Below are 912,199 nucleotides of genomic sequence, written 5' to 3'. Positions count from 1 at the left end.
GTCTTCGACATCATCAGCGAGGTCAGCGTCGACGGCGAGGTGGTGTGGACCGACCTGACCACGCTGCTCAGCCGCTCCACCGGCAACGAGAACGCACACGTCGACCTGCTGCCGGACCCCGAGCTCGACCCGGCCGCATGGTGGGACCTGCGCGGGAACCTCGGCCGCCGGTACGCCTCCGCGTCCGGCGACCGGAACCCGATCCACCTGTTCAAACTCACCGCCCAGGCATTCGGGTTCCCCCGCCAGATCGCGCACGGGATGTGGGCCAAGGCCGCCTCGCTCGCCTCGATGCAGCGCATCGCGAAGCTCCCCGACGCCTTCACGGTCCGTGTCGACTTCCGCAAGCCGCTGCTGCTCCCGTCCCGGGTCCAGTTCGGCTACAAGACGTCCGGCAAGACCACCGACTTCGCCGTGTACGACGAGCGCCGCGAACTCACCCACCTGATCGGCCAGCTCCAGGCCCACTGAGGTCGGCAGAGTCGAGCCGCGCCGACTCGACTCCGCCGACGATGTGGAGGACACTCCGATCCAGGAGGGGTGGTCATGATTGGAGCACTTTTACTCGGTTTGGTGTGCGGAGTTCTGGCCCGGATGCTCGTCCCCGGTGATGCCTTCCGGAACATGAGCGGGCCGAAGTCCTGGCTTGTTTCTGTCGGACTCGGCTTGCTCGGCGCCCTGCTCGGCTACCTGATTTTCACGCTCGGCCTCGGCATCGGTGACACCGACATCTTCGACTGGGGCGGACTGCTGGGTGCCCTGATCGGGACGATCATCGTGGTGCCGATCGCGACCTGGATCCTGCGACGGCGCTCGCACAACCCGACCTGACGGATCACGCAAGGTCCCCCGCTCGTCGGAGTGACGGAGGCCGGCACTGTGCGCGGAGGTCGTCGAGGACCACGGCGATCGGAGCCGCGTCGACCCGTTGTCCATCCCGTCGACGCAGGGCGATGAGTCGGTCGGCGGCCTCGCGGGCACCGATGACGGCCTGGTACGGCGCCAGCCGGTTCTCGCGGATGCGAGCGCCGAGACTGCCCTCGTCGGCGTGCGCGATCTCGACCCGCAGGCCGCGGTCCGACGCCCGCCGGGCCACCTCGACGGCGAGCTTCTCCTCGTCATCGGAGATCGGCAGGACGACGAGTTGCACCGGCGCGAGCCAGGCCGGGAAGGCGCCGCCGTGGACCTCGATCAGCTGCGCCATGGCCCGTTCGATACTGCCCACGATTGCGCGGTGCACCATCACCGGACGGTGTTTGTTGCCATCGGCACCGACGTACTCGAGGCCGAACCGCTCAGGTTGGTGGAAGTCGATCTGGACGGTCGACAGGCTGAACTCGCGGCCGGCCGAGTCCGCCAGCTGGATGTCGATCTTGGGCCCGTAGAACGCCGCGTCGCCGGGCGACTCCTCGTAGTCCATGCCGGCGTTGTCGAGCACCTCGCGAAGCAGTCCGGCCGCCCGGTCCCAGCTCGCCGCGTCGCCGACGTACTTGCTGCTCGGACTGTCGAAGTCAGCGTCCTCGGACGGGAGTGCCAGGACGTAACGCGAGGCGCTGATGCCCAGGTCGTCGTACGCCCGATTGATCAGGTCGAGTGCGTTGCCGGCCTCCTCGGCGACCTGGTCGAGGCTGCAGAAGATGTGCGCGTCGTTGAGCTGCATCGCGCGGACCCGGCTCAGGCCGCCGATCGCACCGGACAGCTCGGCCCGGTACTGCCCGCCCAGCTCGGACATGCGCAGTGGGAGCTCCCGGTAGCTGTGTGAGCGGGACCGGTACATCAGCGCGTGGTGCGGGCAGATGCTTGGTCGCAGTACGAGCTGCTCGCCGCCCATGTCCATCGGCGGGTACATGTCGTCGCTGTACTTCGCCCAGTGGCCCGAGATCTCGTACAGCTCGCGCTTGGCGAGGACAGGTGAATAGACCTGCTGATAGCCGGCTCTTCGCTCCACCTCGGCGATGTAGCTCTCCAAGGCGTGGCGAACCGCGGCACCCGCGGGCAGCCAATAGGGCAGACCCGCCCCGATCAACGGGTCCGAGTCGAACAGGCCGAGCTCCCGGCCGATCTTGCGGTGGTCGTACATGGTGTGGCTCCTCGAATGGTGGGGGCGAGGTACCACAGAGCACGAAAAAGCCCCGGGGCACTCGCCCCGGGGCTTTTCGACAGTCAGGTGTCAGCGCGCCGGGACGTACTCCGGCGTCGTCGTCACTACTGCGCGCTGCAACATGTCTCCAACGGTATCAGAGGAATCGGGAAAGGAACGCCCGAGTTCTCTCGTGCTGTGGATTGTCGATCACCTGCTCCGGTGTCCCCTGCTCGACGACCTGTCCCTCGTCCATGAAGACCACCCGGTCCGCGGCCTCCCGCGCGAAGGTGATCTCGTGCGTGACCACGACCATCGTCAACCCGGCTGTCGCGAGCTTCTTCATCGTCACCAGCACCTCGCCGACCAGCTCCGGGTCGAGCGCCGACGTCGGCTCGTCGAACAGCATCAGCTTCGGCCGCATCGCCAGCGCGCGGGCGATCGCGACCCGCTGCTGCTGGCCACCGGACAGCTGCCGCGGGTAGGCCTTCTCCCGCCCGGCCAGTCCGACCTCGTCGAGCAGTTGGACGGCCCGAGCCGTCGCCTCCCGGCGGCCCTCACCCAGTACGGCGATCGGTGCCTCGATGATGTTCTCGAGCGCCGTCATGTGCGGGAACAGGTTGAACTGCTGGAAGACCATCCCGATGTCCCGGCGCCGGCGGGCGATCTCGTTCGGCGACAACTCGTGCAACCTGCCGTTGCGTACGTCGTACCCGACGTCCCGGCCGTCGACCGTGATCCGGCCCGCGTCCAGCGACTCGAGCAGGTTGACGCAGCGCAGGAAGGTCGACTTGCCCGAGCCCGACGGCCCGAGGACGACGACCGACTCGCCCGGCGCGACGTCGAGGTCGATGCCGGACAGTACTTCGGTGTGGCCGAAGCTCTTCCGGACACCGCGAGCCTGCAATACCGCCGTACTCATGCTGCACTCCCCTGCTGGGCCTTGGGCCGGATCCGGAGGAAGTCCCAGAAGCTGGGAGCCTGGTGCCGGGCGCCGCGGTTGTAGTGCCGTTCGATGAAGGACTGGACGACGTACAGCACCGAGGTGACCGCGAGGTACCACAGGCAGACCACGATCAGCATCGGGATCGTCTCGAACGTCCGGTTGTAGATCGACTGCGCGGTGTAGAGCAGATCGGACAGCGCGATCACGCTGACCAATGCGGTCGCCTTCACCATGCTGATCACCTGGTTGCCGGTCGGCGGCACGATGAACCGCATCGCCTGCGGCAGGATGATCCGCTTCATGATCCGTGTGTTCGTCATCCCGAGCGCCTGGCCGGCCTCCTTCTGGCCGGGGTCGACCGACAGCAGGCCGCCGCGGACGATCTCGGCCATGTACGCGCCCTCGTTCAGGCCGAGACCGAGGATCGCCGCCAGCAACGGCGTGATCAGGGTGTTCGTGTCGAAGCTGGCGAAGACCGGTCCGAACGGGATGCCGAGGTTCAGCTGCGGCAGCAGCGCGGACAGGTTGTAGAAGAAGATCAGCTGGACCAGCGTCGGCGTACCGCGGAAGAACCAGATGTAGACACCGGCCGCGCCGCGCAGCAGCGGGTTGGCCGAGATCCGGCAGACCGCGAGCAGTACGCCGAGGACTACGCCGATCACCATCGCGACCACGGTCAGCATCAGGGTGATGCCGAGGCCGCGGACGATCGACTCGGCCCGCAGCCAGCTCCAGACCACGTCCCAGCCGAAGTTCTCGTTGGTGATCAGCATCTTCACCAGTTGCGCGGCGAACACCAGCACGATGAACGCCGACAGCCAGCGCCAGGGATGTCTACGTCGTGTCGCGTCCCGGACGTCGAGGTCGACGCCGGCCGGTGGTGCGTCCTGCACGGTGGTAGCCATGATCAGCTCTTCCCGAGGTTGAGGCCTGGCTTGGCCAGCTTGTTCTGCTCCAGCCCCCACTTGGCCATGATCGCGTCATAGGTGCCGTTGGCATGCAGCTTTTCGAGCGCGGCCAGCAGTACGTCGGCCAGCGGTGAACCAAGCGGCACCAGCGCGCCCTGGAACAGGTCCTCGAAACCGTTGCCCTTGCCAACACCGGCCAGCTCCAGCTTGCCGCCGGACTGCGCGACGAAGTAGGTCAGCGGTGCCTGCGAGGAGAAGAACGCGTCGGCCCGGTCGGACTGGACCGCGAGGATCGACGACGGCTGGTCCTTGTACGACTGGACCTCGACGGCCGGCTTCCCGTCCGCGACACACTTCGCCGACTGGGCCTTGATCACCTTCTCCGCGGACCCGGCCGCCATCACTCCGACCCGCTTGCCGCAGGCGGTGTCGAGGCCGTCGATCCCCTTCGGATTCCCCTTGTGAACGGCGAAGACGACGTACTCCTGGACGTAGTCGATGAAGGTCGCCTGCTTCTGCCGCTCGACGAAGTCACCGGTCGGGCCCAGGTCCAGGTCGTACCGTTTCGCCTGCATCCCGGACAGGACACTGGCCAGGCCGTCCACCGTGGTGTGCTCGATCTGGACGCCGAGCAGTTGACTGATCGCCTGGGAGAGATCGGCGGTGGCACCTTCGATCGGCGCCTTCTCGTCGGTGCCGACGATCACGTAGGGCGGGAACGAGCCGTTGTTGACGGCAACGATCTTGCCGGCGGTCTTGATCTTGGCCGGCAGCTGGTCGTGGAGGGCCTTGTCGACCTGCTGCTGCGGGATCGCGGCGGCCGGCGCCTTCGCGTTGCCCTCGGCGCTGGTGTCGATCGGGTCGGCGGTGCAGGCTGAGACGCCGAGCAGGCTTGCAGCCAGTACGGCGACGGCGGTGGTGCGGGGGATGGACACGACTACTCCTACGGCTTCAGCTGGTGGGGACAGCTTCAACTGGTCGAGGGGTGGGGCTGACGGTGAAGCGCCGGTTGATCAGGACCGGCAGGCGGTGGCGGGCGTCGGTCAGACGCCGCGTGGAGACGACGGCCGAGATGGTGGCCGGTTCCTCTCCCGCCTGGGCGAGCGGGACACCGAGCGGGTCCACGATCAGACTCTGGCCGATGTTGCGTTGACCGCACTCGCCGCTGGCGACGACGTACACGGTGTTCTCCAGCGCGCGGGCGGTGACCAGGGTCTGCCAGTGGTGTTCCTTGAGTGGACCCTTCACCCACGCGGCCGGGAGGACGAGTACGTCGGCTCCCTGCAGCGTCAGCAGCCGGGCCAGTTCGGGGAAGCGGACGTCGTAGCAGGTCATCAGACCGACCTTGAAACCGTTGACGTCGATCAGCTCCGGTACGACGTCGGCCGGCGTCACGTTGTCGGACTCCAGCTGACTGAATGCGTCGTACAGGTGGAGCTTGCGGTAGAGACCGGTGATCTCGCCGTTCTTGAGGACGACCAGGGTGTTGTACGGCTTGTCGTTGCCGGACTTCTCGTGGATGCCGACGACGACGGTGACATCGAGACCCTCGGTCGCCTGCCGGAGTCCTTCGACGAACGGGCCGTCGAGGGGCTGGGCGTGTTCGCGAATGCGTTCGCGCTCCTCGATGAAGCGGGCGAGCACGCCTTCGGGGAGCACCAGGAGATCTGTGCCGTCGGCCTCGGCCTGCTTGATCAGGCCGGCGGCTGTCTCGAGGTTCTCCTGCCAGTCGATGCTCGCCACGAACTGCGCGGCCGCGACTCTCAGCGTGCTCATGCGGTCTTCTCCAAAGGGTCGATCTGGTACGGGAACAGGTCCTCTTCCGGGACGGGGCGCGCGAGCAGTTCCTGGGCGACGAGGTGGTCCTGGAAGGCGGCGACCATGCGACGGTCGGGTGATACGCCGTACGGCATCCAGTCGGATCCGAAGACCTTCGTCGTGATGCCGACCTCCTCGTTGTGCCAAGGGGTGACGTCCATCAGCTTGTTCCTTCGCTGGAAGGCGAGTTGCTTCGCCTGCTCGAACAAGTCGGTGAGTTGCTGGGCGATCTCCGGCCTGGCGTCGAGAACCTCCTTGCGCAGGGCAAGCAGATGGATGCCGGGGATGAAGCCGTGGCGGCCGTAGTACTCGCGCTCCACGGCGCGCGTGTCGCGGAAGAGGGTGCGGAACGGCGAGTCCTCGTCGTGGAAGCCGGGTGGCATGAAGGGCGTCATGACGGCATCGAGTTCACCCTTGTCCAGCAGCTCGATCAGCCGGGCGCCGTCCGTGGTGTGGCGGACGTTGTTGCCGACGGCAACGCCACCGATGCGGTCGACGACGGGATGCGCGCTGGTGAGCGGGCCGACCTGCCAGTCGGCGTCGTGGACGCCGACGCCTGCCTCGGCGAGGATCGCGCGGGTCCACGTGTTGCCGCTGTCCGGCCAGCCGGTCAGGCCGATCCGGGCGCCTTTGAGATCGGCCGCGGTCTCGGCGTTCGAGTCGCGCCGCACGATGATGCAGCGGTGCCGGAAACCCCGCATCAGGAAGACCGGCAGGGCGACCACGCGATCATCGCCGGCCGCGCGGGCCCGGACGTACCGGCTGAACGACGTTTCACCGCCGTCGTACTCCGGTGACGACCAAAGATCGGGCGTCGTCTCCAACCGCGTGACGGTCGGACCGGGTACGTCGCCGAGGGCCAGCGGGATCACGTGGTCCCAGTGGCGAACGCCGAGTTCAAGCTTCACGCGGTGGTACCTCCGGTGGCGATGATCGTTCGGTAGCTCTATACCCGGGACGCTCTCGTGGGGTCCGCGGTCGCGACGGCGGTGGCGCGAGTAGGAATGTTCGGTAGCCTATGTTCAGCACAAGAGCTCGAACAATGATCTGAAATGTTACTGATCAAAAACCGGGGAGGCCGGGTGGCTGAGGAGGTCCCACCGCAGGATGGGCCGGCGGTCTCGTCGGCGTGGCTGGCCGAGCAGATCACCGAGGCCAGCGCGGCCGGTATCGCGGCCGCGATCGCCCGCCTGGTTCGGCACGGTGAGCTCGCTCCCCAGACCAGGCTCCCGACCGTCCGGGCCCTCGCGCCACGACTGGACGTGAGCCCGGCGACCGTCTCCGCAGCCTGGGCGACCCTGCGCAAGCAGCGCGTGGTGGCCGGCGGAGGAAGGCAGGGCACGTGGGTTCTCGGCGGCCTCGCGGTCCCCCGGCCGGCGCGCTACGAGAACATCTCCCGCCTCTGGCCGAACCAGACCCTCAACCTCTCCCGCGCCGTCCCGGACCCGGCGCTGCTCCCGAGCATGTCCCCCGCCTTCATCCACGCCCTCCGCGACCCCGACGTGCACTCGTACGACGTCGTGTCGATCAGCGGACCACTCCGCGCCGCCGCCGAGCACACCTGGCCGTTCAAGACCGACAACTGGATGTGCGTGAACGGCGGCTACGAAGGCCTCCTCCTGCTCATGCGTACGACGGTCGTCCCCGGCGAACACGTGGCGATCGAGGACCCGGCCACCCCACGACTGCTCGACATCCTCGACAACGTCGGCGCTCGCGCCGTCCCCGTCGCGACCGATGCGGACGGCCCGATCCCGGCGTCCTTGCGGGACGCACTCCGGCTCGATCCGGTCGCGTTCATCTACGAGCCGCGGAGCAGTTCCTATTTCGGCGCCTCGGTGACACCTGGGCGGCGGGACGAGTTGGCGGCGTTGCTCGCCGGCACGGACACGTTGGTGGTCGAGGACGACGGGCTCGGTGAGCTGAGCGCCTTCGACTACCACGGCGTCGCGGAGTTGCTGCCCGATCAGAGCGTCCTCGTCCGCAGCTACTCCAAGTCCCACTCCCCCGACCTCCGCCTCGGCGTCATGGCCGGCGCGGCCGAGCCGATCGAGCGAGTGCGTGTCTATCGGCAGTTCGGTTCGGGCTGGACCAGTCGCCTCCTGCAGAACGCGCTGGCCTGGCTGCTTCAGGACGAGAAGTCGCAGGCCACGGTCGCCGCCGCGCGGACGACATACCAGAAGCGTCGCGAGCACCTCGCCGACCTCCTCGCCGGTCGAGGCGTGACGTCGACCAGCGTGGACGGTCTGGCGATCTGGGTGCCGGTCCGCAGTGAGCACGAGGCTCTTCTGGTGCTGGCCTCGCACGGAATCGCCGTGGCCGGTGCGAGCGCCAGCTGGACCAAGGCGGCCCCGCCCGCGATCCGCATCGCCACCGGGCTCCCGATCCCCGCAGCCGACCGAGTCGCCGACGCCATCGCCCTCGCGGTCCAGGCTCGCTAACGCGACACACCACCCCGGGCGGCGAGCTGGATAGGTCGACAGGCCCGCGTTCGCGAAGGTGTGCACCGACTCCTGGAACGAGCCGCCCGGGCGGCCCTGGTGGCCAGCTAGTCGAGGTCGAGGCCTACGGGGCGGATCAAGCCTTCTTGGGCTACGGAGGCGATGAGGTGGCCGTCCTCGGTGAAGAGGCGGCCGGTGGCGAAGCCGCGGGCGCCGGAGGCGGACGGGGACGCCTGGTCGTAGAGCAGCCACTCATCGGCACGGAACGGGCGGTGGAACCAGAGCGCGTGGTCGAGGGAGGCCGGCTGGATGCGGCGGTCGCCGATCACGATGCCGTGTGGGAGCAAGCTTGCCCCTAGCAACGTCAGGTCACTGGCGTAGGCCAGAACGCAGGCGTGCAAGGCGGGATCGTCGGGAAGCTTGCCCGCGGCCCTGATCCAGAACTGGCGGCCGGTGACGCCGGCGAGGCGTACGTCGAGCGCCGACCACTCCTTGTCCCAGTCGGCGGCCGCACGGCCCGAGCGCGCCTCGAGGACGGAGGCCAGCGTCGGCGCCTCGTCCGGGGAGACCAGGTCGTCCGGCATCGGATCCTGGTGGTCCAGCCCTTGCTCAGGGCGCTGGAAGGAGGCCGACATGTAGAAGATCGGCTTGCCGTTCTGCGACGCGACCACGCGGCGACTGCTGAACGAGCCGCCGTCGCGGGTCGGCTCCGGCCGGTAGATGATCGGCACGGACGTGTCCCCGCCACGCAGGAAGTACCCGTGCAGCGAGTGCACGGTCCGCTCCGGCTCGACGGTCCGGCTCGCCGCGGCCAGCGCCTGCCCGAGCACCTGACCACCGAACACACGTTGCATCGAAGTCTGCGGTTGCCGGCCGCGGAACAGGTCGACGTCGATCTTTTCGAGGTCGAGCAACTCGACCAGGTCCTCCAGCGACTCGGGCATGCCTCATCCTGACAGGTCCAGGAGGTACGACGACGTGCGATCCGTGCCCGCGGACGGCGTACCGGCTGTGGTTCCGGTCACGCGGACTCTTTCGGTGACCTTTCGGTGGCCGTCGGTAGGCTATGGTTGAACGCTCAATCACAAATCACCTGTTTGAGGAGCACTCTGTGAGCCTGACCCGCACCGCCGCCGCCCGCGACCTCGTCCTGCTGCTGTCGAGAATCGGGCTGGGCATCGTCTTCGTCGCGCACGGCTGGCAGAAGTTCCGCACGAACGGCCTGGACGGTACGGCCGCCATGTTCGACAAGATGGGCGTACCCGCGCCGACCCTGTCCGCGTACTACGCGACCGGTATCGAGCTGCTGGGTGGTATCGCGCTGATCCTCGGTCTGCTGACGCCGGCGGTCGGCGTCCTGCTGGCGCTGGACATGGTCGGTGCGCTTGCGTTCGTCCACCTGTCCAACGGCGTCTTCGTCGCGGACGGCGGTTGGGAGCTGGTCGCAGTACTCGGCCTGCTGTCGTTGACGCTGGCGGTTGTCGGCGCCGGTCGGGTCAGCCTCGACAGCATCTTCAACCGCTCCTCCGGCCGGGCCAAAGTCGCAGCCTGACACATCAGAACGGCCGGCGCGTTGCCCCGGCCGTTCTGTTGTCTGTGGCTACTTGTCGTCGTCGCGGTTGAGCTCGGCGAGGAACTGCTCGACCTCGGCGCCCAGCTCCTCCGCTGACGGAGTGGAGCCGGCCAGGAGGCTGCCGCGGCTGACCGATCCGGCGGCTGCGTCGTACTGCGTCTCGAGCGCGTTCACCACCGCGCTTGCGTCCTCCGAGGCCTCGACCTGCTCGTCGACAAGCCGGCCGGTGACGGCGGCCTCGTCGAGCAGCGCCTTGCTCGGGAGCAGCAGACCGGTCGCCGCCGAGATCGCGTGGACCAGCGCCAGCGCGGCGCCAGGGAAGCGGTTCTCGGCCAGGTAGTGCGGGACGTGGACCGCGAAGCCCATCGCGTCCTTTCCGGCCTCGCCCAGCCGCACCTGCAGCATCGTGCCGGCGCTCGCGGGGAGCCGCATCTCGCCGTCCCAGATGTTCGACCGGGTGACCAGCTCGGGCCGGGTCGCGTGTGCGGTCAGGCCGAGCGGACGGGTGTGCGGGACGCCCATCGGGATGCCGTGGACGCCGACCGTGAGCGTCACGTTGTACCGCTCGATCAGCTGCCGGACCGCACCGGCGAACCGGTCCCAGTGGTTGTCCGGCTCGACGCCTTCGAGCAGCAGGAACTCGACGCCCGCGTCGTCCGTCAGCAGGTGCAGATTCAGCCGCGGCGGCGTGTAGTCGATGAACCGGTCCTCGGCGAACGTCACCTCAGGCCGCCGGGCCCGGTAGTCGTGCAGGAGGTCGACGTCGAACCGCGCGAGCAGCCGGCTGTGCAGCACCTCGAGCAGGTGGTCGGCCGTCACCCGGCCCGCCTGACCCGCGTCCATGAATCCGTCCAGCGAATGCACCAGCACCTTCGGCGTCGCCGCCGGGCCGGTCGCCACCGACTCGTCGACGATCTCGTAGAGGTCGTCCGGTCGCAGCATCGTCGTCTCCTTCAGCAGTGGCCAACAGGGCGGGTAGGCCCCTCTATCCTGCCCTCTTGACGTGGACAACGCCGAACGTGCGTCCCCACATTCCAGGTCTGGGATCTTTAAGGTTCTTTTCAAAATTCGACACGGGGGAAGACAGCATTGGAAAGCGCTTGCTAAGTTGGCTGGTGTGAGCAGCGAACCAGATTCCGCCCTGACCGTCATGCTGGCCATGAACGACGCCAGCCGGGCTCGCGTCCTCGTCCCCCGGGTGATGGCCCGGCTGGAGGCGACCGCGACCGTGCTCCCGGTCGGTCCCGGTACGACGTTCCTCGACGACCCGGAGATCCTGGCCGCGCTGCCCGAGGTCGACGTACTGCTGACCGGGTGGGGTTGCCCGCGGATCAGCCCGGAGGTGCTGGAGGCGGCGCCGAAGCTGCAGGCGATCCTGCACGCGGCCGGTTCGGTGAAGGCGATCGTCGCTCCGGAGGCGTTCGACCGGGGGATCCAGGTGTCGTCGGCGGCGCACGCGAACGCGCTGCCGGTGGCCGAGTTCACCGTCGCGGCCGTCGTCCTGGCCGGCAAGCGGGCGTTCCGGCTCGCGGCGCAGTACCGGATCGACCGGACGAAGACGGATCCGCACGGGATGCCGGGCAGCTACGGTACGACGGTCGGCCTGCTGGGCGCGTCCCGGATCGGCCGGATGGTCGCCGAGCGGCTGCGGAGCTTCGACCTGCAGGTGCTGATCAGCGACCCCTACCTGAGCCAGGCCGAGGCGGCCGAACTCGGTGCCGAACTGGTCGACAACGACGAGCTCTTCAGCCGCAGCGACATCCTCAGCGTGCACGCGCCACTGCTTCCGGAGACCGTTGGTCTCGTGGACGCGCGCCTGCTGGGGCTGTTGCGGGACGGTTCGGTGCTGATCAACACCGCCCGCGGCAGGATCATCGACACAGCCGCGCTCGAGCGTGAGTGCATGTCCGGCCGGATCGACGCCGTCCTCGACGTGACCGATCCGGAACCGCTGCCGCCGGACTCACCACTGCTCGACCTGCCGAACGTCTTCGTCACCCCCCACGTCGCCGGTGCCGTCGGCAACGAAATCGCCCGCCTCGGCGAACTCGCCGTCAGCGAACTCGAACGCCTCACCACCGGCCGGCCCCTACTGCACTCCATCAACCCAACCGAACTCGGGAGACTCGCATGACTGTGCTCTCGGCCGGGCCGTCGGCGCCGGCGGGGTCATGGGGCCTTGGCTCCCGGTCTTCCCTCGTCGCTCCAGTCACTTCGTTCCCTTCACTCCTCAGTCCAGACCGGGAGGCCCCATGACCCGCCTCGTCCTGCCCGACACCGACCGTGTCCTGTCCCGTCAGACCGGGTGGAGCCGGGCGCATTGGGAGGCGCTGGCTGATCACCTGCTCGACTCGCTGGTGCCGTACTTCTCGCCTGGGGCGTCGTTGATCGCGTTGCCGGGGCGGCCGAGTCGGTCCGGTACGGCGTCTGATGCGCTCGAGGGGTTTGCGCGGTCGTTCATGCTGGCCGCGTTCCGGATTGCCGGGGTGCAGGGCAAGGGGTGTGAGCAGCTGATCGAGCGGTACGCGCGCGGGGTGGCGAACGGTGCGAACCCGGATCACCCGGAGGCGTGGCTGCGGCTCACCCCGCGGTCGCAGCAAATGGTCGAGGCCGCGGCGATCGCGGTCGCGCTGCACGAGACGCGCGAGTGGATCTGGGACCGGCTCGACACCCGGGCGCAGGAGCACGTGGCGGAATGGCTCGGCGGGTTCAACGGGTCGACGACGCACGACAACAACTGGCGGCTGTTCCAGGTCGTGAGTGAACAGTTCCTCGCGTCGGTCGGAGCGCCGTACTCGCAGGAGGACATCGACGGCGGGCTGGACCGGATCGAGGACTGGTACGTCGGCGACGGCTGGTACTCGGACGGCGACGGGCAGAACTTCGACAACTACATCGGCTGGGCCATGCACCTCTACCCGGGCCTGTGGACGCGGATGGCGGCCGCCACGCCCGGTGCGGCGTACGAGGATCGGCTGAAGCTGTACCGCGAGCGGCTCCAGCTGTTCCTGGAGGACGCGGTGCATCTGGTCGGCAACGACGGCGCACCGCTGTACCAGGGCCGCTCACTGACCTACCGCATGGCTGCGGCGACGCCGTACTGGATGGGTGCGTTGCTGGACGCCACTCCCCTGGCACCCGGGCAGACGCGGCGACTGTGCTCCGGGATCGCGCGGCACTTCGTGCAGCATGGTGTGCCGGATGAGCGTGGGCTGCTGACGCTGGGGTGGTACGACACGTTCCTGCCGACCACACAGCAGTACTCCGGGCCTGGCTCGCCGTACTGGGCATCCAAGGGTTTCATCGGGCTCGTGCTGCCGCCGGAGCACCCGGTGTGGACCGATCCGGAGGGCTCGGTGCCGCTGGACGACGCAGACCAGGTACGGGCGATGCCGGCGCCGGGGTGGATCGTGCACGCGAGCCGGCACGACCAGGTGGTGCAGTTGGTGAACCACGGTGCCGACCACGCGCCGGTGGCCGAGCCTGAGGGTGTGGAGCCGGAGGGCGATCCGCACTACAACCGACTGGCGTACGCGAACCACGCGGGTCCGGAGCTGTCCGACCACGCGCCGCGGATCGACAACCTCATCTCACTGGTCGACGCGGACGGGCAGTCGAGTTCGCGCGGGCGGATCCGGCGGATCTCGGTCAGCGGGCGGACGGCGTCGTCCTGGCACAAGGCGTGGCTGGGCTCGGACGGCCCGTGGCGGATCGACACGACCTCGGTCGTGCATGATGGCTGGGAGATCCGGTGTGCGCTGGTCGAGGGGCCGGCGGGTGCGATGGTGCGGAGCGGTGGATTCGCGGTCGCTGGAGAGTCTTTGCCGGAGGCAACCGCCGGGGATCGGTGGGCGTCCGCGCGGAACGACGACGGGCTGGTCTCGGCGGTCGTCGGTCTGCACGGGTACGACGAGGCCGGAGTGCACCGTGGACTGGGTGCGAATGCCTTCGGTGCGCACTCGGCGACGCCGTACCTGATGGCTCCGCATGACGGCGAACCGCTCGTGCTAGTGAGCGCCGTGCTGCTGACCCGGGACGCGCTCCGGCCCGAGGCGCTTGCCGAAGGCATCAACGTCGCGGTGGACGGGACGACGGTGCGGATCAGTCTGCCCGGCGGTGGTGACGAGGTGGTCGAACTGGGACCGAATCGCGTGGGTTAGGAGAGCCTCGCCAACGGTGAGAAATCTACCGGTGGCCACTAGATTGACGTCATGAGCACGTACGAGAAACTTCTGCAAGAACAGATCCGTAACGAATTCACCGCCGCCCAGCAGTATGTGGCAGTGGCTGTCTGGTATGACGACCAGGATCTTCCGCAGCTGGCCTCGCACTTCTACAAGCAGTCCCTGGAAGAGCGCAACCACGCGATGATGATGGTGCAGTACCTGCTGGACAAGGACGTGCGGCCGCAGATCCCGAGCGTCGGCGAGGTCGTGTCCGACTTCAAGTCCGCGCTGGAGCCGCTGGAGCTGGCGCTGCAGCAGGAGATCACCGTCACCAAGCAGATCGAGACGCTGGCCCGGACCGCGCGGGACGAGAGCGACTACATCGGCGAACAGTTCATGCAGTGGTTCCTCAAGGAGCAGGTCGAGGAGGTCGCGGCGATGAACACGCTCGTGAACGTCGCGAAGCGGGCCGGGGACAACTTGTTCCACCTCGAGGACTTCCTGGCGCGCGAGGGCGCCGGCGACGGCGGCGCCAACGACCCGACCGCTCCCCCCATCGCGGGTGGGAAGGTCTGAGGGTCCGCAATCTCAGGTGCAGGTGATAGTCGGCGCGGGTGGTTGGCGAGCGGGCTTGTTACCAGGAGCCGCCGCCTCCGCCGCCGCCTCCGCCGCCGGAGGAGCCGCCGCTGAAGCCTGAGGAGCTGCCGCCGCCGGAGCTGCTGGATGGGGTGGGTGGGGGGTCGAAGGTGCTGGCGACGGTGCTGCTGAGGGCTCCGGCGGTCCAGCCGGAGCTGTAGTAGGACGGGCCGACGTACCAGTACGGGTCCGGGGTGATCCGCCCAGCTGCGACCAGCTGGGCGCAGACGCGCTGCCACCGATCGGCCAGGCCGAACGCGATCGCCCAGGGCAGGTACTTGCTGAAGATGTCCTCGCCCTCCTCGAAGCGCAGCTGCTCGGCCTCCGCGGTGGCCAGGTACTTCCGGAACCCGATCAACTGGTCGGCCACCGCCCGGCCGGCCGGGTTCCGCTGCCCCCGCGCCCGCTTGGCGATCCAGATGCCGATGGCAACGATCACCGCGAGCACCGGCAGCCCGATCACCACTGCCCGGCCCAGTCCCCCGGTCGCCGCGCCGACGATGGTCCCCATCAGCCCGGCGCCGAACACCCAGATCCCGATCATCGCCATACAGGCACAGCCGAAGCCGTTCTTGAACACCGGGCCGCCACCCTGCCGCGGCATCCGCAGATACCACCCGCGCTGTTTCACCTGTTCCCGCAGCGCCGCGATCATCCCGTCGTGCGCCCGCCGCATGGTGTGATCACCGACCGCACCACGCCGCAGCGCGACCGACGACCCCGGCTGCAGCGACGGGAACAGCCCGGACAGCAACATCTGCTCGTGCGGCGCCGTCGCGGCCGCCGGATTCACCAGTACGGCGTTCTGCGAGTTGCCGGTGTTCTCGATCCGTACGCCGCCCCGCACCGCCAGCTCGATCAGCGTCGCGGCGGTCTCGGTGGTGTTCGCCTTGGCATCGATCAGCAGACCACCCTCGGCGACCGGTATGCGCGGCGGCGAGAACGCGACCGGGATCTGGTCCTCGGACAGCTCGTCCTTGACCGGCTGCGCGACCATCCCGTCCGGCGGGAACGTCCCCGGCGGCAGGCCGGCGAACCGCTGGTCCGGGCTGCCCTTCTTCGCGTAGAGCAGCGCGCCCGCGAGCGCGATCACCGTCGCCGCGATCGAGGTGATCAGCGTGGGCACGGTGATGCCCTCCCGCTCCATCCAGCTCGGCGGGTCGACCAGGATCGGGGTGTCGTTGCTGACCACGCCGGCCTTGATCCCGGCCACGATGGTCAGCTGTTCACCGCGGGGCAGGTCGCTCGCGCTGAAGACGCCCTTCCCACCGCTGACCGTCTTCTGCGGGCAGTCCTGCGTCGATCCCGCCGTACCGGTGAAGCACTCGACCTGCGTGACACCTTCGGGCACGGTGACGTTGACCGTGACCTGGTTGAGGACGGCCTCCCAGCTGGAGCCGGTCGCGTCCCAGTACAGCTCACTGTGGTCGTCGAAGTGCCGGAGCGCGCCGCGGACGTCGTACGTGATCACGTACGTCGCGTTGTACCCGGAGATCGTCTCGTCCTCGGAGCCGATCTTGATCCGCAGCGTCTGGTAGCGGTCGTGGTTCGACTTGGTCGTCTCGGTGCTGAAGTCGGCCCGCGCGTCAGGGCTCTCCACCTTGATGTTGGAGACCTGGTACTCCTGGTCCTTCGAATCGTCGTCCCGCCACGGTTCGCGGATGACCAGGTCGCGGTAGATGCCGTGCCGGCCGGTGCTGCCGAAGTTGTAGGCGATCGTCTCCTTCACCTGGAGAACGCCGTCCGGAGTCACCGTGTAGTCGATCTGGAAGCTCTTCACCTCGTCGCCGGGGGCGGCGGAGGCGGATGTGGCGAAACCGGCCAGCGCCAGTGCGGTGATGAGGATGGTGATCGCGGTGACGAGGGCCCTTCGCATGCGGTGACAGTACCGACAGCCAGGGTCGGTGGTGGGGACCACGCTGACATGTCAGGAGAAAACGCCACCGGATGGCTCTTGTGCTGAGTGGCCGTTGGGGGAATCGTGGGTGGACCAGGAGGAACGTCATGGCAGACAAGACGAACACTTCCCAGGGCACCGGAGCCGCCCCCGCTGTGGACAGCCCGGCCGCCATCCGCAACGTGGTGCTCGTCGGCCCGTCCGGAGCCGGCAAGACCACCCTCGTCGAGGCCCTGCTGGTGGCCTCCGGCGTCCTGAACAGACCCGGCACCGTCCTGGACGGCACCACGGTCTGCGACTTCGACGACGCCGAGATCCGCCAGCAGCGGTCGGTCGGGCTCTCACTGGCCTCACTGCCGCACGACGGAATCAAGGTCAACCTGATCGACACCCCCGGGTACGCGGATTTCGTCGGCGAACTCCGGGCCGGACTCCGGGCCGCCGACTGCGCCCTGTTCGTCATCTCGGCGAGCGAGGGCGTCGACGAGCCGACCAAGACGCTGTGGCACGAGTGCGACCAGGTCGGCATGCCGCGGGCCGTCGTGATCACCAAACTCGACCACGCCCGGGCGAACTACCAGAACGCACTCGCCGCCGCGCAGGCCGCGTTCGGTGACAAGGTGCTACCGCTCTACCTGCCCGCTGGTGACGGGCTGATCGGGCTGCTGTCCCAGACGTACTACGAGTACCGAGAAGGCAAACGGTCCACCTCGGCGCCGGACGCGTCGTACGAGGACCAGATCGAGGAGCTCCGCGGCACGCTGATCGAGGGCATCATCGAGGAGTCCGAGGACGAGTCGCTGATGGACCGTTACCTCGGCGGCGAGGAGATGGACCACAAGGTGCTGATCGAGGACCTCGAGCGCGCGGTCGCCCGGGGCTCGTTCTTCCCGGTCATCCCGGTCTGCAGCGGGACCGGCGTCGGCACCCAGGAACTGCTCGAGGTCGCGACCAGCGGCTTCCCGTCGCCACCCGAGCACACCCTGCCGGAGGTGTTCACGCCGCACGGCGTACCGCGCAAGGCGATGGCCTGCGACCCGAGCGGACCGCTGCTCGCCGAGGTGGTGAAGACGACGTCGGACCCGTACGTCGGCAGGGTGAGCCTGGTCCGGGTGTTCTCCGGCACCATCAGGCCCGACACGACGGTTCACGTGTCGGGCCATTTCACGTCGTTCTTCGGTGCGAGCTCGCATGCCGACCACGACGAGGACGAGCGGATCGGCACGCTGTCGTTCCCGCTCGGCAAGGTGCAGCGACCGGCGTCCGCGGTGGTCGCGGGCGACCTGTGCGCGATCGGGCGGCTGACCCGGGCGGAGACCGGTGACACGCTGTCCGACAAGGCGGACCCGCTGCTGCTGAGGCCGTGGACGATGCCCGAGCCGTTGCTGCCGATCGCCGTCCAGGCACATGCCAAGACGGACGAGGACAAGCTGAGTGTCGGGTTGCAGCGGCTGGCGGCCGAGGACCCGACCCTGCGGATCGAGCAGAACCCGGAGACGCACCAGATCGTGCTGTGGTGCATGGGTGAGGCGCACTCGGACGTCGTACTCGATGCCTTGGCGAACCGGTACGGCGTGACCGTCGACACCGTGGAGCTGCGGGTACCGCTGCGGGAGACGTTCGGCGGGAAGGCCAAGGGGCACGGGCGGCATGTGAAGCAGTCCGGCGGCCACGGTCAGTACGCCGTCTGCGACATCGAGGTGGAGCCGCTGCCGGAGGGGTCCGACTTCGAGTTCGTCGACAAGGTGGTCGGCGGGGCGGTGCCGCGGCAGTTCATCCCGAGCGTGGAGAAGGGTGTCCGGGCCCAGATGGAGAAGGGTGTCGCCGCCGGCTATCCGATGGTCAACATCCGGGTCACGCTGCTCGACGGGAAGGCGCACAGCGTCGACTCGTCGGACATGGCGTTCCAGATGGCCGGCGGGCTGGCGCTGCGCGAGGCAGCGTCCGCCACGAAGGTGAGCCTGCTGGAGCCGGTGGACCTGGTGTCGGTGCTGGTGCCGGACGAGTTGGTCGGTCCGGTGATGAGCGACCTGTCGGGCCGGCGCGGGCGACTGCTCGGTACGGACAAGGTCGGCGAGGACCGCACGCTGGTGAAGGCCGAGGTGCCGCAGGTGGAGATCACCCGCTACGCCATCGACCTGCGGTCTCTCTCCCACGGCGCCGCGTCGTTCACGCGGTCGTTCTCCCGCTACGACCCGATGCCCGAGTCGGCGGCGGCGAAGGTGAAGTCTGGTTAGTTAACTGAGGCGGCGACGGACGTCGCGGGTACGCAGGTACGCCGCGACGTCGTCGTACCGCTCGCTCTGGTTGGCGAACTCGATGTAGGACCGGACGCGGTGCAGCCAGTCGAGCGTCGACGGCTTCACCGTGGGCAGCACCTCGGTGAGGTGACGCATGGACAGCGGCGGCTCGCCACCGCTGCTCAGCGCCTCGTCGATCACCCGGTCGATACCGCGCTCGATCAGCGCGCGCAGGTCCGCGCCGCTGAACATCGGTGTCTGCCCGGCCAGCGCCTTCAGATCCAGCCCGTCCGCCGGGACGTCCTTGACCAGCACGCTCAGGATGTCGGACCGCGCGGGCTCGTCCGGCGGCGGTACGAAGACGACCCGGTCGAACCGGCCCGGCCGGAGCATCGCCTCGTCCACGTCCCAGGGCGCGTTGGTCGCCGCGAGGACGAGCAGGCCGTCGTTCTCGGAGCCGATCGCGTCCAGTTCCTGCAGCAGTACGTCGACCAGCCGGCGCGCCGAGGATCCGCCGTGCTTGTGCCGGGCGAAGGCCAGCGCGTCGAGCTCGTCCAGGAACAGCACGCACGGCGCGTTCGCCCGGGCGCGCTCGAAGGCGGCGTGCAGGTTGCGCTCGGAGACGCCCAGGTACGGGTCCATCACGTCCTCGATCCGGACGTTGACGAACGGCAGCCCGCACTCCCCCGCGGTCGCCCGGGCCAGCAGCGTCTTCCCACAGCCCGGCGGCCCGTAGAGCATCACGCCGCCGCCGGACTTCCGGCCGTACTTCTCGTACAGCTCGGGCCGGCTCAGCGGCAGGATCACCATCCGGTGGATGACCCGCTTGATGTCGTCCATCCCGCCGACCTGGTCGAAGGTGGTCGTCTCCTTCGGCGTGTCCACCTCGTACGGCGTCTCGGCCTCGGGACCGACCTTGATCTTGACCCCGCTCCGCTCGGCGATCATCTCGTCGACCAGCTGCTGCAGCCGCCCGGTCCCCTCGACCACACCCTGCTGGCGGGCCGCCTCGAGGAGGTTCCGCAGCAAGGCGAGCCGCCCGTTGGCAGCCGCCAGCTCACCGACCGGCACGAACTGGTCGTCGGGCAACCCCTGCTGATCGAGCAGTACGACGTACTGATCCAAAGCCGACTCGATGTCCTGAGCCGCCACCAGCGACTCGGCCAGAACGAGCCGGAGCAGTACGTCGTCCGGGTTCGCCTCGACCGCCTTCCGCAGTGCGGCGATGCGGTCATTCATGATCCCCACCTCCTGTTGATCCAGCGGCGGAGTAGGGGCGGGGCCACCCAGGAGTAGATGCAGAAGCCGAACCAGCCGATCGCTGCGACGAACGCGAGTGGTGCCAGGCCGGCCAGGCGGAGTCCGTAGATGACCGCGACCGCGCCGACCCAGACGACCAGCGGGTTGAACCGCTGGAACGGGCGGAGCGGGCGCATCAGCGGGTGGTTGATCAGCTTCGCTTCGCGGGCGGCCGCGCGCAGGTCCGGGTCGCCGGGTTGCGAGGCAGCCGCGGAGGCGAACGAGTTGTAGCCCGATCGCGAGTCGCCGGTGAGCATCGACGACGTACCGTGCAGGGCCCGCGCGCCCGGGTCCTCGGGGTCGTGTGAGAGAGCCTCGGTGCTGTGGCGGTGCATGTCGCGGTCCTTGCCGAGTGCGAACGCGACCTGGGCGCGGGCGGCCGAGACCGCGGCGCTCTCGGGTGCGTGCGAGGCGGCTCGCTCGACCAGGGCGCTCGCCTTCTCGGCCTGTCCGGCGGCGAGGCAGACGTGCGCGTAACCGATCAGGAGGTCCGGGTCGTTCGGGTCCAGGCTCAGACCTTGGAGGAATGCGCCCTCAGCCTCCGGCAGGCGACCCTCGGCGCGCAGTGAGGAGCCGAGGACGTGCAGCAGCGGGAGGAACGGCCCGTGCTGGGCCAGACCGGCCTTCAGTACGTCGACGGCCTCGGCGTTGCGGTCGAGCGCATGCAGGGCAGCGCCGCGGAACAGGAACGCGCGGTAGTCGACCGCGGCGTCACCCCAGAGGCCCTGGAGCTCGTCGAGGGTGCGTTCGGGGTGGCCGATCCGCAGCCAATGGCCGGCCATCTGGAGACGGGCCTCGGTTGGTTCGTTCACAGCACACCGTCCACGAGAGCCGCGATCAGAATCTGGACCGCGACGCCGCCGACGGTCGCAGCGATGCCGGGGCCCCAGAGCGGGCGGTAGTCCGTGCCACGGAGCTGGAACGCGCGGTCCATCGGCCGCTGGATCCGCTGCTGGACGTAACTGCACACCATGGCGATCGCCGTGACCACCACGCTCGGCACCGGCGTCTCGTCGTACTCGCCGAAGGGCAGGGCGAGCGCGATCGTCACCGCGACCAGGCCGGCCGCGCCGGTGAGCAGGATCAGGCGGCGCCCGGCCGCGTCCACGCCGAGCCGGCGGGCGTTGAGGAACGCGATTACCGTCGATGCGATCGCGCCGCCGAAGAAGGCGACGTACGTCTGCGACATCAGCCGCCACGGACGTACCTTCAGGTCCACGCCGGCGCCGATGGTCGGGCGCAGCAGTTCGTCCGGCATGGGGCTCCTCGGTGGGCCTCAGGGGTGGGCAGGATCCGGCCCGCGCAGTGTAACGCCAGCGTGGGCACTAGCCTGGGCCGATGACCGAGAACTGTCTTTTCTGCGGGATCGTGGCCGGGACCATTCCGTCGACGCAGGTCGCGTCGAACGACCGGGCGATCGCGTTCATGGACATCAACCCGGCGACGGCCGGCCACCTGCTCGTGGTGCCGCGCGCCCACTCGACCGACCTCCGCGAGGCCGACGCCGAGGACCTGATCGCAGCGACTCTGCTGGCCCAGTCGCTGGTGAGCCGGGTCATCGAGCGCCTCAACGCGGATGGCGCCAACCTGCTCAGCTGCATCGGCGCCACGGCGTGGCAGAGCGTGTTCCACACTCATCTACACGTGGTCCCGCGCTACGAGGACGACCCGCTGCGGCTCCCCTGGCACCCGACTCCCGGCGACATGGAGCAAATCCAGGCAACCGCCGCCAAGCTCGTGTAACACTTCCGCACCTCATGACACTGCAGAGCTGACCGGATAACCCCAGCCCTGCAGAGGTAGTCATGTCGAACGCAGTCACCACAGCACCTGTAGAGCAATGCGCCGTGCCCGCGAGCGGGCTGAGGCGGCGGCTGGGTCCGCTGTGGGTCGGCACCTTTCTGCAGGGGTTTGCTCTGTGGGTGCCGGTGGAGAAGTTGTTTATGAGCGAGATCGGGTTTGATGCGGCGACGATCGGGGTGATGGTTGCTGCGTATGCCGCGCTCATCCCGCTGGCGGAGGTCGCCTCGGGGATTCTCGCGGATCGGTGGTCGCGGCGCGGGGTGCTGATGCTGGCTGGTGTCGCGATGCTGGTGAGCGTGTCTGTCGGCGCGGTGAGTCAGAACGTCACGACCTACATCGTCGCCGCTCTGCTCTTCGGGCTGTACTTCGCGATGTGGTCCGGGACGATCGAGGCGGTCGTGTACGACGTGGTGCTCGAGGAGACCGGGAACGGCGACGGGTACGAGCGGCAGATCGGTCGGGTCCGGTTCGTCGAGAGCGTGGCGCTGGTGTTGAGTGCGCTGGCCGGCGGATGGCTCGCCTCGGTCCTCTCGACCCGGGCGACGTACTTCCTGACCGTGCCGTTCGTGGTGTTCTACCTGGTCGCGTTGAGCCGGTTCTGCGAGCCTCGGCTGCACCAAGCCAGTGAACGGACCTCGTTGCGGGAGCACCTCGCCGTCACCTACCGCGCGATCACGCACCGCGGGCGGCTCGTCCCGATCGCGGCGGCGTCGATCATGGCCGCGATGATCCTGCAGGCGATGTTCGAGTTCGGGCCGCTGTGGCTCCTCACGCTCAAGGCGTCCGCGGTGTTCTACGGACCGTTCTGGGCGCTGCTGGTCGCGACGCTCGGTGTCGGCGGCTTGCTGGCCGGCCGCCTTCGTCTCGATCGACCGATTCCGGTGGCGATCGTCGTACTGGTCATGCTCGCCTCCTGCCTGACACTGACGAGCAGCCGCGACCTCGCGGCGTTGACGGTCGCGATGGTCGCGCTCACCTTCCTGCTCGTGGTGATCGGGATCCACGTCAGCCGGTTGATGCACGACGCCGTACCGTCGACGATCCGCACCGGGGTGGCGTCCGGCATCGGTGCGGTGTCGTGGCTGGTGTTCACGCCGTTCGCGCTGCTGTTCGGTGCCGTGAGCAAACAGTTCGGCGTCTACGTGTCCGGGTGGATGCTGACCGGCGCGGTCGCGCTGGCCGGTGCGGCGCTCGTCTGGGTCCGGCACCGTGCTCCACTACGCTGAGTCGGTGGCTGGGTTGCCGGCGGACGACGTACTGGCCGAGCGGTTGCGAAGCGGGGACGAGGACGCGTTCGCGCTGCTGCTGGACGGGTGGTCGGGCGGGATGCTGCGGGTGGCGCGGTCGTTCGTTTCGACCGAGGAGTCGGCCGCGGAGGTCGTGCAGGAGACCTGGCTCGCGGTGGTCGAGGGCATCGAGGGGTTCGAGGGCCGGTCGTCGTTGAAGACCTGGGTCTACCGGATCCTCACCAACACGGCCAAGCGGCGCGGCACCCGAGAACACAAGGTCGTTCCGATGAGCAGCGTGGACGATTCGGGCCCGACCGTCGATCCGAGCCGCTTCCGCCCGGCCGGCGATCCGTTCCCCGGCCACTGGTGGGACTTCCCGCCGGCCTGGCCTGCGCCGGAGCAGGGACTCCTGAGCGGGGAGGTCCGGGAGCGCCTCAGCGAAGCACTCACCGAACTCCCCGAGCGCCAGCGGCTGGTCGTCGTACTGCGGGATGTCGAAGGACGCCCGTACGACGAAGTGTGCGAGCTGCTCGGGATCACCGCGGCGAACCAACGAGTGCTGCTGCATCGGGCACGGGCGTATTTACGCGGCAAACTGGAGGAGTACTACATGCAGGAAGGTGAAGCGTCATGAGCGACCTCGACTGCCGGGAGTTCGTCGAGTTGGTCACGTCCTACCTCGAGGGCGGGATGGACGCCCAGGCGGAGCAGGACTTCATCGACCATCTGGCGCTGTGCGACGGCTGCGAGCGCTATCTCGACCAGATGCGCCAGACGACACAGGTCCTGACCGACCTGCCCGCCGACACTCTCCCGGGTGACGCTCGCAGCGCGTTGCTCAACGCCTTCCGCTCCCGCCGCTGATCATTTGAGACCCGCGAAGAACTCGCGGAGGTCGCCCAGCAGCAGGTCGGGCGCGTCCTGGGTGGCCCAGTGGCTGCCGCGGTCGAACTCGTGCCACGACACGATGTTCGCGTGGTCCCGCTCGGCGAACCGCCGCAGCGGGCGGAAGTCGAACGCGAAGCTCGCCAGCCCGGTCGGCGCCGTGGTCGGCCCCGTCGGATGCTCGGCGTGCTTGTCCTCGTAGTAGAACCGCGCCGAGGACGCACCGGTGTTCGTCAGCCAGTAGATCGTCGCGTTGGTGAGCACATGCTCATCACTGCACCCGCTCAGCAGCTGCGCGATCCACGCGAGCTGACCGGTCGGTGAATCGGCCAGCGCATGGGCCACGTTCTGCGGCGCCTGCTCCTGCAGCTTCGCGTACGCACCCAGGTTCTCGTTGAAGAACTGGAGGAACTGCAGATACCCCTGTTCCTCCTCCGTCAGGTTCTCCAGCTCGGCCGGATCACCGCTCGGGAACGAGAACAGCTGCGTCACGTGTACGCCGATCACGTGCTCCGGATCGACCCTCCCGACCTCCGGCGACACGTACGAACCACCGTCGTTGCCGTGCGCGCCGTACCGCTCGTAGCCGAGCCGGCGCATCAGCTCGGCCCAGGCGGCCGCGACGCGATAGCGGTTCCACCCCTTCTCACGGGTCGGGCCGGAGAAGCCGAAGCCGGGGATGCTCGGGATGACCAGGTGGAAGGCCTGCTCGCCGTTCGACGGCGCGGTGAGCGGTTCGATCAGGTCGACGTACTCGAGGAACGTGTTCGGCCAGCCGTGGGTGAGGATCAGCGGGATCGCGTCCGGGTCGGCCGAGCGGACGTGCAGGAAGTGGACGTCCTGCCCGTCGATCTCGGTGACGAACTGCGGGTAGGAGTTCAGCCGCTCCTCCACCTTGCGCCAGTCGTACGACGTCAGCCACTGGTCAGTGAGGCGTCGCACGTAGGACAGCGGGACGCCGTACTCCCACTCGGGCGGCAGCGGTCCGGTCTGTACGGCGTTCGAGTAGTCGATCTCGAGTTCGTTGGCCCAGCGGGTCCGAGCCAGGCGGTCGCGCAGGTCGTCCAGGTCGGCCTGCGGAATGTCGATGCGGAACGGTCGGATCTCGGTGTTGTTCGTCATACTGCAACGCTAGGACTTCATTAGGCGGGTTAGCTTCCTAATGGTCTGGCAGAGTTGTGGGCATGATCGAGACCTCCGCTCGGCTGCTCAAGTTGCTGACTCTGCTGCAGTCTCCCCGCGACTGGACCGGCGCTGAGCTCGCCGAGAAGCTGCAGGTGAGCCCGCGGACTGTGCGGAGCGACATCGAGCGGCTGCGCGGGCTGGGCTATCCCGTGGACGCAACACGTGGCTCGGTGGGCGGCTACCGGTTGGGCGCGGGTGGGACGCTGCCGCCGCTGCTGCTGGACGACGACGAGGCTGTAGCGGTCGTTATCGGGCTGCGGAAGGCTGGGGGCGTTGCGGGTGTGGAGGAGATGTCGCTGCGGGCTCTGACCAAGCTGGAGCAGGTGCTGCCGTCCCGGCTGCGTCGTCGGGTGAACACGCTGGCCAGCTACACCGTGCAGGTGCCGCCGGATGGTGAGGGCCCACAGGTCGATCCGTCGCTGCTGACGCAGTTGGCCGGGTTGTGCCGGGATCGGGAGCAGTTGCGGTTCGACTACTCGTCTCACGGCGGAGACTGGACGCTGCGCCGGGTCGAGCCGCATCGGCTGGTCAACTGGGGTCGGCGGTGGTACTTGGTCGCCTTCGACCTGGAGAAGCAGGACTGGCGAACCTTTCGGGTCGACCGGGTGCAGCCACGGATCCCGACCGGGCCGCGCTTCAGTCCTCGCGAGTTGCCCGAGGGTGGCGACGTGGCGGCGTACGTGTCGCGGCGGGCGTCTGCTGCGGCTTGGCGGTACCGAGCGTCAGTCGTCGTACACCTCTCGGCCGGAGTGCTCGCGGATCGGCTCACTCCTGCCGCGGGGACAGTGGAGCCGCTAAGCGAGACGACCTGCCTGTTCGAGACCGGGGCTGACTCAGTGCAGAGCCTGGCAGTCCACCTCAGCCTGCTCGACGCGGACTTCGTCGTACGGGAAGGGCCTGCGGAGCTGACGGATTACCTGGACCGGCTTGCGGAGCGCTACCGCCGGGCGACGAGCTCGTAGACGGACAGCAGCTCCGGCAGCAGCACCGACCAGTTATACCGCTGTACGGCGCTCAGTCCGGCCAGACGAAGCTTGTGGCGTTCGTCAGGCGTACTCAGAAGGCGCAATGCGCGCGTGGTGAGCTCATCGGCGTCCCCTGGTTCGAACAACTCCCCCAGCCGGCCACCGTCCAGCACCTGCCGGAACGCGGCGAGGTCACTCGCGAGCACCGGCGCGCCGGCCGCCATCGCCTCGAGCAGAACGATGCCGAAGCTCTCACCGCCAAGATGCGGCGCGACGTACAGGTCCGACCCAGCGAGCATGTCGGCGCGGGCCTGGTCATCGACGGCGCCCAGGAAGAGCACGTTGCCGCGACAGCGCTCCGGCAGCGAGCGCCGGGCCTCGTCCGCCTGACCGGTGCCGGCCACGAGCACCCGGAGCTGAGGACGTTCGGCGACCAACGCGGGCACGGCCTTCAGCAGGACGCCGAGTCCCTTGCGGGGTTCGTCCATCCGGCCGAGGAAGCTGATCGTGCCGTCGTCACCCAGCCACTCCGGGCGCGGGGTGCCCTGGAATCGGTCGGTGTAGAGGCCGTTGGGGATGACGACCGCCTCGCCGCCGATGTGCTGGACCATCATCGAGCGCGCGTTCTCCGAGACGGCGATCCGGGCGTCGATCTTCTCCAGCGCCGGGCGGAGCAGCCCGGCCGCGGCACTCATCGCGCGGGACCGGACCTGCCAGGTGTGGAAGGTGGCCACGAACGGCCCGCCGGCCGACCACAGCGCGATGATCGACGCGCTCGGGGTGGTCGGCTCGTGCACGTGGATGACGTCGAAATGGCCCTCGGACAGCCAGCTCTTCACCCGGGCGGCGGTGCGCGGGCCGAACGTGACGCGGGCGACGGAGCCGTTGTACGGGACCCCGACAGCGCGGCCGGACGAGACGACGTACGGCGGGACCGCGTCGGAGTCGTCGACGGGTGCGAGGACAGAGACCTGGTGGCCGAGGGCCAGCAGGGCCTCGGCGAGGTCGCGGACGTGGTTCTGCACCCCGCCGGGCGTGCCCAGCGAGTACGGGCACACCACACCGATCCTCACGGAACGATTCTTACTCGTCCAGGAAAATCCTTTGCAGCATGTGCCAGTCCTCCGGGTGAGCGGCGATGCCCGTCGCGAACGCATCGGCGCAGCGCTGGGTCATCGCGGCGGCCCCCTCGTCCGGGTCGATCGCGTCGTGGAACGTGATCACCAGTTGCGGCCCGTCGTAGTGCAGGGTCGCCGGGATCAGCGGCGCACCGGTCCGCAGACTCAGCGCGGCCGGTCCGGCCGGCATCCGGGACGGCCGGCCGAAGAACGTGACCGGGACGCCACGCTCCGACAGATCCCGGTCGGCCACCAGACAGACGAATCCACCAGCACGCAGACGCTCCGCGAGGACGCCGAACGCATCGTCGCCTCCGGTGAGCGGCAAGACCTCCATGCCGAGCTTCATGCGGTAGGCGATGAAGCGGTCGAACAACGACTCCGGTCGCAGCCGCTCCGCCACGGTCGACACGGGCATCCCGGTCCGGCCGGCCCAAGCGCCCGCGTGGTCGTAGTTCGCGAGATGCGGAAGTGCGCAGATCACCCCGCGACCGGCGGCGTGCGCATCCCGCAGCAGCTTCTCGTTGACCGTGCGGACCCGGCCGACGATCTCCTCATCGGTCAACTCGGGCAGCCGGAACGCCTCCTGCCAGTAGCGCAGGTACGACCGCATCCCGGCCCGGGTCAGCGCGTCGAGGTCCGCGTCGGGACGGACCACGGCCAGGTTGCTGCGCAACCGCCGTACGCCCCGGCCGTTGCGTCGGACCACTTGATCCGCGGCGTGGCGGAACAGCCAGGTGACGGTCCGTTCCGGCAGGCGTCGTACCAGGGTCCAGGCCAGGGCGAACGCCAGATCGATCACCCGCTGGCGAAGGCCGTCCATCACTCAGTTGTTCTTCGTGTCCGGTTCGGCCGGAGGCTCGGGGGTCGGCTGCGCCGGGGGCGGGGTGTCCAGGCCGGCGTTCGCCGGATCGGCGAGAACCTGCTTGCGAACCGAGAGCGAGCGCTGGATCACAGTGATGGTGCTGGCGATCGCGAGCGCCCAGAGAACGATCTTGAGCAGGATCGGCAGGTTGAGCACGTCGGCGAAGAACGCGATCACCAGGACCGAGACCAGCCGGTCGGCACGCTCGGCCAGGCCGCCGCTCGCCTTCAGGCCGAGGCTCTCCGCCTTGGCCCGGGCGTACGACGTGGTCGCACCCATCACCAGCGCCCACAGCGTGACTGCGGCCATCAGGGTCGAGTCGCCGGCGTTCGCGTTGGCGTAGTACAGCACCAGGCCGCCGAACACCGCGCCGTCGCCGAGCCGGTCGAGGGTGGAGTCCAGGTACGAACCCCACTTCGACGACGTCCCCGACGTCCGCGCCATGTAGCCGTCGATCAGGTCGGAGAAGACGAAGCAGGTGATGACCACCACGCCCAGCCACAGCTGGCCACGGGGGAAGAAGATGAGCGCACCGGCGCACACGCCGACGGTGCCCACCAGCGTGACCACGTCGGCGCTCACGCCGAGCTTGAGCAGGAGGTTGGCGATCGGCGTGATCACCTTGGTCCAGAACTGCCGGAATCTGTTAAGCATGGCGACGCGATCGTAGTCGAGCCGGATCACCATCTGGTCACATACCACCCAACCTGGCGCCAATCGTGGGTGATCAACCTGCGCGAGAACCGGTTTCGCGGGATGCTGGAGACCTGCTGTGAGGCCAGGAGGTGCGGTCGATGCGACGGAGGACGGGCTGGTTCCGCGCCGTCGCCTGCGCACTTGCCCTCGGCCTGGTGGCCTCGAGCTGCTCGGTGGCCCGCCGCGCCGACGGCACCCGACCGGTCCCGAGCGCGTCCCCGGCGCCGGCCGTCGTACCGACCGTGGTCGCCCCACCCCAGGCCGAGGGACTGGACGGTACGGCGGGCGCCCCAGGGCCGCAGGTGTGTACGGCGATCACCGGCACGCTGACCGCGTCACTCCACGTCACCGTCACCGCGAAGCCGAGCGCCTGGAACGACGGCGGCCTGCCGGCGCTGGACCTCTGCACGCTCCTGGTCGAGGGCCGGCCGGTGACGATCGGGGTCAGCGCTCTCCCCAGCCAGGCCGACTCGCTCGACCGGCTGCTCTCCGGCGCCGGCTCCCCCGCGCCGCTGACCGAGCTCGGTCCGGACGCCCGGATCGCCGAATCCCGGATCGTCTTCCCGGTCGGCGACCGAGCGGTCCGGATCACTCCGGCCGGCGGGATCGACCGCAGTACGGCGGGCAGCATCGACCGCGCCAAGGCTGTCGCGCTCGCATTGGCCACGCGGGACGCCGTACCGAAGACGATTCGGAACGCGCGGCAGTCCGACTCCGCGTGCCAGGTGTCGAACTCGGCGGCGGAGCGGTTCGTCGGGGCTCATGTCCAGCTGCGGCGGGACTATCGGGTCAACGGTGCGCTGACCTGTATCTGGGGCACGTACGACGCCACGGTGTCGATCGTCGAGGCCTTCGACCAACCCACCATCCCGGAAGCCGATCGAGTGCCGCCGCCACGTCTCGCCCCGATCGGCCGGCCCGGTTACTACCTGCCCGACGAAGGTGAACTCGTCTTCCGGCAGGGCCGCCGCGTCGTCCGGGTCACCGGCCTGACCAACCCACCGCGTGAGGTCCCGCTCGACACCCTCCTCGGCATCGTCGACCCGTTGCTGCCGCTGTTCCTGCGCTGAAAACTTTCCGGTCCAGACCAGCGTCCAACCCAATCGACACACCGTCATTGGGGGTGGTGGTACATGAGCAGGATTTCCAGGTACGGCGGCTTGCTCGCCGCCGGAGTACTTGGCACCGGGCTGCTGACGACCGGCGGTGGCACCGTCTCCGGGAAGCAACTCACCCGGGTCGGGCCTGGCTGGCAGGACTACCGGACGCTCGACCAGTCGACGTACGGCGCCCGGACGACGGAGTGGTCGCTCGACCTCGAAGGCACGATGGAGCGCCGGACCGTCAAGTCCGACAACGGCCGCATCTACCGGCACTACGACGGCTGGCAGTCCAACTTCCGGGGTGTGAAGGGGGTGGCGCTGATCAGCCAGACGGCGACCTACGACACGTTCCTGATGACGCACACCACCGGCCGGCTCTACACCGCGCGGTTCCCGGTGGCCGGCGGCCACATCATGGCGTCGACGGTCAAGCCGATCCGGATGTCGACCTGGCAGGTGTTCGAGACCCTGGTCGCCGCTCCGTGCGGGAACGGAACCGTTGTCCTCGGCATCGATCGCAACACCGGGGCCGGTTCCCTGTACTCGATCGGCCACGCCAACGGCCTGGCCACGTCGATCAAGCGACTCGGCAAGGTCCCCGGCACGTTCAACGATCCCGTGTACTTCCGCTGGGCCAACTACAGCGATCCGCTGCTCTTCGGCGAATGACCGGCAACTTTCTGGTGTAGTCCGGCATCCAACGACCGACAACAGCAACCTGGGGGTGGATCGTATGACCAATTGGACCAAGTACGGCGGATTTCTGGCCGCCGGAGTACTCAGCGCGGGGATCCTGACGACCGGCCTGGCGTCAGCGCAACCGAGCAGCACGACCGGGGCGAGCAACTCCGCGGCCGCCTGCCGGATCAGCGTCGGCTCGGTGACCGCCGGCGGCGATCACCGGCTGCAGACCTTCACCGCGACCGGCGCCAAGGTCGCCGACAAGATTGTTGCCAAGGACATCTACCCGGACGGGCAGGTCCGGCTGAGCGCGACGATCCGCTACGGGGCCGCCGAGGTCGGCGGCGACGCGCATCAGGGCCCGGTCATCATGGGCTCGACGATGTACGACACGAGCTACCTGACGCCGGCCGGCGGCGGGACCGTGTCGCAGAAGCAGGTCACCCGGGTGGGACCGGGCTGGCAGGTCTACCGGACGCTCGACCGGTCGACCCACGTCACCGCCACCAAGCAGCGCGACACCGAGTACTCGCTGCACACCGACGGCACGATCTACCGCCGGAACGTCACCTACAAGAACGGCGTCCCGTCCCGGCAGGTCACCGGGTGGCAGTCCGGCTACAAGGGTGTGAAGGCGATGACGCTGATCAGCCAGACACCGACGTACGACACCTTCCTGATGACGCTCACCAGCGGAAAGCTCTACACCGCGCGGCTGCCGCTGGCCGGTGGGCACATCATCCCGGGTGTCGTGAAGCAGGTCCGCGGCTCGACCTGGCAGGGGTTCGAGTCGCTGGTGGCGGCGCCGTGCGGCACCGGCACGCTGCTGCTCGGCATCGACAAGGACACCGGCTCCGGCTACCTGTACTCGGTGGGCCACGCGAACGGCACGGCCACCGCGATCAAGGGACTCGGCAAGGCCGCCGGCTCATTCAACGACCCGGTGTACTTCCGCTGGGCCAACTTCGCCGACCCGCACCTGGCCGGCGAGTAGTCCTGCAGTAACCCAGATCGCCCCACCCGCTGCTACGGGCGGGGCGATCTGCGTTCTACGACGCACTCTGCGTTGACGCCCGCTCAGGCGTTTACGGCCCGCTCAGCTGTTTACGGCTCGCTCGGCCAGGACTTGGCCAGCAGGGCTCGGGTGTCCGGCAGCAGTTGCGGCAGCACCTTCGTATGGCCGATGGCCGGCATGAAGTTCGTGTCCCCCGACCACCTCGGGACGACGTGCTGGTGCAGATGGGCCGCGATCCCGGCCCCGGCGATCACGCCCTGGTTCATGCCGATGTTGAAGCCGTGCGCCCCCGACACCGTCCGGATCGCCTGCATCGCCTGCCGGGTGAGCGCCGCGACATCCGCGACCTCGTCTTCGGTCAGCTCGGTGTAGTCCGCGACGTGCCGGTACGGCACCACCATCAGATGACCGGGGTTGTACGGATACAGGTTCAGCACCGCGTACGCCGCCGCACCGCGGTGCACGATCAACGCGTCGGAGTCCGGCAGTCCCGGCAGCCGGCAGAACGGGCACCCCGAGCCGGCCTCGTCGCTGGTCGGCTTGTTCTCCCCCTCGATGTAGGCCATCCGATGCGGCGTCCACAACCGCATGAACGGATCCGGCACCCCGACGCCGTCCTGCGCCACCACCTCGTCCGGCAGGTACGGCGAATCCGGGACGCCGGCGCCGGACGGCTGGTCGGGGGAATCCGTCATACCTGGACGCGCTTCGCGACTGCCTCGACGATCTCGGTGATCGCGTCGGCGATCGGGACGCCGTTCTTCTGCGACCCGTCGCGGTACCGGAACGACACCGAGCCGGCCGCCATGTCCTCGTCACCGGCGATCAGCATGAACGGCACCTTGGACTTCTGCGCGTTGCGGATCTTCTTCTGCATCCGGTCGTCGGAGGAGTCCACCTCGATCCGAATCCCCTGCGCCTTCAGCTGCGCGGCGACGTCGTACAGGTAGTCGACATGCCCGTCGGTGATCGGGATGCCGGTCACCTGGACCGGGGCGAGCCAGGGCGGGAAGGCGCCGGCGTAGTGCTCGGTCAGGACGGCGACGAACCGCTCGATCGAGCCGAACAGCGCGCGGTGGATCATCACCGGCCGCTGCCGGGAGCCGTCCGGCGCGGTGTACTCCATCTCGAACCGCTCGGGCAGGTTGAAGTCCAGCTGGATCGTCGACATCTGCCAGGTCCGGCCGATCGCGTCCTTGGCCTGGACCGAGATCTTCGGGCCGTAGAACGCGGCGCCGCCCGGGTCCGGGACCAGCTCGAGACCGGAGCCCTCGGCAACTTCCCGGAGCGTCTCGGTGGCTTCCTCCCAGACCTCGTCGGAGCCGACGAACTTGTCCGGGTTCTTGGTGGACAGCTCGAGGTAGAAGTCGTCCAGGCCGTAGTCGGCCAGCAGGCCGAGCACGAAGGTGAGCAGCTTGCGCAGCTCGTCGCGCATCTGCTCGCGGGTGCAGTAGATGTGCGCGTCGTCCTGGGTGAACCCGCGGGCCCGGGTCATCCCGTGCACGACACCCGACTTCTCCAGCCGGTAGACGGTGCCGAACTCGAACAGCCGCATCGGCAGCTCGCGGTAGGACCGGCCGCGGGCGGAGAAGATCAGGTTGTGCATCGGGCAGTTCATCGGCTTCAGGTAGTAGTCCTGGCCCTGCTTGCGGATCTCACCGTCCGCGCCGCGCTCCTCGTCCAGGTGCATGGCCGGATACATGCCGTCGGCATACCAGTCCAGGTGGCCCGAGGTCTGGAACAACTGCGCCTTGGTGATGTGCGGTGAGTAGACGAACTCGTACCCGTCCTCGACATGCCGCTGGCGGGAGTAGTCCTCCATCACCTTGCGCAGCACGCCGCCCTTCGGGTGGAACACCGCGAGGCCGGAGCCGATCTCGTCGGGGAAGCTGAACAGGTCCAGCTCGGAGCCGAGCTTGCGGTGGTCGCGCTTGGCGGCCTCCTCCAGCCGGGTCAGGTAGGCCTTGAGCTCGTCGCGAGACTCCCAGGCCGTGCCGTAGATCCGCTGCAGCTGTGGGTTCTTCTCACTCCCCCGCCAGTACGCCGCGGCGGTCCGCATCAACTTGAAGTTGCCGAGATACCCGGTCGCCGGCACGTGCGGACCACGGCACAGGTCCTTCCAGGCCACCGAGTCGTCGCGCCGTACGTTGTCGTAGATGGTCAGCTCACCGCTGCCGACCTCGACTGAAGCGCCCTCGGCCGCGTCCGCCGCCGAGCCCTTGATGCCGATCAGCTCCAGCTTGTACGGCTCGGCGGCCAGCTCGGTGCGCGCGTCGTCGTCGGAGACCACCCGGCGGCTGAACCGCTGCCGCTCCTTGATGATCTGCTGCATCTTCTTCTCGAGCTTGCCCAGGTCGTCCGGCGTGAACGGCGTGGGGACGTCGAAGTCGTAGTAGAACCCGTTCTCGACCGGCGGGCCGATACCCAGCTTCGCCTCCGGGAACAGCTCCTGCACGGCCTGCGCGAGCACGTGCGCGGTCGAGTGCCGGATGATCGCCCGGCCGTCGTCCGACCCGGCCTTCACCGGCTCGATCTCGTCACCGTCCGCGACCGGGCGGGACAGGTCCCGCAGCTCACCGTTGACGCGGGCGGCGATGGCGGAGCGGTCCTGGCCGAAGATCCCGGCGAACAGCTCCCCGATCGTCGTCGTCTCGGTCACGCTCCGCTCAGCCTCGCCCTCGACGCCGATCAGATGGACCTTGACTTCCGACACGTTCACTCCTCAGGTACGACGGTCCGCGGAACTGCGGCCGCTCACGCACAGATGGTATCGACTCCGCCGCCCCGGCCGGACGCCGTATCCACAGGTCCGGGATACCTGACGAAAGTAGGGGGTCCGACCAGCCGTAGGCCCGATGTGGCTGGGGTCCCGAATTCCTAGGTTCGAGTCAACTACTCGAATCAGGAGGGGCCCGGCGTGATCACGCTCGAAGGACTCAGCAAGAGGTACGGCGACACCACCGCGGTGGACTCGCTCGACCTCACCGTCGCACCCGGCCGGGTGACCGGCTTCCTCGGACCGAACGGCGCCGGCAAGTCGACCACCATGCGGATGATCCTCGGCCTCGACACCCCGACCGGGGGCACCGCACTGATCGACGGCCGCCCGTACGCCGCCTGGCCAAAGCCGCTGACCAAGGTCGGCGCCCTGCTCGACGCCAAGGCCCTGCACCCGCGCCGCAGCGCCCGCAACCACCTGGTCGCGATGGCGCAGAGCAACGGCATCCCGGTCAGCCGGGTGGACGAGGTGCTGTCGATCGTCGGGCTCGACTCGGTCACCCGGAAGCGCGCCGGTGAGTTCTCGCTCGGTATGGGCCAGCGACTCGGTATCGCCAGCGCACTGCTCGGCGACCCCGAGGTGCTGATGTTCGACGAGCCGGTGAACGGCCTCGACCCGGACGGTGTCCGCTGGGTCCGCCGGCTGATGCGCTCACTCGCCACCGAGGGCCGGACCGTGTTCGTGTCCAGCCATCTCATGAGCGAGATGCAGCTGACCGCCGACCAGCTCGTGGTGATCGGCCGGGGTCGCCTGATCGCGGACGCGCCGGTGGCCGACGTGATCGCCGGGTCGTCCCGGACCACGGTCGTCGCACGGGTGCCGGATCACGCGCACCTCGTCGTACTGCGGGATCGGCTCACGGCCGAGGCGGAGCGGGTGGAGTCGGCGGACGACCGGGTGATCGTGACCGGCGTCCAGGTGGAGCGGGTGGGTGACCTGGCGCACGAGCTCGGTGTGCGGTTGCACGAGCTCCACACCGAGCATGCCTCGCTGGAAGAGGCGTACATGGAGCTCACGGCCGACAGCGTCCAGTACGGCGTTGCCTCATGAGTGACGCCATTCTGCACTTCACCGAGGAGCTGATGTCGTCGTGGTGGATCTATCTGGCGCTGTGGGCGTTTGCAGCGCTGGACGGGTTCTTCCCGGCGGTGCCGAGCGAGACGCTGGTCGTCACGGCCGGAGTCTTCGCGGCCACCGGTGAGCCCAACCTGTGGGGCGTCATCGTGGTCGCCGCGGCCGGTGCCTTCGTCGGCGACCACGTCTCCTACGCACTGGGCCGGGGCGCGGGTGGCCGACTCCTGGACCGGCTGCAACCAGGGACCAAGCGGTACGCGATGAGTCTGTGGGCACGGCGGGCACTGGCCGAGCGCGGCGGTCTGGTGCTGGTGGTCGCCCGCTACATCCCGGGCGGCCGGACCGCCGTCACGCTGACGATGGGCTCGGTTCGCTACCCACTGCGCAAGTTCTCGTTGTTCGCCGGGCTCGCCGCGGTCAGCTGGGGCGTGTACTGCGCTCTGGTCGGCTACATCGGCGGCAAGGCCTTCGAGGACAACCCCTTGAAGGGCGTCGTTCTCGGCATCGGCCTAGCCCTGATGGTCACGGTGATCGTCGAGGTCGTCCGGCACCAACTCCGCAAACGTCAGCCTCGAGCTGAGGTCGAGCCCGAACTCGTAGAAGCAGGTGAAAGATGACTACGGCAACTGTCACTGTCAGGTCGAGGTCTCGGCTGGGAGATGCGGTGCGCTCCGAGTGGACCAAGCTGTGGACCGTCCGGTCGAGTGGGCTGAACATCCTGTCCGCCTTGATCCTGACGGCCCTGCTGGGCCTCCAGTTCGGCCTTGGTACGGCGTACGACATGGACCATCCCGAGCCGGGGCAGGTGGTGGCGCCACAGCCTGTCGGTGGGTTCGGCATCTCGGCCGTCCTGATCCTGCAGGTGATCGTCGCCGCGTTTGCTCTGCTGACAGTCACCTCGGAGTACGCGACCGGCAGCATCCGCTCGACCCTCCAGTGGACCCCGGTACGGCGCAACGTCGTACAGGCCAAGGCGGTCGTGCTGACGCCCGTGCTGTTCGTCTACGGCCTGGTGATGGCGGCGGTTGCGGCTGTCGCCGGAGGCCTGATGGCGGGCTCGTGGGCTGACTGGGATGCGCGCTCGCTGGTGACGGACGTGCTGTCGGTCGCCTTTTACCTGACCGCGGCCGGTCTGTTCTCGCTGGGGATCGCGTGGATGATCCGCAGTACCGCCGGCACCTTGACCGCGGCGTTCCTGCTCCTGATGGTCCTGCCCCTGATGCTCGGCCAAAGCGGCTTGCGCGTCCTCGTCTGGGTGGCCGCTCTGCTCCCCGGAGGCGCCGGCCAGAACTTCCTGAGCGGCACCACCGACCCCATCTCCCCCACCCTGAGCGTCGTGGTCCTGCTGGCCTGGGTCGTGGCGGCCCTGGTCCTGGGCACCCGGGTCCTGACCCGCCGGGACGCCTGAAACACGAAGTCGCCCAGGCCGGGAGCGGCCTGGGCGACTTCACTGTGCTGTCAGCGTGGGACGTTGAGAGCGATCGTGATCTGCTCCGACACCTTGGCCGCGAGCTCGAGGGCGGCCCGACGGGTGGTCGGCTGCAGGGCCGAGTGGTCCAGCGGGCCCTCGGCGGCGATGTGCTGGTCGGTGGGGATGTCGACCACGGCAGCGGCGCGTGACTCGAAGTACGACCGGAGCTGCTTCTCGACCTCCTTGTTCACGTCGCCGGGACCGTTCGAGACCGCGATCACCGCGCGGCGGATCAGCCGCTGCGCCTCCGGGCCCTGGTTGTCCAGCTCCTCCAGCATCTGTACGGCGGCCGCACAGGACAGGCTCTTCCACTTGATCGGGATGACGAGAGCGTCGGCTGCCTTCATCGCCTCACGCCAGTTGCTGGAGCCCTCGTTGTTCCCGGTGTCGATCACCAGGACCTTGTAGAACCGGCTCAGCAACCGGTGGATCTGGTCGAAGTCCTTCGCCTCGATCTGCGCGTACGTCGTGGTCGCCGACGTCAGTACGTCGTACTGCCCGGCCACCTGGTGACGCAGGTACGCCGCGACGTCGCCGAGCCGGGCATCCGGCTGGGTCAGCATCGGCATCGCCTGCAGCATGTCCGTGACCGTGGACCGGCTGTTCGTGTCGTGCGTGCGCAGGTGCATGTTGCCGCGCAGCTCGTTGTTGTCCCACGCGACCACACCACCGCCGCGGGCCTGACCGAGCGCACCAGCCAGCAACAGCGTCGTCGGCGTCTTGCCCGAGCCGCCCTTGGGGTTGGCGACGACGATCGTCACCGGACGCCGGAAGGCAGTCGCCGCGGTCGCCCGTGCGATCCGCTCCATCCGCTCGGTGCTCCCGGGACGCAGCCGAAGCGCACTGCGGATGCCGCGCTCCGCCGGGGCCTCCCGGGGCAGCGGCAGCGCCTGGATCAGCTCGTCGGTCCGGTACGAGACCTCGCGCTGCTGCTGCGGCGCGTGCTGACCGGGAATGCCCTGCGGGAAGAAGTGCTGCGCAGCGGGAGACAACGGCTGGCCGCCCTGAGCCGGACCACCGGCCGCCGGCGGCGGGCCTGCCTGTCCACCCGCGGCCGGGCCTCCCGCGGCCTGACCACCAGCCGCATGGCCGCCGGCCGTAGGGCCACCGGCTGCCGGGCTTCCGCTGAGGCCCGAGCCGCTGAACGACGAACCGCCGAAGACCGGCGCGGCACCCGTCGTACCACCCTCGGCACTCGAGCCCTGCTGGTCGTCGCCGCCGTCGGTGTCAGCGCTCGCCTTGTCGGTCTCGTCGAACTCGTCCGGCTCGCTCGCGGGCTGCGTCCACGAGCCGGTCGACTCGGCCGCCGGCTGGGACCAGGACGGTGCAGGCGGGGCAGGCGGCGGGGTGGCCGGCTGGCTCCACGGCGCCGGTTGCTGGGTCGCGGGCTGGGACCACGTGTCGGCCGGGAACTCCTGGGACAGGGCGTCCGGCTTCTCGACGGGCTCGGCCGCGGGTTCGGGCTCGCGCTCGGGCACCTGGTTCGGGTCCGGCTGGGTCCAGGAGGGGGTCGGCTGCCACATTCTCCGGACCTCGGCCGCCGCCGCTTCCCGGTCTTTGTGCTGTCCGGAATTGTGCGAGTCGGTCACGACCTGGATCCCCGATTCTGTTCGAGGGGGCGCGGTGGCCCCAGAGGTTGCTGGATCATCCGGAGGGTGAGGTCCCCGGGAGACGTCCACTATCCCATGACCGGGTGTCCACAGGGCGTCACCACCCGGAGCGTCGCACGACCACCTCACGACCGTCGTCCGACCAGCCTGCGCGCCGGTCCCGACCGGTCAACCGGCGACCAGACCCGCTTCGTAGGCAACGATCGCGGCCTGGACCCGGTTCTTGACGCCGAGGCGGAGCAGAACGGCGCTGACGTAGGCCTTGACCGTGCCTTCGACCAGGAACAGACGCTGGGCGATCTCGGCGTTCGACAGGCCCGCGCCGACCAGTCCCAGCACCTCCAGCTCACGCGGGCTCAGCACGGCGACCTGCTCCTTCGCGGCCGCGGCCCGGGCCATCGCGCCGCCGCCCGCGCCGGCACTCAGCTCGGCGATCACCCGCTGCGCCACGCGCGGCGACAGGAAGGCGGCACCTTCCGCGACAGCTTTCAGGCCCGCGATCAGTTCGCGAGGGTCGCCGGACTTGAGCAGGAAACCGCTCGCCCCGTCGCCCAGGGCACGGGCGATGTAGGCGTCCTCGGAGAACGTCGTGAGGATCACCACGGCCGTCTCGGGCATGGTGCGGCGAATCTCCGCGCCGGCGGCCAGTCCGTCCATCCGTGGCATCCGGATGTCCAGCACGGCCACGTCCGGCCGGTGCCGCCGTACCGCCTCGACCGCTTCGATGCCGTCCGCTGCCTCGGCAACGACCTCGATCTCGTCGTCGGTGCCGAGGATCGCCTTGACCCCGGCGCGCACCATCGCCTCGTCATCGGCCAGCAGAACCCTGATCACGCAATCAACCTGTCTCGGTAGTCGGGGGGACAGAGCCGGTCTGGACGATGGCCTTCGCGACAAGGACACCGTCGTCGAAGCAGAGCCGGTAGGCGTAGTTGGCGGAGAACGGCGCGTCCGGGCGGTAGTAGCGACAGGTCCAGCCGGCCGGCGGCGTGTAGCCCTCGGCCGGCGGGTCGATCATCTGCATCGAGGGCAGCGCCTTCTCCACCTCGTGCTCGGGCTGCCCGATGGTCAGGCCGTCGTACTTGCTGGGCAGCAGGATCGAGCTGTAGCCGGCGACCAGGTAGTAGGCCAGCGCAACCACGCCGACCACCGCTCCGAGGATCAGCGGGGCCGCGACGGCCGTGATCAGTCCGCGCCGGACACTCCGCCGTACCGTGGCCCGTTCGGCCGCCGCGGCGGACACGGACGGTTCCGCCTCCGGCTCCGGCGGGCCGCCTGCCCGCGGCATCGTCGCGACGACCTCGAACCCGTCTCGCAACGGTCCAGCGGTCAGCGTCCCGCCCACGAGCCGCACCCGCTCACGCAACCCGTCCAGCCCGCGACCCGAGGATGGGACAGACGACGGCACCGGCCGCACAGCACCCGTGTCGACGATCCGCACCCGTACGTCGTCCTCGCCGGACGTCACGGTCACGGTCACCGCCGCGCCCGAGGCGTGCTTGCTCGCGTTCGTCAGTGACTCCTGGACGACGCGATGGACCGCGCGGTCCACCATCGGTGACAGCTCGGCATCACCCTCCTGGACCAGCCGCACCGCGAGCCCGGATGCGGCCGCGCGCTCGACCAGCGTCGGCACGTTCTCGTCGCGTGGGACCAGCGGAGCATCCGTGTCCCGCAGTACGCCGATGATGTCGCCGAGCCGGTCGGTCGCCGTACCCGCCATCTCGCGCAGCTCGGACGCGGCCCGGCGATGTTTGTCCGGCAGCGACGGATCGAGCTCCAGCGCCGCGGCCCGCAAGGCGATCAGACTCAGCTCGTGCCCGACCGAGTCGTGCATGTCCTGCGCGATCCGCGAACGCTCCCTGAGTCGCTCCTGGTCGATCGCCATCCGCTGCTCGCGCTCGATCCGCTCGGCTCGGTCCCACCCGGCCGTGGTGAGCAACGCCTGCTGGGCTCGGTACCGCCCGATCAGCCACGGCAGCACGACCAGCAGCAAGGCGAGCAGCAACATCACCAGCCAGGTGAGCACCGCTTCCGTCGCCTGCTCCTCGCGACGGACGACCAAGGTGAGCAGGAGCATCCCGAGCAGGGACCAACTGCACACCAGCACGAAGTGCTTGAGCTGTGTCTCCCGCCGCCCGGCCAGGTAACTCAGCAGGGTGATCGCCGGAACCAGCGCAATCTGCACGCCGTGCGACGTACCGAGGGCGAAGGCGAGGATGACGATCTGCGCCCAGGCCACCACGGTGAACGCCAGCAGCGGCCGGACCCGGCGGACGAAGACACCGACGAACAGGGCGGCGACACAGGCCGCCCGCACCCAGTACGAGTCGTTCCGGGCGCCGCTCTCCGCGAGCACGAGGAGGCTCAGACCGGCCCACAGGCCGACGTCTCCCACGCGTCGCCAGTTCATACGCAGACGCTACACAGTCCGGCCGACAGCGTCGTACTGCCGAAAGTCAGGTCTTCAGTTGCCTTCGGCATCGACGAGCTCGAACGGAACGATCGACAGGTTCGGCACCGACTCACCGCGCAACTGGGCCAGTAGCAGGTCGACCGCGCGCCGGCCCATCTCCCGCTGGTTCTGCCGGACATGCAGGTACGGCGGCCCGCCGATCGAGTCCCCTGGAGAGTCGAAACACGCGACCACCTGCTCGCCGTTCAGCGCCCGGTCGACCATCCGGGCCAGGTTGTATTCACACGCGACGTACGCCGTCACGTCCGGCACCCGCTCGCGGAACGCCCTGATGACGTCGACGTCGGCCCGGATGCTCTCGGTCGTCGTGGATCCGGGCAGCGTGCTGCGCAGCTCGGTCAGCTCGTAGGCCTGGCCGCGACCCGCGAAGGCGGTCCGGAACCCCTCCAGCCGGTCCTCGATCGACGACGTGTTGACCGGTGGCGGGGAGACGAAGGCGATGTGCCGATGCCCTCGATCGAGTAGCCGCGACGTCAACGCCCGCGAGGCCGCCACGTTGTCGGTGTGGACGGCGGCGACCGGGATGCCCGACAGGTGACGGTCGACCAGCACCACTGGGTAGCCGTCGAGCACCTGCCGCAACAGGCTCGCGTTGTAGAAGTCGCCATGCACCGGGAAGACGATTAGCCCGTCCACCTCACCGGTCGACACCAGCGAGTCGACGGCCTTCTCCTCGTCGGACTGCCGGCCGTGCGTCCGCCGTACGACGAGATGAGCGCCGTGCTCCGCACACCGCTCCTCGATCGCGTTGAGCAGATCCAAGCCATACGCCTCGGACATATCCGGTACGACGAACGCCACCGACCGGGCCTCGTGCTTCGGCCGCGGCACCCGGCCCTTGAGCGGCACGGTGACTCCGGTCAGGTCGGGCAGGTTCCGCACCACGAACGTGCCCCGGCCGCGGATCCGCTCGACCAGGCCGGCCTCCCGCAGTACCTCGAGCGCCCGCTTGGAGGTGATCCGGCTGACCTCGAACTGGGTCGCGAGCTCCATCTCCGAGGGCACCCGGTCGCCGGGCCGCAGCGCACCGCGGCGGATCTGCTCCAGCACATGCGTACTGAGCTGCTCGTAGAGCAGGGCCGCTCGTCGTCCGGTTGACATACCAACATCATCTCGCATGCCACGGCTTTGTCGGTGGACGGTGGCACGGTGGGTCCTGGAGGTGATCGGACATGCGGATCGACGGGAAACTCGCGGTCGTCACCGGAGCCGCGGTCGGGATCGGCCGGGCGATCGCGCAACGGCTGGCGGCCGAGGGCGCCGAGGTGGTCGTCGCCGATATCGACGCGTCCGGCGGGATGCAGACCTGCGACTCGATCGGGGCCAAGGCGCGGTTCGTCCGGGTCGACCTGCGCGACGACGACGCAGTGGCGGACCTGATGGCATGTCAACCACACATCCTGGTCAACAACGCCGGCGGTGGCCCTTCGTTGCGGCCGTGCTTTCCTGAGGCGTCCGTCGAGCGCTGGTCGGCGTCCCTCGACCTCAATCTGCGCGCGCCGATGCTGACCACGCAGCTCGCGCTGCCAGGCATGCGAGAGGCCGGCGGTGGGGCGATCGTGAACGTCGGATCGACCGCAGGGCTGGGGTTCGGGCCGCATGTGTCGCCGGAATACAGCGCTGCCAAGGCGGCCCTCGTCCGGCTCACCACGACGCTGGCGCCGCTCGCCGAGAGCCATGGGGTCCGGGTCAACTGTGTGGCTCCTGACTGGGTGGCGACCGAGCGCGGTGTCCGGGAGCGCGAGGAGCTTCCCGAGGCCGAGCGCGGGCCCGCGCTGGTCCCCCTCGAGGTTCTGACCGACGCCGTCGTTCGGTTCGTCGAGGACGACACTCTGGCCGGCCGGGTCCTGCTCCTGGACCGCGACGAACGGCCCTTCTTCCTCAACTGACGCGGGCGGCGGCCGGAGCTGACGCGGAGAACCGAACGGCGTCTGCGCCAGTACTCGGAAAAGTCCGCACCAGTTCCTGATCAATTCCTGGTCCGGGAGCCGACGGGCTGACAGCATTCCCGCATGACAGCCACTCGCCCGTCGGTGCCCGAGTTCGCAACCGTTCCGGTCGCGTCCGTCGCGGCCGTTGTCGCGATCGTGCTCACGGCACTGTCCGGGCGGTACGGATACCACCGGGACGAGCTCTACTTCATGGTCGCGGGTCAGAAGCTCGACTGGGGGTACGTCGACCAGCCGCCGCTCACGCCATTGCTGGCGCAGGTGTCGACGTTCATCTTTGGCAACACCCCGATGGGTCTGCGGGTGGTGTCGACACTGGCATCGGCGGTCACTGTTGTCGTGGTGGCGTTGATCGCGCGGGAGTTCGGCAGCTCGCGCCGCGGGCAACTGCTGGCCGCTGTGTGTGCTGCCGTGTCCGGGTTTCTGCTCGGTGTCGGGCATCTGGTGTCGACGGCGACGTACGACCTGCTGGCGTGGATGCTGATCTGTCTCTTCGCGGTGAAGCTGCTGCGGACGGGCGACGGGCGGTGGTGGCTCGCACTCGGCCTGACTGCGGGCATTGCGTTGGAGAACAAGTACCTGGTCGTCCTGCCGATCGGTGCGCTGTTGCTGGCGCTGCTGATCGTCGGACCGCGTGACGTACTGCGTTCCTGGTGGCTGCTGGCCGGTGTCGCAGTTGCTGGGGTGGTGGCATTGCCCAATGTGCTGTGGCAGTTCCAGCACGACTGGCCGCAGCTCACGGTGGCCGGCGGCATCAGCGAGGACGACGGGACCGAGAACCGGATCATGTTCATTCCGCTGCAGCTACTGCAGTTGTCGCCGTTCCTGATTCCTGTCTGGGTGGCCGGGTTTCGACGGTTGTGGCGGATGCCTTGGGCGCGGTCTGTCGCGTTGGCGTATCCGCTGCTGTGCGTCGCCGTACTGGCCGTTGGCGGGAAGTCGTACTACGCCCTGCCACTGCTGCTCGTCCTGGTCGCCGCCGGTGCCGAGCAGGTGCTGTCCTGGCCGCGTCGTGCGGTAGCCGTTGGCCTCGCGCTGGCGGCCGTGACGTCTGCTGTGTTCACGTTGCCGCTGCTGCCGGCTTCGGCGGTCGACTTCGTGATCCCGGTCAACAAGGAACAGGGCGAGCAGATCGGCTGGCCTCAATTGGCTGACACCGTCGCCGCGGAGTGGAACCGGATCCCCGCCGACCAACGATCGTCGGTCACGATCTTCACCGGCAACTACGGCGAGGCCGGCGCCCTTCGCCGCTACGGGCCGGCGCTCGGCCTTCCACCGGCGTACTCGGGACACATGAGCTTCGCCGACTGGGAACGCCCGGCCGACACGCAGACCGGCCCGGTCCTGCTCGTCGAGATCGAACGCAACCCGTCGTTCGAAGCGCACTTCCGCGGCTGCGAACAGGTCGCCACGATCGACAACATCGTCTCCAACGACGAGGACGGCGCGGCGCTGGTCCGGTGCGACTCCCCCGCCGAGCCGTGGTCCACTCTGTGGCCGAAACTCCGGCGCTACTACTGACGTTCCGTAGGGTTGCCGGATGCAATCGATGGTCGACATCCCGGCCGGCACCATCGCCCTCCGGGACGACCGCCTCGGCACCCGCTGGCAGGTCGACCTGTCCGCGTTCCGCCTCGCCCGTTACCCGCTCACCGGCGCGGACGACGTACCGCTGACCGGTGTCAGCTGGTACGACGCCATTGCCTTATGCAACCAGTTGTCGGACGACGCCGGCTTGCCTTCTGCGTATGTGATCGACGGCTCGGAGGTCAGCTGGGACGCGGGCTCTCCCGGGTACCGCCTGCCGACCGAGGCCGAGTGGCAGTACGCCTGCACCACCGGTACGCCGGCCTACCGCTACGGTCCGCTCGACGACATCGCCTGGTACGCCGACAACTCTTCTGGCCGGGTGCAGACCGCTGGGTTGAAGGCACCGAACGCGTGGGGTCTGCACGACATGCTCGGCAACGTCTGGGAGTGGTGCTGGGACCTCTACGACCCAGCGACGTACGGCTCATACCGCATCTTCCGCGGCGCCGGCTTCGCCGACCCGGAACGCTCGATCGGCTCGACCGTCCGCCGCCGCTCCCACCCCACCTTCGCGATCGAAGACCTGGGCCTCCGCCTCGCGCAGTCTGTTCAGTTCTAGGGTTTGAGGGCGATCTTGCCGACCGTGGCTCGCGCCTCCAGTTCGGCCAAGGCCTTCGGTCCGTCGGCCAGGTCGTACACGGTCGGCTCGCCAGGCGGGTACACCCCGATCGAGATCAGCCTGGACAGCTCAGCCATCAACTCGGCATACAGGTCCGGCGCCTGCTGACTCAGCACCCCGATATGCAGCCCGATCACATGCACCTGGTGCTTGAAGTTCAACTCCCAGTTGCTGACCGACGCCTCACCCCCCGCAACGCCGTACACAACAACCTTCCCCGTCACCCGCCTGGCCACCTCGAGTCTCTTCGCAAACGTCTCCCCACCCACCGACTCCAGTACGACGTCCACGCCCCTGCCGCCCGTCAGCCGCAGTACTTCTTTCGCGATGTCGGAGGTCCGGTAGTCGACCACCTGATCAGCGCCAAGCCCCCGCACCACCTCATGCTTCTCCCCCGACGCCGTACCGATCACGGTCGCCCCGTAATGCTTGGCCATCCGCACCGCAGCCTGCCCTACCGCCCCAGCCGCCGCATGAACCAACACCGTGTCCCCGGCTCTGACCTGACCCAGGGGTTTGAGCGCAGCCAACGCCGTCGCCCAATTGAGCACGAGCCCGAGCGCCTCCTCGTCCCGCCACCCCTCCGGCACCGGCGCCACCCCATCCGCCGCCATCACCACGTACTCCGCGAACGCCCCCGCCCCAGTCCCGATCACCCGAGCCCCAACCTCGACCCCACCCACGTCGGCGCCCAGCGCAACAACCTCCCCCGCCCCCTCAAACCCAGCCACATAAGGCACTGCAGGCCCACCGTCATACGTCCCCCGCGTCTGCATCACATCCGCGAAGTTCACCCCGGCAGCCCCCACCTTGACCAGCACCTCCCCAACCCCCGGCACCGGCACCGCCACGTCATCCACCACCCGCATCCCCCGCGGCCCCTCAAGACTCCCCTGCACCAACGCCCGCACGACCCACCCCTTATACGACACCCATCAAATTTCGACCGCCATCGTATAACACCTCCGCCTGCGCACACCCAGAAATATGCGGTGCCGCACAGGAGCCCAACCCCTAAGCTCGCCAACCTCCAGCAACTGACCGGCCCAGGCAGTCAAGCCGGCAACCGAACCACCCCAAGCCCGAGAGCGACCCCGGTGATCAGCCCACCGGAAGCAACCCCAGCCGAAAGCCAGCCGCGGCAATCAGCCCCGCCGGCCCGGACAGCAGACCGCGGCGATCAACCCACGCCGGACAGCAGACCGCGGCGATCAACCCACGCCGGAAAGCAATCCGCGGCGCCCAGCCCCAGCCGCCGAGCGAAGCGAAGGCGCCAGGGGTGCGGGTGGCGGAGCCCCCGCTCGCGGCGAGCGCAGCGACGCCGCACAAACGACGAAGGCGACCCGGCCTGCGCTCTCCGCAGGCACGAGTCGCCCATCGCCTTCGTGGACGATACTGGGATCGAACCAGTGACCTCTTCCGTGTCAGGGAAGCGCGCTACCGCTGCGCCAATCGTCCAAACGGTACAGAAACCTGTTGTGAGGGTTTCGAGGTGGAGACGGGATTCGAACCCGTGTACACGGCTTTGCAGGCCGTTGCCTCGCCTCTCGGCCACTCCACCAGTGAGAAGAAAGCTGGCCTGCCGAACCCTCTCCGAGCGGACGACCGGGTTCGAACCGGCGACCTCAACCTTGGCAAGGTTGCGCTCTACCAACTGAGCTACGTCCGCGTTGCGACCGGTTTTTCGTTCCCCCGGCGCGAGAAGAACATTAGCCCATCTCCCCCGGAGTTCAAAAACCGGGGTCCCTCCACAGGTCGACGTACGGTCATCAACCCGTCACCTACGGACGGGCCGATCGGCCCGGATCGCCTTAGCACTAAGGTGTTCTGCGGAAGGAGCACCAATGCGTATCTGGCTGAACGGCACCCTGCAGGACGACCTGGCGGTCGTCTCGCCACTCGATCACGGGCTGACGACGGGCGACGGGGTGTTCGAGACGATCAAGATCGTCGACGGGCGACCGTTCGCGGTCACCAAGCATCTGGAGCGGCTGGTCCGGTCCGCGGTCGGTCTCGGTCTGCCGGAGCCGGAGGTCGCGCGCGTCGAGGAAGGCATCGCGGCGGTGGTGAAGGCCGACCCGGACATCCGGTTCGGCCGGCTGCGAATCACGTACACGGGTGGTGTCTCACCGTTGTCGTCCGATCGCGGTACGTCCGGCCCGACGATCGTGGTCGCGTCCCAGGCGATCCAGCAGCCCGGACCGACGTCGGCGATCGTGACGGTCCCGTGGGTCCGCAACGAACGCAGCGCGGTCGCCGGTCTCAAGACGACGTCGTACGCCGAGAACGTCCGAGCGCTCGCCTATGCGAAGGAACGCGGCGGCAGCGAGGCGATCTTCGCCAACACGGTCGGCAATCTCTGTGAGGGCACCGGTTCGAACATCTTCTGCGTGTACGACGGCGAGCTCGTCACACCGACCCTCGAGTCGGGCGCTCTCGCCGGTGTCACCCGTGCCCTGGTCCTCGCCTGGTTCGGTGGCGTGGAGCGCGACGTACCGCTGGAACGCCTCTTCGAGGCTGACGAGGTCTTCCTCACGTCGACCACCCGCGACGTCCAAGCCATCCATCGCGTGGACGACCGAGACCTCCCCGCCCCCGGCCCGATCACCACCGAGGTCGCCCGCATCTTCGCGACCCGCTCCGCCGAAGACCTCGACCCGTAACCCGTTCGCACGCGGCCGAACAGCCCGCGGAACTGTTGTTCGCGGCATCAGTAGAACAGCTCTCCGCATCCTGCTGCGGAGAGCTGTCCGAGGCCGTTATTCGCCTGAGGCCTTGCGGCGTTCGCGGTAGGCGGCGACGTGCAAGCGGTTGCCGCAGGTACGGGCGTCGCAGTAGCGCTTCGAGCGGTTGCGGGACAGGTCGATCAGAGCGTCGTCACAGTCCGGGGCCTCACAGCGGCGGAGCCGTTCACGTTCGCCGGCCGAGATCACCTGGGCAAGCGCGATCCCGCACTCGACCGTGATCCGGCACGCCAGCGACGCGCCGTCACGCGAGTAGTGGATGTGCCACGGGTGCCCGTCGTGGTTCGTCAACCGCGGCGTCGTCGTACCGCGGGCGACGATCGCGTTGATCATCGCCGCCGCCGTGGCATCGGATTCCGTGGTGAACACCGGCGAGAACAACGGCCGCAACTCACGGACCTCGGACAGATCCTTCTCCGTCAGCGTGCCGACCGCACTGAACTCGCGCTCCTGGACGAACTTCTCCAGATCCTCGAGCGAATCCATCGTGTCGACCTGGCTGTTCGGCCCGGGCAGCGTGTTCACCAGCCGGACCAGCGTGCCGAGCGCCTGCTCGGTGTCGTGCGAGAAAGTCACAATCACGTCTCCAACGCGACGGGGTCTCCGTCTTGCAGCAAGAGTAGCCCGGCCGGATTAGATCGTCGCTGAATGATGCGCTATGGTTTCACCCGCAAGGCACCACAAAGCAACACCAGCACCACCAGAGCGGGCGATTGGCGCAGTGGTAGCGCGCTTCGTTCACACCGAAGAGGTCACTGGTTCGAACCCAGTATCGCCCACGCTCCCGAAGAGGCCGGTCCGCGGACCGGCCTTTCGCATGTGAAGACCAGCCCACGCGGACCCAACAGATCGCTTCGGTCAGCTGCCACTCGGCCACGGCAAACACTTGGCGCCCCGCGAACGAAAGTGTGTCAGTTCTGGTCACCACGACCGCGCGGGGCGACTGTGGCATCAAGTTCAGGCGGGAGAGGCCCGACGGGTGTGTTGCGCTGGTCCCTGTGTGTGGCGGCGTGGTTCGCGACGACCGCGGTGGCGGTGCCGGTGGCTGCGAAGAGTGTGCCGAGCGCGATCCAACCTGGCGTGCCGTGGTCGATCGCGGTTGTGGTGACGACGGCGGGGCCGAGCATCAGTGCGAGTGCGTTGCCGGTTTGGCTGAGGCCTTGGTAGGCGCCGGCGCGAGTGGGGTCGGCGAGTTCGAAGGCCATGCCCCAGCCTCCTGCTTCGCCCTGCGTCTCGGCTGCGGAGGAGGCGAGGGCGGCGAGGAACAGGACGGCGATTGCGGCCGCGGCGCCGAGATGGCCCGCCAAGGCGAAGAGCAGGCAGGCGGTGAGCAGAAGCAGGCCCGCTCGGCGTACTGACCGCCCAGCGGTGCGCAGGTTCTGGGTGCCGCGGGAGGCACGGACCTGGAAGAGCGCTACGTAGGCGGTGTTCACGAGCAGGAGCGCGGATACGACGATGGTCGGCGCGTCGGTGTGGTCTGCCACCCACAGCGGGACCCCGACCGTTGTCAGCCCGAAGTGGACCGCGAGTACGGCGTTGAGGACTGTCGAGGCGACGTACGTGCGATCCCGTAGGGGCGAGCGTCCGCGTGACGCCTCGGCGCTACCGGAGGCGTCCATCCGTGCAGCCAGCCCGGCGACCCTGCGGCGCAGGCCAATCAGTGGGACCGTGCCGAGGATCGTGATCGCGCCGACGAGTACCACCGTCAGGCGGTAGGCCATTGTGGTGTCGGCCATCAGCGCCAGTCCCGCGAGCAGGGTGCCGATGCCGATGAGGACATTCATCACCACCCGCAGCCGGGCGCGGACAGCGACCCGCTCCGGGCCGACGTACCAACGGGCGAGCATCGTCATCTGGGCGGTGCTCTGCAGGCCGCGGGTGGCGGAGACGCAGGCCGCGACCAGGACGAAACTGACGACGTCGCCGGCGAGGGAGTACGCCAGCAGCGAGGCTCCGTTCGCGGCCAGCGCCCACTGCTGGAGCCGATCGGCACCCCATCGGTCGCTCAGTCGCCCACCGACGTACGACGCCAGGACGCCGACCCCTCCGGCGAGGGTGAGACCGATCCCGACGACGGCGGGAGACAGGCCGACGCCGCGGGTGAAGTACAGGGCGCTGACGGCGAAGAACATTCCACGGGACAGCGACATCGCGGCCACGGCGGAGGCGAGTGCGCGCTCGAGGGGATCGCGGAGGAGTTCAGGCACCTGACAGTTGTGGCATCCGGAGGTCCGCCGATACCAGAGATGTAGGGTATTCCTTCATGATCGAGTACGAGCTCGCGGGCAACGACCTCGGCGAAGTTCGTTTCGCGATCTCGCCGCTGAACGAGTTGGTCCTCTCCCTGCGGACCCTGCGCGACCCCGGCCGATTCCCGCTTCAACTGCCCTGGCTGCGGGCCACCGGGCCGTCGCGTGCCGGCCTCGACCTGGAACTGCTCGGCGCGTTGACGAACGAGTCACTGTGGACGCCGGACTTCCTCACTCCGCGGCCTTACACACCGCTCGGCCGGATCGACGACGAGTTGGCGGCGCTCACGGGCACGCCGGCCGGCGTCGTACGCGCGGATCTGGCGGAGATCCATCCGGCCATGCTCCCGCCGGTACTTCGGGGTCGGCCGGACAAGGTGCTCGATCGTGTGCTGGCAGCGCTGCGGGACTACTGGGAGGCCTGTTTCGAGCCGTACTGGGCGCGGATGCGGACAGTGCTCGAGGCCGACGTCGTCTACCGCGGCCGGGTCACGGCGCAAGCCGGTCTCGCGGCGATGTTCGCAGGGATCGACCCACATGTACGCCTCGACGACACCGTCCTCCGGATTCGTCTGCGCAGCGACTACTCCTACCGCACCTCGACCGCCGGTCGCGGCCTGACGCTCACTCCCTCGCTCTTCAGCCGGCGCGGATCGGTGCCGATCTCTCCCGAGGAGCCGCCGCACATCATGTACCCGGCACGCGGTCTCGGAACGCTGTGGGAGACCGAGACGACTACGCCGCCGACCGCCCTGGTGGGCCTGATCGGCCGTGTCCGTGCCCAGCTGCTGAGGCTGCTCGAGACGCCGACGTCGTCGACCGAGCTCGCCGTGCGCCTCGACGTCACGCCGAGCGCCGTCAACCAGCACCTGCGCGCACTGCGCGCGGCCGGCCTGCTCATCTCGGCTCGGCACGGCCGCTCAATCCTCTACCGCCGCTCGGACCTCGGCGACCGGGTCCTCCGCGGGGCGTAGATCATGTTCTCGGCACGCCTGGGGTTCTCCGACGTCAACTCGAACGACCCAGATGCGCTGTGAGAGTGCCAGGTACCGCTCGCAGAGTCATTGACTCTCCTTCCCAAACTCAGCGGCCGACCTGCGCCAACAGCAATCACGCCTGACCGTGTCGCCAGGTCGGTCAGAGCAGGGTGGGGCGCTTCCAGGGCTGGTCGAGGACGTGGTGGTCGAGGAAGTTCAGGACCGTCTCGTACAGGAGCCGGAGATGGTTGGGCGCTCCGATGGCGTGGCGCTCGTCGGGGAAGTACAGGAACTTGACGGGTACGTCGAGGCGGTGGAGGTCGTTGTGTAGTTCGAGTGCCTGGCCTACCGGGGTTCGGTAGTCCTTGCCGCTGTGCACGATCAGCATTGGCGTCGTCACCTTCGCCGCGTCGAGGTGTGGTGAGTTGGCGTCGTAGCGTTCGCGCTGCGTCCGGGGGTCGCCGAGGATCTTCCGGAAGTACGCGTGCAGGTCCGTGTCGGTCTGGAACGCCTCCAGGTTCCACATGCCGGCGTGCGAGACGATCGCCTTGAAGCGGTCGGTGCGGGTCGCGGTCCGGTTGGCCAGATAGCCGCCGTACGACCAGCCGGCCAGCGCCGTCCGGGTCGGGTCGAGGTCGTCGCGTGCCAGCGCCGCGTCCGTCAGCGCGATGACGTCACGGTAGGGCTGGCCGCCGTACTGGCCGCGGCCGCGTTCTTGCATGCGTTGCCCGTAGCCGGTGGACAGCGCCGGGTCCGGTAGCAGCACCGCGTAGCCGCGAGCGGCGAACGGCCATGGGTTCCACGACCAGGTCCAGGCGCTCCAGGACCCCTGCGGTCCGCCGTGCGGGACGACGATCAGCGGTGCAGGGCGCTCGACCGAGACGTCCGCAGGAAGAGCGAGCCAGGCACGCAACGGGAAGCCGTCGTCCGCCTCGGCGTGCACCTCGGTCAGGGTGCCGTGAAGCGATCCGAGATCCCCGGGGGTCTTGAGGGCGGTGGGTTGTTGATCGGCCGTGGTGGCGTCCAGCCTGACCACTCGGGGCGGGCTGTCGATCGTGCTGCGCAGCGCGTAGAGGGCGAACCCATCGGGCGCCACGCACAGCGAGGCGTAGGCGCCGGAGGCGGTCAGGCGGGTGACCGTGCCGTCCGCGTCGCGGCGGAAGATCGGGCAGTGGCCTCGCTCGTCGCCGGTGAACCACAGTGTGTCGTCCCCGGGGATCGGTGAGAGGACGGCCCGCCCCGGCCATGGCCAGTTGTCGAACTCCGGCAGGAGATCGGTCTCTTCACCGGAGGCCAGGTCGAACGCGACCAGCGTGACCCTCCACTCGGTGTCATAGGTCTCCTCCCGCTGGCGCTGGCAGACCAACCTCGTGCCATCGGCGGTGAAGGCCAGGCGGTGGTACTGGTTGCCAGGCCGCGAGAGCGTACGGCGCTCTGCACCAGTGGCCGCGTCGGCGACCACCACGACATTCGTGTCCGGGGCGCGGCCGGTCGCGGCCCGCGTGTAGGCCACCAGCGATCCATCCGGCGACAGCGCCACGTCCCCGCCCGCGAGGCCCTGGCCGCCGGCGTTGACCGCACCACCGTCGGAGCGGAGGACGAAGGTGTGCGGTTCGTCAGGGCCGAGGTCGTTGCCCCAGGCACGGGTCGGGCTCGCCTCGTACAGGACCGCGTTGACCATGGCGTGCTGGCGGGCCTGGCGAAGTTCGGCGTGTGTCTCGGCATCCGCGGCGCCGGGCAGCAAGGCAGCGGTGTAGGCGACAGTGCTGGCGCCCTTGGCGACGGTGAAGGCGGATATGCCCCCAGGGTGGTGCGCGATCGGCTCGGCCTCGCCGCGCCCGGCCAGCGCCCACAGCGCCGTACCCAGGGTGTCACCACTTGTGCCAGTGGGGTCGGCCTTCTCGCGGCCGGAGAGGAACAGCAGCGTGCCGCTGGCGTCGAACGCCGGTGCGAAGTCACCCGGGACGGACCCGACCACGAAGCGGGTCTCGCGCTCGCCGGACGGATCCACCTCCCAGAGCCCCGAAACGTACCTGGTTCCCTCAGCGTTGATCGTCTGCACAGACGCGATCAAGCGCGTTCCGTCGGGCGCGAGGACCAAATCGGTCACGCGCGGTTGAGTGGCAAGCAGGTCCTGGAATGCGGGGACATCACTCGGGGCGTCGACCATGGCGATCATCCTGCCCACTGTCGAAACCCGATCCGCCAAACGGGCCCAACGAGCCGAGGCACAGGCGCGCCTCGTGCCGTGAAAGGCCTAGACCCGTGTGGCGGCAGAATGGGTGGATGGGTCTTTTGGGGCGGGGTGGTGGGCGGTCGGCTCGGGTTGTTTGGGGAGAGTGGGTCGAGGCTGACCGGGTTGGGGATGTCGAGGGGGCCGGGCGGTTGGCGCGGGAGATGGTGGAGGTTGCGCCCAAGTCGTTCAAGGCTTGGTTCGAGGCAGGGCTGTACTCGAAGGCTCGGGGTGAGTGGGCGGAGTCGGCGGCGCGGAATCGGCGGGCCGTCGAGCTGTTCACGTCGCGGGTTGCCGGCGAGTTCGACGGTGTGAATCCGGCCGCGTGGAACTTGGGGATCGCGGCGACGGCTCTCGGTGACTGGGCGACTGCTCGGCAGGCCTGGGCGGCGTACGGGATCGACGGTGTCGGGGCCGGGTCCGAGCCGATCGACGGTGACTTCGGTCTGACGCCCGTACGACTGAACCCGGATCGGCCGAGTCTGCCGCATCAGGTCTCACCGGAGTTCGGTGACGCCGAGGTGGTGTGGTGCTGGCGGCGGAGTCCGGCTCATGCGGTGATCTCGAGTGTTCCGCTACCGGAGTCCGGGCATCGCTTCCGGGATGTGGTGCTGCACGATGGCGAACCCAAAGGGCAGCGACGGCTCGACGACCAGGAGGTGTCGGTTTTCGACGAACTCGCCCGTCTCGACGAGTCCGGCCTGCCCACCTGGCAGGCGCAGCTGCTGGGCGCGGAGCCCGACGACCTGGCGGCTCTGGCCGACATCATCGGGCCCAGGGGGCTTGGGCTCGATGACTGGTCGGGGATTCGGTTGATGTGCTCGGAGTGCTCGCACGGTACGCCGGGTCCGGAACACGATCACGCGGCTGCGCCGACCGACACAACCGTGGTCGGACTCGCCGGCTCCGAGGCCGACTTGCGAGCCTGCTTCGACGAGTGGCTGGCCGACAGGCCGCACATCACTCTGGCGGAGCTCGCCTTCCTCTGGTGACAGCCCGAACGATCAGACGAGCCAGGCGCCGTCGCGCAGGAGAACGCGGTCCTTCAGCTCGTTGACCTCGCGCCAGGCCTGGATCTTCGTCGGCGTCACGCGGAAGAAGAGATAGCCGGGCAATGGGCGAGGGTCGAAGCCGGCCTTTTCGGCGAAGGCATCGCCTTCGGATTCGCTGATCTCGTCCGGTTGCAGGGTCTCGGCGGTGGCCTCGATGTGGACGACGTCTCGGGTGTGGCCGAGGGTCAGCTGGAGGGTGGGGTTCGCCCGCAGGTTCCGCGCGGTGGGGTTGCTGCCGGCCGTCGACAGGAGCAGGGTCTTGTCGTCCCAAAGGAAGGACAGAGGCATCAGATACGGCGTGCCGTCCGCCGACGCGGTCGCGACCCAGAGATCGACGTCGTCCCGGAGACGACGGAGCGTGTCCTGCTTGCGTACAGACAGCGGGCGGGCCGGCTCTGTCATGGTGAACTCCTCTGGGGGTACGGGGCAGCAGTGTCACATGTACGGCGGATTGTGCGTCACACCCATGACGGCGGCGGGCCGGAAACGTGACAGGTGGAGAGGGACGTGGTGGAGATGAGTGAGCACGACTGGCTGGCGGTCCGGTTCGAGGAGAACCGCGAGCACCTCCGCGCGGTCGCGTACCGGATCCTAGGCTCCGCGCCCGAAGCCGAGGACGCCGTCCAGGAGGCCTGGATCCGGCTGAGCCGCTCCGACACCGACACGATCGAGAACCTGGGCGGCTGGCTCACCACCGTGGTCGGGCGGATCTGCCTGGACATGCTGCGGTTGCGGCGCGGGCATCCCGAGCAGCCGGTCGGCGACCACTCCCCTGTGCTCGCCGATGTCGACATACCCGATCCTGAACTCGAAGCGGTGCAGGCGGATTCGGTCGGTCTCGCGCTGCTCGTCGTACTGGAGACGTTGACGCCGGCCGAGCGGTTGGCGTTCGTGCTGCACGACATGTTCGCCGTACCGTTCGAGGACATCGCGCCGATCGTGGGCAAGTCGCCCGCGGCCGCGCGGCAGCTGGCGAGCCGGGCCCGGCGGCGGGTGCAAGGTACGCCGGAACCGCCCGAGGTCGACTCGAGCCGGCAAAGGGAGATCGTCACCGCGTTCCTGGCCGCGTCGCGGGGCGGCGACTTCGAGGCGCTGCTGGAGATGCTCGATCCCGGCGTGGTGCTGCGCGCCGACGAGGCGGTCGTGGCGCGCGGCGCGACCGCATTGGTGCGCGGCGCGACGGCCGTCGCCGAGACGTTCTCCGGCCGGGCGCAGGCAGCGAGGCTCAGCCTGGTCGACGGCCTGGCCGGCGCGGTCTGGTCGCAGCGAGGCGAACCTCAGGTCGTCTTCAACTTCACCATCACCGACGGCCGCATCACGACCATCGAGCTCCTCGGCAACTCCGACTACCTGGAAGACGTCGACATCTCCCCTCTCGAGGCCTGACAAGTCGCGCGTACGGCGGCGGCGATCGCCTGCTCCGTCAGAGGTTGCCGCCGTACGACGACATGCCCGGTCGCGAGGTGATCGGGGTGGGACGACGCGTGGGACTGGTGTTGCGGGTGGGGTGAAAATCACGCTGGAGCGGTCCGGATCGCGACACCCCGGAATCTGGTTTTTGCAGACGCGAAAAGTGCGCTACTGTTCTGCTCTCGCACCGAGCGGAAACACCCCGCCGGAGCGATGCGGACGTAGCTCAGTTGGTAGAGCGCAACCTTGCCAAGGTTGAGGTCGCCGGTTCGAACCCGGTCGTCCGCTCGGAGAGGGTTCGGCAGGCCAGCTTTCTTCTCACTGGTGGAGTGGCCGAGAGGCGAGGCAACGGCCTGCAAAGCCGTGTACACGGGTTCGAATCCCGTCTCCACCTCGAAACCCTCACAACAGGTTTCTGTACCGTTTGGACGATTGGCGCAGCGGTAGCGCGCTTCCCTGACACGGAAGAGGTCACTGGTTCGATCCCAGTATCGTCCACGAAGGCGATGGGCGACTCGTGCCTGCGGAGAGCGCGGAGCGGGTCGCCTTCGTCGTTTGTGCGGCGTCGCTGCGCTCGCCGCGAGCGGGGGCTCCGCCACCCGCACCCCCTGGCGCCTTCGCTTCGCTCGGCGGCTGGGGTTGGGCGCCGCGGTTGGCTTTCCGGCGGGGGTTGATCGCCGCGGGTTTGGTTGCCGGCGTGGGCTGGCCGCCGCGGTCTGCTTCCGGTTCGGGTTGACCGCCGCGGTTCAGTTGCCGGCGTGGGCTGGCCGCCGCGGTTGGCTCGCCGGCTCGGGTTGTGCACCCCGGGTTTGGTTTCCGGCGTGGGTTGGCCGCCGCGGTTGGCTGTCCGGCGTTGGTTGATCGCCGAGGTTGGCTAGGCGGCTTGGGCTGTCGCCACGGTTCGGTGTTGGCCTACCTGCCTTCGCCGGCCGGTGCGGCGGAGCGGGTGCCGCGTGGTGATTGAGGGGGTGTGCTGTGGTTACGGGCTGACTGCGGGGGCTACCTGCGGGTAATGTCGGGGCATGGTGAGTGGGCGGCGGGGTGTTGGGTGGGGGTTGCTGGTTGCTGTTGTGCAGGGGCGGCGGCGGGTTGGGGATGAGCGGCTGGCGGCTGTTGTGGGTGGTCGGGTGGTGTTGGTGACGGGGGCGTCGTATGGGATTGGGGAGGCTACGGCGCGGCGGTTGGGTGGGGCTGGGGCGCGGGTGTTGTTGGTGGCTCGGACTGCGGAGCGGTTGGAGGAGGTGGCCGGGGAGATTCGGGCGGCGGGTGGGGAAGCAGATGTGTATGCCGTGAATCTGTCTGATCCGGTGGCGGTTGAGGGGCTCGTGCGGACTGTGTTGGAGGAGCACGGGCGAGTTGATGTGCTGGTGAGTAATGCGGGGCGGTCGATCCGGCGGTCGATCGCGGACTCGTATCAGCGGTTCCACGACATCGAGCGGACGAACGCGATCAACTATCTCGGGCCGGCGAAGCTGGTGCTCGAGTTGCTGCCGTCGATGCGGAAACGCGGCTCCGGCCACATCGTGAACGTGTCGACGGCCGGCGTACGAACTCCACCAATGGCGCGCTGGTCGGCGTACCTGGCTTCGAAGAGCGCGTTCGACGTCTGGCTGCGGTGTGTCGCGCAGGAGATTCGCGGGGACGGGGTGACCGTGTCGACGGTCTACATGGGGCTTGTGCACACGCGGATGAGCGAGCCGACGCCGCTGCTGAACAAGATGCCGGGGCTGACGCCGGAGCAGGCGGCAGATCAGGTGTGTACGGCGATCGCCGACAGGACCCACAACATCACGCCCCCGATGGTCCGGCCGGCCGAATTGCTCGGCAACCTGTTTCGGATCCCGACCGATCGGCTATTGGAGCAGTACTTCCGGATCAGCTCCAAGCGCAAACGGACCACAGGAGACGAAGACTCGTGAGAACCCCGCGACCGATCGGACCGATGCGACCGCCGGACTGGCTGGTGCAGGCAGCGGCCGAGGTCAGTGGTGTGTCGGTCGCGCTGATCAAGTCCGGCGTCTGGCGCCCGGCCCGGCCGTCGCACCTGGTCGGTATCGAGCGGGCGCTGCGCCACTGGGGTCAGTCGATGGCCGCGCTCGGTGCGGTCGCCGCGATCAGGTTCCCGGATCGTCCCGCGGTGATCGACGAGGACGGCAGTACGACGTACGCCGAACTCGACCGCCGCTGTGAACGGATCGCCGCCGCCCTGCATGCCGACCACGGGATCGTTGCCGGAAGCAAGGTCGCCGTGCTGTGCCGGAACCATCGCGGCTTCCTGGAGGCGACGCTGTCGGCCTCGCGGATCGGCGCGGACGTCCTGTTCGTGAACACCGAGTTCGCTCCCCCGCAACTGAAGGCGGTCCTGGAGCGGCACAAGCCGGACCTGCTCATCCACGACGCGGAGTTCAGCCCACAGGCGGACGTCCCGACCGTCATCGAGCTCGACGAGCTCGCGGATTCGAAGGCCGCTGAGGCGCCGAAGCCCGAGACGCCCGGACACATCACGATCCTCACCTCCGGTACGACGGGTACGCCGAAAGCCGCGCCGCGAGTGCCGACGGCGCTCGGCCTGGCCGGCCTGACGGCGAGTGCGCTCAACCGATTCGGGCTGCGGTCGGGTGAGCCGATGGTGATCTGCCCGCCGCTGTTCCACGGCCTCGGTCTCCTCACCTCGATGCTCGCGCTCTTCCTGGGATCGCCGCTCGTCCTCTCCCGCCGGTACGACGCCCGCGCCGTAATGACTCAGATCGAACAGACCCGCGCCGGCTCGATCGTCGCCGTACCGGTCATGCTGCGCCGCATGCTCGACCTGGGCCCGGCTGAGATCGCGCAACACGACCTCCGCTCGCTCCGCGCGGTGATCTCCGGCGCGTCGACCCTGGGCGCGCCGCTGGCCGAGCGGTTCATCGCGCAGTTCGGCCCGGTGCTGTGCGACGCGTACGGCTCCAGCGAGATCGGCATCGCCACGATCGCCACCTCCGCTGACCTGATCGCGGCGCCGGGGACCGTCGGCCGGCCGTGTCTCGGCAGCACGGTCCGGATCCTCGACGACCAGGATCGACCGCTGCCGGTCGGCCAGACCGGGCGGATCTTCGCCGGCGGCGGGCTGGTGTTCGGCGGGTACTCCGACGGTTCGTCCAAGACGGTCGTGGACGGGCGGATGAGCACCGGCGACCTCGGGCACCTGGACCGGGCCGGCCGGCTGTTCGTCGACGGACGCGAGGACGACATGATCGTCTCCGGCGGCGAGAACGTGTACCCGGTCGAGATCGAGACCTGCCTCGCGAGTCACCCCGCGGTCGCGGAGGCAGCGGTCGTCGGCGTACCGGACGAAGAATTCGGCCAGCGGCTGATCGCCTACGTCGTCCTACGCGAACCAGCCACCGAGGACGAACTACTCGACCACGTCAAGGCGAACCTCGCCCGCTACAAGACGCCCCGCCAGATCGTCGTCCTCGACGAGTTCCCCCGCAACGCAACCGGCAAGGTATTGCGCAGCAAACTCACTCCCCCGTGAGTCTCACTGGATCACCGGCCCGGCGACCGACATCACCACCGACGCCCAGAACGCGCAACCGTTGCCGTGGCCGGTGCCTGCCGCGGCCCACGGGTGGACGCCGTCCTGGAGGTAGTACGGGAGGCGGCCCGGATTCGAGGAGAACCACCACGACCACGGGATGATCTGGGACTTCGGGAGATTCTCCCGCACCTGGTTGTTCACCCACATCGAGTTCCGCTGGTCGGCCACCTGCACGGCCGCGGGATAGCGGGTACGGGAGACCTGAACATCGACCCAGAGCAGCGTCGTCCCCGCTGGGATGCGCGCCTTCAAACGGGCGATCTGGGCACTGACCGGGCGTGGATCGAAGATGTCGTTCGACCCTGATTGCACCACCAGCACCCTGGGCAGTGTCGGCCGGCTCAGCAGCCAGTCGACGGTCGGTGCCGTCGGCCGGCCGGACCAGTAGTTGACCGCGAGCGACTCGCCTTGCGCCGCCACCAGCGGCACAAGCGATCTGTAGCAGCGAGTGGTGATGGAGTCCCCGATGATGCCGACCTCGGCGGTGTTCCAGTTGCCCACGATCGCGTGTGACATGGCCGGCCAGTTTCCGAGGGTCCCGGAGCCGAAGTCGGCCTGTGCCGGGACGGAGGTGCCGACGAGCAGCGCCAACGTCGCTGCCGCCGTACCAAGGACGCGCGTGTGTTTCATGACTGTTCCCCCTGCCTGCTGACGCCCCCAGGCTCAAGACCATCGTGCGCAACCTGTCACGAGCGCGACAGGGCTCACCCTTACCTGATGAGCGCCTCGGCGAGGATTGTCATGCGGTTGAGACATCCTTCCTCGTCTCCGAAGGAGAAGGCGAGGGTTTCGGCGCCGGCATCGATCAGTTCGTTGGCTTGGGCAAGCGTTGGATTCAAGTCGCCGGCCGGCCAATGGAGGCGGGTGCCTACTTTGACGGGGCGGACGGCCTCTGCGCGGATTCTCGCGACTGCCGCGGCGAAGGCCGGGCCGTCCAGGTTCAGGCCCTGCCACTCGTCGCCGTAGCGGGCGACCCGGCGCAGCGCTGGACCCGTCGTGCCGCCGATCATGATCGGGAGCGGAGCACGCAGCTTCGGTTCGAAGACGCCGCCGCGGTCCTCGCCGGCGAACAGACCGCGGATGATCTCGAGGCTCTCGTCCGTCCGCCGGCCGCGATCGGAGTACGACGCACCGACCGCGGCGAACTCGGCTTCCGCCCACCCGGCGCCGATGCCGAGGAGGACCCGCTCGCCGGAGAGCCGGTGCAGGGTCGCGGCTTGTTTGGCGACGACGTACGGGCTGCGCATCGGCAGCACCAGCACCGACGTACCGAACCGGATCCGCCTCGTCCGTGCGGCCAGGAATCCGATCGTCACCAGCGGCTCGTACACCCCGCCGTAGGTCGGACCGAACTCCCCCGGTGGCAGCAGATGATCGGGTAACCACGCCGTGCCGAAGCCGAGCTCCTCCGCGGCAACCGCGAGCTCGGTCAAGCGCTCCGGCGGCATCGTCGCGGACTCGTCAGGCAGGACGACTTGCAGCTCAACCATGCACCCGACGCTAACCCCTCACACTGGTGTGAGAGTCAAGCGAGTGAACGCGGCGGGTGGCCGGTGTAGGTCGGGATGACGCCCTTCGGGATCGGACCCTTGATCCGGGTCCCCTCCTGTTGCTGTTCATGTGCGTGCGCGAGCAGACCAACCGAGCGGGACAGGACGAACAGGCCGCGGGCCAGTTCGGCCGGCAGTCCGAGCTCGGCGTAGATCGTTGCCGTCGCCGCGACCGCGGTCTCCAGCATCGACACGTCCAGATAGCTGCCGTCGCCGGTACGGGCGCGTTTGACCAACGCGGCCGAGATCGCGAACGCGGCGGCGTACCCGCCGAGGGTGTCGGCGATCGGGAAGCCGGTCCGGGTCGGCGCGCTGTCGGGCGCCCCGGTCACGCTCATGATCCCGGACAGCCCCTGGATGATCTGGTCGTACGCCGGCCGTCCCCGCATCGGTCCGGTCTGGCCGAACCCGGACACCGCGCAATACACGAGCCCCGGGTTCAGCGCGCGGAGCACCTCGACCGGGAAGCCGAGCCGCGCGAGCACGCCGGGACGGAAGTTCTCCAGCAGTAGGTCGGCCTCGCCGACCAGCCGCTCGAACACCTCGCGCCCGCGAGCGTGCTTCAGGTCGAGGGTGATGGACCGCTTGGCCGAGTTCTGGGCGAGGAAGGAGATGCCGAGACCGTCCGCGGACAGGGCCGGATCAGCGCCGAGGCTGCGGGCCAGATCGCCGGTCCCGGGCACCTCGACCTTGATCACGTCAGCGCCCATCAGCGCCAGTTGATAGCCGGCGAACGGTCCCGCCAGCAGGTTGGTCAGATCGAGCACCCGCACCCCGGCGAGGAGATCGGCATCAGGTTGCACTGAAGCCGCTCCACCCGGTCGCGGAGATGGTGTCGGCACACCGCCGTACGGCGTTCACGTACGCCGGCAGCCGGTCGTCGCTGAAGCGGGTGCTCGGACCACCGATCGCGATCGCGGCGACCACTCGGCCGTCGGACCGTCGCACCGGCGCCGCGACACCTGACGCACCCAACTCGCGCTCACCATGGCTGATGGCGAAACCACGGGCGGCCGCTTCGGTGACGGCGGCGCGGAGCTTCTTGGCGAAGCCGACCGGGCGCGGCGCCTCCAGCGCGAGCTCCTCGATGACCGACGGATCGGTCCCGAGCACCGGCGGATCGGTCAGCAGCACCTTCGCCGCGGCGCCACCCCACAGCGGCAGGGACGAGCCGACCGCGATCGTGTGCCGAACGCTGAGCGTGCCCTGCGCCTGGGCCAGGCAGACGCGCGCACGGCCGACGCGGATGTAGAGGTTCGCTGTCTCGCCGGTGTCGGCGGAGAGCTTCCCCATCGCGGCGCGGACGGCCGGCGGGATCTCCATACTCGAGCTGCTCAACCGCGACCAGCGCAGGAAGCCCGGACCGATCGCGTACTTTCCTGGCCCGATCGCCGCGACCAGGCCGCGCTGCTCGAGGGTGGTGACGAGGCGCAACACGGTCGTCTTCGGCAGGCCGCTCGCGTGCGTCAGCGCAGCCAGCGTCCAGGTCGGATGCTCGTCGTCGAACCGCTCGAGCAGATCCAGCGCCCGATGCACACTGCGGACCCCGTCGCCTTCAGTCATGCCTCCGACCCTAACCGCGGGTCGTTCGTGGCCGGGACGATCTCGACCGTGCTGCTGACCTTCGTCGCGAAGCCGATCGGCAGCCTGGCCAGTCACTTCCAGGCGACCGATTACTTCGCGATCACGCTGCTGGCGATGGTCGCGGTGACGGCGCTGGTCGGACACTCGCTGGTGCGCGGTCTGCTGTCGCTGACGGTCGGGTTGTTCATCGGGGTGATCGGGCTGGACAGTCTGTCCGGTGCGCCGCGGTACACGTTCGGCTCGTTGCGGTTGCTGGACGGTGTCGACGTGGTGATCGTGATCGTCGGTCTGTTCGCCATCGGTGAGACGTTGCATGTGGCATCGAAATTGCGGTCCACTCCCGAGCGTCCCGCCGTACTGGAGCGAGGGCGGCTGCGGACCGGGTACCTGAACAGGTCGGACTGGGGACGGTCGTGGGCGCCGTGGTTGCGGGGTACCGCGCTCGGGTTCCCGTTCGGCGCGATCCCGTCCGGCGGTGCCGAGGTGCCGACGTTCCTGTCGTACTCGATCGAGCGGCGGCGGGCGCGCAAGAAGGGCCGCGACGAGTTCGGGGACGGCGCCATCGAGGGGGTGGCCGGGCCGGAAGCGGCGAACAACGCGTCGTTCTCCGGGGTCCTGGTTCCGCTGCTGACCTGGCCGCGTTCCAGATCTTCAACGTGCAACCGGGGCCGCAGCTGTTCGAGGACCAGAGCACGCTGGTGTGGACGCTGATCGCGTCTCTCTACATCGGCAACCTGATCCTGCTGATCATGAACCTGCCGCTGATCCAGATCTGGGTCCAGGTGCTGAAGGTGCCGCGGCCGCTGCTGTACGCCGGGATCCTCGTGTTCGCGTGTCTCGGCGTGTACTCGCTGTCGGGGTCCGGCTACGAGGTGCTCATGGCGCTGGTGATCGGCGTGGTCGGGTTCTTCATGCGGAAGCTGGACTTCCCGATCGCGCCGGTGATCCTGGGGGTCATCCTCGGGCCGGCGATGGAGGAGCAGTTCCGCCGAGCGCTGGTCATCTCCAACGGTGACGTGAGCGTGTTCTTCACCCGCCCGCTCAGCCTGATCATCATCATCCTGACCGTGCTCGCCCTGTTCGTGCCGTACCTGCCCCGGATCATCGCCCGGATCCGCGGTACCCAGCCCACGCGCGACCGCCTGACCTTCGGCGAGGACGACTGATGGGAGAGTAGGGGGTGTGAAGATCCTGGTCGGCTATGTGCCAACTCCTGAGGGCGAGGCCGCACTGGCCGCCGCGGCCACCGAGGCGGAACTGCGTGGTGCGTCCGTGCTGCTGCTCAACACCAGCCGCGGCGACGCCTACATCGACGCCCGCTACGCCAACGCCGACGAGTTGGCCGCCGCCGAGGCCGGCCTGCGCGAACGCGGCGTCGAGGTGACGATCCAGCAGGCCGCCTCCAGCGGCGACGTCGCCGGCGAACTCCTCAAAGCAGCCGCCGCCGACGACGTCATCCTCATCGTCCTGGGCCTGCGCCGCCGCAGTCCCGTCGGCAAACTCATCCTCGGCAGCACCGCCCAACGAGTCCTCCTCGAATCCCCCGTCCCCGTCCTCGCCGTCAAGGCCCCGTCCACCCGGGACTAAACCCAGGTGAGCGACTAGGGCCGGGCGCCTAAACTGGTGTGGTTATGCCTGATGCCCGGACCGAGTCGTCGAGTCCCACCCCAGCCACCGGTCCCGTCCAGGACCCCGCGCGCCGTCGGCGGCCGCGGCGCCGTAAGCCTTCCTCCGGTACGCCGCGCGCCGCTCAAACCGACCCTGGTACGCCGGGCGCCGGGCAGGCCGAGCCTGGTACGCCGGGCGCCGGTCAGACCGACCCTGGTGCGCCGGGCGTCGCCAAGGCCGAGCCTGGTAGGTCGGACGTGGCGGCTGGGCCGACCCTCGCTGAGGTGTTGCCTCGGCTGGATGGGGTGATGGTTCAGGACCGGGAGCAGCTCGGGCGGCGGCTGGAGCGGGTTCGGGGGACGAAGGACGCCCGGAAGCGCGAGCAGGCGCTGCTCGGTGTGATCGGGGCGCTCGAGCAGGCTGAGCGGCGGGTGGAGTTGCGGCGGCTCGCCGTACCGGAGATCACGTATCCGGAAGAGCTGCCGGTCAGTCAGCTGAAGGACGACATCGCGGCCGCGATCCGAGAGCACCAGGTCGTGGTGATCGCGGGTGAGACGGGGTCCGGGAAGACGACGCAGATCCCGAAGATCTGTCTCGAGCTCGGGCGCGGTGTGCAGGGCATGATCGGGCACACGCAGCCGCGGCGGCTCGCGGCGCGGACGGTCGCCGAGCGGATCGCCGAGGAGCTCGGCACCGAGCTGGGCGAGACGATCGGCTTCGCGGTCCGGTTCACCGACAAGGTGAGCGACCGTTCGCTGGTGAAGCTGATGACGGACGGCATCCTGCTCAACGAGCTGCAGCGCGACCGCGATCTGACCCGCTACGACACCCTCATCATCGACGAGGCGCACGAGCGCAGCCTCAACATCGACTTCATCCTCGGCTACCTCAAGCAGCTGCTCCCCCGCCGTCCCGACCTCAAGGTGATCATCACCTCGGCGACGATCGACCCCGAGCGGTTCGCCGAGCACTTCAGCGACGGCACGGGCGAACCGGCGCCGATCGTCGAGGTGTCCGGCCGGACCTACCCGGTCGAGACCCGGTATCGCCCGATCAACGACCCGGACGACCCGAGCACGATCGATCGCGACCAGACCCAGGCGATCCTGGACGCCGTCGACGAGCTCGAGTACGAGGCGTCCGGCGACGTACTGGTGTTCCTGAGCGGCGAACGCGAGATCCGCGATACAGCGGACGCGCTGAACGACAAGTTCGCCCAGCAGCGCGGCCGGCCGGGTGGCGTCGAGGTGCTGCCGCTGTACGCGCGGCTCTCGAATGCGGAGCAGCACCGGGTCTTCCAGCCGCACAGCGGTCGCCGGATCGTGCTCGCGACCAACGTGGCCGAGACGTCGCTGACCGTTCCCGGGATCAAGTACGTGATCGACCCCGGTACGGCGCGCATCTCGCGGTACAGCCATCGCACCAAGGTCCAGCACCTGCCGATCGAGCCGGTCTCGCAGGCGAGCGCGAACCAGCGCAAGGGCCGCTGCGGCCGGACCAGCGACGGTATCTGCATCCGGCTGTACTCCGAGGAGCACTTCGAGAGCCGGCCCGAGTTCACCGACCCGGAGATCCTGCGGACGAACCTGGCGTCGGTCATCCTGCAGATGACGTCGATCGGACTCGGCGACATCGCCGCGTTCCCGTTCATCGACGAGCCGGACAAGCGCAGCATCACCGACGGCCTGCAGCTGCTCACCGAGCTCGGTGCGATCGAGGCCGCGAAGGCCGGCGAGCGGCATCGCCGACTCACGCCGGTGGGACGCCAGCTCGCCCAGATCCCGCTCGACCCGCGGCTCGCCCGGATGATCGTCGAGGCGGACAAACACGCCTGTGTCCGCGAGGTGATGGTGATCGCGGCCGCGCTGTCGATCCAGGACCCGCGCGAACGCCCGACCGAGGCCGAAGCTCAGGCGCAGCAGGCACACGCCCGGTTCCGCGACCCGAACAGCGACTTCCTCGGCTACCTGAACCTCTGGAACTACCTGAAGAAACAGCAGAAGGAGCTGTCCGGCAACCAGTTCCGCCGGATGTGCCGCAGCGAGTACCTGAACTATCTCCGGGTCCGCGAGTGGCAGGACATCTTCGCCCAGCTCCGCCAGGTCGCGTCGCAGATCGGCGTCACCCTCAACAGCGGCGAGGCGGCCGACCCGCAAAGCGTGCACGTCTCGCTGATGTCGGGTCTGCTCTCCCACCTCGGCATGAAGGACCCGGCGAACCAGCACCAGTATCTCGGTGCCCGTGGCACCAAGTTCGCGATCTTCCCCGGCTCCGGCCTGTTCAAGAAGCCACCGCAGTTCGTGATGGCCGCCGAGCTGGTCGAGACGTCCCGGCTGTGGGCCCGCGTCAACGCGAAGATCGAGCCGGAGTGGGCCGAGGACATCGCCCAGCACCTGATCAAACGCACGTACTCCGAACCACACTGGGAACGCAAAGCCGGTGCGGTGATGGCGTACGAGAAGGTCACCCTGTACGGCGTACCGATCGTCGCGCGGCGCAAGGTCAACTACGGCAAGGTCGACCCCGAAGTCTCGCGTGAGCTGTTCATCCGGCACGCGCTGGTCGAGGGCGACTGGGACACCCACCACAAGTTTTTCCACGAGAACCGCAAGCTGATCGAGGAAGTCGAGGAGCTGGAGGAACGCACCCGGCGACGCGACCTCCTGGTCGACGACGAGACCCTGTTCGCCTTCTACGACGAGCGGATCGGCAGCGAGGTCGTCACCGGTCGCCACTTCGACACCTGGTGGAAGAAGGCCCGGCAGCGCGACGCCGATCTGCTCGACTTCGAGCGGTCCCTGGTGGTCCGCGAAGGCGCTGAGGTCAAGGAAGAGGAGTTCCCGCTCACCTGGACGCAGAACGGGATGACCTTCGACCTCACCTACGCCTTCGAGCCCGGCACCGACGCGGACGGTGTGACCGTGCACCTCCCGCTGCTGGTGCTGAACCAGGTCTCCGCCGACGGGTTCGAGTGGAGTGTGCCCGGCTTCCGCGAGGAGCTGGTCACGACCCTGATCAAGTCGTTGCCGAAAGCAATCAGACGGAACATCGTGCCCGCCCCGGACCATGCCCGGCAGGTCCTCCCCCGGCTCGATCCGGCCTCGGGTCCGCTGACCGACGCCCTCGCCCGCGAGCTGCACAACCTCCGCGACGTGGTCATCGAGCCGTCCGACTGGGACTGGAGCCGGGTGCCCGAACACCTGCGGATGACGTTCCGGGTGGTCGACGACAAGGGCAAGACCGTGGCCGAGAGCAAGGATCTGGCCAGGCTCAAGGAACGGCTGAAACCGAAGACCACGGCCGCGATCTCGCAGGTCGCGTCGAAGGCGGTCAGCGGGCTGGAGCGGTCCGGTCTGACCGACTGGACCTTCGGCGACCTCCCGCGCAGCTTCTCCGAGCACCGCAACGGCCTGACGGTCGCCGGCTACCCGGCGCTCGTCGACGAGGGCAAGACCGTCGCGATCCGGCTGCAGGAGACCGAACGTGATCAGGCGGCCGCGATGTGGACGGGCACCCGCAAGCTCCTGTTGCTCACGATGCCGCCGGTGATCGACGTGGTCCAGCGGAATCTGACCAACCAGCAGAAGATGACGCTGATGGCAGGCCCGCACCGCAACGTCGGGGAGCTGCTCGACGACGCGATCGCCGCGGCCGTCGACCAGCTGATGGCCGCGGCGAACGGCCCGGCGTGGAACCTGACCGCCTTCTCTGTACTGCGCGACGCCGTACGGTCGGATCTCGCGGACACCGTGCTCACGATCCTGACGCAGGTCGAGCAGGTGCTGTCGCATGCGCGCACGGTGGACAAGCAGATCTCCCGGGCCTCGAGCCCGGCGCTGCTCGCGGCGTTGTCCGACGTCCGCGGTCAACTGGAAGGGCTGGTTCATCCCGGCTTCATCACCGAGACCGGCGCCCAGCGCTTGCCGGATCTCGTCCGCTATCTGCGCGGGATGGAGCAGCGGCTGGACAAGATCGGCGCGAACGCGATGCGGGACCGCTCGGGAATGGCGATCATCCAGATGCTCGGTGACGAGTACCGCGTCCGACTGAACGCAGTACCGACCGGAAAGTATCCGAGCCCGGAGCTGCTCGAGGTCCGTTGGATGCTCGAGGAGCTCCGGATCAGCCTCTTCGCCCAAACTCTCGGCACCCCGTACCCCGTCTCAGAAAAGCGCATCCGCAAGGCCCTCGCAACGGCGTGATCGCCTAGTACGACAGCCGTGGATCGTGATCGCGTCCCTGTCGAGGAGGTAGTCCTTCGCGAACGGGTGTAGGCCGCCTGCCTTACATCCGGGCGGCCCCGGACTAAGGCGTCGGCATGGAGAGCTGGTAGCGCTCGATGACGTCCGCGAACCATTCGGGTTCCGCGATTGGGACCTCGTAGCGGTTCGCGAGTTCGACGATCTTCGACATCTCGGCTTCGCCGCGCTCGGTCAGGTCGACGACCGTCCGGAAGAGCTCTTCGAGTCCGGCAGGCGAGATGATCTCGATCATGCGCGCCGGTGTCGGCCCGGCGTTCCACATCGCGTGGACCTCGCCGCGCGGCTTCACGATGTATCCGCCTGGACCGAGCACGATCTCCTTGTTCTCGGACCGGAAGCCGATCTCGCCCTCGAGCACGATGGAGATTTCATCCTCGCGGTGGTGGACGTGGGGCGGGACGAGTCCGCCGACCTCGAAGGGGTGTTCGACCACGGCGAGGGCCCCACCGGAGTCGGCACCGTCGATCTTGAAGATCACCCCGACGCCGGGCATCAATCCGCCGCGCCGACCTTCACCGGGCTGGACAACCTTGACGGTCGTGGCCGCTGCAGTCCGTGCACTCATGCCGCACCTCCATTTGGGTGACACCTCTGTATAATGAAGCAGCAGCACAGTGCCCTGTCAAGATTGGCTAACATATGTGTTCAGCGAACATCGCGTCGCCACGCCCATACCGGAAGACGAAGCGTGCGCTCACCGAAGCCGAGACCCGGCAACGAATCATTGAAGCGACGGTCGAGCTCCACGAAACGATCGGCCCCGCGAAGACGACCATCAAGGCCATCGCCGAGCGCGCGGGCGTGCAGCGTGCCACGGTGTACAACCATTTCCCCGAGCTCCAGGCGCTCTTCGAGGCGTGCAACGCCCACTACTACGAGCGGCATCCCATGCCCGACCCGACGTCGTGGGCCGGCATCGCCTCACCCAAGGAGCGCTTTCGCGTTGCGGTGCGCGAACTGTATCGGTGGTACGAGGAAACGGAGGCGATGCTCTCGGCAGGCATCCACGATATCGATGCTGTCCCGCCGGCGGCCCGCGAGGCGTTCTTCGGATACTTCCGCCGCGTCGCTCGTTCACTGATGACGGGACGCCGCGAGCGAGGTCGTGTGCGCGTGCGCACGGCGGCGGCCGTCGGCCACGCGATCTCGTTCGTGACATGGCACTCGCTCGTCCGGGAGGGATCGCTCACGAGCGAAGAGGCTGCCGATCTCATGGAGGCGATGGTCGGCGCGGCGGCGGGATGACGGCTTCGTGTGAGCGAGCGTCGTGACGATGGGCACAAACACGGCTTTGGGAATTGCCCTGGCCCATGCAATGCGCCTGGGCCGCCTAGTACTATAGCCCTGGATCGTTGCCTAGGCTGATTCGTTTTCCTGGTCTGGGATCTGGGATCGGCGTGGCCCACACGCCCGGCACCACACCCATTGACACCCAACACCAAACAGCGATGATTCCCCTTACATGCAACGAGATCCGGCACCTCCGCGCAGCACTCACCCGCACCATCCACGACCAGCTGCACATCGCCCGATGGAGCCGATCCCGCCGACGCCACCAACGCCGAGCCAGACGCTGCCACTACCACGCGCGACAGGAACGGGATCACGATCTACGGCTGTAGTACTAGGGCACAAATGCTCGTTGAGAGCGTCTGCGGAACTCTCTGGGTGAGAGATGGTGGGCGGCGGTGAAGCGGCGGGTGAAGTAGGACTGGCTGGTGAAGCCGCAGCGGGTGGCAATGGCGGCCACCGGGTCATTGGTTGCTGCTAGCAACGATGCGGCGTGTTCGAGGCGGACGTCGGTGACGAAGTCCGTGGGGGTTACGCCGTACGTCGCCCGCATCGACCGGGACAGGTGGGCCGGGCTGACGCCGGCGAGCTCCAGGAGTCGGGGCACACCGCCGTGGAGGTTCTCTTCGGCGCGCATCGCCGTACAGGCCTTCGCCAGCCAGCTTGGTGTGCCCGGTCCGGCGGTGTCGCCCGTCGGCGCGAGCAGCTCGAGGAGGTCGATCCAGAAACGGACCAGGTCGTAGGCACCGGGTTCGTCCTGGAAGCGTTTGAGCGCGTGTTCGAAGACCGTCATCGCCTCAGGCGCGTGGAAGGTGACGGGGCCTCGGGCGGACGCCCAGCTGGTGCTCGGGGTCCGGGTCAGGTCGAGGAAGCCTTGCCAGGCCGAGCTCGGGAAGGCCACGTTCACGAACTCCAGCCCGTCGGGTGCCGCGCCGCGGACCGCATGCCGGTCGCTCGGACGGACCAGGACGACGTCGCCGGCCTGTAGCTGCTGAGCACCGGTGGTCAGCAGGTGTTCGCCGCTGCCCGACACCACCCCCATGAACTCGTGGAAGTCCGCATGCGTGTGCAACTCGGTGTCGCGAGCACGGGCCGGGATGCGGACCCGAGCCGCGTGATACGGGCGGCCGAAGGCGTGCGACTCGAAGCGCAGCACCTGATCCACATCAACACGCTACAAGTTTCCGTCAGCTCGTTGCTAGTGCGCGGAGGCTTCCCACCTCAGCATGAAGACATGTATGAGACCGACGGCTACGTCATCTTCAGAGACGTCATCGACCAGGAACTGATCAAGGAAGTGAACGATCATGTCGAGTGGCTGCAGGCTCGGCATCCCGACGTACGGCCCGAACAGCTCGGGCATGTGTACCTGCGCGACGACCCGTTCTGGCTCCGCCTGGTGAGTGACCAGCGGCTGCTCGACATCGCCGAGCAGTTCGTCGGACCGGACCTCGCGCTGTTCGCGTCGCACTACATCTCCAAGCCGCCGTACTCCGGCCAACCCGTGCTGTGGCATCAGGACGCGGCGTTCTGGCCGCTCGAGCCGATGAAGGTGGTGACGCTGTGGCTGGCGGTCGACCACTCGACACCGGAGAACGGGTGCGTGCGGGTGATCCCCGGCAGCCATCGCTCGGGGGTGGCCGGGATGCGGGACAACACGGACGTGGAAAGCGTGCTGGGCAAGGAGATCGCGCTCGAGGTCGACGAGTCGGAAGCGGTCGACATGGTGCTGGCGCCCGGCGACGTCGAGGTGCACCACCCGAACATCGTGCACGGCAGCAACGCGAACACCTCACCCCATCGGCGCTGCGGCCTGACGATCCGCTACATCCCGACGTCGACCCGGATCACGGACCCGGAGACGCCGTATCCGAGTGCCTTCCATCTGCAGGGCGATCCGGGCGTGAACAGCTACCAGCCACGACCCCGGTACGACGAAAGCCGGCACTTCCCGTTCAGGGGAAGTGCCGACTGGGGCTGAGTATGCGGCCCGCCCCGACCGTAAAGGCCGGGGCGGGCACGGGGAGGCCTACTCGAGGCAGATACGGAACGGGTGACCCGCGGGGTCGGCGTAGATGCGCCAGCCACGGGCGTTGTCGGCGGGTGGTGGGTCCAGGGGGTCGAGCGGCTCGGCCCCGAGCGCGGTCACACTGGCGTGGCCGCTGGAAAGGTCGTCGACGATGAGGTCGAGATGGAGATCCTGCGCGTCGGTGCCGGGCCACGTGGCCGGCACGTACTGCTCCGAGCGCCGGAAGGCCAGCGTCGAGAACCCGAGCGACGAGCCGGGGCCGGTCAGGCTCCGCCAGTCGTCGTCACCGTTCTCGTCGATCTCCAGCCCCAGCAGCGCCGAGTAGAACTGGGCGAGCTCGAGTGGGTCCGGGCAGTCCAGCACCACCGAGCCGAGCCGCCCGGCAGTACTGCCCGGCTGCTCTGCCACCTGCGTCATCTGTCCTCCAGCTTCTGTTTCGACTGCCCGCCCCGGTGCGGGGCAGGACCGGCCAGGCCCGTCGTGGTCGGAAGGCCCGGCCGCCTACGATGACAGGTCGGACGGACACTTCGCATCTTTCGACACGCCTTGTTGACGTGTCATGCGAACGCGGACGGTGAGCAGGAGGTCGTCGTACCGGCTAACCGGTCAGACGGTGGAAGCGGATCGGCGGCGGGCGCTGAGTTTGCGGATCTTGGCACGGGTCCCGCAGTCGTCCATCGAGCACCACCGGCGCGACCCGTTCCGGCTGCGGTCGAGGAAGAGGAAACCACAGCCGCCGTCGTCTACCGGACAGGCGCGCAACTGCCGGAGCTCGACCGTCCGGAGCAGCTCGACCGCCGTGGCGACGAGGCGATCGGGGATCATCAGCGCCGGCGACGTACCGACCTGAAGGTCGGCCACACCCGGGCCACTGTCGGTCGACACCAGCATCGATCGGGCCGATGCCGCCGCCCACCGCAACATCAGCCGCTCGAACGCCGGGCCCTGTTGTTGTTCGAAGTCCGCGGGTTTCGGACCGACACCGGATGCCCGCTGGGCGAGCACCACGTAGGTCGCCTCGCGGATCTCGACGGTCGCGCGCAGGGCCTTCTCGGCCAGGTCGGGCGCACTCCCCCACACCGCGGCGACAGCCTCCGCGTCGGCCGGGTCGACGATCTCGATCCGGCGGCTCCAGGCCAGCAACTCGGCGGGGTCGGGCAGGTAGTCGCGCCCGCCGGTCTCACCGGGCAGGCGGGGAGCTACCGTGTTCACCAGGTCGAGGGCGGGGTGCCCACCGACAATCCGGAGTTCTTCCTTGCGGTCCTCTGCCATGGATGAGATGCTACCACCATACGGCTTAATACTGGAATCACAGGTGAAGTCATGCCCCTCACGTCCCGCCGAGCCAACGCCGCCCTCCTCATGCTCGCACTGAGCACTTTCTCGTACGTGACCATCGAAGTGCTGCCGATCGGCCTGCTGACCGTCATCGCCGCCGACCTCGACCGCTCCCGATCGGAGGTCGGACTGCTGGTCACCGGGTACGCCGCCGTCGTCGTCCTGGCCTCGATCCCGCTGGCGCGGCTCACTCAGCACCTCCCGCGCCGGCTCGTGCTCGGCAGCACGCTCGGGGTGCTCACTCTGTCGACCGCCGTCGCGACCGTCGCACCGACGTACGAGACGCTGTTCGCCGCACGGCTGATCACGGCACTGTCCCAAGCGCTCTTCTGGGCGATCGCACCGCCGATCGCGACCGGACTGTTCCCGCCGACCATGCGCGGCCGGGTGGTCGCACGCCTCGCGATCGGCACCGCCCTCGCGCCGGTGCTCGGCATTCCGTTTGGCACCTGGCTCGGCGAGCAGGCCGGATGGCGGGTGCCGCTCGGCGTGATGGCCGGACTCGGCGCGGTGGCCTGCATCGGGATCGCCTGCCTCCTGCCCGCCAGTGAGGTCCGGAACGCCGCGTCCGGCCGTGGCAGCGCTCCCGACATGCGTCGGTTCGTCGTACTCGTCGCCGCCTCGGCGGTCGGAGTGACGGGGTTCCTGACGTTCAACACCTACGTCACGCCCTTCCTGCTGGACATCACCGGGTTCTCCTCCGATGTGCTCGGCCCGATGCTGCTGGCCAGTGGGCTCGGCGGTCTGGTCGGGACCCTGATCGTCGGCCGCCTTCTTGACCGGTATCCCTGGGCAGCGGTGGTTGTGCCGTTCGCACTCCTCAGCTGCGCGTTGGTCGGGCTCTACGCGTTCGGACACCTCCAGGTGCCCACAGTCGCCCTGCTCGCCACCGTCGGCATGGCCTTCAGCGGTCTGGCCGTCGCAGTGCAGAGCAGGACACTGGAGGTCGCGCCAGGCAGCACGGACGTCGCGTCGGCGGGGATGAGCTCCGCCTTCAATGTCGGGATCGCCGCAGGTGCCTTTGTCGGCGGCACTCTGATCGACCACGTCGGCGTGCACAGTGTGGCCCTGATCGGCGGGCTTCTGAGCGCTGCCGCGGTTCTGGTGCTGTTGAGCGAGCCGGTGCTGGCTCGGCGTCGGGTGCGAGTGGCAGAGTGCGAGCATGACCGACCTGGGCGACAGGTTTGTGAAGAGGCGGCATGACGCGCCACCGGGGTTCTTCGAGGTCGAGGCCGCGGGGCTGCGGTGGCTCGCCGTACCGGGTGGAGTACCGCCTGCGGAGCCGGTCGACGTCTCACCGAGCCGGCTGAGCACAGTCAAGCTGGAACTCGCCCCACCGACCGGTGCTGCGGCTGACGAGTTCGGACGGCGGCTGGCCGTCACCCACGACGCCGGCGCGCGGCACTTCGGCGTACCGCCGGATGACTGGGACACGGACGGCTACATCGGCACGATCGGACTGCCACACGCGCTGGAGCCGGTGAAGTCGTGGGGCGAGTTCTACGCGAACCTGCGGATCCGGCCCTACCTGCGGTCGGCGTACAACCAGGGCACGATCGACGGTCACCAGCTGCACGTGTTCGAGCAGGTGTGCACTCGTCTGGAGGCAGGGGCGTACGACGACCCGACCGAGCAGCCGAGCCGGATCCACGGCGACCTGTGGTCCGGCAACGTCGTGTGGAGTGTCGACGGCGTACACCTGGTCGATCCGGCAGCGCACGGCGGACACCGGGAGACAGACCTCGCCATGCTCGGCCTCTTCGGACTGCCACAGCTCGAGCGAGTGCTCCGCGCGTACGACGAAGTCCACCCACTGACTGACGGCTGGCGCGACCGGGTCGGCCTCCACCGGCTACACCCGTTGCTGACCCACGTGGTGATGTTCGGCGGGAGCTACGTGCCGCAAGCGATCGCGATGGCCCACAAGTATGGCTGAGACCCTTGCAAGATCTTGACCCGGTGAGTGAGCAAGCGAACACTTCCGGTCATGAAGCGACTAGTCCGCTCCCGTCGTCCACTCAGAGGTCTCCTCACTGCCGCTCTGCTGGCCACGCCACTCGTCGTCGGTAGCTCCGTAGCCGCGGGAGCACCGCCTGCGCCTGCCCTGATCCCCAAGCCCGTGTCACAGACCGCTCTCCACGGTCAGACCTTCACGCTGCGGTCCTGGAGCACTGTCGGCGTGATCACGAACTCCAAGGAGCGCGTGGCCGCCCACCGGGTCGCCGATCAGCTCACTGCCCAGCTACGCCGCGCGACCGGCTACCCGCTCCCTGTGAAGCCCGGTGCGGGCACGATCACCCTCTCCACCAACGGCCCGAGCTCCCTTGGCGCGGAGGGCTACCAACTGCGCGCCGAGCGCTCCGGTGTCGACGTCACGGCCGCCACGCCAGAGGGCCTGTTCCGCGGCATCACGACCCTCCGCCAGCTACTGCCCGCCAAGGCCGACGCCGCCACCCGCCAGACCGGGCCGTGGCAGATCGCGGGTACGACGATCTCCGACTCACCGCGGTACGCGTACCGCGGCGCCATGCTGGACGTGTCCCGGCACTTCTTCTCGGTGGCCGAGGTCAAGCGCTACCTCGACCTCGCCTCGCTCTACAAGCTGAACAAGTTCCATCTGCACCTGTCCGACGACCAGGGCTGGCGGATCCAGGTCGACTCCTGGCCGCGGCTCACGACGTACGGCGGCAGCCTCGAGGTCGGCGGCACACCCGGCGGGTACTACACCAAGGCCGACTTCGCCGAGATCGTCCGGTACGCCGCCGAGCGGTACCTGACCGTGATCCCCGAGATCGACACCCCTGGCCACACCAACGCTGCCCTGGCGTCGTACGCCGAACTGAACTGCGACGGGGTGGCTCCGCCGCTCTACACCGGCACCAGCGTCGGGTTCAGCTCACTCTGTGTCGGCAAGGACATCACCTACAGCTTCCTGGACGACGTGTTCCGGGAGGTGTCCCAGCAGACGCCCGGTGACGTCGTACACCTCGGTGGGGACGAGGCGCACTCGACTCCGCACTCGGACTACCTCACTTTCGTGCCGAAGGCGGCCGGACTGGTCACCAAGCACGGCAAACGGGTGATGGGATGGCAGGAGATCGCCGAGACCCCACTGCCGGCCGGCAGCATCGCGCAGTACTGGGGTACCGACGACGCGCGGTCGCAGGAGCTCGCACGCAAGGCGGCGGCGCAGGGGACCAAGGTGGTGCTGTCACCGGCCAACCGGGCGTACCTGGACATGAAGTACCACAAGGACACCCCGTACGGGCTGTCCTGGGCCGGCCTGGTGAGCGTGGAGAAGTCCTACAGCTGGAACCCGTCCACCCTGATCCCGAACCTGCCGGAGACCGCCATTGCCGGTGTGGAGGCGCCGCTGTGGTCGGAGACGCTCGACGACACGGACAAGGTCGAGTTCATGGCCTTCCCGCGGCTGCCGGGCATCGCGGAGCTGGGGTGGTCACCGGCCTCCGCACTCGACTGGCCTACGTACAAGGACCGGCTGGCCGGGCAGGGGTCACGGTGGGACGCACTGAGCGTCAACTTCTACCGCGCGCCTGAGATCGCCTGGCGCTAGCCCTGGAGCACGCGGTCGAGCAACCAGGCGGTGGTCTCGTCCAGGTCCTGCTCGGCGACGGTGAGGTGGGTGGCGTCCCGGTCCGGGGCGTCACGCACCTCGACCCGGTACACGTACCGGTCGGGTTGTGGACGACCGGAACCGAGTCGCGCGGGGTCGAGAGCCCGCAGGGCCGCCTCGAGCCGGTCCGCGTCGGGTTGGCCGCTGGTGTCGAGCTCGCCGTGGGCCATCAGGCCGGCGAAACCTCCGCTGCGGGTGACTTTGACGATCAACCTTGCCTCCTCGGGGCCCACCATTGCGTGCCGTGCAACGAATGTCCAGAGTCGTGCGACACGCCGGAAAATTCGATCAGGTTCGCGCGTCCATCACCCGGCGTACCGGTGTCCAGTCCCACGTTGGAACGCCCCGGCACCGGGTCACGAGGACGAACCAGCAGGTCGGCGCAGGATTTCGTGGTCCCGGCGGGATCGTGCGAAGCCGCAGCGGCGTGTTCACAGAGCGTGGCAGGCGGCGACAATCAGCGACACGTGTTCGTGGTCACCCCTTCCACAAGGCCTCAGATCGGCTACAGTTATCGCGTTGCAGTTTTGGACTCCCACTGACTTTCGCTGTGCTGCATGGCCGGTTCTGTCGTCTGGGGCCTTTCGGCGACACGTGGCTCATGAGGTGTGGGTCGCGGTTTGTTACAAGCCATCAAGGAGATAGACACAAATGGCTGTCGGTACTGTCAAGTGGTTCAACGCTGACAAGGGCTTCGGCTTCATCACCCCGGATGACGGTGGCGCGGACGTGTTCGCGCACTACTCGGCCATCCAGACCTCGGGCTTCCGCTCGCTGGACGAGAACCAGCGCGTCGAGTTCGAGATCACCCAGGGCCAGAAGGGCCTGCAGGCGGAGAACATCCGTCCGATCTGATCTCACGATCAGCCCTTCTCGAAACTGAAGTGAAGGGGCCGCACACCGATCGGTGTGCGGCCTCTTCGCCGTTTCCGGACGGGTACCGTCAGGAACATGACCGAACCTGAGGCGGGGTACCACCGCGACGGTGAGAACGAGGCGAAGAAGCTCGACCGGCACTGGGCCGAACTGCTGCAGGAGCTGCGCCTGGCGCAGACCGGCACCCAGATCCTGTTCGCGTTCCTGCTCACGATCGCGTTCCAGGCCAAGTTCCAGGAGGCGGACGCGTTCACCCACGATGTGTACGCCGTCACCCTGATCGCCTCGGCCCTGGCCGTCGGCCTGTTCCTCGCGCCGGTGTCGTTCCACCGGCTGGTCTACCGCCAGAAACTGCGCGACCGGATGCTGCCGATCGCCGGTCACATGACGTCGGCCGGGCTCGTCTTCCTCATCGTCGCGATCGCCGGCGGTGTGCTGCTGGCGCTCGACGCCGTCCTGTCCCGGACCGTCGCGCTCGTCATCGTCGCGCTCGTCATCGTCTGGTTCGTCGTCTTCTGGTACGTCATCCCGGCCTGGGTCCGCGCTAACGCCAACGGGGAATGACCTCGGTCGCCACCTTCTCGAGCACGTCCACGGAGCCGGCGTACACGCCCTCGGCGCGGGGCCAGTGGGCGATCACGTCGGTGAAGCCGAGCTCGGCCGCGCGGCCGACCACGTCCTCGAAGGCGTCCACACTGCTCAGTGAGAAACGTGCGGAGTCCAGGGCGAGGTAGCGGTCGAACGGCCGGCCCTCGAGTACGTCGTCCATTCGGCGGCTCAGGTCGACCACCGTCGCGAACCAGGTGTCGAAGTCCGGCGACTTCACCCCGGTCGTGACCCAGCCGGCGCCGTACTGCGTCGCCAATCTGAGCGACCTCGGCCCGTTCGCGGCCATGATGAACGGCACCCGCGGCTGCTGCACACACCCCGGCAAGGTCCGCCCGTTGCGCGTCTCGAAGTACTCACCCTTGAAGTCGACCCGATCCGTCGTCAGCAGCTTGTCCAGCAGTACGACGAACTCGGCGAACCGGTCCACCTTCTGCCGCGGGGTCAGGTCGTCGCCGCCCTGGATCGTGGTGTCGATCCCGCCGCCCGACCCGAGCCCACAGAGGAACCGGCCGTTCGAGACGTCGTCCACCGCGAGGATGTCCCGGGTCAGCGCGAGCGGATGCCGGAAGTTCGGCGAGATGACGAAACTGCCCAGCTTGATCGTCGACGTCACCAGCGCGGCCGCGGTCAGCGTCGGCGTCGTCCCGTACCAGGGCGAGTCCTGCAGACCGCTCCAGGTCAGGTGGTCGTAGGTCCAGGCGTGGTCGAACCCGAGCTCCTCAGCCCGCCGCCACAACGGCGCTGCCTCGCTCCAGCGGTACTCCGGAAGGATCGTGATACCGAATCGCATGGCCGCACCCTAAACCTTGCCCCCTGGGTGCCGGCTCATCGAGTGTGGCCGAGACCACGATTGTTGCGTTTTGCCACGATCTTCGACACGGTCGTACGGCAGTACCCCCCGACCAAACGGAAACGGAGGCGCGCCGAAGCGAGGCGTGATTCACCTGTGGCGATCGATATCGACAGCCCGACAGAGAACACGAACCCCGACCATGCAGAGCATCCCGCAATCGCAGCACCCCCACCGCCCGGCAGCCGAAGTCGCGGCTCCGGCCTGGACCGCGTCGTCTTCGGCGTCACCGCGGTCATCGCCCTGGCCTTCGTCGCCTGGGGTTTCGCCGACGCCACCGGTCTCGGTACGGCGTCCACCTCGGCCCTGACCTGGGTCGAAACCAACACCGGCTGGCTGTTCGTCCTGCTGGCCTCGGCCTTCGTCGTCTACGTGCTCTGGCTGGCGGCCGGCAAGTACGGGCGGATCCCGCTCGGCGCCGACGACGAGCAGCCCGAGTTCAAGACCGTGTCCTGGGTGGCGATGATGTTCAGCGCCGGCATGGGTATCGGCCTGATGTTCTACGGCGTCAGCGAGCCGCTGACCCACTTCACCAGCCCGCCGCCCGGTACCGTCGAGGCCGGCTCATCGGCCGCCCTCGAGACCGCGATGGCGACGACGTTGTTCCACTGGACCCTGCACCCGTGGGCGATCTACGCCGTCGTCGGCATAGCCATTGCCTATGGCACCTTCCGGCGCGGCCGGTCGCAGCTGATCAGTTCCGCATTCGCGCCGCTGCTCGGCCGCCGTACCGAAGGACCGATCGGCAAGGTGATCGACAGCCTCGCGATCTTCGCGACGCTGTTCGGCTCGGCCGCGTCGCTCGGGCTGGGCGCACTCCAGATCGGCTCCGGCGTACAGATCCTGGGCTGGCTGGACAAGACCGGCAACGGCGTCCTGGTCGGCGTCATCGCCGTACTGACTGCCGCGTTCGTCGCTTCCGCGGTGTCCGGTGTGGCGAAGGGCATCCAGTGGCTGTCCAACATCAACATGGTGCTGGCCGTCGCACTGGCGCTGTTCGTCTTCGTCGCCGGGCCGACCGTGCTGATCCTCAACCTGGTCCCGACCGCGATCGGCGACTACTTCCGCGACCTGGCCGAGATGGCGGCGCGGACCGAGGCGAGCGGCGGCGACGCGATGGCCACCTGGCTGTCCGGCTGGACCGTCTTCTACTGGGCCTGGTGGATCTCCTGGACGCCGTTCGTCGGGATGTTCATCGCGCGGATCAGCCGCGGCCGGACCATCCGGCAGTTCGTCACCGGCGTGCTGCTGGTGCCGTCGCTGGTCAGCCTGGTCTGGTTCTGCGTGTTCGGCGGCGCGGCGATCAACCTGCAGCGTGACGGCGTCGATCTGGCCGGGCAGTCGACCACCGAGGGGCAACTGTTCGGGCTCCTCGACCACATCCCGCTCGCGTCGGTGACGACGATCCTGGTCGTCGTACTGGTCGCGATCTTCTTCGTGTCCGGCGCGGATGCCGCGTCGATCGTGATGGGCACGCTGTCGGAGAAGGGCGCGATCGAGCCCAAGAAGCCGCTGGTGGTCTTCTGGGGCGTGCTCACCGGAGCCGTGGCCGCGGTGATGCTGCTGGTCGGCGGTGGTGGCGAGCAAGCGCTGACAGGTCTGCGGAACCTGACGATCGTCGCCGCGCTTCCGTTCGCGGTGGTGATGGTCGGGCTGGCGGTCGCGCTGGCCAAGGATCTGCGGACGGATCCCCTGATGCTGCGGCACGCGATCGGCTCGGAGGCGGTCGAGGCTGCGGTGATCGAGGGGGTCAGCAACCACGGTGACGACTTCACGCTGGTTGTCGCCGGCAACGGGCACGACGATGCCGGGACCGACGTCCCCGCCTCGCCACAGCCCCGGGACGAGGTGCCGCCGCCGAAGCCCGGGTCGTAGGGGTCTAGGAATAAATTGAGGGTTCAACTACATTGGAAGCAGTATGACTTCCGAGAAGGTGGGATCCTCGATGACCTCCGTGACCTCGGCGCCTGAGCGACTGCCGGTGCTGTACCTCAGCCATGGCGCACCGCCGCTGGCCGACGACCGTCTGTGGACGGCCGAGCTGGCGGCGGTGTCCGCCGGAATCACGCGCCCGACCGCGATCCTGATCGTGTCGGCGCACTGGGAGGCCGCACCGCTCACCCTCGCCGCGACCGAGACCGTCCCGCTGCTCTACGACTTCTGGGGCTTCCCGGAGCGCTACTACCAGGTCCAGTACGCCGCTCCGGGTGCACCGCAACTCGCCGAGCAGGTGCGCAAGCTGCTGCACTCCCCCGCAACACCCGTGTACGACGACCCGCACCGAGGACTCGACCACGGCGCGTATGTGCCGCTGAAGGAGATGTACCCGGATGCGGACATCCCGGTGCTCCAGGTGTCGATGCCGACCCTGGACCCGGCCGAGCTGTTCCGGATCGGTCAGAAGCTGGCCCCGCTGCGGGACCAGGGCGTACTGATCGTCGGCAGTGGCTTCACCACCCACAACCTGCGCGAGATGAACCTCGGCGCACCGGCCGACGCACCGGCGCCGGCCTGGTCGATCGAGTTCGACGAGTGGACCAAGCGCATGCTCGAGGCCCAGGACGTCGACTCCCTCATCGACTTCCTGCACAAGGCCCCCGCCGCCACCATCGCCCACCCTCGCACCGAACACTTCGCCCCACTGTTCGTCACCCTCGGCGCCTCCGAAGACAACCTGAGGCAGGCCGACACGGTCGTCGACGGCTTCTGGTACGGCCTCTCCAAACGGTCCTGGAAGATCGGCTGACCCGAGCGTCCGCGGGCTCGTCAGCGGGTGGGCGTGGGGAAGGTGGCAAGGGTGCTGGTGCCGATGCTGCCCAGCCAGACCTTGCCGTCGCGTTCGCGGACGCCGGTGGGCATGTGGAACCGGGGGTGTTTGCCGCGGAGGTCGTGGACCAGCGTGCCGTTGTCGTCGTACGCCTGGATCTCGATGATGTCGGCGGCCTTCGGCTTGAGTGCGTCGGGCAGGTTCCACACCAGCGTCCGCAGGAACGGCTGCTTCGGCAGCAGGAAATCCAGCAACGCATTGCGCGGCGAGCCGAGCGTCACCCAGATGAGCCCGTCGGAGCCGCGCGCGATGTTGTCCGGCAGACCCGGGACCTGAGCCACCAACACGGGCTCGGCAGCCTCAGCGGTGAGGTCGAGCTTGTAGAGACTGTACGTCGCGGTCTCGGCCCAGAAGAGGGTACGACGGTCACTGCTGAGTGCGACGCCGTTGGGGAACCCCCGACCGGTGGCCAGCATGGTCAGTTGGCCGTCCGGGGTCAGGCGGTACACGCTGCCGGTCGTCGAGTGCTCGAGCAGATCCGCCATCCACTCGTCGATACCGAACCGCGTCGACGAGTCGGTGAAGTAGATCGTCCCGTCCGGCGTCACGTCCGCGTTGTTGCAGAACCGCATCGGCCGGCCGTCGACCTCGGACAGCAGCGTCGCGATCCGGCCGTCCTTGCCGAGGGTCAGCAGTCCGCGGTTGGCGTCACAGATCAGCACGTTCCCGTCCGGCAACCACTCCAGCCCGAGCGGCCGTCCACCGGTGTCGGCGAGTGTCGTGATCGTCTTCCCGTCCGCACTGACGCGCAGGATGCGTCCGTCGTACAGCCCGGTGAGCACACTGCCGTCATCGTCGATCAGCGTGTCCTCCGGCCCCTCCCCCGGCAACGCGACGGTCTCGACCTCGATGCTCGTGGGTTCCCGCTGCGGCGGCGCAGCCGGCGGCGTCCAGCGGACCGGCGCAATCCTCGACTTCATGCCGCCGACATTAGCGCTCCCGCTCCCGCTCCGTAACCACCCGACATGCCGAGCGGAGGTCGCGTGGGTGGTGATTACAGCTGTGCGCGAACAGCGTCTCGGAACGTCAGCAGGGCGTCGGTGTCCCAGTCGTGGCCGTCGGTGTCTCGGTCCTGCGGTGCCACCGGTCGAGCGCTGCGATAGCAACTGAGGGCCTGCTCGACGAGCGGCAAGTGGGCCGTCGGCAACGAATCACGCGCCCAGACGGCTCCCTCCTCCTTGCTGAGCACCGTGCCGGGACCCAGCTTCAGGGTCGCCAGGACCCTGCAGGCGTTCAGTACGCCGTAATAGGGCGCGGACAGCAGGCTGTCTCCGGAAAGCACTTCGTGAAGGTCGGAGGTGATCGCCGCGAGGTAGTCGTCATGAGGTACTTCGGCGAACAAGTCGGCCGGGGATGGTCCGCTCACGACAGCACCACGCTGGCGGACGACGGTGATGTGCGCCGCGAGATCCGGGTCGGAATGCTGAGTCCCGCAGTCGACGCGATCGGCGAGGATCTCGGCGGTCCAAGCCGCCGAGTAGTGCACCTCGAATGGCCGCGGGTGCTGATGGTTCGCCGCCTGCTCGACGGTGAGGACCGACAGCTCGAGATCGCCCAGCATCGGCCGATCGCCCGACCGCTGGGCAAGGGCGCGTGCAGCGTGCCCACGCTCAGCTTCGCTGAGCGTTTCCGGCACCACCACCAGCAGATCGACATCGCTCTTCGCCCGGTAGAAGCAGTTCATCGCCAGCGATCCATGCAGGTAGACGCCGACGGGATCGAGCCTCATCGCATCCACGGACTGAAAGATGTAAGTACGCAGATCCGGGTCACAGTCATTCCACGACTGTGGGCGGTCGGCTGGGTGCGCGACCTGGTGGACCGACCCCGATGCACTCATAAGGACGAGCCCGGGTAGATGCCGGGTACGGCGCCCGGGGGCGGTGTGTAGTCCGGGACCTCGCCGCTGGTCGCACCGAGGAGGCGACGAGTGAGGGCGTCGCGGGAGGACAGCAGCTCGGCTACGGCTGAACGCAGGTGGTCGGCATCAGGTTCGGCTCCCGACTCCGCGGCGAGCAGGACAGTTCGCCGTACCAGCTCCTTCATGAAGGAGGCCGTCGTACCTTCCGTTTGCGCGACGACCTCGTCGACGACAGCGGGCTGCAGATCCAGACCCGGGCCGTAGAGGTCCAGCAACCGAGCGCGGCCTACAGCGTCTGGCAGCGGCACCTCCACCGCCAGGTCGACGCGGCCGGGGCGCTGCATCAGCGCAGGCTCCAGGAGGTCGGCGCGGTTCGTGGTGAGCAGGAACGCCACGTCGGCGTCCTCTGCCAGGCCGTCCATCTCGTTGAGCACCTGGAACAGCAGCGGGTTCTCCATCCCGTGCGAGTAGTCGCGAGCCTCCGCCACCAGGTCGCAGTCCTCCAGCACCACCAGCGCCGGCTGCAGCATCCGCGCCAGCGCGCACGCCTGCGAGATGAACCCGATGCTCGTCCCCGCCAGCAGTACGACGGTGAACGACGGCAACCGCGACAGCAAGTACCTCACGGTGTGCGTCTTTCCCGTCCCAGGCGGGCCGTAGAGCAGCACACCTCGACGCAGGTGCTGACCGGCATCGAGCAGCGTCTGGCGGTGGTCCGCAATCCCGATCACCTCACGCTCGACCCGCTCCAGCACCCCATCCGGCAGTACGACGTCCGCACGCGCGATCCCGGGCCGCGGATGCAACCGGAACGGCCCCACGCCCTGCCCGAACTCATGCCCCTCGAACGACACCACCTTCCCGCGGAAGATGTTGTGTTCCCGGATCAACTCCGGCAGTGCACTCAAGAAGCTGTCGGCCTTGGTGGTCGCCAGCACCTCCAGATCGACCCGCATCCGGCCGTACTGCGGATTGGCCGCGCGCAACAGAGCGACGTACCGATCCTCACCCTGCACGCCGAGGTAGAACCCGAACGCGACGCAGTCCATCTCCTCGTCAACGTCGATCTGCAGCCGCTGGTAGTCGACCGCGCCGATACCGAACCGGTCGTACTGCGCGAGCTCGAGCAGCTCACCGAGAGAGTGGTGACCCCGGTTGGAACCGGCCAGCCCGACCACCTCGTACGAGTCGAACCACGCCTCGACGGCGAGCTGTACGTTCGGCAGGTCGTACGACGGGAAGTTCGACGCGACCACCGGCACCTGCTCGGGCTCGACGCCGAGATGGTCGCGCAACCGGTCCCGCAGGCTCTCCCGGTCGCCGCCCGCCCGGCGCGACTGCATCCGCTCCAGGAACCCGGTGAACAGTCGCGCGAACTCGTCGATCTCGGCCTCGTTCGGCATCCCGCCGTACCCCCTGGTTGTTCGGATACCGGCCTGATCCGGAGGGTCCTCCGAAACGCCGGATAGGATCACCACCATGACAGCTTCCGAGTCCACCGACCGTCCGTACGCCGCCTTCCCGGTCCGGATCGGCCTTCAGATTCAGCCCCAGCACGCCCAGTACGCCGACATCCGGCGGACTGTCGCCGCGGCCGAGGAGATCGGCGTCGACGTCGCCTTCAACTGGGATCATTTCTACCCGCTGAGCGGTGAGCCCGAGGGCCTGCACTACGAGTGCTGGACCATGCTGGCCGCCTGGGCCGAGGCGACCGAGCGGATCGAGTTCGGGGCCCTGGTCACCTGCAACTCCTACCGCAACCCCGACCTGCTCGCCGACATGGCCCGCACGGTCGACCACATCAGCGACGGGCGGCTGATCTTCGGCATCGGCTCCGGCTGGTTCGAGAAGGACTACGACGAGTACGGGTACGAGTTCGGTACGGCGGGCGGCCGGCTGGACGCGCTCGGCGAGGCCCTCCCGCGGATCGAGCGCCGGTGGGCCAAGCTCAACCCGAAGCCGACCCGGGACATCCCGGTGCTGATCGGCGGCGGCGGTGAGAAGAAGACGCTGAAGCTGGTCGCCCAGCACGCGAACATCTGGCACGGGTTCGGCGACGCGGAGACGATCGCGCACAAGCACGCCGTACTGGACGAGCACTGCAAGACGATCGGCCGCGACCCGGGCGAGATCGAGCGCTCGGCCGGCGTCGGCAACAAGTCGCCGGAGGACCTCGGCAAGTCGCTGCTCGACGTCGGCACCCGGCTGTTCACGGTCTCGTCGTCGGGCCCGGACTACGACCTGGGGCTGCTGCGGGAGTGGGTCGCCTGGCGCGACGAGGTCAACGCGAAGTAACCCAGGCTGCGTCCGGAGAACCGCACGGTTCTTCGGACGCAACCCGGTCTGGGTAGGATTTCCGCCATGTCTACGTTGCCTGCGAACGGTTCGGTGCTGCCCATCACCCGCTGGGGTGAGGACGTCATGCACCGGGTCAACAAGCCTGTGACCGAGTTCGGGGACGAGCTGCAGAAGCTGGTCGCGGACATGGTCGCGACGATGAACGCGGCCGAGGGTGTCGGCCTGGCCGCGAACCAGGTCGGCGTGGATCTGCAGCTGTTCGTGTTCGACTGCCCGGACAAGGACGGCAACCGGGTCCAGGGCGTCGTCTGCAACCCGGTGATCGATCTCCCGGAGGGCAAGGAGCGCCGTCTCGACGAGGGCGACGAGGGCTGCCTGTCGCTGCCCGGGGCGTTCACCAAGTGCGCTCGTCCGGACTTCGCCCGGGTCACCGGCGTCGACCAGCACGGCAAGCCGGTCACCTACGAGGGCGACGGCCTGCTGGCGCGCTGCCTGCAGCACGAGACCGACCACACCCAGGGCACGGTCTTCGGCGATCGGCTCTCCCGCAAGTACCGCAAGCGCCTCTTCGCCGAGGCCGAGGAGTTGGCCCCCGACTACCCGTCCGACTGGCCCGTCTCCCCGATGGTCGACCACGAGGACCACCACGAGGAGACTCCAGCCACCTGAGGGTGCTGTCCTACCAGCGGGCCTTCGGCAGGTCCGCGAGGATCGCCTCGACCGACTCCTCCGGGGTCTGATCGGTCGTGTCGAGCCAGAGGCCTCGGCGTGGCGTGTTGTCGACGTACGTCTGAAAGGCTCGAACGGCATCGGTCAGGCTGTCGGACGAGCCCTGCCAGTCGCGGTAGGCATTGTTGCCGCCGCGCGCCAGTTCACGTTGTACGACGACCTCGACAGACGGCGTCAGCATGACCAGGTAGGGGTCAACGCCGTGGAGCCTGCCGAACCAGCGCTCGACGTCGTGCTCGAAGATGTTGTCACTGCAGACGAAGTCGAACCCGGCATCGGCGTAGTGCTGGGCGATCAGAGCCGAGGCGTCGTACCTGAGCTGCAACTGACGCACGGCCTCCGGTGACGGGTCAGGCGTCATGATCTCGGCGCCGGCGACGACCCCGCGGTAGAACACATCACCGTCCAGAGTCGCCGCGGGCGGCCCCAACCGACTGGCCAGCAACGGCGCGACCGTCGACTTCCCCGCAGCCTGCATCCCGGTAACGAGCACTACCTTCGGCATGCCCCCATCACATCACCCACGTCCACCGGTTTTCGCGTTCCAGACGCTCGGCTTGTCAGCGGGTCGCGTAGAACGCGACTGCTGCCGAGGATGCCACGTTGAGGGAGTCGACGCCCCCTGCCATTGGGATGCGTACGGTCAGGTCCGCCTTTTCGAGCACGTGCGGCTTGAGGCCGTGCCCTTCCGTGCCGAAGATCAGCGCCAGCCGATCGTCTCGCCGCGCGGCCAGGTCGTCGAGCGTGATCGAGTCGTCGGTGAGCGCGAACGCCGCCGCGACGAAGCCCTGCTCCTGCAGGGTTTCGAGATCGCCCGGCCATGCCTTGAGGCGGGTCCACGGCACCTGGAACACGGTGCCCATCGACACCTTGATCGACCGCCGGTACAGCGGATCCGCGCAGGTCGGCGTCACCAGGACCAGCTCGACCCCCATCGCCGCGGCCGCCCGGAACCCGGCCCCGACATTGGTGTGATCCACGATGTCGTCGAAGATCGCGACCCGCCGGACATCGTGCTTGAGCAGCGTCGCCAGCGGGACCGCCGGTAGACGCTTGTACGACGCCAACGCGCCGCGGTGCACGTGGAAACCGGTGACCTGCTCGGCCAGTTCCTCCGACACGACGTACACGGGCGCGTCGGGCCACTTCTCAAGGACGTCAGCCAGCGAGTCCAGCCAGCGCGGCGCGAGCAGGAACGACCGTGGTTCGTAGCCGGCGTCCGCGGCCCGGCGGATCACTTTGTCGCCCTCGGCAATGAACAGCCCGTGCTCCTCCTCCAGGAGGCGGCGCAGGTTCACCTCCCGCAGCTGCACATAGTCCGCCAACCGCTGATCGGCCGGATCGTCCAGCGCGACGAGCGGGCTCACGTCGCCCCAGGCCGGGCGCCGCCGCCTTCCGCCGCAACGCCCGCCGCGCCCCGGACCTGTGCCGCGACCTCCACCACGTTGCCGATGACAACGATCGCGGGAGCGCCGACACCATCGTCCTTCATAGCTGCAGCGATTCCGGCCAGGTCGGAGCTCACCATCCGCTGGCCCGGAAGGGTGCCGTCGGCAATGGCCGCCGCCGGCGTGGTGGCGGGTCGCCCGGCGGCGATCAGTCGCTCGGTGATCGCGGGCAGGTTCTCGACCGCCATCAGCAGCACCAGCGTGCCGGACAGTTGCGCCAGCGCATCCCAGTTGATCAGCGAATCCGGATGCGACGGCGGGATGTGCCCGGACACGACGGTGAACTCGTGCGTCACGCCGCGATGCGTCACCGGGATCCCGGACACCGCCGGCACCGAGATCGAGCTGGTGATCCCCGGCACGACCGTCCACGGTACGCCGGCCTCCGCGCAGGCCAGCGCCTCCTCGAAGCCGCGGCCGAACACGTACGGGTCGCCGCCCTTCAGCCGGACCACGACCTTCCCCTGCCGACCGCGGTCGACCAGGATCCGGTTGATCTCCTCCTGCTGGGCCGCGCGACCCCTCGGCAGCTTGGCCGCGTCGAAGAGCTCCACGTCAGGGTGCAACTCGTCGAGCAACTGCTGCGGCGCGAGGCGGTCCGCCACGACCACGTCGGCCTCGGCGAGCAGCCGCCGACCGCGGACGGTGATCAGGTCCGGATCGCCCGGTCCCCCGCCGACGAGGTAGACGCCTGGGTGCTTGTCGACGTCGCGCGCGGCCAGTGCACCAGTGCGCAGCTCTTCCAGGATCGCGTCCCGAACCGCCGCTGAACGACGGTGGTCGCCGCCGCCGAGGACGCCGATCGTCACGTTGTCGTGCTGCCCCGACGCCGGCGTCCACGCCGTTGCGCGGGAGCGGTCGTCGGACCGGACGCAGAAGACGCGCTTCTCCTCGGCTTCCTGCGACACCTGGTCGTTGACTGCGGCGTCGTCGGTGGCCACGACGACGTACCAGGCGCCGTCCAGGTCGCCGTACTGATAGCCGCGTTCGATCCAGTTCAGCGACGGGTTGGAGAGGAGACCCTCGATGGTCGGGGTGATCGACGGCGAGATCAGGTCGATCCGCGCGCCGGACTCGAGGAGTCGCGGCAGCCGCCGCTGGGCGACTCCCCCGCCACCGACCACGACCACGCGGCGTCCCTCGAGCACCAGGCCGGACAGGTACTGACTCGTCACGAGCTGATCCCCGCGGACTCGAAGGTGGCCATCTCGCCGAGTGCCCGCACCGCGCAGGTGAGGATCGGATACGCCAGTACGGCGCCGGTCCCCTCGCCCAGCCGCAGGTCCAGATCGACCAGCGGCTGCAGGCCAAGTGTCTTCAGCGCGACCGCATGACCTGGCTCCGCCGATCGATGCCCGGCGACGCAGTAGTCGATCACCTTCGGGTGGAACGCCTGCGCGACGAGGGCCGCGGCGCCCGCGATCACCCCGTCCAGGACGACCGGCACCTTGTTGGCCGCGCCGCCGAGGATGTAGCCGGCCAGGGCCGCGTGTTCGAGGCCGCCGTACGCCTGGAGCGCTTTCAACGGATCCGTCGCCGGTACGTCGTGCAGCGCGAGGGCCGCCTTGATCACCTTCGTCTTGTGGGCGAGCGTGGCGTCGTCGATGCCGGTGCCGCGACCGGTGACCGCCTCCGCGGTCGAGCCGGTGAAGGTCGCGATGAGCGCGGCTGACGCGGTCGTGTTCGCGATGCCCATGTCGCCGGTGAGCAGGCAGCGGTAGCCGTCCTTGACCAGCGTGTCCGCGAGGTCGAAGCCGACCGCGATCGCTGCCCGTGCCTCGTCCTCGGTCAGAGCCGGCTCGGTGGACAGATCGCGCGTGCCGGCGCGGACCTTCGCGTGGACTATGTCCAGTTGATCGACATCGGTCGCCACGCCGACGTCTACCACGCGCACGTCGACCCGGTTGTTGGCCGCGAACGCGTTCACCGCGGCACCGCCGGCGGCGAAGTTCGCCAGCATCGCGGCGGTCACTTCCTGCGGCCAGGGCGACACACCCTGTGCGTGAACGCCATGATCGGCGGCGAAAACCGTCACCACTGCGGGCGCCGGGACTGCAGGCGGGCAGCTGCCGACCATCCCGGCGACGCGGACCGACAGGTCCTCCAGAACGCCGAGGGAACCGGCCGGTTTCGTCAACGCGAGCTGCCGCTCCGTGGCCGCCCGCATCGCCGCCTCGTCCGCCGGGCCGATCCGGGCCAGGTACTCCTCCACCGCACGTCCTCCACTCGTCGTGTGGTCCGATCTTCGCATCCCCGAGAGGGTGCCCCGAGACGTAACGGTGTGATGTGGACAGTAATGTCGGAATCACCACACGTCGCGAGATCCCGGAGGCTCACAGATGTCCCTCGATCGGCCCGTCACACCGGACCCGTACGAACTCCTCCCGAAGGCCGGTACCTTCACCGTCACCAGCACCGACGTGGCTGACGCCGAGCCCCTGCCGGACGACCACGCCTTCGCCGGCGGCAACACGTCGCCGCAGCTGAGCTGGTCCGGGTTCCCCGAGGAGACCAAGGCCTTCGTGGTCACCTGCTTCGACCCGGACGCCCCGATCGTGTCCGGCTTCTGGCACTGGGTCCTGGTCAACCTGCCCGCGACCGTCACGTCGCTGGAGACCGGCGCAGGCACCACCGAGCGCCTCGAGAACGGCGCATTCCACGTCCGCAACGACTTCGGCACCAAGAACTTCGGCGGCGCCGCCCCGCCCGCAGGCGACCAGGTCCACCGCTACTACTTCGTCGTACACGCCATCGACGTGGAAGCCCTGGACGTCGACGCGGACGCCACCCCGGCCGTCGTCAGCTTCAACCTCGCCTTCCACACCCTGGCCCGAGCCATCATCACCCCCACCTACCAAATAGCTGAGTAACCTGGTCGACCCACGCGCCGCTACGCGCGCTCCTTCGTCGCGTGCTCGCCAGTCGCTCCCACCCACCCGGGCGCGTGCTGTCGCCCGCTTGATCGACTACCGACCGCGGAGTCGCCTGACCGTGATCCTCCGAGGCGACTCCGCACGGCCTACCACGTCAGTAACCACAGGACATTGCGCGGCCAGGACACCGCCTCCCGACTGTTGGTCGCCGGACTACTCCCCTTCGTCCACCGCAGCCCGCAGCGGAAACGTCCTTGCGCTTTCCCACAAGGTTTCGAATTGCCCGGCAAACAACCCGAACCACCGACCATCACGATCTGCTCGCAGACTGAAGGACGGATTGGCTTCTATGGTTCTGTGCTGATACACCTCGACATGAATTCTTCCGTGTCGCTGCCTGGCGTCGAGCAAGCACATTCCAAACGTGGGGACGAACGGGAGAACACGGAGTTCGAGAGCACCTTCGTTTCTGGCGGACGATGCAAGGATCCGAAGTAGATCGATCGTCGACGACAGCCGATGACGATAGAAATCCGGGCTGCTCGCTTTCTTGCTTCGAGCAACAGCCTCGGTCTGAGCGTCGCTGTCGACATCGATGAGGATGACCCGGACAGTCGCGCCCTCCCGCAGACGTTGATCCAAGACCGGAAGCAGATCCCGAACGGTCCTGGTCAGCGTGATGCCAACCAATCCGATATCGACAGCTGTTGCGGCCTCGCTATCGAGCGCTGGAAGACGAGGTGAGAGAAAGCGCTCGGCGGGGACATTGCCCGTCTCGCCCGAGGCCAGCCGATCCAATGCTGCCTTGACCTCGTCGACCTGGTGGCGGCTCGTGAGCGCGGACGACGCCATCACGGCGAGCACCGCAAGTGTGGCGGCTCCGATCACTCCTGCATCAACGACATTGAAAACACCAAGGACGGCCATGGCGACAGCCACAATGAACACGACATACAGATCGAGGTTGCGTCCGCGCTGCAGGTCGGCTCCCGCGAGCCGCAGCGTTGTCGGAAGTCGATTCGAATCTGTGCGTTCTCTGTTACCCGAGTCGGAGCGCGAGTCTGGCGGCATGACGTGACTCTGCCACAGAGCGCACCGAAGTTCCCGATGCTGCGCGTACGAACGTCAACTCGGGGCTATGCGTACGGGTGGCACCCGTTGGAAGGCGAGGACCAATGAGGCGACTACGACCCAGATCCCGCCGGCCAGGCCAATTCCCCCGGCCGGTCCGATCGGTATGAGCGCGACGGCCAGAACGACCGTGAACGCGAGGCTGAACCAGCAGAACGCCGCCCCGAGGAGCGCGGCACCGGTCCGGGCGTCGTTCGCGTACTGAGCGAAGCCGGCCGCAAGCTCCTCATTGGTCTGGCCCGGATTGAGCCCATGACCGCCTTGTCGGCGAGCGTTGTTCCGGCCCCGGCGAGGATGATCGATGCCGCACCCGCACAGTGCCGCGAATCGCTCCATTGGTTCGACTCGCTCGGTGTTGATGCGCACGCGAGTCTCATCGGACATGTCGCACCTCCAATGCCCCACCACGCGGCGTGCGACCGCAATGGCCAGTTTCCGCTTCTCCTGTGCAATTTCGGATGCCAGGTCTGACCTCCTCCTGGGCCCATTGCGGTACTGGTGGGTTCTGTTGCCGGGCAGGGGTTCGGGCTAGCCTCGGATGATGGGGATCGGTGGGCCGGTGCTCGAGCTTCGTGGGCGGCGTGCGGAGTGTGCTCGGCTGGATCAGGTTGTGGGCGGCGTGCGCTCCGGTGAGGGGCAGGTGCTGATCGTCCGTGGTGAGGCGGGGATCGGGAAGTCCGCCTTGCTCGAGTATCTGGTTGGACAGGCCGAAGGGTGCCGGGTCGCGCGGGCGGCTGGGGTCGAGTCGGAGATGGAGCTCCCGTTTGCCGGTCTGCACCAGTTGTGCGCTCCGATGCTGTCCTTCACCGACAACCTGCCGCGTCCGCAGCGCGACGCGCTGGCGGTTGCGTTCGGCCTCGAGTTCGGTGGTCCGCCGGACCGGTTCCTGGTCGGGGCTGCCACGTTGACGCTGTTGTCGGCGGTGTCCGACAGCCGCCCGCTGCTGTGTGTGATCGACGACGCGCAGTGGCTGGATCAAGCGTCGGCTCAGACGCTGACCTTCGTCGGGCGGCGGCTGTTCGCCGACCGGATCGGCGTGGTGTTCGCTGTCCGGGAGCCGGTGACCGGGCCCGAGTGGCGAGGCTTCCCGGAGCTGGCTGTTGGCGGCTTGGCCAACCGTGACGCGGTGGCGCTGCTCGACGCCGTCGTACCTGGGCGGCTGGATGAGCATGTTCGGGATCGGATCGTGTCGGAGACCAGGGGCAATCCGCTGGCCCTGCTGGAGCTGCCGCGGGGACTCACCGCAGGCGAACTGGCGGGCGGGTTCGAGCGACCGGAATCCCGGCCGCTGACGAGCCAGATCGAGCAGAACTTCGCCCGACGGGTTCAGGCGCTTCCACCGGACACCCAGCGATTGCTGCTGACCGCGGCCGCCGAACCAGTCGGCGACGTACCGCTGCTGCTCCGTGCGCTGGCCGTCCTCGATATTCCGGTGAGCGCGGCCGCACCCGCCGAGGCGGCCGGCCTGATCGACATCGGCGCGCAGGTCCGGTTCCGGCATCCGCTGGTACGGTCGGCGGCGAATCGCGCGGCGGATCCCGCCGACCGCCGGCGAGTCCATCAGGCCCTTGCGGACGCGATCGACCCGGCCCGCGATCCGGACCGCCGCGCCTGGCACCGCGCGTACGGAGCGGCCGGCCCGGACGAAGGCGTCGCCGCCGAACTCGTCGGTTCCGCCGATCGGGCCCAGCGCCGGGGCGGAATCGCGGCGACGGCGGCGTTCCTGCAACGGGCGACCGAACTCACCCCGGATCCGGCCACCCGCGCGATCCGGGCCTTGACGGCTGCCCAGGCGACGCTGCAGGCCGGCGACTTCGAGACTGCGTTGCGGCTGCTCCTCATCGCCGACGAAGGACCGGTGGATGCCCTGCACCAGGCGCGCGTGGATCTCGTCCGGGCGCAGGTCGCGTTCCTGTCCGGTCACAGCGTGGCGGCTCCACCGCTGCTCCTCGAGGCCGCCCGCCGGCTCGAACCACTCGACCTCGACCTCGCCCGCGACACGTACCTCGACACGCTGTCGGCCGGCGTGTTCGCCGGGCGGCTGGCCGGAAGTACCGGGCTGGCCGAAGTGGCCCGGGCGGCCCAGACCCTGCCCAAGCCCGACCTGAGCCGCAAGCGTGACCTCGTGCTGGAAGGCCTCGTCGCGATGTTCACCGACGGGTACCCGGCAGCGGTCGCGCCGGCCAGAGAAGCGGTACGGGCGTTCGCCGCCGAGAAGGGACCGCCGGACGCGGACGACGTGCGGTGGCTCGGGCATGCGTCACTCCTGGCGATCGACCTCTGGGACGACGAGAACTGGGAGGTGGTCACCGCGCGGAACGTCCACAGCGCCCGCGAGCGAGGCGAGCTCACCGAACTTCCGCACGTACTGAACCACCGGGCCATGCTGAACCTGTTCGCCGGCGAGATCTCCGTCGCCGCGTCGCTGGTCGCCGAGATCAGGACGATCAACGAAACGACCGGGGTCGGCCTGTTTCCGTACGGCGAGGTCTGCCTGGCGGCCTGGCGCGGCCGGCCCGACGAGGCCGCAACGCTGATCACCGTGAGCGGGGAGGATGCCCAGACCCGAGGCGAAGGTTGCGGGGTGACCGGCGCTCACTTCGCGAACGCCCTTCTCCACAACGGCCTCGCGCAGTACCAAGAGGCACTTGAATCGGCGCGCGCCGCGATCTCGTATCCGGTCGAGCTCAGCATGGCGAACTGGGCGCTGCCCGAGCTGGTCGAATCCGCCGCGCGCAGCGGCCGCGAGGACCTGGCGGCCGACGCCCTCGACCGGCTGAGCGAGATGGCGCACGCGTGTGGCACGGACTGGGGGCTTGGCGTGCTCGCGCGATCCACGGCGCTGCTGACGACAGCCCCGTCGGCGGCCGAATCGGCGTACCAGGAAGCCATCGAGCGACTCGGCCGGACGCGGATGCGGATGGAGCTCGCGCGTGCTCATCTGGTGTACGGCGAGTGGCTGCGTCGGGAGGGCCGGCGTCAGGACGCCCGCGAACAACTGCGGACGGCGTACAAGACGTTCACCACGTCCGGCGCCGACGCGTTCGCCGACCGGGCGGGCCACGAACTGGTGGCGACTGGTGAAGCGGTCGGCCAGCGGACCGACCGCGCTCACGACACGTTGACCGCGCAGGAGGCGCACATCGCCGAACTCGCCGGCGCAGGCCTGACCAACGCCGAGATCGGCGCGCAGATGTTCCTCAGCCAGCACACCGTCGAATGGCACCTCCGCAAGGTCTTCACGAAGCTGGGAATCACCTCCCGCAAACAACTCCGGCCTTGAGGGACGGCGTCGCGGCCCTCACCGTCCGCTGCGGCGGACCAGCAGGTACGCCGCGGCGCTCAGCGCGGTGGCGACGCATGCCCAGGTGACGTTGTCGTGCAGCACTACGGCGAGGCTCGCTGTGACCCCGGCGATCGACTGCGCGAGGAATCCGCACAGGGCCACGGCGTACGCTCCGTTGCCCTTCACGCTGGTCACCGCGACAGCCATGCTGCTGGGGAACAACGCCGCCTGTCCGAAGGTCGTGACGCAGTACAGGACGATGAAGACCGCCAGCGCTGCGACGAGCGGGATGCCGGGCAGCAGCCACAAGGTGACCAGCAAGAGGCCCGATCCGGTCATGACGAGCGCACCGACTCGCATCAGCCTGGCTGATCCCGCTGAAGCCGCCAGCCGATTCACCGTTATCGCACCCGCGAAATAGGACAGTCCGATCAAGAGTCCGACGTTGCCGTACCCGTCGACGCTCATGCCGAAGTGCTGCTGGAACACGAACGGCGCCACTTCCTGCAGCAGGACGATCGTGGCGAATCCGAGCCCGGCGGCGACAGTAGGCAAGAAGAATGCGGGGGTGGTCAGGATGCAGAGGTAGATGCGGCTTGTGCCGGCCAGTCTGTTCCGTCCTTGCCCGGTTGCCAGGGGCAGAGTCAGCGTGCCGAGCGCGCCGGCCGTTCCCACCACCGCCAGTACGACGAAACCCATCTGCCAGTGGGAGTACTTGCCGATCAACCCACCAAGGAACTGGCCTCCGCCGAGTGCCGCCACGAACGCGATCGACAGGACCGACAGCCTGCGGGCGAGTACTTCACCGTCGCCGAGATCCCGGACGAAGATTCTTGCGAGGATCGCCGCGCCACCCGCGCCGATGCCCTGGAGCGAACGCAGGATCAACAATCCCGCGGCCGACGTGTTCAGCGCCAACAGCACACTGGCGACGATGAAAAGGGCCAACGACGCAAACACGGCCGCCCGGCGGCCGTACCGTTCCGCGGCACGTCCCCAGAGCAGTACAGGAGCAGCCGCGGCGATGACGAACAGAGAGACGGACAAGGCTGCGTAGCTGCGCGAGATCCCCAGTTCGCGCTCGACGGCCGGCAGCGACGGGAGGTAGATCGTCGTAGCCATCTGAGTCATGAACACCAGCAAGCAGGCAACCAACACGGTCCGCCGCTCCGGCCCCGAACCTGCTTCCGGCACAACCCACACGCTACCTCGTCACACCGGCCGACCTCCTAGCGGTCTCAGCCGGGTCCCTCACAGTCGGGGGGGCTGCGTCGTCGTAAGCGGTATGAGCAGAGAATCACGCGTACAGACGACGTCGCTCGAGATTGAGGTTGGTGAGGTGTTGGACCGGCGGGTCGAGGCCTGCCGCGCGAAGGACATTGATCAGCTGATGTCGGTCTATTCGGACGACATCGTCTACTTCGATGTTGTGCCACCGCTGCAGTTCATCGGGACGGACGCGGTACGGCGAAACTTCGTGCGGTGGTTCGACGAGTACGACGGCCCGATCGGCCTGGAGACCCAGGATCTGAGTGTCGCGGTGAACGGGGATGTGGCGTTCGCCCACATGCTCCACCTGGACAGCGGAACCCGAAGGAACGGCCTGGAGCTCGCCGTCTGGGTGCACTCGACCGTCTGCCTCCGCCGGCTCGACGACCAGTGGCTGATCACCCACGAACACATCTCCATCCCCCACGACCCCAACGACTGGAGCGCAGTAGTCGACGCCAAACCCTGACCACGCACCGAAGCCGAGCGGCCGTCCGTCAACGGGGACGGCCGCTCGGGCTGCTGTCATCCGCACGATCCGGTGGCAGGATCGGGTGCGGAAAGGGGCCAACGTGGCAGAGCGATCGGGAACCCCGGCCGGCGATCCGTTGGGAGGGCGGCTCCCTACTAGTCATGAGCGGATGGCGGGGCGGCCGTGGGATGCGTCGTATCGGGATGGGCCCGCGCCTTGGGACTTTGGTGGGCCGCAGCCGGCGGTTGTGCGGGTGGCGGCTGGTGGTGGGTTCAGCGGGACGGTGCTGGATGCGGGGTGTGGGAGTGGGGAGAACGCGCTTCACCTCGCCTCGCTGGGGTTGCCGGTGTTGGGGGTTGATGTCGCTGAGACCGCGCTGGCGATGGCGCGAGAGAAGGCTGTTGAGCGTGGGCTCGAGGTCGAGTTTGCGCTGGCTGATGCGTTGCAGCTGGAGCGGTTGGGGCGGACGTTCGAGACGGTGCTCGACTGCGCGCTGTTCCACACCTTCGACGATGAAGAACGAGCTGGGTACGTGGCGAGTCTGGCTTCGGTCACCGAGCCTGGCGCAACCCTGTACGTGCTCTGCTTCAGCGACGACGGGCCTGACACCGGCCCGCACCCTGTCAGCCAGGAAGATCTGAGGAGAGCCTTCACCTCGACCGCCGGCTGGAACATCGTCACCATCGCCGCGGAGCGAGTCCGCACCAGATTCCACGACGCCAACGGCGCCCCAGCCTGGCTCGCAACCATCAAACGGTCCTAGGGACGTTCCGCGCACTCGGTCAAGGCCGGGGTCCGCGTACGACGACGTACAGAAACAGGACTGCCATCACGGCAACCCCAGCCCACATGGCCTGTTGCCAGCCGTCGACGAAGGATTCCTGAGCGGCTCGGACAAGCGCTTCCGCGTGCGCCCCGGCCCCGGGTGCGACTGCGATCGCGTTGGCGATGCCTTCGCGGGCAGTGTCGGCGGCGTACTGCGGGATCCCGGCGAGCTCCTTGTCGATGGCGCCGCGGTAGCCGGCGGACAGTACTGCGCCGAGCAGCGCGACACCTAGTGCGGTGCCGAACTCTCGCGTGACGTCGTTGAGCGCGGATGCGACGCCTTGGCGCTCACGCGGCAGCGCGCCGGTGATGGCCTCGGTGGACGGAGTCATCGACAAGCCCATCCCGAGTCCCATCGCGAGCATGCCGGGCAGGACAGAGAAGTAGCCACCGTCAGCGGAGACCAGCGTCGCCATGAGCACCAGGCCGACCCCGCCGAGAAGAATCCCGGACGCCATCGTCGAGCGACCCCCGATCCGCGCGGCCACCCGTGGAGCGAGGCCCGACGCGAACATCATCAACAGGGCCATCGGCATGAGCGCGAGAGTGGAGCGCAATCCGGACCAGCCGAGGACGGCCTGGAAGTACGGGAAGAGTACGACGAAGATCCCGGCCTGCACACCGAACACCGTCAGGAGCGAAACGGACCCGCCGGCCAGACCGCGCTTGCGGAACAGGCGAACGTCGAGAAGCGGGGCCGGCTGTCGCAGCTCCCACGCCACGAAGCCGATCGCACCGATGACACCGACAACGAGGCCCAGCAGGGTCAGTGGCGCGGTCCAACCTCGGCCCGGCCCCTCGTGAAGCGCGAGGACGAGCCCGATCACGGCCACCATCGACGCCAGCGAACCGACGACGTCGAACCTGTGCTCCGACTCCTCGCGCGAGTTGGGGACGGATCGCAGCGCGATGACGATGGCCACGACGACAAGCGCGACGGGCAGTACGAAGAGCCACCTCCAGCTCGCCAGATCGACCAGTACGGCGGACAGGTACATGCCCAGGATGCCTCCACCACCAGCGACACCGGTCCACACGCCGATCGCCCGCGAACGATGCTCGTCCGGGAACGCCGAGGTGATGACGGCAAGGGTGACCGGCATGATCATCGCCGCGCCAACGCCGCTGAGAAGCCGGGCAGCAAGCATCATCTCGGACGACGTCGCCAGGCCGGCCGCCGCACTGGCGACTCCGAACAGGACCAGGCCGGCCAGCAGCACTGGCTTCCGGCCCCACCGATCACCTGTCGCGCCGAGCGGAAGGAGCAGCGCGGCCAGGCTGATCGTGTAGATGTTGATGAACCACAAGACCTCGATCTGCGAGGCGTCGAACGTGACAGCAAGCTCCGGCTGCGCGACGTTCAGGCCGGACACCGACGCGATGACTGCCATCAGGGCAACGCAGACCGCGATCAGAATCGCTCGGCGTTGGCGTGGGTCATCGATGATCGGCTCAAGGGCGGCCGGCTGTGGCGTCGGGTTCGTACTCAAGGTGTTCCTTTCAAGATGGCAACGCGAATGGACACCTGGCGCAGGCGCCCGGTGGGCTGTCGGGGGTCGGTCGATGCGACCGGCAGTGAAGGACTCGCGGGGTGACTACCGGCGCCGGGCGGCGCGTACGACGACGTCGTACAGGGTCCGCTGTCCGGCGACCGTGCGGCGGCACTCTTCGGCGGTGACGACCTCCCACTTCGTGTCGGCCAATCGCGCCGTGATGGTCGCGGCGGTGGCCGACGCCTCAGTCGGAGGTTGGTGCCCGTGGCCCGTAGATCCAGGAGTGTGCAGATGCCCGACGATCAACAGCGTGCCGCCGGGTGCCACCCACTCGGCGATGCGGTCATAGAACTCCAGCTGCGGCATCTGCGGGTGCGCGTAGTGAGTCATGACCAGGTCGAACTGTCTGTCTGGGCTCCAGACGCTCAGATCCGCCTCGGCCAACCGCACCCGCTCGGAGACCCCGGCCGCCGCCGCACGCTCGGCCGCGCGGGCGAGGGCGCTGGGCGCGATATCGGCAGCAGTGACCTGCCAGCCGGTCGATGCGAGCCAGACCGCCTCTGCTCCCTCGCCACAACCGGCGTCGAGCGCGGTCCCTGGCGTCAAATCGTTGGTCTCACGAGCAACGTACGGGTTCGGCGTCGGCTCGCTCAGCGATCTGCCCGGCGGCGTGCTTGGTGCGCAGCTTGTCCTCCTCACTGTGGAAGGCCTGCTCTGCGCCTCCTGCCAGTGCCGCTCCCAATAGTCCTTGTCGAAATCGTGTCTCATCGATCGTGCTCCCTGCCTGCTCAGATTCAGTACCGATGGTCACGTTGGATCGGGCAGATCAGCAAAGTTTGTTGCCGAATGGCAAAATGAGGACATGGACGATGGTGTGAACCGCACCCTCGACGCTGTCGGCCCCAGGCTGAAGCACCTTCGCCTGCGTCGCGAGGTCACGCTCGCCGACCTCGCCGACGAAACCGGCATCTCGATCAGCACGCTGTCCCGGCTCGAGTCCGGGCTGCGGCGTCCGACGCTGGAGCAGCTACTACCGCTCGCACGCGCCTACGGCGTCACGATCGACGAACTGGTCGACGCGCCGCCCACCGGCAACCCCCGCATCAACCTGCGCCCCATCTCCCTGAGCGACGGGTCGATCATCCTGCCCCTGACCCGCAGGCCCGGCGGCATCCAGGCGTACAAGTTCGTCCTCCCGCCCGGCCGCGACGACACCGAACCCGACCTTCGCACCCACGAGGGCTACGACTGGGCCTACGTCCTCAACGGCAAACTCCGACTCGTCCTCGGAGACAAAGACCTCATCCTCGAACCCGGCGAGGCCGCCGAGTTCGACACCCGGACCCCACACTGGTTCGGCGCCACCAGCGCCGGCCCGGTCGAGTTCCTCAGCCTCATCGGCAAACAAGGCGAACGCACCCACGTCCGAGCCGCCCCAAAACCCAAACCAAGAGCCGACTAGGCCGTGTTGCTCAAGGGAGTTGGTGAGCCGGGCGCACCCCAGATTTCCGGCGTCGAGCGCGGTCTCACAGCATGGACCACGCCTGCCGCCTGCGACAGTGCGGCCGTGTCCATCTTGCTGCGTAAACTGTTTGGCTCGTGTTCCTGTCCGTGACGTCAACGCGCGCACTGACGGTTACCCGTTCGATCCGAAGGACTGAGCTGTGCCTGACCGACCTGAGATTGTGTGCATCTGCGGCTCTACCCGGTTCGTGGACGAGATGCGCGCGGCGAACCGCGACTTGACCTCTGCAGGCGTCATCGTCGTCGGGCCAGGCGTCTTCCTGCGCGCCGAGGATCACGAAGCAAACGAGTTGATCACCAACGAGCAGAAGACCGCGTTGGGCGCCCTCCACCTGCGCAAGATCGACCTGGCTGACCGCGTTCTGGTCGTCAACCCCGGCGGCTATATCGGCGAGTCCACGAGCAGGGAGATCGCATACGCCCGCGCCACCGGCAAGCCGATCTCGTTCACCGATCCCGTCTGACCAGTCGACGCTTCGTGGTGCGCGCGGGCAACGAGTCTCGGTCAGTCACCTAGCGTGTTGCTAGAGGGTCCTTGATGTCGTCGGGCGCAGCCTTGTGCTCGTGTCGCGTGACGTGGTCTCGGATAAGGCGTGGGCGGTGATCGGGCCGCTGTTCCCGGCGCCGAAGGCAACAGGCCGCCCTCCTGTGGACCGGCGCACGGTTGTCGAGGCCACGGCGTGGCGGTTCCGGACCGGGGCGCCGTGGCGGGACCTGCCCGAGCGGTTCGGGAACTGGAACACGATCTACAAGAACTTCGACCGGTGGTCGAAGACAGGGGTGTGGGCGCGTGCTCGAGCAGGTCCAGGCGATGGCCCACCAGGGCGGCGACATCGGCTGGATCGCGTCGATCGACTCCACGATCGTGCGCGTCCACCAGCACGGTGCGCCCCGCCCAGCGACACAGGGGCAGGAGCGAACTACAAGAAGTTTGGCGATGAGCCCGCTGATCACGCGATCGGACGCTCCCGCGGCGGGCTGACCACCAAGACGCACCTGCTCGCGGACGGCAAGGGGCGGGCGCTGGCGTTCATCCTGACTGGCGGTCAGGTCGCCGACACGACCATGCTGCCCGCAACACTCGACGAGATCCGCGTGACCGGCGCGTCCGGGCGGCCACGCCAGCGCACAGACCGCCTGCTCGCGGACACCCAAGGGCTACCCCTCGAAGACGAACCAGGCATGGCTGCGCGAGCGCGGCGTCGCCGCGCCGATCCCGGAACGTGACGACCAGATCGCCCACCGCCGCAAGCGGCCCGGGAGGCCGATCGACTTCGGTGACGAGCAGCGTGAGCGCTACCGGGGCCGCAACGTCATAGAGCGGTGCTTCAACAGGCTGAAACAGTGGCGTGGGCTCGCAATGCGATCAGACAAGACTGCCCGAAACCACCACTCCGGTCAGTGCCTCGCAGCCACACTCCACTGGGTCCAGACCTTAGCAACACGGCCTAACCCCGGACAGCTCAGCAACAGCCGTCGGAAGCGCGCCTAGCTATTCTGCTGGCGTGAAGACGTGCGTTGGAGACTGAGTGAGTACGGCCGACTGGACCATGGGGTCGACGACCGCCCGACAGACGGCGGTCGAACCTGGCCGTACGTTGATCGGTGAGGTGGTCAGCAACGGTGCCCTGATGTACGCACCCCGCACGCTGCGTCTGCTGGTCGGGGCGGACGCCACCTGCGTCCGGAGCCCCGACGGCCGGCTGATCTGGCTGGAGACGACCGACTCGAGCGCCTTCACCGCGGCCGATGGTCAGGTCCACAAGTACACGCACACCGACGAGGCAACAGTCCTGGTGCCTCGCGATACAGCAGCTGAGGCAAGGGCGCTGGTCAACCTGCCCGCTGCCCTGGCATGGTCCACGGCCACACTCCAGCCCGGCAGTCAGCCAGCCGACCCCCAGCAGTTCGAGCACCGCCCCGCCGACATCCAGACGGCCGCCGCAGCTGACGGCCGCCAATTGCGCTTAGCCGTCGACCGCGAAACCGGCGTCATCCTCGCGATCACCGGCAAGTCACTGCGTGGCGACTTCGACCTGAAGCTGCGGTCGGTGCACATGGTGAACACCACTCCCGACCACTTCGCAGCTCGCCACCTCTGACGCCTCGCCAGCCCGGCACGCGGCACCCACGAACACCATCAGCACGAACCCGAGCTCTCAGAGCGTCTGCACAGCAGACGGGTCCGGACATATCCGTCGCCTTCGGGCTAGTGCCGCAGCGTTTGCCCTGTCCTTTAACGGCATTCAAGGGCGCGGGGCTGGGCTGATAGCGTCGTCGGTCGTGGGCAGCGCTGATGACTTACAACTCGCGTTCGAGACGTCGGATCGGGCGGCGGATCTCGCGCTCGCGTACTTCGAGTCCGGCGTTTCGGCGACGCTGAAGGCCGACGGCACACCAGTCACGGAAGCCGACCGCGCAGTCGAGCGGCTGTTTCGCGAGACGTTGTCTGCGGCGAGGCCAGAAGATGCGCTCCTCGGCGAGGAACTTGGTCGGCTCGGTGAGTCCGATCGGGTCTGGATCATCGACCCGGTCGACGGCACGTCGTTCTTCAGCCGGCGTGACCCGAACTGGCGAGTTCAGATTGCGCTGGAGGTTGCCGGACGCATCGAACTCGCGGTCGTCACCGCTCCTGCGCTGCGACGCTGCTGGTGGGCGACCCGAGGTGGCGGTTCATTCGAGTCGTCCTGGCCACGCGAGGAGGCCACAGCGCAGCGCCTCGAAGTCAGCACCACTTCGACGGTGGCTGATGCTCGCCTCACTGCTCTGGACGACGCGTCCAGAGCGCGTCTCCCACCGAGCGCGCCCCGCCCACCCGCAAGCCCCCTCCCGCTCGTCGAGCTGGTCCGCGGCGAAATCGACGCCTTCATGGTCGAGCGCTACCACATCTGGGACCACGCGCCATGGATCCTCCTCGTCGAGGAAGCAGGCGGCCGTTTCACCGACCGAACCGGAGGACACGCCGGCGATCAAGGCGGCGGCCTCTACTCCAACGCCACCCTGCACAATCAGTTGCTCACCGCCCTCAACTACCCGGCGCACCCCTGACCATCGGAACCAAACGACCTCCGACGAGGAGCCTGGTGGACTCCCCGCCGGGGGTTCTCTCAACTCCTTGATGGAGTTGGAGTCTCTTGCTTCAGCCGCTCACGCAGCTGGTACGCGCGGATCACATGAGTCCGTCGTCTGGTCGGCGGCGCGGCCGGAGGCCGCCGAGAGAACTGTCGCCGCCGAAGGCGGTGTCCACTCCGGAGGTGGTGTCCGCTCTGCTCGGATGCTGGCCGGCGGGGAGCCTGGTGGACTCCCCGCCGGGGCTTCTTCAACTCGGTGTGCGAGTTGGAGTCTTGTGGTTCTGCCGCTCATGCAGTTGGTTCGCGCCGATCACATCAGTCCGTGGTCGGGTGCCGGCGCGGCCGCAGGCCGCTGAATGGACAGTCGCCGCCGAAGGCGGTGTCCGTTGCCGGAGGCGGTGTCCTTTCGGGCGCTCGCCACCCGTCTAGTCCTTGATGCCGGACTGGGTTACTCCTTGGATCAGGTAGCGCTGGAGGAACAGGAAGATGAGGACCAGCGGCAGGATCGAGACCGCTGCGGCCATGAAGAGTTCGTGGATGTTGATGGTTTGGGCTGTGACGAACGTCGACATCGCGACCTGGACCGTCCACGAGTTCGAGTCCTGCCCGATCACCAGCGGCCAGAGGAAGGAGTTCCAGTTGCCGATGAAGGTGATGGCGGCCAGGGCGGCGAAGAACGGCAGGGAGTTCGGTACGACGATCCGCCAGAACACCCCGAAGTGCCCGGCACCGTCGACCCGGGCAGCCTCCTCCAACTCGCGCGGGAAGTTCAGGAAGTACTGCCGGAACAGGAACGCCGCGAACCCACTGAACAACGTCGGAATGATGAGACCCCGCAGCGAACTGACCCACCCCAGTGAGGACACCACGATGAAGCTCGGGATGAAGGTCACCGCACCCGGGATCATCAGCGTCGCGATGATCGCGTAGAACACCTTGTCCGCGTGCTTGTAAGGAATCCGGGCCAGCCCGTACCCCGCCATCGATGCCAGCAGCAACTGTCCCGCAGTACCGAGGATGCCGACCACCGCCGAGTTGTACAGCGATCGCGCCATCGGCACCTGGGTGTCCCTGAACAGTTCGCCGATGTTCCCCCACTGCAAGTCCTTGGGGAACAGCGTCCAGTCCGGTGCGGTGATGTCGGCCTCGGTCGACAACGCGTTGCGCAGGATCAGGTAGAACGGCAGCAGGAACAGCACCACCGCGATGAACAGCGCGATCCAGCGGAGCACGAGACCGATTCGTCCCGCGCCGCTGCGGCTGAAGCCGATCGGTTGTGGTGTTCCGGTCGTACGTTCGGAGACGGCCATCAGTCACCTGCCTTCCCGAATCCGAAGATTCTGTTCTGCAGCAGCGTGACGAGCATGATGATGACGGCCAGGATCAGTGCGCCGGCCGAGCCGTGGCCGAGGTCCTGGATCGATCCCAGCGAGATGCCGTACAGATACACCAGTGGCGGCCGGGCGAAGCTCGCGTTGCCGATCAGGTTGTAGAACTCGTCGAACGCCTGGTACGCCGCGATCAGGTTGAGGATCAGTACGGCGACCGACGTGGCACGCAACTGTGGCAGCGTGATGTAGCGGAACACCTGCCAGCCGGGTTTGGCACCATCGACGTACGCCGCTTCGTAGAGCGTCGGCGAGATCCGCTGGAGCCCGGCGATGAACAGGATCATGTAGAACCCGAGCTGCAGCCACAGCCGCACGGTGACGATCGGAATCCAGTAGTACGGCGGATCGATCGTGGACAGCCAGGCGACCCCGTCGATGCCGAACCAGCCGAGCACCGTGTTGGCCAGGCCGAACCGGACACCGTTGAAGATCGACAGCCGCCAGATCAGCGACGCGACCACGTAGGAGCAGGCGGTCGGCAGGAAGAACACCGACCGGAAGAACGCCCGCGCGATCTTCACCTGGTTGACCAGCAGCGCCAGCGCCAGCGACAACGCGAACGTCAGCGGCACGATGAACACCGCGAACAGCGTGAACGTGCCGAGGCTGGACAGGAACGCCTGGTCGGTCAGCATGTCGACGTAGTTCTGGAACCCGACGAACTTCGACGGTGTGACCGTGTTGTAGGCCTCGAAGAAGCTGAGGACCAGGCTCCAGATGATCGGCAGGTAGGAGAAGATCAGCAGACCGAGGACGAACGGCCCGACGAAGATCCAGAACCAGCGGGTGTTCCCCGCGATCCCCTTGTTGCGTCGGGTCCCCCGCCGCTCACCAGTGGCGGCGGGGTCAGCTGCCTTCGTAGGGGTGCTCGTGCTCATCCGAACAGCCGCGTCAGTTCAGTGTTGACGGTCTTCTCTGCTTTCGTGATCTCCGCGGCGGGGTCGGCCCCCTTCCGGATGATGTTGGTGAGCATATCGGCGAACGCCGTACCCATCTTCGGAGTCCACGCCGGGTTGTCGGTGTGGCCGTAGTCCTGGGTGAGCTTCACCGTCTCCGCGGCGACACCGCTCTGCAGTTTGGCCGCCTTGGCCGCGAGGCTCTTCCGCGGCGGGATGTGGAAGCCGTAGTTCAGCGACCAGTCCTCCTGGAAGTCCTCCTGGTCGATCCACAGCCACTTGACGAACTTCTTCGCCGCGTCGATGTTCGGGCTCTTCGCCGAGACGAACTGCGTCCAGCCGCCGGAGTACACGGCCGGCTGACCCTGGGCGTCCAGCTTCGGGAACGGGATCACGCCGATGTCGTCGCCGAGCACCTTCTGCATCCCCGGGACCGCCCACATGCCGATCCACTGCATCGCGACCAGGCCCTGGTTGATCGCGCCCGGGTCCCACCAGTCCGTCGGCGCACCGAGCAGCACGCTCTTGTCGGCGTACAGCTGGTGCAGCTTGGAGAACGCCTGGGCCGCGCGGTCGCCGGTGAAGCCCGGCTTGTTGTCCTCGGTCAGGTAGGAGCCGCCGGACGACCACAGTGACGGTCCGCCCATGGCGAGGCCGCCGTCGTTGCCGACGAAGATGCCCTTCGCCTTGTTCGTGGTGAGTTCCTTGGCCGCGGCGATCAGGTCGTCGATCGTCTCCGGCGGCTTGATGCCGGCCTTGTCCAGCAGGCTCTTCTTGTAGTAGATCACCTGCGGGTCGACGATCATCCGGATGCCGTAGATCTTGCCGTCGACGGTGTTGGTGGCCAGGTCACCCGGCTGGAAGTCGTCCTTCACGTCGGCGATGATGTCGTCGAGGGGCACCACCTGGTTGCCCTTGACCATGCCGATGTTCAGCTGGCTCTCGAAGACGTCCGGTCCCTTGTTGGACAGCAGACCGGCCGACAGTTTGCTGCCGTAGTCACCAGGGGTCCACTGCACGGCGACATTGGAGTCCGTGTACGCCTTGGCGTACTTCAGGGCGGCTTCCTTCGTGCCGGCCTCGCCGTACTGGTGGTACCACTGCGCGAGGTTGACCTTGGCTCCGCCGCCGTCTCCCCCGCCTCCGGACGGTCTGCCGGTATTGCCACCGCACGCGGCGGTGAACGCGGCCAGCGCGGCCAGGCCGCCGGTCCGCTTCAGCAGGTCCCGCCGGGACAAGCCGGCGTTCGGAACATGAGCAGGCATAACTTCCACCTTCCCGAGAGCAGCGCCGCAGGGGTACGACGCCGACGGTTCCGAGTTACTTAACAGCGTTAAGCATCTCCGATTTCGCACACGCTACAACTCGATCGAACATCGCAACAGCCTTCGGCACATGACGTTTCGGGCACGGAGTCGTTGCCCTCGACGATCCCAGTGCCGCGGGCGGTCAGGTGAATCGTTGGAGAAGTGGTAGCACGATCGCTCAAAAGCGCGCCCGGCGCAAGACCGGGCGCGCTGTTCTTTGTTCGAAAGTGTGGAGTGTTGCTCGGCCCGGTTTCGCTGCGTGGTCAGCCGAAGGTCTCGCCGGCCTCGGCCTTGCGGACCAGCAGCGCGGGCGGCTCGAAGCGGGGTCCGTACGACGCCGCCAGCTCGCGCGACCGGGTGACGAAGGCCGGCAGACCGAACGCGTTGATGTACTGCAGCGCGCCACCGTGCAGCGGCGGGAACCCGATGCCGAAGATCGATCCGATATTCGCGTCGGCGACGGAGCGTAGTACTCCCTCGTCCAGGCACTTGACCGTCTCCAGCGCCATCGCGAACGTCATCCGCTCCTGCACATCGAGCAGCGGTACGGCGCCCTGTCGCGGGAAGTGCTCCCACAAGCCGCGCCAAAGACGCTTCGGCCCATCCGCGGGGTAGTCGTAGAAGCCGGCACCGGCCGCCTTCCCCCGGCGGTCGAACTCGTTGACCAGCCGGTCGGTCACGGCCATCCCCGGGTGGTCGTCGAAGGCGCCCGCGTTGTCGCCGGCGGCGAGCGCCGCGTCGCGGATCTTCTGCGGCAGCGTCAGCGTGACCTCGTCGAGCATCGCCAATGGCGGTGCCGGGAAGCCCATCTGGGTCGCGGCCCGCTCGATCGTCACCGGGTCGACGCCCTCGGCAACCATCGCGGCTCCCTCCATCACCAGGGTGCCGAACACCCGGGAGGTGAAGAAGCCACGGCTGTCGTTGACCACGATCGGCGTCTTCTTGATCTGCCGGACCACGTCGTACGCCTGGGCGATGGCCCGGTCCGAGGTCTTCTCCCCCACGATCAGCTCGACCAGCGGCATCCGGTCGACCGGTGAGAAGAAGTGCATGCCGATGAAGTCGTCCGGCCGGTCGATACCGTCGGCGAGGCTGGTAATCGGCAGGGTCGAGGTGTTCGAGCAGAGCAGCGCGTCCGGCTCGACCACGCCGGCGATCTCGGCGAAGACCTTCTGCTTGAGCTCCTCGCTCTCGAACACCGCCTCGATCACCAGATCGCAGCCGGCCAGGTCGTTCGGGTCCGCGGTCGGCGTGATCCGGCTGAGGAACTCCTCCACCTGAGCAGCGGTCGTCCGGCCCTTCTGCACCTGCTTGGCCAGCAGCTTCTCGGAGTACGCCTTCCCGCGAGCGGCCGCCTCGAGCGAGACGTCCTTCAGCACGACCTCGATGCCCACCTTCGCGCACACGTAGGCGATCCCGGCGCCCATCATGCCCGCGCCGAGGACGCCGACCTTACGGGCGGAGTACTTCGGTACGCCGCTCGGCCGCGAAGCGCCGGCGTTGATCGCCTGCAGGTCGAAGAAGAACGCCTGGATCATGTTCTTGGCGATCTGCCCGGTCGCCAGTGACACGAAGTACCGCGACTCGATCCGCGATGCCGTGTCGAAGTCGACCTGACTGCCTTCGACCGCGGCACTCATGATCGCCCGCGGCGCGGGGTACGGCGCACCCTTCAACTGCTTGCGCAGGTTCGCCGGGAAGGCCGGCAGGAACGCGGCCAGCTTCGGGGACGACGGCGTACCGCCGGGGATCTTGTAACCGTCGCGGTCCCACGGCTGCTTGGCGTCACCGTCGTACGACGCGATCCACCGGTAGGCCGCATCGAGCAAGTCGTCAGCCGGGACCACCTCGTCGACGATGCCGACGGACTGGGCGTGCGCAGGCTTCATCCGCTGGCCCTGGAGGAGCACCTTCATCAGGGCGTCCTGCAGGCCGAGCATCCGGACCGTGCGGGTGACACCACCGCCGCCCGGAAGCAGGCCGAGAGTCACCTCGGGCACACCGATCTCGATCCGGTTGTCATCGGCAACGATGCGGTGGTGAGAGGCCAGCGCGATCTCGAGCCCACCACCGAGGGCGGCACCGTTGATCGCGGCAACGACCGGCACACCCAGCGTTTCCAGGGCGCGGAGCTGTCGCTTGACCTCTTCGATCGTCGCGAAGACCTCGCCGACCTGCGCGGGCTGGATCTGGGACAGCATCTGCAGGTTGCCGCCGGCGAAGAACGTCGACTTGGCGCTGGTGATGACGACGCCCTTGAGCTCGGATTTCTCCGCCTGCAAACGTTCGATGGTCTGCCCCATCGCGGCGACGTACGCCTCGTTCATGGTGTTGGCGGACGCAGACGGATCGTCCATCGTCAGCGTGACGACACCCTCGACGTTGTTCCAGGAGATCATGCCGCAAGCCTCTCGATGATCGTCGCGACGCCCATCCCGCCGCCGACGCACAGGGTGGCCAGTCCGTACCGGAGCTCACGCCGCTCCAGTTCGTCCAGCAGGGTTCCGATCAGCATCGCGCCGGTGGCGCCGAGGGGGTGGCCGAGCGCGATCGCGCCGCCGTTCACGTTGACCTTCTCGTGCGGTACGCCGAGATCGGACATGAAATGCAGGACCGCGGCGGCGAACGCCTCGTTCATCTCGAACAGATCGATGTCGCCGACCTCGAGACCGGCCTTGGCCAGCGCCTTGCGGGCGGCCGGCGCCGGACCGGTGAGCATGATGGTCGGTCGGCGCCGCTGACACCGGTCGCGACCACCCGGCCGCGGGGCGCCTGGCCGAGCGCCTCGCCGGCCTTCTCATTGCCGATGGCAACCAGGGCGGCGCCGTCGACGATGCCGGACGAGTTGCCGGCGTGGTGGACGTGCTCGATCCGCTCGACCGTCAAGTACTTCTCCAGCGCGACCGCGTCGAACCCGCCGTGCTCCCCGATCGCCGCGAACGACGGTGGCAGGCCGGCCAGCGTCTCGACCGTCGTACCGGGCCGGACCAACTGGTCGTGATCCAGGATCTGGAGGCCGTTGCGGTCGTTCACCGGGACCACCGAGCGGGCGAAGTAGCCGTTGGCCCAGGCCTTGGCGGCCCGCGCGTGCGACTCGGCGGCGTACGTGTCGACGTCGGTCCGGGAGAAGCCGTCGAGGGTCGCGATCAGGTCCGCGCTGATGCCCTGCGGGATGAAGTTCGTCTCGAGCGCCGTCTCGGGATCCATCGCCCAGGCGCCGCCGTCGGAGGCCATCGGCACCCGCGACATCGACTCGACACCACCGGCCAGGATGAAGTCCTCCCAGCCGGAGCGGACCCGCTGGGCGGCCTGGTTGACCGCTTCCAGACCGGACGCGCAGAAGCGGTTGAGCTGCACGCCGCCCGTCGTCTCCGGGTAGCCGGCCGCGAGGACCGCCGTACGGGCGATATCCATGCCCTGGTCGCCGATCGGCGTGACGACGCCCAGGACCACGTCGTCGATCGTCGCCGGATCGAGGTCGGGGTGCCGGTTGCGCAGCTCGTGCAGCAGGCCGGTGATCAGCTGGATCGGCTTGACCTCGTACAGCGCACCGGTCGGTTTGCCCTTACCGCGCGGGGTGCGGATCGCGTCGTACAGGAAGGCTTCACTGGTCACGGGGCCTCCCGGCCTGGACTGAGGAGTGGAGGGAGCGAAGCGACCGGAACGACGAGGGAAGGCCGGGAGCACAAGCCCCGTGGCCCGCCGCGCCGGAGGCGTGGCATCAATACAGTCATGATGATCCCGTCGGTCGAGTCGTCTCCCCGATTGTGACAGTTCTGGTGTCACGGTGGTCAAGTGGGGTCGTTATGATCTCCGCCATGTCTGAAGTCGCGGGGGATGAAGCGACCCTCACTGTCGACGAGTTGTCGACGAGGGTCGGGATGACGGTACGGACGTTGCGTTTCTACGCCGGGCGCGGGTTGATACCGCCGCCGATCCGGCGTGGGCGGGTCGGGTACTACGGGCCGGAGCACATCGCGCGGCTGGACCTGGTGCGGGAGTTGCAGGCGCACGGGTTCACGCTGTCGGCGATCGAGGGCTACCTGGACCGGATCCCGGCCGACGCGACACCGCAGGACATCGCGCTGCACCGGACGCTACTCACTCCCTGGATGCGGGACCTGCCGGAGACGCTGGATCGGTCGGCGCTGGTACGTCGTACCGCCCGCGAGCTGAGCGATGACGACATCGAGATGCTGGTCGCCCTCGGCGTGGTCGAGCCGACCCCGGACGAGGACGTCTTCCAGGTCGCGACCGCCCACCTGAGCCTCGGCGTCGAGCTCCTCGACCTGGACCTCCCGGTCGAGGCAGTGCAGGCCGCCGGCCGCATCTTCACCGAACACGGCCGCGCCATCGCCGAGGAACTCACCGAGGTCTTCCGCACCAAGGTCTGGCCGCACTACCGCGACTCGGGCGGGCCGCCGGAGCACATCCAGCACCTGGTCGAACGGTTCAAGCCCGTGACGATTCAGGGACTGGTGCTCGCCTACGAACGAGCCGTCGGCGAGACGCAACGCGACACCATCCGCCGTACCGGCACCAAACCGTCCCGCCGCTAGGCGCGACCATGCGATGTCCTGGCTAGAGGGTGATCACGAAGCCTGTGTGCCCGGTCGGCTGCTCCTCGATGACGTCGACCCGCTCGACCCGGGCGTACGCCGGTCCGCGCCGGACCCAGTCCAGCATGCGCTGGACATCGTCCTCAGACCCCTCGAAGAGCGCCTCCACGGTGCCGTCCGGCCGGTTCCGCACCCACCCGCGGACTCCGGCCTTCTGCGCCTCCCGGCGACAGCTGTCCCGGAAGAACACGCCCTGGACGAGTCCGTGCGCCACAACGCGACGGCAGATCACTTGCCGGCTACTCGTTCGGCACCTTGAGGTAGGTGAGGCCGCGGAGATCCACGTAGGTGTCCGTCGGGGTGGTCACGACGCGCAGCAGTACGCCGTCGCAGCCGGAACACCGGGCGACCAGGCCGGGTGCGTCGACGTACAGCCGGGTGTCGGCGAACACGCCGGTGTGGCCGCAGCCGGCGCAGCGAGCGATCGCAGCCGTGATGTCCACGGCGAACAGATTGCTCAGCGCACCTGCGGCCGCGTTGCCGTCGAGGTAACGGGTCTCGGTCATCGCGGGCCTCCTGTCTATCCGAAACGTTCAGTTCGCACGCGAGCCGGGTCGTGCCCGGCCGCGACCAGCAGGTCCGCCACCGTCTCCACGAACGGCGTCGGTCCGCACACGTACGTCGTCGGCGACTCGGCCGGCGTGAACGCGTACTGCTCGATGACGTCCGCGTCGATCCGCCCGACGCGAGGCTCCCCCGCCGGCGCCTCCCGCGTATACACGAGATGTACGTCGACGTGGTCCGCCGCGGCCAGCTCCTTCAGGTCGCCCACGTAGATCACCGAGGCAGGACGTCGTACCGAGTAGAGCAGCCGCACGGGCGCCGTACTGTCGGCCGCGGCGTGAGTGCGCAGCATCGACATCAGCGGGGCGATCCCGGATCCGCCGCCGATCAGCTGCACCGGCCCCTCCTGCTCGGGCTTCCACACGAACCAGCCGCCGACCGGCCCACGGACCTCGAACTGGTCGCCGACCTTCACCACATCGACCAGGTACGTCGAGACTTCGCCGTCCGGCACCTGTTCGACGGTGAGGTCGATGGTGTCACCGGCCCAGGCGGACGCGATCGAGTACGACCGGGAGGCCCGATAGCCGTCCGGTGCGGTCAGCCGTACGTCGAGGTGCTGACCGGCCTGGTGCCCAGGCCAGTCCGGTACGTCCAGAACCAGCGTCCTGGCGGTCGCCGTCTCCCGCCGTACGTCGGAAACCGTGGCAACCTGCCAGCTCAGTCGCCGGCGTATCGCTGTTCTTTCCATGGATCTCCGTACTCGTGGTAGCCGGCGGTCTCCCAGAACCCGAGGTCCTCGGTGTCGGACAGGACCAGCCCGCGGACCCACTTGGCGCTCTTCCAGAAGTACAGGTGCGGCACGAGCAGGCGGGCCGGGCCACCGTGTTCGGGGTCGAGCGGATCGTGGTCGTACTCGTAGGCGATCCAGGCCTGGCCGTCGAGCAGGTCGTCCATCGGCAGATTCGTCGTGTAGCCGCCGTAACTGTGTGCGAGCGCGAAGTCGGCCGCGGTCTCGACATCGGCAAGCAGGGTGTCGAGTGACACGCCCTTCCAGGCAGTCTCGAACTTCGACCATCTGGTCACGCAGTGGATGTCCTTGGTGATCTCCTCGGCCGGCATCGCGAGCAGACCGGCCCAGTCCCATCGGTAGGCCTCGCCCGTCTCCGTGGTGACGGTGAACTCCCAGTGCTCGGTCCGGATGTGCGGCGTCGGACCGGCGGACAGCACCGGGAAGTCCTGGGTGACGTACTGCCCCGGCGGAAGGTCCGCGCCACCACCCCGTCGACGACCGCTGAACCCCTCCGACACGATCCCCATGGCGACCTCCCTCTTCGCACCTGACAGAAGTCAACCACGGCATCGCCGGAAGTCCACCTCCCGCGGATCATTTCGTCGCGCCGGAGGCGCGCGATCGACGAGCGCCACGCGTGGCCGCGGTCTAGACTTCAAGCTTGTTGTGCTAGCCCAGACCTCGGCCGCCGCGCGTGACGCGACGTGTCCGGGAGAGAAGCACTGATGAGCGAATGGTTCGCCCTACGCCCTGCTGCCGGCACCGAGGCGCCGGTACGCAAGGAGGCCGACAAGCCACGGCCGCCGGTGGACTCCGACGCGGACGTACCGCCTCCCGAGGAAGCGCCGACGGACGAGTAACCGGTGAGTGCTACACCCCCATCGTCCGGCCGATGATTTCCTTCATGATCTCGGTGGTGCCGCCGTAGATGGTCTGGATCCGGGTGTCGAGGTAGGCCTTGGCGATCGGGTACTCGGTCATGAAGCCGTAGCCGCCGTACAGCTGTAGGCAGCGGTCCACGACCCTCTTCTGCAGTTCGGTGGTCCACCACTTCGCCATCGCCGCCTCGGCCACCGTCAGACTGCCGGCGTTCAGCTCCTGGATGCAGCGGTCGACGAAGACGCGGGCGATCTGGGTCTCGGTGGCGATCTCGGCCAGCACGAACCGGCTGTTCTGGAACGAGCCGATCGGGCGGCCGAACGCCTTGCGGTCCTTCACGTACTCCAGCGTCCGGGCCAGCAGGTTCTCACAGGCCGCGGCCGCGACGACCGCGATGGCGAGGCGCTCCTGGGGCAGCTTCTCCATCAGGTAGACGAAGCCCTTGCCCTCCTCGCCGAGCAGATTCCCGACCGGGACGGCCACGTTGTCGAAGAACAGTTCGGCGGTGTCCTGCGCCTTGAGGCCGATCTTGTCCAGGTTGCGGCCCCGCTCGAACCCCGGCATCCCGCGCTCGACCACCAGCAACGAGATGCCCTGCGCACCCGCCGCCGGGTCGGTCTTCGCGACGACGATGACAAGGTCGGCCAGGATGCCGTTCGAGATGAACGTCTTCTGGCCGTTCAGCACGTAGTGATCGCCCTCGCGGCGCGCCGTGGTCTGGATGCCCTGCAGGTCGCTGCCGGCACCGGGCTCGGTCATCGCGATCGCGGTGATGGTCTCACCGGAGCAGAACCCGGGCAGCCAGCGCGCCTTCTGCTCGTCGGTGGCGTAGTCCAGCAGGTACGCCGAGTTGATGTCGGTGTGGATCGCGAAGCCGACACCACTCGCGCGGGCCCGGGTCAGCTCCTCGATGACCACGGCGTTGAACCGGAAGTCACGGGCACCGCCACCGCCGTACTCGTCCGGAATCATGAAGCCGAGCAGCCCTGCTTGCCCGGCCGCGGTCCAGACCTCGCGCGGGACGATGCCGGCCTCCTCCCAGGCGTCGTGGTGCGGCACGATCTCCTTGTCGCAGAACGCTCGCGCGGTCTCCCGGAAGGCATCGTGATCGGCGTCGAAGAGCTGACGTTCCACGGGCGGTTTCCTCTCAGAGCTGGACGGCGGCGCCGGTCTCCAGCAGGTCGTCGATATCGGTGATACCCCACTCGGCGAGAGCCTCGCGGGTGTGCTGTCCGGCCCGTACGGGCGGTCGGTCGAGGCTGGTCGGCGTCCGCGAGAAGCGCGGTGCGGGGGCGGCCTGGCGGACCCCGTCCTTCTCCACAAAGGTGCCTCGGGCAACGAGGTGCGGGTGGTCGGCGGCGAGCGAGAGAACCGGCGCGACGCAGGCGTCCGAGCCGTCGAACTCTTCCGTCCACTCGGCCTGGGTGCGCTGCAGGAAGGTCTCGGTCAGCACCTTCCGCAGCTCGGGCCAGTTGGCCGGGTCGTTGCGGTCCGGGGCGTTGATACCGAGCTTGGTGATGAGCTCGTCGTAGAACGGCTGCTCCAGCGCTCCGACGGCGACGTGCTTGCCGTCCGACGTCTCGTACACGTCGTAGAACGGCGCACCGGTGTCGAGCAGATTCGTGCCACGCTCCTGCTTCCAACTGCCGGCGGCGAGGGCGCCGAGCATCATCGTGGTCAGGTGTGCGGAGCCGTCGACAATCGCCGCGTCGACAATCTGACCACGACCGCTCCGCTGTGCCTCGTGCAGCGCGGCCAGTACGCCGATGACGAGGTACAGCGAGCCGCCGGCGAAGTCCCCGAGCACGTTGGCCGGCACCTGCGGCGGGCCACCCGCGCGCCCGATCAGATGAAGGGCACCGGACAGTGCGATGTAGTCGATGTCGTGGCCTGCCGCCTGAGCCAGCGGTCCGTCCTGGCCCCACCCGGTCATGCGCCCGTAGACCAGCTTCGGATTGATCGCCTGGAGGTCGTCAGGCCCGAGCCCGAGCCGCTCGGCGACACCGGGCCGGAACCCTTCGACCAGTACGTCGGCCTGCGCGACCAAACGTCGTACGACGCCGGCCGCGGCCGGATTCTTCAGGTCCAGGGCCACGCTGCGGCGACCGCGGTTGACCAGATCCAGCTCGGGCGGACCGAAGGACAGGCCGCCGCCGGGCCGGTCGATCCGCAGGACCTCGGCGCCGAGCTCGGCCAGCATCATGCAGGCGAACGGCCCGGGACCGATGCCGGCCAGCTCGACGACCTTGACCCCCTGAAGTGGACCCATAGGCGCTATTGTGACAGTGCTACTGTCACAGTCGTCAAGTCACCTTGCGCGCCGCGACGATCGCAGAGGCGGGGACGAGCACACTCAGCGCGAGGATGACGGCCAGAGCGATCGACCAGCCGAGCGAGTCGCCCTCGAGATGCCCGAGATGGAAGACCAGGTGCGGGACGGCGAAGGCGAGGTACGCGAGCAGCGCCACCATGGTCAGCAACCGGTCGAACCGGATCGCCGCGGCGGTGAGCACGATGCCCAGCCCGAGGGTCGCACCGCCGAAGTCGCGGAACAGGTGCTCGCTGTACGGCGGCGTCCAGTCCACCGTCGGCACATTGTCGTAGAACGTCGACGGCAGGAGCGTCAACCACAACCCCAGGACCAGTTGGTACGCCGCGAACACCACCAGAACCGACCGCACATAGCCCCTCATGCGACATGCTCCTCAAACGTGATCCGCCCGTACGACGGCCGGTCGACGAGCGCCGCACCGGAGGCGTACGCACGGAAGGTCTTACCGGGGACCCGCAGCGGAACGACCGGACGCCGGGAGCCCCGGGCCGACGCCCACGCGCGGGCGAGATCCGGGACCCGCCGCTGCTCCGGACCACCGATGTCGGGCACGCGACCGTTGTGAGGCGGCTCAGCCGCCAGCTCGGTGAGGCGGACAGCGACATCCTCCACCGCGATCGGTTGCAGCGTGATCGAAGGAGCGAAGATGACGGGGAGCTTCAGGCAGAAGATCCGGTCGAGCAGGTCGTGGAACTGGGTCGCCCGCAAGATCGTGTACGGCGTCCCGGACTCTGCGACGAGCCGCTCGACCTCGAGCTTCGCGCGGTAGTACGGCAGCGGGATCCGGTCGATGCCCACGATCGACATGACCACCACAGGAGTGGTCGGCGGTGTGGCCTGGAGAAGGTTGCGCGCCTGCTGCACGTCCCGCCGTCCGAGTCCGGTCGCGAGGTGGACGATCGTGTCGACACCTTCGACGGCCGGGGCGATGCCGGTGCCGGTGTTCAGATCTCCTGTGATCAGCCCTGGTCCCGACCGGCGGCTGAGGACGCGGACCTCATGGCCGGCCGCGCGGAGATGTTCGACGGTGGGCCGGCCGAGGGTGCCGGTGCCGCCGGTGACGAGGATGCTGGTCATGGGGCCTCCCGGCCTGGAGTGAGGAGCGCAGGGAGCGAAGCGAGTGGAGCGACGAGGGAAGGCCGGGAGCAAAAGCCCCGTGACCCGCCGCGCCGGAGGCGTGGCATCAGTACTGCCATCTGGTGTCCTTTCGTTCACCAGCCCAGATCCGGTGGCCCTCCGATTCGTGACAGCTGGGCGACGGCGAAGGTGAGTTTGTCCGGGTTCATCACGAACCGCAGGTCGCTGATCCGGTCGCCGGTGAACTCGATGAAGCACACGGCCTCGACACCTTCGGGGCTGACGGCAACGAGTGCGGGCCGTCCGTTCGCCTCGCCGAAGCGGGGTTCGATCCCGGCGCCGAACCGCTCCAGGACGCCGACCAGGTACCGCGCGACGCGGTCGCGACCGGCGATCGCGTTCCGGGCCGCGAACGTCTTGCCACCGCCGTCGGCCCGCGACACGACGTCTTCGGCGAGCAACGCCTCCAGCTCACCGATCTCACCGAGCTGGGCGGCCGCGATGAACCGTTCGACCAGCTTCCGCCACTCCCCCGGATCCACCCGGCGCTCACGCCGCGGCCCGGCAGCGGCCCGCTCGGCGGCGACCCGCTTGGCCGCGCGGGACGCGAGTTGCCGCGCGTTGGCCTCGGAGGTGCCGATCAGTTCGGCAACCTCGCGATGGCTGTAGGCGAACGCCTCTCGCAGTACGTACGCCGCTCGCTCGGCCGGAGTCAGCCGTTCGAGCAGGAGCAGCAGGGCGAACGACACCGACTCGCGCTCGGCAACAACCGCCAGAGGCCCGAGCTCGTCGAACTCCGGCCGGCCGGTGAGCACCGGCTCCGGCAACCACTCCCCGACATACGTCTCCCGCCGTACGCGGGCCGAGGTGAGCTGCTTGATCGACAGGTTCGTGACCACCTTCGCCAGGAAGGCGCCGGGATCCTTCACCGCGGCTTGGTCGGCGCTCTGCCAGCGCAGCCACGCCTCCTGGACGATCTCCTCGGCATCCGTCGCCGTACCGAGCATCCGGTAGGCGATCCCGAACAACCGCCCCCGCACCCGCTGGAACGCGGTGAGTCCGTCCGTGGTCACGGGCTCAGTCTGTCAGGAAGGTTTCCGCGGCTTGCTGGATCTTGGTGTAGAAGTCGGTCCAGCCGGCTTCGTCGAGCATGCCGGCGTCGGCGCCACCCTGGCCGTCGATCAGTTCGCGGAGGATGTCGGCGTGGCCGGCGTGGTGGGCGGTCTCGTCGACGACACGGACCAGCAGGGCGCCGAACGTCGTACCGCGTTTGCCTTCGGCCCAGTGCGGGACCTCCGCCGGGGTGTCCAGCGGGAGCTCGGCGATACTGCGGTCGCCGTGCGCACAGGCCTGCTTGTAGAGGTCAGTGATGTACGCCGTGCTCTCGGACGGGAGGGCCCACATGTCGGCGCCTTCCCACACCGAGCCGTCCTCCTCCCACGGGAGCTGCTTCTCCGGCGGGCGGCCCACGCTCGTCCCGAGGTAGACGTACTCGATCCCGGTCAGGTGCTTGACCAGGCCGAGCAGGTTCGTCCCCGACGGCACCAGCGGGCGGCGTCTGTCGTACTCGGACAGGTCGTCCAGTTTCGCCAGCATCAGCGCACGCGTGGCCTGGAGGTACTTCTGCAGCTCAACCGCCAGTGGATCCGTCATGCCGAGGACAGTAGCCCGGCCTTCAGACAGTTTTCGGCGCACCCGGTGGAACGAACGGCGGCGAGGTCGGGCCGTGCTCGATCAGCTTCATCAGCGCCGCTGTGTCGACGTACGAGTCGATGGCGTCGGCGAGCCGATCGAGACGCGCCTCACGAAGAGCGGCGAACGAGACGGTGCCGTCCGGTGCCGGCTTGCCGGTCAACTCGGCGACCTCGGTCAGGAACGCATGCCGGGCCGCATCGTCATCGAGTAGCCCGTGCCAGATCGTCCCCCAGGTGTTCCCGACCCGGCACCCACCCGGGAAGCCGGCCGCGTCGCCGGTGACCGTCACGACACCGTGATGGATCTCGTACGCCGTCCGCGCCGGCCGGGCCAGCACCTTCTCCGCGGCAAACACGGTTGCTACCGGCAACACCCCGAGCCCGGTGTGTTCCCCGCCGCCTTCGACACCGTGAGGATCTGAGATCGCCGCACCGAGCAGCTGATACCCACCACAGATCCCCAGCACCGGCCGCCCGGCCGCGACCCGAGCAGCCACCGCATCGGCCAGCCCGTGCTCCCGCAACCACTGCAAGTCCGCCACGGTCGCCCGCGATCCCGGCAGTACGACGAGATCCGCGTCCCGCACCTCCGCCGGACTGGTCGTGAAGAACACACTGTTCGTCGGCTCGACCGCCAGCGCGTCCAGATCCGTGAAGTTGCTGATCCGCGGGAGCCGGACCACAGCAACAGTGAGCACGTCGGCCGACGAAGTCCGCCGTACCGGGATGTCGAGCGCGTCCTCGGAGTCCAGCCACAGCTCGGGCAGCCACGGGAGTACGCCGTACGTCGGCCGGCCGGTCGCGGTCGTCAGCATGTCGATCCCCGGCTGGAGCAGCGACACGTCACCGCGGAACTTGTTCACCAGGAACCCGCTGAGCAACGCCTGATCCGAGGCGTCCAGCAACGCGACCGTACCGAACATCGACGCGAACACTCCGCCGCGATCGATGTCACCGACCACGACCACCGGCGCCTGGGCGTGCTGCGCGAGCCCCATGTTCACGTAGTCCGACTGGCGCAGGTTGATCTCCGTCGGGCTGCCCGCGCCCTCGCTGATCACCACGTCGTATCTGGACGCGAGGTCGTCGTACGCCGCGAAGGCTGCCTTGGCCAACTCGACGCGCTCGGTCAGGAATCCGCGGGCGGTGAGTTCACCCCACGGCTCCCCCATCAGCACGACGTGGCTCCGGCGGTCGCTACCGGGTTTGAGCAGCACCGGGTTCATCGCGGCCTCCGGCTCGGCACCGGCGGCGACAGCCTGGATCCACTGGGCCCGGCCGATCTCGGCGCCGTCCGCACAGACCATCGAGTTGTTCGACATGTTCTGTGCCTTGTACGGCGCCACCCGCACACCCTGGCGGGCCAGCCACCGGCACAGCCCGGTCACCACGGTCGTCTTACCCGCGTCGGACGTCGTACCGGCGATCAGCAGTGAACCCACGCGGGCAACCTTAAGCCGTCCTACTCCGGCGGTTCGTCGGTCCGTCGTCTGGCGCCTTGTTCGTCCTCCGGTGGTCAGCCGACGGGAGAGGCGAGTTCCAGCACTTCGGCGGTCGGGAGCTTGGCGAGGTCGGCGCCGTCCACGAGCAGCTTGGATGCGCGGATACCGCCGCCGATCACGACCGGTCCGGCGTTCGCGACCGCCGCGTCGACCAGGACCGGCCAGTCCGCGGGCAGCCCGATCGGCGTGATGCCGCCGTACTCCATCCTGGTCGTGCTGACCGCGTCGTCCTGGGCGGCGAACGAGATCTTGCGGACCCCGAGATGCTTGCGGATCACGCCGTTCACATCCGCGCGGTGGGTGGCGAGCACCATCACCGCGGCGTACGTCGACTCACCCGCACGCTTGCCGTGGACAATCACGCAGTTCGCCGACGCGGCCATCGGTACGTCGTACTCCGCGCAGAACGCGGCCGTGTCCGCGAGGCCGGGATCGATCGCGGCCGCGTATCCCGGGATCGACCCGAGACCGTCGCGGACCGGCTCGGCCAGCAACTCCGGCACCTCGGCCGCCGGCCTCCAGTCGAGCTTGCCCAGCACCGGGCCGGTCATGGGGCCTCCCGGCCTGGACTGAGGAACGGAGGGAGCGAAGCGACTGGAGTGACGAGGGAAGGGCGGGAGTTACAGCCCCATGACCCGCCGCGCCGGAGGCGTGGCATCAGTACAGTCACTCGCCGGCCCGCTTCACGAGGTCGGCGTACTCGGTGTGCTCGGCGAGGTATTCCTGGTAGAACGGGCAGGCCGGCTTGACCCGCAGCCCGAGGGCCCGTGCGTCGTCGAGTGACTTGGTGGCGATCCGGCCGGCCACACCACGGCCGCGGAAGGTGGGCAGCGTCTCAGCATGCAAGAAGGTGATGACACCGGGGTGCAGCTTGTAGTCGACGAAGCCCATCAGGCTGCCGTCCGAGTCGACCGCTTCGTACCGGCTGCGCTCCTTGGCGTCCACCACGCTGATCTCGTTCTCCATGCCCGCCACTCTAACCAGACGGCCACGGCGGCGTACCGGGAGTAACTTAGTGGGCGGGATAGCGCCTGTTGCCGTGGACAGGCGGTAGCATCGCGGGCTGAAATGGGTGAGTGGACGGGGTGCGGGGTCTCCCCGCCAACCCCGAGCGAGGCGAGGGCGTGGGTGCGGAAGTGACGGTGGCTGGTGGAGACGGTGGACCGACCGCTCTCCGGATCATGCTCGGCGGACAGCTGCGGCGGATGCGGGAGCAGGCCGGGATCAGTCGTGCCGACGCCGGCTGGCAGATCCGCGCCTCCGAGTCCAAGGTCAGCCGGATGGAGCTCGGCCGGGTCGGGTTCAAGGAACGCGATGTCAGCGACCTGCTCGAGCTCTACGGCATGCAGGACGAGGACGAGCGCTTCCGGCTGATGGAGCTGGCCCGGGCGGCGAACAACCCGGGCTGGTGGTCGCGGTACGGCGACGTGATGCCGAGCTGGTTCACCAACTACGTCGGCCTGGAGGTCGCGGCGACGCTGATCCGGACCTACGAGGTGATGTTCGTCCCGGGGCTGATGCAGACCGAGGAGTACGCGCGCGCCGTCGTCCAGATGGGCAAGGCGTATCTGCCCGCCGAGGAGGTCGAGCAGCGGGTCGCGCTGCGGGTCACCCGGCAGCAGATCCTGGCCCGGTCGAATCCGGCCCGCCTCTGGGTGGTCATCGACGAGTCCGTCCTGCGTCGCCCGGTCGGCGGCGAAGACATCATGCGGGCGCAGATCGAGCACCTGATGAAGTGGGCACAGGAGCCGAACATCACCTTGCAGATCATGCCGTTCAGCAGCGTCGGGTACCCGGGCGCGGGTGGCGCGTTCAGCATCCTGCGGTTCCCCGAGGGCGACCTGCCGGACATCGTCTACATCGAGCACGCGGCCAGCGCGCTGTACCTCGACAAGCTCGAAGAGGTCGACGAGTACGTCGCGATCATGGAGGCCCTCACCATCGCGGCGGCACCGGTGTCGCAGACCGAGACCCTGCTGAAACAAGCCCTGGCCCGGATGGACTGAACCCCTGGGACCGTCAGGTTCCCAGGGGCTCTTTGCCGCTCTCGGTAGGACGCTCAGGCGACCTTGAGGTCGACCTTGATGTTGCCCCGGGTGGCGTTGGAGTACGGGCAGACCTCGTGCGCCTTGGCCACCAGCTCCTCGGCGACGGCGCGGTCGACGCCGGGCAGGCTCACCTCGAGCACGACCTCCAAGCCGAAGCCGGCGCCGCCGTTGATCGGGCCGATGCCGACCTCAGCGGTGACGGTCGAGCCGTCGGCGTCCTGGCGGGTCTTGCGCGCGACCAGCTTGAGCGCGCTGTGGAAGCAGGCGGCGTAGCCGGCCGCGAACAGCTGCTCGGGGTTCGTGCCCTTGCCGCTGCCGCCCATCTCGACGGGCGGCGCGACGACAACGTCGAGCTTGCCGTCGTTGGTCGCGACCTTGCCGTCGCGACCACCCTGGGCCGTCGCCGTGGCGGTGTACACAACCTTGTCTACTGCGATCGTCATATCAGCTTCTCCAGATTCAGCGGGTGGGGTCGAGGACGAGCTTGCCGACGGTCCGCCGGGCTCGTAGGTCTTCGTGGGCGGAGGCGACGTCGGACAACGGGTAGTCGCCACCGACGATCGGGGTGAGCTTGCCGCTCGCGGACAGGTCGAACAGTTCGGCCAGCGGGTCGCCCAGCAGTGCCGGGTCCCGGAAGCAGTCGGCCAGCCAGAAGCCGGCGATCGTCTTCGAGCCCTTCATCAGCCGGCTCGCGTCGATCGGCGCGGCGGCCTGGCGGGACGCGGCACCGAAGGTGACCAGGCGGCCGAAGCGACCGAGTGCCGCGAAGGACTCGTCGAACGTCGGTCCACCGACCATCTCCAGCACGATGTCGACCGGCTTGCCGCCGTTCGCCTCGAGGATGCGGTCCTTCAGACCTTCCGGCTCGCCGTCGATCGCCGCATCGGCACCGAGCTCGAGCACCTGCTTGCGCTTCTCCTCGGTGGACGCGGTCGCGATCACCCGGCCCGCACCCCACAGCTTCGCGAGCTGTACGGCGAGGGACCCGACACCACCGGCGCCGGCGTGCACCAGCACGGACTCACCAGGCTGCAGATGCGTCGACGTCTTCAGCAGGTGCCAGGCCGTCGTGCCCTGCAGTACCAGCGCGAGCGCCGCGCCGTCACTGACACCTTCCGGTACGTCGAAGGCGTACGGCGCGTGGGCCACCGCCTTCTCGGCGTACCCGCCGGACCCGACGAGCGCGACCACGCGACGGCCATCCGCCGTCCGGCCGACGACCTCACCGCCCGGGATCAGCGGCAGCTCGGTCTTGGACAGATAGCTGTTCTCGACCTGGTGGGTGTCCGCGTAGTTGATACCGGCCCGATCGACCGTGATCAGGACCTGCCCGGCACCGGCGACCGGCTCCGGTACGTCGCTGACCGTGAGGACCTCGGGCCCGCCGAACTCGGTGATCTGAATGGCTCGCATACACCGTACTATACACTGTACGTTATGAACGTCGAAGGGAGGTGCGTCACATGGCGCGGACGCCGCGCAACACGCTGAGCTCCGAGCTGATCGTGCGGACCGCTCTCGAGCTGATGGAGTCCAAGGGCACGGACGCGTTCAGCCTGCGCGGGGTGGCCGCGGAGCTGGGTGTCGGCCCGATGGCGCTCTACACCTACTTCCGCAACAAGGACGACCTGTACGACGCCGTCCGCGACCACCTGATGGGTCTGCTGCCCGCCGTACCGCAGGAGGTGGCGTGGCCCGACCAGGTGCGGGCGGTGTGCCGGAGCCTGCGCCTGCTGATGCTCCAGCATCCTTGCCTCGCGCAACTACTGGCCGGCCGGCCGTTGAGCGGGCACGAGACGGCGCGGGTCGCCGAGGGCCTGCTGGGCGTCCTGCGGTCGGCCGGGTTCGACCCGGAGACGGCGGCGCGGACCCACACCACCTTGTTCACCTACGTGCTCGGGGCAACGTCCTGGGAGATCCAGATGGCCGCCGAGCGCCGGGACCCGGACTCGTGGCGACGACTCCGGACGACGATGGAGTCGCTCTCGGGCCTGGACTTCCCGACCGTGGTCGACCTTGCGCCGGAGCTGGCCCGGACCACGGGCGGCGACGAACAGTTCGACTACGGCCTGGACCTGCTGCTGGCGGGCCTCGAGGTCAGAACACCATCGTGACGATGGCGACGATGCCGATGCAGACGATCAGGACGCGCAGCGCGACCGGCGGGAGCCTGCGGCCGTAGCGGGCGCCGAGGAACCCGCCGAAGGTGGAGCCGACCGCGATCAGGCCGGCGGCCAGCCAGTCGACATCGGCGACGATGATGAACAGCACCGCGGCGACCGAGTTCACGACGGTCGCGAGGACGTTCTTCAGACCGTTCATCCGCTGCAGGTCCGGATCCAGGCCGAGGCCGAGGATCGCCATCAGCAGCACCCCCTGGGCGGCACCGAAGTACCCGCCGTAGATGCCGGTGGCAAACACCGCGGGGATCACCCACCAGGCACCGCGATGGGCATGCGCGGGGACACTGATCCACTTCTTCAGCCACGGCTGCAGCGCGACCAGCACACACCCGAGCAGGATCAGCACCGGCACGACGGCATGGAACGCGGAGTCGGGCAGGGTCAGCAGCAGGACCGCCCCGACGATGCCGCCGATCAGCGAGGCCGGGATCAGCCGGATCATCCGGCCGCGCTGGCCCTCGAGCTCTCGCCGGTAGCCGATCGCGCCGGCCGCCGTACCGGGGGCCAGACCGACGCTGTTGCTGACGTTGGCCAGCACCGGTGGGATGCCGACGGCAAGGAGTGCGGGGAAGGTCAGCAGCGTGCCCGACCCCACCACGGCGTTGATCGTGCCCGCGCCTACCCCCGCCACCAGGACGAACAGCGCCTCGAACCATGTCATCGCTGCCAGACTTTACGCACCTGACCGGTCGCTCCGCTCAGCAGTCCGTCCGTTGAGCAGACAACCTTCGATCGTTACATCTCGGCACCGGCAGCACAAAGCCCTCCCAGGATGTCCTGGGAGGGCTTTGTTTTCAGCGTCTTCAGCGCTCCAGCGGCGGCTCGGGCGACGGCGGCACCGGCGGCTCCGGGCTCTGCCCGATGGGGTTCTGGCTGATCGGGCTCTGGCCGGCCGCGGGCGGCGGCTGCTGGCTGCGGGTGCTGACGGCCGCATTCTGCGCCGCGGCGATCGCTTCCGCGACCGCGTTGTCGGCCTCGACCACCGCGGCATCCGGCGCAGTCAGGTCGGCGCCGGCGTCGATCGCCGCGACCTCACCGTTGGCGAGCTCCGGCGCTTCCCACGAGCCCTCGGCCTTCTGCGGGATACCGGCCACCTGGCCGACCGCACTGCCCAGACCCTTGAGCGCGTCGCCGATCTCGCTCGGCACGATCCACAGCTTGTTCGCGTCGCCCTGAGCGATCGACGGGAGCATCTGCAGGTACTGGTAGGCGAGCAGGCCCTGGTCCGGCTTGCCGGCGTGGATCGCGTTGAAGACCGTGGTGATGGCCTGCGCCTCACCCTGGGCCTTCAGGATCCGGGCCTCCCGCTCGGCCTGGGCGCGCAGGATCCGGGACTCCTTGTCACCCTGGGCGGTGAGGATCGCGGACTGCTTCTGACCCTCGGCCGACAGAACGGCGGACTGCCGCATACCCTCGGCGGTCAGGATCGCGGCGCGCTTGTCGCGGTCGGCGCGCATCTGCTTCTCCATCGAGTCCTGGATCGACGGCGGCGGGTCGATCGAGCGCAGCTCGACCCGGTTGACCCGGATCCCCCACTTGCCGGTCGCCTCGTCCAGCACGTACCGGAGCTTCTCGTTGATCTCCTCACGAGACGTCAGCGTCTGCTCCAGGTCCATGCCACCGATGATGTTGCGCAGCGTCGTCATGGTCAGCTGCTCGATCGCCTGGATGTAGTTGGAGATCTCGTACGTGGCCCGGACCGGGTCGTTCACCTGGAAGTAGATGACGGAGTCGATCGACACCATCAGGTTGTCCTCGGTGATGACGCCCTGCGGCGGGAACGCGACGACCTGCTCGCGCATGTCGATGGTGTAGCGGACCTTGTCGACGAACGGCGTCAACAGGTTCAGGCCGGGTTGCAGACCCGTCTTGAACTTGCCGAACCGCTCGACGATCCCGACGGTCTGCTGCTGCACCACCCGGACGGACTTGATCAGTGTGACGATCACCAGCAAGGCGACCAAAGCCAACACTACGAGGAACGCGGTCACTAGACCCTCCACTCGACAGAACCCTCAGGACGGACAGTCTTTCCTATGGACGGTCCACTCGCCGTACCGGTTCCCCGGCGCGTCGGCTGCCTGATCACGCAGGTACTTCTGTCGTCCTCCGTAACCGACAGTACTGCGCCTTGGCCGGGCCTCCGGCGCCGGCGTGGTCATGGGGCCTTGGCTCCCGGCCTTCCCTCGTCACTCCAGTCGCTTCGCTCCCTGCGCTCCTCGGTCCAGGCCGGGAGGCCCCATGACCGGCGTCAGCTCTGCGGCGGGTCGGTGGGATTCGGGTCCTGGGTGGGCCGCGGGTCGCTGAGTTGATGGAGCGAGTCGCCGACCGGATAGACGACGGCGGTGGCGCCGTCGATCGACATGATCTCCACCCGCGTGCCCGGCGGGATCGTGGACACCTCGTCGAACGGGCGGGCCGTCCACAGGTCACCACCGAGCCGGATCGAACCGCCGCCGTCCGGATGGATCTCCTTGACCACGGTGCCGGTCCGGCCGATGACGTGCGCGGAGCCGGTCTTCAGCTCGGTGCCGTGATGGAACTTGCGGGCCAGCAACGGACGGATGGCCACCAGCATCGCGGCGGAGGTGATCAGACCGACGACGATCTGCAGCCAGAGCAGTCCTGGGAAGACGGCGCTCACCCCGGCAGCGGTCAGCGCACCGGCCGCCAGCATCAGCAGAGTGAAGTCGAGTGACGCCAGTTCGGCCAGACCGAGGACGGCGGCAACAGCCAGCCACGCCGCCCAGATGTTGTCCCGCAGCCAATCCATCATTTGCCAAGCCTATCCAGGTTCAGGGCCCTTGGTCGGTTCTTTGACGCGCCCTGGGTGCTGCGGGATCCCGCGTCAGAGGGCGCGGGCGGTGTAGCGGCCGTCTTCCTGCTTGAGGGAGAGGGCCAGATCGAAGGTGTCGCTGAGGGTTTCGGAGGTGAGGGCTTCGTCCATCGGACCGGCCGAGACGATCCGGCCCTGCTTCAGCAGCAGGGCGTGGGTGAAGCCGGGCGGGATCTCCTCGACGTGGTGGGTGACGAGCACCATCGCGGGGGCGCCGGCCGCGGTCGCGATCGAGCTGAGTGAGCGGACCAACTGCTCGCGACCGGTGAGGTCGAGACCGGCCGCGGGCTCGTCCATCAGCATCAGCTCGGGGTCGGTCATCAGCGCGCGGGCGATCTGGACCCGCTTGCGCTCCCCCTCGGACAGGGTGCCGAAGGTCCGGTCGCCGAGGTGGCCGATCCCGAGTTCGGTCAGCAGCTCCTTGGCCCGCTGGTGGTCCAACTCGTCGTACTCCTCGCGCCAGCGGCCGAGTACGGCGTACGACGCCGAGACCACGACATCCGACACACGTTCGCCGCGGGGAAGCCGGTCGGCGAGGGCGGCGCTGGTCAGTCCGATCCGCGGCCGCAGCTCGAACACGTCGACCGCACCCAGCACCTCACCGAGCAGCCCGGCGACACCGTAGGTCGGGTGGATCTGGGCTGCGAGGATCTGCAGCAGCGTCGTCTTGCCGGCGCCGTTCGGGCCGATCACCACCCACCGGTCGGCCTCGTCGACGGTCCAGTCGATCCCGTCGAGCAGCCGCGCCCCACCACGAACGATCGACACCTCGGCCAGCTCCACCACTGCAGTCATGCCCCAAAACCTACGGGGTCGCTCCCCCGCTCCCGCACACGGCCTGCTGATGTCGTACGGCGACCAGGGTGGTGGGAGACTGGCGGGCGTGTTGACGACCTCCGCCTCGGTTCGGTTCACCGTGTGGACCAACGCGATGCTGACCGGCGCCTGCGACCCGGACACCGCCGCCCTGAAGATTCTCGGCGACGATGTCGGCCACCACGTCGCCGGCCTGGCCGCGCATCCGGCACCGGCGACGCTGCCGGTCGCACTCAACCTGTTGCGCGCGGCGGGTGCCACGCAGGCACACCTCGCCCTGCCGGTCCCGGGCGATCCGATCGGGCTGGCCGGGCCGCCGGTGTTCAACGAGGCCGCGCTCGACACGGGTGAGGCCGTCGTCCTGACGGGCGCCGAGGTCGGGCTCGTTCCGGCGTACGTCGGTCCGGCCGTGCAGTGGACCGTGATGGCGGCGGCGAGTCCGCCGCCGGCCGACATCGGGGAGGCCGACCGTGGCCTGCGGATGGCGTTGATCGACGCGGCCGAGTCGCTCGCAGCCCTGGACGTCGCGCGGTGGAAGCCGGAGATCGCGGACGCGCTGATCGACATTCGCAAGATCGGCAGCGGACGGAACGACGACCTTGCTCCCGGCTACGAACCGCGCGCGGTGAAAGCCGCCGCCACCGCTCGCCGGTGTCTGGCCATCGCCGACGCGGCGCTCGAGGACGACGGTGCCGCGGTCACCGGTGCCGAGGCCGACGCCCGCCGCCGGACGCTGACGGAACTGGCTGCCGCCGCCCGCCGCGCCCTCGTCGCGGCATGTGGACCGCCGGTCCGCGGCTGACCTCGTTTGGGTACCGTTCGTCCTGCCATGACTGGACAGGCTGAGCTCGAGACGCCAACGCCCGATCGCCCGACGTTGCTGGTCACGTTGACCGGTACCGACCGCCCGGGCCTGACCTCCGCTGTGCTCTCGACGCTAGCCACCCGCGGGCTCGAGGTGATCGACGCCGAGCAGGTGGTCCTCCGGGGTCGCCTGGTGCTCGGTGTGCTGGTGTCCGCACCGCGCGATCACAAGACCCTCAAAGAGGAACTGAAGGCGCTCGAGACCGTTCTCGACGTCGACATCTCGGTGAAGAAGGGCATCGGCGACAACGAGCCCCGGCGCAAGGGCCGCAGCCAGGTGACGGTGATCGGGCACCCGCTGACCGCGGCCGGCCTGGCCGCGATCGCCGGCCGGATCGCCGACACCGGCGCGAACATCGACCGGATCAGCCGGATGGCGCGCTACCCGGTGACCGCGATGGAGATCGCCGTGTCGGGTGCCGATCCGGAAGCGCTCCGGACTGTGCTCGCGCTGGAAGGTGTCCGGCAGGAGCTGGACGTCGCCGTCCAGGCCGGTGGGTTGTACCGGCGGGCCAAGCGGCTGATCGTGATGGACGTCGACTCGACGCTGATCCAGGGCGAGGTCATCGAGATGCTCGCCGGGCACGCCGGCCGGCAGGCGGAAGTTGCCGCGGTCACCGACCGGGCGATGCGCGGCGAGCTCGAGTTCGCCGAGTCCCTGCATCACCGGGTCGCCCAGCTGGAGGGCCTGCCCGAGTCCGCGCTCGACGAGGTGTACCGCGCGATCCAGCTGGCGCCCGGAGCGCGCACCCTGGTGCGGACGCTGAAGCGGCTCGGGTACCAGTTCGCGATCGTCAGCGGCGGCTTCAGCCAGATCACCGACAAACTGGCCGCCGACCTCGGCATCGACTACGCCGCGGCGAACGAGCTGGAGATCGTCGACGGCAAGCTCACCGGCCGGGTGATCGGCGACGTCGTCGACCGGGCCGGCAAGGCCGTCGCATTGCGCCGGTTCGCGGCGAGGTCCGGTACGCCGCTGTCCCAGACGGTCGCGATCGGTGACGGCGCCAACGACCTCGACATGCTCGCGGCCGCCGGGCTCGGGGTCGCCTTCAACGCCAAGCCGGTCGTCCGGGCGGCGGCCGACACCCACCTGAGCCACCCGTACCTGGACACGATCCTGTACCTGCTGGGCATCAGCCGCGAGGAAGTGGAAGCCGCCGACGCGGACAACCCGGCCTGACCAATCGCCCGGATTCGCGCGCGGGTGCGCGATGATCGAGGCATGTTGCCGCAGGGGTTCGCGCGCCGCTCCGCGACGATGGATGACGCAGAAGCGATCTACCGGCTGATGGCCGCGGGCGAGGTCCGCTGGCACGGCCGGGCCGAGGTCGTACCGGACGCGGTCGCGGCGGATCTACGGCGACCCGAGCTGGACCGCGAGCGCGACACCCTCGTCGTCGAGGCCGGCGACGGCGAGCTGGCCGGGTGGGCGTGGCTGCACCTGGGGAAACGCGCCCAGATCGACGTGCATCCGTCGTACTGGGGGCTCGGGATCGGTACGGCGCTGCTCGACTGGGCGGAAGCACGGTCGCGGGAGGAGGGCAGCGAGTGGCTGGCCCAGGCCGTGGACGACGCGGACAAGCCCGGGACCGACCTGCTCCGCTCGCGCGGGTACGAGGTGCTCGCGACCAACTGGCTGCTGGAGCGCCCGATCACGGCACCTGGACCGCGGAACCTGCCGGCCGGCGTCACGCTCAGCCCGTACGACGAGGCGCGGGCGCACGATGTGTACGAGCTGATCGAGGGCGCCTTCGGCGAGTTCCAGCAGCGGCGGAAGTCGTACGCCGAATGGACCCGGCTGACCGTGGAGCGGTCCACCTTCCGCCCGAACGCCTCGGTCCTCGCGTACGCCGGTGACGAGCTCATCGGAGCCGTGATCGCACTCGACCTCCCGGAGACCGACGAGGGGTACGTCGAGCAACTCGCCGTCCGGTCGGATCAGCGGGGCAAGGGCGTGGCGCGGGCGATGCTCGACGACACCTGCGCCGAGTTCCACCGGCTCGGGCGGCGCGACTGCATCCTGTGGACACATTCCGGGACCGGCGCACTCGGCATGTACGAACGCCTCGGCATGCGGGTCCGGCGCAGTACGACGGTCTATCGTCGGACGCACTGAACTCCGACCGTGACGAGCTGTTGACACCGCGCCATGAGAGCGCTCACATAGACCTCACCAACCCTGGAGGTCGCTATGCGTTCCCGCCCCTTGCTCACCGCATTGCTCGCCCCACTTCTCGTCACCGGCGCCCTGGCTGTCGCGGCACAAGCCAGCGTGCCGCCGCCTCCGGCCGGCTGGACCACAGTCTGGAGTGACGACTTCGACGGGCCCGGCAACACGCTGCCGTCGAGTGCCAACTGGATCATCGACACCGGCCACGGCTATCCCGGCGGCCCCGGAAACTGGGGCACCGGCGAGATCCAGAACTACACGAACAGCACCAGCAACCTCGCTCTCGACGGCACCGGCAACCTGCGCATCACGCCCCGCCGCGATGCGGCCGGCAACTGGACGTCGGCCCGGATCGAGACTCACAAGAGCGACTTCAAACCGCCCGCCGGCGGTGTCCTCGCGATCGAGAGCCGGATCCAGATGCCGAATGTCACCGGCAACGCGGCCCTCGGCTACTGGCCGGCGTTCTGGGCGCTCGGAGCGCCGTACCGGGGGAACTACTGGAACTGGCCGGGGATCGGCGAGTTCGACATCATGGAGAACGTCAACGGGATCAATTCCGTCTGGGGTGTGCTGCACTGCGGCGTGAACCCCGGCGGCCCGTGCAACGAGACCAGCGGCCTCGGCGCCAGCCGTGCCTGCCCGGGCTCCAGCTGCCAGTCCGGCTTCCACACCTACCGCTTCGAGTGGGACACGAGCATCTCGCCGAACCAGTTGCGCTGGTACGTCGACGGCCAGCAGTACCACTCGGTCAGCCAAGGCCAACTGCCGGCCGACACGTGGACGAACATGACCTCGCACGCCGGCTACTTCATCCTCCTGAACGTCGCCATCGGCGGCGCCTTCCCGGACGCCCTCAACGGGCCGACCCCGCGGCCTGAGACCGTCCCAGGTCACCCGATGATCGTGGACTACGTGGCCGTGACGTCCCGCGGCGGCGGCACGACTCCCCCGCCCACCACGCCTCCGCCCGGCGGCACCAGCGCGTACAGCACCGTCCAGGCCGAGACCTCGACCCAACGGTCCAGCATCGGCGTTGAGACGACCACCGACACCGGCGGCGGCCAGAACCTCATGCAGATCGGCAACGGCGACTGGGCGCTCTACCGCGGGCTCGACTTCGGCAGCACGGCCGCGACACAATTCATCGCCCGGGTCGCGTCCGGTGCGGCCGGTGGGGTCAGCGGACTGGTCGAAGTACGCCTCGGCAGTCGCTCGAACGCCCCGATCGGCAGCTTCGCCATCGCCAACACCGGCGGCTGGCAGTCCTGGCGGACCGTCCCGGCCAACATCAGCGGCGTGACCGGCGTGCACGACGTCTACATCACCTTCACCAGCGGCCAGCCGTCCGACTTCGTCAACCTGAACTGGCTCACCTTCGCCCGCTGACCGGATTACGGCCGCACCGGGGGTGACCACCTATCCTTCGGCTATGTCTGAACAGCAGGGTGGGGTGAACAGTGGGCCGGGGGCCCTGTTCGCCATCGGCGGCGCCGAGGACAAGCTGAAGAAGCGGACGGTGCTGCAGGAGTTCGTCGAGGCGGCGGGCGGGCCGAAGGCCCGGATCGTGGTCGTGCCGACCGCGTCCGCGCTCGGTCCGGATGTCGTCGACGTCTACCACGCGCTGTTCGCCGCCCTCGGTGCCGAGAGTGTCGTCGGCGTCCGCCCGGAGAACCGGGAGGACGCCGACGACCCGGCCTTCATCGAGCCGCTGCACGACGCCACCGGTGTCTTCATGACCGGCGGCAACCAGCTGAAGCTGGCCGGTGTCGTCACCGGTACGGCGTTCGGCCGCGCTGTCACCGCCGCCCACGCCCGCGGTGCCGCGGTCGGAGGTACGTCGGCCGGCGCGAGCATCCTGGCCGAGCACATGATCGCCTTCGGCCGCTCCGGCGCGACCCCGCGACAGCGGATGAGTCAGCTGGCCGGGGGCCTCGGGCTGGTCCAGGGTGCGATCGTCGACCAGCACTTCGCCCAGCGGAACCGGTACGGACGGCTGCTGTCGCTCGTCGCCCAGTCCCCGGGTCTGCTCGGCATCGGCGTCGACGAGGACACCGCGGCCGTCGTCCGCGGTACTCATCTGGAGGTCGTCGGCCGCGGTGCGGTGACGATCTTCGACGGCAGCCGGATCACGTCGAACGCGCACTACGCCAAGCGGTCCGAGCCGATCCTGGCGTCGGGCGTCGTACTGCATGTGTTGCCCGCGACCGCGACGTTCGACCTGCAGGCGCGCGTGCTGCTGTCGTACGGGCCGCAGCCGCCGGCCGAGGAGATCGCCGAGATGCAGGCCGCGGAGGCGGATCTGCGCAAGCTGGCCAAGGAGATCGCCGCCGAGGGGGTGTCACCCAAGTACTACGAGGACCGCAAGCGGCGGGCGGGACGTCGGACGGCCAGCGCCTCGAAACGGGCCACCGCGGCCGGGGAGTCCAGACCGGAGGCGACCGAGCCGATCACGGCCGGCGCCGAACTCGACGACACCTCCGACCGCAAGCAACCAGACAGTGAGACCGAATGACTGTACTGAATTGCCGCGCCTCCGGCACGGCGCGGTCATGGGGCCTTGGCTCCCGGCCTTCCCTCGTCACTCCAGTCGCTTCGCTCCCTCCGCTCCTCAGTCCAGGCCGGGAGGCCCCATGACCGAAACGCACGGCACCCCCAGCCCGGACCTGAAGATCATCGAGACCCGTGTGTACCGCGGGCCGAACGTGTGGAGCTACGACCCGGCCATCCATCTCGTCGTCGATCTGGGCTCGCTGGAGAACTTCCCCTCGAACGCCATCCCCGGCTTCCCCGAGCGGCTGCTCGAGTACCTGCCCCGCCTCGACCAGCACCACTGCTCGCGCGGCCGCAAAGGCGGCTTCATCGAGCGGCTGCACGAGGGCACCTGGCTCGGCCACATCGCCGAACACGTCTCCCTGCAGCTTCAGCAGGAGGCCGGCCACGACATGCGCCGCGGCAAGACGCGCCAGGTCAAGGGCTTCCCGGGCCGCTACAACATCACCTACGCGTACGCCGACGAGTTCGTCGGACTGGCCGCGGGTGACCTCGCCGTCCGGTTCGTGAATCACCTGGTGCAGCCGGACCCGGCATTCGACTTCACCACCGAGCTGGAGAAGTTCATCAAGCAGGCCGAGCGGACCGCGTTCGGCCCGTCGACGCAGGCGATCGTGGACGAGGCGGTGTCCCGCGACATCCCGTGGATCCGGCTGAACAAGGCCAGCCTGGTCCAGCTCGGTCAGGGCGTGCACGCGAAGCGGGTCCGGGCCACGATGACGTCGGAGACCGGGTCGATCTCGGTCGACATCGCCAGTGACAAGGACCTGACCACGCGGCTGCTCGCGTCGGCCGGGCTGCCGGTGCCGCGGTCGGAGTCGATCCGCACGGTCGAGGAAGCGGTCGCGGTCGCGCAGAAGATCGGGTATCCGGTGGTGTGCAAGCCGCTCGACGGCAACCACGGCCGGGGCGTGTGCCTGAACCTGCAGGACGCGGACGCCGTCCGCGAGGCGTTCCCGATCGCGGCCGAGCAGTCCCGGCGCGGCTGGGTGATCGTGGAGAACTTCGTCACCGGCAAGGACTACCGGTGCCTGATCATCAACGGCCGGATGGAAGCGATCGCCGAACGCGTGCCCGCGCACGTGGTCGGTGACGGCATCCACACCGTGGCCGAGCTGGTCGACATCACCAACGCCGACCCGCGCCGCGGTGTCGGGCACGAGAAGATCCTGACCCGGATCACCATCAACAACGCCGCCCGGGAACTGGTCCGCGGCCAAGGGTTCGAGCTGGACGACGTACCGCCGGAAGACACCATGGTCAAGCTGACCCTGACCGGGAACATGTCCACCGGCGGCATCTCGATCGACCGGACCTTCGAGGCGCACCCGGAGAACGTCGAGATCGCCGAGGAGGCGGCCCGGATGATCGGGCTCGACATCGCCGGGATCGACTTCATCTGCCCCGACATCACCCAGCCGGTGCGCGAGACCGGCGGCGCGATCTGCGAGGTGAACGCGGCACCCGGCTTCCGGATGCACACCAACCCGACGATCGGCGAACCGCAGTACATCGCGAAGCCGGTGGTCGACATGCTGTTCCCGCCGGGGGCGACCAGCCGGATCCCGATCGTCGCGGTGACCGGGACGAACGGCAAGACCACCACCGCGCGGATGATCAGCCATGTCTTCAAGGGCATCGGCCGCAAGGTCGGGATGACCTCGACCGACGGCATCGTGATCGACGAGCGGCTGGTGATCCGCGCCGACGCGTCCGGGCCGAAGTCCGCCCGGATGGTGCTGCAGAACCCGCGGGTCGACTTCGCCGTCTTCGAGGTGGCCCGTGGCGGGATCCTGCGCGAGGGCCTCGGGTACGAGCGCAACGACGTGGCCGTCGTGCTGAACATCCAGCCCGACCACCTCGGTCTGCGGGGCGTGGACACGCTCGAGCAACTGGCCGACGTGAAGGCGGTGCTCGTCGAGGCGGTGCCGCGGACCGGGTACGCCGTACTGAACGCGGACGATCCGTTGGTGCGCAAGATGCGGCGGAAGTGCTCCGGCCAGGTGGTGTGGTTCAGCATGGCCGAGCCGGGCAGCGAGGTGCGCGACTACATCGAGGGCCATTGCCGGCGTGGTGGGCGGGCCGTCGTCCTGGAGCGGTCGGACCTCGGCGACATGATCGTGGTCAAGCACGGCCGCCGGTCGATGCAGCTGGCCTGGACACACTTGCTGCCGGCAACGTTCGGCGGGCGGGCGATGATGAACGTGCAGAACTCGATGGCCGCCGCGGCCGCCGCGTTCGCCGCCGGTGCGCCACTGCACGACATCCGGCAGGGCCTGCGGACGTTCAGTACGTCGTACTACCTCTCCCCCGGCCGGTTGAACGAGATCGACGTCGACGGCCGCACCGTGATCGTCGACTACTGCCACAACGCGCCGGCGATGCGGATGCTCGGTGACTTCGTCGACCGGCTCGGCGAAAGCCTCAACGCGTCGTCGGAGCTCGGCCGGCCGTCCCGGATCGGCGTGATCGCAACGGCCGGCGACCGGCGCGACGACGACATGCGGGAGCTCGGCGAGGTGGCGGCCCGGCACTTCGACGTGGTCGTCGTCCGCGAGGACGCCCGGCTGCGCGGCCGCAAGCGCGGTGAGTCGGCGGCGTTGGTCGTGGAGGGTGTCCGGGCCGCGATGGAGAACGGCGCGCGCTGCCGCCAGGTCGACGTCGAACTGGAGGAGCTGGAGGCGGTCCGGCATGCGCTGGCCCGCTCCAACCGGGGCGATCTCGTCGTCTTGTGTGTCGACCAGCATCAGACGGTCCTCACGGAGCTCGAGTCGGTGTCCCATCTCGCCCAAGCGGGTGCCCGCTCGGGCGACGAGGGCGGCGACCCGGACTTCGTCCAGCCCGACGACGAGACGGCAACCGCGCAGACTGACGACTGAGGTCGGGGTGATCCGGGACACGGCCGGGATCGCCTGACACCGGAACTCACCTGGGGTCATGGTCGTTGGCCTGTCCGTGAAGCTGAAGTTGCTGACGGCCGCGCTGGCCGTCGCCCTCCCGGTGTTGCTGTCCTCCTGTGGATCTTCTCCGGAGCCCGCGACCCAAGCCGCCGCGTCCACGCCCTCGGTGCTGGTCGAGGACGCGTGGGTGCGGGCGACGGTCGGCGCGAAGGACACCGGTATGACGGCCGCGTTCATGTCGCTGACCAACCCCGGGAACGCGGACATCCGGTTGACCTCGGCAACCTCTCCGGTGGCCGGAATGGTGCAGTTGCACGAGATGGCGGTGAAGGACGGCAAGATGGTGATGCAGGAGAAGGCGGGCGGCATCACTGTCCCGGCCACCTCCCACACGCACCTCTCCCCCGGCGGCGACCACGTCATGCTGATGGGCCTCAAACAGCCGTTGAAGCCGGGTGACGAGGTCCCGGTGACGCTCGAGTTCTCCGACGGGACCTCCCACGACCTGACTGTTCCGGTCAAGGCCTTCACCGAGGAGGAAGAGCACTACCACCCGACTCCGACGCCCAGCGCGAAGTGACCACCAGACGACAATTCTTCGGATACGCCGGAGCGGCCGCCGCGGGTGCGGCCGTCTCCGGCGGCGCTGTGATTGCCCTCGACAACGACAAGCCTCAGGAACAGGCCGCAGCGCGGCTGATCAGCCCGTACGGCGAGCACCAGCCCGGCATCACGGCTCCGTCGCCGAAACATGCGGAACTGGTGGGGTTGAAGCTGCTGCCGGGCACCGACCGGGCGGCGCTCGGGCGGCTGATGCGGTTGTGGAGCAACGACATTGTTGCCCTGGCCAACGGGCGGCCGGCGCCTGGCGACACGGCACCGGAGCTGGCGGTAGCCAACGTGGCGCTGACCACGACTGTCGGCTTCGGTCCGCGGATCTTCGAGCTGACCGGGCGCAAGCCGGCCGGGCTCGATGATCTGCCGGTGATGAAACACGATCGTCTCGATCCGGCCTGGTCCGGCGGGGATCTGCTGGTGATGGTCGGCGCGGATGACGCGGTGAGCGTCGTACACGCCGTACGGCGGCTTGTTGCCGACGCGAAGCCGTTCGCCACGCCGCTGTGGCGGCAGTCCGGGTTCTGGAACGGGACCGGCTCCGACGGTCAGCCCGTGACCGGCCGGAACCTGTTCGGCCAGGTCGACGGCACCGGCAACCCGGCCGTCGGTACGCCGGAGTTCGACACCACAGTGTGGTCGTCGGACGGCCCCGACTGGTTCCGCGGCGGTACGACGCTCGTCGTACGGCGGATCCGGATGAACCTGGACACCTGGGACGAGCTGACCCGATCGGAACAGGAGCGCGCAGTCGGCCGCAAACTGTCGACCGGTGCACCGCTCACCGGCACCGCCGAGCACGACGAACTGGACCTCGAGGCCCGGGACGCCGACGGCCGGCTCATGATTGCTGAGAACTCGCACGCCCGGCTCTCACATCACTCGGAGAACGACGACCGCCGGATCTTCCGGAAAGGCCTCAACTACGTCCAGGACAACGGCCCCGACCGCGAGTCGGGCCTGATCTTCCTCAGCCACCAGGCCGACGTCGCCGGCCAGTTCCTCCCCCTGCTGGCCCGCCTGGACGCGGCCGACGCCCTGAACGAGTGGACCACCACGATCGGCTCCGCCGTCTTCGCCCTCCCACCAGGCTTCCAGCCCGGCGGCTGGCTGGCCCAGAAACTTCTCGGCTGACCTGTCACCCTGCGACGCTGATGACGGCGTTCTTGGGGGTGACAGAAGGGATGCCGATGAGATCTGATCCGGGCAGCGAGGATTTCGATGCCTTCGTGCGGGCTCGCTGGACTGCGACCGCGCGGCTCGCGTACGCGCTCACGCTGGACCATCAGAAGGCGGAGGATCTCGCGCAGGAGGCGTTCACCAAGCTGTGGTTCCACTGGCGCAAGGTGCGCGGCGGGAATCCGGAGGGGTACCTGCGCAAGATCGTCACCACCATGTTCCTGTCCGCGCGCCGCCGCCGCTGGATCGGCGAGCGGCCGACGGAGACACCGCCCGACATCGCGGTCGGCGCGGCCACCGGACAGGTGGACGAGCGGCTCGCCCTCCGCGCGGCGATGGCGCGGCTGAGTCCACGGCAGCGCGCCGCTGTCTATCTGCGGTACGCCGAGGACCTGTCCGAACGATCCGTCGCCGAACTGCTCGGCTGCTCGGTCGGCGCCGTGAAGCAGCACACCCGGCGCGGCCTGGACGCGCTCCGCACCGACCAGCACTTCAGCACACCCGACGAACTGGCCGACCTGGCCGGGAGGGGTATCGCATGACCGACGACCTGAGCGCGAAGCTCGCCGTGCTGACCGAAGCCCGTCCCGAGCCGGCCGACCCGGCCGCGCCGATCCGCCTGCGCATCAGGCGCCGCCGGCGCCGCCGCCGCGGTACTGCGGTCGTCGTCGCGACCGCCGCCGCCACCGCGGCCGTCCTTGCCACCGGCCCGGTGCTCAACAACCTCCGATCGGCCGGCAACGAGCCCGGTGTCGCCGGCTTCGCGCCCTCGATCCCGGTGCAGACCCTCCAGACGATGCCGAAGCTGCCGAGCACCTCCACCACCGGCGATCACACGACCGTGATGCAACCGCCGTGGTCGGACGAGGTCTTCTCCAAGCTGCCGGACGCGAACGCCTACAAACCGAAGGCGTACTACGTCTCGAGGGGCACGATCCCGACCGAGACCTGGGCGATGCTCGCCTTCTCGCAGTACGGCTGCATGGTCAGCGACGAAGGCCCGGCGAACAGCTTCGGGCGGCCGTACGTGTGCTTCAACGAGTGGAAGCCCGGCCAGCGGGTCAGCTACCACCTGGTTCAGGGGCACCAGAAGGAGAAGGGCGCCGCGAAGATCGACCACACCCTCGTGTTCGGCGCCGTCTCCGCCGATGCCCGGAAGGTCGTGGTCAAGGCGGCCGGACAGACCTACATCGCCCACGCGGTCGGCACGCCCGCGACGGATCGGCTGCGCTTCTTCGCCCTCGTGCTCCCGCACAAGGACCTCAGACTGACCTCGGTCACTCCACTCGACGCGACCGACAAACTCACCAACACACCCACCGGCGTCCCCACCGGCCTGCCATGCGACAGCGACCCGGACTCCGAATGCGGTGCCGCGACGCCCGCCAAATGACACAGACCGTCCGGGGAGGAGTCATCCTCCCCGGACGCCTGGAGCCTTCGTCAGCGAAGTGTCAGGCTCGGCGGGTCAGGAGGCGTCGTTTGGGCTCTTGCTGGTCGATCCAGTCGAGGTCGTCGGACAGGACGGCGTCGTTGGGGCGGTCGGCGTAGGGGTCGGGCGGTGGCGGGGGTGGCGGCAGGGCGCGGAGCTTGAGCGCGACCATCGGGATCGCGAGCAGCACGGCCAGCACCAGCCAGGGCCAGTACTCGCGCAGCATCGGCTCGAACGACTCGAAGAACGCGTTCGTCGCCGCATCCGCGATCAGGTCGGTCGACTGACCCGCGGGCGCCCGGCTGACGGTCCGGATCGCCGCGACGATCCCGAACGCGGCGAGATAGAAGCCCGCCAACGGCAACCAGAAGTATGCCGATCTCCAGCCGCGCCGCCAGCAGGCGACGTACAGCAGGAGCGCCAAGCCGGCCGCGACCAGCAGACCGTTCAGCTGCCACAGCCAACGCCAGTCCTGCAGTTGATTCGCCGGGCGGAGTGCCAGCCAGGCGACCGGGATCGCGACGGCGAACGCGGCCATCACCGAACTTCTGGCGCCCAGGGCACCGAACAGGGCGCCGACAGCGCTTGCCACCAGCAACGTGATCAGGAACCCCTTGTCGGTGAAGGAGTTCCCGGTCAACCACCACATGCCGGTGGCGACAACCAGGACGAGCGGCAGGGTGAACCGGATCCGGCCGACGAACAGCCCGGCCGCCACCCCGCCGGCGAACCCGCCCAGCACGAGCAGGTCCAGCCGTGCCGGCACGAACGCCGTCGTACCGTCCGGGAGTCCCTTCAGATACGTGGCCGCGAAACCCGCCACGAACCAGGCGACAACCGCGGACGGGACCGTCCACAAGTAGCGCATCTCACCCCGTTCCCGCCCCGACCGCGGGCGGCGAGGCTAGTGCTGGGCTCTGTCGACCTTGTCCTTCAAGATCTCCGGTGTGTCGACGGTAGCTCCCTCGGCCCGCAACCAGGCGTCAAGACTCGCCCGATCCTGCAGAGACATCACCGCGACCACGTCCCCGGGCTTCGCCTCCGCGACCAGCGCCTGCGCCGCCTCCAGCTCGGTCGGGTACGCCGGTACGTCGTCCACGCCGACCGAGGAGGCGCCCTCGCGGAACACCGCCTCGAGCTCCGACGGCGGCCGGCCGCGCAGGTACTCGGTCTTGTGTCCGATCGCCACCCGGTCGGCGCCCCGGGCACCGATCGCCCCCAGCGCGGAGACCATGTCGTCGGCCCGGTCCCCCGGCGACCCGAGGGCCAGCAGCAACCGTCCGCCCGGCTCCCGGACACCGTTCATGATCTCGAGCAGCGCCTCCAGACCGGCCTCGTTGTGGGCGAGGTCGATCACCACGGTGAAGTCGCGCAACGAGTACATGTTCATCCGGCCGGGGTTGTTCTCGTTCGGCGCGAACGAGCTCAGCCCCTCGATCACCGCGGCCCGCGGCAGCCCGAGCCCGAGCGCTGCCGACGCCGCGGCCAGCGCGTTCTCCACGTTGTAGTGGGACAGCCCGGACAGCGTCATCGGTACGTCGACGACCTTCAGCAACGGCTCCGGGTCGCTGGCCTGGTCGAGGACCGTGATGAACCCGTCCAGCACGGTCGTCGCCCGGCCGCCCTCGTCCAGCACGGTCCGGATCGACGGCGAGTCGGCCTCGCGGGAGAACACCCAGCACTTGGCCGGCGAGCCGAGCCGCATCGCGAACGTCCGCGGGTCGTCGCCGTTCACCACGCACCAGCCGCGTGGCTTGGTGATCTGCGTGATCACCGCCTTCACCTCGGCCAACTGGTCGACGGTGTCGATACCGCCCAGGCCGAGGTGGTCGGCGGTGACGTTGGTGACCACCGAGACGTCGTTCGAGGCCACACCGACGCCGCGCCGGAGGATGCCGCCGCGGGCGGTCTCGGTCACCGCGAGCTGGATGCCTGGCTGGGACAGCACCTGACCGGCGCCGCTCGGGCCGGAGAAGTCGCCGTACTTGACCAGTTCGCCGTCGAAGTACACGCCGTCGGTGCTGGACCAGCCGACGTGCAGGCCGGCGGCCCGGCCGATGTGCGCGATCATCCGCGAGGTGGTGGTCTTGCCGTTCGTCCCGGTCACCGCGACCACCGGCACCTTCGGCCGCAGGGTCGGCGGCGGGTTGCCCGGCGGCTCGTTCCGGACCCGGTCCCCGACGGTCGCGATCAGCTCGGAGAGGTCGTCCTCGCCGAAGGCATCCAGGACCTCGACGATCGCGGCACCGAGCGCGCGGGCCCGGTCCTCATGGGCCCACGGGAAGGCCACGACAAGACGGCGTACGTCGGACTCGGGGCGGACCCGGACGCCGATCCGGCCGATCCCGGCCTCGCGCGCGATCCGCCGGACGACGTGACCCGTGACCCGGATCGCGAACCGCTGCCGGAACCCGGAGCCGATCCGGCCGGGCCGGGTGGTGCCGAGACCGATGGCCTGGCCGTACGCCTTCGCGGCGGGTGCCGGGGCGTCGACGAGTGCGGACACGTCGAGCGTGAGCTTGACGGCGGCACGACTGAAGTAGAGGTTGGCGCCGTCCAGGACCCGGAGCTCAACCAGCGATGTGGCCAACCCCTACGCTCCCATCGCGTGGTAGCCGCCGTCGACATGCACGATCTCGCCGGTGGTCGCGGGGAAGAAGTCACTCAGCAGGGCCACGATGGTCCGGCCGGTCGGCTCCAGATCGGACGGGTCCCAGCCCAGCGGGGCGCGGTCCAGCCACGGCTCCTCGAACTTCTCGAAGCCCGGGATCGCCTTGGCGGCCAGCGTCTTCAGCGGCCCGGCCGAGACCAGGTTGCAACGGATGCCCTGGGCGCCCAGGTCACGGGCCAGGTACCGGCTGGTCGACTCCAGGGCGGCCTTGGCCACCCCCATCCAGTCGTACCCCGGCCAGGCCACGGTGGCGTCGAAGGTCAGTCCGACCACGCTGCCGCCGCGGCTCATCAACGGCGCGCAGGTGACGGCGAGCGCCTTCAGCGAGTACGCCGAGACGTGCACCGCCTGCGACACGTCCTCCCACGGCCCGTCCAGGAACTTGCCGCCGAGGATCGTCTCCGGGTTGCCGTAGGCGATCGAGTGCACGACGCCGTCCAGGCCGTCGACATGCTCGCGGACGGCGTCCGGCAGCGCGGCGAGGTGGTCGGGATTCGTGACGTCCAACTCCAGGACGGGAGGCTCGACCGGCAGGCGTTTCGCGATCCGTTTGGTGATGCTCAGCGCGCGGCCGAAGTTCGAGATCAGCACGGTGGCGCCTTGTTCCTGCGCCACCTTGGCCGTGGCGAAGCCGATCGACGAGTCGAGCGTGACGCCCGCGACCAGGATGCGTTTGCCGTCGAGGATGCCCACCGGCATGCCCTTTCTAGATGATGAGAGTTAGTTGCCCATGCCGATACCGCCGTCGACCGGGATCACCGCACCGGTGATGTACCCGGCCTCGTCGGAGGCAAGCCAGCGGACCGCGTTGGCGATCTCCTCGGTCAGGCCGAACCGGCCGAGCGGGATCTGGCTCAGGTACTGCTTCTGGGTCTCTTCCGGCAGCACCGCGGTCATGTCGGTCTCGACGAAACCGGGGGCGACCACGTTCGCGGTGATGCCGCGGCTGCCGAGCTCGCGGGCGATCGAGCGGGACATGCCGATCAGGCCGGACTTGCTGGCCGCGTAGTTCACCTGGCCGGGCGAGCCGAGCATGCCGACGACCGAGGAGATGAAGACGATCCGGCCCCTGCGCAGCCGCAGCATCCCCTTCGCCGCCCGCCGCGCGACCCGGAACGAGCCGGTCAGGTTGGTCTCGAGGACGGCGTCCCAGTCGTCGTCGGACATCCGCAGCAGCAGGGTGTCGCGGGTGATGCCGGCGTTCGCCACCAGCACCTCGACCGGACCCTGGGCCTCCTGGATCGTGTCGAACGCCGCGTCGACCTGCTCCTGGTCGGTGATGTCGCACTTGACCCCGAGGAAACCCTCCGGCGGCGGGCTGGTGTTGTACGTGACGGCGACCTGGTCACCGGCCTCCCGGAACGCGGTCGCGATCGCCAGCCCGATGCCCCGGCTGCCACCAGTCACCAACACAGACCTGCTCACAAGTCCTCCTCACACGACGCCAGTCGGACGAACGCTATCGCCCGCCACCCGGATGCCCGGATGGCGGGTGGTACCGGCGGTTCGGATCAGGAGTCTTCGAGCCGGAAGCCGACCTTCATCCCCACCTGGTAGTGGTCGATCTGGTTGTCGACGATGTGACCGCGGATCTCGGTGACCTCGAACCAGTCGAGGTGCCGCAGCGTCTCGCCGGCCCGGGTGATGCCGTTGGTGATGGCCTCCTTCACGCCCTCCTTGGACGTGCCGACGATCTCGGTGACTCGGTAGGTGCGATCGGTCATGAGCCAGTCCTTCCAAAATTAGCGCAGCCCTCTCCATCCTGGCTGCGCCCGCGCCGCAGGCACGGCGTACCGTTGTTCTTGGTGAGGAGGATAGATGTCGAGACGCCGTGAGCGGTCCGATGAAACCGTCATTTCGGTGACGAGTGCGCAGCCGGGCCGGTCCGAGGATCTGGACAGCCGGATCGTCCGCTATGCGTGGATGATGTCGATCCGGATCGTCTGCTTCGTGCTCGCCGTCGTCACCCCGTCGCCGTGGCGGTGGATGTTCATCGTCGCGGCCGTGTTCCTGCCGTACATCGCGGTGGTGCTGGCGAACGCGCACCGGACGACACAACTGTCCAGTGCCGACCCGTTCATCGCGCCGGATCGCCCTGCGATCGGGTCGCATCCGACGGTCATCAGCGACCCCGAACCAGACGCCGATCCGGCCCACAAGATCGACACCGAAAAGTGATCTGTGCCGGGACTGGAAACTTCGGCGCCATCCGTGTCAGAATCTCCCGCGTGCTCTGAAGTTCATGGCTGAAATTCAGGGACTTGATGCGGCGTCGGACGGCTCCCCCCGTGGCTGTCCGACGTCGCTTCATTTTCCCCACCGTTTGATAATTGAGTGGTCAGGGACAATTCCCCTGCATCCTCAGGAATGGCTCTGATGACTGAAGAAGCCCTGCCGTCCGTCTGCTCTGCCAGGGGATGCGGCGCACCGGCGCAGTGGGCACTGCGGTGGAACAACCCGAAGATCCACACCCCGGACCGGCGCAAGACCTGGCTCGCGTGTGACGAGCACAAGGACAGCTTGTCCGACTTCCTCGCCGCCCGGTCATTCCTGCGCGAGGTCGAGCCTTTCTCCGGGTAAAGGCAGCGCACCGAAAAAGTACATTTCCGGTTTGGGCCGGTTTGGCGTTCAGCCGCCGATCGCGGACATCGGCCGGGTCGGCTGCAGGAAGCTCGGGTCGTTGATGCCGTGGCCGGGCAGTTTGTTCCGCATCGCCCGCCGCCACCGGTCGGCCAGTTCCTCGTCATCGGCGCCGGAACGCAACGCGGTGCGCAGATCCGATTCGGTCCGGGCGAAGAGACAGTCGCGGACCTGGCCGTCGGCGGTCAGCCGGACCCGGTCGCAGTCACCGCAGAACGGCCGGGTGACGGAGGCGATGATGCCGACGGTCTGCGGCCCGCCGCGAACCGTGAACGATTCGGCCGGCGCACTCCCCCGGGCCGCCGCGTCGGTCGGTTCGAGACCGAACGGCTCGGCGAGCTGCTCGAGGATCTCGTCCGCGGTGATCATGGTGGCGCGGTCCCAGCCGTGCTGGGCGTCCAGCGGCATCTGCTCGATGAACCGCAGCTCGTAACCGCGCTCCAGACAGAACTCGAGCAGCTCCGGCGCCTCCCGGTCGTTCAGGCCGCGCATCAGCACCGCGTTGACCTTCACCGGTGTCAGCCCGGCCTCCTGGGCCGCTTCGAGCCCGGCCAGGACATCCTTCATCCGGTCCCGCCGGGTGAGCTGCTGGAAGGTGTCCGACCGGACCGTGTCGAGGCTCACATTCACTCGGTCCAGCCCGGCGTCCTTGAGCGCCTGGGCCTGCCGGGCCAGGCCGATCCCGTTCGTCGTCAACGACACCTCGGGACGCGGCAGCAGTTCCGTCGTACGGGCGACGATGCCGACCAGGCCACGGCGCAGCAGGGGCTCGCCGCCGGTGAAGCGGATTTCGTGTACGCCGAGTAACCGGACGGCGACGGAGACGAGCCGGACCACCTCGTCGTCGGTGAGCAGCTCCGGCTTGGCCAGCCAGTCCAGGCCCTCCTCGGGCATGCAGTACGAGCAGCGCAGGTTGCAGCGGTCGGTCAGGGACACCCGCAGGTCCGTGGCGACGCGGCCGAACCGGTCCGCCAGGCCCAGCTGAGTCACCTCTTCAGTCGCTGTCACGGCTCCAGCCTACGTGCCGGGCATCAACCATTTCACGGGATGGCTTAAGTTCGAGATGTGCGTCGTCTGATGAATGTGCGCTGGATCGCCACCGCACTGGCGGTCCTGGTGCTCGCCGGAGTGTGCGTCCAGCTCGGTCGATGGCAGTTTCACCGCCTCGACGAGCGCAAGGCGCGCAACGACGTCACCCGCACCAATCTGGCCGCTCCGCCGGCGCCGATCGACCAGATCGTCGGCCCGGACGGGGTCGTCGGCGACCAGCACGCCTGGCGGACGGCGGTCGTCACCGGCCGGTACGACGCCTCGAAGCAGATCGTGCTGCGGTACCGGAACGTCAACGACCGCCCCGGGTTCGAGATCGTCACCCCGCTGACGCTGCCCGACGGCAAGGCCGTCCTGGTCGACCGCGGCTTTCTGGCCCGTCAGGGTGCCGAGCTCGCCCCCGGCAACGTCCCCGCCGTACCGACCGGCGAGGTGACCATCACCGGCCGCCTGCAGCGCAGCGAACGCGGCGGGCACACCAACGGCGGCACGCCGGACGACGGTACGGCGCGACTCATCAACGGACCGGACTTCGCCACCGCCCTCGGCCTGAACCTGTACGACGGCTACCTGACCATCGACAAGCAGGAGCCGGCCAACGACCCGGCGTTCGGCGGGTTCCCGGGTCCGGAGATCGACGACGGGCCACACTTCTTCTACGGGCTGCAATGGTTCTTCTTCGCCTTGCTCGCCCTCGGCGGGCTGGTCTATTTCTCCCGACAGGAAGTACGCGGTGGTGACTCCTCCTCCGAAGGCGATGCGTCCGACCCGGCCCGGCCCGAAGTCCGTGCCGGAGCGGCGGATTGAGGACTATGCGCTGATCGGCGACACCCAGACCGCGGCCCTGGTGTCGAAACAGGGCTCGATCGACTGGCTGTGCTTCCCGCGGTTCGACTCGCCGGCCTGTTTCGCCGCGCTGCTCGGCACCGACGACAACGGTCATTGGCGGCTCAGTCCCCGAAACGCCGACGCGCGGAGCAGTCGCCACTACCGCGGTGACACGCTGGTTCTGGAGACCGAGTGGTCCACCTCGACCGGCTCGGTGCGGGTGATCGACTTCATGCCACCCCGCGACAAGGCGCCAGACGTCGTACGCATCGTGGAAGGCATCAGCGGGCGGGTCGCGATGCGGTCCGAGCTGCGGCTGCGGTTCGACTACGGGCAGGTCGTCCCGTGGGTCCGCCGGGTCGACGGGCAGGTGGTCGCGATCGCCGGGCCGGACGCGGTGTCGTTGCGGTCCGACGTCCATCAGTACGGGCGGGACTTCGCGACGTACGCGGACTTCGAGATCTCGGCGGGTGAGCGGGCCTGGTTCGTCCTCACCTGGCATCCGTCGCACGAGCCGGTCCCGGAGCCGACCGACGCGCTCGCCGCGCTCGAGCCGACCGCGACGTACTGGACCGACTGGATCGCTCGCAGCACCGACGTGGATGGGTTCGAGGCGGAGGTCACCCGGTCGCTGCTCACGCTGAAGGCGCTCACCTACTCGCCGTCCGGCGGCCTGGTCGCGGCGCCGACCACCTCGCTGCCTGAGTCGCTCGGCGGCCCGCGCAATTGGGACTACCGGTTCTGCTGGCTGCGGGACGCGACGATGACGCTGACCGCGATGCTGCGGTCCGGGTTCACCGAGGAGGCGCACGCCTGGCGCGACTGGCTGCTCCGAGCCATCGCGGGCGCGCCGACCGATCTGCAGATCATGTACGGCGTCACCGGCGAGCGGCGGCTGACCGAGTTCGAGGCGGACTGGCTGCCCGGGTTCGGCGGATCCAAGCCGGTGCGGATCGGGAACGCGGCCGCCGAACAGTTGCAGATCGACGTGTTCGGCGAGGTCATGGACGTCCTCGCCCTCGCCCGGGAGACGCAGATCGGGCCGAGCGAGGACGCGTGGGCGATGCAGCGCGGCCTGATGCGGCATCTGACCGACGTCTGGGACGAGCCGGACGAGGGAATCTGGGAGGTCCGCGGCGGCCGGCAGCACTTCACCTACTCGAAGGTGATGGCGTGGGTCGCGTTCGACCGGGCCGCCCGGGCGGTCGAGCGGTTCGGTATGAGCGGTCCGGCCAGGCAGTGGTGGGCGACCGCGGACCAGATCCACCGGGAGGTCTGCGAGAAGGCGTTCGACACCGACCGCGGCACCTTCACCCAGTCCTACGGCAGCAAGGCGCTGGACGCGTCGGTGCTGCTCATCCCCCAGGTCGGGTTCCTGCCGCCGGACGATCCGCGCGTGATCGGCACCGTCGAGGCGGTCCAGAAGGAACTCGGGTACGACGGGTTCGTCCGCCGGTACATCACCGATCACGTCGACGACGGCCTGCCCGGCGACGAGGGCGCGTTCCTGATCTGCTCGTTCTGGCTGGCCGACTCGCTGGCGCTGATCGGCCGGGTCGGCGAGGCGCGCGCGATGTACGACCGACTTGTTGCCCTGCGCAACGATGTGGGCCTGCTCGCGGAGGAGTACGACCCGGTGAGCGGACGGATGCTGGGCAACTTCCCGCAGGCGTTCTCGCATCTGGGGTTGGTGAACACCGCGTGGCATCTCAACAGCACCGAGACCCCGCTGCGCCGGTCGGCGTACTAGTTCCGCTTCCTCGACGAGACACCAGAGAACTTGCCGTCGGCCACCAACTGGCCGTCGGCGTGCGAGATCCGGTGGGGTGAGGCAGGATGGTGGCCGTGGACCTCGGACTGCGCGATCGCACCTATATCGTCACCGGCGCCAGCGCCGGCCTCGGCTTCGCCACTGCGAAGGCCCTGGCCGCGGAAGGTGCCCGGCTCGTCATCTCCAGCCGGAACGAGGAGTCGATCACGCGGGCCGCGGCCGAGCTCGGCGAGAACGTGGTCGGCATCTCGGTCGACAACGCGGACCCGGAGAGTGCGGAGCGGCTGGCCGCGACCGCGATCGCGAAGTGGGGCGCGCTGCACGGTGCCCTGATCAGCGTCGGCGGCCCACGTCCCGGGACGGCGCTGGACACCGACGAGCAGGACTGGCGGAACGCCTTCGACAGCGTCTTCCTCGGCGGCCTGCGGATCGCCCGCGCGGTCGCCCGGGCGGGTTCGGACGGTACGTCGATCGCCTTCGTGCTGTCGTCGTCGGTGAAGTCCCCGATCCCCGGCCTGGCCATCTCGAACGGGCTGCGTCCGGGCCTGGCGATGGTCGCGAAGACACTGGCCGACGAGCTCGGCCCGAACGGCATCCGGGTCAACGGCCTGATGCCGGGCCGGATCGCCACCGACCGGCTGAAGGAGCTCGACGCCAAGGGCGGCGACCCGGAGGCGTCCCGCCGCGCGTCGGAGAAGACCATCCCGCTCCGCCGCTACGGCACCCCGGACGAGTTCGGCCGCGTCGCCGCCTTCGTCCTCTCCCCCGCCGCCTCCTACATCACCGGCGCCATCCTCCCCATCGACGGCGGCGCCCTCCGCAGCTTCTAGTCCTTGGGGCGGTCGCGGTCCTTCGGCGGCTGGACCCGTTTGGCGCAGCGGTCGAGGAGGAACGGCAAGGCGTAGGCGCCGACGGGACAGCACCAAGGGCTGTCGGCCCTACGGCGCGATCCGGTTGCCTTCGTCGTCCCAGTGATCGGCGACCTTCTTGCTCGGCTGGACACGCGGCGGCTCACCCGGCATCTTCGGGTAATCCGGCGGGAAGTTCAGCTCCCCGCCCGGCAGCTCCTCCCACAGCCGCAGCAGCGGGTCGAGCGAGTACGCCGCCTCGTCCATGTCCGCCCACGGGTCACCATCAGTGAGGTAATCCGGGACGGTGTGCAGGTTGAACGCGCGCGGATCGTCGACCTCGGCCAGCCGCTCCCACGTCATCGGCGTACTGACCGGCGCACCGGGCCGCGGCCGGAGCGACCACGCACCGGCGACCGTGCGGTCGCGCAGGTTCTGGTTGAAGTCGAGGAAGACGGCAGCGTCGCCGCGCTCCTCCTTCCACCAGGCGGTGGTGACGGCGTCGTCGCGGCGCTCCAGCTCCCGCCCGAGGCCGATCGCGGCGTGCCGGGTCTCGTCGAACGACCACTCCGGCCGGATCCGCACGTAGATGTGGATCCCCCGGTTGCCGCTGGTCTTCGGGTACCCGCGAAGACCCAGCTCCTCGAGCAACTCACGGGCGACGCCGGCTACCCGCCGGGCGTCGGCGAAGGTCGCCCCCGGCTGCGGGTCGAGGTCGATCCGCAGCTCGTCCGGATGGTCGAGATCGCTCTTGCGCACCGCCCACGGGTGGAAGGTCAGCGTGCCCATCTGGGCCGCCCACACCGCGGCCCCGATCTCAGTCAGGCACAGCTCGTCGATCGGGCGGTCATTCGGCGTCAGCACCCTGCAGGTCTCGAGCCAGTCCGGGGCGCCCTTCGGCAGGCGCTTCGAGTAGAAGCCGTCTCCGGTCTGCCGACCGGTCGCGTCGACGGACAGCGTCATCCCCTCGCGCCAGCCGCCGGGCCAGCGCTCCAGCGCGACCGGACGGTCGCCCGACGCGTGCATGAACGCGGCACCGACGCCGGCGAAGTACTCACAGACCTGGAGCTTGGTGACCTCGGGGGCCCACTCGGTCGCTTCGTAGACGACCCGCTCCGGGCTGGAGACGCGGACTTCCCGGTCCCCTGCGGGGAGCATCACCGCTGTGGTCTTCGCCATGGCGTGACGGTATCGCCCGGGACCGACCAAATCCGGTGGCAGCTCGGCGGAAAGGCAACTTTTCTCAACCTCTGGCCACGGTAGGTGACCGGGCGGTAACGTTCCAGCACCTCGTTCCTGGGGCGTGAGGCCCCCGGGACACCTCTGAAGGAGCGCGAGGATGAACAGATCCGCCCTGTTCGCCGCTGCCACCGCAGTGGCGACCACAACCGCCCTCGGTCTGACCAGCGCCACCACCGCCACCGGTGCGCCGACGGCAGACCCAGTTCCCACCCCGAGCGCGGCGGTAGCCCGCGCCAAGGCCGCCATCAGCGACAACCTCGCTGCGCTGCGGGCCACCGGCACCGACGCGTTCGTCGTCCGGGACGTCATCGTCGACGCCGACGGGAGCAGCCACGTCCGGATGGACCGGACCATCGGCGGGCTCAAGGTGCTCGGCGGCGATGTCGTCGTCCACCAGGCCAAGGACGGCAGCTGGAAGGGCGCCAGCCTCAGCCTGAGCCGCACCGCCGACGTCAGCCGGACACCGAAGGTCAGCGTCGCCACCGCCACCTCGAAGGCACTGGCCCGTGGTCAGAAGGCCGAGGGCAAACCGTCGCTGGTGATCGAGGCCCGTAAGGGCGCGCCGCGGCTGGCCTACCTGGTCACCACCGCCGGGACCCAGGCAGACGGTACGCCGAGCCACATCACCACCACGATCGACGCACTGACCGGGGCGAAGCTCGTCTCCGAGCAGCACGTCCAGACGGCGACCGGCGACGGCCAGAGCCTGTACAGCGGGACCGTCCCGATCGACAGCACGCCGGCCACCGGCGGGTTCACACTGACCGACCCGGCCCGCGGCAACGGCTACACGGCCGACGCGAACAACAAGACCGACTCCATCCTGTGCCAGCTCTTCGGCTTCGGCTGCCCGGTGCCGACCCGGTTCACCGACGCCGACAACCACTGGGGCACCGGGCTGAACACCAACCGGCAGACCGCCGCGGTCGACGCGCACTACGGCGCCGCGACGACGTGGGACTACTACAAGACCCAGCACGGCCGGAACGGCATCTTCAACAACGGCAAGGGCGTCCCGAGCCGGGTGCACTACGGCACGAACTACGTGAACGCGTTCTGGGACGGCAAGCAGATGACGTACGGCGACGGCGACGGCGTGGTGGCCGGTCCGCTGGTGTCGATCGACGTGGCCGGCCACGAGATGTCCCACGGCGTCACCACGGCGACCGCGAACCTCACCTACTCCGGTGAGTCCGGCGGCCTGAACGAGGCGACCAGCGACATCTTCGGCACCTTCGTCGAGTTCTACTCGAACAACGCCTCCGACCCCGGTGACTACTACATCGGCGAGGAGATCATGAAGGACCGGCCGGCGCTGCGGTACATGGACAAGCCGAGCAAGGACGGCAACTCGGTCGACTGCTACTACTCCGGCGTCGGCAACCTGGACGTGCACTACTCCTCCGGCGTGGCGAACCACTTCGCCTACCTCGCCTCCGAGGGCAGCGGCGCCAAGGTGATCGGCGGACTGCAGCACAACTCGCCGACGTGCAACGGCTCGACCATCACCGGGATCGGGAACGCCAAGGTCGGCAAGATCTGGTACCGGGCCCTGACCACCTACATGACCACCGGTACGACGTACGCGCAGGCCCGGACCGCGACGCTGAACGCGGCCACCGACCTGTACGGCGCGAGCAGCAACGAGCGCGCCGTCGTGGCCGCAGCCTGGTCTGCCGTAAGCGTGAATTGATCCTTTGAGGTCATGGGGCCTCCCGCCCTGGACTGAGGAGCGTAGGGAGCGAAGCGACCGAAGCGACGAGGGAAGGGCGGGAGACCAAGCCCCATGACCACGTCGGCGCCGAAGGCCCGGCCAAAAGTGCAGCCGGTCCTGTCCCACTGGGGCGGACAGGACCGGCGATCAAACGTTTTGACCATTGCCCATCGATGGAGGCGGACCTACCGTCACATGCATGGGAGGGGAACCCGGGGGAAGGTCCAATCTGCGTGAGGCGCGGCCGCTGCTGCTGGTCGTCGATGCCGATCCGGTTCAGCTGGAACGCAGTGAGACAGAGCTCGAGCGGGCGTTCGGAGTCGATTTCCGGGTCCGCGGCGAGCTGACCGCGGCCGCCGCGTCGGAATGTCTACAGCGCGCGCACGAGTTCGAGCAGCGGGTGGCCGTCGTCCTGGTCGACCACGCGCTCGACGACGCCGACCGGTCCGCGATTCTCGATCTGTCCCGGACGCTGCATCCCGATGCGCGCCGGGCGTTGCTGATCGAGTGGGGTTCGTGGGCGAAGCGCTCGACGGCGTCGGCGATCCTGTCCGCGATGGCGGTCGGCGACATCAACTACTACGTGCTGAAGCCGTGGATCGAGCGCGACGAGTTGTTCCACCGGACGGTCGCGGAGTTCATCCAGGAGTGGTCCCGGTACGAGGTCGCCAACCTGCGCGAGGTGGTGGTGATCGCCTCCGACCACTCGGTCCGCGGTCAGGCGATCCGCAGTCTGCTGGCGCGCAACGGGATCCCGAGCGCCTTCCGGGTCAGCGGTTCGCCGTTGGCGGACGCCGTACTGCGCTGGATCGACGAGCCGGACCCCGGTGCGGGCGTCCTGGTGTGGATGCCCGCGGTGGGCGGCCCCGTACTGCATGATCCGACCGATGCGGAGATCGCCGAGGCGTGGGGTGTGCCGACGACACTGGCCGACGGCGAGGACTCGTTCGACGTCCTGGTGATCGGGGCCGGACCGGGTGGTTTGGCCGCGGCCGTGTACGCGTCGTCCGAGGGTTTGCGGACGCTGGTGGTGGAGCGGGAGTCGATCGGCGGGCAGGCGGGGACGAGTTCGCTGATCCGGAACTATCTCGGGTTCTCGCGCGGGATCCGCGGCTCCGAGCTGGCGCAGCGCGGGTATCAGCAGGCGTGGGTCTTCGGTGCGCACTTCGTCCTGATGCGGTCGATCACTTCGCTGGAGAAGCAGGACGGCCACTTCCGCGCCGTGATCGGGGACGTGGGCGAGGTGACGGCCCGGGCGGTCGTGCTGGCGACCGGGGTGTCGTACCGGCGACTGGACGTCCCGACGCTGGAGCCGTTGATGGGGAACGGCGTGTACTACGGCGCGAGCGTGTCGGAAGCCCATGGTTTGCAGGGCCTTGACGCGTGCGTGGTCGGTGGCGGCAACTCGGCCGGACAGGCCGTGCTGCATCTGGCCCGCTACTGCCGGCAGGTGACGTTGGTGATCCGGGGCAACGATCTGACCGCGAGCATGTCGCAGTACCTGATCGACGAGATCGACGCCGCGCCCAACGTGACGGTACGGGCCAACAGCGAGGTCGTCGGCGGTGGCGGTGACGGGCGACTCGAGCACGTGACGTTGCGCGACCGGCTGACCGGGGCCGAGGAGTCGCTCCCGTCCAACGGGCTGTTCGTGATGATCGGCGCCGTACCCGGCACCGACTGGCTGCCGGACAAGGTCGGCCGGGACGGGCGCGGTTTCGTGCTGAGCGGTTCGGATGCCGCGGGCGACCCGCAGTGGAACGAGTCGCGGCCGCCGCAGCCCTACGAGACGACGCTGCCCGGTCTCTTCGCCATCGGCGATGTGCGCTGTGGATCGGTCAAGCGGGTCGCGTCGGCGGTCGGTGAAGGTTCTGTCGTGGTGTCCCAGATCCACACGCATCTCAAGGGTTCCGCAGATGCCTGAACGGCGATTCATCTACACGCCGGGCATGATCGTCCTGACCGCGCTGGCTCTCCTGGTACCGCTGGCGGGGTTGGTGTTGCTGCTGCAGAAACCGCAGTTGGACGTGCATTGGGAGCACCACCCGTCGCACTTCTGGCTGGTGCTGGTGACGGCTGTGCTGAGCGCCGTACTGGCCTACATGACAGGTGCGGCGGCGTTGCGGCGTGGGGATCCGCGGGTGCTGCTGGTGTCGCTGGCGTTCCTCTCGGCGGCCGGGTTCCTCGGGTTGCATGCGCTGGCGACGCCGAAGGTGCTGCTCGACACACCGAATGCGGGCTTCATCCTCGCGACGCCTGTCGGTGTAGCCCTGGGCTCTGTGTTCGCATTCCTGTCGAGCCTGAACCTGTCGGGCGAGCGGGCGGTCGCCGCCGTCCGGTGGGGGCGCTGGCTCCGGGCCGGCCTGCTGATGCTGATGGCGTTGTGGGCGGTGGCCTCGGTACTGCGGCTGCCTCCGCTGCACGACACCGCCGTACCGGAAGTTGCCGACGGGATCCTCAGTGCACTCGCCGTACCTGCTGTGTTGCTCTACGCGGTCGCAGCCGGGCGTTACCTGCGCACCTGGTGGGAACGTCCGTCGCTGATGCTGCTGTCGATGATCGCCGCGTTCGTGCTGCTCGCCGAGGCGATGGTGGCGCTGGTGTTCGCCCGGAACTGGGCGTTGTCGTGGTGGGAATGGCACGTGCTGATGCTCGCCGCCTTCGTCCTGGTCGTGGTCGGCGTACGAATCCAGTGGTACGAGGAGCGGTTCGCCGACCTCTACCTGGAGGACACGGTGTCCGGGCAGCGCGATCTGAGCGTGCTCTTCGCCGATCTGCAGGGGTTCACCACGTTCTCCGAGCGCCACGATCCGGCCGAGGTCACGGCGATGCTGAACACCTACTTCCAGGTCGTCGTCCCGCCGGTGGTACGTCGGCATGGCGGTAACGTCGACCGGATCATCGGCGACGCGCTGATGGTCACCTTCAACAAGCGTGGCAACCAGCCGGACCACGCGGCGCGGGCCGCCGCCGCGGGGCTCGCACTGCAGGAGGCGGCGACGGCCGTCCAGATGGCGCACCCGCAATGGCCGCGATTCCGGGTCGGCATCAACAGCGGCATTGCTTCGGTCAGCCTGCTCGGCACCGAGGGCGGCCGCACCCACACGGTCATCGGCGACACCGTCAACGTCGCCTCCCGGATCGAGGGCAAGGCGCCCGGTGGAGGGGTGGCCATCGGACCGGCTACCAAGGCACTTCTCCCCGACGCGGTCACCGAATCGCTCGGCCTGCTGGAGCTCAAGGGCAAGGCGGAACCGCTCGAGGTGTACCGCCTGGTCTCCTTGCCTCGCGAATGATCACCCGTGCCTTTCGGCGCCGTACCTGGTGTTCACGTGTTGGACCTTGGCCGGGACCAGTCCGGGTGTGAGAATCCGGCCATGTCTGCCCTGAACCGACCGCGGCACCGCCTGGGCGCCCTCGTGGTCACCTCGACTCTCGTCTTCTCCGGTGCGGCGGTCGCATTCGTCGCCGCACCGGCGGACGCCGCCTCGTCCACCGTGGTCATCACCGAGGTGTACGGCGGTGGCGGCAACACTGGTGCGCCGTACACGAATGACTTCATCGAGCTGACCAACAACAGCAGCTCGCCCGTCGACCTGAGCGGCTGGTCGGTCCAGTACGCGTCCGCGGCCGGCACCACCTGGGCAGTCACCCAACTCACCGGCAGCCTCGCTCCGGGCGCCGCGTACCTGGTCCAGGAGGGCGCGGGCGCCGGAAACGGTCAGCCGATGCCGACCCCCGATGCCACCGGCACCATCGCCATGTCCGCGGCGTCCGGCAAGGTGGCCCTGGTCAACGGCCAGACCGCGCTGACCTGTGGGGGCGCCTGCTCGACCGCGGCCGGTGTGGTCGACTTCGTCGGGTACGGGGCGGCCAACGACTTCGAGACCGCCGCGGCGCCGGGACTGTCCAACACCACCTCGGCCACCCGCAAGGTCCCGACGACGGACGCGGACAACAACAGCACCGAGTTCGCCGCGGTCAACCCGTCGCCGAAGACACTGACCTCCACGCCGCCGGACCCGGACCCGATCGACGCCAAGATCCACGACATCCAGGGCTCCGCGCACCTGTCCCCGCTGAACGGCAAGCTCGTCGCCAACGTCACCGGTGTCGTCACCGTGAAGGGCGCCAACGGCTTCTGGTTCCAGGACCCGCAGCCCGATGCGGACCCGGCCACCAGCGAAGGCCTGTTCGTCTTCACCAGCTCGGCGCCGACCGTGAACGTCGGTGACGCCGTGACGGTCAAGGGCACGATCGCCGAGTTCCGCCCCGGCGGCTCGGGCGGCACCGACAACCTGACCACCACCGAGCTCACCAACCCGACGATCACCGTGACCGGGACCGCATCTGTACCGGCTCCGACGATCGTCGGCCCGGGCGGCCGAGTGCCGCCGTCGACCGTGATCGACGACGACTCGAACGGTGACGTCGAGACGACCGGCACGTTCGAGCCGGCCACCGACGGGATCGACTTCTGGGAGTCGCTGGAAGGCATGTGGCTGGGTATCAACCAGCCGGAGGTGACCGGCCCGACCAGCTCGTTCCGTGAGCTGTCCGTCGTACCGGCGGGCTCGAGCGTGCGGACCGTCCGTGGCGGCATCGTGCTGCAGAAGGCCGACAGCAACCCGGAGCGGGTGTTGCTCGACGACGTCCTGGCGCCGATCCCGGACGCCAAGACCGGCGACAAGCTCGCCGGAGTCGTGGCGGGTGTCCTGGACTATTCCTTCGGCAACTTCAAGTTCCTGCCGACGCAGACCCCGACGGTCGTCGACGGTGGCGTGAAGCGCGAGACGACCAAGGCCTCCTCGCCGCTGCAGGTCTCGGTGGCGACGTTCAACGTGGAGAACCTGGACCCGTCCGACGGCGAAACGAAGTTCGACGGACTGGCCGAGGCGGTGGTGCGGAACCTCGCCGCGCCGGACATCCTCGGTCTCGAAGAGGTGCAGGACAACGACGGCGCGACGAACTCCGGCAACCCGCAGGCGGACGTCACACTGAACATGCTCGCGGCCGCGATCGTGAAGGCGGGCGGCCCGACGTACGCCTGGCGCCAGATCGACCCGGTCAACAACGCCGAGGGCGGCGAGCCGGGCGGCAACATCCGGGTCGCGTTCATGTACCGCACCGACAAGCCGGTCCAGTTCGTCGACCGTCCCGGCGGCGGCTCGACGGTCGCGACCACGATCGTCACCGACCGGTTCGGCCGGCCGCACCTGAGCTCCTCGCCCGGCCGGGTCGACCCGGCCAACCCGGCGTGGGCGGCCGCCCGGGTCCCGCTCGCCGGTGAGTTCAAGTGGCACGGCCAGAGCCTGTTCGTGGTGGTCAACCACTTCAGCTCCAAGGGCGGCGACGACCCGCTGTGGGGCCGGACCCAGCCGCCGGTGCAGGTGACCGCGGCCAAGCGGCACCAGCAGGCCGAGTCGGTGCGTGGGTTCGTCGACCAGATCCTGGCCAAGGACAAGGGCGCCAACGTCATCGTGCTGGGCGACATCAACGACTTCGACTTCTCCCAGACGACCGACATCCTGGTCGGCGCCGGGAAGACGGCGCTGATCGACATGCCGCGGACGCTGCCGGTGAAGGAGCGCTACAGCTACGTGTTCGAGGGCAACAGCCAGATCCTGGACCAGATCCTGATCTCGCAGAACCTGACGCCGGCCTCGACCTACGACATCGTCCACATGAACGCCGAGTTCCCCGACCAGATCAGCGACCACGACCCCCAGGTCGTACGGGTGACCCCACTGCCGTCCTGGTTCCGGTGATCACGGGAGTCTTACGTGCGGCCGCCCGGGCGGGGTTTTCCTTGCCCGGGCGCCGATACTGGAACCGTGACAGATGACATCAAGCAGTACGCCGTACAGAAGTCCGATGCGGAGTGGAAGGCGCAACTCTCCCCTGCCGAGTTCCAGGTACTGCGCAAGGCCGGCACCGAGCGGCCGTTCACCGGTGAGTACACCGACACCAAGACGGTCGGTGTGTACAAGTGCCGGGCCTGTGACGCGGAGTTGTTCCGCAGCGAGACCAAGTTCGACTCCCATTGCGGCTGGCCGTCGTTCTTCGCGCCGCTGGCCGAGGACCGGGTCCAGTACATCGAGGACACCGCTCTCGGCATGAAGCGTGTCGAGGTCCGCTGCGCCAACTGCGGCTCCCACCTCGGCCACGTCTTCGAAGGCGAGGGCTACGGCACCCCCACCGACCTCCGCTACTGCATCAACAGCATCAGCCTCACCCTCACCCCGGCCTGAGCCTGCGGGCGCGGGGCACCGAGGTCCGGCCGTCGGCCGCTGACGCACTAAAGTGAGCCAGCGCGATGCCCGACGGGCGGAAAGGATCCAGGTGGCTGACGACATCCGCAGACCGCGTGTTCTCGACGTTCTCGCTGCCGACCAGCCCTGGGAGGTGCCGGATGCGTGGATTGCCGGTGTCCGGGGCCGGTTGCGCACCTGGGCCGAGGATCCGAGCACGCTGCGGCCGCCGCCCGCGGCCGCCTTTCCGGACTTCGTCAAGGGGACGCCGGCCGCAGTGTGGTTCACCCATCAGGTCGCCCCGCTGCTGACCGGATGGATCCCGGTGCTGCACGGCGACTGCGCCGACATCGCCGCTGAGCTGACCCGGGACTTCTACCGCCCGTCGGTCCGGCTCGGCGGCGCCGGACACGTGATCCGGGTCGCGGCCGCCGACTGGCCGCTGCAGGTGGTGTCCGGCGCGCGGAGCTTCCGCGAACAGAGCCGCCGCCAGGCCTTGCAGCTGTCCCGGGACGTGGTGAGCCTGTTCGTCGACGCGCCGCCGATGGCGACCCGTGCCCGGGCCCTGACCGCCGCGTTCGACCGGGTGCTGGCCGACCGCGAGGCGACCCGCATGCACACCACCGCCGACTACGAGACGATCGCTCAGTTCTGGCGGACCGCCGTACTCAGCGACGATGAGCGCGCGGTGCTCCCGGAGCTGGCGGGCTCCGGGGCGGCCTTGCAGTACTCGCTCAACACGCTGCGGGACGTGCACGCCAAGTTGTTGATGGCGACTTCCGACGACGATGCCGACGACTTCGCGCAACTGCTGGCCGGGCTGATCCTGACCATCGGGCTCGGCGGCCTTCCGCCGGCCGTTGCGCAGAGCCTGGGGAGCGCCGGCTGGGATGTCGAGAATGCCCTCGCCGACCTCAGGGGCGGCTTCGATCCGCACGCCTGGCTGGCCGGCAACACTGGCTGGCTGGCCCGCGCGGTACGCCGGGACCAGGAGGTGCTCGCGCGGTCCTGGGCCGCTGCGGCCACCCGGGTCACGGTCCACCTGTCCGGCGTGCTCGCGGACGCGCCGTGGCCGGAGCCGCAGGTCCCGGACCTGGGTGCGTTCTTCCGGCTCCTCGACCGTGAGCGCCGGCTGGTGGCCGACGACAGTTCCAGGCCGGCCACCGCTCCGGCGCTGTCGCTTGCCTGGGACGCCGTACGCGATGATCCGGCCGGTCCGCAGGCCGAGGCCGAGCCGGTGATCCAGGCCGTCCCCGCACCTGTTGCCGAGGCCGGGCCGGAGCCCGACCAGCCGGCGGTTCCAGCGCCGGTTGACTTCGGCGACGACCCGCTCGCCGAGCTGGACGCGCTGATCGGGCTGGACTCGGTCAAGGAATCGGTGCGCCGGATGGTGGCCGAGATCAAGACCAACCTGCGTCGCCAGGAGCTCGGCCTGCCGAGTCACGACCGGGCCCGGCACATGGTGTTCGTCGGCAAGCCCGGTACCGCCAAGACCACGATCGCCCGATTGCTCGCCCGGATCTACAAACAGCTGGGCGTGCTCGAGAAGGGCCACGTGGTCGAGGTCGACCGGTCCGACCTGGTCGGTCCCAGTGTCGGCACCACCGCGCCGATGACCGCGGCCAGGTTCCGCGAGGCGCTCGGCGGGGTGCTGTTCGTCGACGAGGCGTACACCCTGGTGCCGGAGAGCACTCCTGGCGACTTCGGCCTCGAAGCCGTCGCCACCATCCTGAAGATGATGGAGGACCACCGCAACGACTGCATCGTGATCGTCGCCGGCTACCACCGCGAGATGCAGCGGTTCATGGAGTCCAACACCGGGCTGGCGTCGCGGTTCCCGAAGTTGCTGTCGTTCAGCGAGTACGACACCGACCAGCTCATCGCGATCTTCGAGCTCCAGGCCCGGCAGAAGGGCATGATCTACACCGACGACGTGCTGGACGTGGTCCGCCAGGTCATCCCGCCGGCGCCGCGTGGCCACAACTTCGGCAACGGCCGGTTCATCCGCAACGTGCTCGAGGAGGCCATCGCCAACCAGGCGACCCGCCTGTCCGACCACCACCCGGACCGCCTGACCGAGCGCACGCTGCGCGAACTCCTCCCCGAGGACGTCAAGCCGCCCACCTCGATGCGCGCCGAGGACTACCTCTTCCAGAAGCCAGGCACCTGACCCGGCTCAGACCGGGGTGGCGAGGGCGACCGGGTTCTGGTCGGGGTCGGAGATGTAGGCCTGGCGTTCGCCCCAGGGCATCGTGGCCGGCTCCTGCAGGATCCGGTGGCCGGCGGCCCGGAAGGTCTCGACCTGCGCTTCGACGTCGTCGACGTACACGAAAAGCTCGAAGCGCGGCGCGGTTCCCACGGTGATGCCGAGTTGGGCCTCGGGCCAGTTGGAGTCGGCGATGCCGAGGGAGGAATCGCCGCGCTCCAGGCCGACGTAGTGCGGGTCGCCTTCGAGCGGGAACTGGTACGTCTGTTGGTAGCCGAGCAGGGCGTAGAAGTCGACGGACCGGCGCACGTTGGTGACGTACAGCACCGGGAAGGCTTTGCGGTGCACGCGGCTAGGCCAGGTTGGCGACCAGCTCGCCGAGCTCGGTCCGCTTGCCGGTGTAGAAGGGCACTTCCTCACGCACGTGCCGCCTCGCCGTGGACGCCCGCAGGTCGCGCATCAGGTCGACCATCCGGTGCAGCTCGTCCGCCTCGAACGCCAGCATCCACTCGTAGTCGCCGAGCGCGAACGACGCCACCGTGTTCGCCCGGACGTCGGGGTACCCGCGGGCCATCTTCCCGTGCTCGGTCAGCATCGCCCGGCGCTCCTCGTCCGGCAGCAGGTACCACTCGTAGGACCGCACGAACGGGTACACGCACACGTACGCCCGTGGCTCCTCGTCGGCCAGGAACGCCGGGATGTGGCTCTTGTTGAACTCGGCCGGCCGGTGCAGCGCGAACTGCGACCAGATCGGCGCCAGGTGCCGCCCGAGCCGGGACCGGCGCAGCGCGTGGTACGCCTTCTGCAGCGCGTCCGACGTCGGTGCGTGCCACCAGATCATGAAGTCCGCGTCCGCCCGGAATCCTTCGACGTCGTAGATCCCGCGGATCACCACGTCGTCGGCCGCCAGTTTCGCCACCAGGTCGGACAGCTCGGCGGTCAGCTCGTCCCGGTCCGCGTCGCCCAGCGGCGTCTCCACCTTGAAGACCGACCACAGGGTGTAGCGGATCACATTGTTCAGCTCACGCGCCTTCGGCTTCTCTGTCACGGAACCATTGTCTCCAATGTGCCTAAGTACGCCTGCACCCGGGTGGCTGCCTTGCTGCCCGACGCGACGCACGCAGCGATCCCCACACCCCGGTACGCCGCTCCACACACCGCCAGACCAGGCTCGCCCGCCACAGCCGCTTCAACGCGGTCCACGCGGTCCAAATGCCCCACTGCGTACTGCGGCAGGCCACCACCCCATCTGGTCACCAGAGAGCCCACCACAGGCCCCTGCAACCCCACAGCACGCTGTAGATCCGCAGTAGCCAGTGCCACCAGCTCCTGATCGGACCGCTGCAGCACGTGCTCCTCGCCGAGCCGCCCCACCGAGGCTCGGAGCACAGCGAGCTCTCCCCCGGCGTCACTCGACCACTGCCACTTGGCGTGCGAGTACGTCGACGCCTTGATCGTCCGCCCCTCCACCGACGGCACCAGGAACCCAGACCCCGTCGCGCCCTCCGGCCAGTCCTGCTTACGCACAGCCAGTGTCACGATCGCCATGCTCGCGTACTCGATCGTCGCCAGCTCGGCAGACGCCGCGGGCACCAGCTGCGCCAGCATCCGGGCCGCAGGAGACGCCGGTACGGCGACGATCACCGCATCCGCAGTGAAGAACGTCGGAGCCGGCACCGGCCCGGCCTCCAGCTCATAGCCGTCAGCGGTCCGCGTGATCCGTCGTACGGCCAGTTGGCGCCTGATCTGGACGCCGCGACCCGTCAGGTCCTTCTCGAGTGCAGAGATCAGCCGGTTGACCCCGCCCACGATGCCCGCGAACACCGGCTGACCAGCACGCCGCTGGCCCGCCTCCCGCAGCTCAGCCGTCGCCGCGAGCAGGCTCGGCGCGGTACGCAGCTTGGCGTAGAGCTCGGGTACGGCGGCCGCCAGCGAGATCTCCTCGGCGCGCCCGGCGTACACCCCACCCAGCAGCGGGTCGATCAGCTTGTCCGTGACGGCCTTGCCCATCCGATCCGCGACGAACCGGCCGATCGCCACGTCCTCACTCAACGCCGGAGACGGCAACTCCGCCTCGTGCGCAACCTCCGCGGCGGCATCGGCTCCCAGGACGTCAGCGGTCGCGGCAGGGTCGACGGGAACGCCCATTACCGTCGCCGGGATCGCGCGGATCCGGTCACCGATCCACAATCCGGCCGAGGTCGTCGCCGGGTGCACCAGCTCGTCCCCGAGTCCGACCGCCTTGATCAGGTCGACCGCCTCCGGCCGCCGCGCGAGCACCGATTCCGCACCGAGGTCGACCGGAACACCTTCGAGCTCGTCGCCGGCCAGCTTGCCACCGAGTCGAGGCGACCCCTCCAGCACGCTGATCCGCGGCGGGTTCGGCCCGGTCGCCAGCGCGTACGCGGCCGCCAGCCCGCTGATGCCGCCACCGACCACGACCACCGAGCTCACGCGTTCTCCAGCTTCAACTCGTACTCCGGGTCCGCAGCTTCGTCGCTCACCCGCCGGAAACCGGCCCGCACCAGCACCGCCTGCGACGCCACGTTCTCGTGCGAAGTCCCCGCTCGCAGAGCCGTCAGCCCGTACTCCGCTGCGGCAACCCCCACGATTGCCCGTACCGCCGCCGAGGCGAGCCCTTTCCCGGCTGCCTTCTCCGCGATCCGGTAGCCGAGCTCCGCCGAGCCGTTCTCGAGGTCCATGAGGTTCACCCGCCCGACCACAGCACCCGCGTCGTCCACCAAGACATGGAACTGGCAGATTCCGGCCTCCTGCTCGGCCAGCAGCGCCGCAAGGCGCGCGTCGAACTCGGTGAAGAACGAGTCCCCGCGGTCATGCACCGAGGCCGCGAAGTACTCCCGGTTCTCCCGCTCGAAGGCCAGTACAGCGTCTGCGTGTGCGGTGGTGAGGCGCTCCAGGGTCACCTTGTGGTCAGGCAGCCGGATCATGAGGCCGACGTGGTCTGGACGTGCCGGACGATCCGGTGCAGCACCTCGGGGTCGGTGTCCGGTGGGACCCCGTGGCCGAGGTTGAAGATGTGGCCGGGAGCCGCCTTCCCCTCCGCGAGGATGCGGTCGATCTCCGGCTCCAACGCGTCCCAGCCGGCGAACAGCAGGGCCGGATCCAGGTTGCCCTGAACCGGCTTCGGACCCGATCCGGCCGCGGCGATCCGCCGTACCGCCTCGTCCAGCGGCACCCGCCAGTCGACCCCGACGACGTCCGCGCCGGCCTCGCTCATCAGCCCGAGCAACTCGCCCGTGTTCACGCCGAAGTGCAGCCTCGGTACGCCGTACGACGCCAGCGCGTCGAACACCTTGGCCGAGTGCGGCTGGACGAACTGCGCGTAGTCGCGCGCCGAGAGCCCGCCCGCCCACGAGTCGAACAGCTGGATAGCGGACGCGCCCGCCTCGATCTGCACCGACAGGTACGCGATCGCCACATCGGCCAGCCGGTCCGCCAGCGCGTGCCACAGCTTCGGGTTGCCGTGCATCAGCGCCTTGGTCTTCGCGTGGTCCTTGCTCGGCCCGCCCTCGACCAGGTACGACGCCACCGTGAAGGGCGCACCGGCGAAGCCGATCAGCGGGGTGCCGTCGAGCTCGGAGACCAGCTGCTTCACCGAGTCCGAGGTGTAGGGCACGTCCGCGGGAGTGACCGGGCGGACCGCGTCGAGGCCGGCGGCGTCGCGAACCGGTACGGCGACGACCGGACCGACACCCGGCTTGATCTCGATGTCGAAGCCGGTCGCCTTCAGCGGCAGCACGATGTCGGAGTAGAAGATGGCCGCGTCGACGCCGTAACGGCGTACCGGCTGCAGCGTTATCTCGACGACGAGGTCGGGGCGCATACAGGACTCGAGCATCGTGGTGCCCGCACGGATCGCCCGGTACTCGGGCAGCGAGCGCCCGGCCTGCCGCATGAACCACACCGGCGTGTGCGGCCCCGGCACACCCCGGGCCGCGAGCAGGAAAGGGGATCGGTCGGCAGAAGGCGGTGTCAAGGGCACACAGCGATGATGCCACGCCTCACCGACCCGTTCACATGCGGTCACGGGGCCTCCCGGCCTGGACTGAGGAGCGCAGGGAGCGAAGCGACTGGAGCGACGAGGGAAGGCCGGGAGCCAAGGCCCCGTGACCACGCCGTGCCGGAGGCGCGGCCATAGGCACCGCGCGTTACCGGCGCGTCGTCGTGGGCGTCGGTGAGTAATCAGTCGTAGGCTGCGAAGCATGGGTGCCCGCAAGCAGGTCGACGCGCCACCCGCGGAGTTCGCCGAGGCAGTGTCGCAATTGCGCAGTGCCCGGTTCCGGCCCGAGGTATTCGTCGAGGAGATGCCCGCGCCGCAGCGGATCGCACCGCATGCGGCGGCGGTCAGCGCTGACGTGACGGTCGACGGTGACGATGTCGCCACCGGCCGCCTGGTCATCCTCTACGACCCGGACGGGAACGACGCCTGGCAGTCGACCTTCCGCTGTGTCGCGTACGTGCGTGCGGCCGTCGAGCCGGAAATGGTGACCGACGCGCTGCTCGGCGGCGTGGGCTGGACCTGGCTGATGGAGGCCCTGACCGACCGGGGTGCCGACTTCCTGGCCCCGAGCGGTACCGTCACCAGGGTGGTATCCGAAAGCTTCGGCGGAATGGCCGACGACGACGCGACGGCGGAGATCGAGATCCGTGCGTCCTGGAGCCCGGTGCCCGGACCTGGTGACAGCGGTGGTGCCGTGGACGTGACCCGGCACGCCGAGGCGTGGGGCGAGGTGCTCTGCACGGCGGCCGGACTGCCGCCGGTGCCGCCGGGGGTGGTGGCGATGCCGACCCGGCGCGGACAGCGGGGCCGATGAGCCCGGCCGAGACCCAGCAGCCGCCAGTCCCGGACGACCCGACCGCGCACCAGCCACTGCTCGAACTCCGTGACGGCCTCTCTGAGGTCGTCGACACCAGCCCCGCGTTGACCGATGTGGTCGACGCGTTCCGCTCTGGCTCCGGGCCTGTCGCCGTCGACGCCGAACGTGCCTCCGGTTACCGCTACTCGCACCGCGCGTACCTCGTCCAGCTCCGCCGCGAGGGCGCCGGCTCGGCCTTGGTCGACCCGATCCCGTTCGGGGACCTGTCCGCCCTCGGGGACGCGATCGTCGACGCCGAGTGGATCATCCACGCCGCCAACCAGGACCTGGCCTGCCTGGCCGAGGTCGGGATGGTGCCACGGAAGGTGTTCGACACCGAGCTGGCCGGCCGTCTGCTCGGGTACCCGAAGGTCGGCCTCGCCTCGCTGGTCAGCGAAGTACTGGGCTACCGGATGCGCAAGGAGCACTCCGCGGCCGACTGGTCGACCCGCCCGTTGCCCGGGCCGTGGCTGATCTACGCCGCACTCGACGTCGAGATGCTGATCGAACTGCGCGACGCGATCGAGGCCGAGCTGCGTCGCGAGGGCAAGTGGGACTGGGCCGAGCAGGAGTTCGCCGCGATCCTGTCCGCTCCCCCGCGTGAACCGAAGCCCGACCCCTGGCGTCGTACGTCGGGGATGCATCGGGTCCGCAATCGTCGCAGCCTGGCCACCGTCCGGGCGTTGTGGGAGGCCCGCGATCAGATCGCGGAGGCCGCCGACATCTCCCCCGGCCGGATCCTGCCGGACGCCGCGATCGTGGAGGCCGCGTCGGCGATGCCGGCCGACCGGGACACGCTGCAGCGGTTGACCGCGTTCAAGGGCCGCGGAGCCCATCGGCACATGCGCACGTGGTGGGAGGCCATCGACCACGCGCGCCGGCTGCCGGAGTCCGAGCTACCGAAGCAGGGACCGCGGTACGACGGCCCACCGCCGGCCCGCGCCTGGGCCGACCGGGACCCCGATGCGGCCGCTCGCCTGTCGGCCGCCCGGTCCGCCGTCGGTGAGATCGCCGAAGCGCACCGCCTGCCGACCGAGAACCTGATGGCGCCGGACACGATCCGCCGGCTGGCCTGGTCGCCGCCGACCGATCCGAACCTCGAGGTGGTCAGCACGTTCCTGCGCGACCACGGCGCCCGCGAGTGGCAGATCGGCCTCACGGCCGAGGTCCTCACGGACGCCATGGCTGCGGAAGCCCCGGCGAAACCGCTGGACTAAGCGGGCAGCTGGGCCTCGATCGCCTCGACGACCTCGGGAGACTCCGGCTCGGTGCGGGGGCGGAAGCGCGCGGCGACCGTGCCCTCGGGGCTGATCAGGAACTTCTCGAAGTTCCACTGGATGTCGCCGGCCTCGCCCGCGGCGTCGGGGGTCGCGGTGAGCTCGGCGTACAGCGGGTGCCGCGCCTCACCGTTCACCTCGAGCTTGTCGAGCATCGGGAACGTCACGCCGTACGTCGTCGAGCAGAAGGTGGAGATCTCGTCCGACGTGCCCGGCTCCTGGCCGCCGAACTGGTTGCAGGGCGCGCCGAGGACGGTGAAGCCGCGGGAGGCGTACGTCTTCTGCAGGTTCTCCAGGCCCTCGTACTGCGGGGTGAGACCGCACTTCGAGGCGACGTTCACGATGAGAACGGCCTTGCCCTTGTACTCGCCGAGCGAGGTGGCAGCGCCGGAGAGGGTCGTCAGCGGAATGTCGTAGAGGCTCATGCGGATCCTTGGGAGGTAGGAAGTTGACGGGAGAGAAACGCGACAGTACGCCGCCACGCCAGCTCGGAGGCCTCGGCGTGGTGGAAGGCGGGCAACGGGTTGTCGAAGGCGTGACCGGCGCCGGGATAGCGATGGACCTCGGCATCGTCCAGGACGGCGACGATGTCGTCGACCGGCAGGTACGCGTCGGCGTCACCGAAGTGATGCAGACTCGTCGCGGTCACCTTCGGGGCGAGGTCCAGCAACCGCGGTAGGGCCGAGCCGTAGTAGCTCACCAGCACATCGGCCGGGGACACCGCGGTCACATTGAACCCGAGCCCGCCGCCGAAGCAGAACCCGACCACACCGGTGCCCGCGTCGCGACTGCGCAGGTACTCCAGCGCGGCAACCGAGTCCGAGACGGCCTGGTCCCAGTCGAGCCGGCCCATGATCGCCATCGCCTTCTCCAGCAGATCCGGCGCGGACTCGTCCAGCTCGGTGTCGTCCAGCCGCCAGTAGATCTCCGGCGCGATCACGTAGTACCCGAGGGCAGCAAGATCTGCCGCACGCTGCTTGATGTAATCGGAGACCCCGAAGATCTCCTGCAGGAGCAGCAGCCCAGGTCCGCTGTCGCCGTCGGGCTTCCACTCGTGGACTGGCATCAATCCTGAACCGGTATCGATCTCCAATGTCACACGGTGAAGCCTACTGGTCGCCTACCGAACTTCCACGGCCTCTTCACGGTGCGGCTGCGGCTGCGGCTGTACGACCGGTGCCGGCTTCGGCATCCAGGCCGTGCATTCGTCGATCGCCGCGGTCAGCAGGTTGAGGAGCCGGTCGTCCGGGTCCGGCACACAGGCCTGCGAGATGCCTTCCACCGCACAGGACACGGCCCGTGGTGCGGTCCGCTTCGCGAAGTCCGGCGTACCCCGGTGGGCCCGGGAGGTGAAGGACCGCGCCCACTTGGTCGCGGACGGGACCGACTCGAGGGCTTCCCGCGAGGCCGGCTCGAGGTCGTCCAGCGGACGCCCGTCCAGCGCCGCGAGGTGCCGCTCCCCCACCAGCAGCGCCACCGCGAGGATGTACTGCCGCTCCTGCGAGACGATCGGCAGCGCGTGCTGGATGCAGCGCGCCGTGACCCGCGGTACGACGTGTGGGTCGTCCGGCGTCAGCCCGATCACCGACGGGATCAGCGGAGCCAGCCGGGCGCGGCCGGCGTCCGTCGTACAGTCGTTGACGTCGCGCGCCACGCCCGCGAGCAGCGGGTGGGTGCAGGACGGATGGTCCGACCACGGCTCGCCGGCCAGGTAGGAGGCGAACTCCATGAAGCAGGCGCCTTTGCGCGGATTGCGGTGTTTGCCCCGGCTCAGGACCGGTACGGCGAGATCAAGGTTGTTCATAGAACGGCTCCCCTAAGCTACCTGCCACCAGCATGCGCCGAAACGCCGGTGTTCGCCACGGGTTAGGCCTGCGTGACCACACGGTTGTGGTTTGTGAGCAGCCGCACAGGCGTGGGTACTTTGGGAGTTCTGTTACCCACGGGTAGCATCGGGATAGCTTTCCCAACCCCAGAGGAGGGCCCTCGTGCCCCGTGAGATCCGCGATGTCGTGTTCGTCGACGGCGTTCGCACCCCGTTCGGCAAGGCCAAGGGCCAGTACGCCGAGACGCGCGCCGACGACCTGGTGATCAAGTGCATCCGGGAGCTGCTGCGGCGCAACCCGGAGCTCCCGCCCGAGCGGGTGGACGAGGTGGCGATCGCGGCCACCACCCAGATCGGCGACCAGGGCCTGACCATCGGCCGGACCGCGGCCCTGCTGGCCGGTCTGCCGAACACCACGCCCGGCTACGCCATCGACCGGATGTGCGCCGGCGCGATGACCGCCGTCACCACCACCGCCGCGGGGATCGCCTTCGGTGCGTACGACGTGGTCGTGGCCGGCGGGGTCGAGCACATGGGCCGCCACCCGATGGGCGAGGGTGTGGACCCGAACCCGCGGATCATCTCCGAGAAGCTGGTCGACACCTCTGCCCTGGTGATGGGGTCGACCGCGGAGAACCTGCACGACCGGTTCCCGACCATCACCAAGCAGCGCGCGGACGCGTTCGCCGCGGCGTCCCAGGAGCGCGCGGCCAAGGCCTACGCGAACGACCTGATCCAGCCCGACCTGGTCCCGATCGCGACCCGGTCGGCCGAGCAGGGCTGGGGCTACGCCGGCACCGACGAGCCGATGCGCCCGGGGACGACGGTCGAGGACCTGGCCGGCCTGAAGACGCCGTTCCGTCCGCACGGCCGGGTGACGGCCGGCAACTCGGCCGGCATCAACGACGGCGCGACCGCCTGCGTGCTCGCCTCCGCCGAGGCCGCCGCGGAGCTCGGCCTGACCCCGAAGATGAAGCTGGTCTCGTACGGCTTCGCCGGGGTCGAGCCCGAGGTGATGGGAGTCGGCCCGGTCCCGGCGACCGAGAAGGCGCTCAAGCTGGCCGGGCTGACGATCGAGGACATCGACGCGTTCGAGGTGAACGAGGCGTTCGCCGTCCAGGTGCTGGCGTTCCTGGAGCACTACGGCATCGCCGACGACGACCCGCGGGTCAACCCGTACGGCGGCGCGATCGCCTACGGCCACCCGCTGGCATCGTCCGGCGTCCGGCTGATGAACCAGCTGGCCAAGCAGTTCGAGCAGCGCCCGGAGGTCCGGTACGGCCTGACCACCATGTGCGTCGGCCTCGGCATGGGCGGCACTGTCATCTGGGAGAACCCGAACTGGGAAGGGGCGGCCGCGTGAGCCTCCAAGACTTGATTGACGCAGCGGTCGCGATCGAGACCGACGAGGTCGTCACGCTCGCGCACTCGCGGGACGTCGTGCTGCCGGGCAAGGCCGGCACGATGGCCCTCATCACGCTGGACAACGGGCACGACCACACGAAGCCGAACACGTTCGGCCCGAAGGGTCTGGCGTCGCTGAACACCGCGATCGACGCCGCCCTGGCCCGCGACGAGGTCGTGGCCATCGGTGTCACCGGTAAGCCGTTCATCCTGGCCGCCGGCGCCGACCTGACCGGCGTACCGAAGCTGATCGACCGCGAGCAGGCGCTCAACCTGGGCCGGATCGGGCACGGCGTGATGCGCAAACTGGTCGACGGTGGCAAGCCGTCGTTCGCGTTCGTGAACGGTGTCGCGCTCGGCGGCGGCCTCGAGGTCGCGCTGCACGCCACGTACCGCACGGTCTCGGTCGCGGCCGGCATGCTGTCGACCCCCGAAGTGTTCCTCGGCCTGATCCCGGGCTGGGGCGGCAACTTCCTGCTGCCGAACCTGATCGGCGCGGACAACGCGGTCAAGGTCGTCGTCGAGAACGCCCTGAACCAGAACAAGATGCTCAGCGGCCCGGAGGCGGTGAAACTCGGCATCGGCGACGTCCTGCTCGACTCGGCCGACTTCCTCGAGCAGTCGCTGCTGTGGGCGAGCAAGGTGCTCAAGGGCGAGATCACGGTCGAGCGGGCGGAGATCGCCCGTGGTGACGCCTGGGACGCAGCTGTTGCCCGCGGCAAGGGGTTTGCCGACGTCAAGGTGAGCGGGGCGGCCCCGGCGCCGTACCGGGCCCTCGAGCTGATCGCGGCGGCGAAGGACAACGATCGCGACCGCGGTTTCGCCGCCGAGGACGAGGCGCTCGCCGACCTGATCATGAGCGAGGAGCTGCGCAGCGGCCTCTACGCCTTCGACCTGGTGAACAAGCGGGCCAAGCGCCCGGCCGGCGCGCCGGACAAGTCGCTCGCCCGCCCGGTCACCAAGGTCGGCGTCGTCGGCGCCGGCCTGATGGCAGGACAGCTGGCGCTGCTGTTCGTACGGCGCCTCGAGGTGCCGGTCGTACTCACCGACCTGGACCAGGAGCGGGTGGACCGTGGGGTCGGGTACGTGCACGGCGAGATCGACAAGCTGCTCGGCAAGGGCCGGATCCGGCCGGACAAGGCGAACCAGCTGAAGGCGCTCGTCACCGGATCGGTCGACCGGGCCGTGTTCGCGGACGCGGACTTCGTGATCGAGGCCGTGTTCGAGGAACTGCAGCTGAAGAAGACGATCTTCGCCGACCTGGAGAAGATCATCCGGCCGGACGCGGTGCTGGCGACGAACACCTCGTCCCTGTCCGTCACCGAGATGGCCGCGGACCTGGAGCACCCGGAGCGGGTGGTCGGGTTCCACTTCTTCAACCCGGTCGCGGTGCTGCCGCTGCTGGAGATCATCCGCGCGGACCAGACCGACGACGCGACGCTGGCCACCGCGTTCGCGGTCGGCAAGACGCTGAAGAAGTCCTGCGTGCTGGTCAAGGACGCGCCGGCATTCGTGGTGAACCGGCTGCTGACCCGCTTCCTGGGTGAGGTCAGCGCGGCGGTCGACGAGGGCACCCCGATCCGCGAGGCGGACAAGGCGCTGACCGCGCTCGGCCTGCCGATGCCGCCGTTCGTGCTGCTGCAACTGGTCGGTCTGCCGGTCGCGCTGCACGTGGCGGAGACGATGAACCGGGCCTACCCGGACCGGTTCGCGGTGTCGGAGAACCTGGCCAAGGTGGTTGCTGCGGGCAAGAGTTCGTTCTACGTCTGGCCGGAGGGCAAGCCGGTGGTGGACCCGGAGGTCGAGGCACTGGTGACCGTCGGCGACAAGCCGTCGACGGCCGAGGAGCTGCGGACCCGGGTGCTGACCGCGCTGGCCGAGGAGATCCGGATCATGCTCGACGAGGGCGTGGTCGCGGAGGCGCAGGACATCGACCTGTGCCTGCTGCTCGGCGCCGGCTGGCCGTTCCACCTCGGCGGCATCACGCCATACCTGGACCGGACCGGAATCTCGGAGAAGACCAACGGCTCACGCTTCCTGCCGAAGGGCATCGCAAGCCTGAGCTGACCAAGACCGCTGGGGGTCGGTGCGGAGCCGGAAGCCCGCTCCGGCCCCCAGCAGCTTTTCCGGCGCTAGCTGACTCGCTCCCGGACAGCCGGAGCGAACGGGCTCCAGAGGAACCAGGTCGGCAGGGCTCGGATGAGCCGTGGTGGGCCGGCCAGGGCGACAGTCCCGTCCGCGGTGGCTTGCGTCAGGCTGATGATGCCGGAGAAGACGCGCATCAGGTCCACCGGCTCGGTGGTGAGGACGACATCGGAGTCGAAGCCAGGGTGATCGGTGCACACCGAGGCTTCCAGCCGGTCGAGGATCAGCCAGATGTGGGTCGGGTCGTCACCGCGGTACTCGAACTCGACGGTGACCCGCTGCCCGGGCAGCTTCTGGAAATCGACCCGCCGCGACATCCACCAGGTCAGCGTGACCGGATCGACCTCCCGGGGCTGCGGCTCGGAGAACATCCACCGCACCGCCCACTCCCCGATCGCCATGATGACGCCCTCGAGGTCTCGACCGGCCGGGGTGAGCTGGTACTCGTGGCCGCGGGCGACCGGGATCAGCTCCAGCACGCCCTTGCGTTCCAGGTGGTTCAGGCGTTGCTTGAGCAGCGTGCGGGAGATGCCGGGCAGACCGCGGTCGATGTCGTTGAACCGCCGGCTCCCGAGCACGAGCTCGCGCACGATCAAGGGCGTCCAGCGGTCGGCCAGCACCTCGCTGGCCAGGGCCACGGGACAGTACTGGCCGTAGTCTCGCATGGCTCATTGTGTGCCCAGGTCCAGGATGTGTACCAGGTAGGTCCAGAACCAGTACTAGAACCCGTACGGCCCGGCTGCTGGGCTGGAACCCTCACACAGGAGGGGAACCATGACCGTCACTTTCGACCCGAAGGTCTACAAGCAGACGACGCGCGCGCAATGGGAGGACGCCGCGGAGGCCTGGCACCGATGGGGTCCGACCATCGAGGACTGGCTCGGCGACGCCACCGCGTCCATGCTCAGCGCTGCCGGCATCGGCGCCGGTGATCGCGTGCTCGATGTCGCCGCCGGAGCGGGCGGCCAGACCATCGCCGCGGCCCGGCTGGCAGGCCCGAGCGGACACGTGCTCGCGACCGACATCTCGCCGGCCATCCTCGGGTACGCCGCTCGCGTGGCCGCCGAGTCCGGAGTGTCGACGGTGGAAACGCTGGAGGCCGACGGCGAGGACCTGTCCGCGCTCGACGAGGGCAGCTTCGACGCCGCCATCTCCCGCGTCGGCCTGATCTACTTCCCGGATCAGCAGGCCGCGCTGCGCGGCATTCACCGGGCGCTCCGACCGGGTGGGAAATTCTCCGCGGTCGTCTACTCGACACCGGACCGCAACGGCTTCTTCTCGATCCCGGTCGGCATCATCCGCCGTCGTGCCGAGCTCCCGCCGCCGGCACCCGGTCAGCCCGGTCCGTTCAGCCTGGGCGCTCCCGGCGTCGCCGAGCAGGCCTTCACCGCGGCCGGATTCCACGACATCACCGTGGACGTCGTACCGTCGCCGGTCCGGCTGCCCACCGCCGCCGACTGCGTCCGCTTCGAACGCGAGTCCTTCGGCGCCCTCCACCAGATGCTGTCCGGCCTCGACGAGCCCGGCCGAGCCGCCGCCTGGCAGGAGATCACCGACCAACTGACCCAGTTCCAAACCCCCACCGGCTTCGCCGGCCCCTGCGAAATGCTCACAGTAACCGGCACCCGCTAGCGTCCGAGGCCGTCGCGCGGAAGCTCCTAGCCTTTGAACTTCTTGACGGCTGTGACCAACTGCGCGGCGGTCTTCCCGGTGTGCTTCTTCAGGATCGCGGCGTACACCTTCTGACTGGTGTTGTGCTTGGCGAGGTCGGTGTAGAGATCGGCCACACCCTTCTCCCCCAGCTCATCGACCAGGTACACCGTGATCCACCAGCTCTGGCCGTACGACCGATCCCCCGCGACATTGAACTCCGCCTGCGTCGGCAGCACCTTCATCGACGGCAGGTACTTGCTCCGGACCGTCTTCCGGTAGGGATCGACAGTCCAGTGCGGATCGTCCTCAATGGACGCGCACCGCACGTACTCCGCGATCCCCTCGACCAGCCAGACCGGGGTCTTGATCCCCAGCTGCAGCGTCGCGACATGCGTCATCTCGTGCACCAGCAGATCCTGATCCAGCTTCGACCGCACGGCCGGGTTGACGACGATCCGGCTGCTCACCGGTGGTACCGACTTCTGCGCCCACGGATCGCCGTCGTACAGGGAGACCGCCTTGGCCGCGATGGTCCAGCCGGACCCGCTGCCCGCGGTCCAGACCGTCGCCATCACCCGCGGCTCGGACATCGCGACCACCATCACCTCGCCGTTCCACGGTCGCCGCCAGTGCCGCTGTACGCCGTCGACCGCGCCCTGGGACACCTTGGCGATCTTCTGGCCGAGGGCTTGTTCGCCCTTGTCGACCACGACGAGCACCCGGCCCTTCCGGATCACCGAGATCTCCTGGAAGTCCCACGGCTGCCGGTGCCCGTCCGGGCTCAGCGTCTCCTCGATGGCGCTGTCCTCGACCAGGACCCAGGCGCCGCCGCGCTGGACGAAGGCGTAGCCCACGTCGGTCTGCACCGGCTTCCGATCCAGGCCGGTGAGTTGGTAGCGCATCATCACCCGGGTCGAGAAGATGTCCGCGCCGTACTTGGCGGTCAGCTCCTTCGACGGTCGCTCGTCGGCGACGAAGTACTTCAGGGTGGTGAACCGGAACTTGCGGAGGTTCGTGAACAGCATCCGCTGCCGCGCGACCAACTGCGGCTGCTTCGGGTCGACGGCCGCGAGGAAGCCCTTCAGATCACCCTTGAGCACCGCGGTGGAGCGCTTCGCGAGCACGGCGTCGACCGCGGTCTTCCGGGCCGCGCTCTGCGCGTCGGTGAGCTGCCCCGGCGCCGCCGTGGCCTTGATCGCCGCCGCACTACTACCGACCGCGGAGCCACCCTGTTGCAACCGTACGGCGACCACTCCGGCAGTCCCCGCCAGCACCAGCGCGGCGACACCCGCGAAAAGCCGTCGCGGGTGCTTCATCAGATCCCCTCCAGTGGTCGGCTGACGGATACTATCGCCAGCCGACCCCAGAGTGGACTAGGGCGCCCTAGGCGCGGGTGCTTTCGCCGGTGCGTTCTTCCTCGCCGACGCGGCTCTTGCGGTAGCCGTAGAGGAAGTAGACGACGAAGCCGAGCGCCATCCAGATCGCGAACCGCAGCCAGGTCTCCAGCGACAGGTTCAGCATCAGGTAGATGCAGATCAGCGCGGCCAGGATCGGGATCACCGGGTTGCCCGGCACCCGGAAGGAACGCTTGATGTCCGGCCGGCTCCGGCGCAGCAGCGGTACGGCGATCGACACCAGGGTGAACGCGGCCAGCGTGCCGATGTTCACCATCTCCTCGAGTTTGCCGATCGGGGTGAGCCCGGCCACCAGCGCGACCAGGAGGCCGATCCCGATGGTGAGGCGGTACGGCGTACCCCACTTGCGATGTGTCTTTCCGAGCTCACGCGGCATCAGGTGGTCGCGGCTCATCGCGAACACCACCCGGGCGGCGCCGATCATCAGCGTCAGCACCACCGTGGTCAGACCGGCCACCGCACCGGCGGAGATCAGCGTCGCGAAGCCCGGCCGGCCGACCGACCGGAACGCCTCGGCCAACGCCGCCTCGCTGTTGATGTCGGAGTAGTGGACCATGCCGGTGATCACGATGCAGACCAGCACATACAGCACGGTGCAGATCGCCAGCGAGCCGATGATGCCGCGGGGCAGGTCGCGCTGCGGGTTCTTCGCTTCCTCGGCGGTGGTCGCGACCACGTCGAACCCGATGAACGCGAAGAACACCAGCGACGCACCGGAGATGACGCCCATCACGCCGAACGTCGACGGGGTGAACCCGAACAGCGCCTGGAACAGCGGGGTGGTGATGGTGACGTCACCGCTCTCAGTCGGCACGCTCGGCGGGATGAACGGCGTCAGGTTCGAGCCCTTGACGTAGAACAGGCCGGCGATGATCACGAACAGCACCACGAACAGCTTGACCGCTACCAGCACCAGGTTGACCCGCAGCGACTCCTTGATCCCGATCGTCGCCAGCGTCGCCAGAATGAGGACGAGCAGCATCGCCAGCACGTTCACACTGCTGTCCGGCCCGATCGACTCGGGCCAGCCCAGTCCGATCTGTTCGAGGAACAAGGCGGCGTACGTCGACCAGCCCTGCGCCACGACGCTTGCCCCGAGCATCAACTCGAGCAGCAGGTCCCAGCCGATGATCCAGGCGAAGATCTCACCGAGGGAGAAGTACGAGAACGTGTACGCCGACCCCGACACCGGCACTGTGGACGAGAACTCGGCGTAGCACAGCGCGGCCAGGGTGCAGCAGATCGCGGCGAGCACGAACGAGAGCGCGATCCCCGGCCCGGCGTACGTCTTCGCCGCCCGGCCGGTCAGGGTGAAGATGCCGGCACCGATGATGACGCCGATCCCGAAGACCGTCAGATCGACCGCGGTGAGGCGTTTCTTGAGCTGGTACTCCGGCTCGTCGGTGTCCGCGATCGACTGCTCGATCGTCTTCTTCCGCAACAGACTCATCAGCGCCTCCTCGCAATGGACGGACCCATTCGAGATTGCCCCTCTGACACCGCGAGGTCAAACCGCCACTCAGCGTTGCGGTTGGTAGGTCTTGAGTGACGTCCACAACGTCACTTCGTCGAGGCCGCTGCGGCTGAACAGGATCCGGTCCCGGGACGCCTGGTCGATGCCATGCATCGCCATGTCCTCGTACAGCTCCTCGACTTTCTCGAGTCCGAGCCGCTGGACCAGGAACCGGACGGCGAGCCAACTGACGCCGTACACGTCCGCGTTGTTCTGGTAGAAGCCGGCGTCACTCGGCAGCGCGGTCAGCGCCGGCAACGCATCGTCGATGACCTCTTGCTCCCACTTGCCGACCTCGCCCGGTCCGCTGATCGCCTCGATCCCCCGCCACGACACGTACTCCGCCGCGCCCTCGGCCAGCCACAGCGGTTCGTAGCCGCCGAGGTCCGCGGTGGCCACGTGGGTGATCTCGTGCGCCAGCAGGATCTCGTCGATCCGGTCGCGCTCGTTCGGATTGATCACTATGTAGGCGCCGGCCACAGTGCCGTCGGCGGTGTCCTGACCGGGCAGCGACGAGAACGTCGATCCCGCACTCGCGGCCGACTCGATGTCCTCGTCGGCGAACCGCGCGTCGCGCACGTCGGCCTCGTCCAGCGCGATCAGGAACACCGACCCGCGCCATGTCCGTGGCCAGTACGCCGTCACCTGCTCCAGTGCCTCGGTCGCCTCGGTGACCATCGCCCGGCCGCGCTTGGTGTCGCCCTTCTCCACCACGGCCAGCACCCGCGGAGCGCGGTGCACCTCGATCCGGCCCAGGTCCCACGCCTCCTGGTGCGCGCCCGGCCCGAGGTCCTTGTCGAGGTCGTCGTCGTCGGTGAGCACCCACCGGCCGCCGATGTTGATGAAGGTGTAGCCGAGCTCGGTGGTGACGGGCGTCAGGTCGACCTTGGGGATCTGGTAGCGCATCAGCACCCGCACCAGGTACGTCGTACGCCCGTGCGACTTCACCACGCCCGGGTTGAACCGCTCCTCGGCCTGGCTGTAGCCGAGCTCGGTGAAGCCGATCTCGACCAGGTTCGCGAACAGCACCTTCTGCTCGGCCCGGAGCGCCCGGTCGGCCGGGTCGACGTCCTGCAGGAACAGCGCCTCGTTGACGGTCTGCACGGCCTGGGCCCGGCGGAGCAGGATCGTGTCGATCGCGACCCGGCGGGCGGCGATCGCGGCGGCGGTCTTCGACGGTTTGGTGGGCTGGTTCGGGCTGGGCGCGGTCTGCGTCGTACTGGGCCTGGCCCGGGCATCCCGTTCCCGGTCTTCAACGGTGTAGACCACGCCACCGGACACGAGCGCGACCGCGGCCAGCAACCCCAGCCAGCGGCGAGGCCCATGGGGCGAATCCTGAGCGCCTGGCGGTTCGGCGCTAGAGGTGGTCACACTCACGTCGGGTCATTCCTCCGAGTACCCGTCTGTCACAGCCCGGCTACCCTACTCGGTTCCCCGGATTCCACCACCGACACGCCGTCAGACGGCAGCCGCCTTGAGTGCCTTGAAGAGATCGGCCTCCGTCATCCCGACATGCTCGAGCATGATCCGGTCCCGCTCGGGCTGGGTCGAGCCGAGGGCTGCCATCTCCTGGTACAGCGTGCCGACCTCGGTCCCGCCGAAGCGCTCGAAGAGGTAGTCGACCGCCAGCCAGGACAGCGGATACGAGCTGTCGGACTGCTGGAAGAACACCGCGTCGGCCGGCAGACTCTTCGCCTTGACCAGGTACTTCGTCCTGACCTCCTGCCGGTACTTGTCCAGGGCGAGGTTGTCCGCGCCGTCCATCGGCAGGAACTCGACGTACGTCGCCGCACCCTCGACCAGCCAGCGCGGCGCATAGGCGCCGTACGGCGCGGTCGCGACGTGGGTGAACTCGTGCGCCAGTGTCCGGGCGTCGACCTTCGCACGGTTGCGCGGGTTGATGACGACGTACGAGTCCGCTCGCTGCCCCTCACCGGTGACCTCACCGGGAAGCGTGCGGTACACCCAGGTCGCCATCGCGATCGCGTCCTCGGCGTTCTTCGGCGCGGTGTAGTCGGCGCCGCGGACGATCTTGTCGTCGAGTGCGATCACCACACCGGCGCCGTTCCAGCCGCCCGGCCAGCTCTTGGTCACCGCCTTCACCGCGCTGCTCGCCTTGCCGAGCAGGTTGTTCGCGAGCGCGTCCTGACCCTGCTCGACTACCACGAGGACCCGGGGCGCGCGTTTCACCAGCACCGCGCCGGTATCCCACGCCTCCTGATGCGATCCGCGTGGCAGCCGCTTGTCGAGGTCGGTGTCCGAGACCAGCATCCAGCGGCCATCCGGGCGCTCGGTGAACGTGTACCCGAGCATCGCCCGCACGGGTACAGCGTCGATGCCGCGGATCTGGTAGGTCATCGCGATCGCGACCAGGTACGTCGACGGGCCGTACTTCCGCGTCACGGCTTCGTCGTACTGCTGGCCCAGCTGCTGGTAGACGAGCCGGGCGAAACCGAACTGGCGCAGGTTCGCGAAGAGGGAGCGCTGCCGGGTGACGAGGCTCTTGTTCCCCGCATCGACGTCGGCGAGGAACGCGGCCTGATTGTCCTGGAGCACGGCCTGGGCGCGCTTACCGAGCAGCTGGTCCACGGCCGCGGCTCGAGCGGCCAGGTCGATGTCCGGCGTACTGCGCGCTGTCTTGTCGGAGCCGGCGGCGCGGTCGCTCGACTGGTGCAGAGCGAGACCGCCGGCCACCGCAACGACCACGAGAACCAGGGAGAGCAGCAGCGGCCAGATCCGTGGGCCCTTGGCCGCCGCGTGCTTTCGTCGCGGGGGCGACGAGTGCCGCCCCGACCCGGTCATGGGGCCTCCCGGCCTGGACTGAGGAGCGCAGGGAGCGAAGCGACTGGAGCGACGAGGGAAGGCCGGGAGTCAAAGCCCCATGACCCGCTGCGCCGGAGGCGCGGCATCAGCGCAGTCACGGGGGCCGGCTCAGGCGCCGCCCGGGCGGCCGCTTGCCGGGTCGGGCTCGTGCATCGCGTCAGCGGAGTGCTGAGCGATCAGCTCGGTGATGTCCCGGGCCAGCTCCTGGCCGGTCAACCCGATCTCCTGCAGTACGGCGGGACGCTTGGCGTGATCCAGGAACTGCTGCGGGATGCCGAAGTCCCGGACCGGAGTGGTCACCCCGGCGTCGCGGAGTGCCTGCGCGATCATCGACCCGCAGCCACCGGCCCGGCCGTTGTCCTCGATGGTGACGACGAACTTGAACCCTGCCGCCAGCTCGACCAGCTTCGGGTCGACCGGCTTGACCCAGCGCGGGTCGACCACGGTCACACCGAAGCCCTGCGCCTCCAGCCGGTTCGCCACGTCCATCGCCGTGGCCGCCATCGAGCCGATCCCGACCAGCAGTACGTCGGTGCCGGCGCGCTCGAGGACGTCGAGCTCGCCGATCCGCTCGATCGCGTCGATATCCGGGAACACCTCGCCCTTGGCATAGCGCAGTACGGTCGGGGCGTCGGACACGTCGACCGCCTCGTTGAGCAGCTCTTCCAGCCGCTTGCCGTCGCGCGGAGCGGCGAGCCGGAGGCCGGGGACGAGCTGCAGGATCGACATGTCCCACATGCCGTTGTGGCTCGCGCCGTCGTCACCGGTGACACCGGCGCGATCGAGCACGAAGGTGACGCCGCACTTGTGCAGCGCGACGTCGAGCAGCAGTTGGTCGAACGCTCGGTTGAGGAAGGTCGCGTAGAGGCCGACGACCGGGTGCAGACCGCCCATCGCCAGACCGGCCGCACTCGTCACCGCGTGCTGCTCGGCGATGCCGACGTCGAAGATCCGGTCCGGGAACTCCTGCGCGAACGCCGCCAGGCCGGTCGGGTGCAACATCGCCGCGGTGATCGCGACCACGTCCGGGCGGCGGTGGCCGATCCGGACCAGCTCGTCGGAGAACACGTCGGTCCAGCCGCGCGGCTTGTTCGCCGGCCGGACCTGGTGGAAGTTGTCCTCCTCGTCCTGCTCGGCGGCGGCGTACCCGAACCCCTTCTGGGTCACCGCGTGCACGATCACCGGTCCCCCGAACGCCTTCGCCTTGCGGAGTGCGTCCTCCATTGCCTGACGGTCGTGCCCGTCGACGGGACCGACGTACTTCAGGCCGAGGTCCTCGAACATGCCCTGCGGGGCGAGCACGTCCTTCAGGCCCTTCTTCACCCCGTGCAGCACCTCGTACATCGGCGCTCCGACGTACGGCGTCCGCCCGAGGTTCTTCTTGATCAGGTCGAGGATCTTCTCGTACCGCGGGTTGGTGCGCAGGCTGGTCAGGTGCGTGGCCAGGCCGCCGACGGTCGGGCTGTAGGAGCGGCCGTTGTCGTTGACGATGATGACGAGTTTGAGGTCCTTGGCGGCGGCGATGTTGTTCAGCGCCTCCCAGGCCATCCCGCCGGTCAGGCCGCCGTCGCCGATCAGCGCGACCACGTGCCGGTCCTCTTGGCGCAGCCGGTAGGCCTTGGCGAGGCCGTCGGCGTACGACAGCGCGGTCGAGGCGTGGCTGTTCTCGACGATGTCGTGCTCGGACTCGGCCTGGCACGGGTACCCACTCAGGCCGCCCTGCTGACGGAGCGTGTCGAACTCGGACGCCCGGCCGGTGAGCAGCTTGTGCACGTAGGTCTGGTGACCGGTGTCGTAGACGAGACGGTCCCGGGGCGAGTCGAACACCCGGTGCATCGCCATGGTGATCTCGACCATGCCCAGGTTGGGACCCAGGTGGCCGCCGGTCCGTGACACGGTCTCGACCAGCACATCCCGGATCTCCGCCGCGAGATCGGTGAGCTGCTGACCGGTCAGCTTCTTGAGGTCCGCCGGCCCTCCGACCGTCTCCAGCACGCGCATCGAGCTCCTCCCGCGGATCGTCCTCGAATGCTTGAGTCTATGCACCCCGCGCCCGGTTTCCGAACTCACCAGGGCACTCGGAGCAATCTCACACTCCAAGACGCCCACTCGGTCCGGTTAGTTCGGTCTTCACCTACAGTAATCGGCATGGAAATGGTGACCACGCTGTTCCGGAAGTACGACGGACAGCCACATCGCCTGGTGGAAGCGGTCCGGCTCGGCGAGGACGAGCACGGCCTGTGGGTCGGCTCGGTCCCCGGCACCCAGGGCCAGCGTGCCGACGGCGCCTGGGTCACCATCGACCACCACCGCGTCCGCCTCTTCCCGCACGGCCAATGGTGGAGCGCCCTCTTCAACGACGACCCCCACCAGACCCGCATCTACTGCGACGTCACCATGCCCGCCGAATTCGGCGTAGACACCGTCACCACGGTCGACCTGGACCTCGACATCCGCCTCATGCGCGACGGCTCGGTCCGCGTCATGGACGAAGACGAGTTCCACGCCCACCAGGTGAAGTACGACTACCCACCCCAGGTAGTAGCCACCGCCCAAGCCACCTGCACCTGGCTAGCCACCCACATAACCACCACAGAACCCTTCACCACCGCCTACAAGCCCTACCTGGAAATGACCCGCTCCCTGAGCACCGGCGTCTGACCCACGCGGACACGCGAACCCACCAAAGTGGCCAGCCGACCAGCCAAGATGCGTCTACGAACCACCGCGGCAGCATCCTGCAGGCAGACGCACCCCGCCCCACCGAAAGCCGCTGCTTTCACGGGGACCAACCCCGATCCCTGACCCTCGCCGGATAGGCCCCCCTACGTCGGCGAGGGTCGGGGACGACTAGGAGCCGCAGTTCGGGAGGCCGGGCCACTCGGTGCAGGCCTTGGTTTGGGAGAGGACGCCGGCGTAGATGCGGACGTCGTCGAGGCGGCCGATCAGTGGGGAGCCGGTCGAGCCGCCCAGGACGGTGCTGCCGGTGCGGGTGGGGGCGCTGTAGGTCTCCAGCCCGCGGGTCCTGAGGTCGACCGACACGGAGATCCTGCCGACCGGCTGACCGAGAGAGTCCTGTCCGGCCGTCTCGTAGGTGCCGATGAGCAGATGCCAGCCCTCCGGCGAGTCCCACTCACGGTCGACAGTCCCGGTGGCCACCGTCTCGGTGTCGGAATCGGCGTCGGCACGGGCGAACGACCACTCGCTGGTGTACTCGTCGATCGGCTTGTACTCGAGACGCCAGGTGTCCTTGGTTCCGGCGCCCTGGCGAGCGATGACCATCGGCTTCGAGATATCGCCGAGCTTGACCCATGCGGCCACCGAGAAGCTCGCGCTGCCGTCGATCACCGGCCGGCCGAGGCTGACGGACTCACGGGAGCCACCAGTCAACTCCAGCACCCGGCCACGTTCGGCATCGTCGACGAACGCCTTCGACTGGTCGGCGCCACCGAAGCCCGACACCGTCAGGTCCGCACCCCGCACCGTCTCCGCCGTCCGCCATACACGGTCGGTCCCACGTACGGCGGAGTCGAGCGGCCAGTGCGCCGCGATACCGGACTCGATCGGACCGCTGGGACTGCGCGGATCCAGCAGACCGGCGATCTCCTCGGTACGGAGTGCCCGCTGCCAGACCTGCACCTGATCCAGAGATCCGGCGAACCCTCCGATCGACGAACCCTGGAAGGTGCCCCGGCCCACAGTGAGCGTGCCGCCGGCCCTCCAGGCGTTGGCAGCCGGGAAGGCGGTGGTCTGCTGCAGGCGGCCGTTGACGAACAGGCGGAGTTCGTTCGCGGTGGCGTCGTACGACGCCAACAGGTGGGACCAGGCACCGTTGACCGGCGCGTCCTTCGACGAGGCGCGGTAGAGGGTCGGCGTCCGGACGTCAGCCGAGGTGCGGGCGAAGACCCAACGCTTGGTCGACGGGTCGTACCCAAGTCCCACCGAAGGACTGTTGATCCCGTTGACCGCGGCGACGATCCCGAGCTTGGTTGCACTCGTCGGCCGCACCCAGGCCGAGATGGTGAAGCTCTTCGAGGTGTCGACCACCGAGTCGGCGGCGGCTGCGTAGTCATCGGCACCGTCCAGGGCCACCGAACCCTGCAGGCGTCCCTTGCCGTCGAACGCGGCTCCGCCGTACAGGGTCAGCGGGTGCGTGAGACCGGGGCCGTCGGCTGCCGTCGTACCGCTGCCGTCGTCGAAGGCCCACGAACCGACCGGCCCCGGCGACGGTGCGACGTTGAACAGGAACGAGGTCACGTCGCTGAACTGCCCGAGCGAGTTGATGCTCTGCGCGTCCAGCCTGGTCAGGCCCCAGTCCGGCGGCCTGAGATCCAGCGTCGCGGTCGACCCGTCGACCGTGCCTTGGCTCCCGCCGACGAAGCGGTACTGGAAACGGACCACATCGGGCGACGTCGCGGTGAAGGTGAAGCTGACGGGGTCGTCGAAGACGACGGTCCTCGGACACACCGTCTGGTCGATGCAGTTGGTGAGCGGTGCGCCCTGGTACGTCGCGGTGACCGTGGGCGGCGTCGGCCGGTCGGCGGCGGTTGCCGTCAGCATCGACAGACCACTGACGAGTACGGCGACCAGCCCGGCCACCGCCAGTCTGACCCCGCGCCGACGATCCCACCCCACCATGAGCCCTCCCAGGCACCACTTCGTACGACGGACGAATCATCGTGGCCGGCCCTGGCCCGGGTCCACGAAACTGCAGCAACCTGCAATTTCTGTAACGCCGGGCCGGATGGTGCTGCGGGGGCAGGTTGCACCTGGGCGGGGATAGGTTGGGCGTTATGCGTGACGTCCGGGTCGTTTACCGCAAGTACGACGAGAAGCTGCATTGGCATCAGTGGATGCGGTGGTTGGGGGAGGATGAGTTCGGGGTTTGGCTGGGGGCGCCGGCGGACTCGGTGTCGCAGCGGGGGGCGGAGCCTGAGGTGAGGCACTCGCAGGCTCATGTGCAGTTGTTTCCGCGGGAGCGGTGGTTCACGGCGATCTTCAACGACGAGCCGCGGTCGACGGAGATCTACTGCGACATCACCACGCCGGTGGAGTTCGGTGAGGATGTGTTCACGATGGTGGATCTCGACCTGGACGTGATCAAGAAGCGCGACGGGACGATCATCATCGACGACGAGGACGAGTTCGCCGAGCACCAGGTGAAGTACGGCTATCCGGCCGACGTGATCGAGACGGCGCAGGCGACGTGCGACTGGCTCGCCACCCAGGTCGCGACCGAGGAACCCTTCCTGACCGTCTACAAGACCTATCTCGACCGGGTGCGGTGAACGCTCAGCGTCGAGTCCTTCAGTAGTAGCGCCCCGGGCAGTGGTCCGCGTTGGCCGGCGTACATGTCGGCGACCGGGGTGACGGTGAGGTAGAGGTTCTTGCCGGCCGGTACGTCGACCGCGATCGCCGGCAACTCGATCGACCGCCGCTCCCCCTTCACCACCCGCTTCTCCCGGAACGGCATCGTGTTGTTCTGCACGACCTTCGCGGTCAACGGATTCGTCCCGACGCTCAACGCGAAGAAGGCACCTGCGTCCGGCAGCAGGGTGTAGATGCGCGCGTCCAGCCGCGGTACGCCGGAGACCGTCAGCGGGCCGGCCGCGACCTTGACGCTGAGAGGGAGACCGGCACCGGTCGGGGTGAGGATCTTGCCGAGCTTGAAGCGTGCGTTCGCGACCAGGTTCTGTTGCGTCAGGCAACGACCATCCGCGGTCGACAAGTGATAGGCGCCGTACCCGGACAGGCCGGTTGCCTTGCCCAACAGCTTGGTGGACATGAAGCGCACCGCGAGCCCGGAGAAGTTGGACGATCCCAGCGCGACCGAACACGGCTCACCCGCAACAGCCCACCCCGGCGGCAGCACACTCGGCAGCGTGTGACCGCCGTTGTAACCGACGAAGATCGATCGCGCTCGGGCCCGCGGAGTCAGCGCCCGGTCGAAGTTCGACAAGCCCTGGTTCAGGTTGAACAGGTTGTCCGAGATCCCCTGACCGAACAGCACCGGGATGTCGAGCTTCCGCCCCTGCGCCACATGCCAAGCCGGACCGTTCTTGGCGAAGAACGCATCGAGATCGCGCCCCGCCTTCCCGGGCGGCCAAGCCCCGGTCGCGATCAGTACGACGAACGCCGCCGAGACCGCAGGTGGAAGGTGCGTCCCGCCGCCCGCGTACAGCAAGGACAGCCACATCGTCCGCGCCGCCTCGTCCGGAGCGAGGCTGCCCTTCAGATCCCACCAGGTCACCTCAGGCGCCAGCGCGTCGAACCTGGTCCGGCCGCTGTCCCGCAACTCCGTGAACGCACCGGCGAACTGGAATCCACCGCCGTACGATCCGCCGATCGCACCGATCAGCGGATCGCCGGGCCGTTGCTGCGTCACCCAATCGAGGCCGGCGACGAGGTCGACGAGCTTGATCACGTCGCGGCCCTCGAAGTCGGGGTTCATCACGTGTGCGACGCCGGTGCTCTCGCCGAAACTGCGCTGGTCGAAGCTCAGCACGCCGAAGCCCGCGTCGAGCCAGGACTTGAACGCGGCCGGGTCCTTGGTCCGGCTGCCGGCCCAGCCGTGACTGTGCAGGATCAGCGGGACGGTGTGCGATGCGGAGGCGCCCGCGGGTTTGAAGAGCGAGTAACAGATCCGCACCGGAGTGGTCGTCCCCGGCTCCGGCACCGAGGCCACGCAGCCGGCCGTGACCGCGGCGGCGGCAGGGAGCGCCACCAACGAGGAACCGAGCAAACCAAGGGCACCGGCCACTGCAGCCACACGACGATGCATCAGTCACTCCTCGTGATCGACGGATCCCGCTGCGCACACGCTAGACGACCGCGACCAGGCTGACCAGATCCCGGCTGCGGTCGAGCCGGCCAGCTCCCCGCTGCGCTCAGGGCGAACCGAGCCGCGCAAACCGGCTCGACGCTGCGAGACTGTGCTCCGTGCATATCGCGATCGAGGTCGTGGCCCTCGTCGCCGTGGTCGCGGCCGGGGCCGCACTGGCCCGGCGGCTCGGGACCTCGGCTCCCCTGCTCCTCGTCGTCATCGGGGTCGCCGCGTCGTACCTCCCCTTCGTCCCGCGAGTCGAACTCGAACCCGAGGTCGTCCTGGTCGGCTTCCTGCCGCCGCTGCTGTACGCCGCGGCGATCCGGACCAGCCTGGTCGACTTCACCAGACACCGGCGCTCGATCGGCCTCCTCTCGGTCGGCCTGGTCGCGTTCACGGCGCTCGGCGTCGGTCTGGTCGCCTGGTGGCTGCTCGGCGTGGTGGCCGAGGCGCAGGGCCAGGAGCCGCTGCCGCTCTGGGCCGCCTTCGCGATCGGCGCCGTGGTCGCACCACCGGACGCAGTCGCCGCGACCGCGATCGCCAAGCGGGTCGGTCTCCCCCGCCGCGTGGTCACGATCCTCGAGGGCGAGAGCCTCGTGAACGACGCGACCGCCCTGGTCTGTCTGCGGACCGCGATCGCCGCCGCGGCCGTCACCCCCACGGTCCTCGACGTCGGCCTCGACTTCCTCCGGGCGGCCGGCGGCGGAGTCCTGGTCGGCTTCATCGTCGCGATCGTCCTGGCCAAGATCCGCCGGCGCTTCACCGACCCGGTGCTCGACACCACCCTCAGCCTGACGGCGCCGTTCATCGCCTACATCGCGGCGGAGAACCGCTACGTGCACGCGTCCGGCGTCCTGGCCGTGGTCGTCACCGGTCTGATCCTCGGTCACAAGGCGCCGATCATCCAGTCGGCCAAGTCGCGGATGTCGGAGCGGACGAACTGGCGCACGTTCCAGTTCCTGCTGGAGAACACGGTCTTCCTGCTCATCGGCTTGCAGACCCGGTGGATCCTCGACGATCTCGCCGAGAGCCCGCTGCCGGGCTGGCTGATCGCGGCCGCCACGGTCGGGGTGTTCGCTGCCGTCGTCCTGCTCCGGCCGATCTGGATCATCCCGACCACGTTCCTGTCCCGGCGGATCCTCGGCCGGTCGCGGCCCGGGCCGATCTCGTGGCAGAGCCTGATCGTCGTCTCGTGGGCGGGGATGCGCGGTGTGGTCACGCTGGCGGCGGTGTTCACGCTGCCCGAGGACACACCGCATCGCGAGGTGCTGGTCTTCATCGCCCTGGCCGTCACCGCGGGCACGCTCCTGCTGCAGGGCTCCACCCTTCCCTGGCTGGTACGACGCCTGCGCCTGCCCGGCCCGGATCCGGCGGAGGACGCGCTGCAGGAGGCCGCCGTACTGCAAGGAGCTCATCGGGCGGCGATGGAGAAGCTGGAGGAGATCTCGTCTCCGGACGACCCGGCGGATGTGATCAGGGTGCTCCGTCAGCGCGGTGAGTCGCGGGCCGAGGCTGCCTGGGAGCGACTCGGCCGGCCCGAGAGCGAGTACGAGACTCCGAGCGAGGCGTACCGGCGGTTACGGATGGCCATGCTGGAGGCCGAGCGGGCGCACATCCTGAAGATCCGGGACGCGGGTCTGGTCGCCGACGAGGTGCTGCAGCGGGCGCAAATCGCGCTCGATGTCGAGGAGTCCATGCTGGACCGGGACGAGGACGACGACGTCGGTGGACAGTCCGAGGACCTGCGGCTGCCGCCGCCACCGGGCGGTGCCTGCGAGCACCTGGAGAGCGCACCGATGGTGCTGACGCCGAACACGCCCGACGGCTGCGAGGAGTGCCTCGCGGAAGGCGGGACCTGGGTGCACCTGCGGCTCTGCCTCGGTTGCGGGCACGTCGGCTGCTGCGACTCGTCGCAGGAGAAGCACGCCAGTAAGCACTTCAACACCACCAACCACCCGGTGATGCGAAGCTTCGAGCCGGGTGAGACGTGGCGCTGGTGCTTCGTGGACGAGAGGCTGGGCTGATGGCCGACTGTCTGTTCTGCTCCATCATCGCCGGGACGACGCCGGCTCAGATCGTCCTCGACACGCCTGACGTGGTCGGGTTTCTCGACGTACGGCCGGTGTTCAAAGGGCACACCCTGCTGGTGCCGCGCGACCACGTGCCGACGCTGGTGGAACTGCCGGACGAGTTGACCGTGCCGCTGTTCGGCGCGGCCCGGTCGCTCGCGGCGGCGGTGCGTACGGCGTTCGACGCGCAGGGATCGTTCGTTGCCGTCAACAACGTGGTGTCGCAGTCCGTCCCCCATCTCCACGTGCACGTGGTGCCACGGACGAAGGGGGACGGACTGCGCGGGTTCTTCTGGCCCCGGACCAAGTACGCCGACGATGCCGAAGCAGCGGAGTACGCCGGCAAACTGCGCGCGGCCCTGGCGGACTAGCCGACTGGCTGACTAGCTACGGCCGGGCGGTCTCCCACGCGACGGTGTCGTCCGCGGCGGCGGTGCCGTCCGCGGCGGCGAGGGTGCGCGCTGCGGCGGCGGCTGCGGCCGGCGGGTTGTCGGCGGTGAGGTTCAGACCCGGCTCGCGGTCCTCGATGGTGAACTGCGCCCGGGTGAAGACCTCGGCGTCCTTCGTCTGCACCTTGCGGACGGTGCGGAAGTCGGCGACCAGGGACTCGCGGGTGATCGTGGTGTTCACGTAGCCGCGGAGGTTGTTCTGGAACCGCAGGTGCGGGTTCCACTGGAACCACGGGTGCGAGCCGGTGGCCGAGTCCGCGCCGTCGCCGCCGCTGGTGATCGACGAGCAGACCAGCTCCGACCCCACCGTCCGCGACGTCGGGTCGTCGTAGTCCAGCTTCAGGTCCGAGGCCCAGTGCGCGTGCACGTCACCGGTGAGTACGACGGGATTGCGCACGCGCGCGTCGACCCAGCCACGGGTGATGCGGTCGCGAGAGGCGACGTACCCGTCCCACGAGTCCATCGAGGTCACCTTCAGCGGTCCCGAGTTGTTGTCGCGCTGGGCGAAGAACACCTGCTGACCAATGATGTCCCAGCGTGCCTCCGAACGGCGGAAGCCGTCGATCAGCCACTTCTCCTGCCGCTCGCCGGTGATCGAGCGCTTCGGGTCGACCGCGGCCGGGCAGTCCTTGTACCCGTCCCCGCAGCCCTGGTCGTCGCGGTACTGCCGGGTGTCGAGCATGTGGAACGTTGCCAGCTCACCCCACTTGACCCTCCGGAACAGCTGCAGGTCGATCCCCCTCGGCTTCGACGAGGCGCGCAGCGGCATGTTCTCGTAGTATGCCTGGAACGCGGCCGCGCGGCGGGCCAGGAAGCCGTCCTCGGGCTTCTCCGGCGTCTCGTTGGCCCAGTTGTTGTCGAGCTCGTGGTCGTCCCAGACCACCAGCCACGGCGCGACCGCATGGGCCGCCTGCAGGTCCAGGTCGGTCTTGTACTGCGCGTGCCGCTGCCGGTACGACGCCAGGTCGGTGGTCTCCGGTCCGGCGTGATCACGGATGTTCCCGCCCGGGGCGACGTACGCGCCCTTCGTGTACTCGTACTGGTAGTCGCCGAGGTGGAGCACCAGGTCCGGGTGGTCCTGGGCCAGCCGCCGGTACGCCGTGAACCAGCCGTGCTCGAACTGGGAGCACGACACGAACGACATCGACAGCTCGCGCGGCGTCGTACCGCGGGCGGGTGCGGTCAAGGTCCGGCCGGCGCGGGACACGTGGCCCTCGGCGCGGAAGCGGTAGTAGTACTCGCGGCCGGGCTGTAGCCCCTGCACGGTGACGTGGATCGCGTGCGCGTGCTCCGGCCGGGCGACGGCGACACCGGCCCGGACGACGTGGTGGAAGCGCGAGTCGGTGGCCACCTGCCACTGGACGGCGTACGCGCGACTCGGCATGCCGCCGAGGCCGTCCGGTGCGACCGGGTCGACGGCGAGGCGGGTCCAGAGCACGAAGCCGTCCGGCCACGGGTCGCCGCTGGCGATGCCGAGGGTGAACGGGTTCTGCCGGACCGGCGTCGCAGCGGCGGTGCTCGGGGTGGTCAGGGCAGTGGTCAGGCCGGCGACGGCCGCAGTGGAAGCCAGACCGGCTTTCAGGACGGATCTACGGGAGGTCTCCATGCGACCGACCGTTCCCGTTACTGATGTGCGGCGGCTGACATCCAGATGGCCAATGGGTGACACACCGCTTTCAGTGGCCGCCTCCCTCAGCGGAAGCTGCGGTCGAGCCGGGATTCCAAGCGGTCGAGGGCCTTCTCGGCGGCGGCGCGGACGGTGTGGTCGGGGTCGTCGAGGAGGTCCTGCAAGGCCTCGGCGTGCTCGGCCTCACCGGCTGCTCCGACGGCTCGGGCGGTGGTGGCACGGACTCGGGGCAGCTCGTAGGTCAGGCCTGGGAGCAATACGTCGACGAGTTGGCCGAGCTCGCGTTGAGCGGTGACGCGGGCGACATGCTCGCGAACGCGCCAAGCTTGGTCGTCAGCGGCTTGGCGGAGTGCGTCGACGGCATCCTCGCGCCAGATGTAGAGGAAGATCCGGGCCGCCCAGACGCGGGCCCAGTAGAAGTTGACCGGGTCGAGCTTGGCCCATCCCCCGACGGTCGGGCCGACCAGCCATTTCAGCTTGTCGACGTCGGTGGTGAATGCCTCGTCCGGGCTGACCTCGCCGGTCAGTACGGCGATCGCGAAATCGATCACCGCGTCCTCACCGTACTTCGCGCATGACTCGAGGACGATCTCGCGCGGTGGCTGCCGATCGGTCATGGACCCAGTAGACCCCAGCCCATCGACAATTCCGGCGTGCCGTCCGCACCAAGCGGAGAAGAAGCGAAGAGCCGGCCGACAGGTCGTCGGCCGGCTCCTCGGGTGGTTCGTCAGCTCGCGATCAGCGAGCGGAGGACGTACTGGAGGATGCCGCCGTTGCGGTAGTAGTCGGCCTCACCGGGGGTGTCGATCCGGACCACCGCGTCGAACTCCTTCTCCGACCCGTCGGGCGCGGTCACCTTGACGTGGACCGTGCGCGGGATGGTCCCGTTGTTCAACTCGGTGACGCCGGTGATGTCGAAGGTCTCCTCGCCGGTCAGACCGAGCGACTCCGCGTTCTCGCCCTCCGGGTACTGCAGCGGCAGCACGCCCATGCCGATCAGGTTCGACCGGTGGATGCGCTCGAAGGACTCGGTGATCACGGCCCGCGCACCGAGCAACGCCGTACCCTTGGCGGCCCAGTCACGCGACGAACCCGAGCCGTACTCCTTGCCGGCCAGGATCACCAGCGGCGTACCGGCCTCGGCGTACGCCTGGGCCGCGTCGTAGATCGTGGTGACCGGCGCGTCGGCCTGGGTGAAGTCGCGGGTGAACCCGCCCTCGGTGCCGGGCGCGATCTGGTTGCGCAGCCGGATGTTGGCGAACGTGCCCCGGATCATCACCTCGTGGTTGCCGCGGCGCGACCCGTACGAGTTGAAGTCCTTGCGGTCCACACCGTGCTCGGCCAGGTACTTGCCGGCCGGGCTGTCGGCCTTGATCGAACCGGCCGGGGAGATGTGGTCGGTGGTGACCGAGTCGCCCAGCTTGGCCAGCACCCGGGCACCGGCGATGTCTGTGACCGGCTCCGGGTCCTTCGCCATCCCATCGAAGTACGGAGGCTTGCGCACGTACGTCGACTCGGCGTCCCAGGCGAACGTCTTGCCTTCCGGCGTCGGCAGCGACTGCCAGCGCTCGTCACCGGCGAACACGTCGGCGTAGTCCTTGGTGAACATCTCCTTGTTGATCGAGGAGGCGATCACCTTCTCGACCTCGTCGGCGGCCGGCCAGATGTCCTTCAGGAACACGTCGTTGCCGTCGGTGTCCTTGCCCAGGGCATCGGTCTCGAAGTCGAAGTCCATCGTCCCGGCCAGCGCGTAGGCGATCACCAGCGGCGGCGAGGCGAGGTAGTTCATCTTCACGTCCGGGTTGATCCGGCCCTCGAAGTTCCGGTTGCCGGACAGCACCGACACGACCGCCAGGTCGGCCTCCTGCACGCCGGCCGAGACCTCCTCGGGCAGCGGGCCCGAGTTGCCGATGCAGGTGGTGCAGCCGTAGCCGACCAGATGGAAGCCGAGCTTCTCCAGGTACGGCGTGACGCCGGCCTTCTCGTAGTAGTCGGTGACGACCTTCGAGCCGGGCGCGAGCGACGTCTTCACCCAGGGCTTGCTCGACAGGCCCTTGTCGACGGCGTTCTTGGCCAGCAGCGCGGCTGCCAACATCACCGACGGGTTCGAGGTGTTGGTGCAGGAGGTGATGCTGGCGATCACGACGTGACCGTGGTCGAGCTCGACCTCCTGGCCGTTCAGGCTGATCTTCGTCTTCTTCGACGGGCGGCCGTTGCCACTGCCGTGCGGCACGTGCGGCTCGTCGTTCACGTTGCCGTGACCGTTCGGCGCGTCACTGGCCGGGAAGCTGCCGGTCTCTGACGGGTCGACGTCCAGCTCTTCGGTGGCGTAGTCGACGAGCGCGCCGCGGAAGCCTTCCTTGGCCTCGCTCAGCGCGACCCGGTCCTGCGGCCGCTTCGGGCCGGCGATCGAGGGGACCACCGTCGACAGGTCGAGCTCGAGGTACTCCGAGAACCGCGGCTCGACCGCCGGGTTGTGCCACAGGCCCTGCTCCTTGGCGTACGCCTCGACCAGCGCGACGTCGTTGTCGGAGCGGCCGGTCAGCCGCAAGTACTCCAGCGTCACGTCGTCGATCGGGAAGATCGCGCAGGTGGAGCCGAACTCGGGGCTCATGTTGCCGATCGTGGCCCGGTTCGCCAGCGGCACCGCGGCGACGCCGTCACCGTAGAACTCGACGAACTTCCCGACCACGCCGTGCTTGCGCAGCATCTGCGTGATGGTCAGCACCACGTCGGTCGCGGTCGCACCGGCCGGGACGGACCCGGTCAGCTTGAAGCCGACGACCTTCGGGATCAGCATCGAGACCGGCTGGCCGAGCATGGCCGCCTCGGCCTCGATACCGCCGACACCCCAGCCGAGCACGCCGAGGCCGTTGACCATCGTGGTGTGCGAGTCGGTGCCGACACAGGTGTCTGGGTACGCCTGGCCGTTGCGGACCATCACGGTCCGGGCGAGGTGCTCGATGTTCACCTGGTGCACGATGCCGGTGCCGGGCGGGACGACCTTGAACTCGTCGAACGCGGTCTGGCCCCAGCGGAGGAACTGGTAGCGCTCGCGGTTGCGCTGGTACTCCAGCTCGACGTTGCGCTCGAACGCGTCCTGCCGGCCGAAGACGTCGATGATGACCGAGTGGTCGATGACCAGCTCGGCCGGGGCCAGCGGGTTGATCTTGGTCGGGTCGCCACCCAGCTCGGCGACCGCCTCGCGCATGGTGGCCAGGTCGACGACACACGGCACACCGGTGAAGTCCTGCATGATCACCCGGGCCGGGGTGAACTGGATCTCGGTGTCGGGCGCCGCGTTCGCGTCCCAGTTGCCGAGCTTGGTGATGTGCTCGGCGGTGATGTTCGCACCGTCCTCGGTGCGCAGCAGGTTCTCCAGCAGCACCTTGAGCGAGTAGGGCAGCGTCTCCGCACCCTCGATACCCGCCAACCTGAAGATCTCGTACGACTGTCCGCTGACCTCGAGTGCCCCCTTGGCACCGAAGCTGTCGACGCTCGCCATCAACCTGCTCCTCTATCCGGTCCTGTTCCGCTGTGCTCATCCTGCCGAGCGCCCGGCCCGGCCGCGAGGTCAGGTTCCCCTAACCCGCACCCACAAACTCTCTCGACATCAAGATACACGACATCGAGCCACCCCAGCACCCCATTCCCCGACCTGTGGACAACCGCTGCGGCCGCCGTACCCGAGCCGCGGAATTGTTCCGACTTACGCGGTCCAAGTCGGAACAACTCCCTCGTCGTTCCGACTTCTGCCGGCTCGGGAGCGGCCTACAGCTCAGGACACCTGTGGGAGGACTTCGGCGGCGATGAGGTCGAGGTGGGCGAGGTCATGGAGATCCATGATCTGGACGTACTGGCGGGCGGAGCCGACGGCAGCGAATTGGCCGAGGCGGTCGACCACCTCGGCGGGGGTGCCGGCGATGGCGCCGGACTTGAGTTCCTCGACGTCGCGGCCGATGGCGGCGGCGCGTTGCTTGACCTGGGCGTCGTCCTTGCCGACCACGACGGTGTGGGCGGTGGACAGGGCCAGCGTGTCGGGGTCGCGGCCGATCGCCTCACAGGCGGCCCGGACGCGCTTGAACAGGGTCTCGGTCTCCTCGACCGAGCGGAAGCCGGCGTTGAACTCGGCCGCGTGCTGTGCGGCGAGGGACGGCGTACGCTTCTTGCCCGCTCCGCCGACGATGATCGGCGGGTGCGGCTGCTGGACCGGCTTCGGCAGCGCCGGGGAGTCGGTCAGCTGGTAGTGCTTGCCGTCGAAGTTGTACTTCTCCCCCACCGGCGTGTCCCACAGGCCGGTGATCAGCTCCAGTTGCTCGGTGAGCAGGTCGAACCGGCCGGGCGTGTCCGGAAAGTCCAGGCCGTACGCCTTGTGCTCGGCCTCGAACCAGCCGGCGCCGAGCCCGAGCTCCGCGCGACCGCCGCTCATCTGGTCGACCTGGGCGACGGTGATCGCCAGCACGCCCGGGTTGCGGAAGGTCGCGGAACTGACGAGTGTGCCGAGCTTGATCCGCTTGGTCTCGCGCGCCAGCCCGGCCAGGGTGACCCACGCGTCGGTGGGTCCGGGCAGCCCGTCGTTGTCGCCCATCACCAGGTAGTGGTCCGAACGGAAGAACGCGTCGAACCCGTTCTCTTCGGCTTTGCGTGCCACCGCGAGCTGGTCGTCGTACGAGGCACCTTGCTGGGGTTCGGTGAAGATCCTGAGAAGCATGCGGACAACGCTATCTCGCGGTGGTGTACAGCCTCTCCAGGTACGACGGCTGCCACTCGGGACCGCGGTCGTTCAGCCGCCGCACCAGACCGTGCACGTCGAGGCGCGGCTCGACCGGGTTGTCCCACCAGTCGGGCACCCGGTCGTACCACCGGTCGATCCGCAACGTCCGGCCGGCCGCGTCGATCCGGGCGAACAGCCAGCCGCCGAGTTCACCTGACGCCTCGGTGATCCAGAGGTCGCCGAGCAGACCGCTGAGCTTGTCGGCCGCGAATTCCGGGTCGTCCGCATCCGGCGGCTCCAGGTCGAACCGGTACGACGGAGCGGACGGATCGAGCACCTGGACCTGGATGGTGAACCCGGACGGCACCACTGCGGTCCGAGCCCGGCACCACGCGTGCAGAGCCTTGAAAGCCTCGGACTCCTGCGGCCGCGGCCGCGGCCGCTCGACCTCGGCCCGCATAGCCTCCTCGATCGACCCCGGCGGCGCCTCGATCCGCGGCCCGTCGGTCCCGACCAGCCCCAACCCAGGAATAGACATCCCCACCGCCGCCGCCACATCCACAGCCGCCGACCGATCCACATCCCCTGCGTGCTCCCCGTCCACCACAGGAATGAAACTGGTCGGCTCATCGTCATCATCCGCGAACCGCCCCGCACGCTCGTCGTAGAACCCCTGCCGACTCGGCTCATCGAGGTGCGCCGCGTGCTCGGTGGGGTGGCCTGGGGCGTCGTACCCGGCCTCGTCCTCCGCCTGTGCGCCTGGGTGTTCTGAACCGTTGTAGCCGGTCTCGTCGGACTGTGTGCCTGGGTGTGCCGGGGCGTCGTACCGGGCCGCGTGGGTGGTGGGCTCGGGGCGGGGCATGGGGTCTGGCTGTGGGGACGGCTCGGGCTCCGGCCAGGGGGATGGCTCGGGCTCGGGTTGGGGGGACGGCTCGGGCTCAGGTTCTGGCCAGGGCTCGGGCTCTGGCTCCGGAGTGGGTTGCGGGCTCGGCTCGGGTTCGGGCCAGGGCTCGGGGTCGGGGCCGGGCATCGGGCCTGGGGTGGGCTCCGGCTCCGGCCCGGGCTGTGGGTATGGGTCGGGCCCGGGCGTGGGCTCGGGGCCGGTCGGGTCGGGCTGTGGCCACGGGGCCGGGTGGGGCTCGGGCTGGGGCCAAGGCTCGGGGCGCGGTTGCGGCTGGGGCCAAGGCTGAGGTTGAGGATGAGGCTCAACCTGAGCCTTAGCCGCCGGAGCAGCCCCGAAGACCTCGTCCTCCTCAGCATCCGGATCCACCTGCACGCTAAACCGCAACGCCGGCGCCACGCCTCCCGGCACAGGCTGCTCATGCTCGGCCCCGGGCCGCTCTGCCCCAGGCAGCCCCGCCGAGCGCTGCTCCAGCACGGGCTGCTCCACCGTGCGCTGCTCCAGTGCGGCGTGCTCCGATGCAAACTGCTCCGCCGTGCGTTGCTCCAGTGCAGGCTGCCCCGGCGTGTGCTGCTCCAGCACAGGCTGCTCCACCGTGCGCTGCTCCGATGCGGCCTGCTCCGGTGCGAGCTGCTCAGCAGTTGCCGTCGGCAGCTCGTCTGGGACCACGGGGATTTCCGCGGTGAGGTCGTCCTCGGGGTCGTCGTACTGCGAGGCGGGCGCTGCGGACTCGGGCGCTGACGTGCCGTACTGCGCGTCTGCAGTGGTCGCTGGGGTGTCGTACTGCTCCGCAGGCGCGGAGGGCTCGGCCGTGGGGCTGTCTGCATGACCGGTCCGCGCGTCAGCGCGAGCAGCTGGCGCAGAGCCGTGCGCGGCGTCCTGGCCGGGGTGAGAGAAGGGCTGCTCGAGACGAGCCCCGGGCTCGTCGCCGCCTCGGTCGAGGCGGGCGGCGGGCTGGTCTCCGGACCGGTCGAAGCGCGCGGACGACTCCTCGACGCGAGCCCTGGGCTCCTGGAGGTGCGCTGGGTGCTGCTCGGTCCCCGCTCGGCTCTGGTCGAGGCGAGCGGCCGGCGAGTCCGCGGGGTGGTCGCGGCGGGCGGCGGACTCTTCGAGGTGTGCCAGGCGCTCCTCGACTCCGCCGTGGGACTGGTAGGGCCGAGCGGGCCGCTCGTCGAAGCGTGCGGCGGGCGGGTCGAACTGGGCGGCGGGTTCCTCGGCGCGGGGCTGGTTGAAGCGGGCTGCGGGGTCGTCGACCGGGTGGTGGGTTGCCGGGGTGGTGACGGGGGCGAAGGGGGACGGGCCGGTGAAGGAGGAGGGTTCGTCTTCTTCGTCGGGGGCGTCGGCAGGCTCGGGGTCGAGGATGGCGGCGATCTCGGCGGTTGGGGCGTCGTCGTCTTCGAAGGCTGTATCTGGAGCGGAGGGGATGGCGCCGGGTTGGTCGGCCGCCGGCTCGGCTGGGTACGGCCGGTGCTCTGCCGAGTACGACTCGGGCTCAGCTGGGAACGCCTGGGACTCAGCCTCGAGCGGCTGGTCGGCCGGGAACGAGTGGGGGTCGGCCGGCAGCGGCTGGCGCTCGGCCGGGAACGAATGGGCATCGGTCCGGAACGAGTGCGGCTCGGCCTGGGGCCTGTGGGGGTCGGCCTGGGGCGAGTGGGGGTCGGCCTGGGGCGCGTGGGGGTCGGCCGGGAACGGCCGGGTGGCTGGGTGGGGTTGTTGGGGGTCGGAGCGCGCCGTGTGGTGTTCCGGCTGGGCGGTTGGAGCCGGGTGGTGGGAGGCGGGGTCTTCTATCCATTCGCCGTTGATCCAGGCGCCGCCTATCCATTCGCGGTCCGGGGGCGCGGGTGGGTCGACGGGGGGTGCGGCGTCGGCGGGGTCGTCGGTGAAGGGGGTGTATTCGCTGGTGGCGTCCTGGTCGGACCAGGCCTGTTGTTCGGCGGTTTCCCAGTCCTGCTCGTCGGCGGGCGGGGTTTCCTGGTGGTACGCAGCGGCGGATGGGGCGTCGGCGAAGAGGCTGGCGTAGAAGTCTTCGCCCTCGTGGACGCCACCGCCGACACGTGGCGGCTCTGATGAAGGCAGCGCGCCGTAGGGCAGGCTGCCGCCCAGTTCGCCGTCGGGGAGGTAGGTGCCGGACGCGGGGCCGCCTGGGAAGGCATCGGCCGGTGGGTCGAGCTCCGGCTGGGGGGTGTCGTCGTGCTTCCGGCGGCGCAGCCATCCTTGTTTCTTCTCGACCACGCCGTAGTCGTCGGAACGAGCCGGAGGCTCCGCGCGGTACGGCGTCTGCACGTACGACGCCATGTGAGGCTCCCCAGCAGGCGGCGCGGCAGGCGAGCCAGCAGGCGGCGCTGCAGGCCCGACACCAGGCGCGACGCCACGCGCCGCAGCGGGCCCGACACCAGGCGCCGCACCGGCCCCGATACCAGGCGCTGCTCCGGGTGCGCCAGCAGGCGAAGCCGCAGAGGACGCAGCCGCCCGATAAGGCGCCGAGTCGTCGATCGGCTGGCCGGTGAACGGGCTGATACCGGGCGGGACGACGTACGACTCCTCGTCCTCCGGACCCTCGGATGCTCCTGTCACGACATCTTCAACGACCGAGACCTCGGCTGTGTCAGGTTCGTCGGCCAACCGTTCGGCGAATGCAAAGTTGAAGTCCTCGGCCGCGACGACGCCGGCGGGCAGATCCGGCTGCACCGGCGACCGCGGGTCGATGCCGAACCGGTCAAAGAACTCCCCCAGTACGTCGGCCGTGATGCAGCCCGCCCCGGCCGCCCGGATCAGCTGGACCCCGGACGGCAGCAGCTCGTCCAGCCCGCCGAGGTAGTCGGCCCACTCGGCGACCCACTCGATCATCTCGCCGGCGGCTTCCTCGTCCGACGTGATCCACTGCCCGATCGGCGCGAACCCGTCGTCGGCCGGCTGCCACGGATCCCCCGGGTACGACGCCCGCGCCCACGTCCCGTTGAACGCGCCGTACACGAAGCCCAGCTCGCCCCTGGCGATCAGGTGCCGCACCTCCGGCTGGCCGATCCAGTCCGGCGAGCCCGCGAGCAGGTCCGACCCGGTGGTCCGGCTGTGCTGGGTGTGGAACCCGAACAGCACCGACCGCCCGCCCTCGAGCCGCACCATCCGCAGGATGGATCCGGTCTCGTCCTGGTGGTGGTAGCCCGCCTCGTCGGCGTACCACCGCCGGTCGAACCCGGTGGCATGGGCGACCGCGGCGAGTGCGCTCCAGCGGGCGCGCAACTCCTCCGGGTCGTCCAGGTCAACGAGCGGCATCAGGTCTCCAGCGCATTGGAATCCAGGGCCAGAACGCTACCCGAGCCCCCGGCCACTCACCACTTCACTGTCCACAGGCTCCAGGATCGCGACGCACTCGATGTGGTGGGTCATCCCGAAGAGGTCGAAAGCCCGGAGCGACGCGATCCCGTAGCCGAGGCCGCCGAAGGTCTTCAGGTCCCGCGCGAGCGCTGCCGGGTCGCAGGCCACGTATGCCACCCGCCGAGGTGTCAGCGCCGCGATCCGCCGTACGACGTCCTTGCCGGCACCGGTCCGCGGCGGGTCCAGGACGACCAGGTCGACGTGTTCGAGCCCCTGCCCGACCGCTGTGTTAAGTACGCGGTCCACGTCGCCGGTCTCCAGCGTCACGTCCGGCAGGTCGTGCAGATTCCGCCGCGCATTGCGTACCGCGTCCTTGTCACCCTCGATGGCCAGCACCGCGCACCCAGCCTCAGCCAGGAAGGCAGCGAACAGCCCGACACCCGAATACAGGTCGAGCGCCGTCTCCCCCGCCGCGGGCTCAAGTCCACTCAGTACGGCGTCCACCAGCGTCTCCGGAGCGGCAGGATGCACCTGCCAGAACCCACCGGCCTCCACCCGGAACCGCCGATTGCGCACGACCTCCACGACGCGCCCGCTGGATTCCTCGTCGGTCAGTACGGCGGTCTTGCCCTCAGACGAGACGACAGTCTGCACCGATGCCGCGCCAGGCCACCGCTCCCCCAGCACGTCCGGACTGTCCGGGTGCGCGATCAGGCATTTGTCGATCTGGATCAGGTCGTGCGACCGGTGCGCGTACATCCCGGGTCGCCCGTCTACCACGGCGTACCTCATCCGGGTCCGCCAGCCGAGACCGTCGTCGCCTGGGGACTCCATCACCACCGTGCGCTCGATCCCGCCGATCCGCCGCAGCGTGTCCGACACCACGGTGGCCTTCAGCCGGCGCTGCTCCACGATGTTGGCGTGCTGGAAGTCGCAGCCTCCGCACAGCCCCGGCCCGGCGTACGGGCAGGGTGGCTCGATCCGCTGCGGAGACGGCGTGAGGACCTGGACGACGTCCGCCCGCAGGTACTTCGCGTTCTGTTCGGTGACGCGAGCGTGCACCAGTTCACCCGGCAACGCGTGCCGGACGAACACCACCTGTCCCTCGTGCCGGGCTACACAGTGTCCCCCGTGCGCTACTGGTCCTACTTCGAGCTCTACTACCGCCCCGACGATGTCCTCGCCTGTCACCGATCTCCTGACGCCTTGCGGGCTCCACGCCGTACCTGGCCTGCCACCCGCTCCTCCCGGTCCTGCCGTTCCTCTGCTGCCTGCGACGAGATCAGCTGGTAAGGAACCGACGTAACCATGACACCAGGTGTGAACAAGAGGCGCCCCTTGAGCCGCAGGGCACTCTGGTTGTGCAGGATGTGCTCCCACCAGTGGCCGACGACGTACTCGGGGATGTAGACCATCACCACGTCGCGCGGCGACTGCCGCCTGATGTCGCGGACGTACTGCAGGATCGGGCGGGTGATCTCCCGGTACGGCGAGGCCAGCCGCTTCAGCGGGACCGGGATGCCCCGGCGGTCCCACTCGGCCTGCAGCGTCTCCGACTCCTCCCGGTCGACGTCGACCGTGACCGCCTCCAGCGTGTACGGCCGGGCCGCCTTGGCGAAGGCCAGCGCCCGCAGGGTCGGCTTGTGCAGCTTGGAGACCAGCACGATCGAGTGCACCCGGGACGGCAGCATCAACTGCTCGTCGCCTTCGGCCGCCATCTGCTTGCTGAACGTGGTGTAGTGCCGGCGGATGCCCTTCATCAGCACGAACAGCACCGCCATCGCGATGATCGCGATGTAGGCGCCGTGGGTGAATTTGGTGAGCAGCACGATCACCAGCACCACGCCGGTCATGGTCAGGCCGATCGTGTTGATCGTCCGGGACCGGTGCATCTGCCGCCGCTTCGCCCCGTCGGTCTCGGTCTTCAGCAACCGGGTCCAGTGCCGGACCATGCCGGTCTGGCTGATCGTGAACGAGACGAACACGCCGACGATGTAGAGCTGGATCAGCCGGGTCACCTCAGCGTCGAAGGCGATGATCAGGAAGATCGCGAACGCGGCCAGGATGATGATTCCGTTGCTGAACGCGAGCCGGTCGCCGCGGGTGTGCAGCTGCCGCGGTAGGTAGCCGTCCCGTGCCAGGATCGAGCCGAGCACCGGGAAGCCGTTGAACGCGGTGTTGGCGGCGAGCACCAGGATCACGCCGGTGGCCGCGGCGACCAGGTAGAAGCCGGGCGAGAAGTGGTCGAAGATCCCCTGGGCCAGCTGCCCGATGACCGGGTCCTGGTGATAGCTGTCCCCGACCGGTACGCCGTCGCGGAGCAACTGGTGCGCAGGGTCCTCAGCGAAACGCACCTTCATCACGTTGGCCAGCGCCACCACACTGAGCATCATCGCGATCGAGATGCAGCCGAGCAGCAGCAGCGTGGTCGCCGCGTTCTTGCTCTTCGGCTTCCTGAACGCGGGCACACCGTTGCTGATCGCCTCGACTCCCGTCAGCGCGGCACAGCCGGACGAGAAGGCGCGCAGCACCAGGAAGCCCATCGCCAGGCCACCCGCCCCCTGCACGAACGGGTCTTCGGCGGCGACGTCGAAGACCGCAGTCTCGGCCTGCGGCAGCGTCCCGAACAGCAGCCGGCCGAACCCGAACGCGGCCATGCCGAGGATGGTGACCATGAAGATGTACGTCGGTATGGCGAACGCCGCCCCGGACTCACGGATACCGCGCAGGTTCATCGTGGTGAGGAACAGCACCGCGATCACCGCGGCGGTCGCCTGGTGACCCTCCAGCGACGGGATCGCCGAGGCCGCGTACTGCGCCGCCGACGAGATCGACACCGCCACGGTCAGTACGTAGTCGACCAGCAGCGCGCTGGCCACGGTCAGACCGGCGGTCGGCCCGAGGTTGACGTTGGCCACCTCGTAGTCGCCGCCACCGGACGGGTAGGCGTGAACGTTCTGCCGGTACGACGCCACCACTACGAGCATCACCAGCGCGACGACGATGGCGACCTTCCACGAGATCGTCAGCGCGGTCAGACCGGCCAGAGACAGGGTCAGGAAGATCTCGTCGGGCGCGTAGGCGACCGACGACAGTGCGTCGCTGGCGAAAACGGGCAGGGCGATGCGCTTGGGCAGCAACGTCTCACCGAGCTGCGTGCTGCGCAGTTTGCGGCCGAGCAGCAGCCTTTTGCCGATGTCGCCGAGAGCGGGGGTCACACCGGTGATGTTAGAGGGAACCCCGGTCCGGTGATGTTAGCGGGAGCCCTCTTCCGGTGTAGCGTCTATCCCTGCCGAACCGATGCCAGTGGCCCCAGCCGGGGCAAGGAGTGATCACCCAGTGCACGTCGTCATCATGGGCTGCGGCCGCGTCGGGTCGACGCTGGCGAGAACCCTGGAGAAGCGGGGCCACACGGTCGCGATCATCGACCAGGCGGGCGACTCGTTCCGCCGGCTGAGCCCGAACTTCACCGGCCGGACGATCACCGGGATGGGTTTCGACCGGGAGATCCTGACCGAGGCCGGGATCGAGCAGGCCGAGGCGTTCGCCGCGGTCTCGAACGGCGACAACTCCAACATCCTGGCCGCCCGGGTGGCCCGGGAGACCTTCGGTATCAACAACGTGGTGGCCCGCATCTACGACCCGGGCCGCGCCGAGGTGTACCAGCGGCTCGGCATCCCGACCGTCGGCACCGTGCGCTGGACCGTCGACCAGATGATGCGCCGGCTGCTGCCGGAGGGCTCCGAACCGGAGTGGCGCGACCCGTCCGCCACGGTCCGGCTGGCCGAGGTCCACGTGCACTCCGGCTGGGTCGGGCGGCCCGCGTTCGACATCGAGAAGGCCACCGGCGCCCGGGTCGCGTTCCTGACCCGGCTGGGCGAGGGCCTGCTGCCCAAGGCCGACACGGTCATCCAGGAGGGTGACCTGGTCCACGTGGTGATGCTGGAACGGGACGCCGCCGCGGTCGAGACCCAACTCGGCACCAAGCCTGAGGAGCTGTGATGCGGGTAGCCATCGCCGGCGCCGGCAACGTCGGCCGTTCGATCGCCGCCGAGCTGCTGGAGAACGGCCACGAGGTGCTGCTGATCGACAAGGACCCGCGGGCGATCAAGGCCGAGTCGGTGCCTCGGGCCGAGTGGCTGCTGGCCGACGCCTGCGAGCTGTCCTCGCTGGAGGAGGCCGCGCTGCAGCGCTGCCAGGTCGCGATCGCCAGTACCGGGGACGACAAGGTCAACCTGGTCGTCTCGCTGCTGGCCAAGACCGAGTTCGGCGTTCCCCGGACCGTTGCCCGGGTCAACCACCCGCGGAACGAATGGATGTTCAACGAGGCCTGGGGTGTGGACGTCTCGGTGTCCACCCCGCGGATCATGTCCGCACTGGTCGAGGAGGCCGTCTCGGTCGGCGATCTGGTCCGGCTGTTCACCTTCCGCCAGGGCGACGCGAACCTGGTCGAGCTGACCCTGCCCGAGGACTCCCCGATGATCGGCCTGCGGGTCGGCGACATCGACTGGCCGCTGGACACCGCGCTGGTCGTCATCCTGCGCGAGGGCCGCGTGCTGCGCCCGGACCCGGAAGGCACCCTGGAGCTGAACGACGAGCTCCTGTTCGTCGCCGCCGACGAGACCGAGGAACAGCTCGAGGACATGCTCTCGCCGCACCACCGCAAGTAGGAGCCAGACAAAGGGAAAGCCCGGGCCGTGTGGCCCGGGCTTTTCCTACTTCCTGTTCCCGCGGAGCAGATGGGTGACGTGGTCGCGGGCCTCGTCCCACTTGTCCGGCGGCAGCGATCCACGCAGTACGGCGTACGCGAGCCACAGCGCGAGCGCGTAGAGCGGAAGGCCCATGCCGACCTTCGCGATGCCGAGGGCGTTCAGGCTGTCGATGAGGTACAGCGGCACCTGAACGACAAGCCGGAGGGCGAACAGCGCCGCGAAGACCAGCGTTGCGCGGGTGAAACCTCTCAGCATCGCGGGGTCCCGGCGCCAGGCCGTGCCCGTCTGGGTGATCACGCCGTACAGGACGCCGAACAGTGGCCAGCGGATCAGCACGGTGAGCGAGTAGAGAGCGAAGTACGCGAGGTTCGTGAAGAACCCGGGCAGGTAGACATCCTTCGCATCGCCGGTGCGGTTCGCGACCCAGGCGGAGATGAGGACGCCGACGAAGCCGCCGGCCACGTTGCGCAGCGGTTGCTTGCGCAGCACCCGCAGTACGGCGACCGCCGCGCCGCACGCGACCGCGACGATCAGCGCGAGCGACAGATCGTGGTCACTGGCGGCGTAGACGATCAGGAACGCGATCCAGGGCAGGCCGATGTCGAGCAGCGCACCCCAGCCACCGAGGGCGTGGAAGAAGTCCTTGTCCGTGGTCTGCGGCTTGCCCGGCTCGGCCTTCGCGGCGCCGTCCTTGTCCTGCTCCTTGTCACGGTCCTTGTCACCGTCGCCGGTCAGGACGGACTCGGCGGCCTCGACCTCCGGACGCAGCATCTCGACGAGTTGCTCGTCGAGATGTTCGTCCAGTTGCCGGCGCAGGCCGTGCTCGGCCTGCTGGTCGCCCTCGACCTCGTCGCGGGGCGACGTCGGGTCAGCCATGCGCTGCCTGCGGACGGAGCTCGTAGCGCGGGTTGAACATCACCCGGTCGCCGTCGACCACACCGATGCGCCCCGACGCGATCAGCTCGGAGCCGGGGTGGATCCCGGCGATCTTGCGCCGGCCGAGCCAGATCAGCTTGACCGTGCCGGTGCCGTCGTACAACTCGCCCTCCAAGGCTGGTACGCCGCCGCGAGGGCTGAACGTAATGGTGCGCAGCGTGCCGAACAAGGTGACCATCTCGCGGTCGTGGCAGCCGGTGATGGACCGGGCACCGCAGTCCTGCGCGAAGTCCCGGAGAACTTCGGCGTCCTGCTGGTCCCGGTCACCGGCCAGCCCGCGGAAAGCACGCCGGAACAGCCCCGCGGGTTTGTCGCTACCCATGATTCGAGTGTAGTCCGTCACGCCTCGGCTTCGGCAGCCGGTTGAGCGCCCGGCGGCAGCTGCAACGGCAGCGATTCACGCACCGCCATCGGCTCGGTCCCACGGACCACGATGGTGTTGCGCAGCGTCTCCTCCATCGGCGGCGCCGCGTCCGGCTCGACGGCCGCCCGGCCGAGCACCGTGGCCCGGAGCAGCCAGCGCGGACCGTCCACACCGATCACCCGCGAGGTCTGGCTGAAGATCTGGCCGTCCGGGTCCTCGACCGGGACGACGAGCACCAGCTCCGTGCCGAACGGCCCCTCGGTCTCGGTCGCCGTGCCGCCCATCCGGCTCGCCTCGGCGGCGATCTCACGCCGGACCTCGGACCAGATACCGGTCTTCTTCGGGGCCGCGAACGCGCGCAGCTCGAGGGCGGAGTCCTCCAGCACCAGCAGGATCGCCTGCACCTGGCCGGACTGCTCGTCCACCTGCAGCCGCAGTTCCATCCCCGGCTGGCCGGTGATCACCAGGGCGCCCAGGTTGATCCGGTCCTCCGCCTCCAGGACGTCGGCGTCGACCTCGGTGGAGTCGAACGGGCCCTCGGCCCGCGGTTCCGGCGTACCGGCCTCCTCGTCGGCGAGCGCCTGCTCGTTCTCGAGGTCTTCGTTCTTGGCCTTGCGGCGGAAGATCACTGCTCTTGCCTCTGCTTCTCCATTGGTACTGCCTGATTCTTCTTGACGTACAGCCGCCGTAGTCTCGCGCATCCGTCAGGTCAACGGGCGCACCTTGTTCAGCGTGTCACATCACCGAAACCGCCGGTCGAGCCGTGCCCCCCGTCGCCGCGGGCCGACCCCGGCAACGTGGTCACCTCGACGAACCGGGCCCTCTCCACCTGCTGGATCACCAGCTGCGCGATCCGGTCACCGCGCCGCAACGTGATCTCGGCATCCGGGTCCAGATTGATCAGGCAGACCTTGATCTCGCCGCGGTAGCCCGCATCCACGGTGCCCGGTGCGTTGACCAGTGTCACCCCGTGTTTGGCGGCCAGTCCGGAGCGAGGGTGCACGAAGGCGGCGTACCCGTCCTGGAGCGCGATCGCGATCCCGGTGCCGACCAGGCCGCGTTCGCCGGGTTTGAGGGTGATGTCGCTCGCCGCCACCAGGTCCGCGCCGGCGTCGCCGGGATGCGCGTAGGACGGGAGGGGCAGGTCGGGGTCGAGTCGCTGGATCAGAACCTCGGTCACGGGAGGACCCTACCGATGGAGCCGGACCGGCCACGTGCCAGGCTGGTCCTGTGGGTGTCTATCGCGAGAACCTGAGGGTGCCGGTGTCGTGGTGGATCATCGCCGCCGCCGCGACCGTCACGCTGTTCGTCATCACCGCCGTACCGGTCGGCACGTTCGCCGGCGTCCTGGTCGGCGGCACCGCCCTGCTCCTGCTGGTCCTCTTCTTCCTCCAGTACGGCGGTGCGCGGGTCGAGGTGGACGGTGAGCGACTCCGGGCCGGGCGGGCCGTGATCGAACGGGCGCACCTGGGCACGGTCGAGGCACTGACCGGGGACGACGCGCGGCACGCGTTCGGGCGGGACTGCGACCCGAAGGCCTACCTGCTGCTGCGCAGCTACGTGCGGGGCGCGGTCCGGGTCGAGATCACCGACCCGCGTGACCCGGCGCCGTACTGGGTGATCGCCACGCGGCATCCGGACCGATTGGCGGCCGCCCTGACAGGGAACAGCGTGGCAAGATCCTGACTGTCGGGGACTGTGCGTTAGGAGGCTGTTGTGGTCGGAGCGAAGATCGGCTGGAAGCTGGTGCTGGCCGCGTTCACGCTGGTCGTGGGCCTGGTCGCGAACAAGGCGGTCAGCACGGCCTGGAAGGTCGGCTCGGGTGGTAAGCCGCCGAAGGCCGGCGAGGGTGGCTACGCCGAGGTGGTGACCTGGGCGGTCGCGAGCGGGGCCGCGGCGGCGGCCGCGAAGCTGTTCGCCGAGAAGCGCGCGGCGGCGTACTGGCTGAAGTCCACCGGGTACGCACCGCCCGGCTACGAGCAGGACGCCGTCAAGGGCGGCCTGGTCAAGAGCATTACGAAGGACGACGACTAAAGGCCCGGAGCACAACAGCGGGACCGTCCCCAGAGGTCTGGGGGCGGTCCCGCTGCGGTTGATGCCGAAGTAGGGCGCTGGTGTCAGGCTGCGCAATCGCGGCAGATCAGCTGCCCGTTCTTCGTCTCGGCGAGCTGACTGCGGTGGTGAACCAGGAAGCAGCTCGAACAGGTGAACTCGTCGGCCTGACGCGGGAGCACCCGCACCGCCAGCTCTTCGTGGCTCAGGTCGGCACCGGGCAGCTCGAAGCTCTCGGCGGCTTCGGCCTCGTCCTCGTCGACCTTGCCGGAGTTCTTGTCGTGACGGCGAGTCTTCAGTTCCTCGATCGACTCTTCGGAAGCATCTTCATCCGTCTTGCGCGGGGCGTCGTAATCAGTCGCCATGGTGTTTCCCTGCCCTCTTCGTACCCGTGGTGTTGCCTGCTGAGCCCTTGAACGGGTAGAGCGGCCGAGAAATTCCGCACTGGAATCTTTCGTCCCCCGAAACCCTTGACAGCCAGGCCGGGACCGGCAACAACCGTTCCCGAGGACGGGATTGTGCCCTATGAAGGGCCCTACCCGCGCGTCAGGGTCCACCTAGCGACCCGCGTGTCGCCACATTTGTCAGGACCGAACACCAGAATGCTCATGGATGCTCAATCCTGCGCACTAATGAGCACTCAGCGACACTTACGCGCGCAGTGGGTTTGCCGCGGCCAGCAGGTCGTGGAACGGCTCGAACAGGGCCGGACTGGCCGCGATCGACATTTCCGGCGACACTGCGGCCCCGTTCAGCCCGCCGACCGCCGCGCCGGCCTCGGCCGCGATCAGCGCACCCGCTCCGTAGTCCCACGGATTCAGTCCGCGTTCGTAGACCGCGTCGAGCCGGCCGCAGGCGACGTAGCAGAGGTCGATCGCTCCGACCCCGATCCGCCGGATGTCGCGGACCTCGGCGATCAACTGCTGGATCACCGCGGCCTGGACCTCCCGCCGGGCCGGGTCGTACCCGAACCCGGTCCCGACCAGGGCCTTGCTCAGCTCGGTGCACCCCGACACCCGGATCGGCTTGCCGTCCAGGAACGCGCCGCCGCCCTTGGTCGCGGTGAACACCTCGCCCCGCGGCGCGTCCACGACCACACCGGCCACGGTCTCCCCGTCGTACTCGACCGCGATCGAGACGGCGTACGTCGGGATGTCGTACAGGTAGTTCACCGTGCCGTCGATCGGGTCGACCACCCAGCGGACGCCACTGGTGCCGACCACGTCGTCACCTTCCTCGCCGAGGAACGAGTCGTCCGGGCGGGCCTGCAGGATCCGGGCCCGGATCAGCTCCTCGGACTCCCGGTCGACCGCGGTGACCACGTCGGTGACGGTGCTCTTGGTGTCGGCGACCGTGATCGTGCCGCGGCGGCGTTCGACGATCAGCCGCGCCGCCTCCTCCGCCACCTCCACGGCCAGCTTGAGCAGGTCCTGGGAGTCAACGGCGGTCATACAGCTTCCTTCACTGGTTGGGTGGGTCGACGCAGGGGTGGGCAGCAGTCGTGGCGGCAGTCGTCCCAGGCCGGGCCGAGCTTGCCGACGCAGGGCCGGACCGGCTCCTCGCCGCGCTCGGCCGCGGCCCGCTCGACGACCAGGTCGCGGAGCATCCTGACGAACAGCGCGTCGGTGCCGGGGGTTGCGGCCCGGACCATCGGCAGGTGCAGCTTCTCGGCCGTCTGGGCGGCCTCGGTGTCGAGGTCGTAGATGACCTCCATGTGGTCACTGACGAACCCGATGGGTACGACGGCCACCCCTGGTACGCCGGCCGCCACAAGGGCCTCCAGATGGTCGTTCACGTCCGGCTCCAGCCACGGCACCTGCGGCGGGCCGGAGCGCGAGCAGTAGACCAGGTCACTCCGGCGGGCCTGGCCGGTCCGGCGCTCGATCTCGGTGTCGATCTCCGCCGCCACATCCAGGTGCCAGTCGACGTACCCGTTGCCGTCAGGTCCGCTGGTCGCGTTCATCGCGGTCGGGATGGAGTGCGTCACGTACGCGATCGCCGAGCCCTCGGGCAGCTCGCTGAGCGCCTTCGCGGTCGCCTCGACGAACGAGCCGACGAAGCCGGGGTGGTTCGCGTAGTGCCGGAGCTTGTCGATCCGTGGGGCGTTCGGGACCAGCCGTGCGGCGTCCTCGAGGTTCTCGCGGTACTGCCGGCAGCCCGAGTACGACGGGTAGGCCGAGGTCACGATCACCACCGCCCGGCGGATGCCGTCGTCGGCCATCTGCCGCAGCGTGTCGGTCAGGTACGGTGCCCAGTTGCGGTTGCCCCAGTAGAGCGGCAGGTCCAGCCCGATCTCGTCGAACGACTCCCGCAGGGCCTCGAGCAGCGCGCGGTTCTGGTCGTTGATCGGGCTCTTTCCACCGAACGCGTAGTAGTGCTCCCCGACCTCCTTCAGCCGCTCGTCGGGGATCCCCCGGCCCCGCGTCACGTTCTGCAGGAACGGCAGCACGTCGTCCGGCTTCTCGGGCCCCCCGAAGGACAGCAACAGCACCGCGTCGTACGGCGAAGCATCCACTGGCATGCTCCAAGTTTCTCAGCCGGGTGGTGAGACCGGTCCGCCGGGCGGCGGTGAAATGGATACACGGGTCCGGGCCGGGCCCGGTTAGGGTGTTCCCGGTCCCTCATGCTCAAGCCCTATGTCCATCTCATGCGCCGTCCCGGTGCGAGTGCGTTCTTCACCGCCGGGATCCTCGGGCGTATGCCGATCTCGATGATCGGGCTCGGCATCGTCATCCTGATCGCGCAGGAGAGCGGCTCGTACGGCCTGGCCGGAGCGGTCTCCGGTGTCGCCGTGATCGCGGGCGCGCTGACCGGGCCGATCCAGGGGCGGTTGGTCGACCGGTTCGGGCAGCGCACGCTGCTGATCATCGGCTCCGTGGTCTGCACGATCGCGCTCGCGGCATTGCTGGTCGCCGTACGGGCCGACTACGCCACGTGGGTGCTCTACGTGTTGTCGTTCGTTGCCGGTGGCACCCGTCCGCAGGTGGGCTCGTTCGTCCGCGCCCGCTGGACGCACCTGCTCGGCCGGGGCCGGGCGTTGCAGACCGCGTTCGCCCTCGAGGCGGTCGGTGACGAGGTCGTCTTCATCGTCGGCCCGGTGCTGGTCACGGCGCTCGCCACCCAGGTCAGTCCGTACGCCGCTCTGGCCGCAGCCGGCGTACTGGGACTGGCCGGTGGCATCTGGCTCGCGCTGCTGCGTGCGTCCGACCCGCCTGGCCGCGGCAAGTCCGATGGAGCCGAGCAGGCGCCACTCCCCTGGGTCTCGATCCTGCTGCTCAGCCTGATCGGTCTCGGCCTCGGCGCGACTCTCGGCGGCGCAGAGGTCATCACGGTCGCGTTCACCACCGAGAAGGGCCAGGCCGGCATGTCCGGCGTCGTACTGGCCGTGTGGGCGTTCGGCAGCCTGCTGGCCGGCCTCTGGTACGGCTCGGTGCACTGGCGCGCACCGGTCGAGCGCCGCCTGCTGATCGGCACGATCCTGCTCGCGCTCACCCTTGCGCCGCTCCCCTTCGTCGACAGCGTGCTCATGCTGGGCGTCGTCCTGTTCTGCTGCGGGATGACCATCGCGCCGACCATGGTCGCGGTCACCGCCTGCGTCGAGGAGTGGGTGCCGCCGCAGCGGCTCACCGAGGCGATCACCTGGACCGTCACCGGCATCCTCCTCGGTGTGGCCCCCGGCAACGCCGCCTCGGGCCACGCCGTCGACCTGTGGGGCCCGTCCGACGCGTACTGGGTCCCGGTCGCCTTCGGCAGCGCCTGCGCCCTGATCGCCGCCGTCTCGATCACCTTCGCCCGCCCGAAGACGCGGTTCGCGCACAACTAGCCTTGTATCTCCTCCGAGGGGAGATGTGAGGGTGTGGGCATGGACCACTCGATCGGTGAGCTGGCACGACGGGCCGGGGTGACCGTCAAGACGGTGCGGTACTACTCCGACCTCGGGCTGCTCGAGTCACGTCGTACTGCTGCCGGTCACCGCCGGTACGACGCCGGCGCGGTGGCGCGGCTGGAGCTGATCCGGACGTTGCGGGGTCTCGGCATCGAGCTGGCTACGGTGCGGGCGGTGCTCGAACGGGAGCGGGCGCTCGCCGACGTACTCACTGCGCACGCCGAGGCCGTCGCCGTCCAGATCCGGACGCTGCAACTGCAGCACGCGGTGCTGTCGGTGGTCGCCCATCGTCACTCGACGCCAGAGGAGCTCGAACGCATGCATGAACTGACCGCCCGGTCCGCCCAGGAGCGCCAGGCCCTGATCACCGACTTCCTGACCTCGACCCTCGGCGACGACCCCGGCTTCGCCGCGATCCGGCAGAACCTCACGCCGGTGCTGCCCGACGACGCTGACCCCCGGCAGGTCGAAGCCTGGCTGGAGCTGGCGTCGCTGGTCCAGGACGACACCTTCCGGGCCGCGGTTCGGCGGATGGCTGCGGGGTACCGCACGATCGCGGCGGAGGCCGACGCGCCGCTCCGGCACGATCCGGGGCTGCGCGACCGGCTGATCGAGCTCCGCCGGACCGAGGCCGGCCCGCGCTGGCATCGCTATCTGGAGTTGGTTGCCGTCGTCAACGGCTGGGCCGCGCCGTCACGGATGGCGGGGTAGCGGCGCGTTCCAGCCGCGCCGGATGGCCAGCAGTCGGATGGTGAAGCAGGTGACCGCGCCGACGATCGGCACCCACACAGCGTCGTAGTCGAGGGCGGCCGCGACGACCACGATGCCGGCGCCGAGGAACGCCGGGGTGGCGTAGATCTCGGCGCGCAGGACGACCGGGACGCGGCCGCTGAGGATGTCGCGGATCACGCCGCCGCCGATTCCGGAGATGGTGCCGAGCAGAGCGGCCGAGAGCGGCGACAGGCCGAAATCGATCGCCTTCAGTGCGCCGGTCACGCAGAACAGCGCGAGCCCGGCCGCATCGAAGATGTTCATCAGCCGCTCGACCCGGCCGATCCTCGGATGCAGGAAGAACGTGATCAGCCCGGCCACGACCGGGACCACCAGATAGCGCCAGTCCTCCAGCGCGGCCGGCGGGATCGCGCCGATCAGCACGTCCCGGATGAAGCCGCCGCCGAGCCCGGTGACGAGCGCGAGCACCAGGATGCCGAACACGTCGAGCTTCTTGCGTACGCCGACCAGCGCGCCGGTGATCCCGAACACGAAGATCCCGACCAGGTCGAGCGCATGCAGTGCCTCCAGTCCAGTCACACCCGGCACGGTAAACCACAGGCGACCGGCCGCCGCGCACTCTAGGGTCTTGCGGTATGACCGGAGCGCCCGATGTCGACTACACCGCAACTTCGCTGCGACCGGATTGGGACACGCTCCCGGCGAGCTTGCGAGAGTCGCTGGCCGTTGCCCTGGGCAGCGAGGTCGTCGAGGCCGGACCGTCGGTCAGCTCAGGCTTCACCGGCGGGTTCGCCGCACCTGCCCGCTTGTCCGACGGCCGGCGCGTGTTCATCAAGGCCTCCGACGACACCCTCCACTCGTACCGCGCCTACCAACGCGAAGCCGGGGTGGTCCCCCGACTTCCGTCGGCCATCCGAGTTCCCGCCATCGTCGGTTCCGCACACGCCAGTGCCGGCGAGCGTCAGTGGTTCGCGGTGGTTTCCGAGTGGGTGCAGGGCCGGATGCCTGGTGCGCCGTGGACGGCCGAGGACTTCGCGCGAGTGACCGCGGCCTGCGAGCGGATGGCCGATGTGATGGACCCGAGTCCGTTCGACGGCTTACACAGCTTCCTGAGTGACCTCGACGAGAACGACTCGCCGCTGCAAACCCCCGCCCGGATCCTGGCTGGCGAGATGCCGCTGGCGACCGGCCTCCAACCGTGGGTGCCGAAGGTCTTGTCCGAGCTGGTCGACCTGATCGGACTGGCGCCGGAAGTGTTCGCCGGAGAGTCGGCGACACACAGCGATCTGCGGCCGGACAACATGCTGATCGACGCGGACGGCACCTGCTGGACCTTCGACTGGAACTGGCTCGCCCTCGGGCCGCGCTGGATGGACTGGGTCGGTCTGCTGCCAGTCGCCCAGCACCACGGCATCGACACGACCGCCGCGATCCACAGCAGTCCGCTGACGGTCGACGTACCGGCTGATCATCTCGACTGCTTCATCGCGGCCGTGGCGGCGTACATGATGACGCGGGCCGACGCTCCGCCGCCGGTCGGGTGTACGCCGGCGCTCCGGGAGCACCAGCGGTTCTACGCCTGGACCTTCCTCGAATGGCTCGCCTCGCGCCGCGGCTGGTGAGAGCGCCTACGGTGGAACTATGAACGAGCGGAGCGAGTTCATCATCAAACACAGCGACGCATGGTCATCGGCGCCCGGAGCGAAGCGAGGACGACGATGACCAAAGGTCCGACGACGAGGTTCAAGGTCGAGGTGCTGGACGGCGATCGGACGTCGCGGCGTGAAGACGTCGTCGTCACCGAGGAGCCGCTCGAGCTGCGGCTGGAGTGGCCCGGTCGCCCGCCCGAGCCGCTGGTAGTGACGATGCGGACGCCCGGCTCCGACTTCGAGCTGGCGGCCGGGTTCTGCCTCGGCGAAGGGTTCGCGGTGCGGCCGGACGCGATCAGGACCGTTGCCTACTGCACCGATGTGAAGCTGACCCGGGAGCAGCAGTTCAACACCGTCACCGTCACGTTCGACGGCCCGCCTGACCGGGAGCCGCCACAGCGGTACGGCGTGACGTCGGCAGCCTGCGGTGTCTGCGGTCAGCAGAGCCTCGACGAACTGGCCGAACGCGACTACGCCCCCGTCGACCCGGTCGAGACAAGCATCGACGTCGTACGACGCCTGCCCGACCTGCTCCGCGACGGTCAGCCGATGTTCAGCCGCACCGGTGGCCTGCACGCGGCCGGCCTGTTCACCGCCGACGGCCGGAAGGTCGTGGTGAAGGAGGACGTCGGCCGTCACAACGCCGTCGACAAGGTGGTCGGCTGGACCGTCCTCAACAACCACAGCCGCAAAGGCCTCGTCCTGGTGGTCAGCGGCCGCGCCGGGTACGAGATCATCCAGAAAGCAGTCGCCGCCGGGATCGGCATGATCGTGGCGGTAGGCGCACCGTCGAGTCTGGCGGTCGAGCTGGCCCGGCGGTTCAACGTCACCGTGGCAGGCTTCACCCGGGGCGACCGCTGCGTCGTCTACAGCGCGCCGGAGCGGATCACCCGTCCAGCTTGATGAAGGTGGCCTTCGGGACGTACTCGTAGCGGTCCGGCATGCAGGTCAGGATGATGACCTGGCCGTGGTCGCCGGCCCGGCCGAGGAGTGCGCCCATGTCGCGCAGGCGGGCCTTGTCGGACCAGCCGAGGGCGTCGTCGAAGATGACCGGCACACTGTGCTTACCGGTGCTGACCAGGTGGCTGATCGCCAGCCGGGTGATGATCGCCAACTGCTCCTGAGCACCCGTCGACAGCGCCTCGACCGGCAGCCGAGCGCCATCCAGCTCGCGCTCGGACACGGCGAGGTCGTCGTCCAGCCAGACCCGGAACGACGGTCCGTACACACTGCGCCCGAGCGACTCGATCCGGCTCTGCAGAGGCTCGGAGTACTTCGTCTGCGCCTCGGCCCGATGCCGGCTCAACGTCTCGAACACCCGCCGAGCCGCGTCGGCCCGGCGCCGCAAGCTGTCGTGCTCCGCCCGTACGGCGGCCAACTCCAGCTCGGCCACATCGCGCCGCGTCGCCAACCCGTCCCGGCTCGACTGCTCCAGGCGACCCTCGGTCGTCCGCAGCGCGTCACGCAAGGTGTCTCGCTCGCCCTGCAACCGCCCAGCCACAGCCAACGCGTCTGCCAACTCACCGGCGACCTGGTCAGCCCCAGCAGCATCCGCCTGATCTTGTACGGCGGTCAGCTCCTCGAGCACCGCCTCGACCTCACCGGTCGCTTCGGCCTCGGCGACGGCAACAGCCTCATCGTCGAGAACGCTCCGAGCCGCCTCCAACGCGTCGACCGCCGCAGCCAGCCGCTCCGCTGCAATCTCCGACCGCGCCCGCGCGTTCTGCGCCTCCGACCGATCCTCGTCCGCCGCCTTCCGGGCCTGCGCCGCCGCGAACTCCGCGTCGCCCAGCAATCGCTCGGCCTCGGCAAGAGCGTCACGCGCCTCCTCGAGCGTGCGCTGCGCGCCGGTCAGGTCGTCAGGCTCGCTGACCGGAGGCTCGAAGTCGTCGAAGAGCGTGTCATGCGGCGACGCGAACTCCTCGAACAACGACATCTGACCCGGCACACCTTCGACCGCGGCGTGCTGGTCCGCCGCGTCCTCAGGCTCGTCCGGCCCGAGCCGCGCGGTCAGCACCGCGATCCGCTCCCCCGGATCACCACCAGCCGTCAGCGACCGCTCGGTCCGCCGGGCCTCGTGCAACTCGGCAGATGCCGTGTCGGCCTTCCGCAGCAATTCCCGCGCGGCCGCGACATCCTTCACGCCGGCCTTCTTCAGCAGGTCCTTCTCGCGCCGAACCGCGTCGTCCACCCGCGACCGCAGCGTCGCGGCTTCCCCGCCGGCCCGGACCGTCACCTCGACCTGCCCCGGTACGCCGATCATCAGCTCACCGGAGACCAGCAGCTCGGTCGATTCGTCGAAGCCCAGTTCGGCCGGCACACCGCCCGAGCCCGCATCGAGCCCGGTCCCGGACAACTCGACCAGCTCCGCGCCAAGGCGTCGTACCGACACTTCCGGGACGCCGGCCGCCAGCGCGGCGCGGGCCTCGACGACCGCGGCGTGCGCTTCCTCCAGCGCCGCGACCAGCGCATCGTCGACCTTGATCCGGTCCAGGATCGTCCCGGCCGCCGCGATCCGGGCACGCACGTCGATCAGCTCGGTCTGCTGGCCGAGCAACCGGTCCAGCTCGGCGCGGTCCATCAACTCCGAGACCCGGCGTTCCGCTTCCTGGACGTCGGTACGGCGTGCGTCCTTGAGCTCGACCACCTCGGCCAGCGTCGCCTCGGCCGCGTGCACCATGTCGGCCGCGGTCTTGGCGACCGTCTCGGCATCGGTCCGGCGTTCGGTCAGCTCGGTGTCGGACTTGGTGAACCGCTCGACCTCGTCGAGCAGCCGCTCCCGCTCGACCCGAGTCCTGGTGTGGTTCTCCAACCGGGCGCGGGCGGTCTCGGCGCGGGACTTCACCGAGTCGCGGCGGAGCAGGATCTCGTCGGTCGCCTTCTTGCGTTCACGCAGTTCCTCGACCGAGGTGAGGTGATCGGTGCGCCGGCTCGTGACGTCCTCGAGGTCGAGCGCCAGCCGCTCCGCGCGGCGGATGTCCTGCTGGACCTCCTCCATCGCCTTCAGCGCCTGCGCCGCGGTGAGCTCTGCCGCGGAGACGGCCTTCTCGGACCTGGCGAAGTCACCGGTCGCTCGACCGCCGCGCGTCCAGTAGCGCAGGTACTCGTGCTCGACCGCTGTCACCAACGGCATCGACGCACCGTCGACCGGCGTCCCCGACTCCGCTGTCACCGCGGTGATCAGCGGTTCGGCATCGGCCGGTGTCGGCAGCACCAGCGACTGCCCCTGGCTGACCATCAGTGTCTGCCACAGGACCGGGTCGACGTGTTCGTGGAAGAGCCGCTCGGCCTCGTTGTGCGCCTCGCGGCCGGTCCACGACTTGCGCCGGCCATCGGAGTCGACGACGGTCAGCTCGGTCGAGCGGTTCTTCAGCCAGCGCTTGGTGTAGGTGAGCTCGCTGCCGCCGAGGGTGAGCTCGACCGTCACCTCCGGGGCGACATCCTGGCCGACCGGCTGGATGTCGCGGATCCGGGTCGACTTCGAGTCGTCCGGCAGGTCGAAGATCAGGCCGAACGCCTCGACCAGGCTGGACTTGCCGACCTCGTTGTCGCCGACGACCACAGTGGTGCCGAGCGCGGGCAGCCGGACGGTACGGTCCTTGACGCCGCGGAACTCCCGCAGCGTCAGACTGTGCAACCTCATCCCGCGTCCCGAGCCAGTCTGTGCATCAACGACAGCGCCACCCCGGCACCCTCGTCACCCGCGGCCAGCGCCTGCCGCAACTCCTCCATCGCCGCCCGCGCCGGGCCGCTCAACTGCAAGGCGTCCAGGTCGCCGGCGTCCGGCGCCGGCCGGACGGTCCAGAACTTCGCCCACCGCTCGACACTGGCGAACACCTCGCCCTGCGCGTCGATCATCGCGTCGAGCCGGCTCAGCAACGGGAGGGACAGCGAACCGTCGCCGGCCAGCCGGACATAGGTCCGCTCCTTCTCCGGCAACTCCGCGAACCAGTCCTCCAGCCCCCGCAGTGACTCCTCGTCGAACAGTTCGGCCCGATGGTCGACCATGTGCCAGGCGCCGACCCGCACCGGCTCGACGTCGATCTCATCGCCGCCAACGGTCACCTTGAGCACGTTGCCCGGATCGTCCTCCTCGGGCGACGTGACCTCCTGGGTCCCGGAGAACCAGATCCGATCGGTCACCCGCGTTGTCGAGTGCCGGTCGCCGAGACCGACGTACTGCAGCCGTCCGTCGGCGACCGCCGCTTCCAGAGCGGCCTGATCGATGGTCGGTACGTCGGACATGCCGCCGCTCAGGCTGGTCAGCTGACCGTGCGCGAGCAGGATCCGCGTCGTACCGGGCGCGGGCTTGAGGTCGGCGTACCCGGGTGCCGCCGGGTCCGACAGCGGGCGGCGCGACCGCCACGGCGCGCCGACGATCTCGACACCGGGCACGATCTCCAGCGGCTGGGTGTCGGTCAGGACGGTCACGTGCTCGGGCGCGTGCGCCTGCCACTGCGCCGACGTCCAGAGCGAACCGGGCTCGAGGGCGTCGTGGTTGCCGGGCAGCAGGACGACCGGGACCGGGATCCGCTTGAGTGCTTCACAAGCACGCAAGATGGTCTGCCGCTCGACCTGGTTGTGCTCGAACACGTCGCCGGTGACGACCACGAAGGCCGCACCGGTGCTGGTTGCGACGGCACCGATCCGCGCGACAGCATCCAGCCGGGCCTGACCCCACCGGGCCTGACCGTCCGGCCCCAGGAACCGGCGCATCATCCCCAGCTGCCAGTCCGAACTGTGCAGAAACGTGATCGACTCTTCCATCGCGGTGAGAACGCTAACCTGCACCACCGACAACCGCCCAACCCAACACACCCCAACCCCCACACCGCCCACACTCCGGACAGCCGGATGAGAGGGTCGGAGGGTGGAGACGGAGCGATTGCGGTTACGCCGGTTCACGGCAGCGGACGCCGGCCTGCTCACGGAGCTGGACTCGGATCCGGAAGTGATGCGGTTCCTGACCGGGCAGCCGACGGCACGGGACGAGGTCGAGAGCGTCGTACTGCCGGAGATCCTGCGGGTGTACGACGAGCATCCCGGCCTGGGCACGTTCGCCGCCGAGCAGAAGTCCGACGGGGTGTTCATCGGATGGTTCGGGTTGCAGCCGACCGGGGACCCCCAGACCGTGGACGTCGGGTACCGGCTGAATCGGACCGCCTGGGGCAAGGGGTATGCGACCGAGGGCACGAAGGCGCTGATCGACAAGGCGTTCGGGGAGCTCGGGATGGCCCGGGTGATCGCGGACACGATGGCGGTGAACCATCGGTCCCGGGCGGTGATGCGCCGGTCCGGGCTGCGGTTCGTCCGGATCGTCCACGAGCACTTCGAGGATCCGCTGCCGGGGACCGAGTTCGGCGAGGTCGAGTACGCCGTCGACCGCCGGACCTGGGAGGCTGGACGACGTGCCTGACACTCCACGCCCGTACGCCGTACTGGACATCGACGCGACACTGTCCGACACCAGTGAGCGGATCCACTTCCTGCAGACCCGGCCGAAGGACTGGGACTCGTTCTTCGCCCATGCCAAGGAGGACGCCGTCCTGGACGAGGGGCTCGCGGTCGCGACCACGCTGGCGGCCGACCACGAGATCGTCTACCTGACCGGCCGGCCCGAGCGGCTGCGGCGGGAGACGCTGAAGTGGCTGAAGGACAACGGCTTCCCGGACGGAAAGATGTACATGCGCGGGAACACCGACCGGCGCCCGTCGGTGACGATGAAACTCGGCCGGCTGAAGCGGCTGGCCGAGGACCGTCCGGTCGCCGTCCTGGTCGACGACGACGTCAAGGTGTGCGCGGCGGCCGAGAAGGCCGGATACACGGTGATGAGGGCCGACTGGGGACTCGATGCCGAGACCCAGCCGACCCTCTTCGAGGCCCAGGAGAAGGAGGGCCGGACGTAACTACTTGCTCAGGCCGACGATCAGCACGTTCGGGTACGGCGGGTAGGGCGGCAGGTAGAAGTTCTGCACCTTCGACCCGTGCAGGAACGCGTTACGGGCGTAGATCAGCGGTACGACCGGGGCGTCGGCCATGATCTGCTTGTCCACCGCACCCCACAGACCTGCTGCCTTGGCCGGGTCCGACTCCGCCGTGGCCGCGGCGATCGCGGTGTCCACCGCCGGGTTGGAGTAGCGCGAGATGTTGTAGCCACCGTTGCCGGCCTCCGAGGACGCGAACAACGGCTGGATGTTGCCGAGCGCGCTCGGGTAGTCGGGCAGCCAACTCGACACGGTCAGGTCGAAGTCAGGCTTGTTCCCGGTGATCAGATCGGTCAGCGGCTCGTACTCCAGCGGCCTGATGCTGACCGTGATACCGGCCCGCTTCAGGCCCTGCGCGACGGCTTGGGCCACCTGGAGACCGGACGTGCTGTCCGCGGCGAGGACGAGGTTGAGGTTGCTCACCCCGGCCGCCGCCAGCATCTGCTTGGCCTTGTCCGGGTCGCCTTGCGGCGGGGCCTGGTAGAGGTCGTACTTGGCGTAGCCCTCGATCCCCGGCGTGATCAGGGTCGTCGCGATCTCACCGCCGTACTCCGGTCCGCCGTCGGCGACCTGGACCGCCTGCTTGTCGACGGCGTACTCGATCGCCTTGCGGACCTCGGGATTGGCCAGTGCCGGGCGCTTGGTGTTCATCGCCAGGTACAGCAGCGCACCGGACGGCGACGTCGCCACCCGAGCCTTGACGGCCGGGTTGCCCGACACCGTCGGGATCAGCGCGGCCGGCACCGACACACCGGTGGACGCGGCGAACTTGTCGTCACCCGCGTCCGCGATCAGTCGCTGGTTGACCACGTCGGGCTGCAGGCCCATGTCGATCACGATCGAGTCGGGCAGGCCGGTCCGGGCCTCGTCGGTGGACTTGTCCCAGTTCGGGTTCCGCTCCAGCTCGAGCTTCGCCCCGGGCGCGTACGACTTCACCTGGTACGGACCGCTCGCGACCGGGTCCTCGCCGTAGTGCGCCGGGTCCTTGTCGGCCGCCTTCGGCACCGGCGAGAAGGCCGGCATGCTGACCACCCACGGCCAGTCGCCGAACGGCTTGTTCAGCTTGAAGACGATCGTGGTGTCGTCGGGCGTCTCGATCGACGCCAGCTGCGCACCCTTGTAGGGGCCGGTGTACTTGTCGCCGCCGACCAGCAGCGACTTGTGGTAGCCGAGACCGCCGGACAGTTCCGGCGCGAACGACCGCTCGATGCCGTACTTGATGTCGGCGGCAACGATCGGCGAGCCGTCGGCGTACTTGAGACCGGACTTCAGCTTGTACGTCCAGGTCTTGCCGCCGTCGCTGACCTGACCGGTGTCGGTGGCCAGGTCCGGGACCAGCTCGGCCGCCTTGTCCGGCGAGGTCTTCCACGAGGTCAGGCCGCGCAGCACCAGGTGGATCGTGCTCGTGCCCAGGTTCTGGCTCTTGGCCGGGTCGAGGCTGATCTCCTTGCTGGTGCTGAGGACGTGGAACGTGCCGCCTTGCTCCGCGGCCGCAGTACTGGCACCACTCGAGGTGGACTGGTTGTTGGCGTTGCAGGCGGCCGCCGCCAACGCCAACGCGGCCGCAACCGCGACCGCTCGGGTTATGCGCTTCATCATTTCCTCTCAGGAGGTGGGGGGCTCAGGGAAGTAGCAGGCGGCCCGGTGTTCGGTGCTGCCCTCGACGGGTTCGAGCACCGGCCGCGTCGTCGCGCAGACGTCTTCGGCCTTGTAACACCGGGTCCGGAACGGACACCCGGACGGCGGGTCGATCGGTGTCGGCACATCGCCGGACAGCACGATCCGGTCCCGGACGACGCCGGCCTCGGGCACCGGCACGGCGGACAACAAAGCCTTCGTGTACGGGTGAGCGGGCGCCGAGTACACGTCGGCCGCCGGCCCCTCCTCCACGATCGTGCCGAGGTACATGACGGCCACTCGGCTCGCCACCTGCCGTACGACGGCCAGGTCGTGAGCGACCAGCACATACGACAGGCCGAGCTCGTCGCGAAGGTCGGCGAGCAGGTTCAGCACCTGCGCCTGCACCGAGACGTCGAGAGCAGAGACTGGTTCGTCACAGACGAGCAGCTCGGGCTTCATCGACAGGGCGCGGGCGATACCGATGCGCTGGCGTTGACCGCCGGAGAACTCGTGCGGATAGCGGTCGAGGTGCTCCTCGGCCAGCCCGACCTGCTGCAACAGCTCGACGAGTTGTGTCCGAGTCGGACGGATGCCCTGCGCGCGGAACGGCGTAGTCAGGATCGTCCCGACGGATTGCCTCGGGTTCAACGACGCCTGCGGATCCTGGAACACCATCTGGATCTTGCGCCGGACCGGCCGCAGCCTGCGTCCGTGCACCTTCGTCACGTCCGACCCACCGATCGCGACCCGGCCGGCGGTCGGATCGAGCAGCCGCGTGGCGACCCGGGCCAGCGTGGACTTGCCGGAGCCGGACTCGCCGACCAGCCCGACCGTCTCGCCCTTGCGGACGACGAAGTCGACACCGTCGACGGCCTTGACCGCCTTGCTCTCGCGCCACGGTGCGCCGCGGACACCGAAGTACTTCCTGACTCCGTCGAGGCGGAGCAGCTCGTCAGACATCGGACGGCCTCCGACCCAAGTGGCAGGCGGCCTCGTGATCGCCTTCGCCCGGTCGCGGCGTCAGCTCTGGACGCTCGGTGACACAGCGCTCACCGACGCGTTCGGCGTACGCACACCGCGGCTGGAACGGGCAGCCGGTGGTGATCGACCCGGGCGACGGCGGACTGCCCGGGATCGTGGTCAGCCGCGGCTTCGGCGGTACGTCGACCCGCGGCATCGCACCGAGGAGGCCGAGGCTGTACGGATGCGCCGCGCGCTGGAACAGATCGCGGACCGTGCCTCGTTCGGCCGCGCGTCCGGCGTACATGACGAGGACGTCGTCGGCGGCCTCCGCGACCACCCCGAGATCGTGCGAGATGAGGACGAGCGCCGTACCGAACTCCGTCTGGACGTCCTCGAGCAGCCGCATGATCTGCGCCTGCACGGTGACGTCGAGCGCGGTGGTCGGCTCGTCCGCGATCAGCACCTTCGGGTCGTTCACCAGAGCCATAGCAATCACGACCCGCTGCCGCATTCCCCCGGAGAACTCGTGCGGGTAGCTGTTCGCCCGGCGGGCCGCGTCCGGGATGCCGACCAGGTCGAGCAGCTGGGCGGCTCGCTGCTGCGCTTCCTTCTTCGAGACGTCGTGGTGCAGGCGGTACGCCTCGGCGACCTGCCAGCCGACCGTGTAGTACGGGTTCAGGGCGGACAGCGCGTCCTGGAACACCAGTGCGATGTCGTTGCCGCGGATCGTGCGGAGCTCGTCGTTCGGCAGGCCGACGAGCTCGCGGCCGTCGAGCAGCACCTCGCCCCGCACGTCCGCGTTCGACGGCAGCAGACCCATCACCGCGGCCGAACTCACGCTCTTCCCGGACCCGGACTCGCCGACGATCGCGAGCGTCTTGCCGGGTGCGACCGCGAAGTCGATGCCGTCGACGGCCGGGACGAGGCCGTTCTCGGTCCGGAAGGTGACGTGCAGGTCGTGGACCTCGAGCACGGGCCGGTCAGCCATGGCTCACCCTCGGGTCGAGCATGCCGTGCACTATGTCCACCACCAGGTTCGCGAGGATGATCAGGAAGGCCGAGAACAGCGTCGTACCGACCACGACGGCGACGTCCAGCTGAGCGACCGCGCTGAGCAGCAGCTCGCCGAGGCCCTGCATGCTGAACACCTTCTCGGTCAGGATCGCGCCGCCGAGCAGAGCGCCCAGGTCGAGACCGAACAGCGTCACGATCGGCACCAGCGCGCCACGCAACCCATGCCTCAGCACCACTCGCGACTCACCGGCGCCCTTGGCCCGGGCGGTGGTGACGTGGTCGAGGCTCAGCTCCTCGAGCATCTGCGCGCGCGTGAGTCTGATGTACGCCGCGGCCTGGATCAGCGCCAGCACAAGCCACGGCGTGATCAGGTGCCAGGCCCAGTCGACCGGGCTCTCGGTGAAGGGCACGTACCCGTTGACCGGGACCATGTTGAGCCAGAACCCGAAGACCAGGATGGCCAGCAGACCGACCAGGAACGACGGCGACGCGACCCCGATCAACGCGAAACCGACGGCCAGCCGGTCGAGGAGCTTCCCACGATTCAACGCGGCGACGACACCGAGCGTCACCCCGACGAGCAGCCAGATCACCGCGGCACCGAGCGCGATCGACGCGGTGACCGGCAGCCGGTCGACGATCAGCGTGGTGACCGGCCGGGCCAGCGGGAACGAGTACCCGAAGCACGGTGCATTGCACTGCACGGCCGCCGCGCCCTCACCGAAGGTCCGGCCGGCGAAGATGCCCTTGAGGAAGTTCAGGTACTGCTGGAGGGTGCTCTGGTCCAGCTGCATGAAGTGCCGGGCCTGCTCGAGGCGGTCCGGCGTACAGGGCTTGCCGCAGGCCAGGTGGGCCGGGTCCGCGGGCAATGCGTAGAAGATCAGGTAGACGGCGAAGCTCAACGCGACCATCACCAGCAGGGCAGCGGCCAGGCGTCGCACGACGAACCAGGCGAGGTCGGGCATCAGCCGGCCCTCCGCATCCGTACGTCGAACGCGTCGCGGACCCCGTCGCCGAGCAGTGTGAACCCGAGTACGGCGAGGAACAGCGCGCCCCCCGGGAACACCAGGAACCACGGGTCGGCGCCGGTGTAGACCCAGGCGATCGAGTCGGAGATCGACCGGCCGAGACTCGGCGTCGGTGGTGGTACGCCGACGCCGAGGAACGAGAGTGCGGCCTCCGCGGTGATGTAACCGGGCACGGCCAGCGTCGCGACGACGAGCACCGGGCCGAGCAGGTTCGGCAGCATCTCGCGGGTGATGACATGCCAGCCGGACGAGCCGACGCTGCGCGCCGCCTCCACGAACTCACGGGCGACCAGGGACTTCGCCTGGTTGCGGATCAGCCGGGCGAGCGTCGCCCAGCCGAATGCGCTGAGCACCAGGATCAGCAGCAGCCAGCGCGGGAAGGCGGCCGGCACGATGATGCCCAGGGCAATCATGAAGACCAGTTGCGGGAACCCGAACAGGAAGTCGATCAGACGCGACACGACCGCGTCGTACCAGCCGCCGAAGTAGGCCGCGCTGATGCCGAGCAGAGTACCGACGACTGTGGTGACGACGGTGGCGACGACCGCGATGAACAGCGAGGTGCGCAGACCGAGGACCACGATCGAGAACAGATCGCGCCCGGTCAACGGCTCCACGCCGAACCAGTGATCGCTGCTCACGCCGCCCACTGCGCCTTGGGGGGCGTTGCCGCGGGCCGGATCGAGCAGATCGATGTGGTAGGTGTACGCGTCCTGCCCGGACAACTTCACCAGCAACGGTGCTGCCACCGCGACCAGGATGAGCAGGGCAACGATGACGAAACCGACGCGCGCACTCCGATCCCGCCGAACCCGGCGCAACGCCTGCCGGGTCGGTGAAACGGTCCCGGCGACCGACGAACTCACAAGCACTCCCGACAGATCGAAACCACAGCCAACAAAAACTAGGCGGCATCCTCCCACCGCCGGAGTCCCATCCCGGATCCTGAGAATCCCAACCCAGAAACTCCTGATTCAGGTAATGACTGAGCTCCGCCCGTGGACGACGCACTACGGAGCGGCGAGCTGCTTCGGTGGCTTGGTTGGCGGTAGCCGTCAGAGCGGTAGTTGGTAGCGGCTCACCCGGGTCGTGGGGCCGTCGGTGTCGCGTTGGCCGGGTAGGCCGCCGACCGGTACGTCGCCTTGGTGCTGGAAGCCGCGCGACTCGTAGGTAGGACCTGAGCCGGCTGTTCGAACTCACACAGTCCAGGCGGAGATACCCACAGCCGAGGGCGCGAGTGGTGGCGACGGCCCAGTCGAGCAGGGCCGCACCCAGCCCGGTCGCCGAGCGACGGATCGCCATCCGGTGCACGTAGCCCGCGGAGCCTTCGAGGCCGGACCAGAGCGGATCGTCCCAGTCGAGAGTGATCGTTCCGGCGGCGACACCGTCGAGGCGGGCCAGCCAGGTCTCGCCGCGTTCGATCGCGGGCTCGACCCACTCGGACTTGAAGCGATCCGGCCATTGGTCGACGCCGGAGGACCGGAGCCAGGCAGCCGCTTCGTCCAGCACGGCGAGAACGTCATCGAGGTCCGCCGGCGTCGCGCTCTCGAGCGTCAGTCGCTTCGCCTGCCAGTTCTTCCGCACGCATCGCAGCCTACGGCGACGTCAGGAGCGTGGGACGAGTCAGGCGGAGCTCGCGCGGCGGAGCGGGCTGAGCAAGCCAGAAACCCGGTGGCAGCCCAGCGGTCGGTGGCCGGACACTGGGGTGATGGTGAAGGACGCGGCAGAGGTTGCACGGCGGTTGGTGGCTGACGAGTACCCGGAGGCGCGGGCAGCGTGGCTGGGTGGGAGCGTCGTACGGGGTGACGCCGCCTCGACGTCCGATCTGGACATCACCGTTCTCCTCAGCGGTCCGCCGGCGCCGATGCGGCGGTCGCTCGAGTACGGCGGTTGGCCGGTCGAGCTGTTCGTGCACACCGAGGACTCGCTCGCACACTTCCGCGAGAAGGATCAGAAGCGGTGGCAGCCGTCGATGATGCGGCTGGTCGGCGAGACGGTCGTCCTCCTTGACACGGACGGGTCCGGGGTGCGGCTGCAGCAGGACTGCCTCGAGGAGATCGCCGCCGGTCCTAGGCCGTTGACGACCTCGGAGCTGGACCTACTGCGCTACGGGATCACGTGTCTGCTGGACGACCTGGCTGACGCTGCGACAGACGACGTACGCACGGCCATCGCGTCGATCCTGTGGCAGGACGCGGCGCGCCTCCTGCTCACCGGCTCGCGGCACTGGTCCGGAACCGGCAAGGGACTGTTGCGGGAGCTCAAGGCGTACGACGAGCAGCACGGGACCGACCACGCTCGGGCACTGGTGGCCGGCGTACGAGACACCGATGCACTGGTCGAGGAGGTGCACGGGATCCTCGACCAGTACGGCGGGCGACTGTTCGCCGGTTTCGAGCTGGCCGCTCAGCCGGTCTGACCCCTCACTCGGCGTCGACCAGTTGCCAGTCGCGGCGCTTGGGTAGGAAGCGGACGGCGATCACCGCGATCACCGCACCGAGCAGGAAGCCCGGGATCGTCCATCGCCACCCGGTGAACACGCTGGTCGAGGCAACCTGCGCCTGTGCCGGCGGCGCGGCCTCTTCCGCCGGAGCTTCGGAACTCGAACTGCCCTCGCTCCCGAGGAAGGTCGGACCGCCCCACGACGAGTCACCGTTGGTCTGGCCGGAGAGCAGGTTCATGGAGTGGAGGAGCTTCAACAGGCCCACGCGGTCGTTAGCGGTGTGCCAGGTGGGTTTCTCCGGCAGCGTGGAGCCGTCCATCGACGCCCTGGTGGCGATCCACGGACCGCCGGGTGCGTCGGGGTAGATGATGTCGATGCGCCACACCGACATGTCGTGGATCAACCAGGTGGCCCGGACGACCTGGCCGCTCTCGTGGTTCTCCTTGCCGACCGGGTCGCGTGCTCCGGACGCCTCCGTGAGCCGCTGGAGTTCGGCGTACTGCTTGTCGTCGTAGCCGACGGCAACCACGTTCGGTGGGCTGCTGAGCACCACGCTGGTAGGCCCGCCGGCGTGGGCGGGAGCTGCGCCGAGGGCGGCAACGGCGAGCAGGGCGACGAACAGAGCAAGAGTACGGCGGACCATGGCAGCTCTCCCTGATGACGAGGACTCACCCCTGGTACACCGCCGACGGCTACGAGGTTCCCCGCGCCAGCTGGACGGCACGGTCCTTGTCGGTGACCCCCTCCAGCCGGAAGGTGACACCGAACTGCACCCAGACCAGTGTCGGCCCCGCCACGCGTACGCGGCGCTCTAGTCCGGCAGGGTCCTCCAGCACGAGCTCATGCGGTGTGTCGAACCAGTAGCCGTTGACCTCCGGTACGCGCTGCAGGGTCTGGTAGTACTTCTTGACGTAGAGCGGCGACACGTCGGCCCGGAACTGCTCCAGCCGTACGCCGTCCCACCCGATCGCCACGAACCCCGGCGACGCCTCAACACCCTTGGGCGCACCGAGCTCACTAGGCAGAGCCGGCTTGAACCCAGCGACCCGCTCCGCCTCCTCCAACGACAGCTGACCGGTCACAGCAGGTGGTGCGGTCGGAGCACTGGTCGGCCCACTCCCGACAGGTTGGGCCCGCACTCCCCCGATGTTGAGCCACTCCGCCACCGTGGCACGGACCGGCGGTGTCGCCACCGCACCCGCGAGCAGCACCAGGAACAGTGCCAGGAAGGTCCGCCACCGGTCGCGTAGGGAGCGCCGTACAGGCAGGTCAGCGACCCGGGTCAGCACTGCAGCCGTCAGGCCCTCGTCGACAGGAGGTACGACGGCAGAACGCCCGAGAGCCCGTAGCTCGTCGTCCAAGCTCATCGCTGCACCTCCTTGTCAGGTAGCGAATCCCGTAGACGTCCCAGTGCACGGTGCAGGCGGGACTTGACCGTCCCGCGCGGCCAGCCGAGCACCACGGCTGTCTCCTGCTCGTCCAGGTCCAACAGGTAGCGGCAGGTCACCACGAGCCGGAAATTCTCCGGCAACGACCGCACAGCCACGAGCAGCTCCTGCCGCCGCTCCAGCGACACAGCGTGCTCGGCAGGATCCAGTACGACGTCAAGCGGCGCCGCCAGCTCCTCACGGTGGGAGCGGCGGCTGCGCGACCGCAGTACGTTCCGCGTCTCGTTGGCCACGATCCGCAGCAGCCAGGGCCGGAAGGCCGATCCGGTCCGGAAGCTCCCGAGCGCCCGGTACGCCTTCACGAACGACTCCTGCACCACGTCGTCCGCGTCCGCGCCGGCCCCGAGGAAGACCGCTGTACGCTTCGCCACCTGGGCGTGCAGCACCACCAGCTCGCCGTACGCGGCAGAATCCCCACCCCGCACCCGAGCCACAACCGCAGCCTCATCCGCCTGGCTGATCACGCCTCCATCCGCACCGCACGCAGCACCGCCGCCCTCGAGCCGCCCCACCCGCGAGGCGGCCCCCAAACCAGCCCGCCGAGTGAAGCGAGGCGGTTTCTTGTCATTGTCTCTACACCGCAGGTCGACTGACGGTTCCGTGACATAGGGTCGATTTCGTGCCACAAGTCGACGCGAGCTTCCTCGCCCTTCCCCGTCATGAGCTTGCCGAGGCCGCCCTGCAGCGGGCCAAGGACCTCGGCGCCACCTTCGCCGAGTTCCGGCTGGAGCGGATCCGGTCGGAGTCCATCGCGCTGCGCGACAGCCAGCTGGAGAGCGCCAAGGACGACGAGGACCTCGGCCTCGCGGTCCGGGTCATCCACGACGGCACCTGGGGTTTCGCCGCCGGCGTCGCGCTGACCAAGGACGAGGCCGTCCAGGTCGCCGAGCAGGCAGTGAACATGGCCCAGGTGTCGCGGCCGATCAACGCCGAGACGATCGAGCTCGCCGACGAGCCCGTCTACACCGACGTCAGCTGGGTCTCGTCGTACGAGATCGACCCGTTCACGCTGCCGCGGGCCGAGAAGGTCGCGCTGCTGACCGACTACAGCGACCGGCTGCTGCAGGCCGAGGGCGTCGCGCACGTGAGCGTCCACGTCGCCTCGGTCCACGAGTGCAAGTACTACGCGAACTCCGCGGGCACGTCGTACACCCAGCAGCGGGTCCGGATCGGGCCGCGGATCACCGCATTCGCGGTCGACGCCGAGACCGGTCGGTTCGACTCGATGAGCACCTGCGCACCGCCGGCCGGGCGCGGCTGGGAGTACCTGACCGGCACCGGCTGGAACTGGGACGAGGAACTGGCCCAGATCCCCGGCTGGCTGGCCGAGAAGATGGCTGCCCCGACCGTCGAGGCCGGCACGTACGACGTCGTGATCGACCCGACCAACCTCTGGCTGACCATCCACGAGTCGATCGGCCACGCCACCGAGCTCGACCGCGCACTCGGCTACGAGGCCAACTACGCCGGCACCAGCTTCGCCACCACCGACAAGCTCGGCACGCTGAAGTACGGCTCGCCGATCATGCACGTCACCGGCGACCGCACCGCCGAGCACGGCCTGTCCACCGTCGGGTACGACGACGAGGGTGTGGCCGGTCAGCAGTGGGACCTGGTCAAGGACGGCATCCTGGTCGGCTACCAGGTCGACCGCCGGATGGCCAAGGTCAACGAGGACCTCCTGGGTACGCCGCGCTCCAACGGCTGTGCGTACGCCGACTCGTCCGGTCACATCCCGATCCAGCGGATGGCGAACGTGTCGCTGCAGCCGGCCGCCGACGGTCCGTCCACCGACGAGCTGATCTCCAGGGTGAAGAACGGCATCTACATCGTCGGCGACAAGTCCTGGTCGATCGACATGCAGCGGTACAACTTCCAGTTCACCGGTCAGCGGTTCTACAAGATCACCGACGGCAAGCTGGATGGCCAGGTCCGCGACGTCGCCTATCAGGCGACCACCACCGACTTCTGGGGCTCGATGGAGGCCGTCGGCGGACCGCAGACGTATGTCCTTGGCGGCGCGCTCAACTGCGGCAAGGCGCAGCCCGGGCAGTCCGGTGCCGTCAGCCACGGCTGCCCGTCCGCCCTGTTCCGCCGCGTCCGCATTCTCAACACCACGCAGGAGGCCGGCCGGTGACGACCGCCATTCAGCTCACCCCGCAGGACACCATCGAGCGGGGTCTCACCCTGGCCGCGGCCGAGGGTGCCGACGGCTGTGTCGTCATCGTCGCCGAGACCTCCAGCACCAACCTGCGCTGGGCCAACAACACCCTGACCACCAACGGCGCGATGCGCGGCTCCAGCGTGACCGTGATCGCGACGGTCGGAGCCGGCGAGGGTACGGCGGCCGGGGTGGTCGGCCGCTCCTCGGTGACCGACACGTCGTTGCGCGAGATCGTGTCGGCCGCTGTGGCGACGGCACGAGCGTCGAGCCCGGCCGAGGACGCCCGCCCGCTGATCGACGGCGCGGCCGGCGCCGACTGGGACGCGGAACCCGAGGAGACCTCGGTCAGCGTCTACGAGAAGTTCGCGCCCGCACTCGGCGAGACGCTCAAGCGGGCCGGCCACGAGAAGCGCTGGCTCTACGGCTTCGCCGACCACCAGGTCATCACTCTGTACGTCGGTTCGTCCACCGGACTGCGGATGCGCCAGGCACTCCCCCGCGGGTTCGTCACCGCGACCGGCAAATCCGGTGATCTGAGCCAGTCCGCGTGGGTCGGCGCAGCCACCCGCGACTTCTCCGACATCGACGCACACGCGGTCGACGCCGAGCTGACCCGTCGGCTCGGCTGGGCGAGCCGGACCGTCTCTGTCGAAGCCGGCCGGCACGCCACCGTGTTGCCACCGGCTGCCGTTGCGGACCTCACGACGTACCTCTTCTGGTGCCTTGACGGGCGGGAGGCGTTCGAGGGGCGCAGCGTTTTCGCCAAACCGTCAGGTGGAACGCGCGTCGGCGACGAGCTGACGTCGCAGCCGGTCAACCTGCGCTCGGATCCGCAGCTGCCCGGGCTGGAGACGTTCCCGTTCGCGGTGGCGCGGTCGTCCGGCGGTTCGTCGAGCGTGTTCGACAACGGGCTCACGCTGACCGCGACGGACTGGATCCGTGGCGGCAGGCTCGAGGCGCTGATGACGAGCCGGCACACCGCCGACCTGATCGGCGCCTCGTCCGCCACGCCGGATATCGACAACTACGTCCTGTCGGTCGACGGCGCGACCGGGACGACCGACGACCTGGTCGCGGGGCTCGACAACGGGCTGCTGCTGACCTGCCTGTGGTACATCCGGATGGTCGACCCGCAGACGCTGCTGCTCACCGGGCTCACCCGGGACGGCGTGTACCTGGTCGAGAACGGCGAGGTGACCGGTGCCGTGAACAACTTCCGGTTCAACGAGAGCCCGGTCGACCTGCTGGCCCGCTTCACCGCGGCCGGCGCGACGGTGCCGTCGTTCTCGCGCGAGTGGGGTGACGACTTCTCCCGGACCGCGACGCCGCCGCTGCTCGTCCCGGACTTCAACATGTCGAGTGTCAGCCAGGCCAGCTGACCTTTATCCACAGGGCCACATCTTTATCCACAGGCCCACATTCCGCAGGATTTCCACCGGGCAGCGAAACGCCCCGCGAACCGGCGTTGTTCTCGCCAGGTTCGCGGGGCGTTGAGCTTCGGGCAGATCAGACCGTCGGGTAACCCGGCTCGGCAGGACCCGCACCCGGCTGGCCGAAGCGCTCGGCGGCCTTCGGGTCCGGACCGTACTGGTTGTCACCGGCCGTGCCCTCCTGGGCGGCCAGCACGATGAACCAGATGAAACCGACACACGGGATCAGGTTGATCAGGATCCACCAGCCGCTGCGGTTCGTGTCGTGCATGCGCCGGATGCCGACCGCGATCGACGGCACCAGTACAGCCAGGCTGTAGATGGTCGACAGCCAGCCGGACGAGCTGGCGCCCGAGCCGTAGTCCAGGCCGAGGATCCGGTCCAGGATGCTCAGGATGATCGAGATGATCACGTTGAAGAGTACGAACATCCAGTACTCTTTGCGCCGGGCCCGCCCACTGAACACGGCGTACTTCTTGAGGACGTCGATGTACCACTGCATTGCTGTTTCTCCGATGGTCGAAAGTGAGACGCGGACTGAGCCTGTCGGAACCGGTCGGGTTCGTCAATGCAACTATTCGCTTTGGTGACCACACCGCAATCTGCCGCGCCGCAGCTAGAGTGAACTTCACCTTTTCGGAATCGAGGCGGGCTAGAGCCGGCTTCAGCTTTCCGGCGGAATCAGCTTGCAGGGTTGGGTTTCGCGAGTGCGACCCGCCAGAGCCGGCGCGGACCTTCCTGGTACGGCGTCGTGTCGTCTACGCGCCAGCGGTCGGCCAGTTCGTGGACCAGCGCTTCGTCGAAGAACCGGCCGGCGAAACCGTCGTGTACCGACAGTCCGTCGTCCAGTTCCTGCCAGTGACCGGAACACGGATCGTCGGCCGACCACACGGCGTACACGAACAGACCGCCGGGCCGCAGGACGCGATGGATCTCACCGACCAGTGACCGCAGTTCGGCGCGGGAGAAGGCCATGTTGAGCAGGATGTTCGCGAACACCGCGTTGACGGTCGCGTCGGCCGGCGGCAGCGGATCACGGACGTCGTGCAGCGCCGCGGTGACGCGGTCGTCGAGTCCTTCGCGCTGCGCTTCCCGCCGCAACTGGTCGAGCGCGGACTCGCTGAAATCGGTGGCGTGCACGCTGAACCCCTGCTGTGCCAGGAAGAACGCGTCGCGACCCTGCCCGGCGCCGAGCTCGAGCACGTCATCGATGCCTGCGGCACCGAATGCCTCGGCCGCCCAGCGCGCCGCCGCGGACGGCTCCGTCCCGTGCAGGTGCGGCTGCTGCTGGTACGCGGTCTGCCAACGTTCCTGCTGAGCCCTCGCGAGCTCGACATGCCCAGTGTTCATGTTGCTCCCCGTGTTCGTCACGCCGGTCTGGACGACCGGCAGACCGCAGCAGCCTACGGCACGAATTGAGTAGACGTACTCACGCGGCTGCCCGTTCCGCGGCGAGAGAGTGAGGTGAGACTCAGGAGGAATGCCATGAACGCGCATGTCACTGCCCCCTTGCAGTGCCCGGTCTGTCACACCCTGCTACACCTCTCGGTGGAAGCCGCCCCGCAACCCGTGCAGCCGCCTCCGCTGCCGTTCCCACCGCCCGCGCCGGCCTATCCGCCTCCTCCTCCGCGCGGCATCCCTGCCTCCACGCCGCTCTATCCACCGGCTAGCGTCCCCGCGCCACCTAGCGTTCCCGCGGAACCGCGGCCTGTTCGCCGGCCCGCTGCGAGCTTCCAGCCCCTGCCGCCACCGCCTCAGCCGGTACGGCGTCCCGAACCGCCGCGCCGTCGCCTGAGTCCGCAGGCCACGCTGCTCAGCCTCGGCGTACTCCTCCTGCTCGCGGCCGGCGTCACCTTCCTCGCGGTCAACTGGGACAACCTCCCCGTCGCCGCACAGGCCGGCATCATCGGCCTGCTCGCTGCCCTGGCCTTCGCCGGTTCGATCCCCGCCAGCCGTAGCTCGCTGGCCGCATCGGCCGAAGCCCTCGCCATCCTCGGCTGCGGTCTGCTCACCGTCGACCTGTACGGCGCCCGCGCCCTGGGACTCATCTCGAAGGACGCTGTCGACGGCGTCACCTACAGCGCGATCGTCTTCGGGACCGTTGCCCTGATCAACCTCCTGATGACCCGGCTGGCGCCGACGGTGGTCACGTACGGCGTCACCACCGTCATCGCGGGCCAACTGCCGCTGCCGCTGGTCCTGGTCGACCGGGTCAGCCTGCCTTGGCTGCTCGCCGCGCTGCTCGTGCAGGTCGTCGTCACCCTCGTCCTGTCCGAGCTGGGTACGGCGATCGTCCGTCGTACCGGCGCCGTCACCTCGGCCGTCGTGTTCTGCGGCATCCTCGTCACCGGCATGCTGCGGACCTTCGAGGGTCTGCTGACCAAGTACTCCTTCGACTACCGCAACTTCACCCTGACGACGTTCACCGATGCCGACCTCAGGACAGTGATCGCCACCACCGCGGTCGTCTGCGTCGCCGCGGTTACCGGCATCCTGATCCTGCGGAAGCGTCCGCTCCCCGCCTCGATCACCCAGGGACTCGGCGAAGGCGTCTGCGCGGCGGCCGCCGGCTTCGTGGTCGCCACCTGCCTTCCGCAGCTCCCCGGTCCCGGCCGCTGGTTGACCACCGGCCTCGCCACGGTCCTCGCGATCGCGGTCATCCTGCGCGGCCGCCGTACCGGAATGGTTTCCGTGATCCTGCACACCGCCGTGATCACCGTTGCCTCGGTCAACCTTCTGTTCTGCCTGTGGACAGGGGACGTACGGCAACTCGGCTTCATCGCCGGGATCGTCGCCGTCCTCGCCGTCTTCGCCGCGCTGCGCAAGGTGGTCGACGCCGAGCCCGCCGCCGGACTCGCCAGCCTCAGCGCGCAGTTCGCCGTCGTGCTGTTCACCATGGACGACTTCATCGGCCTGTGGGCGGGCGCGGTCAGCCTCGCCGTGATCGGCGCCTGCGGGGTCGGCCTGGCCGGCCGGTACGTCGGCCGGCCGCTGGAGCGGGTGCTGATGTACTCCGCGGCGAGCGCCGTCGTTGTCGCCGAGATCGTCGCGTCGATGGTGTCCGCGGACGCCGGCACCGGTGTCGTCCTCACCATCGCCGCCGCACCGCTGATTGCCTACGGCATGAACCCGGCCCGCCGCTACGCATTGCTGGTCGCCGGGCTGCTGCTGATCATCGCGAACACCGCGTTCGTGCTGGCCGCGGGCGGTACGACGATCGAGTGGTTCACGGTGCCGCCGGCGATCGTGATGGTCGCGATCGGAATCCTGGCCTGGCGCGACCAGCCGAGCTGGGTCTACCTCGGCCCGGGCCTGCTGATCGGACTGGTGCCCTCGGCATTGATTGCTGATGGCAACGACAATTGGATCCGGGTGACGTGTGTGGTGGCCGCCGCGCTGGTGGTGATCGTGATCGGCGCCCAGCTCGGGCTCCAGGCACCCTTCGTGATCGGCGCCGCCGTACTGGCGAAGATCGGCATCTGGCAGTTCATCGAGGTCGCACCACTGATCCCGCGCTGGATCACCCTCGGTACCGCCGGCGCCGTTCTGCTCGCCGTCGGAGCGACGTACGAACGCCGCCTCTCCCAAGCCAAACAAGCCGCCCGCTGGCTGTCGGCGTTGCGGTGACGCGCGCGGCCGGTTTCCCCCGTGGCCCCGTCATCCGCATACTTGGTTCGAGGAGAATCGCGACCCGGGGGCCGGATGACGAACCGCAGCGACAAGCAGACGGCGGATGTGCTGCTGCTTGCCAGCGTGCTCGAGAAGCTGCGGACCCATGACGGCCTGACCATCGCCCGGCTGCACGCCAACCGGACCGGGATCGCGGCGCCGTTGATGGACCTGGCCGCGACCCGCCGGTTCGCCACCGTCCACGAGCTCGACCTCGCCTCGGCCGCCTTCGACCTGGTCGCCAACTGCGTTCGCGACGACCTGCACGGCACCCAGCAGATCGTCGCGGACGCGATCCTCGCGCTCGGCTTGCACACCGACACCCACGCCCACGCCGGCATCGACGTCCGCATCACGCGTTCGCTCTACAGCACTTCCCTCGGCCGTCGCCGGGAGACCCTGCTCAACCACTGGCACCGCCTGCACCAGGCAGTCGGCAATCAGCCGGCCGAGGCCCCCAGCGATCGAGCTCTCCGCGGCACAACCGAGCCTGCCGTACTCCGCGAGCTCGCCAACCAACTCATCCGCCGCGACATCTACTCGGTCGGCTCCAAGACCGTAACCATGATGGACGCAGCCCCGGCCGCTGACGCGATCCCGGCCGGGCGGGTGATCGTGGTCGGCGGTGCGGTGATGGACGCGACCTGGCGGATCAAGAACCTGCCGGCGCCCGAGACCTCGACCGAGGCCTACGGCTTCGACCTGTCCCCCGGCGGCAAGGCGGTGACCCAGGCGGTCGCGGCGGCCCGGCTCGGGCTGAAGACGTCGCTGATCGCCGCGGTCACCGACGACCGGTTCGGCGACGAGATCGTCCAGTATCTGCAGGACGAGGGCATCGACACGTCCCTGGTCAAGCGCTTGCATGGCCGCCGGACGCCCTTCACCGGGGTGTTCGAGAAGGAGCTCGGCGACAGCATCGCCGTCGTCTGGCGGAACCAGAACGACGTCTACCTGTCGCCGGAGGACATGGACGAGCGGCAGGAACAGCTGGCCGGGTGCGACGCGTTGCTGATGACGTTCGAGGTGCCCCGGGAGACGATGCAGCGGACCCTCGCGGTGGCACACCGGGACCCGGACAACCGCCCGCTGGTGATCGTCACTCCAGGTCAGCCCTACGTCGACGAACGCATCTCACCCGACACGTTCGGACGGATCGACTATCTCGTCGCGCACCCGTGGGAGCTGGGGAGCTTCGCCTCACAGGGCCACGGGCCGTTCGACCCGGACCCGGTCGCGCGGAATCTGCTCGCCTTCGGTGTCGAGACGCTGTGCATGCTGGTCAACGGCGGCTGCACGGTCTACTCCGGGCCGGCGCACGACGTCATCAGCGTGCCGACGATCCCCTCGATCTACAAGGAGTCGTCGGCGGCCCGGGACGCGTTCTGCGCGGCCCTCGCGGCCAAGCTCATCGAGAACGACCGCAAGTTCTCCGGCTCGGTCGCGCTCTGGGCCGCCGCGGCGATGTCTTGTGCCACCGCCGACTTCCCGCTGTCCAATTCGATGCCCGACCGCAAGCGCATCGACGCCCTCCTGGCCCGCTCCCCGTTCAGCGTGAACGGCGGCGGACTGGGCTGAGCAGCGGCTCAGCGGCGGAGGCGGCGCTGGTCGACCAGGGGGACAGCCTCGGTCTCGCCGCGGATCCGGCAACAGTAGATGACGGAGTCGAGCAGCTTGGCCCGGCTCTGCTCGAACCGGCCGTGCGGGTACGCCGCACGCAACTCGGTCAGGTTGGCGCCGCCGAAACGGGTCCGGAGCTGGCGCGGGCTGGCGTAGACGCCGTCGACGTACAGATACGGCCGCGGCTCGATCGACATCCATTGCTGCCAGTTGGCCGCCCGGTAGCTCGCGCCGACGAATCCCAGATTCGGGTCGACGGCGGTGGTGAGCACCTGAACCGAAGGAATCTCGCGCCGGATCACCTGCCGCACTTTCGCCAGCAGAAAGGAGATCGCATTCGGCGGGGCCACGTCGAACGAATACACCCGGGACACGTCCCAGGCCGCGCCGAGCGGCACCCCGAACTGGGCCTGCAATTGCCGGCCGACCTTCCGCCATTCCAGCGACGAAACGCTGCACAGCGTCACCGGGAGCTTGTTCACCGGGTCCACCAGGGCGAAGACCATCGACCCGGCGCGGGCGCTGCGCAGGTAATGCAGCCGGCTGAAGATCTGATCCGCATCGGCATTCCCGAGCCGCACGAAACGCAGGTCGGCCAAGTCGAACTTGTCCTGCGGAATGAGTTTCTCGATACTCCGCTGATCGTGTGCCAACCGGCCGCCGTTGCGATTCAGCTCGGCGATCACCTGATTCCGTCCGACGGTGCCGTTCGGGCGGGCCAGCCGGGGCAGATGCAGCAGCGTGCGGACACTCAGGGCACGGTGCGGGACACCGTGCCGGCGCACGGCATCGGCCAGCAGGCCGGCGAACTCCGGAGCGTGCCGTCGGCAATCATCGAGCGAGAACCGGGGTGCCGGGGAGGTTGCGGTTGCTGGAACGGGGGGCGGCGGGACGACCGCGGAAGCCGCCGGGCCGGCGGCGCTGATCACCACGCGAGCATGCTAACCGACCGTTGCCTCGTCATCGCAACTTCCCAACCCGACGAGTTTTGGCGGCGTGTTGCGGGTGGTGCTGCCATTTGGCAGCCCGGGATTGCCAACTGGCGCGGAATGATACGCCGAAAGGCCGCGGCGTACCGCCAGGCGCCGCCAAAGCTGCACCCACCACCCCGGACCCGACTGCCAAAATCATGTCCGGACATAGAAGTGGGTGCCAAATTATCTGGATTGACAACCGATTGTCGTGGCGTTCACTGAAAGCGTAACCAGTAACACCGGACCGCCGACTCACTCTAACCCAGGAGCGGCGAAAGACAAGCAACCAAGGGAAGTGAACCGAAGGAAAAGAGGAAACGCCATGCCTCCCAACGAATTCGTCGCGACCATCGTCGTGCTGGCCAGTGCGATACTCCTGATCTCCTTCTGGAAACAGATTCTGTTCATTCTGCTCTTCGGAGTGGTCATGGTCTTCTGCTTCGGCCTCTACAACGTTGCCACCGCGATGGGACGCTGATCACCGCCGCTTCCGCGGCACCGCTCGACACCCGCCCGGGACTCCCCGGGCGGGTATTTTTTCGTAGGCTCACAGTCGTGAGTGACTCCGCCGCGGATCTCAGCCTGACCGAGGTGCTCCAATTACTGGGGCAACGCAAACTCTCCGCGCGCGAACTCGTCGAGGACTGCCTGCGCCGGATCGACCTGGCCGAACCCGCGATCCGCGCCTTCGTCACCCGCACTCCTGATCTCGCCCTCGAGGCCGCGGACCGCGCCGACCAGGCCCGCGCCGGAGGTGAGCCGGTCGGCCCGCTGGCCGGCGTGCCGGTCGCGGTGAAGGACGTGTTCCTCACCAAGGGCGTGCTCACCACCGCGGGCAGCCAGGTCCTCGCCACCTACGTCCCGGCCGAGGACGCGGCCGTGTGGGAGCGGCTCGCGGCGGCCGGTGCGGGGATGCTCGGCAAGACCACCACCCACGAGTTCGCCTACGGTACGGCGTCCACTCCGACGGCCAACCCTTGGGACATCCGTCGTACCCCAGGAGGATCGTCCGGCGGATCGGCCGCCGCACTCGCGGGTCGGATGGTCCCGATCGCCACCGGGACCGACACCGGCGGCTCGCTCCGCATCCCGGCCGCCGCCTGCGGCGTCTCCACCCTGCGCAGCGCCCGCGGCCGCATCTCCCGGTACGGCGTCATCCCACTGAGCCCCTCGTTCGACGTCGCCGGACCGATGGCCCGCCGGATGCTCGACATCTCGATCCTGATGCGCGTCCTGGCCGGCCACGACCCCCGCGACCCGGCCACGCTGGACGAACCGTGCCCGGCGTACCCCCTCGAGCCGCCCCGCGACCTCACCGGGACCCGCATCGGCCTGCCGATCGCGATGTCCTGGGAACACGTCGACGAACGCATCGCGGTGGTCTGCCGCGAAGCGCTCGACCTTCTGGTCAGCCGCGGCGCCGAACTGGTCGAGATCGAGAACCCACCGAACGCCAAGGTCGTCCTGGAGAAGTCCACCGGCGTCTTCGACACGATCAACGAAAGCGAAGCCCACCAGATCCACGACGCCCTCGTCCTCCACAGCCACCTCTACACCCCGCAGGTCCGCGAACGCGTCCGCAAAGGCGAACGCATCAGCCGCCAGCGCTACGACGAGGCCCTCCGCCTCCGCGACCACTGGACCCGCGACTGGCGCCAACTCATGCTGTCGCACCAACTCGACGCGATAGCCCACCCCACCATCGACGCCGCTCCCCCGCTGATCGACCACTCCCGACCCCCCAAAGGCCCCCGCATCCGCTTGTCCGTCCCGTGGTCCATCGCCGACTTCCCCGCCCTGAGCGTCCCAGCCGGCGTCGACGACCGAGGCCTGCCCGTCGGCCTCTCCCTGGCCACCCTCCCCGAACGCGAAGCCGACCTAGTCGCTCTCGCCATCGTCATCGACGAGGACCTCCAACTCTGGCGCCACGGCCCCCCAACCTCTACTTCGGTGAGCTGAGCACGGCGCTGCTGAGTGCCAGCAGGCCGGCGCCGGCCAGGGCAGCCACTATTCGAAGGGCCAGCGGGGATGCCTCCCCGACCATCGCCGGCAACGCCACCAGGACCGCTCCCGCGCTTGCGGCGATCCACCGCCAGAACATCCTCGACCGCGATCGCTTCACGACCAGGGGCAGCTCGACATGAGCCGGCACTGTCTCCGCTGCCGCCTTCTCACTTGCCAAGCTGATTGTCACCTGTGCGAAGGTGTCGAAGTTCTGCGCCGCCAGAAACTGCCAGAACTCGACCGAGTCGTACTTGTGTCCGACGTGGTAGACCTCGCGCGACGCCGCCCGTAGGTTGGTGCCGTCAGGCGGACAGGTCAGCTTGAAATCCGCGTCAGGCGCGTACTGGCCGCCCCAGAAGTTCGTAACGATCCGCAGTGGCTGACCGTCGTCCACCTCGAGCCGACCGTCCTTGTCGAAGCGAAGTTTCTTGCCTTGCCGGGTCTCGACCGGGGCGACGCGCAGGAAGTACGACTTCTCGAACGTGGGATGGAGGGCCAGCCGCCGTGCCGCGGCGAGCCATCCCTCAGGAATGTGGTCGGTGACGCCCGCCGGAATCTGCGGGACGGTCGACGTGACGGGATAGAACCCGCCGTTCTTGTCCGCCGCCAACTGGTTGATCGTGTCCCGGCTCTTCGCGACGAGTCCGGGCAGCGACTCCGGGTACTCCGTCAGATCCGGGTATCCGCCGACCCGCAGCTTGAAGATGATCATGTCTGCGATGTGCTCGACCTTCGCGACGGTGGCACTGCGGATCGGCAACACGAACGGTCCGTCGGTACTGGCAAAGCCGACGACAACTGGCATGCCGTCGGCCTGCTGATTCGTCACCGTACCCCGCAAGGCCGGCATGACGAACTTCTCGAGATAGCGGAACTGGACGACCGCACCAACTGGCGCGGCCAGCGCGGTTTGGATGTCCTCGACATACTGCCTGCGCTGATTGGATGAGAGAAGCAACAGACTGGTCATCGATCCCCCTCCCGGCGAACTGGAGTTCTACCCAGGAATGACCGGACTCATACGCACAGCAGGCGGTCGAGGTCTACTTGGGGGTCTGCGGCGATGTCGATTTGGCGGTGTGCAGCGGGTTGGGGATGGTGCCGGTGGAAGGGATGGGTGGGCGGGTGTCCAGGTCGGTGTAGCCCAATGTCAGGCGGTAGGTGTTTAGGGGGTAGCGGGTGAAGGTTTTGGCTAGGAAGGCGGTGGATGCCAGGCGGTCGGCGTACTCCGGGTGTTGGTTGGCGTAGAGCTCGAACTCGCCTCGGGTTAGGCCCCAGAAGTCGTCGGGGGTGAGGAGGTCGGAGTCTTCCAGGAGGTTGGACAGTGGGTTCAGGACTCCTAGGAGGAGGGCGTCTACCAGGTACTGGCGGAGGATGGGCCAGGGTTTTCTGGGGAGGACTCGGGTGTGGGAGTCGGGTTCGGGGCCTCGGGCAAGGATGGGGTCGGTGGAGATGTTCATGTCGTCGACGAGGTCTTTGATGACTATGCGGGCGGGGAGGCCTTCGGGGCCGCAGATGACGGCTAGGTTCTCGCCGTGGGGGTTGACCGTGATGCCGTAGTGGTGCATCAGGTGCAGGAGCGGGCGGAGTAGAGCGGACAGCAGGTGTGAGACCCACTCGCGAGGTGTGGCGCCGGACTTCTCGATGAGGGTCTGGACGAGCGGGCCGTCGGGGGTGGTGTGCAGTACGGCGGCCAGAGCCCAAGCGGACTCGTTCGGGAGGAGGCGCGGGTCGAGCGGGTCGCGCCAGATGCAGCCGAGCGTTTCGGTCCACTGATACGGGACGCCGGGAGCGGTGGAGAGTTGCGGATGCCGAACCGTGACGGACGCGACTTCACCGAGCAGTTCGGTGCCGAGCCGGCTGAGCACCTCGTCGCGGTGCCAGAGTCCGCGCAGCCACTGGGTGATCATCGGCGCCGCCAGCGTGCAGTGCTCGGGGATGCCGCGATAGACCGAGGTGTTCAGGATCTTCAGGGGGAGTTTTGCTTGGTGGCGCGTGGGGTCGGAGATGTTGACCATGGTGCGGATGGACTGGGTGGGGAGGTAGTCATCGGGGCTCTCGCCCAGTACGACGATTTCGCCCGTGGCCAACTCTCGGGCCCAGTGGGTGCGGATGACGTGGTCGAGTTGCCAGGGGTGGCATGGGAGCCAGACGTAGGTGTCGGGATCGTCGAGCCGGGAGCGGAAGGCCTCGATGGTTGCGGGGGCGAGTTCGCGGGCGATGACCGCGTGTTCCGATAGGTCTGGGGTGCCGCGGAACTCTGCGAGCCCTCGTCGTACGGCGAGCCACACCAGACGCAGCGGGGTACGAGCCTCTGGCGCATAGCGCAAGCTGTCCTCGGCCGAGAACCCCAGCCGCCCTTTGTTGGCCACCAGCAACGGATGCCCGGTCAGATGCCCTTCCAGCCGACTGTGGTGCAGGTCCAGCAGCTCTGAAGCCGCCACTGCAGTTGAAGCCATCCGTACGTCGGCCGCCAGCGTGCTCGTCAGTTCGGCGACGTACCCGGCCACCGTCGACCCGTCCAGCCCTAGTACCTCGGCCGCCTCGACGAAGAACTGGATCGGGTCGGTCGCGACCTCGCTCTCGTCGTTGCCGAGGATCCCGGCAGTCGTACGGCGTACCGAGTCCGGAGCCACCCGCCAACTGCCAAAAGCACCACGGGTTGCTTCAAACGTGTAGGAGACGTCGCCGAGGTCGAGACGGTTGTCGACCGGCTGCAGGAGGTTCTCCGTGCAGAACTGGGAGATCAGCTTCGCCAGCAGCTCTGACGAGCAACGAGTCCAGTCACTCATCCGGGGATGGCGAAGCTCGTGAACGCGGTGGACTTGGGCAGGCGGAACACCTCGCGGCCGGCGACCGCGTTCAGGATCGTGGCGTTGCGGATGGCCCCGATCCCGAGGTCCGGTGCCGCGACACCATGACTATGCAGGTCTGCGTTCGAGACGAACAGCCTGCCGGTCAGGGTGTCGTCGGTCTCGACACTGTGGTCCCGGTTGATCACCCAGCGGCCGGCGGCGTCTCGTCGTACGCGATCCTCCAGCGCGGTCAGGAAGGGCAGTGGACGGTTGCGGTAGCCAGTGGCCGCTACCACCGCGTCGCAGAAGTGCTGGAAGTTCTTGCCGCTGTCCGCGTGGTGCAGCGTCAGCTCGATGCCGTCCGCACGAGCCACAGCAGACACCACGGCCACACCGCACTGCAGCTCCACCGGCGCGACTGAAGCGGCACCGAGGTCACGCTGGTAGAGCACGTCGTGGATGTCGTCCAACGTGTCCGACGAGATGCCCTTGTAATGCCGCCACTGCTCCTTGACCAGCTTATCCCGCGCCGACTCGTCCAGTGCGTGGAAGTAGTCGACGTACGACGGCGTCGTCATCTCCAGCACCAGCTTCGAGTAGTCCAGCGGCGCGAACGACGGCGTACGCGTCAGCCAGGACACAGCAGGTCCACCTTCGGCGTTGGCGCGCAGCAGGTCGAGTGCGCACTCCGCACCCGACTGACCCGAGCCGACGACAGTCACTCGTCCTGCGCGCAGGAGGTCGTCCCGCCGGAACAGGTAGTCGGCAGAGTGCAGGAAACGCTCCTCCGGCAGTCCGGCGAGTGCAGCCGGTACGGCGGGCTCGGTGCCGACGCCAACGACCAGATGGCGTGCTGCAAAGGTCTCAATGGCCTCACCCCGCTCCACGGTCAGCTCGAACACCGAGCCGTCCCAGGACACGTCCCTGACGTGGTGACCGAAGTGCAACGAGTCCAGCTGCGCCGCACACCAGCGCAAATAGGCCTCGTACTCACGCCGGGTCGGGTGGAACTTCTCCCGTACGTAGAACTGGTACAGCCGGTCGTTGTCACGCAGGTACGACAAGAACGACAGCTTGTGCGCCGGCTCGACCAGACTGACCAGGTCGGCCAGGAACGACACCTGCAGCATCGCGTCGTCGAACATCAGGCCGCGATGCCAGGTGAACTCCGGACGGCTGTCCAGCACCGCGATGCGTACGTCGTCCACGCCGTCGGCCAGCGCGGCCAGTCCGAGGTTGAACGGCCCGCAGCCGATCGCGATCACGTCATAAGGGGCGGTGCTCATGTCATGCCTCCACTGTCCGGGTGCGGACCATCAGTAGTGCGGTCTTGTCGGGGAGCTGTAGCTCTCCTTGCCTGACGAAGCCGGCCGCGGCGAACGCGCGGACGGACTGCGTGTTGTCGATGTCGGGCTCGGCCACGACCCGGCGGCAGTCCGGGTCGGCTCCCAGCAGGGCATCGCTGAGCGCCCGCAGCAGGCGGCGTCCGAGCCCTCGGCCGTCCCGGGTGACCTCGCCGATGGCGACGTGCACTCCCCAGTCGTGCTCGTCACTCGCGTAGTACTCGGCCAGCCGGTCGTGCCGCACCCGGTAGAGCTCGACGTACCCGAAGTCCTCCGAATCGACCGCGACCACGCACGGGATCGAGTGCTCCCCCGCCGACTGCGTGCTGAGCTCCTCCACCCACCGCTCGACCGACCAGTCCTGATGCCACCAGCGCTGGATGTGCGGCTGCGCCATCCACAACGCGATCGTCGCGGCGTCTTCAACGCGGGCAGGTCGCAGGTCGAAGCCGTTGTCCAGATGCAACATCGGCTCCACCTCACACTGCACGGTCACCGAGCCGGAGTGGGTTGGGGATGTCCAAGTAGACCGACTGCGCGTCCAGCGGCGCCACCACCTCGTCGATCCCGCGGAGCCGCGTCAGCATGTTCGCCTTGCACGGCAGGGTGTCCGCGTCCAGCCACCGCCGAGCCAGCCGGTCGCCGTCGGGCCCAGCAGACTTCAGCAACGGCAGCGCCAACGTCAGCCGGTCCCGCACCACACCCAGCAACGAGTCCTCGTCCGCAAGCCCGTCATAAGCCAGGCACCCCACAACGGCCAGAGCCTGGTTGTGCAGCAAGTAGTAGGTCAGTCGATCGTCGACAATCGCATCATCGACCACAGCCAGCGTCGAGTCCCGCAGACCCGTCACAGCCAGCAGCCCACGCAGGTACGACGACGCCAGGTAGTACCCCTGGTTGTCGCGGTAAGCCCCACCCTTGATCCGCCCAGCACCGTCCAGCCGCACCAGCGTGTTCTGCTGGTGTGCTTCCAGTCCGATGCCCGTCTCGGCGTACAGGTGAAGCATCGGCACCAACACGTTGTCGATGTACGTCGCCACCCACGCGGCCGGGTCCTCAGCGGCGTACTCACTCAACCGGCTGACCCCGCCAGGCCGTGGCGCGACCAGACCGGCCAGACACGCGTAGCTGTTGACGTCGGCCGGCACCTCTCGTACGGCGACGTCCAGGCCGGTCAGCGTCGGACCACCCTCGTCAAGGGCCACCCACGCCGGATCACGGACGATGGTGAACCGCGGGTGTGCGGTCGCCGTACCGGCGTTGTACGCAGCATCCAGCAGCCTGTTGATCTCCAGACCGCGGCGCAGCTCGGTCGGCGTCGACTCGCGGCGGGAGTTCGTGATGCGCAGGCCGAGCGACAGCTTGAGCATCACCGGCAGGTCCGGGTGGTACACGGTCCGGAGACTCGAGGTCGGGTACCACTGTGCTCCCTGCGGGCCGAGCGCCTTGACCCGACCAGCAGAGATCAGCTCGGCCACCCGCGGGCGCTGGGCCACCGCAGCGGCCTGCCACGGGTGTACCGGGATCAGCACTCGGCCGGCTGACGGAGTAATGCCGGCCAGCGCGCCCATCAGCTGCAGGGCGTCCAGTCCCTGCAGTGAGGGCGCGCCGGCCACCTGGTCCGACGACACCAGCTCCGCGTCGGCCTCGAACCAGTGCACCGCGAAGCGGCCACCGAGCTCCGGCGAGTACGCCGCCAGCTCGTCACCGCTCAGTCCGTCGCGACTCTTCGGCGCCGGATGGTTCAGATGACCGAACAGCAGTGCTTGCTCGACCTCCAGGAAGCGCCCCGGACCACGCCCGCCGTCCGCACCGGCAACGAACAGCTCGACGTTGCGCACCGACTCTGCCGTCCGGGCGGCAAGATCCTCAACCTCAGCGGGTTCCGCGTCGGTCGACAACAGCCTGACCAAGTCCTCCGGCGCCAGCGGCTCGCCGTCCACGAGTACGTCGGTGAACTGGTGCAAGCCGGTCCGGGACGCGTGCTCGACCCTGGCAGCCACCGTCGAGCCGCCGACCGGGAAGGTCAGAGGTCCGACCGAGACGGGGATCGACCTCTCCCGCGTGTAGCACCGCAGGATCGCGTTGAGGTGGGCAGCAACTGCTGTAGAGGTCATGGGGCCTCCCGGCCTGGACTGAGGAGCGCAGGGAGCGCAGCGACTGGAGCGACGAGGGAAGGCCGGGAGATCAAGCCCCATGACCACGCCGGCGCCGGAGGCCCGGCCGAAAGTACAGTCACGCCGCTCCTTCGCCGCTCTCTGCCTGGACGTCGAGGCCGGTGGCCACGACCTGGTCGAGCAGGTCCTCGATGTCCGATGCGGTGGCGTTCGGGTTCAGCAGCGTCAGCTTCAACGCGACCGCTGCCGGGCGGCCGCCGCGGGCCGGGAGCTTGGTCCGGCCGATCAGCACCCGTCCGGACGTCAGCAACCGGCGCCGGACCTCACCCTGGACGGCGTCCAACCAACCATCAGTGACGTCGGCCGGCTCCAGGCCCTGCCCGGCGACCCGGAACAACACCGTGGTCAGGGTCACCGGCGCCAGCAACTCGAGGTTGCTGTCGGCAACGACTCTGGCCGCGGCGGCGTGCGCGAGCTCGTGGCAGGTGTCGAGCATCTTGCCCAGTCCGGCCCGGCCGTATGCCGTCAAGGTGGTGGCGACTTTCACCGCGTCCGGGCGGCGGGTAGTCTGCAGGCTCCGGCCGAGCAGTCCATCCAGGCCGGAGTCGATGTCGTCGGCCGGGTTGAGGTAGTCGACCGAGCGGCCAAAGGAGGCGAAGCGGCGCTTGTCCGCCACCAGCAGCACGCTGGTCGCGGCCGGCTGCCAGCCGATCTTGTGCAGGTCCAGCGTGACCGAGTCGGCATGTGACAGGTCGGCCAGCAGCGGCGCGAGCTGGTCGGAGAACAGCGCACCGAACCCGTACGCCGCGTCCACGTGCACCCAGGCGCCGTACTGCCGGGCCAGCGCGGCGATCGGCGCGATCGGGTCGACCGATCCGTAGTCCGTCGTACCGGCCGTCGCGACCACCGCGACCGGGGTCCGGCCCGGCTTGGCGAGCTCGTCGGCCAGGACGTCGGTGCGCATCCGGAAGTTCTCGTCGGAGGCGATCGTGACCGCTGCCTCCTCCCCGAGCCCGAGGGCGGCACAGGCTCGCTGGACGGAGAAATGGGCCAGCTCGGAGCAGAACACGACCGGGTGATCGAGTCCCTGCAGGCCGTTGCGCCGGACGTCGACACCGATGGCGGCGGCCGCGCTGTCCCGGGCGATCAGGACGGCGAGCAGGTTCGAGATCGAACCGCCGGGTGTGAGTACGCCGTCCGCCTCGGGACCGAACCCGGCCAGCCCGGCCAGGGCCTTCACGACCCACTGCTCGATCGCCAGCGTCGCCGGGCCTGAGTCGTAGGTGTCCATCGACGCGTTGCTCGCCGACGCCAGCGCATCCGCGTCCACCGCCACCTGAAGGACCGGCGGTTGCAGATGCGCCGCCGCGTGCGGGTGGCTCAGATCGATCCCGTTCTCCCCCAGCAGCCCCGCTATCAGGTCCAGTGCGGCCGATTCGCCGACGCCGGTCGAGGGGATCCGCGGTTCCCCCAGCACGTCGGCGGTCCGCCGCAGTACCTCGGCGGGCGTCCCGGCCGGCAGCGGGCCGCGGCTGGGGTCGGATACGGTCGAGGCCATCGGCCACGAGGTGAACGGGCTGCGTGCCGGGGCGGGCAGCGCAGTCAGACGCGCGGGTTGCGACATCCAGATCTCCCGAAGAAGTTGTTAGGTAAACCTTAGTAAGGCACGCCTAACTTAGTCCGGGAGCGCAGTACCGTGTCAACTCCGGTGCGTGGCGGTCCAGCAACTGGAATTCCACCTCTGCCAGGGGAATCAAGGATCGGCGTCCTCCAGGGCAGCCCGAATGTGGTGAGGTTCACGTGGCCGATCTCCCGCCCCTCCCGAACCACCCGTAAGTTCCCACCCGCAAACTCAGTCGCGCTGGGCCCAATGCGGGCCGACTGACCAGCCGAGCAACCGTCGTCCGCCGGAAGATATCCGGCCGGAGCCGTCGAAGCGACTGCCGTCGATGACCGCCTCCAGACCGTCGACGGCTGGTGCGAAGCGCGGTCCGAGAACGGCCGCTCGATCGCGGAGCCGTGCCATCGACTCCCGCTGGGCGACCTGGTCGCAGAAGCTCAAGAAGAAGATCGCCTGCCGCCAGGCGTAGGCCGCGTTCTTGATCGTCTGCAAGCCGTTCACCCAGGTGGGCGCCGGCTGTGCCATCCGACGGACCAGCCAGGCAAAGGAACGGTCCGCGAGGTCGGCACCGACATCGCGAGCCCAGTCGGTCAGCTCCAGCGCCTCGACCAGGACCGCGAGATTCTGAGTGGTGAGGATCTGGCTCTGTTCCAGTACGACGCCATTGCTCGCGACGTAGCCCTTGGCGTCCCCGGTCCGGGCCTCCTGAGAACGGCGGACGCACAACTGGGCGAAGTCCTCGGCGGTGGACTTGCGCCAGCGCTTCCAGGTCACCTCGACCACCGGCCAGTCCTCGGGAAGGTCGTAATACCGGCCGTACAGGGTGCCGCTGAGGACCCGGCTGGCGACCGTCGCGGCGTCCCGCCACTTCGTCGTGAACGTCCCCATGAAGATGTCCGCCGCGACCTCCTCGACCAGCGGCAGCCGAAGGCCCGCCTGGTTCGTGAGGGCGCTCAGTTCCCGCAACAGCGGGTTCGGCAGGATCGTCTGGGGGAACGCACCGAGGGCGAGGACAGTCGTCTCCCGGAGCGACTGATCGGCGGCCCGAGCCGCCTGCTCACGTCGTGCGCGGAACGGCGCGACCGCGGCGATCCACGGCAACTCGTCGAACCGGACCTGGTGCTCCAGGTTGAGCAGCAAGAGGCTGCGGCGGCGCCGGAACGCGGCGTACGTCCGTGCGTACGCCGATGCCAGCGAGCTGTCATCGATGTTCGCGGCGGTCAACTGCGACGTGATCTGTGGCAGGACTCGCGCCAGCACCTCACCGGACGGGATCACACCGCGATCCACCAACTCACCGACCGGCGCCTCCAGAGCGCGCGCCGCTTTCGCCACCAGGTGAGGCGGAATCGGATGCCCCGGGGACGCGACCGATGCTTCCTCCTCGGTGACGTCGGCCGCGATCGGATCGAGCGACGGCAGCCCGCCGTCAGCGGGATAGCGGTCCATCCGGGCGCTCAGCACCCGGGCGAGCGCGGCGTACGTCGGACGGGCAGCGACGACTGCCTGAGTAGCGCGCAAGGCGGCGCGGGGTTCGGATCGCGGTGCACCGTGTGCGCTGATCGTGTTGGCCAGTGACCGGCGGATCCAACCGACGTCGCGACCAGTGAGCGCCGCGCTGTCCTCGGGGCAACGCTCGAGGGCCGACCGGAGCCGGGCGAAGTTGCTCTTCGAGTGCTGATGCGCATCCGAGTGGCGATGGCTCTCGACCGCCGCCCGATAGTCGTCGAGCCACTGCCGGCGTCGCTCCGACCAGTCCGCAGGCCACACCCGGCACGGCCATCCACCCACAACCTCAGCAGAGCCGGCCAACGAGGGCAGCTCACCCTCGACGGTCTCGCACCAAAGCTCCACAAGCCTGTCGTACAACGGGTTCCAGACCCGCAACGTCTCCAGCATCGCAGCGATCGTCGGCCTGACGGTTGCCTGTCGCAACGAGTCTCGGACCTCACCGACCGGCTGCAGCCGGACCACCGCACCGGACGGCACCTGCGTCGCCTCGAAGCGCGGCGTGAAGCGCAGCCGGTGCATCAGTGGACGCAGCTCGGCAACCAGGTCAAGAGCCGCCGCGTCACGTCCATGGTCGAGCAACCATGCGACCACCAGCAACGCCGCTTCCTCGGGCACGTCGATCCGGTACCGGCCAGTGCGCAAGGCGTCGAGCAGCTCGGCCAGCCCATCATCGCCGAGGTACCACAAGTTGAGGCGCTCACGATCCGAGGCACCCGGCGCATCGGCAGGAACCGACCGAAGCCGCTCAAGCTCGTCGTCACGCAGCGCTGACTCGGCCAGATACCGCCCAGTCGCGAACCCGCCGTGCGCGACCTCCAGGGTCACCCACGCCGGCGTGTCCGCCACCGGCGTACGCGAGCCGATCGCCAACCGTCCGGTCGCAACACCGTCGAGCACGGCACGCCACATCTCCACCCGGCCGGCAGCCCGTCGACGTACGCCGGCATCGTCAGCGGCGAGCGCTCGCTCGAGGGCGCGCCGCAACTGCCCCACCGCGTAGGCGGGAGACGCCGTCAGCTCTGTCTCGTCCGGCACAAGACACCCCGTTCACTCGACCAGACTTGGACATGGAGGCAGGACTCGAACCTGCGCCCTCCCGGTAAGCAGCCGGGTGATCTACCCCTGATCTACTCCATGTGATGCGCCACGTAATGCGCCCTGTAATACGCCACAGCCTAGCCAGGCTGCATCGCGCCACGCGACCCGTTTCCGGCCGCCTGTGGACAACCTCAGCGACCGTACGGCGTCCGGGTCAGCGTGAACGTCGCGAGGTTGAGCTCGCGAACGGCAGCCGTGTCGTCGCGGAGTACCTTCAGCTTCTCCCCCGCGAAGTACCCGTCACGACCCTGGTAGAGGTCCGGGCCGACCGGCCAGAACCGCGAGGTCAACGCGCCGGAAAGCTGCAGGATGCCACCTGAGACGCTCATCGTCACGGGCGAGTTTCCCCAGTACCAGTGGCCGAGTAGCTCGTCGCCCTGGTCCAGCACAGGCTCCGGGACCCATTCCTGGGCGAGGGGCGGCTCGTGCGTGACCAGGGTGCGGAGAAGGTCGGGCGGGAGTGATGCGACCTTGCCGTACGTCGCGTTGCCCAGGGTCACGCCGCCGATCCGGCGGACCCGGTCGACGAACAGGCCGGCCAGGAAGCCGGGCATCGAGCCGGTGTGGCCGATCAGGAGGTAGGGGTCGTCGGCGATCAGGCGGAGGCCGAGACCGTACGACGCGGCCAGGCCTTCCCGTGGATCGGCGGCCGACGGGGACGCCATCTCCTCGACCGTCTCCCGGCTGAGCACCTCGTAGACCGGGTCGATCCAGAACATCGCGTACTTCGCCAGGTCCTCGATCGTGCTCCACAGCTGCCCGGCCGGCGCCATCGCCCCGGCGTCGTACGCCGGCTCCTCCACCAGCTGACCGCTGAACGGATGCACCGAGAAGCCCTCTGCCGACGGCTCCGTCGGGAAGTACGACGTACGCCGCATCTCCAACGGGTCGAGGATCCGCTGCTGCACGAGTTCGAGCCAGGTCGCGCCGCGCAGCCGGGCGACGACCTCGCCGAGCAACGCGTAGCCGAGGTTCGAGTAGTGGTGCCGGCGATCGGCCGGACCGGCGGCCTGCGACTCGTCCATCGCCGCGGTCAGCTGGTCGAACGAGACCCCCGGATTGCGTTCCCACCACGGGCCTTCCGGCTCGGCGTTCATCCCGCCGGAGTGCGCGAGCAGATGCCGGATCGTCCTGTCCCCGAAGGCGATCCCGGGCAGATGTTTGCCCACGGCATCGTTCAGCCCGAGCAACCCGTCATCGCGGCACTGCATCACCAGAAGAGCGGTCAGCGTCTTGGTGATCGACCCGATCCGGTACTGCACGTCCGGACCGGGTGCACCGCCGTCCGCCGTGGCGAACTGCCCGCGCGACCCGGTCCACACCAGCGAACCGTCCCGGACCAGCCCGGCGTTGACCGACGGCAACTTCCATTCGCTCTGCGCCGCCGCGATCTCGGCGTACAGAGCGTCGGCGGTGTCAGGTCGAACTGAAGTCACTCAAAGGCCTCCGGGGCTGGGCAGGAGCAGATCAGGTTGCGGTCGCCGTACGCACCGTCGATCCGGCGGACCGGCGGCCAGTACTTCGACGCGCGGTCGACCGAACGCGGGAACGCGGCCTCCTCGCGAGTGTAGGCGTGCTCCCACTTGTCGTTGATCACCGACTCGGCGGTGTGCGGCGCGTTCACCAGCGGGTTGTCGGCGGCCGGCCACTCCCCTGCCGCGACCCGGTCGATCTCGTGCCGGATCGCGATCATCGCGTCGCAAAAACGATCCAGCTCCCCTAGATCTTCAGATTCCGTCGGCTCGACCATCAGCGTGCCGGCCACCGGGAACGACATCGTCGGCGCGTGGAAGCCGTAGTCGATCAGCCGCTTCGCGACGTCGTCGACGCTGATCCCGGTCTCCTTCGTCATCGGCCGCAGGTCGAGGATGCACTCGTGCGCGACCAGGCCGTTCTCGCCCTTGTACAGCACCGGGAAGACGCCCTCGAGCCGCTTCGCCACGTAGTTGGCCGTGAGTACGGCGGCCTTGGTGGCGGCGGTCAGGCCCTCCGCACCCATCATCCGGATGTAGGCCCACGAGATCGCCAGCACACCGGCGGACCCGAACGGCGCCGCGCTGATCGGGCCGACCCCGGACTCCGGACCGGCCTGGTCCAGCAGCGGGTGGTTCGGCAGGTACGGCGCCAGATGCGCGGCCACCGCCACCGGTCCGACACCCGGACCGCCACCACCGTGCGGGATGCAGAACGTCTTGTGCAGGTTCAGGTGGCTGACGTCGCCGCCGAACTCACCGGGCCTGGCCAGGCCGAGCAGGGCGTTCAGGTTCGCGCCGTCGACGTACACCTGGCCGCCGTGGTCGTGGACGATCCGGCAGACCTCGGTGACGCTCTCCTCGTACACCCCGTGGGTGGACGGGTAGGTGATCATGATCGCGGCCAGCTTCGTCGCGTGCTCGGACGCCTTCGCGCGCAGGTCGTCCAGGTCGATGGTGCCGTCGTCGTTGCCCTTGACAACGACCACCTTCATCCCGGCCATCACCGCGGAGGCGGCGTTGGTGCCGTGCGCGCTGGCCGGGATCAGGCAGACGTTGCGGTCCTCGTCGCCCTGGGCCCGGTGGTAGCCGCGGATCGCGAGCAGGCCGGCCAGCTCACCCTGGGAGCCCGCGTTCGGCTGGATCGACACCTTCGCGTACCCGGTCACCTCGGCCAGCCAGCGCTCCAGCTGACCGATCAGCTTCACGTAGCCGGCCGCGTCCTCGATCGGCGCGAACGGGTGCAGGTCGGCGAACTCCGGCCAGGTGACCGGCTCCATCTCGGTGGTCGCGTTCAGCTTCATCGTGCACGAGCCGAGCGGGATCATGCCGCGATCCAGCGCGTAGTCCTTGTCGGACAGCTTGCGCAGGTACCGCAGCATCGCCGTCTCGGACCGGTGCGTGTTGAACACCGGGTGGGTCAGGTAGTCCGTCGTACGGCGGACTGCCTCGGGCAAGGCCGTCGTACCGAGTGCAGCGTCGTACCGGAGGTCGAAGGCGTCGCAGACCGAGCGCAGAGCGTGGGCGTCGGTCTTCTCGTCGCAGGAGATGCCGACGTGGTCGGCGTCGACGAGCCGGAGCCAGATGCCGTTCTGCCGGGCGGCGTCGACCACATCCGCGGCGCGGCCCGGGACGCGGGCGAGCACGGTGTCGAAGAAGCTGTCGTGGACGACCTCGACACCGCCTTCACGCAGCGACGCGGCCAGCTTGGCGGCGTAGTCGTGGACGCGCTCGGCGATCGCCTTCAGCCCGTCCGGGCCGTGGTAGACGGCGTACATCGACGCGACCACGGCCAGCAGCACCTGCGCCGTACAGATGTTGGACGTCGCCTTCTCGCGCCGGATGTGCTGCTCGCGGGTCTGCAGGGCGAGCCGGTACGCCGGCGCGCCGTCGGAGTCGACCGAGACACCGACCAGGCGACCCGGCAACGACCGCTCGAGGCCGGTGCGCACGGACATGAAGCCCGCGTGCGGACCGCCGTAGAACAGCGGTACGCCGAAGCGCTGCGACGACCCGATCACGATGTCGGCGCCGGCCTCACCCGGTGCCTCGAGCAACGTGAGCGCGAGTAGGTCCGACGCGACCGCGACCAGGGTGTCGCGCTCGTGCGCGGCGGCGATCAGCGGCTTCAGGTCGCGGACCACGCCGCCGGAGCCCGGGTACTGCACCAGGAAGCCGAAGAAGTCGCCCTCGGGCAGACCGTCGGTGGTGTCGGCGACCACGACCTCGATGCCGAGCGCCTCGGCCCTGGTCTGGACCACCGCGATGGTCTGGGCGAAGCAGTCCGCGTCGACCAGGAACCGATCCGACTTGCTCTTCTTGTTCGACCGGTGTGCCAGGGTCATCGCCTCGGCGGCCGCGGTGCCCTCGTCGAGCAGCGACGCGTTGGCCGTCGGCAGTCCGGTCAGGTCGGAGACGACCGTCTGGAAGTTCAGCAGCGCCTCGAGCCGGCCCTGGGAGATCTCCGGCTGGTACGGCGTGTAGGCCGTGTACCAGGCCGGGTTCTCGACCAGGCGGCGGACGATGACGGACGGGGTGAAGGTGCCGTAGTACCCCTGGCCGATCATCGAGGTGGCGACGTTGTTCCGGGCGGCGAGCTGACGGAGCTCGTGCAGCGCGTCCACCTCGGAGGCCGGGTCGGGCAGCCGGAGCGCCTCGGCGGACCGGATCGACGCGGGGACGGCGGCATCCACCAGCGCGTCGACGTCGGCGTACCCGAGCAGCTGGACCATCCGCGCGACCTCGTCCGGGCGCGGCCCGATGTGTCGGTCGGCAAAGATTGCAGAGAATTCGGTCATCGAGAGGCTCCGTTGCTGACTGTGCTACCGGTCGCCTCCCCCTCTGTCACGCGGTGCGCGCTCCAGAGTCGCCTGTGGCACTCGGTCCATGGGCCTGAGAGGTTCCGGGGAGGAATTGCCCCTTCGGCGCCCGGTCAACGGGTCTCTCCCGAATGCTGTGTACGGCTGCCTCCGAGGCTATCAGGAATCCCCGAACAGTTCGGGCAGGAGGTTCAGCCGCAACACAAAGGCGCCCACGCACCGCATCCTGATCGGCGGTGAGTGGGCGCGCAGTGCGGAGAGTGAGATCAGCCGGTCATCCGGGCGCGGCGGCGGGCGGCGAGCTCGTCGTTGGCGTGCTGGTCGCCGTCGTCGTGACCGTCGGCACGCTCGGTGGGGAGCTCGGACAGGGAGCCCTCGACCTCGCGCCAGACACCGCCGAGGGCGATACCGAACACGCCCTGGCCGCCGGCCAGCAGGTCGATCACCTCGTCCGGCGAGGTGCACATGTAGACCGAGGCGCCGTCGCTCATCAGGGTGATCTGGGTCAGGTCGTCGATCCCGCGCTTGCTCAGGTGCGCGATCGCGGTCCGGATCTGCTGCAGCGAGATCCCGGCGTCGAGCAGCCGCTTGATCACTTTCAGCAACAGAACGTCGCGGAAACCGTACAACCGTTGCGTCCCCGAGCCGGTGGCCGGGCGGACGGACGGGGAGACCAGGCCGGTGCGGGCCCAGTAGTCGAGCTGACGGTAGGTGATCCCGGCCGCGGCGCACGCCGTCGGACCGCGGAACCCGACGTCCTCCGGCATCGGCCGCAGGTCGTCGTCGAAGAGCAGACCCTGGACGCCGGCGGTAGCGGCCGCCTCGGCGTGCGCTTCGGACGTCGACTGCGCCGTCAGATCCGTGTCGCCGGTGCGTGTCACGCCTGAGCCTCCCTGGGTACCGACTGGAACGGGTCACATCCGTGGAGTGACAACACCCCACAACTCCTTCAAGGTAAGCCGCCGATCAGGGAGGGTCAACGATCACAGCCCTCCCCCGAGAGCGTGTCGCAATCCCGACCTCAATCGTTACCTGCCGTGGCTTGTACCAGACCGTTCAAATCTGCCCGGCAAACTGTCAGCTCTTGTCGAAGTCTTCCGGGGTCACCTGGTCGAGGAATTCACGGAACCGCTCGACCTCTTCTTCCTCCTCCACCTCGTCGGTGCCGGTCGCCTCACTCTCCGGAACCGGGATGCCGGCCTCGGCCAGAATCTCCTCGGTGCAGAACACCGGTGTCCCGGTGCGCAGCGCCAGCGCGATCGAGTCCGACGGCCGCGCCGAGATCTCGGTCTTGTCGTCGAACACCAGGATCGCCTCGAACACCCCGTCGGTCAGGTTCACGATCCGGACCTGGCTGAGCGTGTGCCCGAGCACCCGGATGGTCTCGGCGAACAGATCGTGCGTCAGCGGCCGGGGCGGCTCCATGCCCTGCTGGGCGAAAGCGATCGCACTCGCCTCGGCCGCGCCGATCCAGATCGGCAGATACCGCTCGCCGCCGACCTCCCGGAGCAGCACGATCGGCTGACTCGAGGGCATCTCCACCCGGACTCCGACCACGTCGACTTCGCGCACGTCTTCAGCCTACTCCGCAGGGCAGCCCCGGGTAGGCCCGCGGGTGCGCCGGTGGACAACTCAGGCTCAGCGCGGCAGGCGGGACCGGACCAGGGCCGCGTGCAGGCGGACGGCCAGGGCGGCCAGCTCCTCGGTCTTCTCGGTACGGCGGGGGCCGGTGACCTGCTCGATCAGGCCGGCCTCGCGGTCGGCCGCCGTACGGAACGGGCGCAGGTGGCGCGGCTCGATCCCGTACCGGGCGAACTCGCCGGCCAGTGTGGCGACCAGCAGTGCGTCCCCGTCGTAGTGGTTGCCGCGGGCCACCACCAGGCCGTGGTTCTCCACCTGGTCGAGCAACTCGACCGGGATGTCGGCCGCGGCCCGTAGCTCCTCCCGGGTCAGCCTCAGCTCGGTGCCGTAGGCCCCGAAGTCCTCGGCGACCGGGAGACCGGGTGGCTCCGGCAACGAACTGGGTGCCACCGGCGGACCGCCCGCCGACGGGCGCAGGCCGCGATCCATCGCGGCGAGGTGTTCCTTGATGACCTTCAGTGGCAGGTACTGGTCGCGTTGCGCGGTCAGGACGTAACGCAGCCGCTCGATGTCGGCGGCACTGAACTTGCGGTAGCCCGACGCGGTCCGGGCCGGCGCCACCAGCCCCTCGGCCTCGAGGAAGCGGATCTTGGAGATGGTGACGTCGGCGAACTCGGCCTGCAGGAACTGCAGCACCTCACCGATGCCGCGGCCTTCGACCGACTGCTCAGGCTTGGCCACTGGCGTAGTACACCAGGCGGTACTTGCCGATCTGGACCTCGTCGCCGTTGTTCAGCTGGACCTCGTCGATCCGGTCGCGGTTCACGTAGGTGCCGTTCAGGCTGCCCACGTCGCGGACCTTCACGCCGTACGGGCCCCGGCGGAACTCCGCGTGCCGGCGGGACACGGTCACGTCGTCGAGGAAGATGTCGCTGTCCGGGTGCCGGCCGGCGGTGACCACGTCCACGTCGAGCAGGAACCGGCTGCCCGCGTTCGGCCCGCGCTGGACGATCAGCAGGGCGGACCCGGCCGGCAGGGCGCCGACCGCGGCCTCGTCGTCGGCCGACAGCGGCTCACCGGTGCGCTCCGGCTCCGGCTCGACACCGATCGGGGTGAGCATCGCGGTGTCGGTGACACCGGGTGTCGCCGGGGCTGCCGCCGGGCGGTCCGCGCCAGGGAGCATCGCTCCGCACTGCGAGCAGAACCGGCTGCCCTCGGAGTTCTCGTGCCCGCACTGGTTGCAGAACGGCATGCTGTGATCCTCCCGATCGCCGGCGGTCCGGCGACGTTTTTGATAGACCCCGTATGAACAAGTGTGGACTCAGAACCGCGGACCTCAACCCTCTACCAGCGGTTGAGGTCCGGCCAACCTATCAGTTCGTGCCAGGCCGGCTCCGAGCGGTTCTGCTCAGCTCTGGTCGAGCTGGCCCTGGTAGGTCTCGGCGTCCATCAGCGCCTCGACCTCCTCGGCGTCCTCGACCTCGATGTCGAGCAGCCAGCCCTCGCCGTACGGGTCGCTGTTGACCAGGTCCGGCTGGTCGGCGAGCGCCTCGTTCACCGCGGTCACGGTGCCGTTGACCGGCGCGAACAGGTCGCTCACGCTCTTGGTCGACTCCAGCTCACCACAGGCGTCACCGGCCCGTACCTTGCTGCCGACCTCGGGCAGCTGCACGTAGACGATGTCGCCGAGCGCGTCCTGCGCGAAGTCGGTGATGCCGACCCGCACCGGGGCGTCGCCGTCGGCCTTCAACCACTCGTGCTCGGCCGTGTACTTCAGGTCTTCGGGGTACACCTTCGTCCTCTTTCGCTCAAAGCACAGCTCGTTTGGTCAGGCGCTGGGCTACTTGGTCGGGCTGGGCGCCGGGCGAGCGTAACGATGCTCCTCGGGCGCGTGCAAGGCGGTGATCTGAACCAGCGGGAGCTCGGTCACCTCGGCCGTCCCGCCCACCTGCGGACCGGTCACCTCGCTGACCAGCCCGCCGGGGAAGTTGGCCGCCTCGGCCAGGTTGTGCGACTCACCGATCGCCTCGATCACGTACGGCGAGTTGACCTTCTGACCGTCGATCCGGATACCGGGTGCGTCGTCGACGAAATCGGTGCTGGCGACCACCCGGACCGAGCCGTTGATCTGGATCGCCTCGGCCCCGGCGTCGCGCAGTTCCTCGATCGCGTCCAGCAGGTTGCTCGAGGTCATCTTGCTGTCGGGGTCGTTCAGCGTGATCCGGACCCCCGGTCCCTGCGCGGGCAGAGTGCCGGCCAGGATGCCGAGCACCCGGACCTGCGCCTCGGCCTGCTCGCGGGCGGTCTGCGCCTTGTCGGCGCTCGACGACAGCGAATTCTTCCGCTCCTCCAACTCGGTGATCTCGCTCTCCAGCCGGCGGGTGTTCTGGCCCAGGCCGTCCAGGATCGCGATCAGGTCCTCGCGGCGGGCGTTCTGGTAGCCGTCGTCGGCCCGGTTCACCCGGACCTGGACGACCGCCATACACGCGACCAGCGCGAGGACGACGGCCACGATGGCCTGGCCGCGGGACGGTTTGAACCCGGCCTTGAGCCGGCGCAGCGCCAGGTTCGGCGTGCGCGGCTTCTTCGGCTGCGGCATCGGGGTCGGCTCGTCCGGGTGCGGCGGCTCGACCGAATCGGGAGCCGGGCCGGGCTTCGGCTCGGGAGCCGGGCCGGGCTTGGCGTCGGCAGCCGGGCCGGGCTTGGCGTCGGGAGCCGGGCCGGACTTCGGCCCGGGCTCCGGGTCAGGAGCCCGGCCGGGCTTCGGGTCGACCGGATCGGGTTTCGGGTCCGGCTTCGGGTCGGGTTTGTCGTCGCTCATGTCAGGCCCTGAAGACGTGCCGGCGGATCGCGGCCATGTTGGTGAAGATCCGGATGCCCAGGACGACGACCACGCCCGTGGACAGCTGGGAGCCGACCCCGAGCTGGTCGCCCAGGTAGACGATCAGCGCGGCGATCAGCACGTTGGAGATGAACGAGACGACGAAGACCTTGTCGTCGAAGATCCCGTCCAGGAACGCCCGGAGCGCCCCGAACACCGCGTCGAGCGCGGCGACGACGGCGATCGGCAGGTACGGCTGGGCCCATTCCGGGACGTCGGGCGCGACCAGCAGGCCGATCACGACACCGAGCACCAGTCCGAGTACGGCGATCATCTCGGTCCACTCACCTTCGCATAGCGCAACGCGATGGTCGCATCGGCGGGCACCAGCAAGGATTCCTCCGTCGTGATCGTCATCCGGACATCGAAGTTGCTGACCAGGTACTGCACCCACTGACCGCCCGAGCTCTGGGCGAACCGGGCCGGCAGGGTCCCCGTGTCCCCGATCGCGAGCACCGTGTACGGCGGGGTGAGCGAGCTGTAGTCGACCGTGATCGCACTGCCGGCGCCACGGATCGCGGTCATCGAGGTGAGCCGGTGACCGTTCACCGAGATCGCCTCCGCGCCGGCCGTCCACAGACCGTTGACCAACTGCTGCAGGTCGACGTCGAGCAGGCGCCCTTCCTTGTCGGCGTCCTTCGCGTCGTCGACCACGGCCTTGAGCCCGGGCCCGGTGACGGCGATCGCGCCGGTCTGCAGTTCCAGGGCGTCCAGCTGCTGCTGCAGGGCGGCACCCGAGCTGGTGTTGCTCAGTCCGCTGGCCTGCAACCGCCGTACCTCGTCCGCCAGCTGTGCCTGCTGGGTGCGCATCGTGCTCAGCCGGGTGTCGGCCTGGTTGATGCGGGTGATCAGCTCCCTGCGCTGCTTCTCGGCCTCGGGCGCGCTGCGGTAGTTCTGCGAGGCCGCGACGGCGAGCAGGAACCCGAGCACGAGGGTCGCCGCGATCAGCATCACCCGGTGCCGGGCCCGGGCCGGCCTGTCCTGCTTCGGGCGGGTGCGGGCGGCGACGGCGTACCCCTCGTCGAGCGGGTGGGCCATCAGGTTGTTCAGCAGCGACATGGACGCGTCGACACGCCGCGGCTTGGGTGGGCCGTCCTTCGGTGGGGCTTGCTGAGTCACGGGTCTACCCGGCCGGGTCGTTGATCGGTTTCACCGTTTGGACGAGGTGGCGCAGCTGGACGAAGTACAGGACGCCGGCCCAGTAGTACAGTCCGGTCCCCCAGATCGCGAACGCCCAGCCGAACACCCGCGCGAGCAGGTTGAGAGTGCTGTCGCCGTCACCGAGCAGGAGCAGCGGGAACGCGTACAGCAGGCAGAACGTGGCCGACTTGCCGAGGAAGTGCACCGGCAGCGCGTTGAAGCCGCGGCGGTGCAGGGCGGGCAGGGTGAAGATCAGCAGCAGGTCGCGCAACGGCAGCGCGATCGCCAGCCACCACGGGATGATGTCGCGCAGCGCCAGGCCGATCACGGTGGCGAAGATATAGAGCCGGTCCGCGACCGGGTCGAGCATCTGGCCGAGCCGGGTGGTCTGGTTCATCCGCCGGGCGATCTGGCCGTCGGCCCAGTCGGTGAACCCGGAGACGGCGAGCACCAGCAGCGCCCAGCCGTCCTCCTGCGGTCCGAGGATCAGCCACAGGAACAGCGGCACCCCCAGCAACCGGAGGAAGCTGAGCGCGTTCGGGATCGTCAGTACCCGGTCGGACACTTCCAATTCCGGCACGCGACCCCTCCCTCTCTCACCCTGAATACGGTCGTAACTGTACTTGGGCACGTCGACAGGTTTACGCCCGGCCACACCGGGGCATGCCCTGCCTTTCCCCTGATACCAGAACGCCCCTGCTCCGTTCCCGCTACGCCCGCGATGAACCGGTGACCCGATCGATATCCAAGGGTGATGCTTGCCCTGCGTCTACGCTGAACTGAACGGGAGGAGTGCTGGTGAAGTTCCTGGTGCTGATCTACGGCAACCCGGAGTCCCGCAAGGTCTGGGACTCGCTGAGCGACGAGCAGAAGCGGGAGGGGATGGCCGGCTACACCGCGTTGCACGAGGCACTCTCCGCGAGCGGCGAACTGCTGGCATCGGAGTCGCTCGACGACCCGGACGCCACCTTGCAGGTGCGGATCCGCGACGGCCGGGTGATGACCACCGACGGGCCGTTCGCGGAGGTGAAGGAGCAACTGGCCGGGTTCTACCTGCTCGACTGCGACAGCCTGGAGCGCGCGGTCGAGATCGTTCCGCAGATCCCGGAGGCGCCGTTCAGCATCGTCGAGATCCGTCCGGTCCGGGACCTCGGCGCCCTGATGTGATGGTCGAGGAGCTGCTGCGCGAGCTGGCTCCGCAGGTGCTCGGCCCGCTGGTCCGGCGGTACGGCGATTTCGACGCGTGCGAGGACGCCGTACAGGAGGCTCTGCTGGCCGCGTCGCAGCAGTGGCCGGCGGACGGCGTACCGGACAATCCGCGCAGCTGGCTGATCACGGTCGCGTCCCGGCGGCGGATCGAGGTCCTGCGGAGTGAGGCGGCGCGGGCGCGGCGGGAAGAGGCGCTCGCCGCGGAGCCGGCCCCGATGGTCGACGACTCGCTCACGTTGCTGATGCTGTGCTGTCACACGGCGCTGACCCCGCAGTCGCAGGTCGCGCTGACGCTGCGGGCGGTCGGCGGGCTGACCACCGGTGAGATCGCCCGGGCGTTTCTGGTGCCGGAGGCAACGATCGGGCAGCGGATCAGCCGGGCGAAGGCCAAGCTGCGCGACGCCCGGTTCGCGCTGCCGCCCGCCGCGGAGCTGCCGTCGCGGCTGGCCGCCGTACTGCATGTGCTGTATCTGATTTTCAACGAGGGGTACACCGCGTCGTCCGGTTCGTCGCTGCACCGGGTCGAGCTGAGCGCGGAGGCGATCCGGCTGACCCGGCAGTTGTGCTCGGAGTTGCCGGCCGAGGGCGAGGTCGCCGGGCTGCTGGCGCTGATGCTGCTGACGGACGCTCGACGACCGGCCCGTACGACGGCCGACGGCGCGCTGGTCCCGTTGCCGGAGCAAGACCGGTCGTTGTGGGACGCCGAGGCGATTGCCGAGGGCACCGAGCTGATCGCGTCGACGTTGCGGACGGCACCGGTCGGGCCGTATCAGTTGCAGGCCGCGATCGCCGCCGTCCATGACGAGGCCGAGCGGGCCGAGGACACCGACTGGCGGCAGATCCTGATGCTGTACGAACTGCTCGAGTCGACCGCGCCCGGCCCGATGGTCACCCTCAACCGCATCGTCGCGGTCGCGATGGTCCACGGCCCGGCCCGCGGTCTCGCCCTCCTCGACGACGTCGATCCGGCGTTGAAGGACCATCACCGGCTGGCCGCCGTACGCGCGCATCTGTTGGAGCTCTCCGGCGACCTCCCGGCCGCCCGCTCCGCCTACCAGCAGGCGGCCCGCCGGACCGACAGCATCCCCGAACAGCGCTACCTGCAGTCTCGCGCCGACGCTCTCTAGCTTTCCCAGGGTGCTGCACCCACCTGGCCACACAATCATGGGGTGCAGAATCCCGAGGCTGAATACGACGCCCTGATCGACCGCGCGGCGCTCTTGTACGAGCAAGGCCGCTACCAGGAGGCGCTCGCTGAAGCCGACCAGGCCGACGACTCCATCCTGCCGTGGCTGGCCGAGGTGACCCACCTGCGCGCTTGCCTGCTCGCCGTACTCGGTCACCCGGACCAGGCCTTGGCCGCCCTCCAGTCCGCCGCTACTGCCGGCGCCTGGTGGGATGACACTCTCCTCACCGAGGACGACGACCTAGCCACGCTCCAGAGTCTGCCGGGCTTCACCGACCTGCTGGAGTCCTCCCGCTCGCTGCGTGCGGCTGCGCGTCCAGAGAGGGTGGAGCCTGTACTTCGGCTGCCGACCGGTGACGTGCGGGGTGTGGTGGTCGCTCTGCATGGGGCCGGGCAGCGGGCTACGCATGCAGCCCGCGACTGGGCGAGTGTGACGACGCTCGGCTACGCACTGGTGTGTGTGGAGTCGTCGCAGCTCATGTCGCCCAGGTACCGCACCTGGCCCGACCCCGAGCGCTCCCGCGACGACGTTGCCCGGGCACTGACCCGCTTGCCAACAGAACTGCAGTCCGCGCCTCTCATCGCAGCAGGCTTCTCCGCAGGTGGCCGAGTAGCCCTCGACTGGGCACTCACCGCTCAACCACAGCCAGTGGCCGGCGTCGTCGTACTGGCTCCGGCACTCCGCCAACTGCCGACAGAGGCCCACCGTGCATTGGAGCCGGCGGTGGTGTTGATGGGGACGGACGACGATCTGCGAGAGGTCATAGAGGACGCTGGTGAGCAACTGCGTGGCTTCGGTGTCTCGGTGGAGTGGTTGCCGGGGGTGGCCCACGAGTTCCCGACGGACTTCGCTGATCGCCTCCAGGACATCCTCGTTCCGGAAGCAGAGCGTCCGGAATAGGACTTAGTCTGCCGATCATGAGCCGGCTGAGCGCGATGACGCCGATCGAGGCGGACCAGTTGACCGTCGTACCCGCGAACGAGGCATCGTGGGCGGACCTCCAGGCGATCTTCGGGACCGCCGACGCGGGGCACTGCCAATGCCAGCGGTTCAAGATCCGCGGCTGGATCTGGCGCGACTCCACCCAGGAGGAACGCACCGCGATGCTCCAGGACCAGACCGCCTGCGGCGACCCCGGCGCGACATCGACGAGCGGCTTGGTCGGGTACGTCGACGGCGAACCGGCCGGCTGGGTCGCGGTCGAGCCACGAACGGCGTACCCGAAACTCCGCACCTCCCGCGTCCCCTGGACCGACCGCTCCGAGGACAAGGACGACGACGGCGTCTGGGCGGTCACCTGCATGGTCGTCCGCAAGGGCTTCCGCGGCCGCGGCCTCACCTATCTCCTCGCCCGCGCGACCATCGACCACGCCCGCACCCGCGGGGCTCGCGCCCTCGAGGCCTACCCGATGGTCACCCAGCCGGGCAAACAGATCACCTGGGGCGAACTCCACGTCGGACCGCACCAGGCCTTCGAGGAAGCCGGCTTCAAGGAGGTCACCCGGCCCACCGTCCGCCGGACCGTCATGCGCATCGACTTCTAGCTCTCCGGCCCTCCTTGGAACCTCGGCCGGGTGCCAACGTGTCTATACGGGTGAGGGCAACGGGGAGAGCGGGTGAGCATGAGCACGGACGACTTCAGCGAGTACGTGGCGGCGCGCTGGCCCAGTCTGGTGCGATCCGCGGTGCTCTTGGGGTGCACACACCCCGAAGCTGAGGACCTCGTCCAGACCGCTCTCGAACGGTGCCTGCTGAAGTGGGGCAAGGTCCAAGCCGCCGATGACCGGGACGCCTACGTCCACCGGGTTCTGATCAACACCTTCCTCTCCGGACGACGCCGCCGCTGGATGGGTGAGAAGCCGACCGCAACCCTGCCCGAACCGGCCGGCATCGACCACACGACCAGCATCGACGACACCGACGCCGTCCTGCGTGCCCTCGACCGACTGCCCAGCGACCAACGCACTGCGGTGGTCCTGCGGTACTACACCCACCTGAGCGAACAGCAGATGGCCTCCGTGCTCGACGTCGCCGCCGGCACCGTGAAGAGCCGCCTGTCCAGAGCCGTGAAGGCCCTCGCCCAGGACCCAGACCTGGCAGAACTGCGAGGATCCCGATGATCGAATCCAAGCTGACCGAGCTTCTCGAACGCGCCGGGGATCGGACCAACGTCGGGCCACCCCCGATCGACGCGATGCACGCCCGCGTCACCCGGCTGCGTCGTCGTCGCACTGTGGCGGTGTCTGTTGCCGCCGCGGTTGCTGTGGTGACCGCGGTCGGCGGAACCGCGGTGCTTGTGCGGCCTGACGCGAGTCCCGAGATCTCTCCGCCGCCGGTCGCCTCCGCCAGCCCGGGCGTCGTACCCGCGGACATGCGTCTAGTGGGCCTTGGTCACGCTGCGATCGCCGTACCCAGCGCTTGGGGTACGAATCAGACGCACTGCTGGACACCGCAGCAGGACACGGCCATCCTGCGGCGGGACGGTCTCCTTTGTGCGATGCCCCGTCGCGTGGGGGTCGAGAGTGTGGATGTGGGGCGCGGCCGGCCGACGATCTTCGACCTCACCGCCGACGAAACCATCGAGATCGACGGAGTGCGCGCCGAACGCCGGCACACGACCTGCGTCGAGGGGAACGTCTATAAGGTCAGGACGTGCTCAGGTGGGGTCCGCATCCCGTCGCTGGACACCTGGTTCTGGGCGGAGTCGTCGACGAGCGCCGAGGAGGTCGATCGCATCCTCGAGCGGATCACGATCGTTCCGGACCAGGTCGGCGTACCGGATATCTACGCCATGGCAACGAACGGGCAGGGACCGACCGGAGCCACGTACGCCGCCGCACTCCGCAAGCTGGGCCTGAAGTCCACGATCCGAACCATCAAGTCCCCCAGCTATCCCCCCGGCCAGCTCATGGCCGTCTCGCCCGTCCCTGGCACGATGCTGCCCGTCGGAGCCACCGTCACCCTCACGGTCGTCGCGCGCTGACATCCCAGCTGGTGGGTCGTGCGCGGCGCCGGTGCAGCGCTCAGCGGGATTCGAGGATGGTCAGGTCGCGGGTGGCGAAGCGGTAGTGCTCGCATTCCTCCTCCATCAGGACGCCGAGGCATTCGCCGACCGGGCGTTCTTCTTCTGGATAGCCGGGCGCGGGCGATCGCAGACAGAGCCGGCCAAGCTCAGCATCGGTCAGACCGTCGAGGACACCGTGCACGACCGCCACCCGGTCCGCGCGCGCTTCGAGCACTTCGGCGTACGACGGCTTGGCGTCGAGCTCCATCCCCAGCGCCGCGGCATCCGCGGGCGCGTAGGCGGTCTGAGGCAGCGCGAGCGGATGGAACGGCCTCTCCTCATCGAGGATCGTTCGGCTCACCCAGGAGTCGGTGATGTAGACGAGGTGCCGCAACGTCTCGACCAACGACCACTCGTCGGCGACCCGCTCATGCCGGACGGCCTCGGGCAGCCGCTCGGCCCGCTCGATGAGCTCCGACCACAGCCGCTCGGTCGTGGCCCACATGGCGCGGAAGTCATCCGCGTTCTGCACGTTCCGCAGTTGCACCCGCTCGGGATGCCGCCGATCGAGCTCGGCCTCGACGTACTCAGTGACGTCGATCCCGTTGACGACCAGGTTGCTGACATACCCCGAGATGGCGACGTCGACCAGACACCCGTCGACGATCCTGGCCCCGGTCAGATCACAGTCGACGAACCGCGCGTCCCGCAGATCCCCCACCATGAACGTCGCCCCACGAAACCTCTCATCCGCACCGTGGTACCCCGCCGACCATCGGTGCGGCCCGAACTGCGCTGACTCGTCCACCGCGCCATTCTCACCCCCACCTCCGACAATTCTGTGCCGACACCGTAGATGGCTTCCGATCAGACAGAGTCAGTCGCCTCTCGGAGGGTTAGTCGTAGGTGGCTTCGGCTTGCCAGGTGGTTTGGTGGAGGGTGAAGAGCCAGGCTCGGGTGTCGGCGGTGGTGAATTGGAAGCGGGCTCGGCGGGATTCGGCGCGGGGGTCCCACCAGCGTTCGTCGACGAGCCAGGGGCCGGCCCAGGCGGTGATCGGGTGGAGTTTGTTGCTGTCGGCAACTCGGGGGTCGGGGTCGAGGCGGAAGGCGGTGGGGGTGCCGGAGAGGGCACCGCGGGCGCTGACGGAGACCTGGCTGCCGTCCTCGGCGAGGACCTGGGCGGGCAGCGGGGTGGGGAAGATGGTGGTGGGCGCGAGCGTGGGCCAGCGCGCCGGGTCGGCGGAACTGATCGCGCCCGGCCACGGCTGATCCGCCGGATGGGCCGGCACCGGACGATCGCCCCACGGAATCAAGGTCTGCCGCTCGGCGGACCCGCGACCGCCGCCGATCACGACCGATGCGACGGCACCATGACCGAGCATGCTCTGGACCCGCGACAGCGCCCGGTGGATCCGCTCGTCCGGCCCACCTCCCCACAGTCCGTCGACATGCGCACCGACCGGATCGACCTGTTCAGGAATGAGCCGGAGCCGTACGACGGGTGACGTCAGCTCGCTGGTCGCCGTACCACTCCCCTGTAACTGCCAGCGGACCCGATCCACCACGTCGGCAGCAGTGAACCAGCGTGGATGCAACCACTCCCGCTCGTGGATCCGGCCGGACTCCGTGCCGGCCTCGACCCGCAGCGTCGTACAGACCAGGCCGAGCTCGGTCAGCCGGGCGATCAGTTCGTCGGCGACCGACCGGACCGCGAAGGCGACCTGGTCGACCCGGTCCACCGCCGGCTCGAAGTCGAGGGTGCGGACGAGCTCCGGCGGCACCTCGCGGCCGACCACCGGACGTACGTCGTACCCGCAGGCGAGCCGGTGCGCGAACGCACCGTCGGGGCCGAACCGGGTCAGCACCTCGGTGGGTGACAACCGCGCGAACGCACCCAGCGACCGCAGCCCGAGCCGGCGGAGCAGGTCGGCGAGCGTCGGCTGCTCGAGCGTGTCGACACTGAACGGCGCCAGGAACTCCGCGGACTCCCCCGGCGGGACCACCAGGATCCGGGTCTGCGCCGGACTCGACCGGGCCGCCTGCTCGGCGGCGAACGGGCCGTCGGCGACCCCCACCCGGCCTCCGGGTACGTCGAACGTCTCGAGCCGGTCGAGTAGCTTCTCCGCCGCCGCGGACTCGCTGCCGTAGAACCGGGTCGGCCCGCGCGCCTTCAACGCGCACATGCCCGGGCGGATCACCTGGATGCCGGGGATGAGCGCCTCCAGGCAGCCGATCACCGGGTCGAACGCGCGCGCGTCGATCACCGGGTCGTACTTCAGTACGACGAGCTCCGGGCAGCGCGACTGTGCGTCGCGGGCGCGCAGACCGCGGCGCACCCCTCCGGCCCGGGCGGCGGCGGAGGTGGCGAGCACCTTGCCCTTCTCCAGGACGGCGATGGGCTCGTCGGGGGATCGTCCGGCCGCCACCGCGGCTGCCGTCACCGGCCAGTCGGGCACCCAGACCACCATCGTGCGAGTCAGTCCGCGACCACTCATCAGCCCACCGCCTCGTCCTGCCAGCGCAGAGCTTCCTCGCCGAGTGGATCAACCGAGTGGACCTGATCAACCGATTCGACCGAGCGGACGGTGCCGTCCGGTCCGGGGAGCCAGAGCTGATGCTTCCGTTGGCGTACGGCGGCGCGCCGACCTGTCACCACGACGGTCGCCTGTCTCGCGGCGAGCATGCCTTCGCCGGACCCCAAGCCGGTCCAGGTGTTGCTCTCCACCTCCAGGCGCGCCTCGCTTCCCGGCCAGGAGCCGACCGCGATCAGCACCGCACCCCTGGTCCGCAGACGCGCGGCGAGCCGGGATGCCTCCCCAGGTGTCACCTCACCCGGTGGACGGACGACCACCACGGTCAGAGCGTCGACCAGTGCGGCGACGACGTTGAGCCAGTCGTGCTCCGGGTCCGGCACCAGGACCAGGCGATCCAGGTCGACCCCGAGCCCTCGCGCCGCCTCCGCACCGAACGACGGCAGCCCGACCACCCCGCACCACGCACCCTCCGCGGACGGGCCGGCCATCATCGCCATCACCAACGCGGACGAACCGCGCACGGAGTACGCCGAACCGCCGCGCAGTCCGGGCCCGGCCAGCAACTCGGAGACCGCAGGCAGGGTGGGCAGCACCCGATCCACACTCGCGGTGTCCAACGCCTGCTGCACCCGCACCTCGGTGGTCCGTGGCGCCGGCACCAGTCGTCTCAGCCCCGCAGGCCCTGCTGTCACCACAGAGCCGAGCTCCCCCGAGTCTGCGGCGAGTCTCAGGCGGGTGGGGTCGGCGGCGCTCAGCCGACCCGCCGAGCCGAAGCCGCTGGAAGCGGCCGTGGGGTCGAGGTGGGTGGTGGAGTCGGAGGCAGGGGGGATGCGGGGAGTTGAGGCGCCGGGGTGGGCGGAGAGGGGGGCGCGGAGGTGGTCAGGGTCGGTGGGGTGGAGGTGGGCAGCAGAGCCGGAGAAAGCAGCCGTGGGGGTGGTGTGCGAGGGGGTGCTCGGGCGGGGTTTGGGGGGCTCGGGCGGGGTGATGGCTGCTTCTTCTTGTTCGCGGAGGCGGGCGGCTTTCTGGGCTTTGGCTCGGGCGAGGAGCATTCGCGCCTGGTCCAGCGCCGTGACTCCCGGTCGCGCTCGATCTGCTTCCGTCGTCCCCGTCATGAATCCATGTTCGAACACCTGTTCGAACATGTCAATGTGGTCGTCCCCAGCCCACCGGAAGACTAAAGTCACCGCATGCGACGGGTCGATCATCCGCGGCAGATCGCCGCGCTCCTGCAGGTCGAGGACAGTATCGACGAGGCCTGGCGCCGGTTCCGCGCCGAGTCCGGGATCACCGCCGGAACGGCGGATGAGCGCGAGCTGGCCGAGGTCGTCCTGCAGGACACCTCCGAGTTCGACTGGCGGATCGTGGACGGCGCGCTCAAGCAGCTGACCTGCCCCGACTGTGGCTCCGGCCTCGGCGCCGGACCGACCGGGTGTGCGAGCTGCGACCGGGCCAACGGCTTCCGGTTCGCCGCCCGCGAGATCGACCGCGAGGGAGTACCACCGGGCAACGAGCACGCCATCCGCGTCTCCTCCGCCGTGGCCCGGACCAGGCACAGGTACTCACCACGAGCCCGCGCCGGCTACGAGCTCTACCTCCCCGACCTGCTCGAAGGCGCGCTCCCGACGACCCCACAGGCCCAACGCCTGAAGGCCCTCGTCAACCAACTCACCGACGAGGAGCTCGAGCAGCTCCTCACCCCAGCCGATCTGCAACCGAACGACGCCTGACGACCTGCACCGGCAGGACACCTGTTGGACTGCATAGGGTGGAGTCATGCCGAGGACTATTGCCACCAACACCAAGGTCGGGGTCGACGAGCTGCTGGAGTTCGTGCGGCCGCGTCACCACATGCTGCTGATCACCACTCGCGCGGACGGTACGCCGCAGGCGTCGCCGGTGTCGGGTGGTGTCGACACCGAGGGCCGCATCGTCATCTCGTCGTACCCGGAGCGGGCCAAGAGCACCAACGTGGAGCGGGACCCGCGGACCAGTGTCGTAGTGCTGTCGGACGACTGGAACGGCCCGTGGGTGCAGGTGGACGGTACTGGTGAGGTGATCCAGCTGCCGGACGCAGTGGAGCCGCTGGTGGACTACTACCGCTCGATCTCCGGCGAGCACCCGGACTGGGACGAGTACCGCGAAGCCATGCGGACGCAGGGCAAGTGCCTGATCCGCATCACCCCGGAGCGCTGGGGCCCGGTGGCGACGGGTGGCTTCCCGGCCCGGCTGGCCGACTGAGTGCGCACAGCCCTTGTAGTACAGGCGCACCCGGACGACGAGGTGTTCGCCACGGGTGCCGCGACCGCAGTACTGAGTGAGGCGGGGTGGCACGTCGTACTGCGGGTTGCCATGCAAGGGATCGGCGATGCAGCGGACAAGCTGCAAGCCTCCTGCGACCTGCTGGGTATCGACGAGTGGGGCTGGCTGAGCACCAAGGATCGCTGGGTCGACGACGGCGGCTCAGCTGGTCCAAACACTCTGGCGAGTGCTGAGCTCGGTGACGTCGCACATGCGGTCGAGAGCACGATCAGCGAAGTCGAGCCGCAACTGCTGCTCACTGTCGGCAGAGACGGCCTTACCGGGCATCCGGACCACATCGCCATCTCACGAGCCGTACAGCGGGCTGTGCGACAGCAGCCGTGTCATGCGCTGGGAGCCCGGTTGCGGGCGCAGGACGTCCGCGCCGGTCAGGAACTGATGCAGCAACTCCTGCCGGGTGAGCAGGTGGGGTCCGGCCAAGTTGTCGGCTGCGACGAGAGCACAGTGCTTCAAGAGGTCAACGGTGGGCCGGAGCTGCGGCGTCGCAAGGCATTGGACCACTACTACGACGGACTGGGTACGACGGCCATCCCCGAGCTGGTCACGACGTACGGCCGACGAGGTGACTCCCTACTGCTACGGGCGATCTTCGACGCGAGTGGCTGGGACACCGATCGTTTCGAGGTGCTCAGCTCTTCTGGTAGCGACGCTCCATCGTTTCCGTGATGCGCTGCATCGCACCCTCGAGGTGTTCGCGCAGTGCGGCCTCGGCACCGGCTTCGTCGTGCGCGACACAGGCGTCGAGGATCGCCTGGTGCTCACGCCGCGTCTGCTCGATCCGCGCCTTGGTCTGACGGGAGCCGAAGCGGTAGCGCTCGCTGTTCTGCCACACGGGCTCGATCGCGCGCGGCAGCCAGCGAGACCCGCCGGACCGGTAGATCGCGAAGTGAAACTCGGTGTGCGCCTGCCGGGAGGCGATGTTGTCACCGGCCTTCGAGAGCCGGACGTGCTCGGCCAGCGCAGCTCTGGCCAGGGTGGCGTCCGATTCGGAGAAGCGCGTCGCGGCGGCCCGGACGGCGAGGGACTCCAGCGCCAGCCGGGTCTGGTGGGTGTCGCGCAGGTCCTCCATCGACAACTCGCGGACCCACGCACCCTTGTGCGGCACGATCTCGACCAGCCCGAGCGCCTGCATCCGCCGCAGTCCTTCGCGGATCGGCATCTGACTCATGTCCAGCCGCTTGGCCAACTCCTCCAGCCGGAGCGCCGTACCACTCGGAAGTTCACCGGACAGGATGAGTTCGTGCAGTTCGGCCGCAGCCTCCTCGGCGAGAGTACGACGGCCGGTCGGTCCCCCGGGCGTGAGCTCGAGTCGTCGGGTCATAGGGTGCGGGCTGCCTCTCTCCTCCACGGCACAACTCTGGGAGGTAACCGTAGCGGGCAGCAGGTGATCTGGGGCACTTCGACAACCGATTGCCCAGTGGAGACTTGCGCAACACCGATTGGTCTAGTCCAGCAGTCCAAACGGGCAGAGCGCTAGAACGTCGACAGATCAAGGAAAACCCGGCGATCGAGGGCGTTGCGATCAAGTGCGTCAGCAACTCGATCGGCAGGTAACACCTCGACGTCCGGGCGGAACTGCGCGGGCGCCACGTCAGCCAGCGCCTGGCTGACCGCACCAGGCTCGAGGACGGTTCGCTGCAGGTTCACCGGCAGCACTCGCAGATCCCGCCCGATCAACTGATGCAAGTCGATGGTGGTGAATTCACCAGCCTTGTACCCCAGTACGGCGACCCGCCCGCCCGGAGTGATGTGTCCGAGCACCCCACTGGTCACTGGACCGCCCACAGTGTCGATGGCCGCGTCACACCACGGCAGCTCGCGTCCGATCTGGCCCAACTCGTCCACTCGCACGATCTGGTCGACCAACGGGGCCGCCACGTCCACGGACTCACCGAGCCGCGCCAGCCCGATCACCTTCGTCGCACCGGCCGATCGAGCGACTGCAGCACACAGTCGACCGACCAGGCTGGTGATCCCGGTGATCACGACAGTCTCGCCCTCCAGTACGCCGGCAACCCGTCGTACCGCGGTGTGGGCCGTGAGAGCTGGTGTCAGCAGCACCAAAGCGGCAACAGGATCCAGTGTGGCCGGCAGACGATGTACGGCGGCGTCCGGCACGACGGCGTATCGACCCCAGAGGCCGGGCCTGGTCACACCGACTCCTTCGCCCCGGATCACCACCGGCGTCCCGGCTTCGAGGACCGACGAGGTGACCACGACGCCGGTGCCCTCGGATCCTGGAACGAAGGGTTGGGTTGGCTGTTTGCCGGCGACCACCGACCGGTCGGCCTGCGTCACCGCGGCCAGCCGCATCTCGACCAGCGTCTCCTCCGGTCCGGCAACCACCTCGAGCTCCTCGGCCTTCAACTGCTGCCCTGGCCCGTGACAGCGCAGCGTCGCCCCCGTGCGAGAACTCATCTGTCCACCCCGTTCATCCACATTTGATATCTGATCACATCTAGGTCCTGACAAAAACCGCGTCTCACGGCGCAACGACCCCCTTCGCCAGTGGCGCGGTCAGCGCACCGGCCGCCACCGCCCGCGCGGCGGCCACCGAATCGCTGCCCATCGGGAACGGCCAGTCGCTGCCGGCCAGCACCCGGTCACCCCCGAAGGTCGAGCCGAGCAACTCCAGTACGGCGTCGTCGTGCACCAGATCGTCGACGTAGAACCGGCGCAACGCGTCCGCCACCGGCAACGACGGCGGCTCGATCCCCGGCCGGGCCGTGTCGATCCCCCGCTGCCACCGGCCGGCCAACGCCGCCGTGACACCACCCCCATGGCACAGGCAGAACCGGATCCCCGGAAACCGCCCCGGCACATCCGCGAAGACCAGGCTGGCCGCGGCCAGCCCGGTCTCGTACGGATTCCCCAACAGATTCGTCAAGTAGAACGACTCAAGCCGCTTGTCGTCACTGTGACCCGGGTGGATCAGCGTGAAGGCCTCAACCGCGTGCAGCACTTGCCACACCGGATCCAGCCCTTCGTAGCTCGGCGTACCAAGAGCAAAGCCACTGAAGACGCCCTCACCAGCCAGAGACGCAGCAACCGCAGGTGCCTCCGGGTCGAGCAGTGGTAGCTGGCCCAGCACGCGTAGCTGAGGTGTCGCGAGTTCACGGAGCCCTTGGTTCACCAGCTCCGCCCACTCGACGCCGGCGTCGTACCGGAACAGTGCGGGCGGTACGGACACCACAGCACCGTCCAACTCCTGCTCCACAACCCACTGCAGCAGAGCTGCCGGGTCCGCCAGGCGCCGCAACGGCAGCCGCTGCCCGTCGACGACCAGCGAGCCGTTGTCGACGGACAGCCCGAACTCACCCTTGTGCGCCGCGGACAGCACAGTGGGCGGGATCAGGTGGGTGTGGACGTCCCAACCGGCCATGTCAGCGAGCGTCCTCGTCGTTGTCGTAGAACGACGGCCGCTCCGGATAGTGCGGTCCGTCGTACACCTCCAGCAGGACAGAGGTCTCCTCGGCGAGCGTCGGCCCGTGCACGGCTCCCTTGGGGTTCCAGTAGAAGCTGCCCTTGGTCAGCGTCGTCCCGGTCGGCAGGTACACGTACCGCCCGGACAGGCAGAACATGAACTGGTTCGACGCGTGCTTGTGCTCCGACGGGATCCCCGAGCCCTTCTCGAACCGCACCAACGCTATCGACGCCTCGGTCTCCGGATCACGCCACAGCATCTTGTGGGACAGCCCGGCCAGGGACTTGTCCACCCACTCCAGGTCGTCCGTCTGCAGCAGTAGTTCGCGCAGCGGCTCGTCGAACGAACTCATCAGCCCTCCCGCGGTACAGGCCGACCGGTGATCCCGGTGTACAGCTCCTCCGCCACGCCGGCCCGCAGCGGAGCCACCGCGGCGATGTGCCCGTCCGGCCGAACCAGTACGACGCTCTCCGGCGGTACGCCGTACCTGTTCGTGGCAACGCTTCCCGGGTCGAACAGGGCGCGGTCACGCAGGCCGGAGTCGTGCGGCGCGTCCCACCGGGAGACGGCGTAGTGCTTCAACGCAGGTGAGTCGTTGACCGGGATGTCCGGCCTCCGTCGTACGTCGGTGAAGTAGAGCGCGACGAACGACTGCCGGCACAGCTCGTGCACCGTCACCCGGCCGGAAGGTCCCTGCAGTTGAAGGTCCGGCGCCCGGTCACCAGCTCGTACGGTCGGTGGCTCGGCAGCAGTGGCCACCATGGACCAGTCTCCCTCACCGTCCACGTCCAGCCGCACCCCCAGCAGCGTCCGTGTGTACGCCGTCGCCCAGTCACTGCCCGATGCCGTCACCGCACCGCGCTGGTGGGACATGTACTTGCGAGCAGCCTCGGCCATCTCACCGGACCCGTTGACCGCCACCGGCCGCTGCTCCTGCTCGTAGCCGTCCAGCAGCGTCTCGTCCGCCCAGCCCCGCAGTACCCAGGCCAGCCGCCACGGCAGGTTGGACGCGTCCAGCGCACCCGTGTTCAGACCCAGTGCCCACATCGGTGTGATCAGGTGGGCCGCGTCGCCCATCAGGAACACCTTGCGGTCCACCGACCACTGGTCCGCGACCCGGTGGTGCACGTTGTAGACGACCGAGCCGAGCAGCTCGATCCGGTCCACCTCGCCGATGAACTGCTTCACCTTCACCAGCAGGTCCTCGTCCCCCGGCGGCTCGGCACCCGGACCGAGCGGGAACAGGAACCGCCAGTTGTCCGGCTGCCGGATCAGCACCATCCACTCGGACCGGTCCGAGAAGTACGCCAGGTACGGGTAGTCGCGCGCGTTGTCGACGTCCAGGTCGACCACGACGTCAATCAGCATGTACCGCTCCGGCAGAGTCTCCCCCACGACGGTCACGCCGAGCGCGTCGCGGATCTTGCTCCGGCCACCGTCGCACGCCAGCAAGTGCGAGGCCTCCAGGGAGCGCGGTCCCTCCGGCGTCTCCACCTGCAGGACGACTCGGTCGTCACGCACCTCGAACGACGTCAGCCGATGCCGCGTGCGGACGGGCTGCGACAGCGCGGCCGCGAGGATCGGCTCCATCTTCTGCTGCGGCAGGTTGATCACGAACGGGAACTGCGTGTCGTTGACCAGCTCGGCCAGTCGGACCGAGGCCCGAGGCGTGTTGGTGGCCCGGTCGATGTCACCGATCTCGTCGATCCGCAGTGCGGCCGCCAGGATCTCGTCCACCGCGCCATACCGGTTCCAGATCTCCAGTGTCCGGCTCAGCGTCGTACCGGCCTTGGTGTCCGAGGACAGGACGGCGTCCTCCTCGAGCAGCACGTACGGTACGCCGTAGTGCTCCAAGCCGAGTGCCGTCGTCAGGCCGATCGGCCCGGCACCCACTACGGCGACGGGCAGCTGGTCAGCAGTCACTCATCACTCCGCAAAGGTCGCTAGCTTGGCAAAGGCTCGCTCACGGGTCAGGACAGACCCGGTCATCGCGGCCGCATCGGACAGCAGGTACAGCAACGGACCGACCACGTCCTCGGGGTCTCCGATACCAATGGTGTCCTGCCAGTGCTCCCGGTCCGCACCGGCGTTCGCCCCTCGGAACTGCTCGGTGTCGATCACGCCCGGCGCGGCCACGTTCACCCGCACCCGGTGCTCGGCCACCTCAGCGGCGAGTGACTTGGCGAAGGCGATCAGAGCGGCCTTGCTGGACGCGTACGCCGCCGCACCGGCGTACCCGGTCACAGCCATACCCGACGTGAACACGATCACCGATCCGGACCGCCGCGACACCATGTGCGGCACGACGGCCTGGCAAGCCCACACCACGCCGTCGAGATTCACCCGCAGCGTCCTGGTCCAGTCGGCCGGCTCCAGCTCCAGCACCGACGACCGAGGCTGCACAGCAGCTCCCGCGACCAGTCCGTCGATCCGACGATGGCGCTCGACGACAGCCGAGACAGCCTCCTCGACAGCAAGCCGGTCCGCCACGTCCACCTCGACGAACTCGACAGCGTCGTCCAAAGGCTTCATCACATCGAAGACCACCGCAGTACCACCGCAGGCCGTCACAGCCCGCGCCAGCGCCGCTCCGATGCCCTGCGCGCCACCTGTGATCACCACGACCTCACCGGTGGCGTCGAAGCTCACCTTCATGACGTCTCCTTCTGCTTCGACGGGCTGTGCTGATCTCCCTCGGCCCGCCTCGTCATGGTCTCGGTGATCCGCTGGAACGCGCCGGCCAGGTGGTTACGCAGTGCCCGCTCAGCCGCATCTGGGTCGCGCGCGACACACGCGTCCAGGATCGCCTGGTGCTCCGCCCGGTTCCGCTCGATCAGGAACGCGGTGGGCCGGCTGCCGAAGCGATACCGCTCACTGTTCTGCCACACCGGCTCGATGGCCCGGGCGAGCCACTGCGACCCACCGGCCCGGTAGATGGTGAAGTGGAAGTCCGCGTGCGCCTGCCGAGCACCCACCGAGTCCTCGGCCCGGGACAGCCGAAGGTGCTCGGCCAGTGCGGCCGCTGCCTTCTGCAGGTCCTCGTCGTTGAAGTGCTCCGCGGCAGCCCGTACGGCGAGACTCTCCAGAGCCAGCCGGGTCTCGTGCGTGTCCCGCAAGTCGTCCAGCGACAGGTCCCGGACCCAGGCACCTCGGTGAGGGATGATCTCGACCAGTCCGAGTGCCTCCAGCCGCCGGAGCCCTTCCCGGACTGGCATCTGGCTCATCTCCAGCCGGCTCGCCAGCTCGACCAGCCGTAACGGCGTGCCGCTCGGAAGCTCTCCCGACAGGATGAGCTGGTGCAGCTCGGCGGCAGCATGCTCAGCGAGCGTACGACGCCCTCCGCGGCCACCGCCCGGCAACAACTCCAACGGACCGCTCATGCCCGAGCCACCCGGTTGCGAAGCTCACCGATCTTGTCAGCTCGGGTGATGACCACATCACCTTCCTGCAAGAACACCTGCGGCTCGCGGGCGTTGCCGATGCCTGCCGGCGTACCGGTGAGCAGCAGGTCGCCAGGGCGCAGGGTCATGCCGAAGGACAGCTCACTGATCAGCGTGGCGACGTCGTAGGCCATCTGCTTGGTGGAGGCGTCCTGCCGTACCTCACCGTTGACCAGGCACTGCAGTCGCACGTCCTGCGGATCACCGAGCTCGTCCGCGGTCACGATCCACGGACCGAGCGGCATGGTGTTGTCGATGCTCTTGCCCTTCAGCCACTGGCCGCCGTGCGCCCGCTGCAGGTCCCGCTGCGACACGTCGTTGGCCAGTGTGTAGCCCCAGACGTGGTCCAACGCCTCGGCGACGGGGATGTTCCGCCCGGTCTTGCCGATCACCAGCGCCAGCTCCGCCTCGTAGTCCCACTTGGCCGAGATCGCCGGGTCCCAGGCGATGTCGTCGTACGGGCCGATCACCACGTCCGGGCCCTTGGTGAAGAAGGTCGGATGCTCGGGCCGGTCGACGTCCTGGCCCTCGCGCTTACCGCGGCTCTCCTCGAAGTGGTCCCAGTAGTTCCACCCGGTGCACAGGATGTCCCGCCGGAACCGCCGCAGCGGCGGACGCAGGATCCCTTCGCTGTAAGGGATCCTCTCGTTGCCAACGGCAACCTCACCCGAGATGACCGCGGTCAGATCGGGTGCCGCGAGCATCAGCACGGAATCCCCGTCGAGCACGCCCGGCCGCTCCCGGCCGGCGTGCTCCACCATCACGTACCGCATCTCAGGTCCACTCGACGCCACGCATACGATCACCCCCGGTCAAGAGATCACCGCAATGGCGTTGATCTCGATCAGATAGTCAGGATGTGCGAGCTTGCTGACCTCGACCATGGTCGAGGCCGGCAGCGGTTCGGCGAAGTACTGCGCCCGGATCTCGTGGATCTTGGCGAAGTCCTCCATGTTGCGCACGTACACATCCACCCGGCAGACATCGGCGAGCGTGCCGCCGGCCGCGCGGACCGCGGCCTGCACGTTCTCGCACACCTGCCGGGTCTGCTCCCGGATGTCGCCGACGCCGGCGATGGTGCCGTCCGGACGGCGCGCGGTCATCCCGGAGACGAACACCAGCCGCCCGGTCGCCTCGATCACGGTGGCCTGTGAGAAGACCCCGTTCGGCGTGTGCAACTCGGTCGTCGAAACCTGTGTCTTCGGCATCAGTCGAGCACCCCTCCCGCCGGAACGACGGCACCGACCGCCCGTGCGGCTGCCAGCAGACCGTCCAGCCCCGACCTTTCGATCAGTACGCCGTGACGACGCTGGTGTGCGGCCCGTTCCGCCTCGATCTCACCCGGCAGGTACAGCCGGTTCACCCCGGGCGCCGTCGCGCTGCCGCGAACCCGCGCGGCCAGTCCGGACGAGCGGCGCCGGAAGCTCTCGACCCCGCCGAGCAGTTCCGGGTCGATCGCCAGGAACAGATGCGCGCAGTCGTTCGGCCGGTCCGGCTCCCGGTACAGCGGCCGCACCTGGTCGCCCCAGCCGCCGCCGCTCAGTACGCCGGTCAGGACGTCGATCATCAGCGCCAGCCCGAAGCCCTTGTGCCCGGCGGCCGGCAGCAGCATCCCGAGGACCGCTTCCTCGGCGTCGGTGGTCGGTGTCCCGGACGGGTCGGTCGCCCAGGTGTCCGGGATCGGCCGGCCGGCCGACGCCGCCAGCCGGATCTTGCCCAGAGCAACCGCCGACAGGGCCATGTCGAGCACGATCTCCACCCCGGCCGAGGTCGGCACCGCGATCGCCAGCGGGTTGTTGCCGACGATCCGCTCGGCGCCGCCGGGGGCCGGCATCAGCGGTGTGGTGTTGGACATCGCGACGCCGACACAGCCCGCCTCGGCGGCCTGCATGGCCCACCGGCTGGCCGCGCCGAAGTGGTGCGCGTTGCGGACCGACACGAGTCCGATCCCGAACCGGCCGGCCCGGTCGATCGCGTGTCCCATCGCCTGCGGACTGGACAGCTGGCCCATCCCGCCGCGGGCGTCCACGACCAGCGCGGCGCCGGCGTCGTACAGGATGTCGAGCTCGCGCTCCCGGGAGACACCGCCGGCGTTCAGGCGCTCGACGTACATCGGGACGAGCATGACGCCGTGCGAACTCACTCCGCGTAAGTCCGCCTCGACCAGGGCCGCGGCGATCTTGGCGGAGTCGGACGGATCGAAGCCGAGGGCGCTGAAGACGGCCGAGACAGTGGCCTCCAGCCAGGCAGGACGGACCAGCACCCGCCGGTCAGCGTCAGAAGCTTGGGCGGTCACCTGGACTCCTGTGCCCAGGGGAGGAACAGGTGCTCGAGCAGGACCAGTCCGTAGAACAAGATGATGCTCATGATGCTGAGGAGCGTGATCGCGGCGAACGCCAGCGCGGTGTCGGCACTCGCGCCGGACTGCTGGATCACGTACCCCAGGCCCTGGGTGGCGCCGACGAACTCGGCGATCACCGAACCGATCACGGCCAGCGAGATCGCCACCTTCAGCCCGGTGAAGATCTGCGGCATCGCGTAGCGCAGCCGCAGCTTGAAGAACTCCTGCGCCCGGCTCGCGTTCAGCGACCGCAGCAGCTCGACCAGCTCGACCGGCGTCGACTTCATCCCCTGCGCGGTCGAGATCACGATCGGGAAGAAGCAGACCAGCAGCACCATCACGACCTTCGGCAACTGCCCGAAGCCCATCCAGACCACCAGCAGCGGCGCGATCGCGATCTTCGGGATCGCGTTCACCATCAGCAGCAACGGGTAGACCAGCCGCTCCAGGATCACCGAGCGGACGATCAGCAGCGCGATCGGCACCCCGAGCAGGATCGCGAGCAGGAAGCCCTCGACCGTCTCCAGGAACGACACCCAGGTGTGCTCCAGCAGGTACGCCGGATCGTCGAGGAACTTCGCCATCACGTCGTACGGCGTCGGCAGCAGGTACGACTCGATCGAGAAGACGACCGTGGCCAGCCACCACAGCGCGATCGCACCGGCCAGGCCGAGGATCGGCAGCAGCACCGCCGCGGTCGGCGACGTCGTCAGCCAGGAGCGTTGCTTCACGGCCGCACCTCGTCGACCGGCCGGGATTCCTTCTCGGCCAGCAGGCCGTGCAGCAGGCCGCTGATCTGCGCGACCTCGGTCAGGTGCGCGTTCTGGCCGAGGCTGCGCGGCCGCGGGATGTCGATGTCGACGACCTCACGCACCCGGCCCGGCCGCGGCGTCAGCACGACGACCCGGTCGGCCAGTACGACGGCCTCCTCGATCGAGTGGGTGACGAACACGATCGTGGTGGACAACTCCATCTTGATCCGCTGCAGCTCCTCGGACAGCTCGGTCCGGGTGAGTGCGTCTAACGCGGAGAACGGCTCGTCCATCAGCATCACCTGCGGGTCGCGGATCAGCGAGCGGCACAACGACACCCGCTGCTGCATCCCGCCGGACAGCTCGTGCGGCAGCCGCCGCTCGAAACCGGTCAGCCCGACCAGCTCGAGCAGTGCGTGGGCCCGGTCCCGGTACGTCCGCCGGCCCCGGTCGCCCTCACCACCGTCGATCTCGATCGGCAGCATCACGTTCGACAGCACCGACCGCCACGGCAGCAGGGCCGGCCGCTGGAACATGAACGACACGTCCCGGCGCGGCCCGGTGACCGGTTCCCCGGCCACCGTGACCGTGCCGGACGTCGGCGACAGCAGTCCCGCGATCAGCCGGAGCAGGGTGGACTTGCCACACCCGGACCGGCCGATCAGCGTGACGAACTCGTTCGGCCGGACGTGCAGGTCGATCTCCGCGAGGGCAGTGACCCGGCCCTCGCGTCCGTCGAAGACCTGCCCCACACCGTCCAGCCGGATCATCTGAGCTGTCTCAGGTCGTGTCTGATGGTCCCGCGCCGTAGCGAGCAGGTGCTCGGTGCGGTAGCTCGGCGTGCTGGAGTGAAGGCCTCGATGTGGTTCCATCGTGGCCTTTGCTCCAGTGCGGCGAGCTGCCGTGCCGAGTGCAGCGCAGTAGGCGGGGGACCGTCAGACATGGCCTAGCCCTTCGGCGCGAGGTCGACCGTGACGACGTCGGCCGTCTTGACCGAACCGGCCGGCTGGATCGCCTTCGCGTCGTCCAGCAACTTGATGATCTTCTGCACGCGGTCCTGGTCGACCGCGCCCAGCTCGGCCTTGAACTGCGGCGGCTTGATGTACGGCTTCATCAGGTTCAGCTCCTCGGTGGCCACCGCGAGGTCGGTCTCCGGCACGTACTTCTTCAGGATCGCGGCCGCCGCGGCCGGGTCGTCGTACGTGTCCTGCAGGCCCTTGAGCAGCGCCGTGGTGAACTTCTTCACCTGGTCTGGATGGTCCTTGGCCAGGTCCGACCGGGTGATGATCGCGTTGCCGTAGAGGTCCTGCAGCTTGTCGCCGTACGGGAGGGTGAGCACCTTCTTCTTCGCCGCCTTCTCCACCAGCGGAACGCCGACCACGAACTGGCCGATGCCGTCCACCTTGTTGGAGGCGAGCAGCTGCGGCAGCGCCGGCGGCGGCGACGGTACGAACGTGACCGACTCGGGGTCGATGCCGATCGCCTTGGCGTAGACCGGGAACATCACCTGGTTGGTCGAGCCCGGCTGGTCGCCGATCCGCTTGCCGACCAGATCCTGCGGCTTGCTGATCTTGCCGCCCTCGAGCGAGACGATCGCGGCCATCGAGCGCTGGTGGATCATCCCGACCGTGGTGATCGGCAGCTTCTGCTTGCCCAGGGTGATCACCGTGCCGGTGAAGTCGCCGATGCCGTAGTCGGCCTGGCCGCCGGCGACCAGTTTCATCACGTCGACCGTGCCGGAGCCCTTGTTGATGGTGACGTCGAAACCGGCGTCCTTGAAGTAGCCCTTGTCCAGGGCGACGTACGCATAAGCCTCACGACCGAAGGCGTTGAACGAGGTCAGATAGCTGACCTTCTGAAGGCCCGAGTCCTGACCCTGGCCTTCGTTGCCGTCATTGCATGCACTGACCAGGGCGAGCCCCAGGACCGCTGTCAGAGCGACAACGGAACGCCTCAACCTCATATCGACCTCTCTCCTCCGATATTTGATCAAACATCAAATATGGAAAGGTGGTCAATCGGCCTCCGGGGACTTCACGGTGACTTTACGTCCACCGCACCGGTCCCCGCAGAGCCCGCTTGCCACCCGTCCTGGAGCCGTTCCCCAATACCTGTCCGCACCGGACGGGCATCCCGCCCCGACCACAGACCGTACCCGGCCGGACAGCAGATCGCGACGCCCATCGGCTCCGACCCGGTCCTTCCCACGTCAAATTTGTGTAAACCCAGCGTGGTGAGTGATCCACCCCACGTGTTGGCCGCACAGTCAAGGGTTAACCGTCGGAACGCACAACTCCCCCGGGCGACACGGCCGTTCCCTCCGCGGAGGGAGGTGGCGTGGACCGGGGTTTGGCACGATGTGGGGGTGATGGACGGGCTGGTGCGTGGGTCGGCGTCTTCCGGGCGCGGCACGACGCGCCCGGCGGGCCGGTTCGCGCGGACGGCGTCGTACCTGCTGCGCGGTGTCACCTGCCTGGGCCGGGCGTCGACGTACCTGCGCTGGGTCTACCTGCTGCTCGGCGCGGCGCTGGTGCTGGCGTTCATCCTGGTCGACAGCGCGCTCGGCGCCCTCGCGCAGGATCTCGACCTGCCGGCCGTCGCCAGCGGCATCCTGATCGCGATCCTGGTCGCCGGACCACCGATCGCACTCGGCACCCTGCCCGCGGTCCGCGAGGTCGAGGGCATCGCGGTCGAGTCGCTGCTCGGCGTCCGGTTCGAGGAACGACCGCTCGGCCCGGCCCGGACCTGGGCGCAGCGCCGGCGGACGGCGACCTGGTTCTGCCTGCACCTGATCACCGGCGGCATCGTCGGCACCCTCAGCACGATCGTGTTCGGCGTCGGCGCGGTGTTGCTCGCGGCACCTTTCCGCTCCCCCGGCCGGCACGAGCTGCTCCCGGACTACTCGTACCAGATCCGCGGCGGCTGGGCCGATCTGTGGATGCCCGCCGTCGCGCTGGCCGGGATCGTCTCGCTGTTCTTCCTGTCCGCCGCCGTCGGCGCGCTCCTCGCCTACCTCGCCCCGCGCGTGCTCGGTCCGACACCGGCGGAGCGCATCGAGCTGCTCGAGCGCCGTACCGCGATGCTTGCCGAGCGCAACCGTCTGGCCCGGGAGCTGCACGACAGCGTCGGGCACGCGCTGAGCCTGGTCACCATCCAGGCGGCCGCGGCGCGCCGGGTGCTGGCGACCGATCCGGAGTTCGCCGAGACCGCGCTGGCGGCGATGGAGACCTCGGCCCGCAACGCGCTGGCCGACCTCGACCACGTCCTCGGCCTGCTGCGGGACGACCGCCGGCCCGGTTCGCAGACCGCGCCGCAGGCGACCCTGGACGAGCTCACCCGGCTGGTCGATGCCACCAGAGCCGGTGGGATCACGGTCGAGGTCCGGCGCGACGGTGACCTGAGCCAGCTTCCGGCGGCGGTGTCGCGGGAGGCGTACCGGATCATCCAGGAGGGCCTGACCAACGCCATCCGGCACGCGGGTCGTTCGGCCGAGGAGCTCTCGGTCGACCTGTCGATCCGGCTGGATGCATCCGGGCTGCGGCTCGAGCTGACCAATCCGGTCAACGGCAGCTCCGACCATTCCGGTGGTGGGCGCGGCTTGGCCGGTATCCGTGAAAGAGTCGCCGTACTGCGTGGCACCGTGGACGCCGGCCTGGACGGGAACGTCTGGCGGCTCGCGGTGACACTGCCGGTCGCTGTGACGACGAAGGGATGAGATGAACCTGTCGGTGGTCGTGGTCGACGACGAGCCGCTGATCCGCAGCGGGCTGCGCGCCATCATCAACGCCGAGCCCGACCTCACGGTCGTCGGTGAGGCCGGTGACGGCGCGGAGGTGCTGCCGGTCGTCCGCCGTACCGGGGCCGACGTCGTCCTGATGGACGTCCGGATGCCCGCGGTCGACGGCATCCAGGCGACCCGGCTGCTGCTGGACAGCCTCGACCCGGCGCCGCGCGTGCTGGTGGTGACGACGTTCGAGAACGACGACTACGTGTACGACGCGCTGCGCGCGGGCGCGTCCGGGTTCCTGCTGAAGCGGACACCGCCGGACGACATCATCGCGGCGATCCGGACCGTCGCCAGCAGCGAGTCGCTGCTCTTCCCCGAGGCGATCCGGGCGCTGGCGCTAGCGCACGTGGGAGTGCAGCCGTCGCGTCCGGCCGGGCTCGACGAGTATCAGCTGACGGATCGGGAGCAAGAGGTACTGCGCCTGATGGCCAAGGGACTGTCGAACGCGGAGATCGCGGCGGAGCTGATCCTCGGCCTGCAGACGGTCAAGACCCACGTCGCGAACGTGCTCGCGAAGCTGAACGCCCGGGACCGCACCCAGGCCGTGATCCGCGCCTACGAGTCAGGCTTCGTGCCGCTGCACTAGGCGTGCGTCACTGGGCCCGGTCGACCGCGTCCTCGGCCAGGTCACAGGCGTTGTGGATCGGGTCGATCGCCTGGGCCTTCATCGCCACCCGCTGCAGGAGCAGGCGGAAGCTGGCGCGCTCGGCCTGGTCCAGGCTGCCGAGGATCTCGTCCTCGGCCGTGGACAGGCGTCGCTCCATCTCGCAGAGCACTTCCTTGCCCTGGTCCGTCGGCACGATCAACCGGGCCCGCCGGTCGGCCGGGTCCGCCTGGCGCTGCACGAGGTCGGCCTTCTCCAGGTCGTCCAGCAGGTACGTCATCACGGTCCGGTCCACCCCGAGCTGGGCGGCCAGGTCGAGCTGCCGCCGCGGTCCTTCGGCGACGGTCGTCGCCAGCACCTGATAACCCCGCGGGCCGCCTGGTACTTCGTCCAGCGCCGCGGCAGCCGCCTTCGCATACCGGCGGAACACGACACCCAGCGCCCAGCCCAGGTCGGACTCGACCGGGGCACCACTGGCAACCCGCGGTTCCGTCCCGCCGGCGCCGCGACGTGCCACCTCGCGGGCGATCCGGCCCTTGACGTCGGGCGAAGTACTGGTCATGTCCCCATCGTACGTGGTGTACGCCACCCGGAATACGATCTGACTTGAATATGTTCTGATCTACAGACTATCTTCAGAACAGCTCGTTTCGAGCGCCCCCTCATGATGATGGAGACAATTCAGATGACGACCCTGCTACGCGTCGACGCCAGCATCCGGCTGGACGGATCGGTCAGCCGCGCCCTGGCGGACAGTGCCGAGGCCGCCTGGAAGGCGGAACACCCGGACGGCGTCGTGGTCCGGCGTGACGTCGGTCTGCACCCGCTCCCGGCGACCGCCTGGCCGGCCCTGGTGGCCGCCAAGCTCGGCGCCGAGCCCGGTGCGGACCACGCCGAGGCCGCCGCACTGGCCCAGGAACTCGCCGCCGAGGTCAAGACCGCCGACGCGATCCTGCTCGCCGCACCGCTGTACAACTACGGCATCACCCAGCACGTGAAGGCCTGGATCGACCTGCTGATGATCGATCCCGAGCTGGTCTACGGGCCCAGCCCGGTCGCGGGCCGGCCGGCGATCTTCACCCTCGCCCGCGGCGGCGGCTACAGCCCCGGCACCCCGAAGCACGGCTGGGACCACGCCACGCCGTACCTGGAGCGCATTTTCGGTGACGTCTTCGGTATGAACATCCGCACCGCCGTCGCCGAGCTCACCCTCGCCCCGGTCACCCCCGGGATGGAGGAGCTCATCGACGCCTCCAAGGTCTCCGAGTCCGAGGCCCACGTCACCGCCGAGCAGCACGGCACCGTGGTGGCCCGCGAACTCACCGCCAACGCCGCCTGACCTCGACCGGGTGGTGGTGCCGAGCTCGAGCCGGCATCACTCAGCCGACCCGCCAGGTGGACAGCGTCACCGACAAGGTGACGATCGCAGGCTCCGGCAGTACGGCGATCTTCGCCGCGAGCTCGCGGTAGTTCAGATGCCGCGCACTCGGCGTCATCAGGACCAACTGCTCGACCGCGGTCCGGTCGAGCCGCATCGCCGATTCGACCACCTCGCTGCCGATCTGATCGAACTTCCCGGACAGCGACTCCTGCAGCCGTCGTTCCTTCTCTTTGTCGACCTTCACCAGCCCGAGTACGCCGATTAGCTCGGCCAAGTGATCCTGATTGGGCGTCACCACGAGCAGCGTGCCGCCGGGCACGAGTACGCGCGCCATCTCGGCCGCGTTGCGCGGGGCGAACACGTTCAGCATCAGCTGCGCCGAATCGTCGAGCAACGGCAGCTCCTGCCACGCGTCGCACACCACCGACCCGATCCGCGGGTCCACCTTGGCTGCCCGCCGGGCGGCGTACCGGGAGACGTCCAGTGCGATCCCCCGCCGGCCGGCCGTCGCGCCGACGAGTCCGGCCAGGTAGTACGCCGTACCCGCGCCGACCTCCACGACCAGCTCCTCGCCGTCGACCTGCAGGCCGTCGGACGCCGCGGTCAGGATCAGGGCGTCCCGGATCGGCGCGTAGTGGCGGCCGCCGAGGAAGACGGTGCGGGCACCGATCATCGCGGCCGAGTCGCCGTCGATCCCGGTCGATGCCGACGGCAACAGATTGAGGTAGCCCTGCTTGGCCAGGTCGTACGAGTGGCCGCGCGGACACCTCGCCGTACGGTCGTTCAGCGCGAGCGCGTCACCGCAGACGGGACAGCGCAGTACGGCGACCAGGTCGGCATCCACCGGCCCATTGTCTCAGCCGTTGATGTCCCGGCTGGTGATGCGGGCCCAGGCGGCGGCGTAGAAGACCGCGAGATAGGCCCCTTGGAGGAGCAGGTTGCGGCCGATCGCGTCCCAGTACGGCGGGTCGCGCAGCAGATCGGCGAACGACGGCCAGCCGTACATCAGCAGCCACGGGTGGATCACGTCGATCTGCGGGATCGCTCCGAGGATCCCGGACACGATGAACGCGCCGAACGTGGCCGCCATCGCCGCCAGCGGAGTCGAGGTGAACGACGACACGAACAACCCGATACCGGCCAGCCCGAGCATCGACAGCGAGATCAGTACGGCGATGCCGAGTGCGCGAACCAGGCCGTCGGCCAGCGAGACCGTCGTCCCGGAGAGCAGGAGGACGTCGCCGACCGGGAACAGCACCACGCCGGCGATCAGCCCGGACAGCCAGATGACCATCGTCGCGGCCAGACAGAACACCGCGAGCGAGACCATCTTCGCGGCAAGCAGCCGGGACCGGCCGGCCGGAGCGGTCAGCAGGTTGCGGAACGTGCCGAGGCTCGACTCACCGGCGAGCGACTCCCCCGACACCACCGTCACGGCGGTCGGCAGGAAGAACGGCAGCGAGATCGCGAGGCTCGCGACGATCAGGAACAGCCCGTTCCCGGCGATCTGGCCGAGGAACCCCTCGGCGTCCCCCTCGGACCCGGACAGCTTGATCGCGACACCGATCATCACCGGCACCGCGGCGAGGACGGCGAGCAGCACCCAGGTCCGGGCCCGGCCGAACACCAGGTGCAGCTCGGACATGAAGAGGGCCAGCGTGTGCCGCCCGGCACTCGGCCGGAGCTCCGTGGTCTCCGCCACTGTCACGTCACTCGGCGACATCGAAGCCTTCTCCGGTGAGGGCCACGAAGGCGTCTTCGAGGCTGGGGCGTTCCAGGCCGAAGCCGTGGATGCGGACGTCGGCGGCGACCAGGGCGGCGGCGAACTTGTCGATCGGGAGCTCGCCGGCGTCGCCTTCGACGGTCTCGGCCGTGGTCTTCAGGTCGGTCACGCCGAGGCTCTTCAGCGTCTCGGCGGCCTGCCCGACGTCCGGCGTACGGACGACCAACCGGGGACGGAGCTCGGAGCGCAGTTCGGCGACCGTGGACTGGCGGACCAGGCGGCCGCGGCTCATCACGGCGGCGTGGGTGCAGACCTGCTCGACCTCGGCCAGCAGGTGGGTCGAGGTGAAGATCGTGGTGCCGTCGCTCGCGAGCTCCTGGATCAGGTGCCGGACCTCGCGGGTGCCTTGCGGATCGAGGCCGTTGGTCGGCTCGTCCAGGACCAGCAGTTCACGACGCTGCATCAGGGCGACCGCGATCGCCAGCCGTTGCCGCATGCCGAGCGAGTAGGCGCGCACCTTCTTGTTCGCCGCGTTGGACAGCCCGACGCGCTCGAGCGCCTGCCCGGCCCGTGCCTTCCGCGTCCGGGGGTCGGCCGTCCGGTCCGCCGCGTCGAACCGGAGCAGATTCGCCTGCCCGGTCCAGAACGGGTAGAACGCCGGCCCTTCGACCAGCGCTCCGACCCGCGGCAACACCCGCAGCTGAGCCTTCGGCATCGACTCCCCGAGCAGCTCGACCGATCCCGCCGTCGGCGAGATCAGCCCGAGCATCATCCGGATCGTCGTCGTCTTCCCGGACCCGTTCGGCCCGAGGAAGCCGAACACGCTCCCGGCCGGCACCTCGAGGTCGACCGCGTCCACCGCGACCTGCCCGCCTCTGAACCGCTTGGTCAGCCCCCGTGTCACCACAGGCGGCGAGGTGGCATTTGCCACGGTTAGCGCGGCGCCTTCGGTGCGGCGGCGACCAGAGTGTCCGGGCTGACCATGCCGACCAGAACCCGGCCGTCATCGGTGATCAGGGCGTTGACCATCTTGCTGGTCAGGATCTTGCCCTTGCCCCAGGAACCCTCGACGGTCCGGGCGTTCGCGAGCAGCTGTCCGAGCGGACCGCTGCGGGTCTGCTCGACGTCGCGGAAGGCGACCACCGTCTCCCAGCCTTCACCGATCACCGTCGGCTTGTCGCCGGCCGGCTTGGTGGGCTTCTCGATGGCCTTCGGCGGCTTGACCGGGGTCGGGACCTGCCGGGTGGCGGGAACCTTCTCCTCCTTCACCTTCACACCCTTCGGCGGGGTGAAGGTGAACGTACTCGCCGCCGGTACGTCGAACGACACCGAGGAGAAGCCGAGTTGCACGGCCGGGTCCGACCCGGTCCGCGGCATCACCGTCACCTCGAGCGGCACCCAGTTCTTCGAGTCGATCGCCAGGGTGACTGAGCCGACCGTGGACTTGTCGGTCTTCGGCACCAAGCGCAGCTTGTAGGCGTCCCGGCCGGCGACCTTCTCGGTCCCACTCACCTCGACCTTGGTGGTCGGGTCGATCGCGTCCAGGAACTTCTTCGCCATCGCCTGCGGGTCGTAGGACTCCGGCTTGGCCTCGGGCTTGCTCGGCCGCTGGGTCCGGGCCGGCAGCGTCAGCTTGACGGCCTCGCGCTCGGAGGAGTCGTAGGCCCAGGCGGTCTTGCCGTCGGTCGTCCAGACCCGCTCGGCCATGTTGTCCAGGACCGAGACGCGGGCCTTGTTCGGGCTCGCGAAGGCGACCCGGGCGGTGTGCTCACCGGTCAGCAGGTCGGGGATCTGGCTACCGCCCTCGACTCCGGGCAGCGCGGGCAGACCGAGGTCCGCCGCGGAACGGACGGTGCCGCTGAGGCCGTCGACCTTCGCCGTCTGGACGTTGGTCAGCAGCTCCTGCGCGGTGATGTCGGGGAGATTGGGTGACGCGTCCGCAACTACCGGTCCGAGCGTGCCCACCCCCGCGACCACTGCGACTGCCGTGAGCGGTACCAACCACCGTCGACTGCGCTGCGCTGTCCCCATGGGTCAAGACTCGCACCGTGACCGGGCGGAACCAAGTGGTCTCAGGGTCACTTCACCCAAAAGAGTGAGGAGGGCATACGACGAGCGCAGTACGCCGGGCGTATGACGTACTGCGCTCGGTGGATGTCACCGGCTCTGGAGCGCGTCCAGAGCAACGGTCATGGCGGCGGCCACGCGGAAGTCCAGGCGGGTGTCCTGGACGGTGATCCGGTAGCGGTCGCGGACGGACATCTTGCGCTCGACCGACAGGACCGGCTGGGACGTCTCGTGGTCGGTGAAGTCGAAGTGGAAGATGAACGGCAGCGGGATCTCGCCGATGAACGGCACGAAGTCCCAGAGCCGGCGGACGATCGCGATCGTCGGGTTACGCTCCGTGCCGCTGGCGTGCAGGTGACCGCTGGACAGCAGCCAGCTGGACCGCAGCAGGCTCTTGCCGAACTCCTTCTTGAACCAGCCGATCGGCTGCCCGGTCGCGTCGAACACGTCGTACCCGGAGCCGAGGTCGAGCGTCTTGCGCGCCTTGAACGAGAACACCGCCTGTGACTTGGACGCGTCGCTGTAGAAGGTGACCTGTTCCTTGAAGGCCATCCGCTTCTGCTGCGCGAACGCCAGCAGCGCCCCGTCCGAGCCGTCGGGGTTGGTGGCGATCAGCTCGTACTTGTTCGCCATCATCGTGATCCGCTGCTTCATCGAGAACGCGGGCACGTACATGGCTGCTTGATCCTGGCTAGGGCCCTGTGGTGGAACGGTCATACGAAGGAGTGTGTCACCCCGACCAGGCCACTCCACAAGCACTTGCACCGGCCCGGAGTCCGCGTTCCAAACCGTCAGCGAGCTCTGACTGCTCTACGACCTCTACGACGAGCTGCCCTACCCCCTGCAGCGCCAGATCGCGTGCAACCTCGACACCTAGCTCTACCGCTTCGACCGGCGTACGCGCGGGCCGCCAGAGCACTCCGAAGTCAGCCACCGGCTTGTCAGGCCCCAGCTGTACGACGAGCGCGTCCGCCTGCCCCAGGTACTCCGCTGGAGCGCCACCCACGATCACTCGCACCCGCTGCCGGCCGACAGCCTGTACTGCGTTCTCACTGGCGTTTGCCGCGTCCTCCTCGATGGAGGTGGAGCCCCGCTGGCCCCACTGCTCGTGGTGGATGGCCCAGGCGAGTGGACGACGTGCAGCCCAGCCAGTGCGCACCAACTCGGGTGCAGCCGCGAACTCCTCCACATGCCCGACACAGAGGTAGCCGACCAGCTCCACGTGGGCTGGAAGGTCCAGCACGGCCGCAACCTCACCGGGCTCGAAGAAGGAGACCCAGCCGACGCCGATGCCTTCGGCGCGTGCCGCGAGCCAGAGGTTCTGGATCGCGATGGCTGCCGAGAACCAGGTCGTCCGCGGATCCGCATGCCTTCCCAGAACGTGCCGGCCGCCGCGGCCGGGGTCGCAGGTGACCGCGATGTTCAGTGGGGTGTCGAGGATGGCCTCGATCTTCAGCACGTCGAACGCCTGTCGCCGATCGGGCGGAAGCGACGCTGCGAAGGCATCACGCTGGGCGGTGGCGAGGTCGTGCACCTTCCGGCGCGTGGCGATGTCGCGGATCAGCAGGAAGTCCCACGGTTGGCTGAGACCCACACTCGGCGCCCGATGTGCGGACTCCAGCACCCGGGTGAGTACGTCGTCCGCGATCGGCTGGTTCACGAACCCCCGCCGTACGTCCCGGCGCTCGGCCAGCACCCGGTGCACCACGTCCCGCTCACTCGGTGGATAGCCAGGTGCGGCTGGGAGTCGTCCGACCGCTGTGGTCGCGTTGATCGAGCGGCGCTTGGTGACGACCAGTTCGGCGCCGGTCAGGAGTACGGCTGCCTCGGCAACGCTTGGCGTGCCCTTGAGGTGCTCGACGCGGTCACTCGGCGTCGGCACCGGCTGACGTGACAGGTGAGCAGTCGGCGCGGTGTGGAGGTCCGCGTTGAGGTAGGCCGCCAACCGCTGCAGCCCCGGCTCCCTCTCGCGGCCGTCGACGGTGACTACCGTGCGCACGACTCCCCCGCCCGCTGCAGCCAGTGCGGCGTCGACCAGGTCGCGGAGTTCGCGGTACGACGTACCGGACCGCAGGCCGACGCCGACGACCAGGCTCACTTCTCCAGCCCCGCGTGAACACGGGCAGCCGCTACCAGACGCGCTGGTACATCGGGGGTCGCCGTCCAATGCAGATGCAGGTACGACGCGTGCACCCGAGGCTGGGCGATTCCTTCGACGCCGCCCGGCAGGTACCAGGCCGGATCCACCTCGGTGTCGAGGTCGATCGCGGTCCGGTGGAACTCGTGGCCGCGGACGCGACGGCCTTCGTCGAAGAACGCGGTCGTGGTCGCGGCGATCGCCGCCCGGTAGCCGAGGGTCAGGCTGCCGGTCATCCGGCCGGTCGCGGGGAGGACGCCGGTCATCGGGTGGCCGTCGAGCTCGCGGCAGAGGTACAGCAGGCCGGCGCATTCCGCGATGACCGGGAGGCCGGCCGCGACCTCGGTCACCACCTGTCGGCGAAGCTCGACGTTGGCGGACAGAGCCTCGGCGTGCAGCTCGGGGAAGCCGCCGCCCAAGTACAGGGCTGCTGTTGCTTCAGGCAATGGATCGGACAGTGGGTCGAAGGTGACGACATCGGCGCCGGCAGCAACGAGGAGCTCGGTCGTCTCGGTGTAGCGGAACGAGAACACCGGGCCGCCGGCAACAGCCACGACCGGTCGCCCTTCCGCTGCAGGCTCTACTTCCGTCGCCGGATCCCACACCTCGGTGTGGAGCTCCACCGCGGCGCGGGCAGCCGCGACGAAGGCCTCGAGATCAACGCCCTTCCGGACCAGATCGGCCGCCGCCTCTACGGCCGCGACAGCCTGTTCACGCTGTTCGTCGGCGGGCACGAGACCGAGGTGACGGCTGGGCACGGTCAGACGGGTATCCCGCCGGAGTACGCCGAGAACCGGTACGCCGGTCGGCGCGACACCGGCCCGGACCTCGGCCTCGTGCCGGTCCGAACCGACCTTGTTCAGGATCACCCCGACGATCCGCACCTCGGTGTCGAAGGCAACGAAACCGTTGACGACCGCACCGACACTGCGACCGGCCGCGGAGGCGTCGACGACCAGAACGACGGGTGCCTTGAGCAACTTCGAGACGTGCGCCGTGGATGCGTACCCCTCGGTCCCGAGTGCACCGTCGTACAGACCCATCACACCTTCGACGACGGCCAGGTCCGCACCCTCGGCACCGTGCGCGAACAGTGGCGCGACCCGCTCCTCGCCTTGCAGCATGGGGTCGAGGTTTCGCCCCGGCCGCCCGGTCGCAACCGCGTGGAAGCCGGGATCGATGTAGTCGGGGCCTACCTTGAAGCCCGCGACCGTGTGCCCGGCCTGCCGGAGCGCCGCCATCAGGCCGACGGCGACCGTTGTCTTCCCGGCGCCCGAGGCGGGCGCTGCGACCACCAGCCGTGGGATCACCACTCGATGCCTCTCTGGCCCTTCTGGCCGGCGTCCATCGGGTGCTTGACCTTGGTCATCTCGGTGACCAGGTCGGCGGCGTCGATCAGCCGCTGATCGGCGTTGCGGCCGGTGATGACGACGTACTGATGCCCCGGCCGGTTGACCAGCGTGTCGACCACCTCGTCGACATCGACCCAGCCCCACTTCATCGGGTAGGTGAACTCGTCGAGCACGTAGAGATCGTGCGTCTCGGCCTTGATCCGGCGCTGGATCTCGCGCCAGCCCTCGAGCGCGTCGGCGGCGTGGTCCTCCTCGGTGCCGGCCTTCCGCGACCAGCTCCAACCCTCGCCCATCTTGTGCCACTCGACCGGGCCGCCCTGACCCGTTGCCTCATGCAACTGCCCCAGGGCCTTGAAGGCGCCCTCCTCGCCGACCTTCCACTTCGCACTCTTGACGAACTGGAACACGCCGATGTTCCAGCCCTGGTTCCAGCCGCGCAGCGCCATCCCGAAGGCGGCCGTCGACTTTCCCTTCATCTCGCCGGTGTGCACCATCAGCAACGGCCGGTTCCGCCGTTGCCGGGTGGTCAGGCCGTCCTGCGGCACCACGCTCGGCTGCCCCTTCGGCATCAGGCGACCCTCCGCTCGGTGACCGTGCGGACGAGATTGCCTGCGGCAACGTCGCCGAGATCGAGGTACTCGGCGCCCAGATCCGCGGCGAGCTCCGCCGCCAGTCCGAGCCGGACGCCCCGATGCGGTTCGCAGTCGACGACGACCGTGGCGATCCCTTGCTGGGCAAGCCATCCGGCTGCCTGGCGGGCGCGCGGGAAGGCCTTCTCGCCGTGCGTCGCGCGGCCGTCGGTGACGAGCACGAGCAGGGGTCGGCGACGCGGGTCCCGGATGGCGGCGATGCGTAGTACTTCGGCCGTTTGGAGCAGACCTTCGGCGAGTGGGGTGCGGCCGCCGGTGGGGAGCGACTCGAGACGTCGTACGGCGGTTTCGACGCTGCCGGTGGGCGGGAGTGCGACCGTTGCGGCGGCGCCGGCGAAGGTGACGAGGCCGACGGTGTCGCGGCGCTGGTACGCGTCGAGAAGGAGCGAGACGATCGCTGTCTTCACCTCACCCATGCGCTTCTTGGTGCCCATCGAGCCGGACGCGTCGACGCAGAAGAGAACGAGGTTGCCCTCGCGGCCTTCGCGTACGGCGAGTCTTACATCCGCTGGCCGAACCGCAAGACCCGGCCCAGTCCTCCCCCTCGCATGCTGATGAGGTGCAGCCGAGCGAATGGTTGCCAAAAGGTGCGGCCGACCAGACTCCCGGCCGATCCGCTGACGATCCCCGACCACGCGTCCTACGTCGGTGATCGCCCGAGACCGTCGCCCAGCAACTCCAGCGCCGGCGGACTGAACGCTCAACAGCCGAGCTTTGTAAGGCTCGGAGCTCCCGACGACCTCACCAGCCGGCGCAAGGCCTGGTCTGGGACCGTCGGCCTCGGCCTCGGCCTCGGCCTCGGTCGGGTCGGTGGCGTCGGGCTCAGCCGGGTCAGAGTCAGCCCGGTCTGCCGCGTCGGACGAGTTACCGCTGTCCGGATCGGACGGATCGGCGCCACCACCGCCCCCGGGACCGTCCGGGTCGTCGTCTGGGTCCGAGGGTGGGGTGCTGTTGTTGATCGCCTCTTCGAGTTGGTCGTCGTCCAAGCCCGGGGCATCGAAGGGGTTGCGGCGCTTGCGGTGCGGCAGTGCGAGTTTGGCGGCCGCGCGGACGTCGTCCACCTCGACGACCGTCCGGCCGGACCAGGCCGCGTGGGCGACCGCCGTACGTGCGGTGACGAGGTCGGCGCGCATCCCGTCGACGTCGAAGGACGCGCAGATCTCGGCGATCTGGCGCAGGGCGGAGTCGGTCAGGATCACCTCGGACAGCAGGTCTCGGGCCTTGACGATGCGCTCAGCGAGTTCGCGCTGCGCGCCGTCGTACTTCGCGGTGAACCCGGCCGGGTCGGCCTCGTAGGCGAGGCGGGCGCGCATGACCTCGACGCGGACGGCCGGGTCGCGGCTGGCGACGACATCGACGGTCAGACCGAAACGGTCGAGGAGCTGCGGGCGCAGCTCGCCCTCCTCCGGGTTCATCGTGCCGACCAGGACGAAGCGGGCCGGGTGGGTGACGGACACGCCGTCGCGCTCCACGGTCGCGCGGCCCATCGCGGCGGCGTCGAGCAGTACGTCGACCAGGTGGTCGTGCAGCAGGTTGACCTCATCGACGTAGAGGAGCCCGCGATGCGAGGCCGCGAGCAGACCGGGTTCGTACGCCGTGATGCCCTCGGCCAACGCGCGTTCGAGGTGGAGCGAGCCGAGTACGCGGTCCTCGGTGGCGCCGACGGGAAGCTCGACCAAGCGGGCCGGGCGGGTGAGCGCCTCGGCCGCGGTCTGATGCGGGCCGTCCGGGCATGTGGGGTCCGGGTGATCGGGGTCGCAGGAGAAGCGGCACCCCGGCACGACCTCCACCGGCGGGAGGATCTCGGTCAGCGCCCGGACGGCGGTGGACTTGGCGGTGCCCTTCTCGCCGCGGATCAGCACGCCGCCGATCGCGGGTGAGATGGCGGCCAGGATCAGTGCCAGCTGCAGATCCTGCATCCCGACAACCGCTGTGAACGGAAAGCCGGCGGCGGAACGCTCCCGCGGAGTGAGGTTGCCTGAGGTGGTCGGCGCAGGCCGCATCGCGGGTCCCTTCGTCGAGCGGGTGTCCGCGCCCGCTACGGCTGGTACGCCGTACCGCGGTGATCGCAGGCCGGCGGACGGACGCGGATGTCCTGGCTCCCGGGTCTCCCCGGTCACAGTGGCGGGACCGCCCCGGACTCCCGGCCGCAGCCGGTCACCGGTGTTCCTCCACAACCGTCCGCCCGATCATGGCACACCCCACCCACCCCTTCAGCGACGAGGTTCACACCACGGCGAGGCTGAGGTGAGCCGCAGCCGCTCAGGGTCGGCGGTGTGCGTGCCTAAGTTGTCGGTGCTGGAGTGGGGCGGCAGAGTCGGGATGTGCAGATCCTGTCGTTTCCCGAGGCAGCCACTCCGGGTGGGCTGCGTGTTCAGGTGTTGGAGTTGCAGCGGGAGGCGTGGCCGTCCGTCGGGGGTGTAGGGCTCACGCATGATCCGTTGCTGCGGCCACTGTCGGTGGTTGGGGTTGATGGTGGTGTTGTGGTGGCTGCGTTGGATGTGCTGTTCAAGGACATCGTTCATGGTGGCCGGCGGTTTGCCGCGGGTGGGTTGAGCACGGTGGTGACGCGCAGCGAGAGGCGGGGGCGGGGGTATGGACGGAGCCTGGTGCGGGCGGCCCGGGAGTTGATGATCGATCATCAGCTCGACTTCGGGCTGTTCACCTGTGACCGTCCGCTCCAAGGGTTCTATGAGAGTGCGGGCTGGCAGGTTCTGCCTGGGGCGGTGCTCGTCGGGGGAAGCCGGGATGATCCTTTCCCCAGCGATCAACCCGGCTTCGACAAGGTCACTATGGGGGACTTCTTCACCGAGGCGGGTCGGCAGGCGGAGGCGTCGTTCCAGCACGCTCGCATCGAGCTCTACCCGGGCGACGTCGACAAACTGTGGTGATCCGCCGTTAGCTTTGGAAGATGGCGCGGATGGTGAAGGTGTGTTTGAACGGGGATCGGGGGCGGGGTGATCATCCCGGGGTGCCGATTACGCCGGCGGAGTTGGCTCGGGAGGCGGAGGCGGCGGTTCAGGCGGGGGCCCAGGCGATTCATCTGCATCCGCGCGGAGCCGATGAGAAGGAGAGTTTGGGCTGGTCCGATGTCCGGGTCGCGGTCGAGGCTGTGCGGGCTCGGTGCCCCGGCGTACCGATCGGGGTGTCGACCCGGCAGGAGATCGTTCCGGACCTCTGGGAGCGCTTGGCGCTGCTGGCCGAGTGGGATCGTGGGCCCGACTTCGCGAGTGTGAACTTTCACGAGGTGGGCGCCGAGCAGATCGCCGACCTGCTGATCGAGCGAGGGATCGAGATCGAGGCCGGGTTGTTCACGCCGGCCGCGGCGGAGGACTACGTCGCCTGGGGCGGTCCGTTCACCCGGGTGCTGGTCGAGGCGATCCCCGGCATCTCACCAGGTCAGGACGGAGTCGAGGCGGCTCAGGCCACTCTCGCCGTACTCCCGACCACCGACGTACTCGTGCACGGCGAGAACGAGTGGGCCTGGCCGGTACTGCGTTGGGCGATGACCCAGGGGTACGACGTACGCGTCGGCCTCGAGGACATGCTCAGCGGCCCCGACGGCGAGCAGGTCCGTGGCAACGCGGACCTACTCGGCTACTTGTCAGACGAACAGCTTCACCGGTAGCTGGAGAGGCGTTTGGTGAGGGCGGTTGCGGCCGCGTCGTCCTTGACCTCGCGGATGCCGATGATCGGGGTGACGGTGACGAAACCGGCGGCCAGGAGGGCTTCGTCGGAGCCTGCGACCGGGTTGGCCGCGGGTGGCTCGAGCTCGATCATCGGCTCGCCGGTCGGGGCGGTCGCGCCGGTGATCCGGGACCGCTTGATCGGGGCCAGCGAGGCATGCCGTGCGCCGGCCAACTGGTCGAGCGGACGGTCCGGCACGTTGATGGTCAGCACAGTCCCGGCCGGCTCCGGCACGATCCAGGTCAGTGCTTCGGCGGCGACCGCACCCGCGGTCGCCCAGTGAGCGGGGTCCTCCGAGTCGATGCTGATGGCAACCGCCGACAGCCCCTGGCCGGCTGCGGTCAGGGCGGCGGCCACGGTGCCGGAGTGGAAGATCGGTACGCCGATGTTGTGGCCCCGGTTGATCCCGGACACGACCAGGTCCGGCGCCGCTCCGAACGCCCCGACAGACGCCAGGGTCACCGCGAGCGCCGGCGTACCGTCGATGCCGTGGTAGGTGATACCACCCTCGTCCTCCGACAGAGTCCGGATCGGCCGCCCGACCATCCCGGCCCGGGCCGAGCCGACGCCGCTCTGGTCGTCCAGCGGGGCCACCACCAGGACGTCGTACCCGAGCTCGACGATCGCGGGGGCGAGCGCCCGGATCCCCGGAGCCTGGTAACCGTCGTCGTTGGTGATCAGGACTCTCAGCTTCTCGGGCGCCATACCTCTACCCAATCAGCCGCGATCTTCGATGTCACCTTCCGTCTCAAGGACTGCGGTGCGGAGTGTCTCGAGTGCCTCGGCCGAAGGCTCCGCCCACAGACCGCGCTGGGCCGCCTCGAGCAGGCGTTCGGCGATCCCGTGCCGTGCCCACGGGTTGGACTTGCGGAAGAACTCGGCCATCTCCTCATCGGCGACGTACGACGTGGTCAGCGTCTCGTACATCCAGTCGTCGACCACGCCCGCGGTCGCGTCGTACCCGAAGAGATAGTCCACCGTCGCGGCCATCTCGAACGCGCCCTTGTACCCGTGCCGCCGCATCGCCGCCATCCACCGCGGGTTCACCACCCGGGCCCGGAAGACCCGCTTGGTCTCCTCCTCCAGCGTCCGCGTCCTGACCTGCGCGGGTACGGCGGAGTCCCCGACGTACGCCTTCGGGTTCGCACCGGTCAGGTGCCGGACCATCGCGATCATGCCGCCGTGGTACTGGAAGTAGTCGTCGGAGTCCATGATGTCGTGCTCACGGGTGTCCGCGTTCTTCGCCGCCACCTGGATCCGGGCGTACGCGCGCTCCATCGACCCGCGCGCCTCGGCACCGTCGAGACCCTTGCCGTACGCGTACCCGCCCCAGACGGCGTACACCTCGGCCAGCTCGGCGTCGGTCCGCCAGTTCCGCGCGTCCACCAGCGGCAGCAGGCCGGCGCCGTACGAGCCGGGCTTGGAGCCGAAGACACGCGCGGTGGACGCTCTCAGATCATTGCCCGCAGCAACGTCAGCGTCGACGTGTGCGCGCAGGTAGTTGTCCTCGGCGGACTCGTCCAGCGCGGCCACCGTGCGCACGGCCTCGTCCAGCAGGGCGACGACATGCGGGAAGGCGTCCCGGAAGAAGCCCGAGATCCGGATCGTCACGTCGACCCGCGGCCGGCCGAGCTCGTCGACCGGGACCACCTCGAACCCGGTGACCCGGCGTGACGCGTCGTCCCAGACCGGGCGGCAGCCGAGCAGCCACAGCACCTCGGCGAGGTCGTCGCCCTGGGTACGCATCGCCGACGTACCCCAGACCGTCAGGCCGACGGACCGCGGCCACTCCCCTGTCTCGGCCTTGTGCCGCGCCAGCAGCGAGTCGGCCAGCGCGACGCCGACGTCCCAGGCGTTGCGGCTCGGGATCGCCTTCGGGTCGACGGCGTAGAAGTTGCGGCCGGTCGGCAGCACGTTGACCAGGCCGCGGGTCGGCGACCCCGACGGACCGGCCTCGACGAAGCGGCCGTCCAAGGCCCGCAGTACGTTGGCCAGTTCGTCCCCGGTACGAGCCAGCCGCGGCACAACCTCGGTTGCGGCGAAGGTCAGCGAGGCCTCGACCCCGGCCGACGAGCGGCCGAGCACCTCGGCCAGGACCACCGGGACCTTCGCGGCGTCCCAGCTCAGCGTCTCCATCCCGACGACGAGCTTCCGCGCGACTGCCTCCAACAGGTCGACCCCGTCCGCGCCCGTCACCGCGGGGAGGTCGGCCAGCGTCGCCAGGTCGGCGAGCTCCGGAACAGCGCGGCCCGGCTCAGCGAGCAACGAAGATTCGTCCACGCCGAAGCTCTCGCCGAGCGCCGTACGCAGTCCGGGGATCGAGTAAGAGCCACCCCACAGCTGCCGGGCACGGAGGATGGCGAGTACCAGGTTGATCCGCGCCTCGCCGGCCGGCGCACCGCCGAGCACATGCAGGCCGTCGCGGATCTGCACGTCCTTGATCTCGCACAGGTACCCGTCGAGGTGCAGGACGAACTCGTCGAACTCCTCGTCGTCAGGCTTCTCCGAGGTGTGGAGATCGTGATGCAGCTGCGCCGCCTGGATCAGCGTCCAGATCTGGGCCCGCAGGGTCGGCACCTTGTCCGGGTCCAGCGCCTGCACGGTCGCGTACTCGTCGAGCAGATACTCCAGCTTCGCCATGTCGCCGTACGTCTCGGCCCGCGCCATCGGCGGCACCAGGTGGTCGACGACGGTCGCGTGTGCCCGCCGCTTCGCCTGCGTCCCCTCACCGGGGTCGTTGACGATGAACGGGTAGACCATCGGCAGGTTCCCGAGTACGGCGTCCGGCGCACAGTCGGCCGCCATCCCGATGCCCTTGCCCGGCAGCCATTCCAGCGTCCCGTGCTTGCCCAGATGGACGACGGCGTGCGCACCGAAGCCACCCTCGTCGGCCGATGCCTCGAGCCAGCGGTAGGCCGCCAGGTAGTGATGCGACGGCGCCATGTCCGGGTCGTGGTAGATCGCCACCGGGTTCTCGCCGAAACCACGCGGCGGCTGGATCATCAGGACGACGTTCCCGAACCGCAACGCCGCCAGCGCGATCGCGGGCTCGTCACCGGACGTGTCGACGTACAGCGAACCCGGCGCCGCACCCCACGCCCCGGTCATTGCCTCCCGCAACGATTCGGGGACCCCGCCGAACCACTGGGCATAAACAGACAGCGGGATCTTCGCGACCGCGGTGGCCAGCTGCTCGTCGGTCAGCCAGTCCACATCGTGACCACCGGCGGCGATCAGGCGGTGGATCAGCCCGTCCGCACCGTCGGGCCCCTGGAGCTCGTCCAGGTCGAGATCGCCGAGGTCGTAGCCGGCGTCCTGGAGCTGGCCGAGCAGGACGACGGCCGACGCCGGTGTGTCCAGACCGACCGCGTTCCCGATCCGCGCGTGCTTGGTCGGGTACGACGACAGCGCCAGGGCGAGCCGCTTCTCGGACGCGGGGACGTGCCGGAGCCGGGCGTGCGCGACCGCGATCCCGGCGAGCCGATCGCAGCGCTCCGGGTCCGGCGCATAGCGGGCCAGGCCGTCCTCGTCGTACGCCTTGAAGGAGAACGGGATCGTGATCAGTCGCCCGTCGAACTCGGGGATCGCGACCTGGGTCGCCGCGTCCAGCGGGCTGACCGCCGCGTCGCTGGCCAGCCACTGCTCGCGCGTCGAGGTCAGCGCGAGGCCCTGGATCAACGGAATGTCGAGTGAGGCGAGCGCACCCGCGTCCCATGCGTCGTCCGAACCACCCGCGCTCGCGTCGGCCGCGACGGAGCCGCCGGCGGCGAGCAAGGTGGTGACCAGTACGTCGCACTTCCGCAGCAACTCGAAGAGCCCGGCGTTCTCGGCCGACATCGGATCCAGCCCGCGCAGCGTCCCGCAGTACACAGCCAGCGGCTGCGCACCCGCGGCCTCCACGGCCGCCGCGAGCGTGTCGACGAAGGCGGTGTTCCCGGAGATCTCGTGCGCGCGGTAATAGACGATGCCGACCACCGGCCGCTCGTCCTCGACGAACGTCCCCCGCACCCCGTACGCCGGTAGCGCGCGAGGCGGATCGAATTCGTCACCGGTCAGCAGAAGTGTGTCGCGGAGAAAGCCGGCCAGGTTGCGCAGATTCTCCGAGCCACCCTCGCGGAGGTAGGCGAGAGCCTCGGTCACGGCGCCGGCGGGCACGGTCGAGAGCGACATGAGTTCGGCGTCGGGTGCGGCCTCGCCGCTGACCACCACGGCCGGCCTGCCGGATGCGATGACCGCGTCGAGCCCTTCCTCCCAGGCCCGGCGGCCGCCGAGCAGACGGACCACCACGATCTCGGCGGCCTCGAGCAGCGGAGTGAGCTCGTCGAGGGTGAGCCGGGCGGGGTTCGCGACCTTCCAGCCGGCCTCCGCCTCGGCGGCGGCGAGCAGGTCGGTGTCGGCAGTGGAGAGCAGCAGGAGGTTCGCAGGCATGCGAGACCGGTCCTTCCTCGGGGTGTCCACGCCCCGTCCGGAGGTCGACGGCGGCAGTTCCTGACTCCCACACGAGGTGGTCACAGTGGCGGGACCGTCCCGGACTCACACCGGGTTCCTGTTGATGCCGTCGGATGACGTGCTGACTCTAGCCGACCCGTCCGGGCGAGCCAGTTCTGACCAACGCTTGAATGCCGACCGAACCGGACGAGTCCTTGACCCGCTCACCCCACAGTGCTAGGCCGGAATGACAGGGCTTGTTCGGCTGACGCCCTCCGGCATCGCGCACAACGCTGCTTCAGCACAAGTCGTTCGACTTCCACTGAAGGAGATTCTCGTGCGCTTCCACTTCCCGGCACTCGCGACCGCGGTCGCCGTCGCCGGACTCGCCACGTCCGCCGTCGCCGTTCCGCCCAGTGTGGCGACCAGCGTCAGACACTCCGATCCCGCCGTGATCACCACCTGGAACTCGATCGCCGTGCGGACCATCTTCACCGAGAACGCCACGCCGATCCCATCCTCCGGCCTGTACTTCGGCTTCGTTTCCATCGCCGTGTACGACGCGGTGGTCGCGATCGAGGGCCGGTACCAGCCGTACCTCAAGCAACCGAAGGTCCGGTCGAAGGCGTCGACAGAGGCCGCTGCGGCCACCGCGGCGTACCGCGTGCTCAGGTACTACTTCCCTGCCTCGGCCCAGAACCTCGCGACTGACTACGCCGCATCGCTCGACGACATCCCCGACGGCAGGGCGAAGGCTCGTGGACAGCAGGTCGGCAACGCCGCCGCAGCGTCGCTGATCGCAGCGCGAGTCAATGACGGACGCAACGCGGCCATCACCCTCGATGTCACACCGGCACCTGGCGTGTGGCGTCCGACTCCGGAGGCGTTCGCGCCGATGGTCGTGCCTTGGCTGGGGTTCGTCCGCCCGCTCGCACTCAAGTCGCCCACACAGGTGCGGTTGCCCGGTCCTGACCCGATCACCTCGAAGGCGTACGCCCGCGACTTCGCCGAGGTGAAGGCGAATGGTGCGCTCGTCGGCTCGACCCGCACACCCGCGCAGACCGAGACCGCGTTGTTCTGGAACGCGAACGCGGTCACGCAGTACCAGACCGCGCTGCGCGACGAAGTCACCCAGCGCGGGTACGACATCGTGAAGAGTGCACGAGCCTTCGCGCTCCTCAGCACCAGCCTCGGCGATGCGCTGGTCGCGTGCTGGCGGTTCAAGTACGACGAAGCCTACTGGCGACCGATCACGGCGATCCGGCTGGCCGACACCGACGGCAACCGCGCGACCAAGCCCGATCCGACCTGGTCATCGCTCGTCCCGACACCGGCATACCCGGACTACGTCAGCGGACATGCCTGCGGCACCGGCGCCTCCGCTGAGATCTTCGGCCGCCTGTTCGGACCACGGTCGGTCAATCTCGACATCTCCTCGACAGTGACGGGTACGACGCGCCACTTCCGCACCACCGCCGCACTGGACACCGAGACCAAGAACGCCCGGATCTGGCTGGGTCTGCACTTCCGGCAGGCGATGGACGACGGGAACCGGCTCGGTCACCGGGTCGCCACCTGGACCGCGACCCACGAGTTCCTGCCGAAACGCTGACGTCAGCTGTGCATCGCGTAGTGCGCCGCCAGGAGGTCGGTGCCCCAGTCGTTGCGGAGGTCTCGCCAGACGGAGTGGATGTGGTTGGCGTTGTCCTGGGTGTTGTCGTACTCGGCCAGGAAGGTGGGGCCGGCGATCGAATAGTAATGACGGTGGCCGACGCCGGGTTCGGTGGCGCCGGCCCAGGCGAAGGTGAGCCGTTCGATGCCGTGATCGGTGATGTCCTGCCACGTCTGCAACCCGATCGGACCGGCGGCGCGTCCGACGTACTGGCCGATCAGGAGGCTCAGCAGCTGGCGTTGCTCCGCGTCCATGTCGCCGTACGCGAGGCCTTGGTGGAGTAGGGACGCGTCGGCGACCGGGTCGTGCCGGGTGAGGATGTCGTCGGGTGCCTCGTCGGAGACGACGGCGATCGCGCGCTGGCCGGGCTCGAGGGCGTGCAGGAGCCGGAAGCCGAGGTCCTGCTCGTCGGCGAGAAAGCGCCGGCCGGTCTGCGGTCCGGACCTCACCTCGGCCGGGTTCGCCCCGAGGAACTGCGGTGTGAACGCGATCGCGCCGTCGACCAGTGTCACGTGCAGCGCCAGGTGGTGCCCGTTCAGGCGCCAGGCCCACGGCTCCGTCCCGGCCGGATCACCGAGCACGCGGAGGAAGTACCGCCCGCCGAGCACGGACCCTTCCCACTCCCCCGTCGGCGGCAGCTCGGGGATTCCGCGCAGGATGACCTCCGACTCCAGCACGGCCTTCGAGTCGGCCGCGCCGCGTTCGCTGCAACCGATCTCGACCAGCCGCTCGGCGAGCTGCTGCTGGGCCGGCGTCAGCTCCGCCAGCGGCAACCCCGGCCGGTCCCCCGGCAGGTAGGTCCACTCCTGGTGATCGGGCGTGTCGAACGCCGCCTTGATCTTGTCCAGTTGGGCGGGCGTGAGACTCGCCAAGAGGTCGAGTACCGCGTCCCGGGTCTGCTCTACAACCATGCCGATCGCTCCCGTTCCGTCGGTTCGTAAGGTGTCCACTGCTCGAACGGCCGATCCAGCTTGTACCGGAAATCCGGCTGCCGCAGCAGGACGCGTGTTTCGGCGTTCTCCGGGTTCTGCAGCGACTCGAAGAACCGGACCGACCAGTGGAACCAGCGCATGCAGAACAGGCGCATGGTCAGCCCGTGCGACACCAGCAGCACGTTGCGCGGCGCGTCGGGTGTCTCGAAGTCGCGGTGCAGCGTCTCCAGGAACGTGGAGACCCGGTCGTACACATCGGAGCCGGACTCGCCGTGGGTGAACCGGTAGAAGAAGTGCCCGAACGAGTCACGCAGCTGCTGCTGCCGCTCGATGTCCGCGGTGTCCTGGAAGTTGGCCCAGTCCTGTTCCCGCAGCCGCGGCTCCTCGCGGGCGAGACCGATCAGGTCGTCCAGCCCGAGTGAGTCGAGGGTCTGACAGGCTCTGAGGTACGGCGAGACATAGACGCGGACCGGTTCGTTGTCGAACAGCTCCCGCAGCCGCTTACCCGCCTCGGCCGCCTGCTCGTGACCGTGCTGGGTGAGCGGGATGGCGTGGTCGGGGACGCGTTCGAAGATGGTCTTGTCCAGGTTCGCCTCGGACTCGGCGTGCCGGATCAGCGCGATCCGCAGCGGTCGCCCGCTCAGACCCATCGTCACCCCTTCCATCGCCCACCCGATCGCGCCGCCAGTGCCAGGATCGCCGCGACGCCGGCCGCGGCGACGCCGACGCGCCGCGCGAGCGCAGCGGTACGGCGGACGTCCGCGACCGTCGGCGTGGGTCCATCGCCCAGCGTGCCACGGTCCTCCTGATAGTCGCCGTAGCTGTTCCGCCCACCGAGCTGCAGGTCGAGCGCACCGGCGAACGCGGCCTCGACCGGACCGGCGTTAGGACTGGGGTGCTTGGACGCGTCCCGTCGCCACACCCTGACCGCCTGTTGTGGCCGCCCCGCCGAGAGTCCGGTCAGCAGCGCGCAGGCCCGAGCAGGCAGCAGATTGAGTACGTCGTCCAGCCGGGCAGCGGCCCATCCGAAGTTGAGGTACTTCGCCGACTTGTAGCCGACCATCGCGTCCAGAGTGTTGGCAGCGCGGTAGCCGAGCAGCCCGGGTACACCGAGCACGCCGCCCCAGAGCAGCGGCGCCACACAGGCATCCGAGGTGTTCTCGGCCAGCGACTCCACGGTCGCCCGGGCCAGTTCGTCAGCTTCGAGGTTGGTCGCGTCCCGCGCGCACAGGTGGCTGAGGCGATCGCGGGCCGCCGGGATGTCCTTCTCCTCGAGCAGGCCGGCCATCACCTCGGCCTCGCGGTCCAGGCTGCGGGCACCGAGCACGGTCCAGGTCGCGGCGGCGGTGACCAGGGTGTGCAGGATCGGGCGGTTCCTGGTCAGCCGTTCCGCGATGGCTCCGGCGGCGGTCGCCGTACCGACGAGGACGCCGGCGTACGCCGTACCGGCCACGCGCGAGTCGTCGTACCAGCGGGACTCCAGGCGGGACGCGACCTGGCCGAAGCCTGCCACCGGGTGGTACCGGCGCGGATCGCCGAGGACACGGTCGGCGGCGAACCCGAGGATCAGACCGAACGCTCTGGACACCCTCGGCAGTCTGCCAGGCGGCGATATGGAAGGGTGAGCGGCATGGGAATCGCGGGGTTGCTCCGGGAGGTCGACGGGAGCGGCGAGTTCGGGGTGTGGCTGGGCCGGCTGGACGGCGTACCGGTGTTCGAGCATCAGGCGGAGCGGACGCATTACTCCGCCAGCACGATGAAGCTGCCGGTGGCGATGGCGATGATGCGCAAGGTCGAGGCGGGTGAGCTGGTGCTCGACCAGCCGGTGACCGTGCACAACGACTTCGAGTCCGCGGCCGGTGGGCGGTTCGGCGTGAGTGCGGACCACGACGATTCACCGACGACCTGGACGAAGCTGGGCACGCAGGTACCGCTGGGCTGGCTGGCGACCGAGATGATCACCGTGTCCAGCAACCTGGCGACCAACCTGGTGCTGGAGCAGGTCGGTGTCGACGCGGCCCACGCCGAGCTCGGGCCCGGACCGAGCGCGGTCCGGCGCGGGATCGACGACGTCGGGGCGAAACGGGCCGGGATCAGCAACGAGATGAGCCCGGCCGGGCTGGCCGGCGTACTGGTTGCGGTGGGCAATCAGAACGGATCCTCGGGTGAGTATCTGCGCGACCTGCTGGCCGGCAACCAGTGGAACGGCGAGATCCCCGCGCTGCTGCCGGCCGGTACCCGGGTCGAGCACAAGAACGGCTGGGACACCCGGATCCGGCACGACGGCGGCATCGTCCGCCCGCCCGACGCGGACCCGTTCGTGCTGGTCGTGTGTACGACGTCCGACCTGGCCGACGCGGACGCGCAGAAGCTGATCGCTTCGATCGCCCTGGAAGCCTGGAACCACCGGCACGACCTGGGGGCGGTTCGATGAAGATCTCCACCCACTTGGTGTCGGCACCGCTGCACACGCCGTTCGTGACAGCCCTGCGGACGGCGACGCACGCCGATTCGCTGCTGGTCGAGATCAGCGACGACTCGGTCAGCGGGTGGGGCGAGGCACCACAGGTCTGGAAGGTCACCGGGGAATCGCTCGCGGGTGCACAGGCCTGTGTCGAAGGACCGATCGCGGCCGCGCTGGACGGACTCGGACCGGACGACCTGACCGAGGCGCTGCGCCGGGTGCAGAACGCTGCCGTCGGCAACTTCGGCGCGAAGGGCGCGGTCGACGTCGCGCTGCACGATCTCGCCGCCCGGCGACGCGGGCAGACGCTGCACGGATTCCTCGGCTCGACGGTCGACACCGTGGCGACCGACGTGACGCTGGCCGCCGGTGACGCGGACGCGTTGGCCGCCGCCGCGCGTGATCGGGTCGCGGACGGGTTCGACGTACTGAAGGTGAAGGTCGGCACCGGTGACGCGGCCGCCGATGTCGCGCGGGTCCGGCGGATCCGTTCAGAGATCGGGCCGGGACCTCGTCTGCGTCTCGACGCGAATCAGGGCTGGACGCGCCGCGGTGCCGTCACCGCGATCCGTGCGCTGGAGGACTGCGACCTCGAACTGGTCGAGCAGCCCGTCGCCGCGGCCGATCTCGAAGGGATGGCGTGGGTGACCGATCGGGTCAGTACGCCGATCCTCGCCGACGAGTCCGTGTACGGCGTACGGGACCTGGTGGCGGTGATCCGCCACGGTGCCGCGGACCTGGTGAACGTGAAGCTGGCCAAGTGCGGCGGGCTCGGACCGGCCCGGACGCTGCTGGAACTGGCCCGGGAGCACGGGATCGGGTCGATCGTCGGGTCGATGATGGAAGGCCCGATCGGCGTCGGAGCGGCCGCCGCACTGGTGTCGGCGTACCCGACCTCGGCGGTCAACGATCTGGACGCGGCCTGGTGGCTTCGCGAGTCGCCGGTGATCGGTGGGATCGCCTATGACGGCGCGCGGATCCACCTGCCTTCGACTCCTGACCTCGGCGTGACAGGCTTGACCGTATGAAATTAGTCGCCGCCAAAGTCCCGGTGAGCACGGTGTGGACCTCACCGGACGCACCCCGGGACATCGACGCTCCCGCGATCGCCGCCCAGCCTGACGTGGCCGCGTGGGCCAAGTCGATGGACACCGAGACGCGCCTCGGTCTGCACGACCGGACCCTGACCCAGCTGCTGTTCGCCGAGCCCGTGCTGGTGCGGTCGGAGCGGGACGGGTGGTCGGAGATCGTCGCGCCGTGGCAGCCGTCGTCGCAGGATGAGCTCGGGTACCCGGGCTGGGTGCCGTCGAGCCACCTGGGTGAGCTGCCCGGGGCCGCGTCCGATCCGGTCGCCGTCGCCGTACCGACTGCGCAGCTGTTCGCCGAGCCGGGCGCTGGCGCGTTCGCCGAGTTGTCGTTCGCCACGGTGCTGGCGTCGATCGAGCACGCGGACGGGTACACGCGGGTGGCCACGCCGGATGGTGGGTCGGGCTGGCTGGCGGACGACGTACTGCGGACCGGGCCGGGCACGGCGGAGGACCGGCTGCGGCTGGGAGCGCAGTTCCTCGGGCTCGAGTACCTGTGGGGTGGCACCGCGGCGTACGGCCTCGACTGCTCGGGTCTCGTGCACACCGTCAGCCGGGTGCTGGGTCTGCGTACGCCGCGCGACGCACACGATCAGGCGGACACGCTGGAGAACATCGCCATCGACGAAGCACAGCCTGGTGACTTGTACTTCTTCGCCCGGCCCGGCAAGACGGTCCATCACGTCGGCTTCGTCTCCCCCGAAGGCATGCTGCACGCCTCCGAAACCGGCAAACGCCTGGAGAACGAACCAGTCTCCGACGACCGCCGCGCCACCTTGGTCGCCGCCGCCCGACTCTGACCCGCGGCCATCACACGCAAGTCGCCCCGGACCTCGCGGTCCGGGGCGACTTGGTGTTCAGGGGTCCTCAGCTTTTCTTGGCGTCCGTCTCTTCCGGAGCGCGCAGCGCCTCGAGCTCGGCCTTGGTCTTGTCGTCGAGATCGGTGTCCGACTTGCCGTTCAGGCTGTCGGTCGGACGGCCCGGGCCGTCGGCGACCGGGGTCGCCTCGTCCAGCTCGCCGCCGCCGGCCGAGTGCTGCAGGTCCTCCGACCGGTGGCCGGACACGCGCAGGCTGGCGATGGTGGTGATGCCGAGCGTGACGATGATGAAGCCCAGCGAGAACCAGATCGGGATCTCCGGGGCCCACTCGATGTGGTGACCACCGTTGATGAACGGCAGTTCGTTCTCGTGCATCGCGTGCAGGACCAGCTTTACGCCGATGAAGGCGAGCACGACGGACAGGCCGATCGACAGGTACACCAGCCGCTTCAGCAGGTCACCGAGCAGGAAGTACAGCTGGCGCAGACCCATCAGGGCGAACACGTTCGCGGTGAAGACCAGGAACGGCTCCTGGGTCAGGCCGTAGATCGCCGGGATCGAGTCGAGCGCGAACAGCAGGTCGGTGGTGCCGAGGGCGACGATCACGATCGCCATCGGGGTGACGAGCCGCTTGCCGTTCTTGATGACGGTCAGCTTGACGCCGTTGTACTCGTCGGTCGCGTTCAGGCGCTTCTTGGCAAACCGGATGACCGCGTTCTCCTTGAAGTCCTCGTCGTCGTTCTCACCCTGCATGGCCAGGTGGACCGCGGTGTAGAGCAGGAACGCGCCGAACAGGTAGAAGATCCAGGAGAACTGGTTGATCGCGGCCGCGCCGACGGCGATGAAGACGCCGCGGAAGACCAGCGCCAGGATGATGCCGACCAGCAACGCGGTCTGCTGATACTTCCTGGGCACGCCGAACCTGGACATGATGATCAGGAAGATGAACAGGTTGTCGACGCTCAGGCTGTACTCGGTGAGCCAGCCGGCGAAGAACTCCCCCGCGTAGTTGCCGCCGGAGAACACCCACACCCCGAGGCCGAAGAGGACCGCCAGACCGACGTAGAACGCGATCGCGATCGCCGACTCCCGGGTCGTCGGTTCGTGCGGGCGCCGTCCGATGATGAAGACATCGAACGCGAGCAGCGCGAGCAGCACGCCGACAGTGATGTACCAGACGTAGTCAGCAACATGCACAGGAAACCTCCGGAGCGCAGACGGAACAGGACTCCGAAGGTCTCTTCCGCCTGACTCGTTGGTCGAGCCTGGCCGGCGGCACCGGGCGAGGAAAACGAACCCCTGACCGTGATGACGATACCGCCGCGAAAGGAATACTCCCCTTCTCCGCCCCTATTCTGACCGGTCGGTGTCCAAGTCTCCAAATCCGGAGCGCCGTATCCACTTGTCGGAATGATCACGGCACGCAACGGGAATATCCCCGTTCGGTGACCGGTTGTGCACGAACAGCGGCTCTGTCACACCCGGTCAGAATGTCTACGGCGTACTGTATACGCTGCGTTCGGAGCCACGTTCACGCACCGTAGTTGCTCACGGCCGCTTGGATTTCGGCAGTTTGGCGACGATCGTCTCGTAGGACGAGTCGATCAGTTCCAGGATCTCGTCGTCGGGGACCGCGCCGCCGAGGCGGACGGTGTTCCAGCCCGAGCGACCGATGTACGCCATCTTGCCGACGTCGTCCGGGTAGGTGTCGACCAGTTCGTCGGCCTCCTCGCGGTTGCCGCCGCACTTGAGCCCGACCCCGTCGCCGCCGAGGAACGCGAAGATCTTGTCCCCCACCTTCGCGACCACGTCCCCCTCCCACGGCTCGTCCTGCCACGCACCAGGCTTGGCCAGACAGTGCTCCAGTACGTCGGCGCCGCTCAGTCGCGCCATCTCACTCCCCTCTCCGCCCGGACAGTCCTCCCAGGTCAGGCGTGCGTGACTGCCTCGATGTTGTTGCCGTCCGGGTCGCGGACGAAGACGGCGTAGTAGCCGGGGTGGTACTCCGGCCATTCGCGCGGCTCGTGCAGGACCTCGGCCTCCAACTCTCGGGCAATGGCATGGATCGTGTCCACGGTCGCCCGATCCGGAGCACTGAAGGCGATATGAATCTCCCGCTGCGCTCCCCCGGTCGTGGTCTTCCCGAGCCAGAACTTCGGTAGACCGTCCGGCCCGGCCAGACCGAGTACGTCGCCGAAGTCGAGGCTGACCGTGATCCCCAGCGGCCCGAGCAGCCGCTCGTAGAACCGCCGGCTCGCGTCCAGGTCGTCACACTGCACGGACAGATGATCGAACATGCGCTTCCTCCCCCTGTGGGTTTGGGAGGCACAGTAGTTGTCGGCGCCGACAAAGACCGCCTGCCGGACCGGTTCTACGCTGCTGGGCATGACTTCCGTTGTTGTTGCTGCTGTGCAGGCCGGGTCCGCGTTGTTCGACACGCCCGCGACGCTGGTGAAGGCCGAGCGGTATGTGCGGGAGGCCGCGGGGGCCGGTGCGCGGCTGGTCGTCCTGCCCGAGGCGTTCCTGGGCGGCTATCCGAAGGGGCTCGACTTCGGGATCACCGTCGGCGCGCGGTCGGCGGAGGGGCGTGATGTGTTCCGCCGGTATCGCGAGGCCGCGGTCGAGCTGCCCGGGCCGGAGACCGCGCGGCTGGCGGAACTCGCGGCTGAGCTCGACGTCCATATTGTCGGCGGGGTGATCGAACGCGACGGCGGGACGCTCTATTGCACCGCGATCTTCGTCGATCCGCGGCGTGGGCTGGTGGCGACGCATCGGAAGCTGATGCCGACCGCGGCCGAGCGGTTCCTCTGGGGGCAGGGCGATGGGTCGACGATGCCGGCGGTGCGCACCGAGGTAGGCGTGCTCGGGGCGGCGATCTGCTGGGAGAACTACATGCCGCTGTTCCGGCAGTCGATGTATTCCAAGGGTGTGGAGATCTGGTGCGCGCCGACGGTGGACGACCGGGAGCAGTGGCAGGCGACCATGCGGCACGTCGCGCTCGAAGGCCGGTGCTTCGTCATCAGCGCGAACCAGTACCTCACCCGGGCAGATCTGCCAGACGACGTCCATCCGGTCCAGGGCGAGGCGCCGGAGACGGTCCTCATCGACGGCGGCAGCACGGTGATCTCCCCGCTCGGCGAGATCCTGGCCGGCCCGCTACGCGGTCGCGAGGGCGTCCTGGTCGCCGAACTCGACCTCGGCGACCTGGACCGCGCCAAGTTCGACTTCGACGCAACCGGCCACTACGCCCGACCGGACGTGTTCACCCTCACCGTCAACGAGTCCCCAAAGCCCACCGTCGTACGCCACCCCTAACCACCGGCCGCCGAGCGCGCGGCGTGGCGTCCGGCCAGAGCACGGGACGGCGTCCGGCCAGAGCACGGGACGGCGTCCGGCCGGAGCACGGGGCGGTCTGCGGCCGGAGCACGCGGCCGCGGCCGGAGCGCGAGGTGAGCTGCCGCCGGAGCACGGGGTGGCCTGCGGCCGGAGCGCGTCGGCCACCGCGTTCCGTTCCTCATCGCGCGCTCGCACCTGGTCCGGCACCAGGCAGCCAGCAGAGCCGAACAGGTCCGGCCGGACGTTTCCCCCTCACCGTCGACCAGACACCGAAGACCACCGTCGGAAGCCACCCCCTGACCAGCGGACGCCGGGCGCGAGGGGTGGCCTTCGACCGGAGCCGGCGCCGACGGGGCTGGCGCCTACTTGGCGCCGGCGGCGGTCATTTGGCGGAGTTCTTTCTTCAGTTCGGAGATTTCGTCGCGGTAGCGGGCGGCGATCTCGAACTGGAGCTCGGCCGCGGCGTTGTGCATCTGGTCGGTGAGCTGCTGGATCAGGTCGGCCAGGTCCGACGACGGCAGGCCGCCGGCCAGCTCCTTCGCCTTCTCGCCGGCCTTCGCCTTGCCGCCACCCGGCACCGGGGCCTTGCCGCGCGACTGGTTCCGGCCGGAGCCGAGCAGCTCGGCGGTGTCGGCGTCCTCGCGGGCCAGCATGTCGGTGATGTCGGCGATCCGCTTCCGCAGCGGCTGCGGGTCGATCCCGGCTTCCTTGTTGTACGCGTTCTGCTTGGCCCGGCGCCGGTTCGTCTCGTCGATCGCCTGTTCCATCGACGGGGTGATCTTGTCGGCGTACATGAACACCTGGCCGGACACGTTCCGGGCGGCGCGGCCGATGGTCTGGATCAGCGACCGGCCGGAGCGCAGGAAGCCCTCCTTGTCGGCGTCCAGGATCGCTACCAGCGACACCTCGGGCAGGTCGAGACCCTCACGCAGCAGGTTGATACCGACCAGCACGTCGTACTCGCCCATCCGGAGCTCGCGGAGCAGCTCGACCCGGCGGAGCGTGTCCACCTCGCTGTGCAGGTACCTGGTCCGGATGCCCATCTCGAGCAGGTAGTCGGTCAGGTCCTCGGACATCTTCTTGGTCAGCGTGGTGACCAGGACCCGCTCGTCCCGCTCGACCCGGAGCCGGATCTCGTGGATCAGGTCGTCGATCTGCCCCTTCGTCGGCTTCACGATCACCTCGGGGTCGACCAGACCGGTCGGCCGGATGATCTGTTCGACGAACCCGTCCGACTTGTCCTGCTCGTACTGCCCCGGCGTCGCGGACAGGTAGACGGTCTGACCGATCCGCTCCAGGAACTCCTCCCAGCGCAGCGGCCGGTTGTCCATCGCCGACGGCAGCCGGAACCCGTGCTCGACCAGCGTCCGCTTCCGGGACATGTCGCCCTCGTACATACCGCCGATCTGCGGCACGGTGACATGCGACTCGTCGATGACGAGCAGGAAGTCCTCGGGGAAGTAGTCCAGCAGGCAGTGCGGTGCCGTCCCCGGTTCGCGGCCGTCGGTGTGCCGGGAGTAGTTCTCGATCCCCGAGCAGGTGCCGATCTGGCGCATCATCTCGATGTCGTACGTCGTCCGCATCCGCAGCCGCTGGGCCTCCAGCAACTGACCGCCGCGCTCCAGCTCGGCCAACCGGTCGGCCAGCTCCGCCTCGATCGAGGTGATCGCGCGCTCCATCCGCTCCGGCGCGGTCACGTAGTGCGTGGCGGCGCCGATGTAGACCTCGTCCTCCTCGCTCAGCACCTCACCGGTCAGCGGATGCAGCGTCATCACCCGCTCGATCTCGTCGCCGAAGAACTCCACCCGGACGGCGAGCTCCTGGTAGACCGGGAAGACCTCGAGCGTGTCGCCGCGGACCCGGAACGTGCCGCGGGTGCCGGCCAGGTCGTTGCGCGCGTACTGCACCCCGACCAGCTTGCGGAGCAGGCCGTCGCGGTCCATCTCGGTGCCGACCTTCACGTGGATCATGCGGTTCAGGTACTCGTCCGCGGAACCCAGGCCGTAGATACAGGAGACGGTCGCGACCACGATCACGTCGCGGCGGGTCAGCAGCGACCAGGTCGCCGAGTGCCGCAGCCGCTCGACCTCCTCGTTGATCGAGGAGTCCTTCTCGATGTAGGTGTCCGTCTGCGGGACGTACGCCTCCGGCTGGTAGTAGTCGTAGTACGAGACGAAGTACTCGACGGCGTTGGCCGGGAAGAAGTGCCGCAGCTCGTTCGCGAACTGGGCGGCGAGGGTCTTGTTCGGCTGCAGGATCAGCATCGGGCGCTGGATCCGCTCGGCCAGCCAGGCGATGGTGGCCGTCTTGCCGGTACCGGTCGCGCCGAGCAGGACGACGTCCTGTTCGCCGGAGTTGATCCGGCGCTCGAGGTCCGCGATCGCGGTCGGCTGGTCGCCCGCCGGGTCGAAGTCGGACACGACCTTGAGCGGCGCGACCATACGCTGAAGATCCGAGACCTGTCTCATGCCCTCCACCGTACGGCCCGCCCCCGACAGTTTCTAAAAACCCCAGGTCAGAAGCCCAAAAGCACCGCCTCGCTCCGCTCGGCGGGCTGGGAGTGAGGCGCTCCGCCCCTCAGCTGGCGGCTGGGCTCACTCAGCCGGAGGCGGGGCTCAGAGCGCGGTTCAGAAGCTCTTGATCAGGGTGTTGTTCATGTAGATGAGCTCGTTCACGCGGCGCTTGTAGACGGTGGCTTCCAGGCCGGCGTCGGTGGCGGTGACCTTGTCGAACTGGTCCTGGTACGCCGTCACGAAGCCCTTGAACGGGATCAGCTTGCCGCTGCTGGTCTGCACGTAGGCGGAGTACGACAGCGCGTAGCAGGCCTTGATCGCCTCGTTGGCCGGCTTGCAGACCACACCCTTGCTGATCCGCACGTTCTTCATGTTGTTCGACTCGACGTCGACCAGGTGCTCGGCGAAGCCCTTGGCGTCGTACAACTCGGTCTGCCGGACCCAGTAGTACCCGTCGATCAGGCCGCGGCGGTTGAACTGCTGCAGGATGTAGTTCTTGCCGCCCTTGGACTTGTCCCAGTCCGGCAGCCAGCCCTTGGCCGGGGTGAACCAGATCCCGCCGCCCACCTCGACCCCGGTGTCGTTCGGGCCCTTGGTGATGACCGCCTTCGTCGGCGTCGGCGGCGTGTACAGGGTGCCGGTCGGGTCCGGGGTCTGGTTCGCGACCGGCTTCTCCTCCTCGCCGCCACCGGTGACCAGCAGGACCACGCCGACCGCGACCAGCGCGACGGCCAGGATCGCGCAGCCGATGATGATCAGCTGGCTCCGGTTCGACTTCCGCGACCGCTGCGGCTGCCGCGGCCCGGTGCCCCAGCCGCCGGGGCCAGGTCCACCCGGGCCAAGTCCACCCGGGCCGGATCCCCCGGGACCGGAGGCGCCCGGAGCCGGACCCCAGCCGGACGAGGGGGCGGGTGGCGGTCCCGGGGGCGGCCCGTACTGCTGACTCATAGCTGTTCCTCGTGGTGTGTCTGGGTTGTCGTCATCAGAGGCTGTCGAGTACCGACTTCTTCATCGTCTCGGCGTCCGCCTCGGCCTTCTGCGCGAAGTCGACCCGGGTCCGGAAGTCCAGGGCGGTGGCCACGTTGTCCTTGCGCCGATAGACCTCCACGTAGCCCTGCACCTTCACGTCCAGCCCGTTCTTGTCCTTCGCGGTGGAGGTGTAGCTGATCGCGACGCACTCCTCCAAGACGTCCTTCGGGCACGGCAGGTTCCGGGTGTTGCCGAGCTGGGCGATCTCGTTCTCGGTCTCGCCCTCGACGATCGCCAGCAGGTACGCCTGCGCGGTCACGTTCTGCTTCTGCCGGACCCAGAAGAACGCCCGCGGCTCACCGTTCGGCGCGTAGGTGACGAGCTCCTTGCCCTGCGTCTCCTTCTCCAGCAGGCTCCAGCCCTCCACCGGTACGACGGACACGCCGAAGCCGACCTGCATCGCGTTGGCCGGCGGCACGTACGACGTCACCGGCGTACTCGCGGTCGGCGCCGGTGACTGGGTCGGCGGCTGCTCGGCGGTGTCGTCGCCACCGGACAGCAGGACCAGCGCGACCGCGACCAGCACGACCACGATCAGCCCGGCGCCGATCGGGAGCAGCAGCGACGGGATCCGCGGACTCTTCTTCTCCGGCGGCGGCCGCCGCAACGACGGCGCCCCCACCTTCTCGCCCCACGCCGAACTCGTCTCCGTGGCCGGACCGGGACCGGGCCCGGGCGTGTCGGTCCACGGACTGGCTGGAGGGGCTACCTCCTGGTTCCACGGCGACGGCGGCAGCTCCGGTTCCGTCGGAGCCGCCGCGTCGTTGTCCGGTCCGGGCTCGTTGACCCAGGGGTTGCCTGCGCCGGCACCCTTGTCGCGCTTACCGGTCACTGGCTCCTGACCACCGACTTCAACATCGCCGTCGTGTCCGGCTCGACGGTGGCGATCTTGTCCTTGCGCCCGTACACCCGGATGATCGTGATCACGCCGTCGTTGCGCTCGATCACGCCGACGAACCCGACCACCGGCAGGCTGCCGTTCTGGGTGCTCGACACGGCCTGGAAGCTCTGGGTGGTGACGACCTTGACCTCGGTCTTGTCGTTCTCGCCCGGCTTGGTCTCCCGCGGCTGGCCCGTCTTGACCTGGGACAGACCCTTCGTCTCGATCTTCAGCAGCTCCGGCAGCACGGTCGAGGTGGTCTCGCCGTCCGCCTTGAACGCGTTCACCATGAAGTAGGCCTCGCCCTGCTTGAGCAGGTAGACGCCGGAGAAGTTGTCCAGGCTCTTGCGGACGTAGCCGGGCTGCGGCTTCACGTAGACGCCTTCGGCGACCTCGATGCCCTCGTCGACGTTGCCGGTCGGCTCCGGTGACGGGCTCTCGGTGCTGGTGGTGGTCGGCTCCGGGTTCGGGTTCGGGTTCGGGCCGGCCTCCTTGTCGTCACCGCCGCCGAAGATCAGGGCCAGGACGACACCGATCACGGCGACGACGGCGAGCCCACCACCGGCCAGGTACAGGATCTTGTTCCCGCCCTTGCCGCGCGGGGGCTGGCCGCCGTACTGACCCCACTGCTGCTGGCCACCGCCATACGGCTGCTGCTGTTGCTGCTGGCCCGGGTACCCCTGCTGCTGCGGGTAGCCCTGCTGCTGCGGGTAGCCCTGCTGGCCGCCCGGATACTGCTGACCCGGGTACTGCTGGCCGGGGGGCTGCTGGCCCGGGTAAGGCTGCTGCCCTGGTTGCTGGCCCGGCTGCTGACCCTGGTACGGCGGCTGGCCCGGCTGACCGTAGCCGGGCGGAGCCTGCTGCGGCCGCCCGTACCCGGGCTGCGCCTGTCCAGGCTGCTGACCGTACCCCGGCTGCCCCTGCGGCTGCCCGTAACCAGGCTGCCCAGGCTGTTGACCCGGCTGCTGCTGACCCGGCCGGCCCTGGTACGGCGGCTGACCCGGCTGGCCGCCGTACGGCTGCTGCCCCTGGCCGCCCTGTCCGTACGGCGGTTGCTGGTTGCTCATGCCTGCGCCTCCCCAGTCGTCGCCTCGTACCCACCTGCTGCCGCCGGCGCTGTCACACCCCGGGCGGATTTCGCCACGGACCGGACCGAGTTGCCGCACGCGGAGCAGAAGTCGGAGTGCGGAAGCAGCGGCATCTCACACCGCGAGCAGAAGGCCAGGTCACCCGACGCGTGGTTGGAACCACCCCGCGCGGCCGACTCCAGCGCCGCCTCGAGCAGACCCTTGTGCAGCACGGTGCGGACCCGGATGATCAGCGCGCCGAGCAGCAGCAGACCCCAGACGACGGCGAGGATCGCGCCGATCGTCGAGCCGTGTCCGCCGACGAAGCCGAGCAGGTAGACCCCGCCCTGGAACAGAACGTTGATCAGGATCGCCTGGATCACGCCGGCCACCCAGCGCGGCGTGAAGCCGTCGTACCCCTCGCCCAGGCCGGAGAACTCGGCGGCGGCGAGGCCGGTGGCCGATCCGTAGATGAGCGGCTTGATGAACCCGTGCAGGACCACGATCGAGATCCAGGTCCCGGTGCTGCTGCCCGGACCGGCGAAGCCGCCGCTGATCCAGCCCCAGTGCAGCACCAGCGTCTCGAAGCAGGCGAACCCGACACCGGCCACCACGCCGAACGTGAAGCCGTCCATCAGGTCGTCGTACCGCGGCCGGGAAGCCAGGTAGAGCGGGCCGATCTGACGGATCAGCTCGGACACGACCGGGACCAGCAGGAGCAGGATCAACAGGTCGCGTGCGGCCGGTCCGGCGTCGTTGCCGCCGATCGTGTCGATCGACAACACGACCTTGTCCGACCACAACCAGGTGAAGACCGCAGCCAGTACGCCGGTCAGCACGAACGCCGCGGCGACGACCGGGACCGGCTCGTCCTCCCACAAGTTCACGTCGTACAGATAGAGGATGTAGACGATCGGAATGGAGAAGGCGGCCACCATGATCGCCACCGGCAGGGCGCCGAGCGCGGCCGTCACGACCGTCAGCAGCAGCGCGATGCCCAGCGCGACCTTGTAGGTGTAGGGCTGCCGGCCGGCGCCCTGCGGCATGATCGTCGAGACCAGCCGGAACGACGCCACCGGCTCATCGGGCCTGGCGGCGTACGCCTTCTTCCGCTCGGCGTCCCCGGAGCGCACATCGTTGCCACAGTGGTGGCAGAAATGCGAGACCTCGGGGACGTCTGAGTTACAGCGCGGACAGACCACGCCATCCTCCCAACCTCGGACGTCCGGACCGGCGCGGGGCCGCGCCGACGGTGGTGCCGGCCGGAGTCACCCGGGCCGGACCGGGACAGATTCTTGTACAGGCCGCCCTGGATTCATCATTTACCGCGCAGGGGTCACGCTTTCGTGTCCGGACCGTGCCCTACCCGCTGCTGTAATCCGGCCCACACCTCGTCGATCCGCCGATCGAGGTCGTCGAGCGTGCCGGAGTTGTCCACGACGAGATCGGCCACCGCGAGCCGGTCCTCCCGCGACGCCTGACTGGCGATCCGCTGTTTCGCTTCCGCCTCAGTCATCCCGCGCTGCGTGGTCAGCCGCTCGACTTGTACATCGACCGGCGTATCGACGACCAGGGCGACGTCGAACTTGTCCGCCTGACCGGTCTCGACCAGCAGCGGGATGTCGTGCACCACGACCGCGTCGGCCGGTGCGGCCGCCTCGATCTCGGCCGCTCGGGCCCGGACCCGCGGGTGGATGATCGCCTCCAGCTTGCGCCGGGCGGTCTCGTCACCGAACACGATCCGCCCGACCGCCGGCCGATCCAGCTCACCGTCAGCGGTCAGTACGCCGTCGCCGAACGCGTCGACCACCTCGGCCAACCCATCGGTGCCCTTGGCGACCACCTCGCGCGCCAGTACATCGGAGTCGATCACCACCGCCCCGCGCTTCGCCAACCGCGACGACACCGCACTCTTCCCGGACCCGATCCCACCGGTCAGTCCCACTCTCAGCACACCAGCACCCTATCCGCGCCGCGACCCGCCACCTGTCGCGGCCCACAAACGTGCGAGACCCCCGCATCCAGTACGGGGATGCGGGGGCCTCGGGCCTTACGCGGTCAGAACCGCCGGGTCAGGGTCAGCCCTGGCCGGTCAGCTTCTCGCGGAGAGCCTGCAGCGCCTCGTCGGAAGCGAGCGCACCCTCGACGGGGGCGTCGTCCTTCGGAGCCGCGGCGGAGGAGTACGTCGACGCCTCGCCGGCCTCGACGTCCGCCGTCTTGGCGTCCTCGATCTGCTTCTTGTGGGCCTCCCAGCGCGCGTGGGCCTCGGCGTACTGCCGCTCCCACTCCTCGCGCTGCTTGTCGAAGCCCTCGAGCCACTCGCCGGTCTCCGGGTCGAAGCCCTCGGGGTAGACGTAGTTGCCCTGCTCGTCGTACGTCGCCGCCATCCCGTACAGCGTCGGGTCGAAGTCGTCCGAGACCGGGTCGACACCCTCGTTGGCCTGCTTCAGCGACAGCGAGATCCGGCGCCGCTCGAGGTCGATGTCGATGATCTTGACCATGACGTCGTCGTTGACCTGGACGACCTGCTCCGGGATCTCGACGTGCCGCTCGGCCAGCTCGGAGATGTGCACCAGACCCTCGATGCCCTCCTCCACGCGGACGAACGCACCGAACGGAACCAGCTTGGTGACCTTGCCGGGCACGATCTGGCCCATCTGGTGGGTCCGGGCGAACTGCTGCCACGGGTCTTCCTGGGTCGCCTTCAGCGACAGCGAGACGCGCTCGCGGTCCATGTCGACGTCCAGCACCTCGACGGTGACCTCCTGGCCGACCTCGACCACCTCGGTCGGGTGGTCGATGTGCTTCCAGGACAGCTCGGACACGTGCACCAGACCGTCGACGCCGCCGAGGTCCACGAACGCACCGAAGTTGACGATCGAGGAGACGACACCCTTGCGGATCTGGCCCTTCTGCAGCTGGGTGAGGAAGTTCATCCGCACCTCGGACTGCGTCTGCTCCAGCCACGCCCGGCGGGACAGGACCACGTTGTTGCGGTTCTTGTCCAGCTCGATGATCTTGGCCTCGATCTCCTGGCCGACGTACGGCTGGAGGTCGCGGACCCGGCGCATCTCGACGAGCGACGCCGGCAGGAAGCCACGCAGGCCGATGTCGAGGATGAGACCACCCTTGACGACCTCGATGACGGTACCGGTGACGACGCCGTCCTCTTCCTTGATCTTCTCGATGGTGCCCCAGGCCTTCTCGTACTGGGCGCGCTTCTTCGAGAGGATCAGACGGCCTTCCTTGTCCTCCTTCTGGAGAACCAGGGCCTCGACGTGATCGCCGACGTTGACGACCTCGTTCGGGTCGACGTCATGCTTGATCGACAGTTCCCGGGAGGGGATGACGCCTTCGGTCTTGTAACCGATGTCGAGCAGGACCTCGTCCCGGTCGACCTTGACGATGGTGCCCTCGACGATGTCGCCGTCGTTGAAGTACTTGATGGTCTGATCGATCGCCGCGAGGAAGTCTTCCTCCGACCCGATGTCATTGACCGCTACCTGCGGGGTGGTGCGTACTGCGGGGTCGAGAGGTGCCTCGATGCTGGCCGTCATGTGGTGGGTTGCTCCGTGGACTGGTGGTGTTGTGCGGTCGCGTCATGAACCGTTGGATCGCATCAAACCGCTGGATTGCCTGAAGAGCACAGATTCACCACCGAGCTGCTGCGAGCACGAGCCTGCTCCGTCCGAGGTCGCGCGGGCTCATAGCGCATCTGACAGAATACTTGTATCGACGAACGCACGGCAACCCGGGGCACCCGGCACCGCACCGGCTGCCCGCCGAGGTTTCCCGACGTGCCACTCATCTCAATGTACGACGTCCAGGGCCACTCGGCCTCCGGCAAGGGTGCCCGTGTCCGCCATTCGGGAGACCAGAGCGTGCGCCGCCGCGGCGATCTCGTGCTCGGCCGACCGGGAGGCCAGCTCCAGCAGCGCCCACAGATCCGCTGCCCGGCCGAGGTCCACCAGCGGCTCGCCCAGCTCCAGTCCACTCCCCCGGACCACGCTCAGCACGGCCCCGGCCAGAACCGGATCGTCACAGAACCGGAAAAGGTTTCCCAGATCCGTGTACGGCGACCCGGCGTGAGCGAACTCCCAGTCGATCAACCCGGTGATCCGCGCCGTGGCCGGGTCGACCAGCAGGTTCTTCGGGTTGAAGTCGCTGTGCACCAGGCAGACCCGGTCGACCCCCTCGGCCTGGACGTCCTCGGCGTACCGGATGACGTCCCGGAAGCCCTCCTGGTGCTTCTGGTCGAACCCGAGGTCGAGACCCTCGAAGAAGCCCTCCAGGTCACCGAACCCGAACGGCTCCACGGCGAGCTCGCCGTCGCGGAACATCCCGAAGGTAAGGAACGGCATCCCGCTCAACCGGACCAGTAACTCCCCCAACTGCTCGCCGACCCGCCGGCGGTCCTCGTCTCCCGCCGCGTCCAGGTAGACCTGCAGATTCACCCCCGGCAGCCGCTCGGTCAGCAGGTACGGCGGATCGTCCGGGGACCCTTCGCGCTTCGCGTCCAGGATCCGCGGCACCGGCAGCAGCCCGTGCACCAGTCGCAGCAGCGCCGCATCCACCGCCGCCCTCCCGGGATCCTTCACATACAGCTTCAGTACGGCGTCCTCACCGCCCGCGCTGACCGCATACGTCTGACCGCCGTACCCACCCGCCAAAGGCACCGCACTCGCCGCGAAGTCACTCATACCCGTGATCCTGCCAAATCGGCTGGGCGGATAGCGCTGGATAAGGTGAGCGGGTGGTCGAGCCGCGGAGGGTTGAGCTGACCGAGGCTCAGACGTCACGTGCCAGCCGGACGTACTGGGACTCGGCGGCCGAGGAGTATCTGTCCGAGCACGGCGAGTTCCTCGGCGACGACCGGTTCGTCTGGTGTCCCGAAGGAGTCGACGAGGAGACCGCTCAGCTGCTCGGGCCCGTCCGCGGCAAACGCATCCTCGAGGTCGGCTGCGGCGGCGCCCAGTGCTCGCGCTGGCTGGCGGGCCAGGGCGCCGACGTGGTCGCCTTCGACATCTCGGTCGAGCAGCTCCGGGTCGCCCGGCAACTCGACCAGCGCACCGGCACCGCCGTACGGACCGTCGCCGCCGACGTCACGGCCCTGCCGTATCGAGATGTCACGTTCGACATCGTCTGCTCGGCCTTCGGCGCGCTCCCGTTCGTGGCCGAGGCCGAGACCGCCCTGCGCGAGATCGCCCGGACCCTGAAGCCGGGCGGTCTGCTGGTGTTCTCCGTCACCCACCCGATCCGCTGGACGATGCCGGACGACCCGACACCGGCCGGTCTGCACATCACCCATTCGTACTTCGACCGGACGCCGTACGTGGAAGTCGACGGCGCCGGTACGCCGATCTACGCCGAGCACCACCGGACGACCGGCGACTGGATCCGCGCACTCACCGGTGCCGGGTTCGTCGTGGACGACCTGCTCGAACCCGAGTGGCCGGCTGGGCACGACCTGGTCTGGGGCGGGTGGGGACCGGATCGCGGCCGCCTGGTCCCAGGCACCGCGATCTGGTCCGCCCACAAGCGCTGATCAGGTCCGCGGACGCAACTGCCGGAAGCCGACGAAGCCGAACAGGAGCAGTCCGGCGACCAGGGCGCCGAGTGGCACCCAGAAGCCGATCAGGTTCAGCTGCGACGCCTTCGACTGGTAGCCGCCCTCGGCCACCCCGTTCTCGGTCGCACCCTTCACGTTCTTCGTCACGGTCGCGTCGTCGTACGCGATGGTGACCTGGGTCGCGACCAGTTTGTCCTCGCCGTTGTAGGCGATGGTGGCGTGCTGTTGCTCCTGGCCCTTGATGATCGCGCCGGTGATCGGCTCGACCCACAGGGTCCGGGTGTTCTTGTACGTGCGCTGCACCTCGACCGAGTCCCGGCCCGGCTCGTCGACCAGGTTGCCCGGCACCATCAGCGGCTTGGCCAGCGGAACGTCCTGCTTGGGCACTTCCTGCTCGAAGACGTACACCTTGAGACCCTGCAGCGTGGTCTCGTCCTTGAACTGGATCGGGAACGCCTTGCGCAGCGTGGAGTCCCAGAACTTGTACGTCTTCTTCTCGGTGCCGAACGGGAACTTCAGCACCAGGCCCTCGTGCCCCTTGAACAGCGGGCTGTTCTGATCCGGCTTGAGCCGGTCGGCCTTCTCCAGCGTGGTGGCGATGTACTCGCCGCTGTTGTCGTCACCCGACGGGTTCCAGCGCACCGCCTCACCGGTGTGAGCGTCCAGGACGACACGCTCCTGGACGAAGCTCAACGGCATCTCGTCGGTCTTCGACGCGTCGTCGGGGAACTGGTAGTTCTTCGAGTCGTCGGTGACCACGGCGGTGTCGAACACCACGACCTTGCGGTCCAGTGCCTTGCTGATCTTCTCGGCCGCGGCCACGTCACCGCGGACAGTACGACGCGCCTCCAGTTCGACGCCGCCCTTCTCCTTCAGCTCCGCGATGCTGAAGATGGTCGCGTCCGGCCCGGCCGACACCGTGTGTGCGATCTGGTCCGCCGGCGCCACCGCCAGCGTCGGATACGCGTAGAACCTGGCCAGCGCCGCAACGCCGACGAAGAACACCCCGAGCCCGATCATCAGTGCTCGACTGCGATTCCCCACAACATCCCCTCCCGGTCTGTCCGCGGGACGCTACCAGCGGGTAGCCACCTTGAACAGACGGCAGGGACAACAAAATTCGCCGGTGTCCGAACTGTCATATAGTCGCGCCGCATGAGGGGGATCTCCGGCGTGCCGACGGCACCTGATTCATCGGTGCTCCGCGGCGTCGTGGTGGCGATCGCGGTCGTGCAGGCCGCCGTCCTCGGGCTGCTCGCGCGCCGGGGTTCGTGGCTGACCGACGACCTCGCCTTCCTCGTCCAGGGCGACCGCGGGTTCGCGCCAGCCGAACTGCTCACCCCGGTGAACGACCACATCGCGCCCGGCTTGCGGTTCGTCTACGCGGTCTTCGCCGAGGTGGCACCGCTGAACCACGACTTCACCGTCGCCTGGCGGGTGGTGATGCAGGCCGTCGCGATCTACCTGATGGGCCACCTGCTGCTGCGCCTCCTCGGCCCGAGCTGGTGGGTCGTCGCCGGGACGTTGTTCTACGCGCTCACCCCGCTCAGCATGGTGTCGTTCATGTCGCTGTCGAGCGGCGTGAACAACCTGCCCGCGCACGTCTTCGGCCTGCTGTTGCTACACGCAACCATCGACTGGTACGCCGGCCATCGCCGCCGAGCCGTCGCCTATGGCCCGTTAGCACTGCTCATCTCCCTTGCGTGCTGGGAGAAGTCAGCCCTGATCCTGTGCACGGCCGTCGCTCTCGCTCTCTACCTGCGCGACGAGCCGATCCGGGCCTGGCTCCGCCGTACCTGGCCGTACGCCGCCGCCCTCGCCGTCGCCGTCGTGGCCTTCGGCACCCTCTACCTGACCAACGGCAACCCGTCGCAGGGCCGGCTCCCGACCGGGCAACTGGTGGAACTCACCCTGCGGGGCTTCCGGGTGCCGTTGTCCGCGCTGGCCGGCGGCCCCTGGACGTGGACCGACACCGGGCAGCCGCTGAGCTTCGCCGCCCCTGGCGTCGCTGAGCTCCTGGTCGGTGGACTGGTGACCGGCGTGCTGCTGGTGGCGGCCTGGCGCCGGGACCGGCGAGTGCTCCTGCTGTGGGCCGCAGTGGCGGCGTACGTCCTCGTCACCGTGTTGCTCGTGTCCTACGGACGCTTCGCGACGTTCGGGTCGGTCTTCACCATGCACTACCACTATTGGTCCGATCTCTCGATCCCGTTGACGTTGGCCGTGGTTCTGTCGGCCCGGACCCTGCGGATGCGGCTCGTTGTCCCCGTTGCCGCGGTGGGAGGTCTGGTCGCCGCAGTGGTCGTGTCGGACGCCGGGTTCGCCAGGGAGTGGGCGAACAATCCGGCGAAGGCCTACTTCGCGAACGTGACCGCGGAGCTGGAATGGGCCGGACCCAACGTGAACATCTGGGACACGGACATGCCGCAGCCGATCGCGACCGCTCTCATGACCGACACCCGGTTGTCGCCGGTGCTGCGGATGGCGGGGATTCCGTTCCGGTTGCAGGAACCGGGCACTGAGCCGCTCCTGGTCGACGAGACCGGGAAGCTCCGGCCCGCGCAGTTCGCGGTGTGGTCGCGTGGTGAGCCGACATCCAGGAGCAACTCCTTCTGCAACCTGCTGCTGCGCGGTACCGAGCCGTTGACCGTGCCACTGACGTCGACGCAGTCCGAGCTGGCAACCGCCAAGTGGTCCGTGAAGGCCGGGTACTTCTCCGACCGGGAGAACCAGGTGTCGGTCGAACTCGTCGACGCCGATGGCAACGTCGCGGCGTTGCCCGCCGCCAAGTGGCCCGCCGGAGTCGGCACCATGTACCTCGGCCCGTCGCGGCGCATCACCGCCACCGCGGTTCGGCTACGCTCCTCCGATCCCGCGACGAACCTGTGCGTGGAGAACCTCGAGATCGGATTGCCCAGATGACACGGACCAGATTCCCGGCGTTGGACGGGCTGCGGGCGATCGGGGCGCTCGCGGTGCTGACCACGCATGTCGGGTTTCACAGCGGCGAGTCGCTGAACGGCCCGTTCGCCGGCCTGCTCGCGCGGCTCGACGTCGGTGTCGCGATCTTCTTCGCGATCTCCGGGTTCCTGCTCTACCGGCCGCACGTGGTCGCGTGGTTCGAGGGCACCCTGCCCCCGTTGACGCTGCCGTACCTACGCAACCGCGCGCTGCGGATCCTCCCGGCGCTCTGGGTCGCCGTCGTGCTTGCCGCACTCCTGGTCCCACACAAGGACAGCATCACGTGGGCGACGTACCTGCAGCACGCCACACTCACCCAGATCTACTTCGACGGTCTGGCAGCGGACGGGCTCACGCAGCTGTGGAGTCTGGCGACCGAGGTCGCGTTCTACCTGCTGCTGCCGGTGCTGGCGAAGCTGCTGACCGGGTACGAGCGTCCGACCCGACGCAGTGTGCGCTGGCGGCTCGCCGTACTGGGTGCCTTCACTCTGCTCGGTCCGATGTGGATGGCCGGCGCGAACGCGACCGATCACGCCCGTGCCGGGCTCTGGCTTCCCGGGTACGTCGGTTGGTTTGCGGTCGGCATGGGGTTCGCTCTGTGGCAGGTGGCTCGTAGCAGCGGGAGGCTCGGGCCGTCCGCGCTGGACATGCTGACCAAGATCCCCGGAACGGTGTGGGGTATCGCTGTCGCGCTACTGGTCGTCGCCGCGAGTCCGGTGGCCGGTCCGTACAACCTGTCGGCCCCCACACCCGGCCAGGCGTTCGTGAAAAGCCTTCTGTACACAGCGATCGCGGCCTGCGTGCTGTTCCCGGCTCTGAACCCGACAGCACGTGCCGCCCGCGTCCTTGGCGGCAAGATGGGCCACATCGCCGGTGACATCTCGTACGGCGTCTTCGCGTACCACGTGATCGTGTTGGGCGTCGTCGAGCGGGTCACCGGGTACACGCTGTTCGGCGGCCGGTTCGCCCTGCTCTTCTTCCCGACGCTCGTGGTGTCGGCTGCTGTCGCGGCAGCCAGCTACTACGGGATGGAGCGGCCGATCATGCGGCTCGGCCGGCGCGACAAGAACTACGACGTCTCACCGGTCGGCCGGGACAACAGCACGAGTGCACAGCCGAACAAGATCGACGCCTGGACCACTCCGGAAGTCAGCCCCGCTCCCCCGTCCGGCCAGGGCTGAACCGCGGCGATCAGCGTTCCGACGGCCACCACACCGGCAGCCATCGCGATCACCAGGCGGCCGGACAAGAACCACGTACACGCCGCAGCGACCGCGACGGCCACCAAGCCGATCCAGCCGGACATGAACGCACCTGCCGCTAGGCCGAGGCCTACAGTCACCCACGGGCCGACATACCGACCTTCGCGCAGCCGGTGCCCCGAGTGCCTCGACCGGCGCCGGAAGAACACGGCCATCGCGGTCACGGCCAGCATCGCGAGCAGACCGACCAGCAACCCGGCCCGGTACGTGCGATCGGGCATGAACCGGGCCTTGACCACCTGCTCGGTTCCCTCCGGCAACACCCACCCCTGCTGCCAGCCACCGACCCGGATCGGGGTCAGCTTGCGCCCATTGCCGTCGTACGCGGCCCAGCCCTCGTTGTAGTTCTGCGCAATGGTCAGCACCGACTGCTCAGCCGCGGCCGGCACCTCCACGGTCAGCTCGGCAGGGTTGGGCCGCCACACCTCAACGGCCTGCACGGGGTTCTTCGACACATTGCCGAAGCCCGCCTTGGTCCACGTCGCCTCGATCGGCACGAACCCGCCACCGGCCAGTACGTCGAGGTTGTGCCGCCCGGCCTGCACGGCAACCGTGCTGTCCTTACCGCACGTCGTGAACGTCACCGGCCGCCGTTGCAGCAGGTCCCGCACCGTCGCCTTCACCTGAGTGTCCGCAGGTACGCCGTCCAGCCGCACGCCCGGGCCGTAGCCGCAGAACGAGCCAGTCTGGCCGTCCAGGTCGAGTGCCTTGCGCAAGTCGTCGGCCCCTAGCACCCGTACCTCTGCCACGCCGACCGGAGCGTTCCGGGCGAGGCCGGTCGCGGAGTCGAAGTCGACAAACGGTCTGGTGCTGGTGAAGTCCAATTCGATCGTGCGGAGCGTCCGTGCCGCGAATCGGACGTAGCCCTCTGGATCGACCGTGCTGGCGGCCGGTGGGCCGCCGTCGATCCGGAGCGTCACCTCGGTCGGCCGGGACGCGGTCAGGTATGGGTCGGTGAGGAACTGCAGCCCGCTGACCGTCCTTGCCCTCGGCAACCTCAGGATCAGGGTCGGACGGCCGTCGGAGGGATCGGCGACCCAGCCGGTGCCCAGATCGCGGTCCACCGCGGCACCCGGTCGACCCTCCGGAGCCGTGACGGCGCGCGACGAGGCAGCGGCCGTGATGGCACCTGGAACCCGCAGCAGGGCTTCCAGCGCGGCACCGTCCTTGGGCAGCGCGGTCCCGTGCAGCTGGTACGACGCAGACTTCGGCAACTCCACACTGCGCTGCAGCCCGGTGGGTTCCTCGGAGTCCTTGGCGACGCTCTGCCGGCACAGTGGCCGCGTGTCCACGTGCAGACAGGCGGAGCGGCCGATCTGCTGGTTCCTGAACACCAGTGCGCTCGGCTGACGATCCTCCGCCGGCACGGTCAGCCGACTGACCCCGAGCATCCCCGGCAGGCTCACCTCGGCGATGGACACACCGTTCGGGTTCTTGCCGTCGGTGATGCCGACGCTGAGCCGCAGTCGCTGCGTCGTTCCCGGTGGTACCGGGATGTTCTGCGGCTCGATCGACCCCCACACCACAGAGGTCAGCGAACCCGCGTCGGTCTCCACCTGCAGCGTCCGGACCGGTTCGGTGGTCGGAGGCGCCAGCGAGAACTGGACCTTCAGGCCGTCGACAGTCCGCGGCGAGGCGAAGCTCAGCTCCAGCCATTCACCACTGCTCCGGCCGAAGGTGCCGGAGATCCAGCGACTCGACGGATCGCCGTCGACTGCCGCGAAGGGCCCGTTGCCGGCCCCGGTCCGCAGGGTGGCGTCCGCATCGGCCGCCGACGACGATGCCCGTACGTCGACGATGCCGCCGCCCCACGTCCGCGTCGTACTCGGTGCTGCCGGGCTGACGTCGTACCCGAGGGCGCGGCGGCCTAGCCGGCTGGGCTCCGTTGCGGAGAGAACAGGTGAGTAGTTCTCGGCCGGGCGGCCGACGGACACCTCACGGCGTTGCTGGCCGTCGGTCTGGATCAGCGGCAGTCCGGTGAGCTTTCCGGCTGCGTCTGACGAGGTCACGGCGTCCCGCTCGCCACCCAGTGCGGTCAGAGCGGCCGGCACGTCTTCGGCGGCTCCACGGACCTCTACGAGCTGCGACTGCGGGATCAGTCGGGCCGGACTCGTGTCGCCGACGTCGTAGATCTCCACGCTCGGGTACGGCAGCCGGGTGCGTCCGTCGAGTGTCACCTCGGGCTGCTCGATGGTGCTGCCGGTGGCCGGTCCGAAGTTGGCCACGCGCTTGATTCCGGCCTCGGCCAGGCTTTCGTGGACTGCCAGCGTCGGCGTGACCTGTGCGTCGTACCGGAGGTCGTTGCGCACCACGACGTACCTGACTCCGGCACGGGCCAGTGCCTGCCGGAGTGTCTGGTCGCCGACACCTGTGCCGAGTCGGCGTTCCACCTCGTCCAGCCACCGCGTCGTACCAGCAGACCCCAGCGGTACGGCGTCTCGCACGGCCATGGGTCGTTTCAGCAACGCCTGGAACGGCTCGTCCTTGGTGGAGCCCCAGGTGAAGTCGGCGAACGATGCGGCCGGTACGACGAGGACTGTGCCGCTGTTCGTCTGGCTGTCGAGCCAGGTCGCAGCTTCACGCCAGTGCGCGGGGATGGCGTCGTACCCCTCCCGTCTGGGCAGCTGACCGAAGATGGCCGGTGTCGCGACGGAGACGATCAGACAGGCAATCAGCACGGGCACTACCCGACGGTGGAGCCCTCGAGCCGTTGCCCACACAGCGAGCCTGCTCATCGCGTGGGCCGCTGCGAGTGCGAGTGGCAGCCGGACGACGAGCTCGAACTTGTGGGTGTTCCGGAGTGCGGCGAGCGGTCCGTCGAGCAGGTCCTGCAGCTGCGACGCCAGCGGTGAGCCGGCCGCACCTGCATGGCCGAGTGTCACCAGCAGGAGTCCCACGACCAGCGAGAGCTGGAGGAACCCGCGGTGCTTGAGTGACCCCATCGCCAGGCCGACCAGGCCCAGCAACGCGATGACTCCGGTCGTCAGGATCAGCATCGGCTGAGTGACGTAGAGCCAGCCGGCCGGCCAGCTGGGTCCGTCGGCGCCGGACAGGAAGTTGAGCCACTGCGACGTACCGCGGAACGACTCGAACACGCTGGCCATGCCGGTCGTGATGGCAGCGTCCTCGATCCAGTCCAGGAACGGCGGGCTGTAGCGGCCGAGCAGCATCAGCGGGACGAGCCACCAGACCGACACGGCGACCACACAACCCAGCCAGCCGACCGCGACCTTCAGTGTCGACCGGTCCATCCGTCGGGTGATCAACCACAGCGCAGGGAGTACGAGCGTCGCACCTGTGGCGACTGCGTTGACTCCCCCGACCAGTGCGAACGCCACGGCCGACCAGCCGACCCGCCACCAGCCCGACCGCGCCCGCGGTGTCACCAGCGGCACGAGCACCCACGGCGCCATCGCCATCGGCCAGACCTCGATCGAGGTGATCGACACCTCGCCAAGGATGCGTGGGCTCAGCGCGTACAGCAGTGCCGCGGCAAAGCGAGTCCAGGGCACTCCGTAGTCGAAGGCGTTGCACAGCTTCCAGACACCGAGGAAAGCGACGCACAGCACCACCGACCACCACAGCCGTTGCGTCACCCAGTCAGGAACCGACAGCGCGTCCAGCAGCCAGTGGAACGGGCCCATCGGGAGCAGATAGCCGTACGCCTGGTTCTGCAGTTGCCCGAAGGCTCCCTGCGGATCCCACAGGTGCAGCGAGCGGGCGAGGAAGCCGCCCGGCCCCGCGGTGAGGTCGAGCTTGGTGTCCGGCACGATCTTGCCCGGTGCCTGGTGGAAGGACAGGGCGATCAGGACCAGGCAGCCCAGCACGAGCCTCGCCCGCCAGACCACCTGCTCCGTACTTCCTGCTTTCAGCCTCCTCATCGCCGCCGCAGCACCAGGACGAGGTTCCAGGTCACGACTTCACGCACCCCGGGCAACGCGAGTACGCCGTACGCCCAGCGCGGGTGATACCTCGGTACGGCGGCCACCAGATCCGCGTCCGGGCAGGATCGGGCCCAGCGCAGTCCGCCGGCGACAGTGATCGGGAAGAGCGACTCACCGAACCGATTCTTCGGCGGGTGGCCTTGCAGGCGCTCGTACCGACGCGCGGCCCGGTGTCCACCGAGGTAGTGCCACGGAGCTGTCTCGTGGCCGCCGTGTGGACCCCACCAGCCGGTGTACGAGAGGAAGACGGTTCCGCCCGGCTTGGTGACCCGGACCATCTCGTCGGCCATCAGCCACGGGTCGGGCACATGCTCCAGCACGTTGGACGAGAAGCAGATGTCGACGGAGGCGTCCGCCACGGGCAGTGCCATGCCACTGCCGAGCACTGTGCCCGGTGAGGGTTCACCACGGCCGCTGAGCTCGCCCAGGTCGGAGTCGATCGCGTAGTACATCGCTCCGGCCTGCCGGAACGCGTCCGCGAAGTACCCGGGGCCACCGCCGACGTCGAGCATCAGCGCACCCGACATGTCGGCGTACTGCTGGAGTTGACCGACCGAGTCCGCGGCCAGCGTTCCGTAGAAGTGATCCGGGTCCGACTGCTCGACCCCGAACGCCCGGAACAGCCGGACCGCACGACCGAGGTCGGCTGTCCACGCGCTGCTCGCTGTGGGGTTCGTCATCACTGGCACAGGCGGGACATTAACGGATCTTGCGAGGTCTGGCGGACATCGTTACTCCTTGGTAACGTCCCGCCCCATTACCTCGGGGGAGGTTACCGGAGGGTGGGGCTCACAAGGTGCGTGCGCAGAGCGTGCTGTTGCTGAACTGGCGGGACATGACGAACCCCGAGGGCGGAGGGTCGGAGCGGTATGTGGAGGAGGTGGCGAGAGGCCTTGCGGCGCTGGGCTGGCGAGTGACCGTGCTGTGCGCGGCCTACCCGGGCAGTCCGCGCGAAGCACGTCGCGACGACGTGAGGTACCTGTACCGCGGCACCAAGGTGACGGTGTACCTGCGTGGCCTGCTGCACACGTGGCTGCGCCGTCCCGACCACGTGATCGACGTGCAGAACGGTCTCCCATTCTTTACTCGCCTCGTACGTCGTACCGGCGTCGTCGTCCTCGTGCATCACGTCCACGAGGAGCAGTGGCAGGTGGTGTACCCGGGCTGGCGTGGCCGGCTCGGCTGGTGGCTCGAGTCGCGCGTCGCACCACGGCTGTACGACGACTGCCGCTACGTCACCGTGTCGTCGGCCTCACGCGATGAGCTGGTGAGTCTTGGCGTGAAGAGCATCGACGTGATCCACAACGGCACCGACCCGGCACCGCCGCGGCAACGACCTCAGTCGCCGGTGCCGACCGTGGTGTGCGTCGGCCGGATCGTGCCGCACAAGCAGGTCGAGCACGCCGTCGACGCGATCGCCGCGGCCCGCAAGGTGCTGCCCGACGCGCGACTGGTCGTGGTCGGCTCAGGCTGGTGGGAGGACTCGCTGCGGACGTACGTCGAGGAGCGCGGACTGCAGGACGCGGTGGAGTTCCGCGGCCACGTCAGTGAGGACGACAAGCACGCCGCGTACGACGAGGCGTGGGTGCTGGCGCTGCCGAGCCTCAAGGAGGGCTGGGGACTGGTCGTCGGTGAGGCTGCGGGTCACGGCGTACCGACTGTGGCCTACCGGAGTGCGGGTGGACCGACGGAGTCGGTGCACGACGGAGTGTCGGGTGTGCTGGTGGACAGCCCCAGTGAGTTCGCCACTGCGATCACCGAACTGCTGCAGGACGTCGAGCTTCGGCGGCGGCTGTCGGACGGGGCAGCGGCCAGTGCGGGCAACTTCACCTGGGGCGCGACCGCACTGGCCTTCGACAGGCTGCTTTCTACTTCGTTCCGTAGCCCACGATCGGAACGTCAGCCTGCCCCTGGGTCTGTCCCGGCGGCGGCGTCGGATCGTCCTTCACCGACTGCACGACTCCGACAACCGTGGTCGTAGCGACCGCCATCCCGGCGAAAATGGCGATGGCCGCACCGATCAGTGATCCCATGAAGCGTGTCCCCTCCTCGATAAGTGAACCGAAGAGTAACAACCGCTCAGCGACTCCGCCAGACCGTGGAGCGTCGTGTGACCAGACCGGCTCCCGCGGCCATCAGCGTGGCGCCGGCCAGCACCCACGCGGCCAGGACGACGGCCGTCCGCCAGGGCTGATTCCGTTGCGGTGCGGGCGTTCCGGGCAGCTGGTAAACGCTCACCGTCGAACCGGCGTACGCCTCGGTCAGCCCGGCGATCGACTCGCGCGGTGACGGCCCGCCCGCCTCGCGGTCGACGACCAGCCAGCCGACGCCCTGCTCCAGCAGCACCGGTGTCGGGTCGGTTCCACTGCGGACCGCCGTACGGAACGCCGTCGCCACTGTGGCAGCGCGTGGATCCTCACCGGCCAGGCGGTGGCCGCCGACGATGAGCTCGTCGGGGACGACGGCCGGCTGGTCGAAGTACCGCGGCATCGGATCCAGCACCGGACGGCGGCCGTTCCAGACCGGTGCCCGGTAGGACTCGAACGGCCACGGGATGAACGGCCCGGCCAGCACCTGCTGTGCCCGCGCCCAGTCAGCCGGATAGTGCGACACCTTGAGCCCGGCCCCACCGGCCAGCGCTGGCAGAGCTGCGATCGGCAGCAGTACGGCGGTCGCACCGACAACTCGATGCAGTGGGGCACGCTGCAGCACCGCATGGACCGCCACACCGAAGCCGACGGACTGGAGCAGCACCAGTGGAGCGAGGTAGCGCTGGCCGTCACGGAAGAGACCTGCACCCGGGACGTTGGCCACGACGTCCGCAACGGCTCCTGGTGCGACCACTCCGGCCATGCCCACCATGACGGCGATGCCGGCCGCCACGACCAGTGCGCCGGCAATGCGATCCTGCCGCCACCACAGCACTACACCGGCCACGGACATGAGCAGCATGAGGAACGCGAAGATCAGCGGCAGCAGGTCGCCACGGTTGCCGGGGACAACGTCTGCGTTCCAGACACCGCCGAGTGTGAGCAGAGTGGGTAGCGCTCCTCCATAGCCCTCGTTACGAGCGGCGAAGGCAGTCACCGACGCAGGGTCGACCGTGGCTTTGCCAGCGTGCACCAGGCCTGCCACCAGCCAAGGAGCGTTCAGCAACACCGCTGCGCCGAGCGGCCACACCCGGCCGCGTCCCGGCCACAGCAGGATGAGACCAGCGACGAGCAGTCCGGTGATGCCACCCGAGGCAGTCAGTGCGCAGCCGGCAGACGCGAGCAGGAACCCCGGCCATCCCGAGCCCTTCCGCAGTCGCAGTGCGGACCGCACCAACCACGGCAGAGCGGCGTAGCCGAGCAGCAGCGCCCACGCGCCCAGTCGGAGGCGTTCGGCGACGAAGGGGTTCCAGACAAAGAGAGTGACGGCCGCGGCACCCGGTAGCGCGGTGCCGAGTCGTAGCTCTCGCCACAGGGCGGTCATGCCGAGTCCGGACAGTAACGGGATGGCCACCAGGACGGCCTTGTTCAGGACCTGGCCGCCGACGACCTCGTCCAGTACGGCGACAATCACGTCCGACGGGACCGCTCTCGGCATGGCCGTTGTGACACCGAACAGGTCAAGCCGTACCGTGAGGTCCGGCACGAACACCATGTCGTAGCCGACCACATAGCCTGGAGCGAGCAGCGGAGCAGTGATCAACAAGGTGAGCAGGACAGGCCACAGCCAGGGCAGGACGCGCACGGCACGTTCTGACATGACCACCTCACCACCCCCTCACTGCAGCGCAACCTACCGGGTCACCAGACCGGACAGCAGAGCATGACATCAGAGACGACGCCAGAGCAGCAGCCGAGGCTGGCGTTCCTGCGCAGCGCGACCGTCGTTGCCGTCGGCATGGCCATCATGAACGTGGCCGCCTACGGCTTCACGCTCATCGGCGTGCACCGGCTCGTGCCGGAGCAATTCGGCGCGATGACCGCACTGCTCGGCCTGTTGCTGATCGGCAACGTCGCGTCACTCGGCCTGCAAGCGACCGGCGCCCGGCGACTCGCCACTCACACCGGAGAGGGCGCCGCGGCCCTGGCCGACGCGATGCTCAAGGCAGGACGCCGTGCCGCGCTCGGACTCACGGTTGTCTGCGTGCTGGCGACGCCGCTGTTCGTCTGGCTGCTACACATCGACTCGGTCGTCGCGATCCTGCTGCTTGCCCCCACACTCGGCTGCCTCACGCTGATGGGCTCCCAGCTCGGCGTCCTCCAAGGCAGTCAACGCTGGACCGAGCTGGCAGCCGTGTACACCGCGGTCGGCGTGGGACGTCTGGTGCTGGGTGGTGGAGCGCTGCTCATCCACCCGTCGCTCGACGCGGCGATGATCGGTCTGGCGCTAGGCGCCGCCGTACCGGCTCTGCTCGGCGGCTTCCTGCTGCGTGGATCCGCTGGAGGTACGGCGGCCCAGGTCAAGGAGGTACTGCGGGAGACGGTGCACGGGACGCACACGCTGCTCGCGTTCTTCGCGATCGCCAACGCGGACGTCCTGTTCGCCCGTGCTCTGCTCGACGGCCGGCACAGTGGGTACTACGCGGCCGGTGTCATCGTGGCGAAGGCTTGTCTGTTCCTGCCGCAGTTCGTGATCGTGATCGTGTTCCCATCCCTTGCCAGCTCCCCCGGCGACACGATCCGCCTGCGCCGGGCGATCCAGGCCGTCGCAGGGCTCGGCGTGTGCACGGTCCTCGGCGCGCTGGTCCTGCCCGACCTGGTCGTCGCCGTGATCGGTGGCCAGGAGGACTACGGGCCACTCGGTCCGTACACCTGGCTGTTCGCGATCTCCGGCTCGGCGTACGCCGTACTGCAACTCGTCGTCTATGCCGCGATCGCCCAGCAGGAGAAGCGGGCCGCCCTGCTGATCTGGATCGGGCTGATCGTGCTCGCGATCGGCGCCGGGATCGTCCTCGGCACCGGCATCGCCACCGGTATGGCCGGTGTGAAGGTCCTGGTCGCGATGACCAGCACCTGCGCCGTACTGCTGTCGGTCGGTCTGGCGGCAGGACTGCACCGCCAGACCACCGACGACAGGTGACTCACCAAAGACTGGCCACTCACCAAAGGCTGCTCCGCGCGAAGCGACGGGCGAACGTGTTCGCCAGCACCAGCAGCACCAACCCGATCACCGACCTGAACAAGCCGATCGCGGTCGCATAGCTGAACTGCGGCACCGCCGATGCCAGACCAATCTTGTACACGTAGGTGTCGATCACTTCCGCTGTGTCGAGGTTCAGGCTGTTCTGCATCAGCAGCACCTTCTCGAACCCGACCGACAGGATCGAGCCGATGTTCAGGATCAGCAGGATGACCGCCACCGGCACGATCGACGGCAGGTCGATGTGCCACATCCGCCGCAGCCGCGACGCACCGTCGACGATCGCCGCCTCGTGCAACTCCGGCGGAACGCTGGTCAGCGCGGCCAGGTAGATGATGGCCGAGAACCCCATCGTCTGCCAGGCGCCCGACCAGACGAACAGGTGCCGGAACAGCCCGGAATCACCCAGCATGTCGACCGGTCCGAGGCCGAACAGGCCGAGGATGTGGTTCGTCACCCCGGTGTTCGGGTTCGTCAGTACGACGATCAGGCCGACGACGACCACGGTCGAGATGAAGTGCGGCGCGTAGGTGATCAGCTGGGCCGACCGGCTGAACCACTTCCTCCGAACCGTATTCAGGCAGAGCGCGAGAATGATCGGCAACGGGAACGTCGCGACCAGCTCGTACACGTGCAGGTAGACCGTGTTCCGGATCAGCTTCCAGAACTGGTACGACTCGATGAACCGGTCGAAGTACTTGAACCCGGCCCACGGGCTGCCCCAGATCCCGGACACCACGTTGTAGTCCTTGAAGGCGATGATGACGCCGTACATCGGCCAGTAGGCGAAGATCGCCAGCCAGATCAGCGGCAGCGCCAGCATCGCGTACAGCTGCCAGTTCCGGCGCATCCGGATGCCGAGGCGGACCGAGGGTTTGGCCGGCTTGCCCCGGTCCTTCCGGCGGCGGTCCGGCGATCGATGCCCGGCCGGCGGTTTCGGCGCGGCCGGTACCCGGGTCTCCGTCGATGCAGTCATCTCGTCACCCCTTCAGCGAGCCGATCATGGCCCCCTTGACGAAGTGCTTCTGCACAAAGGGGTAGACCAGCAACGGCGGAATCATTCCGATCACGATCAGCGAGTACTTCAGCTGCTGCTGCAGCTCCTTCAGCTGTGCCAGCTTGCTCGTGTCGGGCATCTGGGACGGGTCGACCTTGGTCTGGATCAGGATCTGCCGCAGCACCACCTGCAACGGGAACAGATGCTCGTTGGTCAGGTAGATCAGTGCGTTGAAGAACGAGTTCCACTGCGCGACCGCGTAGAACAGCAGGTTCACCGCGATGATCGGTTTGCTCAGCGGCAGCACGATCCGCCAGAAGAACCCGAAGTCGCTGCAGCCGTCCACCTTGCCGGCCTCGACCAGCTCCTCCGGGATCGTCACCATGAAGTAGGTCCGGGTGATGATCACGTTCCAGACCGCCAGCGCGGTCGGCAGGATCATCGCCCACCGGGTGTTCAGCAGGCCCAGTTGATCCACCACCAGGTACGTCGGGATCATGCCGCCGCTGAACATCATCGTGAAGACGAACGCGGCCATGATGAAGCCCTTGCCCGGCAACCCCTTCCGGGACAAGGGGTACGCCGCCAGCAGGGTGAGGACCGTGGCCACGACCGCGCCGACCACCGCGTAGTACACGGAGTTGCCGAAGCTGCTGACGATCGCGTCGTAGTCGAAGATCGCCTTGTACGCGTCCAGGGTGAAGCCGACCGGCCACAACCAGACCTCACCTGCCGCCACCCTCTTGGTGTTGCTGACCGAGGCACTGAGGACGTAGATGATCGGATACAGCACCGCGAGGCAGAACAGTCCGAGCGCGGTGTAGATGCAGGCGAGCGCGATCTTGTCGCCGCGGGTGTCCTGGATCGGGGCCCCGACCGCCAGGCGTTTCTCGTCCGGCGGCAGGGTGCCGGTGGCGGTCATGAGTTGTACGTCTCGTAGGCAGCCTGCTGAAGCTCGAGATACGGCTTCACGCCGATCTTCTCGACCCGCTCCTTGTAGTCGTTCCACGCGGCGTCGTCGTTCGGGTCGAGCTGCCCGGTGAGGAACTTGGCGAACGACTGGCTCACCTCGTTCTTGAGGTTGGTCTTCAGCTCCGCCTCCTGCGCGGCCTGGTCCTGGTCCAGGGTGACCGGCGGGAACTGCATCTCCTGCGGCTGCTTGTAGGGGAAGTAGTTGTCCTTGGTCTGCTGGTAGAGCGGCTGCTCGAAGGTGAGGTCCTTCGGATTCACCCGCTCGCCGAGCCGGAAGTCCTGCGACCGGTACATCGGGTTGTCCTGGCTCCAGTTGATGTTCTTCTGCGAGTTCCAGGTCGCGTCGTAGCCGTAGATGGCCTGCTTGCCGTTGATCCCGAGCTCGCCCTTCTTCGCCCACGCGAACTGCGGACCGCCGTACCCGCGCAGGATCGCCTCCAGCTCCATCTGGGAGTCGGCCCACTGGACCAGCAGCTCCGGTTTGGCGCACTTCTTGGTGATCACCAGCTGGGACACCTCGACGCCGACCTCGAGGTAGTCCCAGGCGGCGTACTGGACGCCGTTCGGCCCCTTCAGCGGCGGACAGGCCTGGTACTTGCGCCAGCGGGCGTTCGGGTCCTTCTGGTCGATGTCGAGGAAGTTGCCCCAGTAGTTCACCCGGGCGCCCCCGATGAGCGGCTTGCCCGGCGCGTTGCCGTAGCGCTGCAACTGGTCCTCGTCGGCGGTGAACACGTCCCGGTTGATCAGGCCCTCGCCGTACAGGGTGTGCATGTACTTCAGGCCCTCGCGCCACTCGTCCTTGTCGAACGTGACATCGACCTTGCCGTCGTGGACGACCAGCCACGGGTCGCCCGGGTTGTAGAGGAACGCGTTCATGAAGAACGGATCGATGGGAGCGTCCTTGTAGCCGGCGAACGGGATGGTTCGGCCGCCGCCCGCCGGGTCCGCCTTCTTGATCGCGCGCATCACCTCGAGGAACTCGTCGGTGGTCTTCGGCATGGCCAGACCGACCTGCTCGATCCACTCGGTGTTCAGGAACGACCGGCCGGCACTGGCCCGGCAGTGGTAGCAGTCGTTGATGTTCGGGAACGAGTAGATCTTCTTGTCCGGCGCCTGCACCAGCTTGCGCGCGTCCGGGTAGTCCTTCATCGCCTGCTGCAGGTTCAGCGCGTAGCCGTCGATGTACTGGTTGACGTCGGCGAACAGGTCCTGCTGGCCGTACAGGAACAGCTGCGACCGGGAGAAGTCGATCCCCATGAAGGCGTCCGGGATGTCGCCGGCGGCGATCATCGCGTTCACCTTCGTCATCACGTCGTCGTCGGTGCCGCCGATCTGGTTCCACTCGATGTGGATGTTGGTCTTCTGCTCCAGCCACTTGGTGAACGCGTTCGTCTTCCAGTCGCCGATCGTCACGTCCTGCTTCACGACGATCTTGAAGGTGACCTTCTCGGTAGTGATCGGCTTCAGTTGCCGGGCCACCGGGCCGACGTACCCGTCCGGGTACAGCACCCCTTCCAGCTTCGGGCCGAGGGTGACGCTGGGCGGGGCCGGAGCCGCACCTCCACCGCCCGCGCCGCTCGCGTTGCTCGAGCCGCTGCAGCCACTGAGCAGACCTCCGCCGGCTGTTGCGGCGGTCAGTCCGAGCGCTCCCGCGATGAGTGATCGACGGCTGATTCCCGTCGACCGGGCGGCGTTGTTCGGCATGGGTCCCTCCAAGGCGGTATAGGACGGTACGAGACGAAATATCCGATAGGATCTCGGATCTTTGGCGGGAGAATGGCACAGATCCGATGTCTTCGGAAGGGTTCGGACGTAACTAGCCGAGGCCGGGCGCACACAGTCCGTGTCTTGCGCGGAAAACGCTTGCCGTTTGCAGCGCGCTGTCCAACTTTCTTGCGTAAACTAAAGGGAGACCCCTGCTTCTATAGGGTTCACACCATGGCGACCCCGAAGTTCATCCTCGACCTGCGCGCGAAGATCGGTCACGACCCGCTGTGGCTGACCGGCATCAGCGGCGTGGTCCTGAACGACGCCGAACAGGTGCTGCTGGTACGCCGCGCCGATGACGGGCGCTGGACTCTGGTCGCCGGTGTTCTCGAGCCCGGCGAGGAGCCGGCCGCCGCGCTGGTTCGCGAGATCCAGGAAGAGACCTCCGTGCAGGTCACCGTCGAACGCCTGGTCAGCGTGAAGACGCTGCGTCCGCACACCTACCCCAACGGCGACCAGGTCCAGTACCTCGACCTCTGCTTCCGCTGCCGCCCGCTGCACGGGGAACCGCGCGTCAACGACGACGAGTCCCTCGAAGTCTCCTGGTTCCCGCTGTCAGCACTCCCGGCCCTGTCGCCCCAGGAGCAGGAGTCGATCGCCAACGCCCTCTCCCCCGACCCGATGCCGGTCTTCGCCCGGACCTAGCGACGCAGCGCCGACTGCAGCTCGCGCAACCAGCGCTCAGCGGTCGCCGGTTCGCGCGTCAGCCCGTCGCCGCACTGCGCCAGCACGCCGGCGCGATCGATCAGGTCGTCGAGGAAGAAGAGGTCAGACTCCTCGACGCCGTCCAGGAGGGAGCCGAGTCGGTCCGGCCGGACCAGGTCCCAGCGGAACGGCCGGATCGGCTCCACCCACGTGCCCTAGTGGGCGGCCTCGTGCCAGGTGCGGCCGATGCCGACCGAGACGTCGAGCGGTACGGCCATGTCGACCGCGTGGCCCATGTCGCGGCGGACCAGCTCCTCGAGCGCCTCCCGCTCGCCCGGGGCGATCTCGAAGACGAGCTCGTCGTGCACCTGGAGCAGCATCCGCGACTTCAGGCCGGACGCGCGCAGCGACGCGTCGACCTTCAGCATCGCCATCTTGATCACGTCCGCGGCCGAGCCCTGGATCGGCGCGTTCAGCGCCATCCGCTCGGCCATCTCGCGGCGCTGCCGGTTGTCGCTGGTCAGGTCCGGCAGGTAGCGCCGGCGGCCCAGGATCGTCTCGGTGTAACCGCTCTTGCCGGCGTCGATGACGATACTGCGCAGGTAGTCGCGGACGCCGCCGAAGCGCTCGAAGTACTCGTCCATCAACCCCTTCGCCTCGTCCACGCCGATCTTCAGCTGCTGGCTCAACCCGTACGCCGACAGGCCGTAGGCGAGGCCGTAGTTCATCGCCTTGATCTTGGCCCGCATCTCCTGCGTGACGGCGGCCGGCTCGACCGAGAACACCCGGGCCGCGGTGACGGAGTGGAAGTCCTCCCCGGAGGTGAACGCGTCGATCAGCCCCTGGTCCTCCGACACGTGCGCCATGATCCGCATCTCGATCTGGCTGTAGTCGGCCGACATCAGCGACTCGTTGCCCTCGCCGACGATGAACGCCTGCCGGATCCGGCGGCCCTCCGCGGTCCGGATCGGGATGTTCTGCAGGTTCGGGTCGGTCGAGCTGAGCCGGCCGGTCGCCGCGATGGTCTGGTTGAACGTGGTGTGGATCCGGTCGTCCTTCGGGCTGATCGTCTTCAGCAGCCCCTCGACGGTCTGCCGCAGCCGGGTCGCGTCCCGGTGCGCCAGCAGGTTCGCCAGGAACGGGTGCTCGGTCTTCTCGAACAGCGCCTGCAGCGAGTCCGCGTCGGTCGTGTACCCGGTCTTGGTCCGCTTCGTCTTCGGCATCTGCAGCTCGTCGAACAGCACCACCTGCAGCTGCTTCGGCGACCCGAGGTTGATCTCCTTGCCGATCACCTCGTACGCCGCCGTGGCGGCTTCCCGCACCCCGGTGGCGAACCGCTCCTCCAGCTCCTCCAGGTACGGCCGGTCGACCGCGATACCGTCCCGCTCCATCGCGGCGATGACATCGATCAGCGGCAGCTCCACATCCGCGAGCAACGCCGTCCCGGCCTGCTTCTCCAGCTCGGCGTCCAGGGTGTCGGCGAGGTCCGCGATCGCGCGGGCGCGCAGCATGGTCGCGTCAGCGGCCGGACCGCCCTCGACGTCGTCGAAACTGAGCTGGCCGTTGTCGGCCTCCTCGTTGCGCAGCTCCCGCTTGAGGTAGCGCACGGTCAGGTCGGCCAGGTCGTACGACCGCTGGTCCGGCCGGGCCAGATACGCGCTCAGCTGGGTGTCCGAGCTCAGCCCGGCCAACGTCCAGCCGCGCTCCAGGAAGCCCAGCAGCGGCCCCTTCGCGTCGTGCAGCGCCTTGGGCTGCTTCGGGTCGGCGAGCCAGGCCTGCCAGGCCGCGTCGTCGTCCGCGGTCAACGTGGTCGGGTCGAACCAGGCCGCCGCACCGGAGGTGTTCGCCAGCGCCAGGCCGGTGATCTCGCCGGTCCCGCGACCCCAGCTGCCCTGGACCGCGACACCGATCCGCTCGCCGGTGCTGACATGCTCCTTGAGCCAGCCGGCCACCTCACCCGGCTTCAGCTGGACGCCGTCCAGCTCGAACCCGTGGTCGACGGTCGCGTCGACCTCCTCGTGCTCGGCGACCAGCCGCTCCCGCAGCACCCGGAACTCGAGGCTGTCGAACAGCGTGTGCACCTTGTCCCGGTCCCACGGCGTCCGGACCAGGTCGTCCACCGTGACGTCCAGGGTCAGGTCGCGGACCAGCTCGTTGATCTGCCGGTTCCGGATCACGTCGGCCAGGTGCTCGCGCAGCGACTCACCGGCCTTGCCCTTGATCTCGTTGACCCGGTCGACCACGTCGTTCAGCGAGCCGAACTGGTTCAGCCACTTGGCCGCCGTCTTCGGCCCGACGCCGGGCACACCCGGCAGGTTGTCGCTGGTCTCCCCCACCAGCGCGGCCAGGTCCGGGTAGAGCCGCGGCGTCACGCCGTACTTCTCCTCGACCGCGGCCGGGTCCATCCGGGCGATCTCGGACACGCCGCGCTTCGGGTACAGCACCGTGACGTCGTCACTGACCAGCTGGAACGCGTCCCGGTCACCACTGCTGATCAGCACCTCGAAGCCCTGCTCGGCCGCCTGGGTGGCGAGCGTGGCGATGATGTCGTCGGCCTCCCAGCCGTCGATCTCCGTGGTCGGGACCCGGAGCGCCTCCAGCACCTCCTTGACCAGCGAGACCTGCCCCTTGAACTCGTCCGGCGACTTCGACCGGCCCGCCTTGTACTCCGCGTACTGCTCGGAGCGGAAGGTCTTGCGGGACACGTCGAACGCGACGCAGATATGGGTCGGCTGCTCGTCACGGAGCATGTTGATCAGCATCGAGGTGAACCCGTACACCGCGTTGGTGTGCTGCCCGGTAGTGGTGGAGAAGTTCTCCACCGGCAGCGCGTAGAACGCCCGGTACGCCAGCGAGTGCCCGTCCAGCAGCAGGATCCGCGGCCGGCCGGTGCCAGGCTGCGCGGGGTCCTTGGTCATCGTCGAGGTGTTGGTTTCTGGAGCCACACACCGACTCTAGTGGTTCCCGCCGACACTTTCCCTTCACCGCCCCACCGGCCCGGACAGGCAGATCTGACACACCCGCGTAGTCTGCTTCCGTGACTGATCAGATGAACCTCGGACCGGGTATGGGCATGGAAGGCACTCTCCTCCAGCTCATGGGAATCGTTGTCACCGAGGCCGCGCCGGAGCGGATCGTCGCGACCATGCCGGTCAAGGGCAACACCCAGCCGTACGGGCTGCTGCACGGCGGCGCGTCCTGCGTCCTGGCCGAGAGCCTCGGCTCGATCGGCTCGGCCCTGCACGCGGCCGCCTACGGCAAGGTCGCGGTCGGCGTCGACATCAACGCCACCCACCACCGCGCGGTCCGCGACGGCGTCGTCACCGGTGTCGCCACGCCGATCTACCTCGGCCGTACGACGACGTCGTACGAGGTCGTCATCACCGATGAGCGGGACAAGCGGGTCTGCACCGCACGGATCACGTGCCAGCTGATTCAGGCGCCGCCGGGAAGCTGACGTCCGGGGCGACCGGCCCTGGGTCGAGCGTCAAGGGCGGCCGGCCGAGCTGGGCGCGGCGGGCGATCACCGATCGTCGCGACGAGAGCAGGGCCAGCAGGTTCGGCGCGTGCTCGGCGGCCAGCCGCCGACGCACGGTGTGCGTGGTGGCGAAACGCAGTACGCCGGCCTGTCCCAGACCCAACCGGGCCAGGAACCTGTTCGCCTCGCGGGCGATCGCGGGGGCGACCGCGGCCAGGTGTGCGCAGTTCTCGTGCTCGGCCCAGGCGGCCGCCTCCGCGATCAGTGCCTTGCCCAGACCGTGCCGCCGGGCGGCGTCACTGACGTGCAGGTACTCCACCGTGACGGTGTAATCGTCGTGCAGCGGGCTGATCGCCGTCCGGCGCAGGTAGGCCATCCCGTGCACGGCGCCGTCCAGCTCGCCGACCAGCAGCCGGCCGAACGGGTCGTCGTGATGTTTGCCGACAGCAACCTCGACGGCCGCGGCCGTCGGCGGCGTCGGCAGTCGCAACGGGTGACCGGCTCCGGTGGTCATCTCACGCCACAACGCAACCAAGGCGTCGGCATCACCGCGTTGGGCGTCCCTCACCTCGATGGCTGCTGCCACAGCGACCTCCTGGTCTGGTCCACCCCCGAGGTGAACGGGACGTGCGGATACGCTCGTCCTCGCGCAACAGTAGGCCCTCGGGGGTCACTTGCAAAGCTGCCCCCCGGGGCCGATCGGAGACCAGGTTTGTTCATCGGAATCGGTACTGTCGTGAATGTCGCGACGGTACTCGTCGGCTCGGTACTCGGCGTACTCATCGGCCATCGGCTCAGTCACCGAACCCGCGACCTCGTCACCGACGCACTCGGCCTGGTCACGCTGCTGATCGCGATCATGTCGGCACTCACCGTCGGCGATCAGGTGCTCAGCGACGCGGTCGGCGACAGCGCACCGGTCCTGATCGTGCTCGGCGCGATGCTGATCGGCGGGATCGCCGGATCGCTGCTGCGGATCGAGCAGCGGCTGGAGGATTTCGGCGCGTGGATGCAGCACCGGTTCAGCCGGGGCGACAGCGAGAGCACGTTCGTCGAGGGGTTCGTGACCTCGTCGATGGTGTTCTGCGTCGGGCCGCTGACCTTCCTCGGTGCGCTGTCCGACGGACTCGGTCGGGGTGCGGACCAACTGTTCCTCAAGGCGACGCTGGACGGGTTCGCCGCGATCGCCTTCGCCGCGTCCTTCGGCTGGGGCGTGACCGCCTCCGCGCTCGTCGTCCTCGTCGTCCAGGGCCTGGTGACCGCGGTCGGTGCGGTGCTCGGCGACGTACTCCCGGACGCGCATGTGACCGCACTGGGCGCGACCGGTGGGGTGATGCTGATCGGTGTCGCCCTGCGGCTGCTGAAGCTCAAGCAGATCGCCGTGGCGGATCTGTTGCCGGCGCTGATCGTCGCGCCGCTGCTGGTGCAGCTGCTGGTCGTCATCCGGAGCTGACAAGAGCCCCGGCCCGTACCCGGACCGGGGCTCTCGGCAACTACTGGTGCTAGTCCTCGCCGAGGTAGGCCTTGCGGACGTCCTCGTTGACCAGCAGGTCGCGGCCGGTGCCGGACAGCACGATCTTGCCGACCTCCAGCACGTACCCGTAGTCGGCCCGCTTCAGGGCGGCCTGTGCGTTCTGCTCCACCAGCAGGATCGTCGTACCCTGCCGCTGCAGCTCGGTCACCGTCGTCATGATCCGCTTCATCATGATCGGTGACAGACCCATCGACGGCTCGTCCAGCATCATCAGCTTCGGCCGGCTCATCATCGCCCGGCCCATCGCCAGCATCTGCTGCTCACCGCCGGAGAACGTCCCGGCCGGCTGCTTGCGCCGCTCCCCCAGGATCGGGAACAGGTCGTACGCCGCGTCCAGGTCGGTCCGGATACCACCCGGGTCCCGGCGGGCGAACGCGCCGAGCATCAGGTTCTCCTCGACCGACAGCCTCGGGAAGATCCGCCGGCCCTCCGGCGAGTGGGCCAGCCCGCGCGCGACGATGTCGTGCGCCGGCGTGGTGTCGATCCGCTCGCCCTGGAACAAGACCTCGCCCGACGTCGGCCGGAGCAGACCCGAGATCGTCCGCAGCGTGGTGGTCTTGCCGGCGCCGTTGGTGCCGATCAGCGACACCACCTGCCCCTGCTCCACGCTGAAGCTGATCTTCTTCACCGCGACGATCTTGCCGTAGGCAACTTCCAGGTCGCGGACCTCGAGCATCGCGGTCATGGGGCCTCCCGGTCTGGACTGAGGAGTGGAGGGAGCCCGGTTATGGGGCCTCCCGGCCTGGACTGAGGAGCGGAGGGAGCGTAGCGACTGGAGCGACGAGGGAAGGCCGGGAGTTCAAGCCCCATGACCCGCCGCGCCGGAGGCGTGGCATCCAACACAGCGACTGGAGCGACGAGGGAAGACCGGGAGCTAAAGCCCCATGACCCGCCGCGCCGGAGGCGTGGCATCAATACCGTCATGGCGTCTCCTCCCCATCGGCGACGTCCTGCGGACGCTCGTCCTCCTCGTCCTCCTCGCCGGTGCCGATGTAGGCCTCGATCACCCGCGGGTCGGACTGCACCTCGGCCGGTGTGCCCTCGATCAGGGCCTCACCGCGGACCAGGCACAGCACCCGGTCGCAGAGGTTGAAGATGAACCGCATGTCGTGCTCGATCACCACGACCGACAGCCCCGAGTCCCGGATCTTGAAGATCAGGTCACTGGCCTGCTTGGTCTCCAGCGGGTTCATACCGGCCGTCGGCTCGTCCAGCAGGATGAGCTTCGGGTCGGTGGCCAGCGCCCGCGCGATCTCGAGCCGGCGCTGGTCGCCGTACGGCATGTTCCGGGCCAGGTGCTCGGTGGACTTGCCCAGCCCGACGAAGTTCAGCAGCTCCTGGGCCCGTTCCCGGGTGGCCGCCTCCTCCCGGCGGAACTTCGGCCCGCGCAGGACCGAGGTGAGCGCGCCCGAACTGGTCCGGCAGTAGCGGCCGACCATCACGTTCTCGAGCGCGGTCATGTTGGCGAACAGCCGGATGTTCTGGAACGTCCGCGCCATCCCGGCCCGGACCACGGCCCGCGGCTTCGGCGGCAACGGCGTCAGCGCGGCCAGCGGCTGCACCGCCACCGCGTCGTCCGCCTCGCTCACCTGGCGCTTGGCCGGCTCCGGCTTGCGCGGCGTACCGGCGAACCGGACCGCCCCGGACGTCGGCTTGTAGAGGCCGGTGAGGCAGTTGAAGAACGTCGTCTTACCGGCTCCGTTCGGGCCGATCAGACCGACGATCTCACCTTCCCGCACGGTCAGGTTGACGTCGTTGACCGCCAGCAGACCACCGAACCGCATGGTCACCCCGGAGGCCTCCAGCACCGGCTGGCCGCTCGCCCGGGTCGATGTGGATGTCGTCTCGGTGACGGTCATTTCGCCTCCTCCGCGAGCTCTTCCTCGACCGCGACGGCCAACGCCTCGTCCTCCTCGTGGAACTCCAGCTGCCGGCGTCTGCTCGCCACCAGGCCCTCCGGCCGGAACCGCATCATCAGCACCAGCAGCAGGCCGAACAGCAGCAGCCGGTACTCCGAGAAGAACCGCAGCTTCTCCGGCAGCAGCTTCAGGATCGTTGCTCCCAGCAACACACCGGCGATGGTACCCATACCGCCCAGCACGACGGCCGCGAGCAGGAACGCCGACTCGAGGAAGATGTACTGGTCGGGGCTGACGGCGACGTCCTGGTGCGCCTTGATGGTTCCGGCCAGACCGGCCAGGAAGGCACCGATCGCGAACGCGAGCACCTTCAGGCCGAAGACGTTCACGCCCATCGCCTCGGCGGCCTTCTCATCCTCCCGGATCGCGACCCAGCCCCGGCCGATCCGGCTGTCGTTCAGCCGGGCGAAGACCAGGATGACGAACGCGATCAGGAGCAGCAGCAGGAAGTAGTAGTTCGAGAAGCGACCCAACTCCAGCCCGGCGACCGTGTGCTCGTCGCCGAAGTTGAAGCTGCCGATCTCCAGATCCGGGATGCCGGGGATACCGTTCGGGCCGTTGGTCAGCAGCGGACCGTTGATGCCGTCCAGGTTGAACATCGCCAGCCGGAAGATCTCACCGAAGCCCAAGGTCACGATGGCCAAATAGTCACCTGAGACACGGAGTGTCGGTGACCCGATGATGAGACCGAGGGTCGCCGCCACACCCGCGCCGATCAGCATCACGAGCAGGAACGGCGGGTGCCAGTCGATCGTCGAGAACGCCGACTCCGACAGCATCGCGGCCACATAGGCGCCGGAGCCGAGGAAGGCGATGTAGCCGAGGTCCAGCAGGCCGGCCAGACCGACCACGATGTTCAGGCCCATCGCGGTGGCCGCGAAGATCAGCACCTGGCACGCGATCGACATGTTCGCATCCGACCCCCGCTGGGTGAAGGGGAAGAAGAACGCGACCACGAAGGCCGCCAGCGTCAGCACCTTCTTGTGCCGCTGGGCGACATGGCCGAACCAGGTCATCATCCCGGTCCGGAACAGCGCCAGGATCACCGTGGCGATGAAGAGCAGACAGAGGATGAACGACCATGCGTCGGTGAGGCCCAGCGCGTACGCCGCACCGAACAGGATCACCGCCATCATCACGGAGATGGCGAGGATCTCCACCCAGCCCGGCAGCCTCGCCTCGCTCAGGTCGCGAAGCTGCCGCAACGGGAGCATCCGCGCGCTCACCAGGATCAGAACGGCACCGGCCAGGGAGACGTAGGCACCCGGGTTGACGTTGATCAGGCCGTCCGACTCCACCGTGATCGCCACGATGACCAGCACCATGTACACCGTCAGGCCGAGGCCCAGCGCCCGCAGGCCGAGGGTCGCGTCCAGCCATGACCCCAGCGTCGTCAGCGGCCCGCGCTCCGCGAGCAGCAGGACCAGCGCGAGCAGGGCCCCGATGATCGCGAGGATCTGCAGGCCGCCCGGGTAGAGGTTGATCGACAGATCGTTCAGGATCGAGGGGTCGTAGCTCCAGGACAGGAAGGAGCCCACGATCACCAGCACCACGCCGGCGATACCGGCCGGCCAGGCGATCGGCTTCATCGGCTGTTGAGCAGCCGCCTCCGGTTCCGCCGGAGTGCTTGTCTCTACCTCGCTCATGCCCGATCCACCACCCTCGCTCCGAGCAGGCCCTGCGGCCTGAACACCAGTACCAGGATCAGGATGACGAACGCCCAGACATCCTTCCAGGAACCGCCACCGAACTGACCTGGGATGTACTGGGTGGCCAACGCCTCGACGACGCCCAGCACCAGGCCGCCCACGACGGCGCCGTAGACGTTGCCGATACCACCGAGAACCGCGGCGGTGAACGCCTTCAGACCGGCCAGGAAGCCCATCCGGAAGTCGATGTTGTTGTTCTGGAAGCCCTGCGAGATCCCGGCGATCGCCGCCAGCACGGCACCGAGGGCGAAGGCCACCACGATGATCCGGTCGACGTTGATACCCATCAACCGGGCGGTGTCGGGATCCTGCGACACGGCCTGCATACCACGGCCCAGCCGGGTCCGATTGATGAAGACCCAGAGCAGCACCGCGCACACCACCAGCGCCGCGACGGTGAAGATCGCCGACCGCTGGATGGTCACCCCGCCGACGTCCAGCGCGGGGCCGGTGACCACATCGATCTGCGGGAACGGGATGCGCTGCTTGGCGCTCGGCCAGGTGATGCTGGTGATGACCTGCTTGTAGAACACCCAGAACAGCTCCGCGAACACGACCGCCGCGGCGGCCGCTTCCACGACTGTCAGCAGCTTGACCTCGATCTGTGCCCGCCCTCGCGCGGCGAGACCGGCCAGCCAGCCGACCGCCGTACCGACGACAGTGCCGAGGACGACGACACCGACGGCCACGAGCACACTCAGGTCCGGCTCGATCAGCCGGGCCACGACCCACAGCGCGACGGCGCCGAGCGCGGCGCCGATCAGCGGAGCACGGTCGTACCACTTGGTCGTCTGATGGTTCAGATCAGCCTTCGTCAGCACCGAGCCGACGTAGTACCCGACCCCGACCGCGATGACGGCGAACGCCACCACGGTCCAGCCCGGCCGCTCGTAGAAGAGCCGGACGAACTCCTGCAGGAAGACCGAGATCCCGATCGCGGTGATCAGCGGTGCGAGGCGTGGCGCGTTCCGCAGGGGACGGTACGCGACACGTTCCATCGCCACCGCGGTGCCGACCGATGCGATGATGGCGCCGACGATCATGACCGGCAGGATCCACACGCTGGTCTGACCATCGAAGAACAACAGGTAAGTGGTCAGTGCGCCGAACGCACCGATCATGAACACCTCGCCATGGGCGAAGTTGATGAGCTGCACGATGCCGTAGACGACGGTGTACCCGACCGCGATCAGGGCGTACAGCGATCCCAGGGTCAGCCCGTTCACGAGCTGCTGGAAGAACTGGTCCACGTCGACCTCCCAACTGCCTCAGTTCCGACATGCCACGGGGGTGGGAGGATCAGCTCCCACCCCCGAGACATGAGGTCGACTCGATTACTTGGTCTCGAAGTCCTTGGTCTCGACGGTGGTCCACTTGCCACCGGCAACCTTGTAGACGGTCAGAACCTTCGAGGTGGTGTCGCCGTACTGGTCGAACGCGACCTTACCGGTGACACCGTCGAACGAAACCTTGCTCATGGCATCGACCGTGGCCTGGCGCGCCGACTCGACGTCCTTGGCGTCCTTCAGCGACGTCTTCAGCGCGTTGATGATCGCGTTGGCAGCGTCGTAGGAGTAGCCGCCGTACGCCGCGTACGGGTCCTTGAAGCCGGCCGCGTTGTAGTCGGCGACGAACTTCTTCGCCGACTCGAGCGCGTCGACCGGGGCGCCGACCGAGGTGGCGAGGTCGTTGTCGGCGGTCTTACCGGCCAGGGTGATGAACTTCGGGTCGTAGATACCGTCGCCACCCATCAGCGGCACGTTCAGGCCGGCGGCCTTCATCTGCTGCGACAGCGGACCGGCCTGCGGGTACTCGCCGCCGTAGTAAACCGCCTGCGGGGCGGACGGCTTGACCGCCGAGATCACGGCCTGGTAGTTCGAGTCGTCCGGGTTGATGGTCTGGGCCGCGACGACCTGACCACCCAGCTTCTTGAACTCCTCGGTGAAGGTGCCGACCAGGCCCTGGCCGTACGCCTTCTTGTCGTGGATCGTGGCGACCTTGGTGATCTTCGCGGTCTCGTACAGGTAGCGAGCAGCGAAGGGACCCTGGACCGCGTCAGTGGTGCAGGTGCGGAAGTACGTCGCGTACGGCCGCTTCGGGTCGGTCTGCCAGTTGGCGCCCTGGGTCAGGCCCGGGCCGGTGTTGGCCGGCGAGACCTGGACGATGTTCTTCGGTGCGAGAACCGGCTGGACCTGCTGGCTGACGCTGGTGTTCAGCGTGCCGACGACGCCGATCACGTCGGCGTCACTGGCGAGCGCGGTGGCCGCGTTCTTCCCCGGCTCCGGCTTGGCCTCGTCGTCCTTGGCGTCGACCTCGAGCTTCCAGCCCGGGATCGCGTTGGAGTCGTTGGCCTGCTTCACGGCCAGCTCGACCGAGTGCTGGATACCCAGACCCAGCGCCGACAGGTCTCCTGACAGAGGCGCGATCACGCCGATCTTGGCGGTCTTGGTCGCATCTCCGGAGCCCCCGCCAGAGTCGTCGCCACTGCGCGAACCGCACGCAGTCAGGGCCAACGACGCAACGATCAGCGACGCGCCGACCCGTACTACGGAACGCTGGTGCACTGTTCCTCCCATGTCTGGATAGTCCGAGCAGATCCTCGGACTCCCGCGAATGCCGCGAGCACCCGCAGGTTAGACCTCTGGTGGCTCTTGAGGCGATGTCACAGAGCGTGTGTTGTGAGGTCGTTACAGCGGTAAGTAGCGTGGAAGGCAGTCAGTACTGTACGCCCGCTCAGCGCTGTACGCGGAGAGTGAGTCAGTCACTACCGCCAGCCTCGTCAACGACCAACTCCGCGACCTGACGCATGGAAACTCTTTTGTCCATGGCGGTTTTCTGGATCCACCGGAACGAGTCCGGCTCGGACAACCCGAACTTCGTCTGCAGGATCGACTTGGCCCGATCCACCAGCTTGCGCGTCTCCAGCCGATCGGCCAGGTCGGCCACCTCACGCTCCAGCTCGGCCAGCTCGACGTACCGGGACGCGGCGATCTCGATCGCGGGCAGCAGGTCGGCCTTGGAGAACGGTTTCACCAGGTACGCCATCGCGCCGGCGTCGCGGGCCCGCTCGACCAGCTCGCGCTGCGAGAACGCGGTCAGCATCAGCACCGGCGCGATCCGCTCACCGGCGATCTTCTCGGCCGCACTCAGCCCGTCCAGCTTCGGCATCTTGACGTCGAGAATGACCAGATCAGGCCGATGCTCCGTCGCCAGCCGGATGGCCTCTTCCCCATCCCCCGCCTGCCCGACGACGTCGTACCCCTCCTCGGCCAGCATCTCGGCCAGATCCATCCGGATCAACGCCTCATCCTCAGCAATCACCACACGCTTCGCAGTCACACCCGACACTGTATCGAGGCCGATCGTGCTGCGATCGAGCGCCGGACCGATCGAGGTCGGCGTTGCTACACGCGGGTGGGCGGTTCGCAGTTCCACCGGGGCCATGGGCTAGGATCTTGGTCCGCAAGCCCTGGTAATCCAATCGGCAGAGATGATGGTCTCAAACACCATACAGTGTGGGTTCGAGTCCCACCCAGGGCACAAATCGAGCGACCGAATCTGTCGGTCGTGGCTGGCAACCTCGGGTCATGTACGACGACGAGATGCGAGCCACCGCGCGCGCCGCGATGGCTGGCGGTGAGAGTCTCAACGCGATCAGCAAGCGGCTTGGGATCAGTCGCGCCACGCTCCGTGACTGGCGGGACCGAGAGGGTAGTAGGCCCTTCCCGAGCGACTGTCCGCGGTGCACGAACAGGCAGCCGCCGACGTCGTCGTACGCGCATCTACTAGGGCTCTACCTTGGCGACGGATGTCTTTCGAAGCACAGGAAAGATGTCTATGCCTTGCGGATCGCCTGCGACGACGCCTATCCGCGACTCATCGACGAGGCGGAAGCGGCGATCGTCGCCGTACACCCGAGTCGGCCGGTCCACCGCGTTCAGGCGGTCGGCCATACGTCCGTCGTCTCTTACTGGAAGCACTGGCCGTGCCTGTTCCCTCAGCACGGGCCTGGTCCGAAGCACCAACGCCGGATCGAACTCGCGGTTTGGCAGCGGCAGATTGTTGCCCAGCACCCCGGGCTCTTCCTCCGCGGACTGTTCAACTCCGACGGGTGCCGAGTCGCGAACTGGACCGTCCGGACGGTGGGCGGCGTACGGAAGAGATACGACTATCCGCGCTACATGTTCTCCAACGAGTCCGCGGACATCATGGCGCTGTGCCAATGGGCGCTCGATCTGTTGAAGATCCGCTGGCGGATGCCGCGCCGAAACGCATTGTCGGTCGCACGCCGAGAGGCAGTCACAACTCTCGACGAATTCATCGGGCCGAAGTCCTAGCGACTCTGCCGGTCGGCGGCCGGCCGGGGTCTACCGTGAGTTGCGGCGAGAGGAGTGGACTGTGTTTGTCGGGTCGCACGTGATCATTTACAGCGGGGATGCTGAGGCTGATCGGGAGTTCATCGGGGAGGTGCTGGGGTTTCCGCAGGTTGATGCGGGGGCGGGGTGGTTGATCTTTCGGTTGCCGCCGGCGGAGGTTGCGGTGCATCCCAGTGATGGGGCTGAGCGGCACGAGTTCTATCTGATGTGCGAGGACATCGAGGCGTTGCTGGACAAGCTGGCTGAGGCTGGGGTCGAGGTGTCGCGCGAGATCACCGAGGCGGGGTGGGGGCGGCTCGCGAGTATCCCGCTGCCCAGCGGTGCCAGCTTGCCGGTGTATCAGCCGCTCCACCCGGTTGCCTACGACCTGCCGGACTGAGCACCGCGGACCGGCCGGTCAGGATACCCGGCGGTCGAGGGCTCAGGTCCACCAGGAGTGGAGCCAGGTGGTTTGGGCCAGGGCGGCCTGGCCGGTGAGGCTGGGGTGGAAGTAGTCGAGTCGGCTGACGTGGCTGCGGCTGAACTGGAAGTTGAAGACGGCGTTGTCGTCGAATCGGCACCTCGCGAGGCTTGCGCACTCGTCCCGGAGTACGGCGTTGAAGGCGATCACGCGCGCACGTACCGCCTGCCGCTCGGCCTCGGTTCGCTCCGTCGCCAGCAGGGACTGGCAGATGCTGGCCGCCTCCCAGACCACCCTCGCCAAGAAGTCGGTGTGGTAGATCTGCCACAGCCGATACACATCCGGAACGCTGGCCACGAAGATGCGCGCCGAACCAGGCAGGCCGGCGTCGAACGTCTGCAGGGTCTGGCGGAACTGGCTGCGGAAGGTCTCCACCGGAGTCATCGAGGCGGGAGTCGACGTGCAGGCGTCGTTCGCACCCATCAGGATCGTCACGTAACCGACCTGCTGGGTGACTGCGAGCTGCGCTTGCGCCGGGGCGTCGGCCATCCGGGCGCCGGACCGGGCGTCGTTGTAGTTGCGACCGGAGATCGCCGGGTTGAGAGCACGCAGCCGCTCGTAGTTGCTGGTGATCCCGTCCCAACTTGCGCCGCCCGTGCTCCACGAGTTCGCCGGATGGTCGCCGTACCAGCAGCAGACGTCGGCCGCCCGCGTCATCGAGTCCCCGATCGAGGCCATGCTCGACGGCGCCGGGAGCGCCTGAGCAGGTGTGGTGCCGCCAAGGGCGAGCACCAAGGTCAACAGGACGGTGAACACTACTGATCGACGCATGGCCAACTCCTCGCAGAACTGCGAGCTTGGTACCCGGCCGGCATCATCCGAAACGCGAAAGAGCCACGACAGCGGTACGACGTGTTCGTCGGACGCAGGCGAGTGCCCGTGTACCCGCCCCGGCATCCGTCGCCGGCCGGACTGAAGACATGGCTGAGGCGGGCAGTCAGGTGACTGCCCGCCCCGAGACCAGGTGCTGTTACGGGTTGGGGGTTCGGTACGCCGGGGCGATGCCTTCGATGGCGTCGCCCATCCGGTGGACACGGAGGGCGTTGGTGGAGCCGGGGATGCTGGGGGGTGAGCCGGCCACGATGACGACCAGGTCGCCCTTCTTGAGCTTGCCGAGTTCGAGCAGGCGCTGGTCGACCTGACGGACCATCTCGTCGGTGTGGTCGACGGTGGGGACGATGTGCGTCTCGATCCCCCAGACGACACTCAGCCAGGAGCTGACCGACGGGACCGGTGTGAAGGCGAGGACCGGGATCTCGGTGCGGTAGCGGGCCAGCCGCAGGGCGGTGTCACCGCTCTGGGTGAACGCGACCAGGAACTTCGCGTCCAGCCGCTCGGCCACGTCCGCGGCGGCCCGGGCGATCACGCCGCCCTTGGTGCGCGGCTCCCACTCGATCTCCTTGACCCGGCTCAGCCCGTGCTGCTCGGTGGAGGCGACGATTCGCGCCATCGTCGTCACCGTCTCGATCGGGAACCGGCCGACGCTGGTCTCGCCGGACAGCATCACCGCGTCGGCACCGTCCAGGACGGCGTTCGCGACGTCGGAGGCCTCGGCCCGGGTCGGCCGCGGCGCGGAGATCATCGACTCGAGCATTTGGGTGGCGACGATGACCGGCTTCGCGTTCAGCCGGGCCTGGTCGATGATCAGCTTCTGGACCAGCGGGACCTCCTCCAGCGGGAGCTCCACGCCGAGGTCGCCGCGGGCCACCATGAACCCGTCGAAGGCCTCGATGATCTCGTCCAGGTTGGCCACCGCCTGCGGCTTCTCGATCTTGGCGATGACCGGGACCCGCAGCCCCTCCTCGTCCATGATCTTGTGCACCAGCTGGACGTCGGCGGCGTCCCGGACGAACGACAGCGCGATCATGTCGGCCGGCAGGTGCAGTGCCCAGCGCAGGTCCTCGGCGTCCTTCTCCGACAGCGCCGGCACGCTGACCGAGACACCCGGCAGGTTGATGCCCTTGTGGTTCGACACCGGCCCGCCGACGGTGACCCGGCAGACGACGTCGGTCTGGGTCACCTCCTCGGCGACCAGCGCGATCCGCCCGTCGTCGATGAGCAGCTGGTCGCCGGGCTTCACGTCACCGGGCAGACCGTCGTACGTCGTACCGCAGATGGTCGCGTCGCCGGGGACCTCCCGGGTGGTGATGGTGAAGCGTTCGCCGTAGGTCAGCGTGACCTTGCCCTCGGCGAACTCGGCCAGCCGGATCTTCGGGCCCTGCAGGTCGACCAGGATGCCGACGTTCTTGCCGGTCTCGGCCGCTGCGGTGCGGATCCGCTGATAGATGCGCTCATGCTCGGCATGGGCACCATGGCTCAGGTTGAGCCTTGCGACGTCCATACCTGCTTGGACGAGTTCCAGGATGCGCTCGGGGGCGGCCGTAGCCGGGCCAAGCGTACAAACGATCTTTGCGCGACGCACGTCACAAAACCCTACTCCTACAAGACCACTGGCCCGCTGGTCCGCCCCCCGTTACTGGACGGTCAACAGCTGACGTCGATCCGGTACAACCGCTGAATCGTCAAGAAGGCAAGGGGGTGTAGGCCCCGACGGTGACCTCGCCGCTGAGCTCGGCGGTCACGGTCTGCAGGCCGATCGGCTGGCCGTCGGAGTAGGTGATCAGGGTGACCTCACCCGGCCGGCGCAACGTGTAGCCGAGGGCGAAGGCGTACGCCGCTCCCCCGGTCGTGCCGTTCGTGTACGTCGTGACCGGACGACCGTTGACCACCTTGTGCTCCGGCCCGACCTGGCGATGCAGATGCCCGGACAGCAGCAGCGTCGCGCAACCCCGCGCCGCCGTGTCCGCGAACGACGAAGGGTCGTGCACCACGAACGTGGAGATCCGCTTGTCGTCGGGTTGCTCGCAGGCGATGTCGGCGAGCCGCTCGGACTGTTCGGCGATCGTCTCGTCACCTTGGGAGTCCGCACTGCCCAGCCCGGTCCGGGTCGGATCGCTGTCGCCGAGGAACCGGATCCCCTCCACCTCGACCGGTTTGCTGTCCAGCACGGTGAACCCGTTCTTGCGCATCGCGTCCTCGATGTGCCCGCCGGCGTCGTGGTTGCCGGCCACCGCGACCACCTTCAGGTCCTTGAAGTGCTGGCGCAGCGAGTTGATGCTGAACACCTCCCACGACTGTCCCGCCGAGGAGTCGTCACCGGCGTCGATGAGCACCTTCGCCCCGGCCACCTCGGCCACCTCGGAGGCGAACCGGTCGATACCGATGTTGTCGTGCCGGTCCGACACCAGCAGCGCGACGGTCTCGCCCTCGCTCGCCTGGTGGATCCGGCCGCCGACCCGAGTGACCCGCTCCTGCAGCCGGCCGTAGAACTCGGTGGATCGCTCGTACGTCTCGACCGCCGTACGGATGACGCCGACACCGCCGGTGGTGGAGAACCCGGACGCGACCTCGACCCCCTTGAGCCGTTCGTCGAAGGAGAGCTCGGGCAGCAACTCGTGGAGCGGGCGCCACGCGGTCGGCGGCATTTCGGCCGCTCGCATCTGGCCCGGGCCGAAGATCGACGCGATCGTGATCAGCATCGCGACCAGTACGACGATCGCCCGGTGCTCGACCCGGCGTTCGTGCTTGTGCACCAGGTCCCACAGTTCACGCCGGCGGCGCGGACCGAGAGCGGTCCAGACCGTTGCGACCGCGACCGCGACCAGCAGACCGGTACCGGCGCCGGCGACCGCGTTGTCGACGGCCATCTCCTCGATCACCTGCCGGATCCGCGCGATCTCACCGTCCGGCTGGGAGGCGATCAGGGCGTCGCGGTTGAGCAGCTCGGTGAGGTTGTCGGCGTCGGTCTCCTGGACGTCGATGTTGACGCCGATGCCGATCGCGGTGTGGGTGGGGAGGCGCAGCCGCGGCAGTACGGCGCCGAGATCGAGCGTGGCGTGGCCGTCGAAGGTCGGGGAGACGGTGGCGGCGTGGGCACCGATGGTGACCCGCTCGGAGTCGTTGGCGAATCCGAACATGCCGACCGCGACCGAGGTGACCAGCCAGAGCATGCTGAGCGCGGCCCACGGTGCGATCGCACGGAGCCGGGCTCTGGTCACGAGGCGGCTAGCCATGGGTCAACCGTATTGGTCCGGGCAAACCGATGCATCTCGAACCGCTGCGGGCCGCAGGCAACAGTTTGTTGCCTACGGCCCGGTTCATCGCGATCGGTTCAGACAGCCAGCGGGCGGGCTGTCGGCGGGATGGGGGTCGGCAGGGTGGACGATCCGGTCAGATGAGTGTCCACACCGTTGGCGCAGGAGCGGCCCTCGGCGATCGCCCAGACGATCAGGGACTGACCGCGGCCGGCGTCGCCGCAGGCGAAGACCCCCTCGACCGAGGTCTGGTAGTTCTTGTCCCGCTTGACGTTCCCGCGCTCGTCCAGCTCGACACCGAGCTGCTCGAGGAAGCCCTCGCGCTCCGGGCCGAGGAAGCCCATCGCGAGCAGCACGAGCTGGGCCGGGATGGTCCGCTCGGTGCCCTCGATCGGGCTGAACTTCCCGTCCTTGAACTCCACCTCGACCAGGTTCAGCCCGGCCACGTTGCCGTCGGCATCGGCTTCGAAGTTGACGGTCGAGACCGAGTAGACTCGCTCGCCGCCCTCCTCGTGCGCCGAGGCGACCCGGTAGATCATCGGGTACGTCGGCCACGGCTGCCCGGCCGGCCGGTCGTCGCCGGGCCGCGGCATGATCTCCAGCTGGGTGACGGAGCGAGCACCCTGCCGGTGCGCCGTACCGAGGCAGTCCGCACCGGTGTCACCGCCACCGATGATGACCACGTCCTTGCCAGTGGCAACGATTTGGTCGTGGACGGTCTCGCCGAGAGCGACCCGGTTGGACTGCGGCAGGTACTCCATCGCCTGGTGGATGCCGCCGTACTCGCGTCCCGGCACCGGCAGGTCCCGGGCCGCGGTCGCACCGGTGGCGATGACGACCGCGTCGTACCGCTGCTTGAGCTGGGTCCCGGTGACGTCCACGCCGACGTTGACGCCGGAGCGGAAGACCGTGCCCTCTTCCTTCATCTGCTGGATCCGGCGGTCGACCTGTTCCTTCTCCATCTTGAACTCAGGAATGCCGTAGCGCAGCAGACCGCCCGGGGCGTCGGCCCGCTCGTAGACCGCGACGGTGTGACCGGCGCGGGTCAACTGCTGCGCGGTGGCCAGGCCGGCCGGGCCGGAGCCGACGACGGCGATCGTCTTGCCGGTCAGCCACTCCGGTGGCTGCGGCTTGACGTCACCGGCCTCCCAGGCCTTGTCGATGATCGCGACCTCGACGTTCTTGATCGTCACCGGCTGCTGGTTGATGCCGAGCACGCAGGCCGGCTCACACGGCGCCGGGCAGAGCCGGCCGGTGAACTCCGGGAAGTTGTTGGTCGCGTGCAACCGCTCGATCGCACCCGACCAGTCGTCCCGCCAGACCAGGTCGTTCCACTCCGGGATCAGGTTGCCCAGCGGGCAGCCGCTGTGACAGAACGGGATCCCGCAGTCCATACAACGTCCGGCCTGCTTGGTGATGATCGGCAGCAGCGCCTTGCCGGGCCCACCGGGGTAGACCTCTTTCCAGTCCTTTACCCGCTCCTCGACCGGACGCCGCTCGGCGACCTCCCGCGGGGTGGTCAGGAATCCCTTCGGGTCAGCCATCAGATGGCCTCCATCATCGCTCGCGTGGTGGCGTCCTCGTCCAGCCCGTCCCGCTCGGCGGCCGCCTTGGCCGCCAGCACCCGGGCGTAGTCGCGGGGCATCACCGTGGTGAACCTGGCCGCCGCCGCGGGCCAGTCGGCGAGCAGCTTGGCCGCCCGTTCCGAACCGGTCTCCTCGTGGTGGGTGCGGACCAGGTCGTGCAGCAGTTCGGACTCGTCCTCGGTGACCGGGTGCAGATCCACCAGCTCCGGGTTCACCAAGGCGTGGTCCAGGTCGAGCACGTGGGCCACGCCGCCCGACATGCCCGCCGCGAAGTTCCGGCCGACGGCGCCGAGTACGACGACGCGCCCACCGGTCATGTACTCGCAGGCGTGGTCGCCGACCGACTCGACGACCGCGGTGGCCCCGGAGTTCCGGACACAGAACCGTTGCCCGGCCCCACCGCTGATGAACAGTTCGCCCGAGGTCGCGCCGTACGCGATGACGTTGCCGGCGATGATCTGGTCGGCCGCGTCGAACCGCGCGTGCCGATCGGGCCGGATCACCACGCGGCCACCGGACAGACCCTTGCCGACGTAGTCGTTGGCGTCACCCTCGAGGCGCAGCGTCACACCGCGCGGGACGAAGGCGGCGAACGAGTTGCCGGCCGACCCGGTGAAGGTCAGGTCGATGGTGCCGTCGGCCAGGCCGGCGGCCCGGTACCGCTTGGTGATCTCGTGACCGAGCATGGTGCCGACGGTCCGGTTGACATTCCGGATCGGCAGCTGCGCCCGGACCGGCTCACCGGTCTCCAGCGCCGGCCGGCAGATCCGGATCAGCTCGTTGTCGAGCGCCTTGTCCAGACCGTGGTCCTGCAGGACCGTCTGGTGCCGTGCCGCACCCTCGGGCAACGACGGCACGTGCAGGATCGGCGACAGGTCGAGCCCGTCGGCCTTCCAGTGATCGACCGCGCGCCGGATGTCCAGCACCTCGGCGTGCCCGATCGCCTCGTCCAGCGACCGGAAGCCGAGCTCGGCCAGGTACTCCCGGACCTCCTCGGCGATGAACTCGAAGAAGTTCACCACGAACTCGGGCTTGCCGGAGAACCGCTCGCGCAGCACCGGGTTCTGCGTGGCGACGCCGACCGGGCAGGTGTCCAGGTGGCAGACCCGCATCATGATGCAGCCCGACACCACCAGCGGCGCGGTGGCGAAGCCGTACTCCTCCGCACCGAGCAGTGCCGCGACGATGACGTCCCGGCCGGTCTTCAGCTGACCATCGGTCTGTACGACGATCCGGTCGCGCAACCCGTTGAGCAGCAGGGTCTGCTGGGTCTCGGCCAGACCGAGCTCCCACGGACCACCGGCGTGCTTCAGCGACGTCAGCGGAGCCGCACCGGTACCACCGTCGTGGCCGGAGATCAGTACGACGTCCGCGTGCGCCTTGCTGACCCCCGCGGCGATCGTGCCGACGCCGACCTCGGAGACGAGCTTCACGTGCACGCGCGCCTGCGGGTTGGCGTTCTTGAGGTCGTGGATCAGCTGAGCCAGGTCCTCGATCGAGTAGATGTCGTGGTGCGGAGGCGGCGAGATCAGGCCGACACCCGGGGTCGAGTGCCGGGTGCTGGCCACCCACGGGTAGACCTTGTTACCGGGCAGCTGACCGCCCTCGCCGGGCTTCGCGCCCTGCGCCATCTTGATCTGGATGTCGTCGGAGTTGGTCAGGTACTCCGCGGTGACGCCGAACCGGCCGGACGCGACCTGCTTGATCGAGCTCCGCCGTACCGCGTCGTGCAGGCGGTCGGAGTCCTCGCCGCCCTCACCGGTGTTCGACTTGCCGCCGAGACGGTTCATCGCGATCGCCAGTGTGGTGTGCGCCTCGGCGCTGATCGAGCCGTAGCTCATCGCACCGGTCGAGAACCGCTTGACGATCTCGCTGACCGGCTCGACCTCGTCGACCGGGATCGGCTCCCGGTCCGAGCTGAAGCCGAAGAGCCCGCGCAGCGTCATCAGCCGCTCGGACTGCTCGTCCACGCGGGAGGTGTACTGCTTGAAGATGTCGTAGCGCCCGGTCCGGGTGCTGTGCTGCAGCCGGAACACGGTGTCCGGGTCGAACAGGTGCGGCTCGCCCTCACGCCGCCACTGGTACTCGCCGCCGATCTCCAGCTTGCGGTGCGCGGCCAGGATGCCGTCGGCCGGGTACGCGCGCAGGTGCCGGCGGCGTACCTCCTCGGCGATCGTGTCGAGCCCGAGTCCGCCGAGCTTGGACGACGTACCGGTGAAGTAGGTGTCGACCAGCTCGGGCGACAGACCGGTCGCCTCGAAGATCTGGGCACCCGTGTACGACGCGACCGTCGAGACACCCATCTTCGACATGACCTTGAGCACGCCCTTGCCGAGCGACTTCACCACGTTGCGGACCGCCTGCTCGGGCTCGATCCCCGGCAGATAGGTGCCCTGGCGGCACAGGTCCTCGACCGACTCGAGCGCGAGGTACGGGTTGACCGCGGCCGCGCCGTATCCCATCAGCAGGGCGACGTGGTGGACCTCGCGGACGTCACCGGCCTCGACGACCAGACCGACCTGGGTGCGGGTCTTCTCCCTCACCAGATGGTGATGAACCGCGGCGGTCAGCAGCAGCGACGGGATCGGCGCGCTGTCGGCGTTCGAGTGCCTGTCGGACAGCACCAGGATGCGGGCGCCGTCCTTGATCGCCGCGTCGGCCTCGGCGCAGATCGCCGCGAGCCGCGCGGCCAGCGCCTCTCCCCCGCCCTCGACGTCGTACACACCGCGCAGCACCGTGGTCGCCAGGCCGGGCATGTCGCCGTCCAGGTTGATGTGGCGCAGCTTGGCGAGCTCGTCGTTGGTGATCACCGGGAACGGCAGCACCACCTGACGGCAGGACGCCGGGCTCGGGTTGAGCAGGTTCGCCTCCGGGCCCAGGGACGACGACAGCGAGGTGACGAGCTCCTCGCGGATCGCGTCCAGCGGCGGGTTGGTGACCTGGGCGAACAACTGGGCGAAGTAGTCGAACAGCAGTCGCGGCCGCTCACTCAGTACGGCGATCGGCGTGTCGGTGCCCATCGACCCGATCGGCTCGGCGCCGGACCGGCCCATCGGGGTGAGGAGGACCCGCAGCTCCTCCTCGGTGTACCCGAACACCTGCTGGCGCCGGGTGACCGAGGCGTGGCTGTGCACCACGTGCTCGCGCTCGTGCAGATCCTCGAACCGGATCAGGCCGGCGTGCAGCCACTCGTCGTACGGGTGCTCGGCGGCGAGCGCGTTCTTCACCTCGGAGTCGGTGATGATCCGGTGCGCCTCGACGTCGACCAGGAAGATCCGGCCCGGCTCGAGCCGGCCCTTCTCGGTGACGGTGGCCGGGTCGATGTCCAGGACCCCGGCCTCGGAGGCGAGGACGACGAGACCGTCCTCGGTGACCCAGTAGCGCGACGGGCGGAGACCGTTGCGGTCCAGCACCGCGCCGACCTTGGTGCCGTCGGAGAAGACCACCGACGCCGGGCCGTCCCACGGCTCCATCAGGGTCGAGTGGAACTCGTAGAAGGCACGCCGCTGCGGCTCCATCGTGGTGGCGTTCTCCCACGCCTCCGGGATCATCATCAGCATCGCGTGCGGCAGCGACCGGCCGCCGAGGTGGAGCAGTTCCAGCACCTCGTCGAACGAGGCCGAGTCCGACGCGCTCGGCGTACAGATCGGGTAGAGCTGCTCGAGGTCACCCGGGATCAGGTCGCTGGCCAGGAGCGCCTCGCGGGCGCGCATCCAGTTGCGGTTGCCCTGGACGGTGTTGATCTCACCGTTGTGGGCGATGTACCGGTACGGGTGGGCCAGCGGCCAGGACGGGAACGTGTTGGTGGAGAACCGCGAGTGCACGATACCGATCGCGGAGGCGAGGTCGGCGTCGGTCAGCTCGGGGAAGAACTTGTCCAGCTGGTCGGTGGTCAGCATCCCCTTGTAGGTGATGGTCCGGCCGGACAGCGACGGGAAGTAGGTCTCGGTCTCCTTCTCGGCCCGCTTCCGCAGCCGGAAGGCCATCCGCTCCAGCGCCAGGCCGAGCACGCGGCCGGCCTTGGCGGTGACGAACAGCTGCTTGAAGGTCGGCATCACCGAACGGGCGGTGGCGCCGAGCAGGTCCGGTGCCGTCGGTACGTCGCGCCAGCCCAGGACGGTCAGACTCTCCTCCGCGGCGAGCTCCTCGATCCGGGCGATCGCCTTGTCGGCGTCGTCCGGGTCGGCCGGGAGGAAGGCGATACCGGTGGCGTACGCACGCTGCACCGGCAGCTCGAAGTCGCACACCTTGCGGTAGTACGCGTCCGGGATCTGGATCAGGATGCCGGCGCCGTCGCCGGAGTCCGGTTCGGCGCCGGAGGCGCCGCGGTGCTCGAGGTTGCGCAGGGCGGTCAAAGCCTTCGCCACGATGTCGTGGCTGGGTTCACCGGTCAGGGTCGCGACGAAGGCGACACCACAAGCGTCATGCTCGTGCTGTCCGTCGTACAGACCCTCGCTCGGGAATGGGGGGCGACCAAACATTCAGGAGCTCCCGTCGTCCTACGGTCAACAACTGGCCGCGGGACAACATTGGCCCAAGCCGGGAGTCCCGAGACTACCTCATGACGCCCGACATCTGGACGCCCATTCCACCGTCACAACACCCTACTCACTCTTAGTAAGCAAGCGCTCACTACCTGCCCCTTCATCTTCCCAGCAACCCTCTTCCACAACCACCCACCTCACCTGAAATTCACCTGCTGAGACACCCGGCGGCCGGTAACCCATCACTATGACCTGGCAACCCTCCCGTCGTGGCGGGCCGGTGGCCGTGGCTGCCGCTCTAGGCCGGTTTGCGCGGCTTCCGCTGGACGAGCCTGCTTGGGGTACTCGCGGCTTACTGCGGGACCGTCTGGCGACCGTAGAGCGCCGGGGATCACGTGGAGCGGTTGATGGTCGTGGTGGAGGAGGCGGTCTGCCAGGCCTCGTGGAAGGCGGAGTAGGTGGGGTAGCGGGTGGTGGTGGCTTCCTGGAGTACGGCGTGCTGGGCTTCGGTCGGCTCAGTCAGGTAGATGAGGGCGGTTCGAGCCATTACGTAGGCGGTGGTGCGGGTGTCGATGGGGGCGCCCAGGGCGAACTCCTCGGGAGCCATGAAACGGGTGGAGCCGAACATGCGACCCATGTGGTTGCGGTAGGGGCCGTGGTGGTAGCTGTCGAGGTCCATGACGGTCAGCCGGTGGTTGGCGAAGTCGTAGAGCAGGCTGCCGTCGTAGAAGTCGCCGGCGACCCAGCCGGCCGCGTCGAGGCGGGCGTGCAGGTCGTAGAGCGCGTCGAAGGCGACGAGGATCTCGTCGGCGGGCAGGGCGCGGAAGCGTTGATGAGGGCTCGTGGGGTCGTCGCGGTTGGTGCCGAGGTGCTCGCCGTCGCGCCAGTCGTAGACGAGGAGTGGGCCGCCTGGTGACTCGATGACCGCGTGCAGGCTGGGCATGGTCGGGTGTACGACGTCCCGAGCGAGCAGCGCGGCGTTGCGCAGCAGGCCCACCCGGCCGGCGAAGTCGAGGTACGGCGCGGTGGCGGCGGGGTCGCCCGCAGTCTTGACGAAGTACCTGTGGCCGGCGGTCTGGACGCCGTACGAGATGTTGCCGGAGTCCTGGGTGGCGGCGCCGAAGCGGGCGAAGATGGTGCCGAGGTGGTCGAGGTAGGTGGACGGCTGGACATCGATCTCGCCGGGGAACATCTGGCCGACCCTAGTCACGGCGCCCGCCGGCGAGCGACCGAGTTTCGGAGGAACCATGGCACTGGCTGACTTCCCGCGTTACCCCCTGCTGTTCGGGCCGAGCCCGGTGCATCCGCTCGATCGGCTCACTGCGCACCTTGGCGGCGCGAGGATCTGGGCGAAGCGGGAGGACTGCAACTCGGGGCTCGCGTACGGCGGGAACAAGACGCGGAAGCTGGAGTATCTGATCCCGGACGCGCTGGCCCAGGGCGCGGACACGCTGGTGTCGATCGGCGGGTACCAGTCCAACCACACCCGGCAGGTCGCCGCGGTCGCCGCGAAGGTCGGGCTCAAGGCGGTCCTCGTGCAGGAGAACTGGGTCGACTGGCCCGATGCGCTGAACGACCGGGTCGGCAACATCCTGCTCAGCCGGATCATGGGTGCGGAGGTTCGGCTCGACCCGGCCGGTTTCGGCATCGGGTTCAAGGACAGCTGGAAGCAGGCGCTGGCGGACGTGGAGGCTCGCGGAGGTACGCCGTACGCGATCCCGGCCGGTGCGTCCGACCACCGGCTCGGCGGACTCGGGTTCGCTGAGTGGGCCTACGAGGTGGAACAGCAGGAGCGTGAGCTCGGCGTCTTCTTCGACACGATCATCGTGTGCGCGGTGACCGGGTCGACCCAGGCCGGCATGATCGCGGGCTTCGCCGGCCAGGACCGGCCCCGGCGCGTGCTCGGCATCGACGCGAGCGCCAAGCTGAAGGAGACCCACGATCAGGTCGAGCGGATCGCCCGCGCCACCGCGGAGCTGATCGGGCTTGACCGGGGCCTGCGCGAGGACGAGATCACCGTGCTCGAGGGCTGGGCCGGCGACCTGTACGGCGTACCCGTGCAGTCGACCCTCGACGCGATCCGCCTGACCGGTCAGCTCGAGGGGATGATCATCGACCCGGTCTACGAGGGGAAGTCGATGGCCGGCCTGATCGACCTGATCCGTAACGGCGAGATCCCGACCGACTCCAACGTCCTCTACGCCCACCTCGGCGGACAGCCCGCGCTGAACGCCTACAGCGGACTCTTCCGGGCCTAGATGCTCGGGCCGACCAGGGTTCCGACGAAGTAGGTGAGGGCTGCGGCCAGTCCGCCGAGGATCAGTTGGCGGAGGCCGGAGTACCACCAGGAACGCGTGGTGACGCGGGAGACGACGGCACCGCAGACGAAGAGGCCGGTCAGCGACAGGATCAGGGCCGGTACGACGTTGCCGGCGCCGAGCAGGTACGGCAGCAGCGGGATGGACGCGCCGACCGCGAAGCAGATGAAGGAGGACGCGGCCGCGAGCAACGGGTTCGGCAGGTCGTGGGGATCGATGCCGAGCTCCTCGCGGACGTGCTCCTCCAGCGCCTGTTCCGGGTCGGTGTGGAACTGCTTGGCGACCTTGCTGGCGAGGTCCGGGTCGAGGCCTTTGGCCCGGTAGGTCTCGGCGAGCTCGATCTCCTCGTCGATCGGGTGCCGCTGGATCTCCTTGCGTTCCACCTCGATCTCGGCCCGGGCCAGCTCGCGCTGCGAGGCGACGGAGGTGTACTCCCCTGCCGCCATCGAGAACGCACCCGCGGCCAGGCCGGCCAACCCGGCCAGCACGATGAACCCCGAACCGGACTCGGTGCCGCCGTCCATGCCGGCGATCAACGCGAAGTTCGACACCAGCCCGTCCATCGCGCCGAACACGGCCGGCCGCAGCCAGCCGCCGTTCACGTCCCGGTGGGTGTGGTCCCCGTGGTGTTCGGCGGAGACTTCCGGGGGCGATCCGCTCGGGTCGCCCTCGGAAGCTGAGATCCGATCGTCAGTCACGAGACCCGTCTGTCTCGGCCCCGTTCGTGCTGGTCGCTTGAACCTTTGTCTTGTCGGTCTGGTCCTTCACCTCAGGCGACGCCGAGTCCTCGGCTTCAGCCTGCTGGTCAGCATCTGTCTCGTCAGCCGGCCTGGTCTCGTCAGCTTCCGGCGTTGGCTCGTCGCCGGTGGGCTTGGTGGCTTCTGCCGGCGGCTGGCCGGCGGCGGGGCCCACAGAGATGTCTTCCATGCCGGGGCGGAGGCGGGCGCTGATGACGAACGCGACCACCGCGAGGACGAAGAGGACCATCGAGGTCCAGACGTTCAGGCGCAGGCCCAGGAAGTGGTTGACGGTGTCGATGCGCAGGTTCTCGATCCATGCGCGGCCGAGGGTGTAGCCGGCCACGTAGAGGAAGAACGCGCGGCCGTGCCCGAGCTGGAACCGGCGGCCGGCCAGGATCACCAGTGCGATCACGCCGAGGTTCCAGATCGCCTCGTACAGGAAGGTCGGGTGGAAGGTGGCGAAGTCCTTGAACCCGATGGGCCGGTTGTCGAAGGCGATCTCCAGGCCCCACGGCCGGTCGGTCGGCTTGCCGAACAGTTCCTGGTTGAAGTAGTTCCCGAACCGGCCGAGGATCTGGGCCAGCGCGATCCCGGGCGCCATCGCGTCCGCGACCGCCAGGAACGGCACCTTGGCCCGGCGGCAGGCGATCCAGGCACCGAGCGCGCCGAAGCCGACCGCGCCCCAGATACCGAGGCCGCCGTGCCAGATCTTCAGCGCGTCGATCGGGTTCTTGCCCTCGCCGAAGTACAGCTCGGCGTCGGTGATGACGTGGTAGATCCGGGCCCCGACCAGACCGAACGGGATGGCCCAGAACATGATGTCGGCCAGCACCGTCGGCGAACCGCCGCGGGCGACCCAGCGGTGCCGGCCGAGCCAGTAGCCGGCGAAGATACCCGCCAGGATGCACAGCGCGTACGCGCGGATGGGCAGCGGGCCGAGGTGCCAGACACCCTGGCTGGGGCTTGGGATGAACGCCGGAACGATCACGGCGGGGATCAGACTAGACATGGCAACCAGGAACGCTACTCGACCGGCCCCACCGCGACCAGAAACTCATGGTCACGATGGGGACTCAGTGCGTCAGCGTCCACGAGGCCTCAGCCGGCCGCGACCGCTTCGTCGACGGCCTTCTGCAGGCCCTCGCCGGTCAGGTTGTCGGCGTCCAGTTGCTTGTCGTTGACGTAGACCGTCGGCGTCCCGGTGACACCGCGGTCGTCAGCGGCCTTGGAGACCGTGTCGAGCCAGCCGAGGTAGGTGTTGTCACGCACCGCCTGCTCGAACTTCGGGTCGTCGATCCCCAGCTGCTTGCCCAGCTCGATCAGCTGGTCGGTGGTCCAGGACTTGGCGAAGTCGGCGTACATCTCGTCGGCGAAGCTGAGCGCCTTGCCGTTCGCGGCCGCGGCGGCGAACGCGTTCGCGAGCCGCGGCGAGGCGTCCGGGTTCACGAAGGTCAGCGGCCAGTAGGTCAGCGTGGCGGTGCCGTCCTGGACCAGCTTGTCGACGGTCGCGCCGGTCCGCTCCTCGAACTCCGCGCAGTGCGGGCAGCGGAAGTCCAGGTAGATGTCGATATGCGCCTTGGCGCCTTCCGTGCCGACGGTGACACCCTTGCCGCTCGTGCCCGGACCCTGGATCACGGTGGGCTCGGGGCGGCCGTTCGAACTCACCTCGACCTTGGAGTGGCTGCGCCAGTACTGCACGCCGACCCCGCCGGCCAGCGCCAGCACCAGCACGATCACCACGACGATCCCGGGTGTGATCCGCCGCTTCTTCTGCTGCAGCAGCGGGTTCACGGGGGTTTTGGTCTTGCTCACGACGCGGGGACTCCTGTCGGGGTGTGCGGATCGGACTCGAGGGCGAACTTACTCACCGGGCTCAACCAGAGCCAGACTGCCAGCAGCAGCAGGCCGACGTCCCGCAGGATCTCCTGCAGGTACTTCGTCTCACCCGGGGCGACCTGTCCACCGCCGCCGAAGCAGCCGCAGTCGATCGCCAGACCGCGCGCCCAGGCGGAGGCCACCGCGGCGATGAACACGACCATGAAAACACCCGCGGCCACGGCCGCGGCGCGGACACCGAAACCGACGATCAACAGCAATCCGATCGCGATCTCCAGGAACGGCAGTCCCCAGCCGACCGGGGCGACCAGCGCGGACGGCAGGAGGTCGTAGGCCCGGACCGCCTGGGACGCGGTCTCCGGATCGGTCACCTTCAGCGCACCGGCCACCAGCATCACACCGCCGAGCACGAGCCGGGCCGCCAGCGACACCCAGGGGGTCCAAAGCTGGTGCTTCACCTTCACTGGTTGTCCTCCACCAGCTTCCCGAAGTCGTGTGCGAGGTCGCCGATGGCGGCGTTCGACAACCACAGCACGTTCGCCTTGTCGTTCTTTCCGAAACCGAGCACCTGCGCGCCGTGGCCGACCTCGTACCCGCCGGACGGCAGCTTCTTCATGCCCTCCACCGGTACGCCGACCGCCTTGGCGATGTCCTTGATCTGGGTCAGCGACCCGGTCAGCCCCACGAACGACGGGTCGAACCGGTCCAGGTACTTGCGCATCACCGGCCCGGTGTCGCGGGACGGGTCGGTGGTGATGAACAGCAACTGCACCTGGTCACGCACCGGCGCGTCCAGCTTGGTCAGCGCGGACGCCACGTCGGCCATCACGGTCGGGCAGACGTCCGGGCAGTTGGTGTAGCCGAAGAACACCAGCGTGACCGGCTTCTTGGTCGACGTGACCAGGTTGAACTGGTTGCCGCCGGTGTCGGTCAAGGTCGCTGTGGGCAAGGAGTACGGCCGGTCCAGCGTCGCCCCGCGCAACCCGTTCGGGTACTGGGTGGTGCGGATGATCGCACCGCCGGGGTTGTCCGCCTGCTCCTTGTCCTTGCCGCCGCTGCAGCCCGCGAGGGCGAGCAGAGCCACCGCGGCAAGCAGAACGGCCGCGTTCCTGGTTCGACTCACGGCGTGTCTAACGACCGGCGGCCGTGCTGGGTTCCCGTCGGACACCTTCGGCCAGCTCCTCGGTGAGCGCACGGACGGCGGCCGGACCGTCGGCGGCGGCCTTGACCAGCGCCGAGCCGACGATCACCGCGTCCGCGTACGCCGCGATCCCGGCTGCCTGGTCGCCGTTCGACACTCCGAGGCCGACGCCGACCGGGAGTCCGGTGACCGCCTTGGTCCGCGCCACCAACGGCGGAGCGAGGTCCGACGGCTTCTCCCGCGCCCCGGTGACACCCATCACAGCGGTGGCGTAGACGAAGCCCCGGCACGACGACGTGGTCAGCCGGATCCGCTCGTCGGTGGACGACGGCGAGACCAGGAACACCTTGTCCAGGTCGTTCTTGTCCGCGGCCGCGATCCATTCCGCACCCTCGTCCGGGATCAGGTCGGGCGTGATCAGCCCCGCTCCCCCGATACCGGCGAAGTCCACGGCGAACCGATCCACGCCGTACCGCTCGATCGGGTTCCAGTACGTCATCACCAGTACGGGGACGTCGGAGTACGACGCGACCTTCTCGACCGTGCTCAGCACGTCGCGCGTCCGCAGACCGTGGGCCAGCGCGACCTCGCTCGCGCGCTGGATGGTGACACCGTCCATCACCGGGTCGCTGTACGGCAGGCCGATCTCGAGCACGTCGGCACCGCCGTCGATCATCGCCTTGATCGCGTCGATCCCACCGTCGTACGACGGGAAGCCGGCCGGCAGGTAGCCGATCAGGGCCGCCCGGCCCTCGCCGTTCGCCTTCCGGACCGCGGCCCCGGCCTTGCCCAGGGCAACGAGCTCACTCACGACCGGTCTCCTTGTCGGCCAGGCCGAACCAGGTGGCGGCCGTGTCCATGTCCTTGTCCCCGCGACCGGACAGGTTCACCAGAATGGTTGCCTCCGGCCCCAATTCCTTGGCGATGTCGAGCGCACCGGAGACCGCGTGCGCGGACTCGATCGCCGGGATGATGCCCTCGGTCTTGGACAGCAGCCTGAACGCCTCCATCGCCTGGGCGTCCGTGATCGGCCGGTACGACGCCCGCCCGGTCTCGGCCAGCCACGCGTGCTCCGGGCCGACACCCGGGTAGTCCAGCCCGGCCGAGATCGAGTGTGACTCCAGCGTCTGCCCGTCCTCGTCCTGCAGCAGGAACGACCGCGCTCCGTGCAGTACGCCGACCTGGCCCGCGCTGATCGTGGCCGCGTGCCGGCCGGTGTCGAACCCGTCACCGCCGGGCTCGATGCCGTACAGCTTCACGTCCGCGTCCGGGATGAACGCGGCGAACAGGCCGATCGCGTTCGACCCGCCGCCGACCGAGGCGACCGCGGCGTCGGGAAGCTTGCCGAGCAGTTCGAGCGACTGCTCCCGGGCCTCGTCGCCGATGCCGCGGACGAAGTCGCGCACCATCGCCGGGAACGGGTGCGAACCCGCCGCCGTGCCCAGGATGTAGTGCGTCTTGTCGACACTGGCGACCCAGTCGCGCAGCGCCTCGTTGATCGCGTCCTTCAGCGTCCGGCTGCCGGTCTTCACCGAGATCACCTCGGCGCCGAGCAGCTTCATCCGGGCCACGTTCAGCGCCTGCCGCTCGGTGTCGACCTCACCCATGTAGACCACGCACTCGAGGTCCAGGTAGGCGCAGGCGGTCGCGGTCGCTACGCCGTGCTGGCCGGCGCCGGTCTCCGCGATCACCCGGTGCTTGCCCATCCGCTTGGTCAGCAGGGCCTGACCGATGGCGTTGCGGATCTTGTGCGCGCCGGTGTGGTTCAGGTCCTCGCGCTTCAGCAGGATCCGGGCACCGGCCACGTCGGACAGCCGGGTCGCGTCGTACAGCAGGCTCGGCGCACCGACGTACTGGCGCAGCATCCGCTCGAACTCACCGGTGAACACCGGGTCGGCCATCGCCTCCCGCCACGCCGTGGTGAGCTCGTCGAGCGGCGCGATCAGCGCCTCCGGCATGAACCTGCCGCCGAAACGGCCGAAGTGCCCGAACTGGTCGGGCAGCACAGTTGTCATCCGTAAAAGCCTTCCAAGTACCCCGGGCCGGCCTTACGGCGCGGGGGTCTAGTGTCCTGGGAGCGGTGTAGCTCGGCGCTACCGGCGCCCAGGACACTCTAGTGCCGCTGCTGAATGGCGGGGTGCGATCCGGCAGCGACCAGGTCGGCGACCGAGGCGCGAGGATCGCGGCCGGTCACCAGGGTTTCACCGACGAGGACGACATCGGCCCCGGCGCGCGCGAACTCGATTACATCATGCGGGCCGCGAACCCCGGACTCCGCCACCCGGACCAGGTTGGTCGGGATCGTCGGCGCGACCCGGGCGAAGGTGTCCCGGTCGACCTCGAGGGTCTTCAGGTTCCGGTTGTTCACGCCGATCAGCTGAGCTCCGGCATCCACCGCACGCCGGGTCTCCTCCTCGTCGTGCACCTCGACCAGCGGGCAGAGCCCGATCGAATGGGCCCGCTCGATCAGCGAGACCAGCGCCTCCTGCTCCAGCGCCGCGACGATCAGCAGGGCCATGTCGGCACCGGCCGCCCGGGCCTCCCAGAGCTGGTACGAGGACACGATGAAGTCCTTGCGCAGCACCGGTACGTCGACCCGGCCGCGGACCGCGCGCAGGTCGTCCAGGCTGCCGTTGAACCGGCGCTGCTCGGTCAGCACCGAGATCGCGGCCGCACCGCCGCCCTCGTACTCCCCGGCCAGCGCTGCCGGGTCGGTGATCTCGGCCAGGTCGCCCTTGGACGGGCTGGACCGCTTCACCTCGGCGATGATCGCGATCCCGTCGCCGCGGAACACCGGCATCGGGTCCTTGGCGTCGGGCTTGCGTTGCGCCTCGAGCTTCAGGTCGTCCAGGCTGACCCGCGCCTGGCGCTCCGCGAGGTCCTCCCGGACCCCAGCGAGGATGTCGTCAAGCACAGTCATGTCGGTCCGCCCCTCAGTGCCGGTCGTCGGTCGGAACCCCGAAGCCCAGCAGCTGCAGCACCTTGCCGGCCAGTGCGCCGACCAGGGCGATCGCGACCGAGATCCAGAACAGCAGCCAGTTCGGCCCCAGCACCATCGCGATGGCGCCCACGGTGAAAGCGATCAGCACGATGGTCACGGCGGTCCAGGCCGCCGGGCTGTTGCCGTGCAGGTCATGAGCCTCCTCGCTCACCTGCGTCACCGGTTGATCCGCCGTCGTCTTGTCCATAGTGGCGCCACTCCTCGTTGTCGTCCCGTCCTATTGTGGCGGTAGCCCGCCGCGATCAGAGAGTCGGGTCCTCCCCGGCGTCGATCGCCTTCCATTGATCGGCCCCGTGATCGGACCCCGCGGCGGCCGGATCACGCTCGTAGCGCGCCGTCGCCCGCCGCCAGCGATGCGCTGTCAGTACGGCGAGCAGCCCGGCCGCGACCAGTGCCACTCCCCCGGCCAGCGCGAACCAGGGAGCCACTCCGGTGGTGATCTCGAACGAGTCGGTTCCGAGCGTGAGCGCCGGCCGCAGCCGGGTCAGTTCCTCGAGTCCTGGGCGGACCTGGAACGCGACCGCGACGGCCAGCACGCCCAGCAGCACGACCACGACGGCCAGCACGCGGCGCAGCGCAGTACCGGCCAGTTTGGTCACGATCACGGCCACCACTCCCGCCACAGCCAGGAAGACCGGTGCGCGGGTCAGGTCGTAGCCCTTGAAGGTTTCCGTGTCGTTGACCGTGGTCCAGGGCAGGTACGCCGACAGGCCGAGCAGGACCAGGGCTACTACCGCCAGCAGGTCAACGAGTCGCTGTGGCCTCATCACACGTCACTGAAGGTTCCCGCGACCGCGATCGCGTTGAGTACGGCGGCCGCCTTGGTCCGGCACTCCGCGTCCTCGGCGGCCGGGTCGGAGTCGGCGACGATGCCCGCACCCGCCTGCACGTACGCCGTCGTGCCGCGGAGCACCGCGGTCCGGATGGCGATCGCGGTGTCGGCGTCACCGGCGAAGTCGAGGTAGCCGACCACACCGCCGTACACGCCGCGCCGGGTCACCTCGAGCTTGTCGATGATCTCCATCGCCCGCGGCTTGGGTGCTCCGGACAACGTTCCGGCCGGGAACGCGGCGGTGAGCGCGTCGAAGGCGGTCTTACCGGCCGCCAGCTGCCCGGTGACCGTCGACTCCAGGTGCATCACGTGGCTGTAGCGCCGTACGTCCATGAAGTCGACGACCTCGACGGTCCCGGGCGCACAGACCCGGCCGACGTCGTTGCGGCCCAGGTCGACCAGCATCAGGTGCTCGGCCCGCTCCTTCGCGTCGGCCCGCAGCTCCACCTCCAGCGCGTGGTCCTCCTCCGGCGTCACGCCGCGGCGGCGGGTGCCGGCGATCGGGTGCAGGATCACCTTGTTGTCGGTGACCTTGACCAGCGCCTCGGGGCTGGAGCCGACGATGTCGAAACCGTCCAGGCGGACCAGGTACATGTACGGGCTCGGGTTCGACCGGCGGAGCACCCGGTAGATGTCCAGGGCGGTCGCGGTGGTCTGCAGCTCGAACCGCTGGGACACGACGATCTGGAACGCCTCGCCCGCGCGGATCTCCTCCTTGGCGTGCTCGACCGCCTCCCGGTACTCCGCGCTGGACCGCTGCCGGTGCGGATCCGGCTCCGCGAACCGATCGGCCCGGACGACGTACGACGGGGTGGGCTGCGCCAGGTCTGCCTCCATCGCGTCGAGGCGGCGGACCGCGTCCGCGTAGGCCTCGTCGACCCGCTCGTCGGAGTCGTCCCAGTTCACCGCGTTCGCGATCAGCCAGATCTCGCCGGTCTCGTGGTCGAGCGCGGCCAGGTCGGTGGCGAACAGGAAGGTCAGCTCGGGCAGGCCGAGGTCGTCGGTCGTTGTGTCGGGCAACCGCTCCAGCCGGCGGACCGCGTCGTACCCGAGGAAGCCGACCATGCCGCCGGTCAGCGGGGGCAGGTCCGGCAGCCGTGGGGTGTGCAGGATCTCCAGCGTCTCGCGGAGCGCCTTCAGCGGGTCACCGGTCTGCGGCAGGCCTACCGGTGGGTTGCCGGTCCAGACGGCCTCGCCGTCGCGCTCGGTCAGGGTCGCGGCCGAGCGGACACCGATGAACGAGTACCGCGACCAGACGCCGCCGTTCTCGGCCGACTCGAGCAGGAACGTGCCCTGACGCTCGGCGGCGAGCTTGCCGTAGACACCGATCGGCGTCTCGGCATCCGCGAGCAGCCGCCGCGTCACCGGAATGACACGGCGGTCCTTGGCGTACTCACGGAAGGTTTCGATAGCCGGGTTGGCGTCGGTCATGGGGCCTCCCGGCCTGGACTGAGGAGCGTAGGGAGCGCAGCGACTGGAGCGACGAGGGAAGACCGGGAGCCAAGGCCCCATGACCCTGCCGGCGCCGGAGGCCCGGCCAAAAGCACAGTCACAGCGCGACCTCGATCTCGCCGTGCTCGAAGCAGCTTCGGGTGCCGGTGTGGCAGGCCGGGCCTTCCTGGTCGACCAGGACGAGCAGGGTGTCGGCGTCGCAGTCGACCAGGATCTGCTTGACGTGCTGACGATGGCCGCTGGTCTCGCCCTTCACCCAATACTCCTGCCGGCTGCGGGACCAGAACGTGCTCCGCTTGGTCTCCGCGGTACGGCGTACCGCCTCGGCGTCCATCCAGCCCACCATCAGGACCTCACGCGTGTCGTACTGCTGTACCACTGCCGGGATCAGCCCGGCCGCGTCGAAGGTCAGCTCGTCGATACTCACCGGTCCATTGTCGCCGATCACAAGTCGTGCCCTGCACACGGTGCCCTTGCATGAACACCTACCGCTGCCCGGACTGAGAGGATGGCGCAATGACGACGAGTGAGGCACGGGTCCGGCAACTGTTGCAGGAGCACCCGGTGGTCGACGGGCACAACGATCTGCCGATCGCCTTCTACGAGCTGTGCGACTACGACCTGGACGCACACGATCTGAGCGGTCCGGTCCCCCAGGTGCACACCGATCTGCCCCGGCTGCGAGAGGGCCATGTGGGTGCCCAGTTCTGGTCGCTGTGGGTGCCGCAGGACGCTGACGCCGTACGGCGTACGTTCGAGCAGCTCGACTTCGTCCGGCGACTGGTCGAGCGGTTCCCGGCGGACCTGGAGCTGACGTCCTCGGCCGACGACGTGGAGGCGGCGATCAAGGCCGACCGGATCGCGTCGCTGATGGGGATGGAGGGCGGCCACTCGATCGGCGAGTCCCTCGGCGTCCTGCGTGTGATGCGTGCCCTCGGGGTGCGCTACATGACGCTGACGCACAACAACAACGTGTCCTGGGCGGACTCCGCAACGGACGAGCCGATGCTGGGCGGGCTGAACGACTTCGGCGAGGAGGTCGTCCGGGAGATGAACCGGATCGGCATGCTGGTCGACCTGTCCCACGTCTCCCCCGACACCATGCGGCACGCGCTCCGGGTGACGAGCGCGCCGGTGATCTTCAGCCACTCGTCGGCGCGGGCGGTGTGCGACGTACCGCGGAACGCTCCCGACGACGTCCTCGAGACGCTCGCGCGCAACGAGGGTGTCTGCATGGTGACGTTCGTGCCGGCGTTCGTGTCGCAGCGGTACGTCGACTGGATCGCGGGTGCGCGGGAGGCCGTGCCGGAGCTGAATCCGCTCAACCCGGCCGATCAGCTCAAGCTGGCCGACGCGTACGACGTACCGAAGCCCGAGGTCACCCTCGACGACGTGGTGGAGCACTTCGAGCACGTCCGCGGGATCGCCGGGGTGGACCACATCGGGATCGGCGGCGACTACGACGGGTGCCCGGAGTTCCCGACCGGGCTGGCCGACGTGGCGTCGTACCCCAGGCTCTTCGAGGCACTGGCCGACCGCGGCTGGAACGACGCCGAACTGGCAAAACTTGCCGGTGGCAACATTCTCCGCGTGCTCCGCGCGTCCGACGAGGCGGCCGGCTAGGCCGTCCGGTACACGTCCCGGGTCTCGGGCAACGGCTCGAACCCGGCCGACTTGTAGGTGGCGACCGCGCCGACGTTGAAGGCGGGCGTGCACACGACCGCGCTGGACGAACCCAGCTCGCGCAGGACGCGCGCCGCCGCGACCGTGATCGCCTGGCCGTAGCCATGACCGCGATGGGCCCGATGCACTCCCATCGGCTCGATCAGCCCCGGCTTGCCAGGGCCCGCGGACCAGACCGTCACGCCGGCGACCGCCTCGCCCTGCGCGTTGCGGCCGATCAGGCACCGCGCGTCGTCGTACGCCGCTCCGGCCGCCATGGCGTGCCAGCGCTCGTCGGTGAACGTAGACCCGTCGAACGACGCCCGCTGGATCGCGGTCCGCTCGGCTGCCTGCTCCGGCCCGACCACCTGGATCCGCAGACCCAGGTCCGGCACCGGCTCACTGAGGTCACGCCGCAGCGGAATCCACGGTTCGTCGAGCTCCCAGCCGTCCTTGATCAGCAGGTCCTGCACGAGCGATCCGAGCGGCGCCTCGACGTACACCTTGCCTTCGATCAGGACGCCGCGCTCCGGCTCCGACAGGTCCTCGACCAGCTGCCGCGCCAGCTCCTCGTCGTGCTGGACCTCCGGCGCGATCGCCAGTCGCAGCAGCTCAGGGTCGTCCAGCATCCCGACCGCCAGGGTCTCCCCGTCCCGGCTCCACGTCCTGGTCGCCGCCGCGGTCTGCTCCCCGCCGAAGCGCCAGTACCACCCCAGATCCCCCGGATGCAGTTGCACCACTGCTCCGTCGTACTGCCACTCCCGCAACACCCGCACCACGTCGCTGAGCCCGTCGACCCCCGGCACATCCATCCCAATCGCCATACCCCGATCACACACCACCCCACCGACAGTCGCACCCGACTTTCCGGCGAGCAGCCGGGTGACCTGGCCCACGCCCCGTTTGGGGTCGGGGGGATCGGGCACGGGGCGGGCTCAGTGATTCCTAGAGGTTGGAGTAGTTGTGCTGACGCTGACCGAGAACGCGACGCTGGTGATCAAGAGCATCACGGGCGTCGAGGGTGCGCCGGAGGGTGCAGGGGTACGGATCTCGCAGGAGGACCCGGCCAACCCCGCGCTCGCGGTGACGACCACGGAAGCGCCGCGCCCGGGTGACCAGGTGGTCGAGGAGAGTGGCGCGCGGGTCTTCCTCGAGGAGAACGCCGCGACGGCGCTCGACGACAAGATCCTGGACGCGGCGGTCGACGACAAGGGCGGCGTCGAGTTCCTGCTGGTGCCCCAGCCGGGCACGGGCCGGGAGAACGGTGCCGCCCCGACTCCCTGAGTCGACCTGATCGCACGCGCAACGGCCGGGACCGGCCCCTTTCCGCGGTCCCGGCCGTTGCGCGCGTTGACCCTGGTGCAGCGTGTTCTAGAGCGCGCTGCGCTGGGCGATCCAGCTGTCGTGCAGCCGGGTGTACACCCCGCCTGCCCGGACCAGCTCCGCGTGCGGACCGCGCTCGACGATCTCGCCGTTGTCGAAGACCAGCACCTCGTCGGCCGCCTCCGCCGTGGACAACCGGTGCGCGATCGTCACCGACGTCCGCCCCGCCATCAGCCGCTCGAGCGCCGCGTTGACCCGGACCTCGGTGCCCGGATCGACCGCCGACGTCGCCTCGTCGAGGACCAGCAGATCGGGGTCCGCGATATTCGCCCGGACCAGCGCGACCAACTGCCGCTCACCCGCCGACAACGACTCGCCGCGCTGACCCACCGGCGACTCCAGCCCGTCCGGCAGCGAATCCAGCCAGTCCGTCAGGCCGAGCGACTCGAACGCCTCCAGCAGCTGAGCGTCCGTTACCTCCGGCCGCCCGAAGCGCACGTTCTCCGCGAGTGACGCGTCGAAGAGGTACCCGTCCTGCGGCACCATCACCACCCGCTCCCGCAGCGACGCGAACGAGATCTCCCGCGCGTCCACCCCGTCCAGCAGGACGGCACCCGACGACGGATCCATCAGCCGGGTCAGCAGCTTCGCGAACGTCGTCTTCCCCGACCCGGTCTCCCCCACCACCGCGACCCGCCGATGCGGTTCCAGTCGTACGTCGACATCCCGCAGGACCAGCTCGCCTTCCGGATACGCGAAGTCCACGTCCGAGAACTGCACCGAGATCGGCCCGCGCGCCTGCACGACTCCCGACTCGCCCGGGTCGACCACGTCGGCCGGCGTCGCGATCACCCCGAGCACCCGCCGCCAGCCGGCGAAGGCGCTCTGCGCATCGGTCAGCACCTGGGTCGCGATCTGCACCGGGTCCGAGAACAGCGCCACCAGGAACATGAACGCGAGGATCTCCCCCAGCGTCGCGTCCCCGTCGACCCCGAGCAGTACGCCGGCCGTCAGCACCCCGGCGTTCGCCAGACCGGCCGCGAGACCACCGATCGAGAACGTCAGACCGGTGATCGCCTGGGCGCGGGTCGCCGTCCGCCGGTAGTCCTCGATCGAGGCGTCGATCCGGTCCTGGGTGCGCTTCTCGATCGAGTACGCCCGGACCACCTGCGCGCCGACCACCGGCTCGGCGATCGCGGACAGCATGTCGCCGACCTTCGCCCGGACCACGCCGTACGCCGCGGACATCAGCCGCTGCAGGTACTTGAGGCTGGCGAATAGCGGGATGAAGCAGATCAGCACGACCAGCGCGAGCTGCCACGAGTAGATGAACATGACCACGGTCGCGAGCAGCATCTGCCCGATGCTGACCAGGAAGATGAACCCGCCGAACTGCAGGAACTGCGACACCGTGTCCACGTCCGACGTGACCCGGCTGACCAGCGCGCCCCGCCGCTCGGTGCTCTGGGTCAGCACCGGCAGGTCGTGCACGTGCCGGAACGCCTTGATCCGCATCGTCGCCAGACCGCGTTCGGAGTTGATCGCGAGCCGCACGGTGGTCAGGTACGACGCGACGGCGGTGACCAGGATCGCGATCGCACAGACCACGCACATCCAGACGACGAAGGACATGTCCGGCCCGCCCGGCCCGGACAGCCCCTTGTCGATCGTCTGCTGAACAGCGATCGGTACTACGATCCGCCCGCCCGTCATGACCAGCGCGAGAAGCCCGGTGATCCACCAGCCCTGACCCAGCTCGGGCGACACTCGCACGCCCTGCCGCAGCGTCTCCATCCCGCCCGCGTCATCGCCGTGATCCAGCCGGCTCGTCTCTACCGTGCTCATGCGGAAGCTCCTTCCGCGTCCAAGTCGTCGATCTCGGCGGCCAGGTCCGCCTCTTCCTGTCGCCGGGCGGCATCCTTCTCGTACGCGTCGACCAGCTCGCGATAGGCGGCCGACCTCTGCTGCAGCTCGGTGTGCGTGCCCTGCGCTGCGATCCGGCCCTCGTCGAGGAACACCACCTCGTCGGCGAGCGAGATCGTCGCCTTGCGGTAGGCGATCACCAGCACGGTCGTCGCGGCCTCGGAGTCCTGGACGGAAGACCGCAGCCCGGCCAGGATCCGCGCCTCGACCTGCGGGTCGACCGCACTGGTCGCGTCGTCCAGGATCAGCAGCCGTGGTCGTCGTACCAGGGCCCGGGCCAGGGCGATGCGTTGCCGTTGGCCACCCGACAGCGTCGTACCGCGCTCGCCGACCTTGGTGTCCAGCCCGTCCGGCATCGACTTGACGAAGCCGTCGCCCTGGGCGATCCGGAGCGCGTCCCAGACGTCCTCGTCGCTGTAGTCGCCGCCGAGCGTGATGTTGCCGCGGATCGTGTCGTCGAACAGGAACGCGGTCTGCGCCACCAGCGCGACCGAACCGGACAGCTCGTCGCGGGCGAGGTCGCGCAGGTCGAGCCCGTCGAGCTTGATCGCACCCTCCTCCGGGTCGACCAGCCGGGTCAGCAGCGTGATCAGCGTCGACTTCCCCGCGCCGGTCGGACCGACCATCGCGACCGTCCGGCCGGGCTCGACGGTGAAGTCCACGCCGGTCAGCACGTCCCGCTCGGGCAGGTAGCCGAACCGTACGTCGGACACCTCGAGCCGGGCCGCCTTGGTCGACGTCAGCTTCGCGGCGCCGTACTCCATCCCGCCCTCGGCGGTCAGCACCCGCTGGACGCGGTCCCACCCGACGACGGATCGCGGCAACTCGCCGAGCACCCAGCCGAGCGCCCGGATCGGGAACCCGATCAGCGTGAACAGGAACGCCACCTGCACCACGTCACCGGGGTCGGCCGCGCCGGACTGCACCCGGCCGACACCGACCAGCAGCACCGCGAGCACGCCCAGCCGGGGCAGACCGTCGATCACCGGGTCGAACACGCCGCGGGCCTTGTTCACCGCGATGTTCGCATCCCGCAGCGCGTACGTCGGAGTCCGGAAGCGCTCGGTCTCGGCGGCCTCGCGGCCCAGCGTCTTCACCACCAGCGCGCCGTCGAACGACTCGTGCGCGACCTCGGAGACGTCGGCACGGAGCTGCTGCGCGCGGGTCGCGAGCGGCTGCAGGTAGCGCTGGAAGATCACGTTCGCCACGAACACCAGCGGGAACACCAGGCAGCCGACCAGCGCCAGCCAGACATCGGCCGCGAACATCGCGACGGTCGCGAAGGCCAGCATCGCGAGCACACCGATGGCCATCGGCAGCGGCGCGATCACGAACCAGATCGACTCCACGTCCGCATTGGCGTTCGAGAGCAACATGCCGGTCGAGTGCTGGTGGTGCCACTCGAGCGGAAGCTTCAGGTACTGCCGGGTGACGCGGCGCCGGTACGTCGCCTGCAGCCGGTACTGCATGATGCCGGCCCCGATCCGCCGGCCGACCACTCCGATGGCCCGCAGGATCGCGATCCCGAGGAAGAGCGCGATCAGCCCGGCGATCGCACCGAACGTGGTGTTACCACTCTCCAGCGCCGGCTGGACCACGTGATCGGTGGCCCACCCGAGCGCCCATCCGTCGGCCACGGTCATCGCGCCGTACAACATGCTCGCCAGCACGGACAGGGCGAAGATCCATGGCTCCTCCCAGATCGCGACCCTCAGGACCGCGAAGCCCCTCCGGGTCACGCTCCCCTTGTCTGGGACTTTCGGCGGCACGGGCAACACGCTCCAGGACAGTCAGGTGCATCAACCAGGCACAGGCATGACAACGATTGACATTCTGCCATTCCACACCGACAACTACGATCGAGATATGACGGACTACAGCCGGGTAGAACGACTTGCTCTGTGTGATCTCTTCGACCGGCTCGGCCCGGATCAGCCAACGTTGTGCGAGGGGTGGACCACGTACGATCTGGCTGTCCACCTGCACGTCCGCGAGGCCGATCCGATGGCCGGGCCGGGCATCATGATCCCGGCGCTGTCGGACACCACCGCGAAGCGGATGGCCCGGGTCAAGGCGCAGTACAGCTTCACCGAGGTCGTCGACAAGGTCCGCAACGGGCCGCCGACGTTCTCGATCTACTCGGTGCCGCGGTTCGGTCATCAGCTGAACACGACCGAGTACTTCGTTCACCACGAGGACGTCCGCCGCGCCCAGCCGTCGTACGACGTCCGCAGCCTCCCACCCGGGCAGCAGGCCGGGCTGTGGAAGGCGGTCCGGCTGGCCGCCAAGTCGATGACCCGGAAGGCGCCGAGCGGGCTGGTGCTGCGGTTGCCGGATGGTACGACGTCGGTCGCGAAGAAGCCGACCGAGCTGGGCTCGGTGACGGTGACAGGCAAGCCTTCGGAGCTGGTGCTGTTCTGCTTCGGCCGGCAGCAGGTGGCCGACGTACAGCTGGACGGTGAGGCGGAGACCGTCGAGCGGCTCCGCAGCGCGTCATTCGGGGTCTGAGGCGCGCCTCTTCCGCCGCCAGCGCTGGACCAGGCCACTCGCCACGGTCGTGAGGAACACGAGCACGATCGCCGCGGCCACGCCCTGCCAGGGCTCGTCGAACAGCGCGTACCCGAGCAGCCCGATCGCCATGTAGACCGCGGCCCACAGCGACGACGCGGTCAGATCGACCACGGCGAACCGCTCCCATTTGTACCCGGCGAGCCCGGCCGCGAGCAGCACCGGCACCCGCCCACCCGGAATCAGCCGGGATGTCAGCAGGACACCGATCTCGTGGTCGGCCAGCCGGTCCCGCAGCGCGTCCAATGACGCGTTGTCGCGCAGCCAACCGACCCGCTTCGCCAACCGCTCTCCGCCGAACCGGCACCCGGCGTACACGATCAGATCCCCGACATACGCCCCGAGCGCACCCGCGATCAGTACGCCGACCAGCCCGATCGGATTCCCGTGCGACGCGAGTACGGCGCCGGCCGACACCGCCGCACCGGTCGGCAGCACGGGCAGTACGGCGCCCAGCAGGACAGCACCGGCGAGCGCGAACAGGTACCAGAGATCGAAGTGGGTATTTCCGCTCATGGCGCGTCCACCTCGGTCGACTCGCCAGGCACCAACAGCTCCACCTTCACTGCCGGATCCAGCTCGGCCATCGCAGCCTTGAACCTGTCCCCCGGAGGCAGGAACAGCTCCGGCTTCAGCCAGTCGCACCCGATCGGCCAGAACGTCCCGAAATGCACCGGTATCGCCATCCGGGCCCCGACCAGCTGAACCGCTTCCGCCGCCCGGACCGGATCCAGGTGCCCGGGACCGAGGGACGGCCCCCAGCCGCCGACCGGCACCAGCGCCAGGTCGACCGGCCCGGCTTCCGCGGCCAGCTCGTCGAACAGGTCGGTGTCACCGGCGAACCACGCACTCGGCGAGCCCTCCACCCGGAACCCGAGCGCCGGTCCGCTGTACGACGACCACGGCAGCCGGCGGCCGTCGTGATGAGCCGTGGTCGCGGTGATGTCGAGTCCGCCGATCCGTACCTGGTTGCCCGGAGCAACCTCGATGCAGCGGTCCGCGATCTCGGGACCGCAGTCCTGCTGGATGAGCCGGGCCGCACCCCGCGGCACGACCAGCGCGGCGCCTGGCGCGACCATTGGGATCGACGTGAGGTGCAGGTGGTCGGCGTGCATGTGAGAGATCAGTACGGCGTCGCACTCGGCCGCGGCGGGCAGCGGCGCCGGTCCACGACGGCGGCGCAGATGCGCGATCCGTGAGGTGAGCACGGGATCGGTGAGCAACCGCGTGCCGTTCTCCTCGATGGTGGTGGTGGCGTGCCCCCACCAGGTGATCCGCACGCGTCAGGCCTCCACACTCGTCTCGACCGATTTCCGGAGGTCCTTGCGGTGGCCGAGGTGTTCGAGCCAGCTGATCAGCAGCGCGTGGACCGCGTCGGAGCCTACGGGAGCCTGGTCCACCACCCAACGACTCGGGTGCACCAGCACCGCCTCGGTCTGCCAGCCGCCGATCCCGCCGTGGCACCCGACCAGCTCCTCGAACGCCGCCACCTCGTGCGTGTAGTGGTCCAGCCGGCTGATCACCACGATGTCCCCGTTGTGCGGCATCTCCGCCTGCCGCAGCATCGACTCGGCCGCGAACGGCCCGTACGGCGTCAACGGGTCGTCGCCTTCGATCCGGCCGGACTTCAGGACGTGGACGCCGGCGCCGCCGATCGCGACCGGCCCCTCGGCCAGCGAGTCGACCACCACGAAGCCGACCCCAGGGTGGGTCGCCAGACCGGGGATCAGCTTCGGGTGCAGCAGCTCGATCTCCTCCAGCGGCACCCGGCCGGGCGTGGTCGCCAGGTAGATCAGCGCCAGGTTGCCCGACGACGTCACCACCATCTGCTCGTCGGCGGCCACCTCCGGCGGGCAGTCCTTCGGGCCGAGCTCCACCTCGCCGCTCCTGGCCTTGCCGTGCAGTGCCTTCCGGGTGACCGAGCCGGCCACACCGCGGCGCAGGCTCAGCTCGGTCAGGAACGCGTTCACCGGACCCCAGCCCTCGGTCTTGCCGACCGCCGCGACCGGCTCCTTGGTGGTGTCGACCAGGTCGTCGACGACCTGGGTCAGCGTCCGGCCGTACCGCTGCAGGAAGGTCGAGCCCTGGCTCTGGCCGTGGTCGGACAGCACGACGATCTCGTACGAGTGCGGCAGGATGTCGATGATCCGCTGCAGCGCGCCGAGGACGCGGTCCAGCCCTTCCAGGGTCTGCAGCGACTCCGCGCGGGTCGGGCCGGCGTGGTGCGCGACCTCGTCGTAGTCGACGAAGTCGCAGTAGATCACCGGAGTGCCCTTGACCAGCTCGTCGGTGATCAGCGAGACGTTCAGGTCGCGCAGCAGCACGTTGCTGATCGCGCGCAGGAAGATGTAGGCGCCACCGCGCTTGACCCGCGGGACCAGGTGCCGGACCCGTTGGCGCCGGGCCTGGTGCAGCTCCTTGACCATCTCGGCGACACACAGCACCAGCCCGCGGGCGGCGCCCTGCGGGCTGGAGAAGAACCGGACGTACCCACGGCTGCGGTTGCTCGGCAGCGAGGCCCGGCTGAAGACCAGCTCGCACCGGTGCGCGTCCCCGGACCAGTTGTTGCTGATGCTGACGCCGCCGTCGGCGAGCAGGCCGCGCCCGGTCGACATCCGGTCCTCGATCTCGGCGGCGTCCCGGCCCCGGTTGGTCACCATCACCCGGGCGGTCTCTTTCTCATACCACCGGAACGCCGGGATCTGCCGCGAGCCGCCGTGCAGGATGCCGGCCTGACTGGCCGGAGTCGTCGACGGTACGCCGGTGTGCCAGCCGACCATCGAGTGTTTGCCGTCCCGGATCCAGCCGCCCAGGTTCGGCAGGTTGCCGGCCAGCACCATCCAGTTCAGCAGCGGCTCGGACAGGCCGTCGATCTGGATGATCAGCATCCCGGTCTTCGGCGCCGGGGTGATCTTGCGGGCCCGGCGGTGCACGACCCGCATGACCTCGGCGACGTACGCGTCGTCACTGCCGGCGTACGCGACCCAGCCGACGAACGCGCTCACCGACGACATCACGATCGCCACCAGCAGCGCCGCCTCGACCCCGCCGTGCAGGTTGATCCCGGGGTCGACGGTGATCCCGAGGTAGACGACGCCGAACTGGGACAGCAAGCCGCCGACCAGGACGCCGATCGAGCCGATCAGGATCGCGATCCCGGCCAGCACCCAGCGCATCAGCATGCTGAACACGGCCAGCAGCACGACCAACCGCAGGATCGGCAGCCGCCCGTCACTGCTGATCTGCGGCAGCGTCCAGAACGTGATGATGAGGGAGATCAGCGAGGCCAGGCCGCCGAACAGCATCGCCTGCAGCCCACGCCCGGTACGGCGGCGCAGGTCCAGCCAGACCGGGCGTCGTCGCCGCCGGTCCCCGGACATCTGTTCAGGTGGTTTCGCCATCTCCCGCTTCGTGCTCCCCGTCGACGCAGTGGTGCTGTACCGAGCCTACGAGGCATCGTCCAGCACCAACGCATCGCGCCACGCACCGGGACGGGTGGATCCCGGGTTCACTCCGGGACCCACCGGGCCATTCCCTGACCCGTCACTGAACCTCGAGGTAGTCCACCTCCGCGTACAGCGTGCCCTTCGTCAGGCGGATGGTGTTCCAGCCGGCGTTCAGCGTGACCGACACCGAACTCTGCCGCCAGTTGTCCCAGCCGGTGACCGGGTAGCTGACCGCACCCTGGTTGTTGCCATTGACAACGACTCCGTGGCTGGCGGTGGCTCCCGAGCCGTTCGCGTACCCGACGTGCAGGGTGTAACCGCCCGCAACCGGCGCGTACACGGTGTTCTCCACCCAGGAGTCGGCGTAGTCGATGTAAGCGACGACCTTCCCGTCCGAGGCCCCGGCCGCGTTCGACCGGACCACGCAGTGGTTGAGGGTCCCCCGCTCGGCCTCGTACCGCACCCGGCTGCCACGGACGACCGGATAGTCGTTGGCCCAGCCGAGGTCGGCGACGTACAGGTGCCGCGCCCCGCCGACCCACCCATGGACGAACACCTTGTTGCCGACGAAGTCCGCGCCGCCCGGCCCGCAGATGTGGTTGTCGAGTGTCGCCGTCGTCATCAGTGGCCGGAAGGCGGTCGTCCACGGACCGCTCAGACTCGGCGCCGTCGCGTACGACGTCAGGTAGTTGCAGTCGGTGTAGCCGCCACCGGAGAAGAAGAGCACGTACTGGCTGCCACGCTGGACCAGATCGGGTGCCTCGATGATCCCGCTCGACGTGAGCAGGGCCGAGTTGCCGCCGACCAGGGTCGTGCCGTTGTTCGCCGTACGGGTGAGCCAGAGGGTCGACGGCTGACCGATCGCGTTGCCGTCGTTCTTCCAGACCAGATAGCGAGTGCCGTCGTTGGCGACGAAGGTGTTCGCGTCGATCGCGCCGCCGAGCTCGAGCGGGCAGATCAGCGGCTGGCTGCCGACCGGGCTGAACGGGCCGAGCGGATTGGTCGCGGTGGCGACGCCGATGCATTGTCGGCCGGACGCCTTGTGCCAGGCCGTATAGGTGAGGGTGTAGCTGCCGTCCGGGTTCGGGTAGACGTCCGGCGCCCAGGTGCGGCCCGACTGCGCCCAGCCCGGCGACGGTCCGCCGGGCATCGTGTCACCGCGGATCGTCCAGGGGCCGTTCGCGCTGGGTGCGGTCGCGGCCGGCACGTGGCCTCGACCGTTGTTGGTCGAGTACGCGTACCAGGTGCCGTTCTTCTCGAACACGTCCGGATCCGGGAAGTCCTCCCCGATGATCTGCGCGGGGAAGACGGCCGCGGTGGTGGCCGCGTGCGCCGGTGGTGACAGGGCCGGCGGTGACAGCAGAGCGGAGAGGCCGAGCACAACCAGCAGGGCCGTCAGAAGTCGTCGCATGGGGACTCCTCAGGTGGGGGCGGATACCTGTGGACCGAACTTTTCCATCGATTCACCTGGATGACCAGAGGTCGATTCGGCTGATGACTGGACCAGCGGCGCTCGGGGGTGTTGACTCCCGCTAGTTGGTTTCCGCCTGGGTTGAGGGGAGTTCTCGTGAGGTTTTTACCGAGAGTGTCGGGGCGTGGGGTGATCACCGCCGTCGCCGTGCTGGCGACGGCCGCCGGCGGCGTGGCGATTCAGTCGGGTACGGCGCCGACCGCCGTGCAGGCGACGCCGCTGCAGACACAGCTGGACACGCTCCTGAACGACAGCCGCTACAACGGCTCACAGGTCGCACTGGTGGTCCGGGACGCGACGACCGGCGAGACCTTGTACGACCGCAACGGCGGTCAGCGGATGCTGCCCGCGTCGAACACCAAGCTCTTCTCCTCGACGGCCGCGATGCACGTCCTCGGCCCGTCGTACCGCTTCCACACCGATGTCCTCGCGACCGGCCCGGTCCATCGCGGCACGCTGCTCGGCAGCCTCTACCTCAAGGGGTACGGCGACCCGACCGCCCTCGAGTCCGACTACGTCTCGTTGGCCAAGCAACTCGCGCAGTCCGGCGTGAAGCAGGTCGTCGGCGACCTGATCGCGGACGACACGTACTTCGACCACGTCCGCCTCGGTGACAGCTGGGCCTGGGACGACGAGCCGTTCTACTACTCCGCCCAGATCTCCGCCCTCACGCTCGCCCCGAACACCGACTACGACTCCGGTACGGCGATCGTCGAGAGCCGGCCCGGTGCGTCGGTCGGAGCACCCGTGCAGCTCGCACTGGTCCCGGCCAACGGCGTACTCAAACTGGTCAGCACCGCCAAGACCGGAGCGGCCGGATCGTCGAACACGCTGAACATCGAGCGCGAGCACGGCACCAACATCGTCCGGGTGACCGGCTCGGTGCCGCTCGGCGCGAGCGTCGGCCAGGAGTGGGTGACGGTGTGGGAGCCGGAGCTGTACGCGGCTGACGTGTTCCGGCGGGCCCTCGCCGCGCAGGGCATCAGCGTGATCGGCAACGTCAAGAACGCGGCCTCCCCCGTCGCCGCACGGGTCCTCGCCCGGGACGAGTCGATGACGGTCGGCGAGCTGATGAACCCGTTCCTCAAGCTGTCCAACAACATGCACGCCGAGACACTGGTCAAGGCGATGGGCGCGGTGGCGGAGGCCGAAGGCACGTGGCCGGCCGGCCTGGGTGTGGCCACCGAGTACGCCAAGAGTGTCGGCGTCGACACCAGCACGATCCGGTTGTCCGACGGCTCCGGCCTGTCCCGCAAGGTCAACGTCACCGCGGACAGCATCACCGACCTGCTGATCGGGGTGCAGAAGGAGCCGTGGTGGAAGCAGTGGTACGACGCGCTGCCGATCGCCGGCAACTCGCAACGCTTCGTCGGTGGCACCCTGCGCAGCCGGATGGCCAACACTCCGGCCGCGAACAACCTCCACGGCAAGACCGGCTCGCTCACCGGCGTCACGTCCCTGTCCGGCTACGTCACCAACGCGGACGGCCGCAAGCTCGTGTTTTCGATGATGAGCAACAACTACCTGGTCAGCCCACGCTCCATCGAGGACGCGGTCGGCGTCACCCTCGCCTCGTCGTCCGACCAGGCCCCGGTCGCCATCGCCCCCAACACCCTCAGAACCACCACCGAGCAGTGCGACCTCGAATGGGAGAAGGCCTGCTAATCGGTTCGACAGCACGGCGGTCGTTCACCACGATGTGTGAATGACCGCCGTACTGCCCGAAGGTTTCGAGGTCCGTCCGATGACGGTGGACGACGCTGCGCTGATCGCTGAGCGGAGTGCGACTTACACGAGCGCGCTGCTGGGGTTTGCGAAGCACAGTGCGGAGGACGTCGCCAACTATCTGCGCGATCCCGGGTTCGATCCGGGGACCGACGGGTGGGTTGTGCTGGATGCCGACGGGGAGTTTGCCGGGTCGGCGACGGCGGCGGCGAACAGTGACGGGTCGCGGGTGGAGCTCGAGTTGTTGAGTGAGATTCCGGCGGTGGCAGACTGGTTGCTCGATCGGGCGGTGGCGCGGGCCGAGGAGGCCGCCCGGGCGGCCGGGCCCGGCGAGGTTGTGCTGAGTGTCGGCGTGATCCGGCAGGACGAGTTCCTGCCGGAGATCGTGGCCGCGAAGGGCTTCGCCGTCGCCACGTCGATCCACCGGATGCGAATCACCTTCGACGGCCCGGTCGAACCACCGCCTGTTCCGGCCGGAGCAGTCGTACGACGTGGGGCCTTCGACGACCCGAGTCGCCGGGCGGCGCACGCCGTACTGCGGGAAGCGTTCAGCACGCAGCCCGGGGCGGATCCACGGCCGTACGAGGCGTGGGCCGCGTCCCGGGAGAGCCGGTCGACCTTCGACTGGTCGCAGCTCACCACGGTCGAGCTCGACGGCCGGGCCGTCGCGGTCACCGAGTGCAACGACAACTTCGTCAGCACCGACAACTGCGGCTACATCGGCCGCCTCGCCGTCGTACCCCAGGCCCGCGGCAAGGGTCTCGCGAAGTTCCTGCTGTACGACGCCTTCGCCGTCGACGCAGCCGCCGGCCGGGCCGGGACGATGCTGCACGTCGACAGCTCCAACCCGACTCCGGCCGTCAGCCTCTACACCTCCGTCGGGATGCGCCCCGACCTGATCAGCGACATCTGGCGCCAAACCCTCGACCGGTAACCACGCACACGTGTAAAGGACACCGCTACGCGGCGGCTGCTTATTGCGCCTTCGGCGAGCGCGGACCGGCGACACGGACTGATCTGACAGGCGGATGTGCTGTGACTACGGATGCCGGTCAACGTCATCGGCAGATATGTCGTGGAAACCGACGGGATCGACGGTGATGTGGCAGCAGACTGTTTCCCCGGGTGGCATCTCCGAACCGGTTATGGCATCGAGTCACGAGGTTGTCGCTGCGCTGTACCCGGACGATGCGGCCTATCGAGGCCACCCCAGCACCAATCGATCGAAAACCGGCGAGTCTGGGAACGGCTGCTTCTCCCCTAGCTGCACCCATCCCACCCCAGCACACCCGCCGATCACATCAGCCCGCGTTCCCGGTCCGCGCCCCGCCGAAGGCGCAAAGAACAGCCGCCGCACAGCGGTGTCCTTTAGACGTTTCCCCGCCGGTCGTCCGAGCGGTTAGGTGTTGCGGTCCGGAGATCTGAGAGATTACTCTCGAAACATGTCTCTCAGAAATCCGTACGGCGACTTCGAGATCACCGACCCGCAGGCGATGCGGGCGCTGGCCCATCCCGTCCGGCTGGCCGCGCTGAGCTGGTTGCAGAAGAACGGCCCGGCGACGGCGACCCAGCTGTCCGAGCACGTGGGCGCGTCGCCGTCGGTCACCAGCTGGCATCTGCGCCACCTGGCGAACTTCGGCCTGGTGGTCGACGAGCAGCCGCCGGACGCGGACAAGCGGCAGCGCTGGTGGCGGGCGGTGGCGCGCGGCTTCCGGTACGAGATGCCGGACACCCCGGAAGGCATCGAGGCAGGCCGGCTGCTCCGGGCCGAGATGATGAACCAAGCCTTGGAGTCCGCCCAGCAGTGGCTGGTCGAGACCGAACCCGAGCTCGACCCCGAGTGGGACCGGCTGGCCGGCTCGGCGAACACCCGGCTGGTCCTCACCTCCGCCGAGGCCGAGGCGATCGAGGACGCCATCGAGCAGGTGCTCGCCCCCTACGTCCAGCGCGGTGAGGAAGGCGCACCGGAGGGTGCCCGCGCGATCCGCTATCTCCGCATGTCTTTGCCCGAAGCAACAAACTGATCCTGGGGGAACCGACCGTGAAGACTCTTTCCGCCACGAGTCTCTGGCGTGACCGGCAGTTCCGGACCTTCTGGTCCGCGCAGACCGTCTCCGAGTTCGGCGACCGGGTCACCGAGTTGTCCCTGCCGTTGATCGCCGTACTGCTGCTCGACGCGTCACCCAGTCAGGTCGGTTTCCTCACCGCTGCGGTCTGGTTGCCGAACCTCGCCTCACTGTTCATCGGCACGTGGGTCGACCACCGGCCGGACAAACGCCCGCTGATGATCGCGGCCGACATCGCCCGGGCGATGCTGCTGCTCACCCTTCCGGTGGCGTACTGGCTGGACATGCTGACGCTCGGGCATCTCTACGTGATCGCGATCCTGGCCGGCATCGCGGACGTCGTGTTCGGTACGTCGTACGCGTCGTTCTTCGTCCGCCTGGTCTCCCGCGACCAGTTCCTGGAGGCGAACAGCAAGCTCTCCGCGACCCGGTCCATCTCGTTCATGGGCGGCCCGGCGATCGCCGGCGGGCTCGTGCAGTGGCTGACGGCGCCGATCGCGATCGTGGTGGACGCGCTGTCGTTCCTGGTGTCGGCGTTCCAGCTCGGCCGGCTCAAGACACCGCCAGGCGAGCCCGAGGAGTCGGCCGAGCCGCTGCTGAAGCGAGCCAGTGCCGGGATGCACTACCTGCTCCACCATCCGTATCTGCGCAGCAGTCTCGGTTGCGCGACAACGGTCAACTTCTTCAACCTGATCAGCCTGGCGCTGCTCGTGCTCTTCGCCAGCCGCAACCTCGAACTGTCCGCCGGGACCATCGGCCTGGCCTTCGGGATCGGTGCCTCCGGCGGCCTGCTCGGCGCGCTCGCCGCGTCGCCGCTGACCCGGATCTTCGGCGCCGGACGGGTGATCGCGGCCAGCTCGATCGTCTTCCCCGGGTCGATCGCGATCGCGGCGCTCGCGGACGGTCCGACCTTGGCCCGCGCCGCCGCGCTCGCCGCGGCCGAGTTCATCGGGGCGTTCGCGGTGATGTGCTTCGACGTACCGCTCAACTCACTGCAAGCCGCGGTCACCCATGACCACATGCGCAGCCGGGTCGCGGGCGCGTTCAGCAGCATCAACTACGGTGTCCGCCCGCTCGGTGCGGTGGTCGGCGGCCTTCTCGGCACCTGGATCGGCGTCCGCGAGACCTTGCTCGTCTCAGCTGCCGGCGGCTTCCTCGCCGTATTGTGGCTGATCCGCTCCCCCATCATCCGCACCCACAGCCTCGACGGCCTGCAGCCCCCGGAGCTCTAGTCGGCGTCGACCTCGATCTTGGCGACGGTCCGGCGGAGTGGGACCTCCTTGATGAAGAGGACCGCGATGAGGCTGACCACCGCACACGCTGCCGCGATCAGGAAGATCCGCCCGGTCGCGTCGCCGTACGACTGTCGCACCAGCTCCGCCAACTGCGGCGGCAGGTGATTGACATCGAGCAGACTCGTGCTGCCTGAGCCGCCTTCCTGCAACTTCCGCGCGGCCTCGGCACCACCCGGACCGGCGAGCAGGCCCTGGATGATCAGGTCCTTCACCCGGACCGCGAGCACGGCGCCCAGCGCCGAGACACCGACGGCACCGCCCAGACTGCGGAAGAACGAGACCGTCGCGCTGGACGCACCGATCTCACTGACGTCCACGGTGTTCTGTACGGCGAGCACCAGGTTCTGCATCGTCATACCCATGCCCAGACCCATCGCCAGCATGCCGAGACCGACGTACCAGTACGGCGTGGTGTGGTCGATCGTGCCGAGCACCGTCAGGCCGGCGACCAGAAGGATGCCACCGGCAACCAAGTAGCGCTTCCACTTGCCGAACCGGGTGATCATCTGACCGGAGCCGACCGAGCCCAGGAACGACCCGAGCATCATCGGGATGGTCAGCAGGCCGGCCTCGGTCGGGCTGTAGCCGCGGGCCACCTGGAAGTACTGACCGAGGAACAGCGCGCTGCCGAACATCGCGACGCCCACGGCGAGACTGGCCACGATCGCCAGCGCGGTGGTGCGCTGCCTGACCACCTTGAGCGGGACCAGCGGCTCGGCGACGCGGTTCTCGACCACGACGGCGAGGATGCCGAACACCAGGGTGCCGCCGACGAACAGCGCCGACTGCCAGGACATCCAGGCGAAGTCGTGACCGGCGAAGGTGACCCAGATCAGCGGCAGGCTGGCGGCGACGCTGATCAGTACGGCGCCCAGATAGTCGATCCGGACCCGGCGCTTGATCAACGGCAGGTGCAGGTACCTCTGCAGGATCACCAGGCTGATCACCGCCAGCGGGACGCACACGTAGAAGCACCAGCGCCAGCCGAGCCACGAGGTGTCGACGATGACGCCGCCGATGAGCGGACCGCTCACGGTCGCGACGGCGATCACAGCACCCATGTAGCCGGAGTACCGGCCGCGGTTGCGGGGTGGGATCGCGGCGCCGATGATCGCCTGCGCGAGCGCCATCAGGCCGCCCATCGCGAGGCCCTGCAGGACGCGGGCGCCGATCAGGAACGGCACGTTGTGGGACAGGCCGGCCAGCGCCGAACCGACCACGAACAGCGAGATCGCCAGCTGGACCAGGAGCTTCTTGCTCATCAGGTCGGCAAGCTTGCCCCAGATCGGGGTGGACACCGTGGTGGCCAGCAGGCTCGCGGTCAGCACCCAGGTGTACTGGGTCTGGGAGCCTTCGAGGTCGGCGATGATCGTCGGCAGGGCATTGCTGACGATCGTGGAGCTCAGCATCGCGGTGAAGAGCGCGGCGAGCAGGCCGATCAGGATCTCGAGGATCTCGCGGTGGGTGAGTTCCGGCGTGCTGGGCGCTACGTGCCGGGTCTCGGTGACGGTCATCAGTCTCCAGTCGAAGGTACGGGCGGTGTGCGCCGTGCGGACCTGGTGACCTCGGTGATGGCGTGCGCGATCCGCTGCATCGTGTCGGCAGCGGCCAGCAGCGCATCGTCGTCGAGGTCCGCCAGAGCGGCGCGAAGATGCCGGGTGTAGGACGAGTAGAGAGCCTCCAGCTGGGCCTGGCCGCGCGGCGCCAGGCTGACCAGCCCGACCCGCGCGTCGGCCGGATCCGGCCGACGGCTCACCAGTCCGTCGGCCTCCAGCGCGGTCAGCTGCCGGCTCACCACCGACGCGTCCACACCGAGCTTGGCGGCGAGCTCGCCGCCGCGTTGCTCGCCGTCCCTCAGCAGGACCTTGAGCACACTCGCATCGGCCCGCCGCAGGCCGCCGTCGAGCGCCAGATGCCGGTGCTCGACACACCGCACGGCGCGGATCAGCGAACTGACTCCTTCGAGCAGCTCCTGCGCCGGCGCGTCCCGCTCCACCCTCGGGACAAGGGGTTCCTGAGCTAGTTGCATAACCCAACTATATACGCAATTAGTTGGTTTCTGCAACCATGTTGGCAGACTGACCGGTTTCGAATACCGACTGTGAGTTTTCGGCTGAGCCCGTCCCTTTTCGGCAACTCTCCGTTATCCTCGCAGGAGGGGGGGCGCACTGTGCTGCCAGCGGTGCACCGAAGTCCAGGGGAGCGACTGAGGTGGGGGCCATGCAGGCCACAGGAATCGATCAAGGCCGGTTCGAGCCGACCGTCTTCGGCGCGGTCCGCCGGTACCGAATCATGGTCCTGGTCATCGCGGTGCTGATGGCCGGGGCCGCGGTCGGATACTCGCTGCTGCAAGCCGAGGTCTACCGCGCGTTCGCCACGGTCACCGTGCCACAGAGCGCGCTCGACCAGGGCGAGTCCGCCGACCAGTACTTCGACAGTCAGGTCCTGCTCCTGCAGTCCCAGGAGGTCGCCGACCGCGCCGCCCGCATCGCCAACGCGGCGCTGAACGGGAATGTGCTGTCCATGCGCGACTTCGCGGGCGAAACCAAGTCGCTGGAGATCACTCCGCCGGAGGGAACCACGCCCGGCGGCTTCGGCTCCAGCATCGTTGCCCTGACCTTCACCTGGCCGAACTCCACGGTGGCCCAGACAGGTGTCAACGCGGTGCTCCAGGCCTTCGACGACGTACGGGCCGCCTCGATCGCCGCTCAGGGCACCGCCGACGTGGCCGCTCTCGAGCGAACCATCCGGGACGCCCGGACCAAGGGCCAGCTGACCGACCTGCAGAACCAGCGGACGGAGACCCTGGCCAACCTGCAGTTGGCCCTGGCCAGCCACCCGACCGTTGCCTGGGCGCCGGAGCCGCAGGTGCCGATCAACGGCAACTCGAAGCGGTCCGGTGCCATCGGCCTGGTGGCCGGGCTCGTACTCGGTGCCGCGCTGGCCTACTGGCGGGCCGGTCGCCGCCGGACTCTCGACGACCGGCTCGACCCGCTCGCCATCTACGACGCACCGATCATCGGTGACATCCCACCGGGCGGGAACGGGCGGATCCGGTCACGGCTCTCGGCCGGCACCGATCCGCTGCCGATGGCCGCCGACCCGCAGTCCCCGGCCGCCGAGGCGTTCCGGTTCGCCGCGGGCTCGGTCGAGCGGATTCGCGCTGCCCGCGACGACCAACTGACCGTCGTGTTCGTCTCCGCGGACTCCGGTGCCGACCGGAGCAAGGTCGTGGCCAACGTCGCGCTCGCCGTCGCCGAGAGCGGTACGCCCGTGCTGGCGGTGGACGCCGATGCGACCAAGGGCGCCCTCACCGGTCTGCTGCTCCCCGGCAGCCCACCGGCAGACGGGTTCGAGCAGGTCGTGGCCGGCTGCCTCCCGGTGTCCGACTGCATCGAGCCCAGCCCGCTCAACGCGGACGTCACCGTGCTCAGGGCGGGTCCCGCCCGGGTGAACCGGACCACCGGCCAGGCGTACTCCGAGGCGGTGGAGAAGGTGATCGCCGAGGCCAAGGCGTCCTTCGGCCTCGTGCTGATCGACAGTCCCGCGCTGCTCCGAGTGGCGAATGCCATCGAGCTGGTGCAGGACGCGGATGCATCCGTCGTCGTCCTCGGCCCCGGCGAGCCGGTCCAGGACCACGTCACCATGGTCGAACGGCTCGACGAGGTCGACTCCGACCTTGTCGGCTACGTCTACCGGCAGCCGGACCGCGGGCCGAAACTCCTGCGCCGGCTTCGTGAGCGCTTCGCTACCCGGGCCGTTCGCCTGACCGACCCCGAGAGTGTGCCGTTGCCCCAGCAGTTCGCCTTCCGCCCGGCCAAGAACCGCCGATCGTCGGAACGCGTACCGCAGGGTTGATGTCCCGATGTCACCGCCCGCCGGTAGTCCACGCACGTACGGCGGCTTCGTGGGCGCTCCTTCGCCGCAGGCATCGGGACGTCTCTTCGTCCTCTACGGCCGCCTGCTCGGTCCCCTCCTGGCCGGATACCTGCTCTTCGACCGGGCCTTCGCCTACCTTCATCTGCCGGGCAGCCCGCTGTTCGTCGGCGAGATGGTGCTGGGAGTCGGCGCGGTGGCCACCCTCGTGGCCACCCGGTACCTTCAGGTGCCGATCAGGGACGAGCCGGTTCTCGCGCTGCTCGGGGCGTTCGCTGTCTGGGGATTCATCCGCATGGTGCCCGGCGTGGGCACCTACCAGCTGGACGCGCTGCGGGATGCCGCGCTGTGGTCGTACTGCCTGTTCGCGTTCTTCGTGACGGCCGCGCTGGCCACGTCACCGGAGCTTCTGGACCGGTTGATCACCCAGCTCGCCCGGCTGACTCCGTGGCTGTTGCTGTGGCTGCCGTTCGCTGTGGTGCTCTACCCGCTGGCCGACAGGGCTCCCACCGTGCCCTTCTCCACCGTGTCGGTGCTGTCGCACAAATCCGGGAGCGCAGCCATCGCGGCGCTGCTCGTGCTCGGCTGCATGTGGCTGCTGCCCGGCACTCGCAGCGCTCGCAGCCGCGCGGTCTGGAGCTTGATGGCGCTCCTGGTGATCGCCCTCGCCGCCACCCAGAACCGGGGCGGTCTGCTCGGCGTGATGGCCGGCCTGGCGGTCGGGTTGGCGTTCGTCCGCAACCGGGTGGGGCTCGCTGCCCGCGTCGTACTCGTGATGGTGGCCGGGTTGGGCCTGGCGTCGCTGCTGTCGCTGAACGTACCGCTCGGCGGACTGCAAGGCCGGGAGTTCTCGGCCTCGCAACTGGTCGACAACGTGGTGAGCCTCAGCGGGAAGGAAACGTCCGGAAACCTGGGCGGAACGGTTGAGGGACGTCAGCAACTGTGGACGCTGATCCTCGACAAGCAGGTGGCCGAAGGTCATCTCGTCGACGGGTCCGGGTTCGGTCAGAACCTGGCCACCGAGGTCGGCGTGTACGACGCCGGCAAGGACACACTGCGGAGCCCGCACAACTCGCACCTGCACATCGTGGCCAGGATGGGTCTGGTCGGCATCTCGTTGTGGATCGCCTTGTGGGTCGGCTGGTACTGGCGGATGGTCGCCGGTTGCCGGCGGCTGGCACGGGAGGGTTTGCACACCCGACGGCAGGTGGCTGTGCTCTCGCTGATGGTGACCACGGCCGTCCTGGTGTCCTGCTTCTTCGATCCCCAGTTGGAGGGACCGCAGGTGGCAGCCCTGCTGTGGACCACGTTCGGGATCGGGGTGGCCGTGACCACGGCCCGGCCCTGGTTCCGTGACGGGGCGGGGCCGTGAAACCTGGGTCGAGCCGGCGACGCTGGATCGCTGCCGCCTGCGTGCTGGTCGCGCTGCTGGCCCTGGCCTGGCCCTTGGACGGTACCGGCGAATCGACAGCGCCGGGTCGCGCGGGCCTCACGGGTCCGGTCGGTCCGATCCCCAGATCCTGCGACGGTGTCACGGTCGGCCCGTCCGACGACCTCCAATCGACGATCGACGCCCACGCGGCCGGTACGACGTACTGCCTCTCCCCCGGCACATACCGGGTGGAGAAACCCTTGCTTCCGAAGGACGGCGACGCGATCATCGGCCGGTTGGGGGCCGTTGTCAGTGGGTCGAAGGTGCTGACCGGCTGGCAACAGTTCGGCCATGCGTGGTCAACCAAGGGATTCTTGCCTGCTGATCCCGGCACCCACGGCGAGTGTCTGGAGTCCGTGCCGACCTGTGCGTACGCCGAAGACGTCTTCGTGGACAAGCAGCCGCTGACCCGGGTGGACTCGCCGTCCGCAGTCGTCGGCGGCACCTTCCATACCGACTACAGCACGAACACGATCACGATCGGCGACGACCCGGGAGGCCACCTGGTCGAGCAGGCGGTTGCGGAAAGCCTCATCAGCGCGACAGTCGACGATGTCACCGTCGCCAACCTGGTCCTCGAGCAGGCTGCCAACGAGGCCCAGGTCGCGGCCGTCGAGAGCCGTCAGGTCGGACCGGAGCGATCCGGGGCCGGCTGGCGCATCGTCAACAACGAGGTGCGCCTGAACCACGGCGTCGGCCTGGGATTTGCCGACGGAGCAGTCGTCACCGCCAACTTCGTGCACCACCAGGGTCAGCTCGGTTTCGGTGCCTGGGGCACCGGATCAGTGGTCAGCGACAACGAGATCGCGTTCAACGGTGTGGCCGGCTACTCGGCGGGTTGGGAGGCGGGCGGCAGCAAGAGCTGGCACACCGACCGGCACACGGTCACGCACAACTACGTCCACGACAACCTCGGTCCGGGGCTGTGGACCGACGGCGGCAACATCCACACCGAGTACACGGCCAACAAGATCACCGGCAACTGGGGAGCCGGCATCCAGCACGAGATCAGCTACGACGCCGTCATCCGGCACAACGAGATCTCCGGTAACGGCCAACGGCACATCGGCTGGGCCTGGGAGGCCGGGATCCAGATCCAGTCGTCGGGCGGCACCGGACTCATCGAGGTCGTCGGCAACACCGTCAGCGACAACGCCAACGGCATCGCCCTCATCGACAGCGGCAACCGCGCGGAGGAGATCCCCGCGCCGCACGGCCCGCACGTCGTCCGCAACGTCTGGGTGCATGACAACCGCATCACCATGTCCAGCGGCCAGAGCACCGGCGCCGTCCAGGACATCGGCGACACCGCCGTCTACACCGAGCGCAACAACCGGTTCGAGGCCAACACCTACTACCTGACGTCCCTCACCGAGGCGCACTTCTCCTGGAACGACACCGATCTGACCTGGGCCCAATGGCGTGAGCTGGGCAACGACGAGAAAGGCCGGGCCGAACGAGCCGGCCGCTGAACCCCAGGTGATCAGCTCAAGTCGGCGTTCAGCCGGGACAGGAGGCGGCCCAGGTCGCCGAGGTCGGTGGGGTTCCAGCGTTCGAGGATGGCGCGGAATTCGGTCTGGCGCTGGGTGCGCATCGCGCCGAAACGCTCGGCGCCGACGGCGGTGAGACGGAGCAGCCGGGCGCGGCCGTCGTCCGGGTCGCCGACGCGTTCGATCAGGCCGAGGTTCTGCAGTTGGGTGATGCCGCGACTCACGGTCGACTTGTCCAGGCCGAGCGCCTGGGCGACATCGGACGCTCGCACGCCCGGACCGCCGCTCGCCGTACCGAGCTCGATCTGGGAGATCAGCGCGTAGCCGGCCGCGTCCATCTCCGGGTGAACCCTGCGGGCAAGCCGCAGCGAGGCCGACCGCGACCGGCGGAACAGCGCGGACAGCTCCTGCTCGATGTCGGCGACCAGCCGCTCACTCTGCTCCGGCCTGTCGGTCTCTGAGGTGTGCACGGTCACCGGACCACGATCCCGGCGTCGCGGAGCGCCTTCTTCACATCGGCGATCCGGAAGTCGCCGAAGTGGAACACACTCGCGGCCAGTACGGCGTCCGCACCCGCCTCGACCGCGGGCGGGAAGTGCTCAGGCGCTCCCGCTCCCCCGCTCGCGATGAGCGGTACGTCGACCACCGCACGAACCGCCCGGATCAGCTCCAGGTCGAACCCCTGCTTGGTGCCGTCGGCGTCCATCGAGTTCAGCAGGATCTCCCCCGCACCCAGCTCACAGCCACGCTGGGCCCACTCGATCGCGTCCAGGCCGGCCGACTTGCGGCCACCGTGCGTGGTCACCTCGAACCCGCTCGGCTGGTCCGGCGCCCGGCGTACGTCGAGGGACAGCACCAGCACCTGGTTGCCGAACCGGTGAGCGATCTCGCGGATCACCTCCGGCCGGGCGATCGCACCGGTGTTGATACCGACCTTGTCCGCGCCGGCCCGCAGCAGCCGGTCCACGTCGGCCGCCTCGCGGACACCGCCGCCGACGGTGAGCGGGATGAACACCTGCTCAGCGGTCCGCCCGACCACGTCGTAGGTCGTCTCGCGCGACCCCGAGGAGGCGGTGATGTCGAGGAAGGTGAGCTCGTCGGCACCCTCCGCGTCGTACACCTTGGCCATCTCGACCGGGTCCCCGGCGTCGCGCAGGTCGGTGAAGTTGACCCCCTTGACCACCCGCCCGGCATCGACGTCCAGGCAGGGGATCACTCGCACGGCAAGACTCACGCGGTCAGCGTACCGAGTCGGCGCCGAGTAGCAGCGCAACCCGTCCACAGCAGGCCGTCAGAGGAGAAGCGCCCGGACGATCGGCCAGGCGATCAGGACGCCGGCGCCGGCTGCGGCCAGCAGCACGAGCACGTGCACGGGATTTCTCTTGAACTCCGGATCGACGCCGAGCTCACGCACCATCTCGATCTGCCCAACCACAGGCCGGCGCTCGATCGGCACCCGGCCGGCCGAGACCGCGGCCGCCACCCGTTCCAGCGTGTCCTGGTCCCACAGCCAGCGTGACGCACCGAGGCGTGCGCCGTTGGCCGAAAGGATGACCAGGACTCCGATCGGCAGCGAGTTCTTGATCCGGCCGATCGACATCACCCGCACGACTTGCGACAGGTAGAGCACTCTCGGCCGGCCCCACGGACTCGCCTTGCAGGTGACCGTCTCCGCGTCGATCGCGACCCAGGTGTGCCGGAAAGTGAGTACAAGCATGCTCGCGAGCACCAGCACGACACCGACGTAGAGAAAAACGGCGGCGATCAGGCTGATCGCCCAGGTTGCCAGCGACGCGCACAGGATCGCGCCGATCAGCAGGTACGCACCCGCGAGCACCCAGAACTGACCGCCGGCCGAGGCGAACCTCGGCCGGAACACCAACGGCGTCATTTCCAGGCGCGGCGCTTGGAGCCGGCCGGCTTGATCGGGGCGGTTGACTCCCAGACGCGGCGCCAGCGGGCGGCGTCGGGGCCGGACTGGGACGGCGAGGTGCCGGCAGCGACCCGGCGACGGGCCTCCCACCAGGTGGTCGACTCCTCGTCCAGCAGGGCCGAGACCGCGGCGGAGATCTTCGGCGCGAACACGCGGGCACTCTCGCCCTCGGCCGGCACCAGCGGGTCGCCGTACCGGACCGCGACCGTCGGGCGGCCGGGCACCGGCCAGCCACGACCGCGTGGCATCGCGGCGAACGAGCCCTTGATCCCGACCGGGATCACCGGGACGCCGTGCTCGACGGCCAGGTACGCCGCGCCCATCCGGAACCGCTCCATCCATCCATCAGGCGAACGCGTGCCCTCCGGGAAGACGACGACGTTCCAGCCGTCCGCGAGCAGATCGCCCGGGGTCGAGCTGAGCTTGCCGCCGCGGCGCTCGATCGGGAACGTGTTGAACACGATCGCCGACGCGGTCGCCCGCCACCAGGTGTCGAAGAAGTAGTCGGCGGCCGCGGCGACGGCGGTCTTGCGGCGCATCCCGTCCGGCAGCGTGCACAGCACCAGCGGGGTGTCCAGGTGCGACGAGTGGTTCGCCACGATCAGGGCGGGGCCGTTGAGCTTGAGCAGCGAGTCGAGCCCGCTCACCTGCGGGTTGACCTCCCACCGCAGCACCGAGTTGAGCGCGCCCTTCTGCAGCACCTCGCGTACCGCGATCGCGGCCGGAGTCCGGGCCCACTTCGTCGGGAAGACCGAGGTCTCCTTCGGGATCACGTACGGCTCGGCCGACCGCGGTACCTGCGGCCGCCGGCCCCACCGCCAGCCGCGCGCGACCTGCTTCACGTCCCGCGCGGTGTCGCGGCTGAACTTGACCAGGCTGGTACCCATCAGCGCACGTCCGCGAGCAGATGCGGCGGGTTGTGCAGGTAGGTGATCGACGGCGACCGGCCGACCGAGTGGCTGACCATCTCCAGCGCGTCCTGCAGCGTCGACGCCGACCGGAAGCCCATCCGCTCGACCGTCTTGCGGTTCGCGCCGACCCAGACGATGTCACCGCAGTGGTCCAGGGCGTGGGAGATCCAGTACCACATGTAGAACGGGTGCACGCCGTGGTACGCGTACGACGTCCGGTACAGGTGGATGTACCACGGGTCCTCGGCGTACTGCTTCTCGAACTTCGCCTCGATCGTGGCCGGGTCGGTCGACTCCGACAGCACCTCTTCGAAGAAGTCGACGTACGACGGGTGGTGCAGCTGGCTGAACTCGTACGGCACCGGGTGGTAGAGGATGACCGCGCCGTCCTTGCGGACCACGGGGTTGCCCCGGTACGAGTTGAAGTAGTACCCGAGACCCATACAGGCGGCCAGGATCGGGTTCATCACCGAGTTCACGTTGTACGGGCCGACGAACGGCACGCCCATGATCGCGACGTCGGACTGGCCCTGCACCTCGACCAGGTGCTGGCGGTGCACGGTCTCGATCGTCTTCTCGTGCACCGGCTCGATCTTGCCGGCGTTGATCCCGGTCAGCCCGTAGTTCGAGCGGACGTCGGTGAAGATCTTGTGCCGCAGCTTGGCCGGCGCGGCCGCGAGCGCCCGCTTGGTGCCGAGCATCGAGGCCTGGTCCTTGATCGACCACTCCCACTCGCGCTTCTGCAGGAACTCCAGCGGACCGCCGAAGATGTCGTTGTTGAGCGTGGTCTCGATCTGGAAGACCTTGACGTGCTCGGTCAGCACCGCGCCCATCCGCCAGGCCGAGTGGTGCATCTTCGAGGCCTTGTGGTCCATGAACGACCGCGAGTGGATCATCGTGTGGCTGTTGTGGTGGTGCTTCAGCGACTTGTACGACGCCAGTCCGATCGACGTCGACTTGTGGCCGCCGTCCATCGCCACCAGGTTCACGTTCACGTAGACCAGCAGGTCCGACTCGGCCGCCCGCTTGGAGATCTCGACGTCCTCGCCGTGCTTGGTCTGGCCCAGGTGGGTCAGGTTGGCGGTGTCCTCGGCGTCGAAGTTGTACAGCTTGCCGTCGGGGAAGAACGACCGGAACACCCGCTCGCCGACGATGTCGCGCAGCTCGTTCGGGGTCAGCCGGCGGTGCAGCGCGTTCGCCGAGATCAGCTCGACGTCGTCGACACCGGCGTCGGCCGCCATCGTCAGCACCGCCTCGATGATGCGCTGCCGGATGTCCGGCTTCTTCATCGGCGGCAGCGGCAGCGAGATGTCGTCGAACGCGATCGTCAGCCGCATCCCGGCGGTGAGCAGCTCCGGCAGCGGTTCGGAGTCGATCGGGTTCAGCAGCGCGTTCTGGATCGCCTCCTCGACGTCCCGGACCGGCGGCAGCGCCTCCGGCGGGTACACCACCCGGGTGCCGAGCGGGAAGCGCTCCAGCAGGAAGCCCTCACCGTTGTGCACGAGCAGCGGCGGCGTCCGGTCGTCCACCTCAAGCACGAAACCTGGCCGAGACATGTCACAAACCCTCTCGTCGTACGTTCAGCGCCCTCATGAGGCCCTCACATCGAAAGCAACCTTGACCGTGCCGAGACGGCCGGCCGAGTGCGCGTGGTCGATCGCCTCGCGCCAGCGGTACAGCGGGTAGCGTGCACCGACAATTCCATCCAGCGGAGCCTTCGCGGCCAGCTCCAGCGCGGTCTCGAAGGCCGGCTGGTCGTTCGGCTCCTCCCGCGCGGACGCGTAGGTCCCGGTCAGCTCCAGCTCCCGGAACCACACCGGCGACAGGTCGGCACCGCTGGCGGGCATCCCGGACAGCAGCACCCGGCCGCCGGCCTTGGTCACCCGCAGGACGGTGTCGATCGAGTCCTTGCTACCGACCGCGTCCACGGCGATGTCCACACCGCCGAGCAGGAACTCCTTGGCCATCTCCGGCTTCAGCCGGAACGCACCGGTCGAGCGTCGTACCCCGCGGAACACCTCGTCGGGGGCGACCACGTCGCTGGCACCGAAGGCACGAGCCAGTTCGCGCTGCTTGGCGTGCTTGGCGACGACCGTGATCCGGCCGGCCTGGGTCAGCTCGCGCAGCGCGAGGGTCGCGAACAGCCCGACCGCGCCGGCACCGCTCACCAGGATCGACTGACCCGGCTCCACCTTCGCGCGCAGGGCGGTGTGGACGGCGCAGGCCAACGGCTCGGCCAGTACGGCGCGCTCGTCGGACATCCCGTCCGGTACGGCGTACAACTGGCTGCGGTGCGCGACCATCACGTTGCCCCAGCCGCCACCGGTGTCCTGGCAGAACCCGGTCTGCAGCCCCGGCGCCACATGGCCGACCGTGATGCGGTCGCACCGGTTGGTGTTCCCGGACGTGCAGCCCTGACACGGCTCGACGCCGCGCGCGGCACAGGTGAGAACGGAGTCCATCACCACCCGGGTGCCCTTGGGCAGGTCCTCGCAGTCGTCGAGCAGCTCGCCGACGATCTCGTGACCGGGGACGAACGGCATCGACACCATCGCGGAGAAGTACAGCTTGGTCGAGCCGGTGACCATACCGAGGTCGGAACCGCAGATGCCGGACAGGATCGGGCGGATCCGCGCCCAGCCCGCCCGCTCGGCTTTCGGCTCGTTGATGGTGACGAGGCGCAGCGGCGCGGCCGGGCCGGTCAGGATGCCGGGAATCCGGCCGCCGACCGCCTTGGCCGCCAGGTACTTGGCCGGCGACCGGTACATCTCGAGAGCGAGCATCATCGGGCGTTCACCCCAGGCAGCTCCAGTCGGGACGAAGTGGACGGGGTCTTCCAGTCGACGATCTGCCAGCGCGCGGCCCGGGCGGCCCGGAACAGCGACACGTCCGGCGAGACCGCGACCGGATTGCCGACCGCCTGCAGCATCGGGAGATCCGAGTGGCTGTCGGCGTAGGCGTAGGACTTGGACAGGTCGATCGACGTACCGCGGGCGCGGTGCTTGATCCACGCGGCCCGGGACTCGCCGACCAGCGGCGGCCCGGACAGGAACCCGGTGCACCGGCCGCGGTCGTCCACGGCCAGCTCGGCGGCGACGATCTCGTCGAACAACGGCTCCAACGGCCGGGTCAGCGGCCGGACCGCACCGGTGATCAGGATCGTCTTGTGCCCGGCGGCGCGGTGCTCGCGGATCCGCCGGACGGCGGCACCACTCAGCCGCTCCAGGACGTGCTCGGCCAGGAGCTCGTCGACGATGCGGTTGAGCTCTTCGAGATCGGCGCCCTCGTACCGGCGGTAGATCGTGCGCAGGAACGTGCCGCGGTCCTTGCGCTCGGCCGAGATCAGCTTCGGCAGCTTGCGCAGCATCGCGCCGATCTCACCGACCCGCTGGTGGCTGTCCAGCTCGGGCAGCCGCATCCACAGGTAGGTCTCGATCACGTTCGAGGACAGCAGCGTGCCGTCCATGTCGAACGCCGCGATCACCTCGGCGTCTGTGTCGCTACCAGCAGGCTCGCCGATCTTCTTGAGCACACCGGCGGACTCGGCCAGCGCCTTGTTCCGCTTCTTGCGGACGACGTCCAGCCGGCGCAGCGAGTCGGTGACGCTCGGGCAGTGCACTTCCTGCAGGTAGTGCTGCCAGTCGACGATCGAGGTGTCGCACCAGAACTTCTCCCGGTCGTCGCCCTCGAGCGCGTTGTGCAGGGCCAGCACGTTGTCGTCGATGAACTGGAGCTCCGCCTGGGCGTACTCGGCGTACAGATCCATGTACCGGCGGAGGAAGTCGAGCCGGCGCTTCTGCACATCGAGCTCGCGCGCGTACTTCCGGGTCCGCTCGCCGCGCGGGACGTGGGTGACGATCTTGTCGGCGATCTTGTGCGCGCGTTCGCCGTACCGCAGCATGCTCTCCACCGAGTCGCCGCCGGGGAACTTCCAGACCGGCAGCCGGACGGCGCCGCGCTCGCCCAGGTCGAACGGGTGCTTGGAGAAGTACGCCCGGACACCGGCGTACAACTGCTCGAAGGTCAGCGGGTTCCGCGCGCCGGAACTGACGTGGTAGTACTCCGGCTTCGACAGCTCCGGCTCGATCGCCATCACCGCGCAGATCGCGCCGACGACGTGGTCGACCGGGATGATCTCGACCACCGAGTCCGGGCTGGCCGGGAACTCGGGCAGCTCGCCGCGGCCGTAGGCCAGGATCAGCGGCTCGGCCATCTTGAAGCCCTCGATCCAGCCCGGGTGCGGGCTCTGCACCGCGGACTCGATGATGGCGGGCCGGACGATCGAGGTCGGCAGCTTGGCCGAGAACTCCTCGACCACGCGCTCGCCGAGAGCCTTGGTGAAGGTGTAGCAGTCGGTCCAGCCGAGGCTGCGGGCGCGCTCGGTGCCGGTCTCGACCAGCTTCTTCGCGACCCACTCGATCCGGCGCCGCTCGGTGTCGGCCGCGGCGGTCAGGTGGCCGGCCCGGCGGTGCAGCTTCTCGGCGTCCTTGCGGAACTTCGCCAGCATCGGCGCCGACCGGGACTGCTCCTCGACCCGGGCCTTCATCGCCATCCCGGCCTCGGCCTCGGCCCGCCAGTCGACCGTGTGCTCGACCGGCGCCTCCGGGATCGCGCCCCGTCGGCGTCCAGCGGTGTATGCGGTGGAGATGTGGACGTAATGGATCCGGCGATCCGTCCCTGCGCGGCTTTCGTCGATCCGCTCGAGCAGGCTCTTGGTGCCCAGCACGTTGGTCGTGAACGCCTCGTGGATCGGCGGGTCGAAGCTGACGTCGCCGGCGCAGTGCACGACGATGTCGAGATCCTTCGGCAGCTCCGGTACGTCGGCCAGATCGCCCTCGACGACCTCGATCCGGGCCGCGGTCAGGGCCTCGGCGTCGGCATGCTCGGTGCCCTCGCCGTAGAACGGCTTGAAGATGTCCTTCTTCAGCAGCTGCGCCATCCGGTCGGTGCCCGTCAGCGAGCCCTTCGGCCGGATGATCGCGACCACCGTCGTACCGGGCAGGTCCCCGATGATCCGGTGCAGCAGGGCCTCACCGACGAACCCGGTGACGCCGGTGACCAGGACCTTCTTGTCCTTGAGCTTGTCGGCCAGACTCACTTGTCGCCTCCACGCGTGAGTTCGAGTGCCTCGGTGAGGGTGAACGCACCGGCGTACAGAGCCTTACCCACGATGACGCCCTCGACGCCGTCCTTGACGAGCGTGCTGAGTGCGGTCAGGTCGTCCAGGCTGGACACGCCGCCGGACGCGATGATCGGCTTGTCGGTGCGCGCGCACAGATCGCGGTACAGGTCCAGGTTGGGTCCCTGGAGCATGCCGTCCTTGGTCACATCGGTGACGACGTACCGCTCGCAGCCGGCCGCTTCCAGCCGCTCGAGCACCTCGTAGAGGTCGCCGCCTTCCTTGGTCCAGCCGCGGGCCGCCAAGGTCCGGCCGCGCACGTCCAGGCCGATCGCGATCCGGTCGCCGTACTGCCGGATGATCCGGTCGCACCACTGCGGGTCCTCGAGCGCGGCGGTGCCGATGTTGACCCGGCGCGCGCCGGTGGCGAGGGCCGCCTCGAGCGAGTCGTCGTCGCGGATCCCGCCGGACAGCTCGACCTGGACGTCCAGCTTGCCGGTCACGTCCGCGAGCAGCTCGCGGTTGCTGCCACGACCGAACGCGGCATCCAGATCGACCAGGTGGATCCACTCCGCGCCGGCGTCCTGCCAGGCCATCGCCGCGGCCAGCGGATCGCCGTACGACGTCTCGCTGCCGGCCTCCCCTTGCACCAGCCGGACCGCCTGACCGTCCGCCACATCGACGGCGGGCAGCAGCACCAGGTTCCCCGACCGGGGCGGTGGGGTGGGGAAAGAATCCGACACAGACATGGCCCACACCCTAGATGGCCTCAGTTCAGCTTTCGTAACCCGCTGCCCCGCTGAGTCGTTGACATCCAATCTGTCTCAGCAATACCAGTCTAGCCAGTGGTCTGCACGATCTAGGGTGGCTGGATGGTCACCCTGGAGGAGCTCGAGACGGACCCGCACCTGGCGCTCGCAGCCTTGCGGCCGGTGGGGTGGGTGGATGCGCTGGGCGGGTGGGTGGTGGCCGGCCGGGAGCATGCGTTGGCGGTGATGCGCGATCCGGTGACGTTCACGGTCGACGATCCGCGGTTCTCGACCGCGCAGGTGGTCGGGCCGTCGATGCTGTCGCTGGACGGCGCCGCGCACAAGGCGCACCGGGATCCGTTCGAGTCCCCGTTCGGACTCGCGGAGACCCGCCGCCGCTTCACCGCCGTCGTCCAACAGACCGTCGACGACCTGATCGCGGCGATCCAGCCCACAGACGCGCTCGACCGCGCCGAGCGGGGAGAAGCGGGCACACCGCGGCCCACCGTCGACCTGCGGCGGACCGTGGCCGGGCCGTTGTCCGTGGCGGTGGTGGCCTACTCGCTCGGGCTCCCGCCTGCCTCGGCCTCGACAGTGCTGGACTGGTACACCGCGATCTCCGACTCGGTGACGGGGGTCTCCGCCGGACGGCCGGTGACGCAGGAGGGCGCCGAGGCGTTCGCCCAGCTGCACGCACACGTTGCCGCAGGCATCGATTCGGCCGACTCCCTGATCGCCGCCGCGGCCCACGCCGGCCTCGGCGTCGACGAGGTGGTCGCGAATGCCGCAGTACTGATGTTCGGCGGGATCGAGACCACCGAGGGCATGATCACCAACGCCCTCTGGCATCTGCTCAACGCGCCGGACCAACTGGACCTCGTCCGTGCCGATCCCACCCTGCTACCGAACGCCCTGGAGGAGTCACTCCGCCTCGAGCCGGCTGCAGCCGTCGTCGATCGCTACGCAACCCGCGACGTCGAGTTGGCAGGCGCGTCGATCCGCCGCGGCGACCTGGTCACCGTCTCCCTGGCCGGCGCCGGCCGCGACCCGGCCGTCTTCTCCTCCCCCGACACCTTTGACGTCCGCCGTACCAACGCGCGCCGCCACCTGGCCTTCGCCAGTGGCCCGCACATCTGCCTGGGCATGCACCTGACCCGCCTCGAGACCCAGACCGCGGTCAGCGCCATCCTCGACCTGTCCGGCCTCCGACTCGATCCGGCCTCACCGCCCCCACACGGCCTCGTCTTCCGCAAACCGCCGGCACTCAACGTCAGCTGGGACGCCTGAGCACCAGGATCGCGGCGGGGTGCACCGGCATGACCTTGTCCGGCTCCTGCTCGACATCGACCGCCAGCCGGGCGAACCCCTGCTCGATCTCCGCTTCGGGCAGGTGCTCGAACGTCGACAGCGCCCTGAGCTCGAGCCGATCGTGGGCTTCGCGGAGCGTGCGCGGCTGCTCCGCACTCACCCAGACCGGACCTTCAGCCGGTCGCAGCCCGGCGGCCTCGGCGAGCGCCTTGCACTCGTCGAGCGTGCGATACATGGCCGCGTCGACCTCGCGGGCGGACGGAAAGTAGTCGTACCAGAACAGATCCGGCATCAGGTCGGCGAACTGGCTGCGCAAGAAGGCCGCGCCCTCCGGTTTCAGCACCCGGCGGACCTCCTGGAGTGCCTTCAACTGGTCCCGGAAGTGGTGGAACGACAGGAACATCAGCACCCCGTCTACCGATGCATCGGGCAACGGAATCTCCTCGGCGCTACCGGGTCGGTAGGTCACTCTCGGGTGTGCGGCGGCATCCTCAGCGATCTCGCGCATCCGGTCCGACGGCTCCACGCCGTACACGGGCCCGCCGAACTCCTCGGCCAGCCCCGGCGTGAGCCGGCCGGTCCCACTGCCCAGGTCGAGGAGCGTCAGCGGCCGCTCCTCCGGGAGGTACGCCTGGATGGCAGCGGTCCAGCGCTGGACCTCGTCCGCGGTCATGACACGTCCCGCGGCGTACACACTGCTTAACCGTCCGTTGTAATCGACCATGATCCGGACCCTAGTTGTCTCGCCGGGGCACTGACACTGGCGCTGCTTGCTCGGCGCCACGCACAATGACCGCATGACGAACCTGGCGGCCGCGCAGACCCTGGCCGAGGTCGGCGAGATCGTCCGGGTCGAGGCCCGGCGGCTCACCGGTGCGCAGGGCGCGACCTTCGTCCTCAGGGAGCAGGATCGCTGTTTCTACGCCGACGAGGACGCGATCGCGCCGCTGTGGAAGGGTCAGCGGTTCCCGATCTCCGCCTGTATCAGCGGCTGGGCGATGACGCACGACGAGACCGCCGTCGTCCCCGATATCGAGCTCGACGAACGCATCCCGCTCGAGGCGTACATGCCGACCTTCGTCCGCAGCCTGCTGATGGTCCCGGTCGGCTCCCCGGCCCCGACCGCCGCCATCGGCGCGTACTGGTCCCGCCACCACCGCGCCACCCCACGCCAGATCGCCGCCCTCCAAGGCTTGGCGGAACGCACGGCCGAAGCCATCCACCGCATCGGCCTCGGCGATGCCCCCTGGGCCCCGACGTTCAGCAACAGGTGATCCGCCGTCAGCCCCAAAAGACGTCGTAGGCGAGGCGGAGGATGAGGGCGGAGACGACGACCAGGAAGATGATCCGGACGAAGCGGCTGCCTCGTGCGACCGCGGTCCGCGCGCCGAGCAGGCCGCCGAGCATGTTGGCGGCGCCCATGATCAGGCCGAGGATCCACAGCGGGGCGCCGTTGACCGCGAAGATGATGATGGCGCCCAGGTTGGTGGCGACGTTGGCGATCTTCGCCTTGGCGCTGGCCTGCAGGAAGTTGTAGCCGAGGAACCCGACCAGAGCGAAGATCAGGAACGACCCGGTGCCCGGCCCGACCGCACCGTCGTAGAAGCCGATCAGTACGCCGACCACGCTGGCCGCGACGTAATGGTCGCGGCCGTCGAACCGCAACGCCGTCCGCGCCCCCAGCGACGGCTTCATCGCGGTGTAGATCGCGACCCCGATCAGCAGCACCAGCACGATCGGCTTGAACCACGACATCGGGATCTTCGTCGCCACCAGCGCACCTGCGGCCGACCCGAGTCCGGCCAGGATCGCCAGCGGGATGACGGTCCGGCGATCGGGGCGGACCTTCACGCCGAAGGTCACCGCGCTGGTCGCCGTACCGCACAAGGACGAGATCTTGTTCGTCGACAGGATCTGCGCCGGGGTCGCGCCCGGGAGACCCAGCAGCATCGCCGGCAGTTGGATCAGCCCGCCGCCCCCGACCACGGCGTCGATCCAGCCGGCCGAGAAGGCCGCGATCACCAGGAAAACCAGGGTCCACAGTGAAACGTCAGGCACGGCGGCACACCAGGCGGAAAGCACTCACCCGCCCATCATCAGGTAAGGACGTTGTTCCAAAAAACCCTTACACCGACGGACGTGATCCACCCCACTGATCAGGACTGTCGACCGCGCGTCGGCGACCACGGTCCCGGTGGCAGACAAAGCCGCACCGGCGGTGCGACAGTGGGCGGATGGCGTCCTCGATCCTGCCACCGGAAGGCGAATCGCTCGCCACCGGCTGGGAACCGGACCTCGCCCCGACGGACTCACTCGTCCGGCAGGCGGTCCTCGCGCACGCTTCCTGGGCCACCGACGCCGCCCGCCGGGCCGGCAAGCCCTGGTACGACGGTGATGCCTGGGCCGGCGGCTTCCTCGGTGACCGCGGACCGCTGACGAACTGGGTCGTGCAGAAACAACCGATCGACCCGGCCGAGGTGATCGCCGACGTCGCCCGGCGACTGCCGAACAACGTGCCGTACCTGTACCTCAGCCCCTGGCCGACCCGCGATCTGCGCGAACACGGCCTCGCCCTCGCCGGCCACCCCCCGCTCATGCTGCGCCTCCCCGACGCCGCGACCACCCCGCCGGTCACCGACCTCGAGATCCGCCAGGTCACCGACGAGACCGGCCTCGCCGACGCCGAACGCGTGCTGATCGAGGGCTACCCGCTCCCAGAACTCCAGCCCTTCCAGCCCGGCGCCCTCTACAACGCGACCTGCCTCGGCGGTCCGTCCACCGTCTGGGTCGGGTACGACGGCGACGTACCGCTCGCCACCGCGACCGCCCACGACGCCGCCGGCCTGACGGTCGTCGAGAACGTCGCCGTCATGCCTGCCGCCCGGGGCCGGTCCGCCGGCGCCGCCATCACCTGGTCCGCCACGAGCCACCACGCGGCCCAACCCGCAGCCCTGATCGCCTCCGACGCCGGCCAACCCGTCTACCAACGCCTCGGCTACCTCCGCCTCGAACGCTGGACCGTCTGGATCCGCCCCTGAACCGGCCGCAGGCCGTCCTCCCTCAGGAGGACAGCCTGCAGCTCAGGTGTTCCGTCAGCCGTGGACGACCGAGGCTGAGGTGTTCCGTCAGTCGTTGGACGACCGAGGGCTGAGGTGTTCTGTCGGCCACTGACGACCGACACCGGGGTCAGCCGCGGACGACCGACACCAGGTGGTCGACGACCTCGGCGACCGGGACGTCGGTCCGGTCGCCCGAACGGCGGTCCTTGACCTCGATGGTGCCGTCCACGAGGCCCTTGCCCACCACGGCGATGGTGGGGACGCCGATCAGTTCGGCGTCCTTGAACTTGACGCCCGGCGAGACCTTCTCGCGGTCGTCGTAGATCACCGTCAGGCCGCGGGACCCCAGCTCGGCGGCCAGCTCGGCGGCCTTCTCGAAGACCTCGGAGTCCTTGCCGGTGGCAACGAGGTGGACGTCGGCCGGGGCGATCTCGCGGGGCCAGACCAGGCCGAGCTCGTCGTGGTTGCCCTCGGCGATGGCGGCCACCGCGCGGGTGACGCCGACACCGTAGGAGCCCATGGTGACCGTGACGAGCTTGCCGTTCTGGTCCAGCACCTTCAGGTCCAGCGCGTCGGCGTACTTCCGGCCGAGCTGGAAGATGTGGCCCATCTCGATCCCGCGCGCCGACGACAGCGGACCCGAACCGTCGGGGGCCTCGTCACCGTCGCGCACCTCGGCGGCCTGGATCGTGCCGTCGGCGGTGAAGTCGCGGCCGTGCACCAGGTTCATCACGTGGAAGCCGGGCTTGTCCGCACCCGTCACCCACGCCGACCCCTCGGCGATCCGGGGGTCGAGCAGGTAGCGGATCCCGGAGGTGTTCTCCGAGCCGAGCACACCGGGACCGATGTAGCCCTTGGCCAGCGAGGGGAACTTCTCGAAGTCCGACTCCTCGAACGCGACCACCTCGGCGGGCTCCAGTTGCGCACCCAGCCGCTTCTCGTCGATCGCGCGGTCACCCGATACGCCGATCGCCAGCGGCTCGCGGGTGCCGTCGGGATGCACCAGCATGACGAGCACGTTCTTCAGCGTGTCCGCCGCGGTCCACTCGCGCCCGTCGGTCCGGGCGTGCTTCGCGTTCATCGCGTCCACGAGCGTGTCGATCGTGGGCGTGTCCGGCGTGTCGACGACCTCGGCCGCGGGCACACCGGAAGCGTCCACGGGCTCGGCCTGCGGAACCACGACCGCCTCGACGTTGGCGGCGTACCCGCCGGCCGAACGGACGAAGGTGTCCTCACCGTTCTCCGCGATGGCCAGGAACTCCTCCGACCGCGAACCGCCCATCGCACCGGACATCGCCTTGACGATCACGTAGTCGAAGCCGAGCCGGTCGAAGATGTTGATGTACGCCTGCCGGTGCAGCTCGTACGACGCCGCCAGCCCGTCGTCGTCGATGTCGAACGAGTACGAGTCCTTCATCACGAACTCGCGCCCGCGCAGCACGCCGGCCCGCGGCCGCGCCTCGTCGCGGTACTTGTTCTGGATCTGGTAGATCGACAGCGGCAGGTCCTTGTACGACGAGTAGAGCTCCTTCACGACGAGCGTGAACATCTCCTCGTGCGTCGGCCCGAGCAGCATGTCGGCGCCCTTGCGATCCTTCAGCCGGAAGATGTTCGGCCCGTACTCGGTCCAGCGGCCGGTCGCCTCGTAGGGCTCCCGGGGCAGCAGCGCGGGGAACACCAGCTCCTGCGCGCCGATCGCGTCCATCTCCTCGCGCACGATCCGCTCGACGTTGCGCAGCACCCGCAGACCCAGCGGCAGCCAGGTGTAGATCCCGGGCGCGGTCCGCCGGATGTAGCCGGCGCGGACGAGCAGCTTGTGGCTCGGGACCTCCGCGTCCGCCGGATCCTCGCGAAGGGTGCGGAGGAACATCGACGACATACGCAGAATCACGGGAGTCTCCAAAAAGCCTGAGAAAAGATGGATGAAACAACGGACGTCACAGAGGATATCCGCCCCGCGACCATGCTCTCACCACGTTATCCACAGGGCGCGGGTCAGCGACCCTCACGCGACGCGCGCAGCGCGGCCCGGATTTGCGGGAGTTGCAGCGGCAGCCGGGCCCACGCGACCGCCTGCGCGGGCCCCGTTCCCTTCCGCCGCAGGTCCATCGCCATCTGCACGTTGGCCGGGAAGATCGCCACCAGCAAGGCCGCGCTGACCAGTCCGGCCGCCCGCCGCGTCCGCGGATGCAGCAAGCCGGCCGCGCAGGCCAGCACGGCCAGACCGGTGGTGCTCCTGCTCCGCGAAGTCATCCACGGAGCATAGCCGAGTTGTTACCCAGAGGTAACAGGCAGCTTCCCATACGGCGCCGCCGCAGCCTTCGCCGCATAAACCAACGCTGGTTTCAGCGCCGGCCAGAACGTCGACGACACACATGAGTACGCCGGCAGGAAGCCCGCGCAGGCCCCGGACGCCGGCCCGATCTCGAATGTGTACGCCGGTACGCCGCGCGTCCCGTAGAGCCAGTCGTCGGTCGCCCCCGGCGCGAAGTACCCGACCCCGCCGTCCCCGGTCGACACCGGATATCCGGTGAACTCGCCCATCTTCTTGCCCAGAGCAACTAGCTTCGCCTTGTCCGGCGCGTCCGTGTTCGTGTAGCCGTACGGCGCCAGGATGTCGTTGCCGAAACTGTGCAGGCTCAGCATCACCCCGGTCGTGGTCGCGGCAGCCGGCTCGCCCACCTCCCCTTTGGTATCAGGGAAGATCGTGTCCAGCAGTCCTTGGATCGCGACCGTCTCCGGCTCGGACACCGCCTTCGCACCCGGATACGTTTCGTCACACGGTCCGCCCTGCTGCACGTCCCACTGGAACGACGAGTTCCGGTTCAGGTCGACACCGGCATCGGCCGCCGGGCAGCCGCCCGCGCTGTTGTCGACGTTCTTGCGCTGCAGCACCGGCCGGCTCGGGTTCGAGGCGACCACGTCCACGCCGTCCGGGTTCGCGATCGGCACCACCCACAGCTCCCGGGTGTCGAGCAACGCGGTGATCTCGGGGTCCACGCCGTACGACGTCACGAGCAGATCGATCCAGCGGTACGCGATCTCACCGGTCGCGATCTCCCGCGCGTGGATCTGCGTGTGCAGGACGAACTTCGGCTTCTTGCCCGTGCTGTTCAATGCGCAGTCGCCGGTCGCGAGCTTGGTGATGCACAGGGCCTGGATGTCGTGGCCGCCCTGGCCTCTCACCTTCTTCCACGAGTCGCCGATGTCATACAGCTTCACGAGATCCGGATGCTCCGACGCGACCGTCGCGTTGTGCTGCTCGTGTCCGGCGGTGGTGCGATACCCGCCGTAGTACGTCGTACCTCCTGGCTCCGAGCGCGGTACCGGCTGATAGACGTCGCCCGTCTTCCCCAGTACGACGCCACGCGCGCGCAACCGCTCCACCTCGGACGGCGTCGCGATCAAGGTCCCGTGGCCGACGTCGTACCCCTCCCGGATGAGATCTCCGATCGTCAGACCGGCCGGCAGCTTCATCGAGTAGTACGAGACATCCGGTGGGGCAGCCGACGACAGGCTGGTCAAGGACACCAGGATGAGGGCAAAGCTGCACAGAGAGACGACGAGTCGTCGCATTCGACAGATCCTTCCGCTGGGCGGGGCGGTTTCATACTTTCCCCACCCCACCGCCCCGGTCAGGGCAGAGATCAGCAAACCCCACCAGCCGTCACCGAGAGATCACGGTGAGCGCCCAGTATCAGAACAGGATCGTCGCGAACGTCTCGATGGTCCGGAAGCCGACCCGCTCGTACGCCGCCCGGGCCGGAATGTTGAAGGCGTTCACGTACAACGTCACCACCGGCGCGATCTGCCGGGCCAGCTCGACCACCGCCGCCATCCCCGGCGCGGCCAGCCCGCGGCCGCGGAACTCCGGATCCACCCAGACCCCCTGGATCTGGCAGACCCCGGTCCCGACCGACCCGACCTCGGCCTTGAACACCACCCGGCCGTCCTCGATCCGCGCGAACGCCCGCCCGGCCCGGATCAGCTCGGCCACCCGCGACCGGTAGAACGTCCCGTCCGGCCCGGTCTGCGGCGGTACGCCGACCTCCTCGGTGTACATCGCCACACAGGCCGGGTAGAGGACCGACAGCTCGACCGGTTCGACCGCCCGGACCAGCGGATCCGGTGCGATCGCCGGCCCGGTCTCGATCACCATGAACGGCTGGTCGTCGCGCACCTCACGGGCAGGACCCCAGTGCGGTTCGAGGGTGGACCACAACAGTTCGACAGCGCGGGCCGGGCCGAGGATCTGGAAACAGTTGCGGCCGCGGCGCAACGCGTACGCCGCGAACGCGCGCAGGGCCGCGTCGTCCGCGCCCACCGGGACCATGTTGCCGCCGGCATGACACAGTGCCTCGAGGACGCCCTTCTCGACGTACCCCCAGACCTCGGCACCGCGCCGTGGATCGAGTCCGGACGCCTGCACCAGGCTGTCGACGAACACGTTGACGACCGGGTCGCGGGCGATCACCGCGCGCGCCGCCGCGAGGTCACGAGGACCGAGAACCCGTACGCCCACGCGCAGAACCTAGCGGATGTTGGTCCCTCAGGCGTGCAACGGGTCGTGCTCCGGGTTGTGCGCGGCCGCGATGCGGCGCAACGGCGACGTCCACGCGACCGCCACCGCGACGAATCCGAACGCACCCATCACGACCATCGCGGTCCGGATGCCGTACTGATTTCCGAGCAATCCGCCGGTGATCGAGCCGAGTGTCCAGCCGACTCCCCACGACAGCATCCGGCCGGCCGTGTTGACCCGGCCGAGCAACTGCTCGGGTGTCACCTGCTGCCGGTACGAGATCGAGTTGACGATCACCAGCACGTACGCCGAACCCCACACGAGCAACGCGAGTGCGGCCAGCCACCAGCCCGGCATCAACGCCGTGACGATCCCCAGCACCGCCGACATCGGCAGCGCGTAGAGCGTGATCGCGGCCGGCGGCATCCGCTTCAGCAGCCGCGGCAGACCGACCGCGGCGATCAGCCCACCGATCCCCCACGCACCCCACACGAGTCCGAACCGCACACCCGACGTACCGACGTGCAGGATCCGGTCGCACCACACCACCATCAGCGCGACGAACCCACCGCCGGCGAACGACTGCAGACTGCCCACGATCGTCATCGTCCGCACCCCGGGATGCCGGACCAGGAACCGAACCCCTTCCGCGATGTCCGCGAAGATCACCCGCGGCCGCAGCGGCAACTGCCCCTCCCGCCGCTCCGACATCGCCCGCACGATCCCCCGTACGGCGATCGCGGACGCGACGAAACTCAACGCGTCGAGAGCGAGCAGACTGGCTGGATTCAGCACCGCCAGCGCCAGACCGGCGAGCGCAGGGACGAACAACTCGATCAGGCTCGACGCCGTCCAGACCACCGAGTTCGCCTGCGCCACCCGTGCCCGCCCGACCAGCACCGGCAGCGCACCGAAGTTCGCACCGTCGAAGAACGTGTACACCGACTGCACCGCGAACCCGACCACGAGCACCTGCGCGACGGTCAGCACGCCGAGTAGATGTGCGACCGGGATCGACCCGATCAGCACCGCGTTGACCAGGTCCGCCGACACCATCACGCGCCGGCGGTTCCACCGGTCCGACAAAGCGCCGGCGAACAGCCCGGTCAGCAGGTACGGCGCTGCCTCGAGCGCTGTCGTCAGGGCGGTCAGGAAGGTCGAGCCGCTCAGCCGATAGACGAGCACCGGCAGCGCGACCGCGGTGACCATCGACCCGGTGAACGACAGCACCCGCGCCAGCCAGTACCGCCGGAAGTCCGGATCGTCCCGCAGCCGCAACGGCGCCGTCTGAGTCGTCATGCGGGGCACTCTGCAACTTCAACTCGTCTGGAGGTCAAGTCTCATCCACATCAGTTCGACGCCGAGATCGCGGTCGGGTGTCCTGACAGCATCGCCGAATCCGTTGGCCCGATAGAAGCCGATGGCCTTCTCGTTCGTGACCAGGACGTCGAGCAGCAGTTCCGTCGTACCCTCCGGAAGCGCCTTGATCGCCGCGTCCAGGAGGGCCTTGCCGACGCCCTTGCCCTGATGGTCGGGCAGCACGTAGAGCTTCCACATCACCCAGAAGTCATCCTCCCGGCCGAGCCCGACCATCCCGACCAGGTCCTCTCCCTCGGCCGCGACCAGGGTGATCCCGTTCCGGATCACCCACTCGACCGCCTCCGGCGACCACCACTGCGCCAGCCCGTCGGCGATGAACTCCTCCGAGATCAACCCGCCGTACGCCACCGGCCAGGTCCGCACCCCGATCTCCCGCACCGCGTCGACGTCGCCGACCTCGGCCCTGCGTACTGCGATCATCCGTGCACCACCACGAGCTGCCCGTCCGGATCCACAACCTCGAGACCCTGGTCGGTCCGCGTCGACTCGTACCCCGCCTCGACGAGCCGCTGGTGTACGTCGTCCAGATCCTCGGTGGTGGTCAACTCCAGCCGCAGCGCATACTCCGAGCCAGGACCGAAGTGGACCCGCTGATCGGTGCCGAGCACGTCGAGGAGCCGCTCCCATGCGGCTTGATCAACGCCGAACAGGCCCGGCGTCACCGACCATCGCTCGTCCGGCCGCGTCTGATGGACCTTGTAGCCGTACAGGTCCTTGGTGCGTTCGTCGATCCACAGCTTGATCCCGTCCGGACTGGCGGCCGACAGAACGCGGCCGAACGCCTCGTCCCAGATGGTCGCATCGTCGTACCCGGCTGTTTCGAGCGTTTCCTTCAGCTCGTCGATGTCCTCCGCCTCGAAGGTCAGGCTGGTGTGCCCGGACGGGCTGCGGGTGTCACTGGTCGCGGCATCGTGCAGCGAGACCGCCCCGCGGCCGGCCAGCAGGACCGCCCAGCCACCGCGCTCGGACTCGATCCGCGCCTGCAGTCCCAGCGTCTCCAGGAACGCCCGCATCGCATCCACATCCGCTGAGAACCGCAGCGGCCGGATCACCACGTCGTTCATCCTCGGGCCTCCCCATGCTTGTCCAGGTACTCCGTCAACGCCTGCTCCACCAGCGCGGACAGACTCGCCGCCTCGTCGATCGCCTTGTGCTTCACCCGGCGAATCAACTCAGGCGGCAGATACACGTTGAACTGCGCCTTCTTACCGCCATCCTCGCTCATGTCTAGAATGCTAGCATCCTAGACAGCTACCAAACAAGAAACCCGGCCAACGGGTGCTGTCGACACCCGCCGGCCGGGCCTCGGGGTCAGACGGCGGCCAGGAGGGCGTCGTCGAGTTCCTTCACCAGCTTGTGTTTCGGCCGGGCTCCGACCACCGACCAGATCACCTCACCGCGGTGGAACAGCATCAGCGTCGGCAGCGCCATCACCCGGTAGCGGGCCGAGATCGCCGGGTTCTCGTCGGAGTTCAGCTTCACCACCGTCAGGTCGTTGCGATCGGCATCGATCTGCGCGAGCACCGGCGCGATCTGGTGGCACGGCGGGCACCACTGCGCCCAGAAGTCCACCAGCACCGGCTGATCCGCGCCCAGCACCAGGTCGTCGAAGGTCGCTTCGTCGACCGACTGCAAACCACTCATAGTTGTCTCGTCCTCCAGCTCTCGGCATCGGTCAGGAGGTCGGTCAGCCGGGCCCGCAGTTCGGTGAGTTCGGTGATCCGCCGGTCCACCTCGGCGATCCGGGTCCGGTACGCCGTCAGCGACGCCGGGCACACGTCGGCCCGTTCATTGCCGGCCCGCAGGCACTCGATGAACGGGTACGTCTGCTCCGCGGTCAACCCGAGGGACAGCAACGCCTTCACCTCGCGTACGACGACCACGTCCTCGGCGTCGTATGCCCGGTACCCGTTGGACTCCCGACGGGGCTTGAGCAGTCCCTGCGCCTCGTAGTACCGGACCGCCTTGACCGTCACTCCGGCCTCGGCCGCCAGATCGCTGATTCGCATTCCGCCTCCTTCACCCCGACGCTAAACCTTGCCCCCAGGGTCAAGGTCAAGCCAGCATAGTCCGCATGCTCCTCGGCCGGTTCAGCTCAGCGGATCTCGTCCCCGGCGGTCGCGTGATCGAGCGGACCGCGGTCCGCGGCGTGCTGTTCCGGGGCCGGGAGCTGCTACTGCTCGCGTCCCGGCACGGCGACTACAAGTTCCCCGGCGGCGGGGTCGAGCCGGGTGAATCGCATGCCGACGCGCTGCGCCGGGAGTTCCGCGAGGAGTGCGGGCTGGTCGATGTCACAGTAGGCCCTGGAGTGGGCTCGACGATCGAGGAGGTGCCGGCGGCCGAGTCGGCGTACGACGTGTTCCGGATGACGTCGCATTACTTCGAGTGCTCGGGTGGCGCGCTCGGCGCTGCGCGTGAGCTGGAAGGCTACGAGGCCGAGCTGGAACTGGTGCCGCGGTGGGTGTCAGTGGATGACGCGCTGGCCGCGAATCAGGCCGTGCAAGCCGGTGGTGTCGGGGTGATGCGGTGGCTGGTGCGTGAGATCGCCGTACTCGAATGGCTGGCATCTCAGGAGACGTAGTCGCTGACCCACTCCCCCAGCACCTTCGCGCTGGCGTCCACCAGAGCCGGCCAGTCGAGGGCGCTCTCGTCGGCCGAGTCCGACACGTGCTTCACGACACGCACCGGTACGCCGTACTCCCGGCACGCGTAGACGACGCCGTACGCCTCCATGTCCACCAACTGCGCCCGCTCCGCCAACCGCGCCCGCACAACCGGATCGGTGACAAACACATCCCCCGACGCCAACACCGTCCCGTCCCCACCCTCGACCTCCAGCACCTCCTGCGGGTCAACCCCCAACGCCCGCACCGCATCCGCGTTGATGTCGTGATTGATCACCCGCGACGGCAGATAAAGCCCCGCCATCCCATCCCGCAACGCCCCGGTAGTCCCCACATTCAGCACCACCAGGTCGCTGATGTCCCGCTCCCCCAAAGCCCGAGCAGTAGCCACCGCCGCCGCAGTCTTCCCAATCCCGCTCACCACCACCGGAATCCCTCGAGGGATGTACTTCGCCTCACCTGCGACCGCACTGACCACCAAGTACTTCGTCCCGCTCAAAGCGACCCCTTCGGTGCAACCCACTCCACCGGCTGCCCGGTGATCTTGGCAATCCGGTCGTAGTCCTCGTCGTAGTGCAGGACCGTGAGCCCAGCCAACTCTGCGGTCGCGGCGATGATCAAATCCGGCAGCTTGAAGCCCCGGTGCTGACTCTTGTTGGCAAGCGACCGGTGCACATCCAGTGCTCGATCCATCGCCGCAGCGGTGACGTCCACCCACCGCTGTCCGTGCAAGGTCGCCCACAGCCGCTCGTACGACTTGAGGTCGGGGGCGTTGTTGAGGCATTCGAGGAGCACCATCTGGCAGAACACCAGCCGTCCCTCGATCAGCAGGCTGTCGAACCGCTGCTTCACGTCGTCGTGTCGGCCACGGAGGACGAAGACCGTCGTGTCCGCCAGGTAGGCTGCGCCCGCCATCATGCGGAGCGCTCCTCCCGGGCATCCTTCTCCACCTGGCTCAGGTCACGCCCGCCACCGTACCGCCACGTATCCGCCGAGCGGCTGACATCCAACTCGATGTCATCGAGTGTCGCGATGAGATCTCGCGCCCGCTTGCGCGCGGCGAACTCGCGCAAAGCCGCGTTGATCGTCTCCACCTTGCTGTCAGTGCCGAGCTCAGCGCGAGCAGCGTCCAGCCACTCGTCGTTCACGTCCACGGAGATGCGCGTCATGGTAGCGATCATACACCAACTGGCCGCTGAGCCAGACACCATCATCTGCTGGATTCGCGCACCAATGATCGGTACCGACAGGCACCAGCGTACTCAAACAGAAGGTGCTTCCTCCCGGCGGGAGGAAGCACCTTCGAGTTTGATGTCTCAGCTGACGGTGACGGTGGGTTCGCCGGATTCGGTGGATTCGCCCATTTCTTCGGCGATGCGGAGGGCTTCTTCGATCAGGGTCTCGACGATGGCGGACTCCGGGACGGTCTTGATGACCTCGCCCTTGACGAAGATCTGGCCCTTGCCGTTGCCGGAGGCGACGCCGAGGTCGGCCTCGCGGGCCTCGCCCGGGCCGTTGACGACGCAGCCCATCACGGCGACGCGGAGCGGGACCTCCATCCCCTCCAGGCCGGCGGTGACCTGCTCGGCCAGGGTGTAGACGTCCACCTGGGCGCGGCCGCAGGACGGGCAGGAGACGATCTCGAGCTTGCGCTCGCGCAGGTTCAGCGACTGCAGGATCTGCAGGCCGACCTTGACCTCCTCGACCGGCGGCGCGGACAGCGACACCCGGATCGTGTCGCCGATGCCCTTGGACAGCAGCGCACCGAACGCGACCGACGACTTGATCGTGCCCTGGAACGCCGGCCCGGCCTCGGTCACGCCGAGGTGCAGCGGCCAGTCACCGGCCTCGGACAGCAGCTCGTAGGCACGCACCATCACGACCGGGTCGTTGTGCTTGACCGAGATCTTGAAGTCGTGGAAGTCGTGCTCCTCGAACAGCGAGGCCTCCCAGACGGCCGACTCGACCAGCGCCTCCGGCGTCGCCTTGCCGTACTTCTTCAGCAGCCGCGGATCCAGCGACCCCGCGTTGACGCCGATCCGGATCGACGTGCCGTGGTCCTTCGCCGCGGCCGCGATCTCCTTCACCTGGTCGTCGAACTTGCGGATGTTGCCCGGGTTCACCCGGACCGCCGCACAGCCCGCCTCGATCGCGGCGAACACGTACTTCGGCTGGAAGTGGATGTCCGCGATGACCGGGATCTGCGAGTGCTGCGCGATCTCCGGCAGCGCGTCCGCGTCGTCCTGGGACGGGCAGGCGACCCGGACGATGTCACACCCGGCAGCGGTCAGCTCCGCGATCTGCTGCAGCGTCGTGTTGACGTCCGAGGTCAGCGTCGTCGTCATCGACTGCACGGACACCGGTGCGTCACCGCCGACCAGCACCTTGCCCACCTTGATCTGGCGGGTCTTGCGGCGCGGGGCGAGGGTCGGTGGCGGCAGCGCGGGCATGCCCAGGTTGATGCTCATGGGTCCTTTATCCGTTGAGGGTGGTGCGTTATCCGTTGAAGAGCCTGATCGGGTTGACGATGTCGGCGATGACGAGCAGGACGCCCATCACGACGATGACACTGGCCGCGACGTACGCGACCGGGAGCAGCTTGGCCACGTCGACGTACCCGGGGTCGGGCCGGCCGAAGAGCTTGGCGAAGCCGCGCCGGATGCCCTCCCAGATCGCGCCGGCCATGTGCCCGCCGTCCAGCGGCAGCAGCGGGATGAAGTTGAACAGGGCAAGGAACAGGTTCAGCGAGGCGAGCAGCGAGATCCCCAGCACGATCCGCTCGCCGCCGGTCATCGACTGGTTGGCGGCGATCTCGCCGGCCACCCGGCTGGCGCCGACCACGCTCATCGGGCTGTCCTCGTCGCGGTCGCCGCCGACGATCGACTTGGCCACGCCGACCAGCTTCTCCGGGAAGTTGCCGATCGCCTTGACGGTGGCGACGGTCATCTCGCCCATCTTGTCCACCACGAAGCCGAAGTCCTGCCGCTCGACCTTCATCTCCGGCGAGACGCCGAGGAACCCGACCGAGACGATCTTGTCCGACCCGGCCTCGTCGCGGACCTGGTTGATGATCGTGTTCGTCTGCAGGGTCACCGGCTGGCCGTTGCGCTCGACAACGATCGTGGCGGCCTTGTCGGTGTTGGCCCGGATCAGCGGGGTGAGCTGGTCCCAGCTGGTGATCTGGGTGCCGTTGAAGGACTCGATCCGGTCGCCGACCTGGAACCCGGCGGTCTTGGCCGGCGACACCTGGTCAGCCGGCTCGCACTTGCGGTCGGCGGTCGCCTGGGAGGCCGGGATGACACAGTCGGTGACGGTGGCAACCGTCGTCTGCGCGACGCTGGCGCCGTACAGCATGAACAGGCCGCCGAACAGCACGAACGCGATCACCACGTTGACCAGCGGCCCGGACGCCATCACGATCAGCTTCTTCCACCACACCTTCTGGTAGAACAGCCGGCCGTCGTCCGCCGGGTCGATCGTCTCGTACTCCGCCGATCGCGCGTTCTCCACCATCGACTGGATCGGTCCGGTGTTGGCCTTGCGGACCTTGCTCGGGTCCGCACCCTTGGCCGGCGGCATCATGCCGATGATCCGGACGAACCCACCGGCCGGGATCGCCTTGATCCCGTACTCGGTCTCACCGCGCTTGGTGGACCAGACGGTCCGGCCGAAGCCGACGAAGAACTGGGTCACCTTCATCCCGAAGGCCTTCGCGGGCACCATGTGACCCAGCTCGTGCAGCCCGACCGAGATCAGGATGCCGGCCACGAACAGCACGATGCCGATAAAGGTGAGAAGCGCGGTCATGCCTTCGTGGTCTCCTGTACGCCTGTCAACTCCCGGGCCCGGGCGCGAGCCCAGGTGTCCGCGGCGAGCACGTCGTCGATGGACAGTTCCTCATATGAGGGTACGTCGTGTTCGGTCACCACCCGGGCCACGGTGTCGACGATCGCCAGGAACGGCAACCGCCCGTCCCGGAACGCCTGGACACAGACCTCGTTGGCGGCGTTGAGCACGGCCGGCGCGGTCCCGCCGCGGGCACCGGCCTCGCGGGCCAGCTGGACCGCCGGGAACGCCTCGTTGTCGAGTGGCTCGAACTCCCAGGTGCCCGCAGTGGTCCAGTCGCAGGGCGTCGCGACGTCCGGTATCCGGTCGGGCCAGCCGAGGGCGAGTGCGATCGGCAGCCGCATGTCCGGCGGCGAGGCCTGAGCCACGGTCGAGCCGTCCACGAACTCGACCATCGAGTGCACGATCGACTGCGGGTGCACGACCACCTCGATCCGATCCATCGGCAGCCCGTAGAGGAGGTGCGCCTCGATCACCTCGAGGCCCTTGTTCACCAGGTTGGCCGAGTTGATCGTGATCACCGGGCCCATGTCCCAGGTCGGGTGGTTCATCGCCTGTTCCGGGGTGACGTCGGCCATCTCGGCTCGTGACCGGCCGCGGAACGGCCCGCCACTCGCGGTCACCACCAGACGCCGTACCTCGTCGGCCGTGCCGCTGCGCAGGCACTGAGCGATGGCGCTGTGCTCGGAGTCGACCGGCACGATCTGGCCTGGCTTCACCCGCCGGGTCACGATCGGGCCGCCGATCACCAGCGACTCCTTGTTGGCGAGGGCGAGGGTCGTCCCCGCGTCGAGGGCCGCGAGTGTCGGCCGGAGTCCGACCGAGCCGGTGATGCCGTTGAGAACCACGTCACACGGCATCGCCGCGAGCTCGGTGGACGCGTCCGGGCCGGTGATGATCTTGGGGATCCGGAACTCGCCCTGCGCGTAGCCCTGGCGCTTCGCCTCGGCGTAGAAGGCGAGCTGCAGGTCCTGGGCGACCGTGGCCTTCGCCACACCGACCACCTCGACGCCGAACTCGAGCGCCTGCGCGGCGAGCAGACCGACGTTGTCGCCGCCGGCCGAGAGCGCCAGCACCCGGAACCGATCCCGGTTCCGGCCGATCAGCTCCAGCGCCTGGGTGCCGACCGAGCCGGTCGAGCCGAGGATGACGACGGTTCGCGGATTCACGCCAGCCATTGTCCCAGGTCAGGCCACCACGAAGCGATTCGGTGTGATCACTCCAGATAGAGGCTGAGGCGGAAGCTTCCGAGGCGGATCTCGTCGCCGTCGCCGACCAGCTGGCGACCGACCCGCACACCGTTGACGAAGGTGCCGTTGGTCGAGCCGAGGTCCCGCAACTCGAAGCTGACTCCGTCGATCCGGAGCAGCTCCGCGTGATGCCGGTCGACCTTCGGATGATCGAGGATCAGGTCGCAGTCAGAGGCTCGCCCGATCAGCACGAGGTCCAGGAGCGGTACGACGTCACCGTCAGGCCCCACCAGCACCGGCTGGGGCGCGGCCTCCGTGACCAAGGCCGACGCCACCTCTGCCACTCCCTCCGTGAAGATCGCCAGCGAGACGATGAGATCGTCTCCGCTGATCAGCCGGAGGTTGTTCTGAGCGCCGTACCCGAGCAGCACGTCCTCGTCGGCGTCGATCACGACTGCGGACACGTGATAGAACCCGGGCGGCAGTTGGGCCGACGCGGCACCGCCCAGCGTGGTGGTCAGCACCAGAGCGTCGAACTCGGGGTGACTGACATCGCTGATGGTGATGAGCACCGGATCGTTGGCCGTCAGGCGAGCCTCGGCACGGGTGTCGCCCGGCACGAACTCCACCGTCAGCAGCGGAGCCGGACTGGCCTGTTGGAGGCCGACCATCCTGTCGACCGCGGGCACGGTCCTGTTCAGGACGAAGAGCGGCTCGTACTGACCAGGTGTGTGCACGAGCATGTCCAGCTGCGGCTGCACCGACCTGTCGTGCCGGGACTTGCGCCGCGCCCCGAGGAACGCGCTCACGACGCCCTTGCCGAAGTTGAAGGCCACGTCCCCGACCGAGGCCGTCACGAACCCACTGATCGGCTCCATCAGCACACCCCCAGCCAACGCCTGCAGTTCAGTATCGCGGAACCGGCACCGCAGTACGGCGGCTCGCGGTGTGCCGTCGTGGTCTACGGTTGACGACTGTGTCTGCAGCTGTCAGCCGCCCGATGACGGTGTTGATCATCGAGAACGATCCCGGCAGTGGTCCGGGCCGCTTGCTCGGCTGGCTGGAGGAGCGGGACTTCACCCCGGTCGTCGTACGCGCCTGGGCCGGAGAGCCGATTCCTTCCGACGTCGACGGCCACTCTGCGCTCCTTCTGCTGGGCGGCGGGATGCTGCCGGACGCCGACGACGCCTCGCCGTGGCTGAAGGCCGAGCGAGAGCTGCTGCGGGCGACGACCGAGCAGGACCGCGTACCGGTGCTGGGAATCTGCCTGGGCGCGCAACTCCTGGCGCACACGTTCGGCGGTGAGGTGCGCGGCAAGTACGGGCTGCCCGAGAAGGGCGTGACCGAGCTTCGCCTGGTGCCCGGCGCCGAGGACGACCCGCTGCTCGCCGGTCTGCCGGCCGTCGTGCGAGCGGTCGAGAGCCATCAGGATCAGATCACCCGGCTGCCGGCCGGGGCGGTGCTGTTGATGTCGAGCGACCGCTGCGCGCACCAGATGCTGCGCATCGGCCGGAGCTGGGGTGTCCAGTTCCACCCCGAGGTCACTGTCGACCGGGTGCGGAGCTGGGATCCCGACCGGCTGCGGTCCTGGGGGTTCGATCCCGCGGAGGTCGTCGCGGCGGCCGAGCGGCATGCGGCCGAGCTGGAGCAGACCTGGTCCGTGGTGATCGGCAGGTTCCTGGACCTGGCCCGCCGCTCCGCGCGGACCCGGTACCCGTAGCGGCGCTACCTTTGGGGAATGAGTCTGGAGCAGCCGCCGCCCGGTCATCGGGCCTCTGACAACGACCGCGAGCGTGCCGCCGCCGTGGTCCAGGAAGCACACAGCGACGGGCGGCTGGATTTCCAGGAGCTGGACGAGCGGCTGACCCAGATCTACTCGGCCAAGACCCAGCTCGAGCTGCGGAACGCGACGGCCGACCTGGTGCCGGTTCGCTCCGGTAGCAACCGGGCCGAGATCGTGATCAAGGCCGCGCACAGTTCGCAGAAGCGCGAAGGGGCCTGGCAGGTGCCGGAGCGCGTGGTGACGCAGGTGAAGCACTCGTCGGTGCGGCTCGACTTCACCGACGCAGTGGTCCACTGGCCCGAGGTGAACGTGCAGGCCGACATCCAGCACAGCTCGATCGTGATGATCGTCCCGCCGGGCTGGTCGGTCACCATCGACGACGTGGACCTGCACGGCAGCTCCGCGAAGAACAAAGCCACGGCCGCCGCTCCGAACGGCGTCCACCTCTACGTCACCGGCCGCGCCCGGCACAGCTCGCTCACCATCCGCCACCCGCGCAAGCGGCACTGGTGGTGGCCCTGGTACCGGAAGTGAGCGAGCGAAGCGAGTGAACCAAACAACACAGCATCCCTCGGATCGCTTGGATGGCGAGCGAAGCGAGCAGTCCAAGTGATCTGTGCCGCTCCGGGATACCCGCCGTACCGGCTAGCGTGAGCCCTATGACCGCTTCGCTGGATCTTGTGGACGTGGACTCGCTGTTGACCGAGGAGGAGGTCGACGTACGGGCGACTGCCCGGCGGTTCGCGGATGAGCGGCTGCGGCCGTCGCTGCCCGAGTGGTTCGAGTCCGCGAGTATTCCGGCGCGGGAGCTGGCGAAGGAGCTGGGTGCGCTCGGCTTCCTCGGCATGCATCTGACCGGGTACGGCTGCGCCGGCCTCGGTCCGGTCGCGTACGGGCTGGCCTGTCTGGAGATCGAGGCGGCCGACTCCGGGATGCGTTCGCTGGTGTCGGTGCAGGGGTCGCTGGCCATGTACGCGATCTGGAAGTACGGCAGCGAGGAGCAGAAGACCGAGTGGCTGCCGCGGATGTCGGCCGGCGAGGCGATCGGCTGCTTCGGCCTGACCGAGCCGGACTTCGGCTCGAACCCCGCCGGGATGCGCACCAACGCCCGGCGCGACGGCGACGACTGGGTGCTGAACGGTTCGAAGATGTGGATCACCAACGGCTCGGTGGCCGACGTCGCGGTGGTCTGGGCCCGGACCGACGAGGGTGTGCGCGGCTTCGTCGTACCGACCTCGACGCCTGGTTTCACGGCACCGGAGATCACCGGGAAGCTGTCGTTGCGCGCGTCGGTCACGTCCGAGCTGGTGCTGGACGACGTACGGCTGCCGGCGTCGGCCCTGTTGCCCGAGGCCCGTGGTCTGTCCGGTCCGCTCGGCTGCCTGAACGAGGCCCGGTTCGGCATCATCTTCGGCGCGATGGGTGCGGCCCGCGACTGCCTGGAGACGGCGCTCACGTACGCCGGCGAGCGGACGGTCTTCGACAAGCCGCTGTCCGGCTACCAGCTGACCCAGGCCAAGATCGCCGACATGGCGGTCGAGCTGAACAAGGGCATCCTGCTCGCCGTCCACCTCGGCCGGCTGAAGGAGAAGGGGACGCTGCGTCCCGAGCAGGTCAGCGTCGGCAAGCTCAACAACGTCCGTGAGGCGATCGCCATCGCGCGCGAGTGCCGGACGATCCTGGCCGCGAACGGGATCAGCGGCGAGTACCCGATCATGCGGCACGCCAACAACCTCGAGTCCGTCCTCACCTACGAGGGCACCTCCGAGGTCCACCAGCTGGTCATCGGCCAGGCTCTCACCGGCCAGGCCGCCTTCCGCTGACCGGAGTGCATGGCGATTCGCGGTTTGGGTACCGTGAGTGAGCGGGGACTACACAATGTCATCCTGACACCCCGCAGTGTCGTCGCTGTGTCGTCTCCGCCCGCGGCGCTCGCACGCCAGGAAGGAGCAATCATGAGGATCGGTGCCGGGATCGCGCTGATCGCCATCGGTGCCATCATCGCTTTCGCCGTCCGGGACACGTCCGACTGGCTGAACCTGACCGCGCTGGGCATCATCATCATGCTCGCCGGCGTCGCCGGCATCTGGGTCTCCTACCGGCTCGCCAACCCGCACAAGCGGGACGATTTCACCGTCATCGACCCGGCGGTCGAGAAGCAGTACAACACCGACCCGCCGGAGCAGGTGGCCACCAAGCCGATCGACGTGACGCCGACGCACCTGCGCGAACGCAAGGACTAGCTCAACGGCTTGAGCAGGTAGTCGCAGCGGTCCTCGTGCGAGTGGACGATGTTGCCGTCGGCATCTTGTTCGGTCCAGGTGTCGATCACCTGGGCGCCGTCCCACGGCTGGTAGCCGAGACGCTCGTACAGCCTGCGGGCGACGTGGTTGTCGGGACCGACGGCCAGGCCGATCGCCGGCCGCGACCAGTCCGCCGCGATCGTTTCGGCTGCGTTGATGATCGCCGTACCGACGCCCTGCTTCGGAACGTAGGCGTGCAGTGCGTTGATCTCGGCGACCTCGTGCGCGGCGCGGACCTCGGCGTACTTCGAGTGCTTGAACAGCATCGTGTGGCCGACGATCTCGCCGTCGCGGTGAGCGAGCAGGAACAGGCCGTCACCTCGTTGCTGGGTCTCCCAGCGCTCGCGGAGGTGATGCCGGGCGGCGGGCTCGGCCAGGGCGATCAGCCTGTCGAGGTCGGCTTGGGTGGCTGGCCTGATGTCCATCGTCCGACCGTACGACGCTCGCGCGGTGACCGCACCGGCTTTAAGGCTGGCTGAAGAGTCCGGCGGACGGTGGCGTCATGGACCGGAATCGGGAGTTGCTGGAGCGGTTGTGGCCGATGGAGGGCCAGTTGGCGCTGTCGGCCGAGGCGGAACACGAAATGCGCGCGGAGGACTACGTCCTGGAGATGCCACAGTCCGGTGAGCGCCTCGTCGGGCGGGACCGGATGTGGGCGATGCAACAGGAGTACCCGAATCCGCCGTCGATCCAGATCCTGCGCATCACCGGCGCGGGCGACCACTTCGTCGTCCTGGGCCGCTCGGACTACAGCGGCGACATCTACTACGTCGCGAACATCGTGGAGTTCCGCGACGGGCGGATCGCGCGCGAGACCCGGATCTACGGCGCGCCGTTCGATCCGCCGGAGTGGCGGGCGAAGTACGCCGACTGAGCCAAGTGCCTGGTCCCGGCCGGCGTACCTCGGTCTACTTGGCTACCTCGGTGGCGCGGGACTCGCGGACGACGGTGACGCGGATCTGGCCGGGGTAGGTGAGCTCCTCCTCGACCTGCTTGGCGATATCGCGTGCCATCACTTGTGCGCCGATGTCGTCGACGGCGTCCGGCAGCACCATCACCCGGATCTCGCGCCCGGCCTGCATCGCGAACACCTTCTCCACCCCGTCGTGGTGCATCGCGATCTCCTCCAGGCGCTCGAGCCGCTGCACGTACGCCTCCAGCGACTCCCGCCGCGCACCCGGCCGGCCGCCGCTCACCGCGTCCGCCGCCTGGGTCAGCACCGCCTCGACCGTCCGCACCTCGACCTCGTTGTGGTGCGCCTCGATGCAGTGCACGACGTCGTCGTTCTCGCCCCACTTCCGGGCCAGCTCCGCGCCGACGATCGCGTGACTGCCCTCGGACTCGTGCGTCAGCGCCTTGCCGATGTCGTGCAGGAACGCACCGCGCTTGCACAGCTTCGGATCCAGCCCGAGCTCGGCCGCCATCATCCCCGCGATGTGCGCCGATTCGATCAGGTGCTTCAGCACGTTCTGCCCGTACGACGTCCGGTACCGCAGCAGCCCCATCGTCCGGGCCAACTCCGGGTGCAGGTCGGTGATCCCGACCTCGGCCATCGCGTCCTCGGCAGCGCGCTCACACAACTCGGCGACCTCACCCTTGCTGCGTTCGTAGATCTCCTCGATCCGGCTCGGGTGGATCCGGCCGTCGAGTACCAGCGAATCCAGGGTCAACCGCGCGGTTTCCCGCCGTACCGGATCGAAGCAGGACAGCAGCACCGCTTCCGGAGTGTCGTCGATGATCAGGTTGACCCCGGTGGTCTGCTCGAACGACCGGATGTTGCGGCCCTCGCGGCCGATGATCCGGCCCTTCATGTCGTCACTCGGCAGGTGCACCACCGACACGACGGACTCGCTGGTCTGCTCCGACGCCAGCCGCTGGACCGCACCGGTGATGATCTTGCGGGCCTTCGTCTCACCCTCGTCCAGCGCCTGCCGCTCGATGTCGCGGACGATCGTGTGCGCGTGCCGCTTCGCCTCCGTCTCGATCGCCGCGACCAGCTCGCTCCTGGCCTGCTCGGTGGTCAGGTTCGCGACGCCCTCCAGGATCCGGCGACGCTCGTCCTCGAGGTCGCGGATCTCGGCCTTGCGGCGGTCCAGCTCGGCCAGGTGCGCGGTCAGCTCGGTCTGGCGTTCCTCGATCGTGCGGTGCTGCTCGTCGAGCCGCTCCTCACGCTCGGTCAGGCGGTGCTCACGGCGTTCCATCTCCAGGCGCTGCTCGCGCAGATCGTCCCGGATCGACTGCGCCTCGGACTCCGCTTCCCGCCGTACGTCGGATGCCCGCTGCTCGGCCTCGCGCCGCACCTCGATGGCCCGGTCCTCCGCGGCGCGGCGGATCTCCTCGGCCCGCTGCTCGGCGGCCTCGGCCCGGACCCGCAGGACGGCGGCTTCCTCCTCGGCCTGGCGACGTACCGACTCCGCCGCCGACTTCGCGCCGGCGGTGATGGCGGCGGCCTCGAGCTCGGCGGCCGCCGAACCCTCGGCGGCTTTTCGGCGGGAGAGGGTGAACCCGATCCAGGCCAGCAACCCGGCGATCAGCAGTCCGATCAGAGACAGCCCGACTGACGTCGCAGTCATCGGCGTCTCCCCTCTTTCGAGTCACGCACCAGGCGGGACTTTGTGGTCGGTCGAAGGGATTCGCCACATGTACGGTCGACTGACGGTACGGCTGACCGCACCACCGGCGTACGGCGGTGCGCTTGTCCGTACCGTTGCGGTACCGCTTCGGCGACCGGGCGGCCCCTGGGTGCTCCTCACCCAGACACGGTGTTCATGGCCGCCACCGTCGAACCGCGGTGCCGTCTATTCGACGGCGCTGCGAGTCGCCGTCGTCAGTCCTTCAGCTCGGTCGAGCGTGGTGTCGTGTCTTCTCTCCGGCCGGTCGGCCGGTGATCAACCGACCTGCCGGTGCTATACCCGCCACCGTCAGGTGGAGTGATCCCTTACTGATTCCGAGGCTAGGCGTGCCCCACCACCCGGTCAAGACGGACACTCCCACCCCGCCCCACCATCACCGAAGGCACCGAAACCAACGACCTCCGTCATCCTGCGACCCCGTCGCACAACAAACCAGCACTCTCGCTGGTCTACTCCGGAACGCTGGCCCGCGCGTGTGCGGGGTACCTCGGTTGTGCTGCAGGTCTGGCTACCCGCGTGGGCCGGGGAGGCCTTCGTCGGACTCGGTGCTGTCGGTCTGGCCGCTGTCGGTGCCGTTGGTCTGGCCGGTGACGGTGCTGCCGGTCTGGGTGCCCTCGGGGCGTGAGCCGGCCGAGCTCGCCGGCTCGGTCGACGGGTCAGGCAGGTCTCCGCCCACGACTCCCCCGCCGCCAGCTTCAGGATCGCCGCCACCACCGGGCTCAGCGACACCGCCGGCTTCACTCCCGGTTTGTCCCTCAGCTCGATCGTCGGCGGCGCCGGGCTCACCCTCTGCGCTCGCGCTGCCGGCGTCAGCGCCGGACGCCTGTGGTTCCTCGGCCCGCGCCTCTCCGTCACCACCCTGCTGCTCCGCGGTCGCCTCTCCCCCGGCACTCGCCTCGGTGGTGGACTCGGTCGGAGGCTGGGCGGGCGAGGTCTCGGCGGACTGTGAATCGACGTACCCGCCGACCTTCTGCTGTACGGCGTCGACCTTCTCCGCGTACTTGCCACCCGTCTGCTTGTCGATCAGGTCGCCGGCTTTCTCCACGCCGGCCTTGATCTTGTCCGGGTTCTGCTTGACGACGTTCCGGAGCCAGTTCTTCGCCTGTTCCTGGAAATCGCTCATTGCACCCTCCGCGGTGTCAGGGGCGGATCGACCGAAAGTCCCAGCCTACGGACCAGTCCAAACACCGGCCCTCTTCGGATGACACACCGTCAACCCCCACCCGTCAACGCCCCTCGCCGCCCGCGCTCCCACCGATTCCCCCACCCCGCCCGATCCCACCCCTTCAACTGCGGCTCAGCGGGTGGCGGTCAGGGCTGTGTTGGTGGGGGTCGCTGGATGCGTGTAGTCGGCGGGGCGGCCCTCGTACAGGATGGTGCCGCCATGGCGGCCGGGGCCTGGGCCGAGGTCGATCAGCCAGTCGGCTTGGCGGATGACGTCGAGGTTGTGTTCGACCACGACGACGGTGTGGCCGTGGTCGACGAGGCGGTCGAGCACGTGCAGCAGCATGTCGATGTCACTCAGGTGCAATCCGGTCGTCGGCTCGTCCAGCACGTACGTGGTCGGCTCATCCATCGGCCGAAGCTCCTTGGCGATCTTCACCCGCTGGCACTCACCACCCGACAGCGTGTTCAGCGACTGCCCCAGCCGCAGATACCCCAGCCCAACCGCCGCCAACTGATGCAGAGCCCGCGAGATGCCCGCGTCGGGCAGTCGGTTGGTGGCTTCGTCGATGGTGAGTTCGTCGACGTCGGCAATGGAGAGGCCGTTCACCTTGTGCGCGAGGATCTCCGGGGTGAAGCGACGCCCGTGACACGTTTCGCAGACAACTTCCTGCCCGTCCATGAACGCGAGGTCGGTGTAGATGACTCCCAACCCCTTGCAGTCAGGGCAGGCCCCCGCCGAGTTGGCACTGAACAGAGCAGCGGGTACGTCGTTGTGCCGCGCAAACACCTTGCGAACCGCCGGAGCGATGCCGGTGTACGTGATCGGCGTCGACCGGCGGTTGGTACTCACCGGCTTCTGGTCGATCACCACCGCGGAGTGCTGCGCCACCAACTCCTCCGCCAGGCTGGACTTACCAGAACCGGCCACACCGGTCAGCACACTCATCACACCCGTCGGAAAGCTCACGGTGACGTTCTGCAGGTTGTTGCGGCTGGCATCCACCACAGTCAGCTTCCCGTTGCCACGACGTACCGAAGCCTTGAAGGGCCGCTGCCGAGCCAACGCCCGTCCGGTCGACGTACCGGCGTCGCGAAGCTCCGCGAACGTCCCTTGGAACACCAGCCGTCCACCGGCATTCCCCGCCTCAGGACCCACTTCGACGATCTGGTCCGCGTGGGCCATCACGGCAGGGTCATGCTCAACGACCAGCACGCTGTTGCCGCTGTCGCGAAGCCGTTCCAGCAGTTCGATCATCGACTCGACATCGGTCGGATGCAGCCCGACGGTCGGCTCGTCCACGACGTACGTCATCTCGGTGAGACTCGACCCGAGATGCTTCACCGTCTTGATCCGTTGCGACTCACCACCGGACAAGGTGGTCGTTGCCCGAGACAACGTCAGGTACCCGAGCCCGATCGTGACCATCGCCTCCAGCCGCGCGATCAACGCAGCCACCACCGGTACGACGCCCGCCGCGTCGACCGTGCGTACGACGTCGACTAGTTCGGTGATCTCGAGTCGCGACAGTTCACCGATCGTGTGACCGAGTACGGTCACCGTCCGCGCCGCCTGGTTGAGACGATCGCCGGCGCAGTCCGAACAGGTCTCGGAGCGGGTGAACTTGCGAATGGCCTCCTGCTTCCGTTCGGACAGGTTGTCCGAGGTGTGCAGGTAGATGCGCTCGAAGCGTTCGACGACCCCCTCGTACTCCTTCGGGAGCTTCCGGCCCAGGTCGGCTGCCGCTTGGCCGCCGTACAGCAAGGCCTGACGCTCAGGCTCGGTCCACTCCCGCAATGGGGTGTCGACGTCGAAGGTGCCGATATCGGCGTACTGGGCATGCCAATAGCCGCCGTTGCCGAATCCCGGCAGCAGGATCGCACCGTCGCCGAGCGATTTATCCAGGTCCAGGAACTGTTCGACCGCGCTCACGACCACCTCCCCAAGCCCGGAGCAGGTCGGGCACATGCCGACGGGATCGTTGAAGGAGAAGTGGTTCGCCTCCCCGACGTACGGCTCGCTGAGGCGGGAGAACAGCAACCGCAAGTAGGTCCAGGCGTCGGTGATCGTGCCGACGGTCGAGCGGGCGTTGCCGCCGATCCGGCGCTGGTCGATGACGATCACGGGCGTCAGGCCGCCGATGTGTTCGACCTCCGGGCGCGTCCACTTCGGCAGCCGGTTCCGGGCGAACGGCGGGAAGGTCTCGTTGAGTTGATAGCCCGCCTCCGCGGCGATCGTGTCGAACACCAGCGACGACTTGCCCGAACCGGATCTGCCGACGAACACGACCAGTTGGTTCCGCGGGATGTCGAGGTCCAGGTCGGCCAGGTTGTTCGTCCGGGCTCGGCGCAGGGTGATGGTTCGCTGTGTCAGTCGGTGGGTCATGCGTACGACGCTATGAGCAGATGTGGCCGGATTCTGGCCGGATTTACTGCGATGATCGGGTCATGGCCGATGTCACCGCACGCATGCTGGCGCTGCTGTCGACCTTGCAGTCAGGTCGGTCGTTCAGCGGCGACGAGTTGACCCGACGGCTCGGCGTCAGTCCACGGACCCTGCGCCGGGACGTCGACCGGCTGCGTGGTTACGGCTACCCGGTCGAGACGCAACCCGGCCCCGGCGGCTACTACCGCCTCGCCGCCGGCCGCACCATGCCGCCCCTAGTCCTGGACGACGACGAGGCCGTCGCAACCCTCCTAGCCCTGGCATCCCTCGCCGCAGTCGGACCAACTGCAGTCGAATCCGCCGCGGGCGGACCCGCCGAAGCCGGACCTGCCGCGGTCGGGGCGTCGGGCGAAGGCGGCATCGGCGACGCCGCGACGCGTGCCTACGGCAAGGTGGATCAGTTTCTGCCGGCTCGGCTTCGGGGGCGGGCGGTGTCGGTTCGCTCCAGCCTGGAGACCAGCCCTCAACCGGCCCCGAGCGTGACCGCCGAACAACTCGGTCTGATCGCCGAGGCAATCGCCGCCCAGGAAACGATCTCCTTCAGCTACCAGAACGCTCGCCGCGAACGAGCCCTCCGGCGGGTAGAGCCCTATCGGCAGGTCCACCACCTGCTCCGGTGGTACCTGCTCGCCTGGGACCTCGAGCGCGAGGACTGGCGCGTATTCCGCCTCGACCGCATGACCGACCTACTCCGCAGCGGCTCCCGCTACGAGCCACGTCCACTCCCCGCCGAGTCAGCCTCCGACTACCTGCGCCAAGGCCTCAACCGCCACAAGCAAACGGTCAGCCTCGTGGTCGACGCACCCGCGGCAGCCGTCATGGACGCACTCCGCTACCAGGACGCCGAGATCCAAGCCGTCGACGACCACCGAACCAACGTCACCCTCGCCCTCGACTCCTGGCAGTGGCTGATCCTCAACCTCGCGTTCCTGAAGGCAGATTTCCGCATCACCGAAGGCGAACCCTTCACCACCGACTGCCGAACCTTCGCCCACCGCCTCCTCAACGCCACCACCTGACGTCATCACGGCTGAACTCGGCGCCGACGTACGAGTCCCGCTCGATCGATCAGCCCGGACGCCCTGGCGCTTGCTCGCCGTCGAGATGCGCCTTCGCCAACTGTGGCGGCGCAAAGACGAGCCAGCCATCAACAAGCGCTTCCCTCAGCACAGGCTCCGAGACCTTGTCGAGCTCGATCAGTACGGCCGCATAGTTGTCGAAATGCGGGATCGTAAAGAACCCATCTCCCGCCCGTGCTGCCAGCACCGCTTCCTTCTCCGCGAGATCCTCCACCCGGATCGCCAGAATCGGACCCTCCGGCGGAGTTTCATCCCCGAATCGCCTCAAATCCGCCTTGCTGAACGGCCGTTCCCACGCGTACGCCTTACCCCCAACCGCCCAAGTCCGGTTCCCATGCCGCGCCGTCTCCACAGTCTCCGGCAACCCCCCAACCAGCCGCTCCACATCGTCGTACGTCGCCATGCCCGCCACGCTACTGCGCCCCCACAGCCCGGTCGAGCAAGAAGGCAGCCCCGCTGCGCACGCCGACGGTCTGCACCCCGAGCGAGACACCGACGCATGAGCGAGTCACCACGTCAACGCCGCATCGGAACTCCACCCGCACCCACGCGAGCCCACCACGCCAACCGCCACACCCGAACCCAGCCCAGCCACGCGAGCCCACAGCCGTACCGGAGCCTCAGCCCCAGCCGCGCGAGACCAGCGGTGTACCGCCGACCGCTGTCACGTGAGATCTGGCGGAGTTTGAGCAGGCATCCCGTAAGGAGTCCCGGTCGTAGCCCGCGCCGTACCTCCAGGAACCAAGCGCGACCCCACGAACCATCTGCCGTCGGCCAAGTCGATCGGCTCCGCCGGCTGCCTTCCCCGGGGTGTCAGGTCCGCACCGACTCATCCACCACGTCGTCCGGAGGTAGGAGTCGGACTCATCTGGCTGGGCATTGGTTGGGCAAGGCAACCACGTACCGAGGGGTCAGTCGGGTTCGAGGCCGGAGGGGTCGAGGAGGGGGAGTTCTTCGTGGCTGGCGGAGAGTTCTTGTTTGACGACGGTCATGGCGACTCCGCCGGGGTAACCCTTGCGGGCGAGCATGCCGAGGAGCCGGCGCATCGCCACCTCGCGATCCAGCGAGCGCATGGACCGAAGCTTGCGGCGTACCAGAGCGCGGGCCGTCTCCTCTTCCTGCTCCGGCTCCAGCTCATCCAGCGCGTCGCGGGCCAACTGATCGTCCACGCCTCGGCGCCGGAGTTCTTGGGCCAGCGCTCGCTTGCCGAGACCGCGCCCACGATGGCGAGACTCGACCCACGCGGTGGCGAACGCGGCATCATCGATCAAGCCGACCTCGGTGAACCGATCGAGCACCTCGTCAGCGACCTCATCCGGAATCTCCCGCTCAGCCAGCAGACCAGCCAACTCAGCACGCGTCCGGGGCTGCCCCGTCAACTTGTCCAGCAGGATCGTCCGAGCCACCGAATGCGGATCCGCCTCCCCATCCAACGCAGGATCCGCCGCCCCCTCCGGCCCGTCGCCCGAACGCTTCCTCCCCCGCCGAGACCCCCCACCGCCAAACTCCCGCCGCCGCACCACCGCACGCTGACTACGACCCCCGCCCCCACCACGACCCCCAGCTACAGCCCCACCACGAGCCCCGGCGTCAACCTCACCACGAGCGTCGGCTTCAACCCCACCAGAAGGCCCGGCCTCAGCCCCACCACGAGTCTCGGGCAGAGCCCCAGTCCCGCTCTCGGGCACACCCTCAGCCCGGGTCTCGGGCACAGCCGCAGCCGCACTCCAACCGGCAGATCCGCCATCCCTGGCGGAATCTGCACTGTCCTCGGCTCCAATGGCGGCATCTTCACCCGAAGCATCGTTGCGCGGGCGTCGCGCACCAGCGGCAGTGTCGGCGGGCGGACCAACTGCCTGGCTGGTCGTGTCCGCGCCACGGCGTCGCTCAGGTATAGCGGGAGCCTGCTGCTGGTGTTGTGAGCTGTCATTCAGCACGCCGTCGAGATCTGCCCGAGTGACGGGCTTACTGACCGAATGAGAACCCCGGGCCCGGCTCGGGGTCGGCGCGTCCTCGGCCGCGAAGGCTTTCGCAGCGGCCAACGCATCGTCGGACCCCGCAGTACGCCGGCTTCCACCGGCACCGCTCCCAGATTCCGACGGACCATCGGGCGCAACGTCTTCGGCTTCTCCCCAGGGATCCGCGGTCGCCGGCCGCTGCCTGCGTCCACCGGTACGGCGGCCCGCGCTGCCCGACTCCGACGAGTCGACGGACGCGGCATCGTCAGCGTCGCCCCACGGATCCCTGATCGCCGGCTTCTTCCGACCTGCACCAGTACGGCGGCGAGCCTGCCCCTGCTCGGGCGAGTCGTCCTCTGCCCATGGATCCGGAGTCCCTGGGGTCTGCCGAATCCTGCCGACGCGAACGCCCGCCGGGCTCGACTCCGAGGGCTCGTCGGCAGCGACGCCTTCTGCCCAGGGGTCGTCAATGCGGCCGGTCCTGCCGCCGGCACGGCGGGGTGGCCTGGAGCTCGACAGATCCTCGGGTACGGCGTCACCCGCGTCCGCCTGTGGATCGGCAGCGGCGCGTGTAGGCCGGGTGCTTGGTCGCCGACGCGAGTTGGCCCCAGACTCCGGAGAGCCGCGGGACCCCTCGGCTATGAGGGCTCGGGCCAGTGCCAGACGGTCGGCATGAGGTAGGGATAGAGCCTCGGGGGCAGCGTCCCCGGCAGATAAAGGCCGAGGAGCGCTGCCGTCCGAAGTGGGTCGATCAGAAGTCGACATCGACCTCGGCCGTGGCGGCCTCGTCGGCCGGCTGGTCCACCGCCGCTCCGATGCCCATCTTCTCCTTGATCTTCTTCTCCAGCTCGTTGGCCAGATCGGGGTTGTCGCGCAGGAAGTTCCGCGCGTTCTCCCGGCCCTGGCCGAGCTGGTCGCTCTCGTAGGTGAACCAGGCACCGGCCTTGCGGACGAAGCCCTGCTCCACACCGAGGTCCAGCAGGCTGCCCTCGCGGCTGATGCCCTGGCCGTAGATGATGTCGAACTCGGCCTGCTTGAACGGCGGGGCCACCTTGTTCTTCACGACCTTGACCCGGGTCCGGTTGCCGACGAAGTCGGTGCCGTCCTTGAGCGACTCGATCCGGCGCACGTCCAGCCGGACCGAGGCGTAGAACTTCAGCGCCCGGCCACCGGTCGTGGTCTCCGGCGAGCCGAACATGACGCCGATCTTCTCGCGCAGCTGGTTGATGAAGATCGCCGTCGTCCCGGTGCCGTTGACCGCACCGGTCATCTTCCGCAGCGCCTGGCTCATCAGCCGGGCCTGCAGACCGACGTGGCTGTCACCCATCTCGCCCTCGATCTCGGCCCGCGGCACCAGCGCGGCCACCGAGTCGATCACGACGATGTCGATCGCGCCGGAGCGGACCAGCATGTCGGCGATCTCCAGGGCCTGCTCACCGGAGTCCGGCTGCGAGACCAGCAGCGCGTCGGTGTCGACACCCAGCTTCCGCGCGTAGTCCGGGTCGAGCGCGTGCTCGGCGTCGATGAAGGCCGCGATCCCGCCGGCCCGCTGGGCGTTCGCCACCGCGTGCAGGGCGACCGTCGTCTTACCCGAGGACTCCGGTCCGTAGATCTCCACCACCCGGCCACGCGGCAGACCGCCGATCCCGAGCGCGACGTCGAGCGCGATCGACCCGGTCGGGATGACCTCGATCGGGGCCCTGCCCTGCTCGCCCAGCCGCATCACCGCACCCTTGCCACACTGCCGCTCGATCTGCGTCAGCGCGGTCGCCAGCGCCTTCTCCCGATCCGCCACCGCGCGTTCCGCACTCGCTGCACCAGCCATGTGACTGCCACCTGACCCATCTACGTATCGGGGCCGCTGTCACAGCCGCCCGAAGGATTTCCTTGTCGCCAGAGAAGGTACGGGTTAGGTCGGACAGTTTTCGTCGCCACTTCGAAGCTGTGGACAAACTCGGCCGTCCGGCGCACCTTCAGGAAACCAAACTATCCCGAACAGGTGTTCGAATCGCAACTGACACGCCGAAGTTGCCTCCGCAACGATCCTGAACCGCCGAGTCCCTACCCTGACGGCGTGACAGACCGTCCAGACATCCCCGACTCCGCCGTCATCCTCGCGCTCAGCCGGGTCGAGTTCGGCATCGACTCCGTGCTCGACGCGCTCCGCAGCCAGGACCCGTTCGGCATTCGCAGCATCCTCACCGACTACTCCGCCCAGGAGCAACCGAACCTGGCCGAGAAGGGTCTGATCCTGGCGATCGACCGGCTGCTGAAGATGAAGGTGCCGGGACACACCGAGTGGCCGGCGCTGCCACTGGCGAAGCGCTGCGACTGGTGGGTGGAGCGGCTCGGCGGGTTCGCCGCCGTGGTCGCGGGCCTCCCCCGCATCAGCGGCGCGGCCGCCGACTACCTGCCGCTCAAGGACACCCTCGGCGCCTCGGTGCAGGCCATGGTGATCGGTGCGGTCTGCCGCGAGTACGGCGTCGAGGCGCATGCCGACCGTACGGCGGTCATCGCACGCGTACTCACCGGCCGCCCGATCACACCGGACGAAGTACTCAAGTACGACGACCCGACCTCGGCCGGCGAGGACGTCGCCAAGCAACTAGGGCTCGGAGACGAGTCGAACGAGGCAGGACTGCGCAGGGGCATCCGGTTGGTCTGGCGGATCAGCAGGCTGCTCGGCGGACTCGGCGACGTGTTCGAGGATCGCCCGCGCGGCAGTATCGGCGCCAGGTTCATCGGCCGGCTCCCCGCCGTCGGAGTGGTCGGGGGCTACTTCGACGAACGTAAGGGCATTCGCAAAGCGGCGTACGCGGCCGCAGACCTCCTCGCGAGCAGCGCCTTCCGGGTGAAGCCCATCTAGAGGCTGCGGGCAGAGGCCCGGTGCTGGGATGATCTCGGCATGACTGGGATCGTCATCGTGAGGGCGGACGAGAGTTGGCCGGCGCAGTACGACAAGATCGCACACGCGGTGAGCAACCTGCTCGGAGAGGTGGCGCAGCGGATCGACCACATCGGGTCGACGTCCGTCCCGGGGCTGGCGGCCAAGGACGTCCTGGACATACAGGTGACGGTCGCGTCGGAGCCTGAGCTGGACGACGTGGTGGAGCGGATGGCCGCGGCGGACTGGGAGGTCCGGCCGCCCAGACGGGACCACCCGGTGCCCGGTCTGCCCACCGACGATGTGCAATGGGTCAAGCGCCTGCTCGTCGAGCCGATGTACAGGCGACGGGTGAACCTGCACGTCCGCGTCGCCGGACGGGCCAACCAGCGCTATGCCCTGCTGTTCCGGGACTACCTGCGCAGCCACCCGGAGACTGCGGCCGCGTACGGCGAGTTCAAGCGCCGGGCAGCAGCGCTGCCGATCGAGTCCGTCGGGGACTACGCCGACCTGAAAGACCCGGTCTGCGACCTCATCTACCTGCCCGCGGAAGAGTGGGCCGCTCGCACCGACTGGACTCCCTGACCAATCGGGCAAGGGGACGCAGGGTGAGTGCAGTACTACTGCGTGGTCGTTGACCCTGTCCGGGTTCAGCCCGCAGGCTGGATCGGGGGTGCGTCGTGAGCAGTCCGACGTACGGGCGGGCGACCCCTCAAGGGGGCGTGGTTCTGGTGGGCGGAGCAGGACGGCTGGCGGCATTGCCATGCGGCAAGGTGTCCAAGTGGATCGTGCTGGCACTGTGGATCGTCGCGGTGGCGGTGTCCTTCAGTCCGGCGGGGAAGCTGACCGGTGCTCAGGAGAACGATGCGGTGTCCTGGCTGCCCGGGAAGGCCGAGTCCACCGAGGTGCTGAAGGCGACCCAGCAGTTCTCGTCGCCGGACGAGATCCCGGCGGTCCTCGTCTACGAACGTCCGGCCGGCATCACCCCTGCTGACCAGCAAGCGGTCGCTCGCCACGTGGCGCAGTTCGCGCAACTGGAGGATGTCGACCGCGAGGTGATCGGGCCGATCCCGTCGGAGGACGGCAAGGCGCTGCAAGTACTCGTACCGATCAACGCCGGCTCCGGCGGCTGGGAGACGATCGGTGAGCGAGCAGAAGACATCAGGCGGGTGGCAGCCGACCGCCCGGACGGTATGTCGTTCCACGTGACCGGACCCGGTGGCTTCGCAGCTGACTCGCAGGAGGCCTTTGCCGGCATCGACGGCAAGCTGTTGTACTCCGCTGCAGCCGTGGTGATCGTCATCCTGTTGCTGACGTACCGCAGTCCCGTGCTCTGGTTGCTGCCACTGATGTCTGCCGGAGTGGCTCTGTTCGCCGCGCAAGCAGTCATCTACTACCTGGCAACCGAGGCGGACCTGACCGTCAATGCCCAGAGCGCAGGTATTCTCACAGTCCTTGTGTTCGGTGCTGGGACGGACTATGCCCTGCTCCTGGTGGCCCGCTATCGCGAAGAGCTGAGGAGACACGAGGACCGGCACGAGGCCATGGCGTTCGCGCTGCACCGCTCCGGCCCGGCCATCATCGCCTCCGGTTCGACTGTGGTGGCAGGCATGCTCTGCCTGCTGTTCGCCTCGATGAACTCGACCCGTGGCCTCGGTCCGGTCGCAGCGGTCGGCATCGTCGTCGCCCTGGCCGCCATGCTGACCTTGCTGCCTGCTCTGCTGGTCATCTTCGGACGCTGGGTGTTCTGGCCGCTGCGGCCGACGTACGGCTCCGAGGACCACACCGAGACGAGCGTGTGGGGTCGCATCGGCCGACGGATCGCCGTACGACCGCGCCTGACCTGGGTCACCACCACCGTGGTGCTGGCAATCGCTTCACTCGGCATCCTGCGGCTCGACCCGAACGGTCTCAGCAACGAGGAGTCCTTCGTCGGTACGCCGGACTCAGTGGTCGGTGAGAAGGTCCTGGCCGCCCACTTCCCCGCCGGCGCGGGCAACCCGCTGGTTGTGGTGAGCAACGCGGACAAGGCAGCAGAGGTGCGTACGGCGATGGCTTCGACGCAAGGTATCGCCTCCGTCGCCGAACCGCAGGTGGCCGGAGGACTCGCCTACCTCGAGGGGACGATGACGGACGCGGTGGACACCCAGGCCGCGAAGGACACCGTCGACCGGGTCCGGGCCGCGGTGCATGCGGTGCCGGATGCCGACGCGCTGGCCGGCGGCGGAGCCGCGATCCTGCTGGACACGCAGCGAGCCGCCGATCGGGACAACAAGATCATCATCCCCATCGTCCTGGCGGTGGTGTTCCTGATCCTCGCGCTGTTGCTCCGTGCGTTGCTCGCGCCGGTGCTGCTGGTGGCGACGGTCGTGCTGTCGTTCGGCGCCGCGCTGGGCATCAGCGCCTTGTTGTTCGACCAGGTGCTCGGGTTCGGCGGCACGGATGTGTCGCTGCCGCTGTTCGTCTTCGTCTTCTTGGTTGCCTTGGGCATCGACTACAACATCTTCCTGATGACCCGGGTGCACGAGGAAGCGAAGACCCACGGCACCCGGCGCGGCGCGTTGATCGGCGTCGCCGCGACCGGCGGCGTGATCACGTCGGCCGGGCTGGTGCTGGCCGGGACGTTCGCGGTGCTGGCGACGCTGCCGGTGGTCGCGTTCGCCGAGATCGGCATCGCGGTGGCACTCGGGGTCCTGCTCGACACCATCGTGGTCCGCTCGGTGCTGGTGACAGCGCTGAACCTCGACATCGGCCGGCACCTGTGGTGGCCGAGCAAGCTGGCCAAGAAGCGTGATCCGGAACCGATCGAGGAACTGCCGGAGCAGGAGCCGGAGCTGGCCAGGTAGGACGACACTCCCCTACCTGGCGAGGTCAGCGCTCGCTGGGTGGGAGTTGCAGGTGCGCCCAGACGGCGCGCCAGACGGTCTTGGCGTGCTCGCCGTCGGCCAGGGCCTCGACGACCGTGCGGCCGCCGAGCTCCCGGACGACCTGGGTCTCGGCCCAGGTCCGTGCGTAGGCGGGACCGAGATGTTCATCCATCCGCGCCCAGAACTCCGTCAGTCTCATGCCTGCCCGTCGTCATCCTTCGGTGGCTGTCCCCAACCGCCCTGCCCGCCGCCCTGTCCCGGCTGACCCTGCTCGGGCTGACCCTGCCCCGGCTGGCCTTGCTGAGGCGGTGCCGGCGGACGGCCTTGCTGCGGACCCCAACCGCCCTGCTGCTGTTGCCCTGGTTGACCGTAGCCCTCTTGCGGCTGGCCGGGCTGCTGTCCCCAGCCGCCCTGGCCCTGCCCCGGCTGACCCTGCCCTGGCTGGCCCTGCGGAGGCTGACCCTGCTGAGGCGGCTGGCCCGGCGGACCCCACTGGCCCGGCTGAGGCTGTCCAGGGTACTGCGGCTGGCCAGGCTGTCCCGGGTACGGCGCCTGCCCCGGCTGACCGCCCGGACCAGGCTGGCCCTGACCCGGCTGACCGCCGTACTGCCCGGGCTGGCCGCCGTACTGGCCGGGTTGTCCAGGTTGACCGCCGTACTGGCCAGGCTGACCGCCGTACTGACCCGGACCGGACTGCGCGTATCCCTGCTGCCCTGGGTACTGACCCTGCTGGCCGCCGTACTGCGGGCCCCACTGGCCCTGCTGGGGTTGACCCGGGTACTGACCGTATGGCCCGTAGCCCTGCTGGGCCTTGGCCTTGCGACTACGCAGTACGAAGAACACGGCCGCAGCAGCCACCAGCAACAGCAGCACGACGATGAGGATGATCGCCCACGACGGGAAGCTGCTGCCCGCCTCAGAGGTCAGCGACACGTTGCCGAGCTTGTCGAGGCTGTCGTACGTCGCCGTCCGCCCGTCGACCTTGGCACCGTCGTCGTGCTCGAGGATCTTGCCCGGCATGGTGATCTTGAAGTTCACCGTGGGCTGGCTGCCGGACGGCAGGTTGCCGCCGAGGTCCGGCACCTTCACTGTGACCTTGACCTTGTCGCCGTCCTTCTGGAAGCCGACGCCGTCGCCGCTCGAGCTGCCCATCTTGTCGAACGGCACGCTCTCGAACGTGCAGTTGGAACCGACGTACCGATCGTCCTCGAACGCCTTGCAGGTGACCCCGTCGGTGGTGGTCTCCTTGATCCCGTCCTCGATCCGCTCCCGGACCCTGTCGAGCGACTGGCCGCTGGACTCCAGCAGCTGCTTGTCGACCCCGATCTGCATGTTGCCTGAGACGGTCTCGTTCGAGTTGACCTTCAGGTCGGCATCGAGTTTCACGCACCCGGTCAGCGCGACCAGACACGCCCCGACGACGAGCGCAGCGCGTACGCGGTTCATCATGCGGCCGATCATTCCAGACGATGGGGACAACGCCGCCACCGGACGGAAAGCGCCTGGTCAGGAGGCGAAATCCGAAACTGTCGGAGCAACCGGGCAAGATGGGCGACGTGAAGAAGACCAGCGCGTTGAGCCGGTTCTCGCCCGCGACCCGGGCGTGGTTCGGCGACGTCTTCGAGGCGGCCACCCCGGCCCAGCTCGAGGCGTGGGACGCCATCACCGCGGGCCGGGATGCGCTGGTGGTCGCCCCGACCGGTTCGGGCAAGACGCTGGCGGCCTTCCTCTGGGCACTCGACCGGCTGGCCACGGTGCCACCGCCGGACGATCCGAAACTGCGCTGCCGGGTGCTGTACGTGTCACCGCTGAAGGCACTCGCGGTCGATGTCGAGCGCAACCTGCGCGCTCCGCTGATCGGGATCCGCGAGACCGCGCGACGGCTCGGCGAAGCGCCGGTCGACGTCGAGGTCGCGGTCAGGTCGGGTGACACGCCGGCCGGTGAGCGACGACGGTTCGCCACCCGGCCGTCCGACGTACTGATCACCACGCCCGAGTCGCTGTTCCTGTTGCTGACCTCGCAGGGACGCGAGTCGCTGCGAGGCGTGGAGACGGTGATCGTCGACGAGGTCCACGCCGTCGCCGGCACGAAGCGCGGTGCGCACCTGGCGCTGACGCTCGAGCGGCTGGACACCTTGTTGCCGAAGCCGGCGCAGCGGATCGGGCTGTCGGCGACGGTTCGGCCGGTCGAGGAGGTCGCACGCTTCCTCGGTGGCGAGCGGCCGGTGACAGTGGTGCAGCCGAAGTTCACCAAACAGTGGGATCTGAGCGTCGTCGTGCCGGTCGAGGACATGGCCGAGCTGGCAAGTACGGAGGTGGAAACGTCCGGATCGGCTGCCGGCCCACCGCAGCACGCGTCGATCTGGCCGCATGTCGAGGAGCACGTCTTCGACCTCATCGCGCAGCACAAGTCGACGATCGTCTTCGCCAACTCGCGGCGACTGGCCGAGCGGCTGACGGCCCGGCTGAACGAGATAGCCGCCGAGCGGGCCGAGCTGGAGCTGGCCGACGCGGGCTCGCCCGCTCAGGTGATGGCTCAATCCGGCGCATCGCTGGCTGCACCTCCGTTGATCGCGCGAGCGCACCACGGTTCGGTCAGCAAGGAGCAACGGCTACTGATCGAGGCGGATCTGAAGTCCGGCCGGCTGCCGTGCGTAGTGGCGACGAGCAGCCTCGAGCTCGGTATCGACATGGGTGCGGTCGACCTGGTCGTCCAGGTGGAAGCGCCGCCGTCGGTCGCGAGCGGTCTGCAGCGGGTCGGCCGCGCTGGTCACCAGGTCGGTGCGGTGTCGCGGGGTGTGTTGTTCCCGAAGTTCCGCGGCGATCTGATCGACACGGCGGTCGTTGTGCAGCGGATGCGCGACGGACTGATCGAGAGCCTCCACATCCCGGCCAACCCGCTCGACGTGCTGGCCCAGCAGATCGTGTCGATCGTCGCACTGGACACGGTCGATGTCGATGAACTCTTCACGCTGGTACGACGCTGTGCACCGTTCGCGACGTTGCCACGATCGGCGTACGACGGGGTCCTCGACATGCTGTCGGGTCGCTACCCGTCGGACGAGTTCGCCGAGCTGCGACCGCGGATCGTTTTCGACCGGGTGAGTGGGGAGATCTCCGGCCGGCCTGGTGCGCAGCGGCTGGCGGTGACGAGCGGCGGCACGATCCCCGATCGCGGGTTGTTCGGAGTCTTCCTGGTCGGCGAGTCGACGAACCATCGTGTCGGCGAGCTCGACGAGGAGATGGTGTACGAGTCGCGGGTGGGCGACGTGTTCACCCTCGGCGCTTCCAGCTGGCGGATCGAGGACATCACCCACGACCGTGTGCTGGTCTCCCCCGCGCCAGGTCAACCAGGTCGCTTGCCGTTCTGGAAGGGCGATGCGGTGGGCCGACCGGCTGAGCTGGGTGCGGCGACCGGCGCGTTCGTGCGGAAGATGGCGTCGCTACCGACGAGCAAAGCGGTTGAGCGAGCGCGTGCCGCGGGGCTGGACGAGTATGCGGCGAACAACCTGGTCTCATATCTGGCCGAGCAACGCGATGCGACGAGCCGGGTGCCGGATGACGTGACCGTTCTGGTCGAGCGGTTCCGCGACGAGCTCGGCGACTGGCGCGTCTGCGTGCATTCGCCGTACGGCGGCCAGGTGCACGGGCCGTGGGCACTGGCGATCGCGGCGCGGTTGCGCGAGCGGTACGGGATGGATGCGCAGTCTGTCTCGGGTGACGACGGGATCGTGCTGCGGTTGCCGGAGACGGACGAGCCGCCACCGGGTGCCGACCTGGTGCTGTTCGATCCGGCCGAGATCGAGGACCTGATCACCGCGGAGGTCGGTGGCTCGGCTCTGTTCGCCGCGCGGTTCCGCGAGTGCGCGGCGCGAGCGCTGCTGCTGCCGCGGCGGAATCCGGGTCGGCGCTCGCCTTTGTGGCAGCAGCGACAACGGTCGGCACAGCTGCTGAGTGTGGCGAGCAAGTACGGCTCGTTCCCGATCGTGCTCGAGACTTTGCGTGAGGTGCTGCAGGACGTCTATGACCTGCCCGCGCTGAAGGATCTGCTGACTGGGATCAGCGAGCGACGGATCTCGGTGGTCGAGGTCGAGACATCGGAGGCGTCGCCGTTCGCGAAGTCGCTGCTGTTCGGCTACGTGGGCGCGTTCATGTACGAGGGCGACACGCCACTCGCGGAGAAGCGCGCTGCTGCCCTCGCGCTGGACCAGAGCCTGCTCGCCGAGCTCCTCGGGCGGACGGAGTTGCGCGAGCTCCTCGACGCCGAGGTCGTCCTGCGGACCGAGGCGGAGCTGCAACGGCTCGCCGAGGATCGCCGCGCTCGCAATGCCGAAGGGCTGTTCGACGTACTGCGGATGGTCGGTCCGCTGTCCTTGTCCGAAGCATCACAGCGCTGTGTGGACGATGCCGATGCCGAGTCCTGGCTGACCGAGCTGGCGGCAGCGCGTCGGGTCGTGCGCGTGCGGATCGCCGGCGAACACCGGTGGGCCGTGGTCGAGGACGTGGCTCGGCTTCGCGACGCACTCGGCGTACCGCTTCCACCAGGGATCGCGGAGGCGCACGCGGAGCCGGTCGCGGATCCGCTTGGCGACTTGGTGTCCCGCTACGCGCGGACGCACGGGCCGTTCCGTGCGGTCGATCTCGCGACGCACCTTGGCACCGGTGTGGCGGTGGTCACTGATGCGCTGCGGCGGTTGAGTGCGGCGGGGCGGGTCGTCGAGGGCGAGTTCCTGCCCGGCGGTATCGCGATGGAGTGGTGCGACAGCGAGGTTCTCCGGTTGCTGCGGCGCAGGTCGCTGGCCGCGCTGCGCAAGGAGGTCGAGCCTGTCGACCCATCTGCGCTCGCGCGCTTCCTTCCTGCTTGGCAAGGCATCACGAGCAGCCGCGGGCGTGGGTACGACGTACTGCTCGGTGCTGTCGAGCAGTTGGCCGGATGTGCGGTGCCGGCGTCGGCGCTCGAGTCGATCGTGCTGCCGTCGCGGGTGCCCGGGTATCAGCCGTCGATGCTGGATGAGTTGACCTCCACCGGCGAGATCGTGTGGGCGGGTTCGGGCTCGTTGCCCGGGACGGACGGTTGGGTGTCGTTGCATCTCGCGGACAACTGCGATCTGACGTTGCCCGATCCGGATCCGGCGTTCGAGCTCGGCGAGACGCATCAGGCCGTGCTCGACGCATTGTCGGGTGGCGGTGCGTTCTTCTTCCGCCAACTCAGCGACGTCGTCGGAGCGGCCGCTGGTGTGGTGGACGACGAGACGCTTGTCAGTGTGCTGTGGGATCTCGTCTGGGCCGGTCATCTGACGAACGACACACTCGCGCCGGTCCGGTCGCTCGTCGGCGGTGGCCGCGGCAGTCATCGGACCCGCCGTACGACGCCACGCGCACGACCGGGTCGTTCGATGCGTCCGGGGCGGCCGGCGATGCCGGCTCGGAGCGGACCGCCGACGGCCGGTGGGCGATGGTCGTTGCTTCCAGCCCGTAATCCGGATGCGACTCGGCGGGCTCATGCGGCGGCGGAGACACTGCTTGATCGGTATGGGATCGTCACGCGAGGGTCGGTGATCACTGAGCGGACGCCGGGTGGGTTCGCGGCTGTGTACAAGGTGCTGAGCGCGTTCGAGGAGTCGGGACGGTGTCGGCGCGGGTACTTCGTGGCCGGGCTTGGGGCGGCGCAGTTCGCGTTGCCTGGAGCGGTTGATCGGTTGCGGGCGATGGCGGAGTTGCCTGGCTCGGTCGGTGGCTCCTCGACTGGTGCTGGGCCTGGGCCGGGCGGTGGGGCTGGATCTGGGCTGGGCAAAGGCGCTGGATCTGGGGCGGGTGGCGCTCGACCTGGTGCTGGGCCTGGTCGGATCGGTGGTGCGGGGCGCGGGCGGCGTGATGAGGAGCCGGCGGCGCGGGCCGTCGTACTCGCGGCTTCTGATCCGGCGAATCCGTACGGCGCTGCGCTGCCGTGGCCAGAGCGTGAGAGTGCGGGCGGGCATCGGCCCGGGCGGAAGGCTGGAGCGCTGGTGATGCTGGTGGACGGGCAGTTGATCGTGTACGTCGAGCGAGGTGGGCGGACCGTGCTCAGCTTCACCGAGGACCCCGACCTGCTGCAGCCGGCTGTCGATGCGCTCGCCCTCGCGATCAGGGACGGTCAGCTCGGCAAGCTGAGTGTCGAGACGGCCGACGGCGAGCAGGTCCGGCACACGGCGTTCGGCGATGCGCTGGCGAAGGCGGGGTTCCACGCGACGCCGCGGGGATTGCGATTGCGGGCCTGAGTCATGCCTGAAGGGGACACCGTTTGGCGGGCGTGCAAGCGGCTTGATCAGGCACTTGGCGGGCAAGAGCTGCTCCGGACCGACTTTCGCGTGCCCGCGTTGGCAACGACGGACCTCAGCGGCCGGACGGTCCTGGAGGTCATTGCGCGTGGCAAGCATCTGCTCATGCGGGTGTCCGGCGGACTGACCGTGCACAGTCATTTCCGGATGGACGGCAGTTGGCATCTGTACCGACCGGGTGAGCGTTGGCGAGGTGGACCAGACCACCAAGTCCGCGCGGTGCTGGAGACGGCGTCCTGGATAGCGGTTGGCTACCGGCTGCCGGTGCTCGAACTGGTCGCGACCGACGCCGAGGAGAGCGTCGTCGGGCATCTCGGGCCGGACCTGCTGTCGCCGTCGTTCGACCGTGAGCAGGCGATCGCCAACGTCGAGGCCGAGCCGGAGCGGACGATCAGTGAGGCGCTCCTGGACCAGCGGAACCTCGCCGGGATCGGGAACTTCTACCGCACCGAGATCTGTTTCCTGCTCGGTCTCCATCCGTGGCGAGCGGTCTCGTCAGTCGACGTGGCCGCGGCTGTCGATCTGAGCCGGCGGCTGATGAAAGCCAACCTACGGAACGGCACGCAAGTGAGCACCGGTGTCGACCGGCCGGGGCAGCGTTCGTGGGTGTTCGAACGGGGTGGCAAGGCGTGCCGTCGCTGCGGCACGACGATCCGCACCGCGACCATCGGCGAACCACCGCGGGACCGCGTCACGTACTGGTGCCCATCCTGCCAGCCCGAGAGCTGACCCGGAGACCCACAGCCTCGGAACTGGCCCGCCTTGACCTGAGCAGCCTGGGTTGGACCGACGGCGGGTGCGCCTGGAACTGGGCTGTGGACAAGCGCAGTGACGGGGTGGAACGCGGATATCTTCTCTGACGTATCGAACATCTGTTCGAGCGAGAGGAGAGGTTCATGTGTGACCTGTGCGGCGGGCTGACCGACGAGCAGTACTCGCAGCGCCTGGAGCGGAACATCCTGACCTACGGCTGGACCATGCAGTTCGTGGCGGGCGAAGGCGTACGCAATCCCGCCTTCGGGTACACGCTCGGCCTCAGCCTGTACGACCACCCGGAGATCATCGCCTTCGACCCCGACCCGGACTGGGTGTACCTCGGTGTCAAACCGCTGGCGTGGGCGGTGCAGAGCGGTGAGGTGTTCGACGAGGGCGACGACCTCACGGCGTACTTCCCGCCACCGGAACGGGCGGAGTTGCTCCGCTTCCCCGACTCGGCAACGCACCTGTTCACGGCGAACAGCATGTTCAGGCAGCCCGGGGAGCCTCCGATCCCGGCGTTGCAGCTGATCTGGCCGAGCCGGAACGGACTGATCCAGGCAGCCGTGGCAGCCACGTCACGCAAAGAGGATGACCGATGACGCGCCCGGCTGCGGCCCTACTGACCGATTCGGCCGACTTGTCCGCTCGCCTGGTTCTGGACGCCGGTCCTCATAACTCGGTTGGCCCGCTCAGCGACGACAGCCCGGCCGGTAGCTCAGCCTGCTCTCGCGTGGCTGACCGTCAGACGGCTCGATCAGGCGGCGGAGGCGACCTCAGGCTCGATGGTCGGGTGCGTCAGGACCAGCGCCTCTTCACGGGCCAGGTCCTCGCTGACCTCGGCGAAGATCGTCGACAACGGGACGTCCAGCGCCATGCAGATCGCCGCGAGCAGCTCGCTCGAGGCCTCCTTCTGGCCGCGCTCGACCTCGGACAGGTAGCCCAGACTCACTCGCGCATCAGCGGAGACCTCGCGGAGGGTGCGCCCCTGGCGCAGCCGCTTACGCCGCAGGACGTCGCCCAGCAGGCCACGAACCAGCACCATGAGGTTTCTCCCTTCCGCCTGTCCGGTCGTCTCTACTCGCACGGTAGCTCGACCGTAGGAACCAACGGTACCCGTTGCTGGGTCACTACTCCTCGCAATGTCCACCTTCGGTGCGCCGTGCCAGTCTGCCCTACCTGTCGCCATGCTGGTCTCAACACCCCGGTCAGTCGAGTTCTTCCGCCACCAGAGCCGTGGCAAGTTCCAGAACGGCTTGCACACTCCCCCTGCGGATGGCTGTCCGATCCCCGCTCAGTTCTAGCTTGCGCACTTCGACCCCGTCTGGTCCAGCGGCTGCGACGTACACAGTTCCGGCCGACACCCCAGCCTGCGGGTCCGGGCCGGCCACACCGGTCGTGGCGAGCCCGTAAGTGGCGTCCAGGCGCTCCCGTACGCCGGTGGCCAGTGCTGCAGCTGTGTCCGGGTGAACCGGCCCCACAGCGGCCAGGAGGTCGTCAGGCACGCCTGCAAGCTTTGCCTTCAGGTCAGTCGCGTACACGACCACACCACCGCGGTAGACGGCGGAGACCCCCGGTACGTCGGTCAACGCCGCGCCGACCATCCCACCGGTGAGCGACTCCGCCGTAGCGAGCGTCTCCCCCCGACGCTTGAGTAACCCAACCAACCGCTCCAGCACCACCTCAAGTTCACGCCCACCACCAACCAGCTCATCACTTTCGGCCGAGGACTTGGAGGCGGCCGCTGGGCCTGAAGTCATGGGAGGGGACGTTTGGCGGCGGCGCGGAGGCGGAGGGCTCGGCCGACGTAGTCGATACCGGTGACGATGGTCACGATCACGGCGGCGCCCATGAATGCGACGGCGGCCCAGTGGATGATCGCCACCGACTGCCACGGAAGGAGGTAGAGACCCAGTGCGATCGCCTGCAGGACGGTCTTCAGCTTGCCGCCGCGGCTGGCCGGCATCACGCCGTGGCGGATCACCCAGAACCGCAGCAGAGTCACGCCCCACTCACGGACCATCACCACCACGGTGACCCACCACGGCAGTTCGCCGAGGATGGACAAGCCGATGAACGCCGCTCCGGTGAGCGCCTTGTCTGCGATCGGGTCAGCGATCTTGCCGAAGTTCGTGACCATGTTCCAGCGGCGCGCGATGTCGCCGTCGAACCGGTCGGTGACGATCGCGACCACGAACGCGGCGGTGGCGAGCAGCCGGTTGCCGTCGTCGGTGCCACCGTCCCGCAGCAGCAGCCAGACGAACAGCGGGACCAGGATCAGCCGCAAGACCGTGAGCGCGTTGGCCACGTTCCACGCGCTGGGCGCGCTGAGCGGACCGGCTGCGTGCGGCACCGGGTTCGTCGGCGGGTTGGTCACGCGGTCAGGTTAGCTGCCGGACGGCCGTCCCGGGTGATCTCGAGTGCCGCGAACTCGGCGATCAGGTCCACTCCATCGCTCCCGACCACCTTCGCCGACACCAGATCACCCACTCGTACTCCGTCCGGAAGCCCAGTTACGGAGGTCGACCCATCCACCTCCGGCCCCTGATGGGCAGCCCGCCCCTCGGCGGTCGCACCCTCGACGCCATCGGCACCCGCAGCGTCGATGGACTCGACGAGGACCTCGAGGAGTTCGCCGATGCGGGATTCGGCACGGGCGGAGGTGAGGTCTTCGGCGAGGCGGGTGACCCGGTCCAGGCGGGCGGCGATGGTGTCCTCGTCGAGCTTGCCGTCGTACGTCTCGGCCTCGGTGCCGTCCTCGTCCGAGTAGCCGAACACACCGATCGCGTCGAGACCGGCGCGGGAAAGGAAGTCACACAGGATGTCGACGTCTTCCTCGGTCTCCCCCGGGAAGCCGACGATCACATTGCTGCGAATGCCCGCCGACGGTGCGGCCGCGCGGACCTGGGCGATGAGTTCCAGGAAGCGCTCGGCGTCGCCGAAGCGGCGCATGCGGCGGAGCAGCGGGCCGGAGGCGTGCTGGAACGAGAGGTCGAAGTACGGGACCACGCCAGGGGTCGACGCCATCGCGGTGATCAGGGTCGGGCGCATCTCCGCGGGCTGCAGGTACGAGACCCGGACCCGGGTGATGCCTGGCACCTCGGCGATCTCGCCGACGAGCGTTTCGAGCAGGCGCAGGTCGCCGAGGTCCTTGCCGTACGAGGTGGAGTTCTCGGAGACGAGGAAGAGTTCGCGTACGCCGTTCTCCGCGAGCCAGTGCGCCTCGCCCAGTACCTCGGTCGGGCGGCGCGAGACGAACGCACCACGGAACATCGGGATCGCGCAGAACGCACACCGCCGGTCGCACCCGGATGCCAGCTTCAACGGCGCCATCGGGCCGCCGTCCAGCCGACGCCGCATGACCCGCGGACCGCTCGCCGGGGCCGAGGTCAGGTCAGGCGCTTCGATCTTCAGCTCGAGGCCGCTCCCAGAGCCCGCGTCGGCCGATGCACCGTCACGCCTCGCCGCGGCCGACGGGCCGCTGAGCACACTCGCAGGGCCTGTCGCGAGGCCGCCAGCTGCCGGGGTCCCGACCGCTGCGCCGTTGGCGCCCCCTGCCGCGGTCCCGGTCGGTTGGGTGGCGGAAGCGCCGTTGGGTGGTGTGTCTGGGTGGCCGGGTGGGGTGGGTGCGCCTGGGGTCGTCCTGCCCTTGAGTTGCTGTGGGATGTGGTCGCCGTGGCCGGGGATGACTACGCCGGGGCTGTTGGCGCGGTCGGCGGGGGCCAGTGGGAGGAGCTTGCGGCGGTCGCGGGGGACGTGGGGCTGGTGCTTGGTGCCGGAGAGGATCGAGCGGAGGCGGTCCGAGATGTCCGCGTAGTCGTCGAAGCTGAGCACCGCGTCGGTTTCGGGGAGGGCTTCGGCGAGCTGTTCGCCGTACCGCTCGGCGAGGCAGCCGACTGCGACGACGGCCTGGGTGCGGCCGGCTTCCTTGTAGTCGGCGGCCGCGAGGAGCGTGTCGACGGAGTCCTTCTTGGCGGCTTCGACGAACCCACAGGTGTTCACCACCACGGTGTCTGCTTCGGCGGCGTCCTCGACCAACCGGAATCCACCGGCTTCGAGCCGGCCGGCCAGTTCCTCGGAGTCGACATCGTTGCGAGCACAGCCCAGCGTGACCAGGGCGACGGTGGTGGGTGTCGTAGTCATCACCCCGAGTATGACGCGCCGCCCACTTTCCCACCTAACTCACCGCCACATCTCACACGCCTCTACACGCGGTCCTGGCGGTACCGGCTGTGGGTGTTGGAGTACAAGCCAGCGGTCGGTCTCAACCGGGAGCCGTGATGGGTGGCAGGCCGACAAAACTGGCTGTTGGGCAGGTGGGTGGGGCTACTCGGGTTTGGTGAGGGTGCCGTTGGGGTGGGCGGTGAAGCGGTAGAGCTTGGTGGAGTGGGTGTGGCCGTTGACGGTGATGGAGAGGTTGGCGGGGACGCCTACGGAGACGCGGATGTCGCCGGTGGCGGTGATGGTTTGGGTGGTGCCGGTGCCGAGGAGGCCCTGGAAGAGGCGCTTGCCCTTCTTGTCCCGGACGGTGACGTAGGAGCCGTCGCCCTTGGCGTGCAGGGTGAGCTTGGTCTTGGTCGGGACCGGGGGTTTGGCAGGCTTGCTGGTGGTGGGTTTGGTGGTTGGCGTGGGGGTCGCCTTGGGGGTCACGGTGGTGACGACCGGCGTCGCGGCGGCGGTCTTGGAGGCGTTCGCCTCGACGTCGCTGGGCACGGTGAAGAGGCGGACCATGCCCCAGCCCATCAGGCCGACCAGGATCGCGCCGACCACGACGGCCCAGCGCGGGCGGGCCGGGTGGAGGGTCGGGCCCTTGATCGCGGCACGTTCCTCGCGGCGGGACTTGTCCTCCTCGACGGCGTGCTCGGCGTCGAAGGTGGCGAGTAGTGGCGCCGGGTCGGCCTTCACCACGCGAGCGATCGCGCGGATGTGACCGCGGGCGTAGAAGTTGCCACCGCAGCGGGAGAAGTCGTCGGCCTCCATGGCGACGAGCAGGCCGGTTCTGATCCGGGTTGCGGCGCTCAACTGCTCGATCGTCATGTCGGCCCGTTCGCGGGCCGCCGTGAGCTCGCTGCCGATGCTCACGTCCCCACCGTCCTCTCCATCGCCCGACTATTTGGCGGACCGTCGACATCGAATCGCCGGCGGCTGGACCGTCGACATCAACTCAACGGCCTTGGTGCGACGGGGTCACGGACGAGTCAGAGTTGTTCCCTGACCGGACACCTGGCATCCGCCAGCATATGCAGAGCCTGCACCACTTCCCCGTCCGACGGCCGGGCCGTCAACCCGAACGGTACCGCGAGCGACGAGCCGGTCAACCGACGGTTCGCATCAGTTGTCTTGCGAGTCGAACTCGGCATCGCGCCCAGGATCGGGCCCGGATCCTGCAGATGGACGGCGATCCTGCCGTCGTCCAGCAGGTGCCGGCGCTTCAGCACCGTCACCTGGTCGATGTCCTCCCAACGGGTTCCGATCCACTCGCTGCCGATCCGCAGCCGGATCCCGACGTCGTCGGCCACCAGCATGTCCCCGACCGTCAGTGCTCGCGCGCAGACCAGCGCCAGTACGGCGAACGCGGCTGCGGCGATCCAGCGCAGTACGCCGGTCGGACTGGTGGATGCGGACGCGGCGAAGCCGACGGCGACCAGCGCGGAGCCGAGGGCGAGCCCGCCGTGCACCTTCTGGGAGGCATGCACGGTGAACGGTACGGGCTCAGGTTCAAGCTCGAAGCGGTCTTCCCTGGGCTGAGCACTAGCAGCAGTCACAGTCATACTCCTTGCCCAATCAGCGGCCGCCCAATCAGGCGGGAGTCGGCGCCATCCGGCCGTTCCGCGGCTGAGCGGAGGACGGCGGCGCCGGAGTGCTGTGGGGCGGGACGGAACCGGTACGGGTGCTGTGGGGCGGGAAGGTGCTGGCGAGATGAGGCGGGGTTGATGGCGCTGCACGGCGACTCCGCGGCTGAGCCGAGGGCGGTGGCGCCGGAGTGCTGCGGGGCGGGAAGCATCCGATCCCGGTGCTGCGGGGCGGAAGGGAACCGGTGCTGACAGAGTGCGGCGGGAAGCAACCGGTCCTGGTGCTGTGAGGCGAGAAGGAGCCGGCGCTGAGGGCGTGGGGCGGGAAAGTACCGGTCCTGCTGGGGTGGAACTGGGAGGTCCTGGTGGGGTGCGGCGCGAAGGTGCCGGTGGGATGGGGCAGGGGTGACGGCACCTAGGGGCGGGACGGCGGGTGCGATGGGGGCCTCGGGGTTGCGGGGCTTCCAAGGGGTGGGCACGTCACTCTCCTCGCAGGGTGGCGATGAAGTCCTCTAGGTCGTCGGGTTTCACCAGTACGTCGCGGGCCTTGGAACCCTCGCTCGGTCCGACCACGCCCCGGCTCTCCAGGATGTCCATCAGCCGGCCCGCCTTGGCGAAACCGACCCGGAGCTTACGCTGCAGCATCGACGTGGAGCCGAACTGCGTGGAAACGATCAGTTCGGCCGCCTGCACGACCAGGTCGAGGTCGTCGCCGATCTCGTCGTCGAGGTCCTTGCTCGGCCCGGCCACGGCGGTGACGTCCTCGCGGTACGTCGGCTGCAGCTGCTCCTTGCAGTGTTCGACGATCGCGTGGATCTCGTTCTCGGTAACCCAGGCACCCTGGATACGCATCGGCTTGCTCGCGCCCATCGGCAGGAACAGGCCATCGCCCTGGCCGACCAGCTTCTCCGCACCCGGCTGATCCAGGATGACCCGGCTGTCGGCGAGCGACGAGGTGGCGAACGCCAGCCTCGACGGGACGTTCGCCTTGATCAGACCGGTGACGACGTCCACCGACGGTCGCTGGGTGGCCAGCACCAGGTGGATACCGGCCGCACGGGCGAGCTGGGTGATCCGGACGATCGAGTCCTCGACGTCGCGCGGGGCGACCATCATCAGGTCGGCGAGCTCGTCGACGATCACCAGCAGGTACGGGTACGGCGTCAGCACGCGCTCACTGCCCGGCGGTGGCTTCACCTTGCCGCCACGGACCGCCTTGTTGAAGTCGTCGACGTGCCGGAACCCGAACGCGGCCAGGTCGTCGTACCGCATGTCCATCTCGCGGACGACCCACTGCAGCGCCTCGGCCGCCTTCTTGGCGTTGGTGATGATCGGCGTGATCAGGTGCGGGATGCCCTCGTAGCTGTTCAGCTCGACCCGCTTGGGGTCGACCAGGATCATCCGCACCTCGTCCGGCGTGGCCCGCATCAGGATCGAGGTGATCAGCGAGTTGACGAACACCGACTTGCCCGAACCGGTCGCACCCGCGACCAGCAGGTGCGGCATCTTCGCCATGTTCGCGACCACGAAGCCGCCTTCGACGTCCTTGCCGAGGCCGGCCACCATCGGGTGATGGTCGTTGCGAGCCGTTGCGCTCCGAATGACGTCGCCGAGGCTGACGATCTCCTTGTCGGTGTTCGGGATCTCGATGCCGATCGCGGACTTGCCCGGGATCGGCGACAGGATCCGCACGTCGGCCGAGGCCACCGCGTACGCGATGTTCTTGCTCAGGGCGGTGACCTTCTCGACCTTCACCGCCGAGCCGAGCTCGACCTCGTATCGGGTGACCGTCGGTCCACGGGTGTAGCCGGTGATCTGTGCGTCGATGCCGAACTGCTCGAACACCTCGGTCAGCCGGTCGACCACCGCATCGGACGCCTTGGTCCGGGCCTTGTGGACCGAGCCCGGCTTGAGCATCTGCCCGTCGGGCAGCGTGTACGTGATGTCGCCGGACAGGCTGAGCTGCTCGACCCGCTGCGGGATCGGCGTGTGCGGAGGCGGCTCGGCCGCGGGCTCCGACTTGCTGGGACCGCCGCCGGCACCGGCGGCGATGCCGGGACCCGTAGCCCCGGCTCCAGCGGCCGCATCCGTGTCGACGTCGTACGCGTCCTCTTCGGGGACAGCGGCGGCCTTGGACTTGCGGCCACGCTTGGTGAGCTCACGCCCCTCGAGCACCGGCGAGTCGTACGGCTTGATGGTGGGCTCGCCGTCCTCATCCAGAGCGGCGGCTGCCTTGGCCCGACGCTCCTTGCGGGTCAGTCGCACGGTGTCGTCGGTCGGTGCGGCCACGACGGACGGTGCGTCCTCGGGCAGCGCCGTACGTCCCATCAGTACGTCGAACGCCGCGCGGACGCGGAGTGGGATCGCGTAGACCGGCGTACCGGTGATCACCAGAGCGCCGAAGATCGACAGCAGCACCAGCAGCGGTGCGGCCACGTACTGAGTCAGCAGGTCGGACAGGAGTGAGGAGACGACGTACCCGATGGCGCCACCGGCGTCCTGGAGCGGAGCGTCGGCCGGGTTGCCGGGACGCGGTAGGCCGTTGGCGATGTGGACCAGGCCGAGCACGCCGAGCGAGACGGCGGTCCAGCCGATCACCTGCCGGCCGGCCGGGCCGTTGCGGTCCGGGTGGCGCAGAGTGCGCAGCGCGATGAACAGGAGCATCAGCGGGACGGCCCAGCCGAGCATGCCGACGCTGCCGCCGACGACGGTCCGGATGCCCTTGCCGACAGCCCCCGGGAGGTCCCACCAGATGGCGGCGGCCACCACGACCGCCAGGCCGATCAGGAACAGGCCACCGCCGTCGCGGCGGTGCTCGGGGTCGAGGTCGCGGGCGCCGTTGCCGATCCCGCGGACCATGCTGCCGAGCAGGTGCGCGATCCCGATCCAGATCTTCACGATGCCGCGCCCGACGGCGATCATGGCGGCCGCGAACGGGCCCGGTCCGCTGTTTTTGGGCGTGCTGGTCCGCGCGGCGGTGGATCCACCGCGCTTCGCGCTCTGCCCACGCTTCTGGGCGCCTGACGGACGGGAGCGTCCACCAGCAGCCGACCGTGCCGTACTCGGCCGGTTGGCTGCCGACTTCTGCGCCCGCGCCGGGGAAGACGTGCGGGTCGCCATGCTTAGCAGGCTACCCCGATTACCTCTCGAGTCACACGTGTCACACGCCGATCACACTGCCCCATCCGTAGCGTCACGGCGCCGCCACCGGACTAAATGCCAAACCGCGACGTACCACCCGACGGCCGCCAGTCCGCCGAAGACGAGACCTGTCAGCACCAGTCGTACGGCGGTCTCGCCGGCCAGGTCGTCGGCCCCGCTCAACTGAACGGAGGCTCCGGCCACACCCAGGGCAAGCACTCCGGCGAGTACGACGTACCGCACCCAAGGCGGGACCTGGTTCGTCGGGTTCACCGGCGAGGTGCGCCGGTACCAGCGGCAGAGCCAGATGGCGAGGATCACACAGCCGACGACGGTGCTGACGTACTGGAGGATCCGGTTGACGTCCCAGGTCGCGGTCACCTCGGCGCGGAAGAAGTCGGGGAAACGCCGGACGAAGTAGCCGTCGCCGTGGGTGAACGAGTCCCAGAGCACGTGAGTGAAGGCGCCGAGGATGGCGGAGATCACGGTCCAGACGAGGACGGTGGGCGTTGGGCGTGGTGGTGCCGGGAAGCGGCTGGCAAGGCTTGGTGGTGCCAGGGCCGCGAGTGGCCGCCTGACGACCAGATGGAAGGCTGCCAGCAGGATCAGCGCGATCGCGGGGTCGAGCCAGAACGCCGACGAGAACTTGTGGGTGAGCGTCAGGGTCAGGTTGCCATGGATCTGCTGGGTGGCGAGGTGGTAGATCGGGTCCAGGTACAGCAGGTCGGGCGCCACAGCTCCTGCCACCAAGGCCGATGCGATCAGCGGGCGCCGGATGAGGGGCAGGACCGCGGCGGGGTGGGCGAGCGTGAACGGCATGGCCAGGGCCTAGGAGACCAGGAGGTCGTCGCCTTAGGCAACAATCCGGACGAGGCGCCGGCGGTCAGGCGCCGGTGGTCCCGTCCAGTTGTTCGCGGACGAGATCGGCGTGCCCGCAGTGCCGGGCGTACTCGCCGATCAGATGGATGTAGATCATCCGGAGCGTCGACTCCCTGCCCTTGAAGGTGAACCGGGCGTCCAGCGAGCGCCCGGCCGCGGCCTCGTCGGACAGCTTCCACTCCGTGATCAATCCCTCGTACGCCGCCTGCGCCTCGGCCGGATCGATCAGCTCGAAGTCCGCGTCCTTACCCAGTTCCAGCGGAAACACCGGGTCGGCGGGCTCGGTGGCGAAGTGGATCCGGAACCAGATCCGCTCGACCTTGGTCAGGTGCCGGATCAGCCCGAGCAGCGAGAGGTTCGACGGCGGGGACGGCCGCTCGGCCAACTCGGAAGCGGTCAGGCCGGCGCACTTGAACAGCAAAGTGGTGCGATAGAAGTCCAGATATCCCTGGAGAAGCTTGCGTTCAGGCGCGGTCAGCGAGCCGTCCGGTCGGTCGACGGCAGGTGCTCTCCAGGTCATGCGTTCCTCACTTGTCTCACGATGTGTTCGACTATCTCACCACATGAGATAGCCACTGGCGTTCTCCGTATCCCGTTCGTTACCGTCTTCGACAGGTCATGAGTGCCAGCGTCAAGCCCCGGCTCGCTGGCCGGCAACCCTCCTCCGCGGTGGGGTGCCCCGGGTGAAGACCAGGCCGTGCGGATACCCCGTTCGGCAAGCGCGGACTTCCTGGGAGCAGCACCATGTCGATTCTCTCCATCCTCGAGCCTGCCAGTACGACGACGCCGCGACCGACGGTCGCCCGGCTCGCCACCGGCACCATCCCCGCCACGGTCGGGTCGGACCTGCTGGTCCCACTGGCCGACGGCCGGGTCACCGACTACGCCAACTTCGACCACGGCGCCAGCGCGCCGTGTCTGGAGTCGGTCCGCGCCAGCGTCGAGGCGGCACTGCCGTCCTACGCGTCGGTGCACCGCGGCAACGGCTACGCGTCCCGCATCACCACCCAGTGGTACGAGCGGGCGCGCGCCGAGGTGCACGGCTTCGTCGGCGCCCGTCAGGACGACCAGGTGATCTTCACCCGGCAGACGACCGACGCGCTCAACCTGCTCTCCCACGCCGTACCCGCGGACGCGACCGTGATCGTGTTCGAGTCCGAGCACCACGCCGCGCTCCTCCCCTGGCCGGCCGAGCGGACCGTGCGTCTCAAAGCGCCGAGCTCCCCGAACGAGGCCGTGAGCAGCGTCGCCGATGCCCTGCGCGAAGCGCCCGAGGGTCCGCGGCTCGTCGTCGTCACCGGTGCGTCGAACGTCACCGGCGAGATCTTCCCGATCGCGGAGATCGCTGCCGTGGCCAAGGCCCACGGTGCCCGGGTCTGCCTCGATGCCGCGCAGCTCGCCCCGCACCGGCCGGTCGACATCGCCACGCTCGACGTCGACTGGGTCGCCCTGTCCGGCCACAAGCTCTACGCCCCGTACGGCGCCGGCGCCCTGATCGGCCGCGCGGACTGGCTGGACGCCGCTGAGCCCTACCTTTACGGCGGCGGCGCCACCACGGCGGTCACCGACGACCTGGTGGTCTGGGCGACCGGACCGGCCCGGCACGAGGGCGGATCCCCCAACGTCATCGGCGCCATCGCGCTGGCCTCGGCCTGTGCGGCGATCAGCAAGCACCGGGACGCGATCGAGCAACACGAGCGCAGCTTGCTCGCCCGGCTCCGTACCGGTCTCGCACAGATTCCCGGCGTCACGACGTACTCGATCTTCGGCCAGGAGGCGGACCGGGTCGGCACGGTGTGTTTCACCGTCGCCGGGCTGACCTCGACCCTGGTGTCCGCGGCGCTGAGCGCGGAGTACGGGATCGGTGTCCGCGACGGCAAGTTCTGTGCGCACCCGCTGGTCGGTCACCTGCTCGCCGACTCCCCCGAGCACGGCACGGCCGTCCGGGCGAGCCTCGGCCTCGGTACGACGCGTGAGCACGTCGACCGGCTCGTCAACGCCGTACGGACGCTGGCCACCAGCGGACCGCGGTCGGAGTACGAGGAGTCCGCGCACGGCTGTCAGCCGGCCGACGACCCGCGCGACCTCCAGGCCCCGCGGATCTGGTGACCCTCCCCTCCTACTGCTCAGGAGGAACAAGACCTACGTGGTGAGCAGCGAACGCCAGTAGGTCCGCCCATTCGGACGCGACCATCGCGGCAGGCTTTCCGAAGCCGTGGCCGGTGTTGACCTCGATGCGGGTCAAGACAGGTACGGAAGAGGACTGGGCATGCTGCAACGCGGCGATGAACTTGTGACTGTGCAGCGGCACCACCCGGTCGTCGTGGTCACCGGTGACCACGAGAGTGGCCGGGTACGCCGTACCATCGCGCAACCGGTGCAGCGGCGAGTAGGCCAGCAGATCCTCGAACTGCGCGGCGTCGTCCGGGTGCCCGAAGTCGGAGGCCCACGCGGCTCCCACTGTGAACAGGTGGAACCGCAACATGTCCATGACGCCGACGCCCGGCAGGGCGACCGCGAACAGGTCCGGGCGCTGCGTCATCGCCGCACCGACCAGCAGACCGCCGTTGCTGCGGCCGTGAATGGCCAGCTGCGACGGAGTGGTCACGCCGGTGTCCCGCAGGTGCTCTGCCACGGCGATGAAGTCGTCGAAGACGTTCTGCTTGTTCTTCAGCCGTCCGGCTTCGTGCCAGTCGCTGCCGTACTCGCCACCGCCGCGCAGGTTCGCGATCACCAGCACGCCACCTGCCGCCAGCCACGCCGGCCAGCCCGGCCGGTACTCGGCCAGGATCGGGATGCGGAAGCCGCCGTACCCGTAGAGCATGGTCGGACGTGGTGACGAGAAGTCCAGGTCGGAGCGGGTGATGACGAAGTACGGCACCTCGCGACCGGGCTCGAGCCGCCGCTCGACGGTGATCGCCGGCGACGTGAACCCGCCCGCCCCGCGGACGAGTTCGGGCAGCGCGCGGACGGCGCCGGACGAGGCCGAGACGACGTACGACAGCGTCGGGTCGGTGGCGGTCGACAGGCCGACGAAGAGCTCGTCGTGCTCCGGTGAGGCGTTGAGGCCAACCACTCCCCCGCCCGGTGCATCGACGACACGTGCATCGGAGCCGTCGAGCGCGTACAGCGTCAGCAGCGGCTGCGCATCCACGAGCGTCAACGTGGCCAGCCCGGCAGCCGTACCGCGGACCGCCTGCAAGGTGTCCGAACCCTCCGGGATGAGGTCAGTGAACTGCCCATCGAGCGAGGCGAGCACGACGCGACCACGCGGAGCGTCACGATCTGTCCGCAGTACCAGCTGATCCCCGGACATCCGCACGAACGCGATCTCGTCGGCGAACCAGTCCACCACCTTGACCGGCTCGCCGAGTCCGTCGGACGTGATCGGGAAGACCCACAGCCGGGTGGCCGGGTCGGTGCCTTCGGTGATGTGGACGACGAGATAGCGGTCGTCCTCGGACACCTCGGGCGTGATGAAGTAGCGGTCGTTGTCCGGGAAGCTCAGCACCAGCTCGTCCTCGGACTGCGGCGTACCGACCTTGTGCAGCATCAGCCGGCCGCCGGACAGCGTCTTCGTCTCGGTGCCCTCACTGCGACCACTCGCCGGGTAGTGCAGATAGAGGTACGCCGAACTGTCCGGCAACCAGGTGGCCTCGCAGAACTTGGCCTCCGTCACCGCGTCGTCCACCGGAGTGGCAGTGGCGATGTCGAGCAGCCGGAACGTCGTCCAGTCGCTGCCGCTCTCGTTGATGCCGTACGCGAAGTACTTGCCGTCAGGGCTGACCGTGAACGACCCCAGCGAGTCGGTGCCGTCGGCGGACAGCGTGTTCGGGTCGATCAGCACCCGGCCGGCGGAGAGCAGTTCGTCGAGGGACTCGGCGACGTACACGACGTCCTGCGCCTGCGTGCCGTCGTTCCGGCCGACGAAGTACCAGCCGGACTTCCGCGCCGGTACGCCGGCCCGCGGCCGGGCCAGGATCGCGGACATGGTGCGCTGGAACCACTCCCGCTCCGCGTACCCGGACAGCTCCGCCTCGGTGAACTCGTTCTGCCTGCGGACCCAGTCGACGGTATCGGGTGAGTCGGGGTCTTCCAGCCAGCGGTACGGATCGGCGATCTGGTGCCCGTGCAGCGTCTCGACCACATCGTCGCGGCGGCTCTCCGGATAGGTCATGCGGACAAACCTAACCAGCGAGTGCAACCTTGAGCAGCAGCTCATAGGTGGGTCTCGGATCGACGTCGTCGTGGCGGGCGATCCGGTGCAGGATCAGTCCCTCCGAGGCGGCCGCGATCGCCCGGGCGGCCTCGCGCGGGTTGGGCGCGCCGAGCTCGGCCAGCGCGGCGGTGGCAGTCGACTCCATCACCTCGCGGCCGCGGGACAACGCCTCGCGAATGACCGGATCGTGACTGCCCTCGAGGAACAGGATCAGCCGGGCGGTGGTCCGCACCCGGTTGATCCGGGTGATGTAGTCGAACAGCCCGCACATGGTGTCGACGAACTCGTCGGCCGTGGCCGGGCTGAACGCGGTGCCGAGCGCCTGGCTCTCGCTCTCGGTGATCCAGTCGACCACCCCGGTCAGCAGGGCCGCCCGGGTACGGAAGTAGTTCGAGGTCGAGCCCTTCGGGAGGCCGGCCTTGTCGTCGACGCGGGCATGGGTCAGGGCTCGCAATCCCTCGGTGCCGAGTAACTCGATGGCGGCGTCCAGGGCGCGAGCACGCGTTGGCGTCATGTCGTCACTATAGACATAGTGACATCGCACTATGTTCGTAGTACCGTCGAACCATGCTTCCAACACTCGATGGGGTGACCCACACCTTCGTCGATCTGCCTGGACTACGGATGCATGTGACCGAAGCCGGCAGCGGCGAGCCTGTCCTGATGCTCCACGGTTTTCCGCAGCACTGGTGGGAGTGGCGTGACGTCATTCCCACGGTCGCTCAGCACTACCGTGTGATCTGCCCCGACCTGCGTGGTGCCGGCTGGACCGACGCGCCGCGCGACGGCTACACCGGCGACCAGTTGCTCGCCGACCTGCTCGGGCTGCTCGATGCCCTGGAGCTAGACCGGGTCCATCTGCTGACGCACGACTGGTCCGGGATCGTCGCCTACCCGCTGTGTCTGAAACATCCGGACCGCGTCCGCGACCACGTGTCGATCGCGATCCCACCGCCGAACATCGACTTCGACGGAGCCATGGTGCGCAGCCTTCTTCGCCACGCCTGGTTCAACCTGGTGGTGCCCGTGCCGGGGATCGGTCCGAGGGCGCTGCGCGCCGGGCTGGCGCGCTATCTGTTGCGCGACGTCTCGACCGGCATGTCGGATGAGGACGTCGAGATCTTCGCCGAGCGGCTACGCGAGCCGGCCCGCGCTCGAGCGGGTTCCGCGTTGTACCGCCACTTCATACAGCCCGAGGGGATGAAGATGCTGCGCGGCAAGTACCGGGATCAGCGACTGACGACGCGGACCCTGGTTCTCGTCGGTTCGGACGACCCGAACGTGCGGGCCGAGTTCCTCCACGGCTACGAGCCGTACGTCGACGACCTGCGCATCGAGACGGTCGACGGGGCGTCTCACTTCGTCGTCGACGACCAGCCGGCGGCGGTCGCCCAGCACGCACTGGAGTTCTTCAAAGGTTGAGCGTCGTACCCACCCGGCCCCGGTGGGCGGCATCCCGCGCAGGCGCCGGGGCCGGGTGAGTACGACGGACCCTCAGTGGCGGGCCGGGTGGATGTCCTTGGTCCAGAGGACCGTGCCGTAGAGGTCGCGCAACGACGCGGTGAAGACGCCGGTCCGCGGGTCGATGTCGACATGGCCGAAGAACTGGTTGCCGCCGCTCGGCGGCTGGTTCGGGAAGTCGGCCGCCTTGACGAACTCGACCTTCGGCCCGAACGTCGAGTCCAGCGAGTTCGGCCCGAACGTGCCCGCGTTGATCGGCCCGGCGACGAGCTCCCAGAACGGGTCGAAGTCGGTGAAGGCCGCGCGCGACGGGTCGTAGTGGTGGGCGGCGCAGTAGTGCACGTCCGCGGTCAGCCAGATCGTGTTCCGGATCTTGCGCCGCTTGAACTGGCTCAGGACCCAGGCCAGCTCGTGCTCGCGACCGCCGGGCGCACCAGGCAGACCGTTGGCGACCGCCTCGATCTCGGTGCCGTCCGGGACCAGCAGGCCGATGGGCATGTCACTGGCGATCACCTTCCAGGTCGCCTTCGACCTGGCCACCTCGCGGACCAGCCACTCGGCCTGCTCCGCGCCGAGGATCGCGACCTCGCCGGCGACACCGGGCTTCGGGTTGGCGTCGCGGTAGGTCCGCATGTCCAGGCAGAAGATGTCGACCAGCGGGCCGTAGCTCACCTTGCGGTAGATCCGGCCGCGACCGGCCGTGTGCTCCATCGGCAGGTACTCCAGGAATGCCTTCCGCGCCCGGGCCGCGAGCACGTCGACCCGCTTCTCGGTGTAGCGGTCGTCGGCCAGGATCTCGCCCGGGTACCAGTTGTTGACCGTCTCGTGGTCGTCCCACTGGCTGATGATCGGTACGTCGGCGTACAGCGCCCGGACGTTGTCGTCGAGCAGGTTGTACTTGTACCGGCCGCGGTACTCGGCCAGCGTCTCGGCGACCTTCGAGACCTCCTCGGTCACCACGTTCTTCCACACGGTGCCGTCGGCAACCTTCACCTCGGCCGCGATCGGGCCGTCGGCGTAGATGTTGTCCCCGGAGTGCAGGAAGAAGTCCGGCCGGGTCTCATGCATCGCCTTGTACGCCGCCATGCCACCGAGCTCGGGGTTGATGCCGTACCCCTGCCCCGCGGTGTCGCCCGTCCACACGAACGACAGTCCGCGGTTGCGTCCCGGCGTACTGAACGAACCCTCGAGCGACTGGCCGCGGCGGCCGTCGGAGTCCTCGAACGAAATCCGGTAGTCGTAGCGCTGGCCCGGGCGCAGGCCCTTCAGCGGCAGTTGCGCGGTGAAGTCGTCGTCCGGGCCGGTGACCGGACCGCGCAGCCGGATCGCCCGGTCGAACCGGCCGTGGCTGGTCAGGTCGACCACCACGCGGGCGCGGCGATCGGTCCGGGACCAGACGACGGCCGAGTTCGCGGTAACGTCACCGGACATGATCCCGGACGGCAGCCCGGGCCGGTCCCGGCGGACAAGATTCGGTGTCGCGGCGGCTACCCCGGGTACTGCGAGGGATGCGCCGGCGACGGTGGATGCGGCCAGGAGCTGGCGGCGGCTCAGGTTCATGGTCCGAAGGTGCGCTGCCCCGATGACGGTCAGGTGACGACCGGGCGAACTGGGACCGAATCCGCCCGCGAGCGAGCACAATGGAACGACCGGAGGAACGGACGGAGATGAGTCGCGAACACCGGATCACGCAGGTCTTCATCGAGCTGGCCGACACGCTGGTCGACGAGTTCGACGTGGTCGACTTCCTCCGCACCCTGGCCGAGGTCAGTGTCGAGTTGCTGGACGTCGACGCCGCCGGGCTGATGCTGGCCGACGGGAACGGCGTCCTGCAGGTGATGGCGTCGTCGGACGACCAGGTCGAGTTGCTGGAACTGTTCGAACTCCAGCAGAACGAAGGCCCGTGCCCGGAGTGTTTCCGGATCGGTGCGCCGGTCGTCAACACCGACCTGCGACGGTGGCCCGAGTTCGCCGCGGCGGCAGCGGCCGGCGGATACGCCTCGGCCCATGCGGTGCCGTTGCGCCTTCGCGGGCAGGTGATCGGCGCGCTCAACCTCTTCCGGTCCAGTACGGAACCACTCACCGACGAGGACCTCGCCCTCGGCCAGGCGCTCTCCGACATCGCGACGATCGGCCTCCTCCACGAGCGGCGGCACCGCGGGCAGCAAGAGCTGGCCGAGCAGCTCCAGCACGCCCTCAACAGCAGGATCGTGATCGAGCAGGCGAAGGGCATGCTGGCCGAGCGAGCCGGACTGAGTACAGGTGACGCGTTCACCGCGATGCGCTCGTACGCACGAGGTTCAGGCCAGCGGTTGAGCGCGGTGGCGCACGGCGTACTCGACGGCAGTCTCGACACGTCCGAGCTGCTGACTCGCTAGCTGGACGACGGCTTGCGCGTACCAGTCGGCCGTGGTTCCGTTGACGGTAACAGCCACTTTCTCGTGGCGCTGCCCTGGACCCGGTGGCGCATCGACCGATGCACTCCGGAGCGGGGCGTTTTCATGTCACAGCTCGTCGCGGACGAAGATCATCCGCAGCGGCCGCAACAGCGGTACGCGAATCTCTACACCGACCTCTCGCGGACCGTCCGTGAGCTCGGACTGCTCCGCCGGCGCCACGGCTACTACTGGACCCGTATCGGCCTGGTGATCGCCGCCTTCGCGGGAGTCTGGGTCGGTTTCGGCCTGCTCGGCAACTCCTGGTTCCAGCTCCTGATGGCCGGCGCGCTGGCGCTGGTCCTCACACAGGTCGCGTTCCTCAGTCACGACAGCGCGCACCGGCAGATCTTCGACTCCGCGGCGTGGAACGACTGGACCGCACGACTGCTGGCCGGTGGGCTCGTCGGGATGAGCGCGAGCTGGTGGCGTTCCAAGCACAGCCGCCACCACCAGGCGCCGAACCAGCTGGATCGCGACCCCGACATCGGCGCCGGAGTCGTGGCGTTCACGCCTGCGGGCTTCACCGAACGCCAGGGTTTGGGCGGCTGGCTCACCCGCCGCCAGGGCTGGCTGTTCTTCCCGCTGCTCACCCTGGAGGGCCTGAACCTGTACGTCTCGAGCCTGCGCCATCTGCTCCGCCGGTCCGCGTCCACCGTGGAGCGGATCGAGGCCGCGATCATCCTGACCCGGCTCGGCGGCTATCTCGCGGTGCTGTTGCTCCTGTTGCCGATCGGCAAGGCCGGCGCCTTCCTCGGGCTCCAGCTGGCCGTGTTCGGGATCTGCCTCGGCGCGTCGTTCGCCCCGAACCACAAGGGCATGCCACTCGTGCCGGCCACGATGAAGCTCGACTTCCTGCGACGCCAGGTGCTGATGTCGCGCAACATCCGCGGCGGCGTGATGGTCGACTTCGCTCTCGGCGGCCTCAACTACCAGATCGAGCACCACCTGTTCCCGAGCATGCCCCGGCCGACCCTGAAGCAGGTCCAGCCGATCGTGCGCGAGTACTGCGAGCTGCACGACGTCAAGTACACCGAGGTCGGCCTGTTCTCGTCGTACCGGATCGTCATCGACTACCTGAACAACGTCGGCCTCCGCGCCCGCGACCCCTTCCAGTGCCCGCTCGTCGAGCTCTACCGGAAGTGAACGGCGCTTTGCCAAGCCGACCTCGCCGGGCCATCTGACCGCAGGCCCGGCTTCACGATCGCTTGGTCCTGATCCCCCATGATGAGGTGGCGGCTGCCTCGGTCCCGGTGGCGCATCTCGACCGGTGCACACTGGAGGACGAATGACACAGCACGCCCTGGGCACCCAGCAACGGTACGTCAGTCTCTACACCGACCTCCTTCAGACCGTGCGAGAACTCGGCCTGCTGCGACGCCGTCGGGCTTACTACTTCACCCGGCTCGGCCTGGTTCTCACGGCGCTCTTGGCCATCGCCGCGGGCATGGTCCTGGTCGGCGACTCCTGGTACCAGCTGTTGCTGGCCGGTGCGCTCGCGCTCGTTCTCGTCCAGGTCGCGTTCCTCAGCCACGACAGCGCGCATCGGCAGGTCTTCGACTCGGCGGCCCGCAACGACTGGCTGGCACGCATCCTGGCGGGCGCGATCGCCGGCATGAGCGTCACCTGGTGGCGGTCCAAGCATTCCCGGCACCACAGCGCACCGAACCAGATCGACAAGGATCCTGACGTCCAGCTCGACGCCATCGCCTTCCACCCGGATGCGGTCGCGAAGCGCGGGCGACTGGGCCAATGGATCGCCGCGCGCCAGGGCTGGCTCTTCTTCCCGCTCCTGACGCTGGAAGGGCTCGGCCTGCATGCGTCGAGCGTGCGGCACGTGCTCCGCCGCGACGCGAACCGGCTGGACCGCGTCGAGGCCGCGATCGTGGTGTCGCGGATCGTCGGCTATGTGGCTGCCCTGTATCTACTGCTGCCGGCCGGGAAGGCCAGTGCCTTCCTCGGGCTGCAGCTCGCGGTGTTCGGTCTCTGCCTTGGTGCCTCGTTCGCGCCGAACCACAAGGGCATGCCGCTCGTCCCGGCCGGTATGAAGCTCGACTTCCTCCGCCGCCAGGTGCTGACGTCACGCAACATCCGCGGCGGCGTCCTGGTCGACTTCGCGATGGGCGGGCTGAACTACCAGATCGAGCACCACCTGTTCCCGAGCATGCCCCGGCCCACCCTCAAGCGGGTCCGGCCGATCGTGCGCGAGTACTGCGAACTGCATGGCGTCGCCTACACCGAGGTCGGACTGTTCGCGTCGTACCGGATCGTCGTCGACTATCTGAACAACGTCGGGCTCAAGGCCCGGGATCCGTTCGACTGCCCACTGGCGACGCAACTGGGGCGTTAGCCGGGCGGAGGGATCTCGCCTGACCCGCGGATGGTGAGCTTCACCGGGACCCGGACGGTCCGGCCCGGGCGGTGCGGCTCCGGAAGGCGCTCGGTCATCAGCTGGATCGCCGTCCGGGCCATCACGTCGGCCGACTGCGCGACCGCGGTGAGCCCGGGGCTGAGCAGATCGCCGAGGGCGAGATCGTCGAACGAGACCAGCGCGACCTTGTCCCGCCGGCCGGCGAGACCGCGCAGCACCTCGGCCGTCGTCATGTTGTTTGCCGACAGCAACGCCGTGGCCGGCTCCGGACGATCCAGTACGGCGGACAGCGTGATGCCGATGCCCTCGGTCGTCGGCTCGGACAGGTGGACCAGGTCCTCGTCCACCTCGATCCGGTGCCGGGCCATCGCGGCCCGGTAGGCGACGACGCGTTCGCGGGCGGTGAAGATCCGCTCGTCGTCACCGAGGTACGCGATCCGCCGGTGACCCTGCCGGACCAGGTGGTCGATCGCCTGGTCGATCCCGCCGGCGTTGTCGGCCAGGACGGCGTCCGCCTCGATCCCGTGCGCCGGACGGTCGATCGTGACAACCGCCATACCGGCGTCGACATGTGGCGCGAGGTAGTCCTGGGTCTCCCCGATCGGCGCCATGATGAGCGCGTCCGGCCGGCGGGCGACGAACTCCAGGCAGACCTCGCGCTCCCGGTCCGGGTCCTCGTCGGTCAGACCGATCATCACCACCGAGCCGGACGACCGGGCCCACAGCTCGACCGCGCGGCCGAGTGAGGCGAAGAACGGGTCACCGATGTCGCGGATGACCACCGCGATCGTCCCGGTCTTGCCCCGGCGCAGCATCCGGGCGCTCTCGTTCGGGGTGTAGTTGAGCTCCTTGATCGCGGCCTGGACCTTGGCGGTCAGCTCCGGGCTGACGTTCGGCTCCTCGTTCACCACCCGGGAGACCGTCTTCAGCGCGACCCCGGCCCGGGCCGCGACCTCCTTCATCGTGGGCCGGCGCTGACCCGCACCGTTCACACCGCTGATCGTCATCGCCGGCCCCTCTCTCCCCTGTTGTTCCGTTCAGCTCTCGACGACGACCGGGATGATCATCGGACGGCGGCGGTGGGTGTCACTGACCCACTTGCCGACCACCCGGCGGATCACCTGCTGCAGCTGGTACATGTCGTCCACGCCGCCGCCGATCGCCTTCTCGATCTCTGCCTCGATCTTCGGCTTGAGGTCGTCGAAGACAGTGTCGTCCTCGGCGAACCCGCGCGCCTGGATCTCCGGCCCGGCTGTCAGTTTGCCGGTGACAGAGTCCATCACGGCGATGACCGAGATGAAACCCTCGTCGCCGAGAATCCGGCGGTCCTTCAGCGAGGTCTCGGTGATGTCGCCGACCGTGGACCCGTCCACGAACACGTAGCCGCAGTCCACCTTGCCGGCCACGACGGCCTTGCGATCGATCAGATCGACCACCACGCCGTCCTCCACGACGACCACGTTCTCCGCCGGGACGCCGGTCTGGATGGCCAGCTCCGCGTTCGCGTGCAGGTGCCGGATCTCGCCGTGCACCGGCATCACATTGCGCGGCTTGACGATGTTGTAGCAGTACAGCAACTCGCCCGCGCTGGCGTGACCGGAGACGTGCACCAGGGCGTTGCCCTTGTGGATCACGTTCGCGCCGTGCCGGGTCAGCCCGTTGATCACCCGGTAGACCGAGTTCTCGTTGCCCGGGATCAGGGACGACGCGAGTACGACGGTGTCACCCGACTGGATCTGGACGACGTGGTGGTCGTTCGCGGCGATCCGGGACAGCGCCGACATCGGCTCGCCCTGGGAACCGGTCGAGACCAGCACGACCTGCTCCGGCGGGTAGTTGTCCAGCTCGCGCATGTCGATCAGCGTGTCGCCGGGCACGTTCAGGAAGCCCAGATCACGGGCCACACCCATGTTGCGGACCATCGACCGGCCGACGTACGCGACCTTGCGACGGTGCTTCACGGCCGCGTCCATCACCTGCTGGACCCGGTGCACGTGCGAGGCGAAACAGGCGACGATGATGCGCTGGTTCTTCGCCTTGGTGAACACGCCGTCCAGCACCGGCGCGATGTCGCGCTCGTGCGTGGTGAAACCGGGCACCTCGGAGTTGGTCGAGTCGACGCAGAACAGGTCCACGCCCTCCTCGCCGAGCCGGGCGAACGCGCGCAGGTCGGTGATCCGGTTGTCCAGCGGCAACTGGTCCATCTTGAAGTCGCCGGTGTGCAGCACCAGGCCGGCCGGCGTCTTGATCGCCACCGCCAGCGCGTCCGGGATCGAGTGGTTGACGGCGATGAACTCGCAGACGAACGGGCCGATCTGGAGCGACTCGCCCTCGACCACGGTCTGCTGCGGCACGTTGCGGTGCCGGTGCTCCTTCAGCTTGCCCTCCAGCAGCGCGAGCGTGAGCTGCGAGCCGATGACCGGGATGTCACCCCGCTCGCGCAGCAGGTAGGGCAGGCCGCCGATGTGGTCCTCGTGGCCGTGGGTCAGAACGACGGCGACGATGTCGTCCAGCCGGTCCCGGATCGGCTGGAAGTCCGGCAGGATCAGGTCCACACCGGGCTGGTTCTCGTCCGGGAACAGTACGCCGCAGTCGACGACCAGCAGCTTCCCGTCGTACTCGAACACCGTCATATTGCGGCCGACCTCGCCGAGGCCGCCGAGCGGGATCACCCGCAAAGCGCCCGGTGCCAGTGGTCCGGGCGCGTCGAGATCTGGATGGGGATGGCTCATGCAATCAGTCCTGCCGTCTTGAGGTCGGTGGTGAGCCAGTCCACTTGCTCGGCGGTCGCCTCAACCAACGGCGACCTGAGTGTCGCGTGCTCGATGACGCCGGCCAGCTTGAGCGCGGCCTTCACCATGATGGCGCCCTGGGTCCTGGTCATGATCGCCTCGACGGCGGGCACCATCCGTCGATCGATCTTCTGTGCGGTGGCGAGGTCGCCGGCCACCACGGCGTCGATCAGCTGCCGGTACGGCTCACTCGCGACATGCGCGACGACGCTGGCGACGCCGACCGCACCGATCGCGAGCCAGGCGAGATTCAACTCGTCGGCACCGCAGTAGTAGAACAGATCGGTGTTCGCCAGCACCTTGGTGGCCCCGGCCACGTCGCCCTTGGCGTCCTTCACCGCGACGATCCGCGGGTGCTCGGCGAGCGCGATCAGGGTCTCGGTCTTGATCTCGACACCGGCCCGGCCGGGGATGTCGTAGACCAGGATCGGCAGGCCGGTGGCGTCGGCGACCGCGGTGAAGTGCGCGCGCAGCCCGTCCTGCGGAGGCTTGTTGTAGTACGGCGTCACGACCAGCAGACCGTCCGCACCGGCGGCCTCGGCCTGCTTCGCGCACTCGATCGTGTGCGCGGTGTCGTTGGTGCCGACCCCGGCGACCACCTTGGCCCGGTCACCGACCGCGTCGAGCACCGCCTTGACCAGCTGGACCTTCTCCTGGTCCGAGGTGGTCGGCGCCTCGCCGGTGGTCCCGTTGATGATGAGTGCGTCGTTGCCGCGGTCGACCAGGTAGGTGGCCACCTTCTGCGCAGCATCGAGATCGAGCGAGCCGTCGGGCCGGAACGGGGTGATCATCGCCGTCGTCAGGCGGCCGAACGGCAGCTTCGCTGCCGCGGCTGAAGATGCTGAGGCAGTGCTCGATCCGAAAGACATGGGGCTCAGATTACCGCTCCGCAGCCTCGGAGAAATGAGTAGGCCTGATGGCTGTCCGCTCGGGGGTCCGGGCAGCCACCAGGCTCACTCGTCCTATCGGGCCGGGCCAGGCAGTCGTTACAGCTTCCGGCAAAAAAGTCAGGAAAAAATTCTGTGAATACTCTCTGCTGTCCGAGCGTCGCTGATTGTCGATCATTCGATGACGCTCCGGGCCGCTAGTCTCTGCCGGTGCCCACTGTCTCTCCCGCGCAGCGATCGCTGACCATGACCGCGAGCGCCCTGCTCGGTGCGATCCCGCTCATCACGCTGACCCTGTGGTTCGTCCTGGCCGCCGATGGGATGGGGGACTTCCCGCCCACCTGGGCACCGTCGGTCGTGCTGCTCGCCGCCGCGCTGGCCTACGCGTTCTGTGAGCTGGCCGGATTCCGGACTCCCCCGCTCCAGCACAGCGGCCGGCCGGCGGCCGAGATCGAGGCGGAGTCGTGGCGGCGGTTCACCACGTCGACGTTCCTCCGGTTCGCGGTTTGCGAGGCCGTCTTCCTGATCTCGATACCGCTCGCGTTCGTGGTCGACAGCTTCTGGGTCGTGCTGATCGGGGCCGTGATCGCGGTGCCGCTGGTCTTCTGGGAGGTGTGGCCGGGGTCGCGGAACCAGCAGCGATTCGCGGCCTCCCTCGAGTCCGGCGGCGTCCCGTCGTACCTGACCGGTCGAGTCCAGGACTACTGACCCGCGATCCAGATCGACGTTGCGTCGAAGAGTTGCTCGACTGCTTGGAGAGCACCGGGCAGGAGGAGTACGGCGGCGCCGAGCAGGAGCGGGACGATGATCAGGCGCTCGAACCAGCCGTTGGTACGGAACCGGAGTGGGCGCGGGAGGCGGATCTCGTACCAGGTCTCGCCGCGGATCGGCAGCGGCCACAGCCACGGGCAGCCGGCGCGGGTCAGGCTGTCGCCGAGGCAGTGAACGAACATGCCGAGTCCGACAGCCACTCCGATCCAGCCGCCGATCCCGCTCAGACCGGCTTGTACGGCGTCCGCGGCCGTCGTACCGGGTAACGCCGTACCGGTGACTGACCAGGCGGTCGCGCCGAGGACGAGGGTGATCAGCCAGTCACCTAGTACGTCGGCTGCCAGCAGCAGACCGGTGACGGCTACGGCGAGGACTGCCCATTTGCCGCGGTCACCCGCGCTGGCCGCGAGCATGCCGAGCAGGATCGCGGCGACGAGGGTGTGGGTCGCGTGGCGGTGCTTACCAGTGCTGTCCTCGTCGCGCGGGCCCTTGGTGAGGTTGTAGAGGACGCTCGAGAAAGCGCGGACCGCTTCCGAGATGATGCGGGTCAGCGGGCCGACCAGGCGGGACGCACGAGCACCCGGGTGATCCAGGTCCGGCACCAAGGCGTACCCGGCGGTCGCCGCCGCGAACGGCACCACCTCGGCCACCGTGGTCAGCCCGATGAGCGGCGCCACCACCAGCCCGGCACACCACCCCGACAACGCATGCGACCGCCCCATCATGGCGTCCCACTCCCCTCACCTCACCGAACCCTCATCCTCCCAATTCCACCCCAACTTCCCCACCAGCCACGCTGACCACTCAGTCACAACCCACTCGCGGCGAGAGCAACCGGATCTGCGCCAACGCGAACTCCCCCTCGCATGCGGCCGGTTTGCATAATCATTCAGGGGAGTGCATACTTTTCCTGTGTCCAAGGTTCTTACTTCTCTGCCTGTTGGTGAGCGGGTCGGCATCGCCTTCTCCGGTGGTCTCGACACGTCGGTCGCGGTTGCGTGGATGCGGGACAAGGGCGCCGTCCCCTGCACCTACACCGCCGATCTCGGTCAGTACGACGAGCCCGACATCGCCTCCGTCCCGGGTCGCGCCACGGCGTACGGCGCCGAGATCACCCGCCTGGTCGACTGCCGGGCGGCACTGGTCGAGGAGGGCCTGGCCGCGCTGGCGTGCGGTGCGTTCCACATCCGGTCGGCCGGGCGGACGTACTTCAACACCACCCCGATCGGGCGGGCGGTGACCGGCACCCTGCTGGTCCGGGCGATGCTCGACGACGACGTCCAGATCTGGGGTGACGGGTCGACGTTCAAGGGCAACGACATCGAGCGGTTCTACCGGTACGGCCTGCTCGCGAACCCGTACCTGCGGATCTACAAGCCGTGGCTCGACGCTGACTTCGTCTCCGAGCTCGGCGGGCGGAAAGAGATGTCGGAGTGGCTGGTCGCACACGGCCTGCCGTACCGGGACAGCACCGAGAAGGCGTACTCCACCGACGCGAACATCTGGGGCGCCACCCACGAGGCGAAGACGCTGGAGCACCTCGACACCGGGATCGAGACCGTCGACCCGATCATGGGCGTGGCGCACTGGGACCCGTCGGTCGAGATCTCGCCGGAGGACGTCACCATCGGGTTCGAGCAGGGCCGGCCGGTGACCATCAACGGCAAGGAATTCGGCTCCGCGGTCGACCTGGTGCTGGAGGCCAACGCGATCGGCGGCCGGCACGGCCTGGGGATGTCGGACCAGATCGAGAACCGGGTGATCGAGGCCAAGAGCCGGGGGATCTACGAGGCTCCCGGGATGGCTTTGCTGCATGCGGCGTACGAGCGGCTGGTCAGCGCGATCCACAACGAGGACACGCTGGCGAACTACCACAACGAGGGCCGGCGGCTCGGGCGGCTGATGTACGAAGGCCGCTGGCTGGACCCGCAGTCGCTGATGCTGCGGGAGTCGCTGCAGCGGTGGGTCGGTACGGCGGTGACCGGTGACGTGACGTTGCGGCTGCGGCGGGGTGAGGACTACTCGATCCTCGACACCAGCGGCCCTGCGCTCAGCTACCACCCGGACAAGCTGTCGATGGAGCGGATCGAGGACTCCGCCTTCGGCCCGGTCGACCGGATCGGCCAGCTGACCATGCGGAACCTGGACATCGCCGACTCGCGGTCCAAGCTCGAGCAGTACGCCGGGCTGGGTATGTTCGGCAGCTCGAACCCCGCGCTCGCGTCCTCCACCGACCTGATCGGCCCGATGCCCACCGGCGGCGCCGAAGCCATCGCCTCCCGCGGCGAGGCAACCGAAGAAGACGAACTCCTCGACCGCGCCGCCATGGAGTCGGGCACCGACTAGCTTCTCGCCTGTCCACCCTGACCGGCTGCTTCCTCTGCGGCCGGTCAGGCCCGCTCCCCCACCCGCCGCTGCGGCCGAGTTGGAACGAGCGCAGAGCCTTTCCCCCAACCGGGGTGGGTGGCCGTGCGCTGCGTGCCGGGTCCTACGCGTCGAAGTCGAGGGTTACTTTAGGGGTGGTGGGGTGGGATTGGCAGGTTAGGACGTAGCCGGCTCGGAGCTCGTCGGGTTCTAGGGCCCAGTTGGTGTCCATGCGGACCGATCCTTCGAGGACTTTGGCGCGGCAGGTGCCGCAGACGCCGCCCTTGCAGGCGAAGGGGGCGTCGGAGCGGACCACGAGGGTTGCGTCCAGGACGGCCTTGGAGTGTTCGGCCAGGGGGAAGCTCGAGCGGCGACCGTCCAGGATCACAGTGACCTCGGCGGCGTTCTCGTCGACCGGGGCCTCCTCGACCGGAGCCGTCGGAGCCTCGTCGCCGACGTGGAAGAGCTCGGCATGCACGTGCTCACGCGGAACACCTTCACCGAGCAGCAACTCCTGCGCGCCGACGACCATCGCGTACGGCCCGCACAGGAACCACTCGTCGACACTCCCGATCGGCAGGATCGTGGTGAACATCCGGCCCAGCCGCTCGGCGTCGATCCGGCCGCTGAACAACTCCACCTCGGTCGACTCCCGCGACAACACGTGCACCAGGTGGAACCGTTCGGCGTACCGGTCCTTCAGATCGGCCAGTTCGTCGGCGAACATCACCGACCCGGCCGTCCGGTTGCCGTAGAGCAACGTCACCCGGCTCATCGGTTCGGTGGCGAAGATGGTTGCGATCAGCGAGAGCACCGGCGTGATCCCGCTGCCCGCGGCGACGAACGCGTAGTGCCTCGCATTCGCCGGATCGAGCGTCGTACCGAACCGGCCGAGCGGCGTCATCACCTCAAGCTCGTCGCCGACCTTCAACTCGTGCGCCGCGTACGCCGAGAACTCGCCGCCCGGGATCCGCTTCACGCCGATCCGCAGTACGCCGGACCCGGCCGGTGAGCAGATCGAGTAGCTGCGGCGGACGTCTTCACCGGTACGGCGGATGGTCAGATGCTGACCCGCGGTGAACTCGTACTCGTCCACCAGCTCCGGCGGCACGGAGAACGTGATCGCGACCGAGTCGTCGGTGATCGCCTCGATCGCGGCCACCTTCAGCGGATGGAAGACCGCCCTCCGCCGGGGCGCCACAGTCGTCGTCATCTAGATCGCCTTGAAGTGATCGAAGGGCTCCCGGCAGCTGTTGCACCGCCAGAGCGATTTGCAGGAGGTGGAGCCGAAGCGGCTGAGCTCTGTGGTGTCGGGCGAGCCGCACAACGGGCACCGGATCGTCAACGACAGAAGGACAGGCCCACCAACAGCGCGACGACCAGTTGGCGGGGCGATGCCGTACTCGGTCAGCTTGGCCTTACCGGCCTCACTCATCCAGTCTGTCGTCCAGGCCGGCGAGAGCACGGTCTCCACCCGCCCGTCCACGTGCAGGGCCTGAAGCGTCAGCTCGACCTCGTGCCGGATCAGGTCCATCGCCGGACAGCCCGAGTACGTCGGGGTGATCGTCACGACGACCTCATCGCCGTCATGACGCACGCCGCGCAGCACTCCGAGGTCCGCGATGGTCAGCACGGGGACCTCCGGGTCGGCGACCTCGCCCACCGCTTCGAGGATCGCCGTGTCGGTCACCATGTCGCCCCCGGATGCGAGCGAGCCACGTGCTGCAGCTCGGCGAGCAGAAACCCGAGGTGCTCGGTGTGACGACCAGTCCGACCACCTGTGTGCTGGTACGACGCCTCCGGCCGGCTGCACGTGGATTCGTCGATCACTGCCAGGACCCGACGCGTCCACTCGTCCTGCAACGTCGACGGGTCCACTGCGACGGCAAGACGGCGTACCACGTCGTCGGACTCGAACATCTCCGCGGTGTAAGGCCAGAACCCCTCCAGCCCGGCCTGCATCCGGCGGTGACTCTCCTCGGTCCCGTCCCCCAGTCGCAGCACCCACTGGGTCGCGTGGTCGACGTGGTATGCGACCTCCTTGACCGCCTTGCCCGCGACACCGGCCAGCATCTCGTCGGCACACCCGCGCAGCTCTTCGTACAGCAGGTGCTGGTACGTCGCGAAGTACAGCAACCGAGCCATCGCCGTCGCGAAGTCGCCGTTCGGGAGCTCGCACAGCTGCAGGTTGAGGAAGTCACGCTCGTCCCGGAAGTAGGCGAGGTCGTCCTCCGACCGCCCCTCCCCCTCGACCTGACCGGCGTACTGCAGCAGCGATCGGGCCTGGCCGAGCTGGTCGAGGCCGATGTTGCCTAGGGCAACGTCCTCCTCGAGCTGCGGGGCGGCCGCGATCCACTCGGCGGTGCGCTGTGCGGAGATCAGCGCGTCGTCGCCGAGGCGGAGGGTGTAGGTGAAGAGGTCGTTCACAGGTGCTCGACGCCTTCCGGGACCTGGTAGAAGGTCGGGTGCCGGTAGACCTTGTCACCGGCCGGGTCGAAGAACTCGTCCTTCTCGTCCGGGCTCGACGCGGTGATGTCGGCCGCGCGCACGACCCAGATCGACACACCCTCCTGCCGACGGGTGTACACGTCACGCGCGTTGCGGAGCGCCATCGTCGCGTCCGGCGCGTGCAGGCTCCCGACGTGCGTGTGCGACAGTCCACGACGCGACCGGACGAAGACCTCCCACAGCGGCTCGATCATGCCGCACTCCCCTGAGCCTGGTCAGCCTTCTTCGAGGCGTACGCCGCCGCGGCCTCACGGACCCAGGCACCGTCCTCATGCGCCTTCACCCGATGTGCGAGCCGCTCCTGGTTGCAGGGCCCGTTGCCCTTCACCACGTCGTACAGCTCGGTGTAGTCGGGCTCACTGAAGCGGTAGTGCCCGGTCTCCTCGTCGTACGACAGGCCGTCGTCGGGCACACGAAGACCGAGTACGTCGGCCTGCGGGACGGTCATGTCGACGAAGCGCTGGCGCAGTTCGTCGTTGCTGTGCCGCTTGATCCCCCACGCCATCGACTGCTCCGAGTGCGTCGACGCGGAGTCCGGGGGCCCGAACATCATCAGCGAAGGCCACCACCAGCGGTCCAGTGCGTCCTGAGCCATCGCCTTCTGCGCTGGAGTGCCGTTGCACAGCGTGTGCAGGATCTCGAACCCCTGTCGCTGGTGGAACGACTCCTCCTTGCAGACCCGGACCATCGCCCGCGCGTACGGCCCGTAGGAGCAGCGGCAGAGCGGGACCTGGTTCACGATCGCGGCACCGTCGACCAGCCAACCGATCGCGCCGATGTCGGCCCAGGTCAGGGTCGGGTAGTTGAAGATGCTGGAGTACTTCTGCCGGCCGCTGTGCAGCAGGTCGAGCAGCTCGGCCCGATCCACGCCGAGCGTCTCGGCGGCGGCGTACAGGTAGAGCCCGTGACCGGCCTCGTCCTGCACCTTGGCCATCAGGATCGCCTTGCGGCGCAGCGACGGGGCGCGACTGATCCAGTTGCCCTCCGGCTGCATGCCGATGATCTCCGAGTGCGCGTGCTGCGCGATCTGCCGGATCAGGGTCTTGCGGTACCCGTCCGGCATCGCGTCCCGCGGCTCGATCCGGCCGTCGGCGTCGATGGTCGCCTGGAAGCTGTCCATGCCGGTCAGCATAGCCGAGTTGTGACACTTTCTGTCCAGATCAACGCAGAAGTGTCACAAAGTCGGACGGAGGGTGGTGGTAGACCCACCCCCGGAAGTGGTGGCAGCGCGCTGGGTCCACACCGGGTCCGGCCGGGAGTATTTCAGTGCAAGGTTTACACAGTTTCTCTGAAGGGGTGGACCCCGTGACCACGTTGACTCTCCCGGCCGCCGATCACCGTGGGCCGGTCACCGGTAAGGAACGCGCCCTCGCACCCGACCTGATCCGGGGCGCGATGCTGCTGCTGATCGGGCTGGCCAACAGCGCCAACTTCGCCTTCGCCGGCCAGCCGGGCGTCGAAGGTACGCCGCACGGCCTCGAGCGCATCCTCAACTTCCTCAAGCTCACCCTCGTGGACGCCCGGGCCTACCCGGTGTTCGCGGTGATGTTCGGCTACGGCCTGGTCCAGCTGGCCCGGCGGCAGCGGTCGGCCGGCGCCACGACGAGCGCCGTACGGCGGATCCTGCTGAAGCGGAACGGCTGGCTGATCGCGTTCGGCGCCGTCCACGCGACGCTGCTGTACTTCGGTGACTTCCTCGGTGCCTACGGGATCGTCGGGATCATCTGCACGCTGTTGCTGCTCAACCGCGGCGGCAAGTTCCACCGGATCGTGGTCGGCATCTGGATCATCGAAGTCCTGTACGTCCTCTACGCCGGCGTCCAGGCGTGCGTCGCTGTGGCGAACAGCTCAGGTCCCGCGCATCCGCTCACCAACAGCCCGAACCCTTCGCTCGCGGCTTCGTCCTACGGCGCCAGCCTGGTCGACCGGTTGCACGAATACCCGATGCACACCGCCAGCGTGATCGGCTTCATCATGGTCGTCTGGCTCGGCATCTGGGCCGCGCGCAAGCAGATCCTGGAGAACCCGGCCGCACACCGCACGCTGCTGAAGGGTGTCGCCATCGTCGGCCTTGGCATCACGATCCTCGGCGGACTGCCGCTCGCGCTGGTCGGCGCCGGCTGGCTGCACGTCGACTCGGCTGCGGTCGATGCGTTGAGCTACCTGTCGCATGTGAGCGGCATGTTCGGCGGGCCTGGGTACGTCGCTCTGTTCGGTCTGCTGGTCGCGCGGCTGACCCAGCTGACGCTGCCGGTCCGGGCGATCGCCGCACTGGGTCAGCGGTCGATGTCGGGCTACCTGTTCCAGTCGGTCTGCTGGATGGTGCTGCTGGCGCCGTTCACCCTCGACCTGCAGTTCGGGAGTACGGCGTACACAGCGGCTCTGGTCGCGATCGGTGTGTGGATCACCTCGGTGATCGGCGCCTACGCGATGAGCCGGCGGGGGTACCGCGGCCCGGCCGAGACGCTGCTCCGGCGGCTTGTCTACTGACCGCCCAGTGCCTCAGCGGCAGGACCAAGTGTCCTGCAGCTGAGGCGCTTTGCGAGGATGGTGCCCGTGAGTGACGACTTCGGCGTACCGGAACCTGCCAGCCTCTCGGATCTGTCCGGCGCGAACGAGAGCCCGGTGGCGGAGACGAGTGTGCGCCTGGCTCTTCCGGCCGAGGCGAACGAGATCGGCGAGATCCAGGTCGCGTCCTGGCGGGCGTCGTACGCCGGGCTGCTGCCGGTGGATGTGCTGGCCGATCTGAACCCCGCGCAGTTCGCCGCCCAGTGGCGGGCCGCGCTGATCGCCCCCGGCGAGGCGCGGAACCGGGTCATGGTCGCGCTGGCCGGCCGGACCCTGGTGGGCTTTGCCGCGATCACGCCGTCGGACGACCCGGACGGCGATCCGCAGCGGGACGCGTTGATCGCCGAGCTCGCGGTCAAGCCCGAGGCGACCCGGGCCGGCCACGGCTCGCGGCTGCTCAACGCGGTCGTCGACACCGTCCGCGCCGACGGCTTCAGCCGGGTCACCGTCTGGGTCAACTCGACCGACGACGTCGTCCGCGCCTTCTACACCGATGCCGGCTGGGCCCCCGACGGCGCCCACCGCGAGCTCGACCTGTACGGCGACGAGTCCGTCCGGATCAAGCAGATCCGCCTTCACACCGACCCGGGTTCAGCCGACTGACCTCAGCGCGAACCGCCGGCGGTAATCGCTCGGTGTCAGGCCGGTGGTGCGTTTCAGCTGGATCCTGAGGTTGGCCGCCGTACCGAGGCCGCAGTCCCTCGCGATCGCCTCCAGCCTCACCTCGCCGCGTTCGAGCAGGCGGCAGGCGAGCGCCACCCGCTCGCCCGTCAGCCAGGCCAGCGGCGTAGTCCCCAACTCGGCCTGGAACCGCCGGTGCAGCGTCGCCTGACTCACCGCGGCGCCGGCGGCGATGCCGGCCACCGTCAGCGGACTCCCCAGTCGCTCCCGCGCCCACTCGAGCACCGGCGCCAGTGAGGTGTCCGCGACCGCCGGCACCGGCTGGTCGATGAACTGCCGCTGCCCGCCGTCCCGATGCGCGGTGAAGACCAGCCGCCGACTCACCGCGTTCGCGACCTCGGCGCCATGGTCGCGCCGGATCAGGTGCAGCCCGAGGTCGAGGGCCGCCGCGCTCCCGGCCGCGGTCAGTACGTTGCCGTCGTCAACGAACAGGACATCTGGCAGCAACTCGATCCGCGGATACAGCCGCCGGAAGGCCCCGGCCCAGCGCCAGTGGGTCGTCGCCCGCCGGCCGTCCAGCACCCCGGCCGCCGCCAGGGTGAACGAACCGGTGCAGAAGCTCACCAGCCGCGCTCCCCTCCGCTCGGCCCGCCGGACCACCTCCAGTACGGCGGCCGACGGCGGCACCTCGGGGTCGGGGCGATTGGGCACGATCACCGTGTCCGCGCGATCGGCCTGGTCCAGTCCGGCGACACCGGTCAGCGTGAAGAACCCCGAATGCATGCGGACCGACGGGTCCGGCGTACACAGGCTGAACTTGTACCACTCCCGGTCCAGCTCGGGCCGGCGCAGGCCGAACAGCTCGGTCGCGACGCCGAGCTCGAACGGGTTCGAGCCCTCGTCGACGATCATGGCGACATGATGCGAGGATCCTTTCGGCATCTGCCATTTCTAGCACTCACACCCGCTCCGCGCACCCAGGAAGACTTGGCGGCATGAGCAACGAACCGATCGATCTGCAGGCCGTGCTGAAGACCTTCGACGACCTCTGGAACCCGCGGATCGCCGCGCGGATCAACGACTACGACGTGCGCCTGACCAAGGTGGCAGGCTCGTACATCTGGCACGTGCACGAGACCACCGACGAGTTCTTCCTGGTCCTCGACGGTGACCTGGGCATCGCCGTCCGCGACCCGGACGAGCGGGTCGTCTCGCTCTCCCCCGGCCAGGTCTTCGTCGTACCGCGCGGCGTCTACCACCGCCCGTTCTCCGACGCCGGCGCCTCCATCGTCGTGATCGAACCCGCCGGCATCCCCACCACCGGCGACCACCACGACCCGCTCCCTGACCACATCTCCACCCACACCGGCCTCGAGATCTAGCCCAAGTGGTCCTGGCGGCCAACGGCGTACGCCTTGGTCAGCCAGACGACGACCTCGTCGTCGACCTCCGCGGCCCTCCGCAGCCGGAACGCGTGCAGGACGTTGCGCGCCGAGTACACCTCGACCTTCGTGAACCGAGCACTGTCAAGCCGCTCGGCCAGTACGACGTGACCGTCCAGCCAATGCACGCGCGGCACGAACGCGGCAAAGCTCATCCGGTTGTGCAGAGCGATCCGAGTCTTCTCCGGGAGCACCTCGACCGGGCCTAGGCCCTGGACGACCCGGACGATCCGCTCGAAGGTCTCACGCACAGCCGGATCCTTGCCCACGAAGTGCGCATCGACAGCCCCCAGCGGCCGGCACGTGTGGGTCTGGTTGCGGTTGGCGAACGTCCGCCCACACCGCTCACACCTCCACAGCTGCCGGCTCTCGTCCGTGACGCCTCCTCAGGCCAGGCAGAACTCATTCTGCTCGGGGTCGCGCATGATGATGTGGAAGCCGTCCGGGGCGTCCATCCGGGTGGCGACGGTGGCGCCGAGGGCGGTGAGGCGGGCGGCTTCGGACTCGATCGCCGTGCGGCGGTCGTCGCCGCCGAGGCCAGGGGCGACTTTGATGTCGAGGTGGACGCGGTTCTTCACCTGCTTCGACTCCGGGACCTGGAGGAAGAAGATGTCGGGGCGGGTGCCGCGGTCCTTGTCGACCAGCGTGCGGCCGGCGTTGCGCTGATCGACCGGGATGTTGTTGGCGTCGGCCCACTCGTCCCAGGTCGCGAAGCCTTCCGGGACGCCGACCGGGAAGTCGTACCCACCCAGCGCGGCCATCCAGAACCGGGCGACCCGGTCCGGATCCGCGCAGTCGAAGACGATGTGCAGGTCAAACGACGGCACGGTCATCACCCCGCTTCTCGGCCAGGCCGGCGCGGTAGAGGTCGCGGAGCAGGCAGATCTCGGCGCCGTGGTGGATGGCCTCACGGTTCACGTGGGTGATCAGGCCGAGCATGGTGTCGTCCGCGAAGTAGGCGCCCTTCGGCCCGAGCGGCTGGTGCAGCGCGTCCTCGTCGAGGCTCCGGATCGCCTCGTTCCACCGGCGGTACCAATGCTCGAGGAACTCCAGCGCGTCGGCCGCCGTACCGGGCAGGTCGGCCGGGAGGTGCCGCGGGTCGAACATGTCCGCGTCGTCCGGCACACTCCCGTCACCGAAGAACGAGCTCACCCGGGTCGCGAAACAACCGACCCCGACGTGCACCAATCGCCACGCGATCGTCGTCAGCGGCGGCGGATCCGGCACCGGATCCTCATGGTCGACCACGATCCGCCCGCTCGCATCGGGCCGAACCGACCACGCACCCGCAGCCGGCTCCCACAAGTACTCGTCATCCGTCAGTCCCTGGAGCCGAGGCCACAGATGGAAGTCCCAGTAGAACTCCAACTGCCCGATCACCAAGTCACCACAGCCGGCCATCAGCGATCCTCGCTTCCCCATCGAGCCTGTGCCGAAGACCCTAGAACCCGCCGCCGACAAAACCACAGCGCCCATAGCACGGGGCGGATCGGCGACGGGCCGGGGGTGGTGCTCGACCGATGGAGGCGAGCATGACAGATTGCGACGGTCCGATTACGCGTGGCCATCCGCTGGAGTCTGCATGAAGTACCTCACCCTGGCCGTCGGCCTGGGCGTATCCGCTGCCGCTGTTCTCGTCGTCCCGGGATCGGGTGCGACCGCCTCGATGGACCAGGCGACGAGGGTCGACCAGGCGCATCCGGTGGCCAATCGGTACCTGAAGCAGAGACCGGTGTGGCAACCGTGCGGCGAGACGGAGTACCGGACGTACTGCGCCAAGATCACCGCGCCCCGCGACTGGGCGAACCAGTACTCCGGTCACGACATCCAGATCGCGGTCAGCAAGGTCGCACCGGTGAAGGGCAAGCCGAGCCGGGTGGTCTTCGGCAACCCGGGCGGACCAGGTGGCGCCGGTCTCGGCATGGCGCCGTACCTGGCCAGTCAGGCACCGCTGGCCAAGGACCACCTCGCCGTCGGGTTCGACCCGCGCGGCACCGGTGACAGCACCAACGTCACCTGCCAGGGCGCGCCCGGGTACACGATGGACGCGCGGGACCGCGACCCGTGGAACCTCGACCTGATCGCGGAGGCGTCGAAGCTCAGCCAGCCGTACTGCGACCGCCAGTCCCGCGGCCTGCTCCCGTACGTCAACACCGCGCAGACCGTGCAGGACATGGACCTGATCCGCCAACTGCTCGGCTTCGACACGATCGACTTCGTCGGGTACTCCGGCGGCACCTGGATGGGGGCGTATTACCAGACGTACTTCCCGCAGCACGTCGGCCGCTTCGTGCTGGACTCCAACACCGATTTCACCCAGCCCTGGATCAACACGTTCCTCGGCCAGCCGGAGGGGTTCGAGCGCCGGTTCCGCGAGGACTTCGCGACCTGGGCGGCGAAGTACGACGGCCAGCTGAAACTCGGCTCGTCGCCACGCACAGTGATCCGGACCTACGAGCGGCTCCGGGCGGCGCTGAAAAAGCAGCCGGCGGTCGAGGAGTTCCTGGACGGTTCGATCAAGATCAGCTACGACCAGAACACCCTGGACGAGATCGTCTCCGGGGATATGTATACAAAGATTGACTTTCCGTCGCTCGCGATCGATTTGGCATTTCTGCGCGACCTTTCCGCCGCACAGACCAAAGGCGGTCCGCGCGCCGCGCAACGGAAAGTGGACGCGTTGTCACTGGCCCGGCAGCACCAGCTGGTACGACGGGCATCCCGCGACACCGTCGGCCTGCGTCCGCTCGGCCGGATCGTCGGTGACGACGCCGAAGGCGCGACCTTCACCGCGGTCACCTGCAACGACACCCCGTGGCCCCAGGGCCGCGAGTACGGCGACCAGATGGCCGGCCGGCTCGGGCCGAAGTACCCCTTGCTCGGCTGGGGCGTGAACGAGAACCCGTGCTTCTACTGGAACCGTCCGAACCTCACCATGCCCCAGCCCACCGGCAAAGGCTTGCCGACAACGCTGATGGTCCAGTCGGTGCACGACCCGGCGACCAACTACTCGCTCGCCGTCTCGGCCCACAACCGGTACGCCGGCTCCCGGCTCGTCACCGTCACCCGCGAGGGCGATCACGGCATCTACGGCGGGGTGAACAAGTGCGCCGACAAGATCGTCAACACGTTCCTCACCACCGGCACGGCACCGGCCAAAGACGTCACCTGTGTCGGCGAGGGCATCCCGGCCCCGTCGCCACCGCCGGGCGACGAGTACGGGGCCGGCGAGCACGGGTACGACGGGACCACGCCGCTGCGCCGGATCGCGGGATTCACCAAAGCGGTCTCGGGATATCTGCACTGAGGCTGCGTAATTCCGCAAAGGTTTCACCGGCGGACGTTTTACCGCAACCATCGACAGCGCTCCGAACGAACGCTTGACCGGTGTGCCCGATGGGGCAGGAAATCCGCACGAATTCGGCGGTTTTCGCCTACGCTCGGGAAGTCCGCGATCACCGTCGGCGAATGCCGCGCGCGGATTTCGTTGTCAGGACATATTTGTCAGGGCGATGTCAGGGTTCCGTCCCTGTGCGACAGAGCGTGATTTCGACAACCTTGTGTCAGCGCGGAGGAACCGGCCGTCGACTGGGAGGGCTCGACGAGAGGCGACTTCGCCGACGTGGCTTCGGCCGGCTGTGAGGTGGGGGGACTGCCTGGGGGGTCAGACAGGGACACAGCCGGCCGGGTCCGTCACGTGAAGCCCGCGCTCTCAGATCCCTCGCGGGGTACCGTCGATCCCCCAGGTCGTGGTGCCTCGCGAGGCAACCATCCGATCAGCAGTTCTGGTGGACTGCTGATCGGTTGTTCTGTGTCCCGGGTCAGAGCCGACCGGTGTGGTTGGGGTTGGAACTGCTCGGAGCGGGTGGGTATCCGTCGGCCACGGCGGCGAGCGGAGCGGCTCGGCCGGCCGACCAGGCTGTTCGGAACGCCCGGCGATCGAGGGACTGCTCGATCGCGGTCCGAGTGGCCAGATAGTCGGCCTTCTCGATCTCCGGCACCGGCGCACCGATGACCTCGCGCACCCCGTCCGCGGCCCCGATCAGGAAGGCGGCGTACTCGCTCCTCCCCCGCTGCTGAACGACTGTCGCCAGTTCCTCGAGGACACTCGCGGACCGCCACCGGTCGCCCAGGTCGCGGTGCTCGGCGAGGCTCTCGTCGAGCAGATGTACGGCGCGCTCGGTCAGCCCGCGACGTCGTTCGACGATGCCGAGCTGGTTCAGCGACCAGGCGACACCTTCGCGGTACCCGAGCCGCTGGGACAACGCCAGGCTCTCCTGCAGCAAGTCCTCGGCCTCGACCAGTTCACCGCCGTACTGCGCGATGGTGCCGAGGCTGATCAACGACCACGCGAGCCCTTCACCGTCACCCAGCAGCCGGAAGCTGTCCCGCGCCCGGCGACACCGCCGGGCACCGACCTCCAGATCACCGCGCAACCAGGCCACGAATCCGAGGTGGTTGTGAGCCCACGCCATCCCCGACCGGTCGCCAAGACTCTCGTACAGGTCGAAGCTCTCGCAGTGCAGGTCCTCCGCGGCCTCGTAGTCTCCACGCTCCCGTGCGACACCACCGAGCCGTTGCAGCACCAGCGCCGTACCGGCTGCGTCGTTCAAGTCCTTGTACTGCGTCAGGGCCGTTTGCAGCCGTGCGGTCGCGGCGTCGTACTCGCACTGGAGGAAAGCGAGCATCCCTGCGCCCAGGTTGGCCTTCGCACACGCAGGAGCGAGTCCCTCCATCTCCGCGGCTGGGACTGTGTCGCCCAGCGCCAGTGCGCGCTCCAGCCACTGACCGCCCTCGGCGTAGTGGCCGCGCAGGTAGCAGAAGAGCCAGAGCCCACCGGCCAGATGCAATGCCTCGCGCACCGACCTCGTCCGCAGTGACCACGCCATGGCGGACCGGAGGTTGTCCAACTCGCCGTCGAGCCGTTCGAGCCACTGTGCCTGGTTCACGCCGCGCAACTGGCCCTCGGCCTCCTCGGCGAGGGTGATGTAGAAGTGCGCGTGCCGACGCGCCGCCTCCTCCGCCATCCCAGCGGCCATCAGCCGGTCGGCGGCGAACTCACGGATCACCGCGAGCATGTAGTACCGCGCGACGCCGCTGCGCCGGGTGACCCGGATCAGCGACTTGTCCACCAGCCGTCCGGTCAGGTCGAGTGCCTCCGCACGCTCCAGCGGACCCGGTGCGGCTTGACCGGACATGACTGTGGCGGCAGCGCTCAACGTCCACCCGCCGACGAACACCGACAGCTGCGCGAACACCTCCCGCTCCGCCGGCGTGAGCAGGTCATGGCTCCACTCGATCGCGCCGTACATGGACTGCTGTCGCGGCGACGCCGTCCGCGATCCGCCGGCCAGGATGGTGAACGAGGTTTCCAGCTCGGACGCCAGCTCCTCGACGGTCATCACGTTCGTCCGGGCCGCGGCCAGCTCGATCGCGAGCGGCATTCCCTCCAGCCGCCGTACCACCCGGGCGACCTGGTCGACCTGCCCGTCCAGGTCATACCCGCGCGCGGTCGCCCGCTCGATGAAGAGCCGTACGGCGGCCGACGACTCGAGCTGGTCCTCGTCGTGCGGCAGCGCCAGCGCCGGTACGACGTACACGCTCTCGCCTGGCACGCGCAGAAGCTCGCGGCTGGACGCGAGGACCGACAGGTTCGGGCAGGACTCCAGCAGCGCGGCGCAGATCTGTCCGACCGTGGCAACGACGTGAGAGCAGTTGTCGAGCACCAGCAGCATGGTCCGGCGCCCGATCTGGTCGGCGATCGCCTCGATCAGCTTCGAGGTGTCCATCGGGTGCAGACCGGCGGCGGCCGCGACGGCCGGGACCACGCCGGCGGGATCGGTGAGAGAGGCGAGCGGAACCCAGCAGACGCCGTCGTGGAAGCTCTCCTCGAGCTCTCCCGCCAGCGCCAGGGTCAGCCGCGTCTTGCCGACGCCGCCCGGTCCGGTCAGGGTCAGCAACCGCGTCAGGCGTTGACCCAGCAAACGTTTGGTTGCGGTGAGTTCGGTAGTGCGACCGATCAGCTCGTTCGGCGGGGCAGGTGGCCGGCGCAGCTGTGGCTGCGGGGATTCGGTGTCGCGGCGGGCAGAGGTGGTGAGCTCGGCACGATCCGTTGCGCCGAGCCGCAGAGCGTCCGCGAGCAGGCGCAACGTGTGTGCTCGGGGCGCGCGACGGCGTCCCCGCTCCAGAGCCGCGATCGCGTCGACACTCAGACCGGCGAGCTCGGCCAGACCCTCCTGCGACAATCCGGCCTCACGCCGGTGTCGTCGCAACAGACCGCCGAAACCCGTCCCCTGCATGTCGTCCGAGCCGCGGCGAGACCCGTCTGATGGCACAGGACGGCTCCACCCAGTCTCCGACCTACACGTGGCGGTTGCCACGCGCCTTCCCCTGAAAGTATCCCGTTTCACACCGCGTTGTCAGTTACCTCGGTGTCCTTCACGGCCAACTCCCAGGTAACTCCCGGCTAGCTCCGGTCGTGATGGGCGATCGCGGTGCGCATGGTGGAGCGGGCTCGTTTCCGATCGCCGGCCGCGTCGTAGGCCGTGGACAACCGGAACCAGACCCGCCAATCGTCGGGCGCGGCCTCTGCCTCCGCCTTGTACTTCTCGAACGCCGCATCGGCAGCGGCGCGATCGATCCGGCCCGACGGCCGCCGCGGTAGATCGTCCACCGGCAGCCCGCCCGCCGCCTCCAGTTCGCGCGCCAAGGCCTCGGTACGACGACCGAACTGCAGCTCACGCCACACCAGGTACGCCCCGAGCACCGGGATCACCAGCACGGCGACGCCGAGGATGACCGCGACCGGATCGCCGGTGCCGATCAGCAGCACTCCCCGCCACCCGAGCAGTACGGCGTACGCGACGAAGACAACCGCGAGCCCGATCGCGACCCGCTTCGCGGTCACGAGCCAAGGCCCCGTGACCACGCCGGCGCCGAAGGCCCGGCCAAAAGCACAGTCATCTCAGTCCAGGTTCATGAAGTGCTCGAGACCGACGGTCAGTCCGGGCGTGTCGACGATCTTGCGGACGCCGAGCAGGACCCCGGCCATGAACGAGACGCGGGCCATCGAGTCGTGCCGGATCGTCAGCGTCTCGCCGGTGTCGCCGAACAGGACCTCCTGGTGCGCGATCAGCCCGCGGAGCCGGACGCCGTGCACCCGGATCCCGTCGACGTCCGCACCGCGCGCGCCGTCAAGCGACGTGGTGGTGGCGTCCGGGATCGGCCCGGCGTCGGCCTCCCGGCGAGCGGCCGCGATCAGTTCCGCGGTACGGCGCGCCGTACCCGACGGGGCGTCGACCTTGTCCGGGTGGTGCAACTCGATGATCTCGACCGACTCGTAGTACCGCGCGGCCTTGGCGGCGAACTGCATCATCAGGACGGCGCCGATGGAGAAGTTGGGCGCGATCAGGACACCGGAGCCGGGGTTGGCGGCCAGCCGCGCCCGCAGCGTCGCGAGCCGCTCGTCGTCGAACCCGGTGGTGCCGACGACCGCGTGGATGCCGTGGTCGATGCACCAGGCCAGGTTGTCCATCACCACCTCGGGACGGGTGAAGTCGACCACCACCTGGGCGCCAGCCTTGACCAGCTCTTCCAGTTCGTCGCCCTGGTCGAGCCGGGCGACCAGTTCGCAGTCGTCGGCTTCTTCCACCGCGAGGCACGTCTGAGCGCCCATCTTGCCCTTGGCCCCCAGCACACCGACCTTGATCATCCGCACCCTTTCACCGACGTTCGACCGCCCAAGGATCTCATCAGGCCTGCACAGCCCGAGTCAGGGTGTCTTGGTGGCCCGTTCGTTGCGCGGCACGTAGACCTGCAGGTCCATCGTCTGCTGCGGCGGGGCGAGCAGCGCGTAGTCGGCGGTGAAGTCCAGCGCACAGGCGCGCAGCGCGGTGATCTCGACCTCGGAGATGCGGCGGTTCAGCAGGATGATCGGCGGCCGGCCCGGGTTCCACGGCTGACCCTTCTGGCAGACCTCTTCGATTCCGGCGGCCGTCCGATTGCGCTCCTTCGGCGCGACCCAGGCCTCACCGACCGGCTTGCCCTGCAGCATCAGGACGAGCCCGGCCATCTTGTCGAAGGCGAGGATCGGCCGTCCGGCCGGCTGGAGATACGGCCGCAGCGCCGCCTCGAGCTCGGCGTAGTTCCGCGCCGCGGCGGGCTGGACGTAGACGCCCTTCAACGGCGCCGGCGTGGCCGGCTCGGTCAGTTCCGCATGTCCGACCGAGCGATACGGGTGCAGGAACATCCCGCTGTAGGAGATGGACGCCACCGCCACCAGCGAGGCCACCGTGACCAGACCGACCGTCACCCGCGCCACCACCGGAACGGCCCAGATCCCGGTCACCACCGCGATCATCACCGCGGCCCAGGCGGCGAACGCGTTGAAGCCGATCGTGTACAGCGGGTTGTTCGTGCCGAACGCCTGCACCAGCGGCAACACCACGAGCAGCCCGAGAACGACCCAGCCGCGCGCCGTCTCCCGGCTCAACGCCGACCGCCGTGTCAGCCCGTACCGCCCCGCGAGCACAGCGGTGACAGCAGTCACGAGGGCCACCAGTACGGCCGCCAACAACGTCACCGTGTAGTCCGAGGTGTGCGCCGATCCACCGACCGCGGCATCGTCGACGAGAACCCGCCGTACCGAAAGCACGAAACCCACGACCGCGATCACCGCGGCCGCGATCCGCAACCACGGCCAGCGGCCGATCACGGCGACCGCGGCCGCGATCAGCAGCAGCGCATGCTCGCGCAGGGTCTTGCCCAGCAGCTCCAGACCGGTCGACCAGTAGACATGCAGCAACGCGGTCGGCGAGTACGACGTCTCCGCGATGAACCTGTTCACGGCCATGATCCCGGGCACCGCGACGTTCAGCCGGACCACGAACAGCTGCACCACCAGAGCCGCCACTCCCAGCCCGGCCACGGCGAACCCGATACCCCGGGCAACAGCCTGCAGGCCTTGACCGGACAGCACGATCAGGGCCGCGATCACGATCAGCCCGATCACCACGACCGAGGTCCACTTCGCCAGCACCATCATGCCGATGACCACGCCGGCAACCATCAGCACCCAGAACGGCACCGGTGTCCCGCGATCCACCGCGGTCGCCATCCACAGCACGCAGGAGACCAGGGTCAGCGCCCCGAGCAGGATGACGTCGTTGTAGCCGGGCGACATCGGCAGCCAGCTGTAACACATCCCGCCGGCCGCCAGGATGGTCGCCATCCCGGCCAGCTCCCACAGCTTGGTCGGAGGTGCGCCCGGCCGCCGGCCCCGCAGCCAGCGCATGAAGCTGTACCCGAACAACAGGTGTACGACGACCACGGTCAGCAACCGGAAGAACCGCAGCCGGACGACGTCGTACCCGAGCCACTCGAAGACCGGCCCGTAGAGATACTGCACCCCAGTCAGCGCCAGCGGATTCTGGTCCCACCACCGGTAGGACAGCAGGTAGTAGCCCTCGTCGGTGATGTCGAAACCCTCGTTCGCGGCCCGGCCCGCGGTCAGCACCCACCACGCGGCGAGCCCACCCGCAACCACGATCACACCAAGAAGTAACACCGTCTGCCTACGCAGCGTGCTCCTCCCGGCGACCGACTCCACGGCGGCCACCTTAAGGCATCACTTCACAGCTACTTCCGGCGTGTAGGCGGTCTGGGCGTCTTCGGCGAAGTGACAGGACACGGTCTGGCCGGCCGGTATCAACCGAAGCTGTGGTTCCTCCGTGCTGCAGCGGGACTCCGCGCGCAGGCACCGGGTGTGGAACCGGCAACCGGACGGCGGCATCACCGGCGACGGCGGGTCGCCGGCCAGCACGATCCGCTTGCGACCCTGCCGGGCCAGACCGGGCTCCGCGGACAGCAGCGCCTGGGTGTAGGGATGCGCCGGTACGTCGTACACCTGCTGGTGCTCGCCCAACTCGGCGACCCGGCCGAGGTACATCACCGCGACCCGGTCCGAGACGTGGCGTACGACGGACAGGTCGTGGGCGACGAAGATGATGCTCAGGCCGAGGTCACGCTGCAGCCGCATCAACAGGTTCACCACCTGCGCCTGGACCGAGAGGTCAAGGGCGGACACGGGCTCGTCGCACAGCAGCACGTCCGGATTGAGCGCGATCGCCCGCGCGATCCCGATCCGCTGCCGCTGCCCGCCGGAGAACTGGTGCGGGAACTTCGTCTCGTCCTCGGCCCGCAACCCGACCAGCTCGAGCAACTCCCGGACGCGCTTCCTGACGTCCAGACCGCGCGAGACGTCCGGGTGGACCTCGAGCGGCTCGGCCACGATCTCGCCGACCCGCATCCGTGGATTCAGGCTCGAGTACGGGTCCTGGAACACCACCTGGACGTTCCGCCGCCACCGGCGCAGCTCGCGGCTCCCCAGCGTGCTCACGTCCACCCCGCCGTACGAGATCTCGCCGGCGGTCGGCTTCTCCAGGGCGGCGAGAAGCCGGACCAGTGTCGACTTCCCGCAGCCGGACTCGCCGACGATGCCGAGCGACTCACCCTTGCGCAGGGTCAGATCGACACCGTCGACGGCGCGGACAAGGGTCTTGGTCCCGAAGCTGAGCGCCGGGCTGATGTCGTAGTGCTTGACCAGCCCCGTGGCCACCAGCAACTCGTCGGCCATCACACTGCCTCCTTCGCGGCGATCCTCGTACGACGGATGCACGCGGCATCTCGATCCGGCCCGACGGTGAGCAGCGGCGGCACCTCCGACGCGCAGTCGTCGATCGCGATCGGGCACCGGGGCCGGAACGCGCAACCGGACGGGATCGCCCGCAACGACGGCGGCGTACCGGGGATCGTCGGCAACTCCTGCCCCTTCAGGTCCGCCGACGGCATCGAGCCGAGCAGGCCTTCGGTATAGGGATGCATCGGATACTCCAGCGCTTCGGCGGTCGAGGCCCGCTCGACGACGTGGCCGGCGTACATGACGACCACGTTGTCCGCGACGTCCGACACCACGCCGAGGTCGTGGGTGATCAGGACGACGCCCATGTCCCGCTCGGCCTGCAGCTCCGCGATCAGCTCGAGGATCTGCGCCTGCACGGTGACGTCGAGCGCCGTCGTCGGCTCGTCCGCGATCAGTACGTCGGGATCGAGCGCGAGTGCCATCGCCAGCATCACCCGCTGCCGCATACCGCCGGAGAACTCGTGCGGGTAGTCGCGCACCCGCTTCGCCGCGGCCGGGATCCGCACCTGGTCGAGCATCTCCGCGGCCCGCTTGAGCGCGTCCTTCTTCGACATTCCGCGGTGCACCCGGTAGCACTCGGCGATCTGGGTGCCGACCGACTGGACCGGGTTCAGTGCCGACAGCGAGTCCTGGAACACCATGGTGATCCGGTCGCCGACGATCCGGCGCCGTTCGTTCTCGGTCATCGCGATCAGGTCCGCGCCGCGGTACTCCGCCGTACCGGAGACGATCCGGCCCGGCGGCATCTCCAGGATCCCGGTCAGCGCCTGAGTCGACACACTCTTCCCCGACCCCGACTCCCCCAGGATCGCGAGGGTCTCGCCCGCCCGGACCTGCCAGGACACCCCGTCAACAGCCCGCACCGGCCCGCGCGGAGTGTCGAACTCGACGGTCAGATCGTCGACTTTCAGCAATACTTCGCCAAGCCTGGTCATCGGGCCTCCCGGTCTGGACTGAGGAGTGCAGGGAGCGAAGCGACCGGAGCGACGAGGGAAGACCGGGAGCCAAGGCCCGATGACCCACCGAGCCGGAGGCGAGGAATGTGCACAGTCATCGGATCAGCTTTGGGTCGAGGGCGTCGCGGATCGAGTCGCCGATGATCATGAACGAGATCGTCATCGTCGAGATGAACAGCGCCGGCCAGATGAACAGGTGTGGGGTGTCCCGGTACGACGCCGCGACGCCGAACTGTGAGCCCCAGGAGATCGACGGCGGTTGCAGGCCGACACCGAGGAAGGTCAGCGCCGCCTCCAGACCGACCATGCCGCCGATGCCGAGCGTAGTCATCGCCAGCAGCGGCGCCATCGCGTTCGGGAACACGTGTTTGCGCAGGATCCGCACCGGTGGCACCCCGATCGACCGGGCCGCCAGCACGTACTCGCGGTTGCGCACCGAGAACACCGTGGCCCGCATCAGCCTCATCCCGCCCGGCCAGCCGATCAGCAGGATGACACCGACGATGATCCAGATGCTGCGATTCGGGACCGAGTTCAGGATCACGATCAGGACGACGATGCCGGGCACGCTGAACAGGACGTCGGCGGTCCGTGAGATCAGACCGTCGACGAACCCTGGGAAGTAGCCCGCCAGCAGACCGAGTGATCCGGCCAGCACGAACACCCCGAAGCTGGCGCAGATACTGACCAGCACCGACGGGCGGGCGCCGTACACCACGTTGGCGAAGTAGTCGCAGCCCTGGATGTCGTAGCCGAACAGGTGCCCGGGACTGCGGCCCTGCCGGCTCTTGGTCAGCTCGCAGAACCGGGGATCGACGGACGTGAACAGCTTCGGCACCGCCGCCATGGTGAAGAACAGCAGCAGCAACAGGCTGCAGACGATGAACTGCGGTTTGCGGAGCAGCGCCCGCAGCAGCTCGCGGTTCGACAGCGTTCTGCCGTCGCCGAGCTCCTGCGCCTCCGCTCCGACCACCGCTTGGATCTCAGACATTGCGCACCCTCGGATCCAGGACGCCGTACAGGAGATCGACCAGCAGGTTGATCAGGATGAACGAGATGAAGGCCAAGGTCGACAGCAGCACCACCACACCGCCCTCCTTCAGCTTGATCGCCTGGAACATGAACTGACCCAGGCCGGGCAGGTTGAAGATGCTCTCGGTGATGATCGCCCCGCCGAACATGCCGGCAAGGTCGATCCCGATGAAGGTGACGATCGGGAGCAGCGCGTTCGGCAGGATGTGCCGCCACAGCACCCGCTGCTCCCCCAGTCCCTTCGCTCGCGCCGTCTTCACGAAGTCGGCGTTCACCGTCTCCACGATCGACGTCCGCATCAGCCGCGCCAGCCCGGCGAAACCGAGGACGCCGATGACGAGCGCGGGCAACAGGTAGGACCGCGGGAACCCCTCGAGCACCCCGGAGACCGGGAACCACTTCAGCTCGACGCCGAACAGGTACTGCGCGGCGAAGTACGCCACCAGCCCCGGCACCGCCAGCAGCACCAGCGTTGCCAGCAGCAACGACTTGTCGATCAGCCCGTTGCGCTTGAACCCGGCGTAGATCCCGAAGAACAGCCCGAGCGTCCACTGGAACGCGTTCGCCAGCAGGGTCAGCTTGAGCGTCACCGGAATCCGCAAGGCCAGCTGGTCGCGGATGTCGGCGCCGGCGAACGTGGTCCCGAAGTTGCCGGTCAGGATGTCCTTCATGCTCAGCAGGTACTGGACGATGAAGGGATCGTCGAGGTGGAACTGGGCCCGTTTGGCGGCCAGCACTGCGGCCGGGATGGGCTTGTCGCCGGCCAGCTCCCGCAGGGGGTCCCCGGGCATCGCGAAGACGAGCGCGAAGACCCCCAGCGTGACGACCAGACCGATCGGGATCGCCGTCAGCATCCGGCGGAGGAAGAACCGGATCACTTGAACGTCGCGTAGAGCGCCGACACCCCGGTGTACTTCGACACCCGCGGCTCGATCCTGGCCGAGTGCAGGTAGGCGTTCGACTTGGTGTACAGCGGGATCAGCGGCAGGTCCTCGAGCGCGATGTCCTCGGCCTGCTGGTAGATCGCGATCGCCTTGTCCGGGTCCGGCTCGGCGTCGCCCTTGGCCAGCACGGCGTCCAGCGCGGGGCTGTTGTAGCCGGCGAAGTTCGCGTCACCGGTGGACTTGAACATCGGGGTCAGGTAGTCCTCGATCGACGGGTAGTCGTGACCCCAGCCGCCGAAGCGCAGACCGTCCAGCTTGCGGGTGTCGGCCAGTTCGGTGATCTCCGAACCCTGCTTGCCGGTGTACTTCACCTCGAGGCCGAGGTTCTGCCGGATCATGTTGCCGATCGCCTCGGCGAAGATCTGACCGGTCGCCGACGTGGTGTTGTAGTTGATGTTCACCGGACCGGAGAAGCCGCCGGCCTCCTGCAGCAACTGCTTCGCCTTGGCCGCGTCGAAGGCGCAGTACTTGCAGGCGTTGTCGCGGTAGCCGGCCATGTCCGGCGCGACCAGGCCCTTGGCCGGCTCGGCGAGACCGACCAGGTCGGCGAACGCCTTCCGGTCGATCGCCATCGAGAACGCGTGCCGCAGCTTCGGGTTCTTGAACCTCGCGTCCCAGGCCGGGAAGACCAGGTAGTTCGCGCCCGAGCTCACGCTCTTCACCCACTGGTCGGGAGCGTCGGCCTCGAAGCTCTTCACCTTGGTGGACGGTACGTCGACGAAGTCCACGTTGCCGGCCAGGAACTCGTTGTACGCCGTGTCCGCGTTCGGGATGAACCGGTAGGTGATGGCATCGGCCTCGGGCACGTTCGGGCCCTTGTAGCCGTCCCACTTCACCAGCTTGATGTCGTCACCGGCGTTCCAGGTACCGTCCAGCTTGTACGCGCCGTTGCCGATCGGCTTGCGCTTGTAGGCGTCCGGGTCCTTGCGCACCTCCTCCGGCAGCGGGGCCAGGCCGAGGTACTGCAGGGTCAGGCCGAACTGGGAGAACGGCACCTTGAGCTTGACCGAGAAGGTCAGGTCGTCGATCTGCTTCAGGCCGCTCAGCGTCTTCACCGCGGTCGGCTTCGGGGTGGCACCGTCCGGGGTCGGCGGGTTCAGCGCGTCGTACCCCTCGACCTTGGAGAAGAAGCCGTTGTTCTTCCACGCGTTCGAGCCCTGCGCGGTCATGTTCCAGCTGTCCACGTAGTCCTTGGCGGTCAGCGGCTGGCCGTTCTGGAACGTGTTGCCGGCCTTGAGCTTGATCGTCCAGGTCTGGCTGGCCTGGTCCGGCGTGACCGAGTCGGCCAGCACGTTGACCGTCTTGCCGGTGTTCGGGTCCGTCGTCACCAACGGGGCGAACATCGCCATCGCGACCTGGATCCCCGGACTGCCGTTCTCGTTCAGCGGGTTGATGTACTCCAGCGGGTCGGCGGCGATCGCGATGGTCTCGCTCTTCGCGCCGTCACCGGAGCCACTGCCGCTGGACTTGCCGTCACCACAGGAGGCCAGCACCAGCGATAAGCCCAGTGCCACCCCCACAACCCCAGTCAGACGTCGCACGGTCGAACCAACTTCCTCGGCGGGAGGGCCGTTAGGCGGGCGGATCAAGGAGCATGTTCGCTGGTCGAAACTGCGCATGTCAACGTTGTCAGGCGCACAGCGGCGGCGCGTAACGTAGGCGTTACTTTCCCAAGACCTCAGACGATCTCCGGAAACCATGGCAAAACCGTGCGGCCTTAATCGATAACCTCAGCTAGTCATCAGATGTCAGCCGAAGTCCTGGTCCGATTCCGCTCGTGCGCACAAGTGCTCAATCGGTCATGACACTCAGTGTGGCGACGAGTGCGCTGGGTGTCCGATGCTCACTCTTGTCGAGTTGCGAACAATCGGGCGAACCGACCGTCCGGCTGGGACATCAGCTCCGGATACGTTCCCTGCTGGACCACCGAGCCGCCGTCGATGACGTAGATGCGGTCCATCTCGATCAAGGTCCACGCATGGTGGGAGACGACGATCGTGATCCGGCTGTACTTGGTCCGTCGCAGCTCGGCGAAGATCTCCCGCTCGGCCTCGGCGTCGATCGCCGACGTCGGCTCGTCCAGGATCCACACGCCGGCGTTCCGCAGGTGGGTCCGGGCCAAGGCGAGTCGTTGCCGTTGCCCACCGGAGATCCCGTTGCCTCCCCACTGCTGGGTGTCGAGTGGCAGGTCCTTGGCGAAGGCGGCTGCCAGCCCGGCCCGGATCCGCTCGTCGGATGCGGCCTGCGGCAAGCCGAGGGCCACTGCGTCGCGAAGGGTGAACTCGAACCGCCCGAACTCCTGCACCAGCAGGCCGAAGTGCCCGAGCCGTTCGGTCTCGGTCAGGTCCGCGGCCGAGCCGCAGCCGTAGCATCATCCGCTGGCCGGCGTCGCGAGCCACCGCGCCCAGCGGATACATCGAGCCGACCACCACGGTCAGCCAGAGCAGTGGACCCCAGGGCGATCCCCCGTCGATCAGGTTCTCCAGCAGGACGACCTGAGCTCCGGGCAGCACGGCCTGGATCAGGACCAGGGTGGAACAGAGCACGAGCCAGCCCGGGGTGATCCGGGCGGCGTCGGACAGGGCTTCGCGGGCAGTACGGAACGCATCACGGAGCGGAGCGAGCACGGTGATCCTCTTCTCAGCACGAACGGCGGACGCAGACGGCAGGCCGAACCGCGCTGGGTCGATCCAGCGCGGTGCGGCACGTCGGCCGTCAAATGCGTGCGATCCCGTTCAGAGAGGAATCCAGCGGCAGATCACGTGGTGACGCGACACAACTCCCAGAAGGTTACCGGCTCAGAGAGGCGGGATGTTCTGGTTCAGGTGGAACAGGTTGCCCGGGTCGTACTTCCGCTTCAGCTCCTGGAGCCGGTCGTACGTCGCGGCGCCGTACGCCGACCGGATCCGATCCGAGCCTTCGTCGCCGAGGAAGTTGACGTACGCGCCGCTCTGGTGCGGCTCGATCGCCCGCCACGACTCCCGGACCCACTCCCGCTGCTCCTCGAAGCCGTCCGGCCCCAGGGTCACGCCGACGAAGTTGAAGGTGTGCCCGCTCGATCGGTCCCCGAACGCCGTACTGTCCGCAGGCACCCGGGCGATCTCACCGCCGAGATGGAAGATCGGGTAGGCCGTGTACGGCGAGTCGATCGCCAGACCGCGCGCCGCGGCGATGTCGACCACGTCGTCGGTCAGCTCGGCGACGTCACAGGCCCGCATGTAGTACCAGCGGCCGTGCGGGAAGCTGGGATCGAACATCGCCTGGTGGTCCACGAACGGCTTCGCCGTACACAGGTCCAGCAGCGGCGGGGCGAAGGCCTTGAGCGGCGCGACCGCCCGCTCTCCCGCTTCGACCGAACCGGCGTAGCACGCTACCACCACGACCACCGGCCGGCCGTGCAGCTCGGCCGGGATCGTCGGCAGGTCCGGAATCCACCGGTGGATCACCGCGGTGGTCAGCTCGTCCGGAATGTCGGTGATCCAGTCCCGGTAGAAGCGCAGCAACTCCGGCGACTGCTCCATCGGCCACATCACCGGGCCGGCGTAGACGATCGGTCCGACCGGGTGCAGCTGGAACTCGAACTCGGTGACGATGCCGAAGTTCCCGCCACCGCCCCGGATCCCCCAGAACAGATCGGCGTTGGCCTCCGGACTCGCGGTCAGCAGCTCGCCCTCGGCGGTGACGAGATCGACCGAGAGCAGGTTGTCGATGCTCAGCCCGTACTTGCGCATCAGCCAGCCGATCCCGCCGCCCAGCGTGAGCCCGGCCACGCCGGTGTGGGTGACGATGCCGGACGGCACGGCGAGGCCGAAGGCCTGGGTCTCGCGGTCGAGTTCGCCGAGCAGCACTCCCGCCTGCGCCCGGGCAGTACGTCGTACCGGGTCGACCCGGATGCCCTTGAGCGGCGCCAGGTCCAGCAGGATACCGCCGTCACAGGTCGAGTGCCCGGGGAAACTGTGCCCGCCGCCGCGCACCGCGACCGGCCCACCGGTACGGCGGGCGTAGGCGAGCGCGGACCGGATATCGGCCACACCGGTGCAGCGGGCGATCAGTCCGGGCCGACGGTCGATCGACCCGTTCCAGACCGCACGGAGATCGTCGTACGACGACTCCCCCGGATGGATCAGCTCTCCGCGGAAGTCTTCCCCCAGTGCCTGCACGTCCGGCGTGATCGTGCTCATGACCAGCTCCCCGAGTCCCTCCCCCAGGCCCCCTGTCACCGGCCAGTCTGCTCCTGCGGGCGGAGGGCTGTCGAGGATGCTGAGAGCGCTCAGCGGGTGAAAGCGGTGCTGTCCTCGTCGAACGGGCCCATCACGGTCAGGGCCGGAGTACCGGCGTACAGGTCGGCGGCGAGGTGGATGACGTCGTCGAGGGTGACGGCGTCGATCCGGTGCAGGATCTCGTCGACGGTGGGCAGCTCGCCGTAGACGAGCTCGGCCTTGGCGATCCGGGTCATCTTGGCGCCGGTGTCCTCCAGGCCCATCACCACCGAGCCGCGCATCTGCCCCTTGCCGCGGAGCAGTTCGTCCGGCGTGATGTTGCCACTGGCAATCGACTCCAGCTCGGACCGGACCACGTCGAGGACCTCGCCGGCCTTCTTCGGCAGGCAGCCCGCGTACACACCGACCATGCCGGAGTCGGCGTACGCCGACCCGAAGCTGAACACCGAGTAGGCCAGACCGCGCTTCTCCCGGACCTCCTGGAACAACCGCGACGACATGCCGCCGCCGACGATCCCGTGCAGGACGCCGGCCACGTACCGCCGCTCGTCGTTCCGCACCAGCCCCGGCATCCCGAGCACCAGATGCGCCTGCTCGACGTCCCGGTGGTGCACCCGCACCCCGCCGTACGTCGGAATACGTCGAGCCGATCCGCGTCGTACCGCGGCGGGCTCGGCCTCGCCGGTCACCCAGTGGCGCTCGAACGCCTTGCGAACCAGGCGGACCACGTCGGTGTGGTCGACGTTGCCGGCGACCGAGACGACGATGTTGGCCGGCTTGTAGCGGCGGCGGTACCAGCCGGCCACCTGCTGCCGGGACAGTCCGGCCACGGATTCCGGCGTACCGGTGATGGAGCGGCCGAGCGGTGAGCTGCCCCAGAGCTGCTCGGCGAAGAGGTCGTGGATGTGGTCCGACGTCTCGTCGGCGTGCATCGCGATCTCCTCGTCGATGACGTCGCGCTCACTCTCCACGTCCGCCTCGGTCAGCGTGGCGGAGGTGATCATGTCGCAGATGACGTCGACCGCGAGCGGCAGGTCGGAGTCGAGCACCCGCGCGTAGTAGCAGGTGTACTCCTTGCCGGTGAACGCGTTCATCTCGCCGCCGACCGCGTCGATCGCGGCGGAGATCTCCAGTGCGTCACGGCGCTCGGTGCCCTTGAACAGCAGGTGCTCGAGGAAGTGCGTGGCGCCGGCCAGCTGCTCCGGCTCGTCCCGGGAGCCGACGCCGACCCAGAGACCGAAGGTGACCGAGCGGAAGCCCGGTACGGACTGGGACAGCACACGGAGCCCGGAGGGCAGGACGGTCCGTTTCACCGGACCGCCCGCCTCCGGGCTCAGCAGTGTGCTGGTGATCGCTCGGGTCACTCGGCGGTCTCGGCCTCAGCCTTCGGCTCGGCCTTCTTGTCGTCCTCCTCGACCACCGGGATCAGCGACAGCTTGCCCCGGTCGTCGATCTCGGCGATCTCGACCTGCAGCTTCTGGCCGACCGAGAGCACGTCCTCGACCGCCTCGACCCGCTTGCCACCGGCCAGGCCGCGCAGCTTGCTGATGTGCAGCAGGCCGTCCTTACCCGGCAGCAGGCTGATGAACGCACCGAAGTTGGTCGTCTTCACGACCGTGCCCAGGTAGCGCTCACCCTTCTCCGGCATGGTCGGGTTCGCGATCGCGTTGATCGCGGCCCGGGCCGCCTCGGCCGACGGACCGTCGGTCGCGCCGATGTAGACGGTGCCGTCGTCCTCGATCGAGATGTCGGCGCCGGTGTCCTCGGTGATCTGGTTGATCATCTTGCCCTTCGGGCCGATGACCTCGCCGATCTTGTCGACCGGGACCTTCACCGAGATGACCCGCGGCGCGAACTCGCTCATCTCACCCGGCGCGTCGATGGCCTTGGCCATCACGTCCAGGATGGTGAGCCGGGCGTCCTTCGCCTGGGTCAGGGCCGCGCCCAGGACGCTGGCCGGAATACCGTCCAGCTTGGTGTCCAGCTGCAGGGCGGTGACGAAGTCCTTCGTGCCGGCGACCTTAAAGTCCATGTCGCCGAACGCGTCCTCCGCGCCCAGGATGTCGGTCAGCGCGACATACCTTGTCTCTGTCTCGCCGGCCTCATTCTTGATTTCACCCGAGATCAGGCCCATCGCGATACCGGCGACCGGGGCCTTCAGCGGCACACCGGCGGACAGCAGCGACAGCGTCGAGGCGCAGACCGACCCCATCGAGGTGGAGCCGTTCGAACCGAGCGCCTCGGACACCTGACGCAGCGCGTAGGGGAAGTCCTCGCGCGACGGCAACACCGGCACCAGGGCCCGCTCGGCCAGCGCGCCGTGACCGATCTCGCGACGCTTCGGCGATCCCACCCGGCCGGTCTCACCGGTCGAGTACGGCGGGAAGTTGTAGTTGTGCATGTAGCGCTTGCGCGTCTCCGGGGAGAGCGTGTCGAGCTGCTGCTCCATCCGGAGCATGTTCAGCGTGGTGACACCCATGATCTGGGTCTCGCCGCGCTCGAACAGCGCCGAGCCGTGCACCCGCGGCAGCACCCGCACCTGGGCCTTGAGCGGCCGGATGTCGGCCAGCCCGCGGCCGTCGATGCGGACCTTGTCCTTGAGCACGCGCTGCCGGACCAGCTTCTTGGTCAGCGACCGGAACGCCGCGGACAGCTCCTTCTCGCGACCCTCGAAGTCGGCGGCCAGCTTGTCCACCACGGCGGCCTTGACGGCGTCGGTGGCGTCCTCACGCTCGTGCTTGCCGGCGATGGTCAGCGCCTGGCTGAGCTCCTCGGCGGCCGCGGCCTCGACGGCGGCGAACGCGTCGTCCTGGTAGTCCGGGAAGACCGGGAACTCACCGGTCGGCTTGGCCGCCCGCGCGGCCAGGTCGGCCTGCGCCTCGACCAGCGTCTTGATGAACGCCTTGGACGACTCCAGGCCCTGGGCGACGATCTCCTCGGTCGGCGCCTGGACACCGGCGGCGACCTTGTCGAAGGTGCTCGGGGTCGACTCGGCCTCGACCATCATGATCGCGACGTCACCGGTCTCGGTCACCCGGCCGGCCACCACCATGTCGAAGACCGCGTCCTCGAGCTCGGTGTGGGTCGGGAACGCCACCCACTGGTCCTCGATCAGGGCGACTCGGACGGCGCCGATCGGGCCGGAGAACGGCAGACCGGCGAGCTGGGTGGACATCGACGCCGCGTTGATGGCGAGGACGTCGTACAGCTTGTCCGGGTTCAGCGCCAGGACGGTGATGACGACCTGGATCTCGTTGCGCAGGCCGGAGACGAACGACGGCCGCAGCGGGCGGTCGATCAGCCGGCAGGTCAGGATGGCCTCCTCGGACGGGCGGCCCTCCCGGCGGAAGAACGAGCCCGGGATGCGGCCCGCGGCGTACATCCGCTCCTCGACGTCGACCGTCAACGGGAAGAAGTCGAACTGGTCCTTGGGCTTCTTGCTGGCCGTGGTGGCCGAGAGCACCATCGTGTCGCCGTCGAGGTACGCGGCGGCCGAACCGGCGGCCTGCTGGGCCAGACGGCCCGTCTCGAAGCGGATGGTGCGGGTGCCGAAGCTTCCGTTGTCGACAACGGCTTCAGCGAACTCTGCGCCCTCCATGGGCGCGCTTGTGGATCCCGACACGGGATACCCCTCTCTAGCAGTGTGACGACTGCGAGGCGCGAGCTTCCGGGGTGCCGGTCTTCGATCGAGGCCCGCGGCTGACTGTGGTGCGTCATCCGAAAGCCACTACCGAGGACCGGTCGTCCTCCCGCCACGCGCTTCGCGTCGCCTCGTACGTCTTGCGTGCTTGTATTCAGTTGTGACCCGCGCCCTGATTCAGCACTGGCGCGGATACGCCAGGAGCGGCCACCCGAGTCCGGGGGCCGCTCCTCGCGACGTCATCGGCGAAGGCCGAGCCGCTCGATCAGGGACCGGTAGCGGTTGATGTCCTTCTTCGCCAGGTAGTTCAGCAGCCGGCGGCGCTGACCGACGAGCAGCAACAGGCCACGACGGCTGTGGTGGTCGTGCTTGTGCTCTTTGAGGTGCTCGGTCAGATCGGCGATCCGGTGCGTCAGCAGCGCCACCTGAACCTCGGGGGACCCGGTGTCACCCTCGGTCAGGGCGTACTCACCGATGATCTTCTTCTTCGTTGCGGCATCAACAGATGACACGGAGTTCCTCTCGATTCGTTGCGCGGCGCACCGGGGCTTTCGTCACCCGAGCACTCTCGGTCCGCGGCCGTTCAGACGGCAGCAGTCAGCGTATCAGTCCGTGGACGCGTCACCCTAATTCCCCGTCAAGATCCGGCGGGCGCCGTCGACGTCGGCTTTCATCTGGACCAGCAGTTCGTCGATGCTGTCGAAGCGGATCTGGCTGCCGCGGAGCCGGGCGACGAAGTCCACCGCGATCCGGGCGCCGTACAGCTCCAGGTCGTCGCGGTCCAGCACGTAGCTCTCCACCCGGCGGTCCACGCCGTCGAAGGTGGGGTTGCTGCCGACGCTGATCGCCGCGGGCAGCGGATCCGGGTACGCCGGAGCGCCCTCGGCCGGGTCGAGTACGGTCAGCCAGCCCGCGTACACGCCGTCGAGCGGGATCGCGGCCTGCGGATCGGCGGGGATGTTCGCGGTCGGGAACCCGAGCTCGCGGCCCCGCTTGTCGCCTTCCACGACGACGCCGGTGACCCGCAGCGGCCGCCCGAGCGCCGCCGCGGCCGCCTCCACATCCCCCTCGGCGATCCGGCCCCGGATGTACGTCGACGACCAGGGCTGCGCGTCGCCGGCCAGGCTCAGGCCCTCGACCTGGAACCCGTGCGTCGCCCCGGCCGCGACCAGGGTGTCCACGTGCCCGGCCGCCTTGTGGCCGAACCGGAAGTTCTCGCCGACCACGACCGCCTTGGCGTGCAGCGTGCCGACCAGGACCCGCTCGATGAACTCCTCCGGCGACCAGCCCGCCACGTCCTTGTCGAACGGGAGGATCAGCACCGCGTCGGCGCCGTGGTTGCCGAGCAGTTCGGCCCGCTCCACGGGCTCGCTGAGCATCGCGGGCGCCCGATCGGGCCGCAGTACGACCATCGGGTGCGGATCGAAGGTGAGCGCGACCACCGGCAGGCCACCCAGCTCGGCCGCTCGCGCCTTGGCGTGCGCGAGCACCTCCTGGTGTCCCCGGTGCACGCCGTCGAAGTTGCCGATGGTGACGACCGACGGGCCGAATTCCGGCTCCACCTGGTCCAAACCGTGCCAGACACGCATGACAGCAGGATTCCATGTCGCACCCGAGTCCGGTGCGGCAGGTCGGCGATCACCCCTTGTAATCGGCGTGTCACTCAACTTAGGGTGTGGCGGCACGGACGTTCGCCGGCCTGGGGAGGTTGCACGTGAAGATCCGTCGGATCGCCGCGGCTGCGCTGGCTTTCCTGCTCTTCCCGGGTACGGCGCTCGCGGCCACGCCGGCCTCGGCGTCGTCCGAGGCGCCGCTGTTCAAGCACTACGTGGCGCTCGGGGACTCCTACTCGTCGGCGCCGCTCGTGCCGCTGCCGGACCTGCTGTCGCTCGGGTGTGTGCGGTCGACCAGCAACTACCCGAAGATGCTCGCCGTGATGCTGCGGACCTATCGGTTCACCGACGTGACCTGCGGCGGCGCGGACACCACGAACATGACCGAGCCGCAGAGCACGGCCCTCGGTACTGCCGCCCCGCAGTTCAACGCGCTGCGGCCGGACACCGACCTGGTCACCCTCGGGATCGGAGGCAACGACTTCGGCGTGTTCGGCGACATCATCGGCACCTGCCCGGGGCTGCGGGCCAGTGATCCGACCGGTGCGCCGTGCAAGGCGCACTTCACCGTCGACGGGGTGGACACGCTGAAGGCGCGGATCGTCCAGACCCAGGCCCGGATCACGACCGTTGTCCAGGGCATCAAAGTACGGTCGCCGCAGGCAACGATCGCGCTGATCGGCTATCCGAGGATCGCACCGGAACACGGCACCTGCCCGGCGATCCTGCCGTTCGCCGACGGCGACTACACCTACCTGTACTCGATCGAGCAGGCGCTCAACACCGCGATCGCCAACGCGGCGGCCGCGACCGGAGCGACATACGTGGACACGTTCGGGCCGTCGACCGGGCACGACGCCTGCGCACCGGACGGGCAGGCGTGGATCCAGGGCAAGGACATCAACCTGCTGCGAGCGCTGAACTACCACCCGCGCTACGAAGGACAGGCCGGCGTCGCGTCGCTGACCTACAAGACCTTGACCGGTGAGCCGGTCGTCGTCACCGCGGCCGAGCAGGCCGCCTGGGCTGCACGCGGCCGGGAGCTGTCCCGGCAGGCCGCTGCTTCCCCTCAGGCCTTACAGGCCTCCCTGAACCGCCTACGGACCAGCGCGCAACGCTGACCCTTTCCAAATCCGTAGAGCGGACCCCGGGTCGAGCCACCTCACGCGTGGCTCGGCCCGGCGGTGTTTTACAGCCGTTGGGTCAGCTCGGTGAGCGCCTGGCCCAACGGGAGGTTGACGCGGTGGGCGGCGTACGGGTCGCCGCGGGTGACGCCCTGATTGATGATCAGGACCTGTCGCCCGGCCTTGGCGGCATGGCGGACGAAGCGGAAGCCGGACATCACCGTCAGGGACGAGCCGAGGACGAGCATGGCGGCCGCGTCGTCGATCAGGCGGTAGCAGCGTTCGACCCGGGGCTTCGGCACGTTCTCCCCGAAGAACACCACGTCGGGTTTGAGTACGCCGGTCCCGCACGCCTCACACGGGACGACGTTGAAGGTGCGGACGATCGAATCGGGCAGCTCCACGTCGCCGTCGGGGTTGATCCGCGTGGCCTCGCCCTCGAAGTCCGGGTTGGCCGCACGGAGACGACGGTCGAGTGCTTCGCGGGCGGACGTCGTACCGCAGGTGAGGCAGATGACCCGATCCAGATTGCCGTGCAACTCGATCACGTCGCGGGCGCCGGCCGCGTGGTGGAGGCCGTCGACGTTCTGGGTGATGACGCCGTTGAGGTAGCCGCGCGCTTGCAGGGCCGCGACGGCCCGGTGGCCTTCGTTCGGGCGGGCCCGGGCGATCGTGCGCCAGCCGAGGTGGCTGCGGGCCCAGTACCGTTGCCGGCCGGACTCGCTCGCCACGAAGTCGCCGTACGTCATCGGGGTGTGGGTCCGGAGACTGCCGGTCTCGCCGCGATAGTCCGGGATGCCCGACTCGGTGGAGATCCCGGCGCCGGTGAGTACGACGACATCGCCGGCAGACATCACGTCCGCGATCGGGGCGAGGTCCGTCGTACCAGGCTCGAGCGCCAACACGTCGGGGCCGGGGACCCATTGCAATGTCGGACGCGAACGCACGGGTCCAGGGTAGCCAGTCAGTGGTCGCCGCGGTTCAGGTCGTGTCTGGTGGTCCCGCGCCGTAGCGAGCAGGTGCTCGGTGCGGTAGCTCGGCGTGCTGGAGTGAAGGCCTCGATGTGGTTTTCATCGTGGCCTTTGCTCCAGTGCGGCGAGATGCCGTGCCGAGTGCCGCGCAGTAGGCGCGGGACCATCAGACACGGCCTAGCCCGAGGGTCGCGATCAGGTCCTCGTGGAGCTCGAACCAGACCTTGTGGCAGGAGTCGACGTTGGTCCGGTCGACCCATCCGGTGTCGCCGGCCTGGACGCGCTCGAGCGCGGTGACGAATCGGGTTCGGTAGCCCTGGAAACGGTCGAGAAGTCCGGACAGCGTCTCTGCCAGTGGGCCCAGCTGTTCGGCGAGTGCTGTCAGTTCGGTGATGACGCGGCGGTCCCAGGCCGGGTCGTTGTGGTCGTTGAAGGCGTGCGGGTCGTCGTCCGTGGGCCTCAACTGCCATTGGGTGCAGGCGAGCTGCAGACGCTCGTTGAGTGGGAGGAAGGCTCGGAACGTGTCGCGGACGGTCTCGGTGCCGGCGACCAGTTCGAGCTCCGCGGCGAGGCGGCGTTCGTTCTCCGCCCGGCCCGTCGCCATCAGGGACCAGCCCCCGATGCCGGCGAACTCGCTCCAGGTGATCCACCCGAAGGCCTGATAGTCGAGCAGCAGCTCCTTGGTGACCGCCGGGTCGAGCCTGAACCGTCGCGCGACCTGCTGGTCGTCAGCGACGCCCTGCAGCCGTACGGCGTGCAGCACGAGGAGCTCTGGGGTGGAGACGTGGGTCATGGCGTCTGTCCGTCCGCTGGGCGGCTGCTGCGTGCGGTCAGCCGGTCGAGTCGTTGCTGGCAGGCCTGAGGTGAGTTGAGGCCGAGTGCTCGCGCCATCTCGGCCCAGGTGAGGCCGAGACCGCGCGCCGTGAACAGCAGGCCGGCCTCGAGCTGTTCGAGCTCGGCCCGAGCCGCCGGAAACAACTGCAACGCCGCCACCGCCGCCTCCTTTGACAAGTCGCCAGTGTCGCTTGATTGCCAGAGGAAGAACCGGATCAGGTCGACGGCCGACGGCGGCACCGGTCCCGGCTGCCAGGGACGACGGGCCAGCCGATCGGCTCCGTGGTCCAGGAGCAGCCGGCGCGCCTGGCGCTCCCGCCTGGCCTGGGCCTGGTCGTCGAGGTGGTCGTGGTTGCTTTGCACCTGAGAACCGTGGATCCTTCAACAGGATGTTGTCAATATTTTGTTGAAAGGATGGCTTCGTTGCTCGTCAGTCTCACCGAGGCCACCCAGCAACAGGCGGGCGGTAAGGCCGCCGTCCTCGGAGCGCTCGCACGGGCCGGCTTCCCGGTCCCGCCCGGCTTCGTCGTACCGATCGAGGTGTATCGAGCCGAGACGCGTGGGCTGGATCTTGCTGAGGTGCGCGGGCCTGACGAGGTGCGTCGGCTGATCGAGTCCCGGCCGTTGCCGTCTGAGCTTGTCCGTGAGGTCACCGAGGGGGTGACGCGGCTCGGTGGTGACGCGGTCGCCGTACGGTCGTCTGCGTCCACCGAGGACACGGTCGGCGCTTCGGCTGCCGGGCAGCACGACACATTCCTGGGCGTCAGCGGACCGGGGGCGGTGATCGAGCGGCTGCCGGCGATCTGGGCGTCGTTGTGGTCCATGCGCGCTGTCGCCTACCGGTCGGCTGGTGCTGTCGCGCCGGAGATGGCTGTGATCGTGCAGCGCCACATCGACGCCGACGTTGCCGGGGTTCTCTTCACGGACGCTCCTGGGGTCCTGATCGAGGCGTCCTGGGGCTTGGGTGAGAGCGTCGTCGGCGGGCTGGTGACGCCGGACTCGTTCTCGGTGTCTGCGGATGGCGTGGTCGGGCGCCGTACCGGTGACAAAGGCACACGAATCGACCGCCGTGGCAACGGGACCGTCACCACGGCTGTGCCACCCGAATCACGCCGTCGGCTGTGCCTCGACGATCGGCAGGTGATCCAACTGGCGCGGCTGGGGCAGGACGTCGCCGCGCATCTGGGTGGTCCGCAGGACATCGAGTTCGCCGTCGAGAAGGACCGGATCTGGCTCCTTCAGGCCCGGCCCGTCACCGCTCCCCTGCCACAGCCCGACCCCACCCCCGCCGATCCCCGCCCCGCCTCCGCCGCCGATCCACAAGCCGCCCACACCGCTGGTCCGGCGGCCGGCGTCGCCCACCTGCGCGGAATTGCTGGGAGTCCTGGGCAGGTCTCGGGCCCGGCGAGGGTCGTGCACGGGCCGGAGGACTTCAGCCGGGTGGGTCCCGGCGACATCCTGGTCTGCCGCTTCACCGACCCGGCCTGGACACCGCTGTTCAGCGTCGTTGCCGGAGTGGTGACGGAGACCGGCGGCCGCCTCTCCCACGCCGCGATCGTGGCCCGCGAACACCGCATCCCCGCCGTCCTCGGCGTCCCCACCGCCATGACCACCCTGTACGACGGCCAACCGCTGACCGTCGACGGCACCAACGGCACCGTCCACGGCTAACCGGGATGCGGTCGGGAGGCCGGACGGCTAGCGTTCCAGCCCGGGCTACCGGCAATCGGAGGGACCTGAGTGGACGCGGGTTGGCAGGGCATGACGCTTCGGTTGTTCCGCCGGGTGCGCGACGACGTACGCACGTTGGTCGACGGGGCCACCGCCGAGGAGTTGGACCGGCGACTCGGAAGCAACAGTGTCGGGTGGCTGGTCTGGCACATCTCGCGCGGGCAGGACCGGAATCTGTCCGAGCTCACCGGAAGCACCCAACTCTGGCTCGCGGACGACTGGGCGACCCGATTCGACCGGCCGGCCGACCCCAGTGACACCGGCTTCGGTCACTCGGCCGAGCAGGCCGCCGCGTTCCGCAGCCCCACTCTCGAGCTCCTGCTGGCCTACCACGACGCCACCCACGGACTCGCCGAGAAGTACCTGGCGTCCGCGGCTGATGACGACCTCGGCCGGCTCGTCGTGAGTCCCACCCTCGGCAACACCCGCTCCGTCGAGGAACGCCTGGCCGGGCAACTGCAGGACTCCTTCGCACACGCCGGCCAGATCGGCCTGTTGCGCGGGCTCTGACGTTGCCCGCTCACGCGATGCGGGGTGGGCCGGCCTTGAGGCGGCGTTCGGCGTTGGCGCGGACTTCGGTGGCGTCCATGGAGGACCAGTCGGCGTCGATCCACCAGGTGGCGCCGGCCTCGGCCCAGGGGCGTACGGTCTCGGCGGCCTTCGGGTCGTCGGCCGTGGTGGTGCCTTCGGCGACCACGTCGTACCCGTCCATGGTCAGGCCGTGGGCGGCGCGCTCCTCGCGGAGCCAGGCGACGCCTTCGGCGAGCAGCTCGGGTGACCACTCCCCTGGCTCCTCACCCGGCTGGACGATCGGCGCGTGGTGCGGCAGCCAGCCGTCCTGCAGCGCCACTCGCCGCATCGACTTCGGTCGCGGCCAGGCGCCCACCACCCAGGTCGGGATCCGCGGCTGCTGCACCGGTGGCGGCGGCGCGGGCGGCATCAGGTCGGCGACCTTCTTGGATCGGTAATGCTTCCCGGCGTACTCGAACGGCTGATCCCGCCACAGGTGCTGCAACATCGCGAGCGAGTCGTCCATCAATTCGGCGCGGACCTTGCGCCCCGGATCGTCCTCGAACAACCAGAACCGCTCCTCACCGGCGACGCCGAGCCCGACTGCCAGCGTCACCCGGCCGTTGCTCAGGTTGTCCACCGTCGAGGTCTGCCCGGCCACGTCCCACGGTTTCCGTCGCGGCAGCGGCGTCAGCATCGTCCCCAGCCGGATCCGCTCGGTCGTCATCGCGGCCGCGGCCAGCATCGCCCAGGCGTCGATCCCCCACACCGACTCCCAGACGAAGAAGCCGTCCCAGCCGTGCTCCTCGGCCATCGCCGCCAACTCGGCCGCCGCCCGAGCATCCCCATATGCCATCACGAAGCCGTATCTCATGCCCCAGACGCTAGAGGTCAGCACGGACAGTTCGCGTTCGTGCGCGCGGAGGTCGTTCAGGACTGGTCTGGAAATCAACCGATTGAAGGACCGGTTCTGCGACCGCATCGCAGTGGGGAGGTGTCCGCTCAGCGGTGCACTTCGCACAAATTCCGGTACGGCCCGGTCCGGATCGTCTTACTGTAATGATGTTCGCCTGGCGGCTATTACCCCACTACCCGGACGCCAGCCGAGTTGCGCTGGGCCGCGATTCTCCCCCACGAGCATCGCCGAATTTGCCCCCGATCGGCACAGCAGCTTCCGGGGCCGCCAGGCGGGCCCACTTCAGCTGACGAAGACGGCGGTGGGTTTGGCGACGGGTCCGTGCGGCTCGTACAGGGCCAGGAAGGTGCCGGTGGGGTCGAACATGGCGGTCTGCCCGGCGGCGAGTTTCAGGCCGGACAGCGGACGGCCGGTGCGGATGGCGGCGGCCTGCTCGGCGTCGGCGTCGTACCGCGGGAAGGTGCCGGCGGCGACCTCGGCGATGGGCAGCCACTCGAACGAATGCTCCAGCGACTCCAGCGTGTGGGCGGCCGAGAGGTCGAAGGCGCCGACTCGGGTACGCCGAAGTGCGGTGAGGTGACCGCCGACGCCGAGTTCGGCGCCGAGGTCGCGGGCCAGGGCACGGATGTAGGTGCCGCTGGAGCAGTCGACCGAGATGTCGACCTCCAGCCCCGACGGACCCGGGCGTACGTCGACCACGTCGTACCGGGAGACCGTCACGCTCCGGGCCTTGAGGGCGACCTCTTCACCGGCCCGCACACGTTCGTACGCGCGCCGCCCGTCGACCTTGATCGCCGAGACCTTGGACGGAACCTGCGAGATCTCCCCGCGGAACCCGGCCACCGCGCCCTCGATCGCCTCCGCCGTCACCCCGTCGACAGGCGCTGTCGAAACGACCTCGCCCTCGGCGTCGTCGGTGGTCGTGGCAGCGCCGAGCAGGATGGTGGCGTCGTACGACTTGTCGGCCAACTGGAGATGACCGAGCAGCCGGGTGGCGCGGTTGAGGCCGACGACCAGGACACCGGTGGCCATCGGGTCCAGCGTGCCGGCGTGGCCGACCTTGCGGGTACCGGCCAGCCGACGGATCCGCGCCACCACGGTGTGCGAGGTCAGACCCGCCGGCTTGTCGACGATGACGATGCCGTCGGCAACGGCCGGGGCACCGGGCTCATTCGTCGTCGCTGTCATCGTCCTCACGGTGCTTGTAGGGGTCGGCCTCGCCGGCCGGCTTGGCGCCCGCGGCGGCCTTGGCCACCTCGGCGTCGGCCTGCCGGGCCTGGGCCAGCAACTCCTCGATGTGCCCGGCGGTCTCCGGTACGGCGTCCAGGAAGAACGCGACGCTCGGGGTGTGCCGCAGGCCGAGGGCCTTGCCGACCTCGCTGCGGATCAGCCCGCGCGCCGACTCCAGCGCGGCCGCGGTCGAGGCGCGCGCCTGCTCGTCGCCGTACACGGTGTAGAAGACACTGGCCTCCCGCAGGTCGCCGGTCAGCCTGGCGTCGGTCACGGTGACGAAGCCCAGCCGTGGGTCCTTCACCCGGCGCTCGAGCAGCTCCGCGACGAGTACCTGGATCCGGTCGGCCAACTGCTTCGCCCTTGCTTCACCCATCAGGGCTCACTCCCTCATTCATGAACAACGTCCGGAGAGGCAGGCTCACCGCCTCTCCGGACGTTACTCCGGTGCCCAGAGGACCTGGGCACCGACTGCTGTCAGTTGCGCGGCTTCTCGCGCAGCTCGAACGACTCGACGATGTCACCGATCTTGATGTCGTTGTAGCCGTTCACGGTCAGACCACACTCGAAGCCCTCGCGGACCTCGGACGCGTCGTCCTTGAACCTCTTCAGCGACGACAGCTCGGTGTTGTCGACCACCACCGCGCCGTCCCGGATCAACCGGACCTTGGCGTTGCGCCGGATGACGCCGCTGGTCACCCAGCAACCGGCGATGTTGCCCACCTTCGAGGAGCGGAAGATCTCGCGGATCTCCGCCTGGCCCAGAGTGGCCTCCTCGTAGATCGGCTTGAGCATGCCCTTCAGGGCGGCCTCGATGTCGTCGATCGCCGAGTAGATGACCGAGTAGTACCGGACATCCACGCCCTCGCGCTCGGCCACGTCACCGGCCTTGCCGGCCGGCCGCACGTTGAAGCCGATGATGACGGCGTTCGACGCGATGGCCAGGTTGACGTCGTTCTCGTTGATCGCACCCACACCGCGGTCGATGACGCGGAGGTTGACCTCGTCGCCGACCTCGATCCGGACCAGCGCGTCTTCCAGCGCCTCGACCGAACCGGACACGTCGCCCTTGAGGATGAGCAGCAGCTCCTGCGTCTCGCCCTTCTCCATCGAGGCCATGAAGTCCTCGAGGGTCCGGCGCGCACGGCGCTTGGCGTTGGCGGCCGCCCGGGCGCGAGCTTCGCGCTTCTCGGCGATCTGCCGTGCCCGCCGGTCGTCGTCGACGACCAGGAACTTGTCACCCGCACCTGGTACGGCGGTCAGACCGAGCACCAGGACCGGACGCGACGGAGTCGCCTCCTCGACCGGGTCGCCGTGCTCGTCGAGCATGGCCCGGACCCGGCCGTACGCCGGACCGGCCACCATCGAGTCGCCGACCCGCAGCGTGCCGCGCTGGACCAGCACGGTCGCCACCGGACCACGACCCTTGTCGAGGTTGGCCTCGATCGCGATGCCCTCGGCGTGCATGTTCGGGTTGGCCCGCAGGTCCAGCGCCGCGTCCGCGGTCAGGACCACGGACTCGAGCAGCCCGTCGATGTTGATCCGGGACTTCGCCGAGACGTCGACGAACATGGTGTCGCCGCCGTACTCCTCGGGGACCAGGCCGTACTCGGTCAGCTGACCGCGCACCTTGGCCGGGTCCGCACTCGGGACGTCGATCTTGTTCACCGCGACCACGATCGGGACGTTCGCCGCCCGGGCGTGGTTCAGGGCCTCGATCGTCTGCGGCATCACGCCGTCGTCGGCCGCGACCACCAGGATGACGATGTCGGTGGCCTGCGCACCACGGGCACGCATGGCGGTGAACGCCTCGTGACCCGGGGTGTCGACGAAGGTGATGGCCCGCTGCTCGCCGTCCACCTCGGTGGTCACCTGGTACGCACCGATGTGCTGGGTGATGCCACCGGCCTCCTTGGCGACCACGTTCGCCTCGCGGACCGCGTCCAGCAGCTTCGTCTTACCGTGGTCGACGTGACCCATCACGGTCACCACCGGCGGCCGCTTGACCAGGTCGCTCTCGTCGCCCTCGTCGGTGCCGAAGTCGATGTCGAACGACTGCAGCAGCTCGCGGTCCTCGTCCTCCGGGGACACGATCTGGACGTCGTAGTTCAGCTCGGTGGCGAGCAGCTGCAGGGTCTCCTCGTTGACCGACTGGGTCGCGGTCACCATCTCACCGAGGTGGAACAGCACCTGCACCAGCGACGCCGGGTCGACGCCGACCTTCTCGGCGAAGTCCGTCAGCGACGCACCGCGGGCAAGGCGCACGACCTCGCCGTCACCGTGCTTGACCCGGACACCGCCGACTGCCGGCGCCTGCATGTTGTCGAATTCCTGGCGCTTCGCCCGCTTCGACTTCCGGCCACGACGGGCCGGACCACCCGGACGCCCGAAGGCACCCTGGGTGCCACCACGACCGCGGTTGCCCGGACCCGGACGGCCACCGCCGCCACCGGGCGGGCCGCTCGGGCCGCCACCGCCACCCGGACGGAAGCCGCCGCCACCGCCGCCGCCACCCGGACGGGCACCGGCACCAGGTCCACCCGAACCGCCGCCGGGACGGCCACGGCCACCGCCGCCACCACCCCCGCCACCGCCGGGACCGGACGGACGGCCGGTGAACGTACCGGCCGAGGACTTCGGCATCATCGCCGGGTTGGGCCGCGGCGCACCGGGCACACCCGACGGACGCGGACGGTCGCTACCGCCGCCGCCACTGCGGGCCTGCGGCGGACGCGGCGGCATACCGGCCGGGCTCGCACCCTGACCGGAGCCACCGCCCTGACCACCCTGACCCGGGCGAGCGCCACCGCGCTGCATTCCCTGGGTCGAGCTGAACGGGTTGTTCCCCGGACGCGGGGCACCCGGACGGGGGCCACCGCCCTGACCGCCTTGACCACCCGGACGCGGGGCACCACCCGGACGCGGAGCGCCGGGACGAGGTGCGCCGCCCGGACGCGGGGTCGCACCCGGACGCGGCGCGGCCGGGCGAGCCGACCCACCGTCGGCAGCCGGACGCTGCTGAGCCGGGCTGGGCGCCGGACGAGACGGCGCGGCCGGAGCCTTGCGCTCGGCCGGAGCCGCCGGAGCAGCTGCCTCCGGGGCAGCCTTGGCCGCCGGAGCCTCGAACGCCGGTGCCGGCGTGGCCGCGGGGGCCTCGGCCGGAGCCTGCGGTGCGGGCTCCTGCCGCGGACCCGGCTTCGGGCCAGGCCGCGGACCGGGCTTGACCGGGGACGGCGCGGCAGCAGCCGGCGCAGCCTTCTCGGTCACCGTCGGTTCGGCGGCCACCGGAGCCGGGGTCGCCTCGACGGCCGGCGCGGGACGCTCGGCCGGGGCCGGGGGTGCGGACTTCTTCGCCGGCTCGGCAGGCGCGACCGGTGCGGTCGCCTGCGGCGCGGCGGACGTGCTGGCGGCGGCCTTCTTGGCCGCGCGCTTCTTCGGCGGGTTCTTCTCGAACTCTTCCGCCAACCTACGGACTACTGGTGCCTCGATCGTCGAGGACGCCGATCGGACGAACTCGCCCATGTCGTTCAGTCTGGTCAGAACGACCTTGCTGGTAACTCCGAGCTCCTTCGCGAGCTCGTAGACCCGGACCTTTGCCACTACTCTCCCTCTGGTCCGAGCCTGGGCGCGGACCGTTAGTTGACGTACGTGCTCATCGCATTGCACTCATCGGTAGACACTCATCGAGTGGTCATGAGTCGATGACCCGCCTTCATGTCGTCGCGACGGTCCCGCTAGACCGCTGCGGGCGGCCGGGTGGCCGCCTTGGTTACTTCAACTGCGGTACTTCCTTCACTGCACTGCGCAACATGTTCCCGCACCAGCTTCAGCTCAAGCGGACCGGGGACCCGGAAGGCCCGCGGGAACGCCTTACGTCGCTCGGCGAGGTCGAGGCACTCGGCCACCGGGTGCAGATGCGCCCCGCGGCCAGGTGCCCGATGAGCGGGATCCGGGAGGACAAGTCCTCCGGAAACCGTCATCCGCAGCAGGTCAGCCGGACTGGACCGCTTCCGGCACCCGATGCAGGTGCGCTCCCTGGGCTTACCAGGGCGCCCCGGATCCATCACAGTCACCGTCACTGTCACGTGATCCTCAGGGTGTGGTTGCGACTCAGTCGACCGACCGAGAGATCAGTCTACCTTCTCGCCATCACGAGTCACATCGGTATCCGGCCGGATGTCGATCCGCCAGCCGGTGAGCCGGGCGGCCAGGCGGGCGTTCTGCCCCTCCTTGCCGATCGCGAGCGAGAGCTGGTAGTCGGGTACGACGACCCGCGCGGCGCGGGCCGCGGCGTCGACGACCTCGACAGACGTAACCTGCGCCGGGGACAGCGCATTCCCGACGAAGGTGGCCGGGTCGTCGCTGTGGTCGATGATGTCGATCTTCTCGCCGTGCAACTCGTGCATGATGTTGCGCACCCGCTGCCCCATCGGCCCGATGCACGCGCCCTTGCCGTTCACCGACGGATTCAGCGTCCGGACGGCGATCTTGGTGCGGTGACCGGCCTCACGCGCGATCGCGGTGATCTCGACCGTGCCGTCGGCGATCTCCGGCACCTCGAGCGCGAACAGCTTCTTGACCAGGTTCGGGTGGGTCCGGCTGACGGTGATCTGCGGGCCCTTGAAGCCCTTGCGGACACCGACCACGTAGACCCGCAGCCGGGAGCCGTGCTCGTACTTCTCCCCCGGCACCTGCTCCGGGGCCGGCAGCACCGCCTCGATCTTGCCGAGGTCGACCATCACCGAGCGCGGGTCGCGGCCCTGCTGGATGACCCCGGAGACGATGTCGCCCTCCTTGCCGGAGAACTCGCCGTACCGGACCTCGTCCTCGGCGTCGCGCAGCCGCTGCAGGATGATCTGCTTGGCCGTGGTGGCGGCGATCCGGCCGAAGTCGTGCGGCGTGTCGTCGTACTCGCGGGCCAGCGTGCCGTCCTCGGCGAACTCCCGCGCGAACACGGTGACGTGCCCGGTCTTGCGGTCCAGCTCGGCCCGGGCGTGCTGCTGGGCGCCCTCGGTGCGGTGGTACGCCACCAGCAGCGCCTGCTCGATCGCCTCGACGACCACGTCGAGGGAGATGTCCTTCTCCCGCTCCAGCGACCGCAGGACGGCCATGTCGATGTCCATGTCAGTTCTCCTCCACCGTGCCGCCAGCATCTGGGGCAGTTTCGTCGTTGCCGGCAGCCCGGTTGAACTCGATCTGGACCTTGGCCTTGGCCACGTCGGCGTACGCAACCGTCCGCAGCGTGCCGTCGACGTCCAGTTCGGCCGCCTCCTCGGAGGCGGACTTGATCCGGCCGGTCAGCTTCCCGCCGGCGGTCAACGTGACCACGACCAGCCGGCTGACGTTGCGGCGCCAGTGCCGGGGCAGGGTGAGCGGCCGGTCGACGCCCGGGCTGGAGACCTCCAGCGTGTAGGCGCCGTCGCCCATGATGTCGTCGGCATCGAGTGCCTTGGAGATGGCCCGGGTGACGTCGGCGACGTCGTCCAGGTTGATCCCGCCGTCGCGGTCGACGAGCACGCGCAGCAACCGTCGGCGGCCGGCCGGCGCGATGTCCGCGGCCTCCAGGTCGCAGCCGAACTGCTCGACGATCGGCCGCAGGAAGTTCTCGAGGCTCGAGGTGTCCGTGTGGTCAGTCCTTCGGCTCACAGGTAGACCTGCCTCTCTCTCCAGTTGTGCACCCGTTCCACCACCCGGCGATCCGACCGAGGGCAGTAGCCCACCATATCCGGCCCGCGACGGTGTTCACGTCACCGCCTCGTCCCAGGCCGGTCACCGGCTCGTCACCGGACCGGCCACCCGCTCGTCACCTCCCTCGCCGGGTATCGTTCCGCCGTGCCGAACGAAACCCTCCGCCTGTCGCGCCGCGCCGCGCTGACGACCGCCGCCCTCGCGTCGGGCGCCGTCGTGCTGATTGGCTGCGACGACGACCCGAGCGGTTCCGGTACGCCGGGCGCCGCGAAGAACCCCAAGCCGGGCCAGGCCGCCGAGGAGACGCCCAGCACCGACCCGGTGATCGTCGCGGCACTCAGTACGGCGGCCGCCCAGGTGACTCAATTGTCACTCCGGTACGCCGGAGTCAGTCAGAAGTTCCCCGCCCTGCGCAGCCAGCTCGCGGCCGGGGCGAAGTACCACGCCAGTCACCTGGCCCGGCTCAAGGAGACCGCCGGCGTCCAACCGGCCGCGGCCGGCAAGCTCCCAGCACTCCCGAGTACGTCGTCAGGCGCGCTGAGCGACCTGGCGAAGCGCGAGAAGGCCGCAGCCATCGCCCATGCCGCCGCGGCCGCCAAGGTCTCCGGGCCGGCCGCTCGCCTGCTCGCGATGATCGCCGCGGCCGAGACCCAGCTGGCCACCACGCTCACCCCGAAGAAGAAGGCGGAGTCCCAGTGACCGAGGTGGAGGCGCTCCAGGCGGCGCTCGCCGGTGAGCACGCGGCCCTGTACGGCGTGGGCGTTGCCGGCGGCAAGCTCACCGGCGCCCGCTTCCGCGCGGCGACGGACACTTACGAGCAGCACCGCGGCAACCGCGACCGGCTCACCCGGTTGGTGGTCGCGGCCGGCGAGACCCCGGTCGCCGCCGAAGCGGCGTACGACCTGCCTCAGGTGGTGACCAATGCGGCGACCGCCTCCGCGCTGGTCCTGCTGATCGAGCGGCGGCTGGCGGCCGTGTACGGCGATCTGGTCGAGGCGGCCGAGCAACCGGCGGTCCGCGCGTTCGCGATCCAGAGTCTGCTGGCGACTGCGAGCGCCCAGCTCGCGTGGGGTGGCGCCCCGGTCGCCTTCCCGGGTGACGCCTGAGCGTAACCGCTCGATCACAAATAGCTGCCGCAACGAATAGCTTCCGGCCCGGTTACGGATTGACCGGAAATTCGGCGCGCATTCCCCTTTACTCGCAGCGCGACCTTACCTATATTTTCGCCACGGAGACTGGGGGGTCGCCGAGTTTCACGACCGCGTTGGTGGCGTAGGTCGTTCCAGGCTGACTTAAGCGTCTGTTCCGTACCTTCATTCCGCTCTTATTCAACTTCTTGAGCCGCGCCTTGCGTCGGCTACGGAGGGTGGCGAAGCATGCGCACATTCGATCTGAGCACCGGCGACGACCAGTACGTGAAAGACATCCGAGTGGTCCGCTGGGAGCAGTACGCACTGGAGCGGGATCTGCCGTTCCAGGCGATGTGGTACAGCGTTCCGCCGGGTTCGGAGAGCCCGGTCGACCAGCACCCCGAGCTCGAGCTGTCGGTGGTCGTCGCGGGCACCGCGCACGTCGTTGTCGGCGGCAACGAGCACGTGGTCCCGCAGGGCGACGCGTTCCTGCTCGGCAGCACCGAGGCACACGTCGTACAGAACCGTTCGGCCGAGGTACCGCTGACCATCTTCAGCGCGTACTGGATGCCGCTGGCCGAAGGCGGCCGGCCATGACTGATCCGGTCACCGTCTTCACGTTCCCGCAACCGACGATCAACGGGCCGCTGCACGTCGGCCATCTCTCCGGTCCGTACCTGGCCGCCGACATCGCTGCCCGGGCCGCACGCGCCCGCGGGGAGCGCGTCGTGGTGACCACTGGACTCGACGTGCACCAGAACTACGTGCTGACCAGGGCCGAGCGCGAAGGTATCGAGGTCGAGATGATGACGGCCGACTTCCGCGACGACATCAAGGACACGTACCGCCTGGCCCGGATTGGGTTCGACTACTTCACCGACCCGCTCGGAGACGAGCACACGCCGATCATCCGGCACCTGATGAACCACCTCGTGGCCACTGGCGCCGCACCGCTGCGCGAGGTCACCTTGCATGCCTGCGCCGACTGCGGCCGAACCCTGCACGAGTCGTACCTCAGCGGGCTCTGCGGCGAGTGCAAGGCACCCGCGGCCGGCGGCGCCTGCGAGCAGTGCGGCACCTTCACCCAGGTCGACACCATGGTCGATCCGGTCTGCGGCCGCTGCGGCGGCGAACCCCGTCCGTTCACGGCGACAGTGCCGGTACTGCGGATGGAGGACCACCGCGAAGCCCTGATCGCGACGTGGTTGCGGGCCGACCTGCCCCCGACCGTCCGGGACCTGATCGACCGCACCCTGCGGTCCGGTCTGCCGGAGATCGCCCTCGCCTACCCGACCAACTGGGGTATCGAGGGCGACGGCCCACTGACCGGCCTGCGGATCGGCCCGTACACGGAGATCGCTCTCTCCGACCTGTACGGCGTCGCGCGTGCCGTCGACCCCGATGCCGACGACGTGACCGGGTACCTGGCCGCACTCGGCCGAGTAGACCACCTGTGGCATTTCCTCGGTCTCGACAACGCGTTCTGGTACGCGCTCTACTGGCCTGCCGTCTGGGCCGCGGCCGGGGTCTCCCGGCTCCCGTTGGCCGGTCTGGTGGTCAACGAGTTCTACACATTCGACGGCGAGAAATTCTCCACCAGCCGGAATCATGGAATCACCGCGACGGAATTGCTGCGTGCCGCGGATCCGTCAATCGTCCGTTTGTTTCTGGCCTGGGACCGGCCCGATCGTTATCGCAGTGATTTCACCTTCAATTCTTTCCGCGCGTTCGCGGACCGGGTCGAACCATTACTCGCCGGGGTGCACCGGGTTTCCGAACCACTCGACCCGGCGCTGGCCGCGATCGAGCGCGCCCGCGGCGAGAGCGCGCTCCGGCCGAGCGGGTTCGACCTGCCACTGGCGGTCCGGAGCCTGCTCACCCTGCTGGCCGGTGGTGTCCAGGACACCGGATCGCTTCGGGCCGCTCTGACCGGGCAGTGCTCTGACCGGGCAAGGGAGTAGTCCGATGCGAGTCTGCGTGATCGGGGCCGGTATCGCCGGCACGCTGCTTGCCTGGCGGCTGAGCGAGAGCGTCGAGGTCGATCTGGTGACCGGTCCGCCCGGGACGGACGCGACCGCGGCATCGGGTGGCGGCGTGCGCGGTTTCGAGACCCACCCGGTCCAGCGCCGCCTGGCGATCGAGAGTCTCAGTGAGCTGTTCCAGAGCCTCCAGGAGGAGGCCGGCTACACCGAAACCGGCTGCACGTACCTCTTGCCGTCGTACGCCGGACTCGAGAGAGCGGTCGGGGAGGTCGAGGACGCCCACCCGGGCTCGACCGAGATCCTCGATCGCGACGAGCTCCACCGCCGGGGCTGGCACGGACTGCCCGAGGGGACGGTCGGCATCTGCGAGAGGCGGGCCGGCTTCATCAACCCGGATCAGCTCCGTACGGCGGTGCTCCCGCAACTCGCCGCAGGCCCCAGGAGCCGGGTGCTCGACGGACCGGTCTTACGGCTGGTCCCGCACCCGGACGGCTCGGTCAGCTGTCGTCTCCCCGGCACGAGTCACCGGTACGTCGCCGTCGTGGTGGCCGCCGGCCCGTGGACACCGGGACTGCTGACCGGCAGTGCCCTACCGGCCGAGCCGTACCGGACCAAGGCGATCCAGGTCGCCATCTACAAGGTCGACGGGGCCCTGCCGACCATGTTCGTGGACGAGACCAGTGATCTGTTCGGGCGGCCAACAGCCGACGGCAGGTTGCTCCTCGGTGTGGACACGCACCGCTGGTCCGTCCCACCAGGCAGCAGCAGTCCGAGCCCGGACCTGGCCGCGCAGGCCGTCCGGATCGCCGGCGAGCGGCTGCCACACCTCAAGCTGTCGGCGCCCGACCACCTGGTCAGCAACGCCGACTGTTATGCCGATCCGCCGGTCCTGACCCTGTGGTCGGTTCTCGGCAGCACACATCGGCTCTTCACCTTCACCGGTGGGTCCGGCGGCAGCGTGAAAACCGCGCTGGCCGCTAGCCGGGCGGCTGCGAGCGACCTGCTCGTCACCGGTGATACGCGCACCACCACTTCGCGGACGGAGAAACAGCACATGACCATCACGGAACCAGGCAATCGCCGAAGTACGCCGAGGTACCACACCATCGGGATCGGAGCCGGGCCCTCCAACCTCTCGTTGGCGGCGCTCTACAAGAACGTCACCACCGAGAAGCTCGCCCTGTTCGACGCCCGTCCGGGCAGTGGCTGGCACACTCCCCTGCTCTACCCGGGCGTCCGGATGCAGACCGGCTGGATGAAGGACCTGGTCTCGCTGGTCGACCCACGGCACGAGCTGACGTTCCTGAACTACCTGGTCACCTCCGGGCGGCTCTATGCGCTGATCAACTCCCAGTTCGACTCGCTCCCCCGGATCGAGTACGAGCGCTACCTGGCCTGGGCCACCCAGCGGCTCGGCGTGGTCAACTTCAGTTCCCGGGTGGAGGCGATCTCGATCACCGACGAAGGCTTCGAGGTCACCGTCGACGGCGTACCGACGGCTGTCTCCGAGCACCTCGTGCTCGGGCTCGGCACCCGGCCGGTCCGGCCGGAGTACCTGCGCGGCCTGCCCGCCGAGCAGGCGTTCATCGCCGACGACCTCGCCGCCCGGTTGCCGGCGCTGGACAAGGCCGCGCCGACCGCTGTCATCGGCGGCGGTCAGACCGGTCTCGAGTGTGTCCTGCGGCTGCTCGGATCCGGCTTCACCGACATCCGCTGGCTGGGCCGCAACCAGTGGTTCCGCAGCATCGACGACTCGCCGATGGCCAACGAGCTCTACCGGCCGTCGCACATCGAGTACCTGCAAGGCCTGAACCGGGGCAAGCGCCGGGAGATGATCGACGACTCGCGCTACAGCGGTGACGCGATCACGCCGGGCGGACTGCGGGCGCTGTACCAGGCCAACTACGACGGCTTCCTGACGCTCGGCCGCTTCCCGGTCACGCTGCTGCCGGGCCGTGACGTACGGGCGTCCGCCCCGCTGCCCGACGGCGACATCCGGCTCTGCTGTACGACGTCCACCACGCCGGAAGAACACGACGTACGCCAGGTCGTGGTGGCCGGCGGGCGGGAGCACGTGGAGGCGCCGTTCGACGACGACCTGCGGGAACGGATCGAGTTCGACGACGACGGGCAGTTGCTGGTCGAGCCGGACTACTCGGTGCGCTGGAAGGGCATGAACGGGCACAAGATCTACACGTTCAACGCCAGCCGGTACAGCCACGGCCTGACCAACGCCGGGCTGACCCAGCTGCCGGTCCGGGCCGCGATCGTGCTGAATTCCATGTTCGACCGGGAGATCTACCCGATCACCGACGAGCTCTGCGCGGTGCAGTGGTGACCGCGGCCCAGGAGACGGCACTGCCGGAGCCGCTGGTTCCGGACGTCGACGGGGCCTGGTTCCGGCTCGAGGTCGAGGACCCGGCGGCCGGTGCGCCGTACGGGCAGTACCACCGCGCGGACGACCTGGTCTGGGCCGAGTTCTACGCCGGCGGCACCTTGCGCAGCGGCCGGCTGGTCGGGCACCTGCGGCCCGACGGATCGTTCGACGCGGCGTACTGCCTGCTCAGCGCGACCGGCGAGCTGGTCAGCGGCGAGTGCCTCAGCGTCCCGGAGTTCGATGCTCAGGGCAACATCCGGATCACCGACCACTTCCGTCGCAGCGACGGCACCACCGGGACCAGCCGCATCCGGCAGATCCCCGCACCGGTCAGGGAGGCATGAGATGACGGAGAGACCTCATCTGCTGGTGGTTGCCACCGGCATGCGGCTGTTCCGCGAGTACATCCTGCGGTCGATCGCACCGCAGTACCGGATCCACATGTTCCTGCACAGTGAACCGACCTGGGAGAAGGACTACCTCGAGGGCTGGACCGTGCTGGAGAGCACCCTCGACGCCGACGCCCTGGTCGCTGCCGCGAACGAACTGCACGACAAGGAGTCGATCGACGGGGTGTTGTGCTGGGACGAGGCACGGATCCTGCAGACCGCCCACGTCGCCGAAGCGCTGGGCCTGCCCGGCGGCGACGTCGCGATGGTGAACCGCTGCCGCGACAAGCACCTCACCCGTACGGCGCTCGCCGAGCACGGGGTCCCACAACCGAAGTCGGTCCTCGTGGACACCGTCGACGAAGCGCTCGCCGTGGACGTGGGCTACCCGCGCATCCTCAAACCACGCGCACTGGCCGCCAGCCTCGGCGTGGTGAAGGTGAACTCACCGGATGAGCTACGGGAGAACTGGGACTTCGCGCACGACACGACCGTGCCCGAAGCACCGCACTACGGCGTGAAGGTGCTGGTCGAGGAGTTCGCCGACGGCTACGAGATCAGCATCGACGCGGCCGTGTTCCAGGGCCAGGTGACGCCGTTCTGCCTGGCCCGCAAGGAGATCGGCTACCCGCCGTACGCCGAGGAGGTCGGCCACTTCGTCGACGCGGCCGACCCGTTGCTCGCCGACGACCAGCTGATGCAGGTCCTGGTCGACGCGCACAAGGCGATCGCGTTCACCGACGGCGTCACCCACACCGAGATCATGATGACGGCCGACGGCCCGAAGCTGATCGAGATCAACGCCCGGATCGGCGGCGACCTGATTCCGTACCTCGGCCTCAAGGCCACCGGCCTCGATCCGGGACTGGCCGCGGCCGCGGTCGCCTGTGGGCGTGCGCCGGAGCTGCTGCCGGACCGCACCCTGGTCGGCGGGGTCCGGTTCTTCTACGTGGACGAGAACGACACCGTGCTGGACTCGGTCGAGTTCGACCCGGACGGCCTGCCGGCGTCCATCGACCAACTGGTGCCGCTGATGGAGGCAGGGCAGACGACCAGCCCGCCGCCCGACGGGACGTTGTGGGGCCGGATCGCCTACGCGACCGCGGTCGCGGGATCGATCGAGGACTGCCGGGCCGGGCTCGACGCGGCGGAGAAGGCGCTGCGCTGGTCGGGCACGGTCAAGGCGAAGGAACCCGAGGAGGCGGCCGGATGACGCCCACCGCGGACGAGAGCACCGGTATCTGGGCGACCATCCGGGAGGCGCCGCTGCCGGTGAAGGCGCTGCTGGTCGGCGTCTTCGTGAACAAGCTCGGCTGGTTCCTGCAGGTTTTCCTGGTGCTGTTCCTGACCACCTCGAAGGGTTTCACCCCGGTGCAGGCCGGTACGGCGCTCGGCGTGTACGGCGGTGGTTCGGTGATCGGCCTGATCATCGGCGGATCGCTGTCGGACAAGGTCGGGCCGCGGGCCGCGGTGATGATCAGCATGTTCGGGATGGCCGGTTTCGTGCTGGCGATCGCCTACGTGCCGAACTACACGGCCGTGGTGCTGGTGGTCGCGCTGGCCGGTGCGGTCGGGCAGTTCTACCGCCCGGCCTCGGCCGCGCTGCTGACCGAGCTGACGCCGCAGAGCCGCCAGGTAATGATCTTCGCGGTCTACCGGCTGGCGATGAACCTCGGGACCACCGCGGCACCGCTGATCGGTGCCGCCCTGGTCGCGGTGTCGTGGAACCTGCTGTTCATCGGCGAGGCGTTCGCTGCCCTGGCGTATGCGGCGGTCGCGATAGTTGCCCTGCCCAAGCGATCCACCAAGGCGGTCGACGACAGCGTTGCGGATCAGGCGCCAGCAGGCGGTTACGTCGCCGTACTGCGGGACTACAAGTACGTGCTGTTCCTGCTGTGCATGTTCATCAACGCGGCGATCTACATGCAATACCTGGCCGTGCTGCCGTTGCACATGAAGGCCGACGGATTGTCGACCTGGTGGTTCAGCGCGGTCGTCGCGCTGAACGGCTTCATCGTCATCACCTGCGAGTTGCTGGTGACGAAGGTGGTGCAGAACTGGCCGGCCCGGATCGTCGCGATGACTGGCTTCGTCCTGCTCGGCGGCGGGCTCGCGTTCTATGCGCTGCCGGGGGGACTGGCGATCTTCGTGATCGGCACGCTGTTGTGGACCTTGGCCGAGATCGTCGGCGGACCGACCATGTTCGCCTACCCGGGGATGGCCGCGCCGAAGCCGTTGCTCGGCCGGTACGTCGGGTCCGCGCACGCGATGTTCGGACTCGGCTCCGCACTCGGCCCGTTCCTCGGGGTGTGGGTGTGGAACCGGTCCGGCAGCGAGGTGTGGGTGTGGTGCGGGCTGGCCGGCGCGATCGGCGTCGTCCTCGCGTACTTCGGCATGCGACCGGCCGAGGAACCCACCACTGAGATCACCACGGCCGCGGAACCGGCGCAGAGCGCCTAGGAGGATGCCATGAGCAACTACACGATCATCGTGGACCCACTGTCCACGGGACAGGAATATCCGGCTGCATTCCGCGAGGCCGGTCGGCTGCCGGTCGCCGTACTGAGCGGTGCCGAGCCGCCGCCGGCGTACACAGCCAGCTGGCATCCGGACGACTTCGAGCACGTGCACTACTTCACCGGCGACGTGCAAGCGCTGGCGAACGAGCTGAGGCAGTACGAGCCGGAGTACCTCATACCGGGAGCCGAGAGCGGGGTCGAGCTGTCTGACCAGCTGATCGAGATCCTGGTGCCCGGCACCGGGAACGTGCCGGAGCTCGCCTCGGCACGGCGGGACAAATGGGAGATGGCGCAGGCGCTCGCCGCGGCGGGGGTGCCGCGGTTGCGGCAGTTCCGGACCGCCGATCCGGCCGAGGCGGAGACATGGCTGAAGGAGAACGACCTGCTCGGGGAGCGGCTGGTGATCAAGCCGCCGAAGAGCGCCGCGGGTGACGAGGTGTACGTCGTCTTCGAGGACGGCGACTGGCGGGAGCGGTTCGACCGGGTACTCGGGCGGACCAACAAGATGGGGCTGACCAACGACGCGGTACTGATTCAGGAGTACGCCGAGGGCACCGAGTACCTGGTCGACACGTACAGCGTGGACGGCAAGCACGCGCTGGTCGACGTGTGCCGTTACACGAAGGTCGGCCGCGGAGACAAGATCGGCATCTACCGGCGGATCGACTTCCTGGCCGAGGACGACCCGGAGGTGCAGGCGCTGTGGCCGTACACCCAGCAGGTGCTCGACGCGGTCGGCATCCGGATCGGCTGCGGTCACGTCGAGGTGATGATGACGGCGGACGGCCCGCGGCTGATCGAGGTCGCGGCCCGGCCCGCCGGCGGTGGTCACCAGATGGTCAGCGAGCTGGCCACCGGCGACAACCACATCAAGCGGACCGTCGCCCATCGCGTCCGCGGTGAGGTCCGGGACGGGTTCGACCTGGTCCAGCACCTGCGCGGCATCTTCGTGATCGCACTGCGGGAGGGGTACTTCCGCAACCGTGAGGTGTTCGACGGGATCGACGCGCTGAAGTCGTTCCACTGGATGAAGATCCTGTACGACGAGGACGCCGTCGTACCGGAGACCGTCGACCTGTTCACCTGCCTGGCCTGGGTCATCCTGATCCACAGCGACCCGGCCACCCTCGACGCCGACTACCACCGCGTACTGGAGATGGAGGCCGGGATCGTCATCGAAACCCGCTGACGCACAGCCCACGAAGACCCCCTGACCGGGCCCGGGCGGACCACCACCGCCCGGGTCCGGTCACAATCTGTCCATGGCCAAACGCGCTCTCCCCTGCCCGTGCGGGCTCGGCATGTCCTACGCCGACTGCTGCGGCCGCCTCCACGACGGCCGCGCTTCGGCCGCCACCGCGGAACAACTCATGCGCTCGCGCTACTCGGCCTTCGTCGTCGGGGACGCGGCGTACCTCCTCCGCACCTGGTCGTCGGCCACCCGTCCGGCCGACCTGCACCTGGACGACCACATCCGCTGGACCGGACTCGAGATCCTGAACACCACGGACGGAAGTGCCTTCCACACCGAGGGCACGGTCGAGTTCCGGGCCGGCTATCAGCTCGACGGCCGGCCCGGCCACCAGCAGGAACTCAGCCGCTTCGTCCGCGAGAACGGTGCGTGGGTGTACGTCGCGGCGCTGTGACTCCTGGCGACTACCTCCTCCGGCGCCAGGGTCCGGTGATCGCGTAGGTGATCCCCGGCGTGTAGACGTTGAAGAACATCGTCCGGCCGTCGGCGGAGAAGCCGGCCCCGGCCAGCTCGCCGAACTCCGGGTCCTCCGGGGTGCCGTTGTTCACCCGGTTGCGGGCGAACTTGAAGACCTCGCCGTCCTCGGTGGTACCGAGGATGTGCTGCTCGCCGAGCCCGTCCTCACACATCATCAGCCCGCCGTACGGCGACATCGTGATGTTGTCCGGGGCGTCGAACTCCGGGTCGTCCGACCCGGGCGCCGGCCGGGTGAAGATGACCTCGAGGCGCAGCGTCGTCTTCCGCGGGTCGAACCGCCAGACCTGACCGTCGTGGTTGACCTTCGGGCCGAGCTCGGTCCGGGCGAACGACGAGACGAAGTACACGCAGCGGTCCCGCGTCCCCCACCAGCAGCCCTCGAGCTTGTAGCCGCCGGTGATCGGCTTGCCGTAGTCCTGCGCGCGGACCGACTCGGTCGTGGCCAGAGGGTCCGGCACCTTGATCCACTGCACCCCGCCGAACTCGGTGCCCGCCTCCTGGACGACGGACAGGTCAGGCAGCCCCGGGATGTACATCGCCTGCAGTTCCCCACCTGCCCGCAGCGATCCCCAGCCGCCGCGCGGACGGTTCGGGAGGAACCGGTAGAACCCGCCGAGCGGCGCGACGAACGCGTCCTCGGTCTCGTAGACGATCCCGGTGGCCGGATCGACCGCGACCGCCTCGTGCTGGAACCGGCCCATCGCGGTCAGCGGGGTCGGGTTGGTGTTGCGGCGGTCGTCGTACGGGTCGACCTCGAAGATGAAGCCGTGGTCCTTGGTGTATCCGGCCGGGTCGCCGGCCTTGGCCTCGGTCTCCTCGCAGGTCAGCCAGGTGCGCCAGGGGGTGATGCCGCCGGAGCAGTTGATCGCCGTACCACCCAGGCTGACGTACTCCTGGGTGGCGTGGTTGTGCCGGTCCACCACCAGCGTGCTGGTGCCGCCGGCGCCACCCGGGTCGTAGGTGCGCTCCGGTGGCGCGACCACCTTGATCGTGGCGGTCGGGCTGCACTCGTGGTTGCGGACCAGCCGCGAGCCGCCGTGCCGGTCCGAGAAGGCGCCCATACCGTCGAACCGGCTCGGCGTCTTCAGGCCGTCGGGACGGACGGTGCCCTCCCGGGACAGGATCTTGTAGCTGAACCCGCGCGGCAGGTCGAGCATGCCGTTCGGGTCCTCGATCAGCGGTCCGTACCCGATCTTCGGGCCGGAGGTGCCGAGCGCGGGCTGGGCGGTGTACAGCGCCTCGACCGAGCCCGCGACACTGACCGCGACACCGGCGGCGGCTGCTCGGGCGACGAACTGCCTTCGGGACAGGGGATTCTCAACGGACACGGTACGGCCTCCTCGTGGGCGGAAAAGATCTGCCGGTCACCGATGAACGTACGGTGAACAACAGACAACGACAAGGCGAACCGCGCGCCGTATTGCCTTCCCGTTGTGCCTAGGCGCCGAGGACGTGCTGAATGCCTGCCACCGCTCCACCACGGGCCCAGTCCGTGAAGGTCAGCGGGGTGGTGAGGAGGTCGAGCGTGCAGCGCTGGGTCTCCAACGGCCCCGGGCGGAGCCGGTCGTCGATCGCTTCCTGCAGCGCCGGTGAGTCGGTGAAGGCGGCGACGTCCTCGCCACCCAGCACGATGCAGGTCGTCTGGAGCGCGCCCGCGAACGAGGCCACCACGTGTCCGAGCGCCCGGGCGGCGCCGTCGAGCCGGCGGGTGGCGTCCTGATCGCCGGCGGCCCGGGCCCGGACGAGGTCGTCAAAGGTGACCGGGCAGTTGGCGGCCGCCGAGGCGTGACGCTCGAGATCCTCCCGGTTGAGATAGGCCGCCACGCACCCTTGGTGGCCGAGGCTGCACCGGGGGCCGCTGCTGTCGACGGGGGCGTGCGCCAGCAGATGACCGTTGTCGATCAGTTCCTCGAGCGCGATCCCCTCCCGGACGACACCCACGCCGAGACCAGCGCCGACGGTGATGATGCCGAAGGTCGAATGCGTCCGGCCGGCGCCGAACCAGAGTTGCTCACGAGCCAGCGCGGTGACGTCGTTCGTGACGATGACCGGCAGACCGGTCCGGTCCCGCAGTGGCCCGGCGAGATCGACGTCCCGCCAGCCGAGGAAGGTCCCTTCCCGCACGATCGAACGGTCCGCGACCACCCCACCGACGGCCACCCCGATGCCGTCCACGGACGGCACCTTCGGAGCGAGCCTGTTCGTCAGCTGGGCGATGACCTTCACCGTGGGCGCGACCGGGACAGCACCGCCCTCCCCGGGCCGGGGCAGGGCTGCCCGCGCGGTCGCCCTGACCTCGCCGAACATGTCGCAGACGACGCCGTAGGCGGTGTCGCCGGTGAGCTTGACGCCGACGACGTGCCGGGCGCTGGGCACAGCCGTCAGGATCTGGCGGGGCCGGCCGATCGCGGCCGCCGGCTCGAGGTCCTCGGAGGCCATGCCGCCGAGGATGAGGGCCCGGGCCAGCCGGGACATCGACGCGTAGGAAATGTTGAGCCGGTCACCGAGGTCACCGCGGGTCGCCGGCCCGTGGATCAGCAGCTGGCGGGTGACCGCGAGCTCCCCCGCGGTCAGCCCCCGCTCACCGGCCGGTCGTTCCGACGCGCCAGTCACCATCCGCCCAGCTTACAAACAGGGCCTGTGACCCTTGTCACATCGGCTCTCCGGGCTTATTTTCAATCTGACTGTAAATAGCCCCAGACCCCGGCTCTCGCAGTCCCCGGGCGAAGGAGAGCTATGGTCACCACACCCACGATTCGGCCGGTGCGGGCCGAACGCGCCAGGAGCGGTCCGCGCGACGACACCCGTCTGGCGCTGCTGTTCATCCTTCCCGCCCTGATCGGCTTTCTGGTCTTCCTGGTCTGGCCGACCCTGCGCGGGATCTATCTCAGCTTCACGAAGTTCAACCTGCTCACGCCGCCGGAGTTCAACGGCCTGGACAACTACATCCGGATGGTCCAGGACCCGGTGTTCTGGAACGCGCTGAAGGTGACGCTCTACTACGTCATCCTGAACATCGGCTTCCAGACGGTGCTCGCCCTGGTGATCGCGGTGATGATGCAGCGGCTGACGCAGCGGACCTGGTTGCGCGGCATCGTGCTCACCCCGTTCCTCGTCTCGAACGTGGTGGCCGCGATGGTCTTCCTCTGGATCCTCGACTACCAGCTCGGCATCGGGAACACCATCATCGCCTCGATCGGGCTCGACCGGATCCCGTTCCTGTCCGACAGCGCCTGGGTCATCCCGACGATCGCCTTCATCAATGTCTGGCGGCATGTCGGCTACACCGCGCTGCTGATCTTCGCCGGCCTGCAGATGATCCCCGAGACCGTCTACGAGGCGGGCCGCATCGACGGCGCGAGCGAGGTCCGGATGTTCCGCAGCATCACGGTGCCGCTGCTGCGCCCGATCCTCTCGCTGGTCCTGATCATCACCGTGGTCGGCTCGTTCCAGGTCTTCGACACCGTGGCGATCGCGACCCGCGGCGGACCGGTCGATTCCTCCCGGGTGCTGCAGTACTACATCTACGACGTGGCGTTCAGCCGGTTCCAGTTCGGCTACGCGTCGGCCATGTCGGTGGCGCTGCTCGTCGTCCTGGTGATCGTGACGTTCGTCCAGTACCGGCTCAGCCGCGCCGAGTCCTCCGACCTGGCCTGAGGAGGCGACCATGACCACCGAAACCACTCCGAAGGTCGCCACCGCGCCGCCCACAGTTGTCAGGGAACCCGCGGCCACCTCGAAGAAGCCGTACCAGTTCAGCGCCGGTCGTGCGCTCGCCTGGACCTTCATGATCCTGGTGATCCTCGTCAGCCTGTTCCCGTTCTACTGGATGCTGCGCACCGCGCTGTCCAGCAACAACGCCCTCTATGCGGGGTCCGACAGCCTGCTGCCGGTGCAGACCTCGGCCGGCGGCTTCGAGCGGGTCTTCGGCCTGCAGACCGGGCAGGAGGCCATCGATGCCGGTGGTGCCGGGCAGGCGATCAACTTCTGGCGTTACCTGTTCAACTCCGTCGTCGTCGCCACCCTCATCACCGTCGGGCAGGTGTTCTTCTCCGCGATGGCGGCGTACGCGTTCGCACGGCTGCAGTGGAAGCACCGGGAGAAGGTCTTCGCCTTCTTCCTGGCCGGCCTGATGATCCCGGCGATCTTCACGCTGCTGCCGAACTTCGTGCTGATCAAGCAACTCGGTCTGGTGGACACCCTGCTCGGGATCTCCCTGCCGACCATGTTCATGACGCCGTTCGCAGTGTTCTTCCTGCGCCAGTTCTTCCTCGGCATCTCCCGCGAGGTGGAGGAGGCCGCGCTGATGGACGGCGCCTCCAAGGTCAGGGTCTTCTTCCGGCTCATCCTGCCGATGTCGGTGGCCCCGATCACGACGCTGGCGATCCTCACCTACATCGCGGCGTGGAACGAGTACTTCTGGGCCCTGATGGTCAGCTACACCGACAAGTCCCGGGTGCTCACCGTCGCGCTCGGGGTGTTCAAGTCGCAGACCCCACAGACCGGGCCGGACTGGGCCGGCCTGATGGCGGCCACCCTCGTCGCCGCGCTTCCGATGCTGCTGCTGTTCATGCTGTTCGCGAAACGCATCGTCAACTCCATCGGCTTCAGCGGGATCAAGTGAGGGGCCCGGCATGATCACCTTCCGGCAACGGATCCGGACCGCCGCGGTCGCCGTACTCACCGTGAGCGCCTTGACCGCCTGCGGCGGTACCAGTGGCAGCAGCGCGGACGGCGCGATCGAGTACTGGCTGTGGGACTCTGCCCAGCAGCCGGGCTACCAGAAGTGCGCCGACGCGTTCGAGCAGGCCAACCCCGGCCTGAAGATCAACATCTCGCAGTACGGCTGGGACGCCTACTGGTCCAAGCTCACGGCCGGTTTCATCGCCGATACCGCACCTGATGTCTTCACCGACCACCTGTCGAAGTTCGCGCAGTACGTCGATCTGAAGGTCCTCCGCCCCCTCGACGACCTCGGCCCGACCAGCGACATCGAGGACGGCGACTACCAGGAGGGCCTGGCCGAGCTGTGGAAGGGCCAGGACGGCAAGCGGTACGGCGCCCCGAAGGACTGGGACACGATCGCCATGTTCTACGACAGCGCCGCGCTCAAGGCGGCCGGTGTGGATCCCGCCGAGCTGGAGACCCTCGACTGGAACCCCCAGGACGGCGGCTCCTTCGAGAAGCTCGTCGCACATCTCACCATCGACGCCAAGGGCGTCCGGGGCGACGAGCCGGGCTTCGACAAGTCCAACGTGAAGACGCACGGCCTCGCCTCGGAGGGCTCCGGCGGCGGTGGCTGGGGCCAGACGCAATGGTCGGCGTTCACCGGCAGCGCGGGCTGGCAGGCGACCGACAAGAACCCGTGGGGCACGAAGTTCAACCTGGACGACGCCGTGCTGCAGGACACGCTGAGCTGGTATTTCGGTCTCGTGCAGAAGGGCTACATGCCCAGCTACGAGCAGATCGGCGGCGCGAACGCGATCGGAACGGACAAGCAGATCCAGTCCGGTACGGCGGTCCTGGGCCTCAGCGGGTCGTGGATGATCTCCACCTTCACCAAGCTCACCGACTCGGCCGGCAAGAAGCTGGACATCGGGCTCGCACCGACCCCGATCGGGCCGAGCGGCAAACGGGCGTCGATGTTCAACGGCCTGGCCGACTCGGTCACGACGCTGTCGAAGCAGCCCGAGAACGCCGCGAAGTGGGTGAAGTTCCTGTCCGGCGCGGAGTGCCAGAACATCATCGGCGAGTCCGGCGTCGTCTTCCCGGCCAGGCCGGCCGGCACCGAACTGGCGATCGCCTACAACAAGTCCGAGCGTCAGCTCGACGTCACCCCGTTCACCCGGCAGGTCGGGGACAAGACGACGTTCCTGTTCCCGGTGACGACGAACGCGGCCGACATCGCGGCGCTGATGGCGCCACGCTTCGACGCCGTCTACATCGGCAGCTCGCCGGTCAGCTCGCTGACGAAGCTCAACACCCAGCTCAACGAGCTGTTCGAGGTCGCCCAATAGGTCGCCCACGAGAGCGCCCAAGAAAGCGCTCAGCAGGGCCCGGCCGGGTGGACCACGAGGGTCCACCCGGCCGGCAACCTCGACCTAGATCACTGGTAGCAGGGCTTGGTGAACTCGTGCGCCTGGGCCGTCTTGCCGGTGAAGAAGTCGCGCTCCACCTTCACGCCGGTCGGGGCCGTCGGGTCCACCTTGGAGATGATGCTGGCCCGGAAGACGCGCTCGTTCGGCTCACCGGTGAACCGGCCCGCCTCGGCCGGCAGCATCCCTTCGTAGTCCACGGTCTGCAGCGACTTCACCGCGGCCAGCAGCCCGGCCCGGGTGAGGTCCTTGGACTCGACCGCCTTCTGCAGCGCGGCCTTCAGCGGGTACGACCAGACCCAGCCGGCCGTGTATCCGTCGTTCGGCGCGGCCTTGAAGGTCGCCTGGTCGATCGACTCGGCCAGCGCCTTGTGGCCGGGTGTGTCGGTGCCGTACGGCGCCCAGGGCCCGGACTGACGGTAGAGCGCGGTCAGCGCGGGGGCGGCCGGGCTCTTCAGCAGGGCCGGGTTCCAGGTCGGGCTGGTGCCGATGAACTGTCCCTTGAAGCCGTTCTGCGCGGCGCCGCCGACGATCGTCGCCGCCTCGGTCGGGCCGGTGGTCAGGATGACCAGGTCCGGCTTGGCCGCGATCAGTTTCTGGATCGCCGCACCCTGGTTCTCCTGCCCCGGCGCGGTCGGGATGTCGGTGAACGTCAGCCCGTTGGCCTCGGCCGCGATCTTCGTCCCGGCCGCGGCGTCGTCACCGTAGTCACCGGGGAAGTGCACCGCGGCGACGGTCTTCGGCTGGAGCGTCTCGACCGCGAAGTCGACCGAGTTCATCGACTCGAAGCAGTAGTTCGTGCCCGACTCCAGGATCACGTCCTCGAACGCCCAGGCCGACGTCCAGGAGGCCGGTACGCCGATCATGCTGCTGGACTTGAGGTCGGCCAGGATCGCGGCGGTGGTCGGTGAACCGAGGGTCTGGGCCAGTCCGAGGACGTCGGGCTTGATCTCGGCGTACACCTCGTTGTGGATCTGCGGGTTGTACTTGTTGTCCTTGATGTACTTGGTCGCGTCGACCTCGAAGGCACCGATCCCGCCGGCCTTGTTGACCCGCTGCCAGAACGACTTCTGGCTCTCGGTGATCGGTACGCCGAGCGCCTTGAACGGACCCTCGGTCAGGTCCGAGATCGAGCCGAGGTAGATACAGCCCTTGGACTTGTCGACCGCGGCCGGACACGGTTCGGCCGTGACCCCGACGTCGAACTTGACCCCCGAGCCGGCCTCCTGCGTCTCCGGGGCGTCGTTCCGGCACCCCGCGACCAAGACCATCGCCGCCACCAGCGCGATGACGATTCCCCTGTGCACGCTCATCGATACTCCTTCTCCGGCCAGTCGGCGCGGGCCCTGGGGCGCAGGGTCAGTGCGAGAACGGCCACGACTTCCAATAGGTGCGGATCCGGATCCAGATCCCGAACAGCCCCCGCGGTTCGAAGATCAGGAAGCCGATGATCAACAGGCCGTAGAGGATCGTCTCGACCTGGAAGACCGTGATGCCCCCGGCCGCCGAACTGCTGCCGATGAACGGCAGCACGGCCGGAAGCTCGCGGGTGACCCTCGGCAACAGGGTGATGAACAGCGCGCCGAGCACCGATCCGGAGATGGTGGCGACACCGCCGATCAGCACCATCGCGATGTACTGCACCGACATCCCGAGGTTGAACGACCCCGGCTCGACGAAGCCGATCATCACGTACAGCAGCGCGCCCGCGACGCCGGCGTAGAACGACGACACCGCGAACGCGATCATCTTGTACCGGGTCACGTCGACCCCGATCACCTCGGCGGCCAGGTCCCGGTCCCGGACCGCGGCCAGGGCCCGGCCGGTCCTGGACCGGACCAGGTTCCGGGCCAGGACGCCGAAGATCACCAGCAGTATCAGCATCAGCAGGTAGAGCTTCTGCGCCTTGGTGAACATCGCCCCGTCGACCGCGAACTGGAACCCGAACAACTCCGGTACGGCGGCCGGCCGCCCGACCCCGACTCCCCCGGTGAGCTCACTCCAGTGCTTGAACACGTGCTCCCCGATGAACACCAGCCCGAGTGTCACCACGGCCAGGTACAACCCGCGCAGCCGGGCCGCCAGCGGCGCGACGATCAGCCCGGCCAGCCCAGCGACCAGTCCGGCCGCGAGCAACCAGACCGGCAGCGAGGTGATGCCGAACCCGATCAGCCGGGTGCTGTCCGGATCGCCCGACAGCGCCGCCGCGGTGTAGGCGCCGACGCCCAGGAAGAACGCATGACCGAGCGACACCTGACCGCCGTACCCGGTGACGATGTTCAGCCCGATCGCCCCGATCGACGCGGCGCACGCCGTGGCCAGGACGACGAGCAGGTCGTCGGTCAGCATGAACGGCAGCGACACCGCGAGAATCCCGAGGACGAGCGTCCACCCCCGTTTCGCCGGCGTGTTCAGCAACGCCATGTCCTGCTTGTACGACAGGTAGAGCAGTGGCCGACTCATATCCGCTCCACCTCTCTGGTGCCGAACAGGCCGTACGGTCTGATCAACAGGACGAGCAGCATCAGCAGGTACGGGACGACCAGGAAGAAGTCACCGCCGAGGAGGGGATGCAGGTCGCCGCCGTACCCACCGACCAGCGCCTCCACCACTCCGATCGTGAGGCCCGCGATCACCGCTCCACCGAGGGAATCGAGGCCGCCGAGGATGATCACCGGCAGCGCCTTGAGCGCGGTCAGCCACAGGTTCTGCTCGAGCCCGATGCCGGTCGACAGGAACACTCCGGCCAGCCCGGCGAGCGCGGCCGCGAGCGCCCACGACAGCGAGAACACGCGCCCGACCGAGACGCCCTGTGCGAGTGCGACCTCCTGGTCCGACGAGGCCGCCCGCATCGCCAGACCGGTCCGCGACCAGCGGTAGAACGCGAACAGCGCGGCCACCACGATCAGCGTCGTCACCAGCGTGGCCAGGTGCCGCTGATCGATCTTGGCACCCAGTACGTCGACCTGTTTGAGCCCCCACGGATCACCCATCTGCCGGATGTCCAGGCCGATGAACGAGTTGACCACCGTGCGGATCACGATGTCGACGCCGAGCGTGATGATCGCGATCACGAACACCGGCTTGCCGATCATCGGCCGCAATGCCAGCCGTTCCACTCCCATGCCGAGCAATGCGGTCAGCACCAGCGCGACCAGGACCGCGAGGAAGAAGTTCATCGACAGCACCAGGTAGCCGACCAGCAGCGCACCGGCCATCATGAACGCCGGCTGGGCGAAGCTGATCACCCGCATCGACTTGTAGACGATCACGAATCCCAGCGCCAGCAGGGCGTAGATCGACCCGTTGCCGAGACCGCGGACGACGGTGGCGACGAACTCGTTCACCGGACACCCCCGGCGTACATGGACTCGACCAGGCCGGCGAACGCGGTGGCGACGGCTGTCCGCTTCACCTTCTGGGTCGCGGTCAGTTCGCCGTCCTCGTGATCGAGCAGCTTCGGCAGCAGCCGGAACGACCGCACCTGCTCGACGGTGGCGAACCGTTGGTTGACGTCATCCACGACCCCTTGGACAAGCGCGATCACCTCGGGTTTCGCGGACAGGTCGCCGTACGTCGAGTAGGGCAGGCGATGGACCTGCGCCCAGTGGCCGACCGTGTCCGGCTCGATCCCGATCAGCGCGGTGAGGAACTTGCGCCGGTCGCCGATCACCACCGCCTCCTTGATGTACGGCGATGCCTTGAGCGCGTTCTCGAGTTCCGACGGGGCGACGTTCTTACCGCCCGCGGTGATGATGATGTCCTTCATCCGGTCGGTGATGCGCAGGTGCGTGCCGTCGACCCACTCCCCCACGTCGCCGGTGTGCAGCCAGCCGTCCGGGTCGATCACCTTGGCGGTCGCCTCCGGGTCCTGCCAGTAGCCGGCGAAGGTGCCGGGATGCCGGGTGAGGATCTCGCCGGTGCTCTCGTCGATCCGCACCTCGACACCCTTGTGCGCCTCGCCGACCGTGCCGACCTTGACCCGGCCCGGGCGGTTGGCGGTCGCCACGGCGGTGTTCTCGGTCATGCCGTACACCTCGTGCATCGGCAGACCGAGACCCATGAAGAAGCGCAGTACTTCGGGTGCGATCGGTGCGGCTCCGGAGGCGGCGTACCGGACCTTGCGCAGGCCGACGCGATCCTTCACCGCTCGGTAGCAGAACAGCCAGCCGATGGAGTAGACCGCTCTGGAGGCAGCGGTATGACGTCCGCCGTTCGCCGCGAGGACGGCGCCGATCCAGTCCGCCCGGCGCAACCAGTAGCCACCGATCCGGCGCTTGACCGGGTCCGCGGACGCGATCCGGATCTGCACGCCGGCCGCGATCTTCTCCCAGATCCGCGGCACCCCGAACAGGATGGTCGGCTGGACCTCGTGCAGGTTGGTCGCCACGGTCTCGATCGACTCGGCGAAGTGCACGCAGACGCCGGCCCCGGCGCCGAACCAGCCGCTGAAGATCCGCTCGGCCACGTGGCACAACGGCAGGTAGGACAGCACGCTGTCGCGCGGCGACGGCGGCGGTGAGGTGAAGCCGCCGCGCACGACCAACTCCTGGATGGCGAAGTCGACGTTCGCGGCCGTCAGCATCACACCCTTCGGCGGGCCGGTGGTGCCGGAGGTGTAGATCAGCGTCACCACGTCGTCCGGCCGGGACTCCTCCATCCGCTCGGTCACCGCGTGCGGATTCGCCTCACGATGCTCGTTGCCGATCGCAAGGAAATCGGGCCAGGCGATCAGCCTCGGGTCGTCGTACCGGAACCGGATGCCGCGTGGCTCGACGTACACGATGTGCTGGAGATCGGGCAGGTCGTCGATCGCCAGTGCCTTGTCGACCTGCTCCTGGTCCTCGGCGATCAGCACCTTCGCGCCGGAGTGGCGGAGCAGGTAGCCGACCTCGGCGACCGGGTTGGTCGGGTAGAGACCGACGGTGGCAGCCCGGACGGCGACCGTGCCGACGTCGGTGTAGAGCCATTCACGGCGGTTCTCGGAGTGGATCGCGACCCGGTCGTCCGGCTCGATGCCGAGGGCAATCAACGCGTGGCCGACGAGTTCGGCGGTGTCCCAGTACTGCTCCCAGCTGACCTGCTGCCAGATCCCCAGATCCTTCTCCCGCAAGGCGATCACGTGCGGTGTCGTCTTCGCCCGCTCCTGGACCCGGGTCGCGATGGTGGTCATGGGGCCTCCCGGCCTGGACTGAGGAGCGCAGGGAGCGCAGCGACCGGAGGGACGAGGGAAGGCCGGGAGTCATGGCCCCATGACCCCGCCGGCGCCGGAGGCCCGGCCAAAAGCCCAGTCATGGCTTGTCCACCACCTTGTGCTCCTCGCCCAGATAGGCGCGGACGACATCGGGGTCGGTCGCGACCTCCGTCGGCGTACCGGTGCGGATCGGTTTGCCGAAGTCGATCACCATGATCCGGTCGGCCAGATCCATCACCAGGCCCATGTCGTGCTCGACCATCACCATCGGCAGGCCGAGCTCGTCGCGGATGTCGAGGATGAACCGGGCCATGTCCTCGGTCTCCTCCAGGTTCATCCCGGCGACCGGCTCGTCCAGCAGCAACAGCTTCGGCTCGGAGGCGAGGGCGCGACCGAGCTCGACCCGCTTCTGGACGCCGTAGGGCAGCAGACCGACCGGGAGTCGCCGCCACTGGGCGAGCTCGAGGAAGTCGACGATCTCCTCGACGGCCCGGCGGTTGGCCCGTTCGTTGCGCTGGGCCTTGCCGAGCCACGCGAAGGCGGCGAGGACCCCGTACGGGTGATGGTGGTGCCGGCCGAGCATCAGGTTGTCCAGCACGGTCAGGTTGGAGAACAACTCGATGTTCTGGAAGGTCCGGGCGATGCCGAGGCGCGCGATCGCGTGCGGCCGGCGGCCGATCAGGTCCTCGTCGCCGAACCGGACGGTGCCGCGTTGCGGCCGGTAGACGCCGGAGAGCACGTTGAAGATCGAGGTCTTGCCGGCACCGTTCGGGCCGATCACGGCGAACAGTTCACTGGGGTTCACGGTGAAGCTCACGCCGTTGAGGGCGGTCACCCCCTCGAATCCGAGGACGACATCCTCGAACGTGAGCACCGGGTCGGCCGTTGTCGTGCTCTCGCTCTCCCTGGCCTGTGTCGCGGTCATGGGGCCTCCCGGTCTGGACTGAGGAGCGGAGGGAGCGCAGCGACTGGAGCGACGAGGGAAGACCGGGAGTCAAGGCCCCATGACCCCGCCGGCGCCGAAGGCCCCGCCAATAGCACCGTCACGAGAGCCACCGCTTCCGGCGGCGGTAGTGCTTGACGTCGCGGAACGACTTCGCCGAGCCTTCGGCGCCGAGGCCGAGGTAGAACTCGCGTACGTCGCCGTCCGCGAGCAGCTCGGCCGCGGGCTTGTCCATCACCATCGCGCCGTTCTCCAGCACGTACCCGTGCTCGGCGATCGACAGCGCCATCGCCGCGTTCTGCTCGACCAGCAGGACCGTCGTACCCTGCTGGTTGATCTGCACGATCACGTCCCGGATCTGCCGGACGATCATCGGGGCCAGGCCGAGACTCGGCTCGTCCAGCAGCAGGTACTTCGGATCGGACATCAGCGCCCGGCCGATGGCCAGCATCTGCTGCTCGCCGCCGGACAGATAGCCGGCCAGCTTGCGGCGGCGGTCGGCCAGCACCGGGAACAGCTCGTAGGTCCGGTCCAGGTTGGTCCGGATCGAGCGCGGACTGACGTGCCCGCCGATCCGGAGGTTCTCCTCGACGGTGAGGTCGGCCAGGATGCGCCGGCCCTCCATCACCTGTTTGATGCCCAGGGCGGCGACCCGGCTGGCGCCGTACGTGTGGATCGGCTCGCCATCGAGCGTGATCGACCCGCGCCGGACCTCGCCGTCGTGGACGTCGAGCAGGCCGGAGAAGGCGCGCAGCAAGGTGGACTTGCCGGCACCGTTCGCCCCGAGCAGGGCGACGATCCGTCCCTGCGGGACCTCGAGGCCGACGCCCCGCAGCACCAGCATCACGTCGTCATAGACGACCTCGAGGTTCTTCGCCGCCAGCACCCGGCCTCCCGGATCCCCGAAGGTTCCCAACCAACGTCTTGGCGAGTGAGTGTGACATCCCAACTGACGAGTAGGAAGTCCTCGCAGGCCGAAAATCGGACACCACACCCAACCGTGACGAATCGTCAGGTGTAAAACCAGCTATGCAACTGGTATTACAGCGAACGAACCCGGTTGGCAAGCAGGGCGGTGCCGGCGTCGCAGGTCGCGCCGCGGTGGGATCGTCCGGGCTGGGGGAGGTTTCCGGCCCGGACGGGCAGTCAGGCTGGTGGGATGAGCTCCGAACTCGGTCTGGGACTGACAAGCCTGTTCGTGGTCGTGCTGGTGGCGGCCCTGACACCTGTGCTCGTCGGGTTGTTCGGCCGCTTGCGGATTCCCCAGGTGGTGGTGCTCATTCTCGGCGGCGTGGTGATCGGGCCGGAGGTGCTCGATCTGGCCGATCCGGACAGCATCAGCTTGCTCGCGAACGTCGGTCTGGGGTTCCTGTTCCTGCTGGCGGGCTACGAGCTCGAACTGGCGGTCTTCCGGCACCGGGCCGGCCGGCTCGCCGTCGCCGGGTGGCTGGTCACCGTGGCGCTGGCCATTGCGGTCGTCGCGGCGCTCGCGGCACTGGGGGCAGTGAGGGCGTTCGTACCGGTCGCGCTCGGCCTGACGACGACGGCGCTCGGCACGCTGCTGCCGATCCTGCGGGACAACAACATGCTGGGCGGATCGTTCCGCCCGTACGTGCTCGCCGCGGGCGCCGTCGGCGAGTTCCTGCCGATCGTGGCGATCGCGATCTTCCTCGGGTCGAACGGCCGGTTCGTCGGTCTCGTCTCGCTCCTCGCGATGGGAGCCCTCGGGCTCGTGCTGAGCCTGGTGCCCCGGTTGAGTCGCGGCGGGCGGATCACCCGAATCCTGAAGGAGGGCGAGCACGCGACCTCGCAGACCACGCTGCGGTGGACGGTCGCGTTGCTGTTGCTGCTGCTCGTCGTCGCCAACGACTTCGGGCTCGACGTCGTCCTGGGCGCGTTCGTGGCCGGCGTCGTCCTGCGTCGATGGGCGCCCGGCAACGTCGAGACGCTGGAGCGCAAACTCGATGCGGTCGGCTACGGCTTCTTCATCCCGATCTTCTTCGTCTCGTCGGGGATGGGTCTCGACCTGCAGTCCATCCTCGACGCACCCGCGCGGCTGTTCCTGTTCTTCCTGCTGCTGCTCGTCGTGCGCGGCCTCCCGACGCTGCTGGTGTACCGAACGGCCCTGCCCCGGGGCCGGCGGTTCGAACTCGTCTTCATCGTGTCGACCGCGTTGCCGCTCCTCGTCGCGCTCAGCGAGATCGGGCTCGAGACCGGCCACATGCTCCCCGAGAACGCCGCCGCACTGGTCGGCGCGGGCGTCCTGTCGGTGCTTGTCTACCCCGCGATCGCAGTCGCCATCGACCGAAGGCTCGCCCGCACCCGCGACGAGGCGGGCGAGCCCCGGCCGTAGCCGTCCCTCCGGTCAGGTCGCCGCCGCATCCGCCGCCCGGCGCGCGGCCGGGATGCCCATCGCGGCGGACCGGCCGTTGGACTTCGCGTGATCCAGCGCGGCGTCGAGGGTGATGGCCGCGTCGATCAGCGCCAGGTGCGTGAAGGCCTGCGGGAAGTTGCCGAGCTGCTCACCGGTCAGGCCGATCTCCTCGGAGTACAGGCCCACGTGGTTGGCGTAGGTGAGCATCTTCTCGAAGATGAGCCGCGCTTCGTCGAGGCGGCCGGCCCGGGCCAGGGCGTCGACGTAGTTGAACGTGCAGAGCGAGAACGTGCCCTCATCACCGGCCAGCCCGTCCGGTGAGGCGGACGGGTCGTAGCGGTACACCAGGCTGTCGACCACCAGCTCGGCCTCCATCGCGTCCAGGGTCGACAACCACATCGGATCGGTGGGCGCGATGGCGCCGACCGTTGCCATGCGCAACAAGGACGAGTCGAGCACGGTGTCGCCGTAGTGCTGCACGAAGGCCCCGAGCTTCTCGTCCCAGCCGCGCTGCATGATCTGGTTGTAGATCGTGTCCCGGGTCGTCACCCACCGGCCGATGGTGCCCGGCAGACCGCGTTCGGCGGCCATCCGGATGGCCCGGTCGAAGGCGACCCAGCTCATCACCCGGCCGTAGGTGAAGTCCTTCTGACCGCCGCGCGTCTCCCAGATCCCCTCCCCCGGCAGGTCCCAGTTCTCGGTCAGCCAGTCGACCAGGCCCCGAAGCGCGACCCACGTCTGGTGGTCGACCTCGATTCCGTGCTGGTCGGCGAAGTAGATGCTGTCCAGCGCCTCGCCGAAGATGTCCATCTGCCGCTGGTCCGAGGCGCCGTTGCCGATCCGTACCGGCCGCGAGCCGCGGTAGCCCTCCAGGTGCTCGAGCGACTCCTCGGTCAGATCGGACGACCCGTCCACGCGGTACATGATGTTCAGCGGGCTACCTTTCCCGCCGGTCTTCTCCTGGACGCGGTCACGCAACCAGCCGCAGAAGTCCGCCGCCTCCTCGGTGAAGCCGAGGCCGAGCAGCGCGTAGACGGAGAACGACGCGTCCCGCACCCAGGTGTAGCGGTAGTCCCAGTTGCGCTCGCCGCCGACCTGCTCAGGCAACCCGGCCGTCGGAGCGGCCACCAGAGCGCCGGTCGGCGCGTACGTCATCAGCTTGAGCGTGATCGCCGAGCGCTGCAGCATCTCCCGCCACCGGCCCGTGTACGTCGACTGCGACAGCCAGTCGCGCCAGAAGGCTGCCGCGTCGTCGAACATCGCGGTGAACTCCGCGACCCCGATCTCCCGCGGTGGCCCGTCGGCCGCCGACTCCAGCACCAGCCCCCGGACCTGGCCCGCCGACATCTCGTAGTCGATGTGGATGTCGCCGCCGTCCAGCCGTACCTGCGCCAGCCGCTCGTCAGCCGGCTCCCGGACCGAGTGCAGCGTCAGGCTCAGGTCCTCGGTCACGAAGACGGCCCCTTGCTCGACCAGCTCCGTCTCGTGCTCCTGGCGGCCGTAGTCGAACCGGGGCGCGATGTCCACCTCGAAGGCGATCCGCCCCCGCACGCACCGCATCATCCGCAGGATCCGGTGGTTCGCGGTGGGCTGCTTGCCGGCCGGCGGCATGAAGTCGACGACCTCGCCGACGCCGTCCTCGGTCAGGAACCGGGTGATCAGGATCGCGGTGTCCGGGAAGTACAGCTGCCGGCTCGTGACGCCGGTGCCGGTTGCCCGGGCCCGGAAGTAGCCGCCACGCTCCTGGTCGAGCAAGGCGGCGAAGACGCTCGGCGAGTCGAACCGTGGACAGCAGTACCAGTCGATGGACCCGTCCGTCGTCACCAGCGCGGCGGTCTGCAGGTCGCCGATCAGCCCGTGTTCGGCGATGGGGGGGTAGTCGGCCATGATGGGTCGTCTCCTGTTCGGTCGTGGTAGAGATCGGCGCCGCCGGGCGCGACCTGCTGCATCGTGAAGGCTCGTTCGCGCCGCGTCTCCCGGCTGAAGGCGATCGCCCAGCTGAGCACCGCCCCGAACCGGTTGCGGAAACCGGTCAGGAAGGCGAGGTGGATGCCGAGCCAGGCCAGCCAGCCGACCCGGCCGCTCAGGTGCACCCGGCCGACCGACACGACCGCCTGACCGCGGGCGATGTAGGCCGCGGAGCCCAGATCGCGGTACCGGAACGGCTTCGGCGGACCGGTCTGCCCGTCCACCTCGTTCCTGATCCGCTTCGCCGCGTAGTACCCGGTCTGCATCGCCACCTCGCCGACGCCGGGAAGGTCGTCGAGGCTCATCACGTCACCGACCACCGAGATCTCCGGGTGGCCGGGCAGGGTGAGGTCAGGCTGGACCTTGATCCGCCCGGCCCGGTCCTGCTCTGCGCCCGTCGCCTTCGCGAGCAGGTCGGCGACCGGCTGCGCCGCCACCCCGGCGGCCCACAGCACGGTTCCCACCTCGTACGCCGTACTCGCGCCGTCGGGTCCGCGGACCACCAACCCGTTCTGGTCCACGTGGGTGACGATCGACTTCAGGTGGAGCTCGACGCCGAGGCCGGTCAGCGCGACGGCGGCCTTGGCGGACAGCTTCGGGCCGAACGGCGCGAGCGGCGCGTCACCGCCGTCGAAGAGCAGCACCTTGGCCTCGGTGGGATCGATGTCGTGGAACTGCTTGCTCAGCGTCGACGTGGCCAGCTCACGGATCTGCCCGGCCAGTTCGACACCCGTCGGGCCGGCGCCGACCAGGGCGAAGGTCAGCCACCGCCGGCGCTCCTCGGGAGCGGTGGCCGACTGGGCCATCTCGAACGCACCGAAGACCCGGCGCCGGATCAGCAGCGCGTCGGCCAGGGTCTTCATGCCGGGCGCGAACGCGGCGAACTCGTCGTGCCCGAAGTACGACTGCCGGACGCCGGCGGCCAGGATCAGGTCGTCGTACCGGAACTCGATCTCGCCGCCGGTCGGCCGGCGCGCGCTGACGATGCGGGCCTGGACGTCGAAGCCGGTCACCTCGGCGAGCACGCAGTCGACGTTGGCGTACCTGCGCAGGATCGCCCGCAGCGGCATCGCGACCTGGCCCTCGGACAGCATCCCGGTGGCGCACTGGTACAGCAGAGGCTGGAAGAGGTGGTGGGCAGCGCGGTCCACCAGGGTGACCTGCACCCGGCCGCGCCGGAACGCGCGCGCCGCGAACAGACCGGCGAAGCCCCCGCCCACGATCACCACCCGGCGAGGCTCCGATCGATCCGTCGCGCCGCTCCTGGTCCGCAGTCTCATCCGGCCGCCCTCCTGGATCATCCAGCCGGGTCGTGCCAGATCACGCCGTGCGGCAGCAGGGCGTCGGCCTCCTTCGGCCCCCAACTGCCCTTGGCGTACGGGACGACCGGGACGGCATCACCGAGCACCGGCTCGACCACTCGCCAGGCGGCCTCGACCGTGTCCTGCGCGGCGAACAGCGCCTGCCGGCCCAAGAGCGCCGCCCCGATCAGCCGGTCGTACGGTCGCTGGTCGGTTCCCGGCGCCTCGGCGAAGGTGAGGTCCTCGACCTGTGGGGTCCAGCCGGCGCCGGGCTTCTTCCCGGTCAGGGTGAACGCGACCTGACTCTCCGGCCAGATCCGGAACCGCAACTGGTTCGCGCCCGCGGTCGGCCCGAGCTCGAAGTAGTCCTGCGGTGGGCGGCGGAACCGGACCGCTACCTCGGTCGCGGTGACCGGCAGGCACTTCCCGGCCCGGATCGCGATCGGTACGCCGGCCCAGCGCCAGGTGTCGAGGGCGAGCCGGACCGCGACGTAGCTCTCGGTCCGCGACTGCGGATCGACGCCGGCAACGTCCAGGTAGCCGTCGTACTGCCCGAGCACCGTGTCTTCGGTGGTGAGCGGGCGCAGTGAGCTGATGATCGCGGTCTTCTGAGCCCGCCAGGCGGCCTCGCCAAGCCGACCCGGCGGATCGGCCACAACGCTCGCGAGCACCTGCAGCATGTGGTTCTGGAGGACGTCGCGGATCGCCCCGGTGCGGTCGTAGAAGCTGCCCCGGTCGGACACGTCGAAGCTCTCCGCCATGGTGATCTGGATGCTCTCCACGTGGTCGCGGTTGAGCAGCGGTTCGATCACCGAGTTGGCGAAGCGGGCGAACAGCACGTTCTCCAAGGGGTCCAGGCCGAGCCAGTGGTCCACCCGGTAGATGGCGTCCTCGGGGAAGACCTGGTTCATGGTCGCGTTGAGCTTCTGGGCGCTGGCCAGGTCGGTGCCGAACGGCTTCTCGACCATCACTCGCGCCCCCTCGGCCTTGCCCGCGGTCGCGATGCCCTGGGCGATCCGGCCGAACAGCGGCGGCGGCACCTCGAGGTAGAACAGCGCCCGTCCACCGGTGCCGACCTCGTCGGCCATCGCGGTGTACGTCGCGTCGTCACCGAGGTCGCCGTCGACGTAGCGCAACAGGCCGAGCATGGCGGCCGCCGAGCGGCTGTCCGGATCGATCCCGTTGGCCTGTAACGACGCCGCGGCGTACGCACGGAACTGGTCGAGTCCCCAGCCGCTCTTGGCCACCCCGACGATCGGTACGTCGAGCACGCCCCGGTCGACCAGCCCGACCAGGGCAGGGAAGGTCTCCAGCTTCGCGAGGTCACCGGTCGCACCGAAGATGACCAGCGCGTCCATGTCTGCGGTTGCCATAGTGGTTCTCCGAATCAGTCCGGGGCGCGGTGCTCAGCGCAGCCGGTCGAGGATGTGGTCGCCGACCCGGAGCGCGTTCGCGATCGCGGTCAGCGAGGGGTTCACGGCACCGATGCTCGGGAAGAAGCTGGTGTCGACGACGTACAGGTTGTCGAGGTCGTGGGCTTTGCAGTTCACGTCGAGCGCCGAGCTCGCCGGGTCGTCGCCGAACCGCACGGTGCCGGCTTGGTGAGCGGTGGCGCCGATGGGCATTCCCTTGTGCAGGTAGATGCTGTGGTCGAGCAGCCGGTGCTCGTGCATCCCGAGGTCGCCGAGCATGTCCTGCAACCTGTGCCTGAGCCGGTTGACGCCCTCGACGTTGTTCTTCTCGTCGAGGGCCAGCTGGATCGATCCGTCCGCGCGCACGGTGACCCGGTTGTCCGGCTGCGGCAGGTCCTCACCGCACAGCCAGAAGTCGACCGCGTGGTGGGCGATCATCTCGAACGGCATACCCGGTGAGACCTTGCCGGCCCAGCGTGGCGCGCCGCTGCGGACCTGTTCGGTGTCGGACTTGCCCAGCATCTGGATCCCGCCAAGCGGGTAGTCCCAGTCGTCGGCGCCGAAGTACCAGTCGTTCATCGCCAGGGTCTTCTGGAACAGGGTCGGGTTCGGCTCCTTCGAGACCGCCATCAGCGCGAGGTTGTTGTGCCGCAGGTAGTGGCGGCCGACGACGTCGGAGCTGTTCGCAAGACCCTGCGGATGGCGGTCGTTCGCCGACTTCAGCAGCAGTACGGCGGAGTTGACCGCGCCGCAGGCGACGACCACGAGGTCCGCGCTGAACTGAACGGTTGACCCATCGATCTCGGTCACGACCTGCGAGACGGTCCGTCCGGTCGGGTCGGTCTCCAGCCGCTGTACGTGCGCGTTCGTCAGCATCGAGACGTTCTCGTGCTGCAGCGCGGGGTCGACGCAGATCACCTGGGCGTCCGACTTCGCCTGCATCAGGCACGGGAACCCGTCCACCCGGTCGCATCGGATGCAGACGCTCTCCCTGGTCGCCCGGCCGTGCTCGTCCTGGACGAGGTCGACGCCGATCGGCAGGTGGAACGGATGCAGCCCCTGCTTCTCCAGGTCGTTGCTCAACTGCTGGATCCGGGGCTCGTGCTCGACCGGCGCGAAACGGTACTCCGCACTGGCCGGCCCCTCGGTGGGATCCTCACCGTGGCGGCCGTGAACCCGGTAGAGATGCTCGGCCTCGGTGTAGTACGGCTCGAAATCGCCGTACCCCAGCGGCCACGCGGGCGAGATGCCGTCATGGTGCCGGAGCTCGCCGAAATCCTGTGGCCGCAAGCGGAACAGCGCGGCGCCGTAGAACTTGGTGTTCCCACCGACGTAGTAGTTGGTCTCCGGCGGGAACTCGTGGCCGTGCTGGTCGTACCAGTACTCCGGTGCGCGGTACCGCCCCTCGACAAAGACCGACGAGGAGTCCCAGTTCTCCCGTTCGCGCGGCAGGTAGTCCCCCCGCTCCAGCAGGAGGACCCGTTTGCCGGACGGCGCCAGCCGATGGGCCAGCGTCCCGCCTCCCGCACCGGTACCGATGATGATCACGTCGTAGTGCTGTTCGCCCGCCATCCCTCTACCTTTCGGCGAGTGCGGTGCGGATAAATCATCCTCGCTGGATGACTGGCCTACGTACTCAGGCGATGACGGAAGACGAAGTACGACCAAGTCTGGTACGCAAGCACCAAGGGAAAGAACACCAGCGCGACCACACTCATCACCGTGAGCGCGTAGTCGGCCGACGCTGCGTTGGCCACGGTGAGACTGCTCGCGGGGTCTGTGCTGGACACCAGGACCTGGGGGTAGAGGGCGGCGAACAGTCCGGCCACCGCACACGCCATCGCGGTCGCCGACAGGACGAACGCCGTACCGTCGCGTGCCTGATGCACTGCCCAGATGGAGCCGACCAGCGCCGCCGGGCCGACGGCCAGCGGCAGGACCGGCGCCCAGCCGTGGTCGGAGATGACCAGGATCCAGACTGCGTAGACCGTCACCACCACAAACCCCACCCAGCCGAGCCGGCGAGCGGCGCGGTGGGCTCGCTCACGCAGCTCATCAGTCGTCCTGATGCCGAGGAACGTCGCCCCGTTCACGAGGCAGAGCACCACGAGCGTCAGGCCGGTCCACAGGCCGAACGGCGTGAAGAGATCCCAGAACGTGCCCGTGAACTCGCCGTCCGCGTCGATCGGCAGGCCCGCGACCAGGTCACCCAACGCGACCCCGAGGACGAGCGGCGCAACCAGGCTGCCGGTCAGCAGCGTGCCGCTCCACAGCTTGCGCCAGCCGCCCCGGTCGACCTTGCCGCGGAACTCGAACGACACGCCGCGGGCGATCAGCGCCACCAGCAGCAGCACGACCGCGAGGTAGCTCGCCGAGAACCAGGTGGCGTACCAGTCGGGGAAGGCGGCGAAGATCGCCGCTCCGCCGACCACCAGCCAGACCTCGTTGCCGTCCCAGAACGGGCCGATCGTGTTGATCGCCACCCGGCGCTCGCGCCCGGTCCGGCCGAGAACCCGGTGCAACATCCCGACACCGAAGTCGAAGCCCTCCAGGACGAAGAAGCCGGTCCACAGGATCGCGATGATCACGAACCACAGCTCGGGTAGTCCCACAGCCGCCTCCCGGAACGCTCGCTAGTAGGTGATCGCCGGAGTCCGGGGATCACGGCCGGGCTCTTCCTCGGTATGGTCGAGTTCGAGGCCACGCCGCGCGTAGCGCAGCATCAGGAACAGGTAGACGATCCCGAGCAGCACGTAGACGACGACCAGCGCCGCGATGCTGATCACCAGCTCGGTGGTGCCGACCGAGGTGGACAGACCGTCCGCGGTCTTCATCAGCCCCTGGACGATCCACGGCTGGCGCCCGTTCTCGGTCAGCATCCAGCCGGCCGTGTTCATCAGGAACGGCGCCACCACCGCCCAGGTCGCCACCGCGAGGAAGATCCGCGACGTCGTGAGTTTCTTGCGGTACAGCAGCCAGGCGCCCCAGACGGCCAGGAGCGCCATCAGGCTGCCGAGGTAGGCCATCACCCGCATCGACCAGTACTGCACGAACACGTTCGGTACGTAGTCGCCCTCGCCGTACTGCTGGACATCCGCCGCCTGGAGTTCGTTGAGCCCCTCCACCTCGCCGTTCCACGTGCCGGTGGCGAGCAAGGACAGCAGATGAGGTACTTCGATCAGCTGGGTCGGGGTCTCGTCGTTCTTGCCGCCGCCGATCTGGAACAGCGAGAACGAGCAGGGCTGACAGGTCTCCCACTGCGCCTCGGCGGCCGAGATCTTCATCGGCTGGTACTCCGCCTCGACCACGCCGAGGTGGCTGCCGACTCCCAGCGCCAGGACCGAGACCGGGAGCAGGACGATGATCGCGAGTTTGGCCGAGCCGCGGAAGAGTCCGCTGTGCTCGCGTCGCCTGAGCTGCCACGCGGACACGGCCAGCATCACCACGGCTCCGGTCAGCAGCGAAGCCAGGATCACGTGGATGTAGCCCCAGATGAACACCGGATTCGTGAACACGTCCCCGATCGAACTGAGCTGCGGCCGCCCCGTCTCGGCATCGGTGGTGTAGCCCACCGGGTGCTGCATCCACGAGTTCGCCGCCATGATGAACGCGGCCGAGAGCGAGGCCCCGACGGCGACCATCCAGATCGTGGCGAGGTGGACCCGCCGGGGCAGCACGTTCCAGCCGAAGACCCACAGCCCCAGGAACGTCGACTCCAGGAAGAACGCGGCCAGCCCTTCCATCGCCAGCGGTGCGCCGAAGACGTCGCCGACGAACCGCGAGTACGCCGACCAGTTCATGCCGAACTGGAACTCCTGCACCAGCCCGGTGACGACCCCGACCGCGATGTTGATCAGCAGCAGGTGGCCGAAGAACCGGGTCAAACGTTTGTGGTCCTCCTTGCCCGATCGGTACCACTTGGTGTGCAGGACGGCCACCAGGAACGCCAGCCCGATCGTCACCGGGACGAAGACGAAGTGGTAGATGCTGGTCGTGGCGAACTGGATACGCGCCAGATCGGTCGGGTCCATCGCAGACCTTCCTCGGGCTGATCACCCTCGTCGGAAGCGTTCGTCCTTCCCGGCAGGCTCACGCGAGCCCCGCCGTCAGCACATCACTCGGGCTGGATGAGATCTGCCTGTTCCCGGGCCCAGATCCGCGCGTACGCCCGGCCGGCCGCGACCAGCTCAGCGTGCGTGCCCGACTCCACCACCCGGCCTGCTTCCAGCAGAACGATCCGGTCGGCGGCCTGCAGGCCGCTCAGTCGGTGGGTGATGAGCAGCGTGGTGCGCCCGGACGTCGCAGCCAGCAGGTTCGCGGTCAGCGCGTCGGCCGCCCGGGGGTCGAGGTGCTCGGTCGGCTCGTCGAGGATGAGCACCGGAAAGTCCGCCAGCAGGGCGCGCGCGACGACGAGCCGCTGCCGCTGGCCGCCGGAGAGCCGGGCGCCGTGCTCGCCGACCTCGGTGGCCAGGCCCTTCGGCAGGCCGGCGACCCAGTCCAGCAGACCGGTCGCCGCGAGCGCGGCCCGGGCCTCGGCCTCGGTCGCGTCCGGCCGCCCCAGCCGGAGATTGTCGCCGATCGAGCGGTCGAAGACGTGTGCGTCCTGCCCGGCCAGGCCGATCACCCGGCGGACGGCATCGGATTCCAGGTCGCCGAGGCAGACCCCGTTCAGCGACGCCGCACCGGACTCGAGCTCGAGGAACCGCAGCAGCACGGCGGCCAGCGTGGACTTGCCGGCTCCACTGGGTCCGACCACCGCCACCCTGTCACCGGGAGCCAGATCCAGGTCGATCCCGTCGAGGGCGAGGTGTCCGGACGGGTAGCGGGCGCGCACGTCGCGGAGCCGAATCGAGTACGGCGCGGCCGGCAGCGGTATCGGCGCCGTGGGCTCGCGGACCGGGACATCGGCGGCCAGGACGGCATCCACCCGGTCCCGGCACCGTCGCACCCGCTCGAAGGTCGCGAAGGCCTGCGGGAGTCCGGTCACCAACTCGAAGGCGGCCAGGGAGACCAGGACGACGACGGTGAGCAGGACACCGGGGAGCTGGCCGTTGTTGACGGCAACGATTCCGGCCGCGAGTACAGCCCAGACACACAGGCCCGCGAGCAAGGTGGTCAGCCCCGAGCCGGTCCCGGCGGTACGAGCAGCCGCCCGGGCCACCCTGGTCAGCTCGGCATCGGCTCGACCGGCCCGTCGCAACTGCGCCTCCGCGGCACCGTAGGCGATCAGGTCAGGCGCACCCTGGACCAGGTCGACCACAGCGGTCGACAGTTCGCCTCGCGTCTCGGCCTGGCGCGCTTCGGACCGTCGCACCAGCCGCAGTGCGAGGACGGGAACGGCGGTCGCGCAGAGCAGTGCGGCGACCAGGACAACGAGGCCGGCGGCCGGTACCAGGGTCCCGACCAGGCCGACCGTCAACCCGATGGACGCGACGAAGACGACGTACGGCGCGACCACGCGCAGCAGCAGATCCTGCAGTGAGTCCACGTCGTCGACGAAACGGGCCAGCAGATCACCACTGCGGAAGGCCTGCAGGCCGGTCGGGGCGAGACGCTCGAGTCCAGCGTAGACCTTCATCCGTACGTCGGCCAGGACGCGGAACGCCGCATCATGGCCGACCAGACGCTCGGCGTACCGGAACAACCCGCGACTGATCCCGAAGAACCTCACCCCGACGACGGCGAGTCCGAGCGCCGCCATGTTCGGGTGTTCGGAGGCGCGGGCGATCAACCAGCCCGCGGTCGCCGCGAGACCGAGGCCGGCGGCGGCGCCACCCGCCCCGAGCAGGCTGGCCGCAGCCAGCCGGGCCGTCAGGCCGGACGTCATCGGTAGCTCACCGAGGTCGCGCGTTCCAGCCGGATCTCCGTGTCCGCCAGTGTGACCAGACCCGGTCGGTGCGCGGCGATCACGGCGGTCCGGCCGACAGTCAGGCGGGCGACCGCAGCGAGCACGGACGCCTCGGTCTCCCCGTCCAGGTTGGCCGTCGGCTCGTCCAGTAGGAGCAGCGGCGCATCCATCAGGAACGCCCGGGCCAGAGCGAGGCGCTGCCGCTCCCCCGCGGACAGCCCGGCGCCGCGCTCGCCCAGTGGCGTCGCGAGGCCGTGCGGCAGCCGGTCGGTCAACTGCGTCAGCCCGGCGTCGTCAACCGCTCGCAGTACGTCCTCGTCGGCAGCGTCCGGCCTGCCGAGCCTGACGTTGTCGGCCAGGCTCGCGGCCAGCAGGTAGGGCCGCTGCGGGACCCAGGCCACGGTCCGGCGCCAGCCGTCGAGATCGAGCTGGGCGAGGTCCACCCCGCAGACGGTCACCTGCCCGGAGTCCACGCCGACGAAGCCCAGCAGTACGGCGATCAGCGTCGACTTGCCGCAGCCGCTCGGACCGGTCAAGGCCACCACCTCTCCAGGCCGGACCGTCAGGCTGACCCGGTCGAGCGCGGGTTCGGCCCGGTCCGGGTAGCTCACGCACACCTGGTCCAGGCGCAGCTCTACGGCCGGGGAGCACGGGAGACGGGTGCCGGTCCGGGCGGCCGGAAGCGGGCTGTCCAGCACCGTGAACACGTGGTCCGCCGCGGCGGCACCATCCGAACTCGCGTGAAAGCTCGCGCCCAGGGTTCGCAGCGGGAGGTAGGCCTCCGGAGCCAGGATGAGCACGAACAGGCCGGTCGAGAGGTCGAGATCGCCGCTGACGAGCCTGATGCCGACCGCCACCGCGACCACCGCCACCGACAGCGACGCGAGCAGCTCCAGCACCAGGGCGGACAGGAAGGCCACCCGCAGTGTGCCCATCGTCTCCTGGCGGAAGCTGTCCGTCGTCCGTCGGACCCGGCCTGCCTGGGCACGCGCCTGTCCGAATACCTTGAGCGTCGTCAGTCCGGCGACGCTGTCGAGGAAGTGGCCACCCAGCCGCTGCAGGGCGACAAGACGCTTGGCCGCCTGGGCCTTGGCGCCGGCACCGACAACCGCCATCAGCAAAGGGATCAGGGGAACCGTGCCGGCGATGATCGCCGCGGCCACGATGTCCTGAGTCACGGCCGCGGTGATGACCGCGGTGGGAACGACGACCGCCAGCACCAGTTGCGGCAAGTAGCGGGTGAAGTAGCCGTCGAGTGCATCGAGGCCGCGGGTCCCTAGTGTCTCGAGCTCAGCGGTGCGGTGCCGGGAGAGCCAGGCCGGGCCGAGGGCGACAACCTGCCGCAGCAGGGCCATCCGCAGCTCCGCCTTGGCCTGGGTACCGGCCCGGTGCGCCATCAGCTCGGCCGACCAGGCGAGCACGGCACGGGCGATGATCACGCCGAGCAGGACCAGCAGCGGGCCGCGCAACTCGTCCAGGCCCGCGCCATCCTGGAACGACGCGGAGAGCAGCCCCGCCAGCAGCCAGGCTTGCGCGACGACCAGGGCCGCGGTCGCGACCCCGAGAGCGGCGGATCGCAGCAACAACGCCCGGACCGCCCGCGTCCGCGCGATCAGTCTCCGATCAACGGCGGGCATCGGAGGTCTCGCCCGGTCGGGTGGTGCCGAGGCCTTGCCGATCACTCATCCGCGCCAGCGCCCGCTCGAACGGGTCGGCGAACGCCGCGTCCGTCGCCCGATCCAGGGCGTCGAGCTGATGCTGCACGGCCGCCCGGCGGGCGGGCAGGACCCCGGCCCGCAGATCCTCGAGCATGGCGCGCAGGCGCCGGCAGATCTGCGGTGAGCCGGCGCCGTACAGACGGATCTCGGTCACCCCGATGTCGAGGTACTCCGCCCAGCCGCGGGTCCGGACGACCAGGCGGACCTGACCGCCGGCGTCGAGCGCGGCGCCACGGAAGGCGCGGTCCGAGGAGCCGATCCCGAGCAGCAGGGCGTCGATGTAGTTGAGCACCTGCGTTGCCGTGGTGGGGTCGTTGACGGCCGGAGACAGCGCCCGGATGGCGATGTCGACCAGAATGCGCAGCGCGAAGGCCGGGTCCTGGTCGATCGTGCGCTCGCGGCCCAGCGCGACCATCGCCCCCAGCCGCCGCAGGTCGTGCTCGTCGGCCGGCCCGTGGACCTCGATCAGCACGCTCCCCGCGGTGACGAAGTCACCGATCGTGTGCGGTACGACGCAGACCTGGCCGCGCGCCGCCGCGAACCGGACGAGGCCCGCGACGTCGATGTCCTGGATGGCACCCGACCGTCGGGCCGGCACGCGTGCGTCCGGCGGACCCCGGAGGTGCTCCTGGTCCTTCGCGCCGACCGAGACGAGGCCGTCCTCCTCGGCCTCGATCGCGAGACCGGCCGCCGCCATCGCCGCCGCGACGGCGACCGGTCGCAGGGCGTGGACGAAGCGGTCGAAGTACAGGAGCAGGAGGATCAGGTCGGACGCGACGGCGAGGCCGACCAGAGAGACGCCCAGATCGGGCACCGAGCCGGACTCCACATGGCGCAGCAGCGCGAACGAGAAGGTGAACGTCGCCGTGAACGCCGCGAGCACGAACTTCTGCAGCCGGTCCCGGTACCACAGCCGCATGAAGCGTGGCGACAACGTGCCGGTCGCCATCTGGACGACCAGCACGCCGATCGTGACCACGAAGCCGATCAGCCCGACCATCGCGGCCGCGGCGGCTGACAGCACGCTGTTCGCGGTGCCTTCGGAGTACGACCACTCCGGTGGCAAGGTGATCCGGCCTTCGAACCACTGGTCGATGTCGGCCAACAGCGCACCGATCACTCCACCGATCAGCGGTACCACCCACAGGCTTTGCCGGACGAACTGGCGGACCCGGAAGCCGGCGGCCCAGGACATCGGCGATCGCTGACCGGTCACGATGCCGCACCGGTCAGTGATGGAATCCAGCCGGCGCCTTCTCCGGTGGCATCGGAGCCACCAGCCCGTCGAGCCAGTCGACCGCGACCCGCACGTCCCGCAGGAACAACTCCGCCATGTCGTGACTGAACCCGTTGCGCACGACCACGCGCAGTACGACCAGATCCTCCCGGTTCGGGGGCATCGTGTACGCCGGCACCAGCCAGCCCCGCTCCCGCAGTTTCCGCGAGACGTCGTACGCGGTGTACTTCGTGACGCCGTCAGCGACGCGGAACGCGAACACCGGCAGGTCCCGCCCGTCCGAGACCAGCTCGAACTCGGGCATCTCCTTGATCGCGTCACTGAGGTGTACGGCGACGTCCTGGCAGGTCTGCTGGATCCGCCGGTAGCCGTCCCGTCCGAGCCGCAGGAACTGGAAGTACTGCAGCAGCACCTGCGCCCCGGGCCGGGAGAAGTTCAGCGCGAACGTCGGCATGTCCCCGCCGAGATAGTTCACCTTGAAGACGAGTTCCTCCGGCAGGTTCTCGCTGTGCCGCCACAGCACCCAGCCGACGCCCGGATAGACGAGCCCGTACTTGTGCCCGGAGGCCTGGATCGAGGCCACGCGCGGCAGCCGGAAGTCCCAGATCAGGTCGGGCTGCAGGAAGGGAGCGACGAAGCCGCCGGACGCCGCGTCGACGTGCACCGGCACGGACAGACCGGTCCGCTCCTCCAGTTCGTCCAGCGCGGCGCAGATCTCGGCGACCGGCTCATAACTGCCTTCCATCGTCGAACCGAGGATGGCGACCACTCCGATGGTGTTCTCGTCGACGTACCGCAGGACCCGGTCGGCGGTCAGGTAGAGGTTGTCGCCCTCGAGCGGCACGTACCGCGGCTCGACGTCCCAGTACTCCGCGAACTTCTCCCACACGACCTGCACGTTCTGGCCCATCACGAGGTTGGGCCGGTCGAACGGCTTGCCCGCGGCGCGACGGGCGTGCTGCCAGCGCCGTTTGAGCGCCAGACCGCCCAGCATGCACCCCTCGGAGCTACCCGTCGTCGACGTCCCGATCGCGTCGGCCGCGTCCGGGGCGTTCCACAGGTCCGCGAGCATCAGCACGCACCGTGCCTCGATCTCGGCCGTCTGCGGGTACTCGTCCTTGTCGACCATGTTCTTGTCGACCGTCTCGGCGTACAGCCGGTCCGCCTCGTCGTCCATCCACGTGGTCACGAACGTGGCCAGGTTGAACCGGGCGTTGCCGTCCAGCATCACCTCGTCCCGGACGATCTGGTACGCCGACTGCGGCAACATCTCGTGACCCGGCATTCGGTCCTTCGGCACCGCCAGCACGCTGTCCCTGGTGAACCGCGGCATCACCGCCATGTCGCCGGTCTCCCGCTTCGTGGTGCTGCTGATCCCGCCCATCGCCGACCCCCTAGATCACGACGGCCGTGTTGCCGCCGCAACCCATCCCACCTCCAGGCAGCCGGAATTGCCTCACCCGCTCCGCATGAGGCACACGCGGTACGGCGGGGGTGTGGTCAGAGTGAGCGGACCCAGTTGGCGAGCAGGGCGGCGCCGGCGTCGCCGGACTTCTCCGGGTGGAACTGGGTGGCCGAGAGCGGGCCGTTCTCGACAGCGGCGACGAACCGGTCGGCGCCGTACGTCGTCCAGGTCACCAGCGGGGCCACCGACTCGCGGGCGCCCTCGAGCTCCCACTCGCGGACGCCGTACGAGTGGACGAAGTAGAACCGCTCCTTCTCGATGCCGTCGAACAGCTTGGTGCCGGACGGGACGTCGATGGTGTTCCACCCCATGTGTGGAACCGGCTCGCCGTTGAGCGGCTGCAGGCGCTCGACCGTACCGGGCCACTGCTCGCAGCCCTCGGTCTCGACACCGTGCTCGATCCCGCGGGCGAACAGGATCTGCATACCGACACAGATGCCGAGTACTGGACGGCCGCCGGTCAGCCGACGATCGACGAGTACGTCGCCGCGCACCGCCTTCAGCCCGGTCATACAGGCCTCGAAGGCACCGACACCGGGGACGAGCAGGCCGTCGGCGTTCAGCGCCTGGTCGAAGTCCGAGGTGACCGTGACGTCCGCGCCGACCCGCTGCAGCGCCCGCTCCCCCGACCGGATGTTGCCGGAACCGTAGTCGAGCAGGACGACCTTCTTGCTCACAGGGCGCCCTTGGTGGACGGGATCCCGGGCTGCCGCGGGTCCAGCTCGGCGGCGGCCCGCAGCGCCCGGGCGAACGCCTTGAACTGCGCCTCGACGATGTGGTGCGGGTCGCGACCGGACAGCACCCGGATGTGGATGCAGATCGCGGCGTTGAACGCGAGCGTCTCGAACACGTGCTGGGTCAGTGAACCGGCGTAGTCGCCGCCGATGATCGCGTACACCTGACCGTCCGGCTCGCCGGTGTGGACGCAGTACGGCCGGCCGGACAGGTCGACCGTGCAGTGCACGAGCGCCTCGTCCAGCGGCACGGTCGCGTCGCCGAACCGGCGGATACCACGCTTGTCACCCAACGCCTCGCGCAGCGCCTGGCCGAGACCGATCGCGGTGTCCTCGACGGTGTGGTGGGCGTCGATCTCCAGGTCACCGACCGTGTTCACGTGCAGGTCGAGCAGCGCGTGCTTGGCCAGCGCGTTGAGCATGTGGTCGTAGAACCCGACCCCGGTGGAGATGTCGGCGCGGCCCTCACCGTCGATGTTCAGCTCGACCAGGACCTTCGACTCGCTGGTCTCCCGATCGATCCGTGCCGTGCGCGTCATGTCAGCCTTCCGATATCAGTCTTGAGGACGCGCTCCAGGGAAGCGCGGAATGCGGCCATCTCGGCGCCGGTGCCGATCGAGACCCGCAGCCAGCCGTCCGGGCCGGTCTCACGGATCAGTACGCCGTCGTCCAGCAGCGACTGCCAGACCGCGTGCCGGTCGGCGAACGTCCCGAACAGGACGAAGTTCGCGTCCGAGTCGACCGCCCGCAGGCCCAGCGACCGCAGCCAGTCGACCGTCTCGTCCCGCTCGACCCGCAACTGCTCGACCCGGCCGAGCAACTCGCCGGAGTGCCGCAACGCGGCCCGCGCGACCGCCTGGGTCACCGCGGACAGGTGGTACGGCAACCGCACGATCCGCAGCGCGTCCACCAACTGCTTGCTCGCGGCAAGGTATCCGACCCGGCCGCCGGCCAGCGCGAACGCCTTCGACATCGTCCGCGCGACCGCCAGGTTCGGGTACGACGGCAGCAGTGTGACGGCACTCGGGGTCCCGGTCCGGCGGAACTCGGCGTACGCCTCGTCCACCACCAGCACGGCACCGATCGCGGCGGTCCGGGCGGCGATCGCCTCGACCACCTGGATCGGCAGCGCCGTACCGGTCGGGTTGTTCGGTGAGGCGAGCAGGACGACGGACGGGCGGTGCCGGGAGATCGCAGCCAGCGCCTTGCTCTGGTCGAGAGTGAAGTCCTCGGCCCGGCGACCGGTGACCCAGGCTGTGTTCGTGTCGCGCGCGTACTCCGGGTACATCGAGTAGGTCGGGGCGAAGGACAGCGCCGTACGCCCCGGACCGCCGAAGGCCTGCAGGATGTGCAGCATGACCTCGTTGGACCCGTTGGCCGCCCACACCTGCTCGGCGGTCAACTGCGCACCGGACTCACGGCCCAGGTACGCCGCCAGGTCCGCGCGCAGGTCGAGGAACTCGCGATCCGGGTAGCGGTTCAACCCGCGGGCCGCCGCGGTGACCGACGCCGCGATGTCGGCGACGGTCTCCTCACTCGGCGGATACGGGTTCTCGTTGACGTTGAGCAGGATGGGTACGTCGAGTTGCGGGGCGCCGTACGGCTCGAAGCTCTTCAGCTCCTCGCGGATCGGCAGCCCGTCGAAGCGGCCCATCATTTCTCCTCAGGGAATCGGACACTCACCGCGGCGCCGTGGGCCGGCAGGTCCTCGGCGTGGGCCAGCGCGACCACGTGGCCGGCGACCTGCTGGAGGGCGTCGCGGGAGTAGTTCACGACGTGCATCGCCTTGAGGAAACTGCGCACGGACAGGCCGGACGAGTGGCAGGCGCAGCCGGCGGTCGGAAGGACGTGGTTCGAACCCGCGCAGTAGTCGCCCAGGGAGACCGGTGACCAGCCGCCGACGAAGATCGCGCCGGCGTTGTTGATCAGCGCGGCCCGCTCCTCGGCGTCGGCGGTCTGGATCTCCAGGTGCTCGGCGGCGTACGCGTCCACGACCGCGGTGCCCTGGTCCAGATCGTCCACGAGGACGACGGCCGACTGCTGACCGTTGAGGGCTTCGGTGACGCGGTCCTGGTGCTTGGTCCTGGCGACCTGGAGCGGAAGCTCGGCTTCCACCTTGGCTGCCAGGGTTTCGCTGGGCGTGACCAGCACGGCGGCGGCCATCGGGTCGTGCTCGGCCTGGCTGATCAGGTCAGCGGCGACGTGCGCCGGGTCGGCGGTGTCGTCGGCAAGGATCGCGATCTCGGTCGGGCCCGCCTCGGAGTCGATCCCGACCTCACCGAGCAGCAACCGCTTGGCCGCGACCACGTAGATGTTGCCGGGACCGGTGATCAGGTTGACTTTCCGGCAGCCCGTGACACCAGCACCGAAGCCGTATCCGAAGCCGGCGATCGCTTGGGCGCCGCCCATCGCGTAGACCTCGTCGATCCCGAGCAGCGCGCACACCGCGAGGATGGTCGGGTGCGGCAGGCCGCCGTACGCCTTCTGGGGCGGGGATGCGACGGCAAGGGACGGCACTCCGGCCACCTGCGCCGGGACGACGTTCATCACCACGCTGGACGCCAGCGGAGCGCGACCGCCCGGGACGTACAGACCGACGCGCTGGACCGGGACGAAGCGCTGCGTGACCCGGCCGCCGGGCGCGGGCTCGGAGGCGATGTCGGCGGTCAACTCGTCCTGGCTGACCTCGCGGACCCGGCGGATCGACTCCTCGACCGCGCTGCGGACCTCGGGGGCGAGTTCCTCGAGGGCGGTCTTCAAGGCGTCGGCCGGGACGCGGACGTCCTCGACCCGGACATGGTCGAACTTCTCGCCGTACTCCCTGATCGCCTCGAGTCCACGATGGCGGACGTCCAGGCAGATCGGTCGGACGACGTCGAGAGCCTTCTCGACGTCGAACAGGGCTCGGGGGACGAGGGCGTTCACTTCGGCTTGGAGGTCGGACACCTCTCCGGCCGCCACTCGGCCCCGCAGGTCGACGCGGCGAATCATGGCCTCAGTCTAGTGGTGACGACCCTGCGCCTTGCGCCCTATCCACAAGCTGGCAGTTACGAGGCGTGATCAGGGGTGGCGGGCACCAGGTCATGTCTGGCAGTCCCACGCCGTAGCGAGCAGGTGCTCGGTGCGGTAGCTCGGCGTGCTGGAGTGAAGGCCTCGATGTGGGGTTCATCGTGGCCTTTGCTCCAGTGCGGCGAGGTGCCGTGCCGAGTGCCGCGCAGTAGGCGGGGGACTGCCAGACATGGCCTAGGCTCACTGACATGGACTCCCGCCTGCCGCTGCTCACTGTCGACACGGTGATCTTCCCCGGGCTGGTGCTCCCCATTCCGGTCACCGATGTCCAGGGCCGGGCAGTGGTCCGCGACCTGGTCGAGAACGGCGGCGAGCTCGTCTGCGGCGCCCTCGCCGTCCGGGACGGGTACGAGCTGGGTGAGCGGGTGTTCCGGTCCCTCTACGGCACCGGCTGCGCGGCGACGATCTCCGAGATCACGCTGGACGCGGACGACGACGGGCCGGTCGAGATCACGCTGACGGGCAACCGGCGGTTCAAGGTGGCGGAGCTGGACGGCAGCGGCGACTACCTGGTCGCCGACGTCGAGTGGCTGGTCGAGAGTCTCGGCGACGATCCCCTGGGTACGGCGACGATCGCGATCGACCGCTTCCGCCGGTACGCCGCAGCGGTCAGCGAGATCAGCCGTCCGGGCCTGCACATCGCCGACCTCCCCGACGACCCGGGCACGCTGTCCTACCTGATGTCCGCCGCGATGACGCTGCTCACGCCCGACCGCCAGAAGCTCCTCGAGGCCGCCGACACCACGTCACGCCTCGTGCAACTGGTCGGTCTCCTCGACAGCGAGCTCGCCGCCATCTCCGCGCTGCCCTCCCTCCCGGCCACCGACATCAACTGGTCCACCATGTCGCCGAACTGAGCCCTACCGAAGTGAATCCCACAGCGGTATGCTTTTGGTATGAGTAAGCAGATCACTGTGCGGTTGCCGGATGAGTTGGTGGACTTCATGGACCAACTGGTGGCCGCCGACAAGGCGTCGAGCCGGGCCACCGTCGTTGCCCGGGCGATGGAGCGTGAGCGGCGCCGGGAGCTGGCCGCGCGTGATCTCGCCATCCTGACCGAGCACGGCGAGTACGACGACCTGGACGGCCTGTCCACCGCCGCGTCCGGCACCGTGCTCAGCGACCTCGACTGATGCGGCCGATCCACATCGCCCGGCTGGACAAGCCGCGGCCGGTGGTGGTCCTGACCCGCGAACTGATCCGCCCGCGCCTCACCAACGTGACGGTCGCGCCCATCACCAGCACCATCCGCGGCCTGTCCACCGAGGTCCCGGTCGGCCCGCGCAACGGCCTCGACCACGACAGCGCGATCAGCTGCGACAACATCCAGACGATCCCCAAACTCCAGCTGGGCCGCCTGATCGGCTACCTGCTCCCCGACCAGGAAGCCCAGCTGTTCGAGTCGATCGTCCTCGCCTTCGACCTCGAAGGCGCGCTCTAGCCGAGCTTCGTCACGTCCCGGACGGCGCCCTTGTCGGCGCTGGTAGCCATCGCGGCGTACGCACGCAGAGCCTGCGAGACCTTGCGGTCGCGGTTCTTCGGGGCGTAGACACCGCCGAGTGCTTCGCGACGTGCGGTGAGCTCGGAATCGTCGACCAGCAGCTCGATCGAGCGGTTGGGGATGTCGATGCGAATCTGGTCGCCGTCCTGGACCAGGGCGATGGTGCCGCCCGACGCAGCCTCCGGAGAGGCGTGGCCGATCGACAGACCGGAGGTGCCGCCGGAGAAGCGGCCGTCGGTGACCAGCGCGCAGACCTTGCCGAGGCCGCGGCCCTTCAGGAACGACGTCGGGTAGAGCATCTCCTGCATACCCGGGCCGCCCTTCGGGCCCTCGTAGCGGATCACCACGACGTCACCCGGCTGGACCTGCTTGGCGAGGATCTTCTCGACCGCCTCGTCCTGCGACTCGCACACCACCGCGGGCCCCTGGAATGTCCAGATCGACTCGTCCACACCGGCCGTCTTCACCACACAGCCGTCGACGGCCAGGTTGCCCTTCAGCACCGCGAGTCCGCCGTCGGCGGAGTACGCGTGCTCAAGATCCCGGATGCACCCGCCGGCCGCGTCCGTGTCGAGCGTGTCCCACCGCTCCGACTGCGAGAACGCCGTCGCCGACCGCTTGCACCCCGGCGCCGCGTGCCACAACTCGACCGCCTCCGGCGACGGCGAACCGCCGCGCAGATCCCATGTCTTCAGCCACTCGTCGATCGAGTCGCTGTGCACGGTATGCACGTTCTCGTTCAGCAGTCCGGCCCGGTGCAGCTCACCGAGGATCGCCGGGATGCCGCCGGCCCGGTGCACGTCCTCCATGTAGTACGTCCCGCCCGGCGCCACGTTCGGCGCGACCTTGGCCAGGCACGGCACCCGGCGCGAGACCGCGTTGATGTCGTCCAGGTCGAAGCCGACCTCCGCCTCCTGCGCGGCCGCGAGCAGGTGCAGGATCGTGTTCGTCGACCCGCCCATCGCGATGTCCAGCGCCATCGCGTTCCCGAACGCCTCCTCGGACGCGATCGACCGCGGCAACACGGTCGCGTCGTCGGTGTCGTAGTACCGCTTGGTGATCTGTACGACGGTCTCGCCGGCCTTCTCGTACAGCGCCCGCCGGGCGGTGTGGGTGGCGAGCACCGAACCGTTGCCGGGCAGTGACAGCCCGATCGCCTCGGTCAGGCAGTTCATCGAGTTCGCGGTGAACATGCCCGAACACGAACCGCAGGTCGGGCAGGCGTTCTCCTCGATCCGCAGGATGTCGGCGTCGGAGACGTTCTCGTTGACGGCCTCGGACATCGCGTCGATCAGGTCGAGTTTGCGCACCGTCCCGTCGACCAGCGTGGCCCGGCCGGCCTCCATCGGGCCGCCGGAGACGAACACGGTCGGGATGTTCAACCGGAGCGCGGCCATCAGCATGCCCGGGGTGATCTTGTCGCAGTTCGAGATGCACACCAGCGCGTCGGCGCAGTGCGCCTCGACCATGTACTCGACCGAGTCGGCGATCAGGTCCCGTGACGGCAGGCTGTAGAGCATCCCGCCGTGACCCATCGCGATCCCGTCGTCGACGGCGATGGTGTTGAACTCCCGGGCGATCCCGCCGGCCGCGTGGATCGCCTCGGACACGATCCGGCCGACCGGCGCGAGGTGGGTGTGGCCGGGGACGAACTCGGTGAAACTGTTCGCCACCGCGATGATCGGCTTGCCGAAGTCCTCCCTGGCTACCCCGGAGGCCTGCATGAGCGCGCGGGCGCCCGCCATGTTGCGGCCGTGGGTGACGGTACGGGACCTCAGTGCGGGCACGACGACATCTCCTTAGCGTTTTGCCGGACGACTATCTGATGGTGCCATGAGCGTCCAGATGGCGGTACGGCGGTCCCGCATTCCGGAGAACGTGAAAGTGTCCACGGCCGGATCTAGCCTGTGAACATGACGGGGTTCGAGTTCCACTCGCGGCGAGTCCACCCCGCCCTGCGCCCGTACGTCGCCGAGGTCACCGGCTACGCGTATCCCGGTGAGCCGCCCGCTCTGCACCGCGGCCTCCCCTCGCAGTACCTGACCCTCGTCATCACCCTCGACGAACCGCTCGGCCTCGCCTGGCCGGGCTCCCCCGTCGCCAAGTACGACACCGTCGTCGGCGGGCTGCACTCGACCGCGGTCCACATCGGTCAGTCGCCCAATCGGTCCGGGATCCAGCTCGCCCTCCGGCCCGCCGCCGCGCGGGCCCTCCTCGGCCTGCCACCCGGCGAACTCGCGTCGATGGTGGTCGAACTGGACGACATCCTCGGCAGCCCGGCGCGCGCCGTCAGCGAGCGACTTCGGGAGGCGAAGACCTGGGTCGAGCGTTTCGACCTGGTCGAAAGCCTGCTGCTCGAGCACTGGGCGGACGAGCCCGCGACGGAGACACGCCCCGAGCTCGGTTGGGCATGGCGGCGACTCCGCGAGACGGCCGGTGCGGTCGGCGTCGAGGACCTGGCCACAGAGGTCGGTTGGAGCCGACGGCATCTGACGGACCGGTTCACCATCGAGTACGGGTTGGGGCCGAAGGTGGCCGGCCGGGTGATGCGGTTCGAGCAGGCGGCCGGGCGACTGAGGCGCGATCCGAAGCTCCGGCTGGCGGACCTGTCGGCCGAGCTCGGGTACGCCGACCAGGCCCATCTGACCCGGGAGTGGAACGCGATCGCCGGGTGCTCGCCGCGGCAGTGGATGACCGAGGAGGTCCTCCCAAACGTTCAAGACGAGACCGTCGGTGCGGGCGCAGAGTCAGGGGTATGAACACGACAACCGAGAACAAGATCGTCGTCGGCGTCTGGCCGACGCTCGTGTACCACGATGGCCAAGCAGCTCTGAAGTTCCTCACCGAGGGACTCGGCTTCACCCAGGTCTGCCTGTACCCCGGTGAGGCCGAAGGATCGATCGCGCACTCCGAGCTGGCCTGGCCGGCCGGTGGCGGCGTGATGGTGAGTTCGGTCGGCCGCCAGCACGTGCCGGACGATTTCTCCTGGCTGGCCGACCATCCGCAGTCGGTCTACCTCGTCGTCGACGGCGATCCGGACGCATTGCTGGCCCGTGCGATCGCCGCCGGTGCTGTCGTCGTCCGCGGCCTGCGCGACGAGGACTACGGATCGCGTGGATTCACCGTGAAGGATCACGAGGGCAATCTGTGGAGCATCGGCACGTATCGCGGTGAGATCGTCGCGTAGTCGATGAGCGAGCGGTATCCACAGGTTCCCGCAAGGCACCCGGCGAAGCCGGATGGATCTCATTAGACTCGCGGGGTGACCGAGACAGCCACAGTCCTGGACGAATCCGCCGGCGAAGCACTGCAGGTGCTCCGCCGGGTGTTCGGGTACGACGCCTTCCGCGGTCAGCAGGCCGACATCATCGACACCGTCGTCGCCGGCCGCGACGCGTTGGTGCTGATGCCGACCGGCGGCGGGAAGTCGTTGTGCTACCAGATCCCCGCCCTGGTCAGATCCGGTGTGGGGGTGGTGATCTCGCCGCTGATCGCGCTGATGCAGGACCAGGTGGACGCCCTGACGGCACTCGGGGTGCGGGCCGGATTCCTCAACTCCACCCAGGATTTCGAGCAACGCCGCGAGGTCGAGCAGGCCTTCCTGTCCGGTGAGCTGGACCTGCTCTACCTCGCACCTGAGCGGCTCCGGGTCGAGGCGACCGTACGGTTGCTCGACCAGGGCAAGATCGCGCTGTTCGCGATCGACGAGGCGCACTGTGTGTCCCAGTGGGGCCACGACTTCCGGCCCGACTACCTGATGCTGTCGGAGTTGCACGAGCGCTGGCCCGACGTACCGCGGATCGCGCTCACCGCGACCGCGACCGAGGCGACGCACCAGGAGATCGCGACCCGGCTGAAGCTGACCGACGCGGACCATTTCGTGGCCAGCTTCGACCGGCCCAACATCCAGTACCGGATCGTCCCGAAGGACAACCCGCAGCGGCAGCTGCTCGACCTGCTCCGCACCGAGCACGCGGGCGACGCCGGCATCGTCTACTGCCTGTCCCGCAACAGTGTCGAGAAGACCGCCGAGTTCCTGACGAAGAACGGCATCGAGGCGTTGCCGTACCACGCGGGTCTGGACAGCCGGATGCGCGCGGCCAACCAGGCCAGGTTCCTGCGCGAGGACGGTCTGATCATGGTCGCGACGATCGCGTTCGGTATGGGCATCGACAAACCGGACGTGCGCTTCGTCGTACATCTGGATCTGCCGAAGTCGGTCGAGGGCTACTACCAGGAGACCGGCCGCGCCGGGCGGGACGGACTGCCGTCGACCGCGTGGCTTGCGTACGGGCTGCAGGACGTCGTGCAGCAGCGGAAGATGATCGACACGTCCGAGGGTGATCTCGCGCATCGCCGCCGGCTGAGCGCACATCTCGACGCGATGCTGGCCTTGTGCGAGACCGTGCAGTGCCGTCGCTCGCAGTTGCTCGCGTACTTCGGCCAGCACGGCGACCCGTGTGGGAACTGCGACACGTGTCTGACGCCGCCGGAGTCGTGGGACGGGACGATCCCGGCGCAGAAGCTGCTGTCGACGGTCTATCGGTTGCAGCACGAGCGCGGTCAGAAGTTCGGCGCCGGTCAGCTGATCGACATCCTGCTCGGCAAGGAGACGGAGAAGGTCAAGCAGTTCCGGCACGATCAGTTGACCGTGTTCGGGATCGGCACGGAGCTGAAGGATTCCGAGTGGCGCGGCGTGGTCCGGCAACTGCTGGCGCAGCGGCTGCTCACGGTCGAAGGCGACTACGGCACGCTCGTCCTCACCGAGGAGAGCGGCGAGGTGCTCAGCCGGCGGCGCGAGGTGATGATGCGCCGGGAGCCCGAGCGGGTCGCCCGTTCGTCGAGGTCGTCCGGCTCGAAGAAGAAGGCCGCCGCGGACCTCTCCCCCGAGGCCGCGCCGATCTTCGAACGGCTGCGGACCTGGCGCGCCGGCGTCGCCAAGGAGCAAGGCGTCCCGGCCTACGTCATCTTCCACGACGCAACGCTGCGGCAGATCGCCACCGACCTCCCCAGCACCCTCGCCGACCTCGGCACCATCAGCGGCGTCGGCGAAAACAAACTGGCCAAGTACGGCGAAGGCGTCCTGGAGGCGCTGGCCGCTGACGATTAGGTCGTGTCTGGTGGTCCCGCGCCGTAGCGAGCAGGTGCTCGGTGCGGTAGCTCGGCGTGCTGGAGTGAAGGCCTCGATGTGGTTTTCATCGTGGCCTTTGCTCCAGTGCGGCGAGATGCCGTGCCGAGTGCCGCGCAGTAGGCGGGGGACCATCAGACACGGCCTAGTCCGGTCAGCTGAGCAGAGGTTCGAGGGCCTTGGTCAGCTCGCCCATACCGGTCTCGATATGCCTGTCGCCGTCGGCAAGGAGAAGGGCGATCGAGAGTTTCTTCTCCGGGATGACGACCAGCAGGCTGGTGGAGTCGGGCATGTCGCCGCGGTGGCCGAACGCCGTACCGATGCCGAAGAGTCGGGTGAAGAGCATTGTGCCCAGGCCGTAGTCGCCGTCTCCTGTGGTCATCTCGCCGACCAGCTCCATCGGCAGCACGCGACCGCCGTACAACTGGTAGCCCCAGTGCGCGACCGTCGGCGCGTCGGCCGCCAGCGAACCGGTCGCTCCCACCGCGCTCGCGAACGCGCGGCACGGGAGGTAGCCGTCGGGCTGCCCGCCACAGGACTCGTTGTGGTCGATCGCGACCGGGGGCTGCGGTTTCTCCCCGTCCTGGAAGGCGGCATGCCGCAGCCCGGCCGGAGCGGCCAGATCACGCCGGAACGCGGCGGCGAACGGCTGTCCGGTCACGTTCTCGATCAGCTCGCCGAGCAGGAGATAGCTGGGATTGCTGTAGCTGAAGGTGCTGTTCGGCGCTTCGATCGGCGCGGTCAGGTACGACAGCGTCTGCACGGCCGTCCAATGTCTGCCCGGTGCCGCGGTGACTGCCCCGTCCAGACGGAAGTAGTCGTCCGGCAGGAAGTCCGGAACACCTGCGGTCATCGACAGATGCTGCCGGACGGTCGCGTTGTTGGTGGTCAGCTTGTGCTTCACGTACGTCGAGATCGGTGCATCGAGGTCCACCTTCTTCGCCTGCGCGAGCAGCATCACCTCTGCCGCCACGAACGTCTTCGTGATGCTGGCGACCGCGATGCTCGTCTCCGGCCGCAGCGCCGTACCGCTGATGTCCTTTCCGGCCGCTCCCGACCACGTCCAGCGATCGGTCACCACCGCCGCGGTGGCACCACGCGAGCCTGCCGGGCTGTCCGGAAACGCGACGATCTTTGCCAACGCGGCTTGCAGGGGCTGAGCCTTCGCCGCATCCAGCCGCGCCGTTCCCGGCGCAGGAAGACTCTGCGCCTGCGACGGCGTGACTGCGGTCTCCGGCTCCCCATCGCACCCCGCCAGCAGCAGGACCAGCGTCGTGGCGATCCCCCACCACCTCATCTCACGATGGTGCCACCGCTCACCGCATCCAGTCGATGTCTGCGGCGAGCTCCGCGAAGTCGTAGATGAGGGGGGATCGCCGGGAGGCCATCCAGGCCAGGCAGACCTTGTTGGCGGCGATGTCGGTCACCGGTACGGCGGCCACGTCGGGGCGCTGGTAGAAGGTCGCCACCGACAGCGGGATGATCGAGACGCCACTCCCGGCCGCGACGTGCTCCATCTTCTCCTCGACGCTGCGCATTTCCGGCACCGGCTTCGCCTTACCGGTGCGCAGTTCCAGCGCGATGTCCCGCCACTCCGGTACGGCGTCCGGCGGCTGCAGCAGGTGTTCGTCGGCGAGATCGGCGATGTCGATCTCCGGTTTGCCGGCCAGCCGGTGATCGGACCGGAGCATCGCGACCCGTGGTTCCTCGAACAGCGGGCGGATGCTCAGCCCTGCCTGGGCGATCGGCAGCCGGACGATGCTGACGTCGACCCGGCCGTCGTGCAACACGTCCACCTGATCGACCCACGTCGTCCGGATCACCTCGACCTCGACCTCGGGATGTACGGCGCTGAACGCCCGGACGGCCGGGGTCACGGTGATGCCGGGCATGAAGCCGATGGTGAACGTCTTCGGCCCACGGGCCGCCTGGACCACGCGTCTGCGCATCGCCTCGGCCGAGGCGAGCAGCGGCCGGGCGTCGTCGAGCAACTGTCGACCGGCCGCGGTCAGCTCGGTCGACCGCTTGGTCCGAGCGAACAACTGGACCTTGAGCTCGTCCTCCAGGGCGCGGATCTGCCGGGACAGCACGGGCTGCGCGATGTGCAGGCGATCGGCCGCCCGGCCGAAGTGCAGTTCCTCGGCGACCGCGACGAAGTACCGGAGCTTGCGGAGATCGACATCCATAATACCTTCAGGGTATTACAGACGCCCGAACAGGTCTTGGACCGCGGCGACCGTGCGCGCGCACTGTGGAGGAGAGATCCCAACCACGAAAGGCAGTTCCGCCATGACTCTGCAGGACCAGCGCGTCGTCGTTCTCGGCGGTACGTCCGGGATCGGACTGGCGACCGCACAGCTCGCCGCCGATCAGGGCGCCACCGTCATCGTTGCCTCCAGCAACCCCGAGTCCGTGAAGCGCGCACTCGCAACCCTGCCCTCGTCGGCGTCCGGCGAGGCACTCGACCTGACCGACGCCGAATCGGTCAAAGCCTTCTTCGACGGTCTCGATCCGTTCGACCACCTCGTCTTCACGGCCGGGGAGTCGCTGACCCTGCTCGAGGTCGCATCGATGGATCTGGCCGGTGCCCGGCAGGCCTTCGAGGTCAGGTACTTCGGCGTCCTCGGTGCGGTCAGCGCGGCGGCGTCCAAGATCCGCTCGGGTGGTTCCGTCGTACTGACGACCGGTGCGGCGGCCGACCGTCCCGGGCCGGGGTGGTCGGTCGCGGCCGGCATCTGCGGCGCGGTGGACTCACTCGTCCGAGCGCTAGCCGTCGAGCTCGCACCTCTCCGCGTCAACGCCGTGAAGCCCGGCATGGTTCGTACTCCGTTGTGGTCCGACTTCGCACCGGATGCGCTGTACGAGGAGGCGGCGAAGGCACTGCCCGTGGGCCGGGTGGGCGAGCCGTCCGACATCGCGGCCGCCTACGTCTATCTGATGAACCAGGGCTACGCGACCGGCACCATCGTCAGCGTCGACGGCGGCCACGTGCTGGTCTGAGCCTGGCAGAGTGGGGACCATGGCACGGATTCTGGTGACTGGGTCGGCGGATGGACTGGGTCAGCTGGTGGCGGGTGAGCTGATCAGCAAGGGGCACGAGGTCGTTCTGCACGCGCGGAACGCGAAGCGTGGTGACGACGCGATCGGTGCGTTGCCGAAGGCCGCCGGCGTGCTGATCGGCGACCTCGCCAGCATTGCGGAGACGCGTGACGTTGCCCGGCAGGCGAACGAGTCCGGGCGGTTCGACGTGGTGGTCCACAACGCCGCGGTCGGCTATCAGGAACCCCGGATCGAGACCGTCGACGGACTGGAGCACGTGTTCGCGATCAACGCGTTGGCGCCGTACCTGCTGACGGCGTTGATCGACCGGCCGGAGCGGTTGGTGTACCTGAGTTCCGGCATGCACGAGGGTGGCGACGTCGTACTGGACGATCTTCAGTGGGTACGGCGGCGGTGGAGCGGGTCGCGGGCGTACTCGGACTCGAAGCTGCACGACGTGATCCTCGCGTTCGCGGTCGCGCGACTCTGGCCCGGCGTACTGTCCAACGCCGTCGACCCGGGCTGGGTGGCGACGAAGATGGGCGGCCGAGGTGCGCCCGGCGATCTCGGTCAGGCGCACCTCACCCAGGTCTGGCTGGCCACGGCGCCGACCACGCCCAGCGGCGGGTACTACTACCACCTCCGCCCGCACGCAACCCACCCCGCGGCCTCGGACCCCGAGGTGCAGGATGCATTCCTCGCGGTGTGCGGCTCGCTTACCGGGGTGCCGTTCCCCGGTTGATCATTCCTGGACGACGTACAGGGTGTTGCCGTCCTGGTCGCGGAAGGTGAACATCGGCGGCACGCCCGGCCAGCTGATCAGCTCGTCGGTGTCGACGCCTTCGGTCTGAAGGTGCTTGTGCGCCGCGGCGGCGTCGGGCGTGACCAGGCGTACGCCGGTGTCGGCCGGGCTGTCGTTCGTCGCAGGCGTGAGGGCGAGGTTGGTCGGCGCGCCGGGTGGCGCGACGACGATCCAGCGGCCGCCGATCTCGGGCAGCGGTGCGTCCATCAGCACCTCGAACCCGAGCGTCCCGGTGTAGAACGCAACCGCGCGATCCTGGTCGCCCACCGGCACGCCGATGGTCCGGATGTCAGTGAAGTGGTTCATCTCTACCTCCAACAGTTGGGTGCTTTCACCAAGAGGTAGAGACCGCTCCCCCGATTTCGACATCACCCGCACACAAGAAGCCCCGGACACCGTCCGGGGCTTCTTCGGTGGAGCCACTACTTCGCGACGACCCGGAGGCTGAATTCGGCCTTGCCGTCGCCGGTGGAGCGGACGACGTAGCCGCCGGAGCGGAGGGCGGACAGGTCCTTGTCGGAGCTGAACCGCTTGCTCAGGGAGCCGGCTGCCTCGAAGTCGAGGTAGCCGATCGTCACCGCGCCCTTGGTGTCGGGCAGGGCCTGCTTGAAGTTCTCGGTCCCGCCGAGATTGCCGCCCTTGAGGACCTGCTCGGCGTACGACTGGTCGGTGGCGACCACCAGCGAGTCGTCGTCCTTGGCTGTCTCGATCGGGATGTTGGCAGACGCCTCGCGGCGCAGCAGTGTGGTCAGCTTCTCCACCACCGGCTCGGCCTTCGCCGGGTCGGTCTCCATCCGGGCCGCGATCTTCGGGCCGTTGCCGGCGTCCTTGTCGATGGCGACGGCCAGGTTCTTGCCGAGCAGACTCTTCAGGTCGTCGGGCAGCTTCAGCCCGGTCTCCTCAGTGATCTCCTCGGTCATCTCCTGGATGTTGCTGTTCGAGGCCTTCTCGAGCTGCTTCCACATCGTGTCGACCAGGTTCTCGCCGCCGGACACCGCGATCGCACCGGCCGTGGTGTCGGGCAGCTGCCCGATCAGGTCACCGGCGTCGGCCCCGTCGACCTTGATGCTCTGGTCACCGTGGGCGATGCCCTTCAGCTCGACGTACGACGCGTCGAACCGCAGCGCGGCCGCCATCGTCGCGTCCGAGATGCCGGCCAGCTCCTCCGACTGCACCTTGCCGGAGATGTCGGCGATGCCCTTCATGTCGGCCCAGACCGAGGCGAACCCCTGCTCGCCGAGAGCGTCCATGTCGGCGCTGAACTTGGCGTTCTTCTCCAGCGGGTTGTCCTTGCTGGTGGCAACGGCCTGGTCGACGATCGCCTGGTCGTCGGCGAGCAGCACGTAACCGTTGCTGAACGCGCGTCCGGGCTTCTTGTCTTCCTTGGCCATCAGCTTGTCGAGGCCCTTGGCGGCCTCGTCCTCGTTCTTGACCTCGATCGCGACGACCACGGTCGGCTCGTCCTTGCCGTCGGCGGCGGGCAGCGCGGCCAGGCCGGCGCGCTCGCCGAGCCACGGCTTGATGTCCTTCTCGTAGTCCACGTCGGCCAGGTCGTCACCGGCGTACTTCTTGACACTCTCGAACAGCTTCTGCCGCAGGTCGTCGTTCTCGCCGGTCAGGCCGAGGTTCTCCTTCACCGAGGGGAACTTCAGCATGAACCGGATCGCGGCGACCTTCTGGCCGGCTGACGGGTTCAGATCGACCCGGGCGTAGGCGACCGCGTTGCCTGGCAGCACCGCGGCCGGCTGCTTGCCGCCGTTGAGCTTGCCGTAGGCAAAGATGCCGCCGCCGGCGACGACCAGCACCATGGCCAGCGCCGCGATCATCGGGATCAGCTTGCCGCGCTTCTTCTTCGGCTCCGGCTGCCACTGCTGCTGCCCCGGACCGAACCCGGGACCCTGCGGCGGCTGCCCGCCGACATGCATCTGCTCGTACGACGCCTGCCCGCCGGGCTGGCCATACTGCTGCGGGCCGGGCTTGCCCTGCTGACCTGGCTGGCCGTACGAGGGCGCACCGGGCTGACCGTACTGCGGCCCACCCTGCTGGTACTGCGGCTGCTGCGGGCCAGGGCGACCGTACTGCCCGGGCTGCTGCTGTCCCGGCTGGCCGTACTGCTGCGGGCCAGGCTCACCGTACTGCGGCTGTCCCTGAGGCGCCGGACCAGGACCACCCTGCTGCGGTCCCCAGCCCTGCTGGTTGCCCTGGGCATTCATAGGCGGACGCTGCGTGCCGTACTGGTTGGGGTTCTGCGGACCGCCGGCACCCGGATACTGCGGGTTGGGCGGGGTGTTCTGGTCGGACATATGCTCCCTCACGTGGTCCAGTGGCCTCACCCACTGGCTGGGTCGTCTCCAGTGATCCCGACCCGACCAGACAGGCTAGTGCACCTGCGGCGAGGACTCGGACGCGCCAGGTTGCGATGTGGTTGCAACCGGTTCGGCCCGCCAGGTCGCGGCGGCGATGATCGCCGCCGCCAGTGCCGCACCGACCAACCATGCCGCAGCAGGGGTCCACGTGTGCAGTTCGAGCGGCGCCGGGACCAGATCACCCGGCTTGGCCGCCTCCAGCCGCGGCTGGATCGGCTCATGGCCGAGCAGCATGCCGACGCCCCAGGCGACTCCCGAGCCGAGCGCCGCACCGAGCGCCACGATCGCGACCGACCACGGACCGTAGTTCCGCAGCCACCAGAACAGTGCGCAGCCGAGCACGAGCGCGGTGAGGAACCCGATCGCGGTGAAGGTACCGTCCGGCCCGAAGATCCGGGTCATCTGCTCCTCCCCCAGCGCGCCGCCGTTCTCGTCCACGGTGTACAGCGCCAGCGGCGAGAACTGCTGCCACGCCCACCCGGCCACCACGCCGGCGACCAGGAAGACGACCGCGGTCACCGCGATCGCCTTCGCCCACGGCATCGCCGGCTCCGGCGGAGGCGGCGAACCGAACGGAACCCCCGACGGCGGGGGCAGGTACGGCGAAGGCTGACCAGGCTGAGGTTGCGTCACCTCGACAGTGTGGCTCATCAATTGCGGCCCCGCCCCACCACCCCGGTCAGGCAGATTCCACCAAGCCTCAACTGGCCAGGCAGGAAGGACCGAGGAGCGCCTTGAGGTCCGCCATCAGCGACGACGTCGGGGTGACCCGGAACCGGTCGCCGATCCGCATCACCGTCGTCTTCTGCCGGGCCTGCAACCGCAGCTGCACCTCGGTCATCCCCGGATGCGACTGCAGCACGTCCCGCAGCTGCTCGACCAGCGGCGGCGTACAGCGGTTCACCGGCATCGTGATGACCACCGGTCCGCTCGGGCCCTCGGTCAGGTCCGGCACGATCACCTCGGAGCCGCTCAGCTCGAGCCGGTCCTCGCGGCGGCGGACCCGCCCCTTCATCAGGATGATCGCGTCGTTGCTCAACAGGTGCGCGTGCAACTGGTACGCCGACGAGAACATCATCACCTCGATCGAACCTTCCAGGTCCTCGATGGTGACGATCGCGTAGATGTCGCCTCGCTTGTTCACCTTCCGCTGCACCGCGGTGACCAAGCCGCCGATGGTGACCTGCGAACCGTCCGGCCGGTCCTCGTCGGCGAGCAGCTGACCGATCGTGCAGTCACTGCCGTTGGTGAGCACGTGCTCGACCCCGAACAGCGGGTGGTCGGAGACGTAGAGCCCCAGCATGTCCCGCTCGTGGGCGAGCTTGGTCGCCTTGTCCCACTCCTCGATCTCCGGGACGGTGACGGTGAGCCGGCTGTTGCCCTCACCCTCGTCGGCGTCGTCGTCGCCCATCGAGAACAGGTCGAACTGGCCGTGCGCCTCGTTCCGCTTCAGGTCGATCGCCTCGTCGACGGCCTGCTCGTGCACCGCGACGACCGCGCGCCGGGCGTGGCTCATCGAGTCGAACGAACCGGCCTTGGCCAGCGACTCGATCACCCGCTTGTTGCAGACCGGCAGCGGCACCTTGTCGATGAAGTCGACGAAGTCGGTGAACCGGCCCTTCTCCTCCCGGGCCGCGACGATCTCGGCCACCACGTTGACACCGACGTTGCGGATCGCGGAGAGACCGAAACGGATGTCGGTGCCGACCGGGGTGAAGTTCGAGTCCGACTCGTTCACGTCCGGGGGCAGCACCTTGATGCCCATCCGGCGGCACTCGTTCAGGTAGATGGCCATCTTGTCCTTGTCGTCCTTCACGGACGTCAGGACGGCGGCCATGTACTCCGCCGGGTAGTTCGCCTTCAGGTACGCCGTCCAGTACGAGACCAGCCCGTACGCCGCCGAGTGGGCCTTGTTGAACGCGTAGTCGGAGAACGGGACCAGCACGTCCCACAGGGCCTTGATCGACCCCTCGGAGAAGCCGTTCGCCTTCATCCCCTCGGAGAAGCCGACGTACTCCGCGTCCAGCACCTCACGCTTCTTCTTACCCATCGCCCGGCGGAGCAGATCCGCTTTGCCGAGCGTGTAGCCGGCGAGCTGCTGGGCGATCGCCATCACCTGCTCCTGGTAGACGATCAGACCGTAGGTCGTCCCCAGGATCGGTTCGAGCGCGACCGCGAGCTCGTCGTGCGGGTAGCTGATCTCCTGCTGGTTGTTCTTGCGCAGGGCGTAGTTGGTGTGGCTGTTCGCACCCATCGGGCCGGGCCGGTAGAGCGCGCCGACGGCGGAGATGTCCTCGAAGTTGTCCGGCTTCATCAGCCGCAGCAGCGCCCGCATCGGGCCGCCGTCGAACTGGAACACGCCGAGGGTGTCACCGCGGCCGAGCAACTCGAAGGTCGGGCCGTCGTCCAGGGACTTGGCCAGCTCGTCCAGGTCCAGCGAGATGCCGCGGCTGGCCTCGACGTTCTTGACCGCGTCGTCCATGATCGTCAGGTTGCGCAGGCCCAGGAAGTCCATCTTGACCAGGCCGAGCGTCTCGCAGCTCGGGTAGTCGAACTGGGTGATGACCTGGCCGTCCTGCTCGCGGCGCATGATCGGGATCAGCTCGATCAGCGGCTCGCTGGACATGATCACGCCGGCCGCGTGCACACCCCACTGGCGCTTCAGGTTCTCCAGGCCGCGGGCGGTGTCGACGATCTTGCGGACGTCCTGGTCGGACTCGTACAACTGCCGGAACTCGCCGGCCTCGGAGTACCGCTTGTGGCCGGAGTCGAAGATCCCGGACAGCGGGATGTCCTTGCCCATCACCGACGGCGGCATCGCCTTGGTGATCCGGTCGCCCATCGCGAACGGGTAGTCCAGCACCCGGCCGGCGTCCTTGATCGCCTGCTTGGCCTTGATGGTGCCGTAGGTGACGATCATCGCGACCCGGTCGTCGCCGTACTTCTCGGTGACGTAGCGGATCACCTCGGGGCGGCGGCGGTCGTCGAAGTCGATGTCGAAGTCGGGCATCGACATACGTTCCGGGTTCAGGAACCGCTCGAAGATCAGACCGTGCTGGAGCGGGTCCAGGTCGGTGATCCGCATCGCGTACGCACACATCGACCCGGCACCGGAACCACGGCCCGGACCGACCCGGATGCCGTGCTCCTTGGCCCAGTTGATGAAGTCGGCGACGACGAGGAAGTAGCCGGCGTACCCCTTCGAGGTGATGACCTCGATCTCGTACTCGGCCTGCTTGCGGACCTGGTCCGGGACGCCCTCGGGGTACCGCTTGTGCAGGCCGGTCTCGACCTCGGCGACGAACCAGGACTCCTCGTTGTGACCGTCGGGGCAGGGGAACCGGGGCATGAACCGGCCCTCGCCCTCGGTGAAGCTGACATCGCACTGCTCGGCGATCAGCAGCGTGTTGTCACACGCCTCCGGCAGCTCCTTCCACACCTCCCGCATCTCGGCCGCGGTCTTGACGTAGAACTCGTTCGCGTCGAACTTGAACCGGTTCGGGTCGGACAGCGTCGAGCCGGACTGGACGCACAGCAGCGCGGCGTGCGCGGTGGCGTCCTCGGGCTTGGTGTAGTGCAGGTCGTTGGTGGCGACCAGCGGCAGGCCGAGCTCGCGGGCCAGCTTGAGCAGGTCCTTCTGGATGTCCCGCTCGATGCCGAGGCCGTGGTCCATCAGCTCGCAGTAGAAGTTCTCCTTGCCGAAGATGTCGCGGAACTCCGCGGCCGCCTCGACAGCCTCCTTGTACTGCCCGAGCCGGAGCCGGGTCTGCACCTCGCCGGACGGGCAGCCGGTGGTCGCGATCAGGCCCTGGCCGTAGGTGTTCAGCAGCTCGCGGTCCATCCGGGGCTTGAAGTAGTAGCCCTCGAGACTGGCCAGCGAGCTCATCTTGAACAGGTTGTGCATACCGGATGTGTTCTTGGCCAGCAGCGTCATGTGCGTGTAGGCACCGCTACCGGAGACGTCGTCGCGGCCCGAGTTCGCGTCGCCCCACTTGACCCGCTTCCGCTCGCTGCGGTGCGTGTGCGGGGTCAGGTACGCCTCGACGCCGATGATCGGCTTGACGTCGTACTTCTTCGCCGTCTTCCAGAACTCGTACGCCCCGAACACGTAGCCGTGGTCGGTGGTGGCGATGGCCGGCATGCCCATTTCCTGGGCGGTTTTGAACAACTCGTCGATCCGCGCGGCGCCGTCCAGCATGGAGTACTCGGTGTGCACGTGTAGATGCACGAAACTGTCGCTGGACGCCATGTCTGCGCAGACCTCCCAGGGCGTGAGTGAGGATTGACTGCAGCAGCCTAATCGGCCCCACCGACAACTTCTGCAGGGGCACTCAGGCCACGCCGAACCGGTCGCTATCCGGTCACCCCGTCACTCACTCCGGCGATTGGGGAGTCCTGCCTGTCAAATTGCGTGTGCAGCGCTCCCCAAATCCGCAAGGGTGGAAAGGACAGAGCAGGTGGGGGTGCAGGGGGTCGGCAGATCACGCCAGCCGAGCGCACGGAGGACCCGAGCCACCTGGGCCGCTGCCGCGCAAGGATCGCCCACCAGTTGGTACCCGAACCGGAGCGTCGGCTTCGCCGCCATCAGGGCGGCGTTATCGCGGCTCATGTCGCGCCAGCGGGAGCCGGTATCATCGTGTCCGGCGCGGCCGTCGAGCTCGACGATCAGGCCGTAGTCCTCGTACTCGAGGTCTCGGTACACGATTCCACGGCCGTTCGAGGCACGGACCTGCCTCACGGCGGCCGGGAGACCGTGCGCCCTTTCGACCTTGCGCAGGTAGCTCAGCTCCAGGAACGACTCGATCCCTTCGGCGGCGTCCTCGAGTACCTCTACGAGAAGTGCGCGGCGAGGAAGCCGCTGCAGTCGATCCAACTCGGCGAGAAGGCGTTGCGGCGTCGTACGACGCTGGCGACAGGTGTCAAGCACGAGCGCGATGGCGCCCTCCCGCCTGGGCAGTCGGCTTGCGACCGCCAGCACGGCGACCTCGAGCCGGACAATCGGCGGCTCGCGCGAGCCGGCCACCCGGCTGTCGAAGTCACGACACCGGGTGAGCACGACGCCGACCTGCCTGCGCACCCGGCGTTCGTGCGGAATCTCCAGCCGGATCACATCGTCGCCCCACTGCCCGACGAGTCCGTACCGGCGCAGCGCAGTCTCGCCACCCAATGCCGCCTCCGGTCCATAAGCCAACCACGCAGCCCACACCCGCGTCTCCCACGGCACGGGACCGCTGAAATCGACGTACACCCCGCGATACAGGCGCTGAATCAGCCCGCTCCGGCATCGCACCGCGAGCGTCCGGTCGGACACGCCGTACGCATTGGCCTGGCCGCGGCTGAACGCACCCAAGTGCAGGCGCCGCAACTCCTTGAACCCTGACCTCGCTCCGTTCCATCTCACACCCACAACATGCCCGCCCGCCGCCCCGTTCCCCGGCCAATCTCCCCCCTGTGAACAACTGCGCCGCGACGGTTGACGCGAATGGGGAGTCTGACTGGTCATCGCGGGTGTGCAACGCTCCCCAAACCGAGAAGACACCAGCGCGGGCGGCCCGCGACAGGCCTGGGGGTAACACTGTCGCGGGCCGGGGCTCCATCGCTCCGGTCGGAGGGGGGCGAAGAGATGGAGCGGCCGACCTGGCGTCGAGCAGGGGTCTCAAGGACGCCAGGTCAGCCGGTTCAAGGGGTCGCCGCAGCGACCATCAGGTGGACCGCGCCGTGGTGCTCCAGATCTCGCCTCATCATCCGGAGACCACCGTCGGTCAGGTGCTGCGCGGTCGGGACCACCACGGCCCAGACGTCGTTGTCGCCGCGGACCTCGTCCAGCAGCGCCTCGAACGCAGCCGGCGCGGTGCGCGGGTGCTCGAGGTAGACGGTTCCGAGGGCGAGACCTTCGGCCAGGGCGAAGGCGGCCAGGCTCACCTTCGCCGCAGCGATCTCGTCGGCCGTCATCACCACGCGGGCACGGATGTAGCCGAGGGCGAGCGGGCGCGTGCAGGTTTCCATCAGCGGTCGCTCAGGTCTTTGGCCACGTCGCGGACCATCAGGATCGCGAGGAGGCCGGTGACGATCATCAGAATCCACATGCTCGTGATCACGCCTCGGCCTCCAGGAGGGTCCAGACTGCACTGTTCGGGGGGAGCTTCTCGCCGGCCTCCGGGTCGCTGGCGAGGAGCAGGGTGCCCTCGACCGGGTTGCAGACCGGTCGGGGCGAGCAGTTCACGGCACAGGCGAAGCCGTCACCGCGGGTGAAGGCCAGTACGCCAGGCTCCGTCGGCAGCCACCGCAGGTCGCCGGAACCCAGTGCCGGGATCCGGTGCCGCAGCGATAGCGCCTCTCGGTAGAGGTGCAGCATCGAGTCGCCACTACCGAGCAGGAGGTCCGCGGCGTGGTCCGCGAACCAGTCAGGCTGCGGTAGCCACGTCGTACCCGAACCGCCGTCCGGTGAGAAGCCGAAGGAGTCGTGCTCTGCTCTCCAAGGTAGCGGTACCCGACAACCGTCCCGCCCGCGCCGGACGCCGCCGGTGCGGTGGAACATCGGATCGGTCAGCACCTGCTCCGGCAGATCGGTGACCTCGGGCAGCCCCAGCTCCTCGCCTTGATAGAGGTACGCCGACCCCGGCAACGCCAGCATCAGCAGCGCAGCGGCACGCGCCCGGGCCACGCCGAGCTCGAGATCGCCGGGTCCGGCGCCCGGTGCTCCGCCGGCATACCTGGTGACGGACCGAGGCATGTCGTGGTTGTTCAGCACCCAGGCGACGGAGGATCCGGACCCGGCGATCGTCTCGAGGCCCCGGTCGATCACGTCGTACAGCGACCGGTCGTCCCACTCGGCGCGGAGGAACTCGAAGAAGAAGGTCTGGTGCAGCTCGTCCGGGCGCTGGTACCGCGCGAGCTGCTCGGTGTCGAGCAGGCCGACCTCGCCGACCAGGACCCGCTCCCGCCCGGTCCGCTGCGTGTACTCCTCCGCGATCGCTCGCCAACTGCGCCACACGTCGTGCACCTCGGGTTGGTTCCAGGCGTGCGGGTTGATCGGGTCGCCGGTCAGCTCGTCGTGATCGGCGTGCTCGTGGTCCGGCAGCCCCTCGGCCTTGTGCAGCCCGTGCGCGACGTCGATCCTCAGCCCGTCCACGCCGCGGTCGAGCCAGAACCGCAGTACCTCCTCGAAGGCTGCCGACACGTCCGGGTGCCGCCAGTTGAAGTCAGGCTGCTCAGCCGCGAACGTGTGCAGATACCACTGGCCGTCATCGACCTGTTGCCAGGCGGAGCCGCCGAAAATCGATCGCCAATTGTTAGGAGGCTCGTCCCCCTGCCCGTCGGCGAAGTGAAACCGGTCACGCTCCGGACTGCCCGGTCCGGCCGCCAGGGCCTCGAGGAACCACGGGTGTTCGACGGAACAGTGGTTCGGCACCACGTCCACGATCACCTTGAGGTCCAGGCGGTGGGCGTCCCGGATCAGCCCGTCGAACGACTCGAGCGTCCCGTACTCCGGATGGACGCCGCGGTAGTCGGAGACGTCGTACCCGTGGTCGTGCTGGGGTGAGGGGTAGAACGGGTTGAGCCAGAGACCGTCGACGCCGAGGCTGCGCAGGTACGGGAGCCGCTCCCGGACGCCGTCGAGGTCGCCGACGCCGTCACCGTCGGAGTCGGCGAAGCTCCGCACGTAGACCTGGTAGACGACCGCACTCCGCCACCAGTCGCGCGACAGGTAACTCGCTTCGGACATCGGGACCTCGGCAACAGTGGAGGGACAACGTTGTCAGCAAGGATCCCCATGAGAGCGCGCCCACACATCGGTACACCTACGGATATGGCTACGGAGGTACGCCGTCGCGTCAAGGAACCTTTCGGCCTGATTCGGCCGGGTCCTACTTCCCGGGGTGCTCCGCGACCCAGCGGGCGACCTGGGTGCGGGAGGCGAATCCGAGCTTGCTGAGGATGTGTTCGACGTGGGTCTCGGCGGTGCGCTGAGAGATGACGAGCCGGGCGGCGATCTCCCGGTTGCTCAGGCCCTCGCCGATCAGGACGGCGATCTCGTGCTCGCGCCGGGTCAGCCGGCCGGCCATCCCCGGCTTCGCCGTCCGTTCCCGCCCGCTCTCCTGCCCCAACGCGAGCGAGACTGCTTGATCGAAGGAGTACGCCGCGCCGACCTGGAACGCAGCGTCGAACGCGGCGTCGCCGATCACGGCCCGGATCCGCGCCTCGGTCTGATCGTCGAACTGGCTGTACGGCGTCGTCTCGTCGACATGTGCTCCACTCGACCGCCAGACCGCCCGCGACGCACCCATCAATCGGGCCGCCTGCTCGGTCGGCGTGCCCGATCCGGCACACCAGGACAGCGCCTGGACGCAGAACCCGATCCCGGTCCGGTCGTTCAGCGGCTGCCACAACCGGATCGCCTCCCGCAACGACTGCATCGCCTCGTCGACCTGATCGTGGTCACGCCACTGGACGATGCCGACACTCCACAGCGCATACGCCTTCGACGAGACCGCACCCCGGGACTCGGCCAGCTCGTACGCCTGCCGACTGAACCCCTCCACCCGCGGATCGCCGATGAAGAACGTTGCCGCCGACAACAGAACGAGTACGTCGAACTCGCCGAGCTGATCGCCCACCGCGCGGAACCCGGCCAGCCCTTCCTCGAGCCGGCCGATCGCACCGGCCAGGTCGCCCTGATAGATGAGCGCATGCCCCGCGACCTCGGCGATCCGGGCTCGCAGCCGATCGTCGTCGTACCGCTCGGCGAGCTCTTCGCACTCGGCCAGCAGCCGGCCGAGTTGCTCGGTCTCCCCGAGGAACATCGCCAGGTAGCTGCCCGCCCAGAGCCCGAGTGCCCGCGCCGGCGTCTGCTCCGGCGCAGCGTCCAGCGCCCGGGTGAGATAGCGATGGCCCTCGCGCAGGAAGCCGGCGAACCAGAAGTTCCAGAGCGGTGCGGCGATCTCCACCGCGGCCGGCCCCTCATCGGGCTCGGACAGGCAGAAGTCCAGCGCGACCCTCAAATTGCCGTGCTCGCGCCGCATCCGGATGTACCAGTCGGCCTGGCGCGGACCGAAGCTGTCCTCCGCCCACCCGGCGGCCAGCGTCCGGCAGTAGTCCCGATGCCGGAGCCGAAGCTCGCGGGTCCGGCCGGCCTCGGCCAGCCGCATTCCGCCGTACTGACTGATCGTGGTGAGCATGTCGTACCAGGCGACCACGTGGTCGGTGGCGACCGTGCGGGTGATGATCGACTTGTTCACCAGGCCGGCGACGAGATCGAGAACCTCCTCGCGCGCGATGCCGTCGCCGGAGCAGACCTCCTCCGCGCCTTCGAGGTCGAAGCCGCCGGAGAACACCGACAGCCGTTCCCACAGCAGCTGCTCAGCAGGGGAGCACAGGTCATAGCTCCAGGTCACGGCGGCGTCGAGCGCCTGCTGACGAGCCGGCCCGGCCTGCCGCCCGGACGCCAGCAGCCGGAAGCGGTCCTCGAGCCGGTCGAGGATCTGGGTCAGCGTCAGCGTCCGCATCCAGACCGCCGCGAGCTCGAGCGCGAGCGGTACGCCGTCCAACTGCCGGCACACCTCGATCACCTGGGCCCGGTTTTTCTCGTCGACCTCGAACTCGGGCAGCACGGACCGGACCCGGTCGGCGAACAGCACCAGCGACTCGTACTGATCGGCGTCGGCGGCCAGGGCTTCAGCGGGCGGTGTCGACAGCGGAGGCACCGACAGAACCTGCTCACCTTCCACACCCAGCACGTGTCTGCTGGTCGCCAGGATCCGGAGCTGTGGCGCGGCGGCCAGCAGTTTGCTCGCCAGTACGGCGGATGCCTCGGCTACCTGTTCACAGTTGTCCAGCACCAGCAGCAGGTGCTTGTCCTCCAGGTACTCGGCCAGGTCAGCGGTCGGGTTGGCAGACACCTGGCTCAGCTCGAGTGCACCAGCCAGGGTGTGACCGAGTAGCGCCGGGTCGCGCAGTGCGGCCAGTTCCACGAACCACACCCCGTCGGCGAAGGTACGTCGTACCTCTCCGGCCATCCGCAACGCCAAACGGGTCTTGCCGACTCCCCCGGCACCGGTCAGCGTCAGCAGACGGCTGCTCGACAGCAACCGCCTGGTGTCCGCCAGCTCACGACGACGCCCCACGAAACTCGTCAGCTCGGCCGGCAGCCGGCCGCGAGCCGTCGCGACGGGCTTCGACTCCGCCATGCCTCAATGTAGGCCGGATCCGCTCAGTTGAGACCGGCTCGGCGCACACTGAGGGCATGGTGCGGATGGCGCTGATCGTGGGGTCGGTAGTCCTCCTGCTGCTGGCCGTGCTGTGGGGGTATCAGCGGCAGCTGATCTACTTGCCCGACACGACCGCGGTGAGTGGCAGTGCGGGTGTCCAGGACGTGGCGCTGGAGACGAGTGACGGCGTGAAGCTGGGTGCTTGGCTGCTGCGGCCTAGCGGGCCGGACCGCGGCGTCGCCGTACTGGTCGCCAATGGCAACGGTGGCAACCGGGCCGGACGGGCTCCACTCGCTCAGGCGCTGGCCGCTGAGGGGCTGACCGTGCTGCTGTTCGACTACCGCGGGTACGGCGGCAACGAAGGCAGTCCGAGTGAGCGAGGGCTGGCCCGGGACGTGCGTGCGGCACAGGGCTACCTGGTCGAGTCCGGCGTACCGGCGGAGCGGATCGTGTACTTCGGGGAGAGCCTCGGTGCTGCGGTCGTGACCGAGCTGGCGACCTCAGTGGCGCCTGGTGCATTGGTCCTGCGGTCGCCGTTCATCGACCTGGCGTCGGTCGGGCAGACCCACTACCCGTTCCTGCCGGTCGGGCTGCTGCTCCGCGACAAGTTCCCGCTGGCAGAGCAGTTGGCCGACGTGAAGGCGCCGGTTGCCGTGGTCTACGGCAGCGACGACTCCGTCGTACCGCCGGACCAGAGCCGTGAGGTGGCTGAGGCGGCGCCCACGGTGAAGGACCTGGTCGAGATCCCGGGAGCCGACCACAACGATGCAGCGCTGGTCCATGGGCCGGAGGTGGTCGCGGCCGTCGTCAGGCTCGCCGATCAGCTTTGACGAGCTCGCGGCGGTTTCCGTCGATCACAAGGGCTTCGCCGTCGCGCATGGGGAGGTAGGGGACGCCGGTGCGGACGTAGAGGCCGGCCACCTTCTCCAGCAGTTCCGTCTCGGGGTGACCAGGTGAGTCGAGGTGCGGGACGATCGCGTGGTCGAGGAGACCGAGGCCGTCCCAGATGATCTCGCCGTCGACCGCGTCGGCGTCGTCGCACAACTCCAGACCGCGCAGGCTCGGCGCGAGGACACACGGTCCGGCGCTGTAACCGGCGTACACGATCTGCTCGGAGCGGATCAGCTCCGGCAGGATCTGGTCTGCTCCGCTCTGTGCCATCACGGCACGCAGGACGAAGACGTTGCCGCCGCGCACCCACACACCGTCGTACGACCTCAGCGCTGCTTGTAGGGCGTCGCCGGTGCACGAGCGCAGGTCGAGCTCCTCCGGTTGGAGGCCCAGCTCGGTGAGCCAGGCGATCTCTTCGGCGACCTTCTCCCGGCGTACGGCGGGAGACTCGGCGTCGATCGAGTTGCAGATGACGGCCACCCGCGCGGCCGGCGGGAGGAGCGCGACCAGGCGCTCGGGATGGTCGCCGAGACGGAACGACGACAGATAGAGCTTCACTGACTGTCGACGAGCAGATCGAGCGCGTGGTCGAGGTCGGCCGGGTACTCCGAGGTGAACTCGACGTACTCGCCCGAACCCGGATGGTCGAAGCCGAGCCGCATCGCGTGCAGCCACTGCCGGTTGAGCTGGAGCCGGTCGGCGAGGACCGGGTCGGCGCCGTAGGTGAGGTCACCGCAGCACGGGTGGCCGATCGCGGCCATGTGGACGCGGATCTGGTGGGTGCGGCCGGTCTCGAGGGTGATCTCGAGCAGGGTCGCGTACCGGAACGCCTCGAGCGTCTCGTAGTGGGTCACGCTCGGCTTGCCGCCGGCGACGACGCCGAACTTGTAGTCGTGGTGCGGGTGCCGGTCGATCGGCGCGTCCACGGTCCCGGTGAACGGGTCGGGGTGGCCCTGGACCAGCGCGTGGTAGATCTTCTTGACCGTCCGCTCCTTGAAGGCGCGCTTCAGCACGGTGTACGCGTATTCCGTCTTGGCCACCACCATCAGCCCGGAGGTGCCTACGTCGAGCCGGTGGACGATGCCCTTGCGCTCGGCGGCACCACTGGTGGAGATGGTGAACCCGGCGCCGGCCAGGTGGCCGATCACGGTCGGGCCGGTCCACCCCGGCGACGGGTGCGCGGCCACACCGACCGGCTTGTCGACCACGATGATCTCGTCGTCGTCGTACACGATCCGGAGGTTCTCGACCTTCTCGGGGACGACGGTGACCTCGGCGGGCGGTGGTGGCAGTTCGACGTCGAGGATGACGCCGGCCGCGACCCGGGCAGACTTGGGCGCCGGGGCGCCGTCGACCTGGACCAGGCCGGACTCGATCATCTCGGCGGCCTTGGTCCTGGACACGCCGAACAGCCGGGACAGCGCCGCGTCCAGCCGCTCACCGGCCAGACCGTCCGGGACCATCACGGTCCTGGAGTCGCCGCTCACTTCTTGATTTCCTTGGTTCCGTCGAGCCTGATCCCGCGCAGGGTCTGGAGCACCAGCAGCACGGCGGCCGAGGTGACGGCCATGTCCGCGACGTTGAAGATCGCCCAGTGCGGCGTCTGCAGGAAGTCCACCACGTGCCCGTGGAACGGCGACGGCTCGCGGAAGATCCGGTCGAGGATGTTGCCGACCGCGCCGCCGAACAGCAGCCCGAACGCGACCGCCCAGCCGACCGACCCGAGCTTGCGGGACAGGTAGACCACGCCGAGCGCGACGATGATCTGGATCGCGCTGATGTACGGCGTATACCCCGCACCCAGACTGAACGCGGCCCCGGAGTTCCGGATCAGGTTGAACTTCAGGAAGCTCCCGATCACGTTCACCGGCTCCCCCGGCGTCAGATGCTCCAACGCCAGCGCCTTGGTCAGCTGATCCAAGAACAAAATCAGCAGCCCGACCGCCGCGAACAGCACCATCAACTTCCACGATGCACGCCGCGCAGGCGTGCTCTCACCCTCAGTGGGTACGGCGTCGCCCTCGGCAGGCTCCGGAGACGACGGAGAACCGGCCGACGGGGAGTCGGCCGGTTCCGTTGGCTCGGGGGGTGCGTCCCCTGCCTGGTGGGACGTGTCGGGGTCGCTCAGCGGCGTTCTTCGCGTTCTTTGCATGACACGCACAGTGTCGCACGCGGGAACGCCTGCAACCGACCCTTGCCGATCGCGTTGCCGCAGCTCTCACAGATGCCGTAGGTGCCGTTCTCGATCCGGGACAGCGCCCGCTCGATCTGGTCCAGCATGTCCCGGGCGTTGTTCGCCAGCGACATCTCGTGGTCGCGCTCCAGCGTGGTGGAGCCGACGTCGGCCTGGTCGTTGCCGGCGCCGTCACCGCCGTCCCGGAGCAGCCCGACGATCTCCTGCTCGGCGTCGCGGATCTCCTTGTTCAGGTGCACCACGTCGGCTTCCAGCTCACCGCGGAGCTCGGCCAGCTCGGCCGCCGTCCACGGGGTCTCGCCGGATTTCACCGTGAGGGTCTCTGCCTTGCCTGCTGCGGACTTCGCCGGCGCCGTCGCCGGTGTCCTGTTCTCGTTCGTCTTCATGGCCACCCTCTTCGTCGGAGCTTGCTTGGCAGGGGTCTTCTTGGCCGGAGCCTTCTTCGCCGCGGTCGAGGCGGTCGACTTCTTCGCCGCCGTCTTCTTCGCGGAAGTCTTCTTCGCCGGCGTGGTCTTCGCCGGTGCCTTCCGGGCCGTGGTCTTCGTGGCCGGTTCAGCTGATTTCGCGGCGCTCTTCTTGGCCGCGGCAGTGCGTTGGGGGGCGGTCTTCTTGGGAGCCGATGTAGCCATGGTCAGCTACCCCCTGCCTTCGTCGGAGACTGAAGCGGACTGGTCGCAAGACACTAGGCCACGTGCCCAGCACGTGCCAGTCCGACGCGCAGACCGTGGACATACGGTAGTCGAGTCTTCAAGCTCACTCGATGTTCCGCGCGTCACAGCAGCATTTCGGCGTCCCGCTGCATTTCAGCCGAGCAAATGTTCGAGCCTCGGCCTGAGTACGCTCTCCTCCCCCTCCACCGCGACCAGTTTGTCCCTGCTGGTCGCTCCCCGCACCAACGTCACCGCGGCGCGTCGTACGCCGAACGCCGTCGCCACCGCCTCGAGGACAGCCTTCGTCGCCTGCCCGTCGACCGCACGGGCCGTGACCGACACCACCAGCGCCGGGCCCCCAGCTCCATCGCCGGCACCGCCGTACCGGCCGCCGACCGTCGTCCGGGAGGCGCCCGGTTTGACCCGCAGCAGAATTCTCATGCCTGAATTCTCGCCTGACCACTGATTAACGATTCGTAGTTGCCTGGTACGAAGTCGTACACTGACAACCGCGATCCGCAAGGCAGTGATGGGGCCATCACCCCGGAGCCGCCGGAAGAACAGTCCGCAGGGACCTATTAGAACCGGCAGCGACGCGTTAAGGAAGTGGGTGGCTGGAACTCTCGGCCACCAAGGAGGGTGGTACCGCGCGGAGCCGGCAATCACGCCGGCGCTTCGTCCCTCGTCCAGCAGGCAGTACGGCTCGACGAAGGACGACGAAGAAATGGCAACAACTCCGTGGCGGCAGGTCCCGGCGCAGGTGGATTTCCCCGCGCTCGAGCGCGAGGTGCTCGTCCACTGGGACCAGCACGACACCTTCGCCAAAAGCCTCGAGGTATCGGCCGGCGGTGAGCCGTGGACCTTCTTCGAGGGCCCGCCGACCGCGAACGGGATGCCCGGCACCCACCACATCGAGGCGCGCGTCTTCAAGGACGTCTTCCCGCGCTACCGGACCATGAAGGGCTTCTGGGTCGAGCGCAAGGCCGGCTGGGACTGCCACGGCCTGCCGGTCGAGGTCGCGGTCGAGAAGGAACTCGGGTTCAACGGCAAGAACGACATCGAGGCGTACGGCATCGCCGAGTTCAACGCCAAGTGCCGCGAGTCGGTACTGCGGCACGTCGACGCGTTCAACGAGCTGACCGTCCGGATGGGCTACTGGGTCGACCTGGAGCAGCCCTACCGGACGATGGACCCCGAGTACGTGCAGTCCGTCTGGTGGTCGCTCAAGCAGATCCACGACAAGGGCCTCCTGGTCGAGGACTACCGCATCACGCCGTACTGCCCCCGCTGCGGCACCGGTCTGTCGGACCACGAACTCGCGCAGGGCTACGAGACCGTCATCGACCCGTCGGTGTACGTCCGCTTCCCGCTGACCTCCGGTCCGCTGGCGGGTCAGGCATCACTGCTGGTCTGGACGACGACCCCATGGACACTCGTTTCAAACACCGCAGTCGCAGTGCACCCAGACGTGCGGTACGTCGTCGCCACCGACGGCACCGAGTCGCTGGTGGTCGCTGAGCCGCTGCTGAGCACGCTGGGCGAGGGCTGGACGGTCACCGGTCGGTACGGCGGGCGCGAGATGGAGCGGTGGACGTACCAGCGGCCGTTCGAGCTGGTGGAGTTCCCCGAGCCGGCGCACTACGTCGTACTCGCTGAGTACGTCACCACCGAGGACGGCACCGGTCTGGTGCACCAGTCCCCCGCGTTCGGTGCCGACGACCTCGCGGTGTGTCGTGCGTACGGCCTGCCGGTGGTGAACCCGGTCGAGTCGGACGGTCACTTCGAGGCCGACGTACCGCTGGTGGGCGGGCAGTTCTTCAAGAAGGCCGACGAGGACCTGGTGAAGGACCTGCAGGAGCGCGGTGGGCTCTTCCGGCACGTCCCGTACGAGCACCCGTACCCGCACTGCTGGCGCTGCCACACCCCGGTCATGTACTACGCCCTCCCCTCCTGGTACATCCGCACCACGCAGGTGAAGGACGCCCTGCTCCGGGAGAACGAGAAGACCAACTGGTACCCGGACTCGGTCAAGTGGGGCCGGTACGGCGACTGGCTGCGGAACAACATCGACTGGGCCGTCTCCCGGTCCCGCTACTGGGGTACGCCGCTGCCGATCTGGCGGTGCGAGGACGACCACCAGGTGTGCGTCGGCTCGCTGGCCGAGCTCGGCGAGCTGGCCGGCCGGGACCTGAGCGCCACCGACCCGCACCGGCCGTACGTCGACGACATCACGTTCGACTGCCCGACCTGCGGTGCCGAGGCCCGGCGCGTGCCCGAGGTGATCGACGCCTGGTACGACTCGGGCGCGATGCCGTTCGCGCAGTGGGGCTACCCGTGGGCCGAAGGCTCGACGGAGAAGTTCCAGCAGGCGTACCCGGCCGACTTCATCTCCGAGGCGATCGACCAGACCCGTGGCTGGTTCTACACGCTGATGGCGATCGGCACGCTGGTCTTCGACGAGTCGTCGTACCGCAACGTCGTCTGCCTCGGGCACATCATGGCCGAGGACGGCCGGAAGATGTCCAAGCACCTGGGCAACATCCTGGAGCCGATCCCGCTGATGGACGACCACAGCGCGGACGCGGTGCGCTGGTTCATGGCCGCCTCCGGGTCGCCGTGGAAGGCGCGCGGTATCGGGCCGAACGTGCTGAACGAGATCGTCCGGAAGGTGCTGCTCACCTACTGGAACACGGTCGCGTTCCACGCCCTGTACGCGCGGCTGGCCGACTGGTCGCCGACCGCCGACGTACCGCCGGTGGCGGAGCGCTCGGTGCTGGACCGGTGGCTGGTCAGCGAGACGCACCGGCTGGTCCGGGACACCGACGAGGCCTACGCCGACTTCGACACCCAGCGGCTGGGTTCGCTGATCAACTCGTTCGTCGACGTGCTCTCCAACTGGTACGTACGGCGTTCGCGTCGCCGCTTCTGGGCCGGTGAGCCCGGGGCGCTGGCCACGCTGCACGAGACGCTCGACGTCCTCACCCGGGTGATGGCGCCGCTGACGCCGTTCGTGACCGAGCGGGTCTGGCAGGACGTGTTCCGCCCGGTCACGCCCGGTCTGCCGGAGTCGGTGCACCTGACGAGCTACCCGGCGTACGACGCGACACTCATCGACGACGGGCTCGCGCAGCACGTGTCGATGGCGCGGCGGGTCGTCGAGCTCGGCCGGTCCGCGCGGGCGGAGGCGAAGGTGCGGACGCGCCAGCCGCTGTCCCGCGCCCTGGTCGGGTCGGCCGCGATCGCGGACCTGTCCGCCGAGCTGCTGCGGGAGATCGCCGACGAGCTGAACGTGGGCTCGGTCGAGCCGCTCTCCTCGGCCGGCGCCGACCTGGTCGAGTTCTCTGCCAAGGGCAACTTCCGCGAGCTCGGCAAGCGGTTCGCCAAGCAGACCCCGGTGGTCGCCGCCGCGATCGCCGCCGCCGACGCCGCCGCCCTGGCCGCGGCCCTGAAGGAGTCCGGTACGGCGACGGTCGTGGTCGACGGTGAGAACGTCGAGGTCGGCGAGTCCGACGTACTGCTGTCGGAGCGGCCGCGCGAGGGCTGGTCGGTGGTGAACGAGCAGGGCGAGACCGTTGCCCTCGACCTCGAAGTCACCCCGGAGCTCAAGCAGGCCGGCCTGGCCCGCGAGGTGGTCCGGACGCTGCAGGAGGCCCGGAAGAACGCGGGTCTCGAGGTGTCGGACCGGATCAGGGTCTGGCTGACCTCCACCGACTCCGACCTGACCGATGCCCTCGGCAAGCACGCCGACGAGATCGCCCGCGAGGTCCTCGCCGTCGAGCTCAGCCAGTCGGCCCCGTCGGAGTCCGCGGACGTTGCCGCCGGCACTGAAGAGGATCTCCAACTCACCTACTGGCTCACCAAGGCCTGACGTCAGCGTGGTGGGCGTGCCGCCCTGGCCCGCAAGGCCGGGGCGGCGCCCAGCAGGCTGATCGCCTCGACGAGCAGCAATCGCGCCTGCTCGACCCGATCGTCACCCAGAGTCTGACGAAGTTCCGCATCCAATGCCGCCCGGTGCTGCCTGGCCGCCGCGATCACACCCTCACCCCTCGATGTCAGCACGATGCGTCGGGCTCGGGCATCGGCGGGATCCGCCTCGCGGCTGAGGTAGCCGCGCTTCTCGAGGTCGGCGACCGTCTTCGACGCGGCCTGTTGGGTGACACCGAGCCGCTCGGCCAGTGTGCTGATCGTCACCGGTCCGGTGACCAGATGCTGGAACACCACACCGTCGGCGAACCGCGTGTCGATGAATCCGTCGGCGACGAGCCGGCGCTGGAGCTTGTCCGCCAGCGCCCAGCCGGTGAACAGCGACGCCAGCGACAGGTCGGCTTCCGCCGGATCGAACTCCATACCGCCGAACTATACAACCACGGTTGTGCATCGGTTAATCTACAACCATGGTTGTGCAAAAGGAGTTCATCGAGAGAGCGCATCGGATCGTGTGGTGCACGGTGGCCACGGTCGGCCGGGACAACCGGCCGCGAACCCGGATCCTGCATCCGCTCTGGGAAACGACCGACGAGATCGGGAGTCCCGCGGCCGGGCCGGCGGAGACGGCCGGAGGCGGGCTGATCGGGTGGATTGTCACCCGGGCGACACCGGTGAAGGTGCGGCATCTTGCTTACAGCCCGTATTTGAGCTGTAGCTACTGGGAGCCCGGCCAGGAAGTGGCGGTGGCGGACTGCCGGGCGGAGTGGGTCGACGATACGGCGACCCGGCAACGAGTGTGGGAGTTGTACCGGGATGCCCCGGCCCCACTCGGCTATGACTTCTGGAGTGTGTTCCCCGATGGTCCGGCCCCGCCCCGTGACCCCCGCGCCGGAGGCGCGGCATCCAACAGGGAATCACCCTCGCTGCTGCGGCTCACGCCGTACCGGCTGCGACTCAGCGATGTGGAAACGCTGAGCGGCCGGAAGGAACCTCTGGCCTGGCCCTGATGGTGACGACACCGTGTTACCGCTACCGGACGGTGTGTCAAAAGGGCCCGGACATGACGAAGAGGCGGTGCCGCCGGAAAGCACCGCCCCTTCTCGGATGCAGCAGAGCCCGAGGTTTTTAGACGCCGTGACCGTGTGCCTGGGCGCGGGCCTCCGGGCGGAAGCCGTTGCGCGGGCTGAGCGTGTCGTCGCCGTTGCCCAGCGCCTTGAGCTGCTCGGTGAAGTACGTCTTCAGCCGGCTGCGGTACTCGCGCTCGTAGGCGTGCAGGTCGTCGATCGTGCGCTCCAGCTGGCCCTTCTGCTTCTCCAGCGTGCCGAGCATCTGAGCCCGGCGCTCGGCGATCTCGCCGTCCAGCTTCTCGGCGCGGGCGCGAGCCTCACCGGTCATCCGGTCGGCCTTGCCGCGAGCCTCGTTCTCCAGCCGCTCGGCCTTGGCGCGGGCCTCGCCGATGATCTTGTCGGCGGTGTCCTTCGCCTCCTGGACCAGGTCGTCGGAGTGCTTGGTCGCCATCTCCAGCAGCCGTACGGCGGAGCTGGAGGCGTCGCCGACGGTCCCTGCCGCGGCAGCAGCCCCCGCGGCCACTACAGGCGCGGTGACGACGGGCGGCTTCTCCTCCGGCTTCTCGACCACGACCGGCGGCTTGGGCTGCTGCACGACGGGCGGCAGCGCGGCGGTCTGGTCGACCGGCCGCTCCTGTCCAGCACCGGCGCGCTGAGCTGCCGCGAGCTTGGCCCGCAGCTCCTCGTTCTCGGCGAGAAGTCGCTCGAGCTCGGCTTCGACCTCGTCGAGGAAGGAGTCGACCTCAGTGACGTCGTAGCCCTCCCGTAGTCGGACGGGCGTGAATTGCTTCGAGCGGACGTCATCCGGCGTCAGCGGCATCTTTCACCTCGTTTGTCTGTGTCTTGGCGGAGTCCCCGTGGCCTTCACCTCGGCGACTCAGTAGATCACGTTATCGCTTCGTTGTGTTCTAACGGAATCCGGGCGGGCAATAACGGCCCACAACCGGCGGACGCCAGCAACGAAACGGCCCCGTTGTCGAGACTTTACCTACCCCGTCCCCGGCGTCCTCACCCTCCGACTCGGCGGGCGATTCACCGGTTCCGTACCACCTCCGGTGCCCTGGGTCACAGTGACCGGAGTGCGGTCGAGTTGATCGACATCGCCAGCGAGACGATGACGAACAGCATCAGCATGGACAGGTCGATCCGGATCCCGCCGGCCCCGATCGGGGGCAGGATCCGCCGCAGCGGCCGCAGGAACGGATCGGTGACCGAGTAGATCAACTCGAAGAAGAGCAGCAGCGGCCCCTTCGGGTGCCACTGCGGCGCGAACATGACGATCAGACTGAGGACGAACCGCGCCACCAACATCAGGAAGAAGGCGAGCAGTACCCAGCTGAGAACCGTGAGGACGAGCGCTAGAGCAACCATGTCGTCAATGAGTGTAGAAGACCGGCGGTAACCGTGGCAGACGCGCGTCGCGTCAGCTTTGGTTGTAGAACCCGTCCGCCGCGATCTTCTCCTTCTCCTCGGCGGCCACCGTCACGTTCGGTGGGCAGACCAGGAACACCTTGGTGGTGATCCGCTCGATGGAGCCACGGCAGCAGAAGATCAGCCCGGCGGCGAAGTCGACCAGCCGCTTGGCGTCGGAGTGGTCCATCTCGGTCAGGTTCATGATGACGGGCGTGCCGTCGCGGAAGTGCTCACCGATGACTCGCGCCTCGTTGTAGCTGCGCGGGTGCACGGTGGTGATGCGGGCCAACTCGGTTACCTCCGGGGACGGTGCGACACCACGTCGTTCTGGAAACTTGCTGACCGTCGCGCCCTGCTCCTCGCGCCCTGAGTGGACTTGGGACTCAGTACGCGGTTCACGGACGTCGCGGCCTTCCCGGCCGGCGGGCACCGGCTCGGGCTCGTGGGACTCCCCGTCGACGGCTTCGTCGTCGTACTCGTCGTAGTCGTCGTACTCGTCGTCGTACCGCGCGTTGTAGCGCTCCCCGTCCTCGACCAAGCCGAGGTACACACCCATCTTGCGCAGCGCGCCGCTCATGGCCCTCCAGCCTCTCGATCCCGGTTCGACGACAACGGTGAGCAGGAAGCAAAACCTGCTCGATGTCGACACTAACCGAGTGGAGGACGCGTACCGAGTAAGGCGCGCCCGAGCCGGACGTGTGTCGCACCCTGCCTGATCGCGGCGTCCAGATCGCCGGTCATCCCGGCCGAGATCCAGTCGGCACCGGGGTGTTCGGAGCGTAGCCGGGAGGCTACTTCCCGCAGCCCGGCGAACGATTCGTCGGCGTCCGATCCCAGCGGGGCGACCGCCATCACGCCACCCAGTTCCAGCCCGTCCGCCGCGGCCACCTCCCCGGCCAGGTCCAGTACGGCGGAAGGCTCGACACCACCGCGGCCGGCGCCGGTCGCGGCCTCCGCCGATCCGTACGACGCCAGGCTCACCTGCAGCAGGCAGCGCACGGTCCGTTCTTCGGCGACCGCGGCCCTGGACAGCGCGGTCACCAGCGACGAGCGGTCCACCGAGTGCACGACCGACGCGTACCGGACCACGGAGCGTGCCTTCTTCGACTGCAGTTGCCCGACGAAGTGCCAGGTGGCGTCCGGGCAGTCCGGTGCCTTCGCCTTGAGCTCCTGCTCGCGGTTCTCACCGACGTCACGAACCCCGAGGGCTGTCAGCGCCCGTACGTCGCTGACTGGGAAGGTTTTGGTGATCGCGACAAGGGTGACCTCGTCCGGCGCCCTCCCGGCCGCCTCACAGGCCTTCTCGATCCGCTCCCGCACCAGCCGCAGGTTGTCCCGCAAGTCGTCATCACGGGTCATGGGGCCTCCCGGCCTGGACTGAGGAGCGGAGGGAGCCCGGTCATGGGGCCTCCCGGCCTGGACTGAGGAGCGCAGGGAGCGAAGCGACTGGAGCGACGAGGGAAGGCTGGGAGGTGAAGCCCCATGACCCGCCGCGCCGGAGGCGTGGCATCCAACACAGCGACTGGAGCGACGAGGGAAGGCCGGGAGCCAAGGCCCCATGACCACGCCGGCGCCGGAGGCCCGGCCAAAGCACAGTCATCACGCTGCCGGCAGTTTGACTAGGCCGGCCATGCGTCCGCTGACCGGGCCTTCGCGGCGGTACGAGTACAGGTTCTCCGACTCGATCGTGCAGCTGGTCGCGTCGATCACCTCGACGTCGAGCTCGGCCAGTTGTGCCCTGACCCCGGCCGCCACGTCGATGGACGGCGTACCCCAGCTCGTTTCCGCGTACGACGCCGGCACCCGCTCGGCCACCTCGGCCCGCATCTCGGCCGGCACCTCGTAACAGTTGCCGCACGCATACGGCCCGAGGACGGCGGTGATCCGCGACGCACCGAGTTCACGCATCGCCTCGACGGTCGCCGGTACGACGCCGACGTACAGCCCCTTGCGTCCGGAATGGGCCGCACCGATGACGCCGTCACCGCTGAGCAGCACCGGCAGGCAATCGGCGGCGCGGACACACAGCACGACATCGTCCCGAGTGGTGACCAGGGCATCGGCCGTCGGCATCGGCCTGACCGGCAGCGCATCACCCGGCCGGACCACGTGGACGTCGCGGCCGTGCACCTGGCTGACCCGCACAATCGCCTCGGGCCGGACATCGAACTCGGCCGCCAGCCGGCGGTAGTTCTCCACCACCGCGTCGGCATCGTCGCCGACCGCGCTGCCGAGGTTCAGCTCGCCGTACGGCGCAGTGCTCGCACCGCCGAAGCGATCGGTGAAGGCGAAGCGGACATCGCGGAGAACCTCGTCATACCCGAACACGCCCAGAGCCTACCGGCCGGAACACTGCTTACCTGAGCGATCCCGGAATGTCTTACTTGAGGAAGTCCGGGATGTCGAGGTCCTCTTCCGGCTCCGGCTTGCGGGCCGGGCGCGGCGTGGTCGGCTGCGGAGTGCTGGACGGGGACGACGCACCGCTCGGGCCGTTCACCGGCCACGAGTGCCCGGAGGTCGGCGTGGCCGGAGTGTGCGGCGCGGGCTGCGGCGTCTGCGGGACGGTGCGCACCGGGTCGCCGGCCTGCGGGCGGGCCGAGTTCGTCGTCCCGGCACCCGGACGGCCTTCGGTCGGAGCCGGCACCGGGACCGTGTCATCGGCCGGAGTCGGCGGCACCGCGGGGGTCGCGAACTGCCCGTTCGACGACCCGCTCGACGGAGTCTGCCCGGTCGAACCCTGGCCTGCCCCTGCCTGCCCCGAAGAGCCCTGGCCGGCCGACGTCTGGCCGGTGGTCTGCCCAGCGGACTGAGCCGGCGCGGACTGACCGTTCGAGGTCGGCGCGGCCGGGGGCTGCCCCTGGGCCGGCTGACCACTCGGCGGCGTGGCCGGCGGAGTCTGCGGCATCGACGTCCCCGACTGCATCGGAGCGTTGTACGACGTCTCGGGCCGCGAGGTGGACTGCGGCCGGGCCGAGTTCATCGCCTGCTCGCGGCGCTTCGGCATCCCACCGTCGAAGCCGGCCGCGATCACGGTGACCCGCACCTCGTCGCCGAGGGCGTCGTCGATGACCGCACCGAAGATGATGTTCGCGTCCGAGTGCGCCGACTCCGACACCAGCTGGGCCGCCTCGTTGATCTCGAACAGCCCGAGGTCGGAACCACCCGCGATCGACAGCAGCACACCGTGCGCGCCCTCGATACTTGCCTCCAGCAATGGAGACGAGATGGCCGCCTCGGCCGCCGCGACAGCGCGGTCCTCACCGCGGGACGAGCCGATGCCCATCAGCGCAGAGCCCGCGTTCGACATGACCGCCTTGACGTCGGCGAAGTCCACGTTGATCAGGCCTGGGGTGGTGATCAGGTCGGTGATACCGGAGACACCCTGCAGCAGCACCTGGTCGGCCTGCTTGAAGGCGTCCAGCACGGACACGGCGCGGTCGGAGATGGTCAGCAGCCGGTCGTTCGGAATCACGATCAGCGTGTCCACCTCCTCGCGGAGGGTGGCGATGCCGTCTTCAGCCTGGGTCGCGCGCCGCTTTCCTTCGAAGGAGAACGGCCGCGTGACGACACCTATGGTCAGAGCGCCCAGCGATCGGGCGATCCGGGCCACCACCGGCGCGCCGCCGGTGCCGGTGCCGCCGCCCTCGCCGGCGGTGACGAAGACCATGTCGGCGCCCTTGAGCGCCTCCTCGATCTCCTCTGCGTGGTCCTCGGCGGCCTTCTGCCCGATCGCCGGGTTCGCCCCGGCGCCGAGGCCGCGGGTCTCTTCACGGCCGATGTCGAGCTTGACGTCCGCGTCGCTCATCAACAGCGCTTGCGCGTCGGTGTTGATGGCGATGAACTCAACGCCCTTCAGACCGTGCTCGATCATCCGGTTGACGGCGTTCACGCCGCCTCCGCCGATGCCGACGACCTTGATGAGTGCCAGGTAGTTCTGCGGTGCCGCCACGTCCGCGCCTCTCGCCTCGTTCTGTTCCCGTTGTGGCCGGTTGGCCCCTGTTCCAGCGAAAAGTTCCAGCGAAAAGACTGAACCTCAAGTGGATGCTTAGACTTATGTCAACTTTAGATTACGCCGCACGGTACGGGACCGATTCGGGCAATGTCCACGCGCCTCGCCGCGCACTGCCGTGATGTGATCCGTCACCGCTTTTCCCCTTTGGTGACAGGGAGATCGGGCGCCGACACGTCGTACACGGTCGCCTTGCGCTTCATCAGTACGCTGAGTACCTCGGCCTTGCGCTCGCTGTCATCGGAACTGCCCCAAACGACCTTCACCCCGGACCCGAGGTTGAGGGTGATCGAGTCCGGCGACGAGGCCGAGATCGACCCCACCTGTACCCGCAGTGTGGACGGCAATGCGGCCGAGACCGTCACGATCGAACGGACCGTCACGTCGCGGCGGGTCCCGGTCACCTTGGCCTCCGGAAGCCCGGCCGGCCGGTTCGGCACCGTCTTGAACGCCGTACCGGTCGCGTCCACCAGCTCGAACCGCGTCCCGTCGGTGACCACCACCACCGGAACCCGTTCGGTGACCACGATCACGACCTTGTTCGGCCAGGCCCGGGTCACCTGCGCGTCGGCCACCGCCGGGATGGTCCGGACCCGTTCGGCGATCGCCCCCAGATCGACCTTCGCCAAGGGTGTTCCCGTCGGGGCCTCGGCCACGTTCTCGATCGTTGCCACCGGCACCGTATCTGCCCCGCTCACCCGGACACCGTCGACCGCGAGGGCGGAGGAGAAGTAGAACAACCAGACGATCAGACCACCCAGCACCAGCAGGGCCCCACCGATCGCCCATGGCAACCAGCTTCGCCATCGCACCAGCCGTTGCCGGCGCGCGAACCGCTGTTGTGCCCGAGCCAGATCAGCGCTCTGGCTCATGCCAATGACCCCACCCTTTTACTCCACCACAGGAGCGAGGGCCTCAGCCGCAGACTCGCGGGCGGCGGCCCGTTCAGCCAGCAAACCGACCACTTCCGGGCCGATCAACGTCACGTCACCGGCGCCCAGCGTCACCACGAGGTCGCCGGACTCGGCCAGATCGGTGACCACCTGCGGTACGGCGGACCACGACGGCTCGAACCGGACCTGCTCCGGCTTCAACGGCACGTGGTTCGCGATCAGCGCACCGGTGACACCGGGCTCCGGGTCCTCGCGGGCCGCGAACACGTCCATCACGACGACCTCGTCGGCCAGCGCGAGCGCATCGGAGAACTGGGTGGCGAAGATCCTGGTCCGGCTGAACAGATGCGGCTGGAAGCACGCGATCACGCGCCCCTCCCCCGCCACCTGCCGGGCCGCGGTCAGGTCGACGGCCAGCTCGGTCGGGTGGTGGGCGTAGGAGTCGAACACGCGGACCCCGTCCTCGAGCCCCTTGAACTCGAACCGCCGGCCGGTCCCGGTGAACGACGCCAGCCCTTCGGCCAGGTCGGCCGCGGAGAACCCGAGCCCCAGCCCGACCGTCAGCGCGGCCGACGCGTTCAGCGCGTTGTGCTTACCCGCCTGCTGCAGCTGGACCATCGGAAGCTTGCGGCCGCGGTACACCGGCACGAACGACTGCGTCGCCCCGGTCGCGGTGATCTCGGTGACCCGCATGTCCGCGTCACCCGACTCGCCGTACGTGCGGACGTCGATACCGCGGGCGCGAGCGAACTCGGCCAGCTTCCGCGCCCCGGCGTCGTCGAAGCAGATCACCATGAAGCCGCCCGGGATCACCCGGTCGCAGAACTGCTCGAAGGCGAGCCGGTAGCTGGCCTCGTCGCCGTAGTTGTCCAGGTGGTCCGGCTCGACCGATGTGACGATCGACACCTCGGGGCGGTAGGTCAGGAACGACTTGTCCGACTCGTCCGCCTCGGCGACGAACAGGTCGCCGGTGCCGTCGTGGGCGTTCGACCCGGACTCGTTCAGGTTGCCGCCGATCGCGTACGACGGATCGGCCGCGCAGTGCTGCAACGCGACCGTGAGCATCGACGTGGTGGTCGTCTTGCCGTGCGTCCCGGCGACCGCCAGCGTCCGGCGGCCGACCATCACCGAGGCGAGCGCGGCGGCGCGCGGCAGGATCGTGATCCCGGCGGCCCGGGCGGCGACGACCTCGGGGTTGGTCTCGCGGATCGCGGTGGACACCACCACCGTGTCCGCGTCGGCGACGTGCTCGGCGGCGTGACCGACCCAGCAGGTGGCGCCGAGCGCGCGCAGCGCGGCCAGCACCCTGCCGTCCTTGGCGTCGGACCCGGACACCTCGATCCCGCGGGACGCCATGATCCGGGCGATCCCGGACATGCCGGCGCCGCCGATACCTACGAAGTGCACTCTGCCCAGCTTCTCCGCGGGCAGAATGACGGCGTCAGGACCTAGATTTGATACTTCGACGATCACGAAGCAGACCCCACCACATCCAGGATGATCCGCGCCAATCGCTCGTCGGCATCGGTACGGATGACACCCGTAGCTGCTGTGGACATGGCTGTCAGACGCGCGCGGTCGTGCAGAAGTTGCGGCACGTTCGCGCGCACCCAGTCCGTGGTCATCTCCGCGTTGTCGATCAGCACACCTCCACCCACGTCCACCACCGGCTTCGCGTTCAATCGCTGCTCGCCGTTACCGATCGGCAGCGGAACGTAGATCGCGGGCAGGCCGACCCCGGACACCTCGGTGACGGTGTTCGCACCCGAGCGGCAGACGACCAGGTCGGCCGCGGCGTAGGCGAGGTCCATCCGGTCGACATAGTTCAGCACGACGTACGGGTACCGGCCGGTCTGCGGGACCTCGAGGGAGTTCTTCGGGCCGATCGCGTGCAGGACCTGGATGCCGGCCGCCTGCAGGTCCGCGGCGGCACCGGAGACCGCCTGGTTGATCTGCCGCGCGCCCTGCGAACCACCGGTCACGAACAGGGTCGGCGCGTCCGGGTCGAGCCCGAAGAACTGCCGCGCCTCGGCCCGCAGCGCGGCCCGGTCCAGTTGGGAGATGGCCTGGCGGATCGGCAGGCCGACGTACTCCGCATGCGGCAGGTCGGTGCCGGGGAACGAGGTCTTGACGTGCTGGGTGCAATAGCGGGCGGCGAACTTGTTCGCGATCCCCGGGACCGCGTTCCCCTCGTGCACGACGATCGGGGTCTTCCGGCGCCAGGCGGCGACGTACGCAGGGGTGGAGACGTACCCACCGAACCCGACCAGGACGTCGGCCTTCGCCTCGTCCAGCACGCGCCGGGCCGCGCTCACCGCGGCGAGCATCTTGCCCGGTACGGCGAGCAGCGCCGGCGTCGGCTTCCGTGGCAGCGGCACCGGCGGGATCAGCTCGAGCCGGTAGCCGGCTTCCGGGACGACCCGGGTCTCCAGGCCGCGCTCGGTGCCGAGGGCCAAGATCTCGACGGTCGGATCGATCCGGCGCAGGGCGTCGGCGGTGGCGATCAGGGGTGAGGTGTGGCCGGCGGATCCTCCACCGGCCAGAACGATGCTGGGCACAGCTTTCAACGCTCCCGCGTGTTCTCGTTAGGGCGTACGCCGCGACGGCAGCCACCCGAAACGTGGCCGCCTGGTCTCCTTCAAAGCGGCCTGCGCGCCGGGCTCGGCCTTCGCGAAGGACAGCAGCATGCCGATCGCGATCAGCGTCGGCAGCAGTGCGGAACCACCGTACGACAAAAGCGGGAGCGGAATCCCCACGATGGGTAGCAGTCCGATGACGGCGCCCAGGTTGACCAGGGTCTGCGCCATGATCCAGATGGTGATCCCGGCCGCCGCGTAGCGGACGAACGGCTCGGTGTTCCGGGTCGCGATCCGCACCCCGGCGTAGGCCAGGGTGAGGAACAGGGCGAGAACGGTGAGTGACCCGACCAGGCCGAGCTCCTCACCGATCACGGAGAAGATGAAGTCGGTGTGCGCCTCCGGCAGGTTGCCCCACTTCTGCCGGCTGTTGCCGATCCCGACCCCCCACCAGCCGCCGGTCGACAGCGCGTAGAACGAGTGGTACGCCTGCCAGCCGATCCCGGACGGGTCGTTGAACGGGTCCCAGAACGACGAGATCCGGTCCATCCGGTGCTTCGCGGTGATGACGAAGTACGACGCGATCGTGCCGACCACCACGATGGTCGCGACGAACAGCCGGGTCGGCGCGCCGACGATCCAGATCAGCCCGATCATCACGGCCATCAGGACCAGCGCCGTCCCGAGGTCGCGCTGGCCGACGACCAGCGCGATGACCAGGCCGCAGACCGGCACCATCGGCACCAGCAGGTGCTTCCACTGGGTGAGCAACTTCTCCTTGCGCGCGTACAGATCCGCGCACCACATCACCAGCGCCAGTTTGGCGAACTCACTCGGCTGGATCTGGAGCGGACCGCCGAGGTTCAACCAGTTGGTGTTGCCGTTCACGCCGACACCCAGGCCGGGGATGTAGGTCAGCACGAGCAGGAAGACCGAGCCGAGCAGGGCGACGTACGCAAGCATCCGGAAGTGCCGCGGCGTCATCCGGGACGCGACGTACGCCATCGGCAGACCGACGCCGACCCAGATCAGCTGGCGGATGAAGATCGTGTAGCTGTTCCCGTTCGCGCGCAGGGACAGCACGCTCGACGCCGACAGCACCATCAGCAGCCCGAGCACCAGCAGCAGGCCGGTCGCCCCGAGCAGGATGTGGTACGACGTCAGCGGCCGGTCCAGCACCTCGCGAATAGCGGCCACCCACGGCCGCTCCGACGTGTTCCGGTCCTGCTTCTGATCCGGCTGATCAGCGATCGACGTCACGCGATCACCTCCGGATCAGCTGTCGCCCAGCCGACGCACGGCTTCGGCGAAGGCGTCCCCACGGGCTCCGTAGTTGGCGAACATGTCCCAGGAAGCGCAGCCGGGGGCGAGCAGCACGGTGTCTCCTGCGTGTGCAAGCTTCGCCGCCTCCCCCACCACGATCTCCATGGCTCCAGTGTCCGTTGCCTCGACAGTGATCGTCGGGACATCCGGTGCGTGTCGGGCAAGAGCTTCCGCGATCACCAGCTTGTCCTGGCCGAGCAGCACGACGGCCCGCAGCCGCTCGCGCGCGGCCACCACGAGTTCGTCGAACGTCGCACCCTTGGCCTGGCCGCCGGCGATCCACACCACGTGCTCGTAGGCCAGCAACGACGCCTGCGCCGCATGCGGGTTCGTTGCCTTCGAGTCATCGACATAGTTGACCCCGGCAACTTCCGCGACGTGCGCGATCCGGTGCTTGTCCGGCCGGAATCCGCGCAACCCGTCCCGCACCGCGGTCGGCGGTACGCCGAACGCCCGCGCCAGCGCGGCAGCCGCCAACGCGTTGGCCACGTTGTGCGGTGCGGCCGGCGTGATGTCGTCCAGGGTCGCCAGCTCGAGCGCCGACGACGCACGCTGCTCGACGAACGCGCGGTCGACCAGCAGTTCGTCGACCAGGCCGAGCATCGAGATGTCCGGCGTACCGAGGGTGAAGCCGATCGCCCGGCAGCCCTCGATCACGTCGGCGTCCACCACCAGCTGCTCGGTGGCCGGGTCGGCGACGTTGTAGACGCAGGCGACCTGGCAGTTCTCGTAGATCCGGCCCTTGGCCTTCGCGTACTCGTCCAGCGAGCCGTGCCAGTCGACGTGATCCGGCGCGATGTTCAGCACGGCGGCCGAGTGCGCGGACATCGACTGGGTGAAGTGCAGTTGGTAGCTGGACAGCTCGACCGCGATCACGTCGTACGGCTCGGGGTCCATCACGGCTTCGAGCAACGGCAGCCCCACGTTGCCGGCGGCAACGGCCCGGTGACCGGCGGCGGTGAGGATCGAGGTCAGCATCTGCACCGTCGTGGTCTTACCGTTGGTGCCGGTGATGCACAGCCACGGCGCCGCGGTGGCCGGGTCGCGCAGGCGCCAGGCCAGCTCGATCTCGCTCCAGATCGGTACCTCCCGCTCGGCCGCCTGGGCCAGGAACGGCGCGTGCGGCGGTACGCCGGGTGACGTCACGACGATGTCGATGTCCTTGGGGAGTTCCGCCGTACTGCCCGGACCGAGGGTGATCGCGGCGCCGAGGGTCTCGAGGATCTGCGCCTTCTCCCGCAGTACCTCGTTGTCCCGGTCGTCCAGTACGACGACATGCTCGGCGCCGGCCTGGAGCAACGAGTCCGCGCAGGCGTACCCGGCCGTACCGAAGCCCAGAACAACAAACCGGGTGGTCGCCCAGCCTTCGTCGATCCGGGTCTGCAGTGTCACGGGGCCTCCCGGCCTGGACTGAGGAGCGGAGGGAGCGAAGCGACTGGAGTGACGAGGGAAGGCCGGGAGCCAGGGCCCCGTGACCCGCCGTGCCGGAGGTGCGGCCATTCAACACTGCTCATCCGGCCACCCATTCCGCGTAGAAGATGCCGAGACCGATCACCACGCACAGGCCCTGGATGATCCAGAACCGGATCACCACGTTGACCTGCTCCCAGCCGAGCATCTCGAAGTGGTGCTGGAGCGGCGCCATCCGGAAGATCCGCTTGCCCACACCGGTCGTGCGCTTGGTGACCTTGAAGTAGCTGACCTGCAGGATCACCGAGGCGGTGATGATGACGAACAGGCCGCCGAGCAGCAGCACCAGTAACTCGGTCCGGGTCATCACCGCGAAGCCGGCCACCGCGCCGCCCAGCGACAGCGAGCCGGTGTCACCCATGAAGATCTTGGCCGGCGACGCGTTCCACCACAGGAAGCCGAACAGCGCGCCCGTCAATGCTGCCGCCACCACGGCGAGGTCGAGCGGATCACGCACCTCGTAGCACTTCGCGCCGACGCCCTGCGCGGTCGCGCAACTCTGGTTGAACTGCCAGATGCAGATCAGCGTGTACGCGCCGAACACCATCATCGACGCGCCGGTGGCCAGACCGTCCAGGCCGTCGGCCAGGTTCACGCCGTTCGACATGCCGGCGATCAGTAGCAGGATCCAGATCACCACGAGCACCGGCCACAGGTGCAGCCAGTTGATGTCGCGGATGAACGAGATGAACGGCGACGCCGGGCTCTGGCCGCGCTCGTCGGGGAACTGCAGCGCGAGCACCGCGAAGATCACCGCGATCATCGTCTGGCCGGCGAGTTTCGCCTTGCTCCGCAGGCCCAGACTGCGTTGCCGGAAGATCTTGATGAAGTCGTCCAGGAAGCCGACCGCACCCATCCCGGCGAACAGGAACAGCACCAGGAGCGCCGAGGCACTCGGTGGGGACATCGTGAGCAGCTTGGCCGCGAAGTACCCGATGATCGTGGCCATGATGAACACGGTGCCGCCCATCGTCGGCGTACCGCGCTTGGTGTGGTGCGAGGTCGGGCCGTCGTCGCGGATCTCCTGGCCGTAGCCGCGCCTGGCCAGCAGGGTGATCGCCCACCGGGTGCCGATCAGGGTCAGCACCATCGAGACGGCCCCGGCGAACAGGATCGAGATCACTGCACGTCCTCCAGCAGAGCGTCGGCGAGGCTGCGCAGTTTCGCCGCCTTCGAGGACTTCACCAGTACGACGTCGCCGGACCGCAACTCGGTTCGGAGCAGTTCGAGGGCTTCCGGAATCGTGTCGACGAAGGCCGACTCGTTCCCCCAGGAGCCTTCGAGCGACGCACCGAGGTGGATCGGTTTCGCGCCGGCGCCGACCACGACCAGCCGGTTGACGTCGAGGCGGACGACGAGCCGGCCGATCGCGTCGTGCTCGTCGGCGGAGGTGTCGCCGAGCTCGAGCATCTCGCCGAGCACCGCCCAGGTGCGTGCGCCACGAGCCCGGCCGATCGCGACCAGCGCCTTCAGCGCGGCGCGGACCGAGTCCGGGTTGGCGTTGAACGCGTCGTTGATCACCGTCACGCCGTCCGCGCGCTCGGTGACCTCCATCCGTGCCGCCGACACCGGGACGGCTGCGATCAGCCCTTCCGCAAGCTGTTCCGGCGTCAGCCCGACCGCGTACCCGACAGCTGCCGCGCCGAGCGCGTTGGAAACGTAGTGCTCGCCGATGTGCTGCAACTGCACAGTGCGGCTGAAGTCGTCGATCCGCAGGGTGAAGCTGGCCCGGCCCTCGGCGTCGAGCTTGACGTCGGTCGCCCGGACGTCGGCGCCGTCGGCCTCACCGAAGGTCAGTACCCGCTGCTCGGTGCGGCTCGCCATCGCGGCGACCCGGTGGTCGTCGGCGTTGAGTACGGCGGTGCCGCCCGGGACCAGGGCCTCGATCAGTTCGCCTTTGGCCAGTGCGATGTTGTCCTGGCTGCCGAACTCGCCGATGTGCGAGGTCCCGACGTTGAGCACCAGCCCGACCCGCGGCGGTGTGATCCCGCACAGGTAGGTCAGATCGCCGAGGTGGCGCGCGCCCATCTCGGCCACCAGGTACTTCGTGGTGTCTGTCGCCTGCAGGGCGGTGAGCGGGTGTCCGATCTCGTTGTTGAACGAACCCTCCGGCGACACGGTCTCGCCGTACGGCCTGATCAGCTGGGCGATCAGGTCCTTGGTGCTGGTCTTGCCCGACGATCCGGTCAGCCCGATCACGGCGAGGCCGGGCAGCCGGCCGATGACGAAGCGAGCCAGGTCGCCCAGCGCCTTCTGCGCGTCGCCGACGACGATGCAGGGGCTGCCCTCGATCGGCCTGGTGGTGAGCGAGGCTGTCACCCCCTGCCGGCTCGCGGCGCCGACGTAGTCGTGTCCGTCGACGCGCTCGCCGGGCAGGGCGACGAACAGCCCACCCGGTCCGGCGGCTCGCGAGTCGATCACCACCGCGCCGTCCACGACGGCCGACGGGTCGACGCCCACCAGTTCGCCCTCGACGGCGTCGGAGATCTCGCCGCAACTGACAGGGATCACCGCTCTGCCTCCAGCAACTCACGCACGGTTTCGCGATCGTCGAACGGGTGGATCACACCGCCGACGTCCTGGCCTGTCTCATGGCCCTTCCCGAGTACGACGACGGTGTCCCCGGGGCCGGCCAGCTCGATCGCACCGGCGATCGCCTGCCGGCGGTCACCGATCTCGTGCAGGTCGGCGCTCGGCACCGCGGCCCGGGCCCCCTCGAGCGCAGCGGCCCGGATCGCCGCCGGGTCCTCGCTGCGCGGGTTGTCGTCGGTGATGATCACCACGTCCGCCGTCCGCGCGGCAGCGGCCCCCATCGCCGGGCGCTTGCCCGCGTCACGGTCGCCACCGCAGCCCACAACGGCGTACAAACGGCCCTTCGTCGCACCGCGCGCGGCCTGCAGCGCGAGCTCGACGGCGTCCGGGGTGTGCGCGTAGTCGACGATCACCGCCAGGCCGTCCTCGCGTGTGAACGTCTCCATCCGGCCCGGTACGGCGGCGGTCCGCAGGCCGGCCGCGATCTCCTCGGCCGGTACGCCGACCTGCCGCAGCATCACGGTCGCGAGCAGCGCGTTGGCGACGTTGAAGTCACCGGGCAGCCCGATCTCGACAGTCACCGTCTCGCCCGGCCCCTCGACGTCGAACACCGTGGTCCCGTGCTCGGACTGGTGCGTGTTGGCCACAGTCCAGTCGGCTTCACCCGTGGTCGACACCGTCACCAGCGGTACGACGGTCTGCGCGGCCAGCCGGCGGCCGTACTCGTCGTCGATCATCACCACCGCCACATCACACCGCTCCGGAGTGAACAACGAGGCCTTCGCCGCGAAGTACTCCTCGAACGTGTTGTGGAAGTCCAGGTGGTCCTGGGTCAGGTTGGTGAACCCGGCGACCGCGAACCGGGCACCGTCCACCCGGCCCTGCGCGAGCGCATGGCTGGACACCTCCATCGAGCACCACGCGACCGCCTGCTCCCGCATCACCGCGAACAGCGCGTGCAGGTCGGTGGCCTCCGGAGTGGTCCGGACGCTCTTCACCACCTCGTCGCCGATCCGGGTCTGGATCGTCCCGATCAGAGCGGCCGGTCCGAGCCGGCGCAGTACGGAGTCCAGCAGGAAGCTGGTCGTGGTCTTGCCGTTGGTGCCGGTCACACCGAGCAGACGCAGGTCCTTGGTCGGCTCACCGTAGATCCGGGCCGCGACCGCGCCGAGCACGTCCCGCGGCCGGTCGACCACCAGCACCGGCAGACCGGTCTCCCGGGCCCGCTCCTCACCGGTGGGATCAGTCAGTACGGCGACAGCGCCAGCCTGCTCCGCCTTGGCGACGAACGCGGCGCCGTGCGTGACGGCACCAGGCAGAGCGGCGTACAGATCACCTGGAAGGACCGACCGCGAGTCGAGCGACACACCGGTCACCTCGACGCTGCTGCTGGTGGGGATCCGCGCATGAGCGGTCCTGGCGACCTCGACGAGGCTGACCGGCACGGTATGCCGCGGCCTGATCGCTGCGACGGCTCCGCCGGCGGCGGTAGGGGTGGACACGGGCCCTGAGGCTACCGCTCCGGGCACCGTGACTCCTACCTGACCCTGCGTCACCAGGTGGTCGGTACGTTGGGCTGCTTCGCCCCAGTCGGTGGGACAACGTACTTCTGCAGCGCGTAGCTCATCACGTCTCGGAACACCGGTCCTCCCTGGAAACCACCACCCCGAGCACCCGTCGGGTCGTGCAGTACGACGTACGTGACGAACCGTGGGTTGTCGGCCGGGGCGAATCCGGCAAAAGAAGTCGCCCACTTGCCGTAGCGGCCGGTCTTCGGGTCGACCTGCTGCGCCGTCCCGGTCTTGCCGGCCACCAGATAGCCGTCGATCGCCGCCTGCGGCGCGGTGCCGTTCTTCGCGGTCACCGCCTCCATCATCGTGGCGACCTCCTTGGCGGCCTTCTCGCTCACCACCCGGCGCGGGGCCGCGGTCTGGTTCGGGGTGACGGCGCCGTTCGCGTCGATGTAGTCGCGGACCAACTTCGGCGGCACGTAGACGCCGCCGTTCGCGACCGCGTTCACCGCCGCGGTCATCTGCACCGCGTTCACCGACAGGCCCTGACCGAACGCGACGTTCGACCGGGTCAGCTCCGGCCACTCGTCACCCGGCTGCATCAGGCCCTTGCTCTCGCCCGGGAAGTTCAGTCCGGTCGGCTCGCCGAAGCCGAAGTCGTGCAGGTACTTCACGAACTGCGGGATCCGCATCTGCTGCGCGGCCATGATGGTGCCGACGTTCGACGACTTCGCGATCACGCCGGCGATGGTCAGGTTCAGGGTGCCGTGGTCCCAGTGGTCCTTGATGGTCCGCCGCTGCACCTCGATGCTGCCGGGCACCCGCAGCTTGGTGTTCAGGTCGATCAGCCCGGCGTCGGCGAGCGCGGCCATCGTGACCACCTTCTGCACACTGCCCGGCTCGTAGGTGCGCTCCAGCGCGGGGTTGTTCAGGTCGCTGGACTTGAGCTTCTTGCTGTTCGGGTCGAAGGTCGGGTAGTTCGCCATCGCCAGGATCTCGCCGGACTTCACGTCCATCGTGATCACCGTGCCGGAGGTGGCCCTGTACTGCTTGACCGCCTGCTCGATCCGCTTCTCCGCGAACCACTGCAGGTCCGCGTCCAGGGTCAGCTGCGCGGTCAGGCCGGGTTTGGGCTCCTCGACCGTGTGGTTCGCGTTCGGGATCTTGTTGCCCTTGGTGTCGACCTCGTACATCGCCTTGCCGTCCTGGCCGGACAGCTTGTCGTTCATGCCGTACTCGAGCCCGGACAGGCCCTTGCCGTCGTCACCGACCACGCCGACCACGTTGGCTGCGATGGTGCCGTTCGGGTGGCTGCGGATCGGGTCTTCCTCGGTGTAGATCCCGGCCAGCAGCGGCGCCTGCTGGTCGTGCGGCCGGCCCTTGTTCTGCTGCGCGATCTGGGCGTTCTTCGCCTTCAGCTCGGCCTCGATGTCGTTCCAGGTCTGCGGGCTGACCTGGCGGGCCAGCCGCGCGTAGCGGCCTTTGCCAGTCATCGCGGCGAGCAGTTTCGCGGACGTCGTACTGGTCAGCTTCGGAGCCAGGATCGCCGCGAGCTGGTCGGCGACCGGCTTGGTCTGGGTCGGGTCTGCGGTGATCGCGACCGCGTCCTCGGACACGCTCAGCGGTACGCCGTTGCGGTCCAGGATTGCGCCGCGGGAGGCGTGCAGCACGAACGGCTTCGTGTTCTCCTTGCTGGCCGCCAGTGCGTAGCTGTCCGGGTCCACACCCTGCAGCAGCACCAGCCGCCCGGCGAACAGCGACAGCACGAACGCCATCACGCCGAACGTCACCCGGAGCCGCAGCGTCGGCCGGCCCAGCTTGAGCGTGCGCGGCGGCTTCCGCTTCTTAGGCCGAGGAGGCCGCCGGCTCTGCGGCGGCCTCCTGCGCGGCGGGCTCTTCTTGGCAGCCGCCTTCTTGACCGGAGCTCTCTTGGCCGGCGCCTTCTTGGCTGGAGCCTTCTTAGCTGGAGCTCTGCCGGCTGGAGCTCTCTTGGCCGGCACCTTCTTCGCTGGAGCCTTCTTCGCTGGAGCCTTCTGAGCTGGAGCCTTCTTGGCCGCCACCTTCTTCACCGGACGCCGCTCAGCACCCTGCTCGGCCGCACGCTGAAGCTGCTCCTCGCGGGCCAGCCGCAGAAGACGCTCGCGGGTGGACTCAGGACGCTGTGGGGTGGAGCGGGTGCTGTCTGTAGCGGACGAACGACGAGGCTGAGCCTTGCGGGGCGGATTGCTCCGGCCCGGTTCACCACGCTTGCGTGGCGGCTCGCTGCCCCGTCGGTCCGTCATCCGATCATCCCCCGGTGGTCGTGGTCGTGGTGGCGGGCGGCTTGTTCCCCGTCGCCGTACCAGTGCGTGCGGTTGTGCCGGTCGCCGGCCTGGTGCCGGTCGCGGGTGGCTTCACCGTGGCCGCGGGCGGCTTCACAGTGGTTGCGGGTGGCTTCGTCGTGGTCGCCGGCGGCTTCGGCTTGACCGGGACCACCGGCGGCTTGACCGTCACACCCGTGGGCGTGCCCGGGCCGAACATCGCCGTACCCGTGCCGGCCTTGCCCTCCTCCGGAACACCCAGCACCCGTCCGTCGGACAGCCGCAGGAAGACCGGGTTCGGGTTCGGCACCATGCCCATCCGCAGCGCCCGGTCGGCCAGGTTCTGCGGCGACTCGAGCGTGCGGACCTGCTTCTCCAGCTGCTCCTGCTGATCCCGCAGCTGATCGGCCTGCTTGTTCAGCGCGGTCACCTGGAACGTCCCGCTCTGCAGCTCCGTGTTGAGCAGTAGCAGACCGACCAGGCCGGCCGCCAGCAGCGACACCACGAAGATGACGAACGGCATCCGCGGCGGCCGGAACGGCGCGCCGTACACGACGCGGAGCTTCGGCTCCGACCGCTTCGCCGGCGCCGGTGTGACCCGGGCCTTGGACGGACTGAACACAGTGCTCATCAGGCCACCAATCCCTTCGTCCGGACCCGTTCGGCCGCCCGCACGCGAGCGGAGGCGGCACGCGGGTTCGCCGCGACCTCCTCCTCGGTCGGCCGCTCGGCACCCCGGGTCAGCAGCTTGAGGTACGGCTCGTGCCCGGCCGGAATCACCGGCAGGTCGTCCGGTACGTCGGACTTGGTGCCGGCCGCGAACGTCTGCTTGGTGATCCGGTCCTCCAGGGACTGGTAGCTCATCACCACGATCCGGCCGTGCAGCGCCAGCGCCTCGATCGCGGCCGGCAGGGCGCGGCGCAGTACCTCGAGCTCGCCGTTCACCTCGATCCGCAGCGCCTGGAACGTCCGCTTGGCCGGGTGTCCCCCGGTCCGGCGGGCCGCCTGTGGGATCGCGTTGCGGACCAGTTCGGACAGCCGCGCACTGGTGGTGAACGGCTCGGTCTCGCGCTCCCGCACGATCCGGTCCGCGATCCGCCGGGCGAACTTCTCCTCGCCGTACTGGAACAGGATCCGGGCCAGGTCGGCCGCGCTGTAGGTATTCACGATGTCCGCGGCCGTGGTCGGGCCGGTGCTGTCCATCCGCATGTCCAGCGGCGCGTCCTGCGCGTAGGCGAAACCGCGCTCGGTCTCGTCCAGCTGCATCGAGGAGACGCCCAGGTCGAACAGGATCCCGTCGATCGCGGGGACTTCGAGGTCCGCGAGCACCTGCGGCAGTTCGTCGTACACGGCGTGCACGAACGTCGTGCGCTCCTGGTACGGCGCCAGCCGGTCGCCGGCGAGTCGCAGCGCTTCGGGGTCGCGGTCGAGGCCGATCAGTCGGGCCTGCGGGAACTCACGCAGGAACGCCTCGGAATGACCACCGAGGCCGAGGGTCGCGTCGACGAGAACCGCGCCGGGGTGCGCGAGTGCGGGAGCCAGCAGCGCGACCACGCGCTCCAGCATCACCGGCACATGCCGCTCCGCAGCGTTCATCCTCGACCCTTCCAGTCGCCGCGGGAGCGACCCTGCCCCCGCAGGTTCTCTGTGTGGTGTTCGTCCTGCCTTTCCGCGCCGGAGTCGCGGACCCGGCGCCGACTTGCCTGTGCGCTGTTCTCCGGGGCGGTTCGGATGCGGCACCGTCCGGTCAGATCACGGGTACGCCTTCCGGGGAAGTACCTCTGGGGTCTTGGCGCCGGGGAAGTGACGCCAACACGTTGAGGTCGGAAGTCGGACCCGTGATCTCACCGGACGGTCGGTTCGGTTCTCGGTCCTGCTCGCCCACTCTTCAGCTAGAAGATCCCTGGCAGTACTTCCTCGGACAGGTCGGCGAATGCCTGCTCCTGCTCCGCGGAGTACCTGTTCCAGTTCTCCGTGTTCCAGATCTCCACCCTGTTCATCGCCCCGATGACGACGCAGTCGCGATCCAGTCCCGCGTAATCGCGCAGCATCGGCGGGATGGTGACCCGGCCCTGCTTGTCCGGCACCTCGTTCGAGGCTCCGGCGAACAACATCCGCAGGTAGTCCCGCGCACCCTTGTTGGTGATCGGCGCCTGCTTCAACTGCTCGGTCAACTGGACGAACTCGCGTTCGGGCCACACGGACAGCGACCGCTCCTGTCCACGCGTGATCACCAGACCCTCGGCCAGTTCGTCGCGGAACTTCGCCGGCAGGAACAGCCGTCCCTTGTCGTCGAGCTTGGGGAAGTGAGTTCCGAGGAACACGCTCCACCTCCCCGTTGCGGACTCTCCGTCTCAGGCGAGCTGTTTCCACCACTTCGGTTCCACTGCGCTCCACCTTACTCCACTTTCCACCACCGTCAACCAACTTCCGCCCCACTTCCCCCACGCGCCGCCCTATTCCCACCCGAGCTCACCGCGTGTCGCCGGCCGCTCGGCCTGCCTGAATCCCCGCTGAGCACCCGGCGTCCGCTCCACTCCCCTCCACCCGGCCGTCCTCCACTTCGCTCCACCGGGGTTACCTCCACTTCGCCCCACCGGGGTTACCTCCACTTCGCCCCACCGGGCTTCCTCCACTTCGCCCCACCGAGCCGTCCGCCGCTTCGCTCCACCCGAATTCCCCCAGGCCGGGGCCGAACCTTCTGGCCGTCCAGTCCGTCGTACGCCCGGCGCAATGTTTTTCACACCCGTACGCTTGGAGGGACGACTTTCCGACCGACGCCGGTGAGGGCCTGTGCCGATGAACACCGAAACGCCAGGTAACGAAACTTCCGCTGCTCTAGGCCGGACCCCTACAGCGGGTGAGAATGTGTCGGCCGTCAACGAATGGGGAGGACACAGGGTGAGCACCACCGCGACCAGCTCGGCGCTGGCAGGAGCCGGGGATTTCGACGAGCTGTCCGAGGTGGCGGGCCGGGTCCGCCGGGCGATGGAGCAGGTGATCGAGGGCAAACCCGACGTGGTCGAGGTCGCCATCACCGTTCTGCTGGCCGAGGGACACCTGCTGATCGAGGACGTGCCCGGCGTCGGTAAGACGATGCTGGCCAAGGCGCTGGCCAAGTCGATCGACTGCACCGTGCGCCGGATCCAGTTCACGCCGGACCTGCTGCCGTCGGACATCACCGGCGTCTCGGTCTTCAACCAGGAGATCCGCGACTTCGAGTTCAAGCCGGGTGCGGTGTTCGCGAACATCGTGGTCGGTGACGAGATCAACCGCGCCTCACCGAAGACCCAGGCCGCGCTGCTGGAATCGATGGAGGAACGCCAGGTCACCGTCGACACCACGACGTACCAGCTCGAGGCGCCGTTCATGGTCATCGCGACCCAGAACCCGATCGAGATGGAAGGTACGTATCCCCTTCCCGAGGCGCAGCGCGACCGCTTCATGGCCCGCGTCTCGATGGGCTACCCCGAGCCGGCCGCCGAGCTGCGGATGCTCGACGGGCACGCCGCCGACGATCCACTGGCCAACCTGCAGCCCGTCACCGACGGTCAGCAGATCCTCCGGCTGGTGAAGACCGTGCAGTCGGTGCACGTGTCGGAGTCGGTCAAGGAGTACGCCGTCGCACTCGTCGGGGCGACCCGCCGGGCGCAAGAGCTCCGGCTCGGCGCGAGCCCGCGGTCGACCCTGCATCTGATCCGCGCCGCCCGTGCGGCCGCGGCACTGGACTCCCGGGAGTTCGTCCTGCCGGACGACATCCAGGAACTCGCCGTACCGGTGCTGGCGCACCGCGTACTCCCTGCGGCTGAGGCGCACCTCGGTGGGCGCGGTGCAGCCGACATCATCTCCGGGCTGGTGGCCACCGTGCCGCTGCCCCGCACACGTCGGGACTGAGTCATGCGGCAGGCACTGCGCGGGTTGACCACCAGAGGGCGGGCCTTCGTCGCGGCAGGCATCACTGCTTCGCTGTGCGCACTCCTGCTCGGGCAGAAGGACCTGCTGCGCGTCGGCATCCTTCTGGTCGCCCTGCCGGTCGTGGCAGCACTCGTGGTCGGGCGGACCCGGCTGCGGCTCCAGGTGCGGCGCAGCCTGACACCGAACCAGGTGCCGGTCGGCTCGCAGGCGACGGTAGAGCTTGCCCTGAGCAACCAGGGCCGGATGCCCGCCGGTCTGCTGCTGCTCGAGGACCGTATTCCTTATGTACTGGGGCACCGGCCCCGGTTCGTGGTCGACCGGGTCAGCCCGAACTGGCGTCGTACCGTCAGCTATCCGGTCAAGAGCGACGTCCGCGGACTGTTCCAGGTCGGGCCGTTGATGCTGACCGTGGCCGACCCGTTCGGCCTGGTGGAGACCAGCCGGACGTTCACTCGCAGCCAGCACCTCCTGGTCACGCCGCGGGTCTACCGGCTGCCCGAGATCCGGCTGGGTGCGGACCGGGCCGGCTCGGGTGAGAACCGGCCGCGGGCGATCGCATCGGCCGGCGAAGAGGACGCGACCGTCCGCGAGTACCGCGACGGCGACGACCTGCGCCGGGTGCACTGGCGCTCGACCGCGCGACGCGGCGAGCTGATGGTGCGGCGCGAGGAGCAGCCCTGGCAGAGCCGGTGCGCGATGTTCCTGGACGCGCGGACCACCTCGCACCACGGCCACGGCCCTTCGTCCAGCCTCGAATGGGCTGTCAGTGCGGCTGCCTCGATCGGCACGGACCGGATCCGCCGCGGCTACGCGACCACCCTGCTGGGCGGGCCGACCACGCTGTCGGCGATCAGCCACCGGACGTCGGCCGCCGTGCATCAACCGCTCACCCCACAGCAGTTGCTGACCGAGTGCGCGACCGTCGAGGAGCACAAGTACGCCGAGATCAGCCCCCTGCTGACCGTCGACCGGCATGCGCAGGATCCGAGCCTGGTGATCGCAATCGTCGGCGCTCTGAGCTCGGACGACATCACGTCACTGAACCGCTGGCGGACCAGTCAGGCGATCGGTGTCGCGCTGGTGCTCGACGCGTCCAGCTGGGCGGTCGGCGCCGAGATGACCGAGAAGGCGGCCCGGCTGGCCTCAGCCGCGGACGCCACCGAGAACGAACTACGCCGGAACGGCTGGCGGGTCGCCAGGGTCCGGCGCGGTGACCACCTACCTACCGTGTGGTCCGGCCTCGGACTACGGAGCGGAAGGATCGCATGAGCAGCGCTATTGGCCGGACCTCCGGCGCCGGCAGGGCCGAGACGGCTCCGCGGCGGGTGGCGCCATGACCGGGCATGCCAGGATCTCGCTTGCTGCCTGGGGTGCGACCGTGCTGGGGGCGCTCGTGCTCACCCCGGTGTTCTCCGGGCCGTTCCTGTTCATCAGCGCGTTCCTGTGCGGTGCGATCACCGGGATCGGCATCCTGCTGCAGAACCTGCGCGCCCCGCGACTCGTCGTACCGTTCGTCCAGCTACTGGTGCTGGTGGAACTGATCTCGTTCTTCTTCCTGCGCGAGACGCTGAAGTTCGGGCTGATCCCGGTGAAAGCGACCGCGTTGGAGTTCAACCAGCAGATGGTCAACGCGATGGACTCGATCAACCGGTTCAGCGCGCCACTGCCCCCGGACTCGCACCTGACCCTGTTCGCCGCCTCGGTGATCGCCGCGACCGGGTTGCTGATCCACGTCATCGCCGTACAGCTTCGTCAGGCTGCGTGGGCCGGGTTGTTGCTGCTGATCATGTACACGGTGCCGGCCGCGACCGTGCACGGCGGACTGCCGGCGTTGCTGTTCATCCCGCCGGCGCTCGGGTACATCCTGCTGCTGTCGGCCGAGGGTCGCAGCCGGCTCAGTCGCTGGGGCCGTCGGATCTCGGGTGTGTCCCACCTCGATGCCGCCGAACCGGTCGAGGCGTCCGCGCTCGGCCAGGCCGGCCGCCGGATCGGTCTGACCGTCGTGGCGCTCGCCGCGCTGCTGCCGGCCCTGCTGCCGACGCTGCCGGAAGGTGTCATCGGCAACGGCCTGGCCGGCACCGGACCCGGCAGCGGGATCGGCGCGTCGATCTCGTCGACGGACCCGATGCTCGACATGGGCAAGAACCTGAAGCGCGGCGACAACGTGGTCGCGCTCACCTACAAGGGCGGCCCCTCGGGCGGCACCTACCTGCGCCTGACCGCGCTCGACTACTTCGACGGCGACACCTGGCGGATCGCGCCGCGTCAGGAGGGCCGCAAGATCAGCGGCGAACTGTCCCCGCCGCCCGGGTACAACGGCGACCTGAGCAAGGTCCCGCAGTCCAAGCTGGAGATCGACGTCAGCCGGAGCTTCCGCTCCCAGTTCGCCCCGGTCCCCTACCCGGTGCGGTCGATCTCGCTCAAGCGGGACTGGCGGTACGACGCCGGCGCGCTCGACGTGGTCTCGTCGAACGGGCAGGTGGTCGGCGGCAAGAACTACGACGTGACCTCGTACGACCTGCAGCCGACGCCGCAGCAACTGCACGACGCCACCGGCGCGGGTGAGCCGGACCGGTACACCAGCCGGGTCCCCCGGACCCCGCAGTCCATCAAGGAACTGACCCAGACCATCACGAAAGGTGCCAATGGCAACCAGTTCGACGCGGCCGTGCTGCTGCAGAACTGGTTCCGCAGCGGCGGCGGCTTCACCTACAGCACCGAGACCGAGCGCGGCAGCGGAATGCAGGCCCTGCGCGAGTTCCTGCTGGTGAACAAGACCGGCTACTGCGAGCAGTTCGCCTCCGGGATGGCGCTGATGGCCCGCATCATCGGCATCCCGTCCCGGGTCGGCATCGGGTTCCTGCCCGGCCAGTCCGGCAAGGACGGCGAGTACACCGTGCGGATGCACGACATGCACGCCTGGCCGGAGCTGTACTTCCAGGGCATCGGCTGGGTCCGGTTCGAGCCGACGCCGGCCGCGCGGGTCGCCAGCACGCCGAACTGGACCGTCGCCCCGACCCAGGAGACCGGCCCGACGACGGCGCCGAGCACCGCGCCGATCAGTCCGGGGGCCACCGAGGACCCGGGGATCGAGAGGCCGGAGGGCGACCGCAACCTGCCGGACGACAGCGGTGTAGCGGTCATTGACAGCGGCAACTGGTTCACCAACGGCGGCGGCCGGGCGATCGCCATCGCCGCCGGGGTGATCCTGCTGCTCAGCATCCCGTGGCTGATCCGCAGCCTGACCCGGCGCCGCCGGTTCGCCAAACCACCCGGCCGGCTCGGTGCCGAAGGCCTGTGGGCGGAGATCCGCGACACGTCCCGCGACCTGGGACTGGACTGGTCTGACATCGCCACGCCACGCCAGGCCGGCGACTGGCTCGTCACCAAACTGCCCGCCGACGCCCATCCACAGGCCCTGCGGCTGGCTCGCGGCATCGAGGCACTGCGGTATGCCGGTGACACCGATCTGGCCCTGGACCTGCGGGCCGAGGCGGCCGCCGTACGCCAGGCGCTGTGGTCGCAGGCACCCCGGCTCCGCCGCTGGCGGGCCCGGCTGCTGCCACCGTCGTGGCGCTGGTACCTCAACCGAGGCAGCACGGAAGCCTCCGACCTCCTGGACGAGTTCGACCTCCTCCTGGCCCGCCTCCGCTCCCTAGCCCTCCGCCGCCGCCACGCCAACTGACGGCCACTGGGGGCGCCACGCCAGCCGACGGCCCCGGGACCGACAACCGCTCACGTTCGGCGCTTTGCCTAGCCAGCAACGGCCAGCCGAAAGGCAACCTGCAAAGCGCCGAACGGGAGCTACCCGCACCCACCAACGACGACTGCGGCAGCGGCACCTGAACACCCCAGGAACAGAGCCCGAACAAAACCACACCCGTGCCTCAGGGGCACGGGTGTGGTTTGTCGGCCGGCTGCGCGCTCAGGCGCGGCGTCCTAGGTCAGAGATCTTCGTCGCGGCGTCGCCGCCAGCGATCCTCCATCCGCTCCATGAAGCTGCCGGACGAGTCGTGCTTGGTCCGGTGCCTCTTGGTCGGCGGCGGAGGTGGCGGCACGTCGTCGGCGTCCCCCGCGTTGCTGATCCGCTTCATGCTCAGCGCGGCGATGTAGAGACAGGCGACCATCATCACGAAGCCGATGACTCCGATGATGGTGTTGGGGATGATCGCGCCGGTCATCAGGACAACGATGCCCAGCACGAATCCAACGCCGGCAAGCACTGCCCGGCGCTTGTAATACAAGCGCACATTTGTCCCTCGCATGGCGGAGACGAACTTCGGGTCTTCCGCAGCAAGGGCGCGTTCGAGCTGCTCGAACTGGCGCTGCTCTTCTTCCGAGAGGGGCACCGTCGATCCCTCCATGGTGAGCGCGATCTCGATAGGCCGTCTTCAGTCTAGGCCGCGCTTGCCTCACACGAAACCCTGACCGCCTGTCCAGCGCGTCACGGTCCGGCAACTGCCCCCATCACACTCGCCTCAAACCCGCCAAAACCCGGCGTGTCGCGCCCCACTCCGACCGGGGAGAGCGTCGGTGCCGACGGCGATCCACTCTCTGACCCGTCTGAGCGGGCGTCGCCGACCCCATCCGCCAGATCCGCCGCGGTCACCACTCCATCACCCTCCGTCGCTCTCCGCCGCCTCCACGGCACCGTGTGACCCACAGCACAGCGCAAGGCGACCGGCTGAGCGCTCAGCGGGTGGCGAGGATGTGGAGCTGCGTGGCCACGGCCCGGAACGCCGGGTGCAGGCTGGCGGCGCGCTCCAGCTCGGCCAGGGCCTCGGCCGCGCCTGGTTCAGAGTCGACGAACGCGGACGGGACGAGGTCCGCGAACGTGCGTACGCCGTGCACGGTGTGCACCATGAAGCCGGCGTCGGCCAGCTGCGCGGTGATCCCCGCCTCGTCGAACCGCCGCGGCATCGGATCCGTCGGACCCCACCGCCCGTCCGGGTCCTGCAAGGCGACCCGCGCCTCGGAGAGGTGGCCCGCGAGCGCCCGCGCCAGGACCACAGCGTTGCGCTGGGCAACGAGAAGGCTGAGTACGCCGCCTTCCCGCAGTACCGACGCCATCGCCTGCAGCGCCTGCACCGGGTCGTCGACGACCTCGAGCACGCCATGGCACAGTACGGCGTCCGCACTCGACTCACCCGCGAGGCCGGGGAGCTCGGCCGCGTCACCCTGCACACCGCGGACCAGTTTGCTGACGCCTTCGTCACTGGCCCGGCGTTCGAGCGAGGCCAGGGCGTCGGGACTCGGGTCCACGACGGTCACCCGATGCCCCTCGACGGCCAGCGGTACCGCGAACCCACCGGTCCCACCGCCCAGGTCGACGATGTCCAACCCGGCCTCGGGATCGACCTGCGCCCGGCCCGCCAGCGCAACCCGCAGAGCCTCGGCCACCAGCGCCGTCCGCACAGACCGCCGCCGCCGATCGACCATCGTCATGACCCTCCTCGAACCATCAACCCCCACCCGCCACACCCTACTTCCCCACCACCCCACCCCACCGACACCGCCCCAGCCGCCTAATGGTCGCCCGGCCGAGGTAGCCGTAAGCGGTCGTTAATTCCCGGCCTCTGTCCTCGGACGGCGCGGATGCCCCAACGTGCGAAGTAAGGGGAGAACCGACGGATCCAGGAGGGGCATCATGGCTGTCTTCAGCAAGTCGTTCGACGAGCCGGACGAGCAACGGTCACCGGACAAGACCAGGGTCGATGTGGTCAAGCTGCCGGGTGCCAGCGTCGCCAGGCTCACCTTCCAGTCCGGCTGGCGCTGGTCGGAGTGCATCCGTCCCGTCGTCGGCGGCGAGTCCTGCCAGGTCCGGCACGTCGGAACCCTCGTCTCCGGCGAGATGGAGATCGTCCACGACGACGGCACCAAGGCGCGGATGGTCCCCGGCATCGCCTACGTCATCGAACCGGGCCACGACGCCTTGGTGGTCGGAGACGAGCCGGCGATCGGCCTGGAGTTCGAGTCGCTGGCCGCCGAGACGTACGCCAAGAGCTGACCCGCCTGCGCGATCCCGGCGCACTCGAGAGCACCGGACCTAGGAGCTCGCACTGGCGTACGAACGCACTCCGCGGCGCCACAGCATCCGGACGAGCGTCACCGCGACCGCCGACAGGGCGATCCCGCCGGCGACCCGAGTCCAGCCGCCGTCGCCCGCCAGCGCCTGGGCCGGGAACGTCGTCGCGAACGCCACCGGGAACGCGAACGTGAGGAACGCCCGCACCGCCACCGGGAAGAACACCAGCGGATACCGGCCTGCTTCCATCAGGTTGAGATAGATGAACGCGATCGGCCCCACCGACTGCAGCCAGAACGCGAGGAACGACAGCGCACTCCACACGGTCGCGAGCAGCACCAGCCCGCAGGCCGCGAGCACGAGCGCCTGCAGGATCTGCGGCACGTTCGGGGTGACCCCCGATTGCACGAGGCCGATCACCAGCACGACGATGCCGCTCGCGACGTTGCTGAGCTCCGCGACATTGATCCACCGAAACGTCAGGTAGAACTGGCCCGACACCGGCCGCAGCAGCACGCCGTCGAGCTCGCCCTCGGTGATGTAGCTCGTCATCCGCTGCAGGTTGGGCGCGATGAACACCGCCATCAGCCCGGTGATGATCTGGTACACCCCGACGAGCGTGATCACCTCGGGCCGGGACCAGCCGTGCACCTCCTGGGTGAAGCCGAACAGCAGCAGGATCGGCACGATGCCGAGCCCGAGCTGGACGAGGCCGACGAGCAACGTGGTGACGAAGTGCGCGCGGTAGTGCGTCTCGCGGACCAGCGCCTGCGTGAAGAACCGACGCCACAGCCGGAGGTGACGCACCTGCTTGTGCAGCCAGTTGCGGTCGAGCGGCTGCCGGTCGTCGGCGTACGTACGGGTCTCACTCATGCGCCCACCGCCGAGTACGCGCGGATCCCCGCAGCCCAGACGAGCCGCGCGAGCACTCCGAACACGAGCACATACCCCAACTGGAGCCCCAGGCCCACCAGGAGGTCCTGGCCGGACAGGTTGCCGGCGACGATCTCGACCGGGAACGACACCGTGAACCTGAACGGCTGGTTGTCGATGAACCCGCGCGACCAGTCCGGCATCAGCGCGAGCGGCACGACCGCACCGGACAGGACACTCGCGATGATCAGCCGGGCCTGCGCCAGCGCGGACACGTCGTCCATCCAGAACGCGAGCGACGCGATCAGGATGTCGATCGTGAACACCAGGATCGCCCCGAGCACGATGCTGACCGCGAACACCGCCCACCGGCCCGGGCCCGCCGGGATGTTCATCGAGTCGCGGAAGATCCACCACAGCACGCCGATCATCGGCACCAGCGCGAACAGCTTCAGGAACTTCTCCGACAGGTTGTTGGCGACGAAGCCCAGCAGCAACGAGGCCGGCCGCACCATCCAGCTGGAGAGTTTGCCGAGCCTGATGTCGTTCGCCAGGAAACCGGTCAACCACGACGACGTGACCATCGTGACGAAGCTGAGCAGCACGAAGTACGTCGTGACGTACTGCTCGTCGATCGGGAGCTGAGCCCCGTTCGCGATCGCGGTCCGCCAGATCAGCAGCGAGATGATCGGCACGCAGACGTTGGCCGCCATGAAGATGATCCACGCGCCGCGGTAGACGGACGCCTGGACGATCTGCGCCGCGGTCATCCGGCGCAGGACCCGCAGGTTGCGCACGAGGGTGTTCATGACGCGTCCCCGAGCGTGCCGCCGCGCAGGAAGAGGTCGCGCATGATCTCCTCGATATCGGCGTCCGCGACGTCGAGGTCGACCAGCGGACCGATCCGCGTCAGCTGCCCGAGTACGTCGCCGGCCCGCTCGCGGTCCACCTCGAGTTTGATCGTCAGGTCGGAGCTGTCGACCGCGGTCACGCCGTCGAGCGCCGCGAGTCGGCTGCCGTCGACGGCGGTCGCGTACGTCGCCCGCACGAGTTTGCGCGGCCGGGCCGCGTGTACGAGCTCGTCGAGGCCCCCGTCGTACTGCAGGCGCCCGTCGTCGATGATCATGACTCGGGAGCAGAGTGCCTCGATGTCGTCCATGTCGTGGCTGGTCACCAGGATCGTGGTGCCGCGGAGCTTGTTGACCTCGGCCAGGAACGTCCGCACCCGCGCCTTCGCGACCACGTCGAGGCCGATCGTCGGCTCGTCGAGGAACAGGATCTCCGGACCGTGCACGAGAGCCGCCATCAGCTCGAGCTTCATCCGCTCACCGAGGGAGACCTTGCGGACCTGGACGTTCAGCAGGTCCTGGACCTCGAGCAGCTCGGCGAGCTCGGCGACGTTGCGGTCGAACTCCTTCGTCGTGAGGCCGTACATGTCCTTGTGCAGCAGGAGACTCTCCATCGCGGGTACGTCCCACCAGAGCATGGTCTTCTGGCCCATGACGAGCGCGATCCGCCGCAGGTAGTCGTGCTTGCGGTCCGACGGGGTGAAGCCGAGGACCTCCAGCTCACCGGACGTGACGTACAGGAGGCCGGAGAGCATCTTCAGTGTGGTCGTCTTGCCGGCGCCGTTCGGGCCGAGCAACCCGACGACCTCACCGCGGTTGATGCTGAACGTGATCTCGTCGACGGCGAGCCTGGTCTCGTACTTCCGCCGGACCAGGCTCTTGATCGCGCCGCCGAGACCGGCCTGCTGTTTGTGGAACGTGTAGGTCTTCGTGAGATCGGTCGCCGCGATCACCGGCGGCCGATCCGGAGGGACATCAAAGGATGCGTGCGTCACGGTTGAGCACCGCTTTCGAGAGTCGGTTTCTGCCTCGGACCGGGCAACGTCAGCACAGAGCGTGCGAGCTTCCTGACACCGTCACGGTGCGGGAAACTCTCCTCTGGTCCTTCCGACATACGGCTGCCAGCGGAAACGCTAGGCCAGTCAGGAAAGCGATGTCCACCCGATTTCGCCGCGGCCCGACGAAGAGCCGCTGCGGTCAGGTGGTGGCGCGACGACCGACGACATACAGGCGCTGGGTTGTCTCCTGCCTGGCGGTGATGGGACCGCGGAGGTACCACTCGACGTCGACGAGGCCCGCGGCCTCGACCACCCCGACCACGTATGCAGGGTCGTGCAGCACGAAGTCGAGGTCGACCTCGTGGCCGAACAACTCGTCGACGTGGCGGACCTCGGCTCCGGCGTGCAGGCCGAGGACGAGCCAGCCGCCGGGATCGAGCGGACGCACCAGGGCCGCGACGGCGTCGGGAAGCTCGGAGGCCGCCAGGTGGATGAGCGAGTACCACGCCAGCACGGCCGCCCACCCGGAGCTTGTTGGCGGGCGGGCCAGTCGGCGCAGATCCCCGACCTGGAAGTTCCGGTCCGGGAAGCGCCGGCGGGCCTCGTCCACCATCGCGGGCGAGAAGTCGATCCCGGTGGCGTCGGCGCCATGATCGGCCAGGTACGCGGTGACGTGCCCCGGGCCCGAGCCGACCTCCACCACCGGGAGTCCGGCGGCCTGGGCGATGACCCGGTCCAGGAGCCAGGTCTCGAACGGCAGCTTGGTCAGCTCGTCCAGAAGCTCGTCGGCGTACGTGCCGGCGACAGCGTCGTACGACGACCGCACCCGAGCGTCACGCGCGTCCGCCCCGGCGGCGAGGACCGCGTCCCGATCGACCGCCTCGGTGGCGACCGGCGCGGCCTGCTCCGGCAGCGGCCCCAGGAGATGGATCCAGCGGTGGTCCTGCTGACCGGGGCGCCGTTCGAGCTCGCGAACCAGTGGCTCGGGACGCTCTGCCATCCGGCGCAGGCACTCCTCGACCGCGGTCCGATCGCCGAACGGGTGCAGACGATCGGTGCGAGTCCGCAGCTCACCGGGCGCCTGCGCACCCCGAAGGAGCAACACCGTGAGCAGCGCCCGCTCGTCGGCTTCGAGCCCGAGCCGCTCGTCGAGAGTCTGGTGGTACTTCAGCGTGCGCTGACCCGCGCCGGCCCACACGGTCCGCACCAGCTCCCGGTCCTTGAGCGATCGCGCGATCCGCTCCACCGTCCCCTGGTCGTAGTCGACGACGGGCTCGCGGTTGCTCGTCTGGTTGCAGGCCGTCCGCAGCGCGTTGGCGGTCAGCGGGTACGACGCCGGCACCGTCGTCTGCTTCTCCATCAGACTGCCGAGGACACGCTGATCCTCGGCGTCAAGAACAGGAAGTTCACTCACGCCCCCGACCCTAAAGCCCTCCCCACTCCCCCGCCCGCACCAACACCACAACCCGGTGGCAAGGCGGGAGTGGGCGGGCAGGTGTGGGCGGGGCAGGAGCGGGCGGGGCAGGAGCGGTCACGGCAGGAGCGGGCACGGCAGGAGCGGTCACGGCAGGAGCGGTCACGGCAGGAACGGTCACGGCAGGAGCGGTCACGGCAGGAGCGGGCACGGCAGCTGTGGGCGGGACAGCTGCGGGGCGGGACAGCTGCGGGCACGGCAGCTGTGGGCGGGACAGCTGCGGGCACGGCAGGTGGGGCGGGGCGGTGTGGCCGGATGGTGGTCAGCCGGGTTGGTACGTCTCGGGGTCGATCAGTTCGATGGGCTCGAAGCCGGCGCCGTTGCATCTGTCGCAAATGAAGTCCTGCCAACTGCCGGCGCCGGTGCACTTGCTGCACAAGCCGTCGTGCCAAGAGTCGCCGTCCATCGCCTGGTGCGGGCTTGGGTAGTGGGTGTCGGCGAGATAGCACTCCACGCCGGTGACAGCGTGGACGCGACCGCACAGGTCCTTTCCGACACCTCTGCGTAGCTGGCTCAAACGTCAGATCTCCCGAGTCGGCTGCCGTGGCCTACCTGCTGAAGGCACGCAGCCATCAGCTGGTAGGCGGTCAACTGGCTTGCATCCAGGGTTGGGTCAGGACGGATTGGGGGTCGGTGGTGGCGGTGAGGGCTGGCGTGCTGGAGAGGCGGAGGCTGGTCTCGACCAGGTCGTAGAAGGTCTCCACGGCACGGACGAGGTCGTCGGCCTCGCGGGTGGTGACGGCGCGTTCCAGGCCCGCTTCGGCGGCGGCGCGCTGGGCGGCGCCGGCGGCGAAGAAGGTGGCCCACTCGCCGAACTCGGGCGCCACCTCGGCCAGCAGGACCCAGGCGTTGCGCTGGACCCGGCGGCGAGTGCCGGAGCGGACCGGGCGGGCCCGGACGGCGAGGACCGCGGCCGCGACCCGGAGCGCCGCGACGTGGGCGCTCGAGTAGCGGATCAGGTGGTCGCTCGTCTCCACCGCTTCACCCAGTGCGGCGCGTGCGCGGGACAGTTCGCGGCTGGCCGCGCCGGCGGCTGCCGGAGATACCGGTGAAACAGTCATCGGTCCGTCACCCTTTCCAGTTGCCAGCGGCCGGAGTCCGGGTCGTGCGCGAGATCGAACAGCTCACGCCGACCGTGCCGGCCGCACCCCGCCTCTACTCGGTGGACCGCACGCCGCGGCCCCCAGTCTGCATCCAGTACGCCGACCGCCGCCGGACTCCCCGAGATCCCCGCGGTGTCGTCGGCGATGGCGCTCCCGGCGGGAGCGAGGGCGGTGGTGCTCCCGCCGGGAGCGGGCGCGGCAGCACAATCGGCGCGAGATCGGGGGCTCGCCGGCGCTGCCACGCCGTTCAGGTGGGCACCGGCGCGGGTCCGCGCCGGGCCGGGGCGGCCGTCGTAGGTGGCGCCGAGGCCGGCGCCGATGATGCCGCGCTCCCACCAGGCGGCGGTTTCGGTCCATCGGGCCTGGACGGAGCACACGCGCCAGAGCCGGCCGCGCCAGAGGAACTGCTCCGGGGTCTCGACGCCGTCCACGACATCCGAACGCACCTCGACGGCCTCGTCGAACTCCCACATGCTCCATCGCCTCCTGTGTACGAACGCCTTCCCAAGATCAAGAACTAGCCCTTGATCAAGGACTGGTCCCTGACCGACGGCTGGTGCCGGGGCCCGGCGGGCTGGCCCGAGGTGGGGGTCGAGGTCCACCCCGGTGCCCGGCCCGCCGGGACCACCGGTTTCCGATGCGGCCGCAACTCCGCACCGGAGCCGTCCAGTTGTCCGGATCACCCCTGGCCGGCCTCCCGACGAAGCCGGGCCGGATGTAATCGAACATCTGTTCGAACACGAACAGCGTATCGCCGCCCGCCGACAAACGTCAACGGGCCGTAAGCCCGGCGCGCCCCCACGCGCCCGATCCGCCGTCCAGACTGAGAAAGAGACCAGCGCCGTACGACGCGGGAGAACGGAGGGGACGACGATGCCGAGGCTTTCCACCCGGTGGCGGGCAGCACTGATCGCCGCGGCGGCGGTGGCCGTCGTGGTCACCGCGGTCGCGTTGCCGCTCTTCCAGCCGTGGCGGCTCTTCACCGACACGGTCGTCGACGAAGCGCTGCCCGGCGCCGTTCCGATCTCCACACAGTCATCGTCGACGACGCCACCGACAGTTTCCGGAAAACCTTCAACCGTCCCCGAGGTTCTGCTGACCGGGAAGCTGATCACGCACGAACACGAGACCGAAGGCACCGTCGCCGTGCTCAGACTCGCCGACGGCTCCCGCGTGCTCCGCCTGGAGAACCTCGACACCTCCGACGGCCCCGACCTCAAGGTCTGGCTCAGCGACGCCGCGGTCGTCGCCGGCCGCGACGGCTGGCATGTGTTCGACGACGGGAAGTACCGCAGTCTGGGCAGTCTGAAGGGCAATCACGGCAACCAGAACTACGCCATCCCAAGCACCGTGAAGCTCGACGACTTCCGCAGCGTCGCGATCTGGTGCGACCGCTTCAACGTGTCCTTCGGCGCGGCCGAACTCAGAGCCGCCTGAGAAGCCGCCTGAGAACCCGCGGGACCGGCCGCCTAAGCTGCCGAAGGTGAGCAATCATCCCAACGTGCAACGGGTGGCCGACGCGCTCCAGGCGGCCGGGGCCACCGGTGAGATCGTGATCCTGGACGAGGCGGTCCCGACCGCGGCGGCCGCGGCGGCGGAACTCGGCTGCGAGGTCGGCGCGATCGCGAACAGCCTGATCTTCGACGGCGACGGCGCCCCGGTGCTGATCCTGACGTCGGGCGCGCATCGGGTCGACACCGCCAAGGTCGCCGCCGAGCTTGGCATCACCAAGCTGCGTCGCGCCACCCCGGACTTCGTCAAGGAGCACACCGGCCAGTCGATCGGCGGCGTCGCGCCGGTGGGTCACCCGCACCAGGTGGCGACCTACGTCGACACCGCCCTCGGGCAGTACGACGTCATCTGGGCAGCCGCCGGCATCCCGCACTCGGTCTTCCCCACCACCTACGCCGAGCTCCTCGACCTGACCAACGGCACCCCGATCACCGTCAACTGAGTACGGCGGGAATCGCCGACTGCAGGAACTGCTGGGACAGCACCGCCCGGCGGTGACGCCAGAACGGGTTCGCCCGCTGCGCGGGACCGTACCGCCGACGGGCGATGTCCCGGACGACGGCCGCGGGCGCGCCGAGCGTGGGCAGGACGTCGAGGGCTGCCCGCTTGGTGATCAGCTCGCCGGTCGTCAACGTGACGTGGGCCCGGGCCAGCGTCAGCAGGCCGAGGTCGACCCAGACGTCCAGGTACCACGGTGGCCGTTTCGCCGTGACCGGGAACCAGAACTCGCGCAGATCGTGCCGGACGAAGTCCGCCAGTTCCGCGTCACTGATTGCTGGAAGCAACGACATCGGCGGCGGACCCAGCAGAGACGTGTTGCTCAGGGCGAGCTCCCGACGGGTTACCGCGGTCACCGGCCGGTCGAAGTACCGGCCCTGGGCGAAGGTCGCATGCCGGATCGACGGGTCCGCCAGTTGATCGGCCACCATGTAGGAGCAGTGCAGCTTCTCCGCCAGGGGCTCCGCCGCGATCAGCCGTTTGTGCAGGTCGGCCACCTCGGGCGGCGGTGGAGCTGTTACCACCGCCACCACGTCGAGGTCGCTGCGGCCGGCCTGGAAGTCACCCAGCGCCAGCGAACCGTGCAGCCACACCGCCTCGACGGGTGCGATGTCGCGGACAGACGCGACGAAGCCGTCCAGCATGGACTGGACGGCTTCGTCGATCACAGCGGTCAGCCTAGATCGCAGGCTTCAGATCCACATCGGCGGCGCGGACGTAGGCCATCCGGTGGCCGAACCAGATCTGGTAGTAGCGGTCCTTGCCGAGCACCTGGACCTTGTCGGTCGGCGGCTGCCCGGCGAACGTCACCGCGCGGTAGTAGTCGGTCTCGATGGACGGGTCGCCCACCGGGTAGGCCTGACCCGCGAGGATCGAGTACTGCAGTGGCGTGACGACCTGGTAGGGGATGCCCTCCGGGTACGCCGCCTGCTCCGGGTAAGCCCGGCCGTACACCGGCACCGACGCCTTACCCGCCTTCGGCTTCACCACAAGACCCGGTTTCGCGAACGCGTCCGGAGCCGACGCAGGGCTCTTGAACCAAGCCAGCGCACCCAGGTACCAGACTGCCACCCAGTCACCCTGCTGCTGCGCCACGACGTACTGCGAACCAGCGGCAGCGCGTGCACCGATGTCTGACACCACAGTCGTGCTGTCGGAACCGTCAGGGCGCAGTCCGAGGTCCTTGACCAGCGGAGCCGCGTCGTCCGGTGCCTGACGCAGGTAGACGAAGTTGGTGCCCTGCGGGGTGCACGTGGTGCCCGCACCGGTGCAGTTGGTCAGCACCTGCACGTTGTCGTCGAAACCGGGCTTGATCGTGACGATCGAGCCGGCCTTCACCGGGAACACCGACTTGCCCCAGATCGGCGCGTCGAGCAGGTCGAAGTAGTGCTCCCAGTCCCAGTACGGTCCCGGGTCCCAGTGCATGCCGCGGACCGTGCTCGGGATCGTCCCCGGGATCTGGTCGTGGCCGATGATGTGGGCCCGGTCGAGCGGGATGTTGTTCTTGGCGGCCAGGTAGCGGACCAGCTTGGCCGAGTTGCGGTAGAGCGACTCGGTGTACCAGGTCGCGCCCTGGGCCGCGAAGCCCTCGTGCTCGATGCCGATGCTGTGCATGTTCACGTACCAGTTGCCGGCGTGCCAGGCGACGTCGTTGGCCTTGACGTGCTGCCAGGTGTGACCGTCGGACGAGCGCATCGTGTACTGCCAACTCACGTACGTCGGGTCCTGCACCAGGTTGAGCGTGCCCTGCCAGCCGCCCTCGGTGTCGTGAATGATGATGTAGTCGATCTTGCCGGTGTTCGGCCGGTCCGCCAGGTCGTGGTTGCCGTAGTCGCCACCGCCCAGGTCCTGGTACGGCGCCGGCAGCCATTCACAGCCGAGAGACTTCGGGCACTCCACACCGGTGTTGTCGGCCGGAGCACCCGTCGGCAGCGACAGCTTGCTCACCTGGGACTTGTCCGGTGCGACCGCGACGGCCGGCATCACGACCTGCTGGCCGGTGTTCGTCGTACGGGCCGCACCGCGGGCCATGATCGAGTAGACGTCGTCAGCAAACACCGACGCGGCCACCCGGTCCGAAGCCTCCGCGTACGACGCCACTGCGCCGTACCACTGGGCTGCAGAGGTGTCAGCGCCGACCGGGAGCCCGAGAGCGCGCTGGTACGACGCCAGCAGCGCGGCACCACCCTCGATGTTCGCGGCGGTCTCATTGCGCAGGGCAACCGGGTCCAGCCCGGTCAGCTCGGAGGCCTTGTAGAGAGTCCGCAGTGAGCTGGCCTTGGCGATCTTGCGCTTGCCGGAGAGGTCGACGACCGCGGTGGGGTCGACAGCCGTGAGGTGCATCGGGCCGTAGCCACCGTCGGTGCTGGACGCACCCTGGTGGTCGTCCCAGCGGGTCTCGGCGTACGACACGGCCAGCAGCACGGACTCCGGTACGCCGTACTTCGCGGCCGCCGCGCTGAACGCGGAAGCGGCCATCGCGGTCGGCCCGGGGGTCGACGCAGCAGCAGGTGGACCGCCTGACGACGACACGCCGGTCACCGTGATGGCCAGCGCTACCGCAGTCAATGCGGCGAGAATCTTCGGACGACGACGCATGTTGTTCTCCTGAACCGACGGCGGGGATGCCGGTCACACAGACTGGCAGCCTGATCACTGTGAGTCGAGGCGACCCGGAAGTCAACGGTTAACCAAAACTCGCTGCGAGACGTTCGATAATGACAACACGGGTCGTCGCACGGGGTGGCGACTGAGGGTTACGGAGCAGGACACATGGAAGCGTTGCCGTTGGCGTTCACGTCAGGCTGGGCGAGCGGTATCAACGCCTACGCGTGCGTGCTGATTCTCGGTCTGCTCGGCCGGTTCGCCGGAGCCGACGACGTCCCGACCGCACTGACCAGCAACGCCGTTCTGATCGCAGCGGGTGTTCTGTTCGCCTTCGAGTTCGTCGCCGACAAGATCCCGTACATCGACTCGGCCTGGGACGCGATCTCCACGGTGATCCGGCCGACCGTCGGTGCGATCGTCGCCGCGCTGCTGTCCGGCGAGGCGAGCACGCTGGAGCAGGCCGTGATCGCCACCACCGGTGGCCTGGTCGCGCTGCTCTCGCACGCGGTGAAGTCGAGTCTGCGACTCGCGATCAACACCTCCCCCGAGCCGGTCACCAACATCGCCGCGTCGTCCGGTGAGGACATCGCCGTCGTCAGTGTGGTTGCACTGGCCGCGTTCCATCCCGAGGTCGCGCTCGTCATCGCCGGCATTCTGCTGCTGCTCGGCCTGATCGGCGTGTACGTCGCCTTCCGGTTCATCAAGCGTGGCTACTTCAGGTTCAAGGCCTGGCGGGAGAAACGCGGCGACCCGGCGACTGGGACCAGAGTCGTCTGATGGCCCGTGTGATCGTCATCGGGGCCGGTCTGGCCGGTCTCGCCAGTGCCGTCCGGCTGGCCAAGCTCGGCCATCAGGTCACCATCTGCGAGCGGGACGAACGCCTCGGCGGAGTCCTCGGCCGGATCGAGGCAGACGGGTTCAGTTGGGACGCGGGAGCGGCCAGTACGACGCTCCCGGCCGCACTGCGCGACCTGTTCCGCAAGAGTGGTCGCCCGATCGAGAGCCTGGTCCAACTGGAGCCGGTGACCGAGCCCCGGCGGCACATGTTCGCTGACGGCTCCGTACTCGACCTACCGATCACCGATCGGGGTGAGCAGGCGCAGGCGTGGTCAGCTCTGGCCGGCGACAAGGCGGCCCAACAGTGGACCTCATTGGTCGACGGGTACGGCGAGACCTGGCAGGTACTGCGTAAGACGTCACTGGAGCCGCCACTCAAGGACAGGCTTCCACTGGGTGCCATCAGGTCACTCAAGCCGTGGCAGTCGCTGGAGCGGGTCGCACAACGCCAACTGGATGACGACCGGGCTCGTGCGGTACTGCGGCACTACGCAGCCCAAGGTGGATCGGACGCGAAGCTCACCCCCGGGTACGTCGGCGTGTGGTCGTATCTGGAGCGCACCTTCGGCCGGTGGACGATCGACGGTGGTTTCGGCGCACTCGCGGATGCTCTCGCGCAACGGGCGAGCGAGCGGAAGATCGACGTACGGACTGGGGCCGAGGTGGTCGCCGTCACCACGTCTGACGGCAGTGTGACCGGAGTACGGCTGGCTGACGGGACCGTGCTGGCGGCGGACATCGTGGTGAGCGACATCGACCCGCGTGAGCTCTACGGGCAACTGGTGGACGACCGCGCGGCCAAGAAGGTGCGCAAGCAGGTGCAGGCGACACACCAGGCCCAGGCGGCGTACGTCGTACACCTGGGACTGCGGGAGCCGCTGCCGACCTTGCCGTTCGAGACTGTGCTGCACGGCACGCCGACTGTCGTCGTGCGAGCCGGTGGACAGGCACCGGCTGGGCATCAGGCGTGGTCGGTGCTGGTGCACGGCTATCCGACTGACGACGTACTGGACCTGCTGGTCGCGCGTGGCCTGCACATCCGGGACAAGGTGGTGTCGCGGCAGACGTCCCCGTCCTGGTGGGCCGGTGTGGCCTGGGAGGGCTACCGGACGGCCCGCCGGCGTGCTGCCAACGTCTCCCCGATCAAGGGCCTGTACTGCGTGGGTGCGGGTGCTCACCCGGGCTCCGGCGTACCGGCGACCACTCTGGGCGCGGCGATCGTGGCGGACGCGGTCGGGAAGGCCTGAGACCGGGTGGGGTTGCGCTACCCCGCCCACGTAGGATTGAGCGTTCATGTGTTGCGTGTCGGGCGAGCTGCCCGGCAGTAGAGAGGACCTCGGTGGATCAATCCCCCACGTCGGCCGATCACGAGAACGTCGAGCGCGCTGAACTGGCGGCAGAGCAGCAACACGTCGACCGGGTCTACGACCGGGTCGCCGAGGCCGCCCGGTCAGCGTCGCGGATCGCGGTCGAAGGGCACCAACGCGGACAGGCGCAGAACGTCGGCCGAGTCCGCGAGGAGGAGCAGACCGGTCTGTACGAGCGGGACGTGCTGGTGTTCGCGGCGGCCCGGCGGATCGCCGAGCTGGACGCCGAGCACGAGGGTCTCGTCTTCGGCCGGCTCGACGCCGACCAGGGCGACGACCAGCCGGCCGCCGAGACCGCTGCCGGTCTGGACAAGCTGTACGTCGGCCGGATCGGTGTCCGCGACGCGGAGTACGAACCGCTCGTGATCGACTGGCGCGCTCCGGCCGCCGAGCCGTTCTACCGCGCCACCGCGACCGACCGGCTGAAGGTCGTCCGGCGTCGCGTGCTGCGGAACAAGGGCCCGCGGATCGTCGGGCTCGAGGACGACCTGCTGGCGCCGGAACGCGCACCCGAGGACCTGCCGGTGATGGGTGAGGGCGCGCTGATGGCGTCCCTGTCCAGGGCCCGCGGTCACACGATGCGCGACATCGTCGCCACCATCCAGGCCGAGCAGGACAAGGCGATCCGGGCTCCTGCCCGTGGTGTCACCGTCATCGGCGGTGGCCCCGGCACCGGTAAGACGGTGGTCGCTCTGCACCGTGCGGCGTACCTGCTCTACAGCGACCGCAGGCGGTTCGAGCGTGGCGGCGTACTGGTCGTCGGGCCGTCCGCCGCGTTCATGGCCTACATCGAGCGAGTGCTGCCGAGCCTGGGCGAGAACACCGTGTCCCTGCGGGCCGTCGGCGAGCTGGTGGACGGCATCAAGGCCACTGCGGTCGACGAAGCCGATGTGGCCGCGATCAAGGGTTCACTACGGATGCGCGGCGTACTGTCGCGTGCTGCCCGCGACCGCGTGCCCAACGCACCCACCACGCTGCGAGTCTTCCTAGGTGGAGGCACGGTCGAGCTGGACGCGAACCAGCTGGACAACGTACGGCGGAACGCGCTGCGCCGGACGCCACGCAACAGAGCCGGAGCCGAGGCTCGCAAGGGTCTGGTGGCCGCGCTGTGGCAGCGGTTCCCCGATGACCTCCGTACTGGGGTGTACGGCGACCGCGAGGCCTTCGGCGACCAGGTGACCGACACACCGGCGTTCAGGACGTTCTTCAACCAGTGGTGGCCGGTGCTGACGCCAGAGGCGGTGCTGCGCTGGCTCGGCGACCCAAGGCGGTTGCAGAGGTGGGCCCGCAACGACCTGACCCCTGCAGAGGTCGACGCACTCGCTGCCGCCGTCCGCGGCACCGGTGAGTTCACCATCGCCGACGTAGCCCTGCTGGACGAGCTCAACACGTTGCTGGGTCGCGCACCCGTCTCGGAGGCCAAGGACGAGGAGTTCGACTGGCTGGAGGGTCTGTCGGACGGCGTCAACGAGGTGCTCACCACCTCGGAGCGGCGAGCCCGGGTCGCTGCCGCCAGAGAGGCCGAAGAGCCCGAGGAGTACGCGCACGTCCTGGTCGACGAGGCCCAGGACCTCTCCCCCATGCAGTGGCGGATGGTCACCCGGCGCGGGCCGCAAGCGAGCTGGACGATCGTCGGCGACCCGGCCCAGAGCTCGTGGCCGGACCCGGACGAGGCCCGCGCGGCGATGGACTCGATGCTGTCGCACCTGCAGCGGCACTCGTTCCGGCTGTCCACGAACTACCGGAACTCGGCCGAGATCTACGCCTTCGCGGGTGAGGTGATCCGGCGGACTCTGCCCGACGCGGATCTGCCTGACGCGGTACGGCGTACCGGCGTGGAACCCGAGCACCGGATCGTCGACGACGGCAAGATCGCCGAGGCCGCGGGTGACACCGCGGTCGAGCTGCTCCAGCTGGTCGAGGGCACGGTCGGTGTGATCGTGCCGCCGAAGCTGCGGCCGGCCGTCGACCCGGTGCTCGCCGAGCTCGGCGACCCACGTGTCGTCGCGGTCAGCCCACTGGAGTCGAAGGGCCTCGAGTACGACGCGGTCGTCGTCGTCGAGCCGGACCGGATCGTCAGCGACACCCTGGGCGGCGTCCGAGCCCTGTACGTCGTCCTGACCCGGGCGACTCAGCGCCTCGTCACCGTCAACAGCACCACGAACTGGCTACCCTAGCCGCGCGGTACGACGTACGAGACGAGGTCGGCGTCGTCGGCGGACAGGTCGGGCCACCGGCAGGTGAGGTGGAGGACGGCCAGGCCGGAGGTCGGATACTTCTGGGTGAGCTCGACGCGTTCGGGGCTGGTGCCGTCGAGGGCCAGCTCGTCGGCCAGCCACGGGATGCCGGGTGCGTGGCCGACGAGGACCACAGTGCGGGCCTCGGACGGCGCTTCCCGGATGACGTCGAGGAGCTCGACGGTGTCGGCGTTGTAGATGCGGCGGTCGTACCAGATGTCGTTCGTGCTCGCGCCGGCCTCGGCGGCGAACTCCCAGGTCTCGCGGGTGCGCTGCGACGGTGAGCACAGGACCAGGTCGGCTTCGATGCCCTGGGCAACGAGGTAGCGGCCGGCCGCGAGCGCGTCGGCGCGGCCGCGGTCGGACAGCGGGCGCTCCAGATCCGGCATCGACTCGTGCGGCACCGCCTTGGAGTGGCGGAGCAGGACGAGAGTACGGTCGATCAGCAGATCCGACGGGTCAGCCATCAGGTCAGGATACGACCGTGGACCTCAGGTTGAGGAACACCTGACGCGTCGCGGTGGACCTGTTCAGCGTGATGAAGTGGATACCGGGTGCTCCGCCGGCGAGCAGCTGCTCGCACAGCTCGGTGGCGATCGCGATGCCGACGGCCCGGACCGCGCCCGGGTCGTCCTCGACCGCGAGCAACCGGTCGGTGACCGCGGTCGGCAGCGCCATCCCGGTCAGCTCCGCCATCCGCTGGATCTGCTTGATGTTGGTGACCGGCATGATGCCCGGCAGCACCGGGATGTCGCAGCCCAGCTCGGCCGCGCGCTCGACCAGCCGGAAGTAGTCGTCGGCACCGAAGAACATCTGGGTGATCGCGTAGTCCGCACCAGCGGCAGCCTTCGCGGCGAGCACCTGCGCGTCGGCCTCCAGCGAGGTCGCCTCCGGATGCTTGTCGGGGAACGCCGCCACGCCGACACAGAAGTCGCCGAGCGAACGGATCAGCTCGACCAGCTCGATCGCGTGGTTCATGCCCTCCGGGTGCGCGACCCACGGCTGGTTCGGACCGCCCGGCGGGTCGCCGCGCAGCGCCAGCATGTTCCGGACGCCGGCTCCGGCGTACGCACCGATCACCGACCGCAACTCGTCACGCGAGTGAGCGACACAGGTGAGGTGACCGAGCGGAGTGAGCGAGGTGTCCTGCGCGACCCGCTCAGTGACCCGGATCGTGCCGTCCCGGGTGGTCCCGCCGGCGCCGTACGTGATCGACACGAAGGTCGGCCGCAGCTGCTCGATCTCGCGGATCGACCGCCACAGCACCTCCTCGGCCTCGGGCGTCTTCGGCGGGAAGAACTCGAACGAGAAGGAACGGGCGCCGGTCGCCAGCAACTCGCGGATCGTCGGCGTACCGCCGGGCAGCGTCGAGGGAAGACCGTTCGCCATGGCGACAGGTTACCCGCGGTGTCCACCGTCGCGCTCGCACCGACTACGCTCCGAGACGTGTATGGCGATGTGGACATCCCGGCCGAGGTACAACACGCTCTGACCGGTTTCCTCGACCTGCAGCAGCAGCGGCTGGAGGCGATCGGGCCGGAGCTGACCGAGCAGGTGCAGGCCGCCCGGGACGCGACCAGCGGCGGCAAGCGGCTGCGGCCGGCCTTCTGCTACTGGGGTTTCCGGGCCGCGGGCGGCCAGGTAACCCCAGGAGCACCGTCGGCGCAGCCGATCCTGACCGCCGCGGCCAGCCTGGAGATGCTGCACGTCAGTGCGCTGGTGCACGACGACGTGATGGACTCGTCCGACGTACGCCGGGGTGCACCGGCCGCGCATCGCCGCTTCGAGGCGTTGCAGCGGGCCCGCTCGGAGGCATCCGGGGTCGGCGGCGATCCGGTCGGGTTCGGCATCGGCGCGGCCATCCTGCTCGGCGACCTGTGCCTGATCTGGGCCGACGAGATGCTGCACACGTCCGGCTTCGACGCGGCCGCACTGGCCCGGGCCTCCCGGTTCTTCGACGCCGTCCGGGTCGAAGTGACGGCCGGGCAGTATCTCGACCTGGTCGCACAGGCCAGTGGGGTGTCCGACATGGACCAGGCATTGCGGGTACTGCGGTACAAGTCGGCGACGTACACGGTCGAGCGGCCGCTGCACATCGGCGCGGCGCTGGCCGGCGGTGATCGACGGTTGATCGAGGCCCTGTCGGCGTACGGGCTGCCCGTGGGTGAGGCGTTCCAGTTGCGCGACGATCTGCTCGGTGTGTTCGGCGATCCTGCGCTGACCGGGAAGCCGGCCGGTGACGACCTGCGCGAGGGCAAGCGGACGGTGCTGGTCGCCTACGCGGTCGACCACGCGTCGGAGGTGCAGCTGACCGAGTTCGACCGATTGTTCGGGCGGCCGGACCTGGATGACGACGAGATCCAGTTGCTGCGCGAGATCCTGCAGGACTCGCGTGCGGTGCAGGCCTGCGAGGACCTGATCACCGAGCGGACCGAGGATGCCCTCGATGCCCTCGACCGCGCTCCGCTGGCCGACGACACCGCCCGCAAAGCCCTGGCCGACCTGGCCATCGCCGCGACCTCCCGGCAGCTCTGACCGCACCCCTTCAGGGGGTGGCCATCATGTCGATCAGGCGGAGCAACTCCGCGGTGGGAGCCAGGTCGCCGAGGATGATGACCTTGAGTACGGCGCGGTCCTCGTCGTACACGGTCTCGACCCGGAGCCGGCCGATGCCGCTCTGATTGAGCGAGCCCATCACGTGCGTGCTGATCCGGTCCGCGCCGGCCCGGTCGATCGCGTCGATGTGCACGATGCTCGACGCCTCCACGTGCCGGGTCTGCTCATCCACCTCGAGTGCGGCGGCGCTGGTGCCGGTGAACGCCTCGAGGTCCTCGCGCGCGATCCGGTACTGCTTCCCGATCCGGACGGCCTTCAGCCGGCCGTCGCGCACATAGTTCCGGATCGTCCGGACATGCAGGCCGAGCCGGCTCGCCACCTGCTCGACCGAATACAGCTCCTGGGGCATCCGCATCCTTTGACGTCGTGGGTCTCTAGGCTACGGCAGGTTCCTTAGAGTTCCCTATAGTTAGCAAGATAGGGATGTTTGAGGTATTTTGAGCACATGATTTTCCGGTCCGACGCGAGCCGACGCGTCCTGCACGAGCGCTATCGCGAGCTGCTCGCAACCTGGCCGGTGCCGAGCGAGCAGCGTCTGGTGCCGACCCGCGAGGGCGACACGTTCGTGGTCAGCTGCGGTCCGGCCGGCGCGCCGCCGCTCGTCCTCCTGCACGGCTCGGCGAGTACGACGCTCGAGTGGATCGGCGATGTGGTCGCGTGGGCCGAGCACTTCCGCGTGCACGCCGTGGACCTGCTGGGTGAACCCGGTCTGAGCGCCGAGGTGCGACCCGCCCTGGACGCGCACGTCGACTGGCTGGACGACGTACTGGATGGTCTGTATGTCGGCGGGTCCGTGTCGATGGTGGCCTCGTCGCTCGGCGGGTGGTTAGCCCTCGACTACGCGATCCGGCGACCGGGACAGGTGCGGAAGCTGGCGTTGCTGACGCCGGGTGGGGTCGGGCGGCAGAAGTCGCTGATCTACCTGCCTGCGGTGTTCCTGCTGCCGTTCGGGCGGTGGGGAATCCTGCAGACGATGCGGCTGGTCGCGGGCCCGTTGCCGTCCGGGGACGCAACGGAGTACGGGCGATTCGCCCTGATGGTGCACGAACACTTCCGCCCGCGGCGGGTGTGGTTGCCGATCTTCACCGACGAGCAACTGGAGAAGCTCGAACTGCTCGTCATCGTCGGCGGGCGGGATCGGATGCTCGACTCACACGAGACGAAACGACGGTTGCCGGAGGCGACTGTCTTGCTACCGGACGCCGGGCACGTGTTGCCGGCCCAGACAGAGAAGGTGCTGACGTGGTTGAGGAACTAGGCGGGGTTCGGGTGTTCGTGAGTGACACCCGGGTGGCCGACGACAGCGACGCCGTCCAGCTCATCACGCAGGCGCACTACGAGCACGACGCCGCGTGGGTCGCCCTGGCGGCCGACAGCCTCGGTGACGAGTTCTTCGAGTTGCGGACGGGCTGGGCGGGGGCGATTGCGCAGAAGTTCGTGAACTACCGGATGGGGTTGGCCGTTGTCGGCGACATCTCGGACAAGCTGGCCGCCAGCAAGCCGCTGCGCGACTGGGTGCGGGAGAGCAACCTCGGGCGGTCGGTCTGGTTCGTGGACGAGTTGTCCGTGCTGGCCGAGCGGCTCCGGGGGTGACTCGGAAGCCTCACAGCTGAGGCAGCGACCTCAGCAAGTCCGGGGTCTGGGCTTGCTCGAGTTGAATCAGGACCCGGAGCTGGCCGGAGGCCGTGGCGTCCTCGGTCAGGATCTGCAGCGCGACGTCGACGGTGTCGTGGTCGTGCTCGAGCAGGTGATGGAGACCTGTCCAGAGCACGATCTCGGGCTCGCCGGTGGAGCGGTCGCTCAACGAGTCGGCGAGTGCGTCCCAGTTGCGCCCGAACCACCGCGGCAGGTCGAAGGCGGTCGCACACAGGTCCAGGAAGCCGGACTTGTCGTGGATCTGACTGGTGTCCAGCAGGACGAAGTCCCAGCCGGCTCCGGCGACGTCACGTCGTACCTGGTTCGCTGCTGCGTCGGAGTGCCACCGGTAGACGCCGGGGCGCAGGCCCTTGGTCAGCAGCGGGCGCAGGTCAGTCATCCGTCGGTCCCCCCGTCCGCCGCGATCCGGCGGAACGACTTGTAGTGATCGTCGGTGTAGTAACGCTCGCCGGCCTTCCCGGTCACGATCCGGCGCGCGCCGCGATCGCTCTCCCCCGGTGTCTTCACGGTGTACTCGCGGTAGTAGCCGCGGTGCTGCTTCGGCAGGATCTTCTCGAAGTTCCCGAACACCACGCCGTCCCGGCTGTACGGGAACGGTCCGCCCTGGTCGATCAGCTTCAACGTGTCCCGCGCCTCGCCCGGCAGGTCCGCCGCCGCGACGAAGGTCAGACCGCTGTCCGGGTCGGTGCTGCTGGTGGCGGCCGGCTTGGCGGCGGCGCACCCGAACAGCGAGGCCGCGAGCGTGATCACCAGCATGGCGATCACCACGATGGCGACGATTCGGGCGGCCTTCGGGTTGTTGATCACCCGGCACCCCGCAACCGCCGGCTGAACTCCGCAGCCGCGGCAGCCGGGTCGTCGGCCTCGGTGATCGCGCGTACGACGACAACGCGAGTGGCTCCGGCCTCGACGACCTGGTCGAGCCGGCCGAGATCGATACCGCCGATCGCGAACCACGGCTTCGATTGCGGACGGCTCGCGGCGTACGAGACCAGCTCCAGACCGGCGGCCTGGCGGCCCGGCTTGGTCGGGGTCTCCCAGGTCGGGCCGACGCAGAAGTAGTCGGAGCCCTGCTCGGTGACTGCCGCGTTCACCTGGCTGAACGTGTGCGTGGAGCGTCCGATGATCGGCTCCGGACCGATGACGGCCCGTGCAGCGTGCACAGGGAGGTCACGCTGGCCCAGGTGCAGTACCCGGGCTCCCGCGGCGAAGGCGATGTCCGCACGGTCGTTGACGGCCAGCAGCTTGCCGTGCCGCTTGCAGGCGTCCGCGAAGACCTCCAGCGCGGCCAGTTCGTCCGCTGCCTCCATCTCCTTCTGGCGCAGCTGCACGATGTCCACGCCACCGCCGAGTGCGGCATCCAGGAACTGTTCGAGGTCGCCCTGCTTCGCTCGTGCATCCGTGCAGAGGTAGAGCCGGGCATCGTCGAGTCGGTCGGTGTGGTCAGTCACACCGCACAGCCTGCCATGTTCGGCTGGACGTAGCCTTAGGGCATGCCTGTACTGATTGCCGCGCTGCCGCGCGGCGGGTCATGGGGCTGTGACTCCCGGTCTTCCCTCGTCGCTCCAGTCGCTGTGCACATCGCCACGCCTCCGGCGCGGCAGGTCATGGGGCTTCGACTCCCGCCCTTCCCTCGTCACTCCAGTCGCTTCGCTCCCTACGCTCCTCAGTCCAGGCCGGGAGCCCCATGACCGCACTCTCTCCGCTCCTCAGTCGAGACCGGGAGGCCCCATGACCGGGCTCACATCCGATGTGGTGGTGGTCGGGGCCGGGCTCATCGGTCTCGCCACCGCGTGGCGGCTGGCTGCAGACGGTATCCAGGTGACGGTATGTGACCCGACACCCGGCACCCAGACCTCCGCCGTCGCCGCCGGCATGCTGGCCCCGGTCACCGAGGTCGAGTACGGCGAGGACGACCTGCTCGCCCTCAACCTGGCCAGCGTGGCCGCTTGGCCTGCCTTTGCCGAGGAACTGCAAGCGGTCACAGGCCTTTCGGCCGGTCTGCACCAGACAGGGACGTTGTCGGTCGCGTACGACGTCGACGACGCGGCAGCACTCCGGCGACTCGCGGACTACCAGCGACGGCTCGGCCTCGAGGTCGAAGAGCTGTCCGGTCGCGACGCCCGCAAACGCGAGCCTCTCCTGGCCGCCGGCGTCTCCGGTGGGGTCTGGGTCCCTGGCGACCATTCAGTCGACAACCGGCAGGCAGTGACCGCACTCCTCCGCGCTATCGAGGTCTCTGGCGTCACTCTGCTCCGGCAGCGCGTGTCTCACGTCCTCACAGCTGGTACGACGGCTGTCGGCGTACAACTGGACAACGGGGACACCGTGCACGCTGGGCACGTGGTTGCGGCGGCAGGGCCGTGGTCTGGGCAGCTGGACGGCGTACCGCATGAGCTGCGGCCGCCTGTGCGTCCAGTGAAGGGCGAGGTACTGCGGCTGCGGGTGCCTGAGGCCTACCGGCCCGCGCTGAATCACACGGTACGAGCGACCGCACGAGGCTTCTCCGTCTACCTCGTGCCGCGGCCGGGTGGTGAGCTCGTGGTGGGTGCCACCAGCACCGAGCTGGGCTACGACACTCGGGTGCTCGCCGGTGGCGTGTTCTCGTTGCTGCGGGATGCGCGGACCGTCCTGCCGATCACGGACGAGCTGGAACTGGTGGAGGCGATCGCCGGGTTGCGGCCGGCCACCCCGGACAACGCACCGGTTCTGGGACCGTCTGGTCTCGACGGACTGCTGTGGGCGACCGGGCACTACCGCAACGGCGTACTGCTCACTCCGATCACCGCGCAGATCATCGCGGAGACCGTGCGCACCGGCGTCGTACCGGACCTCGGAAAGCCGTTCCTGGGCAGCAGGTTCCGCCACTGAGCAGTCGTTGCCGGATGCAACACAGCGCGCGGTGACCCTTCGGTTGCTGTGAGCAAGCAGCTTGTGAACTACACACATGTAGTTCAGCCTTGAATTGTCAACATTGGATTACAGCCGTAACAAACACCCCATTCGCCCCTGTTGTCACATCCGTATCAGCACTTACGGTCAAGTGACGTTCACACGGGGAGATGGACTATGCGTAACGTCGTACGTGTTCTGACCGGCATTGCCGTGCCGTTGCTGACCGCAGGAGTGATCACCGCCGGCTCACCGGGCTTCGGCTCGTACCAGGTGAAGGACGGCGACACGCTCAGCCACATCGCGAGCCGCTACGGCACCACGGTGAAGACCCTGGTCGCGCTGAACAGCCTGCCCGGCAACGGCAACGCGATCTACGCCGGCGAGGTGCTCAAGGTGCCCGGCAAAGGCGGCACCACCGTCCAGCAGACGACCAAGCGCTCACAGCTCGGCCGGGTGACGTATATCGTCAAACCAGGCGACACCGTGTCCAAGATCGCCAAGCGCTACAAGTGCTCCCAGGCGAATCTGCTGGCCGCCAACGGTCTGCGCAGCAGCGACCACATCTACGCCGGCAAACCGCTGCAGATCCCGGTCAAGATCCGCCCGAAGGCCGCACCGGCCAAGAAGAAGAACAACAGCTTCGCCGGCCGCACCTACCCCGACCACGTCGTCGCCAAGGCCGACCGGAATCGCGCGATCCTGAAGAACCGCAAGCTGCCGACCCGGGCCCAGATGCGCGCGCTCATCATCAGCACCTCCAAACGGTACGGCGTCGACCCGGAGCTGGCCCTGGCGATCAGCTGGCAGGAGTCGGGCTGGAAGCAGCGGGTGGTCTCCCCCGCCAACGCGGTCGGCGCGATGCAGGTGATCCCGTCGACCGGCAGGTTCGCCTCCTCCATCGTCGGGCGGGACCTGGACCTGCTCCGGCCGCAGGACAACGTCACCGCCGGAGTGGTGCTGCTGGACCGGCTCACCAGCGCCGCCCGGCTGGATATCGCCGTCGCCGGGTACTACCAGGGCCTCGGCGGGGTGAAGCGGAACGGGATGTACCCGGACACGAAGCTCTATGTGAAGAACGTGCTCCGGATCAAGGCGCAGCTGGAGCGGGGCTGGGACCCGCTGCGGTGAGCTGATATCACTGCGGTGAGCCTGGCACGGTCACGCTGAGCCCTTATCTACACTCTCAGAGCAGGACGGCTTCGAGAGGCGGCTCACCGCAAGTGACGGACGACGTGGACACGCAGGTCAGCGACCGCCTCGTCGGGCGAGTGCTCGACGGACGGTACCGCGTGGGCGCGCGCGTCGCCAAGGGTGGGATGGCGACGGTCTACAAGGCTCTCGACACGCGGCTGGACCGGGTGGTCGCGCTCAAGGTGATGCACGACGGGCTCGGTGACGACGCCCAGTTCGCCCGCCGGTTCGTGGCCGAGGCCCGGGCCGCCGCCCGGCTCTCCCATCCGAACGTGGTCGCCGTCTTCGACCAGGGCGACGACGACGGGACGCTGTTCCTGGCGATGGAGTACGTGCCCGGCCGGACCCTCCGGGACGTGATCCGGGAGCAGGCACCGCTCTCGCCCGCTCGAGCGCTTGATCTCCTCGCACCGATCCTGTCCGCGCTCTCCGCGGCACACGACGCGGGCATCGTCCACCGCGATATCAAGCCCGAGAACGTGCTGATCGCCGACAACGGTGTGGTGAAGGTCGCAGACTTCGGTCTGGCCCGTGCGGTCAGTGCCACCGGCAACACCGCGACCCAGGGCCTGCTGATGGGCACGGTGTCCTATCTGGCCCCGGAGCTCGTCACCGACGGCAGTGCGGACGCCCGGTCGGACGTGTACTCCTCGGGCATCCTGCTGTACGAGATGCTCACCGGCAACAAGCCCCACTCCGGTGACACCCCGATCCAGGTCGCCTACGCGCACGTGCATGCCGACGTACCGGCGCCGTCGCTGGAGGAGCCGAGCATCCCGCCGTACGTCGATGCGCTCGTGCAGCGCGCGACTGCGCGTGAGAGGGACCTGCGACCGGCTGACGCACGGGTGCTGAGCCGTCAGGTCCGGCGGGTGCGCAGTGCGCTCGAGGAGGGGCTGCCGGACGACCCGGAACTCACCGGCGACCTGACGATCCCGATCCAGCAGATCCGCCAGGACAGCGGGTACGACGACGGCTACACGCGTGGCGCTCCCGAGGACGACGGTCAGGTCCTGCGCCACGACACGATCGTCGTACCGGTGGAGCACGGACGTCCCACTGGTGCACCGAGGGTTCAAGCGCCTCAGCAGCGCAGGGGCCGCGGGCTGATCGCACTGATCGCGATCCTGGCGGCTGCGATCGGCATCGGTACGGCGGCCTGGTACTACGGCATCCACCGCTACACCACCACGCCGAGCCTGGTGAACATGCTTCCGGCGGCGGCAGCGACTGAGGCCGAGAAGCTCGGACTGCGGACGACGCTGGCGAACCAGGACTTCTCCGAGGACGTGCCGAACGGTTACGTGATGGCGACCGACCCTGCCGCCGGAGACCGGATCCGGAAGAACGGTGAGATCGGTCTCACCGTCTCCAAAGGCCCGGAGCGGTACCGGGTGCCGCAACTCGCCGGACTGGAGCTGGAGGAGGCGAAGCGGGCGCTGGACCCGATCAAGCTCATCACCGGCCAGATCAACGAGCAGTACAACGAGACCGTGCCGGCCGGGCGGGTGATCGCGTTCAGCCCGAAGTTCGACTCGGTCGTGAAGCCGGGCAGCGCGGTCAACTTCGCGGTCAGCAAGGGCAAGAAGCCGATCGCGGTCCCGGACCAGACCGGGAAGTCGTACCGGGACGCGAACAAGGCCCTGCGCAAACTCGGCTTCGTGACCGGACGCACCGACCAGTACGACGAGAAGGTCGCCGAAGGCGTGGTGATCAGCCAGACCCCCAACAGCGGCACGCTGTTCGCCAAGGACAAGGTCCAGCTGGTGGTGTCCAAGGGTCCGCCGCTGGTGGAGATCCCGAACGTCAAGCGCAAGAACCTCGCCGACGCGCAGCGGATCCTCACCGAGGCGGGTTTCACCGTGAAGGTGGAGAAGGCGCCGTTCAACCTCGGACTGAACATCGTCGCGGCGCAGAACCCGGGCGCCGGCAAGAAGGTCAAGCCCGGCAGCCAGGTCATCATCACCGTGCTCTGACACGTTTTGGCGGCTGCCGAAGCCGTCTGGTTAGCTGTGCCGCGTGAATCACCCGCGTCTCGCTGTGCTGGCCCTGCTCGCGGTCGCAGCAGCGTGGGGATCCACTTTCTTTTTGACCAAGGACCTCCTCACCAGGATGGATGTCGCCGACTACCTGGCGTTGCGGTTCCTGATCGCCTCGGTCGCGCTGATCGTGGTGCACCCGCCGGCGATCGGCCGGCTGAGCCGCCTCGACCGCGGCCGGGCCGTTGCCCTCGGCATCACCTACGGCATCGCCCAGCTGGTCCAGACCGAGGGCTTGCGTCATACCTCGGCGAGCGTGTCCGGTTTCGTCACCGGCATGTACGTCGTCTTCACCCCGCTGCTGGCCGCGGTCATCCTGCGGCACAAGATCGGCCGCTGGGCCTGGGTCGCCGTGATCCTCGCCACCGTCGGCCTCGGCGTCCTGTCGCTGCAAGGCCTGAGCCTGGGCACCGGCGAACTGCTCACGCTCGCCTCGGCCGGCCTGTACGCGTTGCACATCATCGGTCTCGGCGCCTGGTCCACCCCGCAGAACGCCTTCGGGCTGTCGGCGCTGCAGATGGTCGTGATCACCTGCGTCTGCGCGATCGGCGCGCTCCCCGGCGGCTTCGCCCTGCCGACCACCGGCGGCGACTGGGTCAGCGTCTTCTACATGGCGCTCGTCGCCGGTGCCATGGCGCTGATCGTCCAGACCTGGGCGCAGGCGCACCTCACCCCGACCCGCGCGGCGATCGCGATGACGATGGAGCCGGTGTTCGCGTCGTCGTTCGCGGTCCTGTTCGGGTCGGAGAGCGTGACGTGGCGGATGCTGGTGGGAGGAGCCTTGGTGCTGACCGCGATGTTCCTGGTGGAGCTGGCACCGCGGCGCAAGTTCGAGGCGGAAGTGCAGCATCTAGCCCAATAGGGGGAGCTATGCGGGACGACAGTGCACGGCGGGTCGGGTGGTTCCCGGCCGTCGTCATCGTCGTCCTGCTGGCGTTCCTGGCCGCCGGTACGGCGAACAATCTCGCTCGCAACCCGCAACCACAGCTGGTCGCCGAGGGCATCCCGGGCCGCAAGGTGCCGGCAGCAACCTTCGACGGCCCGTACGGCGGACTGGTCGGCGCCGCCGTGGCCGATCTCGACGCGCTGACACTGAGCAACGGCGCCACCTTGGCCGGCTGGGACGGCCCGTGGCGGTTCGTCTGGCCGCGAGACGCTTCGTTCGTCGCGGCGGCGTACTGCTCGATCGGCCAGGATGCGGCCGCCGGCCGGGTGCTGGACTTCCTCAACGGCATCAGGCCTTCGACCGGCCGCTGGGAGGCCCGGTACGCCGACAGCGGCGAGGCGATCCGGGACGGTCGCGAACCCCAGCTGGACGGATCCGGATGGGTGCTCTGGGCAACGTGGTTCTGCCGGACCGGCAGCAGGTACTGGGACCTGGTCCGCGAATCCGCCGACCAGATCGTGTCCGAGCTCGGACCGGACGGCCTCCCCGAACCGTCACCGGACTACTGGGAACGCCCGGAGTCGAAGCTGACTCTCGGCACCGTCGCTCCGCTGCTGACCGGCCTGCGCTCCGCGGTGGGCATCGCCACCGACCTGCGTCATGCTGACGAGGCCGCGCGCTGGAACGACGCCTTGGAAAAGTTGACCAAGGCAACGGACCGGCAGTTCGGGCCGGACTATCCACGGACCCCTGCGCGGGCCGTCAGCTTCCTGGAGCCAGGGCTCGAGCCGATCGGGCTGGGCGGCGGCGCCGATGCGATCGTCACCGTCCTCGGCCCACCCTTCGCGCCGGCCCGGGACATCGTCACCACGGCCATCGACCGCGCTCGCGCCGTACTCACCCAGCCGAACGGCGGTGTCACTCCAGGCGAGGAGTGGCGGACCGACGGCGTCTCGTGGACGCCGCAGACCGCGATGTTCGCGTTGAGCGCTGCCGCCCGCGGCGATCGAGCGACAGCCGGTGAACTGCTGACCTGGCTGGACCACTACCGCACCAGTAGCGGAGCCCTGCCGGAGAAGGTCAATCGCGATCTGCAGCCGGCCGGCGAGGCTCCCCTGGGCTGGACCTCGGCCCTGGTCGTCCTCGCCGTCGCTGCTCTCGAGAAGCCCCTGCCGATCCCCTAGCAGATCTCCATCGCGTCGTGGGTCGGCACGTGCGGCCGCGTCGTACTGGTCTTGACCGAGTAGAAGAACGCTGTCGACGCGATGTCGTCCTGTAGCGGCAGGTAGCGGCCGCCGGATCGCCAGCCGAGCGCCTGGACGTCGACGCGGAGCTTCTCCCGGAACCGGATCGGGTCGGGCAGGTGGAAGCGGTACATGCCGAACCGCTGCTGGCTCGCGTACTGCCCGTCCGGCCGGATCACCTGCGGCATCCCGAGGTACGGCGTACTGAACTCGGTGTAGCCGCCGAGGTGTGGCACGTCGAAGTTCCACGCACCCCCGAAGTAGTCCTCGGTCCCGGTGCCACAGATGGTCGGGAACTCCTCGTCGCCGTCGAGGTAGAACTTGACCTCGCCCTCACCCCACCAGCCGCTGCTGTTCACACCCCACGCGACGTACGTGCCGACGTAGTGGCCCGGCCCCTCGACGCCGTCCAGCAGCGTGTGCACGGTCTTGGACGGCAGCGGGTTGCTCCGCCGCCATTGCGCATGCAGATACGCCGTGTTGTCGGGTACGGCGCCCAGCCAGTAGTCGACCTGGAAGTACACCACCACCGACTCGTCGTGAGTGTTCTCCAGGGTCAGCGTGGCCTGCGACTGGAACGGCATCTCCCAATAGCTGTTGAAGCCGCCGTTCGGGTTCACCGCCACCGGCAGCGAGTTGACCTGGGCGAACTTGCCCCAGCCGGAGCAGAAGAAGTCGCCCACCGGCGTCTCGATCGCGGGCGCCTCGTCGCCGTCCCAGTGGCCGCGCAGGACCAGCCGTCGCCAGTTGTCGACGTGGGTGGTGAGCCAGATGTGCGTGATGCACCCCGGCCCGGCGATATCCGCCAAGGTCGCGGTCTCCCCGGGGCCGATCTCGATCGACGGCGACACCTTCCAGCCCTGGCCGAGATCCCGGGCCGCCTTGGCCCCGGTCCCCTCGGTCCGGCGCCCGCCCTGACCGGGCTCACCGGTGGGGTTCTCCGCACTGATGGAGCGCGTCTCGACATCGACGATCGCGCTGATTCCGGACAGCTTCCCAAGAGTCATACCCGGGACCTTAGGCCGCGAACGGGTCGATGAGAAATCGATTGCCCAGCAACTGGACTCAGCAGATCCGGGCTGATCGTCGTCTTTAGTGGTGTAGACCGTGTGACGAACCGGGAGGGGATGTGACCTTCGACGAGTGGACCCGATCGGGTCTGCCGCAGTTGCTCCGGTTCGCCACGGCGCTGTGCGGATCCGGGCACCTGGCCGAGGACATCGTTCAGGACATCGCGATCAAGGCGCACCGGAACTGGGCCCGGATCAGCGCGGCCGGCAGCCCGGACGCCTACCTGCGGCGGATGGCGGTGAACGAGTACCTCTCCTGGCGACGCAAATGGTCCCGCTACGTGCCGCGGGCCGAGATCATCGCGGCCGAGCACACCGCCGACCCCGCCGATCAGGCCGCCGACCGGGACCAACTGATCACCGAACTGGCCAAGCTCCCCCGGCGCCAGCGAGCTGTCCTGGTGCTGCGCTACTACGGCGGACAGACCGACAACGAGATCGCCGAGACCCTCGGCTGCTCACCCGGCACCGTCCGCGCCCACGCCTCTCGCGCGCTCGCCACCCTGCGGATCGAGCTCGACAACCCTTCGCTGACCACGGAAGTGAACCATGCGTACTGAGGAAGACCTCCGCGCCGCCTTCGACCACCTCGGCCGCACGGCACCGGCGCCCGACGACCTGCTCGCGAAACTCGACACCCTGCGGCCGGTACGACGCCGGCGCCGTACGCCGCTCGTGATCGCCACAGCGGTGGCCACCGCAACCGCCGCGATCGCCGGACCGCTCGTGCTGAACCACCTGAACGACCGGGCGAACACGACCGGTCAGGAGCGGCGGAACCTCGCCTGGACGCCGTGGATCGACCTGCCGGTGCCGAAGGGGATGAAGCTGAATCCGCGCGTGTACACGGCGAATCGCCAGGACTACGAGCTGATCGGGTTCACCGGCCGGCCCTGGATCACCGGATGCGTGCTCACTGTGCACCGCAACGGCGACTTCGACCCGGCAAAGGTCCCGGCCGGCAGTCCTCGCGTAGACCTCAACGGCCGGGCGGGCCGGGTCGTCCGCTGGACGCCGAACCGGCCGTTCATCCCGGCACCTCGCGGGTACCTCGGGGTCATCCAGGGCAACCCGCTGCAGACGGTTGTCTGGCAACCGGGCGACGGCCTGTGGGCGCTGCTGACCTGCAGCTCGCAGCAGGAACTCGGCACCCTCAAGGTGCCGCAGGTCGACGCTCCGTTCGAGGCGAACGTGCCGCTGGCGGTGACCATCGCGAAGTCGGTCTCACCGGGGACGCGGACCCTCGGATCGCCGGTCAAGATCGGCCATGTCCCCGAAGGTCTGCGATCCGATCGCGTCATCTACCGCAATCCGACGAGTGAGCCGGAAGGCTCCGGGCAGAGCTTCGTCATCGACCTCAGCGACGGGAACCCAGCCACCGGCTTCCGGCCACGCGAACTGAAAGGCTGGAGCGCCAAGCTCGACCGCCCGTACGAGCCCCGGCCCGGGGACGACGTGCGGATCAGGTTCACCACCGACAAGTTCTGGAACCAGATGTCGCGGCATCCCCAGCCTCCGCCCGACCTGACCATCAACGGCATGAAGGCCTGGTACGTCGCCGACCTGACCTTCGGGGAGCCGCTCGACCGGCCGAAACCGGCCAAGACCGCGATCAGGATGGAAGGCAACGGAGTCGCCGTCGTCATCCAGGGACTCACCACCAAGCCCGACCTCGACGAGCTTCGGAAGGTCGCCGAGACCCTGCGACTGGCCGGGAACCCCCACGACCCGGACACCTGGTTCGACGCCGCGGTCGCGATCCCCTAGACGGCGACCGGTTGTGGGTCCAGCAGGCGCCCGACGTGTGGCTTATATGCCGATTGGGTTATATTGCCGGTATGGACAGTCGGCGCGGGAGTGTGTTCGGGACCGAGGACGGGCGGGTGGCGATCCGGTTCGTGCGGCTGGTGCCGCATCCGCCCGAGAAGGTGTGGCGAGCGATCACGGATCCGGCCCAGCTGGCGGTGTGGTTCCCGGCGGTCGTCGAGCTCGACCGGCCGGCCGGAAGCGAGCTGTTCTTCGGGGTGACCGAGCAGCAGCGGCAGCGGTTCGGGATGACCGACGACCCGGCGGGCGCGCCGAACGGCCGGATGCTGCGGAACGAGCCGCCGTCGGTGCTCGAGTACGAGTGGGCCGGCGAGATTCTGACCTGGGAGATCACCGGTACGGCGGAGGGCAGCCGGCTGGTGTTCACGAACGTACTGACGGATCCGGACGCCGGTGTACCTGCGGCCGCGGGTTGGGAGGCCGGGCTCGAGGTCGTCGAGGCCCAACTCGACGGCAAGCCGATCACCTGGAACCCGCTCGACCGGGCCGAGGAGCTGGCCGCGTTGTACGCCGGTTGATCGCCGGCGGGCGTCGTACCAGGGTCAGCAGGCGCGGACCTTGGCTTCGAGGCCGTTGGTGAAGGAGACGCAGGCCCACGGGCGGCCCTGGTCGGCCTTGGCTCGGACGATCAATGGGAAGTCGTCGGCACCGCGGACCTGCGGGCTCCGCTCGGTCTTCAGCGAGCCGACCGCGCCGCCGCGTGCCGCGGCGGCCGCCGTCACGTCCTCAACGGTGACGACGCTGCGGGCGTCCTTGGTCGCGGCCTTCTCGGCGTCGGTCGCGACCGCCAGGGCGAAGTCGATCTCCGGCGGGGTGGACCAGGTGGTCGAGGTGACCGGGAAGACGACGCCGAACATGAGCAGGCCGATCCCGGTGATGATCTGACGGAGCCGACGGCTCTGGTCCGTCAGGAGCAGCGCGGTACAGCAGAGCGCGAGAAACAGGGTCAGGCCGCGCAGGATCCAGTGCCGGTCGAGCCGGCTGTCGACCGCCAGCGCCGCAGCGAGGGCAACGACGATGCAGGCGACGGCGACGGCGAGCGCCCGGATCCGGGGAGACACGGATGGCATGGCGCAGACGATAGACGTACGGCCGTTCGTCGCAGCGCACGGGCCGCTCGGCGCTCGACGCGCCGGTCAGGATCGTGCGGTGATGACGGTCCTGGCAGATTCGATCAGGTCGTGTCTGGTGATTCCGCGCCGTCGCGAGCAGGTGCTCGGTGCGGTCGCTCGGCACGACCTGAGTCCCACCGCCCCCGAGGGATTGGATCGACCGTGGACCACACCGACATCGAAGCGCCTGGTTCGTGGAGCATCTCGCGGCGTCGCGCTCTCCAGCTCAGCGGCGGTGTCGCCGCGGCCGGCGCGCTGCAGACCACCGCGACCGCCACCACAACGCAGGCAGCGACCACCACCACCTCCGATGCCCCGAACCAAGCCGTTCTGACCGAGGGCACCAACTTCATGGTCGCCGTCTCGCCGGACGGGAAGTGGCTCGCCTTCGACCTGGTCACCGCGATCTGGGTGACCCCCACCGCCGGCGGCATGTCCCGGCGGCTGACCGACGACCTGCAGGACGCGACCCGGCCACGCTGGTCGCCGGACGGCCGGCGCCTGGTGTTCCAGTCCTACCGTGACGGCAACTTCCACCTCTGGTCGATCGATGCCGACGGCACCGATCTCCGCCAGTTGACGACCGGCCGCTACGACCACCGCGAGCCACACTTCACCCCCGACGGTCGGTACGTCGTCTTCTCCTCGGACCGCGGCGGCACCGGCAGCTACGGCATCCACCGACTCGAGCTCAACACCGGCGAGATCGTCGCCCTCACCGATGACCCTGCCGAAGAAGCCGAGCCGACCGTCTCCGCTGACGGCACCAAGGTCGCCTTCACTGTCGACGCCGCGTCCATCGTCGAGGTCAACGTCACGACCGGCGAACGCACAACCCTCGTCCCCGCGCAGACCGGCAGCAGCGTCTACGGTCCGGCCTACTCCCCCACCGGTCAACTCGCCTACGTTCGGCTCGCCGGACCGGTCTGCGATCTGGTTGTCGACAATCAGCAAGTCACCAGTGGCAAGGACGTCTTCGCCGTCCCACCGTCCTGGGCGTCGGCGAACGAGCTCTACTACACCGCCGACGGGCACGTCGTCCGCCATCAGGTCGGCGGCGCGCACACCGTCGTACCGTTCGCCGCGACGGTGCCGGTGACGTCGAAGCGGCCGCGGCCGAAGGTGCCGGACCTCGAGTCGACGTCCCGGCGGCCGGTGCACGGGATCGCGAGCCCGACCGTGTCCCCGGACGGACGATGGGTCGCGTTCCGGGCGCTGAACGCCTTGTGGCTGGCAGCAACGAATGGCCGCGGGCAACCTCGGAAGCTGGTTGCCGACGGCTACTTCAACTCCGATCCGGACTTCTCGCCGGACGGGACGAAGTTGCTCTACGCAAGCGATCGGGACGGGACCGCGGATCTCTGGCTGCACGACCTGAAGACCGGCGCCGACAGCAAGCTCTCCTCGTTGCCCGGGGCACAGACCGCGCCGCGGTTCTCTCCCGACGGGAAGCAGGTCGCGTATCAGGACCAGGACGGGATCGCCTGGGTGCTCGACCTCGCCTCCGGCCAGGTCCGCCAACTGACACCGACCCTGTTCCAGCCCGGCCGGGTGAGCTGGTCGCCGGACGGGAAGTCGCTCGTACTCGCCGCGGTCAAGCCGTTCTCCAAGCGATTCCGCGAAGGCACCAGCCAGCTGCTGTATGTCGACGTCGCCACCGCGGCCCTGGAGTACGTCGAGCCGATGCCGTTCCGATCGCTCGCCACTCGAGGAGATGACGGGCCGGTCTTCTCCCCCGACGGCAAGTGGCTCGCGTTCATCGTCGAGAGTCTCCTGCACGTCGCCCCGGTCGACCAACGCGGCCGCTTCACCAGCGAGCCTCGGGCCGTGACGAACGAGGTGACCGACTCACCGGTCTGGCAGGACAACCAGACCCTGCTCTACCTGAACAACGGCCGGCTGCGTCGCACCGACCTGCGCGGCTCTCGTCCGCAGACGATCAAACTCGACCTGCACTGGCGCCGCGCGACCGTGAACCAGCACGTCACGATCCACGCCGGCGCGTTGTGGGACGGTCGCGCGACCACGCTGCGCCGTGACGTGGACGTCGTACTGGATGGAGCGCGGATCGCCGCCGTACGACCGCATCAGGGCCGGGCGGACATCGACGCGTCAGACCTGACCGTGATGCCCGGGTTGATCGATGCGCACAACCACTGGCATCTGCGCGGCCGGGCCTGGGGTGCGCGGCAGGGCAACCTGTGGCTGTCGTACGGGATCACCACCACGCGGTCGCCGGGCGATCCGGTCTACCAGATGCAGGAGACGCGGGAGGCACTCGCACACGGGTCGCTGCTCGGCCCGCGGTACTTCGCGACTGGTGAGGCGATCGACGGGTCCCGGGTCTACTACAACTTCATGCGGCCGACGCTCTCGCTGCGGCAACTGGGCCTGGAGATCGACCGGGTCGAAGGGCTGGCGTACGACCTCGTGAAGACGTACGTGCGGTTGCCGATCGAGTATCAGCGGCGCGCGATCGCCGCCGTCCATCGTCTTGGGCTGCAGTTGTCGTCGCACTACCTCTACCCGGCCGAGCACCTCGGCATGGACGGGATGGAGCACACCGGCGCAACGAACCGGCTCGGGTACTCGCACACGGTCAGCCGGCTCGGGCGCGCGTACGCCGATGTCGTCACGCTGTTCACCAAGGCCGGGCTGTCCGTCACGCCGACCTTGTTCAACTCGACGATGGCGCATGTCGACGATCCGTCGCTGCTCACCGACCGGCGGACGACCACGCTCTTCCCGTCCTGGGAGTACGCCGCCTTGCAGAGCGAGGTGAACACGGCGGCGGGACCGGCGGGCGTGACGACGCGGGAGTTGCTCCGCGGCAACGTCGACATGGTGCTGCGGATCCACCGCGGCGGCGGCTTCGTCATCTCCGGCACTGACACCCCACTGGACAACATCGCGATCTCGCTGCACGCCAATCTGCGGTCGATGGTGGCCGGTGGCTTCACGCCGTACGAGGCCCTCACGACGGCGACCCGGAACCCGGCGAGGTGGCTCAACCTCGAAGACAAGCTCGGCGTCATCAAACCCGGTGCTCAGGCTGACTTGTCCTTCGTCACGGGCGACCCGCTCTCGGATATTCGAGCAGCGGCCGCAGTCGAACAGGTGACGATTGCCGGCAAACTCCACACCGTCGACGACCTCCTCGCGCCGTACGCCACCGGCACCCGAGCCCAACCTGCAGTCCACACCGCCAACGCCCCGCAGCCACTGACCCGAGGACAAGCACACGCCCACGACGACAAGTTCTGGTGGCACGAGCCCGAGTGGCTCCACCGTGCCTGCTGCGAGGGCTGACTTTCGTCAGAAGGTGGTGGTGAGGTCCTGAGTCTGACCGGTCGCGGACGCGCGGTACGCGGACTCGATGATGTCGATCACGTGGCGCGCGTGTTCGGCGGTGACGATCGAGGGCTTGCCTTCGCGGACCCAGTCGACTAGCTGCATGACGTCCTCGTACACATGCTGCTCCTCGATCTCGCGGTGCACACCGGTCACGTGCGGAAGGAGCGCCTGGTTGCCCGGCCCGCGAGGCGAGAGTTCGGAGGGGTTACGGTCGGGGAAGTCGAACGGCTCGCCGTTGAGCAGCAGCCCGTCGATCGTCCCCGCCGTTCCGTAGTAGGCACCGCCGAAGCCGCCCCGCATCCCTCCTGCGGCGGTTCCGGTCGCGACGCAGAACAGGTTGTCGCCGAAGTCCATCAGCACGATGGTGTTGTCGTCGGCGTCCGTCCGGACCTCCACGCCTCCGCTGGTGCGCACGGGAACTCGTACGCCGGACATCGCCGTCACGCGCTTGGCCGGCCCGAGGATCCCGGTCACGGCGTGCAGCGCGTACACCGTCATGTCGTACATCGGTCCGCCCCCGGGCTTGCGGAAGTACCACGACGGATCGATGTTCGTCAGTACGTCGCTGCCGCCGCGCACGGACTCGTCCTCGTGATAGGTGCCGAACGCCGCACCACAGCTCACCCAGGACAGCGTGCCGATGGCGCCTTCGGCGATGAGCTCGCGAGTCCGGACGTGATGCGGGCGCAGCATCTCCCCCGGCGAGGCCACGATCCGCAGGTCGTTGGCGGCTGCGAGCTCGATGAGTTCCGTCGCCTCAGCGACCGTGATCGTCATGGTCTTGTTGAAGTGCACGTGCTTGCCCGCCTGCAAAGCAAGCTTGCCCTGCTCGTAGTGCAAACCGATCGGAGAAGCGATCGTGACGGCATCCACATCGCCACGTGCCAACAGGTCCTCGTACTCCGTGAAGCCCTGCTCCACCCCAAACTTCTCCGCCGCCGCGTCGGCCCGCCCCGGCACCGGGTCACACACCGCAGCAAGCTTCACCCGCCCCGCAAGATCCGCCTGCCCCAAATGCGGAAGCAGCCCCCGCACCGAGATGCTCCCCGCCCCGACAACACCCATCCGCACTGTGTCCGCCATGCGACTGATCCTCCCACGCGGTGCTACGCGCGGCGCCTTCGTCGCCGTGCTGCGCGCCGCTCCCACCCGCCCCCCGGCATGTCGCCGGTGCATCCTTGCCGGGTACCGCCGGCGTTTTGCGGGCTGCCGCCCGCGCGCTCGCCCGTGGCCGGCTTATCGCCGGTACTTCCCTTGCCGGCTACCGCCGGTGTGGAGCGACTTGGCAAATGCTCGATTGGAAAGGCGCTCTACCGCGCGTCGGCGAGGATGTTGCGAGCCATCATGAGTCGGTCCTCACGGCGGCCGGGCATGGTGTGCCAGTAGTAGGTGAAGGTGCCGAGCGCCAGGCCGAGCGCCCACGCCCGGCCGCGTAGCCACTCGGCATCTCCCGCACCGAGCCGCTCACGAAAGACCTCCCGCGCCGGCTGGTCGAACAGCTCCCAGGCGCCGTGCAGATCGATCGTCGGGTCCCCGATCCCGACTGCGAAGTCGATGACCGCCGAGAGCCGGCCGTCGGTGACCAGCAGATTCTCCGCGACCAGATCGCCGTGATACCAGCAATCCGGTCCCGCCTCGTACGCCCCCGGCAGCTCGAGTGCGTCCTCCCAGACTGCCAGCGCAAGATCAAGGTCGAGATCGAAGCCGGCGATCGACCGGCATCGCTCGATGCTGCTCCGGGTCCAGTCGTCGATCCCGGCCAGTGCGTCGCCGCGATATCCGCGCAAGGCCGGATCCTGTGCTGCCGCGTCCGGCATCGGCGCACTGCGGAGCGCGATGATCACCTCCGCAAGATCAACGGCGAGTTGTGCCCGTTGCAGGCTCGGGGACTCGGCCGGGCCGCACACCGTCGGATGCTCGCCGGGGAGCCACCCGACGATTGACCACCGTTCGCTGTAGCCGTGGCCCGGTCGGCCGATCGCGACGATCTGGGGCACCCTGACTGGCAACCGAGGGCCGAACTCGCCGGCCCAACGCTGCTCTTTCTCGATCACCGCGCCGTTCCCGGGCTGTCGCGGGACGCGGACCAGCAGGTGGTCGCCCAACCGGAACAGCGCATTGGTTGAGCCCGACGCACCGAGCCGGCGCAGCGGCAGCTCCGCGTACTGCGGGAACTCGGTATCGACGAGCTTGCGGACCAGACCGAGGTCGATCGGAATCTCGTCGTCGTGCAGAACCGTCACGTCCGTTCACACAACAGCAAGCCGGCCATTGAATCCATCCATTTCCAGCAGGATCGGGCTCAGGTGGGTGGAACCACGCAGTGTCACACCCGCTCAGTGCAGCTCCTCAGTCAGCAGGTCGCAACACCAAGGCGTTGGTCTGGACGGTGGTTGTCGACGTCGAGCGCTGGCCCGAGCGGATCGTCCGCAGCGCATCAATGCAGCTGGCGCGCTTGGCTTCGCGGATGGGATCGGGTCTGCCCGTTCACCCTGCCGATCATCACGGTCCGCTCGACCGCGGACGCTGGCCCGAGGTCGTCGACGCGCGATAAGCGCGCAACGTCGGCGGTAGCCGGCAAGGAAGTACCGGCGATGAGCCGAGGATGGGTGGGAGCGGGCGGAGCACACGCGCTGAGGACCGCAGCGACGAAGAAAGCGCCTGCGGAGCCCGCAGGGCCGATCACCCTTAGAACGGGAGTTTTGGTTGCGGTGGCGCATGAGTCGGGTCGACGCCGTCGAAGAGGCTGCTGACCGACTCGCCGCCGTGGATGCGCTTGATGGCCTCGGCGAACAGGCCGGCGACCGTGCTGACCTGGAGCTCGGGGAAGCCGGGCGGGCGCGGCACGGTGTCGGTGCTGATCACCTCGGTGATGGACGGGTGCGACCGCAGCCGCTCAACTGCCTTTCCGGCGAACAGGCCGTGCGTGCAGGCGACGGCGGCCTGGGTGCAGCCGAGGTCCTTGAGCCGGTCGAGCAACTCGATGATCGAGCCGCCGGTGGCGATCTCGTCGTCGAGGATGATGGCCCGCTTGCCGGCCACGTCGCCGACGATCGCGTCGATCACGACCCGGTCGTCGGCCAGCCGCTGCTTGCTGCCCGCGGCGACCGGCAGACCGAGCAGCCGGGCGAACTGGGTGGCCGTCTTCGCGTTGCCCAGGTCCGGGCTGACCACGACGGTGTCGCTGAGATCACGGCCGCGGAAGTGATCCGCGAGTACGCCGATCGCCGTCAGGTGGTCGACCGGGACCGAGAAGAAGCCGTGCACCTGGGGTGCGTGCAGGGCCATCGTGAGGACGCGGTCGACGCCGGCCGTGGCCAGGAGATCCGCGACCAGACGGCCGCCGATCGAGATCCGGGAGGCGTCCTTCTTGTCCGATCGCGCGTACGCGTAGTGCGGCATCACCGCGGTGATCTGCTGCGCGGATGCACCGCGCGCGGCGTCGATCATCAGCAGCAGCTCCATCAGGTGCTCCTGCGTCGGCGGCACCAGCGGTTGCACGATGTACACGTCGCGTTGCCGGCAGTTCTCCTGCAGTTGCACCTGCAGGCAGTCGTTGCTGAAACGATGGACTTCGACGGGCGAGAGCGGTACGCCGAGATCGGCGCAGATCCGGTTCGCCAAACCAGTGTGGGCACTTCCGCTGAACACGACGATCTCTCGCACGGCTCTCCCCGAAACGCTGCGACCCCGACACCCGAACCTTATCTCGCCGGACCACGAACACACGCCAGTGCCTGTGGACAGTCGGATGCTGAGCAGTCAGGCGGCCAGGAGGCGGGCCAGGGTTTGTGCGCCGGTTCGGCAGTCCTCCGTGGAGGCGTCCAGGTGGGTGACGACGCGCAGCTGGGTCGGGCCGACCCCTCCGACGAGCACGCCGGCGGCTCGCGCGGCCTCGACGACCTCGGGGACCGACAGGCCGGTCGCGGCCAGGTCGGCGACGACGATGTTGGTCTCGACCTGGTCGGGCTTCACCGAGCCGGGCGCGGCGTCGGCGAGTATCTCGGCGATCAACCGAGCGTTCGCGTGATCCTCGGCCAGCCGCTCGATGTTGTGCTCGAGCGCGTACAACCCGGCCGCGGCCAGTACGCCGGCCTGCCGCCAACCGGCACCGAGACGCTTCCGCCACACCCGGGCTTCCCGGATCAGCTCGGTCGATCCGACCAGCACCGACCCGACCGGCGCGCCCAGCCCCTTCGACAGACACACGCTGGCAGCAGCCGCACGGGACGCGTACGACGCCAGCGGCACGCCCGACGCCACGGACGCGTTCCACAACCGCGCGCCGTCGAGATGGAGCGGCAGGCCGCGGGCGTCGAGTTCGTCGGCCAGGGCGTCGTACGCGTGCTGGATCGTGCCGCCGCCGAAGTTGTGGGTGTTCTCGACCGAGACGGCCGCTGTACTGACGAAGTACCGGCCGAGGTTCGCGGAGATCAGGGCGCGGATCTGCTCCAGGTCGATCTGGCCGGCCGGGGCGGTCCAGGTGCGCGTGGTCACCCCGCTCACGGTCGCGTGCGCGCCGAGCTCGGCCCGGGCGATGTGGGCGCTTGCCTCGCAGAGCACCTCGGAGCCCGGCGGCACGAGGGCCCGGACGCCGAGGATGTTCGCGAGTGAGCCGCTGACCGTGAACAGGCCGGCCTCGTGACCGAGCAGGTCCGCCAAGGTCTCCTCGAGCCGGTTGATCGTCGGGTCCTCGCCGTACACGTCGTCGCCGACGGGTGCCGACGTCATCGCGGCCAGCATCCCGGCCGACGGCCGGGTCACCGTGTCGGACCGGAGATCGATCACGCCGCGCCCCGGATCACGCCAAGCACTCCGATCGCGCCGAGCCCTCCGGTCACGCCGAGCACTCTGGTCACGCCTGCGCGCCGCGGAGACGCTCGGCGACCAGGAAGGCGAGCTCGAGCGACTGGTGCCGGTTCAGCCGCGGGTCGCAGGCGGTCTCGTAGCGGTTGACCAGGTCCTCCGCGACCAGTTCCTCACCGCCGCCCAGGCACTCGGTCACGTCGTCGCCGGTCAGCTCGATGTGCATACCGCCCGGCCAGGTCCCGACCTGCTCGTGCGCGTCGAAGAAGCCCTGCACCTCGCGCATGACGTCCTCGAAGTTGCGGGTCTTGTACCCGTTCGGGGTCTCGAAGGTGTTGCCGTGCATCGGGTCGCACACCCAGGCGATCGGCGAACCGTGGTCGCGGACCGCCTCCAGCAGCGGCGGCAGTGCCTCGCGGATCTTGCCCGCGCCCATCCGGGTGATGAAGGTCAGCCGGCCCTCGATGCCCTTCGGGTTCAGCTTGTCGATCAGCGCCCGGATGTACTCCGGGGTCGTGGTCGGACCGATCTTCACGCCGAGCGGGTTGGTCAGCGAGGACAGGAACTCGACGTGCGCGCCGTCGAGCTGCCGGGTCCGCTCCCCCACCCAGAGCAGGTGGCCGGAGACGTCGTACGGCTGCTCGGTGCGGGAGTCGATCCGGGTCAGGGCGTGCTCGTACTCCAGGATCAGCGCCTCGTGCGACGCGTAGAAGTCGACCGTGTGGAACTCCTCCGAGTTCGCCCCGCAGGCCCGCATGAAGGCCAGCGCCCGCTCAATCTCACCCGCCAGCTGCTCGTACTTCTGCCCGACCGGGGAGGACTTCACGAAGTCGGTGTTCCAGGCGTGCACCTGGTGCAGGTCTGCGTACCCACCAGTGGTGAACGCGCGGGTCAGGTTGAGCGTCGCCGCGGCCGCGTTGTAGACGCCGCGCAGCCGCTGCGGGTCCGGGATCCGGGCTTCGGGGGTGAACTCCAGCCCGTTGACCGCGTCACCGCGGTACGACGGCAGCGTGACACCGTTGCGCGTCTCCTCACCGGAGCTGCGCGGCTTGGCGTACTGACCGGCGATCCGGCCCACCTTCACCACAGGCACACTCGCGGCGTACTGGAGCACGACGGCCATCTGCAGCAGCACCCGCAGCTTGGCCCGGATGTTCTCCGCGGTCACGCCCTCGAAGGTCTCCGCGCAGTCGCCGCCCTGGAGGATGAACGCCTCACCGCGGGCGACCGCACCGATCTTCGTGGTCAGGTCGTCGCACTCACCGGCGAACACCAGCGGCGGCAGCTTCCGCAGCTCGGCGATCACCTGGTCCAGCGGCGCGGACTCCGGCCACTCGGGCTGCTGCAGCGGCTTCAGCGCCTTCAGCTCGTCCAGGCTCGGAACTCCGGGTACTTCCCCCGCACTCAACGTCGCGAATTGCATGGCCCCAACTTTAGGGCAGGCGGGAGAACCGGTTGTGATCGTCTCAGGTCAGCGAGGCAAGATCCGGCGGTACGTCGACCGCGTGCTCGCGCAGGACCGCCAGCGGAATGGTGTCCAGCGACCGGACGTGCGTCGACGCCAGTACGACGGGAGCCGCCACGCCGTCGTGGTACGCCTGCAGCCAGCGGACCGCGACCACGCACCAGCGATCGCCCGGCTTCAGGCCGGCGAACTGCAGCTCCGGGCGGGGCGTGATCAGGTCGTTGCCGACCGAGGCCTGGTGGGCGAGGAACTCCGAGGTCATCACCGCGCAGACCGTGTGACTGCCGAGATCCTCCGGGCCGCTCGTGCAGCAGCCGTCGCGGTAGAAGCCGGTGACCGGATCGGTCCCGCACTCCTCCAGTGGTTCGCCCAGCACGTTCAGGTCGCTGTCCATGCGGACCATCCTCACCCGCTGTGAGGGCTTCGGGCGTCAGCTGGCCTTGGTGTCGCCGAGGCGGACGTGCTCATCGACCGACTCGCCGGCCTTGATCAGTTCCTTGGCCTTGTCGGCATAGATGTCGACGTACTCCTGGCCGGACAGCTCCATCAGCGCGTACATGATCTCGTCGGTGACCGAGCGGAGCACGAACCGGTCCCGCTCCATCCCCTCGTAGCGGGAGAAGTCCAGCGGCTTGCCGATCGCGACGCCGGGGCGGATCAGCCGCGGCAGCCGGCGGCCCTTCTCGCGGTAGAACCAGTTCGGCCAGAGCTGGCCGGGCGGCTGCAGCTTCTCGGTGTCGATCATCGCGACCGGGATCACCGGTACGCCGGCCACGATCGCCATCCGGGCCACACCGGTCTTGCCCTTGTAGAGCCGGCCGTCGGGCGAGCGGGTGCCCTCGGGGTAGATCCCGAACAGCTCACCCTTCTTCAGGATGTCCAGCCCGGTGTTCAGCGCGGCCAGCGAGGCACGCCCACCGGACCGGTCGATCGGGATCTGGCCGACGGACCGGAAGAAGGTCGCCACCAGCTTGCCCTTGAGCCCGGGCGCGGTGAAGTACTCCGATTTCGCCGGGAAGACGATCTGCCGCGGTACGGCGACCGGCAGGAAGATCGAGTCGCTGAAGGCGAGGTGGTTGCTGACCAGCAGCGCCGGGCCGGTGCTCGGGATGTGCTCCAGCCCGGTCACCTTCGGACGGAAGAGCAGCTTCACCAGGGGTGCGACGAGGAACCGTCTGAGGAACAGGTACAGCATCGCTTACCTCCGTCACTCGTCCACGTCACCCACCGGTTCCCCGGCACATACCTCACCAGGAACCAGTGTCCGCCGGAAGCGACGGTCGCGACAGCTCTGACGCCCACCGTCGGCAGGACCCTACGTTCCAGCTTCCTCCTCAGGCAATGTCACTTCCAGGAATCTAAGCGTTGCTCACCGTGTTGTCACCTGGATGCAGACTGGATGCAGCCCAGATGCGACCATTGGCCTGCGGTCAGGCCCTCGTGCGCCCGACCGCCTGTGAGGACCGTGACCGGCGAGGAGTGGACCGTGCCAGTGCAAGGCCATGCTGAGGAGTTCCGCAGCCCTGGATCCGGGCAGAACGCCGCCGTCGGAGTCCTGCTCAGCCACGGTTTCACCGGTTCACCGAAGGCGATGCGCCCGTTCGCGGAGCACCTGGCCGCCGAGGGGTACGGCGTCGCCGTACCGCGGCTGCCCGGGCACGGGACGTCCTGGCAGGAGATGAACAAGACCGGCTGGCCGGACTGGTACGCCGTCCTGGACAACGAGCTGGAGCGGTTGCGCAAGGAGCACGACCAGGTGTTCCTGGTCGGACTGTCGATGGGCGGCTGCCTGGTGCTGCGGCTGGCCGAGGAGCACGGCAGCGACGTTTCCGGTCTGGTCCTGATCAATCCGTCGGTGCGGACCGATGACAAGCGGCTGGTCGTGCTGCCGGTGCTGTCGCGGCTGGTTCCGTCGTTCCCGGGGATCTCGAACGACATCAAGAAACCGGATGTCGACGAGGGTGCGTACGACCGGATGCCGCTGCGGGCGCTGCACTCGCTGTCGCAGTTGTGGACCCTCACGCGAGCGGATCTGGCCAAAGTCACACAGCCGGTGCTGATGTTCCGCAGTACTGTCGATCACGTGGTGGAACCGAGCTCGGGGCGGACCGTACTGGCCTCGATCTCGTCCCGCGACGTGACCGAGACCCTGCTCGAGGACAGCTATCACGTGGCAACTCTGGACAACGACGCACCGCGCATCTTCGCGGACTCCGCAGCCTTCATCCGGCGCCTGAGCACGATCGGAGAGCAGGGCGCCGATGCGTGACAACGGCCTGACCGCCGCCGAGTACACCTCCGTGGGCGGTATCGACCCCCTGATCGCCGAATCCGTCCTCACCGCCCTCGCCGAAGCCGGCATCGCGGCGTACTGCGGCACGCCCGAGGAGTCGCGAACGCCGGAAGCCGCCGAAGCCGAGACCCGTCCGGCGGACCAGGTGGACAACGGCGTCGAGGCAGAGTCGGCCGAGAAGCCCGAAGCGCCGGCCAAGGCCGAGGAGCCGGCCCGGGTGCCGGCCGGATTCGAAGTGATCTTCGTCGACAGCGGGGCGGTGGATCGGGCTCGGCCGGTGATTGAGCGGAGTACTGAGGACGCGGAGTGGAAGTCGCTGGTCGAGCAGTTCAACGCGCCGTCCGCGCCCGGGCACGACGGCGGAGAGACGCCGGTGCCGCGGTGGCCGGCCAGTGAGGACGTCGACGAGAAGTACGAGCCGCTGATCGACGTACCGGCCGGGCTGATCGTCGGCGACGACGACGAGGACGACGACGAGAAGGAGACGCCGCCGGCGAAGCGCGCCGACGACCCGCACGACCACTTCGTCCCGCCGGAGCCGCCGCGCGGCCCCCGGCTGGACTGGATCAGCCGGATCGCCTGGCTCGGCCTGATCGGCGGCCCACTGCTGCTGATCCTCGCGGCTGTGCTCGACTTCGGCACCGGCCGGATCACCACGATCGCGGTGGTCGGCTTCATCGGTGGCTTCCTGACCCTGGTGATCCGGATGAAGGACCGGCTGCCGCAGGACGACACCCCGGACGACGGCGCGGTCGTTTAGCCCTGTACCGCACTGTGAGCCGGGTGAAGCATTAGTTACATCGGCACGCTACAGTGCGGATCGTCGGACAATCCGACGAATGCCGAGGGAGGTACACCCGTGCAGGTCACCGAGACCGTCGAGATCACCGGCCACCTGATGGATTCCGGGCTGCTGTCCCGGGTCCTGGACGACATCCGCGGGTACGGCGGCGAGTACACGCTGGACAGGTTCGACCTCGGCTACGACAAGGACGACCCGTCCACCGTCCGGATGACGGTCGGCGCGGAGGACGAGGAGTCCCTGCAGCGGCTGCTGATGCGGATCCAGACCAAGGGTGCGAACCTGGTCGACCCCGGTACGCCGGAGATCACCGAGGTGTCCATCGACGGAGTGTTCCCGGACGGGTTCTACTCGACCACGAACCTGCCGACCAGCGTCCGGCTCGGCGGCCACTGGGTCGTCGTCCAGAACCCGGAGATGGACTGCGGTCTGCTGGTCGAGGGTGAGAGCGTCCGGACCATCCCGATGTCCGAGGTGAAGGCCGGGATGCGGATCATCACCAGCGCGCAGGGCGTCAAGGTCATTCCCCCGATCGCGGTGAACACCGAGGAGGGGTTCGGCTTCATGGAGTCGGACGTCTCCAGCGAGAAGCCGCAGCGGGTGCTGGTCAAGCAGGTCGCCGACGGGATGCGCGAGGCGAAGGCGAACGGCCAGAAGGTGCTCTGGGTCGGCGGCCCGGGCATTGTCCACACCGGCGCCGCGCCGGCCATGGTGGCACTGGTCGAGGCCGGTTTCGTCGATGTCCTGTTCGCCGGGAACGCGCTGGCGACCCACGACATCGAGTCGTCCCTCTACGGTACGTCGCTCGGCGTCGACCTGGCCCGGGGTCGCGGGGTGGAACACGGCCACGAGCACCACATCCGGGCGATCAACACGATCCGCAAGGCGGGTTCGATCGCAGCCGCGGTGGAGCAGGGAGTGCTCACCTCCGGAGTGATGCACGCGCTGGTGAAGAAGGGCAACAAGTTCGTCCTGGTCGGGTCGGTGCGCGACGACGGACCGCTCCCGGACGTCTACACCGACGTTCTCGAAGGCCAGCGGGCGATGCGGGCCGAGCTACCCGGTGTCGGCTACTGCCTGATGGCCGCGACCATGCTGCACTCGGTTGCTACCGGCAACATCCTGCCGGCGTCCATCCCGCTCACCTGCGTGGACATCAACCCGGCCACGGTGACCAAGCTGGCCGACCGCGGCTCGTCCCAGGCCCGCGGCATCGTCACCGACGTCGGCCTGTTCATCGAGCACCTGGCCCGCGAGCTCTCCCCCGACTACGAGGGCAACAAGTAACCGTTTGCCGATGACCCCGGCCGCGGGTCAGGCTGGTCCCTGCGTGCGACCCGTGCGAGAGGACAGGAGACAGCCCTGATGACGCAGCCGTTCGAGTCGTTCCTGCGCCGGTTCGAGGAGGCCAACACCGCGTTCGTCAACGGCGACGCGTCACTGTGGCTCTCGCTGGTGTCGCGCAGCGAGCAGACCTCGATCTTCGGCGGCTTCGGTGGTCACGAGATCGGCTGGACGCAGATCGGGCCCCGGTACGAGTGGGCCGCCTCGCAGTTCAGCCCGAGCGGCGCGACGGTCGAGTTCGAGTACCTGGACAAGCACGCGGGCGCGGACACGGCGTACTCGGTGGCGATCGAGCGCTGCACGGTCAAGTACCTCGACCGGTCCGAGGCGGTCCCGCACCTGCTGCGGGCGACGATGGTCTTCCGCCGGGAGGACGGCGACTGGAAGATCGCGCACCGGCACGCGGACCATCTCGTGCCGACGACGCCGCCGCCCGCATCCTGACGCTGCGGCCTTGTGCGGCTGATTACAGCAGGCGAGGCCGAGTGGGTGTTGGATGAGCACATGACCGAACTGGTGCACCTCGAGGCTGCCGACGGCGTGGCGACGATCACGCTGGACTCGCCACACAACAAGAACGCGCTCTCGCAGCAGCTGACCGGGGAGCTGCTGGAGCAGCTGGAGGCGGCCGGCGCGGACGACGCCGTCCGGGTGATCGTGATCCGGTCGGCGCTGGAGGTGTTCTGCTCGGGTGCCGACCTGTCCGAGGCGACCACGATCGGGATGGGGGTCGGCGCGCAGCGGATGGTCGACGTCCAGCGGGCGATCGTCGCCAACCCGAAGCCGGTTCTCGCCCGCGTCGCCGGGCCGGTGCGGGCCGGCGGGATCGGGATCGTCGCGGCGGCCGACATCAGCGTCGCGGGGGCGGAGTCGACCTTCGCGCTCACCGAGGTGCGGCTGGGGCTCGCGGCGGCGACGATCTCGCTGACCGTGATGCCGCGGCTCCATGACCGGGCCGCGTCGTACACGTTCCTCACCGGCAACGGGTTCGACGGGTTGGAGGCGGCACGCCTCGGGCTGGTCACCCTGACGGTCCCCGACGCCGACCTGGACGACGCGGTCGAGAGCGTCCTGGAGTCGCTGCTGAAGGGCGTTCCCCAGGGTCTGCGGGAGACCAAGAAGCTGCTCAACCGCGAACTCCTCGCCGACATCGATGCCCGCGGCAAGGATCTCGCCGAGCTCTCGGCGAGCCTGTTCGGCTCCCCCGCCGCCCAGGAAGCCATGCTCGCCTTCCTCAACCGCCGCAAGAGCTAGTCCAGTTTGCCGGCGGTGGGAGACGGTTTACCACCGCCTGCACGCCAGCGGTCACAAGTGACCGTTGGCGTGAGGTGGTGAGTCGGGTTCAGGAGCTGAACGCCGGGCTTTGCTCGTCGACGATGAAGCCGTTCGACACCGTGGACGGGCGGCGTCGGCGGGGCCGGAGCACGCGGGGCATGAGCCGTGGCGAGAACAGGGCTTGTGGCTCGTCGATCATATTGAGGACTCGTAGGAAGGCGGCACTCACGGCCGCGTCGTCGGAAACGGCGGCCAGGACGCGGTCGAGGTACTTGTTGACGAGCTTGTCCATCCGGCTCTGACTCGCGCCGACTGTCGTCGGGTAGCGCAGGTCCGAACCGGTGGCCAGCATCCACGGCCCCTTGGCCCGCGCGGCGATCGCCCGCTGCGCTCCTCGAAGCGCCCGCGGCAGGTCGGCCTGGGAGCGGCAACCGGCGAGGATGCCCGCCAGAACCTCGACCTCCTTCGCCGCGACCGTCAGCCCTTGTCCGTACGCCGGGTTGAAGGCGCAGAGACTGTCTCCGACGGCGAGGAGCCGACCCGGCATGGTGAGCTTCTCGTAGTGACGCCAGCGGTTCGCAGTCCGGCGGTAGCCCCAGATCGGCGAGACCGGCTGGGCAACCCTGAGGATGTCGGCCAGCAACGGACTGCGCAGGCTGGCGGCGAAGTCACGGAACCCTTGCTCGTCGGTCGGCGGGTAGTCCCCACCGCCACCGATCAGCGTCAGCACCCAGCGGTTCCCCTCGATCGGGAACATGATGCCGCCGCGTGGCTCGACCGGCGGCGCGTTCTGGATGTAGACGGCCTTCCAGCGGGCGCTGAACCCGGCGGGAATCTCGAACAACCTCGTCGCGTAGCCGAGGAAGGAGTCGACGGTGCTCTCCTCGGGCGCCGCGAAGCCGAGTTCGCCGAGCCACTCCGGTAGTTTCGAGCCGCGTCCACTCGCGTCGACGACCAGATCGGCGGGCAGGTCGGCCGTCGTACCGCTGTGCCGGCCGCGCAGCGTCAACCCGGACACGTCGCCGGTTGGCCCGAGCCTCAGCGAGGTGACCTCGTGGTCGGTGTAGAAGCCGATGTTGGTGACCTTCTCGACGTGGCTCCGTACGGTCCATTCGAGCAGCGCCCGGGTGGCCGAGACGATGCGTTGCGTCGGCGGGAACGCTTGGGTCCAGCGGTTGGCGGGCGTCAGCCAGGCCATGTCCGTCGGCAAGCTCAGGTCCACCGCCCCCGCCGCCAGCAGATCGCTCCCGACGCCTGGCAGCAGACGTTCGACGACCTCCATCCCACCCGCCCAGAACGCGTGCAGGTGGCGCGCCTGCGGCACCCCCTTGCGGACGTCCGGGCCGTCGGGCAGTTGGTCCCGCTCGACGACGGTGACCTGCTCGAAGCGCTCGCTCAGCGCCCGTGCGGTCAGGATTCCGGCCATACTCCCGCCGATCACGACGGCATGACCCAGTCGGTCCACGTTCATTCTGATTTCCCCCTCGGAAATGATCCGGGCCGGCCACCCCCTGGCCGTGATCCCGCCGGATCACGGTGGCAGCCGGGGTGCCCGGGTGTCATGAAGAAGATCTGCAGACCGTCCCGAGAACAACTGGAGACCCGGCGGCTCGTTCGTGGCAAACTCGGTCAGAGGGGCCTGATGACGTATCGCTTCCACGACTGCGAAGTGGATCCCCGCGGTTTCGTGCTCCGGCGGGGTGGCGATCAGGTGCGCGTGGAGCGTCAGGTCTTCGGCGTGCTGGTCCATCTGATCGAGCACCGCGATCGCGTCGTACCGAAACGCGAACTCCTCGATGTGGTCTGGGGCAACCGCTTCATCAGCGACTCCGCGTTGACCAGCCGGCTCAAGGACGCTCGCCGGGCGGTCGGCGACGACGGGCATCGGCAAGAGGTGATCGCCACGGTGCACGGGGTCGGGTACCGCTTCGTCGCACCGGTCGAGGTGTTCTGGGAACCGAGCGCGCCGCCCGTCCCGGAAGCGCGCATGACGCAGGAGATCCACTACTGCGACACCCCCGACGGCGTCCGGCTCGCGTACGCGGTCTGCGGTGACGGGCCGCCCTTGGTCAAGGCAGCGAACTGGCTCACTCACCTCGATCACGAGTGGAGCAGCGTCATCTGGCGGCACTGGATCCAGTGGCTCGCCGGAGCCCACCGCCTGATCCGGTACGACGAACGCGGCTGCGGACTCTCGGACTGGGACGTGACCGAGTTCGGGCTCGACGCGTGGGTCGAGGATCTCGAGCTGGTGGTCGACTCCGCGGGGGTGGACCGGTTCCCGCTGCTCGGCGTCTCCCAGGGCGGTGCGGTGGCGATCTCCTACGCCGAACGGCACCCGGAGCGGGTCAGCGAGCTCGTCCTGATCGGCGCCTACAGCCGGGGCCGGCTCGCCCGCGCGACCTCCGAGGAGGAGCGCCAGGAGGCCGGCCTCGACCTCGCGCTGGGGCGCCTGAGCTGGCGCCGCGACGACGCCACCTTCCGGCAGGTGTTCGCCAGTCAGTTCCTGCCGGACGCACCGCGGGAGACGTGGGGCGCCTTCAACGAACTGCAGCGCGCGACCACCTCGGTGGAGAACGTCGTCCGGTTCCTCGACGCGTTCGCACACATCGACGTCTCGGCCGTCGCCCCGAGCATTCGCTGTCCCACGCTGATCGTGCATTCACGCGGCGACATCCGGGTCCCGGAGTCACAGGCCGTGGAGCTGGCCAAGCTCATCCCCGGCAGCCGGCTGGTCTACCTGGACAGCAGTAACCACATCATCACCGAGAACGAACCCGCCTGGCCGGTCCTGGTCAACGAGGTCAACCGGTTCCTCAGCGGTTCTCAGGCCTGATCCCGTTCAGGGTCACGACACCGACGGCGGCCAGGATGGCGAGGCCGACAAGGGCCAGCACGGACGTCAGCGGGCTGAGGTCGAGTGGGCCGCGGCCGTCGTACGTCTGGACGAGGGTCGACGCGATCAGTACGGCGTACCCGACCGCGCCGAGGGCGACGATCCTGACCCGGCGGCGCTCGGTGGACCTGGAGACCAGCAGCAGGATCGCCAACGCCGGCAGGACCTGGACGGCGTGCAGCGTGACGGCATGCGGCACCTTCAGGGCACCGGCCACGCCGTACGTGTTGCCGCCCTCGGCGATCATCTGCGCGCCGACCGCCTGGCTGACCAGCATCAGCACCAGCCCGAGGCGAAGCGCCCAGGCGAGCGACGGCGGCGCGTCCATCCGGACGAACGACCGAACGGTCACGTAGACCGTCAGGACCGCGATCAGCATCACCAGCATGCCCATGAACGAGAAGACCGACGAGTCGAACTGCGTCGTCTCGTTGAAGTGGGAGGCGACGCCGCGCCAGGTCTGCATCGAGATCAGGAACACCTCGGCCACCGACGCCACGGAGAACAGTCCCACCACGATCCAGCCGGTCACCCGGCCGGCCCGCAGGAAGGGCATCAGCCAGGCGATCGTCACCAGGGTGATGCCGAAGGACAGACCGAACACGATCGGCTTGCGCCACGACAGCGGCCCTCCCCACGGTCCGCCGTCGACCAGATAGACGACCAGGTGGAAGAGTCCGCTGAGCACCAGGAGCGCCCCGCAGGCGTACGCGAAGCGCTGGTACGACGCGGTCGGCCTAAACCTCGCCACCTCCGACACCGCGGCCACCAGGCCTTTGCCTGAATCGCGAATCGGCCGGACAGCCTCGTCGCCGGGCTCGTTCTGAATGATGCGTGTCTTCATCGCTGCCCCCTTGGACACCTTCAACGCTGGCAGCCGGGAAGGCGGACGGTAAGGCGGCTGACTGGTCGTTCAGGGGTTCGGTTTTCTGGTCGGCGCGCGTAGCTTGAGCAAGGGGCTCCGATGGCGACAAAACCCGCGCTGCTGCTGACGACCGCCGCTCTGCTGGTCGGAGCCGGTACGACGGTCGCCCTCGCCGCGGCCGGTGACGTCGATCCGGTCCATGCGCTCCTGATCCTGTGGATCGCGACGTCGTACTCCTGTGGCGGCTTGATCGCGTGGCACCACCGGCCGGCGAACCGGTTCGGGCCGCTGATGATCGTGACCGGCTTCGGCGTACTGGCGAGTGCACTGATCTGGGCGAACGCCGCGCTCCCCCACACCATCGGGCAGGCACTCGACCTGGTGCCGCTGGTCCTCGTCGTGCACGTCAGTCTGGCGTTTCCGGGCGGTCGTCTGCGGCACGGGTACGAGCGTTTGCTGGTCGGAACCGGGTACGCCGCGGCATTTGGCGTCCAACTGGTGGTGATGATGCTCGGCGGTCCCGGCGGCGGTCATTTGTTGACAATCGCCGACGTACCGGAGGTGGCCGGACCGTTGCACGCGATCGAGTTGCTCGTGATCAGCGGGGTCGCACTGACCGCCGTCGGGTTACTCATCTCCCGGCGACGAGCCGATGGCCGGCCGCTGCGTCGATCGCTGGCCCTGCTCATCGACGCTTTCATCCTCGGCCTGCTGATGATCGCCGTCCTGCTCATCGTCGGTGTCTTCGAGGGACTCGCGTTTCCGGTGATCCGCGACGTCAGCCTGGCGCTGATCGGTCTTGCCCCGATCGCGTATCTCGGCGGACTCCTGCAAGCTCGCCTCGCGCGTACGGCAGTCGCCGATCTGGTGCTCGCGTTGCGCGGTGATCCGAACGATCTGCGCGCTCTGCTGGCGCAAGCGTTGCGGGATCCGTCGGTGGACCTGGTGTATTGGCTGCCGCAGTTCGGTAGCTGGGCGGACCAAGACGGCCGGCCGGTGGAGCTGCCGGCGGATCCGGCCCGGGTGACGATGATCGATCGGGACGGGGCGCGGGTCGCGGCGCTGCTGCACGACCCGGCATTGACCGAGGAGCCTGACCTGCTCGACGCGGTCAGCGCGGCCGCGGCGATCGCGCTCGAGACCGGTCGGCTGCAGGCGGAGTTGCGGGCGAATGTCGCCGAACTGCGCGGATCCCGGGCCCGGGTGCTCGAGGTCGGCCGGCAGGAGCGCCGGCGGCTGGAGCGGGACCTGCACGACGGCGCCCAGCAGCGACTTGTCTCGCTCTCGCTCGATCTCGGCGTACTCGAGACCAGGCTGGGCTCGGACCCGGAGGCGAAGACGCTGCTGAGCAAGGCCCGCAAGGAGATTTCGGTGTCACTCGACGAACTCCGCGACATCGCCCACGGTCTCTATCCGGCTGTTCTCACCGCGCACGGTCTCGCGGTCGCCTTGGATTCCTTGGTGTCTCGGGCGCCGATGCCGGTCACCCTGACGGTCGCGCCGGACGAACGCCTGGCCGAAGCGGTCGAGGTCGCGGCGTACTACGTGGTGAGCGAGAGCCTGACCAACGTGGGCAAGCACGCCCACGCACAGTGCGCCGGCGTGGACGTGCGCCGGGTCGACGGCCTGCTCGTGGTCGAGGTCGTCGACGACGGCATCGGCGGCGCCGACACCGAGCAAGGCACCGGGCTGCGCGGCCTGGCGGACCGGGTCGAGTCGCTCGGCGGCCGGTTGCGGATCTGGAGCCCCCGCGGTGGCGGCACCCGACTGAGGGCGGAGTTGCCGTGCGGGTAGCCATCACCGAAGACAGCGTGCTGCTGCGCGAAGGTCTGGCCCGCTTGCTCAGCGAGGCCGGGTTCGACGTCGTGGCCAGCTGCGGCGACGCCGACGAACTCCGCGCGGTGCTCCGGGTTCAGCTGCCCGATGTTGTGATTGTCGACATTCGACTGCCGCCGACCCACACCGACGAAGGTCTCCGGGCAGCCGTCGAGATCCGCGCCGAGCATCCCGAGGTCGCAGTACTCGTGCTGTCGCAGTACGTCGAACCAGGCCTGGCGATGAAGCTCCTCGCCGACTCGGCCGATGGCGTGGGCTACCTGCTGAAGGACCGGATCAGCGACGTCCCCGACTTCCTGGCCTCGGTACGACGAGTGGCCGCGGGCGGATCGGCGATCGACCCGACCATCGTGTCCACGCTGCTGTCGCGGCGCCGTGCCGACGATCCGCTGGACCAGCTGACGCCGCGCGAACGCGAGGTCCTCCGGCTGATGGCGGCCGGCAACTCCAACCAGGGCATCGCCGATCAGCTGGTCATCACGGTGCGCGCGGTGGAGAAGTACGTCTCGAGCATCTTCGGCAAACTCGGCCTGCCGTCCACCGGCAGCGAATCCCGCCGCGTCCTGGCCGTCCTTCTCTTCCTCCGCCGCTAGCTCCGCTGGCCGAGCCACTGCTCGGCGTCCCAGGCCTGGAACCGCTCTACCTCAGTGAACCCCAGCTTTGCCGCGAGGCGCATCGAGCCGACGTTGGCGCTTTGGGTGGTGAGCACCACCGGCTCGCCGGGAAGAACGCCGTCGAACCAGTCGAGTGCCGCCGCGCACGCCTCGGCGGCGTACCCGAATCCCCACGCCCGCGGCAGGAACAGGTAGCCGAGATCGGCCTTCCCCGCGGCAGCCGGGCGACTGTGCCCCGTTGCTCTCCGGAGCAGGATCTGGCCGATCATCGCCCCGTCGAGATCGACGACGAAACTCCCGGGCCACCGCTCGGGCGCCTCGGGCAGCTCGCGCTCGAGCTCGTCACGCGCCCGCGGGCCGCCGAGGTAGGTGTGCACCTCTGGCGACGCCAGCAGCTCGATGAACGCCGAACGGTCCCGGGCCTCGGACCCACGGAGGACGAGTCTCTCGGTCTTGATCGGCTCAGGCGGCCAGGCGACGGGTCCGAGCTCAGTCATGCCGGCCAGCTAATCACAGGCTCGGTAGCGAGCAAGACTCGCGGACCGATCACCCCACCGTCCCGGGCCTACTCACCAACGGGCCGGGCCCTCAGGTCGAGGCGGTGCGCGGCCCTGGCGGTCAGGGTGACCGGGATGCGCTGGTCGCCGTACCGGATGATGCGTTGCTGGTCCCGGTTCGCCGTGAGCACGGCGTTGAGCCCGGACGGCGACCAGTCGAGGTCGACCGTGACGCCGCCGCGCGCCCGCAGTCCGGTCACCCGACCGGTCGCCCACTCCACCGGTACAGCAGGCAGCAGCTCGATCTCACCGGTGTGGCTCTGCAGCAGCATCTCTGCGATCCCCGCCGTCGCGCCGAAGTTGCCGTCGATCTGGAACGGCGGGTGCGCGCAGAACAGGTTCGGGTAGACACCCGCGCCACTGCCCACGTAGTCCGTCGAGGTGTCATCGGCCGGGCTCAGGAAGGCGCGCACCAGCCGGTGTGCCCCGGCGGCGTCGCGCAGCCGGGCCCGCAGATTGATCTTCCAGGCCAGCGACCAGCCGGTGGCCCGATCGCCGCGCAGGTCGAGCGTCCGCGCCGCCGCGGTCGCGAGGGCCGGCGTACCGTCCGGCGTGATCGCATCGCCGGGATGAAGACCGATCAGGTGCGACATGTGGCGATGGTGCGGGTCCTGCTCGGGCAGATCGGCCGCCCACTCCTGAAGTTGCCCTTGGCCACCAATCGGCGGGTCCGGGATGCGTTTGCGGGCCGCGGCGAACTGCTCGATCAGCGGATCGGACAGCCCGAGTGCCTCGGCCGTGAGTTCACAGCGATGGAACAGATCGGAGATCAGCGCGAGGTCCATCGTCGCCGACACCGTCACCGAGGCGGGCTTGCCGTCGGCCAGGTAGGTGTTCTCCGGTGACGTCGACGGCGACGTACCAAGAGCGCCGTCCGGCGACTCGACCAGCCAGTCGAGGCCGAATTCCGCCGCGCCGCGCAGGATCGGCCAGGCCCGCTCCAGGAACTCCGGATCGCCGCTGAACGCATAGTGGTCCCACAGGTGCCGGACCAGCCACGCACCGGACATCGGCCAGTTGGACCACCGCGGGTCACCCGCCACCGGGATCGTCCAGCACCACGCGTCGACGTTGTGATGCGCGGTCCAGCCACCGCAGCCGTAGCGCTCCTTCGCGGTACGGCGCCCTGCCTCGGCGAGGTGCTCGAGAAAATCGAGCAACGGTTCATGGCACTCGGGAAGGCTGGTCGTCTCGGCCGGCCAGTAGTTCATCTCGGTGTTGATGTTGACCGTGTAGTTCGAACTCCACGGCGGCTGCAGGATGTCGTTCCAGATCCCTTGCAGGTTCGTCGGCAGCCCACCCGGACGCGAGCCGGCGATCATCAGGTAGCGCCCGTAGTCGAACACCAGCGCGGCAAGGGATGGGTCGTCCGTTTCGACGGCTCGAGCCAGCCGCACGTCGGTCGGTACGTCGGCTTGGTCGCCAGGGTCATCCAGTTCGAGTGACGAGCGGCGGAACAGTTCCTGGTGGTCCGCGGTGTGCTCCTGGACGAGTTCGTCGTACGGGCGATCGATGGCCGCGGCAACCTTCTCGTCAGCCTGGGCGAAGCACTCCTCGGCTGTCCGGGTCGGCGGGGTCAACGGACCGTCGTACCCGGTCGCGGTGGAAAGGATCAGCGTGATGTCGGTGGCTCGGTTGATGGTGAGGCCGGTGTCTGTCGCGGTCAGTTCGCCATCGGTCTTGGTGCGGAGTGCGATGGCCGCCGCCATGCCGCGGTCCGGTCCCTCGGAGTACCGGACGGGTTCCGGTGCCTTGCGGTTCGGTGGCGCGACACTGGCCGGCGCCTGCAGGAGGAGCCCGAGACCGTTCGCGACCGCATGCGGCCGGGCCTGCAATTGTGAGGCGAGTCGCGCGGTGAGCGTGAGCGGTTGCGATGCCGTCAGTCGCAGTACCAGCACTCCGGCCGGAGCGCTCACGAACGCCTCCTGCCGGACCGCAACTCCATCGGTCTTGTACTGCGCCACAGCAGTCGCGGTGTCGAGGTCGAGAGTCCGCCGGTACTGCGTCACGTCGCCAGCCGTCGGTGTGGAGTCGCCGATCTGGACATCGAGCAGCAGATCACCGAGCGGCAGGTACGCCTGCGAGTGGGCGGCCTGGAATCCGCGCGCCAACTCGTGAGCGCGACCGATCTCGCCGGCCGCCAGCGCCGCTCGCACGTCCTCGACCGCCTCGGCACCGGTCGCACCGAGTGGCGCCGACAGCAGCCGCGCAGTCTCCGGACTCCCCGACCAACAGGTCTCGTCGTTCATGGCAATCCGGTCCGCGCCGACCCCACCGAAGCACATCGCCCCGATCCGCCCGTTCCCCAGCGGCAAAGCCTCCACCCATACCTCGGCCGGCCGGTCGTAATACAGCCGCTGCGAGCTCATACCAGCAGACCCTCCATCGCACGCCACCAGTAATTGATCCTATGAATCTCGGGGATCCTCACCGTGCTGGCCGCAGCGATCCAAGGTTGCCCCTGGAGACATCCGATCTATGAGGTCAGTTCGATGAGCATGGGGAGGTGGTCGGAGGCGGCGGCCAGGTCTTCGGGGGTGGCTGGGGTGGGCAGGACTCGGCCGGTGAGGGGCGGGGTGAGGTGGGCGCCGTCGATGCGTTTGTGGGGGTTGGAGGAGCTGAAGGTGTGGCCGGCGTCGGCGCCGAGGTCGGTGAGGCCTTCCTCGGCGAGGCGTTTCCAGACCGGGCCGTCGGGTTCTTCGTTCAGGTCTCCGACCAGGAGGTACGGCGTACCGAAGAAACTGCAGCCGCGGAGGACCTGTTCGAGCTCATGCTGTCGGCCGCGGATGTGCAGGCCGAGGTGACAGACGACCAAGGCCAGCGGCGTGGAGCCGAGGGTGATGCGGCCGCCGACCGCTCCGCCGGGGAGTTGGGTCGCGATCAGCCGGAGCCGGCGGCGGACGAACGGGCGCCAGATCCGCCAGTGCAGTGGCTCGGCCAGTTCGGTGCCGTCGGCAACCAGGATCGCGTTGCGGGCGGACCCGATGACGTACGTCATGCCGAAGCTGTCCGCCATCGCGCGACGCTTCCGCCGGGTGCCCCACCAAGTCGGCGCCTCCTGCACCAGCATCACGTCCGGCGCACACCCCTTCACCACCCGCGCCAACGCCGCCCGGTCGTCCCCCCACCGATGCACGTTGTACGACAGCACCCGCAACACCGCCGCGTCACCGGGCGGTCCGAGGTTGCCCGCCGTACCCGTGCCAGGTTCGCCCGTCGTCCCAGATCCCGGGTCGGGACCCAGCATCATGCGTCGGGGTCGCCCTTCACGTCGGCGTGGTGAAGGTTCTCGTCGGGGGCTGCCGCGCGCATGCCGGTGCGGCGGGCGGCCGACTTGCGAGCGGCTCGTTCGAGGCGGGTCGTCCGGTTGCGGGCGGCCGCGGTCTTCGCCGTGACGGCGGTCGTCTTGACCCGGACCCGACGCAGCCAGGTCGCTTCCTCGCGGGCCAGGTCGGCAGCACCGACCATGCCGGCCTCGGGACCGAGCACCGCGCGCACGATCCGCGCCTCCGGCCGGAACCCGCGCCCGGTCAGCGTCCGCTTGAACGCCTCCCGCGCCGGCGCCAGCAACAGTTCACCCGCATCCGACACACCGCCACCGATCACGAACGTGCCCGGATCCAGCGCCGCGGCGAGGTTGGCGAGACCGATCCCGAGCCAGCGCCCGACATCCTCCAGCAACTCGACCGCGACCGGATCGCCGTCCTTGGCCAGCTCGGTCACCATCGGCCCGTTGATCTTCCGCGGATCGCCGTCGGCCGCTCGCAAAAGGTTGTGCGCGACCGGCGAACCCGAAAGCGCCAACTCCCGCGCCTCCCGGGTCAGCGCATTACCCGAGGCGTACTGCTCCCAGCAGCCGCGGTTGCCGCACTCGCACCGATGCCCGCCCGGCACGACCTGCATATGTCCGAACTCGCCCGCGATGCCGAACTTCCCACGCTGCAGCGACCCGTCGTTCAGGATCGCGCCACCGATACCGGTGCCGAGTGTCACGCAGACCAGGTGGCTCTCGCCCTGACCGCCGCCGAACCGCCACTCGGACCAGGCGGCCGCGTTCGCGTCGTTCTCGACCACCACCGGCAGGCCGAGCCGCCGCTCGACCGCGTCCCGCAGCGGCTCGTGCCGCCAGGCGAGGTGCGGAGCGAACAGGACCGACGACCGAGTCCCGTCGACAAACCCGGCCGCGCCGATGCCGACCGCGATCACGTCGTGCCGGGACTCCAGGTCGCGGACGATCTCCGCGATCGCGTCCTCGGTCTCCCGCGGGTCCTTCGTCGGCGTGTCCCGGCGCAACCGGTCCAGGATGTTGCCCTCCGGGTCGACCACGCCCGCGGCCACCTTGGTGCCGCCGATGTCGATCCCGATCGTCAAAGCCTGCGTCAGAGCCACTGCACGAGCCTCCTCGCCGTACCCCCAGCCCCCGCCGGACTATGTCCAGTATCCCGCGTCCGTCGGTCCACCAGCCGGTACGCCGTCATGCGGAGACGGGCCGGCGGGCCAGGTCGGCGGCACCGATGAGGCCGGCGTCGTTGCCCAGCTCGGCCAGGCCGAAGGTCGGGTGCGGCCGGTTGGCCTTGGCCGGGAGGTTCTTCTCGAACGCGACCTGGGCCGACTTCAGCAGCAGATGCCTGGCCGCGCTCACCCCGCCGCCGATCACGACTACGCTCGGGTCGAACAGCGTCACGATGCTCGCCAGGCCCTCGCCCAGCCAGCGGCCGAGGTCGTCCAGCAGTTCGACCGCGCACGGGTCGCCCGCGGCGGCCGCCTCGGTGATCATCGGTCCGGTCAGCTCGGCCGGATCGGAGATCCCGCACACGCTCAGCATCTGCGCCGCCGCCAGTGAACCCGACTCGGCCTGCGCCCGCCCCTCCCGGACCAGCGCCCGGCCCGACGCGTACTGCTCCCAGCACCCGCGCGCACCGCAACCACACCGATGCCCGCCCGGTACGACGCGCATGTGCCCGAGCTCGGCCGCGACACCATGGGCCCCGCGCAACAGTTCGCCGTCGGTCACGACGGCGCCGCCGATCCCGGTGCCGACGGTGATGCAGACCATGTGATCGACGTCCTTGGCCGCACCGAAGGCGAACTCGCCCCACGCGGCGGCGTTCGCATCGTTCTCGACCACGACCGGGATCTTCAGCTTCTCCGCGACCCGGGCGCCGAGCGGCTCGTCCCGCCACGCGAGGTTCGGCGCGAACAGCACCGTCGACCGGTCCGACGAGACGAACCCGGCGGCGCCGATGCCGAGCGCCTCCACGTCGTTCCCGGCGATCAGTTCGGCCGCCGCGTCGCAGATCGCCGCGGCGGTCTCGTCGACCGACGTGGCTGGGGTGTCGCGCTGCGTCCGGGCGCCGATCGCGCCGTCCGGGCCGACCACACCGGCCGCGATCTTGGTCCCGCCGACATCGATGCCGATGGTCAGTCCCATGGTTCGGGGTCCTCACTCACGTCGATCCGGTCCACCCGGGACCGGCTCGGCTCCTCCTGCTGGGCTGGGCGTTCCGGGGTCCGCGACTCTGCGTCCTCCCGCGCCTGCCGGGCGGCCTCCGCCGCTGCCTCCAGCAACGATCGCACCGACCCGAGCACATGCGCCGCGGCCGTCGACAGTTGCTCGATCGTCTCCGGGCTGGTGCTGCGCACCTTGTTGATCAACTGGCACACCGGACACCACTGACACTCCGGCCCGCGCCCGATCCCGTGCTCGTGTCCGTCGTCCGCGGCAGCATCCCGACGTACGCCGGACGCGTCGTCCTCCCGCCGTACGCCGGAAGCATCGTCGTCCCGCACGTCGCCATCCCGGACGTCGCTATCTCGTGCGTCGCTATCTCGTGCGTCGCTATCTCGTGCGTCGTCCGGCGGCGCCGGACGCGTCGCGTCGGCAGCCGGCGGTTGCGTGTGCGCGGCCTGCTGGAGGACGGCGAACAGCTTGGCCGCCTCCTCGGCGACGGAACCGATCGGTTCCTTGCTCACCGGCCCTCCCCGATCGCAGCCTCGCGCTCGAGGCGCTGTGCGTGGTACTCGGCCGTCAGCCCCTGTGCCAGCTCCTGCGCCGACTCCAACGGCCCGGTCCCGCTCGGCAGGTCGGTCGTGACCGCGCGAGCCGACTCCCGCGGCGCGAACCGCACCTGCAGCCGACCGTCGTCCAGTCGCGCACCCGCGACGACTCCACGCGCCAGCGCGGCCGGCAACGGCAGCACGCGGCGGTAGGACCCGACCGTGATGATCAGCTCGTCCCCGTGCCGCGCCAGCTCCAGCTCACTCGCGGATGCCAACGGCAACGGCATGGTCAGCGTGTACGTGCGCCCATCGGTGTCGATGTGCCGATCCACCCACAGCGATGTCTCGTCCGTCGCCCTGGCGAACGGGTCGTCGCCGCCGTACATCTCCACGGCGAAAGCCGCCAACTCCTCGACACCCACCGGTTCACACACCCGGTACGGCGATTCCCAGATCGGCAGCGGCCGGAACGAGTCGGCGACCTCCTCGAGGATCCCGCGCTGCGCCGCGACCCACTGACGCCGCCAGGTATCCGCACCGGCGGCCGGGAACACCCGGTTCGCCACCACGCCGTCCACGCGGTAGCCGTACAGCGAGAGCCGGGTCAGCGACCGTCGCGCCTCGGCCACGACCACGGCCTCCGGCGTCAGCACCAGCCGCACGGATGCGTCCGGACCAGCCAGCAAGGTGCGGATGTCGGTCAGGTCGCTCTGCAGTCGGCGGAGCGCGTCGAAGACTGTGTCGTCCGGCATCGGGATGCCCGACGTACGACTGAGGAACGGCCGGAAGGTCCGCATCACCTTGCGCTCGGCGTTGAAGATGCGGTCCATGTACCAGTTCAGCGCCTCGGGCAACGCGAGCAGCCGCAGCGTCTCCGCGGTCGGTGCGCAGTCCACCACGATCACGTCCCAGCGGCCGGACCGGAAATGGTCGCGCACCTCGAGCAGCGCGAGCACCTCCTCGGCACCCGGCAGCACGGTCAGCTCCTCGGCCTCGATCGGGTCCACCCCGACCATGTTCAGCACGGACCGCAGGTACGCCTGGATGTCACCCCACGACCGCTCGAACCGGCGCTGCGCGTCGATCTGCTGGACGAACAGCAGGTCGTCGATCTCGGTCGGCTCACCGCCGACCTCGGAGTCGAACGCGTCCGAGAGCGAGTGCGCGGCATCGGTCGACAGCACCAGCGTGCGCAGCCCGCGCAACGCGGCGAGCGTGGCGGTGCCCGCGGCGGAGGTCGTCTTGCCTACGCCGCCCTTACCTGTGTAGAGCAGAACCCGAGTCACTGGATCAGGACTCGACGCGCTTCTTGAGCCCCTTCAGGGCCGTGTCGATGATGACCTTCTCCGCCTTGCGTTTGAGCATCCCGATCATCGGGATCGCCACGTCCACGGCCAGCCGGTACGTCACCTCGGTCCCCTCCGCGCCCAGGTCGCGCAACACATAGGCGCCGTCCATCCCCTTCACCATCTTGGCCCGCACCAGCGTCCAGGTCACCTCGTTGCGGGACCACGTGTAGTCCAGGGTGTACTCGTCCGAGATCGCCCCGGCATCGACCTTGAACCGGACCTGCTTCGGCCGGCCCGCCTCATCGGTGGACAGCACCTCGGTCTCCCGCATCGAGTCGGCCCATTCCGGGTACGCCGCGAAGTCCGCGATCACCGTCATGATCTCTTTCGGGGTCGCGTTCACCACGATGGTCGAGGTGGTCTGTTCCGCCATCGATTCACCTCTTTGCTGCCGGGACGGGACGTGCGTGGACTGCTGCGGGTCGGTTCCCTCCCCGGAGACTATCGCGGGTTCGGATCCGGTACGGCGCTCGCCCGCGGCGCGGCCCGCCTCGACCTCGTCCTTGAACCGCCACAGCCGCTCCCGGTACTGCGCGACGTACCTCTCCTGCAGTCTGGCCAGGGCCCGGCCGCGGACCGGGTGCGCCGGGTCGACCCGCAGATACCAGTGCACCAGCACCCCGTCGCGGACCGGTTCCAGCCACCATTCCGCCGTACCGATCGCCGCACCGGTGACAGCCCAGCGGACCCCCTCCAGCCCGCGCCGCTCGGACGGGGTCAGGGTCAGGTCCGGCCACCACTCGCGCCAGAGGGTGTCCGAACCGAACCGCTCGGCGACGTAGGCTGGATCAGCAACGACCAGGTCGTCGCAACTGATGTCGAGCGCGGGCATTGCTACTAGGCACCTGTTCCTTGGGTCACATGAACCTGGCTACTTATGGGTAGGTGACTGTAGCGTGCGCCGGAGTCGACAATTCGTGACCGACTGAGGAGACGACGCGGATGCGTGAGTACACCGTTCCTGCTGTGACCGAGCCACCCACCGGGAGTCTGAGCGACCCCGTCTGGGCGAACGCGTCCTCTCATCCTGACACTGCCGTGTTCAGCCGCAGAGCCGAGAGTGGCTGGCTCGACGTGACCGCGGCCGAGTTCGCCCGTCAGGTGACCGCGGTCGCGAAAGGCCTGATCGCGGCCGGCGTGAAGCACGGCGACCGGGTCGCCCTGCTCAGCCCGACCCGGTACGAGTGGACCCTGGTCGACTACGCGATCTGGAGCATCGGCGCCGTCACCGTGCCGATCTTCGAGACCTCGTCCGCGACCCAGATCCAGTGGATCCTCACCGACTCCGAGGCGGTCGCCGCCGTGGTCGAGAGCGCCGCGCACGGTGCTGTGGTGGAGTCCGCCCGGGCCGATGCGCCAGCGCTGCAGGAGGTCTGGCAGATCGAGGCAGGTGCGGTCGAGGAGCTGACCGTGCTCGGCCAGCAGATCAGCGATGCCGAGTTCGACAAGCGCCGTACGGCGGTCGAGTCCGAGGACCTGGCGACGCTGATCTACACCTCCGGTACGACGGGCCGGCCGAAGGGCTGCAAGATCAGCCACGCCAACTTCATCGCCGAGCTCGACCCGGCGGTGAAGGTGCTGGACGACCTGTTCGACGTCAACGGCGCCAGCACGCTGCTGTTCCTGCCGCTGGCGCACGTGTTCGCCCGGATCATCCAGGTCGGGTGCGTGATGATGCGGGTCAAGGTCGGCCACAGCGCCGACATGAAGAACCTGGTCGACGACCTGGGTTCGTTCAAGCCGACCTTCATCCTGAGCGTGCCGCGGGTGTTCGAGAAGGTGTTCAACTCGGCCAGCCAGAAGGCGCACGCGGACGGCAAGGGGAAGATCTTCGACGCCGCCGCGGAGACCGCGATCGCGTACTCGCAGGCGCAGGACAAGGGCGGCGCGTCGTTCGGGCTGAAGGCCAAGCACGCGCTGTTCGACCGGCTGGTGTACGGCAAGCTGCGCGCTGTTCTCGGCGGCCAGGTCCAGTACGCCGTGTCCGGCGGCGCACCACTCGGTGACCGGCTCGGCCACTTCTTCCGCGGCATCGGCGTACCGGTGCTGGAGGGCTACGGCCTGACCGAGACCACCGCCGCGGTGTCGGTGAACCTGCCCGACGACATCCGCATCGGCACCGTGGGCCGGCCGCTTCCTGGTGTGACGGTCGGTGTGGCGGACGACGGCGAGCTGCTGTTCAAGGGCGGCCAGGTGATGCAGGGCTACTGGAAGAACGACGACGCGACCGCGGCCGCGATCGATGCCGACGGCTGGTTCCACACCGGCGATCTGGGCGAGTTCGACGTCGACGGGTTCATCCGGATCACCGGGCGGAAGAAGGAGATCCTGGTCACCGCCGGCGGCAAGAACGTGGCGCCGGCCGTACTGGAGGACCGGATCCGCCTGCACCCGCTGGTCAGCCAGTGCATGGTCGTCGGCGACGGCAAGCCGTTCATCGCCGCCCTCGTCACCATCGACCCCGAGACGATCGTCCCCTGGGCCACCGAGCGCGGCAAGCCCACCGACGTACCGTCGCTGGTGAACGACGCCGACCTGATCGCCGAGGTCCAGAAGGCCGTCGACGAAGCCAACGGCACCGTCTCCAAGGCCGAGGCGATCAGAAAGTTCGTCATCCTCCCCAACGACTGGACCCAGGAGACCGACGAACTCTCCCTCAAACTCTCCCTCCGCCGCCACATCGTCACCCGCAACCACCAGCCCGACATCGACGCCCTCTACGCGAAGTAGCCCGCGCTTCTGGGACACCGGCTCAGATCCTTCCTTGCAGCATCGCCACGCTCAGTAGTCGGGGGTTAGCTGTGGGGTACCTAGCGGTTGAACGGGGATTGTTGAATGGGTTTGGTTGCTGGTGGATGTGAGGAGACGACAGTGGAGAGTCCTGTCCCGGAGCCGCGGGTGGTTGCGTCTGCTCGGCCGCCGTCGCAGGTGAGTGGGCCGTTTGTTTGTGGGTGGAGTGCTGTCGGGGAGTGTGCGGTGATTCGCGTGGCCGGTCAGGTTGATGACGTGACCGCGCCGGCGTTCGAGACCGAGCTCAGGCATGTGATCACGACCAAGTTGCCGAAGCTGGTGGTGGATCTGCGGCGCGTCACCGTGATGGAGTCGGCCGGCATCGACGTACTGGCCGGGGCCCACGACCTGGCCGTCGAGCACGGTGGCTGGGTGCGTACCTCCGGGGCGGCGAAGTGGCTCGCCGACCTGATCCGGAGCATCGGGCCGGACCACTACCCGTCCTTGGCGGAGGCTCTGCCCGCCTACCGCCGCGCTCTCTGACGGACTGAGGCATCATCCGATCGGTTGATACCGGGTCGATCTTGATGGGCGATGTGACCGAGGTGGGTCGTCCGCGAGGCTCGTTGTATGACCACAGCGAGTACGAGAACGGCGGCCCGCGGGGCTGTTGTCGAAGTCAACGATCTGCGGAAGTCGTACGGCGGCCGGACCGTCGTCGACGGTGTCTCGTTCACCGTCGAGGAAGGTGAGATCTTCGGGATCCTCGGCCCGAACGGCGCCGGCAAGACCACCACCGTCGAGTGTGTCGAGGGCCTGCGGGTCCCCGACGCGGGCCGGATCCGGGTCGCCGGGCTCGACCCGGTCGCCGATCACGCGGCCGTGACGCAGGTCCTCGGCGCCCAGCTCCAGGAGAGCGAGCTGCAGCCCAAGCTCACCGTCCGCGAAGCGCTCGAGCTGTACGCCGCCTTCTACCCGAACCCGGCCGACTGGCGCCCGCTCGCCGAACGCCTCGGCCTCACCGACCGGCTGAACACCCGGTTCGGGGTCCTGAGCGGCGGCCAGAAGCAGCGTCTGTTCATCGCGCTCGCGCTGATCGGGAACCCCAGGGTCGTCGTCCTCGACGAGTTGACCACCGGCCTCGACCCGCGGGCCCGCCGCGACACCTGGCAGGTCGTCGAGGACGTCCGCGCCCGCGGCGTCACCGTCCTCCTCGTCACGCACTTCATGGAGGAGGCGCAGCGGCTCTGCGACCGGATCGCCGTGATCGACAACGGGCAGATCACCGCACTCGACACACCCAGCGGACTCATCGGTCGTACGGCGGGATCCACCGTCATCTCGTTCACACCGTCGGCACCTCTCGACGACACCGAGCTGGCCTCGCTGCCCGCCCTCGCATCCGTCGAGTACAAGGACGACCGGATCACCCTCAGCGGCACCGACGAGACCGTCAACGCGGTGCTCTCGCTGCTCGCCCGGCACCACATCACCGCCCACCAACTCCGCGTCACCGACGCCACCTTGGACGACGCCTTCCTCGACCTGACTGGAGCCAAGTGATGACCACGACTGCACCCACACCCGGCGTCGCCGTCCTGCGGGCCGAGGCCCGGCTCTTCCGGCGCGAGCCCGGCAATCTCTTCTGGGTCATGGGGTTTCCACCCCTGCTGCTGGTGATCCTTGGGTCGATTCCGTCGTTCCGGAAGGTCGACGACGGCCTCGGCGGCCTCCGGCTCATCGACGTCTACGTGCCCGTCCTCGTCCTGGTCGCACTGATCATGACCGGTCTGCAGGCGATGCCGCCCATCATCACCGGCTATCGCGAGCGCGGCATCCTGCGCCGGATGTCGGCGACTCCGGTCCGCCCGTCCGCGCTGTTGACCGCGCAGGTGGGACTCAACGGCGCGGCCGGGGTGGTATCCGCCCTGGTCTGCATGGCGATCGGCCGGCTCGCATTCGACGTACGGTTGCCACACCAAGCCTTCGGCTACGCGCTGGCGCTGCTGCTCACGGCCGCTGCTGCACTCGCCCTGGGAGCCCTGGTGTCAGCCCTCGCCCGGACGGCGAGGATCGCGACCGCGATCGGCACCGCGGTGTTCTTCCCGAGCTTGTTCTCGGCAGGTCTGTGGCTGCCCGTGCAGGCCATGCCCAAGGTCCTTCACCACATCGTCATCCTCACGCCCTTCGGCGCCGCGGCCCGCGCCCTCGACCAGGCGTCAGCCGGCGACTGGCCCGCGTGGTCCCACCTCGGAGTGCTCGCCGCGTGGACGGTGGTCCTGTCGGCCGCGGCCACTCGCTGGTTCCGCTGGGAGTAGGAGATCGGTCGTGCAGACTGGGTTGGTGACAACGGCGGACGCGGAGATCGATCGGCGCCAGCGGGCCGCCCGCAGATGGGCGCCGTACGGACTGCTCGTCGTCGCCACGCTCCTGTCGGCCGCCACGGCCAACCTGATCATGCCGACCTCGGCCCAGCGGATCGCGGCCGCCGCGCTGGTCGCCGCAGCCTTCGTACTCCAGCTCTGGTGGAGCTGGATCGACCGCACCAGCCTGGGGCCGAGCCGCAGTTCGGTGGCGTACTACGTCGTGCGCTGGGCGATCGGCGTCGCGCTCACCGCACTCAACGGGTTCTTCGCGTTCTTCGCCGTCGCCGGGTACTTCGACGCCGACGAGTTGATCCCCGGACGGCGCTGGCGGCGGATCGCCCTGTTCGGCTGCTCCATCCCGGTGGCGGGCGCGCAGACCGGCGGGATACCGGTCGACGACTCGACGAAATGGATCGTGTTCGCAGGCCTCCTGGTGGCCAACAACGTGCTGCTGACCGGCGTCAGCCACTTCGCCCAGCAGGAGGAGGAGCGGTCCCGGGCCCGGGCGGCCACCATCGCCGAACTCCGCCAGGCCCGCGACGAGAACGCGGCCCTGCAGGCCCAACTCCTCGTCCAGGCACGGGAAGCGGGGATCGCCGACGAACGCCGCCGACTGGCCGCGGAGATCCACGACACCATCGCGCAGGGCCTGACCGGCATCATCGCCCAGCTCCAGGTCGTCGCGAACACCTCCGATCCGGCGGCCGTCCAGGAGCGCGTGGGCCGCGCTACCGACCTGGCCCGGCACAGCCTCGGCGAGGCCCGCCGCTCGGTGCAGAACCTCGCCCCGGCCGGCCTCTCGTACGACGGACTGCCTGAAGCGATGCGGAAGACGGTCGACCAGTGGGCCGAGCGGACCGGCGTACGTGCGGAGTTCACCCTCGTAGGCACGGCGCAGCACTTGCACGGAGAGGTCTCGGCGACTCTCCTGCGGATCACCCAGGAGGCCCTGTCGAACGTGGCGAAACACGCGTCCGCCGCCCGCGTCGGGGTCACGCTCAGCTTCATGGACGACGAGGTCACCTTGGACATTCGCGACGACGGGAAAGGCTTCGCCCCGTTGATACTCCCCACTCGTACCGGCACCGGCGGCTTCGGCCTGGACGGCATGCGAGCCCGCGCCGAACGCATCGCCGGCTCGCTCACGGTCGAGTCGGAACCAGGATCCGGTACGGCGCTGTCAGCTCGCGTACCGTTGGTGCTCCATGGCTGACATCTCACTCCTGCTCGTCGACGACCATCCGGTGGTCCGGAACGGGTTGCGCGGCATGTTCGAGTCCGTGCCCGGCTTCACGGTGCTCGCCGAGGCGTCCAACGGTGTGGAGGCGGTCGAGCTGGCCGTCGAACACGACCCCGACGTGATCCTGATGGACCTGCGCATGCCCGGGGGCGGCGGGCTCGACGCGATCACCGAACTGACGCGGCGCGGTGCCCGCGCGAAGATCCTGGTCCTCACCACCTGGGACACCGACATCGACACGGTGCCCGCGATCGAGGCAGGCGCGACGGGTTATCTGCTCAAGGACGCCCCGCAGGACGAGTTGTTCACCGGGGTCCGCGAAGCGGCGGAGGGTCGTACGGTCCTCTCCCCTGCTGTCGCCTCCCGCCTCGTCTCCGCCGTCCGTACGCCGGCCGCGAGTCCGCTGGCCGCGCGTGAACGCCAGGTGCTCGCGCTGGTTGCCAAGGGCACCTCCAACCGCGAGATCGCCAACGAGCTCTTCATCAGCGAGGCCACGGTGAAGACGCATCTGAGCCACGTGTTCACCAAGCTGGGCGTGAACGACCGCGCCGCCGCGGTGGCGAAGGGCTACGAACTGGGCATCCTGGGCCGGGACTGATCACTTGCCACCTGTGAAAGTGATGCCGTTCGTGATCTGCTTCTGAGCGACGAAGAACACCACCAAACAGGGCAGCGTGATCAACACGGAGGTTGCCATCAGCAACGGCGTGTCGGTGCCGTTGACCGACTGGAACCCGGCCAGCGCGAGCGGCAGCGTCTTCCACTCGTCGGAGTTGATGTAGATGGCCGGGCCGAGGAAGTTGTTCCAGTACCCCATGAACAGCAGGATCGACACCGCGACGACGGCCGGCCGGGCCAGCGGCAGGTAGACGAGCAGGAACATCCGGAACCAGCCGCACCCGTCGACGACCGCGGCGTCGGCCAGCTCGGCCGGCATCCGGGCGAAGAACTGCCGGAACAGGAAGATGAAGAACGGCGACCCGAAGAAGGCCGGCAGGATCAGCGGGTACAGCGTGTCGACCATGCCGAGGTTGTTGAACAGCATGAACTGCGGCACCATCGTCACCTCGCCGGGCAGCAGCATGGTCGCCAGGACGACGGCGAACACCACTCCGGAGAACCGCACCCGCAGCCGGGCGAACGCGAAGCCGGCCAGCGCACACGAGAACACCGTCCCGACGATCGGGATGAACGTCGTCAGCACCGAGTTCAGCGCATACCGCCAGAACGGGAACGACGTGACCGCCCGGGAGTAGTTGTCCCAGAGGAACTCCTGCGGCCACACGCTCGCACCCGAACTCCCCACCCCGGCCAGTGATCGCAGCGAGGTCGCGACCATCCACAGGAATGGATAGACGAATGCGATCGAGCCGAGGACCAGAACGACGTACAGGGCGATCGTGAGCGGTACGTTGCGCCGCCAGAACGGGCGGTCCGTGCGGACGGCGGTGACGACCGGACGGACTTCAGCCAAGACAGCCATTACTTCTTCCTTCTCGATCGACGGCGCCCGGACAGTTCGGTCTCGTAGTACACGGCGAAGGCACTCCCTCGCGCCGTCACGGCGGTCAGCGCGAGGATGACGACGAACAGGATCCAGGCCAGGGCCGACGCGTAACCCATCCGGAAGTTCTGGAACGCGTTGTCGTACAGGTAGTAGACGAAGAACAGCAGCGAGTCCTTCGGGCCGCCGTTCGCGATGAAGCCCTGGGTGAAGATCTGCAGCGCGCCGATGATCCCGGTGAGCGCGTTGAACAGGATGATCGGCGACAGCTGCGGCAGCGTCACGTGCCAGAAGATCCGGACCGCGCCGGCCCCGTCCAGCGCGGCGGCTTCCTGCAGGTTGACCGGTACGTCCTTCAGGCCGGCCAGGTAGATCACCATCGCCCCGCCGACCGTCCACAGGCTCATCAGGATCACCGTCGGCAACGCCCAGGACGCATCGTTGAACCACCCCGGACCTTCGATCCCGACTTTGCCGAGTACGTCGTTCGCCAGCCCGTACTGCGGGTTGAACACCCAGAGGAACAGCACCATCTGGGCCACGCCGGACACCAGGCTCGGCAGGTACCAGACGGTCCGGAAGAACCGCATCCCGGGCAGGTCCGCGTTCAGCAGCAGCGCCACCAGGAACGCCAGGGCGGTCTGCAACGGGACGCTGATCACCGCGTACAGCAACGTCACCTTCAGCGCCTGCGCGACCCGCGGGTCCTGGAACGCCTCGCTGTAGTTGGCGAGACCGACGAACTTCGGCGGTGTGATCAGGTCCCAGGAGGTCAGGCTGACGTAGATCGAGGACAGCATCGGGCCAACCGTGAACAGCCCGAACCCGATCAGCCAGGGTGAGATGAACAGCCAGAACGCGATCGTCTTGTCGGCCCGCGGCCACTTCCGCTTCGCCCCGTACGCCGCCACCGCGATGACGGCGTACAGGACGATCAGCAGGAGCAGGAACGGGACCAGCGGCACGAGTACGGCGGGGACGCCCCAGGACTCCGCGAGGCTCCGGATCCAGCCGATGGTCGGGTTCATCGCCTACCTCACTGCTTCAGCGCGGCGGTGCACTTGTCGTTGAGCCCGGGCAGGATCTTGGCCACGTCGTCCTTCCCGCTGCCGAGCGGGGTGTAGCTGGTGATGCCCTTGTCGGCGTCACCGGAGATCTGCGCCTCCCGCGGCACCGACGGGCTGACCAGGCCGGTCTTCATCGCGGTCGTGAACGCGGCCAGGTTCCGCTCGGCCGGGAGCACCTTCTCCAGCGTGCCGGTGGACTCGGCGATGATCGGTACGCCGAGCGCGGTGTTGCCCTGGATCAACTGGCTCTGCGCGTCGGGGTTCGCACTGGCGAACTCGACGAACTTCTTCGCGGTCTCGAGTTGCTTGCCGCTGGCCGTCTTCGAGATCGCCAGCCCGCCGACCTCCATCGGGAATCCCTTGCCCGGCACGGGGACGAGAGTCCAATCCGGTTTGCTGATCTTGGCGAAGTCGGCGATCGTCCACGGCCCGAAGTCGCTGAACGTGCCGAGCCGGCCGGCCGCGAACCACTGCGCCTGGTCCTGTCCCTGGACGTCGAGCGAGGTCGGTGCGGACCGGTTCTTCTGCATGTCCACCACGTACTGCGCGGTCTTCAGACCCTGCGCGTCGCCGAAGGTGCACGCGGTCGCGTCGGCGTTGTAGAACCCGCCGCCGGCCGCGGTCAGCCAGCCCTTGAACCACAGGTTGCTGGCGCCGTACACGCGGCTCTTGCCCTCACCGTGGGACAGCTTGGCGGCGATCTCCTGGTACTCGTCCAGCGTCAGCGGGGTGGTTGCGCTCGGCAACGGAAGACCCGCGGCCTTGAACGCGTCCACATTGATCGCCATCACCTTGGGCTTGGCGGTGAACGGCATCGCGTAGTACTTGCCGTCGTACTTGAGCGACTCGGAGATGTTCGGCTGGACGAACTTGCCCGGATCGACCTGCTGCTCGGCGAAGCTGGGCGCGAACCCGGCCAGGCTGGTGTTGCTGATCTCCATCACGGTGGACTGGGTCCCGGCCGCGATCGAGGTCTGCAGCTTCTGCTCGTAGTCGGACTGGATCCAGTTGGTGGTCACCTTCGTGCCGGGGTTCGCCTTCTCGAACGCGGCCGCGATCGCCTTCAGCGAGGCGGCCTCGGAGTTCGTGCCCCAGAACGAGAAGCTGATGTCGGCGGAGTCGCTCGAGCCACTGGATGCGGGTGGATTGGAGGTGGCGCAGCCCGCTGCCAGCAGTACGGCGGCCACCGCGGGGATCAGGCGGTTGGGAAGCTTCATGAAGGGTCCTTGGTCTGAGTGCTGACCCGGGCGGTCCGACCGGGTTCGAGGGTGTGGGGTCCGGCTGATGCGACCGTCACCGTCAGCGGCCCCGGTCCGCTGTGCACGGTGATCTCGGTCGTGTGCCGGGCTTCCTGGCTGATGCGTAGGTCCCACCCGCCGACCCGGACGTGGTCGGCGGTCAGCCGGCCGATCTCGGCGGGCAGATGGGACTCGATGGTCAGAGCTGCGTGTGGCGCGTCCGGCCGCAGCCCGAGCAGGCCGGCGACCAGGTGCTCGACGACGGTGAACGAGATCTCCGGGTAGTCGTCCCGGCTGTCGATCAGGTGCTTCGTCCAGCGCCAGGCGGTCTCGTCGCGACCATGCGTGAAGAACACGGCCGGCAGGTAGCTGAACGACTCGATGTTCAGCGGCGGGCGGGTTTCCAGCTGGGCTTCCAGATAGTCGAGGAGCCGCTCGTTGCGTTCGCCGGTCCCGCTGAGCCCGAACAGCGGGACCAGATCATGCGACTCCAGCCCCCAACCGAAGTCGAGTCCGTCTTTGGTCCGCCCGCGGGCGAACTGCTCCCCGTTCCACCAGTCGTTCAGGTACGTCGCCTGGATCCGCTCGGCCTCGGCGTGGTGGCCGAGTTTGCGGAGTACGGCGTACTGCAGTGCCATGCCGTCGCCCGCGACGATGAGCGGCGCCTCCCGCTCGTTGTAGGTGGCGGTGCCGAGGAAGATGTCGCCGGTCCCGCCCGCCTCAGGTACGCCGTCGCCGTCGGAGTCGTGTGCATCGACGAACTCACCGATGCTGTGGCGGTAGTACGCCGCGAGGTCGGGATCGTCGAGCCAGTCGCGGTCGCCGGTCCAGTCGTACTGTTCCAGCGCCCGGTAGGTCAGGTCGAACACCGCGGGGATCTCCCGGACGAAGTGCTCGTCGTGGTGGTAGTCGAGGGCAGCGATCCGCCCGTCGAAGTGGAACGCCCAGATCGGGAACCACTTGCGGGCCGGCGTCGCCGAGCGGGCGAAGTGCCGGAACATCGCGAAGTTCTCCGCGTCCAGGCCGAGCAGGTGCGCACCGATCGCCTGGTGGCAGACATCGCGCGAGTAGAACATCGGCCGGGACGGGTAGCCGGCCCAGTACGACGGCAGATTGCCCGCCGCGGCGTCGGTCTGGACCCAGTCGAGGGCCCGCTTCCGGGCCCAGCCGAAGGCGTCCTCGACGATCGGGTTGTCGGAGCTCAGTGCCAGCACGGCCACTCCTCGGAGAATCGGATATTAGCGCTAAAACTAGGAGTGCCCGGCAATTCCGTCAATACCTTCTGACCATCCGGTTTTACCGCTATAGTTCAGGACGTGAGGACTTTCGAGATCAGCTCCCCCGACAGCCGCACGCTCCGCACCGGCTCGGTCTCCGGCGCCCGTTCGATCACCGCACTGCCGGTCACCGAGCCCGGCGTGCTGCGGTACGACGTGGTGGCGGACGACGTCGTCCGGATGCGGTGGACCTGGCCGGCCGAGTCCGCGGTGACGCTGTGGCGGGCGACGCAGGGATCGCATCGCGAGCTGCCGACCGACTGGGGTTCGCACCGCGACATCCGGTCGGTCCGCTCGGCGCCGGTCGCGAGTCTCGTCGACGCCCAGGACCAAAGCCTGCTGACCGTCTCGCTCTCCGCGACGGTCCGCGGGTGCGACTTCGCGATCGGGGTGAACGAGGAAGGCGCCGAGCAGCTGATCCACCTCGCGATCGACGACATCGAGCCGACCGACGGCGTCCGCCGCTTCACCTTGCGGATCGACCTGCGCGGGCAGCACTTCGCCACCGCGCTCAAGGAGGTGACCGACGACTGGACGACCGAGTTGGGCGATCGGATCGCGCCGGTGCCCGAGCTCGCCCGGCAAGCGATGTACTCGACCTGGTACAGCGACCACCAGCACGTCTCGGCCGAGTCCGTCGAACGGCACGCTCGCGCGGGAGCGTCGTACGGCTGCCGGGCGGTGATTGTCGACGACGGCTGGCAGACCGACGACACAACGCGCGGGTACGCCCATTGCGGTGATTGGGAGCCGACCAGCCGGACGTTCCCCGACATGTCCGGGCACGTACGGCGGGTGCACGAGCTCGGACTGGACTACGTGCTCTGGCTCGCGCCGCCGTTGATCGGTGCGCACTCCAAGGCGTGGGACCGGTTGAAGGACCGGACCCTCGGCTACGTCGACGGACTCAGCGCCTCGGTGCTGGATCCGCGGTACCGCGAGGTGCGCGACCACATCGTCGAGAGCTGCGTCCGGCCGGTGCGCGACTGGGGTGCCGACGGGCTGAAGCTCGACTTCCTGGACACGTGGGCCTGGTCGTCTCCCCCGCCGGCACCCGATGGTGACTGCTCGTCGATCGACGAGGGTGTCGAGCTGATTTTGCAGGCGATCACGGCCGAGCTGCGCCGGTTGCGGCCGGAGCTGCTGATCGAGTTCCGCCAGGACTATGTGAACCCGCGACTGTGGCAGTTCGGCACGTTCCTGCGGGCCGGGGACTGTGCGATGGATCCGGTGGAGAACCGGGTCCGCACGATCGACAGTCGTTTGCTGGCCGGCGACCGCGCGGTCCATTCCGACATGCTGATGTGGCATCCGGCGGCGACCCCGGAGACGGTCGCTCAGCAGTTCATCGGCGCGATGTTCAGTACGCCGCAGGTGTCGGTGGAGCTCGATGCGCTGCCAGTGGAGCAGGAGCGCGTCGTGCGGTTCTGGCTCGGATTCCTGCGGGACCACGCTGACGTGCTGCTGCACGGCGTACTGACTCCATCGCGTCCGGACGCGCGGTACACGCAGGTGCGGGCCGTCGGTTCGGAGACCGTGGTTGCCGTTTTCGCCAACCCAGTCGTGCGTTTGAGTGATTCCGATCGGTCGGTCGTGCTGGTGAACGGTGGCAGCGAATCGCGCATCCTGGTCGAAGGAGCCGGGCCTGGACCGGTCGACCTCGTAGTGTCGGACTGCTCGGGCGTCGAGGTCCATCGGGGGACGACGAAGGCGCCGGAACTGTGGGTGATCGACGTACCCGTGGCCGGTGTGGCCCGGATCGAGCGGAACTGATGGAGGGGGCTGGATTGGCCGAGCAGCGGAAGCCACGGCGAACGACGGTCGCGGACGTGGCCCGGCTGGCCGGGGTGTCGGCGATGACGGTGTCGAATGTGCTGAACGCGCCGCACCGGGTGAGCGACCCGACGGTGCGGACCGTGCGCGCCGCGATCGAGGAGCTCGGCTACACCCCGAACCACGCCGCCCGGGCCTTGTCGTCGGGTCGCAGTCAGGTGATCGGGCTGCCGCTGTACCTCGAGGACGACGCGTTCAGCGAGCAGAACCCGGGGCTGGGCGGCTTCCTGCACGGTTTGCTCGGCGGTCTGGTGAAGTCGGCGGCGATCTCCGGGTACGGCGTTCACGTCACCACGCCGACCGAGGGTGCGACCGAGATCGCGCTGTACGAGAAGCTGATCGCGGCCCGGCAGGTCGACGCGATCGTCGTCCTGGAGACGATGCCGCAGGACGCGCGGATCGAGTTCCTCAGTCAGCGGCCGTTCCCGTTCGTCGCGTTCGGGCGGACCGGGCCGCAGCATCGCCAGTGCTGGGTCGACGTCGACAACGAGACCTCGATGGCCGGCATCGCGCGTCATCTGGATGCGACCGGCCGATCCAAGGCTGCCTACCTCGCGACGGACAGCGCGCTGCCGTGGGTGCATCAGCGACAGGAAGGGTTCTGCCGGGAGTTCGCGTCCCCGGTCGCAGTGGAGTCGTTCGGTTCGCTCGAGCAGGTATCGGCGTACGTCGAGGCAGCGCTCGATCGACGTGACCGGCCGGACGTGCTCGTGGCCGACAACGACGCCTATGCCGTGGTCGCGATGCGCGCGTTGCAGCGGCACGGGGTGAAGGTCGGACAGGACATCGCCGTCACCGGGTTCAACGACTTTCCCTTCGCCGGCATGCTCGACACACCCCTGACGACGGCCCGGATCCCGCTCCGCGACATCGCCTCCTGCCTGTTCGACCGGGCGCTGCTGGAAATCAACGGCGACGCGGATCAACCCGGCCGCCTGGTCACGGCTCCGCTGGTTGTTCGCTCGAGTGCCTGAGGGCGCACTCGAGGAAGCGCGCGATCCAGGGCGAACGACTGCCGGCCGGCCAGACGAGCATCATCTGGTACGGCGCGACATCCCGGACCGGGCGATAGACGACATCGGGCCGTTGGTTGCTTCGAGCAAGTGAAGTGGGGACCAGGGCGGCTGCCTGCCCGAACGCGACGACCTCCAGCAGTTGGGAAGCGTCCTGGATGATCGGGCCGTCCACCGGGCGGCCCGGATGGGCGGACCAGTAGTTCTGGTCGGCGTCGCCCGCACCGCTCCACCGGGGCGCGGGGATGCCGGCCAAGTCGTTGGGGCTGAGGACGTCACGGGCAGCCAACTCATGAGCGGCCGGAAGGGCCGCCACCCGCGGCTCGGTCCACAGCAGCTCGGACTCCAGGCCGTGATCGTCGAACGGCCGGCTGACCAGCGCCACATCGGCGCGGCCGTCGCGGACCATGTCTGCCTGCTCACCGAAGCCGCTGACGACGATCTCGATGGCCGGGAAGTCGGCGCTGCCCCGAAGTTGCTCGACGATCCGGTGCAGCAGCGCGGTCGCGACTCCAGGCTTGGCCGTGACCACCAGCGCCTTCGTCGGCAGGCCGGCGCGCTGCGTCCGTCGTACGGCGGAATCGAGGGCGTCGAAGACCGGGGCGGACTCCTTGAGCAGCGTCTCGCCGGCATCGGTCAGCGCGAGGCGTGGACCGGTTCGGTCGAAGAGCGTGACGCCGAGACGGTGCTCGAGTTGGCGCATCGCCCGGGACAGCGGCGGCTGGGCGATGCCGAGGCGCTCGGCGGCGCGGGTGACGTTCAGGTCCTCGGCGACCGCGCGGAAGTACCGCAGCTCACGGATCTCGGGTTCCGGCATACCTCCAGGGTATGGCGCACCACCCAACCGATCTTTGGGTACGGCGCCCGCAGCGGCTCGACTGGATGTCATGAACAGCAACGAAATCGCCCTGGTCACGGGCGCGAACAAAGGCATCGGCCGCGAGATCGTCCGGCGACTCGGGGCCCGCGGATTCACGGTCTATCTGGCCGCACGCAACCCCGGTCTCGGCGCGGCCGCGGCTGACGAACTGGCCGGCGAAGGGTTCGACGTACGGTTCGTGCAACTCGATGTGACGGACGTCGACTCGGTCGAGGCGGCCGCCAAGCAGGTCGAGGCGGATTCGGGCCGGCTCGACGTCCTGGTGAACAACGCGGGGATCGTGTCGGAGTGGGACGTGGCGGTCGCGGACATCACGGCGGCGCAGGTGCGCGAGGCCTACGAGGTGAACGTGTTCGGTGTGGTGACGGTGACGCAGTCTTTTGTGCCATTGTTGCGGCGGTCGCCGAACGGTCGGATCGTCAACATGTCGAGCGGGCTGGGGTCACTCGATCTGCTGTCGGATCCGGACGGCCGGCTGGCCACGCAGGGATTGCTCGCTTACAGCTCGTCCAAGGCTGCGCTCAACGCCTTGACCCTCGTCTACGCGAGCGCGTTGCGGCGGGACGGCATCAAGGTCAACGCCGCGAACCCGGGTCTGGTGCCGACGGATCTGAACTCACGGGCCTCGGTATCGCGCGGCGACCGGACGACCGCGGACGGCGCGTTGGTGCCGGTGCTCCTCGCCACGCTCCCTGAGGACGGCCCGAGTGGTCAGTTCAGGGGACCGGGGTCGCTGGACGAGGTGATTCCTTGGTGAGGGCCTGACGGGCGATCAGCAGCGTGATCGTCGTACCGAGGATGCCGGAGAAGGCGATGGTGAGGTTCGGTTTCACGAACGTGCCGATCAGGCCGGCCAGGGCGATGCTGAGGCCTTGGATGGCCATCAGACCGCTGGTCTGAACGGTGAACAGGCGGCCTCGGTACGACGGATCGACGGTGGCGAGGATCATCGGGTCGATGGCCTGGTTGAAGGCGTAGCCGGCGCCGGAGATCGCCAGCAGGACGGCCGCCACGGCGATGGAAGGCGTTGCCAGGAAGGCGATCGCGGGGATCTGGCTGGCGATCAGGAGTGGGACGACGAGCCGTCGCCGCGTGGAAGGGGGAAACCGCGCGACGACGAGCTCGCCGAGTACTGTGCCGGCCGCGTAGCCGGTGAAGAGAGCACCGGCGGTCGCTGCTGCTGTGCCGGCTTGGGCGGTGTAGGCGACGGCCAGGCCGTCGGGAACCGAGGAGAACGCGGGCGCTACCCAGGTCAGCAGGATCAGGGTGCGCAGCCGCTTGGTGGTGAACAGGTAGCGGAGACCGGTCAGCGAGTCGCTGATCGTGTTGCGCTGACGCTGACCGGGCGGGGTGTACGGCGTTCCGACGCCGATGAGGAGTGCGGACGCGGCGAAGGTGACGACGTCCAGCGCCAATAGCCAGGAGGGGCCGATCGCGGCTACGGCTATCGCGCCGAGGGCGAAGCCGGTGAGGACGGTCACCTGGCTGATTGCCCGGAGCAACGACCGGCCGACCGGGAAGAGGTCGGCCGGGAGCAGGTGGGCGAGGCTGGCGGCGCGGGCTCCGGCGAAGATCGGCGCGATGATGCCGGTCAGGAGCAGGAGGCCCAAGAGTGCGCCGACCGGGAGGTCTGGGATCAGCATGGCGCCGATGCAGAGGGCGCTGAGCAGGTCGCAGATCACCAGGACGCGGCGGGCGGGGAACCGGTCGGCGATCGAGGAGAGGACGATCCCGCCGAGTGCATAGGGCACGAACGAGCACACCAGCACGAGGGCGGAGAGGAGGGGTGAGCCGGTCCGCTCGAACACGAGGATGGAGAGGGCCACTTGGGCCGCGATCGTCCCGACCATGGAGACGGTGTGGGCGAAATAGATGGTGCGCATGCCCGGAATGGCCAGAACTGCTTGATAGGACCTCACGGGGTTGAGGGTGTCTGGTCGAGTGAGGTCGGAGTAGAGTTTTGGGTGTGGCCGAAAGTTCTGGGCGATGACGGTTCTGCGGTTTACGCAGGGGGACGCGTTGCGGTGCCGGTTCGGGGCTTCGCCGTTGTGGGAGACGATGTCGGCGGTGCGGGTTCTGCATGGGTCCAGGCACCGGCCGTTGTACTCGTCCTGGGTCGCGGCGAAGACTGAGCTGGCGGCCACGCTGGACCTGCGCGGACTGTACGCACTCCAGCCGCGCGTCGGCTTCACCCCCGACTTCCTCACCCCACCGCCCAAGGCATCGCGAGCCAAGTTCGCCACCGAGATCGCCCGCGTCCGCAGCACGCCGCTCGACCGGGTGCGGACCGAGCTGATCCGGTCCCGCGACGAGCTCAACAACCCCGGCGCACCCGAGATCAACCGGATGCTGAAAGACCTGTCCGGCACCCGGGAACGGCTCGCCGACGAGATCGAGAGCGCCTGGACCACCCTGATCCAGCCCGACTGGCCGCTCATCAGCCGCGTCCTCGAGGACGACATCGCCTACCGCGGCCAGCAACTCACCGACGGCGGGCTGGCGGCACTCTTCGACGACCTGCACCCGACGCTGACCTGGGAGGACGACCGCCTGATCGCCACCCGGTACCGCGAGCCGGGCCGCGAACTCACCGGACAAGGGCTCCTCCTCGTCCCCGGTGTCTTCGCCTGGCCGTACCTGGTGATGGTCGTCGACCCGACGTACCAACCCACAGTCGTCTATCCAGCACGCGGTGCGGCCCGACTGTGGTCCGATGCCCCGGCTCCCCCGGATCCACTGGCCCGTCTGCTCGGCCGCACGCGCGCAACCTTGCTGGTCGCACTGGACCCACCGGCAACGACCAGTGCGCTCGCAGCACAGTACGGACTGGCCCTGGCAACGGTTGCCGAGCACCTGTCCGCGCTTCACGGCGCCGGGTTGGCGACTCGGCGACGTACGGGTCATCAGGTGCACTACCGCCGTACCGAGGTGGGACAGGCGGTGGTCGACGCCTCCGTCGGTTGAGGGCTGCGCCGGGTCAGAATGCAGGAGTGAACAACGTGCGGCACATTCGGCGGTGGCCGGCTTCGCTGGCAGTGGTCGCGGTTCTGGTCCTGCAACTGGTCGTGCCGACGGAGATCATCGCGTTGCCGCGGTGGATCATGCCGGCACTCGGTGCGGCGCTGCTGCTGCCACTGGTGTGGGCCAACCCGTTCCACCTGCGCCGGGACGAGCCCTGGCTGCGATGGGTCGAGTTGGTGCTGCTCGCCGTACTCGTGCTCGTCAACGCGTTCTACCTGGCCGGGATGATCGTCTACCTCAACACCGGCGGTGCGACCGACGGCGTGGTGCTGGTGAAGGCCGCGTTGCTCATCTGGGTGACGAATGTGGTCGCGTTCGCGGTCTGGTACTGGGAGGTGGATCGAGGCGGGCCGTTCGCCCGGGCGCCTGAGCACGAGCGCGAGGCCGAGCGGGCCGATCTGCTCTTCCCGCAGATGACGGTCGACCTGCCGGGCTGGGAGCGCTGGCTGCCCGGTTTCACCGACTACCTGTTCGTCGCGTTCACCGCGGCGACCGCGTTCAGCCCGACCGACACGATGCCCCTGACCGCCCGGGTGAAGACGCTGATGGGGATCCAGGCGGCCGTCTCGCTGCTGACGATCGCGGTGATCGCGGCCCGCGCGGTGAACGTGCTCTGAGACGACGCTCGACAGAGATGTAATGGGCATGAGAGTGTTATGCCCATGTACAGCACGAAGTCGGTGGGGCTCGGTTTCGCCGTGTTCTCGGCGGTGACGTTCGGTGGTTCCGGACCGTTCGCGAAGGCGCTGATCGGGGCCGGTTTCACCCCTGAACAGGCCGCCTGGCTGCGGATCCTCGGCGCCGCGGCACTGCTCGTCCCGCTCGTGCTGATCTTTCGCGGCCTCAGCGGTCTGCGCGCCGCCCGGTCGTCGTGGCGATCGCTCGTCCTGTACGGGCTGACCGGGATCGCCGGCTGTCAGACGCTGTTCTTCATCGCGGCCAGCCGGCTGCCGGTCGGGGTCGCGCTGATGCTCGAGTTCACCGGGCCGGTGCTGGTGGTCGCGTGGCTCAAGTTCGGGCAGAAGATCGCCGTACCGCGGACCGCGGCGGTCGGGGTCGGGATCGCGCTGGTCGGCCTCGCGACGGTCGTGGAGATCTGGTCCGGGCTGAAGCTCGACCTGGTCGGCCTGATCGCCGGACTCGGTGCGGCCGCGTGCCAGGCGACGTACTTCATCCTGATCGACAAGCTGACCGGTGCCGCGGATCCTTTGGTGATGACGGCGGCCGGCAGCGTGGTCGGTGCGGTCGCGCTGACCGCGATCTCCGCGCCGTGGGGCATCCCGTGGCACGCGCTGGTCGACACGATCGCGATCGGCGACCGCTCCGCACCCGGCTGGGTGCTGGCCGGCTGGCTGATCGTCGTCAGCACGGTCGTCGCCTACCTCGCCGGCGCCGCCGCCGTACAGCGGCTGTCCGCCGCGATCGGCGGTGCGGTCGCGTACGTCGAGGTCGTTGCCGCGAGCATCTTCGCCTGGATCCTGCTGAACGAGACGCTGCGCACCAACCAGATCATCGGCGGCGTGATCGTCCTGGCCGGCGCCTTCGTCGCCCAGTTCTCGGTCGGCAAGGTCGCCCCACCCGAGATCCCCGACTCCGACACGCCCCGCACGCTGGACCCCGCCGGCGTCTGAGCCCGGTGCGTCTCACCTCGTGCCCGGTGAGACGCACCGGTTCTGATCACGGCCTTGGCTAAAGCGAGGGCTGCAGGAGGGAGTCGACCAACTCCCTCGGCAGCCCATGGGTCTCGTGCAGGTACTCGTAGTCGGTGTCCTCGAGGGACTTGTGGAAGCGCTCGTGGCTGAGGACCTTGCGGCCGCGGTCGAGCAGGTTGCTGAACCGGATCTCCTCGTCGATCAGGATCCGGCGGACCAGCGTGACCACCTCGCCCTGGTGGAAGTGGTTCAGCGTGTGCTCGAACAGTTCCATCGGCAGGTCGGACAGCGTGCGGGACTCGTCGTCGCGCCACAGGATGGTCAGCACCCGGCGGATCAGCCGGCGCAGCACGTAACCGCGCCCGGTGTTCGACGGGTGCACGCCGTCGCCGACGATCACGATGCTGGACCGCAGGTGGTCGATGACGATCCGCTGCGACTGCTCGTCCAGCCGCCACAGCTCCGGGATGATCCGCATCCACGGCTCGAACAACGAGGTCTCGTACACCGAGTCCTTGCCCTCCATCAGCATGGTCAGCCGCTCGAGGCCGAGGCCGGTGTCGATGTTCTGCTGCTGGAGCGGTTCGAGCGATCCGTCGTCGAGGCGGCGGTAGCGCATCATCACGTGGTTCCACACCTCGACCCAGCGCTTGTCCGTGCTCGGCGTACCCTCCGGATCGCCCTCGCCGGTCCAGACGAAGATCTCCGAGTCGGGTCCGCACGGACCGGTCGGGCCGTTCGACCACCAGTTGTCCTCGGTGGTCAGCTCGATCGGTAGCCCGAGCTCCTGCCAGGTCCGCAGCGACTCCTGGTCGATCGGGACCTGGTTGTCACCGCCGAACACCGTCACGGACAGGCGCCCAGGGTCGATTCCGAACCCCTGGGTGATCAGCTCGTAGCCCCAGCGCAGCGTCTGGCTGCTGCCGTAGTCGCCGAGCGACCACGAGCCGAGCATCTCGAACACGGTGAGGTGGGTCGGATCCCCCACCTCGTCGAGATCGGTAGTTCGCAGGCATCGCTGGATACCCACGAGTCTGCGCCCCAGCGGATGAGGCTCCCCTTCCAGGTACGGCGTCAGTGGATGCATGCCGGAGGTCGTGAAGAGCACCGGATCACCGAGCCGCGGAATGAGCGTGGACCCGGTGGTCGGAACGTGGCCGCGGTCGAGGAAGTAGTCGATGAAGGTCCTGCTGATGTTCATGGTTCTGGTCCTGTCTTTCACTGACCGGAACCAGACCACCGGGCCTCAGAAACGACGAAACCGGCGAACCGTTTCCGGTCGCCGGTGGGAGGTCGAGATGTCAGGCAGCGGCAGCCGGAGAGCAGTGAGCTCGTACGGCTGCGGTAAGTCGGGACATCTGATGCATGTCCGCCAGAGTACACGAACGGTCACACCGTCTGTCCAGCACGTTCCCGATCACACGTCGAGCAGTTCCCGCAGTACGGCACCGCTACCCGACCACGACCAGCTGTCCCGGACCCAGGCCCGCCCTGCGGCTCCCATCGCCTTCGCCTCGGGCGGCTGGGTGAGGAGAGCAATGAGCCGAGCCGCGACGGCGGGCGGGTTGTACGGGTCGACCAGGTAGCCGGTCTCGCCGTGCCTGACCGTGTCCGCTGCTCCGCCGGAGTCCCCGATCACGACCGGCTTCCCGGTGGCGGAGGCCTCGAGCGTGACGATGCCGAGGGCCTCCGGCTCGAGCCCGAACCGCCGGGTCCGGCACGGCATCGCGAACACGTCCGCGGCATCGACGTACGGCGGGATGTCGGCCCACGGGACCGGCCCGGTGAACACCACTGAGGAGGTGACGCCGAGGGATGCCGCGAGCCCTTCCAGCCGTTCGCGGTCCGGACCGCCGCCGACCAGCAGGAGCACGGCAGACGGTACGGCGGCGAGCACTCGCGGCCAAGCGCGGATCAGCGTGTCCTGCCCTTTTCGCGGGATCAGCCTCGACACGCACGCGACCACGGGCACACCTTCGAGCCCGAGCCCCTTACGCACCTGCTCTCCCCCGCACTCCGGGAAGAACCGGTCCGTGTCGACCCCAGGCGTCAGCCGCCGCATCCGTCGTACCGCGGCCGGTGACAGCGCCGACGCGATCTGATCCGCACACCACGACGACACCGTCGTCACCGTGTCGGCCGCGTCGCCGATCCGCCGCAGCGCCTGGCGAGTGCCCGGCACACCCGCCCACCACGTCTCGTGCCCGTGTGTCAACGCGACGATCCGCCGCGCCCCGGCCCGCCGCAGCGCCGGCCCCATCAGGCCGAGCGGCGCGGCCGCCCCGAACAGCACCCGGTCCGCGTTGTGCTCACGCATCAGCCGTACGGCGTACTTCGTGATCCGCGGCGTCGGCAGCAGCATCGTCGTACGGTCTCGCACCACCGGGAACGGCAGCTCCGAGTCGTACGACGTGTCGCCGGGCGAATGTGACGTGTAGACGACGACATCGGGCAGTTCGTCGCACAAGGATCGGACGAACGTCTCGATCCCGCCCTGACGTGGCGGGAAGTCGTTCGTGACGACGAGGACGGTCATGGCGCCTCCCGGCCTGGACTGAGGAGCGCAGGGAGCGTAGCGACTGGAGCGACGAGGGAAGGCCGGGAGTCAAAGCCCCATGACCCGCCGCGCCGGAGGCGTGGCATCAATACCGTCATGGCTGGACCAACGGCGGCACGGACGTGCCGTGCTCGGCTGCCCAGGCCCGGCCCATCGCGATCCGCTCGGGTGAGGTCGGGTGGCTGGCGAACATCCAGTACCGCCAGCGGGCCGGGTCCAGCCCGGAGATGTTCGTCACGGCCAGGTCGTGCTGCATCGCGACGAAGTTGCGCGGATCGTCCGTCAACTGCAGCGAGTGGTGGTCCGCCCGGGCCTCGATCCGCCGGCTGACCAGGTTCTGCACCGGGGCGGCCAGCGTCGTACCGGCGGCGATCAAGGCCAGCAGCAACGCGGTCCGGCGCGGATCGGACATCCGTGCCCCGAGCAACAACCTCAGCAGGACCACCGCAAACGCAGCGCCGAGCACGCCGATCAGAGTGCCGTGCAGTACGTCGTCCTCCGCGGCGTGACCGAGTTCGTGCGCGACCACCAGCCGCACTTGCGCGGGTGGCGCATCCTTCAGCAACGTGTCGTAGACGACCAGCCGCCGGGTCGACCCGAAGCCGGAAACGTAAGCATTCAAGGCGGTTGTGCGCTTGGACGCGTCCGCGACCAGCACATCCTTGACCGGCACGCCGTCGTCCGCGGCCAGCTTCATGAAGTCGTCGCGCTGCGCGCCGGCCGGCATCGAGGTGAACTCGTTGAACCGCGGTTCGACGAGCACCGGATAGGCGAACGACACCCCGAGCACGAGCACCGCACCGGCGATTGCCGCGGGCAACCACCACCAGGTGCGCCAGCGTTTCGCCAGCCCGATCAGGCCGACCGCGATCACCGCGAGCGCGAGTGACATCAGCAGCCAGTTGACCGCCCGGTCGCGGGTCCACAACCCCCAGTCCTGCACCGACAAGCCGTACTTCCGGGTGACCCGCTCGGCCATCACGTCGGTCGGCACGGTGATGAGGCTGGTGAGCAGGCCGAGACCGACCACGAGCAGCGGTACGGCGACGTACCAGCGGCGAATGCGGATCGCGTCGTACAGGCGGCGGCCGAGCGGGCTGAACCCGATCGCCAGCGGGACCAGCACGGACAACACCCACGAGGTGGTTGACCACGGCAACAACTCGTGCCGGAACGCGTTCTGGCGGGCGATCTCGGCCGCGGTGAAGTCCAGCGTCGCGTCAGGCGCGGGCAGGTCGATCAGGTGCCATGGTGTGGTGACGACGATGACGACGGTGAGTGCGGCAGCGAGGACGACGGCGACCGCAGGTGGCGTCCACCGTGCGGCCGCGTCAGACACCGGCGAGCCTCTTGAGGTACTGCTGCCACTCCGCGACGAACTCCTGCTCGGTCATGCCGAGCACGGACTTGAAGGCGTCGGCCAGACCGGTCGGGCTCTTCGACGCATGCACGGCCCGGTAGAACTTCACCAACTTGCTCGTCCCCTCCCGCTCGGCGATCAGCCGGCAGGCGAGCCAGGCCGACTCATAGGCCTGGGGCAACTCGGTGGACGACGCAGCGAACGCCTCCGGCGCCGGCAACGCGGTCGGCACCTTACCCGCCCGGATCGCCTTGAACAGCTCCTTCGCCGCCGACTCGTCCTGCACGGGTACGGCGGTGAACGCGACGTAGTCCGCGAACCCCTCGGCCAGCCACAACGGTACCGGTGAGGCGGTAGCGGTCGACGCGACATGAGTCGTCTCGTGCGTCAGCACGATCTTGCGACCCTGCTTACCGAGCTCGTCGAACAGCTTGGGATTCGCCACGATCCGCACCGGCGCCCCGACCTGTGGGGTGTCCAGCTCGGCCATCGTGACCGCGGCGATCTGGGTATAGGTGTTCGGCTGCGCGCCGAGCACGTACTCCATCTGGGCTTGTTTGGCGGGCAGATAGACGACCACCTTCTGGCGCCAGCTTCGGCCCCAGACCTTGCTGACCGACTCGACCGCGCGATCGGTAGCGGAGACATAGCTCTCCGCGTCCGCCTCCGAGTCAAGGCTGATCACCAGGCTGCGGTCGCCCTTGGCCACGTCGATCGGGCCGAGCGCCCACACCGGCCGCCGCTGACCGGCCACGAACCGCTCCGAGAAGGAGGCCGCGTACGTCGTCCCGTCGCGGGTGACGAAGGTGATCGGCAGGGTCTCGCGAGCCGGTTTGGCGTCGTACCCGCTGAGTTGCCAGGAGACCTCGACCTGGGCCAGCCAGGACTCGCTCCCGCCCAGCGCGGCCTGGCGCTCGGGTGTGAGCGCCCCGGTGTCGTCGCTGACGTAGCGGAGCTCGAAGCTGCCGATCGGGAGTTTGCCGAGGTTGGCGAAGATCGTCCGGGCGCTCTCGCGGAACTCGGTCGCCTTCGGGTCGATGGTGGCGAGGAACGCGGACCGGCTGCCGTCCTCGACCGCCGTGGACATCTCCTGCAACACCGCTCCGCCGACGCTGGCCCGCCGTACACCCTCCGCGGCCTCGTCCGGGGTCGTCGAGGTCTGCGGGGACTGCGCGGTGGTCGGAGCACCTGGATCCGCGGGCGCGTCGGCGATCTGGCGCAGACCGGCGTACCCGGCTCCGGCGACCAGGCAGACGGCCACGCCGAGCGCGACCTTCCGCACGATCGGACCGAACGTGGGCGGGATCCGGCGCCCGCCATCGACCCGCTGGGCGGTCTCCGGGTGCGGGGCGGGCGGCACCACAGGCAGGGGCACCGTGTCGCCCTGTTCGTCGATCACCTCGGCCTCTCGCTGCTCACCTGCCCCAGTCAGGCGGGACACTACGTGCCTCCTCTGACAGTAGAGCACTCGGACGGTGGTGAAACGACTCGGCTCCGGGGGTGAGACCCCGGAGCCGATGAGTATGACAAAGGTGCGGTTCAGCCCGGACGGACCGCGGTGTTGTACGGCATCAGGTCGATCGGGTCGGTCTTCACCGGCTTGCCCGGGCGGCTCGCGTGCACGATCCGGCCGTTGCCGATGTACATCCCGACGTGGCTGATCGGCGAGTAGTAGAAGACCAGGTCGCCCGGCATCAACTGGCTCTTGCTGACCCGGCGGCCCTCGCTGGCCTGCGCCTTCGACGAGTGCGACAGCGAGACGCCGGCCTTGCCCCAGGCGTACAGCATCAGGCCGGAGCAGTCGAACGAGCTCGGGCCTTCGGCACCCCAGACGTACGGGTCGCCGAGCTGCGCCATCGCGACCTGGACCGCAGTCCCGGCGCGGCCGTTGGCCGGCACCGGCAGGTCGTCCATCCGGTCGCCGTCGCGGCTCGGGCGCTCGTCCTTCGCCTCCTCGGCTTCCTTCTCGTTCTCCGCCTGGATCCGGGCCCGCTCCTCGTCACTGAGCTTGTCGAGCACCTTCTCAGCGGCGTCCAGGTTGGTCTGGATCTGCTTCTTCAGCGTGTCCTGCTGCGCCTGCACGGCCTGGAGTGCGGACAGCTCGGTCTGCTCGCTGGCCTGCAGATCGCCCAGCTTGCCCTGGGCCTGCTGGTACTTGCGGAGCGCCGAGTTCTGCTGGCCGGCGAAGGCCTGGGCGGTGGAGGCCTGGCTGAGGAACTGGTCGGGGTTCGTCGACAGCAGCAACTGCGCCGTCGTCGTCATCCCGGAGGTCTGGTACCCGGCGACCGCGAGGGAACCGATCTGCCGCTTCACCGCGTCCACCTGGGCCTGCTGCTTGGCGATGGCGGTCTGCAGGGCCTTCACCCGGGCACCGGAGGCGGTGATCTGCCCGCGCAGGTCGTTGGCCGACTCACCGGCCACCTCGGCCTTGTGCTGCAGCGCGGCGACCTGCTTCTTCGCCTGGTCCAGACTGGGCGCCGGATCAGCGTCCGCGCTCGTCTGGATGAAGATCACGCCCGCAACGACTGCGGTGCTGGTGATGGCGGCGAGGGCGATTCCCTTGGTGCGGTTGATGCGTCCGGTGGACACAGCCCGGTCGGTCCCTTCCTCTGCTCGCGCCGTCCCCATTGACCACACCGGCCGCAACGGTACTTACGCTGCGGAACCCGGCGGGTCACCCATCGGCTTCGTGCTGCCCGGTCGGTCTGATCGGCCGACACCCTGAGGCAACGAGAGGTAACAGTAGTGACCGTTTCGTGACCAGTGCAATTCGCCCCTCGGGTTTGATCCAAAATTAACGAAGGATCATCCCGACCCAACGGCCGTTTCGCCTTCCCCGTCAGGGGTTTCTGCAGCAGTGTCGGGGTGGACACTACTGACAGCGTGCACAAGGCGTAACGGTGGCACCAGACCGGACTCGGCCAGCGCGTCCAGCGCGGCCTTCTCGTCGTCGTCGATCCGCAGCGTGCCGGCCCGTTCGGCAGAGAAGCCCAATACCACCGTGACGACGCAGTCCTGGCAGCCCGGACCCCTCATCACACAAGCGTCGCAGTCGATCAGCACAACGTCCTCCAAAGTGGGGAAGCACCCGGACTTGCATCCGGCTGAGAAGGACGCTAGAGACCCCCGCCGACAATTTGTGCGGCTTACCCGCCTTCAGGCGCGGGCAATGCGGCTGATCAGAGTGGTTGCCGAGAGCGACCGGGCACCCATCGCGATGATGCTTTCGGCAACTTCGCGGTCGGTCGAGACGACCACGATCGGGCGGCCGGGCGGCTCGGCCCGGACCAGTTGCCGGATCACCTCATCGGCGATCACTCCGGCCGGACTGAACCGGACCCGCACCCCGCGCGGCGGATTCAGTTGCACCGGGCCCGAAAGTTCGGCGCCGTCGAAGACCACCGTAACCTCGATGCGACGCTGCGCGACGAGTGCCCCCAGCGCTGTCACCAACCGCTGACGCTGCGAATGCAGCGGCGAGTTCGGCCATGCGGTCTTCGTCACGTTGTAGCCGTCGATGATCAGATGCACCTGCGGCAACGCCAGCAACTCGTCGAACAACGCCGGGTCGTCGTCCGGCGCCGTACGCCCGATCGGTGCGGCCGAAGGCTCCATCCCGGCGACGGTGTCGGCCGGTCGCAGCTCTCCCCCGGGTGGCAGCGCCAACTCGCGGCGGAGACCGCTCGCTGCCTCGAGCAACGTGTCCAGCAGGAGGCGGGTCCGCGTCGACGCGAGCTCGCGTTCCTGTCCCGCCGTACGACGGGCTGCGTGTTCGACTGCTTCGAGTTCGGTGATGCGGGCCCGGAGTTTGCGTAGCTCGCGGTCCACTTCGGCGCGGGCGGCGTCGACCCGCTCGTCGGCCGTCTCGGCTTCGGTGGTGCGCAGTTCCAGCTCGGTCTGGAGACCGCCGATCCGCTGGCGCGCCTCGTTGAGCTTGCGTCGCAGCGTGACGTTCTCGGCCTTGAGTTCGTTGACCTGTTCGCGCAGCCGTTCGCGGACCTGCCGGGTCTCGGTCCGCGCCTGGTCGAGCTGGTCGGACAGCCTGCTGACCGCCTCCTCGGCGGCGCGCGGTGCCTCGGCCGGCACCTGCGCGGCGGCCGCGGCGAGGTGCTGTTCCCAGTCGTCCGGGCGGAGCAGGTAGGCCAGCGCCGCGACCTCGACCGGGTCCGCGGCCGGCACCGGTACGCCGTCGGCGACCGCATCGCCGAGCTCCGGGTGCTCGCGCCGTACCTGGAACGCCGCCAGCCGGCGGAAGTGCTCGTCGGTCTCCAGGATCGGACCGAGGACGGACGCCGAGAGCTTGGCCCGTTTGGCCGGCGCGAAACTCGCGAACCGGCGCAGCGGCGGCGGGATGTCGGACGCCGGCAACTGGCCGAGAGCCTGCGCGGCGAGGGCGAGAACCCGTTGCCGGACCGGTTCGGGCAAAGAGGTAGCGGCGGAGCTCGCGGCGGTGCCTGCCTCAGTCACCGGTCCGCAGTCCGGCCCGAACGACGGTCTGGCAGCACGAAGCGCTGGGCCAGTGATGCAGACCACAACGCCCCGGCCCGGGGGCCGGTTTCGCGGTAGTCGCCTGTGTACGCATACAGAGAGCCTAGTCGACTCTTACGCGTGTCACCTGCGGAATTGTCGGTGGCGGCTTTTAGCGTCATTGCCATGACCAGCCCGGCTCCGGACCAGTTGACGCCGATTCGTGGTGTGCAACCGAGTTTCGACGACCTCGGCACGCCGCTGCGCGACGTCACGTTCTGCGTCGTCGACCTGGAGACGACCGGCGGCGCGCCGGGTGAGTCCGGGATCACCGAGATCGGCGCGGTCAAGGTGCGCGCCGGTGAGGTGATCGGCGAGTTCCAGACCCTGGTCAACCCGTCCGATCCGATTCCGCCGTTCATCGCCGTACTGACCGGCATCACCAACGGGATGGTTGCCTCGTCACCCCGGATCGGGTCGGTGCTGCCCGCGTTCCTGGAGTTCGCGCAGGGCTGCGTGATGGTGGCGCACAACGCGCCGTTCGACATGGGTTTCCTCAAGCACGACAGCCTCGTGCACGGGTACGACTGGCCCGACTTCGCTGTCGTCGACACCGCGTTGCTGGCCCGCCGGGTGATCACGCCGGACGAGGCCCCGAACTGCAAACTCGGCACACTGGCCAAGCTGTTCCGGGCCACCACCACGCCGAACCACCGTGCCCTGTCGGATGCCCGTGCGACGGTCGACGTACTGCACGGACTGTTCGAGCGCGTCGGCTCGCTCGGCGTGCAGACGCTGGAGGACCTGCAGACGTTCTCGTCCCGGGTCGCGCCGGCCGTGCGAGCGAAGCGGCACCTGGCCGAAACGTTGCCGCACGCACCTGGTGTGTACCTGTTCACCGACGACCGCGGCGAGGTCCTGTACGTCGGCAAGTCGAAGGACCTGCGGAACCGGGTCAGGTCGTACTTCACCGCGTCCGAGACCCGGACCCGGATCGGCGAGATGATCGGCATCGCCACCGGGGTGCGCGGGATCGAGTGCGGTACGTCACTCGAGGCCGAGGTCCGCGAACTGCGGCTGATCGCCGAGCACAAGCCGCGGTACAACCGGAGGTCGAAGTTCCCGGAACGGCAACACTGGCTGAAGGTCACCGTCGAACCGTTTCCGCGACTGTCGCTGGTCAAACAGGTGCGCGACGACGACGCCGGCTATCTCGGCCCGTTCAGCTCGCGGAAGACGGCCGAGCGGGCGATGGCCGCGCTGCACGAGGCGTTCCCGATCCGGCAGTGCACCGCGCGGATGTCGCGGCATCCGCAGCTGTCGCCGTGCGTGCTGGCCGAGATGGGTCGCTGCGTGGCCCCCTGCGACGGACGGATCTCGATGGATTCGTACGGCGAGTTCGTGACGTCGCTGCGGACGGCGCTGACCGTGGATCCGACCCCGGTGGTCGAGGCGCTGGACCGGCGGATCGACGTGTTGTCGGCGGACGAGCGGTTCGAGGATGCCGCCGTACAGCGGGATCGGCTGAGTGCTTTCGTACGGAGTTCGGCGCGGATGCAGCGGATGGCGTCGGTGACGGGGTGCGCGGAGATCTGCGCGGCCCGGCGGACCGACGACGGCGGGTGGGAGTTGCACGTGATCCGGCGCGGACGGTTGGCGGCCGCGGGGTTCAGCCCGCGGGGGACGGATCCGCGCCGCTACCTGGACATGCTTCGCGCCTCCGCCGAAACCGTCCTGCCCGGCATCGGCCCGGTCGCGTCCGCCTCCCCCGAGGAGATCGAGCTGGTCCTCCGCTGGCTCGACCAACCCGGGATCCGCCTGGTCGAGATGGACGGCACCTGGACCTGCCCAGTTAGCGGTGCCGGCCGTCACCTGACCCGCCTCGACAACGCGCATTCCGAGGAGCACCACCACCCCACCGAGCGCCGCCGCCGGCTCCGCCCGCTGGGCCCCGTCCGAGCCGGCTGACGTGTCTTCGGGCTGAGCGGTGGAACGGCCGGCCGTGGTCGGTGCGTCGTACCGGCGTTCGTCGTACCGGTGGAGACCGGGTTTGGGGGTCGGCGGCACTATGCTTCAGCGGGTTGAGGTGTGATTCGAGGAGAGGACGGCATGGTCACCGCGATCGTGTTCATCAAGGCCGACGTCGCGCGGATTCCGGAGGTCGCCGAGCAGGTGGCGGCGATCGAGGGCGTCAGCGAGGTGTACTCCGTCACCGGTGGGCTCGACCTGATCGCGATGGTCCGGGTCCCCCATCACGACGATCTCGCCACCGTCATCCCCGAGAAGGTCAACCGGGTGCCCGGCGTGGTGAGCACCGAGACCCACATCGCGTTCCGCGCGTACTCGACACACGACCTGGAGGCGGCCTTCAGCCTGGGTCAGGAGGACGGTGTCTGAGGGCTGGAAAATCCCGGCCCTGCTGACACGACCCGAAGTTACGGTGAACGCATGAGCAACCCTCCCGCTGGCTGGTACCCGGATCCGACGGGCCAGCCGAACACCATCCGCTGGTGGAACGGGAAGCAGTGGACCAACCGCACCGAAAAGGAAGACCTCACCCAGCACGCCACCCCGGCCGCGGACGCGAGTGAGGCGAGCACCACACCAACTCCCACCGAAGCGGCCGACCCTGCGCCCACCCAGTCCGAATGGTCCCCCCAGTCAGGCTGGACAGCCGTCCCCCACCAGCCGACATCGAACGGTGGGGCACCCCAGGGTGCAGGCGCGGCTCAGGCTGCTGGCGCGGCTCAGGGTGCCGGCGCGGCTCAGGGTGCTGAGGATCCGCGCACCCCGTTCGAGCGGGCCCGGGCAACGTGGGACGCGCCGGTGATCGCACCGGCACCCCCGGAACACTGGACACAACAGCCGGTCCTGAACGAGCCGACCGACGAGCCCGCTGCCGCCACACCCCAGCAGCCCCAGCCAAACCAGCAACAAACCGGCTGGACCCTCAAACTCGCCCCAACTCCGGAGAAGGCCGCAGGAGGCACAACAGCCGCCGCAGCCACTCACGGCACGGCAGCCGGCGCCGCTGCCGGTGCTGCTGCAGGACCCGGCACGCAGGAGTCACAGAGTTGGTCGGACGTCAGCTGGACCCAACACCCGAACACCAGCAACCCCGACCCCGACACGCAACCACCCCAGGAGCACCCACAGCCCTGGGACGCGCAGCTCTCCGACGATCCCACGGCCATCCCGCAAGCCCAGTCCGCAGACCTCGACCAGCCAGACGGCTGGTCCCAGCAGCCACCAAGCCACCCAGCATGGGGCACCCAGCAGGACGACGAGCAGTCAACCCAGGTCCAACAGCACTGGGGCACACAGCCAGACGAGCAGATGCAAAGCCAACAACCGTGGGCACCTCAAACCACCGACCAGCAAGCCCAGGACCAACAACACTGGGCCTCGCAGGCTGGCGAGCAGCAGGCGCAGGTTAGCCAGCAGCCTTGGGGCGTTCAGCCCGGCGACGACCAGCAGGGCTGGGGCCAGCAGACTGAAGCTGACCAAGCACACACCCAGCAAGGCTGGGGCGTGGAGACCGGCCAGGCCCAGCAGCCGTGGGGTGTTCAGCCCGACGCCGAGCAGAACCGGCCCGAGCAGGGCTGGGGTACACAGGCAGCCGACGAGCCCACGCACGTACAGCAGGGCTGGGGCGCACAGCCGGATGACGTGCAGGCGCAGAGCCAGCAGGGCTGGGGCGCACAGCCGGATGACGTGCAGGCGCAGAGCCAGCAGGGCTGGGGCGTACAGGCTGGTCAGGAGCAGGCACAAGAACAGCAGCCTTGGGGTGCGCAGGCTGGCCCGGACCAGGCGTCTGGCTGGGGGCACGAGCAAACTGCCGCCAATCAGTCGCAGGCGGCTGGTGAGCAGGTCGGCACCGACAACGGTTGGGGCCAGGCATCTGCCGACGGCTGGGGTGCTGACCAACAGACGGCTGCCGACGCTGAGAAAGACGGCGGCCAGCAGGCGGCCGGCGACGCGTGGAGTGGCGGCACACAGCAGGCGGCGAGCCAGTCGTGGGGCGGCGACCAGCAGAACTCCGAGCAAGAGCACGCAACTGAGGCCTGGGGTGCGCAACAGAGCACCGAGCTGCAGACCGCAGGCGAGGCCTGGGGTGCGCAAGGCGCCGGGCAGCAGACCGCGACTGAAGGTTGGGGCGCTCAGCAAGGCTCGGGCCAGCAGGCGGGTGCCGACGCTTGGGGTACGCAAGGCGCCGGGCAGCAGGCGGCTGGCGACGCGTGGGGTGACGGCGCGCAGCAAGCGACCAGCCAGTCGTGGGGCGGCAACCAGCAGACCTCCGAGCCAGAAGCGGGAACCGAGGTCTGGGGCGCCCAACAAGGCAGCGAGCAACATTCCGCGGGCGAGGCCTGGGGTGCGCACGCTGGCCAGCAGGCGGGTGCCGAGGGCTGGGGTGCGCAGGGTGCCGGGCCGCAGGCAGGTTCCGAGGCCTGGGGTGCGCAAGGCGCTGGCCAGCAGAGCGCGGCCGATGGTTGGGGTGCACAGCAAAGCTCCGGACAGCAGGCGGGTGCCGACGGTTGGGGTGCGCAAGGGGCTGGGCAGAGCGCGACTGATGGTTGGGGTGCACAGCAAAGCTCGGGCCAGCAGGCGGGCGCCGAGGGCTGGGGTTCGCAGGGTGGCGCGCAGCAGGGCGCGGACGGGGCTTGGGGGGCGCAGGGGGCTGCGCAGCAGACGTCGGGTGAGGGCTGGGGTGGGCAGCAGGGGTGGCAGGTTCGGGAGGTTGAGGGGGGCGCCGGCGGGCGTGGGGGGAAAGGGAAGGGGAAGGCGAAGGGGTCGAATGGTGGGGGTGGAGGGTCTTCGGCGAAGTTGCCGTTGATGGTTGGTGGTGGGGTTGCGCTGGTGATGTTGGTGGTGGCGGCGGTCTTCATGATCACGTCCGGGGACGACAAGAAGGCGGGGCCGGACCCGACGCCGACGAACCAGCCGACCGGGAGCCAGCCGACGAACCAGCCGACGGGCGAGAGCACCACCAAGCCCGGGCAGTCGAAGAACCCGAAGCTGCACGAGGGCGGCCGGATCTCGTCGGACGCGATCTCGTTCCCGCGGCAGAACCCGCCGTGGTCGGACCGGAAGCGACTCGTGGCGCAGCTGCTCAACTCCAGCGGGCAGTACGTACTGCTGCAGGAGAACTTCGACGGCAAGAACGACTGGTACGCCGACATCTTCGTCGGAGCGCTCGGCACCGGGTCCGGCTTCAACGGTGACCCGAAGGCGACCGCGGCGGCGCTGTCGATCCAGTTGCGGAACTCGATGTACGGCGACATCCCGGTGACTTTCAAGACCGTGAGCAACGGTGCGGTGAAGCGCTCGGACAAGTCGGGCTGGTACTTCCAGCAGACGGTGACCGCGAAGTCGACGAAGTTGACCGCCCGGGTGCTTACCCTGACGGTGGCCGTTTTCGACCTCGGTGACGGCACTGCAGTCGCTTACATCAGCGACATCCCCACCAACCGGCCGGATCTGAGGGCGGCCGAGAGTCAGGCCTACAAGGGAATCAACGTTGGCTGAGAACGAAGACCAGACCCCGCAACCGCCCCAGCGGCCTCCGGCCCGGCACAGTGCGCCCCCGCACGCGCCGGCGGCCCAGGGCGGCCATCCACAGGCGTACCCGCCGGACCAGGCGCCGCCGTCCAACGATCCACTAGCAGGCACCCCCCAGGCCCCACCGGCCCCGGACGCCTGGCAAACCGCCGCACCTCCAGCAGGAGCCGACCGGCGCCCAACAGGCGCTGACCCGCGCTCGGCAGGAGCAGACCGGCGCCCAACAGGCGCTGACCCGCGCTCGGCAGGAGCAGACCGGCCTTCGGCGGGACAGGATGCGAGTGGCTCGGGTGACCCGTTGTTCGGGCAGTCGCCGGCGCCGGCGCCGCCGCCTCCTCCACCGCCGGCACACTCTGCCGGAGCTTCCGGTACGCCGCACTCCGGGCAGCCGAGTCAGGCCAATCCGTACGTACAGCAGCCCGGCCCGCAGCACTCGACACCGCAGAGCCCTCGGCAGTCCTGGGCCCAGCAGCAGCTAAGCCAGCAGCAGTCCGGCCAGCAGCACGCAGCTCAGCACCAGACCGGCGCACAGCAATCGGGTGCGCACCAGTCGGGTGCGCCGCAATCGCCGCAAGGGGCAGTGCCTCCGCAGCAGTCGTGGGCACAGCAGCAGCTGAGCCAGCAGCTGTCAGGACAGCAGCCGCCGCAGGGCACCGGTCAGCAGCCGGGGCAGCAGTTCCCCGGGCAGCAGCAACAGGTCGGCTATCAGCAGCAGCCTGGGGGCTCTCACCAGGTGCAGCAGCCGGGCAGGGCGCAGCATGCGGCTCAACCGCCCGGCTCACCACAGGCCGGACAGCAAGGTGGTAGCTACCAAGCCGGCCAGGGGCAGGCACCGTACGGCGGCCAGCCGCAGACGCCGGCCTACACCCAGCAGCCCGGGCAGCCGGGGTCCGGACAGCAAGCCGGACAGCCGTCGTCTGGGCAGAAACCCGGACAGTCAGCGCCTGGACAGCAACTCGGGCAGCCGGGGCCCGGACTGCAGCCCGGGCAGGCGTCGTGGGGACAGCGACCTGGGTCACCTGCTCACGGCCAGCACGCGGGCCAGCAGGCTCACGGCCAGCCGGCGGGTCAGTCGTCGTACGCTCAGCAGCCGGGCCAGCCGTCGCACGGGCAGCAGGCCGGGCAGCAGTCGTACCAGCAGCAGGCTGGGCAGGCGTCATACGGGCAGCAGACGGGGCAGGCGTCGTACGGGCAACACACCGGACAGCAGGCCGGGCAGCCGACGGGTCAGGCCTATAGGCAGACCGCCTCTGGGGTGGACGGGAACAAGAGCGGTGGTGGTGGGAAGTCCGCGTTCGACGGTGTGATGCGGGCGCGGTTGATTGGGGCGCTTGTGCTCGTCGTCGCCGCGCTTGCCGCCACCGGGGTCAGCGTTGGATGGATCTGGACGAAGGCGGACGCGGTGACTCCGGTCACGTTGCCGTCCGGTGGGCAGAAGCCGATGGAGACGGTTGACCCGTCGGTGAAGCCGTCCGAGACGCCGACTCCGACCGGCAAGGTCCTCGGCACCGAGATGGTGGCCGACAACAAGGACGTGATGCCGATCATGAGCTCGGCCTGGACCAGTCAGTACGAGCGGACCGGGCTGTGGGGCGGGAGCGCGATCTGGTTCACCGTGCACAAGAACTACGACGGCAAGAAGAACGACTGGGGCAACTATGTCGCCTTCGGCCAGTTGCCGCCGCAGATCAAGTACGTCAACACCGCGGCCGGCCGGCGGGAGGCCGCGAGCCAGGTGGGGTCCCGGGCGATCGTCGGCCTGTACACGAAGGACGCGAAGATCTCCGCGGTCACGCACAAAGCGATCACGGTCAGCGGGCACCCGGGCCACGAGATCACCGCGCGGGTCGCGATCAACCAGCCGCCGCTGAAGGAGACCTTCTCGACGATCATGATCGCGGTGATCGACCGCGGTGACGGTACGGCGGCGGTCTCGATCGGGGACATCGCCGGCTCCACGCCGGCCTGGCAGAACGTCTGGCGCTACAAGGTCAGCCAGATCAAGATCAACCAATAAGAGAAAGGGCCGGCGGCCAACCCCGTCGGCCCTTTCTGCACAGCAGCTACCGCACCGAGGCGCAGACACCGATCCAGCGGTCCAGCACGTCCTTGGCCGCGCCCGAGTCGATCGCCTCCGCGGCCCGGTCCATCCCGGCCCGGATCCGGGTGGTGATCGGCTCGTCGGTCGGCGCGTACGCCGCCAGCGCCGCACCCGCGTTCAGCAGTACGACGTCCCGCACCGCTCCCGGCTCACCGTCGAGCAACGACCGTACGACCTTGGCGTTGAAGACGGCATCCGCACCCTTCAACGCATCCGCCGTCACCGGCGCGATCCCGAGCTCCCGCGGATCGACCGTGAACGGACCTTCCACCGAACCCCCGCCGACCGTCCACACCTGTGACGTCGTCCGGGTCGTCAGCTCGTCCAGCCCGTCGTCACCGTGGAACACCAGCGCGTCGATCCCCCGCCGCGCCAGTACGCCGGCCATCAGTCCGGCGATCCGGCTGTCGCCGACCCCGACCGCCTGCGCGGACGGGTCACCCGGGTTCGCCAGTGGGCCAAGGAAGTTGAAGGTCGTCGGCACCCCGAGGTCACGCCGCGGTACGGCGGCATGCCGCAGCGCGGGGTGGAACGCCGGGGCGAAGCAGAAGGTGATCCCGGCCCGCTCCCCCACGTCGGCCACCTGAGCCGCGGTGAGGTCGAGCGGAATGCCGAGCTCCTCGAGGACGTCGGCCGCACCACACGCCGACGAGGCCGCGCGGTTGCCGTGCTTGAGCACCTTCGCTCCCGCGCCGGCCGCGACGATCGCGGACATCGTGCTGATGTTCACGGTGTGGGCTTGGTCACCGCCGGTACCGACGACGTCCAAGGTCCGGCCGGAGACGGAGATCCTGGTGGCGAAGTCACGCATGGTCGCGACCAGGCCCTCGACCTCGGTGACCGTCTCGCCCTTGGAACGCAGCGCGATCACGAACCCGGCGAGCTGGGCCGGCGTCGCCGCACCGGACAGGATCTGCTCCATCGCCCACGCGGTGGCGGACGCGTCCAGGTCCTCCCGCCGAAGCAGCGGATTGAGCACCTGCGGCCAACTGTAAGCGGCCATCGTGCGTCAGGCAGTCGTGGCAGGCAGTTTGGCCAGCCGCTGCCGGAGCAGGTCGGCGGTGACCTCGGCCATCCGGATCGGGTCGATCGGGTGCGAGACCGCGGCCTCGGCCCGCGACCAGGTGGCCAGCCAGGCGTCCTGCGGACGGCCGGTGATGACGAGCACCGGCGGGCACCGGAAGATCTCGTCCTTCAACTGCCGGGCGATCCCCATCCCGCCGGCCGGCACCGCCTCGCCGTCCAGGATGGCCAGGTCGATCCCGCCCTTGTCCATGGTCTTGATCACGGCCGGCTCGGTCGCGCACTCGACGTACTCGAGCACGGGCAGATCGGCCGCCGGCCGCTTGCCCAGCGCGAGCAGGACGGATTCCCGGGTCGTACGGTCGTCGCTGTAGACGAGCACCTTCAGCGGACGCTCTGAACTCATCGATCCATCCCAAGCTGTGTGTCTGTGACGAGTGGACATGCGAATGACACCGCGAATGCTACCGGGGCGCCTGTCCACTCCGGCGAGCCTGTTCCTCCAACCGGTCCAGCCGGCGGTCCTCCCGGCGGGCTTCGCGCTGCGAGTCCTTCACCCACTGGACGAAAAGGACGCCGAAGAAGATCAGCCCGACGATGTCGCCCGAGCCCCACAACAGACCGCCGGCGATGTACTGGTCGTGCAGCGGCGACGGCGGCCAGGACCGACCGAAGCTGGTGTACCAGTCCTCGGCGATCAGCGTGTTCGCGGACATGATCGTGATGCCGAGGAAGGCGTGGAACGGCAGCGTCAGGAACACCAGGATCAGTCGGAACGGGTAGATCACCCGGCCGGGCACCGGATCGAGGCCGAGCAGCGGCCAGAAGAACAACGCGCCGACCAGGATGAAGTGCAGATGGAGCAGGTCGTGCAACGCGGTCGACCGTAACGTGGCGTCGTACCAGCCGCTGAAGTAGAGCGCCCACGGGCTCAGCACGAACAGGGTGAAGCCGATCAGCGGGAAGCACATCACCTTCGCGAACCGCGAATGCAACACGGAGAGCAACCACTTTCGCGGCCTGGCCGGCAGGGTGCGCAGGGCCAGCGTCACCGGCGCGCCGAGCGCCATCATCAGCGGCGTGAGCATCGACAGGACCATGTGCTGGGCCATGTGCACGCTCAGCAGCACCGTGTCGTAGGTGCCGAGCGCCGACTGGGTGGCGATTACGGCACTTCCCAGCCCCAGTCCGACGAAGGAGAACGTCCGTCCGCGGGACCATTTGTCGCCCCGCGCGTGCAGCTTGTGGACGCCGTACAGATAGAGCGCGCCCATCGCGATGATCACGCCGAGTAACACCGGTTCGAAGGTCCAGGCAGTCAGCAACCGGAGCGGCGTGAACGGCTCGATCTGGTCGCCGGGCCCGGCGTGGAGGGGAAGCACGCTTCAACAGTAGAAAGGACTGGTCGGCGACATGCATGGGGGTGGTCGTGGCATGCGATCCCCCGACCGACATAATGACCGCGTGGCCACTGCAACCGCGCTCCCAGCGTCTCGTGAACACGGACACCACGACCGTCCCAGCATGGTCAGTGTCGGCACGATCGTCTGGCTCTCGAGCGAACTGATGTTCTTCGCCGCCCTGTTCGCGGCGTACTTCACGATCCGGTCGGTGACGACCGCCGCCGCGGCTCCGGGTACGGAGACCTTGTGGCAGGCGTCCACCGAGATGCTGAACGTCCCGTTCGCCTCGGTGAACACGTTCATCCTGGTCGCGTCGTCGTTCACCTGCCAGGCGGGTGTGTTCGCCGCCGAGCACGGCAAGGTGGGCCGGACCGGCTCGGTCGCGAACATTCGCTCCTGGGGTATGCGGGAGTGGTTCATCCTCACGTACCTGATGGGCGCGGTCTTCATCGCCGGCCAGGTGACCGAGTACGCCGCCCTGGTGCACGAGGGCCTGTCGATCTCGTCGTCGCCGTACGGATCGGTGTTCTACCTGACCACCGGATTCCACGGTCTGCACGTGACCGGCGGTCTCATCGCTTTCGTGTACGTCCTGGCCAGGACGTACATGGCTCGTAAGTTCACCCACGAACAGGCCGTCTCGGCGATCGTCGTGTCCTACTACTGGCACTTCGTCGACGTGGTCTGGATCGCCCTGTTCGCGACCATCTACCTGCTCAAATGAGTGAGAAGAGACTTTCCTTGTCACCGGCGCGCTTTCTCTCCGCGCGACGACGGCACCGGTCCGCCGGCCTCGTCGTGCTCCTGTTCGGCCTCCTGGCAGTGGGTTCGGCGTACGCCGCTTTCGCCCCTGACAACGCGGTCGCGGACAACTCGGCCCAGTCCCAGCAGATCGAGGAGGGCAAGAAGCTCTTCGCGGTCGGTTGTGCCAGCTGCCACGGCCTGAACGCCGAGGGCGGCGGCAACGGCGAGGGCGAGATGGCCGGCCCGTCGCTGATCGGCGTCGGCGCTGCCGCGGTCGACTTCCAGGTCGGCACCGGACGGATGCCCGCGATGCAGCCGGGTGCGCAGATCCCGCGCAAGACGCCGGCGTACACGCAGGAGGAGATCGAGGCCCTGGCCGCGTACGTCGCCTCGCTCGCCCCCGGCCCGGCCGTTCCGGCGCAGGAGTCGTACGACGTGAGCAAGGCCACCGACGAGCAGGTCACCCGCGGCGGCGAGCTGTTCCGCACCAACTGCACGGCGTGCCACAACTTCGCCGGCAAGGGCGGCGCCCTGCCGAACGGGCGGTACGCGCCGTCGCTGATGGGCGTCAGTGAGAAGCACATCTACGAGGCGATGCTGACCGGTCCGCAGCAGATGCCGGTCTTCTCCGACCAGGTACTGCAGCCGGAGGACAAGCGCGACATCATCGCCTATCTGAAGGCGCTGGAGACCCAGAAGGACCCGGGGGGCTTCGGTCTCGGCCGGCTCGGTCCGGTGTCCGAGGGTCTGTGGGGCTGGCTGGTCGGTATCGGCCTGCTGGTCGGCGTAGCGGTCTGGATCGGCGCCAAGGGCGTCAAGGCCAAGGGAGCGAAGGCCGAATGAGTGACGACAAGCTGCCGGTGAAGGCAGAAGAGGAACACGGCGCGGTCGAGGTGGCCGAGCCGATCGCGGACCCGGGCATCGAGCCGCACGAGTACCGGATCACCGACATCGACCCGAAAGCGGCCGACCGGGTCGAGCGCCAGGTGGCCACGATGTTCGGCCTGGCCGGCGTGTTCGCCCTCGGTTCCTGCGTGGCGTACTTCGCCATCCCGCGCGATGCCGAGCTGGTCTTCGGCCCGCTGTCCGGCAACGCGAACAACATGACGCTGGGCCTGTGCCTCGGCCTGGCGCTGTTCCTGATCGGTGCCGGTGCGATCCAGTGGGCCAAGAAGCTGATGGTCGACGAGGAGATCTCCGAGGAGCGGCACCCGGCGCACTCGACGATGGAGCAGAAGGCCGACATCACCGACGCCTTCAAGCAGGGTGTCGACGAGTCCGGCTTCACCCGGCGCAAGCTGATCCGCCGGTCGCTGCTCGGCGCGATGGCCTTGCTCGGCCTGCCGGCCATCGTGTTCCTGCGCGACCTCGGCCCGCTGCCGGGCCGGGCGCTCTTCAACACGATCTGGGCGAAGGGCATCCGCGTCGTCAACGACGTCACGCTGCGCCCGATCAAGCCGTCCGACCTGGTCATCGGCCAGTTGGTCAACGCCGCGCCCGCCAACCTGGCCCCGATCCAGGAGGAGAGCCCGGTCGAGTACCAGAACGCCAAGGCGAAGGCCGCGGTGATCGTGGTCCGGATCCGGCCGAGCGAGATCCAGACCCCGCCCGGCCGGGAGAACTGGGGTGTCGACGGCATCCTGTGCTACTCCAAGATCTGCACCCACGTCGGCTGCCCGATCTCGCTGTACGAGCAGACCACCCACCACGTGCTCTGCCCGTGCCACCAGTCGACGTTCGACCTCGCGGACGGTGCCAAGGTCATCTTCGGCCCTGCTGCCCGGCCGCTGCCTCAGCTACCGTTGGCAGTGGACTCGGAGGGCTACCTGGTCGCACAGAGCGATTTCACCGAGCCAGTCGGTCCGAGCTTCTTCGAACGAGGGTGACCGAAAGTGTCTGACAAGGATTTCCCGCCACCGGTCAAGTATCTCGATGACCGCCTGGGCATCGGCAAGATCGGCCGGAAGAACCTGCGCAAGGTCTTCCCGGACCACTGGTCCTTCATGCTCGGCGAGATCGCGCTGTACAGCTTCATCATCCTGATCCTCACCGGCATCTTCCTCACCTTCTGGTTCAAGCCGTCGATGGCCGAGATCGAGTACCAGGGCTCGTACAGCCTGCTCAAGGGCCTGCACATGTCCGAGGCCTACGCCTCGACGCTGGACATCTCGTTCGACGTCCGCGGCGGTCTGCTGATGCGGCAGATCCACCACTGGGCGGCGGTGCTGTTCATCGCCGCGATGATGGTGCACCTGCTCCGCATCTTCTTCACCGGCGCGTTCCGCAAGCCGCGTGAGCTGAACTGGGTGATCGGCTTCACGATGCTGTTCCTCGGCATCATCGAGGGCTTCATCGGCTACGGTCTGCCCGACGACCTGCTGTCCGGGACCGGTCTACGGATCACCCAGGGCATGATCGGTGCGTCACCGGTGATCGGCACGTACATGAACTTCTTCATCTTCGGCGGTGAGTTCCCCGGCGACGACATGGTGCCCCGGTTCTTCATCGTGCACGTGCTGCTCATCCCGGGGTTGATCCTGGCGTTGGTGACGGTCCACCTGTTCCTGGTCGTGTACCACAAGCACACGCAGTACGCGGGCCCCGGCCGGACGAACAACAACGTGGTCGGCTACCCGCTGATGCCGGTGTACATGGCCAAGGCCGGCGGCTTCTTCTTCGTCGTGTTCGGCATCACCGCCCTGATGGGGGCGCTGATGCAGATCAACCCGGTCTGGTTGTACGGGCCGTACAACCCGGCGGAGGTGACGGCGGGATCCCAGCCGGACTGGTACATGGGCTGGCTGGAAGGCTCGGTCCGCATCATGCCCGGATTCGAGTCGACCTTCTGGGGCATCACCCTCAGCTGGAACCTGATCATCCCGGCCCTGCTGATACCCCCTGCCTTCGTCACCCTGGTCGCGCTCTATCCGTTCATCGAGGCCTGGATCACCGGTGACAAGCGCGAGCACCACCTGCTGGACCGGCCGCGCAACATGCCGACCCGGACCGGTATCGGTGCCGCCTTCATCACCTTCTACGGGCTGCTGTGGGTCGGTGGTGGCAACGACCTGGTCGCCACCCACTTCGGGATCTCGCTGAACAGCGTGACCTGGTTCCTCCGGTTCGCGGTCATCCTCGGCCCGATCCTGGCGTTCTGGATCACTCGGCGGGTCGCGATCTCGCTCCAGCGGGCCGACAACGACCGGATCCTGCACGGCCTGGAGACCGGCATCATCGTCCGCTCCCCCGACGGTGCGTACTCCGAGAAGCACACGCCGATCTCGACGTACGAGGCCTACGAGCTCACCGCCCGGGACCGGAACCTGCCGCTGGACATCGGTCCGGAGACCGACGACAACGGCGTCCGCGCCCCGCGCCGGGCCCTGAACAAGCTCCGCGCCCGGCTGTCGCGCTTCTACTTCGCCGACGCGGTGCAGAAGCCGACCCGCGAGGAGGTCGAGGACGCTCACACCCACGGCCACGGACCGGGCGACGAGCACGAGGAGCTGTCCGACACGGAGACCTTCCGCGAGGTCACCAGCGACAGGTCCTGATCACGCAGCACACCAAGAAGCCCCGGCAACCTGCCGGGGCTTCTTGCTTTATCCGATGGCGTCCTCTATCCGATGGCGTCGGTGACCGCGTCCAGGTACTTGCCGACGACAACCCGTTCGGACGGCTGGAGTTCGACCGCGATCAGGCGCTCGAGCAGCGGCCCGAAGAACTGCCAGCCGAGGTCGACCGCGCTGTCGGACACCTGGAGGCGCGCACTGCGGCCGTCTGAGCGGCTTCTGAGGCGTTCGACGTGCCCGGCGGCCTCCAGCCGGTGAATGACCGCTGTCGTCGCCTGAGAGGTCATTCCGAGCTGTCCAGCGAGCCATCCCGGCGTTGCATCGACCCCGGCCCGCTCGGCGTCCAGCAGGCGGATCAGCGCCCGTACGTCGGTCCCGTGCAGCCCCGTCGTCCGCGCGAACTCCCCCATCGCCAGCTCCAGCCGCAGCGCGACCTCCCGCAACCTGTGCACCAGCTCCAACGCCGCCGCCCGCTCCGGGTCCGCCGGCATCACTCCCTCACGCATGCCGCCAATTTACCTCACTGAGTGAGCTATCCTCGCGTCATGACCTTCCAGGAGGCGTACGACGCCCTGCTCGAACGCTGGGATGTCCCAGTGGAGCAACTCACCATCGACGGCACCCACGTGAACGCCTGCGGACCGCTCGACGCTCCTCCCGTGATCCTGCTCGCCGGTCACGGCGCAACCTCTCCGGTGTGGTTCTCCGTCGCACCCCGGCTCGCCGAACAGCACCGCGTCTACGCGATCGACCTGCTCGGCGACGCCGGCCGCAGTACCGGCACCCCACCCCGCACGATCGACGACCTGATGACCTGGCTGACCGGCGTACTCGACGGCCTCCGCGTCGACCGACCACAACTGGTGGGCCATTCGTACGGCGCTTGGATCGCCCTCACGTACACGCTGCGAAACCCAGCCCGGGTCGGCCGGCTCGCCCTGATCGACCCGACAGACTGCTTCACCGGCCTCCGCCTCCCCTACATCGCCCGGGCGCTGCCAAGCCTCCTCCGCCCATCCCGGCAGCGCTCCCTGTCGTTCCTCCGCTGGGAGACCCAGGGGCTGCCGGTCGACGAGCAATGGCTCGAGTTAGCCGCCCTCGCCGCCGAGGAACCCACCGCCCCCGTCGTCCGCACCAAACGCCCCACCGACGACCAGCTCCGGTCCCTCCAACCGCCTCTCCTGGTCGTCGTCGCCGGCCGCACCAAGAGCCACGACCCCGACCACCTCACCCGACGCGTCACCGCACTCATCCCCACGGCAACCGTCGTACGCCTCGACACGGCGACCCACCACTCACTGCCCGCCCTGCACGCGGACGAGGTCGTAAAGGCCCTGTCCGCCTAGGTCTGGCGGCATGCAGCGCATCCGTGTCCCGCTGGGCTCAGGCGCGGCCGGCCTGATCACCTACGCACCGACGGCAGTCTGGGGCCCGCTCCTCGCTGCCCTCGCCTGGCAGTACTGGCGGCGCGGGTCAGGACAGGGCTGAGCCGGCCTTGTAGGCGGCCCAGGTGGTGTTCCAGTCGGTCCAGCCGTTGCCGGGCTCCATCTTGCGGGTGGTGCCGGTGACGATGACGGGGTCGCCGCGGAGGGTCTGCTGGAAGTACCACTGGCCGTTCGCGAGGCTCATGCCGACGCAGCCGTGGCTCACGTTCGCGCTGCCCTGGCTGCCGGACGACCACGGCGCGCCGTGCATGAACTCGCCGGAGCTGGTGACCCGCTGGGCCCACTTCACGTCGTGGATGTCGTAGTACTCCGGGTCGCCCGGCTTGATGCCGACGGTCCGCGCGTCCATCCGCTTGGTCGGGAACTTCTCCATGATCACCTTCACCCCGCTGCGGGTGGTGAAGCCGTCCTTGCCGGCGGTGATCGGGATGCTGCGGGCCAGCTTGCCGTTGATGGTGACGTACATCGTGTGCTTCTTGACGTCGACCTTGGTGACCACGGACTTGCCGATGGCGAAGGAGATCGTCCGGCTGGCCGAGCCCCAGGTGTTGCTCCCGGCGTTGACGCCCTGGGTGTCGATGTTGACCGTCACCTTGGTGCCGGCCGGCCAGTAGTTCTTCGGCCGGTAGTTGACCTGCTTGCTGTTCACCCAGTGCCAGGTGCCGTCGACCGGGACCGAGGTGGTCACCTTGAGCCGCTTCTCCACCGCCGCGCGGTCCTTGACCGGGTTGTTCCAGTAGATCTGGATCGGCAACGCGACGCCGACGGTCTCACCGTTCAGCGGGACGACCGAGGCCTTCAGGTTCCTGGCCGCCTTCAGGGTCTTGAAGGTCGAGCTGATCGGCACGGTGGCACCGTCGGTGCCCTCCGCGGAGCCGGTCAGCGTGTACGACGCGCCCGGCTCGAGCTGCGGCACGGACGTCCACTGGTTCTTCTCGGTGTTGAAGCTGCCGGCCACCTTGTCGCCGTCGTCGTCCTTGAGCGTGACGTCCTTCAGCGTGCCCACCGAGGTCTTCACGGTCACCGGGGTGTCCGGCTTGACCGCGGTGGCGCCCTTGGCCGGGACGACCGAGACGCTGGCCGCGCCCGGGTCCTGTGTCGGGGTGGTCGAGGCTCCAGGGGTGGTCGAGGCACCCGGCGTACCGCTGCTCTGCGTCGCACCCGGCGTCGACGGCGAGCCGCCCGCCTCGGTGTCGCTGCACGCGGTGCCGGCCAGCAGCATCACGCAGATCCCCGCCACGGCAAGGCCGTGTTTCCGCACCGAACCGCTCACCATTCCCCAGCTCTCCCCTGTTCAAACCAACCCGCCGCTCAGACTAACCCGCCGAACCGACAGATCCTGGCAGCACACCCGCCACCGGAGTGGTACGGACCACAACGGCCCATTCTCCGGTGGCACCCCATAAGACGCGCAAAGGCGCCATCCGGTTGGCTCCGGATGGCGCCCGTACGACGCGTCAGCTAGTGAGCGTGGTCACCCCGGTAGTACTCGAAGATGAACCCGGACAGCGTGATGATGCCGAGGGCGCAGCCGGCGATGAACAGCCACCAGCCGAAGACGATGCCCAGCACCACGACCGACAGGGTCAGCGCGCACCACAGCGGCCACCACGAGTACGGCGGGAAGAAGCCGAGCTCACCGGCTCCCTCGACGATCTCCGCTTCCTTGCGGTCCTCCGGCCGGGCGTCCATCCGGCGCGCGGTGATGCTCAGGTAGAACGCCACCAGCAGGGACAGGAAGAACGTCATCACCAGTGCGGTGGTACCGGTCGGGTCCTCCGACATCAGCCAGTAGATCGGCGTGACGACCAGCACGAACACGCTCAGGATCCCGAAGACCCAGGCTTCGACCTTCACGCCTTGTCCTTCCCCTCGGTGTCGATACCGGCGTTCTCCTCCAGCAGTTCGACCCGGCCCTGGTCCTCACCGGCGTCGAGCAGGTTGTCCTTCCCGGCCCGGTTGTCCGGGTACTCGGCCAGGGCGAGATCCGCGTGGTGCAGGTCGAAGGCCGGGCTTTCGGACCGGATCCGCGGCAGCCGATCGAAGTTGTGCCGCGGCGGCGGGGAACTGGTCGCCCACTCCAGCGAACGGCCCCAGCCCCACGGGTCGTCCACGCCCACCAGCGGGGCCTTGCGCGACTTGTAGACGTTGTAGAAGAACGGCAGCATCGACAGGCCGAGGACGAAGGCACCGACACTGGACACCTCGTTCAGCGTGGTGAAGCCCTCGTTCGCGCCGTACGACGCGTAGCGCCGTGGCATCCCCTCGACGCCCAGCCAGTGCTGCACCAGGAACGTGGTGTGGAAGCCGATGAACAGCAGCCAGAAGTGGATCTTGCCGAGCTTCTCGTCGAGCATCCGGCCGGTCATCTTCGGCCACCAGAAGTAGAACCCGGCGAACATCGCGAACACCACCGTGCCGAAGACGACGTAGTGGAAGTGCGCGACCACGAAGTACGAGTCGGACAGCTGGTAGTCCAGGGCCGGCGAGGCCAGGATGATGCCGGTCAGACCGCCGAAGAGGAAGGTGGTCAAGAAGCCCACCGACCACAGCATCGGGGTGTCGAACGACACCGATCCGCCCCACATGGTGCCGATCCAGTTGAAGAACTTCACCCCGGTCGGGACCGCGATCAGGAAGGTCATGAACGAGAAGAACGGCAGGTTCACCGCTCCGGTGACGAACATGTGGTGCGCCCACACCGCCACCGACAGGACGGCGATGCCGAGCGTCGCGCAGACCAGGCCGATGTAGCCGAAGACCGGCTTGCGGCTGAACACCGGCAGGATCTCGGTGATGATGCCGAAGAACGGCAACGCGATGATGTACACCTCGGGATGCCCGAAGAACCAGAACAGGTGCTGCCACAACAGTGGCCCGCCGTTCGCGGCGTCGAAGACGTGAGCCCCTAGGGCTCGATCCGCCTCCAGCATCAGCAGCGCGCCGGCCAGGATCGGGAACGCGATCAGCACCAGGATCGACGTGACCAGGATGTTCCAGGTGAAGATGGGCATCCGGAACATCGTCATCCCCGGTGCGCGCATGGTGATGATCGTGGTGACGAAGTTGACCGCACCGAGGATGGTGCCCAGACCGGCCATCCACAGACCCATGATCCACAGGTCGCCCCCGACACCCGGCGAGCGGACCGCGTTGGACAGCGGGGCGTAGGCGAACCAGCCGAAGTCGGCCGCGCCGCCCGGGGTGAAGAACCCGCTGATGGTGATCAGGCCGCCGAACAGGAACAGCCAGAAGCTGAACATGTTCAGCCGCGGGAACGCCACATCCGGGGCGCCGATCTGGACCGGCATGATCACGTTCGCGAAACCGACGAACAGCGGGGTCGCGAACAGCAGCAGCATGATCGTGCCGTGCATGGTGAAGAGCTGGTTGTAGACCTCTTCGTTCACGATCTGCAGACCCGGCTTGGCCAGCTCGGCCCGGATCAGCAGCGCCATCACGCCGCCGATCAGGAAGAACCCGAACGAGACGATCAGGTACAGGTGGCCGATCAGCTTGTGGTCGGTGGTGGTCAGCCACTTGACCGCGATCTGGCCCTTGCTGCGCCGCCGGGGCAGCGCGGTAGTAGCACCGATGACGCCGGTGCGCTCGGCGATGTCGGTCACTTCTCGCCCTCCTCTGGCCCATGACCAGGAATGGTGGTGGCGTCCTGGCCACCGGTGGCGGCGCCGGTCTGGCCCTTCGCGGCCAGTTCACGCAGGTGGGCGTCGTACTCGGCGCGGCTGACCACCTTGACGGAGAAGACCATCCGGCTGTGATAGAGCCCGCAGAGCTCGGCGCACTTGCCGGCGAAGGTCCCGGTCTTGGTCGGGGTCAGCTCGAACTTGTTGGTCCGGCCGGGGATGACGTCGAGCTTGAAGTAGAACGACGGCACCCAGAAGGAGTGGATGACGTCCGGCGAGGTCAGGTCGAACTGGACCGACTCGTTCACCGGCAGCCACAGCTCGGCGGGCTTCTCCAGCGTGCCGGTCTCCCAGACGCCTTCCTCCCCGTCGACGGTGTCCTTGTAGTTGAAGGTCCACTGCCACTGCTGGCCCACCACGTTGACGGTGTGCTGCGGCTGGTTCGACATCGCGGTGATCTGGTTGCCGTGCTCGACGGTGTAGTAGAAGAGCACGCCGATGATGGCGAACGGCGCGAGCGTGTAGAGCACCTCGAGCGGGAGGTTGTACCGGACCTGCCTGGGGGCGTCCTCGTCGCGCTTGCGGTACCGCACGACGACCCACAGGATCAGGGCCCAGACCAACACGCCGACGATCAGAGCGGCGATCCAGGCGCCGATCCAGAGGCTGAGGACGGCGTCGGTCCGGTCCGATGCGCCCACCGGGAGCCCGAGTCGTTTCCACTGCTCTTTGGTCGCCGACGAACAACCGGTCAGCAGCAGGGTGCCGAGCACCACTCCCGTACCGACCAGCAGGCGTCGCTTCCCCGGACGTGTGGCGCCGGCAGGACCTGCCGCTCGCTCGTCCACTCCGGGCGTGCCGTTCGAACCCACGGGGCGCCTTTCCCTTCCCAAGTGAGACTGACGACCAAACACTACTGGACACCTTCCGCGGTCCTGCGCATAGGTAGGGCTTAGCGTTTCCCCTGTGAGCGAGCGTGCGTATCTGGATGCGGCGTCGGCCGAGTCGTTGCATCCGGCAGCGCGGGAAATGTTGCTGTCGGCAGTCGATTCCGGCTGGGCGGATCCGGTCCGGCTGCACCACGAGGGACGGACCGCGCGGCTGCTCCTGGACAACGCCCGGGCGGTGCTCGCGGACGCGGTCGGAGTGCGCCCGGACGAGCTCTTCCTGACCACCTCCGGTACGGCGGCCATCCACGCCGGGCTGACCGCGATCACGGCAGCGCGGCGGCGGATCGGTACGGCGGTTGTCCACAGCGCGGTCGAGCATTCCGCCGTACTGCACACGGCGGGATCCGCGGGCCTGGAGGTCGGTGTGGACTCGAGCGGGCGGGTCGACCTGGCGGCGTTCACCGCGGCGGTTCGTGCACCAGGCGTCGCGGTGGCGGCATTGCAGTCCGCCAATCATGAGGTCGGGACCCGGCAGCCGATCGAGGCCGCGGCCGAAGCCTGTGGCGACGTACCTCTGTTCGTCGACGCGGCCGCGTCGATCGGGCACGACGTCGTACCGGCCGGATGGTCGGCGCTGGCCGCGAGTGCGCACAAGTGGGGCGGCCCGGCCGGCGTGGGGCTGCTCGCCGTACGCAAGGGAACGCGGCTGACGCCGGCCTGGCCGATGGACGAGCGGGAGGACGGCCTGTCCCCCGGGTTCCCGGACATCCCGAACGCGCTTGCCGCGGCGGCCGCCCTGCAGGCTCGCCAGGCCGAAGCCGCGGACTTGAACAAGCAGCACCGGGCCTGGATCGACGAACTCCGGCACCGCGTCGCCGCGGACCTCGCCGATGTCGAGGTGGTCGGCGACCCGGACGACCGGCTGCCGCACGTGCTCACCTTCTCCTGTCTGTACGTCGACGGCGAGGCCCTCGTCACCGCCCTGGACGCGGAGGGCTTCTCGGTCTCCAGCGGCTCGGCCTGTACGTCGAGCACCCTGCGACCGTCCCACGTGCTCGCGGCGATGGGCGTCCTCACCCACGGCAACGTCCGCGTCTCGCTCGGCCGGACCACGACGTACGACGACGTCGACCGCTTCGCGACGGTGTTGCCGGGGATCGTCCAGCGGATCCGCGCGGAGGTAGGCCTGTGAACACCGACCTCGACTGTCTCGGCGTGCTCTGCCCACTCCCGGTGATCAAACTGGCGAAACTCTTACCGTCCGTGGCCGTCGGCGACACGATCACGGTGCTCGCCGACGACCCGGCGGCCGCGACCGACATCCCGGCCTGGTGCCGCCTCCGCAACCAGGAACTCGTCTCCGCCGACGCTCCCCGCTTCGTCGTACGACGGTTGAGCTAAAACGTGTCGCCCTCGGGGCGAGACGGTTGGCACACTGCACGGCGTGACCGACTTCGCGTACAAGCCGACGTTGACCGGCGACCTCGTGATCCTGCGGCCTGTGGACGAGGGCGACTACGACGCGCTCGCCGCCGCGATGGCCGACCCGGACGTGACCCGGTTCACCGGGAGCCGTGGCGACATCGGCGAGGAGAAGGCCCGGGAGTGGTACCGGACCCGGAAGGACCAGACCGACCGGCTCGACCTGGCCATCGTGGACAAGGCGACCGGCGCGGTGGTCGGCGAGGCGGTGCTGAACGAGTGGGATCCGGACAACCAGTCCTGCAACTTCCGGATCCTGATCGGCCCGTCCGGCCAGGGCCGCGGACTCGGCACCGAGGCGACCAAGCTGATCGTCGGCTACGGCATCGAGGAGATCGGGTTGCACCGGATCAGCCTCGGTGTCTACGCGTTCAACCCGCGGGCGCAGCGCGCGTACGAGAAGGCCGGCTTCGTGGTCGAGGGCCGACTCCGCGACGAGCTGTTCTGGGACGGCGAGTGGGTCGACTCGATCGTGATGTCGGTGCTGTCGACCGAGTGGAAAGCAACTACCGTCTGACCCGTGATCGACGCTGAGCACATCGCCGTACTGACCGGGGCCGGGATCTCCACCGCGTCCGGGATCCCCGACTTCCGCGGGCCGCAAGGGCTGTGGACGAAGAACCCGGCCGCGCAGGCGATGTTCGACATCGACGAGTACGTCGCCTCCCGCGCGGTCCGGGTCGAGGCCTGGAAGTTCCGGCTCGCCGCGCCCGCGTGGACCGCCGAGCCGAACCCGGGCCACCTGGCCCTGGTCGACCTCGAACGCCAGGGCCGGTTGACCGGTCTGATCACCCAGAACGTCGACGGCCTGCACCAGAAGGCCGGCTCCTCCGCCGCGATCGTCCATGAACTGCACGGCACGGTCTGGTCCGTCGACTGCCTCGAATGCACCCGTCGCATCCCGATGGCCGACGTACTCCGCCGCCTCGAAGCCGGCGACGAGGATCCGGCCTGCGAGGTCTGCGGCGGCATCCTCAAGTCGGCCACCGTCTCCTTCGGCCAGTCGCTCGACCCGCGCGTCCTCGACGCCGCCGTCGCCGCGACCGAAGGCGCGGACGTGTTTCTCGCCGTCGGGACCTCGCTGCAGGTCTACCCCGCGGCCGGTCTGTGCGACATCGCACTGGCGGCCGGCAAACCCCTGATCATCCTCAACGCCGAGCCGACCCCGTACGACGAGCAGGCCACCACTGTCCTGCACACGCCGATCGAGACCACGCTCCCGGGCCTCGTGACCTGACCGTGACATTCGAGGCCTCCTCACGGTGAAGGTCGCGGGCTAGCGTCCCCGGCAGGGTTCAACGGCTGGGAGGGGACCGTGATGCGCGGGTTCAGGCGATGGACGGCGGGGTTCACCGCGGCGGCGGTGATCGTGCTGGGACTCGGTACGGCGGCACCGGCGCCCGCGCAGGTCGCAGCGGATCGGGTGATCACGCTGGCCGGGTCGCTGCAGAGCGAGCTGGGGTGTGCGGGCGACTGGGATCCCGGCTGTGCGGCGAGCAGTCTCGGGGCGGCGGCGCCGTACACAAAGGTCTTCGACGTTCCGGCCGGGTCGTACGAGTACAAGGTCACCGTCAACGGCAGCTGGGACGAGAACTACGGCGCCGGCGGCGTACTGAACGGCCCGAACATCCCGCTGCGGATCGAGGGACCGGCCCAGCTCTCCTTCAGCTACGACGACATCAGCCACCTGGTCACGGTGAAGCCGGTCGACCTGGCTGGTCCGACGGTGACCCCGGCGGACAAGGCGTTGTCGACGCCGAGCCTGCGGCAGGACCTGACCAAGGAGCGCTTCTACTTCGTGATGGCGGACCGGTTCGCCAACGGGGACACGTCCAACGACGCCGGCGGCCTGACCGGCGACCGCCTCGCCACCGGCCTCGACCCGACGGACAAGGGCTTCTACCACGGCGGCGACCTAGCCGGCGTGATCCAGAAGCTCGACTACATCAAGTCCCTCGGTACGACGTCCATCTGGCTCACGCCGTCGTTCAAGAACCGGCCCGTGCAGGGTGCCGGCGCCGACGTGAGCGCCGGGTACCACGGCTACTGGATCACCGACTTCACCCAGATCGACCCGCACCTTGGCACCAACGCGGACATGAAGCAGCTGATCAGCCTGGCCCACGGCAAGGGGATGAAGGTCTTCTTCGACATCATCACCAACCACACCGCGGACGTGATCGCGTACGAGTCCGGCCAGTACGGCTACATCCCGAAGTCCACCTCGCCGTACAAGGATGCCAACGGCAATGTCTTCGACGACAAGGTGTACGCCGCCGGCGACACCTTCCCGCCGCTGGACCCGAACACCTCGTTCCCGAACGTCCCCGTCTTCCGGACGCCGGCCGACGCGACCGTCAAGGTGCCGGCCTGGCTGAACGACCCGACGCTGTACCACAACCGCGGCGACTCCACCTTCGCCGGCGAATCGGCGGAGTACGGCGACTTCGTCGGCCTGGACGACCTGTTCACCGAGCAGCCGAAGGTCCGCGACGGGATGACCGACGTCTACAAGACCTGGGCCGAGTTCGGGATCGACGGGTTCCGGATCGACACGGTCAAGCACGTCAACATGGAGTTCTGGCAGAAGTTCTCCCCCGCGGTCCTGGCCGCGGCGCAGGGTGCGGGGTCGAAGGACTTCTTCATGTTCGGCGAGGTGTTCGACGCCGACCCGAAGTTCATGTCGACGTACACCACGCAGGGCGCGCTGCAGGCGACGCTCGACTTCGGCTTCCAGCAGAACGCGGTCGCGTTCGCCAAGGGCGACCCGAGCACGAAGCTGCGCGACCTCTACGCGAACGACGACTACTACACCGACGCCGACTCGAACGCGTACCAACTGCCGACCTTCCTCGGCAACCACGACATGGGCCGGGTCGGCACGTTCCTCAAGCAGGACGGCGCGGCCGGGCAGGAGCTGCTGGCACGTGACAAGCTGTCGCACTCGCTGATGTTCCTGACCCGCGGCCAGCCGGTCATCTACTACGGCGACGAGCAGGGCTTCACCGGCGCCGGTGGTGACAAGGACGCGCGGCAGGACATGTTCGCGACGCAGACCACGGACTACAAGGACGACGAGATCGTCGACGGCACCGGTACGACGACGATCGGCAGCCAGGACCGGTACGACGTCAACGCGCCGATGTACAAGCACATCGCGGCGCTGCAGAAGCTGCGGGCGAAGTACCCGGCGCTCGCCGACGGCCGTCAGGTCCACCGGTACTCGTCGAACGCCGGCGGGCTGTACGCGTTCAGCCGACTCGGTAACGACAACGTCGAGTACGTGGTGATTGCCAACAATGCGACAACCGCAAAGTCGGCGACGATCCCGACGTACGGACCCAACACCTGGCTCAAGCCGGTGTACGGCGGCTCGAAGGCGGTCAAGACCGACCGCGAAGGCAGAGTGGTGCTCACCCAGGCGCCGCTGTCCGTGACCGTGTATCAGGCCGCCAACAAGGTCCCCCACCGGACCAAGGCGCCTGCTGTCTACATGAGCTCGCCGGAACTGGGTGCGACGGTCGGTGGGCGCGCTGAGATCGCGGCAGCGGTGCCGGAGAACACTTCGGTGACCGTGACCTTCGGATACCGACCTGTCGGTACGACGGCGTGGCAGCGACTGGGCTCCGACGACAACGCGCCGTACCGCGTCTTCCAGGACGTGTCCGGCCTGCCGAAGGGGACACTGCTCGAGTACCGCGCCGTACTGAAGGATGCGTCCGGCAACTACTCGGTGTCGGGCTCGTACGGCGTGGTCGGCGATGCACCGGCGCCAGGTGGCGGTGGTGGCGGGACAGGGCCCGTCGTACAGCCTGCCAACGTCAGTGTGCCCGGCGACCACAACAGTGAGATGGGCTGCCCGGCAGACTGGTCGCCTGACTGCGACCAGGCGCAGTTGACGCTGGACCCGCAAGACAAGGTCTGGAAGGGCACGTATCCGATCCCGGCCGGCGAGCACGCCTACAAGGCCGCGATCAACAAGACGTGGGACGAGAACTACGGCGCCGGCGGTAACCAGAACGGCGCCAACATCTCCTACACCGCGACCAGTGCCCCGACCACCTTCTATTACGAACACGGCCGGCACTACGTCACGTCCAGTGCCGAGGGGCCGATCATCACCGTGCCGGGCAGCTTCCAGAAGGCGCTGGGCTGTACGAACGACTGGGACCCGGCCTGCATGCGACCCTGGCTGACGGACCAGGACGGCGACGGCACGTACACGTGGTCGACGAGCGAGATCGGAGCAGGCAGTTATGAGGCGAAGGTCGCGCACAACCTGTCCTGGGACGAGAGCTATCCGGCCAACAACATTCCGATCACCGTGCCGGCGGACGGGCTGGTCGTCACCTTCTCCTACGTCCTTGCGACCCACGTGCTGACGGTCACGACGTCCACACCGGGCGCCCAGCCTGACCTGAGCCAGGCCAAGGCCTACTGGCTCACCAAGGACCTCCTCGCCGTACCGGCGGTCGCACACCCGGAGCGGTCCCGCTGGCGGCTGCACTGGTCGTACGACGGCTCGCTCAAGGTCGACGCGGACGACATCGGCGGTATGTCGGCCGGACTCCGCTACGACTCGGCCGGGATACCAGCCTCCGTTCTGGCCAAGTTCCCGGCGCTGAAGGGCTACACGGCACTCAGACTCGGCAAGGCCGACGCCCGGAAGATCCTGACCGGACAACTCGGTCTGGCGCAGTACGACGACACGGGCCGGCTGCTCGACGCGACCGGCGTACAGATCCCCGGCGTCCTCGACGACCTGTACGGCGGCTCGGCGACGAACCGCTCGTACGGCGTGACGTGGCAGGGCGGGACACCTCGGTTCACGCTCTGGGCGCCCACCGCCCAAAAGGTCAGTCTGCTGGTCGGATCGCAGACAATCTCCATGCACCGCAACGACGACGGCTCGTGGGTCGCCAGTGGGCCGCGGTCGTGGAAGAACGCGGCGTACCGCTATCAGGTGACCGTGTTCGCACCGTCGACGGGCGAGGTGGAGACGAACGTCGTCACCGACCCGTACTCGCTCGCACTCACCACCGACTCGACGCACTCGGTCGCGGTCGACCTCAACGATCCGGCCGGGAAGCCGGCGCTGTGGTCGAAGACACCGGCACCGAATCTGCCCCGGGCGGTCGATTCGACGATCTACGAACTGCATGTCCGGGACTTCTCGATCAACGACACGACTGTGCCGGCCGCACACCGCGGCACGTATCTCGCCTTCGCCGACGAGGGCAACGGCACGAAGCACCTGCGGTCACTCGCGTCCGCCGGTCTGAACACGGTCCACCTGTTGCCGACCTTCGACATCGCGTCCATCCCGGAGACCGGCCAGCAGTCGCCGGCCTGTGACCTGAAGTCGTTCCCGCCCGACTCCGACCAGCAGCAGGCCTGCGTCACCGCGGTCGCGGCGAAGGACGGTTTCAACTGGGGTTACGACCCGTTCCACTGGCTCGCGCCGGAAGGCTCGTACGCGACCCAGCGCGACGGTCTGGCCCGGGTCGCCGAGTTCCGCACGATGGTCGGCGGACTGCACAAGTCCGGGCTGCGCGTCGTACTGGACCAGGTCTTCAACCACACGCCGGCCGCCGGTCAGGCGCCGACGTCGGTGCTGGACAAGGTCGTGCCGGGCTACTACCAGCGGCTGAACGCGACCGGCAAGGTGGAGACGTCGACCTGCTGCAGCAACATCGCCACCGAGCACTCGATGGCCGAGAAGATCATGGTCGACGGCACGGTCAGCTGGGCCCGCAACTACCGGGTCGACGGCTTCCGCTTCGACCTGATGGGCCACCACAGCAAGGCGAACATGCTCAAGGTCCGGGCCGCGCTGGACAAGCTGACCCTGGCCAAGGACGGCGTCGACGGCAAGAGCGTCTACGTGTACGGCGAGGGCTGGAACTTCGGCGAGGTCGCGAACGACGCGCTGTTCGTCCAGGCCCGGCAGGGCAACCTCGGCGGCACCGGCATCGGGACGTTCTCGGACCGGCTGCGTGACGGTGTCCGCGGCGGCGGCCCGTTCGACGAGAACCCGCGGATCCAGGGCTTCGGCTCCGGCGCCGCGAGCGATCCGAACGGAGACCCGGTCAACGGCTCCCCCGCGGATCGCGCGAAGCGCCTCGCCCACGACACCGATCTCGTCCAGCTCGGACTGGCCGCGAACCTGCGCGGGTTCACGTTCCGCTCCGCCGAGACCGGGGCCGTCGTCCGCGGTGACGCTGTCGACTACAACGGCAGTCCGGCCGGGTACGCCGACCAGCCGGACGAGGTGATCACGTACGTCGATGCCCACGACAACGAAACCTTGTGGGACGCGCTGACGTACAAGCTGCCGACGGCCTTGACCATGCCGGACCGGATCCGGATGAACACGGTGTCACTGGCAACGACCGCGCTGGCGCAGACCCCGTCGTTCTGGCACGCCGGCGCGGACATGCTGCGGAGCAAGTCGCTGGACCGGAACTCGTACGACTCCGGTGACTGGTTCAACACCCTCGACTGGACCGGCGCGGACAACGGCTTCGGCCACGGCCTGCCGCCCAAGCCGGACAACGAGGCCAAGTGGCCCTACATGAAACCGTTGCTGGCCGACCCGGCCCTCAAACCCACCGCAGCCCAGGTGGCGACGGCGAGCGCGGCGGCCCAGGACCTGCTGAAGCTCCGCTTCTCCACACCCCTGTTCCGCCTCGGATCGGCCGACCTGATCAACGCGAAACTCACCTTCCCGTTGAGCGGTACGACGCCCGGCGTGGTCACGATGCGCATCGATGACACTGTCGGCCCGGATGTCGACCCGGCCCTGAAGGGAGTCCTGGTCGTCTTCAACACCACCGGATCAGCCGTCACCCAGCAGGTCCCAGGCCTGGCCGGCGCCAACCTGGCTCTGTCTCCGGTCCAGGCTGCGGGCTCGGACCCGGTCGTGAAGCAGACGACCTGGACCGCCTCGTCCGGCAGTGTCACCGTCCCGGCACGCTCGGTCGCCGTACTGGTACAGACCTGACCTGCGCCGAACCCTTCCCTGGATGCGCTGTGCTTCCTAGTGTCGAAAGTTGACCAAATTGCACAGCGCATCCGAGGGGGAAAGATGTTCCGACGAGCGAATCTGCTGCTGTCCGGAGCGCTGGTCACGGCGCTGAGCCTCGGTCTGGGGACGGGGACGGCGCCGGCGACCAATCACGCGCCACGTTATTCGCCGGGGGCGGTGGGGGCTGGAGATCCGTACTTCAGCACCGACGGCAACGGCGGGTACGACGTCAAGCACTACCTGCTGGACGTGAAGTACGCACCGGCGACCGACCGGCTCACCGGCGTCGCCACCATCCACGCTCGCGCGACCCAGAACCTGTCCCGCTTCAACCTGGACCTGCAGGGCCTCACCGTTCGCTCGATCACGGTCAACGGCCGGTCGGCGAGTTGGTCCCGCGCGGCCGACGAGCTCACCGTGAAGCCACGCCACGGACTGCCCCGGTCGAAGGACTTCACCACGGTGATCCGGTACGACGGCATCCCGCAGACCCTGAGCGACGGTAGTGGGTTCGTCCACACCGACGACGGCACCGTGGTGATCGGCGAACCGCACGTGGCCGACACCTGGTACCCGGTGAACGACCACCCGATCGACAAGGCGGCGTACACCTTCCGGATCGCGGTTCCGGCCGGGCTCGAGGCGATCGCGAACGGCGTACTGAAGGACAAGCGCACCAAACACGGCTGGACCACCTGGATCTGGGACGCCAAGGAGCCGATGGCGTCGTACCTGACCACCGCGACGATCGGGCAGTTCGATGTGCGCGCCTATCAGCGGCAAGGCGTGCGCTATTGGGATGCCTTCGATCCCGACCTCTTCGACGAGGCCACACCGCGGACCGGGCAGCGGTACGCCCTGTCCCAGCGGGTCGACGCGAACGAGGCGTCGTACAAGCGGCTGGCGCGGACGATCAGTGTGCCGGCCGCAGGCGGGGACCTGTCGTTCTGGATCACTCGCGACACCGAGCCAGGCTGGGACTACGCGTTCGTCGAGGCGCACACGGTCGGCCAGGACAACTGGACCACACTGCGCGACCTCAACGGCCACACCAGCCAGGACACCGGCCTCGTCTGCCCGTTCTGGCTCGAGCTGCACCCATTCCTCACGCATTACCAGACAGCTCAGCCCGACGGCAGCTGCACCGCAACGGGGTCGAGCGGATCCTGGTGGGCGGCGAGCGGCCGCAGCGACGGGTACGAGCAGTGGAAGGTCGACCTGTCGGCGTACGCGGGCAAGAACGTCGAGGTGTCGATCACCTATGCCAGCGACGACGCGATCCAGCTTCCGGGCGTGTTCGTGGACGACGTCGTCGTCTCCACCGGCGCCGGTACGACGTCCTTCGAGGCCGACGCCGATCCGCTCGACGGCTGGACGGTGCCCGGTCCGCCGGCCGGCAGCATCCCCAACCCGAACGACTGGATCACCGGCACGGCAGCGGACGCGCCACCGACCACCGGTGAGGTCGTCGAGGCCTCGTTCGCCCGGCAGAGCGAGATTCTCGGGTTCCTCTCGGACACGTTCGGGCGCTATCCGTTCTCGGCGTCCGGCGGGATCGTCGACGATGTCGACGGCCTCGGGTTCGCACTGGAGAACCAGACCCGCCCGATCTATGCGCGGGACTTCTTCACCGACACGTTCTCCGGCCAGAGTGTGATCGTCCACGAGCTCGCCCACCAGTGGTACGGCGACAGCGTCGCGCTGGCCCGCTGGCAGCACATCTGGCTGAACGAAGGATTCGCCACGTATGCCGAATGGTTGTGGAGCGACCGCGAGGGACTCGGCACCGCGCAGGAGAACTTCGACTTCTTCTACAACCTGTTCCCGGCCGACCACCCGTTCTGGAACCTGACGATCGGCGACCCCGGGCCGGACAACCTGTTCGACTTCGCGGTCTACGCCCGCGGCGCGATGACGCTGCACCAGCTCCGGCTGGCCGTCGGCGACGACGACTTCTTCCAGATCCTGCGGACCTGGGCGAAGACCCAGCGCAACGGCAACGTCACCACCGACCAGTTCATCGCACTGGCCGAGAAGATCTCGGGACAGCAGCTGGACAGTCTGTTCCAGACCTGGCTTTTCACCACCACCAAACCGGTGCTCGACACTGCCGCGGCGACGCGGCTCGCGGCGACGACGCAACCGCCGGCGGCAGCGTTGAGCCTGCTCGAGAGGCACAAGGCCGGCCTGCAGCGTTAGCCCAGGGCGGGGCTTGCAGCGTCAGCCCAAAGCGGCGAAGCGACTGGCCGCTACGAAGGCGCACAGGACCAGAAATGTGACGGTTGCCGCCGTCGCCTTCGGCTCACGGAGGGAGGAGTGGGAGACGGCGGCACCAATCATCACGATGCCGAGGCCGACCGCGGCCAACGGTGTCAGGTAGCGCGCTGTGCCGGTCAGCCATGGTGCGAACAAGCCGACGACGGCGAGCAGTTCACACACCGCGACGACGCGGACGACCGGCATCGGGAACGGTGCGATGCCGGTCTGCCCGCTCGCGATCAGCCGGTCCCGCGACATCGTCGACTTCGCGATCCCGGAGAAGGTGAAGATCACCGCCAGGACGCCGGTCAGGATCCAGGTGATTGTGTTCATGTGGATTGCAGACGATCGACACCCCGATCCTGTGACACTGTCACTGGAAGAGGGCGTCGATCGTCTCAGAGGACGTGATGGAGGAGTTCAGGCCGCTGTTGTTGTCGATCGCGTACCGGATGCTGGGCAGCTTCGGTGACGCGGAGGACGTCGTACAAGAGGCCTACCTGCGTCTGCATCGGGAGGCGCAGGTCGATTCGCCGAAGGCGTTTCTCACCACCGTCACAACGCGGCTGGCGATCGATCAATTGCGGTCGGCCCGTCGGCAGCGGGAGACCTACATCGGTCCGTGGCTCCCCGAGCCGGCCGTCGACGAGTACGTCGACCTCGCCGAGCGGGCGGCATTGTCGGACTCACTCTCGACCGCGTTCCTCGTCGTACTCGAACGTCTGTCGCCGGACCAGCGGGCGGTGTTCCTGCTCTGCGACGTGTTCGGGTACTCGTACGACGAGGTCGCCGCGATCATCGGCAAGACCCCGGCCGCGTGCCGCCAACTCGCCGTACGGGCTCGCCGTCATCTCTCCGAGGACCGGCCACGCTTCGACCCGTCCCGGCAGGAACGGGACGAGCTGGTACGACGCTTTGTCGCGGCCGCCGAGGAGGGTGAGCTCGATGATCTGGTGGAGATGCTCGCGCCCGACGTCACGTTCACCGGCGACGGCGGGGGTAAGGCGCTGGCCTTCCCGCGGCCGATCCACGGCGCCGACAGCGTCAGCAAGCTGGTCCGCGTCGCCTTCGACCGGGTCGCCGACCTCGGCTTCACGATCTGCCGCGTGCACGTCGGCGGTCAGCCCGGGATGCGTGTCCACGATGCCGAAGACCGGACCCACGCGATCTGGTCGTTCGTGGTGACCGACGGCCTGATCACGTCGATCCACGGAGTCGTCAACCCGGACAAGCTGGGCCACCTGCAGCGGTCAGGGCACCCGGACGATCAGGGCTGACGGGTCGACCGACGCGCTGAGCGTGCGACCGTCCGCGATCGTGTCGCCGTCCAACTGCCGTTGGACCGTCTTCGCGGCCGTGACCTGGATCCGCTTGCCGGTGAACCGCTCGACGTGGCGTTCCCGCAACCGCTTCACCACCAGGCTCGCCGCGAGCCGGGGCCACTGGCTGATCCGTCGCGGCTCGAGGACGACGGCGTCGATCAGACCGTCGTCCGGTACGGCGTCCGGCAGCAGCGGGATGCTCGCCTGCAGCGTCCCGACGTTGCCGATCACAACGGTCCGGACCCGGCGCCGGATCGGCGGCTGGTCGTCGACGATGATCTCGACCCGGACGGACGGATGGTTGAGATTCCGTAGCGTGGACACGACGTACGCGGCCCAGCCGACCCGCTTCTTCAACTGGTCGGGCGCGTCCGCGATGATCGCGGCGTCGAGCCCGAGACCCGCCATCACCACGAACCGGTCGGTCGGCAGCTCGTCCCCCTCGACCTCGACGCTGTCGATCCGCCGCTCGTTGCCACCGAGCAGCTCGGTCAGGGCGATCTCCATGTCGAGCGAGATGCCGAGGTTGCGGGCCAGCAGGTTGCCTGTCCCGGCCGGCAGTACGGCGACCGGGATCCCGCTCCTGGCCAGCTCGGCGCAGACCACCCGCACGGTGCCGTCCCCGCCGGCCACCACGACCAGGTCGACCGTCTCCTCGATCGCCCGCTTGGCCATCGTCGATCCGGCATCGTCCTCGGTCGTCTCCAGCCAGACCGAGTCGTCGAACCCGCGCTCGGTCAGTGCGGCGTCGACAGTACGGCGGAACTCGTCGGCATCCGGCACCTTCACCGGATTGACGATGACCGCTGCTCGCCTGGTGGAACTCACCTGATTTTGTCCGTTCGTGGAGATAGCGTGCTCGGGGTGAGCAGCCTTCCACGGAGTACCCCAGAATCCCAGGGTCTATCCGGTGCCGCGCTCGACGTGTTCGTCGCCGCGCTGGATGGGTCCGACCCGGAGATCCAGACCGTGATGCTGTTGCGCCACGGTCACGTCGTCCTCGAGGAGGAATGGTCGCCGTACCGGCTGGCCGATCCACACCTGTTGTTCTCGGTGTCGAAGAGCTTCACCTCGACCGCCGTCGGGCTGGCGATCGACGCCGGGCTGCTGTCGCTCGACGACCCGGTGATCTCGTTCTTCGAGGCCGACGAGCTGCCGGAGACGATCAGCGACAACCTGGCCGCGATGACGATCCGGCATCTGCTCACGATGACAACCGGGCATGCCAAGGACACCGTCGACGCGCTCAGCCGGGATCGCCGGATGGTGAAGATCTTCCTCGGCCTCGACGTCGAGCACGCGCCTGGCACGGTGTTCGTCTACAACAGCGGCGCGACGTACATGCTGTCCGCGATCCTGCAGCGGCTGACCGGTGAGACGCTGCTCGACTACCTGCGGCCGCGGCTGTTCGAGCCGCTCGGCGCGGTGGAGGCGACCTGGCAGGTGTCGACGGAGGGCATCACCACCGGTGGCTGGGGCTTGAGCCTCAACACCGAGTCGCTGGCTCGCTTCGGGCAACTGTTGCTGCAGCGCGGTGTGTGGGAGGGCAAGCAACTCGTCCCCGCCGAGTGGTTCGAGGCGGCGACGTCGAGGCAGGTCCCCAACGACACCGAGGAGAACCCGGACTGGCACCAGGGGTACGGCTTCCAGTTCTGGCGCGGCCGGCACAACTCCTACCGCGGTGACGGCGCGTTCGGCCAGTTCTGCCTGATCTTCCCGGAGTATGACGCCGCGCTCATCATCACCAGCGCGACGTTCGACATGCAGGCCATCCTGAACACCGTCTGGGATCACCTGCTGCCAGTCCTCGAAGGCAAAGAGGTCGCGCCGGTCGCGAGGGCCGAGCGGTTGGAGCTGCTCCCGCCGTCGGGTCCCGCGCCGTCCAGTGGCAACGAGCGCACCTATCGCTTCGCGGAGAACGACGCCGGGTTGGAAGCGGTTCGGTTGGCTGCCGACGGCACCGGGACCTTCACGTTCGGCGGGCTCGAGCCCGGCGCCACCGGGTCGCTCGAGATCGTCTGCGGTCCTGGCGGCTGGCAGGAGCATCGCGCCGTCGGTGTGCTGAAGGAGGCCGATCCGACGACCGGGCAGCGCCTGGTGACGAGTGCGTACGCCGACGGGGACCGCTTCGTGGCAACGATCCGCTTCGTCGAAACCCCGTTCGTCCTCACCCTCGCCTGCCACCCGCCCGCGGACACCCTGACCATCGACGTCACCCAGAACGTCTCCTTCGGCCCAACCTCCTTCACACTTCAGTCGGTGTGACCGGCGTCACTGTCACGGCGCCGAGGTGGGGCGTGTCCTCCGGGTTGTAACAACAGACGACGGAGGAATCGCAATGAAGGTCTTGGTGGCAGGTGCGACCGGCGGACTGGGCCGGTCGCTGGTACCGAAGCTGGTCGCGGCCGGACACGAGGTGACCGGGATGATCCGGTCGGAGTCCGGCGCGGCCGGTCTGCGGGCCGTCGGCGCCGACGTGGTGCTGGCGGACGGTCTCGACGCCGCCGCGGTGAAGGCCGCGGTGCAGTCGGTTCGGCCGGAGGTCGTCGTGCATCAGATGACGGCCCTCAAGAGCGGTATCGACTTCAAGAAGTTCGACCAGAGCTTCGCGGTGACAAACCGGCTCCGCACCGAAGGCACCGACAACCTGCTCGCCGCTTCCCAAACTGCCGGCGTACGACGGTTCGTCGTCCAGTCGTACGCCGGCTGGAACTTGCAGCACGGTGGGTCCGCGACGAAGACCGAGGCGGACCCGCTCGACCCGGACCCGGTGCCGGCACAGCGGCAGACGATGGCCGGGATCAAGCACCTCGAGTCGGTCGTCACCAACGCCGACGGGATCGAGGGCATCGCGCTGCGGTACGCGAGCTTCTACGGCCCGACCGGCGACATCGGCAAGGGCGGCTCGCTCGTCGAGCTGATCCAGAAGCGCAAGTTCCCGTTGATCGGCGACGGCACCGGCGTGTGGTCGTTCATCCACTACGACGACGCGGCCGACGCGACGGTGAAGGCGGTCGAGAGCGATGCCACCGGCATCTATCAGATCGCCGACGACGATCCGGCGCAGGTGGCGGTCTGGCTTCCCGAGTTCGCGCGCATCCTCGGCGCGAAACCGCCGCGCCACATCCCGGCCTGGCTGGCTCGGCTGGCCGTCGGTGATGTCGGCGTTGCCGCCTTCACCGAGATCCGGGGCGTCGACAACTCGCTCGCCAAGGCGACCTTCGACTGGCAGCCCGGTTATGCGTCGTGGCGTGAGGGCTTCCGGAAGGGTCTGTGAGCTCCGGAGGCGCCTCGGCCCGGTGCTCAGCTGTTGCGGCCGACTCCCTCAGTCGCGGCGGCTGACTCCCTCAGCCGCTGCGGCTGACGCGCCTCAGTCGCGGCGGCTGAAGCTGAGGGTTTCGCCGCGGGCGCCGCCCATCCAGAGGTCCTGGCAGGCGGCCGCCATACCGTCCAGGTTCTCGACGATCGCGCCGAAGACGTTGCCTGGCACCCAGCCCTGATCCCCGTTGATCAACAGGTTGTTCCGCCCGTAGAACACGGCCAGATCGACAATCGCGCCGCCGGTCCCGGTGCCCGTGGTGTTCTCGTACCCGTACGCCGGATTGCCCAGATCATCGGAGTCGAACGAGAACCAGCACAGGTCGCCGGGGATCGGCGTCACCGTGGTGTTCTCCTTCCCCGGATCAGCCGGCGCGAAGGCGGGCAGCAGCGTGTAGATCTCGTTCCGCGCGTACTTCCCGTGGAACACCGGCGCAGACAACGGCAGCGCGTCCCACACCGCCGCACAGGTCCGCGGCGCGACATCGTCGAGCAACCTGGCGACACAGCTCACGCCGCGCTTGTCCAGGCTGACGGTGATGAACCTGCTCATCGTGCCTCCAGGGTCGGTGTCCGTGAATGCCAGTCCGTGGCCGCTTGGTAGGCCTGACCGACGCGCAGTGTGAGCGCGTCCTGGTGCCGCGGCGCGACTACCTGAAGGCCGACCGGCAAGCCGGCTTTGGTGAAACCGCACGGCACGCTCAACGCCGGCTGCTGGGTGAGATTGAAGGGATACGTGTACGGCGTCCAGCTGGTCCAATCCGGCGACGACCAACCATCCGGCACGTCCTGCCCGACCGGGAACGCCGTGATCGGCAGAGTCGGCGTGATCAGTACGTCGTACTGCTGATGGAAGCGTCCCATCAGCCGTCCGAGCTCCATCCGTTCGGCGGTGGCGTCGAGGAAGTCGGAGGCGGTGTACGACGATCCGAGCTCGGCGACCCGCCGCAGTCCGGGGTCCACGCGATCGTCGACCGTGTACGCCGACAGCACCTTCGCCGCACCCGACCACCACAGCACGTTGAACGCGTCGACCGGATCCGCGAACCCGGGATCGACCTCGGTCACCTCGGCCCCGGCGTCCGCGAGTACACCGACGGCCGCCCAGACCAGTTCCTCGATCTCCGGTTGATTGTCGACAAACCCAAGATCGGACGAGTAGGCAATCTTCAATCCGGCCACGCCATCGTCGATCCCGGCCAGGAACGACGTACCCGGCGTCGGCATCGCCGACCAGTCACGCGCGTCGAACCCGGTGACGACATCGAGCAGCGCGGCCGTGTCCCGGACCGTCCGAGTCATCGGCCCGGCATGTGACAACGTCCCGAACGCACTCGGCGGAAACAACGGGATCAACCCGTACGTCGGTTTGAGCGCAACCGTGCCCGTGAACGCGGCCGGGATCCGGACCGAACCGCCGCCGTCAGTGCCGAGGGACCAGACCCCCATGCCCAGCCCAACCGCGGTCGCCGAACCGCCGCTCGAACCGCCGGAGGTCTTCGACGGATCCCAGGGATTGCCCGTTGCGCCGTACTTGTAGGAGTCGGTGACGCCCTTCCACGAGTACTCAGGCGTCGTCGTCTTCCCCAGGATCACCGCGCCGGTCTCGCGTAGGCGTGCGACGGCCGGCGCGTCCTCGTCCCACGGTCCTGCCTCGTCGATCATCGTGCTGCCACGCAAGGTCGGCCACCCCTTGGTCCACAGCGCATCCTTGATCGACGTCGGCACCCCGTCGCCGGGGCCCAGTGGCTCCCCTCGTTGCCACCGGACCTCCGACTCCTTGGCCGCGGCGAGCGCTCCCTCGGCGTCCACCAACACGAAGGCGTTCACCAGGCCGTCGTACCGCTCGATAGCCTCCAGCGCCGCCTGCGTCGCCTCAACCGGCGAGACCGCGCCGCTCCGGAAACCCGCGACCAGCCCGGTGGCTGTGAGTTCTGCGGATCGAGCGAGTTCTGCGGGTGGGGTGAAGGAGGTCGCCTGGGGTGACGGATCTGACTGCGTCATCGGGCTCCTGAGGGGATGTAGCCGAGTTTCTTGTCGACCACGTTGAGGAGAGGTTCGCCGGCCTGCCAGCGCCGCAGATTGTCAACAAACTGCGCCGCGAGCGTGTCCCGCCAGCCGATCACGTCACCGGACATGTGCGCGGTGATCGTCGCGCCGGGCGCGTCCCACAGCGGATGGTCAGGTGGCAACGGTTCACGATCAAACACGTCGAGCGTCGCCGCGATCCGCCTGTCCTGCAAGGCGTTCAGCAGCGCCGCCTCGTCGACCATCGGACCACGCGCGACGTTGATCAGGTGCGCGCCCGGCTTCATCGCCGCCAGCACCTTCGCGTCGACCAACCCGCGCGTCGCGGCGGTCAACGGCGCCGCGAGGACCAGGTGATCGACCTCGCCGACCTCGTCCACAAGGTTGCCGCTGGCAATAACCTCACCGAAGTCAGGATCCCCGGACCGCGCCACCCGGCCGGCTCCTCGCACCTGCAGCCCCGCCGCACGCAGCAGCCGAGCAATCTCCCGCCCGATCGCCCCAGTCCCGACCACCAACGCTTTCGACCCGAGCACAGTGCGCGTCTCCCGATGCCGCCACTCCCGCCGCCGCTGCAGATCAACACTGTTCCGGCTGTCCTTCGCATGCGCGATCACCGCACCCAGCACATACTCCGCGATCGGCCGATCAAACACCCCATGCGCATTGGTCACAACAACATCAGAATCACGCAATTCATCAAACAGCAGCGTGTCCACCCCAGCCGCCGTCACATGAATCCACTCGAGCGCCTCCGCCTCAGCCCAAACATCCCTGACCGCCGTCGAAAAGAAGTCCCACAGCAACAACACCCGAGCCCCCCGAACAGCAGCCCGCAACCCCTCCCCATCACAAAACCGAAACTCAACCTCCCCCACCCCCACCAACCCCGGCGGCCGCAACAACCCATCCCCCGCACCCCCAACCACGTCACCAGCAACCCCAGCGCCACGACCCCCGGCACCGCCAGCACCGTCACCCCCGACTACCTGCGCCTCACCGGCACCACCCTCGGCGCGGTCAGCGGGTGAGCTCACGGCGTCATCTCCGCCTGAGTTGGAGCCAACGGGCGCTCGCTCACAGAGCACCGTGATGATGGGTCGCTCGGTGGTGGGAGGCACGCCTTGAGGCTAGGAACCGATCCGTAGGATTGTCAACAATCCCTTGTCGCCGCGACCGCCAGGACCGCACACTGAGTCGCATGACGGTCCGCCCACCCACTCACCCGCTGCCGGCGCCGACACCACCGCTCCTGCAGACGGGGATCGGCGTCGTCGCGCCGTACGACTTCGCCCTGGATCGCGAGCTGTGGCGCTGGGTCCCGGACGACATCACGCTGCACCTCACGCGTACGCCGTACGCACCGCTCGCCGCGACCCTCGCGATGGCGGTGCACATCTCCGACCCGGAGTTGATCGCCCGCGCGACGACCGACGTACTGCCGGTGGCGCCGCTCGCCGTCGCGTACGCCTGCACCTCGGGCAGCTTCGTCGGCGGCCTGACCGGTGAGGCCGCGCTCGTCGACGCGATGGTGGCCGCCGGCGCCCCGACCGCGGTGACGACGAGTGGCGCGCTCCTCCTGGCCCTGCGCCACCTCGGCATCAGCCGGGTCGCGACAGTCACCCCGTACACGGACGATCTCACCGCCGGCCTGACCACGTTCCTCGGCGAGGCCGGAGTCGAGGTGGTCGCGACCGCCGGGCTCGGCCTGATCGCCCAGATCTGGACCGTCCCCTACGAGGCCACCATCGAACTCGTCCGCAGCATCGACACCTCCGCCGCCGAAGCCGTCTTCATCAGCTGCACCAACCTCCCGACGTACGACGTCATCGCCGGCCTCGAAGCCATGATCGGCAAACCGGTCCTCACCGCCAACCAGGTCACCATGTGGTCAGCCCTATCCCTGGCCAACCACCCCGCCATAGGCCCAGGCCAACACCTCCTCACCTAACCACCGCCTACCTACCTCGCCACCGCCTCCTCCCACCCGACCACCGCCTCCCCACCTGACCCCACCGCGTCCCCACCTCCCCAGCCACCGCCTCCCCACCTGACGACCGCCTCCCCACCCGACCGCCGCCTCCTCAACTGACCACCGCCTCCTCACCCGACCCCACCGCGTCCCCACCGCACGCTCACCAGACCACTCACCCACCTAGCTACCGGGTCGTTGACAGCAGAGCCCGACCAGCTGGGGCTTCTTGTTGTTGGACTTCTGTGGTTAAGCTCCATCGTATTGTCGACAATCTGCAATCGACTGAGGTTGAGGTGAGTGTGTGCCGGACTTGCTGGAGCAGGCGGTCGAGTCGGGCGAGCACGCCGGTCGGCTGCAGCGGGTGCGGACCGCGATGGCCGGGCGCGGGCTCGGCGCGCTGGTTGTCAGCGATCCGGCGAACCTCTTCTACCTGACCGGGTACGACGCCTGGTCGTTCTACACACCGCAGTGCCTCCTGGTCCCCGCCGACGGCGAGCCACACCTGTTCGCACGCGCGATGGACGCGGCCGGTGCGCCGTACACCTGCAATCTGCGGGCCGACCAGATCCACGGCTACCCGGAGGAGTTGGTCCACCGCCCCGACGTCCACCCCTACGACTGGATCGCGGCCAGGGCACGCGAACTCATCCCACCCGGCGCCGACGTGGCCATCGAGGGCGACGCGCACTATTTCTCCGCCCGCGCGTACCTTGCCCTCGGCAACGGTCTCCCCGGGCACCGGCTGGTCGACTCGGCCGAGCTGGTCAACTGGATCCGACTGGTCAAGTCACCGCACGAGCTGCGTCAACTCCGGATTGCCGGCTCGATCGCCGCGCAGGCGATGCGGATCGCCCTCGACCAACTCCGCCCCGGCCGCCGGCAATGCGATCTGGTTGCCGAGATCATGGCCGCCCAAGCGATCGGTACGGCGGAACACGGCGGCGACTACCCCGCCATCGTCCCGATGCTCCCGACCGGTGAAGCCGCCGGTACGCCGCATCTCACCTGGACCGACCGCCCGTTCCGCTCCGGCGAGGCGACCACGATCGAACTGGCGGGCGTGTTCGGCCGCTACCACGCTCCGCTCGCCCGCACGGTGATGCTGGGCGATCCACCCCAGCGGCTTCGCGAGACAGCGAAGGTCGTGGCCGACGGCATGCGCGCGACGTTGTCGACAATCCGACCGGGTGTCACCGGCAGCGTCGTACACGCTGCCTTCAATGACGTGATCGCCGCGCACGGACTGGTGAAGGACTCACGGATCGGGTACTCGATCGGCATCGGATACCCGCCCGACTGGGGTGAGCGCACAGTCAGTCTGCGCCCCGGCGAGACCACCGTGCTGGCGGCCGGGATGGCGTTCCACGTGATCCTCGGGATGTGGATGGACGGATGGGGTTACGAACTGTCCGAACCGGTGGTGGTCACCGACGACGGCGTGGAGCGACTGACCGACCTGTCCTACGAACTGACGATCAGGAGATAGCCCAATGACGCAGGAAGCCCGTGGCAGAGCAGATCAGCCGAGCACCGGCGCCCAGCCGACCACCGGCGCCAAGTCGCGCACCGGCGCGAAATCGAGCACCGGCGCCGAGTCGCGTACCGGCGCGAAGTCGAGCATCGGCGCGAAGTCAACCACCGACGCCGAGTCGACCACCGGCGCCGTACTCGGAGTGAAGACTCTCCCGTACGCCGAACGCGTCACCGGGCTGGTCGGGTCGGTGATCGACTCGAGCACCTCGCTGCTGCACAAGCAGACCCATGACATCGTCCGGTTCGCGATGGGCTCACCGGCGGCCGAAGCAGTCCCGTCGACAATCCTCGCCGGTATCGCCGCCGACCAACTGAGTCGCCCCGACGCGTACGACTACGCGGCCACCGAGGGCGATCCGCCCCTGCACGAGGCACTGCTGGAGACACTGCGCGGGACGAGCGACGAGACCACCGCCGACCGGCTGACCATCACCGCGGGCGGGATGCAGGGGCTCGACCTGTTCTGCAAGCTGTTCGTCGACCCCGGCGACCTGGTCGTCGTCGAATCACCGACGTACACGAACGGCAGCGCGACCGCTCTCTCGTACGGCGCCCAACTGCTGGAGGTCCCGGTCGACGCCGACGGGATGATTGTCGACAATCTCGAGCAGCTCCTCGACGGGCGGCGGCCGAAGGCGATCTACACCATCCCGACCTTCCAGAACCCGTCCGGCGCGACCCTCTCGTTGGAGCGACGCCACCGACTGCTCGAGCTGGCCCGGTCCTGGGGATCGATGGTGATCGACGACGATCCGTACGGGCTCCTGCGGTTCGCCGGGGACCCATTGCCGACAATCCGCGAACTCGGCGCCGGTGATCCGCTGGTGTTCGCCGTCCGGACGTTCTCGAAGATCGTCGCGCCGGGGCTGCGGGTCGGCTGGGTGGATACGGACCCGGAGTTGCAGCCGTTGCTGATCAACGCGAAGCAGGCCATGGACACATGCACGAACCTGCCGGCCCAGCGGCTGCTCGCCGGGTTCCTGGAGGGCGGGCATCTCGAGGATCACCTGGTCACGCAGCGCGCGGAGTACAGGCGTCGCAAGGAAGCGATGCACGCGGCTTTGCAGGAGCACTTCGGCGACATCGCCCGCTGGACCGATCCCGAGGGCGGCTTCTTCCTCTGGGTGACGCTGGAGAACGGCGTCAACACCGCCGAGTTGTTCGAGGTCGCGTTGGCCGAGGGCGTGGCGTTCATCCCCGGTACGGCGTTCTCCCCCACCGGCCGATTCACCGACGCGCTGCGGCTGTGCTTCGCGTCGACCAAGCCGGACCGGATCCACGAAGGCGTCGCCAGACTGCGCCGAGCCGTCGACAAACTCACCTGACCGCACCGCGACGACAGGCTGACCGCCCCACGGCGACAGGTTGACCGCCCCACGGCGACGACAGCCTGACGGACCCGGTGACGAGAGCCTGACGGGATCCAGGCAGCACATTTTGTTGCTTTTGGCAACAGATCTCGCGAGCGCCGACCCAGTGAGAGGATTTGTTTACGTCCTTGTTACACAGGACGCGCGCCGCCGAAACCAACGCGCCCTGAACTGAAAGGGACCCGCCGAGACGGCGGGGCGCCCCTAGGGTTCCGCTGCCGGCGACGGCAGGCCTGGTCCGAGAGGGGAGGCGGCGCTGTCACGACGGCGCCGTTCCACGGCGGGACAAAAGCCCGGGAGGCCTTGAAGGCCCCGGGCTGCCGTGTGCATTCCGGGCCGATCCGACGGAGGCCGGAATGTCAGCCACCCCTGAAACACTGACCGCACCCAACGCCAAGGAACCAAGCGCCGAGGACCTGGGCCAGTTCGGTTATGCCCAGCAACTCTCGCGCCGGGTCGGCAGCTACGCGTCGTTCGCGGCCGGCTTCTCGTTCGTGTCCATCCTGACGACTGTCTTCCAGCTGTTCGGGCTCGGCTTCGGCTTCGGCGGCACGGCCTTCTTCTGGACCTGGCCAGCGGTGCTCGCCGGGCAGCTGATGGTCGCCCTCTGCTTCGCCGAACTGGCCGCGCGCTATCCCCTGTCCGGGGCGATCTACCAGTGGGCCCGGCGTCTCGGCGGCGCCGTTGTCGGGTGGTTCGCAGGCTGGACGATGGTGATCGCGCAGATCATCACACTGGCCACCGCCGCGATCGCCTTGCAGGTAATCCTCCCCGCGGTCTGGTCCGGCTTCCAGCTGATCGGCACCGACTCCACGCTGGCATCGAAGGACGGCGCCGCGAACGCCGTCGTACTGGGCTGTCTTTTGTTGACAGCAACCACGATTCTGAACGCGACGAGCGTGCGGATCACCGCGGTCGTCAACTCGGTCGGCGTCACGTGTGAACTGATCGGCGTCGTGCTGATCGTCGTATTGCTGACAAGTCGCGCCGAGCGCGGTCCGTCCGTCGTCCTGCACACGACCAACCTCGACAGCACGACCGGGTACGTCGTACCCCTGCTGATCTCGGCCTTGATGGCGGCGTACGTGCTGGTCGGCTTCGACAGTGCGGGCGAACTGTCCGAGGAGACGCACAAGCCGCGCGCGACGACGCCCCGGACGATCATCCGCGCGGTCGTCGCGTCCGGGATCGGTGGCGCCTTCCTGATCATCGCCGCGCTGATGGCGGCGCCGTCCCTGACCAACGGCGATCTCGCCACGCAGGGTCTCCCCTACGTCCTGACCAGCCAACTCGGTACGACCGCCGGCAAATTGCTGCTCCTCGATGTCGCTCTCGCGGTCTGTGTCTGCACGCTGGCGATCCAGACGGCGGCGGCCCGGATGATCTTCTCGATGGCACGCGACAACGTGCTGCCGGCGTCGGCCCAGTTGCGCCAGGTGTCCCGTCGTACCGGCACCCCGGTGGCGGCCACCATCGTGCCCGGCGTGCTCGCGGCCGTGTGCCTGGTGGTGAACTTCGGCAACGCGGGCCTGTTCCTCGGCCTGGCGAGTGTCTGCATCATGCTGCTCTACATCGCGTACCTGATGGTCACCGCACCTTTGCTGGTACGGCGGCTGACCGGCCACGGACCGGCCGCCGGGATCGACGAGAACGGCCGGCCGCTGTTCTCGCTCGGGCGATTCGGTCTGATTGTCAACATCATCGCGGTCGCCTACGGACTCGCGATGGCGATCAACCTGGGCTGGCCACGGGCCGACGTGTACGACCCGGCCGGCGATGGCTGGCACCTGCACTACCTCCCACAGATCACGCTCGCCATCGTGGCTGTCGGTGGGCTGATCGCCTATCGCGTTCAGCGCCGCGCCTACCACGCCTCCATCGGCCTGGTCGTTCCGGCTGCCGCCACTGCTGGGGTCGCCGAGGCAGAAGGAGCGAGCGCGTGAATCACGACATTCCTGGCGCCGCCGCCTGGTCCGCACCGGTCCGCGCGGGGCGCAGCATCACCCTGACCGCTCTGGCCGACGGCGCGAACGCGTCGGTGCTGATCATCGGCGCGGATCGGCTCGATCGGCTGAACGTGCCGGACACGCTGAAGGCGCAGATGTCGGCCCGGATCCGGGCCGGCCTGGTTCTGATGTCGGACCGCGGTCTGGCGCTGGCGACGGTGGTCGTGTCGAGCCTCGACTGGCATGACTGTCTGACCGGATTCGTCCCCGACCGATTGTTGACAATCGAACTCACCAAGCACGGTTTCGGGCCGGCGGATCTGCACGGCGGCATCAACTTCTTCTCGAAGGTCGCGATCGCCGACGACTCCCGCGCATCGCTGGCCTTCGAACCCGACCACGCGCGCGCCGGAGACACCGTCACCCTGCGAGCCGAACAGGATCTGCTGGTGTTCATCTCGACCGCACCCCATCCCCTCGCGGACAACACAGTCGCCGGCGGGGTCGCCGTACGGATCGAAACCTCAAGTCATAGCGACGATCCCGAACTGCGGGAGGAAGCTCTCCGCGCGCTCGAGCTGACTCGGGAGCTGATCGCATGACCGTCACCGAGACAACCGTCAGCCTCGACACCGTCGTGGACCCCGGCGACGGCGCCCTCATCACCGTGCCCGCAGGCGGTCGATTGCAGATTGTCGACCTGCACGGGAACCAGGCCGTCGACACCTTGTTCTACGACGCGCACGACGTCGACAACCGCTACTCCGCATTCGACACGATCCGCGAACAGTGTGCGGTCTTCCTCACCACTGGCTCGCGGCTGTTGTCGACAACCCTCGACGAACTCGCCGTCATCACCGACGACACCTGCGGCCGGCACGACACCGTCGGCGGCGCGTGCTCGCAGGAGAGCAACGTGATCCGGTACGGCGACTTCACCCGGCACCAGCACGCGTGCCGCCAGACCTTCCTGTACTACGGCGCGCAAGCCGGCATCGGCCAGCGCCAGCTCACGCACAACGTCAACTTCTTCATGAACGTCCCGGTCACCTCCGGCGGCGACCTGAAGTTCGACGACGGCCTGTCGGCCCCGGGCCGGTACGTCGAGATCACCGCGACCCGGGACATCCTGGTCCTGATCAGCAACTGTCCGCAGGTCAACAATCCTTGTAACGGCTGGAATCCGACGCCCGTCCAACTCCTGGGCCGGTGGTGACGTTGGCGGTCATCACTGTCATCACGCCAGGGACGCAGACGACGGTGCAGGACCTGACCGGCCGACCAGGGCTGTGGGACGTCGGCGTGCCGCCGTCAGGCGCGGCCGACGAACTCAGCTTCGCGCTGGTCAACACCGCGGTCGGCAATCCGGACAGCGCGGCGGGTTTGGAGTGCGTGCTCGCCGGACCGGTGCTGACGTGCGACGAGGACCGGCTGATCTGCGTCGGTGGCGCTGTCGACAATGCGACGATCGACGGATACCGGGTGCGACCCGGCATGGTCGTCCGCCTCCCCGCAGGAGCTGTTCTGGATGTCGGTCCACTCGAGGGACCCGGGATGCGGGGCTATCTCGCGATCGAAGGAGGGTTCGACGTCCCGCGCGTACTCGGCAGCCGATCCACCTTCATCCTGGGCGGTTTCGGCGGTCAGGACGGCAGACCGCTCGCGGCCGGTGACCAACTCCCGCTGGGCCGCCGGGAGAACCTGCTCAGCCCGCTGTCGGTCGAACTGCCGACCATCTCGGATTCCTGGAATCTGCGCGTGATCCCCGGGCCGCACGGCGCTCCGGATCACCTCACGGCCGAGGGTGTCGAGGCGTTCTTCGCGAACAGTTGGATTGTCGACCATCGGTCCGATCGCACCGGGACCCGGCTGATCGGACCGGTCCCGGACTGGGCCCGGACCGACGGTGGTGAGGCCGGACTGCATCCGTCCAACGTGCACGACTCGGCGTACCCGGTCGGCGGCATCATGCTGTCCGGCGACACCCCAGTCATCGTCGGCAAGGACGGGCCTTCGCTCGGTGGCTTCGTCGTACCGGCTGTCGTGATCGAGGCCGATCGCTGGATGCTCGGCCAGCTTCGCGCCGGCGACTCAGTCCAACTGGTGCCGGTGACGCTGGAAACCGCGACCGAGGCGATCTCGGTACGACGTCGTTGGCTCGCCGACCTCCGGCAGGAACCGGAGCCGGTCGCCGCCGCCGTCAGCAGTGCCGGGCGTCCTGACGTCCTGCATCAGTCCGACGGCGTACCGCCGTACACGATCAGGTGTGCGGGAGAACGCCATCTCCTGGTGGAGGCCGGACCGGCCGAGCTCGACCTGACCGTCCGCGTGTGGATTCACCTGTTGGCGCAGGCGTTGCGGGGCCACCGGCCGGACGGTGTCGTCGAGATCGTCGAGGGGGTGCGATCGCTCCTGATCGCGGTGGACTCCTCGCGGCTCAGGCTGCACGAACTGGCCGAGCAGCTCGCATTTCTGGCGGCGGGGCTGGCGGACCCGGCGACCGTGGTGCTGCCGGCGCGCGAGGTGACTCTCCCGATCGCGTTCGACCACCCGGAGGCGCACGAGGCGATGCGCCGGTACGCGACCTCGGTCCGGCCCGACGCGCCGTGGTGTCCGGACAACGTGGAGTTCATCCGGCGAGTCAACGATCTGCGCCGGCGGGACGAGGTCTTCGAGATCATGCAGGAGGCGACGTACCTGGTCGTCGGGCTGGGCGACGTCTACCTCGGCGCGCCGGTCGCCGTACCGGTCGATCCCCGGCACCGGCTGGTGACCACGAAGTACAACCCGGCCCGGACCTGGACCCCGCAGAACGCGGTCGGGATCGGCGGGATCTATCTGTGCGTGTACGGCATGGAAGGACCCGGCGGGTACCAGTTGGTCGGGCGCACCGTCCCGGTCTGGCGGCTGTCGCCCAACGACGAGCAACCCTGGCTGCTGAGGCAGTTCGACCTGATCAGATTCATCCCGGTGAGCGCCGAGCAACTCGCCCACGAGCGGGCCGAGATCAAGGCCGGGCGGGCCGACCTGCGGGTCAGCCCGGCGACCTTCTCGATCGCCGACGTACGCCGGATCGAACAGGAGGCACCTGTGGACATTGCGACGGTACGGGCGAAGCGGCGAGCCGCCTTCGACGCCGAGCGGGCCCGGTGGGGCGCGTGAACGTCTGGATCAGCCGGGTCGAGCCGGTCGAGGCCGCGCCGGGACCGTTGCACGGCCTCACCATGGCGCTCAAGGACAACATCGATCTCGCCGGGGTGCCGACGACGGCCGGCGATCCGCGGAACTCCAGCCCGGCGGCGCGGAACGCCTTCGTGGTCGATCGGTTGATCGCGGCCGGCGCCGTACCACTGGGGAAGACCAACCTGGATCAGTACGCGACCGGACTGGTCGGCACGCGTTCGCCGTACGGCGCTTGTCACTCGGTGTTCTCCGCGGACCACGTATCGGGCGGATCGAGTTCGGGTAGCGCCGTCGCGGTGGCGAGTGGGCAGGTCGACTTCGCGCTCGGGACGGACACCGCCGGGAGCGGCCGGGTGCCGGCTGCCTTCAATCGGATTGTCGGCATCAAACCGAGTCGTGGGCTCGTCTCCGCGCGTGGCGTCGTACCGGCCTGCCGATCGCTCGACTGCGTGACGGTGATGGCGCGGTCGGTCGGGACGGCGCGTGCGGTCTTCGACGCGATGGTCGCCTTCGATCCGGACGACGCCTGGTCGCGACGAGCTTCTGATCTGCCACGGAGCAGGGCTGGTCACACGCCGGGTGCCGCCGCGGTGATCGGCGTACCGGATCTGGACCTGGACCTCGATCCGCTGCACGAGCGGGCCTGGCAGCAGACGCTCGATCAGGCTGATCGGCTCGGCGACGTGGTGAAGGTGGACGTGCGGCCGCTGCTCGAAGCGGCGGAGTTGCTGTACTCCGGGCCGTGGCTCGCCGAGCGATGGCTGGCCTTCGGAGACAAGATGGACGACGACCCCGCAGTGGATCCGACCGTGCGGTCGATTGTCCACAATGGTGCGACGCTGACGGCGGCAGACGCCTTCGCGGGCTTCGATCGACTCGCGACACTCGCTCGTGCGAGCGAGCACCTGTGGACGGAGCTCGACGCCCTGCTGCTGCCGGTGACCTCGGGTCACCCGACCCTAGCCGAGGTGGCGGCGGATCCTGTCGGCGTGAACAGCCGGCTGGGACGCTTCACGAACATGGTCAATCTGCTCGACCTGTGCGCGGTCGCGTTCCCCGGTCCGGACCGTTCCGACGGCTTGCCGTTCGGTGTCCAACTGCTGGCGCCGGCCGGTCACGACCGGGTGCTGATCGACCTCGCCGCTCTGTGGTGCGGCGAGGCTACCGAGGACGAGGTCCTGCTCGCGGTCGCCGGGGCTCACCTGACCGGCCAGCCACTCAACGATGAGCTGGTACGACGTGGTGCCCGGCTCGCCTTCGATGCGCGGACTGCTTCGTCGTACCGGATGTATCTGGTCGACGGCCCCAGGCCGGGTCTGACTCGGACGTTGTCGGACGAAGCCGGGCCGGGGATCCAGGTCGAAGTGTGGAGTCTGCCCGCGGCCGAACTCGGTGGATTCGCGGCGACGGTCGAGCCACCGCTCGCGATCGGTCCGCTCGAACTGTCGGACGGACGGCGCATCCTCGGGTTCGTGTGTACGGCCGACGGCGCGGATCCGGCGCGTGACATCACGTCGTTCGGTGGCTGGCGCTCCTACCTGACCGGGAGGTCCGCCTAGGCTTCGTAGCCATGACCCCTGACGAACAGAGCGTCCTCGACCGGATCGACGAAGAGCTGCTGGTGCGGGTCACCTGCCAGTTGCTGCAGGCAACCGGGCAGAACCCGCCCGGCGAGGAGGCCGCGACTGTCGCGGTGCTCGCGGCGGCGGGGCGGGAGCTCGGGCTCGACGTGGTCACCTCACCCGTCGAGCCCGGGCGCGACAACGTCAGCATCACGCTTGCCGGGGGCAACGGTCCAGGCCTGTTGATCCTCGGGCACACGGACGTCGTGCCGGTCGGTGACGGCTGGACGACCGATCCGTACGGCGGGGTGGTGCAGGACGGGCGCATCTACGGGCGCGGCGCGTCGGACATGAAGGGCGGACTCGCCGCGGCACTGGTCGCGTTGGCCGCTTTGCGTGGCGCCGGACTGAGCGGACCGGTCGAGCTCGCCGCCGTGGTGGACGAGGAGGAGACAGGCAAAGGCATCCGGGCGTACGTCGACAAGGCCCGCGGCGTCGGCGGGTCTGGGTTTCTTGGGTGTGTTACGGCCGAGCCGACTGATCTGCAGACAATCATCGCGGCTCGGGGCGACTCGTATCTTCGGGTCGCGGTCCACGGGCGCGCGTGCCACGCGGGGAACCCGGACGACGGCGCGAACGCGATCTATGGTGCTGCCGCTGTCGTCGCCGAAATCGAGCGACTGCACACCGAGCTCGCCGCCGATCCGCACCCGCTGCTCGGGCCCGCGACCTGGAGCGTCGGTCAGATCAACGGTGGGACGGGCGGTTCGATCGTGCCGGCCGATTGTGTGATCGTCGCCGATCGGCGGCTCCTGCCCGGTGAGTCGCCGGCCGCCGCACTCGACGGTCTGCGGTCCCGCGTGGCGGCGCTGCGGCTCGAGGATCGCGGGTTGTCGGTCGAGCTCGAGATGCCGATGGAGATGCCTGCGTTCGAGACGGCTGCCGATGCGGAGCTCGTCCGCGTGATCGAGGCGGCCCGGGTCGAGGCCGGCGGCCCCGATCTGCCGCTCGCGGGATGGACGGCGGCTTGCGATGGCGGGTACGTCGCTCGCGACCTCGGCGTACCCGTGGTTGTGCTCGGTCCCGGCTCCGTCACCACCCAGGCCCATCGGGGGGACGAGTCCGTCCCGATCGCCGAACTCGTCACCGCGGCGCGTGCCTACACTCTTACCGCGCTGCGCCTCCTCGGCTAAGCCCGTCGCCGGCCAGCCGCGGCGGTCATTCGTGGTTGCGGTCAGTCGCGGCGGGGAAGAATTCGGCGCCCGTCACGTACTCCATCCGCCGGGTGAACTCGGGATCCGCCAGCCGCTCCATCATCTCCGCCTCGGTCAGTTCCTCGATCCGAGTCTGGATCCAGTAGAGGTTGCCGAACGGATCGCGCACCCGTCCCACCTTGTCGCCGAAGAACAGATGCGTCACCTCGGTCACCGACGTCCCGCCGGCCGCGACCGCCCGGGCGTGCGTGGCGTCCGCGTCATCGACGTACAGACGGAGAAAAGCAGGCGTCGCAGGCCACTCCGGCCGGGCGTCGAACATCATCACGATCGCGTTCCCGATCCGCATCTCCGCGTGCCCGATCCGGCCGTCCGGACCCACCATCCGGTCGATCTCCTCGGCCCCGAACGCCCGGGTCAGCCAGTCCATCAATCCGTCCGTGTCCTGACCGATGATCCACGGCGTCACGGTCGTATATCCCTCGGGAATCGGCATCTCGGCTCTCCTTCACTCGGTGTCGGACGAGACCAACGCTAGAAGGAGAACCGGACAAGTTCTGTCCGCTACTGAGAATCGGCCGGACTGACGTGGACGGTCGCGCTGTGCAGCCTGGGCAGCGAATGCGAGAGGCGGTGGTGGGCCTCATGCGCGATGGCGTGAGCGGCGGCCAGAGTGAGCGTCGGATCGACGACGACGCTGGTCTCGGCGCGGATGCGGTGACCGGTCCAGCGAAGCCGGAGGTCCTCGATCGCGGTAACGCCGGGCGTCCCGCGCAGGGTCGTCTCGGCGGTTGTCAGCAATTCGGGGTCGACCGCGTCCATCAGGCGGCGGTAGACGTCGGTCCACGCACTCTTCAGTACGACGAGGATCGCGAGGGTGATGGCGAGTCCGACGATCGGGTCGGCCAACGGGAAGCCGGCCAATACGCCGACAGCACCCAGTACGACGGCCAGCGACGTGAACCCATCGGTCCGGGCATGGAGTCCATCGGCCACCAGCGCTGCCGAGCCGATCCGGCGACCGACCCGGATCCGATACATGGCGACAATCTCATTGCCGACAAAACCGGCCAGGCCGGCCGCGATCAGCGCGCCGAGGTGGCCGAGCGGCTGCGGATCGATCAGCCGGCGGATCGACTCGTACCCGGCGATCACCGCGGACAACGCGATCATCCCGACGATGAAGATCCCGGCGAGATCCTCGGCCCGGCCGAACCCATACGTGTAGCGCCGGGTCGCCGGACGCCGCGCGAGCACGAACGCGACCCAGAGTGGCACGGCGGTCAACGCGTCGGAGAAGTTGTGGATCGTGTCCGCGAGCAGCGCGACCGATCCGGTCAGTACGACGAGGATGGCTTGGAGGACCGCGGTAGCACCGAGCCCGGCCAGGCTGAGCTTGACCGCGCGAATCCCCCCGGCGCTCGCCTCCAACGCCGCATCCACCGACTCCGCAGCATCATGCCGATGCGGTCGCACCACCCCAAGCGCCCAGCCCACTACCCCGCGCCGCTCTCCCGCGGCGTGGTCATGCCCGTGCCCGTGCCCGTGGTTCATGAAGACATGCTATCTGCGCAATCATGCATATACGCAAGTAGCTGCAACCTCCATGGGGTCTCAGGATCGGCGGGCAGGTGGTGGCGGGCGTTAGCTCTTGAGGGCCTGGGCGAGGATCTCGGCCAGGTGGTGGGCCTGGCGCGGGGTGCCTTGCGCGATCTGGGTGCGGCAACTGAAGCCGTCGGCCAGTACGGCGGTTGCTTCGGGCAACGAACGTACGGCGGGCAGCAGCACGCGCTCACCGATCGCCTTCGAGACGGCGTAGTGGTCGCGTTCGAAGCCGAAGTTGCCGGCCAGACCACAGCAGCCCGAATCGGGGATGGTCGCGTCGATGCCGGCCGCTGACATCAGTCGGCGGTCGGCATCGAAGCCGAGGACGGCGTGCTGGTGACAATGCGTCTGGACAAGAGCCTCTCCCCCGACCTGCGGTGGTTCCCAGCCGGAGTCGACCAGGAACTCGGCGAAAGTCCGGACCGACTTCGCGGCTTTGTCGGCGAGCGGATTGTCGGCAATCAGATCAGGTGCGTCGTGGCGGATGGCCGCCGTACAACTGGGTTCGACCCCGACGATCGGCGTACCGTCGGCCAGATACGGCGCAAGGACCTCGAGCGAACGATTGAGGACGCGCCGCGCATTCTTCAACTGCCCGGTGGAGATCCACGTCAGCCCGCAGCACACCCGCTTGTCCGGCACCACAACCTCAAAGCCAGCCGCCTCCAGCACCTCCACCGCCGCCCGCCCGATCTCCGGCGCCAGCCGATCCGTGAACGTATCCGACCACAACACGACCCTCCCCCGCCCCCGCTCCGCCGCGCCGCGAGCGGGTGCCGGGGTGTGAGACTCCGCAGCCGATGAGGGTTCACGCGGCGTCTGGGCGCGTTTCGCGAACCAGGTGGTGAAGGGCTGATCGGCGAAGGGTGGGATGTCGCGCTCGGGGGCGATGCCGCCGAGGCGTTTGGTCAAACGCAGCCGGGCGAAGCGGTTCGCGAGGCCGGGCATCGGTGCGGCTAGCCGGGCCCAGAGTGGAAGCCAGCCCATCGACCAGTGGGACAGCGGCCGGGCCCATGGACGACGTGCGTAGTGGTGCTGCGTGAACTCGGCCTTGTACGTCGCCATGTCCACGTTGACCGGACAATCGGACAGGCATCCCTTGCAGGACAGGCAGAGATCGAGGCCGTCGCGTACTTCGGTCGAGCGCCAGCCGTCCGTGATCAGGTCGCCCTGCAGCATCTCCCACAGCAGGTGCGCCCGGCCGCGGGTCGAATGCTTCTCCTCGCGGGTGACCTGATAGCTCGGGCACATCACCCCGCCCGAACTCTGCCGGCACTTGCCGATCCCGACACATCGGCGCTGCGCCTGCGCGAAATCGTGCTCGTCGTCCGGGTACGCGAAGATTGTCGGCAATCGACGATCCTTCGCCGGCCCATCGTGCCGGATCGCCAGATCCAGCGGCGGCGGTTCGACGATCATCCCGGGGTTCATCACCCCGGCCGGATCCCAGATCTCCTTCAGCTCAGGGAACAGTCGGACCCCGTCGGCGCCGTACATCCGGCTGAGCAACTCGCCGCGCGCCCGCCCGTCACCGTGCTCACCGGACACCGATCCCCCGAGCTCGACGACCAGGTCCGTCGACTGCTCGACGAAGTGCCGGTACGTCGCGATGCCGCCCCGACTGAGCAGGTCGAAGTCGATCCGCATGTGCATGCAGCCCTCGCCGAAATGCCCGTACGACGCCCCCGACAAACCGTGCCGACCCAGCAACTCGTCGAGGCCGCGAAGGTAGGCCCCGAGCCGCTCCGGAGGTACGGCGGCGTCCTCCCAGCCACCCCACGCCTCGGCACCGTCGGCCCGACGAGTCGCGAGACCGGCGGCGTCAGTACGGCAACGCCACAGGACCGCTTGCGCCCTCGGATCCGTCACCAGGCTTGCGGTCGCGGGTGAGCCGGAGTCGTGCAGTTCGTCGAGCATTGTCTGCGCGGCCCGGGCGGCCAGCACCTCGTCCTCGCCGCCCATCTCCACCAGCAGCCATGCTTTGCCGTCGGGAAGCCCGGCGCGTACGGCGGCATCCCGCACCTCGGCCGGGAGTCGCTCGACCAGGTCGATGTTGATGGACTCCATCGTCAGCGGACCATGCCGCAGCACGATCGGCACACAATCGGCCGACGTGATCGAGTCCCCGAACCCGAGCACACACAGAACCTTTGCCTTTGGCAACGGGGTGAGCGCGACGGTCGCCTGCACGGTGGCCGCCAGGCCGCCTTCGCTCCCGGACAACAACCCGGCGACGTTGTACCCGTACTCGGGCAAGAGCCGGTGCAGCGCATACCCGGAGATCTGCCGCGTGAACCGCCCGAACCGCCGCCGGACAAGCAACTCGTTGCGATCCACGAACGCTTGCATCGCCCGATGCAACTCCCCCTCCCGCCCAGGCCGCCCGGCATACGCCGCCCGCAAGCCGAGGACATCCCCACCCTGCATCCCAGCGCGAGCACCCGGTACTCCCGAGGCACCCACCAGCCCACCCGGCACGTCTGCCCACATCCCCGGGCTGCCTGTCTGCGCGCCGGCGTCGACCGTCAGTCGGGTGCCGTCGGCGAGGATCACGTCCAGGGAGCGGAGGTTGTCGGCGGTCGTGCCCCAAGCAACCGAATGGGCGCCACACGCATTGTTCGCAATCATCCCGCCGATCGTCGCCCGGCTGGCCGACGACGGATCGGCACCGAACGCCAGACCGGAAGACCTGGCCGCTGCCAGCAGATCCGTCAGCACAACCCCCGGCTCAACCACCGCGGTCCGCGACTCGGCATCGATGTCGAGGATCCGATTGAGATGCCGGGACACATCGACAACCACCCCACCGATCGCGTTCCCCGCCATCGAGGTCCCGCCACCCCGCATCACCACCGGCGCCCCGGCCGCGGCAATCACCGCAACCGCAGTTGCGAGATCGTCGACATCAGCCGGCACCACAACGACATCCGGCACGGCCCGATAGTTCGACCCGTCCGCCGCATACAGCGCCCGCATCCCCGGGTCGTCCCCGACCACCCCACGCACGCCCCGCCGCAACTCCGCGACCAACCGCACCACGTCGTAGCCAGGCCCGGATGTTCTGATCGTGGGGTTGTCTGGGGTTAACATTGTCGACAATCTACCCATTTCGGTGCGTGTCAGCCAGGAGGACGAATGGTCACGGTGGGGCTGCTCTATCCCGGTCACAGCGCGGAAGACGACTACCCGGCGCTCGAGGCGCGGCTGGACGGGGCGGTCAAGCTCCCGGTCGTGATCACCTCCGTCGGCGAGGACGCGCACCGGGTGGACGCACTCCTCGACCTGGGCCGCGCCGAACGGCTCGCCGAAGGCGCCTCCGCACTCGCCTCCGCCCAGCCGGACGCGGTGATGTGGGCCTGCACGTCGGGCAGTTTCGTCTTCGGACCCGAGGGGGCCCGCAACCAGGCCTCCGGGGTCGCTGAGGCGCTCGGCGTACCGGCGTCCTCGACATCTCTCGCATTCGTCGACGCGTGCAAGGCGCTCGACGTACGCCGGGTCGCGGTGGCCGCGTCGTACCCGGAGGATGTCGCGACGCACTTCGTCCGGTTCCTGACCGCGGGCGGGATCGAGGTGGTCTCGATGGGCAGCCACGGGATCATCACCGCGGCCGAGGTCGGCACGCTCGAGCCGGAGCAGGTGATCGCGATGGTGAAGGCCGCGGACCACCCGGACGCCGAGGCGATCCTCGTACCGGACACCGCGATGCACACCCTCGAGATCGTCGACGAACTGGAGGCGGCCGCCGGCAAGCCGGTGCTCACGGCCAACCAGGTGACGGTATGGAAAGGGCTGCAGTTGATCGGCCCGGTACCGTCACTGCCAGGCTTGGGTCGATTGTTTTCAGCAAGGGGGACACACGCGTGACCAGTTTCATCGAGCCGTTGGCGCAGGAGTCGACGCCGAGCATCATCGCCGACAAACTGCGCAAGGCCATCAGCCACGGCGAGCTCAAGCCGGGCGCTCAGCTCGGCGAGGCCGACCTGGCCCGCAAGCTCGGCGTCAGCCGTGGACCGCTCCGGGAGGGGATGCAGCGGCTGACCCAGGAGGGCCTGCTGGTCTCGATCCGCAACCGTGGGCTGTTCGTCAGAGACATGACCCCCGAAGACGTCCGGGACATGTACCTGGCGCGTGAGGCGATCGAGCGCGCCGCCGCGCGACGGGTCATCGCCGGCGACTACAAAGCCGCCGGCAAGGAACTGCTCGCCATCGTCGAAGAGATGGCGGCCGCCGAGGGCGACCCGGCCGCGGTCGGCGAACTCGACATCGCGTTCCACGAACGCCTGGTGACGCTCGCCGGCAGCCCACGCCTGTCCCGGATGCACCAGACCTACATCACCGAGACCCGGATGTGCATCCACGCCCTCGAGGAGACCTACACCGTCTCCGACGTCCGGGTCGGCGAACACAAGGCTCTAGCCGAGGCCATCCGCGCCGGCGACCACCTCCTCGCCGACGACCTCCTGATGGCCCACATGGACGACGCCATAACCCGCCTAACCACCCGCTGACGTCCCCGCCGCCCGACTCGGTCCCGTCCCCGGCCCGGTCCCGTCCCGTCCGGCTCGACCCGGCTCGGCCCGGTCCCGTCCCGGCTCAGCCCGGTGCCGTCACCGGCCCGTCCAGCTCAGCCCGGCCCGTCCAGCTCAGCCCGGCCCGTCCAGCTCTGCCCGGCTCGGCCCGGTCCCGTCCCGCCGGCTCGGGCCGGGGACGGTTCTACGGCAGGGCGATGCCGATGTACTTCGTTTCCAGGAACTCGTCGATGCCGACGCTGCCACCCTCGCGGCCGAGGCCGGACTGTTTGACGCCGCCGAAGGGTGCGGCGGGGTTGGAGACGATGCCCTGGTTGAGGCCGACCATGCCGGTTTCCAGGGATTCGGCGACGCGGAGAGCGCGGCGGAGGTCGTTGGTGAAGACGTACGCCACCAGGCCCCATTCCGTGTCGTTGGCCGCGGCGACCACCTCGTCCTCGGTGTCGAACGGCGTCAGCGGGGCGACCGGGCCGAAGATCTCCTGGTCGGCCATCGCAGCGTCCCGAGGCACACCTGTCAGCACCGTCGGCGGGTAGAAGTAGCCGTTGCCAGCGGCAACCTCCCCGCCGGTGAGCACGGTGGCGCCACGGCTCACCGCGTCGGCGACCAGGGACTGCACCTTCGCCAGCCCCGCCTCGTCGATCAACGGTCCGACCTTGACACCCGGCTCCGTACCCCGGCCGACAGTGAGTGCCGACATCTTCGCGGCCAGCCGGCGCCCGAACTCGTCGATTGTCGACGAATGGACGAAGACGCGATTGGCCGCCGTACAGGCCTCGCCCATGTTGCGCATCTTGGCCGCGATCGCCCCGTCCACCGCCTCGTCCAGGTCGGCGTCCTCGAACACGATGAACGGCGCGTTCCCGCCGAGCTCCAGCGACGTCCGCAGGACCTTCTCCGCGCTTTGCTCGAGCAGCATCCGGCCGACGCGGGTGGAACCGGTGAACGACAGCTTGCGGGCCAGACCGGAGCGGATCAGCGGCTCCATCACGCCGCCCGCGTCCATCGCGGTGACGCAGTTGACCGCCCCCACCGGTACGCCGGCCTCGGCCAGGATGCCCATCAACGCCAGCATCGACAGCGGCGTCTGGTGCGCGGGTTTGATCACGCTCGTACAGCCGGCCGCGATCGCCGGGCCGAGCTTGCGGGTGCCCATCGCCATCGGGAAGTTCCACGGCGTGATGAGCAGGCACGGGCCGACCGGTTGCTTGGCGATGAGGAAGCGCGCGTTCCCGGCCGGTGCGGTCTGGTAGCCGCCGTCGATCCGGACCGCCTCGCCCGCGAAGTGCCGGAAGAACTCGGCCGCGTACGCGATCTCGCCGCGCGCCTCGGCCAGCGGCTTGCCCATCTCCAGCGTCATCAACAGCGCGAGATCGTCGACGCGCTCGAGCAGTAGCTCGTACGCCGCGGTCAGCATGTCGGCCCGTTCACGCGGCGAAAGCTTCGCGAAGGAGGGTTGCACCGCGACCGCCGCGTCGAGCGCCGCGCGACCATCGGCCGGCGAGGCGTCCGCGACCGAGCAAAGCTTCTCGCCCGTAGACGGATCCAGTACGTCGAACGTCCGGCCGCCTGCCGCGTCGACCCACTGCCCACCGACGTACAACCGCTTCTCAACGGCATCAATCACCTTGGCCTCATCGGCACTGAGCCCTTGATGGCCGGCGTTGAGCCCTGGTTGGTCGGCGTTGAGCCCTGGATGTGCAGTCACGAGCGGCCTCCATTGACAGTCCAGATGCCTGAGATACGCTGATTGTCGACAATCTACCAGTTGACGAAGAAGTGTCGACCGGACGCGTGAAGGGGAGCCGCCGTGGCCGAGCTGTCGCAGGTGTTGAAACAGGCAACCGGAGTCGTGGCCGCCCGCGGTGAGGGCGTGTTGCTGTTCGACGAGGACGATCGGCGGTACCTCGACTTCACGGCGGGCATCGGGGTGACGTCGACCGGGCACTGCCATCCGCGCGTGGTCGCGGCGGCGCAGGAGCAGGTCGCCAAGATCATCCACGCCCAGTACACGACGGTGCTGCATCGGCCGCTGCTCAACCTGGTCGACCGGCTCGGCGAGGTCCTCCCCCAGCACCTCGACCGGATGTTCTTCGCGAACTCCGGCAGCGAGGCGATCGAGGCGGCGCTGCGGCTCAGCCGGCAGGCGACCGGTCGGCCGAACGTGATCGTGTTCCACGGCGGGTTCCACGGCCGGACGGTGGCGGCGGCGTCGATGACGACGTCGGGGACCAAGTTCCGGTCCGGGTTCAGCCCGTTGATGGCCGGCGTCCAGGTGTCGCCGTTCCCCGACCCCGGGCACTTCGGCTGGCCGGTGGAGCAGGCGACGGACTTCGCGCTGAGTCAGCTGGACTACATCTTGCAGACATTGAGTACGCCGGCCGACACCGCGGCGTTCTTCGTCGAGCCGGTGCTGGGCGAGGGCGGGTACGTCCCGGCAAACGAGCGGTTCTTCGCCGGACTCCGCGAACGCGCCGACCAGCACGGGATCCTGCTCGTCGTGGACGAGGTGCAGACCGGGTTCGGCCGGACCGGGAAGTTCTGGGGTGGCGACCACTTCGGTTCACATCCGGACATCCTGGTCACGGCCAAAGGGCTGGCGTCCGGGTTCCCGCTGTCCGGGATCGCGGCGTCGTCCGCGCTGATGGAGAAGGCGTGGCCCGGCTCGCAGGGCGGGACGTACGGCGCCAACGCGGTCGCGTGCGCGGCCGCATTGGCCACGCTGGACGTCATCCAGGACGAGGGCCTGGTGCAGAACTCGGCCGAGCGGGGTGCACAGCTGAAGCAGGCGCTGCAGTTGGTCGCGGACAAGCACGAGCAGATCACCGACGTGCGCGGACTCGGGTTGATGATCGGCAACGAGTTCCGCGACGCCGACGGCAAACCCGACCCGGTCACGGCGGCCGCCGTACAGCAGGAGGCGGCAAGGAGGGGTCTCCTGCTGTTGACGTGCGGCGCCTGGGGCCAGGTCGTCCGCTTCATCCCCGCCCTCGTCGTCAACCCAACAGAAATCGACGAGGCCGCTGGCATCTGGTCAGACGCCGTAACCGCCGTCATCTCCTGACCGCACCCGCGCCAGCCGCACCAGCCCCAGCCGCGTCCGGACAGCCAAGCGCGAACGGCTGTCCGGACGGGATGCGACAGTCTGGCAACCTTCGAGCGAAAGTGGTGGGGATTCGTGGCGGGCGTTGACTCTCACACTGCGTCAGGTCGTAGACCGGCGGCATGACTGCAACTGCAACGGAGATCGCCGCGCGGATCAGGGCCGGCGAGTTGACGTCTCGCGAGGTGACCGAGCGCATGCTCGCCTGGATCGCGGCCGACACCAAGGTGAACGCGGTGGTCGAGACCCGCCCGGAGTTCGCTCTGCAGGCAGCGGCCGAGGCGGACGCTGCGGTCGCGGCCGGACGCGAGCTCGGGCCGCTGCACGGCGTACCGATGACGATCAAGGAGTGCTTCAACGTCGCCGGCCTGCGGACGACCTGGGGCGATCCGAGGTTCAAGGAGTACGTCGCGGACTGGGACGCGACCGTGGTCGAACGCCTCAGCCGGGCCGGCGCGATCATTGTCGGGAAAAGCAATGTCCACACGATGCTCGGGGACTTCGGCCAGACCACGAACGAGATCTACGGCCGGACGAACAATCCCGCAGACCTCACCCGTACGCCGGGTGGCTCGAGCGGAGGTGGAGCGGCTGCGTTGGCGGCCGGACTCACCTACCTGGAGTACGGATCGGACCTGGTCGGGTCGATCAGGCTCCCGGCCGCGTACTGCGGTGTGTACGGACTGAAGCCCACGACCGGGCTCGTACCTCTGCACGGATTCCAGCTGCCGGGACCGCCCGAGCCGCAGACCGAGTTCCCGACGTTGTCGACAATCGGACCACTCGCGCGATCGGCTGCGGATCTGCGCACTGCGCTGACCGTCACCGGTGGTCCGGCGGCGCCGTACTCGTGGCAACTCCGGCCGCCGCGGCACGACCGGCTCGCGGACCTCCGGGTAGGCGTCGTCCTCGATCACGCGGATGCGCCGGTCTCGAGTGAGGTCGGGACTGCGCTGTCGGACACGGTCGATCGCCTTGCGCGGAACGGGGCGAAGATCATCGAAGGGTGGCCGGCCGGTGTCGATGCGTCGGAACAGGCCGAGGCGTTCGGGTTCCAGGTCGGATTGTTCTTCGCGCTGCAGGGCGAGGGTGCGGACTTCGCGAGTCTCGCGGAGGTGGTCGCGCAGGAGCGCAGGCGAATCGCTCGCCGGCTGACCTGGCAGCGGTACTTCGAAGACGTCGACGTCTTCGTTTGCCCGACGAGTTTCACGACCGCGTTCCCGCACGACGATCGGCCGTTCGAGGACCGGACGATCATGACGTCGTACGGCGAGCAGCGCTACGACGCGCAGGTGTTCTGGATCGCCCACGCGTCGCTCACCGGACTGCCCGCGCTGAGCATGCCGATCGGCGTGACGCCGACCGGTTTGCCCGTCGGCATGCAGGTGATCGGCCCCTGGCACGAGGACGACACCGCGATCAGGTTCGCCGAACTCCTCGCCGACCTGAGCTGATCGGGGTTCGACTCGTTCGCGACCAGAGAACGGGGTTCGACGGGACTCGTTCGCGACCAGGGATCGGGGTTCAACCGGACTCGTTCGCGACCAGGGATCGGGGTTGACGGAGTTGATCGCGGATTGCTGATTGACTCGGGGTGGATGGGAGGCCGGATTGTTTGCGATCGGGGACTTTGCCAGGCATGGGCGGGTGTCGGTGCGGATGTTGCGGCACTACGACGCGATCGGTCTGCTGCGGCCGGCGCACGTGGATCCGGCGACCGGCTACCGGAGCTACGACGCCGCTCAGTTCGCGGAGCTCAACCAGATCGTGGCGCTGAAGGACCTCGGGTTCTCACTCGAACAGGTGCGGACGATGATCGCGGACGAGATCAGCCCGGCGGAGCTGCGCGCATTGTTGACAATCCGCCGCGCGGAACTGGAGTCCACCGTCGCCGAGAGCGTCGCACGGCTCGCGCAGGTCGAGTCGCGTCTCCGCGGCCTCGAGGACCAACTGCCGACTGTCGACGTGGTGATCAAGGAGTTGCCTGCCATCCGGCTGGTGGGACTGACCACCACAGCCGCGAGCTTCACCCCCGAGGACATCGGCCCCGTCGTACGTCCGCTGTGTGCGGAGCTCGGCCACCGGCTGCCCGATGCCGCCGCGGTACATCCGGCCGGCCGCTTGACCTGCCTGTACGAGCGATCACCGCGATCCGAGGACGAGGCCGTCGTCCGCGCGACTGTTCCGGCGTCGGTCGATGCTGAGGGCAACCGCAACGGCCTCGAGGTCGTGGATCTGCCCGCCGTACGTGCCGCGACGGTGGTCCATCGCGGGCCGATCGACCAGGTGCTGCCCGCGTGGCAGGCGCTGGCTCGTTGGATGGACGACAACAACCATCGGTCCGGCGAGCCGGCACGCGAGCTCTACCTCGACTGCCCGGACGACCCGGCGCAGTGGGTCACCGAGCTGCAGGAGCCCATCGCGTGATCGTGATGGGCTCCTGCTCGGCTCAGGCCTTTGCGGGTTCCAAGGCGACTGGTGGCAGGGCTCCCTCGGTGCCTGGGGTCTCGGTGCCGTTGAGAGGGCAGCGGGTGGTTTCGGGGACCTTGACGAGGGCGATCGCGCCGATCACGCAGGCGGCCATCATGTAGTACGCCGGCATCAGCGCGTTCCCGGTTTCGGCAGTGAGCCAGTCGTTCACCGCGGGCGCCGTACCGCCGAACAGCGACGTCGACACGTTGTAGGCGATCGCGAAACCGGCGTACCGGACATGCGTCGGGAACATCGCCGGGAACGTGGCCGAGATCGTCGCCAGCTGCGGGACGTAGAGCAGTCCGAGTACGGCGAACCCGATGATCGCACCGAGGACGTTCGTACCCATCAGCAGGAACATCGGCGCACCGAACACGAACAGCCCGGCCAGCGAGAACCACCACAGCGGCTTGCGGCCGATGCGATCCGACATCCGGCCGGCGAACGGCAGGAACAGCATCATTGTCAACATTCCGATGATCGGCACGATCAGCGACTCGTCCGAGCTGAGGCCGATCTCGCTCTCCAGGTACGTCGGCATGTACGTGAGCAGGGTGTAGTTGACGACGTTCAGCGCGACGACCAGGCCGCCGAGCTGCAGGATCGGCCTCCAGTAGCCGGCCAGCAGATCCTTGAACTGCGTGGTCGTCTCCTCTTCCTTCTGGCCCTTCGCCTCCAACTCGCGGAACACCGGTGTGTCCTCGAGCCGCGAGCGCAGGTAGACGCCGACCAGGCCGAGCGGCGCGGCGACCAGGAACGGCAGCCGCCAGCCCCACGAGTGCATCGCGTCGTCGCCGAGCATCAGCGAGAAGCCGAGCATCAGCAGCGCACCGAGCGAGAAGCCGGCCAGCGTGCCGAACTCCAGGAAGCTGCCCAGGAATCCGCGCCGGCGGCTCGGGGCGTACTCCGCCATGAACGTCGCGGCGCCGCCGTACTCACCGCCGGTCGAGAAGCCCTGGATCATCCGGAGCAGGACCAGCAGGATCGGCGCCCACAGGCCGATCGCGTCGTAGGTCGGAACCAGGCCGACGCACAGGGTGGCGCCGGACATCAACAGGATCGTGATCGCCAGCACGTGCTTGCGACCGAGGCGGTCGCCGAGCGGACCCCAGATCAGGCCGCCGAGCGGCCGGACCAGGAACGAGACCGCGAACGTCATCAGCGCGAGCAGCGTCGCGCTCTCGGTGTCACCCGGGAAGATCGCCGCCGAGATGTAGGTCACGCCGTACGCGTAGATGCCGTAGTCGAACCATTCGGTCGCGTTGCCGATGGCCGATGCGGCGATCGCCTTCTTCAGTACTCCTGGGGGCGGTTCGGTCTCGACCGGCGGTTTCCTGCTGACCGGTGGCTGGCTCTCGGCGTCCACGGGATCCTCCTGTCGTCACTCGGCCTCACCCGTGCCCACCAGACGCCTTCGGCACACTCGCCTCCGCGTTCCGCGAACGTACCGCCTCACGCCTCTGGCGCACCCGGACGGCCAAGTCGTACTTTTGTTGACAATCCGAAGGTTAACCATGTGCATTCGTGAACAGCAAGGACCAACTCGGAGCAGGCTGCTCCTGGGCAGTTAGCTACGGTGGCTCGGGCAGTTGGTTACGCGCTGGGGGCAGTTGGTTACGCGGCTCGGGTAGTCAGTTACGGTCGGCCAGCGAGGCCAGACCCGCGGTGATCACGGTGATGCCGAACTCGAAGCGCTCGTCACTGCTCGAGCCCGCAGTGAGCGCACCGGCCAGCGCGACCGTGAGCGGGAACCGGTCGGCCGGCAGCGACTCGAAGAAGCCGCGGAGATACGCGACGAAGCCCTCGATGTCGTCCTTGGTCCACGTCGACGCACCACCCTTCACCGTCTCCTCGAACGCGGTCGCGGTGACGTAGAGCGGGATCAGGTCGACAGCCCAGGCCGCCGCCTGGTCCGGAAGGTTGCCGGCCTTCAGGATGCCGAGCATCCGCTCAGTGCTGAGTAGCGCCCGCTCCCCCAGCGGGACCTGACCCATCGCGGCGCGGGCGACCCCCGGATTCGCCCGCATCACCCGGAGCATCTCGCGCATCGCGTCCTTCAACTGCTCCTGCCAGCGGTCCGGATCAGGAGTCTCCGGAAGGTTCATGTCCTGCGCCGCGCGGTCGACCAGCAACTGGTCGAGCTCCCTCTTGTTCGCGACGTGCGCGTACAGCGAGGCGGGTCCGGTGTCGAGCACCTGGGCGACCTTGCGCATCGAGACCGCGTCGTACCCCTGCTCGATCAGCACGCGCATCGCTGCGTCGACGATCCGCTCGCGGGTCAGCGGCTCACGGATGGCGCGGACTGGCTTCTCGGGGCTGATCGGCTGCCACGGCGACTGACTCATACCGCCCACTCTAGCGAACACCGTACTTGACAGGAACAGTGTTCGCGCGTAGAACGGTGTTCGTTACCGAACACTGTTCGCCCGCATCCGACAGGAGCCGACGATGAGCACCTCAACCGACACCCCACCGGCCCCACCCGCCGGGCAACCACCAACCAACTCAGCCAGCGCAACAGTCACGCCGGACTCGACCGGCTCGATCGCCACGCGCGACTCGGCCGGCTCAACCGCCACGCCGGACCCGGCCGGCTCGGGCGGTACGCCGGACTCGGCCGGCGCTACTGGTACGCCGTACCGGTGGCGGTGGATTGTGCTGGCGACGGTGTTGATCGCCGAGATCATGGATCTTGTCGACGCGACGATTGTCAACATTGCGGCACCGTCGATCCGGGCCGAGCTCGGTGGGTCCGAGTCCGCGATGCAGTGGATGCTGGCCGGCTACACGCTCGCGTTCGCGATCGGGCTGATCAGCTTCGGCCGGCTCGGCGACCTGGTCGGGCGGCGACGGCTGTTCGTGATCGGCGCGGTCGGGTTCACCGTCGCCTCCGCGATCTGCGGACTGGCCACCTCACCGGAGCTGCTGATCGGCAGCCGGGTCGCGCAGGGTCTGCTCGGCGCGGTGATGATCCCGCAGGGGTTCGCGATCCTGAAGGCGGTCTTCCCGCCCGCGGAGATCGGCAAGGCGTTCGCGATGTTCGGCCCGGTGATGGGATTGTCGGCAGTCGCCGGACCGATCATCGCCGGCGTACTGATCGACGCCAACTGGTTCGACGCGGGCTGGCGGATGATCTTCTTCATCAACGTCCCGATCGGCATCCTCGCCCTGTACGGCGCGCTGCGCTTCATGCCCGAGGTGAAGACACCGGGCGCCTCCCGCCTCGACCTGGCCGGTGTGATCCTGGTCAGCCTCGCCTCCGGGTTGCTGATCTACCCGCTGGTCGAGGGCCGCGAACTCGGCTGGCCATTGTGGACAATCCTGATGTTGATCGCATCGGTGCCGGTGTTCGTGCTGTTCGCCTGGCGCGAGCGCCGGTCCGGAAACCCGGTCATCGACCCGTCGCTGTTCCGCAGTCGCGGGTACGTCGCCGGCCTCGGCGTGATCACCACGTTCTTCCTGGCGATGTCCGGCTTCATGCTGGTGTTCAACCTGTTCACCCAGCTCGGACTGCACTACAGCCCACTGAAGGCCGGCCTCGCGATGGTGCCGTTCTCGCTTGGGATCGCGATCGGCGCGCCGCTGTCCGGCGGACTGCTCGCGCCGAAGCTCGGCCGCAAGGCGCTGCAACTCGGCATCGCGGTGATGACGCTGGCGATGGGCGGCGTGTGGTTCACCCTGCACACGTACGGCGATGCGACGACGATCTGGAACCTCGTCCCGGCGACCCTCGTCGCCGGGATCGGCGCCGGGCTGGTGTTCGCGCCGCTGTTCGACATCATCCTGGCCTCGATCGACGACCAGGCCGCGGGCTCGGCGTCCGGCGTACTGACCGCGATGCAGCAGTTCGGCGGCGCGATCGGGGTCGCGGTGATCGGCACGATCTTCTTCCAGCTGCTGCCGGAGCACGCGTTCCTCGGCGCCACCAAGAACGCGGTGCTGGTCGCGATCGGACTGTTCGTGGTGAGCCTCGCGGTCAGCTGGCTGCTCCCGAAGCGCGCCCGCGAAGGCGTCTCCGCCCACTGACCAGGGGCGGAACTGACCAGGGGGCGCAACTGATCAGGGGCGCTGACCAGGGGGCGCAAATGATCAGGGGCGCAACCGATCAGGGCGGAAGCCAACCAGCTCTCTCCCGGCCCGGCCGACCGCGGGCATGCGAAAGCCCCGCTCCTCAACTGCTGAGGAGCGGGGCTCTCGGGCTACGTCAGTTGAACGAGTCGCCGCAGGCGCAAGAGCCGGTGGCGTTCGGGTTGTCGATCGTGAAGCCCTGCTTCTCGATGGTGTCGACGAAGTCGATCGAGGCGCCCTTCAGGTACGGCGCGCTCATCCGGTCGGTCACGACGTTCACGCCGTTGAAGTCGGCCACCACGTCGCCGTCGAGCTGACGCTCGTCGAAGAACAGCTGGTACCGCAGCCCGGAGCAACCGCCCGGCTGTACGGCGACCCGCAGCGCGAGGTCGTCGCGTCCTTCCTGCTCGAGCAGCGCCTTCACCTTGGCGGCGGCCCCGTCGGTGAGGAGCACACCTGTGGCTACGGCCTGCTCGGTCTGCGCTTCAGTCATTCCTGACTCCAGTCATCTCGTGAGCGCCCGGCTGCTGTGGGCAGGCAGCCGCGCGCGGAAAGTCCGCTGTCATTCCGAGCCAACAATCGCCGATCCGGAACCATTCCCATGGTCGCACACCAATTTCTGGGATCAACTACCTGCCTCGCTGGCCGGACGTCGATTCCGACACATGCCGGCTCGCCGTCGTTCCGCCGTACCAAGCAGAGCCGGTGCCCACGCGTTCCGGTGCAGCTGGCAGCGTTCCGCCGTACGGAACGGGGTCAACGCGCCCAGGTCTTGGCGACACGCTCCGCGACGGCGGCCAGCGAGCCGTGCGGGTCGGCGAACGCCTGCGCTTCCCCCACCGCGTCGACCAGCGAATACGCCGATTCGACGCCCATCGTGCGCATCTCGCGGGACCCGATCAGCACCTTTCCGGCCAGTACGACGCACGGCCGCATCGCGTCGTTCGCCACCTTCGCGACACCCGCGATCACCTTGCCGTCCCGCGACTGGAAGTCGAAGGCACCCTCACCGCTGAGCACCAGATCGACCCGCGACGCCTTCTCCTTCAGCCCAGTCAGCTCCGCGACCAGGTCGATCCCGGACACCCGTTCGGCGCCGAGCAGCAACAGTGCGTAACCGAGTCCACCGGCCGCGCCCGCACCCTTCTTGTCCGCGGTCTTGCGGTCCGCGAGCTCGGCGAAGTGCGTCAGCCAGCCGTCCACCTCGGGCTTGCGCTCGTCCGCGATCCCCTTCTGCTTGCCGAACACGCTGGTCGCGCCGCGCAGCCCGAGCATCGGGTTCTCCACGTCACTCGCGGCGACGAACTCGATCCCGGCCATCCGCGTCCGCGCCGGCTCCAGGTCGACCTCGGTCAGCTTTGCGAGACCTGCCGCGCCGGAATCCAGGCTGCCCCCGGCGGCGGTCGCGCCCAGCGCGGCGAGCAGTCCGGCGCCGGCGTCGTTCGTCCCGGATCCACCGAGGCCGAGAATGATCCGCTTCGCCCCGGCGTCGACCGCGGAAGCGATCAGCTGCCCGACGCCGTACGTGGTCGCGTCTTCCGGCCGGCGCTGCTCCGGCTCGACCAGGTGCAGACCGCAGGCCTGCGCGGTCTCGACGTACGCCGTCTCGCCCGCGAGCAACACCGTCGCCGGGGTGTCCTCGCCGAGCGGTCCGCGGACAGTCACCGACAGGAGGGTCCCGTCGACGACGGCCGACAGTACGTCGATGAAGCCAGGGCCGCCGTCCGCCATCGGCGCGACCAGCACCTCCGCGTCCGGGTCCCGCCGCCGCCAGCCTTCCTCGATGGCAGCCGCCGCCTCCACGGCGGTGAGGGTACCCGCGAACTTGTCCGGCGCAATCAGCACTCGCATGCCGACATCCTCTCCCACATCCACGCGCGCCCGCCGCCGGGGAACCACCTCGCGGACAGTCCGCGGTCACGTCCGGTGACTCGTGACGGTGGTTTGATCGGCAGGCATGAAGACAATCCTCTTCGCGTACCGGGTGAGCGACCTCGAGCGCTCGCTCGCCTTCTACCGGGCGGTGGGGTACGCCGAACTCGGCACGGTGCCGTTCGACGACGGATCCAGCCTGGTCTGGCTGAAGCTTCCCGACGAAACGGCGGTGTCGCTCGAGCTGGTGCACCGGCCGGCTGACGGACCAGTCGAGATCGGTGGCTTCGAGCACTACGCGATCGAGGTCGACTCACTGAGCGACACGATCGACCGTCTGACCAAGGCCGGCCTGGAGCCGGGACCGGTGGAACTCCCCGGGGGTCCCGAGGGCCCGAAGACATCCTGGCTCACCGACCCCGACGGCTACCGCATCGAACTGGTCGAGTGGCCCCCCGGCGGCCCACCCCAGCTCGACCAGCCGTAGCCACCTGTCGGCCGACCACCCGCACCCGAACAGATGCAACTTCCGCTACACCCAACTCCGGGTCCGGCCACCGCACAGACTCCGGCCGGCCACCTCATATGCCATGCGGAGGTTTCGGCTGGCTCCTGCTAGCAGGAGTGCAGCGCTTGCGCTGGGCGGGCCGATGGGATCACGACGTGGCGTCGTTCGGTTGGGCCGACGCCGGCTACGCGGTCGAGTAGGAGAGCGACTGCCTTGTTGGCGAACGCCTCGTGGTTGCTGGAGCCGGTGATGAGCGACGGCTCGTGCTCGAACGAGACCCTGTCGAACGGGAGGTCGGGACGTCCCTCGCCCAACAGCACCACCGGTCTGTTCGGGGCCGCCGCGGTGCCGGCGCAGGCCGACGGCCACAAGAGAATCCCGTCGACCAGTCGGTCACGCAGACCGTCGAGAGCGAGTTCTTCCGCAACCTCGTCGTCGTCCGTCTGCTCGATCAGAACGGCGACGCCACTCTTCTTCGCTGCCCGGCCGACGGCTCCGGCGAGCCCGGCGAAACAGACCAGGGCGAGATCGGGAATCGCCAGCGCGATTACGCCGCACTGCCCTTTGCGCAACGAACGGGCGCCGAGGTTGGGGCGATAGTCCAGCTCAGCGATCGCGGCTTCCACCTTCGCCCGGGTCGCGGGGGTGACATGCGGATAGTCGTTGATGACATTGGAGACGGTCTTCACCGAGACCCCGGCTCGCTGGGCGACGTCTCGCATCCGCGCCGTCATCGATCCTCCATCACGTGATCCTGGGGCTCATGACGTTACGGGGCCGATGTGAGATGCGCAACGCATTAACGTCGTTCAACGCGTTATGTTGGTGGGGTGCGAGTTCAGGTGGAGCCGATGCCGCTCGACTCTTTGGTCGAATTGGTGAACGGCTGGGGCGTCGAGCCTCGCCGCGCGGGCGCCAGGTCGGACGTGCCCCCGCTGGCCGACCACGTCGCCCGGGCCGGCGTCCCGACCTCGGTGGCAGATGCGCTGACGGATGACGAGCTGATCCGGTTCGCCGACACGATCTTCGGGATCTTCGCGTCGGCCGGTACGGCGGCTCGCGTCGCCGCGGTCTCCGAGTTGCTGACGACAATCGACGTACGGCCCGATCTCTTGCTGGACGGCGCGGGAGTTCGGCCGACGTGGTGGGCGGACGCTGACGACGCTCTGCTGGCTGCGGCCCTGCTGGCCCTGCGGGCGCAAATGTCCGAGGAGGGTCCCGGTCGCCTCGGGGTGTGCGTCGACGGAGGCTGCGCGGACATCTATGTCGACGGGTCACCCGCTGGACGACGGCGGTTCTGCTCGGTCACGTGCCAGAACCGCGCCCGCGCCGCGAAGTACCGGCAGAGTCAGCGAACCGGCTCGTGAGCCGTCCGGCCGGGTGCTCGGCCGCGACCAGCCGGGTGATCAGTCGCGATTGGGGTGGGTGATCGGCCGGGATCGGTCGGGTGATTGGCCGCGGGTACGGTGCCTGGATGCGATGGCCGAGTACGGCCGCTGAAGCGGTTGCCGTTCAGGAGGGACTGCGGGGGCTTGTCGACAATACGGATGTCGGCGATCGGCCGCGGTATGTCGCCGGGCTTGATGTTGCGTACGACGGGGATCGGTTGGCGGCCGCGGTCGTCGTGCTCGACTGGGAGACGTTGGCCGAGGTGGATCGAGCGGTGGTGCTCGGGGAGACGACGTTTCCTTATGTGCCTGGGTTGTTCGCGTTCCGGGAGGTTCCGGGGTTACTGGAGGCGTTGGGGACGTTGAGGACGACGCCGGATCTGCTGGTGTGCGATGGGCAGGGGTTGGCGCATCCGCGGCGGTTCGGGCTGGCGTGTCATCTCGGGGTGCTGACCGGGGTGCCGGCGATCGGGGCGGCGAAGACGGCGTTTGTTGGTACGCATGCCGAGCCTGGGTCGGCTCGGGGTGAGTCGGCCGATCTGATTGTCGACAATGAGGTTGTCGGCGCGGTGGTGCGTACACAGGACGGGGTGAAGCCGATGTATGTGTCCGTCGGGCATCGGGTCAGTCTCCCGACGGCTATGCGGCATGTGCTGCATCTGTCGCCGCGGTATCGCTTGCCGGAGACGACGCGGGCGGCTGATCACCTGTGCCGGCAGGCGTTGTCAGCGGCGGAGTAGGCGGCGGATGAGGAGTGCTAGTACGGCGCCGATGATGTACGGGCGGACGCGACGGGCTAGTGCCGGTATGAGTGCGGAGCCCAGATCCAGCGTAGACGCGCCGGGGGGTGGCTGAGCTGGTGGGGCCTGGCTTGTTGGCTCCTCGGGCGCGGTGGGACTTGAGGTGCCAGCAGCACCTGAGGCGGCAGATCCGGCGGCAGCGGATCCAGTAGTCGCGGTGGAACCACGAGCTCCCGCGACTCCACCGGGTCCGCCTGGTGAGGTGGGTCCAGCGGCTGAGGCAGGGCTGGCCGGTTTGGCAGGGCCGGCGGTGGTTGTGGGTCCAGCTGTGGCGGCGGGTGCGGCCGCGGAGACGTTGGGCTCGGCTGCGGAACCGCTGGACTCGGCTGCGGGGGCGGTGGAGTCGGGGGCGAGGGCCGTGGACCCGGCTGCCGAGGTGGTGGGTTCGGGTGGGGGTTGGGTGGTGAGGGTGGTGGTTAGGCAGGTGACGAATTGGGCCAGGAGGTGGTCGGAGACGTCTTGGATGAGGCCTCGGCCGAATTGGGCGGGGCGGCCGGTGACGGTTAGGTCGGTTTCGACGGTGACCGCGGTGGATGTGTCACCTGAGGCGTCCAGGCGGGCAGTGACCCGGACGGACGCCGTACTGTTGCCGCGCTTGTCCTTGCCCTTGGCCTCGACCACCGCGTGATGGTCTGCCGGGTCGCGTTCGACGAACGTCCCGGTGCCGGCGTACTGCAGCGACACCGGTCCCAGTTTGACCTTGCACGTCCCGGTGAACTGGTCGCCGTCGTACGACGTCAGGGTGGCGCCAGGGAAACAAGGCACCACCCGTTCGAGGTCGTTGAACGCGGCCCACGCCTGCTCGACCGGAGCCGGTACGACGAACTTGTGCTCGAGCTTCATCCAGTACCTTCCGCCGCCGTCATCCAGCACCGGCCGCGGCCAGCACCGCGCGCCGCGTCAGTACCGACGCCAGGTGCCGTCGGTACTCCGCATCACCGTTGAGGTCGGTCACCGGAGAAGTCCCGTCAGCGGCCCGGGCCGCTGCCTCACGGACGGCTTCGGCGGTCGCCGGCCGGCCGATCAGCGCGTCCTCGACCGCGATCGCCCGGATCGGCGTGGACCCCATGTTGGTGAGCCCGACCCGCGCCTCCGCGATCGAGTCCCCGTCCAGCCGGACCGCGGCCGCGACGGCCACGATCGACCACTGCTGCGCGACCCGGTTGAACTTCTCGTAGTGCGCACCCCAGCCGGTGTACTTCGGCACCCGTACCTCGACCAGCAGTTCGTCCTCGGCGAGCGCCGTACTGAACACGCCCTGGAAGAAGTCGCCGGCGGCAACGGTACGACGGCCGTTCGGCCCCGCGATCACGAACGACGCATCCAGAGCGAGCGCGACCGCCGGCAGATCGCCGGCCGGATCGGCGTGCGCCAGCGAACCGCCGAACGTCCCGCGGTGCCGCACCTGCGGATCCGCGATCGTTGCCGTGGCCAACGAAATCAGCTGGGTGTGCTCGCCGACCAGCGGATCGGCCTGGACCGTGCTGTGTGACGTCATCGCACCGATCACCAGCGCGTCCCCGTCGTCGCGGATGCCCCGCAACTCGTCGATCTTCCCAATGTCGACAATCGACTCCGGCGCTGCCAACCGCAGCCGCAGCACCGGCATCAGGCTCTGACCGCCGGCCAGCACCTTGGCGTCGGCGTGCTCGCGGAGCAATGCCACCGCCTCGTCCACCGACGTCGGCGTGAAGTATTCAAAGGCCGCGGGAATCATGACTTCGCCCCTTCCTGCAAGGCCTTCCACACCCGGTACGGCGTACACGGCATCGTCACGTCCGACACACCTAGATGACGAACCGCGTCGATCACCGCGTTCACCACGGCCGGAGTCGAGGCGATCGTGCCCGCCTCGCCGACACCCTTCACACCCAGCTGGTTCGTCGTCGCCGGAGTCTCGGTGCGTGCCGTCTCGATCGACGGCAGATCAGCCGACGACGGGACCAGATAGTCGACGAACGAACCTGTCACCAAGGTGCCGGTCTCGTCGTGCACCGCCTCCTCGAACAGCGCCTGCGCGATGCCCTGCGCGATACCGCCGTGCACCTGGCCCTCGACGATCATTGGATTGACGACAATCCCAACGTCGTCAACGCTGACGTACGACCGGATCTTCGCGGCACCGGTCTCCGTGTCGACCTCGACCGCGCACAGATGCGTACCGTGCGGGAACGAGAAGTCGTCCGGCTCCAACGTCGCGTCCGCGTCGAGCGACCGCTCCGCACCGCCGTCGAGCTTGTGCCCCTGGAACACCGCGAACGCCAACTCCCCCAGCGTCATCCCCGACTCAGTGCCACGCACTCCGAACCGGCCACCATCGAAGTCGAGGTCGTCCGCGTTCGCCTCGAGCAGCTGCGCCGCGATCGGCTTCGCCTTCTCGATCACCTTGTCGGCCGCGGCGAGGACCGCCATCCCGCCGACCGCCAGCGACCGTGAGCCGTACGTGTCCAGTCCGCGCCCCGCGACCTGCGTGTCGCCATGCAGCACTTCGACGTCCTCGAACGCGACACCCAACCGATCGGCGACCAGCTGACTCCACGCCGTCTCGTGCCCCTGGCCGTGCGGACTCGTCCCGGTGATGACCTCGACCTTGCCGGTCGGCAACATCCGGATCGACGCGTGCTCCCAGCCACCGCCGACGTACCCCATCGAGCCGAGCCAGCGCGACGGCGCCAGCCCGCACATCTCGGTGTACGTCGAGACGCCGATGCCGAGCTGGACCGGGTCGCCGGACTCGCGCCGCTTCAGTTGTTCGGCGCGCAGGTCGTCGTACCCGAAGAGCTCTTTGGCCTTGGCGGTCGCGGCCTCGTAGTTGCCGGAGTCGTACTGCAGTCCGGACACGGTCGGGAACGGGAACTCGTCGTGTTTGATCCAGTTCCGTTCGCGGATCTCCAGCGGGTCGACGCCGACCTGCACCGCGAGCTCGTCCATCATCCGCTCGATCGCGAACGTCGCCTCCGGCCGGCCGGCGCCGCGGTACGCGTCCGTCCAGGTCATGTTGGTGAAGACGTTGGTGCAGCTGAGCCGGTACGCCGGGAACTTGTAGATGCCGTTGTACATCAGGGCGCCGAGGATCGGGACGCCGGCAGAGACCAGGCCGAGGTACGCGCCCATGTTGGCGAGCAGGTCGACCTTGAGACCGGTGACGTTGCCGTCGCGGTCCGCGGCGAGAGTGACCTTCTGCCACTGGTCGCGGCCGTGGTGCGCCGCCATCAGCGACTCCGACCTGGTTTCGGTGTATTTACAGGGCTTTCCGGTACGACGTGCCGCGATCACCGTGAGCACTTCCTCCGGCGTGAACTGCAGCTTGCCGCCGAAGCCGCCGCCGACGTCCGGAGCGATCACGCGGATCTTGTGCTCCGGGATGCCGAGGACCAGCGAGATGAAGATCTTCACGAAGTGCGGTACCTGGGTCGAGTCCCACACCGTGAGCTGTTCGCTGGTGGGGTCGACCACGATCGACCGCGGCTCCATGAACGACGGGATCAGCCGCTGCTGGCGGAACTCGCGCTCGATCACGATGCCGCCGTCGCGCGCCGCCGCGATCGCGACCTCGACGTCGCCGCCGTGGCCGGCCTCGGCGGAGTCGTAGACGAACGTGGCCGACACGTTGGTGCCGAGATCGGGATGCGCGAGCACCTCGTCGGCGGCGGCCGCCTTCAGGTCGAGTGCGGCCGGCAGCTCCTCGTAGTCCACGTCGACCAGGTCGACCGCATCGCACGCCTCGGCCGCGGTCCGGGCCACCACGACGGCGACGATCTCGCCGGCGAAGTTCACCGTGTCGACCGCGACGGACGGGTGGTTCGGCTGCACCTGCTCAGGCGTGGCCGTCCAGGCGAACGGCAGGCCGCCCTGCTCGTCGGCGAGGTCGGCGCCCGTCAGTACGGTGACCACACCGCTGGCCGCTCGTGCGGACTCGGTGTCGACGCCGGTGATCCGTGCGTGCGCGAACGGGCTGCGGACCATCGCGAGGTGCAACATGCCGGGCAGTACGACGTTGTCGGTCCAGCGGGTCCGGCCGGTGATCAGCCGGGCGTCCTCCTTGCGCCGGCGCGGATTGCCGACCTCGGCGGTGCGGCGCTCCTCGGTGGCGGTCATTGCGCACCTCCGGCGGCCGCGGCCTGAACGGCACGGACGATGTTCTGATAGCCGGTGCAGCGGCAGAGGTTGCCCTCGAGCCCGAGCCGGATCTCGTCCTCGGTCGGATTCGGATTGTCGGCAATCAGATCGATTGATTGCATGATCATGCCGGGCGTGCAGTAACCGCACTGCAAGGCATGGTTCTCGTGGAACGCCTGCTGCATCGGGTGCAGCTGCCCGTTGGTCGCGAGACCCTCGATGGTCGTCACCTCGTGCCCGTCGGCCTGCACCGCGAACAACGAACACGACTTCACACTTCGCCCGTCGAGGTGGACCGTGCACACACCGCAGTTCCCGGTGTCGCATCCGACCACTGTCCCCGTCTTCCCCAGCTGCTCGCGCAGGTAATGCACGAGCAGCGTGCGCGGCTCCACGTCGTCCGTGTAGCTGCTTCCGTCGACTTGCACCGTGATCCGGGTCATCGCCCCGCCTCCAGAAGTAGGCACCCACCTGGAACCGATCCTGCTCTCGTGTGATCTTCCCCACAAGAGATCGGATCACTACCAACTCCAACCGGTGCCGGCCGGTGAGATCGCGAAGGGGTGGGGCGGCGGTGAGAGTGGGGTCGGGGTGGTGGTCGGGGATGCGTCGGCGGTCGGGGCGGCGCTCGGGAGGTCGAGGGGTCAGGTGGGGATGGCGTCGACGGGGACCGGGTGGCCGGTGGTGACGGGGACGGGTCGGGTGGCTGGTGGTGACGGGTAGGGCGTGGCGCGGGTGGTGACCGGTGGGGTGGGTCAGTGGTGGATGGGGCCCGGTTGGGTGGAGAGGCGGGTGCCGGCGCCGCCCCAGCGGAGGGCGATGATTTCGGCGGCGATGCTGACGGCGGTCTCCTCGGGGGTGCGGGCGCCGAGGTCGAGGCCGATCGGGCTGGCCAGGCGGGCGAGCTCGGGGTCGGTGAGGCCGGCCTCGCGGAGGCGTTTCAGGCGGTCGTCGTGGGTACGGCGGGAGCCCATCGCGCCGATGTAGGCGAGTTCCGGCAGGCGCAGTGCGACCTCGAGGAGGGGTACGTCGAACTTGGGGTCGTGGGTGAGCACGCAGATCACGGTCCGCCCGTCGATCCGCCCGGCGGCGGCCTCGGCCGTGAGGTACCGATGCGGCCAGTCGACAACCACCTCATCCGCCGACGGGAACCGCGAGGCGGTCGCGAACACCCCGCGCGCGTCGCACACCGTCACCCGATAACCGAGGAACGCACCGAGCTTCGCCACCGCCGCCGCGAAGTCGATCGCACCGAAGACCAGCAGCCGCGGCACCGGTGCGTACGACGACACGAACACCCGCATCCCCTCACCACGCCGCTGCCCGTCCGGGCCGTACTCCAACGTCTCCGTCCGCCCCGCCGCCAACAACCCCCGCGCGTCATCCGCCACCGCATCATCAGCCCGCTCCGACCCCAGACTCCCCACTGTCCCCCGCCCCGCAGCCACCCCACCACCCGCACCCGTCTCCGCCGGCGGTTCTGGGGTTGGGCGGATGATCAGGCGGCGGCCGACGCGGGTTGGGTCGGGGTGGGCGACAACCGTCGCGACCGCGACCGGGCGGCCGGCCTCGACGTCGGCGGCGACCTCGCCCAGCCAGGGGTACGACGTTCTGTCGACGCGCTCGACGAAGATGTCGATGATGCCGCCACACGTGAGGCCGACCGCGAAGGCCGACTCGTCGCTCACGCCGTACCGCTGCAGCACCGGCTCGCCGGACTCCAGGATCTCCTCACCGAGTTGGTAGACCGCGCCCTCGACGCAGCCACCCGAGACGCTGCCGACTGCCTCGCCCTCGGGTCCGACCAGCATCACCGCACCAGGCGGCCGCGGTGCTGACTCGAACGTCGCCACAACGGTGCCCACGGCAACCGACTCCCCCGCGCTCCACCATTCCACCAACCGCTCGAGCACGTCACGCATCGGCGACCACCTTCAGAAGATCCGCAAAGCTGGCCAGGCTGTGTCCCGCGACCAGGTCGTCCAGGTGCGGCAGTACGGCGACGATCCCGGCCTGCACCGGCATGTACCCGGGCTTGCCGCGATGCGGGTTCAGCCAGACCACCCGGTGAGCCAGACCGGCCAACCGCTCCAACTGCGCACCGAGCAGCGACGCGTCCCCACGCTCCCACCCGTCACTGCACACCACCACGACCGCCCGCCGCGCAGTACCGCGCTGACCCCACCGATCCAGGAACACCTTCAGCACCTCACCGAGTCGGGTGCCACCCGACCAGTCCGGTACGACGTCGCCCGCGAGCCGCAACGCGAACTCGGGGTCGCGGTGCCGCAGTGCCGGTGTGACCCGGGTCAACCGAGTGCCGATGGTGAAGACCTCGACAGACCGCGGTGCAGCCCGGACGAGCGTGTGAGCGAGTCGCAGCAGGCTGTCGGCGTACGGGCGCATCGAGCCGGACACATCGACGAGCAGTACGACGCGACGTGGTCTGGTGCCGCGTCGGCGGTAGAGGACTCGGGCCGGCTCGCCGACCTGGCGCAACTGGGCTCGCAACGTCCGCCGCGGATCGATGTCGCCTCGGTGCGACGGGCGGCGCCGGGCGGCGCGACGTACCGGGACCTGTGGGCGGAGTGTGCCGAACAGCCTGGCCAACTCGGCCCGGTCGCTTGCGGACAGTTCGGCGACGTCGCGGTGGCGCAGGACTTCCGTCGTACTCGCGGAGACGCTGAGCGAGCGGTCGTTGTCCTCACCGTCGCCAGCGTCGTCGACGTCGAGGGCGGCCTGCAGCGTCGTCGCACTCGGCGTACGGCGAACAGCCCGGCCCGACCGTTCACCGGCGAACCAGGCGGCGAACACCTCGTCGTACCGCGCAGTGTCGTCCGGACCACTGCACAGGGCAGCGCGGCCGGCCCAGTAGACCTCGGCGGTGGCAGCAGCGTCCAACTCGGCGACTGCTCGGAGGAACAAGTGGACGCGATCGGCGGTGACGGCCAGGCCCGCGTGCCGGAGTGCGGATGCGAAACCGGCCAAGGCGAGGTCTGGTGCGGTCATGGTCGCCTCAGCTCGCCAGCAACCGGTCCAGCGACTCACGCACCCGGTCTGTGTCTTCCCGGTACTTGAGCACCGCCCCCAGCGTCGCGGCCGCCGCCTCGACGTCAAGCGTGTCCGTGCCGAGTGCGTCGAGCGCACGCGCCCAGTCGAGCGTCTCCGCAACACCTGGCGGCTTGAGCAGGTCCAGGTCGCGCATCCGCTGCACCGAGCGCGCCACCTGTTCAGCGAGCCGCTGGGACACCTCTGGTAGCCGGGTGCGCACGATCTCGACCTCACGGGCCAGACCGGGGTGGTCGATCCAGTGGTAGAGGCAGCGACGCTTCAGCGCGTCGTGGACCTCGCGGGTCCGGTTGGAGGTGAGTACGACGATCGGCGGGACCTCGGCGGTGATCGTGCCGAGCTCCGGGATCGTCACCTCGTGCGTCGACAGCACCTCCAGCAGGAACGCCTCGAACTCGTCGTCGGCCCGGTCGATCTCGTCCACCAGCAGTACGGCGGGACTCTCTCGCAGCGCACGCAACACCGGACGGGCGAGCAGGAACCGCTCGTCGAACAAAGACTTCTCGACCTCTTCGAGGGCGGCGGTGGTTTCGACGTCCGGGTCGGCCCGGGTCGCCTCGACGGTGCGCAGGTGCAGGATCTGGCGCGGGAAGTCCCAGTCGTAGAGCGCTTGGGTCGCGTCGATGCCCTCGTAGCACTGCAGCCGGATCAGCTGGAGACCGAGCGCTTCGGCGATCGCGGCGGCGAGGGAGGTCTTGCCGGTGCCTGGTTCGCCCTCGAGCAGCAGCGGTCGGTGCAGGGCGAGCGCGAGGTAGCCGACCGTGGCCAGGCCGTCGTCGGCGAGATACCCGGTACCGCGCAGACGCTCGGCAAGCTCTGCCGCGGAGCCGACGGATTTCATCTGCTCAGCATTACCTGACCCGCCGACGTTGCCAAGGCTCAGCCGGGTCGATGCCCCTCCGGCAGGTCCTCCACCGTGTCCACATCCATCCCATCCGCGAGGTCCCCACACTCGACCTCCACCGGCGGATGCTGCTTGAGGTAGGCCCGGGCGCCCTGGTCTCCGACCGCGGTGGCAATCACCCCGTCCCAGTGGTCCCGCCCGATGAGGACGGGGTGCCCAGGAGACCCCTTGTAGACGGCACGGACCAGAGCCGACCGGCCGGCGTGAGCCGACACACGCTGCAGTACGTCGGCTGTGAGACCGGGAACATCAACAGGAACGATGAGCGCCGCGCTGGGGCCAGGCACGGACGGGGACAGGGAGAGGTGAGGGTGGTGAGTCCCGGCGGTGCCGGGCTGCGGATCAGGGTGGTGCTTGAGGGCAGCCAGGCCGGCTCGGAGGGAGGCGCCCATGCCCTCCTGCCAGTTGGTTGCCTCGATCACCTCGACCGAGGCGTCCAGTTCAGCCGCGACCTGCTCCGCGGAGGCGCCGACCACGACGACCACCGGAGAGCAACCGGCAGACGTCAGCAGGCGACTCGCACCCACCACCCAGGCCACGCCGGATGGGTCGCGGATGAGGGCTTTCGGCGTACCCATGCGGTGCCCGGCACCGGCGGCCAGCAGCAGTCCTGCGATCTTCACTCTCGGAGGGTAGCGATTTCACACTCTGGGCAGTGACGTGTACCACGCGGGGGTGGGGGTGGGACGTGGCACGATGTTTGACGTGACGACTACTGCGGATGGCCCGAAGGCGCTTCCTCTGTTGTTCCTGGGACAGAACACCGACCCTCACTCGGAGCGGGGTGTCGAGTGCCCGGGGGCGCTGCCGCCGGCCTCCGACCCGGATCTGGTCGAGCGGGCGCTGAAGGCGAAGGCGGCGCTCGGTGACCAGGTGTTCGTCCTCGGTCACCACTATCAGCGTGACGAGGTGATTCAGTTCGCCGATGTCACCGGTGACTCGTTCAAGCTGGCCCGGGACGCCGCGGCCCGGCCGGACGCGCCGTACATCGTGTTCTGCGGTGTGCACTTCATGGCCGAGTCGGCCGACATCCTCACCAATGACGCACAGACGGTGATCCTGCCCGACCTCGCGGCCGGGTGCTCGATGGCGGACATGGCCCGGATCCAGCAGGTCGAGGCGGCCTGGGACGCGCTCGCCGACGCGGGTGTCGCCGACGTGACCGTGCCGGTCACCTACATGAACTCCAGCGCCGATATCAAGGCGTTCTGCGGCCGCAACGGCGGCGCCGTCTGTACGTCGAGCAACGCGGACACCGCGCTCGAGTGGGCCTTCGAGCAGGGCGAGAAGGTGTTGTTCCTGCCCGACCAGCACCTGGGCCGCAACACCGCCGTACTGAAGATGGGCCTGAGCCTGGACGACTGCGTGGTGTACGACCCGCACAAGCCGGGCGGCGGCCTCACTCGCGAGCAGCTTGCGGCCGCGAAGATGATTCTGTGGCGCGGGCACTGCTCGGTGCACGGCCGCTTCACCGCCGCGTCGGTCGACGACGTACGGGCGCGGGTCCCCGGCGTCAACGTGATCGTCCACCCGGAGTGCCAGCACGAGGTCGTCACCAAGGCGGACCTGGTCGGCTCGACGGAGTACATCATCGACACCCTCGCGGAGGCCGAGCCCGGTACGTCGTGGGCCGTCGGCACCGAGCTCAACCTGGTCCAGCGGCTGGCCAAGCAGCACACCGACAAGAACATCGTCTTCCTCGACAAGACGGTCTGCTACTGCGCCACCATGAACCGGATCGACCTGCCGCACTTCGTCTGGGCCCTGGAGAACCTGGTCGCCGGCCACGTCGTCAACCCGATCAAGGTCGACGCCGACACCGAGAAGTACGCCAAGCTCGCCCTCGACCGCATGCTCGCCCTCCCGGGCAAGACCGCTCGGGACTAGACACGGCCTTAGTGCGAGACCCGCGCTGGGGCGTACCACGCGGCGAGGATGTCAGGTAGTCGATCGGGGCCCCAGCGGTCGACGGGGGTGATTCGACCCTGCAGGGAGGCCAGACCGCGAGCGAGTTCGCCGACCACGTCGCCTCGCCAGGACACCGCGACGCCCTCGCCGGGGCCGACGATGACCGACGGACCACCGCGGTCCAGGCACACGACCGGGCAGCCGGAGGCGAGGGCCTCGGTCACCGCCCAGCCCGCAGCCTCACGCAACGCCGGCGCGAGCAACGCGTCGGCGCGGAACATCGCGGCCAGGACGTCCTCGCGCGGCAACTGACCCATGAACTCGACCCGATCGCGGACACCCAGTTCCTCCGCGAGCCGCTCGGCACGTCCCCAATCCGGGCCGTCACCGATGATCCGCAGCTCCCAGTTCGCAGCCTCCGGACGCGCGAGCGCGCTGATCCCGAGCAGCACACCCTTCCACGGGATCAACCGCCCGACGAACAGCGCCGTCTTGATGCCCGGGGCACCAAACGGCTCATAGGGACCGGATGCGGTGAAGCGACGGATCGCGACGTTCGGCTGGACCGCGATCTCGCGCGCGTACTTGCGGAACACCTCGGCCACATCGTTGTTCTGGGCAACCATCAGGTCGGCGCGCTGGGCCAGCTTCCGCCCGGTCAGATGACGGCGGATCCCGGTGTACATACGCCGTACCAGCTCGGCCACCAGGCCGCGCGGCCCGAGCCAGTGCGCCATCGACAACGGCGCCGTGGTCGACCCGCCGACCGGACCCCAGATCACCTTGGCGGAGGACTCCTCCACCACACCCGCGGACATCCAGTCGACCGCGAAGGTCAGATGGTGGATCACGTCGAACGAATGCTCCGCATGCAGCTGTCGCGCCGTCCGCCGCGCCAATCCCTGCCACAGCGGGTAGTACCAGTACACGTCGGCCGGCCGGCGACGCAGCTTGAGCACCCACTTGGGCAGCTCCAGCGGTACGACGGTCAACGACGGAACCGGCCGGATCGCCAGTTCCTCCGCGATCTCGTGCGCGAACTTGCCGCGCGTCAGCAGCCACACGTCGTGGTCGCGTGCGGCAGCCTTCGCCCAGGCCCAGCCCGCACCCGGCTCCGACCCGCCCGTGGGCCGGCACGCGTACGCGCTGAGCAGGACCTTCGGCCGGGTCGACATCAGCCCATCCCCTCCAGCAACCTGCGCAGATCCGTGCTCGAGGTCGAGGCCGTGTACGGGAAGTAGTGCACGCTGGCACCGACCTCCCCCAACAGCCTCTCCAGTCTTGTCCCCTTCTCGGTGCCCTTCCAATCGTCACCCTTGAACAGGACGTCGTAGCGGAGCTGCTTCCACATCTCGAACTTGTCGCTGGACCAGTCGCTGACCACCTCGTCGACCAGGCCGAGGGCCCGGACGACCTCCATCCGCTCGTCGTGCGGGACCACCGGCGGCCGGCCCTTGATCCGGGCCACCACGTCGTCCTCGACCACGCCGGCGATCAGGTGGTCGCAGTGCTCCCGGGCCCGGCGCAGGATGTTCAGGTGACCGATGTGGAACATGTCGTACACACCGGGTGCGTACCCGACCACGCCCATCAGCCGCGCACCCCCGGCGCCAGCAGCGCCATCTCCCGGTACCACTTGGCGATCGCCGCGGCCAGGAACAGCAGGTTGGCCGCGAGCAGCGCGCCGTACAGGACGGCGAACAGCGACGGCCAGGCGAAGGTGAGGAAGACCAGGCACAGGACGCCGTAGTCGGTCGGTGCGATCAGCAACGACTTGAGCACGGAGTCGCCACGATCGTTGGGCTTCTGCCCACCCCCGTGCCGGCGGCGGAGCTGATCGATCAGGATCAGCCCGAAGAACAGCACCGACGACATGCAGACGTAGGCCAGCGGGATCAGCAGCACGAACTCGTTGCTGAAGGCGTCGAAGCGGTAGAACGAGATCAGTACGGCGCTGTGCAGCAGCACGATCTTGACCGAGTCGATCATGTGGTCGAGCCACTCACCCAACGGCGATCCGCCACCGCGCAGCCGGGCCAGCTGACCGTCCGCGGAGTCGAGCCCGTATCCGAGCACGAGCAGCGCGGTCACCACCAGCGCGAGCGGCACCGACGGCCGCACGGTCGCGACCAGCACGATGCCCACCAGCGAGCAGAACCCGGACGCGAGGCTCACCTGATTCGGCGTCCGCCGGCCCAGAAAGGCAGCGGCCGCGAACACCCGTCCGATCCGGCGGTTCACGAACCGCGAGTACGCCGGCGTCCCAGCCGACGGCTTCTGCGCACGGGACAGCTCGCCGACGACGTCCCGCAGCCCGGTCATGGGGCCTCCCGCCCTGGACTGAGGAGCGTAGGGAGCGAAGCGACTGGAGCGACGAGGGAAGGGCGGGAGTCAAGGCCCCATGACCGAGCCGGCGCCGGAGGCCCGGCCAAAAGCACGGTCGCGCTCATGCCACTGAGCTGCGCGACTGCCGCTGGTCGATCGCGGCGCGCAGGATCGGGCTGCGGGACACGCGGCCGGCCGGCAGGACGCTGACGAGGTCGGCCGGAATCCCGTCGAGCTCGTCGGCGCCGAGCACGCCGTCGGTGCCACTGGCAGCGAACACGGTCTGTACCCCCAGTACGCCGGTCAGCCAGTCGGGCCGCACGCCGTCCACCACGACCACCTTGTCGACACAGCGCAGGTGCTCGAGGATCTGGGTCCGCTCGACCAGCGGCACGAACGGCCGCGCACCCCAGGCGTCGAACGCCCAGTCGTCGGTCAGCACGCCCACCACCAGCCGGTCGCACGCCTGTCCGGCCCGTCCGAGCACGTCGAGATGCCCGACGTGGAACAGGTCGAAGACCCCGGCCAGAAATCCGACTCGCGACAAGCTGCCATCCCCCAGCACCTGAGCTGTCCCCAGCAAACGATCTTCCCCCACGTGACCCCGCACGTCCTCGCCGACCTTATACCTTGTGCTCACAGCCCACCCAGCGTCATGCGTCGTGCTCACGGCCCGCCCGGCGTCCCCGGCGGGACCGGCCGCCGTCCGCGTGCCGGGCGATCGCATCGGTATAGATCCTCTCCGTGGCCGCCAGGTCGCGCTCCGGGGTGAAGCGGTCGAGGTAGACCTGTCGGGCTCGTTCGCCGAAGGCTACCGAAGTGATGGGATCGCTCACCAACCCGAGGGCCTTCCGCAGTCCGTCGGGATCCCCGGGCTCGGTCAGGGCCCCGGTCTCACCGTCGTCGACCAGCTCCGCCAGCGCACCCAGCCGGGACGCGACCACGGGCACACCGTGCGCGAACGCCTCCACCACCACGAGTCCGAAGGTCTCATACGAACGCGCCGGTACGACGGCGACGCGCGCGGACCGCAGGACATCCATCCCTTCGGCCCACGGTAGTTGACCTTTCACCTGAATCGACGAGTCCCGCGCGGCCCGCGCCTCCGCCTCGGCACGCAGCGGGCCGTCACCGATCACGACCAGCGTGCCGAGGGACGAGTCCCAGGCCTGCAGCAGATCCGCGAACCCCTTGTCCTCCTCGAGCCGGCCGAGGAACACCACCGCATCGCCGGGGCCCTGACGGACGTCGCCCGAGTGGGGTACCGCGTGCGGCTTCACCACGATCTGGTCCGGATCGACGCCATGAGCGACGTACCGCCCGCGGACGAACTCCGAGGGCGCGACCAGCGTGGTGACGTACCGCTGCCAGGTGCGGAGCGTGTTGTGCACGCCGATGCTGGTCGCCAGCGGCAGCGTCTGCACCCGAGACTCCCGATAACAGCCGTGCCGGACGCCGGCCAGCGGAAGCCTGCCGACGCAGGATTCGCACGGCCGCCCGTCCCGCTGCAGCACCGCGTTGGCGCACATCAGCCGGAAGTTGTGCAGCGTCGCCACCACCGGCAGGTCCAGCCGGTACGCCGCGCGCAGCACGGACGCGCTGAACAGCGGGAAGGTGTTGTGGACGTGCACCACATCGGGCCGCTGCTCCTGCAATAGAAGTGTTAAATCGCGTTCCGCCGAAAATGACCAAACGGAGCGGAACGGTAACAGTGCGCGATCTTTCCGGCCCATCTCGGCGATATCGTCGCTGTTTCGCACGTACAGGTCGATGTCATGTCCTGAGTTACCCAGCAAATCAACCGTTTGCGCGACGACGGTGTTCTCGCCGCTGGGTTGACCCGTCCGGTAACGGTTGTGCAACATGGCGACCCGCATGGCACTACCTTAAGTCTCGCGGTGGCTACACCTGGTTCCGAGGACTTCCCGGGCGGGTGCACCGCACACCCCGGAGGGTGCATTGAGGAAGTTGTGGTTCGCAGCGCTTATCGCGGCTGCGCTCGCCGTTGTTACAGTCGCGCTTCCGGTCATCGCCAACCAGAAGAACGCCACAGACGTCGCGAAGTCACGCGACCTCAGCGACCCGACGGCCTCCGGCGTCCTTCCCTCGCACCGCACCTCCAAGACGCCCGCGGCCACCGTCCCGCCCAAGGCGCCGGCCTCCACCGTGCCCTCGAAGAAGCCGGCCTCCACCCCGCCGGCTTCCAGCACTCCCAAGCCGACCACCGCGCCGACCACGACCAAGGCCCCGACCGTCCCGAGCGCGGACGAAGGCGACGCCGGCCCGGCCTTCGCCGGCCCGTGCAGCGGCGTGGTGATCAAGCCCGGCCAGAACGCCCAGTCGATCGTGAACTCCAAGCCCGCCGGTACGACGTTCTGCTTCGCGGCCGGCCTTCATCGCATCACCGAGACGATCCGGCCGAAGGCGGACACCACGCTGGCCAGTGCCGACCGCGCCGTCCTGACCGGATCCGTACCGCTGACCGGCTGGGCCAGGTCCGGCGCCACCTGGGTGGTGCGCGGGGCACTTCCGGCGGCGTACGGGATGAGCGGGCAGTGTGAGGACAACAAGGCGAACATCTGCCACCTGCGCGAGCAGGTCTTCGTGGACGGCGAACACCTGACCCGGGTGGCGAGCGCGGCCGCGGTCAAGGCCGGCAGCTTCTACGCCGACTACGCCGCCAATGCGATCTACCTCGGCAGCAACCCGGCCGGACACGAAGTGGAGATGTCGAAGACGAAGACCGCGATCGAGTCCGGCTCGACCGGTGTGGTCGTCCGCGGCCTCACCATCGAGCACTTCGCCAGCGCACCGCAGGCGGGCGCGCTCGTCTCCGGACCGGGCTGGAAGGTGGCCGCGAACGACGTCCGCTGGAACCACGCCGTCGGCGTGATGCTGGTCAAGGCGAACAACACCCGGGTCGAGAAGAACCTGATCCGCAACAACGGCCAGCTCGGCCTGGGCCAGTACAGCTCGGCCGCGGCGACCGTGACCCGCAACGTGATCACCGGCAACAACACCGACGGGTTCTGGATCGCCGACTGGGAGTCCGGCGGGATCAAGTCGACCCGGTCGTCCGGCACCGTGAGCGGGAACCTGATCAAGGCCAACAAGGGCATCGGGATGTGGGCCGACGTCGCCGACGACGGCCGGGTGATCAGCGGGAACAAGATCATCGGCAACGCCGCCGACGGGATCCGCTACGAGATCAGCCGCAACGGCACCATCGAGAACAACACGATCAGCGGCAACGGCTTCGGCACCGGCCGCGGCTCGGGGACGTCGCTGTGGGACGGCGGCGGGGTCAACATCAACACCTCGTCCGGAGTCACCGTCCGGAACAACGTTGTCTCCGGCAACGTCAACGGGGTCACGATCCAGTCCCGGACCCGCGGCACCGGACCGTGGGGTACCTACCTGCTGCGCGAAATCCAGGTCACCGGGAACACCATCGAGATGACCGGCGGCAGCCAGAGCACCGGCATGGTGAAGAACTCCGGCGCCGAGGTGCCGGCCGGCGAGGTCGTTTTCAGCGGCAACAAGTACGTGCTGGACGCGCTCGGTGCGCAGCGGTTCGCGCGGTTCGGCACCAAGCTGACCGCGGACGGCTGGCGGCAGGCGGGCCTCGATGCGCTCGGCAAGTTCCTGCTGAACTGAGCAGAATCGATTGCCGGACGCAACAGAAAGTGCAGCCGAAAGTGTTGCAATAGCTACCCGACGTAGTAATCTGCTGTGCGAAGCCGCGCCATGGGGGGTGCGCTCAGGACCCACCTGTGCCCCCGGAGGCTCCGCAGATGAAGGCACCAACAGCCGTTGTCGCGATCGTTGCAGCAGGCACCATTGCCCTGGCCGGGGCGACACTGCCGGCCCAGGGTTCGCCTGTCCTGGACAGTGACCAGCCGGATCTGATCTCCGGCATCCTCCCGGACGACCGGCCGTCGACGCCCACCCCGCCCGCCGTCCCCTCGGGCGACCTCCAGGCCGGACCGTCCTACGCGCCCGCCTGCATGGGTGTCACGATCAAGCCCGGCCAGGACGCGACCCAGATCGTCGACGACGCGCCGAACGGTACGACGTTCTGCTTCGCGGCCGGTCTGCATCGCATCAGCCAGACCATCCGCCCGAAGCCCAACCAGGTGCTGGCCAGCGACCAGGGCGCCGTACTGACCGGATCGGTGAAGCTGACCAAGTGGACCGCGTCCAACGGTGACTGGGTCACCACTGGCGTGCTGCCGCCGGCGTACGGGCAGACCGGGCAGTGTGAGGACAACGTCGCGAATATCTGCTACCTGCGCGAGCAGGTCTTCCTGGACGGGAAGCACCTGACCCGGGTGGCCGTCCGCGACAAGGTTGTCCCCGGCACCTTCTACGCCGACTACGCGGCGAACGCCGTCTACGTGGGCGACGACCCGGCCGGGCGGGCGGTGGAGATGTCGAAGACCGGGACCGCGATCCAGTCCAGTGCGAACGGCGTCACCGTGCGCGGTCTGACGATCGAGCACTTCGCGACACCGCCGCAGGGTGGCGCGATCCAGCTCGGGCTGGGCTGGAAGGTGTACGCGAACGACATCCGCTGGAACCACGCGGTCGGAGCGATGCTGGTCAACGCCGACAGCGCGGTACTGGAGAAGAACCTGATCCACCACAACGGTCAGCTCGGCATCGGGCAGTACAGCACCCTGAACGGCACCATCTCCGCCAACGAGGTGAGCTACAACAACACCGACGGCTTCTGGATCGCCGACTGGGAGTCCGGCGGGATCAAGACGACCTGGTCCAACGGCGGCTGCGTCACCGGCAACCTGATCAAGGCCAACCGCGGTGTCGGGCTGTGGAGCGACGCGTACGACGACGGCCGCACCTTCAACGCCAACCAGATCGTCGACAACGCGGCCGACGGGATCCGCTACGAGATCGGCCGCAACGGCACCATCGCGGACAACACGATCACCGGCAACGGCCTCGGTACCGGGCGTGGCTCGGGGACGTCGCTGTGGGACGGCGGCGGGATCAACGTGAACACGTCGTCGAACGTGCAGGTCCGCGACAACGTGGTCGCGAACAACGTGAACGGCATCTCGATCCAGTCCCGGACCCGCGGGTCCGGTCCGTGGGGGCTGAACCTGCTCCGCGACATCGTTGTCTCCGGCAATCAGGTGACCATGAAGGGCGGGACCACCGCGACCGGGATGGTGCAGAACTCCGGGGCCGTCATCCCGGCCGGCGAGGTCACGCTGAAGGCGAACACCTACATCCTGGACAGCCTCACCGCCGACCGGTTCCAGAAGACCGGTCAGTGGTACAGCGCGACCGAATGGCGCCAGACCGGCCAGGACGCCGGCAGCACTTTCACGATCCGGAGCTTAGCTCGCTGACGTGCTCGACCAGCAGGTTGCGGAAGACCTGTGAGTCGCGCAGCTCCGGCGCGAAGACGGAGTCCACTCCGAGGAGTGCGTCGACCACGGCGGCCGGCTCGGAGGCGCCTGCGACGGCGGCCTTCAGCCGGTCGGCCTGCGGGTCGTCCAGGCTCGGAGTCTTCAGGACGTAGACCATCCAGGCTGCCACGGCCAGCGAGATCACCCGAGGCTCGGCACCGGCGGCCAGGCGGTCGCGGACGGTGCCGAGCATCCGGACCGGCAGCTTGACCGAGCCGTCCATGGCGACCTGCGTCGTACGGTGCTTCAACGCGGGATTAGCGAAGCGCTCCAGGACGGTGGCGCCGTACTCGGTCAGGTTCAACCCGTCGGGCGGTGACAGGGTGGGAACGACGTCCTCGGTCATCAACGCACGGGCGAATGCGGCGAGTTCGTCGTCGCGGACCGCCTCGGCGATCGTCTCGTAACCGCGGAGCGCACCGAGGTAGGCGAGCATCGAGTGGGTGGCGTTGAGCATCCGAAGCTTGGCCTGCTCCCACGGCGCGACGTCCTGGGTGAGGACGGCACCGCCCCGCTCCCAGGCCGGGCGGTCACCGGCGAAGTCGTCCTCGATCACCCACTGCAGGAACGGCTCCGCGACCACGACCGCTTCGTCTCGTACGCCGAGCAGTCGCGCGGCCTCGTCGCGGTCGGCGTCGGTCGTCGCCGGGACGATCCGGTCGACCATGCTGGCCGGGAACCGGGTCGCCTCGAACACCTCGGGCACCTTGCCGAGCGCCTCGAAGTACTCCCCCACCAGCTTGCGCAGGAAGGGGCCGTTGGCAACCAGGTTGTCACAGGACACGATCGTCAGCGGCTCGACCCGGCGGGCGAGGCCGGCGGCCAACTGCCCGACCACCGTCCGCGGCGGGCGACCGGTCAGGTCGGCCTGGATCTCCGGATCGTCGAGATCGAGCCCGTCTCCGGAGGCCCGGTAGCCCTTCTCCGTGACGGTGAGCGTCACCACGGACGCCGCCGGATCCGCGATCCGCGCGACCACGGCCTCCGGGTCCTCGGGGGCGGTCAGCACCTCGCGGATGCTCCCGATCACCTGCACCGACGGGTCGCCGAGTCCTCGCTCGAGGACGGAGTACAGACCGTCCTGGGGTGCGAGCTGGTCGCGGACCGTCGCCGAGCGCTGGCTCACCCCGGTGATCCCCCACCGGGTGTCCCCGCTGACCACGGCGGCCCGCTCGGTGACCACGGCCTGGTGCGCCCGGTGGAACGCACCCAGCCCGAGGTGGACGATCCCGACCGACAGCTGCCGCGGATCGACCGCGGGGGCGACGGGGAGGTTGGTGAGACTCAGCCTGCTCAAGCGACGACACCTTTCATTCGGATGGTTCCTCTTTGACCCGGGCGACCAGTTGGGTGGGGTTGACGAAGCGCAACGCCACCACCAGCAGTACCAGCATCATCGCTGTGTACATGACGGCCATCGCGTCGACCGACTGCTGGGCCCGGATACCGGCCGCGGACATCGAGTAGTAGAGCGCGACCACCAGCGTCTGCGAGTCCGGCCCGGCGGTGAGGAAGGTCAGCTCGAACATGCCGACCGTCCGGACCAGCACCAGGATCGCCGAGGCCAGCAAACCGGGCACCAGCAGCGGCGCGAGGATCTTCAGGAACACCGCGCGGGTGTTCGCACCGAGCATCCGGGCCGCGCTCTCGATCCGCGGGTCCACCTGCTCGATGAACGGTGTCATGGTCAGGATCACGAACGGCACCGACGGGACCAGGTTGGCCAGCACGACACCGGACAGGTGACCGGCGAAGCCGAACTTGTAGAGCACGGTCGCGAGCGGGATGCCGTACGTGATCGGCGGCATCAGGATCGGCAGCAGGAAGGTCAGATACACCAACCGCTTCCCCGGGAAGCTCTGCCGGGCCAGTACGTACGCCGCCGGCGCCCCGACCAGCACCGACAGTACGACGACCAGGCCTGACGCGAGCAGGGTCACCGAGATCACCTGGAGCAGACCGAACTCGCGCCACGCATCGCCGTACCACTGGGTCGTGAAACCGCTCGGCACCCAGGTGTCGAACCAGCGCTTCCCGAACGAGCTGACCAGCACCGCCCCGACCACGCCGGCCAGGTTGACGAAGAAGAAGATGACCGCGGCCCAGATGAACCACGCGGTCGGGGTCGCTCGGATCGCCCGGCTGCCGCTCATCCTTTGCCTCCCGTGGATCCGGTGTAGAGCCGCGCCCGCCAGAGCAGGACGATCACCACGACGACGAGCTCGACCGCGCCCATGATCATCGCGATCGCCGACGCGTAGGCGTAGTCGTACTGCTCGTACGCCGCCTGGTACGCGGCCAGTGAGATCACCCGGGTCGAGCCGGCCGGGTTGCCGACCAGCACGGCCGACGGGAAGACCGAGAACGCGAGCACGAAGGTCAGCAGGAACGTCGTGGCGAGACCGGGCGCCAGCAACGGCAGCGTGATCCGGCGGAACCGCTGCGACCGGGAGGCGCCGAGGGTGGCGGCCGCCCGCTCGAGAGTCGGGTCGATCCCGCTCAGATACGACAGCACCAGCAGGAACGCGAACGGGAACCCGGTGATGATGAGCGAGAAGAACACACCCCAGTAGTTGTTGGTCAACCGGACCGGGTCATCGATGAGGTGCAGCGACATCAGCAGCCGGTTGAACCACCCGGTCGGGCCGAGATAGTTCAGCAGCCCCTGCGCGGTGAGCACGGTCCCGAGGGAGATCGGTACGACGAGCAGCGTTGTGAGCAGCCGTTTGCCGCGGAAGCGCCCACGCATCCGGAACGCGATCGGCACGGCGGCCAGCACGTTCAGCAGGGCGGCGGGCAGGGCGATCTTCAGCGTGGTGAAGATGGTGTCGCGCTGATAGGCGTCGCCGAAGAACTTCTGGTAGTTGGCCAGCACGCCCCCGCCGTTCATCGGCTGGAACGACAGGCTCAGCCCGTAGAGGAACGGGTACACGAACAGCAGCAGCACGAAGATCGTGGCCGGCAGCAACAACCAGAGCTTCCGGTCGACGCCGCGTTCGGCCAGCCGGTGCTGCCAGCTGAGAGTGTCGCTCATACCGCGAGCCCCGCGGTGGCGAGCTCGGCGGCGGGACGATCGGCGGCGCCGTCGGACGGGTACACCAGGAGCCGTCCGGGGCTGATCGTGATCGACACTTGCTCGCCGGCCTCGGCCTTGCGCTCGGTGCGGGCGTGCAGCCGGGTGCCGTCGTCGAGGACGATCTCGACGGCGTGCTCACGGCCTTGGTACTCGACAACTTCGACCTTGCCCCTCAGCCCGGTGATGTCCTCGCTCCCCAGCTTCACGTCCTCAGGCCGTACCGCCGCGACCACCTCGTCGCCTGTCGTGACGTCACCTTGCGGCACACCATCGATCGTCGTACCACCGAGCGGTACGGCGACTGCGTTGTCGCCGACCCGGCCGGCGGTGAGCGGCAGCAGGTTGCGATAGCCCATGAAGTCGGCGACGTGCCAGCTGGACGGTTTCGTGTGGACCTCCTCGGGCGTGCCGATCTGCTGCACCCGGCCCTGCCGCATGACCACCAGGCGGTCCGCCATGCTGAGCGCCTCCTCCTGGTCGTGGGTGACGTACACCGTGGTCAGGCCGAGCGACTGGTGCAGACGGCGGATCTCGGTCCGCATCGCCAGCCGGAGCTTGGCGTCCAGGTTGCTGAGCGGTTCGTCCATCAGCACCAGCGACGGTTCGAGCACGGTCGCTCGCGCGATCGCGACCCGTTGCTGTTGACCACCGGACAACTGACCGGGCAGCTTCGAGGCATGGTCCTCGAGCCGGACCATCTCGATCGCGGCGGCCGTCCGTCGCCGTACCTCGTCCTTCGGCAGGCGCTGCATCCGCAGGCCGAAGGCGATGTTGTCGCGGACGGTCAGATGCGGGAAGAGCGCGTAGTTCTGGAAGACCATGCCGAAGCCGCGCTTCTCCGGCGGCAGCGTGTCGATCCGGCGGTCGTCCTGCCAGATGCTGCCGGCGGTCAACGGCAGCAGTCCGGCCAGGCAGTTCAGCGCGGTGGACTTGCCGCAGCCGGACGGGCCGAGCAGGGCGATGAACTCGCCCCGCTCGATGGTCAGCTCCAGTCCGGCCAGGGCGTCCGCCGTACCGAACCGGCGGCCGACGCCCTCTAGCCGCAGGCGGTTGAACCCGGTCATGGGGCCTCCCGGCCTGGACTGAGGAGCGCAGGGAGCGCAGCGACTGGAGTGACGAGGGAAGGCCGGGAGTCACAGCCCCATGACCCGCCGCGCCGGAGGCGTGGCATCAGTACCGTCACGATTTCTTGACCTTGCTGCCGCCGACCTCGCGGTCCCACTTGTCGAACGCGGCGACCAGGCTCTTCGCGTCCAGCGGCACCTCGGTCGGATTGTCGGCAATCAGCTTGTCGTACTCCGGCCGGCCGAACTCCGAGATCGCGTCCTGGCTCTCCTGCGGCGCCTGGGCCAGGTCGACATCCTTGATCGCCGGCCCCGGGTAGAAGTAGCCCTTGTCGTACGCCTTGGCCTGCTGCTCGGGTGTGAGCATGAAGTTCAGCAGCTGCAGGATCGCGGCCTGCTTGTCGGTCGAGACACCCTTCGGTACGACGGCGTAGTGCGCGTCGGTGACCCAGTGGAACCCCTTCAGCGGGGTGATCGCGGCTTCCTTCGGCACGGTCCCGAGCACTCGCGGGTTGATGTCCCAACCCGTCGTACTGGCGATGACGGTCGCGGAACCGTTGGCCAGCGCCTTCATCGTGTCCGCGGTGCCGGACGGGTAGAAGTCGACGTACTGGTTGAGCTCCTTGAGGTACGCCCAGGTCTTGTCCCAGCCGTTGATCGGGTCCTTCGGGTCCTTGTCGCCGAGGATGTACGGCAGACCCATCAGGAAGGTGCGGCCGGGGCCGGAGTTCGACGGGCGGGCGTACATGACCTTGCCCCTGTGGGCCTTCGCGTAGGCGAGCAGTTCCTCGGCCGTCTTGGGCGGCGTCGGCACCTTGGCCGGCAGATACTCGAGCAGTGGGCCGGACGGATAATAGGTGACGGTGATACCGCTGTTGCCGGCCAGCTCCTGCATCTTCTTCGCGGGCGGCAGGTAGTCCTTCATCCCCGCGACGCGATCGGCGTACTTCGGCAGCAGATCCATCCACAGACCCTGCTCGCGGCCGGCGGCCAGGCCGTCGGTGCCGGTCAGGACCAGGTCGAGGTCGACGCGGTTCGCGTTCTGCTGAGCCTTGATCTTGCCGGCCAGCTCGGGCGCGGGCGCCTTCGAGTAGGTCACCTTGGAGATGACGTCGGGATGCTGCTCGACGAACTCGTCGATCATCGGTTGGGTCAGCTGCAGGTTGCCGGCCACGTCGAGGATGTTCAACGTCACCGCCTTCGACGGCTTGTCCGGCACGTCGCCGGTGCTCTCGGCCGCCGGCTGGTTCGTCGTCGGTGCGCCACACGCGGCCAGTACGGCGACCAGGCCGACGGCGGCGATCAGGCGGTTCATGCGATGGCCGATTCTCCGCTGAATGGGCATCGGGGTGTGTCTCCTCTGGATCAAGGGCGGTCCCGGCCGGAGCCAGGGTTGATCACGCGAATCACTGTCGTGGTGCGGGCCCGGTGGACTCCCGGACGATGAGCTCGCCGTGCAAGGTGCCGCGGGTGCCGATGGCGGTGTCGGGATCCGGGTCGTCGAGGACGGCCAGCAACAGCTCCACCGCGATCCGGCCGGCCTCCTGTTTTGGCAGCCGGACCGTGGTCAAGGCGGGCCTGGCCATCCGGGACATGGCGATGTCGTCGATGCCGACTACGCTGAGGTCGCCGGGCACCGAGATCCCCCGGGCGTGCAACCGGGCCAGCAGCCCGATCGCGACCAGGTCGTTGTAGGCGACCACCGCGGTGGCACCGGTGGCGACGGCCTGGTCCGCCGCCGCGATCCCGCCCTCGTACGTCGGCGCGAAGCTGCCGACCCGGGCCAGCTCGGCACCCTGGTCGTAGAGGGCGTTGCTGAGGCCGATGCTGCGGTGCTGGGTCGACCACGAGGTGACCGGTCCACCGACCCAGGCGATCTTGCGATGGCCGAGCGCCACCAGGTGGGCGACCGCCTGCTGCATGCCCTCCTCGTTGTCGTAGATGATGCCGGGCACGCCCTCGGCGGTGCGGTTGACCAGTACGACGTTCGTCTCCTGGGCGATCGCGGCCAGGTCGGCGTCGCCCGCACGGGGTGAGCACAGGATCAGTCCGTCGACCTGTTTGGCCAGCGCACGCACCAGGCCGACCTCGGCCGCGGCGTCCTCGTCGGTGTCCGCGACGAAGACGGCCACGTCGTACCGCCGGGCGCGGGCCTGGACGCCCTTGGCGACACTGGCGAAGAACGGGTTGGCGAGGTCGGGCACGACCAGGCCGATGTTGCCGGTCCGGCCGGTGATCAGGCCGCGGGCGGCCCGGTTCGGCTGGTAGCCGAGCTGCTCGACCGCGGCGGCGACCCGGGCCCGGGTGGCCGCGTTGACCATCTCCGGCATCGAGAGCGCCCGGGACACGGTGGACGGCGACACACCCGCCAGCCGCGCCACGTCACGGATCGTTGCGGGCATGGTCACCTCCTCCCAGGTCAGGGTTGAGTCTGCAATCGGTTTCAGCAGTGTGTCAAGATCTCGGACCCGGGTCATAAGTGCGCGCGATAATCGCCTTGTGGACAAGGACTTGTGTCCCGCCGGACCGACTGCAATCCTTTGCAGCAATCGTTGCAGCCGACCCCTGACGGAGGACCCATGCCGAAGGCACTGCAGCCTCATCCCGACCGCGCTCTGCCCGCCGGCGAGGCCCGTGACCTCGCCCGGCGGATCCACGCGTCGACGAAGGACCTGCCGCTGCTCTGCCTGCACGGGCACGTCGACATCTCGCTATTCGCCACCGACGCCCCGTTCGGCGACCCGGCCGAACTCCTGGTCGTACCGGACCACTACGTCACCCGGATGCTGATCTCGCAGGGCATCTCCCCCGAGCGCCTCGGCCTGCCCCGCCGCGACGGCGCCCCGGCCGCCGACCCGCGGGAGATCTGGCGCGAGTTCTGTGGGAACTGGCACCTGTTCCGGGCCACCCCGAGCCGGTACTGGCTGGAGCACGAGTTCGCCGACGTGCTCGGCGTCACCACCCATCCGTCGGCGGAGACCGCAGACGAGCTGTACGACCAGATCTCCGCGCGCCTCGCCGAGCCCGACTTCCGGCCGCGGGCGCTGCTCGACCGGTTCGCGATCGAGCTGATCTCCACCACCGACGCCGCCACGGACGACCTGGCCCAGCACGCCAAGGTGGCCGCGGACCTGCCCGGCCGGGTGGTCCCGACGTTCCGCCCGGATGCCGTCGTCCACCTGGACCGGCCGGACTGGGCTGACCTGATCCAGCAGCTCGGGGCGTTGGCCGACGTCGACACCTCGACGTACGACGGGTATCTGCAGGCGATCCGGCAGCGGCGGCAGGCCTTTGTGGAGGCGGGTGCGCGGGCGACCGACCACGGACACCTCAGTGCGGCGGCGATTCCGTTGTCCGATGCGGAGGCGGCGCGGGTCTACGCGGGTGCGTTGAAGGGTGACGTGTCGGCGGAGGACGCGAGCGCGTTCGCCGGCCACATGCTGTACCAGTCGGCGGTGATGTCGGCCGAGGACGGCCTGGTGATGCAGTTGCACCCCGGCGTACTGCGGGATCACGATCCGGCGATCCACTCGACGTACGGGCCGGACAAGGGGCACGACATTCCGGTGGCGGCCGAGTTCACCCGGTCGCTGCAGCCGTTGCTCGAGCGGTTCGGGCACGCGGCGGGCTTCCGGATGGTGCTCTTCACCGTGGACGAGACGGTCTACTCGCGGGAGCTAGCACCGTTGGCCGGTGTGTACTCCGCGGTGCGGCTCGGGGCGCCGTGGTGGTTCCTCGACAGTCCGGACGGGATGCGCCGCTTCCGCGAGCTGGTCACCGAGACCGCCGGTTTCTACAACACCTCCGGTTTCGTCGACGACACCCGGGCGTTCCTGTCCATTCCGGCCCGCCATGACCTGGCCCGTCGTATCGACGCCGGCTATCTGGCCAACTTGGTCCTCCAGCACCGTCTGGACGAGGACGACGCCTTCCAGGTGGCCCAGGATCTCGCGTACAACCTCGCCCGAGACACCTACCTGTCATGAAGATTCAGCACGGCGGCGGTCAAAGACTCGAGGGCTGCCGTTCCTTCGGTGAGGTCTCGGCAGGCCCAGTAGGTGGCTTCGAGTCTTTGGATCTCGCGGTTCATGCCGAAGCGTTCGTACCACTGCGGGAGGTACTTCGGGAACGGCGGATAGTGGCCCTCGAAGAGGAACCATGCGGTGTAGACGAGCTTTTGGAGTTCAACCGAAAGGTGTGCGTGGAGCCATCGGTTCTCGCGCTCGGCCGATCGACGTAGCTCCTTGATGAAGCCGGGTGCCGCGGCCTCGAGTTGGCGTCGCACTTTCGCGACGACCGGGGCAGCGGGGGTCTGGACTCGCGTGCGGTACTCAGTTCCCAGGCCGGTCGGATCGAGCAACAGCTCAGATTCGGCCAGGCCTGAGGCGACATAGATCGGCAGCGGCCACGCCATACCCGACCAGCCGTCGCCTCCCTCGAGTTCGCTTATCCAGGTCACGAACATGCGGCGAGGTATGTGCATGAGATCCACGTCGTAGCCGTCGACGTACGACTGCTCCAACGCCAACTGTCCGTGCGCGGTGAGCTTCGACTGTCCGGGCATTGTGGGCGCGCCGGGAACGTCCTGGTCCCAGACGAGGATCAGGTCGAGGTCGGAATCCTCGGTCAGCCCCGTGATCACCGATCCCTGGCCGTACATCCAGCTAAGGCCGTCGGTACGGCGGTAGTGGCCGACGAGGCGCTCGACAACCAACGCGGCAGCAGGTCGGCGCATGGCCAGACAGTACGCGATGGCGGTCCCACGTCTGGGCGTACCGAAGAACGGGTAGTGGTTGGATGCGGCTCGTCTACGAGGTCCGCTTGACGCCCGGCTGGCCCGGCCAGGCCTCTGGGCGGCTGACCACTACCCGTTCTTCGGTACAGGATTGGCGGACCCGGGCGGGGGGCGGACCGTGGGGGCGGTAGTCTCCTGCGGATCTGTTCGCCGGGCGGGTGAAGGGTTGTGGATGAGGCGTCGTGTTGCGGTGGGCTGTGCCATGGTGGTGTTGTTGCTGGCTGGATGCTCCGGTGGTGGAGAGAACTCGGGGGCGCCGTCGCCGATGCGTTCGTCGGCGGCGCCTGCGGTGACGGTGCCTACTGCTCCCCCCGCTGCGGCCGCCGCGGTCTTGGGGCCCACCGGTCCGGGTACGGCGAAGGCGTGTCGAGGGACCGCGATCGCGGTGGGAGCCGATCCTCAGCAGGTCATCGATGCGGCACCGGCGGGGACGACGTTCTGTTTCGCCAAGGGGGTACATCGGATCAGCCGGGCGATCCGGCCGCGGGCTGGTGACACGCTGAGCGGCGGGCCGGGCGTCGTACTGACCGGGTCGGTGCGGCTGGACGGCTGGAAGCGGGACGGCGGTCGATGGGTGGTGCGTGCGGTGCTGCCGGCGCCGTACCAGCTCAAAGGGCAGTGTGAGGACAACAAGACCAAGCCGTGCCAGCGCGGCGAGCAGGTGTTTGTCGACGGCAAGCATCTGACCCGGGTGATGAGCCTCGAGCAGGTGAAGCCGGGGACGTTCTTCGGCGACGACCAGGCCAATGCCGTGTACGTCGCCGACGACCCGGACGGCCACGAGGTCGAGATGTCCCGGACGCCGACCGCGATCGAGAAGTCCGCCGACGACGTCACGGTCACCGGGCTGACCATCGAGCACTTCGCCAGCCGGCCGCAGGGCGGGGCGTTACAGGTCGGCCGGGGCTGGACGGTGACCGCGAACGAGGTCCGTTGGAACCACGCGGTCGGGATCATGGTGATCGAGGGCGACCGGGCCGAGCTGAGCCGGAACACGGTCGCCGACAACGGGCAGCTCGGGATCGGGCAGTACAAGTCGGCCGGCGTACGGATCACCGCGAACCTGGTCACCCGGAACAATACCGACGGGTTCTGGATCGCCGACTGGGAGTCCGGCGGGATCAAGTCGACCCGGTCGTCGGGTGAGGTGTCCGGGAACGACATCGTGGCCAACCGCGGCATCGGGATGTGGAGTGACATCGCCGAGTACGACCGGCGGATCACCGGCAACCGGATCCGGGACAACGCCGCGGACGGGATCCGGTACGAGATCAGCTACCAGGCGGTGATCGAGCAGAACGTTGTCGAGAGCAACGGATTCGGCACCGGCCGGGGCTCCGGCGGGAGTCTGTGGGACGGCGGCGGGATCAACGTGAACACCTCGTCCGGAGTGCAGGTCCGCGGCAACCTGGTCAAGGGCAACCGCAACGGCATCTCGATCCAGTCCCGCACCCGCGGCGACGGTCCGCGCGGCACCTACGTCCTGGCCGAGGTGGTGATCGAGGGCAACCTGGTCGTGATGGACGACGCGACCGCGAGCACCGGCGTGGTCGAGAACAAGGGCTCCCCCACCAAGGCCGGCGCCGTCACGTTCCGCCGCAACAGCTACCAGATCGACGGCAAGGCCGCCGACCGCTTCGCCTTCCGCGGCAAGACCATGACCTGGAACGAATGGCAGCAAGCCGGCTTCGACCAGGACTCCATCAGCAGTTAGCCGGACAGACTCTGGGCCTGCTGTCTGGCTCGATGGCGGATTCGGTCGGCGTCGCAGACGGCGGCGGCAACCAGCAGGTGCAGGGTCATCGAACTCAGGTCGGACAGGCCGCTCTCGTTGAGCGAGGCGACGCTGATGTAGCCGAGCAGCATCGCGCCGCAGGCCTTCACGTACGGCGTGGGGGCGCGCAGGACCGAGATCCAAGCGACGATCAGCGCGATCCCGACGATCGTGACGGCGAGCAGGCCGGTCTCCCAGTAGAGGCCGAGCCAGCTGTTGTCGATCGCCATCACGTCGATGTCGCCCTCGCCGCGGCGCAGCAGCACGCGTTTGTTGCCCAGGCCGTGGCCGATGATCGCCGTCTGCAGCGACACCTTCTCGTCCAGCACCGCCTGCCAACTGGTGGTCCGGCCGCTGAGTGAGCTGATCTGCCGGGTCCCCTGGCCGCGCAGCAACCAGGTGTGCAGCGATCCGATCGTCAGGAACGCGATCCCGATCAACGCCGGCACACCGAGACTCACGATCCGCCCGGCCCAGGTCTTCCGGGTCAGGATCAGCGCGAGCACCAGCCCGAACGCGATCGCCGCCGCCGAGGTCCGGGTCCGGCTCGCCGCGACCAGGACGACGCCCAGCCCGATCAGTCCCGCGGCCGGGATCGCGGACAACTTCTTGCAGACGAACCCGATCAGCGCCAGCCCGAGCAGGATCGCACCGACCTCGCCGACCCGGGGCGGCAGCATCGGGATGATGACACCTTGCAGCCGGTACCCCGCACCGAGCGAGCTGAGCGGGCGCCAGGCCTGGCTCGGCGCGTACGCCAGGCTCAGCACGACCGTGGCCGCGAGCAACAGATGGGCCCAGAGATGAGCCCGGATCAGCCGCTCCGGGACCCGCACCAGCGGCCGCCAGAGCAGGAAGATCAGCACCAGCCCGATCAGGAACCGCGCGAGCCTCAGCAGCGGCCCGGTCGGTTCGGCCAGCAGGAACGCGGTGGCGGTCGCGAACAGCACGTACAACACGTAGAGGCTGCTCGACGGGTTGACCCGGGTCTTGAAGCCGGGCTTGGTCGCCGCCAGCGCGATCAGGAAGATCGCGCCCAGCAGCAGGCCCTTCATCATGCTGTTCGTCGACCCGGTGGTCCCCTGCGGCGCGGCCACCCGGGACGACCACGGCTGGACGCCGAGCACGAACAGGCACCACAGCATCAGCCAGAACCAGGCCGGCTTCTGGACCTCCTCGACGGTCCCCGGCACCGGCCGCGCCAGCTGGTACGACGACACGGTCAGCGGATCGGTGGGGCGGCCGAGTCGGCCGACTTGAAGTTCAGCGGGATCCCCAGCGTCTCGTCGTGCGCCGAGGCACCGATCAGTACGACGCCCAGCACCGGCGCACCCGCGAAGTGGAGCGCTCCGGTCAGCCGGGCGACATCCATCTCCTTGTCATGACCGACCTGCACCACCAGGACCGATGCGTCCACCGCGGCGGCCAGCGGAGTGATCCCGTGCCGCCCGACCGCGGCCGGGCCGTGGATGACCACGGAGTAGCCGGGCGGAAGGTCCGCGACGATGCCCGGCACCAGCGAGGGACCGACGGCCTCGGCCGTCTCCTCGTGGTTCAGACCGGGCGGCAGGACGTAGAGGTCGGCGACCGTGCCGGGGCGGAACAGCTTGCGCGCCCGGATCGCCCGGGTCGCGGCGGGCTCGTGCACCAGGTCGGTCAGGCCCTCGTGCCCGGTGACGTGCTCCAGGACCGGCGTACCCTCCACGTCGGCCAGGACCAGCAGGGTCTCGCGGCCGTCGCGGGCGTTCGCCTCGGCCATCGCGAGGGCGATGCCGGCCGAGTTCGGCGTCGGTGAGGCCGAGACCACGAGCATGGCGCCCGGACCACCACCGGCGAAGGCGCGCGGGTTCAGCTCGCGCCGGGCGAGCGCACCGCTCGCCTCGGCTCCGAGCGCGGTGATCTCGTACTGCGGGAGCTCGGGCGCCGCACGGTGCCAGAGTCGGCGGCGGTTGCCCTCCGACGCGGCGATCACCGGCGAGCTCGCCGCCCGGGCCGCCTGGTCGCGGGTCAGGATGTACGGCGTCAGGTGGGACCTGAGCAGGGCCAGGCCGAAGCCGAGCACCAGGCCGAGGATGCCGCCGACCAGGATGTCGCGGGCAACCATCGGCGACGAGGTGGCGGTGTCCGTCGTGGCCGGGGTGACGAGCTCGCTGCCGGTGCCGACGGCGGTCAGTGCCTTGAGCATTGCGGAGGCGTCGTCGGCCGCCTGCCGGGCCTCGGTGGCCAGACCGACGCGCTGGTCGCGCAGCGCCGCGGCGGTCTGCGAGTCGCCGCGCTGGACCGCCTCGTCGATCTGGCTGACCAGGCTCTTGGACTGCTGGGTGGCCGTCTTCGACCGGTCCTGCGCCTGGCCGGCCAGAGTGGTCAGCAGCGACTTGGCCTCGTCGTTGCGCGTCTTGAGGTAGATGACCGCGATCGCGTTGGCCCGCCGTACCGCTTCCGAGGAGGTCGGGCCGTCGGTGGTGACCAGGTACGCGTTGTCGGTGACCGCCTTGACCCGGGTCACGGCGGCCAGGTCCTGGATCGTCTGGTCGGTGATCGGCAGCCCGAGCGACTTGGCCACGCTGCGCAGCAGTGTCGGGCTGGCCATCACCCGGGCCTGGGTCTCGGCCGGCAGGTCCATGCCGAGCGGGCCGGTTTTGTCCGCGCTGCTGGGCAGTTTCCCGACCAGGGCCGGCGGTACCGCGGGGCCGATCACCAGCTGGCTGGACGCTGTCCAGCGCTCGGTCTGGGAGAAGGCGAACACGGAGGCGCCGACAAGTCCGAGCATGATGCAGCCCAGAATCAGCCACTTCTGCCGCAGCAGTGACTGGGCGGTCTCCCGCCAGACCACGGTGCCCGGTTCCATCCGTACCTCACTCCCCTCGTGCCAGCGCCCCAGGATATAGGTAGGTCGTGTCTGCTGATCCCACGCCGTAGCGAGCAGGTGCTCGGTGCGGTAGCTCGGCGTGCTGGAGTGAAGGCCTCGATGTGGTTTTCATCGTGGCCTTTGCTCCAGTGCGGCGAGGTGCCGTGCCGAGTGCCGCGCAGTAGGCGTGGGATCAGCAGACACGGCCTCAGTCGTGTCGGGGTGGCCAAAGCATCTGTTTCTGTGGCCTACTCTCTTCTCGGGGGTTCTCGGGGGCATCTGGAGAACCATGTGAAGGCGCCGTGGGGGCGCCATTTGTCCGAGGGGGACACCGCAGGATGAAGAAGAGATGGCTGTTCGCGCGTCTGGGGGTCGTGGGCGCTCTCATCGCCGGCTCGCTGGTCGTCGTACTCGCGCCACCGGCGCAGAGCATCGAGGCCTCGCTGTCGGCGGCCAACAGTCCGACCTGGCAGACCAACGCCAGCGTGCAGGGAATCGCCGTCGCGGCCGGTAAGGCGTACGTCGGCGGCCGGTTCACCAGCGTCCGCCCGCCGGGCGCCGCGGCCGGCACCAACGAGGTCGCGCAGGCCTACCTGGCCGCCTTCGACGAGAACACCGGCAACCTGGTCACGTCGTTCACCCCGGTCCTCAACGGCCAGGTGTACGCGGTGGCCGCCTCGGCCGACGGCTCGCGGATCTACGTCGGCGGTGACTTCACCACCGTCAACGGCGTGACCCGGAACCGGATCGCCGCCTTCGACACCGCCACCGGCGCGCTGGTCACCAACTGGAAGCCCTCGGTCTCCTACCGGGTCAAGTCCATCTCGGTCTCCGGTGGCACGGTCTACTTCGGCGGCTCGTTCGGCCTGGTCAACAACATCGAGCGGCTCCGGCTGGCGGCAGTCACCGCCGACCTCGGCACCCTGTTGCCTTGGGCACCCGCAGTGAACGGCGACGTGTACGCCGTGGACGTCGCCGACGACGGTTCCAAGGTGTACGCCGGCGGACAGTTCAGCACCGTGAACGGCACGAACCAGAACACCGTGACCAGCCTCGACCCGGTCTCCGGCGGCGTGCTGCCGTTCCCCGGCGCATCCGCCGTACCGCCGCCGAACGGCTCCTGCACCACCCGGGTGAAGGCGATCGACGCCAGCGGCGACACCGTCTACTTCGGCAACGGCGGGGACGGCGGCGGCTGCTTCGACGGCACCTGGGCGGTCGACATCGCCACCAACATGCTCAAGTGGAAGAACCAGTGCCTGGGCGCCACCGAGACGGTCAAGGTCGTCAACGGCTGGCTGTACAAGGGCTCGCACGCACACGACTGCGTGAACCAGGGCGCCGGCGGCTTCCCGCAGGGCTTCGGCTACCGCTTCCTGCTGACCGAGAACCTGACCGACGGCTCGCTGGGCCCATGGTTCCCGAACACCAACGCCGGACCGCCCACCGAGGTCGGCCCGCTGGCCTTCGCGTCCGGCGGCGACGACCTCTGGGTCGGCGGCGACTTCACCACCACGAACGGCGTCGGCCAGCAGGGCCTGACCCGCTTCACCAACGCGACCCCGGGTGCCGCACCGGCCAAGCCGGCCAAGCTGCTCCCCTACAGCGTCGAGCCGGGCGTCGTCCAGATCCACTTCCCGACCCTGCTCGACAACGACGACAGCACGCTGACCTACCGGCTGCTGAAGGGGTTCAGCAACACCACGATCGCGACCTGGACGGCCAAGTCCTCGCCGTGGGACCGGCCCTGGCTGCACTTCACCGACACCTCCGGGGCGCCGGGCGAGGAGACCAACTACCGGGTCGAGGTGACGGACGGCAGTACGACGGTCCGTGGCAACTACTCGGATCCGATCACGGTCGCCAGTACGCCGTCCACGGCGTACGACCAGATCGTCAACGCCGACGGCCCGCAGGCCTACTGGCGGCTGGGTGAGGCGGTCGGTACGACGGCCTCGGTCGACTCGTCCGGGCAGAGCAACAACGGCACGTTCACCGGCGTGACGCTGGGCAGCGCCGGGGTGATCGCGGGCAATACGTCCATGACGATCAGCTCGAGCAGCGGCCGGATGGTCGGCGAGAAGGCGTACAGCATGCCGCAGCAGTTCACCGTCGAGGCGTGGGTCAAGCAGAGCGGTTCCAACCGCGGCGGCCGGATCATCGGGTTCGGCAACTCCAAGACCACCAACAGCGGTGGCGGCGGCGACCGGATGCTGTACATGCGCACCAACGGCTCGATCGTGTTCGGCGTGAACGACGGCGCCCAGCGCACGCTGACCAGCACGTCGGGCAAGAACGACGGGCAGTGGCACCACGTGGTCGGCAGCTACGACAACGGCTTCATGAAGCTGTACGTCGACGGTGCGCCGGCCGGCAGTGCGAACGTCGGATCGGCGTCGCTGTACTACGGCTGGTGGCGGGTCGGGTACGACAACACCAACAGCTGGCCGGGAGGCGGAGCGATCCAGACCGGAATGGGGATCGACGAGGCGGCGGTGTACCCGTATGCGCTCAGCCCGGTCCAGGTGCAGGCTCACTTCGCGGCGCGATGAAAGCGCAGAGCGCGGCCCGCTGAAAACGCAGAGTCTGGGAACTGCAGCACAAAGTCATAACGCGAGGGGGAGGTCGGCTTCCGGTCGACCTCCCACAGCGCTAATGTCCGCTGGGTGCGTGCGTGAGGCACGCACCCGCCCCAAGACTGAACCCCGCCCAGTCCAAAGGACATTGATGAAGAAGTATGTGCTGGCCGTTGTCACCGCTGCGGCCGTCATCGCCGCTGCGCTGATTCCCTCGGGACCGCCGGTGGAGGCGGCGACTCCGGGCTTCGCATCGGCCGTCTCGGCCATCAAGCAGACCTCGTGGCAGACCAACAACAGCGTGAACGCGCTCGCGATCAGCGGCAACACGGTGTTCGCCGGCGGTCTGTTCACCAAGATCCGGCAGCCGGGGAAGCCGGCCGGCCAGGGCGAGGCGGTCCGGACCTACATCGCCGCGTTCAACCGCACCACCGGCGCGCCGACGGCGTTCGCGCCGAAGCTGAACGGCCCGGTCTACAGCATCGCCACCAGCCCGGACGGCAACTGGGTCGTGATCGGCGGCGACTTCACCACCGTGAACGGCATCAAGCGCAGCAAGATCGCGATGTTCTCGGTCGTCACCGGCAAGATGGTCGCGGCCTGGGACCCGGTCGTCTCGGCCCGGGTCAAGGCGCTGGCCATCTTCGGCAACAGCGTGTTCATCGGCGGTTCGTTCGGCAGGATCGACGGCGCCGTCCGCAGCCGCCTCGGCGCGGTCCGGCTGATCCAGGGCGATCTGCTGCCGTGGAACCCGGTCGCGAACGGCGACGTGTACGCGATCGACCTGTCCGACAACGGCACCCGGGTCTTCGTCGGCGGTCCGTTCAGCACCATCAACGGCAAGGACCACTACTCGCTGGCGATGACGAACAACACCACCGGCGCGGCGTACTCGTTCCCGGCCGCGGCGGCGATTCCGAAGCCGACCGCGACCTGCACCACCCGGGTGAAGGACATCGACACCCTCGGCGACAACGTGTACGTCTCCAACGGTGGTGACGGCGGCGGCTGTTACGACGGCGTCCTGGCCGCTCAGGTCAGCACCGGCAAACTGCTCTGGAAGAACAACTGCCTGGGCGCGACCGAGGCGATCAAGGCGATCGGGAACTGGGTCTACAAGGGCTCGCACGCGCACAACTGCAGCGACAGCGGCGCCTTCCCCGACGGCACCGGCACGCACTACCTGCTGGTCGAGAGCGCCATCAACGGCAAGATCGGCCCGTGGTTCCCGAACACCGACGCCGATCAGAGCAGCACCACCCAGGTCGGCCCGCTGGCGATGGCCGGCACCAGCACCGACCTCTGGGTCGGCGGTGACTTCCTGAACGTCAACGGCAAGCCGCAGCGCGGTCTGACCCGGTTCACCAACACTCCGGGTGGCGCGGCTCCCGCCGTACCGAAGGCGCCGATGCTGATCCCGTCGTCGGACAAGGTGCAGGTCAAGTTCGCCGACGTGTACGACCTGGACAACATCTCGCTCACCTACAACGTGTTCCGGGGTACGACGAACATCGGCTCGTTCAAGTACATGTCGTACTACTGGGAGGCGCGCAAGTACTACACGGTGGCCGACACCGGTGTGAAGAGCGGGCAGACGTACAGCTACCACATCGAGGTGCACGACGGGCGCAACATCATGAAGGGCCCGTCGGTCAGCGTGAAGGTGCCGTAAGCAGCAGCAGTGGTACAGGGGGTCTGCCTTTTGAGGCAGACCCCCTTCGTCTATGGACCGGCGGGGGGCTGCCGGTCGTAGATTGGTTGTCAGGGGCAAGGGGGAATCATGGGGAGAGTTGTCGCTGTGGTGGGGGCGGCCGGTCTGGCGCTGAGCGTCGTCGGGCCGGCGCCGGCCGCGACCAGCACCGGCGCGTCGCTGACCGCGATCGCGAACTCGGCCTGGCAGACGGATGCCAGTGTGCTCGGCCTGGCCGTTGCCAAGGGCAAGGCGTACGTCGGCGGCCGGTTCACCAAGGTCCGTCCGCCGGGCGCGGCGGCCGGGACCAATCAGACCGGCCGGACCTATCTGGCCGCGTTCAACCAGAGCACCGGCGCGCTCGACACCACGTTCAACCACACGCTGAACGGCGTCGTCTGGTCGATCGTGGCGTCGCCGGACGGCTCCCGGGTGTACGTCGGCGGTGACTTCACCCGTGTCGACGGCCAGGTGCGGAACCGGATCGCGGCGTTCGACACCGCGACCGGCGCGCTGGTCGCGACCATCAAGCCGAGCGTGTCCTACCGGGTGAAGACGCTCGCGATCGGTGGGAGCAGCCTGTACTTCGGCGGGTCGTTCGGGCTCGTCAACGGGGTGGCCCGGAACCGCGCGGCCGCGATCAGCACGGTCAACGGCAGCCTGTTGCCGTGGAACCCGAACGCCGACGCGGACGTGTACGCGATCGACGCGGCCGACGACAACTCGAAGGTCTACCTCGGCGGGACCTTCGCGAAGATCGGCGGGGTCAGTCGCTGGGCGGTTGCCAGCGTCAACAACTCCACCGGTGCGTTGCTGCCGTTCGCCGCGGCGTCCGCCGTACCGCTGCCGAGCAGTGGATGTACGTCGCGGGTCAAGGACATCGAGACCGCGGGCAACCGGGTGTACTTCGCCAACGCCGGGGACGGCGGTGGATGCTTCGACGGGACGTGGGCCGCGGACGTTGCCACCGGCAATCTGCTGTGGAAGAACAACTGTCTCGGGGCGACCGAGGCGGTCACGTACGTGAACGGCTGGTTGTTCAAGGGGTCGCACGCACACAGCTGTCCGGGCGGGTTCCAGGACGGCACCGGTGCCCACTTCCTGCTGCTGCAGAACCCGGCGACCGGGTCGCTCGGGCCATGGTTCCCGAACACGAACGCGGGACCGCCGACCGTGGTCGGGCCGCTCGTGTCGGCCACCGGCGGAGCCGATCTGTGGGTCGGCGGTGACTTCACCAAGGTCAACGGTGTCGGTCAGCAGGGTCTGACCCGGTTCACCAATCTCGGCGCCGGGGCCAAGCCGCTCGGCCCGGTGCTGCCGACCTTGTCCAGTACGACGGCCGGCCAGGTGAAGGCGACCGTGCAGACGTCCCTGGACAACGACGACATCACGCTCACCTACCGCCTCCTGCGCGGGTCCACCAACACGGTCGTCGCCACCACCACCGCCGACTCCACGTTCTGGAGCCGCCCGAACATCACCCTGACCGACCCGAACGCTCCATCCGGCACCTCGCAGATGTACCGCATCGAAGTCACCGACGGCCAGAACCCCGTCCGAGGCGGCTACGCCACCATCACTGTTCGCTGACGGCTCGGCGGTGGGCGGTGATGGCTCGGTGGGCCTCGTTCCACCAGAGGAGGAGGGTGCAGAAGGAGGCGCCGGCCAGGCCCCAGGCCGCGCCTTTCGGGCCCCAGAGGAAGGCGCCGCCTACTCCGCAGACGATGAGGATGACGGATGAGATCAGGCGGACTCGGAGGCCCCGGGTGGCGGCTGCTAGGGCTCGCATGATGGCGAAGGCGCCGGCGTTGGAGGCGCCGAAAGCCTGCAGCAGGATCACCGGCACCATGACGGTGCTGGCCTGCGCCCAGACGCCAGGGCCGAGGAGTTGCTCTCCGACGACCTCAGGGAGTAGCAGGAAGACCGCTCCCCAGGCCAGCGCGCCCGCACCCACACCCAGCGAGATCGCCAGCCCGACGAGCCACAGACGTCGGTAGGAGTGCCGCAGCGCCCGGGCTGCCTCCGGTACCGAGATCATCCGGATGCCCTGGTTGAGCACGTTCACCGGGCCGAGCAGGACCTGCGCGCCCCGGATACCCGCGGTCGCCGCCAGACCGGCAGCGGCGGTGATGCCGAGCATGTACACCTGGATCGTGCCCGACACCGCGAGCATCTCCCCCATGTACTTCGGGGTGAGATCCCAATGCGTCCGCACCCACTCGCGGATCAGCTGCCGTCGCGGTGCCACGCCCGCCTGGAACCGCCCAGCCACGGCCGCGATCACCGCACCGAGTCCCCACCCCAGCGTCAGCGTGAACGCGGACGCCGTACCGGTGAGATAGAGCCCGCCGAAGATCGCGAGCATCGCCAGCAGCCAGATCAAGTCGTTGACGAACGCTCGATGCCCCTCCCCGACCACGAAGAAGGCCCACCGCCACGCATCCTGGAGGAGCAGCCCCGGCATCGTCACCGCGAACGCGATCAGCACACCCCTCGACGGCACGCCCGGGACGGCCGCGATCGCCAGGCCGACCAGCAGCCCGACAAACCCCATCAGCAGTGCGGTCGCCGTACTGGCGCGAACAGCTCGTTGCCAGGCCGAGTTGCGTTCACCAGAGGAATAGCGGACGGCCAACGGCTCGGTGGAGACGGCCCGGGAGAGGTTCAGAGCGATCGTGTAGCCGCCGAAGGCCAGCGCGTAGACACCGAAGTCCGCGACCGTGCTGGACCGCGCGACGACCACCCCGACGGCGAGGTTGCTCAGGCTGGACAGGGCCTGGTCGGCCAACCCCCAGCTCGCCCGGCCGGCCGGCCCGGCCAGTCGCCGGAGCTTCGGCCGCCGGGGGAACTTCACCGCAGCACTCTAGACGGGCCTCGGCGGATTGCGGAGGACGCCGAGCAGGAAGCGCGGGATGCCGAGCACATAGCGGCGCCAGAGCCGCTTGGGCTCCTTGTAGAGCCGGTAGCTCCACTCCAGCCCGGCCCGCTGCATCCACAGCGGTGCCCGGTCCAGCCGGCCGGTGTGGAAGTCGAACGCGGCGCCGACACCGATCAGGATCGCGGCGTCGAGCCGGTCCCGGTGCTCGGCCATCCAGCGCTCCTGCTTCGGGGCGCCGAGGCCGATCCAGATGATGTCCGCCTTGGAGGCGTTCATCTCGGCCACCACGGCGGCGTCCTCGGCCTCGGTCAGCGGCCGGTACGGCGGACAGTGCACGCCGACGACCTTCAACGCGGGGTGACGCTCCTCGAAGGTGTCGCGCAGTTCCTCGGCGACTCCCTCGGCACCACCGTAGAAGTACTGCGTCCAGCCACGCTCGGCCGCCTCGGCCATCACCCGCTCGAGCAGGTCCGGCCCCGCGACCCGCCCCATCCGGTCGAACCCGGCCCGCTTCCCCGCCCAGACCAGCGGCATGCCGTCCGGCACGGTCAGACCTGAGGTGTTGAAGACCCGGGTGAGGTGCTCGTCGGCCCGGGCGTGCAGCAGCGAGTTCATGTCGGAGACACAGACCAGGTGCCGCTCGCCGCGGTCGATCCAGCGCGCGAACGTCTCCACCGTGCCGTCCACATCGGTCACGCTGACATGGATGCCCAGCACGTCGACGCGGTCGGCCGTGCTGGTCTCCGGGGTCGTCTCCACCTGCATGTCGGTCATCGGTCAGTCCTCTTGGGTCAGCGTGGCCAGGTCCGCGTCGACCATGATCCGGACCAGCTCGGGCACATGGACCTGGGTCTTCCAGCCGAGCTCGGTGTTGGCTTTGGACGCGTCCCCGATCAGCGAGTCGACCTCGGTCGGACGCTCGTACCGCGCGTCGTAGTCGACGTACTGTTCCCAGTCCAGCCCGACGTGGTCGAAGGCCAGCGAGACGAAGTCCTTGACCGAGTACGACGTACCGGTCGCGATCACGTAGTCGGACGGGGTGTCGTGCTGCAGCATCCGCCACATCGCCTCGACGTACTCGGGTGCGTACCCCCAGTCCCGGCAGGCGTCCAGGTTGCCCAGGTACAGCCGCTGGTCCAGGCCGAGCTTGATCCGGGCGACCGCGCGGGTGATCTTGCGGGTCACGAAGGTCTCGCCGCGGCGCGGGCTCTCGTGGTTGAACAGGATCCCGTTCACCGCGAACATGTCGTACGCCTCGCGGTAGTTCCGGGTCATCCAGTAGCCGTACAGCTTCGCCGCGCCGTACGGCGACCGCGGGTAGAACGGGGTCTCCTCGTTCTGCGGCGGCGGCGTCGCACCGAACATCTCCGACGAGCTCGCCTGGTAGAACCGGCAGTCCAGCCCGATCATCCGGATCGCCTCGAGCAGCCGCGTCGTCCCCATGCCGGTGGTGTCACCGGTGTACTCCGGCTCGTCGAAGGACACGCGGACGTGGCTCTGCGCGGCCAGGTGGTACACCTCGGACGGCTGGATCGACGCCAGCAAGGTGACGAGGCGCGAGCCGTCGGTCAGGTCGCCGTAGTGCAGGAACAGCCGCTTGTCCTCGGCCTGTGGACCCTCGTACAGATGGTCGATCCGGCGCGTGTTGAACGTGCTCGCGCGGCGGATCAGACCGTGCACCTGGTAGCCCTTGGCCAGCAGCAACTCGGCCAGGTACGACCCGTCCTGGCCGGTGATACCGGTGACGAACGCCTTCTTCATGCCTGCTCCTGGGATAGGTACCAGGCGTAGGTGGCGGCCACACCGTCTTCGAGGTCGGTGGACGGCTTCCACCCCAGCGCGTTCAGCCGGCTCACGTCGAGCAGTTTGCGCGGCGTGCCGTCCGGCTTGGACAGATCGTTGCTGATGGCACCGGTGTAGCCGACCACGCGGGCGACCAGCTCGGCCAGCTCGCGAATCGTCGCGTCCTCGCCGACACCGACGTTGATCGGCTCCGGCTCGTCGTACTGCTCCAGCAGGTGCAGGCACGCGTCGGCCAGGTCGTCCACGTGCAGGAACTCGCGCCGCGGCGTACCGCTCCCCCACAGCACCACCTCGGGTGCACCGGACACCTTGGCGTCGTGGAAGCGCCGGATCAGCGCGGGCAGCACGTGCGAGCTGGTCAGGTCGAAGTTGTCGTTCGGCCCGTACAGGTTGGTCGGCATCGCCGAGATCCAGCGCAGCCCGTACTGCCGGCGGACCGCCTGGACCTGCATGATGCCGGCGATCTTGGCGATCGCGTACGCGTCGTTCGTCGGCTCCAGCTCACCGGTGAGCAGGCTAGACTCGCGGATCGGCTGCTCGGCGTACTTCGGGTAGATGCAGGACGAGCCCAGGAACAGCAGCCGCGGCGTGCGGACCTCGAGCGCGGCGTCCATCAGGTTCACCTGGATGCGCAGGTTGTCGCTGAGGAACTCGGTCGGGTGGTCCCGGTTCGCCAGGATGCCGCCGACCCGGGCGGCCGCGTCGATCACCACCGCCGGGCGGTGCTCGGTGAAGAACGCGAACGTCGCGGCCCGGTCCCGCAGGTCGAGCTCACTCGACGTCGCGCCGATCAACTGGGTGAAGCCGACCGCTTCCAGCCGCCGCCAGATGGCGGATCCGACCAGGCCGCGGTGGCCGGCGACGTATACCGGTGCTGCTTTGTCCATCAGTACGCTCCTGCGCCGTAGATCACCGCGCGCACGGTCTTCCAGAGGATCAGTAGGTCGAGCGTCATCGACCAGTTGTCGACGTACCGCAGGTCCAGCCGGACCGACTCGTCCCAGGACAGGTCGCTGCGGCCGCTCACCTGCCACAGTCCGGTGATGCCGGGCTTGACCAGCATCCGGCGGGAGTCGTCCGCGGCGTACAGGGCGACCTCTTCGGACAGCGGCGGACGCGGGCCGACCAGGGACATGTCGCCGCGCAGCACGTTGAACAGCTGCGGCAGCTCGTCGAGCGAGAAGCGGCGGATCCACCGGCCGAGCGGTGTCATCCGCGGGTCGTCGCGCATCTTGAAGATCACGCCGTTGCCGTCGCTCAGCGCGTACAGGTCACCGAGCCGCTGCTCGGCGTCGGAGTACATGCTCCGGAACTTCAGCATGGTGAACTCGACACCCGCGCGGCCGACCCGCTGCTGGCGGAAGAGCACCGGCCCCGGGCTGGACAGCCGGACGGCGATGGCCAGGCCGACGAGCAGCGGAAACAACAGGGTGATGAGACCGAGCGCCAGGACCCGGTCGAAGACGGCCTTCATCAGGTGCGGCCCGCCGCTGACCGACGGCCGCTCCAGGTGCAGCAGGGACAGGCCGGCGACCGGACGGACGGAGATCCGCGGGCCGGCCACCTCGATGATGCCGGGTGACACGATCAGCTCGATACCGCGCTGCTCCAGCGCCCAGGACAACCGGCGCAGCGACTGCCCGGCCAGCTCGGGATCGGTCGCGATGGCAACCACTTCCACCGCGTGCCGGTCGGCGGCGGCCAGGATGTCCGGCTCGTCCAGTTCTTCGGGCTGGATCGGCCCGGTGGAGTGACCGTCGCCGCGTGGCCGGCAGGTCGCCACCACCCGGAACCCGTCGGTCGGCCGGCTCTCGAGGTGCTCACACAAGGTTGCGGCCGGGCCATTGCGCCCGACCACGAGAACCCGATGCATACAGCGACCTCGGACCCGGTGCCGGTGCAGGTCCTTCCGCAGGGCGTACCGCAGGACCAGCGCCGATCCGACCATCACCGGGATCGCCAGGACGACGAAGCCGCGGGCGATCTCGGTCTTGGTCACGTACGACGCCATCGCGACAGCGGCCGTGAGACCGACACCGGAGCGCAGCAGCGACCGGAACTCGTCCGGGCCGGCGCCGAAGTAGCGGGGGTCGTAACCCTTCGACAGGGCGACCGCACCCACCCAGGCCAGCGGAAGCACACTGCTCACGAGCAGATAGCTGCTCCCGACGTGATAGCCGAACCGGGTCAGGAGAGCGACCGAGACACCGAGCATCGCGGCCAGCAGATCGCCGCCGACGGCAGCCCAGCGATAGACGCCGACCCAGTGCGGCTCGGTCGATCGCGACGGCAGCGGAACGATCGCGGGCACCTCGTGCGGCACCACCCAGAGCGGCCGGCGGCCGTCGACCGCGTCAGGCGCCTCTGCTCCGCTCACTCCGACCTCTCGTCTCGCGCTGCCAACACACGGTCACACTATGTGTCCGCCGAAGTCTGCAATCTGCCCCTTGAACTGTCAAACGGGAGATCGCCACCCAAGGTGACGGCGCACACTGCATTGCCTGAGAATCCCCAGAATTCACCCACCTGTCGGCGGTGCGACATCGCAGAGTACTACGGGCGAGGGCCGTCGGCGACGAAGACTCGGAAACCCTTGGCTAGAATTTGTCGCGGGGGTGGGGATCACGCACGACGACACCGAATGGCTGCGCGCGTCCACGCGACCGGCGCTGCCTCGAACGCTACGACGGCCGGCTGCGGGCCTGGCGCTGCTGGGACTACTCGCGCTCGCCGTACCGGCACTGCTCTACGGCGGGGACACCGGCCCGAGCCGCCTGGACACGCGCGTCCGGACAGCCGTCCTCGACGAGGCACCGGCCGGGAGCTGGGACATCATCCGTGGCATCGACTGGTTGGGCGAACCCGTCGGCCGGGCGCTTCTGCTGATCACCATCACGCTGACCTGTCTGGCCGCTGGTCGCCGTGCGCTGGCCGCCACGGCCGTGGTCGGCATGGTGACGGTCACCATCCTCGCGACCGCGCTGAAGCCGGTCGTGGGCCGGCGCATCCATGCCGGCTTCCTGTCCTACCCCAGCGGGCACACCGCCGCGCTCACCGCGGCCGCACTGATCGTCGGACTGCTCGTGGCCGACGTCCTGACCCTCGGCCCGATCACCGGCACGGCGGTTCTGCTCACAATCACCGTGGCCGCCGCCACCCTGACCTCGTGGGCGCAGATCATCCTCGACGCGCACTACCCCACCGACACGGTCGGCGGGTTCGGCGTCGCTCTCGTCGTGGTCCCGGCCACCGCGGCCCTGATCGACCTGACCGGACGACGGAAAGCGGTCCGGACGGCATCCTGACGCCGTCCGGACCGCTCTGCTGATCGGTCAGGCACTCTCGATCTTGGGCGTGTCGAACTTCGCCACGATGTCCGCCGGGACCTGCTCGAGATCACTGATCCGCAGATAGTCGCCCATCGTCGTACCGGTGCACTCCGAGTCGATGTTCAGCGCGGCCCGGCCGTCCACCGCGTCCCCGAGGTGGACGGTGCGCAGATCGATGCTGAACCTGGTCCGCCCCGAGGTGTTCGGCACGCTCGAGTGCAACTGGGCACCCGAGAAGAGGATGATGCCGCCGGGCTTGCAGATCGGACGGATCTGCGGCACCAGCTCGACCTCCTCCTCAGGCACCGGCTGCACCCGGGTGTCGACGCCGATCTGGGTCGCCGCGATCTGCCGGCTGGTGGCGTTCCACTCCGCGTAGTTGTAGACCCGGGAGCTGTTCCGCACCGGAGTCTGCCAGTACTTCGGATGGAAGGCGAGCCCGTTGTCGGGACCGATCGCGAAGATCGGCAACCACCAGTTCAACTGGAAGTACGGCGCCGAGTACCAGGTGTCGCGATGCGGATGGAACGCGAACGCGATCCCGGTGGTGAGGTAGTCGTTCGACGTCGAGCTGCGCATCCGCGGGACGTCGAAGTACACCTGCTCCGGATCACACCCGAAGTCGGTCAGCATCTCCTGGATCAGCCGTTTCGACTCCGGATGGTGGATGAACCGCGGCTTGAGCTCGGCGAGCAGCGCGGCGTAGTCCTCGACGGCCATCTCGAACTGGGCCGTCTCCGGATCCAGCGGCGCGAACGCCTGCCGGGCCAGCTCGCCGGCGAACTCGGTCAGCGCCAGCGTCGACGGACGTGGTGAGTAGACGAACAGGTCGCCGTCGTACAACTTCTGTCTGCGTTCGTCGTCGCCGAACTCGGCGTCGACATAGATGGAATGCATGATGAACCCCCTCGTGCGCGAACCGGCCCCACGCCGGTTTCGAGTGACCAAGCCCCGTGCTTGCCCCAGCCGTCCGCCCTACGGGCTCATCGGCAGGCGCCCCCCAGAGACGTCGTCGTTGCGTGCGTTATGCGTAACGGCGGAACACCGGCTTGACCGGCCGTCCGCCCATCCACCCCCTCGGGTCCCCGGCGTCGAGCGCCTTGCGATACACGACGCAGGCCTGGGCGACCGCGTCGACGGTCCGGTCGATGTCCTCGTCGGTCAGCGCCGAGCTCACCACGAACGACGGGCCGATGACACCACCGAGGATCAGTTCGCGCAGGAACAGCGTGCGGTACGGCTGCGACGGCGCGAAGTTCTCGTCGAGCGTCGCGAAGACCAGATTGCTGGCCCGGCCCCGAACGACGACATGGTCCTCGACCCCGGCCGCGGCGGCGACCTCACGCACACCCGACGCGAGCTTGTCCCCCAGCTCGTGCAGCCGCGCCGAGATGCCTTCCTCCGCGTAGACGTCCATCACCGCCATGGCGGCCGCGAGCGCGTGCGTCTCGGCGCCGTGGGTGGTGGAGAGCAGGAAGACCCGCTCGTGGTCGTCGCGCAGTCCGCCGCGCTCCATCAGTTCCCGCTTGCCCGCGAGCGCCGACACGGCGAATCCGTTGCCGAGTGCCTTGCCGAACGTGGAGAGGTCCGGCGTCACGCCGTACACGCCCTGCGCGCCGGCCTCGGAGAAGCGGAAGCCGGTGATCATCTCGTCGAAGATCAGCAGGGCGCCGTACCGGTGGGCCAGGTCGCGGAGCGCTTCGAGGTAGCCCTCCGGCGGGTCGTGCTGGGTCGCGGCCTCGAGGATGAGGCAGGCGATCTGCCCCTCGTTCCGGATCAGCAGGTCCTCGGTCGCGGCCAGGTCGCCGTACGGGAAGCCCACGGTCAGCTCGCCGATCTCGCCGGGGATGCCCGCGGCCATCGGTGTCCGGGCGATGAACCAGTCGTCGATGGAGAAGAACGCGTGGTCCGAGCAGATCGCCACCAGCGGACGGCCGGTGACGGCGCGGGCCAGCTTCACCGCCGCGGTGGTCGCGTCCGAGCCGTTCTTGGCGAACTTCACCATCTCCGCGGTCGGCACCGACGTGAGGAACCGCTCGGCCGCCTCGAGCTCGACGATGCTCGGCCGGACGAAGTTGCTGCCGCGCTCGATGTCCCGCCGGACCGCCTCCAGCACCCTCGGGTGCGCATGCCCGAGGCTGACCGCGCGCAGACCGGAGCCGTACTCGATGTACTCGTTGCCGTCGACATCCCACACGTGCGCGCCGCGGCCGTGCGAGATCACCGGCGCCATGTCCTCGGGGTACTGGTCCTCCCCCTTGGCGTAGGTGTGGGCACCGCCTGGGACGAGGTCGTGCAGCCGGGCGTTGGCTTTGATCGATTTGGTGAACGACTTGGTCATGACAGCCTCGCAGTGGCCAGGGCGAGTGAGGGAGCGGCCTTGTCCCGCTCGGACATCAGACTGGCCGGCAGCGGCCAGGCAATCGCGAGATCCGGGTCGTCGTGGGCGATCGACACGTCCTCGCTCGGGTCGTGCGCCCGGTCGATCCGGTACGAGACGTCGGCCGGATCGGTCAGTGCCTGGAAGCCGTGGGCGCAGCCGGCCGGGACGTAGACGGTGACCTGGTTCTCGCCGGTCAGATCGAAGTACTCGACGTTGCGGTACGTCGGCGAGTCCTTGCGCAGGTCGACGACGACGTCGAGGACCGCGCCGTACGAGCAGCGCACCAGCTTCGCCTCGCCGGCACCCGCCCGGACGTGCATACCCCGGACGACGCCCCTGGCGGAGCGGGAGATGCTGTCCTGGACGAACGCGTCCGGGTCGAGTCCGGCCGACGCGACCACCTCGCGGTCGAACGTGCGGCAGAAGAAGCCGCGCTCGTCGACGTGCGGCGTGGGCAGGAACAGCAGTGCACCCGCGATCCTCGGTACCTGGATGACGTCCATCGATCCCCTCCTACTGGTCACTGCCCGCCGGCACCGTGTGGTTGCCGAACAGGGTCGCGGACAGTACGGCGTACTGCCGTTCGAGCGACGCGGCGAACTCGGCGTTCTTCGCGCGCATCGCGGGTTCGATCCCGGCCGCCCGCGCCTCGAGGGCCCGGAGCTGATCCATCAGCCGGTCCACGTCGAGACTCCGGATCGACTGCCGGAACTCGGCCAGCTGCATCTCCCCCATCAGGACGTCGCTCTTGACGCCGTAGCTGATGGAGATGGTCGGCTTCGACAACTTCAGCGCGGCCTGCACGTTGTGGTAGCGCGAGGCAACGACCAGGTCGACCTCGGCCAGCTGTTGCATCAGCTCCCCGAGCGACTCCGCGGGCTCCCGCACCAGCCGCTTCTCCACGAGTTCGGGCCGGGTCCGGCGCAGGTCGTCGTACACGGCCGACACGACGGCCTCGTCGGCCGGGTCGCCGGTGACGAGACGGATCCGGTAGCCCTCGTCGACCAGCCGGCGGGCGAACGCCACGATCTTCCCGGTGTAGTCCGCGGAGATCTCCTCGGCCCGTGACCGGTCGGCACTGGTGCCGTGGTACTCCATCACGCCCAGGCCGATGGTCGGGCGAGATGCGCGGACCGGCTGATGCGGCACCGGATCGGGCAGCGAGAAGGCCAGGTCCGGGTAGACCGCGTCCCGGCTGGTGTCGAGGCCCATCTGCCGCATCGCGTCGCGTGAATAGGTGTCGCGGTACGAGCGGTACGTCGCCAGCCGGGCGGCACCGGTGAACAGCCACCGGTTCGTCCGCTCGTGGGCCACGTTCGCGCCGATGCTGACGAACGCGACCTTGGCACCCGCCAGCCGGGCCGACACGCACATCAGGAACAACGCGTACGGCCAGCCCCACGGTTGCAGCTCGAGGGTCGTCTCCAGCACCCCCATGCCGGGCACGATCACGATGTCGAACCGGCGGAACAACCGCGGCATCCGGACCAGATCCGCCACCTTGCCGAACATCTTGCGCACGATCGTGGTCAGCCGCGACCGGCCCGGACCGTGCGCCTGGTACCAGGTGATCGCGGTCGACGGGATGCCGTACTGCCGTTCGAGCTCCTCAGGGCCGGAGCACACACAGCTGATCTCGGCCTCCGGGTGACTGGCCCGGAGGTAGCGCAGCATCGCGTCGAGCGACCCGTGGTTGCCCAGGTTGCCCGATCCCAGCAGGCCGAAGATCGCGATCCGCGGCGGCCTGCGTGTCCCCGCTGTGTTCATTCCTAGGAGACCCTCCGCTGACCGGCGACCGCGGAACTGTCCGGGATCGCGGTCGGTGCGCTGGGCGGTGCGCTGTCCTCGATCCGGCGCGACGACTTGCCGGGCATGGCGCGGTCGGCCAGCCAGCGAGCCAGGTGGGCGTAGCACCGGCGCCGGTCCGCCGACGACAGCGGCGCCCGGCGGATCCCGCCGACGAAGCCGCCGATGTACTCGGCCAGCAGCCGCACGGTCGGGTGGCGCAGCCGGCTGGCCCGGCGCGGCTCCATGTTCGCCGACCGGGACCGGATGGTCGGCTTGGCCCGCTCGGCCCGGTCCGGGTGGTCCCGGCGGAAGAACAGCAGCTCCGGGACCTGGTGGAAGCGTCCGTACAGCGCCAGCTCCGCCATGATCGTCCGGTCGGAGTGGTGGTAGCTCCCGTTCAGCGGTGTACGGCGCAGGATGTCCGACCGCATCACGCCGTAGAAGTCGTCACCGCCGACACCGAACAGCAGGCTCTTGAACCGCTCCGGTGCCCGCGGATCGTCGGTGGCCAGCGGGTAGTCGACCTTCAGCACGATGTCGCCGTTCCCGTCGATGATCGCCTGGTGGGCGTGGGCCAGGACGAGCGCCGGGTCGTGGTCGAGCGCCTCGATACAGCGCAGCAACAGGTCGCGGCCGTACAGGTCGTCGTACGACGCCCACTTGAACAGCTCGCCGCGGGAGTGCTCGAAGGTCCAGTTGTGGTTCGGTGTCGCGCCGATGTTGACCGGCTGCCGGAAGTAGCTGATCCGCGGTTCCCGGGCCAGGTACTCGCGGCAGATCTCCTGCGTGCCGTCGGTCGAGGCGTTGTCCGAGATGATCAGCTCGAAATCGCCGTAGCTCTGTCCCAGCAGGGCGTCCAGGGACTCGGCCAGATACTTCTCCCCGTTGTAGACCGGAAGGCCGATACTCAGCCTTGGTACCGCGTTCATGTGCTCCTCATTTCTGGCATCTCCTCCCGGCCCGCCGCCCCGACCGGCTCCGGTTCGGTCTGATGCCGTCGTTCGTGGATCCCGATCCCCAGGTACCACCACCAGACGATCGCGCCGACGAAGGTCGCGGCCGCCGCTCCCCAGGCCGAGCCGAGGGCGCCGTTCACGATCCCGCCGCCGACACCGCCGATCAGGTATGCCGCCGACGCCCACAGCTGCGCCCGCAGACTCCGCCGGGCCACCCCGAGTGCGCGCAGGCCGGCCGACGCGCCGGTGTAGAAGCTGGCGAACATCACCGACAAAGTTGCTGGCAGCAACAATGGTTCGGTGGCGTCCCAGACCTCACCGAGCACCGCGTGCCCCCACTCGTGCGGCAGCACGAGCACCAGCGCCAGACCCCACGCCAGCGCGGCCAGGGCCTGGGCGCTGCCGAGCATCAGGCAGAACATCCGCAACGCCCGCAGCGAACGGCGCAGCATCCGCGCCGCCTCCGGCACCGCGACCAGGCCGATACCGGACAGCACGATGAAGAACGGGCCGAGCATCATCTCCGCGCCGCGGACGGTACCGACTGCGGCGATCCCGGCGAACGCGCCGAGGCCGTACATCTTCAGCTGGTAGGCGCCGCTGATGGTCACGTTCTCGGCCAGGTAGCGCAGGCCGAGATCGCGATGATCCCGGAACCACTGCCGGGCCCGGAACAACCTGGGCACGACGCCGGCCTGCAGACCGCTCACCAGCGCGGCGAAGATCCCGGCCGCACCCCAGGCCAGGACGAACTTGGTGACACTCGGACCGTCGTGTTTCGCCAGATACAGCAGCGGAACCAGCGCGACCGCCCAGGTGATGTCACTGAGGAACGCCTTGCCGCCGTGCCCCGCGGCGAAGAAGGCGAACCGCCAGCTGTCCTGCAGCATCAGGCCGGGCAGCACCAGGCCCAGCGCGAAGAACGCGGCGCCGGGTCTGCCACCGAGCACGGCGCCGACCGCGACACAGACCGCACCGGTCGCCAGACCGACCGCGATCGCCATCCCGGACGAACTGGCCACCGCGGTCTTCCAGAGCGGCCGCGGTACGCCGCTGAACCGCACGGCCAGCGGATCGGTCGCCAGGCCGCGCGAGATGTTGACCACCAACCCATAAGTCACCCAGGCCAGACTGAACGCTCCGAATTCCGCAGCGCCCAGCGACCGTGCGACGACGATGCCGACCACGAAGCTGACCAGGCTGGTCACAGCCTGGTCAGCGAGTCCCCAGGTAACGCGGCGCAGCACCCCTCGCATGGGTCAGCCCACGACTTCGTGCGGTTCGGGCAGCGGGACCAGGTACGTGGCACCCCAGCCGCCACCGGATTCGAGCTGGGAGATCACTTCGTCGGCGATGTCCCAGGTGAGCACCAGCACGACGTCCGGTCGTGCGGCGCGTAGTTCGTCGATCGGCCGGATCGGGACTCCACAGCCACCGGGGATCCGGCGACCGTGCTTGCCGGTGGCCATGTCGACCGTGAACGGCAGCAGGTCCGTGGTGACTTTGCTGAGATCCAGCAGCACCGGCGCCTTCGAAGGAGCGCCGTACCCGAGCACGGTCCGGCCGGCGGCCTTGTGGCGGGCGAGCTCGTCGTGCAGCACTCCGGCCGCATGCCACGCGGCCTCCTGGAAGCTGCCGAGCTGAACCTCGTCGGCGATGCCGGCGGCCTCCTCGTCCTCCAGCACTACGTCGACCGAGGCATCCGGCTTGGCGTCCGCGGTGTGCCGCAGCATGACCATCAGGCTGCCGCCGAACATTTCGACCTGCTTCACCGACTCGACGGTCAGGCCGTGCAGGGCAGCGACGTTCTGCAGCGCGCGAAGCGAGATGTACGACCAGTGGCCGTGCCGGATGGTGTCGAACTGGTTGCCGATGAACAGCGGCAACAGGTGGTGGAACTCCATCACCAGCAGGCCGCCCGGAGCGAGCCGGTCGGCCCGCAGCTTCAGCAGCTCACCGAACGCCGGCTCGTGCACGATGCCGTGGACGTCGACGACCAGGTCGGCCTTCTCGCCGTCACCGGCCAGCTTGCACTCCGCGGCGTACAGGTGCTGCAGCCAGGAACCGCCGTGGTGGCTGGCGAACTCGAACACCACCCCGCCGTTCAGCTCGGGATAGTCGGCCAGGATCTCCTTCACCGACTTCTCCGCGTGCGCGATGCTGGTCGCCGACTCGACCGCCAGCGGCTCTTCCGGCAACTGCGGCTCGACCGGGCCGAGCTGGACCAGCGTGCAGTCACGGCACAGCCACAGCTCGAGCGGCCAGCGCGGATCCGGACCGGGTGACTCGGCGGCCGGGAAGTAGTCGGCACACGGCTGAGCCCCGAGATCCACCACCGGTACGACGTTCTCGCCGGCACACCCACGACATTTGAAGCTCACTGCATCTCCTCCGGTCACCATGTCAACGTCGCCTTGGCCGTGGTGAACGCTTCGGCGTACTGCGCCCGGCACTCCATCCCGCGCAGCCGGGCCAGCCCCGCGAAGACCTCTTCGTCGAACCAGTCGTGCGGAACCTGGGACGGGAAGGCCTTGTGCAGCCGGGCGATCTTCTCCCGCAGCTGCTCCTCGGTCAGGGCGACGTACAGCCACGGCCGGCTGAAGTCGCCGTCCCACTTGGGGATCTCGTAGTGCAGTACCAGGTGGTCGCGCCACACCGTCGGCGCCAGCTCGGCGATCAGCCGGTGGTCCTGGTGCGCGTCGGTACGGCTCGGCGACAGCACCAGGTCAGGACGACGGCTCCCCCGGGCCGTTGCCTCGAGCAACTCCTTGGTCTCGTTCCAGTACGACGGCAGCCGGCCGTCGGGCAGTTCGGCCGAGGTCACAGTCACCTCGCACTCCGGCAGGAACAGCTCCGCGGCGCGGCGGGCCTCCTCGAGCCGGAGCGGACTGCCGGTCGCGATGACGAACTCGGCGGTCAGCTCCGGGACCGACTCGGCCAGCTTGAGCAGCGTGCCGCCGCAGCCGATCTCGATGTCGTCCGGGTGGGCGCCCAGGGCCACCAGGTGGACCGGGCGCTCGATCAGACCGAGCTGGAACGGCAGCATCAGATCGCCACCACCATGGGCGTGTCGTCGCCCGGCAGCTCCGGCGCCTTGTCGAGGACCTGCGCCCGCTGCTCGCGGGCATCGTGGCTCCACAGCGCCCACGGCTTCTTGCCGGAGCGGTACAGCTCCTCGAGCTGGCTGCGCTCCTTCAGGGTGTCCATCGGTGCCCAGAACCCGTGGTGCGGGATCGCCTCCAGCCTGCGCATCGCGGACAGCCGCGGGAACGCGTCGCCGACCAGGTCCTCGTCCTCGTGCAGGACGTCGAAGATCTCCTTCTTCAGCACGAAGTACCCGCCGTTGATCCAGACGTTCAGGTCGGCGGCCGACCGCAGCCCGGTGATCCGGGCGTCGGTGCCGAACTCGACCACGTGGAAGGACGCCTGCGGCGGGACCGCGAGCAGGCTGGCGGTGATGTCACTGGTCATCACGTGGTCGACGATCTTGTCCATCGGGGCGTCGGTCAGCACGTCGCCGTAGTTGGCCAGGAACGCGTCGTCGTCCTCCAGGTACGGCCGGACCCGGCGCAGCCGTTCGCCGATGGAGGTGTCGATCCCGGTGTCGACGAAGGTGATCTTCCACTCGCTGATGTCGGAGTCGAGCAGCTCGATCCGCTGCCCGCCCTTGGTCATCACGAAGTCGTTGGAGACCGTCTCCTCGTAGCGCAGGAAGTACTCCTTGACCGCCGAGCCGCCGAAGCCCAGGCAGAGAATGAACTCGGTGTGCCCGAAGTGCGCGTAGTAGCGCATCACGTGCCACAGGACCGGCCGGTCGCCGATCGTCATCATCGGTTTCGGTGCGGAGTCCACCCCGCTGCGCATCCGCAGCCCGAACCCCCCACAGAAGATCACGACCTTCATTGACTTTCCCTCCCCTGGTCGTGTTCAGATCACTTCGAGGCGCGGGATGGGTACGACGAACTTCGCGCCCCACTCCCGTGCGTAGCCGAGCTGGTGCACGATCTCCTCGCGCAGGTTCCACGGCAGGATGACGATGTAGTCCGGGCGCGTCTCGGCGAGGCGCTCGGGGGCGAAGATCGGGATGTGCGTGCCCGGCAGGAACATGCCGTGCTTGTGCGGGCTCCGGTCCACCGTGTACGGCAGCAGGTCCTCGCGGATACCGCAGTGGTTCAGCAGTGTGTTGCCCTTACCGGGAGCGCCGTACCCGGCGACCGTCTTGCCCGCGCGGGCGGCACTGACCAGGAACGAGACCAGGTCGGCCTTGATCGCGAACACTTCCTGGGCGAACCCGGCGTGCCCCTCGACGGTGTGCAGGCCCGCGTCCTCTTCGTCCTTCAGGACCTTGAGCACCAGCTCGGACGGCTCCCCCGCCGTCTCCACCGGCTGTGACATCAGCCGCAGCGATCCGCCGTGGCTGGCCAGTTCCTGAACGTCGACCACCTTCAGGCCGGCCTTCTCCAGCGCGAGCGCGGCGGTCTTGAGGGTCAGGTACTGGTAGTGCTCGTGGTAGATCGTGTCGTACTGACGACGCTCGATCAGCCGCAGCAGGTGCGGGAACTCCAGCGACACCAGGCCGTCGTCCTTCACCAGTGCGCGCAGGCCCTTGGCGAAGTCGACGATGTCCGGCACGTGCGCGAACACGTTGTTGCCGACGACAAGGTCCGCCTTGCCGTGCCGCGCGGCCGCGTCGGTACCGGTCGCCTCGCCGAGGAAGTAGCTCTCGGTCCGGATGCCCTTCTCGTTGGCGATCGCGGCGATGTTCCCGGCCGGCTCGATGCCGAGCACCGGGATGCCGAGGGCCACCGCGTGCTGCAGCAGGTAGCCGTCGTTGCTGGCCGCCTCGACGATGAGGCTCTCGGCGCCGAGGTCGAGGCGCTCCTGCATGTCGACGACGAACCGGCGGGCGTGCTCCACCCAGCTGGTCGAGTACGACGAGAAGTACAGGTAGTCGCTGAACACGTCGTCGGCCGCGACGTACGCCGGCAGCTGGACCAGCAGGCAGTTGTCACAGATGCGGACGTTCAGCGGGTAGAACGTCTCGCCGCTGTCCAGCTGGTCGGCCCGCAGGTAGCTCTCGCACGGCGGCGACATCCCCAGGTCGACGAAAGTACGGGTCAAAGGCTCGCCACACAGGCGGCAGCCGACTGATTCCCCCATCAGCGCTTCTCCTCGAAAACTGGTGCCCCCGGGCCGGGGAACTGTTCGTCGGTCTGCCGGCGCAGCTGGTCGTCGACCAGCCCCGCCGACAGCAGTTGCTGGATCCGGCGCAGCCGGACGAACTGCGCCGAGTCGAAGTCGGCCTGGGTCAGGCCGTGCCGCTGGTAGGCGGCGGCGAGCTCGTCGACGCCCTTGCGCACCGTCCACTGCAGTTGCAGGTCCGGGAAGGTGTCGTTGAGCTTGCTGAAGTCGACCTTGTAGTTGCGCAGGTCCGGGCCGGCGCCGGCGGCGATCGACAGGGTCGAGCCGGGGACGGCCTCGCGGACCATCTCGGCGATGTCGCGGACCTGGACCACGTCCTCGGACCGGCCGACGTTGAACGCCTGGTCGTGGATCACCTCGCGTGGCGACTCGAGCACCGTCAGGAACGCCCGGCTGATGTCCTCGATGTGCACCAGCGGCCGCCACGGGGTGCCGTCGCTCTCCAGCCGGACCTGGCCGCTCGTCATCGCGATCGCGGTCAGGTTGTTCACCACGATGTCCAGCCGCAGCCGGGTGGAGGCGCCGTACGCGGTCGCGTTGCGTAGGTAGGTGGGGCTGAAGTTGTCATCGGCAAGCTTGGCCAGTTCGGCCTCGGCCAGCGCCTTGGTCTCGCCGTACGGCGTGACCGGGAACATCTCGGCGTCCTCGGTGACCGCTTCGGAGCCGGCCGCGCCGTACAGGCTGCAGGAGGAGGCGAACAGGAACCGCTCGACCCCCGCGTCCTTGGCGGCCTGGGCGACCTTGAGGGTCCCGTCCAGGTTCACCGAATACGTCGCGTCGCGGTTCAGGTGGCCGAGCGGGTCGTTCGACAGCGCGGCCAGACAGACGACGGCGTCGTACCCGGCCAGCTCCGCCGGGCCGACGTCACGCATGTCGCGTGGCGCCCGGGAGCCGATCGGGTCCGGCCCGCCGAGCAGGTCGCACCCCTCGTACAGCCCGGTGTCCAGCCCGTCCACCTGGTGCCCGGCGTCCCGCAGGAACGGCACCATCACCGCACCGATGTACCCGCGATCCCCGGTGACCAGAACTCTCATCCGCCCGCTCCTCCGCTCGGCTCTGTCATCGCTACAACAGATCACCGAGCCGGCCCCCTGATACATCGCCCGCGGATTCGATTCCGGCGAACTCCGGTGTATCAGCGTCGGCTGGTCGCTGCTCCATAGAGGGCTGACAGCAGCAATGGGGCCAGATTCATGAATTTTGGCACGCTCAATTGGGGGGCGTTATGAAGGTTGCGGTATTCGGCCTGGGCTACGTGGGGTCGGTGACGGCGGCATGCCTGGCCGCCAACGGCCACGACGTCTGGGGGGTCGATGTCGACATCGCGAAGGTCGGTCCGATCACCGAGGGGCACAGCCCGGTGGTCGAGCCCGGCCTCGACGAGCTGGTGGCGGAGGGGGTCACCGCGGGCAGACTGCACGCGACCACCGACCCGCGACTGGCGCTGGACGGAGCGGACGTCTCCCTGATCTGTGTGGGAACGCCGTCGACCACGAGCGGCAGCACCGACCTCACCTACATCCGGCGCGCGGTCCGCGACATCGCGGAGGCGGCCGGTGTGGTCGCGCCGCCGGCCTCGGGTTTCCACAGCATCGTCGTCCGGAGCACGGTCCCGCCGGGCACCGTCGACGACGTCGTCGAGCAGGTCCTGGCCGAGATGCCGGACTCCGGCGACTTCACCTTCGGGACGGCGATGTGCCCGGAGTTCCTGCGGGAAGGCTCCGGACTGGCCGACTTCTACGACCCGCCGTTCGTCGTGGTCGGCACCAGGAACCCGAGGGTCGGTACCGCTCTGACCGACCTGTTCAGCTTCCTGCCGGCCGAGGTGCAGGTGGTCGACGTCCGGACCGCGGAGGCGCTCAAGTACGCCTGTAACGCGTTCCACGCGACCAAGGTCTCGTTCGCGAACGAGATGGGGCGGATCTTTCGGTACTACGGGGTGGACTCGCGCGAGGTCATGCGGATCTTCGTCCAGGACACCAGCCTCAACATCTCGCCGTACTACCTGCGCCCGGGCTTCGCGTTCGGCGGCTCCTGCCTGCCGAAGGACCTGCGCTCGGTGCTCCACCTGGCCCGGCTCAACGACACCGACCTGCCGCTGCTGGCCGGCACGCTCACGACCAACGAGCTGACCGTCCGCGACGTCGTCGACCGGGTCGTGGCCGGACCGGGCCGTGAGATCGCGCTGCTCGGCCTGAGCTTCAAGACCGCGACCGACGACCTGCGCGAGAGCCCGAGTGTCGAGCTGGCCGAGCGGCTGATCGGCAAGGGCTACAACCTGCGCATCTACGACGCGATCGTGAACCCGAGCCGCCTGGTCGGCGCCAACCTGCGGCACGTGAAGTCCAAGCTGCCGCACCTGCAACGGGTCCTGACCGACGACCCGATCGAGGCGCTGCGCGGCGCCGACCTGGCGCTGGTCTCGGCCACCGACAGCGGGGCGATCAGCGCCCTGCTCACCACCCCGCCGGCCCGGACCATCGACCTGAGCGGCCGGCTCGGCGCCGAGGTCGAGGCGCTGCCCGGATACGAAGGAGTCGGCTGGTGAGTGGTCCGCGCGTCCTGATCATCATCCAGAACCTGTGGGTCCCGTTCGACCGCCGGGTCTGGCTGGAGTGCCAGGCCCTGGCGTCCTCCGGGTACGACGTGACCGTGGTCTGCCCCAAGGGCCCGAACGATCCGTCGTACCAGGTCCTCGACGGCGTCACCGTGCACAAGTACAAGGCGTACGCCCCCGGCGGCAGCAAGATCGGGTTCGTCGCGGAGTACGTCTACTCGTTCCTGATGACGCTGCGGCTGGTGCTGCGGGCCCGGAAGGCCGGCAAGTTCCAGGTCCTGCAGGCGTGCAACCCGCCGGACATCTTCTGGCCGATCGCGATGCTGCTGCGCCGGCTCGACCGGACCCGGTTCGTGTTCGACCACCACGACCTGTGCCCGGAGCTGTTCCAGTCCCGCTTCGGCGGTACGACGAGTCCGGCGTACAAGGGACTGCGCTGGCTGGAGCGGCGGACGCACCGCACCGCCGACCACGTCATCTCGACCAACGACTCCTACCGTCACATCGCGATCACCCGCAGTGGCAAGGCCAACCACGACGTGACCGTCGTCCGCACCGGGCCCGACCCGGAGAAGCTGCGCCGTGGCGCAGCTGACGACTCGGTCCGGCGCGGCCACCGCTACCTGGTCACCTACATCGGTGTGATGGGTCCGCAGGACGGTGTCGACATCGTGGTCCGGGCGGCGGACGTGGTCGTCAACAAGCTCGGCCGGACCGACATCGCGTTCACGCTGATGGGCGGCGGCGACGCGTTCGACGAGGTCGTCGCGCTGCGGGACGAGCTGGGCCTGGAAGAGCACGTCGAGTTCACCGGCCGGGTGCCGGACGAGACGGTCCGCGCAGTGATGTCGACGGCCGACCTCGGCGTGTCCCCGGACCCGAAGAATCCGCTCAACGACGTCTCCACGATGAACAAGACGATGGAGTACATGGCGTTCGAGCTGCCGGTCGTCGCCTTCGACCTGATCGAGACCAAGGTGTCGGCCGCCGACGCCGCGGTCTACGTGGAGCCGAACGACGTGGAGAAGTACGGCCAGGCCATCGTCGACCTGCTGGACGACGAGGTGCGCCGCCGCCGGATGGCCCGGCTCGGTCGCGAACGGGTCGAGCAGGTGCTCGCCTGGAAGCACCAGCAGAAGGCCTACCTCGAGGTGTACGACCGGCTCACCGGTCACTCCAGCGTGGTCGGCGACTTCCGCCAGGCAGCGGGGTCCTGACGTGTGCGGCATCGCCGGTTGCTACCAGCAGTACGACGGTCTCGCGCTCGCCGAGACGATGAACGACCGGATCGCGCACCGCGGTCCGGACGCCGACGGGGTCTACCGGTTCGAGGACGGTGACATCCGGGCGTACCTGGCCCATCGCCGGCTGTCGATCATCGACCTGTCCTCGGGTGCGGACCAGCCGTTCACCAAGCGCGGCCTGACGATCAGCTACAACGGCGAGCTCTACAACTACAAGGAACTGCGCGCCGAGCTGGCCAGGTCCGGTGTCACCTTCCGGACCAGCTCCGACACCGAGGTGGTGCTGGAGGCCTGGCGTCGCTGGGGTCCGGCGGCGCTGTCGCGGTTCCGCGGCATGTTCGCGTTCGCGATGCTGGACGAGGACAGCGGCAGCCTGTTCCTGGCCCGCGACCCGCTCGGCATCAAGCCGCTGTACTTCCGCCGCCGGCACGGCGGAGTGATCTTCGCGTCCGAGCTGAAGGCACTCGTCGCCGCGATCGGACCCGAGCTGCGGACCGACCCGACCGCGTTGATCGCGTCGATGCTCTACTACTGGCTGCCCGAGCAGCAGTGCGCGATCGACGGTGTGGAGAAGCTGCCGCCGGGTTCGTGGGCCGAGTTCCGGCCGGACGGCAGCAGCCGGCACGAGACGTACTGGCGGGTGACCGAGGTCGCCACCGAGGCGGCCGCCGGGCCGCCCGCCGACCTGCGGACCGTGATCGAGGAATCGGTCGCCGCCCACCTGGTCGCGGACGTAGGGGTGTCGACGTTCCTCAGCGGCGGTCTCGACTCCAGCCTCGTCACGGTGCTGGCCAAGCGGCTCGACCCGGGTATCGACTCGTACACCATCACCTTCCGGGCGCAGGACCAGAAGCTCGAAGCCATGCCGGACGACGCGATCTACGCCCGCAAGGTGGCCCAGCAGTTCGGGATCGACCTGCACGAGATCGAGATCGCCCCGGACGTGGTCGAACTGCTCCCGCGGATCGTCGACATCCTGGACGAGCCGATCGGCGACCCGGCCGCGATCAACACCCTGCTGATGTGCGACGCGGCCCGCGACGCCGGCGTCAAGGTGCTGCTGTCCGGGATGGGTGCCGACGAGTTGTTCGGCGGCTACCGCAAACACCTCGCCTGTGTGATGGGAGCGCAGTACCAGCGGCTTCCCGGCGTACTGCGCAACGGTCTCGTCGGTCCCGCGGTCCGGCGGCTGCCGGTCACCGCGAACGGTCGCGGCCTGCGGTACGCGCGCTGGGCGAAGCGGTTCCTCACCTTCGCGGACCTGCCCGAGGAGACGGCGTTCCGGCGCAGCTACACGATGTACGACGGCGACCAGCTGGCCGGGCTGCTGAGCCCCGACCTGGAGCCCTACGTCGGGAAGCTGCTGTCCGAGCACAGCGACATCTACCACGACACCACGCTCGACGACCACGTGAACCGGATGTGCCTGGCCGACGCGCGGATGTTCCTGCCCGGCCTGAACCTGGCCTACACCGACCGGTCCAGCATGGCCGCGTCGACCGAGGTCCGGACGCCGTTCGTGGACCCGATCGTCGCGCGGGCGGCGTTCTCCATCCCGGGCAGCGAGAAGATCCACCGGCGGCAGGGCAAGCTCGCGCTGAAGAAGGCGGCCGAGGCCTGGTTGCCGAAGGAGATCATCTACCGGCCGAAGGCGTCGTTCAGCGCACCGCTGCGGGCCTGGGTCCGCAACGACCTGCGCGAACTGGTGGACGACGTGCTGCTGCGCGGCGACCTGGTCGGCAGCGGCTTCCTGCAGCAGTCGGCGATCCAGCGCCTGGTCGACGACGAGCGGGCCGGACGCGAGGACTACTCGAAGCAGATCTGGCAGCTGCTGACCCTGGAGACCTGGAGCCGGCACATGCGGTCCCTGGGCGTGACCATCACCTCCCTGTGAAGACTTTTCTCTCCGAAGGACTGGCATGAAACAGGTTGCACAGAACTACAAGTCCGGTGAGCTCGCGGTTCTCGACGTACCGGCGCCGAGCTGCGCGCCCGGTGGGGTGCTGGTCCGCTCGCTCTACTCGCTGATCTCGACCGGGACCGAGCTGATGAAGGTCGGCGAGGCCAAGCTGTCCATGCTCGGCAAGGCGCGGGCCCGGCCGGACCAGGTGAAGAAGGTCCTGGACTCGGTCGCCCAGCAGGGTGCGCTCAACACCTACAAGAAGGTGATGAACAAGCTCGACTCGTACACGCCGCTGGGCTACTCGCTGTGCGGTGTGGTGGTCGAGGTCGGTGCCGGTGCCGAGGAGTTCAGCGTCGGCCAGCTGGTCGCGGCCGCGGGCAACGAGTTCGCGCTGCACGCCGAGTACAACTGGGTTCCGGTCAACCTGTGCGTTCCGGTCCCGGACGGCGTACCACCGGAGCAGGCCGCGTTCTCGACGGTCGGGGCGATCGCGATGCACGGCGTCCGGCAGTCGGAGGTGCAGCTCGGCGACACCGCGGTGGTGATCGGGCTCGGTCTGGTCGGTCAGCTCGTGGTCCGGCTGCTGGTCGCGGCCGGGGTCCGGGTGTTCGGGATCGACACGGTCGAGGACCGGTGCCGGATGGCGGAGAAGGCGGGCGCGCTGCACTGCTCGTCGGCCGATGAGGCGGGGATCGCCGTCCTGGAGCGGTCGTTGCTGGAGGCGTCGAACGGCCTGGGCGCGGACCACATCCTGCTCGCCGCCGGCGGTCACTCGAACGGACCGGTCGAGACCGCGGCCCGGCTGGCGCGCGATCGCGCCCGGGTCGTCGACATCGGCAAGACCAAACTCGACCTGCCGTGGAACGCCTACTACGACAAGGAACTGGACGTCCGGTTCTCCCGCTCCTACGGCCCCGGCCGGTACGACGACCGCTATGAGCTCGAGGGGATCGACTACCCGGCCGGCTACATCCGCTGGACCGAACGCCGCAACCTGGCCTGCTTCATCGACCTGATCGCCCGCGAACAGATCGACGTCGGGTCGCTGGTAGCCCGAGTCTTCCCGATCGCCGACGCCACCGAGGTCTACCAGCAGTTGTCGTCCGGCGCGCTCCCGGGCGTGGGCTTCCTCTTCGAGTACCCGGATATTCCGGTCGAGGAGAAGAAGGAAACGACGAGGGTTGCAAGCCCGGCCCAAAGCACTGCGGGTGCGGCGCGACTCGGATTCATCGGTGCGGGTAACTACGCGTCCTCCATGCTCCTGCCGCATCTTCAAGGGAATGAAGATGCGGTCCTGGCGCATGTCGCGACGAACAAGTCGTTGTCGGCGGCGAACGCACAGCGACGGTTCGGTTTCGAGCAGATCTCGACTGAAGCGAATGCCGTACTCTCCGACGAGTCCCTCGATGCGATCTTCGTCGTGACCCGGCACAGCACGCACGCTGAGCTCGCCTGCCGAGCGCTCGAGACCGGCAAGGCGGTCTTCGTCGAGAAGCCGCTCGCGCTGACCGACGAGGACCTCGACCGGATCGTCGCCACCGCGGATGCGACCGGCAACGATCGGCTGATGGTCGGGTTCAACCGCCGCTTCGCGCCTCTGCTGAACGATCTGCGCGACCGCTTCGGCACACCCGGCGGCGGCTCCTCGTTGCGCTACCTGGTGAACGCCGGCCGGCTGGATCCGTCCAGCTGGTACCTCGACCAGGACAAGGAAGGCAGCCGGTTCGCCGGCGAGGGCGGCCACTTCATCGACACCCTGAGCTGGTGGCTGAACAGCCCGCCCACCGAGGTGTACGCCGTACCCGGACCGGATGCCGGCGACGTGATCGTCAGCCTGCGGTTCGCGAACGGCTCGGTCGGCACGATCAGCTATGTCGGCGGCGGCAACTCGCGGTTCCCGAAGGAGACGCTGGACATCACCGGCGGCGGCCGCAACGGCCGGCTGGACAACTTCCAGAGCGCGTCGGTGTGGGCAGGCCGGAAGCCGTCGACCCGCAAGGCGCGCGGCACCGACAAGGGTCAGCGGGTCGAGCTGGAGCGGTTCGTCGCGGCGGTGAAGTCCGGCGGCCCGATGCCGATCCCATTCGATTCGCTGATCGCCACCACCCGCGCAACGATCGCCGTGGACAACAGCCTGGCCAGCGGCAAACCGGAGAATGTATGAGTCGCCAGCCCTTGGGCTGGTACGTCCGTCGCGTGCGCCGGATGTCCCCCACCGAGCTGGTCTGGCGCACACGCGACCACGTACGACGTACTGCCTGGGCCTACCAGCAGGTCCGGCCCGGGCAGGACGCGACGACTCAGCTGCCGTTGCGCAAGGAGCTGACCTTCCCGGCGACACTGCCTGCGCATGCGGCGGACGCCGTACCGGAGGAAGCACGTAAAGCGGTGGTCGCGACCGCCGACGCGATCCTGGCCGGGAAGCTGGAGGTGCTCGGCGTCGACCGGACCGATCTGAAGTCGCCGGACTGGTTCCGCGACCCGATCACCGGCCGGCGGTCGGACCCGGCCGAGTACACGTTCAAGCTGAACCATCGCAACGAGGACCTGGTCGGGAACGTCAAGCAGGTCTGGGAGTTGTCCCGGCACCACCACCTGACCCTGCTGGCCGCGGCCTGGTACCTGACCCACGACGACACGTACGCCGAGCGCGTCGCCGACCACCTGAACGACTGGTGGCGGTCGAACCCGTTCCTGTCCGGTGTCCACTGGGCCAGCGGCATCGAGATCGGGATCCGGCTGATCAGCTGGACCTGGATCCGGCGACTGCTCGACGACTGGCCCGAGGTCACCGACCTCTTCGAGCACAACGAGTCGGCGCTGCGGCAGCTCTACTGGCATCAGCGCTACCTGGCCGCCTTCCAGAGCCATGGTTCGTCGGCGAACAACCACGTGATCGCGGAGGCGGCCGGCCAGTTGGTGGGCGCCTGCGCGTTCCCCTGGTTCTCCCAGAGCGACAAATGGCGTTCGGACGCGGCCGCGCTGCTGGAGCGGGAGTTGGACGCCAACACGTTCCCATCCGGTGTCAACCGTGAGCTCGCGTCCGACTATCACCGCTTCGTCTCCGAGCTCGGCCTGTACGCCGCTCTGGAAGCGGACAACGCCGGTCATCCGCTGAGCCAGCAGACCTGGTCACTGCTGACGCGCACGTTCGACGTCGCCGCGGCGATTGTCGACGAGACCTTGCGGCCGCCACGTCAGGGCGACGACGACGAAGGCATGGTGCTCGTCCTCGATCCACCCGATGTGCACAGCTGGTCGGCGTTCCTGTCGCTCGGCGCTGCCACGCTCGGCAGCCCGTCGTGGTGGCCGGCGAGTCCGTTGACGGCGACCGCAGTACTGGCCGGAAGTCTGATCAGTGGCACCCAGCCGCATCGCCCGGCAGAGCGTCCGGACCACTTCGCCGACGCCGGGATCACGATCCTGCGCAGTCGCACCAGTGTCGACCGAGGTGGCGGCCCGGAGATCTGGTGCCGCGCCGATGCCGGACCGCACGGGTTCCTGTCGATCGCGGCCCATGCCCACTGCGACGCGCTCTCTCTCGAGGTCCGGGTCGGCGGCGTCGACATCCTGGCCGATCCGGGCACGTACTGCTACCACGGCGAGGAGGAGTGGCGGAACTACTTCCGCTCCACCATCGCTCACAACACCGTCGAGGTCGCCGGAGCCGAGCAGTCCGTCTGGGGCGGCCCGTTCCTGTGGCTGCGCGGCGCAACCGGACGCGTACGGCGTTATGCGGCTGATGGTGACGTGGTCACCTGGGACGCCGAGCACGACGGCTACCAGTCCGGCGACGTACCGATCACTCACCGGCGGACCGCCGTACTGGATGACGGCGTACTGCGGGTCGAGGATCAGCTGGACGGCACGGCCGACGTACGGATCGCGTGGCATCTCGGGCCGGAGGTGACGGTCGAGCTGGACGGCGCGGCCGGTCGGCTGCAGTGGCCGAACGGGTCCGCGGTCGTCGAGTTGCCGGCCGGACTGAGCTGGACCGCGCACCAGGGTGGCGACGATCCGTTGCTGGGCTGGTACTCACCGCGATTCGGGCGGAAGGTGCCGATTACGACACTGGTCGGGTCCGGTGTGCTCGGCCCGGACTCCGCTGCGGTCAGCAGGTTTCAATTCCGGTCCTGACCGGAGGTTGCTGTATCAGTGCCGGTTCCCGCCCCTCTATTACTCCGAACCGATCGTGACGTTCGACCTGGAGGGGCCTGTGAGCGAGCGCAGCGAGGTGGGGACGTGAGCGCGCAACAGCTCGACGTCAAGAAGTCCTGGCGGGCCATTCGGCGCTACCGCCTCATCGTGGCCGCCGTGGCCGCTGTCGGCCTGCTCGGCGGGGTGGGCTACGGCCTGCTGGTACCGCCGCTGCACACGGCCACGTCACTCGTCGTCCTGCCACCGCCACCCGCGGCCGACCAGGAGAAGGCGGAAGGCACGCAGAGCATCGAGACCCAGGTCTTCATCGCCGAGAGCGAGCCGGTGCTCAAGAGCGCCGGCCAGAACCTGTCTCCGGCGCTGTCCACCAAGGTGGTGCGTGACCGGGTCAAGGTGACGGCGGTGACCACGGACGTCATCAAGATCGACGCCAAGGGCACGACCGCGGCGCAGTCGATGCGACTGGCGAACGCGGTCGCCGAGGTCTACCTGGTCTTCATCACCACCGACCAGGTACTGCCCGGCGACCTGGGAAAGAAGACGGGGGCACGGGTGCTGGAGCAGGCAACGACCGCACGGGACGGGAACCTGGCGGTTCATCTGGGGATCTGGGGGCTGCTCGGTGCGCTGATCGGCGCCGTCGCGGGCTCGATCGGCGTACTCGCCAAGGCACGTGGTGACCGGCGGCTCCGGCTGCGGGACGAGATCGCCGACGCGGTCGGCCTGCCGGTGCTCGCATCGGTCTCGTCGTACCGGGCGACCGACGTGTCCGACTGGACCTATTTGCTGGAGCATTACGCACCGACCGCGGTCGAGGCCTGGAGCCTGCGCAAGACGCTGCACCACCTCGGCCTGGACGTGAAGGGCGGAAGTACTCCGCTCTCGCTGACGGTCATCTCGTTCGCCGGCGACGACAAGGCGCTGCCACTCGGTCCGCAACTGGCCGCGCTCGCCACCTCGATCGGCATCTCCACCTCGATCGTGGTCGACACGCACCAGGAGCCGCCCGGGAAGGTTGCCCTGGACATCCATCTGGTCGTGGTCGACCGGGACGCGCCGCACCTGGCCGGCACCACCCGGACCACTCACACGATCGTCGCGCTGTCGGCCGGCATGGTCACGGCCGAGGAACTGGCCCGGCTGGCCGTCGCGGCCGCGGCCGACGACCGCAGCATCGACGGTCTGGTCGTCACCGATCCCGATCCGTCCGATCGCACCATCGGGCGTGTCTCCCAGTCCAACCGCCGCTCCGGCTCGCGGCTGCCCACCCTCCTCACCGGTACCACCGCGAGGAGGACCAAATGAGCAACCAGCCGTACAACGAGCCTGTCGCCACGGACCCCGGCTGGACCGACGACGACGGTCTGTTCGTCAACGAACCGTCGACCGCCTTCCCGCCGGACAGCCTGGTCACCTTCCGCTTCCTCCGCGACGCCGTCCGCCGGCACCTGCTCATCTGGCTGGTGCTCGCGATCGTCGGACTGCTCGGCGGGATCGCGTCGACCTACGTCCTGCCACAGCCGCACGTGTCCTCGACCCGGCTGCTGCTGACGCACAAGGACGGTGAGGACCCGGCCAAGGCGATGGCCACGGACGTGAGTCTGGCGACGACACACACGGTCGCGCAGCGGGTGATCGACCTGCTCAAGCTGCCCGAGACTCCCGACGACCTGATGAAGCGCTACACCGCCACTCCCCTGACCGACCGGGTCCTCGAGGTCAAGGTCCAGGCCGAGACGTCCGACCTGGCCACCAGGCAGGCGACAGTCGTGGCGCAGGTGTACCTGATCTTCCGCAAGGAGCAGATCGCGCTGCAGGACGTCCCGCTGCGGCGCGATCTCACCGCGGCAGAGACCGGCCTGTCCACCGCCGAGGCGGCGGTGCGGGCCGCGGGTGACGATCCGGACGAGCTGAAGCGACCGACGAGCGCGGAGGCGATCCGGCTCGGCGTCGCCCGCGACCGGGTGCAGTACGTCCGGCAGCAGATGCTCGACCAGGAGGTCCAGGCCTCCCGGATGAACAGCAGCCGGATCCTCGACCTGGCCGCACCGGTCCCGATCTCGGCCAAGCGGACGCTGGCGATCAACGCCGGCACCGGTCTGATCGCCGGCCTGTTCCTCGGCCTCGTCTTCGTGATCGTCCGGGCGCTGATCTCCGACCGGCTGTGGAAGCGGCAGGACATCGCCCGGGCCCTGGGCGCGCGCGTCCGGCTGAGCACGGAGCGCCCGCCCCGCTGGCGGTTGCTGCCGTACCCCCGGTACCTGCGCCCGTCCCAGCGCCGACTGCCGGAGATCCAGCTGATGGTGCAGCACCTCGCCCAGCGCATCTTCTGGGGTGAGCGGCCCACGCCGTCCATCGCGGTGGTCAGCGTCGACGACGTCCGGACGTCTGCCCTGGTGGTGGCGTCACTGGCGGTCTCGATGGCCGAGGAGGGCAAGCACGTCCTGGTCGCCGACCTGAGCGGAACCGGCACGCTCGCGGCGATGCTCGGGGTGAAGGCGCCGGGCACCCACGAGTCGCGGTTCAGCGAGCCGCGCCGTCGCATCGACGTCCACTTCCCCGACCCGCACGGCGCTCCGGCGCAGGGCAGCTATCTGCTCCTGACCGAGAACAGCCGGCCGTCGAGCTCCGGCGACCTCGCCCTCGACGCCGCCTGGGAGGTCGCCGACCTGGTGCTCACCCTGGCCACGCTGACACCGGAGCTGGGCGCCGACCACCTGGGCACCTGGAGCTCGCACGCCGCCGTCGTGGTGACCGCGGGCCGCTCGACCACCAACAAGATCAACGCCACCGGCGAGATGCTGCGGCTGGCCGGACTCGAGATCGACACCGCCGTGGTGCTGCGTCCGGACCGCACCGACGAGAGCGTCGGCGTCGCCGAGGCCTCGGCCGGTCCGGACCGCACCGTGGACGTCGAGATGTTCGGCCGGTGAGATGAGCACTGGGCTGAGCGAGCGACTGACGAACCGGATCGGCATCCGCCCGACCCGGCGCGTCGTCGCGCCCGAGGTTCGCCGGCGCCGCCGCGTCCAGCTGGTCTGGGCACTGCTGGTGCTGAACGTGATGACGTTCTTCCCCGGCTCCCCGCACCTGCTCCCGATCCCCGGCATGGTCGGCAAGCTCATCGCGCAGGCGTCGCTGGTGGGTGCGCTGATGCTGGTCCTGACCGTCAACCGGCCGGTCCGGGTCCGGCCCAGTGTCTACATCTTCCTGCTCGTCGTGCTGGCGTCGGAGGCGCTGCTGGCCAGCGTCCGGGCGGAGTTCCTGTTCGGCGCCCTGTTCCGGGCCGGCCGCCTGTTCACGTTCGCGATGGTGCTGTGGCTGCTGACACCGTGGTGGGTCCGGCGTGACCTGCTGCTGGTGCGGACCCATCTGATCGTGCTGTGGTTCATCCTCGGGTCGGTCGTCATCGGACTGCTGGTCGCACCCGGCGTCGCGATGACCGAGGAGCGGCTGAACGGCATCCTCTGGCCGATCCCGCCGACCCAGGTCGGGCACTACGCGGCCGTCGCGGCCGGCCTGACGATCGTGCTGTGGCTGTCCGGGCTGCTCCGGCGCAGTGTCGCGCTGGTCAGCGTGGTGGTGGCCATCCCGGTGCTGTTGCTGACCCACACCCGGACCGCGCTGATCGCGATGCTGGCCGGCGTACTGATCGCTGGGCTGAGCCTGTTCACCGCGCGTACCCGGGCCCGCAGGTTCCTCGCGATCGGCGTAGGCGTCTTCACCATCGGAGCACTCACCCTCGGCTCGGTGGTGGCCACCTGGCTGGCCCGTGGGCAGGACTCCGAGGAGGTAACCGCGCTGACCGGCCGCCGGGCGGTCTGGGACTCGATTCTGGCCACACCACGCTCCACCTTCGAGCAGCTGTTCGGCTTCGGACTGTCCAACAAGTCGTTCAACGGCCTGCCGATCGACAGCAACTGGCTCGGCACGTACTACGACGTGGGCCTGGTCGGAGTCGCGATCACCATCATGCTCGTCCTGTTCGTCCTGACCGCCGCGTGGTTCCGGCCGCAGGGTCCGCACCGCGCCCTCGCGCTCTTCCTGGTCGCGTACTGCGTGGTCGCGTCCTTCACCGAGAGCGGGCTGAGCGAGGCGTCGCCGTACCTCCTCGAACTCACGCTGGCCGCGTCGCTGGTGTACAACTTGAACACCCGTGAGGGAGCGCGATGAAGATCCTGCTGGTGCACAACAGGTACCGCTCGACCGCGCCCAGTGGTGAGAACCGGGTGGTCGACCAGGAGAGCTCGGCGCTGGCCGCACTCGGGCACGAGGTCCGCCACTTCGAGCGGTTCAGCGACGAGATCGAGGACTGGCCGGCCTGGAAGAAGACCACGCTGCCGGCCCGGGTCGTCTGGAACCCGACGAGCAAGCGCGACCTCGCCGCCGAGCTGGCCGAGTTCCGTCCTGACGTCGTACACATCCACAACACGTTCCCGCTGCTGAGCCCCTCTGTGCTCTACGCCTGCCGCGACGCCGGCGTGCCGGTCGTGATCACGCTGCACAACTACAAGCTGCTGTGCGCCAGTGGTGACTTCTTCCGCGACGGTGCGGTCTGTCACGACTGTGCCGGCGGCAACCCCATCCCCGGGGTGCGGCACGGTTGCTACCGCGGCTCCAAGCTGGCGACCGCGACGACCGTCCTTAACACGCGCGGCCACCGACGGACCTGGCGCAACCTCGTCTCGGCGTACGTGTTCATCTCCGCGTCCCAGCGCAGGCTGCTGGCCGGGATGGACTTCGACCCGCACCGCTCGTTCGTCAAGCACAACCTCGTCCCGTACGACGGACCACTCGGCGGACCGCGGGAGCGGCAGGTGAGCTACGTCGGACGCCTGGACGCGGCCAAGGGCGCACCCCTGCTGATGAAGGGCTGGGACGCGTACCGGGCGATCGCCGGGGACGACTCGCTGCGGCTCGTCATCGCCGGTGGCGGCCCGCTGCTGGACGAGGTGACCGCCTGGGCGGCCGAGCGGCCGTCGGTCGAGCTCCGCGGCCTGATGAGCAAGCAGGAGGTCTTCGAGCTGATCAGCCGGTCCCGGGCCGTCGTCCTGCCGTCGGAGTGGGAGGAGACGTTCGGTCTGGTCGTGGTCGAGGCGATGGCGGTCGGCGTACCGCTGCTCGCGTCCGGTCACGGCTCGTTCCCGGACCTGATCGAGGACGGGGTCGACAGCATGCTGTTCGAGCCCGGACGGCCGGACGCCCTGGCCAAGCTGCTGCTCGACGTCGACACCGCGCCGGACCGGTACGAGGAACTCGGCCGCCGGGCCCGGAAGACCTACGAGGAGAAGCACCAGCCGCACCACAGCCTCGAGCAACTCCTCGACATCTACCGCTTCGCCATCCGCCACCCGGCCTTCGCCCACCGCTGAGGTCCGAGACCAGTGCCCCCTGAAGGAAGTGCCATGGACAAGCCGCCCCCTCCGGCCGACGGCGCGAGACCCGCGTGGTACCGCGACCCACGCATCATCGGCGCCCTCGCGCTGATCGTGGTCGCCGCCCTGGCTGCGATCGGCATCGTCGTTGCCAACGGTGATTCGTCACCGCAACCGGCGCAGACCGGTGGGGCCACGTCTCCGAGCGCGCAGGCGCCGACACCGGCACCGACGGCGCCGACGACTCCGCCGGCGCGGATCTGCGGCAACACCACGGCACTGTCCGGACCGGCCCAGGCACCGGCCGGAGCGGTCGTGGTGAACCCGACGCAGAACGTCAACCAGCTCACCGAGGCGAACCCACCCGGTACGACGTTCTGGCTGGCCGCCGGCACCCACGCCCTCGGCACCGGGCCGTACGCCCAGGTGATCCCCAAGGAGGGCAACAGCTACATCGGCGCGCCCGGTGCGGTGCTGGACGGCGGAAAGAAGAACCGGTACGCCTTCACCGGGTACGCCACCGGCGTCACGGTGAAGAACCTGACCATCCAGAACTTCGGTGGGCCCAGGACCAACAACGACGAGGGTGTGGTCAACCACGACGCCGCCTCCCGCTGGACGGTCGAGGCCAACACGATCCGCCACAACGCCGGCGCCGGGGTGATGGTCGGCGACCACAACGTTGTCCGCGGCAACTGCCTGCAGGAGAACGGCCAGTACGGCTTCAACGCCTACAACCCGGACAAGGTGAACGGCATCACCATCGAGGGCAACGAGATCGCCGGGAACAACACCGACGACTGGGAGACCCTCAAGGTCGGCTGCGGCTGCACCGGCGGCGGGAAGTTCTGGGAGGTCACCGGAGCGGTGATCCGGAAGAACTGGATCCACGACAACCACAGCGCCGGGCTGTGGGCGGACACCAACAACACCGGCTTCGTGATCGAGGGCAACTACATCTCGAACAACCTGGCCGAGGGCATCGTCTACGAGACCAGCTACAACGCCGGGATCCGGGGCAACACGTTCGTCCGCAACGGTCTCGGCAAGGGCCCGACGAACCAGGGGTTCCCGACGTCCGCGCTGTACATCTCCGAGTCCGGCAGCGACAAGCGGGCCCCCGGCGTGTTCAACGAGACCTTCGAGATCAGCGGGAACGTCTTCACCGACAACTGGGCCGGGGTGATCCTGTGGGAGAACGCGGACCGGTTCTCCGGGTCGGCAGCCAACACCAGCACCGGTGCGGGCACCCTCGTCAACCCGACCGTGGTCACCGCCAAGACCTGCAACGCGAACACCATCGAGAGCGAGCCGTACCTGAGCGACTGCCGGTGGAAGACCCAGAACGTGCGGGTGCACGACAACGTCTTCTCCCTCGATCCCAACAAGATCGGCAAGACCTGCGCGTCCCGCACCGGCTGCGGTTACAACGGCCTGTTCTCCAACTGGGGCACGTTCCCGACCTGGTCGCCGTACCAGAAGGCCACCGTGCAGGACGCGATCACGCACAAGCAGGGCAACAAGTTCTACGACAACACCTATGCGGGGCCGTGGAACTTCATCGTGCACGAGCAGGGCAACCGGGTCCCCTGGGCGTCCTGGCAGGGCGCGCCGTACGGGCAGGACCCGGACAGCGTGATCAAGGTGGGCGGGGAGCGCTGAGAACGATGATCGGGCCTCCTGAGCGTGCCGCGGGCGAGCAGATCGCACTGCTCCGCTCGGTCGGCTATGCCGCCTTCGGGCGGCACGAACGGGATCTCGACGTCCTCGACCTGGTCTTCGACAGCCTGGTCGACGCCCCGGAGCACTGGCGCGACGAGGTGCGGACGCTGCGCTTCGCCGGCCACGGCATCACCCTGGACGTGGACGTCCGCGGCCGGGGCGACCTGACCGTCGAGCTGCGGGTCTTCCCCATCGGTCCGGTGGTGGTCGAGTCGCGGGGCTCGGACGACGGTCCGACGAAGGCCCGCCTGGTCAGCTTCCTGCTCCGCTGGCCGGGAACGACGCAGCGGCCGGTCCGGACCGCGTGGGTCATGCTCTGACCACGCTGTCCAGATCGGCCGCCCGCTACTGCTTCAGGAGGCAAGCAGCAGTCTGAGTTTCTCCAGGCAGCGGCCGCGGATCGGGCCGATGCTGCCGATCGGGATACCGATCGTCGCGGAGATCTCGGCGTACGGCGCCGGCGGGTCGGCCATCAGCATGCCCATCAGCTGCTGCCACCGATCCGGCAGGCTCTCCAGCGCCCGCCGTACGTCGACCGCGCGCTCGTCGGCGAGCAGATCGGCATCCAGCTCCGGCTGGTCACCCGGCTGTCCTTCGAAGGCGGACGACTCGTAGGTCAGCAGCACGCGCTTGCGGAACGCCAGTACCCGCAGGCATTCCCGGCGGGTGGTGACGACCAGCCAGGCGCCGACCCGCTCGGGGTCGACCCGGTGGATGTGCTCGAGCAACCGCAGCCAGACCATCTGGGAGACGTCGGCGGCATCGCTGTCGCCGAGCCGGAAGCTGCGGGTGACGGCCCAGACCAGCCGGGCGTAGTGATCGACCAGCCGGCTCCAGGCCCCCTGATCGCCGGACGCGGCCTGGATCACCAGGGTCGCGGCCTCGGACCTGACCGGTCCTTCGTCGGACAAAGATTCGTCAGTGCCGACTGGAGCACTGAGTTGCTGCAACATTGAAATTCCCCCCTCGGGAATGCGCCCCTGTCGTCGTACTCAGGTGGGGCTTGTCGTGCTGCTTCGTGTGCTGAGCCACCGGCCGGCAGATGGCCGGGGGCGGATTTCAGTAGGCGCCGTCGCGACCGAGCACGGCGCGGGCGGTCTTCCACAAAATGAGCAGGTCCAGGGCGATCGACCAGTTGTCGGCGTACCGCAGGTCGAGCCGCATCGACTCTTCCCAGGTCAGATCGCTGCGCCCGCTGACCTGCCACAGGCCGGTCAGTCCGGGTTTCACGAGCATCCGCCGCTCGTCCTCGATGGCGTAGCGCGCCACCTCGGCCGGGAGCGGCGGCCTGGGCCCGACCAGTGACATGTCCCCCCGGAGCACGTTCACCAGTTGGGGCAGCTCGTCGATCGAGAACCGCCGCAGATACTTGCCGACCTTGGTCACCCGCGGGTCGTCCCGGAGTTTGAACAGCACCCCGTTGCCCTCGTTCAGCGCCTGCAGCTCCGACTTGCGGGCCTCGGCGTCGACGACCATGGTGCGGAACTTCAGCATCTGGAACCGTTCGCCGCCGCGACCCACCCGGGTCTGCCGGAACAGCACCGGACCGCGGCTGGTGATCTTCACCAGCAGGGCGGTGACGAGCAGGATCGGTGCGACCCCGATCAGCAGAAGGCAGCCGACCACGCGGTCGAAGAGGCTCTTCAGCAGGTGCGGTCCGCCGCTCACCGACGGCCGCTCCAGGTGCAGCAGCGACAGGCCGGCGACCGGGCGGATCGAGATCCGCGGGCCGGCGACCTCGACGATGCCGGGCGAGACGATCAGGTCCACACCGCGCTGCTCGAGCGCCCAGGACAGCTTGCGCAGCGAGTGCCCGGCCAGTTCCGGGTCGGCGGCCACCGCGACCACGTCGACCTCGAACTGGTCGACCGCGGCCAGAATGTCCATCTCGGTCCGGCCCAGCTGTTCGGGCTCCGGCTCCTCGAACGCGTCACCGCGGGGCAGGCAGCTCGCCACCACGACGTACCCGTCGGCCGGCCGCTCCTCCAGGTGCCGCCGCAGCGTGGTCACCTGGTCGTTGCGCCCGACAACGAGCACCTGGCGCATACACCGGCCGTCGAAGCGCCGCCGGGAGATGCTGCGGTGCAGCACCCAGCGGGCGAACATCGCCGCCAGACAGGTCATCGGCACCGCCAGGATGACGAAACCACGAGCGACCTCGAGCTTGACGGCGTACGACGTGATCGCGACCAGCGCGGTCAGCGCCACCGCGGCCCGGATGATCGAGCGGAACTCCTCCGGTCCGGTGCCGAAGTACCGGGTCTCATAACCCCGCTCCAGCGCCACACAGGCCAGCCAGACGATCGGCAGAGCCGCGCCGAGCAGGAAATAGCCGAGGTTGATCTGGGCACCGAACCGGGCGGCCAGCGCCAGCGACCCACCGATCAAGGCCGCGGCCAAGTCACCGGCGAGCGCTGCCCACCGGTACTTCGCCACCCACCGAGCCTCGGTGAACCGTGCCGAACGAGGCACGATCGCCGGCACTTCGTCCGGTACCACCCAGACCGGCCGACGACGTTCCCCCGACGGCGCCGGCCGTAATTCAGCCGGATCGGTCAACCCCTCGGACATGACAAATTCAGTCACGCACAGTCACCCCCCACAGGTGAACGCGAAACCCGTGACCAACCCACACCCCGTCACGGACTTCGATGAACGCCGCCCCCACAACGGCGTGAACCAGACAGTACTACGTCAAAGCCGGGTAAGACAGTACTGATCGGGAGTGTTTACCGCGGCGCAACCAGATCGGCAGACGAAGACCCCCGGGACCCGTTTTCGGGTCCCGGGGGTCTCGTTTCGGCTACTGCTGGTGATCGGCCGCCGGGTCGGGGCGCCGATCGGGTGATCAGCCGGCGATCAGGCCGTCGCCGCTGATCAACTCGCGCATCTCGGCCAGCGAGCTGTCGCTCGGCGGCAGGATCGCGTCGGAGTCGTGCAGCTCGGTGTCGGGCAGCTTGTCACCCGCGCGAACGAAGTCCAGCAGCGCGGCGAAGGCGACCTTGAAGGCCTCCTCGTCACCGGCCGAGACGGCCTTCTCGAGCTCGCCGTCGACCTTGTTGAGGTCGTCCAGCTTCTCGTCGGCCAGCCGCCACTGACCTTCACTCATGATGCGAACGATCATCGAGCGTCTCCGTCCTGAGGTCTCACCGGCTCCGCGGCCGGCTGCTGCGTGGGCTGCTGTGCCTGGGCGGTTCCCTGCGGGGTGTCGCCGGACAGCTCCTTGGGGGCGCTGCCACCGGAGATCTGGGCCTTCATCGCGGCGAGCTCGCTCTCCACGTCGGAGTTGGACGACATCCGCTCCAGCTCCAGGGTGATGCTGTCCTTGCTGGACCCGGAGGCGTCGTCGAGCGCGCCGGAGGCGAGCAGCTCGTCGATCGCACCGGCCCGGGCCTGCATCTGCTGGGTCTTGTCCTCGGCCCGCTGGACCGCCAGGCCGACGTCGCTCATCTCCTCGGAGATGCCGGAGAAGGCCTCGTTGATCCGGGTCTGCGCCTCGGCCGCGGTGTAGGTGGCCTTGATGGTCTCCTTGCGGGTCCGGAACGACTCGACCTTGGCCTGCAGCCGCTGGGAGGCGAGCGTCAGCTTCTCCTCCTCGCCCTGCAACTGGGCGTGCTGGGTCTGCAGGTCGTCGATCTGGCCCTGCAGGCCCGACTTGCGGGTCAGGGCCTCGCGAGCCAGGTCCTCGCGGCCCATCGAGAGCGCCTTCTGGGCCTGGTCCTGCAGCTTCTGCGACTGGGACTGCAGCTGGGAGGCCTGCAACTCCACCCGCTTCCTGCTGGTGGCCACGTCGGCCACGCCCCGCCGTACCTTCTGCAGCAGTTCCAGCTGCTTCTGATACGAGTAGTCAAGGGTTTCGCGAGGATCTTCGGCCTTGTCCAGGGCGGTGTTCGCCTTGGCCTTGAAGATCGTCGACATCCGCTTGAAGATGCTCATCGATATCCGTACCCCTTCTGTGCCGGCGAGTCGACCCGGCGTGCGTCAACCACCCTATGTCCACACGGGTCACCACACCATCAGGACCGGCCCCGATAAAGTAGTGGTCAGGTCCGGGGACCACCCCGAGTCGCGACCAGCCCTGCCGAATGAGGTTCAGACCCCGTGTTCCGTCGTACCAAGTCTGAGACAGATACCACCGTACCCGCCGAGCCCCAGGGCAAGCCGGGCGGGAAGGGTCGGCCCACGCCGACCCGCAAGGAGGCCGAGGCCGCCCGCAAGGCAGCGCTGAAGAAGCCGCGCAACCGCAAGGAGGCGTCCGCCTACCGGCGGGAGAAGGTCCGGGCCGAGCGGGCGAAGATGCAGGACGCGATGCGCACCGGCGACGACCGGTACCTGCCGGCCGCCGACAAGGGCCCGGTCCGGCGGTTCGCCCGCGACTACGTGGACGCCCGTTACTCGGTGATGGAGTTCGCGCTGCCGATCCTGCTGGTGGTCTCGCTGCTCGGCGTGGTCTTCTCACCCGCGTTCCCATGGCTGGCCGGCACGGTCAACCTGCTCTTCCTGGCGATGATCCTGCTGATCGCGGGTGACTGGTTCCTGCTCACCGCGGGGCTGAAGAAGGCGGTCGGGGCGAAGTTCCCGAACGACTCGGCCAAGGGCATCGGCTTCTACGCCGTCCGCCGGACCATGCAGATGCGCCGCTGGCGGCTGCCCAAGCCGATGGTGAAGCGCGGCGAGAAGCCCTCCTGAGCCGTACGGCGGACGCCTGGCCGCCGCCGTCGGCCGCTGCCAGTAGGGTCGGGGTATGGACTTCCGCTATCTCGGCAACAGTGGTTTGAAGGTCAGCGAGATCTCGTACGGGAACTGGCTCACGCACGGGTCCCAGGTGGAGAACGATCAGGCCAAGGCGTGTGTGCGGGCGGCGCTGGACGCCGGCATCACCACGTTCGACACGGCCGACGTCTACGCCAACACCAAGGCCGAGGTGGTCCTCGGCGAGGCGCTGGAGGGTGAGCGGCGCGAGTCGCTGGAGATCCTCACCAAGGTGTACTGGCCGACCGGTCCGGGCGGACCGAACGACGTCGGCCTGTCCCGCAAGCACATCCACGAGTCGATCAACGGGTCGCTGCAGCGGCTGAAGACCGACTACGTCGACGTCTACCAGGCGCACCGGTACGACACCGAGACGCCGCTGGAAGAGACGATGGAGGCCTTCGCCGACGTCGTCCGGGCCGGCAAGGCGCTCTACATCGGCGTGTCCGAGTGGACCGCGGAGCAGCTGCAGGAGGGCCACCGGCTGGCCCGCGAGCTGCGGATCCCGTTCGTCTCCAACCAGCCGCAGTACAGCATGCTCTGGCGGGTGATCGAGGCCGAGGTGGTGCCGGCCTCGGAGGAGCTCGGCATCGGCCAGGTGGTGTTCTCGCCGATCGCGCAGGGTGTGCTGACCGGCAAGTACCTGCCCGGACAGCAGCCGCCGGAGGGCTCCCGGGCCACCGACGCCAACGGCGCGAACATGATCAAGCGGTTCCTCAACGACGACGTGCTCGCCCGGGTGCAGGAGCTCAAGCCGATCGCCGCCGAGGCGGACCTGTCGCTGTCCCAGCTCGCCATCGCCTGGGTGCTGCAGAACCCGAACGTCTCCTCGGCGATCATCGGCGCCTCGCGGCCCGAGCAGGTCGTCGAGAACGTGAAGGCCGCCGGCGTCCGGCTCGAGGAGGGCGTGCTGAAGCGGATCGACGAGGTGCTCGGCAGCATCGTCGAGCACGACCCGGCCAAGACCGCGCAGAACGCGCCGCAGACCCGGCCGGGCTCATGAGCTGGAGCTGGCGGTTCGAGACCGCATCCGGCGCCGTGGTCGACCCGGGCGAGGTCGGCGGCGCCGAGTTCTCCGCCCAGGGTGACGCGGAGAGCTGGCTGGGCGAGAGCTGGCGCGATCTGGCCGAGCGCGGTGTCGGCCAGGTGTTCCTGCTGGAGGACGGCCGCGAGGTCTACGGTCCGATGAGCCTCGCCGCCCCGGAGTAGTCGTTCCGACGGAGCCCGTACGGCGCCCTGTGCTCACCTGACCGGGGCGGTGGGGTGGGGGACGTCTCGGTAGAGCACGGCGTCGTACGGGTTCCTGCTTGTTAAGCTGCCGCTGAACCACTCCTGTGTCGCAGGGAAGCCGGTCCAAGTCCGGCGCTGACCCGCAACCGTAGGCCACTTCTGGTGGCGAGCCGGAACACTGCTGACGCAGGCAGACAGGCTCAACTACCCGCCGTGGTCCGCGGGTGGAGCCCCACCCTGCCGGTGCAGGCGGGACTTCCTCCACCGGGCCGCGGCCCGATCGAGGACACGAGATGACTGCACACCGGACCATGCGGCTGGTCCTCAGCCTGCTGGCGGGTCTCCTGCTGGCGGGGACCGTCGCCACCAACGCCCAAGCCGAGGACGGCTACCGCTTCTGGAGCTACTACCAGTGGAGTGGAGGCCAGTGGGCCTTCGCACAGAAGGGCGCCGACGGCGTCGTACCGGCCGACGGGGCCGTGGAGGGCTGGCGGTACGCGCTCGGTGGCGCCAAGCCGCGGGTGCCGCGCGCAGCGGGCGACTTCGAGGCCGTCTGCGGCAAGACTCCGGCGGAGACCGGTAAGAAGCGGGTGGCCCTGGTGGTCGACCCGGGTACGCCGGCCGACGCGCGAAGCGGCGAGACGCCGGGGCCGGCCACCGGCACCTGTGTGGTCACCGATGTGAACTCGACCGGCGCGAAGATCCTCGCGGCCGTGTCGCCGGTGCGGATCGAGAAGGGCCTGACCTGCGGTATCGCGGGGTACCCGGCCAAGGGTTGCGGTGACCAGGTGACGAACATCAACGTGCCGGCGACGGACGAGCCCGTGACCCTGCAAATCGACGCGGCGGTCGGGTCAACGGCGGCGCCGGCGTCCGCCGCCTCGGAGTCCGATGAGGACGGGGCACCTGTGACCGCCATCATCGTGGTCGCGGCCGCGGTCGTCGTACTGGCCGGTGGTGGCCTGGTGCTGAGCCGCCGGCGCTCGAGTCAGCAGAGCTGAGTGCGTACTGTCCACCACCTCACACTCCCCCGGGCACTCCACCCGGGGGCATGGTGGTTGTGGGCACTGGGGATGGCTGTGGCCGCCAGCAGGACCCGCAACCCGGTGCTGCTGGTGCTGATCCTGGCGGTGACCGGCTTTGTCGTGTCGGCCCGGCGGAGCGACGCTCCCTGGGCCAACAGCTACGCGGCGTTCCTCAAGCTCGGTCTGGTGGTCATCGGCATCCGGGTGGTGTTGCAGGCGCTGCTGTCCACCCGTTCGCAGGGCAACACGGTGCTGTTCCTCCTGCCCGAGATTCCCTTGCCTGACTGGGCGAACGGCGTCAAGCTCGGCGGTGAGGTCACTCTCGAGGCCTTGCTGACCGCCCTGTACGACGGCCTCCAGCTGGCCGTGATGCTGTGCTGCATCGGTGCGGCCAACGCACTCGCCAGTCCACGGCGCCTGCTCAAGTCGTTGCCTGGGGCCCTTTACGAGATGGGCGTGGCCTGCGTGGTCGCGCTGACGTTCGCACCGCAGCTGGTCACCGACGCCCGTCGTATCCGCGCCGCCCGCCGACTGCGCGGCCGCACCCGCGGCTCCTTCCGTACGACGGCCATGCCGGTGCTGGAAGGTGCCTTGGACAGATCGGTGGAGCTGGCCGCCGCGATGGACTCACGCGGTTACGGCCGTACGGCGCACGTTCCACGAAGTCAGCGCCGGATCACCGGGGTGTGCGTGCTGCTGGGGCTGCTGGGCATCCTGCTCGGCGTCTATGCGTTGCTGACCGACGCGATGGCGTTCCCACTCGCTGCAACGGCTCTGGTGATCGGACTGCTGCTCGCTGTGGGAGCAATGGCCATTGGGCGCCAGCGGGTGACGCGGACGCGCTACCGGCCGGATCCGTGGGCTCTGCCGGAGTGGCTGGTCGTCGGCTCCGGTGCGATCGCTGCGGGGGCGATGACCGCCGCTGCGGTGCGTGGGGTCGAGGGTCTGGTGCTCGCGGGTCCTCTGGTGGTGCCGCCCGTTCCGCTGCTGCCTGTGATCGGCATTCTGATTGGACTGGCGCCTGCGGTGGTCGCCCCGCCTTTGCAGGCCCGGCGGCGTGAGCTGGTGGCCGCATGATCGAGTTCGACCGGGTGACGGTCACGTATGACGGAGCTTCGGAGCCCGCGCTGCGGGACGTGAGCTTCACCGTGCCGGAGGGCGAGCTGGCGCTCGTGATCGGGCGGACAGGCTCCGGCAAGTCCACGCTGCTGCGGGCGATCAACGGCCTGGTGCCGCACTTCACCGGCGGCACCCTGGCCGGGCGGGTGCTCGTCAACGAGCGCGACACCCGGGAGTACCGGCCCCGTGATCTGGCCGACGTGGTCGGCATGGTCGGCCAGGACCCGATGGCCGGGTTCGTCACCGACACCGTGGAGGACGAGCTCGCGTACAGCATGGAGTCCCTCGGGGTCGCCCCTGACGTGATGCGCCGCCGCGTCGAGGAGACCCTGGATCTGCTGGGGCTGGCCGACGTACGGGATCGGGCGTTGACGTCACTGTCCGGTGGGCAACGGCAGCGGACTGCTATCGGTGCGGCGCTCACCTCTCATCCGGCTGTGCTCGTGCTGGATGAGCCGACCTCGGCGTTGGACCCGCAGGCTGCGGAGGAGGTGCTGGCCGCGCTGCAGCGGCTGGTGCACGACCTGAACGTCACCGTGGTGATGGCAGAGCATCGGCTCGAGCGGGTGATCCAGTACGCCGACCGGGTGATCGAAGTACCGGGTGGCTCGGCTGCGGTCTCTACTGGGCTTCCGGCCGAGCGGATGGTCACTGCACCGGTCGCGCCACCGGTGGTAGAGCTTGGACGCCTTGCGGGCTGGTCCCCTCTCCCCCTGTCTGTGCGGGACGCTCGGCGGGCTGCTGTCGCGTTGCGCAGCCGGTTGGGTGAGGTAACGCCGCTCCGACCCGCTGCGACCACAGGTGCCGAGCTGGCGCGCTGCAGCGACCTCGTGGTCAGCTACGGCAACGTCCCTGCGCTGCGTGGAGTGTCACTGAGCATCAAGGCCGGTGAAGTCGTCGCACTGATGGGCCGCAACGGCGCCGGCAAGTCCACGCTGCTGAACGCCCTGGTCGGTATCGTCACGCCACGGTCCGGTACGGCGACCGCAGCCGGAACCGACCCAGGTCGTACGCCACCGTCCAAGCTGGTGAAGGCCGTCGGGCTGGTGCCGCAGGAGCCTGCGGACCTGTTGTACGCGGCCACGGTGGCTGACGAGTGCGCGGAAGCCGACGCCGACTTCCAGGTGCCGGCGGGTAGTTGCCGAGCGCTACTCACCCGGCTGGCACCGGACATCGACGACAAGATGCATCCACGCGACCTGTCCGAGGGACAACGGCTGTGCTTGGCGCTGGCCGTCGTACTGTGCGGTGCTCCGCCGCTGTTGCTGCTGGACGAGCCGACGCGTGGGTTGGACTACGGCGCGAAGCGGCGGTTGGTGGAGATCCTGCGCGAGCTGGCTGCCGCTGGTCATGCGGTGGTGCTGTCGACGCACGACGTGGAGATGGTCGCTGAGGTGGCCACGCGTGTGCTGGTGCTGGCCGAGGGCGAGCTGGTGAGTGACGGCGAGACAGCGACTGTCATCGCCGGGTCTCCGGCGTTCGCACCGCAGGTGGCGAAGATCCTTGCGCCGTTGCCCTTCCTGACCGTTGGAGAGGTCGCCACCGCCCTGGAACGTGCGTCATGAGAGGGCCTCGGTCGTTCCGGCTGACGCCGCGCAGACCTACCGTTCCCCGTCTCGCCCTGGTCCGGCTGAAGCCGCGCAGTACGGCGACGCTCGTGATCGCTTCCTTGGTCGGGCTGGTGGCCTTCGGATGGCCGTTGTTGTGGCAGACCGATCAGGCGGGTGAGTCGGCGATCGGACACACCACCGACGCGCCTTGGCTGTTCGTGTTGTTGCTGCCGCTGCTGGTGGCCGTCGTATTGGCTGAGCTGTCCGAGTCGGGGATCGACGCCAAGGTGATCTCGCTGCTGGGGATGCTGGCGGCTGTCGGCGCTGCGTTGCGTGCACTCGGTCCTGGTACTGCTGGACTCGAGCCTGGGTTCTTCCTGCTGGTGCTGGCGGGTAGGGCGTTCGGAGCCGGGTTCGGATTCGTGCTGGGGGCTGTGTCGCTGCTGGGTGGCGCAATGATCAGTGGTGGGGTCGGGCCGTGGATGCCGTTCCAGATGTTCGCCTGCGCGTGGGTGGGCTGCCTGGCCGGCCTGCTGCCGCGGGTGGGCGGGAAACGTGAACTGGCGGTGCTGACGGCGTACTCGCTCGTGGCGGGTGTGCTGTACGGCGTCGTGATGAACCTGTGGTTCTGGCCGTACGCGACGTTCGGCAGTGCCTTCTCGTTCATCCCGGGTGACCCCCTGGCGGAGAACCTGCATCGGTATCTCCTGTTCGTGGTGGCGACGTCACTGGGGTGGGACATTCCGCGTGGGGTGCTGTGCGCCGTCATGGTGCTGACGCTCGGGCGGCCGGTGCTGGCGGCCTTCCGTCGTACGGCACGGAAGGCGGCCTTCGACGTGCCCGTGGTGTTCGAGTCGAGGAGAGCCGATGGCTGAACAGCGGACGTTGATCCTGGGCGGTGCCCGGTCCGGCAAGTCGGTCGCCGCCGAGCGACTGCTGGCCGCCGAGCCCGAGGTCCTGTACGTCGCGACCGGTGGAGACGGCTCGTCCGATCCGGAGTGGGCCGAGCGGATCGCCAAGCATCGCGCCCGCCGGCCGGCGACGTGGGGGCTGGCGGAGACGATCGACCTGGTGCCGCTGCTCGACTCCGCTGGGCCGCCGCTGCTGATCGACTGCCTGACGCTCTGGCTGTCGCGCACGATGGACGCGCTCGACATCTGGTCCGATCTGAGCCGCGCCGGGCTGGTCGAGCAGGAAATCGCCCGGCTGGCCGAGGCCTATTCCCGGACCCCTCGCGTGGTAGTTGCCGTGAGCAATGACGTGGGATCCGGGGTGGTTCCGGCCGACGCAGGCACCCGCCTGTTCCGCGACCTGATGGGCCGCCTCAACACCACCATCTCCCTCCGCTCCGACACCGCCCTCTGGACCATCGCCGGCCGAACCCTCCCCCTCACATGAACACCCACGAGCCTGCGGGGTTGGACGAGGACGGGGTGCCGCGTGGTGGGGGGTGGGTGGATGGGGTTTGGTTGGCGGTTGGGACGTTGAGTGTGTTGCCTACGCCGATGCCTTCGCGGGTGGATCGGGTGGTTGGTGGACGGGCGATGACGATCGCGCCACTCGTCGGGGTGGTGCTTGGCGGGATCTCGGCCGGGATTGTTGCGCTGGTTCACCTGGTGCGGCCGGATGCGCCGTTGCTCGCGGCTGTGCTCGGCGTGCTGGTTCTCGTCGTACTCTCCGGGGCGCTGCACCTGGACGGGCTGGCCGACTTCTCGGACGCGCTCGGCAGCCGCCGGGATCGCGAGACCATGCTTCGGATCATGAAGCAGAGCGACATCGGCCCCTTCGGCGTCGTCGCGATCACCATCGTCCTGCTCCTCGACGTTGCGGCACTCACGGCGTGTATCCAGTCAGGCTTCGGCTGGCAAGCCATCCTCATCGCCACCACCGCGAGCCGCCTCACCCTCCCCTGGACCTGCCGCACCACGGTCCCGTCGGCCCGCCCCGACGGCCTGGGCGCAACCGTCGCCGCCACAGTCCGCCCGATCACGGCCGCCGTCACCACCATCGCCGTACTGGCCGCGGCCCTCGTCCTCACCTGGCTCACCACACCAACCACCCCACCAGGCGACGACCCCCTCCCCGTCGACCAGGTCGCCTCCCTCGACGCCCAACTCCTGACCGGCACCGCAGCCGCCGTACTCCTGGCCGTCGCCGTCAGCCTCCTAGCCACCCGCCGAGCCCGCACAGCCATCGGCGGCACCACCGGCGATGTCCTGGGTGCCACCATCGAACTCGCCCTCCCCGTTACGCTCCTCACCCTGGCGCTCACTGCCTGACACCGTCACAACCCCTTCGACTCCCCGCCTGGCGTGCCCACACCGCCGTACGGCGCCCGTGCATTACTGTCACCGGGGACGTAGATGTGGGGCAGTCGTTGGCGAGGTCGGATGGCGATGTTCAGGGTTGATCAGCGGTGTTTGGCGGCGGAGGCCTCGCGATCCGTTATGTTTATGTAATGAACGCAACCCGCCCGGCGCCTGGGTCGCAGGCTTCGCTGCGCGAAGCCAACCGCGAGCGCGTTCTGGGGGTCGTGCGCCAGCACGGCCCCCTGACCCAGGTTGAGATCGCCGCCGCCTCCGGGCTGTCCGCCGCGACCGTGTCGAACATGGTCCGCGAGCTGGACCAGGCCGGCATGGTCGGCCTGTCCCGCAGCATCCGCAACGGCCGCCGCGCCGTCCTCGTCTCGCTCGCGTCCGGCGGCGGCCTGCTCGCCGGGGTCGCGTTCGGCGAGCGTGACGTCCGGGTCGCCATCGCGGACGAGTCCCGCGAGATCCTGGCCCAGCAGCTGATGCCGCTGCAGGCCGACCACGTCGCCGACGACGGGATGGAACGCGCGGCCCGGCTGCTCGCCGACCTGGCCGAGACGGTCAGCTCGGGCGTCGAGGACATCAGCGCGATCGGCTTCGGCCTGCCCGCGCCGGTCGACTCGGTCAGCGGCGAAGCCGGCTCGGACGCGGTGCTGCCGGGCTGGCGCGGCGTCAACGTCGCCGAAGCGATGGCCGGCCATCTGCGGGCACCGGTCGCGCTCGACAACACCGCCAACCTGGCCGCGCTCGGCGAGCTCCGCAACGGGGCGCTGCGCGGCGTCCGGCACGGCTGCTACCTCAAGTTCTCGTACGGCGTCGGCGCCGGAATCGTGCTGGAGGGCGAGGTTTTCCGCGGCTCGGCCGGTACGGCGGGCGAGATCGGGCACGTCACCATCGACGAGAACGGGCCGATCTGCCGGTGCGGGAACCGGGGCTGCCTGGACACGTTCGTCGGGTCCCGGGCGCTGATCAACAGCCTGGCCGCGTCGCACGGCCCGCTCCGGCTGAAGGACATCGTCCACCGCGCTCTGCAGGACGACCTCGGCTGCCGCCGGGTGATCGAGGACGCCGGCCGCCGGGTCGGGGTCGCGGTGGCCGGGCTGGTGAACCTGCTGAACCCCGAGGTGATCGTCGTCGGCGGCCTGATGGCCGAAGCCGGCGACCTGATCATGCACCCACTCCGCGAGGCTCTCGACCGCTGCGCCATTCCCAGCGCCGCCGCCACCGTCGAACTCCGCCGCGCCGAATTGGGCGACGAAGCCGACATCCTCGGCGCCATCCACCTGGCCTCCGTCCTCAGCCACTCCCAGGCAACAAAGGCCATCACCACCCCGGTCTGATCCTCGCTCGCACTCACCTGACACCTCGCCGTCAGCCCTCACCCGCCTTCAACCCAAGGCCTTGCGCCCAGCCCAGCAGACTCCTGCGCGCTCACACTCCCCTGCGTTCGGCCTTTGTAACGCGAATATGTCTATTTCTTGAATTCAAGTCTTGACGTCAAGGCTTCACGCCGCTTGACTTCGGTCAGGCCTACTCGGGCCATCACGTCAAGGAGCCGCCACATGTTCGTCTCTCCAACTCGTCTTGTCGGCCTCGGCCTGACCGTCTCGGCCCTCGCGCTGTCCCTGGTGGCGTGCGGATCGGACGAACCCGCCGCCGGAGGCTCCGGTGAGGCCAAGAAGATCGCGCTGCTGCTGCCCGAGTCGAAGACGACCCGCTACGAGGCGCTCGACCGGCCGCTGTTCACCGAGGCGCTCAAGGCCGCTTGCGCGAACTGCGAGCTGATCTACAGCAACGCCGACCAGGACGCGGCGAAGCAGCAACAGCAGGCCGAGGCCGCCCTCACCCAGGGCGCGAACGTGCTGGTGCTCGACCCGGTCGACGGCAAGGCCGCCGCCGCGGTGGTCGCCTCCGCCAAGGGCCAGAGCGTCCCGGTGATCGCCTACGACCGCTTCATCGAGAACGCCGACTACTACGTCTCGTTCGAGAACGAGGCGGTCGGCAAACTGCAGGCGCAGACCCTGGTCGACGCGCTGAAGGCGGCCGGTAAGACGTCGGGCAACCTGGCCATGATCAACGGCTCGCCGACCGACCCGAACGCGGCCGACTTCAAGAAGGGCGCGCACAGCGTGCTCGACTCGAGCGGCTACAAGGTCGCGGCCGAGTTCGACACCCCGGACTGGAGCCCGGACAAGGCGCAGGCCTGGATGGAGGGCCAGCTCAGCGCGATCAAGAACGGCCTGGTCGGTGTGTACGCCGCCAACGACGGTACGGCGGGTGGCGCCATCGCGGCCCTCAAGGGTGGCGGCGTGACCCCGCTGCCGCCGGTCACCGGTCAGGACTCCGAGCTCGCCGCGATCCAGCGGATCGTCGCCGGCGACCAGGCGATGACCATCTACAAGGCGGTCAAGCCGCAGGCCGAGGCGGCCGCCAAGGCCGCCGTGGCGCTCGCGAACGGCGACAAGCCGGAGTCGACCACCGACAAGAGCGGCGTACCGTCGACGATCCTCGACCCGGTCGCCGTCACCAAGGCCAACATCAAGGACACCGTGGTGAAGGACGACATCTACAAGGTGACCGACATCTGCACCGCCTCGTTCGCGGCCGCCTGCACCGCCGCCGGACTCAGCTGACCCGCCCCCTGGCGTTGCCCCCGCTGTCATGGGGCCTCCCGGCCTGGACTGAGGAGCGAAGGGAGCGAAGCGACCGGAGCGACGAGGGAAGGCCGGGAGTTGCAGCCCCATGACATGCCGCGCGGAGCGTGGCATCCAACAGAGTGAGGTGCGGGGGCAGCGCCGGGTCAGCACCACCCCCGACGGCCACGACGCCGCGCCGCCCTGTCCCCAGCGGCGAATCGCCGGGATCATGGCCTGAACAAAGCCCAGGAGGCTGATCGAGTGACTGTCACCCCCACACCGGCCCCGGTCGGCACCCGTACGGTGCTGACCCTGCGGGGCATCTCCAAGCGCTTCGGCGCGGTGCAGGCATTGAAGAACATCGAGCTGGACGTCCGGGCCGGTGAGGTCCTGGCCCTGGTCGGCGACAACGGCGCCGGCAAGTCGACGCTGGTGAAGACGATCGCCGGCGTCTACACCGCCGACGACGGCACGATGGTCTTCGACGGCCGGGAGGTGCGGGTCGGCAGTCCGGCCGAGGCGCAACAGCTCGGGATCGCCACGGTCTTCCAGGACCTGGCGCTGTGCGACAACCTCGACGTGGTCGCGAACCTGTACCTCGGCCGCGAACTGCGCAAGGGCCGGGTCCTCGACGAGGTCGAGATGGAGCGCTCCTCCTGGGAGCTGCTCCGCCAGCTGTCGGCGAAGATCCCGTCGGTCCGGATCCCGGTGGCCAGCCTGTCCGGTGGCCAGCGGCAGACCGTCGCGATCGCCCGCTCGCTGCTCGGCCAGCCCAAGGTCGTGATGCTGGACGAGCCGACCGCGGCCCTCGGCGTGGCTCAGACCGCCGAGGTCCTCAACCTGGTCGAGCGGCTGCGCGAGCGAGGCCTCGCGGTCATTCTGATCAGCCACAACATGGCCGACGTGATGGCGGTCGCCGACCGGGTCGCCGTCCTGCGTCTGGGCCGCAACAACGGCGTCTTCGAGGTCAGCGAGACCAAGACGCAGGACATCATCGCCGCCATCACCGGCGCGACGAACAACGCGGTCTCCGAGCGCGCAGCGCGCCGGACCCGTGAGGAGGGGACCGCATCATGACGCTGCACGGATCAGAGATCCGGCCGCAGGACACCCCGCGCCCGGCCGGCGGGAACGGGAACGGCGCGGCGGCCGAGCTGCCGGCCGACCTGCAGGACGAGCGCCTGATCGCCAGCCACGGCATCAGCGGCGCCGTCTCCGCCTTCACCGCCCGGCTCCGCTCCGGCGACCTCGGCTCGGTACCGGTGGTGGTCGGCCTGATCATCATCTGGGCGGTCTTCCAGATCGCGAACAGCTCGTTCCTGTCCAGCCGCAACCTGGTCAACCTGACCCTGCAGACCACGTCGGTCGGGGTGATTGCCATCGGCATCGTCCTGGTCCTGCTGCTCGGCGAGATCGACCTGTCGGTCGGCTCGGTCAGCGGCTTGTCGGCCGCCGTACTCGGGGTGACGTTCGTCAACAAGGGCTGGCCGCTCGCGTTGTCCCTGCTGGCCGGGGTCGTGCTCGGGCTGGTGATCGGGTTGTTCTACGGCGCGCTCTACACCCGGTTCGGCGTACCGAGTTTCGTGATCACGCTGGCCGGTCTGCTCGGTTTCCTCGGTCTCCAGCTGCTGGTGCTCGGCAAGGAGGGTTCGCTGAACCTGCCGTTCGACTCCGCGCTCGTCGGGTTCGCCACTCGCAGCTTCCTCTCCCCCGCGCTGGCCTACGGGCTGGTCGCGGCGGTCGTCGCGGTGTACGTGCTGACCCGGCTGCGCGGCCGAGGCGGCCGCGTCGCGGCCGGGTTGTCGGCGGCACCCAACTCGGTCATCGCGATCAAGGCCGCCGCCCTCGCCGTCGTCCTGCTCGTCCCGGTGGTCGTGCTGAACGGCGACCGCGGTGTGTCGTCGATGTTCCTGCTCTTCCTCGGGCTGGTGGTGGCCACCGATGTGGCCATCCGGCGGACGCGCTGGGGCCGTTCGGTCGTCGCGGTCGGTGGCAGTGTCGAGGCCGCGCGGCGAGCCGGTATCAACGTCCGGATGATCTACCTGTCCGTGTTCGCGGCCTGCTCCACCTTCGCCGCCGTCGGCGGTCTGCTGGCCGCGGCCCGGCTGGTCGCGGTGAACCAGAGCAGCGGCGGCGCCGACACCAACCTGAACGCGATCGCCGCCGCGGTGATCGGCGGCACCAGCCTGTTCGGCGGCCGCGGGTCGGCGTACTCCGCCCTCCTCGGCGCCCTGGTGATCATGTCGATCTCCAACGGTCTCGCCCTGCTCAGCCTCGACTCCAGCGTCCGCTACATGGTGACCGCGGGCGTCCTGCTGATCGCCGTCACCATCGACTCCCTCAGCCGCCGCAGCCGGCAGGCGCACGGACGCGCCTAGAGCACGGTGGGCTCTCTTCTGACCCTGACCAGGCGGGAGCCCACCGTTTCCAATCCGGCAGCCTGATCTGGTGGCAGGATGTGCCGCATGACGTCCAGAAAGCCCATCAGGGCGGCGCAAACCAGTGAGGACCAGACGGTCACGCCGCTGGAGTTGTTCTTCGACCTGGTGTTCGTGTTCGCACTGACCCAGATCACCGCGTTGATGGCGCACGACATCAGTTGGCACGGAGTACTGCGCGGAATCCTGCTGACCGGATTGCTGTGGTGGAGCTGGATCGGCTTCTCCTGGTTGTGCAACCTGGTCAAGGCCGACGAGGGGTCGGTCCGCGGTGTCCTGCTGCTGGCGATGGCGGCGATGTTCATGATCGCTCTCGCGATCCCCGAGGCGTTCGACGATCTGCCCGGCGGCCTGCCCGGCCCGGTCGTGATCGCCGGCGCGTACTTCGCCTTCCGCGCGTTGCACCTGGTGCTGTTCTGGCTCATCGCCGACGGCGACGCGGTGCTGCGCCGGACCCTGATCCGGTTCGCTCCCTCGATGCTGGGCGCGACCGCGCTGCTGCTGATCGCCTCGCAGTACGACGGCACCACCCAGACCCTCCTGTGGGCGGCGGCGCTGGCCGTCGACTACGGCGGCACTTATCTGATCGACGCGCGGGGCTGGCGATTCCGCTCGGCCGCGCATTTCGCCGAGCGGCACGGCCTGATCATCATCATCGCCCTCGGCGAATCGATCGTGGCGATCGGCGTGGGCGTCACCGATCTGCCGATCTCGTGGCCGATCATCATCGCGTCCCTGCTCGGCCTGGGTGTGTCGGCCGCCCTCTGGTGGATCTACTTCGACGCCACTGTCCACTACGGCGAACAATCACTGGCTGCGGAGGCCCCGGAGACCCGGCCGAAGCTGGCCCGGGACGCGTACACCTTCATGCACTTCCCGATGATGACCGGCATCGTCCTGCTCGCGCTCGGCCTCAAGAAGGTGCTCGAGTACGTCGGTGACACCGAGCACCACCACCTCGACGACCCGCTCAAGGGCGTCGCCCTGTTCGCGCTCTACGGCGGCGTGGTGATCTACCTGCTCGGTCACGTCGGCTTCAAATGGCGGACGATGCACAAGGTCGGGGTTTCCCGGCTGATCACGGCTGGTCTTGCGCTGATCGCCGTACCGCTGCTGTCGAAGGTGCCGGCGTTGGGGCAGCTCGGCGTACTGGCTGCTCTGCTGGCCGGCTTGGTGGCGTTCGAGTCGGTCCGGTTCGCGCAGGAACGCGAACAACTCAAGCACGGCGAACAGCACGCATGAGAAAGGCCCCTGCTGACGCAGGGGCCCAACTCGACATCGTTTGCCTCAGGCGGTGGCGGCGGTCAGGTCCACCTTGGGCTCCGCGAAGTGGCAGGCGGCGGCGTGGCCGGAGCCCGACTGGGGCTTGGCCTCGAGCGGCGGCTCGTGCGACGCGCAGATGTCCTCGGCCTTCCAGCAGCGGGTCCGGAACCGGCAGCCGCTCGGCGGGTCGATCGGCGAGGGCACGTCGCCGACCAGCCGGATCCGCTCCTTCGGCGGGACTCCGCGGATGGTGCCCAGGTCGGGAGCGGCGGACAGCAGCGCCTGCGTGTACGGGTGCTGCGGAGCGCCGTAGATCTGCTCCCGCGGGCCCTGCTCGACGATCTTGCCCAGGTACATCACCGCGACCCGGTCACAGAAGTGCCGGACCACGCCGAGGTCGTGGGCGATGAAGACGAACGCGATACCGAGGTCGCGGCGCAGGTCCTCCAGCAGGTTCATCACCTGGGCCTGGATGGACACGTCCAGCGCGGACACCGGCTCGTCGGCGATGATCACCTCGGGCTCGACCGCGAGCGCCCGGGCGATGCCGATGCGCTGCCGCTGGCCGCCGGAGAACTCGTTCGGGTACCGGTTGTGGTGCTCGGGGTTCAGACCGACCCGCTCCAGCAGCTCCTGGACCCGGTCGAGCTCCTTGCCCTTCTTGACCAGGTTGTGCACCCGCAGCGGCGTACTGATGATGTTGCTGACCGTCTGCCGCGGGTTCAGCGCGCTGTACGGGTCCTGGAAGACGATCTGCAGCTGGCGGCGGAACGGGCGCAGTTCCCGCTCCTTCAGCTGCGCGATGTCGGTGCCCTTGAAGTTGATCTGCCCCGCGGTCGGGGTCAGCAGCCGGGTGATCATCCGGCCGGTGGTCGACTTGCCGCAGCCGGACTCGCCGACCAGGCCCAGGCTCTCGCCGGCCTTCAGGTCGAAGCTGACGCCGTCGACGGCCTGGACGACCTTCCTGGTCCGGCCCAGACCGGCCGCTTCCTTGATCGGGAAGTGCATCTTCAGATCGCGGACCTGCAGCAGCGGGGTGCCGGACGCCGCGTCGGACGCCGGGCTCGCCGCGGGAACGCTGTCGATCTTGCGCACAGTGTCGCTCATCTCTCTCCTCAGCCCCTCGTCAGCCCAGTCTCGGCGCGACCTCGGCCTCGTAGATCGAGGCCTTGTCGTGCAGGTGACAACGGGACGTGTGGGCACCGGCACCGTCGACCGGCAGCAGCTCCGGCAGATCGGTGGTGCACCGCTCGCCCTTCACCCGCTCCTTGTACGGACAGCGCGGGTTGAAGGAACAGCCGGTGGGCAGGTTCAGCAGGCTCGGCGGCAGACCCTTGATCGGGCGCAGCTTCTCGCTCGCGGCCGAGACGGTCGGGATCGACTCGAGCAGACCCCAGGTGTAGGGCATCCGCGGCCGGGCCAGCACGTCCTCGGCGGTGCCGTACTCGACGCAGCGGCCCGCGTACATCACCAGCACGTCGTCGGCCATCTCGGCAACCACACCCAGGTCGTGGGTGATCAGCACGATCGCCGAGCCGAACTCCTTCTGCAGGTTGTTCAGCAGGTCCAGGATCTGCGCCTGCACGGTCACGTCGAGCGCGGTGGTCGGCTCGTCGGCGATGACCAGCTTCGGGTCGTTGACCAGGCCCATCGCGATCATCGCGCGCTGCCGCATACCGCCGGAGAACTCGTGCGGGTACTGCGAGAAGCGGCGCTGCGGGTTCGGGATGCCGACCAGGTCGAGCATCTCCAGCGCACGCTTCTTGGCGACGTCCTTGGACACCTTGTGGTGCACCCGGTACGCCTCGGTGATCTGGTTGCCGACCGTGTAGAGCGGGTGCAACGAGGACTGCGGGTCCTGGAACACCATCGCCACCGCGTCACCGCGGACCTTCATCAGCTCGTTCTCCGGCAGGCCGACGATCTCGTCGCCGCCGAGCCGGATCGAGCCGGTGATCTTGGTGCGCTTGCGGTCGTGCAGACCCATCACGGCCATGCTCGAGACCGATTTGCCGGAGCCGGACTCGCCGACGATCGCCAGCGTACGGCCGAGCGGGACCGAGTAGCTCAGCCCGTTCACCGCGCTGACCACACCGTCGGCGGTCGGGAACTTCACGGTCAGGTCCTCGACCACCAGGTACGGCGTCTCGCCGCTGGGATTGATCGAACCCTGCCGGCGTTCGCGGGTCGCGACCACGGGACCACGCTTGGTCTCGGCGGGCGTCGTACCGGCTGATGCTGGCGGCGTGGGAGCCGCGGTTCCGGCCATGGTGTCCTGGAGGTCCTTCCCCTCGTTGGCTGGTGTGGTCACGAGAGCCTCACCCGCGGGTCGATCAGGCTGTAGCCGACGTCGACCAGGAAGTTCATCGCGACGAGGATGGCGGAGGCGACCAGGACGGTGCCCATGATCACCGGCAGGTCGTAGTTGTTCAGGCTCTCCAGCACCAGGTTGCCCAGGCCCGGCAGGTCGAAGATCCGCTCGGTGAAGATCGCGCCGGCCAGACTGCCGGCGATGTCGAGACCGAAGATCGTGATGACCGGGATCATCCCGGACCGGAGCGCGTGCTTGTAGGTCACCGTGCGGTCCGACAGGCCCTTGGCCCGAGCGGTCCGGATGTAGTCCTCGCTCAGCGCCTCCACCATCGAGCCACGGGAGTAGCGGGCGTACTGCGTGCAGTTGTAGATGCCGAGCACCAGCCACGGTGTCAGCAACCCGGCGAACCAGGCCCCCGGATTGTCCGTGAACGGGGTGTAGCCACCGCGCGGCAGGATCGGGTACAGGATCGTCAGGTAAAGCGAGACCATCAGGGCGACGATGTAGTACGGCACCGAACTCAGGATCAGCGTGCTGCTCATCAGTGCGCGGTCGCCGACGGTACCTCGTCGCTTCGCAGCCATCGAGCCCACGAAGACACCAATGGTGAGGACCATCACCGCGTAGCCGGCGACCAGTGAGACCGTCACCGGCAACCGGTCCTTCAGCATGTCGGTGACCGGCCGGTCGTTCTTGAAGGAGAAGCCGAGGCAGGGCGCGTTGCACTCCTGCTTCACGCCGGCCGTCTCGAAGGTCCGCCCGGCGAAGATGCCCAGTGTGTATTCGGCGAACTGCTGCACCTTGGGTTTGTCGAGGTGCAGATTCTCCTTGATTTCGTTGTATCGCTCTGTTGTGCAGTTGCGATCACCACAGATCGCCGCGGCCGGGTCGGTCGGGGCGACGAAGAACAGCGTGAAGGTCGCGATCAGCGTGACCAGCACGACGCTGAGCGCGCTCACCAGCCGGCGCGCCACGAAGTAGAGCACGAGGGTTTCTCCTCACCGATCGGGGTGGTGACCGAACCGAGGTCCGGTCACCACCCCACCATCAGATGATCAGACTGCTAGACGTTGCCGCAGTCCGGATCAGGGCTGCTTCAGGTACATCGAGGTGAACTCCGGCAGGCCCTGGGTCGGGTCGTTGACGACGTGACCGAGGTTCTTGCCGATCGGGTAGTAGCTGGCGCTGTAGTACAGCGGGATCAGCGGCAGGTACTTCTCCATGATGGTCTTGTCGACCTTCATCCACTCCTTGAGCTGCTCATCCGGGGTGAGCGATCCGACGCGGTCGATCTCGGCGTCCAGCGCCTTGTCCTGGATCATGCCGATGCTGTTGCTCAGCTCGACGGCGTCGGACTTGAACAGCACGTTGTACCAGCTGGTACCGGACGGCCAGTCCGAGCACCAACCCGACGGGCCCTGACCGATGTTCACCGGGGCGGCCGGGTCGTTGCGCATGGTGCGGATCCGGGCCTTCGGCACACCGATCGCCTTGACCTTGAAGCCCGCGGAGGTGAAGACCTGGGTGCGCAGCTGGTTGACCTGCGTGGCGATCTTGTCGTCGTTCGAGTAGTACCAGCTGAGCTCGAAGTTCTCCTTGCCGATCTCCTTCAGCTTCGCCTTGACCTCGTTCGCGACGGCCGGGTCCTCGGCGCCCTTGCCCTTGCCGGTCAGGCCCGGGAGCTCGTACTTCTCGTAGCCGGGAACGGCCGGCGGCAGGATGGTGGACGCCGGGATCGCGCTCTCCGGCGTCAGGCCGGCGACCTTGCGGTAGGTGTCGAACGGGTACGCCTTGGCGATCAGCTGCCGGACGTCCATCGGGATCTTCCGCGTGTCCAGGCCCCAGACGTTGGTGCACGGCTGCGGGCCGGTGACGATCTGGCTCTTGTCCTTGAGCTCAGGGATGAGGCTGGCGTCCAGGTCGGAGTAGTTCATCGCGTTCGCGTCCGGACCGGCGCTGGCCAGCACCTGCCGCTGGACCTTGAGGGTGTCCTGGCCGAACTTGAAGTCCCAGGCGTCCGGGTACTGGTTGCGCACCGGGTCGCTGTTCGGGTCCCAGTTCGGGTTCTTCTTCAGCTTCAGCTGCGTGCCCGGGTTGTACGAGTCGACCATGTACGGACCGGTCGCCATCGGCTTCAGGTCGTAGCTCTTCTTGGTGTCCTTCGCCTTCGGGATCGGCGTGAACATCGGGAAGGCCGCGTAGAACGGCAGGTCGTCGAACTTCTTCGCCAGCTTGATGACCAGGGTGCTCTCGTCCGGCGTCTCGACCCCGGCGTAGTTGTCGCCGCTCGCGTACGGACCCTTGTAGGTCTTGCCGTCCTTGAAGAACTCGTTCTGGTACGTCGGTCCGGCGTCGTACAGGTCGTGCGCGAACGACCGCTTGATCGCGTACGCGTAGTCGGCCGCCTTCACCGTCGTGCCGTCCATGTACTTGATGCCCTGTTTGAGCTTGAACGTCCAGGTCAGACCGTCGGCGGACTTGGTGCCCAGGTCCTCGGCGAGGTCGGGAACCAGGGTCGGCTTCTGGGTCTCGGGGTCCAGCTTGTACTGCGTCAGCGCGCGGTAGACCAGCTTGCCGATCTGGTTTCCGTCGGTGAAGTAGATGTTGGTCGGGTCCAGCGTGTCCGGCGTGACGTCGGACAGCACCGTGATGGTGCCGCCCTTCTTCGCGCCCTCGACCTCCGGAGCCGGGCCCTTCACGGTCGGGTCCAGCGCCTTCTCCTGGGCCGTGCCCGCGTCTCCGGTGCTTCCCTCACTGTTGTTGTTCGAGGACGGGCTGCCGCAGGCCACGGCGGCCAGCATGACCGTCGCCGCAACGGCGGTGATCCGTTTCCACTGCATTTGTCGTGTTTCTCCTTTTCTACCGCTGGGGCAACGCCGGGCTACCGGCGAGTCTTGGGGTCGAAGGCGTCTCGGACTGCGTCGCCCAGCAGGGCCAGGGCAAGCACCAGGGCGGTGATGCCGATCACCGGCAGCCAGAGATAGATGGGATCCGCCTTGAACCAGTTGGTCGCGGTCGCGATCGTCTGACCCCAGGACGGGATCGGCTCGATCAGACCGACGCCGAGGAACGACAGGCCCGCTTCCGCGGTCACGTAGGCCGGCAGCGACAGTGATGCCGAGATCACGATCGGAGCGACCAGGTTGGGCAGCAGCTCCTTGAAGAGCACCTGCCGGGTCGGCACACCGATGGCCTTCGCCGCGAGCACGAACTCGCGCTCGCGCAGGGACAGCACCTCGCCCCGGATGATCCGGGCCAGACCGGCCCACCCGAAGAACGAGAGGACGAAGATCAGGACGAAGAATCTCGTCGACGCCTGCTCGTCCGGCGAGAGGTTGAACGAGCCGCCGCGCATGCTCTCGACGATCGGCACCAGCGCGATCGCGAACAGCAGGTACGGCAGGCTGAGGACGAAGTCGATCACCCAGGAGATGACCCGGTCGGCCCAGCCGCCGAGGAAGCCGGCCAGCAGACCCATCACGACCCCGACGACGGTGCCGAACAGGGTCGCGGTGAACGCGACGATCAACGACGGACGGGCGCCGTACACCCAGCGGGCGAAGTTGTCGCGGCCGGTCTTCGGCTCGACGCCGAACCAGTGCTCGGCGTTCGCGATGATGGTCGGGAACCCGTACTCGTCGACCAGTTCGGGGTGGAACGTACCGATGTCCCCACCCTCGATCCTGGTCAGCAGCGGGGCGAAGATCGCCACCAGGATGAAGAACAGCACGATGCCGGCGCACGCAACCGCGACCTTGTCCTTGCGGAGCCGGTCCATCGCGATCCGGGTCGGGGATTTGCCGTGCGGGACAGCGGAGTCCCGAACCGGCTCTGCCGACGCCGGGTGGTCCTCGACACCAACTGTCGAGTCGGGTGAACCGATACTCATTCGCGCTCCGTCAGCTCTGTTCAGCTCTGTCAGCCAGGTTCGTCAGGGGTCCAGCCACGATCTGTAGATCGGGTAGAGCCTCGGCTGGAGGTGGGCTCGCGTCAAATCCACTTGACGAGCGGGGTCCCCACAACCGCGCGCTAGCCTGCCCGACGCGATGACCCGCAAACCAGCGGCGCTAGGAACCAGTGCACAAATCGTTACCGGAACGAGGAGGGGACGGGAAAATTTGCCCCAAATATTCACTCTGTGCGATCAATTGCTCGCAAAAAGCGTCGGCACAGGCCCGCCAACGGCCATTTTGTGCCACTATATGACAGATTGTGATCAAATCTGGCGGACGGTAGAGATCACACTGAGTGATCAAATGGACGGGTGTACAACCGTTCACCGCCGCTGGGTCCGGACCGTCCGCAGAAAGAGGGCCTAGGTGGCGAGCCCGAGGAGGGTTTGCTGGTGAGCCAGTTCCTGGACCGCATGGCCCACGCCGGGGTTGGCGCGGATCGCTGTTTCGAGGATTTGGCGGGCTTTTTCGGGGCGTCCTCTCGCGACCTGCAGCCGGGCCCGGCCGATGGCGTTCGCTGCCTCCCCTGATGCATCCGGGCGCCGGTTCAGGACGTCGGCGGCGCGGTGCAGCAGCGCCTCCGCGCGGTCCGGATCTCCGGTCAGGATCAGCAGCTGAGCCTCGGTGTTGTCGACGTGCGCGATGCCGAGTTCGTCCCCAATCCGGGTGACGATCTCCCGCGCCTCGGTGAGCACCTTGGTCAGCTCGGGCAAATGCGAAACACCGAGATCGGAGTCGGCGAGCAACGACTCGGCGAACAGAACCTGGCGGATCGCGTGCAGCCGGGTCCCCGGAGTACTGAGCGCACAAGCCGCCCGGCGAGCCGCCTGGCCTTCCGCGATGCGGCCGAGCATGAGCAGTGCTCCGCCCAGCTGGTCCAGTGCCCTCGACCGTGACGACTCGGCCTCGGGGTGCGTGTCGACGAGCGACACCATCTCCTCGGCCACCTGCAACGCCCGGCCGAAGTCACCTTGCGCGGACGCCGCCCACGCGACCTGGTTGAGCGCGGCGATGTGCAGCGAAACAACCCCGCACCGTTCGGCCGACTCGAGGCCTCGCTCGGCCTGCAGTGCCAGCTCGTCCGGCGGTGCGCCGCCCTGCGCCAGGGCGCCGAACAGGCAGCGGTCGAGGTCTGCCTCGAGCTCGGCCTCGCCGACTCCCGCCGCGGCCTCCCCGGCCAACCGCAGTACAGCCTGCCGGACCTCACGATCATCGCGAACGGCGAGGAATCCGTTGAAACGCAGGGCGAGCATCCCGGCCAGGCGCGGCCAGTTCCGGACCGCGAGGTCCACGGCCGCACGCACCACCGGCGCCTCGACCTCCAGCCAGGACGCTCCGGCACTCGCCGCGGTATCGGCCACCGGTAGCTCACGACCGGCGCCGCGATCGAGCTCGATCATCGTGGTCGCGTGGTCGATCTGGTCGTCGGCGATCGTCAGCAGCCGAAGCACGGTCTCGAGGTAACGCCGCTCCAGCTCGGTGTTGTCCGTCGTACCGGACAGCTCGACGGCGAGGGAGCGGACCAGGCCGTGCAGGCCGTAGCGAGGTGGCTGCAAGCGTCGGGGCTGGACGAGGCCCAGTGAGACGAGGCCATCGAAGACGTTCTGCGCGCTGTCCTCGTCCAAGTCGAGCAGCGGCGCCGCGACCCAGGAGCCGAACTCGTCGGCACCAACAAGTGCGAGGCGGGCAAAGAGCTGTTGGGCCGGTGGGGTCGCCACGCTGAGGCTCAGATCGAGACTGGCCCGCACGGCTCGATCGCCGGCGACCAGGTAGTCCAGCCGTTGCGACTCGTCCGCCAGCGTCCGTACGACGTCCCCGACGTCCTCACGGATCAACGCCAACCGCGCACCGACGATCCGCAACGCCAGCGGCAGTCCCGCGCAGTGTGGGACCACGTCGGCGACCCGGGACGCGCCGAGACCGGACAGAGCGCCCAGCAACTCGGCACTCGTCTCGTCCGGCAGCGGCAGGAGCTCCCGGTGCGTCGCGTCCTCGAGACCGAGCATCGGCTGTCGCGAGGTGACGATCACCCCGCACCCGCCGCCCGCCGGCAGCAACGGCCGGAGCTGTCCGGCATCGATCGCGTCGTCGAACACGAGCAGTACGGTCTTGTCCGCCAGCCGGCTCCGCAGCATCGCCGACCGAGCCTCCATGCTCTCCGGAAGCTCCGAACCGTCGACGCCCAGCGACCGCAGCAGCTGCCCGAGGATCGTCCGGGCGGCGATGCCCTGCCCGTTGACGTCCTGCAACCTGGCGAACATCTGCCCGTCCGGATACCGCTCAGCCAACCGATGTGCCAACCGCACCGCGGCAGCCGACTTACCTGTCCCGGCCGCGCCATACAGACAGACAACAGCCGGTACGCCGGACGGCCGCCCCGGACTGAGCAACACCTCGGCCAGTTCCCGCAGTACGTCGTCCCGCCCGACCAGGATGCTCACATCGGCCGGAAGCTCCCGCGGCACCGACGACCCGGCAGCCAGGTCCAGCGACGAGTCCTGCCGAAGGATCGCGACCTGTAGGTCCCGCACTTCCGCACCCGGCTCGACGCCCAGCTCGTCATCGAGATGCCGGACGAGTTCGGCATACGCGGCAAGGGCGTCCGCCTGTCGGCCGGATCGGTAGAGCGCCAGCATCGACGCAGCCGCGAACGTCTCCCGGGCCGGCTGGGCCGCGGTCAGCCGGGCCAGTTCAGGCAGCAGCTCCTGATGACGGCCGAGGGCGAGCTCTGTGGTCAGCCGCAGCTCCTCGGCTGCCCACCGCGACTCCTCGAGCCCGGCACACAACCGTCGCCGTACGTCTTCAGTGGTGACGTCAGCGAGCGCCGGTCCACGCCACAACGCCAGCGCGTCGACCAGCAGCTTGGACCGCTGCTCGAGATCGCCCGTCCGCCGGGCCTGCTCGACCAGACCGCTGAACTGCTCGATGTCGGTCCGGCCGGGCGGCGCCTGTACGGCGTATCCCTCGGAGCCACTGGTGAGTCGGACGTCGACATCCAGCACGGATCGCAGCCGGGAGATGTAAACCTGCAGAGCCCGCTTGGGGTTGTCCGGCATGGCCTCTGGCCACAGCAGGTCGATCAGCCGCTCCGGGGGCACGGCCTTCCCCGGGTCCAGTAGCAGTACGGCGAGCAGCAGCCGCTCCTGCCGTCTCTTCAGAGCTACCTGCGTGCCACCCGACCAGAGCTGGACTGGGCCGAGCAGCCGGAACTCCACGGCGTCAGCATAGTGGTAAGCGCGCGGTAACAGAGGGGGTTCACGATCCGGGCATCAATCGAGTGATGCAAGGGGACCGATGAAGAAGGCAGCGGCCGCGACCTGGGAATGGTGACCGCTCCACGGCCGGGCGGCAGACAGGCCTGCCGCCCCGGCCGCGGTGGTCAGCTCTCGCGGACGTGGACGGTGACGAACGGCGGCTTGACCACGTCGAAGGACTCCTGGCGGCCGCGGATGTCGACGGTGACCTGGTCGCCTTCCTTGATCGTCGCGTCCAGCAGGGCCAGCGCGATGCCCTTCTTCAGCGTCGGCGAGAAGGTGCCGGAGGTGACCTCGCCGAGGGCGGTGCCGGACGAGTCGAGCACCGTCATGTGCGGACGCGGGATGCCGCGGCCGACGGCACGCAGGCCGCGCAGGATCCGGGCCGGGCCGCGCTCCTTCTCCGCCCGCAGCGCCTCGTCACCCCAGAAGTGCTCCTTCTTCCAGCCCACCGCCCAGCCGGACCGTGCCTGTACCGGCGTGATGTCCGGGGAGATGTCCTGACCGTGCAGCGGGTAACCCATCTCGGTCCGCAGCGTGTCCCGGGCCCCCAGTCCGGCCGGGACGATCCCGTACGGCGCTCCGGCCTCGAGCAACGCGTCGAACACCGCGACAGCGGCCTCGTTCGGTACGACGAGCTCGTACCCGCGCTCACCCGTGTAACCGGTCCGGCAGACGACGACCGCCGTACCGGAGAACTCCGCGGTCGCGAACGACATGTAGTCGTGCCCGGTCGGCAGCCCGATCGCGTTCAGTACGTCGTCGCTGTTGGTGCCCTGGACCGCGAGGATCGCGTAGTCGTCGTGGGTGTTGGTCACCACCACGCCGTCCGGCGCGTCCGCCTGCAGCAGCCGGACCACCTCCGCGGTGTTGGCCGCGTTCGGGATCAGGAACACGTCGTCGTCGGCGTGCAGGTAGGCGATCAGGTCGTCGACCACTCCCCCGCGCTCGTTGCAGCACAGCGTGTACTGCGCCTGGCCGGGGGTGATCTTGCCCAGGTCGTTGGACAGGCAGGAGTTCACGTACTCGGCCGCACCCGGACCCTTGACGGTCGCCTTGCCGAGGTGGCTGACGTCGAAGACGCCGACCGACGTACGGACGGCAGTGTGCTCGGCGACGACGCCGGAGTACTCCAGTGGCATCTCCCACCCACCGAACTCGGCGAACTTCGCGCCGAGGGCGACATGGCGCTCGTGGAGCGGGGACTTCTTCAGATCAGGCGACGATGACATAGACGGGGTCATGGAGCGGAACTTACCCGACGCGTAGCATGCGGAGGCAGCATTCACGTACCGTCACGACCGGCCGTCTGCCCGCCGGTCAAGGAGGACTGAGATTTCCGTGAGCACCATCACCCTGAGCAAGTCCGATGCGGCCGGTGTCCGGACCGACGCCGTGGTCATCGGCGTGGTCAAGGTCGGCGGCGGTGTCGCCCTGCCGGCCGGCACCGAGTCGCTGAACGCCGCGTACGGCGGGAAGCTGGTGGAGGTGCTGTCGGGTCTCGGCGCCACCGGCAAGGCCGGCGAGGTCACCAAGGTGCCCGGCCCGAAGCCGGGCAAGTCGGCCAACCTGATCGCGGTCGGTCTCGGCGAGGCGCCCGACGGTGCGCTGAAGACCGAGGACCTGCGGACCGCGGCCGGCACCGGTGTCCGCGCCGCCAAGACCACGCAGTCGGTCGCCTTCGCGCTGCCGACCCCGGACGCCGACTGCATCCGCGCGATCGCCGAGGGCGCGCTGCTCGGCCGCTACTCGTTCACGGCGTACAAGTCCGCCGAAGGTTCCACCGAGGTGCCCGGCGCCCTGACGGTGCTGACCGACCTGTCCCGGAGCAAGGAGGCCAGGACCGCGGTGGAGCGGGCCGAGGTGACCGCCGACGCGGTCCACCAGGTGCGCGACTGGGTGAACACCCCGCCGTCGGACCTGAACCCGGCCGACTTCGCCGCGCAGGCGCTCAAGCTCGGCAAGGAGTACGGCGTCAAGGTCGAGGTGATGGACGAGAAGGCCCTGGCCAAGGGCGGGTACGGCGGCATCCTCGGCGTCGGCCAGGGGTCGAACAACCCGCCGCGGCTGATCCGGATCAGCTACACGCCGAAGAAGCCGGTCACCCATCTGGCCTTCGTCGGCAAGGGCATCACCTTCGACTCCGGCGGCCTGTCGCTGAAGACGGCCAGCGGGATGATCAGCATGAAGGCCGACATGGCCGGTGCCGCCGCGGTGATCGGCGCGACCGTCGCGATCGCGCGGCTCGGCCTGCCGGTCCAGGTGACCACGTACGCCGCGATGGCCGAGAACATGCCGTCCGGGTCGGCGGCCAGGCCGTCCGACGTGCTGACCATGTACGGCGGCAAGACCGTCGAGGTGCTGAACACCGACGCCGAGGGCCGGCTCGTCCTCGGTGACGCCCTGGTCCGCGCGTCCGAGGACCAGCCGGACCTGATCGTCGACGTGGCCACCCTGACCGGCGCCTGTGTCGTTGCCCTGGGCACCAAGGTGGCCGGCGCGTTCGCGAACACCCACACCGCCCGGGACCGGGTGGTGGACGCCGCGATCGCCGCCGGTGAGTCGATGTGGCCGCTGCCGATCCCGGCCGAGATGCTGGACAAGCTGCGCTCGCACTCGAAGGTCGCCGACCTGGCCAACATCACCGGCGAGCCGTGGGGCGGCGCGCTGGCCGCGGCCGCGTTCCTCGGTGACTTCGTTGCTGAGGGCATCGACTGGGTCCACCTCGACGTGGCCGGCCCGGCCTTCAACGAGGGCGGCGCCACCGGCTACACCCCGGCCGGCGGTACCGGGTACGCCGTACGCACCCTGGTGGAACTGGCCGCGTCAGCGAGCTGAGTAGCGAATCTCCAGCATCGTGCAGCCGCCGGTCGTGACGTACGGACCGTGCGGCATCCCCGGCGGCCGGCAGGCGTAGTCGCCGGGGCCGAACGTCCGCTCGAGGGTGAGATCGGTCAGCTCACCCTCGAGCAGATAGACCTCCTCGACGTACTCGTGCCTGATGACTTCGTGCCCTGACGTGGTGCCGGGCGCCCAGCGGGCGATTCTCGTGAGCGTGCCGTCGGCTGGGTCCTGGCTCAGCAAGCGCTCGGAGATGCCGCCGTCCGCATCCGTCCAGGCGACGTCGCCGGTGGCGAAGAATTCGTGCTCGTCCTTCATACGCGTCAGTCCCAGGCCGGAGCGAGTTCTTCGACCGTGTAGTGGATGCGGCTGGTGAGGCCGCGCGGGTCGGTGAGCTCGACCCGCCAGGCGTCGGCGAACTGGTCGACGCCGGCGATCATCGGGATCGTCCCACTGAGCAGCACCGTACCCGGGACCACGCGGTCGCCGAGCTCCTTCAGCCAGTACGACGGCGGCAGCAACTGCGCGAGGGTGCCGTCCTGGATGAGCTGCTCGGTGTCGCCGTGCCGGACCCAGGCCTTCAAGGTGAACTGATCCAGCTCATCCTCGATCTGCGCGAGCGGCCAAGCCACGTCGCCGAGCACGTCCGGTGCCGACTGCTTGCTCCAGGCAACACCGTGCACCTCGAGCGCTCGGTCGGTGTGATCACACGCGACCGTCAGCAGAACGTCCTTCTCACCGACGACCAGCGCCCACTCCGCCTCGCCGGACGTCTTGGCGTGGGCGACCTGGACCACCTCCGGCCGTCCGACCAGTGACGCCGAGAGTGGGTACAGCGTCGGGATGCGGCGCGGCGCCGGTACGCCGAGCTCGGCGAGCTCGTCCACATGGTGCTGGACCTGCTCGGTGTCGCGGCCGGCGTACCCCGCGTTCAGGGCGTAGCGGACAGTGATCTCCCGGTCACTGCCGTCGGGCAGGGTGAAGCTCAGGGTCTGGGACATCTGGGCGATTCCTCCGGATTTTCTGATCTCAGCGCTTGCGTGAACACGTCGTATACAACGAGTATGGAGCATCCATCCAAGGAGGTCCACTCGATGTCCAGCTCTCCCACAGCCGCTCCCGAAGCTGTCTCAGAGCGCCGCAGCCTGCACAAGGCGTTCGCCGCGAGCCTGTCCGGCACGTCGCTGGAGTGGTACGACTTCGCCGTCTACAGCTCCGCCGCCGCACTCGTCTTCGGTGACCTGTTCTTCCCGGGCAGTGACCCGCTCACCGGGACGTTGCAGGCCTTCGCGACGTACGCGGTCGGGTACGTCGCCCGTCCGCTCGGCGGCATCTTCTTCGGCCGGCTCGGCGATGTGATCGGCCGCAAACGGGTCCTGGTCGCTACGCTGCTGCTGATCGGCGTGGCCACGTTCTTCATCGGCCTGCTGCCGACGCATGCACAGGCCGGAGCGATCGCACCGACGTTGCTGGTCGTGCTGCGCTTCGCTCAGGGCGTCGGGGTGGGTGGCGAGTGGGGTGGAGCCGTTCTGCTGAGCAGTGAGTTCAGCAAGGCGGGTGAGCGAGGCTTCTGGGCTTCAGCGGCTCAGGTCGGGCCGCCACTCGGCACGCTGATGGCGAACGGCGTACTGGCCGTCCTCGCCGGCGCACTGTCCGAGGAGACGTTCCTGAGCTGGGGTTGGCGGGTCGCCTTCCTGCTGTCCGCCGTACTGGTTGCCTTTGGTCTGCTGATCAGGACGAAGCTGGAGGAGACTCCGGTGTTCCGCGAGTTGGAGGCTCGTGGCGATCGGCCGACCGCTCCGGTGTCGGAGGTACTGCGGACGGAGACCCGGCCGTTGATCGCGGCCATGCTGGCGCGGGTCGGACCGGATGTGCTGTACGCGATGTTCGCGGTGTTCGTGCTGACGTACGCGACCAAGGAGCTGGGGATGAGTCGCGGTGCGGCCGTGACCGCCGTACTGATCGGCTCTGCGTTCCAGGTCGTGCTGATCCCCTGGTCCGGTTGGCTTTCGGACCGGTATGGCCGTCGTACTGTCTATGGGATCGGTGCGGTCGGCGGAGCGGTGTGGTCGGTGGTGTTCTTCGCGATCGCGTCGTCGTTCGCGACTGTGCTGGCCGGTGTGGTGATCGGGCTGCTGTTCCACTCGTTGATGTACGGACCGCAGGCTGCCTTTGTGTCGGAGCAGTTCACCGCGCGGCTGCGGTACACGGGCAGTTCGCTGGCCTACACGTTCGCGGGCGTGATCGGTGGTGCGCTGGCGCCGCTGGCGTTCACGTACTTCCTGGCGAAGGCCGGGACCGGGTATGTCATCGCGGCGTACATCGTGGTGGCGTGTACGGTCACTCTGGTGGGGTTGCGGCTGGGGCGCGCCGTTGACGACGACACTCTGGTGGTCAGCCCTGCATGAGCAGCGAGCCGGTGCTGTCGAGGTGGCTGAGGATCGCTTTCTCGGCCGCCTCCGGCTTGCCCGCCGCCAGGCCGTCGACGATGGCCTGGTGCTCCTCGAGCACCTCCTGCCGGCGGGTGGCGCTGCGCTGCAGGGCGACGACACCGAGCAGCACGTGCTTGGCCCGCAGGTTGTCGTACAACCGTCCGAGCACCGAGTTGCCGGCCGCATCGACCAGGAGCGCATGGAACTGGCTGTCCAGCTCGATGAACTCCTTCGCGTCGCCGTTGTCGACAATCGACCGCTGCTGCTCGAGGACGGCGGACATCGCCGCGACCGGGGCGTCACCGGCCGCCAGTGACGTGGTCGCCGCCCAGGTCTCGATCACCCCGCGAGCCTGCATCATCTCCGCGATCTCGCGGCCCGGCACCGGTGCGACGAACGCACCCCGGTGCGGCACCAGCTGGACCAGGTCCTCGGCTGCGAGCATCAGGAGTGCCTCGCGGACGGGGGTCCGGGAGATGCCGACCTCGGTCGCCACCGCCTGCTCGTTGATGAATGTCCCCGAGACCGCGGGGTCGCTCAGGACCGTCCCCCGCAGGTATTGATAGGCGCGATCCCGGCCGGAGTCCCCACTCAATCGCATACTCTATGTATACAGTCTTGGAGGGCTAGATGACACTTCTGCGAGTCGCCGCCGCTCAGGTCTCGGCCGGGCCCGACCCGGTCGCCAACCTGGCCGGTGCGGTCGAAGCGGTACGACGAGCGGCCGCCGACGGAGCCTCGTTGGTTGTACTGCCGGAGGCCGTCATGGCCTGCTTCGGCACCGACCCCGCCTCGGTCGCGGAACCACTCGACGGCCCGTTCGCGACCGGCCTGCGCAAGGTCGCCGCGGACCTCGGGGTCGTGGTCGTGGCCGGTCTGTTCGAGCCGGCCGAGGACGGTCGGGTGCACAACACCTTGCTCGTCACCGGTCCGGGCGTGGAGACGTCGTACCGGAAGATCCATCTGTACGACGCCTTCGGGTCGCGCGAGTCGGACACAGTTGCCCCTGGCAAGGAGCTGGTGACCTTCGGGTACCGCGAGCTGACCATCGGGCTGGCGACGTGTTACGACCTGCGCTTCGCGGATCAGTTCACGGCACTCGGCCGGCTGGGTGCGGAGTTGGTCGTCGTACCGGCGTCGTGGGGTGCGGGTCCGGGCAAGGAAGAGCAGTGGGATCTGCTGACCCGGGCGCGGGCTGCGGACGCGCAGGCCTGGGTGCTGGCGTGCGACCAGGCTTACGTGCCGCCGGTCGGCACGGATCCGCTGGGCATCGGGCGGAGCAGCCTGACCACTCCCCTGGGCCAGACGGCCGCGCGATTGGGCGCTGCCGCTGAGATCTTGCACGCGACCGTCGACACGGAGGTGGTCGCGGCCGTCCGCGCTCGGGTGCCGATCCTCTAGACCCTTTGTAGCGAGGCGTTTCGGGCGTCTTGAGGCCGGGCCATCTTCAGGCGAGGCCGTTCTTCTTCATCCGGGCGTTGTACTCGCGCATGCGGGGTGGGTAGCCGACCACCGCGGCGTCGTACGACGGAATTCCCAGCCCGTTGGCGAACTTGTGCGCCCACTCGACCGACGGGACCCGGCGCCGGGTCCACTCGCCGTCGATGGCGACCAGCAGCAGGGTGTATTCGGTCACCGCCGTCCGTGGCTCGACGAAGCCCTCGACGCCTTGGCGGGTTTGGGCGAACTCCCGCAGGTGTGCCTGGTCGGGGTTGTCCGACCGGCGCATCGTGCCCGGCTTCTGCCGGCGACCGAACCACTTCATGGGGCAAGTGTCCCCTATCCGGGCAACTCTCCACAGAAATCCTGCATAACGGTTCCCGCCATCCCGGGGGTGGCGGCCGGCGGCATCGGTGAAAAGATGACGCCGGGCCGGGACCGCGATCCGGGGCCGCCCGCCGACCAGACCCACGGAGGAACCTGTGACTGAGAGTGGTACGACGTACGACTTGGTGATTCTTGGTGGTGGCAGTGGTGGTTATGCCGCTGCGCTGCGGGCCGCGACGCTGGGGTTGTCGGTGGCGGTGGTGGAAAAGGACAAGGTCGGCGGGACGTGTCTGCACCGCGGCTGCATTCCGACCAAGGCGCTGCTGCACGCCGCCGAGGTCGCCGATTCGGCGCGCGAGGGTGAGCAGTTCGGGGTCCGGACCACGCTCGAGGGGGTCGACATGGGCGGGGTGAACAAGTACAAGGACGGCGTCGTCGACCGCCTCTTCAAAGGCCTGCAGGGCCAGCTCAAGGCCCGCGGCATCACCGTCATCGAGGGCGAAGGCCGCCTCACCTCCCCCACCACCATCGCCGTCGCCGGCACGACCTACACCGGCCGCAACATCGTGCTCGCGTCCGGATCCTATTCCCGGTCGCTGCCGGGGCTGGAGCTGGACGGGCACCGGGTCATCGCCAGCGAACACGCGCTCACGATGGACCGGGTGCCGGAGTCCGCGGTGGTGTTGGGGGGTGGGGTGATCGGGGTGGAGTTCGCCTCCGCGTGGACCTCGTTCGGCACCAAGGTCACCATCGTCGAGGCGCTGCCCCGGCTGGTCCCGGCCGAGGACGCCGACTGCAGCAAGACCCTGGAGCGGGCGTTCCGGAAACGCAAGATCGCCTTCAAGACCGCCACCACCTTCGAATCCGTGTCGACCACCGAGTCCGGGGTGAAGGTGACGGTGGCCGGGGGTGAGGTGATCGAGGCCGAGGTGCTCCTGGTCGCGGTCGGCCGCGGCCCCAACACCACCGGCCTCGGCTACGAAGAGGTCGGCGTCGCGTTGGATCGTGGCTTCGTCACCGTCGACCCGGCCACCCTGCTGACCAGCGTGCCCGGCGTCTACGCGGTCGGCGACATCGTCCCCGGGCTGCAGCTGGCCCACCGCGGCTTCCAGCAGGGCATCTTCGTCGCCGAACACATCGCCGGGCTGAACCCGACCCCGATCGACGAGGCCGGCATCCCGCGGGTGACCTACTCCGAGCCCGAGGTCGCCTCGGTCGGCCTGACCGAGGAGCAGGCCCGGGCGCAGTACGGCGAGGTCGACATCCTCAACTACAACCTCGGCGGCAACGGCAAGAGCCAGATCCTCAAAACCGCCGGGTTCGTCAAACTCGTCCGTGCCAAGGACGGCGCCGTGGTCGGCCTGCACATGGTCGGCTCCCGCGTCGGCGAACTCATCGGCGAAGCCCAGCTCATCTACAACTGGGAGGCCTACCCCGCCGACGTCGCACCGCTCGTGCACGCCCACCCCACCCAGACCGAAGCCCTCGGCGAAGCCCATCTGGCGCTCGCCGGGAAGCCGCTGCACTTCCATGACTAGGGTCCGGGGCGGCGCGCCGAGTGCCATCCCGCTGGACGCTGAGACAACCGGGCGGGTTGCTGGGCCGCCCGAGTAGGTTTGAGTCCGCCGGACGAGCTCCTGACCCGGATCCTGCTCGTTCCGGCGGCACCGTAGGCTGACCTCGACCGATCGACGAAGGAGCAACGACCGTCATGCCGACCTCTGTATCCCTGCCGGCCCTCGGGGAGAGCGTCACCGAAGGAACCGTCACCCGCTGGCTCAAGCAGGTCGGCGACACGGTTGCCGTCGACGAGCCCCTGCTGGAGGTCTCGACCGACAAGGTCGACACCGAGATCCCCTCGCCGGTGGCCGGCACCCTGCTCGAGATCAAGGCCGCCGAGGACGAGACCGTCGAGGTCGGCGCCGAACTAGCCGTGATCGGCGACGCCGGCGAAAGCTCCGGCTCCTCCGCCCCGGCCCAGGAGGCCCCGGCTCAGGAGGCTCCCGCCGCCGAGGCCGCCCCCGCCCAGGAAGCCCCGGCCCAGGAAGCCCCGGCCGCCCAGGCAGCGCCCGCTCAGGAGGCCCCCGCCGCCGAGGCCGCCCCCGCTCAGCAGGCACCCGCCGCCCAGGCCGCACCTGCCCAGCAGGCCCCCGCCGCCGAGGCTCCGGCCGAGGCCGCGCCCGCCCCCTCCGCCTCGCAGAACGACTCCTCAACTCCGGCCGCCGCGGCCTCAGCCCCCGCAGCCTCCCCGGCCGCATCGGGCACCTCGGTCACCCTCCCGGCCCTCGGCGAGAGCGTCACGGAGGGCACCGTCACCCGCTGGCTCAAGCAGGTAGGCGACGACGTAGCGGTGGACGAGCCCCTGCTCGAGGTCTCGACCGACAAGGTCGACACCGAAATCCCGTCACCGATCGCCGGCAAGCTCCTCGAGATCAAGGTCGCCGAGGACGAGACCGTCGAGGTAGGCGCCGAGCTAGCCATCGTCGGCTCCGGCGACGCCGCCCCAGCATCCGCACCGGCCCCCGCCGCCGCCCCAGCCGAATCGGCCCCCGCCCCCCAGGCCGAGGCTCCGGCCCAGGCCCCGGCCGCCCAGGCCCCAGCCGCCCAGGCCCCGGCTCCGCAGGCCGCCCCCGCGCAGGCTCCCGCCGCCCCGGCCCCGCAGACCGCCCCGGCGCAGGCCCCGGCCGCCCAGCCGGCAGCCGCCGCACCCGCCCAGGCACCTTCCGCCTCTTCTCCGGCCGCAGCGACCTCAGCCCCCGCGACCTCCCCGGCCGCATCGGCACCCGCCTCCGCCCCGGCCGCGTCACCCAACGGCTCCACCTCAGAAGGCCCGAACTACGTCACCCCCCTGGTGCGCAAGCTCGCCGCCGAAAATGAGGTCGACCTCAACGCCGTACAGGGCACCGGCGTCGGCGGCCGGATCCGCAAGCAGGACGTCATCGCCGCCGCCGAGGCCAAGAAGGCCGCCGCCGCTGCCCAGGCCGCCGCACCGGCTGCTGCCGCCCCGGTCGCCGCCCCCTCCGCCGCTCCGGTCAGCCCGCTCCGCGGCACGACCGAGAAGATGAGCCGGATCCGCAAGGCGATCGCGTCTCACATGGTCAACTCGCTGAAGGTCTCGGCCCAGCTGACCACCGTGGTCGAGGTCGACGTCACCGAGATCGCCAAGCTGCGGAACGCGAAGAAGGCCGAGTTCGAGGCCCGCGAGGGCGTCAAGCTGTCCTTCCTGCCGTTCTTCGCCCTGGCCGCGGTCGACGCGCTGAAGCAGTACCCGAAGCTCAACGCCTCGATCGACGACGAGAAGGGCGAGATCACGTACCACGCCGCCGAGCACCTCGGCATCGCCGTGGACGTGGAGAAGGGCCTGATGGTCCCGGTCGTGCACAACGCCGGCGACCTGAACATCGCCGGCCTGGCGAAGAAGATCGCCGACCTGGCCGAGCGCACCCGCACCAACAAGGTCCTGCCGGACGAGATGGCCGGCGGTACCTTCACCATCACCAACACCGGCAGCCGCGGCGCACTGTTCGACACCCCGATCCTGAACCAGCCCCAGGTCGGCATGCTCGGCACCGGCGCCGTCGTCAAGCGCCCGGTAGTCATCACCCACCCGGAACTCGGCGAAACAATCGCCATCCGCCAGATGGTCTACCTGGCCCTCACCTACGACCACCGCCTAGTAGACGGCGCCGACGCCGCCCGCTACCTAACCGCCGTCAAGCACCGCCTCGAAGAGGCCCAGTTCGACGTCTGATCCAACCCGGCGCCGGGCCCGTCCGAATTTGGACGGGCCCGGCGCCGTTTCATCTCCCGCGCCGTTCCCGACCTGGCCCGACGCCGAACGTTCGCGCCGGGTATAGCACCGTTTCGTTTCGGGCCCGGGTACTGCGCCGGCAGGACGATCTTCAAGGAGCAAGCAGGATGAAGTACGTGCTGGCCGGCGCCTCCGGCTTCCTCGGTACGGCGCTCGCCCGCGACCTGACCGCCGACGGCCACGAGGTCGTCCGCTTGGTACGTCGTACGCCCACGAAACCCAACGAAGTCCGCTGGGACCCTGCCAGCGGTGACCTGGATCCGGCGGCTCTCGGCGACCCCGACGTACTGGTCAACCTGGCCGGCGCGAACATCGGCCGCCCGTGGACCCCGACGTACCGGGCAGTGCTCCGCGAAAGCCGGGTCAGCACGACGAGCACGCTGGCGAACGCCGCCGCACAACTCGAGCGACGGCCGGTGGTGATCACCCAGAGCGGCATCGGCGGCTACGGCCTGGACTGCGGCGACCGCATTCTCACCGAGGACTCGGAACTCGGCGACGGCTTCCTCGCCGACGTGGTCCGCGTCTGGGAAGGGGCCCTCGAGCCGGCCCGCGCAGCCGGCTGCCGCGTCGCCGCCATCCGCACCGGCATCGTCCTCGACCGCAAGGCCCCGGCGTTCCAGTTGCTGATTCTCCCGTTCCGCCTCGGCCTCGGTGGCCGCCTGGGCCCAGGCACGCAGTACTTCCCGATCCTCTCCCTCACCGACTGGCTTCGCGGTGTTCGCTTCGTCGCCGAACACGACGCCCTCAGCGGGCCGATCAACCTCGTCATCCCCCACCCGGCCACCAACCAGGAATTCACCGAAGCCGTGGCCACAGCCCTCCACCGCCCCGCGCTGATCCCAGTCCCAGGCTTCGTCATGAAGGCAGCCCTCGGCGAGTTCGCCTGGGAACTCCTGGGCAGCAACCGCTCCCTCCCCACCCGCCTCCAATCCGAAGGCTTCACCTTCCACCACCCCACCCCCCAATCAGCCCTCTCCGCCGCCCTAACCTCCTAACCGACCGCCTGCCAGCTAATCGGTCCTACAACGAGCCCGCGGACACGGTGTCAGAAGCCAACCGGCGCATCTCGGGCTCCCACGCCTGCGCGAGTCCGCTGAGCTGCCCTGCAGACAAATCCGCCTAGGTTCGCTTCGTGCCCGCCAATCGAGCGACGCCCCTACGTTCAACCGTCTAGCACGATCGCGGCGAGGTCTCGTGCGGCCAGAGCGGGGTGTTCATCATTCTGCGTGGCGCCCATGACGAGCGTTCCCTCGATCAGCAGGTGCAGTTGCTCCGCAGCGCGCTCGGGCCGGGCATGACCGAGGGCCTCGAGCTCCTTGACCAGCAGGGCACGGATTCGCCGCCGGTACGCATCGGTCTCAGCGTGCGCCGGATGGTTCTGATCCGCGAAGGAAAGGTCGATCGCAAGGTACCGGCAGCCCCGGAAGCCCGCGTCCGACACCAGCTCGTCCAGCCGGTCGAACAGCGCCAGGAGCCGGCCTCGGGGCGAATCACCGTGGCTCAGAGCGCTCTCGTACCAGGCCAGGTCCTCATCGGCGGTACGACGTAGGACAGCGGCCACCAGGCCGTCCTTGCCGCCGAAGTGCTCGTAGAGCGACCTACGGGCGACGTTCGCCTCCTCCAGCAGGGCGCTCACGCCGACCGAGCCGCCCTGCGAGTAGAGGAGATTCTCGGCAGCGACGAGCAGTCGCTCCCGAGGCCCCGCGGTCTCGGCCTTCGCATTCATGCTCGCTTCTCCCTTGCCAGTAGATCGATCGGTCTATATGTTACTCGATAGACCAATCAGTCTACTTTTGGAGGGATCTCACAATGACTACACCGGATGCTTCTTCGACCACTGAGACCGCCGAAACGATCCGCCTGTTCAACGACGCCTTCCGGCGCCGTGACACCGAGGCGATGGCCGCGCTGGTCCACGACGAGTGCCTGATGGTGTCCGCGCAACCCGCGCCGGACGGCACCGCGTACGTCGGAAAGCAAGCGTGCGTGGACTTCTGGGCGGAGCTGATGACCGACGAGGCCAGCACCTTCGAGGTCGATCACGTCTTCGCCGCCGGCGACTGGGCGACGGTCCGGTGGCGCTACCGCTTCGGGCCTTCGGACGCAGAATCTGTGCTCGGCGTGAACGTGACCCGCGTGAGCAGCGGACGCGTCATCGAGCAACTCGGCTACACCAAGGTGCCAGGCGGGCTTCCGCTCCCCGAGTGAAGGCACGATCTGCACGCACCGAAACGATTACGTGAGAACAGGAGCTCAGCCATGGTCATAGTCGCAGGCCACATCAAGGTCGAACCTGAGCAGCGCGATTCCTACGTCGCGGGCTGCAAGAGGGTCGTCGAAAAGGGCCGCCGGGCAGCCGGCTGCCTCGACTTCGCCATCACTGCCGATGAACTCGACCCCGGCCGCGTCAACATCTTCGAGCGCTGGGAATCCCAAGCTGCGGTGAAATCCTTCCGCCGCAGCGCCCCCGCACCCAACAAGCGCGCCGCCATGCTCTTGGCGTCGGTAGCCGAGTACGACATCGCCGACGTACGGTCCTTGGTCGAGAAGACGTGACGACGGCTCTCCGTCGACTTCTGCCAGCTGCGCTGCGCGTCGACACCGATCTTCGCCGAGCAATCGTCATGCCCTGTGCGGATCGGTGTCACGCGCGTTGCTGATCTCCTCCTCATTCGCCTGGCCGTTCGAACGCGGCGCCGCGTTCGAATCGGTCGCCGGCGCGGACCAGGGCGACGAGGTGGGTGGGGTTAGGCGGAGGTGATGGCGGTGATTCGCCATGGGGACGTGGTTGGGCGGTGGGTGGGTGGGGTGGTGGTGAGGGTGATTCGGCGGGTGGTGGGGGTGCCGGGTGGGAGGGTGGTTGCGGTGCCGGTGGGGGCTATGGCTTGGCCTGCTGTTAGGTGGTCGATGGTGCGTAGGACGACGGTCGACGGGGTTTGGCTTTCGATGGTGGTTTTGTCGATGCGGATCTGCAGGCCGCGGACTCGGATCTGGTGTCTGCGGTAGGTCGCCAGTAGGGCGCGATCGGCTGCCCATGGGGCGGTGCCGGGCACGTAGATCGTGTCGAGCAGCGCGGGGTCGAGCGTCCAGAACGCTTGTGCGCGTTGGGTGTCGAGCGCCTGGAGCGTTCGGGTCCACTCCCCTGTGTCCTCGCGTGACGGTGAGCGTGTGGCCGTCGTGGGGCTCGGGGACGGGGCTGGCGACGGTGATTGCTCGGTGCGGTCGGTGGCTGCTGCTGTGCCGGTGGGGTTGTCCAGGGCGTTGAACGTGAGTAGGCCGAGGATGAGGGCGACTGCCGCTCCGAGTCCGACTGCGGCCAGTACGCCGTACGCCGGGTGGTGGAGGCCCGAGCGGCGGCCGACTGCGGTGCTTGCTGCAGAACCTGAAGTTCCCAGAGCGGTTCCTGATGTCCTCGGCAGCGAAGTCGATCCAGGTTTCTTGCTTGGCGCCATTCGCGATGCGAGTCCGTGAACAGGTTGCATGAGGCGGGTCCAGCGTGCGCTTCTTCGCCGCCATGTACGACGGCGGCGCAGGGCTGTGCGGGACGACCTGCGCGGCGGACGTGCGAATCCGGATGCGCTCTCGGTGGACGAGGTGTTCGCGAGGGGTGGTGCGGCGGGGGTTCGAGAGGGAGGGCTGCCGGTGGGATCTGTGGTGTGGGCGGGTGGGAGTGGGGTGAGGCGGGTTAGGGGGTTGATGGGGGTGGGGGTTGGGCGGGTTCGGCGGGTGAGGTGGGGGAGGCGTGGTTTGCGGCGGGTGGGGTTGGTGGATCGCGGGGGTGGTTTGGGTGGGGGCGGTTGGGGTGGTTTGGGTTGAGGAGTGTGTGGGGTGGGCGGCTTCTTAGGGGGTGGGGTCAGAGGGACGCGGGAGCGGTGGAGGGGGTCGTCTGTGGTTGGGGGCTTTGGGGTTGGGCGGGGGCGGGGTGAGGTCGTGCTTGTGGTGGGGTCGTCGGAGGTGGCGGTGGGGTCGTCGGGGGTGTCGGTGGGTGGGGGGTCTTGGGTGAAGGCGAGGTTGATGGGGATGGGGGGTGTGAGGGTCAGGAGGTCGTGAGGGTGGGTGGTGGTGAAGAGGTCGGGGGTGAAGACGGTGGGGTCGCCGCCTGCCTGGTGGGCGACGGCGACTAGGACGGTCAGGTCCTCGGTGGGGGTGCTGGTTTGGGTGGTGTGGAGTACGGCGTCGGTGAGGACGGGGCGGCCGTCGGCGTCAAACATGATGTTGGCGGGGGTTACTCGGCCGTGGGTTAGGCCGGTGCGGTGGAGGTAGTCGAGGGCTTCGGCGAGTGGGCTCAGGAGTGTGACGAGTTCGCCGTCTGTCAGGGGTCCGCGGCGGGTGAGTAACGCGGTGAGGGTGCCGGCTACGACGTACTGGCTGAACAGGAGCCACTCGGTGCCGGTCTCGCGGAACTCTCGGAGGCGCGCGATGTGTGGGTGATCGATGCGCTGCAGGACGGTGAGGTGTTCACGGAGGTCCTCCGGGTGTGAGATCGCGGTGGTCGGGACGCGTTTGAGCACGGCGTTGCGGCCGGAAGCGCGGTCGCGAACGAGCCAGACGGTGCCGGCCGATCCGGACCCGAGCTTCCGGCGCAGGCTGTAGCCGGCGATGTCTTCGAGTGCCATGCCCTAGAGAGTGCACGAATCGCCGCCGTCGGCCCGGAAGTTATCCACAGTGATGATTGGGTGCCCCGCGCGGATGACCCAGTTATCCACTGACGATGCTGTCTGTGGCTTGATCCGTCTTCGTGTGCGGGGTGCACGCACCGGCCGGACGGAGCGTGACCTGATAGGAGCTTGGCCGCGCCTGATCACTGTGCTGTCCGCCCGACCGGCGGTGCGTGCTGGCCCGATCGGTCGAAACGCGAAGGACGGCAGGTCTCCACGATGACAGATTCTCAGGTGACAAGGGGGTTCGGTGGCGTGGGACACCCATGACCAGACCCATACGGTGGCCGCGATCGATCCGGCTGGGCGGTTGCTTGGTCACGCGACATTTCCCGCTGATCGCGCCGGATACCGGCTGCTGCTGGGCTGGCTGCGCCGCCATGGTGACGTGGTCAGGCTCGGAGTAGAGGGCACCGGCAGCTACGGCGCGGGCCTGGCACGGTTCCTGACCGCTGCCGGGGTGGAGCTGGTCGAGATCGACCGGCCCGACCGCCAGACCCGCCGGCGGCTCGGCAAGTCTGACCCGATCGATGCCGAGGCGGCTGCGCGTGCCACGCTGGCCGCGACCGCGACCGGCACCCCGAAGACCCGCACCGGACCGGTCGAGGCCATCCGGGTCTTGCGCGTCGCCCGCCGCGGCGCGATCAAGGCCCGCACCGCCGCGCTGAACACGCTCGTTCAAACCGTTGTCAGCGCACCCGAAGCACTCCACCACCAACTCACCGGGCTGCGCGGAGCCCGACTGGTCCAGGCCGCCGCGGCACTGCGCCCCAGCGGCGACCTGACCGACCCGGCCCAGGCCACCAAACTCGCCCTGCGCCGGCTCGCCCAGCGCTGCGGCACCTCGACGCCGAGATCGCCGCCGCCGACCACGACCTCCACACTGATCAAGGCCGCCGCGCCCAGCCTGCTCGCCCAATACGGCGTCGGCGTCGACGTCGCCGGACAACTGCTGGTCACCGCCGGCGACAACCCCGACCGGCTGCGCACCGAAGCTGCCTTCGCGGCGCTCTGCGGCGCCTCACCCGTCCCGGTCTCTTCCGGGCGCACCGACCGCCACCGCCTCAACCGCGGCGGCGATCGTCACGCCAACTCAGCTTTGTTCACCGTCACGATGGTGCGAATGTGCCACCACCAACCCACCCGCGACTAGGTAACCCGCCGGCGCGCCCAAGGCCTCACCCCAACTCCTTGACGATCTATAGGAGCGTAGTGAAGATCCGACTGGACCTCGGTCAGTCGATGCCTTCGACGATGCGGAAGTCGCGCTCGACGCCGTCGGAGAGGGCGACCAGCGCCTCCTGGTAGGCCGCACTCTCGTGCGCCGCGACGGCCTGCTCGAAGCTGTCGAACTCGACCACGACGGTGCGCTCGGCGATTCCGGCGTCATGCGCCACGACCCGACCGCCACGGACGAGGGTCCGCCCGCCCGCGGGACGGACGGCCAGACCGGCCAGCTTGTTGTAAGCAGCCAGCTTCTCAGGGTCTGAAATGGTGCGGTAAACGCTGACCCAGTAGCCCTTGGGCATGGAACCTCCGGTGTTGGGATAAGTGCATCTGACTTACAGGTTGGTCTCGGACGAGCGTCGGCGGGCGAGAGCGAGGCTTGTCAGCGTCGTGATCGCCATGGCGCCGATGCCGACCAGCGCCGCGGTGGTGTAGGCGCTGTCGTCGGGGAAGAGGTGGCCGGGACCGGTGCCCGCGGCGAGGATCAGGCCGCCGATGGCGCTGCCCAGGGAGTACCCGACGCTGCGGACGACGTAGTTGAAGCTCATGGCGCTCGACGTCTCGCTCTTGGGGGTGACGGCCAGGATGACGCCGGGCATCGCGGCCGAGAAGCCGCCGACGCCGAAGCCGAGCACGCCCATCGCCGCGAACAGTTCAGCCAGGTCCGACCGGGCCGCCGCGAACAGGGCGAACCCGCCGCCGACCACGACGGCGCTGCCGGCCAGGAGCAGGGGGTCGGCGATCCGCGTCCGGACCCGCGGCGTGAGCTTGCCGGCGACGAACCCCAGCACCGAGAACGGGATGAGGACCAGCCCGGCGACGAAGGTCGTCAGCCCGAAGCCGTAGCCGGCGCCGTGCGGCGTCTGCGCGTACCGGGTGATGAGCGTGAGCAGGAGGTACATGCCGATCCCGCCGACGAACATGGCGAGGTTCGCCCCGGCGACCGCCGGGTGCCGCACCGCCCGCACATCGACCAGGGGCGTCGTGCTGCGCAGCTCGATGACGGCCCAGACGCAGAGCAGCACCACCGCGACGACGGCGAGGCCCGCGGCCACGGCGAGGTGCCGGCTCCACAGATTCCGTTCGCCGGCGAGGAACAGCACCAGGAGCAGCGCAGCGGCCAGGACGACCGCGCCTGCCACATCCAAGTGGGCGGAGCGGCCTTCGGGAGCTGCGGGCATGGAGCGCCACGCGGTCACGAAGGCGACGGCGGTGACGAGCAGACCGAAGCCGTAGGCGGCGCGCACCCCGCCGAGCTCGGCGAGCAGCCCGGCGAGGGGGTAACCGACGCCGACCCCGATGATCGAGACCACCGAGATCAGGGCGATGGTGGCCGCGCTGCGCGCCTCGGGGAGATGGTCGCGGGCCACGCCCATCATCAGCGCCGTCAGCCCGAGCCCGACACCCTGGGCCGCCCTGCCGGCCAGCAGCCATGCGAACGGCAGCGGCAGGACGGTGAGCGCGCTGCCGGCGACGACGACCGCCAGCGTGACGAGAATCGTGGCCCGCCGATGCGGGCCGGCTCCGAGCCGGCCCAGGACCGGCGTGGCGACGGCGCCGCTCAGCAACGCGATGGTCAGCGTCCACTGCGCGCTGCCGAGCGAGACGTGGAACGTGGTCGCCACGCTGGTGATGAGCGGCGCCCCGAGGCTGGCGACCGCTGCCACTACCAGCGCGATGAACATCAGGGCGGGGACCAGCAGCCGCGCATCGGAACGCGCCACCGGGAACGCCTTCACCGGGACCCCGCCGACCGGCTGCCCGGTCACTGCTTCGGCCCTTCGCGGTCCTGGCTTTCGAGCTCTGCCAGATGCTTCAGCGCCGGAAGGGCCGCCACCAGCGCCTCGACCTCGTCGCCGGTGAGCTCGCCGATCAACCGCTCGAACGCGTCGACGCCCGCCTGGCGCCGCGTCCGGACATAGGAGGCGCCGGCCTCGGTCAGGCACACCAGCGTGACCCGCTTGTCGGACGCGTCGCCCCACCGCTCGACCAGGCCGGACTCCTCCATCACCCGGACCAGGGCGGTCATCGCGGGCTGGGTGACGCCCTCGACCGCGGCCAGATCGGTGATGCGCCGCGGGCCGGTCCGGTCCAGGGTGGCCAAGGTGGCGGCGGACGTCAGGCTCATGTCCCGGGGCAGGCGTCTCACGGCCCTGGTGGCCAGACCGTAGAGGGCTGCCCCGATGGCGGCGGACGCGCCAGGAGCGGCGTCTTGACGACTCATGCTCGAAGCATAGCATCCTTATATTCATAGTTTATGGAAATGGTCGACTGGCGCGGGCGGCCTCGATCCGCACCCCCGACGGCGGCCGGCCATCGCGCTCGGTGCGCGGCCGGAACCTGCCGCGCCCGTCGACCAGGAAGTGCCCGCCGGCGCGCCCAAGGCCTCACCACGAAAGAGATCACGCGCTGCCTCAAGCGCTACATCGCCCGCGAACTCCTACCCCACATCCACCAAGCCCTCACCTCAACTCCTTGACGATCTATAGGAGCGTCAGGCTGCCGGGTGAGGGCGCCGTACGACGGTGGACTGTGGACGGCGGCGTACGGCGGGTGGGAGGGCCGCATACACTCGAGGGCGTGAGGGAGATCAGGTATGTGGAGGCCGGGTTCGGTGCCGGCGCGGTGGACTACGAGGCCGCGTGGGCCGAGCAGCGGCGCCTGCACGCGGAAGTTGCCGAGGGCACCGGTACGGATACGGTCATCCTGCTCGAGCACCCACCGGTGTATACGGCGGGCAAGCGGACCGAGCCACACGAGCGACCGCTGGACGGGACGCCGGTGGTGGACGTCGATCGCGGCGGGAAGATCACCTGGCACGGTCCGGGGCAACTGGTGGGCTACCCGATCGTGAAGCTGGCCTCACATGTGTACGTGGTGGATTACGTACGGCGGTTGGAGGAGGCGCTGATCGCGGTCTGCGCCGACCTCGGGGTGAAGACCGGGCGGGTCAAGGGCCGTAGCGGTGTCTGGGTCGCGGCGGACGATCGCGGCCGGGAGCGGAAGATCGCGGCGATCGGGATCCGGGTCTCGCAGGGCGTGACGATGCATGGGTTCGCGCTGAACTGCGACAACGACCTGGGGTGGTTCGAACGGATCGTGCCGTGTGGGATCTCGGATGCTGATGTGACCACGCTGTCGAAGGAGCTCGGGCGGGATGTGGCGGTGACGGAGGTCCTCGGGTCCGTGCGGCGGCATCTCGATCGGATGCTCGCGTGGGAGGAGTACGAGCGGACGCCGGACATCGGGCACGAGGAAGAGCCGACGGCGATCACTTATGGGTTGACTGTCTGAGGTTGGTTCGCTGCCGCGGTGATGTGGGTGGGTGCGGGTAGCTCCCCATTCGGTGCTTTGCGGGTTGGCGTTCGGCTGACCGTCGGCGGCTGGGCAAAGCCCCGAATGTGAGCGGTTGGGGACTAGGCGGTGCCTGGGTGCGGGGTGGTTGTGATCAGGAGCCGGGTGCTTCGCACCGCGCGGCTGTGGTCGAGGGCCGTGTGCTGCCCCGCGCAGTTGTAGTTGAGGCCGGGCCTGGGGAGCTGTGGGCCTGGGTCGGAACGGCGGGCCGGGTGGTGCGGGCCGTGGGGTTGGGGTGGTGGCGCGGTGGGTGTGGGTGGCCGGTGGTGGTGGTTAGGGGGTGTGGGCTCGGGTTGATTGGTTGGATCTGGCTTGTTGGTTGGTTTTGTCGGGGTCGAGGATTGTTCGGAGTCGGGCGGCTAGGTGGGTTGTTTGGGGGGTGGCGGAGAGGTCTTGGAGTTCATGGGGGTCTGACTCGGTGTTGAAGAGTTGGGGTGGGTGGGCGGGGCCGTAGTAGCAGTATTTCCAGGGGCCGGATTTGAGCATGTAGCCGGCGTCGGGCATGCCTTGGGCGTGGTACTCGGACAGGACCGGGCGGTCGACGGGATCGAGCAGGGTGTGGCCGGGGAGGGTTGGGTCCGGGGGTAGGCCGGCGATGTCTCGGAGCGTCGGGAGTACGTCGATCAGGCTGACGTGGGCGGTGGTCCGCGCCGGAGCGAGCGATGGGTGGCGGAGCAGGAGCGGGATGCGGACGGCTGGTTCGTAGAAGCATTGCTTCTGCCAGATCCCGTGGTGGCTGGCCATCTCGCCGTGGTCGCTGGTGTAGATCACGACCGTGTCGTCGGGGATGGCGGACAGCAACCGGCCGATCTGGTGGTCGAGGTGGCTGATCAGCGCCCAGTAGCAGACCGTTGCCTCGCGAACCTGTTCCTCGGTGATCGGCTCGTCGTTGCGGAACCCGTGCCGCAGCAGCGAAATCACCGGATGCTGCGACGACACCGGCTCGTCCCAGGTCGGCGGTAGCTCCACCTCGGCCGGATCGTAGAGCGCCCGGAACTCCGGCGGCGCCACGAGCGGGAAGTGCGGATGCATGTACCCGATGTACAGCAGGTACGGCTCCGGTCCCGGATCGCGCAGGAAGTCGAGAGCGGCATCGGTCGCGTCGACGTCGTGTTGGGTGTGCACGTGATCGCCGGCGCCGTGTTCGGTCACGTGGGAGTTGGTGGGCCGTTGCCAATCCGGCGTACGACGAGGTGGCCGGCCGCTGTGGTCGAGCCAGAAGTCCAGGTCGTCGGTGAGCCGGTGGTCGAAGCCGAGTAGCCGATCCGGTCCGTTGAAGTGGGTTCGCCCGGCGATCACCGTCTGATAGTCGGTCAGGTGATGGCCCCACGACCGGAAGCCCGGGCCGGGAATGACACCGTTGTCCCAGGCCCCGATCTGGCGCACGTACTGGCCGGCCATCAACGCCAGCCGCGACGGGACGCACATCGGGCTGTTCGTGTAGGCACGGTCGAACGAGAGACTCTGCGCGGCGAGGCGGTCGAGGTTCGGTGTTCGCACCCGTGGGTGACCGGCCCATCCCGCAGCGGAACCGGTGTGTTCGTCGGACAGCACCACCACGATGTTCGGTCGCTTCACGACGTACCACCCTATGCGTCAGGAAGCGCTTGCCCTGCGGTCCGTCCAGCACCAGTCGGTGGGTTGCGAAGTGTCTGCGGGGTGTGACGGCAAAACGTCGCTACCTTGGTGGTGTGTCCAAATTTCTTGGGTTCTTGCTCGGGGTGGTCGTTGCGCTGGCCGGGCCGGCGGTGTTCGGAGTCCTGGCCGCGCCGGGCGGTATCGAGCTGAATACGAAGGAGATGGCGCTTGCCTACGGCATCGGCGCGCTGATCTTCTGGACCGTGGTGTCGTACTTCTCCGGCGCCGGTGCGCTCGGTGCGTTCGTCGCCTTCGGCACGCTGATCTACTGCTGGCTCTGGATCCCGAACCGGACCACGAACTTCCTCAACGACGTCCCCGGGGTGACCACCGGGATGATCGAGGGGTCCAAGCAGTACACGCTGAACGGCGTCGTACCGATCCTGACGGTGATCTCGCTGGTCTACGGGATCCAGCTGATCGTGCACAGTGCGCAGCGCCGGCGGCGGGAGCGCGTGGAGGCCGAGCGGCTTCAGGGTGAGCAGGAAGCCGCGCAGGCGCAGCAGGAGGCCGAGGCGGCGGCGCTGTACCCGGTTGCCGGGAGCACCTATCCGGCCGAGGGCGGCGCGTACGCCGGTGCGTACGGGAACAGCAACAGGTACGACGACCTGTTCGACGAGGACCCGGAGCCGGTCCGGCCGCGGAATCAGGCGGAGGAGCAGACTGCGCAGTTCCCGGTGTCGACGCCGGAGCCGACTGCGCAGTTCCCGGGGGTCGACGGGGCGGATGATGATGCCCGGGGCAACGATTCTGGTGACGACACCGTGTTGGTGCCGACGGATCGCGATGAGACGACGCAGGTGCCGGTCGGGAGCGATGAGACCGTGCAGGCGCACGCGGTTGCCGAGGAGCAGGAGCAGGCGACCGTAGGTGCGGATGAGCAGACGGTCGCGGCGGCTGCCGATGCGGAGGAGCAGAAGGCGGAGCAGCCGACCGAGCGCCAGCAGGAGCAGCCGGTCGCGGCTGTGGCGGCACCCGGTGGGGCGGAGGAGCAGCCGACTGCTGTAGTGCCAGTTGCGGCGGAGGAGCAGAAGCCGGCGGAGCCGCAGGCGCTGGTCGCCGAAGCGGATGAGCAGCAGGACGCCGCGGGGGCGGCGGACGAGCGGAAGCCGGAACAGCCGGGCGCTGGGGTGGACGAGGAAGAGACGGTTGTGGCGCCGGGCGGGGCCGGACAGTCGGCGGGTGGCGTACAGGCTGGGCAGTCGGCGGGTGATGTGCAGGCTGGGCAGTCGGCAACTGGCGCACCGGCGGGACAGCCGGCAGGCGGTGTGCCGGCGGGCGGTGCGCCCGCCGGACCGTCGGCGAGCGGTGTGCCGGCGGGACAGTCGGCGGGTGGTGCGCAGGGTGGGTCGCCGGTTGGGGCGGCTGACGAGGCGACAGTGGTGGCGCCAGTGCCGGAGCCGGAGCAGGTGGATGAGCCTCGGCCGGAGAAGAAGGGGGCTGACGGGGGTCAGCAGGCCGTGGCTGGGCCGGTGACGGAGGTCAAGGGGCAGGCGGCCGCAGCTAAGGAGCAGGTGGGGCAGCAGTATCGGGAGCGGATGGAGGACCCCGAGGACACTGGGGAGTTCTACATCAGTGCGTTCGAGAACCCCACGCAGGTGAGCATCCGGCCCGCTGGAGCCTGAGAGCTACGACCTCAAGAGCTACGACCTCACGCCACGTGCATGCGTTGGACCTGGTCCCGGCGGGCGTGTTCGGCGAAGGCTTCGTCGTACGCCAAGGTCGCCATCTGCAGCACATCCCCCGCCATCTGCGCTCGCGGCGACTCGGTGCTCCACGCCAGCATCAGCTTGCGGTGGATCGGGTCGCCGACCAGCGTGCGGGTGGTGACGTCGCTGGAGAGCATCCGGTAGGACGTTGGTGAGATCAGCGCGACGCCCTGACCGCTCGTCACGAAGCCCATCAGCACCGAGGTGTCCACCGAGTGGTGCTCAACCTTCGGCTGAAACCCGGCCTGCTCGCACGCGGCCCGGAAGAGTACGTGGAACCCGCTGTCGTCCGGCGGCTCCCCGATCCACTCCTCCCCCGACAACGTCGAGAGCTCGATCTCACCCCGGTGCCGCGTCGCGACCGCCAACGGGTGGTCCGCGGCCATCACCACGTACGCCGATTCGGACTCGACGACCGTGCAGGACTCGACACCGCTCGGGAACCGCAGCTCGAAGCCGGGGAACTCCCGCAGCAGCGCGAAGTCGAGCCGCCCGCTCTCCAGCTGCTGCAGCAGCACGCTGGTGGACCACTCGACCTCGATGCTCACCTGCTCGATCTCACCGTGGTCGCGCAGCCGCGAAGCGATCCCGGACATCGGCGCGGTCGGAAACCCGCCGAGCCGTACGGCGCTGGACTCGACCGCAGTCATCGCGGACACGGTCGCGGACAAGTGGTCGACGTCGACCAGGATGGCCCGGGCTCGATCAACGGCGTACCGGCCGAGTGCGGTCGGGGTGACTCCGGTACGGGAGCGTTCGAACAGCTCACCGCCGAACGCCGCCTCGATCCGCTTGAGCTGCGCGGTCAGGCTGGGCTGGCTGACCTTGAGCCAGCGGGCGGCCCGTCCGACAGACCCCGCTTCAGCCACCAGGACCACCACCCGCAGGTGGCGCAGCTCGACGTTCATGCGTTGAGACCGTAGTCCAGGTCAACGCACAGCACACAGTTATCAAGTGTTGCGGTTTCGTCTCAGCCGGGACCAAACCTGTAACGCCGGCCCCGGCTGTGACGATAGGTCATGACGATTCGAGGGCCAATGCCTCTCGGTAGCCGAGGCGGCGGCCGGTCTGCAGCAGCGTGCGCTCGTACAGCCGGGCGCCGAGGCGGACGATCAGCACCGTCGCGACGAGCAGGATCGCGATCGCGAGCAGCGGCTGCCACAACGGCACCTTCTCGGTCAGCATCCGCCCCGGCATCGCCATCGACGACGCGATCGGCACGAACGAGGCGACCGTCTTGGCCGACGACCCGGCGAACACCGAGAAGAAGAACGGGATCATCAGGATCATCTGCCCGGGCAGCGTGGTCGACCCGAGGTCCTCCTGGCGGGTGGCCAGCGATCCAGCGACCGCCCACAGCCCGGCCAGCGCGACGAACCCGAGGACGAAGAACACCACGAACCAGCCGGCCACCGGCGCGACCACCTGCAGGATGTCGAGCTGGTCGGTCGCGATCAGGCCGACCACCGACGCCCCCGCGATCACCACGATCTGCGACAGCGCGAGCGCGGTGTTGCCGAGCACCTTGCCCCACAGCAGCGAGCGGATCGGTACGGCGGCGGCCAGGATCTCGACGACCCGGCTCTCCTTCTCCTGAACGACGCTCTGCGCGATCATCATGCCGAAACCGAGCGCGGTCATGTAGAACACCAGCGCGAGACCGATGTTGACGAAGTCGGCCACGATGTCGGGCAGCGGTGCCGGTTTCAGCAGCTCCAGCTGGAGGTTCGTCCCGGCGCGCAACTGCTCCGGCGTGAGACCGGCGCGCGCCGCGTTCTGCTCCATCCCGACGCTGACGGCGGCTTCCCGCAGCGCGCGCTCCAGCCCGGAGTCGACCCGGTCCTTGCCGAGAACGACGTACCCGTCGGTGCCGGGCAGCAGCGCCGCCTCCACCTCACCGTCGGTGACGAGCTTCTCGGCCGCCGGACGATCTGCCGCCCGGGTCACCTCGAAGCCGTCGTCACCGTTCGTGGCCGAAGCCTGCTGGACGACCTTCGCGCCGGCGTCGTC

The 912,199-nt window shown here is 68.8% G+C and carries 821 protein-coding genes, 9 tRNA genes, 6 pseudogenes and 6 riboswitches (2 of these 842 cut by a window edge); of the genes and pseudogenes, 326 read left to right on the top strand and 510 right to left on the bottom strand.

The features are described from left to right. Together ACGFIF_RS06580 and ACGFIF_RS06575 are read left to right on the top strand one after the other, a co-directional pair. Positions 1 to 471, top strand: partial view of a MaoC family dehydratase gene (locus tag ACGFIF_RS06580; RefSeq protein ID WP_393152132.1) — the 3' portion only. 387 nt of this gene lie to the left of the window's left edge; only the last 471 of its 858 coding nucleotides appear in the window; its start codon lies off the left edge, out of view; it ends in the stop codon at positions 469 to 471. Between the two features lie 75 nt (positions 472 to 546). Further along, on the top strand, positions 547 to 831 hold the full coding sequence (locus tag ACGFIF_RS06575; protein ID WP_393152130.1) for a hypothetical protein: 285 nt from the start codon (positions 547 to 549) through the stop codon (positions 829 to 831). A gap of 4 nt (positions 832 to 835) precedes the next feature. Here the strand turns inward: ACGFIF_RS06575 and thrS (ACGFIF_RS06570) are convergent, their stop codons facing one another. The 6 genes from thrS (ACGFIF_RS06570) to ACGFIF_RS06545 form a co-directional block, all read right to left on the bottom strand. Continuing rightward, entirely contained in the window at positions 836 to 2,080 is a 1,245-nt protein-coding gene (gene thrS, locus ACGFIF_RS06570) for a threonine--tRNA ligase (RefSeq protein WP_393152128.1), read from the bottom strand. 157 nt (positions 2,081 to 2,237) lie between these two features. Continuing rightward, on the bottom strand, positions 2,238 to 3,002 hold the full coding sequence (locus tag ACGFIF_RS06565) for an amino acid ABC transporter ATP-binding protein (RefSeq protein WP_393152126.1): 765 nt from the start codon (positions 3,000 to 3,002) through the stop codon (positions 2,238 to 2,240). Further along, the gene (locus ACGFIF_RS06560) at positions 2,999 to 3,931 is read right to left on the bottom strand and encodes an amino acid ABC transporter permease (RefSeq protein ID WP_393152124.1); all 933 of its coding nucleotides are present in this window, start codon (positions 3,929 to 3,931) and stop codon (positions 2,999 to 3,001) included. The genes ACGFIF_RS06565 and ACGFIF_RS06560 overlap by 4 nt, the downstream gene beginning before the upstream one ends. A gap of 2 nt (positions 3,932 to 3,933) precedes the next feature. Next, entirely contained in the window at positions 3,934 to 4,869 is a 936-nt protein-coding gene (locus ACGFIF_RS06555; RefSeq protein ID WP_393152122.1) for an ABC transporter substrate-binding protein, read from the bottom strand. A gap of 16 nt (positions 4,870 to 4,885) precedes the next feature. Further along, on the bottom strand, positions 4,886 to 5,710 hold the full coding sequence (locus tag ACGFIF_RS06550; RefSeq protein ID WP_393152120.1) for a deaminated glutathione amidase: 825 nt from the start codon (positions 5,708 to 5,710) through the stop codon (positions 4,886 to 4,888). Continuing rightward, positions 5,707 to 6,660: a hypothetical protein gene (locus ACGFIF_RS06545; protein WP_393152118.1), complete on the bottom strand. Its 954-nt coding sequence runs from the start codon at positions 6,658 to 6,660 to the stop codon at positions 5,707 to 5,709. Before ACGFIF_RS06545 ends, ACGFIF_RS06550 begins: the two co-directional genes overlap by 4 nt. A 174-nt stretch (positions 6,661 to 6,834) precedes the next feature. Between ACGFIF_RS06545 and ACGFIF_RS06540 the strand changes: the two genes are divergently transcribed. Further along, positions 6,835 to 8,193, top strand: a complete 1,359-nt coding sequence (locus tag ACGFIF_RS06540; RefSeq protein ID WP_393152116.1) for an aminotransferase class I/II-fold pyridoxal phosphate-dependent enzyme — start codon at positions 6,835 to 6,837, stop codon at positions 8,191 to 8,193. 107 nt (positions 8,194 to 8,300) lie between these two features. On the opposite strand, the gene ACGFIF_RS06535 is transcribed toward ACGFIF_RS06540, so the two are convergent. Continuing rightward, positions 8,301 to 9,137: an acyl-CoA thioesterase gene (locus tag ACGFIF_RS06535; protein ID WP_393152114.1), complete on the bottom strand. Its 837-nt coding sequence runs from the start codon at positions 9,135 to 9,137 to the stop codon at positions 8,301 to 8,303. A gap of 167 nt (positions 9,138 to 9,304) precedes the next feature. Here ACGFIF_RS06535 and ACGFIF_RS06530 point away from each other — a divergent pair, with 167 nt between their 5' ends. Beyond that, positions 9,305 to 9,745, top strand: coding sequence for a DoxX family protein (locus tag ACGFIF_RS06530; protein ID WP_393152112.1), 441 nt, complete (start codon positions 9,305 to 9,307; stop codon positions 9,743 to 9,745). Between the two features lie 48 nt (positions 9,746 to 9,793). Here the strand turns inward: ACGFIF_RS06530 and ACGFIF_RS06525 are convergent, their stop codons facing one another. Further along, positions 9,794 to 10,708 carry a proteasome assembly chaperone family protein gene (locus ACGFIF_RS06525; RefSeq protein WP_393152110.1) on the bottom strand — a complete coding sequence of 305 codons (915 nt, stop codon included), beginning with the start codon at positions 10,706 to 10,708 and terminating at the stop codon, positions 9,794 to 9,796. Positions 10,709 to 10,883: 175 nt separating this feature from the next. Between ACGFIF_RS06525 and ACGFIF_RS06520 the strand changes: the two genes are divergently transcribed. From ACGFIF_RS06520 to ACGFIF_RS06510, 3 genes are all read left to right on the top strand, one after another. After that, positions 10,884 to 11,900 carry a hydroxyacid dehydrogenase gene (locus ACGFIF_RS06520; RefSeq protein WP_393152108.1) on the top strand — a complete coding sequence of 339 codons (1,017 nt, stop codon included), beginning with the start codon at positions 10,884 to 10,886 and terminating at the stop codon, positions 11,898 to 11,900. Positions 11,901 to 12,018: 118 nt separating this feature from the next. Further along, entirely contained in the window at positions 12,019 to 13,926 is a 1,908-nt protein-coding gene (locus ACGFIF_RS06515) for a DUF2264 domain-containing protein (RefSeq protein ID WP_393152106.1), read from the top strand. A gap of 51 nt (positions 13,927 to 13,977) precedes the next feature. Further along, positions 13,978 to 14,508, top strand: a complete 531-nt coding sequence (locus tag ACGFIF_RS06510) for a ferritin (protein ID WP_393152104.1) — start codon at positions 13,978 to 13,980, stop codon at positions 14,506 to 14,508. A 58-nt stretch (positions 14,509 to 14,566) separates the two neighbouring features. On the opposite strand, the gene ACGFIF_RS06505 is transcribed toward ACGFIF_RS06510, so the two are convergent. Then, complete coding sequence (locus tag ACGFIF_RS06505; protein WP_393152102.1) at positions 14,567 to 16,444, bottom strand: DUF2207 domain-containing protein; 1,878 nt, start codon at positions 16,442 to 16,444, stop codon at positions 14,567 to 14,569. A gap of 128 nt (positions 16,445 to 16,572) precedes the next feature. Between ACGFIF_RS06505 and ACGFIF_RS06500 the strand changes: the two genes are divergently transcribed. Further along, a complete protein-coding gene (locus ACGFIF_RS06500) occupies positions 16,573 to 18,702 on the top strand; it encodes an elongation factor G-like protein EF-G2 (RefSeq protein ID WP_393152100.1) in 2,130 nt (709 codons plus the stop codon). On the opposite strand, the gene ACGFIF_RS06495 is transcribed toward ACGFIF_RS06500, so the two are convergent. From ACGFIF_RS06495 to ACGFIF_RS06485, 3 genes are read right to left on the bottom strand one after another with little or no spacing between them, the layout of a single operon-like run. Next, on the bottom strand, positions 18,703 to 19,944 hold the full coding sequence (locus ACGFIF_RS06495) for a tetratricopeptide repeat protein (protein ID WP_393152098.1): 1,242 nt from the start codon (positions 19,942 to 19,944) through the stop codon (positions 18,703 to 18,705). It lies immediately after the preceding gene. Beyond that, positions 19,941 to 20,816, bottom strand: a complete 876-nt coding sequence (locus tag ACGFIF_RS06490; RefSeq protein ID WP_393152096.1) for a tetratricopeptide repeat protein — start codon at positions 20,814 to 20,816, stop codon at positions 19,941 to 19,943. Before ACGFIF_RS06490 ends, ACGFIF_RS06495 begins: the two co-directional genes overlap by 4 nt. Continuing rightward, a complete protein-coding gene (locus ACGFIF_RS06485; RefSeq protein ID WP_393152094.1) occupies positions 20,813 to 21,262 on the bottom strand; it encodes a hypothetical protein in 450 nt (149 codons plus the stop codon). Before ACGFIF_RS06485 ends, ACGFIF_RS06490 begins: the two co-directional genes overlap by 4 nt. A gap of 80 nt (positions 21,263 to 21,342) precedes the next feature. Here ACGFIF_RS06485 and ACGFIF_RS06480 point away from each other — a divergent pair, with 80 nt between their 5' ends. The 4 genes from ACGFIF_RS06480 to ACGFIF_RS06465 all read left to right on the top strand — a co-directional run bounded on the left by ACGFIF_RS06480 (position 21,343) and on the right by ACGFIF_RS06465 (position 23,900). Further along, the gene (locus tag ACGFIF_RS06480) at positions 21,343 to 21,747 is read left to right on the top strand and encodes an HIT family protein (RefSeq protein WP_393152092.1); all 405 of its coding nucleotides are present in this window, start codon (positions 21,343 to 21,345) and stop codon (positions 21,745 to 21,747) included. Between the two features lie 62 nt (positions 21,748 to 21,809). After that, positions 21,810 to 23,033: an MFS transporter gene (locus ACGFIF_RS06475; protein WP_393152090.1), complete on the top strand. Its 1,224-nt coding sequence runs from the start codon at positions 21,810 to 21,812 to the stop codon at positions 23,031 to 23,033. Positions 23,034 to 23,037: 4 nt separating this feature from the next. Continuing rightward, positions 23,038 to 23,670: an RNA polymerase sigma factor gene (locus ACGFIF_RS06470; protein ID WP_393152088.1), complete on the top strand. Its 633-nt coding sequence runs from the start codon at positions 23,038 to 23,040 to the stop codon at positions 23,668 to 23,670. Next, positions 23,667 to 23,900, top strand: a complete 234-nt coding sequence (locus tag ACGFIF_RS06465) for an anti-sigma factor family protein (protein WP_393152086.1) — start codon at positions 23,667 to 23,669, stop codon at positions 23,898 to 23,900. The genes ACGFIF_RS06470 and ACGFIF_RS06465 overlap by 4 nt, the downstream gene beginning before the upstream one ends. On the opposite strand, the gene ACGFIF_RS06460 is transcribed toward ACGFIF_RS06465, so the two are convergent. Further along, positions 23,901 to 25,043, bottom strand: a complete 1,143-nt coding sequence (locus ACGFIF_RS06460) for an epoxide hydrolase family protein (RefSeq protein ID WP_393152084.1) — start codon at positions 25,041 to 25,043, stop codon at positions 23,901 to 23,903. A gap of 62 nt (positions 25,044 to 25,105) precedes the next feature. Between ACGFIF_RS06460 and ACGFIF_RS06455 the strand changes: the two genes are divergently transcribed. Continuing rightward, positions 25,106 to 26,068, top strand: coding sequence for a helix-turn-helix transcriptional regulator (locus ACGFIF_RS06455; RefSeq protein WP_393152082.1), 963 nt, complete (start codon positions 25,106 to 25,108; stop codon positions 26,066 to 26,068). Here the strand turns inward: ACGFIF_RS06455 and ACGFIF_RS06450 are convergent. Genes ACGFIF_RS06450 through pgsA (ACGFIF_RS06440) form a run of 3 tightly spaced genes read right to left on the bottom strand, consistent with a single transcriptional unit; the run spans position 26,044 to position 28,708 of the window. Next, a complete protein-coding gene (locus ACGFIF_RS06450; protein ID WP_393152080.1) occupies positions 26,044 to 27,144 on the bottom strand; it encodes a glycosyltransferase family 4 protein in 1,101 nt (366 codons plus the stop codon). The genes ACGFIF_RS06455 and ACGFIF_RS06450 overlap by 25 nt on opposite strands. Before the next feature lie 10 nt (positions 27,145 to 27,154). Then, positions 27,155 to 28,012, bottom strand: coding sequence for a phosphatidylinositol mannoside acyltransferase (locus ACGFIF_RS06445; protein WP_393152078.1), 858 nt, complete (start codon positions 28,010 to 28,012; stop codon positions 27,155 to 27,157). Between the two features lie 3 nt (positions 28,013 to 28,015). Then, positions 28,016 to 28,708, bottom strand: coding sequence for a phosphatidylinositol phosphate synthase (pgsA, locus tag ACGFIF_RS06440; protein ID WP_393152076.1), 693 nt, complete (start codon positions 28,706 to 28,708; stop codon positions 28,016 to 28,018). A 140-nt stretch (positions 28,709 to 28,848) separates the two neighbouring features. Here pgsA (ACGFIF_RS06440) and ACGFIF_RS06435 point away from each other — a divergent pair, with 140 nt between their 5' ends. From ACGFIF_RS06435 to ACGFIF_RS06425, 3 genes are all read left to right on the top strand, one after another. Next, positions 28,849 to 29,820, top strand: a complete 972-nt coding sequence (locus ACGFIF_RS06435) for a hypothetical protein (protein WP_393152074.1) — start codon at positions 28,849 to 28,851, stop codon at positions 29,818 to 29,820. Positions 29,821 to 29,883: 63 nt separating this feature from the next. Then, positions 29,884 to 30,522 (top strand): hypothetical protein, encoded by a 639-nt coding sequence (locus ACGFIF_RS06430; RefSeq protein ID WP_393152072.1) that lies wholly within the window; start codon positions 29,884 to 29,886, stop codon positions 30,520 to 30,522. 64 nt (positions 30,523 to 30,586) lie between these two features. Beyond that, a complete protein-coding gene (locus ACGFIF_RS06425) occupies positions 30,587 to 31,528 on the top strand; it encodes a hypothetical protein (protein WP_393152070.1) in 942 nt (313 codons plus the stop codon). A gap of 110 nt (positions 31,529 to 31,638) precedes the next feature. On the opposite strand, the gene ACGFIF_RS06420 is transcribed toward ACGFIF_RS06425, so the two are convergent. Then, the gene (locus ACGFIF_RS06420; protein WP_393152068.1) at positions 31,639 to 32,244 is read right to left on the bottom strand and encodes an HIT family protein; all 606 of its coding nucleotides are present in this window, start codon (positions 32,242 to 32,244) and stop codon (positions 31,639 to 31,641) included. Then, positions 32,241 to 34,262, bottom strand: coding sequence for a threonine--tRNA ligase (thrS, locus tag ACGFIF_RS06415; RefSeq protein WP_393152066.1), 2,022 nt, complete (start codon positions 34,260 to 34,262; stop codon positions 32,241 to 32,243). Before thrS (ACGFIF_RS06415) ends, ACGFIF_RS06420 begins: the two co-directional genes overlap by 4 nt. 204 nt (positions 34,263 to 34,466) lie before the next feature. Here thrS (ACGFIF_RS06415) and ACGFIF_RS06410 point away from each other — a divergent pair, with 204 nt between their 5' ends. The 3 genes from ACGFIF_RS06410 to ACGFIF_RS06400 are packed head-to-tail and all read left to right on the top strand — an operon-like array spanning position 34,467 to position 36,810. Next, positions 34,467 to 35,378, top strand: coding sequence for an ABC transporter ATP-binding protein (locus tag ACGFIF_RS06410; protein WP_393152064.1), 912 nt, complete (start codon positions 34,467 to 34,469; stop codon positions 35,376 to 35,378). After that, positions 35,375 to 36,019, top strand: a complete 645-nt coding sequence (locus ACGFIF_RS06405; RefSeq protein ID WP_393152062.1) for a DedA family protein — start codon at positions 35,375 to 35,377, stop codon at positions 36,017 to 36,019. The genes ACGFIF_RS06410 and ACGFIF_RS06405 overlap by 4 nt, the downstream gene beginning before the upstream one ends. Before the next feature lie 47 nt (positions 36,020 to 36,066). After that, positions 36,067 to 36,810 carry an ABC transporter permease gene (locus ACGFIF_RS06400; RefSeq protein ID WP_393152060.1) on the top strand — a complete coding sequence of 248 codons (744 nt, stop codon included), beginning with the start codon at positions 36,067 to 36,069 and terminating at the stop codon, positions 36,808 to 36,810. 50 nt (positions 36,811 to 36,860) lie between these two features. Here the strand turns inward: ACGFIF_RS06400 and ACGFIF_RS06395 are convergent, their stop codons facing one another. From ACGFIF_RS06395 to ACGFIF_RS06380, 4 genes are all read right to left on the bottom strand, one after another. After that, the gene (locus ACGFIF_RS06395; protein ID WP_393152058.1) at positions 36,861 to 38,462 is read right to left on the bottom strand and encodes a MinD/ParA family protein; all 1,602 of its coding nucleotides are present in this window, start codon (positions 38,460 to 38,462) and stop codon (positions 36,861 to 36,863) included. A gap of 189 nt (positions 38,463 to 38,651) precedes the next feature. Then, positions 38,652 to 39,317, bottom strand: a complete 666-nt coding sequence (locus ACGFIF_RS06390; RefSeq protein ID WP_393152056.1) for a response regulator — start codon at positions 39,315 to 39,317, stop codon at positions 38,652 to 38,654. A 4-nt stretch (positions 39,318 to 39,321) separates the two neighbouring features. Next, positions 39,322 to 40,896: a sensor histidine kinase gene (locus tag ACGFIF_RS06385; protein ID WP_393152054.1), complete on the bottom strand. Its 1,575-nt coding sequence runs from the start codon at positions 40,894 to 40,896 to the stop codon at positions 39,322 to 39,324. Positions 40,897 to 40,950: 54 nt separating this feature from the next. Next, complete coding sequence (locus ACGFIF_RS06380) at positions 40,951 to 42,060, bottom strand: GntR family transcriptional regulator (protein WP_393152052.1); 1,110 nt, start codon at positions 42,058 to 42,060, stop codon at positions 40,951 to 40,953. A gap of 71 nt (positions 42,061 to 42,131) precedes the next feature. Here ACGFIF_RS06380 and ACGFIF_RS06375 point away from each other — a divergent pair, with 71 nt between their 5' ends. From ACGFIF_RS06375 to ACGFIF_RS06365, 3 genes are all read left to right on the top strand, one after another. Next, positions 42,132 to 42,848 carry an SDR family NAD(P)-dependent oxidoreductase gene (locus tag ACGFIF_RS06375; RefSeq protein WP_393152050.1) on the top strand — a complete coding sequence of 239 codons (717 nt, stop codon included), beginning with the start codon at positions 42,132 to 42,134 and terminating at the stop codon, positions 42,846 to 42,848. Positions 42,849 to 42,971: 123 nt separating this feature from the next. After that, positions 42,972 to 44,429 (top strand): ArnT family glycosyltransferase, encoded by a 1,458-nt coding sequence (locus ACGFIF_RS06370; protein ID WP_393152048.1) that lies wholly within the window; start codon positions 42,972 to 42,974, stop codon positions 44,427 to 44,429. Positions 44,430 to 44,448: 19 nt separating this feature from the next. Continuing rightward, complete coding sequence (locus tag ACGFIF_RS06365; protein WP_393152046.1) at positions 44,449 to 45,057, top strand: formylglycine-generating enzyme family protein; 609 nt, start codon at positions 44,449 to 44,451, stop codon at positions 45,055 to 45,057. Here the strand turns inward: ACGFIF_RS06365 and ACGFIF_RS06360 are convergent. From ACGFIF_RS06360 to ACGFIF_RS06345, 4 genes are all read right to left on the bottom strand, one after another. Next, entirely contained in the window at positions 45,054 to 45,986 is a 933-nt protein-coding gene (locus ACGFIF_RS06360; RefSeq protein ID WP_393153657.1) for a zinc-binding dehydrogenase, read from the bottom strand. The two genes, ACGFIF_RS06365 and ACGFIF_RS06360, sit on opposite strands and share 4 nt — an antisense overlap. Positions 45,987 to 46,503: 517 nt before the next feature. Continuing rightward, positions 46,504 to 46,575: transfer RNA gene (locus tag ACGFIF_RS06355), tRNA-Val, on the bottom strand. Positions 46,576 to 46,607: 32 nt separating this feature from the next. Next, positions 46,608 to 46,678, bottom strand: a tRNA-Cys gene (locus ACGFIF_RS06350). A gap of 35 nt (positions 46,679 to 46,713) precedes the next feature. Continuing rightward, positions 46,714 to 46,786: transfer RNA gene (locus ACGFIF_RS06345), tRNA-Gly, on the bottom strand. 175 nt (positions 46,787 to 46,961) lie between these two features. On the opposite strand from ACGFIF_RS06345, the gene ACGFIF_RS06340 reads away from it, so the two are divergent. Continuing rightward, positions 46,962 to 47,780, top strand: a complete 819-nt coding sequence (locus ACGFIF_RS06340; RefSeq protein WP_393152044.1) for an aminotransferase class IV — start codon at positions 46,962 to 46,964, stop codon at positions 47,778 to 47,780. A 96-nt stretch (positions 47,781 to 47,876) separates the two neighbouring features. Here the strand turns inward: ACGFIF_RS06340 and ACGFIF_RS06335 are convergent, their stop codons facing one another. Continuing rightward, on the bottom strand, positions 47,877 to 48,437 hold the full coding sequence (locus ACGFIF_RS06335) for a CGNR zinc finger domain-containing protein (protein ID WP_132214242.1): 561 nt from the start codon (positions 48,435 to 48,437) through the stop codon (positions 47,877 to 47,879). Between the two features lie 131 nt (positions 48,438 to 48,568). On the opposite strand from ACGFIF_RS06335, the gene ACGFIF_RS06330 reads away from it, so the two are divergent. Further along, positions 48,569 to 48,640: transfer RNA gene (locus ACGFIF_RS06330), tRNA-Val, on the top strand. A 132-nt stretch (positions 48,641 to 48,772) separates the two neighbouring features. Here ACGFIF_RS06330 and ACGFIF_RS06325 read toward each other — a convergent pair. Continuing rightward, entirely contained in the window at positions 48,773 to 50,068 is a 1,296-nt protein-coding gene (locus ACGFIF_RS06325) for an MFS transporter (RefSeq protein ID WP_393152042.1), read from the bottom strand. 56 nt (positions 50,069 to 50,124) lie between these two features. Between ACGFIF_RS06325 and ACGFIF_RS06320 the strand changes: the two genes are divergently transcribed. Further along, on the top strand, positions 50,125 to 51,084 hold the full coding sequence (locus ACGFIF_RS06320; protein ID WP_393152040.1) for a DUF5937 family protein: 960 nt from the start codon (positions 50,125 to 50,127) through the stop codon (positions 51,082 to 51,084). 163 nt (positions 51,085 to 51,247) lie between these two features. Here the strand turns inward: ACGFIF_RS06320 and ACGFIF_RS06315 are convergent, their stop codons facing one another. Continuing rightward, on the bottom strand, positions 51,248 to 53,266 hold the full coding sequence (locus tag ACGFIF_RS06315; protein WP_393152038.1) for an alpha/beta fold hydrolase: 2,019 nt from the start codon (positions 53,264 to 53,266) through the stop codon (positions 51,248 to 51,250). 218 nt (positions 53,267 to 53,484) lie between these two features. Here ACGFIF_RS06315 and ACGFIF_RS06310 point away from each other — a divergent pair, with 218 nt between their 5' ends. Continuing rightward, positions 53,485 to 54,312: a hypothetical protein gene (locus tag ACGFIF_RS06310; protein ID WP_393152037.1), complete on the top strand. Its 828-nt coding sequence runs from the start codon at positions 53,485 to 53,487 to the stop codon at positions 54,310 to 54,312. Positions 54,313 to 54,324: 12 nt separating this feature from the next. Here ACGFIF_RS06310 and ACGFIF_RS06305 read toward each other — a convergent pair whose 3' ends face one another. Then, complete coding sequence (locus ACGFIF_RS06305; RefSeq protein WP_393152036.1) at positions 54,325 to 54,774, bottom strand: pyridoxamine 5'-phosphate oxidase family protein; 450 nt, start codon at positions 54,772 to 54,774, stop codon at positions 54,325 to 54,327. A 114-nt stretch (positions 54,775 to 54,888) separates the two neighbouring features. On the opposite strand from ACGFIF_RS06305, the gene ACGFIF_RS06300 reads away from it, so the two are divergent. The 6 genes from ACGFIF_RS06300 to ACGFIF_RS06275 all read left to right on the top strand — a co-directional run bounded on the left by ACGFIF_RS06300 (position 54,889) and on the right by ACGFIF_RS06275 (position 59,299). Further along, positions 54,889 to 55,758: a sigma-70 family RNA polymerase sigma factor gene (locus ACGFIF_RS06300; protein ID WP_393152034.1), complete on the top strand. Its 870-nt coding sequence runs from the start codon at positions 54,889 to 54,891 to the stop codon at positions 55,756 to 55,758. A gap of 239 nt (positions 55,759 to 55,997) precedes the next feature. Further along, positions 55,998 to 56,070: transfer RNA gene (locus tag ACGFIF_RS06295), tRNA-Gly, on the top strand. 35 nt (positions 56,071 to 56,105) lie between these two features. Continuing rightward, positions 56,106 to 56,176, top strand: a tRNA-Cys gene (locus tag ACGFIF_RS06290). A 32-nt stretch (positions 56,177 to 56,208) separates the two neighbouring features. Next, a tRNA-Val gene (locus ACGFIF_RS06285) sits at positions 56,209 to 56,280 on the top strand. Between the two features lie 524 nt (positions 56,281 to 56,804). After that, positions 56,805 to 57,701 (top strand): SDR family NAD(P)-dependent oxidoreductase, encoded by an 897-nt coding sequence (locus ACGFIF_RS06280; RefSeq protein ID WP_393152032.1) that lies wholly within the window; start codon positions 56,805 to 56,807, stop codon positions 57,699 to 57,701. Then, entirely contained in the window at positions 57,698 to 59,299 is a 1,602-nt protein-coding gene (locus ACGFIF_RS06275; protein WP_393152030.1) for an AMP-binding protein, read from the top strand. Before ACGFIF_RS06280 ends, ACGFIF_RS06275 begins: the two co-directional genes overlap by 4 nt. A gap of 3 nt (positions 59,300 to 59,302) precedes the next feature. Here ACGFIF_RS06275 and ACGFIF_RS06270 read toward each other — a convergent pair whose 3' ends face one another. From ACGFIF_RS06270 to ACGFIF_RS06255, 4 genes are all read right to left on the bottom strand, one after another. After that, the gene (locus tag ACGFIF_RS06270) at positions 59,303 to 59,992 is read right to left on the bottom strand and encodes an SGNH/GDSL hydrolase family protein (RefSeq protein ID WP_393152029.1); all 690 of its coding nucleotides are present in this window, start codon (positions 59,990 to 59,992) and stop codon (positions 59,303 to 59,305) included. 80 nt (positions 59,993 to 60,072) lie between these two features. Further along, positions 60,073 to 60,852: an LLM class flavin-dependent oxidoreductase gene (locus ACGFIF_RS06265; protein ID WP_393152027.1), complete on the bottom strand. Its 780-nt coding sequence runs from the start codon at positions 60,850 to 60,852 to the stop codon at positions 60,073 to 60,075. Positions 60,853 to 60,887: 35 nt separating this feature from the next. Then, positions 60,888 to 61,715 (bottom strand): CoA transferase, encoded by an 828-nt coding sequence (locus ACGFIF_RS06260; protein ID WP_393152025.1) that lies wholly within the window; start codon positions 61,713 to 61,715, stop codon positions 60,888 to 60,890. Then, the gene (locus ACGFIF_RS06255) at positions 61,705 to 62,475 is read right to left on the bottom strand and encodes an IclR family transcriptional regulator (RefSeq protein ID WP_393152023.1); all 771 of its coding nucleotides are present in this window, start codon (positions 62,473 to 62,475) and stop codon (positions 61,705 to 61,707) included. Before ACGFIF_RS06255 ends, ACGFIF_RS06260 begins: the two co-directional genes overlap by 11 nt. On the opposite strand from ACGFIF_RS06255, the pseudogene ACGFIF_RS06250 reads away from it, so the two are divergent. The 3 genes and pseudogenes from ACGFIF_RS06250 to hrpA all read left to right on the top strand — a co-directional run bounded on the left by ACGFIF_RS06250 (position 62,404) and on the right by hrpA (position 68,306). Then, positions 62,404 to 63,662, top strand: a pseudogene (locus ACGFIF_RS06250) (tripartite tricarboxylate transporter permease). The gene ACGFIF_RS06255 and the pseudogene ACGFIF_RS06250 sit on opposite strands and share 72 nt — an antisense overlap. A 16-nt stretch (positions 63,663 to 63,678) precedes the next feature. Next, positions 63,679 to 64,083 carry a universal stress protein gene (locus tag ACGFIF_RS06245; RefSeq protein ID WP_393152021.1) on the top strand — a complete coding sequence of 135 codons (405 nt, stop codon included), beginning with the start codon at positions 63,679 to 63,681 and terminating at the stop codon, positions 64,081 to 64,083. Positions 64,084 to 64,127: 44 nt separating this feature from the next. After that, positions 64,128 to 68,306: an ATP-dependent RNA helicase HrpA gene (gene hrpA / locus ACGFIF_RS06240; RefSeq protein ID WP_393152019.1), complete on the top strand. Its 4,179-nt coding sequence runs from the start codon at positions 64,128 to 64,130 to the stop codon at positions 68,304 to 68,306. A gap of 103 nt (positions 68,307 to 68,409) precedes the next feature. On the opposite strand, the gene ACGFIF_RS06235 is transcribed toward hrpA, so the two are convergent. Further along, on the bottom strand, positions 68,410 to 68,931 hold the full coding sequence (locus ACGFIF_RS06235) for a cupin domain-containing protein (RefSeq protein WP_393152017.1): 522 nt from the start codon (positions 68,929 to 68,931) through the stop codon (positions 68,410 to 68,412). 74 nt (positions 68,932 to 69,005) lie between these two features. Here ACGFIF_RS06235 and ACGFIF_RS06230 point away from each other — a divergent pair, with 74 nt between their 5' ends. Continuing rightward, the gene (locus ACGFIF_RS06230; RefSeq protein ID WP_393152016.1) at positions 69,006 to 69,611 is read left to right on the top strand and encodes a TetR/AcrR family transcriptional regulator; all 606 of its coding nucleotides are present in this window, start codon (positions 69,006 to 69,008) and stop codon (positions 69,609 to 69,611) included. A 379-nt stretch (positions 69,612 to 69,990) separates the two neighbouring features. Here ACGFIF_RS06230 and ACGFIF_RS06225 read toward each other — a convergent pair whose 3' ends face one another. Then, complete coding sequence (locus tag ACGFIF_RS06225) at positions 69,991 to 70,821, bottom strand: AraC family transcriptional regulator (protein WP_393152014.1); 831 nt, start codon at positions 70,819 to 70,821, stop codon at positions 69,991 to 69,993. 69 nt (positions 70,822 to 70,890) lie between these two features. Between ACGFIF_RS06225 and ACGFIF_RS06220 the strand changes: the two genes are divergently transcribed. Further along, on the top strand, positions 70,891 to 71,637 hold the full coding sequence (locus tag ACGFIF_RS06220; RefSeq protein ID WP_393152012.1) for a phytanoyl-CoA dioxygenase family protein: 747 nt from the start codon (positions 70,891 to 70,893) through the stop codon (positions 71,635 to 71,637). A gap of 48 nt (positions 71,638 to 71,685) precedes the next feature. On the opposite strand, the gene ACGFIF_RS06215 is transcribed toward ACGFIF_RS06220, so the two are convergent. Both ACGFIF_RS06215 and ACGFIF_RS06210 read right to left on the bottom strand, forming a co-directional pair. After that, positions 71,686 to 72,102, bottom strand: coding sequence for a VOC family protein (locus ACGFIF_RS06215; RefSeq protein WP_393152010.1), 417 nt, complete (start codon positions 72,100 to 72,102; stop codon positions 71,686 to 71,688). 189 nt (positions 72,103 to 72,291) lie between these two features. Next, positions 72,292 to 72,957 carry a CGNR zinc finger domain-containing protein gene (locus ACGFIF_RS06210; RefSeq protein ID WP_393152008.1) on the bottom strand — a complete coding sequence of 222 codons (666 nt, stop codon included), beginning with the start codon at positions 72,955 to 72,957 and terminating at the stop codon, positions 72,292 to 72,294. A gap of 51 nt (positions 72,958 to 73,008) precedes the next feature. On the opposite strand from ACGFIF_RS06210, the gene ACGFIF_RS06205 reads away from it, so the two are divergent. From ACGFIF_RS06205 to ACGFIF_RS06195, 3 genes are read left to right on the top strand one after another with little or no spacing between them, the layout of a single operon-like run. Next, complete coding sequence (locus ACGFIF_RS06205) at positions 73,009 to 74,226, top strand: MFS transporter (RefSeq protein ID WP_393152006.1); 1,218 nt, start codon at positions 73,009 to 73,011, stop codon at positions 74,224 to 74,226. Further along, the gene (locus ACGFIF_RS06200; protein WP_393152004.1) at positions 74,186 to 74,959 is read left to right on the top strand and encodes a fructosamine kinase family protein; all 774 of its coding nucleotides are present in this window, start codon (positions 74,186 to 74,188) and stop codon (positions 74,957 to 74,959) included. The genes ACGFIF_RS06205 and ACGFIF_RS06200 overlap by 41 nt, the downstream gene beginning before the upstream one ends. Positions 74,960 to 75,010: 51 nt before the next feature. Further along, a complete protein-coding gene (locus tag ACGFIF_RS06195; protein ID WP_393152002.1) occupies positions 75,011 to 76,597 on the top strand; it encodes a beta-N-acetylhexosaminidase in 1,587 nt (528 codons plus the stop codon). On the opposite strand, the gene ACGFIF_RS06190 is transcribed toward ACGFIF_RS06195, so the two are convergent. Further along, entirely contained in the window at positions 76,594 to 76,869 is a 276-nt protein-coding gene (locus ACGFIF_RS06190; protein WP_393152000.1) for a protealysin inhibitor emfourin, read from the bottom strand. The two genes, ACGFIF_RS06195 and ACGFIF_RS06190, sit on opposite strands and share 4 nt — an antisense overlap. A gap of 439 nt (positions 76,870 to 77,308) precedes the next feature. Between ACGFIF_RS06190 and ACGFIF_RS06185 the strand changes: the two genes are divergently transcribed. Both ACGFIF_RS06185 and ACGFIF_RS06180 read left to right on the top strand, forming a co-directional pair. Then, positions 77,309 to 77,512: a cold-shock protein gene (locus ACGFIF_RS06185; RefSeq protein WP_012921273.1), complete on the top strand. Its 204-nt coding sequence runs from the start codon at positions 77,309 to 77,311 to the stop codon at positions 77,510 to 77,512. A 96-nt stretch (positions 77,513 to 77,608) separates the two neighbouring features. Next, entirely contained in the window at positions 77,609 to 78,097 is a 489-nt protein-coding gene (locus ACGFIF_RS06180; RefSeq protein WP_393151998.1) for a DUF6328 family protein, read from the top strand. On the opposite strand, the gene ACGFIF_RS06175 is transcribed toward ACGFIF_RS06180, so the two are convergent. Further along, positions 78,078 to 78,932, bottom strand: coding sequence for an LLM class flavin-dependent oxidoreductase (locus tag ACGFIF_RS06175; protein ID WP_393151996.1), 855 nt, complete (start codon positions 78,930 to 78,932; stop codon positions 78,078 to 78,080). The two genes, ACGFIF_RS06180 and ACGFIF_RS06175, sit on opposite strands and share 20 nt — an antisense overlap. A 156-nt stretch (positions 78,933 to 79,088) precedes the next feature. On the opposite strand from ACGFIF_RS06175, the gene ACGFIF_RS06170 reads away from it, so the two are divergent. Together ACGFIF_RS06170 and ACGFIF_RS06165 are read left to right on the top strand one after the other, a co-directional pair. Beyond that, positions 79,089 to 80,867: a BCCT family transporter gene (locus tag ACGFIF_RS06170; protein WP_393151994.1), complete on the top strand. Its 1,779-nt coding sequence runs from the start codon at positions 79,089 to 79,091 to the stop codon at positions 80,865 to 80,867. A gap of 70 nt (positions 80,868 to 80,937) precedes the next feature. Further along, a complete protein-coding gene (locus tag ACGFIF_RS06165) occupies positions 80,938 to 81,738 on the top strand; it encodes a dioxygenase (protein ID WP_393151992.1) in 801 nt (266 codons plus the stop codon). A gap of 20 nt (positions 81,739 to 81,758) precedes the next feature. Here the strand turns inward: ACGFIF_RS06165 and ACGFIF_RS06160 are convergent, their stop codons facing one another. The 3 genes from ACGFIF_RS06160 to ACGFIF_RS06150 all read right to left on the bottom strand — a co-directional run bounded on the left by ACGFIF_RS06160 (position 81,759) and on the right by ACGFIF_RS06150 (position 85,083). After that, the gene (locus ACGFIF_RS06160; protein WP_393151990.1) at positions 81,759 to 82,739 is read right to left on the bottom strand and encodes an SMP-30/gluconolactonase/LRE family protein; all 981 of its coding nucleotides are present in this window, start codon (positions 82,737 to 82,739) and stop codon (positions 81,759 to 81,761) included. Between the two features lie 74 nt (positions 82,740 to 82,813). Further along, complete coding sequence (locus tag ACGFIF_RS06155) at positions 82,814 to 83,548, bottom strand: aminoglycoside adenylyltransferase domain-containing protein (protein WP_393153655.1); 735 nt, start codon at positions 83,546 to 83,548, stop codon at positions 82,814 to 82,816. Positions 83,549 to 83,655: 107 nt separating this feature from the next. Beyond that, on the bottom strand, positions 83,656 to 85,083 hold the full coding sequence (locus tag ACGFIF_RS06150; protein ID WP_393151988.1) for an AAA family ATPase: 1,428 nt from the start codon (positions 85,081 to 85,083) through the stop codon (positions 83,656 to 83,658). Between the two features lie 76 nt (positions 85,084 to 85,159). On the opposite strand from ACGFIF_RS06150, the gene ACGFIF_RS06145 reads away from it, so the two are divergent. Together ACGFIF_RS06145 and def are read left to right on the top strand one after the other, a co-directional pair. Continuing rightward, positions 85,160 to 85,975, top strand: coding sequence for an LLM class F420-dependent oxidoreductase (locus ACGFIF_RS06145; protein WP_393151986.1), 816 nt, complete (start codon positions 85,160 to 85,162; stop codon positions 85,973 to 85,975). A gap of 66 nt (positions 85,976 to 86,041) precedes the next feature. Next, the gene (def, locus tag ACGFIF_RS06140) at positions 86,042 to 86,647 is read left to right on the top strand and encodes a peptide deformylase (RefSeq protein ID WP_393151984.1); all 606 of its coding nucleotides are present in this window, start codon (positions 86,042 to 86,044) and stop codon (positions 86,645 to 86,647) included. A 10-nt stretch (positions 86,648 to 86,657) separates the two neighbouring features. Here the strand turns inward: def and ACGFIF_RS06135 are convergent, their stop codons facing one another. From ACGFIF_RS06135 to cobT, 4 genes are read right to left on the bottom strand one after another with little or no spacing between them, the layout of a single operon-like run. Continuing rightward, the gene (locus tag ACGFIF_RS06135) at positions 86,658 to 87,212 is read right to left on the bottom strand and encodes an AAA family ATPase (RefSeq protein WP_393151982.1); all 555 of its coding nucleotides are present in this window, start codon (positions 87,210 to 87,212) and stop codon (positions 86,658 to 86,660) included. A 55-nt stretch (positions 87,213 to 87,267) separates the two neighbouring features. Continuing rightward, a complete protein-coding gene (locus ACGFIF_RS06130) occupies positions 87,268 to 88,074 on the bottom strand; it encodes a TrmH family RNA methyltransferase (RefSeq protein WP_393151980.1) in 807 nt (268 codons plus the stop codon). Continuing rightward, positions 88,071 to 89,330, bottom strand: a complete 1,260-nt coding sequence (gene cobA / locus ACGFIF_RS06125) for a uroporphyrinogen-III C-methyltransferase (protein ID WP_393151978.1) — start codon at positions 89,328 to 89,330, stop codon at positions 88,071 to 88,073. Before cobA ends, ACGFIF_RS06130 begins: the two co-directional genes overlap by 4 nt. After that, complete coding sequence (gene cobT, locus ACGFIF_RS06120) at positions 89,327 to 90,406, bottom strand: nicotinate-nucleotide--dimethylbenzimidazole phosphoribosyltransferase (RefSeq protein ID WP_393151976.1); 1,080 nt, start codon at positions 90,404 to 90,406, stop codon at positions 89,327 to 89,329. The genes cobA and cobT overlap by 4 nt, the downstream gene beginning before the upstream one ends. A gap of 88 nt (positions 90,407 to 90,494) precedes the next feature. Between cobT and ACGFIF_RS06115 the strand changes: the two genes are divergently transcribed. Further along, a complete protein-coding gene (locus ACGFIF_RS06115; protein ID WP_393151974.1) occupies positions 90,495 to 91,025 on the top strand; it encodes a YbhB/YbcL family Raf kinase inhibitor-like protein in 531 nt (176 codons plus the stop codon). Positions 91,026 to 91,241: 216 nt separating this feature from the next. Here the strand turns inward: ACGFIF_RS06115 and ACGFIF_RS06110 are convergent, their stop codons facing one another. Continuing rightward, entirely contained in the window at positions 91,242 to 92,099 is an 858-nt protein-coding gene (locus ACGFIF_RS06110) for a hypothetical protein (RefSeq protein ID WP_393151972.1), read from the bottom strand. Positions 92,100 to 92,153: 54 nt separating this feature from the next. Then, positions 92,154 to 92,543, bottom strand: coding sequence for a hypothetical protein (locus ACGFIF_RS06105; protein WP_393151970.1), 390 nt, complete (start codon positions 92,541 to 92,543; stop codon positions 92,154 to 92,156). Between the two features lie 157 nt (positions 92,544 to 92,700). Here ACGFIF_RS06105 and ACGFIF_RS06100 point away from each other — a divergent pair, with 157 nt between their 5' ends. Continuing rightward, positions 92,701 to 95,442, top strand: a complete 2,742-nt coding sequence (locus ACGFIF_RS06100) for a helix-turn-helix transcriptional regulator (RefSeq protein WP_393151968.1) — start codon at positions 92,701 to 92,703, stop codon at positions 95,440 to 95,442. An 18-nt stretch (positions 95,443 to 95,460) separates the two neighbouring features. On the opposite strand, the gene ACGFIF_RS06095 is transcribed toward ACGFIF_RS06100, so the two are convergent. Next, on the bottom strand, positions 95,461 to 96,582 hold the full coding sequence (locus ACGFIF_RS06095; RefSeq protein WP_393153653.1) for an MFS transporter: 1,122 nt from the start codon (positions 96,580 to 96,582) through the stop codon (positions 95,461 to 95,463). A gap of 202 nt (positions 96,583 to 96,784) precedes the next feature. Here ACGFIF_RS06095 and ACGFIF_RS06090 point away from each other — a divergent pair, with 202 nt between their 5' ends. Next, positions 96,785 to 97,183 carry a YybH family protein gene (locus ACGFIF_RS06090; protein WP_393151966.1) on the top strand — a complete coding sequence of 133 codons (399 nt, stop codon included), beginning with the start codon at positions 96,785 to 96,787 and terminating at the stop codon, positions 97,181 to 97,183. Positions 97,184 to 97,355: 172 nt separating this feature from the next. Beyond that, entirely contained in the window at positions 97,356 to 97,949 is a 594-nt protein-coding gene (locus ACGFIF_RS06085) for a class I SAM-dependent methyltransferase (RefSeq protein WP_393151964.1), read from the top strand. Between the two features lie 19 nt (positions 97,950 to 97,968). Here the strand turns inward: ACGFIF_RS06085 and ACGFIF_RS06080 are convergent, their stop codons facing one another. Together ACGFIF_RS06080 and ACGFIF_RS06075 are read right to left on the bottom strand one after the other, a co-directional pair. Continuing rightward, positions 97,969 to 99,501: an MFS transporter gene (locus ACGFIF_RS06080; RefSeq protein WP_393151962.1), complete on the bottom strand. Its 1,533-nt coding sequence runs from the start codon at positions 99,499 to 99,501 to the stop codon at positions 97,969 to 97,971. A gap of 105 nt (positions 99,502 to 99,606) precedes the next feature. Further along, complete coding sequence (locus ACGFIF_RS06075) at positions 99,607 to 100,272, bottom strand: SAM-dependent methyltransferase (protein WP_393151960.1); 666 nt, start codon at positions 100,270 to 100,272, stop codon at positions 99,607 to 99,609. Between the two features lie 94 nt (positions 100,273 to 100,366). Here ACGFIF_RS06075 and ACGFIF_RS06070 point away from each other — a divergent pair, with 94 nt between their 5' ends. The 6 genes from ACGFIF_RS06070 to ACGFIF_RS06045 all read left to right on the top strand — a co-directional run bounded on the left by ACGFIF_RS06070 (position 100,367) and on the right by ACGFIF_RS06045 (position 104,076). Then, a complete protein-coding gene (locus ACGFIF_RS06070) occupies positions 100,367 to 100,966 on the top strand; it encodes a helix-turn-helix domain-containing protein (RefSeq protein ID WP_393151958.1) in 600 nt (199 codons plus the stop codon). A 259-nt stretch (positions 100,967 to 101,225) separates the two neighbouring features. Next, the gene (locus ACGFIF_RS06065) at positions 101,226 to 101,492 is read left to right on the top strand and encodes a hypothetical protein (RefSeq protein WP_393153651.1); all 267 of its coding nucleotides are present in this window, start codon (positions 101,226 to 101,228) and stop codon (positions 101,490 to 101,492) included. Between the two features lie 100 nt (positions 101,493 to 101,592). Further along, positions 101,593 to 102,255 carry an IS5 family transposase gene (locus ACGFIF_RS06060; protein ID WP_393151956.1) on the top strand — a complete coding sequence of 221 codons (663 nt, stop codon included), beginning with the start codon at positions 101,593 to 101,595 and terminating at the stop codon, positions 102,253 to 102,255. Beyond that, positions 102,215 to 102,520, top strand: a complete 306-nt coding sequence (locus ACGFIF_RS06055; protein WP_393153649.1) for a hypothetical protein — start codon at positions 102,215 to 102,217, stop codon at positions 102,518 to 102,520. The genes ACGFIF_RS06060 and ACGFIF_RS06055 overlap by 41 nt, the downstream gene beginning before the upstream one ends. A gap of 37 nt (positions 102,521 to 102,557) precedes the next feature. Further along, on the top strand, positions 102,558 to 103,130 hold the full coding sequence (locus ACGFIF_RS06050) for a hypothetical protein (protein ID WP_393151954.1): 573 nt from the start codon (positions 102,558 to 102,560) through the stop codon (positions 103,128 to 103,130). A gap of 181 nt (positions 103,131 to 103,311) precedes the next feature. Then, positions 103,312 to 104,076 carry an inositol monophosphatase family protein gene (locus ACGFIF_RS06045; RefSeq protein WP_393151952.1) on the top strand — a complete coding sequence of 255 codons (765 nt, stop codon included), beginning with the start codon at positions 103,312 to 103,314 and terminating at the stop codon, positions 104,074 to 104,076. 448 nt (positions 104,077 to 104,524) lie between these two features. Here ACGFIF_RS06045 and ACGFIF_RS06040 read toward each other — a convergent pair whose 3' ends face one another. The 5 genes and pseudogenes from ACGFIF_RS06040 to ACGFIF_RS06020 all read right to left on the bottom strand — a co-directional run bounded on the left by ACGFIF_RS06040 (position 104,525) and on the right by ACGFIF_RS06020 (position 111,308). Beyond that, positions 104,525 to 105,409: a carbohydrate ABC transporter permease gene (locus tag ACGFIF_RS06040; RefSeq protein WP_393151950.1), complete on the bottom strand. Its 885-nt coding sequence runs from the start codon at positions 105,407 to 105,409 to the stop codon at positions 104,525 to 104,527. Then, positions 105,409 to 106,368 carry a carbohydrate ABC transporter permease gene (locus ACGFIF_RS06035; protein ID WP_393151948.1) on the bottom strand — a complete coding sequence of 320 codons (960 nt, stop codon included), beginning with the start codon at positions 106,366 to 106,368 and terminating at the stop codon, positions 105,409 to 105,411. The genes ACGFIF_RS06040 and ACGFIF_RS06035 overlap by 1 nt, the downstream gene beginning before the upstream one ends. After that, a complete protein-coding gene (locus ACGFIF_RS06030; RefSeq protein WP_393151946.1) occupies positions 106,365 to 107,651 on the bottom strand; it encodes an ABC transporter substrate-binding protein in 1,287 nt (428 codons plus the stop codon). Before ACGFIF_RS06030 ends, ACGFIF_RS06035 begins: the two co-directional genes overlap by 4 nt. A 305-nt stretch (positions 107,652 to 107,956) precedes the next feature. Continuing rightward, positions 107,957 to 110,092 carry a 3-hydroxyacyl-CoA dehydrogenase NAD-binding domain-containing protein gene (locus ACGFIF_RS06025; RefSeq protein ID WP_393151944.1) on the bottom strand — a complete coding sequence of 712 codons (2,136 nt, stop codon included), beginning with the start codon at positions 110,090 to 110,092 and terminating at the stop codon, positions 107,957 to 107,959. Next, positions 110,089 to 111,308, bottom strand: a pseudogene (locus tag ACGFIF_RS06020) (acetyl-CoA C-acetyltransferase). The gene ACGFIF_RS06025 and the pseudogene ACGFIF_RS06020 overlap by 4 nt, the downstream one beginning before the upstream one ends. 203 nt (positions 111,309 to 111,511) lie before the next feature. On the opposite strand from ACGFIF_RS06020, the gene ACGFIF_RS06015 reads away from it, so the two are divergent. Continuing rightward, positions 111,512 to 112,252 (top strand): MerR family transcriptional regulator, encoded by a 741-nt coding sequence (locus ACGFIF_RS06015; protein ID WP_393151942.1) that lies wholly within the window; start codon positions 111,512 to 111,514, stop codon positions 112,250 to 112,252. Positions 112,253 to 112,274: 22 nt separating this feature from the next. Here the strand turns inward: ACGFIF_RS06015 and ACGFIF_RS06010 are convergent, their stop codons facing one another. The 4 genes from ACGFIF_RS06010 to ACGFIF_RS05995 are packed head-to-tail and all read right to left on the bottom strand — an operon-like array spanning position 112,275 to position 114,136. Continuing rightward, the gene (locus ACGFIF_RS06010) at positions 112,275 to 112,526 is read right to left on the bottom strand and encodes an acylphosphatase (RefSeq protein ID WP_393151940.1); all 252 of its coding nucleotides are present in this window, start codon (positions 112,524 to 112,526) and stop codon (positions 112,275 to 112,277) included. 25 nt (positions 112,527 to 112,551) lie between these two features. Continuing rightward, on the bottom strand, positions 112,552 to 112,818 hold the full coding sequence (locus ACGFIF_RS06005) for a DUF6510 family protein (RefSeq protein ID WP_393151938.1): 267 nt from the start codon (positions 112,816 to 112,818) through the stop codon (positions 112,552 to 112,554). A gap of 14 nt (positions 112,819 to 112,832) precedes the next feature. After that, positions 112,833 to 113,567, bottom strand: coding sequence for a ferredoxin reductase (locus ACGFIF_RS06000; protein WP_393151936.1), 735 nt, complete (start codon positions 113,565 to 113,567; stop codon positions 112,833 to 112,835). Next, positions 113,537 to 114,136: a molybdopterin-dependent oxidoreductase gene (locus ACGFIF_RS05995; RefSeq protein ID WP_393151934.1), complete on the bottom strand. Its 600-nt coding sequence runs from the start codon at positions 114,134 to 114,136 to the stop codon at positions 113,537 to 113,539. The genes ACGFIF_RS06000 and ACGFIF_RS05995 overlap by 31 nt, the downstream gene beginning before the upstream one ends. Positions 114,137 to 114,334: 198 nt before the next feature. On the opposite strand from ACGFIF_RS05995, the gene ACGFIF_RS05990 reads away from it, so the two are divergent. Further along, positions 114,335 to 114,469, top strand: coding sequence for a hypothetical protein (locus tag ACGFIF_RS05990; RefSeq protein ID WP_393151932.1), 135 nt, complete (start codon positions 114,335 to 114,337; stop codon positions 114,467 to 114,469). Between the two features lie 10 nt (positions 114,470 to 114,479). On the opposite strand, the gene ACGFIF_RS05985 is transcribed toward ACGFIF_RS05990, so the two are convergent. The 9 genes from ACGFIF_RS05985 to ACGFIF_RS05945 form a co-directional block, all read right to left on the bottom strand. After that, positions 114,480 to 115,622 (bottom strand): acyl-CoA dehydrogenase family protein, encoded by a 1,143-nt coding sequence (locus ACGFIF_RS05985; RefSeq protein ID WP_393151930.1) that lies wholly within the window; start codon positions 115,620 to 115,622, stop codon positions 114,480 to 114,482. Positions 115,623 to 115,635: 13 nt separating this feature from the next. After that, a complete protein-coding gene (locus ACGFIF_RS05980) occupies positions 115,636 to 116,757 on the bottom strand; it encodes a CaiB/BaiF CoA transferase family protein (RefSeq protein WP_393151928.1) in 1,122 nt (373 codons plus the stop codon). 34 nt (positions 116,758 to 116,791) lie between these two features. Further along, positions 116,792 to 117,181 carry a hypothetical protein gene (locus tag ACGFIF_RS05975; RefSeq protein WP_393151926.1) on the bottom strand — a complete coding sequence of 130 codons (390 nt, stop codon included), beginning with the start codon at positions 117,179 to 117,181 and terminating at the stop codon, positions 116,792 to 116,794. Further along, entirely contained in the window at positions 117,178 to 117,897 is a 720-nt protein-coding gene (locus ACGFIF_RS05970; protein WP_393151924.1) for an SDR family oxidoreductase, read from the bottom strand. The genes ACGFIF_RS05975 and ACGFIF_RS05970 overlap by 4 nt, the downstream gene beginning before the upstream one ends. 134 nt (positions 117,898 to 118,031) lie before the next feature. After that, positions 118,032 to 118,970, bottom strand: a complete 939-nt coding sequence (locus ACGFIF_RS05965; protein WP_393151922.1) for an RNA polymerase sigma-70 factor — start codon at positions 118,968 to 118,970, stop codon at positions 118,032 to 118,034. Between the two features lie 4 nt (positions 118,971 to 118,974). Further along, a complete protein-coding gene (locus tag ACGFIF_RS05960; protein WP_393151920.1) occupies positions 118,975 to 119,550 on the bottom strand; it encodes a DinB family protein in 576 nt (191 codons plus the stop codon). Between the two features lie 22 nt (positions 119,551 to 119,572). After that, complete coding sequence (locus ACGFIF_RS05955) at positions 119,573 to 121,033, bottom strand: cobyric acid synthase (RefSeq protein ID WP_393151918.1); 1,461 nt, start codon at positions 121,031 to 121,033, stop codon at positions 119,573 to 119,575. A gap of 74 nt (positions 121,034 to 121,107) precedes the next feature. Then, complete coding sequence (locus tag ACGFIF_RS05950; protein WP_393151916.1) at positions 121,108 to 121,644, bottom strand: YbaK/EbsC family protein; 537 nt, start codon at positions 121,642 to 121,644, stop codon at positions 121,108 to 121,110. Between the two features lie 115 nt (positions 121,645 to 121,759). Next, the gene (locus tag ACGFIF_RS05945) at positions 121,760 to 122,059 is read right to left on the bottom strand and encodes a GNAT family N-acetyltransferase (protein ID WP_393151914.1); all 300 of its coding nucleotides are present in this window, start codon (positions 122,057 to 122,059) and stop codon (positions 121,760 to 121,762) included. A gap of 215 nt (positions 122,060 to 122,274) precedes the next feature. Between ACGFIF_RS05945 and ACGFIF_RS05940 the strand changes: the two genes are divergently transcribed. Further along, positions 122,275 to 123,099 carry a helix-turn-helix domain-containing protein gene (locus ACGFIF_RS05940; RefSeq protein ID WP_393153647.1) on the top strand — a complete coding sequence of 275 codons (825 nt, stop codon included), beginning with the start codon at positions 122,275 to 122,277 and terminating at the stop codon, positions 123,097 to 123,099. A 53-nt stretch (positions 123,100 to 123,152) separates the two neighbouring features. Here the strand turns inward: ACGFIF_RS05940 and ACGFIF_RS05935 are convergent, their stop codons facing one another. After that, the gene (locus tag ACGFIF_RS05935; RefSeq protein WP_393151912.1) at positions 123,153 to 123,584 is read right to left on the bottom strand and encodes an organic hydroperoxide resistance protein; all 432 of its coding nucleotides are present in this window, start codon (positions 123,582 to 123,584) and stop codon (positions 123,153 to 123,155) included. 16 nt (positions 123,585 to 123,600) lie between these two features. After that, the gene (locus ACGFIF_RS05930) at positions 123,601 to 124,554 is read right to left on the bottom strand and encodes a zinc-binding alcohol dehydrogenase family protein (RefSeq protein ID WP_393151910.1); all 954 of its coding nucleotides are present in this window, start codon (positions 124,552 to 124,554) and stop codon (positions 123,601 to 123,603) included. Between the two features lie 50 nt (positions 124,555 to 124,604). On the opposite strand from ACGFIF_RS05930, the gene ACGFIF_RS05925 reads away from it, so the two are divergent. After that, positions 124,605 to 125,255, top strand: a complete 651-nt coding sequence (locus tag ACGFIF_RS05925; RefSeq protein ID WP_393151908.1) for a TetR/AcrR family transcriptional regulator — start codon at positions 124,605 to 124,607, stop codon at positions 125,253 to 125,255. On the opposite strand, the gene ACGFIF_RS05920 is transcribed toward ACGFIF_RS05925, so the two are convergent. The 4 genes from ACGFIF_RS05920 to ACGFIF_RS05905 all read right to left on the bottom strand — a co-directional run bounded on the left by ACGFIF_RS05920 (position 125,239) and on the right by ACGFIF_RS05905 (position 128,955). Then, entirely contained in the window at positions 125,239 to 125,985 is a 747-nt protein-coding gene (locus tag ACGFIF_RS05920; RefSeq protein WP_393151906.1) for a sulfite exporter TauE/SafE family protein, read from the bottom strand. The genes ACGFIF_RS05925 and ACGFIF_RS05920 overlap by 17 nt on opposite strands. A 142-nt stretch (positions 125,986 to 126,127) precedes the next feature. Beyond that, positions 126,128 to 127,315 (bottom strand): SPFH domain-containing protein, encoded by a 1,188-nt coding sequence (locus tag ACGFIF_RS05915; RefSeq protein WP_393151904.1) that lies wholly within the window; start codon positions 127,313 to 127,315, stop codon positions 126,128 to 126,130. A gap of 260 nt (positions 127,316 to 127,575) precedes the next feature. Further along, positions 127,576 to 128,100, bottom strand: a complete 525-nt coding sequence (locus ACGFIF_RS05910) for an NfeD family protein (RefSeq protein WP_393151902.1) — start codon at positions 128,098 to 128,100, stop codon at positions 127,576 to 127,578. A gap of 72 nt (positions 128,101 to 128,172) precedes the next feature. Next, positions 128,173 to 128,955, bottom strand: a complete 783-nt coding sequence (locus tag ACGFIF_RS05905; RefSeq protein WP_393151900.1) for an ABC transporter ATP-binding protein — start codon at positions 128,953 to 128,955, stop codon at positions 128,173 to 128,175. Between the two features lie 88 nt (positions 128,956 to 129,043). On the opposite strand from ACGFIF_RS05905, the gene ACGFIF_RS05900 reads away from it, so the two are divergent. From ACGFIF_RS05900 to ACGFIF_RS05855, 10 genes are all read left to right on the top strand, one after another. Beyond that, on the top strand, positions 129,044 to 129,778 hold the full coding sequence (locus tag ACGFIF_RS05900; protein ID WP_393151898.1) for a hypothetical protein: 735 nt from the start codon (positions 129,044 to 129,046) through the stop codon (positions 129,776 to 129,778). A gap of 27 nt (positions 129,779 to 129,805) precedes the next feature. After that, complete coding sequence (serB, locus tag ACGFIF_RS05895; RefSeq protein WP_393151896.1) at positions 129,806 to 131,023, top strand: phosphoserine phosphatase SerB; 1,218 nt, start codon at positions 129,806 to 129,808, stop codon at positions 131,021 to 131,023. Between the two features lie 42 nt (positions 131,024 to 131,065). Beyond that, positions 131,066 to 131,959 (top strand): GNAT family N-acetyltransferase, encoded by an 894-nt coding sequence (locus ACGFIF_RS05890; protein WP_393151894.1) that lies wholly within the window; start codon positions 131,066 to 131,068, stop codon positions 131,957 to 131,959. A gap of 75 nt (positions 131,960 to 132,034) precedes the next feature. After that, positions 132,035 to 133,402: a carbohydrate-binding protein gene (locus tag ACGFIF_RS05885; RefSeq protein ID WP_393151892.1), complete on the top strand. Its 1,368-nt coding sequence runs from the start codon at positions 132,035 to 132,037 to the stop codon at positions 133,400 to 133,402. A 43-nt stretch (positions 133,403 to 133,445) separates the two neighbouring features. Next, positions 133,446 to 134,528, top strand: a complete 1,083-nt coding sequence (locus ACGFIF_RS05880) for a cyanophycinase (protein WP_393151890.1) — start codon at positions 133,446 to 133,448, stop codon at positions 134,526 to 134,528. 118 nt (positions 134,529 to 134,646) lie between these two features. Continuing rightward, positions 134,647 to 137,445, top strand: coding sequence for a cyanophycin synthetase (cphA, locus tag ACGFIF_RS05875; protein ID WP_393151888.1), 2,799 nt, complete (start codon positions 134,647 to 134,649; stop codon positions 137,443 to 137,445). A gap of 58 nt (positions 137,446 to 137,503) precedes the next feature. Further along, positions 137,504 to 138,046 (top strand): copper chaperone PCu(A)C, encoded by a 543-nt coding sequence (locus tag ACGFIF_RS05870; protein WP_393151886.1) that lies wholly within the window; start codon positions 137,504 to 137,506, stop codon positions 138,044 to 138,046. Further along, positions 138,043 to 139,215: a Dyp-type peroxidase gene (locus ACGFIF_RS05865; protein ID WP_393151884.1), complete on the top strand. Its 1,173-nt coding sequence runs from the start codon at positions 138,043 to 138,045 to the stop codon at positions 139,213 to 139,215. Before ACGFIF_RS05870 ends, ACGFIF_RS05865 begins: the two co-directional genes overlap by 4 nt. 56 nt (positions 139,216 to 139,271) lie before the next feature. Further along, complete coding sequence (locus tag ACGFIF_RS05860; RefSeq protein WP_393151882.1) at positions 139,272 to 139,802, top strand: SigE family RNA polymerase sigma factor; 531 nt, start codon at positions 139,272 to 139,274, stop codon at positions 139,800 to 139,802. Further along, a complete protein-coding gene (locus tag ACGFIF_RS05855) occupies positions 139,799 to 140,653 on the top strand; it encodes a hypothetical protein (protein ID WP_393151880.1) in 855 nt (284 codons plus the stop codon). The genes ACGFIF_RS05860 and ACGFIF_RS05855 overlap by 4 nt, the downstream gene beginning before the upstream one ends. Positions 140,654 to 140,714: 61 nt before the next feature. On the opposite strand, the gene ACGFIF_RS05850 is transcribed toward ACGFIF_RS05855, so the two are convergent. From ACGFIF_RS05850 to ACGFIF_RS05830, 5 genes are all read right to left on the bottom strand, one after another. Further along, on the bottom strand, positions 140,715 to 141,560 hold the full coding sequence (locus ACGFIF_RS05850; protein WP_393151878.1) for a hypothetical protein: 846 nt from the start codon (positions 141,558 to 141,560) through the stop codon (positions 140,715 to 140,717). A 36-nt stretch (positions 141,561 to 141,596) separates the two neighbouring features. After that, on the bottom strand, positions 141,597 to 143,282 hold the full coding sequence (locus ACGFIF_RS05845; RefSeq protein ID WP_393151876.1) for a Mur ligase family protein: 1,686 nt from the start codon (positions 143,280 to 143,282) through the stop codon (positions 141,597 to 141,599). Positions 143,283 to 143,285: 3 nt separating this feature from the next. After that, positions 143,286 to 144,062: an enoyl-ACP reductase FabI gene (gene fabI, locus ACGFIF_RS05840; protein ID WP_393151874.1), complete on the bottom strand. Its 777-nt coding sequence runs from the start codon at positions 144,060 to 144,062 to the stop codon at positions 143,286 to 143,288. Between the two features lie 21 nt (positions 144,063 to 144,083). Then, entirely contained in the window at positions 144,084 to 144,788 is a 705-nt protein-coding gene (gene fabG, locus ACGFIF_RS05835; protein ID WP_393151872.1) for a 3-oxoacyl-[acyl-carrier-protein] reductase, read from the bottom strand. An 86-nt stretch (positions 144,789 to 144,874) separates the two neighbouring features. Then, positions 144,875 to 145,087, bottom strand: a complete 213-nt coding sequence (locus ACGFIF_RS05830; protein WP_393151870.1) for a dodecin — start codon at positions 145,085 to 145,087, stop codon at positions 144,875 to 144,877. A gap of 94 nt (positions 145,088 to 145,181) precedes the next feature. On the opposite strand from ACGFIF_RS05830, the gene ACGFIF_RS05825 reads away from it, so the two are divergent. Together ACGFIF_RS05825 and ACGFIF_RS05820 are read left to right on the top strand one after the other, a co-directional pair. Next, the gene (locus tag ACGFIF_RS05825) at positions 145,182 to 145,541 is read left to right on the top strand and encodes a DUF3099 domain-containing protein (RefSeq protein WP_393151868.1); all 360 of its coding nucleotides are present in this window, start codon (positions 145,182 to 145,184) and stop codon (positions 145,539 to 145,541) included. Between the two features lie 198 nt (positions 145,542 to 145,739). Continuing rightward, on the top strand, positions 145,740 to 145,943 hold the full coding sequence (locus ACGFIF_RS05820) for a hypothetical protein (protein ID WP_393151866.1): 204 nt from the start codon (positions 145,740 to 145,742) through the stop codon (positions 145,941 to 145,943). 48 nt (positions 145,944 to 145,991) lie between these two features. On the opposite strand, the gene moaA is transcribed toward ACGFIF_RS05820, so the two are convergent. Further along, positions 145,992 to 147,011 (bottom strand): GTP 3',8-cyclase MoaA, encoded by a 1,020-nt coding sequence (gene moaA / locus ACGFIF_RS05815; protein ID WP_393151864.1) that lies wholly within the window; start codon positions 147,009 to 147,011, stop codon positions 145,992 to 145,994. Positions 147,012 to 147,068: 57 nt separating this feature from the next. Between moaA and ACGFIF_RS05810 the strand changes: the two genes are divergently transcribed. From ACGFIF_RS05810 to ACGFIF_RS05800, 3 genes are all read left to right on the top strand, one after another. Next, positions 147,069 to 147,860 (top strand): SURF1 family protein, encoded by a 792-nt coding sequence (locus ACGFIF_RS05810; protein ID WP_393151862.1) that lies wholly within the window; start codon positions 147,069 to 147,071, stop codon positions 147,858 to 147,860. After that, complete coding sequence (locus tag ACGFIF_RS05805; protein ID WP_393151860.1) at positions 147,787 to 149,631, top strand: glycoside hydrolase family 15 protein; 1,845 nt, start codon at positions 147,787 to 147,789, stop codon at positions 149,629 to 149,631. The genes ACGFIF_RS05810 and ACGFIF_RS05805 overlap by 74 nt, the downstream gene beginning before the upstream one ends. Before the next feature lie 86 nt (positions 149,632 to 149,717). Next, on the top strand, positions 149,718 to 150,482 hold the full coding sequence (locus tag ACGFIF_RS05800; RefSeq protein ID WP_393151858.1) for an SDR family oxidoreductase: 765 nt from the start codon (positions 149,718 to 149,720) through the stop codon (positions 150,480 to 150,482). Positions 150,483 to 150,590: 108 nt separating this feature from the next. On the opposite strand, the gene ACGFIF_RS05795 is transcribed toward ACGFIF_RS05800, so the two are convergent. Beyond that, positions 150,591 to 151,679 carry a DNA polymerase domain-containing protein gene (locus ACGFIF_RS05795; RefSeq protein WP_393151856.1) on the bottom strand — a complete coding sequence of 363 codons (1,089 nt, stop codon included), beginning with the start codon at positions 151,677 to 151,679 and terminating at the stop codon, positions 150,591 to 150,593. A gap of 160 nt (positions 151,680 to 151,839) precedes the next feature. Here ACGFIF_RS05795 and ACGFIF_RS05790 point away from each other — a divergent pair, with 160 nt between their 5' ends. The 6 genes from ACGFIF_RS05790 to ACGFIF_RS05765 all read left to right on the top strand — a co-directional run bounded on the left by ACGFIF_RS05790 (position 151,840) and on the right by ACGFIF_RS05765 (position 161,877). Beyond that, positions 151,840 to 153,435 carry a M4 family metallopeptidase gene (locus ACGFIF_RS05790; RefSeq protein WP_393151854.1) on the top strand — a complete coding sequence of 532 codons (1,596 nt, stop codon included), beginning with the start codon at positions 151,840 to 151,842 and terminating at the stop codon, positions 153,433 to 153,435. A gap of 220 nt (positions 153,436 to 153,655) precedes the next feature. Further along, positions 153,656 to 155,380, top strand: coding sequence for an FAD-dependent oxidoreductase (locus tag ACGFIF_RS05785; protein ID WP_393151852.1), 1,725 nt, complete (start codon positions 153,656 to 153,658; stop codon positions 155,378 to 155,380). Further along, on the top strand, positions 155,373 to 156,752 hold the full coding sequence (locus ACGFIF_RS05780; protein ID WP_393151850.1) for an adenylate/guanylate cyclase domain-containing protein: 1,380 nt from the start codon (positions 155,373 to 155,375) through the stop codon (positions 156,750 to 156,752). Before ACGFIF_RS05785 ends, ACGFIF_RS05780 begins: the two co-directional genes overlap by 8 nt. Positions 156,753 to 156,833: 81 nt before the next feature. Next, entirely contained in the window at positions 156,834 to 159,224 is a 2,391-nt protein-coding gene (locus ACGFIF_RS05775) for a lamin tail domain-containing protein (protein ID WP_393151848.1), read from the top strand. A 66-nt stretch (positions 159,225 to 159,290) separates the two neighbouring features. After that, positions 159,291 to 159,707: a peptide-methionine (R)-S-oxide reductase MsrB gene (msrB, locus tag ACGFIF_RS05770; protein ID WP_393151846.1), complete on the top strand. Its 417-nt coding sequence runs from the start codon at positions 159,291 to 159,293 to the stop codon at positions 159,705 to 159,707. A gap of 91 nt (positions 159,708 to 159,798) precedes the next feature. After that, on the top strand, positions 159,799 to 161,877 hold the full coding sequence (locus tag ACGFIF_RS05765) for an AAA family ATPase (RefSeq protein WP_393151844.1): 2,079 nt from the start codon (positions 159,799 to 159,801) through the stop codon (positions 161,875 to 161,877). Positions 161,878 to 161,883: 6 nt separating this feature from the next. On the opposite strand, the gene ACGFIF_RS05760 is transcribed toward ACGFIF_RS05765, so the two are convergent. Genes ACGFIF_RS05760 through hemE form a run of 5 tightly spaced genes read right to left on the bottom strand, consistent with a single transcriptional unit; the run spans position 161,884 to position 165,910 of the window. After that, on the bottom strand, positions 161,884 to 162,261 hold the full coding sequence (locus ACGFIF_RS05760) for a VOC family protein (RefSeq protein WP_393151842.1): 378 nt from the start codon (positions 162,259 to 162,261) through the stop codon (positions 161,884 to 161,886). Positions 162,262 to 162,265: 4 nt separating this feature from the next. Next, positions 162,266 to 162,961, bottom strand: a complete 696-nt coding sequence (gene hemQ / locus ACGFIF_RS05755; RefSeq protein WP_393151840.1) for a hydrogen peroxide-dependent heme synthase — start codon at positions 162,959 to 162,961, stop codon at positions 162,266 to 162,268. Then, positions 162,958 to 164,367, bottom strand: coding sequence for a protoporphyrinogen oxidase (gene hemG / locus ACGFIF_RS05750; RefSeq protein WP_393151838.1), 1,410 nt, complete (start codon positions 164,365 to 164,367; stop codon positions 162,958 to 162,960). Before hemG ends, hemQ begins: the two co-directional genes overlap by 4 nt. Then, on the bottom strand, positions 164,364 to 164,861 hold the full coding sequence (locus tag ACGFIF_RS05745; RefSeq protein ID WP_393151836.1) for a GNAT family N-acetyltransferase: 498 nt from the start codon (positions 164,859 to 164,861) through the stop codon (positions 164,364 to 164,366). Before ACGFIF_RS05745 ends, hemG begins: the two co-directional genes overlap by 4 nt. Continuing rightward, on the bottom strand, positions 164,858 to 165,910 hold the full coding sequence (gene hemE / locus ACGFIF_RS05740) for a uroporphyrinogen decarboxylase (protein ID WP_393153645.1): 1,053 nt from the start codon (positions 165,908 to 165,910) through the stop codon (positions 164,858 to 164,860). The genes ACGFIF_RS05745 and hemE overlap by 4 nt, the downstream gene beginning before the upstream one ends. Positions 165,911 to 166,136: 226 nt before the next feature. Between hemE and ACGFIF_RS05735 the strand changes: the two genes are divergently transcribed. Both ACGFIF_RS05735 and ACGFIF_RS05730 read left to right on the top strand, forming a co-directional pair. Then, entirely contained in the window at positions 166,137 to 166,748 is a 612-nt protein-coding gene (locus ACGFIF_RS05735; protein WP_393151834.1) for a DUF3000 domain-containing protein, read from the top strand. Continuing rightward, positions 166,745 to 168,007 (top strand): ribonuclease D, encoded by a 1,263-nt coding sequence (locus tag ACGFIF_RS05730; RefSeq protein WP_393151832.1) that lies wholly within the window; start codon positions 166,745 to 166,747, stop codon positions 168,005 to 168,007. Before ACGFIF_RS05735 ends, ACGFIF_RS05730 begins: the two co-directional genes overlap by 4 nt. Here the strand turns inward: ACGFIF_RS05730 and ACGFIF_RS05725 are convergent. Genes ACGFIF_RS05725 through ACGFIF_RS05715 form a run of 3 tightly spaced genes read right to left on the bottom strand, consistent with a single transcriptional unit; the run spans position 168,004 to position 169,871 of the window. Next, complete coding sequence (locus ACGFIF_RS05725) at positions 168,004 to 168,492, bottom strand: glutathione peroxidase (protein WP_393151830.1); 489 nt, start codon at positions 168,490 to 168,492, stop codon at positions 168,004 to 168,006. The two genes, ACGFIF_RS05730 and ACGFIF_RS05725, sit on opposite strands and share 4 nt — an antisense overlap. Then, positions 168,489 to 169,133 (bottom strand): dienelactone hydrolase family protein, encoded by a 645-nt coding sequence (locus ACGFIF_RS05720; protein WP_393151828.1) that lies wholly within the window; start codon positions 169,131 to 169,133, stop codon positions 168,489 to 168,491. Before ACGFIF_RS05720 ends, ACGFIF_RS05725 begins: the two co-directional genes overlap by 4 nt. A 54-nt stretch (positions 169,134 to 169,187) precedes the next feature. Next, positions 169,188 to 169,871 (bottom strand): hypothetical protein, encoded by a 684-nt coding sequence (locus tag ACGFIF_RS05715; RefSeq protein WP_393151826.1) that lies wholly within the window; start codon positions 169,869 to 169,871, stop codon positions 169,188 to 169,190. Positions 169,872 to 170,055: 184 nt separating this feature from the next. Between ACGFIF_RS05715 and ACGFIF_RS05710 the strand changes: the two genes are divergently transcribed. Continuing rightward, a complete protein-coding gene (locus ACGFIF_RS05710) occupies positions 170,056 to 171,255 on the top strand; it encodes a thiolase family protein (RefSeq protein WP_393151824.1) in 1,200 nt (399 codons plus the stop codon). Positions 171,256 to 171,266: 11 nt separating this feature from the next. After that, positions 171,267 to 173,363 carry a 3-hydroxyacyl-CoA dehydrogenase NAD-binding domain-containing protein gene (locus ACGFIF_RS05705; RefSeq protein WP_393151822.1) on the top strand — a complete coding sequence of 699 codons (2,097 nt, stop codon included), beginning with the start codon at positions 171,267 to 171,269 and terminating at the stop codon, positions 173,361 to 173,363. Positions 173,364 to 173,428: 65 nt separating this feature from the next. Here ACGFIF_RS05705 and ACGFIF_RS05700 read toward each other — a convergent pair whose 3' ends face one another. Further along, positions 173,429 to 174,106, bottom strand: a complete 678-nt coding sequence (locus ACGFIF_RS05700; protein WP_393151820.1) for a winged helix-turn-helix transcriptional regulator — start codon at positions 174,104 to 174,106, stop codon at positions 173,429 to 173,431. Positions 174,107 to 174,215: 109 nt separating this feature from the next. On the opposite strand from ACGFIF_RS05700, the gene ACGFIF_RS05695 reads away from it, so the two are divergent. Further along, complete coding sequence (locus tag ACGFIF_RS05695) at positions 174,216 to 175,073, top strand: class I SAM-dependent methyltransferase (RefSeq protein ID WP_393151818.1); 858 nt, start codon at positions 174,216 to 174,218, stop codon at positions 175,071 to 175,073. Between the two features lie 26 nt (positions 175,074 to 175,099). Here ACGFIF_RS05695 and ACGFIF_RS05690 read toward each other — a convergent pair whose 3' ends face one another. The 5 genes from ACGFIF_RS05690 to dxs all read right to left on the bottom strand — a co-directional run bounded on the left by ACGFIF_RS05690 (position 175,100) and on the right by dxs (position 182,846). Continuing rightward, the gene (locus ACGFIF_RS05690; protein ID WP_393151816.1) at positions 175,100 to 176,410 is read right to left on the bottom strand and encodes a peptidase MA family metallohydrolase; all 1,311 of its coding nucleotides are present in this window, start codon (positions 176,408 to 176,410) and stop codon (positions 175,100 to 175,102) included. Between the two features lie 67 nt (positions 176,411 to 176,477). Beyond that, positions 176,478 to 177,959, bottom strand: a complete 1,482-nt coding sequence (locus tag ACGFIF_RS05685) for an amino acid permease (RefSeq protein ID WP_393151814.1) — start codon at positions 177,957 to 177,959, stop codon at positions 176,478 to 176,480. Positions 177,960 to 178,028: 69 nt separating this feature from the next. Continuing rightward, a complete protein-coding gene (locus ACGFIF_RS05680) occupies positions 178,029 to 179,399 on the bottom strand; it encodes a hypothetical protein (protein WP_393151812.1) in 1,371 nt (456 codons plus the stop codon). Between the two features lie 81 nt (positions 179,400 to 179,480). Next, positions 179,481 to 180,824, bottom strand: coding sequence for a hypothetical protein (locus ACGFIF_RS05675; RefSeq protein WP_393151810.1), 1,344 nt, complete (start codon positions 180,822 to 180,824; stop codon positions 179,481 to 179,483). A 129-nt stretch (positions 180,825 to 180,953) separates the two neighbouring features. Beyond that, on the bottom strand, positions 180,954 to 182,846 hold the full coding sequence (gene dxs, locus ACGFIF_RS05670; protein WP_393151808.1) for a 1-deoxy-D-xylulose-5-phosphate synthase: 1,893 nt from the start codon (positions 182,844 to 182,846) through the stop codon (positions 180,954 to 180,956). 147 nt (positions 182,847 to 182,993) lie between these two features. On the opposite strand from dxs, the gene ACGFIF_RS05665 reads away from it, so the two are divergent. Further along, positions 182,994 to 183,506, top strand: coding sequence for a DUF402 domain-containing protein (locus tag ACGFIF_RS05665; protein WP_393151806.1), 513 nt, complete (start codon positions 182,994 to 182,996; stop codon positions 183,504 to 183,506). 189 nt (positions 183,507 to 183,695) lie between these two features. On the opposite strand, the gene ACGFIF_RS05660 is transcribed toward ACGFIF_RS05665, so the two are convergent. Beyond that, complete coding sequence (locus ACGFIF_RS05660; protein ID WP_393151804.1) at positions 183,696 to 185,483, bottom strand: LamG-like jellyroll fold domain-containing protein; 1,788 nt, start codon at positions 185,481 to 185,483, stop codon at positions 183,696 to 183,698. Between the two features lie 155 nt (positions 185,484 to 185,638). Between ACGFIF_RS05660 and ACGFIF_RS05655 the strand changes: the two genes are divergently transcribed. Beyond that, entirely contained in the window at positions 185,639 to 186,133 is a 495-nt protein-coding gene (locus tag ACGFIF_RS05655) for a DUF402 domain-containing protein (RefSeq protein WP_393151802.1), read from the top strand. Here ACGFIF_RS05655 and ACGFIF_RS05650 read toward each other — a convergent pair. Continuing rightward, complete coding sequence (locus ACGFIF_RS05650; protein ID WP_393151800.1) at positions 186,112 to 187,626, bottom strand: CocE/NonD family hydrolase; 1,515 nt, start codon at positions 187,624 to 187,626, stop codon at positions 186,112 to 186,114. The two genes, ACGFIF_RS05655 and ACGFIF_RS05650, sit on opposite strands and share 22 nt — an antisense overlap. Positions 187,627 to 187,784: 158 nt before the next feature. On the opposite strand from ACGFIF_RS05650, the gene ACGFIF_RS05645 reads away from it, so the two are divergent. After that, positions 187,785 to 189,692, top strand: coding sequence for a Na+/H+ antiporter (locus ACGFIF_RS05645; protein WP_393151798.1), 1,908 nt, complete (start codon positions 187,785 to 187,787; stop codon positions 189,690 to 189,692). Further along, on the top strand, positions 189,692 to 190,108 hold the full coding sequence (locus ACGFIF_RS05640) for an HIT family protein (RefSeq protein WP_393151796.1): 417 nt from the start codon (positions 189,692 to 189,694) through the stop codon (positions 190,106 to 190,108). The genes ACGFIF_RS05645 and ACGFIF_RS05640 overlap by 1 nt, the downstream gene beginning before the upstream one ends. Before the next feature lie 16 nt (positions 190,109 to 190,124). Here the strand turns inward: ACGFIF_RS05640 and ACGFIF_RS05635 are convergent, their stop codons facing one another. The 7 genes from ACGFIF_RS05635 to ACGFIF_RS05605 form a co-directional block, all read right to left on the bottom strand. Then, complete coding sequence (locus tag ACGFIF_RS05635) at positions 190,125 to 191,792, bottom strand: alkaline phosphatase D family protein (RefSeq protein ID WP_393151794.1); 1,668 nt, start codon at positions 191,790 to 191,792, stop codon at positions 190,125 to 190,127. Between the two features lie 86 nt (positions 191,793 to 191,878). Then, positions 191,879 to 192,430 carry a HEAT repeat domain-containing protein gene (locus tag ACGFIF_RS05630; protein WP_393151792.1) on the bottom strand — a complete coding sequence of 184 codons (552 nt, stop codon included), beginning with the start codon at positions 192,428 to 192,430 and terminating at the stop codon, positions 191,879 to 191,881. A 110-nt stretch (positions 192,431 to 192,540) separates the two neighbouring features. Then, entirely contained in the window at positions 192,541 to 195,318 is a 2,778-nt protein-coding gene (acnA, locus tag ACGFIF_RS05625; RefSeq protein ID WP_393151790.1) for an aconitate hydratase AcnA, read from the bottom strand. Between the two features lie 273 nt (positions 195,319 to 195,591). Next, entirely contained in the window at positions 195,592 to 196,524 is a 933-nt protein-coding gene (locus ACGFIF_RS05620) for an LLM class F420-dependent oxidoreductase (protein ID WP_393151788.1), read from the bottom strand. A gap of 10 nt (positions 196,525 to 196,534) precedes the next feature. Continuing rightward, on the bottom strand, positions 196,535 to 200,701 hold the full coding sequence (locus ACGFIF_RS05615) for a hypothetical protein (protein ID WP_393151786.1): 4,167 nt from the start codon (positions 200,699 to 200,701) through the stop codon (positions 196,535 to 196,537). Between the two features lie 36 nt (positions 200,702 to 200,737). After that, positions 200,738 to 201,934, bottom strand: a complete 1,197-nt coding sequence (locus ACGFIF_RS05610) for a class I SAM-dependent RNA methyltransferase (protein ID WP_393151784.1) — start codon at positions 201,932 to 201,934, stop codon at positions 200,738 to 200,740. Then, the gene (locus tag ACGFIF_RS05605; RefSeq protein WP_393151782.1) at positions 201,931 to 203,961 is read right to left on the bottom strand and encodes an APC family permease; all 2,031 of its coding nucleotides are present in this window, start codon (positions 203,959 to 203,961) and stop codon (positions 201,931 to 201,933) included. Before ACGFIF_RS05605 ends, ACGFIF_RS05610 begins: the two co-directional genes overlap by 4 nt. A gap of 121 nt (positions 203,962 to 204,082) precedes the next feature. Here ACGFIF_RS05605 and ACGFIF_RS05600 point away from each other — a divergent pair, with 121 nt between their 5' ends. Then, a complete protein-coding gene (locus ACGFIF_RS05600) occupies positions 204,083 to 204,745 on the top strand; it encodes a potassium channel family protein (RefSeq protein ID WP_393151780.1) in 663 nt (220 codons plus the stop codon). Further along, entirely contained in the window at positions 204,745 to 205,413 is a 669-nt protein-coding gene (locus ACGFIF_RS05595) for a TrkA family potassium uptake protein (RefSeq protein WP_132211811.1), read from the top strand. The genes ACGFIF_RS05600 and ACGFIF_RS05595 overlap by 1 nt, the downstream gene beginning before the upstream one ends. Before the next feature lie 45 nt (positions 205,414 to 205,458). On the opposite strand, the gene ACGFIF_RS05590 is transcribed toward ACGFIF_RS05595, so the two are convergent. The 4 genes from ACGFIF_RS05590 to dut form a co-directional block, all read right to left on the bottom strand. Then, a complete protein-coding gene (locus ACGFIF_RS05590; RefSeq protein ID WP_393151778.1) occupies positions 205,459 to 206,331 on the bottom strand; it encodes a DUF3159 domain-containing protein in 873 nt (290 codons plus the stop codon). Beyond that, positions 206,324 to 206,713 carry an OB-fold nucleic acid binding domain-containing protein gene (locus ACGFIF_RS05585; RefSeq protein ID WP_393151776.1) on the bottom strand — a complete coding sequence of 130 codons (390 nt, stop codon included), beginning with the start codon at positions 206,711 to 206,713 and terminating at the stop codon, positions 206,324 to 206,326. The genes ACGFIF_RS05590 and ACGFIF_RS05585 overlap by 8 nt, the downstream gene beginning before the upstream one ends. A 17-nt stretch (positions 206,714 to 206,730) precedes the next feature. Next, a complete protein-coding gene (locus ACGFIF_RS05580; protein WP_393151774.1) occupies positions 206,731 to 207,384 on the bottom strand; it encodes a DUF3710 domain-containing protein in 654 nt (217 codons plus the stop codon). A 98-nt stretch (positions 207,385 to 207,482) separates the two neighbouring features. Continuing rightward, positions 207,483 to 207,935: a dUTP diphosphatase gene (gene dut / locus ACGFIF_RS05575; protein ID WP_393151772.1), complete on the bottom strand. Its 453-nt coding sequence runs from the start codon at positions 207,933 to 207,935 to the stop codon at positions 207,483 to 207,485. A 50-nt stretch (positions 207,936 to 207,985) separates the two neighbouring features. Here dut and ACGFIF_RS05570 point away from each other — a divergent pair, with 50 nt between their 5' ends. Beyond that, positions 207,986 to 208,441 (top strand): DUF3093 domain-containing protein, encoded by a 456-nt coding sequence (locus ACGFIF_RS05570; RefSeq protein ID WP_393151770.1) that lies wholly within the window; start codon positions 207,986 to 207,988, stop codon positions 208,439 to 208,441. Between the two features lie 30 nt (positions 208,442 to 208,471). Then, positions 208,472 to 208,789, top strand: coding sequence for a DUF4235 domain-containing protein (locus ACGFIF_RS05565; protein WP_393151768.1), 318 nt, complete (start codon positions 208,472 to 208,474; stop codon positions 208,787 to 208,789). A gap of 83 nt (positions 208,790 to 208,872) precedes the next feature. On the opposite strand, the gene ACGFIF_RS05560 is transcribed toward ACGFIF_RS05565, so the two are convergent. The 3 genes from ACGFIF_RS05560 to ACGFIF_RS05550 all read right to left on the bottom strand — a co-directional run bounded on the left by ACGFIF_RS05560 (position 208,873) and on the right by ACGFIF_RS05550 (position 211,328). Next, on the bottom strand, positions 208,873 to 209,172 hold the full coding sequence (locus tag ACGFIF_RS05560) for a DUF4193 domain-containing protein (protein ID WP_130379292.1): 300 nt from the start codon (positions 209,170 to 209,172) through the stop codon (positions 208,873 to 208,875). A gap of 285 nt (positions 209,173 to 209,457) precedes the next feature. Beyond that, positions 209,458 to 210,258: an inositol monophosphatase family protein gene (locus ACGFIF_RS05555; RefSeq protein WP_393151765.1), complete on the bottom strand. Its 801-nt coding sequence runs from the start codon at positions 210,256 to 210,258 to the stop codon at positions 209,458 to 209,460. Beyond that, positions 210,255 to 211,328, bottom strand: a complete 1,074-nt coding sequence (locus tag ACGFIF_RS05550) for a ferrochelatase (RefSeq protein ID WP_393151763.1) — start codon at positions 211,326 to 211,328, stop codon at positions 210,255 to 210,257. The genes ACGFIF_RS05555 and ACGFIF_RS05550 overlap by 4 nt, the downstream gene beginning before the upstream one ends. Positions 211,329 to 211,430: 102 nt before the next feature. Between ACGFIF_RS05550 and ACGFIF_RS05545 the strand changes: the two genes are divergently transcribed. Continuing rightward, positions 211,431 to 212,630: an MFS transporter gene (locus ACGFIF_RS05545; protein WP_393151761.1), complete on the top strand. Its 1,200-nt coding sequence runs from the start codon at positions 211,431 to 211,433 to the stop codon at positions 212,628 to 212,630. 39 nt (positions 212,631 to 212,669) lie between these two features. Continuing rightward, positions 212,670 to 213,404 (top strand): MerR family transcriptional regulator, encoded by a 735-nt coding sequence (locus ACGFIF_RS05540; RefSeq protein ID WP_393151759.1) that lies wholly within the window; start codon positions 212,670 to 212,672, stop codon positions 213,402 to 213,404. Here ACGFIF_RS05540 and ACGFIF_RS05535 read toward each other — a convergent pair. Continuing rightward, positions 213,387 to 214,013 (bottom strand): trimeric intracellular cation channel family protein, encoded by a 627-nt coding sequence (locus ACGFIF_RS05535; protein WP_393151757.1) that lies wholly within the window; start codon positions 214,011 to 214,013, stop codon positions 213,387 to 213,389. The two genes, ACGFIF_RS05540 and ACGFIF_RS05535, sit on opposite strands and share 18 nt — an antisense overlap. Before the next feature lie 47 nt (positions 214,014 to 214,060). Here ACGFIF_RS05535 and ACGFIF_RS05530 point away from each other — a divergent pair, with 47 nt between their 5' ends. Next, positions 214,061 to 215,047 (top strand): phosphotransferase family protein, encoded by a 987-nt coding sequence (locus ACGFIF_RS05530; RefSeq protein ID WP_393151755.1) that lies wholly within the window; start codon positions 214,061 to 214,063, stop codon positions 215,045 to 215,047. 96 nt (positions 215,048 to 215,143) lie between these two features. Further along, on the top strand, positions 215,144 to 215,977 hold the full coding sequence (gene fdhD / locus ACGFIF_RS05525) for a formate dehydrogenase accessory sulfurtransferase FdhD (RefSeq protein ID WP_393151753.1): 834 nt from the start codon (positions 215,144 to 215,146) through the stop codon (positions 215,975 to 215,977). Here fdhD and ACGFIF_RS05520 read toward each other — a convergent pair. Together ACGFIF_RS05520 and ACGFIF_RS05515 are read right to left on the bottom strand one after the other, a co-directional pair. After that, positions 215,961 to 218,717, bottom strand: a complete 2,757-nt coding sequence (locus ACGFIF_RS05520; RefSeq protein WP_393151751.1) for an AAA family ATPase — start codon at positions 218,715 to 218,717, stop codon at positions 215,961 to 215,963. The two genes, fdhD and ACGFIF_RS05520, sit on opposite strands and share 17 nt — an antisense overlap. Continuing rightward, positions 218,714 to 219,841 (bottom strand): exonuclease SbcCD subunit D, encoded by a 1,128-nt coding sequence (locus ACGFIF_RS05515; protein ID WP_393151749.1) that lies wholly within the window; start codon positions 219,839 to 219,841, stop codon positions 218,714 to 218,716. The genes ACGFIF_RS05520 and ACGFIF_RS05515 overlap by 4 nt, the downstream gene beginning before the upstream one ends. Positions 219,842 to 219,944: 103 nt before the next feature. Here ACGFIF_RS05515 and ACGFIF_RS05510 point away from each other — a divergent pair, with 103 nt between their 5' ends. Together ACGFIF_RS05510 and ACGFIF_RS05505 are read left to right on the top strand one after the other, a co-directional pair. After that, positions 219,945 to 220,490 carry a GNAT family N-acetyltransferase gene (locus ACGFIF_RS05510; RefSeq protein ID WP_393151747.1) on the top strand — a complete coding sequence of 182 codons (546 nt, stop codon included), beginning with the start codon at positions 219,945 to 219,947 and terminating at the stop codon, positions 220,488 to 220,490. Next, positions 220,483 to 220,980, top strand: a complete 498-nt coding sequence (locus tag ACGFIF_RS05505) for an HAD family acid phosphatase (RefSeq protein ID WP_393151745.1) — start codon at positions 220,483 to 220,485, stop codon at positions 220,978 to 220,980. The genes ACGFIF_RS05510 and ACGFIF_RS05505 overlap by 8 nt, the downstream gene beginning before the upstream one ends. Here ACGFIF_RS05505 and ACGFIF_RS05500 read toward each other — a convergent pair whose 3' ends face one another. From ACGFIF_RS05500 to ACGFIF_RS05475, 6 genes and pseudogenes are all read right to left on the bottom strand, one after another. Next, the gene (locus ACGFIF_RS05500; protein ID WP_393151743.1) at positions 220,981 to 222,654 is read right to left on the bottom strand and encodes an ABC transporter substrate-binding protein; all 1,674 of its coding nucleotides are present in this window, start codon (positions 222,652 to 222,654) and stop codon (positions 220,981 to 220,983) included. It lies immediately after the preceding gene. Positions 222,655 to 222,663: 9 nt separating this feature from the next. Beyond that, positions 222,664 to 223,638 carry an ABC transporter ATP-binding protein gene (locus ACGFIF_RS05495; RefSeq protein ID WP_393151741.1) on the bottom strand — a complete coding sequence of 325 codons (975 nt, stop codon included), beginning with the start codon at positions 223,636 to 223,638 and terminating at the stop codon, positions 222,664 to 222,666. After that, positions 223,631 to 224,629: an ABC transporter ATP-binding protein gene (locus ACGFIF_RS05490; RefSeq protein WP_393151739.1), complete on the bottom strand. Its 999-nt coding sequence runs from the start codon at positions 224,627 to 224,629 to the stop codon at positions 223,631 to 223,633. Before ACGFIF_RS05490 ends, ACGFIF_RS05495 begins: the two co-directional genes overlap by 8 nt. Further along, positions 224,622 to 225,620: an ABC transporter permease gene (locus ACGFIF_RS05485; RefSeq protein ID WP_393151737.1), complete on the bottom strand. Its 999-nt coding sequence runs from the start codon at positions 225,618 to 225,620 to the stop codon at positions 224,622 to 224,624. Before ACGFIF_RS05485 ends, ACGFIF_RS05490 begins: the two co-directional genes overlap by 8 nt. Further along, complete coding sequence (locus tag ACGFIF_RS05480) at positions 225,620 to 226,549, bottom strand: ABC transporter permease (protein ID WP_393151735.1); 930 nt, start codon at positions 226,547 to 226,549, stop codon at positions 225,620 to 225,622. The genes ACGFIF_RS05485 and ACGFIF_RS05480 overlap by 1 nt, the downstream gene beginning before the upstream one ends. Positions 226,550 to 226,868: 319 nt before the next feature. Next, positions 226,869 to 227,192 (bottom strand): annotated as a pseudogene (locus ACGFIF_RS05475) (GNAT family N-acetyltransferase); the annotation flags it as partial. 199 nt (positions 227,193 to 227,391) lie between these two features. Between ACGFIF_RS05475 and ACGFIF_RS05470 the strand changes: the two are divergent. Further along, positions 227,392 to 228,102 carry a nucleotidyltransferase domain-containing protein gene (locus ACGFIF_RS05470; protein WP_393151733.1) on the top strand — a complete coding sequence of 237 codons (711 nt, stop codon included), beginning with the start codon at positions 227,392 to 227,394 and terminating at the stop codon, positions 228,100 to 228,102. A gap of 4 nt (positions 228,103 to 228,106) precedes the next feature. On the opposite strand, the gene ACGFIF_RS05465 is transcribed toward ACGFIF_RS05470, so the two are convergent. From ACGFIF_RS05465 to ACGFIF_RS05455, 3 genes are read right to left on the bottom strand one after another with little or no spacing between them, the layout of a single operon-like run. Next, positions 228,107 to 228,769 carry a hypothetical protein gene (locus tag ACGFIF_RS05465; RefSeq protein ID WP_393151731.1) on the bottom strand — a complete coding sequence of 221 codons (663 nt, stop codon included), beginning with the start codon at positions 228,767 to 228,769 and terminating at the stop codon, positions 228,107 to 228,109. A 49-nt stretch (positions 228,770 to 228,818) separates the two neighbouring features. Next, positions 228,819 to 229,493, bottom strand: coding sequence for a hypothetical protein (locus ACGFIF_RS05460; RefSeq protein ID WP_393151729.1), 675 nt, complete (start codon positions 229,491 to 229,493; stop codon positions 228,819 to 228,821). Continuing rightward, the gene (locus ACGFIF_RS05455) at positions 229,490 to 230,008 is read right to left on the bottom strand and encodes an RNA polymerase sigma factor (protein ID WP_393151727.1); all 519 of its coding nucleotides are present in this window, start codon (positions 230,006 to 230,008) and stop codon (positions 229,490 to 229,492) included. Before ACGFIF_RS05455 ends, ACGFIF_RS05460 begins: the two co-directional genes overlap by 4 nt. Before the next feature lie 185 nt (positions 230,009 to 230,193). On the opposite strand from ACGFIF_RS05455, the gene ACGFIF_RS05450 reads away from it, so the two are divergent. Both ACGFIF_RS05450 and ACGFIF_RS05445 read left to right on the top strand, forming a co-directional pair. Beyond that, positions 230,194 to 231,711 (top strand): TldD/PmbA family protein, encoded by a 1,518-nt coding sequence (locus tag ACGFIF_RS05450; RefSeq protein ID WP_393151725.1) that lies wholly within the window; start codon positions 230,194 to 230,196, stop codon positions 231,709 to 231,711. Further along, the gene (locus tag ACGFIF_RS05445) at positions 231,708 to 233,117 is read left to right on the top strand and encodes a metallopeptidase TldD-related protein (RefSeq protein ID WP_393151723.1); all 1,410 of its coding nucleotides are present in this window, start codon (positions 231,708 to 231,710) and stop codon (positions 233,115 to 233,117) included. The genes ACGFIF_RS05450 and ACGFIF_RS05445 overlap by 4 nt, the downstream gene beginning before the upstream one ends. A gap of 127 nt (positions 233,118 to 233,244) precedes the next feature. On the opposite strand, the gene ACGFIF_RS05440 is transcribed toward ACGFIF_RS05445, so the two are convergent. Both ACGFIF_RS05440 and ACGFIF_RS05435 read right to left on the bottom strand, forming a co-directional pair. Beyond that, on the bottom strand, positions 233,245 to 233,670 hold the full coding sequence (locus ACGFIF_RS05440) for a DUF805 domain-containing protein (RefSeq protein ID WP_393151721.1): 426 nt from the start codon (positions 233,668 to 233,670) through the stop codon (positions 233,245 to 233,247). Positions 233,671 to 233,849: 179 nt separating this feature from the next. Further along, a complete protein-coding gene (locus ACGFIF_RS05435) occupies positions 233,850 to 234,518 on the bottom strand; it encodes a class I SAM-dependent methyltransferase (RefSeq protein ID WP_393151719.1) in 669 nt (222 codons plus the stop codon). Between the two features lie 135 nt (positions 234,519 to 234,653). Between ACGFIF_RS05435 and ACGFIF_RS05430 the strand changes: the two genes are divergently transcribed. After that, a complete protein-coding gene (locus ACGFIF_RS05430; protein WP_393151717.1) occupies positions 234,654 to 236,795 on the top strand; it encodes an SCO7613 C-terminal domain-containing membrane protein in 2,142 nt (713 codons plus the stop codon). A gap of 75 nt (positions 236,796 to 236,870) precedes the next feature. Next, positions 236,871 to 238,412 carry a carbohydrate kinase family protein gene (locus ACGFIF_RS05425; protein ID WP_393151715.1) on the top strand — a complete coding sequence of 514 codons (1,542 nt, stop codon included), beginning with the start codon at positions 236,871 to 236,873 and terminating at the stop codon, positions 238,410 to 238,412. Between the two features lie 8 nt (positions 238,413 to 238,420). On the opposite strand, the gene ACGFIF_RS05420 is transcribed toward ACGFIF_RS05425, so the two are convergent. After that, the gene (locus ACGFIF_RS05420) at positions 238,421 to 239,386 is read right to left on the bottom strand and encodes a hypothetical protein (RefSeq protein ID WP_393151713.1); all 966 of its coding nucleotides are present in this window, start codon (positions 239,384 to 239,386) and stop codon (positions 238,421 to 238,423) included. A gap of 364 nt (positions 239,387 to 239,750) precedes the next feature. On the opposite strand from ACGFIF_RS05420, the gene ACGFIF_RS05415 reads away from it, so the two are divergent. Further along, positions 239,751 to 239,906: a hypothetical protein gene (locus ACGFIF_RS05415; RefSeq protein WP_158290890.1), complete on the top strand. Its 156-nt coding sequence runs from the start codon at positions 239,751 to 239,753 to the stop codon at positions 239,904 to 239,906. A gap of 77 nt (positions 239,907 to 239,983) precedes the next feature. Then, positions 239,984 to 241,387, top strand: a complete 1,404-nt coding sequence (locus ACGFIF_RS05410) for an amidase (protein WP_393151711.1) — start codon at positions 239,984 to 239,986, stop codon at positions 241,385 to 241,387. Here ACGFIF_RS05410 and ACGFIF_RS05405 read toward each other — a convergent pair. The 19 genes from ACGFIF_RS05405 to ACGFIF_RS05315 all read right to left on the bottom strand — a co-directional run bounded on the left by ACGFIF_RS05405 (position 241,371) and on the right by ACGFIF_RS05315 (position 262,391). Then, positions 241,371 to 242,402, bottom strand: a complete 1,032-nt coding sequence (locus ACGFIF_RS05405) for a hypothetical protein (RefSeq protein ID WP_393151709.1) — start codon at positions 242,400 to 242,402, stop codon at positions 241,371 to 241,373. The genes ACGFIF_RS05410 and ACGFIF_RS05405 overlap by 17 nt on opposite strands. 73 nt (positions 242,403 to 242,475) lie before the next feature. Further along, the gene (locus ACGFIF_RS05400) at positions 242,476 to 244,224 is read right to left on the bottom strand and encodes an IucA/IucC family protein (protein WP_393151707.1); all 1,749 of its coding nucleotides are present in this window, start codon (positions 244,222 to 244,224) and stop codon (positions 242,476 to 242,478) included. Next, positions 244,221 to 245,513 carry a lysine N(6)-hydroxylase/L-ornithine N(5)-oxygenase family protein gene (locus ACGFIF_RS05395; RefSeq protein ID WP_393151705.1) on the bottom strand — a complete coding sequence of 431 codons (1,293 nt, stop codon included), beginning with the start codon at positions 245,511 to 245,513 and terminating at the stop codon, positions 244,221 to 244,223. Before ACGFIF_RS05395 ends, ACGFIF_RS05400 begins: the two co-directional genes overlap by 4 nt. Before the next feature lies 1 nt (position 245,514). Then, positions 245,515 to 246,039 carry a GNAT family N-acetyltransferase gene (locus tag ACGFIF_RS05390; RefSeq protein WP_393151703.1) on the bottom strand — a complete coding sequence of 175 codons (525 nt, stop codon included), beginning with the start codon at positions 246,037 to 246,039 and terminating at the stop codon, positions 245,515 to 245,517. A 10-nt stretch (positions 246,040 to 246,049) separates the two neighbouring features. Further along, the gene (locus tag ACGFIF_RS05385; RefSeq protein ID WP_393151701.1) at positions 246,050 to 247,687 is read right to left on the bottom strand and encodes an IucA/IucC family protein; all 1,638 of its coding nucleotides are present in this window, start codon (positions 247,685 to 247,687) and stop codon (positions 246,050 to 246,052) included. 118 nt (positions 247,688 to 247,805) lie between these two features. Then, positions 247,806 to 249,245, bottom strand: a complete 1,440-nt coding sequence (locus ACGFIF_RS05380; RefSeq protein ID WP_393151699.1) for a pyridoxal phosphate-dependent decarboxylase family protein — start codon at positions 249,243 to 249,245, stop codon at positions 247,806 to 247,808. A gap of 294 nt (positions 249,246 to 249,539) precedes the next feature. Then, positions 249,540 to 251,855: a hypothetical protein gene (locus ACGFIF_RS05375; RefSeq protein WP_393151697.1), complete on the bottom strand. Its 2,316-nt coding sequence runs from the start codon at positions 251,853 to 251,855 to the stop codon at positions 249,540 to 249,542. A 27-nt stretch (positions 251,856 to 251,882) separates the two neighbouring features. Next, positions 251,883 to 251,957: transfer RNA gene (locus ACGFIF_RS05370), tRNA-Ser, on the bottom strand. 92 nt (positions 251,958 to 252,049) lie between these two features. After that, positions 252,050 to 253,354, bottom strand: coding sequence for a serine hydrolase domain-containing protein (locus ACGFIF_RS05365; protein ID WP_393151695.1), 1,305 nt, complete (start codon positions 253,352 to 253,354; stop codon positions 252,050 to 252,052). Further along, the gene (gcvP, locus tag ACGFIF_RS05360) at positions 253,351 to 256,188 is read right to left on the bottom strand and encodes an aminomethyl-transferring glycine dehydrogenase (protein WP_393151693.1); all 2,838 of its coding nucleotides are present in this window, start codon (positions 256,186 to 256,188) and stop codon (positions 253,351 to 253,353) included. The genes ACGFIF_RS05365 and gcvP overlap by 4 nt, the downstream gene beginning before the upstream one ends. A gap of 72 nt (positions 256,189 to 256,260) precedes the next feature. Further along, positions 256,261 to 256,349: riboswitch (glycine riboswitch) on the bottom strand. Positions 256,350 to 256,475: 126 nt separating this feature from the next. Then, positions 256,476 to 257,090, bottom strand: coding sequence for a MerR family transcriptional regulator (locus ACGFIF_RS05355; RefSeq protein WP_393151691.1), 615 nt, complete (start codon positions 257,088 to 257,090; stop codon positions 256,476 to 256,478). Between the two features lie 196 nt (positions 257,091 to 257,286). After that, the gene (locus ACGFIF_RS05350; protein WP_393151689.1) at positions 257,287 to 257,781 is read right to left on the bottom strand and encodes a bifunctional nuclease family protein; all 495 of its coding nucleotides are present in this window, start codon (positions 257,779 to 257,781) and stop codon (positions 257,287 to 257,289) included. Between the two features lie 66 nt (positions 257,782 to 257,847). Beyond that, complete coding sequence (locus tag ACGFIF_RS05345; RefSeq protein WP_393151687.1) at positions 257,848 to 258,531, bottom strand: MerR family transcriptional regulator; 684 nt, start codon at positions 258,529 to 258,531, stop codon at positions 257,848 to 257,850. Continuing rightward, positions 258,518 to 259,042, bottom strand: coding sequence for an FHA domain-containing protein (locus ACGFIF_RS05340; RefSeq protein WP_393151685.1), 525 nt, complete (start codon positions 259,040 to 259,042; stop codon positions 258,518 to 258,520). Before ACGFIF_RS05340 ends, ACGFIF_RS05345 begins: the two co-directional genes overlap by 14 nt. 156 nt (positions 259,043 to 259,198) lie before the next feature. After that, positions 259,199 to 259,582 carry a glycine cleavage system protein GcvH gene (gene gcvH / locus ACGFIF_RS05335; protein WP_393151683.1) on the bottom strand — a complete coding sequence of 128 codons (384 nt, stop codon included), beginning with the start codon at positions 259,580 to 259,582 and terminating at the stop codon, positions 259,199 to 259,201. A 48-nt stretch (positions 259,583 to 259,630) separates the two neighbouring features. After that, positions 259,631 to 260,611 carry a DUF881 domain-containing protein gene (locus ACGFIF_RS05330; protein ID WP_393151681.1) on the bottom strand — a complete coding sequence of 327 codons (981 nt, stop codon included), beginning with the start codon at positions 260,609 to 260,611 and terminating at the stop codon, positions 259,631 to 259,633. Between the two features lies 1 nt (position 260,612). Then, on the bottom strand, positions 260,613 to 260,945 hold the full coding sequence (locus tag ACGFIF_RS05325) for a small basic family protein (RefSeq protein ID WP_393151678.1): 333 nt from the start codon (positions 260,943 to 260,945) through the stop codon (positions 260,613 to 260,615). Continuing rightward, positions 260,942 to 261,790 (bottom strand): DUF881 domain-containing protein, encoded by an 849-nt coding sequence (locus tag ACGFIF_RS05320; protein WP_393151676.1) that lies wholly within the window; start codon positions 261,788 to 261,790, stop codon positions 260,942 to 260,944. Before ACGFIF_RS05320 ends, ACGFIF_RS05325 begins: the two co-directional genes overlap by 4 nt. Before the next feature lie 4 nt (positions 261,791 to 261,794). Next, positions 261,795 to 262,391, bottom strand: coding sequence for a CDP-alcohol phosphatidyltransferase family protein (locus ACGFIF_RS05315; RefSeq protein WP_393151674.1), 597 nt, complete (start codon positions 262,389 to 262,391; stop codon positions 261,795 to 261,797). A 218-nt stretch (positions 262,392 to 262,609) separates the two neighbouring features. Here ACGFIF_RS05315 and ACGFIF_RS05310 point away from each other — a divergent pair, with 218 nt between their 5' ends. The 6 genes from ACGFIF_RS05310 to ACGFIF_RS05285 all read left to right on the top strand — a co-directional run bounded on the left by ACGFIF_RS05310 (position 262,610) and on the right by ACGFIF_RS05285 (position 267,190). Further along, entirely contained in the window at positions 262,610 to 262,978 is a 369-nt protein-coding gene (locus ACGFIF_RS05310; RefSeq protein ID WP_393151672.1) for a YciI family protein, read from the top strand. Continuing rightward, positions 262,978 to 264,147, top strand: coding sequence for an RNA polymerase sigma factor (locus ACGFIF_RS05305; protein WP_393151670.1), 1,170 nt, complete (start codon positions 262,978 to 262,980; stop codon positions 264,145 to 264,147). Before ACGFIF_RS05310 ends, ACGFIF_RS05305 begins: the two co-directional genes overlap by 1 nt. Positions 264,148 to 264,189: 42 nt before the next feature. Beyond that, complete coding sequence (locus ACGFIF_RS05300; RefSeq protein ID WP_393151668.1) at positions 264,190 to 265,107, top strand: alpha/beta hydrolase; 918 nt, start codon at positions 264,190 to 264,192, stop codon at positions 265,105 to 265,107. Positions 265,108 to 265,124: 17 nt separating this feature from the next. Next, a complete protein-coding gene (locus tag ACGFIF_RS05295) occupies positions 265,125 to 265,751 on the top strand; it encodes a GNAT family N-acetyltransferase (RefSeq protein ID WP_393151666.1) in 627 nt (208 codons plus the stop codon). Between the two features lie 78 nt (positions 265,752 to 265,829). Further along, positions 265,830 to 266,327, top strand: coding sequence for a SigE family RNA polymerase sigma factor (locus ACGFIF_RS05290; protein ID WP_393153643.1), 498 nt, complete (start codon positions 265,830 to 265,832; stop codon positions 266,325 to 266,327). Then, on the top strand, positions 266,324 to 267,190 hold the full coding sequence (locus tag ACGFIF_RS05285; protein WP_393151664.1) for a PASTA domain-containing protein: 867 nt from the start codon (positions 266,324 to 266,326) through the stop codon (positions 267,188 to 267,190). Before ACGFIF_RS05290 ends, ACGFIF_RS05285 begins: the two co-directional genes overlap by 4 nt. 40 nt (positions 267,191 to 267,230) lie before the next feature. Here the strand turns inward: ACGFIF_RS05285 and ACGFIF_RS05280 are convergent, their stop codons facing one another. From ACGFIF_RS05280 to ACGFIF_RS05270, 3 genes are all read right to left on the bottom strand, one after another. Then, a complete protein-coding gene (locus ACGFIF_RS05280) occupies positions 267,231 to 268,019 on the bottom strand; it encodes a DinB family protein (protein WP_393151662.1) in 789 nt (262 codons plus the stop codon). Between the two features lie 88 nt (positions 268,020 to 268,107). Continuing rightward, entirely contained in the window at positions 268,108 to 269,706 is a 1,599-nt protein-coding gene (locus ACGFIF_RS05275) for a DNA polymerase Y family protein (RefSeq protein WP_393151660.1), read from the bottom strand. Beyond that, a complete protein-coding gene (locus ACGFIF_RS05270) occupies positions 269,706 to 270,404 on the bottom strand; it encodes a hypothetical protein (RefSeq protein WP_393151658.1) in 699 nt (232 codons plus the stop codon). Before ACGFIF_RS05270 ends, ACGFIF_RS05275 begins: the two co-directional genes overlap by 1 nt. A gap of 528 nt (positions 270,405 to 270,932) precedes the next feature. Here ACGFIF_RS05270 and ACGFIF_RS05265 point away from each other — a divergent pair. The 3 genes from ACGFIF_RS05265 to ACGFIF_RS05255 are packed head-to-tail and all read left to right on the top strand — an operon-like array spanning position 270,933 to position 272,730. Continuing rightward, on the top strand, positions 270,933 to 271,472 hold the full coding sequence (locus tag ACGFIF_RS05265; protein WP_393151656.1) for a hypothetical protein: 540 nt from the start codon (positions 270,933 to 270,935) through the stop codon (positions 271,470 to 271,472). A 46-nt stretch (positions 271,473 to 271,518) separates the two neighbouring features. Continuing rightward, the gene (locus ACGFIF_RS05260; RefSeq protein WP_393151654.1) at positions 271,519 to 271,983 is read left to right on the top strand and encodes a PPOX class F420-dependent oxidoreductase; all 465 of its coding nucleotides are present in this window, start codon (positions 271,519 to 271,521) and stop codon (positions 271,981 to 271,983) included. After that, positions 271,984 to 272,730, top strand: coding sequence for a PIG-L deacetylase family protein (locus tag ACGFIF_RS05255; RefSeq protein ID WP_393151652.1), 747 nt, complete (start codon positions 271,984 to 271,986; stop codon positions 272,728 to 272,730). It abuts the gene before it with no gap. Here the strand turns inward: ACGFIF_RS05255 and ACGFIF_RS05250 are convergent. From ACGFIF_RS05250 to ACGFIF_RS05190, 13 genes are all read right to left on the bottom strand, one after another. Further along, on the bottom strand, positions 272,693 to 273,385 hold the full coding sequence (locus ACGFIF_RS05250) for a GntR family transcriptional regulator (RefSeq protein WP_132211872.1): 693 nt from the start codon (positions 273,383 to 273,385) through the stop codon (positions 272,693 to 272,695). The two genes, ACGFIF_RS05255 and ACGFIF_RS05250, sit on opposite strands and share 38 nt — an antisense overlap. Positions 273,386 to 273,537: 152 nt before the next feature. Then, positions 273,538 to 274,482: a zinc-binding alcohol dehydrogenase family protein gene (locus ACGFIF_RS05245; protein ID WP_393151650.1), complete on the bottom strand. Its 945-nt coding sequence runs from the start codon at positions 274,480 to 274,482 to the stop codon at positions 273,538 to 273,540. A 64-nt stretch (positions 274,483 to 274,546) separates the two neighbouring features. Beyond that, on the bottom strand, positions 274,547 to 275,446 hold the full coding sequence (locus tag ACGFIF_RS05240; protein ID WP_393151648.1) for an amidohydrolase family protein: 900 nt from the start codon (positions 275,444 to 275,446) through the stop codon (positions 274,547 to 274,549). A gap of 1 nt (position 275,447) precedes the next feature. Next, positions 275,448 to 275,840, bottom strand: a complete 393-nt coding sequence (locus ACGFIF_RS05235; RefSeq protein WP_393151646.1) for a cupin domain-containing protein — start codon at positions 275,838 to 275,840, stop codon at positions 275,448 to 275,450. After that, a complete protein-coding gene (locus tag ACGFIF_RS05230; RefSeq protein ID WP_393151644.1) occupies positions 275,840 to 277,411 on the bottom strand; it encodes an FAD-dependent monooxygenase in 1,572 nt (523 codons plus the stop codon). Before ACGFIF_RS05230 ends, ACGFIF_RS05235 begins: the two co-directional genes overlap by 1 nt. A gap of 3 nt (positions 277,412 to 277,414) precedes the next feature. Further along, the gene (locus ACGFIF_RS05225; RefSeq protein WP_393151642.1) at positions 277,415 to 278,143 is read right to left on the bottom strand and encodes an SDR family NAD(P)-dependent oxidoreductase; all 729 of its coding nucleotides are present in this window, start codon (positions 278,141 to 278,143) and stop codon (positions 277,415 to 277,417) included. Further along, positions 278,140 to 278,868: a GntR family transcriptional regulator gene (locus ACGFIF_RS05220; RefSeq protein WP_393151640.1), complete on the bottom strand. Its 729-nt coding sequence runs from the start codon at positions 278,866 to 278,868 to the stop codon at positions 278,140 to 278,142. The genes ACGFIF_RS05225 and ACGFIF_RS05220 overlap by 4 nt, the downstream gene beginning before the upstream one ends. Then, a complete protein-coding gene (locus ACGFIF_RS05215) occupies positions 278,865 to 279,701 on the bottom strand; it encodes a fumarylacetoacetate hydrolase family protein (RefSeq protein ID WP_393151638.1) in 837 nt (278 codons plus the stop codon). The genes ACGFIF_RS05220 and ACGFIF_RS05215 overlap by 4 nt, the downstream gene beginning before the upstream one ends. Positions 279,702 to 279,740: 39 nt before the next feature. Beyond that, complete coding sequence (locus ACGFIF_RS05210) at positions 279,741 to 280,136, bottom strand: RidA family protein (RefSeq protein WP_393151636.1); 396 nt, start codon at positions 280,134 to 280,136, stop codon at positions 279,741 to 279,743. Beyond that, positions 280,136 to 281,224 (bottom strand): Ldh family oxidoreductase, encoded by a 1,089-nt coding sequence (locus ACGFIF_RS05205; protein WP_393151634.1) that lies wholly within the window; start codon positions 281,222 to 281,224, stop codon positions 280,136 to 280,138. The genes ACGFIF_RS05210 and ACGFIF_RS05205 overlap by 1 nt, the downstream gene beginning before the upstream one ends. Then, positions 281,221 to 282,000, bottom strand: a complete 780-nt coding sequence (locus tag ACGFIF_RS05200) for an ABC transporter permease (RefSeq protein WP_393151632.1) — start codon at positions 281,998 to 282,000, stop codon at positions 281,221 to 281,223. The genes ACGFIF_RS05205 and ACGFIF_RS05200 overlap by 4 nt, the downstream gene beginning before the upstream one ends. Beyond that, entirely contained in the window at positions 281,997 to 282,791 is a 795-nt protein-coding gene (locus tag ACGFIF_RS05195; RefSeq protein ID WP_393151630.1) for an ABC transporter ATP-binding protein, read from the bottom strand. Before ACGFIF_RS05195 ends, ACGFIF_RS05200 begins: the two co-directional genes overlap by 4 nt. Before the next feature lie 176 nt (positions 282,792 to 282,967). Further along, the gene (locus ACGFIF_RS05190) at positions 282,968 to 283,984 is read right to left on the bottom strand and encodes an ABC transporter substrate-binding protein (RefSeq protein ID WP_393151628.1); all 1,017 of its coding nucleotides are present in this window, start codon (positions 283,982 to 283,984) and stop codon (positions 282,968 to 282,970) included. A gap of 405 nt (positions 283,985 to 284,389) precedes the next feature. Between ACGFIF_RS05190 and ACGFIF_RS05185 the strand changes: the two genes are divergently transcribed. Both ACGFIF_RS05185 and ACGFIF_RS05180 read left to right on the top strand, forming a co-directional pair. Then, entirely contained in the window at positions 284,390 to 285,736 is a 1,347-nt protein-coding gene (locus tag ACGFIF_RS05185) for a sensor histidine kinase (RefSeq protein ID WP_393151626.1), read from the top strand. 1 nt (position 285,737) lies between these two features. Continuing rightward, the gene (locus ACGFIF_RS05180) at positions 285,738 to 286,394 is read left to right on the top strand and encodes a response regulator (protein WP_393151624.1); all 657 of its coding nucleotides are present in this window, start codon (positions 285,738 to 285,740) and stop codon (positions 286,392 to 286,394) included. 7 nt (positions 286,395 to 286,401) lie between these two features. On the opposite strand, the gene ACGFIF_RS05175 is transcribed toward ACGFIF_RS05180, so the two are convergent. After that, complete coding sequence (locus ACGFIF_RS05175; protein ID WP_393151622.1) at positions 286,402 to 286,974, bottom strand: MarR family winged helix-turn-helix transcriptional regulator; 573 nt, start codon at positions 286,972 to 286,974, stop codon at positions 286,402 to 286,404. A 123-nt stretch (positions 286,975 to 287,097) separates the two neighbouring features. Here ACGFIF_RS05175 and ACGFIF_RS05170 point away from each other — a divergent pair, with 123 nt between their 5' ends. Next, complete coding sequence (locus ACGFIF_RS05170) at positions 287,098 to 287,751, top strand: FMN-dependent NADH-azoreductase (protein ID WP_393151620.1); 654 nt, start codon at positions 287,098 to 287,100, stop codon at positions 287,749 to 287,751. A gap of 40 nt (positions 287,752 to 287,791) precedes the next feature. Here ACGFIF_RS05170 and ACGFIF_RS05165 read toward each other — a convergent pair whose 3' ends face one another. From ACGFIF_RS05165 to ACGFIF_RS05125, 9 genes are all read right to left on the bottom strand, one after another. Next, positions 287,792 to 288,637, bottom strand: coding sequence for a putative RNA methyltransferase (locus ACGFIF_RS05165; RefSeq protein ID WP_393151618.1), 846 nt, complete (start codon positions 288,635 to 288,637; stop codon positions 287,792 to 287,794). Between the two features lie 12 nt (positions 288,638 to 288,649). After that, positions 288,650 to 289,516, bottom strand: a complete 867-nt coding sequence (locus ACGFIF_RS05160; protein ID WP_393151616.1) for an ABC transporter permease — start codon at positions 289,514 to 289,516, stop codon at positions 288,650 to 288,652. Next, complete coding sequence (locus ACGFIF_RS05155; RefSeq protein WP_242002013.1) at positions 289,503 to 290,423, bottom strand: ABC transporter ATP-binding protein; 921 nt, start codon at positions 290,421 to 290,423, stop codon at positions 289,503 to 289,505. Before ACGFIF_RS05155 ends, ACGFIF_RS05160 begins: the two co-directional genes overlap by 14 nt. Positions 290,424 to 290,449: 26 nt before the next feature. Next, complete coding sequence (locus tag ACGFIF_RS05150) at positions 290,450 to 291,547, bottom strand: outer membrane lipoprotein carrier protein LolA (RefSeq protein WP_393151614.1); 1,098 nt, start codon at positions 291,545 to 291,547, stop codon at positions 290,450 to 290,452. 126 nt (positions 291,548 to 291,673) lie between these two features. Beyond that, positions 291,674 to 292,300, bottom strand: a complete 627-nt coding sequence (locus ACGFIF_RS05145; protein ID WP_393151612.1) for a hypothetical protein — start codon at positions 292,298 to 292,300, stop codon at positions 291,674 to 291,676. Between the two features lie 13 nt (positions 292,301 to 292,313). Further along, complete coding sequence (bluB, locus tag ACGFIF_RS05140) at positions 292,314 to 293,681, bottom strand: 5,6-dimethylbenzimidazole synthase (RefSeq protein ID WP_393151610.1); 1,368 nt, start codon at positions 293,679 to 293,681, stop codon at positions 292,314 to 292,316. Next, positions 293,678 to 295,033 carry a cobyrinate a,c-diamide synthase gene (locus ACGFIF_RS05135; RefSeq protein WP_393151608.1) on the bottom strand — a complete coding sequence of 452 codons (1,356 nt, stop codon included), beginning with the start codon at positions 295,031 to 295,033 and terminating at the stop codon, positions 293,678 to 293,680. Before ACGFIF_RS05135 ends, bluB begins: the two co-directional genes overlap by 4 nt. Then, positions 295,027 to 295,641: a cob(I)yrinic acid a,c-diamide adenosyltransferase gene (gene cobO, locus ACGFIF_RS05130; protein ID WP_393151606.1), complete on the bottom strand. Its 615-nt coding sequence runs from the start codon at positions 295,639 to 295,641 to the stop codon at positions 295,027 to 295,029. Before cobO ends, ACGFIF_RS05135 begins: the two co-directional genes overlap by 7 nt. Then, complete coding sequence (locus ACGFIF_RS05125) at positions 295,641 to 297,725, bottom strand: putative cobaltochelatase (RefSeq protein WP_393151604.1); 2,085 nt, start codon at positions 297,723 to 297,725, stop codon at positions 295,641 to 295,643. The genes cobO and ACGFIF_RS05125 overlap by 1 nt, the downstream gene beginning before the upstream one ends. Before the next feature lie 88 nt (positions 297,726 to 297,813). After that, a riboswitch (cobalamin riboswitch) is annotated at positions 297,814 to 297,891 on the bottom strand. Between the two features lie 155 nt (positions 297,892 to 298,046). Between ACGFIF_RS05125 and ACGFIF_RS05120 the strand changes: the two genes are divergently transcribed. Together ACGFIF_RS05120 and ACGFIF_RS05115 are read left to right on the top strand one after the other, a co-directional pair. Beyond that, positions 298,047 to 298,613 carry a GNAT family N-acetyltransferase gene (locus ACGFIF_RS05120; RefSeq protein WP_393151602.1) on the top strand — a complete coding sequence of 189 codons (567 nt, stop codon included), beginning with the start codon at positions 298,047 to 298,049 and terminating at the stop codon, positions 298,611 to 298,613. A 20-nt stretch (positions 298,614 to 298,633) separates the two neighbouring features. After that, the gene (locus ACGFIF_RS05115) at positions 298,634 to 299,350 is read left to right on the top strand and encodes a 3-keto-5-aminohexanoate cleavage protein (protein ID WP_393151600.1); all 717 of its coding nucleotides are present in this window, start codon (positions 298,634 to 298,636) and stop codon (positions 299,348 to 299,350) included. On the opposite strand, the gene surE is transcribed toward ACGFIF_RS05115, so the two are convergent. Then, complete coding sequence (gene surE / locus ACGFIF_RS05110; RefSeq protein WP_393151598.1) at positions 299,341 to 300,114, bottom strand: 5'/3'-nucleotidase SurE; 774 nt, start codon at positions 300,112 to 300,114, stop codon at positions 299,341 to 299,343. The genes ACGFIF_RS05115 and surE overlap by 10 nt on opposite strands. Before the next feature lie 12 nt (positions 300,115 to 300,126). Then, a complete protein-coding gene (gene cobN, locus ACGFIF_RS05105) occupies positions 300,127 to 303,837 on the bottom strand; it encodes a cobaltochelatase subunit CobN (protein WP_393151596.1) in 3,711 nt (1,236 codons plus the stop codon). Between the two features lie 34 nt (positions 303,838 to 303,871). Beyond that, positions 303,872 to 303,984, bottom strand: a riboswitch (cobalamin riboswitch). Between the two features lie 190 nt (positions 303,985 to 304,174). On the opposite strand from cobN, the gene ACGFIF_RS05100 reads away from it, so the two are divergent. Next, positions 304,175 to 305,449 carry a vanadium-dependent haloperoxidase gene (locus ACGFIF_RS05100; protein WP_393151594.1) on the top strand — a complete coding sequence of 425 codons (1,275 nt, stop codon included), beginning with the start codon at positions 304,175 to 304,177 and terminating at the stop codon, positions 305,447 to 305,449. Between the two features lie 2 nt (positions 305,450 to 305,451). Here the strand turns inward: ACGFIF_RS05100 and ACGFIF_RS05095 are convergent, their stop codons facing one another. Genes ACGFIF_RS05095 through ACGFIF_RS05085 form a run of 3 tightly spaced genes read right to left on the bottom strand, consistent with a single transcriptional unit; the run spans position 305,452 to position 308,029 of the window. Next, positions 305,452 to 306,420 carry a DUF3500 domain-containing protein gene (locus ACGFIF_RS05095; RefSeq protein WP_393151592.1) on the bottom strand — a complete coding sequence of 323 codons (969 nt, stop codon included), beginning with the start codon at positions 306,418 to 306,420 and terminating at the stop codon, positions 305,452 to 305,454. Further along, positions 306,411 to 307,091 (bottom strand): phosphoglycerate mutase family protein, encoded by a 681-nt coding sequence (locus tag ACGFIF_RS05090; RefSeq protein ID WP_393151590.1) that lies wholly within the window; start codon positions 307,089 to 307,091, stop codon positions 306,411 to 306,413. Before ACGFIF_RS05090 ends, ACGFIF_RS05095 begins: the two co-directional genes overlap by 10 nt. A gap of 2 nt (positions 307,092 to 307,093) precedes the next feature. Continuing rightward, positions 307,094 to 308,029, bottom strand: a complete 936-nt coding sequence (locus ACGFIF_RS05085; protein ID WP_393151588.1) for a cobalamin biosynthesis protein — start codon at positions 308,027 to 308,029, stop codon at positions 307,094 to 307,096. A 42-nt stretch (positions 308,030 to 308,071) separates the two neighbouring features. Between ACGFIF_RS05085 and ACGFIF_RS05080 the strand changes: the two genes are divergently transcribed. From ACGFIF_RS05080 to ACGFIF_RS05070, 3 genes are read left to right on the top strand one after another with little or no spacing between them, the layout of a single operon-like run. Then, on the top strand, positions 308,072 to 308,875 hold the full coding sequence (locus ACGFIF_RS05080; RefSeq protein ID WP_393151586.1) for a serine hydrolase: 804 nt from the start codon (positions 308,072 to 308,074) through the stop codon (positions 308,873 to 308,875). Further along, positions 308,872 to 309,933 (top strand): mandelate racemase/muconate lactonizing enzyme family protein, encoded by a 1,062-nt coding sequence (locus ACGFIF_RS05075; protein WP_393151584.1) that lies wholly within the window; start codon positions 308,872 to 308,874, stop codon positions 309,931 to 309,933. The genes ACGFIF_RS05080 and ACGFIF_RS05075 overlap by 4 nt, the downstream gene beginning before the upstream one ends. Next, the gene (locus ACGFIF_RS05070) at positions 309,930 to 310,790 is read left to right on the top strand and encodes a C40 family peptidase (protein ID WP_393151582.1); all 861 of its coding nucleotides are present in this window, start codon (positions 309,930 to 309,932) and stop codon (positions 310,788 to 310,790) included. The genes ACGFIF_RS05075 and ACGFIF_RS05070 overlap by 4 nt, the downstream gene beginning before the upstream one ends. 67 nt (positions 310,791 to 310,857) lie before the next feature. Here ACGFIF_RS05070 and ACGFIF_RS05065 read toward each other — a convergent pair whose 3' ends face one another. The 3 genes from ACGFIF_RS05065 to ACGFIF_RS05055 all read right to left on the bottom strand — a co-directional run bounded on the left by ACGFIF_RS05065 (position 310,858) and on the right by ACGFIF_RS05055 (position 313,106). After that, complete coding sequence (locus ACGFIF_RS05065; protein ID WP_393151580.1) at positions 310,858 to 312,006, bottom strand: TerC family protein; 1,149 nt, start codon at positions 312,004 to 312,006, stop codon at positions 310,858 to 310,860. A 351-nt stretch (positions 312,007 to 312,357) separates the two neighbouring features. Continuing rightward, positions 312,358 to 312,702, bottom strand: coding sequence for an MmcQ/YjbR family DNA-binding protein (locus tag ACGFIF_RS05060; RefSeq protein WP_393151578.1), 345 nt, complete (start codon positions 312,700 to 312,702; stop codon positions 312,358 to 312,360). A 35-nt stretch (positions 312,703 to 312,737) separates the two neighbouring features. Next, positions 312,738 to 313,106, bottom strand: coding sequence for a VOC family protein (locus ACGFIF_RS05055; RefSeq protein WP_393151576.1), 369 nt, complete (start codon positions 313,104 to 313,106; stop codon positions 312,738 to 312,740). 88 nt (positions 313,107 to 313,194) lie between these two features. Here ACGFIF_RS05055 and ACGFIF_RS05050 point away from each other — a divergent pair, with 88 nt between their 5' ends. Continuing rightward, the gene (locus tag ACGFIF_RS05050; protein WP_393151574.1) at positions 313,195 to 314,124 is read left to right on the top strand and encodes a carbon-nitrogen hydrolase family protein; all 930 of its coding nucleotides are present in this window, start codon (positions 313,195 to 313,197) and stop codon (positions 314,122 to 314,124) included. A gap of 383 nt (positions 314,125 to 314,507) precedes the next feature. Here ACGFIF_RS05050 and uvrB read toward each other — a convergent pair whose 3' ends face one another. From uvrB to ACGFIF_RS05010, 8 genes are all read right to left on the bottom strand, one after another. After that, positions 314,508 to 316,613 (bottom strand): excinuclease ABC subunit UvrB, encoded by a 2,106-nt coding sequence (uvrB, locus tag ACGFIF_RS05045; RefSeq protein WP_393151572.1) that lies wholly within the window; start codon positions 316,611 to 316,613, stop codon positions 314,508 to 314,510. A gap of 159 nt (positions 316,614 to 316,772) precedes the next feature. Continuing rightward, positions 316,773 to 317,606 (bottom strand): hypothetical protein, encoded by an 834-nt coding sequence (locus ACGFIF_RS05040; protein ID WP_393151570.1) that lies wholly within the window; start codon positions 317,604 to 317,606, stop codon positions 316,773 to 316,775. A gap of 34 nt (positions 317,607 to 317,640) precedes the next feature. Next, complete coding sequence (locus tag ACGFIF_RS05035) at positions 317,641 to 318,519, bottom strand: hypothetical protein (protein ID WP_393151568.1); 879 nt, start codon at positions 318,517 to 318,519, stop codon at positions 317,641 to 317,643. Then, positions 318,516 to 319,634 carry a hypothetical protein gene (locus ACGFIF_RS05030; RefSeq protein ID WP_393151566.1) on the bottom strand — a complete coding sequence of 373 codons (1,119 nt, stop codon included), beginning with the start codon at positions 319,632 to 319,634 and terminating at the stop codon, positions 318,516 to 318,518. Before ACGFIF_RS05030 ends, ACGFIF_RS05035 begins: the two co-directional genes overlap by 4 nt. Beyond that, positions 319,631 to 320,767, bottom strand: a complete 1,137-nt coding sequence (locus ACGFIF_RS05025) for a PrsW family glutamic-type intramembrane protease (protein ID WP_393151564.1) — start codon at positions 320,765 to 320,767, stop codon at positions 319,631 to 319,633. The genes ACGFIF_RS05030 and ACGFIF_RS05025 overlap by 4 nt, the downstream gene beginning before the upstream one ends. Before the next feature lie 203 nt (positions 320,768 to 320,970). Further along, a complete protein-coding gene (gene coaE / locus ACGFIF_RS05020) occupies positions 320,971 to 321,588 on the bottom strand; it encodes a dephospho-CoA kinase (RefSeq protein ID WP_393151562.1) in 618 nt (205 codons plus the stop codon). Between the two features lie 124 nt (positions 321,589 to 321,712). Beyond that, complete coding sequence (rpsA, locus tag ACGFIF_RS05015) at positions 321,713 to 323,191, bottom strand: 30S ribosomal protein S1 (protein ID WP_393151560.1); 1,479 nt, start codon at positions 323,189 to 323,191, stop codon at positions 321,713 to 321,715. Between the two features lie 252 nt (positions 323,192 to 323,443). Beyond that, positions 323,444 to 324,334, bottom strand: coding sequence for a phosphotransferase family protein (locus ACGFIF_RS05010; RefSeq protein ID WP_393151558.1), 891 nt, complete (start codon positions 324,332 to 324,334; stop codon positions 323,444 to 323,446). Between the two features lie 53 nt (positions 324,335 to 324,387). Here ACGFIF_RS05010 and ACGFIF_RS05005 point away from each other — a divergent pair, with 53 nt between their 5' ends. Next, positions 324,388 to 325,179 (top strand): class I SAM-dependent methyltransferase, encoded by a 792-nt coding sequence (locus tag ACGFIF_RS05005; RefSeq protein WP_393151556.1) that lies wholly within the window; start codon positions 324,388 to 324,390, stop codon positions 325,177 to 325,179. On the opposite strand, the gene ACGFIF_RS05000 is transcribed toward ACGFIF_RS05005, so the two are convergent. Next, positions 325,180 to 326,247 carry a DUF3068 domain-containing protein gene (locus ACGFIF_RS05000; RefSeq protein WP_393151554.1) on the bottom strand — a complete coding sequence of 356 codons (1,068 nt, stop codon included), beginning with the start codon at positions 326,245 to 326,247 and terminating at the stop codon, positions 325,180 to 325,182. 111 nt (positions 326,248 to 326,358) lie between these two features. Here ACGFIF_RS05000 and ACGFIF_RS04995 point away from each other — a divergent pair, with 111 nt between their 5' ends. Continuing rightward, on the top strand, positions 326,359 to 328,122 hold the full coding sequence (locus ACGFIF_RS04995) for a hypothetical protein (protein ID WP_393151552.1): 1,764 nt from the start codon (positions 326,359 to 326,361) through the stop codon (positions 328,120 to 328,122). Continuing rightward, positions 328,119 to 329,342 (top strand): acyltransferase family protein, encoded by a 1,224-nt coding sequence (locus ACGFIF_RS04990; RefSeq protein ID WP_393151550.1) that lies wholly within the window; start codon positions 328,119 to 328,121, stop codon positions 329,340 to 329,342. Before ACGFIF_RS04995 ends, ACGFIF_RS04990 begins: the two co-directional genes overlap by 4 nt. Here ACGFIF_RS04990 and ACGFIF_RS04985 read toward each other — a convergent pair. Next, positions 329,231 to 333,304 (bottom strand): alpha-(1->3)-arabinofuranosyltransferase, encoded by a 4,074-nt coding sequence (locus ACGFIF_RS04985; protein WP_393151548.1) that lies wholly within the window; start codon positions 333,302 to 333,304, stop codon positions 329,231 to 329,233. The two genes, ACGFIF_RS04990 and ACGFIF_RS04985, sit on opposite strands and share 112 nt — an antisense overlap. Continuing rightward, positions 333,301 to 334,047, bottom strand: coding sequence for a methyltransferase domain-containing protein (locus tag ACGFIF_RS04980; protein ID WP_393153641.1), 747 nt, complete (start codon positions 334,045 to 334,047; stop codon positions 333,301 to 333,303). Before ACGFIF_RS04980 ends, ACGFIF_RS04985 begins: the two co-directional genes overlap by 4 nt. Positions 334,048 to 334,163: 116 nt before the next feature. On the opposite strand from ACGFIF_RS04980, the gene ACGFIF_RS04975 reads away from it, so the two are divergent. After that, positions 334,164 to 335,348 carry a glycosyltransferase family 4 protein gene (locus tag ACGFIF_RS04975; protein WP_393151545.1) on the top strand — a complete coding sequence of 395 codons (1,185 nt, stop codon included), beginning with the start codon at positions 334,164 to 334,166 and terminating at the stop codon, positions 335,346 to 335,348. Here the strand turns inward: ACGFIF_RS04975 and ACGFIF_RS04970 are convergent. Both ACGFIF_RS04970 and ACGFIF_RS04965 read right to left on the bottom strand, forming a co-directional pair. After that, positions 335,302 to 335,400, bottom strand: a pseudogene (locus ACGFIF_RS04970) (DUF2613 family protein); the annotation flags it as partial. The gene ACGFIF_RS04975 and the pseudogene ACGFIF_RS04970 sit on opposite strands and share 47 nt — an antisense overlap. Positions 335,401 to 335,446: 46 nt before the next feature. Then, positions 335,447 to 337,117, bottom strand: coding sequence for a hypothetical protein (locus ACGFIF_RS04965; protein WP_393151542.1), 1,671 nt, complete (start codon positions 337,115 to 337,117; stop codon positions 335,447 to 335,449). 63 nt (positions 337,118 to 337,180) lie between these two features. Between ACGFIF_RS04965 and ACGFIF_RS04960 the strand changes: the two genes are divergently transcribed. Further along, on the top strand, positions 337,181 to 338,437 hold the full coding sequence (locus ACGFIF_RS04960; RefSeq protein ID WP_393151539.1) for a polysaccharide biosynthesis protein: 1,257 nt from the start codon (positions 337,181 to 337,183) through the stop codon (positions 338,435 to 338,437). Between the two features lie 19 nt (positions 338,438 to 338,456). On the opposite strand, the gene ACGFIF_RS04955 is transcribed toward ACGFIF_RS04960, so the two are convergent. From ACGFIF_RS04955 to ACGFIF_RS04945, 3 genes are read right to left on the bottom strand one after another with little or no spacing between them, the layout of a single operon-like run. Next, a complete protein-coding gene (locus ACGFIF_RS04955; protein ID WP_393151537.1) occupies positions 338,457 to 339,473 on the bottom strand; it encodes an ABC transporter permease in 1,017 nt (338 codons plus the stop codon). A 4-nt stretch (positions 339,474 to 339,477) separates the two neighbouring features. Next, complete coding sequence (locus ACGFIF_RS04950; RefSeq protein ID WP_393151535.1) at positions 339,478 to 340,416, bottom strand: carbohydrate ABC transporter permease; 939 nt, start codon at positions 340,414 to 340,416, stop codon at positions 339,478 to 339,480. Further along, on the bottom strand, positions 340,413 to 342,170 hold the full coding sequence (locus tag ACGFIF_RS04945) for a hypothetical protein (protein WP_393151533.1): 1,758 nt from the start codon (positions 342,168 to 342,170) through the stop codon (positions 340,413 to 340,415). Before ACGFIF_RS04945 ends, ACGFIF_RS04950 begins: the two co-directional genes overlap by 4 nt. Positions 342,171 to 342,404: 234 nt before the next feature. Here ACGFIF_RS04945 and ACGFIF_RS04940 point away from each other — a divergent pair, with 234 nt between their 5' ends. Continuing rightward, positions 342,405 to 342,878 carry an NUDIX domain-containing protein gene (locus ACGFIF_RS04940; RefSeq protein ID WP_393151531.1) on the top strand — a complete coding sequence of 158 codons (474 nt, stop codon included), beginning with the start codon at positions 342,405 to 342,407 and terminating at the stop codon, positions 342,876 to 342,878. Here the strand turns inward: ACGFIF_RS04940 and ACGFIF_RS04935 are convergent. Together ACGFIF_RS04935 and polA are read right to left on the bottom strand one after the other, a co-directional pair. Further along, positions 342,875 to 343,084: a hypothetical protein gene (locus ACGFIF_RS04935; RefSeq protein ID WP_393151529.1), complete on the bottom strand. Its 210-nt coding sequence runs from the start codon at positions 343,082 to 343,084 to the stop codon at positions 342,875 to 342,877. The genes ACGFIF_RS04940 and ACGFIF_RS04935 overlap by 4 nt on opposite strands. Before the next feature lie 9 nt (positions 343,085 to 343,093). Then, positions 343,094 to 345,796 (bottom strand): DNA polymerase I, encoded by a 2,703-nt coding sequence (polA, locus tag ACGFIF_RS04930; protein WP_393153639.1) that lies wholly within the window; start codon positions 345,794 to 345,796, stop codon positions 343,094 to 343,096. A 131-nt stretch (positions 345,797 to 345,927) separates the two neighbouring features. Here polA and ACGFIF_RS04925 point away from each other — a divergent pair, with 131 nt between their 5' ends. After that, positions 345,928 to 346,335 (top strand): hotdog fold thioesterase, encoded by a 408-nt coding sequence (locus ACGFIF_RS04925; protein WP_393153637.1) that lies wholly within the window; start codon positions 345,928 to 345,930, stop codon positions 346,333 to 346,335. Here ACGFIF_RS04925 and ACGFIF_RS04920 read toward each other — a convergent pair. After that, positions 346,298 to 346,942, bottom strand: coding sequence for a GNAT family N-acetyltransferase (locus tag ACGFIF_RS04920; RefSeq protein WP_393151527.1), 645 nt, complete (start codon positions 346,940 to 346,942; stop codon positions 346,298 to 346,300). The genes ACGFIF_RS04925 and ACGFIF_RS04920 overlap by 38 nt on opposite strands. A gap of 150 nt (positions 346,943 to 347,092) precedes the next feature. On the opposite strand from ACGFIF_RS04920, the gene ACGFIF_RS04915 reads away from it, so the two are divergent. After that, positions 347,093 to 347,809 (top strand): DUF554 domain-containing protein, encoded by a 717-nt coding sequence (locus tag ACGFIF_RS04915; protein ID WP_393151524.1) that lies wholly within the window; start codon positions 347,093 to 347,095, stop codon positions 347,807 to 347,809. Positions 347,810 to 347,858: 49 nt separating this feature from the next. Here the strand turns inward: ACGFIF_RS04915 and ACGFIF_RS04910 are convergent, their stop codons facing one another. The 6 genes from ACGFIF_RS04910 to ACGFIF_RS04885 all read right to left on the bottom strand — a co-directional run bounded on the left by ACGFIF_RS04910 (position 347,859) and on the right by ACGFIF_RS04885 (position 354,866). Then, positions 347,859 to 348,575, bottom strand: coding sequence for an ABC transporter ATP-binding protein (locus ACGFIF_RS04910; RefSeq protein ID WP_393151522.1), 717 nt, complete (start codon positions 348,573 to 348,575; stop codon positions 347,859 to 347,861). Between the two features lie 235 nt (positions 348,576 to 348,810). Further along, positions 348,811 to 349,749 (bottom strand): ABC transporter ATP-binding protein, encoded by a 939-nt coding sequence (locus ACGFIF_RS04905; RefSeq protein ID WP_393151520.1) that lies wholly within the window; start codon positions 349,747 to 349,749, stop codon positions 348,811 to 348,813. Continuing rightward, a complete protein-coding gene (locus tag ACGFIF_RS04900; RefSeq protein ID WP_393151518.1) occupies positions 349,746 to 351,455 on the bottom strand; it encodes a branched-chain amino acid ABC transporter permease in 1,710 nt (569 codons plus the stop codon). Before ACGFIF_RS04900 ends, ACGFIF_RS04905 begins: the two co-directional genes overlap by 4 nt. After that, on the bottom strand, positions 351,452 to 352,768 hold the full coding sequence (locus ACGFIF_RS04895) for a branched-chain amino acid ABC transporter permease (RefSeq protein ID WP_393151516.1): 1,317 nt from the start codon (positions 352,766 to 352,768) through the stop codon (positions 351,452 to 351,454). Before ACGFIF_RS04895 ends, ACGFIF_RS04900 begins: the two co-directional genes overlap by 4 nt. Positions 352,769 to 352,852: 84 nt before the next feature. Continuing rightward, positions 352,853 to 354,094, bottom strand: a complete 1,242-nt coding sequence (locus ACGFIF_RS04890; protein ID WP_393151514.1) for a branched-chain amino acid ABC transporter substrate-binding protein — start codon at positions 354,092 to 354,094, stop codon at positions 352,853 to 352,855. A 181-nt stretch (positions 354,095 to 354,275) separates the two neighbouring features. Continuing rightward, positions 354,276 to 354,866, bottom strand: a complete 591-nt coding sequence (locus ACGFIF_RS04885) for an ANTAR domain-containing response regulator (protein ID WP_393153635.1) — start codon at positions 354,864 to 354,866, stop codon at positions 354,276 to 354,278. Between the two features lie 118 nt (positions 354,867 to 354,984). Here ACGFIF_RS04885 and ACGFIF_RS04880 point away from each other — a divergent pair. From ACGFIF_RS04880 to ACGFIF_RS04870, 3 genes are all read left to right on the top strand, one after another. After that, positions 354,985 to 355,058 (top strand) — tRNA-Leu (locus ACGFIF_RS04880). Positions 355,059 to 355,105: 47 nt separating this feature from the next. Then, positions 355,106 to 355,855 (top strand): transcriptional regulator, encoded by a 750-nt coding sequence (locus tag ACGFIF_RS04875; RefSeq protein ID WP_393151512.1) that lies wholly within the window; start codon positions 355,106 to 355,108, stop codon positions 355,853 to 355,855. Positions 355,856 to 355,916: 61 nt separating this feature from the next. Further along, complete coding sequence (locus ACGFIF_RS04870; protein ID WP_393151510.1) at positions 355,917 to 356,273, top strand: VOC family protein; 357 nt, start codon at positions 355,917 to 355,919, stop codon at positions 356,271 to 356,273. Between the two features lie 42 nt (positions 356,274 to 356,315). On the opposite strand, the gene ACGFIF_RS04865 is transcribed toward ACGFIF_RS04870, so the two are convergent. The 6 genes from ACGFIF_RS04865 to ACGFIF_RS04840 all read right to left on the bottom strand — a co-directional run bounded on the left by ACGFIF_RS04865 (position 356,316) and on the right by ACGFIF_RS04840 (position 367,710). Then, on the bottom strand, positions 356,316 to 357,125 hold the full coding sequence (locus ACGFIF_RS04865; protein ID WP_393151508.1) for an SGNH/GDSL hydrolase family protein: 810 nt from the start codon (positions 357,123 to 357,125) through the stop codon (positions 356,316 to 356,318). A gap of 199 nt (positions 357,126 to 357,324) precedes the next feature. Then, the gene (gene pyk, locus ACGFIF_RS04860; RefSeq protein ID WP_393151506.1) at positions 357,325 to 358,776 is read right to left on the bottom strand and encodes a pyruvate kinase; all 1,452 of its coding nucleotides are present in this window, start codon (positions 358,774 to 358,776) and stop codon (positions 357,325 to 357,327) included. A gap of 100 nt (positions 358,777 to 358,876) precedes the next feature. Then, entirely contained in the window at positions 358,877 to 360,427 is a 1,551-nt protein-coding gene (locus ACGFIF_RS04855; RefSeq protein ID WP_393151504.1) for a metallophosphoesterase, read from the bottom strand. Positions 360,428 to 360,525: 98 nt separating this feature from the next. Beyond that, on the bottom strand, positions 360,526 to 361,992 hold the full coding sequence (locus ACGFIF_RS04850) for a glutamate synthase subunit beta (RefSeq protein WP_393151502.1): 1,467 nt from the start codon (positions 361,990 to 361,992) through the stop codon (positions 360,526 to 360,528). Next, positions 361,992 to 366,515, bottom strand: a complete 4,524-nt coding sequence (gene gltB / locus ACGFIF_RS04845; protein WP_393151500.1) for a glutamate synthase large subunit — start codon at positions 366,513 to 366,515, stop codon at positions 361,992 to 361,994. Before gltB ends, ACGFIF_RS04850 begins: the two co-directional genes overlap by 1 nt. A 394-nt stretch (positions 366,516 to 366,909) precedes the next feature. Beyond that, positions 366,910 to 367,710 (bottom strand): hypothetical protein, encoded by an 801-nt coding sequence (locus ACGFIF_RS04840; protein WP_393151498.1) that lies wholly within the window; start codon positions 367,708 to 367,710, stop codon positions 366,910 to 366,912. 55 nt (positions 367,711 to 367,765) lie between these two features. On the opposite strand from ACGFIF_RS04840, the gene ACGFIF_RS04835 reads away from it, so the two are divergent. Further along, positions 367,766 to 368,776, top strand: a complete 1,011-nt coding sequence (locus ACGFIF_RS04835) for a 1-aminocyclopropane-1-carboxylate deaminase (RefSeq protein ID WP_393151496.1) — start codon at positions 367,766 to 367,768, stop codon at positions 368,774 to 368,776. On the opposite strand, the gene ACGFIF_RS04830 is transcribed toward ACGFIF_RS04835, so the two are convergent. The 12 genes from ACGFIF_RS04830 to hisI form a co-directional block, all read right to left on the bottom strand. Then, positions 368,773 to 369,534 (bottom strand): VIT1/CCC1 transporter family protein, encoded by a 762-nt coding sequence (locus ACGFIF_RS04830; protein ID WP_393151494.1) that lies wholly within the window; start codon positions 369,532 to 369,534, stop codon positions 368,773 to 368,775. The genes ACGFIF_RS04835 and ACGFIF_RS04830 overlap by 4 nt on opposite strands. After that, complete coding sequence (lgt, locus tag ACGFIF_RS04825; protein ID WP_393151492.1) at positions 369,527 to 370,585, bottom strand: prolipoprotein diacylglyceryl transferase; 1,059 nt, start codon at positions 370,583 to 370,585, stop codon at positions 369,527 to 369,529. The genes ACGFIF_RS04830 and lgt overlap by 8 nt, the downstream gene beginning before the upstream one ends. Positions 370,586 to 370,674: 89 nt before the next feature. After that, on the bottom strand, positions 370,675 to 371,388 hold the full coding sequence (locus ACGFIF_RS04820; RefSeq protein WP_393151490.1) for a DsbA family protein: 714 nt from the start codon (positions 371,386 to 371,388) through the stop codon (positions 370,675 to 370,677). Next, the gene (locus ACGFIF_RS04815; RefSeq protein WP_393151488.1) at positions 371,385 to 371,870 is read right to left on the bottom strand and encodes a MauE/DoxX family redox-associated membrane protein; all 486 of its coding nucleotides are present in this window, start codon (positions 371,868 to 371,870) and stop codon (positions 371,385 to 371,387) included. Before ACGFIF_RS04815 ends, ACGFIF_RS04820 begins: the two co-directional genes overlap by 4 nt. Positions 371,871 to 371,872: 2 nt before the next feature. After that, positions 371,873 to 372,535 (bottom strand): SCO family protein, encoded by a 663-nt coding sequence (locus ACGFIF_RS04810; RefSeq protein WP_393151486.1) that lies wholly within the window; start codon positions 372,533 to 372,535, stop codon positions 371,873 to 371,875. Between the two features lie 7 nt (positions 372,536 to 372,542). After that, positions 372,543 to 373,364 (bottom strand): tryptophan synthase subunit alpha, encoded by an 822-nt coding sequence (trpA, locus tag ACGFIF_RS04805; RefSeq protein WP_393151484.1) that lies wholly within the window; start codon positions 373,362 to 373,364, stop codon positions 372,543 to 372,545. Then, positions 373,357 to 374,568, bottom strand: a complete 1,212-nt coding sequence (trpB, locus tag ACGFIF_RS04800) for a tryptophan synthase subunit beta (protein WP_393151481.1) — start codon at positions 374,566 to 374,568, stop codon at positions 373,357 to 373,359. The genes trpA and trpB overlap by 8 nt, the downstream gene beginning before the upstream one ends. A 98-nt stretch (positions 374,569 to 374,666) precedes the next feature. After that, positions 374,667 to 375,473, bottom strand: a complete 807-nt coding sequence (trpC, locus tag ACGFIF_RS04795; protein ID WP_132211948.1) for an indole-3-glycerol phosphate synthase TrpC — start codon at positions 375,471 to 375,473, stop codon at positions 374,667 to 374,669. 13 nt (positions 375,474 to 375,486) lie between these two features. Next, positions 375,487 to 375,741 carry an HGxxPAAW family protein gene (locus tag ACGFIF_RS04790; protein ID WP_393151479.1) on the bottom strand — a complete coding sequence of 85 codons (255 nt, stop codon included), beginning with the start codon at positions 375,739 to 375,741 and terminating at the stop codon, positions 375,487 to 375,489. Between the two features lie 55 nt (positions 375,742 to 375,796). Next, a complete protein-coding gene (locus ACGFIF_RS04785; protein WP_393151477.1) occupies positions 375,797 to 376,321 on the bottom strand; it encodes a Trp biosynthesis-associated membrane protein in 525 nt (174 codons plus the stop codon). Continuing rightward, a complete protein-coding gene (locus tag ACGFIF_RS04780; RefSeq protein WP_393151475.1) occupies positions 376,321 to 377,817 on the bottom strand; it encodes an anthranilate synthase component I in 1,497 nt (498 codons plus the stop codon). The genes ACGFIF_RS04785 and ACGFIF_RS04780 overlap by 1 nt, the downstream gene beginning before the upstream one ends. A gap of 118 nt (positions 377,818 to 377,935) precedes the next feature. Beyond that, positions 377,936 to 378,265 carry a phosphoribosyl-AMP cyclohydrolase gene (hisI, locus tag ACGFIF_RS04775; RefSeq protein WP_393151474.1) on the bottom strand — a complete coding sequence of 110 codons (330 nt, stop codon included), beginning with the start codon at positions 378,263 to 378,265 and terminating at the stop codon, positions 377,936 to 377,938. 89 nt (positions 378,266 to 378,354) lie between these two features. Here hisI and ACGFIF_RS04770 point away from each other — a divergent pair, with 89 nt between their 5' ends. Further along, positions 378,355 to 379,461: a dipeptidase gene (locus tag ACGFIF_RS04770; RefSeq protein ID WP_393151472.1), complete on the top strand. Its 1,107-nt coding sequence runs from the start codon at positions 378,355 to 378,357 to the stop codon at positions 379,459 to 379,461. Here the strand turns inward: ACGFIF_RS04770 and ACGFIF_RS04765 are convergent. Then, complete coding sequence (locus ACGFIF_RS04765; protein WP_393151469.1) at positions 379,458 to 380,324, bottom strand: GNAT family N-acetyltransferase; 867 nt, start codon at positions 380,322 to 380,324, stop codon at positions 379,458 to 379,460. The two genes, ACGFIF_RS04770 and ACGFIF_RS04765, sit on opposite strands and share 4 nt — an antisense overlap. Before the next feature lie 139 nt (positions 380,325 to 380,463). On the opposite strand from ACGFIF_RS04765, the gene ACGFIF_RS04760 reads away from it, so the two are divergent. Then, a complete protein-coding gene (locus tag ACGFIF_RS04760) occupies positions 380,464 to 380,784 on the top strand; it encodes a Fe-S cluster assembly protein HesB (protein WP_393151467.1) in 321 nt (106 codons plus the stop codon). A gap of 87 nt (positions 380,785 to 380,871) precedes the next feature. On the opposite strand, the gene ACGFIF_RS04755 is transcribed toward ACGFIF_RS04760, so the two are convergent. Together ACGFIF_RS04755 and ACGFIF_RS04750 are read right to left on the bottom strand one after the other, a co-directional pair. After that, the gene (locus ACGFIF_RS04755) at positions 380,872 to 382,668 is read right to left on the bottom strand and encodes an ABC transporter ATP-binding protein (protein ID WP_393151465.1); all 1,797 of its coding nucleotides are present in this window, start codon (positions 382,666 to 382,668) and stop codon (positions 380,872 to 380,874) included. Beyond that, entirely contained in the window at positions 382,665 to 384,485 is a 1,821-nt protein-coding gene (locus ACGFIF_RS04750) for an ABC transporter ATP-binding protein (protein ID WP_393151462.1), read from the bottom strand. The genes ACGFIF_RS04755 and ACGFIF_RS04750 overlap by 4 nt, the downstream gene beginning before the upstream one ends. A 127-nt stretch (positions 384,486 to 384,612) precedes the next feature. Between ACGFIF_RS04750 and ACGFIF_RS04745 the strand changes: the two genes are divergently transcribed. Next, positions 384,613 to 385,254, top strand: coding sequence for a TIGR03085 family metal-binding protein (locus tag ACGFIF_RS04745; protein WP_393151460.1), 642 nt, complete (start codon positions 384,613 to 384,615; stop codon positions 385,252 to 385,254). Here ACGFIF_RS04745 and ACGFIF_RS04740 read toward each other — a convergent pair. The 4 genes from ACGFIF_RS04740 to ACGFIF_RS04725 all read right to left on the bottom strand — a co-directional run bounded on the left by ACGFIF_RS04740 (position 385,240) and on the right by ACGFIF_RS04725 (position 390,171). Continuing rightward, the gene (locus tag ACGFIF_RS04740; protein WP_393151458.1) at positions 385,240 to 385,830 is read right to left on the bottom strand and encodes a DedA family protein; all 591 of its coding nucleotides are present in this window, start codon (positions 385,828 to 385,830) and stop codon (positions 385,240 to 385,242) included. The genes ACGFIF_RS04745 and ACGFIF_RS04740 overlap by 15 nt on opposite strands. Next, a complete protein-coding gene (locus ACGFIF_RS04735) occupies positions 385,827 to 386,594 on the bottom strand; it encodes an MBL fold metallo-hydrolase (RefSeq protein WP_393151456.1) in 768 nt (255 codons plus the stop codon). The genes ACGFIF_RS04740 and ACGFIF_RS04735 overlap by 4 nt, the downstream gene beginning before the upstream one ends. Positions 386,595 to 386,597: 3 nt before the next feature. Next, positions 386,598 to 388,715 carry an alkaline phosphatase family protein gene (locus tag ACGFIF_RS04730; RefSeq protein WP_393151454.1) on the bottom strand — a complete coding sequence of 706 codons (2,118 nt, stop codon included), beginning with the start codon at positions 388,713 to 388,715 and terminating at the stop codon, positions 386,598 to 386,600. Positions 388,716 to 388,857: 142 nt separating this feature from the next. Then, a complete protein-coding gene (locus tag ACGFIF_RS04725) occupies positions 388,858 to 390,171 on the bottom strand; it encodes a family 43 glycosylhydrolase (RefSeq protein WP_393151452.1) in 1,314 nt (437 codons plus the stop codon). A 156-nt stretch (positions 390,172 to 390,327) separates the two neighbouring features. Here ACGFIF_RS04725 and dacB point away from each other — a divergent pair, with 156 nt between their 5' ends. From dacB to ACGFIF_RS04705, 4 genes are all read left to right on the top strand, one after another. Then, on the top strand, positions 390,328 to 391,896 hold the full coding sequence (gene dacB / locus ACGFIF_RS04720) for a D-alanyl-D-alanine carboxypeptidase/D-alanyl-D-alanine-endopeptidase (RefSeq protein ID WP_393151450.1): 1,569 nt from the start codon (positions 390,328 to 390,330) through the stop codon (positions 391,894 to 391,896). A gap of 40 nt (positions 391,897 to 391,936) precedes the next feature. Then, entirely contained in the window at positions 391,937 to 392,890 is a 954-nt protein-coding gene (locus ACGFIF_RS04715) for a GNAT family N-acetyltransferase (RefSeq protein WP_393151448.1), read from the top strand. A gap of 508 nt (positions 392,891 to 393,398) precedes the next feature. Beyond that, the gene (locus ACGFIF_RS04710) at positions 393,399 to 393,980 is read left to right on the top strand and encodes an ArsR/SmtB family transcription factor (protein ID WP_393151446.1); all 582 of its coding nucleotides are present in this window, start codon (positions 393,399 to 393,401) and stop codon (positions 393,978 to 393,980) included. A gap of 17 nt (positions 393,981 to 393,997) precedes the next feature. Next, the gene (locus tag ACGFIF_RS04705; protein ID WP_393151444.1) at positions 393,998 to 395,254 is read left to right on the top strand and encodes an MFS transporter; all 1,257 of its coding nucleotides are present in this window, start codon (positions 393,998 to 394,000) and stop codon (positions 395,252 to 395,254) included. On the opposite strand, the gene ACGFIF_RS04700 is transcribed toward ACGFIF_RS04705, so the two are convergent. After that, on the bottom strand, positions 395,251 to 396,831 hold the full coding sequence (locus tag ACGFIF_RS04700) for an MDR family MFS transporter (protein ID WP_393151442.1): 1,581 nt from the start codon (positions 396,829 to 396,831) through the stop codon (positions 395,251 to 395,253). The two genes, ACGFIF_RS04705 and ACGFIF_RS04700, sit on opposite strands and share 4 nt — an antisense overlap. Then, the gene (locus ACGFIF_RS04695; protein ID WP_393151440.1) at positions 396,831 to 397,346 is read right to left on the bottom strand and encodes a MarR family winged helix-turn-helix transcriptional regulator; all 516 of its coding nucleotides are present in this window, start codon (positions 397,344 to 397,346) and stop codon (positions 396,831 to 396,833) included. Before ACGFIF_RS04695 ends, ACGFIF_RS04700 begins: the two co-directional genes overlap by 1 nt. A gap of 191 nt (positions 397,347 to 397,537) precedes the next feature. On the opposite strand from ACGFIF_RS04695, the gene ACGFIF_RS04690 reads away from it, so the two are divergent. From ACGFIF_RS04690 to ACGFIF_RS04680, 3 genes are read left to right on the top strand one after another with little or no spacing between them, the layout of a single operon-like run. Continuing rightward, complete coding sequence (locus ACGFIF_RS04690) at positions 397,538 to 399,175, top strand: Wzz/FepE/Etk N-terminal domain-containing protein (protein ID WP_393151438.1); 1,638 nt, start codon at positions 397,538 to 397,540, stop codon at positions 399,173 to 399,175. A 7-nt stretch (positions 399,176 to 399,182) separates the two neighbouring features. Continuing rightward, entirely contained in the window at positions 399,183 to 400,565 is a 1,383-nt protein-coding gene (locus ACGFIF_RS04685; RefSeq protein ID WP_393151436.1) for an O-antigen ligase family protein, read from the top strand. Further along, positions 400,562 to 402,097 (top strand): right-handed parallel beta-helix repeat-containing protein, encoded by a 1,536-nt coding sequence (locus tag ACGFIF_RS04680; RefSeq protein ID WP_393151434.1) that lies wholly within the window; start codon positions 400,562 to 400,564, stop codon positions 402,095 to 402,097. The genes ACGFIF_RS04685 and ACGFIF_RS04680 overlap by 4 nt, the downstream gene beginning before the upstream one ends. Positions 402,098 to 402,108: 11 nt before the next feature. Here ACGFIF_RS04680 and ACGFIF_RS04675 read toward each other — a convergent pair whose 3' ends face one another. Genes ACGFIF_RS04675 through priA form a run of 8 tightly spaced genes read right to left on the bottom strand, consistent with a single transcriptional unit; the run spans position 402,109 to position 410,827 of the window. Beyond that, complete coding sequence (locus ACGFIF_RS04675) at positions 402,109 to 402,591, bottom strand: MarR family winged helix-turn-helix transcriptional regulator (RefSeq protein ID WP_393151432.1); 483 nt, start codon at positions 402,589 to 402,591, stop codon at positions 402,109 to 402,111. After that, entirely contained in the window at positions 402,588 to 403,349 is a 762-nt protein-coding gene (gene hisF / locus ACGFIF_RS04670; RefSeq protein ID WP_393151430.1) for an imidazole glycerol phosphate synthase subunit HisF, read from the bottom strand. The genes ACGFIF_RS04675 and hisF overlap by 4 nt, the downstream gene beginning before the upstream one ends. Before the next feature lie 57 nt (positions 403,350 to 403,406). Further along, a complete protein-coding gene (locus tag ACGFIF_RS04665; protein WP_393151428.1) occupies positions 403,407 to 404,006 on the bottom strand; it encodes a hypothetical protein in 600 nt (199 codons plus the stop codon). After that, complete coding sequence (locus ACGFIF_RS04660) at positions 404,003 to 404,935, bottom strand: lysophospholipid acyltransferase family protein (protein ID WP_393151426.1); 933 nt, start codon at positions 404,933 to 404,935, stop codon at positions 404,003 to 404,005. Before ACGFIF_RS04660 ends, ACGFIF_RS04665 begins: the two co-directional genes overlap by 4 nt. Then, positions 404,935 to 406,515, bottom strand: a complete 1,581-nt coding sequence (locus ACGFIF_RS04655) for a lactate racemase domain-containing protein (protein WP_393151424.1) — start codon at positions 406,513 to 406,515, stop codon at positions 404,935 to 404,937. The genes ACGFIF_RS04660 and ACGFIF_RS04655 overlap by 1 nt, the downstream gene beginning before the upstream one ends. Before the next feature lie 33 nt (positions 406,516 to 406,548). Further along, positions 406,549 to 407,745: a zinc-binding dehydrogenase gene (locus tag ACGFIF_RS04650; protein WP_393151421.1), complete on the bottom strand. Its 1,197-nt coding sequence runs from the start codon at positions 407,743 to 407,745 to the stop codon at positions 406,549 to 406,551. Beyond that, positions 407,742 to 410,057, bottom strand: a complete 2,316-nt coding sequence (locus tag ACGFIF_RS04645) for an HAD-IB family hydrolase (RefSeq protein ID WP_393151419.1) — start codon at positions 410,055 to 410,057, stop codon at positions 407,742 to 407,744. Before ACGFIF_RS04645 ends, ACGFIF_RS04650 begins: the two co-directional genes overlap by 4 nt. Continuing rightward, positions 410,054 to 410,827 carry a bifunctional 1-(5-phosphoribosyl)-5-((5-phosphoribosylamino)methylideneamino)imidazole-4-carboxamide isomerase/phosphoribosylanthranilate isomerase PriA gene (gene priA / locus ACGFIF_RS04640; RefSeq protein WP_393151417.1) on the bottom strand — a complete coding sequence of 258 codons (774 nt, stop codon included), beginning with the start codon at positions 410,825 to 410,827 and terminating at the stop codon, positions 410,054 to 410,056. Before priA ends, ACGFIF_RS04645 begins: the two co-directional genes overlap by 4 nt. A gap of 123 nt (positions 410,828 to 410,950) precedes the next feature. On the opposite strand from priA, the gene ACGFIF_RS04635 reads away from it, so the two are divergent. Then, a complete protein-coding gene (locus ACGFIF_RS04635; RefSeq protein WP_393151415.1) occupies positions 410,951 to 412,114 on the top strand; it encodes a cytochrome P450 in 1,164 nt (387 codons plus the stop codon). Here the strand turns inward: ACGFIF_RS04635 and ACGFIF_RS04630 are convergent. Next, the gene (locus tag ACGFIF_RS04630) at positions 412,098 to 412,808 is read right to left on the bottom strand and encodes a class I SAM-dependent methyltransferase (protein WP_393151413.1); all 711 of its coding nucleotides are present in this window, start codon (positions 412,806 to 412,808) and stop codon (positions 412,098 to 412,100) included. The two genes, ACGFIF_RS04635 and ACGFIF_RS04630, sit on opposite strands and share 17 nt — an antisense overlap. A 124-nt stretch (positions 412,809 to 412,932) precedes the next feature. Here ACGFIF_RS04630 and ACGFIF_RS04625 point away from each other — a divergent pair, with 124 nt between their 5' ends. Beyond that, positions 412,933 to 413,409 carry a GAF domain-containing protein gene (locus ACGFIF_RS04625; protein ID WP_393151411.1) on the top strand — a complete coding sequence of 159 codons (477 nt, stop codon included), beginning with the start codon at positions 412,933 to 412,935 and terminating at the stop codon, positions 413,407 to 413,409. A 7-nt stretch (positions 413,410 to 413,416) separates the two neighbouring features. Here the strand turns inward: ACGFIF_RS04625 and ACGFIF_RS04620 are convergent, their stop codons facing one another. Next, positions 413,417 to 414,193 (bottom strand): TSUP family transporter, encoded by a 777-nt coding sequence (locus ACGFIF_RS04620; protein ID WP_393151409.1) that lies wholly within the window; start codon positions 414,191 to 414,193, stop codon positions 413,417 to 413,419. A gap of 176 nt (positions 414,194 to 414,369) precedes the next feature. Between ACGFIF_RS04620 and ACGFIF_RS04615 the strand changes: the two genes are divergently transcribed. Continuing rightward, complete coding sequence (locus ACGFIF_RS04615; RefSeq protein ID WP_393151407.1) at positions 414,370 to 415,173, top strand: hypothetical protein; 804 nt, start codon at positions 414,370 to 414,372, stop codon at positions 415,171 to 415,173. 148 nt (positions 415,174 to 415,321) lie between these two features. Here the strand turns inward: ACGFIF_RS04615 and ACGFIF_RS04610 are convergent, their stop codons facing one another. The 10 genes from ACGFIF_RS04610 to ACGFIF_RS04565 form a co-directional block, all read right to left on the bottom strand. Then, entirely contained in the window at positions 415,322 to 417,085 is a 1,764-nt protein-coding gene (locus ACGFIF_RS04610) for a proline--tRNA ligase (protein WP_393151405.1), read from the bottom strand. Between the two features lie 104 nt (positions 417,086 to 417,189). After that, positions 417,190 to 417,447 carry a hypothetical protein gene (locus ACGFIF_RS04605; protein WP_393151403.1) on the bottom strand — a complete coding sequence of 86 codons (258 nt, stop codon included), beginning with the start codon at positions 417,445 to 417,447 and terminating at the stop codon, positions 417,190 to 417,192. Between the two features lie 21 nt (positions 417,448 to 417,468). Beyond that, a complete protein-coding gene (locus ACGFIF_RS04600) occupies positions 417,469 to 418,770 on the bottom strand; it encodes a M14 family zinc carboxypeptidase (protein ID WP_393151401.1) in 1,302 nt (433 codons plus the stop codon). Positions 418,771 to 418,891: 121 nt separating this feature from the next. After that, positions 418,892 to 419,716, bottom strand: coding sequence for a GNAT family N-acetyltransferase (locus ACGFIF_RS04595; protein ID WP_393151399.1), 825 nt, complete (start codon positions 419,714 to 419,716; stop codon positions 418,892 to 418,894). A 27-nt stretch (positions 419,717 to 419,743) separates the two neighbouring features. Next, the gene (locus ACGFIF_RS04590; protein WP_393151397.1) at positions 419,744 to 421,015 is read right to left on the bottom strand and encodes an MFS transporter; all 1,272 of its coding nucleotides are present in this window, start codon (positions 421,013 to 421,015) and stop codon (positions 419,744 to 419,746) included. Positions 421,016 to 421,033: 18 nt separating this feature from the next. Then, a complete protein-coding gene (locus ACGFIF_RS04585) occupies positions 421,034 to 421,516 on the bottom strand; it encodes a GNAT family N-acetyltransferase (protein ID WP_393151395.1) in 483 nt (160 codons plus the stop codon). Further along, positions 421,513 to 422,160: a VOC family protein gene (locus ACGFIF_RS04580; RefSeq protein WP_393151393.1), complete on the bottom strand. Its 648-nt coding sequence runs from the start codon at positions 422,158 to 422,160 to the stop codon at positions 421,513 to 421,515. The genes ACGFIF_RS04585 and ACGFIF_RS04580 overlap by 4 nt, the downstream gene beginning before the upstream one ends. Further along, a complete protein-coding gene (locus tag ACGFIF_RS04575; protein WP_393151391.1) occupies positions 422,157 to 422,321 on the bottom strand; it encodes a CopG family transcriptional regulator in 165 nt (54 codons plus the stop codon). Before ACGFIF_RS04575 ends, ACGFIF_RS04580 begins: the two co-directional genes overlap by 4 nt. 86 nt (positions 422,322 to 422,407) lie before the next feature. Next, complete coding sequence (gene trxA, locus ACGFIF_RS04570) at positions 422,408 to 422,740, bottom strand: thioredoxin (protein ID WP_393151389.1); 333 nt, start codon at positions 422,738 to 422,740, stop codon at positions 422,408 to 422,410. Then, positions 422,737 to 423,105, bottom strand: coding sequence for a MerR family transcriptional regulator (locus ACGFIF_RS04565; RefSeq protein WP_393151387.1), 369 nt, complete (start codon positions 423,103 to 423,105; stop codon positions 422,737 to 422,739). Before ACGFIF_RS04565 ends, trxA begins: the two co-directional genes overlap by 4 nt. 65 nt (positions 423,106 to 423,170) lie before the next feature. Between ACGFIF_RS04565 and ACGFIF_RS04560 the strand changes: the two genes are divergently transcribed. Continuing rightward, on the top strand, positions 423,171 to 423,677 hold the full coding sequence (locus ACGFIF_RS04560) for an NUDIX domain-containing protein (protein ID WP_393151385.1): 507 nt from the start codon (positions 423,171 to 423,173) through the stop codon (positions 423,675 to 423,677). Here ACGFIF_RS04560 and ACGFIF_RS04555 read toward each other — a convergent pair. The 7 genes from ACGFIF_RS04555 to ACGFIF_RS04525 all read right to left on the bottom strand — a co-directional run bounded on the left by ACGFIF_RS04555 (position 423,665) and on the right by ACGFIF_RS04525 (position 429,634). Then, the gene (locus ACGFIF_RS04555) at positions 423,665 to 424,219 is read right to left on the bottom strand and encodes a nucleosidase (protein WP_393151383.1); all 555 of its coding nucleotides are present in this window, start codon (positions 424,217 to 424,219) and stop codon (positions 423,665 to 423,667) included. The two genes, ACGFIF_RS04560 and ACGFIF_RS04555, sit on opposite strands and share 13 nt — an antisense overlap. Further along, positions 424,216 to 424,638, bottom strand: a complete 423-nt coding sequence (locus ACGFIF_RS04550; RefSeq protein ID WP_393151381.1) for a PIN domain nuclease — start codon at positions 424,636 to 424,638, stop codon at positions 424,216 to 424,218. Before ACGFIF_RS04550 ends, ACGFIF_RS04555 begins: the two co-directional genes overlap by 4 nt. Further along, positions 424,635 to 424,889 (bottom strand): type II toxin-antitoxin system VapB family antitoxin, encoded by a 255-nt coding sequence (locus ACGFIF_RS04545; RefSeq protein ID WP_393151379.1) that lies wholly within the window; start codon positions 424,887 to 424,889, stop codon positions 424,635 to 424,637. The genes ACGFIF_RS04550 and ACGFIF_RS04545 overlap by 4 nt, the downstream gene beginning before the upstream one ends. A 147-nt stretch (positions 424,890 to 425,036) precedes the next feature. After that, positions 425,037 to 426,188, bottom strand: a complete 1,152-nt coding sequence (ispG, locus tag ACGFIF_RS04540) for a flavodoxin-dependent (E)-4-hydroxy-3-methylbut-2-enyl-diphosphate synthase (RefSeq protein WP_393151377.1) — start codon at positions 426,186 to 426,188, stop codon at positions 425,037 to 425,039. Positions 426,189 to 426,216: 28 nt separating this feature from the next. Continuing rightward, a complete protein-coding gene (locus ACGFIF_RS04535) occupies positions 426,217 to 427,527 on the bottom strand; it encodes a M50 family metallopeptidase (RefSeq protein WP_393151375.1) in 1,311 nt (436 codons plus the stop codon). Continuing rightward, positions 427,524 to 428,744, bottom strand: a complete 1,221-nt coding sequence (gene dxr, locus ACGFIF_RS04530; RefSeq protein WP_393151373.1) for a 1-deoxy-D-xylulose-5-phosphate reductoisomerase — start codon at positions 428,742 to 428,744, stop codon at positions 427,524 to 427,526. Before dxr ends, ACGFIF_RS04535 begins: the two co-directional genes overlap by 4 nt. A gap of 38 nt (positions 428,745 to 428,782) precedes the next feature. Then, complete coding sequence (locus ACGFIF_RS04525) at positions 428,783 to 429,634, bottom strand: FHA domain-containing protein (RefSeq protein WP_393151371.1); 852 nt, start codon at positions 429,632 to 429,634, stop codon at positions 428,783 to 428,785. Between the two features lie 98 nt (positions 429,635 to 429,732). Between ACGFIF_RS04525 and ACGFIF_RS04520 the strand changes: the two genes are divergently transcribed. The 4 genes from ACGFIF_RS04520 to ACGFIF_RS04505 all read left to right on the top strand — a co-directional run bounded on the left by ACGFIF_RS04520 (position 429,733) and on the right by ACGFIF_RS04505 (position 432,782). Further along, positions 429,733 to 430,476, top strand: coding sequence for a type 1 glutamine amidotransferase (locus ACGFIF_RS04520; protein ID WP_393151369.1), 744 nt, complete (start codon positions 429,733 to 429,735; stop codon positions 430,474 to 430,476). 18 nt (positions 430,477 to 430,494) lie between these two features. Next, positions 430,495 to 431,073 carry a DUF1707 domain-containing protein gene (locus ACGFIF_RS04515; protein ID WP_393151367.1) on the top strand — a complete coding sequence of 193 codons (579 nt, stop codon included), beginning with the start codon at positions 430,495 to 430,497 and terminating at the stop codon, positions 431,071 to 431,073. Between the two features lie 125 nt (positions 431,074 to 431,198). After that, a complete protein-coding gene (locus ACGFIF_RS04510; RefSeq protein ID WP_393151365.1) occupies positions 431,199 to 432,362 on the top strand; it encodes an acyl-CoA dehydrogenase family protein in 1,164 nt (387 codons plus the stop codon). A 132-nt stretch (positions 432,363 to 432,494) separates the two neighbouring features. Beyond that, a complete protein-coding gene (locus tag ACGFIF_RS04505; protein ID WP_393151363.1) occupies positions 432,495 to 432,782 on the top strand; it encodes a DUF6458 family protein in 288 nt (95 codons plus the stop codon). Here ACGFIF_RS04505 and ACGFIF_RS04500 read toward each other — a convergent pair. Next, a complete protein-coding gene (locus ACGFIF_RS04500) occupies positions 432,779 to 433,267 on the bottom strand; it encodes a GNAT family N-acetyltransferase (RefSeq protein ID WP_393151361.1) in 489 nt (162 codons plus the stop codon). The genes ACGFIF_RS04505 and ACGFIF_RS04500 overlap by 4 nt on opposite strands. A 77-nt stretch (positions 433,268 to 433,344) precedes the next feature. Here ACGFIF_RS04500 and ACGFIF_RS04495 point away from each other — a divergent pair, with 77 nt between their 5' ends. Then, entirely contained in the window at positions 433,345 to 433,716 is a 372-nt protein-coding gene (locus tag ACGFIF_RS04495; protein ID WP_393151359.1) for a nuclear transport factor 2 family protein, read from the top strand. A 34-nt stretch (positions 433,717 to 433,750) separates the two neighbouring features. Here ACGFIF_RS04495 and rny read toward each other — a convergent pair whose 3' ends face one another. The 3 genes from rny to ACGFIF_RS04480 all read right to left on the bottom strand — a co-directional run bounded on the left by rny (position 433,751) and on the right by ACGFIF_RS04480 (position 439,025). Further along, positions 433,751 to 435,415, bottom strand: coding sequence for a ribonuclease Y (rny, locus tag ACGFIF_RS04490; protein ID WP_393151357.1), 1,665 nt, complete (start codon positions 435,413 to 435,415; stop codon positions 433,751 to 433,753). A gap of 568 nt (positions 435,416 to 435,983) precedes the next feature. Next, a complete protein-coding gene (locus ACGFIF_RS04485; RefSeq protein ID WP_393151355.1) occupies positions 435,984 to 436,598 on the bottom strand; it encodes an Rv0909 family putative TA system antitoxin in 615 nt (204 codons plus the stop codon). 174 nt (positions 436,599 to 436,772) lie between these two features. Next, entirely contained in the window at positions 436,773 to 439,025 is a 2,253-nt protein-coding gene (locus tag ACGFIF_RS04480; RefSeq protein ID WP_393151353.1) for an ATP-binding cassette domain-containing protein, read from the bottom strand. Positions 439,026 to 439,087: 62 nt separating this feature from the next. On the opposite strand from ACGFIF_RS04480, the gene ACGFIF_RS04475 reads away from it, so the two are divergent. Further along, positions 439,088 to 440,104, top strand: a complete 1,017-nt coding sequence (locus ACGFIF_RS04475; protein WP_393151351.1) for a helix-turn-helix transcriptional regulator — start codon at positions 439,088 to 439,090, stop codon at positions 440,102 to 440,104. Between the two features lie 49 nt (positions 440,105 to 440,153). On the opposite strand, the gene ACGFIF_RS04470 is transcribed toward ACGFIF_RS04475, so the two are convergent. From ACGFIF_RS04470 to recA, 3 genes are all read right to left on the bottom strand, one after another. Beyond that, positions 440,154 to 440,567, bottom strand: a complete 414-nt coding sequence (locus tag ACGFIF_RS04470) for an MmcQ/YjbR family DNA-binding protein (protein ID WP_393151349.1) — start codon at positions 440,565 to 440,567, stop codon at positions 440,154 to 440,156. 508 nt (positions 440,568 to 441,075) lie between these two features. Beyond that, the gene (locus ACGFIF_RS04465; RefSeq protein ID WP_393151346.1) at positions 441,076 to 441,570 is read right to left on the bottom strand and encodes a regulatory protein RecX; all 495 of its coding nucleotides are present in this window, start codon (positions 441,568 to 441,570) and stop codon (positions 441,076 to 441,078) included. 1,303 nt (positions 441,571 to 442,873) lie between these two features. After that, positions 442,874 to 443,947, bottom strand: coding sequence for a recombinase RecA (recA, locus tag ACGFIF_RS04460; protein ID WP_393151344.1), 1,074 nt, complete (start codon positions 443,945 to 443,947; stop codon positions 442,874 to 442,876). A 249-nt stretch (positions 443,948 to 444,196) separates the two neighbouring features. Between recA and ACGFIF_RS04455 the strand changes: the two genes are divergently transcribed. The 3 genes from ACGFIF_RS04455 to ACGFIF_RS04445 all read left to right on the top strand — a co-directional run bounded on the left by ACGFIF_RS04455 (position 444,197) and on the right by ACGFIF_RS04445 (position 447,852). After that, on the top strand, positions 444,197 to 444,988 hold the full coding sequence (locus tag ACGFIF_RS04455; protein ID WP_393151342.1) for a hypothetical protein: 792 nt from the start codon (positions 444,197 to 444,199) through the stop codon (positions 444,986 to 444,988). A gap of 39 nt (positions 444,989 to 445,027) precedes the next feature. Next, positions 445,028 to 445,591: a GrpB family protein gene (locus ACGFIF_RS04450; RefSeq protein ID WP_393151340.1), complete on the top strand. Its 564-nt coding sequence runs from the start codon at positions 445,028 to 445,030 to the stop codon at positions 445,589 to 445,591. Between the two features lie 95 nt (positions 445,592 to 445,686). Beyond that, positions 445,687 to 447,852 (top strand): MMPL family transporter, encoded by a 2,166-nt coding sequence (locus ACGFIF_RS04445; protein ID WP_393151338.1) that lies wholly within the window; start codon positions 445,687 to 445,689, stop codon positions 447,850 to 447,852. 25 nt (positions 447,853 to 447,877) lie between these two features. On the opposite strand, the gene ACGFIF_RS04440 is transcribed toward ACGFIF_RS04445, so the two are convergent. After that, positions 447,878 to 448,072 (bottom strand): DUF3046 domain-containing protein, encoded by a 195-nt coding sequence (locus ACGFIF_RS04440; protein ID WP_360522364.1) that lies wholly within the window; start codon positions 448,070 to 448,072, stop codon positions 447,878 to 447,880. Further along, positions 448,069 to 449,322, bottom strand: coding sequence for an LppM family (lipo)protein (locus tag ACGFIF_RS04435; protein ID WP_393151335.1), 1,254 nt, complete (start codon positions 449,320 to 449,322; stop codon positions 448,069 to 448,071). Before ACGFIF_RS04435 ends, ACGFIF_RS04440 begins: the two co-directional genes overlap by 4 nt. Before the next feature lie 98 nt (positions 449,323 to 449,420). On the opposite strand from ACGFIF_RS04435, the gene ACGFIF_RS04430 reads away from it, so the two are divergent. From ACGFIF_RS04430 to ACGFIF_RS04420, 3 genes are all read left to right on the top strand, one after another. Further along, complete coding sequence (locus ACGFIF_RS04430) at positions 449,421 to 454,130, top strand: ATP-dependent helicase (RefSeq protein WP_393151333.1); 4,710 nt, start codon at positions 449,421 to 449,423, stop codon at positions 454,128 to 454,130. Between the two features lie 3 nt (positions 454,131 to 454,133). Next, the gene (locus ACGFIF_RS04425) at positions 454,134 to 454,919 is read left to right on the top strand and encodes an Fpg/Nei family DNA glycosylase (protein WP_393151331.1); all 786 of its coding nucleotides are present in this window, start codon (positions 454,134 to 454,136) and stop codon (positions 454,917 to 454,919) included. Between the two features lie 167 nt (positions 454,920 to 455,086). Next, positions 455,087 to 455,548 carry a DUF4262 domain-containing protein gene (locus tag ACGFIF_RS04420; RefSeq protein ID WP_393151329.1) on the top strand — a complete coding sequence of 154 codons (462 nt, stop codon included), beginning with the start codon at positions 455,087 to 455,089 and terminating at the stop codon, positions 455,546 to 455,548. 155 nt (positions 455,549 to 455,703) lie between these two features. On the opposite strand, the gene ACGFIF_RS04415 is transcribed toward ACGFIF_RS04420, so the two are convergent. The 10 genes and pseudogenes from ACGFIF_RS04415 to ACGFIF_RS04370 form a co-directional block, all read right to left on the bottom strand. Beyond that, on the bottom strand, positions 455,704 to 455,991 hold the full coding sequence (locus tag ACGFIF_RS04415; RefSeq protein ID WP_393151327.1) for a helix-turn-helix domain-containing protein: 288 nt from the start codon (positions 455,989 to 455,991) through the stop codon (positions 455,704 to 455,706). Positions 455,992 to 456,154: 163 nt separating this feature from the next. Continuing rightward, entirely contained in the window at positions 456,155 to 456,706 is a 552-nt protein-coding gene (locus ACGFIF_RS04410) for a CinA family protein (RefSeq protein WP_393151325.1), read from the bottom strand. After that, a complete protein-coding gene (pgsA, locus tag ACGFIF_RS04405) occupies positions 456,703 to 457,323 on the bottom strand; it encodes a CDP-diacylglycerol--glycerol-3-phosphate 3-phosphatidyltransferase (RefSeq protein ID WP_393151323.1) in 621 nt (206 codons plus the stop codon). Before pgsA (ACGFIF_RS04405) ends, ACGFIF_RS04410 begins: the two co-directional genes overlap by 4 nt. Further along, complete coding sequence (locus ACGFIF_RS04400; protein ID WP_393153633.1) at positions 457,320 to 458,780, bottom strand: radical SAM protein; 1,461 nt, start codon at positions 458,778 to 458,780, stop codon at positions 457,320 to 457,322. Before ACGFIF_RS04400 ends, pgsA (ACGFIF_RS04405) begins: the two co-directional genes overlap by 4 nt. 6 nt (positions 458,781 to 458,786) lie before the next feature. After that, positions 458,787 to 459,089 (bottom strand): annotated as a pseudogene (locus ACGFIF_RS04395) (MiaB/RimO family radical SAM methylthiotransferase); the annotation flags it as partial. Positions 459,090 to 459,272: 183 nt separating this feature from the next. Further along, the gene (locus ACGFIF_RS04390; protein WP_393151321.1) at positions 459,273 to 460,028 is read right to left on the bottom strand and encodes a RodZ domain-containing protein; all 756 of its coding nucleotides are present in this window, start codon (positions 460,026 to 460,028) and stop codon (positions 459,273 to 459,275) included. A 116-nt stretch (positions 460,029 to 460,144) separates the two neighbouring features. Continuing rightward, on the bottom strand, positions 460,145 to 460,717 hold the full coding sequence (locus ACGFIF_RS04385) for a hypothetical protein (protein ID WP_393151319.1): 573 nt from the start codon (positions 460,715 to 460,717) through the stop codon (positions 460,145 to 460,147). 501 nt (positions 460,718 to 461,218) lie between these two features. After that, positions 461,219 to 463,858 carry a DNA translocase FtsK 4TM domain-containing protein gene (locus ACGFIF_RS04380; RefSeq protein WP_393151317.1) on the bottom strand — a complete coding sequence of 880 codons (2,640 nt, stop codon included), beginning with the start codon at positions 463,856 to 463,858 and terminating at the stop codon, positions 461,219 to 461,221. A gap of 51 nt (positions 463,859 to 463,909) precedes the next feature. Beyond that, positions 463,910 to 464,698 (bottom strand): DUF4184 family protein, encoded by a 789-nt coding sequence (locus ACGFIF_RS04375; protein ID WP_393151315.1) that lies wholly within the window; start codon positions 464,696 to 464,698, stop codon positions 463,910 to 463,912. A gap of 64 nt (positions 464,699 to 464,762) precedes the next feature. Beyond that, entirely contained in the window at positions 464,763 to 465,278 is a 516-nt protein-coding gene (locus ACGFIF_RS04370; protein WP_393151313.1) for a DinB family protein, read from the bottom strand. A gap of 94 nt (positions 465,279 to 465,372) precedes the next feature. Beyond that, positions 465,373 to 465,486, top strand: a riboswitch (SAM riboswitch). A 16-nt stretch (positions 465,487 to 465,502) separates the two neighbouring features. Here ACGFIF_RS04370 and ACGFIF_RS04365 point away from each other — a divergent pair. Then, a complete protein-coding gene (locus tag ACGFIF_RS04365; RefSeq protein WP_393151311.1) occupies positions 465,503 to 466,867 on the top strand; it encodes an aminotransferase class V-fold PLP-dependent enzyme in 1,365 nt (454 codons plus the stop codon). A 10-nt stretch (positions 466,868 to 466,877) separates the two neighbouring features. On the opposite strand, the gene ACGFIF_RS04360 is transcribed toward ACGFIF_RS04365, so the two are convergent. Together ACGFIF_RS04360 and ACGFIF_RS04355 are read right to left on the bottom strand one after the other, a co-directional pair. Further along, entirely contained in the window at positions 466,878 to 468,935 is a 2,058-nt protein-coding gene (locus ACGFIF_RS04360) for a prolyl oligopeptidase family protein (protein ID WP_393151309.1), read from the bottom strand. A 10-nt stretch (positions 468,936 to 468,945) separates the two neighbouring features. Further along, the gene (locus ACGFIF_RS04355) at positions 468,946 to 469,491 is read right to left on the bottom strand and encodes a TetR/AcrR family transcriptional regulator (RefSeq protein ID WP_393151307.1); all 546 of its coding nucleotides are present in this window, start codon (positions 469,489 to 469,491) and stop codon (positions 468,946 to 468,948) included. A gap of 53 nt (positions 469,492 to 469,544) precedes the next feature. On the opposite strand from ACGFIF_RS04355, the gene ACGFIF_RS04350 reads away from it, so the two are divergent. Beyond that, positions 469,545 to 470,399, top strand: a complete 855-nt coding sequence (locus ACGFIF_RS04350; protein ID WP_393151305.1) for an alpha/beta fold hydrolase — start codon at positions 469,545 to 469,547, stop codon at positions 470,397 to 470,399. Between the two features lie 72 nt (positions 470,400 to 470,471). Here the strand turns inward: ACGFIF_RS04350 and ACGFIF_RS04345 are convergent, their stop codons facing one another. Further along, entirely contained in the window at positions 470,472 to 471,998 is a 1,527-nt protein-coding gene (locus ACGFIF_RS04345) for an alkaline phosphatase D family protein (protein WP_393151303.1), read from the bottom strand. A 107-nt stretch (positions 471,999 to 472,105) separates the two neighbouring features. Here ACGFIF_RS04345 and ACGFIF_RS04340 point away from each other — a divergent pair, with 107 nt between their 5' ends. The 3 genes from ACGFIF_RS04340 (at position 472,106) to ACGFIF_RS04330 (ending at position 475,223) form a co-directional block, all read left to right on the top strand. Further along, positions 472,106 to 472,816: a GAF domain-containing protein gene (locus ACGFIF_RS04340; RefSeq protein WP_393151301.1), complete on the top strand. Its 711-nt coding sequence runs from the start codon at positions 472,106 to 472,108 to the stop codon at positions 472,814 to 472,816. Positions 472,817 to 472,939: 123 nt separating this feature from the next. Further along, a complete protein-coding gene (locus ACGFIF_RS04335) occupies positions 472,940 to 474,019 on the top strand; it encodes a fatty acid desaturase family protein (protein ID WP_393151299.1) in 1,080 nt (359 codons plus the stop codon). 142 nt (positions 474,020 to 474,161) lie between these two features. Then, positions 474,162 to 475,223 carry a fatty acid desaturase family protein gene (locus tag ACGFIF_RS04330; RefSeq protein WP_393151297.1) on the top strand — a complete coding sequence of 354 codons (1,062 nt, stop codon included), beginning with the start codon at positions 474,162 to 474,164 and terminating at the stop codon, positions 475,221 to 475,223. Here the strand turns inward: ACGFIF_RS04330 and ACGFIF_RS04325 are convergent. From ACGFIF_RS04325 to dapA, 3 genes are read right to left on the bottom strand one after another with little or no spacing between them, the layout of a single operon-like run. Next, positions 475,220 to 476,251, bottom strand: a complete 1,032-nt coding sequence (locus ACGFIF_RS04325; RefSeq protein ID WP_393151295.1) for a LacI family DNA-binding transcriptional regulator — start codon at positions 476,249 to 476,251, stop codon at positions 475,220 to 475,222. The genes ACGFIF_RS04330 and ACGFIF_RS04325 overlap by 4 nt on opposite strands. A gap of 30 nt (positions 476,252 to 476,281) precedes the next feature. Continuing rightward, on the bottom strand, positions 476,282 to 477,976 hold the full coding sequence (locus ACGFIF_RS04320; RefSeq protein ID WP_393151293.1) for a ribonuclease J: 1,695 nt from the start codon (positions 477,974 to 477,976) through the stop codon (positions 476,282 to 476,284). Beyond that, positions 477,973 to 478,905 (bottom strand): 4-hydroxy-tetrahydrodipicolinate synthase, encoded by a 933-nt coding sequence (dapA, locus tag ACGFIF_RS04315; RefSeq protein ID WP_393151291.1) that lies wholly within the window; start codon positions 478,903 to 478,905, stop codon positions 477,973 to 477,975. The genes ACGFIF_RS04320 and dapA overlap by 4 nt, the downstream gene beginning before the upstream one ends. A 228-nt stretch (positions 478,906 to 479,133) precedes the next feature. Here dapA and ACGFIF_RS04310 point away from each other — a divergent pair, with 228 nt between their 5' ends. Beyond that, positions 479,134 to 479,631, top strand: a complete 498-nt coding sequence (locus ACGFIF_RS04310; protein ID WP_393151289.1) for a hypothetical protein — start codon at positions 479,134 to 479,136, stop codon at positions 479,629 to 479,631. Here ACGFIF_RS04310 and ACGFIF_RS04305 read toward each other — a convergent pair. Beyond that, complete coding sequence (locus tag ACGFIF_RS04305; RefSeq protein ID WP_393151287.1) at positions 479,625 to 480,419, bottom strand: metal-dependent hydrolase; 795 nt, start codon at positions 480,417 to 480,419, stop codon at positions 479,625 to 479,627. The two genes, ACGFIF_RS04310 and ACGFIF_RS04305, sit on opposite strands and share 7 nt — an antisense overlap. Positions 480,420 to 480,606: 187 nt before the next feature. Between ACGFIF_RS04305 and argG the strand changes: the two genes are divergently transcribed. Further along, complete coding sequence (argG, locus tag ACGFIF_RS04300) at positions 480,607 to 482,040, top strand: argininosuccinate synthase (RefSeq protein ID WP_393151285.1); 1,434 nt, start codon at positions 480,607 to 480,609, stop codon at positions 482,038 to 482,040. Positions 482,041 to 482,182: 142 nt separating this feature from the next. On the opposite strand, the gene paaE is transcribed toward argG, so the two are convergent. From paaE to paaA, 5 genes are read right to left on the bottom strand one after another with little or no spacing between them, the layout of a single operon-like run. Beyond that, positions 482,183 to 483,271, bottom strand: coding sequence for a 1,2-phenylacetyl-CoA epoxidase subunit PaaE (gene paaE / locus ACGFIF_RS04295; RefSeq protein WP_393151283.1), 1,089 nt, complete (start codon positions 483,269 to 483,271; stop codon positions 482,183 to 482,185). Further along, complete coding sequence (paaD, locus tag ACGFIF_RS04290; RefSeq protein ID WP_393151281.1) at positions 483,272 to 483,751, bottom strand: 1,2-phenylacetyl-CoA epoxidase subunit PaaD; 480 nt, start codon at positions 483,749 to 483,751, stop codon at positions 483,272 to 483,274. Continuing rightward, complete coding sequence (gene paaC, locus ACGFIF_RS04285) at positions 483,745 to 484,485, bottom strand: 1,2-phenylacetyl-CoA epoxidase subunit PaaC (protein ID WP_393151279.1); 741 nt, start codon at positions 484,483 to 484,485, stop codon at positions 483,745 to 483,747. Before paaC ends, paaD begins: the two co-directional genes overlap by 7 nt. Continuing rightward, positions 484,482 to 484,760: a 1,2-phenylacetyl-CoA epoxidase subunit PaaB gene (gene paaB, locus ACGFIF_RS04280; protein WP_131351625.1), complete on the bottom strand. Its 279-nt coding sequence runs from the start codon at positions 484,758 to 484,760 to the stop codon at positions 484,482 to 484,484. Before paaB ends, paaC begins: the two co-directional genes overlap by 4 nt. Beyond that, positions 484,757 to 485,686, bottom strand: a complete 930-nt coding sequence (paaA, locus tag ACGFIF_RS04275) for a 1,2-phenylacetyl-CoA epoxidase subunit PaaA (protein WP_393151276.1) — start codon at positions 485,684 to 485,686, stop codon at positions 484,757 to 484,759. The genes paaB and paaA overlap by 4 nt, the downstream gene beginning before the upstream one ends. A 185-nt stretch (positions 485,687 to 485,871) precedes the next feature. Between paaA and ACGFIF_RS04270 the strand changes: the two genes are divergently transcribed. Both ACGFIF_RS04270 and ACGFIF_RS04265 read left to right on the top strand, forming a co-directional pair. After that, on the top strand, positions 485,872 to 487,056 hold the full coding sequence (locus tag ACGFIF_RS04270; protein ID WP_393151274.1) for a DUF418 domain-containing protein: 1,185 nt from the start codon (positions 485,872 to 485,874) through the stop codon (positions 487,054 to 487,056). A gap of 66 nt (positions 487,057 to 487,122) precedes the next feature. After that, positions 487,123 to 487,737 (top strand): GNAT family N-acetyltransferase, encoded by a 615-nt coding sequence (locus tag ACGFIF_RS04265; protein WP_393151272.1) that lies wholly within the window; start codon positions 487,123 to 487,125, stop codon positions 487,735 to 487,737. Here ACGFIF_RS04265 and ACGFIF_RS04260 read toward each other — a convergent pair. After that, positions 487,726 to 488,667: a helix-turn-helix domain-containing protein gene (locus tag ACGFIF_RS04260; RefSeq protein ID WP_393151270.1), complete on the bottom strand. Its 942-nt coding sequence runs from the start codon at positions 488,665 to 488,667 to the stop codon at positions 487,726 to 487,728. The two genes, ACGFIF_RS04265 and ACGFIF_RS04260, sit on opposite strands and share 12 nt — an antisense overlap. 83 nt (positions 488,668 to 488,750) lie before the next feature. Between ACGFIF_RS04260 and ACGFIF_RS04255 the strand changes: the two genes are divergently transcribed. After that, positions 488,751 to 489,137 carry a cupin domain-containing protein gene (locus ACGFIF_RS04255; RefSeq protein WP_393151267.1) on the top strand — a complete coding sequence of 129 codons (387 nt, stop codon included), beginning with the start codon at positions 488,751 to 488,753 and terminating at the stop codon, positions 489,135 to 489,137. Here the strand turns inward: ACGFIF_RS04255 and ACGFIF_RS04250 are convergent. The 3 genes from ACGFIF_RS04250 to ACGFIF_RS04240 all read right to left on the bottom strand — a co-directional run bounded on the left by ACGFIF_RS04250 (position 489,134) and on the right by ACGFIF_RS04240 (position 490,619). Further along, on the bottom strand, positions 489,134 to 489,490 hold the full coding sequence (locus ACGFIF_RS04250; protein WP_393153631.1) for a DUF5655 domain-containing protein: 357 nt from the start codon (positions 489,488 to 489,490) through the stop codon (positions 489,134 to 489,136). The two genes, ACGFIF_RS04255 and ACGFIF_RS04250, sit on opposite strands and share 4 nt — an antisense overlap. A 93-nt stretch (positions 489,491 to 489,583) precedes the next feature. Beyond that, positions 489,584 to 490,024, bottom strand: a complete 441-nt coding sequence (locus ACGFIF_RS04245; RefSeq protein ID WP_393151265.1) for a VOC family protein — start codon at positions 490,022 to 490,024, stop codon at positions 489,584 to 489,586. Then, positions 490,011 to 490,619, bottom strand: a complete 609-nt coding sequence (locus tag ACGFIF_RS04240) for a DinB family protein (RefSeq protein WP_393151263.1) — start codon at positions 490,617 to 490,619, stop codon at positions 490,011 to 490,013. Before ACGFIF_RS04240 ends, ACGFIF_RS04245 begins: the two co-directional genes overlap by 14 nt. A 160-nt stretch (positions 490,620 to 490,779) precedes the next feature. Here ACGFIF_RS04240 and ACGFIF_RS04235 point away from each other — a divergent pair, with 160 nt between their 5' ends. Beyond that, positions 490,780 to 492,504, top strand: a complete 1,725-nt coding sequence (locus ACGFIF_RS04235) for an alpha/beta hydrolase (protein WP_393151261.1) — start codon at positions 490,780 to 490,782, stop codon at positions 492,502 to 492,504. A 514-nt stretch (positions 492,505 to 493,018) separates the two neighbouring features. Here ACGFIF_RS04235 and ACGFIF_RS04230 read toward each other — a convergent pair. The 15 genes from ACGFIF_RS04230 to ACGFIF_RS04160 all read right to left on the bottom strand — a co-directional run bounded on the left by ACGFIF_RS04230 (position 493,019) and on the right by ACGFIF_RS04160 (position 512,277). Then, positions 493,019 to 495,532: an ATP-binding protein gene (locus ACGFIF_RS04230; protein WP_393151259.1), complete on the bottom strand. Its 2,514-nt coding sequence runs from the start codon at positions 495,530 to 495,532 to the stop codon at positions 493,019 to 493,021. 131 nt (positions 495,533 to 495,663) lie between these two features. Then, positions 495,664 to 496,104: a hypothetical protein gene (locus tag ACGFIF_RS04225; protein ID WP_393151257.1), complete on the bottom strand. Its 441-nt coding sequence runs from the start codon at positions 496,102 to 496,104 to the stop codon at positions 495,664 to 495,666. Between the two features lie 57 nt (positions 496,105 to 496,161). Further along, complete coding sequence (dapB, locus tag ACGFIF_RS04220) at positions 496,162 to 496,908, bottom strand: 4-hydroxy-tetrahydrodipicolinate reductase (protein WP_393151255.1); 747 nt, start codon at positions 496,906 to 496,908, stop codon at positions 496,162 to 496,164. Positions 496,909 to 496,968: 60 nt separating this feature from the next. Continuing rightward, positions 496,969 to 498,804, bottom strand: a complete 1,836-nt coding sequence (locus ACGFIF_RS04215) for a hypothetical protein (protein WP_393151253.1) — start codon at positions 498,802 to 498,804, stop codon at positions 496,969 to 496,971. 18 nt (positions 498,805 to 498,822) lie between these two features. Continuing rightward, complete coding sequence (locus tag ACGFIF_RS04210) at positions 498,823 to 499,830, bottom strand: ABC transporter ATP-binding protein (protein WP_393151251.1); 1,008 nt, start codon at positions 499,828 to 499,830, stop codon at positions 498,823 to 498,825. After that, positions 499,830 to 500,831, bottom strand: coding sequence for an ABC transporter ATP-binding protein (locus tag ACGFIF_RS04205; protein WP_393151249.1), 1,002 nt, complete (start codon positions 500,829 to 500,831; stop codon positions 499,830 to 499,832). The genes ACGFIF_RS04210 and ACGFIF_RS04205 overlap by 1 nt, the downstream gene beginning before the upstream one ends. 115 nt (positions 500,832 to 500,946) lie before the next feature. Then, on the bottom strand, positions 500,947 to 501,843 hold the full coding sequence (locus ACGFIF_RS04200) for an ABC transporter permease (RefSeq protein WP_393151247.1): 897 nt from the start codon (positions 501,841 to 501,843) through the stop codon (positions 500,947 to 500,949). After that, positions 501,836 to 502,762, bottom strand: coding sequence for an ABC transporter permease (locus tag ACGFIF_RS04195; RefSeq protein ID WP_393151245.1), 927 nt, complete (start codon positions 502,760 to 502,762; stop codon positions 501,836 to 501,838). The genes ACGFIF_RS04200 and ACGFIF_RS04195 overlap by 8 nt, the downstream gene beginning before the upstream one ends. Beyond that, complete coding sequence (locus tag ACGFIF_RS04190; RefSeq protein ID WP_393151243.1) at positions 502,759 to 504,342, bottom strand: ABC transporter substrate-binding protein; 1,584 nt, start codon at positions 504,340 to 504,342, stop codon at positions 502,759 to 502,761. The genes ACGFIF_RS04195 and ACGFIF_RS04190 overlap by 4 nt, the downstream gene beginning before the upstream one ends. Before the next feature lie 329 nt (positions 504,343 to 504,671). After that, positions 504,672 to 505,136, bottom strand: coding sequence for an ATP-binding cassette domain-containing protein (locus ACGFIF_RS04185; RefSeq protein ID WP_393153629.1), 465 nt, complete (start codon positions 505,134 to 505,136; stop codon positions 504,672 to 504,674). 490 nt (positions 505,137 to 505,626) lie between these two features. After that, the gene (locus ACGFIF_RS04180; protein WP_393151241.1) at positions 505,627 to 507,009 is read right to left on the bottom strand and encodes an FAD-binding oxidoreductase; all 1,383 of its coding nucleotides are present in this window, start codon (positions 507,007 to 507,009) and stop codon (positions 505,627 to 505,629) included. 89 nt (positions 507,010 to 507,098) lie between these two features. Beyond that, positions 507,099 to 508,412, bottom strand: a complete 1,314-nt coding sequence (locus ACGFIF_RS04175) for a M16 family metallopeptidase (protein ID WP_393151238.1) — start codon at positions 508,410 to 508,412, stop codon at positions 507,099 to 507,101. Beyond that, complete coding sequence (locus ACGFIF_RS04170) at positions 508,409 to 510,646, bottom strand: polyribonucleotide nucleotidyltransferase (RefSeq protein ID WP_393151236.1); 2,238 nt, start codon at positions 510,644 to 510,646, stop codon at positions 508,409 to 508,411. The genes ACGFIF_RS04175 and ACGFIF_RS04170 overlap by 4 nt, the downstream gene beginning before the upstream one ends. 281 nt (positions 510,647 to 510,927) lie before the next feature. Beyond that, positions 510,928 to 511,200 (bottom strand): 30S ribosomal protein S15, encoded by a 273-nt coding sequence (rpsO, locus tag ACGFIF_RS04165; RefSeq protein ID WP_131351575.1) that lies wholly within the window; start codon positions 511,198 to 511,200, stop codon positions 510,928 to 510,930. Between the two features lie 114 nt (positions 511,201 to 511,314). Further along, positions 511,315 to 512,277 (bottom strand): bifunctional riboflavin kinase/FAD synthetase, encoded by a 963-nt coding sequence (locus ACGFIF_RS04160; protein WP_393151234.1) that lies wholly within the window; start codon positions 512,275 to 512,277, stop codon positions 511,315 to 511,317. Between the two features lie 125 nt (positions 512,278 to 512,402). Between ACGFIF_RS04160 and ACGFIF_RS04155 the strand changes: the two genes are divergently transcribed. Continuing rightward, entirely contained in the window at positions 512,403 to 513,422 is a 1,020-nt protein-coding gene (locus ACGFIF_RS04155; RefSeq protein WP_393151232.1) for an SGNH/GDSL hydrolase family protein, read from the top strand. A 68-nt stretch (positions 513,423 to 513,490) separates the two neighbouring features. Here ACGFIF_RS04155 and ACGFIF_RS04150 read toward each other — a convergent pair whose 3' ends face one another. From ACGFIF_RS04150 to ACGFIF_RS04140, 3 genes are all read right to left on the bottom strand, one after another. After that, a complete protein-coding gene (locus tag ACGFIF_RS04150; protein ID WP_393151230.1) occupies positions 513,491 to 514,372 on the bottom strand; it encodes an NAD-dependent protein deacetylase in 882 nt (293 codons plus the stop codon). Between the two features lie 190 nt (positions 514,373 to 514,562). Continuing rightward, positions 514,563 to 515,189, bottom strand: a complete 627-nt coding sequence (locus ACGFIF_RS04145; protein ID WP_393151228.1) for a transcriptional regulator — start codon at positions 515,187 to 515,189, stop codon at positions 514,563 to 514,565. Beyond that, positions 515,186 to 515,593: an AsnC family protein gene (locus ACGFIF_RS04140; protein ID WP_393151226.1), complete on the bottom strand. Its 408-nt coding sequence runs from the start codon at positions 515,591 to 515,593 to the stop codon at positions 515,186 to 515,188. The genes ACGFIF_RS04145 and ACGFIF_RS04140 overlap by 4 nt, the downstream gene beginning before the upstream one ends. Before the next feature lie 51 nt (positions 515,594 to 515,644). Here ACGFIF_RS04140 and ACGFIF_RS04135 point away from each other — a divergent pair, with 51 nt between their 5' ends. Then, positions 515,645 to 516,901, top strand: coding sequence for a PEP/pyruvate-binding domain-containing protein (locus tag ACGFIF_RS04135; protein WP_393151224.1), 1,257 nt, complete (start codon positions 515,645 to 515,647; stop codon positions 516,899 to 516,901). A gap of 90 nt (positions 516,902 to 516,991) precedes the next feature. Continuing rightward, positions 516,992 to 517,471, top strand: a complete 480-nt coding sequence (locus tag ACGFIF_RS04130; RefSeq protein WP_393151222.1) for a DinB family protein — start codon at positions 516,992 to 516,994, stop codon at positions 517,469 to 517,471. A gap of 10 nt (positions 517,472 to 517,481) precedes the next feature. Here the strand turns inward: ACGFIF_RS04130 and ACGFIF_RS04125 are convergent, their stop codons facing one another. The 7 genes from ACGFIF_RS04125 to rimP all read right to left on the bottom strand — a co-directional run bounded on the left by ACGFIF_RS04125 (position 517,482) and on the right by rimP (position 525,263). Next, on the bottom strand, positions 517,482 to 518,345 hold the full coding sequence (locus ACGFIF_RS04125) for an LLM class flavin-dependent oxidoreductase (RefSeq protein ID WP_393151220.1): 864 nt from the start codon (positions 518,343 to 518,345) through the stop codon (positions 517,482 to 517,484). A 324-nt stretch (positions 518,346 to 518,669) separates the two neighbouring features. Further along, positions 518,670 to 519,575 carry a tRNA pseudouridine(55) synthase TruB gene (gene truB / locus ACGFIF_RS04120; protein WP_393151218.1) on the bottom strand — a complete coding sequence of 302 codons (906 nt, stop codon included), beginning with the start codon at positions 519,573 to 519,575 and terminating at the stop codon, positions 518,670 to 518,672. Then, positions 519,556 to 519,993, bottom strand: coding sequence for a 30S ribosome-binding factor RbfA (gene rbfA / locus ACGFIF_RS04115; RefSeq protein WP_393151216.1), 438 nt, complete (start codon positions 519,991 to 519,993; stop codon positions 519,556 to 519,558). The genes truB and rbfA overlap by 20 nt, the downstream gene beginning before the upstream one ends. 101 nt (positions 519,994 to 520,094) lie before the next feature. Beyond that, positions 520,095 to 523,217, bottom strand: coding sequence for a translation initiation factor IF-2 (infB, locus tag ACGFIF_RS04110; protein ID WP_393151214.1), 3,123 nt, complete (start codon positions 523,215 to 523,217; stop codon positions 520,095 to 520,097). Positions 523,218 to 523,351: 134 nt separating this feature from the next. Next, positions 523,352 to 523,681: a YlxR family protein gene (locus ACGFIF_RS04105; RefSeq protein ID WP_393151212.1), complete on the bottom strand. Its 330-nt coding sequence runs from the start codon at positions 523,679 to 523,681 to the stop codon at positions 523,352 to 523,354. A 66-nt stretch (positions 523,682 to 523,747) separates the two neighbouring features. Continuing rightward, the gene (gene nusA / locus ACGFIF_RS04100) at positions 523,748 to 524,740 is read right to left on the bottom strand and encodes a transcription termination factor NusA (protein ID WP_393151210.1); all 993 of its coding nucleotides are present in this window, start codon (positions 524,738 to 524,740) and stop codon (positions 523,748 to 523,750) included. Position 524,741: 1 nt separating this feature from the next. Beyond that, positions 524,742 to 525,263, bottom strand: a complete 522-nt coding sequence (gene rimP, locus ACGFIF_RS04095) for a ribosome maturation factor RimP (protein WP_393151208.1) — start codon at positions 525,261 to 525,263, stop codon at positions 524,742 to 524,744. Between the two features lie 186 nt (positions 525,264 to 525,449). Here rimP and ACGFIF_RS04090 point away from each other — a divergent pair, with 186 nt between their 5' ends. From ACGFIF_RS04090 to ACGFIF_RS04045, 10 genes are all read left to right on the top strand, one after another. After that, complete coding sequence (locus tag ACGFIF_RS04090; protein WP_393151206.1) at positions 525,450 to 526,004, top strand: cell division protein FtsK; 555 nt, start codon at positions 525,450 to 525,452, stop codon at positions 526,002 to 526,004. Continuing rightward, positions 526,001 to 526,411, top strand: coding sequence for a ferritin-like domain-containing protein (locus ACGFIF_RS04085; protein WP_393151204.1), 411 nt, complete (start codon positions 526,001 to 526,003; stop codon positions 526,409 to 526,411). The genes ACGFIF_RS04090 and ACGFIF_RS04085 overlap by 4 nt, the downstream gene beginning before the upstream one ends. Positions 526,412 to 526,681: 270 nt before the next feature. Continuing rightward, positions 526,682 to 527,032, top strand: a complete 351-nt coding sequence (locus ACGFIF_RS04080) for a cupin domain-containing protein (protein ID WP_393151202.1) — start codon at positions 526,682 to 526,684, stop codon at positions 527,030 to 527,032. Then, positions 527,029 to 528,396, top strand: a complete 1,368-nt coding sequence (locus ACGFIF_RS04075) for a class I tRNA ligase family protein (protein ID WP_393151200.1) — start codon at positions 527,029 to 527,031, stop codon at positions 528,394 to 528,396. The genes ACGFIF_RS04080 and ACGFIF_RS04075 overlap by 4 nt, the downstream gene beginning before the upstream one ends. 4 nt (positions 528,397 to 528,400) lie before the next feature. Continuing rightward, complete coding sequence (locus ACGFIF_RS04070) at positions 528,401 to 530,755, top strand: FAD-dependent oxidoreductase (protein WP_393151198.1); 2,355 nt, start codon at positions 528,401 to 528,403, stop codon at positions 530,753 to 530,755. Further along, positions 530,752 to 531,138, top strand: coding sequence for a hypothetical protein (locus ACGFIF_RS04065; protein ID WP_393151196.1), 387 nt, complete (start codon positions 530,752 to 530,754; stop codon positions 531,136 to 531,138). Before ACGFIF_RS04070 ends, ACGFIF_RS04065 begins: the two co-directional genes overlap by 4 nt. A gap of 1 nt (position 531,139) precedes the next feature. After that, on the top strand, positions 531,140 to 532,396 hold the full coding sequence (locus ACGFIF_RS04060) for an acetyl-CoA carboxylase biotin carboxylase subunit family protein (RefSeq protein WP_393151194.1): 1,257 nt from the start codon (positions 531,140 to 531,142) through the stop codon (positions 532,394 to 532,396). After that, a complete protein-coding gene (locus tag ACGFIF_RS04055) occupies positions 532,393 to 533,643 on the top strand; it encodes an MFS transporter (protein ID WP_393151192.1) in 1,251 nt (416 codons plus the stop codon). The genes ACGFIF_RS04060 and ACGFIF_RS04055 overlap by 4 nt, the downstream gene beginning before the upstream one ends. Before the next feature lie 9 nt (positions 533,644 to 533,652). After that, positions 533,653 to 534,891 carry an ATP-grasp domain-containing protein gene (locus tag ACGFIF_RS04050; protein WP_393151190.1) on the top strand — a complete coding sequence of 413 codons (1,239 nt, stop codon included), beginning with the start codon at positions 533,653 to 533,655 and terminating at the stop codon, positions 534,889 to 534,891. A gap of 73 nt (positions 534,892 to 534,964) precedes the next feature. After that, positions 534,965 to 535,348, top strand: coding sequence for a YchJ family protein (locus ACGFIF_RS04045; RefSeq protein ID WP_393151188.1), 384 nt, complete (start codon positions 534,965 to 534,967; stop codon positions 535,346 to 535,348). 10 nt (positions 535,349 to 535,358) lie between these two features. Here the strand turns inward: ACGFIF_RS04045 and ACGFIF_RS04040 are convergent, their stop codons facing one another. Together ACGFIF_RS04040 and ACGFIF_RS04035 are read right to left on the bottom strand one after the other, a co-directional pair. Further along, positions 535,359 to 536,759 carry an alkaline phosphatase PhoX gene (locus tag ACGFIF_RS04040; protein ID WP_393151186.1) on the bottom strand — a complete coding sequence of 467 codons (1,401 nt, stop codon included), beginning with the start codon at positions 536,757 to 536,759 and terminating at the stop codon, positions 535,359 to 535,361. 109 nt (positions 536,760 to 536,868) lie between these two features. Beyond that, on the bottom strand, positions 536,869 to 538,047 hold the full coding sequence (locus tag ACGFIF_RS04035) for an ROK family protein (RefSeq protein ID WP_393151184.1): 1,179 nt from the start codon (positions 538,045 to 538,047) through the stop codon (positions 536,869 to 536,871). A gap of 120 nt (positions 538,048 to 538,167) precedes the next feature. On the opposite strand from ACGFIF_RS04035, the gene ACGFIF_RS04030 reads away from it, so the two are divergent. Genes ACGFIF_RS04030 through ACGFIF_RS04020 form a run of 3 tightly spaced genes read left to right on the top strand, consistent with a single transcriptional unit; the run spans position 538,168 to position 541,448 of the window. Beyond that, positions 538,168 to 539,088: a carbohydrate ABC transporter permease gene (locus ACGFIF_RS04030; RefSeq protein ID WP_393151182.1), complete on the top strand. Its 921-nt coding sequence runs from the start codon at positions 538,168 to 538,170 to the stop codon at positions 539,086 to 539,088. Between the two features lie 10 nt (positions 539,089 to 539,098). After that, complete coding sequence (locus ACGFIF_RS04025; RefSeq protein WP_393151180.1) at positions 539,099 to 540,055, top strand: carbohydrate ABC transporter permease; 957 nt, start codon at positions 539,099 to 539,101, stop codon at positions 540,053 to 540,055. Between the two features lie 10 nt (positions 540,056 to 540,065). Next, on the top strand, positions 540,066 to 541,448 hold the full coding sequence (locus ACGFIF_RS04020; RefSeq protein WP_393151177.1) for an ABC transporter substrate-binding protein: 1,383 nt from the start codon (positions 540,066 to 540,068) through the stop codon (positions 541,446 to 541,448). An 89-nt stretch (positions 541,449 to 541,537) separates the two neighbouring features. Here ACGFIF_RS04020 and ACGFIF_RS04015 read toward each other — a convergent pair whose 3' ends face one another. From ACGFIF_RS04015 to ACGFIF_RS03990, 6 genes are all read right to left on the bottom strand, one after another. Beyond that, positions 541,538 to 542,839, bottom strand: a complete 1,302-nt coding sequence (locus tag ACGFIF_RS04015; protein WP_393151175.1) for an ABC transporter substrate-binding protein — start codon at positions 542,837 to 542,839, stop codon at positions 541,538 to 541,540. Between the two features lie 46 nt (positions 542,840 to 542,885). Next, positions 542,886 to 543,989: a branched-chain amino acid ABC transporter permease gene (locus ACGFIF_RS04010; protein WP_393151173.1), complete on the bottom strand. Its 1,104-nt coding sequence runs from the start codon at positions 543,987 to 543,989 to the stop codon at positions 542,886 to 542,888. Beyond that, positions 543,986 to 544,873, bottom strand: a complete 888-nt coding sequence (locus ACGFIF_RS04005; protein WP_393151171.1) for a branched-chain amino acid ABC transporter permease — start codon at positions 544,871 to 544,873, stop codon at positions 543,986 to 543,988. The genes ACGFIF_RS04010 and ACGFIF_RS04005 overlap by 4 nt, the downstream gene beginning before the upstream one ends. Next, entirely contained in the window at positions 544,870 to 546,699 is a 1,830-nt protein-coding gene (locus ACGFIF_RS04000; RefSeq protein WP_393151169.1) for an AMP-dependent synthetase/ligase, read from the bottom strand. Before ACGFIF_RS04000 ends, ACGFIF_RS04005 begins: the two co-directional genes overlap by 4 nt. Before the next feature lie 118 nt (positions 546,700 to 546,817). Beyond that, positions 546,818 to 547,645 (bottom strand): ABC transporter ATP-binding protein, encoded by an 828-nt coding sequence (locus ACGFIF_RS03995; RefSeq protein WP_393151167.1) that lies wholly within the window; start codon positions 547,643 to 547,645, stop codon positions 546,818 to 546,820. Between the two features lie 118 nt (positions 547,646 to 547,763). Continuing rightward, positions 547,764 to 548,549, bottom strand: a complete 786-nt coding sequence (locus ACGFIF_RS03990) for an ABC transporter ATP-binding protein (RefSeq protein WP_393151165.1) — start codon at positions 548,547 to 548,549, stop codon at positions 547,764 to 547,766. A 273-nt stretch (positions 548,550 to 548,822) separates the two neighbouring features. Here ACGFIF_RS03990 and ACGFIF_RS03985 point away from each other — a divergent pair, with 273 nt between their 5' ends. Further along, a complete protein-coding gene (locus ACGFIF_RS03985) occupies positions 548,823 to 550,016 on the top strand; it encodes a cation:proton antiporter (protein ID WP_393151163.1) in 1,194 nt (397 codons plus the stop codon). Between the two features lie 12 nt (positions 550,017 to 550,028). Here the strand turns inward: ACGFIF_RS03985 and ACGFIF_RS03980 are convergent, their stop codons facing one another. The 14 genes from ACGFIF_RS03980 to hisD all read right to left on the bottom strand — a co-directional run bounded on the left by ACGFIF_RS03980 (position 550,029) and on the right by hisD (position 568,711). Further along, positions 550,029 to 551,924: a glycoside hydrolase family 15 protein gene (locus ACGFIF_RS03980; RefSeq protein WP_393151161.1), complete on the bottom strand. Its 1,896-nt coding sequence runs from the start codon at positions 551,922 to 551,924 to the stop codon at positions 550,029 to 550,031. Further along, on the bottom strand, positions 551,888 to 553,285 hold the full coding sequence (locus tag ACGFIF_RS03975) for an NAD(P)/FAD-dependent oxidoreductase (protein ID WP_393151159.1): 1,398 nt from the start codon (positions 553,283 to 553,285) through the stop codon (positions 551,888 to 551,890). The genes ACGFIF_RS03980 and ACGFIF_RS03975 overlap by 37 nt, the downstream gene beginning before the upstream one ends. A 17-nt stretch (positions 553,286 to 553,302) precedes the next feature. Further along, positions 553,303 to 554,679, bottom strand: coding sequence for a glucose-6-phosphate dehydrogenase (gene zwf, locus ACGFIF_RS03970; protein WP_393151157.1), 1,377 nt, complete (start codon positions 554,677 to 554,679; stop codon positions 553,303 to 553,305). 33 nt (positions 554,680 to 554,712) lie between these two features. Further along, positions 554,713 to 556,290, bottom strand: coding sequence for a GMC oxidoreductase (locus ACGFIF_RS03965; RefSeq protein WP_393151155.1), 1,578 nt, complete (start codon positions 556,288 to 556,290; stop codon positions 554,713 to 554,715). Between the two features lie 56 nt (positions 556,291 to 556,346). After that, positions 556,347 to 557,330, bottom strand: coding sequence for a cytochrome d ubiquinol oxidase subunit II (gene cydB, locus ACGFIF_RS03960; protein ID WP_393151153.1), 984 nt, complete (start codon positions 557,328 to 557,330; stop codon positions 556,347 to 556,349). A gap of 21 nt (positions 557,331 to 557,351) precedes the next feature. Next, complete coding sequence (locus ACGFIF_RS03955) at positions 557,352 to 558,749, bottom strand: cytochrome ubiquinol oxidase subunit I (protein ID WP_393151151.1); 1,398 nt, start codon at positions 558,747 to 558,749, stop codon at positions 557,352 to 557,354. A gap of 83 nt (positions 558,750 to 558,832) precedes the next feature. Further along, complete coding sequence (gene cydC / locus ACGFIF_RS03950) at positions 558,833 to 560,545, bottom strand: thiol reductant ABC exporter subunit CydC (protein ID WP_393151149.1); 1,713 nt, start codon at positions 560,543 to 560,545, stop codon at positions 558,833 to 558,835. Then, entirely contained in the window at positions 560,542 to 562,203 is a 1,662-nt protein-coding gene (cydD, locus tag ACGFIF_RS03945; RefSeq protein WP_393151147.1) for a thiol reductant ABC exporter subunit CydD, read from the bottom strand. The genes cydC and cydD overlap by 4 nt, the downstream gene beginning before the upstream one ends. After that, positions 562,190 to 563,500 (bottom strand): DUF2254 domain-containing protein, encoded by a 1,311-nt coding sequence (locus tag ACGFIF_RS03940; protein WP_393151144.1) that lies wholly within the window; start codon positions 563,498 to 563,500, stop codon positions 562,190 to 562,192. Before ACGFIF_RS03940 ends, cydD begins: the two co-directional genes overlap by 14 nt. A gap of 13 nt (positions 563,501 to 563,513) precedes the next feature. After that, a complete protein-coding gene (locus tag ACGFIF_RS03935) occupies positions 563,514 to 564,905 on the bottom strand; it encodes a glutamate decarboxylase (protein ID WP_393151142.1) in 1,392 nt (463 codons plus the stop codon). Between the two features lie 116 nt (positions 564,906 to 565,021). Next, complete coding sequence (hisH, locus tag ACGFIF_RS03930) at positions 565,022 to 565,663, bottom strand: imidazole glycerol phosphate synthase subunit HisH (RefSeq protein ID WP_393151140.1); 642 nt, start codon at positions 565,661 to 565,663, stop codon at positions 565,022 to 565,024. Continuing rightward, a complete protein-coding gene (gene hisB, locus ACGFIF_RS03925; protein WP_393151138.1) occupies positions 565,660 to 566,259 on the bottom strand; it encodes an imidazoleglycerol-phosphate dehydratase HisB in 600 nt (199 codons plus the stop codon). The genes hisH and hisB overlap by 4 nt, the downstream gene beginning before the upstream one ends. Next, positions 566,256 to 567,374, bottom strand: coding sequence for a histidinol-phosphate transaminase (locus ACGFIF_RS03920; protein ID WP_393151136.1), 1,119 nt, complete (start codon positions 567,372 to 567,374; stop codon positions 566,256 to 566,258). Before ACGFIF_RS03920 ends, hisB begins: the two co-directional genes overlap by 4 nt. Beyond that, on the bottom strand, positions 567,374 to 568,711 hold the full coding sequence (gene hisD, locus ACGFIF_RS03915) for a histidinol dehydrogenase (protein WP_393151134.1): 1,338 nt from the start codon (positions 568,709 to 568,711) through the stop codon (positions 567,374 to 567,376). The genes ACGFIF_RS03920 and hisD overlap by 1 nt, the downstream gene beginning before the upstream one ends. 266 nt (positions 568,712 to 568,977) lie before the next feature. Here hisD and ACGFIF_RS03910 point away from each other — a divergent pair, with 266 nt between their 5' ends. The 3 genes from ACGFIF_RS03910 to ACGFIF_RS03900 are packed head-to-tail and all read left to right on the top strand — an operon-like array spanning position 568,978 to position 570,230. Beyond that, positions 568,978 to 569,646: an LON peptidase substrate-binding domain-containing protein gene (locus ACGFIF_RS03910; RefSeq protein WP_393151132.1), complete on the top strand. Its 669-nt coding sequence runs from the start codon at positions 568,978 to 568,980 to the stop codon at positions 569,644 to 569,646. A 39-nt stretch (positions 569,647 to 569,685) separates the two neighbouring features. Continuing rightward, positions 569,686 to 569,922: a ribbon-helix-helix domain-containing protein gene (locus ACGFIF_RS03905; RefSeq protein WP_393151130.1), complete on the top strand. Its 237-nt coding sequence runs from the start codon at positions 569,686 to 569,688 to the stop codon at positions 569,920 to 569,922. Further along, entirely contained in the window at positions 569,922 to 570,230 is a 309-nt protein-coding gene (locus ACGFIF_RS03900) for a type II toxin-antitoxin system PemK/MazF family toxin (RefSeq protein WP_393151128.1), read from the top strand. The genes ACGFIF_RS03905 and ACGFIF_RS03900 overlap by 1 nt, the downstream gene beginning before the upstream one ends. Here the strand turns inward: ACGFIF_RS03900 and ilvD are convergent. Next, positions 570,227 to 572,077, bottom strand: a complete 1,851-nt coding sequence (ilvD, locus tag ACGFIF_RS03895; RefSeq protein WP_393151126.1) for a dihydroxy-acid dehydratase — start codon at positions 572,075 to 572,077, stop codon at positions 570,227 to 570,229. The two genes, ACGFIF_RS03900 and ilvD, sit on opposite strands and share 4 nt — an antisense overlap. A 126-nt stretch (positions 572,078 to 572,203) precedes the next feature. On the opposite strand from ilvD, the gene ACGFIF_RS03890 reads away from it, so the two are divergent. From ACGFIF_RS03890 to recQ, 3 genes are all read left to right on the top strand, one after another. Further along, entirely contained in the window at positions 572,204 to 573,049 is an 846-nt protein-coding gene (locus tag ACGFIF_RS03890; RefSeq protein WP_393151124.1) for a helix-turn-helix domain-containing protein, read from the top strand. After that, positions 573,046 to 573,477 (top strand): VOC family protein, encoded by a 432-nt coding sequence (locus ACGFIF_RS03885; protein WP_393151122.1) that lies wholly within the window; start codon positions 573,046 to 573,048, stop codon positions 573,475 to 573,477. Before ACGFIF_RS03890 ends, ACGFIF_RS03885 begins: the two co-directional genes overlap by 4 nt. A 75-nt stretch (positions 573,478 to 573,552) precedes the next feature. Next, positions 573,553 to 575,400, top strand: a complete 1,848-nt coding sequence (gene recQ, locus ACGFIF_RS03880; RefSeq protein WP_393151120.1) for a DNA helicase RecQ — start codon at positions 573,553 to 573,555, stop codon at positions 575,398 to 575,400. Positions 575,401 to 575,572: 172 nt separating this feature from the next. On the opposite strand, the gene ACGFIF_RS03875 is transcribed toward recQ, so the two are convergent. Together ACGFIF_RS03875 and ACGFIF_RS03870 are read right to left on the bottom strand one after the other, a co-directional pair. Beyond that, positions 575,573 to 576,715 carry a serine hydrolase domain-containing protein gene (locus ACGFIF_RS03875; protein WP_393151118.1) on the bottom strand — a complete coding sequence of 381 codons (1,143 nt, stop codon included), beginning with the start codon at positions 576,713 to 576,715 and terminating at the stop codon, positions 575,573 to 575,575. 19 nt (positions 576,716 to 576,734) lie between these two features. Next, positions 576,735 to 577,604, bottom strand: a complete 870-nt coding sequence (locus ACGFIF_RS03870) for a LysR family transcriptional regulator (RefSeq protein ID WP_393151116.1) — start codon at positions 577,602 to 577,604, stop codon at positions 576,735 to 576,737. A gap of 103 nt (positions 577,605 to 577,707) precedes the next feature. On the opposite strand from ACGFIF_RS03870, the gene ACGFIF_RS03865 reads away from it, so the two are divergent. Continuing rightward, positions 577,708 to 578,418, top strand: coding sequence for an SDR family oxidoreductase (locus ACGFIF_RS03865; RefSeq protein WP_393151114.1), 711 nt, complete (start codon positions 577,708 to 577,710; stop codon positions 578,416 to 578,418). A gap of 19 nt (positions 578,419 to 578,437) precedes the next feature. Continuing rightward, positions 578,438 to 579,199, top strand: a complete 762-nt coding sequence (locus tag ACGFIF_RS03860) for an SDR family NAD(P)-dependent oxidoreductase (RefSeq protein ID WP_393151112.1) — start codon at positions 578,438 to 578,440, stop codon at positions 579,197 to 579,199. On the opposite strand, the gene ACGFIF_RS03855 is transcribed toward ACGFIF_RS03860, so the two are convergent. From ACGFIF_RS03855 to ACGFIF_RS03820, 8 genes are all read right to left on the bottom strand, one after another. After that, entirely contained in the window at positions 579,200 to 579,565 is a 366-nt protein-coding gene (locus tag ACGFIF_RS03855; RefSeq protein WP_393151110.1) for a VOC family protein, read from the bottom strand. It abuts the gene before it with no gap. Positions 579,566 to 579,681: 116 nt separating this feature from the next. After that, entirely contained in the window at positions 579,682 to 581,562 is a 1,881-nt protein-coding gene (locus tag ACGFIF_RS03850; RefSeq protein WP_393151108.1) for a DUF3352 domain-containing protein, read from the bottom strand. A 75-nt stretch (positions 581,563 to 581,637) separates the two neighbouring features. Then, on the bottom strand, positions 581,638 to 582,258 hold the full coding sequence (locus ACGFIF_RS03845) for a hypothetical protein (protein ID WP_393151106.1): 621 nt from the start codon (positions 582,256 to 582,258) through the stop codon (positions 581,638 to 581,640). 67 nt (positions 582,259 to 582,325) lie between these two features. Further along, on the bottom strand, positions 582,326 to 585,874 hold the full coding sequence (gene dnaE, locus ACGFIF_RS03840; RefSeq protein ID WP_393151104.1) for a DNA polymerase III subunit alpha: 3,549 nt from the start codon (positions 585,872 to 585,874) through the stop codon (positions 582,326 to 582,328). A gap of 153 nt (positions 585,875 to 586,027) precedes the next feature. After that, positions 586,028 to 587,026 (bottom strand): type IV toxin-antitoxin system AbiEi family antitoxin domain-containing protein, encoded by a 999-nt coding sequence (locus ACGFIF_RS03835; protein ID WP_393151102.1) that lies wholly within the window; start codon positions 587,024 to 587,026, stop codon positions 586,028 to 586,030. Positions 587,027 to 587,304: 278 nt separating this feature from the next. Continuing rightward, a complete protein-coding gene (locus ACGFIF_RS03830) occupies positions 587,305 to 587,631 on the bottom strand; it encodes a hypothetical protein (RefSeq protein WP_393151100.1) in 327 nt (108 codons plus the stop codon). An 88-nt stretch (positions 587,632 to 587,719) separates the two neighbouring features. Next, positions 587,720 to 589,351, bottom strand: a complete 1,632-nt coding sequence (locus ACGFIF_RS03825) for a glycoside hydrolase family 13 protein (protein ID WP_393151098.1) — start codon at positions 589,349 to 589,351, stop codon at positions 587,720 to 587,722. A gap of 142 nt (positions 589,352 to 589,493) precedes the next feature. Continuing rightward, the gene (locus tag ACGFIF_RS03820) at positions 589,494 to 591,812 is read right to left on the bottom strand and encodes an ATP-binding protein (RefSeq protein WP_393151096.1); all 2,319 of its coding nucleotides are present in this window, start codon (positions 591,810 to 591,812) and stop codon (positions 589,494 to 589,496) included. A 56-nt stretch (positions 591,813 to 591,868) separates the two neighbouring features. On the opposite strand from ACGFIF_RS03820, the gene ACGFIF_RS03815 reads away from it, so the two are divergent. Then, on the top strand, positions 591,869 to 592,663 hold the full coding sequence (locus ACGFIF_RS03815) for an alpha/beta hydrolase (RefSeq protein WP_393151094.1): 795 nt from the start codon (positions 591,869 to 591,871) through the stop codon (positions 592,661 to 592,663). Here the strand turns inward: ACGFIF_RS03815 and ACGFIF_RS03810 are convergent. The 5 genes from ACGFIF_RS03810 to ACGFIF_RS03790 form a co-directional block, all read right to left on the bottom strand. Then, the gene (locus ACGFIF_RS03810) at positions 592,641 to 593,282 is read right to left on the bottom strand and encodes a Type 1 glutamine amidotransferase-like domain-containing protein (protein WP_393151092.1); all 642 of its coding nucleotides are present in this window, start codon (positions 593,280 to 593,282) and stop codon (positions 592,641 to 592,643) included. The genes ACGFIF_RS03815 and ACGFIF_RS03810 overlap by 23 nt on opposite strands. Next, positions 593,279 to 594,187 (bottom strand): RluA family pseudouridine synthase, encoded by a 909-nt coding sequence (locus ACGFIF_RS03805; protein ID WP_393153627.1) that lies wholly within the window; start codon positions 594,185 to 594,187, stop codon positions 593,279 to 593,281. The genes ACGFIF_RS03810 and ACGFIF_RS03805 overlap by 4 nt, the downstream gene beginning before the upstream one ends. A 20-nt stretch (positions 594,188 to 594,207) precedes the next feature. Then, a complete protein-coding gene (gene lspA, locus ACGFIF_RS03800) occupies positions 594,208 to 594,684 on the bottom strand; it encodes a signal peptidase II (RefSeq protein WP_393151090.1) in 477 nt (158 codons plus the stop codon). A gap of 164 nt (positions 594,685 to 594,848) precedes the next feature. Then, positions 594,849 to 595,547 (bottom strand): TraR/DksA C4-type zinc finger protein, encoded by a 699-nt coding sequence (locus ACGFIF_RS03795; RefSeq protein WP_393151088.1) that lies wholly within the window; start codon positions 595,545 to 595,547, stop codon positions 594,849 to 594,851. Positions 595,548 to 595,721: 174 nt separating this feature from the next. Then, positions 595,722 to 596,009, bottom strand: coding sequence for a DUF167 domain-containing protein (locus tag ACGFIF_RS03790; protein WP_393151086.1), 288 nt, complete (start codon positions 596,007 to 596,009; stop codon positions 595,722 to 595,724). Positions 596,010 to 596,292: 283 nt separating this feature from the next. Between ACGFIF_RS03790 and ileS the strand changes: the two genes are divergently transcribed. Then, positions 596,293 to 599,436, top strand: coding sequence for an isoleucine--tRNA ligase (gene ileS / locus ACGFIF_RS03785; protein ID WP_393151084.1), 3,144 nt, complete (start codon positions 596,293 to 596,295; stop codon positions 599,434 to 599,436). A 2-nt stretch (positions 599,437 to 599,438) separates the two neighbouring features. Here the strand turns inward: ileS and ACGFIF_RS03780 are convergent, their stop codons facing one another. Then, positions 599,439 to 599,915 carry a MarR family winged helix-turn-helix transcriptional regulator gene (locus tag ACGFIF_RS03780; protein ID WP_393151082.1) on the bottom strand — a complete coding sequence of 159 codons (477 nt, stop codon included), beginning with the start codon at positions 599,913 to 599,915 and terminating at the stop codon, positions 599,439 to 599,441. Positions 599,916 to 599,962: 47 nt separating this feature from the next. Between ACGFIF_RS03780 and ACGFIF_RS03775 the strand changes: the two genes are divergently transcribed. After that, positions 599,963 to 600,502: a hypothetical protein gene (locus ACGFIF_RS03775; RefSeq protein WP_393151080.1), complete on the top strand. Its 540-nt coding sequence runs from the start codon at positions 599,963 to 599,965 to the stop codon at positions 600,500 to 600,502. Between the two features lie 118 nt (positions 600,503 to 600,620). Here ACGFIF_RS03775 and ACGFIF_RS03770 read toward each other — a convergent pair whose 3' ends face one another. The 18 genes and pseudogenes from ACGFIF_RS03770 to mraZ form a co-directional block, all read right to left on the bottom strand. Beyond that, entirely contained in the window at positions 600,621 to 601,382 is a 762-nt protein-coding gene (locus ACGFIF_RS03770) for a DivIVA domain-containing protein (RefSeq protein WP_393151078.1), read from the bottom strand. 245 nt (positions 601,383 to 601,627) lie between these two features. Next, on the bottom strand, positions 601,628 to 601,933 hold the full coding sequence (locus ACGFIF_RS03765) for a YggT family protein (protein ID WP_132206882.1): 306 nt from the start codon (positions 601,931 to 601,933) through the stop codon (positions 601,628 to 601,630). A gap of 52 nt (positions 601,934 to 601,985) precedes the next feature. Beyond that, positions 601,986 to 602,552, bottom strand: a complete 567-nt coding sequence (locus ACGFIF_RS03760) for a cell division protein SepF (RefSeq protein WP_393151076.1) — start codon at positions 602,550 to 602,552, stop codon at positions 601,986 to 601,988. Positions 602,553 to 602,623: 71 nt separating this feature from the next. Then, positions 602,624 to 603,334, bottom strand: coding sequence for a YggS family pyridoxal phosphate-dependent enzyme (locus tag ACGFIF_RS03755; RefSeq protein ID WP_393151073.1), 711 nt, complete (start codon positions 603,332 to 603,334; stop codon positions 602,624 to 602,626). 240 nt (positions 603,335 to 603,574) lie between these two features. Next, a complete protein-coding gene (gene pgeF, locus ACGFIF_RS03750) occupies positions 603,575 to 604,303 on the bottom strand; it encodes a peptidoglycan editing factor PgeF (RefSeq protein WP_393151071.1) in 729 nt (242 codons plus the stop codon). Positions 604,304 to 604,973: 670 nt separating this feature from the next. Further along, positions 604,974 to 605,924 (bottom strand): annotated as a pseudogene (gene ftsZ / locus ACGFIF_RS03745) (cell division protein FtsZ); the annotation flags it as partial. 191 nt (positions 605,925 to 606,115) lie between these two features. Beyond that, on the bottom strand, positions 606,116 to 606,856 hold the full coding sequence (locus tag ACGFIF_RS03740; protein WP_393151069.1) for a cell division protein FtsQ/DivIB: 741 nt from the start codon (positions 606,854 to 606,856) through the stop codon (positions 606,116 to 606,118). An 18-nt stretch (positions 606,857 to 606,874) separates the two neighbouring features. Further along, positions 606,875 to 608,284 (bottom strand): UDP-N-acetylmuramate--L-alanine ligase, encoded by a 1,410-nt coding sequence (gene murC, locus ACGFIF_RS03735; RefSeq protein ID WP_393151067.1) that lies wholly within the window; start codon positions 608,282 to 608,284, stop codon positions 606,875 to 606,877. A 62-nt stretch (positions 608,285 to 608,346) separates the two neighbouring features. Next, positions 608,347 to 609,435 (bottom strand): undecaprenyldiphospho-muramoylpentapeptide beta-N-acetylglucosaminyltransferase, encoded by a 1,089-nt coding sequence (gene murG, locus ACGFIF_RS03730; protein WP_393151065.1) that lies wholly within the window; start codon positions 609,433 to 609,435, stop codon positions 608,347 to 608,349. Positions 609,436 to 609,462: 27 nt separating this feature from the next. Continuing rightward, positions 609,463 to 610,713 carry a putative lipid II flippase FtsW gene (ftsW, locus tag ACGFIF_RS03725; RefSeq protein WP_393151063.1) on the bottom strand — a complete coding sequence of 417 codons (1,251 nt, stop codon included), beginning with the start codon at positions 610,711 to 610,713 and terminating at the stop codon, positions 609,463 to 609,465. Positions 610,714 to 610,728: 15 nt separating this feature from the next. Further along, the gene (murD, locus tag ACGFIF_RS03720) at positions 610,729 to 612,168 is read right to left on the bottom strand and encodes a UDP-N-acetylmuramoyl-L-alanine--D-glutamate ligase (RefSeq protein WP_393151061.1); all 1,440 of its coding nucleotides are present in this window, start codon (positions 612,166 to 612,168) and stop codon (positions 610,729 to 610,731) included. 118 nt (positions 612,169 to 612,286) lie between these two features. Further along, complete coding sequence (mraY, locus tag ACGFIF_RS03715) at positions 612,287 to 613,369, bottom strand: phospho-N-acetylmuramoyl-pentapeptide-transferase (RefSeq protein WP_393151059.1); 1,083 nt, start codon at positions 613,367 to 613,369, stop codon at positions 612,287 to 612,289. Continuing rightward, positions 613,366 to 614,757: a UDP-N-acetylmuramoyl-tripeptide--D-alanyl-D-alanine ligase gene (gene murF / locus ACGFIF_RS03710; protein ID WP_393151057.1), complete on the bottom strand. Its 1,392-nt coding sequence runs from the start codon at positions 614,755 to 614,757 to the stop codon at positions 613,366 to 613,368. The genes mraY and murF overlap by 4 nt, the downstream gene beginning before the upstream one ends. Continuing rightward, the gene (locus tag ACGFIF_RS03705; protein ID WP_393151055.1) at positions 614,754 to 616,280 is read right to left on the bottom strand and encodes a UDP-N-acetylmuramoyl-L-alanyl-D-glutamate--2,6-diaminopimelate ligase; all 1,527 of its coding nucleotides are present in this window, start codon (positions 616,278 to 616,280) and stop codon (positions 614,754 to 614,756) included. Before ACGFIF_RS03705 ends, murF begins: the two co-directional genes overlap by 4 nt. 50 nt (positions 616,281 to 616,330) lie before the next feature. Continuing rightward, the gene (locus ACGFIF_RS03700) at positions 616,331 to 618,571 is read right to left on the bottom strand and encodes a peptidoglycan D,D-transpeptidase FtsI family protein (RefSeq protein ID WP_393151053.1); all 2,241 of its coding nucleotides are present in this window, start codon (positions 618,569 to 618,571) and stop codon (positions 616,331 to 616,333) included. A gap of 4 nt (positions 618,572 to 618,575) precedes the next feature. Further along, entirely contained in the window at positions 618,576 to 619,220 is a 645-nt protein-coding gene (locus tag ACGFIF_RS03695; protein ID WP_393151051.1) for a hypothetical protein, read from the bottom strand. Further along, on the bottom strand, positions 619,220 to 620,185 hold the full coding sequence (rsmH, locus tag ACGFIF_RS03690) for a 16S rRNA (cytosine(1402)-N(4))-methyltransferase RsmH (RefSeq protein ID WP_393151049.1): 966 nt from the start codon (positions 620,183 to 620,185) through the stop codon (positions 619,220 to 619,222). The genes ACGFIF_RS03695 and rsmH overlap by 1 nt, the downstream gene beginning before the upstream one ends. A gap of 296 nt (positions 620,186 to 620,481) precedes the next feature. Next, on the bottom strand, positions 620,482 to 620,913 hold the full coding sequence (gene mraZ / locus ACGFIF_RS03685; protein WP_132206898.1) for a division/cell wall cluster transcriptional repressor MraZ: 432 nt from the start codon (positions 620,911 to 620,913) through the stop codon (positions 620,482 to 620,484). Positions 620,914 to 621,544: 631 nt separating this feature from the next. Between mraZ and ACGFIF_RS03680 the strand changes: the two genes are divergently transcribed. From ACGFIF_RS03680 to ACGFIF_RS03670, 3 genes are all read left to right on the top strand, one after another. After that, positions 621,545 to 622,483, top strand: coding sequence for an AAA family ATPase (locus ACGFIF_RS03680; RefSeq protein WP_393153625.1), 939 nt, complete (start codon positions 621,545 to 621,547; stop codon positions 622,481 to 622,483). 3 nt (positions 622,484 to 622,486) lie between these two features. Continuing rightward, on the top strand, positions 622,487 to 623,773 hold the full coding sequence (locus ACGFIF_RS03675) for a DUF58 domain-containing protein (RefSeq protein ID WP_393151046.1): 1,287 nt from the start codon (positions 622,487 to 622,489) through the stop codon (positions 623,771 to 623,773). A gap of 64 nt (positions 623,774 to 623,837) precedes the next feature. Further along, complete coding sequence (locus tag ACGFIF_RS03670; RefSeq protein WP_393151044.1) at positions 623,838 to 626,189, top strand: transglutaminaseTgpA domain-containing protein; 2,352 nt, start codon at positions 623,838 to 623,840, stop codon at positions 626,187 to 626,189. Positions 626,190 to 626,448: 259 nt separating this feature from the next. Here ACGFIF_RS03670 and ACGFIF_RS03665 read toward each other — a convergent pair whose 3' ends face one another. Then, the gene (locus ACGFIF_RS03665) at positions 626,449 to 626,868 is read right to left on the bottom strand and encodes a DUF3040 domain-containing protein (RefSeq protein ID WP_393151042.1); all 420 of its coding nucleotides are present in this window, start codon (positions 626,866 to 626,868) and stop codon (positions 626,449 to 626,451) included. Positions 626,869 to 627,196: 328 nt separating this feature from the next. Continuing rightward, a complete protein-coding gene (locus ACGFIF_RS03660) occupies positions 627,197 to 627,949 on the bottom strand; it encodes a class I SAM-dependent methyltransferase (RefSeq protein WP_393151040.1) in 753 nt (250 codons plus the stop codon). A gap of 202 nt (positions 627,950 to 628,151) precedes the next feature. Between ACGFIF_RS03660 and ACGFIF_RS03655 the strand changes: the two genes are divergently transcribed. Continuing rightward, positions 628,152 to 628,511: a cupin domain-containing protein gene (locus ACGFIF_RS03655; protein ID WP_393151038.1), complete on the top strand. Its 360-nt coding sequence runs from the start codon at positions 628,152 to 628,154 to the stop codon at positions 628,509 to 628,511. Between the two features lie 39 nt (positions 628,512 to 628,550). Here ACGFIF_RS03655 and ACGFIF_RS03650 read toward each other — a convergent pair whose 3' ends face one another. The 7 genes from ACGFIF_RS03650 to ACGFIF_RS03620 all read right to left on the bottom strand — a co-directional run bounded on the left by ACGFIF_RS03650 (position 628,551) and on the right by ACGFIF_RS03620 (position 634,298). Continuing rightward, positions 628,551 to 629,402 carry an ABC transporter permease gene (locus ACGFIF_RS03650; RefSeq protein ID WP_393151036.1) on the bottom strand — a complete coding sequence of 284 codons (852 nt, stop codon included), beginning with the start codon at positions 629,400 to 629,402 and terminating at the stop codon, positions 628,551 to 628,553. Then, positions 629,399 to 630,211 carry an ABC transporter permease gene (locus tag ACGFIF_RS03645; protein ID WP_393151034.1) on the bottom strand — a complete coding sequence of 271 codons (813 nt, stop codon included), beginning with the start codon at positions 630,209 to 630,211 and terminating at the stop codon, positions 629,399 to 629,401. Before ACGFIF_RS03645 ends, ACGFIF_RS03650 begins: the two co-directional genes overlap by 4 nt. Then, positions 630,208 to 631,245: an ATP-binding cassette domain-containing protein gene (locus ACGFIF_RS03640; protein WP_393151032.1), complete on the bottom strand. Its 1,038-nt coding sequence runs from the start codon at positions 631,243 to 631,245 to the stop codon at positions 630,208 to 630,210. Before ACGFIF_RS03640 ends, ACGFIF_RS03645 begins: the two co-directional genes overlap by 4 nt. A gap of 202 nt (positions 631,246 to 631,447) precedes the next feature. Then, positions 631,448 to 632,662 carry a DUF480 domain-containing protein gene (locus ACGFIF_RS03635; protein WP_393151030.1) on the bottom strand — a complete coding sequence of 405 codons (1,215 nt, stop codon included), beginning with the start codon at positions 632,660 to 632,662 and terminating at the stop codon, positions 631,448 to 631,450. A 322-nt stretch (positions 632,663 to 632,984) separates the two neighbouring features. Continuing rightward, the gene (locus ACGFIF_RS03630; protein WP_393151028.1) at positions 632,985 to 633,176 is read right to left on the bottom strand and encodes a hypothetical protein; all 192 of its coding nucleotides are present in this window, start codon (positions 633,174 to 633,176) and stop codon (positions 632,985 to 632,987) included. Positions 633,177 to 633,309: 133 nt separating this feature from the next. Beyond that, entirely contained in the window at positions 633,310 to 633,783 is a 474-nt protein-coding gene (locus ACGFIF_RS03625) for an SAV_6107 family HEPN domain-containing protein (RefSeq protein ID WP_393151026.1), read from the bottom strand. Beyond that, entirely contained in the window at positions 633,780 to 634,298 is a 519-nt protein-coding gene (locus ACGFIF_RS03620; protein WP_393151024.1) for a DUF6504 family protein, read from the bottom strand. The genes ACGFIF_RS03625 and ACGFIF_RS03620 overlap by 4 nt, the downstream gene beginning before the upstream one ends. A 400-nt stretch (positions 634,299 to 634,698) precedes the next feature. On the opposite strand from ACGFIF_RS03620, the gene ACGFIF_RS03615 reads away from it, so the two are divergent. Together ACGFIF_RS03615 and ACGFIF_RS03610 are read left to right on the top strand one after the other, a co-directional pair. Next, positions 634,699 to 635,262 carry a DM13 domain-containing protein gene (locus ACGFIF_RS03615; protein ID WP_393151022.1) on the top strand — a complete coding sequence of 188 codons (564 nt, stop codon included), beginning with the start codon at positions 634,699 to 634,701 and terminating at the stop codon, positions 635,260 to 635,262. A 46-nt stretch (positions 635,263 to 635,308) separates the two neighbouring features. Beyond that, positions 635,309 to 635,779 (top strand): YbaK/EbsC family protein, encoded by a 471-nt coding sequence (locus ACGFIF_RS03610; protein WP_393151020.1) that lies wholly within the window; start codon positions 635,309 to 635,311, stop codon positions 635,777 to 635,779. Here the strand turns inward: ACGFIF_RS03610 and ACGFIF_RS03605 are convergent. Further along, a complete protein-coding gene (locus ACGFIF_RS03605) occupies positions 635,772 to 636,503 on the bottom strand; it encodes a nucleotidyltransferase domain-containing protein (RefSeq protein WP_393151017.1) in 732 nt (243 codons plus the stop codon). The genes ACGFIF_RS03610 and ACGFIF_RS03605 overlap by 8 nt on opposite strands. Positions 636,504 to 636,513: 10 nt before the next feature. Then, positions 636,514 to 638,433: an N-acetylmuramoyl-L-alanine amidase gene (locus ACGFIF_RS03600; protein ID WP_393151015.1), complete on the bottom strand. Its 1,920-nt coding sequence runs from the start codon at positions 638,431 to 638,433 to the stop codon at positions 636,514 to 636,516. A gap of 174 nt (positions 638,434 to 638,607) precedes the next feature. Between ACGFIF_RS03600 and ACGFIF_RS03595 the strand changes: the two genes are divergently transcribed. From ACGFIF_RS03595 to ACGFIF_RS03585, 3 genes are all read left to right on the top strand, one after another. Continuing rightward, positions 638,608 to 639,219: a DUF4126 domain-containing protein gene (locus ACGFIF_RS03595; RefSeq protein WP_393151013.1), complete on the top strand. Its 612-nt coding sequence runs from the start codon at positions 638,608 to 638,610 to the stop codon at positions 639,217 to 639,219. Next, positions 639,219 to 640,526 carry a phytoene desaturase family protein gene (locus tag ACGFIF_RS03590; RefSeq protein ID WP_393151011.1) on the top strand — a complete coding sequence of 436 codons (1,308 nt, stop codon included), beginning with the start codon at positions 639,219 to 639,221 and terminating at the stop codon, positions 640,524 to 640,526. Before ACGFIF_RS03595 ends, ACGFIF_RS03590 begins: the two co-directional genes overlap by 1 nt. 92 nt (positions 640,527 to 640,618) lie before the next feature. After that, positions 640,619 to 642,823 (top strand): HelD family protein, encoded by a 2,205-nt coding sequence (locus ACGFIF_RS03585; protein WP_393151009.1) that lies wholly within the window; start codon positions 640,619 to 640,621, stop codon positions 642,821 to 642,823. Here ACGFIF_RS03585 and ACGFIF_RS03580 read toward each other — a convergent pair. Then, positions 642,820 to 643,350, bottom strand: a complete 531-nt coding sequence (locus ACGFIF_RS03580; protein WP_393151007.1) for a SixA phosphatase family protein — start codon at positions 643,348 to 643,350, stop codon at positions 642,820 to 642,822. The genes ACGFIF_RS03585 and ACGFIF_RS03580 overlap by 4 nt on opposite strands. A gap of 4 nt (positions 643,351 to 643,354) precedes the next feature. Continuing rightward, positions 643,355 to 644,272: a methylenetetrahydrofolate reductase [NAD(P)H] gene (gene metF / locus ACGFIF_RS03575; protein WP_393151005.1), complete on the bottom strand. Its 918-nt coding sequence runs from the start codon at positions 644,270 to 644,272 to the stop codon at positions 643,355 to 643,357. 57 nt (positions 644,273 to 644,329) lie between these two features. Here metF and ACGFIF_RS03570 point away from each other — a divergent pair, with 57 nt between their 5' ends. Next, positions 644,330 to 645,418: a polyprenyl synthetase family protein gene (locus ACGFIF_RS03570; protein WP_393151003.1), complete on the top strand. Its 1,089-nt coding sequence runs from the start codon at positions 644,330 to 644,332 to the stop codon at positions 645,416 to 645,418. 10 nt (positions 645,419 to 645,428) lie between these two features. Here ACGFIF_RS03570 and ACGFIF_RS03565 read toward each other — a convergent pair whose 3' ends face one another. Further along, positions 645,429 to 645,848, bottom strand: coding sequence for a helix-turn-helix domain-containing protein (locus tag ACGFIF_RS03565; RefSeq protein ID WP_393151001.1), 420 nt, complete (start codon positions 645,846 to 645,848; stop codon positions 645,429 to 645,431). Between the two features lie 96 nt (positions 645,849 to 645,944). On the opposite strand from ACGFIF_RS03565, the gene ACGFIF_RS03560 reads away from it, so the two are divergent. Beyond that, positions 645,945 to 646,757 (top strand): alpha/beta fold hydrolase, encoded by an 813-nt coding sequence (locus ACGFIF_RS03560; protein ID WP_393150999.1) that lies wholly within the window; start codon positions 645,945 to 645,947, stop codon positions 646,755 to 646,757. Then, positions 646,742 to 647,092 (top strand): DUF4180 domain-containing protein, encoded by a 351-nt coding sequence (locus ACGFIF_RS03555; RefSeq protein ID WP_393150997.1) that lies wholly within the window; start codon positions 646,742 to 646,744, stop codon positions 647,090 to 647,092. Before ACGFIF_RS03560 ends, ACGFIF_RS03555 begins: the two co-directional genes overlap by 16 nt. A gap of 10 nt (positions 647,093 to 647,102) precedes the next feature. On the opposite strand, the gene ACGFIF_RS03550 is transcribed toward ACGFIF_RS03555, so the two are convergent. Genes ACGFIF_RS03550 through thiE form a run of 3 tightly spaced genes read right to left on the bottom strand, consistent with a single transcriptional unit; the run spans position 647,103 to position 648,606 of the window. Continuing rightward, positions 647,103 to 647,534, bottom strand: a complete 432-nt coding sequence (locus ACGFIF_RS03550) for a barstar family protein (protein ID WP_393150995.1) — start codon at positions 647,532 to 647,534, stop codon at positions 647,103 to 647,105. Beyond that, complete coding sequence (locus ACGFIF_RS03545) at positions 647,531 to 647,962, bottom strand: ribonuclease domain-containing protein (protein ID WP_393150993.1); 432 nt, start codon at positions 647,960 to 647,962, stop codon at positions 647,531 to 647,533. The genes ACGFIF_RS03550 and ACGFIF_RS03545 overlap by 4 nt, the downstream gene beginning before the upstream one ends. Next, entirely contained in the window at positions 647,959 to 648,606 is a 648-nt protein-coding gene (thiE, locus tag ACGFIF_RS03540; protein ID WP_393150991.1) for a thiamine phosphate synthase, read from the bottom strand. The genes ACGFIF_RS03545 and thiE overlap by 4 nt, the downstream gene beginning before the upstream one ends. Positions 648,607 to 648,886: 280 nt before the next feature. Here thiE and thiO point away from each other — a divergent pair, with 280 nt between their 5' ends. The 5 genes from thiO to ACGFIF_RS03515 all read left to right on the top strand — a co-directional run bounded on the left by thiO (position 648,887) and on the right by ACGFIF_RS03515 (position 655,350). Then, complete coding sequence (gene thiO, locus ACGFIF_RS03535) at positions 648,887 to 650,026, top strand: glycine oxidase ThiO (protein ID WP_393150989.1); 1,140 nt, start codon at positions 648,887 to 648,889, stop codon at positions 650,024 to 650,026. 198 nt (positions 650,027 to 650,224) lie between these two features. Beyond that, a complete protein-coding gene (locus ACGFIF_RS03530; RefSeq protein WP_393150987.1) occupies positions 650,225 to 651,178 on the top strand; it encodes a LysM peptidoglycan-binding domain-containing protein in 954 nt (317 codons plus the stop codon). A gap of 92 nt (positions 651,179 to 651,270) precedes the next feature. Beyond that, positions 651,271 to 653,217 (top strand): Stk1 family PASTA domain-containing Ser/Thr kinase, encoded by a 1,947-nt coding sequence (pknB, locus tag ACGFIF_RS03525; RefSeq protein WP_393150985.1) that lies wholly within the window; start codon positions 651,271 to 651,273, stop codon positions 653,215 to 653,217. Between the two features lie 112 nt (positions 653,218 to 653,329). Continuing rightward, entirely contained in the window at positions 653,330 to 654,142 is an 813-nt protein-coding gene (locus ACGFIF_RS03520; RefSeq protein ID WP_393150983.1) for a DMT family transporter, read from the top strand. Between the two features lie 8 nt (positions 654,143 to 654,150). Continuing rightward, on the top strand, positions 654,151 to 655,350 hold the full coding sequence (locus ACGFIF_RS03515) for a glucoamylase (protein ID WP_393150981.1): 1,200 nt from the start codon (positions 654,151 to 654,153) through the stop codon (positions 655,348 to 655,350). Here ACGFIF_RS03515 and ACGFIF_RS03510 read toward each other — a convergent pair. After that, the gene (locus tag ACGFIF_RS03510; RefSeq protein ID WP_393150979.1) at positions 655,347 to 656,417 is read right to left on the bottom strand and encodes a glycoside hydrolase family 172 protein; all 1,071 of its coding nucleotides are present in this window, start codon (positions 656,415 to 656,417) and stop codon (positions 655,347 to 655,349) included. The genes ACGFIF_RS03515 and ACGFIF_RS03510 overlap by 4 nt on opposite strands. A 122-nt stretch (positions 656,418 to 656,539) precedes the next feature. Here ACGFIF_RS03510 and ACGFIF_RS03505 point away from each other — a divergent pair, with 122 nt between their 5' ends. From ACGFIF_RS03505 to ACGFIF_RS03495, 3 genes are all read left to right on the top strand, one after another. Next, positions 656,540 to 657,040, top strand: coding sequence for a SigE family RNA polymerase sigma factor (locus ACGFIF_RS03505; protein ID WP_393150977.1), 501 nt, complete (start codon positions 656,540 to 656,542; stop codon positions 657,038 to 657,040). Beyond that, complete coding sequence (locus ACGFIF_RS03500; RefSeq protein ID WP_393150975.1) at positions 657,030 to 658,247, top strand: hypothetical protein; 1,218 nt, start codon at positions 657,030 to 657,032, stop codon at positions 658,245 to 658,247. Before ACGFIF_RS03505 ends, ACGFIF_RS03500 begins: the two co-directional genes overlap by 11 nt. A 71-nt stretch (positions 658,248 to 658,318) precedes the next feature. After that, positions 658,319 to 658,825, top strand: a complete 507-nt coding sequence (locus ACGFIF_RS03495) for an SRPBCC domain-containing protein (protein ID WP_393150973.1) — start codon at positions 658,319 to 658,321, stop codon at positions 658,823 to 658,825. 24 nt (positions 658,826 to 658,849) lie between these two features. Here ACGFIF_RS03495 and ACGFIF_RS03490 read toward each other — a convergent pair whose 3' ends face one another. Further along, positions 658,850 to 659,377: a hypothetical protein gene (locus ACGFIF_RS03490; protein WP_393150971.1), complete on the bottom strand. Its 528-nt coding sequence runs from the start codon at positions 659,375 to 659,377 to the stop codon at positions 658,850 to 658,852. A gap of 204 nt (positions 659,378 to 659,581) precedes the next feature. Here ACGFIF_RS03490 and ACGFIF_RS03485 point away from each other — a divergent pair, with 204 nt between their 5' ends. Further along, positions 659,582 to 662,728 (top strand): DPP IV N-terminal domain-containing protein, encoded by a 3,147-nt coding sequence (locus ACGFIF_RS03485; RefSeq protein ID WP_393150969.1) that lies wholly within the window; start codon positions 659,582 to 659,584, stop codon positions 662,726 to 662,728. 6 nt (positions 662,729 to 662,734) lie between these two features. Here ACGFIF_RS03485 and ACGFIF_RS03480 read toward each other — a convergent pair whose 3' ends face one another. From ACGFIF_RS03480 to ACGFIF_RS03450, 7 genes are all read right to left on the bottom strand, one after another. Then, entirely contained in the window at positions 662,735 to 663,856 is a 1,122-nt protein-coding gene (locus ACGFIF_RS03480; RefSeq protein ID WP_393150967.1) for a Gfo/Idh/MocA family protein, read from the bottom strand. Between the two features lie 227 nt (positions 663,857 to 664,083). Continuing rightward, on the bottom strand, positions 664,084 to 665,016 hold the full coding sequence (locus tag ACGFIF_RS03475) for an aminoglycoside phosphotransferase family protein (protein ID WP_393150966.1): 933 nt from the start codon (positions 665,014 to 665,016) through the stop codon (positions 664,084 to 664,086). A gap of 445 nt (positions 665,017 to 665,461) precedes the next feature. After that, complete coding sequence (locus ACGFIF_RS03470; protein WP_393150964.1) at positions 665,462 to 666,439, bottom strand: ribose-phosphate diphosphokinase; 978 nt, start codon at positions 666,437 to 666,439, stop codon at positions 665,462 to 665,464. Positions 666,440 to 666,535: 96 nt separating this feature from the next. Next, positions 666,536 to 667,561, bottom strand: a complete 1,026-nt coding sequence (locus ACGFIF_RS03465; protein ID WP_393150962.1) for a threonine aldolase family protein — start codon at positions 667,559 to 667,561, stop codon at positions 666,536 to 666,538. 67 nt (positions 667,562 to 667,628) lie between these two features. Then, positions 667,629 to 669,002: a class II 3-deoxy-7-phosphoheptulonate synthase gene (locus tag ACGFIF_RS03460; protein WP_393150960.1), complete on the bottom strand. Its 1,374-nt coding sequence runs from the start codon at positions 669,000 to 669,002 to the stop codon at positions 667,629 to 667,631. A 43-nt stretch (positions 669,003 to 669,045) separates the two neighbouring features. After that, entirely contained in the window at positions 669,046 to 669,438 is a 393-nt protein-coding gene (locus ACGFIF_RS03455) for a DUF2237 family protein (RefSeq protein ID WP_393150958.1), read from the bottom strand. A gap of 36 nt (positions 669,439 to 669,474) precedes the next feature. Beyond that, positions 669,475 to 670,239 carry a lysophospholipid acyltransferase family protein gene (locus ACGFIF_RS03450; protein WP_393150956.1) on the bottom strand — a complete coding sequence of 255 codons (765 nt, stop codon included), beginning with the start codon at positions 670,237 to 670,239 and terminating at the stop codon, positions 669,475 to 669,477. Between the two features lie 291 nt (positions 670,240 to 670,530). On the opposite strand from ACGFIF_RS03450, the gene ACGFIF_RS03445 reads away from it, so the two are divergent. The 5 genes from ACGFIF_RS03445 to ACGFIF_RS03425 all read left to right on the top strand — a co-directional run bounded on the left by ACGFIF_RS03445 (position 670,531) and on the right by ACGFIF_RS03425 (position 674,737). Beyond that, positions 670,531 to 671,313, top strand: coding sequence for an alpha/beta hydrolase (locus tag ACGFIF_RS03445; protein ID WP_393150953.1), 783 nt, complete (start codon positions 670,531 to 670,533; stop codon positions 671,311 to 671,313). Then, positions 671,306 to 672,097 (top strand): hypothetical protein, encoded by a 792-nt coding sequence (locus ACGFIF_RS03440; protein ID WP_393150950.1) that lies wholly within the window; start codon positions 671,306 to 671,308, stop codon positions 672,095 to 672,097. Before ACGFIF_RS03445 ends, ACGFIF_RS03440 begins: the two co-directional genes overlap by 8 nt. A 99-nt stretch (positions 672,098 to 672,196) precedes the next feature. Then, positions 672,197 to 673,426, top strand: a complete 1,230-nt coding sequence (locus tag ACGFIF_RS03435; protein ID WP_393150948.1) for a TIGR00300 family protein — start codon at positions 672,197 to 672,199, stop codon at positions 673,424 to 673,426. Between the two features lie 78 nt (positions 673,427 to 673,504). Beyond that, on the top strand, positions 673,505 to 673,927 hold the full coding sequence (locus ACGFIF_RS03430; protein WP_393150946.1) for a YybH family protein: 423 nt from the start codon (positions 673,505 to 673,507) through the stop codon (positions 673,925 to 673,927). Between the two features lie 60 nt (positions 673,928 to 673,987). Beyond that, positions 673,988 to 674,737, top strand: coding sequence for an enoyl-CoA hydratase-related protein (locus tag ACGFIF_RS03425; protein ID WP_393150944.1), 750 nt, complete (start codon positions 673,988 to 673,990; stop codon positions 674,735 to 674,737). A gap of 88 nt (positions 674,738 to 674,825) precedes the next feature. On the opposite strand, the gene ACGFIF_RS03420 is transcribed toward ACGFIF_RS03425, so the two are convergent. Further along, a complete protein-coding gene (locus ACGFIF_RS03420) occupies positions 674,826 to 676,229 on the bottom strand; it encodes an FAD-dependent oxidoreductase (protein ID WP_393150942.1) in 1,404 nt (467 codons plus the stop codon). Between the two features lie 171 nt (positions 676,230 to 676,400). Between ACGFIF_RS03420 and ACGFIF_RS03415 the strand changes: the two genes are divergently transcribed. Next, positions 676,401 to 677,594, top strand: a complete 1,194-nt coding sequence (locus ACGFIF_RS03415) for an alpha/beta fold hydrolase (protein ID WP_393150939.1) — start codon at positions 676,401 to 676,403, stop codon at positions 677,592 to 677,594. Here the strand turns inward: ACGFIF_RS03415 and ACGFIF_RS03410 are convergent. After that, positions 677,575 to 678,498, bottom strand: coding sequence for a hypothetical protein (locus tag ACGFIF_RS03410; RefSeq protein ID WP_393150937.1), 924 nt, complete (start codon positions 678,496 to 678,498; stop codon positions 677,575 to 677,577). The two genes, ACGFIF_RS03415 and ACGFIF_RS03410, sit on opposite strands and share 20 nt — an antisense overlap. Positions 678,499 to 678,618: 120 nt before the next feature. Between ACGFIF_RS03410 and ACGFIF_RS03405 the strand changes: the two genes are divergently transcribed. Further along, complete coding sequence (locus ACGFIF_RS03405) at positions 678,619 to 680,313, top strand: sensor histidine kinase (protein WP_393150935.1); 1,695 nt, start codon at positions 678,619 to 678,621, stop codon at positions 680,311 to 680,313. Next, positions 680,304 to 680,948 carry a response regulator gene (locus ACGFIF_RS03400; RefSeq protein ID WP_393150933.1) on the top strand — a complete coding sequence of 215 codons (645 nt, stop codon included), beginning with the start codon at positions 680,304 to 680,306 and terminating at the stop codon, positions 680,946 to 680,948. The genes ACGFIF_RS03405 and ACGFIF_RS03400 overlap by 10 nt, the downstream gene beginning before the upstream one ends. Here ACGFIF_RS03400 and ACGFIF_RS03395 read toward each other — a convergent pair. The 8 genes from ACGFIF_RS03395 to ACGFIF_RS03360 all read right to left on the bottom strand — a co-directional run bounded on the left by ACGFIF_RS03395 (position 680,945) and on the right by ACGFIF_RS03360 (position 689,707). Continuing rightward, complete coding sequence (locus ACGFIF_RS03395; protein ID WP_393150931.1) at positions 680,945 to 681,466, bottom strand: GNAT family N-acetyltransferase; 522 nt, start codon at positions 681,464 to 681,466, stop codon at positions 680,945 to 680,947. The genes ACGFIF_RS03400 and ACGFIF_RS03395 overlap by 4 nt on opposite strands. Positions 681,467 to 681,534: 68 nt before the next feature. Further along, positions 681,535 to 683,895: a glycoside hydrolase N-terminal domain-containing protein gene (locus ACGFIF_RS03390; RefSeq protein ID WP_393150929.1), complete on the bottom strand. Its 2,361-nt coding sequence runs from the start codon at positions 683,893 to 683,895 to the stop codon at positions 681,535 to 681,537. Between the two features lie 107 nt (positions 683,896 to 684,002). Continuing rightward, on the bottom strand, positions 684,003 to 684,776 hold the full coding sequence (locus ACGFIF_RS03385) for an endonuclease/exonuclease/phosphatase family protein (RefSeq protein WP_393150927.1): 774 nt from the start codon (positions 684,774 to 684,776) through the stop codon (positions 684,003 to 684,005). Beyond that, entirely contained in the window at positions 684,773 to 685,915 is a 1,143-nt protein-coding gene (locus ACGFIF_RS03380; protein ID WP_393150925.1) for an ROK family glucokinase, read from the bottom strand. The genes ACGFIF_RS03385 and ACGFIF_RS03380 overlap by 4 nt, the downstream gene beginning before the upstream one ends. Positions 685,916 to 686,000: 85 nt before the next feature. Then, a complete protein-coding gene (locus ACGFIF_RS03375; protein WP_393150923.1) occupies positions 686,001 to 686,957 on the bottom strand; it encodes an ROK family glucokinase in 957 nt (318 codons plus the stop codon). Beyond that, positions 686,948 to 687,499, bottom strand: a complete 552-nt coding sequence (locus tag ACGFIF_RS03370; RefSeq protein WP_393150921.1) for a hypothetical protein — start codon at positions 687,497 to 687,499, stop codon at positions 686,948 to 686,950. Before ACGFIF_RS03370 ends, ACGFIF_RS03375 begins: the two co-directional genes overlap by 10 nt. Continuing rightward, positions 687,496 to 688,812 carry an ArsA family ATPase gene (locus ACGFIF_RS03365; RefSeq protein ID WP_393150919.1) on the bottom strand — a complete coding sequence of 439 codons (1,317 nt, stop codon included), beginning with the start codon at positions 688,810 to 688,812 and terminating at the stop codon, positions 687,496 to 687,498. The genes ACGFIF_RS03370 and ACGFIF_RS03365 overlap by 4 nt, the downstream gene beginning before the upstream one ends. A 4-nt stretch (positions 688,813 to 688,816) precedes the next feature. Beyond that, complete coding sequence (locus ACGFIF_RS03360; RefSeq protein ID WP_393150917.1) at positions 688,817 to 689,707, bottom strand: SRPBCC family protein; 891 nt, start codon at positions 689,705 to 689,707, stop codon at positions 688,817 to 688,819. A 110-nt stretch (positions 689,708 to 689,817) separates the two neighbouring features. Here ACGFIF_RS03360 and ACGFIF_RS03355 point away from each other — a divergent pair, with 110 nt between their 5' ends. The 6 genes from ACGFIF_RS03355 (at position 689,818) to ACGFIF_RS03330 (ending at position 695,809) form a co-directional block, all read left to right on the top strand. Continuing rightward, entirely contained in the window at positions 689,818 to 691,605 is a 1,788-nt protein-coding gene (locus ACGFIF_RS03355) for an AMP-dependent synthetase/ligase (RefSeq protein ID WP_393150915.1), read from the top strand. Positions 691,606 to 691,851: 246 nt separating this feature from the next. Further along, positions 691,852 to 692,148, top strand: coding sequence for an STAS domain-containing protein (locus ACGFIF_RS03350; RefSeq protein ID WP_393150913.1), 297 nt, complete (start codon positions 691,852 to 691,854; stop codon positions 692,146 to 692,148). An 87-nt stretch (positions 692,149 to 692,235) separates the two neighbouring features. After that, positions 692,236 to 693,168 carry an ABC transporter ATP-binding protein gene (locus ACGFIF_RS03345; protein ID WP_393150911.1) on the top strand — a complete coding sequence of 311 codons (933 nt, stop codon included), beginning with the start codon at positions 692,236 to 692,238 and terminating at the stop codon, positions 693,166 to 693,168. Continuing rightward, positions 693,168 to 693,923 (top strand): ABC transporter permease, encoded by a 756-nt coding sequence (locus ACGFIF_RS03340; protein ID WP_393150909.1) that lies wholly within the window; start codon positions 693,168 to 693,170, stop codon positions 693,921 to 693,923. Before ACGFIF_RS03345 ends, ACGFIF_RS03340 begins: the two co-directional genes overlap by 1 nt. Before the next feature lie 25 nt (positions 693,924 to 693,948). Beyond that, entirely contained in the window at positions 693,949 to 695,184 is a 1,236-nt protein-coding gene (locus ACGFIF_RS03335) for a sensor histidine kinase (protein ID WP_393150907.1), read from the top strand. Continuing rightward, positions 695,177 to 695,809 (top strand): response regulator, encoded by a 633-nt coding sequence (locus ACGFIF_RS03330; RefSeq protein ID WP_393150905.1) that lies wholly within the window; start codon positions 695,177 to 695,179, stop codon positions 695,807 to 695,809. Before ACGFIF_RS03335 ends, ACGFIF_RS03330 begins: the two co-directional genes overlap by 8 nt. On the opposite strand, the gene ACGFIF_RS03325 is transcribed toward ACGFIF_RS03330, so the two are convergent. The 4 genes from ACGFIF_RS03325 to ACGFIF_RS03310 are packed head-to-tail and all read right to left on the bottom strand — an operon-like array spanning position 695,810 to position 700,234. After that, positions 695,810 to 696,694, bottom strand: a complete 885-nt coding sequence (locus ACGFIF_RS03325) for a carbohydrate ABC transporter permease (protein WP_393150903.1) — start codon at positions 696,692 to 696,694, stop codon at positions 695,810 to 695,812. Further along, a complete protein-coding gene (locus tag ACGFIF_RS03320) occupies positions 696,694 to 697,743 on the bottom strand; it encodes a carbohydrate ABC transporter permease (protein WP_393150901.1) in 1,050 nt (349 codons plus the stop codon). The genes ACGFIF_RS03325 and ACGFIF_RS03320 overlap by 1 nt, the downstream gene beginning before the upstream one ends. A gap of 8 nt (positions 697,744 to 697,751) precedes the next feature. Next, positions 697,752 to 698,999: an extracellular solute-binding protein gene (locus tag ACGFIF_RS03315; RefSeq protein WP_393150899.1), complete on the bottom strand. Its 1,248-nt coding sequence runs from the start codon at positions 698,997 to 698,999 to the stop codon at positions 697,752 to 697,754. Beyond that, positions 698,996 to 700,234, bottom strand: a complete 1,239-nt coding sequence (locus ACGFIF_RS03310) for a hypothetical protein (RefSeq protein ID WP_393150897.1) — start codon at positions 700,232 to 700,234, stop codon at positions 698,996 to 698,998. Before ACGFIF_RS03310 ends, ACGFIF_RS03315 begins: the two co-directional genes overlap by 4 nt. Positions 700,235 to 700,336: 102 nt before the next feature. On the opposite strand from ACGFIF_RS03310, the gene ACGFIF_RS03305 reads away from it, so the two are divergent. Then, complete coding sequence (locus tag ACGFIF_RS03305; RefSeq protein ID WP_393150895.1) at positions 700,337 to 702,070, top strand: glycoside hydrolase family 36 protein; 1,734 nt, start codon at positions 700,337 to 700,339, stop codon at positions 702,068 to 702,070. After that, complete coding sequence (locus ACGFIF_RS03300; RefSeq protein WP_393150893.1) at positions 702,070 to 703,104, top strand: LacI family DNA-binding transcriptional regulator; 1,035 nt, start codon at positions 702,070 to 702,072, stop codon at positions 703,102 to 703,104. The genes ACGFIF_RS03305 and ACGFIF_RS03300 overlap by 1 nt, the downstream gene beginning before the upstream one ends. Here the strand turns inward: ACGFIF_RS03300 and ACGFIF_RS03295 are convergent. Next, on the bottom strand, positions 703,070 to 703,960 hold the full coding sequence (locus ACGFIF_RS03295) for a LysR family transcriptional regulator (protein WP_393150891.1): 891 nt from the start codon (positions 703,958 to 703,960) through the stop codon (positions 703,070 to 703,072). The two genes, ACGFIF_RS03300 and ACGFIF_RS03295, sit on opposite strands and share 35 nt — an antisense overlap. 70 nt (positions 703,961 to 704,030) lie before the next feature. Between ACGFIF_RS03295 and ACGFIF_RS03290 the strand changes: the two genes are divergently transcribed. Continuing rightward, complete coding sequence (locus ACGFIF_RS03290) at positions 704,031 to 704,780, top strand: SDR family oxidoreductase (RefSeq protein ID WP_393150889.1); 750 nt, start codon at positions 704,031 to 704,033, stop codon at positions 704,778 to 704,780. Here the strand turns inward: ACGFIF_RS03290 and ACGFIF_RS03285 are convergent. Beyond that, entirely contained in the window at positions 704,740 to 705,942 is a 1,203-nt protein-coding gene (locus ACGFIF_RS03285; protein ID WP_393150887.1) for an MFS transporter, read from the bottom strand. The two genes, ACGFIF_RS03290 and ACGFIF_RS03285, sit on opposite strands and share 41 nt — an antisense overlap. Before the next feature lie 67 nt (positions 705,943 to 706,009). On the opposite strand from ACGFIF_RS03285, the gene ACGFIF_RS03280 reads away from it, so the two are divergent. From ACGFIF_RS03280 to ACGFIF_RS03270, 3 genes are read left to right on the top strand one after another with little or no spacing between them, the layout of a single operon-like run. Then, the gene (locus ACGFIF_RS03280; protein WP_393150885.1) at positions 706,010 to 706,987 is read left to right on the top strand and encodes a DUF5937 family protein; all 978 of its coding nucleotides are present in this window, start codon (positions 706,010 to 706,012) and stop codon (positions 706,985 to 706,987) included. Positions 706,988 to 707,013: 26 nt separating this feature from the next. Continuing rightward, entirely contained in the window at positions 707,014 to 707,661 is a 648-nt protein-coding gene (locus tag ACGFIF_RS03275) for a hypothetical protein (RefSeq protein WP_393150883.1), read from the top strand. Positions 707,662 to 707,706: 45 nt separating this feature from the next. Then, a complete protein-coding gene (locus tag ACGFIF_RS03270) occupies positions 707,707 to 708,675 on the top strand; it encodes a DMT family transporter (RefSeq protein WP_393150881.1) in 969 nt (322 codons plus the stop codon). A gap of 58 nt (positions 708,676 to 708,733) precedes the next feature. Here ACGFIF_RS03270 and ACGFIF_RS03265 read toward each other — a convergent pair whose 3' ends face one another. The 7 genes from ACGFIF_RS03265 to ACGFIF_RS03235 form a co-directional block, all read right to left on the bottom strand. Beyond that, the gene (locus ACGFIF_RS03265) at positions 708,734 to 709,897 is read right to left on the bottom strand and encodes an alanine--tRNA ligase-related protein (protein WP_393150879.1); all 1,164 of its coding nucleotides are present in this window, start codon (positions 709,895 to 709,897) and stop codon (positions 708,734 to 708,736) included. Positions 709,898 to 710,113: 216 nt separating this feature from the next. Beyond that, positions 710,114 to 711,232, bottom strand: coding sequence for a glycosyltransferase family 4 protein (locus ACGFIF_RS03260; protein WP_393150877.1), 1,119 nt, complete (start codon positions 711,230 to 711,232; stop codon positions 710,114 to 710,116). Between the two features lie 115 nt (positions 711,233 to 711,347). After that, entirely contained in the window at positions 711,348 to 712,592 is a 1,245-nt protein-coding gene (locus ACGFIF_RS03255) for a M48 family metalloprotease (RefSeq protein ID WP_393150875.1), read from the bottom strand. Continuing rightward, positions 712,585 to 714,054 carry a hypothetical protein gene (locus ACGFIF_RS03250; protein ID WP_393150873.1) on the bottom strand — a complete coding sequence of 490 codons (1,470 nt, stop codon included), beginning with the start codon at positions 714,052 to 714,054 and terminating at the stop codon, positions 712,585 to 712,587. The genes ACGFIF_RS03255 and ACGFIF_RS03250 overlap by 8 nt, the downstream gene beginning before the upstream one ends. 98 nt (positions 714,055 to 714,152) lie before the next feature. Continuing rightward, positions 714,153 to 715,202 carry an NlpC/P60 family protein gene (locus tag ACGFIF_RS03245; RefSeq protein WP_393150871.1) on the bottom strand — a complete coding sequence of 350 codons (1,050 nt, stop codon included), beginning with the start codon at positions 715,200 to 715,202 and terminating at the stop codon, positions 714,153 to 714,155. 216 nt (positions 715,203 to 715,418) lie between these two features. Then, a complete protein-coding gene (locus ACGFIF_RS03240; protein WP_393150869.1) occupies positions 715,419 to 715,676 on the bottom strand; it encodes a hypothetical protein in 258 nt (85 codons plus the stop codon). Between the two features lie 93 nt (positions 715,677 to 715,769). Then, positions 715,770 to 717,080, bottom strand: coding sequence for an NYN domain-containing protein (locus tag ACGFIF_RS03235; protein ID WP_393150867.1), 1,311 nt, complete (start codon positions 717,078 to 717,080; stop codon positions 715,770 to 715,772). A 186-nt stretch (positions 717,081 to 717,266) separates the two neighbouring features. Between ACGFIF_RS03235 and ACGFIF_RS03230 the strand changes: the two genes are divergently transcribed. Beyond that, positions 717,267 to 719,048, top strand: a complete 1,782-nt coding sequence (locus tag ACGFIF_RS03230) for a DEDD exonuclease domain-containing protein (RefSeq protein WP_393150865.1) — start codon at positions 717,267 to 717,269, stop codon at positions 719,046 to 719,048. A 141-nt stretch (positions 719,049 to 719,189) separates the two neighbouring features. After that, positions 719,190 to 719,477 carry an Lrp/AsnC family transcriptional regulator gene (locus ACGFIF_RS03225; RefSeq protein WP_393150862.1) on the top strand — a complete coding sequence of 96 codons (288 nt, stop codon included), beginning with the start codon at positions 719,190 to 719,192 and terminating at the stop codon, positions 719,475 to 719,477. 894 nt (positions 719,478 to 720,371) lie between these two features. Here the strand turns inward: ACGFIF_RS03225 and ACGFIF_RS03220 are convergent. Then, positions 720,372 to 721,628: a hypothetical protein gene (locus ACGFIF_RS03220; RefSeq protein WP_393150860.1), complete on the bottom strand. Its 1,257-nt coding sequence runs from the start codon at positions 721,626 to 721,628 to the stop codon at positions 720,372 to 720,374. Between the two features lie 285 nt (positions 721,629 to 721,913). Here ACGFIF_RS03220 and ACGFIF_RS03215 point away from each other — a divergent pair, with 285 nt between their 5' ends. Together ACGFIF_RS03215 and ACGFIF_RS03210 are read left to right on the top strand one after the other, a co-directional pair. Continuing rightward, on the top strand, positions 721,914 to 722,606 hold the full coding sequence (locus ACGFIF_RS03215; protein ID WP_393150858.1) for a PT domain-containing protein: 693 nt from the start codon (positions 721,914 to 721,916) through the stop codon (positions 722,604 to 722,606). A gap of 613 nt (positions 722,607 to 723,219) precedes the next feature. Continuing rightward, positions 723,220 to 724,656: a hypothetical protein gene (locus ACGFIF_RS03210; RefSeq protein ID WP_393150856.1), complete on the top strand. Its 1,437-nt coding sequence runs from the start codon at positions 723,220 to 723,222 to the stop codon at positions 724,654 to 724,656. 46 nt (positions 724,657 to 724,702) lie between these two features. On the opposite strand, the gene trpD is transcribed toward ACGFIF_RS03210, so the two are convergent. Genes trpD through ACGFIF_RS03195 form a run of 3 tightly spaced genes read right to left on the bottom strand, consistent with a single transcriptional unit; the run spans position 724,703 to position 727,145 of the window. After that, positions 724,703 to 725,743: an anthranilate phosphoribosyltransferase gene (gene trpD, locus ACGFIF_RS03205; RefSeq protein ID WP_393150854.1), complete on the bottom strand. Its 1,041-nt coding sequence runs from the start codon at positions 725,741 to 725,743 to the stop codon at positions 724,703 to 724,705. Between the two features lie 6 nt (positions 725,744 to 725,749). Continuing rightward, positions 725,750 to 726,169 carry a hypothetical protein gene (locus tag ACGFIF_RS03200; RefSeq protein ID WP_393150852.1) on the bottom strand — a complete coding sequence of 140 codons (420 nt, stop codon included), beginning with the start codon at positions 726,167 to 726,169 and terminating at the stop codon, positions 725,750 to 725,752. Positions 726,170 to 726,227: 58 nt separating this feature from the next. Further along, positions 726,228 to 727,145 (bottom strand): cytochrome c oxidase assembly protein, encoded by a 918-nt coding sequence (locus ACGFIF_RS03195; protein ID WP_393150850.1) that lies wholly within the window; start codon positions 727,143 to 727,145, stop codon positions 726,228 to 726,230. An 82-nt stretch (positions 727,146 to 727,227) separates the two neighbouring features. On the opposite strand from ACGFIF_RS03195, the gene ACGFIF_RS03190 reads away from it, so the two are divergent. Genes ACGFIF_RS03190 through ACGFIF_RS03175 form a run of 4 tightly spaced genes read left to right on the top strand, consistent with a single transcriptional unit; the run spans position 727,228 to position 731,464 of the window. Then, complete coding sequence (locus ACGFIF_RS03190) at positions 727,228 to 727,890, top strand: heme-copper oxidase subunit III (protein ID WP_393150848.1); 663 nt, start codon at positions 727,228 to 727,230, stop codon at positions 727,888 to 727,890. After that, positions 727,887 to 728,753 carry a c-type cytochrome gene (locus tag ACGFIF_RS03185; protein WP_393150846.1) on the top strand — a complete coding sequence of 289 codons (867 nt, stop codon included), beginning with the start codon at positions 727,887 to 727,889 and terminating at the stop codon, positions 728,751 to 728,753. Before ACGFIF_RS03190 ends, ACGFIF_RS03185 begins: the two co-directional genes overlap by 4 nt. Further along, positions 728,750 to 729,796 carry a Rieske 2Fe-2S domain-containing protein gene (locus tag ACGFIF_RS03180; RefSeq protein ID WP_393150844.1) on the top strand — a complete coding sequence of 349 codons (1,047 nt, stop codon included), beginning with the start codon at positions 728,750 to 728,752 and terminating at the stop codon, positions 729,794 to 729,796. The genes ACGFIF_RS03185 and ACGFIF_RS03180 overlap by 4 nt, the downstream gene beginning before the upstream one ends. Positions 729,797 to 729,802: 6 nt before the next feature. Then, positions 729,803 to 731,464, top strand: a complete 1,662-nt coding sequence (locus ACGFIF_RS03175; RefSeq protein WP_393150842.1) for a cytochrome bc complex cytochrome b subunit — start codon at positions 729,803 to 729,805, stop codon at positions 731,462 to 731,464. Between the two features lie 65 nt (positions 731,465 to 731,529). On the opposite strand, the gene ACGFIF_RS03170 is transcribed toward ACGFIF_RS03175, so the two are convergent. Next, entirely contained in the window at positions 731,530 to 731,988 is a 459-nt protein-coding gene (locus ACGFIF_RS03170) for a MarR family winged helix-turn-helix transcriptional regulator (protein WP_393150840.1), read from the bottom strand. Between the two features lie 39 nt (positions 731,989 to 732,027). On the opposite strand from ACGFIF_RS03170, the gene ACGFIF_RS03165 reads away from it, so the two are divergent. Then, positions 732,028 to 732,828 (top strand): alpha/beta fold hydrolase, encoded by an 801-nt coding sequence (locus ACGFIF_RS03165; protein WP_393150838.1) that lies wholly within the window; start codon positions 732,028 to 732,030, stop codon positions 732,826 to 732,828. 10 nt (positions 732,829 to 732,838) lie between these two features. Continuing rightward, complete coding sequence (locus tag ACGFIF_RS03160; RefSeq protein WP_393150836.1) at positions 732,839 to 732,970, top strand: hypothetical protein; 132 nt, start codon at positions 732,839 to 732,841, stop codon at positions 732,968 to 732,970. On the opposite strand, the gene ACGFIF_RS03155 is transcribed toward ACGFIF_RS03160, so the two are convergent. The 4 genes from ACGFIF_RS03155 to coxB all read right to left on the bottom strand — a co-directional run bounded on the left by ACGFIF_RS03155 (position 732,956) and on the right by coxB (position 737,443). Next, positions 732,956 to 734,188, bottom strand: coding sequence for an Ig-like domain-containing protein (locus tag ACGFIF_RS03155; protein WP_393150834.1), 1,233 nt, complete (start codon positions 734,186 to 734,188; stop codon positions 732,956 to 732,958). The two genes, ACGFIF_RS03160 and ACGFIF_RS03155, sit on opposite strands and share 15 nt — an antisense overlap. A 200-nt stretch (positions 734,189 to 734,388) precedes the next feature. Next, a complete protein-coding gene (locus ACGFIF_RS03150; protein WP_393150832.1) occupies positions 734,389 to 734,784 on the bottom strand; it encodes a cytochrome c oxidase subunit 4 in 396 nt (131 codons plus the stop codon). Next, positions 734,781 to 736,553, bottom strand: coding sequence for a cytochrome c oxidase subunit I (gene ctaD, locus ACGFIF_RS03145; RefSeq protein ID WP_393150830.1), 1,773 nt, complete (start codon positions 736,551 to 736,553; stop codon positions 734,781 to 734,783). Before ctaD ends, ACGFIF_RS03150 begins: the two co-directional genes overlap by 4 nt. Next, the gene (gene coxB, locus ACGFIF_RS03140) at positions 736,550 to 737,443 is read right to left on the bottom strand and encodes a cytochrome c oxidase subunit II (protein WP_393150828.1); all 894 of its coding nucleotides are present in this window, start codon (positions 737,441 to 737,443) and stop codon (positions 736,550 to 736,552) included. Before coxB ends, ctaD begins: the two co-directional genes overlap by 4 nt. Positions 737,444 to 737,537: 94 nt before the next feature. Here coxB and ACGFIF_RS03135 point away from each other — a divergent pair, with 94 nt between their 5' ends. The 6 genes from ACGFIF_RS03135 to ACGFIF_RS03110 all read left to right on the top strand — a co-directional run bounded on the left by ACGFIF_RS03135 (position 737,538) and on the right by ACGFIF_RS03110 (position 748,169). Next, a complete protein-coding gene (locus ACGFIF_RS03135; RefSeq protein ID WP_393150826.1) occupies positions 737,538 to 738,653 on the top strand; it encodes a cysteine desulfurase family protein in 1,116 nt (371 codons plus the stop codon). Then, complete coding sequence (locus ACGFIF_RS03130; protein WP_393150824.1) at positions 738,650 to 738,862, top strand: sulfurtransferase TusA family protein; 213 nt, start codon at positions 738,650 to 738,652, stop codon at positions 738,860 to 738,862. The genes ACGFIF_RS03135 and ACGFIF_RS03130 overlap by 4 nt, the downstream gene beginning before the upstream one ends. A 43-nt stretch (positions 738,863 to 738,905) precedes the next feature. After that, positions 738,906 to 739,460, top strand: a complete 555-nt coding sequence (locus tag ACGFIF_RS03125) for a GNAT family N-acetyltransferase (protein WP_393150822.1) — start codon at positions 738,906 to 738,908, stop codon at positions 739,458 to 739,460. 3 nt (positions 739,461 to 739,463) lie between these two features. Then, positions 739,464 to 740,180 (top strand): NAD-dependent deacetylase, encoded by a 717-nt coding sequence (locus ACGFIF_RS03120; RefSeq protein WP_393150820.1) that lies wholly within the window; start codon positions 739,464 to 739,466, stop codon positions 740,178 to 740,180. Between the two features lie 81 nt (positions 740,181 to 740,261). Continuing rightward, positions 740,262 to 745,946: a pullulanase-type alpha-1,6-glucosidase gene (pulA, locus tag ACGFIF_RS03115; protein WP_393150818.1), complete on the top strand. Its 5,685-nt coding sequence runs from the start codon at positions 740,262 to 740,264 to the stop codon at positions 745,944 to 745,946. A gap of 84 nt (positions 745,947 to 746,030) precedes the next feature. After that, on the top strand, positions 746,031 to 748,169 hold the full coding sequence (locus tag ACGFIF_RS03110; protein WP_393150816.1) for a M1 family metallopeptidase: 2,139 nt from the start codon (positions 746,031 to 746,033) through the stop codon (positions 748,167 to 748,169). Between the two features lie 21 nt (positions 748,170 to 748,190). Here ACGFIF_RS03110 and ACGFIF_RS03105 read toward each other — a convergent pair whose 3' ends face one another. Continuing rightward, positions 748,191 to 748,562: a DoxX family protein gene (locus tag ACGFIF_RS03105; protein ID WP_393150814.1), complete on the bottom strand. Its 372-nt coding sequence runs from the start codon at positions 748,560 to 748,562 to the stop codon at positions 748,191 to 748,193. Positions 748,563 to 748,639: 77 nt separating this feature from the next. Between ACGFIF_RS03105 and sigJ the strand changes: the two genes are divergently transcribed. After that, on the top strand, positions 748,640 to 749,506 hold the full coding sequence (sigJ, locus tag ACGFIF_RS03100) for an RNA polymerase sigma factor SigJ (RefSeq protein WP_393150812.1): 867 nt from the start codon (positions 748,640 to 748,642) through the stop codon (positions 749,504 to 749,506). Here sigJ and ACGFIF_RS03095 read toward each other — a convergent pair. Then, positions 749,480 to 750,379 (bottom strand): diacylglycerol/lipid kinase family protein, encoded by a 900-nt coding sequence (locus ACGFIF_RS03095; RefSeq protein WP_393150810.1) that lies wholly within the window; start codon positions 750,377 to 750,379, stop codon positions 749,480 to 749,482. The genes sigJ and ACGFIF_RS03095 overlap by 27 nt on opposite strands. A 36-nt stretch (positions 750,380 to 750,415) precedes the next feature. Here ACGFIF_RS03095 and ACGFIF_RS03090 point away from each other — a divergent pair, with 36 nt between their 5' ends. Continuing rightward, positions 750,416 to 751,816, top strand: coding sequence for a serine hydrolase domain-containing protein (locus tag ACGFIF_RS03090; RefSeq protein WP_393150808.1), 1,401 nt, complete (start codon positions 750,416 to 750,418; stop codon positions 751,814 to 751,816). A 73-nt stretch (positions 751,817 to 751,889) separates the two neighbouring features. Next, entirely contained in the window at positions 751,890 to 752,828 is a 939-nt protein-coding gene (locus ACGFIF_RS03085; RefSeq protein WP_393150805.1) for an NAD-dependent epimerase/dehydratase family protein, read from the top strand. 93 nt (positions 752,829 to 752,921) lie between these two features. Here the strand turns inward: ACGFIF_RS03085 and ACGFIF_RS03080 are convergent, their stop codons facing one another. From ACGFIF_RS03080 to ACGFIF_RS03070, 3 genes are read right to left on the bottom strand one after another with little or no spacing between them, the layout of a single operon-like run. Continuing rightward, a complete protein-coding gene (locus ACGFIF_RS03080) occupies positions 752,922 to 753,422 on the bottom strand; it encodes a DUF3830 family protein (protein WP_393150803.1) in 501 nt (166 codons plus the stop codon). Further along, positions 753,419 to 754,873: an amidase gene (locus ACGFIF_RS03075; RefSeq protein WP_393150801.1), complete on the bottom strand. Its 1,455-nt coding sequence runs from the start codon at positions 754,871 to 754,873 to the stop codon at positions 753,419 to 753,421. The genes ACGFIF_RS03080 and ACGFIF_RS03075 overlap by 4 nt, the downstream gene beginning before the upstream one ends. Beyond that, positions 754,870 to 755,775: a D-2-hydroxyacid dehydrogenase gene (locus ACGFIF_RS03070; protein ID WP_393150799.1), complete on the bottom strand. Its 906-nt coding sequence runs from the start codon at positions 755,773 to 755,775 to the stop codon at positions 754,870 to 754,872. Before ACGFIF_RS03070 ends, ACGFIF_RS03075 begins: the two co-directional genes overlap by 4 nt. Before the next feature lie 323 nt (positions 755,776 to 756,098). Between ACGFIF_RS03070 and ACGFIF_RS03065 the strand changes: the two genes are divergently transcribed. The 9 genes from ACGFIF_RS03065 to ACGFIF_RS03025 all read left to right on the top strand — a co-directional run bounded on the left by ACGFIF_RS03065 (position 756,099) and on the right by ACGFIF_RS03025 (position 767,659). After that, entirely contained in the window at positions 756,099 to 756,848 is a 750-nt protein-coding gene (locus ACGFIF_RS03065; RefSeq protein WP_393150797.1) for an Asp/Glu racemase, read from the top strand. A gap of 325 nt (positions 756,849 to 757,173) precedes the next feature. Next, on the top strand, positions 757,174 to 758,358 hold the full coding sequence (locus ACGFIF_RS03060; protein ID WP_393150795.1) for a M24 family metallopeptidase: 1,185 nt from the start codon (positions 757,174 to 757,176) through the stop codon (positions 758,356 to 758,358). Positions 758,359 to 758,362: 4 nt separating this feature from the next. Further along, positions 758,363 to 759,730, top strand: coding sequence for a PLP-dependent aminotransferase family protein (locus tag ACGFIF_RS03055; RefSeq protein ID WP_393150793.1), 1,368 nt, complete (start codon positions 758,363 to 758,365; stop codon positions 759,728 to 759,730). Positions 759,731 to 759,968: 238 nt separating this feature from the next. After that, a riboswitch (guanidine-I (ykkC/yxkD leader) is annotated at positions 759,969 to 760,077 on the top strand. 54 nt (positions 760,078 to 760,131) lie between these two features. Next, positions 760,132 to 761,718 carry an amino acid permease gene (locus ACGFIF_RS03050; RefSeq protein WP_393150791.1) on the top strand — a complete coding sequence of 529 codons (1,587 nt, stop codon included), beginning with the start codon at positions 760,132 to 760,134 and terminating at the stop codon, positions 761,716 to 761,718. Then, the gene (locus ACGFIF_RS03045; RefSeq protein ID WP_393150789.1) at positions 761,715 to 762,323 is read left to right on the top strand and encodes a DUF1989 domain-containing protein; all 609 of its coding nucleotides are present in this window, start codon (positions 761,715 to 761,717) and stop codon (positions 762,321 to 762,323) included. Before ACGFIF_RS03050 ends, ACGFIF_RS03045 begins: the two co-directional genes overlap by 4 nt. After that, entirely contained in the window at positions 762,320 to 762,937 is a 618-nt protein-coding gene (locus ACGFIF_RS03040; protein ID WP_393150787.1) for an urea amidolyase associated protein UAAP2, read from the top strand. The genes ACGFIF_RS03045 and ACGFIF_RS03040 overlap by 4 nt, the downstream gene beginning before the upstream one ends. Positions 762,938 to 762,939: 2 nt before the next feature. Beyond that, on the top strand, positions 762,940 to 764,883 hold the full coding sequence (locus ACGFIF_RS03035) for a 5-oxoprolinase/urea amidolyase family protein (protein ID WP_393150785.1): 1,944 nt from the start codon (positions 762,940 to 762,942) through the stop codon (positions 764,881 to 764,883). Next, on the top strand, positions 764,880 to 766,463 hold the full coding sequence (gene atzF, locus ACGFIF_RS03030; RefSeq protein ID WP_393150782.1) for an allophanate hydrolase: 1,584 nt from the start codon (positions 764,880 to 764,882) through the stop codon (positions 766,461 to 766,463). The genes ACGFIF_RS03035 and atzF overlap by 4 nt, the downstream gene beginning before the upstream one ends. An 11-nt stretch (positions 766,464 to 766,474) precedes the next feature. Then, entirely contained in the window at positions 766,475 to 767,659 is a 1,185-nt protein-coding gene (locus ACGFIF_RS03025; protein ID WP_393150780.1) for a M20 family metallopeptidase, read from the top strand. A gap of 25 nt (positions 767,660 to 767,684) precedes the next feature. Here ACGFIF_RS03025 and ACGFIF_RS03020 read toward each other — a convergent pair whose 3' ends face one another. The 3 genes from ACGFIF_RS03020 to ACGFIF_RS03010 all read right to left on the bottom strand — a co-directional run bounded on the left by ACGFIF_RS03020 (position 767,685) and on the right by ACGFIF_RS03010 (position 772,375). Beyond that, on the bottom strand, positions 767,685 to 768,176 hold the full coding sequence (locus ACGFIF_RS03020) for a VOC family protein (RefSeq protein ID WP_393150777.1): 492 nt from the start codon (positions 768,174 to 768,176) through the stop codon (positions 767,685 to 767,687). Between the two features lie 68 nt (positions 768,177 to 768,244). Beyond that, entirely contained in the window at positions 768,245 to 769,234 is a 990-nt protein-coding gene (locus tag ACGFIF_RS03015) for a cation diffusion facilitator family transporter (protein WP_393150775.1), read from the bottom strand. A gap of 90 nt (positions 769,235 to 769,324) precedes the next feature. After that, positions 769,325 to 772,375 (bottom strand): FAD-binding and (Fe-S)-binding domain-containing protein, encoded by a 3,051-nt coding sequence (locus ACGFIF_RS03010; RefSeq protein ID WP_393150773.1) that lies wholly within the window; start codon positions 772,373 to 772,375, stop codon positions 769,325 to 769,327. Positions 772,376 to 772,420: 45 nt separating this feature from the next. On the opposite strand from ACGFIF_RS03010, the gene ACGFIF_RS03005 reads away from it, so the two are divergent. Continuing rightward, on the top strand, positions 772,421 to 773,149 hold the full coding sequence (locus ACGFIF_RS03005; protein ID WP_393150771.1) for a maleate cis-trans isomerase: 729 nt from the start codon (positions 772,421 to 772,423) through the stop codon (positions 773,147 to 773,149). After that, positions 773,146 to 773,793, top strand: coding sequence for a GntR family transcriptional regulator (locus tag ACGFIF_RS03000; RefSeq protein WP_393150769.1), 648 nt, complete (start codon positions 773,146 to 773,148; stop codon positions 773,791 to 773,793). The genes ACGFIF_RS03005 and ACGFIF_RS03000 overlap by 4 nt, the downstream gene beginning before the upstream one ends. 205 nt (positions 773,794 to 773,998) lie before the next feature. On the opposite strand, the gene ACGFIF_RS02995 is transcribed toward ACGFIF_RS03000, so the two are convergent. Then, the gene (locus ACGFIF_RS02995) at positions 773,999 to 775,441 is read right to left on the bottom strand and encodes an NAD-dependent succinate-semialdehyde dehydrogenase (RefSeq protein WP_393153623.1); all 1,443 of its coding nucleotides are present in this window, start codon (positions 775,439 to 775,441) and stop codon (positions 773,999 to 774,001) included. Between the two features lie 183 nt (positions 775,442 to 775,624). Here ACGFIF_RS02995 and ACGFIF_RS02990 point away from each other — a divergent pair, with 183 nt between their 5' ends. The 3 genes from ACGFIF_RS02990 to ACGFIF_RS02980 all read left to right on the top strand — a co-directional run bounded on the left by ACGFIF_RS02990 (position 775,625) and on the right by ACGFIF_RS02980 (position 779,344). After that, the gene (locus tag ACGFIF_RS02990; protein WP_393150767.1) at positions 775,625 to 776,878 is read left to right on the top strand and encodes an aspartate aminotransferase family protein; all 1,254 of its coding nucleotides are present in this window, start codon (positions 775,625 to 775,627) and stop codon (positions 776,876 to 776,878) included. Between the two features lie 161 nt (positions 776,879 to 777,039). Beyond that, the gene (locus tag ACGFIF_RS02985) at positions 777,040 to 778,371 is read left to right on the top strand and encodes an amidase family protein (RefSeq protein ID WP_393150765.1); all 1,332 of its coding nucleotides are present in this window, start codon (positions 777,040 to 777,042) and stop codon (positions 778,369 to 778,371) included. Between the two features lie 130 nt (positions 778,372 to 778,501). Next, a complete protein-coding gene (locus ACGFIF_RS02980; RefSeq protein ID WP_393150763.1) occupies positions 778,502 to 779,344 on the top strand; it encodes a MerR family transcriptional regulator in 843 nt (280 codons plus the stop codon). Positions 779,345 to 779,366: 22 nt separating this feature from the next. On the opposite strand, the gene ACGFIF_RS02975 is transcribed toward ACGFIF_RS02980, so the two are convergent. Both ACGFIF_RS02975 and ACGFIF_RS02970 read right to left on the bottom strand, forming a co-directional pair. Beyond that, the gene (locus ACGFIF_RS02975; RefSeq protein WP_393150761.1) at positions 779,367 to 780,755 is read right to left on the bottom strand and encodes an MFS transporter; all 1,389 of its coding nucleotides are present in this window, start codon (positions 780,753 to 780,755) and stop codon (positions 779,367 to 779,369) included. 265 nt (positions 780,756 to 781,020) lie between these two features. Continuing rightward, the gene (locus ACGFIF_RS02970; protein WP_393150759.1) at positions 781,021 to 781,734 is read right to left on the bottom strand and encodes a TetR/AcrR family transcriptional regulator; all 714 of its coding nucleotides are present in this window, start codon (positions 781,732 to 781,734) and stop codon (positions 781,021 to 781,023) included. A gap of 103 nt (positions 781,735 to 781,837) precedes the next feature. Between ACGFIF_RS02970 and ACGFIF_RS02965 the strand changes: the two genes are divergently transcribed. Next, positions 781,838 to 783,415 (top strand): DHA2 family efflux MFS transporter permease subunit, encoded by a 1,578-nt coding sequence (locus ACGFIF_RS02965; protein WP_393150756.1) that lies wholly within the window; start codon positions 781,838 to 781,840, stop codon positions 783,413 to 783,415. Between the two features lie 178 nt (positions 783,416 to 783,593). Here the strand turns inward: ACGFIF_RS02965 and erpA are convergent, their stop codons facing one another. Further along, on the bottom strand, positions 783,594 to 783,950 hold the full coding sequence (gene erpA, locus ACGFIF_RS02960) for an iron-sulfur cluster insertion protein ErpA (RefSeq protein ID WP_132207018.1): 357 nt from the start codon (positions 783,948 to 783,950) through the stop codon (positions 783,594 to 783,596). A gap of 263 nt (positions 783,951 to 784,213) precedes the next feature. After that, complete coding sequence (locus ACGFIF_RS02955) at positions 784,214 to 785,308, bottom strand: glycerate kinase (protein WP_393150754.1); 1,095 nt, start codon at positions 785,306 to 785,308, stop codon at positions 784,214 to 784,216. A gap of 106 nt (positions 785,309 to 785,414) precedes the next feature. On the opposite strand from ACGFIF_RS02955, the gene ACGFIF_RS02950 reads away from it, so the two are divergent. After that, a complete protein-coding gene (locus tag ACGFIF_RS02950) occupies positions 785,415 to 785,816 on the top strand; it encodes a VOC family protein (protein WP_393150752.1) in 402 nt (133 codons plus the stop codon). Positions 785,817 to 785,944: 128 nt separating this feature from the next. On the opposite strand, the gene ACGFIF_RS02945 is transcribed toward ACGFIF_RS02950, so the two are convergent. Continuing rightward, on the bottom strand, positions 785,945 to 786,571 hold the full coding sequence (locus ACGFIF_RS02945) for a LacI family DNA-binding transcriptional regulator (RefSeq protein ID WP_393150750.1): 627 nt from the start codon (positions 786,569 to 786,571) through the stop codon (positions 785,945 to 785,947). Between the two features lie 96 nt (positions 786,572 to 786,667). Between ACGFIF_RS02945 and ACGFIF_RS02940 the strand changes: the two genes are divergently transcribed. Then, positions 786,668 to 787,204 (top strand): CGNR zinc finger domain-containing protein, encoded by a 537-nt coding sequence (locus tag ACGFIF_RS02940; RefSeq protein ID WP_393150748.1) that lies wholly within the window; start codon positions 786,668 to 786,670, stop codon positions 787,202 to 787,204. A gap of 107 nt (positions 787,205 to 787,311) precedes the next feature. After that, the gene (gene nfi, locus ACGFIF_RS02935; protein ID WP_393150746.1) at positions 787,312 to 787,965 is read left to right on the top strand and encodes a deoxyribonuclease V; all 654 of its coding nucleotides are present in this window, start codon (positions 787,312 to 787,314) and stop codon (positions 787,963 to 787,965) included. On the opposite strand, the gene ACGFIF_RS02930 is transcribed toward nfi, so the two are convergent. The 8 genes from ACGFIF_RS02930 to ACGFIF_RS02895 all read right to left on the bottom strand — a co-directional run bounded on the left by ACGFIF_RS02930 (position 787,951) and on the right by ACGFIF_RS02895 (position 796,740). Beyond that, positions 787,951 to 788,868, bottom strand: a complete 918-nt coding sequence (locus ACGFIF_RS02930) for an SRPBCC family protein (RefSeq protein ID WP_393150744.1) — start codon at positions 788,866 to 788,868, stop codon at positions 787,951 to 787,953. The two genes, nfi and ACGFIF_RS02930, sit on opposite strands and share 15 nt — an antisense overlap. Before the next feature lie 19 nt (positions 788,869 to 788,887). Then, positions 788,888 to 789,742, bottom strand: a complete 855-nt coding sequence (locus tag ACGFIF_RS02925) for an FAD binding domain-containing protein (protein ID WP_393150742.1) — start codon at positions 789,740 to 789,742, stop codon at positions 788,888 to 788,890. Next, on the bottom strand, positions 789,739 to 792,123 hold the full coding sequence (locus tag ACGFIF_RS02920; protein WP_393150740.1) for a xanthine dehydrogenase family protein molybdopterin-binding subunit: 2,385 nt from the start codon (positions 792,121 to 792,123) through the stop codon (positions 789,739 to 789,741). The genes ACGFIF_RS02925 and ACGFIF_RS02920 overlap by 4 nt, the downstream gene beginning before the upstream one ends. Next, positions 792,120 to 792,587 (bottom strand): (2Fe-2S)-binding protein, encoded by a 468-nt coding sequence (locus ACGFIF_RS02915; RefSeq protein WP_393150738.1) that lies wholly within the window; start codon positions 792,585 to 792,587, stop codon positions 792,120 to 792,122. The genes ACGFIF_RS02920 and ACGFIF_RS02915 overlap by 4 nt, the downstream gene beginning before the upstream one ends. Positions 792,588 to 792,899: 312 nt before the next feature. After that, complete coding sequence (locus ACGFIF_RS02910; protein WP_393150735.1) at positions 792,900 to 794,066, bottom strand: XdhC family protein; 1,167 nt, start codon at positions 794,064 to 794,066, stop codon at positions 792,900 to 792,902. Then, positions 794,059 to 795,153, bottom strand: coding sequence for a VWA domain-containing protein (locus ACGFIF_RS02905; protein ID WP_393150733.1), 1,095 nt, complete (start codon positions 795,151 to 795,153; stop codon positions 794,059 to 794,061). The genes ACGFIF_RS02910 and ACGFIF_RS02905 overlap by 8 nt, the downstream gene beginning before the upstream one ends. A 7-nt stretch (positions 795,154 to 795,160) precedes the next feature. Then, entirely contained in the window at positions 795,161 to 796,054 is an 894-nt protein-coding gene (locus ACGFIF_RS02900) for an AAA family ATPase (RefSeq protein ID WP_393150731.1), read from the bottom strand. Positions 796,055 to 796,092: 38 nt separating this feature from the next. Beyond that, positions 796,093 to 796,740 carry an NTP transferase domain-containing protein gene (locus ACGFIF_RS02895; RefSeq protein WP_393150729.1) on the bottom strand — a complete coding sequence of 216 codons (648 nt, stop codon included), beginning with the start codon at positions 796,738 to 796,740 and terminating at the stop codon, positions 796,093 to 796,095. An 82-nt stretch (positions 796,741 to 796,822) separates the two neighbouring features. Here ACGFIF_RS02895 and nadA point away from each other — a divergent pair, with 82 nt between their 5' ends. Next, positions 796,823 to 798,004, top strand: a complete 1,182-nt coding sequence (gene nadA, locus ACGFIF_RS02890; RefSeq protein ID WP_393150727.1) for a quinolinate synthase NadA — start codon at positions 796,823 to 796,825, stop codon at positions 798,002 to 798,004. An 8-nt stretch (positions 798,005 to 798,012) separates the two neighbouring features. On the opposite strand, the gene ACGFIF_RS02885 is transcribed toward nadA, so the two are convergent. From ACGFIF_RS02885 to ACGFIF_RS02865, 5 genes are all read right to left on the bottom strand, one after another. Beyond that, on the bottom strand, positions 798,013 to 799,200 hold the full coding sequence (locus ACGFIF_RS02885; RefSeq protein WP_393150725.1) for a glycosyltransferase family 4 protein: 1,188 nt from the start codon (positions 799,198 to 799,200) through the stop codon (positions 798,013 to 798,015). Next, the gene (locus tag ACGFIF_RS02880) at positions 799,200 to 799,616 is read right to left on the bottom strand and encodes an adenylyltransferase/cytidyltransferase family protein (protein ID WP_393150723.1); all 417 of its coding nucleotides are present in this window, start codon (positions 799,614 to 799,616) and stop codon (positions 799,200 to 799,202) included. Before ACGFIF_RS02880 ends, ACGFIF_RS02885 begins: the two co-directional genes overlap by 1 nt. Beyond that, positions 799,616 to 800,347 (bottom strand): CDP-alcohol phosphatidyltransferase family protein, encoded by a 732-nt coding sequence (locus ACGFIF_RS02875; protein ID WP_393150721.1) that lies wholly within the window; start codon positions 800,345 to 800,347, stop codon positions 799,616 to 799,618. The genes ACGFIF_RS02880 and ACGFIF_RS02875 overlap by 1 nt, the downstream gene beginning before the upstream one ends. Positions 800,348 to 800,471: 124 nt before the next feature. Then, a complete protein-coding gene (locus ACGFIF_RS02870; protein WP_393150719.1) occupies positions 800,472 to 800,990 on the bottom strand; it encodes an adenylyltransferase/cytidyltransferase family protein in 519 nt (172 codons plus the stop codon). A 13-nt stretch (positions 800,991 to 801,003) separates the two neighbouring features. Then, positions 801,004 to 802,215: a glycosyltransferase gene (locus ACGFIF_RS02865; RefSeq protein ID WP_393153621.1), complete on the bottom strand. Its 1,212-nt coding sequence runs from the start codon at positions 802,213 to 802,215 to the stop codon at positions 801,004 to 801,006. Positions 802,216 to 802,309: 94 nt separating this feature from the next. Here ACGFIF_RS02865 and ACGFIF_RS02860 point away from each other — a divergent pair, with 94 nt between their 5' ends. Together ACGFIF_RS02860 and ACGFIF_RS02855 are read left to right on the top strand one after the other, a co-directional pair. Beyond that, on the top strand, positions 802,310 to 804,007 hold the full coding sequence (locus tag ACGFIF_RS02860; protein WP_393150717.1) for a right-handed parallel beta-helix repeat-containing protein: 1,698 nt from the start codon (positions 802,310 to 802,312) through the stop codon (positions 804,005 to 804,007). A 137-nt stretch (positions 804,008 to 804,144) separates the two neighbouring features. Then, on the top strand, positions 804,145 to 805,725 hold the full coding sequence (locus ACGFIF_RS02855) for a right-handed parallel beta-helix repeat-containing protein (protein ID WP_393150715.1): 1,581 nt from the start codon (positions 804,145 to 804,147) through the stop codon (positions 805,723 to 805,725). On the opposite strand, the gene ACGFIF_RS02850 is transcribed toward ACGFIF_RS02855, so the two are convergent. The 6 genes from ACGFIF_RS02850 to ACGFIF_RS02825 form a co-directional block, all read right to left on the bottom strand. Next, positions 805,700 to 807,082, bottom strand: coding sequence for a mannitol dehydrogenase family protein (locus ACGFIF_RS02850; RefSeq protein ID WP_393150713.1), 1,383 nt, complete (start codon positions 807,080 to 807,082; stop codon positions 805,700 to 805,702). The genes ACGFIF_RS02855 and ACGFIF_RS02850 overlap by 26 nt on opposite strands. A gap of 13 nt (positions 807,083 to 807,095) precedes the next feature. Continuing rightward, complete coding sequence (locus ACGFIF_RS02845) at positions 807,096 to 807,938, bottom strand: ABC transporter permease (RefSeq protein WP_393150711.1); 843 nt, start codon at positions 807,936 to 807,938, stop codon at positions 807,096 to 807,098. Continuing rightward, positions 807,935 to 808,819: an ABC transporter permease gene (locus ACGFIF_RS02840; RefSeq protein WP_393150709.1), complete on the bottom strand. Its 885-nt coding sequence runs from the start codon at positions 808,817 to 808,819 to the stop codon at positions 807,935 to 807,937. The genes ACGFIF_RS02845 and ACGFIF_RS02840 overlap by 4 nt, the downstream gene beginning before the upstream one ends. Continuing rightward, complete coding sequence (locus ACGFIF_RS02835; protein ID WP_393150707.1) at positions 808,816 to 809,925, bottom strand: ABC transporter ATP-binding protein; 1,110 nt, start codon at positions 809,923 to 809,925, stop codon at positions 808,816 to 808,818. Before ACGFIF_RS02835 ends, ACGFIF_RS02840 begins: the two co-directional genes overlap by 4 nt. A gap of 115 nt (positions 809,926 to 810,040) precedes the next feature. Beyond that, positions 810,041 to 811,240 carry an ABC transporter substrate-binding protein gene (locus ACGFIF_RS02830; RefSeq protein ID WP_393150705.1) on the bottom strand — a complete coding sequence of 400 codons (1,200 nt, stop codon included), beginning with the start codon at positions 811,238 to 811,240 and terminating at the stop codon, positions 810,041 to 810,043. A 91-nt stretch (positions 811,241 to 811,331) separates the two neighbouring features. Beyond that, a complete protein-coding gene (locus ACGFIF_RS02825; RefSeq protein ID WP_393150703.1) occupies positions 811,332 to 812,327 on the bottom strand; it encodes a LacI family DNA-binding transcriptional regulator in 996 nt (331 codons plus the stop codon). Between the two features lie 177 nt (positions 812,328 to 812,504). On the opposite strand from ACGFIF_RS02825, the gene uxaC reads away from it, so the two are divergent. Beyond that, positions 812,505 to 813,911 carry a glucuronate isomerase gene (gene uxaC, locus ACGFIF_RS02820; protein ID WP_393150701.1) on the top strand — a complete coding sequence of 469 codons (1,407 nt, stop codon included), beginning with the start codon at positions 812,505 to 812,507 and terminating at the stop codon, positions 813,909 to 813,911. Here the strand turns inward: uxaC and ACGFIF_RS02815 are convergent. Next, entirely contained in the window at positions 813,899 to 814,660 is a 762-nt protein-coding gene (locus ACGFIF_RS02815) for a hypothetical protein (protein WP_393150699.1), read from the bottom strand. The two genes, uxaC and ACGFIF_RS02815, sit on opposite strands and share 13 nt — an antisense overlap. Before the next feature lie 445 nt (positions 814,661 to 815,105). Between ACGFIF_RS02815 and ACGFIF_RS02810 the strand changes: the two genes are divergently transcribed. Then, positions 815,106 to 816,434 carry a right-handed parallel beta-helix repeat-containing protein gene (locus tag ACGFIF_RS02810; RefSeq protein ID WP_393150697.1) on the top strand — a complete coding sequence of 443 codons (1,329 nt, stop codon included), beginning with the start codon at positions 815,106 to 815,108 and terminating at the stop codon, positions 816,432 to 816,434. Here ACGFIF_RS02810 and ACGFIF_RS02805 read toward each other — a convergent pair. Both ACGFIF_RS02805 and ACGFIF_RS02800 read right to left on the bottom strand, forming a co-directional pair. Beyond that, positions 816,431 to 817,714 (bottom strand): O-antigen ligase family protein, encoded by a 1,284-nt coding sequence (locus tag ACGFIF_RS02805; RefSeq protein WP_393150695.1) that lies wholly within the window; start codon positions 817,712 to 817,714, stop codon positions 816,431 to 816,433. The two genes, ACGFIF_RS02810 and ACGFIF_RS02805, sit on opposite strands and share 4 nt — an antisense overlap. A 2-nt stretch (positions 817,715 to 817,716) precedes the next feature. Beyond that, complete coding sequence (locus ACGFIF_RS02800; RefSeq protein WP_393150693.1) at positions 817,717 to 819,342, bottom strand: Wzz/FepE/Etk N-terminal domain-containing protein; 1,626 nt, start codon at positions 819,340 to 819,342, stop codon at positions 817,717 to 817,719. A 338-nt stretch (positions 819,343 to 819,680) separates the two neighbouring features. Between ACGFIF_RS02800 and ACGFIF_RS02795 the strand changes: the two genes are divergently transcribed. From ACGFIF_RS02795 to ACGFIF_RS02785, 3 genes are all read left to right on the top strand, one after another. Next, on the top strand, positions 819,681 to 821,894 hold the full coding sequence (locus ACGFIF_RS02795; RefSeq protein WP_393150691.1) for a LamG-like jellyroll fold domain-containing protein: 2,214 nt from the start codon (positions 819,681 to 819,683) through the stop codon (positions 821,892 to 821,894). Positions 821,895 to 822,069: 175 nt separating this feature from the next. Beyond that, positions 822,070 to 823,590 (top strand): fibronectin type III domain-containing protein, encoded by a 1,521-nt coding sequence (locus ACGFIF_RS02790; RefSeq protein ID WP_393150689.1) that lies wholly within the window; start codon positions 822,070 to 822,072, stop codon positions 823,588 to 823,590. A 108-nt stretch (positions 823,591 to 823,698) separates the two neighbouring features. Continuing rightward, entirely contained in the window at positions 823,699 to 825,198 is a 1,500-nt protein-coding gene (locus ACGFIF_RS02785) for a fibronectin type III domain-containing protein (protein WP_393150687.1), read from the top strand. On the opposite strand, the gene ACGFIF_RS02780 is transcribed toward ACGFIF_RS02785, so the two are convergent. The 5 genes from ACGFIF_RS02780 to ACGFIF_RS02760 are packed head-to-tail and all read right to left on the bottom strand — an operon-like array spanning position 825,185 to position 830,666. Beyond that, positions 825,185 to 826,462 carry a hypothetical protein gene (locus ACGFIF_RS02780; protein WP_393150685.1) on the bottom strand — a complete coding sequence of 426 codons (1,278 nt, stop codon included), beginning with the start codon at positions 826,460 to 826,462 and terminating at the stop codon, positions 825,185 to 825,187. The two genes, ACGFIF_RS02785 and ACGFIF_RS02780, sit on opposite strands and share 14 nt — an antisense overlap. Before the next feature lie 9 nt (positions 826,463 to 826,471). Beyond that, positions 826,472 to 827,260, bottom strand: a complete 789-nt coding sequence (locus ACGFIF_RS02775) for a WecB/TagA/CpsF family glycosyltransferase (protein ID WP_393150683.1) — start codon at positions 827,258 to 827,260, stop codon at positions 826,472 to 826,474. Positions 827,261 to 827,263: 3 nt separating this feature from the next. Then, entirely contained in the window at positions 827,264 to 828,247 is a 984-nt protein-coding gene (gene gmd, locus ACGFIF_RS02770; RefSeq protein ID WP_393150681.1) for a GDP-mannose 4,6-dehydratase, read from the bottom strand. Next, on the bottom strand, positions 828,244 to 829,176 hold the full coding sequence (locus ACGFIF_RS02765; RefSeq protein WP_393150679.1) for a GDP-L-fucose synthase family protein: 933 nt from the start codon (positions 829,174 to 829,176) through the stop codon (positions 828,244 to 828,246). Before ACGFIF_RS02765 ends, gmd begins: the two co-directional genes overlap by 4 nt. Further along, positions 829,176 to 830,666, bottom strand: coding sequence for a sugar transferase (locus ACGFIF_RS02760; protein ID WP_393150676.1), 1,491 nt, complete (start codon positions 830,664 to 830,666; stop codon positions 829,176 to 829,178). The genes ACGFIF_RS02765 and ACGFIF_RS02760 overlap by 1 nt, the downstream gene beginning before the upstream one ends. 238 nt (positions 830,667 to 830,904) lie before the next feature. On the opposite strand from ACGFIF_RS02760, the gene ACGFIF_RS02755 reads away from it, so the two are divergent. Then, positions 830,905 to 831,594, top strand: coding sequence for a phosphatase PAP2 family protein (locus tag ACGFIF_RS02755; RefSeq protein WP_393150674.1), 690 nt, complete (start codon positions 830,905 to 830,907; stop codon positions 831,592 to 831,594). A gap of 27 nt (positions 831,595 to 831,621) precedes the next feature. On the opposite strand, the gene ACGFIF_RS02750 is transcribed toward ACGFIF_RS02755, so the two are convergent. From ACGFIF_RS02750 to ACGFIF_RS02700, 11 genes are all read right to left on the bottom strand, one after another. Beyond that, positions 831,622 to 832,515, bottom strand: coding sequence for a phytanoyl-CoA dioxygenase family protein (locus tag ACGFIF_RS02750; RefSeq protein WP_393150672.1), 894 nt, complete (start codon positions 832,513 to 832,515; stop codon positions 831,622 to 831,624). Positions 832,516 to 832,642: 127 nt separating this feature from the next. Then, positions 832,643 to 833,959: a glutamate-1-semialdehyde 2,1-aminomutase gene (locus ACGFIF_RS02745; protein ID WP_393150670.1), complete on the bottom strand. Its 1,317-nt coding sequence runs from the start codon at positions 833,957 to 833,959 to the stop codon at positions 832,643 to 832,645. After that, complete coding sequence (locus ACGFIF_RS02740; protein WP_393150667.1) at positions 833,956 to 834,504, bottom strand: dTDP-4-dehydrorhamnose 3,5-epimerase family protein; 549 nt, start codon at positions 834,502 to 834,504, stop codon at positions 833,956 to 833,958. Before ACGFIF_RS02740 ends, ACGFIF_RS02745 begins: the two co-directional genes overlap by 4 nt. A gap of 10 nt (positions 834,505 to 834,514) precedes the next feature. Then, entirely contained in the window at positions 834,515 to 835,768 is a 1,254-nt protein-coding gene (locus tag ACGFIF_RS02735; protein WP_393150665.1) for a polysaccharide pyruvyl transferase family protein, read from the bottom strand. 2 nt (positions 835,769 to 835,770) lie between these two features. Beyond that, positions 835,771 to 836,718 (bottom strand): glycosyltransferase family 2 protein, encoded by a 948-nt coding sequence (locus tag ACGFIF_RS02730; protein ID WP_393150663.1) that lies wholly within the window; start codon positions 836,716 to 836,718, stop codon positions 835,771 to 835,773. Beyond that, positions 836,715 to 837,953: a hypothetical protein gene (locus ACGFIF_RS02725; protein ID WP_393150661.1), complete on the bottom strand. Its 1,239-nt coding sequence runs from the start codon at positions 837,951 to 837,953 to the stop codon at positions 836,715 to 836,717. Before ACGFIF_RS02725 ends, ACGFIF_RS02730 begins: the two co-directional genes overlap by 4 nt. Before the next feature lie 51 nt (positions 837,954 to 838,004). After that, positions 838,005 to 839,126, bottom strand: coding sequence for a class I SAM-dependent methyltransferase (locus tag ACGFIF_RS02720; protein ID WP_393150659.1), 1,122 nt, complete (start codon positions 839,124 to 839,126; stop codon positions 838,005 to 838,007). A 14-nt stretch (positions 839,127 to 839,140) separates the two neighbouring features. Continuing rightward, a complete protein-coding gene (locus ACGFIF_RS02715; RefSeq protein ID WP_393150657.1) occupies positions 839,141 to 839,791 on the bottom strand; it encodes a PIG-L deacetylase family protein in 651 nt (216 codons plus the stop codon). Then, positions 839,791 to 840,648, bottom strand: coding sequence for a glucose-1-phosphate cytidylyltransferase (locus ACGFIF_RS02710; protein WP_393150655.1), 858 nt, complete (start codon positions 840,646 to 840,648; stop codon positions 839,791 to 839,793). The genes ACGFIF_RS02715 and ACGFIF_RS02710 overlap by 1 nt, the downstream gene beginning before the upstream one ends. Before the next feature lie 24 nt (positions 840,649 to 840,672). Next, complete coding sequence (locus tag ACGFIF_RS02705; RefSeq protein WP_393150653.1) at positions 840,673 to 841,905, bottom strand: class I SAM-dependent methyltransferase; 1,233 nt, start codon at positions 841,903 to 841,905, stop codon at positions 840,673 to 840,675. Further along, entirely contained in the window at positions 841,905 to 842,981 is a 1,077-nt protein-coding gene (locus tag ACGFIF_RS02700) for an NAD-dependent epimerase/dehydratase family protein (RefSeq protein ID WP_393150651.1), read from the bottom strand. Before ACGFIF_RS02700 ends, ACGFIF_RS02705 begins: the two co-directional genes overlap by 1 nt. A 191-nt stretch (positions 842,982 to 843,172) precedes the next feature. Between ACGFIF_RS02700 and ACGFIF_RS02695 the strand changes: the two genes are divergently transcribed. The 11 genes from ACGFIF_RS02695 (at position 843,173) to ACGFIF_RS02645 (ending at position 859,226) form a co-directional block, all read left to right on the top strand. Beyond that, complete coding sequence (locus ACGFIF_RS02695; protein WP_393150649.1) at positions 843,173 to 844,495, top strand: UDP-glucose dehydrogenase family protein; 1,323 nt, start codon at positions 843,173 to 843,175, stop codon at positions 844,493 to 844,495. Further along, positions 844,492 to 845,721, top strand: a complete 1,230-nt coding sequence (locus ACGFIF_RS02690) for a glycosyltransferase family 4 protein (RefSeq protein ID WP_393150647.1) — start codon at positions 844,492 to 844,494, stop codon at positions 845,719 to 845,721. Before ACGFIF_RS02695 ends, ACGFIF_RS02690 begins: the two co-directional genes overlap by 4 nt. A 1-nt stretch (position 845,722) precedes the next feature. After that, a complete protein-coding gene (gene asnB, locus ACGFIF_RS02685) occupies positions 845,723 to 847,642 on the top strand; it encodes an asparagine synthase (glutamine-hydrolyzing) (RefSeq protein WP_393150645.1) in 1,920 nt (639 codons plus the stop codon). 25 nt (positions 847,643 to 847,667) lie between these two features. Then, positions 847,668 to 849,815 carry a bi-domain-containing oxidoreductase gene (locus ACGFIF_RS02680; RefSeq protein ID WP_393150643.1) on the top strand — a complete coding sequence of 716 codons (2,148 nt, stop codon included), beginning with the start codon at positions 847,668 to 847,670 and terminating at the stop codon, positions 849,813 to 849,815. Continuing rightward, positions 849,812 to 851,788: an alginate lyase family protein gene (locus tag ACGFIF_RS02675; protein ID WP_393150641.1), complete on the top strand. Its 1,977-nt coding sequence runs from the start codon at positions 849,812 to 849,814 to the stop codon at positions 851,786 to 851,788. Before ACGFIF_RS02680 ends, ACGFIF_RS02675 begins: the two co-directional genes overlap by 4 nt. Positions 851,789 to 851,893: 105 nt before the next feature. Continuing rightward, the gene (locus tag ACGFIF_RS02670; protein WP_393150639.1) at positions 851,894 to 853,114 is read left to right on the top strand and encodes a Wzz/FepE/Etk N-terminal domain-containing protein; all 1,221 of its coding nucleotides are present in this window, start codon (positions 851,894 to 851,896) and stop codon (positions 853,112 to 853,114) included. Next, positions 853,111 to 854,742 (top strand): YveK family protein, encoded by a 1,632-nt coding sequence (locus ACGFIF_RS02665; protein WP_393150637.1) that lies wholly within the window; start codon positions 853,111 to 853,113, stop codon positions 854,740 to 854,742. Before ACGFIF_RS02670 ends, ACGFIF_RS02665 begins: the two co-directional genes overlap by 4 nt. A gap of 1 nt (position 854,743) precedes the next feature. Then, on the top strand, positions 854,744 to 855,982 hold the full coding sequence (locus ACGFIF_RS02660) for an O-antigen ligase family protein (RefSeq protein ID WP_393150635.1): 1,239 nt from the start codon (positions 854,744 to 854,746) through the stop codon (positions 855,980 to 855,982). After that, the gene (locus tag ACGFIF_RS02655; RefSeq protein WP_393150633.1) at positions 855,979 to 857,181 is read left to right on the top strand and encodes a glycosyltransferase; all 1,203 of its coding nucleotides are present in this window, start codon (positions 855,979 to 855,981) and stop codon (positions 857,179 to 857,181) included. The genes ACGFIF_RS02660 and ACGFIF_RS02655 overlap by 4 nt, the downstream gene beginning before the upstream one ends. A 33-nt stretch (positions 857,182 to 857,214) precedes the next feature. After that, complete coding sequence (locus ACGFIF_RS02650) at positions 857,215 to 858,846, top strand: right-handed parallel beta-helix repeat-containing protein (RefSeq protein WP_393150631.1); 1,632 nt, start codon at positions 857,215 to 857,217, stop codon at positions 858,844 to 858,846. Positions 858,847 to 858,851: 5 nt separating this feature from the next. After that, entirely contained in the window at positions 858,852 to 859,226 is a 375-nt protein-coding gene (locus ACGFIF_RS02645) for a hypothetical protein (RefSeq protein WP_393150629.1), read from the top strand. 33 nt (positions 859,227 to 859,259) lie between these two features. On the opposite strand, the gene ACGFIF_RS02640 is transcribed toward ACGFIF_RS02645, so the two are convergent. From ACGFIF_RS02640 to ACGFIF_RS02625, 4 genes are all read right to left on the bottom strand, one after another. Then, complete coding sequence (locus tag ACGFIF_RS02640; RefSeq protein WP_393150627.1) at positions 859,260 to 859,817, bottom strand: RNA polymerase sigma factor; 558 nt, start codon at positions 859,815 to 859,817, stop codon at positions 859,260 to 859,262. 148 nt (positions 859,818 to 859,965) lie between these two features. Further along, positions 859,966 to 861,492 (bottom strand): sugar transferase, encoded by a 1,527-nt coding sequence (locus ACGFIF_RS02635; protein ID WP_393150625.1) that lies wholly within the window; start codon positions 861,490 to 861,492, stop codon positions 859,966 to 859,968. 262 nt (positions 861,493 to 861,754) lie between these two features. After that, the gene (locus tag ACGFIF_RS02630) at positions 861,755 to 862,030 is read right to left on the bottom strand and encodes a hypothetical protein (protein WP_393150623.1); all 276 of its coding nucleotides are present in this window, start codon (positions 862,028 to 862,030) and stop codon (positions 861,755 to 861,757) included. Further along, entirely contained in the window at positions 862,027 to 862,842 is an 816-nt protein-coding gene (locus ACGFIF_RS02625) for a PspA/IM30 family protein (protein WP_393150621.1), read from the bottom strand. Before ACGFIF_RS02625 ends, ACGFIF_RS02630 begins: the two co-directional genes overlap by 4 nt. 165 nt (positions 862,843 to 863,007) lie before the next feature. On the opposite strand from ACGFIF_RS02625, the gene ACGFIF_RS02620 reads away from it, so the two are divergent. The 14 genes from ACGFIF_RS02620 to ACGFIF_RS02555 all read left to right on the top strand — a co-directional run bounded on the left by ACGFIF_RS02620 (position 863,008) and on the right by ACGFIF_RS02555 (position 877,207). After that, entirely contained in the window at positions 863,008 to 863,595 is a 588-nt protein-coding gene (locus ACGFIF_RS02620; protein WP_393150619.1) for a DUF3043 domain-containing protein, read from the top strand. Between the two features lie 55 nt (positions 863,596 to 863,650). Continuing rightward, on the top strand, positions 863,651 to 864,661 hold the full coding sequence (locus ACGFIF_RS02615) for an aldo/keto reductase family protein (RefSeq protein WP_393150617.1): 1,011 nt from the start codon (positions 863,651 to 863,653) through the stop codon (positions 864,659 to 864,661). After that, positions 864,658 to 864,867, top strand: a complete 210-nt coding sequence (locus ACGFIF_RS02610) for a hypothetical protein (protein WP_393150615.1) — start codon at positions 864,658 to 864,660, stop codon at positions 864,865 to 864,867. Before ACGFIF_RS02615 ends, ACGFIF_RS02610 begins: the two co-directional genes overlap by 4 nt. Positions 864,868 to 865,001: 134 nt before the next feature. Continuing rightward, a riboswitch (cobalamin riboswitch) is annotated at positions 865,002 to 865,067 on the top strand. Between the two features lie 114 nt (positions 865,068 to 865,181). Continuing rightward, on the top strand, positions 865,182 to 865,889 hold the full coding sequence (locus tag ACGFIF_RS02605) for an SCO2322 family protein (RefSeq protein ID WP_393150613.1): 708 nt from the start codon (positions 865,182 to 865,184) through the stop codon (positions 865,887 to 865,889). Beyond that, entirely contained in the window at positions 865,890 to 866,990 is a 1,101-nt protein-coding gene (locus tag ACGFIF_RS02600; protein ID WP_393150611.1) for an energy-coupling factor transporter transmembrane component T, read from the top strand. It begins immediately after the preceding gene. Further along, positions 866,987 to 868,597: an ABC transporter ATP-binding protein gene (locus tag ACGFIF_RS02595; RefSeq protein ID WP_393150609.1), complete on the top strand. Its 1,611-nt coding sequence runs from the start codon at positions 866,987 to 866,989 to the stop codon at positions 868,595 to 868,597. The genes ACGFIF_RS02600 and ACGFIF_RS02595 overlap by 4 nt, the downstream gene beginning before the upstream one ends. Beyond that, positions 868,594 to 869,457 carry an ECF transporter S component gene (locus tag ACGFIF_RS02590; protein ID WP_393150607.1) on the top strand — a complete coding sequence of 288 codons (864 nt, stop codon included), beginning with the start codon at positions 868,594 to 868,596 and terminating at the stop codon, positions 869,455 to 869,457. Before ACGFIF_RS02595 ends, ACGFIF_RS02590 begins: the two co-directional genes overlap by 4 nt. Next, entirely contained in the window at positions 869,450 to 869,980 is a 531-nt protein-coding gene (locus ACGFIF_RS02585; protein WP_393150605.1) for a bifunctional adenosylcobinamide kinase/adenosylcobinamide-phosphate guanylyltransferase, read from the top strand. Before ACGFIF_RS02590 ends, ACGFIF_RS02585 begins: the two co-directional genes overlap by 8 nt. A gap of 35 nt (positions 869,981 to 870,015) precedes the next feature. Further along, positions 870,016 to 870,861 (top strand): adenosylcobinamide-GDP ribazoletransferase, encoded by an 846-nt coding sequence (locus ACGFIF_RS02580; RefSeq protein WP_393153619.1) that lies wholly within the window; start codon positions 870,016 to 870,018, stop codon positions 870,859 to 870,861. Between the two features lie 179 nt (positions 870,862 to 871,040). Next, positions 871,041 to 872,231 (top strand): ROK family protein, encoded by a 1,191-nt coding sequence (locus ACGFIF_RS02575; RefSeq protein WP_393150603.1) that lies wholly within the window; start codon positions 871,041 to 871,043, stop codon positions 872,229 to 872,231. Positions 872,232 to 872,453: 222 nt separating this feature from the next. After that, positions 872,454 to 873,524, top strand: coding sequence for a substrate-binding domain-containing protein (locus ACGFIF_RS02570; protein WP_393150601.1), 1,071 nt, complete (start codon positions 872,454 to 872,456; stop codon positions 873,522 to 873,524). Positions 873,525 to 873,788: 264 nt separating this feature from the next. Next, positions 873,789 to 874,604 carry an ATP-binding cassette domain-containing protein gene (locus tag ACGFIF_RS02565; protein WP_393150599.1) on the top strand — a complete coding sequence of 272 codons (816 nt, stop codon included), beginning with the start codon at positions 873,789 to 873,791 and terminating at the stop codon, positions 874,602 to 874,604. Beyond that, a complete protein-coding gene (locus ACGFIF_RS02560; protein WP_393150597.1) occupies positions 874,601 to 875,905 on the top strand; it encodes a sugar ABC transporter permease in 1,305 nt (434 codons plus the stop codon). Before ACGFIF_RS02565 ends, ACGFIF_RS02560 begins: the two co-directional genes overlap by 4 nt. A gap of 87 nt (positions 875,906 to 875,992) precedes the next feature. Then, complete coding sequence (locus tag ACGFIF_RS02555) at positions 875,993 to 877,207, top strand: low temperature requirement protein A (RefSeq protein ID WP_393150595.1); 1,215 nt, start codon at positions 875,993 to 875,995, stop codon at positions 877,205 to 877,207. A 45-nt stretch (positions 877,208 to 877,252) separates the two neighbouring features. Here the strand turns inward: ACGFIF_RS02555 and ACGFIF_RS02550 are convergent, their stop codons facing one another. From ACGFIF_RS02550 to gcvT, 7 genes are all read right to left on the bottom strand, one after another. Then, entirely contained in the window at positions 877,253 to 878,335 is a 1,083-nt protein-coding gene (locus ACGFIF_RS02550; protein ID WP_393150593.1) for an ABC transporter ATP-binding protein, read from the bottom strand. Between the two features lie 19 nt (positions 878,336 to 878,354). Beyond that, on the bottom strand, positions 878,355 to 879,539 hold the full coding sequence (locus ACGFIF_RS02545) for an ABC transporter ATP-binding protein (RefSeq protein ID WP_393150591.1): 1,185 nt from the start codon (positions 879,537 to 879,539) through the stop codon (positions 878,355 to 878,357). Further along, positions 879,536 to 880,528: an ABC transporter permease gene (locus ACGFIF_RS02540; protein WP_393150589.1), complete on the bottom strand. Its 993-nt coding sequence runs from the start codon at positions 880,526 to 880,528 to the stop codon at positions 879,536 to 879,538. The genes ACGFIF_RS02545 and ACGFIF_RS02540 overlap by 4 nt, the downstream gene beginning before the upstream one ends. A gap of 99 nt (positions 880,529 to 880,627) precedes the next feature. Further along, positions 880,628 to 882,382: an ABC transporter substrate-binding protein gene (locus ACGFIF_RS02535; protein ID WP_393150587.1), complete on the bottom strand. Its 1,755-nt coding sequence runs from the start codon at positions 882,380 to 882,382 to the stop codon at positions 880,628 to 880,630. Between the two features lie 41 nt (positions 882,383 to 882,423). Then, the gene (locus ACGFIF_RS02530; RefSeq protein WP_393150585.1) at positions 882,424 to 883,431 is read right to left on the bottom strand and encodes an ABC transporter permease; all 1,008 of its coding nucleotides are present in this window, start codon (positions 883,429 to 883,431) and stop codon (positions 882,424 to 882,426) included. A 426-nt stretch (positions 883,432 to 883,857) separates the two neighbouring features. Further along, entirely contained in the window at positions 883,858 to 886,710 is a 2,853-nt protein-coding gene (locus ACGFIF_RS02525) for a BTAD domain-containing putative transcriptional regulator (RefSeq protein WP_393150583.1), read from the bottom strand. 164 nt (positions 886,711 to 886,874) lie between these two features. Beyond that, positions 886,875 to 887,993, bottom strand: a complete 1,119-nt coding sequence (gene gcvT, locus ACGFIF_RS02520) for a glycine cleavage system aminomethyltransferase GcvT (protein ID WP_393150581.1) — start codon at positions 887,991 to 887,993, stop codon at positions 886,875 to 886,877. 97 nt (positions 887,994 to 888,090) lie between these two features. On the opposite strand from gcvT, the gene ACGFIF_RS02515 reads away from it, so the two are divergent. Further along, positions 888,091 to 889,587 (top strand): leucyl aminopeptidase, encoded by a 1,497-nt coding sequence (locus tag ACGFIF_RS02515; protein ID WP_393150579.1) that lies wholly within the window; start codon positions 888,091 to 888,093, stop codon positions 889,585 to 889,587. On the opposite strand, the gene ACGFIF_RS02510 is transcribed toward ACGFIF_RS02515, so the two are convergent. After that, positions 889,576 to 889,908 carry a cupin domain-containing protein gene (locus ACGFIF_RS02510; RefSeq protein WP_393150577.1) on the bottom strand — a complete coding sequence of 111 codons (333 nt, stop codon included), beginning with the start codon at positions 889,906 to 889,908 and terminating at the stop codon, positions 889,576 to 889,578. The two genes, ACGFIF_RS02515 and ACGFIF_RS02510, sit on opposite strands and share 12 nt — an antisense overlap. Before the next feature lie 5 nt (positions 889,909 to 889,913). Beyond that, positions 889,914 to 890,591: a DUF2848 domain-containing protein gene (locus ACGFIF_RS02505; RefSeq protein WP_393150575.1), complete on the bottom strand. Its 678-nt coding sequence runs from the start codon at positions 890,589 to 890,591 to the stop codon at positions 889,914 to 889,916. Positions 890,592 to 890,684: 93 nt separating this feature from the next. Here ACGFIF_RS02505 and ACGFIF_RS02500 point away from each other — a divergent pair, with 93 nt between their 5' ends. Next, positions 890,685 to 891,998, top strand: a complete 1,314-nt coding sequence (locus tag ACGFIF_RS02500) for an MFS transporter (RefSeq protein ID WP_393150573.1) — start codon at positions 890,685 to 890,687, stop codon at positions 891,996 to 891,998. Here ACGFIF_RS02500 and ACGFIF_RS02495 read toward each other — a convergent pair. Further along, the gene (locus ACGFIF_RS02495; RefSeq protein ID WP_393150571.1) at positions 891,985 to 892,623 is read right to left on the bottom strand and encodes a GntR family transcriptional regulator; all 639 of its coding nucleotides are present in this window, start codon (positions 892,621 to 892,623) and stop codon (positions 891,985 to 891,987) included. The genes ACGFIF_RS02500 and ACGFIF_RS02495 overlap by 14 nt on opposite strands. A 29-nt stretch (positions 892,624 to 892,652) precedes the next feature. Here ACGFIF_RS02495 and ACGFIF_RS02490 point away from each other — a divergent pair, with 29 nt between their 5' ends. Next, positions 892,653 to 893,423: a carbon-nitrogen hydrolase family protein gene (locus ACGFIF_RS02490; protein ID WP_393150569.1), complete on the top strand. Its 771-nt coding sequence runs from the start codon at positions 892,653 to 892,655 to the stop codon at positions 893,421 to 893,423. A gap of 46 nt (positions 893,424 to 893,469) precedes the next feature. On the opposite strand, the gene ACGFIF_RS02485 is transcribed toward ACGFIF_RS02490, so the two are convergent. After that, positions 893,470 to 893,787, bottom strand: coding sequence for a hypothetical protein (locus ACGFIF_RS02485; protein ID WP_132207099.1), 318 nt, complete (start codon positions 893,785 to 893,787; stop codon positions 893,470 to 893,472). 157 nt (positions 893,788 to 893,944) lie between these two features. Between ACGFIF_RS02485 and lpdA the strand changes: the two genes are divergently transcribed. The 3 genes from lpdA (at position 893,945) to ACGFIF_RS02470 (ending at position 898,598) form a co-directional block, all read left to right on the top strand. After that, positions 893,945 to 895,327 (top strand): dihydrolipoyl dehydrogenase, encoded by a 1,383-nt coding sequence (gene lpdA / locus ACGFIF_RS02480; protein ID WP_393150567.1) that lies wholly within the window; start codon positions 893,945 to 893,947, stop codon positions 895,325 to 895,327. A 173-nt stretch (positions 895,328 to 895,500) separates the two neighbouring features. Further along, the gene (gene sucB / locus ACGFIF_RS02475; RefSeq protein WP_393150565.1) at positions 895,501 to 897,540 is read left to right on the top strand and encodes a 2-oxoglutarate dehydrogenase, E2 component, dihydrolipoamide succinyltransferase; all 2,040 of its coding nucleotides are present in this window, start codon (positions 895,501 to 895,503) and stop codon (positions 897,538 to 897,540) included. 167 nt (positions 897,541 to 897,707) lie between these two features. After that, a complete protein-coding gene (locus ACGFIF_RS02470) occupies positions 897,708 to 898,598 on the top strand; it encodes a TIGR01777 family oxidoreductase (protein WP_393150563.1) in 891 nt (296 codons plus the stop codon). A 167-nt stretch (positions 898,599 to 898,765) separates the two neighbouring features. Here ACGFIF_RS02470 and ACGFIF_RS02465 read toward each other — a convergent pair whose 3' ends face one another. Further along, positions 898,766 to 899,329 carry a TetR/AcrR family transcriptional regulator gene (locus tag ACGFIF_RS02465; protein ID WP_393150561.1) on the bottom strand — a complete coding sequence of 188 codons (564 nt, stop codon included), beginning with the start codon at positions 899,327 to 899,329 and terminating at the stop codon, positions 898,766 to 898,768. Between the two features lie 83 nt (positions 899,330 to 899,412). On the opposite strand from ACGFIF_RS02465, the gene ACGFIF_RS02460 reads away from it, so the two are divergent. Both ACGFIF_RS02460 and ACGFIF_RS02455 read left to right on the top strand, forming a co-directional pair. Continuing rightward, positions 899,413 to 899,811 carry a nuclear transport factor 2 family protein gene (locus tag ACGFIF_RS02460; RefSeq protein WP_393150559.1) on the top strand — a complete coding sequence of 133 codons (399 nt, stop codon included), beginning with the start codon at positions 899,413 to 899,415 and terminating at the stop codon, positions 899,809 to 899,811. 51 nt (positions 899,812 to 899,862) lie between these two features. Beyond that, positions 899,863 to 900,159: a putative quinol monooxygenase gene (locus tag ACGFIF_RS02455; RefSeq protein ID WP_393150557.1), complete on the top strand. Its 297-nt coding sequence runs from the start codon at positions 899,863 to 899,865 to the stop codon at positions 900,157 to 900,159. 191 nt (positions 900,160 to 900,350) lie between these two features. Here ACGFIF_RS02455 and ACGFIF_RS02450 read toward each other — a convergent pair whose 3' ends face one another. Then, positions 900,351 to 902,219: a protein kinase gene (locus ACGFIF_RS02450; protein WP_393150555.1), complete on the bottom strand. Its 1,869-nt coding sequence runs from the start codon at positions 902,217 to 902,219 to the stop codon at positions 900,351 to 900,353. A 292-nt stretch (positions 902,220 to 902,511) separates the two neighbouring features. Here ACGFIF_RS02450 and ACGFIF_RS02445 point away from each other — a divergent pair, with 292 nt between their 5' ends. After that, positions 902,512 to 903,414, top strand: a complete 903-nt coding sequence (locus ACGFIF_RS02445) for a transposase (RefSeq protein WP_393150553.1) — start codon at positions 902,512 to 902,514, stop codon at positions 903,412 to 903,414. An 82-nt stretch (positions 903,415 to 903,496) separates the two neighbouring features. Here ACGFIF_RS02445 and ACGFIF_RS02440 read toward each other — a convergent pair whose 3' ends face one another. The 3 genes from ACGFIF_RS02440 to ACGFIF_RS02430 are packed head-to-tail and all read right to left on the bottom strand — an operon-like array spanning position 903,497 to position 905,712. Beyond that, positions 903,497 to 903,790, bottom strand: a complete 294-nt coding sequence (locus ACGFIF_RS02440) for a DUF1330 domain-containing protein (RefSeq protein ID WP_360479069.1) — start codon at positions 903,788 to 903,790, stop codon at positions 903,497 to 903,499. 33 nt (positions 903,791 to 903,823) lie between these two features. After that, positions 903,824 to 905,257, bottom strand: a complete 1,434-nt coding sequence (locus tag ACGFIF_RS02435; RefSeq protein ID WP_393150551.1) for an MFS transporter — start codon at positions 905,255 to 905,257, stop codon at positions 903,824 to 903,826. Continuing rightward, entirely contained in the window at positions 905,254 to 905,712 is a 459-nt protein-coding gene (locus ACGFIF_RS02430; protein ID WP_393150549.1) for a MarR family winged helix-turn-helix transcriptional regulator, read from the bottom strand. The genes ACGFIF_RS02435 and ACGFIF_RS02430 overlap by 4 nt, the downstream gene beginning before the upstream one ends. 356 nt (positions 905,713 to 906,068) lie before the next feature. On the opposite strand from ACGFIF_RS02430, the gene lipB reads away from it, so the two are divergent. Then, entirely contained in the window at positions 906,069 to 906,782 is a 714-nt protein-coding gene (gene lipB, locus ACGFIF_RS02425) for a lipoyl(octanoyl) transferase LipB (RefSeq protein ID WP_393150547.1), read from the top strand. A gap of 333 nt (positions 906,783 to 907,115) precedes the next feature. Here the strand turns inward: lipB and ACGFIF_RS02420 are convergent, their stop codons facing one another. After that, positions 907,116 to 908,420: a sulfatase-like hydrolase/transferase gene (locus ACGFIF_RS02420; RefSeq protein ID WP_393150545.1), complete on the bottom strand. Its 1,305-nt coding sequence runs from the start codon at positions 908,418 to 908,420 to the stop codon at positions 907,116 to 907,118. Positions 908,421 to 908,533: 113 nt separating this feature from the next. On the opposite strand from ACGFIF_RS02420, the gene ACGFIF_RS02415 reads away from it, so the two are divergent. Further along, the gene (locus tag ACGFIF_RS02415; protein WP_393150543.1) at positions 908,534 to 910,105 is read left to right on the top strand and encodes a hypothetical protein; all 1,572 of its coding nucleotides are present in this window, start codon (positions 908,534 to 908,536) and stop codon (positions 910,103 to 910,105) included. A 26-nt stretch (positions 910,106 to 910,131) separates the two neighbouring features. Here ACGFIF_RS02415 and ACGFIF_RS02410 read toward each other — a convergent pair whose 3' ends face one another. Together ACGFIF_RS02410 and ACGFIF_RS02405 are read right to left on the bottom strand one after the other, a co-directional pair. Then, entirely contained in the window at positions 910,132 to 911,097 is a 966-nt protein-coding gene (locus ACGFIF_RS02410) for a LysR substrate-binding domain-containing protein (RefSeq protein WP_393150541.1), read from the bottom strand. A gap of 109 nt (positions 911,098 to 911,206) precedes the next feature. Further along, positions 911,207 to 912,199, bottom strand: partial view of an ABC transporter permease gene (locus ACGFIF_RS02405; protein ID WP_393150539.1) — the 3' portion only. 180 nt of this gene lie beyond the right edge of the window; only the last 993 of its 1,173 coding nucleotides appear in the window; the start codon falls outside the window, past its right edge — the gene reads right to left on this strand; its stop codon occupies positions 911,207 to 911,209.

This window comes from Kribbella sp. NPDC049174 (assembly GCF_043197365.1).
Lineage (GTDB): Bacteria > Actinomycetota > Actinomycetes > Propionibacteriales > Kribbellaceae > Kribbella.
Note: the sequence above shows the minus strand (reverse complement) of the source record. Positions and strands in the feature narration are given on the sequence as shown.

Excerpts from the sequence above, each read along its gene's own strand:
- ACGFIF_RS04010 (WP_393151173.1), bottom strand. The coding sequence starts at position 543,989 with ATGAGTCGGCCACTGCTCTACCTGTCGTACAAGCAGGACATGGCGTTG.
- ACGFIF_RS06425 (WP_393152070.1), top strand. The coding sequence starts at position 30,587 with ATGACCAATTGGACCAAGTACGGCGGATTTCTGGCCGCCGGAGTACTC.
- ACGFIF_RS06485 (WP_393152094.1), bottom strand. The coding sequence starts at position 21,262 with ATGCCGGACGAACTGCTGCGCCCGACCATCGGCGCCGGCGTGGACCTG.
- ACGFIF_RS06405 (WP_393152062.1), top strand. The coding sequence starts at position 35,375 with ATGAGTGACGCCATTCTGCACTTCACCGAGGAGCTGATGTCGTCGTGG.
- ACGFIF_RS04470 (WP_393151349.1), bottom strand. The coding sequence starts at position 440,567 with ATGGCGACGTACGACGATGTGGAGCGGCTGGTTGGGGGGTTGCCGGAG.
- def (WP_393151984.1), top strand. The coding sequence starts at position 86,042 with ATGTCTACGTTGCCTGCGAACGGTTCGGTGCTGCCCATCACCCGCTGG.
- ACGFIF_RS06435 (WP_393152074.1), top strand. The coding sequence starts at position 28,849 with ATGCGACGGAGGACGGGCTGGTTCCGCGCCGTCGCCTGCGCACTTGCC.
- ACGFIF_RS05935 (WP_393151912.1), bottom strand. The coding sequence starts at position 123,584 with ATGACGATCGCAGTAGACAAGGTTGTGTACACCGCCACGGCGACGGCC.
- ACGFIF_RS06505 (WP_393152102.1), bottom strand. The coding sequence starts at position 16,444 with ATGCGAAGGGCCCTCGTCACCGCGATCACCATCCTCATCACCGCACTG.
- ACGFIF_RS05325 (WP_393151678.1), bottom strand. The coding sequence starts at position 260,945 with ATGATCGCCGTACTCGGACTGGTGCTCGGTGTCGTGATCGGCCTGCTG.
- ACGFIF_RS02465 (WP_393150561.1), bottom strand. The coding sequence starts at position 899,329 with ATGAATGCGAAGGCCGAGACCGCGGGGCCTCGGGAGCGACTGCTCGTC.
- ACGFIF_RS03790 (WP_393151086.1), bottom strand. The coding sequence starts at position 596,009 with ATGAGAATTCTGCTGCGGGTCAAACCGGGCGCCTCCCGGACGACGGTC.
- ACGFIF_RS04840 (WP_393151498.1), bottom strand. The coding sequence starts at position 367,710 with ATGTTCCCCGGCGAGATCGATGTCCAGCCGTCCACCTACCTCGACCAC.
- ACGFIF_RS06115 (WP_393151974.1), top strand. The coding sequence starts at position 90,495 with ATGTCCCTCGATCGGCCCGTCACACCGGACCCGTACGAACTCCTCCCG.
- ACGFIF_RS05615 (WP_393151786.1), bottom strand. The coding sequence starts at position 200,701 with ATGCCGCTCGTTGACCTGGACGACCCGGAGGAGTTGCGCGCCCGCTGG.
- ACGFIF_RS02905 (WP_393150733.1), bottom strand. The coding sequence starts at position 795,153 with ATGACCGCACCAGACCTCGCCTTGGCCGGTTTCGCATCCGCACTCCGG.
- ACGFIF_RS05785 (WP_393151852.1), top strand. The coding sequence starts at position 153,656 with ATGGGAGGGGAACCCGGGGGAAGGTCCAATCTGCGTGAGGCGCGGCCG.
- ACGFIF_RS03440 (WP_393150950.1), top strand. The coding sequence starts at position 671,306 with ATGCGTGACAACGGCCTGACCGCCGCCGAGTACACCTCCGTGGGCGGT.
- pulA (WP_393150818.1), top strand. The coding sequence starts at position 740,262 with ATGCGCGGGTTCAGGCGATGGACGGCGGGGTTCACCGCGGCGGCGGTG.
- ACGFIF_RS02680 (WP_393150643.1), top strand. The coding sequence starts at position 847,668 with ATGAAACAGGTTGCACAGAACTACAAGTCCGGTGAGCTCGCGGTTCTC.
- ACGFIF_RS03760 (WP_393151076.1), bottom strand. The coding sequence starts at position 602,552 with ATGAGCGGCGCGCTGCGCAAGATGGGTGTGTACCTCGGCTTGGTCGAG.
- ACGFIF_RS03565 (WP_393151001.1), bottom strand. The coding sequence starts at position 645,848 with ATGCCCCAGGAGCTGTATTCGGTCGAGCAGGTGGCGAGCCGGCTCGGC.
- ACGFIF_RS05635 (WP_393151794.1), bottom strand. The coding sequence starts at position 191,792 with ATGGAGACCTCCCGTAGATCCGTCCTGAAAGCCGGTCTGGCTTCCACT.
- ACGFIF_RS05305 (WP_393151670.1), top strand. The coding sequence starts at position 262,978 with ATGGTCGAGGAGCTGCTGCGCGAGCTGGCTCCGCAGGTGCTCGGCCCG.
- ACGFIF_RS03600 (WP_393151015.1), bottom strand. The coding sequence starts at position 638,433 with ATGCGTCGTCGTCCGAAGATTCTCGCCGCATTGACTGCGGTAGCGCTG.
- ACGFIF_RS02490 (WP_393150569.1), top strand. The coding sequence starts at position 892,653 with ATGACACTTCTGCGAGTCGCCGCCGCTCAGGTCTCGGCCGGGCCCGAC.
- uvrB (WP_393151572.1), bottom strand. The coding sequence starts at position 316,613 with ATGAGACAGGTCTCGGATCTTCAGCGTATGGTCGCGCCGCTCAAGGTC.
- ACGFIF_RS05055 (WP_393151576.1), bottom strand. The coding sequence starts at position 313,106 with ATGTTCGATCATCTGTCCGTGCAGTGTGACGACCTGGACGCGAGCCGG.
- ACGFIF_RS02930 (WP_393150744.1), bottom strand. The coding sequence starts at position 788,868 with ATGAAGCTCGAGCACAAGTTCGTCGTACCGGCTCCGGTCGAGCAGGCG.
- ACGFIF_RS03865 (WP_393151114.1), top strand. The coding sequence starts at position 577,708 with ATGACTCTGCAGGACCAGCGCGTCGTCGTTCTCGGCGGTACGTCCGGG.
- ACGFIF_RS04560 (WP_393151385.1), top strand. The coding sequence starts at position 423,171 with ATGCTCCTCGGCCGGTTCAGCTCAGCGGATCTCGTCCCCGGCGGTCGC.
- ACGFIF_RS04000 (WP_393151169.1), bottom strand. The coding sequence starts at position 546,699 with ATGACCACCATCGCGACCCGGGTCCAGGAGCGGGCGAAGACGACACCG.
- ACGFIF_RS06110 (WP_393151972.1), bottom strand. The coding sequence starts at position 92,099 with ATGCCGCCAGACTCGCGCTCCGACTCGGGTAACAGAGAACGCACAGAT.
- ACGFIF_RS04325 (WP_393151295.1), bottom strand. The coding sequence starts at position 476,251 with ATGACGATCAGCGGTGTGAACGGTGCGGGTCAGCGCCGGCCCACGATG.
- ACGFIF_RS02550 (WP_393150593.1), bottom strand. The coding sequence starts at position 878,335 with ATGAGCGACACTGTGCGCAAGATCGACAGCGTTCCCGCGGCGAGCCCG.
- ACGFIF_RS04050 (WP_393151190.1), top strand. The coding sequence starts at position 533,653 with ATGAGCAACTACACGATCATCGTGGACCCACTGTCCACGGGACAGGAA.
- ACGFIF_RS06180 (WP_393151998.1), top strand. The coding sequence starts at position 77,609 with ATGACCGAACCTGAGGCGGGGTACCACCGCGACGGTGAGAACGAGGCG.
- ACGFIF_RS05685 (WP_393151814.1), bottom strand. The coding sequence starts at position 177,959 with ATGAGTCTGTTGCGGAAGAAGACGATCGAGCAGTCGATCGCGGACACC.
- ACGFIF_RS04105 (WP_393151212.1), bottom strand. The coding sequence starts at position 523,681 with ATGGATCCGGGGCGCCCTGGTAAGCCCAGGGAGCGCACCTGCATCGGG.
- ACGFIF_RS02470 (WP_393150563.1), top strand. The coding sequence starts at position 897,708 with ATGAAGTACGTGCTGGCCGGCGCCTCCGGCTTCCTCGGTACGGCGCTC.
- ACGFIF_RS04995 (WP_393151552.1), top strand. The coding sequence starts at position 326,359 with ATGAGGGGGATCTCCGGCGTGCCGACGGCACCTGATTCATCGGTGCTC.
- ACGFIF_RS06455 (WP_393152082.1), top strand. The coding sequence starts at position 25,106 with ATGATCGAGACCTCCGCTCGGCTGCTCAAGTTGCTGACTCTGCTGCAG.
- ACGFIF_RS05715 (WP_393151826.1), bottom strand. The coding sequence starts at position 169,871 with ATGAACAACCTTGATCTCGCCGTACCGGTCCTGAGCCGGGGCAAACAC.
- ACGFIF_RS04940 (WP_393151531.1), top strand. The coding sequence starts at position 342,405 with ATGGCGACCCCGAAGTTCATCCTCGACCTGCGCGCGAAGATCGGTCAC.
- ACGFIF_RS06165 (WP_393151992.1), top strand. The coding sequence starts at position 80,938 with ATGACCTCCGTGACCTCGGCGCCTGAGCGACTGCCGGTGCTGTACCTC.
- ACGFIF_RS04545 (WP_393151379.1), bottom strand. The coding sequence starts at position 424,889 with ATGACGCGCATCTCCGTGGACGTGAACGACGAGTGGCTGGACGCTGCT.
- ACGFIF_RS03165 (WP_393150838.1), top strand. The coding sequence starts at position 732,028 with ATGACCTTCCAGGAGGCGTACGACGCCCTGCTCGAACGCTGGGATGTC.
- ACGFIF_RS06070 (WP_393151958.1), top strand. The coding sequence starts at position 100,367 with ATGGACGATGGTGTGAACCGCACCCTCGACGCTGTCGGCCCCAGGCTG.
- ACGFIF_RS04020 (WP_393151177.1), top strand. The coding sequence starts at position 540,066 with ATGATCACCTTCCGGCAACGGATCCGGACCGCCGCGGTCGCCGTACTC.
- ACGFIF_RS05745 (WP_393151836.1), bottom strand. The coding sequence starts at position 164,861 with ATGATCCGGCTGCCTGACCACAAGGTGACCCTGGAGCGCCTCACCACC.
- ACGFIF_RS06375 (WP_393152050.1), top strand. The coding sequence starts at position 42,132 with ATGCGGATCGACGGGAAACTCGCGGTCGTCACCGGAGCCGCGGTCGGG.
- ACGFIF_RS03430 (WP_393150946.1), top strand. The coding sequence starts at position 673,505 with ATGACGCAGCCGTTCGAGTCGTTCCTGCGCCGGTTCGAGGAGGCCAAC.
- ACGFIF_RS02695 (WP_393150649.1), top strand. The coding sequence starts at position 843,173 with ATGAAGGTTGCGGTATTCGGCCTGGGCTACGTGGGGTCGGTGACGGCG.
- ACGFIF_RS05290 (WP_393153643.1), top strand. The coding sequence starts at position 265,830 with ATGAGCACGGACGACTTCAGCGAGTACGTGGCGGCGCGCTGGCCCAGT.
- ACGFIF_RS05530 (WP_393151755.1), top strand. The coding sequence starts at position 214,061 with ATGACCGGAGCGCCCGATGTCGACTACACCGCAACTTCGCTGCGACCG.
- ACGFIF_RS03645 (WP_393151034.1), bottom strand. The coding sequence starts at position 630,211 with ATGAACACCCTCGTGCGCAACCTGCGGGTCCTGCGCCGGATGACCGCG.
- ACGFIF_RS05080 (WP_393151586.1), top strand. The coding sequence starts at position 308,072 with ATGGGAATCGCGGGGTTGCTCCGGGAGGTCGACGGGAGCGGCGAGTTC.
- ACGFIF_RS04905 (WP_393151520.1), bottom strand. The coding sequence starts at position 349,749 with ATGACCGTCACCGAGACGACATCCACATCGACCCGGGCGAGCGGCCAG.
- ACGFIF_RS02615 (WP_393150617.1), top strand. The coding sequence starts at position 863,651 with ATGGACTTCCGCTATCTCGGCAACAGTGGTTTGAAGGTCAGCGAGATC.
- ACGFIF_RS05265 (WP_393151656.1), top strand. The coding sequence starts at position 270,933 with ATGCGACGGGTCGATCATCCGCGGCAGATCGCCGCGCTCCTGCAGGTC.
- ACGFIF_RS04330 (WP_393151297.1), top strand. The coding sequence starts at position 474,162 with ATGACACAGCACGCCCTGGGCACCCAGCAACGGTACGTCAGTCTCTAC.
- ACGFIF_RS02500 (WP_393150573.1), top strand. The coding sequence starts at position 890,685 with ATGTCCAGCTCTCCCACAGCCGCTCCCGAAGCTGTCTCAGAGCGCCGC.
- ACGFIF_RS03820 (WP_393151096.1), bottom strand. The coding sequence starts at position 591,812 with ATGGCGGAGTCGAAGCCCGTCGCGACGGCTCGCGGCCGGCTGCCGGCC.
- ACGFIF_RS02605 (WP_393150613.1), top strand. The coding sequence starts at position 865,182 with ATGACTGCACACCGGACCATGCGGCTGGTCCTCAGCCTGCTGGCGGGT.
- ACGFIF_RS05340 (WP_393151685.1), bottom strand. The coding sequence starts at position 259,042 with ATGCCGTTCTGCAACCAGTGCGGGCACGAGAACTCCGAGGGCAGCCGG.
- ACGFIF_RS03965 (WP_393151155.1), bottom strand. The coding sequence starts at position 556,290 with ATGGCGGGCGAACAGCACTACGACGTGATCATCATCGGTACCGGTGCG.
- rbfA (WP_393151216.1), bottom strand. The coding sequence starts at position 519,993 with ATGGGTGAAGCAAGGGCGAAGCAGTTGGCCGACCGGATCCAGGTACTC.
- ACGFIF_RS04080 (WP_393151202.1), top strand. The coding sequence starts at position 526,682 with ATGCGCACATTCGATCTGAGCACCGGCGACGACCAGTACGTGAAAGAC.
- ACGFIF_RS04055 (WP_393151192.1), top strand. The coding sequence starts at position 532,393 with ATGACGCCCACCGCGGACGAGAGCACCGGTATCTGGGCGACCATCCGG.
- ACGFIF_RS05675 (WP_393151810.1), bottom strand. The coding sequence starts at position 180,824 with ATGACCGGGTCGGGGCGGCACTCGTCGCCCCCGCGACGAAAGCACGCG.
- ACGFIF_RS06235 (WP_393152017.1), bottom strand. The coding sequence starts at position 68,931 with ATGAGTGCACGGACTGCAGCGGCCACGACCGTCAAGGTTGTCCAGCCC.
- ACGFIF_RS05920 (WP_393151906.1), bottom strand. The coding sequence starts at position 125,985 with ATGACATGGTTCGAGGCGCTGTTCGTCCTGGTGGCGGGGGTAGGCGCG.
- ACGFIF_RS04335 (WP_393151299.1), top strand. The coding sequence starts at position 472,940 with ATGTCACAGCTCGTCGCGGACGAAGATCATCCGCAGCGGCCGCAACAG.
- thrS (WP_393152128.1), bottom strand. The coding sequence starts at position 2,080 with ATGTACGACCACCGCAAGATCGGCCGGGAGCTCGGCCTGTTCGACTCG.
- ACGFIF_RS05495 (WP_393151741.1), bottom strand. The coding sequence starts at position 223,638 with ATGTCTGACGAGCTGCTCCGCCTCGACGGAGTCAGGAAGTACTTCGGT.
- hisD (WP_393151134.1), bottom strand. The coding sequence starts at position 568,711 with ATGATTCGCCGCGTCGACCTGCGGGGCCGAGTGGCGGCCGGAGAGGTG.
- ACGFIF_RS06310 (WP_393152037.1), top strand. The coding sequence starts at position 53,485 with ATGGTGGAGGTTGCGCCCAAGTCGTTCAAGGCTTGGTTCGAGGCAGGG.
- ACGFIF_RS06385 (WP_393152054.1), bottom strand. The coding sequence starts at position 40,896 with ATGAACTGGCGACGCGTGGGAGACGTCGGCCTGTGGGCCGGTCTGAGC.
- ACGFIF_RS05665 (WP_393151806.1), top strand. The coding sequence starts at position 182,994 with ATGGAAATGGTGACCACGCTGTTCCGGAAGTACGACGGACAGCCACAT.
- ACGFIF_RS06370 (WP_393152048.1), top strand. The coding sequence starts at position 42,972 with ATGACAGCCACTCGCCCGTCGGTGCCCGAGTTCGCAACCGTTCCGGTC.
- dapA (WP_393151291.1), bottom strand. The coding sequence starts at position 478,905 with ATGTCTTTCGGATCGAGCACTGCCTCAGCATCTTCAGCCGCGGCAGCG.
- ACGFIF_RS04605 (WP_393151403.1), bottom strand. The coding sequence starts at position 417,447 with ATGACTTCGCGGAGCAGGAGCACCACCGGTCTGGCCGTGCTGGCCTGC.
- ACGFIF_RS06495 (WP_393152098.1), bottom strand. The coding sequence starts at position 19,944 with ATGAATGACCGCATCGCCGCACTGCGGAAGGCGGTCGAGGCGAACCCG.
- ACGFIF_RS02865 (WP_393153621.1), bottom strand. The coding sequence starts at position 802,215 with ATGTTGCACAACCGTTACCGGACGGGTCAACCCAGCGGCGAGAACACC.
- gcvT (WP_393150581.1), bottom strand. The coding sequence starts at position 887,993 with ATGACCCCGTCTATGTCATCGTCGCCTGATCTGAAGAAGTCCCCGCTC.
- ACGFIF_RS05640 (WP_393151796.1), top strand. The coding sequence starts at position 189,692 with ATGGCCGACTGTCTGTTCTGCTCCATCATCGCCGGGACGACGCCGGCT.
- ACGFIF_RS03180 (WP_393150844.1), top strand. The coding sequence starts at position 728,750 with ATGAGTGACGACAAGCTGCCGGTGAAGGCAGAAGAGGAACACGGCGCG.
- ACGFIF_RS04130 (WP_393151222.1), top strand. The coding sequence starts at position 516,992 with ATGACGCTTCGGTTGTTCCGCCGGGTGCGCGACGACGTACGCACGTTG.
- ACGFIF_RS06005 (WP_393151938.1), bottom strand. The coding sequence starts at position 112,818 with ATGACCGAGACCCGTTACCTCGACGGCAACGCGGCCGCAGGTGCGCTG.
- ACGFIF_RS04385 (WP_393151319.1), bottom strand. The coding sequence starts at position 460,717 with ATGACTGTGACTGCTGCTAGTGCTCAGCCCAGGGAAGACCGCTTCGAG.
- ACGFIF_RS05220 (WP_393151640.1), bottom strand. The coding sequence starts at position 278,868 with ATGAGCGGTCCGTTGGAGTTGTTGCCGGGCGGTGGCCGCGGAGGGCGT.
- ACGFIF_RS05030 (WP_393151566.1), bottom strand. The coding sequence starts at position 319,634 with ATGAGCAACCAGCAACCGCCGTACGGACAGGGCGGCCAGGGGCAGCAG.
- ACGFIF_RS02730 (WP_393150663.1), bottom strand. The coding sequence starts at position 836,718 with ATGAACGCGGTACCAAGGCTGAGTATCGGCCTTCCGGTCTACAACGGG.
- ACGFIF_RS02845 (WP_393150711.1), bottom strand. The coding sequence starts at position 807,938 with ATGAGCGGCAGCCGGGCGATCCGAGCGACCCCGACCGCGTGGTTCATC.
- ACGFIF_RS02655 (WP_393150633.1), top strand. The coding sequence starts at position 855,979 with ATGAAGATCCTGCTGGTGCACAACAGGTACCGCTCGACCGCGCCCAGT.
- ACGFIF_RS05655 (WP_393151802.1), top strand. The coding sequence starts at position 185,639 with ATGCGTGACGTCCGGGTCGTTTACCGCAAGTACGACGAGAAGCTGCAT.
- ACGFIF_RS03015 (WP_393150775.1), bottom strand. The coding sequence starts at position 769,234 with ATGAACCACGGGCACGGGCACGGGCATGACCACGCCGCGGGAGAGCGG.
- ACGFIF_RS05195 (WP_393151630.1), bottom strand. The coding sequence starts at position 282,791 with ATGATCCGGCTGGACGGTGTGGGGCAGGTCTTCGACGGACGCGAGGGC.
- ACGFIF_RS05730 (WP_393151832.1), top strand. The coding sequence starts at position 166,745 with ATGAGCCCGGCCGAGACCCAGCAGCCGCCAGTCCCGGACGACCCGACC.
- ACGFIF_RS05500 (WP_393151743.1), bottom strand. The coding sequence starts at position 222,654 with ATGAAGCGCATAACCCGAGCGGTCGCGGTTGCGGCCGCGTTGGCGTTG.
- ACGFIF_RS06515 (WP_393152106.1), top strand. The coding sequence starts at position 12,019 with ATGACCCGCCTCGTCCTGCCCGACACCGACCGTGTCCTGTCCCGTCAG.
- ACGFIF_RS03510 (WP_393150979.1), bottom strand. The coding sequence starts at position 656,417 with ATGACTCTTGGGAAGCTGTCCGGAATCAGCGCGATCGTCGATGTCGAG.
- fdhD (WP_393151753.1), top strand. The coding sequence starts at position 215,144 with ATGACCAAAGGTCCGACGACGAGGTTCAAGGTCGAGGTGCTGGACGGC.
- ACGFIF_RS02955 (WP_393150754.1), bottom strand. The coding sequence starts at position 785,308 with ATGCGAGTGCTGATTGCGCCGGACAAGTTCGCGGGTACCCTCACCGCC.
- ACGFIF_RS03330 (WP_393150905.1), top strand. The coding sequence starts at position 695,177 with ATGGCTGACATCTCACTCCTGCTCGTCGACGACCATCCGGTGGTCCGG.
- ACGFIF_RS03935 (WP_393151142.1), bottom strand. The coding sequence starts at position 564,905 with ATGGGCGGGATCAGCAGCACCACGAAGCGGGAGACCGGCGACATGGCG.
- ACGFIF_RS02875 (WP_393150721.1), bottom strand. The coding sequence starts at position 800,347 with ATGACCGGGCTGCGGGACGTCGTCGGCGAGCTGTCCCGTGCGCAGAAG.
- ACGFIF_RS02795 (WP_393150691.1), top strand. The coding sequence starts at position 819,681 with ATGAAGAAGAGATGGCTGTTCGCGCGTCTGGGGGTCGTGGGCGCTCTC.
- ACGFIF_RS02410 (WP_393150541.1), bottom strand. The coding sequence starts at position 911,097 with ATGAACGTCGAGCTGCGCCACCTGCGGGTGGTGGTCCTGGTGGCTGAA.
- paaA (WP_393151276.1), bottom strand. The coding sequence starts at position 485,686 with ATGGACAGCTTCCAGGCGACCATCGACGCCGACGGCCGGATCGAGCCG.
- ACGFIF_RS03850 (WP_393151108.1), bottom strand. The coding sequence starts at position 581,562 with ATGTCCGACCAGAACACCCCGCCCAACCCGCAGTATCCGGGTGCCGGC.
- ACGFIF_RS05800 (WP_393151858.1), top strand. The coding sequence starts at position 149,718 with ATGGTGGCCGTGGACCTCGGACTGCGCGATCGCACCTATATCGTCACC.
- ACGFIF_RS02800 (WP_393150693.1), bottom strand. The coding sequence starts at position 819,342 with ATGGAACCGGGCACCGTGGTCTGGCGGGAGACCGCCCAGTCACTGCTG.
- ACGFIF_RS05860 (WP_393151882.1), top strand. The coding sequence starts at position 139,272 with ATGAGATCTGATCCGGGCAGCGAGGATTTCGATGCCTTCGTGCGGGCT.
- ACGFIF_RS05060 (WP_393151578.1), bottom strand. The coding sequence starts at position 312,702 with ATGGCGCGACTGAGCGGCGCCGACGTACTGGAGCACTGTCTGGCCAAG.
- ACGFIF_RS03740 (WP_393151069.1), bottom strand. The coding sequence starts at position 606,856 with ATGAGCCAGAGCGCTGATCTGGCTCGGGCACAACAGCGGTTCGCGCGC.
- ACGFIF_RS04655 (WP_393151424.1), bottom strand. The coding sequence starts at position 406,515 with ATGTCTCGGCCAGGTTTCGTGCTTGAGGTGGACGACCGGACGCCGCCG.
- ACGFIF_RS04590 (WP_393151397.1), bottom strand. The coding sequence starts at position 421,015 with ATGACGACTCAGACGGCGCCGTTGCGGCTGCGGGACGATCCGGACTTC.
- ACGFIF_RS05285 (WP_393151664.1), top strand. The coding sequence starts at position 266,324 with ATGATCGAATCCAAGCTGACCGAGCTTCTCGAACGCGCCGGGGATCGG.
- ACGFIF_RS02700 (WP_393150651.1), bottom strand. The coding sequence starts at position 842,981 with ATGAGAGTTCTGGTCACCGGGGATCGCGGGTACATCGGTGCGGTGATG.
- ACGFIF_RS06065 (WP_393153651.1), top strand. The coding sequence starts at position 101,226 with ATGCGCGCGGCGAACCGCGACTTGACCTCTGCAGGCGTCATCGTCGTC.
- ACGFIF_RS05980 (WP_393151928.1), bottom strand. The coding sequence starts at position 116,757 with ATGGGTCCACTTCAGGGGGTCAAGGTCGTCGAGCTGGCCGGCATCGGT.
- ACGFIF_RS04715 (WP_393151448.1), top strand. The coding sequence starts at position 391,937 with ATGACCGCCGTACTGCCCGAAGGTTTCGAGGTCCGTCCGATGACGGTG.
- ACGFIF_RS03650 (WP_393151036.1), bottom strand. The coding sequence starts at position 629,402 with ATGAGTGAGACCCGTACGTACGCCGACGACCGGCAGCCGCTCGACCGC.
- ACGFIF_RS03620 (WP_393151024.1), bottom strand. The coding sequence starts at position 634,298 with ATGTGGGAGTTCGACGAGGCCGTCGAGGTGCGTTCGGATGTCGTGGAC.
- ACGFIF_RS04380 (WP_393151317.1), bottom strand. The coding sequence starts at position 463,858 with ATGGCGACCCGCACGTCTTCCCCGGCGCGGGCGCAGAAGTCGGCAGCC.
- ACGFIF_RS04425 (WP_393151331.1), top strand. The coding sequence starts at position 454,134 with ATGCCTGAAGGGGACACCGTTTGGCGGGCGTGCAAGCGGCTTGATCAG.
- ACGFIF_RS06360 (WP_393153657.1), bottom strand. The coding sequence starts at position 45,986 with ATGCGGGTGGTGGATGACGTGGCGGTGCCGGTGCCGGGGGTTGGGGAG.
- ACGFIF_RS05170 (WP_393151620.1), top strand. The coding sequence starts at position 287,098 with ATGACGACCCTGCTACGCGTCGACGCCAGCATCCGGCTGGACGGATCG.
- lgt (WP_393151492.1), bottom strand. The coding sequence starts at position 370,585 with ATGTCTAGTCTGATCCCCGCCGTGATCGTTCCGGCGTTCATCCCAAGC.
- ACGFIF_RS02710 (WP_393150655.1), bottom strand. The coding sequence starts at position 840,648 with ATGAAGGTCGTGATCTTCTGTGGGGGGTTCGGGCTGCGGATGCGCAGC.
- ACGFIF_RS04630 (WP_393151413.1), bottom strand. The coding sequence starts at position 412,808 with ATGACCGCGGACGAGGTCCAGCGCTGGACCGCTGCCATCCAGGCGTAC.
- trpD (WP_393150854.1), bottom strand. The coding sequence starts at position 725,743 with ATGGCCGCTTACAGTTGGCCGCAGGTGCTCAATCCGCTGCTTCGGCGG.
- ACGFIF_RS02910 (WP_393150735.1), bottom strand. The coding sequence starts at position 794,066 with ATGCGTGACGTGCTCGAGCGGTTGGTGGAATGGTGGAGCGCGGGGGAG.
- ACGFIF_RS04125 (WP_393151220.1), bottom strand. The coding sequence starts at position 518,345 with ATGAGATACGGCTTCGTGATGGCATATGGGGATGCTCGGGCGGCGGCC.
- ACGFIF_RS03055 (WP_393150793.1), top strand. The coding sequence starts at position 758,363 with ATGACGCAGGAAGCCCGTGGCAGAGCAGATCAGCCGAGCACCGGCGCC.
- ACGFIF_RS06105 (WP_393151970.1), bottom strand. The coding sequence starts at position 92,543 with ATGTCCGATGAGACTCGCGTGCGCATCAACACCGAGCGAGTCGAACCA.
- ACGFIF_RS05960 (WP_393151920.1), bottom strand. The coding sequence starts at position 119,550 with ATGACGGATCCACTGGCGGTTGAGCTGCAGAAGTACCTCCAGGCCACG.
- ACGFIF_RS03595 (WP_393151013.1), top strand. The coding sequence starts at position 638,608 with ATGGAAGCGTTGCCGTTGGCGTTCACGTCAGGCTGGGCGAGCGGTATC.
- ACGFIF_RS06300 (WP_393152034.1), top strand. The coding sequence starts at position 54,889 with ATGAGTGAGCACGACTGGCTGGCGGTCCGGTTCGAGGAGAACCGCGAG.
- ACGFIF_RS03315 (WP_393150899.1), bottom strand. The coding sequence starts at position 698,999 with ATGAAGCTTCCCAACCGCCTGATCCCCGCGGTGGCCGCCGTACTGCTG.
- ACGFIF_RS06255 (WP_393152023.1), bottom strand. The coding sequence starts at position 62,475 with ATGACTGAAGGCGACGGGGTCCGCAGTGTGCATCGGGCGCTGGATCTG.
- ACGFIF_RS03825 (WP_393151098.1), bottom strand. The coding sequence starts at position 589,351 with ATGTCCGAAGCGAGTTACCTGTCGCGCGACTGGTGGCGGAGTGCGGTC.
- ACGFIF_RS03860 (WP_393151112.1), top strand. The coding sequence starts at position 578,438 with ATGGCACGGATTCTGGTGACTGGGTCGGCGGATGGACTGGGTCAGCTG.
- ACGFIF_RS02595 (WP_393150609.1), top strand. The coding sequence starts at position 866,987 with ATGATCGAGTTCGACCGGGTGACGGTCACGTATGACGGAGCTTCGGAG.
- ACGFIF_RS04435 (WP_393151335.1), bottom strand. The coding sequence starts at position 449,322 with ATGATGAACCGCGTACGCGCTGCGCTCGTCGTCGGGGCGTGTCTGGTC.
- ACGFIF_RS03405 (WP_393150935.1), top strand. The coding sequence starts at position 678,619 with ATGGCGACAAAACCCGCGCTGCTGCTGACGACCGCCGCTCTGCTGGTC.
- trpB (WP_393151481.1), bottom strand. The coding sequence starts at position 374,568 with ATGACAACTGTGCTGCCCGACCAGTTCGGGCACTTCGGCCGTTTCGGC.
- ACGFIF_RS03900 (WP_393151128.1), top strand. The coding sequence starts at position 569,922 with ATGCGGCCGATCCACATCGCCCGGCTGGACAAGCCGCGGCCGGTGGTG.
- ACGFIF_RS05215 (WP_393151638.1), bottom strand. The coding sequence starts at position 279,701 with ATGCGGTACGTGATGGTGGAGCACGCCGGCCGGGAGCGGCCGGGCGTG.
- ACGFIF_RS05440 (WP_393151721.1), bottom strand. The coding sequence starts at position 233,670 with ATGCAGTGGTACATCGACGTCCTCAAGAAGTACGCCGTGTTCAGTGGG.
- ACGFIF_RS02745 (WP_393150670.1), bottom strand. The coding sequence starts at position 833,959 with ATGACCAAGTCGTTCACCAAATCGATCAAAGCCAACGCCCGGCTGCAC.
- ACGFIF_RS04170 (WP_393151236.1), bottom strand. The coding sequence starts at position 510,646 with ATGGAGGGCGCAGAGTTCGCTGAAGCCGTTGTCGACAACGGAAGCTTC.
- ACGFIF_RS02630 (WP_393150623.1), bottom strand. The coding sequence starts at position 862,030 with ATGATCGTTCGCATCATGAGTGAAGGTCAGTGGCGGCTGGCCGACGAG.
- ACGFIF_RS04375 (WP_393151315.1), bottom strand. The coding sequence starts at position 464,698 with ATGCCGTTCACGCTCGCCCACCCCGCCGCGGTCCTGCCCCTCATCCGG.
- ACGFIF_RS04510 (WP_393151365.1), top strand. The coding sequence starts at position 431,199 with ATGACCGCTTCGCTGGATCTTGTGGACGTGGACTCGCTGTTGACCGAG.
- ACGFIF_RS05910 (WP_393151902.1), bottom strand. The coding sequence starts at position 128,100 with ATGATGGATTGGCTGCGGGACAACATCTGGGCGGCGTGGCTGGCTGTT.
- ACGFIF_RS04725 (WP_393151452.1), bottom strand. The coding sequence starts at position 390,171 with ATGCGACGACTTCTGACGGCCCTGCTGGTTGTGCTCGGCCTCTCCGCT.
- ACGFIF_RS02675 (WP_393150641.1), top strand. The coding sequence starts at position 849,812 with ATGAGTCGCCAGCCCTTGGGCTGGTACGTCCGTCGCGTGCGCCGGATG.
- ACGFIF_RS03665 (WP_393151042.1), bottom strand. The coding sequence starts at position 626,868 with ATGGAGGGATCGACGGTGCCCCTCTCGGAAGAAGAGCAGCGCCAGTTC.
- ACGFIF_RS02535 (WP_393150587.1), bottom strand. The coding sequence starts at position 882,382 with ATGCAGTGGAAACGGATCACCGCCGTTGCGGCGACGGTCATGCTGGCC.
- ACGFIF_RS05880 (WP_393151890.1), top strand. The coding sequence starts at position 133,446 with ATGTCTGAACAGCAGGGTGGGGTGAACAGTGGGCCGGGGGCCCTGTTC.
- ACGFIF_RS04450 (WP_393151340.1), top strand. The coding sequence starts at position 445,028 with ATGACTGGGATCGTCATCGTGAGGGCGGACGAGAGTTGGCCGGCGCAG.
- ACGFIF_RS02965 (WP_393150756.1), top strand. The coding sequence starts at position 781,838 with ATGAGCACCTCAACCGACACCCCACCGGCCCCACCCGCCGGGCAACCA.
- ACGFIF_RS05870 (WP_393151886.1), top strand. The coding sequence starts at position 137,504 with ATGGTCGTTGGCCTGTCCGTGAAGCTGAAGTTGCTGACGGCCGCGCTG.
- cobO (WP_393151606.1), bottom strand. The coding sequence starts at position 295,641 with ATGCCGAAGGGGCAGCCGAGCGTGGTGCCGCAGGACGGCCTGACCACC.
- ACGFIF_RS06075 (WP_393151960.1), bottom strand. The coding sequence starts at position 100,272 with ATGAGACACGATTTCGACAAGGACTATTGGGAGCGGCACTGGCAGGAG.
- ACGFIF_RS02900 (WP_393150731.1), bottom strand. The coding sequence starts at position 796,054 with ATGAAATCCGTCGGCTCCGCGGCAGAGCTTGCCGAGCGTCTGCGCGGT.
- ACGFIF_RS03295 (WP_393150891.1), bottom strand. The coding sequence starts at position 703,960 with ATGCCGGAACCCGAGATCCGTGAGCTGCGGTACTTCCGCGCGGTCGCC.
- ACGFIF_RS02560 (WP_393150597.1), top strand. The coding sequence starts at position 874,601 with ATGACGCTGCACGGATCAGAGATCCGGCCGCAGGACACCCCGCGCCCG.
- ACGFIF_RS03855 (WP_393151110.1), bottom strand. The coding sequence starts at position 579,565 with ATGAACCACTTCACTGACATCCGGACCATCGGCGTGCCGGTGGGCGAC.
- ACGFIF_RS06185 (WP_012921273.1), top strand. The coding sequence starts at position 77,309 with ATGGCTGTCGGTACTGTCAAGTGGTTCAACGCTGACAAGGGCTTCGGC.
- ACGFIF_RS03325 (WP_393150903.1), bottom strand. The coding sequence starts at position 696,694 with ATGGCTGTCTTGGCTGAAGTCCGTCCGGTCGTCACCGCCGTCCGCACG.
- ACGFIF_RS05235 (WP_393151646.1), bottom strand. The coding sequence starts at position 275,840 with ATGAGTTCGTTCGACGAGCCGCTGCGCGAACTACTGCTGCAGACGGAC.
- ACGFIF_RS02450 (WP_393150555.1), bottom strand. The coding sequence starts at position 902,219 with ATGGCACTCGAAGACATCGCCGGCTACAGCCTGCGCCGGAAGCTCGGG.
- ACGFIF_RS04350 (WP_393151305.1), top strand. The coding sequence starts at position 469,545 with ATGCTTCCAACACTCGATGGGGTGACCCACACCTTCGTCGATCTGCCT.
- ACGFIF_RS05930 (WP_393151910.1), bottom strand. The coding sequence starts at position 124,554 with ATGCGAGCCATTCAGATCACCGAGTTCGGCGGGCCCGAGGTCCTCACG.
- ACGFIF_RS05490 (WP_393151739.1), bottom strand. The coding sequence starts at position 224,629 with ATGGCTGACCGGCCCGTGCTCGAGGTCCACGACCTGCACGTCACCTTC.
- ACGFIF_RS05380 (WP_393151699.1), bottom strand. The coding sequence starts at position 249,245 with ATGGCCTCGACCGTATCCGACCCCAGCCGCGGCCCGCTGCCGGCCGGG.
- ACGFIF_RS04955 (WP_393151537.1), bottom strand. The coding sequence starts at position 339,473 with ATGACTGCATCGACGGAGACCCGGGTACCGGCCGCGCCGAAACCGCCG.
- dnaE (WP_393151104.1), bottom strand. The coding sequence starts at position 585,874 with ATGGCGTCCAGCGACAGTTTCGTGCATCTACACGTGCACACCGAGTAC.
- ACGFIF_RS02970 (WP_393150759.1), bottom strand. The coding sequence starts at position 781,734 with ATGAGTCAGTCGCCGTGGCAGCCGATCAGCCCCGAGAAGCCAGTCCGC.
- ACGFIF_RS04235 (WP_393151261.1), top strand. The coding sequence starts at position 490,780 with ATGAAGTACCTCACCCTGGCCGTCGGCCTGGGCGTATCCGCTGCCGCT.
- ACGFIF_RS04690 (WP_393151438.1), top strand. The coding sequence starts at position 397,538 with ATGCAGGCCACAGGAATCGATCAAGGCCGGTTCGAGCCGACCGTCTTC.
- ACGFIF_RS04240 (WP_393151263.1), bottom strand. The coding sequence starts at position 490,619 with ATGGGGAAGCGAGGATCGCTGATGGCCGGCTGTGGTGACTTGGTGATC.
- ACGFIF_RS03590 (WP_393151011.1), top strand. The coding sequence starts at position 639,219 with ATGGCCCGTGTGATCGTCATCGGGGCCGGTCTGGCCGGTCTCGCCAGT.
- ACGFIF_RS03885 (WP_393151122.1), top strand. The coding sequence starts at position 573,046 with ATGAACACGACAACCGAGAACAAGATCGTCGTCGGCGTCTGGCCGACG.
- ACGFIF_RS05735 (WP_393151834.1), top strand. The coding sequence starts at position 166,137 with ATGGGTGCCCGCAAGCAGGTCGACGCGCCACCCGCGGAGTTCGCCGAG.
- ACGFIF_RS05090 (WP_393151590.1), bottom strand. The coding sequence starts at position 307,091 with ATGGGTCTGAGCGGGCGACCGCTGCGGATCGCGCTGATCCGGCACGCC.
- ACGFIF_RS03995 (WP_393151167.1), bottom strand. The coding sequence starts at position 547,645 with ATGACCGCGACACAGGCCAGGGAGAGCGAGAGCACGACAACGGCCGAC.
- ACGFIF_RS04345 (WP_393151303.1), bottom strand. The coding sequence starts at position 471,998 with ATGAACCTGAGCCGCCGCCAGCTCCTGGCCGCATCCACCGTCGCCGGC.
- erpA (WP_132207018.1), bottom strand. The coding sequence starts at position 783,950 with ATGACTGAAGCGCAGACCGAGCAGGCCGTAGCCACAGGTGTGCTCCTC.
- ACGFIF_RS04200 (WP_393151247.1), bottom strand. The coding sequence starts at position 501,843 with ATGTCTGAGATCCAAGCGGTGGTCGGAGCGGAGGCGCAGGAGCTCGGC.
- surE (WP_393151598.1), bottom strand. The coding sequence starts at position 300,114 with ATGGCGCCCGAGAAGCTGAGAGTCCTGATCACCAACGACGACGGTTAC.
- ACGFIF_RS05010 (WP_393151558.1), bottom strand. The coding sequence starts at position 324,334 with ATGAGTGACTTCGCGGCGAGTGCGGTGCCTTTGGCGGGTGGGTACGGC.
- ACGFIF_RS02570 (WP_393150601.1), top strand. The coding sequence starts at position 872,454 with ATGTTCGTCTCTCCAACTCGTCTTGTCGGCCTCGGCCTGACCGTCTCG.
- ACGFIF_RS02610 (WP_393150615.1), top strand. The coding sequence starts at position 864,658 with ATGAGCTGGAGCTGGCGGTTCGAGACCGCATCCGGCGCCGTGGTCGAC.
- gcvP (WP_393151693.1), bottom strand. The coding sequence starts at position 256,188 with ATGACCGAATTCTCTGCAATCTTTGCCGACCGACACATCGGGCCGCGC.
- ACGFIF_RS03615 (WP_393151022.1), top strand. The coding sequence starts at position 634,699 with ATGCCGAGGCTTTCCACCCGGTGGCGGGCAGCACTGATCGCCGCGGCG.
- ACGFIF_RS02650 (WP_393150631.1), top strand. The coding sequence starts at position 857,215 with ATGGACAAGCCGCCCCCTCCGGCCGACGGCGCGAGACCCGCGTGGTAC.
- ACGFIF_RS04015 (WP_393151175.1), bottom strand. The coding sequence starts at position 542,839 with ATGAGCGTGCACAGGGGAATCGTCATCGCGCTGGTGGCGGCGATGGTC.
- ACGFIF_RS05700 (WP_393151820.1), bottom strand. The coding sequence starts at position 174,106 with ATGCGAGACTACGGCCAGTACTGTCCCGTGGCCCTGGCCAGCGAGGTG.
- ACGFIF_RS04765 (WP_393151469.1), bottom strand. The coding sequence starts at position 380,324 with ATGGCGATTGGGATGGATGTGCCGGGGGTCGACGGGCTCAGCGACGTG.
- ACGFIF_RS06210 (WP_393152008.1), bottom strand. The coding sequence starts at position 72,957 with ATGGCAGAGGACCGCAAGGAAGAACTCCGGATTGTCGGTGGGCACCCC.
- rny (WP_393151357.1), bottom strand. The coding sequence starts at position 435,415 with ATGACTGCGACGTCAGTCGGGCTGTCTCTGATCGGACTGCTGATCGCC.
- ACGFIF_RS04210 (WP_393151251.1), bottom strand. The coding sequence starts at position 499,830 with ATGGCCGACGAGTTGCTGGTGGCCACGGGGCTGGTCAAGCACTACGAC.
- ACGFIF_RS04145 (WP_393151228.1), bottom strand. The coding sequence starts at position 515,189 with ATGACCCACGTCTCCACCCCAGAGCTCCTCGTGCTGCACGCCGTACGG.
- ACGFIF_RS06160 (WP_393151990.1), bottom strand. The coding sequence starts at position 82,739 with ATGAAGTCGAGGATTGCGCCGGTCCGCTGGACGCCGCCGGCTGCGCCG.
- ACGFIF_RS05595 (WP_132211811.1), top strand. The coding sequence starts at position 204,745 with ATGCGGGTAGCCATCGCCGGCGCCGGCAACGTCGGCCGTTCGATCGCC.
- ACGFIF_RS04060 (WP_393151194.1), top strand. The coding sequence starts at position 531,140 with ATGACGGAGAGACCTCATCTGCTGGTGGTTGCCACCGGCATGCGGCTG.
- ACGFIF_RS04415 (WP_393151327.1), bottom strand. The coding sequence starts at position 455,991 with ATGGTGCTGGTTCGTGGCCTGCTGGGCGACGTCCTGCGGCGTAAGCGG.
- ACGFIF_RS05460 (WP_393151729.1), bottom strand. The coding sequence starts at position 229,493 with ATGAGCTTGGACGACGAGCTACGGGCTCTCGGGCGTTCTGCCGTCGTA.
- ACGFIF_RS04890 (WP_393151514.1), bottom strand. The coding sequence starts at position 354,094 with ATGGGAGGAACAGTGCACCAGCGTTCCGTAGTACGGGTCGGCGCGTCG.
- ACGFIF_RS04320 (WP_393151293.1), bottom strand. The coding sequence starts at position 477,976 with ATGAGCCATCCCCATCCAGATCTCGACGCGCCCGGACCACTGGCACCG.
- ACGFIF_RS02925 (WP_393150742.1), bottom strand. The coding sequence starts at position 789,742 with ATGATTCCCGCGGCCTTTGAATACTTCACGCCGACGTCGGTGGACGAG.
- ACGFIF_RS05390 (WP_393151703.1), bottom strand. The coding sequence starts at position 246,039 with ATGTTGCATCTGGACAACGGCTTCGACCTGCGACCTGCCCGCGTTGAA.
- ACGFIF_RS04585 (WP_393151395.1), bottom strand. The coding sequence starts at position 421,516 with ATGATCGCAGTACGCAGGGCCGAGGTCGGCGACGTCGACGCGGTGCGG.
- ACGFIF_RS04355 (WP_393151307.1), bottom strand. The coding sequence starts at position 469,491 with ATGACGCCAACGCGTGCTCGCGCCCTGGACGCCGCCATCGAGTTACTC.
- zwf (WP_393151157.1), bottom strand. The coding sequence starts at position 554,679 with ATGGCAACCGCAGACATGGACGCGCTGGTCATCTTCGGTGCGACCGGT.
- ACGFIF_RS02885 (WP_393150725.1), bottom strand. The coding sequence starts at position 799,200 with ATGTCGACCCGGCCGAAGGTCCTGCTCAGCGCGTACGCGTGCCGGCCC.
- ACGFIF_RS06500 (WP_393152100.1), top strand. The coding sequence starts at position 16,573 with ATGGCAGACAAGACGAACACTTCCCAGGGCACCGGAGCCGCCCCCGCT.
- ACGFIF_RS04685 (WP_393151436.1), top strand. The coding sequence starts at position 399,183 with ATGTCACCGCCCGCCGGTAGTCCACGCACGTACGGCGGCTTCGTGGGC.
- ACGFIF_RS05040 (WP_393151570.1), bottom strand. The coding sequence starts at position 317,606 with ATGAGTCAGCAGTACGGGCCGCCCCCGGGACCGCCACCCGCCCCCTCG.
- ACGFIF_RS05430 (WP_393151717.1), top strand. The coding sequence starts at position 234,654 with ATGAACGCGCATGTCACTGCCCCCTTGCAGTGCCCGGTCTGTCACACC.
- ACGFIF_RS04635 (WP_393151415.1), top strand. The coding sequence starts at position 410,951 with ATGGTCACCCTGGAGGAGCTCGAGACGGACCCGCACCTGGCGCTCGCA.
- ACGFIF_RS03265 (WP_393150879.1), bottom strand. The coding sequence starts at position 709,897 with ATGAACATCAGCAGGACCTTCATCGACTACTTCCTCGACCGCGGCCAC.
- ACGFIF_RS05225 (WP_393151642.1), bottom strand. The coding sequence starts at position 278,143 with ATGAAGGTGAGCTTCGACGCCACCGGTGAGGTCGTGGTGATCACAGGT.
- ACGFIF_RS04430 (WP_393151333.1), top strand. The coding sequence starts at position 449,421 with ATGGGCGACGTGAAGAAGACCAGCGCGTTGAGCCGGTTCTCGCCCGCG.
- ACGFIF_RS03815 (WP_393151094.1), top strand. The coding sequence starts at position 591,869 with ATGGTGCGGATGGCGCTGATCGTGGGGTCGGTAGTCCTCCTGCTGCTG.
- ACGFIF_RS06265 (WP_393152027.1), bottom strand. The coding sequence starts at position 60,852 with ATGGTTGAGCTGCAAGTCGTCCTGCCTGACGAGTCCGCGACGATGCCG.
- ACGFIF_RS05095 (WP_393151592.1), bottom strand. The coding sequence starts at position 306,420 with ATGGTTGTAGAGCAGACCCGGGACGCGGTACTCGACCTCTTGGCGAGT.
- ACGFIF_RS05070 (WP_393151582.1), top strand. The coding sequence starts at position 309,930 with ATGAAATTAGTCGCCGCCAAAGTCCCGGTGAGCACGGTGTGGACCTCA.
- dxr (WP_393151373.1), bottom strand. The coding sequence starts at position 428,744 with ATGGCTGGCGTGAATCCGCGAACCGTCGTCATCCTCGGCTCGACCGGC.
- ACGFIF_RS03260 (WP_393150877.1), bottom strand. The coding sequence starts at position 711,232 with ATGACCGTCCTCGTCGTCACGAACGACTTCCCGCCACGTCAGGGCGGG.
- ACGFIF_RS04500 (WP_393151361.1), bottom strand. The coding sequence starts at position 433,267 with ATGGACATCAGGCCAGCCACCCAAGCCGACCTCGACAGGCTGATCGCC.
- ACGFIF_RS04135 (WP_393151224.1), top strand. The coding sequence starts at position 515,645 with ATGGCTTCGTTGCTCGTCAGTCTCACCGAGGCCACCCAGCAACAGGCG.
- ACGFIF_RS02505 (WP_393150575.1), bottom strand. The coding sequence starts at position 890,591 with ATGTCCCAGACCCTGAGCTTCACCCTGCCCGACGGCAGTGACCGGGAG.
- ACGFIF_RS03910 (WP_393151132.1), top strand. The coding sequence starts at position 568,978 with ATGGACTCCCGCCTGCCGCTGCTCACTGTCGACACGGTGATCTTCCCC.
- ACGFIF_RS04990 (WP_393151550.1), top strand. The coding sequence starts at position 328,119 with ATGACACGGACCAGATTCCCGGCGTTGGACGGGCTGCGGGCGATCGGG.
- ACGFIF_RS02830 (WP_393150705.1), bottom strand. The coding sequence starts at position 811,240 with ATGAACCGCCTGATCGCCGCCGTCGGCCTGGTCGCCGTACTGGCCGCG.
- ACGFIF_RS03290 (WP_393150889.1), top strand. The coding sequence starts at position 704,031 with ATGAACAGCAACGAAATCGCCCTGGTCACGGGCGCGAACAAAGGCATC.
- ACGFIF_RS03875 (WP_393151118.1), bottom strand. The coding sequence starts at position 576,715 with ATGAGGTGGTGGGGGATCGCCACGACGCTGGTCCTGCTGCTGGCGGGG.
- ACGFIF_RS06315 (WP_393152038.1), bottom strand. The coding sequence starts at position 53,266 with ATGATCGCCATGGTCGACGCCCCGAGTGATGTCCCCGCATTCCAGGAC.
- ACGFIF_RS05115 (WP_393151600.1), top strand. The coding sequence starts at position 298,634 with ATGGCGCGGATGGTGAAGGTGTGTTTGAACGGGGATCGGGGGCGGGGT.
- ACGFIF_RS03410 (WP_393150937.1), bottom strand. The coding sequence starts at position 678,498 with ATGAAGACACGCATCATTCAGAACGAGCCCGGCGACGAGGCTGTCCGG.
- ACGFIF_RS04770 (WP_393151472.1), top strand. The coding sequence starts at position 378,355 with ATGACGACGAGTGAGGCACGGGTCCGGCAACTGTTGCAGGAGCACCCG.
- ACGFIF_RS03375 (WP_393150923.1), bottom strand. The coding sequence starts at position 686,957 with ATGGGACTGACCATCGGCATCGATGTCGGCGGGACCAAGATCGCGGCC.
- gltB (WP_393151500.1), bottom strand. The coding sequence starts at position 366,515 with ATGTTTGGTCGCCCCCCATTCCCGAGCGAGGGTCTGTACGACGGACAG.
- ACGFIF_RS06320 (WP_393152040.1), top strand. The coding sequence starts at position 50,125 with ATGATCGAGTACGAGCTCGCGGGCAACGACCTCGGCGAAGTTCGTTTC.
- ACGFIF_RS03230 (WP_393150865.1), top strand. The coding sequence starts at position 717,267 with ATGACCAGCCCGGCTCCGGACCAGTTGACGCCGATTCGTGGTGTGCAA.
- ACGFIF_RS06015 (WP_393151942.1), top strand. The coding sequence starts at position 111,512 with ATGTCTGAAGTCGCGGGGGATGAAGCGACCCTCACTGTCGACGAGTTG.
- nfi (WP_393150746.1), top strand. The coding sequence starts at position 787,312 with ATGCGATGGCCGAGTACGGCCGCTGAAGCGGTTGCCGTTCAGGAGGGA.
- ACGFIF_RS04255 (WP_393151267.1), top strand. The coding sequence starts at position 488,751 with ATGAGCAACGAACCGATCGATCTGCAGGCCGTGCTGAAGACCTTCGAC.
- ACGFIF_RS03005 (WP_393150771.1), top strand. The coding sequence starts at position 772,421 with ATGGTCACGGTGGGGCTGCTCTATCCCGGTCACAGCGCGGAAGACGAC.
- ACGFIF_RS04205 (WP_393151249.1), bottom strand. The coding sequence starts at position 500,831 with ATGACCAGGCTTGGCGAAGTATTGCTGAAAGTCGACGATCTGACCGTC.
- ACGFIF_RS04525 (WP_393151371.1), bottom strand. The coding sequence starts at position 429,634 with ATGGAGCCGATCAGTGGGTTCGTGACGGCCTCGGTCGGGGACGTGGCC.
- ACGFIF_RS04025 (WP_393151180.1), top strand. The coding sequence starts at position 539,099 with ATGACCACCGAAACCACTCCGAAGGTCGCCACCGCGCCGCCCACAGTT.
- ACGFIF_RS02705 (WP_393150653.1), bottom strand. The coding sequence starts at position 841,905 with ATGGGGGAATCAGTCGGCTGCCGCCTGTGTGGCGAGCCTTTGACCCGT.
- ACGFIF_RS05925 (WP_393151908.1), top strand. The coding sequence starts at position 124,605 with ATGGCGCGGACGCCGCGCAACACGCTGAGCTCCGAGCTGATCGTGCGG.
- ACGFIF_RS03890 (WP_393151124.1), top strand. The coding sequence starts at position 572,204 with ATGACGGGGTTCGAGTTCCACTCGCGGCGAGTCCACCCCGCCCTGCGC.
- ACGFIF_RS02915 (WP_393150738.1), bottom strand. The coding sequence starts at position 792,587 with ATGACCCGGATCACGGTGCAAGTCGACGGAAGCAGCTACACGGACGAC.
- ACGFIF_RS03215 (WP_393150858.1), top strand. The coding sequence starts at position 721,914 with ATGGTTGGTGGTGGGGTTGCGCTGGTGATGTTGGTGGTGGCGGCGGTC.
- ACGFIF_RS03420 (WP_393150942.1), bottom strand. The coding sequence starts at position 676,229 with ATGAACGTGGACCGACTGGGTCATGCCGTCGTGATCGGCGGGAGTATG.
- ACGFIF_RS06025 (WP_393151944.1), bottom strand. The coding sequence starts at position 110,092 with ATGATCTCCTGGAACAACGTCGAGGGTGTCGTCACGCTGACGATGGAC.
- ACGFIF_RS03700 (WP_393151053.1), bottom strand. The coding sequence starts at position 618,571 with ATGACGGACCGACGGGGCAGCGAGCCGCCACGCAAGCGTGGTGAACCG.
- ACGFIF_RS03795 (WP_393151088.1), bottom strand. The coding sequence starts at position 595,547 with ATGGCTACATCGGCTCCCAAGAAGACCGCCCCCCAACGCACTGCCGCG.
- ACGFIF_RS06205 (WP_393152006.1), top strand. The coding sequence starts at position 73,009 with ATGCCCCTCACGTCCCGCCGAGCCAACGCCGCCCTCCTCATGCTCGCA.
- ACGFIF_RS03160 (WP_393150836.1), top strand. The coding sequence starts at position 732,839 with ATGCAGCGCATCCGTGTCCCGCTGGGCTCAGGCGCGGCCGGCCTGATC.
- acnA (WP_393151790.1), bottom strand. The coding sequence starts at position 195,318 with ATGGCGAGCGTCGACAGCTTCGGTGCCAAGGGGGCACTCGAGGTCAGC.
- ACGFIF_RS04710 (WP_393151446.1), top strand. The coding sequence starts at position 393,399 with ATGTCTCTCAGAAATCCGTACGGCGACTTCGAGATCACCGACCCGCAG.
- ACGFIF_RS03110 (WP_393150816.1), top strand. The coding sequence starts at position 746,031 with ATGTTCCGACGAGCGAATCTGCTGCTGTCCGGAGCGCTGGTCACGGCG.
- ACGFIF_RS03360 (WP_393150917.1), bottom strand. The coding sequence starts at position 689,707 with ATGCCCGCGCTCGACATCAGTTGCGACGACCTGGTCGTTGCTGATCCA.
- ACGFIF_RS02575 (WP_393150603.1), top strand. The coding sequence starts at position 871,041 with ATGAACGCAACCCGCCCGGCGCCTGGGTCGCAGGCTTCGCTGCGCGAA.
- recA (WP_393151344.1), bottom strand. The coding sequence starts at position 443,947 with ATGGCTGGTGCAGCGAGTGCGGAACGCGCGGTGGCGGATCGGGAGAAG.
- ACGFIF_RS06220 (WP_393152012.1), top strand. The coding sequence starts at position 70,891 with ATGTATGAGACCGACGGCTACGTCATCTTCAGAGACGTCATCGACCAG.
- ACGFIF_RS05560 (WP_130379292.1), bottom strand. The coding sequence starts at position 209,172 with ATGGCGACTGATTACGACGCCCCGCGCAAGACGGATGAAGATGCTTCC.
- ACGFIF_RS02835 (WP_393150707.1), bottom strand. The coding sequence starts at position 809,925 with ATGACCGGGTTCAACCGCCTGCGGCTAGAGGGCGTCGGCCGCCGGTTC.
- ACGFIF_RS03450 (WP_393150956.1), bottom strand. The coding sequence starts at position 670,239 with ATGCTGTACCTGTTCCTCAGACGGTTCCTCGTCGCACCCCTGGTGAAG.
- hrpA (WP_393152019.1), top strand. The coding sequence starts at position 64,128 with ATGCCTGATGCCCGGACCGAGTCGTCGAGTCCCACCCCAGCCACCGGT.
- ACGFIF_RS05950 (WP_393151916.1), bottom strand. The coding sequence starts at position 121,644 with ATGACCGGCCCGGTGCTGGGCAAGCTCGACTGGAGGCCGGCGGCCGAG.
- rpsA (WP_393151560.1), bottom strand. The coding sequence starts at position 323,191 with ATGACGGCCAGCATCGAGGCACCTCTCGACCCCGCAGTACGCACCACC.
- ACGFIF_RS03490 (WP_393150971.1), bottom strand. The coding sequence starts at position 659,377 with ATGCCATCCGTGTCTCCCCGGATCCGGGCGCTCGCCGTCGCCGTCGCC.
- ACGFIF_RS03320 (WP_393150901.1), bottom strand. The coding sequence starts at position 697,743 with ATGAACCCGACCATCGGCTGGATCCGGAGCCTCGCGGAGTCCTGGGGC.
- ACGFIF_RS04550 (WP_393151381.1), bottom strand. The coding sequence starts at position 424,638 with ATGATGGCGGGCGCAGCCTACCTGGCGGACACGACGGTCTTCGTCCTC.
- ACGFIF_RS05540 (WP_393151759.1), top strand. The coding sequence starts at position 212,670 with ATGGACCACTCGATCGGTGAGCTGGCACGACGGGCCGGGGTGACCGTC.
- ACGFIF_RS06465 (WP_393152086.1), top strand. The coding sequence starts at position 23,667 with ATGAGCGACCTCGACTGCCGGGAGTTCGTCGAGTTGGTCACGTCCTAC.
- truB (WP_393151218.1), bottom strand. The coding sequence starts at position 519,575 with ATGACAGCGACGACGAATGAGCCCGGTGCCCCGGCCGTTGCCGACGGC.
- ACGFIF_RS05075 (WP_393151584.1), top strand. The coding sequence starts at position 308,872 with ATGAAGATCTCCACCCACTTGGTGTCGGCACCGCTGCACACGCCGTTC.
- ACGFIF_RS06575 (WP_393152130.1), top strand. The coding sequence starts at position 547 with ATGATTGGAGCACTTTTACTCGGTTTGGTGTGCGGAGTTCTGGCCCGG.
- ACGFIF_RS03390 (WP_393150929.1), bottom strand. The coding sequence starts at position 683,895 with ATGAGCTCGCAGCGGCTGTATTACGACCGGCCGGCCGAGGTATGGGTG.
- ACGFIF_RS03580 (WP_393151007.1), bottom strand. The coding sequence starts at position 643,350 with ATGGCTGACCCGTCGGATCTGCTGATCGACCGTACTCTCGTCCTGCTC.
- ACGFIF_RS06000 (WP_393151936.1), bottom strand. The coding sequence starts at position 113,567 with ATGGAAAGAACAGCGATACGCCGGCGACTGAGCTGGCAGGTTGCCACG.
- ACGFIF_RS04900 (WP_393151518.1), bottom strand. The coding sequence starts at position 351,455 with ATGAGCGAGGTAGAGACAAGCACTCCGGCGGAACCGGAGGCGGCTGCT.
- ACGFIF_RS05180 (WP_393151624.1), top strand. The coding sequence starts at position 285,738 with ATGAACCTGTCGGTGGTCGTGGTCGACGACGAGCCGCTGATCCGCAGC.
- ACGFIF_RS04780 (WP_393151475.1), bottom strand. The coding sequence starts at position 377,817 with ATGACCGACGCCAACCCGGCTATCGAAACCTTCCGTGAGTACGCCAAG.
- ACGFIF_RS02455 (WP_393150557.1), top strand. The coding sequence starts at position 899,863 with ATGGTCATAGTCGCAGGCCACATCAAGGTCGAACCTGAGCAGCGCGAT.
- ACGFIF_RS03105 (WP_393150814.1), bottom strand. The coding sequence starts at position 748,562 with ATGAACACAATCACCTGGATCCTGACCGGCGTCCTGGCGGTGATCTTC.
- ACGFIF_RS04865 (WP_393151508.1), bottom strand. The coding sequence starts at position 357,125 with ATGCGTCGATCAGTAGTGTTCACCGTCCTGTTGACCTTGGTGCTCGCC.
- ACGFIF_RS05630 (WP_393151792.1), bottom strand. The coding sequence starts at position 192,430 with ATGACCGATCGGCAGCCACCGCGCGAGATCGTCCTCGAGTCATGCGCG.
- ACGFIF_RS03870 (WP_393151116.1), bottom strand. The coding sequence starts at position 577,604 with ATGGATGTCGATCTCCGCAAGCTCCGGTACTTCGTCGCGGTCGCCGAG.
- ACGFIF_RS03050 (WP_393150791.1), top strand. The coding sequence starts at position 760,132 with ATGTCAGCCACCCCTGAAACACTGACCGCACCCAACGCCAAGGAACCA.
- ACGFIF_RS03495 (WP_393150973.1), top strand. The coding sequence starts at position 658,319 with ATGGACAGTCGGCGCGGGAGTGTGTTCGGGACCGAGGACGGGCGGGTG.
- ACGFIF_RS03660 (WP_393151040.1), bottom strand. The coding sequence starts at position 627,949 with ATGACGATGGTCGATCGGCGGCGGCGGTCTGTGCGGACGGCGCTGGTG.
- trpC (WP_132211948.1), bottom strand. The coding sequence starts at position 375,473 with ATGACTGTGCTTGACGACATCCTCGCTGGGGTCCGGGAGGACCTCGCG.
- ACGFIF_RS03770 (WP_393151078.1), bottom strand. The coding sequence starts at position 601,382 with ATGCCGCTGACGCCGGATGACGTCCGCTCGAAGCAATTCACGCCCGTC.
- ACGFIF_RS03010 (WP_393150773.1), bottom strand. The coding sequence starts at position 772,375 with ATGTTAACCCCAGACAACCCCACGATCAGAACATCCGGGCCTGGCTAC.
- ACGFIF_RS05400 (WP_393151707.1), bottom strand. The coding sequence starts at position 244,224 with ATGAGTGACTGGACTCGTTGCTCGTCAGAGCTGCTGGCGAAGCTGATC.
- ACGFIF_RS03225 (WP_393150862.1), top strand. The coding sequence starts at position 719,190 with ATGGTCACCGCGATCGTGTTCATCAAGGCCGACGTCGCGCGGATTCCG.
- ACGFIF_RS05275 (WP_393151660.1), bottom strand. The coding sequence starts at position 269,706 with ATGAGTGGTCGCGGACTGACTCGCACGATGGTGGTCTGGGTGCCCGAC.
- ACGFIF_RS03975 (WP_393151159.1), bottom strand. The coding sequence starts at position 553,285 with ATGAGACTGCGGACCAGGAGCGGCGCGACGGATCGATCGGAGCCTCGC.
- ACGFIF_RS03020 (WP_393150777.1), bottom strand. The coding sequence starts at position 768,176 with ATGCCGATTCCCGAGGGATATACGACCGTGACGCCGTGGATCATCGGT.
- ACGFIF_RS05190 (WP_393151628.1), bottom strand. The coding sequence starts at position 283,984 with ATGAGGTTGAGGCGTTCCGTTGTCGCTCTGACAGCGGTCCTGGGGCTC.
- ACGFIF_RS02880 (WP_393150723.1), bottom strand. The coding sequence starts at position 799,616 with ATGGGCGTGGTCGGGTACGCACCCGGTGTGTACGACATGTTCCACATC.
- ACGFIF_RS05385 (WP_393151701.1), bottom strand. The coding sequence starts at position 247,687 with ATGACCTCTACAGCAGTTGCTGCCCACCTCAACGCGATCCTGCGGTGC.
- ACGFIF_RS02460 (WP_393150559.1), top strand. The coding sequence starts at position 899,413 with ATGACTACACCGGATGCTTCTTCGACCACTGAGACCGCCGAAACGATC.
- ACGFIF_RS04420 (WP_393151329.1), top strand. The coding sequence starts at position 455,087 with ATGTGTGACCTGTGCGGCGGGCTGACCGACGAGCAGTACTCGCAGCGC.
- ACGFIF_RS04045 (WP_393151188.1), top strand. The coding sequence starts at position 534,965 with ATGGCCAAACGCGCTCTCCCCTGCCCGTGCGGGCTCGGCATGTCCTAC.
- ACGFIF_RS02785 (WP_393150687.1), top strand. The coding sequence starts at position 823,699 with ATGGGGAGAGTTGTCGCTGTGGTGGGGGCGGCCGGTCTGGCGCTGAGC.
- ACGFIF_RS04360 (WP_393151309.1), bottom strand. The coding sequence starts at position 468,935 with ATGACCTATCCGGAGAGCCGCCGCGACGATGTGGTCGAGACGCTGCAC.
- ACGFIF_RS04785 (WP_393151477.1), bottom strand. The coding sequence starts at position 376,321 with ATGAGGCCACAGCGACTCGTTGACCTGCTGGCGGTAGTAGCCCTGGTC.
- ACGFIF_RS03425 (WP_393150944.1), top strand. The coding sequence starts at position 673,988 with ATGACCGAACTGGTGCACCTCGAGGCTGCCGACGGCGTGGCGACGATC.
- ACGFIF_RS05970 (WP_393151924.1), bottom strand. The coding sequence starts at position 117,897 with ATGACCAGCATCCTCGTCACCGGCGGCACCGGCACCCTCGGCCGGCCC.
- ACGFIF_RS02815 (WP_393150699.1), bottom strand. The coding sequence starts at position 814,660 with ATGCGCCGACCTGCTGCCGCGTTGGTTGTCGAGCGCCTCGTCGGCCAC.
- ACGFIF_RS06280 (WP_393152032.1), top strand. The coding sequence starts at position 56,805 with ATGGTGAGTGGGCGGCGGGGTGTTGGGTGGGGGTTGCTGGTTGCTGTT.
- ACGFIF_RS04505 (WP_393151363.1), top strand. The coding sequence starts at position 432,495 with ATGAGGATCGGTGCCGGGATCGCGCTGATCGCCATCGGTGCCATCATC.
- ACGFIF_RS04600 (WP_393151401.1), bottom strand. The coding sequence starts at position 418,770 with ATGCGACGACTCGTCGTCTCTCTGTGCAGCTTTGCCCTCATCCTGGTG.
- ACGFIF_RS05885 (WP_393151892.1), top strand. The coding sequence starts at position 132,035 with ATGCGTTCCCGCCCCTTGCTCACCGCATTGCTCGCCCCACTTCTCGTC.
- rsmH (WP_393151049.1), bottom strand. The coding sequence starts at position 620,185 with ATGAACGCTGCGGAGCGGCATGTGCCGGTGATGCTGGAGCGCGTGGTC.
- ACGFIF_RS05995 (WP_393151934.1), bottom strand. The coding sequence starts at position 114,136 with ATGGGGATCGTGTCGGAGGGGTTCAGCGGTCGTCGACGGGGTGGTGGC.
- ACGFIF_RS06380 (WP_393152052.1), bottom strand. The coding sequence starts at position 42,060 with ATGTCAACCGGACGACGAGCGGCCCTGCTCTACGAGCAGCTCAGTACG.
- ACGFIF_RS02625 (WP_393150621.1), bottom strand. The coding sequence starts at position 862,842 with ATGAGCATCTTCAAGCGGATGTCGACGATCTTCAAGGCCAAGGCGAAC.
- ACGFIF_RS04615 (WP_393151407.1), top strand. The coding sequence starts at position 414,370 with ATGGCGTCCTCGATCCTGCCACCGGAAGGCGAATCGCTCGCCACCGGC.
- ACGFIF_RS04625 (WP_393151411.1), top strand. The coding sequence starts at position 412,933 with ATGACGAACCTGGCGGCCGCGCAGACCCTGGCCGAGGTCGGCGAGATC.
- ACGFIF_RS02945 (WP_393150750.1), bottom strand. The coding sequence starts at position 786,571 with ATGACGGCGCGGATGCGAGACGTCGCCCAGCGAGCCGGGGTCTCGGTG.
- ACGFIF_RS02645 (WP_393150629.1), top strand. The coding sequence starts at position 858,852 with ATGATCGGGCCTCCTGAGCGTGCCGCGGGCGAGCAGATCGCACTGCTC.
- ACGFIF_RS02510 (WP_393150577.1), bottom strand. The coding sequence starts at position 889,908 with ATGAAGGACGAGCACGAATTCTTCGCCACCGGCGACGTCGCCTGGACG.
- ACGFIF_RS06365 (WP_393152046.1), top strand. The coding sequence starts at position 44,449 with ATGCAATCGATGGTCGACATCCCGGCCGGCACCATCGCCCTCCGGGAC.
- ACGFIF_RS05470 (WP_393151733.1), top strand. The coding sequence starts at position 227,392 with ATGGTGAAGGACGCGGCAGAGGTTGCACGGCGGTTGGTGGCTGACGAG.
- ACGFIF_RS02985 (WP_393150765.1), top strand. The coding sequence starts at position 777,040 with ATGACTGCAACTGCAACGGAGATCGCCGCGCGGATCAGGGCCGGCGAG.
- ACGFIF_RS03500 (WP_393150975.1), top strand. The coding sequence starts at position 657,030 with ATGCGTACTGAGGAAGACCTCCGCGCCGCCTTCGACCACCTCGGCCGC.
- serB (WP_393151896.1), top strand. The coding sequence starts at position 129,806 with ATGACTGGACAGGCTGAGCTCGAGACGCCAACGCCCGATCGCCCGACG.
- ACGFIF_RS03805 (WP_393153627.1), bottom strand. The coding sequence starts at position 594,187 with ATGGTCCCGGACGGTCTGGCCGGTGAGCGGCTGGACGCGGCGCTGTCC.
- ACGFIF_RS05990 (WP_393151932.1), top strand. The coding sequence starts at position 114,335 with ATGAGCGAATGGTTCGCCCTACGCCCTGCTGCCGGCACCGAGGCGCCG.
- ACGFIF_RS05890 (WP_393151894.1), top strand. The coding sequence starts at position 131,066 with ATGTTGCCGCAGGGGTTCGCGCGCCGCTCCGCGACGATGGATGACGCA.
- ACGFIF_RS06150 (WP_393151988.1), bottom strand. The coding sequence starts at position 85,083 with ATGCCGAACGAGGCCGAGATCGACGAGTTCGCGCGACTGTTCACCGGG.
- ACGFIF_RS04475 (WP_393151351.1), top strand. The coding sequence starts at position 439,088 with ATGGCCGATGTCACCGCACGCATGCTGGCGCTGCTGTCGACCTTGCAG.
- lspA (WP_393151090.1), bottom strand. The coding sequence starts at position 594,684 with ATGGTGCTGTTCGCGGCGGTCGGGCTGCTGATTTTGTTCTTGGATCAG.
- ACGFIF_RS06155 (WP_393153655.1), bottom strand. The coding sequence starts at position 83,548 with ATGAGGCTCGATCCCGTCGGCGTCTACCTGCATGGATCGCTGGCGATG.
- ACGFIF_RS03040 (WP_393150787.1), top strand. The coding sequence starts at position 762,320 with ATGACCGTCACCGAGACAACCGTCAGCCTCGACACCGTCGTGGACCCC.
- ACGFIF_RS04660 (WP_393151426.1), bottom strand. The coding sequence starts at position 404,935 with ATGGGTACCAGCCTGGTCAAGTTCAGCCGCGACACCGCGCGGGACGTG.
- ACGFIF_RS06550 (WP_393152120.1), bottom strand. The coding sequence starts at position 5,710 with ATGAGCACGCTGAGAGTCGCGGCCGCGCAGTTCGTGGCGAGCATCGAC.
- ACGFIF_RS02740 (WP_393150667.1), bottom strand. The coding sequence starts at position 834,504 with ATGGACGTCATCCAGGTACCGAGGATCGCGGGTGCACTGCTGTTCCTG.
- ACGFIF_RS06305 (WP_393152036.1), bottom strand. The coding sequence starts at position 54,774 with ATGACAGAGCCGGCCCGCCCGCTGTCTGTACGCAAGCAGGACACGCTC.
- hisB (WP_393151138.1), bottom strand. The coding sequence starts at position 566,259 with ATGACGCGCACGGCACGGATCGATCGGGAGACCAGCGAGTCGAAGGTC.
- ACGFIF_RS02840 (WP_393150709.1), bottom strand. The coding sequence starts at position 808,819 with ATGAGCGACACTCTCAGCTGGCAGCACCGGCTGGCCGAACGCGGCGTC.
- ACGFIF_RS04575 (WP_393151391.1), bottom strand. The coding sequence starts at position 422,321 with ATGAGCGAGGATGGCGGTAAGAAGGCGCAGTTCAACGTGTATCTGCCG.
- ACGFIF_RS05175 (WP_393151622.1), bottom strand. The coding sequence starts at position 286,974 with ATGACCAGTACTTCGCCCGACGTCAAGGGCCGGATCGCCCGCGAGGTG.
- metF (WP_393151005.1), bottom strand. The coding sequence starts at position 644,272 with ATGGCGAACGGTCTTCCCTCGACGCTGCCCGGCGGTACGCCGACGATC.
- ACGFIF_RS03655 (WP_393151038.1), top strand. The coding sequence starts at position 628,152 with ATGGCTGTCTTCAGCAAGTCGTTCGACGAGCCGGACGAGCAACGGTCA.
- ACGFIF_RS04035 (WP_393151184.1), bottom strand. The coding sequence starts at position 538,047 with ATGGTGACTGGCGCGTCGGAACGACCGGCCGGTGAGCGGGGGCTGACC.
- ACGFIF_RS05150 (WP_393151614.1), bottom strand. The coding sequence starts at position 291,547 with ATGGGGACAGCGCAGCGCAGTCGACGGTGGTTGGTACCGCTCACGGCA.
- ACGFIF_RS02750 (WP_393150672.1), bottom strand. The coding sequence starts at position 832,515 with ATGCATTCCATCTATGTCGACGCCGAGTTCGGCGACGACGAACGCAGA.
- ACGFIF_RS06215 (WP_393152010.1), bottom strand. The coding sequence starts at position 72,102 with ATGACGCAGGTGGCAGAGCAGCCGGGCAGTACTGCCGGGCGGCTCGGC.
- ACGFIF_RS03200 (WP_393150852.1), bottom strand. The coding sequence starts at position 726,169 with ATGAGTTCAGAGCGTCCGCTGAAGGTGCTCGTCTACAGCGACGACCGT.
- ACGFIF_RS04980 (WP_393153641.1), bottom strand. The coding sequence starts at position 334,047 with ATGACGAACCCCACAGCGAGCAGCGCGTGGACAGCCGACCTCGGTCGT.
- ACGFIF_RS06420 (WP_393152068.1), bottom strand. The coding sequence starts at position 32,244 with ATGACGGATTCCCCCGACCAGCCGTCCGGCGCCGGCGTCCCGGATTCG.
- ACGFIF_RS04305 (WP_393151287.1), bottom strand. The coding sequence starts at position 480,419 with ATGATGGGGCGGTCGCATGCGTTGTCGGGGTGGTGTGCCGGGCTGGTG.
- ACGFIF_RS03415 (WP_393150939.1), top strand. The coding sequence starts at position 676,401 with ATGACGTATCGCTTCCACGACTGCGAAGTGGATCCCCGCGGTTTCGTG.
- ACGFIF_RS04370 (WP_393151313.1), bottom strand. The coding sequence starts at position 465,278 with ATGACCTGGAGAGCACCTGCCGTCGACCGACCGGACGGCTCGCTGACC.
- ACGFIF_RS05125 (WP_393151604.1), bottom strand. The coding sequence starts at position 297,725 with ATGCGGCCTGCGCCGACCACCTCAGGCAACCTCACTCCGCGGGAGCGT.
- ACGFIF_RS06510 (WP_393152104.1), top strand. The coding sequence starts at position 13,978 with ATGAGCACGTACGAGAAACTTCTGCAAGAACAGATCCGTAACGAATTC.
- sigJ (WP_393150812.1), top strand. The coding sequence starts at position 748,640 with ATGGAGGAGTTCAGGCCGCTGTTGTTGTCGATCGCGTACCGGATGCTG.
- ACGFIF_RS05295 (WP_393151666.1), top strand. The coding sequence starts at position 265,125 with ATGAGCCGGCTGAGCGCGATGACGCCGATCGAGGCGGACCAGTTGACC.
- ACGFIF_RS04495 (WP_393151359.1), top strand. The coding sequence starts at position 433,345 with ATGGACCGGAATCGGGAGTTGCTGGAGCGGTTGTGGCCGATGGAGGGC.
- ACGFIF_RS02920 (WP_393150740.1), bottom strand. The coding sequence starts at position 792,123 with ATGACCGCCACCGAGGAGCGCCGCACCGCCGAGGTCGGCAATCCGCGC.
- ACGFIF_RS04070 (WP_393151198.1), top strand. The coding sequence starts at position 528,401 with ATGCGAGTCTGCGTGATCGGGGCCGGTATCGCCGGCACGCTGCTTGCC.
- ACGFIF_RS05830 (WP_393151870.1), bottom strand. The coding sequence starts at position 145,087 with ATGACCGATCGCACCTACCGAGTCACCGAGATCGTCGGCACGTCCAAG.
- ACGFIF_RS03075 (WP_393150801.1), bottom strand. The coding sequence starts at position 754,873 with ATGACGCAGTCAGATCCGTCACCCCAGGCGACCTCCTTCACCCCACCC.
- ACGFIF_RS03065 (WP_393150797.1), top strand. The coding sequence starts at position 756,099 with ATGACGGTCCGCCCACCCACTCACCCGCTGCCGGCGCCGACACCACCG.
- ACGFIF_RS04745 (WP_393151460.1), top strand. The coding sequence starts at position 384,613 with ATGACGGACTACAGCCGGGTAGAACGACTTGCTCTGTGTGATCTCTTC.
- dxs (WP_393151808.1), bottom strand. The coding sequence starts at position 182,846 with ATGCGCGTGCTGGAGACGGTCGGAGGGCCGGCGGACCTCAAGAAGCTG.
- ACGFIF_RS06525 (WP_393152110.1), bottom strand. The coding sequence starts at position 10,708 with ATGCTGCGACCGGACGACCTCTACGAGATCGTCGACGAGTCGGTGGCG.
- ACGFIF_RS02485 (WP_132207099.1), bottom strand. The coding sequence starts at position 893,787 with ATGAAGTGGTTCGGTCGCCGGCAGAAGCCGGGCACGATGCGCCGGTCG.
- ACGFIF_RS06430 (WP_393152072.1), top strand. The coding sequence starts at position 29,884 with ATGAGCAGGATTTCCAGGTACGGCGGCTTGCTCGCCGCCGGAGTACTT.
- ACGFIF_RS02660 (WP_393150635.1), top strand. The coding sequence starts at position 854,744 with ATGAGCACTGGGCTGAGCGAGCGACTGACGAACCGGATCGGCATCCGC.
- ACGFIF_RS03185 (WP_393150846.1), top strand. The coding sequence starts at position 727,887 with ATGAGTGAGAAGAGACTTTCCTTGTCACCGGCGCGCTTTCTCTCCGCG.
- ACGFIF_RS05795 (WP_393151856.1), bottom strand. The coding sequence starts at position 151,679 with ATGGCGAAGACCACAGCGGTGATGCTCCCCGCAGGGGACCGGGAAGTC.
- ACGFIF_RS04030 (WP_393151182.1), top strand. The coding sequence starts at position 538,168 with ATGGTCACCACACCCACGATTCGGCCGGTGCGGGCCGAACGCGCCAGG.
- ACGFIF_RS04875 (WP_393151512.1), top strand. The coding sequence starts at position 355,106 with ATGTACGACGACGAGATGCGAGCCACCGCGCGCGCCGCGATGGCTGGC.
- ACGFIF_RS04850 (WP_393151502.1), bottom strand. The coding sequence starts at position 361,992 with ATGGCTGACCCGAAGGGATTCCTGACCACCCCGCGGGAGGTCGCCGAG.
- ACGFIF_RS05650 (WP_393151800.1), bottom strand. The coding sequence starts at position 187,626 with ATGCATCGTCGTGTGGCTGCAGTGGCCGGTGCCCTTGGTTTGCTCGGT.
- ACGFIF_RS05485 (WP_393151737.1), bottom strand. The coding sequence starts at position 225,620 with ATGCCCGACCTCGCCTGGTTCGTCGTGCGACGCCTGGCCGCTGCCCTG.
- ACGFIF_RS03985 (WP_393151163.1), top strand. The coding sequence starts at position 548,823 with ATGAGCTCCGAACTCGGTCTGGGACTGACAAGCCTGTTCGTGGTCGTG.
- ACGFIF_RS02735 (WP_393150665.1), bottom strand. The coding sequence starts at position 835,768 with ATGAACACAGCGGGGACACGCAGGCCGCCGCGGATCGCGATCTTCGGC.
- ACGFIF_RS04580 (WP_393151393.1), bottom strand. The coding sequence starts at position 422,160 with ATGAACGACGTGGTGATCCGGCCGCTGCGGTTCTCAGCGGATGTGGAT.
- ACGFIF_RS04365 (WP_393151311.1), top strand. The coding sequence starts at position 465,503 with ATGTCGATTCTCTCCATCCTCGAGCCTGCCAGTACGACGACGCCGCGA.
- ACGFIF_RS04410 (WP_393151325.1), bottom strand. The coding sequence starts at position 456,706 with ATGACTTCAGGCCCAGCGGCCGCCTCCAAGTCCTCGGCCGAAAGTGAT.
- ACGFIF_RS04700 (WP_393151442.1), bottom strand. The coding sequence starts at position 396,831 with ATGACCGTCACCGAGACCCGGCACGTAGCGCCCAGCACGCCGGAACTC.
- ACGFIF_RS03345 (WP_393150911.1), top strand. The coding sequence starts at position 692,236 with ATGACCACAGCGAGTACGAGAACGGCGGCCCGCGGGGCTGTTGTCGAA.
- ACGFIF_RS05850 (WP_393151878.1), bottom strand. The coding sequence starts at position 141,560 with ATGCGCTACTTGTGGACGGTCCCGTCCGCGGTTGTCGCCTGGTTCGTG.
- ACGFIF_RS04565 (WP_393151387.1), bottom strand. The coding sequence starts at position 423,105 with ATGCGAATCAGCGATCTGGCGGCCGAGGCCGGAGTGACGGTCAAGGCG.
- ACGFIF_RS02440 (WP_360479069.1), bottom strand. The coding sequence starts at position 903,790 with ATGCCCAAGGGCTACTGGGTCAGCGTTTACCGCACCATTTCAGACCCT.
- ACGFIF_RS05820 (WP_393151866.1), top strand. The coding sequence starts at position 145,740 with ATGACTGAAGAAGCCCTGCCGTCCGTCTGCTCTGCCAGGGGATGCGGC.
- ACGFIF_RS04665 (WP_393151428.1), bottom strand. The coding sequence starts at position 404,006 with ATGACGCCGTTGGTGTTCCGGCCGAGGTTCGCCTCGGCCGGCGGTCAG.
- ACGFIF_RS05550 (WP_393151763.1), bottom strand. The coding sequence starts at position 211,328 with ATGCCAGTGGATGCTTCGCCGTACGACGCGGTGCTGTTGCTGTCCTTC.
- ACGFIF_RS03695 (WP_393151051.1), bottom strand. The coding sequence starts at position 619,220 with ATGAGCACTGTGTTCAGTCCGTCCAAGGCCCGGGTCACACCGGCGCCG.
- ACGFIF_RS05435 (WP_393151719.1), bottom strand. The coding sequence starts at position 234,518 with ATGAACACTGGGCATGTCGAGCTCGCGAGGGCTCAGCAGGAACGTTGG.
- ACGFIF_RS03515 (WP_393150981.1), top strand. The coding sequence starts at position 654,151 with ATGCGGGACGACAGTGCACGGCGGGTCGGGTGGTTCCCGGCCGTCGTC.
- ACGFIF_RS06480 (WP_393152092.1), top strand. The coding sequence starts at position 21,343 with ATGACCGAGAACTGTCTTTTCTGCGGGATCGTGGCCGGGACCATTCCG.
- ACGFIF_RS03765 (WP_132206882.1), bottom strand. The coding sequence starts at position 601,933 with ATGGTTGCTCTAGCGCTCGTCCTCACGGTTCTCAGCTGGGTACTGCTC.
- paaE (WP_393151283.1), bottom strand. The coding sequence starts at position 483,271 with ATGACGACGACTGTGGCGCCCCGGCGGAGGGCGGTCTTCCATCCGCTG.
- ACGFIF_RS02530 (WP_393150585.1), bottom strand. The coding sequence starts at position 883,431 with ATGAGTATCGGTTCACCCGACTCGACAGTTGGTGTCGAGGACCACCCG.
- ACGFIF_RS04965 (WP_393151542.1), bottom strand. The coding sequence starts at position 337,117 with ATGTCAGAACGTGCCGTGCGCGTCCTGCCCTGGCTGTGGCCTGTCCTG.
- ACGFIF_RS03775 (WP_393151080.1), top strand. The coding sequence starts at position 599,963 with ATGGTTGTGCAAAAGGAGTTCATCGAGAGAGCGCATCGGATCGTGTGG.
- ACGFIF_RS05790 (WP_393151854.1), top strand. The coding sequence starts at position 151,840 with ATGAACAGATCCGCCCTGTTCGCCGCTGCCACCGCAGTGGCGACCACA.
- ACGFIF_RS04160 (WP_393151234.1), bottom strand. The coding sequence starts at position 512,277 with ATGCGTGTCTGGCACGGTTTGGACCAGGTGGAGCCGGAATTCGGCCCG.
- ACGFIF_RS06085 (WP_393151964.1), top strand. The coding sequence starts at position 97,356 with ATGGCGGGGCGGCCGTGGGATGCGTCGTATCGGGATGGGCCCGCGCCT.
- ACGFIF_RS04480 (WP_393151353.1), bottom strand. The coding sequence starts at position 439,025 with ATGACCCACCGACTGACACAGCGAACCATCACCCTGCGCCGAGCCCGG.
- ACGFIF_RS03755 (WP_393151073.1), bottom strand. The coding sequence starts at position 603,334 with ATGACCCGTGATGACGACTTGCGGGACAACCTGCGGCTGGTGCGGGAG.
- ACGFIF_RS06100 (WP_393151968.1), top strand. The coding sequence starts at position 92,701 with ATGGGGATCGGTGGGCCGGTGCTCGAGCTTCGTGGGCGGCGTGCGGAG.
- ACGFIF_RS03385 (WP_393150927.1), bottom strand. The coding sequence starts at position 684,776 with ATGATGCTGGGTCCCGACCCGGGATCTGGGACGACGGGCGAACCTGGC.
- ACGFIF_RS05975 (WP_393151926.1), bottom strand. The coding sequence starts at position 117,181 with ATGAGGGGCTATGTGCGGTCGGTTCTGGTGGTGTTCGCGGCGTACCAA.
- ACGFIF_RS03280 (WP_393150885.1), top strand. The coding sequence starts at position 706,010 with ATGACGGTTCTGCGGTTTACGCAGGGGGACGCGTTGCGGTGCCGGTTC.
- ACGFIF_RS06270 (WP_393152029.1), bottom strand. The coding sequence starts at position 59,992 with ATGAAACACACGCGCGTCCTTGGTACGGCGGCAGCGACGTTGGCGCTG.
- ACGFIF_RS03955 (WP_393151151.1), bottom strand. The coding sequence starts at position 558,749 with ATGGACCCGACCGATCTGGCGCGTATCCAGTTCGCCACGACCAGCATC.
- ACGFIF_RS02555 (WP_393150595.1), top strand. The coding sequence starts at position 875,993 with ATGACGTCCAGAAAGCCCATCAGGGCGGCGCAAACCAGTGAGGACCAG.
- ACGFIF_RS05245 (WP_393151650.1), bottom strand. The coding sequence starts at position 274,482 with ATGAGTTCTCGCACGGGGGCGACGCTGCGCTGTCACGGGCCAGGGCAG.
- ACGFIF_RS04945 (WP_393151533.1), bottom strand. The coding sequence starts at position 342,170 with ATGCCGAACAACGCCGCCCGGTCGACGGGAATCAGCCGTCGATCACTC.
- cobN (WP_393151596.1), bottom strand. The coding sequence starts at position 303,837 with ATGCCTGCGAACCTCCTGCTGCTCTCCACTGCCGACACCGACCTGCTC.
- ACGFIF_RS05395 (WP_393151705.1), bottom strand. The coding sequence starts at position 245,513 with ATGAGCACCGCCCCTTATGACGTGATCGCGATCGGCTGCGGGCCGTTC.
- ACGFIF_RS04755 (WP_393151465.1), bottom strand. The coding sequence starts at position 382,668 with ATGAGCACGGTAGAGACGAGCCGGCTGGATCACGGCGATGACGCGGGC.
- ACGFIF_RS04950 (WP_393151535.1), bottom strand. The coding sequence starts at position 340,416 with ATGACCGCCACCGGCACCCTGCCGCCGGACGAGAAACGCCTGGCGGTC.
- ACGFIF_RS05405 (WP_393151709.1), bottom strand. The coding sequence starts at position 242,402 with ATGACCAGTCTGTTGCTTCTCTCATCCAATCAGCGCAGGCAGTATGTC.
- ACGFIF_RS02825 (WP_393150703.1), bottom strand. The coding sequence starts at position 812,327 with ATGCCCGCAACGATCCGTGACGTGGCGCGGCTGGCGGGTGTGTCGCCG.
- cobT (WP_393151976.1), bottom strand. The coding sequence starts at position 90,406 with ATGCGAAGATCGGACCACACGACGAGTGGAGGACGTGCGGTGGAGGAG.
- ACGFIF_RS05555 (WP_393151765.1), bottom strand. The coding sequence starts at position 210,258 with ATGACCGCCGTTGACTCCCAGGACCTGCTCAAGCTGGCCGTGGAGGTG.
- pgsA (WP_393152076.1), bottom strand. The coding sequence starts at position 28,708 with ATGCTTAACAGATTCCGGCAGTTCTGGACCAAGGTGATCACGCCGATC.
- ACGFIF_RS06040 (WP_393151950.1), bottom strand. The coding sequence starts at position 105,409 with ATGGCCGTCTCCGAACGTACGACCGGAACACCACAACCGATCGGCTTC.
- ACGFIF_RS04075 (WP_393151200.1), top strand. The coding sequence starts at position 527,029 with ATGACTGATCCGGTCACCGTCTTCACGTTCCCGCAACCGACGATCAAC.
- ACGFIF_RS02715 (WP_393150657.1), bottom strand. The coding sequence starts at position 839,791 with ATGCTGCCGTTCCAGCTCGGTCTGATCGAGCGCCCGGTCCACCTGGTG.
- ACGFIF_RS05940 (WP_393153647.1), top strand. The coding sequence starts at position 122,275 with ATGCTCGGCGGACAGCTGCGGCGGATGCGGGAGCAGGCCGGGATCAGT.
- ACGFIF_RS05520 (WP_393151751.1), bottom strand. The coding sequence starts at position 218,717 with ATGAGGTTGCACAGTCTGACGCTGCGGGAGTTCCGCGGCGTCAAGGAC.
- priA (WP_393151417.1), bottom strand. The coding sequence starts at position 410,827 with ATGTCTGTGTCGGATTCTTTCCCCACCCCACCGCCCCGGTCGGGGAAC.
- ACGFIF_RS05690 (WP_393151816.1), bottom strand. The coding sequence starts at position 176,410 with ATGAAGCACCCGCGACGGCTTTTCGCGGGTGTCGCCGCGCTGGTGCTG.
- ACGFIF_RS02430 (WP_393150549.1), bottom strand. The coding sequence starts at position 905,712 with ATGAGTCGTCAAGACGCCGCTCCTGGCGCGTCCGCCGCCATCGGGGCA.
- ACGFIF_RS04740 (WP_393151458.1), bottom strand. The coding sequence starts at position 385,830 with ATGAGCGGAAATACCCACTTCGATCTCTGGTACCTGTTCGCGCTCGCC.
- ACGFIF_RS03355 (WP_393150915.1), top strand. The coding sequence starts at position 689,818 with ATGCGTGAGTACACCGTTCCTGCTGTGACCGAGCCACCCACCGGGAGT.
- ACGFIF_RS02590 (WP_393150607.1), top strand. The coding sequence starts at position 868,594 with ATGAGAGGGCCTCGGTCGTTCCGGCTGACGCCGCGCAGACCTACCGTT.
- ACGFIF_RS05415 (WP_158290890.1), top strand. The coding sequence starts at position 239,751 with ATGCCTCCCAACGAATTCGTCGCGACCATCGTCGTGCTGGCCAGTGCG.
- ACGFIF_RS04180 (WP_393151241.1), bottom strand. The coding sequence starts at position 507,009 with ATGAGCACGATCACGCCGGACGTGCAGGCACTGGGGGAAGACTTCCGC.
- fabI (WP_393151874.1), bottom strand. The coding sequence starts at position 144,062 with ATGCCGGTGGGCATCCTCGACGGCAAACGCATCCTGGTCGCGGGCGTC.
- ACGFIF_RS04910 (WP_393151522.1), bottom strand. The coding sequence starts at position 348,575 with ATGACCGCGATGCTCGAGGTCCGCGACCTGGAAGTTGCCTACGGCAAG.
- ACGFIF_RS03780 (WP_393151082.1), bottom strand. The coding sequence starts at position 599,915 with ATGGAGTTCGATCCGGCGGAAGCCGACCTGTCGCTGGCGTCGCTGTTC.
- ACGFIF_RS03480 (WP_393150967.1), bottom strand. The coding sequence starts at position 663,856 with ATGGCGGACACAGTGCGGATGGGTGTTGTCGGGGCGGGGAGCATCTCG.
- ACGFIF_RS05330 (WP_393151681.1), bottom strand. The coding sequence starts at position 260,611 with ATGAGCGACGACAAACCCGACCCGAAGCCGGACCCGAAACCCGATCCG.
- ACGFIF_RS03300 (WP_393150893.1), top strand. The coding sequence starts at position 702,070 with ATGGAGGGGGCTGGATTGGCCGAGCAGCGGAAGCCACGGCGAACGACG.
- polA (WP_393153639.1), bottom strand. The coding sequence starts at position 345,796 with ATGACCAAGGACCCCGCGCAGCCTGGCACCGGCCGGCCGCGGATCCTG.
- ACGFIF_RS03980 (WP_393151161.1), bottom strand. The coding sequence starts at position 551,924 with ATGGCCGACTACCCCCCCATCGCCGAACACGGGCTGATCGGCGACCTG.
- ACGFIF_RS05780 (WP_393151850.1), top strand. The coding sequence starts at position 155,373 with ATGCCTGAACGGCGATTCATCTACACGCCGGGCATGATCGTCCTGACC.
- ACGFIF_RS02495 (WP_393150571.1), bottom strand. The coding sequence starts at position 892,623 with ATGCGATTGAGTGGGGACTCCGGCCGGGATCGCGCCTATCAATACCTG.
- ACGFIF_RS05160 (WP_393151616.1), bottom strand. The coding sequence starts at position 289,516 with ATGTCGCCGAGTGACGTGACAGTGGCGGAGACCACGGAGCTCCGGCCG.
- ACGFIF_RS03905 (WP_393151130.1), top strand. The coding sequence starts at position 569,686 with ATGAGTAAGCAGATCACTGTGCGGTTGCCGGATGAGTTGGTGGACTTC.
- ACGFIF_RS03670 (WP_393151044.1), top strand. The coding sequence starts at position 623,838 with ATGACCGGGCATGCCAGGATCTCGCTTGCTGCCTGGGGTGCGACCGTG.
- ispG (WP_393151377.1), bottom strand. The coding sequence starts at position 426,188 with ATGAGCATCAACCTGGGCATGCCCGCGCTGCCGCCACCGACCCTCGCC.
- ACGFIF_RS02950 (WP_393150752.1), top strand. The coding sequence starts at position 785,415 with ATGAAGACAATCCTCTTCGCGTACCGGGTGAGCGACCTCGAGCGCTCG.
- ACGFIF_RS04925 (WP_393153637.1), top strand. The coding sequence starts at position 345,928 with ATGAACCTCGGACCGGGTATGGGCATGGAAGGCACTCTCCTCCAGCTC.
- ACGFIF_RS03920 (WP_393151136.1), bottom strand. The coding sequence starts at position 567,374 with ATGGGCCGCTTCGACGGGCTGCCGATCCGCGAGGAGCTGAAGAGCTTC.
- ACGFIF_RS03340 (WP_393150909.1), top strand. The coding sequence starts at position 693,168 with ATGACCACGACTGCACCCACACCCGGCGTCGCCGTCCTGCGGGCCGAG.
- ACGFIF_RS05585 (WP_393151776.1), bottom strand. The coding sequence starts at position 206,713 with ATGGGTAGCGACAAACCCGCGGGGCTGTTCCGGCGTGCTTTCCGCGGG.
- ACGFIF_RS06565 (WP_393152126.1), bottom strand. The coding sequence starts at position 3,002 with ATGAGTACGGCGGTATTGCAGGCTCGCGGTGTCCGGAAGAGCTTCGGC.
- ACGFIF_RS05945 (WP_393151914.1), bottom strand. The coding sequence starts at position 122,059 with ATGGAGAACGAGATCAGCGTGGTGGACGCCAAGGAGCGCAGCCGGTAC.
- ACGFIF_RS03395 (WP_393150931.1), bottom strand. The coding sequence starts at position 681,466 with ATGACTGAGCTCGGACCCGTCGCCTGGCCGCCTGAGCCGATCAAGACC.
- ACGFIF_RS05250 (WP_132211872.1), bottom strand. The coding sequence starts at position 273,385 with ATGACCCGACGACTCGAGCTCACGCCCGGGGGACCGACCGGCCGTCGT.
- nusA (WP_393151210.1), bottom strand. The coding sequence starts at position 524,740 with ATGGACATCGACATGGCCGTCCTGCGGTCGCTGGAGCGGGAGAAGGAC.
- ACGFIF_RS06145 (WP_393151986.1), top strand. The coding sequence starts at position 85,160 with ATGACAGCTTCCGAGTCCACCGACCGTCCGTACGCCGCCTTCCCGGTC.
- ACGFIF_RS02855 (WP_393150715.1), top strand. The coding sequence starts at position 804,145 with ATGAAGGCACCAACAGCCGTTGTCGCGATCGTTGCAGCAGGCACCATT.
- ACGFIF_RS05695 (WP_393151818.1), top strand. The coding sequence starts at position 174,216 with ATGACCGTCACTTTCGACCCGAAGGTCTACAAGCAGACGACGCGCGCG.
- ACGFIF_RS06135 (WP_393151982.1), bottom strand. The coding sequence starts at position 87,212 with ATGCCGAAGGTAGTGCTCGTTACCGGGATGCAGGCTGCGGGGAAGTCG.
- ACGFIF_RS04485 (WP_393151355.1), bottom strand. The coding sequence starts at position 436,598 with ATGAGCGATTTCCAGGAACAGGCGAAGAACTGGCTCCGGAACGTCGTC.
- ACGFIF_RS05545 (WP_393151761.1), top strand. The coding sequence starts at position 211,431 with ATGCTCAAGCCCTATGTCCATCTCATGCGCCGTCCCGGTGCGAGTGCG.
- ACGFIF_RS03830 (WP_393151100.1), bottom strand. The coding sequence starts at position 587,631 with ATGGAAACCTGCACGCGCCCGCTCGCCCTCGGCTACATCCGTGCCCGC.
- paaB (WP_131351625.1), bottom strand. The coding sequence starts at position 484,760 with ATGATCGAGCCGCTGTGGGAGGTCTTCGTCCGGTCGCGTCGTGGACTG.
- ACGFIF_RS05145 (WP_393151612.1), bottom strand. The coding sequence starts at position 292,300 with ATGACCGTTCCACCACAGGGCCCTAGCCAGGATCAAGCAGCCATGTAC.
- ACGFIF_RS02790 (WP_393150689.1), top strand. The coding sequence starts at position 822,070 with ATGAAGAAGTATGTGCTGGCCGTTGTCACCGCTGCGGCCGTCATCGCC.
- cydC (WP_393151149.1), bottom strand. The coding sequence starts at position 560,545 with ATGACGTCCGGCCTGACGGCCCGGCTGGCTGCGGCCAGCCTGCTCGGG.
- ACGFIF_RS02775 (WP_393150683.1), bottom strand. The coding sequence starts at position 827,260 with ATGACCGACATGCAGGTGGAGACGACCCCGGAGACCAGCACGGCCGAC.
- ACGFIF_RS05210 (WP_393151636.1), bottom strand. The coding sequence starts at position 280,136 with ATGCCGAAGACACAGGTTTCGACGACCGAGTTGCACACGCCGAACGGG.
- ACGFIF_RS05240 (WP_393151648.1), bottom strand. The coding sequence starts at position 275,446 with ATGGCCGGTTGGGACGTCCACACCCACCTGATCCCGCCCACTGTGCTG.
- ACGFIF_RS03560 (WP_393150999.1), top strand. The coding sequence starts at position 645,945 with ATGATTTTCCGGTCCGACGCGAGCCGACGCGTCCTGCACGAGCGCTAT.
- ACGFIF_RS04440 (WP_360522364.1), bottom strand. The coding sequence starts at position 448,072 with ATGAGACTGACGGAGTTCTGGGCGCGGATGGATGAACATCTCGGTCCC.
- ACGFIF_RS05185 (WP_393151626.1), top strand. The coding sequence starts at position 284,390 with ATGGACGGGCTGGTGCGTGGGTCGGCGTCTTCCGGGCGCGGCACGACG.
- ACGFIF_RS03025 (WP_393150780.1), top strand. The coding sequence starts at position 766,475 with ATGACCCCTGACGAACAGAGCGTCCTCGACCGGATCGACGAAGAGCTG.
- dapB (WP_393151255.1), bottom strand. The coding sequence starts at position 496,908 with ATGATCAAGGTCGGTGTGCTGGGGGCCAAGGGCAAGATGGGCGCTCAG.
- ACGFIF_RS06460 (WP_393152084.1), bottom strand. The coding sequence starts at position 25,043 with ATGACGAACAACACCGAGATCCGACCGTTCCGCATCGACATTCCGCAG.
- ACGFIF_RS04960 (WP_393151539.1), top strand. The coding sequence starts at position 337,181 with ATGACATCAGAGACGACGCCAGAGCAGCAGCCGAGGCTGGCGTTCCTG.
- ACGFIF_RS05620 (WP_393151788.1), bottom strand. The coding sequence starts at position 196,524 with ATGCTTCTCAGGATCTTCACCGAACCCCAGCAAGGTGCCTCGTACGAC.
- ACGFIF_RS05260 (WP_393151654.1), top strand. The coding sequence starts at position 271,519 with ATGCCGAGGACTATTGCCACCAACACCAAGGTCGGGGTCGACGAGCTG.
- ACGFIF_RS05590 (WP_393151778.1), bottom strand. The coding sequence starts at position 206,331 with ATGGCTGACCCGACGTCGCCCCGCGACGAGGTCGAGGGCGACCAGCAG.
- ACGFIF_RS03085 (WP_393150805.1), top strand. The coding sequence starts at position 751,890 with ATGAAGGTCTTGGTGGCAGGTGCGACCGGCGGACTGGGCCGGTCGCTG.
- ACGFIF_RS04985 (WP_393151548.1), bottom strand. The coding sequence starts at position 333,304 with ATGAGGAGGCTGAAAGCAGGAAGTACGGAGCAGGTGGTCTGGCGGGCG.
- ACGFIF_RS05905 (WP_393151900.1), bottom strand. The coding sequence starts at position 128,955 with ATGACTGCAGTGGTGGAGCTGGCCGAGGTGTCGATCGTTCGTGGTGGG.
- ACGFIF_RS06030 (WP_393151946.1), bottom strand. The coding sequence starts at position 107,651 with ATGCCTGCTCATGTTCCGAACGCCGGCTTGTCCCGGCGGGACCTGCTG.
- ACGFIF_RS04260 (WP_393151270.1), bottom strand. The coding sequence starts at position 488,667 with ATGATCGTCGACGAGGGCTCGAACCCGTTCGAGCTCGGCGTCGCGACC.
- ACGFIF_RS03170 (WP_393150840.1), bottom strand. The coding sequence starts at position 731,988 with ATGCGTGAGGGAGTGATGCCGGCGGACCCGGAGCGGGCGGCGGCGTTG.
- ACGFIF_RS05720 (WP_393151828.1), bottom strand. The coding sequence starts at position 169,133 with ATGCCAGTCCACGAGTGGAAGCCCGACGGCGACAGCGGACCTGGGCTG.
- ACGFIF_RS05425 (WP_393151715.1), top strand. The coding sequence starts at position 236,871 with ATGACGAACCGCAGCGACAAGCAGACGGCGGATGTGCTGCTGCTTGCC.
- ACGFIF_RS03625 (WP_393151026.1), bottom strand. The coding sequence starts at position 633,783 with ATGACTGTTTCACCGGTATCTCCGGCAGCCGCCGGCGCGGCCAGCCGC.
- ACGFIF_RS06340 (WP_393152044.1), top strand. The coding sequence starts at position 46,962 with ATGCGTATCTGGCTGAACGGCACCCTGCAGGACGACCTGGCGGTCGTC.
- ACGFIF_RS05515 (WP_393151749.1), bottom strand. The coding sequence starts at position 219,841 with ATGGAAGAGTCGATCACGTTTCTGCACAGTTCGGACTGGCAGCTGGGG.
- ACGFIF_RS05660 (WP_393151804.1), bottom strand. The coding sequence starts at position 185,483 with ATGGTGGGGTGGGATCGTCGGCGCGGGGTCAGACTGGCGGTGGCCGGG.
- ACGFIF_RS05725 (WP_393151830.1), bottom strand. The coding sequence starts at position 168,492 with ATGAGCCTCTACGACATTCCGCTGACGACCCTCTCCGGCGCTGCCACC.
- uxaC (WP_393150701.1), top strand. The coding sequence starts at position 812,505 with ATGCCGAAGGCACTGCAGCCTCATCCCGACCGCGCTCTGCCCGCCGGC.
- cphA (WP_393151888.1), top strand. The coding sequence starts at position 134,647 with ATGACCGAAACGCACGGCACCCCCAGCCCGGACCTGAAGATCATCGAG.
- ACGFIF_RS04535 (WP_393151375.1), bottom strand. The coding sequence starts at position 427,527 with ATGACCGCGCTTCTCACCTTTATCGGCATCGTGCTGTTCGTGGCCGGC.
- ACGFIF_RS03530 (WP_393150987.1), top strand. The coding sequence starts at position 650,225 with ATGCGTAACGTCGTACGTGTTCTGACCGGCATTGCCGTGCCGTTGCTG.
- ACGFIF_RS06200 (WP_393152004.1), top strand. The coding sequence starts at position 74,186 with ATGACCGACCTGGGCGACAGGTTTGTGAAGAGGCGGCATGACGCGCCA.
- thiO (WP_393150989.1), top strand. The coding sequence starts at position 648,887 with ATGACCGGGCTCACATCCGATGTGGTGGTGGTCGGGGCCGGGCTCATC.
- ACGFIF_RS04515 (WP_393151367.1), top strand. The coding sequence starts at position 430,495 with ATGAGTCTGGAGCAGCCGCCGCCCGGTCATCGGGCCTCTGACAACGAC.
- gmd (WP_393150681.1), bottom strand. The coding sequence starts at position 828,247 with ATGAAGAAGGCGTTCGTCACCGGTATCACCGGCCAGGACGGGTCGTAC.
- ACGFIF_RS06230 (WP_393152016.1), top strand. The coding sequence starts at position 69,006 with ATGTGTTCAGCGAACATCGCGTCGCCACGCCCATACCGGAAGACGAAG.
- ACGFIF_RS06035 (WP_393151948.1), bottom strand. The coding sequence starts at position 106,368 with ATGAGCACGAGCACCCCTACGAAGGCAGCTGACCCCGCCGCCACTGGT.
- ACGFIF_RS03080 (WP_393150803.1), bottom strand. The coding sequence starts at position 753,422 with ATGAGCAGGTTCATCACCGTCAGCCTGGACAAGCGCGGCGTGAGCTGT.
- ACGFIF_RS02585 (WP_393150605.1), top strand. The coding sequence starts at position 869,450 with ATGGCTGAACAGCGGACGTTGATCCTGGGCGGTGCCCGGTCCGGCAAG.
- ACGFIF_RS04650 (WP_393151421.1), bottom strand. The coding sequence starts at position 407,745 with ATGATGCTCGCTCTCGAGATGTACCGGTCGCCGGCCAAGTACCTGGCG.
- ACGFIF_RS04790 (WP_393151479.1), bottom strand. The coding sequence starts at position 375,741 with ATGGACAAGACGACGGCGGATCAACCGGTGACGCAGGTGAGCGAGGAG.
- ACGFIF_RS03550 (WP_393150995.1), bottom strand. The coding sequence starts at position 647,534 with ATGACTGACCTGCGCCCGCTGCTGACCAAGGGCCTGCGCCCCGGCGTC.
- cydD (WP_393151147.1), bottom strand. The coding sequence starts at position 562,203 with ATGCCCGCCGTTGATCGGAGACTGATCGCGCGGACGCGGGCGGTCCGG.
- ACGFIF_RS04730 (WP_393151454.1), bottom strand. The coding sequence starts at position 388,715 with ATGGCGAAACCACCTGAACAGATGTCCGGGGACCGGCGGCGACGACGC.
- ACGFIF_RS03455 (WP_393150958.1), bottom strand. The coding sequence starts at position 669,438 with ATGGACAGCGACCTGAACGTGCTGGGCGAACCACTGGAGGAGTGCGGG.
- ACGFIF_RS03675 (WP_393151046.1), top strand. The coding sequence starts at position 622,487 with ATGCGGCAGGCACTGCGCGGGTTGACCACCAGAGGGCGGGCCTTCGTC.
- ACGFIF_RS05825 (WP_393151868.1), top strand. The coding sequence starts at position 145,182 with ATGTCGAGACGCCGTGAGCGGTCCGATGAAACCGTCATTTCGGTGACG.
- ACGFIF_RS02665 (WP_393150637.1), top strand. The coding sequence starts at position 853,111 with ATGAGCAACCAGCCGTACAACGAGCCTGTCGCCACGGACCCCGGCTGG.
- ACGFIF_RS05465 (WP_393151731.1), bottom strand. The coding sequence starts at position 228,769 with ATGGTCCGCCGTACTCTTGCTCTGTTCGTCGCCCTGCTCGCCGTTGCC.
- paaD (WP_393151281.1), bottom strand. The coding sequence starts at position 483,751 with ATGGTGACCGACACGGCGATCCTCGAAGCGGTGGGCGAGGTCGCCGAC.
- ACGFIF_RS05855 (WP_393151880.1), top strand. The coding sequence starts at position 139,799 with ATGACCGACGACCTGAGCGCGAAGCTCGCCGTGCTGACCGAAGCCCGT.
- ACGFIF_RS02765 (WP_393150679.1), bottom strand. The coding sequence starts at position 829,176 with ATGGACAAAGCAGCACCGGTATACGTCGCCGGCCACCGCGGCCTGGTC.
- ACGFIF_RS06445 (WP_393152078.1), bottom strand. The coding sequence starts at position 28,012 with ATGGACGGCCTTCGCCAGCGGGTGATCGATCTGGCGTTCGCCCTGGCC.
- ACGFIF_RS04695 (WP_393151440.1), bottom strand. The coding sequence starts at position 397,346 with ATGCAACTAGCTCAGGAACCCCTTGTCCCGAGGGTGGAGCGGGACGCG.
- ACGFIF_RS05050 (WP_393151574.1), top strand. The coding sequence starts at position 313,195 with ATGACTTCCGTTGTTGTTGCTGCTGTGCAGGCCGGGTCCGCGTTGTTC.
- sucB (WP_393150565.1), top strand. The coding sequence starts at position 895,501 with ATGCCGACCTCTGTATCCCTGCCGGCCCTCGGGGAGAGCGTCACCGAA.
- ACGFIF_RS04855 (WP_393151504.1), bottom strand. The coding sequence starts at position 360,427 with ATGGCTAGCCGCCTCGTGACCAGAGCCCGGCTCCGTGCGATCGCACCG.
- ACGFIF_RS03270 (WP_393150881.1), top strand. The coding sequence starts at position 707,707 with ATGTACAGCACGAAGTCGGTGGGGCTCGGTTTCGCCGTGTTCTCGGCG.
- ACGFIF_RS06535 (WP_393152114.1), bottom strand. The coding sequence starts at position 9,137 with ATGCCCGAGTCGCTGGAGGACCTGGTCGAGTTGCTCGACCTCGAAAAG.
- ACGFIF_RS04340 (WP_393151301.1), top strand. The coding sequence starts at position 472,106 with ATGAGTCGCGAACACCGGATCACGCAGGTCTTCATCGAGCTGGCCGAC.
- ACGFIF_RS05775 (WP_393151848.1), top strand. The coding sequence starts at position 156,834 with ATGTCTGCCCTGAACCGACCGCGGCACCGCCTGGGCGCCCTCGTGGTC.
- ACGFIF_RS04835 (WP_393151496.1), top strand. The coding sequence starts at position 367,766 with ATGGCACTGGCTGACTTCCCGCGTTACCCCCTGCTGTTCGGGCCGAGC.
- ileS (WP_393151084.1), top strand. The coding sequence starts at position 596,293 with ATGGCAACAACTCCGTGGCGGCAGGTCCCGGCGCAGGTGGATTTCCCC.
- ACGFIF_RS06195 (WP_393152002.1), top strand. The coding sequence starts at position 75,011 with ATGAAGCGACTAGTCCGCTCCCGTCGTCCACTCAGAGGTCTCCTCACT.
- ACGFIF_RS03460 (WP_393150960.1), bottom strand. The coding sequence starts at position 669,002 with ATGCAATTCGCGACGTTGAGTGCGGGGGAAGTACCCGGAGTTCCGAGC.
- ACGFIF_RS06475 (WP_393152090.1), top strand. The coding sequence starts at position 21,810 with ATGTCGAACGCAGTCACCACAGCACCTGTAGAGCAATGCGCCGTGCCC.
- ACGFIF_RS06175 (WP_393151996.1), bottom strand. The coding sequence starts at position 78,932 with ATGCGATTCGGTATCACGATCCTTCCGGAGTACCGCTGGAGCGAGGCA.
- ACGFIF_RS06560 (WP_393152124.1), bottom strand. The coding sequence starts at position 3,931 with ATGGCTACCACCGTGCAGGACGCACCACCGGCCGGCGTCGACCTCGAC.
- trxA (WP_393151389.1), bottom strand. The coding sequence starts at position 422,740 with ATGAGTGGTTTGCAGTCGGTCGACGAAGCGACCTTCGACGACCTGGTG.